This window comes from Citricoccus muralis, assembly GCF_029637705.1.
In the GTDB taxonomy this organism is placed as follows: Bacteria; Actinomycetota; Actinomycetes; order Actinomycetales; family Micrococcaceae; genus CmP2.
This window is the reverse complement of the sequence record NZ_CP121252.1, coordinates 1,725,893-2,648,638: the sequence shown is the minus strand read 5'-3', so window position 1 is coordinate 2,648,638 and position 922,746 is coordinate 1,725,893. Positions and strand designations below refer to the sequence as shown.

The 922,746-nt window shown below is 64.2% G+C and carries 838 protein-coding genes, 7 tRNA genes, 3 rRNA genes, 9 pseudogenes and 2 riboswitches (2 of these 859 only partly in view); of the genes and pseudogenes, 546 read left to right on the top strand and 311 right to left on the bottom strand.

From position 1 onward, the window contains the following. The 4 genes in view from P8192_RS12165 to P8192_RS12150 are tightly spaced (at most 38 nt apart) and all read left to right on the top strand, a layout consistent with a single transcriptional unit that may run on beyond the window. Positions 1 to 428, top strand: the final stretch of a protein-coding gene (locus tag P8192_RS12165; RefSeq protein WP_278157293.1) for an MFS transporter. The gene continues 1,096 nt to the left of window position 1, outside the view; only the last 428 of its 1,524 coding nucleotides appear in the window; the start codon falls outside the window, past its left edge; it ends in the stop codon at positions 426 to 428. After that, entirely contained in the window at positions 385 to 927 is a 543-nt protein-coding gene (locus P8192_RS12160) for a TetR/AcrR family transcriptional regulator (protein WP_278157292.1), read from the top strand. The genes P8192_RS12165 and P8192_RS12160 overlap by 44 nt, the downstream gene beginning before the upstream one ends. Before the next feature lie 38 nt (positions 928 to 965). Further along, positions 966 to 1,925, top strand: a complete 960-nt coding sequence (locus P8192_RS12155; RefSeq protein WP_278157291.1) for a DMT family transporter — start codon at positions 966 to 968, stop codon at positions 1,923 to 1,925. Between the two features lie 30 nt (positions 1,926 to 1,955). Further along, positions 1,956 to 2,174, top strand: coding sequence for a hypothetical protein (locus P8192_RS12150; protein WP_278157290.1), 219 nt, complete (start codon positions 1,956 to 1,958; stop codon positions 2,172 to 2,174). 63 nt (positions 2,175 to 2,237) lie between these two features. Here P8192_RS12150 and P8192_RS12145 read toward each other — a convergent pair whose 3' ends face one another. The 4 genes from P8192_RS12145 to P8192_RS12130 all read right to left on the bottom strand — a co-directional run bounded on the left by P8192_RS12145 (position 2,238) and on the right by P8192_RS12130 (position 6,048). Beyond that, positions 2,238 to 3,188: a universal stress protein gene (locus P8192_RS12145; protein WP_278157289.1), complete on the bottom strand. Its 951-nt coding sequence runs from the start codon at positions 3,186 to 3,188 to the stop codon at positions 2,238 to 2,240. 163 nt (positions 3,189 to 3,351) lie between these two features. Beyond that, complete coding sequence (locus P8192_RS12140) at positions 3,352 to 4,023, bottom strand: methionine ABC transporter permease (RefSeq protein ID WP_431521113.1); 672 nt, start codon at positions 4,021 to 4,023, stop codon at positions 3,352 to 3,354. Then, a complete protein-coding gene (locus tag P8192_RS12135; protein ID WP_270107217.1) occupies positions 4,020 to 5,051 on the bottom strand; it encodes a methionine ABC transporter ATP-binding protein in 1,032 nt (343 codons plus the stop codon). Before P8192_RS12135 ends, P8192_RS12140 begins: the two co-directional genes overlap by 4 nt. Positions 5,052 to 5,139: 88 nt before the next feature. After that, positions 5,140 to 6,048 carry a MetQ/NlpA family ABC transporter substrate-binding protein gene (locus tag P8192_RS12130; protein ID WP_278157288.1) on the bottom strand — a complete coding sequence of 303 codons (909 nt, stop codon included), beginning with the start codon at positions 6,046 to 6,048 and terminating at the stop codon, positions 5,140 to 5,142. Positions 6,049 to 6,401: 353 nt separating this feature from the next. Between P8192_RS12130 and ectA the strand changes: the two genes are divergently transcribed. From ectA to P8192_RS12115, 3 genes are all read left to right on the top strand, one after another. Then, positions 6,402 to 6,989: a diaminobutyrate acetyltransferase gene (gene ectA / locus P8192_RS12125; protein WP_347403409.1), complete on the top strand. Its 588-nt coding sequence runs from the start codon at positions 6,402 to 6,404 to the stop codon at positions 6,987 to 6,989. A gap of 87 nt (positions 6,990 to 7,076) precedes the next feature. Beyond that, complete coding sequence (gene ectB / locus P8192_RS12120) at positions 7,077 to 8,378, top strand: diaminobutyrate--2-oxoglutarate transaminase (protein ID WP_278159820.1); 1,302 nt, start codon at positions 7,077 to 7,079, stop codon at positions 8,376 to 8,378. Positions 8,379 to 8,435: 57 nt separating this feature from the next. Continuing rightward, positions 8,436 to 8,861, top strand: a complete 426-nt coding sequence (locus P8192_RS12115) for an ectoine synthase (protein WP_270107219.1) — start codon at positions 8,436 to 8,438, stop codon at positions 8,859 to 8,861. A 97-nt stretch (positions 8,862 to 8,958) separates the two neighbouring features. Here P8192_RS12115 and P8192_RS12110 read toward each other — a convergent pair whose 3' ends face one another. Both P8192_RS12110 and ald read right to left on the bottom strand, forming a co-directional pair. After that, on the bottom strand, positions 8,959 to 10,308 hold the full coding sequence (locus tag P8192_RS12110; protein WP_278157287.1) for an MFS transporter: 1,350 nt from the start codon (positions 10,306 to 10,308) through the stop codon (positions 8,959 to 8,961). A gap of 175 nt (positions 10,309 to 10,483) precedes the next feature. Next, positions 10,484 to 11,623 (bottom strand): alanine dehydrogenase, encoded by a 1,140-nt coding sequence (gene ald / locus P8192_RS12105; protein ID WP_278157286.1) that lies wholly within the window; start codon positions 11,621 to 11,623, stop codon positions 10,484 to 10,486. Positions 11,624 to 11,830: 207 nt separating this feature from the next. Here ald and P8192_RS12100 point away from each other — a divergent pair, with 207 nt between their 5' ends. From P8192_RS12100 to P8192_RS12090, 3 genes are all read left to right on the top strand, one after another. Continuing rightward, a complete protein-coding gene (locus P8192_RS12100) occupies positions 11,831 to 12,082 on the top strand; it encodes a hypothetical protein (protein WP_278157285.1) in 252 nt (83 codons plus the stop codon). 235 nt (positions 12,083 to 12,317) lie between these two features. Further along, positions 12,318 to 13,151: a M23 family metallopeptidase gene (locus P8192_RS12095; protein ID WP_278157284.1), complete on the top strand. Its 834-nt coding sequence runs from the start codon at positions 12,318 to 12,320 to the stop codon at positions 13,149 to 13,151. A 24-nt stretch (positions 13,152 to 13,175) separates the two neighbouring features. Next, entirely contained in the window at positions 13,176 to 13,667 is a 492-nt protein-coding gene (locus P8192_RS12090; RefSeq protein ID WP_278157283.1) for a DUF456 domain-containing protein, read from the top strand. Between the two features lie 83 nt (positions 13,668 to 13,750). Here P8192_RS12090 and P8192_RS12085 read toward each other — a convergent pair whose 3' ends face one another. From P8192_RS12085 to P8192_RS12070, 4 genes are all read right to left on the bottom strand, one after another. Beyond that, positions 13,751 to 13,879: a putative transporter small subunit gene (locus P8192_RS12085; protein WP_278157282.1), complete on the bottom strand. Its 129-nt coding sequence runs from the start codon at positions 13,877 to 13,879 to the stop codon at positions 13,751 to 13,753. Between the two features lie 2 nt (positions 13,880 to 13,881). Then, complete coding sequence (locus P8192_RS12080; RefSeq protein ID WP_278157281.1) at positions 13,882 to 15,606, bottom strand: sodium:solute symporter family protein; 1,725 nt, start codon at positions 15,604 to 15,606, stop codon at positions 13,882 to 13,884. A 666-nt stretch (positions 15,607 to 16,272) separates the two neighbouring features. After that, positions 16,273 to 17,184: a LysR substrate-binding domain-containing protein gene (locus P8192_RS12075; RefSeq protein WP_278157280.1), complete on the bottom strand. Its 912-nt coding sequence runs from the start codon at positions 17,182 to 17,184 to the stop codon at positions 16,273 to 16,275. Between the two features lie 34 nt (positions 17,185 to 17,218). Further along, positions 17,219 to 18,553, bottom strand: coding sequence for an MFS transporter (locus P8192_RS12070; protein WP_278157279.1), 1,335 nt, complete (start codon positions 18,551 to 18,553; stop codon positions 17,219 to 17,221). Positions 18,554 to 18,672: 119 nt separating this feature from the next. Here P8192_RS12070 and P8192_RS12065 point away from each other — a divergent pair, with 119 nt between their 5' ends. From P8192_RS12065 to P8192_RS12050, 4 genes are all read left to right on the top strand, one after another. Then, positions 18,673 to 19,158 carry a DUF3237 family protein gene (locus P8192_RS12065; protein ID WP_278157278.1) on the top strand — a complete coding sequence of 162 codons (486 nt, stop codon included), beginning with the start codon at positions 18,673 to 18,675 and terminating at the stop codon, positions 19,156 to 19,158. Between the two features lie 151 nt (positions 19,159 to 19,309). Further along, positions 19,310 to 20,317, top strand: a complete 1,008-nt coding sequence (locus P8192_RS12060; protein ID WP_278157277.1) for an ABC transporter permease — start codon at positions 19,310 to 19,312, stop codon at positions 20,315 to 20,317. Then, on the top strand, positions 20,314 to 21,087 hold the full coding sequence (locus tag P8192_RS12055; protein ID WP_278157276.1) for an ABC transporter permease: 774 nt from the start codon (positions 20,314 to 20,316) through the stop codon (positions 21,085 to 21,087). The genes P8192_RS12060 and P8192_RS12055 overlap by 4 nt, the downstream gene beginning before the upstream one ends. Positions 21,088 to 21,283: 196 nt before the next feature. Continuing rightward, entirely contained in the window at positions 21,284 to 22,135 is an 852-nt protein-coding gene (locus P8192_RS12050; RefSeq protein ID WP_278159818.1) for an ABC transporter ATP-binding protein, read from the top strand. Positions 22,136 to 22,231: 96 nt separating this feature from the next. On the opposite strand, the gene P8192_RS12045 is transcribed toward P8192_RS12050, so the two are convergent. Beyond that, entirely contained in the window at positions 22,232 to 22,693 is a 462-nt protein-coding gene (locus tag P8192_RS12045; RefSeq protein WP_270107232.1) for a MarR family winged helix-turn-helix transcriptional regulator, read from the bottom strand. 171 nt (positions 22,694 to 22,864) lie between these two features. Here P8192_RS12045 and P8192_RS12040 point away from each other — a divergent pair, with 171 nt between their 5' ends. The 14 genes from P8192_RS12040 to P8192_RS11975 all read left to right on the top strand — a co-directional run bounded on the left by P8192_RS12040 (position 22,865) and on the right by P8192_RS11975 (position 38,039). After that, positions 22,865 to 23,788: an SDR family NAD(P)-dependent oxidoreductase gene (locus tag P8192_RS12040; RefSeq protein ID WP_278157275.1), complete on the top strand. Its 924-nt coding sequence runs from the start codon at positions 22,865 to 22,867 to the stop codon at positions 23,786 to 23,788. 11 nt (positions 23,789 to 23,799) lie between these two features. Continuing rightward, positions 23,800 to 24,726, top strand: a complete 927-nt coding sequence (locus P8192_RS12035) for an amidohydrolase family protein (RefSeq protein WP_278157274.1) — start codon at positions 23,800 to 23,802, stop codon at positions 24,724 to 24,726. Beyond that, on the top strand, positions 24,723 to 25,907 hold the full coding sequence (locus P8192_RS12030) for an acyl-CoA dehydrogenase family protein (protein ID WP_278157273.1): 1,185 nt from the start codon (positions 24,723 to 24,725) through the stop codon (positions 25,905 to 25,907). The genes P8192_RS12035 and P8192_RS12030 overlap by 4 nt, the downstream gene beginning before the upstream one ends. A 32-nt stretch (positions 25,908 to 25,939) precedes the next feature. Continuing rightward, positions 25,940 to 26,410 (top strand): MaoC family dehydratase, encoded by a 471-nt coding sequence (locus P8192_RS12025; protein ID WP_278157272.1) that lies wholly within the window; start codon positions 25,940 to 25,942, stop codon positions 26,408 to 26,410. 241 nt (positions 26,411 to 26,651) lie between these two features. Beyond that, on the top strand, positions 26,652 to 27,674 hold the full coding sequence (locus P8192_RS12020) for an ABC transporter substrate-binding protein (RefSeq protein ID WP_278157271.1): 1,023 nt from the start codon (positions 26,652 to 26,654) through the stop codon (positions 27,672 to 27,674). 24 nt (positions 27,675 to 27,698) lie between these two features. Continuing rightward, positions 27,699 to 28,637, top strand: coding sequence for a LysR family transcriptional regulator (locus P8192_RS12015; protein ID WP_278157270.1), 939 nt, complete (start codon positions 27,699 to 27,701; stop codon positions 28,635 to 28,637). Positions 28,638 to 28,658: 21 nt separating this feature from the next. Further along, positions 28,659 to 29,681 carry an ABC transporter substrate-binding protein gene (locus P8192_RS12010; RefSeq protein ID WP_278157269.1) on the top strand — a complete coding sequence of 341 codons (1,023 nt, stop codon included), beginning with the start codon at positions 28,659 to 28,661 and terminating at the stop codon, positions 29,679 to 29,681. A 65-nt stretch (positions 29,682 to 29,746) separates the two neighbouring features. Then, positions 29,747 to 31,462 carry a thiamine pyrophosphate-binding protein gene (locus P8192_RS12005; protein WP_278157268.1) on the top strand — a complete coding sequence of 572 codons (1,716 nt, stop codon included), beginning with the start codon at positions 29,747 to 29,749 and terminating at the stop codon, positions 31,460 to 31,462. Positions 31,463 to 31,605: 143 nt separating this feature from the next. Then, the gene (locus P8192_RS12000; RefSeq protein WP_270107240.1) at positions 31,606 to 32,628 is read left to right on the top strand and encodes an ABC transporter substrate-binding protein; all 1,023 of its coding nucleotides are present in this window, start codon (positions 31,606 to 31,608) and stop codon (positions 32,626 to 32,628) included. Between the two features lie 125 nt (positions 32,629 to 32,753). Continuing rightward, positions 32,754 to 34,316 (top strand): o-succinylbenzoate--CoA ligase, encoded by a 1,563-nt coding sequence (gene menE, locus P8192_RS11995; protein WP_278157267.1) that lies wholly within the window; start codon positions 32,754 to 32,756, stop codon positions 34,314 to 34,316. A gap of 31 nt (positions 34,317 to 34,347) precedes the next feature. Next, positions 34,348 to 34,902, top strand: a complete 555-nt coding sequence (locus tag P8192_RS11990) for an acyl-CoA thioesterase (protein ID WP_278157266.1) — start codon at positions 34,348 to 34,350, stop codon at positions 34,900 to 34,902. 25 nt (positions 34,903 to 34,927) lie between these two features. Beyond that, positions 34,928 to 36,244 (top strand): MFS transporter, encoded by a 1,317-nt coding sequence (locus tag P8192_RS11985; RefSeq protein ID WP_278157265.1) that lies wholly within the window; start codon positions 34,928 to 34,930, stop codon positions 36,242 to 36,244. Continuing rightward, the gene (locus P8192_RS11980; RefSeq protein ID WP_278157264.1) at positions 36,244 to 36,765 is read left to right on the top strand and encodes a hypothetical protein; all 522 of its coding nucleotides are present in this window, start codon (positions 36,244 to 36,246) and stop codon (positions 36,763 to 36,765) included. The genes P8192_RS11985 and P8192_RS11980 overlap by 1 nt, the downstream gene beginning before the upstream one ends. Continuing rightward, on the top strand, positions 36,762 to 38,039 hold the full coding sequence (locus tag P8192_RS11975) for an MFS transporter (RefSeq protein ID WP_278157263.1): 1,278 nt from the start codon (positions 36,762 to 36,764) through the stop codon (positions 38,037 to 38,039). Before P8192_RS11980 ends, P8192_RS11975 begins: the two co-directional genes overlap by 4 nt. A 24-nt stretch (positions 38,040 to 38,063) precedes the next feature. Here P8192_RS11975 and P8192_RS11970 read toward each other — a convergent pair whose 3' ends face one another. From P8192_RS11970 to hisD, 4 genes are all read right to left on the bottom strand, one after another. Beyond that, the gene (locus P8192_RS11970; protein ID WP_278157262.1) at positions 38,064 to 39,191 is read right to left on the bottom strand and encodes a hypothetical protein; all 1,128 of its coding nucleotides are present in this window, start codon (positions 39,189 to 39,191) and stop codon (positions 38,064 to 38,066) included. 184 nt (positions 39,192 to 39,375) lie between these two features. Further along, on the bottom strand, positions 39,376 to 39,747 hold the full coding sequence (locus tag P8192_RS11965) for an RNA-binding S4 domain-containing protein (protein WP_278157261.1): 372 nt from the start codon (positions 39,745 to 39,747) through the stop codon (positions 39,376 to 39,378). Positions 39,748 to 39,765: 18 nt separating this feature from the next. Further along, entirely contained in the window at positions 39,766 to 40,332 is a 567-nt protein-coding gene (locus P8192_RS11960; RefSeq protein ID WP_278157260.1) for a flavin reductase family protein, read from the bottom strand. 44 nt (positions 40,333 to 40,376) lie between these two features. Then, a riboswitch (SAM riboswitch) is annotated at positions 40,377 to 40,490 on the bottom strand. Positions 40,491 to 40,604: 114 nt separating this feature from the next. Further along, positions 40,605 to 41,903, bottom strand: a complete 1,299-nt coding sequence (gene hisD, locus P8192_RS11955; RefSeq protein WP_278157259.1) for a histidinol dehydrogenase — start codon at positions 41,901 to 41,903, stop codon at positions 40,605 to 40,607. Between the two features lie 150 nt (positions 41,904 to 42,053). Here hisD and P8192_RS11950 point away from each other — a divergent pair, with 150 nt between their 5' ends. Beyond that, the gene (locus P8192_RS11950) at positions 42,054 to 43,700 is read left to right on the top strand and encodes a mechanosensitive ion channel domain-containing protein (protein WP_278157258.1); all 1,647 of its coding nucleotides are present in this window, start codon (positions 42,054 to 42,056) and stop codon (positions 43,698 to 43,700) included. Here P8192_RS11950 and P8192_RS11945 read toward each other — a convergent pair whose 3' ends face one another. The 3 genes from P8192_RS11945 to P8192_RS11935 are packed head-to-tail and all read right to left on the bottom strand — an operon-like array spanning position 43,701 to position 46,097. Beyond that, the gene (locus tag P8192_RS11945) at positions 43,701 to 44,213 is read right to left on the bottom strand and encodes a universal stress protein (protein WP_278157257.1); all 513 of its coding nucleotides are present in this window, start codon (positions 44,211 to 44,213) and stop codon (positions 43,701 to 43,703) included. It lies immediately after the preceding gene. Further along, a complete protein-coding gene (locus P8192_RS11940; RefSeq protein WP_278157256.1) occupies positions 44,210 to 45,055 on the bottom strand; it encodes an SDR family NAD(P)-dependent oxidoreductase in 846 nt (281 codons plus the stop codon). Before P8192_RS11940 ends, P8192_RS11945 begins: the two co-directional genes overlap by 4 nt. 58 nt (positions 45,056 to 45,113) lie before the next feature. Next, positions 45,114 to 46,097, bottom strand: a complete 984-nt coding sequence (locus P8192_RS11935) for an MBL fold metallo-hydrolase (RefSeq protein ID WP_278157255.1) — start codon at positions 46,095 to 46,097, stop codon at positions 45,114 to 45,116. 12 nt (positions 46,098 to 46,109) lie between these two features. On the opposite strand from P8192_RS11935, the gene P8192_RS11930 reads away from it, so the two are divergent. Beyond that, the gene (locus P8192_RS11930) at positions 46,110 to 47,228 is read left to right on the top strand and encodes a glutathione S-transferase family protein (RefSeq protein WP_278157254.1); all 1,119 of its coding nucleotides are present in this window, start codon (positions 46,110 to 46,112) and stop codon (positions 47,226 to 47,228) included. 2 nt (positions 47,229 to 47,230) lie between these two features. Continuing rightward, positions 47,231 to 47,803: a GNAT family N-acetyltransferase gene (locus P8192_RS11925; RefSeq protein ID WP_278157253.1), complete on the top strand. Its 573-nt coding sequence runs from the start codon at positions 47,231 to 47,233 to the stop codon at positions 47,801 to 47,803. A gap of 24 nt (positions 47,804 to 47,827) precedes the next feature. On the opposite strand, the gene P8192_RS11920 is transcribed toward P8192_RS11925, so the two are convergent. The 3 genes from P8192_RS11920 to P8192_RS11910 form a co-directional block, all read right to left on the bottom strand. After that, positions 47,828 to 48,694 carry a transporter substrate-binding domain-containing protein gene (locus P8192_RS11920; RefSeq protein ID WP_278157252.1) on the bottom strand — a complete coding sequence of 289 codons (867 nt, stop codon included), beginning with the start codon at positions 48,692 to 48,694 and terminating at the stop codon, positions 47,828 to 47,830. A 72-nt stretch (positions 48,695 to 48,766) separates the two neighbouring features. After that, positions 48,767 to 48,961: a hypothetical protein gene (locus P8192_RS11915; RefSeq protein ID WP_278157251.1), complete on the bottom strand. Its 195-nt coding sequence runs from the start codon at positions 48,959 to 48,961 to the stop codon at positions 48,767 to 48,769. A gap of 278 nt (positions 48,962 to 49,239) precedes the next feature. After that, positions 49,240 to 49,647: a YchJ family protein gene (locus P8192_RS11910; protein ID WP_278157250.1), complete on the bottom strand. Its 408-nt coding sequence runs from the start codon at positions 49,645 to 49,647 to the stop codon at positions 49,240 to 49,242. Positions 49,648 to 49,686: 39 nt separating this feature from the next. Between P8192_RS11910 and P8192_RS11905 the strand changes: the two genes are divergently transcribed. The 10 genes from P8192_RS11905 (at position 49,687) to P8192_RS11860 (ending at position 58,525) form a co-directional block, all read left to right on the top strand. After that, complete coding sequence (locus tag P8192_RS11905) at positions 49,687 to 51,240, top strand: MFS transporter (RefSeq protein WP_278157249.1); 1,554 nt, start codon at positions 49,687 to 49,689, stop codon at positions 51,238 to 51,240. 433 nt (positions 51,241 to 51,673) lie between these two features. Beyond that, positions 51,674 to 52,189 carry a MarR family winged helix-turn-helix transcriptional regulator gene (locus P8192_RS11900; protein WP_278157248.1) on the top strand — a complete coding sequence of 172 codons (516 nt, stop codon included), beginning with the start codon at positions 51,674 to 51,676 and terminating at the stop codon, positions 52,187 to 52,189. A 394-nt stretch (positions 52,190 to 52,583) separates the two neighbouring features. Next, positions 52,584 to 52,820 carry a 50S ribosomal protein L28 gene (gene rpmB, locus P8192_RS11895; RefSeq protein ID WP_270107261.1) on the top strand — a complete coding sequence of 79 codons (237 nt, stop codon included), beginning with the start codon at positions 52,584 to 52,586 and terminating at the stop codon, positions 52,818 to 52,820. A 1-nt stretch (position 52,821) separates the two neighbouring features. Next, entirely contained in the window at positions 52,822 to 52,989 is a 168-nt protein-coding gene (rpmG, locus tag P8192_RS11890) for a 50S ribosomal protein L33 (RefSeq protein WP_270107262.1), read from the top strand. A 3-nt stretch (positions 52,990 to 52,992) separates the two neighbouring features. Continuing rightward, positions 52,993 to 53,298 (top strand): 30S ribosomal protein S14, encoded by a 306-nt coding sequence (gene rpsN / locus P8192_RS11885; protein WP_270107263.1) that lies wholly within the window; start codon positions 52,993 to 52,995, stop codon positions 53,296 to 53,298. Between the two features lie 284 nt (positions 53,299 to 53,582). Next, a complete protein-coding gene (locus tag P8192_RS11880; RefSeq protein ID WP_278157247.1) occupies positions 53,583 to 53,867 on the top strand; it encodes an HU family DNA-binding protein in 285 nt (94 codons plus the stop codon). Between the two features lie 168 nt (positions 53,868 to 54,035). Further along, on the top strand, positions 54,036 to 54,686 hold the full coding sequence (locus P8192_RS11875) for a hypothetical protein (protein WP_278157246.1): 651 nt from the start codon (positions 54,036 to 54,038) through the stop codon (positions 54,684 to 54,686). A 58-nt stretch (positions 54,687 to 54,744) separates the two neighbouring features. Next, positions 54,745 to 55,401, top strand: a complete 657-nt coding sequence (locus P8192_RS11870) for a copper resistance CopC family protein (RefSeq protein ID WP_278157245.1) — start codon at positions 54,745 to 54,747, stop codon at positions 55,399 to 55,401. A gap of 32 nt (positions 55,402 to 55,433) precedes the next feature. After that, the gene (locus P8192_RS11865; RefSeq protein ID WP_278157244.1) at positions 55,434 to 57,626 is read left to right on the top strand and encodes a cytochrome c oxidase assembly protein; all 2,193 of its coding nucleotides are present in this window, start codon (positions 55,434 to 55,436) and stop codon (positions 57,624 to 57,626) included. Further along, positions 57,623 to 58,525, top strand: coding sequence for a hypothetical protein (locus P8192_RS11860; RefSeq protein ID WP_278157243.1), 903 nt, complete (start codon positions 57,623 to 57,625; stop codon positions 58,523 to 58,525). Before P8192_RS11865 ends, P8192_RS11860 begins: the two co-directional genes overlap by 4 nt. On the opposite strand, the gene P8192_RS11855 is transcribed toward P8192_RS11860, so the two are convergent. Further along, positions 58,526 to 59,137, bottom strand: a complete 612-nt coding sequence (locus P8192_RS11855; protein WP_278157242.1) for a response regulator — start codon at positions 59,135 to 59,137, stop codon at positions 58,526 to 58,528. It abuts the gene before it with no gap. Beyond that, positions 59,134 to 60,381, bottom strand: coding sequence for a sensor histidine kinase (locus P8192_RS11850; RefSeq protein ID WP_278157241.1), 1,248 nt, complete (start codon positions 60,379 to 60,381; stop codon positions 59,134 to 59,136). The genes P8192_RS11855 and P8192_RS11850 overlap by 4 nt, the downstream gene beginning before the upstream one ends. 152 nt (positions 60,382 to 60,533) lie before the next feature. Between P8192_RS11850 and P8192_RS11845 the strand changes: the two genes are divergently transcribed. Together P8192_RS11845 and P8192_RS11840 are read left to right on the top strand one after the other, a co-directional pair. Continuing rightward, positions 60,534 to 61,658, top strand: coding sequence for an ABC transporter permease (locus tag P8192_RS11845; RefSeq protein ID WP_278157240.1), 1,125 nt, complete (start codon positions 60,534 to 60,536; stop codon positions 61,656 to 61,658). A gap of 54 nt (positions 61,659 to 61,712) precedes the next feature. Then, positions 61,713 to 62,525 carry an ABC transporter ATP-binding protein gene (locus P8192_RS11840; protein WP_278157239.1) on the top strand — a complete coding sequence of 271 codons (813 nt, stop codon included), beginning with the start codon at positions 61,713 to 61,715 and terminating at the stop codon, positions 62,523 to 62,525. Here the strand turns inward: P8192_RS11840 and P8192_RS11835 are convergent. Together P8192_RS11835 and P8192_RS11830 are read right to left on the bottom strand one after the other, a co-directional pair. Then, positions 62,447 to 63,658 carry a WxL protein peptidoglycan domain-containing protein gene (locus tag P8192_RS11835; protein WP_278157238.1) on the bottom strand — a complete coding sequence of 404 codons (1,212 nt, stop codon included), beginning with the start codon at positions 63,656 to 63,658 and terminating at the stop codon, positions 62,447 to 62,449. The genes P8192_RS11840 and P8192_RS11835 overlap by 79 nt on opposite strands. Before the next feature lie 181 nt (positions 63,659 to 63,839). After that, positions 63,840 to 65,771 carry an alkaline phosphatase gene (locus P8192_RS11830; protein ID WP_278157237.1) on the bottom strand — a complete coding sequence of 644 codons (1,932 nt, stop codon included), beginning with the start codon at positions 65,769 to 65,771 and terminating at the stop codon, positions 63,840 to 63,842. Positions 65,772 to 66,128: 357 nt separating this feature from the next. Here P8192_RS11830 and P8192_RS11825 point away from each other — a divergent pair, with 357 nt between their 5' ends. Both P8192_RS11825 and P8192_RS11820 read left to right on the top strand, forming a co-directional pair. Continuing rightward, the gene (locus tag P8192_RS11825) at positions 66,129 to 68,240 is read left to right on the top strand and encodes an NHL domain-containing thioredoxin family protein (RefSeq protein ID WP_278157236.1); all 2,112 of its coding nucleotides are present in this window, start codon (positions 66,129 to 66,131) and stop codon (positions 68,238 to 68,240) included. A 148-nt stretch (positions 68,241 to 68,388) separates the two neighbouring features. Then, the gene (locus tag P8192_RS11820) at positions 68,389 to 68,865 is read left to right on the top strand and encodes a flavodoxin domain-containing protein (RefSeq protein ID WP_278157235.1); all 477 of its coding nucleotides are present in this window, start codon (positions 68,389 to 68,391) and stop codon (positions 68,863 to 68,865) included. Positions 68,866 to 68,928: 63 nt separating this feature from the next. On the opposite strand, the gene P8192_RS11815 is transcribed toward P8192_RS11820, so the two are convergent. From P8192_RS11815 to P8192_RS11805, 3 genes are all read right to left on the bottom strand, one after another. Then, positions 68,929 to 70,083, bottom strand: coding sequence for a hypothetical protein (locus P8192_RS11815; protein ID WP_278157234.1), 1,155 nt, complete (start codon positions 70,081 to 70,083; stop codon positions 68,929 to 68,931). 92 nt (positions 70,084 to 70,175) lie between these two features. Beyond that, on the bottom strand, positions 70,176 to 71,159 hold the full coding sequence (locus tag P8192_RS11810) for an AEC family transporter (RefSeq protein WP_278157233.1): 984 nt from the start codon (positions 71,157 to 71,159) through the stop codon (positions 70,176 to 70,178). A gap of 92 nt (positions 71,160 to 71,251) precedes the next feature. Further along, positions 71,252 to 71,322: transfer RNA gene (locus P8192_RS11805), tRNA-Gly, on the bottom strand. Positions 71,323 to 71,385: 63 nt separating this feature from the next. Here P8192_RS11805 and dcd point away from each other — a divergent pair. The 8 genes from dcd to mnhG all read left to right on the top strand — a co-directional run bounded on the left by dcd (position 71,386) and on the right by mnhG (position 80,579). Next, positions 71,386 to 71,967, top strand: coding sequence for a dCTP deaminase (gene dcd / locus P8192_RS11800; RefSeq protein ID WP_270107279.1), 582 nt, complete (start codon positions 71,386 to 71,388; stop codon positions 71,965 to 71,967). 102 nt (positions 71,968 to 72,069) lie between these two features. Beyond that, complete coding sequence (locus P8192_RS11795; RefSeq protein WP_278157232.1) at positions 72,070 to 73,389, top strand: MFS transporter; 1,320 nt, start codon at positions 72,070 to 72,072, stop codon at positions 73,387 to 73,389. Between the two features lie 92 nt (positions 73,390 to 73,481). Next, positions 73,482 to 76,688 (top strand): Na+/H+ antiporter subunit A, encoded by a 3,207-nt coding sequence (locus P8192_RS11790; RefSeq protein ID WP_278157231.1) that lies wholly within the window; start codon positions 73,482 to 73,484, stop codon positions 76,686 to 76,688. Next, entirely contained in the window at positions 76,685 to 77,215 is a 531-nt protein-coding gene (locus P8192_RS11785; protein WP_278157230.1) for a Na(+)/H(+) antiporter subunit C, read from the top strand. Before P8192_RS11790 ends, P8192_RS11785 begins: the two co-directional genes overlap by 4 nt. Next, positions 77,215 to 78,933 carry a Na+/H+ antiporter subunit D gene (locus P8192_RS11780; RefSeq protein WP_278159816.1) on the top strand — a complete coding sequence of 573 codons (1,719 nt, stop codon included), beginning with the start codon at positions 77,215 to 77,217 and terminating at the stop codon, positions 78,931 to 78,933. Before P8192_RS11785 ends, P8192_RS11780 begins: the two co-directional genes overlap by 1 nt. Next, positions 78,930 to 79,622 carry a Na+/H+ antiporter subunit E gene (locus tag P8192_RS11775; RefSeq protein ID WP_278157229.1) on the top strand — a complete coding sequence of 231 codons (693 nt, stop codon included), beginning with the start codon at positions 78,930 to 78,932 and terminating at the stop codon, positions 79,620 to 79,622. The genes P8192_RS11780 and P8192_RS11775 overlap by 4 nt, the downstream gene beginning before the upstream one ends. Continuing rightward, on the top strand, positions 79,619 to 80,125 hold the full coding sequence (locus P8192_RS11770) for a monovalent cation/H+ antiporter complex subunit F (protein ID WP_278157228.1): 507 nt from the start codon (positions 79,619 to 79,621) through the stop codon (positions 80,123 to 80,125). Before P8192_RS11775 ends, P8192_RS11770 begins: the two co-directional genes overlap by 4 nt. Then, positions 80,118 to 80,579, top strand: coding sequence for a monovalent cation/H(+) antiporter subunit G (gene mnhG, locus P8192_RS11765; RefSeq protein ID WP_278157227.1), 462 nt, complete (start codon positions 80,118 to 80,120; stop codon positions 80,577 to 80,579). The genes P8192_RS11770 and mnhG overlap by 8 nt, the downstream gene beginning before the upstream one ends. A 39-nt stretch (positions 80,580 to 80,618) precedes the next feature. Here the strand turns inward: mnhG and P8192_RS11760 are convergent, their stop codons facing one another. Next, the gene (locus P8192_RS11760) at positions 80,619 to 80,900 is read right to left on the bottom strand and encodes a DUF4235 domain-containing protein (RefSeq protein WP_278157226.1); all 282 of its coding nucleotides are present in this window, start codon (positions 80,898 to 80,900) and stop codon (positions 80,619 to 80,621) included. A gap of 161 nt (positions 80,901 to 81,061) precedes the next feature. After that, a complete protein-coding gene (locus tag P8192_RS11755) occupies positions 81,062 to 83,698 on the bottom strand; it encodes an MMPL family transporter (RefSeq protein ID WP_278157225.1) in 2,637 nt (878 codons plus the stop codon). A 239-nt stretch (positions 83,699 to 83,937) separates the two neighbouring features. Between P8192_RS11755 and P8192_RS11750 the strand changes: the two genes are divergently transcribed. After that, positions 83,938 to 84,546 (top strand): TetR/AcrR family transcriptional regulator, encoded by a 609-nt coding sequence (locus tag P8192_RS11750; RefSeq protein WP_278157224.1) that lies wholly within the window; start codon positions 83,938 to 83,940, stop codon positions 84,544 to 84,546. Between the two features lie 4 nt (positions 84,547 to 84,550). Further along, positions 84,551 to 86,059, top strand: coding sequence for a cardiolipin synthase (cls, locus tag P8192_RS11745; RefSeq protein ID WP_278157223.1), 1,509 nt, complete (start codon positions 84,551 to 84,553; stop codon positions 86,057 to 86,059). Here the strand turns inward: cls and P8192_RS11740 are convergent. From P8192_RS11740 to P8192_RS11730, 3 genes are all read right to left on the bottom strand, one after another. After that, positions 86,045 to 86,722: a hypothetical protein gene (locus P8192_RS11740; protein WP_278157222.1), complete on the bottom strand. Its 678-nt coding sequence runs from the start codon at positions 86,720 to 86,722 to the stop codon at positions 86,045 to 86,047. The two genes, cls and P8192_RS11740, sit on opposite strands and share 15 nt — an antisense overlap. Positions 86,723 to 86,848: 126 nt before the next feature. Next, positions 86,849 to 87,370, bottom strand: coding sequence for a Dps family protein (locus P8192_RS11735; protein WP_278157221.1), 522 nt, complete (start codon positions 87,368 to 87,370; stop codon positions 86,849 to 86,851). Between the two features lie 281 nt (positions 87,371 to 87,651). Continuing rightward, complete coding sequence (locus tag P8192_RS11730; RefSeq protein WP_278157220.1) at positions 87,652 to 89,841, bottom strand: HNH endonuclease signature motif containing protein; 2,190 nt, start codon at positions 89,839 to 89,841, stop codon at positions 87,652 to 87,654. A 374-nt stretch (positions 89,842 to 90,215) separates the two neighbouring features. Here P8192_RS11730 and dnaK point away from each other — a divergent pair, with 374 nt between their 5' ends. The 6 genes from dnaK to P8192_RS11700 all read left to right on the top strand — a co-directional run bounded on the left by dnaK (position 90,216) and on the right by P8192_RS11700 (position 98,559). After that, positions 90,216 to 92,066 carry a molecular chaperone DnaK gene (gene dnaK / locus P8192_RS11725; protein ID WP_278157219.1) on the top strand — a complete coding sequence of 617 codons (1,851 nt, stop codon included), beginning with the start codon at positions 90,216 to 90,218 and terminating at the stop codon, positions 92,064 to 92,066. Between the two features lie 174 nt (positions 92,067 to 92,240). Further along, the gene (locus P8192_RS11720) at positions 92,241 to 92,924 is read left to right on the top strand and encodes a nucleotide exchange factor GrpE (protein WP_278157218.1); all 684 of its coding nucleotides are present in this window, start codon (positions 92,241 to 92,243) and stop codon (positions 92,922 to 92,924) included. 69 nt (positions 92,925 to 92,993) lie between these two features. Continuing rightward, positions 92,994 to 93,971, top strand: a complete 978-nt coding sequence (locus P8192_RS11715; protein WP_278157217.1) for a DnaJ C-terminal domain-containing protein — start codon at positions 92,994 to 92,996, stop codon at positions 93,969 to 93,971. Then, the gene (locus P8192_RS11710) at positions 93,971 to 94,522 is read left to right on the top strand and encodes a heat shock protein transcriptional repressor HspR (RefSeq protein WP_278157216.1); all 552 of its coding nucleotides are present in this window, start codon (positions 93,971 to 93,973) and stop codon (positions 94,520 to 94,522) included. The genes P8192_RS11715 and P8192_RS11710 overlap by 1 nt, the downstream gene beginning before the upstream one ends. Then, positions 94,504 to 95,475 carry a hypothetical protein gene (locus tag P8192_RS11705; RefSeq protein WP_278157215.1) on the top strand — a complete coding sequence of 324 codons (972 nt, stop codon included), beginning with the start codon at positions 94,504 to 94,506 and terminating at the stop codon, positions 95,473 to 95,475. The genes P8192_RS11710 and P8192_RS11705 overlap by 19 nt, the downstream gene beginning before the upstream one ends. Positions 95,476 to 95,577: 102 nt before the next feature. Beyond that, entirely contained in the window at positions 95,578 to 98,559 is a 2,982-nt protein-coding gene (locus P8192_RS11700) for an ExeM/NucH family extracellular endonuclease (RefSeq protein WP_278157214.1), read from the top strand. 83 nt (positions 98,560 to 98,642) lie between these two features. On the opposite strand, the gene P8192_RS11695 is transcribed toward P8192_RS11700, so the two are convergent. From P8192_RS11695 to P8192_RS11675, 5 genes are all read right to left on the bottom strand, one after another. After that, positions 98,643 to 100,718 (bottom strand): BCCT family transporter, encoded by a 2,076-nt coding sequence (locus P8192_RS11695; RefSeq protein WP_278157213.1) that lies wholly within the window; start codon positions 100,716 to 100,718, stop codon positions 98,643 to 98,645. Between the two features lie 153 nt (positions 100,719 to 100,871). Next, positions 100,872 to 101,639 carry a tRNA (guanosine(46)-N7)-methyltransferase TrmB gene (gene trmB, locus P8192_RS11690; protein ID WP_278157212.1) on the bottom strand — a complete coding sequence of 256 codons (768 nt, stop codon included), beginning with the start codon at positions 101,637 to 101,639 and terminating at the stop codon, positions 100,872 to 100,874. Between the two features lie 21 nt (positions 101,640 to 101,660). Beyond that, positions 101,661 to 103,853 carry a penicillin-binding transpeptidase domain-containing protein gene (locus tag P8192_RS11685; protein WP_278157211.1) on the bottom strand — a complete coding sequence of 731 codons (2,193 nt, stop codon included), beginning with the start codon at positions 103,851 to 103,853 and terminating at the stop codon, positions 101,661 to 101,663. 78 nt (positions 103,854 to 103,931) lie between these two features. Continuing rightward, complete coding sequence (locus P8192_RS11680) at positions 103,932 to 104,711, bottom strand: DedA family protein (protein WP_278157210.1); 780 nt, start codon at positions 104,709 to 104,711, stop codon at positions 103,932 to 103,934. Positions 104,712 to 104,757: 46 nt separating this feature from the next. Beyond that, positions 104,758 to 105,282, bottom strand: coding sequence for a hypothetical protein (locus P8192_RS11675; RefSeq protein WP_278157209.1), 525 nt, complete (start codon positions 105,280 to 105,282; stop codon positions 104,758 to 104,760). Positions 105,283 to 105,344: 62 nt separating this feature from the next. Here P8192_RS11675 and P8192_RS11670 point away from each other — a divergent pair, with 62 nt between their 5' ends. Both P8192_RS11670 and P8192_RS11665 read left to right on the top strand, forming a co-directional pair. Beyond that, positions 105,345 to 106,091 carry a sulfite exporter TauE/SafE family protein gene (locus tag P8192_RS11670; protein WP_278157208.1) on the top strand — a complete coding sequence of 249 codons (747 nt, stop codon included), beginning with the start codon at positions 105,345 to 105,347 and terminating at the stop codon, positions 106,089 to 106,091. 110 nt (positions 106,092 to 106,201) lie between these two features. Beyond that, positions 106,202 to 106,795 (top strand): hypothetical protein, encoded by a 594-nt coding sequence (locus P8192_RS11665; protein WP_278157207.1) that lies wholly within the window; start codon positions 106,202 to 106,204, stop codon positions 106,793 to 106,795. Positions 106,796 to 106,907: 112 nt separating this feature from the next. Here the strand turns inward: P8192_RS11665 and P8192_RS14465 are convergent, their stop codons facing one another. Both P8192_RS14465 and P8192_RS11650 read right to left on the bottom strand, forming a co-directional pair. Then, complete coding sequence (locus P8192_RS14465; protein ID WP_347403408.1) at positions 106,908 to 108,206, bottom strand: methyltransferase domain-containing protein; 1,299 nt, start codon at positions 108,204 to 108,206, stop codon at positions 106,908 to 106,910. Continuing rightward, on the bottom strand, positions 108,203 to 109,459 hold the full coding sequence (locus P8192_RS11650; RefSeq protein ID WP_278157206.1) for a YihY/virulence factor BrkB family protein: 1,257 nt from the start codon (positions 109,457 to 109,459) through the stop codon (positions 108,203 to 108,205). The genes P8192_RS14465 and P8192_RS11650 overlap by 4 nt, the downstream gene beginning before the upstream one ends. Before the next feature lie 103 nt (positions 109,460 to 109,562). Here P8192_RS11650 and P8192_RS11645 point away from each other — a divergent pair, with 103 nt between their 5' ends. After that, entirely contained in the window at positions 109,563 to 110,408 is an 846-nt protein-coding gene (locus P8192_RS11645) for a hypothetical protein (protein ID WP_278157205.1), read from the top strand. Between the two features lie 180 nt (positions 110,409 to 110,588). Here the strand turns inward: P8192_RS11645 and P8192_RS11640 are convergent, their stop codons facing one another. Further along, positions 110,589 to 110,858 (bottom strand): hypothetical protein, encoded by a 270-nt coding sequence (locus P8192_RS11640; RefSeq protein ID WP_278157204.1) that lies wholly within the window; start codon positions 110,856 to 110,858, stop codon positions 110,589 to 110,591. An 868-nt stretch (positions 110,859 to 111,726) separates the two neighbouring features. Between P8192_RS11640 and clpB the strand changes: the two genes are divergently transcribed. Next, complete coding sequence (clpB, locus tag P8192_RS11635; RefSeq protein WP_278157203.1) at positions 111,727 to 114,324, top strand: ATP-dependent chaperone ClpB; 2,598 nt, start codon at positions 111,727 to 111,729, stop codon at positions 114,322 to 114,324. Between the two features lie 80 nt (positions 114,325 to 114,404). On the opposite strand, the gene P8192_RS11630 is transcribed toward clpB, so the two are convergent. Further along, positions 114,405 to 114,908, bottom strand: a complete 504-nt coding sequence (locus P8192_RS11630; protein WP_278157202.1) for a hypothetical protein — start codon at positions 114,906 to 114,908, stop codon at positions 114,405 to 114,407. Positions 114,909 to 115,019: 111 nt separating this feature from the next. Here P8192_RS11630 and P8192_RS11625 point away from each other — a divergent pair, with 111 nt between their 5' ends. After that, a complete protein-coding gene (locus P8192_RS11625; RefSeq protein ID WP_278157201.1) occupies positions 115,020 to 116,309 on the top strand; it encodes a sensor histidine kinase in 1,290 nt (429 codons plus the stop codon). A gap of 14 nt (positions 116,310 to 116,323) precedes the next feature. Beyond that, the gene (locus P8192_RS11620; protein WP_278159813.1) at positions 116,324 to 116,926 is read left to right on the top strand and encodes a response regulator transcription factor; all 603 of its coding nucleotides are present in this window, start codon (positions 116,324 to 116,326) and stop codon (positions 116,924 to 116,926) included. On the opposite strand, the gene P8192_RS11615 is transcribed toward P8192_RS11620, so the two are convergent. Beyond that, the gene (locus P8192_RS11615) at positions 116,923 to 117,657 is read right to left on the bottom strand and encodes a septum formation family protein (RefSeq protein WP_278157200.1); all 735 of its coding nucleotides are present in this window, start codon (positions 117,655 to 117,657) and stop codon (positions 116,923 to 116,925) included. The two genes, P8192_RS11620 and P8192_RS11615, sit on opposite strands and share 4 nt — an antisense overlap. Positions 117,658 to 117,957: 300 nt before the next feature. Between P8192_RS11615 and P8192_RS11610 the strand changes: the two genes are divergently transcribed. The 9 genes from P8192_RS11610 (at position 117,958) to P8192_RS11570 (ending at position 125,959) form a co-directional block, all read left to right on the top strand. After that, positions 117,958 to 118,173 (top strand): DUF3073 domain-containing protein, encoded by a 216-nt coding sequence (locus P8192_RS11610; protein WP_270107312.1) that lies wholly within the window; start codon positions 117,958 to 117,960, stop codon positions 118,171 to 118,173. Beyond that, positions 118,145 to 119,143, top strand: coding sequence for a Sir2 family NAD-dependent protein deacetylase (locus tag P8192_RS11605; protein ID WP_278157199.1), 999 nt, complete (start codon positions 118,145 to 118,147; stop codon positions 119,141 to 119,143). The genes P8192_RS11610 and P8192_RS11605 overlap by 29 nt, the downstream gene beginning before the upstream one ends. A gap of 73 nt (positions 119,144 to 119,216) precedes the next feature. Further along, positions 119,217 to 119,519, top strand: a complete 303-nt coding sequence (locus P8192_RS11600; RefSeq protein WP_278157198.1) for a helix-turn-helix domain-containing protein — start codon at positions 119,217 to 119,219, stop codon at positions 119,517 to 119,519. A 130-nt stretch (positions 119,520 to 119,649) separates the two neighbouring features. Continuing rightward, positions 119,650 to 120,432: an ABC transporter ATP-binding protein gene (locus tag P8192_RS11595; RefSeq protein ID WP_278157197.1), complete on the top strand. Its 783-nt coding sequence runs from the start codon at positions 119,650 to 119,652 to the stop codon at positions 120,430 to 120,432. Next, positions 120,429 to 121,412 (top strand): siderophore-interacting protein, encoded by a 984-nt coding sequence (locus P8192_RS11590; RefSeq protein WP_278157196.1) that lies wholly within the window; start codon positions 120,429 to 120,431, stop codon positions 121,410 to 121,412. The genes P8192_RS11595 and P8192_RS11590 overlap by 4 nt, the downstream gene beginning before the upstream one ends. 523 nt (positions 121,413 to 121,935) lie before the next feature. Then, entirely contained in the window at positions 121,936 to 123,117 is a 1,182-nt protein-coding gene (locus P8192_RS11585) for a sulfurtransferase (RefSeq protein ID WP_278157195.1), read from the top strand. A gap of 50 nt (positions 123,118 to 123,167) precedes the next feature. Next, positions 123,168 to 124,400: a YeeE/YedE family protein gene (locus tag P8192_RS11580; protein ID WP_278157194.1), complete on the top strand. Its 1,233-nt coding sequence runs from the start codon at positions 123,168 to 123,170 to the stop codon at positions 124,398 to 124,400. 15 nt (positions 124,401 to 124,415) lie between these two features. Further along, entirely contained in the window at positions 124,416 to 125,366 is a 951-nt protein-coding gene (cysK, locus tag P8192_RS11575; protein ID WP_278157193.1) for a cysteine synthase A, read from the top strand. 140 nt (positions 125,367 to 125,506) lie between these two features. Beyond that, on the top strand, positions 125,507 to 125,959 hold the full coding sequence (locus P8192_RS11570) for a DUF2087 domain-containing protein (RefSeq protein ID WP_278157192.1): 453 nt from the start codon (positions 125,507 to 125,509) through the stop codon (positions 125,957 to 125,959). A 44-nt stretch (positions 125,960 to 126,003) separates the two neighbouring features. On the opposite strand, the gene purM is transcribed toward P8192_RS11570, so the two are convergent. From purM to P8192_RS11525, 9 genes are all read right to left on the bottom strand, one after another. Then, positions 126,004 to 127,185, bottom strand: coding sequence for a phosphoribosylformylglycinamidine cyclo-ligase (purM, locus tag P8192_RS11565; protein ID WP_278157191.1), 1,182 nt, complete (start codon positions 127,183 to 127,185; stop codon positions 126,004 to 126,006). A gap of 59 nt (positions 127,186 to 127,244) precedes the next feature. Then, positions 127,245 to 128,759 carry an amidophosphoribosyltransferase gene (gene purF, locus P8192_RS11560; RefSeq protein WP_278157190.1) on the bottom strand — a complete coding sequence of 505 codons (1,515 nt, stop codon included), beginning with the start codon at positions 128,757 to 128,759 and terminating at the stop codon, positions 127,245 to 127,247. 94 nt (positions 128,760 to 128,853) lie between these two features. Continuing rightward, positions 128,854 to 129,261 (bottom strand): hypothetical protein, encoded by a 408-nt coding sequence (locus P8192_RS11555; protein ID WP_278157189.1) that lies wholly within the window; start codon positions 129,259 to 129,261, stop codon positions 128,854 to 128,856. A 34-nt stretch (positions 129,262 to 129,295) separates the two neighbouring features. Beyond that, on the bottom strand, positions 129,296 to 129,430 hold the full coding sequence (locus tag P8192_RS11550; protein ID WP_278157188.1) for a hypothetical protein: 135 nt from the start codon (positions 129,428 to 129,430) through the stop codon (positions 129,296 to 129,298). 315 nt (positions 129,431 to 129,745) lie between these two features. Beyond that, complete coding sequence (locus P8192_RS11545; RefSeq protein ID WP_278157187.1) at positions 129,746 to 130,735, bottom strand: asparaginase; 990 nt, start codon at positions 130,733 to 130,735, stop codon at positions 129,746 to 129,748. Beyond that, a complete protein-coding gene (locus tag P8192_RS11540) occupies positions 130,732 to 131,436 on the bottom strand; it encodes a FadR/GntR family transcriptional regulator (protein ID WP_278157186.1) in 705 nt (234 codons plus the stop codon). The genes P8192_RS11545 and P8192_RS11540 overlap by 4 nt, the downstream gene beginning before the upstream one ends. A gap of 43 nt (positions 131,437 to 131,479) precedes the next feature. Continuing rightward, positions 131,480 to 131,845: a sterol carrier family protein gene (locus tag P8192_RS11535; protein ID WP_270107327.1), complete on the bottom strand. Its 366-nt coding sequence runs from the start codon at positions 131,843 to 131,845 to the stop codon at positions 131,480 to 131,482. Next, on the bottom strand, positions 131,845 to 132,843 hold the full coding sequence (locus tag P8192_RS11530) for an asparaginase (RefSeq protein ID WP_278157185.1): 999 nt from the start codon (positions 132,841 to 132,843) through the stop codon (positions 131,845 to 131,847). Before P8192_RS11530 ends, P8192_RS11535 begins: the two co-directional genes overlap by 1 nt. After that, positions 132,840 to 133,124: a hypothetical protein gene (locus P8192_RS11525; RefSeq protein WP_270107329.1), complete on the bottom strand. Its 285-nt coding sequence runs from the start codon at positions 133,122 to 133,124 to the stop codon at positions 132,840 to 132,842. The genes P8192_RS11530 and P8192_RS11525 overlap by 4 nt, the downstream gene beginning before the upstream one ends. Positions 133,125 to 133,161: 37 nt before the next feature. On the opposite strand from P8192_RS11525, the gene purD reads away from it, so the two are divergent. From purD to P8192_RS11510, 3 genes are all read left to right on the top strand, one after another. After that, positions 133,162 to 134,439, top strand: coding sequence for a phosphoribosylamine--glycine ligase (gene purD / locus P8192_RS11520; RefSeq protein WP_278157184.1), 1,278 nt, complete (start codon positions 133,162 to 133,164; stop codon positions 134,437 to 134,439). Beyond that, positions 134,436 to 135,341, top strand: coding sequence for a phosphoribosylaminoimidazolesuccinocarboxamide synthase (locus P8192_RS11515; RefSeq protein WP_270107331.1), 906 nt, complete (start codon positions 134,436 to 134,438; stop codon positions 135,339 to 135,341). The genes purD and P8192_RS11515 overlap by 4 nt, the downstream gene beginning before the upstream one ends. A gap of 62 nt (positions 135,342 to 135,403) precedes the next feature. Continuing rightward, positions 135,404 to 137,053 (top strand): long-chain-fatty-acid--CoA ligase, encoded by a 1,650-nt coding sequence (locus tag P8192_RS11510; RefSeq protein ID WP_278157183.1) that lies wholly within the window; start codon positions 135,404 to 135,406, stop codon positions 137,051 to 137,053. 7 nt (positions 137,054 to 137,060) lie between these two features. On the opposite strand, the gene P8192_RS11505 is transcribed toward P8192_RS11510, so the two are convergent. Genes P8192_RS11505 through P8192_RS11490 form a run of 4 tightly spaced genes read right to left on the bottom strand, consistent with a single transcriptional unit; the run spans position 137,061 to position 143,597 of the window. Beyond that, entirely contained in the window at positions 137,061 to 138,863 is a 1,803-nt protein-coding gene (locus tag P8192_RS11505) for an ABC transporter ATP-binding protein (RefSeq protein WP_278157182.1), read from the bottom strand. Further along, positions 138,860 to 140,587 carry an ABC transporter ATP-binding protein gene (locus P8192_RS11500; RefSeq protein ID WP_278157181.1) on the bottom strand — a complete coding sequence of 576 codons (1,728 nt, stop codon included), beginning with the start codon at positions 140,585 to 140,587 and terminating at the stop codon, positions 138,860 to 138,862. Before P8192_RS11500 ends, P8192_RS11505 begins: the two co-directional genes overlap by 4 nt. Then, positions 140,584 to 141,495 (bottom strand): metallophosphoesterase, encoded by a 912-nt coding sequence (locus P8192_RS11495; protein ID WP_278157180.1) that lies wholly within the window; start codon positions 141,493 to 141,495, stop codon positions 140,584 to 140,586. The genes P8192_RS11500 and P8192_RS11495 overlap by 4 nt, the downstream gene beginning before the upstream one ends. Beyond that, positions 141,492 to 143,597, bottom strand: a complete 2,106-nt coding sequence (locus P8192_RS11490) for a transglycosylase domain-containing protein (RefSeq protein WP_278157179.1) — start codon at positions 143,595 to 143,597, stop codon at positions 141,492 to 141,494. Before P8192_RS11490 ends, P8192_RS11495 begins: the two co-directional genes overlap by 4 nt. Positions 143,598 to 143,707: 110 nt before the next feature. Here P8192_RS11490 and P8192_RS11485 point away from each other — a divergent pair, with 110 nt between their 5' ends. Beyond that, a complete protein-coding gene (locus tag P8192_RS11485; protein ID WP_278157178.1) occupies positions 143,708 to 143,878 on the top strand; it encodes a hypothetical protein in 171 nt (56 codons plus the stop codon). Then, complete coding sequence (locus P8192_RS11480; RefSeq protein ID WP_270107338.1) at positions 143,875 to 144,345, top strand: RidA family protein; 471 nt, start codon at positions 143,875 to 143,877, stop codon at positions 144,343 to 144,345. The genes P8192_RS11485 and P8192_RS11480 overlap by 4 nt, the downstream gene beginning before the upstream one ends. A gap of 96 nt (positions 144,346 to 144,441) precedes the next feature. On the opposite strand, the gene P8192_RS11475 is transcribed toward P8192_RS11480, so the two are convergent. After that, entirely contained in the window at positions 144,442 to 145,119 is a 678-nt protein-coding gene (locus P8192_RS11475; protein WP_270107339.1) for a Crp/Fnr family transcriptional regulator, read from the bottom strand. 234 nt (positions 145,120 to 145,353) lie between these two features. On the opposite strand from P8192_RS11475, the gene P8192_RS11470 reads away from it, so the two are divergent. The 3 genes from P8192_RS11470 (at position 145,354) to P8192_RS11460 (ending at position 148,390) form a co-directional block, all read left to right on the top strand. Further along, positions 145,354 to 146,541, top strand: coding sequence for a MarP family serine protease (locus tag P8192_RS11470; RefSeq protein WP_278157177.1), 1,188 nt, complete (start codon positions 145,354 to 145,356; stop codon positions 146,539 to 146,541). A 92-nt stretch (positions 146,542 to 146,633) separates the two neighbouring features. Continuing rightward, on the top strand, positions 146,634 to 148,238 hold the full coding sequence (locus tag P8192_RS11465; protein WP_278157176.1) for a sodium-dependent transporter: 1,605 nt from the start codon (positions 146,634 to 146,636) through the stop codon (positions 148,236 to 148,238). Next, a complete protein-coding gene (locus tag P8192_RS11460; protein ID WP_278157175.1) occupies positions 148,235 to 148,390 on the top strand; it encodes a methionine/alanine import family NSS transporter small subunit in 156 nt (51 codons plus the stop codon). Before P8192_RS11465 ends, P8192_RS11460 begins: the two co-directional genes overlap by 4 nt. 92 nt (positions 148,391 to 148,482) lie before the next feature. Here P8192_RS11460 and P8192_RS11455 read toward each other — a convergent pair whose 3' ends face one another. Beyond that, entirely contained in the window at positions 148,483 to 150,504 is a 2,022-nt protein-coding gene (locus P8192_RS11455; protein ID WP_278157174.1) for an acetate--CoA ligase, read from the bottom strand. A 291-nt stretch (positions 150,505 to 150,795) separates the two neighbouring features. Here P8192_RS11455 and P8192_RS11450 point away from each other — a divergent pair, with 291 nt between their 5' ends. The 12 genes from P8192_RS11450 (at position 150,796) to P8192_RS11395 (ending at position 160,439) form a co-directional block, all read left to right on the top strand. Then, positions 150,796 to 151,554 (top strand): hypothetical protein, encoded by a 759-nt coding sequence (locus P8192_RS11450; protein ID WP_278157173.1) that lies wholly within the window; start codon positions 150,796 to 150,798, stop codon positions 151,552 to 151,554. Continuing rightward, a complete protein-coding gene (gene nth / locus P8192_RS11445) occupies positions 151,551 to 152,333 on the top strand; it encodes an endonuclease III (RefSeq protein ID WP_278157172.1) in 783 nt (260 codons plus the stop codon). The genes P8192_RS11450 and nth overlap by 4 nt, the downstream gene beginning before the upstream one ends. Continuing rightward, on the top strand, positions 152,330 to 153,151 hold the full coding sequence (locus tag P8192_RS11440; RefSeq protein WP_278157171.1) for an NUDIX hydrolase: 822 nt from the start codon (positions 152,330 to 152,332) through the stop codon (positions 153,149 to 153,151). Before nth ends, P8192_RS11440 begins: the two co-directional genes overlap by 4 nt. Before the next feature lie 58 nt (positions 153,152 to 153,209). Next, positions 153,210 to 154,196: a hypothetical protein gene (locus P8192_RS11435; protein WP_278157170.1), complete on the top strand. Its 987-nt coding sequence runs from the start codon at positions 153,210 to 153,212 to the stop codon at positions 154,194 to 154,196. Next, the gene (locus tag P8192_RS11430; protein ID WP_278157169.1) at positions 154,196 to 155,413 is read left to right on the top strand and encodes a CpaF family protein; all 1,218 of its coding nucleotides are present in this window, start codon (positions 154,196 to 154,198) and stop codon (positions 155,411 to 155,413) included. Before P8192_RS11435 ends, P8192_RS11430 begins: the two co-directional genes overlap by 1 nt. Continuing rightward, positions 155,410 to 156,048, top strand: a complete 639-nt coding sequence (locus P8192_RS11425; RefSeq protein WP_278157168.1) for a type II secretion system F family protein — start codon at positions 155,410 to 155,412, stop codon at positions 156,046 to 156,048. The genes P8192_RS11430 and P8192_RS11425 overlap by 4 nt, the downstream gene beginning before the upstream one ends. Further along, a complete protein-coding gene (locus P8192_RS11420) occupies positions 156,048 to 156,491 on the top strand; it encodes a type II secretion system F family protein (RefSeq protein ID WP_270107350.1) in 444 nt (147 codons plus the stop codon). Before P8192_RS11425 ends, P8192_RS11420 begins: the two co-directional genes overlap by 1 nt. Positions 156,492 to 156,550: 59 nt before the next feature. Further along, on the top strand, positions 156,551 to 156,742 hold the full coding sequence (locus P8192_RS11415) for a DUF4244 domain-containing protein (RefSeq protein ID WP_278157167.1): 192 nt from the start codon (positions 156,551 to 156,553) through the stop codon (positions 156,740 to 156,742). A gap of 94 nt (positions 156,743 to 156,836) precedes the next feature. Continuing rightward, positions 156,837 to 157,238 (top strand): TadE family type IV pilus minor pilin, encoded by a 402-nt coding sequence (locus tag P8192_RS11410; RefSeq protein ID WP_278157166.1) that lies wholly within the window; start codon positions 156,837 to 156,839, stop codon positions 157,236 to 157,238. Next, on the top strand, positions 157,235 to 157,618 hold the full coding sequence (locus tag P8192_RS11405; RefSeq protein ID WP_278157165.1) for an Rv3654c family TadE-like protein: 384 nt from the start codon (positions 157,235 to 157,237) through the stop codon (positions 157,616 to 157,618). Before P8192_RS11410 ends, P8192_RS11405 begins: the two co-directional genes overlap by 4 nt. A 748-nt stretch (positions 157,619 to 158,366) precedes the next feature. Continuing rightward, positions 158,367 to 159,473 (top strand): hypothetical protein, encoded by a 1,107-nt coding sequence (locus P8192_RS11400; protein ID WP_278157164.1) that lies wholly within the window; start codon positions 158,367 to 158,369, stop codon positions 159,471 to 159,473. Between the two features lie 123 nt (positions 159,474 to 159,596). Beyond that, on the top strand, positions 159,597 to 160,439 hold the full coding sequence (locus tag P8192_RS11395; protein ID WP_278157163.1) for an SDR family oxidoreductase: 843 nt from the start codon (positions 159,597 to 159,599) through the stop codon (positions 160,437 to 160,439). Here P8192_RS11395 and P8192_RS11390 read toward each other — a convergent pair. Both P8192_RS11390 and P8192_RS11385 read right to left on the bottom strand, forming a co-directional pair. Further along, positions 160,390 to 162,711, bottom strand: a complete 2,322-nt coding sequence (locus P8192_RS11390) for a DEAD/DEAH box helicase (protein WP_278157162.1) — start codon at positions 162,709 to 162,711, stop codon at positions 160,390 to 160,392. The two genes, P8192_RS11395 and P8192_RS11390, sit on opposite strands and share 50 nt — an antisense overlap. Further along, positions 162,708 to 163,478, bottom strand: coding sequence for a GNAT family N-acetyltransferase (locus P8192_RS11385; RefSeq protein WP_278157161.1), 771 nt, complete (start codon positions 163,476 to 163,478; stop codon positions 162,708 to 162,710). Before P8192_RS11385 ends, P8192_RS11390 begins: the two co-directional genes overlap by 4 nt. Positions 163,479 to 163,602: 124 nt before the next feature. On the opposite strand from P8192_RS11385, the gene P8192_RS11380 reads away from it, so the two are divergent. From P8192_RS11380 to P8192_RS11345, 8 genes are all read left to right on the top strand, one after another. Further along, a complete protein-coding gene (locus P8192_RS11380) occupies positions 163,603 to 164,508 on the top strand; it encodes a rhodanese-related sulfurtransferase (RefSeq protein WP_278159811.1) in 906 nt (301 codons plus the stop codon). Beyond that, positions 164,505 to 166,118 (top strand): DUF7059 domain-containing protein, encoded by a 1,614-nt coding sequence (locus P8192_RS11375; RefSeq protein WP_278157160.1) that lies wholly within the window; start codon positions 164,505 to 164,507, stop codon positions 166,116 to 166,118. Before P8192_RS11380 ends, P8192_RS11375 begins: the two co-directional genes overlap by 4 nt. Positions 166,119 to 166,125: 7 nt before the next feature. After that, complete coding sequence (locus P8192_RS11370) at positions 166,126 to 166,710, top strand: ArsR/SmtB family transcription factor (RefSeq protein WP_270107359.1); 585 nt, start codon at positions 166,126 to 166,128, stop codon at positions 166,708 to 166,710. 69 nt (positions 166,711 to 166,779) lie between these two features. Beyond that, entirely contained in the window at positions 166,780 to 169,566 is a 2,787-nt protein-coding gene (gene topA / locus P8192_RS11365; RefSeq protein ID WP_278157159.1) for a type I DNA topoisomerase, read from the top strand. A gap of 18 nt (positions 169,567 to 169,584) precedes the next feature. Beyond that, positions 169,585 to 170,616 (top strand): Ppx/GppA family phosphatase, encoded by a 1,032-nt coding sequence (locus tag P8192_RS11360; RefSeq protein ID WP_278157158.1) that lies wholly within the window; start codon positions 169,585 to 169,587, stop codon positions 170,614 to 170,616. After that, positions 170,609 to 171,499, top strand: a complete 891-nt coding sequence (locus P8192_RS11355) for a sugar phosphate isomerase/epimerase family protein (RefSeq protein WP_278157157.1) — start codon at positions 170,609 to 170,611, stop codon at positions 171,497 to 171,499. The genes P8192_RS11360 and P8192_RS11355 overlap by 8 nt, the downstream gene beginning before the upstream one ends. Further along, positions 171,496 to 172,338, top strand: coding sequence for a pyrroline-5-carboxylate reductase (gene proC / locus P8192_RS11350; protein ID WP_278157156.1), 843 nt, complete (start codon positions 171,496 to 171,498; stop codon positions 172,336 to 172,338). Before P8192_RS11355 ends, proC begins: the two co-directional genes overlap by 4 nt. Before the next feature lie 80 nt (positions 172,339 to 172,418). Next, positions 172,419 to 174,284: a BCCT family transporter gene (locus P8192_RS11345; protein WP_278157155.1), complete on the top strand. Its 1,866-nt coding sequence runs from the start codon at positions 172,419 to 172,421 to the stop codon at positions 174,282 to 174,284. Between the two features lie 4 nt (positions 174,285 to 174,288). On the opposite strand, the gene P8192_RS11340 is transcribed toward P8192_RS11345, so the two are convergent. Continuing rightward, positions 174,289 to 174,927: a potassium channel family protein gene (locus P8192_RS11340; RefSeq protein ID WP_278159809.1), complete on the bottom strand. Its 639-nt coding sequence runs from the start codon at positions 174,925 to 174,927 to the stop codon at positions 174,289 to 174,291. Between the two features lie 28 nt (positions 174,928 to 174,955). Beyond that, positions 174,956 to 176,419: a TrkH family potassium uptake protein gene (locus tag P8192_RS11335; RefSeq protein WP_278157154.1), complete on the bottom strand. Its 1,464-nt coding sequence runs from the start codon at positions 176,417 to 176,419 to the stop codon at positions 174,956 to 174,958. 153 nt (positions 176,420 to 176,572) lie between these two features. Between P8192_RS11335 and P8192_RS11330 the strand changes: the two genes are divergently transcribed. From P8192_RS11330 to P8192_RS11310, 5 genes are all read left to right on the top strand, one after another. Continuing rightward, positions 176,573 to 177,805 carry an acetoin utilization protein AcuC gene (locus P8192_RS11330; RefSeq protein ID WP_278159808.1) on the top strand — a complete coding sequence of 411 codons (1,233 nt, stop codon included), beginning with the start codon at positions 176,573 to 176,575 and terminating at the stop codon, positions 177,803 to 177,805. Positions 177,806 to 178,088: 283 nt separating this feature from the next. Beyond that, complete coding sequence (locus P8192_RS11325) at positions 178,089 to 178,307, top strand: helix-turn-helix domain-containing protein (RefSeq protein WP_278157153.1); 219 nt, start codon at positions 178,089 to 178,091, stop codon at positions 178,305 to 178,307. Between the two features lie 167 nt (positions 178,308 to 178,474). Beyond that, positions 178,475 to 178,573, top strand: a complete 99-nt coding sequence (locus P8192_RS11320) for a 30S ribosomal protein bS22 (protein ID WP_009882927.1) — start codon at positions 178,475 to 178,477, stop codon at positions 178,571 to 178,573. A 99-nt stretch (positions 178,574 to 178,672) separates the two neighbouring features. Beyond that, complete coding sequence (locus tag P8192_RS11315; protein ID WP_278157152.1) at positions 178,673 to 178,951, top strand: glutaredoxin family protein; 279 nt, start codon at positions 178,673 to 178,675, stop codon at positions 178,949 to 178,951. Continuing rightward, positions 178,948 to 179,625, top strand: coding sequence for a redox-sensing transcriptional repressor Rex (locus tag P8192_RS11310; RefSeq protein ID WP_278157151.1), 678 nt, complete (start codon positions 178,948 to 178,950; stop codon positions 179,623 to 179,625). Before P8192_RS11315 ends, P8192_RS11310 begins: the two co-directional genes overlap by 4 nt. On the opposite strand, the gene P8192_RS11305 is transcribed toward P8192_RS11310, so the two are convergent. Next, positions 179,597 to 180,412, bottom strand: coding sequence for a hypothetical protein (locus P8192_RS11305; protein WP_278157150.1), 816 nt, complete (start codon positions 180,410 to 180,412; stop codon positions 179,597 to 179,599). The two genes, P8192_RS11310 and P8192_RS11305, sit on opposite strands and share 29 nt — an antisense overlap. A gap of 118 nt (positions 180,413 to 180,530) precedes the next feature. On the opposite strand from P8192_RS11305, the gene P8192_RS11300 reads away from it, so the two are divergent. The 5 genes from P8192_RS11300 to ccsB all read left to right on the top strand — a co-directional run bounded on the left by P8192_RS11300 (position 180,531) and on the right by ccsB (position 185,530). Continuing rightward, entirely contained in the window at positions 180,531 to 181,199 is a 669-nt protein-coding gene (locus tag P8192_RS11300) for a histidine phosphatase family protein (protein WP_278157149.1), read from the top strand. Positions 181,200 to 181,365: 166 nt separating this feature from the next. Then, entirely contained in the window at positions 181,366 to 181,983 is a 618-nt protein-coding gene (locus tag P8192_RS11295) for a TlpA family protein disulfide reductase (RefSeq protein ID WP_431521112.1), read from the top strand. After that, positions 181,980 to 182,735: a cytochrome c biogenesis CcdA family protein gene (locus P8192_RS11290; RefSeq protein WP_278157148.1), complete on the top strand. Its 756-nt coding sequence runs from the start codon at positions 181,980 to 181,982 to the stop codon at positions 182,733 to 182,735. The genes P8192_RS11295 and P8192_RS11290 overlap by 4 nt, the downstream gene beginning before the upstream one ends. After that, a complete protein-coding gene (gene resB / locus P8192_RS11285; RefSeq protein WP_278157147.1) occupies positions 182,732 to 184,354 on the top strand; it encodes a cytochrome c biogenesis protein ResB in 1,623 nt (540 codons plus the stop codon). The genes P8192_RS11290 and resB overlap by 4 nt, the downstream gene beginning before the upstream one ends. 45 nt (positions 184,355 to 184,399) lie before the next feature. Continuing rightward, positions 184,400 to 185,530, top strand: coding sequence for a c-type cytochrome biogenesis protein CcsB (gene ccsB, locus P8192_RS11280; protein WP_278157146.1), 1,131 nt, complete (start codon positions 184,400 to 184,402; stop codon positions 185,528 to 185,530). A 366-nt stretch (positions 185,531 to 185,896) separates the two neighbouring features. Here the strand turns inward: ccsB and P8192_RS11275 are convergent, their stop codons facing one another. Further along, positions 185,897 to 186,322, bottom strand: a complete 426-nt coding sequence (locus P8192_RS11275) for a PLD nuclease N-terminal domain-containing protein (RefSeq protein ID WP_270107375.1) — start codon at positions 186,320 to 186,322, stop codon at positions 185,897 to 185,899. 104 nt (positions 186,323 to 186,426) lie between these two features. Between P8192_RS11275 and P8192_RS11270 the strand changes: the two genes are divergently transcribed. Next, a complete protein-coding gene (locus P8192_RS11270; RefSeq protein WP_278157145.1) occupies positions 186,427 to 186,765 on the top strand; it encodes a DUF4229 domain-containing protein in 339 nt (112 codons plus the stop codon). Here the strand turns inward: P8192_RS11270 and P8192_RS11265 are convergent. The 3 genes from P8192_RS11265 to P8192_RS11255 are packed head-to-tail and all read right to left on the bottom strand — an operon-like array spanning position 186,739 to position 189,830. After that, on the bottom strand, positions 186,739 to 187,611 hold the full coding sequence (locus tag P8192_RS11265; protein WP_278157144.1) for a 1,4-dihydroxy-2-naphthoate polyprenyltransferase: 873 nt from the start codon (positions 187,609 to 187,611) through the stop codon (positions 186,739 to 186,741). The two genes, P8192_RS11270 and P8192_RS11265, sit on opposite strands and share 27 nt — an antisense overlap. Continuing rightward, a complete protein-coding gene (locus P8192_RS11260) occupies positions 187,612 to 188,868 on the bottom strand; it encodes an AMP-binding protein (protein WP_278157143.1) in 1,257 nt (418 codons plus the stop codon). Next, the gene (locus P8192_RS11255; RefSeq protein WP_278157142.1) at positions 188,868 to 189,830 is read right to left on the bottom strand and encodes a 1,4-dihydroxy-2-naphthoyl-CoA synthase; all 963 of its coding nucleotides are present in this window, start codon (positions 189,828 to 189,830) and stop codon (positions 188,868 to 188,870) included. The genes P8192_RS11260 and P8192_RS11255 overlap by 1 nt, the downstream gene beginning before the upstream one ends. 111 nt (positions 189,831 to 189,941) lie before the next feature. Between P8192_RS11255 and P8192_RS11250 the strand changes: the two genes are divergently transcribed. Genes P8192_RS11250 through P8192_RS11240 form a run of 3 tightly spaced genes read left to right on the top strand, consistent with a single transcriptional unit; the run spans position 189,942 to position 194,400 of the window. Next, positions 189,942 to 190,514, top strand: a complete 573-nt coding sequence (locus tag P8192_RS11250) for a PadR family transcriptional regulator (protein WP_278157141.1) — start codon at positions 189,942 to 189,944, stop codon at positions 190,512 to 190,514. Next, entirely contained in the window at positions 190,511 to 191,239 is a 729-nt protein-coding gene (locus P8192_RS11245) for an ABC transporter ATP-binding protein (protein WP_278157140.1), read from the top strand. Before P8192_RS11250 ends, P8192_RS11245 begins: the two co-directional genes overlap by 4 nt. After that, positions 191,236 to 194,400: an FtsX-like permease family protein gene (locus P8192_RS11240; protein WP_278157139.1), complete on the top strand. Its 3,165-nt coding sequence runs from the start codon at positions 191,236 to 191,238 to the stop codon at positions 194,398 to 194,400. Before P8192_RS11245 ends, P8192_RS11240 begins: the two co-directional genes overlap by 4 nt. A 3-nt stretch (positions 194,401 to 194,403) precedes the next feature. On the opposite strand, the gene P8192_RS11235 is transcribed toward P8192_RS11240, so the two are convergent. Beyond that, positions 194,404 to 196,638 carry a S9 family peptidase gene (locus P8192_RS11235; RefSeq protein WP_278157138.1) on the bottom strand — a complete coding sequence of 745 codons (2,235 nt, stop codon included), beginning with the start codon at positions 196,636 to 196,638 and terminating at the stop codon, positions 194,404 to 194,406. A 26-nt stretch (positions 196,639 to 196,664) separates the two neighbouring features. Here P8192_RS11235 and P8192_RS11230 point away from each other — a divergent pair, with 26 nt between their 5' ends. After that, positions 196,665 to 196,823: a hypothetical protein gene (locus P8192_RS11230; RefSeq protein ID WP_278157137.1), complete on the top strand. Its 159-nt coding sequence runs from the start codon at positions 196,665 to 196,667 to the stop codon at positions 196,821 to 196,823. 120 nt (positions 196,824 to 196,943) lie between these two features. Further along, complete coding sequence (locus P8192_RS11225) at positions 196,944 to 198,248, top strand: glycine cleavage T C-terminal barrel domain-containing protein (protein WP_278157136.1); 1,305 nt, start codon at positions 196,944 to 196,946, stop codon at positions 198,246 to 198,248. Between the two features lie 27 nt (positions 198,249 to 198,275). Here P8192_RS11225 and P8192_RS11220 read toward each other — a convergent pair whose 3' ends face one another. Beyond that, on the bottom strand, positions 198,276 to 199,739 hold the full coding sequence (locus tag P8192_RS11220; protein WP_278157135.1) for an NCS2 family permease: 1,464 nt from the start codon (positions 199,737 to 199,739) through the stop codon (positions 198,276 to 198,278). Between the two features lie 48 nt (positions 199,740 to 199,787). On the opposite strand from P8192_RS11220, the gene P8192_RS11215 reads away from it, so the two are divergent. Then, positions 199,788 to 201,062: an MFS transporter gene (locus tag P8192_RS11215; RefSeq protein WP_278157134.1), complete on the top strand. Its 1,275-nt coding sequence runs from the start codon at positions 199,788 to 199,790 to the stop codon at positions 201,060 to 201,062. A 1-nt stretch (position 201,063) separates the two neighbouring features. Here the strand turns inward: P8192_RS11215 and P8192_RS11210 are convergent, their stop codons facing one another. Further along, positions 201,064 to 201,537: an Lrp/AsnC family transcriptional regulator gene (locus tag P8192_RS11210; RefSeq protein WP_270107387.1), complete on the bottom strand. Its 474-nt coding sequence runs from the start codon at positions 201,535 to 201,537 to the stop codon at positions 201,064 to 201,066. A 178-nt stretch (positions 201,538 to 201,715) separates the two neighbouring features. On the opposite strand from P8192_RS11210, the gene P8192_RS11205 reads away from it, so the two are divergent. The 3 genes from P8192_RS11205 to P8192_RS11195 are packed head-to-tail and all read left to right on the top strand — an operon-like array spanning position 201,716 to position 205,421. Next, on the top strand, positions 201,716 to 202,912 hold the full coding sequence (locus P8192_RS11205) for a thiamine pyrophosphate-dependent enzyme (RefSeq protein WP_431521180.1): 1,197 nt from the start codon (positions 201,716 to 201,718) through the stop codon (positions 202,910 to 202,912). Further along, a complete protein-coding gene (locus P8192_RS11200; protein ID WP_278157133.1) occupies positions 202,909 to 204,003 on the top strand; it encodes an alpha-ketoacid dehydrogenase subunit beta in 1,095 nt (364 codons plus the stop codon). Before P8192_RS11205 ends, P8192_RS11200 begins: the two co-directional genes overlap by 4 nt. Positions 204,004 to 204,005: 2 nt before the next feature. Then, entirely contained in the window at positions 204,006 to 205,421 is a 1,416-nt protein-coding gene (locus tag P8192_RS11195) for a dihydrolipoamide acetyltransferase family protein (protein WP_278157132.1), read from the top strand. 21 nt (positions 205,422 to 205,442) lie between these two features. On the opposite strand, the gene P8192_RS11190 is transcribed toward P8192_RS11195, so the two are convergent. Next, positions 205,443 to 206,519, bottom strand: a complete 1,077-nt coding sequence (locus tag P8192_RS11190) for a phosphatase PAP2 family protein (protein WP_278157130.1) — start codon at positions 206,517 to 206,519, stop codon at positions 205,443 to 205,445. An 892-nt stretch (positions 206,520 to 207,411) separates the two neighbouring features. On the opposite strand from P8192_RS11190, the gene P8192_RS11185 reads away from it, so the two are divergent. The 6 genes from P8192_RS11185 to P8192_RS11160 all read left to right on the top strand — a co-directional run bounded on the left by P8192_RS11185 (position 207,412) and on the right by P8192_RS11160 (position 215,787). Further along, positions 207,412 to 209,607 carry a SpaA isopeptide-forming pilin-related protein gene (locus P8192_RS11185; RefSeq protein ID WP_278157128.1) on the top strand — a complete coding sequence of 732 codons (2,196 nt, stop codon included), beginning with the start codon at positions 207,412 to 207,414 and terminating at the stop codon, positions 209,605 to 209,607. Between the two features lie 92 nt (positions 209,608 to 209,699). After that, complete coding sequence (locus P8192_RS11180) at positions 209,700 to 211,223, top strand: SpaH/EbpB family LPXTG-anchored major pilin (protein ID WP_278157126.1); 1,524 nt, start codon at positions 209,700 to 209,702, stop codon at positions 211,221 to 211,223. 102 nt (positions 211,224 to 211,325) lie between these two features. Further along, the gene (locus P8192_RS11175) at positions 211,326 to 212,276 is read left to right on the top strand and encodes a class C sortase (protein WP_278157124.1); all 951 of its coding nucleotides are present in this window, start codon (positions 211,326 to 211,328) and stop codon (positions 212,274 to 212,276) included. A 30-nt stretch (positions 212,277 to 212,306) separates the two neighbouring features. Then, on the top strand, positions 212,307 to 213,362 hold the full coding sequence (locus P8192_RS11170; RefSeq protein ID WP_278157122.1) for an o-succinylbenzoate synthase: 1,056 nt from the start codon (positions 212,307 to 212,309) through the stop codon (positions 213,360 to 213,362). Between the two features lie 10 nt (positions 213,363 to 213,372). Beyond that, positions 213,373 to 215,112 carry a 2-succinyl-5-enolpyruvyl-6-hydroxy-3-cyclohexene-1-carboxylic-acid synthase gene (menD, locus tag P8192_RS11165; RefSeq protein WP_278157120.1) on the top strand — a complete coding sequence of 580 codons (1,740 nt, stop codon included), beginning with the start codon at positions 213,373 to 213,375 and terminating at the stop codon, positions 215,110 to 215,112. Between the two features lie 75 nt (positions 215,113 to 215,187). Next, on the top strand, positions 215,188 to 215,787 hold the full coding sequence (locus P8192_RS11160) for a PadR family transcriptional regulator (RefSeq protein WP_270107393.1): 600 nt from the start codon (positions 215,188 to 215,190) through the stop codon (positions 215,785 to 215,787). A 24-nt stretch (positions 215,788 to 215,811) separates the two neighbouring features. Here P8192_RS11160 and P8192_RS11155 read toward each other — a convergent pair whose 3' ends face one another. Then, positions 215,812 to 217,221 carry an isochorismate synthase gene (locus tag P8192_RS11155; RefSeq protein ID WP_278157117.1) on the bottom strand — a complete coding sequence of 470 codons (1,410 nt, stop codon included), beginning with the start codon at positions 217,219 to 217,221 and terminating at the stop codon, positions 215,812 to 215,814. Between the two features lie 21 nt (positions 217,222 to 217,242). Between P8192_RS11155 and P8192_RS11150 the strand changes: the two genes are divergently transcribed. Continuing rightward, a complete protein-coding gene (locus P8192_RS11150; RefSeq protein WP_278157115.1) occupies positions 217,243 to 218,607 on the top strand; it encodes an NAD(P)/FAD-dependent oxidoreductase in 1,365 nt (454 codons plus the stop codon). A gap of 10 nt (positions 218,608 to 218,617) precedes the next feature. Further along, the gene (locus P8192_RS11145) at positions 218,618 to 219,694 is read left to right on the top strand and encodes a polyprenyl synthetase family protein (RefSeq protein WP_278157112.1); all 1,077 of its coding nucleotides are present in this window, start codon (positions 218,618 to 218,620) and stop codon (positions 219,692 to 219,694) included. A gap of 10 nt (positions 219,695 to 219,704) precedes the next feature. Here P8192_RS11145 and P8192_RS11140 read toward each other — a convergent pair whose 3' ends face one another. From P8192_RS11140 to P8192_RS11125, 4 genes are read right to left on the bottom strand one after another with little or no spacing between them, the layout of a single operon-like run. Beyond that, the gene (locus P8192_RS11140) at positions 219,705 to 220,202 is read right to left on the bottom strand and encodes an HIT family protein (protein ID WP_278157111.1); all 498 of its coding nucleotides are present in this window, start codon (positions 220,200 to 220,202) and stop codon (positions 219,705 to 219,707) included. After that, positions 220,199 to 220,741, bottom strand: a complete 543-nt coding sequence (locus tag P8192_RS11135) for a hypothetical protein (protein ID WP_278157108.1) — start codon at positions 220,739 to 220,741, stop codon at positions 220,199 to 220,201. The genes P8192_RS11140 and P8192_RS11135 overlap by 4 nt, the downstream gene beginning before the upstream one ends. A gap of 9 nt (positions 220,742 to 220,750) precedes the next feature. After that, positions 220,751 to 221,482, bottom strand: coding sequence for a FadR/GntR family transcriptional regulator (locus P8192_RS11130; RefSeq protein ID WP_278157106.1), 732 nt, complete (start codon positions 221,480 to 221,482; stop codon positions 220,751 to 220,753). 54 nt (positions 221,483 to 221,536) lie between these two features. Next, entirely contained in the window at positions 221,537 to 223,204 is a 1,668-nt protein-coding gene (locus P8192_RS11125) for an L-lactate permease (protein WP_278157104.1), read from the bottom strand. A gap of 170 nt (positions 223,205 to 223,374) precedes the next feature. Between P8192_RS11125 and P8192_RS11120 the strand changes: the two genes are divergently transcribed. The 3 genes from P8192_RS11120 (at position 223,375) to htpX (ending at position 227,112) form a co-directional block, all read left to right on the top strand. Next, positions 223,375 to 224,787 (top strand): FAD-dependent oxidoreductase, encoded by a 1,413-nt coding sequence (locus P8192_RS11120; RefSeq protein WP_278157095.1) that lies wholly within the window; start codon positions 223,375 to 223,377, stop codon positions 224,785 to 224,787. A gap of 24 nt (positions 224,788 to 224,811) precedes the next feature. Next, entirely contained in the window at positions 224,812 to 226,149 is a 1,338-nt protein-coding gene (locus P8192_RS11115) for an MFS transporter (protein ID WP_278157093.1), read from the top strand. Between the two features lie 75 nt (positions 226,150 to 226,224). Then, a complete protein-coding gene (gene htpX, locus P8192_RS11110; protein ID WP_278157091.1) occupies positions 226,225 to 227,112 on the top strand; it encodes a zinc metalloprotease HtpX in 888 nt (295 codons plus the stop codon). A gap of 90 nt (positions 227,113 to 227,202) precedes the next feature. Here the strand turns inward: htpX and P8192_RS11105 are convergent, their stop codons facing one another. From P8192_RS11105 to P8192_RS11090, 4 genes are all read right to left on the bottom strand, one after another. Next, positions 227,203 to 227,712 (bottom strand): hypothetical protein, encoded by a 510-nt coding sequence (locus tag P8192_RS11105; protein WP_278157089.1) that lies wholly within the window; start codon positions 227,710 to 227,712, stop codon positions 227,203 to 227,205. A 33-nt stretch (positions 227,713 to 227,745) separates the two neighbouring features. Next, complete coding sequence (locus P8192_RS11100) at positions 227,746 to 228,234, bottom strand: YajQ family cyclic di-GMP-binding protein (protein ID WP_270107405.1); 489 nt, start codon at positions 228,232 to 228,234, stop codon at positions 227,746 to 227,748. A gap of 199 nt (positions 228,235 to 228,433) precedes the next feature. Further along, entirely contained in the window at positions 228,434 to 229,420 is a 987-nt protein-coding gene (locus tag P8192_RS11095; RefSeq protein WP_278157072.1) for a DDE-type integrase/transposase/recombinase, read from the bottom strand. An 85-nt stretch (positions 229,421 to 229,505) separates the two neighbouring features. After that, positions 229,506 to 229,739 (bottom strand): hypothetical protein, encoded by a 234-nt coding sequence (locus P8192_RS11090; RefSeq protein ID WP_278157069.1) that lies wholly within the window; start codon positions 229,737 to 229,739, stop codon positions 229,506 to 229,508. A 172-nt stretch (positions 229,740 to 229,911) separates the two neighbouring features. Between P8192_RS11090 and P8192_RS11085 the strand changes: the two genes are divergently transcribed. From P8192_RS11085 to trxA, 3 genes are all read left to right on the top strand, one after another. Next, positions 229,912 to 229,993: transfer RNA gene (locus tag P8192_RS11085), tRNA-Tyr, on the top strand. A gap of 126 nt (positions 229,994 to 230,119) precedes the next feature. Further along, a complete protein-coding gene (locus tag P8192_RS11080) occupies positions 230,120 to 230,560 on the top strand; it encodes a FadR/GntR family transcriptional regulator (RefSeq protein WP_278157067.1) in 441 nt (146 codons plus the stop codon). An 80-nt stretch (positions 230,561 to 230,640) separates the two neighbouring features. Continuing rightward, positions 230,641 to 231,045 (top strand): thioredoxin, encoded by a 405-nt coding sequence (gene trxA / locus P8192_RS11075; RefSeq protein WP_278157066.1) that lies wholly within the window; start codon positions 230,641 to 230,643, stop codon positions 231,043 to 231,045. Here trxA and P8192_RS11070 read toward each other — a convergent pair whose 3' ends face one another. Continuing rightward, positions 231,046 to 232,047, bottom strand: a complete 1,002-nt coding sequence (locus tag P8192_RS11070) for a DNA-3-methyladenine glycosylase family protein (RefSeq protein ID WP_278157064.1) — start codon at positions 232,045 to 232,047, stop codon at positions 231,046 to 231,048. A gap of 59 nt (positions 232,048 to 232,106) precedes the next feature. Here P8192_RS11070 and P8192_RS11065 point away from each other — a divergent pair, with 59 nt between their 5' ends. The 5 genes from P8192_RS11065 to P8192_RS11045 all read left to right on the top strand — a co-directional run bounded on the left by P8192_RS11065 (position 232,107) and on the right by P8192_RS11045 (position 237,481). Beyond that, positions 232,107 to 233,621, top strand: coding sequence for a cystathionine beta-synthase (locus P8192_RS11065; RefSeq protein WP_278157062.1), 1,515 nt, complete (start codon positions 232,107 to 232,109; stop codon positions 233,619 to 233,621). Positions 233,622 to 233,683: 62 nt separating this feature from the next. Beyond that, positions 233,684 to 234,856: a cystathionine gamma-synthase gene (locus P8192_RS11060; RefSeq protein WP_278157060.1), complete on the top strand. Its 1,173-nt coding sequence runs from the start codon at positions 233,684 to 233,686 to the stop codon at positions 234,854 to 234,856. Between the two features lie 283 nt (positions 234,857 to 235,139). Continuing rightward, positions 235,140 to 237,146, top strand: a complete 2,007-nt coding sequence (locus P8192_RS11055; RefSeq protein ID WP_278157058.1) for a DEAD/DEAH box helicase — start codon at positions 235,140 to 235,142, stop codon at positions 237,144 to 237,146. 139 nt (positions 237,147 to 237,285) lie between these two features. Next, positions 237,286 to 237,357, top strand: a tRNA-Thr gene (locus P8192_RS11050). Between the two features lie 47 nt (positions 237,358 to 237,404). Next, a tRNA-Met gene (locus tag P8192_RS11045) sits at positions 237,405 to 237,481 on the top strand. A gap of 202 nt (positions 237,482 to 237,683) precedes the next feature. On the opposite strand, the gene P8192_RS11040 is transcribed toward P8192_RS11045, so the two are convergent. After that, a complete protein-coding gene (locus P8192_RS11040) occupies positions 237,684 to 238,091 on the bottom strand; it encodes an IclR family transcriptional regulator (protein WP_431521179.1) in 408 nt (135 codons plus the stop codon). A gap of 117 nt (positions 238,092 to 238,208) precedes the next feature. On the opposite strand from P8192_RS11040, the gene P8192_RS11035 reads away from it, so the two are divergent. Then, complete coding sequence (locus P8192_RS11035; RefSeq protein WP_278157054.1) at positions 238,209 to 238,715, top strand: hypothetical protein; 507 nt, start codon at positions 238,209 to 238,211, stop codon at positions 238,713 to 238,715. Positions 238,716 to 239,106: 391 nt separating this feature from the next. On the opposite strand, the gene P8192_RS11030 is transcribed toward P8192_RS11035, so the two are convergent. Genes P8192_RS11030 through P8192_RS10995 form a run of 8 tightly spaced genes read right to left on the bottom strand, consistent with a single transcriptional unit; the run spans position 239,107 to position 249,264 of the window. After that, positions 239,107 to 239,856 (bottom strand): HD domain-containing protein, encoded by a 750-nt coding sequence (locus P8192_RS11030; protein ID WP_278157052.1) that lies wholly within the window; start codon positions 239,854 to 239,856, stop codon positions 239,107 to 239,109. Positions 239,857 to 239,884: 28 nt separating this feature from the next. Further along, positions 239,885 to 241,882 carry an acetoacetate--CoA ligase gene (locus tag P8192_RS11025; protein WP_278157050.1) on the bottom strand — a complete coding sequence of 666 codons (1,998 nt, stop codon included), beginning with the start codon at positions 241,880 to 241,882 and terminating at the stop codon, positions 239,885 to 239,887. Then, positions 241,879 to 242,805, bottom strand: a complete 927-nt coding sequence (locus P8192_RS11020) for an HAD-IIA family hydrolase (protein ID WP_278157048.1) — start codon at positions 242,803 to 242,805, stop codon at positions 241,879 to 241,881. The genes P8192_RS11025 and P8192_RS11020 overlap by 4 nt, the downstream gene beginning before the upstream one ends. A 7-nt stretch (positions 242,806 to 242,812) precedes the next feature. Beyond that, positions 242,813 to 244,378, bottom strand: coding sequence for a hypothetical protein (locus tag P8192_RS11015; protein WP_278157047.1), 1,566 nt, complete (start codon positions 244,376 to 244,378; stop codon positions 242,813 to 242,815). Continuing rightward, positions 244,375 to 245,778: an acetyl-CoA carboxylase biotin carboxylase subunit gene (locus tag P8192_RS11010; RefSeq protein WP_278157045.1), complete on the bottom strand. Its 1,404-nt coding sequence runs from the start codon at positions 245,776 to 245,778 to the stop codon at positions 244,375 to 244,377. The genes P8192_RS11015 and P8192_RS11010 overlap by 4 nt, the downstream gene beginning before the upstream one ends. Continuing rightward, entirely contained in the window at positions 245,775 to 246,287 is a 513-nt protein-coding gene (accB, locus tag P8192_RS11005) for an acetyl-CoA carboxylase biotin carboxyl carrier protein (RefSeq protein ID WP_278157042.1), read from the bottom strand. Before accB ends, P8192_RS11010 begins: the two co-directional genes overlap by 4 nt. A 2-nt stretch (positions 246,288 to 246,289) precedes the next feature. Then, on the bottom strand, positions 246,290 to 247,399 hold the full coding sequence (locus tag P8192_RS11000; protein WP_278157040.1) for a PEP/pyruvate-binding domain-containing protein: 1,110 nt from the start codon (positions 247,397 to 247,399) through the stop codon (positions 246,290 to 246,292). Next, complete coding sequence (locus tag P8192_RS10995) at positions 247,399 to 249,264, bottom strand: PEP-utilizing enzyme (protein WP_278157038.1); 1,866 nt, start codon at positions 249,262 to 249,264, stop codon at positions 247,399 to 247,401. Before P8192_RS10995 ends, P8192_RS11000 begins: the two co-directional genes overlap by 1 nt. Before the next feature lie 167 nt (positions 249,265 to 249,431). Between P8192_RS10995 and P8192_RS10990 the strand changes: the two genes are divergently transcribed. Together P8192_RS10990 and P8192_RS10985 are read left to right on the top strand one after the other, a co-directional pair. Continuing rightward, positions 249,432 to 250,205: a helix-turn-helix domain-containing protein gene (locus P8192_RS10990; protein WP_278157036.1), complete on the top strand. Its 774-nt coding sequence runs from the start codon at positions 249,432 to 249,434 to the stop codon at positions 250,203 to 250,205. 26 nt (positions 250,206 to 250,231) lie between these two features. Further along, positions 250,232 to 250,996 carry an IclR family transcriptional regulator gene (locus P8192_RS10985; RefSeq protein WP_278157034.1) on the top strand — a complete coding sequence of 255 codons (765 nt, stop codon included), beginning with the start codon at positions 250,232 to 250,234 and terminating at the stop codon, positions 250,994 to 250,996. Positions 250,997 to 251,035: 39 nt separating this feature from the next. On the opposite strand, the gene P8192_RS10980 is transcribed toward P8192_RS10985, so the two are convergent. After that, positions 251,036 to 251,302 carry a TM2 domain-containing protein gene (locus P8192_RS10980; protein ID WP_278157032.1) on the bottom strand — a complete coding sequence of 89 codons (267 nt, stop codon included), beginning with the start codon at positions 251,300 to 251,302 and terminating at the stop codon, positions 251,036 to 251,038. Positions 251,303 to 251,576: 274 nt separating this feature from the next. Here P8192_RS10980 and P8192_RS10975 point away from each other — a divergent pair, with 274 nt between their 5' ends. Continuing rightward, positions 251,577 to 253,193, top strand: a complete 1,617-nt coding sequence (locus tag P8192_RS10975) for a DUF5129 domain-containing protein (RefSeq protein WP_278157030.1) — start codon at positions 251,577 to 251,579, stop codon at positions 253,191 to 253,193. 7 nt (positions 253,194 to 253,200) lie between these two features. On the opposite strand, the gene P8192_RS10970 is transcribed toward P8192_RS10975, so the two are convergent. Then, positions 253,201 to 254,556 carry a Na+/H+ antiporter family protein gene (locus P8192_RS10970; protein ID WP_278157012.1) on the bottom strand — a complete coding sequence of 452 codons (1,356 nt, stop codon included), beginning with the start codon at positions 254,554 to 254,556 and terminating at the stop codon, positions 253,201 to 253,203. An 88-nt stretch (positions 254,557 to 254,644) separates the two neighbouring features. Here P8192_RS10970 and P8192_RS10965 point away from each other — a divergent pair, with 88 nt between their 5' ends. The 4 genes from P8192_RS10965 (at position 254,645) to P8192_RS10950 (ending at position 257,009) form a co-directional block, all read left to right on the top strand. Further along, on the top strand, positions 254,645 to 254,893 hold the full coding sequence (locus tag P8192_RS10965; protein WP_278157011.1) for a hypothetical protein: 249 nt from the start codon (positions 254,645 to 254,647) through the stop codon (positions 254,891 to 254,893). Between the two features lie 69 nt (positions 254,894 to 254,962). Then, the gene (locus P8192_RS10960; protein WP_278157009.1) at positions 254,963 to 255,424 is read left to right on the top strand and encodes a MaoC family dehydratase N-terminal domain-containing protein; all 462 of its coding nucleotides are present in this window, start codon (positions 254,963 to 254,965) and stop codon (positions 255,422 to 255,424) included. Beyond that, positions 255,424 to 255,897, top strand: a complete 474-nt coding sequence (locus P8192_RS10955; RefSeq protein ID WP_278157007.1) for a MaoC/PaaZ C-terminal domain-containing protein — start codon at positions 255,424 to 255,426, stop codon at positions 255,895 to 255,897. The genes P8192_RS10960 and P8192_RS10955 overlap by 1 nt, the downstream gene beginning before the upstream one ends. Next, on the top strand, positions 255,894 to 257,009 hold the full coding sequence (locus P8192_RS10950; RefSeq protein WP_278157005.1) for a UDP-N-acetylmuramate dehydrogenase: 1,116 nt from the start codon (positions 255,894 to 255,896) through the stop codon (positions 257,007 to 257,009). Before P8192_RS10955 ends, P8192_RS10950 begins: the two co-directional genes overlap by 4 nt. A 15-nt stretch (positions 257,010 to 257,024) precedes the next feature. On the opposite strand, the gene asd is transcribed toward P8192_RS10950, so the two are convergent. The 8 genes from asd to P8192_RS10910 all read right to left on the bottom strand — a co-directional run bounded on the left by asd (position 257,025) and on the right by P8192_RS10910 (position 263,179). Next, entirely contained in the window at positions 257,025 to 258,206 is a 1,182-nt protein-coding gene (gene asd / locus P8192_RS10945; protein ID WP_278157003.1) for an aspartate-semialdehyde dehydrogenase, read from the bottom strand. Between the two features lie 32 nt (positions 258,207 to 258,238). Next, positions 258,239 to 258,472 (bottom strand): NF038396 family protein, encoded by a 234-nt coding sequence (locus P8192_RS10940; protein ID WP_278157001.1) that lies wholly within the window; start codon positions 258,470 to 258,472, stop codon positions 258,239 to 258,241. Further along, a complete protein-coding gene (locus tag P8192_RS10935; RefSeq protein WP_278156999.1) occupies positions 258,465 to 259,031 on the bottom strand; it encodes a dihydrofolate reductase in 567 nt (188 codons plus the stop codon). Before P8192_RS10935 ends, P8192_RS10940 begins: the two co-directional genes overlap by 8 nt. Before the next feature lie 87 nt (positions 259,032 to 259,118). After that, positions 259,119 to 259,946, bottom strand: a complete 828-nt coding sequence (locus P8192_RS10930) for a thymidylate synthase (protein WP_278156998.1) — start codon at positions 259,944 to 259,946, stop codon at positions 259,119 to 259,121. A 2-nt stretch (positions 259,947 to 259,948) separates the two neighbouring features. Continuing rightward, positions 259,949 to 260,317 carry a GNAT family N-acetyltransferase gene (locus P8192_RS10925; protein WP_278156996.1) on the bottom strand — a complete coding sequence of 123 codons (369 nt, stop codon included), beginning with the start codon at positions 260,315 to 260,317 and terminating at the stop codon, positions 259,949 to 259,951. 42 nt (positions 260,318 to 260,359) lie between these two features. Next, a complete protein-coding gene (locus P8192_RS10920; RefSeq protein WP_278156994.1) occupies positions 260,360 to 261,385 on the bottom strand; it encodes an NUDIX hydrolase in 1,026 nt (341 codons plus the stop codon). 67 nt (positions 261,386 to 261,452) lie between these two features. Further along, a complete protein-coding gene (mshD, locus tag P8192_RS10915; protein ID WP_278156992.1) occupies positions 261,453 to 262,448 on the bottom strand; it encodes a mycothiol synthase in 996 nt (331 codons plus the stop codon). Next, positions 262,445 to 263,179 (bottom strand): winged helix-turn-helix transcriptional regulator, encoded by a 735-nt coding sequence (locus P8192_RS10910; protein WP_278156990.1) that lies wholly within the window; start codon positions 263,177 to 263,179, stop codon positions 262,445 to 262,447. Before P8192_RS10910 ends, mshD begins: the two co-directional genes overlap by 4 nt. Before the next feature lie 120 nt (positions 263,180 to 263,299). On the opposite strand from P8192_RS10910, the gene P8192_RS10905 reads away from it, so the two are divergent. The 4 genes from P8192_RS10905 (at position 263,300) to P8192_RS10890 (ending at position 266,609) form a co-directional block, all read left to right on the top strand. Then, a complete protein-coding gene (locus P8192_RS10905; RefSeq protein ID WP_278156988.1) occupies positions 263,300 to 264,259 on the top strand; it encodes a hypothetical protein in 960 nt (319 codons plus the stop codon). A gap of 4 nt (positions 264,260 to 264,263) precedes the next feature. Further along, positions 264,264 to 264,599, top strand: a complete 336-nt coding sequence (locus tag P8192_RS10900; protein ID WP_278156986.1) for a hypothetical protein — start codon at positions 264,264 to 264,266, stop codon at positions 264,597 to 264,599. A 177-nt stretch (positions 264,600 to 264,776) separates the two neighbouring features. Beyond that, complete coding sequence (locus P8192_RS10895) at positions 264,777 to 265,439, top strand: FABP family protein (RefSeq protein WP_278156984.1); 663 nt, start codon at positions 264,777 to 264,779, stop codon at positions 265,437 to 265,439. Beyond that, entirely contained in the window at positions 265,440 to 266,609 is a 1,170-nt protein-coding gene (locus P8192_RS10890; RefSeq protein WP_278156983.1) for a YgfZ/GcvT domain-containing protein, read from the top strand. A gap of 19 nt (positions 266,610 to 266,628) precedes the next feature. Here the strand turns inward: P8192_RS10890 and P8192_RS10885 are convergent, their stop codons facing one another. From P8192_RS10885 to P8192_RS10875, 3 genes are all read right to left on the bottom strand, one after another. Then, positions 266,629 to 267,408, bottom strand: coding sequence for a GNAT family N-acetyltransferase (locus P8192_RS10885; protein WP_278156981.1), 780 nt, complete (start codon positions 267,406 to 267,408; stop codon positions 266,629 to 266,631). After that, complete coding sequence (locus P8192_RS10880; RefSeq protein WP_278156979.1) at positions 267,398 to 268,429, bottom strand: 6-phosphofructokinase; 1,032 nt, start codon at positions 268,427 to 268,429, stop codon at positions 267,398 to 267,400. The genes P8192_RS10885 and P8192_RS10880 overlap by 11 nt, the downstream gene beginning before the upstream one ends. A 163-nt stretch (positions 268,430 to 268,592) precedes the next feature. Continuing rightward, complete coding sequence (locus P8192_RS10875) at positions 268,593 to 269,798, bottom strand: pyridoxal phosphate-dependent aminotransferase (RefSeq protein WP_278156977.1); 1,206 nt, start codon at positions 269,796 to 269,798, stop codon at positions 268,593 to 268,595. A 230-nt stretch (positions 269,799 to 270,028) separates the two neighbouring features. Between P8192_RS10875 and P8192_RS10870 the strand changes: the two genes are divergently transcribed. The 5 genes from P8192_RS10870 (at position 270,029) to rplA (ending at position 272,701) form a co-directional block, all read left to right on the top strand. After that, positions 270,029 to 270,101: transfer RNA gene (locus P8192_RS10870), tRNA-Trp, on the top strand. A gap of 62 nt (positions 270,102 to 270,163) precedes the next feature. Beyond that, positions 270,164 to 270,427 (top strand): preprotein translocase subunit SecE, encoded by a 264-nt coding sequence (gene secE, locus P8192_RS10865; protein ID WP_270107436.1) that lies wholly within the window; start codon positions 270,164 to 270,166, stop codon positions 270,425 to 270,427. Between the two features lie 90 nt (positions 270,428 to 270,517). Then, the gene (gene nusG / locus P8192_RS10860; RefSeq protein ID WP_278156973.1) at positions 270,518 to 271,360 is read left to right on the top strand and encodes a transcription termination/antitermination protein NusG; all 843 of its coding nucleotides are present in this window, start codon (positions 270,518 to 270,520) and stop codon (positions 271,358 to 271,360) included. Between the two features lie 127 nt (positions 271,361 to 271,487). Further along, a complete protein-coding gene (rplK, locus tag P8192_RS10855; protein WP_270107438.1) occupies positions 271,488 to 271,919 on the top strand; it encodes a 50S ribosomal protein L11 in 432 nt (143 codons plus the stop codon). A gap of 74 nt (positions 271,920 to 271,993) precedes the next feature. Further along, complete coding sequence (rplA, locus tag P8192_RS10850) at positions 271,994 to 272,701, top strand: 50S ribosomal protein L1 (RefSeq protein ID WP_270107439.1); 708 nt, start codon at positions 271,994 to 271,996, stop codon at positions 272,699 to 272,701. 91 nt (positions 272,702 to 272,792) lie between these two features. On the opposite strand, the gene P8192_RS10845 is transcribed toward rplA, so the two are convergent. After that, positions 272,793 to 273,566 (bottom strand): SDR family NAD(P)-dependent oxidoreductase, encoded by a 774-nt coding sequence (locus P8192_RS10845; protein WP_431521111.1) that lies wholly within the window; start codon positions 273,564 to 273,566, stop codon positions 272,793 to 272,795. 100 nt (positions 273,567 to 273,666) lie between these two features. Here P8192_RS10845 and P8192_RS10840 point away from each other — a divergent pair, with 100 nt between their 5' ends. From P8192_RS10840 to P8192_RS10825, 4 genes are read left to right on the top strand one after another with little or no spacing between them, the layout of a single operon-like run. After that, the gene (locus P8192_RS10840; RefSeq protein WP_278156969.1) at positions 273,667 to 275,163 is read left to right on the top strand and encodes a CoA-acylating methylmalonate-semialdehyde dehydrogenase; all 1,497 of its coding nucleotides are present in this window, start codon (positions 273,667 to 273,669) and stop codon (positions 275,161 to 275,163) included. A 1-nt stretch (position 275,164) separates the two neighbouring features. Continuing rightward, positions 275,165 to 276,256: an enoyl-CoA hydratase/isomerase family protein gene (locus P8192_RS10835; RefSeq protein WP_278156967.1), complete on the top strand. Its 1,092-nt coding sequence runs from the start codon at positions 275,165 to 275,167 to the stop codon at positions 276,254 to 276,256. A gap of 32 nt (positions 276,257 to 276,288) precedes the next feature. Further along, positions 276,289 to 277,230, top strand: a complete 942-nt coding sequence (gene mmsB, locus P8192_RS10830; protein ID WP_278156965.1) for a 3-hydroxyisobutyrate dehydrogenase — start codon at positions 276,289 to 276,291, stop codon at positions 277,228 to 277,230. 2 nt (positions 277,231 to 277,232) lie between these two features. Further along, positions 277,233 to 278,036, top strand: coding sequence for an enoyl-CoA hydratase (locus tag P8192_RS10825; RefSeq protein ID WP_278156963.1), 804 nt, complete (start codon positions 277,233 to 277,235; stop codon positions 278,034 to 278,036). 11 nt (positions 278,037 to 278,047) lie between these two features. Here P8192_RS10825 and P8192_RS10820 read toward each other — a convergent pair whose 3' ends face one another. Both P8192_RS10820 and P8192_RS10815 read right to left on the bottom strand, forming a co-directional pair. Then, on the bottom strand, positions 278,048 to 278,590 hold the full coding sequence (locus tag P8192_RS10820) for a MarR family winged helix-turn-helix transcriptional regulator (protein ID WP_278156961.1): 543 nt from the start codon (positions 278,588 to 278,590) through the stop codon (positions 278,048 to 278,050). A gap of 63 nt (positions 278,591 to 278,653) precedes the next feature. Then, positions 278,654 to 280,396, bottom strand: a complete 1,743-nt coding sequence (locus tag P8192_RS10815) for an AMP-binding protein (RefSeq protein ID WP_431521178.1) — start codon at positions 280,394 to 280,396, stop codon at positions 278,654 to 278,656. Between the two features lie 108 nt (positions 280,397 to 280,504). Here P8192_RS10815 and P8192_RS10810 point away from each other — a divergent pair, with 108 nt between their 5' ends. The 4 genes from P8192_RS10810 to P8192_RS10795 all read left to right on the top strand — a co-directional run bounded on the left by P8192_RS10810 (position 280,505) and on the right by P8192_RS10795 (position 284,318). Then, entirely contained in the window at positions 280,505 to 281,689 is a 1,185-nt protein-coding gene (locus tag P8192_RS10810) for an acyl-CoA dehydrogenase family protein (protein ID WP_278156957.1), read from the top strand. Between the two features lie 262 nt (positions 281,690 to 281,951). Next, a complete protein-coding gene (gene rplJ / locus P8192_RS10805) occupies positions 281,952 to 282,479 on the top strand; it encodes a 50S ribosomal protein L10 (protein WP_278156955.1) in 528 nt (175 codons plus the stop codon). An 84-nt stretch (positions 282,480 to 282,563) separates the two neighbouring features. Then, complete coding sequence (gene rplL, locus P8192_RS10800; RefSeq protein ID WP_278156953.1) at positions 282,564 to 282,953, top strand: 50S ribosomal protein L7/L12; 390 nt, start codon at positions 282,564 to 282,566, stop codon at positions 282,951 to 282,953. 156 nt (positions 282,954 to 283,109) lie between these two features. Then, positions 283,110 to 284,318 carry an acyltransferase family protein gene (locus P8192_RS10795; protein ID WP_278156952.1) on the top strand — a complete coding sequence of 403 codons (1,209 nt, stop codon included), beginning with the start codon at positions 283,110 to 283,112 and terminating at the stop codon, positions 284,316 to 284,318. Here the strand turns inward: P8192_RS10795 and P8192_RS10790 are convergent. The 7 genes from P8192_RS10790 to P8192_RS10760 all read right to left on the bottom strand — a co-directional run bounded on the left by P8192_RS10790 (position 284,315) and on the right by P8192_RS10760 (position 291,351). Continuing rightward, entirely contained in the window at positions 284,315 to 284,869 is a 555-nt protein-coding gene (locus P8192_RS10790) for a histidine phosphatase family protein (protein WP_278156950.1), read from the bottom strand. The two genes, P8192_RS10795 and P8192_RS10790, sit on opposite strands and share 4 nt — an antisense overlap. After that, entirely contained in the window at positions 284,863 to 285,975 is a 1,113-nt protein-coding gene (locus P8192_RS10785) for an ABC transporter ATP-binding protein (RefSeq protein WP_278156948.1), read from the bottom strand. Before P8192_RS10785 ends, P8192_RS10790 begins: the two co-directional genes overlap by 7 nt. A 40-nt stretch (positions 285,976 to 286,015) precedes the next feature. Then, positions 286,016 to 287,662: an ABC transporter permease gene (locus P8192_RS10780; RefSeq protein ID WP_278156946.1), complete on the bottom strand. Its 1,647-nt coding sequence runs from the start codon at positions 287,660 to 287,662 to the stop codon at positions 286,016 to 286,018. Next, positions 287,659 to 288,699: an ABC transporter substrate-binding protein gene (locus P8192_RS10775; protein WP_278156944.1), complete on the bottom strand. Its 1,041-nt coding sequence runs from the start codon at positions 288,697 to 288,699 to the stop codon at positions 287,659 to 287,661. Before P8192_RS10775 ends, P8192_RS10780 begins: the two co-directional genes overlap by 4 nt. 4 nt (positions 288,700 to 288,703) lie before the next feature. Further along, the gene (locus P8192_RS10770; RefSeq protein ID WP_278156942.1) at positions 288,704 to 289,573 is read right to left on the bottom strand and encodes a metallophosphoesterase family protein; all 870 of its coding nucleotides are present in this window, start codon (positions 289,571 to 289,573) and stop codon (positions 288,704 to 288,706) included. Beyond that, positions 289,570 to 290,310, bottom strand: coding sequence for a tyrosine-protein phosphatase (locus P8192_RS10765; RefSeq protein ID WP_278156941.1), 741 nt, complete (start codon positions 290,308 to 290,310; stop codon positions 289,570 to 289,572). The genes P8192_RS10770 and P8192_RS10765 overlap by 4 nt, the downstream gene beginning before the upstream one ends. A gap of 129 nt (positions 290,311 to 290,439) precedes the next feature. Next, positions 290,440 to 291,351, bottom strand: coding sequence for a MurR/RpiR family transcriptional regulator (locus P8192_RS10760; protein ID WP_278156939.1), 912 nt, complete (start codon positions 291,349 to 291,351; stop codon positions 290,440 to 290,442). Positions 291,352 to 291,707: 356 nt separating this feature from the next. Here P8192_RS10760 and rpoB point away from each other — a divergent pair, with 356 nt between their 5' ends. From rpoB to P8192_RS10715, 9 genes are all read left to right on the top strand, one after another. After that, entirely contained in the window at positions 291,708 to 295,226 is a 3,519-nt protein-coding gene (gene rpoB / locus P8192_RS10755; protein ID WP_278156937.1) for a DNA-directed RNA polymerase subunit beta, read from the top strand. 63 nt (positions 295,227 to 295,289) lie between these two features. Continuing rightward, a complete protein-coding gene (locus P8192_RS10750; RefSeq protein WP_278156935.1) occupies positions 295,290 to 299,180 on the top strand; it encodes a DNA-directed RNA polymerase subunit beta' in 3,891 nt (1,296 codons plus the stop codon). A 336-nt stretch (positions 299,181 to 299,516) separates the two neighbouring features. Then, positions 299,517 to 300,323 carry an IclR family transcriptional regulator gene (locus P8192_RS10745; RefSeq protein ID WP_278156933.1) on the top strand — a complete coding sequence of 269 codons (807 nt, stop codon included), beginning with the start codon at positions 299,517 to 299,519 and terminating at the stop codon, positions 300,321 to 300,323. Between the two features lie 108 nt (positions 300,324 to 300,431). Next, positions 300,432 to 300,725, top strand: coding sequence for a YciI family protein (locus P8192_RS10740; protein WP_278156930.1), 294 nt, complete (start codon positions 300,432 to 300,434; stop codon positions 300,723 to 300,725). 3 nt (positions 300,726 to 300,728) lie between these two features. After that, entirely contained in the window at positions 300,729 to 301,802 is a 1,074-nt protein-coding gene (locus P8192_RS10735; protein ID WP_278156928.1) for a zinc-binding dehydrogenase, read from the top strand. Further along, positions 301,802 to 303,445 (top strand): FAD-dependent oxidoreductase, encoded by a 1,644-nt coding sequence (locus P8192_RS10730; RefSeq protein ID WP_278156926.1) that lies wholly within the window; start codon positions 301,802 to 301,804, stop codon positions 303,443 to 303,445. The genes P8192_RS10735 and P8192_RS10730 overlap by 1 nt, the downstream gene beginning before the upstream one ends. Positions 303,446 to 303,536: 91 nt before the next feature. Continuing rightward, on the top strand, positions 303,537 to 304,379 hold the full coding sequence (locus P8192_RS10725; RefSeq protein WP_278156924.1) for a sugar phosphate isomerase/epimerase family protein: 843 nt from the start codon (positions 303,537 to 303,539) through the stop codon (positions 304,377 to 304,379). Next, a complete protein-coding gene (locus P8192_RS10720; RefSeq protein WP_278156922.1) occupies positions 304,376 to 305,227 on the top strand; it encodes an aldo/keto reductase in 852 nt (283 codons plus the stop codon). The genes P8192_RS10725 and P8192_RS10720 overlap by 4 nt, the downstream gene beginning before the upstream one ends. Positions 305,228 to 305,302: 75 nt before the next feature. Beyond that, entirely contained in the window at positions 305,303 to 307,069 is a 1,767-nt protein-coding gene (locus P8192_RS10715) for an FAD-dependent oxidoreductase (RefSeq protein WP_278156919.1), read from the top strand. 229 nt (positions 307,070 to 307,298) lie between these two features. Here P8192_RS10715 and P8192_RS10710 read toward each other — a convergent pair. Next, positions 307,299 to 308,306, bottom strand: a pseudogene (locus P8192_RS10710) (IS110 family transposase); the annotation flags it as partial. A gap of 418 nt (positions 308,307 to 308,724) precedes the next feature. Here P8192_RS10710 and P8192_RS10705 point away from each other — a divergent pair. After that, positions 308,725 to 309,219: a hypothetical protein gene (locus P8192_RS10705; protein WP_278156915.1), complete on the top strand. Its 495-nt coding sequence runs from the start codon at positions 308,725 to 308,727 to the stop codon at positions 309,217 to 309,219. A gap of 3 nt (positions 309,220 to 309,222) precedes the next feature. Here P8192_RS10705 and P8192_RS10700 read toward each other — a convergent pair whose 3' ends face one another. Next, complete coding sequence (locus tag P8192_RS10700; protein WP_278156913.1) at positions 309,223 to 310,398, bottom strand: lipid II:glycine glycyltransferase FemX; 1,176 nt, start codon at positions 310,396 to 310,398, stop codon at positions 309,223 to 309,225. A 107-nt stretch (positions 310,399 to 310,505) separates the two neighbouring features. Here P8192_RS10700 and P8192_RS10695 point away from each other — a divergent pair, with 107 nt between their 5' ends. The 37 genes from P8192_RS10695 (at position 310,506) to truA (ending at position 338,421) form a co-directional block, all read left to right on the top strand. Further along, a complete protein-coding gene (locus P8192_RS10695; RefSeq protein WP_278156911.1) occupies positions 310,506 to 311,813 on the top strand; it encodes a hypothetical protein in 1,308 nt (435 codons plus the stop codon). A 241-nt stretch (positions 311,814 to 312,054) separates the two neighbouring features. Continuing rightward, entirely contained in the window at positions 312,055 to 312,429 is a 375-nt protein-coding gene (rpsL, locus tag P8192_RS10690) for a 30S ribosomal protein S12 (protein ID WP_270104680.1), read from the top strand. Further along, the gene (gene rpsG / locus P8192_RS10685; RefSeq protein ID WP_270104681.1) at positions 312,429 to 312,899 is read left to right on the top strand and encodes a 30S ribosomal protein S7; all 471 of its coding nucleotides are present in this window, start codon (positions 312,429 to 312,431) and stop codon (positions 312,897 to 312,899) included. Before rpsL ends, rpsG begins: the two co-directional genes overlap by 1 nt. A gap of 54 nt (positions 312,900 to 312,953) precedes the next feature. Further along, positions 312,954 to 315,068: an elongation factor G gene (fusA, locus tag P8192_RS10680; RefSeq protein ID WP_278156908.1), complete on the top strand. Its 2,115-nt coding sequence runs from the start codon at positions 312,954 to 312,956 to the stop codon at positions 315,066 to 315,068. A 276-nt stretch (positions 315,069 to 315,344) separates the two neighbouring features. After that, complete coding sequence (tuf, locus tag P8192_RS10675) at positions 315,345 to 316,535, top strand: elongation factor Tu (RefSeq protein WP_278156907.1); 1,191 nt, start codon at positions 315,345 to 315,347, stop codon at positions 316,533 to 316,535. Positions 316,536 to 317,026: 491 nt separating this feature from the next. Beyond that, on the top strand, positions 317,027 to 320,479 hold the full coding sequence (locus P8192_RS10670; RefSeq protein ID WP_278156905.1) for a hypothetical protein: 3,453 nt from the start codon (positions 317,027 to 317,029) through the stop codon (positions 320,477 to 320,479). Between the two features lie 9 nt (positions 320,480 to 320,488). Then, positions 320,489 to 320,629 carry a hypothetical protein gene (locus tag P8192_RS10665; RefSeq protein ID WP_278156903.1) on the top strand — a complete coding sequence of 47 codons (141 nt, stop codon included), beginning with the start codon at positions 320,489 to 320,491 and terminating at the stop codon, positions 320,627 to 320,629. Between the two features lie 359 nt (positions 320,630 to 320,988). Beyond that, a complete protein-coding gene (gene rpsJ / locus P8192_RS10660; protein ID WP_119423456.1) occupies positions 320,989 to 321,297 on the top strand; it encodes a 30S ribosomal protein S10 in 309 nt (102 codons plus the stop codon). Positions 321,298 to 321,318: 21 nt separating this feature from the next. Then, positions 321,319 to 321,969, top strand: coding sequence for a 50S ribosomal protein L3 (rplC, locus tag P8192_RS10655; RefSeq protein WP_270104686.1), 651 nt, complete (start codon positions 321,319 to 321,321; stop codon positions 321,967 to 321,969). Between the two features lie 4 nt (positions 321,970 to 321,973). Then, complete coding sequence (rplD, locus tag P8192_RS10650) at positions 321,974 to 322,600, top strand: 50S ribosomal protein L4 (RefSeq protein ID WP_278156899.1); 627 nt, start codon at positions 321,974 to 321,976, stop codon at positions 322,598 to 322,600. After that, positions 322,597 to 322,902 (top strand): 50S ribosomal protein L23, encoded by a 306-nt coding sequence (gene rplW / locus P8192_RS10645; RefSeq protein ID WP_270104688.1) that lies wholly within the window; start codon positions 322,597 to 322,599, stop codon positions 322,900 to 322,902. The genes rplD and rplW overlap by 4 nt, the downstream gene beginning before the upstream one ends. Before the next feature lie 36 nt (positions 322,903 to 322,938). Next, a complete protein-coding gene (gene rplB / locus P8192_RS10640) occupies positions 322,939 to 323,778 on the top strand; it encodes a 50S ribosomal protein L2 (RefSeq protein ID WP_278156897.1) in 840 nt (279 codons plus the stop codon). A gap of 13 nt (positions 323,779 to 323,791) precedes the next feature. Beyond that, positions 323,792 to 324,070: a 30S ribosomal protein S19 gene (rpsS, locus tag P8192_RS10635; protein WP_270104690.1), complete on the top strand. Its 279-nt coding sequence runs from the start codon at positions 323,792 to 323,794 to the stop codon at positions 324,068 to 324,070. Between the two features lie 50 nt (positions 324,071 to 324,120). Then, entirely contained in the window at positions 324,121 to 324,489 is a 369-nt protein-coding gene (gene rplV, locus P8192_RS10630; protein WP_270104691.1) for a 50S ribosomal protein L22, read from the top strand. Beyond that, complete coding sequence (rpsC, locus tag P8192_RS10625) at positions 324,490 to 325,320, top strand: 30S ribosomal protein S3 (protein WP_278156893.1); 831 nt, start codon at positions 324,490 to 324,492, stop codon at positions 325,318 to 325,320. Then, positions 325,320 to 325,736 (top strand): 50S ribosomal protein L16, encoded by a 417-nt coding sequence (gene rplP, locus P8192_RS10620; RefSeq protein ID WP_270104693.1) that lies wholly within the window; start codon positions 325,320 to 325,322, stop codon positions 325,734 to 325,736. The genes rpsC and rplP overlap by 1 nt, the downstream gene beginning before the upstream one ends. A 2-nt stretch (positions 325,737 to 325,738) precedes the next feature. After that, positions 325,739 to 326,059: a 50S ribosomal protein L29 gene (gene rpmC / locus P8192_RS10615; protein ID WP_270104694.1), complete on the top strand. Its 321-nt coding sequence runs from the start codon at positions 325,739 to 325,741 to the stop codon at positions 326,057 to 326,059. Further along, positions 326,056 to 326,349, top strand: a complete 294-nt coding sequence (gene rpsQ, locus P8192_RS10610) for a 30S ribosomal protein S17 (RefSeq protein ID WP_270104695.1) — start codon at positions 326,056 to 326,058, stop codon at positions 326,347 to 326,349. Before rpmC ends, rpsQ begins: the two co-directional genes overlap by 4 nt. A 337-nt stretch (positions 326,350 to 326,686) precedes the next feature. After that, entirely contained in the window at positions 326,687 to 327,055 is a 369-nt protein-coding gene (rplN, locus tag P8192_RS10605; RefSeq protein ID WP_270104696.1) for a 50S ribosomal protein L14, read from the top strand. Position 327,056: 1 nt separating this feature from the next. Then, a complete protein-coding gene (rplX, locus tag P8192_RS10600) occupies positions 327,057 to 327,398 on the top strand; it encodes a 50S ribosomal protein L24 (RefSeq protein ID WP_270104697.1) in 342 nt (113 codons plus the stop codon). Further along, entirely contained in the window at positions 327,398 to 327,985 is a 588-nt protein-coding gene (rplE, locus tag P8192_RS10595) for a 50S ribosomal protein L5 (RefSeq protein WP_270104698.1), read from the top strand. The genes rplX and rplE overlap by 1 nt, the downstream gene beginning before the upstream one ends. 72 nt (positions 327,986 to 328,057) lie before the next feature. Beyond that, positions 328,058 to 328,456 (top strand): 30S ribosomal protein S8, encoded by a 399-nt coding sequence (gene rpsH, locus P8192_RS10590; protein WP_270104699.1) that lies wholly within the window; start codon positions 328,058 to 328,060, stop codon positions 328,454 to 328,456. A 29-nt stretch (positions 328,457 to 328,485) separates the two neighbouring features. Next, positions 328,486 to 329,019: a 50S ribosomal protein L6 gene (gene rplF / locus P8192_RS10585; protein ID WP_278156889.1), complete on the top strand. Its 534-nt coding sequence runs from the start codon at positions 328,486 to 328,488 to the stop codon at positions 329,017 to 329,019. After that, on the top strand, positions 329,019 to 329,393 hold the full coding sequence (rplR, locus tag P8192_RS10580; RefSeq protein ID WP_270104701.1) for a 50S ribosomal protein L18: 375 nt from the start codon (positions 329,019 to 329,021) through the stop codon (positions 329,391 to 329,393). Before rplF ends, rplR begins: the two co-directional genes overlap by 1 nt. Further along, on the top strand, positions 329,390 to 330,151 hold the full coding sequence (gene rpsE / locus P8192_RS10575; RefSeq protein WP_270104702.1) for a 30S ribosomal protein S5: 762 nt from the start codon (positions 329,390 to 329,392) through the stop codon (positions 330,149 to 330,151). The genes rplR and rpsE overlap by 4 nt, the downstream gene beginning before the upstream one ends. Then, on the top strand, positions 330,144 to 330,374 hold the full coding sequence (gene rpmD / locus P8192_RS10570) for a 50S ribosomal protein L30 (RefSeq protein WP_270104703.1): 231 nt from the start codon (positions 330,144 to 330,146) through the stop codon (positions 330,372 to 330,374). The genes rpsE and rpmD overlap by 8 nt, the downstream gene beginning before the upstream one ends. Beyond that, a complete protein-coding gene (gene rplO / locus P8192_RS10565) occupies positions 330,367 to 330,837 on the top strand; it encodes a 50S ribosomal protein L15 (RefSeq protein ID WP_270104704.1) in 471 nt (156 codons plus the stop codon). The genes rpmD and rplO overlap by 8 nt, the downstream gene beginning before the upstream one ends. A 185-nt stretch (positions 330,838 to 331,022) precedes the next feature. Beyond that, a complete protein-coding gene (gene secY, locus P8192_RS10560; protein WP_270104705.1) occupies positions 331,023 to 332,336 on the top strand; it encodes a preprotein translocase subunit SecY in 1,314 nt (437 codons plus the stop codon). A gap of 48 nt (positions 332,337 to 332,384) precedes the next feature. Continuing rightward, positions 332,385 to 332,996, top strand: coding sequence for an adenylate kinase (locus P8192_RS10555; RefSeq protein ID WP_270104706.1), 612 nt, complete (start codon positions 332,385 to 332,387; stop codon positions 332,994 to 332,996). Positions 332,997 to 333,083: 87 nt separating this feature from the next. Then, positions 333,084 to 333,929, top strand: a complete 846-nt coding sequence (map, locus tag P8192_RS10550) for a type I methionyl aminopeptidase (protein WP_278159801.1) — start codon at positions 333,084 to 333,086, stop codon at positions 333,927 to 333,929. A gap of 178 nt (positions 333,930 to 334,107) precedes the next feature. After that, positions 334,108 to 334,329 carry a translation initiation factor IF-1 gene (gene infA / locus P8192_RS10545; protein ID WP_270107532.1) on the top strand — a complete coding sequence of 74 codons (222 nt, stop codon included), beginning with the start codon at positions 334,108 to 334,110 and terminating at the stop codon, positions 334,327 to 334,329. A 43-nt stretch (positions 334,330 to 334,372) separates the two neighbouring features. Beyond that, entirely contained in the window at positions 334,373 to 334,486 is a 114-nt protein-coding gene (gene rpmJ, locus P8192_RS10540) for a 50S ribosomal protein L36 (protein WP_270104707.1), read from the top strand. 267 nt (positions 334,487 to 334,753) lie between these two features. Next, positions 334,754 to 335,122, top strand: a complete 369-nt coding sequence (gene rpsM / locus P8192_RS10535; protein WP_270104708.1) for a 30S ribosomal protein S13 — start codon at positions 334,754 to 334,756, stop codon at positions 335,120 to 335,122. Between the two features lie 70 nt (positions 335,123 to 335,192). Next, positions 335,193 to 335,594: a 30S ribosomal protein S11 gene (gene rpsK / locus P8192_RS10530; RefSeq protein ID WP_270104709.1), complete on the top strand. Its 402-nt coding sequence runs from the start codon at positions 335,193 to 335,195 to the stop codon at positions 335,592 to 335,594. A 155-nt stretch (positions 335,595 to 335,749) separates the two neighbouring features. Further along, a complete protein-coding gene (locus P8192_RS10525; RefSeq protein WP_270104710.1) occupies positions 335,750 to 336,748 on the top strand; it encodes a DNA-directed RNA polymerase subunit alpha in 999 nt (332 codons plus the stop codon). Between the two features lie 62 nt (positions 336,749 to 336,810). Beyond that, entirely contained in the window at positions 336,811 to 337,359 is a 549-nt protein-coding gene (gene rplQ, locus P8192_RS10520; RefSeq protein ID WP_270104711.1) for a 50S ribosomal protein L17, read from the top strand. Positions 337,360 to 337,494: 135 nt separating this feature from the next. Then, a complete protein-coding gene (gene truA / locus P8192_RS10515) occupies positions 337,495 to 338,421 on the top strand; it encodes a tRNA pseudouridine(38-40) synthase TruA (protein WP_278156882.1) in 927 nt (308 codons plus the stop codon). Here truA and P8192_RS14555 read toward each other — a convergent pair. Genes P8192_RS14555 through P8192_RS10500 form a run of 4 tightly spaced genes read right to left on the bottom strand, consistent with a single transcriptional unit; the run spans position 338,411 to position 341,970 of the window. After that, positions 338,411 to 338,872: a LysR family substrate-binding domain-containing protein gene (locus tag P8192_RS14555; protein WP_431521110.1), complete on the bottom strand. Its 462-nt coding sequence runs from the start codon at positions 338,870 to 338,872 to the stop codon at positions 338,411 to 338,413. The two genes, truA and P8192_RS14555, sit on opposite strands and share 11 nt — an antisense overlap. Positions 338,873 to 338,911: 39 nt before the next feature. After that, positions 338,912 to 339,718: an ATP-binding protein gene (locus P8192_RS10510; RefSeq protein ID WP_270105186.1), complete on the bottom strand. Its 807-nt coding sequence runs from the start codon at positions 339,716 to 339,718 to the stop codon at positions 338,912 to 338,914. 8 nt (positions 339,719 to 339,726) lie between these two features. Continuing rightward, the gene (istA, locus tag P8192_RS10505; RefSeq protein WP_278156880.1) at positions 339,727 to 341,310 is read right to left on the bottom strand and encodes an IS21 family transposase; all 1,584 of its coding nucleotides are present in this window, start codon (positions 341,308 to 341,310) and stop codon (positions 339,727 to 339,729) included. Between the two features lie 54 nt (positions 341,311 to 341,364). Further along, positions 341,365 to 341,970, bottom strand: a complete 606-nt coding sequence (locus P8192_RS10500; RefSeq protein WP_278156878.1) for a LysR family transcriptional regulator — start codon at positions 341,968 to 341,970, stop codon at positions 341,365 to 341,367. A 122-nt stretch (positions 341,971 to 342,092) separates the two neighbouring features. Here P8192_RS10500 and P8192_RS10495 point away from each other — a divergent pair, with 122 nt between their 5' ends. The 3 genes from P8192_RS10495 to rpsI all read left to right on the top strand — a co-directional run bounded on the left by P8192_RS10495 (position 342,093) and on the right by rpsI (position 344,486). Continuing rightward, on the top strand, positions 342,093 to 343,247 hold the full coding sequence (locus P8192_RS10495) for an FAD-dependent oxidoreductase (RefSeq protein ID WP_278156876.1): 1,155 nt from the start codon (positions 342,093 to 342,095) through the stop codon (positions 343,245 to 343,247). 261 nt (positions 343,248 to 343,508) lie between these two features. Then, on the top strand, positions 343,509 to 343,952 hold the full coding sequence (rplM, locus tag P8192_RS10490; RefSeq protein ID WP_278156874.1) for a 50S ribosomal protein L13: 444 nt from the start codon (positions 343,509 to 343,511) through the stop codon (positions 343,950 to 343,952). Between the two features lie 36 nt (positions 343,953 to 343,988). Beyond that, positions 343,989 to 344,486: a 30S ribosomal protein S9 gene (gene rpsI, locus P8192_RS10485; protein WP_270104716.1), complete on the top strand. Its 498-nt coding sequence runs from the start codon at positions 343,989 to 343,991 to the stop codon at positions 344,484 to 344,486. Between the two features lie 71 nt (positions 344,487 to 344,557). On the opposite strand, the gene P8192_RS10480 is transcribed toward rpsI, so the two are convergent. The 4 genes from P8192_RS10480 to P8192_RS10465 all read right to left on the bottom strand — a co-directional run bounded on the left by P8192_RS10480 (position 344,558) and on the right by P8192_RS10465 (position 348,019). Further along, positions 344,558 to 345,472: a hypothetical protein gene (locus P8192_RS10480; RefSeq protein WP_278156871.1), complete on the bottom strand. Its 915-nt coding sequence runs from the start codon at positions 345,470 to 345,472 to the stop codon at positions 344,558 to 344,560. 24 nt (positions 345,473 to 345,496) lie between these two features. Then, on the bottom strand, positions 345,497 to 345,643 hold the full coding sequence (locus tag P8192_RS10475; RefSeq protein ID WP_278156870.1) for a hypothetical protein: 147 nt from the start codon (positions 345,641 to 345,643) through the stop codon (positions 345,497 to 345,499). Between the two features lie 133 nt (positions 345,644 to 345,776). Beyond that, complete coding sequence (locus tag P8192_RS10470) at positions 345,777 to 346,529, bottom strand: amino acid ABC transporter ATP-binding protein (protein WP_270107533.1); 753 nt, start codon at positions 346,527 to 346,529, stop codon at positions 345,777 to 345,779. Between the two features lie 29 nt (positions 346,530 to 346,558). Then, positions 346,559 to 348,019, bottom strand: coding sequence for an ABC transporter substrate-binding protein/permease (locus tag P8192_RS10465; protein ID WP_270104725.1), 1,461 nt, complete (start codon positions 348,017 to 348,019; stop codon positions 346,559 to 346,561). 181 nt (positions 348,020 to 348,200) lie between these two features. Here P8192_RS10465 and glmM point away from each other — a divergent pair, with 181 nt between their 5' ends. Together glmM and P8192_RS10455 are read left to right on the top strand one after the other, a co-directional pair. Beyond that, positions 348,201 to 349,544: a phosphoglucosamine mutase gene (glmM, locus tag P8192_RS10460; RefSeq protein ID WP_278156867.1), complete on the top strand. Its 1,344-nt coding sequence runs from the start codon at positions 348,201 to 348,203 to the stop codon at positions 349,542 to 349,544. Between the two features lie 7 nt (positions 349,545 to 349,551). Then, a complete protein-coding gene (locus P8192_RS10455; protein ID WP_278156865.1) occupies positions 349,552 to 349,761 on the top strand; it encodes a hypothetical protein in 210 nt (69 codons plus the stop codon). Positions 349,762 to 349,856: 95 nt separating this feature from the next. Here P8192_RS10455 and mscL read toward each other — a convergent pair whose 3' ends face one another. From mscL to coaA, 3 genes are all read right to left on the bottom strand, one after another. Then, entirely contained in the window at positions 349,857 to 350,285 is a 429-nt protein-coding gene (mscL, locus tag P8192_RS10450; protein WP_278156863.1) for a large conductance mechanosensitive channel protein MscL, read from the bottom strand. Positions 350,286 to 350,438: 153 nt separating this feature from the next. Next, a complete protein-coding gene (locus P8192_RS10445) occupies positions 350,439 to 351,263 on the bottom strand; it encodes a M15 family metallopeptidase (RefSeq protein WP_278156861.1) in 825 nt (274 codons plus the stop codon). A 7-nt stretch (positions 351,264 to 351,270) separates the two neighbouring features. Next, positions 351,271 to 352,266, bottom strand: a complete 996-nt coding sequence (gene coaA / locus P8192_RS10440) for a type I pantothenate kinase (RefSeq protein WP_278159799.1) — start codon at positions 352,264 to 352,266, stop codon at positions 351,271 to 351,273. Positions 352,267 to 352,349: 83 nt separating this feature from the next. Here coaA and rarD point away from each other — a divergent pair, with 83 nt between their 5' ends. From rarD to tsaD, 10 genes are read left to right on the top strand one after another with little or no spacing between them, the layout of a single operon-like run. After that, a complete protein-coding gene (gene rarD, locus P8192_RS10435) occupies positions 352,350 to 353,309 on the top strand; it encodes an EamA family transporter RarD (protein ID WP_278156860.1) in 960 nt (319 codons plus the stop codon). 52 nt (positions 353,310 to 353,361) lie between these two features. After that, on the top strand, positions 353,362 to 355,233 hold the full coding sequence (gene glmS / locus P8192_RS10430; protein ID WP_270104732.1) for a glutamine--fructose-6-phosphate transaminase (isomerizing): 1,872 nt from the start codon (positions 353,362 to 353,364) through the stop codon (positions 355,231 to 355,233). Beyond that, positions 355,230 to 357,407 carry a glycogen debranching protein GlgX gene (gene glgX, locus P8192_RS10425; RefSeq protein WP_278156857.1) on the top strand — a complete coding sequence of 726 codons (2,178 nt, stop codon included), beginning with the start codon at positions 355,230 to 355,232 and terminating at the stop codon, positions 357,405 to 357,407. Before glmS ends, glgX begins: the two co-directional genes overlap by 4 nt. Before the next feature lie 10 nt (positions 357,408 to 357,417). Continuing rightward, positions 357,418 to 357,768: a holo-ACP synthase gene (locus tag P8192_RS10420; protein WP_270104734.1), complete on the top strand. Its 351-nt coding sequence runs from the start codon at positions 357,418 to 357,420 to the stop codon at positions 357,766 to 357,768. Positions 357,769 to 357,770: 2 nt separating this feature from the next. Then, entirely contained in the window at positions 357,771 to 359,354 is a 1,584-nt protein-coding gene (locus P8192_RS10415; RefSeq protein ID WP_278156855.1) for an NAD(P)H-hydrate epimerase, read from the top strand. A gap of 7 nt (positions 359,355 to 359,361) precedes the next feature. After that, the gene (gene alr / locus P8192_RS10410) at positions 359,362 to 360,564 is read left to right on the top strand and encodes an alanine racemase (RefSeq protein WP_278156853.1); all 1,203 of its coding nucleotides are present in this window, start codon (positions 359,362 to 359,364) and stop codon (positions 360,562 to 360,564) included. Beyond that, positions 360,561 to 361,127, top strand: a complete 567-nt coding sequence (tsaE, locus tag P8192_RS10405) for a tRNA (adenosine(37)-N6)-threonylcarbamoyltransferase complex ATPase subunit type 1 TsaE (protein WP_278156851.1) — start codon at positions 360,561 to 360,563, stop codon at positions 361,125 to 361,127. Before alr ends, tsaE begins: the two co-directional genes overlap by 4 nt. 5 nt (positions 361,128 to 361,132) lie before the next feature. Next, the gene (tsaB, locus tag P8192_RS10400) at positions 361,133 to 361,843 is read left to right on the top strand and encodes a tRNA (adenosine(37)-N6)-threonylcarbamoyltransferase complex dimerization subunit type 1 TsaB (protein ID WP_278156849.1); all 711 of its coding nucleotides are present in this window, start codon (positions 361,133 to 361,135) and stop codon (positions 361,841 to 361,843) included. A gap of 13 nt (positions 361,844 to 361,856) precedes the next feature. Next, positions 361,857 to 362,429 carry a GNAT family N-acetyltransferase gene (locus P8192_RS10395; protein ID WP_278156847.1) on the top strand — a complete coding sequence of 191 codons (573 nt, stop codon included), beginning with the start codon at positions 361,857 to 361,859 and terminating at the stop codon, positions 362,427 to 362,429. Positions 362,430 to 362,439: 10 nt separating this feature from the next. Continuing rightward, positions 362,440 to 363,558 (top strand): tRNA (adenosine(37)-N6)-threonylcarbamoyltransferase complex transferase subunit TsaD, encoded by a 1,119-nt coding sequence (tsaD, locus tag P8192_RS10390; protein ID WP_278156845.1) that lies wholly within the window; start codon positions 362,440 to 362,442, stop codon positions 363,556 to 363,558. A gap of 15 nt (positions 363,559 to 363,573) precedes the next feature. Here tsaD and P8192_RS10385 read toward each other — a convergent pair whose 3' ends face one another. Further along, positions 363,574 to 364,755, bottom strand: coding sequence for a glutamate--cysteine ligase (locus P8192_RS10385; RefSeq protein ID WP_278156843.1), 1,182 nt, complete (start codon positions 364,753 to 364,755; stop codon positions 363,574 to 363,576). A gap of 326 nt (positions 364,756 to 365,081) precedes the next feature. On the opposite strand from P8192_RS10385, the gene P8192_RS10380 reads away from it, so the two are divergent. The 4 genes from P8192_RS10380 (at position 365,082) to P8192_RS10365 (ending at position 369,090) form a co-directional block, all read left to right on the top strand. Next, positions 365,082 to 366,107: a siderophore ABC transporter substrate-binding protein gene (locus P8192_RS10380; RefSeq protein ID WP_347403407.1), complete on the top strand. Its 1,026-nt coding sequence runs from the start codon at positions 365,082 to 365,084 to the stop codon at positions 366,105 to 366,107. 109 nt (positions 366,108 to 366,216) lie between these two features. Then, positions 366,217 to 367,263 (top strand): ABC transporter permease, encoded by a 1,047-nt coding sequence (locus P8192_RS10375; protein ID WP_278156841.1) that lies wholly within the window; start codon positions 366,217 to 366,219, stop codon positions 367,261 to 367,263. Continuing rightward, the gene (locus P8192_RS10370) at positions 367,256 to 368,338 is read left to right on the top strand and encodes an iron chelate uptake ABC transporter family permease subunit (protein WP_270104744.1); all 1,083 of its coding nucleotides are present in this window, start codon (positions 367,256 to 367,258) and stop codon (positions 368,336 to 368,338) included. Before P8192_RS10375 ends, P8192_RS10370 begins: the two co-directional genes overlap by 8 nt. After that, positions 368,335 to 369,090: an iron ABC transporter ATP-binding protein gene (locus P8192_RS10365; protein ID WP_278156838.1), complete on the top strand. Its 756-nt coding sequence runs from the start codon at positions 368,335 to 368,337 to the stop codon at positions 369,088 to 369,090. Before P8192_RS10370 ends, P8192_RS10365 begins: the two co-directional genes overlap by 4 nt. 6 nt (positions 369,091 to 369,096) lie before the next feature. Here P8192_RS10365 and P8192_RS10360 read toward each other — a convergent pair whose 3' ends face one another. Further along, positions 369,097 to 370,428, bottom strand: coding sequence for a THUMP-like domain-containing protein (locus P8192_RS10360; protein WP_278156836.1), 1,332 nt, complete (start codon positions 370,426 to 370,428; stop codon positions 369,097 to 369,099). 214 nt (positions 370,429 to 370,642) lie between these two features. On the opposite strand from P8192_RS10360, the gene groES reads away from it, so the two are divergent. The 3 genes from groES (at position 370,643) to P8192_RS10345 (ending at position 373,730) form a co-directional block, all read left to right on the top strand. After that, positions 370,643 to 370,939 carry a co-chaperone GroES gene (gene groES / locus P8192_RS10355; protein WP_270104747.1) on the top strand — a complete coding sequence of 99 codons (297 nt, stop codon included), beginning with the start codon at positions 370,643 to 370,645 and terminating at the stop codon, positions 370,937 to 370,939. Positions 370,940 to 371,045: 106 nt separating this feature from the next. Then, positions 371,046 to 372,641, top strand: a complete 1,596-nt coding sequence (gene groL / locus P8192_RS10350) for a chaperonin GroEL (protein ID WP_270104748.1) — start codon at positions 371,046 to 371,048, stop codon at positions 372,639 to 372,641. A gap of 108 nt (positions 372,642 to 372,749) precedes the next feature. Next, entirely contained in the window at positions 372,750 to 373,730 is a 981-nt protein-coding gene (locus P8192_RS10345; RefSeq protein ID WP_278156832.1) for a 2-hydroxyacid dehydrogenase, read from the top strand. Positions 373,731 to 373,786: 56 nt separating this feature from the next. Here P8192_RS10345 and P8192_RS10340 read toward each other — a convergent pair whose 3' ends face one another. Then, complete coding sequence (locus P8192_RS10340; protein ID WP_278156830.1) at positions 373,787 to 374,149, bottom strand: hypothetical protein; 363 nt, start codon at positions 374,147 to 374,149, stop codon at positions 373,787 to 373,789. Positions 374,150 to 374,222: 73 nt separating this feature from the next. On the opposite strand from P8192_RS10340, the gene P8192_RS10335 reads away from it, so the two are divergent. Together P8192_RS10335 and P8192_RS10330 are read left to right on the top strand one after the other, a co-directional pair. After that, positions 374,223 to 374,690 carry a hypothetical protein gene (locus P8192_RS10335; protein ID WP_278156828.1) on the top strand — a complete coding sequence of 156 codons (468 nt, stop codon included), beginning with the start codon at positions 374,223 to 374,225 and terminating at the stop codon, positions 374,688 to 374,690. A gap of 85 nt (positions 374,691 to 374,775) precedes the next feature. Further along, entirely contained in the window at positions 374,776 to 376,242 is a 1,467-nt protein-coding gene (locus tag P8192_RS10330; RefSeq protein WP_278156826.1) for a dicarboxylate/amino acid:cation symporter, read from the top strand. Here P8192_RS10330 and P8192_RS10325 read toward each other — a convergent pair. Then, positions 376,224 to 377,693 carry a TIGR01777 family oxidoreductase gene (locus P8192_RS10325; RefSeq protein WP_278156824.1) on the bottom strand — a complete coding sequence of 490 codons (1,470 nt, stop codon included), beginning with the start codon at positions 377,691 to 377,693 and terminating at the stop codon, positions 376,224 to 376,226. The two genes, P8192_RS10330 and P8192_RS10325, sit on opposite strands and share 19 nt — an antisense overlap. Before the next feature lie 179 nt (positions 377,694 to 377,872). Here P8192_RS10325 and guaB point away from each other — a divergent pair, with 179 nt between their 5' ends. From guaB to P8192_RS10290, 7 genes are all read left to right on the top strand, one after another. Next, on the top strand, positions 377,873 to 379,417 hold the full coding sequence (guaB, locus tag P8192_RS10320; protein WP_278156822.1) for an IMP dehydrogenase: 1,545 nt from the start codon (positions 377,873 to 377,875) through the stop codon (positions 379,415 to 379,417). A gap of 32 nt (positions 379,418 to 379,449) precedes the next feature. Next, complete coding sequence (locus P8192_RS10315; protein WP_278156820.1) at positions 379,450 to 380,586, top strand: GuaB3 family IMP dehydrogenase-related protein; 1,137 nt, start codon at positions 379,450 to 379,452, stop codon at positions 380,584 to 380,586. A gap of 48 nt (positions 380,587 to 380,634) precedes the next feature. Next, on the top strand, positions 380,635 to 381,597 hold the full coding sequence (locus P8192_RS10310) for an SURF1 family protein (protein ID WP_278156818.1): 963 nt from the start codon (positions 380,635 to 380,637) through the stop codon (positions 381,595 to 381,597). Next, positions 381,594 to 382,157 (top strand): DUF3817 domain-containing protein, encoded by a 564-nt coding sequence (locus tag P8192_RS10305; protein WP_278156816.1) that lies wholly within the window; start codon positions 381,594 to 381,596, stop codon positions 382,155 to 382,157. The genes P8192_RS10310 and P8192_RS10305 overlap by 4 nt, the downstream gene beginning before the upstream one ends. Positions 382,158 to 382,205: 48 nt before the next feature. After that, positions 382,206 to 383,810 carry a glutamine-hydrolyzing GMP synthase gene (guaA, locus tag P8192_RS10300; RefSeq protein WP_278156814.1) on the top strand — a complete coding sequence of 535 codons (1,605 nt, stop codon included), beginning with the start codon at positions 382,206 to 382,208 and terminating at the stop codon, positions 383,808 to 383,810. A gap of 161 nt (positions 383,811 to 383,971) precedes the next feature. Then, positions 383,972 to 387,958 (top strand): DUF4011 domain-containing protein, encoded by a 3,987-nt coding sequence (locus tag P8192_RS10295; protein WP_278156812.1) that lies wholly within the window; start codon positions 383,972 to 383,974, stop codon positions 387,956 to 387,958. After that, complete coding sequence (locus P8192_RS10290) at positions 387,958 to 388,182, top strand: hypothetical protein (RefSeq protein ID WP_278156810.1); 225 nt, start codon at positions 387,958 to 387,960, stop codon at positions 388,180 to 388,182. Before P8192_RS10295 ends, P8192_RS10290 begins: the two co-directional genes overlap by 1 nt. 11 nt (positions 388,183 to 388,193) lie before the next feature. Here P8192_RS10290 and P8192_RS10285 read toward each other — a convergent pair whose 3' ends face one another. Both P8192_RS10285 and P8192_RS10280 read right to left on the bottom strand, forming a co-directional pair. Further along, positions 388,194 to 388,469 carry an FmdB family zinc ribbon protein gene (locus P8192_RS10285; RefSeq protein WP_278156808.1) on the bottom strand — a complete coding sequence of 92 codons (276 nt, stop codon included), beginning with the start codon at positions 388,467 to 388,469 and terminating at the stop codon, positions 388,194 to 388,196. A gap of 23 nt (positions 388,470 to 388,492) precedes the next feature. Then, entirely contained in the window at positions 388,493 to 389,116 is a 624-nt protein-coding gene (locus P8192_RS10280) for a 5-formyltetrahydrofolate cyclo-ligase (RefSeq protein ID WP_278156805.1), read from the bottom strand. Positions 389,117 to 389,179: 63 nt separating this feature from the next. Between P8192_RS10280 and P8192_RS10275 the strand changes: the two genes are divergently transcribed. From P8192_RS10275 to P8192_RS10265, 3 genes are all read left to right on the top strand, one after another. Then, a complete protein-coding gene (locus tag P8192_RS10275; protein WP_278156804.1) occupies positions 389,180 to 389,824 on the top strand; it encodes a GNAT family N-acetyltransferase in 645 nt (214 codons plus the stop codon). Positions 389,825 to 389,919: 95 nt separating this feature from the next. Next, the gene (locus tag P8192_RS10270) at positions 389,920 to 390,933 is read left to right on the top strand and encodes a hypothetical protein (protein WP_278156802.1); all 1,014 of its coding nucleotides are present in this window, start codon (positions 389,920 to 389,922) and stop codon (positions 390,931 to 390,933) included. After that, complete coding sequence (locus P8192_RS10265) at positions 390,911 to 392,173, top strand: aminoglycoside phosphotransferase family protein (RefSeq protein WP_278156800.1); 1,263 nt, start codon at positions 390,911 to 390,913, stop codon at positions 392,171 to 392,173. Before P8192_RS10270 ends, P8192_RS10265 begins: the two co-directional genes overlap by 23 nt. On the opposite strand, the gene P8192_RS10260 is transcribed toward P8192_RS10265, so the two are convergent. Then, positions 392,170 to 394,020, bottom strand: coding sequence for a tetratricopeptide repeat protein (locus P8192_RS10260; protein ID WP_278156798.1), 1,851 nt, complete (start codon positions 394,018 to 394,020; stop codon positions 392,170 to 392,172). The genes P8192_RS10265 and P8192_RS10260 overlap by 4 nt on opposite strands. A gap of 64 nt (positions 394,021 to 394,084) precedes the next feature. Here P8192_RS10260 and P8192_RS10255 point away from each other — a divergent pair, with 64 nt between their 5' ends. From P8192_RS10255 to P8192_RS10220, 8 genes are all read left to right on the top strand, one after another. Then, positions 394,085 to 394,525 (top strand): NUDIX hydrolase, encoded by a 441-nt coding sequence (locus P8192_RS10255; protein ID WP_270104768.1) that lies wholly within the window; start codon positions 394,085 to 394,087, stop codon positions 394,523 to 394,525. Further along, positions 394,522 to 395,592, top strand: a complete 1,071-nt coding sequence (locus tag P8192_RS10250) for a hypothetical protein (protein ID WP_278156795.1) — start codon at positions 394,522 to 394,524, stop codon at positions 395,590 to 395,592. Before P8192_RS10255 ends, P8192_RS10250 begins: the two co-directional genes overlap by 4 nt. Before the next feature lie 70 nt (positions 395,593 to 395,662). After that, a complete protein-coding gene (locus tag P8192_RS10245) occupies positions 395,663 to 396,889 on the top strand; it encodes a pyridoxal phosphate-dependent aminotransferase (RefSeq protein ID WP_270104770.1) in 1,227 nt (408 codons plus the stop codon). Next, positions 396,879 to 397,802, top strand: a complete 924-nt coding sequence (locus P8192_RS10240) for a PPK2 family polyphosphate kinase (RefSeq protein ID WP_278156792.1) — start codon at positions 396,879 to 396,881, stop codon at positions 397,800 to 397,802. The genes P8192_RS10245 and P8192_RS10240 overlap by 11 nt, the downstream gene beginning before the upstream one ends. 93 nt (positions 397,803 to 397,895) lie before the next feature. Beyond that, positions 397,896 to 398,462 carry a type 1 glutamine amidotransferase domain-containing protein gene (locus P8192_RS10235; RefSeq protein WP_278156790.1) on the top strand — a complete coding sequence of 189 codons (567 nt, stop codon included), beginning with the start codon at positions 397,896 to 397,898 and terminating at the stop codon, positions 398,460 to 398,462. 291 nt (positions 398,463 to 398,753) lie between these two features. After that, a complete protein-coding gene (locus tag P8192_RS10230) occupies positions 398,754 to 399,113 on the top strand; it encodes a GntR family transcriptional regulator (protein WP_270104774.1) in 360 nt (119 codons plus the stop codon). Positions 399,114 to 399,128: 15 nt separating this feature from the next. Beyond that, positions 399,129 to 400,100 (top strand): ABC transporter ATP-binding protein, encoded by a 972-nt coding sequence (locus P8192_RS10225; RefSeq protein WP_278156787.1) that lies wholly within the window; start codon positions 399,129 to 399,131, stop codon positions 400,098 to 400,100. After that, entirely contained in the window at positions 400,097 to 400,918 is an 822-nt protein-coding gene (locus P8192_RS10220; protein ID WP_278156785.1) for a hypothetical protein, read from the top strand. Before P8192_RS10225 ends, P8192_RS10220 begins: the two co-directional genes overlap by 4 nt. 409 nt (positions 400,919 to 401,327) lie before the next feature. Here P8192_RS10220 and P8192_RS10215 read toward each other — a convergent pair whose 3' ends face one another. Continuing rightward, positions 401,328 to 401,678 carry an exodeoxyribonuclease VII small subunit gene (locus P8192_RS10215; RefSeq protein WP_278156783.1) on the bottom strand — a complete coding sequence of 117 codons (351 nt, stop codon included), beginning with the start codon at positions 401,676 to 401,678 and terminating at the stop codon, positions 401,328 to 401,330. Beyond that, positions 401,678 to 402,940: an exodeoxyribonuclease VII large subunit gene (gene xseA / locus P8192_RS10210; RefSeq protein WP_278156781.1), complete on the bottom strand. Its 1,263-nt coding sequence runs from the start codon at positions 402,938 to 402,940 to the stop codon at positions 401,678 to 401,680. The genes P8192_RS10215 and xseA overlap by 1 nt, the downstream gene beginning before the upstream one ends. Before the next feature lie 137 nt (positions 402,941 to 403,077). On the opposite strand from xseA, the gene P8192_RS10205 reads away from it, so the two are divergent. Together P8192_RS10205 and P8192_RS10200 are read left to right on the top strand one after the other, a co-directional pair. Beyond that, positions 403,078 to 404,019, top strand: a complete 942-nt coding sequence (locus P8192_RS10205) for a hypothetical protein (protein WP_278156779.1) — start codon at positions 403,078 to 403,080, stop codon at positions 404,017 to 404,019. Between the two features lie 161 nt (positions 404,020 to 404,180). Continuing rightward, on the top strand, positions 404,181 to 405,800 hold the full coding sequence (locus P8192_RS10200; RefSeq protein ID WP_278156777.1) for an SLC13 family permease: 1,620 nt from the start codon (positions 404,181 to 404,183) through the stop codon (positions 405,798 to 405,800). Between the two features lie 17 nt (positions 405,801 to 405,817). Here P8192_RS10200 and rmuC read toward each other — a convergent pair whose 3' ends face one another. From rmuC to betT, 8 genes are all read right to left on the bottom strand, one after another. Beyond that, positions 405,818 to 406,981 carry a DNA recombination protein RmuC gene (gene rmuC / locus P8192_RS10195; RefSeq protein WP_278156776.1) on the bottom strand — a complete coding sequence of 388 codons (1,164 nt, stop codon included), beginning with the start codon at positions 406,979 to 406,981 and terminating at the stop codon, positions 405,818 to 405,820. A gap of 55 nt (positions 406,982 to 407,036) precedes the next feature. Further along, positions 407,037 to 407,693, bottom strand: a complete 657-nt coding sequence (locus P8192_RS10190; protein ID WP_278156775.1) for a response regulator transcription factor — start codon at positions 407,691 to 407,693, stop codon at positions 407,037 to 407,039. Continuing rightward, entirely contained in the window at positions 407,690 to 408,871 is a 1,182-nt protein-coding gene (locus tag P8192_RS10185) for a sensor histidine kinase (RefSeq protein WP_278156773.1), read from the bottom strand. Before P8192_RS10185 ends, P8192_RS10190 begins: the two co-directional genes overlap by 4 nt. Positions 408,872 to 408,893: 22 nt before the next feature. Further along, the gene (locus tag P8192_RS10180) at positions 408,894 to 409,715 is read right to left on the bottom strand and encodes an ABC transporter permease (RefSeq protein WP_278156771.1); all 822 of its coding nucleotides are present in this window, start codon (positions 409,713 to 409,715) and stop codon (positions 408,894 to 408,896) included. Continuing rightward, positions 409,712 to 410,620 (bottom strand): ABC transporter ATP-binding protein, encoded by a 909-nt coding sequence (locus P8192_RS10175; RefSeq protein WP_278156769.1) that lies wholly within the window; start codon positions 410,618 to 410,620, stop codon positions 409,712 to 409,714. The genes P8192_RS10180 and P8192_RS10175 overlap by 4 nt, the downstream gene beginning before the upstream one ends. A gap of 160 nt (positions 410,621 to 410,780) precedes the next feature. Further along, positions 410,781 to 412,382 (bottom strand): GMC family oxidoreductase, encoded by a 1,602-nt coding sequence (locus P8192_RS10170; protein ID WP_278156767.1) that lies wholly within the window; start codon positions 412,380 to 412,382, stop codon positions 410,781 to 410,783. 31 nt (positions 412,383 to 412,413) lie between these two features. Next, the gene (locus P8192_RS10165; RefSeq protein WP_278156765.1) at positions 412,414 to 413,901 is read right to left on the bottom strand and encodes an aldehyde dehydrogenase family protein; all 1,488 of its coding nucleotides are present in this window, start codon (positions 413,899 to 413,901) and stop codon (positions 412,414 to 412,416) included. After that, a complete protein-coding gene (gene betT / locus P8192_RS10160; RefSeq protein ID WP_278156763.1) occupies positions 413,898 to 416,129 on the bottom strand; it encodes a choline BCCT transporter BetT in 2,232 nt (743 codons plus the stop codon). Before betT ends, P8192_RS10165 begins: the two co-directional genes overlap by 4 nt. A 258-nt stretch (positions 416,130 to 416,387) precedes the next feature. On the opposite strand from betT, the gene ychF reads away from it, so the two are divergent. Next, positions 416,388 to 417,467, top strand: a complete 1,080-nt coding sequence (gene ychF, locus P8192_RS10155) for a redox-regulated ATPase YchF (RefSeq protein ID WP_270104790.1) — start codon at positions 416,388 to 416,390, stop codon at positions 417,465 to 417,467. Between the two features lie 80 nt (positions 417,468 to 417,547). Beyond that, complete coding sequence (locus P8192_RS10150; RefSeq protein ID WP_278156759.1) at positions 417,548 to 418,891, top strand: hypothetical protein; 1,344 nt, start codon at positions 417,548 to 417,550, stop codon at positions 418,889 to 418,891. Between the two features lie 587 nt (positions 418,892 to 419,478). Here P8192_RS10150 and P8192_RS10145 read toward each other — a convergent pair. The 6 genes from P8192_RS10145 to P8192_RS10120 all read right to left on the bottom strand — a co-directional run bounded on the left by P8192_RS10145 (position 419,479) and on the right by P8192_RS10120 (position 425,101). Continuing rightward, positions 419,479 to 420,684 (bottom strand): IS110 family transposase, encoded by a 1,206-nt coding sequence (locus P8192_RS10145; protein ID WP_278156757.1) that lies wholly within the window; start codon positions 420,682 to 420,684, stop codon positions 419,479 to 419,481. 741 nt (positions 420,685 to 421,425) lie between these two features. After that, complete coding sequence (locus P8192_RS10140) at positions 421,426 to 421,875, bottom strand: DUF4411 family protein (protein WP_278156755.1); 450 nt, start codon at positions 421,873 to 421,875, stop codon at positions 421,426 to 421,428. Between the two features lie 8 nt (positions 421,876 to 421,883). Then, positions 421,884 to 423,011, bottom strand: coding sequence for a helix-turn-helix domain-containing protein (locus tag P8192_RS10135; protein ID WP_278156753.1), 1,128 nt, complete (start codon positions 423,009 to 423,011; stop codon positions 421,884 to 421,886). A gap of 107 nt (positions 423,012 to 423,118) precedes the next feature. Continuing rightward, complete coding sequence (locus P8192_RS10130; protein WP_278156751.1) at positions 423,119 to 423,973, bottom strand: AbiV family abortive infection protein; 855 nt, start codon at positions 423,971 to 423,973, stop codon at positions 423,119 to 423,121. Positions 423,974 to 424,049: 76 nt separating this feature from the next. Next, positions 424,050 to 424,520, bottom strand: a complete 471-nt coding sequence (locus tag P8192_RS10125; RefSeq protein ID WP_278156749.1) for a hypothetical protein — start codon at positions 424,518 to 424,520, stop codon at positions 424,050 to 424,052. A gap of 194 nt (positions 424,521 to 424,714) precedes the next feature. Then, positions 424,715 to 425,101: a DUF4303 domain-containing protein gene (locus P8192_RS10120; RefSeq protein ID WP_278156747.1), complete on the bottom strand. Its 387-nt coding sequence runs from the start codon at positions 425,099 to 425,101 to the stop codon at positions 424,715 to 424,717. Positions 425,102 to 425,362: 261 nt separating this feature from the next. On the opposite strand from P8192_RS10120, the gene P8192_RS10115 reads away from it, so the two are divergent. Next, a complete protein-coding gene (locus tag P8192_RS10115; RefSeq protein ID WP_278156745.1) occupies positions 425,363 to 426,154 on the top strand; it encodes a hypothetical protein in 792 nt (263 codons plus the stop codon). 356 nt (positions 426,155 to 426,510) lie between these two features. Here P8192_RS10115 and P8192_RS10110 read toward each other — a convergent pair whose 3' ends face one another. Further along, positions 426,511 to 426,780: a hypothetical protein gene (locus P8192_RS10110; RefSeq protein WP_278156743.1), complete on the bottom strand. Its 270-nt coding sequence runs from the start codon at positions 426,778 to 426,780 to the stop codon at positions 426,511 to 426,513. Positions 426,781 to 426,913: 133 nt separating this feature from the next. On the opposite strand from P8192_RS10110, the gene P8192_RS10105 reads away from it, so the two are divergent. Beyond that, positions 426,914 to 427,567: a LysE family translocator gene (locus tag P8192_RS10105; RefSeq protein ID WP_278156741.1), complete on the top strand. Its 654-nt coding sequence runs from the start codon at positions 426,914 to 426,916 to the stop codon at positions 427,565 to 427,567. A gap of 13 nt (positions 427,568 to 427,580) precedes the next feature. After that, positions 427,581 to 428,102, top strand: coding sequence for an AAA family ATPase (locus tag P8192_RS10100; RefSeq protein WP_278156739.1), 522 nt, complete (start codon positions 427,581 to 427,583; stop codon positions 428,100 to 428,102). A 17-nt stretch (positions 428,103 to 428,119) separates the two neighbouring features. On the opposite strand, the gene P8192_RS10095 is transcribed toward P8192_RS10100, so the two are convergent. After that, positions 428,120 to 428,959 carry an alpha/beta fold hydrolase gene (locus tag P8192_RS10095; protein ID WP_278156737.1) on the bottom strand — a complete coding sequence of 280 codons (840 nt, stop codon included), beginning with the start codon at positions 428,957 to 428,959 and terminating at the stop codon, positions 428,120 to 428,122. Positions 428,960 to 429,164: 205 nt separating this feature from the next. On the opposite strand from P8192_RS10095, the gene P8192_RS10090 reads away from it, so the two are divergent. Next, a complete protein-coding gene (locus P8192_RS10090) occupies positions 429,165 to 429,641 on the top strand; it encodes a GNAT family N-acetyltransferase (RefSeq protein ID WP_278156736.1) in 477 nt (158 codons plus the stop codon). Positions 429,642 to 429,648: 7 nt separating this feature from the next. Here the strand turns inward: P8192_RS10090 and P8192_RS10085 are convergent, their stop codons facing one another. From P8192_RS10085 to P8192_RS10075, 3 genes are read right to left on the bottom strand one after another with little or no spacing between them, the layout of a single operon-like run. Next, the gene (locus tag P8192_RS10085) at positions 429,649 to 430,218 is read right to left on the bottom strand and encodes a dihydrofolate reductase family protein (RefSeq protein ID WP_278156734.1); all 570 of its coding nucleotides are present in this window, start codon (positions 430,216 to 430,218) and stop codon (positions 429,649 to 429,651) included. A 3-nt stretch (positions 430,219 to 430,221) separates the two neighbouring features. Then, positions 430,222 to 430,596 (bottom strand): hypothetical protein, encoded by a 375-nt coding sequence (locus P8192_RS10080; protein ID WP_347403406.1) that lies wholly within the window; start codon positions 430,594 to 430,596, stop codon positions 430,222 to 430,224. Then, positions 430,593 to 431,501, bottom strand: a complete 909-nt coding sequence (locus P8192_RS10075; protein WP_278156732.1) for a macrolide 2'-phosphotransferase — start codon at positions 431,499 to 431,501, stop codon at positions 430,593 to 430,595. The genes P8192_RS10080 and P8192_RS10075 overlap by 4 nt, the downstream gene beginning before the upstream one ends. 101 nt (positions 431,502 to 431,602) lie before the next feature. Here P8192_RS10075 and P8192_RS10070 point away from each other — a divergent pair, with 101 nt between their 5' ends. Beyond that, positions 431,603 to 431,962: a VOC family protein gene (locus P8192_RS10070; RefSeq protein WP_278156730.1), complete on the top strand. Its 360-nt coding sequence runs from the start codon at positions 431,603 to 431,605 to the stop codon at positions 431,960 to 431,962. On the opposite strand, the gene P8192_RS10065 is transcribed toward P8192_RS10070, so the two are convergent. The 3 genes from P8192_RS10065 to P8192_RS10055 are packed head-to-tail and all read right to left on the bottom strand — an operon-like array spanning position 431,956 to position 433,863. Next, positions 431,956 to 432,474 (bottom strand): RES family NAD+ phosphorylase, encoded by a 519-nt coding sequence (locus tag P8192_RS10065; protein WP_278156728.1) that lies wholly within the window; start codon positions 432,472 to 432,474, stop codon positions 431,956 to 431,958. The two genes, P8192_RS10070 and P8192_RS10065, sit on opposite strands and share 7 nt — an antisense overlap. Beyond that, positions 432,467 to 433,501, bottom strand: coding sequence for a hypothetical protein (locus P8192_RS10060; RefSeq protein WP_278156726.1), 1,035 nt, complete (start codon positions 433,499 to 433,501; stop codon positions 432,467 to 432,469). Before P8192_RS10060 ends, P8192_RS10065 begins: the two co-directional genes overlap by 8 nt. Then, complete coding sequence (locus P8192_RS10055; protein ID WP_278156725.1) at positions 433,498 to 433,863, bottom strand: PadR family transcriptional regulator; 366 nt, start codon at positions 433,861 to 433,863, stop codon at positions 433,498 to 433,500. The genes P8192_RS10060 and P8192_RS10055 overlap by 4 nt, the downstream gene beginning before the upstream one ends. Before the next feature lie 99 nt (positions 433,864 to 433,962). On the opposite strand from P8192_RS10055, the gene P8192_RS10050 reads away from it, so the two are divergent. Beyond that, the gene (locus P8192_RS10050) at positions 433,963 to 434,589 is read left to right on the top strand and encodes a hypothetical protein (protein ID WP_278156723.1); all 627 of its coding nucleotides are present in this window, start codon (positions 433,963 to 433,965) and stop codon (positions 434,587 to 434,589) included. Here the strand turns inward: P8192_RS10050 and arfB are convergent. After that, a complete protein-coding gene (gene arfB, locus P8192_RS10045; RefSeq protein WP_278156721.1) occupies positions 434,555 to 434,995 on the bottom strand; it encodes an alternative ribosome rescue aminoacyl-tRNA hydrolase ArfB in 441 nt (146 codons plus the stop codon). The genes P8192_RS10050 and arfB overlap by 35 nt on opposite strands. 50 nt (positions 434,996 to 435,045) lie before the next feature. Next, positions 435,046 to 435,831, bottom strand: a complete 786-nt coding sequence (locus P8192_RS10040) for an alpha/beta fold hydrolase (protein WP_278156719.1) — start codon at positions 435,829 to 435,831, stop codon at positions 435,046 to 435,048. A 45-nt stretch (positions 435,832 to 435,876) separates the two neighbouring features. Here P8192_RS10040 and P8192_RS10035 point away from each other — a divergent pair, with 45 nt between their 5' ends. Continuing rightward, a complete protein-coding gene (locus tag P8192_RS10035; protein WP_278156717.1) occupies positions 435,877 to 437,640 on the top strand; it encodes a GNAT family N-acetyltransferase in 1,764 nt (587 codons plus the stop codon). 8 nt (positions 437,641 to 437,648) lie between these two features. Here the strand turns inward: P8192_RS10035 and P8192_RS10030 are convergent, their stop codons facing one another. Then, entirely contained in the window at positions 437,649 to 438,446 is a 798-nt protein-coding gene (locus tag P8192_RS10030; protein ID WP_278156715.1) for a VOC family protein, read from the bottom strand. A 111-nt stretch (positions 438,447 to 438,557) separates the two neighbouring features. Continuing rightward, positions 438,558 to 439,307 (bottom strand): helix-turn-helix transcriptional regulator, encoded by a 750-nt coding sequence (locus tag P8192_RS10025; RefSeq protein WP_278156713.1) that lies wholly within the window; start codon positions 439,305 to 439,307, stop codon positions 438,558 to 438,560. Between the two features lie 72 nt (positions 439,308 to 439,379). Between P8192_RS10025 and zapE the strand changes: the two genes are divergently transcribed. Then, positions 439,380 to 440,432 (top strand): cell division protein ZapE, encoded by a 1,053-nt coding sequence (zapE, locus tag P8192_RS10020; protein WP_278156711.1) that lies wholly within the window; start codon positions 439,380 to 439,382, stop codon positions 440,430 to 440,432. Positions 440,433 to 440,452: 20 nt separating this feature from the next. Continuing rightward, complete coding sequence (locus P8192_RS10015) at positions 440,453 to 440,833, top strand: nuclear transport factor 2 family protein (protein ID WP_278156709.1); 381 nt, start codon at positions 440,453 to 440,455, stop codon at positions 440,831 to 440,833. A gap of 8 nt (positions 440,834 to 440,841) precedes the next feature. On the opposite strand, the gene P8192_RS10010 is transcribed toward P8192_RS10015, so the two are convergent. Continuing rightward, positions 440,842 to 441,417, bottom strand: a complete 576-nt coding sequence (locus tag P8192_RS10010) for a 1-acyl-sn-glycerol-3-phosphate acyltransferase (RefSeq protein WP_278156707.1) — start codon at positions 441,415 to 441,417, stop codon at positions 440,842 to 440,844. Between the two features lie 40 nt (positions 441,418 to 441,457). On the opposite strand from P8192_RS10010, the gene P8192_RS10005 reads away from it, so the two are divergent. From P8192_RS10005 to P8192_RS14550, 5 genes and pseudogenes are all read left to right on the top strand, one after another. Beyond that, positions 441,458 to 441,916, top strand: coding sequence for a GNAT family N-acetyltransferase (locus P8192_RS10005; protein WP_278156705.1), 459 nt, complete (start codon positions 441,458 to 441,460; stop codon positions 441,914 to 441,916). A 959-nt stretch (positions 441,917 to 442,875) separates the two neighbouring features. Beyond that, positions 442,876 to 443,367: a copper resistance CopC family protein gene (locus P8192_RS10000; RefSeq protein WP_278156703.1), complete on the top strand. Its 492-nt coding sequence runs from the start codon at positions 442,876 to 442,878 to the stop codon at positions 443,365 to 443,367. 110 nt (positions 443,368 to 443,477) lie between these two features. Continuing rightward, positions 443,478 to 444,131, top strand: coding sequence for a copper chaperone PCu(A)C (locus P8192_RS09995; RefSeq protein ID WP_278156701.1), 654 nt, complete (start codon positions 443,478 to 443,480; stop codon positions 444,129 to 444,131). Further along, entirely contained in the window at positions 444,121 to 445,416 is a 1,296-nt protein-coding gene (locus tag P8192_RS09990) for a Dyp-type peroxidase (protein WP_278156698.1), read from the top strand. The genes P8192_RS09995 and P8192_RS09990 overlap by 11 nt, the downstream gene beginning before the upstream one ends. Positions 445,417 to 445,449: 33 nt before the next feature. Next, positions 445,450 to 446,963, top strand: a pseudogene (locus tag P8192_RS14550) (PepSY-associated TM helix domain-containing protein). A gap of 220 nt (positions 446,964 to 447,183) precedes the next feature. Here P8192_RS14550 and P8192_RS09975 read toward each other — a convergent pair. Next, on the bottom strand, positions 447,184 to 448,227 hold the full coding sequence (locus P8192_RS09975) for an LLM class flavin-dependent oxidoreductase (protein ID WP_278156696.1): 1,044 nt from the start codon (positions 448,225 to 448,227) through the stop codon (positions 447,184 to 447,186). A 75-nt stretch (positions 448,228 to 448,302) separates the two neighbouring features. Beyond that, positions 448,303 to 449,142 carry a SurA N-terminal domain-containing protein gene (locus P8192_RS09970; RefSeq protein ID WP_278156694.1) on the bottom strand — a complete coding sequence of 280 codons (840 nt, stop codon included), beginning with the start codon at positions 449,140 to 449,142 and terminating at the stop codon, positions 448,303 to 448,305. 136 nt (positions 449,143 to 449,278) lie between these two features. Here P8192_RS09970 and P8192_RS09965 point away from each other — a divergent pair, with 136 nt between their 5' ends. Both P8192_RS09965 and P8192_RS09960 read left to right on the top strand, forming a co-directional pair. Beyond that, positions 449,279 to 450,037, top strand: coding sequence for a sulfite exporter TauE/SafE family protein (locus P8192_RS09965; RefSeq protein ID WP_278156692.1), 759 nt, complete (start codon positions 449,279 to 449,281; stop codon positions 450,035 to 450,037). 149 nt (positions 450,038 to 450,186) lie between these two features. Continuing rightward, positions 450,187 to 451,632: a sugar porter family MFS transporter gene (locus tag P8192_RS09960; protein WP_278156690.1), complete on the top strand. Its 1,446-nt coding sequence runs from the start codon at positions 450,187 to 450,189 to the stop codon at positions 451,630 to 451,632. Here P8192_RS09960 and P8192_RS09955 read toward each other — a convergent pair. Further along, positions 451,607 to 452,266, bottom strand: a complete 660-nt coding sequence (locus P8192_RS09955) for a mismatch-specific DNA-glycosylase (RefSeq protein WP_278156688.1) — start codon at positions 452,264 to 452,266, stop codon at positions 451,607 to 451,609. The two genes, P8192_RS09960 and P8192_RS09955, sit on opposite strands and share 26 nt — an antisense overlap. A 70-nt stretch (positions 452,267 to 452,336) precedes the next feature. On the opposite strand from P8192_RS09955, the gene P8192_RS09950 reads away from it, so the two are divergent. The 8 genes from P8192_RS09950 (at position 452,337) to P8192_RS09915 (ending at position 459,701) form a co-directional block, all read left to right on the top strand. Continuing rightward, complete coding sequence (locus P8192_RS09950) at positions 452,337 to 452,945, top strand: HhH-GPD-type base excision DNA repair protein (protein ID WP_278159796.1); 609 nt, start codon at positions 452,337 to 452,339, stop codon at positions 452,943 to 452,945. Continuing rightward, complete coding sequence (locus tag P8192_RS09945; protein WP_278156686.1) at positions 452,942 to 453,583, top strand: ABC transporter permease; 642 nt, start codon at positions 452,942 to 452,944, stop codon at positions 453,581 to 453,583. The genes P8192_RS09950 and P8192_RS09945 overlap by 4 nt, the downstream gene beginning before the upstream one ends. After that, on the top strand, positions 453,580 to 454,725 hold the full coding sequence (locus tag P8192_RS09940; protein ID WP_278156684.1) for an ABC transporter ATP-binding protein: 1,146 nt from the start codon (positions 453,580 to 453,582) through the stop codon (positions 454,723 to 454,725). The genes P8192_RS09945 and P8192_RS09940 overlap by 4 nt, the downstream gene beginning before the upstream one ends. Then, positions 454,722 to 455,471, top strand: coding sequence for an ABC transporter permease (locus P8192_RS09935; RefSeq protein ID WP_278156682.1), 750 nt, complete (start codon positions 454,722 to 454,724; stop codon positions 455,469 to 455,471). The genes P8192_RS09940 and P8192_RS09935 overlap by 4 nt, the downstream gene beginning before the upstream one ends. Then, positions 455,468 to 456,430, top strand: coding sequence for a glycine betaine ABC transporter substrate-binding protein (locus P8192_RS09930; RefSeq protein WP_278156680.1), 963 nt, complete (start codon positions 455,468 to 455,470; stop codon positions 456,428 to 456,430). The genes P8192_RS09935 and P8192_RS09930 overlap by 4 nt, the downstream gene beginning before the upstream one ends. Before the next feature lie 39 nt (positions 456,431 to 456,469). After that, positions 456,470 to 457,354, top strand: coding sequence for a LysR family transcriptional regulator (locus P8192_RS09925; protein ID WP_278156678.1), 885 nt, complete (start codon positions 456,470 to 456,472; stop codon positions 457,352 to 457,354). A 122-nt stretch (positions 457,355 to 457,476) separates the two neighbouring features. Further along, positions 457,477 to 458,838: an MFS transporter gene (locus P8192_RS09920; RefSeq protein ID WP_278156676.1), complete on the top strand. Its 1,362-nt coding sequence runs from the start codon at positions 457,477 to 457,479 to the stop codon at positions 458,836 to 458,838. Between the two features lie 38 nt (positions 458,839 to 458,876). Continuing rightward, positions 458,877 to 459,701: an alpha/beta fold hydrolase gene (locus tag P8192_RS09915; RefSeq protein WP_278156673.1), complete on the top strand. Its 825-nt coding sequence runs from the start codon at positions 458,877 to 458,879 to the stop codon at positions 459,699 to 459,701. A gap of 15 nt (positions 459,702 to 459,716) precedes the next feature. Here P8192_RS09915 and P8192_RS09910 read toward each other — a convergent pair whose 3' ends face one another. Together P8192_RS09910 and P8192_RS09905 are read right to left on the bottom strand one after the other, a co-directional pair. Beyond that, the gene (locus P8192_RS09910) at positions 459,717 to 462,104 is read right to left on the bottom strand and encodes an excinuclease ABC subunit UvrA (protein WP_278156671.1); all 2,388 of its coding nucleotides are present in this window, start codon (positions 462,102 to 462,104) and stop codon (positions 459,717 to 459,719) included. 66 nt (positions 462,105 to 462,170) lie between these two features. Beyond that, positions 462,171 to 462,686: a ferritin gene (locus tag P8192_RS09905; protein ID WP_278156669.1), complete on the bottom strand. Its 516-nt coding sequence runs from the start codon at positions 462,684 to 462,686 to the stop codon at positions 462,171 to 462,173. 63 nt (positions 462,687 to 462,749) lie between these two features. Here P8192_RS09905 and P8192_RS09900 point away from each other — a divergent pair, with 63 nt between their 5' ends. Both P8192_RS09900 and P8192_RS09895 read left to right on the top strand, forming a co-directional pair. Beyond that, a complete protein-coding gene (locus P8192_RS09900; protein ID WP_278156667.1) occupies positions 462,750 to 463,292 on the top strand; it encodes a PACE efflux transporter in 543 nt (180 codons plus the stop codon). Positions 463,293 to 463,333: 41 nt separating this feature from the next. Then, a complete protein-coding gene (locus P8192_RS09895; RefSeq protein WP_278156665.1) occupies positions 463,334 to 464,287 on the top strand; it encodes an acyltransferase family protein in 954 nt (317 codons plus the stop codon). Here P8192_RS09895 and P8192_RS09890 read toward each other — a convergent pair. Continuing rightward, positions 464,274 to 465,173 (bottom strand): patatin-like phospholipase family protein, encoded by a 900-nt coding sequence (locus tag P8192_RS09890; protein WP_431521109.1) that lies wholly within the window; start codon positions 465,171 to 465,173, stop codon positions 464,274 to 464,276. The two genes, P8192_RS09895 and P8192_RS09890, sit on opposite strands and share 14 nt — an antisense overlap. A 22-nt stretch (positions 465,174 to 465,195) precedes the next feature. On the opposite strand from P8192_RS09890, the gene tpx reads away from it, so the two are divergent. Together tpx and P8192_RS09880 are read left to right on the top strand one after the other, a co-directional pair. Continuing rightward, positions 465,196 to 465,693: a thiol peroxidase gene (tpx, locus tag P8192_RS09885; RefSeq protein WP_278156661.1), complete on the top strand. Its 498-nt coding sequence runs from the start codon at positions 465,196 to 465,198 to the stop codon at positions 465,691 to 465,693. A 101-nt stretch (positions 465,694 to 465,794) separates the two neighbouring features. Further along, positions 465,795 to 467,024, top strand: coding sequence for a S1C family serine protease (locus P8192_RS09880; RefSeq protein WP_278156659.1), 1,230 nt, complete (start codon positions 465,795 to 465,797; stop codon positions 467,022 to 467,024). Here P8192_RS09880 and P8192_RS09875 read toward each other — a convergent pair. Further along, positions 467,017 to 468,249 (bottom strand): MFS transporter, encoded by a 1,233-nt coding sequence (locus P8192_RS09875; RefSeq protein WP_278156656.1) that lies wholly within the window; start codon positions 468,247 to 468,249, stop codon positions 467,017 to 467,019. The genes P8192_RS09880 and P8192_RS09875 overlap by 8 nt on opposite strands. Before the next feature lie 199 nt (positions 468,250 to 468,448). Between P8192_RS09875 and P8192_RS09870 the strand changes: the two genes are divergently transcribed. The 9 genes from P8192_RS09870 to P8192_RS09830 all read left to right on the top strand — a co-directional run bounded on the left by P8192_RS09870 (position 468,449) and on the right by P8192_RS09830 (position 480,578). After that, positions 468,449 to 470,344 carry an ABC transporter family substrate-binding protein gene (locus tag P8192_RS09870; protein WP_278156654.1) on the top strand — a complete coding sequence of 632 codons (1,896 nt, stop codon included), beginning with the start codon at positions 468,449 to 468,451 and terminating at the stop codon, positions 470,342 to 470,344. A gap of 122 nt (positions 470,345 to 470,466) precedes the next feature. After that, a complete protein-coding gene (locus P8192_RS09865) occupies positions 470,467 to 471,984 on the top strand; it encodes an ABC transporter permease (RefSeq protein WP_278156652.1) in 1,518 nt (505 codons plus the stop codon). Between the two features lie 5 nt (positions 471,985 to 471,989). Further along, positions 471,990 to 473,204 carry an ABC transporter permease gene (locus P8192_RS09860; RefSeq protein WP_431521108.1) on the top strand — a complete coding sequence of 405 codons (1,215 nt, stop codon included), beginning with the start codon at positions 471,990 to 471,992 and terminating at the stop codon, positions 473,202 to 473,204. Next, complete coding sequence (locus P8192_RS09855) at positions 473,201 to 474,958, top strand: ABC transporter ATP-binding protein (protein ID WP_278156650.1); 1,758 nt, start codon at positions 473,201 to 473,203, stop codon at positions 474,956 to 474,958. Before P8192_RS09860 ends, P8192_RS09855 begins: the two co-directional genes overlap by 4 nt. A gap of 219 nt (positions 474,959 to 475,177) precedes the next feature. Next, a complete protein-coding gene (gene typA / locus P8192_RS09850; RefSeq protein WP_278156648.1) occupies positions 475,178 to 477,091 on the top strand; it encodes a translational GTPase TypA in 1,914 nt (637 codons plus the stop codon). Further along, the gene (locus P8192_RS09845) at positions 477,078 to 477,554 is read left to right on the top strand and encodes a hypothetical protein (RefSeq protein WP_278156646.1); all 477 of its coding nucleotides are present in this window, start codon (positions 477,078 to 477,080) and stop codon (positions 477,552 to 477,554) included. Before typA ends, P8192_RS09845 begins: the two co-directional genes overlap by 14 nt. 77 nt (positions 477,555 to 477,631) lie before the next feature. Beyond that, positions 477,632 to 477,955, top strand: coding sequence for a ferredoxin (gene fdxA / locus P8192_RS09840; RefSeq protein WP_278156644.1), 324 nt, complete (start codon positions 477,632 to 477,634; stop codon positions 477,953 to 477,955). A gap of 48 nt (positions 477,956 to 478,003) precedes the next feature. Continuing rightward, positions 478,004 to 479,137: a succinyldiaminopimelate transaminase gene (gene dapC, locus P8192_RS09835; RefSeq protein ID WP_278156642.1), complete on the top strand. Its 1,134-nt coding sequence runs from the start codon at positions 478,004 to 478,006 to the stop codon at positions 479,135 to 479,137. Positions 479,138 to 479,294: 157 nt separating this feature from the next. Continuing rightward, positions 479,295 to 480,578: a citrate synthase gene (locus P8192_RS09830; protein ID WP_278156640.1), complete on the top strand. Its 1,284-nt coding sequence runs from the start codon at positions 479,295 to 479,297 to the stop codon at positions 480,576 to 480,578. A gap of 80 nt (positions 480,579 to 480,658) precedes the next feature. On the opposite strand, the gene dapD is transcribed toward P8192_RS09830, so the two are convergent. Next, positions 480,659 to 481,630 carry a 2,3,4,5-tetrahydropyridine-2,6-dicarboxylate N-succinyltransferase gene (gene dapD, locus P8192_RS09825; RefSeq protein WP_278156638.1) on the bottom strand — a complete coding sequence of 324 codons (972 nt, stop codon included), beginning with the start codon at positions 481,628 to 481,630 and terminating at the stop codon, positions 480,659 to 480,661. Between the two features lie 44 nt (positions 481,631 to 481,674). Here dapD and dapE point away from each other — a divergent pair, with 44 nt between their 5' ends. Further along, on the top strand, positions 481,675 to 482,808 hold the full coding sequence (gene dapE, locus P8192_RS09820) for a succinyl-diaminopimelate desuccinylase (RefSeq protein WP_270104855.1): 1,134 nt from the start codon (positions 481,675 to 481,677) through the stop codon (positions 482,806 to 482,808). A 7-nt stretch (positions 482,809 to 482,815) separates the two neighbouring features. On the opposite strand, the gene P8192_RS09815 is transcribed toward dapE, so the two are convergent. Beyond that, positions 482,816 to 483,730 (bottom strand): transporter substrate-binding domain-containing protein, encoded by a 915-nt coding sequence (locus tag P8192_RS09815; protein WP_278156636.1) that lies wholly within the window; start codon positions 483,728 to 483,730, stop codon positions 482,816 to 482,818. Positions 483,731 to 483,769: 39 nt separating this feature from the next. Here P8192_RS09815 and P8192_RS09810 point away from each other — a divergent pair, with 39 nt between their 5' ends. Genes P8192_RS09810 through P8192_RS09800 form a run of 3 tightly spaced genes read left to right on the top strand, consistent with a single transcriptional unit; the run spans position 483,770 to position 485,112 of the window. Continuing rightward, positions 483,770 to 484,546, top strand: a complete 777-nt coding sequence (locus P8192_RS09810; protein ID WP_278156634.1) for a TIGR00730 family Rossman fold protein — start codon at positions 483,770 to 483,772, stop codon at positions 484,544 to 484,546. Between the two features lie 12 nt (positions 484,547 to 484,558). Beyond that, the gene (locus P8192_RS09805; RefSeq protein ID WP_278156632.1) at positions 484,559 to 484,885 is read left to right on the top strand and encodes a DivIVA domain-containing protein; all 327 of its coding nucleotides are present in this window, start codon (positions 484,559 to 484,561) and stop codon (positions 484,883 to 484,885) included. A 53-nt stretch (positions 484,886 to 484,938) separates the two neighbouring features. Next, positions 484,939 to 485,112, top strand: a complete 174-nt coding sequence (locus tag P8192_RS09800; protein WP_278156630.1) for a DUF3117 domain-containing protein — start codon at positions 484,939 to 484,941, stop codon at positions 485,110 to 485,112. A gap of 7 nt (positions 485,113 to 485,119) precedes the next feature. On the opposite strand, the gene P8192_RS09795 is transcribed toward P8192_RS09800, so the two are convergent. Continuing rightward, positions 485,120 to 485,776, bottom strand: a complete 657-nt coding sequence (locus P8192_RS09795) for an O-methyltransferase (protein ID WP_270104860.1) — start codon at positions 485,774 to 485,776, stop codon at positions 485,120 to 485,122. Between the two features lie 186 nt (positions 485,777 to 485,962). On the opposite strand from P8192_RS09795, the gene P8192_RS09790 reads away from it, so the two are divergent. Next, positions 485,963 to 487,072: a zf-HC2 domain-containing protein gene (locus P8192_RS09790; protein ID WP_278156628.1), complete on the top strand. Its 1,110-nt coding sequence runs from the start codon at positions 485,963 to 485,965 to the stop codon at positions 487,070 to 487,072. A 44-nt stretch (positions 487,073 to 487,116) separates the two neighbouring features. Next, positions 487,117 to 487,602 (top strand): twin-arginine translocase TatA/TatE family subunit, encoded by a 486-nt coding sequence (locus P8192_RS09785; RefSeq protein ID WP_278156626.1) that lies wholly within the window; start codon positions 487,117 to 487,119, stop codon positions 487,600 to 487,602. On the opposite strand, the gene P8192_RS09780 is transcribed toward P8192_RS09785, so the two are convergent. The 3 genes from P8192_RS09780 to P8192_RS09770 form a co-directional block, all read right to left on the bottom strand. Next, positions 487,599 to 488,735 carry an Mrp/NBP35 family ATP-binding protein gene (locus P8192_RS09780; protein WP_278156624.1) on the bottom strand — a complete coding sequence of 379 codons (1,137 nt, stop codon included), beginning with the start codon at positions 488,733 to 488,735 and terminating at the stop codon, positions 487,599 to 487,601. The two genes, P8192_RS09785 and P8192_RS09780, sit on opposite strands and share 4 nt — an antisense overlap. 13 nt (positions 488,736 to 488,748) lie before the next feature. Beyond that, on the bottom strand, positions 488,749 to 489,351 hold the full coding sequence (locus P8192_RS09775; protein ID WP_278159795.1) for a DUF1003 domain-containing protein: 603 nt from the start codon (positions 489,349 to 489,351) through the stop codon (positions 488,749 to 488,751). Positions 489,352 to 489,426: 75 nt separating this feature from the next. Next, positions 489,427 to 490,734 carry a magnesium transporter MgtE N-terminal domain-containing protein gene (locus P8192_RS09770; RefSeq protein ID WP_278156622.1) on the bottom strand — a complete coding sequence of 436 codons (1,308 nt, stop codon included), beginning with the start codon at positions 490,732 to 490,734 and terminating at the stop codon, positions 489,427 to 489,429. Positions 490,735 to 490,848: 114 nt separating this feature from the next. On the opposite strand from P8192_RS09770, the gene P8192_RS09765 reads away from it, so the two are divergent. Further along, positions 490,849 to 491,529: a general stress protein gene (locus tag P8192_RS09765; protein WP_278156620.1), complete on the top strand. Its 681-nt coding sequence runs from the start codon at positions 490,849 to 490,851 to the stop codon at positions 491,527 to 491,529. Here the strand turns inward: P8192_RS09765 and P8192_RS09760 are convergent. Then, positions 491,526 to 493,094, bottom strand: a complete 1,569-nt coding sequence (locus P8192_RS09760) for an aminopeptidase P family protein (protein ID WP_278156618.1) — start codon at positions 493,092 to 493,094, stop codon at positions 491,526 to 491,528. The two genes, P8192_RS09765 and P8192_RS09760, sit on opposite strands and share 4 nt — an antisense overlap. A 65-nt stretch (positions 493,095 to 493,159) precedes the next feature. Between P8192_RS09760 and P8192_RS09755 the strand changes: the two genes are divergently transcribed. Next, a complete protein-coding gene (locus tag P8192_RS09755; RefSeq protein ID WP_278156616.1) occupies positions 493,160 to 494,002 on the top strand; it encodes a PHP domain-containing protein in 843 nt (280 codons plus the stop codon). Here P8192_RS09755 and P8192_RS09750 read toward each other — a convergent pair. From P8192_RS09750 to P8192_RS09730, 5 genes are all read right to left on the bottom strand, one after another. Then, the gene (locus P8192_RS09750) at positions 493,983 to 494,843 is read right to left on the bottom strand and encodes a DNA-methyltransferase (protein WP_270104869.1); all 861 of its coding nucleotides are present in this window, start codon (positions 494,841 to 494,843) and stop codon (positions 493,983 to 493,985) included. The two genes, P8192_RS09755 and P8192_RS09750, sit on opposite strands and share 20 nt — an antisense overlap. Before the next feature lie 2 nt (positions 494,844 to 494,845). Further along, complete coding sequence (locus P8192_RS09745; protein WP_278156614.1) at positions 494,846 to 496,405, bottom strand: DEAD/DEAH box helicase; 1,560 nt, start codon at positions 496,403 to 496,405, stop codon at positions 494,846 to 494,848. Positions 496,406 to 496,598: 193 nt separating this feature from the next. Next, a complete protein-coding gene (locus tag P8192_RS09740) occupies positions 496,599 to 496,823 on the bottom strand; it encodes a DUF3107 domain-containing protein (RefSeq protein ID WP_270104871.1) in 225 nt (74 codons plus the stop codon). A 119-nt stretch (positions 496,824 to 496,942) separates the two neighbouring features. After that, positions 496,943 to 497,551 (bottom strand): TetR/AcrR family transcriptional regulator, encoded by a 609-nt coding sequence (locus tag P8192_RS09735; RefSeq protein ID WP_278156612.1) that lies wholly within the window; start codon positions 497,549 to 497,551, stop codon positions 496,943 to 496,945. Between the two features lie 54 nt (positions 497,552 to 497,605). After that, positions 497,606 to 498,946: a glutamyl-tRNA reductase gene (locus tag P8192_RS09730; RefSeq protein WP_278156610.1), complete on the bottom strand. Its 1,341-nt coding sequence runs from the start codon at positions 498,944 to 498,946 to the stop codon at positions 497,606 to 497,608. Between the two features lie 101 nt (positions 498,947 to 499,047). Between P8192_RS09730 and hemE the strand changes: the two genes are divergently transcribed. The 10 genes from hemE (at position 499,048) to hemL (ending at position 511,398) form a co-directional block, all read left to right on the top strand. Beyond that, positions 499,048 to 500,166 carry a uroporphyrinogen decarboxylase gene (gene hemE, locus P8192_RS09725; RefSeq protein WP_278156609.1) on the top strand — a complete coding sequence of 373 codons (1,119 nt, stop codon included), beginning with the start codon at positions 499,048 to 499,050 and terminating at the stop codon, positions 500,164 to 500,166. A 4-nt stretch (positions 500,167 to 500,170) separates the two neighbouring features. After that, positions 500,171 to 501,550 carry a protoporphyrinogen/coproporphyrinogen oxidase gene (locus tag P8192_RS09720; RefSeq protein WP_278156607.1) on the top strand — a complete coding sequence of 460 codons (1,380 nt, stop codon included), beginning with the start codon at positions 500,171 to 500,173 and terminating at the stop codon, positions 501,548 to 501,550. 68 nt (positions 501,551 to 501,618) lie between these two features. Then, entirely contained in the window at positions 501,619 to 502,341 is a 723-nt protein-coding gene (hemQ, locus tag P8192_RS09715; RefSeq protein ID WP_270104876.1) for a hydrogen peroxide-dependent heme synthase, read from the top strand. Continuing rightward, positions 502,341 to 503,555: a ferrochelatase gene (locus P8192_RS09710; protein WP_278156605.1), complete on the top strand. Its 1,215-nt coding sequence runs from the start codon at positions 502,341 to 502,343 to the stop codon at positions 503,553 to 503,555. Before hemQ ends, P8192_RS09710 begins: the two co-directional genes overlap by 1 nt. Continuing rightward, positions 503,552 to 504,553: a hydroxymethylbilane synthase gene (gene hemC / locus P8192_RS09705; RefSeq protein ID WP_278156603.1), complete on the top strand. Its 1,002-nt coding sequence runs from the start codon at positions 503,552 to 503,554 to the stop codon at positions 504,551 to 504,553. Before P8192_RS09710 ends, hemC begins: the two co-directional genes overlap by 4 nt. Further along, positions 504,550 to 505,335, top strand: coding sequence for a uroporphyrinogen-III synthase (locus tag P8192_RS09700; RefSeq protein ID WP_278156600.1), 786 nt, complete (start codon positions 504,550 to 504,552; stop codon positions 505,333 to 505,335). The genes hemC and P8192_RS09700 overlap by 4 nt, the downstream gene beginning before the upstream one ends. Before the next feature lie 887 nt (positions 505,336 to 506,222). Continuing rightward, positions 506,223 to 506,546, top strand: a complete 324-nt coding sequence (locus P8192_RS09695) for a putative quinol monooxygenase (protein ID WP_270104881.1) — start codon at positions 506,223 to 506,225, stop codon at positions 506,544 to 506,546. Between the two features lie 15 nt (positions 506,547 to 506,561). Beyond that, positions 506,562 to 509,093, top strand: coding sequence for a hypothetical protein (locus tag P8192_RS09690; protein ID WP_278156598.1), 2,532 nt, complete (start codon positions 506,562 to 506,564; stop codon positions 509,091 to 509,093). 2 nt (positions 509,094 to 509,095) lie between these two features. Continuing rightward, positions 509,096 to 510,082 (top strand): porphobilinogen synthase, encoded by a 987-nt coding sequence (hemB, locus tag P8192_RS09685; RefSeq protein WP_278156596.1) that lies wholly within the window; start codon positions 509,096 to 509,098, stop codon positions 510,080 to 510,082. Continuing rightward, a complete protein-coding gene (gene hemL / locus P8192_RS09680) occupies positions 510,079 to 511,398 on the top strand; it encodes a glutamate-1-semialdehyde 2,1-aminomutase (RefSeq protein ID WP_278156594.1) in 1,320 nt (439 codons plus the stop codon). Before hemB ends, hemL begins: the two co-directional genes overlap by 4 nt. Here the strand turns inward: hemL and P8192_RS09675 are convergent. Then, a complete protein-coding gene (locus tag P8192_RS09675) occupies positions 511,395 to 512,093 on the bottom strand; it encodes a 3'-5' exonuclease (protein WP_278156592.1) in 699 nt (232 codons plus the stop codon). The two genes, hemL and P8192_RS09675, sit on opposite strands and share 4 nt — an antisense overlap. Positions 512,094 to 512,183: 90 nt before the next feature. Between P8192_RS09675 and P8192_RS09670 the strand changes: the two genes are divergently transcribed. The 3 genes from P8192_RS09670 to bioB are packed head-to-tail and all read left to right on the top strand — an operon-like array spanning position 512,184 to position 520,090. After that, positions 512,184 to 515,462 carry an ATP-dependent helicase gene (locus P8192_RS09670; protein ID WP_278156591.1) on the top strand — a complete coding sequence of 1,093 codons (3,279 nt, stop codon included), beginning with the start codon at positions 512,184 to 512,186 and terminating at the stop codon, positions 515,460 to 515,462. Beyond that, positions 515,459 to 518,863 (top strand): ATP-dependent DNA helicase, encoded by a 3,405-nt coding sequence (locus P8192_RS09665; RefSeq protein WP_278156589.1) that lies wholly within the window; start codon positions 515,459 to 515,461, stop codon positions 518,861 to 518,863. Before P8192_RS09670 ends, P8192_RS09665 begins: the two co-directional genes overlap by 4 nt. Positions 518,864 to 518,902: 39 nt before the next feature. Continuing rightward, complete coding sequence (gene bioB, locus P8192_RS09660) at positions 518,903 to 520,090, top strand: biotin synthase BioB (protein WP_278156587.1); 1,188 nt, start codon at positions 518,903 to 518,905, stop codon at positions 520,088 to 520,090. Positions 520,091 to 520,106: 16 nt separating this feature from the next. Here bioB and P8192_RS09655 read toward each other — a convergent pair whose 3' ends face one another. Further along, complete coding sequence (locus P8192_RS09655; protein WP_278156585.1) at positions 520,107 to 521,390, bottom strand: phosphotransferase; 1,284 nt, start codon at positions 521,388 to 521,390, stop codon at positions 520,107 to 520,109. A 121-nt stretch (positions 521,391 to 521,511) separates the two neighbouring features. Between P8192_RS09655 and nudC the strand changes: the two genes are divergently transcribed. Continuing rightward, positions 521,512 to 522,534 carry an NAD(+) diphosphatase gene (gene nudC, locus P8192_RS09650; RefSeq protein WP_278156584.1) on the top strand — a complete coding sequence of 341 codons (1,023 nt, stop codon included), beginning with the start codon at positions 521,512 to 521,514 and terminating at the stop codon, positions 522,532 to 522,534. 28 nt (positions 522,535 to 522,562) lie between these two features. Further along, positions 522,563 to 524,716, top strand: a complete 2,154-nt coding sequence (locus P8192_RS09645; RefSeq protein WP_278159793.1) for an ATP-dependent DNA helicase UvrD2 — start codon at positions 522,563 to 522,565, stop codon at positions 524,714 to 524,716. Here the strand turns inward: P8192_RS09645 and P8192_RS09640 are convergent. Then, positions 524,683 to 525,774 (bottom strand): ThiF family adenylyltransferase, encoded by a 1,092-nt coding sequence (locus P8192_RS09640; RefSeq protein ID WP_270104890.1) that lies wholly within the window; start codon positions 525,772 to 525,774, stop codon positions 524,683 to 524,685. The two genes, P8192_RS09645 and P8192_RS09640, sit on opposite strands and share 34 nt — an antisense overlap. Positions 525,775 to 526,051: 277 nt before the next feature. Between P8192_RS09640 and P8192_RS09635 the strand changes: the two genes are divergently transcribed. Beyond that, on the top strand, positions 526,052 to 526,573 hold the full coding sequence (locus P8192_RS09635) for a M48 metallopeptidase family protein (RefSeq protein ID WP_278156582.1): 522 nt from the start codon (positions 526,052 to 526,054) through the stop codon (positions 526,571 to 526,573). Here the strand turns inward: P8192_RS09635 and P8192_RS09630 are convergent. Then, positions 526,555 to 527,964, bottom strand: a complete 1,410-nt coding sequence (locus P8192_RS09630) for a zinc-dependent metalloprotease (protein ID WP_278156580.1) — start codon at positions 527,962 to 527,964, stop codon at positions 526,555 to 526,557. The genes P8192_RS09635 and P8192_RS09630 overlap by 19 nt on opposite strands. A gap of 185 nt (positions 527,965 to 528,149) precedes the next feature. On the opposite strand from P8192_RS09630, the gene P8192_RS09625 reads away from it, so the two are divergent. The 3 genes from P8192_RS09625 (at position 528,150) to P8192_RS09615 (ending at position 532,625) form a co-directional block, all read left to right on the top strand. Beyond that, positions 528,150 to 529,259, top strand: coding sequence for a YlbL family protein (locus tag P8192_RS09625; protein WP_278156578.1), 1,110 nt, complete (start codon positions 528,150 to 528,152; stop codon positions 529,257 to 529,259). 90 nt (positions 529,260 to 529,349) lie between these two features. Continuing rightward, the gene (locus tag P8192_RS09620; protein WP_431521107.1) at positions 529,350 to 532,463 is read left to right on the top strand and encodes a UPF0182 family membrane protein; all 3,114 of its coding nucleotides are present in this window, start codon (positions 529,350 to 529,352) and stop codon (positions 532,461 to 532,463) included. Between the two features lie 88 nt (positions 532,464 to 532,551). Then, a tRNA-Met gene (locus P8192_RS09615) sits at positions 532,552 to 532,625 on the top strand. Positions 532,626 to 532,702: 77 nt separating this feature from the next. On the opposite strand, the gene P8192_RS09610 is transcribed toward P8192_RS09615, so the two are convergent. The 3 genes from P8192_RS09610 to P8192_RS09600 all read right to left on the bottom strand — a co-directional run bounded on the left by P8192_RS09610 (position 532,703) and on the right by P8192_RS09600 (position 537,158). After that, positions 532,703 to 533,986 (bottom strand): ATP-binding protein, encoded by a 1,284-nt coding sequence (locus P8192_RS09610; protein ID WP_278156576.1) that lies wholly within the window; start codon positions 533,984 to 533,986, stop codon positions 532,703 to 532,705. A gap of 137 nt (positions 533,987 to 534,123) precedes the next feature. Beyond that, positions 534,124 to 534,921 (bottom strand): PspA/IM30 family protein, encoded by a 798-nt coding sequence (locus P8192_RS09605; RefSeq protein WP_270104895.1) that lies wholly within the window; start codon positions 534,919 to 534,921, stop codon positions 534,124 to 534,126. A 107-nt stretch (positions 534,922 to 535,028) separates the two neighbouring features. Then, positions 535,029 to 537,158, bottom strand: coding sequence for a TPM domain-containing protein (locus tag P8192_RS09600; protein WP_278156574.1), 2,130 nt, complete (start codon positions 537,156 to 537,158; stop codon positions 535,029 to 535,031). Positions 537,159 to 537,327: 169 nt separating this feature from the next. Between P8192_RS09600 and P8192_RS09595 the strand changes: the two genes are divergently transcribed. Next, positions 537,328 to 538,746, top strand: coding sequence for a S1C family serine protease (locus P8192_RS09595; protein ID WP_278156572.1), 1,419 nt, complete (start codon positions 537,328 to 537,330; stop codon positions 538,744 to 538,746). A 64-nt stretch (positions 538,747 to 538,810) separates the two neighbouring features. Then, entirely contained in the window at positions 538,811 to 539,659 is an 849-nt protein-coding gene (locus tag P8192_RS09590; protein ID WP_278156571.1) for a PIG-L deacetylase family protein, read from the top strand. 6 nt (positions 539,660 to 539,665) lie between these two features. Here the strand turns inward: P8192_RS09590 and P8192_RS09585 are convergent, their stop codons facing one another. The 4 genes from P8192_RS09585 to P8192_RS09570 form a co-directional block, all read right to left on the bottom strand. After that, positions 539,666 to 540,154, bottom strand: a complete 489-nt coding sequence (locus P8192_RS09585) for a hypothetical protein (RefSeq protein WP_278156568.1) — start codon at positions 540,152 to 540,154, stop codon at positions 539,666 to 539,668. Between the two features lie 127 nt (positions 540,155 to 540,281). Next, positions 540,282 to 541,703 (bottom strand): anti-sigma factor domain-containing protein, encoded by a 1,422-nt coding sequence (locus P8192_RS09580; protein WP_278156567.1) that lies wholly within the window; start codon positions 541,701 to 541,703, stop codon positions 540,282 to 540,284. A 62-nt stretch (positions 541,704 to 541,765) separates the two neighbouring features. Further along, a complete protein-coding gene (locus P8192_RS09575) occupies positions 541,766 to 542,233 on the bottom strand; it encodes a tRNA (cytidine(34)-2'-O)-methyltransferase (RefSeq protein ID WP_270107542.1) in 468 nt (155 codons plus the stop codon). Between the two features lie 119 nt (positions 542,234 to 542,352). Then, positions 542,353 to 543,309 carry a J domain-containing protein gene (locus P8192_RS09570; protein WP_278156565.1) on the bottom strand — a complete coding sequence of 319 codons (957 nt, stop codon included), beginning with the start codon at positions 543,307 to 543,309 and terminating at the stop codon, positions 542,353 to 542,355. Between the two features lie 72 nt (positions 543,310 to 543,381). Between P8192_RS09570 and P8192_RS09565 the strand changes: the two genes are divergently transcribed. Genes P8192_RS09565 through P8192_RS09550 form a run of 4 tightly spaced genes read left to right on the top strand, consistent with a single transcriptional unit; the run spans position 543,382 to position 547,302 of the window. Continuing rightward, positions 543,382 to 544,647, top strand: coding sequence for a cysteine desulfurase family protein (locus tag P8192_RS09565; RefSeq protein WP_278156563.1), 1,266 nt, complete (start codon positions 543,382 to 543,384; stop codon positions 544,645 to 544,647). 31 nt (positions 544,648 to 544,678) lie between these two features. Then, positions 544,679 to 545,836, top strand: a complete 1,158-nt coding sequence (gene mnmA / locus P8192_RS09560) for a tRNA 2-thiouridine(34) synthase MnmA (protein ID WP_270104903.1) — start codon at positions 544,679 to 544,681, stop codon at positions 545,834 to 545,836. 21 nt (positions 545,837 to 545,857) lie between these two features. Continuing rightward, on the top strand, positions 545,858 to 546,214 hold the full coding sequence (locus P8192_RS09555; protein ID WP_270104904.1) for a chorismate mutase: 357 nt from the start codon (positions 545,858 to 545,860) through the stop codon (positions 546,212 to 546,214). Beyond that, complete coding sequence (locus P8192_RS09550) at positions 546,211 to 547,302, top strand: hypothetical protein (RefSeq protein ID WP_278156560.1); 1,092 nt, start codon at positions 546,211 to 546,213, stop codon at positions 547,300 to 547,302. The genes P8192_RS09555 and P8192_RS09550 overlap by 4 nt, the downstream gene beginning before the upstream one ends. A 3-nt stretch (positions 547,303 to 547,305) precedes the next feature. Here P8192_RS09550 and P8192_RS09545 read toward each other — a convergent pair whose 3' ends face one another. From P8192_RS09545 to P8192_RS09525, 5 genes are read right to left on the bottom strand one after another with little or no spacing between them, the layout of a single operon-like run. Continuing rightward, entirely contained in the window at positions 547,306 to 548,598 is a 1,293-nt protein-coding gene (locus P8192_RS09545) for a DUF58 domain-containing protein (protein ID WP_278156558.1), read from the bottom strand. 4 nt (positions 548,599 to 548,602) lie between these two features. After that, positions 548,603 to 549,562, bottom strand: a complete 960-nt coding sequence (locus P8192_RS09540) for an AAA family ATPase (protein WP_278156556.1) — start codon at positions 549,560 to 549,562, stop codon at positions 548,603 to 548,605. After that, positions 549,552 to 550,757, bottom strand: coding sequence for a DUF4350 domain-containing protein (locus P8192_RS09535; RefSeq protein ID WP_278156554.1), 1,206 nt, complete (start codon positions 550,755 to 550,757; stop codon positions 549,552 to 549,554). The genes P8192_RS09540 and P8192_RS09535 overlap by 11 nt, the downstream gene beginning before the upstream one ends. Beyond that, positions 550,754 to 551,431: a DUF4129 domain-containing protein gene (locus tag P8192_RS09530; protein ID WP_278156552.1), complete on the bottom strand. Its 678-nt coding sequence runs from the start codon at positions 551,429 to 551,431 to the stop codon at positions 550,754 to 550,756. The genes P8192_RS09535 and P8192_RS09530 overlap by 4 nt, the downstream gene beginning before the upstream one ends. Further along, the gene (locus P8192_RS09525; protein WP_278156550.1) at positions 551,400 to 552,683 is read right to left on the bottom strand and encodes a glycerophosphoryl diester phosphodiesterase membrane domain-containing protein; all 1,284 of its coding nucleotides are present in this window, start codon (positions 552,681 to 552,683) and stop codon (positions 551,400 to 551,402) included. The genes P8192_RS09530 and P8192_RS09525 overlap by 32 nt, the downstream gene beginning before the upstream one ends. 185 nt (positions 552,684 to 552,868) lie before the next feature. On the opposite strand from P8192_RS09525, the gene mtrA reads away from it, so the two are divergent. From mtrA to secA, 6 genes are all read left to right on the top strand, one after another. Next, positions 552,869 to 553,546 (top strand): MtrAB system response regulator MtrA, encoded by a 678-nt coding sequence (gene mtrA, locus P8192_RS09520; RefSeq protein ID WP_270104911.1) that lies wholly within the window; start codon positions 552,869 to 552,871, stop codon positions 553,544 to 553,546. A 53-nt stretch (positions 553,547 to 553,599) separates the two neighbouring features. Beyond that, the gene (mtrB, locus tag P8192_RS09515) at positions 553,600 to 555,372 is read left to right on the top strand and encodes an MtrAB system histidine kinase MtrB (RefSeq protein WP_278156548.1); all 1,773 of its coding nucleotides are present in this window, start codon (positions 553,600 to 553,602) and stop codon (positions 555,370 to 555,372) included. Between the two features lie 29 nt (positions 555,373 to 555,401). Then, positions 555,402 to 557,075 carry an LpqB family beta-propeller domain-containing protein gene (locus P8192_RS09510; protein WP_278156547.1) on the top strand — a complete coding sequence of 558 codons (1,674 nt, stop codon included), beginning with the start codon at positions 555,402 to 555,404 and terminating at the stop codon, positions 557,073 to 557,075. 104 nt (positions 557,076 to 557,179) lie between these two features. After that, entirely contained in the window at positions 557,180 to 557,995 is an 816-nt protein-coding gene (locus tag P8192_RS09505; protein ID WP_278156546.1) for a ComF family protein, read from the top strand. Between the two features lie 103 nt (positions 557,996 to 558,098). Further along, a complete protein-coding gene (gene hpf / locus P8192_RS09500; protein WP_278156544.1) occupies positions 558,099 to 558,779 on the top strand; it encodes a ribosome hibernation-promoting factor, HPF/YfiA family in 681 nt (226 codons plus the stop codon). 117 nt (positions 558,780 to 558,896) lie between these two features. Beyond that, entirely contained in the window at positions 558,897 to 561,731 is a 2,835-nt protein-coding gene (secA, locus tag P8192_RS09495; RefSeq protein ID WP_431521106.1) for a preprotein translocase subunit SecA, read from the top strand. Here the strand turns inward: secA and P8192_RS09490 are convergent. After that, positions 561,728 to 562,294: an Rv3235 family protein gene (locus tag P8192_RS09490; protein ID WP_278156541.1), complete on the bottom strand. Its 567-nt coding sequence runs from the start codon at positions 562,292 to 562,294 to the stop codon at positions 561,728 to 561,730. The genes secA and P8192_RS09490 overlap by 4 nt on opposite strands. 30 nt (positions 562,295 to 562,324) lie before the next feature. Next, on the bottom strand, positions 562,325 to 563,044 hold the full coding sequence (locus P8192_RS09485; RefSeq protein ID WP_278156539.1) for a LysM peptidoglycan-binding domain-containing protein: 720 nt from the start codon (positions 563,042 to 563,044) through the stop codon (positions 562,325 to 562,327). 168 nt (positions 563,045 to 563,212) lie between these two features. On the opposite strand from P8192_RS09485, the gene P8192_RS09480 reads away from it, so the two are divergent. Further along, entirely contained in the window at positions 563,213 to 563,770 is a 558-nt protein-coding gene (locus P8192_RS09480) for a hypothetical protein (protein ID WP_278156537.1), read from the top strand. An 8-nt stretch (positions 563,771 to 563,778) separates the two neighbouring features. On the opposite strand, the gene P8192_RS09475 is transcribed toward P8192_RS09480, so the two are convergent. Continuing rightward, positions 563,779 to 563,994, bottom strand: coding sequence for a helix-turn-helix domain-containing protein (locus P8192_RS09475; protein ID WP_278156535.1), 216 nt, complete (start codon positions 563,992 to 563,994; stop codon positions 563,779 to 563,781). Positions 563,995 to 564,286: 292 nt separating this feature from the next. Between P8192_RS09475 and P8192_RS09470 the strand changes: the two genes are divergently transcribed. The 4 genes from P8192_RS09470 (at position 564,287) to P8192_RS09455 (ending at position 572,947) form a co-directional block, all read left to right on the top strand. Beyond that, positions 564,287 to 564,922 carry an SAF domain-containing protein gene (locus P8192_RS09470; protein ID WP_270104921.1) on the top strand — a complete coding sequence of 212 codons (636 nt, stop codon included), beginning with the start codon at positions 564,287 to 564,289 and terminating at the stop codon, positions 564,920 to 564,922. A 130-nt stretch (positions 564,923 to 565,052) separates the two neighbouring features. Then, entirely contained in the window at positions 565,053 to 566,417 is a 1,365-nt protein-coding gene (locus P8192_RS09465) for an AAA family ATPase (RefSeq protein WP_278156533.1), read from the top strand. Between the two features lie 88 nt (positions 566,418 to 566,505). Then, positions 566,506 to 571,434, top strand: a complete 4,929-nt coding sequence (locus P8192_RS09460) for an NAD-glutamate dehydrogenase (RefSeq protein WP_278156531.1) — start codon at positions 566,506 to 566,508, stop codon at positions 571,432 to 571,434. A gap of 16 nt (positions 571,435 to 571,450) precedes the next feature. Continuing rightward, positions 571,451 to 572,947, top strand: coding sequence for a sensor histidine kinase (locus P8192_RS09455; RefSeq protein WP_278156529.1), 1,497 nt, complete (start codon positions 571,451 to 571,453; stop codon positions 572,945 to 572,947). Positions 572,948 to 573,008: 61 nt separating this feature from the next. Here the strand turns inward: P8192_RS09455 and P8192_RS09450 are convergent, their stop codons facing one another. Beyond that, the gene (locus P8192_RS09450) at positions 573,009 to 573,257 is read right to left on the bottom strand and encodes a WhiB family transcriptional regulator (RefSeq protein ID WP_270104925.1); all 249 of its coding nucleotides are present in this window, start codon (positions 573,255 to 573,257) and stop codon (positions 573,009 to 573,011) included. Positions 573,258 to 573,640: 383 nt separating this feature from the next. Between P8192_RS09450 and P8192_RS09445 the strand changes: the two genes are divergently transcribed. Continuing rightward, entirely contained in the window at positions 573,641 to 574,021 is a 381-nt protein-coding gene (locus tag P8192_RS09445; protein WP_278156528.1) for a hypothetical protein, read from the top strand. A gap of 24 nt (positions 574,022 to 574,045) precedes the next feature. Here P8192_RS09445 and P8192_RS09440 read toward each other — a convergent pair whose 3' ends face one another. Next, complete coding sequence (locus P8192_RS09440; protein ID WP_270104927.1) at positions 574,046 to 574,435, bottom strand: DUF1844 domain-containing protein; 390 nt, start codon at positions 574,433 to 574,435, stop codon at positions 574,046 to 574,048. Between the two features lie 334 nt (positions 574,436 to 574,769). Here P8192_RS09440 and infC point away from each other — a divergent pair, with 334 nt between their 5' ends. The 4 genes from infC to P8192_RS09420 all read left to right on the top strand — a co-directional run bounded on the left by infC (position 574,770) and on the right by P8192_RS09420 (position 577,177). After that, positions 574,770 to 575,477 carry a translation initiation factor IF-3 gene (infC, locus tag P8192_RS09435; RefSeq protein ID WP_431521105.1) on the top strand — a complete coding sequence of 236 codons (708 nt, stop codon included), beginning with the start codon at positions 574,770 to 574,772 and terminating at the stop codon, positions 575,475 to 575,477. A gap of 110 nt (positions 575,478 to 575,587) precedes the next feature. Then, positions 575,588 to 575,782 (top strand): 50S ribosomal protein L35, encoded by a 195-nt coding sequence (gene rpmI / locus P8192_RS09430; RefSeq protein ID WP_270104928.1) that lies wholly within the window; start codon positions 575,588 to 575,590, stop codon positions 575,780 to 575,782. Positions 575,783 to 575,865: 83 nt separating this feature from the next. Then, positions 575,866 to 576,252, top strand: a complete 387-nt coding sequence (gene rplT / locus P8192_RS09425) for a 50S ribosomal protein L20 (RefSeq protein WP_270104929.1) — start codon at positions 575,866 to 575,868, stop codon at positions 576,250 to 576,252. Positions 576,253 to 576,286: 34 nt separating this feature from the next. Further along, positions 576,287 to 577,177, top strand: a complete 891-nt coding sequence (locus P8192_RS09420; RefSeq protein WP_278156525.1) for a TrmH family RNA methyltransferase — start codon at positions 576,287 to 576,289, stop codon at positions 577,175 to 577,177. Positions 577,178 to 577,286: 109 nt separating this feature from the next. Here P8192_RS09420 and P8192_RS09415 read toward each other — a convergent pair whose 3' ends face one another. After that, the gene (locus P8192_RS09415) at positions 577,287 to 577,556 is read right to left on the bottom strand and encodes a GlsB/YeaQ/YmgE family stress response membrane protein (protein ID WP_278156523.1); all 270 of its coding nucleotides are present in this window, start codon (positions 577,554 to 577,556) and stop codon (positions 577,287 to 577,289) included. Between the two features lie 59 nt (positions 577,557 to 577,615). After that, positions 577,616 to 578,842: an MFS transporter gene (locus tag P8192_RS09410; RefSeq protein WP_278156522.1), complete on the bottom strand. Its 1,227-nt coding sequence runs from the start codon at positions 578,840 to 578,842 to the stop codon at positions 577,616 to 577,618. Positions 578,843 to 578,967: 125 nt separating this feature from the next. Here P8192_RS09410 and P8192_RS09405 point away from each other — a divergent pair, with 125 nt between their 5' ends. Next, entirely contained in the window at positions 578,968 to 579,444 is a 477-nt protein-coding gene (locus tag P8192_RS09405; protein ID WP_278156520.1) for a (deoxy)nucleoside triphosphate pyrophosphohydrolase, read from the top strand. Positions 579,445 to 579,448: 4 nt separating this feature from the next. Here P8192_RS09405 and P8192_RS09400 read toward each other — a convergent pair whose 3' ends face one another. Continuing rightward, a complete protein-coding gene (locus tag P8192_RS09400) occupies positions 579,449 to 580,537 on the bottom strand; it encodes an Rv2578c family radical SAM protein (protein WP_278156517.1) in 1,089 nt (362 codons plus the stop codon). Positions 580,538 to 580,599: 62 nt separating this feature from the next. Here P8192_RS09400 and P8192_RS09395 point away from each other — a divergent pair, with 62 nt between their 5' ends. Beyond that, a complete protein-coding gene (locus tag P8192_RS09395; RefSeq protein ID WP_278156516.1) occupies positions 580,600 to 581,331 on the top strand; it encodes a pyroglutamyl-peptidase I in 732 nt (243 codons plus the stop codon). Positions 581,332 to 581,354: 23 nt separating this feature from the next. On the opposite strand, the gene P8192_RS09390 is transcribed toward P8192_RS09395, so the two are convergent. The 3 genes from P8192_RS09390 to P8192_RS09380 are packed head-to-tail and all read right to left on the bottom strand — an operon-like array spanning position 581,355 to position 585,107. After that, positions 581,355 to 583,493 (bottom strand): TRAP transporter permease, encoded by a 2,139-nt coding sequence (locus P8192_RS09390; RefSeq protein ID WP_278156514.1) that lies wholly within the window; start codon positions 583,491 to 583,493, stop codon positions 581,355 to 581,357. Continuing rightward, positions 583,490 to 584,056, bottom strand: a complete 567-nt coding sequence (locus tag P8192_RS09385; protein ID WP_278156512.1) for a DUF1850 domain-containing protein — start codon at positions 584,054 to 584,056, stop codon at positions 583,490 to 583,492. The genes P8192_RS09390 and P8192_RS09385 overlap by 4 nt, the downstream gene beginning before the upstream one ends. A gap of 13 nt (positions 584,057 to 584,069) precedes the next feature. Beyond that, positions 584,070 to 585,107, bottom strand: coding sequence for a TAXI family TRAP transporter solute-binding subunit (locus tag P8192_RS09380; protein ID WP_278156510.1), 1,038 nt, complete (start codon positions 585,105 to 585,107; stop codon positions 584,070 to 584,072). 158 nt (positions 585,108 to 585,265) lie between these two features. On the opposite strand from P8192_RS09380, the gene P8192_RS09375 reads away from it, so the two are divergent. After that, positions 585,266 to 586,288, top strand: a complete 1,023-nt coding sequence (locus tag P8192_RS09375) for a TAXI family TRAP transporter solute-binding subunit (protein ID WP_278156508.1) — start codon at positions 585,266 to 585,268, stop codon at positions 586,286 to 586,288. Position 586,289: 1 nt separating this feature from the next. Here the strand turns inward: P8192_RS09375 and P8192_RS09370 are convergent, their stop codons facing one another. The 3 genes from P8192_RS09370 to P8192_RS09360 are packed head-to-tail and all read right to left on the bottom strand — an operon-like array spanning position 586,290 to position 588,828. Next, positions 586,290 to 587,732: a sensor histidine kinase gene (locus tag P8192_RS09370; RefSeq protein ID WP_278156506.1), complete on the bottom strand. Its 1,443-nt coding sequence runs from the start codon at positions 587,730 to 587,732 to the stop codon at positions 586,290 to 586,292. Next, positions 587,717 to 588,409: a response regulator transcription factor gene (locus P8192_RS09365; RefSeq protein WP_278156504.1), complete on the bottom strand. Its 693-nt coding sequence runs from the start codon at positions 588,407 to 588,409 to the stop codon at positions 587,717 to 587,719. Before P8192_RS09365 ends, P8192_RS09370 begins: the two co-directional genes overlap by 16 nt. Continuing rightward, entirely contained in the window at positions 588,406 to 588,828 is a 423-nt protein-coding gene (locus P8192_RS09360; RefSeq protein ID WP_270104943.1) for a hypothetical protein, read from the bottom strand. Before P8192_RS09360 ends, P8192_RS09365 begins: the two co-directional genes overlap by 4 nt. Positions 588,829 to 588,945: 117 nt before the next feature. On the opposite strand from P8192_RS09360, the gene pheS reads away from it, so the two are divergent. Both pheS and pheT read left to right on the top strand, forming a co-directional pair. Beyond that, entirely contained in the window at positions 588,946 to 590,031 is a 1,086-nt protein-coding gene (gene pheS, locus P8192_RS09355) for a phenylalanine--tRNA ligase subunit alpha (RefSeq protein WP_278156501.1), read from the top strand. Positions 590,032 to 590,034: 3 nt separating this feature from the next. Beyond that, positions 590,035 to 592,593, top strand: a complete 2,559-nt coding sequence (gene pheT / locus P8192_RS09350) for a phenylalanine--tRNA ligase subunit beta (RefSeq protein ID WP_278156499.1) — start codon at positions 590,035 to 590,037, stop codon at positions 592,591 to 592,593. Here pheT and P8192_RS09345 read toward each other — a convergent pair. Beyond that, positions 592,509 to 593,359 (bottom strand): annotated as a pseudogene (locus P8192_RS09345) (AMP-binding protein); the annotation flags it as partial. The gene pheT and the pseudogene P8192_RS09345 sit on opposite strands and share 85 nt — an antisense overlap. 166 nt (positions 593,360 to 593,525) lie before the next feature. On the opposite strand from P8192_RS09345, the gene P8192_RS09340 reads away from it, so the two are divergent. Beyond that, positions 593,526 to 593,675: a hypothetical protein gene (locus P8192_RS09340; protein ID WP_278156497.1), complete on the top strand. Its 150-nt coding sequence runs from the start codon at positions 593,526 to 593,528 to the stop codon at positions 593,673 to 593,675. A 13-nt stretch (positions 593,676 to 593,688) separates the two neighbouring features. Here the strand turns inward: P8192_RS09340 and P8192_RS09335 are convergent, their stop codons facing one another. After that, positions 593,689 to 594,684 carry a quinone oxidoreductase family protein gene (locus P8192_RS09335; RefSeq protein WP_278156495.1) on the bottom strand — a complete coding sequence of 332 codons (996 nt, stop codon included), beginning with the start codon at positions 594,682 to 594,684 and terminating at the stop codon, positions 593,689 to 593,691. Positions 594,685 to 594,778: 94 nt separating this feature from the next. On the opposite strand from P8192_RS09335, the gene argC reads away from it, so the two are divergent. From argC to P8192_RS09305, 6 genes are read left to right on the top strand one after another with little or no spacing between them, the layout of a single operon-like run. Continuing rightward, entirely contained in the window at positions 594,779 to 595,810 is a 1,032-nt protein-coding gene (gene argC / locus P8192_RS09330) for an N-acetyl-gamma-glutamyl-phosphate reductase (protein WP_278156493.1), read from the top strand. Further along, positions 595,807 to 596,958 (top strand): bifunctional glutamate N-acetyltransferase/amino-acid acetyltransferase ArgJ, encoded by a 1,152-nt coding sequence (gene argJ / locus P8192_RS09325; protein ID WP_278156491.1) that lies wholly within the window; start codon positions 595,807 to 595,809, stop codon positions 596,956 to 596,958. The genes argC and argJ overlap by 4 nt, the downstream gene beginning before the upstream one ends. Positions 596,959 to 596,976: 18 nt before the next feature. After that, complete coding sequence (gene argB, locus P8192_RS09320; protein ID WP_278156489.1) at positions 596,977 to 597,927, top strand: acetylglutamate kinase; 951 nt, start codon at positions 596,977 to 596,979, stop codon at positions 597,925 to 597,927. After that, on the top strand, positions 597,924 to 599,192 hold the full coding sequence (locus tag P8192_RS09315) for an acetylornithine transaminase (RefSeq protein WP_278156487.1): 1,269 nt from the start codon (positions 597,924 to 597,926) through the stop codon (positions 599,190 to 599,192). Before argB ends, P8192_RS09315 begins: the two co-directional genes overlap by 4 nt. Beyond that, entirely contained in the window at positions 599,189 to 600,202 is a 1,014-nt protein-coding gene (argF, locus tag P8192_RS09310) for an ornithine carbamoyltransferase (protein WP_278156485.1), read from the top strand. The genes P8192_RS09315 and argF overlap by 4 nt, the downstream gene beginning before the upstream one ends. Further along, positions 600,199 to 600,696, top strand: a complete 498-nt coding sequence (locus P8192_RS09305; RefSeq protein WP_278156483.1) for an arginine repressor — start codon at positions 600,199 to 600,201, stop codon at positions 600,694 to 600,696. The genes argF and P8192_RS09305 overlap by 4 nt, the downstream gene beginning before the upstream one ends. Positions 600,697 to 600,699: 3 nt before the next feature. Here P8192_RS09305 and P8192_RS09300 read toward each other — a convergent pair whose 3' ends face one another. Both P8192_RS09300 and P8192_RS09295 read right to left on the bottom strand, forming a co-directional pair. Further along, on the bottom strand, positions 600,700 to 601,434 hold the full coding sequence (locus P8192_RS09300) for a hypothetical protein (protein WP_270104954.1): 735 nt from the start codon (positions 601,432 to 601,434) through the stop codon (positions 600,700 to 600,702). Positions 601,435 to 601,464: 30 nt separating this feature from the next. Continuing rightward, positions 601,465 to 601,884 carry an ankyrin repeat domain-containing protein gene (locus tag P8192_RS09295; RefSeq protein ID WP_278156481.1) on the bottom strand — a complete coding sequence of 140 codons (420 nt, stop codon included), beginning with the start codon at positions 601,882 to 601,884 and terminating at the stop codon, positions 601,465 to 601,467. Positions 601,885 to 601,977: 93 nt separating this feature from the next. Between P8192_RS09295 and P8192_RS09290 the strand changes: the two genes are divergently transcribed. The 18 genes from P8192_RS09290 to P8192_RS09205 all read left to right on the top strand — a co-directional run bounded on the left by P8192_RS09290 (position 601,978) and on the right by P8192_RS09205 (position 625,678). Then, positions 601,978 to 603,222, top strand: coding sequence for an argininosuccinate synthase (locus P8192_RS09290; RefSeq protein ID WP_278156478.1), 1,245 nt, complete (start codon positions 601,978 to 601,980; stop codon positions 603,220 to 603,222). Between the two features lie 53 nt (positions 603,223 to 603,275). Then, complete coding sequence (gene argH / locus P8192_RS09285) at positions 603,276 to 604,739, top strand: argininosuccinate lyase (protein ID WP_278156476.1); 1,464 nt, start codon at positions 603,276 to 603,278, stop codon at positions 604,737 to 604,739. Between the two features lie 112 nt (positions 604,740 to 604,851). Next, positions 604,852 to 607,149 (top strand): HelD family protein, encoded by a 2,298-nt coding sequence (locus P8192_RS09280; protein ID WP_278156474.1) that lies wholly within the window; start codon positions 604,852 to 604,854, stop codon positions 607,147 to 607,149. 59 nt (positions 607,150 to 607,208) lie between these two features. Beyond that, a complete protein-coding gene (tyrS, locus tag P8192_RS09275; protein WP_278156472.1) occupies positions 607,209 to 608,531 on the top strand; it encodes a tyrosine--tRNA ligase in 1,323 nt (440 codons plus the stop codon). Between the two features lie 529 nt (positions 608,532 to 609,060). After that, a 16S ribosomal RNA gene (locus tag P8192_RS09270) occupies positions 609,061 to 610,590 on the top strand. A gap of 584 nt (positions 610,591 to 611,174) precedes the next feature. After that, positions 611,175 to 614,283 (top strand): 23S ribosomal RNA (locus tag P8192_RS09265). Between the two features lie 161 nt (positions 614,284 to 614,444). Beyond that, a 5S ribosomal RNA gene (gene rrf / locus P8192_RS09260) occupies positions 614,445 to 614,561 on the top strand. The 16S, 23S and 5S rRNA genes sit together here, the layout of an rRNA operon. A 181-nt stretch (positions 614,562 to 614,742) precedes the next feature. Then, positions 614,743 to 615,771, top strand: a complete 1,029-nt coding sequence (locus P8192_RS09255; protein WP_278156470.1) for a hypothetical protein — start codon at positions 614,743 to 614,745, stop codon at positions 615,769 to 615,771. Next, positions 615,771 to 616,613, top strand: a complete 843-nt coding sequence (locus tag P8192_RS09250) for an HAD-IIA family hydrolase (RefSeq protein WP_278156468.1) — start codon at positions 615,771 to 615,773, stop codon at positions 616,611 to 616,613. The genes P8192_RS09255 and P8192_RS09250 overlap by 1 nt, the downstream gene beginning before the upstream one ends. After that, positions 616,606 to 616,770 (top strand): hypothetical protein, encoded by a 165-nt coding sequence (locus P8192_RS09245; protein WP_270104964.1) that lies wholly within the window; start codon positions 616,606 to 616,608, stop codon positions 616,768 to 616,770. Before P8192_RS09250 ends, P8192_RS09245 begins: the two co-directional genes overlap by 8 nt. After that, positions 616,767 to 617,573: a TlyA family RNA methyltransferase gene (locus P8192_RS09240; RefSeq protein WP_278156465.1), complete on the top strand. Its 807-nt coding sequence runs from the start codon at positions 616,767 to 616,769 to the stop codon at positions 617,571 to 617,573. The genes P8192_RS09245 and P8192_RS09240 overlap by 4 nt, the downstream gene beginning before the upstream one ends. Positions 617,574 to 617,639: 66 nt before the next feature. After that, positions 617,640 to 618,824: an NAD kinase gene (locus tag P8192_RS09235; RefSeq protein ID WP_431521104.1), complete on the top strand. Its 1,185-nt coding sequence runs from the start codon at positions 617,640 to 617,642 to the stop codon at positions 618,822 to 618,824. Beyond that, the gene (gene recN / locus P8192_RS09230) at positions 618,817 to 620,541 is read left to right on the top strand and encodes a DNA repair protein RecN (RefSeq protein ID WP_278156463.1); all 1,725 of its coding nucleotides are present in this window, start codon (positions 618,817 to 618,819) and stop codon (positions 620,539 to 620,541) included. Before P8192_RS09235 ends, recN begins: the two co-directional genes overlap by 8 nt. Positions 620,542 to 620,562: 21 nt before the next feature. Continuing rightward, entirely contained in the window at positions 620,563 to 622,242 is a 1,680-nt protein-coding gene (locus P8192_RS09225; protein WP_278156461.1) for a CTP synthase, read from the top strand. A gap of 5 nt (positions 622,243 to 622,247) precedes the next feature. Then, positions 622,248 to 622,862, top strand: coding sequence for an NUDIX domain-containing protein (locus tag P8192_RS09220; RefSeq protein ID WP_278156459.1), 615 nt, complete (start codon positions 622,248 to 622,250; stop codon positions 622,860 to 622,862). Beyond that, the gene (gene xerD / locus P8192_RS09215; RefSeq protein WP_278156457.1) at positions 622,862 to 623,854 is read left to right on the top strand and encodes a site-specific tyrosine recombinase XerD; all 993 of its coding nucleotides are present in this window, start codon (positions 622,862 to 622,864) and stop codon (positions 623,852 to 623,854) included. Before P8192_RS09220 ends, xerD begins: the two co-directional genes overlap by 1 nt. A 43-nt stretch (positions 623,855 to 623,897) precedes the next feature. Then, positions 623,898 to 624,758 (top strand): hypothetical protein, encoded by an 861-nt coding sequence (locus tag P8192_RS09210; protein ID WP_278156455.1) that lies wholly within the window; start codon positions 623,898 to 623,900, stop codon positions 624,756 to 624,758. A gap of 29 nt (positions 624,759 to 624,787) precedes the next feature. Continuing rightward, the gene (locus P8192_RS09205) at positions 624,788 to 625,678 is read left to right on the top strand and encodes a hypothetical protein (RefSeq protein ID WP_278156453.1); all 891 of its coding nucleotides are present in this window, start codon (positions 624,788 to 624,790) and stop codon (positions 625,676 to 625,678) included. Between the two features lie 76 nt (positions 625,679 to 625,754). On the opposite strand, the gene P8192_RS09200 is transcribed toward P8192_RS09205, so the two are convergent. Genes P8192_RS09200 through P8192_RS09185 form a run of 4 tightly spaced genes read right to left on the bottom strand, consistent with a single transcriptional unit; the run spans position 625,755 to position 630,109 of the window. Next, entirely contained in the window at positions 625,755 to 626,906 is a 1,152-nt protein-coding gene (locus tag P8192_RS09200) for a bifunctional 2-methylcitrate synthase/citrate synthase (RefSeq protein WP_278156451.1), read from the bottom strand. Continuing rightward, positions 626,903 to 627,853: a methylisocitrate lyase gene (prpB, locus tag P8192_RS09195; RefSeq protein WP_278156449.1), complete on the bottom strand. Its 951-nt coding sequence runs from the start codon at positions 627,851 to 627,853 to the stop codon at positions 626,903 to 626,905. Before prpB ends, P8192_RS09200 begins: the two co-directional genes overlap by 4 nt. Position 627,854: 1 nt before the next feature. Continuing rightward, positions 627,855 to 629,372 (bottom strand): MmgE/PrpD family protein, encoded by a 1,518-nt coding sequence (locus tag P8192_RS09190; RefSeq protein WP_278156447.1) that lies wholly within the window; start codon positions 629,370 to 629,372, stop codon positions 627,855 to 627,857. Between the two features lie 41 nt (positions 629,373 to 629,413). Beyond that, positions 629,414 to 630,109, bottom strand: a complete 696-nt coding sequence (locus P8192_RS09185) for a GntR family transcriptional regulator (protein ID WP_431521103.1) — start codon at positions 630,107 to 630,109, stop codon at positions 629,414 to 629,416. Positions 630,110 to 630,388: 279 nt separating this feature from the next. Here P8192_RS09185 and P8192_RS09180 point away from each other — a divergent pair, with 279 nt between their 5' ends. From P8192_RS09180 to scpB, 4 genes are read left to right on the top strand one after another with little or no spacing between them, the layout of a single operon-like run. Beyond that, positions 630,389 to 631,249: a ParA family protein gene (locus P8192_RS09180; RefSeq protein ID WP_270107545.1), complete on the top strand. Its 861-nt coding sequence runs from the start codon at positions 630,389 to 630,391 to the stop codon at positions 631,247 to 631,249. 46 nt (positions 631,250 to 631,295) lie between these two features. Further along, on the top strand, positions 631,296 to 633,257 hold the full coding sequence (locus tag P8192_RS09175) for an AMP-binding protein (protein ID WP_278156443.1): 1,962 nt from the start codon (positions 631,296 to 631,298) through the stop codon (positions 633,255 to 633,257). Between the two features lie 53 nt (positions 633,258 to 633,310). Continuing rightward, on the top strand, positions 633,311 to 634,108 hold the full coding sequence (locus P8192_RS09170) for a segregation and condensation protein A (protein WP_278156441.1): 798 nt from the start codon (positions 633,311 to 633,313) through the stop codon (positions 634,106 to 634,108). Further along, entirely contained in the window at positions 634,105 to 634,701 is a 597-nt protein-coding gene (gene scpB, locus P8192_RS09165; RefSeq protein ID WP_278156439.1) for an SMC-Scp complex subunit ScpB, read from the top strand. Before P8192_RS09170 ends, scpB begins: the two co-directional genes overlap by 4 nt. Here the strand turns inward: scpB and P8192_RS09160 are convergent. Further along, a complete protein-coding gene (locus P8192_RS09160; RefSeq protein ID WP_278156438.1) occupies positions 634,639 to 635,943 on the bottom strand; it encodes a Swt1 family HEPN domain-containing protein in 1,305 nt (434 codons plus the stop codon). The two genes, scpB and P8192_RS09160, sit on opposite strands and share 63 nt — an antisense overlap. Before the next feature lie 212 nt (positions 635,944 to 636,155). Between P8192_RS09160 and P8192_RS09155 the strand changes: the two genes are divergently transcribed. Genes P8192_RS09155 through P8192_RS09135 form a run of 5 tightly spaced genes read left to right on the top strand, consistent with a single transcriptional unit; the run spans position 636,156 to position 641,138 of the window. Then, a complete protein-coding gene (locus P8192_RS09155) occupies positions 636,156 to 637,082 on the top strand; it encodes a pseudouridine synthase (protein WP_278156436.1) in 927 nt (308 codons plus the stop codon). Then, complete coding sequence (locus P8192_RS09150; protein ID WP_278156434.1) at positions 637,079 to 638,257, top strand: prephenate dehydrogenase; 1,179 nt, start codon at positions 637,079 to 637,081, stop codon at positions 638,255 to 638,257. Before P8192_RS09155 ends, P8192_RS09150 begins: the two co-directional genes overlap by 4 nt. A gap of 2 nt (positions 638,258 to 638,259) precedes the next feature. Beyond that, positions 638,260 to 639,015, top strand: a complete 756-nt coding sequence (cmk, locus tag P8192_RS09145; RefSeq protein WP_278156432.1) for a (d)CMP kinase — start codon at positions 638,260 to 638,262, stop codon at positions 639,013 to 639,015. Then, the gene (der, locus tag P8192_RS09140; RefSeq protein ID WP_278156430.1) at positions 639,008 to 640,555 is read left to right on the top strand and encodes a ribosome biogenesis GTPase Der; all 1,548 of its coding nucleotides are present in this window, start codon (positions 639,008 to 639,010) and stop codon (positions 640,553 to 640,555) included. The genes cmk and der overlap by 8 nt, the downstream gene beginning before the upstream one ends. A gap of 46 nt (positions 640,556 to 640,601) precedes the next feature. After that, positions 640,602 to 641,138, top strand: coding sequence for a mycothiol transferase (locus tag P8192_RS09135; RefSeq protein WP_278156428.1), 537 nt, complete (start codon positions 640,602 to 640,604; stop codon positions 641,136 to 641,138). A gap of 1 nt (position 641,139) precedes the next feature. Here P8192_RS09135 and P8192_RS09130 read toward each other — a convergent pair whose 3' ends face one another. Continuing rightward, positions 641,140 to 641,673 (bottom strand): adenine phosphoribosyltransferase, encoded by a 534-nt coding sequence (locus tag P8192_RS09130; protein ID WP_278156426.1) that lies wholly within the window; start codon positions 641,671 to 641,673, stop codon positions 641,140 to 641,142. 102 nt (positions 641,674 to 641,775) lie between these two features. Here P8192_RS09130 and P8192_RS09125 point away from each other — a divergent pair. Both P8192_RS09125 and P8192_RS09120 read left to right on the top strand, forming a co-directional pair. Further along, positions 641,776 to 641,852: transfer RNA gene (locus P8192_RS09125), tRNA-Pro, on the top strand. Positions 641,853 to 642,041: 189 nt separating this feature from the next. Further along, positions 642,042 to 643,237 (top strand): IS3 family transposase gene (locus tag P8192_RS09120; protein WP_431521102.1). Its coding sequence is split into 2 segments (ribosomal slippage): positions 642,042 to 642,320 and positions 642,323 to 643,237, totalling 1,194 coding nucleotides; the frame shifts between segments, so codons are not numbered across the junction. Positions 643,238 to 643,377: 140 nt separating this feature from the next. Here P8192_RS09120 and P8192_RS09115 read toward each other — a convergent pair. The 3 genes from P8192_RS09115 to P8192_RS09105 are packed head-to-tail and all read right to left on the bottom strand — an operon-like array spanning position 643,378 to position 644,198. After that, on the bottom strand, positions 643,378 to 643,623 hold the full coding sequence (locus tag P8192_RS09115; protein WP_278156424.1) for a transposase: 246 nt from the start codon (positions 643,621 to 643,623) through the stop codon (positions 643,378 to 643,380). 42 nt (positions 643,624 to 643,665) lie between these two features. Next, positions 643,666 to 643,947, bottom strand: coding sequence for a hypothetical protein (locus P8192_RS09110; protein ID WP_278156422.1), 282 nt, complete (start codon positions 643,945 to 643,947; stop codon positions 643,666 to 643,668). Positions 643,948 to 643,964: 17 nt separating this feature from the next. Continuing rightward, positions 643,965 to 644,198 carry a DUF2188 domain-containing protein gene (locus P8192_RS09105; protein ID WP_278156420.1) on the bottom strand — a complete coding sequence of 78 codons (234 nt, stop codon included), beginning with the start codon at positions 644,196 to 644,198 and terminating at the stop codon, positions 643,965 to 643,967. Positions 644,199 to 644,541: 343 nt separating this feature from the next. Between P8192_RS09105 and P8192_RS09100 the strand changes: the two genes are divergently transcribed. From P8192_RS09100 to P8192_RS09085, 4 genes are read left to right on the top strand one after another with little or no spacing between them, the layout of a single operon-like run. Further along, complete coding sequence (locus tag P8192_RS09100; protein WP_278156418.1) at positions 644,542 to 646,632, top strand: site-specific DNA-methyltransferase; 2,091 nt, start codon at positions 644,542 to 644,544, stop codon at positions 646,630 to 646,632. Beyond that, positions 646,629 to 649,565 (top strand): DEAD/DEAH box helicase family protein, encoded by a 2,937-nt coding sequence (locus P8192_RS09095; RefSeq protein ID WP_278156416.1) that lies wholly within the window; start codon positions 646,629 to 646,631, stop codon positions 649,563 to 649,565. Before P8192_RS09100 ends, P8192_RS09095 begins: the two co-directional genes overlap by 4 nt. Positions 649,566 to 649,578: 13 nt before the next feature. Then, the gene (locus P8192_RS09090; protein WP_278156414.1) at positions 649,579 to 652,230 is read left to right on the top strand and encodes an AAA family ATPase; all 2,652 of its coding nucleotides are present in this window, start codon (positions 649,579 to 649,581) and stop codon (positions 652,228 to 652,230) included. Then, positions 652,227 to 652,757: a hypothetical protein gene (locus P8192_RS09085; protein ID WP_278156412.1), complete on the top strand. Its 531-nt coding sequence runs from the start codon at positions 652,227 to 652,229 to the stop codon at positions 652,755 to 652,757. Before P8192_RS09090 ends, P8192_RS09085 begins: the two co-directional genes overlap by 4 nt. Before the next feature lie 31 nt (positions 652,758 to 652,788). Here P8192_RS09085 and P8192_RS09080 read toward each other — a convergent pair whose 3' ends face one another. Together P8192_RS09080 and P8192_RS09075 are read right to left on the bottom strand one after the other, a co-directional pair. Next, entirely contained in the window at positions 652,789 to 653,199 is a 411-nt protein-coding gene (locus P8192_RS09080) for a hypothetical protein (protein ID WP_278156410.1), read from the bottom strand. A 163-nt stretch (positions 653,200 to 653,362) separates the two neighbouring features. Further along, positions 653,363 to 654,904 (bottom strand): IS1634 family transposase, encoded by a 1,542-nt coding sequence (locus P8192_RS09075; protein ID WP_431521101.1) that lies wholly within the window; start codon positions 654,902 to 654,904, stop codon positions 653,363 to 653,365. An 807-nt stretch (positions 654,905 to 655,711) separates the two neighbouring features. On the opposite strand from P8192_RS09075, the gene P8192_RS09070 reads away from it, so the two are divergent. From P8192_RS09070 to P8192_RS09035, 8 genes are read left to right on the top strand one after another with little or no spacing between them, the layout of a single operon-like run. Continuing rightward, positions 655,712 to 656,752 carry a polyprenyl synthetase family protein gene (locus tag P8192_RS09070; protein WP_278156408.1) on the top strand — a complete coding sequence of 347 codons (1,041 nt, stop codon included), beginning with the start codon at positions 655,712 to 655,714 and terminating at the stop codon, positions 656,750 to 656,752. Between the two features lie 8 nt (positions 656,753 to 656,760). Further along, positions 656,761 to 657,636 carry a phytoene/squalene synthase family protein gene (locus P8192_RS09065; protein ID WP_278156406.1) on the top strand — a complete coding sequence of 292 codons (876 nt, stop codon included), beginning with the start codon at positions 656,761 to 656,763 and terminating at the stop codon, positions 657,634 to 657,636. Further along, a complete protein-coding gene (crtI, locus tag P8192_RS09060; RefSeq protein ID WP_278156404.1) occupies positions 657,633 to 659,258 on the top strand; it encodes a phytoene desaturase family protein in 1,626 nt (541 codons plus the stop codon). The genes P8192_RS09065 and crtI overlap by 4 nt, the downstream gene beginning before the upstream one ends. Next, the gene (locus P8192_RS09055) at positions 659,255 to 659,611 is read left to right on the top strand and encodes a lycopene cyclase domain-containing protein (RefSeq protein ID WP_278156402.1); all 357 of its coding nucleotides are present in this window, start codon (positions 659,255 to 659,257) and stop codon (positions 659,609 to 659,611) included. The genes crtI and P8192_RS09055 overlap by 4 nt, the downstream gene beginning before the upstream one ends. After that, positions 659,601 to 659,972 (top strand): lycopene cyclase domain-containing protein, encoded by a 372-nt coding sequence (locus tag P8192_RS09050; RefSeq protein ID WP_278156401.1) that lies wholly within the window; start codon positions 659,601 to 659,603, stop codon positions 659,970 to 659,972. The genes P8192_RS09055 and P8192_RS09050 overlap by 11 nt, the downstream gene beginning before the upstream one ends. Further along, the gene (locus P8192_RS09045) at positions 659,959 to 660,693 is read left to right on the top strand and encodes a class I SAM-dependent methyltransferase (protein WP_278156399.1); all 735 of its coding nucleotides are present in this window, start codon (positions 659,959 to 659,961) and stop codon (positions 660,691 to 660,693) included. Before P8192_RS09050 ends, P8192_RS09045 begins: the two co-directional genes overlap by 14 nt. Then, the gene (locus P8192_RS09040) at positions 660,690 to 662,336 is read left to right on the top strand and encodes an FAD-dependent oxidoreductase (protein WP_278156397.1); all 1,647 of its coding nucleotides are present in this window, start codon (positions 660,690 to 660,692) and stop codon (positions 662,334 to 662,336) included. The genes P8192_RS09045 and P8192_RS09040 overlap by 4 nt, the downstream gene beginning before the upstream one ends. Beyond that, on the top strand, positions 662,333 to 663,535 hold the full coding sequence (locus tag P8192_RS09035; RefSeq protein WP_278156395.1) for a cytochrome P450: 1,203 nt from the start codon (positions 662,333 to 662,335) through the stop codon (positions 663,533 to 663,535). The genes P8192_RS09040 and P8192_RS09035 overlap by 4 nt, the downstream gene beginning before the upstream one ends. Here the strand turns inward: P8192_RS09035 and P8192_RS09030 are convergent. Together P8192_RS09030 and P8192_RS09025 are read right to left on the bottom strand one after the other, a co-directional pair. Next, on the bottom strand, positions 663,532 to 663,969 hold the full coding sequence (locus tag P8192_RS09030) for a pyrimidine dimer DNA glycosylase/endonuclease V (RefSeq protein WP_278156393.1): 438 nt from the start codon (positions 663,967 to 663,969) through the stop codon (positions 663,532 to 663,534). The genes P8192_RS09035 and P8192_RS09030 overlap by 4 nt on opposite strands. Before the next feature lie 3 nt (positions 663,970 to 663,972). Next, complete coding sequence (locus P8192_RS09025) at positions 663,973 to 665,160, bottom strand: ferrochelatase (protein ID WP_278156391.1); 1,188 nt, start codon at positions 665,158 to 665,160, stop codon at positions 663,973 to 663,975. A gap of 127 nt (positions 665,161 to 665,287) precedes the next feature. On the opposite strand from P8192_RS09025, the gene P8192_RS09020 reads away from it, so the two are divergent. Continuing rightward, positions 665,288 to 665,845: a MarR family winged helix-turn-helix transcriptional regulator gene (locus tag P8192_RS09020; protein WP_278156389.1), complete on the top strand. Its 558-nt coding sequence runs from the start codon at positions 665,288 to 665,290 to the stop codon at positions 665,843 to 665,845. A gap of 204 nt (positions 665,846 to 666,049) precedes the next feature. On the opposite strand, the gene P8192_RS09015 is transcribed toward P8192_RS09020, so the two are convergent. The 4 genes from P8192_RS09015 to P8192_RS09000 all read right to left on the bottom strand — a co-directional run bounded on the left by P8192_RS09015 (position 666,050) and on the right by P8192_RS09000 (position 669,658). Continuing rightward, positions 666,050 to 666,733 (bottom strand): DUF6320 domain-containing protein, encoded by a 684-nt coding sequence (locus P8192_RS09015; protein ID WP_278156387.1) that lies wholly within the window; start codon positions 666,731 to 666,733, stop codon positions 666,050 to 666,052. Next, positions 666,730 to 668,088, bottom strand: coding sequence for an alcohol acetyltransferase (locus P8192_RS09010; protein WP_278156385.1), 1,359 nt, complete (start codon positions 668,086 to 668,088; stop codon positions 666,730 to 666,732). Before P8192_RS09010 ends, P8192_RS09015 begins: the two co-directional genes overlap by 4 nt. After that, the gene (locus tag P8192_RS09005) at positions 668,085 to 669,023 is read right to left on the bottom strand and encodes an alpha/beta hydrolase (RefSeq protein WP_278156383.1); all 939 of its coding nucleotides are present in this window, start codon (positions 669,021 to 669,023) and stop codon (positions 668,085 to 668,087) included. The genes P8192_RS09010 and P8192_RS09005 overlap by 4 nt, the downstream gene beginning before the upstream one ends. Before the next feature lie 77 nt (positions 669,024 to 669,100). Continuing rightward, the gene (locus P8192_RS09000; protein WP_278156381.1) at positions 669,101 to 669,658 is read right to left on the bottom strand and encodes a hypothetical protein; all 558 of its coding nucleotides are present in this window, start codon (positions 669,656 to 669,658) and stop codon (positions 669,101 to 669,103) included. Between the two features lie 185 nt (positions 669,659 to 669,843). On the opposite strand from P8192_RS09000, the gene P8192_RS14545 reads away from it, so the two are divergent. The 3 genes from P8192_RS14545 (at position 669,844) to P8192_RS08990 (ending at position 672,278) form a co-directional block, all read left to right on the top strand. Further along, positions 669,844 to 670,323 (top strand): glycerate kinase, encoded by a 480-nt coding sequence (locus tag P8192_RS14545; protein WP_431521177.1) that lies wholly within the window; start codon positions 669,844 to 669,846, stop codon positions 670,321 to 670,323. 27 nt (positions 670,324 to 670,350) lie between these two features. After that, complete coding sequence (locus P8192_RS08995) at positions 670,351 to 670,695, top strand: CHY zinc finger protein (RefSeq protein ID WP_278156379.1); 345 nt, start codon at positions 670,351 to 670,353, stop codon at positions 670,693 to 670,695. An 86-nt stretch (positions 670,696 to 670,781) separates the two neighbouring features. Next, on the top strand, positions 670,782 to 672,278 hold the full coding sequence (locus tag P8192_RS08990) for a peptide MFS transporter (RefSeq protein ID WP_278156377.1): 1,497 nt from the start codon (positions 670,782 to 670,784) through the stop codon (positions 672,276 to 672,278). Positions 672,279 to 672,356: 78 nt separating this feature from the next. On the opposite strand, the gene P8192_RS08985 is transcribed toward P8192_RS08990, so the two are convergent. The 4 genes from P8192_RS08985 to P8192_RS08970 all read right to left on the bottom strand — a co-directional run bounded on the left by P8192_RS08985 (position 672,357) and on the right by P8192_RS08970 (position 677,857). After that, the gene (locus tag P8192_RS08985; RefSeq protein WP_278156375.1) at positions 672,357 to 674,096 is read right to left on the bottom strand and encodes an acetyl/propionyl/methylcrotonyl-CoA carboxylase subunit alpha; all 1,740 of its coding nucleotides are present in this window, start codon (positions 674,094 to 674,096) and stop codon (positions 672,357 to 672,359) included. Then, the gene (pxpB, locus tag P8192_RS08980) at positions 674,093 to 675,691 is read right to left on the bottom strand and encodes a 5-oxoprolinase subunit PxpB (protein WP_278156373.1); all 1,599 of its coding nucleotides are present in this window, start codon (positions 675,689 to 675,691) and stop codon (positions 674,093 to 674,095) included. The genes P8192_RS08985 and pxpB overlap by 4 nt, the downstream gene beginning before the upstream one ends. Before the next feature lie 10 nt (positions 675,692 to 675,701). Beyond that, positions 675,702 to 676,466: a LamB/YcsF family protein gene (locus P8192_RS08975; RefSeq protein WP_278156371.1), complete on the bottom strand. Its 765-nt coding sequence runs from the start codon at positions 676,464 to 676,466 to the stop codon at positions 675,702 to 675,704. A 92-nt stretch (positions 676,467 to 676,558) separates the two neighbouring features. Next, entirely contained in the window at positions 676,559 to 677,857 is a 1,299-nt protein-coding gene (locus P8192_RS08970) for an NRAMP family divalent metal transporter (RefSeq protein WP_278156369.1), read from the bottom strand. A 183-nt stretch (positions 677,858 to 678,040) separates the two neighbouring features. Here P8192_RS08970 and P8192_RS08965 point away from each other — a divergent pair, with 183 nt between their 5' ends. Beyond that, positions 678,041 to 678,700 carry a GntR family transcriptional regulator gene (locus P8192_RS08965; RefSeq protein WP_278156367.1) on the top strand — a complete coding sequence of 220 codons (660 nt, stop codon included), beginning with the start codon at positions 678,041 to 678,043 and terminating at the stop codon, positions 678,698 to 678,700. Between the two features lie 18 nt (positions 678,701 to 678,718). On the opposite strand, the gene P8192_RS08960 is transcribed toward P8192_RS08965, so the two are convergent. Continuing rightward, complete coding sequence (locus P8192_RS08960; RefSeq protein ID WP_278156365.1) at positions 678,719 to 679,630, bottom strand: hypothetical protein; 912 nt, start codon at positions 679,628 to 679,630, stop codon at positions 678,719 to 678,721. A gap of 236 nt (positions 679,631 to 679,866) precedes the next feature. Between P8192_RS08960 and P8192_RS08955 the strand changes: the two genes are divergently transcribed. The 4 genes from P8192_RS08955 (at position 679,867) to solA (ending at position 683,875) form a co-directional block, all read left to right on the top strand. Beyond that, positions 679,867 to 681,105 carry an ammonium transporter gene (locus P8192_RS08955; RefSeq protein WP_270105026.1) on the top strand — a complete coding sequence of 413 codons (1,239 nt, stop codon included), beginning with the start codon at positions 679,867 to 679,869 and terminating at the stop codon, positions 681,103 to 681,105. A 42-nt stretch (positions 681,106 to 681,147) separates the two neighbouring features. Then, a complete protein-coding gene (locus tag P8192_RS08950; protein ID WP_270105027.1) occupies positions 681,148 to 681,486 on the top strand; it encodes a P-II family nitrogen regulator in 339 nt (112 codons plus the stop codon). Positions 681,487 to 681,558: 72 nt separating this feature from the next. Beyond that, complete coding sequence (locus tag P8192_RS08945) at positions 681,559 to 682,692, top strand: tyramine oxidase subunit B (protein ID WP_270105028.1); 1,134 nt, start codon at positions 681,559 to 681,561, stop codon at positions 682,690 to 682,692. Between the two features lie 31 nt (positions 682,693 to 682,723). Next, positions 682,724 to 683,875, top strand: a complete 1,152-nt coding sequence (gene solA, locus P8192_RS08940) for an N-methyl-L-tryptophan oxidase (RefSeq protein WP_278156351.1) — start codon at positions 682,724 to 682,726, stop codon at positions 683,873 to 683,875. Between the two features lie 118 nt (positions 683,876 to 683,993). On the opposite strand, the pseudogene P8192_RS08935 reads toward solA, so the two are convergent. Further along, positions 683,994 to 684,880 (bottom strand): annotated as a pseudogene (locus P8192_RS08935) (MMPL family transporter); the annotation flags it as partial. Positions 684,881 to 685,081: 201 nt separating this feature from the next. Here P8192_RS08935 and P8192_RS08930 point away from each other — a divergent pair. The 7 genes from P8192_RS08930 (at position 685,082) to P8192_RS08900 (ending at position 691,264) form a co-directional block, all read left to right on the top strand. Next, on the top strand, positions 685,082 to 685,474 hold the full coding sequence (locus tag P8192_RS08930) for an SIP domain-containing protein (RefSeq protein WP_278156350.1): 393 nt from the start codon (positions 685,082 to 685,084) through the stop codon (positions 685,472 to 685,474). 46 nt (positions 685,475 to 685,520) lie between these two features. After that, positions 685,521 to 687,266 (top strand): FAD-binding protein, encoded by a 1,746-nt coding sequence (locus tag P8192_RS08925; protein WP_278156349.1) that lies wholly within the window; start codon positions 685,521 to 685,523, stop codon positions 687,264 to 687,266. Between the two features lie 69 nt (positions 687,267 to 687,335). Beyond that, positions 687,336 to 688,496 carry an alanine racemase gene (locus P8192_RS08920; protein ID WP_278156348.1) on the top strand — a complete coding sequence of 387 codons (1,161 nt, stop codon included), beginning with the start codon at positions 687,336 to 687,338 and terminating at the stop codon, positions 688,494 to 688,496. 135 nt (positions 688,497 to 688,631) lie between these two features. After that, the gene (locus P8192_RS08915) at positions 688,632 to 689,096 is read left to right on the top strand and encodes an FHA domain-containing protein (protein ID WP_270105033.1); all 465 of its coding nucleotides are present in this window, start codon (positions 688,632 to 688,634) and stop codon (positions 689,094 to 689,096) included. A 134-nt stretch (positions 689,097 to 689,230) separates the two neighbouring features. Further along, positions 689,231 to 689,920 carry a transcriptional regulator FtsR gene (gene ftsR, locus P8192_RS08910; protein WP_270107547.1) on the top strand — a complete coding sequence of 230 codons (690 nt, stop codon included), beginning with the start codon at positions 689,231 to 689,233 and terminating at the stop codon, positions 689,918 to 689,920. Positions 689,921 to 689,982: 62 nt separating this feature from the next. Further along, positions 689,983 to 690,543 (top strand): bifunctional nuclease family protein, encoded by a 561-nt coding sequence (locus tag P8192_RS08905; RefSeq protein WP_278159787.1) that lies wholly within the window; start codon positions 689,983 to 689,985, stop codon positions 690,541 to 690,543. A 130-nt stretch (positions 690,544 to 690,673) separates the two neighbouring features. Continuing rightward, complete coding sequence (locus P8192_RS08900) at positions 690,674 to 691,264, top strand: MerR family transcriptional regulator (protein ID WP_270105034.1); 591 nt, start codon at positions 690,674 to 690,676, stop codon at positions 691,262 to 691,264. A 121-nt stretch (positions 691,265 to 691,385) separates the two neighbouring features. On the opposite strand, the gene P8192_RS08895 is transcribed toward P8192_RS08900, so the two are convergent. Continuing rightward, positions 691,386 to 692,234, bottom strand: a complete 849-nt coding sequence (locus P8192_RS08895) for a ParA family protein (protein WP_278156347.1) — start codon at positions 692,232 to 692,234, stop codon at positions 691,386 to 691,388. Positions 692,235 to 692,466: 232 nt separating this feature from the next. On the opposite strand from P8192_RS08895, the gene P8192_RS08890 reads away from it, so the two are divergent. Both P8192_RS08890 and P8192_RS08885 read left to right on the top strand, forming a co-directional pair. Beyond that, complete coding sequence (locus P8192_RS08890) at positions 692,467 to 695,970, top strand: pyruvate carboxylase (protein ID WP_278156346.1); 3,504 nt, start codon at positions 692,467 to 692,469, stop codon at positions 695,968 to 695,970. A 104-nt stretch (positions 695,971 to 696,074) separates the two neighbouring features. Further along, positions 696,075 to 697,487, top strand: a complete 1,413-nt coding sequence (locus P8192_RS08885) for a mycothione reductase (protein WP_270105038.1) — start codon at positions 696,075 to 696,077, stop codon at positions 697,485 to 697,487. A gap of 33 nt (positions 697,488 to 697,520) precedes the next feature. On the opposite strand, the gene P8192_RS08880 is transcribed toward P8192_RS08885, so the two are convergent. The 3 genes from P8192_RS08880 to P8192_RS08870 all read right to left on the bottom strand — a co-directional run bounded on the left by P8192_RS08880 (position 697,521) and on the right by P8192_RS08870 (position 700,708). After that, entirely contained in the window at positions 697,521 to 699,347 is a 1,827-nt protein-coding gene (locus tag P8192_RS08880) for an AMP-dependent synthetase/ligase (protein WP_278156344.1), read from the bottom strand. Positions 699,348 to 699,458: 111 nt separating this feature from the next. Beyond that, positions 699,459 to 699,890 (bottom strand): hypothetical protein, encoded by a 432-nt coding sequence (locus P8192_RS08875; RefSeq protein WP_278156340.1) that lies wholly within the window; start codon positions 699,888 to 699,890, stop codon positions 699,459 to 699,461. After that, the gene (locus P8192_RS08870; RefSeq protein ID WP_278156338.1) at positions 699,887 to 700,708 is read right to left on the bottom strand and encodes an alpha/beta hydrolase; all 822 of its coding nucleotides are present in this window, start codon (positions 700,706 to 700,708) and stop codon (positions 699,887 to 699,889) included. Before P8192_RS08870 ends, P8192_RS08875 begins: the two co-directional genes overlap by 4 nt. 124 nt (positions 700,709 to 700,832) lie before the next feature. Here P8192_RS08870 and P8192_RS08865 point away from each other — a divergent pair, with 124 nt between their 5' ends. Both P8192_RS08865 and P8192_RS08860 read left to right on the top strand, forming a co-directional pair. After that, positions 700,833 to 701,531 carry a lysophospholipid acyltransferase family protein gene (locus tag P8192_RS08865; protein WP_431521100.1) on the top strand — a complete coding sequence of 233 codons (699 nt, stop codon included), beginning with the start codon at positions 700,833 to 700,835 and terminating at the stop codon, positions 701,529 to 701,531. A 101-nt stretch (positions 701,532 to 701,632) separates the two neighbouring features. Further along, positions 701,633 to 703,033, top strand: a complete 1,401-nt coding sequence (locus tag P8192_RS08860) for a class II 3-deoxy-7-phosphoheptulonate synthase (protein WP_270105042.1) — start codon at positions 701,633 to 701,635, stop codon at positions 703,031 to 703,033. Between the two features lies 1 nt (position 703,034). On the opposite strand, the gene P8192_RS08855 is transcribed toward P8192_RS08860, so the two are convergent. Together P8192_RS08855 and P8192_RS08850 are read right to left on the bottom strand one after the other, a co-directional pair. After that, positions 703,035 to 704,351, bottom strand: coding sequence for a protein kinase domain-containing protein (locus tag P8192_RS08855; protein WP_278156335.1), 1,317 nt, complete (start codon positions 704,349 to 704,351; stop codon positions 703,035 to 703,037). 46 nt (positions 704,352 to 704,397) lie between these two features. Next, positions 704,398 to 704,877, bottom strand: a complete 480-nt coding sequence (locus P8192_RS08850; RefSeq protein ID WP_270105044.1) for a lytic transglycosylase domain-containing protein — start codon at positions 704,875 to 704,877, stop codon at positions 704,398 to 704,400. Between P8192_RS08850 and P8192_RS08845 the strand changes: the two genes are divergently transcribed. The 4 genes from P8192_RS08845 (at position 704,867) to P8192_RS08830 (ending at position 706,982) form a co-directional block, all read left to right on the top strand. Beyond that, positions 704,867 to 705,007, top strand: coding sequence for a hypothetical protein (locus P8192_RS08845; protein ID WP_270105045.1), 141 nt, complete (start codon positions 704,867 to 704,869; stop codon positions 705,005 to 705,007). The genes P8192_RS08850 and P8192_RS08845 overlap by 11 nt on opposite strands. A 6-nt stretch (positions 705,008 to 705,013) precedes the next feature. Next, positions 705,014 to 705,232 (top strand): hypothetical protein, encoded by a 219-nt coding sequence (locus P8192_RS08840; protein ID WP_278156331.1) that lies wholly within the window; start codon positions 705,014 to 705,016, stop codon positions 705,230 to 705,232. 546 nt (positions 705,233 to 705,778) lie between these two features. After that, complete coding sequence (locus tag P8192_RS08835) at positions 705,779 to 705,982, top strand: hypothetical protein (protein WP_278156329.1); 204 nt, start codon at positions 705,779 to 705,781, stop codon at positions 705,980 to 705,982. Between the two features lie 616 nt (positions 705,983 to 706,598). Then, the gene (locus P8192_RS08830; RefSeq protein WP_278156327.1) at positions 706,599 to 706,982 is read left to right on the top strand and encodes an Rv2175c family DNA-binding protein; all 384 of its coding nucleotides are present in this window, start codon (positions 706,599 to 706,601) and stop codon (positions 706,980 to 706,982) included. Between the two features lie 16 nt (positions 706,983 to 706,998). On the opposite strand, the gene P8192_RS08825 is transcribed toward P8192_RS08830, so the two are convergent. Then, positions 706,999 to 708,090: a polyprenyl synthetase family protein gene (locus tag P8192_RS08825; protein WP_278156325.1), complete on the bottom strand. Its 1,092-nt coding sequence runs from the start codon at positions 708,088 to 708,090 to the stop codon at positions 706,999 to 707,001. Between the two features lie 73 nt (positions 708,091 to 708,163). Between P8192_RS08825 and dinB the strand changes: the two genes are divergently transcribed. The 23 genes from dinB (at position 708,164) to nrdR (ending at position 734,784) form a co-directional block, all read left to right on the top strand. Further along, positions 708,164 to 709,447, top strand: coding sequence for a DNA polymerase IV (gene dinB, locus P8192_RS08820; protein WP_278156323.1), 1,284 nt, complete (start codon positions 708,164 to 708,166; stop codon positions 709,445 to 709,447). A gap of 129 nt (positions 709,448 to 709,576) precedes the next feature. After that, positions 709,577 to 709,957 carry a DUF3040 domain-containing protein gene (locus tag P8192_RS08815; protein WP_278156321.1) on the top strand — a complete coding sequence of 127 codons (381 nt, stop codon included), beginning with the start codon at positions 709,577 to 709,579 and terminating at the stop codon, positions 709,955 to 709,957. A 581-nt stretch (positions 709,958 to 710,538) separates the two neighbouring features. Next, positions 710,539 to 710,970 carry a division/cell wall cluster transcriptional repressor MraZ gene (gene mraZ / locus P8192_RS08810; RefSeq protein WP_270105052.1) on the top strand — a complete coding sequence of 144 codons (432 nt, stop codon included), beginning with the start codon at positions 710,539 to 710,541 and terminating at the stop codon, positions 710,968 to 710,970. Between the two features lie 146 nt (positions 710,971 to 711,116). Then, positions 711,117 to 712,124, top strand: a complete 1,008-nt coding sequence (gene rsmH, locus P8192_RS08805; protein ID WP_278156318.1) for a 16S rRNA (cytosine(1402)-N(4))-methyltransferase RsmH — start codon at positions 711,117 to 711,119, stop codon at positions 712,122 to 712,124. Then, the gene (locus tag P8192_RS08800; RefSeq protein WP_278156302.1) at positions 712,121 to 712,834 is read left to right on the top strand and encodes a hypothetical protein; all 714 of its coding nucleotides are present in this window, start codon (positions 712,121 to 712,123) and stop codon (positions 712,832 to 712,834) included. Before rsmH ends, P8192_RS08800 begins: the two co-directional genes overlap by 4 nt. 66 nt (positions 712,835 to 712,900) lie before the next feature. Further along, a complete protein-coding gene (locus P8192_RS08795) occupies positions 712,901 to 714,682 on the top strand; it encodes a peptidoglycan D,D-transpeptidase FtsI family protein (RefSeq protein WP_278156300.1) in 1,782 nt (593 codons plus the stop codon). Further along, on the top strand, positions 714,679 to 716,349 hold the full coding sequence (locus P8192_RS08790; RefSeq protein WP_278156298.1) for a Mur ligase family protein: 1,671 nt from the start codon (positions 714,679 to 714,681) through the stop codon (positions 716,347 to 716,349). The genes P8192_RS08795 and P8192_RS08790 overlap by 4 nt, the downstream gene beginning before the upstream one ends. Beyond that, positions 716,346 to 717,791 (top strand): UDP-N-acetylmuramoyl-tripeptide--D-alanyl-D-alanine ligase, encoded by a 1,446-nt coding sequence (locus P8192_RS08785; RefSeq protein ID WP_278156296.1) that lies wholly within the window; start codon positions 716,346 to 716,348, stop codon positions 717,789 to 717,791. Before P8192_RS08790 ends, P8192_RS08785 begins: the two co-directional genes overlap by 4 nt. Then, complete coding sequence (gene mraY, locus P8192_RS08780) at positions 717,788 to 718,891, top strand: phospho-N-acetylmuramoyl-pentapeptide-transferase (RefSeq protein WP_270105058.1); 1,104 nt, start codon at positions 717,788 to 717,790, stop codon at positions 718,889 to 718,891. Before P8192_RS08785 ends, mraY begins: the two co-directional genes overlap by 4 nt. Continuing rightward, entirely contained in the window at positions 718,888 to 720,402 is a 1,515-nt protein-coding gene (gene murD / locus P8192_RS08775; protein WP_278156294.1) for a UDP-N-acetylmuramoyl-L-alanine--D-glutamate ligase, read from the top strand. Before mraY ends, murD begins: the two co-directional genes overlap by 4 nt. A 22-nt stretch (positions 720,403 to 720,424) precedes the next feature. Next, complete coding sequence (gene ftsW / locus P8192_RS08770) at positions 720,425 to 721,630, top strand: putative lipid II flippase FtsW (RefSeq protein WP_278156292.1); 1,206 nt, start codon at positions 720,425 to 720,427, stop codon at positions 721,628 to 721,630. Next, complete coding sequence (gene murG / locus P8192_RS08765) at positions 721,627 to 722,739, top strand: undecaprenyldiphospho-muramoylpentapeptide beta-N-acetylglucosaminyltransferase (protein ID WP_278156290.1); 1,113 nt, start codon at positions 721,627 to 721,629, stop codon at positions 722,737 to 722,739. The genes ftsW and murG overlap by 4 nt, the downstream gene beginning before the upstream one ends. After that, complete coding sequence (gene murC, locus P8192_RS08760) at positions 722,732 to 724,183, top strand: UDP-N-acetylmuramate--L-alanine ligase (RefSeq protein ID WP_278156289.1); 1,452 nt, start codon at positions 722,732 to 722,734, stop codon at positions 724,181 to 724,183. The genes murG and murC overlap by 8 nt, the downstream gene beginning before the upstream one ends. Continuing rightward, complete coding sequence (locus tag P8192_RS08755; protein WP_278156287.1) at positions 724,180 to 725,022, top strand: cell division protein FtsQ/DivIB; 843 nt, start codon at positions 724,180 to 724,182, stop codon at positions 725,020 to 725,022. Before murC ends, P8192_RS08755 begins: the two co-directional genes overlap by 4 nt. A 184-nt stretch (positions 725,023 to 725,206) precedes the next feature. Beyond that, a complete protein-coding gene (gene ftsZ, locus P8192_RS08750; protein WP_278156285.1) occupies positions 725,207 to 726,394 on the top strand; it encodes a cell division protein FtsZ in 1,188 nt (395 codons plus the stop codon). Further along, positions 726,391 to 727,128 carry a polyphenol oxidase family protein gene (locus P8192_RS08745; RefSeq protein ID WP_278156283.1) on the top strand — a complete coding sequence of 246 codons (738 nt, stop codon included), beginning with the start codon at positions 726,391 to 726,393 and terminating at the stop codon, positions 727,126 to 727,128. Before ftsZ ends, P8192_RS08745 begins: the two co-directional genes overlap by 4 nt. Before the next feature lie 81 nt (positions 727,129 to 727,209). After that, positions 727,210 to 727,779 carry a cell division protein SepF gene (locus P8192_RS08740; RefSeq protein ID WP_278156281.1) on the top strand — a complete coding sequence of 190 codons (570 nt, stop codon included), beginning with the start codon at positions 727,210 to 727,212 and terminating at the stop codon, positions 727,777 to 727,779. A gap of 30 nt (positions 727,780 to 727,809) precedes the next feature. Continuing rightward, positions 727,810 to 728,109: a YggT family protein gene (locus P8192_RS08735; RefSeq protein ID WP_278156280.1), complete on the top strand. Its 300-nt coding sequence runs from the start codon at positions 727,810 to 727,812 to the stop codon at positions 728,107 to 728,109. Between the two features lie 184 nt (positions 728,110 to 728,293). Then, positions 728,294 to 728,983 carry a DivIVA domain-containing protein gene (locus tag P8192_RS08730; protein WP_278156278.1) on the top strand — a complete coding sequence of 230 codons (690 nt, stop codon included), beginning with the start codon at positions 728,294 to 728,296 and terminating at the stop codon, positions 728,981 to 728,983. Between the two features lie 79 nt (positions 728,984 to 729,062). Then, entirely contained in the window at positions 729,063 to 729,626 is a 564-nt protein-coding gene (gene lspA / locus P8192_RS08725; RefSeq protein WP_431521099.1) for a signal peptidase II, read from the top strand. After that, positions 729,616 to 730,557: an RluA family pseudouridine synthase gene (locus P8192_RS08720; protein WP_270105069.1), complete on the top strand. Its 942-nt coding sequence runs from the start codon at positions 729,616 to 729,618 to the stop codon at positions 730,555 to 730,557. The genes lspA and P8192_RS08720 overlap by 11 nt, the downstream gene beginning before the upstream one ends. Positions 730,558 to 730,595: 38 nt before the next feature. Beyond that, complete coding sequence (dnaE, locus tag P8192_RS08715) at positions 730,596 to 734,180, top strand: DNA polymerase III subunit alpha (protein ID WP_278156276.1); 3,585 nt, start codon at positions 730,596 to 730,598, stop codon at positions 734,178 to 734,180. Between the two features lie 118 nt (positions 734,181 to 734,298). Further along, complete coding sequence (nrdR, locus tag P8192_RS08710; protein WP_270105071.1) at positions 734,299 to 734,784, top strand: transcriptional regulator NrdR; 486 nt, start codon at positions 734,299 to 734,301, stop codon at positions 734,782 to 734,784. Positions 734,785 to 734,859: 75 nt separating this feature from the next. Here nrdR and ppgK read toward each other — a convergent pair whose 3' ends face one another. Then, entirely contained in the window at positions 734,860 to 735,672 is an 813-nt protein-coding gene (gene ppgK, locus P8192_RS08705; protein ID WP_278156274.1) for a polyphosphate--glucose phosphotransferase, read from the bottom strand. A 43-nt stretch (positions 735,673 to 735,715) separates the two neighbouring features. After that, entirely contained in the window at positions 735,716 to 736,696 is a 981-nt protein-coding gene (gene map / locus P8192_RS08700) for a type I methionyl aminopeptidase (RefSeq protein WP_270105073.1), read from the bottom strand. A gap of 81 nt (positions 736,697 to 736,777) precedes the next feature. On the opposite strand from map (P8192_RS08700), the gene P8192_RS08695 reads away from it, so the two are divergent. Continuing rightward, positions 736,778 to 736,945, top strand: coding sequence for an SPOR domain-containing protein (locus P8192_RS08695; RefSeq protein WP_270105074.1), 168 nt, complete (start codon positions 736,778 to 736,780; stop codon positions 736,943 to 736,945). A 33-nt stretch (positions 736,946 to 736,978) separates the two neighbouring features. Here P8192_RS08695 and panB read toward each other — a convergent pair whose 3' ends face one another. Further along, positions 736,979 to 737,791 carry a 3-methyl-2-oxobutanoate hydroxymethyltransferase gene (panB, locus tag P8192_RS08690; RefSeq protein WP_278156271.1) on the bottom strand — a complete coding sequence of 271 codons (813 nt, stop codon included), beginning with the start codon at positions 737,789 to 737,791 and terminating at the stop codon, positions 736,979 to 736,981. Positions 737,792 to 737,887: 96 nt separating this feature from the next. On the opposite strand from panB, the gene P8192_RS08685 reads away from it, so the two are divergent. Together P8192_RS08685 and P8192_RS08680 are read left to right on the top strand one after the other, a co-directional pair. Further along, positions 737,888 to 739,228 carry a glutamine synthetase family protein gene (locus P8192_RS08685; protein WP_278159783.1) on the top strand — a complete coding sequence of 447 codons (1,341 nt, stop codon included), beginning with the start codon at positions 737,888 to 737,890 and terminating at the stop codon, positions 739,226 to 739,228. Positions 739,229 to 739,230: 2 nt separating this feature from the next. After that, the gene (locus P8192_RS08680) at positions 739,231 to 742,338 is read left to right on the top strand and encodes a bifunctional [glutamine synthetase] adenylyltransferase/[glutamine synthetase]-adenylyl-L-tyrosine phosphorylase (protein WP_278156268.1); all 3,108 of its coding nucleotides are present in this window, start codon (positions 739,231 to 739,233) and stop codon (positions 742,336 to 742,338) included. On the opposite strand, the gene P8192_RS08675 is transcribed toward P8192_RS08680, so the two are convergent. The 5 genes from P8192_RS08675 to ribD form a co-directional block, all read right to left on the bottom strand. Beyond that, positions 742,326 to 743,297, bottom strand: a complete 972-nt coding sequence (locus tag P8192_RS08675) for an LLM class flavin-dependent oxidoreductase (RefSeq protein ID WP_278159782.1) — start codon at positions 743,295 to 743,297, stop codon at positions 742,326 to 742,328. The genes P8192_RS08680 and P8192_RS08675 overlap by 13 nt on opposite strands. 86 nt (positions 743,298 to 743,383) lie before the next feature. Beyond that, a complete protein-coding gene (ribH, locus tag P8192_RS08670; RefSeq protein WP_270105077.1) occupies positions 743,384 to 743,860 on the bottom strand; it encodes a 6,7-dimethyl-8-ribityllumazine synthase in 477 nt (158 codons plus the stop codon). Beyond that, positions 743,853 to 745,169 (bottom strand): 3,4-dihydroxy-2-butanone-4-phosphate synthase, encoded by a 1,317-nt coding sequence (gene ribB, locus P8192_RS08665; RefSeq protein ID WP_431521098.1) that lies wholly within the window; start codon positions 745,167 to 745,169, stop codon positions 743,853 to 743,855. The genes ribH and ribB overlap by 8 nt, the downstream gene beginning before the upstream one ends. After that, the gene (locus P8192_RS08660; RefSeq protein ID WP_278156265.1) at positions 745,166 to 745,795 is read right to left on the bottom strand and encodes a riboflavin synthase; all 630 of its coding nucleotides are present in this window, start codon (positions 745,793 to 745,795) and stop codon (positions 745,166 to 745,168) included. The genes ribB and P8192_RS08660 overlap by 4 nt, the downstream gene beginning before the upstream one ends. Further along, on the bottom strand, positions 745,776 to 746,933 hold the full coding sequence (gene ribD / locus P8192_RS08655; protein ID WP_278156263.1) for a bifunctional diaminohydroxyphosphoribosylaminopyrimidine deaminase/5-amino-6-(5-phosphoribosylamino)uracil reductase RibD: 1,158 nt from the start codon (positions 746,931 to 746,933) through the stop codon (positions 745,776 to 745,778). The genes P8192_RS08660 and ribD overlap by 20 nt, the downstream gene beginning before the upstream one ends. A 53-nt stretch (positions 746,934 to 746,986) precedes the next feature. Then, positions 746,987 to 747,124, bottom strand: a riboswitch (FMN riboswitch). 137 nt (positions 747,125 to 747,261) lie between these two features. On the opposite strand from ribD, the gene P8192_RS08650 reads away from it, so the two are divergent. Further along, positions 747,262 to 748,008: a hypothetical protein gene (locus P8192_RS08650; RefSeq protein ID WP_278156261.1), complete on the top strand. Its 747-nt coding sequence runs from the start codon at positions 747,262 to 747,264 to the stop codon at positions 748,006 to 748,008. Between the two features lie 43 nt (positions 748,009 to 748,051). Here P8192_RS08650 and glnA read toward each other — a convergent pair whose 3' ends face one another. Beyond that, entirely contained in the window at positions 748,052 to 749,476 is a 1,425-nt protein-coding gene (glnA, locus tag P8192_RS08645; RefSeq protein ID WP_278156226.1) for a type I glutamate--ammonia ligase, read from the bottom strand. Positions 749,477 to 749,591: 115 nt separating this feature from the next. On the opposite strand from glnA, the gene P8192_RS08640 reads away from it, so the two are divergent. Beyond that, positions 749,592 to 750,074: an RDD family protein gene (locus P8192_RS08640; RefSeq protein ID WP_278156224.1), complete on the top strand. Its 483-nt coding sequence runs from the start codon at positions 749,592 to 749,594 to the stop codon at positions 750,072 to 750,074. 86 nt (positions 750,075 to 750,160) lie between these two features. Here the strand turns inward: P8192_RS08640 and P8192_RS08635 are convergent, their stop codons facing one another. Then, positions 750,161 to 750,982: a DUF4191 domain-containing protein gene (locus P8192_RS08635; protein WP_270105083.1), complete on the bottom strand. Its 822-nt coding sequence runs from the start codon at positions 750,980 to 750,982 to the stop codon at positions 750,161 to 750,163. A 100-nt stretch (positions 750,983 to 751,082) separates the two neighbouring features. Here P8192_RS08635 and P8192_RS08630 point away from each other — a divergent pair, with 100 nt between their 5' ends. Continuing rightward, a complete protein-coding gene (locus P8192_RS08630) occupies positions 751,083 to 752,732 on the top strand; it encodes a serine/threonine-protein kinase (protein ID WP_278156221.1) in 1,650 nt (549 codons plus the stop codon). Here the strand turns inward: P8192_RS08630 and P8192_RS08625 are convergent, their stop codons facing one another. The 4 genes from P8192_RS08625 to P8192_RS08610 form a co-directional block, all read right to left on the bottom strand. Continuing rightward, positions 752,733 to 753,086, bottom strand: a complete 354-nt coding sequence (locus tag P8192_RS08625; protein WP_270105085.1) for a hypothetical protein — start codon at positions 753,084 to 753,086, stop codon at positions 752,733 to 752,735. A gap of 18 nt (positions 753,087 to 753,104) precedes the next feature. Continuing rightward, a complete protein-coding gene (sucB, locus tag P8192_RS08620; RefSeq protein WP_278156218.1) occupies positions 753,105 to 754,865 on the bottom strand; it encodes a 2-oxoglutarate dehydrogenase, E2 component, dihydrolipoamide succinyltransferase in 1,761 nt (586 codons plus the stop codon). A gap of 85 nt (positions 754,866 to 754,950) precedes the next feature. Next, positions 754,951 to 756,324 (bottom strand): dihydrolipoyl dehydrogenase, encoded by a 1,374-nt coding sequence (gene lpdA / locus P8192_RS08615; protein WP_270105087.1) that lies wholly within the window; start codon positions 756,322 to 756,324, stop codon positions 754,951 to 754,953. Positions 756,325 to 756,550: 226 nt separating this feature from the next. Next, positions 756,551 to 758,173 carry a leucyl aminopeptidase gene (locus P8192_RS08610; RefSeq protein WP_347403404.1) on the bottom strand — a complete coding sequence of 541 codons (1,623 nt, stop codon included), beginning with the start codon at positions 758,171 to 758,173 and terminating at the stop codon, positions 756,551 to 756,553. A gap of 134 nt (positions 758,174 to 758,307) precedes the next feature. Here P8192_RS08610 and P8192_RS08605 point away from each other — a divergent pair, with 134 nt between their 5' ends. The 3 genes from P8192_RS08605 to P8192_RS08595 all read left to right on the top strand — a co-directional run bounded on the left by P8192_RS08605 (position 758,308) and on the right by P8192_RS08595 (position 762,371). Further along, positions 758,308 to 759,381: a PAC2 family protein gene (locus tag P8192_RS08605; RefSeq protein WP_278156216.1), complete on the top strand. Its 1,074-nt coding sequence runs from the start codon at positions 758,308 to 758,310 to the stop codon at positions 759,379 to 759,381. A 98-nt stretch (positions 759,382 to 759,479) separates the two neighbouring features. Beyond that, positions 759,480 to 760,733: a DUF4192 family protein gene (locus P8192_RS08600; protein ID WP_278156213.1), complete on the top strand. Its 1,254-nt coding sequence runs from the start codon at positions 759,480 to 759,482 to the stop codon at positions 760,731 to 760,733. 306 nt (positions 760,734 to 761,039) lie between these two features. Further along, entirely contained in the window at positions 761,040 to 762,371 is a 1,332-nt protein-coding gene (locus tag P8192_RS08595) for an RNA polymerase sigma factor (protein ID WP_278156211.1), read from the top strand. A gap of 108 nt (positions 762,372 to 762,479) precedes the next feature. Here the strand turns inward: P8192_RS08595 and P8192_RS08590 are convergent, their stop codons facing one another. Next, the gene (locus tag P8192_RS08590) at positions 762,480 to 762,671 is read right to left on the bottom strand and encodes a DUF7455 domain-containing protein (RefSeq protein WP_270107555.1); all 192 of its coding nucleotides are present in this window, start codon (positions 762,669 to 762,671) and stop codon (positions 762,480 to 762,482) included. Positions 762,672 to 762,932: 261 nt separating this feature from the next. On the opposite strand from P8192_RS08590, the gene P8192_RS08585 reads away from it, so the two are divergent. Then, on the top strand, positions 762,933 to 765,041 hold the full coding sequence (locus tag P8192_RS08585) for a DNA gyrase/topoisomerase IV subunit B (protein ID WP_278156210.1): 2,109 nt from the start codon (positions 762,933 to 762,935) through the stop codon (positions 765,039 to 765,041). Between the two features lie 18 nt (positions 765,042 to 765,059). On the opposite strand, the gene P8192_RS08580 is transcribed toward P8192_RS08585, so the two are convergent. The 5 genes from P8192_RS08580 to P8192_RS08560 all read right to left on the bottom strand — a co-directional run bounded on the left by P8192_RS08580 (position 765,060) and on the right by P8192_RS08560 (position 771,383). After that, positions 765,060 to 766,052 (bottom strand): NAD-dependent epimerase/dehydratase family protein, encoded by a 993-nt coding sequence (locus P8192_RS08580; protein ID WP_278156208.1) that lies wholly within the window; start codon positions 766,050 to 766,052, stop codon positions 765,060 to 765,062. After that, on the bottom strand, positions 766,049 to 768,847 hold the full coding sequence (locus P8192_RS08575; RefSeq protein WP_278156206.1) for an alpha/beta fold hydrolase: 2,799 nt from the start codon (positions 768,845 to 768,847) through the stop codon (positions 766,049 to 766,051). The genes P8192_RS08580 and P8192_RS08575 overlap by 4 nt, the downstream gene beginning before the upstream one ends. A gap of 7 nt (positions 768,848 to 768,854) precedes the next feature. Further along, positions 768,855 to 769,877 (bottom strand): 3-oxoacyl-ACP synthase III, encoded by a 1,023-nt coding sequence (locus P8192_RS08570; RefSeq protein WP_278156204.1) that lies wholly within the window; start codon positions 769,875 to 769,877, stop codon positions 768,855 to 768,857. A 158-nt stretch (positions 769,878 to 770,035) separates the two neighbouring features. Next, positions 770,036 to 771,001 (bottom strand): M56 family metallopeptidase, encoded by a 966-nt coding sequence (locus P8192_RS08565; protein ID WP_278156202.1) that lies wholly within the window; start codon positions 770,999 to 771,001, stop codon positions 770,036 to 770,038. Positions 771,002 to 771,014: 13 nt separating this feature from the next. Continuing rightward, positions 771,015 to 771,383, bottom strand: a complete 369-nt coding sequence (locus P8192_RS08560) for a BlaI/MecI/CopY family transcriptional regulator (protein ID WP_278156200.1) — start codon at positions 771,381 to 771,383, stop codon at positions 771,015 to 771,017. A gap of 235 nt (positions 771,384 to 771,618) precedes the next feature. Here P8192_RS08560 and P8192_RS08555 point away from each other — a divergent pair, with 235 nt between their 5' ends. Genes P8192_RS08555 through cydC form a run of 3 tightly spaced genes read left to right on the top strand, consistent with a single transcriptional unit; the run spans position 771,619 to position 777,806 of the window. Next, the gene (locus tag P8192_RS08555; protein ID WP_278156198.1) at positions 771,619 to 773,199 is read left to right on the top strand and encodes a cytochrome ubiquinol oxidase subunit I; all 1,581 of its coding nucleotides are present in this window, start codon (positions 771,619 to 771,621) and stop codon (positions 773,197 to 773,199) included. Positions 773,200 to 773,241: 42 nt separating this feature from the next. After that, positions 773,242 to 774,261 carry a cytochrome d ubiquinol oxidase subunit II gene (cydB, locus tag P8192_RS08550; RefSeq protein WP_270107556.1) on the top strand — a complete coding sequence of 340 codons (1,020 nt, stop codon included), beginning with the start codon at positions 773,242 to 773,244 and terminating at the stop codon, positions 774,259 to 774,261. Further along, positions 774,258 to 777,806, top strand: a complete 3,549-nt coding sequence (gene cydC, locus P8192_RS08545; protein ID WP_278156193.1) for a thiol reductant ABC exporter subunit CydC — start codon at positions 774,258 to 774,260, stop codon at positions 777,804 to 777,806. The genes cydB and cydC overlap by 4 nt, the downstream gene beginning before the upstream one ends. Positions 777,807 to 777,823: 17 nt before the next feature. On the opposite strand, the gene P8192_RS08540 is transcribed toward cydC, so the two are convergent. Further along, positions 777,824 to 780,460 carry a DNA gyrase/topoisomerase IV subunit A gene (locus P8192_RS08540; protein ID WP_431521097.1) on the bottom strand — a complete coding sequence of 879 codons (2,637 nt, stop codon included), beginning with the start codon at positions 780,458 to 780,460 and terminating at the stop codon, positions 777,824 to 777,826. Between the two features lie 54 nt (positions 780,461 to 780,514). Here P8192_RS08540 and P8192_RS08535 point away from each other — a divergent pair, with 54 nt between their 5' ends. Genes P8192_RS08535 through P8192_RS08525 form a run of 3 tightly spaced genes read left to right on the top strand, consistent with a single transcriptional unit; the run spans position 780,515 to position 785,065 of the window. Continuing rightward, a complete protein-coding gene (locus P8192_RS08535; RefSeq protein WP_278156191.1) occupies positions 780,515 to 783,316 on the top strand; it encodes a GNAT family N-acetyltransferase in 2,802 nt (933 codons plus the stop codon). 28 nt (positions 783,317 to 783,344) lie between these two features. Then, entirely contained in the window at positions 783,345 to 783,935 is a 591-nt protein-coding gene (locus P8192_RS08530; RefSeq protein ID WP_270105100.1) for a DUF5998 family protein, read from the top strand. Then, positions 783,932 to 785,065 carry an alkaline phosphatase family protein gene (locus P8192_RS08525; protein WP_278156188.1) on the top strand — a complete coding sequence of 378 codons (1,134 nt, stop codon included), beginning with the start codon at positions 783,932 to 783,934 and terminating at the stop codon, positions 785,063 to 785,065. The genes P8192_RS08530 and P8192_RS08525 overlap by 4 nt, the downstream gene beginning before the upstream one ends. A gap of 19 nt (positions 785,066 to 785,084) precedes the next feature. On the opposite strand, the gene sepH is transcribed toward P8192_RS08525, so the two are convergent. Further along, positions 785,085 to 786,350, bottom strand: a complete 1,266-nt coding sequence (gene sepH / locus P8192_RS08520) for a septation protein SepH (RefSeq protein ID WP_278156186.1) — start codon at positions 786,348 to 786,350, stop codon at positions 785,085 to 785,087. A 329-nt stretch (positions 786,351 to 786,679) separates the two neighbouring features. Between sepH and P8192_RS08515 the strand changes: the two genes are divergently transcribed. Continuing rightward, entirely contained in the window at positions 786,680 to 786,979 is a 300-nt protein-coding gene (locus P8192_RS08515; RefSeq protein ID WP_270107558.1) for a DUF4193 domain-containing protein, read from the top strand. Between the two features lie 95 nt (positions 786,980 to 787,074). Here the strand turns inward: P8192_RS08515 and P8192_RS08510 are convergent, their stop codons facing one another. Continuing rightward, a complete protein-coding gene (locus P8192_RS08510; RefSeq protein ID WP_333481981.1) occupies positions 787,075 to 787,644 on the bottom strand; it encodes a DUF3093 domain-containing protein in 570 nt (189 codons plus the stop codon). A gap of 134 nt (positions 787,645 to 787,778) precedes the next feature. Between P8192_RS08510 and dut the strand changes: the two genes are divergently transcribed. The 5 genes from dut (at position 787,779) to acnA (ending at position 794,260) form a co-directional block, all read left to right on the top strand. Continuing rightward, positions 787,779 to 788,249 carry a dUTP diphosphatase gene (gene dut, locus P8192_RS08505; RefSeq protein WP_278156184.1) on the top strand — a complete coding sequence of 157 codons (471 nt, stop codon included), beginning with the start codon at positions 787,779 to 787,781 and terminating at the stop codon, positions 788,247 to 788,249. A 90-nt stretch (positions 788,250 to 788,339) separates the two neighbouring features. Next, the gene (locus P8192_RS08500; protein WP_278156182.1) at positions 788,340 to 789,077 is read left to right on the top strand and encodes a DUF3710 domain-containing protein; all 738 of its coding nucleotides are present in this window, start codon (positions 788,340 to 788,342) and stop codon (positions 789,075 to 789,077) included. Continuing rightward, complete coding sequence (locus P8192_RS08495) at positions 789,077 to 789,790, top strand: DUF3159 domain-containing protein (protein ID WP_278156180.1); 714 nt, start codon at positions 789,077 to 789,079, stop codon at positions 789,788 to 789,790. The genes P8192_RS08500 and P8192_RS08495 overlap by 1 nt, the downstream gene beginning before the upstream one ends. Before the next feature lie 127 nt (positions 789,791 to 789,917). After that, on the top strand, positions 789,918 to 791,381 hold the full coding sequence (locus tag P8192_RS08490; RefSeq protein WP_270105106.1) for a class I SAM-dependent RNA methyltransferase: 1,464 nt from the start codon (positions 789,918 to 789,920) through the stop codon (positions 791,379 to 791,381). A 179-nt stretch (positions 791,382 to 791,560) separates the two neighbouring features. Next, on the top strand, positions 791,561 to 794,260 hold the full coding sequence (acnA, locus tag P8192_RS08485; protein WP_278156178.1) for an aconitate hydratase AcnA: 2,700 nt from the start codon (positions 791,561 to 791,563) through the stop codon (positions 794,258 to 794,260). A 185-nt stretch (positions 794,261 to 794,445) separates the two neighbouring features. Here the strand turns inward: acnA and P8192_RS08480 are convergent, their stop codons facing one another. After that, positions 794,446 to 795,108: a hypothetical protein gene (locus P8192_RS08480; RefSeq protein WP_278156176.1), complete on the bottom strand. Its 663-nt coding sequence runs from the start codon at positions 795,106 to 795,108 to the stop codon at positions 794,446 to 794,448. A 79-nt stretch (positions 795,109 to 795,187) separates the two neighbouring features. Between P8192_RS08480 and P8192_RS08475 the strand changes: the two genes are divergently transcribed. From P8192_RS08475 to P8192_RS08460, 4 genes are read left to right on the top strand one after another with little or no spacing between them, the layout of a single operon-like run. Beyond that, complete coding sequence (locus P8192_RS08475; RefSeq protein ID WP_278156174.1) at positions 795,188 to 795,823, top strand: TetR/AcrR family transcriptional regulator; 636 nt, start codon at positions 795,188 to 795,190, stop codon at positions 795,821 to 795,823. Between the two features lie 31 nt (positions 795,824 to 795,854). Next, on the top strand, positions 795,855 to 796,352 hold the full coding sequence (locus tag P8192_RS08470; RefSeq protein ID WP_270105111.1) for a hypothetical protein: 498 nt from the start codon (positions 795,855 to 795,857) through the stop codon (positions 796,350 to 796,352). A 47-nt stretch (positions 796,353 to 796,399) separates the two neighbouring features. Then, entirely contained in the window at positions 796,400 to 797,374 is a 975-nt protein-coding gene (locus tag P8192_RS08465; protein ID WP_431521176.1) for an aldo/keto reductase, read from the top strand. Continuing rightward, a complete protein-coding gene (locus P8192_RS08460; protein ID WP_278156170.1) occupies positions 797,371 to 797,739 on the top strand; it encodes a PLD nuclease N-terminal domain-containing protein in 369 nt (122 codons plus the stop codon). The genes P8192_RS08465 and P8192_RS08460 overlap by 4 nt, the downstream gene beginning before the upstream one ends. A 72-nt stretch (positions 797,740 to 797,811) precedes the next feature. Here the strand turns inward: P8192_RS08460 and P8192_RS08455 are convergent, their stop codons facing one another. The 4 genes from P8192_RS08455 to msrB form a co-directional block, all read right to left on the bottom strand. Then, positions 797,812 to 799,983 carry a 3-hydroxyacyl-CoA dehydrogenase NAD-binding domain-containing protein gene (locus tag P8192_RS08455; protein ID WP_278156168.1) on the bottom strand — a complete coding sequence of 724 codons (2,172 nt, stop codon included), beginning with the start codon at positions 799,981 to 799,983 and terminating at the stop codon, positions 797,812 to 797,814. A gap of 126 nt (positions 799,984 to 800,109) precedes the next feature. Next, the gene (locus P8192_RS08450) at positions 800,110 to 801,312 is read right to left on the bottom strand and encodes an HRDC domain-containing protein (RefSeq protein WP_278159774.1); all 1,203 of its coding nucleotides are present in this window, start codon (positions 801,310 to 801,312) and stop codon (positions 800,110 to 800,112) included. A 57-nt stretch (positions 801,313 to 801,369) separates the two neighbouring features. Further along, positions 801,370 to 801,966 carry a DUF3000 domain-containing protein gene (locus P8192_RS08445; protein ID WP_270105115.1) on the bottom strand — a complete coding sequence of 199 codons (597 nt, stop codon included), beginning with the start codon at positions 801,964 to 801,966 and terminating at the stop codon, positions 801,370 to 801,372. 68 nt (positions 801,967 to 802,034) lie between these two features. Then, positions 802,035 to 802,493 carry a peptide-methionine (R)-S-oxide reductase MsrB gene (gene msrB / locus P8192_RS08440; RefSeq protein WP_278156165.1) on the bottom strand — a complete coding sequence of 153 codons (459 nt, stop codon included), beginning with the start codon at positions 802,491 to 802,493 and terminating at the stop codon, positions 802,035 to 802,037. Positions 802,494 to 802,670: 177 nt separating this feature from the next. Here msrB and P8192_RS08435 point away from each other — a divergent pair, with 177 nt between their 5' ends. After that, positions 802,671 to 803,963, top strand: coding sequence for an alpha/beta hydrolase family protein (locus P8192_RS08435; RefSeq protein WP_278156163.1), 1,293 nt, complete (start codon positions 802,671 to 802,673; stop codon positions 803,961 to 803,963). On the opposite strand, the gene P8192_RS08430 is transcribed toward P8192_RS08435, so the two are convergent. After that, positions 803,960 to 805,975: a M3 family metallopeptidase gene (locus tag P8192_RS08430; protein WP_278156161.1), complete on the bottom strand. Its 2,016-nt coding sequence runs from the start codon at positions 805,973 to 805,975 to the stop codon at positions 803,960 to 803,962. The two genes, P8192_RS08435 and P8192_RS08430, sit on opposite strands and share 4 nt — an antisense overlap. A 124-nt stretch (positions 805,976 to 806,099) precedes the next feature. Between P8192_RS08430 and P8192_RS08425 the strand changes: the two genes are divergently transcribed. From P8192_RS08425 to P8192_RS08390, 8 genes are all read left to right on the top strand, one after another. Then, the gene (locus tag P8192_RS08425) at positions 806,100 to 806,858 is read left to right on the top strand and encodes a YebC/PmpR family DNA-binding transcriptional regulator (RefSeq protein ID WP_278156159.1); all 759 of its coding nucleotides are present in this window, start codon (positions 806,100 to 806,102) and stop codon (positions 806,856 to 806,858) included. Positions 806,859 to 806,862: 4 nt separating this feature from the next. Further along, complete coding sequence (ruvC, locus tag P8192_RS08420) at positions 806,863 to 807,492, top strand: crossover junction endodeoxyribonuclease RuvC (RefSeq protein WP_278156157.1); 630 nt, start codon at positions 806,863 to 806,865, stop codon at positions 807,490 to 807,492. Between the two features lie 128 nt (positions 807,493 to 807,620). Beyond that, positions 807,621 to 808,256 (top strand): Holliday junction branch migration protein RuvA, encoded by a 636-nt coding sequence (ruvA, locus tag P8192_RS08415; protein ID WP_278156155.1) that lies wholly within the window; start codon positions 807,621 to 807,623, stop codon positions 808,254 to 808,256. A 32-nt stretch (positions 808,257 to 808,288) separates the two neighbouring features. After that, entirely contained in the window at positions 808,289 to 809,338 is a 1,050-nt protein-coding gene (gene ruvB, locus P8192_RS08410; RefSeq protein WP_431521175.1) for a Holliday junction branch migration DNA helicase RuvB, read from the top strand. 116 nt (positions 809,339 to 809,454) lie between these two features. Continuing rightward, entirely contained in the window at positions 809,455 to 809,931 is a 477-nt protein-coding gene (gene yajC, locus P8192_RS08405; RefSeq protein WP_278156151.1) for a preprotein translocase subunit YajC, read from the top strand. Positions 809,932 to 810,005: 74 nt separating this feature from the next. After that, positions 810,006 to 811,763, top strand: a complete 1,758-nt coding sequence (secD, locus tag P8192_RS08400) for a protein translocase subunit SecD (RefSeq protein ID WP_278156149.1) — start codon at positions 810,006 to 810,008, stop codon at positions 811,761 to 811,763. Then, entirely contained in the window at positions 811,760 to 812,791 is a 1,032-nt protein-coding gene (gene secF / locus P8192_RS08395) for a protein translocase subunit SecF (protein ID WP_278156147.1), read from the top strand. Before secD ends, secF begins: the two co-directional genes overlap by 4 nt. 119 nt (positions 812,792 to 812,910) lie before the next feature. Then, positions 812,911 to 815,208 (top strand): RelA/SpoT family protein, encoded by a 2,298-nt coding sequence (locus P8192_RS08390; RefSeq protein ID WP_278156145.1) that lies wholly within the window; start codon positions 812,911 to 812,913, stop codon positions 815,206 to 815,208. Between the two features lie 5 nt (positions 815,209 to 815,213). On the opposite strand, the gene P8192_RS08385 is transcribed toward P8192_RS08390, so the two are convergent. Together P8192_RS08385 and P8192_RS08380 are read right to left on the bottom strand one after the other, a co-directional pair. Further along, on the bottom strand, positions 815,214 to 815,498 hold the full coding sequence (locus P8192_RS08385) for a hypothetical protein (RefSeq protein WP_270105127.1): 285 nt from the start codon (positions 815,496 to 815,498) through the stop codon (positions 815,214 to 815,216). A 460-nt stretch (positions 815,499 to 815,958) separates the two neighbouring features. Continuing rightward, the gene (locus P8192_RS08380; protein ID WP_270105128.1) at positions 815,959 to 817,485 is read right to left on the bottom strand and encodes a DUF349 domain-containing protein; all 1,527 of its coding nucleotides are present in this window, start codon (positions 817,483 to 817,485) and stop codon (positions 815,959 to 815,961) included. Positions 817,486 to 817,648: 163 nt separating this feature from the next. On the opposite strand from P8192_RS08380, the gene hisS reads away from it, so the two are divergent. Beyond that, positions 817,649 to 819,007, top strand: coding sequence for a histidine--tRNA ligase (gene hisS / locus P8192_RS08375; RefSeq protein WP_278156143.1), 1,359 nt, complete (start codon positions 817,649 to 817,651; stop codon positions 819,005 to 819,007). Between the two features lie 35 nt (positions 819,008 to 819,042). Then, positions 819,043 to 820,857, top strand: a complete 1,815-nt coding sequence (gene aspS / locus P8192_RS08370) for an aspartate--tRNA ligase (RefSeq protein ID WP_270105130.1) — start codon at positions 819,043 to 819,045, stop codon at positions 820,855 to 820,857. Between the two features lie 4 nt (positions 820,858 to 820,861). Here aspS and dtd read toward each other — a convergent pair whose 3' ends face one another. Continuing rightward, the gene (gene dtd / locus P8192_RS08365; protein WP_270105131.1) at positions 820,862 to 821,320 is read right to left on the bottom strand and encodes a D-aminoacyl-tRNA deacylase; all 459 of its coding nucleotides are present in this window, start codon (positions 821,318 to 821,320) and stop codon (positions 820,862 to 820,864) included. 77 nt (positions 821,321 to 821,397) lie between these two features. On the opposite strand from dtd, the gene P8192_RS08360 reads away from it, so the two are divergent. The 25 genes from P8192_RS08360 (at position 821,398) to P8192_RS08240 (ending at position 849,520) form a co-directional block, all read left to right on the top strand. Then, a complete protein-coding gene (locus tag P8192_RS08360; protein WP_278159772.1) occupies positions 821,398 to 822,813 on the top strand; it encodes a replication-associated recombination protein A in 1,416 nt (471 codons plus the stop codon). 238 nt (positions 822,814 to 823,051) lie between these two features. After that, positions 823,052 to 823,681, top strand: a complete 630-nt coding sequence (gene rpsD, locus P8192_RS08355) for a 30S ribosomal protein S4 (RefSeq protein WP_270105132.1) — start codon at positions 823,052 to 823,054, stop codon at positions 823,679 to 823,681. Positions 823,682 to 823,879: 198 nt separating this feature from the next. Next, the gene (locus P8192_RS08350; protein ID WP_278156139.1) at positions 823,880 to 824,212 is read left to right on the top strand and encodes a hypothetical protein; all 333 of its coding nucleotides are present in this window, start codon (positions 823,880 to 823,882) and stop codon (positions 824,210 to 824,212) included. Between the two features lie 6 nt (positions 824,213 to 824,218). Further along, positions 824,219 to 826,912 carry an alanine--tRNA ligase gene (gene alaS / locus P8192_RS08345; protein ID WP_278156137.1) on the top strand — a complete coding sequence of 898 codons (2,694 nt, stop codon included), beginning with the start codon at positions 824,219 to 824,221 and terminating at the stop codon, positions 826,910 to 826,912. Between the two features lie 5 nt (positions 826,913 to 826,917). Next, complete coding sequence (gene ruvX, locus P8192_RS08340; protein ID WP_278156134.1) at positions 826,918 to 827,466, top strand: Holliday junction resolvase RuvX; 549 nt, start codon at positions 826,918 to 826,920, stop codon at positions 827,464 to 827,466. Beyond that, a complete protein-coding gene (gene mltG, locus P8192_RS08335; protein ID WP_278156132.1) occupies positions 827,459 to 829,009 on the top strand; it encodes an endolytic transglycosylase MltG in 1,551 nt (516 codons plus the stop codon). The genes ruvX and mltG overlap by 8 nt, the downstream gene beginning before the upstream one ends. 14 nt (positions 829,010 to 829,023) lie before the next feature. After that, complete coding sequence (locus P8192_RS08330; RefSeq protein WP_278156131.1) at positions 829,024 to 829,899, top strand: shikimate dehydrogenase family protein; 876 nt, start codon at positions 829,024 to 829,026, stop codon at positions 829,897 to 829,899. A 52-nt stretch (positions 829,900 to 829,951) separates the two neighbouring features. Beyond that, positions 829,952 to 831,187, top strand: a complete 1,236-nt coding sequence (gene aroC / locus P8192_RS08325; RefSeq protein ID WP_278156128.1) for a chorismate synthase — start codon at positions 829,952 to 829,954, stop codon at positions 831,185 to 831,187. A 38-nt stretch (positions 831,188 to 831,225) separates the two neighbouring features. After that, positions 831,226 to 831,795 carry a shikimate kinase gene (locus tag P8192_RS08320; protein WP_278156126.1) on the top strand — a complete coding sequence of 190 codons (570 nt, stop codon included), beginning with the start codon at positions 831,226 to 831,228 and terminating at the stop codon, positions 831,793 to 831,795. Continuing rightward, positions 831,792 to 832,895, top strand: a complete 1,104-nt coding sequence (gene aroB / locus P8192_RS08315) for a 3-dehydroquinate synthase (RefSeq protein ID WP_278156124.1) — start codon at positions 831,792 to 831,794, stop codon at positions 832,893 to 832,895. Before P8192_RS08320 ends, aroB begins: the two co-directional genes overlap by 4 nt. A gap of 66 nt (positions 832,896 to 832,961) precedes the next feature. After that, positions 832,962 to 833,525, top strand: coding sequence for an elongation factor P (efp, locus tag P8192_RS08310; RefSeq protein WP_270105141.1), 564 nt, complete (start codon positions 832,962 to 832,964; stop codon positions 833,523 to 833,525). 56 nt (positions 833,526 to 833,581) lie between these two features. After that, positions 833,582 to 833,992 carry a transcription antitermination factor NusB gene (nusB, locus tag P8192_RS08305; RefSeq protein ID WP_278156122.1) on the top strand — a complete coding sequence of 137 codons (411 nt, stop codon included), beginning with the start codon at positions 833,582 to 833,584 and terminating at the stop codon, positions 833,990 to 833,992. A 155-nt stretch (positions 833,993 to 834,147) separates the two neighbouring features. Continuing rightward, positions 834,148 to 834,726: a bifunctional pyr operon transcriptional regulator/uracil phosphoribosyltransferase PyrR gene (pyrR, locus tag P8192_RS08300; RefSeq protein WP_278159771.1), complete on the top strand. Its 579-nt coding sequence runs from the start codon at positions 834,148 to 834,150 to the stop codon at positions 834,724 to 834,726. Beyond that, positions 834,726 to 835,742 (top strand): aspartate carbamoyltransferase catalytic subunit, encoded by a 1,017-nt coding sequence (locus P8192_RS08295; RefSeq protein WP_278156120.1) that lies wholly within the window; start codon positions 834,726 to 834,728, stop codon positions 835,740 to 835,742. The genes pyrR and P8192_RS08295 overlap by 1 nt, the downstream gene beginning before the upstream one ends. Continuing rightward, positions 835,739 to 837,079, top strand: coding sequence for a dihydroorotase (locus tag P8192_RS08290; protein WP_278156118.1), 1,341 nt, complete (start codon positions 835,739 to 835,741; stop codon positions 837,077 to 837,079). The genes P8192_RS08295 and P8192_RS08290 overlap by 4 nt, the downstream gene beginning before the upstream one ends. Continuing rightward, positions 837,076 to 837,732 carry a hypothetical protein gene (locus tag P8192_RS08285; protein WP_278156116.1) on the top strand — a complete coding sequence of 219 codons (657 nt, stop codon included), beginning with the start codon at positions 837,076 to 837,078 and terminating at the stop codon, positions 837,730 to 837,732. Before P8192_RS08290 ends, P8192_RS08285 begins: the two co-directional genes overlap by 4 nt. A 5-nt stretch (positions 837,733 to 837,737) precedes the next feature. After that, a complete protein-coding gene (gene carA, locus P8192_RS08280) occupies positions 837,738 to 838,901 on the top strand; it encodes a glutamine-hydrolyzing carbamoyl-phosphate synthase small subunit (protein ID WP_278156114.1) in 1,164 nt (387 codons plus the stop codon). 33 nt (positions 838,902 to 838,934) lie between these two features. Beyond that, positions 838,935 to 842,243: a carbamoyl-phosphate synthase large subunit gene (gene carB, locus P8192_RS08275; protein ID WP_278156111.1), complete on the top strand. Its 3,309-nt coding sequence runs from the start codon at positions 838,935 to 838,937 to the stop codon at positions 842,241 to 842,243. After that, positions 842,240 to 843,157: an orotidine-5'-phosphate decarboxylase gene (gene pyrF / locus P8192_RS08270; protein ID WP_278156109.1), complete on the top strand. Its 918-nt coding sequence runs from the start codon at positions 842,240 to 842,242 to the stop codon at positions 843,155 to 843,157. The genes carB and pyrF overlap by 4 nt, the downstream gene beginning before the upstream one ends. Positions 843,158 to 843,311: 154 nt before the next feature. Then, positions 843,312 to 843,653 carry an integration host factor, actinobacterial type gene (gene mihF / locus P8192_RS08265; RefSeq protein ID WP_278156107.1) on the top strand — a complete coding sequence of 114 codons (342 nt, stop codon included), beginning with the start codon at positions 843,312 to 843,314 and terminating at the stop codon, positions 843,651 to 843,653. Between the two features lie 146 nt (positions 843,654 to 843,799). Continuing rightward, the gene (gmk, locus tag P8192_RS08260) at positions 843,800 to 844,411 is read left to right on the top strand and encodes a guanylate kinase (RefSeq protein WP_278159769.1); all 612 of its coding nucleotides are present in this window, start codon (positions 843,800 to 843,802) and stop codon (positions 844,409 to 844,411) included. Between the two features lie 49 nt (positions 844,412 to 844,460). After that, complete coding sequence (gene rpoZ / locus P8192_RS08255; RefSeq protein ID WP_278156105.1) at positions 844,461 to 844,841, top strand: DNA-directed RNA polymerase subunit omega; 381 nt, start codon at positions 844,461 to 844,463, stop codon at positions 844,839 to 844,841. A gap of 14 nt (positions 844,842 to 844,855) precedes the next feature. Beyond that, complete coding sequence (gene coaBC, locus P8192_RS08250) at positions 844,856 to 846,097, top strand: bifunctional phosphopantothenoylcysteine decarboxylase/phosphopantothenate--cysteine ligase CoaBC (RefSeq protein WP_278156103.1); 1,242 nt, start codon at positions 844,856 to 844,858, stop codon at positions 846,095 to 846,097. Between the two features lie 126 nt (positions 846,098 to 846,223). Further along, positions 846,224 to 847,417, top strand: coding sequence for a methionine adenosyltransferase (gene metK, locus P8192_RS08245; protein WP_278159767.1), 1,194 nt, complete (start codon positions 846,224 to 846,226; stop codon positions 847,415 to 847,417). A 3-nt stretch (positions 847,418 to 847,420) separates the two neighbouring features. Next, entirely contained in the window at positions 847,421 to 849,520 is a 2,100-nt protein-coding gene (locus tag P8192_RS08240; protein ID WP_278156101.1) for a primosomal protein N', read from the top strand. On the opposite strand, the gene P8192_RS08235 is transcribed toward P8192_RS08240, so the two are convergent. Continuing rightward, a complete protein-coding gene (locus P8192_RS08235; protein WP_278156100.1) occupies positions 849,458 to 850,573 on the bottom strand; it encodes an alpha/beta fold hydrolase in 1,116 nt (371 codons plus the stop codon). The two genes, P8192_RS08240 and P8192_RS08235, sit on opposite strands and share 63 nt — an antisense overlap. A gap of 43 nt (positions 850,574 to 850,616) precedes the next feature. On the opposite strand from P8192_RS08235, the gene glpK reads away from it, so the two are divergent. Further along, positions 850,617 to 852,143: a glycerol kinase GlpK gene (gene glpK, locus P8192_RS08230; protein WP_278156098.1), complete on the top strand. Its 1,527-nt coding sequence runs from the start codon at positions 850,617 to 850,619 to the stop codon at positions 852,141 to 852,143. Between the two features lie 3 nt (positions 852,144 to 852,146). Here glpK and P8192_RS08225 read toward each other — a convergent pair whose 3' ends face one another. Next, entirely contained in the window at positions 852,147 to 853,292 is a 1,146-nt protein-coding gene (locus P8192_RS08225) for a glycosyltransferase family 4 protein (protein ID WP_278156095.1), read from the bottom strand. A 181-nt stretch (positions 853,293 to 853,473) separates the two neighbouring features. Further along, positions 853,474 to 854,460: a DDE-type integrase/transposase/recombinase gene (locus P8192_RS08220; protein WP_278156093.1), complete on the bottom strand. Its 987-nt coding sequence runs from the start codon at positions 854,458 to 854,460 to the stop codon at positions 853,474 to 853,476. Between the two features lie 112 nt (positions 854,461 to 854,572). Here P8192_RS08220 and P8192_RS08215 point away from each other — a divergent pair. After that, a protein-coding gene (locus P8192_RS08215) for an IS3 family transposase (RefSeq protein ID WP_278156091.1) occupies positions 854,573 to 855,795 on the top strand; the annotation gives its coding sequence in 2 pieces (ribosomal slippage) (positions 854,573 to 854,846 and positions 854,846 to 855,795; 1,224 coding nt in all). On the opposite strand, the gene P8192_RS08210 is transcribed toward P8192_RS08215, so the two are convergent. Further along, positions 855,757 to 856,113, bottom strand: a complete 357-nt coding sequence (locus P8192_RS08210) for a hypothetical protein (RefSeq protein ID WP_278156088.1) — start codon at positions 856,111 to 856,113, stop codon at positions 855,757 to 855,759. The genes P8192_RS08215 and P8192_RS08210 overlap by 39 nt on opposite strands. A 203-nt stretch (positions 856,114 to 856,316) precedes the next feature. Here P8192_RS08210 and leuS point away from each other — a divergent pair, with 203 nt between their 5' ends. From leuS to holA, 5 genes are all read left to right on the top strand, one after another. Continuing rightward, positions 856,317 to 858,833 carry a leucine--tRNA ligase gene (leuS, locus tag P8192_RS08205; protein ID WP_431521096.1) on the top strand — a complete coding sequence of 839 codons (2,517 nt, stop codon included), beginning with the start codon at positions 856,317 to 856,319 and terminating at the stop codon, positions 858,831 to 858,833. 14 nt (positions 858,834 to 858,847) lie between these two features. Then, the gene (locus P8192_RS08200) at positions 858,848 to 859,855 is read left to right on the top strand and encodes a DegV family protein (RefSeq protein ID WP_278156084.1); all 1,008 of its coding nucleotides are present in this window, start codon (positions 858,848 to 858,850) and stop codon (positions 859,853 to 859,855) included. 126 nt (positions 859,856 to 859,981) lie between these two features. Then, positions 859,982 to 860,674, top strand: a complete 693-nt coding sequence (locus P8192_RS08195; RefSeq protein WP_278156082.1) for a ComEA family DNA-binding protein — start codon at positions 859,982 to 859,984, stop codon at positions 860,672 to 860,674. Beyond that, a complete protein-coding gene (locus P8192_RS08190; RefSeq protein WP_278156080.1) occupies positions 860,671 to 863,268 on the top strand; it encodes a ComEC/Rec2 family competence protein in 2,598 nt (865 codons plus the stop codon). Before P8192_RS08195 ends, P8192_RS08190 begins: the two co-directional genes overlap by 4 nt. A 9-nt stretch (positions 863,269 to 863,277) precedes the next feature. After that, on the top strand, positions 863,278 to 864,273 hold the full coding sequence (gene holA / locus P8192_RS08185; RefSeq protein ID WP_278156079.1) for a DNA polymerase III subunit delta: 996 nt from the start codon (positions 863,278 to 863,280) through the stop codon (positions 864,271 to 864,273). A 90-nt stretch (positions 864,274 to 864,363) separates the two neighbouring features. Here the strand turns inward: holA and rpsT are convergent, their stop codons facing one another. Both rpsT and P8192_RS08175 read right to left on the bottom strand, forming a co-directional pair. Continuing rightward, positions 864,364 to 864,630 carry a 30S ribosomal protein S20 gene (rpsT, locus tag P8192_RS08180; RefSeq protein WP_270105160.1) on the bottom strand — a complete coding sequence of 89 codons (267 nt, stop codon included), beginning with the start codon at positions 864,628 to 864,630 and terminating at the stop codon, positions 864,364 to 864,366. Positions 864,631 to 864,777: 147 nt separating this feature from the next. Further along, complete coding sequence (locus P8192_RS08175; protein WP_278156076.1) at positions 864,778 to 865,350, bottom strand: type II toxin-antitoxin system PemK/MazF family toxin; 573 nt, start codon at positions 865,348 to 865,350, stop codon at positions 864,778 to 864,780. Positions 865,351 to 865,517: 167 nt separating this feature from the next. Here P8192_RS08175 and lepA point away from each other — a divergent pair, with 167 nt between their 5' ends. The 4 genes from lepA (at position 865,518) to P8192_RS14455 (ending at position 869,808) form a co-directional block, all read left to right on the top strand. After that, on the top strand, positions 865,518 to 867,377 hold the full coding sequence (lepA, locus tag P8192_RS08170) for a translation elongation factor 4 (protein WP_278156074.1): 1,860 nt from the start codon (positions 865,518 to 865,520) through the stop codon (positions 867,375 to 867,377). Between the two features lie 16 nt (positions 867,378 to 867,393). Continuing rightward, positions 867,394 to 868,665 (top strand): radical SAM family heme chaperone HemW, encoded by a 1,272-nt coding sequence (hemW, locus tag P8192_RS08165; protein WP_278156072.1) that lies wholly within the window; start codon positions 867,394 to 867,396, stop codon positions 868,663 to 868,665. Between the two features lie 97 nt (positions 868,666 to 868,762). Continuing rightward, positions 868,763 to 869,281 (top strand): DUF808 family protein, encoded by a 519-nt coding sequence (locus P8192_RS14460; protein WP_347403403.1) that lies wholly within the window; start codon positions 868,763 to 868,765, stop codon positions 869,279 to 869,281. Then, entirely contained in the window at positions 869,188 to 869,808 is a 621-nt protein-coding gene (locus P8192_RS14455) for a DUF808 family protein (protein WP_347403432.1), read from the top strand. The genes P8192_RS14460 and P8192_RS14455 overlap by 94 nt, the downstream gene beginning before the upstream one ends. A gap of 24 nt (positions 869,809 to 869,832) precedes the next feature. On the opposite strand, the gene P8192_RS08155 is transcribed toward P8192_RS14455, so the two are convergent. Continuing rightward, a complete protein-coding gene (locus P8192_RS08155; protein WP_270105165.1) occupies positions 869,833 to 870,234 on the bottom strand; it encodes a DUF4870 domain-containing protein in 402 nt (133 codons plus the stop codon). A 112-nt stretch (positions 870,235 to 870,346) separates the two neighbouring features. Continuing rightward, a complete protein-coding gene (locus P8192_RS08150) occupies positions 870,347 to 871,213 on the bottom strand; it encodes a DUF3097 domain-containing protein (protein ID WP_270105166.1) in 867 nt (288 codons plus the stop codon). A 166-nt stretch (positions 871,214 to 871,379) separates the two neighbouring features. Here P8192_RS08150 and hrcA point away from each other — a divergent pair, with 166 nt between their 5' ends. The 10 genes and pseudogenes from hrcA to P8192_RS08100 all read left to right on the top strand — a co-directional run bounded on the left by hrcA (position 871,380) and on the right by P8192_RS08100 (position 881,846). Beyond that, entirely contained in the window at positions 871,380 to 872,393 is a 1,014-nt protein-coding gene (gene hrcA, locus P8192_RS08145) for a heat-inducible transcriptional repressor HrcA (RefSeq protein WP_278156069.1), read from the top strand. Positions 872,394 to 872,463: 70 nt separating this feature from the next. Then, positions 872,464 to 873,585, top strand: a complete 1,122-nt coding sequence (dnaJ, locus tag P8192_RS08140; RefSeq protein ID WP_270105168.1) for a molecular chaperone DnaJ — start codon at positions 872,464 to 872,466, stop codon at positions 873,583 to 873,585. Beyond that, positions 873,578 to 874,342, top strand: coding sequence for a 16S rRNA (uracil(1498)-N(3))-methyltransferase (locus P8192_RS08135; RefSeq protein ID WP_278156066.1), 765 nt, complete (start codon positions 873,578 to 873,580; stop codon positions 874,340 to 874,342). Before dnaJ ends, P8192_RS08135 begins: the two co-directional genes overlap by 8 nt. Before the next feature lie 76 nt (positions 874,343 to 874,418). Next, positions 874,419 to 875,495: a PhoH family protein gene (locus P8192_RS08130; protein ID WP_431521095.1), complete on the top strand. Its 1,077-nt coding sequence runs from the start codon at positions 874,419 to 874,421 to the stop codon at positions 875,493 to 875,495. After that, positions 875,485 to 875,955 (top strand): rRNA maturation RNase YbeY, encoded by a 471-nt coding sequence (gene ybeY / locus P8192_RS08125; RefSeq protein WP_278156064.1) that lies wholly within the window; start codon positions 875,485 to 875,487, stop codon positions 875,953 to 875,955. The genes P8192_RS08130 and ybeY overlap by 11 nt, the downstream gene beginning before the upstream one ends. Before the next feature lie 3 nt (positions 875,956 to 875,958). Beyond that, positions 875,959 to 877,296: a hemolysin family protein gene (locus P8192_RS08120; RefSeq protein WP_278156062.1), complete on the top strand. Its 1,338-nt coding sequence runs from the start codon at positions 875,959 to 875,961 to the stop codon at positions 877,294 to 877,296. Beyond that, entirely contained in the window at positions 877,293 to 878,249 is a 957-nt protein-coding gene (gene era / locus P8192_RS08115; RefSeq protein WP_278156060.1) for a GTPase Era, read from the top strand. Before P8192_RS08120 ends, era begins: the two co-directional genes overlap by 4 nt. Before the next feature lie 280 nt (positions 878,250 to 878,529). Continuing rightward, positions 878,530 to 880,275: a 2-isopropylmalate synthase gene (gene leuA / locus P8192_RS08110; RefSeq protein ID WP_278156058.1), complete on the top strand. Its 1,746-nt coding sequence runs from the start codon at positions 878,530 to 878,532 to the stop codon at positions 880,273 to 880,275. Between the two features lie 25 nt (positions 880,276 to 880,300). Then, positions 880,301 to 881,044 (top strand): annotated as a pseudogene (gene recO / locus P8192_RS08105) (DNA repair protein RecO); the annotation flags it as partial. Positions 881,045 to 881,054: 10 nt separating this feature from the next. Continuing rightward, positions 881,055 to 881,846, top strand: a complete 792-nt coding sequence (locus tag P8192_RS08100) for an isoprenyl transferase (protein WP_278156056.1) — start codon at positions 881,055 to 881,057, stop codon at positions 881,844 to 881,846. On the opposite strand, the gene P8192_RS08095 is transcribed toward P8192_RS08100, so the two are convergent. Continuing rightward, complete coding sequence (locus tag P8192_RS08095) at positions 881,834 to 882,832, bottom strand: alpha/beta hydrolase (protein ID WP_278156053.1); 999 nt, start codon at positions 882,830 to 882,832, stop codon at positions 881,834 to 881,836. The two genes, P8192_RS08100 and P8192_RS08095, sit on opposite strands and share 13 nt — an antisense overlap. A 45-nt stretch (positions 882,833 to 882,877) precedes the next feature. Between P8192_RS08095 and P8192_RS08090 the strand changes: the two genes are divergently transcribed. Next, positions 882,878 to 883,996 carry a quinone-dependent dihydroorotate dehydrogenase gene (locus tag P8192_RS08090; protein WP_278156051.1) on the top strand — a complete coding sequence of 373 codons (1,119 nt, stop codon included), beginning with the start codon at positions 882,878 to 882,880 and terminating at the stop codon, positions 883,994 to 883,996. Positions 883,997 to 884,036: 40 nt separating this feature from the next. Here the strand turns inward: P8192_RS08090 and P8192_RS08085 are convergent, their stop codons facing one another. Then, positions 884,037 to 884,639, bottom strand: coding sequence for a DUF3043 domain-containing protein (locus P8192_RS08085; RefSeq protein ID WP_278156049.1), 603 nt, complete (start codon positions 884,637 to 884,639; stop codon positions 884,037 to 884,039). A gap of 54 nt (positions 884,640 to 884,693) precedes the next feature. On the opposite strand from P8192_RS08085, the gene P8192_RS08080 reads away from it, so the two are divergent. From P8192_RS08080 to P8192_RS08055, 6 genes and pseudogenes are all read left to right on the top strand, one after another. Beyond that, on the top strand, positions 884,694 to 886,082 hold the full coding sequence (locus tag P8192_RS08080) for a dipeptidase (protein ID WP_278156047.1): 1,389 nt from the start codon (positions 884,694 to 884,696) through the stop codon (positions 886,080 to 886,082). Between the two features lie 107 nt (positions 886,083 to 886,189). After that, positions 886,190 to 886,582: a HesB/IscA family protein gene (locus P8192_RS08075; RefSeq protein WP_270105182.1), complete on the top strand. Its 393-nt coding sequence runs from the start codon at positions 886,190 to 886,192 to the stop codon at positions 886,580 to 886,582. Between the two features lie 219 nt (positions 886,583 to 886,801). Continuing rightward, positions 886,802 to 887,701 (top strand): aa3-type cytochrome oxidase subunit II, encoded by a 900-nt coding sequence (ctaC, locus tag P8192_RS08070; RefSeq protein WP_278156044.1) that lies wholly within the window; start codon positions 886,802 to 886,804, stop codon positions 887,699 to 887,701. Between the two features lie 2 nt (positions 887,702 to 887,703). Continuing rightward, entirely contained in the window at positions 887,704 to 889,419 is a 1,716-nt protein-coding gene (ctaD, locus tag P8192_RS08065) for an aa3-type cytochrome oxidase subunit I (protein ID WP_270105184.1), read from the top strand. Beyond that, entirely contained in the window at positions 889,416 to 889,817 is a 402-nt protein-coding gene (locus tag P8192_RS08060) for a cytochrome c oxidase subunit 4 (protein WP_278156042.1), read from the top strand. Before ctaD ends, P8192_RS08060 begins: the two co-directional genes overlap by 4 nt. Positions 889,818 to 890,846: 1,029 nt before the next feature. After that, positions 890,847 to 891,119, top strand: a pseudogene (locus P8192_RS08055) (IS21 family transposase); the annotation flags it as partial. Positions 891,120 to 891,184: 65 nt separating this feature from the next. Here the strand turns inward: P8192_RS08055 and istB are convergent. Further along, entirely contained in the window at positions 891,185 to 891,949 is a 765-nt protein-coding gene (istB, locus tag P8192_RS08050; protein WP_278156040.1) for an IS21-like element helper ATPase IstB, read from the bottom strand. A gap of 130 nt (positions 891,950 to 892,079) precedes the next feature. Next, positions 892,080 to 892,794: pseudogene (locus P8192_RS08045) on the bottom strand (Mu transposase domain-containing protein); the annotation flags it as partial. A gap of 144 nt (positions 892,795 to 892,938) precedes the next feature. On the opposite strand from P8192_RS08045, the gene P8192_RS08040 reads away from it, so the two are divergent. After that, complete coding sequence (locus P8192_RS08040; protein ID WP_278156036.1) at positions 892,939 to 893,391, top strand: hypothetical protein; 453 nt, start codon at positions 892,939 to 892,941, stop codon at positions 893,389 to 893,391. Here the strand turns inward: P8192_RS08040 and P8192_RS08035 are convergent. Next, positions 893,375 to 894,609 (bottom strand): IS3 family transposase gene (locus tag P8192_RS08035; RefSeq protein WP_431521094.1). Its coding sequence is split into 2 segments (ribosomal slippage): positions 893,375 to 894,327 and positions 894,327 to 894,609, totalling 1,236 coding nucleotides; the frame shifts between segments, so codons are not numbered across the junction. The genes P8192_RS08040 and P8192_RS08035 overlap by 17 nt on opposite strands. 83 nt (positions 894,610 to 894,692) lie before the next feature. Here P8192_RS08035 and istA (P8192_RS14540) point away from each other — a divergent pair. The 3 genes and pseudogenes from istA (P8192_RS14540) to P8192_RS08025 form a co-directional block, all read left to right on the top strand. Beyond that, a pseudogene (istA, locus tag P8192_RS14540) lies at positions 894,693 to 895,229 on the top strand (IS21 family transposase); the annotation flags it as partial. Beyond that, positions 895,206 to 895,868, top strand: a complete 663-nt coding sequence (locus P8192_RS14535) for a Mu transposase domain-containing protein (protein ID WP_431521174.1) — start codon at positions 895,206 to 895,208, stop codon at positions 895,866 to 895,868. The pseudogene istA (P8192_RS14540) and the gene P8192_RS14535, both read left to right, overlap by 24 nt. A gap of 8 nt (positions 895,869 to 895,876) precedes the next feature. Further along, on the top strand, positions 895,877 to 896,683 hold the full coding sequence (locus P8192_RS08025) for an ATP-binding protein (protein ID WP_270105186.1): 807 nt from the start codon (positions 895,877 to 895,879) through the stop codon (positions 896,681 to 896,683). Positions 896,684 to 896,796: 113 nt separating this feature from the next. Here P8192_RS08025 and P8192_RS08020 read toward each other — a convergent pair. Next, positions 896,797 to 897,195 (bottom strand): annotated as a pseudogene (locus P8192_RS08020) (IS21 family transposase); the annotation flags it as partial. A gap of 77 nt (positions 897,196 to 897,272) precedes the next feature. On the opposite strand from P8192_RS08020, the gene P8192_RS08015 reads away from it, so the two are divergent. Continuing rightward, on the top strand, positions 897,273 to 897,707 hold the full coding sequence (locus tag P8192_RS08015; RefSeq protein ID WP_278156030.1) for an ATP-binding protein: 435 nt from the start codon (positions 897,273 to 897,275) through the stop codon (positions 897,705 to 897,707). A gap of 434 nt (positions 897,708 to 898,141) precedes the next feature. Here the strand turns inward: P8192_RS08015 and qcrB are convergent, their stop codons facing one another. The 4 genes from qcrB to ctaE form a co-directional block, all read right to left on the bottom strand. Next, positions 898,142 to 899,815, bottom strand: a complete 1,674-nt coding sequence (gene qcrB / locus P8192_RS08010) for a cytochrome bc1 complex cytochrome b subunit (protein ID WP_278156028.1) — start codon at positions 899,813 to 899,815, stop codon at positions 898,142 to 898,144. After that, complete coding sequence (gene qcrA, locus P8192_RS08005; RefSeq protein WP_278156026.1) at positions 899,812 to 900,897, bottom strand: cytochrome bc1 complex Rieske iron-sulfur subunit; 1,086 nt, start codon at positions 900,895 to 900,897, stop codon at positions 899,812 to 899,814. The genes qcrB and qcrA overlap by 4 nt, the downstream gene beginning before the upstream one ends. 70 nt (positions 900,898 to 900,967) lie before the next feature. Beyond that, entirely contained in the window at positions 900,968 to 901,768 is an 801-nt protein-coding gene (qcrC, locus tag P8192_RS08000) for a cytochrome bc1 complex diheme cytochrome c subunit (RefSeq protein WP_278156023.1), read from the bottom strand. 94 nt (positions 901,769 to 901,862) lie between these two features. Beyond that, complete coding sequence (gene ctaE, locus P8192_RS07995) at positions 901,863 to 902,501, bottom strand: aa3-type cytochrome oxidase subunit III (protein ID WP_431521093.1); 639 nt, start codon at positions 902,499 to 902,501, stop codon at positions 901,863 to 901,865. Between the two features lie 298 nt (positions 902,502 to 902,799). Between ctaE and trpD the strand changes: the two genes are divergently transcribed. Further along, positions 902,800 to 903,852, top strand: coding sequence for an anthranilate phosphoribosyltransferase (gene trpD / locus P8192_RS07990; RefSeq protein ID WP_278156022.1), 1,053 nt, complete (start codon positions 902,800 to 902,802; stop codon positions 903,850 to 903,852). Between the two features lie 4 nt (positions 903,853 to 903,856). On the opposite strand, the gene P8192_RS07985 is transcribed toward trpD, so the two are convergent. The 5 genes from P8192_RS07985 to P8192_RS07965 all read right to left on the bottom strand — a co-directional run bounded on the left by P8192_RS07985 (position 903,857) and on the right by P8192_RS07965 (position 908,266). After that, entirely contained in the window at positions 903,857 to 904,141 is a 285-nt protein-coding gene (locus tag P8192_RS07985) for an Lrp/AsnC family transcriptional regulator (RefSeq protein ID WP_278156020.1), read from the bottom strand. 70 nt (positions 904,142 to 904,211) lie between these two features. Further along, positions 904,212 to 904,601 carry a DUF3054 domain-containing protein gene (locus tag P8192_RS07980; RefSeq protein WP_270105195.1) on the bottom strand — a complete coding sequence of 130 codons (390 nt, stop codon included), beginning with the start codon at positions 904,599 to 904,601 and terminating at the stop codon, positions 904,212 to 904,214. After that, the gene (aroD, locus tag P8192_RS07975; RefSeq protein ID WP_270105196.1) at positions 904,594 to 905,358 is read right to left on the bottom strand and encodes a type I 3-dehydroquinate dehydratase; all 765 of its coding nucleotides are present in this window, start codon (positions 905,356 to 905,358) and stop codon (positions 904,594 to 904,596) included. The genes P8192_RS07980 and aroD overlap by 8 nt, the downstream gene beginning before the upstream one ends. A gap of 218 nt (positions 905,359 to 905,576) precedes the next feature. Then, positions 905,577 to 906,146 (bottom strand): maltokinase N-terminal cap-like domain-containing protein, encoded by a 570-nt coding sequence (locus tag P8192_RS07970; protein ID WP_278156017.1) that lies wholly within the window; start codon positions 906,144 to 906,146, stop codon positions 905,577 to 905,579. Positions 906,147 to 906,193: 47 nt separating this feature from the next. Continuing rightward, on the bottom strand, positions 906,194 to 908,266 hold the full coding sequence (locus tag P8192_RS07965) for an FAD-dependent oxidoreductase (protein WP_278156015.1): 2,073 nt from the start codon (positions 908,264 to 908,266) through the stop codon (positions 906,194 to 906,196). 100 nt (positions 908,267 to 908,366) lie between these two features. Between P8192_RS07965 and P8192_RS07960 the strand changes: the two genes are divergently transcribed. Genes P8192_RS07960 through P8192_RS07950 form a run of 3 tightly spaced genes read left to right on the top strand, consistent with a single transcriptional unit; the run spans position 908,367 to position 910,379 of the window. Beyond that, the gene (locus P8192_RS07960) at positions 908,367 to 908,828 is read left to right on the top strand and encodes an NfeD family protein (protein ID WP_270105200.1); all 462 of its coding nucleotides are present in this window, start codon (positions 908,367 to 908,369) and stop codon (positions 908,826 to 908,828) included. A gap of 60 nt (positions 908,829 to 908,888) precedes the next feature. Next, positions 908,889 to 909,977: an SPFH domain-containing protein gene (locus P8192_RS07955; protein WP_278159763.1), complete on the top strand. Its 1,089-nt coding sequence runs from the start codon at positions 908,889 to 908,891 to the stop codon at positions 909,975 to 909,977. 57 nt (positions 909,978 to 910,034) lie between these two features. After that, the gene (locus tag P8192_RS07950; protein ID WP_270105202.1) at positions 910,035 to 910,379 is read left to right on the top strand and encodes an RNA polymerase-binding protein RbpA; all 345 of its coding nucleotides are present in this window, start codon (positions 910,035 to 910,037) and stop codon (positions 910,377 to 910,379) included. Positions 910,380 to 910,488: 109 nt separating this feature from the next. Here P8192_RS07950 and P8192_RS07945 read toward each other — a convergent pair whose 3' ends face one another. From P8192_RS07945 to prcB, 11 genes are all read right to left on the bottom strand, one after another. Further along, a complete protein-coding gene (locus P8192_RS07945; RefSeq protein WP_278156011.1) occupies positions 910,489 to 911,223 on the bottom strand; it encodes a polyprenol monophosphomannose synthase in 735 nt (244 codons plus the stop codon). 47 nt (positions 911,224 to 911,270) lie between these two features. Then, a complete protein-coding gene (locus tag P8192_RS07940) occupies positions 911,271 to 912,287 on the bottom strand; it encodes an amidohydrolase family protein (protein ID WP_278156009.1) in 1,017 nt (338 codons plus the stop codon). Next, positions 912,284 to 915,169: a DEAD/DEAH box helicase gene (locus P8192_RS07935; RefSeq protein WP_278156007.1), complete on the bottom strand. Its 2,886-nt coding sequence runs from the start codon at positions 915,167 to 915,169 to the stop codon at positions 912,284 to 912,286. The genes P8192_RS07940 and P8192_RS07935 overlap by 4 nt, the downstream gene beginning before the upstream one ends. A gap of 36 nt (positions 915,170 to 915,205) precedes the next feature. Further along, on the bottom strand, positions 915,206 to 916,054 hold the full coding sequence (gene tatC, locus P8192_RS07930; protein WP_278156005.1) for a twin-arginine translocase subunit TatC: 849 nt from the start codon (positions 916,052 to 916,054) through the stop codon (positions 915,206 to 915,208). Between the two features lie 45 nt (positions 916,055 to 916,099). Continuing rightward, positions 916,100 to 916,375 (bottom strand): twin-arginine translocase TatA/TatE family subunit, encoded by a 276-nt coding sequence (locus tag P8192_RS07925; RefSeq protein ID WP_278155999.1) that lies wholly within the window; start codon positions 916,373 to 916,375, stop codon positions 916,100 to 916,102. An 83-nt stretch (positions 916,376 to 916,458) separates the two neighbouring features. Beyond that, entirely contained in the window at positions 916,459 to 918,408 is a 1,950-nt protein-coding gene (locus tag P8192_RS07920; RefSeq protein WP_278155997.1) for a helix-turn-helix transcriptional regulator, read from the bottom strand. Between the two features lie 143 nt (positions 918,409 to 918,551). After that, on the bottom strand, positions 918,552 to 918,947 hold the full coding sequence (locus P8192_RS07915; protein ID WP_270105209.1) for an FKBP-type peptidyl-prolyl cis-trans isomerase: 396 nt from the start codon (positions 918,945 to 918,947) through the stop codon (positions 918,552 to 918,554). A 2-nt stretch (positions 918,948 to 918,949) separates the two neighbouring features. Beyond that, entirely contained in the window at positions 918,950 to 920,002 is a 1,053-nt protein-coding gene (locus P8192_RS07910) for an FKBP-type peptidyl-prolyl cis-trans isomerase (protein ID WP_278155994.1), read from the bottom strand. Positions 920,003 to 920,069: 67 nt separating this feature from the next. Continuing rightward, the gene (gene pafA, locus P8192_RS07905) at positions 920,070 to 921,491 is read right to left on the bottom strand and encodes a Pup--protein ligase (protein ID WP_278155992.1); all 1,422 of its coding nucleotides are present in this window, start codon (positions 921,489 to 921,491) and stop codon (positions 920,070 to 920,072) included. A gap of 33 nt (positions 921,492 to 921,524) precedes the next feature. Next, complete coding sequence (gene prcA / locus P8192_RS07900; RefSeq protein WP_278155989.1) at positions 921,525 to 922,190, bottom strand: proteasome subunit alpha; 666 nt, start codon at positions 922,188 to 922,190, stop codon at positions 921,525 to 921,527. Then, positions 922,187 to 922,746, bottom strand: the 3' portion of a protein-coding gene (gene prcB / locus P8192_RS07895; RefSeq protein ID WP_278155987.1) for a proteasome subunit beta. 238 nt of this gene lie beyond the right edge of the window; the window shows 560 of its 798 coding nt (coding positions 239–798); its start codon lies beyond the right edge, outside the window — the gene reads right to left on this strand; its stop codon occupies positions 922,187 to 922,189. The genes prcA and prcB overlap by 4 nt, the downstream gene beginning before the upstream one ends.

Genomic DNA, 922,746 nt, shown 5'->3' with positions numbered 1-922,746 from the left:
GGATGTTCGTGGTGTCGCTGATGCTTGTGGGCATGGGCGGCGGGCTGGCTGCTTCCGTGGCCTCGACCGCCATCATGGGTTCGGCTCCGCGCAGCCGCGCCGGCATGGCCGCGTCCGTCGAGGAGGTTTCCTATGAGTTCGGCACCCTGATCTCGGTGGCGGTGCTGGGCAGTCTGATGCCGCTGGTCTATGCGCTGAACGCCCCGGAGGCGGTGGCGCACGACGTCGACCACGGGGTGGATCATGCCGTGCACGGTGCTGCGGCGGTGGGAGCCTACGATACCGCGTACCTGACGGTGCTCATCATCGTTGCCGCGGTGGCTGTGCTCTCCGCCGCCATCACGGCATACTGTTTCCGAGACAACCCGAAGGGAGCCGTCGCTGTTGAGGACGAGCAAGCGCGAGAGCATTCTGCAACGAGCCATTGAGCTGATCGAGGCCGAAGGACTGGAGGCGATCTCCTATGAGTCGCTGGCGGAAGCCTCCGGCATGTCGAAATCCGGCATCATCTACCACTTCCCCTCCCGCGACGCGATCTTGCGAGCACTGCACGAGTACATGGCTGCGAACTGGGAAGCCGAGCTCATCGCCGCCGCCGGTGGACCGGCGCACGAGGTGTCTCAGGCGCGCCGGTTGCGGGCAATGGTGATCTCTCTGACCCGCCCGGCCACCAAAGCCGAGCTGCTGTTAGAAATCGACGCCCGCAGCCACCCCGAGTTCGACGAATACTGGCTCGAGGTCGAACGCCGTTGGTCCCCGGACATTGAGGGGATCGAGGACGACGACCTGCGCCAGCAGGCCTACCTCGTTCAACTCCTTGCCGACGGGCTCTGGCTCCACGACTACGTGCACACCCCGGCTCTGAGCGAGGAGCAGCGGGCCGTGCTGTCTCAGCGGATCCTGGAGATGATTCCCGACGACGCCTGATCCGCGAACTCTGCGGTCGGCGGTATACGGTAGCTGGTGTGAATCTGCTGTTGCTCGGTGTCGTCACCGGTTTCCTATTGCCCATCCAGGGCGGGATCAACGCGCGCCTGCGCGCCGCGGTGGTCAGCCCTTGGGTGATGTCGCTGGTGTCGTTCACCGTGGGCCTGAGCTTCCTGACGGTGCTGACCCTGTCCGTGGAACGGAGCCTCTTCTTCGACCCCGCGGAGGCGGCCGGATTCGACTGGTGGTCGTGGCTGGGCGGACCGCTGGGCGTGGTGGCGATGACGACGTCCGTGCTGCTGGTCCCCAAAATTGGCGCCGTTCAGACCGCGATCATTCCGCTGGCCGGGCAAATCCTGATGGGTTTGTTAGTTGACCAGTTCGCCTGGTTCGGAGTCACGGAAGCACCCCTGACGCTGACCAGGGTGGCCGGGGCGCTACTCATGCTCGCCGGTGTGCTCGCCGTGGTGCTGGTAGGCCAACGGACCGCCCGCAGACTGCGCTCGGCGACGTCTCAGCCAGTCAACACGACGTCGGAGTCGCAGGGCCGGAGCCTGTGGTGGTGGCGCGGTGCCGGGGTGATCGCCGGGGCGATGTTCGCCACCCAGGCTGCGATCAACGGACACCTCGGTCAGGAGCTGGGCTCCTCGCTGAAGGCCTCCACCGTGTCCTTCGCCACCGGCGTCGTCGTGCTACTGATGATTCTGCTAGTCACCCGGCCTCGCCTCCAGCTGACGCGACCAACTGCAGGGCGCAACCCCTGGTGGATGTGGCTCGGTGGCGTGCTCGGCTCGCTCTACGTGGCGGGCAACGCGTTCCTGGTGCCGCAGATCGGCGCCGGTGCCACTGTCGTCGCGGTGTTGCTCGGCATGATGGCGGGCAGCCTGCTGGTGGACCACTTCGGACTGGTCCACGTTCAGCGCAAACCGGTGGTCCCCGCCCAACTGCTCGCCCTGGTGGTGATGGCCCTCGGCGTCATCCTCGTCCGGTTAGTCTGAATCTCGCAGCGATCTGAAAGGAGCCATCGCATGCCTACTCGCCACGGCAAACCCAACTATGCAGTACTGGGGATCAGCACAGCGCTGTTGATGACGCTCGCGGTAGTGCTGAGCGTCAGTTGGGGAGAGTCTGCGCTTGCCAGTGTCCTGGCTATGGTGGGCGCACTCATCGCCAGGGCATTGATGTTATCGAAGCTCGTCGCATCTCCGGAGCGACATCTGATCGCCACTGACGAGCTGATTTCTTAGACAACAGGAACGCGGGGCGCCCCGGAAATGGAGCGCCCCGCATCATCGTTGTGTGGCGGAAATTTACCGTTTCCGGTCTTTCGGCACCACCATTATGGTGCCTTTCGCGTTCGACAGCGTGGTTCGGGAGACCGAACCGAGGAGCAGTGAGGCGAAGCCACCGCGTCCGCGGGAGCCGACCACGGTCAGCTGCGACGAACCCGAGGCCTCGATCATCGCCTCGGCGGGAACGCCACGCATGATGGTTCCCTGCAGTTCCACCTCCGGGCGCTGCTCGCGGATCCAGTTCAGCTCGGCGTCAAGACCGCGTTGGGCGGCATCTTTGGACTGGGTCTCGAGCTGGGCAGCCGCGTCGGTGTAGGTCGACGGCGGGCCGGTGAAGGACGGTAGCACCAGCACCACGCGTAGCGGAACCCCGGCGGCAATAGCCTCATCCGCTGCTGCCAGGGCTGCCTTCCGCGCGGTGGGTGAGGTGTCGACGCCGACCGTCACCGGGCGGGTGTCCTCGGTGACCCGGGTGATGTCCTCGACGTCTTCGTCGCTGGCGCCCACAATCACCGTCGGGCATTGGGCGTGGGCCGGCAGTGCGGCGGAGACGGACCCGAGCACGCGTGACCAGAATCGGCCGTGGCCGCGCCGGCCGATCACGATCAGATCGGCATTCTCTGACAGCCGGGCCAGGGCACCGGTGGCGTCTTCGTTGACGGTGAAGAACCGGGTCGGCAGGCTCTCTGAGGTGAATCCCGCACCGTCGAGGGTGTCACGGGCCAGCTGCAGCACCTGCTCGGTGGCGCGGCGTGCGGCATCGACTCCGACGCTGCCGCCTGCGGCGTCCACGTGACCGGTGATCAGCATCGGAGCGGTGAACGCTGCGACGACGCTCAAGGTCGTGCCGCGGCGCTGGGCAGCGGCGGCTCCCCAATGCAGCGCGGCGGTGGCGTGACGGGAGCCGTCGAAACCGACGAGAACTCCCAGCGGGTCATGGGATGAGGGGGATAGGTCGGGGCGATCCATGGCCAACTCCTTTGTTCGACTGCGGATGAACTCTATCGGACCGAAGTGTCCTTCCAGGCTACTCCCAGTTTCAATGGTTTCCTAGGGGTCGGGCACCCGAAAAACGGCGAAGGCGTCCCGGGAGCCAGAACTCCTGGAACGCCTTCGTTCGCGTTGTCGGTTGTTATCGACGCAGGATCTTGCGGGCCAGAATATTGCCCAGCGCCTGAATCACTTGAACCACGATCACGATGAGGAACAACGCGGACCAGGTGACCACCGGGTTGAACTGCCGGTAGCCGTAGGCGACGGCGTAGTTGCCCAAGCCTTCGCCGCCGATAATGCCGGCCACCGCGGACATATCGATCAGGGCGATGATGGCGAAGGTGTAGCCCAGCACCAGCGGTCCGAGTGCTTCGGGAAGAATAACCGTCCAAATGATGCGCCAAGGGCCTGCGCCCATGGCGCGAGCTGCCTCAATGACGCCGGGGTCAACAGACATCAGGTTCTGTTCCACGAGGCGGGCAATGAAGAAGCTGGCCGCGATCGAGATGCCGAAAACGACGGCTTCGGCACCAATTCCTCGGCCGACCACCACACGTGCCAAAGGCTGCACGGCGGCGATGAAGATGATGAAGGGCACCGGGCGGAAGGTGTTCACCAGGATGTTGATCACCCAGAAGATGATTGGCTGCTGCAGGATGCCGCCCTTGCGGGTGACATAGAGCAACAGTCCCAGAATGAGCCCCGCGATTCCGCCAAAGAGAAGGGACAGTGCGACGATCCAGAGCATGATGCCGGCCTGGTCGAGCAGGGTTGGCATCAGCGCGCTGACTTCGGTGATGATGTCGCTCATGCGAAGACCTCCTCCACTTTCACGCTGGAACCGATGGAGCCGACCGCTTGGTCGACGGCGGTCGCATCACCGCGCACGGCGATGGTCAGCAGGCCATAGACGCGGCCCTGAATGGAATCCACCCCGCCGTAGACGAGGTTGAAGTCCACTCCTGCTCGGGCCAGGGCGCCGAACACGCGGGCCTCGGAGACACCCTCGTCCGTGAAGGAGATGGTGAAGAGCCGGCCCTCGTGGTGGGAGCGCAGCTCGGTGAGCTCGTCGCCGGAGGGCAGGTTGCGCACCACGGTGCGCACGAAGCGCTTCGCCGTGGCGGTCTGCGGATTGGTGAAGACATCGTAGGTGTTGCCGGTCTCGACGACCTGGCCGCGCTCCATGACCGCGACCTTGTTGGCGATCCGGGCGATGACGTCCATCTCGTGGGTGATCACCACGATGGTGATACCGAGCTCGCGGTTGACGCGCGCCAGCAGATCGAGGACCTCGTCCGTCGTCTCCGGGTCCAGCGCGGAGGTGGCCTCATCTGCGAGCAGGATCGGCGGATCCGCAGCGAGCGCGCGGGCGATGCCAACGCGCTGCTGTTGCCCACCCGAGAGTTGCTCCGGGAATGCACCGGCTTTGTCTGCAAGACCGACGAAATCGAGCAGTTCCAGAGCACGCTTTTTGCGTTCGCTCCGCCCCATTCCGGCGACCTCGAGTGAATACTCCACGTTGCGACGCACCGAACGAGACGACAGCAGATTGAACCGCTGGAAAATCATGCCGATTCCGGTGCGCATGGCACGCTGTTTTGACGCGGACTGGGCGGTGATGTCGACGCCGTCGATAGTGATGGAGCCTGCGGTCACCGGCTCGAGTGCATTGATCAGCCGGACGAGGGTCGATTTCCCGGCACCGGAGTAGCCGATGATTCCGAAGACATCGCCCCGTTCAATGTCGAGCGTGACATCATCCACGGCCACGGTCTCTGCAAATCCGCGGCGTGGTGCGGGGTAGACCTTGGAGACGCCCTTCAGCGAAATATGGGCCATAAGTGGATGGTCCTTCCTGTGATGCCCGACGTCGGCCGGCGTCCTCTCGAGGAGGACGCCGACCGACGACAGGCTGGGACAGACGATTCTACTCGGCGCGCAGTGCGTCCTCGGTGGTTGTCAGCGATTCCTGCAATTCGGATGCCGGAGTCTGTAGGAAGACGGCGGTGCCACCAGCGGACTCCTGAGCGCCGTCCAGCACGGCCTGGTCGGTCTGGTAGATCTCGACGATGCGGTTCAACACCTCGTTGTCGACGTCTTCGGCCTTCGTGGCGAAGATGTTGACGTAAGGCAGAGCGGCCTCGTCGTTCGGATCATCTTCGGCCAGAGCGTCCTCTGGGCTCAGGCCGGCATCGTTGATGAAGTCGTTGTTGACAATGGCGCCCGCAACGTCGGGCAGCGAGGTCACGGTGACTGCGGCGTCGAGCTCGGTGACGGTCACGCGGGACTCCTCGGCAATGACGTCTTCGAGGTTCGACGAGGCATTGCCGCCGTCGCGCAGGGTGATCAGCCCGGCAGACTGCAGCACCAGCAGGCCGCGCGCACGGTTGACGGAGTCATTGGGGACGACGACCTCTTCTCCGTCCGGAATCTCGTCAATGGAGTCGTACTTTTCGGAGTAGAAGCCCAGCGGGTAGATGGCGGTGGCGCCGATCGGCTGGATATCGTCACCGGCGGAGACGTTGTAGTCGGCCAGGTACTGAATGTGCTGGAACTGGTTGATGTCCAGCTCGCCTTCAGACAGGGCCGGGTTGGGCTGCGTGTATTCGGTGAAGTCCACGATGTCGATGCTGATGCCGTCTGCCTCGACGGCTTCTTCAAAGGTGGCCCAGTACGGCTCGGAAGCGCCGACGACGCCCAGCTGCACAGGGTTCTCCTCGGTGCCGAGTTCGGCGTCGCTGTCGCCACCGCAAGCGGACAGTGCCAAGGCGCCAGCCAGGACGATTCCGGAGACGGAGAGTAGACGCGCGTGGCGTCGCGTTGACGAAGTAAGCATGGGTGGCTCCTTGGTAATTGCTAGTGATAGACAGGCGGATCAAGTATATGAAGAACTGCGACGCGGGCGTCATGCGCCGTTATATGCCGTTATATAAGGACATCGGCGCGCGTCGGCGCGGAGATTCCGGTCACGTCGGGGAAGCGAAACGCTTCTGCTGCCATTTTAGAGAGCCAGGTCACAGTAAAGGTCACAACTTGGTAACAAATCGATTCGGCGTGTGAGGACCTGACCGTCCCCGTGGAAATCGTTGTGCCCTTGCCGATGCGCCGGGGTCGAACGGTCACGAATAAGCCCGGATCGCGCTCCTGGCGCGGTTGAAAGCATTTCTCAGGTCGCTATCGTGAAGAGCGATGCCTGATGAAAGTGACACCACCGGAACAGACAGCACCACAACCAACCTTGAAACGAGAGATAGCACTTCACCTGACTCCCAGGACGTCGTTCTTCGCCCGCTGACGGTGAATGACGGTGCCGCCCTGTGGACGCTCACACGAGACAGCCAGGTCCTGGACCTGAACTCCTCGTACTACTACCTGCTCTGGAGCAGGGATTTCGGCAGCACCTCGCTGCTGGCCGAGCGCAACGGAGCCCCCATTGGCTTCGTGACCGGGTACCTGCGCCCCGATGAGCCGCGGACCCTGATGATCTGGCAGGTGGCAGTCAGCGAATCCGCCCGCGGAGTCGGCCTGGCTTCCCTCATGCTGGACGAACTGGTCGAGCGCACCGGGGCTGACGCCCTGGAAACCACCATCACCGACGACAACGAGGGCTCCAAAGCCTTGTTTGCCTCGCTGGCCCGTCGTCGCGGAGCCGACCATGTGGTCACGGCTCTGTTCACCCCCGAGATGTACCCGGACGGACACGACACCGAGTTCCTCCACCGCATCGAGCCGCTGTTTGGCTCTGATGATGCGCATCACGACGCAGGCATCCGCTAGCTGTCCATCTCGATCCCCCTCCCATAAACCCCCACTCACCACTACTCGAACACCTCACCTCAACATGGCCTTCAGGAAGGACCAATGATGAACAACGAGATCTTTGAAACCACCGAATCCGCCGTCCGCAGCTACAGCCGCAGCTGGCCCGCCGTCTTCGAGAAGGCATCCGGATCGAAGCAGGTCTCCGAGGATGGCACCGAGTACCTCGACTTCTTCGCCGGCGCTGGCGCGCTGAACTACGGCCATAACCACCCGAAGCTGGTGGCTGCCATTTCCGAGTACATTGCTGGCGGTGGCCCGCTGCACTCGCTCGACATGATGACCCCGGCCAAGCGCGAATTCCTCACCACCTTCCGCGAGCTCATCCTGGAGCCCCGCAATCTGGACTACAAGGTGATGTTCCCCGGCCCGACGGGCACCAACACCGTGGAGGCTGCGCTGAAGCTGGCCCGTAAGGTGACCGGCCGTCAGCACGTGCTCTCCTTCACCAACGCTTTCCACGGCATGACCCTGGGGTCGCTGTCGGTCACCGGTAACTCGATGAAGCGCAAGGGCGCCGGCATCCCGCTGACCAACAGCTCCAAGATCCCCTACGACGACTACCTCAACGGCGAAACCGAGGACTTCATCTGGCTCGAGCGCGTGCTGGAAGACTCCGGTTCCGGCGTGGACAAGCCCGCCGCCATCATCGTCGAGACCATTCAGGGTGAAGGCGGCCTGCGTGCCGCTCGCGCCGAATGGCTGCGCGGCCTGGCCGATCTGTGCCAGCGCCACGACATTCTGCTGATTGTCGACGACGTTCAGGCCGGCTGTGGCCGCTCCGGCTCGTTCTTCTCCTTCGAGGAAGCGGGCATCACCCCGGACATCGTGTGCGTGTCCAAGTCGATCTCCGGCTCCGGCCTGCCGCTGGCTCTGACCCTGTTCAAGCCCGAGCTGGACGTCTGGGAGCCCGGCGAGCACAACGGCACCTTCCGCGGGAACAACCTGGCGTTTGTCACCGCGACCACCGCATTCAAGGAATTCTGGAGCGATGACTCCTTCGAGAAGGGCCAGCTCGCTGAGGCCATTGATCTCACCCAGGACAAGCTGATGAAGATCGCCGCTGCCGTAGACGGCTCCTCGGTGCGTGGCCGCGGACTGCTCACTGGCGTCTGCTTCGAGGACCCGGAGGTGGCCGGCAAGGTGGCCGCCGAGGCGTTCCAGCGCGGACTGCTGGTGGAGACCTCCGGCCCTCAGGACGAGGTGCTGAAGGTCATGCCCCCGCTGACCACCCCGTTGGAGGAGCTACAGCGTGGCCTCAACATCATTACCGAGGCCGTGAGCGCCGTGACCGGTGTGGAGATCGCCGTCGAAGACACCACCGGCAACACCCTGGTGACCTCCTGATCCGGACGGCTTTGCGCCGTCTCACCCCTGAGCTGACTTTTCGAGAAAGGATCTTCCATGATCGTGACGAACCTGAACGACCTGAACGACACCGAGCGCGATGTGCAGTCCGAGACCTGGCGTTCGCGCCGGATCGTGCTGGCTCGCGAGGGCGTGGGCTTCTCCATGCACGACACCGTGATCTACGCCGGCACCACCTCGACGTTCCACTACCAGAACCACATCGAGGCCGTGTACTGCGTGCAGGGCACCGGCACCCTCACCAACGAGGAGACCGGTGAGGTACACGAGCTGAAGGACGGCACCCTGTACCTGCTCGACGGCCACGAGAAGCACACTGTGCGCGCCGAAACCGAGCTGCGGATGGCCTGCGTGTTCAACCCTCCCGTCACCGGTCGTGAGACCCACGATGAGAACGGCGTCTACCCGCTGGTGACCGAGGAAGGCTCCTCACGCAAGGTGCCCACCAAGGCTCGCGTCTGATCAAGACGGTCTGTGCCGGCTAGCTCCGGCTGCTTGAACGACGGCGGTCCGCCCCACGGTTCATTCCGCGTGGCGGACCGCCGTCTGTGTCTTCAGATCAGGTGCGCAGTGCCTGGTGCGAAGTCTCCTTCGACATCATGACGGATACGAATGCAATAGCAGCTGCGACCATGAGCATCCATGCCGGGGCGAGCGTCGATCCGGTCCAGGAGATCAGCAGCGTGGCGACGAAAGCCGCAGACCCGCCGAACAGGGCGTTGGCGGTATTGAAGGACACCGCGAATCCCGAATAGCGGATCTTCGTGGGGAACTGCTCGGAGAGGTAGCTCGGCAGCACGCCGTCATTCAGGGTGAGCGTGGCGCCCATGATGACCAGGACGAAGGTGCCGATGAAGAAGCCCTCGTCGAGCAACATGAATGCCGGGATCGCCAGCACAAACATCGTGACGGAGGCCGAGAGCAGCACCTTCTTGCGACCCAGTCGGTCCGAGAGGCCGCCGGTGATCACGATGAACCCGATGTAGGTGATCAGCGAGATCGACGTCATCACATTGGCTTCCGTAACCGAAAGGTTCAGCTGCGTCTCCAGATAATTCGGCATGTAACTCAGCAGCACATAGAAGGCGACGGCGTTCAGCAGCGCGGCCCCGAATGTCTGCAGCAGCACGCGCCAGTTGTCCACGAATAGCTCGCGCCATGGTGCGCGCACGACATCGTCCTTTTCCGCGAGCTCCGCGAAAGCGGGGGTATCTTCCAGCCGCATCCGGATGTACAGGCCGATGATGCCCAGGGGTCCGGCTAGCCAGAAGGGGATGCGCCAAGCCCACTCAGAGATCGTGGGCTGACCGAGGACGCCGGTCAGCACCGTGACGAAGAGCAGGCCGAACAGCAAGCCGCTGGCGGTCGAGGCTGGCACCACGCTGGCGTAGCGGCCGCGCTTTCCCCGCGGTGCGTACTCCACGAGGAAGGCCGAGGCGCCCGCGTACTCACCCGCGGCAGAGAATCCCTGAATCACGCGAATCAGCAGCAGGAGCAGGGGAGCAATCATCCCGATGGCTTCGTAGGTGGGCAGCAACCCGATGCACAAGGTCGCCAGTGACATGATCAGGATCGACCAGGACAGGGCGGTCTTGCGGCCGTAACGGTCGCCGATCCAGCCCCACACGAAGCCGCCGATCGGGCGGATGAGGAACGATACGGCGAAGACGCCCCAGGCGCTGAGTAGCTGGGCCGTCTCGTTGCCCGGTGGGAAGAAGGTGACGGCGATGGTCGAAGCGAGGTAGCCGTAGACGGCGTAGTCGAACCACTCGACGAAGTTTCCGATAAAAGTGGCGCCGACGACGCGACGCCGTGTGCCCGGGGTGATGGGGACGAGTCCAGCGGTGTTGGGTTCAGGTTCTGATATCCGGTGTTCGGCGGAGGTCATGGTGGGGCGGTCTGAAGACATGATGGGCAGATCCTTGACATGGGGGTGCGTTCAACGCAACAGCGTTGCATGCAGACTATGACCTGGATCACAGTCAGTCAAGGGTGTGCTGATATCGGTGGCCTGAACGCGACGAACGGCCCGGGTGTCCGGGCCGTTCGTCTTTTTTGGTGCGGCTGATGTGGTGCGGGGCGCGTTATCTGGCGAGGACCTCGTCGATGGTGCGCAGGTGGTTCTGCTCGTTCAGCTGCAGTTCCGCGGCGACGGCGTCGAAGACTCCACGCTGGGTGAGCACGCCGTCGTGGGCGTTGAGGCCCTCTGCCAGTCCCCGATCTGCGCGGAGGGCATCCTGCCATCCCTGACCAGCTACGCGGCGCAGATAGGGGAGTGTGGCCTGGCTGAGAGCTGCTGTCGACGTCTGGGGGACTGCGCCGGGCATGTTCGCCACGCAGTAATACAGTGCGTCGTGCACGAGATACGTCGGATTGTCATGCGTGGTGGGGCGGGAGCCCTCGAAGCAACCGCCCTGATCGATGGCAATGTCGACCAGCACGGATCCGGGGCGCATGGCCGCCACCATGTCCTGGGTGACGAGTTTCGGGGCGGCCGCGCCGGGGATCAGCACGGAGCCGATCACCAGGTCGGCATCAGCGACGGCGGAGCCAATCGTCATGGCCGAGGAAGCCAGCGTGGCGAAGCGCTGCTGGTGGGTGTGCTCGAGGTGGGCCAGGCGGGTGAGGTTGACGTCGATGACGGAGACGTTCGCACCCATGCCGGCCGCCACTACCGCGGCGGATTCCCCGGCGGCGCCGCCGCCGATCACCACCACATTCGCGCGCCGGGTGCCGGTGGCGCCACTGAGCAAGATGCCCGAGCCGCCCTGGGCTTGGGTGAGGTGGTAAGCCCCGGCCATCGGGGCGATACGGCCGGCGATCTGGCTCATTGGTGCGAGCAGCGGCAAGGTGCCGTCACGGTGGACCGTCTCGTAGGCGATCGCCGTCGTGCCCGAGTCCAGCACAGCACGGGTGCACTCCGCGGAGGCGGCCAGGTGCAGGAAGGTGAACAGGATCTGGCCACGGCGCATGCGGGAGAGCTCTTCGTTGACCGGCTCTTTGACCTTGACGACCATCTCGACATCTGCCCAAAGATCATCGGGGGAGTCGATCAGGATGCCGCCTGCCTGCTCGTAATGCTCATCGGTGATGCCCGAGCCCACGCCGGCCCCGCGTTCCACGAAGATCTCGTGTCCGTCGCGCGTGAGTTCATTGACGCCGACGTCGGTCAGCGCGACGCGATTCTCGCTGTTCTTGATTTCGCGGGGTACACCGATCTTCATGAGTTCAGCCTAGTGAGTCAGGCCACATTCATCAAAGGTGGCAACCAGGTGATTCCCTGGATTTTTGCAGAGATCCACGTCTTGAGGCTGTTTGCGTGCCTGCGTAACGTGTGGCGAGTCACTAGAGAAAATGGGCGGACGCGATCGTATGGAACGAGAGCGCGCCGTCCGTGAACAAACGTGAACAAAGGAGCGACGATGAAGCGCATGACGAAAATGATGTCCGCGGCCGGTGCTGCCGCCATGTTGGCCGCCGGGGTCACTGTCGCTGCCACCCCAGCATCTGCCGCCTATCACAATGTCGTGGTGTCAGGATCGACCTGGGCTGCGTGCAACGCGGAGAAGGCGAGCGTGTTGCGTGACCTGCGCAGCCAGGGATTGAAGCCGTTCGTGCTGGCCGAGCGTGACTGTAGTCATAACGGCACGAACTACTCGGCGCTGGTGGAGTGGAATTCGTGATGCGGCTCTCGCCGGGGCTGTGAATGCCCTGAAGGTCACAAAATGATCACGAAGTGATAAACCGTTGAGATCATGCGGATCTTGGCGGTTTTTCGCCGTTTGTGGCGCTAGATCGGCCACTTTGCCGGTGGAATTTCCCTCGAATCTCCCCTAAGCTGATCCAGGATCATCCGAAAAGTTATCAAACGGTGATCTTTTAGATCAGCTTTCCAGTACAGCGCACCGGGGGTGCAGAGTGTCCGAAATTCGTCCGGTACGTCGTTCCATTCGACGTCTCGCATTCACCTCTGCCGCTGTTTGCGCCACCGGACTTTCGGTCCTCACTGCTGGACTCGTTGCTCAGCCGGAAAACCTCGACGTCGAGCGCACCTCGGTGACCGCCCAGGAATCCGACTCCATCGCCGAGCGCGAGAGCTTCGTGATCGAGGGGGGCACTGTTGAAGCCAGCGGCTCCGGAAGCGATGTTGCCGACACTGCTGTTGCTGCTGAAGCCGCCGCTTCGGATGAAGAAGCCACCACGGAGGCCGGAGCGCCGACCGTTGAAGAGCTGGGCCTGAGGAGCGCCTCGACCGCTGTTGAGGCCGTGATGGCAGGCGGCGAGCTCGAGCTCCCCGGTGACCTGCGCCTGGCGCACCCGGTGAACGCGAACCGCATTTCCTCGCCCTACGGCATGCGCTCCAACCCCACCGGCTACGGCTACCAGTTCCACATCGGCCAGGATTACCCCGTGCCCACCGGAACCCCCGTGCAGGCTTCGGGCGACGGCACCGTGACCTTTGCCGGCTGGCACGTCACCGGCGGCTGGCGCGTGGAGATCGACCATGGCAACGGCGTCACCACGGCCTACAGCCACAACTCGCAGCTGCACGTCTCCGTGGGCCAGGCCGTCAGCGCAGGCGAGACCCTGGCCGCTGCCGGTTCGACCGGTAACTCCACCGGCCCGCACGTGCACCTGGAAATCGTCGTCGATGGCGAAACCGTTGACCCGGCGCTCTACCTGCCGCCACTAAGCCGCGGCACCGCCACTGACTCGTCAGACAGTGACGTTCAGACCGCCAGCACCAACTGATCCTCGGCGGTAGACTTCACTGTCGTGGAGATCATCGTCACCGTCGTCGCGGCCCTGCTCATGCTCGTCGCGGTGGCCGGAACCATCTTTCCCATCATCCCTGGATCGCCCGTCGCCGTCGTCACCCTGATCGCCTGGGCCTGGATCCTGGGATCATCCGCCTCCTGGTCCACCGGGGTCATCGGCGCCGCTCTCGCCCTGGTGGGCATGTCTGCCTCCCTGGTCCTCACTGGGCGCACCATGAAGCGCGAAGCCATCCCCAAGGGTCCGATTCTTGTGGCTACCGCCAGCGCCGTCGTCGGCATTTTCCTGATCCCCTTCGTGGGGCTGTTCATCGGCTTCGCCCTGGGTCTTTTCGCCGCCGAATACGTCCGCCGTCGCGACCTGCAGCTGGCGTTGCGCTCCTCCCTGCAAGCACTGAGGGCCATGGGGTGGGGCATGGTGGTCGAATGCGGCTGCGCCATTCTCGCCACCGGCGTCTTCGGGCTCGGGGTGCTGCTGCACTTCATGGGCTGAATCAGTTAAACACGTCGGCCTCCGAGCGGTGAGCTCGGAGGCCGACGTGGTGCAGAACGCTGCTGCGATCAGCGGGCGGAGGATCAGATGATCGACCGGCCCTCCTCGCGTGCCTCGCGCCAGTCAGCGAAGAATCCGCGGGCGATCACGAACATGATGATGGCGACCAGGATCGGCCACATCAGAACATAGATGGTCAGTCCCACTGTCATGGTTACTTCTCTCCTTGGGTTGAAGCGGATGCGGTGAGTTCGTCGGTGGAGCCGTTGACGTCGGTGGCGGCCGGGGTGGACTCATCGAAGTTGCCGGTCACCTTGGCGATCTTGCTGAAGTCGTAGTCCTGCTGGGACCGGAACGACATGAAGTAGCAGACCAGGAAGCTCACGGCGTAGGCGACGAGCGAACCGGAGAGCACCGGGTAGTCGCGCAGGTAACCGAAACCGAAGGGCAGCACCGCAACGACAGCCACCGTGCCGACGATGATCGCCGGGCGCATCCCGAAGAACCCGAAGGACATGATGCCCAGTACCACGCCGATTCCGACGATCGCCAGGGCCTCGACGACGATGCCCCAGGCGCCCACGGCCGGAATCCAGTCGAAGCGCACCGGTAGGAAGAACGCCAGAGCGGCCAACACTGAGACGGTGAAGGCGGCGTTGGTGACCTTCTTCCAGTAGAACGAGGCGATCACCGGGAAGACCAGGCAGCCCCAGAGTGCGCCCACGAACACCAACAGGTCCAGGATGCTGAACCGGGCGGTGGCGAAATACAACGCTGCGGCGGTCGCGACGATCATCGTGATGCGGCCGACGAGGAGCATGAACCGAGGGTTCACGTTCTTGCGGCCCTTGCCTTGGCCGTAGATGTCGGTCATGACGATCGAGGACAGCGCCGACAGATCAGAGTCCGCCGTCGACGACAGCGAACCGATGATCATGATGAAAGCCAGCGCCAGCAGCACGGGGCCGAGGTAGGTGCCGGCCATCTGCGGGATCAGGTTGTTGGTGTCGCCCTGCAGCGGCTCGACGCCCAGGTAGAGTGCCATCACGCCGAGCATGCCGATACCGATCACGGTGGCGCCATACCCTACCGTCGCGGTGATGAAGGTCGGCTTGATCAGGTCCTCACGCACCGCGAAGAGACGCTGGGCAATGGTCTGGTTGCCGATGGCGTAGGCCAGCACGGCAGCGATGTAGGGTGCGCCCTGGTTCATGAACGCATCCGAGGAGAAGAAGTTCTGCTGCTGGGCGGTGACGTTGCCCGCGGATACGCCGGCCTCGAACATGCCCGGGCCACCCGCCACGAAGAAGATCACCGGGATGATGATCGCGGCGGCACCCAGCATGGCCATCACCTGCGCGAAGTCGGTAAGCACCGAGGCGCGGAATCCGGACCACAGGGTGTAGAGCAGCACACCCGCGGCGACAATCACAATGCCTGCGCCGAAGCTCAGCGGGGAGAGGATGGCGATCAGTGCGCCACCGGCAATGAAGTTGGAGGTCAGCGAGATGACCGAACCGAGCACATTCGAGCCGGCCAGCATCAGCTGGGAGGACCGGCCGTGCCGGGCGTACATGACCTCGGCAAGCGTGTGCGCGCGTGGGGCGACCTTTCGGATGCGCCGTCCGAACGGGTAGATGAACAGGATCATCAGCGCGCCCCAGAGACCATAGTGGATCGGTCCGGAGACGCCGTAGTTGTAGCCGGCTTCCGCCGAGGCGTACATGGATGATGCCCAAATCCAGGTGGCGGTCATCGAAGCGGCTGAAACGCCGAAGCCGATGCGGTTTCCCGCGGTCATGTACGCGTCGGCATTCTCCTTCTTGCGCCCGATGATGAAGGACATCAACAGGGTTCCCCCGTAGAAGATCACAATAAGCAGGATCACCACGGGAATGGAGAGTTGACTGAGTTCTGGTGCATCCGTAGCTGGCGGCACGCGTTTCCTTTCGCTCGTCGGTCAGGCTGCGGCGCGGGTGGCGCCGCAGGGCCCGGGCTCGCTGACGAGCGCCCTCTTCAGGCGTGAATGAACGCTCGTCCCGTCGCTGCGTTTCCAGCGGGGGTCCCTCTCGGACCGCGTCGGGCGCTCATGCTGGATCGTCGACCGGCTGCACAGTCCCGACCCTGTGGGGTCGGCGCGCGCCTGCGTCGCTCACATCTCATGAGCTTCAGCTCGGGCTGAACGTGCTCATTGTGGCACAGTGGGGCGAGGATAGCTAACCGAAGTGACGTTTCAGTAGCGATGGAAACCGTGTCGTCGTCGTAAATGTCTGTGACATCTCGAGTGTTCTTTGTCGGGTCCCGCGAGATGACAAGTGGCTTCCCACTCCATCTTCTATCGTGGTCACTGGTGTGCCCGAAAACTCCGGACACTGGTATGCGGTGTTACTGATGAAGCAGGTGCTGAATACATGGTTTCCTTCCCCGGATCCTCACGCTCCGTTGCGTCTCGACGCTCTGGAGCTGGGGGCGTTGCTGTGGCCTACGATTTGACCTGCACTCTGACTGGAGCCGCCGTGCTCGTAGCCCAAGAACCCGCGGCTTCCACTTCCGCGAGGAAACCTCCACTGGGACCGCAATACCGGCGCGTGATTCGGGCTGCGGCTCAGGCCGTGCCGTGTGAGGAAGGGCGCAGCCCTTCACCGTGACGTTGTGCAGCCGCAACGAACGCGCGGATCAGTGCGGACGGTGCCCGCTTGCGCGACCACGCCACACAGGTCCGCTCGACATGGGTGGGTGGATCCAGTGGCAAGCACGCCAGGGGCAGTCCCTCGTAGCTCTGGTCACCGGCGGGGCGCTGAATGAATAACGAATAGCCCAAACCGCGCGCCACGAGCGACCGAATCAGCTCGAAATGCGGGCTTCGGAACCGTACCTGGGGCGTCACCGTGTGGTGGGCGAAATACGAAAGGATGTCTTCGCGGCTGGGGGAGACATCCATTAGCAGCAGTGGTTCCTGGGCCAGATCCTCGATCCGCGCCATCGGCCCCGCCGCCAGGCGATGATCTGCTGGTAGGAGCGCGTACATCTGGGTGTCGTACAGCGTGGCCGTGGAGATGCCCGGTAGCACATTGAGGTTGTACCCAAGGATCACGTCGAAAACACCGCTGTTCAACCCGGCCAGCATGTCGTCGCGGTGCGTCGACGTCACCGTCAACTCCAGCTCGGGGTGCTCCTGCGACAGCTCCGCCCACACCGCGGGCAACACGGTGGGCGCCAGTGACGAAAAGCACCCCACCGAGAGTGCCCCCTGGAGTCCTTGATCCGATACCGGTGATTCCAGTCGTTCAGCAGCCGAGAGGATCTCCTCGGCCCGGGTGAGAAAATCCTCGCCGGCTACCGTCAGCTCCACCCCGGTGCTGCGGCTGCGCACGCATAGTTGGGTTCCGGTGATTTTCTCCAATGTATCCAAGGCGTCCGTTACGGAGGTCCGAGAGATGTGCAGGTTCTCGGCGGCGGCCGCGATGCTGCCCATCTGGGCAATCGAGGCGAAGCACTCCAACTGCCTCAAGGTCATGCGCACGAGGACCACCGCCGATCTTTAGGGGACCTCAGCGGAAGGCACGCCCCGCGGTCTCGGGCATGCGCCAGATGACAAGGACGCTGATCACGCACAGCAACACCATATATCCCACGAACAACTCGTGAAGACCGAGGGAGGAGAACCACGTGTTCAGGTACGGTGCCGTCCCGCCGAAGATGGCGCCAGAGGTGGCATACCCGATGCCGATCAATGTGGCGCGCTGGCGGGTAGGCACCAGCTCTGCAAACACAGCGCCCAACGGCGCACAGTTCGCGGCCAACAACAGAGAACCCATGGCCATGGTGACCCAGAGCATCAGTGGGCTCGGGCCCAGCAGCCATTCCATTGGAAAGGCCAACAGCGCGAAGCCCGCCGCGAAAATCATCAACACCGGACGGCGTCCAATGCGATCCGAGAACATCCCCATGAACGGAATAGCCACCAGGAACACCGCCTGCCCCAACAATCCTGCGACCAGCGACGCCGTCGCATCCATGCCAAACTGTTGCGCCGCATACCCCGGGGCAAAAATAAACCACGTGTAGAAGGCGACGACGCCGGAAATGGTCAGGCCGATGATCTGCAGTAGCGGCTTCCACTCCCGGGCCAGCTCGCGCATGACCTCGCCCAGCGGCTGGGTCTTCGGTGCGGAAGCTCCCGTTTCATGGGCCGCGTCAGTGACCGCCGCGGTGTGTACCTCGGATTCCGTCATGGTGCGGCGGATGTACAGCGCGTACAGGCCAAGCACTGCGGCGACGGCGAACGGCACCCGCCAGCCCCACTCCGCCATCTGCGCGTCGTCGAGGATCGCGGTCAGTAGCACGCCCATCCCGGTGGCGAGCATCGTTCCCGCGGCGACACCCAGCCACGGCGTCGACGCCCACATGCCGCGCCGGTGACTCGGAGCGATTTCGGCGAGGTAGGTGAATGCGCTGCCCGTCTCACCACCGTGCGACAGCCCCTGAACCAGGCGAGCCACCAGCAAGATCACCCCGGCGAATACCCCGATGCTGTCGAAGGTGGGGGCGACGGCGATCATCAGGGAACCGGCCGAGGCGAGCAGGATCGCCAGGGTGAGGCTGAACCGTCGGCCCTTCTCATCGGCGAGACGTCCAAATAGCCAACCGCCGACGGGGCGCATCAAGAATCCAACGGCGAACACGGCCAGGGTCGAGAGCAGGCTAGAGAGAGGATCATCCGAGCGGAAGAACTGGGCCGCGAAGAACGGGGCGAAGATCGCGTAAATGTTCCAGTCGAACCATTCCAGGGCGTTGCCCAGGTTGACGGCGACGAGATCCTTGCGGCGCTTGCGGCGCGACACCCCGGTGGGTGGCGCCGCGGTCAGTGAGTCGATGTGAGTCATGACACAACTATGCGACCGACTTCTCAGTCCCGCAAAGACAAATAATGTGCATCCGATGTCGCAAAATTGAGCAACCAGAATTCTTGACATCCTCAACTGCTGGCGAGGAAGGTGTGAGCATGAACGAGACGCTTTCTCCTGCCCCGCCTGCCCTCGACTACCTCGGGCGACTCGAGGTGCACGTTGCCGCGCCGGTTGAGGTGGGGCATACCCACGCCGGCCAGCGCCGCGTGATCCCGATTACCGGTGGCACCTTCGCTGGCCCGCGTGGTCGGGGGCAGATTTTGGCCGCTGGCGCAGATTTCCAGCTGCTGCGCACGCCCTCCGAGGCATTCCTGGATGCCCGCTACGTGGTGGCCATGGAAGACGGCGCGCGACTCTTCGTCACCAACGCCGCCTACCGCACAGGTGCCGTAGAAGACATCCAGGCACTGGTGCGCGGAGAGGTGGTGCCGCCGGAACGGATCTACTTCCGGTGTGCCCCGCATTTCGAGGTGGCGGACACGGATGAGGGGGCCTGGGGCTGGTTGTCGACGTCGATTGTGATCGGTTCGGGCCAACGCGAGCCAGACCGCGTGATCATTGATCTGTGGGTCGTCCGCTGACCCTTGAATTCGACTGGGTCAACACCAGCAAAGTAGTTAAGAAACATAACTATTGATGACTTGTATTGATCGCTTGAGGCGTCTACTCTGATTCTAGTGTGTCATAACTCACAAATTAGTGAACTCGCCACAGAAGAGAGTCAGGGTGACCATGACGGAAAAACCATCACCTGGGGGTGAAGAACAGGACGTCCATCGCCTCCACAGGCTGGAGTCCTCGGCCTCCGGACGAAAGGCCGATCGATACCCCGCCGGCTATAAAAGTGCCGGGCTGGATATCTCCACGCGCCCGGACCCGGGCGCGCCGTTCGGCTCCGTCGCCCAGGCCGGCGCGACGGGTCGCAAAACGGCAACCGGACCCGCTCGGGCGGTGCGCCGGAAGCGCCGGGGCTGGAAGTCACGACTGTTGGGCGCAGTCGGTATCCTCGGCTTCCTCATGATCTGGGAGCTGATGCCGATTCTGGGTATCGTCAACGCCCGCTTCATGCCGCCGGCTTCCGAGGCCATTGTCGATTTGTTCCGCAACTTTGGGTTGACGCTTTTCTGGGTGGCCGTCTGGGACACCTTGAAAGCCTGGCTGATCGGCATGCTCATCGCGGTGAGCGCGGCCGCCATTCTGGGCTTCATCATCGGTTCCTCGCCATTCTTGAAGAAGTTCACTAACTCGACGATCGAGTTCATGCGCCCGGTGCCTTCGGTGGCCTTGATCCCGCTGGCCGTACTGTTGCTGGGCATCGGCATCGAATCGGCGTTGCTGCTCATTGTCTATGCCTGCTTCTGGCAGGTCCTCATCCAGGTGCTCTACGGAGTGGCGGATGTGGACACCGTGGCCATGAACACCGCCCGCTCCTATGGTCTGGGCCCGATCGCCCGGTTGCGCTATGTCGTCTTCCCAACGGCGCTGCCCTACCTGATGACCGGCGTTCGTCTTGCGGCGGCGGTCGCGTTGATTCTGGCCATCACCGCCCAGCTGATTATCGGCTCCCCGGGGCTTGGTGCTGAAATTGCCAAGGCCCAGTCCGGCGGCGCCTACGTCTCGATGTACTCGCTCGTGTTGGCGACGGGCATCTTGGGCGTGCTGATCAATCTCGTGATGCGTGTGGTGGAGCGGCAGCTGCTGTCCTGGCACACCTCGGTTCGTTCGGAGGTCGTCAATTGAAAATCCTGAAAGACCTGTTCTTCATTGTGACGCTGCCCGTTCTGCTGCTGGTCGCCTGGGTGATCTGGTCCTCGCAGTCCTCCAGCTTCTTCGTCCCCGACTGGGGACAGATGACCAATGCGTTCTCCAACGTGTGGACGTGGAACCGCATCCAATCTGACCTGCTGCCCTCCGTGGGGCGCCTGTTCATCGGCATTGTTCTCTCCATCGTCATCGGCATCATCGGCGGGTTGTTGATCGGCTCGTTCCGCTGGTTGCGCCAGCTGTTGGAACCGACGCTGGAGTTCTTCCGCGCGATCCCACCGACCGTGCTCATCCCCGTCATGATGCTCCTGATCGGCATCGGAGACGATATGAAAGTCGCGGTGATCGTGCTGGGTGCCGTGTGGCCCATTCTGCTCAACACCATCGAAGGTGTGCGCTCCATGGATGAGGTTCTCTCGGACACCTCCCACACCTACGGCATCACCGGCTTCGCCCTGGTGCGCTACCTGATCCTGCCCTCGGCGCTGCCACAGATCATGGCGGGCGTACGCCAGTCACTGTCGATCGCGCTGATCCTGATGGTGATCTCGGAGATGTTCGCTTCCTCGGCCGGCCTTGGCTACCTGATCGTTCAGTTCCAGCGCTCGTTCGCCATTCCGGAAATGTGGTCCGGCATCGTGGTGCTCGGCCTCATCGGTGTGATCCTCTCGTTCATCTTCCAGGCGGTCGAACGCGTACTGCTCAAGTGGTACCACGGTCAGCGGGAGCTCGAGAATGCCGCATGATCCTCATTCCACCCCCGCCCCCGACCCCGCATCCCGGCGCACCGCGCCCGCATCGACCGCACCAGCTGAAGGGACCCCGGCCATGACGACCGAACCCACCCCCACCGAATCCACTCTCGTCCCGAACCAAGGGACCACCGCAGAAACCGCCGACGGGCTACTGCCGGTGGGCTTGACCCTGCCCGATGGCGAGGCCATGCTCTCGGTGCGCAACTTGAAGAAGGTCTACCACACCGACGGTGGCGACATCGAGGCCGTCCGGAACCTCACCTTCGACCTGCCCAAGGGCGAGCTCGCCTGCCTGGTGGGACCCTCCGGGTCTGGCAAGACCACACTGCTCAAGTGCATCTCCGGGCTCTTGGCGCCCACCAACGGCGAAGTCACCCTGCACGGCAAGAAGGTCACCGGACCGCCCAAGTCCATGGCCGTCGTCTTCCAGGAATACGGTCGGTCGCTGTACCCGTGGATGCGTGTGCGCGAAAATGTGGAACTGCCGCTGAAGAATCAGGGCATGGACAAGGCTCGCCGCAAGGAGCTCGTCGATAACGCGCTGGAAGCCGTCGGCCTGGCGCACGTTCCGCGCTCCTATCCGTGGCAGCTCTCCGGCGGTATGCAGCAGCGCGTGGCGATCGCCCGTGCGGTCGCCTACCAGCCGGAAGTCCTGCTCATGGATGAGCCCTTCGCCGCGGTGGACGCGCAGACACGCGCCGACTTGGAGGACCTGGTACGCCGGGTCTGGAAGCAGCTCGGCGTCTCGGTGCTGTTCGTGACCCACGACATCGACGAGTCGGTGTATCTCGGTCAGCGTGTGATCATTCTGTCCTCCTCGCCTACCGTGGTGCAGCAGGACGTGAAGATTGATCTGCCCGACGAGCGTGATCAGCTGGAGACCCGTTCCTCACAGCGCTTCACCGAGTTGCGCCACCACGTCTACGAGCAAATCCAGCTCGCCAAGAAGGGCTTCCGTCCCGAGGACACGCTATCGGCGACCTCGGCTGACTCCCGGTCCAAGGGCAAGCCCGGTGTCACCCACGGTGGCGGACTCTGATCGCGAGGTAGAAGCGTCTCGCCTGTGCGGGGCATGAAAAGGGGGCGATGCAGATCATCTGCATCGCCCCCGGTTGCTTTCTAGAGTTCCCGTTGATTAGAAGGCGACCTTCATGAGCAGGTCGCGTAGCTGCTTGCGCTCGCGCGGGGACAATGTTCCCAGCGTGACGTCGGACGACGCTGTCACGATTTCATGCGCTTGCTGGTAGAGCTTCTGCCCGTCATCCGTGGTGATGACGATCTTGGAGCGACGGTCATTCGGGTCGGTCTGACGCTCGACCAGCCCATCGTTTTGCAGCTGATCAACCAGTGCCACTACCTGTGACGGATCGAGCCCCAGAAACACCCCCAGCTCGCGCTGGGAAGGGTTGAGGCCGGAGGCTGCCAGCGATAGCACCGAATATTGCCGCACTTTGATCCCGAGGTCCTGCAACTGCGCATTGGCGTGGGCGGAGCCGCGGGCGCGGGCGCGGGCGGCCAAGAACTGGACTTCCTGAGCCAAGTCGGAATCAAAGAATCGTTCCAGGCCGGGGGCGATGGGTTCGGATACTGTGCTCATCTGCTTCTTTCAGTCTGACCAGCGGTGGTACGGCTCGAATCGGTCCACCATCCTACGCACCATGACGCGCAGAAAAGCGCGTTCTGATGCCGATCGACGATTCTTCGTTGACAAACTCAACTATATCGGTTGTGATGTATAACAGCACATCATAAACGAAGGAGATTCGCCATGTCACTCGAAGGTAAGGTCGCGATCGTTACCGGCTCCGGCGCAGGGCTAGGCCTTGCTTACGCCCAGGAACTCGCCCGTCAGGGTGCGAAGATCGTCATCAATGACATCAACGAAGAGGTTGCCCAGGCGGCTGTGGCTTCCATCACTTCCGCTGGCGGCGAGGCCGTTGCCGTGGTCGCTCCCGTGGGTAGCTCCGAAACCGCGCAGCAGCTTGTCGACGCCGCGGTCGAAACATTCGGCGGTCTGGACATCCTGGTCAACAACGCCGGCATCCTGCGCGACAAGTCACTGCTGAAGATGACCGACGACGACTTCGACGCCGTCATCGGTGTGCACCTGCGGGGCACCTTCACCTGTGTGCGCGCGGCGTTCGAGTACTTCAAGACCAATGGCGTGGCTGGGCGTATCGTCTGCATCGGTTCCCCCACCGGCCAGCGCGGCAACTTCGGTCAGACCAACTACGCGGCTGCCAAGGCCGGCATCGTCGGCATGGTCCGCACGTGGGCACTGGAGATGAAGAAGGCGGGCGTCTCTGTCAACGCCGTCATCCCCGTGGCCGCCACCGCTATGACTAAGACCGTGCCCTTCTTCCAGAAGGCTGTGGAAGCCGACGAGCGCGGCGAGGCCATGCCTGACTTCTTCCGCAAGGAGCTTGGCTTCGGTACCGCCGCGGATGTTGCCGGCGTCATCGCCTTCCTCTCCTCCGACGCAGCCGAGGGCATCACCGGCCAGGCCGTCGGGGTGGGTGGCGACCGACTGCAGGTGTGGAGCCATCCGGAACCCGTCGTGCAGGAATTCCACGACGGTGGCTGGGACTACGCCACCATGCAGTCGGAAGGCAAAGCCATCCTGGAGGGCAACAAGCAGTCGGTGGGGGAGCGCTTCCCCGAGTTGCCGGCCGAGCTGCAGCCTGACGCCTGAGGCGATCCATCATGACGAACAGCACCTTGTACACCTGCGCGGTGGACGTGGACGCGGTCGACGCCATCGACATGCACGTTCATCTTGAGATCGACGAGTGCGGCCACAAATCGCTCCCGGAGGACTTCTACACCGCTTCCGAGAAGTACTTCAAAGCCGACGAGCGCACCCCCTCGGTGGATCGCATCGCCGAGGTCTACCGTGGCCAGTCCATGGCGGGCGTGGTGTTCACCGTGGACGCGCGCACCCAGCTCGGTCATAAGCCGAATTCCATAGACGATCTCGTGGCCGGCTGCGCGCGCCACAACGACGTGCTGATTCCCTTCGGCTCTGTCGACCCGCGCACCGGCGCAGACGCCCTCACCGAGGCGCGTCGTCAGGCCACCGAACTCGGCGTGCGCGGCTTCAAGTTCCACCCCTCGGTGCAGGGTTTCGATCCCTCTGACCGGGAGTTTTATCCGCTCTGGGAAACCCTGGAAGAGCTCGGTCTGCCGATCGTCTCCCACACCGGCCAGAACGGGATGGGGGCCGGGCTGCCTGGCGGCCGGGGCATCAAGCTGAAGTACTCGAACCCGCTGTTGCTTGACGACGTCGCTGCGGACTTCCCTGGGCTGACCATCATCATGGCTCACCCCTCGGTGCCGTGGCAGGACGAAGCGAACTCGATTGCCACTCACAAAGCGAATGTCTACATCGACCTCTCCGGCTGGTCACCCAAATATTTCCCGGAGTCGCTGGTGCGCCAGGCCTCCAACGTGCTCTCGCGCAAGCTGCTGTTCGGTACGGACTACCCGCTGATTCCTGCAGAAAAGTGGGTCAAGGCGTTCAATGACCTCCCGATCAAGGATGAAGTCCGTCCGCTGATTTTCAAGGACAACGCCGTCAAGGTGCTCGGTCTCGCCGACCCTGTCGCTGCTCAGGAAGGAGTCCCGTCATGAGCAGGCCCTACACCATTGATTCGGATGTTCTGGGCTTCGCTGACCGGCTCACCGAAACCGAGAAGTCGGTGCTGGCCGAGCTACGCCACGTGCTCGAGACGAAGGTTCATCCCTATCTCAATGACGCGTGGAGCGAGGACCGATTCCCGACCGAGGTCGTGGAGCCGCTGGAGTCATTGGGGCTGATGGACCCGCCTGCACTGGCCGCCGCGGGTGAACCGGTGCGCGATCTGCTGGTGGCCTTCCGCAACTTCGAGTTGGCTCGCTGCGACATCAACATGGCGACGTTCTACAACGCTCAAGCCGGGCTGTTCCGCACCGCCTGTGTGGTGGGCGGCGACGAGCAGCAGGCACGTGAGCTGGACGAGAAGATCCGCACGTACCAGCTACGCGGCGTCTTCGCGCTCACGGAACCCGACCACGGCTCCGACGTGGCCGGTGGGCTTGCCACCCGTGCGGAGCAATTGGAGGACGGCAGTTGGAAGATCAACGGCGCCAAGCGCTGGATCGGCGGCGCCTTCGATGCCGACGTGCTGTGCACCTTTGCTCGAGATATTGCTGACGGCCAGGTCAAGGCCTTCCTGGTGCCCCGCACCGCTGAGGGGGTCACCTTGGAGAAGATCCAGCGCAAGGCCTCCTTGCGCATCATGCAGAACGCGGAGATTACCTACACCGATGTCGTGGTCGACGCCGATGCGCGCTTGCGCAATATCAACTCGTTCAAAGACGTGGCATCGTGCCTGCGGCTGATGCGCTCAGACGTCACCTGGATTGCTGTCGGCGCCATGGCCGGAGCCTATGAGGCTGCGGTGCGCTACGTGACCCAACGTGAACAGTTCGGTCGTCCACTGGCCGGATTCCAGCTGATCCAGGAAAAGTTGGCCCGGATGCTGGGGAACGTGACCTCGTCGCTCGCCCTGGCCGTGCAGCTGACGGAACAGCAGGCGTCGGGCGTCTACAAGGACGAGAATTCCGCCCTGGCGAAAATGGTCTCGGCGAGCAAGTTGCGCGAGACCGTAGCCCTGGCCCGCGAGGTCTGCGGCGGTAACGGCATCACCCTGGACACCGACGTTGCTCGGTTCCACGCGGACGCCGAAGCCGTCTACTCCTACGAAGGCACCCACGAAATCAACGCGCTGATCGTCGGACGCTCCATTACCGGCACTAGCGCCTTCGTCTAACCCCCTCATAGTTCTGGAAAGGAACCCCCATCATGACTGAAAGCACCGCGAAGACTGTTGTCGACTTCTCCGAGGTCTCCGGCCTGGCCGGCAAAGACCTCGGCTACTCAGATTGGATCGAGGTGACGCAGGAGATGGTCAATACCTTCGCCGACGCCACCGGCGATCACCAGTGGATCCACGTCGATCCCGAGCGCGCCAAGGACGGCCCGTTCGGCGCCCCGATCGCTCACGGCTTCCTTACCCTGTCGCTGATCATCCCGTTCTGGACCGACCTCTTCGACGTGACCGGCGTCTCCACCAAGGTGAATTACGGGCTGGATAAAGTCCGCTTCACCTCGCCGGTGAAGGTCGGCTCCCGTGTGCGCATGCACGGTGTGATCGCTGAGGTTTCCGAGGTCAAGGGTAACGGTCTGCACCTGGTGACCAACGGAACCATCGAAATCGAAGGCGAGGAGCGCCCGGCCGTGGTCGCTACCTTCCTTTCGCGCTTCTACGCCTGAGGCTAGCGCCCACTCAGAAGTGACCGCCGGGCCCCGCAACACACGATGTTGCGGGGCCCGAAGCGTCCCTGAACGCCGCTTCAGAATCCTTGAGAACGACCAGGATGATGAAATTCAACAATTTTCTTCGTCACATAAGTGCATGCCTCTTGTAGCTCACTTCATAGCTAGATAGAGTGTGATCCAGCTAACATTCGCTAGCGCTTGAGTCTATTTCGTTCACCATGAATGGAGACCTCCCATGTCGTTCATCTCAACTCACTCCCGAGGCGCTCGCGCCACTCTCGCCGCACTGGCTGCCACCGGTCTGTTGGCCCTGACCGCTTGTGGCTCCGGTTCCCCGTCCGGCGCCGAAGGCGACGACGCTGCCAGCGGTGGCGGCGGCGCTGATTCCGGCGAACTGACCCAAGTCACCGTCGGTGTGCTGCCAATCGCCCCGTCCATTGGCGTGAAATACGGCATCGAACAGGGCATCTTCGAAGAGCATGGCCTGGATGTGGAGATCTCCACCTCCAATGCTGGAGCGGCGATGCTCCCGGCCGTCACCTCCGGCCAGCTCGACTTCGGCGTGGGTAACCCGCTGTCCGTGTTGACTGCGGTGGACCAGGGCCTGGATATGCGGATCGTGGCTGGCTACTCCAACTCCCTCGGTGAGGGTGATGACATCGCCGGTGTGGTGACCCTCGCCGATTCCGACATCGAGAGCTACGCGGACCTTGAAGGCAAGACCACCTCAGTGAACGCCCTGCGCACACTGGGAGATCTGACCATCATGGCTGACGCCGAAGAAGAAGGCGCGGACCCGACCTCGCTGAACTTCTCCGAAATGCCGTTCCCAGACATGCAGGCACAGCTCGAGGCCGGTAACACTGACGCTATTTGGGTCCCGGAGCCGTTCCTGTCCAACGCCCTGGCCGAAGAGACGAACCGGCTGGTCGGCTACAGCTTCCAGGACGCCATTCCGGGCATGCCCACCATGGTGACCTTCACCTCCGGATCCTTCGCCGAAGAGAACCCGGAGGTGGCCGAAGCCTTCGCTGCGGCCATGCAGGAGTCGCTGGCCGGTGTTGAAGCCGACCAGGAAGGCGCCCGCGAGTTGCTGCCTGACTTTATCGAAATCAGCCCCGAGGCCGCGCAGAACTTGCGTATGGAGCGCCTCGATGGCGAGATCCCGAAGGACGAGATCAGCCAGATCAGCGAGCTTGCCGTGCGCTACGAATTCATCGGTGCTGCACCGGCCGATGATGACCTGTACATCGACTGATTCACCCTGACACCGCCCGCCTCGATGACGTTCGACCTAAACCTGCTGAGGGTTTTGGCGGCCGTCATCGAGGAGGGGACGGTGACGGCCGCCGCAGAGCGGCTCCAGCTCAGCCAGCCCGCCATCACCCACGGGCTGAACCGGTTGCGGCGACTGACCCGGGACGAGATCTTCGTCAAGCAGGGGCGGGGTGTGGTGCCTACCCGCGTGGCGCTGCAGCTCTATGCAGACACTGCGGACTTGGTGCGAGCGGGCGAGAGTGCGATCGACCGGGTGGTGCACTTCGACCCCCGTACGACAACGTCGAGCTTCAGAGTGGCGCTGACCGACGTCGGACAGCACACCTTTCTGCCCACCCTGGTCGCGGGCCTGCATGCGCAAGCGCCCCACGCCCGGCTCGTGGTGAGCTCACCCAAGATGGACGAAGCCGCTACCCAGCTCTCTGAAGGGGAGCTCGATCTGGCCGTGATGTCCACTGAAGTGCACGGTGCTGTGCGATCGGAATTGCTGCGCTACGACCACTACGTCTGCGTGGCACGCCGTGGCACCTTCGGTCCTCGTGGCCCTGGCCGTGAGGAAGTGGTCGGTCGTCCACGGGTGGTCATTTCTTCCGTTACCGGCCACACCTTGGTTGAGCGTGATCTACCGGTCGCGCCCCCGGGGTCCGTGCTCACCGAAAGTTTCGCCGGCATCCCCGCCTTGCTGGTCGCGGCTGATCTCATTGCCTTTGTTCCCGATGCGCTGCGAGCCAGCTGGGGATCCCGGTGGAATATTGAGCACTGGCCCGCCCCCGTTGACCATGCCAGGGTTCGAGTGATGGCGCATCTGCCTCGGGTTCCGCGCACGCGGGCGTCGTCATGGTTCGGAGATCTTGCGATATCGTTGCTGCGAGATTCCGGGCTGCGCGAACCCATCAGTGTGGCTGATGGAATCGATGCAGAAGTATCCGTAGACGAGATGTGAGCTGCGTCATAGCGTGTGAGCATGACTACTCACATCGCTGACCCGCGTCCCTCTACTCGCCTCGGTACACGCCGTCGATTCATTGCGGTGCTGGGCGTTACCAGTCTGGCACTTGGACTGGCTGCGTGCGGCTCCGACGAACCCACCAACGCCACGGGCAACGGCGACGATGCCGAACTGGAGCAAGTTACCGTCGGGGCTATTCCGATCGGTGACGTGGCTCCGCTGCATGTGGCCATCAGCGAAGGCTTCTTCGAGGAAGAGGGCTTGGAGGTGGAGATCGTCAACACCACCGGCGGTGCCGTCGCGGTCCCGGGTGTGGTGGCTGGCGACTACGACTTCGCCTTTGGCAATACGGTCTCCTTGATGGTCGCTCGTGATCAGGGACTACCGTTGCGTTATGTCTCCAACGGGGCCACCACCACCGGTGAACCCGGTGCGGACTTTGCCGCCGTCGTCGCCCCTGAAGACTCTGAGCTCCACGAAACAGCCGACCTCTCCGGGGAGCAAACCTCCTCGAACAACCTCAACAACATCGGCGACACCGCCATCCGATTGGCTGTGGACGAAGCCGGTGCTGATGGCGCAGACATCGAGTTCGTGGAGCTGGCCTTCGGTGAGGCTGAAGCAGCTGTGACCAATGGCAACGTGTCCTCCGCCCTGCTGCTGGAGCCCTATCTCACCGCCGCCCTCGACCATGGGCTGAAGCCCATCGCCTGGCCCTATGCCGAGGCGCACCCCGACCTGGACATCGGCGGATACTTCACCTCCGAAGAAACCCTGGCTGATCGGCCCGACACCGTAGAGGCCTTTCAACGTGCCATGGAGCGGTCCTTGGAGTTCAGTCAGGACAACCCGGAGGTAGTGCGCGAGGTGATCGGCACCTACACCACGATCGACGAAGAGATGCTGGAGCGGATCACGTTGCCCCGATTTAGCTCCGAATTCTCCCGCGAAGGGCTCTCCGTGCTCGGCGAGGCCGCAGCGCGGCATGGGGTGATCTCCGAGGAGCCGAACCTCGACGAGTTGCTGCCGCCGCAGTGATCGTCCCCGGAAGAGCAGAGCGACTACACAGCACCGACCCTGCCGGGTTGAACACAAGGAGAACCATGAAAGTCAGTGAGGCCGTTGGCCAGATCATCGCTCGTATGGGCGCCGGGCACGTCTTCGGCGTGGTGGGCTCGGGAAACTTCCGGGCCACCAACGCACTACTCGCTACCGCGGGGCCCGCTGGTCACCCACCGCGCTTCACCGCAACCCGCCATGAGATGGGGGCCGCCTGCATGGCCGATGCTTATGGGCGGGTCACCGGGACCTTTGCGGTGGTCACCGTGCACCAGGGGTGCGGGCTGTCGAATGCCCTGACCGGGCTGGGGGAGGCTGCCAAGGCCCGCACCCCGCTGCTGGTGATCTCCGGCGACACCCCGGGGGGCCAATTTGGGTCGAACTTCTGGATCGACCAGGACAAAGTCATCGAGGGTATGGGGGCTGTCGCCGAGCGGCTACACAGTGCCAACCGTGCGGTCGAGGATACGGTGCGGGCGGTGACGCGCGCCCTCGTGGATCGACGAGCCGTGGTGCTGTCCATGCCGTTGGACATCCAGGAAGCGGAGATTTCCGAAGCCCAGATCGAGCAGGTGCAGGCAGCGGCGCCGCCAGTGCACCCGGACCCGGCGGGGCTGAATGATCAGGCCGCGCGGGAGATCGCCGACACCCTGCTGACCTCCGAACGGCCGGTGCTGCTGGCCGGCCGCGGTGCCCACCATGCCGAGGAGCCCTTGCTGCGACTGGGTGAGCTCAGCGGGGCACTGCTGACCACCTCGGCGGCCGGGCGCGGATTGTTCGTGGACGATCCCTGGCACACCGATGTGATGGGCGGCTTCGCCACCGACGGCGCCGCCCAGCTGGTGGCCGAGGCGGACCTGTTGGTGGTCTTCGGCGCCGCACTGAACCGCTGGACTACCCGCTCCGGGGCGCTGCTGGCCAACAAAACGGTGATCCAGATCGACGATACGGTTTCGGCTTTTGGTCTGCACTATCCGGTGACACGCTCGGTGCTCTCCGATACCGCGCTGGCAGCCGAAGCGCTCTGTGCCGCTCTCGAGGCCCAGGTCGCCGAGCACCCGCAGGTCGGTTCGTTGCCGCGGACCGGCTACCGCACCGAGGAGGTCGGCCGCCGACTGCGCGACTCACTGCACTGGCGGGATCAGCCCTTCGAGGATCGCTCCGAGCCGGCCGCCGAGGGGCACGGTGGGGTGATCGACCCGCGCATGCTGACCAATGCCCTCGATGAGATGCTGCCCATGGACCGCGTGGTGGCCCCGGACGGGGGGAACTTCAACGCCTACCCGGCCATGCACTTCCGGGTGCCGGACACCCGCGGGTACTCGGTGCCGCTGGCTTTTCAGTCCATTGGTTTGGCGATCTCCTCGGTGATCGGGGCGGCGACCGCCCAGCCCGGACGCGTGGCGATCGCCGGGGTCGGCGATGGCGGGTTCATGATGTCCCATGTCGAACTCGATACGGCCGTGCGTGAACAGCTCCCCCTGGTGGTGGTCGTGTACAACGACGACGCCTATGGAGCAGAGGTGCACCACTTCGAGCACGAGACCGATCAGCTCGATACCGTGGTATTTCCCGCCACCGATATTGCCGCCATTGCCCGCGGCTATGGTTGCGAGGCCCTGACGGTGCGTTCGGTGGAGGACCTGGCGCCTGTTGCGGACTGGGTGGCCGGCCCGCGCACCACGCCGCTGGTCATCGACGCAAAGATCGCGAAGTTCGCCTCTTGGGTGCTGGCGCACACCTTCGGCGCCGACGAGTGAGACCCCCGACGAAGCCCTCGATTCCGGGGAGCGGGGCCGGAGATCGTGAAGATTCTCAACAAAATTGCTTCAGGTCTTGAAGTTCGTTGCGCGCGCTTCTAAAGTGTGAGCTACCTAACACATTAGTTATGAGGAGACTGCTCATGTTCATCACTCACTCTCGCCCTGCCCGTTGGCGGGCTGGCCTCACGGCCATCGCAGCCGCCTCGCTCCTGGCGCTCACTGCGTGTGGAGAAGGTTCGCCCAGCAGCGACGCGGACGATTCGGGCGCCTCGGGGGCCGCGGCCGATGGGGAGCTCACCAGCATTGAGGTTGGTGTGATTCCGATCGTCGATGTCGCTCCGATCTACCTGGGTGTCCAGGAGGGCATCTTTGAGGAGCATGGTCTGGATGTGAATCTGACCCTGGCTCAGGGAGGCGCCGCCATTGTGCCGGCCGTACAGTCCGGGGATATGGACTTCGGGTTCTCCAACATCACCTCGCTGGTGATTTCCACCTCGCGGGGCCTGGAAATGGAGCTGGTGGCCGCGGGCCCGCAGACCACCGGCAATGCTGACGACGACTTCTCTGCAGTGCTGGTGCCCGAAGATTCGGATATCGAATCCATGGCGGACTTGGCCGGGAAGAGTATCGCTGTCAATACTCTGAATAACATCAATGACACGGTGCTCAAGGAGGGTATGCGTCAGGCTGGTGGCGATCCCGATTCGATGGATCTCACTGAGGTGGCCTTCCCTGAGATGCCCGGTCAGCTGGAGGCGGGCAATGTCGACGCGGTGATGGCTGTGGAGCCGTTCAAGACCATTGTCAGTCAGACCGGGGCGCGCGAAATCTACGCACCCTACGCTGAGCCCATTGAGGACTTGACCGTGGCCGGTTACTTCACCACCTCGCAGCGCATTCAGGAGGATCCGGAGCTGGTTGACGCGTTCGTGACGGCGATGAAGGAATCTCAGCAGTTCGCCGAGGATAACCCGGACGCGGTGCGCGAGATTCTGCCCGAGTACACCAGCCTGGATCCAGAGATCATTGAGGAGCTGACGATCTCCCGCTTCCCGCAGGAGATTAACACCGATTCGGTACAGCGCATCATCGAGCTCTCCCTGGAAACCGGGCTGATCGACAATGAAGTAGCGCTGGAGGACTTCATTTACGACGGCGCCTAAACACCGCGCAAGTCATACTTGAACTCAATGGTTGATTTTCTCAACGACAGAGTGCAAAATGGAATCAGATGTGAGGCGCGGCACATACGCCGCTGATTCCCAACTGCTTCCAAGGAGTGCAGAGCATGATCAACCGAGGTCTGGGTGACTGGATCCACCGTCGTCGAGTGAAGTCCGCAGGCAGGATCGCCCTGGTCTCTGCCGCCGGTGAACTCACTTACGATCAACTCGACGAGCGGATCAACCGCCTGGCGTCCGCCCTGGCCGATCGCGGGATCGGCCAGGGCGACCGGGTGGCCTATCTGGGCGAGAACTACCCGTCTTTCCTGGAAACCCTGTTCGCCACCACCGCACTCGGTGCGGTGTTCGTGCCGCTGAACACCCGACTGGCTCCGCCCGAGGTGGGCTTCCAGCTCAACGACTCGGGCTCTACCGTGCTGATTGCCTCAACTACATTGGCGCCGCTGGCGCTCGCCGCCGCGCGGAAGACTCCTGTGCAGACCTTGGCCTTAGTGGACGACGGGCCGGCCGCCGCCCTTGAGCCCGCCGACGGTGACCTGCAGCCGATGGATTTCGAAGAGTTGCTGGCCTCCGGTGCGGCAGTCCACCCCGATGTGCAGATTGGGCTGGACGACCTGGCCGTGATTCTCTATACCTCCGGAACCACCGGCAACCCCAAGGGTGCAATGCTCACCCATGGAAACCTGACCTGGAACGCGCTCAATGTCATCACCGACTTCGACTACACCTCGAAGGATGTTTCGTTGATGATCGCCCCGATGTTCCACGTCGCCGCCCTGGGTATGGGCGTGCTGCCCACCCTGCTCAAGGGTGCCACCGTGGTGCTCGAACCGAAATTCGAGCCCGGCCGGGTACTGCACCTCATTGAGAAGCATCGCGCGACCGGCATCTCCGGAGTGCCCACCACCTACCAGATGCTCGCCGAGCACCCGGATTGGGATTCCACCGATCTCTCCTCGCTGCGCAACCTGACCTGTGGTGGTTCTGCGGTGCCGCTGCGCGTGCTCGACATCTACGAACAGCGCGGGCTGAGCTTCACCATGGGGTACGGCATGACCGAAACCTCGCCCGGCGCCACCACCCTGCCCGGCCGCTACTCGCGCGATAAGCAGGGCTCGGGCGGTCTGCCGCACTTCCACACCGAGGTACGCGTGGTGGACCCGCTCAACGAGGTGCTGCCCGCTGGTGAGGTCGGCGAGATCCAGGTGCAGGGCCCCAACGTCATTGCTTCCTACTGGAACCGCGAAGAAGCGAACCAGTCGTCCTTCGTGCACGCCGAGGACGGTGTGTGGCTGAAGACCGGGGACATGGGCTACTTCGATGAGGACGGCTTCCTTTTTATCTCGGACCGGATCAAGGACATGATCATTTCCGGTGGTGAGAACATCTACCCGGCCCAGGTCGAGCAGGAAATCGCCCAGCTCGACGCCGTCGCAGCAGTCGCGGTGTTCGGTGTCGAGGACGAAAAGTGGGGTGAAGTGCCGCGCGCGGCCATCGTGATTCGGGATGGCCACGAGCTTACCGAGGCTCAGGTGCTGGAACACCTGCAGGGACGGCTGGCCCGCTACAAGATTCCGAAGTCGGTGATCTTCGTCGAGGAGATGCCGCGCACGGCGTCGGGCAAGATCCGCAAGCCCGATCTGCGCAAGCAGTACGGCACGGTGTGACCGGGAGCATACTCGCAGGTAGCATGGGGGTATGCATCTGCTCTTGCGTACTCTCCTGCTGTTGATCCGTTCGCGTCGTCGCTCGAAACTCACCCTCTGGGACACCTCCTCGCTGCCGCTGAAGGCGCTGCCGACCGACGTCGACATCGCCCTGCACATCAACAACGGGATGTACCTCTCGCTGATGGATCTGGGCCGGTTCGACCTGCTGGTGCGCTGCGATATGTGGAATGAGATGCGCCAGCGCAAGTGGACGCCGGTGGTGCAGTCGGAGATGATCACCTTCCGCAAGTCTCTGGAACTCTGGCAGTCCTACACCCTGGAAACCAAGTTCCTCGGGGTGGACGATCGCTCCATGTACTTCGAACAGCGTTTTGTGGTCGACGGGGAGATCTACGCCCGCGGCTACATCGCCGGCCGATTGCGCGGCCCGAATGGCCCGGTGCCCAACGAAGAGATCCTGGCCGTGGCTGCCGAGAAGGGTCAGCCGATCCCGGCCGACCGCAAGGTCCCGGAATGGCTGCTGGCCTGGCGCGAGCAGGCGGCACTGCCGTCGTCACGAAAGCCTGCGCCACACCGCTGGTAACCGTCCCCAGGCGTAGGCTGGGGGAGTGACTCTCCCCGCGCAGCCCGCCCCAGCCCCGGCCTCCCGGCCGTCGGTGGGGTTGTTGCTCATTTTGCTGTGCGCCATGGGCGCCGGCCCGCTGTTCAACTACGGGGTATCGGTTTCGTCCGCGCTGATTATTGAGCGTTTCGGCATGACCGCCGGTGAGCTGGGCCGAGTGGTGACAGTGGTGTTCGCTTCCGCGGCCGTGATGAGTATCTGGTTGGGCCGGCGCGCGGACGTGATGAGCGCCAGGTCGCAGATGTTGCTAATTTTCGGCGGCTCGGCGGTGGCCCTCGTGGTGGCTGCGTTTTCGTCGCAGTACTGGCTGCTGATCGTGGCGGCGGTGCTGGCCGGCCCCGCACAGGCGATCTCGAATCCGACGACGAACCGGATCATCATCCGCGCGGTCCCCGCCGCCCAGCGCACCGGTTGGGTGGGCGTGAAGCAGTCCGGTGTTCAGGCCTCACAGCTGTTTGCCGGACTGTTTTTTCCCGCGGTTGCGTTGGCTCTAGGGTGGACAGGCGCCGCCCTGGGAGCAGCCCTGGTGTGCGTGGTGATCTGGGCGCTGAGCCTGAAGGTGGTGCCCTCGGCCCGCACGCTGGCTTCACGCCGCCCCGCCGACACGGCTGCTGGGTCTGGCGCTGATCCGTCGTCGTCCCCTTCTCGCTCCGCGTCCACTCCGGTGACCAGCCGATCGACGACCACCACCGAGGATCGGCTGCCCCGGGTGGTCTACTACTTCGCTGCCATTGCACTCTTTTCCGGGTTGGGCATGCAGGCCACCAACGTGTACCTGCCCCTGTTCGCTGTGGAGGAGATCGGTTTCTCGCTGGTGCTCGGCGGGGTAGCCGCGGCCGTATCCGGCGTGGTGGGCGTGGTCTTCCGCATCTGGTGGGGACGCCGTATGCAAGCCGGCTGGCGCCCCTCGACCCTGTTGCTACTGATCTGCCTGGGTGCGCTACTCGCTGTCACCGCGTTTTTGGTGGCTGGGGCCACGGGGACCGCAGCCCTGGTCTGGGTGGGCGCCGCGCTGCACGGGATGACGGTGCTCGGGGCGAATGTGGTGATCAATGTCGGGCTGATGAGCACCATTCCGGCCCACCGCATCGGGGCGGCCTCCGGCATTAACTCGATGGGCATGTACTTGGGCTTCGCGCTCGGGCCCCTGCTGATGGGCTGGCTGCACGATCTGACCGGCAGCTTCGACTCCGGTTGGCTGCTCGTCACGGCGGCGTACCTGGTGTGCGTGGGCCTCGCCCTGGCCCTGCGCTCCCACGGACGGCGCCTGCGTTCAACCCACTCCACGAAAGGTGATGCGTGATGACTGCTCCTTCGAATCCTGGGTCGACCCCTGGACTGACTGTGGGACCGCGGTGGGCGCGGGCGGCACTGCTGTGGGTTCCGGCCGTGTGGCTGGGACTGATGATCGGGATTTCGCTGATCGAGGCGCCGCTGAAGTTCACCGCCCCGGGCATCACCATCCCGCTGGGACTGGGCATCGGCCGGCGGGTGTTTTTGGCGATGAACCTGACCGAGCTGGCGCTCGCCGTCGTATTGATCGCCGCACTGGTGGTGCTCTGGCGCGGGGCGGCCGCGTGGCCAAGCACCCGTGGGCGCTGGTGGTACCTGGGCGCGCTGGCCGTGCTGGCGGTGAAGTCGGCGGTGATCCGCCCGCTGCTGGCCTCGCATACCGATGCGGTGTTGGCCGGTGTTTCTGATGGCGGATCGGGCATGCACTACGCGTACATTGCGGCCGATGCGCTGCTGATCGTGCTGCTGGTGACCGCCCTGGTTCTCGGCGTGAAGCGGATACTGGCGCCTGAGGTGGCACCAGGGAAATGACCCGACCGAAGTCCTCACCGAACTCGCTAGCGTGGCTGTGGCTCATCGTGGGCGCGGCCGTGCTGACGCAGACCTCCATCAACCTGCTGCGCCCGGTGACGTCTTACAAACTGCTGTCGATGGGGTTCGGGGAGACCGCCATTGGCCTGGCGACCGCGGTGTACGCGCTGCTGCCGCTCTTCATGGCGATGCCGTTTGGCCGGCTCACCTCGAAGGTGGGTTCGCTGCGGGGGTTGATGACGGCCGGTGGTGTGCTGATTGGTCTCGGCGGGGCGATCCTGGCGCTGGCCGGCCAGGCGTGGCTGATCATGGTGGGCTCGGCCGTACTGGGTGTGGGGCACCTGATGTTCACGATCGCCGGGCAGTCGATGATTTCCCGGCGTTCCCTGGCCCACCAGATGGATGCCGCTTTTGGCTGGTTCACCGCAGCATTTTCGGTGGGGCAGATGACCGGGCCCTTGCTGTCCGGGCTGCTGCTGGGCAATGTGTCGCTGGCGGTGGCACAATCTTCCGGGGCCGGGCTGGGGCAGAGCATCACCCTGGCGTTGTGGATCGGCGCGGCGGCCGCGGTGCTCTCGGCGCCGGTGCTGTTTGTGTTGCGCCCGTTGCCGGACCCGACCACCTCTCAGCTGCGGCAGGTTCCGCCGGCGGGTGCGGAAAAGCCGACCATGCTCAGTATTGTGCGCCGTCCCGGGGTGGCCTCGAACATGCTGGCCTCGCTGGCGCTGCTGGCTATTTTGGACATCCTGATTGCGTTCCTGCCGCTGGTGGGTGAGGCGGCCGGGGTGTCTCCGCTGGCGGTGGGTGTGCTGCTCGCATTGCGCGGGGCGGCCTCGGTGGTGTCGCGTATTTTCCTGCCGATGTTGGTGCGCCGCTACCGGCGTAGCCACCTGGTGTTGGTGTCGCTGTTTGTCTCGGCCCTGGCCATCGCTATGGTGCCGTTCACTCTGCAACTCGAAGGCGCATTCTGGGCGGCCGGGGTGCTGATTTCGCTGGGCGGTCTCACCCTGGGGTTGGGTCAGCCGTTGTCGATGACGCTGATCTCTCAGGCGGTGCCGTATGCGTGGCGCAGCCCGGCGTTGGCGCTGCGGCTGATGACGAACCGGGTGGGCCAGGTGGTGTTACCGGTGGCCGCAGGTGTGGTGGCCGGGCCGTGGGGGCCGGGCGGCGGCGTGTGGTTCGCCTGCGCGATGCTGGCGGTCTCCGGCACGGAACGGTTGATCAATCACCGCACCGGACCGAACGACGAGAACCGAGACGCCGACTCGAACTAAGCGGGAGCTCAGTGGGACCGCGGTTTAGCGGTGGTTGCTGCCGCCGCGGTGACGGTTGGTCCAGGCGAGGAGCCCGGCGGCGATGAGCAGCACGATGGCGATCAGACCCACCGGAAGCAGCCACCCGGGGGCGGCCATGCGCGCCGGATCCTGCTGACCCGCAGCCTCGGCATCGGAGGCGTCCGGCTGGGCGTCGGCGTCCTCGGTGACGCTGGTGTTCTCTGGCTCCGGGCTGGGCGGGACGCTGGTGACCGACACCGTGGCGGTATCGATCGCGGTGGGGGCCTCGGCGCCGTCGTCGCCCGTGCCATTATCGCCGTTCTGGTGCGGCGGCACCGGAGCGAAGGGGCCCTGATAGCTGGTGTTGCCGCCCGAATGTCCGCCGGAGTTGTTCCCGCTGTCGCCACCGGGGAACCAGGGGGTTCGCGTGGTCACCGAGGGCAAGGGGGCCGGGACGGTCACCGTCTGCGTGGCGGTCTGGGTCTGGGATGCGGTGGGCGTGCGGGTGGTCGGCTCCGTGGGCGAGGGGCTCGGGGACTGTGTGGGGCTGGTAATTTCCGTGGCCGTCGGGGATGTTGTCGGGGCGAAGATCACCGTCACGTTGCACGATTTCCGGGTTCCGTCGGCGTCGGTGACCGTCAGATTGAAGTAGTCCTGGTTGCTCGTGTAGGAACTCGGTGCTCTATACACCGCGGTGGTGCCTTGAACCTGAACGCTTCCCCCTGCGGAAGGCGTGTCAACCGTCATGGTGACCGGTTCGGCTGCTTCACCATTGATTTGGACTTTGATGGTGACTTCTTCGCCAGGTTCCAGACTGGCACCATCATGCACGGGACAAACCAGTTCGAACGACGGCGTGGAGGGCGCCACGCTTGGAGACTGGGTGTCGGACTCTTCTGCGGCGTCGGATTCGTTCTCGCTGGGGGTCACGGGAGCGGTGGTGCCGAGCGCGGTGGAGGCCCCGGTATCAGGGGACGCCGACAGCTGGCTGTACTCAACCTGATCGAGCTGTTCGCTGGATTCCTGCTCGGGACTCGGCTGCTCTGGGGTGGCCAGAGCGGTGCCGGCGGGTAGAACGAGGAGGAGCCCGAGACCGAGGCTCACACCGGCACGACGGCATGAGGTGGCGGAGAAGGTGCGTGGACGCGACATGCGAAAGCACCTCCTGTGGTCTCGGCTGATCGACGCGGGTAGACGCGTCGGCGAGATTTGCACACGGTGGGAGCGCGCGCCAAACACGTTGATCACATCGTAACAATCGGGCTTCTCAGAGAAAAAGACCTGATCGGGCGGGGATGAACTTTACTTCGGTTACCAGCTGGCCTTCAGTAGGCGTTCACTGGTGTGCGTCGCGTCCGCGGAGCTCGTCGAGCTGACGGCGCTCCTTCTTGGTGGGACGCCCGGCGCCGCGGTCCCGACGGGGTACAGCGAGCAGGTGCCGCGGGATCGGCTCGGGCGAGTGATCCCGATAATGCTGCACGGCCACCGGGGCTCCCACCCGCTTGGCGATCAGACCGGTGACCTCGAGAATCCGCTCTCGGCCGGGCTGACGCAACCGCACCGTATCGCCGATGTTGACCGGTTGGGCGGGCTTGGCTGGAGCGTCGTTGACCTTCACGTGACCGCCTTTGACTGCCGCCGTGGCGGCGGAGCGGGTCTTATACATACGCACCGCCCACAGCCAAGCGTCGAGACGGGTGCGGGTCATACGATCCAGGGTACCCGCTTACTCATTGCCTTCGGCTGTGCGGAGGTTTCGGAACGCGGAGCGGTGGAATACCAGCGGCTCGGCGGCGTCGGTTCCGGCGGAGACCCCGTGCACCTGGAGCAACACCATGTGGTGGTCGCCAGCGGGTAGCTCGGCGTACACGGAGGTTTCCAACCACAGGGCGGCGTCATCGAAGAACACGGCACCCTGTTCGGAGACCTGCAGGTTCTGGCCCTCGAAGCGGTCACCGTTCTTGGAGGCCAGCTGGGTGCACACCCCGGTCTGGGATTCGCCCAGAATCGAGACGCCGATGCGCTCGGCGTGACGCAGTCGCGGCCAGGTGCGGGAGGTGTTCTGCACGGCGAAGGCCACCAGCGGCGGATCCAGGGACACGCCCACAGTGAAGGACGAGGCGGCCAGGCCCTCCTTGACTCCGCCCGCGTAGCCGGCGAGTGCGGCCACCCCGGAGGGGAACTGGGAGAACGCCTGGCGCAGGCTCAGGGCGGAGACGTCATCAGAGAGTCCGACGCGGGTCTCGGGGAAGTCGGTGGTGTCGTTCTTCTGGGCAAAGGTCACAGCAGACATATCAGCCTTTCTGGAAGGCGCTTCCGCAACCGTGGGCGGCGGAGACGCGGTACTTGCCGGCCGGTGGACCCGGTGGCCGAATCATCACCTGGAGCACCCCACTACGCGAAGAGGGTTGCCGTCCCGTTAGCCAGGGCTACGCACTGGAACTCGTGATTCTGATGTTCAGAATAGGTGCGATGAGGCGACAGGGTCAACGTCGTCTGCGCCACTATGTCCCTAGATGACGGGGCAACGTCATCTGGCGACGTTCGTGGACGCTTGCGCAGACATCAGTCGAAGCGGATGTCGATGGCGTCGCCGTGGGCGTGCAGCCCCTCGGAGTGAGCCAGCGCAACAATTCCGCGCTGCAACTCCTTCAGGCCGGTCTCCTGATACCGGATGCGTTGCTGCAACCGCAGGAAACTGACCGTGTTCAGGCCCGAGGAGAATCGTGCTGAGCCGGAGGTGGGCAGCACGTGGTTGGACCCGGAGGAATAGTCCCCCAAAGGCACCGGGGAGTACGGGCCGACGAATACGGCGCCGGCGTTGCTGATGTTCGCCAGCACCGCCTCGTTGTCGTGGGTGTGGATTTCCAGGTGCTCGGAAGCATAGGCATTGGCGACGGCGATGCCGGTATCCAGATCGTCCACGATGAGCACCCGGGACTGCGGGCCGGTGAGTGCCTGCCGGATCTGCTGCTCGAGGGTGGCGCCGGGCACCTGGGCCTCGATTTCAGCGACCACCTGATCGGCCAGTTCGGCGGAATTCGTGATGAGGACCGAAGCGGCCATCGGGTCGTGCTCGGACTGGCTGATCAGGTCCGCGGCCACCCAAGCGGGGTTCGCGGAATCATCGGCCAGTACCGCAATCTCGGAGGGACCGGCCTCGGCGTCGATGCCCACCGTGCCCAACACGGCCCGTTTTGCGGCGGCCACATACACATTGCCGGGCCCGGTAATGATGTCTACGCCCGGGCAGCCTTCCACACCGTAGGCGAGCATGGCGATGGCCTGGGCGCCGCCGGCGGCATACACTTCGTCGACTCCCAACAGGGCACAGGCAGCGAGCACCACCGGGTGCGGGTCACCGTGGTGATCGCGCTGCGGCGGGGAGGTCACCGCCAGCGAAGACACCCCGGCAGCCTGGGCGGGCACCACATTCATCACCACTGAGGACGGGTATACGGCTCGGCCGCCGGGCACGTAGAGGCCCACGCGTCCCACCGGCAACCAGTGGTTCTCCACCACGGCACCCTCACCGAGTTCCACCGTGGAGTCGGCCGGGCGCTGGGCGGCGTGCACCAGCCGGGCCCGGCGGATGGATTCTTCCAGGGCGGCCCGCACGTCGGGGTCCAGGTCGTCGAGGGCCCGCTGTAGTTTGTCCGGGGCCACCCGTAGCAAGGCCGGGCGCACGCCGTCGAACCCTTCACCGATCTCCAGCACGGCGGAAGCACCCTCGGCGCGCACCCGCTCCAACAGGGGGCGCACCGTCTCCACGGCCGCGGTGACGTCCACCTCGGCGCGAGGCAACACAGACTCCAAAACCTCCGCGGTGATCTCGGTGCCGCGTAGGTCAGTGATCGTGAGCATGGGTCCTCCGGAAAATTGTCAGACGGCGGGATGGAACAGAGTCGGTCAGAGCTGTGTCCAGTTTAAACCTCGGGTGGGCAGTGCGTGAGAATCCTCTCGCAGTGGGGTGCTGTTCAGCATCATGTCAGTTCGATCTGGCACTGTAGAACCATGACGCTTGTTGACCGACTTTCTGCGCTGCCCTCATCAGGTACCGTCTCGACACTGCTCACCGCGGCCGCCGGGGAGCCCAGCTCGTCTGAGACGCTTGGGCCGACCGTCCCCCAAGGGGTGCAATCCACCGGCGAGGAGACCATCGAAGCGGTGGGCCCGGTGCTCGGGCTGGTGATCAATGTGTTGGTGGCGGTAGGTATCGCGCTCGCCGTCGTCATGGTGATTGCCCTGGTGGCGCGGCTGGTGCTGCACCGCCGCCCGGAGACTTTCCCCCGCATGCTGCGCCTGCTGGTGCCGATCGCCGCGGTGCTCAGTTTCCTAGCGGCCCGGATCGCCGTCAGCATCTCCGACCAGACCGAGAGCTGGGTGTGGATGGTCGGCTTCGCGATGTTGATTGGTCTGGCCACCTCGGTAGCGTGGCTGGCCATGCGCATTCTGGGCATCGTGGAGCGCCAGGTGTTGTCCAAGTACGGGTCCGACGGCATTGATGACCGACGTGACCGCAAGGTGCAGACCCAGATGCGGCTGATCAAGCGGATCCTGGTGGCGGTCATCATCGTGATTGCGATTTCCGCGGTGCTGCTCTCCATCCCGTCGGTGCGCGCGCTCGGCGCCGGTATTCTCGCCTCCGCCGGTCTGATCTCGGTGGTGGCCGGCCTGGCCGTGCAGTCCACCCTAACCAACGTGTTCGCCGGTGTGCAGCTGGCCTTCACCGATGCCGCCCGCGTCGGGGACGTGGTGCAGGTCGACGACGTGTTCGGCAATATCGAGGACATCACCCTGTCGTACGTGGTGGTCAAGATTTGGGACGGGCGCCGGGTGATCTACCCCTCCAGCTACTTCACCACCACCCCCTTCGAGAACTGGACCCGTACCGGCTCGGCGCTCTCGGGCACCATCGAGTTTGACCTGGACTGGCAGGTACCGATGCAGCCATTGCGCGCCAGACTCCTGGCGCTCCTGGAATCCACGGACTTGTGGGATGGCCGCGACGCCTCCATGCAGGTCACCGACGCGGTGGGCGGTATGGCCCGCGTCCGCGCGGTGGTCTCCGCCCGGAACTCCGGCGATTTGTGGGATCTGCGCTGCCTGGTGCGCGAGGACCTGGTTGCGTTCATTCACGCCGATCACCCCGAGGCTCTCTACGCGGTGCGCTACAACGACAACGACAACGACGATGAAGACGAGCTGGTCGAGGCCAGCCGGACCGACGGCGGCGGCGTGGCCGACTCAGCTACGGCACCGTCTTCCGACCCCCGGGACGAGTCCACCGATGCTCGTTCGATGCCGCGCATTCCCAGCGGGACCACCGGCGAGGTGCCGCGCCCCGGGCAGGCACCGGCCACCCAGCCTCAGCCCACGGTGCCCGGTGCGGAGTCCACCGATACCGAGGTACACCGTGAGTCCACCGGTTCGGTGCCGTTGACCGTTTCTTCGGAGCACTCCTCGGTGTTCACCGGATCAATCTCCGCCATAGAGCGCAACCGCGACCTGGCCGGACCCGGCGACGACGTCTACGAAGACCGGAAGCGACAGCAGGCCGAGAACACCGGCGAGCTCGACGTGGTGGAGCCCTCCGACGCGGCCGCCGAGGACGAGCACGACCAGAGCACCGAGGACGAGCCGCGCCGTACCGAGGACTGATCAGCGCTCGGGTTGCTCGCCCAGATCCTCCAGCTGCTCGCGCTGTTCGAGCTGTGTCTCGGGGGCGAGCTCCACATCCGGGTCGGCCACCGTGGGGAGGTGTTCCGGGCGCGGGGAGGCCGAGGGCTTCACGCACAGCACCGGGTGCTCCAGAGCGCGCAGCAGCTCATCGGTCACCGACCCCATCATGAACCGGCCGAATCCGGAACGCTTGCGGTTGCCGATCACCACATACGAGGGGTCCAGCTCCGCGCACAGGGTGACAAACTCCTCCACCGTGGACTTCCCGCGCAGCAGCTCCCGGTACTCGGATTCCACATCAGACGCAGCCTGTAGCTTCTCCTGCAGCGCCACCTTGTCCTTGTCACGCAACTGCGAGGCGTGTCGGTTTTCACCACCGGGGCCCGCATTGACCACCACCACGTTCTCACCGGAGAGCCGGGCCAGGCGCAACCCCTGATCCAGGGCCGCCTGTGCTTGTTCGGACGGGGTGTACCCCACGATGATCGTCATGATGTCCTCTCAGTTCTTTTCGTCGAAGCAGCGTCCACTGAACCCGTAGCGGTGATGCCGGTGCGGGCCAGACGTTCGACCACACCCGACGGCGCCAGCCGCGACACCCGGGAGAGCACCCGCGCCGCCCGGCCCGGAATGTGTACGGCCCGACCCTCCTGACAGGCGGCAATGCCCTCCAACGCCACCTGGTCGACGGCGGTGAATGACCACCCCGGTCGGCGCCTCAGGCTGATCCGGGCACGGTCGTGGAACTGGGTGCGCATCGGGCCAGGACACAGGGCCGTCACGTGCACGCCCTCGGCCCGGTACCGGGTGTGCGCCCACTCGGAGAACGCCAGCAGCCAGGATTTCGACGCCCCGTAGGTGCCGCGTGGCATCAGCGCGGCCACGGACGACACGTTCAGAATCCGCCCGCCGCGGCGCAACAACCCGGGCAACACCGCATGGCAGAGCCGCAACGGCACTTCCACGTTCAACCGCAACATAGCCAGTTCGTCGTCAAGCTCCGAGGCGTGCAGCTCTTCGGCCACCCCGATGCCGGCATTGTTGATCAGGAACCCCACCGGGTGGGTGGGGGAACACAACCGGTCCACCACCCGTTGCAGGTCCTCGTCGTCACTGAGATCAGCTGGAAGAGTCTCCACCGTGGCGTCATAGTCGGATTCCAGGGTGTGGGCCAACTCCGCCAGCGCGTCCACCGAGCGTCCGGTGAGCACCAATCGGTAGCCCTGCTGCGCCAGGTGCCGGGCGAACGCCTCGCCCAGCCCGGAACTGGCACCGGTGATCAGTGCGGTGCCCGGATCCACGGGCGCCAGCGGTGGTGCGGTCTGCTTCGGCACGGGGCAGCTCCTTCAGAAATCTCGTCGGGGGTCTTTCCACCATTGTGCGTGCTGAACGCTACCGGGGCGATGAACCGTCGCCCGCGTCGCCCACATCCGAGCCTGCCGCCTCACCCAGGTAGCGCAGATGCGCCGCCAGCGTGCGCCGAGCCGGGCCCCGCACCACCTCCGGCAGCTGCGGATAGATCCGCGCCATCAGGGATTCCAGGACGTCCATCGCATCTGCCGACTCCATGCCCTCCAGCGCAGTGCCCGTGGCTCCGTCCTGATCGGCGACGGCGAGCACGCGAGCCAGGGCGGTGGCATCCTGGCGCTGCTCAGCCACCATGCTCCGGATCTGATCCAACCGCCCTTCCCGGTGCTCCACGTACTCCTGGGCGGCACTGGCCAGATCCCAGCGCAGCGGGCCGTGAGCCGGCAGCACCCGGGTGGGAATGTCCTCACCGATCAGCCGCAGCAACTCCAGGCTCGCCAGATAATCCGCCAGGGTGCCGTCCGGGTGATCGAGCATCGTGGTGCCCTCCCCCAGAATCGTGTCGCCGGTGAGCATGCTCGCCTCTGCAGCATCCGCCTCCGGACCGTCGCCGTCTTCATGCTCGCGCCTGCCGCGCTCGCCGTCGTCCTCGGGTAACCAGAAACAGTACGAATCCGAGGTGTGCCCCGGGGAGTGCACCACCGAGATCACCGTGCCGGCCACCTCCAACACCAGGTTCGGAATCAGCGGCTCCGCCTCCCGGCACCAAGTCCGATCCCCGGCACGCACCGGCGCGGCAAATCGCCGCGCAAACACATCGACGGCGCCGGTGTGGTCCTCGTGACGATGCGTCACCAGAATCAGCTCCACCGCACGCCCGTCCAACGCTTCTTCTACCGCATCCGCATGGGCTTCCGCGCCCTGCCGCGGCCCCGGGTCCACCAGCACCACCGTGTCCGACTCCGGATCGGCCACCAGATACGTGGTGGTGCCCTGCAGGGTCATCCCGGAAGAATTGGCGGCGGTGATCGCGGTGACCAAGGGTGTGATCTGCTCGGTGAGGCTCATACAGTTGAGTCTATGGAACAACGCGCCTCCCAGTCAGCCACCGGCTACATCTCGGCGGGTCAGGAATTCACCCGCGACACCCAGTACATCGCCGATCGTATTGTTGCCGACGTCGACGCCGTCCGCTCCGCCCCCACCCTGGAATCGGACAAGGTGGGCCACATCGGTGGCGGACTCACCGCCGGCGCCGAGGCCTGGCCGGTGGAGGCCGGACGTTACCGCCTCGTGGCCGCCCGGGCCTGCCCCTGGGCCAACCGCGCCATCATCGTGCGCCGGCTGCTGGGCCTGGAGGACGCGATCTCGCTGGGCACCCCCGGTCCCACCCACGACATGCGCTCCTGGACCTTTGATCTTGACGACGACGAAAAAGACCCCGTGCTGCGCACCCACTGGCTGATGGAAAACTACCTGCGCCGCTTCCCCGGCTACCCGCGCGGAATCACTGTGCCGGCCATCGTGGACGTCCCCACCGGCGCGGTGGTCACCAACGACTACCCGCAGATCACCCTGGACTTCTCCACCGAGTGGACGCAGTTCCACCGCGACGGCGCCCCCGACCTGCTGCCCGAACCGTTACGCGAGGAGATGCACGAGGTCACCACTCGTATCTTCACCGAGGTCAATAACGGGGTGTATCGCTGCGGATTTGCCGGCTCCCAGGACGCATATGACTCAGCATATGACCGGCTGTTCACCGCACTCGACTGGCTCGAGGAGCGCCTCACCGACCGCCGCTACCTGATGGGGGAGACCATCACCGAGGTCGACGTGCGCCTGTTCACCACCCTGGTCCGATTCGATCCGGTCTACCACGGTCACTTCAAATGCAACCGCAACAAGCTCTCCGAATTCCCGGCCCTCTGGGCTTATGCGCGCGACCTGTTCCAGACTCCCGGCTTCGGCGACACCGTGGACTTCTCTCAGATCAAGGATCACTACTACATCGTCCACGCCGATGTGAACCCCACCGGCATCGTGCCGAAAGGACCCGTGCTGAACGAGTGGCTGACCGCCCACCGTCGCGAAGACCTCGGCGGCAGCCCCTTCGGCGACGGCACTGCGCCGGGCCCGGTGCGCGCGGAAGAGCGGGTCACCGCAGGGCACAACCCGTTGGTGGACGCGCAGGGCTAGTCATGCAACGTTCGCATCCCGTGCCCGGCCCGGAGATCGAACTGCGCCCCATGACGGTCGCTGATCTGGACGTGTTGTGGCACTGGAATCACGAGGTCGACGACGCCGCCTGGCAGCTCTGGGACGCCCCCTATTTCTCCCACGGTCCGCGCCTGAAACTCAGCGAGTTTCGCTCGCAGAACCGCCACCGCATCGAGCACCCGCACCAGCGGATGATCCTCATCGACGGCGCCCCGGTGGGCTTCGTGTCCCGCTATGAGGAATTCCCCGTCGGCGGCGGCTGGTGGGAGCTCGGCATCGTCATCTTCGACCCCCAGTGGTGGGGCCGGGGCATCGGCCGGCGCGTGCTTCGCCTGTGGACGGACCGAACCTTCGCCCGCAGCACTGGCGTGCACGTCATCACCCTGACCACCTGGTCCGGCAACGAGCGCATGATCCGCTCTTCCCACGCGGTGGGCTATCGCGAATGCGCCCGGATCCCGGAGGCCCGCTTCTGGCGCGGCCGCCGCTGGGACTCGGTCAAACTCGCCCTGCTGCGCCGCGACTGGGCGGCGCAGCATTCGCCCTCGCGCTAATCCTCGTCACCGCGCACCCGGTGCTCAGTCATGGTGCTCGGCGGCAAACACTGAGTCCGCGCCGAACCACTCCTCGACGGCCCCGTCCCAGGTGCCGTCCGCGAAGATCTCCTCCACCCAGGCTCCGACCGCGTCCTGCAGCGCGGTGTCGTTCTGCGGCAGCATGTACGCGAGCGCCGCCTCGGAGAAGGGCTCGTCTGCGTTGACCTGGCACAGCGTCTCGTGCTCGTGCGCGGCCCACACCACCTCGGGGGCATCGGTCACCATCACGTCTGCATCGCCGGCGACGATCTGATCGAAGATCGTGTTGTTGTCACCGAACCGGATGATCTCCGCCTGCGCGAAATTCTCGTCGGCGAACTCCTCGTTCGTGCCGCCGATGGGGGTGATCACGGTGGTGTCGGTGGTATTGATCTCCTCGATCGTGTCGAACTCCTCTTCGCGCCCACAGGTGGTAATGGCAGCCTTGCCGCCCTCGATGAGTGGTTCTGTGAACGCGACCTGCTCCGCCCGCTCCTCGGTCAGCGAAATACCGCCCACGGCGAGGTCGCAGCGATCCAGGAAGTCCGTCATCAAATCCGACCAGGTGGTCTGCACCCACTCGATACTGTCTACTTCGAGGGTCTCCGCGAGATCGGACATCAGCGTCACATCGATCCCTTCGAGTTCCTCGGTCTCGGGATCCACGTAGCTGAAGGGCCGGTAGTCTCCGGTGAAGCAGATCTGCAGTTCGCCGTCTTCCAGCGCCGGCGACGCCACCGCAGCCGAGGAGGATTCACCCGTTGCGTCGGTGTCACCGGGACCGTCCGCAGTGGACTGACAACCGGTGAGTGCCATAACGAACCCGCCGCATCCGAGCAGAGTGATCATGGTGGATGGACGACGGCGCATGAGTGATCTCCGAGGGTCGATAGCGTGGTGTGGACCACTCTAAGCGCTCGTGGGTCGAGAGGCGAGGACTGTTCAGAACGTCGACGACGTAAACGCCGAATGCGGTTCCGGCCCGGTCAGCTTCTGCGAGATCAGTAACATCTGCAGCACCCGCGCATGAGCCGGGCTCAACATCCCCGCTGGCTTCGCCCCGGCCCGCACCAGATCCACACCACCGCCGTCACCATAGATCGGCACTACCGGTCCGTGCGTCGCCCGAGTCGTCATCACCACCCCGTGGGCGACACGGCGGATCGCGTCCGGAATCTGATCGGCGTGCGCCCCACTGAAGCATTCACCACATCCACCCGGAACTGGCGAAACCCCTCATGCGGCAGCGGCAGCGGGGAGCGCCGGCGTACCTGATCGTGCCGCCGGTGCTGATGAGGTGTACGTGTGTCAAGAGACTCACCGTCCTCGTCGGTACGTGGCCGTAACTCGGCGCCCGAGGCTCGAACGGTGAGTTCGATCACTGTCTCCAGAATACCGGCCGGGCCCGGAAGCTGTCAGCCGGTCGACAGCTCCGCGGCATCCAGATAGCGCCACGCACGCGCCTCGCCCTCGCGCAGAAACCGGGAGCGCTCCCGCTGCATCGCCCGGGTCCCATCCGGTTCGCGATAGTGCGCCACGAACTCCACCACCCCGGTCTCGTCCTCTGGGCTGCCGGCCACCGTATCCAGAATCCGCAGTCGCCTCCAGTCGATCCCGGGCTCCAGGCTCAACTGCTGTGGACGCGTCGCCGAGGCCCAACTGGCCAGCAGATACTCAGCATCGCCGACGACGAACGCGCAGTAGCGGCTGCGCATCAGCGCCTCCGCCGTGGCCGCATCCCGACGTCCGGCCAGCACGGCACCGCAACATTCGGTCCACACGGCTTCGGCGCCACACAGGCAGGGATCGTCGTCGCGGGGCATGCAAGCAGACTATCGGGTGGAGGCGTAGCATGGCCGGTGATGTCCGAAACGTCTTCCGCACCCTCGCGTGCCCACTCGCCCTGGGCGGGCTTCACCGTCTGCGCCTCGGTAGCGATCCTCACCATCCTCGACCTGGTCAAGGTCAACGTCATCCTCACCCCGCTGCAGTCCACACTCGGGGCGACGACGACGCAAACCCAGCTCATCGTGGCTGGTTACGTGTTGGCCTTCGGTATCACGCTCGTACCGGCCGGCAGGCTCGGTGATCAGTGGAACCGCAAGGCGATGTTCCTGCTGGGGCTCACCCTGTTCACCGTGGCCTCCTTGGCCTCGGCGCTCGCCCCCACCGCCGACGCCCTGGTCGTCGCTCGCATCATCCAGGGGCTGGCCGCCGGCGTGCTGATGCCGCAGGTGCTGGGCATGATCCAGACCCTCTTCCAGGGCCGCCAGCGTGGGCAGGCCTTCGGGATTTTTGGCGCTTCCATTGGCTTTGGCACCGCCTTCGGCCCCACCATCGGTGGGCTATTCATCGGAACCCTGGGTCCGGAACTGGGCTGGCGTTGGACCTTCGGGATGAATGTGCCGCTGGCCCTGATCATCGTGCCGTTGGCCATCCGACTGCTCCCCGGACGGCAGGCCCGCGACCGCAGCGCACGGGATAGCGCACGGGATCTGGACCTGGTGGGCGTTTCACTGCTGGCGGCCACCGTGCTGCTCGTCATGCTACCTTTCGTGCTCACCACCGGAACCGACCAGGACGCCCCAGCCCGCTGGTTCTTGCTCCTGGCCGGGGCAGCGCTTGCGGCGGTTTTCATCTGGTGGGAGCGCCGGTATCGGGATCGCGGCCGGTCACCCGTACTGGATTTCCGGCTCTTCTCCTACCCCTCATACCGCAACGGTGTGATCATCACGAGCCTGTGGTTTGCCGCCATGCCCGCCACCTTCCTGGTGATGACTTTGTACAACCAGCAGGGCCTGGGCCATCCCGCGGTAGTGGTCGGGATGATCACCATCCCGTACGCCATCATTTCCGCGATCATCGCCTGGCTGTCGGGGCGCTATACGTTCAGTCATGCCACCGTTCTGGTCATCATCGGAATCTCGGTATTCCTGGTGGGGCTGGTGGCGCTGGCGTTGATCGCCCGGTTTGTCGAACCCGCCCATACCCCCTGGGCTATGGCGGCGTCGCTGGCGCTATGCGGAGTCGGCCCCGGCCTGGTGATGTCGGCCAACCAGATGCGCACCCTGATGCATGTGCCGTTGGCTTCGGCCGGAGTCGCCGGGTCATTCCAGCAGGTCGGGCAGCGCCTCGGCAACGCGATCGGTATCGCGGTGGCTACCACCGTGTTCTACGCCCTGGTGTCGTCCGTGCCACGCACCAGCGGCGGACTGGTGGATCCGAACGATCCTGTCGCGCTGGAGACCTACCGAACGGCATTCGACGCCTCCATGGTCGTGTTGATGCTGATGTGCGCGTTTGCTCTGGTGTTTGCGGTGCTGGATCATCGCCAGCGACGTCGTGAGGCACCTTTTCCAAAGGAAGCCAGCCCGACAGCGGGCTCTTCGTCGGCGACCACCAACTCAGAACTGTGAGATTGGACATTTGGACAATCATGCGACGGAATGGCCAAACCTGTGCGCGAATTCTCGAACTTCCTGGTCAGGGGCATTACTCTAAGGGAACAAGAGGTTGAACTGGACAGAATTCCGGGGAATTGCGGCAGAACTTTCAGGGGCTCGTCAGTATCTCAGGGGTGATGACACAGTTTTCTCTTTTACAATTGAGGGTCACACGTTGAGGAATTGGGGCCTCAACGAATCCGAAGGGTTTCAGGCAGTCATCACGCGTCCCGAAGGCACCAGAGGTGCGTGGGTGTGGTGCGAAGGACCGTGTCGGGATTCACCGCAGGGGGCAATCACGGTACGCCATCATCACGACCGGCAAAAGTTGGTCGTGGTCGGTGTGTTTGAAGTGAACTCGTATATATAGTCTGGCAAGGGAAATTCTCAGGAAGGGGTGCCCATCATGGCACAGGTGATGACGCGCAAGAAGGAGAAGCCGGACTACCGCTGGCTGTCGGAGAAGGAAAGTGAAATCTGGCGGAAGGTGGTAGCTGCGACGATGCTCACCGCACCGTTGTTGGAAGCCGACCTTCAGAAGGCCGGATCGCTGAGCTTCTTCGAATTCCAAGTGCTGTCTTCGCTCAAGGACGCCGACGGTGAACTGACGATGTCGCAGCTGGCTGAGCGCTGCAACTGCTCGCTGTCGCGACTGTCGCACGTGGCCCGCAAGCTCGAAGAGCGCGGCGCCATTGATCGTAGCCAGGCCACCAATGACAAGCGAGTTACGATGGCGCTGCTCACCGAGCAGGGCAAGTCCGAAGTAACCCGCGTTGAGGGTCGCTACGCCGAATCGATTCGCCGTCGCGTGCTGGACTCCTTGACCCCCGAGGGCATGGACGCCATGGAAACGCTCGCCGAGGCGCTGCTGGCGAACATTGACCCGTCGCACTGGTTGATTGCCGAGGACGACGAGTACTGAGTCGTGACGTGGAGGCCGCGAAGGCCCCCAGTGAATAACAGATGCCCGCGCGGTTTGATCGTTGCGTCGACCTGCCCTAAGATAATAGGGCGTTAACTGCGCTGTGCCAGTGTGCGCCGATGGAGCCATGTGCTCGAGCGGTCGGAGCTGGCGTCGGAAAACAGCGCAGATCCCGTAAACCGGATCCCACGTTCGGCTTGCCGACTTCTGTCGGTGGGCAGTATCGCGGGGCTCACCGTCTTCCCCTAGCGATCAAAAGGGCACTTCGGTTGGTTCTCACCCAGCCTGGTACACCTTCGGAAAGTCGCAGTAAGAGCGCGGTGTCACAACTGGTGGCGGGGCTCGTTAGCGGGTTCCGCCCGTTCTTTTACTACTACTGACACGAGGAGTGATCATGGCAGCGCACTGCCAGGTAACCGGGGCTGGGCCAGGGTTTGGCCACAGCATCTCCCACTCACACCGCCGCACCAAGCGCCGGTTCAACCCAAACATCCAGAAGAAGACCTACTGGGTCCCGTCGTTGCGCCGCAACGTCACCTTGACCCTGTCGACCAAGGGCATCAAGACCATTGATGCTCGCGGTATCGACGCCGTGGTCGCCGAACTGATCGCCAAGGGAGTGAAGCTCTGATATGGCAAAAGACAAAGGCCTGCGCCCGATCATCAAGCTGAAGTCCACGGCCGGCACCGGGTACACCTATGTGACCCGTAAGAACCGCCGCAACAACCCGGATCGCATCACGCTGAAGAAGTACGATCCGGTGGCACGACAGCACGTTGAATTCCGAGAGGAGCGCTAAGGCATGGCGAAGAAGTCCAAAATCGCTAAGAACGAACAGCGTAAAGTGATCGTTGCTCGCTACGCCGAAAAGCGCGAGCAGCTGAAGAAGACCCTGATCGACCCGAACGCGACCGACGAGGCTCGTGAAGCCGCTCGCGTGGGCCTGCAGAAGCTGCCCCGCGACGCGTCCCCGATCCGCGTGCGTAACCGCGACTCGATCGACGGCCGCCCCCGCGGCACGTTCCAGAAGTTCGGTGTCTCCCGTGTGCGCTTCCGCGACATGGCACACCGTGGCGAGCTGCCCGGCGTGACCAAGTCCTCCTGGTGATCCACGGATCTCCCAGGGCGATTCACTGAACAGACCCGCACGATGGCGGCAACGAGATGTCTCGTTGCCGCCATCGTCGTTTAACCACGGATCCACCACTGTTCCGCCCCGCTTCGCGGTGTGACGAAAGTGCGCTGGCGGGGCTCGTGGGCTGGAATTTTCCCGGGAATCCGCGAAATTCGGCCGGAAAACGGCGTGAAATAAGGCATGTCGGCGCAGATGATGGTAGTTTTCCAATGAACCCGGCACGAGTCGGGGCCACGAATCAACGTCCAGGAGGACACATGGCTATTAACCGCAGTGAACTTGTCGCCGCCGTTGCTGAGAAGTCCGGCAACTCCCAGGCAGCCGTTAACGGCGTGCTGGATGCCGTCTTCGAGGTCTTCTCTTCGCAGGTCTCCAAGGGTGAAAAGGTCACCATCCCGGGCTGGCTCTCCGTGGAGCGCACCGAGCGTGCTGCTCGCACCGGCCGCAACCCCCGCACCGGTGAGTCCATCGAGATCCCCGCGGGCTACGGCGTGAAGATCTCCGCTGGCTCCAAGCTGAAGAACGCTGCTTCCGGCAAGTGAGCTCCTGAAACACCCCTGATGGCGGGTGACTCACCACACGGTGAGTCACCCGCCATCTGTTTAACCACCTTCTGCCTCCGCCCGAGTTCAACCCGGGCTGTCGGGTCGTGACAGAATATAGTGAGGGCGAAGACGCCCTCGCATGAACTGGTTCGGGGAGGTGTCGGCATGAAGCGGCTGCTACGCGGCTGGCTGGCAGCCGGACTCATCACCCTCCTCGCTGCCGGAGGACACTCCCTGGCCCACCTCGGTAGTGCCACCGGGCACGGTACCGAGACGAGTGTGGCACCCATGGTCTGGGTGTTCACCCTGGTGCTGGCCGGGCCCCTCTGCACCGCACTGGCGGGATTGCGCTGGTCCCGGATGCGGACCCTGGGCGCGATCGGGTTGAGCCAGTTGCTCTTCCACCTGTTCTTCACCTTGTTCGGCAGCGCCGGCACCACCGTGACTGCGGTGAATTCCGTGAGTACCCCGGGGCACGCCCACCATGTGGAATCGCTGAGCGTGCTCAGTTCCGACCCGGTCGAAGTCACCGCGCAGAGCGCGGTATATTCATCGGTGGCGTCCGGGCTGATGGTGCTAGCGCACCTGTTGGCTGCGGTGGGCGCCTACGCCGTCGTGCATCACGGCGAAGCCACCGCCTACCGACTGATCGATCTGCTGCTGCTCGCTGGCACCCGACGGATTCTGCGGGCGGTCGAGCAAACTTCCGCAACACCGCCGCGCCTGGTGGCGACCGCACCGCGGCCGGCCCAGCGCCGGATGGTGTTGGTTTCTTCGGCGACTCCTCGCGGGCCGCCCGTGCTCTCCTTGCCCTAAACACTGTCATTTTTCATCCGCCCCTCAGTACGGGGCGGCGACGCAAGGACCACACTTCATGAACACACTTTTCCGTACCACCGGCACCGCCGCAGCACTAGGCACCGCCCTGCTGTTGGCCACCGCCACCACCGCGCTGGCCCACGATGAGCTGCTGGAATCCACGCCGGCCAGGGGCGAGACGCTCACCACCACTCCGGAGGACGTCGTCCTGACGTTTTCGGGCGCCCCGCTGGATGGGGAGGGGCTGAGCAATCTCATCGACATCACCGACGCCGAGGGGAACTCCTGGACCAGCGGCGAGGTGACGATTGACGGCTACGATCTGACCACCGACACCTGTGCGGGCATGCCCAACGGTGATTACACCCTGGGCTATCGGGTGGTGTATTCCGACGGGCACGTGGGTGAGGAGAGCTTCTCCTTCACCCTGGATGATCCGGAAGCGCCCAGCGCGGAGGAGGCCGTTGCCCCCGGGGCGGGTTGCGAGGCTGCTGAGCCCAGCGACAGCGCGAGTGCGGTAGAGAGCGCCGAAGCTGCTGACACCGATGAGTCGGTGGACGCAGCTGAGGTGGCCCCGGCCGTGCCAGGATGGATCTGGATCGCGGTGCTGGTCGCCGTGGTCGTGATGGCCATCGGTGCCGTCTGGGTGATCCGTACTGTGCGTCAGCACGATGGAGCCAGCACGAACGGATCCGGCCCCGAACAGGGCTGACCCCGCACAACCCCGCAACCCCTGAAGGACCCATGCCGAGCACCACGAAGACCTCTCGAGACGCGAGCCGCCCCGGCGGTATCGACCCCGCGCTGCGCCGCACTACCACCTGGGTGTGGCCCGGCGCCGTCGTCGTCGGGATTCTCGTGCTGGTGCTGGCCGGGTTCTATACCGGGGTGACCGCAGTGCAGCAGCTCGCTGACCCCGGCGCGATCACCCGGTGGGGGCTGCCGCTGACCAAAACCGTGCACAACATCACCTGGTCGATCACCGTGGGAGCCCTGGTCTTTGCGGCCGGGATTCTTCCGAGGTGGTCGGCCGGGCGGTCGCGGAAGGGCGCAAGCAAGAAGAATTCGGCCGGCACCCTGGACGATGAGCATCCGGCCTACCGCCGCACCCTGACCGTGGCTGCCGCTGCCGGTGCGGTGTGGACGCTGGCGGCGCTGGGTCAAGCGGTGTTCACCTACTCGGATTTGGCCGGGATGCCGCTGAACTCCTCGGCCGGGTTCACCTCCGGGCTGGTGGATTACGTCCAGTCGATCTCCGTGGGCCAGGCCTGGTTCTGGATGACGGTGATCGCCGCCGTCGTCACCTCTCTGGTGTTCGCCCTGCGCTCGCCCACCGCGCTGGGCTTCACCGCGGTGCTGGCGCTGATGGGGGTGGTGCCGATGGCGCTGATCGGTCACTCCGCCTCCGGTGATGACCACACCGCCGCCGTGAACTCCATCGGCCTGCACCTGCTGGGCGTGCTGCTGTGGATGGGCGGCCTGGTTCTGCTGATGTTGCTGGTGCCGGTGCTCACCGGCAAGGTACGGGCCGCCGAACGGGGCAGTGCTGACCAGCAGCGGCCCCTGGTGCAGGTCACACTGCAGCGGTATTCGGCGTTGGCCGGGCTGGCCCTGTTCACCGTAGCTATTTCCGGAGTGGTCAACGCGACCGTGCGCATGGAGCACCTGGAACAATTGCTGAGCCCCTACGGGGTGCTGGTGATGGCGAAATTCGTGGGCACCGTGTTGCTCGGATTCATCGGGCTGGCCCACCGGCAGTGGCTGATTCCGCGGCTGGGGGACCCGGGCTCCCCGGTGAACCGGCTGCTGTGGCGGCTGATCGCTGTCGAGATTCTGGTGATGACGGCCGTGATGTCGGTGGCCACCATTCTGGGACGCACCGCCCCGCCCAAACCCGAGGAAGAACCGCCGAATGCTTCTCCGGCCCGGTTGCTCACCGGCTACGACATGCCGCCCGAGCTGACCCCCGCCCGGTGGGTCGACACCTGGCGCCTGGACTGGCTGTGGGTCGCCATCATCGTGTTCCTCGCCCTGTGGTACGTGCGGTCCGCGGTGCGATTGCGCCGTCGTGGTGACCGTTGGCCGGTGCTGCGCAGCATCTCCTGGCTGATCGGGCTGGTGGTGCTGCACTGGACCACCTCGGGTGCGCCGGCGGTGTATTCGAATGTGCTGTTTTCCGCGCACATGGTGGCGCATATGACGCTGACTATGATCGCTCCGCTGTTCCTGGTGCTCGGTGCGCCGATCACCTTGGCGCTGCGCTCGCTGACCGCCCGCAAGGATGGCACCCGGGGACCCCGCGAATGGATGCTGGCGCTGTTGCACTCCGGCTGGGGACGTTTCGTCACGCACCCGATTTTTGTGGGCATGAACTTTGCCGGTTCGCTGCTGCTGTTCTACTACACCCCTATTTTCGGTTTCGCCCTGGACGCCCACGTCGGCCACGAGCTGATGAACGTGCACTTCTTGATCACCGGGATCCTGTTCGCCACCGTGATGATCGGCATCGACCCGCTGCCGCACCGGCCCATGTACCCGCTGCGGCTGGTGCTGCTGCTGGCCACCATGATGTTCCACGCCTTCATCGGGGTGGCCATTATGGGCTCCGAATCGTTGCTCGAGGCGGCTTGGTTTTCGTCGCTGGGCCGCGACTGGGGAGCCAGCGCGATTGAGGACCAACAGCTCGGCGGCGCCTTCATGTGGGGCATCGGCGAGTTCCCGACCGTGGTGATGGCGGTCATCACGGTGTGGCAATGGTGGCGCCACGACAAGAAAACCGAGAAAAACGAAGACCGCCGTGCCGACGCCAGCGGCAACCAGGAGCTGGCCGAATGGAACGACATGTTCGCCCGCCTGGCCGCCCAAGACGCTGCCCACGAAGACGCCGCCCGCCGCGGTGGCACCCCCGATTCGCCTTCAGGAGGCACACCCCGATGATCCGAACCCTGCAATTGACGGCCGCCCTCGGGGTGACCGCCCTGGTGCTCACCGGCTGCGGAGCCGGCGACGACACGGACCCTGATGCGGACGCTTCGGCGTCGGCCCTGGAGCTGCCCGGCGGCCACCCCGAGGTCGACACCACAGAGACTGATGAAGAAGCGGATCACGGGGACGCGAGCGAGGGCCCGGGAGAGGTGGCGGCGTCGCCGTCGGGACGGGTGGACCAGCAGGCCTCCAGCGCAGCGGCAGCGCACGCCGCAGAGTTGGGCTTCACCGAGCAGCGGGCCGCCAGCCAGGCGGAGATCGACACGTTCCGCCAACAGGCCCAGTCCCGTGCGGTGAATCAGTCCGGCACCCGCATCACCCCGGCCGAATGCACCGCGCCGTTGGCCGCCCTGGACTGGTCGCCGCTGCTGACCACCAGCGAGTACGCCTCCCGGGTGGACTTCAGCTCGGAGACCTTCGACGGCACCGGCACCGTGGAGGTCGCCGCCGTCGCCGAAGACGTGGGTGGGGGAGCCGAGGCGGCTGACCAAGTGCAGAACTACATCGATATCGTCGGTGAGCTCACCACCGATTGCGCGGAGCTGACCATGCGGATCAGCGACACCACCGTGCCAGAAGGCTACGAGGAGTCTGCCTCCTATCGGTTTACCGCCGAGTCGGTCGAGGACGAGGAAGGCACTGGGCTGATCTGGCAGCGGATCCCCGAAACCACCGGCTCCGGTTCCGGGGCGGGAGACGAACGCACCGCCCTGGTGCTGGTGCGCGAAGAGGGCGGCTACGTGGCGATGGTCTCGTTCGTCGGGCCCGAGCAGGTGCGCGACGCCGAGTTCCAGCAGATCGCCGACCAGGTGCTCACCAGTGCGCTGAGCATGATCCCGGACGCGGAGTAGTCAGATCAGGCGCTGTTCGCGGGCCGCGGCGATGGCGGCGGTGCGATTGGTCACGCCGAGCTTGTCGTAAATGTGCACCAGGTGGGTCTTCACGGTGGCCTGCGAAATGAACAGTGTGGCCGCTAACTCCCGGTTCGACGCACCGGTGGCTAGGGCCTCCAACAACTCGATTTCCCGGGCTGAGAGGGTGGGCTGGGGCCGATGCAGTTGCTCGACCACCGCCGAGGCTACCTCCGGGGCCAGGGTGGCCCGCCGCTGCGCCGTATCGATCAGCGCCTGGCGCAGGGTGGGTGCGGGGGCATCCTTGAGCAGATACCCCACCGCCCCGGCCCGCAGGGCGACCACGACGTCGGCCTGGGTGTCGAAGGTGGTCAGCACCAGCACCGGTGGCCCGCCCCGGCGGCGCACCTCCGCGGTGGTGCGCACCCCGTCCATTTCGGGCATTTGCAGGTCCATCACCACGACGTCGACGTCCAGCCCCGCATCCAGCAACTCCAGCGCTTCGACCCCGTGGCTGGCTTCGGCGGCCACCGTCATCTGATCAAACCCGGAGATCAGGGCGCGCAGTCCGGCGCGCACCACCGGGTGATCATCCACCAACAGCACCCTCATGAAACCTCCTCGGACAGGCTGCCGCGGGGGACGCGCACGCCCAGCACGGTGCCTTCCCCGGGTGAGGACTCCACCTCGAGCTGGCCCTGCACGCCCCGCACCCGGCGGGCCAGCCCGGCGAGACCGCGACCGGAGTGATCGGGGCGCGGCGCGGTGATGGGGGCGCCGTCGTCGTCGAGGTCGGAGACGGTGAAGCCGGCGCCGTCGTCGAAAACATCCACGGTGACGACGTCGTCAAACACGCCCACCGTGACCACCACGCGGGCGGGGGCAGCGTGGGCCACCACGTTGCCCAGCCCGACCTGCACGGTACGCAGCACCACGGCGGCCAGGGGTTCGGGCAGCTGCAGCGCGGAGTCGCCCTGCCAATTCAGGGAGCAATGAGCCGGCCGTCCGAGCAGGACCAGCTCGGCCCGGGTGCGATCCACCAGGTGCTGCAGGGTCTCGGGCAGCGACACGGTGTCGACGGCGGCCAGCCGGTGCACAAACCGGCGCGCCTCGGTGAGGTTCTCGGCGGCGGTGGACTCGATGAGCTCCAGGGCGTCCGCGGTGTCGGCGGGCAGCCCCGGGCGCTGTGCCGCCCGGGAGAGCAGCACCAAGGATGAGAGCCCCTGGGCCAGGGTGTCGTGAATCTCGCGGGAGAGCCGTTCCCGTTCGGCCAGCTGGCCGGCGTGATGCTCGGTGGCGGCCAATTCCGCCTGGGCTGCCCGCAGGGCCTCGGCGATACGCTGCTGGTGCAGCGCCTCGGCGTGCAGCGACCGGTAGGCGGCAGAAATGAGTACCGCCACCACCGCGCCCAGACCCGGACCCAGCATCTCGGGCAGGCTGGGGGAGCTGCCGGTATGCCACCAGGGCAGCGCCCAGGTCGCGCTCCACAGCAGGGCCACCCCGGTCAGCGAGATCGGGTGGGTGGGGCCGCCGGTCAGGTGCAGCACCAGGAACATCAGCGGGAACGCGAGCCACACGAATCCGGCGTCGGCCGCGAGCAGACCGGCCCACATCACCAGCACGGCGGTGAGCCACCCCAGGGTCATGCTGCGTGACGGTGCGGGATCACCCGCACGCATCCGGCGGTACTCCCAGGCGGTGCCGAACAAATAGACCGCACCGAAAGCCAGCGCCAGCCCCACGGTGATCCCGGTGAATGCGCGTCCCAACCCGATCAGCAGCAGGGCCGCAGTGAGGACGTGCACCCCGACGCGCAGCCAGCGCAATACCGGCATCTCGCCCGACACAGTCCTCATTCCTCCACGGTAGCCGGTGGCGCTGAAGCCTGGGTATCCACCGATCGGTTGATTCCGGTTTCACCCCTCCTCACGATGTGCGCATCCGGGCGCCCGCGATGGGATGGATACAGACGAAAACATCGGGCGAGAACCGAAGGAAGGGACGCACCATGTTTGTTGGACTTCGAGAAATCCGCGCGGCCGCCGGCCGTTTCACCCTGATGGGCGCGGTGGTCGGGATGATCACCGTGCTGCTGGTGATGCTCACCGGGCTCACCTCCGGGCTGGGTCACCAGAACACTGCCGTGCTGGAGGGCCTGGACCCGGACCGCTTTGCCGTGGGATCCATCGTCGACGACGAGGTCCCGGACGAGGTGTCCTTCCCGCAATCGGCGGTCACCCAAGACCAAGTGGACGCTTGGGCGGAAACCGACGGCGTGGCCGGCGCGGTGCCGATCGGCTTCGCCCAGACCCTGCTCGCCGCCGAGGATCGCTCCGCGCCCGTCGCCGTCGTCGGCGTACCCGAAGGCTCCGGAATGGTGTCCACCACCCTCGACGACGACACCCTCTTCGACCCGCAAGCGGGGGAGATCACCGTGTCCGCCACGGTGGCGGAGGAAGCCGGGCTCAGCGTCGGCGATGAGGTGGAAGTCGGACAGGTTCAGCTCACCGTCGCCGAGATCACCGAGGATCAGTTCTACGCCCACTCCCCGGTGGTGTGGGTAGAAACAGCCGACTGGGTGAGCCTCACCCATGCCGCCGCCGGGGACCGGCCCACCGTGGGCACCGTGCTGGCGCTGACCGCGGACGAGACGGCAGCGGGCAGCGACCTGGACTGGTCGGCAGCCGCGTCCGAGCACGGCATGCTGGCGGTGACCACCGAAGAGTCGTTCAACGGACTGCCCGCCTACTCCTCGGAACAGGGCTCGCTGCTGACCATGCAGGGCTTCCTCTACGGGATCTCCGCCCTGGTGATCGTCTCCTTCGTCACCGTGTGGACCATCCAACGCACCCGCGAACTGGCCGTGTTGCGCGCCCTCGGCGCCGCACCGGGGTACCTGCTGCGCGACGGGCTCGGCCAGGCCTGCGTGGTGCTCGCCGTCGGCGTGATTCTCGGCGGTGCGCTCGGCACCGGACTCGGCGCGCTCGCCGGCTCCGCCGTGCCCTTCACCCTCGACGCGTGGACGGTGGGGTTGCCGGTGCTCGGCATCTGGGTGCTCGGGGTCCTCGGTGCCGCACTCGCCGTGCGCAAGGTGACTCGCGTCGACCCGATGCTGGCCCTTGGCGGCAACTAAGCCCCCGCCTTAACCTCGCTTTCGCCTCCTTGCCGATCCCCGAAAGGACCGATCATGACGAACCCTACGACGACGAACACCACCGTCCCCCACGCCCCTGTCACTTCTGCTACTGCCGCGGCTACCGTTGGCGTTGCCGAACTTCACCACGTGAGCCTGAGCTACCCCGATGGCACTGACGAGCAGGGACGGCCGCGCACCGTCACCGCCCTGGATTCGGTGAGCCTGACCGCGGCGCGCAAGCAGGTCACCGCGCTGATGGGGGAATCGGGCTCCGGTAAGTCCTCGCTACTGTCGGTACTGGCCACGCTGATCACCCCGAGCTCGGGGAGCGTGCGTCTCGACGGCGTGGAGGTCACCGACCTCTCGGAAGCGCAACGGGCCCGGATGCGCCGCGAACGCATCGGCATCATTTTCCAGCAGCCCAACCTGCTCACTGGTCTCACCGCAGAAGAACAGCTGTTGGTCACCGACCACGTGCGGGGAGTGCGCGGACGCCGGTTGCGGGCCCGTCGGGACTACGCCCAGGAGCTGTTGGACACCGTCGGCCTCGCCGGCATGGGCCAGCGCCGGGTCCACCAGCTTTCGGGTGGTCAGCGGCAGCGAGTTAACATTGCCCGCGCGTTGATGGGGCAGCCGACCCTGCTGCTGGCCGACGAGCCCACCTCCGCCCTGGATGAGTCCCGGTCGCACGAGATCATGGCGCTGCTGGCCGAGGTCACCGCACGCTTCGAGCTGGCCTCGGTGATCGTCACCCATGACCGGGATCTGGTGGACTACACGGACGCTCAGGTGGTGCTGCGCGACGGCGCCGTGTCATCGACTACGGCAGCCGGTTCTGCTGCCGGCTCTTCCGCGCTGGTCTGATCTATGCTGGCCTGATCGGTCGCGGCGGAATTCTGACTGGCCTTCGCGGCGGCAGCGGCCACGGCGGCGTCGAACTTCTTGCGCTGGCTGGCCTTGCGGGTCACCCACCACCAGATCAGCAGGGCCAGCAGCATCACCAGCATCAGCTGCGGGATCGGGATCGCCATCGTGGTTGCTTCGCCGGTGGCGGTGGACAGCTCGGCGTCGACCTCGTCGTCACCCACCACCACGGGCTGTGCGGTCACCTCGGAGGTCAGCTCGAACAAGGGCCATACCTGCTGCTCCACGCTCACCTGGGCCTGCCCGCCGGGCAGCACCTCGCGAATCGGTTCCACCTCGGCGGTGGCCCCGGCCAGCCCGAACAGTCCGGAGGAGCCCAGCGACTGTTCGGCCCCCAGGCGCACGTTGCCTTCATTGGCCACCTGCCAGGTCACCGTGGCGGTTCCGGGGGCGAAGGGGTTCCAGTTCTGCTGGTAGGTGACTTCCGGGCCGCCGAGGGCCAGGGTCGGGGCGATATCGCCGGTGACGCGCAGGTGGATGCGGGTGCCCACTCGGGACACCATGGAGACGTCGTCCTCGCTGCCACTGGACACCGACGCCGCAATGCCGGCCGGGTGGTCACCGGGGGTGGCATTCTCGGGCACGGTCAGGGTGAAGGGCACCGTCACCGACTCATCGGCGGGCACCGTGACCTCGGTCTGCTCCAGCTCGATCCACTGCCCGGCCCCGGTGTTCTCCTCGCCGGGGCGCAGAATATCGAAGGCGCCGGAATCGGAGACCACCCCGTCGGCGGCCTGCAGGGTGAAGGTTGCCTCGGCGGCGGAGAAATTCGTCAGCGTCACCGCATCTTCCCAGGTCGCACCCGGGTCCACGGTGGCGCGGAAAGAGACCCGCGGTTCGGTGGTGTCGGCTTCTTCCGCGTCGTGGGCCGGAGTCAGGGACCACACGGTGCGCTCGGCGGAGGTGGTCTCCTCAGTGGTGGCCGCCTCATCCGTGGTGTCGGCCGTGGCAGCACCCGCTCCCAGCAGAGCAGACAGTGCAGGCAACGCCAGCAGCGCGAGCAGCAGGGTGAGCAGTAGGGCGCCGGAGGTAGCGGTGCGCGGCGAGGGCCGGGCGGCGGAGAACAGAGTCATCGGGTGGTGTTCTTTCGTCAAGTCGACGTCGACCGAGATACCAGGGACGTCGAAAGATCAGGTATTTCAGCGGCAGTGGCGAGACGACGCCGGTCCCGCACCCCTGAACCAGGAACCAGGGGGGTGCGGGACCGATGTCGTCACCGGGGGTTGATCAGTGTTTTCAGTGGTTCACACCTGGTCAGTCGACCGGGAACAGGGAGACCGACAGGGCGCCGGTGTAGGTGCCGGCCTCGGTGTCGACCGGAACCTCGAGCACCAGATCGGCTGCGAGGTCCGAGGTGCCCAGGCGGGTCTGATCGGTGGCCGAGCCCAGGGTGGCCGGGGCGGCCAGGCCCTCGCCGTCGGCGAGCACGCCGCGGGAAACTTCACCCGGGGTGGCGCTGTTGGTGGTGTCGGTGACGAAGGGTGCCCAGCCGAGGTGGTCAGCCGTGACGGACTCGCCGCTGTCGCCGGCGATGCTCAGGTCGGAGGACTGGCCGGCCACGGCCCAGCCGGCGCCGGTACGACGGGTGTCGGTCACGGACACGGCGGGTAGTTCACCGGTCACGCGCAGCCGGTCACCGGCGTTGCGCTGGTTGCCCAGGGTGGCGGTGCCGTCAGCGATGGAGAGTACCAGCGAACCGGGCGCGTTGTCGTCATCGTCACCAGGCAGACCGGGGATCTCGACCTCGACCGGGATATCGCCCTCGCCCGGCTCGACCGGAGTGGTCTCATCGGCCCAGAGGTCTCCCTTCAGCAGGGTGGCCAGGGTGGTGTTGTCGATGTAATCACCGCGCACCGAGTCGGTGCCGACCACAGCGTTTTGCAGGGCCTCGGAGCCGGCACCCTTGAAGAAGAAGGGCACCAGGAGGTTGGTGTGGTTTGGTGAGGACCAGCTCACGGTGGGCAGTTCGCCGGCGTTGCCGTACATTTGGGTGAAATCCGGGTCATCTTCGGCGCCGCCGAGGTAGCCGGTCTCGTGGTCAGCGGTGACGACGAGCAGGGTGTCGTCCCAAGAAGAGTTCTCCTCGACCCAGTCGATCACCGTGTCGACCGCGGCGTTGAAATCCTGGGTTTCCTCGATGTTGCGAGTGGTCTGGTTGGCGTGGCCGGTCCAATCGATGGCGCCGCTCTCAATCATGAGGTGGAAACCCTTGTCGTTTTGGCCGAGCACGTTCAGTGCGCCTTCCGACATGGTGGGCAGATCCGGGACGTTGTCGTTGAAGGCCACCTCGCCGGGCAAGGTGCCCGCGGAGTCGCCGCTGCGGTTCTGCTGCAGGGTGGAGGCCACCTGAGCCAGGCCGAAGAGCTTCTCGGAGGTGATCTCACCGCGTGCCAGCGCTTCGAAGTCGGTCTTGGACTCGATGTAGTCCCAACCGGTGTTGCCGGCGGACAGCGCTTCGAAGTCGGCCTGAGCGAACTTGCCGTAGTTCGGGGTGCGCGCTTCGCCGTCGTCGTCGTAACCGGGGTGACCGGCACCCATGATGACGTCCAAGTACTCCGCCTCGATCATGTCGTGACCGATCTGCGGAAACGCGTTGCGGTCTTCATTGGCGACGGCGTAGGCAGACGGGGTGGCGTGGTTGAAGTCCACGGACGAGACCACACCGGCAGAACGGCCGGTCTCGTGTGCGACCTCGGAGACGGTCGTCAGCTCATTGCCCTCGGGGTCCACGTTGAGCATGCCGTTGTTGGTCTTGGTGCCGGTGGCCATGGCGGTGCCGGCGGCGGCCGAGTCGGTGGGGGTGTTGTTCGCCCAGCCGAAGCTGCCCCAGGCATCCTCGGAATCGTAGTCGTAGCCGGCGTCGATGCTGGACTGAGAGTGGGTGGACATACCCAGCAGGTTGAAGCTCTCGTAGCTCTGCACCGGGTCGCCGTCGAGCTCGGTCACGGCGCCGGGAGCGCCCTCGGTGATGAACTGAGACTGACCGGTCTCGTAGAGGTTCGTGCTGACGACGTGGTTGTAGCCCATGCCGTCGCCGATCATCACGATCACGTTTTTGGGTCCGTTGTCACCGGAGCCGTTCTGGTCAGCCTGATCGGCGTAGGCCGGAGCCAGCGAGGCGCCGGCAACCACGGCGGTGGCCAGTACGCCGGCGGCGGCGCGGGTGGTGGTCTTCTTCGACATCATTTCTCTTCCGTTCTGTGCGGTTCGTGAGAGAGCGTGCGTCAACCGGGGTAGGCCCCCGGTTGTCGTCGCGGGGGCGACGACCACGGATCACCCTAGGGGGCGGGTTTGACGAGCGGAGCACCGGAAGGTGAACGTTTGGCTGAGCAAGAATCCGCTACTCGTCGGTTCCGACGGGCTGGCGCCGGTACATCCGCACCATGACACGATGGAAGCCGAGTTAACCTGGTGTTCACTACGGTGAGTTCGGCGCGGACCGGGTGTGGGAATGCCCGGGCCGAAGGTCCTGTTGTGACTGTCGATGACCGACGGTGACGTTACCGCGTCCGCCGTCCACGCGACTTCGAGGACAATGGAGACATGACCACAGAGACCTCAGCCTCAGCAGCAGGAACCACACCACGCGCCCCCCGGGTGCGCGCCTCCGAACTCGTGGGGGAGACCTGGTTCAACACCGGTGGGGAAGCCCTGGATTTGGCCGCCCTGCGCGGGAAGATTGTGCTGCTGGATTTCTGGACGTTCTGCTGCATTAACTGCCTGCACGTGCTCGACGAACTGCGCCCGCTCGAGGAAGAGTTCTCCGATGTATTGGTCACGGTGGGCGTGCACTCGCCGAAATTCGACCATGAGGGACGGACCGAATCCGTGGCCGCCGCGGTAGAGCGTTACGACATTACCCACCCGGTGGTGAATGACCCGGCGCTGACCACCTGGCAGGCGTACTCTGCACGCGCGTGGCCGACTCTCGTTGTCGTCGACCCCGAGGGCTACATTGTGGCTCACCTCTCCGGCGAAGGTCATGTGGCCGGACTGCGTTCCCTGGTCACCGAGCTGGTGGCCGAGCATGAGGCCAAGGGCACCCTGCATCGCGGCGACGGACCCTACGTGGCCCCCGAACCGGTGGCCCGTGACCTGAAGTTCCCGGCCAAGGCGCTGGATTTGTCCGGTCGCGGCAGCCGTCCGGGCTCGCTGCTGGTCACCGACACCGGCCACCACCGCCTGGTGGAGGTCGACGCTGATCTGACCGAGGTGCTGCAGGTGATCGGCGGCAATGGCACCGGAGCCCCGGTGGCCCCGGAACACGCCCAGCACCCGGACCACATCGGCGCCAAGGGATACGCCGACGGCGGCCGGGACACCGCGCTGTTCAACGAGCCCCAGGGTGTCGCCCTGCTTCCAGCTGAGGTGGCTGAGCAGGTGGGCTACGACCTCGTCGTCGCCGATTCCGTGAACCACCGGCTGCGCGGAGTCTCCTTGGGCAACGGCACTGTGACCACCCTGGCCGGCAACGGCGTGCAGCGCCTGATTGACTCCGAGCGCGCCAAGGAAGCCGCCGCCCCGGGGCCGGAGAGCGCCGGCTCCGACGCCGCTGACGCCGAGGTTTCCGTCTCCCTGGAGCCCTTCGCCACCGCCCCTCTGGACACCTCGCTGTCCAGCCCCTGGGACGTGGTGTGGTCCGAGGCTGAGCAGACCGTGGTGGTGGCCATGGCAGGCGTGCATCAACTCTTCAGCTTCGACCCGCACACCGGCGCGGTGGCCATTTACGCCGGCACCGGCCTGGAGGGCCTGCTCGACGGCGCGGCCGATTCGTCCTGGTTCGCGCAGTCCTCCGGGCTGTCGGTGGGCACCGATGGCACCCTGTGGGTGGCCGATTCTGAGACCTCAGCGCTGCGCTGGGTTCGCCCCGGCAACGCTGCCGGTACTGACACGGCCGATGACGAGAACGCCCGCACCGTGGGCACCGTGATCGGCGAGGGACTCTTCGACTTCGGTTTCCGCGACGGCGACCCGGCCCAGGCCCGCCTTCAGCACCCCCTCGGCGTCACCGCCCTGCCCGATGGCTCCGTGCTGGTGGCCGACACCTACAACGGCGCGATCCGCCGCTACGCCCCCGAAACCACCGGCGCCGACGGTCGCCCGGTTCCGGCCAGCGTCTCCACCGTGGCCCGCGGACTGGCCGAACCCTCGGACGTCCTCGTCGAGCACGACGCCGAGGGCAAACCTGTGAGCATCATCGTCGTCGAAACCAATGCGCATCAGCTCGTACGCCTGGCCGTGCCGGAAGAGTTCCTCCAGGTTGACGAGGGCGCCCTGCAAACCCAACGCCCCCGCACCTCGGTGGCGACTGGCGATTTCGAGATCAGCATCGGCTTCGCCGCCCCCACCGGCCAGAAGCTCGACGACCGCTGGGGGGACCCCACCCAGCTGAAGATCTCCTCTTCCCCGGAGAATCTGCTGCTCGACGGCGACGGCTCCACCACCGGACTCACCCGCACCCTGCGGCTGAACCCGGAGGTCACCGAGGGCGTGCTGCACATTACCGCCCGTGCTGCTGCGTGTGATGGCGAACCCGGCCAGCCGATCCCGGACTTCGCCGCGTGCCACCTGTACCAGCAGGACTGGGGCATCCCGGTCACCGTGGAGCCCGCCGGTGAGATACGCCTCGACCTCGACCTGCGCGGGATGCACTGAGCCACTGGGACCGACGCCAGAACCGCGACCGACGAGCCGCTGACGTCGCCGAACGGTGGCGGTTAGACTGTGAGGTGCCCGCACGCCTGCGGGGCCGATCGCCCGCGCGGCGCCCGGACGAGACAGACACGAGACGGAAGAGAACTTCATGACCACCCTGGTTGTCGCCTCCACCCGGCACGGATCCACCCGCGAGATCGCCGAGCGTATCTGCACCACCCTGCGGGAGGCCAAGGGGGTCAACGCCATCGTGGAAGACGTCTCCGCCGCCTCGAAGATCCTGGACTCCGTGGACGCCGTCATCGTGGTCGCCCCGGTGTACCGGAACGCCTGGCATAAGCCCGCCACCGCGTTCGTCACCGCCCACCAGGCCGAGCTCGACAAGAAGTCCCTGTTCCTGGCGGCCTCCGGCGGTAGCCCCGAGCTCGACGCTGGCATCCGCGCCAAGTTAGACACCCTCGGTGCCCGCGACGTCACCTACCTGCGCGGTGCGGTGTTTGAAGAGAAGCTGGGTTTCCTCGAGAAGCTCCAGATCAAGGTGGCGGGCGGCCAGTACGGAGATTTCCGCAACTGGCACGCCGTCGAAGAATGGGCCAAGCACGTCGGCACCCGCGGCGCCGTCTGACACGCACACCCCCTGTGCCCCGGTGTGCCTCGGGCACGCTCCAGGCCTGCAGCGTCGTGCAGTTCAGCTCAGATCAGGACTGACGACGACGCGCTCCGGGGTCACGGTCAGCTCGGCCTGCAGCTCGAAGGGGAGATCCACTTCAACGGTGCGGGCCTCACCAGTGACCAGGTCGATCTCCTCCAGGGTGATCCGCGCGACCGCGTCCACCCCGGCAATCCGGATCTGTGAGGCGTCGTTCTCGTGCTCCAGGTAAATCTTCGGGTCCTCCGGGATGGACCATTCGATGCTGTCGGGGGTCACCCGGTTGCTGGTCCAGTACCGCATGGGGCAGCCGGTGGGTTGGAGTACCTTCTGGTCGGTACAAAACGTCAGGTGCTCGGAAATCTGGCGTTGGATCTCCGCGGTGAGGGCCTCGGTGGCGCCCAGTGTCAGCGCCAGTCGGTGCGCCTGCTCGGCGTCTTCTCCCGCGGCTGCTCCAGTATTCTCGACGACGGCGCGCCCCGGCGACACACTGGCCACGAAGCTACCTTCGTATTCGGCGGTCACGACGGCCGGCGGCAACACCGCAAACCGTGACTGCGACTCGGCATCGCGCCCGGTCAACGGCACCGGCACCTCATTGACCTCGGCGACCGGAGCATCCGCTGCGGCGTTCTCGGGTAGCCCGGACGGCTCCAGTACCACCTCCTGCAGGGCCACCTCCTGCATGCTCCAGCGCGGGAACACCAACCAGTCGCGGCCGGTGCGGTTCACCCCGAAATCGCTGTGGTGCTTGGCGCCGTCCACGGTGAAGGACACCCGCACCACGGCATCAGCGTCGTCAGCCTCGTCAGTGCCGGCGAGATCGGACTCGTCCGCGGAGACTTCAGTGACCTGGAGGTCCTCGACCCCGGTCAGGGTGGAGACCAGCGCCTCGCCGTCCAGTAACGCAGTTGAGAGCCCATCCGGGTTCTCCCCGGGAGCCTCGGCATCGGCAAACCGGGCCTGTGCCAGACCGAACGCGGTGGCGCCGTCGCCCTCACGCACCGCATCCAGGTAGCGCTCCACCACGGCCTCGGGGGTAAATACGGTGGAGTTGAGCACCGCCACGGTCACCGCACCGGCGATCAGCGTCACCCCGGCCGCCCCGGCGCAGATCCATCCCCAGCGGCGGCGGAAGCCACCCGGCCGGGACGCGTCCGGACCGAGCGCGGGCGCTGTGGTGTCACCGGTCATGGTCCCCTCCTGGTGTGATCACGGCGTCGTTCATCAGTGTCGAACGGTGTTGAGTGAGAATCTGGTCTGTTGTGCAGTGTAAGGCACCCACATCAGGAGAACAGCACCGCAATCGCGATCATGCCCGGAATTGCCACCACGGTGGTCACCAGCACGGTGTCTTTGGCCACCACCAGCCCGGCGTTATAGCGCGACGCCGCCACAAACACGTTCTGCGCGGTCGGCAGCGACCCCAGAACCACAGCGGACAGCAGATCGAATCCCTCCAGCTGGAACACGAAAGCCGCGAGCACCCAGGCCAGCACGGGGTGCACCACCAGTTTGATCAGGGAGGCGACGGCGACGTCGAGCCGGCGGGCCGAGGACTTCTCCAGGGGGCGGGAGCCCACGAGGGTCATACCGAACGCGATCAGCATGGCCGGAATGGCGGCGCCGCCAATGAGATGAATCGACTCGGCCAGCGGATCGATCAGTGGCACGCCCGTGACCGACACCAGCAGCCCGGCACCGGAACCCAAAATCATCGGGTTGCGCAGAATCGTGCCGAACAACCGCTGGGTGCCGCGCAGCAATGTGGACGGTCCCACCTTGCGCGGTCCCTCGCTCGGCTCGGCGGCGGCGCGCTCCCGGGAGGTCAGCACGTCCATGGTGAACGCATACACCGGGGTATAGAGGGCCAGCTGGAAAATGATCACGGGCGCGGCATAGGCGGCATTGCCCAACACATAAGCGGCGATCGGGAGCCCGAGGTTTGCGGAGTTCACCATCGAGGCACCCAGTGCGGCAATCACCCGCTCGGAGTTCCGACGTCGCGGCAACACCCAGGCTGCTAGGCCGAGATAGATCACCGCCGCCAGCAGCGCAGAAATTCCGGCCACCCACAGCTGCGGGCCCAGCACCGCCTGAATATCGGCGTGGGAGAGCGTATCGAAGAGCAACGCGGGGGAAGCGACGAAGAACGCCAGACGTGAGAGCACCGGTTGACCGCGTTCGCCGAGGACGCCGGTCTTGCCGACCACGTACCCCACCAGGATGATGACCCAGACGATCGTGAACCCGGAGAGGACCTCGACCACGGATGCAACCTCCTGCTCGGTGCGGATCCAGAGGGTCCGTGGCGGGCCCGGTGGTGCGCTGCTTCACGCGGAGTGCGCGAGGGCAGAAACAGAGCGGGTGACGGGAATCGAACCCGCGTATCCAGCTTGGGAAGCTGGCGCTCTACCATTGAGCTACACCCGCGAACGGGTCAAGACTATCAGAACCGATCCGGGGGTCCGGGCCGGAATGCGCTACCGTGGTGTCGTGCTTCTCTCAGACCGTGACATCCGTGCCGAACTCGATTCCGGGCGCATCATGTTGGACCCGCTCGAGCTGGAGATGGTCCAGCCCGCCAGCATCGACGTGCGCATTGACCGGTTCTTCCGCCTGTTCGACAATCACCGTTACGCGCACATCGATCCCGCCGAAGAGCAGCCCGAACTGACCCGACTGGTGGAGGTCGATCCGGACGAGCCGTTTATTCTGCATCCGGGAGAGTTCGTGCTGGGCTCCACCTATGAACAGGTCACACTCCCTCACGACGTCGCCGCCCGCCTCGAGGGTAAGTCCTCGCTGGGGCGCCTGGGGCTGCTCACCCATTCCACCGCCGGGTTCATTGATCCGGGTTTCTCCGGCCACGTCACCCTCGAATTGTCGAATATGGCGACGTTGCCCATCAAGCTGTGGCCCGGCTCGAAGATCGGCCAGCTGTGCTTCTTCCGGCTCACCTCGGCCTCCGAGCATCCCTATGGCACCGGGCCGAACAAGAACCGCTATCAGGGGCAGCGCGGCCCGACGGCGTCACGTTCGCATCAAAATTTCCACCGCACCAGCATCGAGAACTAACTCGGGGGCGAGCCTGCGGTCGGGCGCTGTTAACCTCTGCGTTAACCTCTGCGTCACCCTGGGCATGGTGCTGAAGGAGCGACCTGCACTACGATGCGGCTCATGACCACCACTGTTCAGAGTAATCCCGCGCGTTCCCGAGGCAAACGCCAGATTCTCGTCTGGGCGCTCTGGGACTGGGGGTCCGCTGCGTTCAATGCGGTGATGGTGACCTTCGTATTCGGCACCTACCTCGCTTCCGGTGCTTTTGGTCCCGACGATCGAGGCACCTCCTGGCTGGCAACCGGAACCGCCATCGCCGGAGTTATCGTGGCGATCAGCGCGCCGATTCTGGGCCAGCGCGCCGATCGCGGCGGCCGTCGTCGCTTCTGGCTCGCCCTGAACACCCTCGCGGTGGTGGCGACCATGGCGGCCTGCTTTTTCGTCGAACCGAAGGAATCCCACCTGCTGCTCGGCGTGATGCTGCTGTCGGCCGGCAACGTGTTCTTCGAGTTCGCGGAAGTCCAGTACAACGCGATCCTGGTGCAGATCGCCACCCGCTCCACCATGGGCAAGGTCTCCGGCATCGGCTGGGGCGCGGGCTACCTGGGTGGGATCTTCCTGCTGCTCATCGTCTACGTCGGATTCATCGCCGGCGACACCCACTGGCTGGGCATCACCGGCGACGACGCCATGAACGTCCGCATCGTCGCCGTGTTCGCCGCCGTGTGGTTCCTGATCTTCTCTCTGCCGTTGATGCTCACCGCGCCCAGCCCGCGGCCCTCCGCTGAGCAGGCGAACGCACCGCGCCCGAGCCTACTGGATTCCTACCGGGAACTGTTCCGCACCATCGCCCTGCTGTGGCGCGAAGAGCGCAATACCTTCTGGTTCCTGGTGTCCTCGGCGGTGTTTCGTGACGGCGTGGGAGCCGTGTTCACGTATGGCGGAATCCTGGGAACCACCGTGTACGGCATCGCCACCGGGGACGTGCTGATCTTCGGGATCGTGGCTAATGTCATCGCCGCCGCCGGTGCGTTCGCCGGTGGATGGTTCGATGACCGCTTCGGCCCGAAATCCGTGATCATGGCGTCCCTGGCGGGGCTGATTTCGGTAGCGGTCATCCTGTTCTTCCTGGAAGGCCCTCAGGCATTCTGGATCTTCGGTTTGGTGCTGTGCTTCTTTGTCGGCCCCGTGCAATCGGCGTCGCGTGCGTTTTTGGGGCGGCTGACCACCCCGGAGCGGGCCGGCGAAATTTACGGTCTTTACGCCACCACCGGACGCTCGGTCTCGTTCCTGGCTCCTGCTCTCATTGCCGTGCTGGTGGGGATTTTCGGGGACTCCCGCTGGATGATCGTTGCCATCGTCTTCGTGCTGGTGGCTGGGGCGATGCTGTTATTGCGCGTGACGGATCCGGTGCAGCACGAAGAGGTTGCCGCCGGCTGACTGTGATGAAGCTCATGTTAAGCGCGCGGAGCGAGGGTGACGAGACTGTAGAATAAACAGGTCCCCGCCCCCAGCCCGACGGAGGCCCGCCTGTGCTCATTGTCTTGATTGCACTGTTCGCGGTCGCCATGGTGGCCCCCCTCATTTTCCGTGTGATGGACCGCAGCGGCTTTCTGGTGCTGGCTGCGGTTCCGGCGGCGGGGTTCATCTGGCTCTGCACCCAGCTGCCGCACATTCTCGCTTCCGAAGAACTGCTCGCTGCTGGATCCGGGGCCGACGGCGCGGGGGATCCGCTGGTCCAGACCTTCGACTGGCTGCCCTCCCTGGGAGTGCAGCTCAGCTTCCGGATGGACACACTGGCCGCGTTCATGGGGCTCATCGTGCTCGGCGTGGGCGCGCTGGTGCTCGTCTACTGTGCCCGGTATTTCTCCGCGGGCGACCCCAAACTCGGTTCCTTCGGCGCGGTGCTGCTGGCCTTCGCCGGTGCCATGTTCGGGCTGGTGACCACCGATGACCTGCTGATTCTCTACATCTTCTGGGAGATCACCTCGGTGCTCTCCTTCCTGCTGATCGGCCACGCCGGTCACCGCATTTTCGCCCGCCGTTCCGCGCTGACCGCGCTGGTGGTCACCACCTTCGGCGGCCTGGCCATGCTGATTGGCCTGCTCATGCTGGGCGAAGCCGCCGGAACCTATCGCATCTCCGACATCGTGCTGGCGGCCCCCGAGATGCTCACCGGGCCCTACGCCGGGGCGTTCATGGGCTGGGCCATCGCGCTGGTGCTCATCGGCGCGCTCACCAAATCCGCCCAGGTCCCCTTCCACTTCTGGCTCCCGGCCGCGATGGCCGCCCCCACCCCGGTGTCTGCGTACCTGCACGCCGCCGCGATGGTGAAAGCCGGCATCTACCTGGTGGCCCGCCTGGCCCCGGGCTTCGCCGAAATGGCCACCTGGCAGGGACTCGTGCTCGGCGTCGGCATGTGGACTATGCTCGTCGGCGGCTGGCGGGCCCTGCGCCAAACCGACATTAAGTTGGTGCTCGCCTACGGCACCGTCTCCCAGCTGGGCTTCCTGATGATCGCCAATGGTTTCGGCTACCGCGACGCCGCTATGGCCGGTCTCGCCATGCTGTTGGCGCACTCACTGTTCAAGGCGCCGCTGTTCATGATCGTCGGCACCATCGACAAGAAAGCCGGCACCCGCGACCTCACCAAGCTCTCCGGACTGTGGCGCAGCCAGCCGTGGCTGTTTGCCTGCGCGCTCGTCGGCGCCGCCTCGATGGCGGGCATTCCGCCGCTGTTCGGCTTCATGGCCAAAGAGTCTGTGCTGGAACAGGCGCTCCACTGGGCCGAGGTGAACACCGGCGCTATCGGGGATTCCTTCTGGCACGCCGCCTGGATGTGGGCCCCGCTGGTGGCTATCGTCGTCGGTTCGGTGTTCACCGTGGCCTACACGGCGCGTTTCATCTGGGGCGGTTTCGCCACCAAACCGGCCGCACTGGACCCCGACGTCGACGTCGCCACCCTGGCCCCGAACCAGAAAATGCCCGATACCGAGCTCAGCCGCACCGTGTCCTGGCTGGGACTCAGCCCCGTGCTGCTGCTCTCACTGGCCTGCCTGGTGCTGCCGTTCGTGCCCGAATGGACCGGCGCGCTACCCACCGCGTTCGGCGCCACCGCCGCGCCTCTCCAGCCCGACGACGAGCCCGCTTACCTGGCGCTCTGGCACGGGTTCAATGTGCCACTGCTGCTGTCCGGGGTGATGCTGGTCCTCGGCCTGGGTGCCTTCCTGCTGCGCGACAGGGTATCCGCAGCCCAGGACCAGGTGCCTACCTGGTTCGACGCCGCCCGGGCGTACCGCACCTTCATGGGCAAGCTCGATGCGTTCGGGGTGTGGGTCACCGGGCGCACCCAGCGCGGTGAGCTCAGCTTCTACCTGTTCATCATTCTCGGCGTCACCGTGGGCGGCCCGCTGATCGCGATGCTGTTCCCCTGGCACGACGACGAAGGCGCCGTGACGCTGAGCAACGTCGCATTCTTTGCCGACTGGCAACTCACCGCCAGCCCAGCGCTGATCGTGGTGGTGCTGGCCGTGATCATCGCCACCTTCACCGCGATGGTGGCCCGCAAACGCTTCATGACCATCATGCTGGTCTCCGTGACGGGGTACGGGCTGGCCGCGATTTTCGCACTCCAGGGCGCCCCTGACCTGGCGCTGACCCAACTGCTCGTCGAGTCCATCATCCTGGTGGCCATGGTGCTCGGATTGCGCGTACTGCCGTCCCGCGTGGAGGGTGCCCGCGGGCGCAACGACCGCTGGTCCCGCGCCCTGCTCGCCGTCAGCTTCGGCCTGGTGATGATGTGGGTCGCTGCCACCGTGATGGCTTCCCGGGTGGCGGATCCGATTTCGCTGGACATGCCGCAACTCGCGTATGACATCGGCGGCGGGTCCAACGTCGTCAACGTGATCCTGGTGGACATCCGCGCCTGGGATACCTTCGGCGAAATCACCGTGCTCGCCGCGGCCGCCACGGGCGTGGCCTCGCTGGTGTTCATCCAGCAGCGCGACCGCCGCCGCCGGCAGCTTGGCGACGTCGCTGATGGTTCCGTGGGTCGGGTGCGTGTCCCCGAAAAGGGCATCGCCAAGGACGAACTGGCCACCATGCGCCGCTTCGCCACGGTGGAGCGCGACGCGTGGCTGGTCGCCGGGCGCACTCTGGCGCCGGAACGCCGCTCGATCATCTTCGAGGTGGTCACCCGGCTGATCTTCCACGCCGTCATCGTGCTCTCCATCTACCTGCTGCTCGCCGGGCACAACACCCCCGGCGGCGGTTTCGCGGGCGGACTCATCGCCGGACTCGCCCTCACCATCCGCTACCTGGCGGGGGGCCGCTATGAGCTCGAACAAGCACTCCCGGTTCCGGCAGGTGTGGTGTTGGGCTCCGGGCTGGCCATTGCGGCGATTTCGGGCGTGGTGCCGCTGATCTTCGGAGGCCAGGTCTTCCAGTCCTATGATCTGGAAGCCACGCTGCCCCTCTTCGGCTACATCCACCCGGTGTCCTCCGTGGCGTTCGACGTCGGCGTCTACCTCGTCGTCGTGGGACTCGTGGTGGACGTGCTGCGCTCGCTAGGCTCCGAAGTGGACCGCCGTGCCGAGGCTGATACCCGCAGCCAGGGTGAGGCCGAACGACGTCGCCGCCAGGCCCGCCGCAACGCCGCCGCAGCCCAGAGCGCCTCAGCACCGACCTCGACCCCGTCCGCTCCGGCCCCGTCCGGCCCCAGTGAAGGGAGCAGCCGATGACCTTGACCGCTGTGTTGATCCTGGCCATGGGCGTGCTGTTCACCGGCGCGATCTACTTGATCCTGGAGCGTACCCTGACCCGAGTGCTGCTCGGACTGGTGCTGTTCACCAATGGCACGAACCTGCTCATCGTGCTGATGGCCGGAGACGCCGGGCTCGCCCCGCTGGTGCGCAACGGGGTCTCCCCGGACGAGTACTTCGACCCGCTGCCGCAGGCGCTGACGCTGACCGCCATCGTCATCTCCTTCGCCACCACCTCCTTCCTGCTCGCGATGATCTACCGGTCCTGGAAGCTGGCCCGCCGCGACGAAGTCCAGGCAGACACCGAAGACCTCAAGGTGGCCGAGCAGCCCTCCTTCGACGCCGAAGAGGATGCCGAACTGCACGAAGAGGACTCCGAGTTCATCACCGACGCCGAAGACCCGAACGCCCATTACGAGCACGCGACCGAAGCCTCCCCGAAGGCCCCCGCTCGGACGCAGCACACTGACCGGACGCACCGCTCCACCCAGGGGGACGACGTATGATGACCGATTTCCACTTCGTGTCCCTGGCCCCGCTGGCCATCATCATGCCGATCCTCGGCGCAGCCGCGGCGTTCATGATGGTGCGCCGTCCCAAGGCCCAGATCGCGGTCACCGTCACCGCGATTGTGCTCACCCTGATCCTCGATATCGCCCTGCTGGCCCACGTCTGGGACACCGGCGCCGTCGCAGTCTTCCTCGGTGGCTGGGAGGCGCCGATCGGCATCACCCTGGTGGTCGACCGGTTCTCCGCGCTGATGCTGGTGGTCTCCTCGGCGATCGTGCTCGCGGTGCTGCTCTACGCCTCGGCGCAGGGCGTGGCCGAATCCGATGGGAGCGGGCCCGTCTCGATCTTCCACCCCACCTACCTGATTCTGGTGGCCGGGGTGTCCAACGCCTTTTTGGCCGGAGACCTGTTCAACCTCTACGTCGGGTTCGAGATTCTGCTGACCGCATCCTATGTGCTGCTCACCTTGGGCGGGACCGGGCCCCGTGTGCGCGCCGGCGTCACCTATGTGGTGGTCTCCGTGGTCTCCTCCATCGTGTTCTTGATCGCTATCGCGATGATCTATGGGGCCACCGGCACCGTGAACATGGCGGACCTGGCGATCAAACTGGCCGAACTGAACCCGGCGCTGCAACAGGTGCTGCACATCATGCTGCTGGTCGGATTCGGCATCAAGGCTGCGGTGTTCCCGTTGTCCTTCTGGCTGCCCGACTCCTACCCGACCGCACCGGCCCCGGTCACCGCCGTCTTCGCCGGACTGCTCACTAAGGTCGGCGTCTACGCGCTGGTCCGCACCGAGACCCTGCTGTTCCCCGGCGACCGGGTGAACACCCTGTTGATGATCGTGGCCCTACTGACCATGATCGTCGGTATTCTGGGCGCGCTCGCGCAGACCGACATCAAACGTGTGCTGTCCTTCACCCTGGTCTCGCACATCGGCTACATGATCTTCGGGCTCGGCCTGTCCAATGTGGTCGGTCTGGGTGCCACGATCTTCTACGTGGTTCACCACATCACGTTGCAAACCTCACTGTTCCTGGTGACCGGACTCATCGAATTCCGGGCCGGCACCGCCTCCACCACTCGGCTGGGCTCCATGCTGAAGCTCTCCCCGCTGATCGCGGTGCTCTACCTGATCCCGGCGTTGAACCTGGGCGGCATCCCGCCGTTCTCCGGGTTCCTGGGCAAGCTCGGACTCATGCAGGCTGGTGTGGGCCAGGGCAGCGGGCTGGCGATGCTGCTCGTCGTCGGTTCCGTGGTGACCTCGCTGCTCACCCTGCTGGTGATGATGCGCATCTGGGCGCGCGTGTTCTGGCGCAAGGTCGAAGACGTCGAAGACCCGCCCTCGCGCCTGGTCGAGGAGCTCGAGCGTGTCGAGACCGGACGCCGACCGCTGCGCACCACCAACGCCGGACTGGCGCTGCCCACCTTGGGGCTGGTCGGCCTCGGCGTCGCCTTCACCGCGGTGGCCGGTCCGCTCTACGACCTCTCCGATCAAGCCGCCGAGGACATGCTGGTCCGCACCCCCTACATCGAAGCGGTGCTCGGCCCTGAGGCCGCCTCCCAGGGCTCCCTCGACCTGGAAGTTCTCACCGACTACGGCATCGAGATGCCCGCGGACTCCAGCGACTCGCCCGGTGAGTTCCGCTCCGTGGGGGACTCCAACGGCCACAACTCTTCGGAATCCGACGACGAGACGGGAGGCCAGCCGTGAGCGACACCACCGAATCCAGTGCGGCACCGCGCTACCGCCACACCATTGAAGACCAGATCTCCCTGTGGAGCCAGTGGCCCACCGTCATCGGCCTGACCCTGCTGTGGTGCGCCCTATGGCAGGATTTCCGCCCGGGCACCCTGCTGATCGGCCTCGCCGTCGCCCTCTTCGTCCTCTGGGCGTTCCGGCTACCGCGCGTACCCTTCCCGGGCCGGATGAACCTCTGGTACACCGTCGTGTTCACTGTGGTGTTCCTGTGGAAGATCGTGCTCGCCTCCATCGACGTAGCCCGGGACGCCATCGTGAAGGGCCCCAACATCATCAACTCGGTGGTCGCAGTGCGGCTGCGCAGCCACGACGACCTGATTGTCACCGCCGTCGGTCATGCGCTCGCTCTGATCCCGGGGTCGCTGGTGATCGACGTCGACCGGCCCTCCTCCACCCTGTACCTGCACGTGCTCGACGCCGAAAACCAGGAACAGGTGGATGCCTTCCGTCAAGCGTCGCTGTCGATTGAGGCACGGATTATCCGCGCCATCGGCTCCCGCGAGGATTACGCCCTGGTGCGTGCCGAAGATCAGGCCGGCGACGGCGTGATCCGCCGCCATCTGGAGAACACCGCGTCCGACACTGGGTCCGACGCCGGGGCAGACGCCGTATCCGAGGCTGAGAAGGGAGACCGCGCATGATGATCGCCGAATGGGGTCTGCTGAACTGGGCCGCCGCCATCTGCCTGGTGTTCCTCACCATCGGTCTGATCGGTGCGGTCTACCGCATTGTGCGCGGGCCCTCCATCCTGGACCGCGCCATCGCCACCGACGTCCTGCTGATCACCTTGTCCAGCGGCCTCGTCGTCGCCATGGTGCTGCAGGACACCACCGACTACATCATCTTCGTGGTGGTCGCCTCCGTCATCGGGTTCGTGGGGTCGGTGACGCTGGCTCGCTACACGGTGGACGCCGTCCCCGAAGTCAAACGCCATATGGAAGACGCCGAACACACCGATCATGAGCACCAGGCAGGCCGCTCTTCGGTGACCGGGCGCAACGCCGAAGAGACCCTGGGCGAGATCGGTGCGGTAGCGGGAATGACCGGCAGCGTGGACGCCCCGGATTCCCCCGAGGGTACGCTGCACGGTGCCGACCACCGGGGTGCCGGGCGCGTGGAGCGAAAGGAGAACGACCGTGGCTGATATTGCCATCCTGCAGGGCGCCGATGGGTGGGACGTCGCCGCCGCCGTGCTCATCATTGCCGGCACCGCCCTGTCCGCCGTGGCGGGCATCGGTCTGCTCCGCTTCCCGGATCTGCTCTCGCGCATGCACGCGGCCACCAAGCCGCAGGTGCTCGGGTTGCTTCTCGTGCTGATCGGACTCGCCTGCGTGTGGCAGGCCTGGGTGTGGCTGCCGATCCTCGTGGTGGCCTGGGCGTTGCAGCTCATCACCGCCCCGGTCTCGGCGCACCTGGTCGGCCGCGCAGCCTACCGGACCAAGCACCTCAAACCCGAATACCTCTACACCGACGAGCTGTTCGACGTCGTGGTCAGCCAGGAAGAAACGGATGTGACGACGGCGCCCAAGCCGCCCCGGGCCGAACGCCCGCACCCGCGCCCGGCGAAGCCAGCCAAACCGGCTAAGCCCGCAAAATAAGCGAGATCGCCGAGAATATCAGCGGGCCCGCCGAGCGGATCAGACCTCGAGGCGGCCGAGCTTGGCGGCTCGGCGATCCTGGAAGGTCGCGATCGCCTTTGCCGCACCGCGCTGCGACGCCACCCGGATCAGCGCGGAAATACCCGCAGTAATGGTGGCGAACACGACGGCGCGCACCAGCGACTGATCCGCGTCGTCGACGTCCTTCGGTGCATCCTCACCGGTGAACGCCTTCCAGCCGGCCTCCACGACCTTCGTCCCGATGTAGCCTCCCGCCAGTGAAATACCGGTGGTCAGCAGCTTCTCGGCCAGGTTGTTCATGAATGCCCCTTCACAGGTTGGCCGGTTCCGCCACACGTACGACAGCACACGGGCCGGAACCGGGGGTGATCGTTCTGGTCTCCACCTTAGACGCCGAGGCCCGCACAGCAGAACCTGTGCGGGCCTCGGCGTCTTACGCGAACTGAGTCAACCGTGGAGCATCACGTCCGGTCGGTGCTCACCACCTCGACCTGCTGCGGATCGGCACCGGCCAATCCGGGGTGGTCGCGCTCCAGCTCCGCCCCTTCGACGTCGACGTTGGGCATGATCTTGTCCAGCCACTTCGGCAGCCACCACGCGGAGTTGCCCAGCAGATGCATCAGCGCCGGCATCAGCACCATACGCACCACGAACGCATCCAGCAGTACACCGAAGGCCAGACCGAAGCCCATCGGCCGGATCATCGCGTCATGGGCGAAGATAAACCCTCCGAATACCGAGATCATGATGATGGCGGCCGCGGCCACCACAGCGCGTCCGGCACGGAAGCCCTCCTGCACCGCCAGCCGTGCCGGCGAACCGTGGGCGTAGGCCTCGCGCATTCCGGAGGCAATGAACAGCTGATAGTCCATCGCCAGCCCGAAAAGCACACCGATCATGATGGTCGGCAGGAAACTGAGCACCGGACCGGGGGAGTGCACCCCGAAGATCTCGCCCAGCCAGCCCCACTGGTAGATCGCGACCACACCGCCCATCGCGGCGAACACGGAGAGCACGAACCCGCCCGTGGCGATCAGCGGCACCAGGATGGAGCGGAATACCAGCACCATGATGATCAGCGAGAGCCCGACGACGACGCCGAGGTAGGTCGGCAGCGCCTCCGAGAGCGCCTCCGACACATCGATAAAGCCTGAGGTCATGCCCGCCACCGACAGGTGGGTGGACTCGGTATCCGGGGTGGTGTCCCGCAGGGTATGGATCAGTTCCTCGGTGGAGACCGCGTTCGGGCCCTCCTCCGGGATCACCTGGAACATCGCGATGGTCTCGTCGTCGTTCACTGCTGCGGGCACGACGGCGGCCACATGGTCCAGCTCGCCGAGCTGCTCACCGATCGTCGCTTGTTCTGACAGAATCGCGTTTTCGTCGCCCGCGGCCTCCTCGGGCAGGTCCACGGTGACCACCAGCGGGCCGTTGCGTCCTTCACCGAAGGCCTCCGCGGTGGCCACGTACGACTGGTACGACGCCGAATCCTCGGGCTCGGAGGAGCCGTCGGGCAGGCCGAGCCGCATGTCGAAGAACGGCAGCGCGATGACCGCCAGCAGGGCCACGGTCCCCAGGGTGGTCAGCACGGCGCGCGCCGTCGACATGGGCTTGACCTCGACCTGTTCGCGTTGAATAGCCTTCTTGGTGGCGGCAGAGTACGCAGTGTGTTCGCCGGAGGAGGTGCGCTCGGCCAACACCTTGCGCTCGGTGCGGGACAGCGCCCGATGCCCGATCCAACCCAACAGCGCCGGAGTCAGGGTGATGGCGACCAACACGGCGATGGCAACGCAAGCAGCGCCCACGGTGCCCATCAGACCCAGGAACGGAATCCCGGTGATGTTCAGCGCGGCCAGGGCGATCACCACGGTGGTGCCGGCGAACACGACGGCGTTGCCGGAGGTACCGTTGGCCAGCCCGGCCGATTCCAGCACCGAGAGCCCCGACTTCAGCTGGCGGCGGTGCCGGTTCACAATGAACAGCGCGTAGTCGATACCGACGGCGAGGCCGAGCATGATGCCCAGCACCGGCGTCACCGACATCATCTCCACCGCGGAGGAGAACGCCAGCGCACCCACGGCGCCCACGCCCACACCGATCAGCGCGTTGAGCAACGGCAGCCCGGCGGTGACGAAGGTGCCGAGCATGATCACCAGCACGATGGCGGCGACGATCAGACCGATCACCTCACCCACCCCGATGATCTGCGGCATGGACTGCGAGATGGCCTGGCTCGGCAGGATCTCCACGCCCTCGATATCCGCCTCATCCAGGGCGGACGTCAGGGCGTCACTGGTGTCAGAATCGACGTCGGTGGAGGCGGCCGTGAACATCACGGTGCCCTCGGCGGTGGAACCGTCCTCAGAGACGAGGGAGTAATCCTCGGTGAGCGCCAGTAAGCGTTCGCCCAGGTCAAGGGCTTCCTCACCCTCGGCCGCGTCGGTGAGACCCTGCTCGAGGGCCTCTTCCTGTTCCGCGATCTCCGCGCGGGAGGACTCGATGTCCTCGCGTCCGGCGTCGAGCTGTTGTTGCTGCTGGTCGAACTGGGCCATGGCCGCCTCCGGCATGCCCGCGGCTTCCGCCTGAGCGCGTCCGGCGTCGAGCTGTTCCTGGCCGGCGTCGAGTTCTGCCTCAGCGGCATCCAGCTGCGCGGTGGCTTGCTCCAGCTGTTCGCGCCCGGATTCGGCTTGCTCCCGGCCTTGCTCCACCTGATCGCGGCCATCGGCCAGCTCTTGGCGCTGATTCTCCAGCTCCGCCTCGGTGGCGAACGGGGACACCGTGGAGTCGATGCCCTCCATGGCTGAGACCTCATCCAGCAGTGCGTCGATCTGGTCGCGCTGATCGTCCGTGAACTCGGAGCCGTCCTCAGTCTGGAAGATGATGCCGCCGCTGCCCTTGGACGCGTCCGGGAATTCCTCGGCCAACCGGTCCGTGACCTGCGCCGTCGGGGTGTTGGGAATGGTCACGGTGGAGGAAAGCGTGCCACCAAAGGCCAAGAAGCCGCCGACAGCGAGTCCCAGGGCGACCAGCCAGGAAACAAGGGCGACCCAGGGGCGCTTCGCGGAGGCGAATCCGAGTCGATAGAGCAGTTTGGCCATGATGTCCTTCACAGTGTGGTCGGTGATGGTCGGTGCATCGGCGTGAGTGCGCGGGGCATGACTGGGAAGTAAAACACAGTGACGCCGCACTCAGCGTACTATAGTGGACGCACCGTCTCGAAATGCGCGAGGGGTGACGAAATAGCGACACGATGACGCAACTGAGCCGCTAGCCAGCCGCCACCCAGCCCCCAGCGCAGACCCCAGCCCAGTCACTAACCCACCCACCAGGAGCAGATGTGAGGAAAAACATGCGGGGCCGACCGCGCAGCCGTGCCTCCCAGGAGGCGGTGTTGCGTGCGGCGGTCGAACTGCTCGAAGAGCAGGGCTTTACCGCGATGACGATGGAAGGCATCGCCGTCCGGGCCGAAGTCTCCAAACAGACGGTGTACCGGTGGTGGAGCTCCAAGTCGGAAGTCGTCGTCGAGGCCCTGTCTACCGGGTATTTTCCGGGCGGTTTGCCGATCATGCAGCACAGTGGCGAAGGCCGCGATGACCTGCGCGCCGACCTGCGTGCCTGGCTCGACGCCATGCGCGAATCCATCGCCTGCGAGGCTGACGCCTCCCTGACTCAGGCCGTGCTTGTGGCGCTGGCCGGGGGCAGCGAACGCTCCGCCGCCGTCCACGAATGGTTGGTGATGCCAATGCGCGAGGCGCTGGAGCGGCGGTTCATCGCCCATGATCAGCGTCACCCCGGCACCCTGGCCGGTCCGCCGGAGTTCCTGGCCGAACTGCTGGCCGGTTCGCTGCTGTTGCGCCTGATGTTTGCCGAACCGACGTCGAGCCAGTGGGTCGATCAGCTCTTGGACTTCGTCAGCCCGGCCCCGTTGCGGCGCCCCCTAGAATGAGAGGGTGCTCTCTCCATTCGATGACCTGACCGCCCTGGCGGCCCTGCCTACCTGGGTGACGGTGCTGATCTGGACGATCGACATCATCATCCGGCTCGCCCTGCTGGGCATCGTGCCCGGAAATCGTCGTCCCTCCGTCGCCATGGCCTGGCTGCTGGTCATCTTCATCATGCCCCTGCCCGGGTTGTTGCTGTTCCTGTTGCTGGGCACTGCCCGGCTCGGGGGCCAACGCCGGGCCCGCCAGGACGCCGTCACCGATGAGCTCACCCGCGCCACCCGCCACTTGGAACTGCCGCACCAGCTGGGCGAGGCGCCCGAATACGTGGAGGCATCGGCGAATCTGACCCGCGCGCTCACCGGATTCCCGATGCTCGACGGCAATCGCTTCGAAATGATTACCGACTACCGTGAGTGCCTGGCCCGCATGGCCGCGGACATCGACCAGGCCGCAGACTACGTGCACGTGATGTTCTACATCATGGCGGTGGATCCGGAGGGGCGGAAAGGCTACGCCGACGTCGTGATTGAGGCCATGGAGCGGGCCCAGCAGCGCGGCGTGAAGGTGCGGCTGCTGTTCGACCACATCGCGTCCCTGCGGGTGAAAGGCTACCGGAAAATGCTGCGCCGGCTGCGCGGTTCCGGCATCGAATTCCACCTGGCCATGCCCTTCCAGCCCTGGCGTGGGAAATACCAGCGCCCGGATCTGCGCAATCACCGCAAGATGCTCATTGTGGACGGCGAAGTGGCCTACACCGGGTCCCTCAACCTGATCGAGCCCGGGTACAAGCGCCCGTCGTCGTGGAACATGGGCCGCGAATGGGTCGACGTGATGGCCCGGGTCACCGGCCCCACGGTGGCCAGCCTGGACTTGGTGTTCGCCACCGACTGGTATTCAGAGACCGGGGAGCACCTGGATGAGGTGCTGCGTGGGGTCACCGATGAAGAATTTTACGACCATGAGGGGGCGATCGCCCAGGTGATCCCCTCGGGGCCGGGGTTCGCCACCGAAAATAACCTGCGCGCGTTCAACCACCTTTTTTACAACGCCGAGCAGTCCCTCACCGTGGTTTCGCCCTATCTGGTGCCCGACGATTCGATGCTCTACGCGCTCACCGGTGCCGCCCAGCGCGGGATCGACGTCGAGTTGATCGTCTGCCGCAAGGCCGACCAGTTCATGGTGCACCACGCCCAACAGTCCTACTACCGGCAGTTACTGCGCGCCGGCATTCGCATCTTCCGCTACCCCGACCCCGACGTACTGCATTCGAAGCTGTTCACTATCGACGACGAAGTGGCGATGATCGGGTCCTCCAACATGGATATGCGCTCGTTCTCATTGAACATGGAGGTCTCCGTGCTGGTGGCCGACGAGGACGTGGTCCGCGATGTCAACGAGATCATCCGCAGTTACCGTGATCAGTGTGAGGAGCTTACCCTGGAAGAGTGGCTGAAGCGGCCGCGCCACAAGCGCTGGCTGGACAATGTCTTCCGCCTCACCTCAGCCCTGCAGTAACGCCTCGATCCGCCGCACCAGCACGGCCACCGCCTCATCGCTGCCCTCATTCGGTTGCGGTTCCCCCGGATCCGTTTCGGGTCTGTCCGGTTTCGAATCTGGGGTGGCACATGGTTCCGCGGTGTCGACGACGACGTCGTGCCCGGGCGCGCGCTGGCCGTTCCCCGCGCTGTCGTGGAAGAGCTGTTCCTCCTGGTCCGCCCACTGTTGCCAGTGCCCGCGGTAGGTGTCGCCGTCGCGCTTCAGAGCTCGGCGCTGGCGCAGCCTCTCCGGCGCCTCCACCCAGACGGCCAGATCCAGCCATCGGCGGGCCTCCGCGGCGGTCGCACCCACCCCTTCACACAGCACAATGTCCCCGCTCGGCAAAGTCACTGCGGGACCGAGGGCACCACCAACACCGGCCCCGGGGTCCCGCGCGTACCAATCCCAGCGTCGATACTGAACCGGGCGTCCGGACGTCAGCTGCGGCAAGATCGAGTGGGCGTATTGCTTGACGCCGGCGGCCAGCCCGTCCCATCCGGGGTAGATCTCATCGAGTGAGAACACGACGACGACGTGGCCGCGCTCCTGGAGTCGGTGGCGCAGCCGGGCAACGAGCTGAGTTTTCCCCGCCCCGGAGCGACCATCGACGCCGACGAGCAGGGGGCGACGCACAGCAGACATGGGCACCATGCTAGCTCCCGGCTACGTTTCGGGTACGGCAATAGCCCCATTCAGTGAACGGGGCTATTGCTTCATCGTCCGCGGTGTGAGTGCGGTCGATGCGCTGAGCGCGTATTATCGGAAGGCTCAGGACTCCACATGGGAGAGCTCGCCACCGGCGTCGGTGATGAACGAGCGCAGGAACCACTGGAACAGTTCCAGAGCGCGAGTCTGCTCGATCAGGATGTCCTCGGCGATCGGGTCCACCTTGCCTACTTCGGCAATGGCGTTACGGTGATCGGCGATGACGTCGGTGTAGACCTTGTCTAGTGCCGAGATGTGAGCCAGCGTGGAGGCGCGACCCAGAGCGTAGTCATCCCAGGTGCGATCGGTGACGATAGCGCCGGGGGTTCCCTTCGGGGAGACGCCCATGGTGGCGATGCGCTCGGCGGTGGTGTCTGCGAAATCGCGGACACGATCCACCTCAGGGTCCAGCATTTCATGCACGGAGATGAAATCGCGGCCGACCACGTTCCAGTGAGCGTGCTTCAGGGTCAGTTGCAGGTCGTTCAGTGCGTGAAGTCGGTTCTGCAGAACGTCGGCGACACGACGGCCGTCTTCGAGATCTAGTCCAGGTACGGTGTAGCTTGCGTTGTCAGCCATGATCATTCCTTCCACGAGGGTGCGAATTGAAAGGTGACGCTGAGTCGAATATCGGATGAACTATTCAACTTTCATCTCCTTACGCATCTAATTCAAGCACCCCACCTCAGGCCCCGCAAGCAATAGGAGCCTATCCTAACTGTATTTTGAGTGGATCAAAATAACACCCGGATCCGGCTGTTTGCCTAGGCTCTCCTAACTCTCTGAACGGCGGTGATGCTGTCGAATTTGAGATTGGGTTGGCGTTGGAATGCTGATTCTTCACGTCGAAGATTGCGCGGGGTCGTTCAGCTATTGGTGTGCCAAAGATCGTTGCGCCGTGGAGTTTGATTGAGGTCGACGTAGCTGGCTGGTGTGAACCAGGGTGTGCCGTCCTTGATGGTGATCGTCCAGCGACCGTCATGGGTCGCTCGGTGGCACCCGGGGCAGAGTAGGACGAGATTGTCGAGGTCGGTCTCTCCACCATCGACCCAGGGGGTGACGTGGTGTGGCTGGCACCATGCGGCGGTCATGGTACATCCGGGCGCGGCGCAACCCCGATCGCGTGCTTGAAGTGCGGTGCGCTGTGCCTCGGTGGCGTTGCGCAAATGTCGGCCCTGGTCGAGCACGGCGTTTTTGCCGTCCATCACGACGGGCAGAATTTCGGCATCACAAGCTAGGTGTCGAATATTTCGCGGATTGATGTGGCCGCTGAATAGTGCGGTGGATACCGGCGGTCCTTGCGAGGCCAGGTGAGGTTCGCCCCGCGTCGTCTCTGAATCTGCTGTCAATGACCGATGCAGGGTGGCGTAGTCCATCAGGATGGTCAGTCTGGGCAATACGCCATTAGACCGCGGAAGCAGGTGTGTGCCGGAGAGTGCCGAAATTCCGTGGTGCAGTGCCGTGAAAACGGCCTCGAGCTGCAATGCTTCTTTGACTCGGCGCGTCATTCGAACCGCAGCGGGGTGATCGACATGGCCCATTTCGGGCAGGTGTGACTCGTCGAGCGGATCGAAGGGCAGATTCTCGGCAGGATCGGTGAGGTCAGGCAAGGGCAATGTGTGCTGGCCAAGTCGTTGATCTGCATCATCGGCGGATGGTTGAGGTGGAGTCGGCACTCCAGGTGGGGTGGACTCTTCGGGTGATGCTGGGTCTGTCGACGGGGAGGGCTGCGGAGGCAGATCAGTGCGATTCGTCGAATTATCGCTGACGGGATCCGCTGACGAGGGGTTGGCGCCGGCAGGATCGTTGGTGTCGGCGGAGTCGGCGTCGTCGGGCTGGATGAGATCTTCTGGGTCCAGGCCGTGCTCTTCGAGGAAGGCTTCAAAGAGGCTGGTGAGGGCTTGGGCCCGTTTCTGCGCGTGGCGGGAGCGGGGATTGGTGGCGGCTGAGGTGGCTGCAAGGAGCATCTCGTGCTGGATCTGCGTCAGGCGCATTCCCCAGTGGTAGAGGTCGTCCTCGGCGTTGTACCCCTTATAGGACAGTCCCTGCTTCTCATGCGGTGCATCGGAGTCTGGCGGGACGCCGTCCTGGTCCAAGCTGGTTTTGGTGGAGGTCTCCCACTGGTCACAGAGCTTGCGCAGCCCATCGGCGTGCAGCGTGCGCGAACGGTTGGCCAGCAGGCGCTCGCCGTCAGCAAGGGCGGATTCTGCGGTGGCAGGGTCGACCTTGCACTGTTGGGCGTACTTCTCGACATTGCGCATGGCCTTGAGGACCAGGGTCGCGTTGTCGACGTGCAGGGTGCCGTCGTGAATGCTTGCCGAAAGGTGGGTGTAGCGAGCCGGGCGCCGGTGGCCGTTGGGTTCCTTGGGTCCGGGGCAGACTTTCTCAGCGACCTCGGTCCAGGCGCGGATCTGCGTGCGGGTGCGGCCGGTGAGGTCGCGTAGGTATGCGGCGGAGTCGCGGAAGGAGCGCCGCCCGGCCGGGACTCCCAGCAGCTCGTAGCGCTCCATGGAGCGGTCAAAGACCTGGTCCACGGTGGCTGCCATGGAGGTGAGGGCGCTTTCCAGTAGCTGACCGGCGGTGGAGGTGCGCTGCAGGAGGGCTGGTAACCAAGCCGTGGCGTGGCGTGAAGAGTTTGGTGCAGCCGCGGAGGAATCGAGGCGGTCCGACTCGGGGGCGTGGCGTACGCCGTGCTCGTTTGACTCGATAGACGTGGGGGCGGGCTCCTCGAGTGAGGCGGACCAGAGGGTAGACCAATCCTGGTCGCCGTCCGGGGCGGCCTCCATGAGGTCGAGGTGGGTGTAGACCTCGGATGAGGGTGCGGTGAGGAGTTGCTGGGACAGGTCCGCGCTGAGGGCCACAAGGACGACGGCCTTCTGCTCGAGGGTCAGATCGTTGAGCCCTAGTGATGCGGCAAAGTCTCGTGCCGCCCGGATTTCTTCTTCCCGCGTGGACTGCTGGGCGTCTCCGGCGGCGGAGAGATGCTCCTCGAAGAGGTTCTCCGATTCTTCGAGCGGGTGCGGCGGGCGAATCGGCTCCGTCGTCGTGTCCGTCATGACGTTCTCCTCTCCTTGCTCTGCTGCTGACTTATGACTGGTACGCAAGTTCTACGACTAGTCTGCCCGGCTGTGCAAGACCTTGAGGGAAGAGGGGTTGAATCTCTGGATGAAGGGCGCGTGTCAAGGGTCTGTGGAGGAGTCGGATCAGGGGTGGGTTTTCGAGGAATGTGCGCCGTCGGGAATGAACTTCGCGGGGTCGCGGTTATACTCATCGACACAAAGTTGAGTCAGTGCGACTCAGGTCTCTTGACACAGGGTTTTCCGACGTGGCATGTTGAGTCATGAACGCTCAAGGTGCCGCAGCCGGGTAGGCCCGCGGAGTCCATTGCCTGAGCGTGCGGACTATCGAAGCAGTGAAAGGAAACATCGCTATGTCACGTGCAGTGGGTATCGACCTCGGAACCACCAACTCCGTCGTCTCTGTTCTTGAAGGCGGCGACCCGACCGTCATCGCCAATGCTGAAGGTTCGCGCACTACCCCGTCGGTGGTCGCCTTCTCCAAGGGTGGCGAGGTGCTCGTCGGCGACATCGCCAAGCGCCAGGCCGTCAACAACCCGGAGCGCACCATCGCCTCGGTCAAGCGCCACATGGGCACCGACTGGACCACCGAAGTGGACGGCAAGACATACACCGCGCAGGAGATCTCCGCGCGCACGCTGATGAAGCTGAAGCACGACGCCGAGGAGTATCTGGGCGAGAAGGTGACCGAAGCCGTCATCACCGTTCCCGCGTACTTCAACGACGCCGAGCGTCAGGCTACCAAGGAAGCTGGCGAGATTGCTGGCCTGAAGGTGTCGCGCATCATCAACGAGCCCACTGCGGCAGCCCTGGCCTACGGTCTGGAACGCGGTAAGGAAGACGAGCTGATCCTCGTGTTCGACCTCGGCGGCGGTACCTTCGACGTCTCCCTGCTGGAAGTCGGCAAGGACGAGGACGACTTCTCCACCATTCAGGTGCGCTCCACCGCCGGTGACAACCGTCTCGGTGGCGACGACTGGGACGAGGCCATCGTGAACTGGCTGCTGGCCCAGGCTAAGTCCAAGGGTGCGGACCTATCCAACGACAAGATCGCCCTGCAGCGCCTGAAGGAGGCCGCCGAGCAGGCCAAGAAGGAACTGTCCTCGGCCACCTCGACCAACATCTCGCTGCAGTACCTCTCGGTGACCGCCGATGGTCCGGTGCACCTGGACGAGCATCTCTCCCGCGCCAAGTTCCAGGACCTGACCAAGGACCTGCTGGAGCGCACCAAGAAGCCGTTCAACGACGTGATCAAGGAAGCCGGCGTGTCGGTCTCCGATATCGACCACGTGGTGCTGGTCGGCGGTTCGACCCGTATGCCTGCCGTCGCCGAGCTGGTCACTTCGCTCACCGGTGGCAAGGAGCCGAACAAGGGTGTGAACCCGGACGAGGTCGTCGCCGTGGGCGCTGCTATTCAGGCCGGCGTGCTGGCCGGTGAGCGCAAGGACGTGCTGCTCATCGACGTCACCCCGCTGTCACTGGGTATCGAAACCAAGGGTGGTGTGATGACCAAGCTGATCGAGCGCAACACCGCGATCCCGACCAAGCGTTCGGAGACCTTCACCACCGCCGAGGACAACCAGCCCTCCGTGTCGATCCAGGTGTTCCAGGGCGAGCGCGAGTTCACCCGGGACAACAAGCCGCTGGGTACCTTCGAGCTGACCGGTATTGCTCCGGCTCCGCGCGGTATGCCCCAGGTGGAGGTCACCTTCGACATCGACGCCAACGGTATTGTCCACGTGTCCGCAAAGGACAAGGGCACCGGCACCGAGCAGTCGATGACCATTACCGGTGGCACCTCGCTGTCGGAGGAGGACATCGATCGCATGGTGAAGGACGCCGAGGCTCACGCGGAAGAGGACAAGAAGCGCCGTGAGGCTGCCGAGCGCCGCAACGCCGCCGAGCAGTCCGCTTACTCCGTCGAGAAGCTACTCCAGGACAACGACGAGAAGCTGCCCGAGGAGGTCAAGACCGAGGTGCAGGCTGACGTTGACGCGCTGAAGGCAGCCCTGGAGAAGCAGGACAACGACGACGAGGTGCAGGCGGCTTACGAGAAGCTGCAGGCCTCTCAGGTCAAGATCGGTGAGGCCCTCTACGCTTCGGAGTCCGCTGAGGGTGCCGAGGGCGCTGAGGCCGGTGCGAACGCGGATGAGGACATCGTCGACGCCGAGGTTGTGGACGAGGACGACGACTCCAAGAAGTGACCGACGCCACCGGCTCGTGAGAGCGAGCCGCGCTCGGCGCGTACCGAGTAAGGATCCGGTTTCTGGGCCGGCCGTGCCCCGGAGATGGGGTGCGGCCGGCCCGGCCGGTATCAGCACCCATGACCAGCCCAGACCAGACAGCGCCAGTTCAGACAGTGCCTGACAGGAGAGACCATGACGAACGAACCACATGAGCACCGTGACGGTGCCAACGACGCCCAGGAACCGCGCGAGGACGTGCGCTTCACCGACAAGCGCCGGATCGACCCGGAAACCGGGAAGCGCCGCGATCAGCCGGGCCAGCCCGGTGAGGCAAGCCAGGAAGACGGCGCGGATGCGGTGAGCCAGGCGGAGCAGATCCTCCAGGATGCGGCCGCGGCGGAGGACGCCGATGCTGGTGCAGGGGAATCCGAGGGCGCGGAGGCGTCAGGCGCCGTCGTCGATGAGCTGCGCACCGACCTGCAGCGGCTCCAGGCCGAATTTGTGAATTACCGGCGTCGCGTGGACCGGGACCGCAGCGTGGCCAAGGAGGAGGCGGTGAACTCGATGCTCGAGTCGCTGTTGCCGGTGCTGGACGATATCGATGCCGCACGCACTGCCGGGGACCTCACGGACGGGCCGTTTGCCGCCATCGCGAAGAAGCTGGAGCAGGTGCTGACCGGTTATGGGCTGGAGCGCCACGACCAAGAGGCACTGGCCGGGGCCGAGTTCAACCCCGCCCAGCACGAGGCGATGCTGCGTCAGCCGTCGGAGGAGGTGCCCGAGGAGCACATTATTCAGGTGTTCCGTAACGGGTACGTCCGCGGCGAGCGGGTGTTGCGTGCCGCCCAGGTGATGGTCTCGGCCGGAGCGAATTGAGGTTGCTGAGCAGGTGCCGAACCAGCGCCTGCCGAACAGCTGAGTACACGAGAGAGGAAGGGAGGCACCATGGCCTCACAGGATTGGGTGGACAAGGATTTTTACGCCACCCTCGGTGTCTCTAAGGACGCCTCGGACGCCGACATCAAGAAGGCCTACCGCAAACTGGCCCGGAAGTACCACCCGGACCAGAATATTGGGGATGAGGCCGCGGAGAAGAAGTTCAAGGAGATCTCGGAGGCGAACGCGGTGCTCTCCGATCCGGAGGAGCGCCAGCAGTACGACGCGATTCGCGCCATGGGCTCGGGCGCACGCTTCACCGGGCCCGGACCTGGCGGACCCGCCGGTGGTGCCGGGGGCGGAGGTTTCGAGGACGTTTTCGGTGACTTGTTTACCGGCGGCCGCGCCCCCCGCGCCGGAGGCGGTCAGCGCGGGGGACCGGATCTCTCCGATCTGTTCGGGGGCTTCGGTGGCTTCGGCGGGGGCGACTACAACCCACCACCGCAGAAGGGTCCCGATCGGACGGCGACGACGACGATCTCCTTTGGCGGGGCGATGCGCGGCACCACCGTGTCGCTGCGCGCGGCTGACGGCGAGATGATCGAGGTGCGCATCCCAGCCGGCATTAAAGATGGCCAGAAGGTGCGCGCCCGCGGCAAGGGCTCCCACGGTACTGCTGGTCGCGGGGACCTGATCGTGACGGTGAAGGTGCGTGAGCACCCGTTCTTCCACCGAGAGGGTAACAACCTGCGGATCACTGTGCCGGTGAGCTTCGCGGAGGCGGCACTGGGCGCCACCATTGAGGTACCGACCCTGGAGGATCCGGTGCGGATGAAGGTGCCGGCCGGTTCGTCGTCGGGCAAGGTGCTGCGATTGAAGAACCGCGGCGTACCCGGGAAGAAGGGGCCCGGTGACCTGCTCGTGGAGCTGCAGGTGGCCGTGCCCAAGACTCTCAGCGACGAGGCTCGCGCGGCGGTGGAAGCGCTGGCCGAGGCGACGTCGAGCTTCGATCCGCGTGAGGGACTGGCAGCGAAAGCCAGAGTGTGATGGTGGCTTTCGAATCCCGCGGTTTCAGCGACGCCAGCACACCGACCTTCGTGATTTCGGTGGCGGCGGAGCTGGCCGATATGCACCCGCAGACTCTGCGCCAGTACGACCGGCTCGGGCTGGTGGTGCCGCAGCGTCAGGGTGGCGGGCAACGGCGGTATTCACGCGCGGATCTGCACCGGTTGCGCCGGATTCAGGTGCTCTCCCGCGAGGGGGTCTCCCTGGAAGGGATCCGTCGAATTGTGGAACTAGAGGGCGAGGTAGATCAGTTGCGCCAGACGGTGACGCACCTGATGGACCAGGTGAACTTGCTGCACGACCAGGGTCGGTTCTCACGCACCTTCACGGCCGGGACCACCGGGGACGTGACCACCCGGTTCACCACCCCCGGCGAGGGATCGGCTGGTCGGGCCGGCACCACTGGCTCCGCCGCAGAGCGGGAGCTCGATCGGGCCGCTGCTGAGGCGGTCCGCCGCCGGGGACGTCCGGCACTGGCCTTGGAACCCGTGGCTCGGGTTCCGAAGGTGCGGACGTGGCGGCGGACGGGCTGATCCACCGCAGCGCCGTCGCACTGAGGGCGCTACGCGCGGAGATGGCCGTGCGCGAGACTCTGCCTGAACGACGACGGCGGGTGCTTGATGGCACCGTGCACGCGCTCAAGCCTGACTCGATGGACGCCGACTACGCCGCGCGCACCCTGATCGACTATGACTCGGCCACCCCGCACGTGGTGATCGCGGTGGGGGAGTTGCACGCGCCCACCCAGGTGACGTGGCAGATCGCGGGCATGGCGATGGGCCCGGCGCAGGCGGCGTGGGGTGCGGCGCGCGAAGCGGCGCAATTGCACCGGGAACAGCGGCATCTGGGGGCGGTTCGCCCGCTGGTGCTGAGCTGGCAGGGCTACCACCCACCGTCGCCGCTGGGGGTGCTCTCCTCGCGGATCGCCGCCCGGGCCGGGGAACGCCTGGCCGAGCACGTGTGGACGACGTTGCTGCTCTGGCAATGCACGGGCGCTGGGCGGGGTGCCGGAACCGCGCTCGACCCGTGGCGCAGCCTGGAGGCCCATTCGTACGGGGTGCCAGTGGCGGTGCGGGCGTTGGGACTGTTGGCGCTCTGGTCACGCACCCGGCTTGAGCGCACGGTGCCGTCGGCGGGCCGGATCGATGCGCTGGTGCTCTCCGGATCGGTGGGCGCGCCACACCATTGGTGGGGCACGGTGTCGGCGCTGGCAGAACGGTCTGAACGTGGTCTCCACCGCGGCCCACGGGTCACAGAGATCCGTGCCCGCCGGGACCTGCTGGCACCGCTGGGTCGGGTGCTGTCCGGACGCCGTCGTGTGCCCGTGGACACTGCTCAGGGCGGTCAGATCGTGCAGGCGGGGTCTCCTGCGTCACCGGAATCCGGTCTGATCCCCGCCGTCGGGCACGACACCCATGGTGGGCGCGGTTACCGGGACCCGGGGACGGTCAGTCTGCGGGCCATCGCCGGCGCCACACAGAATTAAGCGGGAGTTCATGCAGGGGTGCGGTCCCGGCCAAACGGGGCTCTTAGGGTGACAGCTGTTGTGCTCACCGGCGTTCACTCGCCCTGTTGGAGAGAGGCCTCCATGGCTGTTCCCTTATCTGTTTCCACCCGAAACACCGTGATCGCGGGGCTCGCCGCGACCGCCGTCGGAGTGTCCGCGCTCGTCGGTATCCAAGTTGCGGCCAGTGCGTCGCTCACCGATGCACCGGTGATCAACGAGTTCGTCACCGATACCGCCGGGACCGATGTCCTCGAATTCGCGGAGATCCTGGTCCCCGAAAACTTTGACACCGCCGAACTGCACGTGGTGGGGATCGAGGGCGACGGCAACTCCAACCAGGGCAAAGCCGTGCATGTCTATCCGCTGGCGGACGTGGAGTTCGATGACGACGGACGCGGTGTGCTGACCGTGCCGGTGAATGGCTTCCAGAACGGCTCGCTCACCCTAGCGCTGGTGAACGGCGCCGTGGCGTCTAACACCCAGATGGACGCTGAATTGGATGGTGTGCTGGACGACGCCGCGCTGGCCGATCAGGGCGTGGAGGTGCTCGACGTCGTGGGTCTGCACGACGGCGACTCTGGGGATCTGGCTTGGGGCACTGAGCTGTCCGCCTCCGACTTCGACGGGTACACGAGCACGCTCGGCGGTGCCTCCCGCGTTCCAGACGGTTCCGACACGTGGGTGCCCAACGCGTACAACGGCGCCGGACTGCCCGGCATTGACGCCGCACCGCGGGGCGAGTTTGAGGTGGCGAGCGCCCCCGGTACGGCCAACGGCGAGGGCGCGGGTACTCCAGAACCGGAGCCCACGGATGAGCCGAGCGAACCCGGTGCGGTCTGCGACGCCGACGTCACCTCGATCTCCGAGGTGCAGGGCGCCGGGGCCGCCACCCCGCTCAACGATCAGAATGTCACCGTGCGCGGGGTCGTCGTCGGCGACTTCTTCAACGCTTCGGGTGGCTCCAACGGTTTCTGGGTCCAAGAGCGCGACGAGACGGCGGACGATGATCTGGCCACCAGCGAAGCAGTGTTTGTGCACCACCCGAACGCCGAAGCACCCGAGCAGGGCACCCTGGTCACGGTGTCCGGCCGCGCCGGCGAGTATGACAACCAGACCCAGCTCTCCAACACCACCATGACCGAGTGCGGCACCGCCGAGCTGCCCGCCCCGGTCGAGATCAGCTTCCCGGTCGAGGAGGACTACGAGCACCTCGAAGGCATGCGGGTCACGATCCCCGAGGCCATCGTGCTGGAAACCTACCAGTTCGGTCGCTACGGCGAGGTCGTCGTCGGGCCCGAGCGCCAATTCACCCCGACCGCGATCCACGCCCCGGAATCCGCGGAGGCCCAGGAACTCTACGAGTCGAACCAGGCGAACCGCATCACCATCGATGACCGCAATTCAATTCAGAACTACTACCCGGCCGAGCACCTCAACGGGGAGCCGTTCAGCATCGAGGACTACTTCCGTGGCGGTGACACCTTCCGCGACCTCACCGGTGTGATGGACTTCCGCAACAGCGTCTGGAAGATTCAGCGCACCGAGGCTGCCGACTACGAGAACACCGTGCCGCGCGAGTCCGAGGTCCCTGACGTCGGCGGTGACGTGCAGGTCGCGGCGTTCAACGTACTCAATTACTTCACCACCTTCAATTCCCGCGGCGCGCAGGACGACGAAGAGTTCGAACGTCAGAAGGCGAAACTGGTTGCGGCGATCGGTGACCTTGGCTCCGACGTCGTCGGGTTGATGGAGATCGAAAACAACAACGACGTCGCACTGCGCGATCTCGTCGATGGCGTGAACAACTACTTGGATGAGGACCGCTACGTGGCCCTGGAAACCGGACGCCTGGGCACCGATCAGATCACCACCGCCATGATGTACGACCCCGAGGCGGTCACCCCAGCCGGCGCGCACCAGGTGCTCGACGGCAGTGTGGACTCCCGCTTCAACACCTCACGCCACCGTCCGGCGCTGGCGCAGACCTTCACCGCGGCCGGGGAGACCGGGGAGCTCGGCGAGTTCACGGTGATCACCAACCACCTGAAGTCCAAGGGCTCCGAGTGCGGCTCCGAGGACAACAACACCCACCTGGTGGGCTCCTGCGACGCCGAGCGCACCGCCGCCGCTGAGGCCCTGGTGGACTGGGCGGTGGACGCCGAGCTGCCGAAGCCGGTGATGATGGGCGACCTGAACGCCTACGACCATGAGGCCCCGATCACCACCCTGACCGAGGGCGGCTACGTGGACCTGAAGAAGGAGTACGAGGGTGAAGAAGCCTACTCCTACGTGTTCGACGGCCAACTGGGGTACCTCGACTACGCGATGGCGCACGAGGACATCATGCCCCACATTTCGGGTGCGGCCTCCTGGCACACCAACTCGGACGAGATCTCGGTGCTGGACTACCAGACCCGGTTCCACACCGATCCCCGTCAGGACGACATCTACGCCCCCGACGTGTATCGCTCCTCGGACCACGACCCGGTGGTGTTCGGTCTGAACCTGGACGAGTCCGGTACCGAGCCGAGCGAGCCCGGTGAGCCCGGGGACGGCGATATCCCGGTCGAGGCCGAGATCCCCGGTCTGCCCGGTGACGATGACGACAACAACGCGCCCGGTTCGCTGGTACTCTCCATCGCTGACGGCACCACCACCCTGGGCAACCAGCGCAACGCCGGTGACCGGCTGCGCGTGACCGGTGAACTACCCACCGTGTCCGTGACCGACACCCGTCGTACCGGCGCCGGCTGGGCCATGGCCGGCCAGTCCTCCGACCTGAGCATCGCCGGCGACAGCGGCGAGTCCGTCACGGCTGACCACCTCGGCTGGGCACCCTTCGTCAACGACACCACCAACAGCGCCACCCCGGGTGAGGTTTCCCGCGGCGTGCTCGCCGGCGGCGAGGGCCTGGCCGCCCCGGCCACCCTGGGCTCGGCCACCGAGGAGACCCGCCTGGGCACCTCGGACCTCGCGGCCGATCTGGTGCTCGAGGTTCCGGTCGACACCGAAGCCGGCACCTACACCGGCGCCCTGTCGGTCTCCCTGTTCCCGGTCGACTGACCAGACACCGCATCACCACCTGTTAACCACATCGGTCCCGCACCCCTCATCTGGGAGTGCGGGACCGATGTGGTTCTGGAGGGTTACCGCTGCGGTGCGGCCTCGTCCGAGGTGGTGGACTCGGTGCCGACGCTGTCCTCGGTGCCCGAGGCGTCATCGTCGGGAGTCCATCCGTCGGCGTATTCACCGGTCCCGTAGTCGTAGTCGACCTCGTTGCCGTCCTCGTCGGTGCGCTGGTACCACTCGGTGAGTTTCTCGTCGGTGGAGTCGAAGTCGGCGCCGGCGCCGCGGCCATCGGTGGCATGGCGGACCTGGAGCTCGAACTCGTCGCCGTGCTCCTCGAGGCCGCGCACCACCGCGTTCTTGATGGCGGTGCGAGCATAGTTGTGGCGAATGGCAGCCGGGTCGGTGGCCAGGTCCTTCAGGAAGGCCACCATCATCAGGATGAGGATCAGACTGAACGGCATCGCGATGAGGATCGTGAGGTTCTGCAGCCCGGAGAGCGCATCCTCACCACCGGCGAGCAGCATGACCACTGCGATGCCCATCATGCACAGCCCCCAGAACACCACGAGCAGCTTGTTCGGCGACGGCGTCCCGCGCGAAGACATGGTGCCCATCACTACGGAGGCGGAGTCGGCGGAAGTGATGAAGAAGATCGCCAACACCACAATCAGGATGTACGGGGTGACGCCGTTGAGCGGCAGCAGGTCGAACATGTGGAACAGCACTTGCTCTGGGGTGGCGGAGCCGTCGAAGCCCTCCACGCCGTTGATGGAGTTCATAATCGAGGTGCCACCGAACACGGTGAATGCCAGGATCAGGATCATGGTGGGCACCGCCATGGTGGCCAGGGTGAACTCGCGCAGGGTCCGGCCTCGGGAAATCCGGGCGATGAACATGCCCACGAACGGGGTCCAGGCGATCCACCAGGCCCAGTAGAAGGCAGTCCACCAGGACTGGAACTCGACGGTCTCCGGGCCCCACGACAGGGACTTGCCCATCATGGTCACAAACTCGGCGGCGTAGGTCATGATGCCGGAGGGGATCAGATTCAGCAGGAACAGCAGCGGCCCGGTGAAGAACACGAACAGCACCAGCCCGAGGGTCAGGGTGATATTGATGTTGGAGAGATACCGGATGCCGCGGGCCACCCCGGACACCGCCGAGATGATGAACCCCAAGGACAAAATACCGATGATGAGGATCAGCACGGCATTGCCGACCTCACCGAGCCCGCTGATGATGGTCACGCCCTGCCCGATCTGAATGGCGGAGAGTCCCAGGGTCGCGGCGGTGCCGAACAGGGTGGCGACGATGGCGAACATGTCGATGATCTTGCCGGGAACCCCATCGGTCTGGGCGCCGAAAATGGACCGAAACGCCGAGGACAGCAGAGTCACCCGGCCGCGGCGGTACGAGGAGTAGGCCAGGGCGCCGCCCACCAGCGCGTAGAGCGCCCAGGCGTTGAGCCCCCAGTGATAGTGGGCCTGGGCTATGCCCTGGTGGATAGCCTGCCGGTTGACCTCGGTTTCGCCACCGGAGGCCGCAATCATGGCGTTGAGCTGGTTCTGCGCAGCGGCGTCGGTGTGCGGGGCCGGGTCGAGAAAGAAGGCCAACGGCTCGGAAGGTCCGAAGAAGAAGATACCCACACCGATGCCGGCGCCGAACATCATCGCGATCCAGGAGAACCGGGAGAACTCAGGGGTTTCGTCGTCCTTACCCAGCCGGATGCGCCCGAACCGGGAGAACGCGACGTAGACCATCACGAACACGCCGAGGATCATGGTCAGGTTCAGCAACCAGCCGATGTTCTCCATGGCCCAGGAGAAGCCGATCGACGCCGCCGTGCCCACCGATTCGGGGCTGAGGACGCCCCAGGTGACGAACCCGACGATGAGCACGCCGACGACGCCGGAGATCAGCCAGTCGATGCCGAACCGGTTGCGCTGCTCATCCACGGAAATCCCGGGCACCAGCCCGGGGTGGATGTCATGCGGGTAGAGCCCGACGGCGGAGTCGCGGTTCGGGGACAGCAACTGCGAGGCCAACGGGCCGCGGTGCGTGCGGCGCTGGATTTGTTCGGGCTGCTGGTCTTCGGGTGTGGAGGGTGGGTTCGTCGCCACCGGGGTCCCTTCGTTGTACCGTGCGAGCGTCATCGGGCGCAGCACCTCCGCGGTGCGAGGAGGGGGAGTTCAGCGATGACGCGCGACGCAGGTCGTTACCTGCGGGTTTACGAGCACAAAGGCTACCAGCCCCAGATGAGCGGGGCTCATCCGGTCGGCTCAGCCAGACTCAGCGAAGGTCCCCCGTCAGCGAGGAGCGCGGGTGTAGGTGAGGTCGAAGATCTCGCGGCCGGCGCGGTGGGCCTTGTTCTCGAAGCTGGTCAGCGGGCGGGTGTCGAAGCGCGGGGCGAAGCCGTCGTGAACATTGCGCAGGGCGGCGGCGTCGTCGAGCACCTCACGCATCTGCCAGGCGTAGTCCTCCCAGTCGGTGGCCAGGCGCAGGGTGCCGCCGTCACGCAGCACCCGCTCCAACTTCGGTACCAGGGTGGGGCTGACCAAGCGGCGCTTGTGGTGGCGGGCTTTGTGCCAGGGGTCGGGGAAGAAGATCCAGATCTCGTCCGCGCTGGCCTCGGGCAGCAGGTGGTCCAGTACCTCGGGGGCGTTGGCCTGTACGGCGCGGATGTTCTCCAGCTCGTGGGTCTCCATGCCCAACAGCAGCGCGGCAACACCCGGGGTGTACACCTCGACGGCAAGGAAGTTCGCCTCGGGGCGGGCCTGGGCGCCGGCCAGGGTGGACTCGCCCTGCCCGCAGCCGATGTCGACCACCAGGGGCGCGGTGCGTCCGTAGACCTGCTCGAGTTGCAGGTGGGAGTTCGGGGCGACCGAGGTATCGGCGCGGTCGCGGGGCACCTTGAGCACCACGTGCGGGCTCATCCGGTCCCAGGCGGCCTGGCGGCCGGGATTCAGCCGGGCGCCGCGGCGGACGAAGGACACCGGCTGGGTGCGGTACAGGCCGGGATCCGGGTTCGGGTTGTGGCCGTGGGGGTGTTGGGCGGGGGCAGAATTCTCAGTCATCGTCTACCAGAGTAGAGCAGATTACTCGGAGGGGATGATCTCTTCGAGCTCGGTGAGAAACTCTTGCAGGACCGGGCCGTTGGTCTGGGATCCGGCGAAGCCCTCGTTGAAGAACAGCGCGACGGCGAGGTCCCCATGGATGGAGGTGATCCAGGTGTGGGCCAGGGTCTCGCCCTCGGAGACGAACTGGGCGGTGCCGGTCTTGGCCAGCACCGGAGCACCGGGAACCTGCTGCAGGGTCGGCACGGTGCCCTCGTTCACCGGCCCGGCCATCAGCTCGCGCAGCTGGGCGGCTTCCTCCTCGGTGAGCGGGGTGTTACCGGGCAGGTTCTCGTTCTCGGTGGGATCCACCTCTGGGTCGGTCACCACGATGGGGGAGACGGTGGAGCCGGCGGCGATGGAAGCAGATACGGTGGCCATCCCCAGCGGCGAGGCCTGAGTGACGCCTTGACCGAAGAGGTTCGCGGCGTGCCCGGCGCCGGTGGCGTCGTCGGGGATGCTGCCCAAGAAAGCGCCGTCGAATCCGACGATGGGGTCGGCCACCAGGCCCAGTGCCACCGCGGCGTCGTACTCCTGTTGGGCGGTGATGTCGTTCCACTGCCCCACGAACACGGTGTTGCAGGACTGGGCGATGGCTTGGGCCAGCGTGATCTCCCCGAGGAACTGGGTGGGGTAGCCGTCGAAGTTGCCGATCTCGGTGCCGTCGGTGTTGATGGTGGCCGGGCAGCTGACGGTGGACTCGGGTGTCATCCCGTTGCGCAGCATGGCCAGGGCGGTGATCAGCTTGTAGGTAGAGCCGGGCGCGTATTTTCCGGACATCGCCACTGGCCAGCTCATCGACTCCGGGCCGTCCGCTGCGGCGAGGATGTGCCCATCGGAGGGACGCACGACGACGAGGCCGGCGGGGACCTCAGACTCGGCAAGGGTGTCTTCGGCCAGCTGCTGGACCTGTTGATGCAGCGTGGTGGTGATGGAGGCGCCGTCGATGGGCTCGCGGGTGAAGGAGACCGGGTCGTGCTCGGGCGCCGTGTCTGATGCCGCGGCGTCGTCGGATACGGCCTCGTTGTCGACGGTGATTTCCAACCCGGAGGTCCCGGAGAGCTCGTCATTGAAGGTGGCCTGCAGTCCCGAGAGCCCGGTGGCCACGCCGGCTTCTAGCGTGCCATCGGAATTCTCCACCTGTTCGGCGGAGGGCTCGCCGAAGGTGCCCAGGACGGAGCGGGCAAAGCTACGGGTCGGAGCCAACATCTGGGTGTCTTCAATAGTTCGGGCCCCGGTGATCTGGTTGATCTCCTCGGACGGAATCCCGGTGGAACCGTCGGCACGCAGAGTGATGAACTCGACGAAGGCCCGCTGTCCGGCGTCCAGGGTGCGCTCGGTGAAGATGTCGATGTCGAGATCGAGTACTTCCGCCAGCGCGGTGGCGGATTCGGTGAGCAACTCCTCGGCCTCGGTCTGCTGGGCCTCGGTGAGTTCGCCCTCGATCTGCAGGGCGTCCATGATGCGCGCCTTGTCGATGCCGATGCGCTGCACCGGGCGGTTGGTTACGATGGGTTCGCCCTCGCCGTCGAGAATCCGGCCCCGCTCGGAGGCGGTCTCAGCGACGACGACGGCGCCGCCTTCAGCCAGCCCGGGCACCAGCGATTCCGGGGTCAGCCGCGGCTGCCAGGCCTCGGCCTCCTCGTTCCACACCAGGGTGGTTTCCGCGGTGTAGGACCACTCGTCTGTGGATTTCGCGGAGGCCTCTGCGGAATCAGATGCCTCGGCGCTCTCGGTGGGTTCAGACTGGTCAGATTCCTCGGATGTCTCACCGCTGAGGTCCCAGGTCACCGTGTAGGTGGCGGTTGCGGTCGCCGGTGCGTCTTCGGCTTCGTCCGTGCCCTCTGCTTCTTCATCGACCGCGACCTCGTCCAGGGTCACCGTCATCGGGTACGACTCCAGCTGGGCCAGTGCTTCGACGAGCGCATCCAGGTCCGAAGAGTTGGCAGCCAGGGCCGCCGTGTCGACCTCGGTGAGCTCGTCCGAGGCCAGCTGACTGGCCCAGGCTTCAGCAGTATCGTTGGGATCCGGAAGGGAGGTGCCGCAGGAGCTTAGAATCAGCGCGAAGGCGATGCCGGCGGCACCGAGACCGAGCGCGCGTGACGAAAATCGAGCGCGCCGAGTCCTGCGAGCATGACGGGCGGAAGCAGGGTGTGAGGTGAGTGCTGCGGCCATGCTTGCATTCTAGAGTGTTCCGGGCCACCTCGACCTGGGATCAAGGCCTGTGAAGCCCATGTCAGGCCCGCATTGACTCTACTTGCGGCCGGGGCCGTGCTGGACCAGGGCGTCGATGCGGCGGGCGGCCTCGTCGGCGCTGGGCGGCTGGTAGTTCGGATCCTGGGCGCGCCGGCGATTGCGCAGCACCCGTAGCGTCATCCACACCACGATCGCGGCCACGACCAGTCCGAGGATCACATTGGAGAACACGTCGGCGTAGTCGGAGATGAGGTGGAAATTTTCGCCCAGCAGGAAGCCACCACCGATAAAGAGGGTGTTCCAGATGCCCGAGCCCACCGTGGTCAGCAGTAGGAACAGCCCCATGTGCATGCGCTCCACCCCGGCGGGGATGGAGATCAGCGAGCGGAAAATGGGCACCATGCGCCCCACGAACACGGTCCAGTAGCCGAAGCGGAGGAACCAGCGCTCGGTTTTTTCGACGTCGTCAATATCCACCAGCGGCAGCCAATCCGCCGCGCGATACAGCCGACGCCGCCCGAACCAGGCGCCCAAACCGTAGAGCAGGGCCGCGCCCACCACCGAACCAACCGTGGCCCAGAGCACGGCCTCCCACACGGTGAACGCGCCAGACGCGGCAGTGAAGCCGGCCAGGGCCAGGAACAGCTCCGAGGGGATGGGCGGGAAGATGTTCTCGATGAGTACCGCCAGGCCGACCCCGATGGGCCCGATGGCTTCCATGACGGCGACGACGGCGTCGCCGAGCCACCCGTAGGACACGTCCGCCTGGTCTGTGGGCGCAACGGCGGTCAGGGGCACGTGCGCCGCAGCAGACAACGATGAGATCGAGGGAAGCATTGCTCCATTGTGACGAATAAAGCTGAATCGTGGCTGAACCGCCGGATTAGGGCGTCCAGAGTGCTCGGGCGCGGGACTGATCCCAGAGGCCTTGATTGATCGACTCCTGCGACTGGCCAATATCGGCGAGCGTGGAGGTTTCACGTCCTTCCCATGCAGCGGAGAAGGCCTCCAGGTGAATCCACTCGCCGACTTCTAGATAGTCGGGGTGGCAGTAGGGGTCCGGCATCTCTCCGGTTCCGTCCCAGTCCCGGGGCCAGCCGGAGGGCTGGTAGATGCCGTTCTGTTCCGTTTTGGCAGCCAGGGCTTCGTCGTCGTCGCAACGAAGGTGGTGGATCTCGACGCCGGCGCCGTTCTCGCCAGGGATGTGGCGAAACTCCACGGCGCCGTCCGGGTCATCGACGATGAGCTGGCTTGGCCGGAACACCCGATCCTCGGGCGGTTCGATCCCGTGCGCTTTGTACCTCGCGGACAAGGGAACCTCACCGAAGGAATCGTCACCGCAGGCCGTCAGGATCAGCACGGCCGCACCCAGCAACGGTCCGGCCGAAGCCCAGGCGGTGGTGCGCATATTCTCAGCTTACCCAGAGTTCGGTGGGGATGGACAAGCCTCGCCCCGCTAGAGTGGCGATCGTGGAAACGTGGATGGTGCTGGCAGCGGTCGCCGCCGGACTCGTGGGCGCCTGCCTGCAGCGCGTCTCCGGCGCGGGGGTCGGCCTGGTGGTCACCCCGGTGATGGTGCTGCTGTTCGGCCCGGTGGCCGGGGTGCTGCTGACCAACGCCACCAGTATTGTGTCCGCGTTGCTGATCATGACCACCGTGTGGGCAGGGATCGACTGGAAACGGCTGAGCCAGCTGGCGCCCATCGGGGTGCTCGGCGCACTCGTGGGCGCGACGCTCGTGGCCGAGCTGCCTGCCGCGTGGTTGCAGATCGTGGTGGGTGCGGTGGTGTTGCTGACCCTGGTGATGACGTTCTCCCTGCCGCGGCTGCCCGAGTGGACCGGCCCGGTGCCCGCACTCTCAGCCGGCGTCGTCGGCGGATTCCTGAACACGGTGGCCGGAGTAGCGATGCCGGCGATGGTCATTTTCGCCCAGGTGTCCCGGTGGCCGCAACGGGCCTTCGCCGCCACCATGCAGCCGGTGTTCTTCCTCTTCGGGGTGTTTTCGGTGGCGATCAAGCTGCTGCTCGGCGCGGCGGTCGTGGAGGTGCTACCGCCGTGGTGGTTTTTCGCGCTGGTGGGCCTCGGCGTCGTCGTCGGGATTGTGCTCGGCACCGTGCTGTCCCGACACGTGCAGGCCGAGCGGGCTCGGATCCTCGCCGTCGTGCTGGCGGGCGTGGGCGCGGCTGTCACGGTGGTGCGGGGAATTCTCGCGTTGTGAGCGTGCCGGATTCTGGGTACGACAGGACCCGTGCGGGCGGCCAGGGCTGACAGAGGACGGGGGAGTGACTATAGAGTGGTGTCGAAACTGATCCCATCGGAAGGACTCTCATGAGCATCGTCCAGATCCCGCTGCGCCTGACCACCGGCGCGTTCGTGCTGAATTCGGGCCTGAACAAGCGCAACCTGACCGACGAGCAGGCCGAAGGTCTGCGCCAGATGGCCGAGAAGGGTCTGCCCGCCGTCAAGGACATGGACGCTGCCACGTTCCGCCGCTTCCTGACCTACAGCGAGATCGGCGTGGGCGCGGCCCTGCTGCTGCCAGTGGTTCCAGGCTGGGTGGCCGGTACCGCGTTGAGCGCCTTCTCCGCAGGCCTGGTCAACATGTACCTCAACACCCCGGAGATGACCGAGGACGACGGCGTGCGTCCCTCGCAGGAGGGCACCTCGGTGGCCAAGGATGTCATCATGCTGGGCGCCGGCGTGGCTGTCACCCTGGACTCGCTGGTGAACCGCAAGGCCAGTAAGCGCAAAGCCGCCGCCAAGCGTGCCCGCAAGATCTCGGACGCCAAGAGCGAGAAGGTGGAGGCCATTCAGGAGGCTGCTGCCGATCGCGTGGACGCCATCAACCAGGCCCGCGAGGAGCAGGTCGACGCCCTGCGTAAGGCCCGCAAGGACCTGAAAGCTCAGCGCAAGGGCAAGTAAGCCTCGCGATTCTGTAGCAAGCACTACACACGACGACGCCGGATCCCGTTGCAGGGGTCCGGCGTCGTGCTATTGCTGACTGTCTAGCTGTCTTGTTGTCTGCTTGTCCGGGTCAGCGGCGCAGCACGGCCACCAGGAAATCGGACTCCTCGGTGAAGGGCTGCAACGTCCAGGTGGAGTACCGGGCGTCCACCGTGAAACCCTCGGCTGCGGCGTCGGCGAAAAACTCGGTGAAGGTGTAGCCGCGACCGGCGCCGAAGCCGATCACCACACGGCCCGAATCGACCAGCAGCTCCCGGATGCTGCGTAGCGCCGGACGCCGGCCGGCCGGGGCCAGGAATCCGAATACGTTGCCGGCGCTGACCGCCAGATCGAACGGCTCTGCCAGCGTTTCGCGGGCCTCATCCGAGAGCGAAGACTCCAGATTTTCCAGGTCGCCGGTGAACCAGGTGGCGTCGGGGAAATCGGTACGGGCCACCTCAACCAGGTGCGGATCCACATCCACACCGACCACGCTGTGCCCCGCCTCGGCCAGGTACCCTCCGGTGCGGCCGGTGCCGCAACCGGCATCGAGAATGCGGGATTCGCGCTCGGCCATCGCGTCGATCAGCCGGGCCTCGCCGTCGACGTCGAAGCCCTCTGCTGCTAGTCGCCGCCAGCGTTCCGCATAGCGCTGGGAGTGCCCCGGGTCCGCGGTGACTGCACGCGTCCAGGCGTTTCCGGTGGTTGCGGGCTCCGGCGCGACTACTGCTTCCGGCGACTCGGCGGACTCCGGCTCCGGACCGAGAGCCACCGTGGAGTATCCGGCCTCCGGATCAGCGGGCAGCGGCTTGATAGGCCGGGCTGGCACCCCGACGGCGATCACATTGGCGGGCAGATCCCGGGTGACTACAGCCCCGGCACCGACCACCGTGTTCTCGCCGATGGTCACGCCCGGGCCGACCACCACGCCAGCGCCCAACCACACATTATCGCCGATGACGATCGGCTCACCGGACTCCCACTTGGCCCGACGCGGTCCGGCCTCCACTGGGTGCGAGGCAGTCACCAGTTGCACGCGCGGACCGATCTGCACGTCGGCGCCGATGGTGATGGGCGCGACGTCGAGAGCCAGCAGCCCGAAATTGGCGAAGGTGCGGGCCCCGATACGAATGTAGCGCCCGTAGTCAACATTGAAGGGTGGGCGGATCTCCACCTGCTCGCCGACCTCACCGAGCAGGTCGCGCAACAGCTCGGTGCGGGTGGCGCCGTCGTCGATGGAGGTGGCGTTGTATGTTTCGGTGAGCCGCTGAGCTCGAGCCGAGGCGGAGCCCAGCTCGTCGCTGGCTGCCAAATAGACGTCCCCGGATTCCATGCGCTCGCGCATCGAACGCTCATCGGGGAAGTAGTGCGGGGCCGGGTCGGTGGTCATGCACGGTCCTTTCGTTCGGGGAGGTCTTGGGCCATTTCTTCCGCATCAGATTCCCCCGTGTCGCTGTCGGCTTCTGCGGCTTCGGCGGCCGCGGCGAGTTCTGCGTGGCGAGAGAGGAACGTTTCGCGCACGTAGGGGGTGCCTGTGGTCAGGCGGTGGTTGCCCGCATTCAGGGCGAACAGCGAGCCGGATTCGGTGAGTCGGCTGGTTTTCACCGTGGTGACGGGTTCTCCGGTGTTGGCCGCCCTGGCGATGATCCGGCCCACGCGGTATTCATCGGCGGCCTGTCGGTCCAGCTTCTTCAGAACGCGGGTGTGTACCGTGCGCAGCTGCAAGGTGTCCCAGGCGGGCAGTCCGGCGGCGAGCTGGCGGGCGCGCAGTACCTCGGCGTCCCAGGCCGCCCCGGCGATGAGCACCATGGTGGCGATCCAGGTCATCAGGATGATGACGATCACCCCGTTCAGGGTGGTGAGGATCTGCGAGAAAGAGCCGACCGAGTCCAGTAGCCAGCCCACGGTGCGCAGGGCGAAGAACAGCACCAGCACGGTGAAGGCGCCACCAGCGGTGACGAGCCGGTAGCGGGGCAGCTTCACGTTGGGGGTGGAATAGTAGGCGGTGGAGACCCCGATGATGAGTACCGCGAGAATCACCCACCATTTCACGGTGTTCCAGGTGGCCACAGTTTCGGTGGTGAAGCCCAGCATGGTACCGAGGCGTTCGGAGAACTCGCCGCCGACGGTGATCAGCAGCAGCACGGCAATAGCCACCAGCATGACCCCGATGGTCTCCAGCAGGACTCGGGCGCGGAACAACAGCAGCGGGCGCCCCTCACGGGTGTCGTACAGGCGGTGCATCGCCCGGTGGAATGCGGCCAACACATTCGACGCCGAGTACAGCGACCCCAGCAGTCCAACAACCAGGCCAAGTACCCCGCCGCCGGTGTTGCCCAGCGCCAGCACGGCCGAACTGATAGCAGCCGGCTCCATGGTGGGCACGAGCTCGTGGATCAGCTCGGCCGCGGCTTCTACGGTCTCCGACTGCAATCCCAGCAGCGAAACGAGCGAGACAATGGAGACCAGGGCGGGCAGCACTGAGAGCATGGCGTAGAAGGTCATGGTTCCGGCGACGTCCCACACCTGCATCTCGATGAGTCGCATCCAGGTGCGGCGCAGCACGTAGATCACCGACGCTCGGGGTGCAGCGTAGGTGCGCCGCGAGAAACGCCGTCGTCGTCGTTTCGGGGCAGAACTCATAGCTTCGAGCGTACCGTCCGTCCGTGTGCTGGCAACGGAAGCTCGACCTGAGCGAGGTGGGCTCGGTTGAAGGGATTTGGCGGAGCAGACTACTGTGAAGGTCATGGCAGATTCCCGCACGCGCGCGCTGACGACGGCTCCCGCACTCTTGCTCCTCACAGCCGGCCTGACGTTGACGTCGTGCACCGTTGAGCCCTCCCCGGAACCGTCGGGGAGCCCGTCCGAATCTCCCTCCGAGTCGGCGTCCTCATCGGCCAGTGTGGCGCCGCAGGCCAGCGTGGACGAGTTGGCCGGTGTGTTGCTGACCACCGGTGATGAGGCCCTGCCTGGCGAGCTGAACCTCAGCGTGGAGTCGTATGAGAACCAGCCCTTCACCATGTATTTCTCGCTGAGCGAGTTCACCACCACGGGCCAGTGTGCGGATCTGCTGGCGGAGCTTAATGCGTTCAGCACCCAGGCGCTGATCGGCGTGACCGGCCACTATGAAGCGGCCGCATCTGACGATGAGCCGACGCCGGAGAGCACGGAGTCGGAGGGTGACGCGTCGGACGCGGATGCCGAGTCCTCGGTCGTCATCGAGACCATGGTGATCGAGACAGCGGATGATGTCGACCCGATGTCGGTGTACTCCCGGATCCCGGGCGCGTGCGACTCGGTGGACAGCGATGAGCTGGAAGGTTCGACGGCCACCTTCACTCAGCTGGGCGATCTGGATGCGTTCCAGCTGAGCGTGGATGACGGTTCAGGCGAGGTGGAGACGCTCCACACCGGTGGCGGGACTGCGGGCAACCACCACGTTTACATTGCGGCCACGGGAATCAGCGAAGCTGAGGCGGAGACGCTGTTCACCGAGCAGATCAATCGACTCGAGGACGCTTTCGGCGACGAAGAATCGTCGAGCGCGACCCCGTCATCGAGTGCGACGAGCCCGTCGCCGACGGATTCCTAGCGGTTTCTGACGCCTCGCACTCAGCCACTTAAAACAGTGGGGGTGTGGACGGCGCATCCGTGGTGGGGGGCCTCTGCGGCGGCCGAGGTAGTTCCGGGGGAGTGCACTCGCCGGAGGTTTCGGACACCGAGGCTTCCGTTGACTCGGTGGGCTCGGTCGGTTCCGGAGGCTCGGTCGGGATCAGATCGCCACCAGCTGTGCCGGAACCGCGTGACTGCAGCTCGGCGTTGGTTGTAGATCGATACTCAGCTCGTTGCCCGAGCTCGAGACCTCGTAACGGTCCGGGTCAACGGCCTGTCCATCATTGGCCTGGAACTTGCCCCAGCCCTCCTGCGTATCCGGCAGCGAAGTGATGCGTACCGAGTCCTCCCAGTGGCTCAGCCCCTCGGGGATCTGATCGACGATGGTGACGGGATCTGCGCCCTCCACCAGAGAACCGGGGATGAACACGCGCCAGAACGCTTCGGTGCGGTTCGAGCCGGTCCAGCCGTCCTTGGACGCCGTCTCCCGCTTCGGCGAGATTCCCGGGGGCCGATACCGCCGGGCAGTGGCACCCCGATCATCCCGCGTGTGGTGGCGAAGGTCACCGACTCTTCATCAGTCTGCTGCCATGCCTGCATGAACGCGTCTGCCATGGCCCAAATGTTGTCGTGCTGAGTGAGGTAGGCCTCCTTCTCCAGGGTGCAGACCAAAGACGCCGTTGTCTCTGCGCTCAGTGGTGTGGTCGTGCAGGTCCCCAGGGTGGTGTCCTCATCGATCACGAGAGCGAAGTCGTAGACGTCGAGGTTGAACTCCGGGTCGGCGACGTCCGCAAGGTCAGCGGACCCCGGGGCGAGCACGGCGAGGGAGCAATCACGGTGGTCACTGCTCCTGCGCCGATGATGGTGCGGGGTCGTGGTCTGAAGACGGCCATGGGTTCCCTTCGAGGCGGCCTGGTGCCATATCAGCGGCGTCGGACGTATCCCGCGAAAGACAAAGACCTGGAGTCGCTCACCCAGTGGCGGTCAAAACTCCCCTACTCGCGATGATCGATGCTTTGATAAGAACGTTGTTGGAACGATTCAGAGCACCAGCGTAGGGGGTGATTGAGGGTTTTCGCGTTTGAGTAATCATACTGTGGGTAACTTGCCGCGCCTGAAAGTTTCCTCTGACTTTAATGGATGAAAAGTCTCGTGGGGAAGTAATGCGGCAGACTGGCCGGTGAGGCCGGCTTTTCGGACTGGAATAAGTGTCGCGTCGACAAGGTTGAGTTAAGTAGACTCAAGTAAGAGTATCCAGCATTGATCAGCCCTGGGAGGCTGGGACGAAAGGAGCGGTGATGGACGCACAGTTCACCACGAAATCTCAGGAGGCGCTCTCCGCCGCGGCGATGAACGCTTCCACTGCGGGTAACCCGCAGATCGAGCCGGTCCACCTGCTTAAAGCAGTCATGGATCAACGAGGATCGGTGGCCGTGGGCGTATTGAAAGCCGCCGGTGTCGACCCCGACGTCATCTCCACCGCCGCATCGACCGCCATCAAGTCGTTGCCTGCTACCTCGGGTGACTCCGTCGCCCAGGCGAAACTTTCGCGTACTGGGCTTCAGGTGGTGCAGGCCGCACAAGCCCAGGCCCAAGAGATGGGGGATCAGTATGTATCTACCGAGCACCTGCTGCTTGGTCTGACCGCCGACTCCGGTGCAGCCGGACAGGCACTACGAGATGCCGGCGCCACGCTGGAGGCTCTCAAGGCTGCGGTCACGTCTGTGCGCGGAGATACCCGCGTCACCAGCCCAGATCCCGAGGGAACCTTCCAAGCATTGGAACAGTACGGTACCGATCTGACCGAGGTGGCCCGCTCCGGCAAGCTCGACCCGGTGATCGGCCGTGACGCCGAAATCCGGCGGGTGGTGCAGGTACTCTCGCGGCGCACTAAAAACAACCCCGTGCTCATTGGTGAGCCCGGCGTCGGCAAGACCGCTGTCGTCGAGGGCCTCGCCCAGCGCATGGTGGCCGGCGACGTCCCAGAATCGCTGCGTGGCAAGACACTGATCTCCCTGGACCTGAGTGCCATGGTGGCCGGCGCCAAATACCGCGGTGAGTTCGAGGAACGTCTCAAGGCGGTGCTCGAGGAAATCAAGCGCTCCGATGGACAGATCGTCACCTTTATCGACGAGATCCACACCGTGGTCGGGGCGGGCGGGTCATCCGATGGGTCGATGGACGCGGGCAATATGCTTAAGCCCATGCTGGCTCGCGGCGAGCTACGGCTCATCGGTGCTACCACCCTGGATGAGTATCGCGAGAACATCGAGAAGGACCCAGCCCTGGAGCGCCGCTTCCAGCAGGTCTACGTGGGCGAGCCTTCGGTGGATGACACCGTCGCCATTCTGCGCGGATTGAAGGAGCGTTACGAGGCACACCATAAGGTGGCGATCACCGATGCCGCGCTGGTGGCTGCCGCGAATCTCTCCAACCGCTACATTTCCGGGCGTCAGCTACCGGATAAAGCCATTGACCTGGTGGATGAGGCTGCATCCCGGCTGCGCATGGAGATCGACTCGGCTCCCGAGGAAATTGATCAGCTGCGCCGCGCTGTCGATCGTCTCACCATGGAGGAACTAGCGTTGGAGAACGAGACCGACGCCGCCTCCGTGGAACGTCTGGCCGCACTACGCGAAGAGTTGGCGGACCGTAAGGAAGAACTGTCCGCGCTCAAGGCCCAGTGGGAAGAGGAGAAGTCCCAGCTCAACCGGGCCGGTGATCTGCGCGCTAAGCTCGACGAGCTACGCTCTGAGGCAGAGAAAGCCCAGCGCAACGGCGACCTGGCCGAGGCGTCTCGCATCCTCTACGGCGAGATCCCCACTCTGGAGCAGCAGCTCGCCGCTCAAGAGGAAGCCGAGTCTCAGGGGCCCAAGACCGCGACCATGGTCTCCGAAGAGGTTTCCGCGCAGGACATCGCCGAGGTGATCTCCGCGTGGACCGGTATTCCGGCCGGACGAATGCTCACCTCCGAGCAGGAGAAGTTGCTGCGCATGGAAGACGAGCTGGGTCATCGGCTCATCGGTCAGCGCGCTGCTGTGCAGTCGGTGTCGGACGCGGTGCGGCGCTCGCGGGCCGGAATCGCGGACCCGAACCGGCCGATCGGTTCGTTCCTGTTCCTTGGTCCCACCGGTGTGGGTAAAACCGAGCTGGCCAAGTCGCTGGCGGAGTTTCTCTTCGACGACGATCACGCCATGGTACGCATCGACATGTCCGAATACGCGGAGAAGCACTCCGTCTCCCGGCTGGTGGGTGCCCCTCCCGGCTACGTCGGCTACGACGAGGGCGGTCAGCTCACCGAAGCCGTGCGCCGTCGTCCCTACTCGGTGATTCTGCTCGACGAGGTGGAGAAGGCTCACCCGGAGGTCTTCGACATTCTGCTGCAGGTGCTCGACGACGGTCGGCTCACCGATGGGCAGGGCCGCACCGTGGACTTCCGCAACGTGATCCTGATCTTGACCTCGAACCTGGGCTCGCAGTTCCTGGTGGACCCGAACCTCTCCGCAGAGGAGAAGACCGAAGCGGTGGATCAGGTGGTGAGGTCCGCGTTCAAGCCGGAGTTCCTGAACCGGTTGGATGACATCATCCATTTCGAGCCGCTCGGGGTGGAAGACCTCACCCGGATTGTGGATCTGCAGGTCCAAGTGCTGGCCGAACGGCTCGCTGAGCGCCGGCTTTCTCTGGACGTCACAGACGCTGCGAAGGAATGGCTGGCACTCACTGGCTACGATCCGGCTTATGGTGCCCGGCCGTTGCGCCGCCTGATCCAGCGCGAAATCGGCGACCAGCTGGCCAAGGCGCTGCTGCGCGGGGACGTCCAAGACGGCGACACCGTGCGGGTGGACCGCGACAGCGCCGAGGACGCCGACGGCCTGACCATCACCTCCCAGCGGTGACGCTGATCTGACGCACAGCGGGGCTGACCCAATGAAGGGTCAGCCCCGCTGCGGTGTGGCGGGTGATTGCTGTCAGCTGTTTAGAAACCGGCGAGGTTGATCAGCCCGTTGACGAGCAACCCGGCGACGACGGCGTAGAGGGTGATGGAGATGGCCTGCCAGACCAATACGACCGTCTTGGGTGAGCCGAAGGATACCAGGGTCGGAGCGATGACATGGGTGGGCACCACCAGCATGCCTAGCAGGGTGACACCGGGGACCCCATAACGATCGAAAAGCCGGCGCACATTATCTTGGCGGGGCGAAGACTCTACGGTGCCGCCAGCTGATGAGCCGGAAGAGCTCCGCGCAACGATGGCTTCACGGGTGCCGGAGGCGATGAGGGTGAGCACCGCGACGACGGCGAGGTTGCCGATGATCGCCATGAGTACGGCAACCCACACGGGGACCCCGGCGACGGATCCGACCACCACCGCGCCGTAGTTTTCGATGAAGGGGATCATCGCCACCAGGGAGACACCGAGGAACTGGATGGCCTCGGGCAGGGAGAGGACGAAGTTCTGCAAGCTGTCGATGAAGTTCATGTTCTCAGTCTTCCGCGGTGCACGTCCGCCAGGTAGTGCCGTGGTGTCACCGGATCGTATGACATCGGTGCACGCAGACAGTGACAACTGTCATGGTCCTACACTGGCACCGTGACCACCTCCCAGCCGCAGCCTGCCCACCGCCCCACCGGCCAGTTGCCAGTGAGCGCTGCCTCTGGGGAAGGGTTCGACGATGACTTCCGGGTGAATCTGCCGCTGACCCGCGCCCGCGGGGTGACCGTCACCTGGTGGTACACCTTTGTCTCGGTGCTCGCTCTGGCCCTGGCGATGCTGGGGATCTCCGCACTGGTGCTGGGCGTGATGATGCAGGAGGCGGAGGCCTCCATCGGGCTGCTCGTGGTCAGCCTCGCGCTGTGTCTGGGGACCATCCCGGCGGTGGTGTACGCGAGTTGGCTGATGCGGGAGAACTACGGCACCGGCTGGACGCCGTGGCCCGCCACGCTGGCGATGTTCTCCGTGCCCGTGGTGTGCTGGGCGGTCACGGTGGCCCTCCCCGGTGCCGCATTTTATGGGGCGCTACCGCTGTGGATCCTGATCAGCGTGCTGTTGCCCCTGCTGCGGTTGCGGCAGCGGCTGGTCGTCTTCCTCGTCGGCACCGTCCTGGTGCTCGGGCACGGCTGGCTCAACCCGGATACGTCGATGGTGTTGGGCTCGGGCCAGCCATTCACCACCGTGGTGATCCTGCTGGTCCTGCTGCCCCCGAGCATCGTTTTCTCAGCATGGTGGTGGCGCGTCGTCGTTGATCTCGATGCGGCGCGCACCGCGAGCGGTCAGCTGGCCGTGGCCCGCGAGCGGCTACGTTTCGCCTCCGACCTGCATGACATTCAGGGCCACCACCTGCAGGTGATCGCCCTGCAGGCAGAACTGGCCGACCGGATGCTGTCGTCCTCGAGCCCCCACGCGCAGACCGCCGCGCAGGAGGCTATCCGAGACGTGCGCGCCCTGGCCGAGCAGGCCCAGCAGGAGACGCGTCAGCTGGTGCGGGACCTGCGGGTGGTGTCCCTGCGCGAGGAGCTGGATAACGCCCGCGATGTTCTCGAAGCGGCGGGTATTGCGACCACCATCGACGTCGAGACCGGCCCAGGGACGGTCTCCGAGCAACACGACCGGCTGATGGGCCTGGCCGTGCGCGAGGCCACCACCAATATCCTGCGCCATTCCTCCGCCGCCGAGGTGTCGCTGCGCTGGAGTGTGGACGACGTGCAGCGCCTGGAGATCATCAACGACGGCGTCGAACCCGGTGGTGCGGAGAACTCCTCGGGACAGCAGGGCACCGGACTTGCCGGACTGGACACCCGTTTCCGGGAGGCCGGCGGTTCCGTGACCCATGAACGTGATGGCTCCCGATTCCGACTGATTGCGGCGGTGCCGCTGCCATGACCGAAGGACTTCAGATGATCCGTGTGATGATCGCCGACGACGAGACCATGATCCGCACTGCCATGGAGACGCTGCTGGGGCTGGAGGAGGACCTGGAGATCCTGCCCGGCGTTGCCGACGGCCGTGCTGCGGTCGCCGCTGCGGTGCGGCTGACTCCGGATGTGTGCGTGCTCGATCTGGAAATGCCCGAGCTTGACGGGGTGGATGCCGCCCGCGAGATCGCCGCCTCCGTAGCGACCAAGGTCATCATCTGCACCCGCCACGCCCGACCCGGAGTGCTGCGCCGCGCGCTGGCCGAGAAGGTCGCCGGATTCGTGCCGAAATCCACGCCGGCCGAGCGGCTGGCTGGAGTGATCCGCGAAGTGATGGCGGGACGGCGCTACGTCGACCCCGAGATCGCCGCCACCGCACTGACCGCCGCGCGGTGCCCACTGACCGGCCGGGAGCTGGATGTGCTGCGCGCCGGACGCAACGCCACCTCGGTGGCACAGATCGCCCAGCAGTTGAATCTGGCTCCGGGAACCGTGCGGAACTACCTTTCCTCCGCCATGCAGCAGCTGGGCGTGAGCACCCGCGCTGAAGCATCCCAGCACGCCTGGGAGCAGGGCTGGATCTAGCCCTCGTCGGTGTCGGCCTCGGCGTCAGTTTCGGGCGATTCCTCGCCGGAAGCCGAACCGGTGTTGTCGACCACCGGGTTCTCTACCAGGGTGCCGGTGAGCTGGCCTTCGGTGGTGGTAGCCAGGCAGTCCACCCGGCGGTCGCCTTCGCCCCAGGAGCCTTCGGAGGGGTTGGTCACCTGGATCACTACGGGGGCGTCGGCGGTGCCGGTCAACTGGATGGAGCCGCAGAATTCTTCGGCGGCGGCACGCATCTGGTCAGTGCCCGGGTAGGCGTCGGCGTCGGCAAAAGTTTGGCGTCCCACCAGTTCCGCCTCGTGGGGCTGATCGCATTCGATGACGGTGGCCGGATCCTGGGTGGAGGTGAAATCGGTGAGGCAGTCGCCCGGCTCGAAGTCCTCGGGCGGCAACCCGGTGGCGATAATGCCGTCAAGACCCGGATTCTCGTTCCGTTCGGTGGCGGTCGGGGTCTCCTCGTTGGAGTCTGAGTTGAGCATCGAGCTCACCCACGGCACCACCACGAGGCCGATCACCACGATCACAACGAGCAGGGCACCGGTGGTGAGCCAGCGGTTGCGGTTCTGGCGACGACGGCGCACATCGCGGCGCGACTTCTTGCGCTCGGTATCGGCGAGCACCGAGGTCTGCGGTGCCTCATCGGACACGGTGAAGGGATCCTCGGGGGTCGTCTCGGCGGGACCTTCGACGTTCTCGTCGGGTGGCTGCGTCATCGTCGCTCGACTGTCCTTCTGATGGTTGCTCGTGGATTGCTGGTGCTGCGTCGTCGTTCGCCCTATCGTGCCACGGTTCCGGGGTGTGAGTGCACCGCAGACGGGCGGAAGATTCCGCTGTCCGGGAAATCCGCCCTGAAGCGGGCACGTCCGAGCCCCAGAACCCGGTGGCTATGCGACGAAGTCCTGACAAACATGTTAACCTAGTGAGCACGAACCAACCTGTAGAAGCACACCTCCGCGCCAGCCGATCATGATCGCTGCCGCCGGGGACATGAGACCGCGAAGGGGGTCACGCTCATGGGGCGCGGCCGTCAGAAGGCAAAGGCTACCAAGCAGGCACGGGATATGAAGTATTTCTCCCCTGCCACCGATCTGTCTGCCCTCGAGGCAGAGCTGTCCGGCAAACGCTCGGGCTCTGAGGAAGACAACTATTCTGACCTCGCGGACAAATACGCCGACGTCTACGATGACGAGACCGACGACGATGACGCATCGTCGTATCGGACTCGCTGACATCGAACCGGATCATCCAGCGCATCGGGCTCACCAGGCCGCACTGCGCTCCATTGACCGGGTCGTTCACGATGATGCTCGCCCCCAGGGCGAGCATCTCGCACGTCCGGGTGTCTTGGGTGTCTTGCGGCAGTCGCCACTGATCATCACCGGGGCCGGAGTGTCCACCGATTCGGGAATCCCCGATTACCGTGGCCCGCAGGGTTCCCTGCGTCGGCACCGGCCGATGACCTACCAGGAGTTCCGTTTCGACGCCGCGGCGCGCCAGCGGTACTGGGCCCGGTCCTATGTGGGCTGGCGCCAGATGGTCGCGGCAGCACCGAACGACACTCACCGCATTCTCGCCGAGTGGAACGCCTGCGGGCTGATCTCCGGGATCGTCACCCAGAACGTAGACGGCCTGCACGCCCAGGCGGCCCGTGAGGTGGCGTCCGCCAGCCAGATCAGCCACGAACACGATCCAGCGGCGCTCGTCGCACTGCACGGGGACCTCGACCGGGTGATCTGCCTGAACTGTGGTGCCATGGAGTCGCGGCACGGCCTGGACGCCCGGCTCGATGAGGTCAACCCCGGCTACATTGACGCCGCGCTGTCGGACCGCCTCGACGTGAACCCCGACGGCGATGTCAGCCTGCCGGATGGGCTGATCGGCGACTTTCAGATGGTGGCCTGCCTAAACTGTGGCTCGTTTTTGCTCAAGCCCGACGTCGTGTATTTCGGCGAATCTGTTCCGCCAGAACGCCGCCGTCACGCATCAGAACTGCTCGACGACGCCGGCGGACTGCTGGTGATCGGTTCCTCGCTGGCGGTGATGAGCGGCTACCGCTTCGTGCTCGACGCTCAGCGCGCGGGCAAACCGGTGGCACTGATCAATGCCGGACCCACCCGAGCCGATGCCAAGGCCGAGTACCGGTGGCGTGCTCGGGTGGCCCCCGCCGTCACCTGGTTGCACGGCCAGCTCGAGACGTGAGCGTCACCCGCACCCGGTCCACCGAGGTGCGCAGTCTGACCGTCTACGCCGCCGGTGCGGTGGAGACCCTGACGTGATCCCGCGGGACCTGCATGAGTGGTCTGTGCTGCTGGGCATCAGCACCCGCACCGTCACCCGGCTGCTGACCGAGCAGACCGGACTGGGCTTCTCCCGCTGGCGTATGACGGTGCGTGCCCAACACGCGGTGCGCCTGCTCGCCCACGGCCACGGCATCGAACACGGCCACGGCATCGAATGCGCCGCCGAGGTCATCGGTTACCGCACCGTGAGCGCCTTCGGTGCGGCATTCAAAGAGTGCACCGGCATGACGCTGGGTACCTTCCGCAGCAGCCTTGACCTGTCCGAACAGCGGTAGTGAGCCGCAGAACTGCGCGATTGCGCGTCCGCATAGATCTGCCTACTCTAATTGAGGCAATCATGACAGATCTATTACGGGTTGACTCATGAACGCCTGCGAAGACTGGAGGGACGAATGCGTTCACTGCGTGTTCCCACGGCGCCTCGAAACCCCGCTGACTGCCCTGACTGTGGCTGCTGCATTAGCGCTGACCGCATGCGGCGGCACCGGCAACGACGCCGACGTCATCCTGGTTGCCTACTCGGGGCTGACTCAGCAGGACTACGACTCTCTCTCCGAGACGGCGGAGGAGAACCCCGAACTCGAAGGCAAGTCTGCGATGTTTTTGACCCAGGTTAATTCCTCCGACCTGAGCGAGGTCAGCTTCTACACCACCCATGATCCGCGCACGGCGTTCTTCAACGACCTGGGTCTGGAGACTCCGGAATCCGGGGCCGAGACCTCCGACGGCACCGAAGAGTTCTCCCAGACCGTCAGCGCCGAGCCGCTGTCCGAGGCCGATGAGCGACCGGTGGCCGCCGCACTGGAAGCCACTCACGCCCACGGCCTGGTGGACCGGCCCGTGGATGAGCTCTCCGGGGGCCAGCGTCAGCGGGTCTGGATCGCCTTGGTGCTGGACCTGCTCACCGAACTGAACCAAAACGTGGGTACCACCGTGGTGATGGTGCTGCATGACCTGAATATAGCGGCCCGCTACGCCGACCACCTGATGGCGATTGTCGACGGCACCGTACACTCGGCCGGGACACCCCATGAGGTGCTGACCACGCAGAGCGTACGGTCCGTGTTCGGCTTGGACTCGCTCATCATCACCGACCCGGTGTCGAACCAGCCCCTCATGGTGCCCATGGGCCGCCACCACCGCACCGACCGCCCGCCGCATCCACCAACGTCCCAGGAGACCGCGTGACCACATCGAACAACAGTTACCCCTCCACCCGTGCTTACCGCGTGCAGGTGGCTGCCCGCCAGAGCCTCAGCGAGCACTTCGTCCGCTTCACCTTCAGCGGCGACGAGGTTCAGCACTTCGGCACCGATCGGCTCGATCAACGCATCAAGTTGCTCTTCCCGCTGGCCGACGGCTCCTATACCGACATCGGCATGTTCTCCGACCCTCGGCCCACCATGATGCAGTGGTACCAAGCCTGGCGGCTACTCGAAGAGGACCAGCGGAATCCGATGCGCACCTACACCGTGCGCCAGGTGCGTCCGGAACAGGCTGAGGTGGACGTCGACGTCGTGCTGCACGGCACCGAGGGACCAGCCTCCGCCTGGGCCTCCACCGCCCAGATCGGTGACGAGATCGTCATCGTCGGGCCGGATTCCCGCGCGGACACCACCAACGGCGGCATTGATTTCAAACCGGGTGAGGCCACCGATCTGCTACTGGCCGGTGACGAGACCGCAGCGCCTGCGATTCTGTCCATCCTGACACAGCTCGCCGAACGTGAGCAGGCCGAGCCCGGGCTGCGATACACCGGGCACGCCCTGATCGAGGTGCCCTCCGACACTGACGTGATGGACGCCGAGGTCACGGTTCCCTCCGGAATGACCCTGACGTGGCTGGGGCGCAACGGTGCTGGGCACGGAGAGAAATTGACGGCCGCAGCGAAGCAAACAGCAGCCGAGTTCTACCGAGACGCGGATGCTAGGGCCAGCGTGGGCGCGAATTCAGCCTCAGCCGGTCAAGACACCGAGCTCGTCGAGGATGAGAACATCCTGCTCTGGGAGTCCCCCGATGCCGGATCCGCTCAGCGCTATGCCTGGCTGGCGGGTGAGGCCGGAGTGATCACCGGGCTACGCCGTCACCTGGTCAAGGAGCTCGGCGTGGACCGCAAGACCATCGCATTCATGGGCTACTGGCGTCACGGCCGAGCCGAGGGCGCCTGAGGTCTTCGGGCGATGGGGAAGGGGGAACCCTTGAGCACTCCGCTGGCCGTGATCGCCGGAGCGTCTGGATTCATTGGTGGCGCATTCAAACGGGACTTGGAGTCCCGCTGCTACCGAATACGCACTATCGGCCGCAGCCCCTGGCACCGCACTGGCGGGAATCGGCGGTTCAGCTGGATCCACGTCGATGATGTCCTCGGCGCGGTCCGTTTCATCGATGAGACCCCGAGCGTGGAGGGACAGGTGAACCTGGCCGCACCCGACCACGGTCTGGGAGCCGCAACAGGACCACTCCATATACCACTCGTGCCGGACGTGGTCATTCCGCCGGAGATGGGGGACTTGAATGGAATAGCGTGTCGGCAAATTACTCGAGGGTTGGGGCGGAACCTCGAAGCTTGACAGATTGGTGTGCACGCAACATCTCACACCGTCCTCAGGCGGCGAATTCACCAGCAATGCTGGGAAACACTCCTGGGACACTCACACGAATCGACGCACCACGGAGAGGACCGATCCCAGCATGAGCGCAGACAAAGACAACATCCAGACAGGGACGAAGGGCAAGCCCACATGGCAGCTGCCCGTGGCCTTCGTTGCTGTCGCGGCGGTGGCGGCGGTCGCCGGTGGCGTGATCGTGAACAGCGTCGGCGGCAGCGGCGATTCCCCGACGACCGCCGCATCAGGCGGCGGAGGTGAACAGGCCCAGACGGTGTCGGACGTCACCGTGGTCGGTGAACACCGCGGTTACGACGAGGTGCACCAGGGCGGCGAGGAGAACCTCGAGAACGTCCTGGTGAGCACCGAGTGGCTCGACGAGCGCCTGCAGGAGGGTTCCCTCTCCGATCAGGGCATCGTGCTCATCGACATCTCGGAGCACCTGGCATCGTCCGAACTGACCCCTTACCAGGAGGGTCACATTCCGCAGGCCCAGTACGTGAACTGGAGCGAAGGCTTCACCCAGCCGAACACCCGCGAATTCATTACGCAAGATGAGTTCACCGAGCTCGCCCAGAGCCTCGGCATCAACGAGGGCGACACCATCGTGCTCTACGGCGACAACAGCAACTGGTTCGCCGCTTACGGTGCGTGGGTATTCAACCTCTACGGCGCCGAAGACGTGCGCCTGCTCGACGGCGGACTGCACAAGTGGGAGGTCTTCGACGGCCGTGAGCTCACCGAAGAAGTGCCGCAGGTGACCCAGGGTGACTGGGTCGCACAGCCGCAGAACCTCGACATTCGTGCTCTGCAGCCCGAGGTGCTCGACGTCGCCGAGGAGAACGTCAACGACGGTGGTTCCGACGTCACACTGGTCGACATCCGATCCAAGGACGAGTACGACGGCGCCATCGGCGTCGACCCCGCGATCTTCGGTGGAGAAGCGACCACGATCTGGGGCCACATTCCCGGCGCCGTCAACGTCACCTGGAGCACGATCGTCGACGAGGAGACCGGACAGTTCCTGCCCGCCGACGAAATCCGCGCCATCTACGAAGAGGCGGGCGTCGACTTCGACGAGCTGATCATCACCTATTGCCGCATCGGTGAGCGTGCCTCTCACACGTGGTACGCACTGAGCCAGATCCTGGGTGCCGATGTGAAGGTCTACGACGGTTCGTGGACGGAGTGGGGCAACAGCGTGGGCGTGCCGGTGGGGAACAACACCGATCAGCGCGCAGGTCTCTGGGGTTCCAGCGAATCGTGACCTGCTCGACAACAACCACCTCGGCGGTCACTGAAGAAACAGACTCCTCGGTGACCGCCGAAGCCGCGCTGGGATGGACGCGCGGCGATACGATTCGTACCATCATCGCGCTGGCGGTCGCCGCGGCGCTTTTAGGCACCGCGAGCTGGCTCGCCGCCATCGGCGGCGAGGGCGTCGGCGGCCAGAATGCAGCCTTCATCCTGCTGGTCGGCGCGGGGCTCGGTATCCTGTTCGAACGCGGCCGCTACTGCTTCTTCTGTATCTTCCGGGACTTCTTCGAGAACAGGAACTCGCGCGGCCTGTATGCGGTGCTCGTCTCGATCGCGGTCGGCACGCTGGGGTATGCGGTGATCTTCAGCATGCGGATCCCGAACCCCACCGGCAACCAGATACCGGAGGACGCTCATATCGCGCCGGTCTCGGTCGCGCTCGTCGTTGCCGGCCTCGCCTTCGGCGTCGGCATGGTGATCTCGGGCGGCTGCATCGCAGGCCACCTCTACCGGTTGCCCCAGGGCCACCTGCGGTCGATCCCGGCCCTCATCGGCGTCGTGCTCGGCTTCGGTGCCGGCTTCTTGTCGTGGGACGTCATCTATTCAGCGTTCATCCTCGGCGCGCCCGTGCCGTGGCTGCCGTCGGGCAACGGCTACACGGTCTCCGTAGTGCTGCAGCTCGCGGTGCTGGCGGGCCTCGGCATCTGGCTGCTGAAGTGGAACCCGCGGGTGCAGGCCCGACCCGCTCGTACGATCGATGGAACCGAGATCCGCAGATCGCTCTTCTTCACCCGCTGGCCGGCACTCGTGACGGGCGCCGCGGTCGGCCTCATCGCCGTGCTCGCCTACTACAAGGATCAGCCGCTGGGCGTTACGAGTCAGATCTCATCGCTCACGCGCACGCAGATGACGGACCACGGTTTGCTGCCGAGCTTCATGCCGGGCCTCGACGAGCGTCTCGCTGGCTGCGTCGCTGTTGTGGTGCACACGATCACCACGAACGGCTGGCTCATTCTCGGCATTTTCTCGGCATCGCTCGTCATGGCGCTGCTCGGGCGACGCGTGAAGGCCGAGCGCACGACCGTGCTCAACTCATCGACCGCGCTGCTGGGTGGCGTCTTGCTCGGCTGGGGCTCGATGATCGGCCTGGGCTGTACCATTGGCGTGCTGCTTTCGGGCACACAGGCGATGGCGCTCTCGGGCTGGGTGTTCGGGATCGCGGTGTTCGCGGCCGCGGGCGTCTCCTTCAAGCTGGGGCTGCACCGACGCACGAACCCCACCGCATACAACTAGACGTAGGGAATCACCATGTCAGAACACGCGCGGCCGAAAATCGCCGCGGACCTCACCGAACTTGTGGGGCGCACCCCCTTGGTGCAGATCAACCGGGTGGTGCCCGCTGGCGGAGCGCGGGTATTGGCGAAGCTCGAATCACAGAATCCCGCGGCCAACGTGAAGGACCGCACCGCGCTCTCGATCATCGAGGCGGCAGAGGCGGACGGGCGTTTGCAACCCGGCGGCACCATCCTTGAGGCGTCGAGCGGCAACACGGGAATCGCACTCGCCTGGATCGGTGCTGTGAAAGGCTACCGGGTGATCATCGTGATGCCCGACGATGTCTCGCTCGAACGGCGCACCCTACTGAAGGCTCTCGGCGCCGAGCTGGTGCTGACGCCGGGCCACACGGCGATGGCTGGCGCCAACGAGGAGGCCGGCCGCATTCTCGACACGTTGCCCGGAGCGTTCTTGTCGGGGCAGGGCGGCAACGACGCGAATCCCGAGGTGCACGAGCGCACCACGGGCCCGGAGATCTGGCACGATACGTGCGGCCAGGTCGACATCTTCGTCGCCACCGTAGGCACGGGCGGTACCCTGACGGGCACGGGCCGGTACCTGAAGTCGCAGAACCCCGAGGTGCGCGTGGTTGCCGTTGAACCCGCGGAGGCACCGGTGTTAGCGGGCGGCGAATTCCAGCCCCACAAGATCCAGGGCATCATCGGCGGCAATGGTTTCCCGCCGGTGCTCGAGATCGAGATCGCCGATGAGATCATCGGCGTGCAGCAAGATCACGCGCTCGATGTGGCCCGCGAGGCTCTCGCAACAGAGGGCCTGATCGTCGGGGTTTCCTCGGGCGCGGCGCTCGCCGCAGCTCGCGAGCTGGCGGCCCGCCCCGAAAACGCGAACAAGACCATTGTGACGGTGCTTCCGGACACCGGCGAACGCTATCTCTCATCGGAACTGTTCGACCACGCACGCTGACCCCGCGCTCACATCGCCGATTGCTTCACGTCGTAGTATTCGAAGGGACCAGATAGCGCAGCAAGGATCGAACCGACGTGGATACTCAAAACCAGTGGCGGCCCCTCATCTCCGTTTTCGCCAATGCAGACTCCCGTCGTGTGGCGGCAGAAATCATGCTTGGTGCGACTGTCGAGTCTGCGATCGCTGACCTCTCGCCGTCGAAGCGGCGAAAAGTGACCAAAGCGCTGGTAGACAGCGGCATGGTGGATCCGGAAACACAGGCCTTCGTGCCGGATGTCTTCCGAAAAGTTCTCGAGTCCACGCATGTCCCGACGCGCCAGGGGCGTGAGCGATTCGTAGACGGGAAGCGGATTCTGCAGTACCCCGCGAACCTCGAAGAACGAGGTGAATTGCTGGCCTGGGTGGCGAGCGAGGTATTCACTGCGGACGAGGTCCTGACCGAACGTCAAGTCAACGACAGGCTCCGTCCTTTCTCCCAGGATGTTGCCGTACTGCGCCGCTACCTCGTCGATTACGAATTGGTCGAGCGTCGATCCGATGGGACTGAATATGCGCTGACTGGGCGCGGGCCCGCGTCAATGCAATCGTGAGCCGCTGGGGCTGACAACGCTCCGAACGAGTTCGGGACGATGAATCAGCCTGCGTAGGCGCCTGTCATGAGCACGGCCCCGCCGTCGACGCCCTTGGCACCCTGCACGTAGTCCACACTGGTGGTCGGTGCGGTGGCGGCGTCGATCTCGGAGACGGTGCCCAAATGCCAGGAGTCCACCCCGCGGGCGTTCAGCCAGCGCAGGGTCTCCTCGGCTGCTTCGGCGTCCACGACGGCGATCATGCCGACACCCAGGTTCAGGGTGCGCTCCAGATCGGGCTGGGGCACCTGTCCCAGTTCGGCAAGCACGGAGAACACTGGGGGCAGCGACCAGGTGGTGCGGTCCACGGTGGCCATCAGACCCTGAGGCAGGACGCGGGCCAGGTTGGCCGCCAGCCCGCCGCCGGTGACGTGGGAGAAGGCGTGCATGGCGGGTTCGCCGGAGGCGGTGGTGACCGCGGCGGAGGCGCCGGTGCGGGCGTCGCCGTTGAGGTGACGGGTGAGCTCCAGGCAGTCGCTGGAGTAGATGCGGGTGGGGACGAGCAGTTCCTCGCCCAGGGTGCGGCCGAACTCGGGGACCTGGCGGTCCAGCGCCCAGTCGCGTTCGGCGATGATGCGACGCACCAGGGAGTAGCCGTTGGAGTGGATGCCGGAGGAGGCCATGGCAATGACCGCGTCGCCGGCGCGCACTCGCTCCGGGCCCAGCACCTCGGAGGCTTCGACCGCGCCGGTGGCGGCTCCGGCGACGTCGTATTCGTGCTCACCCAGCAGGCCGGGGTGTTCGGCGGTCTCCCCGCCCACCAGGGCGGTACCGGCCAGGCGGCAGCCCTCGGCGATGCCGCGGACGATGTCGGCGATGCGCTCGGGAACGACCTTCCCGCACGCGATGTAATCGGTCATGAACAGCGGCTCGGCGCCGATGACGACGATGTCGTCGACGACCATGCCCACCAGGTCCTGGCCGATGGTGTCGTGGATGTCGAGTGCCTGCGCGATGGCGACCTTGGTGCCCACCCCGTCGGTGGAGGTGGCCAGCAGCGGCTGGGTGTAGCGGGTCAGTGCAGAGGCATCCCACATGCCGGCGAAGCCGCCGAAGCCGCCTACGACGGATGCGGAGTGCGTGGCCTTCACGGCCTCTTTCATCAGCTCGACGGCCTTGTCGCCGGCTTCGACGTCGACTCCGGCGCCGGCGTAGGTGATGGGGGCGGAATCTGGTTGCTGCGTCATGATGTGCCTCGGTTTCTGCGTCTGCGTCAGCGGGGTCGTGTCAGTCTTCTCGGAAGGGCTCAGGACTCTTGATCGCCGGCGACGAATTCCAGGTATTCCTCGGTGACGTCGCCGGTCACGTACTCTCCGGTGAAGCAGGACATCTCCAGGCCGTCCCAGTCGGTGTCGGCCATGATGGCCTCGGCCATGTCCTCCACGCCCAGGTAGACGAGGTGGTCGCAACCGAGGATCTTGCGGACGTCCTCCACGCTGCGGTTATGGGCCACGAGTTCTTCGGCGTTGGGCATGTTGATGCCGTAGACGTGTGGGTAGCGGACCGGGGGAGCGGCGGAGGCGAAGGCGACCTTCACCGCGCCTGCTTCGTAGGCCATCTCCACGATCTGTTTGGAGGTGGTGCCGCGGACGATGGAGTCGTCGATGATCAGCACCTTCTTGCCCTCGAACTCGGAGCGCATGGCGTTGAGTTTCTGTCGCACCGACTTCTGGCGGACCTCTTGGCCGGGCATGATGAAGGTGCGGCCGACGTAGCGGTTCTTGTAGAAACCTTCGCGGTACTCCTTGCCCAGGGTGTGGGCTACCTGCAGGGCGGCGGGTCGAGCAGAATCGGGGATGGGCATGACCACGTCGAAATCGTCGTCGGGAACGTGCTTGCGCACGGTCTGGGCGAGTTTCTCGCCCATGCGCAGCCGGGCCTCGTAGACGGAGATGCCGTTCATCACCGAGTCGGGGCGGGCCAGGTAGACGTACTCGAAGGCGCAGGGAACCAGGGAGGTGTCGGTGGCGCACTGCTGGGACTGCATGCGTCCGGCCTCGTCGATGAAGACTGCCTCGCCGGGGGCGATCTCGCGGACGACCTCGTAGCCGCCGGCCTCCAGCACCAGGGACTCGGAGGCGACCACCCATTCTTGCTCGGGCAGTTCGTCGGAGAGCCCGTGGGTCTCGCGATAGGTGCGGGCTGCTTCGGCGATCTCCTCGGTGACCTGACGGCGGCCGAGCACCAGCGGGCGGATGCCCAGCGGGTCGCGGAAGGCGAGCAGGCCGTGGCCGGCGATCAGCGCAATGACGCCGTAGGCGCCGCGGATCCGGGAGTGGACCTTGGTGACGGCCTCGAAGATGGCGTCGGCGTCGAGGTGACGGTTGCCCACGTTGTCCTGCAGAGAGGAAGCCAGCACGTTGAGCAGCAGCTCGGTGTCGGACGAAGAGTTCAGATGGCGGAAATCACGCTCGCGCATCTGCTGGGTCAGCTCGCGGGTGTTGGTGAGATTGCCGTTGTGCACCAGCACGATGCCGTAGGGGGCGTTCACATAGAACGGCTGCGCCTCGTCCAGGTTGGTGGCGTGGCCTTTGGTGGCGTAGCGGACGTGGCCGAGGCCGATGTTTCCCAGCAGTTCGCGCATGTCACGGGTGCGGTAGGCCTCGCGGACCTGACCGGACTTCTTGGACTGGTGCAGGGTGCGCCCATCCGCCGTCGCGATGCCGGTGGAGTCCTGGCCGCGGTGCTGGACCAGGAGCAGAGAGTCGTAAACCTGCTGGTTTACGGGACCGGCCGAGACATGGCCAACGATTCCACACACGTGAGTGGCTCCTTGTGATGCTGTGGGTGCTGGTGGTTGCTGAAGTGCTGTTGATGCTGCCGGACCACACGAACATAGGGTCCGACTCCCTATGTTACTGCTCTGCGTCGCGCTCTCGGGACTGACGTCGCAGCTCGTCGAGATCGGTGCTGCCGAGGGCGAAATCGGCGTTGTCGTAGTCGGTGGTGGGTTCGGCGTAGACGGTGCGGGCGCGTTTCTTTGAACGGCGATCGACCAACAGCCAGGCCAGCGCACCCAGGGCGAGACCGGGCACCGCTAGGGTGACCATGAAGAAGCCCAGTGCGGACTCCTCCACGAAGTCCGGGTTAGGCTCTTGGGTGCCGTTGAGGATCAGTGCCGCGATGACCCCGAGCAGGGCGCCGCCGATAAGGAAGACGCTGAGACGCGGGGCCCGACGCAGCACCAGCTGCGTGGGATCCGAGGGGGTGGGGGACTCTGGCTGACCGGGGTCGTCCGGGGTGCTTGAAGCAGAACGCGACATAGTGCCCCCAGTCTAGCCAGAGTTCACCGGTGCGTCAGACGCGCGTCTGGTCGGCGTCGTCTTCGGTGCCCTCGCCGCCGGCCGGCTGCGCGGCCAGGGCGGGGCGCTCAGCCTTGCCGGAGAAGATCATGTAGAGGGCGATGGCGGTGATATTGACGATGGCAGGCATCGCCCGTTCAACCAGTACAGCCAGTGGGTGGCGAAAGCTGCTTTCTCACCGAAGAACTCTCGGGCGGTGGCGCCCAAGTTGATCTCGGTGGTCCTCGCCCGGCAGGACTGCTCCAGCTGCTCGAGAGCGTCCAGCGGCGGCTGCCCAGCGAGATAGGTCGCCATGTTCACCGTCGTCGGGTAGGCGTCGTTGGAGGACATGGGGTGAGAATCTTGTGCAGGATGGTGAATCGGGGTCGACGATCAGCCCGCGGTATGCCGGGCGCACCTCAGTCGGGGATCAGAAATCAGAAAGGCCAGAGAGGTGCCAGAGGTGTCAGTGGCGGACGGTGCGCGCGGTGCGGGGCAGGGCGCGTAAGCGGCCGACGATCTGGCCGCCACCGAAGGCCGGTGGGGCGAGGACGTCGGTCAGGGCGGGGGAATCCAGCTGGTGAGCCACGGGGGTGGGATGCTCAGCCAACAGGGCTAGGGTGATTGGCATTCGGGCGCGGTCGGCGCCGTCGGCGATCTTGAGGGCCACAGCGGTGCCGTCGGCCAGGGCGAGTGCTTGGATGCCCTCGAATCCGTCTTTGGCGACCGCGCCGTCGAGGGTGCGCATTACGGTGGTGACATCGCGGCCCTCGCCGGCCACCAGCTCGGGGTGGGCGCGCATCGCTGCGGCAACCCGGCCCTCGGGGGTGTCGGCGTCGGCGGCGGCTAGTCGGGCGAAGCCGCGGGCCAGCGCCGGCAGGGTCAGGGCGTGCACGGGGGTTCCGCAGCCATCGGTGCTGATGTGCGCGGGAGTTTCACCGGTGAGTTCGATGACCGTGTCGGTGAGCAGTCGGTATACCGGGTGATTCTGGCTTAGATAGCCCTCCACGGGCCAGCCGTGCAGGCGGCACAGGGCGACCAGGGCGCTGTGTTTACCGGAGCAGTTCTGCGCCAGCTGGGTGGGGCCGTGTCCGGCGGCCAACCAGGCGGCGCGCTCTGCAGTGCCGTAGGGCAGGTCGATGGAGTTGTCCAGGTGCTCGGGGCCCAGCCCGGCGGTAGCGAGGGTGGAGAGAGCGACCCGCTGGTGTTCCTCAGACCCGGAGTGGCTGGCCGCAGCTAGGGCGATCTGTTCGTCGGTGAGGTCCAACCCGGCCCGCAGCATCCCGACCGCGAACAACGGCTTCAGGGCCGACCGCGGATAGAACGGGGTTTCGGCGTCGCCGTAGACGGTCGTCGAGTCTCCGGAGAGCACCACCGCGGATCCATAGTGCAGGGATTCCACCCGTTCGCCGCGGGTCTGGGCGGCCAGGGGGACGTGGTGGGGTAGTGCGGTCACGAGGTGCTCCTGTTGCTGGCGGCGACGGCGTTTTGAACGGTGTCGAGGTGGGCGCGCATGGCGGTGCCGGCAGCGGCGGCGTCCTTGGACTCGATGGCAGCGAGGATGGCGCGATGTTCCTGGTTGGAGGGATCGCGGCGCCCGCTCACCCGGTTCACGGTTCCCGACTGGCGGCTCATCGCCTCGCGGATATCGGTGACAACCCGGTCAAACACCGAGTTGCTGCTGGCGGCGGCGATGGCGGCGTGGAAAGCAGCGTCGAGTTCCACCCAGGTGGCGGCGTCGTCTTCCTGTTCCATCTGCTCGACGAGTCCGGCCAGCCGCTCCAGGTCGTAGTGGGTGCGCCGGACGGCGGCCAGCTCGGCAGCCGGGATCTCGATGTGGGGACGGGCCTCGTGCAGGTCTTCCGAGGAGTAGCCGCCCAGCATCAGCGTGCGGGTGGGGCGGTGAGACACCACGAACGTGCCGCGCCCGGTTTCGGTGCGGGTCAGGCCCATAGCGGCGCAGGAGCGCAACGCCTCACGGACCACCGAGCGCGAGACGCCGTAGTCCGAGGCAAGGCTGGCTTCGGAGCCCAGCTTGGCGCCGAGGGGAATTTCCTGGGCTTCAATGGACGAGCGCAAGGCATGGAAGACCGCTTCGGACGCGCTGGTGCGCACGATCGGTTGCTGTCCAGGTGTCCAGCTGTCTGACAGGTTCATGGACATGAGTGTGCAATGTGATGCAGGCTACGTCAAGCGCGGTTCAGAACAGGGGTAGGCGCTCGCTGAGATCCGCACGGAGCCCTGAGGCGGCGACGGCGCCGGAAGCGAGCGCGTCATCCCAGGTCAGGGTGCCCAGACACAGCGCCATCCAGGTGAACGGATCGGTCTCGATGACATTCGGCGGAGTGCCGCGGGTGTGGTCGGGACCCTGGATGCACTGGGTGACGCCGAAGGGTGGCACCCGGACCTCCACCGAGCGTCCGGGGGACAGGGCGGCGAGTTCCTCCAGGCTGAAGCGCACCGCGGTGCCGCGCACGGAGCGGGACAGTGCGGACGGGTCCTCGGCGTCGCGCCAGGCCTGGACGGCGGCCCGGCCCTCGACGGGGTCGATACGGCGCCGCGCCATCAGTCGAGCACCTCGAGCACGTCGTGGCCCAGCTGGATCCGGCCCACGGGTTTCCCGCCACCGAGCACCTGCGGCACTACGGTCTCCAGCACGGGGGTGATGGCGTCCAGCGGCACCGCTTCCGGGGCGAATTGAGAGAGCAGTACCAGCCCGACGAGCCCGCCGGCCCGGTGCGACCCGTCCTGGGCTTTCACCGCCACGGTGGTGCCATCGGGGGCGGCGAGCACGCGGACCCCCTCGGCTCCGAGCTTGGAGAGTACGCCGAGCTCGCGCAGGATCACGGTGTCGGAGCTGGTGGGACCGTGCACCGCACAGGGGTGCTCGAGCATGGCGGTGGCTACCTGAGCGGCGGCCAGCTCTGCGGTGCGCCGGTGCGGGGCCGACGCCACCTGTCCGATGCCGCGGGCCAGCCCGGTCAGCGAGAGTATCGGGGCCGGGGCGCCACAGCCATCCACGCCGTGATGGGTGATCGTCTCATCGCAGTACTGCTCGATCACCGAGAACACCTCGCGCTGCACCGGGTGTTCCGGGTCGAGGTAGGTCTCGGTGGGATGCCCGGCGGCGCGGGCGGCGGAGAGGAACCCGGAGTGTTTGCCCGAGCAGTTGAACGCCAAGGGCGTCTTGGTCAGCCGCACCGGGGCGCTGACGGCGGCCAGCCGGGCCACCTCACCGGAGTCAGCGGGATAGGCCTCCGGGCACTGCAGGTCGTCCTCGCTCAAACCGGCGTCGTCGAGAATGCGGGCGGCGACCTGCTGGTGGGCCTCGGTGCCGCGGTGCGAGCCACAGGCCAGGGCCAGCTGCTCGTCACGTAACGGTGCACCCACCCGCAGCGAGGCGATAGCCTGCAGGGGTTTCAGCGAGGAACGCGGATAAATAATGTCCTCCGGCGTGCCAACAGTGCAGAGCACGCTACCGTCGGGGCCCACCACCACGGCGGAGCCCTGCGAGGAAGACTCGACGACGTCGTTGCGCACCACGTTGATGAGTTGGGCGGTCATCGCCGGCCTCCCCGGCCCGAGCGCCGGCGGCGCAACAATACGGTGACGATGCTGCCAGCGATGACGCCCACGGTGAGCGAGATGGTGGCCTGGGGAATGTCACCCCGGCCGAATCCGGCCATCCGGAAGCCGTACCAGACGATCAGGGTGCAGGTGAAGCTGACGATCACCCACATATAGGTGACCTGCAGCCACCCTGGAATCAGCGGCGACGACGAGGGCGAGCGCCCGTATTGATGTCCGAAGGGATGATCGTCACGAGACCGGTCGGATTCATGCATACCGCCAGAATAGTGCACAGCCAGTAGGCTTGACCCCGTGAAGATTCTTGTGCTCGGCTCCGGCGGCCGCGAACACGCCATTATTCGTGCCCTCATGAACGACCCCGCGGTGGAGGAAATCCATGCCGCCCCGGGTAATGCGGGAATCGGGGGGGATGTGCCCGTGCACGCCGTCTCCGAAACCGACCCCGACGCGGTCGTGCAACTGACACAGCAGCTGGCGGCGGATCTGGTGGTGGTGGGCCCCGAGGCGCCGCTGGCTGCCGGGGTCACCGACGCCCTGCGCGCCGCTGGGATCGCCACGTTCGGCCCCTCACAGCAGGCCGCCCGACTGGAGTCCTCCAAGGCCTTCGCCAAGGAGATCATGAGCGACGCCGGCGTGCCCACCGCCTCCGCCCGTGTGGCCACCACCGCGGAAGAAGCCGCAGCTGCGTTGGACGAATTCGGCGCACCCTATGTGGTCAAGGACGACGGACTGGCCGCAGGCAAGGGTGTCGTGGTCACCGAGGACCGTGCGGAAGCCCTGGCCCACGCGCAGAGCTGCTTCGACGGCGGCTCGCAGGTCGTCATCGAGGAGTTCCTCGACGGACCCGAGGTCTCCCTGTTCGTCATCGCCGACGGCACCGACGCTGTAGCGCTGCAACCGGCCCAGGATTTTAAACGCATCTTCGACGGAGACGTCGGCCCCAACACCGGAGGCATGGGCGCCTACACCCCGCTGGACTGGCTGCCCGACGGCTTCGTCGACGAGGTGCTCGACACCGTGGCCCGGCCGGTGCTGGAGCAGATGGTCCAGCGCGGCACCCCCTTCAACGGCGTGCTCTACTGTGGGCTGGCCGTGACCGCCCGCGGGGTGCGCGTGATCGAATTCAACACTCGCTTCGGTGATCCCGAGACCCAAGCCGTCCTCGCCCAGTTGCGCTCGCCGCTAGGGCAGCTGCTGCACGCCGCCGCCACCTCCGAACTGAATGGGTACCCGGCGCTGGAGTGGGAGCCCGGCTACGCCGTCGACGTCGTGGTGGCTGCCGCCGGTTATCCGGGCACCCCGCGCAAGGGTGACGAGATCACTGGGCTCGACGAGGTGCAGGCCCCCGTGCTGCATGCCGGCACCGTGCTCGGAGAACACGGGACGTATCTGTCCGCCGGTGGCCGACTCCTCGCCGTGGTCGGCCAGGGCGAGACCCTCGCCGCAGCGCGCGAACAGGCTTACGCCGGGGTGGCCACCCTGAGCCTCGACGGCGGCCAGTGGCGCACCGACATCGGGTTGAAGGCCGAACGCGGCGACATCCAGATTCCGGGGGAGGAGCAGGCATGATCGAGATTCCCGGCTGGCGCCACATCTACTCCGGCAAGGTGCGTGACCTCTACGAACCCGCCGATTCCGAGCCCGGGGCCTCCACCACCGTGATGGTCGTGGCCTCTGACCGTATCTCCGCTTACGATTTTGCGCTGTCTCCCGCCATCCCCGACAAGGGCGCGGTGCTCACTCAGCTCTCGCTGTGGTGGTTCGAGCAGCTGGCTCAGCCCGACCCGGAGAACCCGGACGAGGAGCACATTCCGAATCACGTGGTCTCCCTGGACGTGCCCGAGCAGGTGCGCGGCCGGGCGATGATCGTGCGCCGGTTGCAGATGTACCCGGTGGAGTGCATCGCCCGCGGCTACCTCACCGGCTCCGGGCTGGCCGAATACCGCGAGCACGGCACTGTCACCGGCATTCCGCTGCCCCAGGGCCTCACCGATGGCTCCCGGCTGGAGGAGGCGATCTTCACTCCGTCCGCGAAAGCAGAGGTGGGCGAGCACGACGAGAACATCACCTTCGAGGAGATGGCCTCCCGGATTGGGCAGATCCCGGCGGAGCGACTGCGCCGGATGACGCTGCAGATCTACCGCCGCGCCGAACGCGCGGCTCGCGAGGCCGGCATCATCCTCGCCGATACCAAGGTCGAGTTCGGGGTCGACGTCGTTACCGGATTGATCACCCTGGGTGATGAGGTGCTCACCCCGGATTCTTCGCGGTTCTGGGATGCTGCCGATTATGAGCCGGGCCGCGCCCAGGCCTCGTTTGACAAGCAGTTTGTCCGCGACTGGCTCACCAGCACCGACTGGGACCGCACCTCGCAACCTCCGGAGCTGCCTCAGGAGATCGTGGCGAAGACCCGGGCCCGCTATGTGGAGGCATTTGAGCGGCTCACCGGCCGCGAATTCACCTGTGGATAAGCTGCAACGTTACCGCAACGTTGCGCCCAGTACCGACGTGACATTCCACCAGGAGGTCACTGATGACATCACCCGTACTGGGCACCGTCTCCACCATGGGCGACGCGCAGCTCACCACCACCCGCATGCTTGCTCACGCTGCCCGCAGCTTCGGCGATCAGGACGTCGTGCACCGCACCCTCGACGGCCAGTGGCACACCACCAACTACGCTGACACCTGGGCGCGGGTGCGACGCCTGGCGACCGGCTTCAGCGGCCTGGGCATCGGTGCTGGCACCCACGTGGGTCTGCTGATGTGGAACGATCTGCGCCACTTCGAGTCCTACTTCGCCGTGCCCGCACTCGCCGCGACCATGGTGCAGCTGAACCTGCGCCTGTCACCCACCGACCTCAGCTACGTCATCGAGCACTCCGGGGTCAGCCACATCATCGTCGATGAGTCCCTGCGCTCGGTCATGGAAGACGTCCAGGACCGGGTTTCGGTCACCTGGATCATCGCCAGCGACGACGTCGACGACGCCCGCGATGGCGAACTGCACTACGAGGCGCTGCTGGCCAGCGAAGACGAAGCAGAACGCTTCCAGCTGCCCGAGGTGGATGAGCGCACCGCTTCCGGCGCCTGCTTCACCACCGGCACCACCGGCCGGCCCAAGGGCGTGTTCTTCTCGCACCGCTCCACCTGGCTGCACGCCTCCGCGGTGGCGATGAACATCGGCATCACCGTGCAAGACACCATCATGTTCCTCACCCCGATGTTCCACGTGCAGTGCTGGGGACTGCCCTACACTGCCGTGCTGGTGGGTGCTCGCTCGGTGCTTCCCGGCCGGTTCGCCGCGACCGAGATGGAGATGCTCACCTCGGCCATGATGGATCACGGGGTCACCGTGGCCCCGGCCGCGCCGGCCATCCTGATGCCGATGCTGCAGCACCTGGAAGGGGTGGCTAAGAATGGCTCCGCTCCCGATTTCTCCAGGATGCGCCTGATCTGCGGAGCCTCCGAACCACCGCTGTCAATGATGCGGGGGTTCTATGAGCTCACCGGGGCCGAGGTGGTGCACGCCTACGGCGCCACCGAAACCTCCCCGGTCGCTTCCACCAACCGGTTGCGGCCCGGCTTGGGCCTCACCGAGGACGAGGCCTGGGAGCTGCGCCGGTCTCAGGGGTACGTGGTCCCCGGCGTCGACGTGAAGATCGTGGACCCGGCCGGTGAACCACTACCGCACGATGGCAAGTCCGTGGGCGAAATCATGCTGCGCGGTCCCTGGATCACCGCGGAGTACTACCAGAACCCGGAGGCCAGCGAGGCCGGCTTCGACGCCGAGGGTTACTGGCGTTCCGGCGACGTGGGATTCATCGACTCCCGCGGCTACCTCAAGGTCACCGACCGGCTCAAAGACGTGATCAAGTCCGGTGGCGAGTGGATCTCCTCCATCGATATGGAGAACCTCATCGTCAGCCTGCCCGGGGTTGCTGAAGCAGCGGTCTTCGGCATCCCCCACCCGAAATGGGAAGAACGGCCGCTGGCGCTCGTCGTCGCTCAGGAGGGGGACTCTGTGAGTGACGATGACGTCCGCGGTGTCTTACGCGGCGCCTTCGCCGACTGGCAGTTGCCCGACGAAGTGCTGTTCGTGGATACCATTGCCCGCACCTCGGTGGGCAAGCTCAACAAGAAGGGGCTGCGAGAGCAGTACCGGGACCAGTACCAGAGCTGATTCTGATTCAGTGCTGAGACTGCTCCCAAGCCCGGTGCAGTTCGGCGAACCGGCCGCCCTCGGCCAGCAGCTGTGCCGGGCTGCCATCCTCGACGATCCGGCCGTCGTCAATCACGAGCACCCGGTCGGCGGTGAGCACGGTGGAGAGCCGGTGGGCGATGATCAGCGCGGTGCGCGAACCCAGCAGCTGCTCCATGCCCGCCTGCACCGCCCGCTCGCTGGGCAGGTCCAGGGAGGCGGTGGCCTCGTCGAGAATGAGCACCGCCGGATCGGCCAGGAACGCGCGGGCGAAGGAAATCAGCTGGCGTTGCCCGGCGGAGACACCGCGGGCGGAGATGTCGGTGTCGTAGCCCAGCTCCGAGAGAAACTCGTGCGCGCCGACGGCGCGAGCAGCCGCCTCGATATCCTCCCGAGAGGCCCCCGGACGGCCGATCTCGATGTTCTCGGCAGCCGAACCGGAGAACAGGAACGCCTCCTGGGTCACCATCACCACTGCTTCGCGTAACTGCTCGTGGGAGATGTCGCGCAGCTCGACACCGTCGAGGGTGAGGCTGCCGGCGCTGACGTCGTAGAAGCGGGCGATCAGTTTCGCCAGCGTGGATTTTCCGGCACCCGTGGGTCCCACCACGGCCACGGTCTGCCCGGCCGGGATATCCAGGTCGAAGCGAGGCAGCACCGTACGGTCGGTGTAGCCGAACTCGGCGTCGGTGAAACGGAGATGCCCCTGGGCCTGCACCGGGGTGGGGTGCTCCGGATACTGCACGGTGGGGGTCTCCTCAAGCACCCCGGAGACCTTCTCGAGCGCGGCCGAGGCGGACTGGAAGGAGGAGTAGAACATGGCGACCTGCTCCATGGGCTGGAACACCCGCTTGCCAGCCAACAGCAGCGCCACCAGCACACCGATCTCCAGATCCCCGGCCACCACCCGGAACCCGCCGAAGAGCAGCAGAGCCACCACCGTGGCGTTGCCGATGAGCACCATGGTGGGCTGCAACACCCCGAACAGGCGCAGTGATTCCACCGTGTCATCGCGGTACTGCTCGGCCAGTTCCTCGTAGCGGTCGTCGTTGGCGCGGGCCCGACGGTAGGCCTGCACGGCGCGGATGCCGGTCATCGTCTCCACGAAGTGCACAATTGCCCGTGCCGAGGAGACCCGGGTGGCCCGGTAGACCACCTCGGAGCGTACCTGGTACCAGCGCACCAGCAGCGCCACCGGGATGAAAGCCCCGGCCAGCACCAGCCCCGACCACGGGTCGAGCAGAATAATGGAGGCCGCGGTGAAGCTCATGAAAATGAGGCCCGAAACAAGTGCGGCCACGCCCTGGTCGAGCAGCTCGCGCAGCGAGTCCAGATCGGAAGTTTGCCGAGAGATCACCTTTCCCGAGGTGTAGCGCTCGTGGAACTCCAGGGAGAGAACTTGGGTGTGTTCGAACACCTGCACCCGCAGAGCCAGCAACATCGCTTGCGAGACTTTGGCGGTCAGCCACAGGTAGAGACTCAGCCCCACGCCGGCCACTGCCCCGGTGAGCGCGTAGGCACCCCCGATCCCCAGTGCGGTGGGCACCGCGGAACCGTCGTTGGCTTCTATTCCGCGTTGCAGGGCGGGCAGCCCGGCGTCGATGGACCAGGCGATGAGCAGCGGGAACGCGGCCCGGGCGGCATTGGCGATCACGACGAGGACGACGACGACCAACAGCTTCCAGGCCACCGGCCGGGCCAGTGCGCCGAGTAGCCGCAGGGAGCGGCGCCGCACATGTTTGCGGTCCTCACGCGAGAGGTGGAGCTCTTCTTCTCCGCTGGTTCCGATCACAGCAGCTCCCGGTAGATCTCGGAGCGCATCTCATCCGGTGCGCCCACTTCCACGATGCGGCCCTCGTGCAGCACCGCCACTCGGTCGGCCAGGGCCACGGTGGAGCGGCGGTGGGCCACAATCAATACGGTGGTGTCGGCGAGCACTTCGCGCAGCCGGGCGGTGATCAGCTCCTCGGTGTGCACATCCACCGCCGAGAGCGGGTCGTCAAGCACCAGAATGTCGGGTCGGGCGGCAATCGCGCGGGCCAGGCTGAGGCGCTGCCGTTGCCCGCCGGAGAGGCTCAGCCCCTGCTCACCGATCTGAGTCTCAACGCCTTCGGGCAGGTCGTAGACGAAATCGGCGTGGGCGGTGTGCAGTGCGGTGTGCAGCATCTCCTCGTCGGCGGCGAGTAGCACGTTGTTGCGCACCGTGTCCGAAAACAAGGTCGGCTCCTCCAGGGCGATGGCCACCCGGGTGCGCAGCGTGTCCAGGCTCATCTCGCGCACGTCCACCCCGTCCACGAGCACCTGGCCGCCGGTGACGTCGTAGAGTCGAGGGGCCAGATGCGCCAGGGTGGATTTCCCGGAACCGGTCACACCCACCAGCGCCATGGTTTCGCCGGGGCGGACCTCCAGGTTCACGCTGAACAGGGCGGGTATGTGCCCGGCGTCGTCGGGTTCGGCGTCGGCGTAGTGGAATTCGGCACCCCGGAACTCGAGGCTGCCGCGTCGTGGTGGGGTCTGGGGCTGTGAGGGTTCGATGACGGCGGGCTGATCCATCACCTCGATGTGCCGGTCGATAGCGGTCTTGGCGGACAGCGCCATACCCATCAGCTGGCCCACCGATTCCACGGGCCCGGCCAGCACCATCGCGGTGGCGAAGAACGCAGCCAGCGCGCCCACGGTGAGCGAGCCGTCTGCGGTGAGGTACAGGCCGAGAGCCAGACTGATGCCGAGCACGATCTCCGGCAGGGCCACCACCAGACCGATGAATCGGGAGAGCACGGTGGCTTTGTGTACTTCGGTGCCGCGCAGTGTGTCGGCCTGGCTGCGGAACCCGTCGAGCGCCTCACCACTGCGCCCGAACGCTTTGAGCACCCGGATCCCGTGCACGGATTCTTCCACCGTGGTGGCGAGGTCGCCCGCCTGGTCCTGGGAAAGCCGTGAGGCGGCCCGGAAGTCGAGGCGGAACCCGAAGGAGCGCCACATGATCGGCACCGCGCCTAACAGGTACACGAGCGCGAGCTGCCAGGACAGCGAGAACATCAACCCCATGCCCACCAGGATGGTGATCACCGAGACAATGAACATGATGGTGCCGAACGCGATCCACCGGCGCAGCAGGTTCAGATCGGACACGGCCCGGGAAAGCAACTGTCCGGAGGGCCAGGCGTCGTGGAAAGACAGCGGCATCCTCTGCAGTCTCCGGTACAGCGCCACCCGGGCGCGGGTTTCGACCCCGGCGGCCGGTGGCAGTACGAAGAATCGGCGGGCGTAGATGAGTCCGGCCTCGGCCACACCTAGCACGGCCATGATGAGTGCGGCGGTCCACACCTGGGCGGAGCCGGCGTGCACGATGGAGTTCACGAGATGCTGGATGACTTGGGGGATCACCAGGGCCACGAGCGAGGCGGCCAGGGCGGCGGTCAGGCCCAGCGCCCAGCGCCAGCGCACCCCGTCGAGGTAGGGGCTGAGCCGGGCGATGGCCTGCCAGATGCTGCGTTCGGTGCTCTTCGCGGTCATCGTGGCATCAGGTCGATGACGACGGCTTCCGGCCGGCAGGCGATCCGGATCGGCGCCGCCGGAGCTGCGCCGATTCCGGCCGAGACGTTGAAGGGGGTGCCGTCCCACCAGTGCAGCCCGGAGGCGTAGCGGGTGGGCAGGTCACTGTTGGTGACCAATGCCCCGTAGAAGGGTAGACAGATCTGGCCGCCGTGGGTGTGCCCGGCCAGCATCAGATCGGCGCCATCGTCGCGCATCGCCTCCAGCACCCGCTGGTAGGGGGCGTGGGTGACGCCCAGCCGCAGGGCGGGGGAGTGTGCCGCAGCAAAGCCGGGCCAGCGGTCGAGATCCAGGTGCGGGTCGTCGGTGCCGGCGAAGTCAATTGCGGTGCCACCGAGGTTCACTCGGGCGGTGGTGTTGGTGAGGTTGAGCCAGCCGGCCTGCTCGAATGCTGCGAACAACTGGTCGCTGGGTAGACGGCGCCGGGCGAGCGCCTCGCGTTCTTCGCGATCGAAGTCGGCGGAGGAGGGGCCGGCGAAGTACTTGAACGGGTTGATCAGTGGTTTGGGCGCGTAGTAGTCGTTGGAGCCGGGCACGAAGATCCCGGGGCGGGCAAGCAGTGGTTCCATGGCCTCGAGCAGCAACGGGATGGATGCGGCGGAACCGATGTTGTCACCGGTGTTCACCACCAGGTCGGGCTGCAATGCGGCGTCGAGTTCGCGTAACCAGTGCAGTTTGAGCGTGTCTCGCGGCATCAGGTGGATGTCGGAGAGGTGGAGCACCCGCACCGGTGCAGCCCCGGCGGGTAGCAAGGGCAGCGTTTCCCGCCGCACCACGAAGCGGCGCGTCTCGTACACGCCGTAGGCCACCGTGGCGGCGGCCAGGGCGGCTACGGTGAGCGCTCCGGTGATGAGCGGGCGCCGAATCACCGCGAGCGGGGGTTGCCTGTGCCGGTGTCAGGCAGGGTGTTGGTCTCGTACTGGTCGGCCACCTGGCTCATGTAGTCCACCCACATCGGACCCGCAATAAGCGAGCCCCACACGTCGTCATAGGTGACCCCGCCGATGGTGCGACCGGTGAGCGCCTGCAGGTTGCGGTAGTTCCCGACCCAGGAGGCGGTGGTGAGCTGTGAGGTGTAGCCGATGAACCAGGTGGAGGACTCGAAGTTGTTGGTACCGGTCTTGCCGGCGATGTCGTAGTTGATGGAGCCCAGGGCGATGCGCTCGTCCGCGATGGCCTTGAGGGTGTGGTTGAGCTCGGAGATGTCCTCGGAGTTCAGTGCGTTCGAGTTGCACTGCACCGGAGGCACCTCATAACTGTTGCCGCTGCCATCGGTGACCTCGGCGATCGCCCGCGGTTCGCAGTAGGTGCCGCCGGAGCCCAGGGTCGAGTAGGCCGACGCCATCGTCATCGGTGAGACTTCCTCCGCGCCGAGCAGGAACGACGGTCGCTGTGGACTCAGCGGCTCGTCGTCGTCGGCGCGCTCGATACCAGCGGCGGTGGTGATGTCGGTGATGGCGCAGAGGTCCGTGGCATACGCCGTGGCGACGGTGGCGGTGTTGATGGACCAGAACAGCCCGTAGTCCACCCGCATGCGCTGCTTCATATCGGCGATGGCGTTGTTCACTTCCCACCCGTCGCCGTCCGTGTTGACCAGGGTCGCGCCACCGGGGCGGCAGTAGGCGGGGAACGCGGTGCCGTTGGCGTAGAAGTCGCGGGAGGCATCGACCTGGTCGCGCATGGACTTGCCGGAGCCGAGCCAGGCGAGGGCCACAAAAGGCTTCAGCGTCGAACCGGCTTGGAAGCCGTTGCCGCCACCCCACTGCTTGTCGACGTTGAAGTTCAGCGTCGTGTTGCCGTTGCCTTCGGCGGAACTGTAGGCGGTGTTCTGTGCCATGGCCCGAATGTTGCCCGAGTTCTGCTCCACGGTGATCAGCGCGGCGCCGATGTCGTCGCTCTCTTCGCGCGGCACCGACTGGTTGGCCTGCTCGGCGGCCACGCGCTGCAGATCCAGATCCAGGGTGGTCTTGATGGTCAGGCCACCGCGATCGAGGAGGCGCTGACGGGCGTCGGCATCGGGGCCGAAGGCCGGATCGGCCAGAATCTGGCGCTGCACGTAGTCGCAGAAGTATCCCGAACCAGCCACGGCCGAGGCACAGCCCGAGCGGACCGGGGTCTCATCGGTCACGATTTCAGAAGCGACCGCTTCCTCGTACTCTTCCTGCGTGATCTTGTCGTTGTTGAGCATCGTGTAGAGCACGGTGTCGCGACGGGATTTGGCCGCCTCGGGATTGTTGAGGGGGTTCAGGGCGTTGGGCGACTGCACCATGCCGGCCAGCAGGGCCGACTCCGGGATGTTCAGATCCGCGGCGTTCTTGTTGAAGAAGTAGCGAGATGCGGCTTCCACCCCATAGACACGACCGGAGAACAGGACGATGTTGAGGTATCCCTCGAGGATCTCGTCCTTGGTCATTTCCTTCTCGATGGCCACGGCGAGCTTCATCTCGCGCAACTTGTCCGGCACGGTCTTCTGTCCCGACACCGTGGTGCGCAGATCATTGAGGTTCTGGTAGTTCACCAGCACGTTGTTCACGTACTGCTGAGTCAGGGTTGATGCACCCTGCTGAGTGCTGGTGGTGAGGTTGTTGACGATCGCACGGGCCAGGCCCTGGCCGTCCACACCGCCGTGCTCATAGAAGCGCTCATCCTCGACGGAGATGATGGCGTCCTGCATGTGCTGGGAGATCTCGTCGAGGCTGACCGGGGTGCGGTCCTCAGCGTAGAACGTGGCCAGCACGGTGCCGTCGGCGGCCTCGACGGTCGAGGGTAGCGAGAGTGGCTCCTCCTGCAACTCCGCAGGAAGGTTGTCGAGCAGTTCACTGCCGGTGTTTGCGGCGGCGCCGCCCACCATGCCCAACGGCAGCATGAGCCCGGCAGCCAATGCGCCGCACAGGGCCGCGATTCCGAAGAACGCCACGACCTTGCCCAAAGTCGTGGCGGTGTCAAAGAAGGGTGAGCGGGATGAAGCCATGGCCACCATTGTACGGTCCGAACCTGAGCTCTGAATTTCATCAGAATCTGTGGTCGATTCTGACACGAGATGATCTGTTCCAGGACCGGACGTGCGGATAGGGTGGAGCCATGAGTGCACCACAAAAATGGGAATACGCCACGGTTCCCCTTCTGATCCATGCCACCAAGCAGATTCTCGACCAGTGGGGCGATGAGGGCTACGAGCTTGTCACCGTGATCCCGGGTCCCGACGGGTCCAACCCGGTGGCCTACATGAAGCGACCGAAGCAGGAGTCATGACCGAGACAAATCATCCCGAAGAACAGCTGAAGCAACTCGGCGTTGAGCTGCCTGCCGTCGCCGCCCCCGTGGCCGCCTATGTTCCGGCTGTCACCCAGGGAACCTTGGTGTACACCTCGGGCCAGCTGCCGTTTGTCGACGGCGCACTGCCGGCAACCGGCAAGGTGGGTGCGGAGGTCTCACCGGAGCAGGCCAAGGAGTTGGCGGCCCGGTGCGCCGTCAATGCGCTGGCGGCGGTGAAGTCCGTGATCGGTGACCTGGCCCGGGTGACCCGGGTGGTCAAGGTCGTCGGTTTCGTTTCGTCCGACCCGAGCTTCACCGGTCAGCCGCAGGTCATCAACGGGGCCTCCGAACTGCTCGGCGAGGTCTTCGGCGAGGCCGGCGTGCACGCGCGCTCTGCGGTAGGTGTTGCCGTGCTGCCGCTGGATTCCCCGGTGGAAGTCGAGATCGTCGTCGAATACGCCTGACCGTCGAAATCTTAAACCCGTCTAAACGAAGCGGGGTCCGCACCAGTTCATCTGGTGCGGACCCCGCTTCGTTGTAGCTGAGTTGTTGCTCGCTGATCAGCCGGCGCGCTGGCGCATGCGCTGCAGGTCAAGCACGACCACGGCGCGGTTCTCCAGGCGCAACCAACCGCGCTGCACGAACTCGGCCAGGGCTTTGTTCACGGTCTCGCGCGAAGCGCCGACCAGCTGGGCCAGCTCTTCCTGGGTGAGGTCGTGGGCCACCAGCAGGCCGTCGGCAGCCGGACGGCCGAAGCGGTCGGCCAGATCCAGGATGGCCTTGGCCACGCGGCCCGGCACATCCGAGAACACCAGGTCGGCCAGCGACTCGTTGGTCTTGGACAGACGGCGCGCCAGAGCGCCCAGCAACTGCATGGAGACCTCGGGGGTGGACTGGATGACCTTGCGCAGGTTCTCGTGCCGCAGACCGGCCAGTCGAGTAGCGGAGACGGCGGTGGCCGTGGCGGTACGAGGCGCCGGGTTGAACAGGGCCATCTCGCCGAACACCTCGCCGGGGCCGAGAATGGCCAGCAGGTTCTCTCGGCCGTCCGCGGCGGTGCGTCCCAGTTTGATCTTGCCCGACAGGATGACGTACAGCTGATCGCCGTCGTCGCCTTCGTGGAAGGCGGAAGCGCCGCGCGACAGCTCGACCTCGGTGAGCTCCGCGGTCAGTGCTGTGAAAACGTCGTCGTCAAGATGGGTGAACAACGGCGCGGTGCGCAGAACGTCCAAATCCATGGTGGGGGTCCTCTCAAATCTCGGCCGTGCTCTCCACGGCTGGTGACATCCCTAACATACTGTCTTATTTTCGGCCGGGACGTCCACCGCACAGGCCATTGGTGCCTGGGTTCACATTGAACACCCAGACTCGATCTGCGTGGCTCCACGAGTCCATTCAGGTTGAAACGATAGCCTCGTACGATGGCGGTGCGCTAGAAGGAGCCCCCGGAAGAGCCAGGGAAAGGAGACCGGATGGACGTGTTCGGACTGACCCTGCTCGACCTCGTGATGTTGCTCGCTCTCCTCGCCTTCTTCATTCACGGTTATCGTCGTGGCCTCTGGATCACCGCCGGACGGATGATCGGCTTCGTTGTGGGCGGAATTTCTGCCTTCTTCATGGTGCCGTGGATCATGACCTTGGTGCCCTCTCCCGGATGGCGATTGGCCGCCGTGTGGGCTTCGGTGCTGATGTTGGTCACTCTGGGCTGGTTCATTGGCGGTGGCCTGGGACGCGCGGTGCGGTTGCGGGTGAACCAGCCGGCACTGCGGGTGATCGACAAAGTGCTCGGCGCCGGCATCAACACCGCCATCGCCGCGGTGATGATCTCGATGGTCTCCTATTCGCTGGCCCAGCTCGGCGTGCCCGCGATGACCACCGCCATCAAGCAGTCCAAAGTCATCAGCACCGTGAATTCGCTGACCCCGGAAGCCACACAGGGGTTCTTCACGCAGTTGCGCTCAGAACTACTGGACGCTCATATGGTTCCGGAGCTAGCCCTGCCGGTGCAGGCGCCGCCGACCCCGGCCGAGCCCACCACCGCCCCGCCCAATGCAGAGATTGAGCGGGCCTCGTCCTCGACCGTGCGCATTACCGGCACCGCCTATGAGTGCGGTCAGAGCCAGACCGGGTCCGGGTTCGCCGTCGAGACGAATCGCGTGGTGACCAACGCGCACGTGGTGGCCGGGGTGACCGAGCCGCTGGTGGAGTCCCTGGACGGGGAGATCTACGTGGGCGAAGTGGTGCACTTCGATCCCAGTCGCGACCTCGCGGTGATTGCTTTTGACGGTGACATCGAGGCCCTCGACACCGGAGAACGCCTGGCCGAAGACGACGATGCCTATGTGCTCGGCTACCCGGCCGGCGGACCGTTCCGTATTGCGCCAGCCTCCGTGCAGGCGGTGGGGGAGGTGTCGATCAACACCATCTACGGTCAGGACGCGGAGCTGACCGACATCTACCAGCTCAACGCCGACGTGAAACAGGGCAACTCGGGTGGCCCGCTCGTCGACGAGCAGGGTGACGTGGTGGGCGTGGTGTTTGCCAAAGCCGCCTCCGACATCACCGTGGGCTACGCCATTACGGGCGAAGAAGCCGGTGATGTGCTGACCAATGCTGGCTCCTACACCGGCGCGGTCTCTACCGGCCAGTGCGTAGGCTAGATATACTGCTGAGGCCTGACCGTGTGGCAAACCTCACAAGTGGTTCGCAGAGGGTTGGGCTTTCATCACACCCGAAGCGGTAGGAGCACACCATGGCTGAACCAGCCATTTCATCCTCAGCGCAGATCAGCCCGGGACGTGTCCAGCGCGAGCAGTTCGCTGGCCGCTGGATGTTCATTATGGCGGCCATTGGCTCCGCCGTGGGTCTGGGTAATATCTGGCGCTTCCCCTACATCGCCTACGAGAACGGTGGCGGCGCCTTCGTCATCCCGTATCTGGTGGCGCTGCTGTCGGCGGGTATCCCGCTGCTGTTCTTCGACTACGCCATCGGCCACCGTTTCCGCGGTTCACCACCGTTGGCGTTCCGTCGCCTGCACAAATCCACCGAGGCGCTCGGCTGGTTCCAGGTGATGGTCTGCGTGATCATCGGTATCTACTACGCCGCGATCATTGGTTGGGCGATCTCCTACACCTGGTTCTCGGTCTCCGAGGCGTGGGGCGACGACCCGAACGGCTTCTTCTTCGGTCAGTACCTGAACATGGCTGAGGACGTGACTCCGACCCTGCAGATCGTGCCCGGCGTGTTCTGGCCGATGCTCGCCGTCTGGATCCTGTTGCTGATCATCCTCGGTATGGGCGTGCGCCGCGGCATCGCGATGGCTTCCATCATTGGTATCCCGGTTCTGGTGGTCATGTTCCTGGTGCTGGTCGTCATCGCGTTGACCCTCGACGGGGCAACCAGTGGCCTGGAAGCCCTGTTCACCCCGAACTGGGAGGCCCTGACGCATCCGGGCGTGTGGGTGGCTGCCTATGGGCAGATCTTCTTCTCGCTGTCCGTGGGCTTCGGCATCATGATCACCTACTCGTCTTACCTGAAGCGTCGCACGAACCTCACCGGCTCCGGCCTGGTGGTCGGGTTCTCGAACTCCGGTTTCGAAGTGCTGGCCGGTATCGGCGTGTTCTCGGCGCTGGGCTTCATGGCCCAAGCCTCCGGTGTGGGTATCACCGACGTCGTCGACGCGGGTATTGGTCTGGCATTCATCGCGTTCCCGGCGCTGATCTCCGAGGCTCCGGGTGGGCTCGGCCCGCTCATCGGGGTGCTCTTCTTCGGCTCCCTGGTCTTCGCCGGGTTCACCTCGTTGGTCTCGATCCTCGAAGTCGTGATCTCCGCGGTGAAGGACAAGACCGGGCTCTCGCGCTGGACCGTGGTGCTCACCGTGGGCACCGCCTGCGCTATCGCCTCGCTGTTGCTGCTGGGCACCACCACCGGCCTGCCGATGCTCGACACCACCGACGCGTTCACCAACAACGTCGGCATTGTTGGCGGCGCGCTGGTCTCGGTGATCATCGTCGCCTGGATCGTGCGACGGCTGCGCCCCTTGGTCGACCACCTCAACGCGGTGTCATCCTTCCGGCTGGGCCCGGTATACAAGGTGCTCATCGCCGTGGTCATGCCGGTGGTGCTGGGCTACATGGTCATCGCCTACCTGGTCGAGCGCGTTCAAGAGGGCTACGGTGGTTACCCGGACTGGTATGTGAACACGTTCGGCTGGGGCATGATGGCCATGCTGGTCGTGGTCGCCGTCGTGCTGTCGTTCGTGCCGTGGGCCCGTAATTCGGCGCTACATGTGGAAGACAATCCCAACCTGACCGATGACGAGGACGAAGCGTCCGAACTGGAAGGAGCTCAGCGATGAGTGCGATTTCGATCGTCATGATGATCATCATGCTGGGGACCATTTGGGGCGGCATGGTGGTCGCCATGATCCACCTACTGCGCCACCCCGACGAGACCTCCGGCACCGACGGTGAACGCCGGGCTGCTGCGGCTCAGGCGGCTGAGCAGTAAACACCAACAGTCAAACAATAAGGGGCGGGCATCTCCGGTGAGGAGGTGCCCGCCCCTTCGTGGTGGGGAATGAGCTGGAGAGGTGAGCCGGGTTAGTCCTGACGCAGCGATTCGGCGATCTGCTGCATGATCGTCGGATCCGACAGAGTCGAAGCGTCACCCGGATCGCGGCCCTCGGCCACATCCTTGAGCAGGCGGCGCATGATCTTCCCGGAGCGGGTCTTCGGCAGCTCCGGAACCACCAGCACGTGCTTCGGCTTGGCGATCGGGCCAATCTCCGAAGCCACATGTGCGCGCAGCAGCTGGTCGGCCTCGCCGGCATTGATGCCGGACTGGGACTCGGTGAGGATCACGAACGCCACGACCGCTTCCCCCGTGGTGGCATCCTTTGCGCCCACCACGGCGGCCTCGGCCACCAGCTCGTGAGACACCAGTGCTGACTCGATCTCGGTGGTGGAGAGTCGGTGCCCGGACACGTTCATCACGTCATCCACGCGGCCCAGCAGCCAGATGTCCCCGTCGTCGTCGCGGCGGGCGCCGTCACCGGCAAAGTACATGCCGTCGAAGCGCGACCAGTACGTCTCCTTGAACCGCTCCGGGTTGCCCCAGATGCCGCGCAGCATGGACGGCCACGGATCGCGGACCACCAGGAACCCGCCCGAGGTGGTGTCCAGGCTCTGGCCGGCGTCATCGACGACGTCCACGGTAATCCCGGGCACCGGGCGCTGAGCCGAACCGGGTTTGGTGGCCACCACCCCGGGCAGCGGGGTAAGCATGTGGGCCCCGGTTTCGGTCTGCCACCAGGTGTCCACGATCGGGGCGGGGTGCTCCTTGCGCGGGCCCGGGGTGACGGAACCGTCGTCGTTTTTCGTGCCCGCACCGTTATTGGAGCCGATCACATCGCGGTACCACATCCACGCCTCGGGGTTGATGGCCTCACCGACGGTGCCGAGCACGCGCAGCGAGGACAGATCAAAGGTATCCGGGATCTCGCGACCCCACTTCATGCAGGTGCGGATCGCGGTGGGAGCGGTGTAGATCTGGGTGATCTTGTATTTCTCGACGATCTCCCACCAGCGGCCCTTGTGCGGGGTATCCGGGGTGCCCTCGTAAATCACTTGGGTGGCGCCGTTGACCAGCGGAGCGTAGGTGACGTAAGAGTGCCCGGTCACCCATCCCACATCGGCGGTGCACCAGTAGACGTCGGTCTCCGGCTTCAGGTCGAAGGTGTCGTGGTGGGTGACGGCGGTCTGCACCAGATAGCCGCCGGTGGTGTGCAGGATGCCCTTGGGCTTGCCGGTGGTGCCGGAGGTGTAGAGGATGAACAGCGGGTGCTCGGCGTCGTGCCAGACCAGCTCGTGCTCGTCGGAGGCGCCAGAGACCACATCGTGCCACCAGACGTCGCGCTCCGGGGTCATCTCGATGTCTTCGCCGTTGCGCTGAACCACGACGACGTGGCCCACGGTGGAGGCCTCGGTGTCATCGGCGGCGGCCTTCGGGGAGAGCGCCTCATCCACCGCAGGCTTCAGCAGCGAGGGCTTGCCGCGTCGGTAGGAGCCATCGGCGGTGACGACCAGTTTCGCCTCGGCGTCGTCGATACGTGAGCGCAGCGCCTCGGCCGAGAAACCGCCGAACACCACCGAGTGCACCGCACCGATGCGGGCACAGGCGAGCATGGTGATGACTGCTTCCGGGATCATCGGCAGGTAAACAGCGACCCGGTCGCCCTTGGCCACGCCTAGGGACTCGAAAGCGTTGGCGGCACGGCGCACCTCGGCAGCCAGTTCGGTGTAGGTCCAGGTGCGGGTGTCGCCCGGTTCGCCCTCAAAGTGAATGGCCACCCGGTCACCGAGGCCGGCCTCAACGTGCCGGTCCAGAGCGTTGTACGCGGCGTTGGTGGTGCCGCCAACGAACCACTGCGCGAAGGGCGGGTTGGACCAGTCCAGGGTTTCGGTGAAGTCCTGCTCCCAGTGGAGTACCTCGCGGGCGCGGCGGGCCCAGTAGGCCAGGCGGTCCTGGTTGGCCTCGTCGTAGAGCTCGGCCCCGGCCACCGCCTGAGAGGCGAATTCCTCTGTGGGCGGGAACGTGCGAGTTTCGTGCATCAGATTGTCCATCTGAACTCCTTCGTGCATCGCGGTGCGGGATCACGATGTAACCGAGGTCACATCTGGTTCGTGGTTCACTTTAGTCCGCCGTCCTGCGCCCGAGGCAACGAGCGGGTCACACTCGTCGGATAGGCGGTAGGGATCATGCGGCAGACGGCGCCCTCTGCCCAACTGTGGGGCCGCAGTCGCGAGCTGGACCCAGTGCAACGCGGCCGCAACGAGAATGCAACAATGGTGGTGGCGACGACGCGTTCCCTACGCGCGCCACAGACTTCAGCAGATGACAACGTGGAGATGACGATGACGGAACAGACCGGCGGAGCGGCCCGAGAGTCGACGACGACGCGGCTGCTGTCCCGACGCAGCTGGAGCGTGCTTGCCGCCTCCATCGTGGTGCTGGTCGGTGGGATGTGGCCGCTGATGAGCTACGTCGTTATCGTGTCGCGGTACTCCTTCGACTTTGAGGGCTTAAGCGTGTGGCGTCAGCACTGGGTATTGATGCTGTTGCTGGGCGTGGTGGCTCCACTGATGGTGATGGGGGTGACCCTGGCGCACGAGAGAATGTCCTCGGTGCGCGAGCTGCGGGTGGGCACGCTGAGCCTGCCACAACTGGCGCGGGTGTTGAGCTGGATGATCTGCACCTGGTTTGCCGTGTTGTTGATCACCGCCTCGGGGCCCATGTTCGGGTTGTCCACGGCGGTGCTGCTGGTGGGCCTGGTGGGCTCGGTGGCGCTCGTAGTGGTACTGACCATTTCCGGGCAACGGGTGCAACAACTCCAAGCTCAGTTCGAGGAGCGTCGACGCACGGCACAGCCAGGTCAGCCCACACAGCCAGCCCCGTCTGAGCAGCCTGCACAACCAGCCCAACCGCAGGCTGGCGCCTTCTGGTTTGCGGTGCCCAACGAGCGGCGCACCGAGGGCGAACACGGCTTTGTGTTGCCCGCCGGCGAATGGATTCTGGCACTGGAAGACCGCGGCGACACCTTCCTGGTGCAGGCACCCAACGGTCGTCAGGGTGTGCTGGCTGACCTTGACGGGGTGGAGCGAGCCCGGTCATGACCGACGAAACCCCGCTGGCCAGGACACGTCGCGCCCGGAAAATCTACCGGGTGCTCGGCGAAACCTACCCCTATGCGGAGGCCGAACTGGACTTCACCACACCCTTCGAACTGTTGGTGGCCACCGTGCTCTCCGCCCAGACCACCGATGTGCGCGTCAACGCGGTGACCCCCGGACTGTTCGCCCGCTTCCCGGATGCCGAAGCCATGGCCCATGCCGATGAGCGGGAACTACAGGAACTGGTGCGTCCCACCGGTTTCTACAAGAACAAAGCCTCCGCGGTGCTGCGACTCTCCCGCGCCCTGGTGGAACACCACGACGGCGAGGTGCCTGGCCGTCTCGAAGAGTTGGTCGCCCTGCCCGGGGTGGGACGCAAAACGGCGTTCGTGGTGCTCGGCAACGCCTTCGGCCGCCCTGGGATCACGGTGGACACCCACTTCGGCCGGCTGGCTCGGCGCTTCGGCTGGACGGGCTCCCAAGATCCAGAAAAGGTGGAACGCGACGTCGCCGAACTCTTCGAGCCGCGTGACTGGACCGCCCTGTCGAACCGGGTGGTCTTCCACGGTCGGCGCATCTGCCACGCCCGACGCCCCGCCTGCGGGGTGTGCCCGGTGGCCCGCTGGTGTCCGAGTTTCGGCGACGGCGAAACCAACCCGGACAGCGCCCGCGCCCTGCTGAAATACGAGCTGGCGCCGGGCCGCGAAGAACTCCACGCTCGCCTGCTGGCCGGTGACCGCCGCGCCCAGTTGCGGGCAGAAGGGTACCCGATGCAGCCATGAGTCAAGACACCCAGCCCGCCGAACTCGACGGCGCCCTCGCTGACCTAGCTGCCCTAGTGGGCACCTATGGCACCCTGCACCGCAAACTCAACGCCTCGCGCATCCCGCTTAACGGGCGGCTGCCCGAATCCAGCCTGGGCTGGGACTTCAGCCGGTTCCAGGTGCAAGACCCCCGAGCCTCAGCCGTGCTCATCCTCTTTGGCGCCCTCGACGACGTGCCCTCCCGCTACCAGGATGCGCCCGTGCCGGAAGAACTCGACGTGCTGCTCACCCAGCGCGCCCTCACCCTGCGCAAACACCCCGGGCAGATCTCCTTCCCCGGCGGCGCCCGCGACCCCGAAGACCCCAGCGCGATAGCCTGTGCTCTCCGCGAAGCCGAAGAAGAAACCGCCCTCGATCAAGCGGGTGTCCACGTGCTGGGCACTCTGCCCGAGGTGCCACTGACGGTATCCAACTTCATGGTGACCCCCGTGGTGGGCTGGTGGGACCGGCCCAGCGAAGTTGCCGTCGTCGATCGGGCCGAAGCCACCCGGGTGTTCCGGGTGCCGGTGGCCGACCTCATCGACCCCGAGCGCCGGGTGAGCGCCCAGCGCCGCTTCGGTTCTGGGCCCACCGGCCACGTGTTTACCTCACCGGCGTTCATGGTGGGCGGCACCCTGGTGTGGGGTTTCACCGCGATCCTGCTCGACAGGATGCTGGATTTGCTCGGCTGGGCCCAGCCCTGGCAGCGCGACCGCTATGTGGACGTCACCGACTGGGACGCCACCCGGCCGCTGCCCGACGTCGCTCCTCCACAGCCCGGCCACGCCCGCGACTGATCCACAGGCGCCCCCGGCGCCACCGCGCTGATCCGGCCCCGGATCGCACAGTGGAGGCATGACACCCCAGCAGCCAGACCTCCCCGCACTGCCCACCCTGGCGATCACCGTGCCCTGGCCGGTTCCGCCGCTGCAGCCGGTCACCTCCGAACCGCTCATCACCCTGTGCGCCTGCGCGGTCGCCGCGGCTGCGGTGCCGAGGATTTGCGGGCTCACCTCCCCGGTTCCCGAGGACGCGCTCGGTGTGGTGGAACTGCGCGTCGACGGTTCCGCTGTGTTTCAAAGGCGCACCTGGCGGCTACCTCGCGACGCCGAAGAACTCACCGCGCAACTGGGACAGCTTACCGAGCCGGCTGCCCCCGGTATCTTCGAGGTCTCCGGTATTTCTGCCCATGCCCGCTGCGTGGCCATGGTGCACCTGAGCGGTGACGACCAGTGGCCCGACTTCAGCCGCCACGTCGCCTCCGTGCTGGGCCCCTCGCCCTTCCTGCTCACCGCCCGCCCCGGCCCCGGGACCACCCTGGCCGAACTCTGCGCGGTGATCGACCGCGGTGAACGGCTTAGCCTCGCCGCCCTGAGACGCTGGACCGAGCGCATCGACACCGTCTCCGTGATCCGAATAACCGGGGGAGAGCCGGTTGATCTGGACCTCTGCTCCCGGCAACTGGACCAGGTGGTGCCACTGCTGGCCGAACACGGTGTCGTCATCGACTGCGGGGACCATCTCGAGTTGGCCCGCCGCGCACCGGCCGAACCCATCCTGTGCGTAGACACCGATTCGGCCCTGGCCATGCTCACCGAAGCGACTCTTCAGGATCCGCTGCACCGGGAACTGGCCGAACCACGGCGGTCCTGGCGGGTCTTCACCCCCGCCACCCACCGGGACCGGTTGCTCCCCAAAGCTCCGCGCCGCCAACTGCGCCGCCGCCGACTCTTCAACGCGGTTCTGCTCGAACTACCCGTCGCCTTGACCACCGACCGCTCCGGACGCCGTGCCCGGGATCGCGCCCTGAACGCCCTACGCCAGGAATGGGTGGGTGGCTGATGTCGCGCGCCTTCGTTCCCGCGGCCCCGTCACCCGCGCCAGCACTCACCTCCAACGCCGCCCGCGACTGGGCCGCACTGCGTGCCGCCTCCACCCCGGACGCCAGCGCCACCCGTATGGCCAGCACCCACGGGGTCACCCCGCCTGGCCCGGAAGTGAGCGCCGAAGCCGTGCTGCGCCACACGCCGACGCTGAGCTATGCACAAGCTCGGCAACGCATGCAGGACGTCGACGACGCCTTGGTGGGGCTCGGACCGCTGGCCGGATGGGCCCGCACCGAGGGCATCACTGACCTCATGATCGACGCCGCCGGGCAACTCTGGACCGACGGCGCCGACGGGCTGCAACAGCGTGCCGAGATCCTTGACGCCGACACCGTCCAAGCGCTCGCGGTCCGCCTGCTACACCAGGCCGGACGCCGCCTCGACGCAGGGCAGCCCTTCGCCGACGCCCAGATCGGCGGCTCCCGAGTCCATGCCGTCCTGCCGCCCATCAGCACCGCACCTCAGTTGAGCATCCGACTACCCTCCCCGGGTGTCACCCTGGAGACTCTGAGCGCCTCCTGGCCACACCGGGAGCAGTGGCTGTCCCTGCTCCGGCACCTCGTTCAGGCCCACGCCACGCTGCTCGTCAGCGGGGCCACCGGCTCCGGAAAAACCACCCTGATGGCTGCACTGTTGGGGCTCGCCGACGCTCAGGAACGTCTCATCACCGTGGAGGACACCCGGGAGCTGCGCATCCAGCACCCCCACGTGGTGTCCCTGCAAACCCGCGAACCCAACGCCGAAGGCGGCGGACGCATCACCCTGGCCGATCTGATCCGGCAGGCGCTGCGCATGCGTCCCGACCGGTTGATCATCGGCGAGTGCCGCGGCGCCGAAATCGGAGAGTTCCTCGCCGCACTCAACACCGGGCACCGCGGGGCGATCGGCACCCTGCACGCCAACTCCGTCCACGACGTGCCCGCCCGCCTCCACGCCATGGGAGCACTGGCCGGACTGGAAGCCACCGCCCTGCGCCTCCAGGCCCGCTCCGCAATTGATGCAGTCATCCACCTGGGACGCAGCCACACCCACGGCAGGCACCCGGTAGAACTCGGGGTGCTCGAACCCAGCAACGACCCGGAAGCGCCGCTGCGCATGATCACCGCCATACGGGTCGAGGAACACCGCATCCTCGAAGGCCCCGGCCTACACCTGCTGGAAGACGCATCATGACTGCACCCACCCCGCTCCAGCGTCTCCCCGAAGCCTGGCGAGTCTGGCGTGCCGCCCGTACCGGCGCACCTACCGAAACCTTCATCGGCATGCTCCGTCAGGCCTCCGCCCTGCTGTCTGCCGGGCGCTCGGTGCACACCGTCTGGCAAGAACTAGCCGACCTGCACGAGCCCTGCCCCCGGCCAGCAGGCACCGAGGCGGGGGAGAGCTGCTGCCTGCACCACGTGCTGCGCCGCCAAAACTCAGCCCTGTTGCGCGGCACCGCCCTCTTCGACGACGTCACCGGCCCCGGACCAGCCGAACACTGGGCACAACTGGCCGGATGCCTGCGGCTCTGTTCCGCCACCGGCATGCCCGTCGCCCTGGTCCTCACCCGCCTCGCCGACGCCCTCGACGCCGGAGAAGACGCCCACCAGGCCCGCGAAGCCGCCGCCGCCGGTCCCAAATCCACCGCCCAGTTACTGGGCTGGCTGCCCGCCGCCGGACTCGGCATGTCCGCGATGCTCGGCACCACCGTGTTCGACCTCCTGGTGCACCCCGCCGGCTGGGCACTACTCGGGGTCGGTGCCGGCCTCGCCGTGGCCGGTCGCCGCTGGACGGCCTCCATGATCCGTTCCACCCAGGAGGCGTACTGATGACGACCACGCAGCATGAGCCCAAACAGAGTGTCGATGCAGCCCTCGCCCTGGACGTGATGGCCGGGATGCTCATCGCCGGTCAGCCCCTGACCACCGCCCTGGGACTGCTCGGCCAGCACCTGCCTGGATGTGCCCCGCTCACCCAGGTCTCCGCCCGACTCGGCTACGGCCTTGACTGGCAACAATCCTGGGCGCCCATCGACGACGACCGAGAACTGACCGCGCTGCGCGACGAACTCGATTTCGCCGCCCGCTCCCAGGTCGCCAGCGCCGACGTACTGCAATCGGCTGCCTCAACCCTGCGCCGGAACCGGCGCCGACGCGCCGAAAAGTTGGCGTCCGAGCTCGGCATCCGACTCGTGCTGCCGCTGGGCGCCTGCCTGCTGCCCTCTTTCATCTGCCTGGGCGTGATCCCGCTGGTGATCGCCCTGTTGCCGTGACCCACAACTGAATATCGCGCAGAACCCAACCAACACACCCCTCAACCAAGGAGAACATCATGTCCACCACCCTGACCGACCAGACCTACACCGGCCTCGACCTGTCCGCTGACGACGGCGCCCAGACCGCGGAATATGGCATCGTCACGCTCGCCGCTGTCGGTTTCGCCGGCGTTCTCGCCCTGGTGCTGTCTTCCGGGGCAGTGCAGTCGCTGCTCACCGGGCTGGTCGAGAAGGCGCTGTCCTTCTGATCCGTCCGATTCCATCGCCTCGTTGTGCCGGGCGTTCCCCGTGAGCGCCCGGCACGGCGGGATCGGCCTTAGCACCAGATGAAGGAGCCCTGTGATGCGACGTCACCCTCGAAATCTGTCTCGCCAGCGATCCCCTGGTATCACCTGCACCGCCGACGCCGGATCCGCCACCGCCGAATATGCCGTGCTGCTGCCTGCGGCCGCCTTGGTACTGGCTGCGACGGTCAACATTGCAGTCATCGGCATCCACCAGGTCCGCATGGAAGAAGCCGCCGCCGCGGCGGCACGTCAACTCGCCCGCGGGGAAGACACGTCCACGATCACCGCCACCGTGCACACCATGGCCGGAGCTGATACCTCCGTCGGAACCTCGACGTCGGGGGAATGGGCCAGCGTTCAGCTCAGCAAAGCAGCACCCGGCCCCGCCTCCTGGTTGCCCCGATTCCAACTCGAAGCCGAAGGTCACGCACCCCAACAATGGACGGTGCACCCGTGACGAATATTCTGCATCACGACGACGCCGGATCCGGCACGATCACCATGCTCGCCACCCTGGCCGTCGCACTCACGCTCCTCACCGGCGCCGCGACCCTCAACCACGCAGCCATCGCCGCTGCGAAAGCCGCCGCAGCCGCAGATCTGGCCGCCCTGGCAGCCTCTGATGCTGACCGTGGATTGATGCTCGCCGACCCGTGTGCCCTGGCCGAAAATACCGTTGCTCGTCACTCGGCCCAACTGGAATCTTGTGACATTGAGGGCGATGGCGTGGTCCGGATCCGCACCGTGGTGGAAACCCGCCTGCCCCTCTGGAACGCCACGGGTGAAGCCCGCGCCGGACCCCCGCCGACCGGTGACAAATTTTTGGAGAACTCGTAGGGTGAAGTGATGGGACACCACTCACGGCACCGCACCTGGTCGAAAAGTGATTCACCTTCCGGATGGCTGGGCGCGGAGCAATACCAACGTCGTGATCGTTCCGGACCCGGACGCGAGTGAACAAAGCGTTACCGGGTCACTCTCTGGCCGTGGGATCTGGGACGACAAAGACATCACTCTGGAACGCGCTATGTCGAGCGAATGAACGTCGTTAGCTCACGGGCGCAACCAACGCGATCTTGAGCATAAAGTGTCGTCGAGCCGAGCCGGCGGTTAATCGGGCCACATTCGCTCCTTGTGCAGATTCTCATCCCTCTCGGTGTGGCACGAATGAATGGCAAAGAGTTATTCGCGGTTGAACCCCTTCGTGATACGAGAGCCACTGGACTCGTCTTCCAGCAACCCGATGTGAGAGCCGTGTCGGTTCGTGAAGTACGGAACCGTCACCGGAGGATCCGTGGAATCGCTGTATGAGATTGGAATAGATCTGCTTCGCATGAATGTCAACTGACTATTATCTCTTCGCTATGTCGCAGTCCTCGAGAGAAGCGATCACCGTCTTGCGTCATATTCGAGCGCATCTGGACACATACAAAAATGAACCATCTCTCATCAGTAACCTGTGTATGAGCTGTGCACTTTCTGATTACTGCCTTCATGCTCGATGGTCAACACTTAGGGAAGAAAAATGGATAGTCGTTCTGGTCGAGAAGGGTCGGGGGAACCCGCAGGGGAGGGCGCTGAAAGATTGGAATTGTCTGATGCGGAAGCCCTAACCGGAATCGATCCAGGTTCAAAGGTCGAAAAGCAAAACAAGAGACGACCCTGGGTTATCTTCGCCGGCTCATTCGCATTGTTCATCGCCATAGTGGCGGTGGGCGTGGTGTTACTGCGGTCTAACGCCCAAATTGTCGATGAATACGCTGCAACCAAAGAGGACTTGGAATCGCGCGTTGACAGGGCGACTTCCCTGTTGGACGAGTCTGACTACTTGAGCGAGTCGATCGCAAGCGAACTTAGGCAACACCTTGAAAAAGGGGAGGAACTGCTTGCGCGGGATTCGCCGAACATATTCAGTTTCACCGCTTCGTCAGAACTAGACGACATCCAGTCCCAGCTCAAGGCGCTGGGCACGCCAATGAGGGCACTCTCGAACGCAGAACAAGATCGCAAGCACTATGAGGCTGCAAAGGAATCATCTAGTGAGGTTCACGTACTTGCTAGTGGCACGGTAGCAGACTTCGGTGAGAAGGTGCTGGACGATTCTTTGGTCGCCACGTTGAACGAAGACCTGAAGAAACTTCGCGAGGCATTAGACCAGGAATGGCCTGCTGGTGATTCTGAGTGGTTCAGCACGAGTCGGGACGAGATTGATGCTGCGTCCGAGGCCGTCACCGCCAGCGAGGAATTGGTAAAGCAGGACCATGAGCGTTGGCTGGAAGAAGAAGAAAAGAAGAAGGCCGAAGAAGCCGCAGAAGCCGAGCGTCAAGCTCTAAAGGATCCTAGCAACTACAAGCAAATATCTGACCGTAACTGGACCCTTGTGGAGCGAGCCCCAGATTCGCATGAAGACGAAAAGTATGTCGTTTACGGTCGTGTGACACAGGCAGATTCTGCAACAGGCTCGTTCGCGATTCGCGTGGACACATCGGGTTCGCAACAGAGGAGAGCGTACTCCTACGACGTCAACACGATGGTAGCCGCCGGCGAATCCGGAATGTTTGATGAAGTTGTATCGGGAGACATTGTGAAGTTGCTCGTGGAAGTGAACGGGTCCCTTTCGTATGAGTCGACGTTGGGTGCCACCATCACGGCGCTTTCCGTAACTGCACATGGTGTGGAAGTCATCGGGTAGTGCAAGTTACGTTTTCATTGGTGGCACTCAAATCAAACCCAAGTCCTTGACGAATCCAGGCATCTTGGGCAGATACTGAGGCAATCCGACGTCATGCAGTGACCTCACCGACAGGAGCTCTCTGTGCCTCAGCAACGACACCCCTTCCCTGGACAGACGGTCCTCATCACCGGCGGTGGCAGCGGAATTGGCCGGCTGATGGCTGAAGGTGCTGCTGCCCGCGGTGCACGTGTCATCATCTGGGACCTCTCCGCAGCAGCGGGGGAGCAGGTCGCCCAGTCGATTCGGGGACGTGGTGGTGAGGCCACTGCGCAGTGCGTCGACGTGACGGACCGTGATGCCGTCAACCGAGCCGCACAAGACGTCGGCGGCGTGGACATTCTGATAAACAATGCCGGGATCGTGTCGGGCAAACGTTTCGCTGACCTGGACCACGAATCGATCGAGCGAATCTATGCGGTCAACGTGCTGTCACTTTATTGGGTGACGGGCGCGTTCTTGCCGGGGATGCGTGAGCGCGGTAACGGAGCGGTGGTCACCATTGCGAGCGCGGCCGGCCTGGTCGGCGTGGCCAGGCAGACCGACTACTCGGCGACGAAATTCGCGGCTCTCGGTTTCGCCGAATCGCTCCGGATGGAACTGGCCAAGGAACGCACCGGGGTGGACTCGATCGTGGTGTGCCCCTACTACATCAACACCGGCATGTTTGACGGCGTAACCACCAAATTCCCACGCCTTCTGCCGATCCTGCAACCCGACGATGCCGCCACTCGTATCCTGGATAGCATCGAAGCAGGCCGTCACCAACTGATGATGCCGAAACTCGTTCGGGCCCTGCCACTAATGCGGATCCTGCCCACGAGCCTCTTCGACCGGGCGATGAACGTGCTCGGCGTCAACGCGACCATGGACGGCTTCACCGGGCGGAAGACTGCAGCCCCGCCAGCACGAACTCCAGCACGGTGACCGCCCCGGCTTTGTCCAGCGGGCTGTTGCGGTTGCCGCACTTTGGCGACTGCACGCAGGCCGGGCACCCCTGGTCACAGGGGCAGGATCGTACGGCATCGGCGGTGGCGCGCAGCCACACCTCGGCCTGGGCGAACCCGCGCTGCGCGAACCCAGCCCCGCCGGCGTGACCGTCGTAGACAAACACCGAAGGCTGCCCAGTATCCGGGTGCAGCGCCATCGACACCCCACCGATGTCCCAACGGTCGTTCGACGCTACCAGGGGCATCAGCCCGATCATCGCGTGTTCGGCCGCATGTAGGGACCCGGGTAGCCGATCCATGGTGAGCCCAGCGGCCACCAGCCGCTCTGAGGGCGCGTGGAACCATACCGCCGTCGTGAACAGGTCGCGGGCGGCCAGCTCTAGGGGTTCTTCCCCGAGGATCTCCCCGGAGACCAGGGCTTTGCGTTGGAACGAGACGACCTGGGTGGTGACCTTCACGGCCCCGGTGGCCCACACCAGCTCTTTGTCGAGGTTTTCGCGTTTCTCGTGGGTGTCCAGGATTTCGATCTCGGTGATGTCCCGGGCCTGAGTGAAGTAGTCCGGCTCGGCGCGGGATACCATCACCACGTGGGCGTCCTCGTCCAGGTCCTCCACCAGGAAGGTGCGGCCCTGATGCACATACACGGCCCCGGGGTGGGCTTGGTAGTGGGTCTGTGGGGAGCCCATCGACCCGAGCAGGGCCCCGGATTCGACGTCGACGATGTCCACCGGCCCGCCGCCGTCGTCGCGCAGCGACACCATGGCCGCGGCGTGCTCCGGGTGGGTCCAGAACCAACCGGCCGGGCGGCGGCGAAGGTAGCCGCCCTCCACCAGATCGTCCACCACCGCGCGCACCTGCTCCTCGGGCCCGAACCGTGTCAGATTCTCGGGTTGGAGCGGCAGTTCGGCCGACGCAGCACACAAGTGGGCGCCCAGAATATGCGGGTTGACCGGGTCGATCACGGTGTCCTCCACCGCCAGATCAAACACGGCGTCGGGGTGGTGGACCAGGTAGGTGTCGAGTGGGTCGTCACTGGCCACGTACACCGCCCAAGACTCTTGCCCGGCACGCCCGGCCCGGCCCAACTGCTGGAAGAAGGAGGCGCGGGTGCCCGGCCAGCCGGCGACGACGACGGCGTCCAGCCCGGCGATGTCGATGCCCAGCTCCAACGCCGGGGTGGAGGAGACACCGAGGAGGCGCCCGGTCTTCAGTGCAGTCTCCACGGCGCGGCGCTCCTCGGGCAGATACCCGGCCCGGTAGGCACTCACCCGGGAGGCCAGCGAGGGGTCTACCTCGGCCAGTTGCCGTGAGGCGGCCTGGGCCATGGCCTCGGCGCCGCGTCGAGACCGAATGAAGGCGATGGTGCGTACCCCGGCGATGGCGAAATCGGTGAGCAGGTCCGCGCCGGTGGCGGTGGCGGAACGGCGAATCGGAGCACCATGCTCGCCCCGTTTGTCGGTGAGTTCAGTTTCCCAGAATCCTACGGTGACGGCGCCATGAGGGGAGGCGTCTTCGGTGATCGCGGCGGCATCCGCTCCGATAAGGGTGGAGAACGCCGTCGCCGGATTCCCGGACGTGGCCGAGGCGCCGATGAACACCGGGGGCGCGCCGCGGTAGTGCTCCACTACTCGGGACAGCCGGCGCAGCAGCACCGCGACATGGGAGCCGAACACGCCCCGGTAGACGTGCGCCTCATCGATCACCACGTAGGCCAGGTTCCGGAAGAACTGAGCCCAGCGTTGGTGGTGCGGCAGAATCCCTACGTGCAGCATGTCCGGGTTGGTGAGCACCAGGTTCGCGTGCTGGCGGGCCCACGTGCGATCCGCCGGTGCGGTGTCGCCGTCGTAGGGGGAAGCGCGCAACCAGGTCGCGCCATCACGGGCGAGTGCCCGCCATGCCCCGAGTTGATCCGCACCCAGGGCTTTGGTCGGCGCCAGATACAAGGCGGTGGATCGGCCGTCGGCCAACTGCGTGGCGATCGGCAGCTGGTAGCCCAGTGATTTCCCCGAGGCGGTACCGGTGGCCAGCACCACGTGCTCACCGGCCAGGGCATGCTGCGCGGCGGCCACCTGATGTTGCCAGGGACGCAACAGCCCCGAGGCGCCGAAGGCATCGATCAACGCGGGCGGAGTCTGCTTCGGCCAGTCGTCGAACCGGGCCGGGCGTGCTTCAAAGCGCCGGGTGTGAAGGAGCTGCGCCGGAACACCCTGGTAGCCGAGCGCGGCGGTGAGCTGTTCGGCGTCGGTCAATTCTCGGTGTTGTGCGAGGAATTTTCGCCGAAGGTCTCGCCGGCGCTCCCCATGACCACCACATCGGCCAGGGCGTCCCAGCCGAGGTAGCCGTACAGGGCCTGACCGTCGGCGCTGGCCACCAGCAGTCCCTCGTCCACTTCGTGCTCCAGCGCCAGCGCGGACAGGTAGCGCATGGTCAGTGAGCCCAGCCCCTGGCGGCGGAACGCCGGGTAAGTCCAGATCTGATCGAAGACGGCGTAGTCATCCACGACGGCGACGCGGCCGCGGGCAGCCACCTGGCCGGCCCCCTGGCCGTGCTCCTCCGTGGTGGTGAAGGTGACCAGGAACCAGCCCTCATTGCGGTCCACCTTGGCCTCAAACTGATCGGGGATCACCGGGGTCTCGACGTCGTGCTCGGCCATGTCGGTGGTCATCAGCCGTTCACCGGTGGCCACGGCGCGCAGCCCGGTGATGGCCGTAGCGCGGGCTGCGGTATCCGGGTCCGGGTCGCCGGGGCGGCGTTCGGCGCTGGCCACAATGGTCAGCAAGCGTTGCGGGTTCTCGGAGATCGTGGCGCCCAGGGTCTGCAACTGTTCGTCGGTGGGTTCAGCCACCACATACTCCCAGTCGCTGCCGGGGCCGGCCGTCTCGGTGGCGCCGTCGCCGGTGTCGCGTTGGCGCAGGGTGGCGTGTATGCCGTCGTCGTGGCGCGTACGGTAGCCGCGGCACCGTGCCCAGCCGGTCACCCAGGCGGAGATCAGAGCATCATTCAGTGTCGAGGTCATGCCCCCAGGATAGGCACAAAGGTGGGCGCAACGGCAGGTCTGAGTCATGAACTCAGACCAAACTGTGACCTAGTCTTGACGTGTGACGTCATCTTCATCAACCCCTGAAGCCCCCGGGCTGCGCCTGGCCCCCTCGGCGCAGTCCAAGATCGCGCTGTACTATCACTTCACCCCGATCGCCGATCCGGAGGCGGTGCGGCTGTGGCAGCACGCCCTGTGCACCATGCTCGGGCTCACCGGGCGCATCATCATTGCCCCGCACGGCATCAACGGCACCGTGGGCGGACCCATCTCCGCCGTCAAACACTATGTGAAGACCACCCGGTCGTACTCCGGCTTCCAGGGGATGGAGATCAAATGGTCAGAAGGTTCGGCCGCTGATTTCCCGCGCTTGTCGGTGAAGGTGAAGCCCGAACTGGTGGCGTTCGATGCAGCCGAAGAGATTGAGGTGACCACCGAGGGGGTCACTGATACCGGGGTGCACCTGAAACCGGAGGCACTGCACGAATTGGTCGAGCAGCGTGAGAGCGAGAACCGTCCGGTGGTGTTTTTCGACGGACGCAACGCGGTGGAAGCCAAGATCGGGAAATTCAAGAACGCGGTGGTGCCCGATACCGAGACCACCCGGGATTTCGTCACCGAGCTGGAATCCGGCAAGTACGACCACCTCAAGGATCAGCCCGTGGTGACCTACTGCACCGGCGGCATCCGTTGCGAGGTGCTCACCGCCCTGATGAAGCACCGCGGTTTCGAGGAGGTCTACCAGCTCGATGGCGGCATCGTCCGCTATGGGGAAGCGTTCGGCGACGCCGGACTCTGGGAGGGTTCCCTCTACGTGTTCGACGAACGGATGCACACGGAGTTCTCCGACGACGCCGCCACCATCGGGCGCTGCCTGCTCTGCGAGCAGCCCACCTCCGACCTGCGGAACTGCTCGAAGCTGTCGTGCCGACACCTGGACACGGTCTGTGGCGACTGCGCCGAGGCGAACCCGGAGCGCGTGTGCGCCCACTGCGAGGTGGCCGCATGAGCGTGGAAGCACCCTACGCGCGCCCGGAGGCGCTCGAACTGATCAGCGCCCTGGAAGAAGACCTGCACCAGATCGGCTACACGGTCGACGCGGTGGGGGAGCTGCTAGGCCCGATGGCCACCACGGCGCTGGACCGCGAACAAGCCGTGCCCGCACGCGAGATCATCTCCCGCCTGCTGGGTGAAACCGACGCCGCACCGCTGGCCGCCCTGATCGGCGCCTGGATGCTTGGGGACCCGGTCCCCGTCACCGTGCTGAACCGCGCCCTGCCCCGCACCACCGCCGAGGGTGCGGCACGGCTGTGCCTGGGGGAGGTGCGCGAGCACCTCTTCTACCCCACCGTGGATCTCTCCCCTTATTCCACCGATGTCACCGGAGATCTCTGGGTGGCCTCCGACCAAACCGCGTTGCAGCGCCGCACCGCACTGCCCGATGATCACGTGCTCGGCATCGGCGGGGCCTCCCTCACCCTGGCCGGGGTCACCATCCGCCGTCAGGTCGCCACCGCGCTTGACGTCGGCGTCGGGTGCGGGGTGCAGACCCTGCACCTGCTGGCCCACGCCGACCACGTCACCGCCACCGACCTCTCCGAACGCGCCCTGGACTTCACTCGCTTTAACCTGCTGCTGAACGCGCCCCAGCTGGACCTGGACCGCGATCGACTTTCTGAGCGGGTCACCCTGTTGCAGGGCAACCTGCTCGAACCGGTGGCCGGCCAGGAATTCGACCTGGTGGTGTCCAACCCGCCCTTCGTTATCGCGCCACAGCAATCGGAGCGCGTGCACACCTACCGTGAGACCGGCCGCCAGGGTGATGACCTGGTGGCGGAACTGATCTCTACCGTCGGCTCCGTACTCGCCCCCGGTGGCACCGCCCAATTGCTGGCTAACTGGGAAATCCCGGCCGATACTGAGGCATCCACTGGAACCGCCGCGTGGGATACCCGCCCGCGCAGCTGGGTGGCTGCGTCGGAGGCGCCCCTGGACGCCTGGATCATCCAGCGCGACCACCACGACCCGGCCGGTTACGCCGAACTGTGGCTCCAGGACTCCTCCGAAACCCTTGACGACGACGCCTACCAGCGCGCCTACCGTCGCTACCTGGATGACTTCGCCCGCCGTGACATCTCCGCGATCGGCTTCGGCTACGTGTGGCTGCGCCGGGCCGATCTCTCGGACCGGGCAGCACCACTGCTGCGCACCGAGCAGCTCCTGCACCCCATAGCCCAACCGCTGGGCCCGGCCTGGGGTGAGGCGATTGAGATCTGGGACGCGCTCGCCGACCCGTCCGCGGTGCGTGCCCTGCACCCGGTCGTGCCCTTCCACGTCACCGAAGAGCGCCACCAGCATTTCGGAGCCGACCATCCGGAGATCATCATGGCCCGGCAGGGCGCCGGATTCCAGCGCTCACGACCGGTGGACACCGCGCTGGCCGGATTGCTATCGGCCGCCGACGGTGAACTGAGCGCCGGGCAGCTGCTCTCCGCGGTCTCGGCCATTCTTGACCTCGACGACGCCACCGTCCGCGAACTGGAAGCGGCCCTCGTAGAGCTCGCCCTCGAGGGCTATGTGACCTTCGGCACATCGGAGCCGCCCGGCGGGGTAGACTGAGCTGATCATGAACACCACCATCACCGATCCCTCGCAGATGCGCGCCCTGGCCCACGAGGTCCGGCTCGAAGCGCTGGACGAGCTCTACGCCACGTCCAGCCCGCGCACCGCCACCCAGTTGGCGGCGCGCTGCGGCGTGACCGCCCCCGCGATGAGCTACCACCTGCGGGTGCTCGAAAAGTACGGGTTCATCGAGCGTGCCGAGGAATCCGCCGATGGTCGGGAAAAGCTCTGGCGTCCCGTCGGGACCGAGCTGGTGTTGCGCCCGGACGCCAGCACCGCCGGCAAATTCGCTATCGTCGACCGGCAATTCGCCCGGCAGCGCCGCCGCATTACTGACGAGCTCACCCGCCGCGCCCAAGAAGAACGGCCTGTCGATGAGCCGCGCACCCCGGTGATGACCAACGGCACCGTGAAGCTCTCCGAAGAAGACCGCGCCGAGTTCATGTCGCGCATGTACGCGCTCCTGGACGAGTTCGAGGATCGGTCCCGGGCTCGCCGCGATGACGACGACGCCCAACGCGTCTACTACCTGGTCTCGCTGGTGGCTGAACACGCCGCGCGCGTCGGGGAGCAGACCGCGCCCCGGTGACCCTCGGTTCATCACCGTGTCGATCAACCCGCTACATTAGAGGGGTATCGACGCAACAGAAGGAGCCTCGTGCCTGCCAAAAAAGCCGCGCCATCCACCGATGAAGGCATCAAGCTGGTCATAGTGGAGTCACCTGCCAAGTCCAAATCCATCGCCAAATACCTCGGCGAAGGATGGGTGGTCGACGCGTCTGCCGGGCACATTCGTGACCTACCGCGCCCCTCGGATCTGCCGGCGGAGATGAAAAAAGGGCCCTACGGGAAGTTCGCCGTAGACACCGAGTCCGGTTTCCAGCCCTACTACGTGGTCTACCCGGACAAGAAGAAGCGTGTCACCGAGCTCAAACGCGCCATGAAAGACGCCTCCGCTCTCTACCTCGCCACCGACGCCGACCGCGAAGGTGAAGCGATTGCCTGGCACCTGCTGGACGTGCTCAAGCCCAAAGTCCCCGTGTACCGGATGACCTTCACCGAAATCACCAAAGAAGGCATAGCCCGTGGTCTAGAAAACGTCCGCGAGATCGACCAGGACCTGGTGGATGCCCAGGAGACCCGGCGCATTCTGGACCGGCTCTTCGGCTACGAGATCTCCCCGGTGCTCTGGCGCAAGGTCGCTCCCGGCCTGTCCGCCGGGCGCGTGCAGTCCGTGGCCACCCGCCTGGTGGTCGAGCGAGAACGCGAGCGCATGGCGTTCGTCCCCGCCGCATACTGGGACCTCACCGCTGACTTCGTGACCCGTGCGGACGGTGCCACCAGCACGCAGGCGACCGAAACGTTCCAGGCCCGCCTGTCGGCCGTGGACGGCACCCGGGTGGCCGCCGGTCGAGATTTCGACGACGCCGGTCAGCTGAAGCCCGCCTCGAAGTCCAAGGTCGTGCACCTGGACCAGGCCACCGCCGAAGCACTGGTTGCTGGACTGACTGACGCAGATTTTGCGGTGACCTCCGTAGAGGACAAGCCCTACAAGCGTCGGCCGGCCGCGCCCTTCACTACCTCGACCCTGCAACAGGAGGCCTCGCGCAAGCTGCGGTTCTCCTCACGGGTGACCATGCAGGTGGCCCAGCGACTCTACGAAAACGGCTACATCACCTATATGCGTACCGACTCGGTGACGCTCTCCGACGAGGCCATCAACGCAGCCCGCCGTCAGGCTACGGAACTGTACGGGGCGGACTCGGTGCCGCAGGCCAAGCGGTACTACACCTCCCGTAACGCCGGCGCCCAGGAAGCTCACGAAGCGATCCGCCCCGCCGGTGACTATTTCCGCACCCCAGCCCAGGTGTCTTCGGCCCTGAGCGCTGATGAGTTCCGGCTCTACGAACTGATCTGGAAGCGCACCATCGCCTCCCAGATGGCCGACGCCACCGGCTACACCGCCACCGTGAAGGTGGTCGGCGAGGCTGTGGTGGACAACAGCACCCGCGCCGCCGAGTTCTCCGCCTCCGGCACCGTGATCACCTTCCCCGGTTTCCTCGCCGCCTACGAAGAGGGCAAGGACACGAGCCAGGACTCGAGTGGTGAGTCGGGCAAGGACGGCGCGAAGGACGAGAAATCCAAGCGACTTCCGGATCTCTCCGTGGGCCAGGGGCTCGACGCCGAAGAGCTCACCGCCGACGGCCACGAGACCACCCCGCCGCCGCGCTACACGGAAGCCTCCATTGTCGCGGAGCTGGAGAAGCGCGAAATCGGGCGCCCCTCCACCTACGCCCCGACCATCTCCACCATCATGGACCGCGGCTACGTCAATAAGCGTGGCAACGCCCTGGTGCCCTCTTGGACCGCGTTCAGCGTGATCCGACTGCTCGAGGAACACTTCGGCCGCTACGTCGACTACGACTTCACCGCGCGCATGGAGGACGACCTCGACCAGATCGCCGCCGGTGAGATCCAGCGCGAAGCCTGGCTGCAGAACTTCTACTTTGGTGCCGACGACGCCGAAACCGGGTTGCGCAACGTCGTCGAGAACCTGGGCGATATTGACGCCCGCGCGGTGAACTCCATTCCGGTGACCGATGCGATCACCCTGCGGGTGGGCAAATTCGGCCCGTACCTGGAGCGCGACGGCGGACCGGAGGCCGAGGAGCCGCAGCGTGCCAACGTGCCCGAAGACCTGCCGCCGGACGAGCTGACCCCGGAGAAAGCCGAAGAGCTCTTCGCCACCGCCGGACCCTCGGAAGTCGATCTTGGCGTCGACGCCGAATCCGGATACCAAATTGTGGCCAAGGACGGCCGCTACGGCCCGTATGTCACCGAGGTGGTGCCGGAGCTCACCGAAGAACAAATCCAGGCTCACATGGATGCACAGCCGGTCGAGTACTACAAGAACGGCAAGCCCAAGCCGAAGAAGAAGCCCAAGAAGGTCAAGCCGCGCACCGCTTCCTTGTTGAAATCGCAGTCGCTGGAGACCATCACCCTGGAGGACGCGCTGAAGCTGTTGGCCCTGCCGCGCACCGTGGGTGAGGACGCCGAAGGTGAGGTGATCACCGCGCAGAACGGCCGGTTCGGTCCGTACTTGAAGAAAGGCACTGATTCCCGCTCCCTGGAGTCCGAGGAACAGATCTTCACGATCACCCTGGAGGAAGCCCTCGCCATTTACGCCCAACCCAAGCAGCGCGGGCGCGGGACGGCCAAGCCCCCGATTGCGGAATTCGCACCGGACCCGGTGTCCGGTAAGAAGGTCACCATCAAAGAGGGTCGGTTCGGGCCCTACGTCACCGACGGGGTCACCAACATCACTGTGCCCCGCGCCACCGCCCCCGAATCCGTGACCGCCGAGCAGGCGTATCAACTGCTCGCCGAGAAGCGGGCCAAGGGACCGGTCAAGCGCGGCGGGCGCAAAACCGCCGCGAAGAAGTAACGAGGTTCGGAGCCGCGCATGCGTCTAGGAGTCCTGGACATCGGATCGAACACGGTCCACCTTTTGCTCGTGGACGCCCACCCGGGCGCGCGCCCCACAGCTTACGCGGATCACAAACGGCCGCTGTCACTGATTCGTCGTCTCGACGACGATGGGGCCATCACGGCCGAAGGTGTGCAGGATTTGATCGGGTTCATCCGCGAGGCGGTGGCCTTCGCCGAGCGTAACGGCGCCGAGGACATGATCGCGTTCTGTACCTCCGCCATCCGAGAATCGGCCAATGGCGCCGAAGTGCTCGAGGAAGTCACCCGCACCAGCGGGGTGCACCTGGCCGAGCTCACCGGTGACCAAGAAGCGGCGATGACCTACTTCGCGGTGCGACGCTGGCACGGCTGGCATGTGGAGCATCTGCTGAATTTCGACATCGGCGGCGGCTCCTTCGAAATCTCCTACGGCGTCGACGAGCTCCCCTCCCGCGCGGTCTCCGTGCCGTTGGGTGCCCAACGGCTGACCCGCGACTTCCTGGACTCGGCCGACCCGCCCAAGCCCAAGGCGCTGAAGAAAATCCGCAAGCACATCGAGACCGTGCTGGCCGAGCAGGTACCGGGTTTCCCCGCGCTGCCTGCTGGGACGGTGGTGACGGGCACCTCGAAGACGTTCCGCTCCCTGGCACGCATCGCCGGGGCGGCCCCCTATTCCGATGGCCCCTTCGTGCCCCGCTACCTGGAACTGCAGGATTTGCGCCGCTGGAACAGCCGACTGTCCACCATGACCGTGGAAGAGCGCTCCGAGCTGCCCGGCGTCTCGGAATTGCGTGCCCCGCAGATTCTTGCGGGCGGACTGGTGGCCGAGGCGGCGCTGCGCGCGTTCGGCGTCGAGCGGATCTTGATCTGCCCGTGGGCCCTGCGAGAAGGTCTGATCATGGGACGTCTCGACGCGTTGCTGATGGACGGGGTGATCGGCCGCGAGGTCGAACCCTGGGTCGGGCACGTGAACCTGACGCCGGGCAGCCAAGCGCCCGGATTCTCGGTGGGGGTTGTCGGTGCCTGAGCCACGAGGAGCCGACCTTTCCGGCGCGGAGCGTACCCCGATTCGCCCGATTCCGGTGACGCTTTCGTCGTCGTCGGTGTTCACGTTGCACCCGCAGCATGTTTTCGCCATGGCCCAGGATCTGGGGTATGACGGCATCGAAATGATGGTGACCCAGAGTGCCTGGTCGCAGGACCCGGTGCGTCTGGACCAGCTCTCCGAACAGCACGAAATGCCCATCCACTCGATCCACGCCCCCACCCTGCTCTTCACTCAGCAGGTCTGGGGTTCGGCCTGGAACAAGATCGCCCGCAGCGCGGACATGGCCCGTGAACTCGGGGCCGAACTGGTGGTGGTACATCCGCCGTTCCGCTGGCAGGGCAGCTACGCCCGGGATTTTGCCGAGGGCATCCGCGACATCATGGAGGCCACCGGCATCATGATCACCGTGGAGAACATGTACCCATGGAAAGTGCGCGGCCGCGAAGCCAAAATGTATCTGCCCCACCACGACCCGGTGCCCCTGGACTACGACTTCGTGACCTGGGATTTCTCCCACGCAGCCTCCGCTGAAGCGGACTCGCTGGCTGCTTTTCGACTGCTCGGCGAGCGGCTGCGCCACGTGCACCTCACCGACGGCACGAACACCGGTAAGGACGACCACCTGCTGCCCGGCCACGGCGCTCAGCCGGTGGCCGAGTGCCTGCAGTTTTTGGGCGCCTCCGGCTTCACCGGCTCGGTGTGCGTGGAGGTCAGCACCCGCAACGCCAAATATGCCGGGCAGCGCGAGGAGATGCTCGCCGAATCACTGAACTTCGCCCGCCGCCACCTCGCCCTCGGGCAGCGCCAAGCCCGCCAACAGCACCAGAACCAGACCCCGAGAGAAACACAGGAGCACCCATGAGCCTCACTCCCTCCACCACCGTCAGCTTCATCGGGCTGGGCAACATGAACTCGGCCGTGCTGGAGGGACTGCTCGCCGGCGGGCACGATCCCGAATCGGTGCGCGCCACCGTAGGGCGGGTGCTTTCCGCCGAGACGAAGTCCACCCGCTACGGCATTGCGGTCACCGCGACCGAGGACCACACGGAAGCTAACCGGGAGGTCGCCAACGCTCACCTCGTGGTGCTCGGGGTCAAGCCCAAGGCCATAGTGGAGGTTTGCGAGGAGATCGCTCCTGCCCTGAGTCCGGACACCGTGGTGGTTTCCGTGGCGGCCGGCATCAGCATCGACTCGATGGCGTCCCGGCTGCCCGCGGGCCAGCCGATCGTGCGCGCCATGCCGAACACTCCGCTGGCCGTGCAGCAGGGTGCGGTGGGGCTCGCTGCTTCGGCCGAGGTCACCGAGTCTCAGCTGGAGGCCGCACGCGGGCTGTTTGAACAGGCAGGCACTGTTGTCGTGGTGCCCGAATCACAGATCGACCTGGTGGCTGGTATCTCTGGCTCCGGGCCCGCCTACTTCTTCCACCTGGCCGAGCTGCTGGCCCAGACGGCGGTGGAGCACGGCATGGACGCGGACGTCGCTGAACAGCTGGCCTCCGCCACGCTGGCCGGCGCGGGCCGGATGATCGCCACCCAGAACGCCTCGGCCGCCGAACTGCGTGAGAACATCACCAGCCCGCAGGGCACCACCGAGGCCGCGCTGCGCAGCTTCACCGAGGACGATCTCTCCGGGGTCGTAGCCCGCGGCATTGCGGCCAATATCCGCCGCTCGGAGGAACTCTCCGCCGAATTCGGGAGCTGACTCCGCTCCGCGTCGATGACCGGGGGCACCGTCGCTCAGACCTTGCGATCTACGGTTGCCCCTTCGGTAACGTCGAGCGCATGTTGACAAAACTCCATGATTCGTTGAGATTACGGACCTCGCCGGCGATTTTCTTCAGTTCGGCGGCCGTGATCATCCTGTTCGTGGTCGCCACCATCGCGTTCACCGAGCCCCTGGACCGGGCGGTGAGTGGGGCCTCAGACTGGCTGCTGTCCAACTTCGGCTGGTTCTACATTCTCGGGGTGACCCTGTTCCTGGCCTTCCTGCTTTTCATTGCGGTGGGACGGTTCGGCCGCGTCAAACTCGGTCCCGACGACGAAGCCCCAGAACACTCCGGAGCCGCCTGGTTCGGCATGCTTTTCGCCGCGGGCATCGGCTCCATCCTGATGTTCTGGGGTGTGGCTGAACCGGTGAGCCACTTCGGCGACCCGCCGCGCGGGCCCTCCCTGGGCATCGAGCCCGGCACCGAAGCCGCCGCCACCGACGCCATGAACTTCACGTTCTACCACTTCACCCTGCACACCTGGACGATCTTCACCCTGCCCGCACTGTGCTTCGCCTACTTCATCCACAAGCGGAACCTGCCGCCGCGGGTGTCCTCGATCTTCCAACCCATCCTCGGTGACGGAATCCACGGCCCGATCGGCAAGTTCATCGACGTCGTCGCCATTGTCGGCACCGTGTTCGGCATCGCAGTCTCCATCGGCCTGGGCACCCTGCAGATCAACGGCGGCCTCAACCAGCTCTTCGGGGTCCCCGAATCCGCCGTCTGGCAGCTGGTGATCATCGGTATCGTCGGCGGCCTGGCCATGATCTCGGTCGCGCTGGGGCTCGACAAGGGCATTAAGGTGCTCTCCAACGTCAACATCTGGATGGCCGTGGGGTTGCTGGTGTTCGTGCTCGTGGCCGGCGGCTCCACTCTGTTCGTGCTCAAGGGCACCATCGAGTCGCTGGGCACCTACATCGTGAACCTTCCGGAGCTGGCGTTTTGGAACGACACCTTCGCCGACTCGGGATGGCAGAACGGCTGGACCGTGTTCTACTGGGCCTGGACCATCACCTGGTCGCCCTTCGTGGGTCTCTTCATCGCCCGCATTTCGAAGGGCCGCACCGTGCGCCAGTTCGTCTCCGGCGTGTTGGCCGTGCCCGCTGGCTTCTCGGTGCTGTGGTTCGGCATCTTCGGCATGTCCGCCATCGACATTGAGCTCAACGGCGACGGCGGACTGGTGGAACGCGTCGTCGACGACGGCGATATTCCGGGCGCGCTCTTCGCGTTCCTGGAGCACTACCCGGCCGGGTTCCTGATTTCGGTGCTCTCCATCGTGCTGGTGGTCACCTTCTTCGTGACCTCCGTGGACTCCGCGGCCCTGGTCACTGACACGATGGCCAACGGGCATGAGGACTTCAACCCGCTGGGCCAGCGCATTTTCTGGGCGGTGGCCATCGGCCTGATCACCGCCACCTTGCTCGTGTTCTCCGGCACTGGTGGACTGGAGGCGCTGGAATCCACCATCATCCTCGTGGGACTGCCGTTCTTCGTGTTCGCCTACTTCCAGATGTACGCACTGTACCGGGCGCTGCGCGAAGACGCCGGGGAGATGCCCCCGGTGCGCACCCGTCGCTGGAAGAAAGTGCTGCCGCCCGAGGAGCTCGCCCGCCGAGAGGAGGAAGACGAGCACGACACCAGCGATGTGGTGGTCGAACCAGAGGCGGTCGGCGAGGCTCCCGTCATGGTTGACCCGTACCTGCCCGAGGACGACGCAGAGCAGGAATCAACGGGGACCAGCGCCCCGCCGCTGGTGGACGACCTTACCCGACGGGTGGGTCGCGGCGGTACCCTGCCAGCCCGCACCGACACCGCGCGCAAAACCTATGTGAATGCCCGCGACGTCCACCAGACCACGCAACAGACCGAGGAGAGCTAACGGACTAGAGCCGCTCGGCGAGCTTCTCGATCTTCTCCGCGCGACCGGACACGATGATCACGTCCTTTGGACCGATGATCGTGTCCGGTTGCGCATTAACGAACGCTTCGCCCGGCGACTTCACACCCACCACGGTCACCCCGAATTTGGTGCGGATACGGGCGTCCTCCAGCGGCTTGCCCACCACATCGGCCGGCGGGAACATTTTCACGATCGCATAGCCGTCGTTGAAGTCGATGAAGTCCAACATCCGCCCCGAGACCAGATGGGCGGTGCGCACCCCGGCGTCGTGCTCGGGGTAGGTCACATGGTGGGCGCCGATGCGCCGCAGAATGGTGCCGTGGGACGGGGTAATGGCTTTCGCCCACACATGCTCGAGGCCCAGATCCACCAGGTTCACCGTGATCAACACCGAGGACTCGATGGAGGTGCCCACCCCGACCACCGCCACCGAAAAATCCTCCGCCCCCAGCTGCTTCAAGGCTTCGATATCTGCGGCGTCGGCCTCCACCACGTGGGTGAGCATCCCGGAGTATCGTTGCACCAGAGTGCGGTCTTTCTCGATGGCCATCACCTCCCGGCCCTGATGGATGAGTTGCTCGGCGACGGCGGAACCGAACCGGCCCAACCCGATCAGCAACACGGGGGAGTGGGGGTCAATACGTTTGTGCTCAGCCAATGATCGGCCTTTCCTCGGGGTGTCGGTACAGGGTACGGCGCTGACGCAGGGCCAGCCCCGCCGCGAAGGTAATGGTGCCCACCCGGCCGGCGAACATTAGCAGGCTCAACACAATACGCCCGGCCGGTGGCAGATCCTCGGAGAGCCCCGTCGTCAGCCCGACGGTGCCGAAGGCGCTCAGCGTCTCGAACATCACCCGATGCAGGGGCTCATGCGTCATCGCCAGCAGCACCATGGTGGCCACGAGAATCAGCGTGGCGGCGGCCATCACGACGGCGATCGCCACCCGGATGGTCGCGGCGTTAATAGTGCGGTGGTGGGAGGTGACCTCCTCGGCGCCGCGCGCCTCGGCAATAATCGCCAGCAGCAGCACCGCCAGGGTGGTGACCTTGATCCCACCGGCGGTGGACCCGGAGCCGCCACCCACAAACATCAGGGCGTCCATCAGCAGCAACGACTCGGGGTTTTGGTCGTTCATATCGTAGACAGAGAATCCGCCCGAACGCGTCATCGTGGAGGCGAAGAGCGCGAATTGCAGCCGTTCACCGATGCTCATCTCACCCAGGGTGTCTCGGTTATCCCACTCGAACCAGCCCAGCAGCACCGCGCCCAACAGCAGCAGTGCCGCCGTCATCTCCAGGGTGATCTTGGTGTGCAGATTCAGCTTGCCGCGGTGCCACAGACACCGGTGCAACACCAACACCACGGGGAAACCCAACGAGCCCAGCATCACCCCGATCATCACCGCCCAGATGATCCATGGGTCATCCACATAAGCACCGAAACCCTCCGGGTGCAGAGTAAAACCAGCGTTATTGAAAGCAGACACCGAGTAGAAAGTGCCCTGCCAGAGCCCTTCGGCAAACGACCCGGTGGCGGCAATGAAGCGTGGCACCAACACCAGCGCCAGCAGGGCCTCGAAGGTCAGCGAGGTGATCACCACGGTGAGCAACAACTGCTTGACCTCGCCGAGCCGACCGGTGGTCATGCCCTCCTGGGTGACCAGGCGGGAGCGCAGTCCCAGCCGACGCGAGACAGCCAGGCCCAAGAGTCCACCCGTGGAGAGGATACCCAGCCCGCCGATCTGTATGCCGACGAGGATGATCGCCTGGCCCGCAAACGACCAATGCTCGGCCGTGTTAACCACGGTGAGCCCGGTGACCGATACCGCGGAAATTGCCGTAAACATCGCATCGACGAACGACGTCGACTGCCCCTCCTCGGCTGCCACCGGCAGCTTCAGCAGTGCCGTGAAGAACCCCATGATCACCATGAACGCCATCAGCGCGGCACGCGCCGGAGAGCCCGCGACGAACAGCACGCCGGAGTGGCGGGAGCGGGCGAGCGCACGGGCCACCCTCACCGGGCGATGGTGCAGGGAAGCGGCGAGTTGGGCGTTCGACGGGGAACCGGAACGCGCGCTGGAACGAGCCGGACGGGAGGTGCGAGCGTGCATGACGCACCTATCTTCCTCCTTCTGTCCCGAATTTACCAGTCCCATGCCTCTCATCCCGAGATTTCACAGCCAGCCCGCACACCACGGTCACGGTGTTGTCTCAGAACGACGCGGAATCGCCGAATACTCAGCGGGGATCTAGGCTGGGCAGTGATGCAACCCACAAACATGGAACCGGTGCCCACCGCGGTCATGTGGGATGAGTCGCTGCTGCGCTACCGTTTCAGCGACACCCACCCGATGGCGCCGGTGCGACTGGAGCTCACCCACGCCCTGGCCGGCCACCTGGGCGTCCTCGACGCCCCCACGGTTACGGTGCTGACCCCGCCCATGGCCACCGATGAGCAGCTCAGCGCTGTGCACGACGCCGACTACATTCAACGGGTTCGCGAAGCCTCACAGCTTGATGCTGACGGGGAAGGGTTGGGCGCCGAACGTCTCGAAGAAATCGGCCTCGGTACCGATGACTGCCCTGTGTTCTCCGATCTGCACTCCTCCTCCGCCCGCATTGCCGGGGGCTCCCTGGCGGCCGCCGAGGCACTGTGGTCGGGGGATTACCAGCATGTGGTGAATTTCGCCGGCGGCATGCACCACGCCCACCGCGAGAAGGCCAGCGGGTTCTGTATCTATAACGACGCCGCCCTGGCTATTCAGCGGATGCTCGATCTGGGCGCCGAACGCGTGGCCTATGTGGACCTGGATGCTCACCACGGCGACGGCGTGGAATCCATCTTCTGGGACGACCCGCGCGTGCTGACCGTGTCACTGCACGAAACCGGGGTTGCTCTCTTCCCGGGCACCGGCTTCGCCAACGACATCGGCGGCACCGGGGCCGAAGGCTCTGCGGTCAATGTCGCGCTGCCCGCCGGATCCAACGACGCCGCCTACCTGCGCGCCGTACACGCGGTGGTGCCGCAGCTACTGCGCGCTTTTTCCCCCGACGTCCTGGTCACCCAACACGGTTGTGATGGGCACGGTCGCGACCCGCTGGCGGACCTGCAGCTCTCCGTGGACGGTCAGCGTCAGCTGATGCTCGACGCCCGCGACTGGGCCTACGATTACGCCGGCGACCGGTGGCTGGCCCTGGGCGGCGGTGGATACAGCCCCTTCGACGTCGTACCTCGGGCCTGGACCCACCTGATCGCCATCGCCGCCGGCCACCCGGTGGCCCGCGCCGAGCCGCTGCCCGATGCCTGGCTAGCCCTGGCCTCGCAGCGGTCCGGCATGGATCTCGACGAACTACCGGAGACCATGCACGACGCCGTCGACGTGTGGTGGCGCTCCTGGGAAGTCGGCTTTGACCCGGCCGATCCCACCGACCAGTCAGTGATGGCCACTCGAAAAGCTGTGTTTCCCTTGCACGGCCTGGACCCCTGGTTCGACTGAAGCGACGATATTCACATCAGTTTCAGACGAACACTTTGGTCTCAGCTGTTTTCTGGTTAGAATCGCACAGGAGGCGCCACGCCTGGTTCGGTTCACCACTGGCACGAAAGTGCGGGTGGAGCACTGATCCACTTCCCTCAGGCGGCACGGCAGACCCGCCATTCCCTCTCCGGAATGGTCTTCGGACCATCGAGAAGAGCGATGATGGTTCGTCAGGCCGCCACCGATACGTTGAGGGAAACCTGGAACAGCTGATCCGACACGACACAAGAAGGAGTCGAGCGTGGCCCCTGCTGGCAACTTCGCCGAAGCTAAATTCATGACGGTCAACGAGGTCGCGGAGATGATGCGCGTTTCTCGCATGACCGTATACCGGATGATCCATGCCGGTGAGCTTCCCGCCGTGCGTTTCGGTCGTTCCTACCGTGTCCCCGAGAATGCCGTTCAGGAGATTCTCTCCGCCGGGTACACCGAGGGTACCGGGACCGACGGCCGCGCCTAAAGGCGTGAGTCCTGAAGTCGCTCGACCCCGTACCAGTCGCGTCTCGGTTCGCTCTTCCGGCCATGGAGCGGTAGGATGTACCGGAACGTTCAGACATTAGACAGGTTGTGCTGTGCTCGCATCCGCGTGATGTTCACACACAACGACGACAATCCGAAGGATTATCGATGGGTTCAGTCATCAAGAAGCGCCGCAAGCGCATGTCCAAGAAGAAGCACCGCAAGCAGCTGCGCAAGACTCGTCACCAGCGCCGCAACAAGAAGTAAGCTTCTTCTTCACGCTCCAGACTCTTCGAGCCGCCCGGTCAAAGATCGGGCGGCTCGTCGCATTGACCCCCACCCTCAGGCACGGCAAAGGACCCTACATTGAGTGATTCCAGCCCCGACATCATGTTGCTCACCCGGCCTGAGTGTCATTTGTGCGCCGCCGCCCGAACCACCGTGGCCCGGGTCTGTGCCGAGCACGGGGTGGCCTGGCGCGAGGTCAGCACCACGGAGGAACCAGCACTGGGGGAGCGACACTCTGAGGAGATCCCGGTGCTGTTTATCGATGGCGTTCAGCGCGATTTCTGGTCAATCGACGCCGACCGCTTGGCCCGGCTCATCACCGCCGCCCGCACAGCGCGGCAGGACCCCACCCCGTGATCAGCCGCCAGCGCGATGTCCCCGGGGCGACGAGTGCCGGCCCGCTCTCGCGCCGCGCCCTGGACCGGCTCCCCGTCTACCTACGCAGACTCAACGCCCTGGCGGCGGCCGGAACCGAGTATGTCTCTTCCACCGAGCTGGCCGCAGCGGCCGGTGCCAGCCGGGACCTGGTGCGCAAAGACCTCTCCGCTCTCGGTCAACTGGGACGACCCGGCAAGGGGTATCCGGTGGGGGTACTGGAAGCGGCGATCGAGCAGATTCTGGGCATCTCCACCCACCAGCCGGTTATCCTGGTCGGTGCCGGGCACCTGGGCACCGCCCTGGTGCAATACGGTGGCTTCGCCGCCCGCGGTCTCGACGTCGTCAGCGTGCTCGACGCCGACCCGCAACGGGTGGGACAGCCCTGCGGGCAGCTGACCATCGAGGATGCGTCCCGCGCCGGTGAGGTCATCGAGCGCACCGGCGCCCGTCTGGCGATCCTCACCGTGCCCGGCGAAGCTGCTCAGCTGGCTGCAGACGACTTGGTGCATCACGGCATCCGCGGCATCCTCAATTTCGCCCCCGTGGAGCTTGAAGTTCCCGAGGAGGTTTCCGTTCGCGTCGTCGACGTCTCAGCTGAGCTGCAGTTGTTAGCTTTCCACCACATCAGCGGGGAGGCTGGTTCCGCGCGTTGAACTTCTCCCAGGCCTTGTAGCGGAAGTATTCGTTCGCGGTGGCCGTGAAGGTCATGCCGATGCCGATGGCGCCCAGCAGAACGTAGACCGCCGAGATGCTGAACAGGCTCGGCAATGACAGCACTGCCAGTACAGTGCCGATGATCCGGGCGGCGTTGGAACCGTTGGCCACACCGCGGGCGATCACCCAGTAGACCAAGCCCAAGATGACGGCCATGATGACCATCACGAATCGCATGGGGGCGAGCATCGCATCGAGGCTCACGGTGGGGTCGATCTCGGCGAACATCTCCTGCAGCTGATCCCACTGATCCTGGGGCACGCCGAACCGAGGGAGGAAGGCGGTCACGATATTGACCACCGCATAGAGCACACCGGCCACCAGAATCAGCCGCGACGCCAACCGAACCCGGGGTGGCTGCGGCATGGTGTGCTGCGGCTGCTGCGGGTACGGGTACTGCTGCTGGGCGTACTGCTGCGGGTACCCGGGGTACTGCTGGCCCGGGGGCTGCGGCGGCGCACTGTACTCGGACCCGTGGCCAGACCCGTATTCGGCACCGGACTGCGCGCCGGACTGATCATGCGGGGTGAACCGGCCGTATTGACGCGGCAGGGTGTTCGGCGTGGTCGGAGGCTCGGGGGGCTGCTCGCCTTCCGGGAGGCGCACCCCGTAGCGCGGCTGACCCTCGGCGTCTTCCCAACGACCGCCCTCGGCACGACCCTGTTGCGGATCTGCGGGGCCCTCGGCGCTGTCGTGGTCGTCGGGACGATCGGAATGCTGAGACACGATGCTGTACTCCTTGTGCCTTGTGGCGGACCGGGATGTTGCTTCCATTGTCCCCGGTAGAACCGGACATAACCTGGACGTCGCGCGCGTCGCGTCATCTTCTGGAAGACTGGCAGGTATGACGACTGCCACCGTTCACCTTGTTCGCCACGGAGAAGCCCACAATCCCGACCGCGTCCTCTACGGGCGCCTGTCCGGATTCCACCTCTCGGAGCTGGGGTACCAGATGGCCGAAGAGCTCGCGGACTGGTTCGTTCAGCGCGCCGAACAGACCGGCTCCGCCCCGAGCATCCTCGTCGCCTCACCGCTCCTGCGCGCCCAGGAGACCATCGCCCCGCTGGCACAGCGGCTCCAGCTGCCGGTGCGGACCGACGATCGGGTCATTGAAGCAGCCAATGGTTTTGAAGGAATGTCCAACATCAAGCGCCAGCTGCGCCGCCCACAGAACTGGGGACTGCTGCTCAACCCCTTCCGCCCCTCCTGGGGCGAGCCCTACGCAGAGCAAGCAGCACGTGTGGCCGCTGCGGTGCATGATCTGCGCGATGAGCTGATCCGCAACCACGGCGACGGCGCGGAAGCCGTCATCGTGGCCCATCAGCTGCCGATCTGGGTCACCCGGCTCTCCGCGGAGGGCAAGAAGCTCTGGCACGACCCGCGCGACCGCGAATGCAGCCTGACTTCGGTCACGTCCCTGCACTGTGACGCCGGAGCCACCCGCCCGCGCGTGGAATATCAAGAACCCAACCGGCACCTGCTCGCCGACGCGATCGCCCTGCCCGGCGCCTGAGCCTCGGTTAGCAGAGATCAGCCACGTCATATTGCACTCAGCCGCGGTGGAGTCAGTTCACAGGATTCAGTCAGGTGAGGGGGGCGGCGATAGACTCGAGGACGGCCCGGCGGCCCGTGCGGCACGTCGTTGGTCGTCCCGATCCATCCCGATGAATGGGGCCTTCATGAACATGTCCTCCCCGTCCGGTCGTCCGTCGCGTCGCCAGGTGCTGGCCGGTCTGACCGGTGTGCTCGCCCTGCCGGTGCTGGCCGCCTGCTCTTCGGAGGACCCGCTGGCCGACCAAGCCGGCAACGCCGACGGCAAGAACTACATTGCCGGTGACGGCTCGGTGCTCGAACTGGCCGTCGAGGACCGCCCGGAGCCCACGGACTTCACCGCGCCTCTGTTCTCGGGCGAAGAGATCACCGCCTCCGACTGGCGTGGCACGCCGGTGGTCTTGAACTTTTGGTACGCCGCCTGCGCCCCCTGCCGGGTGGAGGCCCCCGACTTGCAAGCCCTGAACGAGGAATTCGCCGATGAGGTGCAGTTCTACGGCGTCAACGTCCGCGACACCATCGGTACGGCGGAAGCCTTCGAGCGTAACTTCGGCATCACCTATCCCTCCTTTGAAGACCGCAACGGCAAGGTGCTGCTGGCCATGACCGATTACGTGCCCCCGCAGGCGGTGCCGACCACCATCGTGTTGGATCGCGCCGGTCGGGTCTCGGCCCGCGTGCTGGGTATTGCCGAGCACTCCACCCTGCGCTCGCTCATCCAGACCGTGGTCGCGGAGTCGGCGTGACCGATAACGTCTTCGCAGAGATCGCCCTCGACGGGTCTCTGCTGCTGGCCATCCCGGTCGCGGTGCTCGCCGGACTCGTCTCCTTCCTTTCGCCTTGCGTGCTCCCGTTGGTCCCCGGATACCTGGGCTACGTCACCGGGCTGAGCGGGGCGAACATAGCCGAGCAGAAGCGCGGCCGTATGGTCGCCGGCATGAGCCTGTTCGTGCTCGGCTTCACCGTGGTTTTCGTGCTCATCGGCCTGGTCTTCTCCCGGGTGGTCGTCTGGCTCCAAATCGAAGGCGCCTGGGTGTACCAGGTGCTCGGACTTGTCGTCATCCTGCTCGGCGTCGTCTTCATGGGCGGATTCTCCTGGTTCCAGCGCGACTCACGCCTGCACGTCCAACCCCGCGCCGGACTGTGGGGCGCACCCGTGCTGGGCATGATCTTCGGGCTCGGCTGGGCGCCCTGCATCGGGCCCACCATGTCCGCGGTGCTGTTGCTGTCCACCGCCGGATCCCCCAGCCCGTGGCGCGGCGCGGTGCTGGCGTTCGTCTACTGTCTGGGACTAGGCCTGCCCTTCATCCTGATCGCCATGGGCTTCAACAAGTCGATGGCCGCCCTGGGCTTTTTCCGCCGCCATCGGGTCGCCGTGATGCGCTTCGGCGGTGGGCTGTTGATCCTGCTCGGACTGCTGATGGTCTCCGGCCTGTGGAACACCTGGGTGCTACAGCTCCAGACCTGGTTCGCGAATGAAGTAAGGTTGCCGATTTGACCCCGCAGAAGCAGAAAAACGACGTCGAACTGCCCGCGCTCGGCTTCACCGGCACCCTGCGCTGGCTCTGGACCCAGCTGACCAGCATGCGCACCGCGCTGCTGCTGTTGTTGCTGCTCGCCGTGGCTGCCGTGCCCGGGTCGATCTTCCCGCAGCGTCGTGCCGGCGAAGCTGTGGTGGACCAGTGGATCGAAGACAACCCCACCGTGGGCCCGATCCTGGACGCGCTGCAGTTTTTCGACGTATACAACTCCGTCTGGTTCTCAGCGATCTACCTGCTGCTGTTCATTTCGCTGGTCGGGTGTGTCTTCCCCCGCGGAGTCAAGCACTACCAGCAAATGCGCGCCGAACCGCCGCGCACCCCGCGCCGTCTAAGCCGCTTGCCTGAATACGGCAAGCTCGTGCTCGAAGACTCGGGTCCCGACCCCCATACTGCGGTGGACGAAGCCGCCACCATCCTGCGCAAGCGCGGCTACCGGGTCGCCGTGCGCGATGAGGACCAGCCCGCCAAGGGCCACACCGCCGCTTCGGTGGGCGCCGAGCGCGGCTACCTGCGCGAGATCGGCAACATCGTCTTCCATTTCTCGCTCATCGGCGTGCTCATCTTCATGGCCTACGGGTCGCTGATGAAGTACAACGGTCAGAAGATCATCGTCGAGGGCGAGGGGTTCACCAACAACCTGGTCGCCTACGACTCGTTCACCCCCGGCAGCGCCTTCACCGAGGAACGCCTCACCCCGTTCTCGCTCCAGTTGGATGAGTTCCACGTCGAATACGATCGCGAATCGGAATCCCATTACGGCCAGCCCCTTGACTACGGGGCCACGATCCAGGTCCAGGAACCGGGCGAGGACCCCTACGAGACCGAGCTGCGGGTGAATGATCCACTGACCGTCGACGGCGTGCGCGTCTTCCTGGTCGGCAACGGCTACGCGCCGCACATCACCGTGCGCGACGGCAACGGCGACATCGCCCTGGACGGCACCATGATCGCCCAGGTCCAGGACGCACTGAACACTTCGCTGGCCGTCATCAAAGCACCCGACGCCCGGCCCGATCAGCTCGGCTTTGTGGGCTTTTTCCTGCCCACCGCGGTCGAAGATGAGGACGGCGTGGCCTACTCGGCCGACCCAGACGCCCTCAACCCGGAACTGGGTCTGAACTCCTACTTCGGGGACCTCGGGCTCGACGACGGCACCCCTCACAATGTGTACGTCCTCGACACCGAGGGACTCACCGAACTGAACTCGCGCAACAACGAGAACGGCGGCATCACCTTGGGCCTAGGAGAGACTTACGAGCTGCCCGACGGCAAAGGCTCCATCACCTTCGACGGGCTCTCTCGTTACGTCGGTCTAGACCTCCACTACGATCCGGGCAAGTGGGGCGTGGGCTTCTTCGCGACCCTCTCGCTGTTCGCCCTGACCCTCTCCCTGTTCGTGCGCCGCCGCCGCGTGTGGGTGCGCGCCACCGACGTCGACGGTAACACCGTGGTCGAATACGGTTTGCTCGCCCGCGGCGAATCTTTCGGGCTGCGCGACGAGAACATCCGCTTGCGTCAGCGTTTCGACGCGGCCTGGCCCGTCATCCCACCCCAAGACCCCACCCCAGCAGAGTAAGCTCGGACGCACACCATCCGCGCCAGTCCATCACCGGAAGTGACGATGCAGAATACCCAGCCCATCAACGAAGCCCTCGCCAGCTACAGCGAGCTGTTCATGCTCATCGCTGCCCTGGTCTACACGGTCACGTTCTTCGTCTTCTCGTGGGACATGGCCCGCTCCTCGGCCTCGATCCGGCGCATGGAGGCCGAGCTCGAATCCGAGCACGCGGCACAGGTCGAACAAGCCTCGGCGCGGGTCTCCGAAAAGTCCCTGGTCACCGCGGGCGGCGGCACGGAGATCGACGTGGCCACGGGGGAGGCGAATGCTGACGCGCAGGTCCAGAACGAGCGAGCCGCCCGTGCGGCGGCCCGCCGCGAGCAGGAGCTGGACTCCACCCTCGTCGATGAGGACATGGAGTACACCGGCACCGTGAAGCGCCCGGCCGCAAATGTCGCCGTGGCGCTGATGATTATCGGCGTGCTGCTGCACGCTTTCGCGGTGGTCGCCCGTGGTATCGCCTCCTCACGGGTGCCGTGGGCGAACCTCTATGAGTTCATGACCAGTGGTGCGCTGGTCATCGCCGTGGTGTACCTGGTGTTCCTGATCCGCAAGGACCTGCGCTTCGTGGGCACCTTCGTCTCCGGCGTGGTGCTGCTGATGATGATCGCAGCCACCATCGGTTTCCCCACACCGGTGGGTAATGTGCAGCCGGCGCTGCAGTCCTGGTGGATCGTTACGCACGTTTCCGTTGCGGTGGCCGCCACCGGCCTGTTTTCGCTGACCTTCGCCATGAGCCTGCTGCAACTGTTCAAACAGCGTCAGGAAGCCGCGCAGAAAGCGGGTGTGCCCACCAAGTTCGCGTTCCTGCGGCTGGTACCGCCGTCGTTCGCCCTGGAGAACTGGTCGTACCGCATCAACGCCGTGTCATTCGTGATGTGGACCTTCACCGTGATCGCCGGCGCCATCTGGGCCGAGCAGGCCTGGGGTCGCTACTGGAACTGGGACGCCAAGGAAGTATGGTCGTTCGTCATCTGGGTGGTTTATGCCGGCTACCTGCACGCCCGCGCGACCCGTGGCTGGACCGGCACCCGCGCCGCCTGGCTGAACATGGTCGGCTTCGGCTGCCTGGTGTTCAACTACACCATCGTGAACATATACTTCCCATCACTGCACTCCTACGCTGGACTCTGATCGAGCAGTTGCTCCAGGAACGTGGCGCAGTTGGGCTGTTGGGTCCTCTTCGCCAGAGGATCGCGTGTTGCCGCCACATCGTGGCGTGACGCGAGATGGTGGCGCTACACATCACCGACGATGCTGGCGGATGCCTCGGCGGGTCTGTTTGCGATCGGGAGAGTGATTTCTGGTTCGTCATCAAGGAGATCGCCGAGACTGTAGAAGGCCGTGGCCGAGTCATGCGACACCACACCAGAGTCGATGGGGTCAGCCAGCCGATCCTCAGCGAGGGCGGAGCGATCCAGCGATAGCTATGCGGCGCCTAGGGGTGTGCGCTCATCGTGGGCCGCGGAACGACATAGATGCCCTGGCCGAGGCATACGATCAGGACGAGGCGGGGCCTTCGCCGATGTCGTCGCGGCCGTTGTTGTTGGGGCCGTCGTTCTGCTGGCCGCGGCGCAGTTCTTCTTCCCGCTTGCGGAGTTCCTGCTCGCGGCGGTTCAGTTCCTCGTCGCGGGCTTTCTGCCGACGCTGGGCATCGAGGCGGCGCAGAAAATCGGCGTCGTCGTCGGGTGAGGTCGGGCGCGGAGGAGTACCCCCGGACTGGCCCATGGTGTTGATGCCGCCGCGGGCGTTGCCGAAGACCAGCCACAGCACGCCGCCGATCAGCGGGATGAAGATGATCGCGATCATCCACATCGGCTTTGAAATGGCGCGAATCCGGTGCCGCGGCGTCTGGGCGCACTCGATGATCGAGTATATCATCACACCGAGGGAGACGATCGCCAGCGGGATCAACAGTCGCATCATGGCATCCATTCTAGGAGGTTGAGCTGAGTGTTGCCGCCCTCACGACGCGCTATCCGCTCACAGCGGAGGCGACCGGTGTCCCCGGGCGGTAGACTGGGTGCACCATGCAGATCCTCAAATACGGGGCCGTGCGCCTCGCCATCTTCTTCGCCGTGTTTGCCCTGTGCGTCGTGTTGCGCACCGGTTGGCTCTGGGCCGCCGTCGTCGCCACTATTGTGTCCTTCGCGGTGAGCTACCTGGTGCTGAACCCGATGCGGCTGCGCGCCAACCGCGAACTGCAGAACGCCTGGGAGGGCCGTCGCGGGGCTGCGGGGAAGACCGAGAGCGAAGACGCCGACGTCGAGGACTCCTACACGCACGGCCGGTTCATGGACCCCGCCGAGATGCACGAATTCACCCAGGACGCCTCGGATAGCTCAAAGCAGCGTCGCGACGGCGAATAGCAGCGCGTACATCAATCCGAGCATCCCGGTGGCCTTGAGCACCGGGATCAGCTCGTGCCGTTCCTTCGCTCGGATCATCGTCCGGGAGGGGTCGAATCCGGCCGCGAGGGTGGCTACCGCCACCGCCAAGAGCAAGGGATGCTGGCCGATGAAGATCAGCGGCAGCAGGGCGGCGACGCCGATCATCACCGGGTAGGACCAGCGAGCGCCGGTGTCGCCGAGCCTCACGGCCAGCGTGCGCTTGCCGGCCTCGCGGTCGGTGGGTATGTCACGGACGTTGTTGGCCATCAGCAGGGCGGTGGAGATCAGCCCGCAGCCGATGGCGCCGACCCAGGCGAGGCCGGAAATCTCCAGGGCCTGAGTGTAGGTGGTGCCCAGCACGGCGACCAGGCCGAAGAAGATGAACACGAACACCTCGCCCAGGCCCAGGTACCCGTAGGGCTTCTTGCCCCCGGTGTAGTACCAGGCGGCCAGCACGGCGAGTGCTCCGACGGCAATCAGCCACCACGTCTGCGCCCAGACCACCAGGATGAGCCCGAGCACCATGGCCGCGCCGTAGCAAGCAAACGCTGCCGCTTTGACCTGCCCCGGGCGGGCCGCACCGGAGCCGGTGAGGCGCAGCGGGCCGACGCGCACATCATCGGTGCCGCGGACGCCGTCGGAATAGTCGTTCGAGTAGTTCACCCCGATCTGCAGGGCGAGGGACACCAGCAGGGCGAGCACCGCACGGCCGAGGTGGAACCCGTCCAGGTCGGCGGCGGCAGCCGAGCCAACTACCACCGGAGCGATCGCCATCGGCAGGGTGCGCAGGCGTGCGCCCTGAACCCACTGTGAAACGGTTGCCATTCAGCTGTCCTCGTCTGTTCTGTTCTCGAGCTCTCGGCGCAAAGCCTGGCGGTCGGTCTTGCCATTGGCCAAGAGGGGCAAGGATTCACGATACCCCCACTTTTTCGGCACGGCGGCACGGCCCAGCTCGGTGCGCAGGCGTGCGGCTAGGCGTGACTCGAGCTCCGTGGTCGGTCCGGCGTCGGGCGTGGAGGTGGGGTCCGCCAGCACGAGCACGGCGCAGACGAGCTGGCCCCACTGGTCATCTGGGATGCCGGTGACGAAGGCGTCTCGGACCTCGGGGGATTCTTCGAGCACCCGCTGGACGTGAGCCGCCGACACTTTCACCCCGCCGGTGTTGATGACGTCGTCGACGCGCCCGGTGACCTGCAGGCGCTGGCGCAGGGTGCGGATTCCGGCGGCGGGGGAGTCTTCGAGGCTGACGACGCCGGTGTCCTCGGTGAGAAAGCGCCGCCCCTGGGGGCCGGCGCTGAAGTGGGCGGCGGTGCGCTCGGGATCGTCCAGGTACCCGGCGGCGACCATGGGTCCGGCCAGCCGCAGCCGGGTGATGTCTGGGTTGTCGGGCTCGGTGACGAGATCCGCAAAGACACCGTCCAGGGGGACGCCGTCGTAGACGCAGCCCCCGCAGGTCTCGGCCATGCCGTAGGTCAAGTGCAGATTCAGGCCCGCCTCCGCACTGCGCTGGCGGGCGGAATCGGGCAGGCGGGCGCCGCCGACGAGGATGGCGTCCAGATCGGCCAGTGCTGCGACGGTCGGGGAGCCGGGGCCGTCGTCGAGCAGCCGGGTCAGCTGGGTGGGCACCAGGGACACCGCGGTGAACCCGGTGGTCCCGGCGCGGGCGCGGAGTTCGCGGGCGGCGGCGGTGAATTTGTTGGCGGTGAAGGTGCCCGGTGCCAGCACCACGGGATCGGTGCCGGCCAGGATGGAACGCGAGACCACCGCCAGGCCTGCGACGTACTGGGTGCCGAGGGCGAGCAGCCACTGGGTGCCCTGCTCCGGGGCGCCGATCCGGGTGGCGGTGGCGCCGGCGGAGGCACGCAGCCCGGCACCGGTGAGCACCGTCTGCTTCGGGGTGCCGGTGGAGCCGGAGGTACGCACCACAGCGACCGCATCCGGGTGCCCGCACCGTGCGGCGTCACGCGCCTCGGGCCGGAAGAGCACCCCGCCTGTTGAGTGGGCGTCGTCGAGGGTGAACTCCACCGGAGCCCCGGTGCCCTCCAGCGCCGAGCGCAACGCCGCCGTCTGCTCCGTGATCATCAGAAGTAGCGGGGGAACTCGGACCAGTCGGGGTCGCGCTTGCCCAGGAACGCATCCCGGCCCTCGACCGCTTCATCGGTCATATAGGCCAGCCGGGTGGCTTCACCGGCGAACACCTGCTGGCCGGCCATGCCGTCGTCGGCGAGGTTGAACGCGAACTTCAGCATCCGGATCGCTTGTGGCGACTGGCGGTTGATGTCGGCGGCGTATTCCAGGGCCACCTCTTCGAGTCGGTCATGGTCTACCGCTTCGTTCACCGCGCCCATTTGAACCATCTGTTCAGCGGAGTACTCGCGGGCGGCGAAGAAGATCTCGCGGGCCCGCTTCTGCCCGATCTGCCGGGCTAGTAGCGCGGAACCGTAGCCGGCGTCGAAGGAGCCCACGGTGGCATCGGTCTGCTTGAATTTTCCGTGTTCCCGGGAGGCCAGGGTAAGATCGGCGACGACGTGCAGGGAATGCCCGCCGCCGGCCGCCCAGCCGTTGACCACCGCGATGATCGGCTTCGGGGTGGTGCGCATCAGTCGCTGCACCTCCAGAATGTGCAGGCGCCCGGCCCGGGCCGGATCAATCGACTCGGCCGTCTCGCCCTCGGCGTAGCGGTAGCCGTCGCGGCCGCGAATGCGCTGGTCGCCGCCGGAACAGAAACTGTGGCCGCCGTCCTTCGCCGACGGCCCGTTGCCCGTGAGCAGGATACAGCCGACCTCGGAGGTCATTCGGGCGTGGTCCAGCGCCCGGTACAGCTCATCCACGGTGCCTGGGCGGAAAGCGTTGCGGACCTCGGGGCGGTTGAATGCGATGCGCACGGTCGGCAGGTCGCGCACCCAGGCGCCGTCGTCGTCGCGCTCCACTTCGCGGTGGTAGGTGATGTCGGCGAAATCGAAGCCCTGCACCACGCGCCAGCGCTGCGGGTCGAAAATATCGGACACGGACTCGGGGAGGGGATGCTCGGGTTTCACACGCATGAGTCTAGTCAGTGTGAGCGGATCGTGACCGAATCGTGCCTTGACCGACTGGATACTGAGTATGCATACTCGATATACACCTGGCGGTTGGTCTGCGGAAAGGGGCGCATCATGTCGGTCAAACATTCACTGCTGGCGCTGCTGCACCGCGGCCCCGCCTACGGATACCAGCTGCGCGCCGAGTTCGAGGAAGCCACCGGGCGGACCTGGCCTCTGAATATCGGCCAGGTGTACACCACCCTGGAACGGTTGGAGCGCGATGGATTGGTGCGCGACGACGGCGACGACGGGGAAGGCCACCGCATCTTCGCCCTGACGGACGCCGGGAGCGCGGAACTCACCCAGTGGTTCTCCGCCCCGCTGCAGCCGAGCTCGCCGCCGCGCAGTGAGCTAGCGATCAAACTGGCGCTCGCCGTCATCACCCACGAGGTGGACGCAGTGCGCGACGTCATTCAAGAACAGCGGGCCGCCACGGTGGCCTCGCTGCGCACCCTCACCCGCACCAAACAGACCCTGCTGGCCGCCGTTTCGGGGGACGCCGGCTCAGCCGAACCCGCCGCGCTGGCCAGTCTGTTGGTGCAGGAATCCCTCATTTTTTCCGCGGAGGCGGAAGTCAACTGGCTGGACCACTGCGAGGCGTATCTGCTGCGCCGTGCCAGCGTGTCGAAAGGCGGCGCGTCATGACCACTCCCACCCCCGGAACGAGCCCCGGACTACGTCCCCGGCAAGTGCTGCAGCTCCAGGACGTCACCAAAATCTACGGCGCTGGAGCCACTTCGGTGGCAGCCCTGCGCGAGGTGAATCTTACGCTCGACGCCGGAGAGTTTGTCGCGGTGATGGGCCCCTCTGGGTCCGGAAAGTCCTCGCTGCTGGCCCTGGCTGGCGGTCTGGACACCGTGACCTCCGGCGAAATCTACGTGCAGGGCACCCCGCTGTCACGACTGAGCTTGGCCGATCGGGCTGCCCTGCGCAGGCGGTCGGTGGGCTACGTGTTCCAGGAGTACAACCTGATTCCCACGCTGACCGCCGTCGAGAATGTGGCGCTGCCTTTGGAGCTCGACGGCGCACCGCCGGCCACGGCCCGAGCGCAGGCACTGGAGGTGCTCGCCGAGATGGGGCTGGAGGAGTTGGCCGAGCGGTTCCTGGATGAGCTCTCCGGGGGTCAGCAGCAGCGGGTTGCCATCGCGCGCGCCGTCGTCGGGTCGCGCCGGCTGATCCTGGCCGATGAGCCTACCGGGGCGCTCGACACCGTGACCGGCGAGGAGATCCTGGCCCTGCTGCGCCGCCGTGCCGATGCCGGAGCCGCCGTCATGTTGGTCACCCACGAGGCCCGCCACGCCGGCTGGGCCGACCGGGTGATCTACCTGCGCGACGGCGCCGTGGTGTCCCGAAGCGGTGAGCCCCGATGAGCGCCCGAGACGGCTCCGCCCGGTTGATCGCCGCCCGGTTGTCCTGGCGGGAGCTGCGCCGCCACCGTTGGCGTAGCGTACTGATCATCGCCCTGATCGGATTGCCCGTGCTGGCGATGACCCTGCAGTCCATTACCGCCGCCAGCACCGCCTATACCCCACAGCGCCAGACCGACAACCAACTGTACGGCACCGACGGGGCACTGCAGGTGGATTCCGTGGGGGCTGCGGCCTACGTCAGCCCGTCGGGGGCCGACATGATCCGTATCCCGCACCCGGGGATGTTGTACGCGGAGGGCTACTTCGCCGACCGGGACGAGCTCGAGGACCCCTATGTGGGCGGATTCGAGGGCGCCGGGGCGTGGTGGGACGAGGTCAGCGAGAACGCGGATGAGTTCCCTGCACCCGCCGGCCGCGATGCCGACTCCCTGGCCGCAGCGCTCCCGGAGACAGTGACCCTGCACCCGGTGACCGAGGGATATGCCCCGCTGGATCTGGGCAACGGGATGACCATGGAGGTTTCGGTGATCATCGCCGACCTCACCGACCCCGCGCTGGCGGAGCGGTTCATTGCGGTCGACGACGCCGTGCCAACCGGGGACACCGTGACCGTCTCGCGCGGCTACGCCCCGGAGCTGGAACGCCGGGCGGAGCACGCCGCGACCCTGGACCGAGACCCACCGGGCGAGGCGACCCTGGCCGGGCATCCGCTGCACATCGGCGGCACCACGGTGGACCGGCAGGGCTCAGCCGAGGCCGGGCCGCACGTGCTGCTCACCGGAGACCAGAGTTTCTCCACCGTGTTTGTGCACCCCGACTCGGACCTGGCGCAGGCGGTGACCGAGCGACTCTCCACCGGCTACGGCACCACCACCTACTACCTCACCGGGGACGTGCCCACCGACTACGCCAGCTACCTGAACTTCCACGATGCCGGGGTGCAGGTGCTGTTCCGTCCGGTGGCCGAGAACCCGCCTGTCGAGGCGGTGCGGCTCGTGGGAACCGGATATGACGACCCGGGACGCTACGCCTCCATCCTGTTCCTCGGCACCCTCGCGCTAGTGGAGACCGGGCTGCTGGCCGGTGCCGCCTTCGCCGTCGGCGCGCGCTCCCAGCAGCGGGCCACCGCCATGCTCTCCGCGGTCGGGGCCAGCCCGGCCACCGTGCGCGGCACCATGGGCCTGTCCGGGCTGTGGTGCGGGCTCATCGGTGCGGTCGGCGGAGCCGTCGTCGGGATCGCCCTGGCCTACGCGCTCTGGGCGGTCGGCCGGGTTCGGCTGCTGGTCTTCGAACCGCCGAGCATCCCGTGGTGGATCATCCTGGCCACGGTGGTGATCGGGGTGGTGGTCTCCGTGGTGGCCGCCTGGATTCCCGCCCGCACCGTGGCCGCACAGGATGCCTGGGCTGCGATCAAGGGCGGCGCCCGGGAACGGCGCGGACTATCGACGCCGGTGCGGGTCGCCGGAGCCATCCTGGTGGGCACGGCGCTGCTGTTCCTCGTCGTCGCCACCGCCGTCGGGATGAGCATTCCCACGGTCCGGGCGCTGAATCTCTGGGTACCGGCGCTCGGCATGGTGGTGGTGCTGGCCGGGATCATGCTGATCGTCGGGGTCCTGTTGTTGATCCCCACCGTGTTGCACGGGCTGGCCCGCTCGGCCTCCCGGCTGCCGTGGACGCTGCGCATCGCTGCCCGCGACGCCGACCGGAACCGCTCCCGCACCGTGCCTATCACCGTGGCGATGGTGGCCGCCGCCTGTCTGGGCGCGGCCACCCTCAGCCTCACCGGATCCAGCCTGAATGCCTATGAGACGGTGTCGAGCGACGACGCCCAGCGCCGCTCAGGCGCGCACCTGGGCGTGCTGACCCTGACCACCGACCTCGAACGCGAGATGCTTCAGATTGCCGACCAGGAAGCCGGGATCGACACCGAGGCCGAGGGCTATGACGACGGCCTGGTCACCCATACCCCGGCCGAGGCCCGCGCCGCGGTGGAGGCCGCGGCACGCACCGCCGGGCTGCAGCTCAGCGGCACCCGGTTCTACTCCCAGGTGGTGCAGGACTGCCTGAGCTACGGAATGGTGGACTGCGAGGAGATCCACGCGCTGACTCCGACAGATTCCGCCTGCGCCCTGCCGGTTCCAGATGACGCCACCTTGACCGAGCGTTACCTCACCCTGGATCGCGCCATCGGCGAGCGCACGCGCAGCCAGGCCGCCGCCTGCAACTCCTTCGGCTACAGTTCCTTCTCGATGTTCGGCGCGTACTTCGGTCCCAGTCAGATCGCGGTGACCGACCTGGACGATCCGAGTCCCACCGAGCTCTGGGGCGACGACCCGGAAGTCACCGCCGCCTATGAGCGCGGACAGGCCGTGGTGCTGGACCCGATGCTGCTCGCCGACGACGACACGGTGACGCTGGGCCGGTTCGACACGGACCTGCACAAGGTGCCGGGGCTGAGCGTCGACGCCGATGCTGAGGACTATGCGGTGATCGGTGCCAGCGACGACGGCGAGCAGGTGTTGGCGATGTCGCCGATCGCGGATCAGCGCGGGATGCTGTGGGAGCCGAAGGACACCCGGTCCGTGCCGGCGGTGGCGGGCGTGGCCCCGTCCGCCTTCAGCGAGATCGGCGTCGTCGTACCGCAGGACCGCATCGACTGGGCCGAACCACTGCTGAATCCGAGCGGCATGGTGGTGCGCTTCGCGCAGGAGCCCAACGCCGAGCAGTGGGAGCTGTTCACCCTAGCCCTGGAGCAGGATGACCTCTGGGTGAGCTCGGGGGATTCGGGACCGGACTGGGTCCAGTCCTCGCTGTGGATCGTGGCCGGGATCGTGGCGCTGTTGGTGCTCACCGCCGCCGGCATTCTTGCGGGGCTGGCGATGGTCGACTCCCGGCGTGACCATCGCGCCCTGGACAGCACCGGGGCGGCACCCAGCGCGCGCAAGACGATGGCCGCCGCGCAGATGTTCGTCTCCATGGTGGTGAGTCTGGTGCTGGGCACGGTGGCCGGGGTGCTGCCCTTCGCCGCGATGCAGCTCATCACCGATCTCACGGTCGCCTGGATTCCGTGGTGGCAGCTGTTGGCGCTGACCGTGGCGCTGCCCGTGGTGGCGGCCGGGGTCACCTGGCTGGTCACCCCGGCCCGGTTCCGCACCCGGTAGGGGTCAGTGTTCGACGTCGAGCCCCAACCCGGTGAGCAGGAACGCGTACTCCCAGGCGCGCTCCTCCCAGGACCGGTAGCGCCCGGAGGCCCCACCGTGACCGCCGTCCATCTCGGTGCGTAGCACCACCGGGGAGCCGCCGTCGCGCAGGGGCGTGGCCTGGTCCGAGGTGATGGTGCGCCGCAGCTGCTGCACCCACTTCGCCGGCTCCACGTAGAGCACCCGGGTGTCGTGCAACGAGGTCATGGCGGCAATCGCCGGGTAGTTCACAGCCCGCACGTTCTCGTACGGGGTGTACTCGGCCATGTAGCGGTACACCTGCTCGTCGGCAATCGGGTTGCCCCACTCCTCCCATTCCAGGGCAGACAGCGGCAGGTCCGGATCCAGAATCGAGGTGAGCGCGTCCACGAACGGCACCTGGGCCACGCACACCCGGTAGAGCTCCGGGGCCAGGTTCAGCACCGCGCCCATAAGCAGCCCGCCCGCGGAGCCGCCCATGCAGCCGATGCGGTCAGGATCCACCCACCCGGAGGACGCCACGAACCGGGTGGCGTCCACAAAATCGGTGAACGTGTTCTTCTTGTGCAGCTTCTTCCCCTGGTCGTACCAGGCGCGGCCCAGCTCGCCGCCGCCGCGCACATGGGCGACGACATACACCACGCCCCGGTCCAGCAGTGACAGCCGCGATGCCGCAAACCCGGGGTCCATCGATGCCTCGTAGGAACCGTAGCCGTACACCACGCACGGGTTGGAGCCATTCCATTCGACGTCGCGATGCCGGATCACCGTGAGCGGAATGGCCACACGACGGTCGGTGGATTCGGCCGGCGCCCACCACCGCTCCACCAGGTACTGGTTCGGGTCGTAACCCGGAACCTCGGTGGCCCGGCGCAGCAGCGTTTCCCCGGTGGCGAGCGCGTAGTCGAGCACCTGGTCGGGGGTCACCCAGGAGGAGTACGCGAGCCGGATGAACGGGGAGTCAAAGGGCGCTGATGCTAGTTCCGCCGAGTACAGTTCCTCACCGAACCGCGGCTCCGTGGGGCACGGGTGCCCGGCAGATCTCTCGGCGGGCAGCTCGGACAGCGGCAGGATCAGCGTGCGCGGGGTGGTGTCTGCCCGTGCGGCGATCATCAGGTGTGTGCGGTTCGGGTGCACCCCGTCGATCTTGACGGTGGGCGAATGCGGCAGCACGGTGCGCCAAGCGCTCGGGTCGGTGATCTGCTCCGCGGCCACCACCGAGACCATGTTGTTCGGCGCTGGATTCTGCGTTGCGAGGTCCCGGTCGTGGGTCACCAGGTAGTGCGGGGCGCCGTCGAGCCGTACCGGGTCTATGCTGTGCAGCATCTGGTGCTCGCGCGAGACCAGTCGTTCGGGCCGGGCTGTCGGGTCGGTCAGATCCAGAATCCAGGTCTCGGCTACCTCGGAGTTGCCGCTGCCGATCACCAGCTGGTCTCGCTCGGCGGACAGGTCAAATCCCGTCCAGAACCCGGGGTCGTCCTCCTGGTGCAGCAGCTCGGATTCCCCGCCCAGATTCAGCGTCCACAACTGGTACGGACGCCAGGTGTCATCGGGAACCATGTAGAAAATCCGCTCGCCAGTCGGATCGAAGGCCAGCCCGTAGGAGACATTCTCGACGACGTCGCCCAGCTCCTCCCCGGTGTCGAGACGCCGGACCCGCAGCGTGAATCGCTCATCGCCGGTGGTGTCGACGGCGTAGGCCAGCAGGGTGCCGTCTCGACTCACCGCCAACCCGCCCAGGGCGAAGAACGCGGTGCCCTCGGCTTCCCGGTTGGCGTCGAAAATGACTTCCTCGCCGTCTAGGGCCACGCCGCGCTCGATGACCGGGGGCGTCCAGTCGGCTTCGGCGTCGCCGGTGTCGGATGCGGGCACCCGGCAGTGGATCGCGTACTGCTGGCCCTCTTCGGTGCGGGCGAAGTACCACCAGCCGTCGCGGCGGGAAGGCACGGAGAGATCGGTCTCCACGGTGTGCGACTTGATCTCCGCGAAAATGGCCTCGCGTAGCGGCTGTTGATCGGCGGTGAGCGATTCGGTGTAGGCGTTCTCGGCGTGCAGGTGCGCCAGCACGTCGTCGGCGTCCTTATCTCGCAGCCAGTCGAAATCGTCGGTGACGGTGATCCCGTGGTGCGTGCGCTGGACGGGGCGAGTTTCGGCAACGGGCGCGGTGGCGGAGGCCGCGACGGGCGTGGTCGTGTCAGTGCTGGTGGTGTGGTGGGTCATGGGCACCACAGTAGCGCGCCACCGCCGTGGCGAGAACGTTGTCGCTCGGCTTCCCGGCGCAGCTGGTCAACATCGACGACGGCGGTGATCCGCGGTGGCACCCCTTTGGTGCGCGGCTGATCCGGAAGTCCTCTGGTTTCTCCCAGGGGTCCTCGGGCGTGAAGCTCTCGTCCTGCGGGCGCTGAAGTACGCTCTGGAACACCCTTGTGCCCCGTGATCACTGGTCGTAGACTGGCCGCACCTGGAATGGTCTGGGATTCAAGTTTCATAAGGGAGAACTCCATCACCGGAGCTCAGGAGGAATCATGAATTACAACGTGCCTTCCGTCGATCAGAGCGACCGTCTCGTTCCGATCAACCTCCGCCAGTCCGGCCCCACGCCCGTGGAAATGCTCATTGATACCCGGGTGCGCAAGTCCCCGTATTGGGCGCTGTCGATGGAGCACGGGTGCTGGAGGGCCTCCGTGTACAACCGGATGTACCACCCCCGCGGTTACGTGCCGCGCGAGGAGGGTGGCATGTCCGTGGAATACGAATCCCTCGTCAACGACGTCACGCTGTGGAATGTCGCCGTCGAACGGCAAATTCAGGTCAAAGGTCCCGACGCCGAAAAGTTCGTCGATTTCGTCATTACCCGCGATGCCACCCGGATTCCGGTGATGCGCGCCCGCTATGTGATTCTGTGCAACGAGTCCGGCGGCATCCTCAATGACCCGGTGCTGTTGCGGCTGGCCGAGGACGAGTTCTGGTTCAGCCTCTCCGATTCCGACCTGATGCTGTGGTTGCAGGGGGTGAATGTGGGGCGGCGCTTCGACGTCGACATTGCAGAAATCGACGTCGCTCCCGTGCAGATTCAGGGGCCGAAATCGGTGGACCTGCTCGAGGATCTGATCGGTCCGGTAGCCCGCGAGATCCCCAGTTACGGTTTGCATGCCACCCAGATTGCCGGCCGCGACGTCGTCATTTCTCAAACGGGTTTCACCGGGGAGAAGGGGTATGAGGTATACCTGCGTGATGCCACGCAGCACGCGGAGGACCTGTGGAGTGCGGTGGTGGGAGCGGGGGATCGGCACCGGCTGCGCGTGGTGGCCCCGGCGCACCATCGGCGCATCGCCGCCGGTATCCTCTCCTGGGGGCAGGACATGGACGTCGAAACGCTCCCGTTCCAGGTAAATCTGGGGTATCAGGTGCCGCGCATGAAGTCGGCGAACTATATCGGCAAGGCCGCACTCGAGTCCGCACGCGCCCAGATTGAGGCGGGTCGGCCACCGTACAGAACCCAGTTGGTGGGGCTGAAGCTCGGCGGACGCCCGATTGACGACTACGCCCCGGATTTCTGGCTGATCAGTGCGAACCCGGAAGACAAACCGGTCGGCTACATCACCTCGCCCTGGTATTCCCCGGAGCTGGAGTGCAATATCGCCCTGGCACACGTACCAGTGGAATCCACCGCGCTAGGCACCGAGTTCTGGGTGCACCTTCCGGATCAGTACGTGGAAAACCCCGGAATTCCGGAGCGCGCCGAAGTAGTGGAGGTGCCGTTCCGGCCCTCGGTGAACCCGAACCAGCGCGAAATCCTGAAACAGAAAGGGCTCGACTCCGCCCTCTAGCCTGGGCGACCGCACGCCCCGTCGGGTCTACTCCAGACCGAAGATCCCGCGGAACACGCCGAGCCCGAAGTACAGCACGAAGGCGGCGGCCACCACCCAGAGCAGCGGGTGGACCTCTCTGGCGCGACCCTGCCCGGTACGAATCACGGCGTAGGCGATCATGCCGGCGCCGATGCCATTGGCGATCGAGTAAGTGAACGGCATCAGGATGAACGTCAAGAAGGCTGGCAGGGCGGCACCCCAGTCGCTCCAATCGATGTGCACGGCCTGGGTGACCATCATGAACCCGACGACCACGAGCGCGGGCGCGACCGCTTCGAAGGGCACCAGGTGGATCAGCGGCGTCAGGAACATGGCCACCAGGAACAGGACGCCGGTGATGATCGAGGCGAAACCGGTGCGCGCCCCCTCGCCCACACCGGTGCCGGACTCGACGAAGATCTGGTTGGCCGAGCCGGAGCCCGCACCACCAGCCGACACCGCCAGTGCGTCGACCATCAGCACCCGGTTCAGATGCGGGATATTGCCCTGCTCGTCCACGTTGCCGGCCTCGCGGGCAATGCCCACCGAGGTGCCCATCGCGTCGAAAAAGACCGAGAGCAGAATGGCGAACACCAGCAGTGAGGCGATCACCGGGCCCAATGAGGTGAAGGCGCCGAACAGGGAAACCTCGCCCAACAGCGACAGATCCGGTGCCGACCAGCCTTCGAGGCTCGGCGCGACGAGCGACCAGCCCAGCGGGTTGTCCGCGCTGGAGGCACCCACGTGAAACACCGCTTCCAGGATGTTGGCGAGCACGGTGGCCACCACAATGCCGATCAGGATGGCGCCGCGGACTTTGCGGGTGACCAGGATGGCGGTCACCAGCAGCCCGATCACGAACACCAGCACCGGCCAGCCGTTGAGCTCGCCGCCGGTGCCCAGACCTACCGGAACCGTGGTGCCGGCGGCGTCGGGGAGACGGCGCACGAACCCGGCATTCACCAAACCGATCAGGGCGATGAACAGGCCGATGCCGACCACAATGCCGGTTTTCAGTGCTTCCGGCACCGCATTGAACACCGCCTGGCGGAACCCGGTGGCCACCAGCACCACCATCACGAGTCCGGCGAGCACCACCAGACCCATCACCTCGGGCCAGGTCAGATTCGGGGTGGTGGCAATGGTGACGGCGAGGAACGCGTTAATACCGAGACCGGCGGCCAGTGCGAAGGGGTGGCGGGCCCACAGGCCCATGGCGATCGTGGTGATGCCGGCCAGCAGTGCAGTGATCGAGGCGACCTGGGGGATGCCCAGGGTGTTGCCAGCGGCGTCGGGACCGGAGAGCACCAGCGGGTTGAGGACGATGATGTAGCTCATCGCGAGGAACGTGGCGATGCCGCCGCGCACCTCCCGACCGAACGTCGAGCTGCGTTCGGAGATTTTGAAATATCGGTCGACGCCGTTGCGGGGGCGCGCGTTCGGATCAGTGTTCACAGTGGTGATCGCCATGCAGATATCGTAATGGTATTCGCACGTGGAGGAAGAATGGCACCCGGTATGAGAGACGACGCACCGCTGTCCCGGGCCTTCCAGATCTATGCGCCGTCGCTGGTCTATTCGCTCGGCGTGGGTGCGGTGACCCCGGCGATCGCCGCGGCGGCGTCGTATTTTGGGGCCACGCTCGCGCTCGCGGCAGCGTCGGTCACCCTGATCGGCGTGGGCTCCCTGATCGCCAACGCCCCGGCCGCGCATCTGGCCGCCCGGGCCGGCGAACGCACCACCATCATCGTCTCCGCCGCCTGGGGCACCCTGGGGGTGCTGCTCAGCTGGTGGATGGTGGCCGGCTGGTTCGGCGTGACAGGCACCCCGGCGTTCACCGGCTACCTGGCCGGGATCCTGATGATCGGCATGGCCGGGGCTGGGTTCAATCTGGCGCGGCAGTCGTATCTGGCGGTGGCGGTGCCGCCCAGTCACCGGGCCCGGGCCATGTCACTCCTGGGCGGGATGATGCGCATTGGCATGTTCGCCGGCCCCTTCCTCGGGGCGGGCGTGCAGGCGCTGATGGGACTGCAGGGCGCGTTTGCGGTGGGCACGACGGCGATGGGCGCGGCCATGGTGATCAGCCTGTGGATCCAGGAGCTCGAACCCGGGCGTGCCCCCACCCAGGACCAGCCCGGCCCGGTCACCCCTGTAGAGGCGCTGGACGCGGTCACCCAGCCGACCATGCGCGCCCTGGCCCGGCGCTACTGGAAGGTGCTGCTCTCCTCGGGGATCGGGGTGCTGTGCCTAGCGGCTACCCGCGCCTCCCGTTCCGCGGTGATTCCCTTGTGGGCCGAGCATCTCGGGCTTTCCCCGGCTCAGGCCTCGCTGATCTACGGGCTGGCGGGGGCGGTGGATACCCTGATGTTCTATCCGGCCGGCACGCTGATGGACCGCCGCGGACGCCGCATGGTCGCTGTGCCCTGCCTGGCCGTGCTCGCGGTGGGCATGGCGGTGGTGCCGTTCGCCGGTTCGGCCGGCTGGCTGATGGTGGCCGCGGTACTGATCGGGTTGGGCAACGGCTTCGGGGCCGGCATCGTGATGACCTTGGGTGCGGACTATTCCCCGCCGCAGGGTCGCGCCCAGTTCCTCGGGCTGTGGCGGTTACTTTCTGACGCCGGATTCCTCCTCGGCCCGATGCTGGTGGCCGGGGTGACCGCCGTGGCCTCGTTGGCCACTGGGATCTGGGCGCTGGCCGGACTCGCAGGTCTCGGGGCGCTGATCTTCGCGCGCACGCTCCCCGGCGGCCCGGGCCCGGTGGCTGAACCTCCGACGGATCCGGTGCCCCGCTGATTCACTCCAGGGCGGTGCGCGACTCGATGTCCTCGAAGATCATGTACGTCTGGGTGTCGACGACGCCGGGCAGGGTCTGAATCTGGTCGAAGACGACGGTGCGCAGGTCTGAAATCGATCCTGCACGCACCAGGAGCAGCACATCCATGTTCCCGCCCACCAGCGAGACGTGCCACACCTCCGGGATCTTCAGCAGTGCGGCCTTCAACGCGCGCCAGTTGTGTTGACGCAGTTTCAGCATCACGTGGGCGGAGGCTCCCAGGCCGATTTTCACCGGGTCAATCACTGCGGAATACCCGGTAATCACCCCCGAATCCTGCAGGCGCCGCAGGCGCGCATAGCAGTGGGCGCGGGAGACATGAACGTGCTCGGCGAGTGCGGCCACTGCCATGCGCCCGTCTTGGGTCAGCGCGGAGATGATGCGCAGATCGACGTCGTCCAGATCCTCCGCCACGGAGGGGGTCAGGCTCACCATTGGTACCTCGGGTCCATTCGAATGCCAGAACTGTTTATGTGACTGGGCTCACAGTATCAAAATGTTTTCGAGATTGCACGGATGGTGATCGATCTGTCTGGGAAATTCCGAAAAACCTCGGACGATCGTGCATGAACGGGACAATGAAAGCACGAGATGTGTTGAGGGGAAGGATGTGATCCGCGTGACTGCAGAGCAGGACGCCGACCGGACTACCACTGAGGTGCCCTGGGCCGAACAGTCGGCCCAGTCGTTCGGCATCACGATTGAAGACTACTTGCTGCCCACCCACGGGCGCATTCAGCTGATTTCTCCCGAAGGCGCCCTGCTGCCGGTGGAGGAACAGGGCAGCACGCCCGGGCATGAGTACCCGATGCCTGATCATGAAACGCTGCTGAACGCGTACCGACAGCTGGTGATCGGGCGCCGCGTGAACGACCAGAATCACGCGCTGGTCCGCCAGGGGCGGATGGCCGTGTACCCGTCGTCGCACGGCCAGGAGGCCTCGGAGGTGGCGGCCGCACTCTGCCTCGACGCCCGCGACTGGCTCTTCCCCACCTACCGTGACACCGTGGCGGTGCTGGCTCGCGGCGTTGCGCCCCTGGACGTGATGACCTCGTTCCGCGGTGACTGGCACTGCGGCTACGACCCGATCGAACACCGCACCGCCGCGCAGTCCACTCCGCTGACCACCCAGCTGCTGCACGCCGTCGGTCTGGCCCAGGCCGCCCGACTCAAGGGCGAGGACACCGTGGTGCTGGGCATGGTGGGCGACGGCGGCACCTCCGAGGGTGACTTCCACGAGGCGCTGAACTTCGCCGCGGTGTTCAAACTTCCGGTGATCTTCTTCGTGCAGAACAACAAGTACGCGATCTCGGTGCCGATCGCGAAACAGACCGCAGCGCCGTCCATTGCTCATAAAGCGGTGGGGTATGGCGTGGCTGGCGAGCGAGTGGACGGCAACGACCTGGCTGCGCTGCTGGCCGTGCTGGGCCGGGCGGTCTCGCTGTGCCGCGAGGGAGGTGGCCCCTTCTTGGTGGAGGCCGACACCTACCGCATGCAGGCGCACACCAACGCCGATGACGCCACTCGCTACCGCCACGATGAAGAAGTCGCCGAATGGCAGCATAAGGACCCGCTGAAGCGGATGCGCAGCTACCTGACTGAGGCGAATGTGCTGAACGACGACGTCGAAACCGAGATCACGGAAGCCGCTGAGAACGTGGCCCGGGGGTTGCGCGAGGCGATGAGCGTGCAGCCGGAACTGCATCCCCTGGAACTGTTTGACCACGTCTACACCGTGCAGACCCCGCAGCTGGCCGCCCAGCGCGCGCAGCTGGCGGAGGAACTCGAGCGCGAAGGAGCCGGATCATGAGCACCGCGACGACCACGACCAAGAGCACCAAGCAGTCGACGGTGACCTTTGCCGCCGCCCTGAATGCCGCGCTCGCCGACGAGATGGCGGACAACGACATGGTGGTGGTGTGCGGCGAGGACGTCGGCACCCTGGGCGGAGTTTTCCGCATCACCGAGGGGCTGACCCAGCAGTTCGGGGAATCCCGCTGCTTCGACACCCCGCTGGCCGAATCCGGCATCGCCGGCACCGCGGTCGGCATGGCGCTGGGCGGGGCGCGCCCCGTCATTGAGATGCAGTTTGACGCCTTCGCCTACCCGGCGTTTGAGCAGATCGCCTCGCATATCGCCAAGATGCGCAATCGCACCAAGGGCCGGGCGCCGCTACCGATCACTATCCGAGTTCCCTACGGGGGCGGCATCGGCGGGGTGGAGCACCACTGCGACTCCTCCGAGTCCTATTACGCGCATACCCCGGGGCTGAAGGTGTACACCCCGGCTACCGTGTCGGACGCGTACCTGATGCTGCGTGCTGCGATCCGGCTGGACGACCCCGTGGTGTTTATGGAGCCAAAGAAGCTGTACTGGACGAAGTCCGAAGTGTCGCTGGAGGAGTTGCGCGCCGAATTTGAAGCCCGCTGGGCGAAGGTCGAGTCCGCCCGCGACCAGGGCGAGGCTTGGGCGCGTGCCTCGGTGGCCCGCACCGGCGACGACGTTACTCTGGTGACCTACGGCCCCTCGGTGGTCACCTGCCTGGCGGCCGCCGAAGCCGCAGCCCAGGAGGGGCGCAGCGTGGAGGTGGTGGACCTGCGCACCATCAACCCACTGGACGAGGACACCGTGGCCGCCTCGGTGGAGAAGACCGGTCGCGCCGTCGTCGTCGCCGAGCCGCAGGGCTTCGCCTCGGTGGCCTCTGAGCTGGTGGCGCGGATTCAGCAGCGCTGCTTCCACTCGCTGGCCGCACCGGTGCTGCGGGTGACGGGGTTCGACATCCCCTACCCCGCACCGATGCTGGAGAAGTACCACCTGCCCAACGTCGACCGGATTCTGGACGCGATCGATGATCTGCAATGGGACGAGACGGCGCTGCGTTCGCCGGAAGGAGTGCGGTGATCATGGCGCAGACATTTGATCTCCCCGATCTGGGTGAGGGCCTCACCGAGGCCGAGCTCGTGCGCTGGCTGGTGGCCGAGGGCGATGTGGTCGTCGTCGATCAGCCCATTGCCGAGGTGGAGACCGCCAAGGCGCTGGTCGAGGTACCCTGCCCCTACGCTGGCACCGTGCTCACTCTGCACGGTGCCGAGGGCGAGACCATGCTCGTCGATGCCCCGTTGATCACCGTCGGCGACCCGGAAGCGGCAACCGGGAAGTCCACCGAGCAGCCGGGCGCGTTGAGCTACCGCGAGGAGGAGCAGGCTGGGGTCAAGCCGGAGCGGGGTCCGGGCGGCGATGGAGCGGAGGGCAACGCGGACGACGAGGGCTCCGGTTCGGTGCTCATCGGCTACGGCACCACCGGCGCCAAGGCCACCGGACGTACCCGGGCGCGCAAGACTTCCGCGCCCGCTCCGGCCGCCTTGGCCTCAACAGGGGCATCGACCGGACGTGCCCCGCGGGTCATCTCCCCGCTGGTGCGCGGACTGGCGCGTCGGCACGGGCTTGATCTCGCCGCAGTGCAGGGCTCTGGCCCGGACGGGCTGATCCTGCGTGCCGACGTCGAAGCCGCGGTTTCTGCTGCGTCGTCCACCACCGGTGCTGCTGCAGGTGCCGCCACCGTAGCCGCCGGGGCTCCGGTGCCCTCGGGTGAGGTTGATTCCCGCTCCGGGCTCGCCATCGCTGAGCGCATTCCCGTCAAAGGCGTGCGCAAGATGGTGGCCGAGCAGATGGTGCGCTCGCGTCGCACCATTCCGGAAGCCACCGCCTGGCTGGATGTCGATGTCACGAAACTCGTGGAGCTCCGCGCGGAGCTCAAGGCCCAGGACGCCAGTGCTGCACCCAGTTTGCTGGCCCTGATCGCCCGGTTCACCACCGCCGCGCTGCAGCGCTACCCGGTGATGAATTCGCGGGTGGTCGGAGAGGGCGACACCGGCGAGGAGATCCTGCATTTCGACGGCATCAACCTCGGCCTGGCCGCCCAGACTGACCGCGGTCTCGTGGTTCCGGCGATCGAGCACGCCGAGAAGCTCTCGGCCCGCGAGCTGAACACCGCGATTGCCGAGCTGGTGGGCAAGGCCCGGGACGGCAAGTGCACCCCCGCCGAGCTGACCCGCGGCACCTTCACCTTGAACAATTACGGGGTTTTCGGCACCGACGGTGCGGCCGCCATCATCAACGCCCCGGAGGTCGCGATCCTCGGGGTGGGCCGAATTATCGATCGCCCCTGGGTGGTCGAGGGTGAGATCCTGGTGCGCAAGGTGACCGAGCTGACCTTATCGTTCGACCATCGGGTCACCGACGGCGGCACCGCCTCGGCGTTCTTGACCATGGTCGCTCGTGCCATGGAGAACCCGGCCTCCGCCCTGGCTGACCTCTAGGGGTACGTAAAAGGGATCAGCTCAGTTCTTCCGGCCGGCTTCCCAGCGGAAGAACGAGGAGAGGAAAGCGAAGAGCACGAAGCCGCCCCCCGCGGCGAACAGTACGCCGGAGAGTAGGTACCACGACGAGGTGCCGAATCCGGAGTCCACCGTCGCGGGGAGCGCTTCGGCTCCGCCTACCGGCAGTAGCGCCAGCCAGGCTCCGGCCAGCATGGCCGCACCGGTGAGCCACATCAGCACGTCCCACATGGGATGCCCGGAGGGCCAGGGGTAGCGGTGCGTGCGCGAGGAGAGCATGTTCCAGTTCGCCCCGGTTCGGAAGGTCACGAACCCACCCACGAGCCCCCAGATTCCGGCCACCAGATAGGCCGCCACCATGTCCGAGGGGCGATGCCACGCCTCGACGAAAGTCCCCACCCCGACGGCGGTTGCGAATAGGGCGCCGATGAACGCCACCGCCGGACGCCAGCGCGGGGCCACCACCAAGAACACCGCAACGACAGCCGCAGCGGCGAAGGTCGTGTGCCCGGAGGGCAGTGAATTCCCCGTGTAATACGGCACGCCGTTGTCGAGCATGGGGCGGTCGAGAACGAGATTCTTCAGGACCTGCGTCGTCAGATTCGCTGCCCCGAAGGTCGCTGCCGCGATGAGCGAGGCCAACCAGCGCCGTCGGTACACGGTGAGCACGACGAACGCCAGAATCGCGATGACCCCCACCACCTGCGGCAGATACTGAAGCAGTTGTGCGGTGGCGGCGTGCAGGTCGGGCAATGATTCCGAGGCCGACTGCAGGGCCGCGTACTCCCAGACCTGGCCCAGGTTCGTGGTGACGAAGATCCGGTGGACGAAGCCCAGGCCCACCACCAGCACGATCATGGCCATTAGCCATGCCCACACCCGCGCCCCGGGGAGACGGCGCGCCTCCGGCACATAGGCCGGTGCGGTGCGCAGCGCGCGAGTGGGGTGGACGGGCACCCTTAGATCGGTGGCCGACTGAATCTCGACGTCGTCCGGCTCCGGTGCCCGGGAACCTCGGGTCGGTTCAGCAGGCAGGGGCCGCCGCGCGGAGATGGGTTCGGAACGACGATGCTCGGTCACCTCTCTATTGTCGCTGATGGTTCGACGGAAGCGGTGGCAAGAAGGCGGCCGCGTCATATTTGACTACTGGTGCGTAAAGTTGTTAATCATCAGGGTAAGATTTAAGTGTCTTATTACCTGTGAGTGGACTTGCGGGTAGTAGTGAATATCACAGTTTCATGACGTGTCACTCCAGGGTTCGTGTACGGCGAACCCCTATTTGACGTGCGCAAATGGCGTGCGAACTCAGGGCCTGCAAGCCCTCTGGGCACTCTCTGAGTAATCTTCGAATTTTAACTGGACGTTCATTGCCTGAGGGTATAGGTTCCTGCTGTAGTTATAGTTCAGTTAAAATCATCACCGCTCGAAAAACTGAACCTACTTTCAAAATATGAACTAGTCTCATCTGGCTCCAACGTCGCATGCTCGTGCGTCCATGCCGTATGTGAGCCGAGGGTAAAGAGGTCAAGCTGCGATGAGTGTGGATACCGCTGTGTCACATGGTGTGAAGTGGCGTCGTCGGCGAGGGGTATTCTCGCGCCGGTTGCGTGGAGCTGCCGTGGTGACAGCGGCCCTTCCGGCACTGATGTTGTCGTCTTTTACCCCGGCCTCGGCCGACGAGACTCCTTCTGCAGCCGTGCCGACCACGGTGGAAAGCCCCTCAGCGACACAGGCACCTAGCCTGTCCAATGCGGGGCATGTGGCGTCAGACGAGTCTCTGCCCAGCGAATCAGCATCTGCGCCTGAGTCGCCAGTGGCGGAGTCGGGCGAATCTCGGTCTCCTGCGGAAACTGCTTCCCCTGCCGAGGGTCCCCCAGATCAATCAGCACGGTCTCTGATTCAGCCGTTGTCCACTGGGTTAGGGCCGATCTGCCAGCCGGGTTACGTCTATTCCGTCGCCAACAACGGCACTGTGCGTCAGATCACTCCTGAAGGCCAAATATCGGATCTTGGTAGTTGGACGGCGAACCCGCCCCAGGGTATTAACGGGCTTGCTATCGGCGCCGATGGTGCGACCATGTATGCTCACGGCCGTGCGGGGAATGCAGCTCAGAACGTTTCCTCGATTCTGGAGTACCGACGAGACACTGGCGTATGGCGGACGGTACCGAATACGAGCTTCACCACGGGAGCAAACAGGAGTCTCGTGGCGGGGGCGGTAAACCTGGCTAACGGCCGCTATCTCTTCGGTGCCTATCATCAGACACCCTCCGGCGGAGGGAACCAGGGTCAACTCTGGTTCTACGTATACGAGTACAACCCGGCTACGGAAACGACGCGGACGGTCGGCTACATCAATACTGGTTTGCCCGGCAACACGACTGCGAATGGTGACATTGCTTTCGATGCCAACGGAAACCTCTACGTCGTTCGAAGCGGAACGACTACGAGTATCTACAGCGTGACCGCCGCAGAGCTTGCGCGTGGCACCGGCTCGAATAATCAGCTACAGCACTCCGCCACTGAATCGCGCAGTGGGATCTTGTCGAACGTCAATGGCATCGCCTTCGACGCCGATGGATTGGTTTATCTGGGTAACGGCACCACGGTCCGGAAGTACAACCCGACGACCTGGCAGCAGGTGGGAGGCAACGTGACGACCTCACTGAGCAACAGTACCGACTTGGCCAACTGTAATTCGCCCGCCAACCTCACCGTCAAGAAGAATGTCGACTCGCGTGTCCAAAGCACAGACCAGTTTTCGTTGAATGTCCACAGTGGCGCCACGCTCGTGTCAACAGCGACGACCACCGGAACTGCTAACGGAATTCAGCCTATCCAGGTGGGGCCTGTTCCCGTCGTCGCGGGTCAAACCTACCGAATCTCCGAGACCGCAGCGGGGACCACTCAGTTATCTTCCTATGGCGCTTCATACGTTTGTCGCGAAGGCGAGCGTGTCATAGCCAGCGGCGAGGGGATCAGCGGAACCGTGCAGATCCCTGCCCTGGTGGGCGGACAACCCGGAGCTTCTGTCGAGTGCATCTTCACCAATACTCCGCTCGAGGCTGAGGTGAGCGTGCAGAAAATCGTGCAAGACGCGTCCGGCGAGAACCCACAACCTGCCAGTGGCTGGACCGTCAACGCAGCGCCGCAGAGCGGTGCCACTCGTGCGCCGAACAACCAGCAGCAAACGGCTGGTTCCGAAGGGCGCGCCGACTGGAAACTGCAGTTCACCAGTTCGTCCGCGGTGAATCTCACCGTGTCAGAGACCATGCAAGACGACTACGAATTCGTCTCTGCTACTTGTGAAGTGGTGGACGCAGCCGGTGCTGAGCGAACCGTCACATTGTCCTCGGAGTCGGGAACAGTTTCCGGCGTTCGCCCCGGCGACAGCGTCGACTGCACCTTCGTGAACAAGCTGAAATCCTCGTTCCTCACCTTGGTGAAGGAGATCCAGGAACCGATCTTTGACCCGGATGCGGACGCGTCGCAGTGGGAGCTCTCCGCGCAGGGCGCGAACGCAGCTCTGGCCGGCATCACGGACAGTGCCGCCGTGACGAAGGTTCAGGTCCCCCACGGCTCCTACACCTTATCGGAGGAACTGCGGTCCGATCTTTCGGCAAAGTCGGCCGGGTACCAGCAGGCTGACCTCACTTGTGTAGATGTCTCGGACCCCGATGGCACTGACCTTGAGATCAGGGATGACTCGGTCGCTGTCGGGATCGGCAGCGATATCGTGTGCACCTTCGTGAACGAAACCCTTCCGGGATCCATCTCTTGGGCGAAAGTTGCCGAAGGTTCGGGCGAGCCGCTGAACGGCTCCGAATGGACCATGGTTGGGCCCTCCCATCCCGATGGCTTTGACGTGACTGGCAACGAAGACGGCGAATTCTCGGTAGAGAACCTGATTTGGGGCAACTACACGGTCACCGAAACACGTGCGCCCGTCGGCTACGTGCGCGACGCAGAGTTCACCGCCGAGGTCGGTCCTGCCAGCCTGCATCACGAGGCAGGCGACATCGTCAACCCGCAGCAAGACCCGCTGATCATTCCGCTCACGGGCGGATTCGGCTCGCACCTGTACTGGATCGGTGGGGGAATCCTCGCCTTCCTTGCCCTGGCGATCGCCTTCTGGAAATTCCGGAGAGGAGCCGCCCACACCGGATGATCCACATGACCCAACTCCTCATGAATCTCTATTGACCTTCCCTGTTTGTTTCCGCCAGCTCGACTGGCACTGCATATGAAAGAGAAAAACACATGACCCACTCACTCTCACGCCTTCGGCGCGGCACCATCGCGGCAGTGACCGCGATCCTGCTGGCCATGGTCGGCTTGATCGGGGTCGGCTCCGCCGCGAACGCGGCGCCGTCCTTCGGCAACATCAATGAAAACGCCAGCGGTGTCATTCACATCCACAAGCACGAGACCCAGACCTCCACCGGCGCCGTCGCATCGCCCGACGGCTCCGAGTCGATCCCCAGTGACGGCGTTGCAGGCGTGACTTTCACTGCCTACGAAATCGTGGACGGCGACGGCAACCTCGTCGATCTCACGGTTCCTGGCAACTGGGATGACCTGAGCGGTCTGTCGGTCAGCGCTGACGGTTCCACGCTGAACGGCGCTCCCGCTGGCTGGACGATTGGCGATGTCGCTGGCGTTTCCGGTGCCACCAACGCCGATGGCGAAGCCTCCATCAACATCGACAGCATTGGCGCCTACGTCGTCGTCGAGACCGACGCTCCGGCGAACGTGATCCAGACTGCACTGCCCTTCATCGTGACTATCCCATTCCCGCACGGTGACGGCTGGCTCTACGACGTGCACGTGTATCCGAAGAACGGTCTGACGGATGTTTCCAAGACCATCGAAGCCCAGGAAGGCCTTGGCCTCGGCAGCGTTGTCAGCTTCCCCGTGACGACCAACCTGCCCGGCCTGGAGCCGGGGCTGGACTTCACCAGCTTCGTCATCCAGGACACCCTGGACAACCGCCTCGGCAACCTCGAGGTCGCATCGGTTCAGGTGAACGGCACCGACGTGCCGAGCGGTCACTACGATGTGGTGGCCAACGGCCAAACCCTGCGCGTGGTGTTCAATGTGGGCTCCGCCGACACCCAGGCATGGCTGCGCGCCAACGGTGGCGAGCAGATCGTGACCACCTTCCAGGGCACCGTTGAGAGCATCGCCAACGGTGTGATCACCAACGAGGCAACCGTCTTCGTCAATGACCCGAACGAGGACAACGGCATCACCTCGGATGAGGTGCGCACCAACTGGGGCGACATCAAGATCCGCAAGATCGATTCCAGCGATACCTCGGCAACCCTCGACGGTGCTGAGTTCGAGGTCTACGCGATCGACGATGCCTACACGCAGCCGACCGATCTGGAAGCCGCCATTGCCGGCGCTACGCCGCTCACCGTGGGCGGCAGCTCGGTGTTCACCTCGGTGGATGGCATCGTGACTATCCCAGGTCTGTTCGTCAGCGATAGCGAGAACGCTCCGATCAACGCTCAGTCTCGCTGGTACATCGTCAAGGAGATTCAGGCTCCGGCCGGGTTCGTCACTCCTGAAGGCGCTGCTGCACTGCGTGCCGTGAACGTTCAGATCGGCGTCACCGCGGAGCAGGACATCACCGTGGAGAACGTTCAGCAGGACGTCCCCGAGCTGCCACTGACGGGTGCGGCCGGTCAGATTTTGATGATCATCGGCGGTATCGCCCTGCTGCTCATCGCCGCTGGACTGGTGATGATGAAGCGCCGTCAGGCCACTGCACAGCAGTAAGTCCGACCCCGCTCGCCGGCGTGTCCGGTGACTGATGAAGGTGGTGGCGGTTCCACGAACCGCCACCACCTTCTCTGCACGTTTGAGGAAGAAGGAAGCCGGATGACCGTCGACACGCCATCACGACCGAGACATGGCAAGGCGCCAGCAGCTGAGCTCCGCGCCTGGCGGCCCAACAAACTGACGATCATCATCGCGGTGATCGCGTTGGTCGGCGCCGGCGTCCTTCTCTATCCGAGCACCGCCAGCTGGATCACCTCGTACAATCAGTCCAAGCTGATCGTGGATTATTCCGATCAGATCGAGAACGTGCACCCCAGCGCCTCCGAACAGCTGGCAATGGCACATCGGTATAACGAAGCACTCCAGGCCGGGGTGAATCTAGAAGCCAACGCCAATATCGCCGTCGGCGACGGCACCCTGCGGGACGAGAGCCTCGACTACGAGAACATCCTCTCCGCCAATGATCAAGGATTGATGGCGCGGGTGAAGATCCCCGCCATCGAGGTTGACCTACCGATCTACCACGGCACCTCAGACGAGATCCTGAACCGGGGTGCCGGACATCTTGAAGGGTCGCACTTGCCCATTGGCGGAGCCGACACGCATTCGGTGATCACTGCTCATCGAGGACTGGCCAATGCTGAGATGTTCACGAACCTCGACCAGGTCGAGGTCGGGGATCGCTTCACCATGGAAGTCTTCGGAGAGGTACTGACTTACGAAGTCCGTGAGACGAAGGTCGTTCAACCGGACGACACCGATACCCTGCGCCCCGTGGCCGGACGGGACCTGGTGACCCTGATCACCTGCACGCCGTTAGGTATTAACACTCACCGAATCCTGGTGACTGGCGAACGCGTCACCCCCACACCCATTGAAGACGTGACAGGTGCGGGACAGGCTCCCGAAATTCCTGGATTCCCGTGGTGGTCCGTGATCTATCTGACCACGATCCTGGTTGTCGGAGTCTTCATTTGGCGCTCGGGATACTCCGACGCCCGTGCGGCGGCGCGACTGACGGCGCGCAAGAGCGCGATCGCTGAGGCGTGACGCTGCCGCTGACTCACTAGACTCGGCACCATGGTCGATTCTGCTGTGCCCGAACTGCCCGCCCCGCCGCCGCTCGAGGAACTGCTGGCCCAGGCGGTCGTGGTCGGACTGCCGATGAACACGCGGTTCCGGGGCACCACGCTGCGTCAGGTCATGCTGCTGCGCGGCCCGCACGGTTGGGCGGAATTCTCGCCCTTCCCCGAATACGACGCCGTCGAGTCCTCACGCTGGCTCGCCGCCGCCGTGGAGGCCGGATGGCAGGGTTGGCCTGCCCCCGTACGCGACTGGATCCCGGTGAATGCCACCGTGCCCGCTGTGCCCGCCCGCGACGTGCCCGCGGTGCTCGCCCGCTATGGCCAGGGCGTGGGCGCGGTGAAGATCAAGGTCGCCGAATCTGGACAGCAGCTCAGTAACGACCTGGACCGGGTGTCCGCGGTGCGCGACGCGCTACCGGAAGCTGGACTGCGCATCGACGCCAACGCCGGCTGGGACCATGACACCGCGCTGGAGGCGCTGAGCCGGATCGCCGAGATCACCGAGTTGGAGTACGCCGAGCAACCGGTACCGGGTATCGATGGGCTGGCGCGGTTGCGCGAAGCACTGGCCGCCCGGGGGATCGACACCCTTCTGGCTGCCGACGAGGCGATCCGCAAGGAAACCGACCCACTGGCCGTGGCCCGCGCCGGCGCAGCGGAGGTAGCGGTGGTGAAGGTGCAACCGCTGGGCGGGGTACGCCGGGCCCTGGGCATCGTGAAGGCAGCCGGACTGGACGCGGTGGTGTCCTCCGCGCTGGATTCTTCCGTGGGGCTGGCCGGGGGAGTGGCGCTGGCAGCGGCGCTGCCGGAGCTGTCCTTCGCCTGCGGGTTGGGCACGGCTGCCCTATTCGCGGAAGACGTCGTTGTTGAACCATGGATCCCGCGTGGGGGCGGGATCGCGGTGCAGCCAGCGCCGGAACCCGACGCCGACGCACTGGAGAGGCTGCGCCTGCCGGAGGAGACTCAGCGGTGGTGGCGGGAGCGTCTCACCGCATCGCACGCGGTGCTGGCTGGAGGACACCGGCCAGAGACCGGGCTGGTTCGCCTCTAAGATGGAGGGCATGGACTCGCTGCTCACCGCCCGCACCACGGTTTCCGCGCTCCGCCAGGCCGGGGTGCGCGAGGTGGTGGTGGCCCCTGGTTCCCGCTCCGCGCCCCTGGTATACGCGCTGGCCGAGGTGGCCGGCGACGAGCTCGAGGGCACGGGTATGCAGATGCGGTTGCACGTGCGCGTCGACGAGCGCTCCGCCGCGTTCACCGCGCTCGGCATCGCCCTGTCCACCGGGCGACCCGCCGCCGTGCTCACCACCTCCGGCACTGCCGCGGGTAACCTGCTGCCGGCGATGATGGAAGCCGCCCACGCCGACGTGCGATTGGTGGCGATCACCGCCGACCGCCCCGACGAGCTGCAGGGCACTGGGGCGAACCAGACCACCGATCAGCGCTCGCTGTTCGGGGTGCACACCCGCCGCGTCGTCACCCTCACCGGGGATGGGAACACCGCCGGGGAGCTGCACGCCCAGGTGCTCGACGCCATGCGCTACGGAGCTGGGACCGTCGACTCCGCCCCCGGCCCCATCCACCTGAACCTGCGCTTCCGGGAACCGCTGGTGCCCCAGCCCGACGACCTGCGCCCCACGGCAGCGGCCGCCACCGGGCCCACCCCGGTCGTCCCCGCCGCGCAGAGCCTGGGGGAGGAGCTGAACCTCTACGTCACCGAGCTGCCCGAGCGTCGCACTGTGGTGGTGGCCGGGCACGACGCCGGACCCCTGGCTTCCGAGTTCGCCTCCGCTCTGGGACTCCCCCTGATGGCCGAGCCCAGCTCGAACGCTCGCTTCGGCCGCAACGCGCTCGCGGCGTACCCCCTGCTGCTCGGCCCCGGCGGCGGGCTGGGGGAGCAGGCCCACCCGCTGGGCGAGCACATCCAGCAGGTGGTGATGTTCGGTCGGCCCACCCTGTCTCGGCAGCTCTCCGCCCTGATGCGCCGCGACGACGTGTCCACCGTGCTGTACCACCCGCGCCCAGTGGGCTGGTTCGAGCGCGGACGCCGCCGCGAGGAGCTGGTGGACACCTTGGGTGAGCTCGCCCGCCGCGCCGGACAGGGCGCGCCGGGCTGGCTGGCCGCCTGGCAGGCCGCCTCGATGCGTGCCCAGGCCGCGCTGGAGCAGGCCCTGAACGAGCGCCAGGACGAGGTGGGCCGTCCCGGGGCGATGCGGGTCGCCCAGCTGCTGGCCTCCACCACCCAGGGCAATCTCGTGCTGGGTTCCTCCTCGGTGATCCGCGACGTCGACCTGGCGTGGCGGCCCGGAATCACGGCCACCTCCACCGTGTACGCTCACCGCGGGCTGGCGGGGATCGACGGCACGGTGTCCACCGCCTCCGGGATCGCGCTGGGCACCGGGACCCGCACCACGCTGCTCTGCGGAGACCTGACCTTCCTCTACGACACCAACGGATTGTGGCTGGGGCCGGAGGAAGAGGAACCGGACCTCGACATCGTGGTGATCAATGATCAGGGTGGTGCGATTTTCGCCGGGCTCGAGCACGGCGACGTGGCGCGACGACCCGGCATGGCGGGCACGGTGGAGCGATTCTTCGGCACCCCGCACCACGCTGATCTGGGTGCGCTGTGTGCGGCTCACGGGGTGGCATATCGGCGGCTGAATTCGGAATACGACGTCGTCGCCGCGCTGGGCGGACCCACCCAAGGCCGCCGGGTGTTGGAAGTCGTCTCCAATCGCGAGGCGCGCCCGGAAGTGCGTGCGGCGGTGGCTCGGCGCGTTCGTGCTACTTTTAGGTGATCCAGCTCACCCATTGCGGGTGGGCTGGCCCGATGTGGGGCAACCAGTACCAACACAGAACAAGGATCAATCACTATGAGTCTGCGGATGGCGCTGCTGGCGTTGCTGACCACCCAGCCGATGACCGGCTATGACCTGTCCCGACAGTTTTCGTCGTCGGTGGGCAATGTGTGGCACGCCGCTGACTCGCAGATCTATCCCGAGCTGCGCCGCATGCACAAGGAAGGGCTGCTGGATGCCGAATCGGTGCCGTGGGGATCCAAGGGCGCAACCAAGACCCAGTATCTGATCACGGACCAGGGGCGGGAAGCGGTGCGCGACTGGCAGGCCACGGTGCAGCCCTACACTCCGGACCGGGATCCGGCCCGACTAAAAGCCGCGTACTTTGAGTGGGCGGATTCCGCGGCGGTCGCAGCGCAGCTGAGGGCCCACATCCAACACTTTGAAACCGAACGGGCGCATGCGGAGCAGCAGTTGGAGGCGATCTCCAGCCGGGAGCAGCCCACCATTGCCCGTCGGCTGGAGCACTACTCCGCGGACGATCACGAGCGGATCCTGGCCTTCAAGCTCTTCGCCTACGAGGGAAAACGGGATCAGGCCCAGCACGAGATCGACTGGGCCAAGCGCGGGCTGAAGCTCGTCGACCAGCTCGGCGAGGGCCGGGTCGAGGTCTAGCTCGGCCGCCTTGCGCGGGGTCGGCTATTCGGACTCGGGTAGCTCCGCCAAAGCGGAGAGCATCGGGCGCATCTTCGCTTTGGTCTCGGCCAGCTCCGCCTCCGGGTCGGAACCGGCGACGATACCGCAGCCCGCGTAGAGGCGGATGGTGTGGGGCGATTCCAGCTGGCCCCCGCGTAAGGCGATCCCGAATTCGCCGTCGCCGCGGGCATCCACCCAACCCACCGGCCCGGCGTAGCGGCCACGGTCCATGCCGTGCTTCTCGTTTTCGAGGCGGTGGATTTCGTCGACTGCCTGGTCTCGCGGCGTACCGCCCACCGCAGCGGTCGGGTGCACCGCTTCGGCCAGGGTCACCACCGAGACGGGGGCGCCGTCGTCGTCGTTCAATTCTGCTGACACATCCGTGGCCAGATGCCAGACATTGGGCAGCCGTAGCACGAACGGGGTGTCCTGGGCGTGCAGGGAACGGGTGTAGGGCTGTAACCGTTCAACGAGGGAATCGATGGCGTAACGGTGTTCTTGGCGCTGCTTCGGATGATTCACCAGCTGCTCGGCCACATAGGCCTCGTCCGCGTCGGTGCTGGGAAACTGCCGCTCGGCATCCACCACATTCCGATCGGCGGTACCGGCCAGCACGCGGGCCTCGGCGTGGCCCTCCTTGCGGGCGATGAGCAACTCCGGGGTGGCCCCGACCAGGCCATGCACCAGGTAGGTCCAGCAGTGCTCGTAGTCGCGGGTGAGTCGGGTGAGGGTGCGGGGCACATCGATGCCCTCGGACAGGTAGACCACCTCGTCACGAGCCATCACGATTTTGCGTACCGGGCCGCGCTGCAGGGCGGATAGCGCCTCTGCCACTGATTCGACGTAGTCGTGCTCACCCATGGCCGCGCTGGGGATAGCTTGCAGCTCATGGACGGGAACCGAGGTGCGCGGCCAGGGGAAGTCGGCGATCTCTTTGCGTTTGAAGTGCACGGCGGTGCCCACAGGGTCCCAGAACTCGCGGGCCCGATCCATCATCTCTTCGGTGGTGACGGAGGCGGCTTTGCGTACAGACAGCTCATCGGTGTGTTCCATGGGGCGCTGCCACACCAGCCAGGTGCCCTCCGGGCGGTTGATGATGAGAATCTCGGGCACCGTGATCACCGATTCGGCGCGGGAGCGGGCATCGAAGGTAAACGAAGCGAAGGCCACCGGCACGTGCCGGCCCGGCACGGTGTCGCCGAAGACTCGGGCGCGCCCGGCCATGTCTTCCCACCAGTCGCGGGCATCGGCGAAGCGGGAGGGGCCGCGGGTAGTGGTGACGGCGGCCTCGCCCCAGCCCAGCAGTCCGGCACCATGACGCCACCACATCGAGGTCGGGCCAATATCGAGCAGGACAGGTATCGGCACCGACGCGGGGTTCACCGCCCGGACAACACACACGAGTTCAGTCATGACTCACCTAGACTAGCCGGTATGGTTCCCACCCAGAGCATTCCCCCGGCCGCCCCTGCCCGTAGCGACCATCGAGCTCAGGTACTCATTGCCGGGGGAGGCCCCGCCGGTGCGACCGCTGCCTGGCATCTGGCCCAGGCCGGGGTGGACGTGATCGTGTTGGAGAAGACGGCTTTCCCGCGGGAGAAGGTCTGCGGAGATGGGCTCACTCCGCAGGCGGTCCGTGAGATGGATCTGATGGGGTTGGACCACCCAGAGTCCGAGGGCTGGCGGCACATGCGCGGGCTGCGGCTGGTGGCTCACGGACGTGCGGTGGAGGTGCCCTGGCCGGAGACGGCCACCTGGCCGAACTACTCCCTGGTGCGCACCCGCCACGATTTCGACCATCTGCTCGCCGAGCACGCCGTCGCCGCCGGGGCCCGGTTGCTGCAGCGCCATTCGGTGACCGAGGCGCTGACATCGCCCGCAGGTACGGTGATCGGACTGCGTGCCGAACTGCTCTCCGAGACCGGGCGCAAAACCGGGAAATTCCAGGACTTCTACGCCGACGTCGTGCTGGCCTGTGATGGCAACTCCACGCGGACTGCTGTCTCCCTGGGTCTGGAGAAGCGCGACGACCGTCCCATGGGTGTGGCCGTGCGCGCCTACTACGACTCCCCGCGCCACGACGACGACTGGATCGAGTCCTGGTTGCAACTGCCCGACGCCGACGGCAACCCGCTGCCTGGCTACGGCTGGCTGTTCCCGGTGGGCGATGGCACCGTGAACGTCGGGCTGGGCATCCTCGACACCTCGCCCCAGTTCGGCACCCTGAACTATCGGACCGTGCTCAAGGACTGGACCGGCGCGCTCTCCGAGTCCTGGGGCATTTCGGAGGAGACCCGCGGCTCCAAGATCCTCTCGGCGGCGCTGCCCATGGGCTTCAACCGCACCCCGCAGTACGTGCCCGGCATGCTCTTGGTCGGCGATGCTGCAGGCATGGTGTCCCCGTTCAACGGCGAGGGTATTTCCTTTGCCATGGAAGCCGCGCGTCATGCCGCTGACCTCACGGTGACTGCCCTGGCTTCGCCCACCGTGTCGGGTCGGGAGGCCCAGCTCTCCCGCTACCCGCGACTGACCCGCGAGGAGTGGGGCTCCCATTTCGCCCTGGGCACGGTGTTCGCCCGGCTCATCGGCCACCCGCAGGTGCTGCGCGCCGCGCTGGCCACCGGGATGAGCGTTCCGGCCCTCTTGCGTGTCGTCGTGCAGATCATGTCGAACGTGGTGGATCCCGACGGCGCTTCGGCCGTGGACCGGGCCGTGCGCATCATCGAGTCCATGGTGCCGGCCGCTTCCACGCAGGACACCCAGATCAATCAGGGCGCATCAGCGGTCCAAGTTCGCTAGTGTGGTGCAGGTGAGTTCCGCAACCGACGACGCAGCAGGCCTGGCCGCGACCCTCAGCCTGCCTCCCGGGTTCGACGCCTTGGAAGAGCATGAGCAGCTGGTCAGCGCCCTCGTCGACTCCCTGAGCGTGATCGAGGATGAGCTGGCCGCTGCCCTGACTAACGCCGATCGGCTGGCAGACGACGTCTCCCGGCACCTGCTCGACGCCGGCGGCAAGCGCGTGCGTCCGCTGCTCACCGTGCTCGCCTCCCTGCTGGCCGACCCGAACGTGGCTGCGGGCACCACCGTGCAGATTTCCCCACAGGTGCGCCGCGTGGCCACCGTGATGGAACTGACCCACCTGGCCACCCTCTACCACGACGACGTGATGGACGAGGCCGAACTGCGCCGCGGCGCCCCCACCGCTCACCGCCAGTGGTCGAACCTGGTGGCGATCCTGGCCGGCGATTTGATCTTCGCCCGGGCCTCGCTGGGCATGTCCGAGATGGGCTACGACTCCATCAAAGTCCACGCCGAAACCTTCGAGGCTCTGGTGATGGGGCAACTCTGGGAGACCGTGGGCCCGCAGGACGATGAGGACCCGCTGGCGCACTACCTGAAGGTGATCAACGGCAAGACGGCGTCGCTGATCTCCGCCTCTGCTGGTCTTGGTGCGCTGCACGGCGGCTCCGATAAGACCACCATCGAGATCATGAAAGCGTACGGCGACTACGTGGGCATGGCGTTCCAGCTGGCCGACGACATCATCGACCTCACCGCGGAACAGGCCAATTCTGGGAAGATCCCGGGCACCGATCTCCGTGAACGGGTGGCCACCCTGCCCGTGTTGTTGCTGCGTCAGTCCGCCCAGAATGGCGACGACGACGCCGTGGCCGCGCTCGAGCTGGTGGACGGCCCGCTGGAGACGGATGAACAGTTGGATGCCGCCGTGCAGGCGGTGAAGTCCCACCCGGTGATCGACGAAGCCTGGTCGCTCACCCGCGCCTGGGCCGCCCGGGCCAAGCAGGCGCTGGAGCCGCTGGAGCCCACTCCGGTGACCGAGGCCCTGGCCCAGTTCGCCGACTACGTGGTGCACCGCAACGGCTGAGCTGCTGGGTTCAGATCAGCGTCGGAGCGGCGTCGAGTGCCGCCGCCAGTTCTTGCGCCTTGACCGCGCGCACTTCCGGATCCACCGGGTGGCGCAGCTGCCGGTAGAGCATGTCATCGGCGTACCGCGGGAACACATGCAGGTGGTAGTGCCACACGTGCTGATTCCCGGCCGGCTCGTTGTGCTGGCGGGTGCTGATGCCCTCCGGCGACCAGGCGTCCTTCATCGCGATCGCCACCTGACGGGCCATCAGGCCGATGCGTTGCATCACCCGATCCGGCATCTCGTAGAGGGTTTCGATGTGGGCGGCGGGACTGATCATGGCGTGACCCTCGTGCGGACCGAACCCGTCGACCGCCATGAACACGATCAGCTCGTCATCCTGATAGACGAGGTCTTCTAATGCGCAGCGATTCCCCGGGTCGGTGACATCACCGTTCACCAGCCCGCAGAACGGGCACACGTAATGCTCCGGGGCGTGCGAGGGGAATGCCCGTGCCCCGCTCATGAGCGCCCATCTTCGTCGTCGCGCTCATTGCCGGACTCAGACTCGGCGGTCTCGAGCATCCAGGCGAACAAGTCGGTGATGAACTCTGACACTGTGCCTTCCAGCGGACGCCACGCGCCCGTCTCGGCGTCGGCCCCGGAGCTGCGCTGTGCGACGAGCGGGTCCGGCAGGCTCAGCTGGTCCACTGGGATGCCCCACACGGTGGACTCCTCGGCGTCTTCAAGGAACATCAGATGCCCGTCGCGCACGTCGAACTCCTCGGGCGCGAAGAAAAAGTGGTCGGTTTCCAACACCTCTTCGCAACCGCCCACGGCCAGATAGAACCGACTCAGCGCCACCGGGATCTGCAGATCGGTCTCGGTGAAGTGCTGGGCCGCCGGGCTCTGCGCGCAGCGTGCGCCGAACTCCTGGGCGCTCATGCCTTCCTGAGCACTCCATTCGATGCCCAGCAATTCCGGGACCAGCCGGCGGTACGCGGGGGTGAACACATCCATGGGGTCGGAGGAACGGCGGGACGAAACAGAACGCGATGAGGCCATGCCACCAGTCTAGTGGTCGGCAGAGTCCCTGTCGGGCGCGCTCAGACGGTAGAACCAGGTGATGTGGTGGTGCAACGCGGCGGCCGCTGCCTCGCCGTCGCGGTCACGGAAGGTCTGCAGGATCGCCCGGTGCTGGACCTGCAACTCGGAGCGCACCGCGGGCCAGTCGGAGAGCCCGGCCACGGTTTCCTGCACGTAGCCGATCGTGGCCTGGCGCAGCGAGTCCATGATGGTCTCCACCACCACGTTGCCCGCCAGCGAGGTCAGCACCGTGTGGAACTCCGTGTCCAGCTCGTGGAAGCGGAACGAGGGCAGGTCCGGATCATCCATGACGTCGAGCAACGCCGCAGCCCGATCCAGGACCTCCTGACGCTGCTCCGACTCCGGTGCGGCGGCCGCATCCCGGGCGGATTGGGTTTCCAGCAGCAACCGGGTCTGGGCGATATCCCACACCGGCAGCGACTGGGTGGCGATGTGCATCCGCAGCGCCCAGGCCAGGGCGGTGGACGGTTCGGAGATGACCACCGCGCCGGCGCGCGGACCCGAACCGGTGGCCGAGCGCACCAGCCCCATGGCATCCAGGATCCGCACTCCCTCGCGCACCGAGGCCCGGGAAATGCCGAATTCCTCGGCCAGGTCGCGTTCGCTGGGCAGCTTGTCGCCCACCGCGATCTCACCGGAGCGAAGCCGTTGCTCCAGCCAATCGAGAACGATGGTGTAGGCGCGTGAGGCAGCGGGCACGATGTACTCCTGAGTTCAGAATGACCGATTCATCATACCCGCCGCCGTCGTGCCTTAGAGCGGCAGCATCCAGGCGAGCACGTTGGACTGCAGGAACACCACAGTGCACAGCAGCAGCAAGAGCCCCACTGACCACCAGATGACGGCCCGGAAGATGTGGGACTCTTTGCCGTCCATGTTCACGGCTGTGGCGGCAATGGCCAGGGACTGCGGAGAGATCATCTTGCCGACGACGCCGCCGGAGGTGTTCGCCGCGGTCAGCAGATGCGGGTCGAGGCTGGCCTCCAGCGCTGCGGTCTTCTGCAGGTTCGCGAAGAGGGCGTTGGCGGAGGTGTCCGAACCGGTGACGGCGGTGCCGATCCAGCCCAGCACCGGGGAGAAGAAGGCGAAGGCCGCTCCGAGCCCGGCCACCCAGGTGCCCATGGCGATGGTCTGGCCGGAGAAGTTCATGACGTAGGCCAGGGCCAGCACCGACACGATGGTCATCGCGGCGAAGCGCATCTTCCACATGGTGCGTCCGATCTCGGCCACGGCGTTGCCCAGGGTGAGACGGAAGGCGCCGTTGCCGTGGAAGATCGCATACACGACGGCGGTGATCAGCCCGGCGATCAGCAACAGGGTGCCAGGGCTGGACAACCACTGGAAGTTGTACACCGTGCCGGAAATCGGGTCCCCGGCGGCGTCCACCAGGCGCCCATCCAGTCCGGGCCAGGGCAGCTTGAGATCGGTGCCAGCCAGGGCCGCGGGTACGTTCACTCCGGCGGTCCATAGCTTGGCGATGCCAAACACCGCGACGACGATGACGTAGGGCAGCACCGCCATCCACACGCGCACCGCAGTGAGGGTCTCGGCCGGGGCGGGTGCCTCGACGCCCAGACGCTGACGGACTTCTTCGGTACCGCGCGGGTTCCAGAAACGCAGCAGGATCACAGCACCGGCCAGACCGGCCAGGGCGGCGACGACGTCGGTGAGCTCGTAGGAGAAGAAGGTGGCGCTCCACCACTGAGCCAGCGAGAAGCAGGCCCCGATCACCAGGGCTGCCGGCCAGGCCTCGCGCAGACCCCGACGTCCGTCGATGATCAACAACAGGAAGAACGGCACCATCACGGCCAACAGCGGGGCCTGGTGACCGACCACGGCGCCGATGGTGTTCGGGTCCAGGTCGGTGAGTACCCCGGCCGTGGTGATCGGAATACCGACGGCGCCGAACGCGACGGGTGCGGTGTTGGCAATCAGCACAACAGTCGCAGTCTTCAGCGGCTTCAGCCCGAGGGCCAGAATCATGGTGGCGGTGATGGCCACCGGGGCGCCGAATCCTGCCAGGGCCTCCAACAGACCGCCGAAGCAGAACGCAATCAGAATCGCCTGGATGCGCAGGTCGCCGCCGCCGATGGTGTCGAACAGGGTGCGCATGTCTTCAAAGCGGCCGCTCAGCACCGTGACCTGGTAGAACCACAGCGCCAGCACCACGATCCACACAATGGGGAAGAGCCCGAAGACTGCGCCCTGAGTGGCCGAGAGGACTGCCAGGTCCCAAGGCATCTGGAATCCGACAATGGCGACCAGCAGAGCTACCAGCAAGGCCACGGCACCACAGATGTGGGCGCGGGCCTTGACTACCAGCAGCATGACGAAGAACGTGATCAGCGGCAGTGCGCCGACCAGGGCGGAGAGACCGACGCTGTTGCCCACAGCATCGGTGAGGGCGGTGAAGGTGTCCACGATGGGCCTCCTGCTGTTGATGTGGTCCGACCACAGTGGTCTGACCACAGACTTTATATGAGATGCATCACATCGGTCAACCAGGATTTTCGCTGGTGGCACGATGGCGGGGAGACGGGTGCCGTGCCGGGTACAGTGGAGGCGAACCTCACTGCATATAAGGATGGACCGTGACCGAAACCGCATCGACTCCCTCGCGCCCGCTGCGCATCGCCATCGTCGGCGCCGGCCCTGCCGGTGTCTACACCGCCGATCTGCTCACCAAAGCCGAGAAACCCTTCGAGGTGTCGATCGACCTGTTCGACCGCTATCCGGCCCCTTACGGGCTCATCCGCTACGGGGTGGCCCCCGACCACCCGCGCATCAAGGGCATCGTTAAAGCCCTGCACAAGGTGATGGACCGCGGTGACATCCGGTTCCTCGGCGACGTCGACTTTGGTCGCGACGTGAGTCTGGAAGATCTGCGCCGCCACTACGACGCCGTCGTCTTCTCCACCGGCGCCATTCGCGACGCCGAACTCGACGTACCCGGGGTGGACCTGGACGGATCCTACGGTGCCGCCGACTTCGTCAACTGGTACGACGGTCATCCGGATGTCAGCCGTGAATGGCCGCTGACCGCCCGCGAAGTTGCCGTCATCGGCAACGGCAACGTGGCCCTGGACGTGGCCCGGGTGCTCTCCAAGCACGCCGAGGACATGCTCGTCACCGAAATCCCGGACAACGTGTACGCCGGGCTGCGCGACTCCGCCGTCACCGATGTGCACATCTTTGGCCGCCGCGGCCCCGCCCAAGTGAAGTTCACCCCGCTGGAGCTGCGCGAGCTGGCGCATTCCCGCGACGTTGACATTGTGCTCTACCCGGAGGACTTCGAGTTCGACGAGGCCTCCGAGCAGGCCGCCGAGACGAACAACCAGATCAAGACCATGCTGGGCACCCTGACCAACTGGCTGATGGAGCAGGAAGAGCGCGACCCAGCCCAGGCCGCTTCGCGTCGACTGCACCTGCACTTCCTGCAGCAGCCCGTGGAAATCGTGGGGGAGTCTGGTGCCGTCACCGGGATCCGTATGGAGCGCATGCAACTCGACGGCACCGGAAACGTCACCGGCACCGGCGAGATCCTCGACTACCCGGTTCAGGCCGTGTACCGGGCGGTGGGCTACTTCGGCTCGCCCGTGGCCGGGGTGGAGTTCGACGAGACCCGCGGCGTGATCAAGAACGAGGAGGGTCGGGTGCTCGACGACGCCGGTACTCCGGTGCCCGGAATCTACACCTCCGGATGGATCAAGCGCGGCCCGGTGGGGCTGATCGGACACACCAAGTCCGACGCGTTGGAGACCATCACCCATCTGCTGGCTGACGCCGAGCACCTGTTCACTGCCGCTGAGCCGTCTGAAGCCTCCATCCTGCAGCTGTTGGAAGACCGCGGTGTGGAATACACGACGTGGGAGGGTTGGCTGGCCCTGGATGCCCACGAGCAGTCCCTGGGCCAGGAGCGCAGCGAGGCCGGGCCGGTCCAGCGCGAGCGTGTGAAGGTCGTGGAGCGGGCCGAGATGGTGGAGATTTCCCGCAATCTCGGCTGACCCCACCTGAGCTAGGCTGAAGCGGTGCCCCGCTTCCTCGCCGATATCACCCCGCTGAAAGTCAGCCGCGACTACCGGCGGCTCTGGGTGGGCAATTCGCTCTCGGCGGTGGGCACCCAACTGACGCTGGTCGCGGTCTCGCTGGAGATCTTCGCCCTCACGGGCTCCTCTGCTTATGTCGGGCTGCTGGGCGCGTTCGCCCTGGTGCCGCTGGTCATTGCCGGGCTCTACGGCGGTGCGGTGGCCGATCACCTGGATCGACGCAAAGTGGCACTGGCCTCATCGTTCGTGCTCTGGCTGACGACGGTGGCGATCTGCGCGCACGCCTGGATGCAGATCGACAACATCTGGATGCTGTACGGACTCATCGCATTGCATTCCGGAGCCTCCGGCATCAACCAGCCCACCCGAGGCGCCATCATTCCGGCTCTGGTCGGGCCCACCCTGTTGCCTGCAGCCAACGCGCTGAACATGCTCACCTTCTCGGTGGCCATGATGGCCGGACCGCTCGCGGCGGGCGTACTGGTGGCCTCCATTGGTTATGCCTGGACCTACAGCATCGACGCCGTCACGTTCCTGTTCACCCTGTATGCGGTGTGGAAACTGCCCTCGATGCCGCCCGAGCAGGACCCAGCCCGAGCTGGAGAGAGGCGCTCGCGGATGGTGGGCCTGAGCTCGGTGTGGGAGGGGTTCCGGTTCCTGGGGACCCGCAAGAACCTACGCATGACGTTCATCGTGGACATCATCGCCATGGCCACCGCCTTCCCGCGCGCTGTATTGCCTGCCGTCGGCGCGCTGCTGATCGGCGTCCAGGTCACCGGGTCGACCTCCGGGGCCGGCGACGGAGCCGAAGCAGCCACCGGCATGCTGCTCGCCGGCATCGCCGGGGGAGCCTTCATCGCCGGACTCTTCTCCGGGACCTTCACCCGCATCACCGCTCAAGGCCGGGCGGTGTACTGGTCCATCGTGGTGTGGGGACTGGCGATTGCTGGGTTTGGCGTGGTGGTCTGGCTGGGTGTACGCCAGGCAGAGCTGGGAGCGCCGAGCGCACTGTTCTTGTGGGTGGCCGCGCTGATGCTCGTGATTGCTGGTGCCGCAGATTCGGTGTCCGGGATCTTCCGCAACACCATCCTGCAGACCGCCACCCCGGATCACCTGCGCGGCCGACTGCAGGGCGTCTTCATCGTGGTGGTGGCCGGTGGCCCTCGCATCGGGGAGATGCTCACCGGGGCCGTCGCCGGTGGTGTCGGTGAATCCATCACCATGATCTCCGGCGGGATTCTCTGCGTCATTGGTGTGAGTATCGCCGTCGCCGTCGCGCCCGGGTTCTTGCGCTATGACTCCCGGCACCCAGTTGCTTGACAGATTTACTGGGTAGAATTTTGAAGCAAAGGCGTTGAGAATTGCCTCCCCGGTCGTGTCCAAGGAGTGAAGCGGATGCACACACACAACAACCGATTTAAGACGGTGCTGCTCTTCGGCGTGATGTTCGCCCTGCTGTTGGCGATCGGCGGTGTGATTGCGTACTCGACGAACACTCCGGCGTTTATTTTCGTCTTCGCTGGTATCGGTGTGGTTTCGACCGCGGTGAGCTACTGGAACTCCGACAAGATCGCGATTCGCGCGATGCAGGCCTACCCAGTGACCGAGCAAGAGCAGCCCGAGATGTACCGCATCGTCCGTGAGCTCTCGGACAAGGCCGGTCAGCCGATGCCGCGGCTCTACGTTTCACCGACGGAATCCCCGAACGCTTTTGCCACCGGCCGCAATCCGCAGAACGCGGCGGTGTGTTGCACGGAGGGGATTCTGCGCATCTTGAATGCCCGTGAGTTGCGTGGTGTGCTCGGTCATGAGCTGATGCACGTCTACAACCGCGATATCCTCACCTCCTCGGTGGCCGCAGCGGTAGCCGGGGTGATCACGTCAGTCGCACAGTTCTTGCTGTTCTTCGGCGGTGGCGGACGCGATCGCAACGGCGGGCCGCTGGCCATCATCGCTCTGATTGGTATGTCCTTGCTGGCGCCACTGGCCGCAGCCCTCGTGCAGACAGCGATCTCCCGCTCACGCGAGTACGATGCTGACCAGGACGGCGCAGCACTGACCGGAGACCCGTTGGCACTGGCGTCGGCACTGTACAAGCTGGAGCACGGCGTTCAGGCTGCCCCGCTTCCGCAGGACAACCAGAAACTGGTCAACACCGCGCACATGATGATCGCCAACCCCTTCCGCATGAAGCCTCAGGCATGGTTTTCCACGCACCCGCCGATGGCTGACCGTATCGGCCGTTTGGAACAGATGGCCCGGTCGCGGGGCCAGCTGGAGTAATTCTCACCAACTCAGCTGAACTGACAGAAACGATTCGACCCCCAAGCCCATCGATGGGTTTGGGGGTCGACTGACGTCTCGTACGGGAGGCTAGGAAGCCTGCCGCGAAAGGTTCTTGACAACGGATGCCCAGTGCTCAGCGAGATCATCTTTGATGGGTGCTTGCAGGAGATCATCGCGCTGCGACTGAGCACGCTCGAGCGATGCCGTCATCTTGGCCTCGGCAGCTTTGCGCTGCTCGGAGAGCTTCGTCAGGCGCGCCTGGTAGGCGTCCGTCCGGGCGGCGCCGAACTGCGGGGTGGGATCGGGCAGTACGGCCAGCTGTTCGGTGAGATCCCGTTGCTGGCTGCGGCCGTCGTCCAGCAGGTCAGGGGCCTCTAAGGTGCGAACGTAGCCAGCGGCCACGATGAGCCCGCGCCCGGTGGGAATGCCGAACCGCAGCGCCGCGCGGAGCACGCGCTCCATGGTCACGGTTTCTGGTGCGGGCTTCCACTTCAGGGTATCCAGCGATTTCCGCTCAATTTTGCGCCGCACGAGGGCGCGGCCCACCGACATCGAATTCTGGTAGACGGTGCCATCGGCATCCAGCAGGTAGAGCACGAGGTGTCCCTTCTCGTCAGGTGGGGCAGTAGGTCAGCGGAAGTTGATGAACTGCAGTGCGGCGTCTTCGAAATCCTTCAGCAGGGAGATCGTCTCCTGCAGGTCATCGCGTGACTTGGACGAAACGCGCAGCTCGTCGCCCTGGATGGTGGCTTTGACGGATTTCGGGGCCTCATCGCGGATGAGCTTGGAGATCTTCTTGGCCGTCGGCTGGTCGATGCCTTCCTTGATGGCGGCCTCGATCCTGTACTCCTTGCCCGAGGCGAAGGGCTCACCGGCGTCGAGGGACTTCAGCGAAATATTGCGCTTGACCAGTTTGGACTGGAAGACGTCGAGGACCGCCTTGACGCGCTCTTCTGAGTTGGCCTTCATCAGAATCTTCTCGCCGGAGAAATCGACTTCGGCGCCGACACCCTTGAAGTCGTAACGCTGTGCGATCTCCTTCTGTGCCTGATTCAGCGCGTTGGAGACTTCCTGCGAGTCCACCTTGCTGACGACGTCGAATGTTGAATCGCTGGCCACAGATCCTCCTGGGTCGAATGGTGACGGCACGGTTGTACCGCGAATATTTCAGACTCAGCCTACCGGCACCCGCCCCGGCTGCGACATGACGGAGCGACGCTGATCACCCCTGGGCCGGGTCGATCGTGGTGCCTCATCGTCAAGTCCCCGGGAAATCCCTCGTGCCTCATGGAAAAGTCCCCGCGAAACGGTGTAGTGGTTAGGCGCTGCGAGCTCGGCGTTGATCGATCTTGATCCATTCCGCGTCTGGCATGGCCGCAGCGGCCGCATATTCCAGTTCGCGTTCTAGCCGCCGGGTGGGTTCTTTCGCGTTCTCGATCAAGCGTTGCTGGATCGAGGTGATCTTACGAGCGATCTCAACGACGTTTAGTGAGGCTTTATACGCGGCGAGCTCGGCTTCTTGGGCCGGGCTAAGCACGCCCGCGGCTAGGAGTCGGTGATACGGCGATAAGGGCTTGTCGTAGACCCGTTTCCGGCGGCCAACCGCATCAGTGGTGTAGCCGATGGGTTTCTTCGTGGGGGTGTAGTAATTCAGCCGGTCACACACCAATGGCCATAACTGATTCAACAGCTCACGTTGATGAGGGGTGTCGTACCGGTAGTAGAACCCGTACCGGCGCACGAGATGGTTGTTCTTCGACTCAATCGTGGCTTGATCATTCTTCTGATAAGGCCGTGAACGGGTATAGAAAATCTTCTTCTGAGCGCTCCATCCCAGCACTTCATGGTTGATGAACTCGCTACCGTTATCGGAATCGATTCCGGTGACCATGAACGGGACTGCTTCGAGGAACTTCTCGAAAGCAGAGACGATGTGGGTCTGGGAATTGTTCTTGATCGCGGTGGTGAACACCCACCCGGTGTACATGTCAGTGAAATTCACCGTGCGAGCGAACTCGCCCTTCAGGGTGGGGCCGCAATGAGCGACGGTATCGACTTCGAAGAATCCTGGTTCAGCTTCGATCTCGTCACCGGCTTTACGCACACTGATCGAGTTTCGTAACAGTGCCCCGGGCTTCGTGGCGGATTTACCTCGAATCGGGTCTTGATCCCGCAGAGGTTTCAGATGCCGGTCAATGGTCGCGGCTGAAATAGTGAGCAGTTCATCACGGACGTGCTGGCTGTATCGGTCCTGGCCATAGACGAGATCACCGGTGGCTTCCATAGCGTCTAACCAATCAACCATCGACGCTGCGAGGTATTTGCCGCAGATACCGCCAGCAACAGCCCACACGCGTTGCAAGATTTTCAGGCAGTCATAGGAATACTTACTACCCCGGGTTCTTCCGTCGATCGATGACCGCAACGGTAGCGGTGGCTCGTCCTGGTGGTTGGCGAAGACGCCGGCGTAGTTGTTGACGGGCGTGGTCTCGGTTCCAGCCAGTGATTTCCACGACCTTATCGAGGATCCGTGATTTGTCCTTTTTGCTGGCTGCTTCATACGCTTTGGCGTATTTCTTCGTGATCTCGACTCTGGTCGCCAACGAGACATCCTTATCGGGCATACCCCATCGTTGCCGATACCTGGACCCGGAGGATTTGCCGGGGACTTTTTTATGAGGCACGGCCCCTTGCTACGCGGGGACTTTCCATGAGTCTCGTCGACGATTCGAAAAAGAGGACCGGATCGGGTAACCTTTTATCTCGTTCGTCTTCTGCTTGTTCAGAGACGGCCGCGGCAGATTACCCGAGCGGCCAAAGGGGGCTGACTGTAAATCAGCTGGCATTGCCTACGGGGGTTCGAATCCCTCATCTGCCACGGAATACGGTAGTGAACACCGGGGAAGGCTCCGAGCACCAGCTCGGAGCCTTTGCTGTATCTCCGCACTCGCGTACGGCACCATATCCGTGAATTCCGCCGAGAGGCTGACATGGAGTTGAGCTTGTGAGACGAGAACGCCGGGCCGGTTCAACACACTCCGCAGTACACGGACCCACCCGGTCGCGCTCGGAGGAAATGCTGCGCTACCTACGCAGCCAAGTTGTCAGCGGTTCCTGGCCCGTCGGCTCGCGAATTCCCACTGAACCGGAACTGAGGGAGACCCTGCAGGTGGGGCGCAGCGCGGTGCGTGAAGCGGTGCAATCTCTGGTGGCCCTGGGTGTGCTGGAACCTCAAGTGTCGCGCGGGACTTTCGTTCGGGCCCAGACCCCCTCGGGGCGGCTGCTCACCGATTATTCTGGTGCACTTTCGGCAGCGATGATGAACCTGCCGACGCCGGGGCAGTTCCACCGCGCAGTGGTGGCCGCCGCCCGGCTCAGCGCCGAACACGTGGACCACGACCTCGTGGTGAGCGCACCGCAGGAAGAGTCCGGCACCTCCGAGTGATCTGCTTTGGTCTCGTGCGTGTTCGCTGCCAGCGTTGATTCCCGGTATCGTTGCGCGCTCTGCTTCGTTAGGCTGAACACATGGCAACAGTTGATATCACTGAAGCAGAGTTCGAGACCACCGTCACCGACAACGACATTGTTTTGGTCGACTTCTGGGCAGATTGGTGCGGGCCGTGCAAGCAGTTCGCTCCCGTCTACGACCAGGTGTCCCAGGAGCATGAGGACGTCGTGTTCGCCAAGGTCGACACCGAGGCGGAGCGTGGCCTGGCCGCCGCAGCGAACATCACCTCCATCCCGACGCTGATGGCGTTCCGCGAGAAGGTGCTGGTGTACGCCCAGCCCGGCGCGATCAACGCTCAGCAGCTCGAAGAGCTGGTCAGCAAGGTCAAGGAGCTGGACATGGACCAGGTCCGCGAACAGATTGCCGCCCAGCAGAACGCCGACGAGTCCGGTGCTCCGGAAGGCGCCGACCAGCAGAACTGATCAGCGGTCGCGAAAATCCGTGGGCGCCAGCCTCGGGCCGAACCGCTGAAACCGCATTCCGCCGGAGAGCAGCAGGCGCACGACCCGGTGACGATGACCGCGGAAGGGCTCGAGCAACTCGAGCATTCCGGTGTCATCGGTGCGTCGCCCCGTCAACGCCTCACCCACCTGATGGGCGAGGTGATAATCACCCACCGAGACCACATCTGCCGCACCGTGTGTGCGCTGCAGAGTCTCCGCCGCCGTCCACGGGCCGATCCCGGGGACGGCGGTGATCGTTAACGCCAAGCGGTCCACCGGTTCTGTTACTGCGAGGCGTTCCAGGGCGGACGCCCGTTGAGCCACCTGGAGCATGGTGCGCGACATCGCCGGCTGCACCCAGCCCTGGTGCCAACGCCAGGAGGGGATCAGTCGGACCTGTTCGGGATCCGGTGGCACCCGGAGTCCTTCGGGTACCGGCCCCGGGGCGGGTTCGCCTGCGGCGCGCAGCAGCCAGCGCCAGCCGGCGCGGGCCTGATCGTGGGTGACCTTCTGTTCCAGTACCACCGCGAAGAGCTGCGACACCAGGGCGCCGGTGGCCGGAAAGCGCAGCCCCGGACGCCGTCGTCGTGCCTCAGGTACCCATTCGGGGAGCAACATGCGCCAGTGTTTCTCTCGCTGTAGCCGCTTATCAAATTCTGCCCAGGCGGCCAGGGCTTGCGCGTCGACACCGAGGAGAATCTCGGCCCTGTCCAGCAGTGCCTCCGCCGTGCTGGGGTCCGGACTGTACGCCTCGAGTTCCACCTCAGCATCCAGCCGAGTCCGGGAACGGAGGTGCACGCTCACGGGCACGCCACCGTGGCGCAGCCCCATCCAGAGACCCTGCTCGGTGAGGCGGAACGCGGGATCGCCGGTGCCGCGCTGCAGGGGACGCAACGTGCGAGCCACATCGAGCGGTGCGGCGGGGACGAGCGTGCGGTGCGTGCGGGCGATGTTCGCTGGAGGATGATTGTTGCGATTCATGAGCAGATCAGCACCATGGTATTCCTGTTTCCCCCGTCCCTGCCGGTACCGTGGACACCATGAACTACGCCGAGAACGTCCTGGATCTCATCGGCAGCACCCCGCTGGTGAAACTGAACTCCGTGGCCCGCGATGTGGCCCCCACCGTGCTGGTCAAGCTGGAGTATCTCAACCCGGGCGGATCCATCAAAGACCGGATCGCGCTGAAGATGATTGAGGAGGCCGAAGCCGAGGGCAAGCTGGCCCCCGGCGGCACCGTCGTCGAGCCGACCTCCGGCAACACCGGCGTGGGACTCGCCATGGTAGCTCAGCAGAAGGGTTACCGCTCCGTGTTCATCACCCCCGACAAGGTGGGGCAAGAAAAGCGCGACGTGCTCAAGGCCTACGGTGCCGAAGTCGTCGTGACCAAAACCTCGGTGGCCCCGGACTCCCCGGACTCCTACTACGGGGTGGCCAACCGGCTCGAAGCCGACATTGACGGCGCCTACCAGCCCAACCAGTTCTTCAACCCGGCCGCACCGCAGTCGCACTACGAGTCCACCGGACCGGAAATCTGGAACGACACCGATGGAGCCATCACCCACCTGGTGGTCGGCGCGGGCACCGGCGGCACCGTGACCGGCACCGGACGCTACCTCAAAGAGGTTTCCGCCGACCGAGAATCCGGGCCGGTGCGTGTGGTGGTGGCCGACCCCGATGGGTCCATCTACTCCGGGGGAGAGGGCCGCCCCTATTTCGTGGAGGGTGTGGGCGAGGACATGTGGCCGGGCAACTACGATCCGGCCGTCCCTGACGAGATCCACGCGGTGAACGATGCGGAATCCTTCGCGATGACCCGCCGCCTGGCCGCTGAAGAAGGGCTGCTCGTGGGCGGCTCCTCCGGGATGGCGGTCGTCGCCGGTCTGCGCGCGGCTCAGGACCTCGGGCCCGACGACATCATGGTGATCATTCTCCCGGATTCCGGCCGCGGCTACTTGGGCAAGATCTTCTCAGATTCCTGGATGGACACCCAGGGGTTCACCGTCGAGCACGCCGAGACACCGGTGCCCGACACCCTCGGCTCCGCCTACCGCGATGGAGGGGCGGCCGACCCGCGCACCCAGCCCCAGGGTGCCGATGCGGGAACCTCGAGCGCCCACCTGTTGGATTCCGTGGCCGGGCTGCGCATCGGCGACATCGTGGCCGAGAAGGGTACTTGGTTGCCGGATTCCCTGCCCTCGGTGGTCTCCGCAGTCAAGACCACCACCGTGGCCGAGGCGCTCTCCACTATGAACCGCTACGGGATCGACGCGATACCCGTGGTCTCCCAGATGCGCGATGATCTGCGCGTTGGCGAAGTGTTGGGCTCCGTATCTTCCGCTGGGCTCGCCGAGCGGGTCCTGCACGGCACCGCCCGTCCCGAGGACGAGGTGCTCACCCACGCCGACGCCGCACTGCCGCAGGTCTCCGTGCACGCCACCGCAGCGTCGGTGTACCCGGTGCTGCGCTCCGCCGGCGCGGTGATGGTGGCCCACGACGGCGTCATCCAGGGCATCCTCACCGTTCACGACCTGGTGGCCCGCCTGGGGGAGTGACCCCCGCCTCCCCATCGCCCGTCCCGACCGACGTCACCGCCGCAACGAAAGGCACCGCAGAGATGACTGAGAACACCCCCACCACCGGCTTCAACACCCGCGCCATCCACGCCGGGCAAGACTTCGAACCGATCACCGGAGCCGTGGTTCCGCCCGTGCACCTCTCCACCACCTATGCGCCCGAGAAGATCGGCCAGCTGCGCCAGGGCTACGACTACGGCCGCGGCACCAACCCCACCCGGGACTCGCTGCAGGCCCAGCTGGCGGCTCTGGAATCCTCGAAAGAGAGCGCCCGGGCGTTCACCTTTGCCTCCGGTCTGGCCGCCGAAACCGCACTCATCATGGGCGTGGCCGAGCCCGGCGACCACATCGTCATGGGCAACGACGTCTACGGCGGCACCTACCGGCTGATCAACAAGATCCTGGGGCGCTGGCAGATGACCCACAGCGTCGTCGACATGGGCGACCTGGCCGCCGTAGAGAAAGCACTGGCCGCGAAGAAGACCAAGATCCTGTGGCTGGAAACGCCCTCCAACCCGATGATGAAGATCTCGGATAATTCCGCCCTCGCCGAGCTGGCCCACGCCGCCGGCGCCCTGCTGGTGGTTGACAACACCTTCGCCACCCCGTACCTGCAGTTGCCGCTGAGCCTGGGCGCCGACGTGGTGGTGCACTCGACGACGAAGTACATCGGCGGCCATTCCGACGTCGTCGGAGGAGCTGTGGTGGTGGAGGATCCGCAGTTGGCCGAGGCCGTGCAGTTCCAACAGTTCGCCGCCGGCGCGGTGAACGGCCCGCTGGACGCCTACCTGACCACCCGCGGGCTGAAGACCTTGGGGGTGCGCATGGATCGCCACGTGTCCAACGCCGCCCAGATCGCCGACTGGCTGACCTCCCAGCCCGGCGTGGAGCGGGTTCTCTACCCGGGACTAGCCGACCACCCCAACCACGAGCTGGCCGCGCGTCAGATGTCCGGCTTCGGCGGAATGGTCTCGGTGCAGTTCACCGGGGGAGCGGCTGCCGCGCGCAGCGTCGCCGAGCACACCCGCCTGTTCCAGCTCGCCGAATCCCTGGGCGGCATCGAATCGCTGATGAACTACCCGGCCGAGATGACCCACGCCTCGGTCGCCGGCACCGAGCTGGCCGTGCCGGACAATCTGGTGCGTCTCTCCGTGGGCATCGAGGACGTCGCCGACCTCATCGACGACCTGGATCGGGCCCTGAAACAGGTGTGATTGCTCACGTGCGCGGGCCCCGGGTACGGGGTCCGCGCGGATGTGACGTACACTGGAGGAGTACTGAGACCAGATCCGGTCTATCCCCCACACCGTTTGCCGCAGAAAAACTGCGTCCCGTGGGTGTGCCTGTGAAGCGCTGAGCGTCAGCGTCAGGGAAGTGAAAGTAGCACGATGTTGGACCGTGCACGCAGGGATGTCGCCGGAAGATCACCTCAGGTAGATGACCATCCGAGCACGCTCCCAACATGCTGTGCGCTGCGACCCCTGATGAGGAAAACTCGTGTCCGAAAACACCCCTGTCACCACTGACCCCACCACCGAAACCGCCGAACCAGCCGCATCGACCGAAGCAGTCGAAACCGCCGAGAACACGGCGAAGAATACGGCGACGCCGTTCACCGAGCTCGGCCTCGACGGCCGCGTGCTGGCTGCGCTCGAGGATCTCGGCTATGAGACCCCCTCGCCGATCCAGGAGCAGACCATCCCGCTGCTGCTCGCCGGACGCGACGTCGTGGGTCTGGCCCAGACCGGCACCGGCAAGACGGCCGCCTTCGCGCTGCCCGCCCTGTCGCGGCTGGCCGAGACCATCGACGTCACCGGCCCCGGAACCTCGCCGCGCATCCTGGTGCTGGCGCCCACCCGCGAACTCGCCCTGCAGGTTGCCGAGGCCTTCACCTCCTACGCCAAGCACCTCGACAACATCTCCGTGGTGCCCGTCTACGGTGGCGCCCCCTACGGCCCTCAGCTGGCCGGCCTGCGCCGCGGCGCCCCCGTGGTCATCGGTACCCCTGGCCGTGTGATCGACCACATTGAGAAGGGCTCCCTGGACCTCTCCGCGCTTGACTACCTGGTGCTCGACGAGGCGGACGAGATGCTGCGCATGGGCTTTGCCGAAGAGGTCGACAAGATCCTCTCCGCCACTCCCGAGGGCAAGCAGACCGCGCTGTTCTCCGCCACCATGCCCTCGGCGATCCGCCGCATCACCGGTAACTACCTCAACAATGCCGCCGAGGTGCGCGTCTCCGCACAGTCCACCCCGGCCACCAACATCCGCCAGCGCTACCTGCAGGTCACCGGCCCGTGGAAGCTCGAGGCGATGACCCGCATCCTGGAGACCGAAGACCACGACGGCGTGATCGCCTTCGTCCGCACCCGCAACTCCACGGAGGAGCTCACCGCCAAGCTCAACGCCCGCGGATTCCGCGCGGCTGCGATCTCCGGTGACATCCCGCAGAACCTGCGCGAGAAGACCGTGGAGAACCTGCGCTCCGGTGCCGTCGACATCCTCGTGGCCACCGACGTGGCGGCCCGCGGTCTCGACGTCGAGCGCATCAGCCACGTCATCAACTACGACATCCCTCACGACGTCGCCTCCTACGTGCACCGCATTGGCCGTACCGGCCGCGCCGGGCGCAAGGGTGACGCCGTGTTGCTGATGACCCCGCGCGAGAAGTACCTGCTGCGCGCCATCGAGAAGACCACCAAGCAGACGGTCGAGCAGATCCAGCTGCCCAGCGTCGACGACGTGAACACCTCCCGGCTCTCCCGGTTCGCCGAGGAGATCACCAGCACCCTGGCTCAGAGTGAGGAGGGATCGCTGTCGGTGTTCCGCGACCTCGTGGACCGCTACGTGGACGAGCACGACGTGCCCGCCGCCGATGTGGCTGCCGCGCTGGCCAAGATCGCCCAGGGCGGCAAGTCGCTGCTGGCTGAAGAGCCGGATCTGCCTCCCATGCGCGGTGGCGCCGGCAAGAACGACCGCAACGATCGTGACGGTCGTGGCTCCCGCGGACCCAGCCGTGGCCCTTCTGAAGGGAACGCCACCTACTGGATCGCCGTGGGTCGCAAGGACCGCGTGCAGCCGGGCAACATCGTGGGCGCCATCGCCAACGAAGCCGGCATTAGCGCCCGCCAGATCGGTGGCATCGACATTCGCCCGACCCACTCCCTGGTGGAACTGCCTGCAAACCTGAGCGCCCAACAGCGCGAGGCACTCCAGCACGCCACCATCAACGGTCGTCCGTTGCAGCTGCGCCTGGACTCCGGACGCCCCACCCGCGCCGAGCGTGGCGGTGACGATCGCGATGATCGCGGTGGCCGCGGCGGCTACACCAAGGGCGGCTACAAAGGCGGCCGTGGCGGCTTCAAGGGCGGCTCCGACAACAACCGGCGAGACGACCGCCGCGGAGACTCTCGCGACGACGCTCGCGGGGGATATGGCGAGGGCCGGAAGAAGAAGGATCGCTGGTCCTCCTCCGACCGCAAGAGCCGTGATTCGCGGTACTGATCTTCGCGTCTGAGGGCGCGAAAAAACTGAAGATTGACCTGGATGAGCACCGCTCCATCCTGGCGTGAGAGAGGTCACCATCACGGGCCCGTTCTCAATTTCACATCCGTGTGAATCGCTGGTAAAGTCTTTCTTCGTTGCCCCGATAGCTCAGTGGTAGAGCGCAGTCTTGGTAAGACTGAGGTCCCGGGATCGATTCCCGGTCGGGGCTCTGAAATGAAGAGCCCGCGCGCATCCCGCGCGGGCATTTCATTTCGTGGCGGTGTAGCTCAGCTGGTTAGAGCGCACGACTCATAATCGTGAGGTCGCGGGATCGAGTCCCGCCACCGCTACCAGGCGAAATGAAGCCCCGGATCGCATCAGTGGTCTGGGGCTTCTGCTGTCCGGGGTCCGCCGGGGCGGGTGTTCTACTGGCCGCGGCAAACGCGAGGTAGTACAGATGGCGGTCGTTCCTGCTTTTTGGCTGTCGTTGCGGCCGCTCCTTTAGGACCGTCATAGTCTCGGAGGTATTCGGCCGAACGCCGAACGATGTGGCGATTAGATACTTGAGCGCACGGTAGCTGCGACCTCAGCGAGCATGCGGATCATTGGGTTAAATCTGGTGTGAGGTAGCCGGGAAGACGGAGCCACCACGCTGAGTGCGGCCACCGTTCGCTGGTGGGAGTTCTGTATGGGAACGCTTATCGCTGAGATGCCTTCGGTGCTCTCTTCGCGAGAAAGGGCATAGCCTCGGTCCCGGCATCGTTTGAGCTCTTTGAATAACGCCTGCAGATCAGTTTCGGTATGCGAGGTGAGTGGTTTCAAACCCACTGGGAACAGATCGATCAGTTCCTTCTGATCCAGATGAGCCACCTGGATTTTCCCGCCCGCCGTGGCGTGGTCAGACATTCGCACGCCAACTCGCGGGCTTGCCCGGAGCGCGCGGGTGGACTCCACGCCGTCGATGAAGAGACTGCTGAAGGTTGAGTTGACCCCGGGGTTGATGCCGCCAGGCGACGGCTTTGTGGTGAACTAGTTCGTATTCAATCTGGGTCAGGTTACCTAAACGACGTTGTCGACGCTTTGAACCGTCCCTGGTTCTGTGCCGCTCCCCGCATAGAAGCGGCACAGAACCAGGGACGGTTCAAGTCGAAGAACAACCATCTCGTGCGCCGGTACGGGTTCTACTACCGGTACGACACCCCTCATCAACGTGAGCTGTTGAATCAGTTATGGCCATTGGTGTGTGACCGGCTGAATTACTACACCCCCACGAAGAAACCCATCGGATACACCACTGATGCGGTTGGCCGCCGGAAACGGGTCTACGACAAGCCCTTATCGCCGTATCACCGGCTCTTAGCCGCTGGAGTGCTTAGCCCGGCCCAAGAAGCCGAGCTCGCCGCGTATAAAGCCTCACTAAACGTCGTTGAGATCGCTCGTAAGATCACCTCGATCCAGCACCGATTGATCGAGAACGCGAAAGAACCCACCCGACGGCTAGAACGCGAACTGGAATACGCGGCCGCTGCGGCCATGCCCGACGCGGAATGGATCAAGATCGATCAACGCCGAGCCCGTAGCGCCTAACCACAACACCGTTTCGCGGGGACTTTTCCATGAGGCACGAGGAATCATTTCCCGGGGACTTGACGATGAGGCACCACGGAACGGGGTGCTTTATCTCGGCGTGCCATCACAATGACTGACCTGCCCATCGTGACCGTTAGACTGGAGTTATTCACTTGCCCCATCAACGGACAGGCCTGCCCGCATGGACTTCATCCTCGGTGTTCTCTTCATCCTGGGAGTGTTCATCGCGTTCGGGGCGCTTGTCTTCGGTGTCATCACTGTCGGAGTGGCGATCAGCAGGCGTCTTCGGACCAGGTGCCTGAATCAATGATCCGATGGTGAGGAGTCGAAGGGGCATCATTATCATCTACGTGATCCACCGGCAGTCCAGCGACTTTCGTAACAGGGCCTAGCTCAGGCGCGTTCGCAGAAGTGCTTGATGGCGATCCAAGTCTTGGCGGGCCATCTGCACCGCTGCCTCAGTGATCAATTCGGGCACGAACCGGCGTTCCACGTCATCCAGGTACGTCGTGACGTCCAATCCCGTCCATTGAGTGGATAACGCGATCCCGGGTCCGTCGAAGCGCCAGAGCCGGTCGGCGTCCCTGACCAGCGCGTCCTCGAGGGAATAGGCAACGAGGCGAGTGTCATGTCCGTCGATGATCGTGCAGACGCGCTCGACGAACGCCTGATCATATCCCAGGCTGGGCAGGACGCGGCGGGCGACTTTGCATCCTTCGACTTCGTGCTCGAAGCGAATGAGCTGCTTCCTCCAGTCGCCCCCGGACCTGAAACCTTCGGAGATCACCCGTGACTGGTCCACATGAGCCCATCCGGTGTCATGGAGGATGATCGCCACCATGACGAGCTCGCGGTCGGCCTGCGGGTAGGCATCGCACAATCGGGCGGCATAGGCCGCGGAGATGGGCAGGTGAATGTCGTTGGCCCGTGCTCGCAGCTCCGGCTCGATAGCTCTCCACAGCCGGTCATCACCAGTGGCGGGAGTCAGAGAAATCGGTCCCGTGGCAACCGGACCGCGGGCAGGTATGGGCCGGACGGGGAATTCCGTTTCAAAGGCCATCGCACGTGGGTCCTCCGCGTGGGCTTGCGGGTCCACGGCCATGCGTGTGGCGATCTCCTCCGAAATCTCAGGTGTCATAGGGTGTCCTCTTCAGCGTGGGGAGTCATCAATCTCGAGGTTGCCGGGCTTGGCGGATGAACCAGTCGAGGGCTTCTGGGTTGGACAGGGAACTCGCGTTAATCACGTCCTCCGGGCGGTGGCCCAAGAACAGCCGCTTGATCGGTACCTCGATCTTCTTGCCCGCATGGGTAACGGGAATAGCTGGCGCCTCCAGGACCGTGTCGGGCACATGCCGAGCGCTGGTATGAGACCTGATGGTGGTGGCGATCCGCGTGATCAGCTCCTCCGAAAGAGTCGCCCCCTCTTTCAGCACCACGAACAGCGGCATGTAATATCCGCCGTCCGACTCCTCGACGCCAATCACCAGTGAGTCTGCGACCTCCTGGACGTGTTGGACGGCGTTGTAGATGTCGGCGCTGCCCAACCGGACACCCTGTCGGTTGAGCGTTGCGTCGGAGCGGCCATGCACGACGAATCCGCCCCAGTCGGTTTCGGTGATCCAGTCACCTTGAGTCCAATCTCCGGGGAATTTGTCGAAGTAGGAGCTACGGTAGCGGGACCCGTCCGCGTCACCCCAGAAGGACACAGGCATGGAGGGCATGGGGCGCGTGACAACCAGGTCGCCCACCTCGTTGATCACCGGATCTCCGGCCTCGCTCCGTGCTTCGACCGCTACACCGAGCAGAGGCCCTTGGAGGTATCCGAGTCGAACCGGCTCCAGCGGATTGGAACCGATGAATCCCGAGCAGATGTCCGTGCCGCCGGTATCTGATCCCAGATGCACGTCGGACTTCACCTCATCGTGCACCCACTTCCAGGTCGATTCGGGCAGGGGCGAACCGGTGGAGAGAATGGCTCGAAGCCGAGACAGATCCCACTGCTGTCCGGGATACACTCCGGCCTTCTGCACCAGACTCAGGTAGGCGGCACCGGTGGCGAACATGGTGGCTCCCGTGTGAGCGAGGATGTGGAACTGTCGGTCCTTGCGCTGATAGGTCGGAGAACCCGCGTACGTGACGACAGATGCGCCGACCATGAGGTTGTTGACGAGGGTATTCCACACCATCCACGACGTGTTCGCGACGACGTAGTAGAGGTCGCCGGGGCCCATGTCCTGATTGAGTCCGCACCCCTTCGAGGCCTCCAGCGCCATGCCGCCGTGGCTGTGCACGATGCCCTTGGGCGCCCCGGTGGTACCGGAGGAGAACAAGATCCACAGCGGATGGCTGAATGGCACGCGGAGAAACTCAGGGTCGACGGGGGACGCCGTGAGCCCAGCAAAATCCAGGACTTCGTAGCCGAGATCGTCAGCAGATAATTCTAAGTTGAGTTTGTTGACCACGATGGTGTGTTTGACGCTTGGCAGTCCCGCACGGACGTCCGCAAGATGCTCGAGCCGTTCGAAATCCTTGCCGTTGAATTGGTACCCGTCGGCGGCAATGAGGACCGTCGGCTCCAGCTGCGCTAATCGGTCCAGGGTGGCCTGGGCGGACAAATCGGGCGAGTTGATCGTCCACACCGCTCCGATGGAGGCCGCTGCAAGCAGGCCGATGATCGCTTCCGGGATGTTCGGCAACACGGCCGCCACACGGTCACCCGGGCGGACGCCGAGAGACCGCAGCTGCTGCGACAGGGCCCCGACGCGGCCGGCGAGCTGGCCCCAGGTGATATCGTGGCGGGTGTCCTGCTCGTCGATGTCGACGATGGCGGGCACATGGACCAGCTCGGGATCATTCGCGTGGCGCAGGACGTTTTCGGCGAAGTTCAGGGTCGCACCGGGGTACCAGGTGGCCCCGGGCATCGTTTCATCGGCCAGAGCGGGACCGTCGAAACCATCACCGATGATCTGGAAGTACTGTCGCACCGAGTCCCAGAAGTCAGACAGCTCCGACACCGACCAGGACCACACCTCGCGGTAGTCCGAGAGGGCGACTCCGCGGTGGGTTTCGACCCACCGCATGAAATCCGTCAGGCGGGCCTCGTCAATCTGCTCTGCTGAGGGGCTCCACGTCATCGGGGGCTGTGACGTATCGGTGGTGCTCATGAGTTCTCCGTCCGGCTGGGTGTTGTACCAGCGCGCAACAGGTGGGCGAGTTCGTCAAGTGAGTCCAGGATCAGATCGGGCCGCCGTTCGGGATTGGCATGTTCGGCCTCCTGGCGCGAGTGCGTCCCGGTCGTCATCAGCACCGCGGTTGCACCGTGTCGAACCGCCATCGAGGTTTCCAGCTGCAGGTCGTCTCCGACGATCAACAGTTCTTCCGCGGTGGCACCGGTGCGGGCGCAGATCGCCTCGAAGGCTTCCGCGGAGGGCTTGCCGAGCACCCGGTAGGGGTGACCGGTGACGTGGGAGAGGCCGGCGGCGATGAAACCGGAGACGCCGACGTTCAGCCGGTGGTGGGAAGCGAACGTGGGAGCGTCGGAGGTGGCGTACAGCGTGGCGCCGGCCAGGACGGCCTCGGCCGCGGCCACGATCTTGGACCGGCCGAACTCGGTGTCCCAGCCGATCACGACGGCGGCGACGTCACCGGCTCGACCGGCGATTGCCTCCTCAACGGCGACCAGCTCCACCCCGTGGGTGGTGAACGTCTCGATGACCCCGGGGCCGCCGAACGCGAGCACGCGTCCGCCCGGGTAGCGCCGGGCGATGGTTTCGGCCGCGACGACGGCCGGGGTCATCACCTGTTCATCGGTGACCTCGAGCCCGAGTTCCCGCAGGGTCCCGGCGATCGCGGATGGCGTCTGGAATGACCCGTTGGTGAAGCACACGAACCGGCGTCTGGTGGCGCCCACGGCCTTCAGTGCCTGCGCGGCTCCGGGCAGCAGGGTACCGCCGTAACCACCGGGCTGGTCGGCCAGCAACAGGCAGCCGTCGATATCAAACATGACGCCATGTGCGCGGGAGATCCGATCGGCCAGATCCTGCGTGATCGCTGACGAGCTGGGCGGTGTGTTCAGGGGCGTGGTCATGACGGCGTCACCTTCCGGATTCGTGGCGGGTGGGCGTGGTCGGGGATGTCCGCCGGAGGCGCACCTCCTGGCTCCCGCGGCGTACATGCAAGGACTTCCAACGCGGCAGGGTGTTGACCGCCCGAATGAAACCCTCCAGGGAGTCGACCCGGCCAGCGGTAGCTGCGCTGCTCCACGTCGGTGCCGGTCCGGCTGACCGGACGGACTCCAGAACATTCGGCGCCATCACTAGGCGCAACAGCAGCTCCTCATCCGCCAGATCACGCCCGGCCTTGCGGCTCTGCTCGTCTCGAATCTCCTCGAGTGTGCCGCTGTGGGCCGGCTCGAAGTGCAGCTCCTTGGCCCGGGACAGGGACTCGACCTTTTCTCGCACGGCCGGGTCGATCTCGCCCGCCGGGGTGCCGAAGTGTCCGAGAACGAAGCGGACGACCTCGTCCGGGATTCGACTGTAGCGCTCCTGTCCGCCTTGGACGGACAGCACGTTCATCAGCGCCTGGCTGCCGACAAACTGGCTGAAGGGGGTCACCATGATGGGGTAGCCGAGATCGGCCCGCACTCGGCCCGATTCCGCAATGACCGCCGGCAGCACCGACTCCATCTTCAGCTCCTGGAGCTGGCGCTTGAGCGTGCCCATCATCCCACCCGGCACCTGGTGGATGTGCGGGGCCAGATCGTAAGGCATCACCTCGCCAGCGGGCAGCCCCTGAGAGGAAGCGATGCGCTCGATGATGGCCGTGACGCGGCTTAGCGCGTCCCGGTCGACGTCGTGGGGGATCCCGGCAGCCTCCAGGTTATCCAACACGGAGACCAGACCCGGCTGGGCGGTGCCGTTAGACAGGAACCCGATTCCGGTGTGCAGGGCGTCCACCCCGAGCTCGGCGGCCAGGACATAGTTCTGCGGAGCTTCGCCGGTGGTGCAGTGTCCGTGCAGTTCCAGAGGCTTGCCGGTGACGACCTCGCGCAGCGCCGGCACCAGGCTGGCCACGCGGTCCCGGGTCAACAGCCCTCCGGGGTCTTTGAGATAGACGGCGTCGATGTGCGCATCGGCGGTGAACTGACGGGCAGCCTGGACGTAGCTGGCGTCGGTATGCACCGGGGACTCGGTGAAGGTGGTGGCCGCCACGACCTGGGCAAACCCTTCCTCTTTCGCCCACCGGGCGACGGTGGTGACGGCGTCGGAGTCATTCATCGGGTCCGCGATCTGGATCCTGGACAGCCCGTGGCGGGCCATCAGCCGCAGCGCCAACCGCATCACGGTCTCCGAGGCCCGTTCCCAGGACATGAAGCGCATGCCGGTGGTGATCGCCGACAGCCGCAGGTCCCCGGTGGCAGCGTGCATGCGCGATATCCGCTCCCATGGATCTTCCCGGTGGGTTTTGGCACCCATGAGCAGGTTGGTGGAGCTGGTGAAATCGATCGCCTCGAACCCGACGTCGGCCAGATCAGGGCCGAGGGCTTCGACCATGCCGGTCGTCAGGCCGGTGGCGCCCCACAGCGACTGGTTTCCGTCGCGCAGGGAGGTGTCGACGAATCGGATGGGCTTCCGCACGGGTACGGGGTCGGTGGTGGTCATCGGACAGCCTTTCGGGAGTCTGAGGTGGCCGGGGCGTGCTCGTCCCAGAACGGGCCGAACCAGGTGGTGGGCACAGCTCCGGCCCGGAAATCGGGGTGATCCAGCACCTGCTCGTGCACTGGCAGCGTGGTGGCCACCCCCTCGATGCGGGTGCGTCGAACGGCGGAGAGCAAGGCGTCGACGGCGGCGGAGCGGTCATGGGCTCTCACGATCATTTTCGCCATCAGGCTGTCGTAGTACGGCAGGAACGTGTAGTCATCCCGCAGAAGCGTATCCACACGGATCCCGGGACCTCGGGGCCAGGACACCGAGGCAATCCGTCCCGGCGCTGGACGGAAATCCAGGTCGGGGTCCTCGGCGTTGATGCGGACCTCGATGGCGGTCGCCGCCGGGATGGCCGACATCTCCGGCAACTGTGGGTCGAGCCCCAGCGCCAAACGCAGCTGGGCGGCCACCAGATCAATGCCGAAAGCCTCTTCCGTGACGGGATGCTCCACCTGGATGCGAGCGTTGACCTCAAGGAAGATGATGTCCTCTGACTGCGTGTCCACCATGAACTCAACGGTCCCTGCGCCGCGATAGCGCAACTCGCGCACCAGGGCCCGAGACGAGTCATGCAACACTCGACGGCGGTCTTCCGAGAGCCCGGGTGCCGGGCACTCCTCGATGAGCTTCTGGTGGCGACGCTGCACCGAGCAGTCTCGGTCGCCGAAGATCCGCACCCCGCCGTCGCCGTCGCCGAAGACCTGGACCTCCACGTGCCGGGCGGCCCCGTAGTAGCGCTCGACGTAGAGGTCGCCGTTGCCGAAGGCGGCGACGGCTTCCGCGGCGGCCTGCGGAGCCAGCTGCACGAGAGTTTCGGGGTCGGGTGCCAGCCGGATGCCGCGACCGCCGCCCCCGTAGACCGCTTTGACCAGCAACGGGTAGCCCACGGCGTCGCCGAGGGAGCGGAGCTGGGCGGCATCGTGTGGATCGAGCACCGGCTCGGCGGCGGCGACCGGCACACCGGCGGCGATGGCGACCTGGCGGGCACTGGATTTGTCCCCGACGGCACGCAGCGTCTCGGCCCGCGGCCCTGCGAAGGCGATGCCCTCGGCCTCCAGCATCTCGGTCAGCTCGGGCTGTTCGCTGAGGAACCCGTAGCCGGGATGGACCACGTCGGCGCCGGACTGCAGGGCCGCCTGTGCCACGAATTCAGGCCGTAGATAGGACTGGGCGGCCTGAGGCGGGCCGATGACGACGGTTTCGTCCGCCAGCTGGGCCCCGACCGAATCGCGGTCGGCCTCGCTGACGGCCAGCACCGCCCGAGCGCCGATGCGGTGGGCCGCCTCGATGATGCGGACGGCGATCTCACCGCGATTGGCCACCAGAACAGTGGGCGCTTTCTGCGGCTGGCTCATGACGTCTCCGGGATGATGTGCAGCAGATCCTGGCCGTATTCGACCGCCTGCGCGTCGGCCGCCGCGAAGGATGACACCACACCGGCGACACCCGCCTGAACGGGGTTCATCAGCTTCATGACCTCGATGATGCCGACCGTCGAGTCCGCCTCGACCCGGTCGCCTTCCGTCACGAAGGGCGGCGCGTCAGGGGAGGGGGAACGGTAGAAGACCCCCACCATCGGTGAAGAGACGGCCGTTCCCTCGGAAGCAGCCGAGGCCGTCTCGGTGTCGTGAGCGGACGGGGCGGCGGCCGCGGCGTTGGAGGTCGGGACCGGAGCAGGATCCGCTGGCGCGGGTGTCGGTGTCTCCGCCCGATTCCGTGCCGGTGCATCGGGCTGAAGCTCATCCCGGGACATCCGCAGGGACACCTCGCCGTAGTCGATCGAGACGTTCTCAAAGTTCGATCCGTCGAGCTCCGCGACCAGCTTCACCAGCTCGTCCCAGGTCGGTGTGGTGATCTCGGCCATGATCAGGCTCCCTTCGATGCAGATGAGACGTAGGAGATGAGTCCGGTCGTCGCGTTCGGTTCCTTCTTGCGGGTGGCCTGTTCGTCCTTGCGCTTCTTCCAATTCGTCTCCGGGCGAGACTGCAGCAGCATGACGTTGTTCGTTCCGTCCGCGTTGCGCTCCAAGGCCCATTCGATATCCTGTGGCGTCCCGTAATGCTTTTCTACGGCGACGGCGATCTCCGCGAGCTGAATCACCTCGTCGTCCGAGAGGCAGGCCTGCGAACGGCGTTCGGCGTCGACGTCGCGCAATTCGATTCCGGTCCCGTCGCTGTTGGGAACGTACTCCTGGGCTTTGTCCGCGATTCTGGATTCCTTGATCGTCGGGCCGATCTTTGAGATCCAGTACTCGTCCGGGGTGACTTCCCCCGACACGACGGACTGCCCGAGCCCGTAGCTGGCATTGATGGCAATCACGGAACGGTCACCGGTGGTCGGGCTAACGGTGAAGGTCACGCCGGCGACGTCGGCATCGGCCATGAGCTGGACGGCCACGGAGATCCGCGAGGCCAAAGCTCCCTCCGTGGCGTCCATGGAGGCGCGGTAGGAGATGGCCTGCGGCGTGTACAGACTGGCCCAGCATTCCCGGATCTTCTCCAGCACCGCGTCAGCACCGCTGACCCACAAGAACGTTTCCTGCTGCCCGGCGAAGGACGCGGCGTCCCCGTCCTCATCGGTGGCGGATGATCTGACGGCCACGGGAATCTTCACGGCATCGGCCTCGGACAGGCCGCGACGTTGCGCCGTGTTCTGGACCAACGTGGTGTAGGCCTCTGAGATCTGTCGTTCCATCTCCTCGGGCAGGGGCCGGTGCAGGATCAACTCCACGGCCTGCTCATGCGCCTGCTGCAGCTGCTGTGGACGGGCCTCCTGCATGCTCTGGACCAGGGTCTGCAGCTCGGTCCTGAGATCGGACGCGTCACGGAAGTCTTCGAACGCTTCCACGGTCACGGCGAAGCCGTCCGGGACGGGCAAGCCGGCGTTGACCATTTCTCCCAGGCTGGCGCACTTGCCGCCCACGGATTCTCGGTCTCCCGCGCCCAGCTCAGCGAAGGGGCAGACGTATCGTGACATCACTTCTGTTCCTCCAAGATCGTGACGGTGCCAGCATCGCCATCGACGCGGATCAGCTGGCCGGTCTTGATATTGGATGTGCCGAAGCCGACGCCGACCACGGCGGGCAGCTCGTACTCGCGGGACACAATGGCGGCGTGGCACATGATGCCGCCGATGTCGGAGACCGCTCCACGGATGCGGCCGAAGACCGGGGTCCAGCTCGGGCTCGTCACCGGGGCGACGAGGATCTCGCCGTCTTGCACGGTGTCGAGCTCGTCCGGGCGCAGCACGACGCGCGCCCGTCCTTCGGTCACGCCAGGAGACCCGGCGAACCCCTCCAAGACGGTCGAGGACGAGCCGCCGTCCTGCGCCTTGAGCCAGCGATCGACGGTTTCCGGGGTGATGCCCCAGAGCATGATCGTCAGAGGTTCGCTGACATCCCCCGGAACGGGGCCCAGCGCCGGCGGAGGCGTCCAGGCGTCGAGCGCCTGGTAGATCTCGCGGCGTCGCTGGATGATGGCCGGCCAGTAGTAGCCGCCCTGTGCGGTGCCGCCGGCGCCCCAGGCCATCTGCAAGTCATAGACGGCCTCTTCGACCTCGGCGCGACGGAGGAAGAAAATGTCCTCGACATCATCCCAGAAGCCCCATTCAACGAATTTTGCACTGAATTCGCGGACCTTGTTCCAGAAACCGGTCAAGAACCAGTGCTCGACGTAGAAGTTGTGGTTCTCCACGTAGGGGAAGACGGTGCGGGCCAGCCCCAGGGCTTCGTCGAAGACGGGACGGTCGTCCTCGTCGAGCAGCTCACGGTACCGATCCACGATCTCGTCGCGCTCGGCCTGTAGCCGGTCCAGGGGGCGGGTGAGGTCGTCGCCGGCTCGCAGCTGGTCGATATAGTCGCCGATGGCCCGGATGGGTAGCGACATGTCATCAATCCAGCTTCGGTGGGAGTGATACATACCGGATCCGTAGGAGAAGTTGAACCACGGGTCTTTGGCTTCTTCCAGTGCGGCCAGCCACGTGCGGCCTGCTTCTTCCGGCTCGAGCGCCGTGTTCAGTTCCTCCTCGGAAGTGGCGGACTTGATGGCGTCGGAGACGCCGAGCTCTTCTGCGAGGCGGGCGAGATTGCGCAGTTCGTCGTCGGGACGGAACAGTAGCACGTCGATTCCGGAGACCATCCGGGAGACCGTCTGGTCGTCGATCTCCGGGAAATGGTCCTTGCACAGCGTCAGGAACTGCAGGTATGCGGCGTAACCGAGGTTCAGGAATTCCGAATGCAGCGTCCAGATCTGGTCGCCCGCTTCCACCAGCCGGTGATAGCCGGCCAAGAAGAGGTTGCCCTGGGTGGGGCCGCGGTCTTCGAGCACCTTTTCAATGGGCTCAAACTCGCTGAGTTCCGGAACCTCGATGTCCACGACCGCCCGGATGGCTGCGGTCACCCGGGATTCCCATTCCTTGTAGAGGGTGTCCCAGTTCTGGAAGTAGTACCCAGCACGCTGGGAGAATTCTTCGGCGCGGCGGGCCTGGGTCTCCTCGTCCGGAGCGGGAAGCGTGGACATGTAGGTGTAGCCGTTGATGACTCTCACATCTAGACCCAGCGCCGGCGGCAGGGCGAAGACGCGGGTGTTGGTCACTCCGGTGCCCGTGAACGATCCATCGATGAGGGCGTGGTCGAAGGGGTATGAGACTTCGGGGAAGTGTAGGGAGTTGCGGAACCAGGTCTTCTGCGAATCCTCGGCCCGTCGGGTCTCGAGGAATCGGTTGTGGTAGGAATACATCTCCTCCCAGCCTTCAGCCCCCGGTGGCGTGGCGATCTCATAGGGATTCGGGAAGCTTTTCTCGGTGGCAGGGCGCGTGTCCTGGCTCATATCTGCCTGAGTCATGATGAGTCCTTCGGGTCGGAGATGGTGGCCTGCGGCTGTGTGATCAACAGACCGCGACCTAAGAGATGAAGACAACCACGAGCCTAAGAAAATGTGATCTGCATCACCAGCTTGTTTTTCAAAGAGTGGAAAACTATTCTGAGGGGACACCGAGAGGCAGGGGCAGTATGAGCACGTCACGAGAGCCTTCGGCAGGCGCTGCCAGTCGATCCACGCTGGAGACAGTTGGCTCCAAATCTGTGGCTGAGCGCGTCTTCACCGTCCTGTTGGCATTCGACGCTCAGCACCGGACCTTGACGCTGTCAGCCATCTCGCGACGGACCAGCCTTCCGGTCGCGACCGTCCATCGGCTGCTCCACAAGCTGGAGGGGATGGGCGCAGTCGTGCGGAACAACGAGGGCGCCTACAGCATCGGCCCGCTGATGTGGCGTATGGGGATCCTCTCCCAGAGCCATGACGTCATCGGCTATGGGGCTCGCCTATTGCTGATGCCCCTGAGCTCTCGGACGAATTCCGATGTGCGGGTGTACAGCTACTTCGATGGAGCCGCGATGTGTGTTGACGAGATCCTGGTGGCGTCCATGTCGGCGCAGAATGGGCTGGGGGAGATGTGCTCCTTGGAGGGCACCGCCGGTGGCATCGCGGTGGCAGGCCAGCTCTCCGCCGAGTCGCGGCGACGGCTCAGGCTGACCCAACGCAGCCTGCAGACGCTGGAACAGAGAATCGAGGCCTCACGCGATCGGCGCTACGTCATCCTGGAATCCGGAGATGCCGTAGAGTACGCGGTTCCACTGGATGTGCAGAACCGGCCGCCGATGTCGATGTCCCTCCGATACCACCGCTCTGCCGAAGCGTCCTCTCGACAGGACGAGTTTCGGATCGCTATCTTGCAGATGACAGCACGAAGCGTGTCTGCGCTCCTGAACGAAAGGCGGACCTGATGCCATTCTTGTCAGCCTCGCCAGGTTTGCCTAAGACAGTCGTGGCCCGGGCCCTGCTGATTCTGAGCCAATTCAGCGTCTCAGCTCCCTCCATGACCATCAGCGAAGTGTCGCGGAGCACCGGCTTGCCGGTCGCCACGACCTTCAGGCTCTTGGGCGAGCTGGGGGCCGGAGGATTCGTTGAGCGATCCCCGGAGGGGCGATATCGCCTCGGCATGCGCCTCTGGGAGATGGGATTGCTGACCCCCCTGCACGGTCGGCTCCGAGAGACCGCGCTGCCGTTTTTGCTCAACCTGCAGTACAAGACCCGGCAGACGGTGCAGTTCGCGATTCCCGATGATCTGACCGCACTCTACATCGAGAAACTGACCCATGAGGAATCTGTCCCCTTGCAGAGCCGCATCGGTGCACGCATTCCTTTGCATGCCACGGGCCTCGGCAAAGTCATCCTGGCCTTCAGCGAATCCTCGGTCCAGGAACAGATTCTTTCCCAGCCACTACAGCCCTTCACTCCCCATACCGAGGTTGATCCACAGCGTTTGGACCGTGGGCTGGAGGAGATCCGGCGCCGAGGCTATGCCACCAGCGCGCAGGAGTACGTGCTCGGATCGTCCTCGATCGCGGCCCCGGTGCTGGTGGACGGAGTGGCGCACGCCGCAGTGGGTCTGGTCAACTACCGACTGGACCCCGAATTGGAGCGCTACCAGGAGCCGCTGCTCCACGCCGCCGAAGGAATCAGCCACCGGCTCCAGGAGCTGGGGGAACAGGATTTCCCGAGCCTCCACGAATGAGGCTCGAGTCCAGCCGAGCTGAGGCGAGCGGTGCGGGGACTACACCCAGTTGATGCGGCGCAGGGCTTCGGTGCCCTTGCACGCGATGATGATGAAGTCGATCAGCCACCAGAGACCGAAGGTCAACCAGTTCAGCAGCAGCTTGGCGATGCCGAGGCCGACATGGCCGAGGTACATGCGGTCGATGCCCAGGTTGCCGAGGAAGAACGACAGCAGAATCGCCGCAACGAAGCTCTTCGGCGGGGTGTTGTACTGCATGCCGGAGCGCGCGGCCTGATTCTGGTACGGGTGCGGGGAGTAGCTCATCCACTGTCCTTGCTCGTTCGTCGAAGCCCCCACCAGGGGTGGGCCCCAGAGTTTCGCTCTGCGACCTGTAGCCCACCAGTGGGAAGGGGGATTCCCACGTCGCCCACATTACAGGGGGAGGGAGCCCGTTTCATCCTGTGTGGGTCCGTTCTATGGATGATTTCTTGGGTGAGATGATCCTACTCGCGGGGGAAGCGGGCTGGTCGACAATCTTCTAGGCTCAATCTCAGACAACGACGACGTCTGTATGGCAGGCGAGACTGAAGGAGCCCCGATGACATCCGATCCGCACTCAGCACCGGTGGAGGCTTCACCGGCCTCGACGTCGATTCGGTCAAACAAGGCGGCCCCGCTGTCCTACCGCAAGGCCATCATTGCCGGCGTGCTCGCGGCGGGAATCGGCATCGGCGGAGTCTGGATGGCTGCGGCGGCCCCCTCTCTCTTCGGCGGTGATGGCGGCGGCGAGCTGCAGGTCGAGAGCATTCAAGACGCCAGCGACTCGGGAACCATCGATACCCAGACCGCTGGGGTCAGCTATGTTGACACGGCCGGGGTTCTACACGAGCCCACGGTCGCTCAAGGGCTGTCGGATGTGAACTTCTACGAGCCCACCCGGTTGGTGCTCTTCACCGAGCGCGGCGCGGCCTCGGATAACTTCAACGAGCGTGTGCTGGCCTATATGCGCGATAACCATCCGGAGCTGATCTCGGACGATGGACAGAAATGGGCTGACGGCGTGGTGATCATCGGCATCGATCCCGAAGGACGGCACATCGGCTCGTACTTCGGCGAAGACCGCAAAGTGTCGATGGACATGCAGGAGGACATCCAGGAATCCGGGTTCGACGCCGCCCGTGAGGCCCGCTGGTCGGATGCGATGGTGGATGCTTCGGAGCGGGCCTCGGAGCTCGTCAACCGCCCGACGCTGGCGGCTCCGGGCCTGTGGGTCGCAGCAGGTGGCGCCGGGACTCTCGTGCTCGGCGGTGCGGCGGGTGTGTTCGGCGCCCGCACCCACAGACGACGCAAGACGCGCGATCTGATCGTCTCCGCTCAGGAGCACTACGCACAGGTGACCATGGATATGGAAGCCACCGAGCTTTCGGCGTCGACCATCCCCGAAGACACTCCCTACGGTGCGCGGATCCTGGAGCGGTTCCGCGTGTTCCATGATGACTATCTGAAGCTGCATGACGAGATCGACGCGCTCTCGGAGCTGACCCCAGAACAGCTGGGGGAGGCCGGGGTGCGCCAGCGGGCCAAGGACGCCGACGAGACGGCGTCGCTCCTGAACATGATGGACGACGTCATCGTCGACACGAACACGTTCCTCAACCGCCAGTCGGGCTGGGAACGGGCCTGGATGCGTCAGACGGAGCCGGTGCGCGAGGACCTGAACGCACTGAGCGAGTACACCGACTCAAAACTCTTTGATTCCTCGGCTCTGAAGAGCCAGGCCGTCACTCTTGGCGAATTCCAGCGGACCGCGCAGGCCGAACTCGAGGAGATCAGCGGTGGTGTGACCGAGGAAACGATCAGCCCAACCGAGGCGCTAGACCGGCTGGACGACATCCAGTCCCGCCTGTCGGAGCAACTGAAAACCTATTACGACGTGGCCGCTGCGGACTTCACCAAGACCTCGTCGGAGCGCTCTGACATGGATGAAGAGATGGAGAAAGCGCAGTCACAGCGGCGCCGGCGCCTCACCATTCTGGACTCGTCCTACTCGGGCGGGGTGAATCCGTACTGGACTGCTATCGCGTTTAGCCACGGCTACACCTCGGGCACCAGCTCGGTGGAGTCCTCTCGCTCCTCGTCATCGAGCGGTTCCTCGTCCGGCTACGGCGCCGGCGGTGGCAGCTTCTCCGGCGCCGGGTCGTCGTCTCGGTTCTAGAACTTTTCTAGAGGACCAGAGACGCAACCCAACCAGCGCCCAGCAGGGGCAGGTTGAAGTGCAGGAAGGTCGGGATCACGGAGTCGCGGATGTGATCGTGCTGGCCGTCTGCGTTCAGACCAGCGGTAGGGCCCAGCGTGGAGTCTGATGCGGGCGAGCCGGCATCGCCGAGGGCGCCGGCGGTGCCGATGATCGAGACGGTCGCCAACGGCGAGAAGCCCAGGGCAAGACACAGTGGCACGTAAATGGTGGTGATGATCGGCAGAGTCGAGAACGACGAACCGATGCCCATGGTCACCAACAGGCCGACCGCCAACATGGCAAAGGCTGCCATCGGCTTGTTGTGCCCGAAGATCGACTCCGTGGCGGTCACCAGGTTCGCCACGTCGCCGGTCTCGGCCATCACCGCGGCGAATCCCTGTGCGGTGATCATGATGAACCCGATCATTGCCATCATGCGCATGCCTTGGGTGAAAACATCATCTGCCGCCCGCCATCGCACCGCGCCGGTCACCAGGAAGATCGCGAGCCCGACCAAGGTGCCGAGCAACAAGCCATCTGCTTCGGAACCGGAGAGGGTGAGTGTCAGCTGGATGCCGAAGCAGCACAGGATTGCCACCACGGAGACGATCATCCGGTAGCGCGAGGACTCCTCGGGCTGTCCCACGTTGCCGGAGACCAAGGGCAGGTCGGCGTAGTCGCGCGGCTTGCGATAGCTGACGAACACCGCGACGAGCAGGCCGGCCATCATGCCCAATGCGGGGATGCCCATCGCATCCATCACGTTGATGCCCTCGGTCTCCATGCCGGCTGAGGCGATGTTGCCCATCAGGATGTCTTCGAGGAAGATCTTGCCGAATCCGAGCGGGATGTACATGTAGGTGGTGACCAGGCCGAAGGTGAGAATGCAAGCGATGAGTCGGCGGTCGATGCGCAGCTGATTCATCACGCTCAACAGCGGTGGGATCAGCAGCGGGATGAACGCGATGTGTACGGGGATCAGGTTCTGGCTGGCCACCGACATCAGCAGCACGCCACCGGCCAGGGCGTATTTGGTCACCGTCACCGTCCGGTCCGAGGCCCGCTCAGACGAGGAATCCAGCCGGCGGATCAGAGAGTTGGCCAGTGCCTGAGGCAGACCGGAGGACGCCACCGCCATGGCGAAGGCGCCCAATAGTCCGTAACTCAGGGCAATCTTGGCGCCGTCACCCAGCCCACCCTGGAAGGCGAGCATGGTGGCGTCCAAGCCTAGCCCGGCGACGAGCCCGCCGGCGACAGCTCCGATGAACAGGGCGATGACCACATGGACGCGGCTGAGAGCGAGGCCCAGCATGACAAGAACGGCGATGACGACGGAATTCACCGATTCAGCATAGGCGAGAATATATACCCACCACGATCGGCTGACCAGATGACACAACAGAAGAGGCGACAGGTGAGACACTAGAGGCATGGGTAACACGTCATTCACCACCCCGTGGGACACCGGATCACAGACCTACCGTCGGCTACTGCTGACCGGAATGGCACTGATCGGTGTGGGCGTGCTGCTGGCCATTGTCGGCGCCGTGGCCCAGATGCTGCCGGTCTCCTGGGCGGCGCTCAGCCTGATTGGCGCCGGCCTGGTGGTGCACGTGTGCGCCCAGGTGATCCGTTTCCGCGACGCGCGTCGTCGAGAGCGGGCCCGCACGCAACGCTGAGCCCGGCGCACTAAGCTGGTGAACACGAGGCCCGAGCCCGATCATTTTTCGACGGAAGGACGCTCTGCGATGAGCATCGATCCCGCTGTGCAGTCGCGCAGCTATCCGGCCACCGCGCCGTACCAGGTGGGACGCGAGGCTATCCGCCACTTCGCCACCGCGGTGAAGAACACCCACCCGTTCCACCATGACGTGGAGGCCGCCCGCGCGGCCGGACACGCCGACCTGGTGGCCCCGCCGACCTTCCTGGTCAGCCTGGCCCAACGCGCCGAGGCTGCCGTTATTGCCGACCCGGAGGTGGGCATCGACTTCTCCCGCGTGCTGCACGCCGATGAGCGTTTCACCCACCATCGCCCCGTGGTCGCCGGCGACGAACTGGTGGCCGCAGCCACCATTGCCTCCGTGAAGGCGCTCGGCGGCAACTCGATGATCACCACCCAGGTGGAGGTGACCACCGTCGCCGGTGAGGATGTGGCCACGGTGTATTCCACCCTGCTGATGCGCGCACCCGACACCGAGGAGGGGAACTGATGAGCATTTCACTGACGGACCTGACCAAGGGTGATGTGGTCTCCACGACGACGATCGAGCTCAACCGCGCCGATTTGGTGCGTTACGCCGGGGCCTCAGGTGACTTCAACCCGATCCACTGGTCCGAGTCCACCGCCCGCGGTGTGGACCTGCCCGGGGTGATTGCGCACGGCATGCTCACCATGGGCACCGCCGTCGACATCGTGTCCCAGTGGTGCGGGGATCCCAGCCGGATTCTTGACTATCAGACCCGCTTCACCGCCATGGTGCCGGTGGCCGACACGACGCCGGATTCGAACCCGGCGGATCCTTTCGGCGACGACGCCGTGCCTGGTGCCCGTCTCGAGGTGAAAGCCACCGTGGGAGCGATTAACGAGGAGCAGAGCACCGCACGGATCGACCTGGCGGTCATTAACCCCGATGCCGAGAACGCCCGGGTGCTGACCAAGGCGCAGGTGCTGGTGCGTCTGTGAGCACGCAGGTGAACACCGAAGCCCTGGCCGCGCACACCACCTCGCGGGTCGGCGGCCCGGCGCAGGCGTGGGTGGTGGCCGACACCGAAAAACAGATCGTGGAGGCCATCCGCGAGGCCGACCAGGCCGACACCCCGGTGTTGGTGCTTGGCGGCGGGTCTAATATTCTGGCCGCTGACGCCGGGTTCCCGGGCACTGTGGTGCGCTTGGCCACCACCGGCATCAGCACCGAGGAACTGACCGCGGATTCCGGTCAGCCCCGGGTGCGCGTGACGGTGGCTGCCGGTCATGTGTGGGACGACGTCGTGGCGTGGACCGTGGACCAAGGGCTCACCGGGCTGGAAGCGCTCTCCGGGATTCCTGGCTGTGCCGGGGCGACACCGGTGCAGAACGTGGGCGCTTATGGGGCCGATATCGCCCAGACCCTGCACCAGATCCGGGCGCTGGACCGCGCCACCGGGGAGGTCGTGGAGCTGAGCAACGCGGAGCTGGAGTTCGGGTACCGCGATTCGATCATTAAGCGCACGCTGGCCGATGCTGCTACTGACCCGCGCGCGGCCACTCCGCGCTGGGTGGTGCTCTCCGTCGAGTTCGACCTGCGTCGTAGCGGGTCGGAGGCGCCCGTGCGCTATGCGCAGTTGGCCCGCGCACTGGGCGTGGAGGAGGGCGAGCACGCCAGCCTGCAGGCGGTGCGCGATCACGTCTTGCAGCTGCGCGCCGGTAAGGGGATGGTGCTCAACGCGGACGACCACGACACCTGGTCTACCGGTTCGTTCTTCACCAACCCGATCGTGCCGGCGGCCCTGCGGGCGCAGCTGCCCGACACCGCACCGGCCTTCGGTGCGGGGGAGGACCCGGAGTCGGGTGAGGCGCTGGTAAAGCTTTCGGCGGCCTGGCTGATTGAGCACGCCGGATTCCCGCGCGGCTTCGGCACTGACTTGGTCGAAGGACGGGCGTCCCTGTCCACGAAGCACACCCTCGCGTTGACCAACCGAGGGCAGGCCTGTACCGAGGACCTGATCACGGTGGCCCGCGCGGTGCGTGACGGCGTGCAGAGCGCCTGGGGAATCGAACTCACCCCGGAGCCGGTGCTGCTGGGCTGTTCGCTCTAGCGAGTTTCGAGGGGTCTAGAGGTTGCCGGTGGCGATCAGCAGCATGCGGCGCACCGGCTCGGCGGCACCCCAGAGCAGCTGGTCGCCCACGGTGAAGGCGGAGATGTACTCCGGGCCCATCGCCAGCTTGCGCACCCGGCCCACGGGGATAGTGAGGCTACCGGAGGCGGCCACCGGGGTGAGGGCCTCCATGGTGGCTTCCTTGGTGTTGGGCACCAGCTGGACCCACTGATTATCCTCGGCGATGATCTGCTCGATCTCGTCGACCGGCACATCCTGATTGAGCTTCAGGGTCAGCGCCTGGGAGTGGCTGCGCAGCGCGCCAATGCGTACGCACAGGGAATCCAGCGGGATCACCATCTCGCCGGTGTTGCCCAGGATCTTGTTCGTCTCGACCCCGGCCTTCCACTCCTCGCGGGAGGTGCCGTTGCCCAGATCCGAGTCGATCCACGGAATCAGGGAGCCGGCCAGTGGCACCTGGAACTGGGTGGTGTCCATGGAGCCGTCGCGCTGAGCGGTGAGGACTTTACGGTCGATTTCCAGGATTGCCGACGACGGGTCAGTCAGCTCCTCGGCCACCACATCGTTGAGGGAGCCGAAACCGGAGAGCAGCTCACGCATGTGGCGGGCGCCGCCACCGGAAGCCGCCTGGTAGGTCATGGAGGTGCCCCACTCGATCAGCCCACGGCGGAACAGTCCGCCCAGGCCCATCAGCATGGTGGAGACGGTGCAGTTGCCGCCCACGAACTCCTTGACCCCGGAGGCGAGTCCGGCGTCGATAACGTCGCGGTTCACCGGGTCGAGCACGATGATGGAGGAATCCTCCATCCGCAGCGTGGAGGCGGCGTCGATCCAGAGTCCGTCCCAGCCGGCGGCACGCAGTCGCGGGTACACCTCTTTGGTGTAGTCCCCGCCCTGGGTGGTGAGAATGATCGGCAACGAGGCCAGGGTGTCGATGTCGAAGGCGTCGCGCAGGGTGTCGTCCGGGTCCACTCCGGGAAGGGCGGGAACCGGGCCGCCGGCGTTGGAGGTGGAGAAGAACACCGGGTTAATCTTGGCGAAGTCGCCTTCTTCCACCATGCGTTGCAGCAGCACGGAGCCGACCATGCCGCGCCAGCCGACCAAGCCCACGGTCTGGGTGGCGGCGGTATCAGCGGGTTTGAGGGTCTGAGTGTCGGGGGCAGCCTGTGAAGTCATGGCCCCCATTCTACGCGGGACGCGGCGCGGCTTCAGCGAGTTTCGTCACGAGCGCGCTTGCGCCGAGTGTAAGCCCACAGTCCGCCGGCCACGAAGATCTGGGCCAGCACCAGGATGAACAGCACCCCGATGATCAGATGACCCTGCAGGATGAACACCAGGCCCATGCCCGCACACACCAGAGCGAGAATCGGGCAGGCGATCAGGGCCAGGAAGGTGATGGACTGCTGGTCCAAGAGTCCGGACGTGCGTTGCGGTTCAGTCATCGTTGTTCTCCACTCGTTCCCAGCGTTCGTAGCGGTATTCTAGACCCTCGCGGGAGCGGACCCAGCCTTCGGCCGGTTCCACGCGGGTGCGCTGCCAGGACTCATCGAGCTCGGGGGCGTAGGTGTCGCCCTCGGGCTCCGCATTGATGAGGGTGCGTTCCACCACGGTGGCGACGTCGAGCGCTTGCTCGTAGATGGAGGACCCGCCGATCACCCACACCTGGTCCAGCCCGTCGGACTCCAAGGCGGCGTTGAGTCCCGACTGAAAATCGGGCACGACCACGGCGCCGGGGGCTTGCTGGGTGGCGATCTCGTCGTCCATGGTCAGGGTGCGGGAGACCACGATGTTAGTGCGATCCGGCAGCGGCCGGAACTGTTCGGGGAAGGACTCCCAGGTGCGGCGTCCCATCACCACCGGGTGGTTCACGGTCAGCTCACGGAAATGACGCAGGTCCTCGGGCAGGTGCCAGGGCATGGTGCCATCGCGCCCGATCACCCCGTTGAGCCCCTGGGCCCAAATCATGCCCACGCGGATGGTCGGTTCGTCGTCAGGGTTCATGCTGCTGTGTTCAGTCCTTGGGTCGGGCGTCGGGGCGAGAGGTGAAGAGGGAGGAGAGCTGAGAATAGAGGGGCGGGGAGCTGGCGCTCAGACGGCGACCGGCGCCTTGATGGTGGGGTGGTGCTGGTAGTCCACGAGCTCGAAGTCCTCAAACTCGTAGCTGAAGAGGTCCTCCGGGGTGCGGGTGAACCGCAGCTGTGGGTACGGGTAGGGATCGCGGGAGAGCTGTTCGCGCACCTGGTCCTCGTGGTTGGAGTAGATGTGCACGTCCCCGCCGGTCCACACGAACTCCCCGGGCCTCAGCCCCAGCTGGTGAGCGAACATCAGGGTGAGCAGTGAGTACTGGGCGATGTTGAACGGCACGCCCAAGAACATGTCGGCGGAGCGCTGGTAGAGCTGGCAGGACAGGGTGCCGGGTTCGCCGTCTGCGCCGGGGGTCACATAGAACTGGAACAGGGCGTGGCAGGGCGGCAACGCCATCTCGTCCACTTCGGCCGGATTCCACGCGGTGACCAGATGGCGCCGGGAATCGGGGGAGGTGCGCAGCTGCTCGAGGACCCGGGCGATCTGGTCCACGTGGGCGCCGCTGGGGGTCGGCCAGGACCGCCACTGCACCCCGTAGACGGGTCCGAGGTCGCCGTTCTCGTCAGCCCATTCATCCCAGATGCTCACGCCGCGCTCCTGGAGCCAGCGCACATTGGAATCCCCACGCAAAAACCACAGCAGTTCGTACACGATGGACTTGAAGTGCACCCGCTTGGTGGTGATCAGCGGGAACGACGCGGAGAGGTCGAACCGCAGCTGGCGCCCGAAGACACTGCGGGTGCCGGTGCCGGTGCGATCGGTTTTCACGGAGCCTTCGTTCAGCACCTCAGCAAGCAGATCTTCATAAGGGGTGGGAATAGTCACGGTCATGATCAACGAGCCACCAGGTCCTGATATTCCGGGTAACGCTGCAGGAAGTCAGCGACGTAGCTGCACTCGGGGCTGATGCGGGCTTCTTCCTCCCGCAGCCGGTCCAGGACCACCGTGACCAGGGCGCGGGCGTAGCCGCGGCGGGAGAACTGCTCGTCGATGATGGTGTGCTGCAACCGGTAGACCGGTCCGATGTGCCCGGAGGCGTCCTCGACGTCGTCCACGGTGTAGCCGAGGAACCCGATGAACTGCGGGGCGGCGGCGGACTCCCCTTCGGTGCCGGGGTGATCCTGCCACAGCTCGAAGCGGGCGCGGTCGGCGTCGTGCTCGATGCGGATGTGCTCGTGGACGATTTTCGGTGCGGACGTCATGTCTTTGAGCTTATCGAATCGGGGCGCCGGCTGGGTAGGGGATCATCCGTCGTAGGCGTCGTACACCTCGATGGCGACGATCCACCCCTCCCGGTCCACCGACTGGTGGGCCACGATGACTCCGCCCGGTCGCAGATACGGGTCGGCGGTGGGCAGGGCGCGCAGGATGGCCTGGTGGCGCTCGCTGGTGGTGGCGGCCTCGAGAGTCCAGGCACGCAGCTGTTGCAGGGCCAGCGGCAGCACGGGCCGGTGCATGCACACGAGCTGTGGGCGCCCCCGATCGAGCAGTCCGACGATCTCGCGGCCGGCCCGCTTCGGGTTTTTCCCGGCCTTCTTTTCGGTGAGCGCGCTGATCTCCTTCAGCGACCGCTTGGTGCTCTGCACATAGGGAGCCACTGTTTCGACGCAGCGCCGCCAGGGGGAGGACGCGATCTTGACGGGCTTCCAGGCCTGAAGCAGGGCGCGCACGGCCAAAGCCTGACGACGTCCGGTGGCGGCCAGCGGGCGTTCGCCTTCCGCCCGGGTCCAGGAGGAGCGAGGCTTGGCTTTGGCATGGCGCAGCACTACGAACGGGGTGGTGCGCAGTCGTCGCTCGGCGTGGGCCTGTTCCAGGGCCTCCAGGGGGAGCACATCACCGTCATTGGTGAGCTTGCTGCGGGCCTTCTTCGGGCTGACCCAGGCCACTTTGTCTACCTCGCCGTGGTCCGGGGTGGCTTCCTGTTTGGTGACTTCCGCGGCCCAGTACCAGACCTCTTTGGAGGCCCCGGACTTCAGGGTGTAGTGGGTCACCGGCAGCGGGATGCCGAGCCGGATGTCGAGGCCGATCTCCTCGCGGGTTTCGCGGACCGCGCACTCGGGCAGGGTTTCGCCGTCGTCGAGCTTGCCCTTGGGCCAGGACCAGTCGTTATAGCGGGGGCGGTGAATGATCAGCACCTCCAGTTCGCCTGCCCGGATGCGCCAGGGCAGCACCCCGGCCGCGAGCACGGTGGCGCGCGGAGCTTCATCCCACAGATGCTCGGCGGAGCGGGCGGCGGTCAGACCCGGGTAGGTGGACGCAGTAGTCGGCATGGTGCGGATGCCTCTCCTCGGTGCGAACGGTGCTGATGGCGAGCGTGTCCCGGCCTCGGGGCGGGATTCAGACGGTGGAGGTGACTGCGCCGACGAAGAGGACGTCGGTTTCGTCGATTGTAAAGCCCAGGGAACGGTACAGGGCCACGGCGGGGGCGTTGTCTGCATCAACATACAACACGATGCGCTCCAGATTCTGCTCCGCCAGGTGGTTCAGCCCGCGGGCGGTGAGCACGCGTCCGAGTCCACTGCCCTGGGCCTGGGGGTGGACGCCGACGGCGTAGACCTCGCCGTCGGTGGAGCCCACCGGGATCTTCGTCCAGTGGAAGCCGGCGAAGGCGCCCTCGAGACGGGGGTCCTCCGCGACGAAGAAGCCGGCCGCCGAGAACCAGTCTTCGCCCTGACGTTCGCGCAGGTCCTCCTGGGTGAGCCGGCCCTGCTCAGGGTGGTCGGCGAAGGCCGCGGCGTTGGTGGCCAGCCAGGCTGAATCGTCCTGGCCGGGCACAAATTCCCGCACCGTGATCCCCTCGGGTGCGGTGTCGTCCCAGCGTGCGGAGGTGGCTGTGGGGTGTGGCGTGGAGAGCGGCAGGGCCATCTTCCAGAGTTCGCGGGCCGGGGTCAGCCCGGTGGTGGCGGCGAGGTGTCGGGCGGCGGGGTGGTCGCCGTGGGCCCAGGCGCTGAGTGCGGCGTCGGGGTGGTGCTCGGTGAGGTGGCTGCGCAGTTCTTGGACCAAGCCGGTGCCGTGGCCGCGGCCCCGGTGGTTGGGGTGGATCAGCATCTCGATCAGCAGTGGTTCGGATTCGGTGCCGACCCCAGAGAGGGATGCCGCGCCGAGGAGCACCGTGTTGTCGCCATCGTTGTCGCCGTCGTGGTGATCGGTGTTGTTACCGGGGAGCGTGAACAGCCGGGCGGTGCCGCGGCGCAGTTCCACCCAGGTTTGATCGGAGAACGCCGGTTGACCATCGGTTTCTTGGCCGGCCGCGGCCAGCCGAGACAGGGCGTCGAGCATCTTAGTCGCAGGGGGATCGGTGAGCTCGGAGGAACGGGAAGAAGCGTCGCTCATGACTCCACTGTAACGCCGTCATCAGTACCGGTGGCCAGCGCCTCGGCGCGTTGGCCTTCGCGCGGGGCGAACCGGTAGCCCACGTTGCGCACCGTGCCGATGAGTTGTTCGTGATCGGAACCCAGCTTGGCCCGCAGTCGACGCACGTGCACATCAACGGTGCGGGTGCCGCCGTAATAGTCGTATCCCCACACCCGGTGCAGCAGCTCCTCGCGGGTGAACACCCGGCCCGGGGCAGCCACCAGGAACTTCAGCAGTTCGAACTCTTTGTAGGTCAGGTTCATCGGCTGCCCGTTGACCTTGGCGGTGTAGGTGGATTCATCCACGGTCACCCCGGAAGCGCGCAGCTGGGTGGTTGGACCGGCCAGCTGTGCCACCGTGGCGGCCCGTTCCAGGGCGATGCGCAGTCGGGCGCTGATTTCAGTGGGCCCGGCGGAGACGAGCAGGAAATCCACGATCGGCCACTCGGAGCTCATCGCCGCCAGCCCGCCCTCGGTCACGAACGGCACCACCGGGGTGGTCTCGGCGGTCTGCCGGGCCAGGCGGGCCACGTTGCGGGCGCCGGTGAGATCGGTGCGGGCATCGATGAGTAGCAGGTCGACGTCGTCGACGTCACGCAGTGCGGCCGAAGAGAAGGGGCGCACGGTGATGTGGTGGGAGAGAAACTCGAGGGCCGGAAGCGCTGCTCCCGGGGTGGTGGCCTGGGGCGAGAGCATCAACAAGCGAGCCATCGTTCTCCTTCGGCGGGCGGGGGTGGGAACGCCCAGGCTTCAGTATAGAACGACGTTGGAGTGGGCCGGGGTGTTGAGACGCGCCGGGAATTGTGCGCAGAACCATGCAAAGATGGAACGGTGAGACTCCCGGCCCTGGCATTTAGTTCGGTGGCCGCTGCCGTGTTGTTGATGGTGGCGGCGTCCATTCCGCCCGTGATGGCGCGCTGGGCGGTGCCCGCGGTGCTGACCGGGTTGTTGCTGATCTTTGCCTGGGGGTGGCCCCGGCTGCTGGGGGCGCCGTCGCGCCGCTCGCTCAGTGCGACCATCGCGGTGCCCGCGGTCGTCGTCGTGTGGGCCGTCACCCTGTTAGAAGACCGGTGGAACTTCTCCAATGAGGTCATGCTGGGCGATCGCCCGGATTTGTGGCTGGCACCGGTGGCTGCCGCGACCGCGCTGGGTACCATGGTCGGATTCGTGGTGCAGGTGCTGCGCGGCCAGGGGCGCCCATTCCGGCTGGAATCCACCGCCTCCACGGTGACCGGTGTGGCGATTGGTACTTCTGCTTCGGCCTGGGCGCTGCTGATCCGCACCCAGACCGATGCGGTGACCGCCTGGTTCGAAACCGGGGCCGACCTCGGGGCGCTGACCCCCACCGGAGGGGTATCCGAGATCCCGGTGCTCACGGTGTCTTTGCTCGCCGGTACGGTGGCGGCCGCGCTGATCGGGCTGCTCCCGACCACCCTGCCCGTGCGAGTCTTCGTGATGGTGGTGGTGGCCGGCGCGCTACCCCTGGGGGTGTATTCCGGGCTGAACCAGGGGGAGATCCACTATGTGGCCACACTCGCCGTGGCCGGGGTGCTCAGTGGTGCCCTCGTCGGGCTGATCCGCGCCGCCGTCGAGCAGGAACAAGACATGCAGGCCATGACGTTGATCGACGACGCCTCCACTCTGGTGACCGATGAGCCACTCACCGCCGAGGCTGCTTCGGGTGCCCGGCGCGGTGAACTGATTGCCACACTGAGCCTAGGGGCCGCGCCCGTGTTGGTCAGCGGCATGGTGCTCTACTTCACGCTCTGGGTGGTTCCGCCGTTAGGATGAGGCCATGAGTACCGCATCCACACAGCAACCGGCCACCGAGGCGTACACCGTCGCCCTCGAAGACGGCGGAGATGACGTGATTGAACGCGCCTTTCGCTTCATCGGCGGGGTGCTCACCTCGGCCCTGGGCGGGCGCGGACAGGACGTCATTGGTGAATCCGTGGTGGTGCGCCGCCGCTCCGATCGAGCCTCTCAGCTGCGTATTGATGTGCCGGATGAGTCCGCCGGGGAGCAGATCCTGGAGCTGATCGCCGCGGACCTGGAAGCCATGACCGCCCCGGAGTTCGCCGAGGAATGGTTGCACGCCGAACACGAGGGGCGTCACGTCGGTCCTTCATGATCGTTGGGGTGCGTTCGCGTGCAGTAGACTGAAGCCATGTCACTTCTCGCACTCGAAATCTTCTTCCTGGTCCTGCTGGGTCTGGCCGGACTGGCCATGGCCGCCTTCGCCGTGCTCGTGGTTGCCGGCCTGTTCAAGGGCCAGCAGTAACCCCACCCCCGCTGATTCCACTGCATTATGGCGACTGAGTTACCGTACGATCTCATTCCCGAGCTCGCCCCGCTCTCGTGGGTGCTCGGCTCCTGGGAGGGCCAGGGTCGGCTGGGCTCCGGTGAGGACGACGACCAGATCTTCTACCAGCGCGTGGACTTCACCGAACAGGGCCTGCCGTTCATCGAATACCGGGCCGAATCGTGGATCTGCGAAGCCGACGGTACCCTGGTGCGTCCGCTGACCACCGAGTCCGGATTCTGGTCGCTGGATCGCGATCGGCACGACGCCGATGTTGGCCCCGGGCTCTCGCCCGCCGATGTCGTGCCCGCCTACCGCTCCGCCGAAGACGTGGAAGCCTTGCGCTCCTCGGAAGACAGCTTCCCCATCACCGCGACCATCACCCACCCCGGCTCCTTGTCTGAGCTGTACTACGGTCGAGTGCGCGGCCCGCAGATTCAGCTGATTTCCGATGCCGTGATGCGCGGCCCGCTGGCCGGGGAATACCACTCGGCGAGCCGGATTTTCGGCCTGGTCAACACCCAGTTGTTCTGGCGCTGGGATGTGGCCGCCGCCGAGGGGGCAGAGAAAGAAGCCCACGCCTCCGCCATCCTGGACCGACTGCCATCCCTCACCGATGGCCGCCTGGCCCCGGGCACCCCGCACACGCCGGGCAAGAAGGACGCCTGAATGAGCGCCGACGCGCGACCCACCCCGATTCTCGGTAGCGGTATCGACGCACCCGTGGCCGCTCACTACGGCCAACCCCACGCCGAGCAGCGTGCCCTGGAGCAGGGCACCGCCGTCGTGGACCTTTCCCACCGCGGGGTCGTGGGCGTGACCGGGCCCGACCGGCTGAGCTGGCTGCACGTGCTCACCAGCCAGGATGTGGCCTCGCTGCGCCCCGGGGTGTCCACCGAAATGCTGTTCTTGGATTTGCGCGGCCGGCTCGAATATGATGTCGCCCTCGTGGACGACGGCGCCACTGCCTGGCTGATCGTTGAACCCGGGTTGAACACCGGGCTGACGGAATGGCTGAATTCGATGCGGTTCGCCTCCCGGGTGGAGGTTACCGACCGCACGGACGATATTGCGGTGATTGGTTCCACCGCCGAGGTCCCTGGCTGGGGGGCCAGCGACGGCGCACTGAGCGTACACGCCGTCTGGGAGGACCCGTGGCCGGCGATCGCCCCCGGCGGCTTCCCCTACAGCGCCGCACCCGACCCGGAAGATCATCCCGGGGCCGACTGGTCGTGGCGGCTGTATCTGGTGGGGCGTGCCGAACTGGGCCGTCTGTCGGAGGCGTTGCCGCAGGGCTGGCGACTGGCCGGCACCCTGAGCTCGGAGGCGCTGCGGATCGCCGCTGCCCGACCCCGCCAGTTGGTGGACACCGATGAGCGCTCGATTCCGCACGAACTGGATTTGTTGCGCACCGCGGTGCACCTGACGAAGGGCTGCTACAAGGGCCAGGAAACGGTGGCGCGCGTGCACAACCTGGGCCACCCGCCGCGCCGGCTGGTGCAGCTGATGCTTGACGGGTCGATGCACGGCCTTCCCGAGCCCGGCTCCGAGCTGGTGGTGCGCGACCCAGACGCTGACGAAGCCGCCCTGGCCGGCGCACGTAGCGTTGGCACCGTGACCTCGGTGGCACACCACCACGAGATGGGTCCGATCGGTCTGGCCATTCTCAAACGCACCGTGGATCCGGAAGCAGAATTGGTGGTTCGGCAGAAGGATGCCGAGGGTGCGGTCACCGAGCTGGTGGCGGCGAGCCAGCAGGTGCTGGTCTCACCCGATGCCGGCAATATCGTGGGTCGTCCGCAGGGCGATTTCCTGCGCGGAGCCCGCCGGCACCTCTAGGCCGAGGCCCGCCCCGCATCTAGTCCAGTAGCACCGTGGTTTGCGAACCGGAGAGCACGAAGCCGAGCCGGTCGGCCAGCCGTTCTGCGGCCCGGTGCCCCATGGGCGCCCGCCATTGCGGGATCAACCCTGCGGCGAAGGCCTCATCCATGGTGACCGCGGTGGCATAGGAGCCCAGGCCCCGTAACCGTAGGTCGGGGTGCACCAGGGTCGAAATCCCAGCCACCAGGTTTTCCCACTCTTCAAACCCGGAAGCAGCGACAGCCTCGCCGGTGGGGGTGCCCTGCCCGTCGTCGGGTACCAGGGCCACCGTGGAGTCCAGATGTGAGATGGCGGCGGCGGTGGCGTCGTCGGCGGGGCAGGCCCGTTCCAGGGCGTCGACGTCGTCGCGCTCGAAGGAGACCGCCAGGGTGGTCGAGGGCTCGACCTGCGGTGAATCGTCGGCGTAGTACAGCGTGGTCTCGCCGAGGGACCGGGCCGCTCCAGGGAGGTCTCCGTAGTCAGTGGCCAGCCGAATCAGCGTAGATTCCACCGCCAAAACCTCATCGTGGACGGGGCGGGCGGCTTCCACCAGCCACCGCGGACCGTAGACGACGGACACAGAGAAGAGCCGCAGGAAAGTGGCGATGTGCCCGTCGTCTCCGGCATCGGTGCGGTCGAGGTCGTCGGTGAAGATTTCCACGCGCTGAGTTCCGCCGCGTTCGGCGGCGTCGAGGAGGAGGTGGTCATCGAGCCCGAAGCTGCGACTCCACGCGAGCAGCACCACCTGGCGGAGGTGCTGGGTGAGTTCAGCGGCCAAAGAGCACCTTCGCTTCCTCGTAGCGGTGCGCGGGGACTTCTTTGAGCCCATCGAGCGCCTCGGCGAGATCCACCTGAACGATTTCGGTGCCCTTCAGCGACACCATCCGGCCGTAGCGGCCCGCGTGGATGAGGTCGACGGCACCCATGCCGAACCGGGTGGAGAGCACCCGGTCGAACCCGGTGGGTGCACCTCCGCGCTGGATGTGGCCGAGCACGGTAGAGCGGGACTCCACACCGGTCATGTCCTCGATAGTGCGAGTCACCCATTCCCCGATGCCGCCCAGACGCGGTCGCCCGGAGGCTTCGACGCCGGCTTCGGCCAGAGGATCATCGTGGCCCTCGGGGATGAAGCCCTCGGCGACGACGACGAGCGGTGAGCGACCGCGTTCGTGGACCTGCTTCACCCACTGGCAGACCTGTTCCATGGGGGTGCGGACCTCGGGGATGAGGATGGCGTGGGCACCGGCCGCCATGCCGGAGTGCAGGGCGATCCAGCCGACGTGGCGGCCCATAACTTCGGCGACCATGCAACGGTGGTGAGATTCGCCGGTGGTGCGGAGCCGGTCCATGGCGTCCGTGGCGATGGAGACGGCGGTGTCGAATCCGAAGGTATAGTCGGTGCCGCGTAGGTCGTTGTCGATGGTTTTGGGTACGCCGACGAGCGGGATACCGTCGTCGTAGAGCCGTTTGGCGCCGGCGAGGGTGCCCTCACCGCCGATGGCGACCAGGGCGTCCAATCCGAGCTGGCTCATGTTGTGTTTGATGTTGTCGGGGCCACCGCCCTCGGCGTCGTAGGGGTGTGTGCGCGAGGTGCCGAGGATGGTGCCGCCGGTGCGGGCGAGGCCGCGGACCACCTGGCGGGGCAAATCCATGACGTTGCGGTCGATCAGGCCCTGCCAGCCGTTGCGGATGCCGACGAATTCGTAGTCATAGGTTTTGATTCCGTGGAGCACGGCGGAACGGATGACGGCGTTGAGCCCGGGGCAGTCGCCGCCGCTGGTCAGCAGGCCGATGCGCATGTGAATCCCTTCGTGGCGAGGTAGAGGTGCAACACATTCCCAGGCTAGTCGGGTGTGGGCCCGGGGAAGAACAGTTGCGTTGCGCCGGTTGCGTCGCCGTGGCGGGGCCGCCCAGGTCGGACGTCCCCGCCACGATGGTCGTGTGACGGACCCGGTGATGTGGTTACTCGGAGAGCAACGCCTTGATGCGGTCGACACCCTCGGCCAGATCCTGGTCGCCGAGTGCGTACGACAGTCTCAGGTAGCCGGAGGGCCCAAAGGCCTCACCTGGAACGACAGCCACTTCGGCTTCTTCCAGGATGATCTCGGCCAGCTCGGCCGACGAGTTCGCCGTGCGACCGCGGATGTCCTTGCCGAGAGCCGCCTGGACATCCACATAGGCATAGAACGCGCCCTTCGGGGTGGGGCAGGTGAATCCCGGAATCTCGTTGAGCAGAGCGACCATCGTCTTGCGCCGCCGGTCGAAGGCTTCGCGCATCTCATGGACCGCGTCCAGTGACCCGGTCACGGCGGCCAGGGCGGCCCGCTGCGAGACATTGGCCACGTTGGAGGTGGCATGCGACTGCAGGTTGGTGGCTGCCTTGATGATGTCCTGCGGCCCGATCATCCAACCGACCCGCCAGCCCGTCATCGCGTACGTCTTGGCCACCCCATTGAGGATCACCGTCTGATCCGCCAGCTCAGGAACGGCCTTCACGATGGAGGTGAACGGCATCTCGTCGTAGGTGAGGTGCTCGTAGATTTCGTCGGTGACCACCCAGAGACCCCGCTCGGCGGCCCAGCGGCCCACGGCAGCCGTCTCCTCCGGGGTATAGACGGCGCCAGTGGGATTGGAGGGAGAGACGAACAACAAGACCTTGGTCTTCTCGGTCACCGCCGCATCCAACTGGTCGAGGCTGACCTTGTACTCGGCCTCGGCGCCGGCGAAAACCTCCACGGGAACACCGCCGGCCAGGCGGATTGCCTCGGGGTAGGTGGTCCAGTACGGTGCCGGGACCAGCACTTCGTCCTGTGGGTCCAACAAAGCAGCGAAGGCGTTGTAGACGGCTTGTTTACCACCGTTGGTCACCAGCACGTGGGCGGGATCGACCTCGATGCCCGAATCGCGCAGCGTTTTCTCCGCGATGGCCTTCTTCAGTTCCGGAAGCCCGCTGGCGGCGGTGTAGCGGTGGTTCTTGGGGTCCTGGGCTGCTGCTACGGCGGCATCGACAATGTAGTCCGGAGTCGCGAAGTCCGGCTCGCCCGCGCCGAATCCGATCACCGGCCGCCCTTGAGCCTTGAGTTCCTTCGCCTTGGCGGTGACGGCGAGTGTGGCTGATTCTGAAATCGCACCGAGCCGTTGGGAGACGCGGCGGTGGGGGGCAACCATGCGGAAACGGTCCTCCTGAGGTAGGGAAGCAGTGGCTAGGTTCCAGAGTAGTCCCATGTCGGTCCCCTGCCTACGGTCTTGACATCGCTCCTGTGGTGCGGCGGTGAACACCGTGGCTATCCTGGACTATCACCGTGCTCCACGTCGTGAACTTGTCGAAACGCTCACCCGCACCGTAGACTTGTCTCTCGGTGTTCAGCACCCTTACGGGGTGTGCTCGGATAACCCGAAGGGCAGTGGCGCAATTGGTAGCGCAACGGTCTCCAAAACCGTAGGTTGCAGGTTCGAGTCCTGTCTGCCCTGCGCAGGAGGTTCACGGAATACCGGAACCGCCGGCAGAACGATCAGCGATCTAGTGAGGGTACGTGTCTGAGGTAGTAGCCCAAAATGGTGGCCACGACGGCTCCGGCAAGCCTCAGAAGCGCGGCGTCTTCGGACGCCTCATGCTGTTCTTGCGGCAGGTGGTCGACGAACTTAAGAAAGTCGTTACCCCCACTCGTGAGGAACTGATCAAGATGACGGGTGTCGTCTTGGTCTTCGTGGTCATCGTCGTTCTGCTGGTGACGGGCCTCGATTGGCTCTTCGGCACGGGAGCGTCGTTCATCTTCGGTACTCCGGACGGACTCTGACGCCCACCTGGTGTCAGTGCCCCGAGCCGACCTGAACCGACGAGAGACCGTTACGACCGAACGTGCCAGACCGCGAGAAAGCAGGAACCCGTGTCCGAGCAGGAACTCGAACAGCAGAACATCGACGAGTCCACGGAACAGGCTGTCGAAGCTGACGTGACCGACGAGGTCCAGGCCGACGAAGCGCAGATCGACGACGTCGTCGAGCAGGCCGAGGCCCCTGTCCAGGACGCCGAGGTGTCCGAAGACGCTGCGGAATCCGAGACTGCTGAGGCCGAAGAGGCCGAAGAAGAGGTTCTCGACGAGGACCAGGTGGCCGAGCAGCTGCGTGCACGTCTGCGCCGCCAGCCCGGTGACTGGTACGTCATCCACACCTACGCCGGCTACGAGCGTCGCGTGAAGTCGAACCTGGAGACCCGTCTTCAGACCTTCGACATGGAAGACAACATCTACGAGATCGAGGTCCCCATGGAGGAGGCCGTCGAGATCAAGAACACCACCCGCAAGGTGGTCAACCGAGTGCGCATCCCCGGATACGTGCTCGTCCGCATGGACCTCAATGAAGAGGCCTGGGGCGTCGTTCGACACACCCCCGGTGTGACCGGCTTCGTGGGTAACGCCTACGATCCGTTCCCGCTCTCGCTGGACGAGGTCTATTCAATGCTGGCCCCGTCGGTGCTGCAGGAAGCCGCCAAGGCTGCCCAGTCCGAAGGGCGCCCCGCGCCGAAGGGCACCGAGGAAGCAGCCCCGCAGGTTTCGGTCGACTTCGAGGTCGGCGAGTCCGTCATCGTCAAGGACGGCCCGTTCGAGTCGCTGCCGGCCACGATCTCCGAGGTCAAGGTCGAAGCACGCCAGCTGGTCGTGCTCGTAACGATCTTCGAGCGCGAAACCCCGGTGACGCTGGGCTTCCACGAGGTCAGCAAGATCCAGTAACTAAAGACTTCGTCGCTACCGATTGCTTTGGTCGGCAGGCGACGGACCGGCTGCTGCGCCACAGCGGCCAACCCCCTGGCCCACGCTCCTGTGTCCCAGGGAAACCGAAGGTAGAAAAGGACCCAACATGGCCCCGAAGAAGAAGGTCTCTGGTCTGATCAAGCTGCAGATCGAAGCAGGTGCCGCTAACCCGGCTCCTCCGGTCGGTCCGGCGCTCGGCCAGCACGGCGTGAACATCATGGAGTTCTGCAAGGCGTACAACGCTGCCACAGAATCCCAGCGCGGCAACATCATCCCCGTGGAGATCACGGTCTACGAAGACCGTTCCTTCACGTTCGTCACCAAGACCCCTCCGGCCGCTCAGCTGATCAAGAAGGCAGCTGGCGTCGCGAAGGGCTCCTCCACCCCGCACACCGACAAGGTTGGCAAGCTGACCCAGGCTCAGTGTGAAGAGATCGCCCAGACCAAGATGGAAGATCTCAACGCCAACGACGTGCAGGCTGCCGCGAAGATCATCGCCGGCACAGCACGTTCCATGGGCATCACCGTCGAAGGCTGATTCCCCCTCACACCCATTCTGTGGCAGGGCCGAGCGCGGTCCGCAGACCACAACTGCACAAGGAGAACAAGCAGATGGCAAAGCGCAGCAAAGCATACAAGGCAGCCGCGGCAAAGATCGAAGATCGCCTCTACTCTCCGGCCGAGGCTATCGCCTTGGTCAAGGAGACCACCACCTCGAAGGCCAACCCCACCGTTGAGGTCGCCATGCGCCTCTCGGTTGACCCGCGTAAGGCCGACCAGATGGTGCGGGGCACCGTGAACCTGCCCCACGGCACTGGTAAGACCGCCCGCGTGGTCGTCTTCGCCACCGGCGACAAGGCCGCAGCCGCCGAGGCCGCAGGTGCCGACTTCGTCGGCTCCGACGACCTGGTCGCCAAGATTTCCGACGGCTGGACGGACTTCGACGCCGCCGTGGCCTCCCCTGAGATGATGGGCAAGGTGGGTCGCCTGGGTAAGATCCTGGGTCCCCGTAACCTGATGCCGAACCCGAAGACCGGTACCGTCACCCCCGACGTGGCCAAGGCTGTCACCGATATTAAAGGCGGCAAGATCGACTTCCGCGTCGATCGTCACGCCAACCTGCACTTCATCATCGGTAAGGTCAGCTTCGACGAGAAGCAGCTCACCGAGAACTACGCCGCCGCTCTGGAAGAGATCCTGCGTCTGAAGCCTTCGGCTTCCAAGGGTCGCTACATCCAGAAGGCCACCGTTTCGAGCACCTTCGGCCCGGGAATTGCCCTGGACCCGAACGTGACCCGTGTGGTCGGAGGCGAGGAGTAATCCTCACCATTCAAACCTCAAGGGCGCCCGACTCGTACGAGTTGGGCGCCCTTGGCGGTTAATCCGAAAGCTTGGTTCGGCCGTACGGGTCTCAGCGGGCCGCCAGGCGCACCGCTCCATCCAGGCGAATCACCGATCCATTGAGCATTGGATTCTCCAGAATCTGCAGCACCGCCAGCGCGTAATCTTGTGGCTGACCGAGCCGGTGCGGATGCAGCGTCGACTCGGCCAGGGTGGTGCGTGCTGCATCCGGCAGGCCAGCCATCATGGGCGTCTCAAACAATCCCGGGGCGATCGTCATCACCCGGATTGCATCCCGGGCCAACTCGCGGGCCAACGGCAACGTCATGGATGCCACCGCGCCCTTGGACGCGGCATAGGCAACCTGACCTACCTGCCCTTCGAACGCCGCTATTGATGCGGTGTTGATCAATGCCCCGCGGTCCTCGCCATCGAGCTCCTGGTTCTTCATTGCCGCGACCGCCTGCCCGAGTACGTTCACGGTGCCCGTGACGTTAATGTCTAGCACCCTGCGGAAGGTGTCCACTGCGATGGGCCCATCGCGTCCCACCAGCTTGCCCGGCGTGGCGATTCCAGCACAGTTCACGACCACACGTAGAGGACCATGTGTTGTCGCGGCGGCCACCGCCTGGGTGGCCACCGCCGGGTCGGTGACATCGCCCGGCACGAAAGTGGCACGCTGACCGATCTCTGCCACTGCTTCCGAGCGGCGGACCCGCTCATCATCTGGAAGATCGATAACCACCACGTGTGCGCCCGCTTCCGCTAAAGCTGTGGCGGTGGCGTGGCCGAGCCCCGAGGCTCCACCCGTGACAATGGCCGATTTTCCGTCAAGATTCACCATGGGCATAGGTCAGTCTCCATTTCATTGCATCACCAATTATTTGGTAGTAGATTATCGCAGTGAGACGCAGATCACTACCGCGTGTGAGAGGATGTCCAGCATGGCTCAGGTCCCGCATTTCATCAACGGAGCTCGCACCGTCGGGGTCGCCAACGCTACTCACCCGGTATACCGTCCGGCCACCGGTGAGATCACTGCTGAGGTGATTCTGGGCGGCGCTAGCGATGCCAGTGCGGCCATTGATGCGGCCGAGCAGGCCTTTCCAGTCTGGTCACAGACCAATCCGCAGCGCCGTGCACGAGTGCTCGCGAAATGGGTGGAACTGATCGATCAGCACAAAGACGAACTGGCGCAGACCCTTTCGTCCGAACACGGCAAGACCATCGCCGACGCCTACGGTGACATCCAGCGCGGCGTGGAGGTCGTGGAGTTCGCGGTTGGTGCCCCGCAGCTACTCAAAGGTGAGTTCACCTCCGATGCTTCCCAAGGCGTCGATGTGCATTCCCTGCGCCAGCCGCTGGGTGTGGTCGTGGGCATCACCCCGTTCAATTTCCCGGCGATGATCCCGCTCTGGAAAGCAGGAATTGCGCTGGCCGCCGGTAACACCTTCGTGCTCAAGCCCTCGGAACGCGACCCCTCCGTGCCGGTCCGCTTGGCGGAGCTGGCATTGGAAGCCGGATTGCCCGAGGGGGCGCTGAACGTGGTACAAGGCGGCAAAACGGTCGTCGACGCCCTGATCGAAGATCCCCGCGTCCAAGCCGTGGCGTTCGTCGGCTCCACCCCGATCGCTCAGTCCATCTACGCCCACGCGACGACATTGGGCAAACGCGCTCAGTGCTTCGGCGGGGCGAAAAATCACCTCATCATCATGCCGGACGCCGACATCGACCTGGCCGCTGATGCGCTGGTCGGTGCCGCCTTTGGTTCCGCGGGTGAGCGCTGCATGGCGATCTCCGTGGCGGTGCCGGTGGGCCAGGACACCGCCGACCGTCTGGTCGCGGCGCTCCAGCAGCGCATGGAAGAGCTGAGCATGGGCGCCTCAGACGATCCCGACGCCGACTACAGTGCGCTTGTCACCGCCGAAGCGAAAACCCGCGTGGAGAACTACATCCAGTCCGGCGTCGATGAGGGCGCTGAGTTGCTCGTCGACGGGCGCGGGGCCACCGTGGCCGGCCACGAGAACGGGTTCTACGTGGGTGCCACGCTTTTCGACCGGGTCACCGGCGACATGAGGATCTACCGAGAGGAGATCTTCGGCCCGGTGCTCTCGGTCATCCGCGCCGAGACTTTTGAAGAAGCGGTGCGTCTGCCCAGTGAGCACGAATTCGGCAACGGCGTCTCCATCTTTACCCGCGACGGTCAAGCTGCCCGCGATTTTGCCACCCAGGTCGACGTCGGCATGGTGGGGATCAACGTCCCCATTCCGGTACCCATCGCCTACTACAGCTTTGGCGGCTGGAAAGCCTCGGGCTTCGGCGATCTGAACCAGTACGGCACCGACGGGCTGAAGTTCTATACCAAGGTCAAAACGGTCACCACCCGCTGGCCCTCCTCGACGACCTCACAACTGAGCTTCGTGATGCCGGAGGGCAGCTGAGATGACCCAGAGCCCCGAAGTTCTGGTCGAGGTGCGCGGTCACCTCGGCATCCTCACCCTGAACCGGACCCGTGCCGCGAATGCCTTAAACGTAGGCATGGTGGAGACGCTACTGAGCACGCTGCAATCGTGGCGTGACGACGATACCGTGGCCCAGGTGGTCCTGCGCGGTGCGGGCGAGCGCGGATTGTGTGCCGGTGGCGACATCGTGGGTATCTACCGGGAGCTGACATCGTCGACTCAGGGCCACCCCGAGACCGAGCATTTCTGGCGCACCGAGTACGAACTCAACGTTCTCATCGATGAGTATCCGAAACCGTACATCGCCCTGATGGACGGGCTGACCCTAGGTGGCGGCATCGGCATTTCTGCCCACGGCTCCCACCGGCTCGTCACCGAACGGACGCGGGCCGGCATGCCCGAGACGACGATCGGTTTCATTCCCGACGTCGGCGGACCACATCTGCTCGCCCAGGCGCCGGGGGAGCGGGCTGCACACGGAGTCTATGCCGCGTTGACCGGCCAGCACCTGGGCCCTGCCGAAGCGGTGCACCTGGGACTGGCCAATGCAGCCATGGATTCCTCGCGATTGGATGAACTTGTTGACGCGCTCACCCGGGACAGCATCGACGATGTGATCCCCGCATTTCAGACCGAGGCCGGGGAATCACTGTTCGCCGCCGAGGCCGATGGCGCCCGGATCGACCGGGTCTTCGCTCAGGACACCCTGGAACACATCTTGGACTCCCTGGAGTCGCTGAGCGCCGGTGCCGAAAACGCGGACAAGGACTCCGACGCCCGCTGGGCACATGAGACACGGACAACGCTGGAAGCGAAATCACCGTCGTCGCTGGCACTGACTTTTGAGCTGGTCCGCCGCGCGGACGGTGGCAGCCTCAAAGACAGCCTGCAGCGGGAACTGACGGTAGGGATGCGCCGCTGTGACCACCCCGACTTCGCCGAAGGAATCCGTGCCCAGGTGATCGACAAAGACCGCAACCCATCCTGGACTCCGGCCAGTCTTGCCGAGGTCGACGCCGAGTGGGTGCAGGCCCAATTCGAACCGGACGAGCGCTACCGACTGTTCGCCTGAGTACCGTGGCGAACCGCGAGAGAGTGATGACCATGACCGAATCCCCTCCTCACCCCAACGCCCCCGGCGCAGACGTCCACGTCGCGTTCATTGGGCTGGGCCACATGGGTGGCCCCATGGCCGGCAACCTGGTGACCGCTGGCGTGCGGGTAACCGGCTATGACGTGGTCCCGGCCGCGGTTGAGGCAGCACGCGCCACCGGCGTGGTCATCGCCGAGGACATCCCCTCGGCGGTGCGGGAGGCCGACGTCGTGCTCACCATGCTGCCTAGCGGGGCACACGTGCACGAGGTCTACCGCGGCTCGGATGCTGATCCCTCCGGCGGAGCTCTGACCGCAGCCCGGGAAGGCACCATCTTTCTCGACTGCTCGACGATCGATGTGGCCGAAGCCCAACAAGCCGCCGAGATGGCGGTGCAAGCAGGCTTTACCGCCGCCGATGCGCCGGTGTCCGGAGGAGTGGTCGGCGCCGAAGCCGGCACTCTGGCCTTCATGGTGGGCGGCACCGACAAAACGTTCGCCGCCGTGCACCCGCTGCTGGACATCATGGGCGCGCGCATCGTGCACTGCGGTGGCCCTGGGATGGGCCAAGCGGCGAAAATCTGCAACAACATGCTGTTGGGTGTCACCATGATCGGGGCGGCCGAAGCCTTTGTGCTCGGGGAGCGACTTGGGCTCGAGCACCAAGCCCTCTTCGACGTCATCTCCCAAGCCTCCGGGCAATGTTGGGCCGTCACCACCAACTGCCCCGTGCCCGGACCGGTGCCCAGCTCGCCCGCCAACCGCGACTATCAACCCGGTTTCGCCACCGCCCTGATGAGCAAAGACCTCGGCCTGGCCGCCCAAGCGCTGGAAGCCACGGGATCGGCCGCCCCCATGGGTGCCCTGGCCCACCAGATCTACCGGGAATTTGCCGCAACCGACGGCGCGCACCGGGACTTTTCCGCCATCATTCACGAGCTGAGGGAGAACTAGCGATGACGACGAGCGAATACCCCCACCGCGACGGTGCCTTTGAGACGATCCTGGTCTCCACGGCGGGCCGGGTGGGCACCATTCAGCTGGACCGGCCCAAGGCACTGAATGCACTCAACGCGCAGACCATGGACGAGGTGGTCTCGGCAGCCCAAAAATTCGATGCCGATCCGAACATCGGAGCCATCGTGCTGCTGGGTTCCGAGCGCGCCTTCGCCGCGGGAGCCGATATCAAGGAGATGTCCCAGCAAGATTTCGCCACCATGTACGCCGCCGACTGGTTCGCCGGCTGGGACGCCCTGACCCGGCTCCGCACCCCGATCGTCGCCTCAGTCCGTGGCTTCGCCCTCGGCGGCGGTTGCGAGCTGGCGATGATGGCAGATGTTCTGATCGCCTCAGAAACGGCAACCTTTGGGCAGCCCGAGATCACCCTCGGGGTGATTCCCGGCATGGGCGGCTCCCAGCGGCTGACCCGTGCGGTGGGCAAAGCCAAGGCCATGGACTTGATTCTCACCGGACGCCGCATCGACGCCGATGAGGCCGAACGGATCGGGCTGGTGTCTCGAGTGGTCCCCGACGCCGACGCCGACGACACCGCGCGCTCCGTGGCTGCCGAGATCGCAGCGAAATCAAAGCCAGTGGCGCAGATGGCCAAGGAAGCTGTGAACGCCGCGTTTGAGACCACCCTGCATCAGGGGATCCAGTTCGAGCGGAGGGTCTTCCACGCCCTGTTCTCCACCCAAGACCAGACCGAAGGGATGGACGCGTTCGTCTCGAAGCGCGACCCGCAGTGGTCGCACTGCTGAGCCGATCTCAGTCAGGCTGGGGCGGTGTCGGCGAAATCGCCGGCGCCGATGCGTAGCTTCCGCAGTATCTGAAACAGCTCGCGGGCCTCTTCCGCGGAGAGCCCGAAACCGCTGAAATAATCACGGTTCAATGCCTCGGCCGCCTCGCGTGCCAGGCGGTGTCCCTGATCCGTGAGCACCAGCAGCACGGCGCGCCGGTCTGCCTCCACGGGACGGCGCTCCACCAATCCGTCTTTCTCCAGCCGGTCCGCCGTATGGGTCACCGAGGTGGGATGCACCTGGAGCCGGGCCGAGGCCTTACTCATCAGCATGCGCTGCTCGTGCGAAAAGCTCAGCAATGCCAACAGCTCGAATCGGGCGAAAGTGAGCGCGAACGGCTTGAGCGTCTCGTTGGCCTGATTGATCAGAATCTGCTGAACACGCACCACCGAGGTCACCGCCGCCATCGAATCTGCGACGTCCTCCCAGCCCTGGCGCACCCAGTTACTGCGGGCCTCGTGAATGGGGTCGAAAGCGAGGTCGCGGTTACGTGAGGTCTCGGGGTGGGCGGTCATCGTATGTGTCACATCTCTTCGGCGGATAACGGAACAGGATCAGTGTACGGGCGAGCAGGGCGCTTAGCGGTTATCGCGGTCCAGCTGGAGATCGCTCTCATGGAACTCCGCCGTCCGCGGTGATGCCGCCTCGTCACGGTCGGCTTCTAAACTGCGCAGGTCCACCCGGCGCACCTTCCCCGAGATGGTTTTCGGCAGCTCACGGAACTCAATGAGCCGGATCCGCTTGTATGGCGGCAGCTTGGTCAGCGTGTGCTGCAGAATCTGCTGCGCCGTCTCCCTGGTGGGCTCGACGCCGGAAGCCAAGGTGACGAACGCCTTCGGGATGGTGAGCCGCAGTTCGTCGGGAACGGGCACGACTGCTGCCTCCAGCACCGCCGGGTGCTCCACCAGCACCGATTCCAGCTCGAAGGGCGAGATCTTGTAGTCCGAGGATTTGAAGACGTCATCGGAGCGTCCCACATAGGTGTAGACACCGTGCTCGTTCACCGAGGCAATGTCGCCGGTGTGATAGAGGCCGTCTCGGAAGGCTTCCTCCGTCTTCTCGGCGTCGCCGGAATAGCCGCGCATCAGGCCGATCGGTCGCGGTTCCAGCTTCAGACAGATTTCGCCCTCGCGCGCCTCGGCGCCGGTGATCGGGTCAACGAGCACGACGTCGAATCCGGGCAACGGGCGGCCCATGGAACCAATCTCCAAACGCTGGCCTGGGGTGTTCGCAATCTGCAGGCTTGATTCTGTCTGGCCGAATCCATCGCGGATGGTGGCGCCCCACGCCCGGTGCACCTGGTCGATCACCTCAGCGTTGAGCGGCTCACCAGCCGAGACAGTTTTCTGCGGCGGGTGCTTCATCGTGCTCAGGTCCGCTTTGATCAGCATCCGCCACACGGTGGGTGGAGCACAGAAGCTGGTGACCCCGTTGGCGTCCATCGCCGACATGAGGCCAGCGGCGTCGAACTTGCGGTAATTCAACACAAAGATGGTGGCCTCGGCAATCCACGGGGCGAAGAAATTCGACCAGGCGTGCTTGGCCCAGCCCGGGCTAGCCAGGTTCAGGTGCACGTCCCCGGGCTCCAGCCCGATCCAATACATCGTGCTGAGGTGTCCCACGGGGTAGGAGACGTGGGTATGCTCGACCAGTTTCGGCTTCGACGTGGTGCCGGAGGTGAAGTACAGCAGGAGCGTGTCCTCGGCCGGGGTGGGAGCCTCGGGCTGGAAATGACCATCGCACTGATACGCCTCGGTGAAATTCAGGACGCTGCGCTCACTCAGCCGTGGGAGGATGGCATCTGGCGTGTAATATCCGGGCACCGAGATCACGGTGTAGTCGCCGGCGACGTCTGCGAATTTGTGAGCATCCGTCGCGCTGACGATCACCCAGCGAGCCGAGGCCCGATTGACGCGATCCTGCAAGTCTTCCGGACCCATCTGGGTGGTGGTCGGAATCATCACCGCACCGGTCTTGATGCAGCCCAACATCGACTCCCAGAGCTCAATCTGGTTGTTCAGCATCAGGATCACGCGGTCGCCGCGCTGAACGCCGACGCGCTGCAGCCACTGAGCCACCTTGTTCGAATCCCGGGAAAGTTCAGCGAAAGTCCGGCGCAACACCTGCCCGTCTTCTTCGGCGATCACGAGAGCGGCAGCGTCTTTTCGTTCGCTCGTGTCCGCCACCGCGTCGAACCAATCCAGGCCGAAATTGAAATGCTCGAAGTGAGGCCACTCGAAATCCGCTCTGGCCTGATCCCAATCAAGCTGGTGATCGACCAAACGGTCGCGGACACGGCGGAATTGTTCAGTGACAGTCAGCATCATGCCCTCCATCATCGCGCTGTGAACTGGTTCACACAAATGTACTTTGATGACCTATAATTGGCAATGGGATGATCTGAAGGGCGATAACTTAGAGGGGGCGAGATGCTGCAGGTGACCCATTGTGATGCAGGTGATTTCTCCGGCGGTGACCTGCTCGGGTTGCGCCGTCGACTCTCGACCGCAGAGCGGGAACAGCTCGCCGCGATCGATGAGGGGGTTGAAGCTCGGATTGCGACACCAGCGCTTGAAGCCTGGAATCGTGACGCTTTCGCTCCGGATCTGCTCCCGGACTTAGTGGATCTCGGATTCGGCGACCTGGTGCTCAGCGGGGCGTCGCACCTGTACCAAGGTCTCGCACATGCGGCTCTGGCCCGTGCGGATTTATCGCTCTCGGCACTGGTAGGGATCCATAACGAGCTGATTATCGGCATGATCCACACCTTTGGTTCCCCGAAGCAGCAAGACACCTGGTTGCCCCGACTGCGCGCCATGGAAGCGCTCGGGGCGTTCTGCATGACCGAGCCGGGCCATGGGTCGGATGTGGCTGGCGGCATGGAGACGCAGGTGCGCCGCGAGGGAAGCGGGTGGGTGCTCAACGGTGCCAAACGCTGGATCGGGCTCGGCACCCTGGCCGATATTGCGTTGGTGTGGGCGCGCGATGCCGAGGATGGGAGGGTGAAATGCTTCCTCGTCCCCACGGATGCCCCCGGGTATGTGGCGACGAAAATTGAGCACAAGATCGGCCTGCGCATCATGCAGAACGCCGACATTACCTTCGACGAGGTCCGGCTGCCCGCCACTGCATTACTTCCCGGGGCGGTGTCATTCAATGCTGCCAATGATCTGCTGTGCGTCTCGCGCGCCTGGGTGGGGTGGCAAGCGGTGGGCGCTCAACAATCAGTCCTGTCGATCCTGCGTGACTATGTCACCGAGCGCCAACAGTTCGGACGACCGCTGGCCGGGTTCCAGCTCATCCAGGGGGCACTGTCGCAGATTGCGGGGAATCTCGCGCTATCGACCTCGCTCATGGCCGACATCGCCCGACTTCAAGACGACGGGGGGCTCGACATGGCTCAGGCGGCACTCGCGAAGGCGACGGTCACGCGGCTCGCGCGGGAATCCGCCGCAATGGGGCGGGATGCGATGGGTGGCAACGGAATCGTCGCGGATTTCGGGATGGCTAAAACGATGTGCGATATCGAGGCGATCTACACTTATGAGGGGACGCATTCGATCAACTCCTTGATCGTAGGCCGGGCACTCACCGGAGTCTCCGCCTTTGTTTGACCGTGAATTTGGTGGCGCGCGCCCGCTGCATGTACGATGAAGTCACCAAAGACCGCCGGTCGTTGTTTCTGGTGTCCACTTGGCAGTGGATCCCGCAGAAGGAACAGCTGTAAAGACTTCTCTAGATGAAGCGACCTGCGCAGGTGAACACGAGCCGCTGACGCGTCAGTCTAGACGTATGCAACGCCCTGTGCACCTGCACGGGGCGTTTTTTCATGTGAGTGAAACAGCAAGGCCGGTCCCAGTACTGGAAAGGAGTGCCATGGCGACGTCTGAGAAAGCCGCAGCAGTGGCCGAGTTGACGGAACTTTTCCGTAACTCTGCAGCTGCCGTGCTGACGGAATACCGTGGTCTCACTGTGGACGAGCTGAAGCAGTTGCGACGCTCCCTCGGTGAGAACGCCACCTACGCCGTGGTGAAGAACACGCTGACCGATATTGCGGCTAAGGAAGCCGGCATCGACGCCTTCGAAGGCAAGATGTCAGGTCCCTCCGCAATCGCTTTCGTCTCCGGTGATCCGGTGGACGTGGCGAAGGCTGTGCGTGACTTTGCCAAGGACCACGACAAGTTGATCATCAAGGGCGGCTACATGGATGGCCAGACCCTGGATGTCGACGGTGTCAAGAAGCTCGCGGATCTTGAGTCTCGCGAGGTTCTGCTGGCCAAGCTGGCAGGTGCCATGAAGGGCAACCTGTCGAAGGCCGCAGCCCTGTTCCAGGCTCCGCTGTCCAAGACTGTTCGTACCGTGGAAGCCCTGCGCGTCCGCAACGAAGAGTCCGCAGCTGCCTGATATTAGAACACCGGCAGGAACCTGCCACCCCCAAGATCCGCACGTTTCACCGAAACGATCTGACAACGTAAAGGAGCCATCACCATGGCTAAGCTGACCACCGAAGAACTGCTGGACGCCTTCAAGGAACTGTCCCTGATCGAGCTCTCCGAGTTCATCAAGGCCTTCGAGGAAGAGTTCGACGTGACCGCCGCTGCTCCGGTCGCCGTTGCTGGCGCTGCTGCCCCGGCTGCCGGCGGCGAGGCTGCCGCTGCTGAAGAGCAGACCGAGTTCGACGTCGTCCTGGAAGCTGCCGGCGACAAGAAGATCGGCGTCATCAAGGAAGTTCGCGCTCTGACCTCGCTGGGTCTGAAGGAAGCCAAGGAGCTCGTCGACGGCGCTCCGAAGCCTGTCCTCGAGGGCGTCAACAAGGAGACCGCCGACAAGGCCAAGGAGCAGCTCGAGGGCGCTGGCGCGACCGTCACCCTGAAGTGATGATCGCGGCCTGAGCCGCTAGCTGTACCTCAACGGTCCCCAGATCCACCACGGATCTGGGGACCGTTTTGTCTGTCTGAACTCACGACGCCAATTCACGGGGCCTTCAGGAATCCACCAGGGCGCACCCACCTGCTGTTTCTAAAGTATTCGCTGATGTCCAACCTGACCGCACCCCGCGATACCCACACTCCGGCGCCCGCACCGGACGGTACAACGCACCGCGATGTCGTCGTTGATACCGCCCCGCCGCGGCTGGCGGCCCTGGATGTGACCCGGCTGATCGCCGCGCTGGCCGTCATGCTGTTCCACTGGACTGCGTTTCACCACACCTACTGGGCCGGGGCTGAACGCGACCAGACCGCCGCCGAAGTGTGGCCCACTCTCAGCCTGGTGAGTTCCTGGGGCAACCTCGGGGTGCAACTCTTCTTCATCATCTCCGGCTTCGTCATTCTGCTCAGCTGTTGGGGACGGAGTCCAGCCCGATTCATTGCCTCCCGGGTGGGGCGGCTATATCCGGCCTATCTGGTGGCCGTCCTCGCCGCGGCGGCCCTGCAGTTCGTCATCTGGCCGGACATGGGTACCAACCGCGAGCCTTGGGAACTGTTGCCGAACCTGACCATGTTCCAGGGCGGCTTCCCCGGGGTGGGACACCTGGACGCGGTGTACTGGACACTGTGGGTCGAGATGAAGTTCTACCTGCTGATGACACTGTTCTGCTGGATCGGAATCACCGCCCGCCGGGTGCTCGTCGTTGCCGTGACGTGGCCGATAGCCGGGCTGATGCTGCAGGGGATCGGCCCGGCGCTGGGCTTCCCCGTTTGGTTGCGGGATCTGGTGGATCAGGTGATGTTCCCCGAATACGCACCCCTGTTCGCCGGAGGAATGGTGCTGTATCTGGTCTACAGCCACGGGCACAGCCTGGCTCGCTGGGGTGCGGTCGCGCTGAACGCGGTGCTGGCCGCCGTGCTACGGGCAAATTCCGCGGTGGAGGGGACGCCGGAGGTGACCGGATACTCCCATCCCTGGTGGGCCTACGTGCTGGTGGTGCTGGGACTTTTCGTCCTGGTGGCCGCGGTGACGCTCACCCCGTGGTCTCGGTGGCGGATTCCAGGGTCATCCCTGGCCGGGAACCTGACCTATCCGGTGTATCTGCTGCATCAACTGTGGGGCTGGTGGATCATCTGGTTGCTGGCCGACCATCTGCCCGCGCCGGCGGTACTGGCGACGGCGATCTGTGTAGTGCTGGTGGCGGCGTGGTGCGTGCACCGCTGGATCGAGCGCCCCTGGGGTCCGCGCCTGCGCGCCCGGGTGCTGCGGGTGCTGGAGCCCCGAGCAGAGGCAACCGAAGCAAGGACCCCTTAGGACTTCTGGAGCGAGATCGGCCGGGTGAGCAGCGCGGCGTCGACGTAGGCGACCTCACCATTGTCCACGCGCGGCGTCGAGGTGTGGTAGGCGTGGTCCAGCACGGTACGGATCAGGGTGCCGTGGGTGACCAAGACAATCCGCTCGTCGGGGTGCTGTGCTGCCAGCCGCACACAAACCGTGTGGGCGCGGGCCAATACTGAGTCCTCGGACTCGCCCTGGTTCATCAGCGCCTGGCGCTCGGCGTCGTCGAGCCCCGCGACCGAGGCGCCCTCCGCAAAACCGAAATCACGCTCGGCGAGGTCGTCGGCGATCTCGAGGACGGGGGTGCCGATGATGTCCGCGATGCGCTCGGCGGTCTGTCGGGCGCGGATCAAGGGAGAGGAGACGATCCGATCCCAGACCCCGTACCGCGAGAGATCCCCCCCGGCCAGGGATGCTTGATGGCGACCGGCCGCGGTGAGCACATTATCGGTGACCCCTTGCAAGAGTCGCAGTTGATTCCACTCGGTCTGGCCATGCCGCACTAGTGCCCAGCGCACGTTCACCACGCTCCTACGGTGGCGTCCTGACGGGCGGGCCCACCCACGAAGAGGCGCGCGTGACCGATCTCCACGCGCACCGCATCGCCTTCCACCAGATCGGTGCTGCGCTGGAAGACCCGGGTGGCGGTGCCCGCCCAATCAATGCTCACCTCGACGCCGTGCTGGCCGTGCAACACAGACACCACCCGGGCATGATCCTCGGGTGGGGTGGCGGTGGGGTCCAAGCGGGTGAGTCGCACGTCGTCGGGGGACACCGTGAGGGTGGCGTGGTGGGTGCTCTCGCCACGCTGGTGCTGGTCCACCCAGGTAATGCCAGCCGGTGGACGCAGATGCGGGTGCTGCGGGTAGAAGCGGTGGCCCGAGACGACGCCGTGGAAACGGGTGGCATCTGCGAGGAACGTCGCGACGAAACTCGAAGCGGGCTCGCGCAAGAGCTGCTGTGGGGTGCCGATCTGGACGATCTCTCCGTGGTTGAGCACCACGAGCCGATCCGCCAGGGCAATGGCTTCGGCCCGATCGTGGGTGACATGGACGGTGGTGAGGTGTTCTTCGCGGGTGAGGCGCTTGATCTCCATCCGCAGTCGAGCGCGCAGCGGCTCGTCCAGGGCGGAGAGGGCCTCGTCGAGCAGCAATGCTTGCGGGCGGGCCACGATGGCGCGGGCCAGGGCGACGCGCTGCCGCTGACCTCCGGAGAGCTGGTTCGGCATCCGTGAGGCGTAGTCGCTGAGCCCGACCTGCTCGATGACCTCGGCCACTCGGGTATCAAGGTCCCGCCGCGGAGTGCCGGTGCGGCGTAGCGGGTAGGACACGTTCTTCTGGACGCTCAAATGCGGCCAGACGGCGTGATCCTGGAAGACCATGCCCAGGCGGCGCCGCTCCGGTGGCACCCAGGCGCCGTCGTGGGAGACCACCTCGCGCTCGCCGATGCGGATGACCCCGGAGGAGGGGCGCAGGAATCCGGCGATGGTGCGCAGCAGCGTGGTTTTGCCCGAACCGGAGGGGCCGATGAGGGCGACGAACTCGCCTTCGGCCACTTCGAGATCGATATCGGATAGACCGAGCTGTCCTGCGCCGTAGCGGTGGGTGAGCTGGGAGAGGGTGATGGTTGCCATGGGTGGGTCCTGATCCTGAGGAGGGTCGAGCGGAATCCGGTCAGCCTTTCGACTGCCGTGCGGTGATGGCGGCTGCGGTACTGAGGCCGATGATCCCGACGATCACGACCACCAGGGCCAGCGCGGAGGCGGAGTTGTAATCCCCGGCTTGCTGCAGGTTGAAGATGGTCACGCCGAGGGTCTGGGTCCCCGGGGCCACCAACAGGATGGAGATGGTCAGCTCGCGGACGGCGGTGAGGAACACCACCAGTCCGGCGGATGCGAGCACCGGCAGCGCCAGTCGGGCGCTGACGTCGACCAGGGCGCGTAATCGCGAGGCCCCGGAGATCTGCGCGGCTTCTTCGAGCGATGCAGAGATGGTGCTCAGGGGGGCCCGCACCTGTTGCACGACGATCGCCAAGAACGCCATCACATAGGCGCCCAGGATGACCCAGGGCGTGTTGAAGATGCCCAGCTGCGGAGCGATGAGTAGCCAGCCCACCGCGATGACCAGCCCGGGCAGGGCCTGGGGGAGGGTGGCCAGGCCGTCCAGCAGGGCGTTGCTGCGGTGGCGCACACGCACGAGCAACATCGCGACCACCAAGCCCAGCACCATGCACGCGAGGGCTGACCCTCCGGCGAGCAGCACCGAGTTCTGCACTCCGGACATCGCTCCGGGGGAACTCAGGGCGCGGTCAATATTGGTCAGAGTGAGGTTTTCCCAGGTGAGCGGCACCCCGGGGGCGGGCAGCAGCGCCTGGGAAGCCAGCGCGAACAGGGGAAGGACGCAGACGACCAGCGCCCAGCCCCAAGACAGTAGTGCCAGGCCGGCGCGGGGGATGGCGCCGACGTCGAACCGGGCGGAGGCGGCCCCGGCGGTGAGCTGCGCATCCTGGGGCAACCGGCGCTGGGCGAGGACGGCGAGCACCGCCAATGCCATCAACACCAGCCCCATAGCGGAGACGGCAGGCAGCGGGTTCGTCGTCGTTGACGAGGATAATTCCCGGTACACCAACGTGGTCAGGGTGGTGTAGCGCTCGGGCAGGCCAATCAGGGCGGGGATCCCAAAATCGGAGAGATTTGCGACGACGGTGAGAATGAAGGCAGCCACCAGGCCGGGACGCATCAGGGGCAGGGTCACGGTGGTCAGCACCCGCCAGGGCGAGGCGCCGGCGATGCGGGCGGCTTCTTCCAGGTTGCCGGGGATCCGCTTCAGGGTTCCCGAGATCACCAGGTACGCCATCGGGTAGGAATGCACGGTGAGGAGGAAGACCACGCCCCAGCCGCCGAAAATCGAGATCCGGGTGTCCATTCCGAGGGCGGAGAGCAGCTGATTCACCGGACCGTTGACGCCGAGGAGCGCCATCCACGACATCGCGCCGATGAACGGCGGGATGAGGAAGGGCAACAGGATCAGCCAGCGCAGCACCTGGCGTCCGGGGAACGCGAAACGGTCCAGCGCCAGGGCGAAGAACGCGCCCAGCACGGTGGCCCCGAGGGCAGAACCGGTGGCGGAGAGGATCGAGTTGAGGGTGGCCTGGCCGACAGCGGGGCGAGCCAGGGCGGCCAGGGCGTCGGGGCGGGCGCCCATCACCGTCAACGCGATGAGTGGGTAGATCACGACGAGCCCGATGAGGGCGAAGGCTACCCAACGCAGCCAGCGCACCCCATCGGGGCCAGTCATAATCGTGGTAGAGGTCTGGCTCATTGCACCATCGAGTTGAAGAGGTCGACAGCCTCGGTCTGGGTGGCGGCGATCTCGTCCAGATCCGGGTCCAGCAGGTTCAGTTCGGCCAACTCGGGGGCACCTTCCGGCACGCCGACGTCGCCGCGCACCGGCAGGTAGGACTGCTCGACGGCCAACTGCTGGCCCTCCTCGGAGATGAGGAAGTCGACAAAGGCGTTGGCGGTCTCCTGGTTCTCCGAGTCCGCGAACACGCCAGCGGGCTGTGAGACGTAGGGGACACCGTCGGTGGGGTATTCCAGATCGACGGGGGAGCCCTGCTCGGCCAGCTCGCGGATCACATAGTCGACGACGATGCCGATGCCGTTGGTGCCGCCGGCCACGGCCTGCCCCACCGGGCCGTTGCTCTCCAACACGGTCGGATCATTGGCCACCAGGTCCTCCAGCCACGTCTCGCCCAGCTCGTCCTCGGCCAGCCACACCGCCGTGTTGAACGCGGCCGCACCCGAGACATCGGGGTTCGGCATGGCGATCTGGCCGGAATAGTCGGGGTCGGTCAGCTCAGCCCAGCTGCTGGGTGCCTCGGAGATGACCTCGGTGTTGTAAGCGATGACGGTGGGGATGATGCGGGTGCCCACCCAGAAGCCCTCCTCGTCCACGAGGTTGTCTTCCAGATCGCCGGCGTGGTCGATGTCGAGCTCGGCCAGGGTGCCCTCGGCAGCGTATGCCTCGAAAGTGGGAACATCGGCGGCCAGCAGCACGTCGGCCTGGATGCCGCCGGATTCCTGCTCGGTGGCCAGGCGGGCCTTCAGCTCGCCGGTGGCCGCACGGAAGACCTCGACGTTGGCGCCGTCGTGCTGCTCTTCGAACGCAGCCACGATCTCGTCGATTTTGGCCTGGGGTTCGGAGGTGTAGACGGTGATGGTCTCACCGGAGGCTGCTGCAGCGTCGGTGGAATCATCGCCAGATGCGGAGCCACAGGCGGTGAGGGCGGCCGCGGCGGTCAGAGCAGCCAGGGAGAGGAGGATGGTGCGGGAACGGGAGGACGGGGAACGGTACATGGGGTTACTCCTGAACGGTAGCGGGGTGATCGGAGGTGAAGGGGGTGGATGGAGAGGGGGAAGGGGACAGATGGCGGGTGAACACGGCGGAGGCCGTCTGCATGGGCACCGCGGAAGTAGCCACGGTGTGGGCGTGCACGTCGACGACGCTCAGCCAGCTGGAGTCCAGCCCCTGCAGGGTGCCTGCCGGGGTGAACGGGTTGTGGTTGTAGGCCAGGGCCGGTCCCGACCACACCGGAATCGCACCGAGCACCCCGGAAGTGCTCAGGTGCAGGTGGCCGCTGAGCATCACCCGGACGTCGGTGCCGTGCAGCCGCTCAGAAAGCTCCTCGGCGTTGGCCAAGCCGACGGTGGAGAGGAACGGATCGATGGTGGGGATCGGCGGATGGTGCAGCAGCAGCACGGTGCCATGTTCGACCGGGGTCGCCAGCACCTCAGTGAGCCAGTCCAGCTGCTCTGGATCCAACCATCCTTGCGGCTGTTCGAAGCCGTGGCTGTCCAGCCCGATCACCCGCAGCCCGGTGATCTCGTGGACGGTGTCCGCCGAGTGGGGGCCTGAGGCCGTGCGGGAGGTGTTGAAGCGCTCGCCGATCGCCCCGGGGGTGTCGTGGTTGCCGGGCACCGTGATCACCGGGCATCCCAACTGCGCCTCGGCCTGGGTGAGCAGTGGTGCGGCGCGATCATGAATCTTGTGTCCGCGCTCGCCCAGGTCCCCTGAAATCACCACGGCGTCTGGCCGAAATTGCGCTGCTGCCGACAAAGCGGAGAACAGTCGCGACCAAGGTTCGAGCCGGTCGTGGAGCAACCGGGACTCCGCCGTGAGATGGGCATCGGTGAGATGGACCAGCCGGTGCGTCGGCAACGTCGAGGTCATGACGCCTCCTCCTGGGGAGCCGCCGGGTTCAGCTGCGCCCTCAGCACGTCGATCTCCGCGGTGGCGACCCCGCCGGTACGCAGGTAGTCGGTGACCGAACCGTAGTCGCGATCGAGCATGTCGAGAGCACTACGCAGGGCTGCCGGCGGGCTCTGCAGGTGCAACTGACGCGCGGCCGCGGCCGCGTCGTCATCCAACTCAGCCGTGTGAACCATCGCCAGCACCTGGTCCCGGTAGTGCGCCGAGAGCGCAGTCTCCGAGAGGGCGTAGTCGTCAACAATCAGCTCACGCGCCACCCCAGCTGCTTCCAGCACGAGCCCCGCGACCAAACCCGTGCGATCCTTGCCGGCCTTACAATGCATGAGCACACCGGCCGATGCGTAGCGGGCGACGGCGCTGACGGCGGCGCAAAGCTGGGGGCGGCGGTGAACGAGCAAATCCCGGTAGACCTGCTCGATGGGCGTGCTCATCGGAACCGGTCCCTGATACAGCGGGATGTTGATCCAGGCGGTCCCGGGGGTGGCCGTCTCGATCTCGTCGGGGGCCTCGGTGATCTCGCCGCGCTCGCGCAGGTCGATCACCGCAGCAAGGTCGAGCCGGCGCAGTTCCTCGCGGGCTGCGGCACTGAGGCTGCACAGCGCACTGGAACGGAAAATCCGGGGTGCACCGATGCCCGGGATCGCTCGCAGATTGGCGATTGCGGGTGGCATCGAAGCGCCGTCCGAGGGGGAGGTCACAGGGAGTCGATCCTTTCGTTACAGCGTTTCGTAGATCATGAAACGGCGTTACGAAATGATCACAGCGGACCCATGTGGACGTCAGGTGAACGAGCGGCCACCTGGATGTGAAGGACGGGGGAATCCTCGTTAGGTTTCGGTGGTGGGTTCGTCGGTGACTTCCGGGCGCAGGGTGCGGGCGAAGACGTCGACGAGGGCCTGGGATGGGCCGAAGGTTGGCTCCCCTGATTGGTGCTGCACCGCGAGGTTGAGGGCATTGAGCACCAGGGTGTGGGCGATGCGCCCCACAAAGACCTCGGTTTCCTGGGTCGGGGATCCGGTGGCGAGGCTGATGTCCGCGCGCCGGGCCAGGGGAGAGACCCCGGAACTGGTGATGCTGATGATGCGGGCGCCGGCCGAGCGGGCCGCCGAGACGGCGTCCAGGGTGTGGCGATTGGCGCCCGAGAAGCTGATCGCCACGCAGGCATCTTCGGTGCTGAGCAGGCGGGCGGTGAACTGCTGTGAAAGGGTCTCGACCGGAGCCACCGCCTGGCGGCCGCCCATGGTGAAGCGGAGGGCGGCGTCCTGGGCGGGGGTGGCGGATTCGCCGGACCCGACGAAGAGAATGCGCTGGGCGCTGGCCAGGGCGTCGACGGCGCGGTCGAAAGCGTTGCGATCGAGGAGTGCGGCCGCGCTGGCGAGATCGGATTGTGCTGTCGTGAGCACGCGATCGATGATGGAGGAGTGGTTGCTGGCTTCGTCCGCCTCGGCTCGCTGGGCACTGGGCTGTGACTCACGGTCACGCAGGTACCGATGCCGCGTCATCTCTGCTTTGAGTGCGTGGTACCCGCTGTACCCGAGGCGCTGGCAGGTGCGCACCACGGTGGCTGCGGAAGTCTCGGCGCGCTGGGCGATCTGTGAGGTGGCCAGATCGGTGATTTCTTCGAGGTGTGCGATCAGTGTTTCGGCCACGCGCTTTTCCGCGGGGCCGAGCTGGCCTGCGCTGGCGCGGACATGGGCCAAAAACGCCTGCTGCGTGCGCGGCGGCTGAGGTTCGGTCATGGCGCCATCCTAATGTGGCATGTGGTGGCGCCGAACACAGCTTGAAGGAGAAAGGCTGGGGCAATAACACATCTCGGCGCGGATGACGAAAGCTCGGGTAGACGCGCGTGGCGTGTTGAGCTATGCTGGTTCTTTGCGTATCCCCATCTTGGGACCGCTGTGCCCACCTTCGTCCGCTTCTCGTTCACTTCAGTGAAACGGGGGCTATGCGACCGGGGACCGCATCCAAGATACACGGTACACGGTACGAGCCTTCATATAGCGGTGGGCCGCCGTGGTGATCGTTTCTCGACGGCAGGGAGTCGAGGAGCGGTGGACACGAACGAAAACAAAGAAGGTCTGTGAAAGGATCCCTCTTGGTCGCTTCGAGCACCTCTGAAAATTCAGCCGCTAACAACCAGAACGTTTCGCCTCGTTCAGCCGCCAGCGCCGGACGTATTTCGTTCGCGAAGATCCATGAGCCGTTGGACGTGCCGGATCTGCTGGCACTGCAGACGGAGTCATTCGACCGTCTCGTCGGCAACGAGCGCTGGACCGCACGCGTCGCCCACGCCCAGGAGATCGGCGATGATTCGATCGCCACCACCTCCGGCCTGGCCGACATCTTCGAGGAGATTTCTCCGATCGAAGACTTCCAGGGCACCATGTCGCTGTCCTTCGCGGAGCCGGAGTTCGCTGATGCGAAGATGCCGGTGGACGAGTGCAAGGAACGCGACACCACTTACGCCGCGCCGCTGTACGTCAAAGCCGAGTTCATGAACAACAACACCGGCGAGATCAAGCAGCAGACCGTCTTCATGGGCGACTTCCCGCTGATGACCGACAAGGGCACTTTCGTCATCAACGGCACCGAGCGTGTCGTCGTGTCGCAGCTGGTTCGCTCCCCGGGCGCCTACTTCGAGTCGGCTCCGGATAAGACCACCGACAAGGACGTCTTCACCGCGCGCATCATCCCCTCGCGCGGAGCCTGGTTCGAGCTGGAGATTGACCGCCGTGATCAGGTCTCCGTGCGTCTGGACCGCAAGCGCAAGCAGCCCGTCACCGTGCTGCTCAAGGCCCTGGGCTGGTCCGAGTCCCGCATTCTGGAAGAGTTCGGCGACTACGACTCCATGCGTCTGACCCTGGAGAAGGACGGCACCGAAGGCCAGGATGAGGCCCTGCTCGACATTTACCGCAAGCTGCGCCCGGGCGAGCCCGCTGCCGTTGACGCCGCACAGTCGCTGCTGTCGAACCTGTACTTCACCGAGAAGCGCTACGACCTGGCTAAGGTCGGCCGCTACAAGCTGAACCGCAAGCTCGGTGTCGACGCCCCGCTGGGCGATCCGGCTTCCTCGGTGCTCACCGAAGACGACGTCGCTCAGATGATCCGCTTCATCTGCGCCCTGCACGCCGGTCAGAAGACCATCAAGGGCCAGCGCAACGGTGAAGAGGTCGACGTGCGCGTGGAGCGCGACGACATCGACCACTTCGGCAACCGTCGTATCCGCGCGGTGGGCGAGCTGATCGAGAACCAGATCCGCACCGGCCTGTCCCGCATGGAGCGCGTCGTGCGCGAGCGCATGACCACCCAGGACGTCGAAGCGATCACCCCGCAGACCCTGATCAACATCCGCCCCGTGGTGGCCTCGATCAAGGAATTCTTCGGTACCTCGCAGCTGTCGCAGTTCATGGACCAGAACAACCCGCTGGCTGGCCTGACGCACAAGCGTCGTCTGTCCGCGCTGGGCCCGGGCGGTCTGTCTCGTGACCGCGCCGGCATGGAAGTCCGTGACGTGCACCCCTCGCACTACGGCCGTATGTGCCCCATTGAGACCCCTGAAGGCCCGAACATCGGCCTGATCGGCTCGCTGGCTACCTTCGGTCGCATCAACGCCTTCGGCTTCATCGAGACCCCTTACCGCAAGGTGGTCGACGGTAAGGTCACCGACCAGGTCGAGTACCTGACCGCTGACGATGAGCTGGACGCACAGATCGCTCAGGCCAACGCGCAGCTCAACGAGGACGGCACCTTCGCCGAAGAACTCGTGCTCTGCCGCCAGCGTGGCGGTGACGGGGAGCCCGTGCTCTCCGCCATCGATGAGATCGACTACATGGACGTCTCCCCGCGCCAGATGGTGTCTGCCGCAACCGCGCTGATTCCGTTCCTCGAGCACGACGACGCCAACCGCGCGCTCATGGGCGCGAACATGCAGCGTCAGGCGGTGCCCCTGCTGGAGTCGGAGGCTCCGCTGGTCGGTACCGGCATGGAGAAGTACGTGGCCGTGGACGCCGGTGACTCCGTCACCGCGGACGCCTCCGGTGTGGTCACCGAAGTTGCTGCTGACTTGGTTACCGTCATGAACGACGACGGCACCACCCAGCACTACCCGATCATGAAGTTCTCCCGCTCGAACCAGGGCAACGCATACAACCAGCGTGTCCGGGTCACCGAGGGCGATCGCGTCGAGAAGCTCTCGGTCATCGCCGACGGCCCCTCCACCGACAACGGTGAGCTGGCCCTGGGCAAGAACCTGCTGGTCGCCTTCATGCCGTGGGAGGGCCTCAACTACGAGGACGCCATCATCATCTCCCAGCGCATGGTCTCTGACGATGTGCTGACCTCGATCCACATCGAGGAGTACGAGGTCGATGCCCGCGACACCAAGCTCGGTGCCGAGGAAATCACCCGCGACATCCCCAACGTTTCTGATGAGGTGCTGTCCCAGCTCGACGAGCGCGGCATCATCCACATCGGTGCCGAGGTGGAAGCCGGCGACATCCTGGTGGGTCGTGTGACCCCGAAGGGTGAGACCGAGCTGACCCCGGAGGAGCGCCTGCTGCGCGCCATCTTCGGTGAGAAGTCCAAGGAAGTTCGTGACACCTCCCTGAAGGTGCCTCACGGCGAGTCCGGCACCGTCATCGGTGTGCGCATCTTCGACCGCGATGAAGACGACGATCTGCCCCCGGGCGTGAACCAGCTGGTCCGCGTCTACGTGGCGCAGAAGCGTAAGATCACCGACGGTGACAAGATGGCCGGCCGCCACGGCAACAAGGGTGTCATCTCGAAGATTCTGCCGATGGAGGATATGCCGTTCCTCGCGGACGGCACCCCCGTCGACATCATCCTGAACCCGCTGGGTGTGCCCGGTCGTATGAACCTGGGCCAGGTCATGGAGCTGCACCTCGGTTGGGCCGCCGCCAACGGCTGGACCATCGAGGGCGAGCCCGAGTGGATCAAGAATCTGCCGAACCTGCCTCGCGAATCCGGCAAGGTCAACGTTGCTACCCCCGTCTTCGACGGTGCGGAAGCAGACGAGATCACCGGACTGCTCGGCCATGTCAACAAGACCCGCGACGGCGATCGTCTGATGGGAACCAACGGTAAGGCGCAGCTGTTCGACGGCCGCTCCGGTGAGCCGTTCCCGGACCCGATCTCCGTGGGCTACATGTACATGCTGAAGCTGCACCACCTGGTGGATGACAAGATCCACGCGCGTTCCACCGGACCGTACTCCATGATCACCCAGCAGCCGCTGGGTGGTAAGGCGCAGTTCGGCGGTCAGCGCTTCGGTGAGATGGAAGTGTGGGCCCTGGAAGCGTACGGTGCCGCCTACACGCTGCAGGAGCTGCTCACCATCAAATCCGATGACATCCATGGACGCGTCAAGGTCTACGAGGCCATCGTCAAGGGCGAGAACATCCCGGAGCCGGGCGTTCCCGAATCCTTCAAGGTGCTCATCAAGGAGATGCAGTCACTCTGCCTGAACGTGGAAGTCCTTTCCACCGAAGGCCAGACCATCGAAATGCGTGACTCGGATGAGGAATCATTCCGGGCCGCCGATGAGCTGGGAATCGACCTCTCCCACGCCGAGCCCAGCTCGGTCGAGGAAGTCTGAGACCCGGTTCACCAGCCCGCACAAGACGTCATCCACTTTTAGACATCAGGAGTTCAACGGACCATGTCCACTGAAAACTCATTCGGCCTAATGCGCATCGGCCTGGCCACCGGCGAAGATATTCGAAACTGGTCTTACGGCGAAGTCAAGAAGCCCGAGACCATCAACTACCGCACCCTGAAGCCCGAGAAGGACGGCCTGTTCTGCGAGCGGATCTTCGGACCCACTCGTGACTGGGAGTGCTACTGCGGCAAGTACAAGCGCGTGCGCTACAAGGGCATCATCTGTGAGCGCTGTGGCGTTGAGGTGACCCGCTCCAAGGTGCGTCGCGACCGCATGGGCCACATCGAGCTCGCCGCTCCCGTGACCCACATCTGGTACTTCAAGGGCGTGCCCTCACGTCTGGGTTACCTGCTGGACCTGGCACCGAAGGACCTCGAGAAGGTCATCTACTTCGCTGCCTACATGATCACCTCCGTGGACGAGGAAGCTCGCCATCGAGATCTGCCGAACCTGCAGGCTGAGTACGACCAGGAGGCCAAGTACCTGGCCGACCAGCGCGACGCCGACATTGCTGCGGTGGCTGCTGACCTCGAGCAGGACCTCGCCAAGCTGGAATCCGAGGGTGCCAAGGCACCCGAGAAGAAGAAGGCTCGCGACCTCGCCGACAAGACGATGGCGCAGGTGCGTAAGCGCGCCGACGCCGAGTTGGAGCGCCTGGAGAAGATCTGGGACCGCTTCAAGAACCTCAAGGTCTCCGACCTCGAGGGCGACGAAGGTCTCTTCCGTGCGATGCGTGACAAGTACGGCCAGTACTTCGAAGGCTCCATGGGTGCCGAGTCCATCCAGCGTCGTCTGCAGAACTTCGACCTCGAAGCCGAGGCCGAGTCGCTGCGCGAGATCATCCAGAACGGCAAGGGCCAGCGCAAGACCCGTGCGCTGAAGCGTCTGAAGGTCGTCAACGCCTTCATGACCACCGATAACTCGCCCGAGGGCATGGTCCTCGGTGCCGTCCCGGTGATCCCGCCGGAACTGCGCCCGATGGTCCAGCTCGACGGTGGCCGTTTCGCCACCTCGGACCTCAACGACCTCTACCGTCGTGTGATCAACCGCAACAACCGCCTGAAGCGCCTGCTGGATCTCGGGGCCCCCGAGATCATCGTGAACAACGAGAAGCGCATGCTCCAGGAAGCGGTTGACTCGCTGTTCGACAACGGCCGTCGCGGTCGTCCGGTCACCGGACCGGGTAACCGTCCGCTGAAGTCGCTCTCCGACATGCTCAAGGGTAAGCAGGGTCGTTTCCGCCAGAACCTCCTCGGCAAGCGCGTGGACTACTCCGGTCGTTCCGTGATCGTCGTCGGCCCGCAGCTGAAGCTGCACCAGTGTGGTCTGCCCAAGCAGATGGCGCTGGAGCTCTTCAAGCCGTTCGTCATGAAGCGCCTGGTGGATCTGAACCACGCTCAGAACATCAAATCCGCCAAGCGGATGGTGGAGCGTTTCCGCCCACAGGTGTGGGATGTCCTCGAAGAGGTCATCACCGAGCACCCGGTGCTGCTCAACCGTGCACCCACCCTGCACCGTCTGGGCATCCAGGCCTTCGAACCTCAGCTCGTTGAGGGTAAGGCTCTGCAGTTGCACCCGCTCGTGTGTGGCGCGTTCAACGCCGACTTCGATGGTGACCAGATGGCCGTGCACCTGCCGCTGAGCCCCGAGGCTCAGGCCGAGGCACGCCTGTTGATGCTCTCCAGCCACAACATCCTGAAGCCCTCGGACGGTCGCGCTGTGGCCGTTCCGGCTCAGGATATGATCATCGGCCTGAACCACCTCACCACCGCTCGTGATGACGCCGAAGGCGCAGGCAACGAGTACTCCACCGTCTCCGAAGCCATCATGGCTTTCGACGGTGGGGCGCTGCACCTGAACGCTCCTGTGAAGATCGCTATCGACGGCTTCGTGCCGTCGGCCGACGCTCCGGCGCCGGAAGGCTGGGAGCCCGGTCAGACCGCCCTGATCACCACAACCCTGGGCAAGGTGCTCTTCAACGATCTGCTGCCCGAGGACTACCCGTGGGTGGACCGTCAGGCTACCAAGGGCACCCTCTCGGCACTGGTCAACGACCTGGCCGAGCGCTACCCGATGGTGCAGACCGCAGCCACCCTCGATAACCTCAAGGACGCCGGTTTCCACTGGGGTACGTGGTCGGGCGTGACCGTGGCGATCTCCGACATCACCTCGGACTTCGACAAGGCCTCCATCATGGAGGGCTACGAGGACCAGGCGCAGAAGGTGCAGGCACAGTACGACACCGGTCTGATTGCAGACGAGGAGCGTCGTGCCGAGCTGATCGACATTTGGAACAAGGCCACCGACGAGGTTGCCGAAGCCATGCAGGCCGGTATGGGTCGCCTGAACACCATTAACCGCATGGTGTCCTCGGGTGCTCGTGGTAACTGGTTGCAGGTTCGTCAGATCGCCGGCATCCGTGGCCTGGTGGCCAACCCGAAGGGTGAGATCATCCCGCGTCCGATCAAGTCCTCTTACCGTGAGGGCCTGTCGGTGCTGGAGTACTTCTCCGCAACCCACGGTGCCCGTAAGGGTCTGGCCGATACCGCTCTGAAGACCGCGAACTCCGGTTACCTCACCCGTCGTCTGGTCGACGTCTCCCAGGACGTCATCATTCGCGAGGAAGACTGCGGTACCTCCCGCGGTTTGGCCGAGACCATCGCCTCCGCCAACTACAACGGCGAGCTGGTGCGCGACGAGAATGTGGAAACCTCAGCGTTCGCTCGTACCCTGGCCGTCGACGTCACCGACTCCGAGGGCAACGTCCTCGGCGCGGCCGGCGAAGACGTGGGCGACGTGCTTATCGAGAAGTTCATCCAGGCCGGAATCACCGAGATCAAGGTCCGCTCCGTGCTCACCTGTGAGTCCGCTGTCGGCACCTGCGCGAAGTGCTACGGCCGCTCCATGGCCACCGGCCAGCTGGTAGACATCGGCGAGGCTGTCGGTATTATCGCCGCCCAGTCCATTGGTGAGCCCGGTACCCAGCTGACGATGCGTACCTTCCACACCGGTGGTGTTGCCTCCGCGGACGACATCACCCAGGGTCTGCCCCGTATTCAGGAGCTCTTCGAGGCGCGTACCCCCAAGGGTGTCGCCCCGATCTCCGAGGTGGCTGGCCGCGTGCGCATCGAGGACGACCAGTCCCAGATCCGTCTGGTCCTGACTCCGGACGATGGCTCCGAGGAGATCATCTACCCGGTGCTGCGTCGTTCCCGTCTGCTCGTCGACGATGGCGAACACGTCGCCGTCGGTACGCAGCTGGTGGCAGGTGCCGTGGACCCCAAGCAGGTGCTTCGCGTGCTCGGCCCCCGCGCCGCACAGAAGTTCCTCGTCAAGGAAGTCCAGGACGTCTACCAGTCCCAGGGTGTGGGCATCCACGACAAGCACGTGGAAGTCATCGTCCGCCAGATGCTGCGCCGTATCACCGTCATCGAGTCCGGTGACACCGGGCTGCTGCCGGGTGAGCTGACCGACCGCGCCCGCTTCATCGCCGCGAACAAGCAGGCGGTGGGCGAGGGCAACCGTCCGGCTTCCGGTCGTGACGAGCTGATGGGTATCACCAAGGCCTCGCTGGCGACGGATTCGTGGCTGTCTGCCGCATCCTTCCAGGAGACCACCCGGGTGCTGACTCAGGCCGCCATGGAAGGCAAGTCCGATCCGCTGCTGGGTCTGAAGGAGAACGTGATCATCGGTAAGCTGATCCCGGCCGGTACCGGTCTGGATCGCTACGTGAAGGTCGCCGTGGAGCCCACCGAGGAAGCCAAGGCGAACCTGTTCTCCGGTCCTGCCGGATACGCGGACTTCGACTACCCGGGCATGGACCAGTCCATGACTCCGGAGTTCCACGCAATCAGCCTGGACGAATACGGCATCGGCGGAGACTTCCGCTGATCCACCGCTGAGAAATAATCGACAGCCCCGACGCACTGCGTCGGGGCTGTCGTCGTCTTAGGCCCTCGAGGTTTTCGCCGTCCGTATGGCAACACTTGCCAACAACGGACCGAGCACCGGCGCCACGAGTGCCAACATCCCTAGAGCCACGCGCCCCCAGATATTCATGTGCCCGGCGCGAACGACCTCGATGACTGCCCAGACCACCAACGCCATCATGGAATTTCTCCTGCTCAAGATGGGATAGTGATGGTAGAAACCACCTGACGCTCGGTGCCCGTGGCGAAAAACCGCCCATGGACGGAGCCTAATTTAGGAAATCCGTACACTGGGGCTATGGCAAACTCCCGATCCGGTGAATCTGTGGTGCAACGGTTGACCAGGATCCTGCAGGCTTTCGACGCCGAGCACCCCCGCCTCACTGCCACTGAGCTGGCCAAGCGCGCCTCCCTGTCCCTCTCGACCGCTCACCGGTTGCTGCAGGACATGGTGTTGGAAGGGCTGCTGTCGAAGACCGACCAAAATCAGTACGAAATCGGGTTGACGCTCTGGGAGCTAACCCAGCGCTCGTCGTTTTACCAGGAGTTCTCCCAGGCGGCCAAGCCGTTCCTGGAGGGCATGCACCAGACCCTGGACCAGAATGTCTCCCTGGCGATCCTGGACGCGCAGGCCGGCTCGATTATCTACCTGGAGCGACTTGTCTCCCATCCCGACCCGGCAGACCTGACCAAGATCGCCGGACGGCTCCCCGTGCTTTCCTCGGCCCCGGGACTGGCAATGGTCGCCTTCAGCCCCCGCCACGTCCAGGAACGCTACCTGGCCGCGGCCCACCGCGACCGGTGGATCACCGAGCGCGGGCTGACCACCGATGACCTGCGACGCACTCTGGCCCAGGTCCGGGCAGAAGGCTACGCGCATTCCCGTGCCGTGCTGCACCCACGCTCTTCCGGCACCGCGGCGCCCGTTTTCGGGCCGCAAGGCAAGGTCCAGGGCGCGCTGAGCGTGGTGGTGCCCGTCGACCAGATCAACCTCGCCGTGCAGGTCCCCGTGTTGCGCGCTGCGGCCCACGGTCTCTCCCAATGGATCAGCCACTCCGTCCAACGCCCATACCGCGAGGGACCAGCGAGTCAGGAGCTGTCGTAACTGCTGTTCAACGGGATCTACCTGGCGTGACCTGGCCCACGCTCAGGAGGATCGGAGGACAGCGCCCCGGTAGATCGCGGGGTGCTCCCCAACGATCAAGGAATCGCCATGGCCGCTTACGCTGTGAACTACACCTACGTACCCGAGACCGACGAAATGACCGCGGCACGCCCCGCGCACGTTGAGTTCCTGAGCGAACTGCACTCCGCTGGCACGCTGCTGGTTTCCGGCCGCCTGACCGAAGGTGACCCGCTGGGCGCCCTGCTGATCATCCGCGGCGAAAGCGTGGAAGAAGTCGAGAAGATCATGGACGGCGATCCCTTCTTCTCCGATGGTTTCGTGGCCGAGCGTCAGGTGCGCCGGTGGAACATCGTCTTTGGCTCCATTGACGGAGCCGAGTGATCCATGACCACCACTGAAGCCGCGGTCACCACCTCGAAACGCCGCATTGATTACCAAACTCTCGAGGTGCCGCAGCCGAGTCCGGGCCACGCCGTGGTGCGGATGCACACCGTCACCCTGTGCGGCACCGACGCCCACATCTGGGACGACGACTACGCCTCCGAACTCCCCATGATCCAGGGCCATGAGGCCTCCGGCGTCATCGCCGAGCTGGATGCGGCCGACGCACAGTCCGGCTGGAACGTCGGCGACCCGGTGGTCATCCTGCCGATGTTCTGGTGCGGGAAATGCCATGCCTGCTCCATTGGCCGGGTGAACGCTTGCCGTCGGATGAGCGTATACGGCTGTTACGAAGACGGCTCGCTGGTGACCGAGCAGCTGATTCCGCTGGACCACCTGTACCGGGTTCCCGAAGGTGTCGATCTGGGTGTGGCCGCACTGGTCGAGCCCATCTCCATCGCCATGCAGGCCTGCCGTCGCGGTCAGCCGGTGGCCGGAGAGCGCGTCGTCGTCGCCGGGGCTGGGCCCATCGGGCTGCTCGCCACGGTGTACCTGAAGGACATCGGTTGCGACGTCACGGTGACCGACACCCAGGATGCTCGCCTGGATCTGGCCCGCGAGTTCGGCGCTGACCGGGCCATGAAGGTCCTGGGTGCATTCCCGAATAACGAGCAGCGCAGCGTGCTGGATGAGCTCACCGATGGTGATGGTCCGTCGCTGATCATTGACGCTACGGGCGTACCCGCCTCGGTGGCTGGCGGTATTGACCTGGTAGCCACCGCCGGACGTGTGGTGTGCGTGGGCATTTCCGAGGCCGAGCTGAGCTTCTCGATGCGGCGTCTGCCCACCAAGGAGATCGACCTGCTGGGCTCGCGCAACTCCGAGAACCTCTTCCCGGACTGTCTGGACCTGCTCTGGCGCTATCAGCGCACGCTGGCGAAACTGATCACCCACCGCTTCCACTTCCACGATCTCGATGCGGCTTTCCGCACCCTGATCGACCCGAGTGCTGGCGTGGGCAAGATCGCCATCGACTTTCCTGACCTGAGTGAACGTGAAGAACGGAGTGAGTCCTGATGAGCAGCCCTTCCGCTGAAACCTCGCAGAAGCCGCTGCTGACCTCGGTGGATGCTCTGCCGGAGAACGTGGACGTCGTCGTCGTGGGCTCGGGTTGTGCCGGACTGACCTCAGCAGTCGTGGCGGCTCAGGGCGGGCGCAGTGTGCTTGTGCTGGAGAAGGCCGCACAGCTGGGCGGCACCACGGCCGCAGGTGGTGGCGTGATGTGGGCGCCGGCCAATCCACTGATGGAGCGCCATGGGCATCCCGACAGCCCCAAAGCAGGCAAGGAGTACCTGCGCGCGGCCACGGCCGGTGCAATGAGTGAAGAGGAAATCGACTGGTACATCGAGACCTCGGCCGAGGCCGTGCGCTTCCTCGATGAGAAGACCCGGGTCGATTACCTGCCGCTGAACCGGCCGGACTACCACCGCGAATGGCCGGGGTCGACCCCGTCCGGTCGTGGACTCGACCACCGTCCCGTGGATCCCTCGGATGTTCCGGGGCTGCGCGAGGCGGTACGCTCCTCGACCTACTTCCCGCTGATCACCATGGACGAGCGTGATCAGCTCCACGGTGCCGCACCAGATCCGCAGCTGTTGGAATCCCGCGCTCAGGCCGGGGTACGCACCATGGGTGCGGCCCTGCTCTCTGCGCTGGCTGCCTCGGCCTGGGATGCCGGCGTCACCCTGGCCACCGAAGCACCGGCGACCGGGCTGGACCGCGACGGGGACACCTGGGTTGTGCAGCACCCCGGTGGCACGGTGCGCGCTGAGGGGGTTGTGGTGTCCTCAGGCGGCTTCGAATGGTCCGAGCAGCTGCGCGGCACCCTGCTGAAGTTCCCCATCACCCCCATCTCCGCTCCTTCGAACGAGGGCGACGGGCTGAAGCTGGGACTGGGTGTGGGCGCTGCCGTTGCGCAGACCACCGCGATCTGGGGTGTTCCGGTGCTCACCGCACACGGCGCTACCTACGATGGCAAGCCCTCGGGGCGCATGGGCAACGTGGAGGCCACGTTACCGGGCTCGGTGGTGGTGAATAGAGCCGGACGACGCTTCGTCAACGAGGCGCTGAATTACCACGACTTCTCCCGGGTGTTCGCGAACATCGATCCGGCGACCTCGACCTTCGCCAACATTCCCGCCTATCTGGTGGTCGACGCCGGCTACGCCGAGCGGTATCCCATCGCCGGTCACGCGCCCTTCACCGACCCTGCGGACGCACCGTCGTGGCTGGTGCAGGCCGAGACCCTGGCGGAGCTGGCCGAGAAGATCGGGATGGACGCCCCCGGGCTAGAAGACACCGTGGCTCGTTTCAACGACGGCGCTCGCGACGGTGTCGATTCGGAGTTCGGGCGTGGGTCGACCGAGCAGGACCGCCACCTGGGCGATCCCGCGATCGAGCCGAATCCCTGCCTGGCGCCGCTGGAAAAGGGCCCGTTCTATGCCGTGCAACTGCACCCGGGCGTGCTGGGCACCGCCGGTGGTCTGGACACGGACCTCAACGGTCGAGTTCTGGACTGGAACGGTGAGCCGATTCCGGGGCTGTACGCCGCCGGAAACTGCTCCGCCACCGTGTTCAAGGACGCCTACCCCGGAGGCGGGGCTACCATCGGTTCGGCCATCACCCGGGCCTACGCCGTCGGGCAGTCTCTCATTCAATGAGAACCTGCGGGTGGTCTGTCTCACAGCACTGCCATACTGTCCACCAGTGGGGGAACGCCCCTGCTCCTGACGAAAGGCCGGTGACCCGGAGATGACCACCCGCAGCGGACGCGAGCTTGGCCTGGCCCAACTCGCCGCTCTCACGGTTGCGCCCCCGACCCTGGTTGAACTGGCCGCCCAGGCTGGATTCGACTTTGTGGGCGTGCGCGTGCGCCCGGTGACGGACGCCGAAACTCCCTTTGAGGTGCAGCCCGGGACCCCGATGCTGGCCGAGACGCTGAAGCGGATGGTCGACACCGGGGTCTTGGTGCGTGACATCGAATTCTTGCTGCTCGAGGGTTCTGATCAGCGTGACGCCTGGCGCAGAATGTTCGAGGCCGGCGAAGCTCTCGGGGCCAGCTCGATGACGGTCGCCGTGGCCGACACTGACTCCCAACGCGTGCTGGACACCCTGGCTCAGATGGTTGACGACGCTCGCCCACACGGAATCGTCCCCGCGGTGGAGCCGATCAGCTACCAGGCGGTGCGTTCGCTGCCGGGCGCTGCTGCGATCGCCGAGCACACTGGGGCTCAGGTGCTGGTGGACACCCTGCATGTGGCCCGCTTCGGCGGCACGACCGAAGAGCTGCGCGCGGTAGCCAGCCACGTTCCCCTGGTCCAGGTCTGCGATGCTCCCGCCCAGGCACCCGCGGATCGTGCCGGACTGGTGGAAGAATCCCGCTCGACCCGCTTCGCCGCAGGCGAGGGCGGACTCGACCTGCGCGGCATGATCAGCGCCGTCGAAGCCGGTCGGGCCGAGCTGGGCGTGGAGACCCCCTTGCCGCTGTCGACGGAAATCCCGAATGATGAGATGCGGGCCCGGCTCGGCGACGCAGCCTGGGTCCAGCACCTGATGACCACCACCCTGAACCTACTCGGCGAGGAGCTGGCATGACCTTGGCAGAACGCACGCAATCCCTGTCCCTGAGCGGTACCCACGTCGACGGCGTGGCGATCCCACAGATCGGGCTCGGCACCTGGCCGATGGTCGGCCAGGAGTGCACCGACGCCGTCGTGCAGGCGCTGAGCATCGGCTACCGCCATGTGGATACAGCCGAAAATTACCGGAACGAAGACGCTGTCGGCGAGGCTCTGCGTCGCACCGAAGTTCCGCGCGACCAGATCTTCCTCACCACCAAATTCAACCGCGAGCACCATGGTCCTCTGGCAGCCGTGCGCGCCGCCGTTGAACAGCGTCTCAGCCTGCTGGGTGTGAACGAGATCGACCTGATGCTCATCCACTGGCCGAACCCGGACCAGGGTAAGTACGTCGAGACCGCTGGTGCACTGGCAGAGCTGGTGCAAGCCGGGTTGATCCGGGCCTGGGGCGTCTCCAATTTCACCGCAGAGCACCTGGCAGACCTCCGGAAGGCCGGGCTGCAGGCGCCGATCAACCAGATCCAGGTGGACCCGCTGGCCTCCCAGCCACGGTTGCGCGCAGTGAATGCAGAGGCCGGCACGCTCACCGCGGCCTATTCCCCGGTGGGGCGCGATGTTGATCTGAACGAGTACGAGGCGCTGACGGCTCCCGCTGCCCGTCTCGGCGTGACCGCCCACCAGGTGGCGCTGCGCTGGCACGTACAGTCTGGACGCGTGGCGGTGCCGAAATCGGCGAATGCCGGGCGCCAGGAAGCCAATCTGGACGTGTTCGGCTTTGAGCTGACCGACGAGGACATGACCGGGATCGATGCGCTCGACACCGGCGCCGGTCCGCGTCTGGACCCGAACGACTTCGGCCACTAGATCACGCCGCGCCGTGGGGTGCGGCACTTCCCGAACCGACTCTGCAATCGCTTTCATTCCGTACCAGGAGACACCATGACTCAGCAGACCAACGGCATCCTGACCCTCCAGGACGTCGCCGGCCTCCCGCACCATGACACCGACGTGCTGGTGGCCGGCGGTGGCGCAGGCGGCCTCGCCGCAGCCATCACCGCCGCCTACCATGGCCTCAACGTCGTCGTCGCCGACAAGGCCGCCGCCCTGGGCGGTGCGACCTCCTGGTCCGGCGGCTGGGCCTGGACTCCCGGCACTTCGCTGGCCAAGGCCGAGGGCGTGGACGAAGATCCGGAGCAGTTCCGCACCTACCTGCGCGGCGTGCTCGGTGACCGTTATACAGAGGCTGCCGGTGAAAAGATCGACGCCTTCTTGGAAGCCGTCCCGCACATGGTCGACTTCTTCCACCACCGCACGGACTTGAAGTTCGTGACCGGGGCGAAAATCAACGACATCTACGGTGACCTCCCCGGCGCCGGCACGGGCAACCGCTCGGTGGGTCCGGCCCCGGTCAACGTGAAGAACTATCCGAAGGCGCTGCTGAAGAAGATGCGCCGTCAGTACTACCCGACGTCGTTCTTCGGCATGGGCATCATGGCCGGCAAGGACCTCGCCACCATGCTCTCGGCCTCGCAGTTCTCCCCGAAGGGTTGGGTTTACGCCGCCGGACGCGTCATCCCGCACGCCTGGGACATGGTCACCCGCGGTCGCTCGCTGCATCTGGTCAACGGCACCGCACTGACTGCTCGCCTGGTGAAGTCTGCGAACGATCTGGGCGTGGAGCTGCTCGTGCGCACTCCCGTGCAGCAGCTGGTGTCCGACGGCTCCCGCGTGGTCGGTGCCGTGGTGAGCACCACCGAGGGGTCCCGCTTCATCCGCGCCCGGCGCGGCGTGGTGCTGGCCACCGGCGGTTTCCCGAACGATGTGCAGCGTCGTCGTGAGCTCTTCCCGCAGACGCCGACCGGTGCCGAGCACTGGTCGCTGGCCCCGCGTGAATCCGAAGGTGACGGCCTGGACATGGCGCTGGCGGCCGGCGGTGTATTCGACACCGAGATGCGCTCCCCGGCTGCCTGGTGCCCGGTCTCCCTGGTCCCGTACCCGAACGGGGAGAAGGGCGTGTTTCCGCACATTATGGACCGTGCCAAGCCCGGCTCCATCGGTGTGCGTCAGAACGGTCGCCGCTTCGTGAATGAGGCCAACGGGTACTACGACTACGTGGACGGGTTGCTCTCGGCCACCGAGGACGGCGAGCCGGTGGAATCCTGGCAGATCGCGGACTCCACCTTCGTACGGAAGTACCCGCTGGGCTTCGCCAAGCCGATCCCGATGCCGTTGCTGCCCTACATTCAGGCCGGCTACCTCATCAAGGCCGACACCATCGAGGAGCTCGCCGAGAAGTGCGGGATCGACCCGGTGGCGCTGACCGAGACCGTGCGCGAATTCAACGAGAACGCCCGTCGCGGCGAGGACCCGGAGTTCCACCGCGGCGCCTCCCCGTTCAACCGTTACGGCGGAGATCCGAAGGTGGGCCCCAATCCCTCGCTGGCGCCCATCCAGAAGGGTCCGTTCTACGCCGTGCACGTTCGTCCCGGCTCCTTCGGCACCTTCGCCGGCATCGCGGCGGACTCCCGCTCACGCGTGATCAACGACGCCGGTGAACCGATTCCGGGGCTCTACACTGCCGGCAATGACCACGCCTCCATCATGCGTGGCACCTACCCCTCCGGCGGCATCAACCTGGGGCCGGCGCTGACCTTCGGCTACGTGGCCGGGCGCGACCTGGCCGGCGTCGAAGAGTACGAGGTGTAGTCCGTAGGCACTCGGCTTATCGTGATGCTCCTATATGGTGTCAAAGCGTTTGTAGGAGGTACTTTCGGTACTGCTTTGTGAAGTGATCATCTCGGCTTTGGCCGCGTTCGATCCGGGAGATCTTCCCCGGCGAAGTATCGAAGTGATCAGCGACCTGTGTCAGGGTCAAATGTTGCTGATGCCGCAGTGGGCGAAGGTCGTCTGAGGGCGGGACTTGATCAGGGTCAAGAATCAATGTGTAGACCTCGTTAGCCACATATCTCTTCAGACATCGCATGATCTCCCTGGTTCCCTTTCCCTCAGCGGTGCGGCGTTCAACATAGCGACGAGTACGTTCATCGTTGCCCATCCTGACCATCACGATCCGGTGCAACGCCCAATTCGCTTGCCGATCCCCGCCTCGGTTGAGGCGGTGACGCTGTGTCTTACCGGAAGAAGCCGGGATCGGACTCACACCACACAATGCTGCGAAAGCAGCCTTGGACTTGACCCGTTCCGGATTAGCCCCGGCAGTGACAAGTAACTGGGCCGCGGTGATCGTACCGATCGCTCGAGCCTGAGTGAGCTCCGGAGCCACCCGAACCGTCAGCACCTCCAGCTCCTCGACCGCCTGATCAATTTCCTCACCGAGGTATTCATAGCGCCGCGCCAATCGACGCAACACCCGCTTCAGCGTCTGATCTGATTGCGGACGACTAGCGGCCAGTACCTCGATGAGTTCCTCATCAGACAAGTACCGGTAAGACTCTCGTACCCGGGCTGGTGCGGTGGTGAGGAAGTCCTTGATCTGGACCATGGCCGTACTACGGGCCTTGATAGCACTGCTACGGGCCCTGAGTGTGACCCTGATCCGCTCAACGTCTCCGTCCAACAGCTTCGGGATCGGCAGATCATCATCGGCGGCAACGGTCCGGGCCGCAGCATAAGCATCGATGGGATCGGACTTACCCTGACGGCGAGCAGCCCGGCTAGGACGAATAACTTCTCGCACCCTGATCCGCTCAGCCCGCAAATAAGCCGTCAGTCCAGCCCCATACGAAGCAGTGCCCTCCACACCGATACGTTGCACCGTCCCGAACTCACCCACGAAAGCCAAGAGCTGCTGGTAACCGAGAACCGTGGTGGGGAACTCGGTGTCACCGAGTCGGCGTCCCAACCCGTCGATCACGGCTACGTGGTGTGTCTCGGCATGGGTATCAACCCCGGCGTATACATCCAGTGCGGAACTTGCCATGATGGAACTGCCTTTCTCGTTGTGTTCAACCTTGGGAAGGCTCCGGCCGGACGGGCAGACAAGACATTGACGAGGCCGGGACCACCAGGCTCCTATGAGGTCATGTCCGTCCGGCTGGATCACCTCCATGTAAGGCCCCTGTATCCGGTGGGCAGATCACGAGCGGGAAACAGTGGTTCAGTCCTAGTGCTGGGCCACACCGGAGGCCTTATGACCCCATCCTCCTCGCCAGACGCCGCGATGTCAGTCCCACTCTCAGAGTCCTTTCGAGGCGGCGGGGCCGGTGGACACATCACGATCAAGACACATGCTGGTCAGTCCGAGTGGGAGTCACACCGACGAACCCGCGCCATTACCATCTTCAATGTCCGAGTCTGCGCTTAGTCTGGCGGCGACGCAGCTCACAGAAAGGAGTCGTCAGATGAGCGAGCAGATAACGGTGCCTCGCGCGGGGAACACGCCACCGCGAGAGCGCCTGGAACTCTTGGAAACCTCCCAGCCAGCCACCGAGCTGTGGTGGGAATACCGGCGGGATTTCACAGGCCAGGGCTGGCACGAGCTGGAGTCCGTGGGCCAGATCGCGGATCTGGTGCTGGGGCTGAACGAGGCCACCGATGGGCTGACCCTGGAAGACGAAGAGCCGGTCACCCGCTACGCCCAGATGTATTACCTGGGGGAGCAACGTTTCCAATTGGAACTTGCCACCGTGGTTCCCGGAGGCGCCTACAACTTCCGTATTGGCCAGGGTGCGCACGCCGCTGAGCGGGAAGGAAATACACCGACGACGTCGGCCACCACCGTTCAGTTATTGAACCGCGCCCAGCTCATCGAAGTGCTGACCTCCTGGGCACAGGGTTATGGGCTGCCCCAGGGATATGGGTCAGCACTGCACTGCTACGGTGACGTCTCCGTCTGAGAGTCAGCCGCGGCGGGCCATGTAGAAATTGAAAGCCCGGGTCAGCACCTTGTTCAGCGGCAGATCCCATTCACCCAAGGTCTGCACCACATCGGCACCCATGGTGGTCTTGAACCGGGTCAGCCCGGCCAGCTCATGCTCCGGGTTCAGTGTGGCCGACACCCCGCCGAGGTCATACCAGCGGTCGCCGGCAGCCAGCGACCGGCGCAACTGCTCCAGCTGTAGCGCCCGCGGAGCATAGCGTTTTCGTTCCTCCGACGACGACGCGCCGTAGACGTACCAGCCGGTGTCGCCCTGGCGAACATAAATGGCAGCGGCCAGCGGCTGATCGCCCAGGGAAGCCAACAGCAGTCGGCATTCGGCAGTGGGGGAGTCGTTGAGCTCCCGGTACATGCGTTCAAAGTAGCTCTGCGGACGCCCGGTGAACCCATCGCGTTCCGCGGTCTCCTCGTACAGGCGCTGCCACACGCCCAGATCCTCCAGACCGCCCTCGGTCACCGTCAGCTCGGTGCGGGTCGACTTGCGGGTCTGGCGGCGCGAGGACTGATCCATTCGCCCCAAAACCTCATCGACGACGGCGGTGAACTCCGCCGGGTCCTCAGACACGACGGCTCCGGGCTCTGGGCGTGGCTCGGGCTGCTCAGGCAACGGAATCCGCGCCTGGAATGGCGGCTGGCCCGCGGCGAAATCCTCGCCTGCGCTCGGCTCGATCCATCCGGCGTCGAGCAGGGTACGACGCATCGCCTCCGCCTGCTCATTGACCTCCAGTGGCTCCAGATCGGTGATCAGCTGATGTTCCCCGGCCGCCAGCGCGCGCCGCACCTCCTGGGAATCCCAGCGCCGATGCACCACAGGCAGGCCCATGCGAATCATGAAGGCACCCTGCCGCTGCAGGTACGGAGCCAGTGGCGCCAGAATCGCGTCCAGTTCCACCCGCGCAGGGTCAAACACGGGACCATCAGCGAGGTAGGCCAGGCTGCGGCTCTTCAGCAGCGGAACCGGTAAGTGCCGATGCAGCACCACCGAAACCGCCACCAGCTCTTCGCTGTCGAACCACCCCAACGACTCACCGCGCCAGTCGGTCTTGACCTGGGGCCAGCGGGGGTTCTGGAGGAAGGACGCCGGACGTGCGGCGAGGAAACCGTGGTGGACCTCGTCAGTGATCGACTCGATTCTCAAGGAAGCTGATGCGGGGCGCGAGGAAGATTCTGGTGTCACGCCTTCAACATAACCCATCGAACTTCAAGAGTCCTGTTGGCCCGCCCCGGCACTGGTAAGTTGGCCCCATGAGCGTGACCGTCCCCTCGGACCAGCCCCTCGTCCCAGTGATCACGGGAGGCGACCTCGGAGCGTACTCACTGGCCCGGGAATTCCACGAACAGGCCGGGCTGATCTCCGCTGTCGTTCCCACCTCCGTCAACCGCAACTTCACCGGTACCCGCATCGCCCAGCTCTTCCCGGTGGGCCCCATGCTTGAACCCAAGAAGGTACTCGCCGACCTCAGTCGGGTGGCAGATGTGCTCGAAGGCCACCGCCGCCCGCTGTTATTGATGCCCGGCTATGACCACCTCGTGCGCATCGTGCTCGATCACCGCGAGGAACTCACCGAACTCGGCTACCGCATCCCGGAACTCACCGTGGACCAGCTCGATCGCGGCGCGCTCAAGGACCGGTTCTACGCCCTCTGCGAGCAACTCGGCGTCCGCTACCCGCGCACCACCACGGTGGACTGCGGACCCGAGCTCGCCGATAGCAACGACGCTGACGCCCGCTCCGCGATCGCCGCGCAGATCGACACCGCCGGCTTGAGCTGGCCCGTGGTGGTTAAAGCCGACGACGGCGGCGCCTGGGCCGATGTCCGTTTCGAAGGTCGTCGCAAGGTGCACCTGGCCCATTCCCACGACGATGTCGCCCGGTTGGCCCGCCGCGCCTCCGGCGCCGGATACCGCGCCGGGCTCATCGTCCAGGACTACGTGGCCGGCGCGGACTCCCAACTGCGCATCCTGCATCTGTTTCGCTCCCGCACCGGCGGGATCCGCAGCGCCGGGCTCGGCGAAGTGATCATCGAGGACCACGCCCCAGGATTGGAAGGCAATGCTCGCGCCATTGTTGTCCCCGCCGAAGTCACCGAACAGGAGCGCCAGATCACCAGCCAGGGCACTGCGTTGCTCGAGGCCCTGGACTGGCACGGATTCGCCATGTTCGATCTCAAGGTCGACGCCGATACCGGCGAGCCCGTGTTCCTGGAGATGAACCCCCGTTTGGGGCGCCACCACTTCTACCTGACCGCCTCCGGAATTAACCCGGTGGTGGATCTCTTGGCGGAATTTGGTGGCGACGACACCGCGGCCCCGTCGCAATCACCGTCTGCCCCGCGCCAACCACACCAGCGACCGGCCGCTTCCCTGACCATTCCGCAAGCGCTCGCGCACCGCTATGCCAACGAGTCTCAGCGCCGCACCCTCACGGAAGCGAAGCGTTTGGGCACTGTGCAGGATCCCTGGGATTACCCGGCCGATCGCCACTGGCAGCGCCGGCTTTACCACTGGGTTCAACGCCGCAGATCCGCCGCCGATCTAGAGGCATCCCGGTAGTGACCTACCACGAATTCCCAGCTGGGTGAGTTGCTGGTATGCTTGGAACGATTGTTTTGAGTGTGGCACTAGGGACTCAGTCCGTGTTGCGGGGTTCTTGCGCAACGTAGGCCACATTTTTGCACGCCTAGGGGCTGGATTTCTTCCGCCCGACGTGCTGAACGACCACCAGCAGTCCTGGTAAACGCGGGCCCGACCTGTGTGCCCGCAGGACTGACAGCCAATGAGTACGGAGAGACTATTGCCTACGATTCAGCAGCTGGTCCGCAAGGGCCGCTCACCGAAGGTCAGTAAGACTGACGCACCTGCGCTGCAGGGTCGGCCCATGCGCCGCGGTGTGTGCACCCGTGTGTACACCACCACCCCCAAGAAGCCGAACTCCGCGCTGCGTAAGGTCGCACGTGTTCGCCTGTCCGGCGGCATCGAAGTGACCGCCTACATCCCCGGCGAGGGTCACAACCTGCAGGAGCACTCCATCGTGCTCGTGCGCGGTGGCCGCGTGAAGGACCTCCCCGGCGTGCGCTACAAGATCGTACGCGGCGCTCTGGATACCCAGGGCGTCAAGAATCGCGGACAGGCTCGCAGCCGCTACGGTGCTAAGAAGGAGAAGAAGTAATGCCACGTAAGGGTCCTGCGCCGAAGCGCCCCCTCGTCGTTGATCCGGTTTACGGATCCCCACTGGTCACCCAGCTGATCAACAAGGTGCTCGTGGACGGTAAGAAGTCCACCGCCGAGCGCATCGTCTACGGCGCCCTCGAGGGTGCCCGCGAGAAGAGCGGCGCCGATCCGGTGGCCACCCTCAAGAAGGCCATGGACAATGTCCGCCCGGCCCTCGAGGTTCGCTCTCGTCGTGTCGGTGGCGCCACCTACCAGGTGCCCGTCGAGGTCAAGCCCGGCCGCGCAACCGCTCTGGCGCTGCGCTGGCTCGTCGGCTACTCCAAGGACCGCCGCGAGAAGACCATGACCGAGCGTCTGATGAACGAGATCCTCGATGCTTCCAACGGCCTTGGTGCCGCTGTGAAGCGCCGCGAGGACACGCACAAGATGGCCGAGTCCAACAAGGCCTTCGCACACTACCGCTGGTAATTCTGCGGTTCCCACAAGTACATCAACTAGGTCGACTCAACCCAGGGAGACACTGTGGCACAAGACGTGCTGACTGACCTCAAGAAGGTCCGCAATATCGGCATCATGGCTCACATCGATGCCGGCAAGACCACTACCACCGAGCGCATCTTGTTCTACACGGGTGTGAACCACAAGCTGGGCGAGACCCACGACGGCGCCTCGACCACCGACTGGATGGAACAGGAAAAGGAACGCGGCATCACCATTACCTCCGCCGCGGTGACCTGCTTCTGGAACGACTCCCAGATCAACATCATCGACACCCCCGGTCACGTTGACTTCACCGTCGAGGTGGAGCGCTCGTTGCGCGTCCTCGACGGCGCCGTTGCCGTGTTCGATGGCAAGGAAGGCGTTGAGCCCCAGTCGGAGACCGTGTGGCGTCAGGCTGACAAGTACAACGTTCCTCGTATCTGCTTCGTCAACAAGATGGACAAGCTGGGCGCGGACTTCTACTTCACCGTCTCCACCATTGTGGATCGTCTGGGTGCCAAGCCGCTGGTGATGCAGCTGCCGATTGGCGCTGAGAACGACTTCATCGGTGTCGTCGACCTGATTTCGATGAAGGCCCTGGTGTGGGAAGGCGACGCCAAGGGCGACGTTTCCCTGGGTGCCAGCTACGAAACCCGCGAGATCCCCGCCGATCTCCAGGAGAAGGCTGAGCAGTACCGCAACGAACTCGTTGAAGCCGTTGCTGAAACTTCAGAAGAGCTGATGGAAAAGTACCTCGAGGGCGAAGACCTCACCGAGGACGAGATCAAGGCCGGCGTGCGCCAGCTGACCATCAACGCAGAGGCTTACCCTGTCTTCTGTGGTTCTGCCTTCAAGAACCGCGGTGTGCAGCCGATGCTGGACGCCGTGGTGGAGTACCTCCCCAACCCGCTGGACGCTGGCGCCGTCAAGGGCCACGCCGTGGGCAACGAGGAAGAGGAGATGGAGCGCGAGGCTTCGAAGGAAGCGCCGTTCTCGGCACTGGCCTTCAAGATCGCCGCGCACCCCTTCTTCGGCCAGCTGACCTTCATCCGCGTGTACTCGGGTCGCCTCGAAGCCGGCTCGCAGATCCTCAACGCCACCAAGGGCAAGAAGGAGCGCATCGGCAAGCTGTTCCAGATGCACGCGAACAAGGAGAACCCGGTCGAAGAGGTTGTCGCCGGGCACATCTACGCGGTCATCGGCCTGAAAGACACCACCACTGGTGACACCCTGTGCGCCACCGACGCCCCGATCATCCTCGAATCCATGGAGTTCCCCGACCCGGTGATCTCCGTGGCCATCGAGCCGAAGTCGAAGGGCGACCAGGAGAAGCTCTCCACCGCTATCCAGAAGCTCTCCGCTGAGGACCCGACGTTCACCGTCAATCTCAACGAAGAGACGGGTCAGACCGAAATCGGTGGCATGGGCGAGCTGCACCTGGACGTGCTCGTTGACCGCATGAAGCGCGAATTCCGCGTGGAGGCCAACGTCGGCAAGCCGCAGGTGGCCTACCGCGAGACCATCCGTCGCAAGGTGGAGAAGCTCGACTACACCCACAAGAAGCAGACCGGTGGTTCCGGCCAGTTCGCGAAGGTGCAGGTCACCTTCGAGCCGCTGGAGTCGGAAGACGGCGAGATGTACGAGTTCGTGAATGCGGTCACCGGTGGCCGCATCCCGCGCGAATACATCCCCTCCGTGGACCAGGGCATCCAGTCTGCCATGCAGTTCGGTGTTCTCGCCGGCTACCCGGTCGTCGGTGTCAAGGCCACTCTGGTCGATGGCGCATACCACGACGTTGACTCTTCGGAGATGGCGTTCAAGCTTGCAGGTAGCCAGGTCTTCAAGGAAGGCATGCGCAAGGCCAACCCGGTTCTTCTCGAGCCGGTCATGAAGGTCGAGGTGCGTACCCCTGAGGAGTACATGGGCGATGTCATCGGTGACCTGAACTCCCGCCGTGGCCAGATCCAGTCGATGGAAGATGCCGCTGGTGTGAAGGTGGTCAAGGCCAACGTGCCGCTCTCGGAGATGTTCGGCTACATCGGTGACCTGCGTTCCCGCACCCAGGGTCGCGCGGTATACTCAATGTCCTTCGACTCCTACGCTGAGGTCCCGAAGGCCGTGGCCGACGAGATCGTCCAGAAGAACAGCGGCGAGTGATCCTCGCGATCATTCGCTGAAAATAGCTTGTGAGGCTCGGTGGCGGTTCGCCGCCACCGAGCTGAAACAGGAGGGATTCTCCGCACTCCGGAGGAGAGTTTCATCCCAGGACTTTCGGTCCGGTCCGACAGGACGGCCCGATAGCCGTCACCCGGACCGGTCCTGAAATCCGGAGATTTAGAAATCAGTAACACCCGACAGTAGACTGGACACGAATCAGTTCGCCACGAGCGGCTGTATCACCTTCTTTCAGTCGAACAGTTCTAGGAGGAATCTGTGTCGAAGGCAAAGTTCGAGCGGACGAAGCCGCACGTCAACATCGGTACCATTGGCCACGTTGACCACGGTAAGACCACGCTGACCGCTGCTATCTCAAAGGTCCTGTACGACAAGTACCCGGACCTGAACGAAGCACGCGACTTCGCAACCATCGACTCCGCGCCGGAAGAGCGCCAGCGCGGTATCACCATCAACATCTCCCACGTGGAGTACCAGACCGAAAAGCGTCACTACGCTCACGTTGACGCCCCCGGTCACGCCGACTACATCAAGAACATGATCACCGGTGCCGCCCAGATGGACGGCGCGATCCTCGTTGTTGCCGCTACCGACGGCCCGATGGCTCAGACCCGTGAGCACGTTCTGCTGGCCCGCCAGGTTGGCGTTCCGGCGCTGCTGGTTGCTCTGAACAAGTCCGACATGGTCGAGGACGAAGAGCTGCTCGAGCTGGTGGAGATGGAAGTTCGCGAGCTGCTTTCCTCCCAGGAGTTCGACGGCGACGATGCCCCCGTGCACCGCGTCTCCGCTCTGAAGGCCCTCGAAGGCGACGCCGAGTGGGTCAAGTCCGTTGAGGACCTGATGAACTCCGTCGACGAGTACATCCCGGACCCGGTTCGTGACAAGGACAAGCCGTTCCTGATGCCGATCGAGGACGTCTTCACCATCACCGGTCGCGGTACCGTGGTCACCGGTCGTGCAGAACGCGGCACCCTGGCCATCAACTCCGAGGTTGAGATCGTGGGTATCCGCGACCTGCAGAAGACCACCGTTACCGGTATCGAGATGTTCCACAAGCAGCTCGACGAGGCATGGGCCGGCGAGAACTGTGGCCTGCTGCTTCGCGGTCTGAAGCGCGAGGACGTGGAGCGCGGTCAGGTTGTTGTGGCCCCCGGCTCCATCACCCCGCACACCGGGTTCGAGGCGAACGTCTACATCCTGTCCAAGGACGAGGGTGGCCGTCACAACCCGTTCTACTCGAACTACCGCCCGCAGTTCTACTTCCGCACCACCGACGTCACCGGCGTCATCACGCTGCCTGAGGGCACCGAGATGGTTATGCCCGGCGACACCACCGAAATGTCGGTCGAGCTGATCCAGCCGATCGCCATGGAAGAAGGCCTCGGCTTCGCTATCCGTGAGGGTGGCCGTACCGTTGGTTCAGGCCGCGTCACCAAGATCACCAAGTGATCTAGCGTATAGCGCGCCGCGACCCCCGTAGTCTTAGGACTGCGGGGGTCGCGGCTTTAATGTGGAAAACCCTCCCGTAGTCTCGATCTGTTCTACTACAGTGAATGAAAGATCAACGACGGCAGGGCGTGCGGTTCACTGGCGCCCGAACAGGCAGGGTGGTTCCATAGGTGGTCCTCTTCATCCTCGGTGGGCTGGTTGGTGCACTCATCACGTATTTGGTGGTCCGCGCTCGTGCGAAGACCGCCGCCACGAATCACCAGGAACTCTTGCGTCGTCGCATGGCGCAAGCATGGCAAGAGGGTCACGACGCCGCATGGCAGGGGAGTCGCCCCGAGGCTCCGACCTCACCCGAACCCCTGAATGCTTCACCGCAGGTTGCTGATTGCGCAGTAGAGTCCGGTCCGGCCCTGGCACGGGCGGCACCGCCTATGACGACAGCGCCACCACCTGTTCCTAGCGGCTCTGCGCCAGACACATCGGCCCCAGCCATGGTTCCAGGGGGCGCGCCAACAGGAGTAGGCGCCGCGACTGTTCCACTGCAACGGCATCATGCCACGGTAGACCCTGAAGCCGGAGCACGACGCCAGCGACGCAACATCAACATCACGCTCTACATCGCAGCACTGTTGATCGTGGCGGCATCCGCCCTCTTCCTCACCTCCACACTGCCGCACACCGCCCGCATGGTCGGAATCCTGTGTTTGATCGGACTTTTCTACGCGGGCGGCTTGATTCTGCATCGGGTGAGTGTGGTCTTGCGGCCGGCGGCACTGGCCTTCACCGGAACCGGGCTCGCCATGATTCCGTTGGCCGGGGTGGCACTAGACCAGCTGGGCCTCAATAACCCCGCGCTATCGTGGTTGATCACCTCAGTCCTCGGCCTGATCCTGATGGTCATTGCTGCCGAGCGGTTTGACTCGCGAGTCGCCGTCTACCTGACCATGCCGTTTGTGATTTCGGTTTCATTGTCGGTCGGTGCCGTGCTGCAACGCGGAATGGTGTGGGGACTGCTCCTCACCATCTTCGTCAGCGTGGCCATGACATGGTTGGGCAGGAACGCTCGTTCCAGTACGTACCACCCCACCAGATGGGACCGCTACCGAGGAGCGATGCACCAGACACACATGCTGTTGGTGCCAGCGATCATTGCGGCAACACTCGTGCTTGGCTTCTCACTCCCCGCGCGTGAGGTTCTTGCCCTGCTCCTGGCAGCTGCCGCCTACTACGTCAACGCGGCGGCTGTGCTTTCGTCACCACGAGCCCGCCTGTGGCAGACCTATGCAGCTCGCGTCTTGGTCACCCTTGCGTTCATCCCCGCGGGTTCAGTGTTGAACTGGTCCTGGTCGGCGACCGTTGCGCTGCTCGGAGGCATTCTGCTCGTCCAATCCGTGCTGGTTCTTTCCGCCCGTCGTTGGAACGTGCTGCAAGAGAGTCGATTCACCCCTACTGGTGTGGGGGCACTGCGTGACGCCGGTGTGTGCTTTGGCGTAGCCGTCTTCATTGGCTTAGCCGCACGCGGAGGTGCACTCTTCGACACCGGCACGTGGATGATCGACGGTCTGGTTATCACCCTGGTCCTGGTAGCGATCGGATATACCGTGATTCACGGCCGCGCAGAACAGGCCGCAAGTTTTCATCTCGCCATGTTGGGCGTTATGGTCCTCGCCACGGTGCCGGTGTGGGTCGACTCGTCCGGTCATGGTTGGCTTCAACAGTCAGCGGCAGCGGGTATAGCCCTGGGCGCGCTTGGTCATCGCTATCGTCGTCGCAGTGATAACGCGACCTCTGAGGTGCGTTGGGACCGCTGGTGGGCACTACAGTTAGCGGCGGTCGCGCTGATTCTCTTACTGTGGATGCTGTCGAGAACCATGGAGATGCCGTCTAGTCATGCGCAGATTATTGCCGGGCTGCTCGTCATGGTTTGGGCATGTGTCTCCCTGTTGATTCCGGCGCATGATCTACCCGGCCGTGGCGCCCCGGAAGCCGCGTGGGGTAGCTTCGCCGGGGTCTCGATGTGGTTGATGCAAGCTGGCCTGTACACCTCCGTCGACGTACTCGACCTGGGTACCGCTGGCGGCTGGTTGCTGGTGGGCATCGTGATGGTCTTGTTCACGTGCGCGACGGTGCGGTTGCGAGCTCGCAATCATGGCTCGCAATGGGCGTTGATGGTGGTGCCGACCGTGATGGCATGGGCGATTTTGCCGTATCTGTACGGACACGACCTGGTGTTCACCGGCGTTGGAGTCTGGACGTTGATTGCTGCTTGGCTCTGGCTCATTGCTCTTCTCCCTTCGGTGGGGCTCATGCAGCCACTGCGTCGTGTTGGCGTTTGGGGCGCGTTGATTGTCGCACTGATCACGGTGCCGCATTTGGTTGATGAATTAGGGGCTGCCGGTTCGTGGATCCGCATTGCTCTTGCGGCAACCGCCGTCGGCATCCTACTGGCCTACCGATATGTGAACATCGAGCTGATACCGGTGATTCACCGGAATGTGGCTGGCGGACTCTTGCTCATGATGACTGTGATGCTCTGGTTTATCGAGGTCGGGTCTGGCCAGGACCGACTTGCCGCGGTGCTGATCGCCGGGTTCATGAGCGCATACTTCGTCTTGATTGAACGCCGTTGGGGACCGGTCTGGTGCGCCGTGATCAGCGGTACGTTCCTGACGGTGAGCTTGAGTCCGGTTCTCGACCTGTCCAACGGGCCCTTGCGCGATGCTGTCTTCCCCGCCTTCGTGCTCGCTCCGTTGCTCTGGGCGCTCACGATCACTGCCGCCGTGGTGGACCTGCGGTTGCGTCGTACTTCCACCTCGACGGTGCCAGCAAGTGCAGAAAGGAAAGTCGGGGAGTGGCTGATGGCTCCCGTGATCTCTGCGGTCGCCTGGTTGCTCGGTGCCATGGTCAGCGTCGACCATGTTGAGTCCGTCGCAGACTGGGGATGGATGCTCCTCGGTCTGGTGGCATTTCCATTCGTTGTCTTGATTTTTGCCCGATCCCGGAACGTCTCCATCCTGGTACCCGTGGCGGCGGCCATCGGAGCGGTGGCCACGCTCGCCGGTGTGAGCTGGTGGGGCGAATACGGGATGCTTTGGGGCAGTGACTGGGATGCTGGTCTGAGATTCGCCCTAGTTCATATGGTGTCCGCTCTGCTGATGGTGCTTGTTGGTCGAGCGGTATCGATTCCCCAGACCTGGGCTGTTCCCTTAATGGGCACCGCGATCCGTCCGGTGATGATGTTCCTTCGTTCAGGCGCTCTCGGGCTACTTCTTGGAGGTGCTGTTGCATTATGGGCATCACCGGATCACCCCGCTTTGACGATCCTTGCGGTGCTCCTGGCGTTGGTCGCCGGTTGGTTGATCGCCCTCCACATTGCACGGGTCGGATGGAGCTGGGGGCCGGAGCAGGCGGATCTTCCGTCACCGCTGCAGAACAGAAATATCCACGACATCGCTATGGCCTGGAGCCTTCTGAACCTCAGTATCGCTGCTGACCAGCTGACCGATCCCCACTTCGAAGGAGCCGTCTGGTGGATTATCTCCGGGGCCAGCTTCGCAATGATCGGTTGGGGACTCCGCCATCACCTTCAGCGGGCCGACGGGGAGCGCATCAGGATCATGATCTGGTGGTACGCAGGCATGACAGTGTTTACGGTGAACGCTACGGTCGTGATTGCCGAACCAACTGCGGCCCGTCAGCTTGCAGTCATTATCTGCTTCGCGGCCTTCATCGCCATCGGGCTGATCGTCCGCGACCGGATTACGTTGGTCTGGGGCGCCGTGGGAGTCGGCCTGTCGATTCTCTATTACCTGCGGTGGTTGCCGTACCTCTGGCTGGGTGCTCTCGGCGTCGCACTTATCGTTTTGGCGATTTGGCAGCTCAAGCGGCTCAGCCGGCAACGAAGCAGTCAGCAAGATGATCGAAACACCACGATCATGTCGTAAGGTAGTTGCATGGAGACTCTGGTCTGGCTGCTCGTCATCTTCGTGGTGATCGCAGGTGGCGTGTGGGCAGTGGTTAAACTGCGCCGCACTTTCAGTAAAGAGATCGAGCGCGCCAAACGCATCCAGAAGGCTAACCGTAACGGTCAATAGCCCAGAATCCGGGGGATTGCGAGCGACAATTGCCTGATCCTCGCCAAGATTCGCGTCAACGGCGAAGTTCTGTCATACTAGACAGGTTGCTCTCGGTGAGTCGTGCCCGCTGTTTGGCTGGTACAGGGCTCGCGAGCGATGACAATATCCCCACATGATCAGGCTGTCGAAGCCAGCGTGACTGAAAAACGCTATGCGACACGCCCGACCGCGTGGGTCGATGACTTGGCAGGGCGAGGAACCCGTTTCTACGGATTCGGCCTGCGCAAGGAAAATACAAGCGCGAGCTAGAGTTCTGAACTTCACCTCGCGTACACAGGGACAGGTACGGACTACAAGTACGAAAGAGGCATGACGCCATGGCGGGACAGAAAATCCGCATCCGGCTGAAGTCGTATGATCACGAAGTGATCGACACTTCCGCCCGGAAGATCGTTGACACGGTCACACGCGCAGGCGCGACGGTAGTGGGCCCAGTGCCGCTGCCGACGGAAAAGAACGTCTACTGCGTGATCCGCTCTCCCCACAAGTACAAGGACAGCCGCGAGCACTTTGAGATGCGCACTCACAAGCGCCTCATCGACATCGTGGACCCGACTCCGAAGGCCGTCGACTCGCTGATGCGTTTGGACCTGCCCGCGGACGTCAATATCGAAATCAAGCTCTAAGAGGGAGGTGCTGAGAAAACTATGACCGCTATCCGGAATATCAAAGGACTGCTGGGCACGAAGCTCGGCATGACCCAGGTCTGGGACGACGCCAACAACGTCATCCCGGTCACCGTGGTTAAGGCTGAGCCCAACGTGATCACTCAGCTGCGCAATGAAGAAACCGATGGCTACACCGCCGTGCAGATTGCCTACGGGCAGATCGACCCGCGCAAGGTGACCAAGCCGTTGGCCGGCCACTTCGAAAAGGCTGGCGTCACCCCGCGCCGGCACGTGGTCGAAATCCGTACCGCCGACGCAGCTGACTACACCCTGGGCCAGGACCTCACGGTGGAAATCTTCGAAGCTGGCCAGAAGGTCGACGTCACCGCCAACAGCAAGGGCAAGGGTTTTGCCGGTGCGATGAAGCGTCACGGCTTCGCAGGCGTCGGTGCGTCCCACGGTCAGCACAAGAACCACCGCAAGCCCGGCTCTGTCGGTGGCGCTGCCACCCCGGGCCGCGTCTTCAAGGGTCAGCGCATGCCTGGTCGCATGGGCAACGCCCGTACCACCACCCAGAATCTGACTCTTCACGGCATCGACGTGGAGAACAACCTGCTGCTGATCAAGGGCGCCGTTCCCGGTCCTAAGGGCCGCATTGTTCTGGTCCGCACCGCAGTGAAGGGAGCATGAGCACATGGCTACCAATGTCAAGAAGGTCACTGTGGACCTGCCCTCTGAGATCTTCGACGTGCAGGCGAATGTTCCGCTGATGCACCAGGTCGTTGTGGCTCAGCTGGCAGCTGCCCGCCAGGGCACCCACAAGACCAAGACCCGCGGTGAGGTGTCCGGTGGCGGTCGCAAGCCGTTCCGCCAGAAGGGCACCGGCCGCGCACGTCAGGGTTCGACTCGTGAACCGCAGATGACCGGTGGTGGTGTCGTCCACGGTCCGGTTCCGCGCGATTACTCGCAGCGTACCCCCAAGAAGATGAAGGCCGCCGCTCTGCGCGGTGCCCTGTCGGATCGCGCTCGCAACGGTCGCGTCCACGTGATCGAGGAGCTCGTCAGCGGCACTCCCTCGACCAAGGCTGCTAAGGCAGTTCTGGCCGAGCTGGGTGAAGGCCGCAAGAACTTCCTGGTCGTCATCGATCGTCAGGACGATGTCGCAGCACTCAGCGCACGCAACCTGCCCAAGGTGCACACGCTGTACTCGGACCAGCTCAACACCTACGACGTGCTGATCTCCGACGATGTCGTCTTCACTCGCCCCGCTTTTGAGGCCTTCGTGGCCGCAGCAGAAGCCAAGAAGGAGGCAGCCAAGTGAGCGGCAGCATCAACAAAGACCCCCGCGACGTGATCATTCAGCCCGTCGTGTCGGAAAAGAGCTACGGCCTCATCGATGAAGGTAAGTACACCTTCCTCGTGGACCCGCGCTCAAACAAGACTGAGATCAAGCTGGCCGTCGAGAAGATTTTCGACGTCAAGGTGAGCTCCGTCAACACCATCAACCGTGCCGGGAAGCGCAAGCGCACCCGCTTTGGCTGGGGTGCCCGTAAGAACACCAAGCGGGCCATCATCACGCTGAAGGAAGGCACCATCGACATCTTCGGAGGTCCGGCCGTCTGACGACGTCCGGAGACCACTTAATCGAGGAAAGTATCTATGGGAATCCGCAAATACAAGCCGACTACCCCGGGCCTGCGTGGCTCGTCGGTAGCCGACTTCGCAGAAATCACTCGGAGCACTCCGGAAAAGTCGCTTCTTCGTCCTTTGACGAAGACCGGCGGACGGAACAACTCCGGTAAGATCACGACCCGCCATAAGGGCGGCGGACATAAGCGTCAGTACCGGCTGATCGACTTCCGCCGTCACGACAAGGACGGCGTGCCGGCGAAGGTCGCTCATATCGAGTACGACCCCAACCGTACGGCTCGCATCGCCCTCCTGCACTACGTCGATGGCACCAAGCGCTACATCCTGGCTCCAGCCAAGCTGAAGCAGGGCGACGCCGTTGAAGCCGGCCCTAACGCCGACATCAAGCCTGGCAACAACCTGCCACTGCGCAACATCCCTCTCGGCACGGTGATCCACGCTGTGGAGCTGCGTCCCGGTGGCGGTGCCAAGATGGCCCGTTCCGCTGGCGCATCCATCCAGCTGGTCGCTCGTGAAGGCAAGTTCGCCCAGCTGCGTCTGCCCTCCGGCGAAATCCGCAACGTTGACGTGCGCTGCCGCGCTACCGTCGGCGAGGTTGGCAACGCCGAGCAGTCGAACATCAACTGGGGTAAGGCCGGCCGTATGCGGTGGAAGGGCGTTCGCCCGACCGTCCGCGGTGTTGTCATGAACCCGGTCGACCACCCGCACGGTGGCGGTGAGGGTAAGACCTCCGGTGGTCGCCACCCGGTCAACCCGAACGGCAAGCCCGAAGGCCGCACCCGTCGTCCCAACAAGGAAAGCGACAAGCTCATTGTGCGTCGCCGTCGTACTGGCAAGAACAAGCGATAGGAGCTGACCAGAGATGCCACGCAGCCTCAAGAAGGGTCCCTTCGTCGATCAGCACCTCTACCTGAAGGTTCTTGCTGAGAACGAAAAGGGCACCAAGAACGTCATCAAGACCTGGTCCCGCCGGTCGATGATCATCCCGGACATGCTCGGCCACACCATCGCCGTGCACGACGGCCGCAAGCATGTGCCGGTGTTCGTCACCGAGTCCATGGTTGGACACAAACTGGGCGAGTTCGCCCCCACGCGGACTTTCCGCGGCCATGTGAAGGACGACAGGAAGGGCCGCCGCTGATTCAGCGGTGCGTTCTTCGGTCATTCGAGAAATTCGAAAGAGGAATAGCAATGGAAGCCAAGGCAATTGCGCGCTACCTGCGTGTAACGCCGATGAAGGCCCGGCGCGTCGTCAATCTTGTCCGTGGCAAGCAGGCGAACGAAGCCCTGGCCATCCTGAAGTTCGCCCCGCAGGGCGCTTCGGAGCCGGTATACAAACTGGTCGCATCCGCTGTGGCCAACGCGCGGACCAAGGCAGATCGCGACGGTCTCGCATTCAATGAGGACGAGCTGTTCATCAGCGAAGCCTACGTCGATGAAGGTCCGACCATGAAGCGGTTCCAGCCGCGTGCTCAGGGTCGTGCCTACCGCATCAACAAGCGCACCAGCCACGTCACCGTGGTCGTTGCGACCGAGGAAGAGAAAGGTGGGGTCAAGTAAATGGGTCAGAAGATCAACCCGAACGGATTCCGCCTCGGCATCACCACCGACCACGTCTCGCACTGGTTTGCTGACTCCAACCAGGAAGGCCAGCGCTACAGCGACTTCCTGAAGGAAGACGTGAAGATCCGCGAGCTGATGACCGACGGCATGGAGCGCGCCGGCATCTCCAAGGTGGAAATCGAGCGTACCCGAGACCGCGTGCGTGTGGATGTCCACACCGCCCGTCCCGGCATCGTGATCGGTCGCCGTGGCGCGGAAGCAGATCGTATTCGTCGCGAGCTCGAGAAGCTCACCTCGAAGCAGATTCAGCTGAACATTCTCGAGGTCAAGAACCCCGAGGTGGACGCACAGCTGGTGGCGCAGGGTGTCGCTGAGCAGCTCGCATCTCGCGTGGCTTTCCGCCGTGCGATGAAGAAGTCGATTCAGTCGGCCATGCGTGCCGGCGCTCAGGGTATTCGTATCCAGTGCGCTGGTCGTCTCGGCGGCGCTGAAATGTCTCGCTCGGAGTTCTACCGCGAAGGTCGCGTGCCGCTGCACACCTTGCGTGCGAACATCGACTTCGGCAAATTCGAAGCAAAGACGACCTTCGGCCGCATTGGTGTGAAGGTCTGGATCTACAAGGGCGACCTGACCGCCAAGGAACTGGCTGCGAAGGAAGCTGCTGCTCCTTCCGGTCGTGGCCGCGGCGGTGAGCGCCGTGGTGGTGGCGGAGAGCGTCGTCGTCGTAACGACCGCGGTGCCCGCGGTGTTGCAGGCCAGGCAGGTGCGCAGGACAGCGCATCGGCATCGGCTCAGCCCGCCGCCGCAACTGAAGGAGGCAACGCCTGATGTTGATTCCTCGTCGAGTCAAGCACCGTAAGCAGCACCACCCCAAGCGCGGTGGAGCTGCTAAGGGTGGCACCCAGGTTACCTTCGGTGAATGGGGTATCCAGGCCATGGGCCCGGCCTATGTCACCAACCGTCAGATCGAAGCAGCTCGTATCGCCATGACCCGCTACATCAAGCGTGGCGGTAAGGTCTGGATCACGATCTTCCCGGATCGCCCGCTCACCAAGAAGCCTGCCGAAGTCCGTATGGGTTCCGGTAAGGGTTCTGTGGAGTTCTGGGTGGCCAACGTCAAGCCGGGTCGCGTTCTGTTCGAGCTCTCCGGCGTTTCCGAAGAGGTTGCCCGCGAAGCACTGCGTCTGGCGATCCACAAGCTGCCGCTGAAGGCACGCATTATTCGCCGAGAGGGTGGTGAGTGATCATGGCAGTCGGTTCGAAGGAGCTGAACGTTGAAGCACTAGACGGCTTCGACAACGCCCGTCTGCAGGAAGAGCTGAAGAAGGCCAAAGCCGAGCTGTTCAACCTGCGTTTCCAGTCGGCTACCGGTCAGCTGGACAACAACGGCCGCCTCAAGGTCGTCAAGCGCGATATCGCTCGCATCTACACGTTGCTGCGTGAGCGCGAGCTGGGTATCCGTGAGAACGTCGAAGCCCCGGCTGAAGACGTCAAGGAAGAGAAGAAGAGCCGTGGACGTAAGTCTGCCGCGAAGAAAGCTGAAAAGGCTGAGGAGGATGCAGAGTGACTGATTCCGCTAACAACACCGCAGCCGACGCAGCACAGGAGCGCGGCTACCGTAAGTCCCTGCGTGGCATCGTCGTCTCGGACAAGATGGACAAGACCATCGTCGTCGAGGTCGAGGATCGCAAGAAGCACGCGCTGTACGGCAAGATCATGCGCCAGACCAAGCGCGTGAAGGCTCACGACGAAGAGAACACCGCCGGTATCGGCGACCACGTTCTCCTTGCCGAGACTCGCCCGCTGTCAGCGACGAAGCGCTGGCGTCTGGCTGAGATCACCGAGCGCGCCAAGTAAGGCACACATCGTTCTCAGCTGATTCACGAAGGCCCTGGACCGAGATTTCGGTGCAGGGCCTTCGTGCTGTAGACTAGTGTCCCTGTGCGCCTTTGTTGGCGGGCCTATCCACCCCGCAAGCCAAGGGTTTCGCACATACTCCCGCCGGCGGCCTCGGCCCTGCCCTGCGGGGACCGTCTCATCAAGATGCGGATCTTCTGATGGATCCTAGGCTTGCTGAGGCAGCGGTCCTTTCGCCCAAGGGGCAGGGGTAAGCAGCCTGGGAGACATCAAATGAAGTTCCGCAAGGCTCATCTGAAACTCGGATGAGAACCAGCGAGACGCAAGGAGTAATCGAGTGATTCAGCAGGAGTCGCGGCTCAAGGTCGCCGACAACACTGGTGCCAAGGAGATCTTGACCATCCGTGTTCTCGGGGGATCCGGACGCCGCTACGCAGGCATCGGCGACGTCATCGTCGCCACCGTAAAAGACGCAATTCCTGGCGGCAACGTCAAGAAAGGCGACGTCGTGAAGGCAGTTGTGGTGCGTACGCGCAAGCAGCGCCGCCGTCCCGACGGTTCCTACATTCGTTTTGACGAGAACGCAGCCGTCATTCTGCGTCAGGACAACGAACCCCGCGGTACCCGTATCTTCGGTCCCGTTGGTCGTGAACTGCGCGACAAGCGTTTCATGCGCATCGTGTCTCTGGCACCGGAGGTGATCTGACATGGCGAAGATCAAAAAGGACGACCTCGTTCAGGTCATTTCCGGCAAGGACCGCGGTAAGCAGGGCAAAGTGCTTCGCGTGTTCCCGGCACAGGAGCGTGTTCTCGTCGAAGGCGTGAACCGCGTGACCAAGCACCTGCGTGCTGGTCAAGACAACAATGGTTCCACTGAAGGCGGCCTGCAGGTCGTTGAGGCGCCGCTTCACATCTCCAACGTTGCTGTCGTCGACCCGGAGACCAAGAAGCCAACCCGCGTGGGCTACCGCTTCGAGACTGTTGAGAAGAACGGCGTGGAGAAGACCGTCAAGGTCCGCTACGCCAAGGCCTCCGGAAAGGAGCTGTGATGACTGAGGTTCAGACTGAGACCACCGCAGCACCGAAGGTCACCCCTCGGCTCAAGGTGAAGTACCGCGAGCAGATCACTGCTCAGATGCAGGACAAGTTCAACTACGAGAACGTCATGCAGGTTCCCGGCCTGGTGAAGGTCGTTGTGAACATGGGTGTCGGCGAGGCAGCTCGCGACTCCAAGGTGATCGACGGCGCCATCAAGGATCTGACCGCTATTACCGGTCAGAAGCCCCAGGTGACCCGTGCTCGTAAGTCCATTGCCCAGTTCAAGCTCCGTGAAGGAATGCCCATCGGTACGCATGCAACCCTGCGTGGCGACCGCATGTGGGAATTCCTGGATCGTCTGGTCACGCTGGCTCTGCCGCGTATTCGTGACTTCCGCGGGCTGAACCCGAAGCAGTTCGACGGCAACGGTAACTACACCTTTGGTCTGTCCGAGCAATCCGTCTTCCACGAAATCGATCAGGACAAGATCGACCGCGTGCGCGGTATGGACATCACTGTGGTGACCACCGCTAAGACCAACGAGGAAGGCGAGGCGCTGTTGCGCGCTCTGGGCTTCCCGTTCAAGAACGAACAGTAAATCCTCTACGTTACAGGTCCCATCCGGTGAACCGGTCCGGGAAACCGTAGCGAGAAAGGGCATGAAGCCCACATGACGATGACCGATCCCGTCGCAGACATGCTGACACGTCTGCGCAACGCAAACTCGGCCTCCCACGACTCCGTGTCGATGCCATCTTCCAAATTGAAGGTGCGGCTGGCCGAGATCCTCAAGAACGAGGGTTACATCAGCGATTGGAAAGAAGAAGCTGCAGAGGTTGGCAAGACCCTCAGCATCGAGCTGAAGTTCGGACCGCAGCGCGAGCGTGCCATCGCTGGCCTGCGCCGTATCTCCAAGCCCGGGCTGCGCGTCTACGCAAAGTCGACCAACCTGCCGCACGTGCTCGGCGGACTGGGTATTGCCATTCTGTCGACTTCCTCCGGTCTGCTGACCGACCGCCAGGCTGCAAAGAAGGGCGTGGGTGGGGAAGTCCTCGCCTACGTCTGGTAAACGGATAGACGGAAGAGAGGCAAACACATATGTCACGTATTGGACGTCTTCCGATCACCGTGCCGTCAGGCGTAGAGGTGAAGATCGACGGCGCTGATGTCAGTGTCAAGGGTCCCAAGGGCGAACTCGCCCACACTATTGATCGTCCCATCGAGGCTACCCTCGAAGAGGGAACGATCACGGTGACCCGGCCTGACGATGAGCGCGAGTCCCGTGCACTGCACGGGCTGACCCGTACTCTGATCAACAACATGATCATCGGTGTCACCGAGGGTTACTCCAAGCAGCTCGAAATCATCGGCACCGGTTACCGCGTGCTGGCGAAGGGTTCCGACCTCGAGTTCGCTCTGGGCTACTCTCACCCCATTTCTGTCCCGGCTCCCGAAGGCATCTCCTTCCAGGTCGAGGGCAACAAGGTGACCGTTACCGGCATCGACAAGCAGAAGGTTGGCGAAACCGCTGCGAACATCCGCAAACTGCGTAAGACCGAACCCTACAAGGGCAAGGGCATCCGCTACGTGGGTGAGCAGGTTCGCCGCAAGGCCGGAAAGGCAGGTAAGTAATGTCCACGTTGACTGTAAAGGGCAAGGGCAAGAACGCCTCCCGTTCGCGCCGTCATCTGCGTGTTCGCAAGCGCATCACCGGCACTGCGGCTCGTCCGCGTCTGGTGGTCAACCGCTCCTCGCGTCACATGTTCGTCCAAGTCGTCGACGACACCAAGGGCATCACCTTGGCCTCGGCATCGACCATGGAAGCCGACGTGCGTGCACTGGAGGGCGACAAGTCCGCCAAGTCCCGCAAGGTAGGCGAACTTGTCGCTGAGCGTGCCAAGGCTGCTGGCGTCTCTGCTGTGGTCTTCGACCGCGGAGGAAACAAGTACCACGGACGCGTTGCAGCTGTTGCTGAGGGCGCCCGGGAAGGTGGGCTGGAGCTGTGACCGAGAATAACAACGAGAAGGACGCTCAGGTGACCGAAGCCACCGAGAACACCGCTGCAAATCAAGAGTCAGTGTCCGAGACCTCAGCCGGTTCCGAGAGCCAGAACACCGATCGTGGTGGACGTGGTTCCGGCCGTGGCGCAGGTCGTGGCGGCCGTGGCGGTCGCGACGAGCGTGGCGGACGCAACAACTCCCGTGAGGATGACCGCGACAAGTTCCTCGAGCGCGTCGTGGCCATCAACCGCGTGTCCAAGGTTGTGAAGGGTGGACGTCGTTTCTCCTTCACCGCTCTGGTGGTCGTCGGTGACGGTGACGGCATGGTTGGCGTCGGCTACGGCAAGGCCAAGGAAGTTCCGGCCGCTATCGCTAAGGGTGTGGAAGAGGCTAAGAAGTCCTTCTTCCGCGTTCCTCGCGTGGGTTCCACGATTCCGCACCTGGTGCAGGGTGAAGACGCCGCTGGTGTTGTCCTCCTGCGTCCGGCGTCCCCGGGTACCGGTGTGATCGCCGGCGGTCCGGTGCGTGCGGTACTGGAGTGCGCTGGCATTCACGATGTGCTGTCCAAGTCCATGGGTTCCGTGAACGCGATCAACATCGTGCGCGGCACCGTGGATGCCCTGAAGAAGCTCGAAGAGCCTGCAGCCGTGGCAGCTCGTCGCGGCAAGGCCCTTGACGAGGTTGCCCCGCACGCGATGCTGCGCACGATCGAGGCCGACCGCGCCAAAAAGAGCGCAGAGAAGGCAGGTGCGTCAAATGGCTGATCTGATCACCACCCCGAAGAACCTGGTTGCCAGCGATGCAACGCTGGAGATTACCCAGATCAAGTCCCAGTCGGGACGCAAGTTCAAGCACCGGGAGACACTGCGCTCGCTCGGCCTGAAGCGGATCGGTCACACCGTGACGCGTAAGGCTGACGCGGCCACCGTTGGCATGGTTAACACCGTGTCTCACCTGGTGAAGGTTGAGGAGGTCAACAATGGCTGAGCAGGCTGAGAATGGCCAGGACGCGTTGAAGGTCCACGACCTGCGCCCGGCTCCGGGCTCACGCAAGTCCAAGCTGCGGTACGGCCGTGGCGAAGGTGGCAAGGGCGGCAAGACTGCCGGCCGTGGTACCAAGGGCACCAAGGCACGGTACCAGGTGCCTGCAGGCTTCGAAGGTGGGCAGCTGCCGCTGCACATGCGCCTTCCGAAGCTGCGCGGTTTCAAGAACCCGTTCCGCACCGAGTACCAGGTTGTGAACCTGGACAAGCTCTCTGCCACGTTCCCCGAGGGCGGCGACGTCACCGTGGAGACTCTGGTGGAGAAGGGACTCGTGCGCAAGAACCAGCCCGTCAAGGTGCTGGGCTCGGGCGACATCACGGTGGCTGTGAACGTGAAGGCTGACGCCTTCTCCGCTTCGGCTATCGAGAAGATCCAGGCTGCAGGCGGTTCCACCGAAACGGTGTGACCCTCTGAACAGTAGGGTGTGACCCTCGATCGACCGACTATTTCGTCGGCACGATCGAGGGTCGCCTCATTTAACGGTAGAATCGGCGATGGTGCTTTTTGCACCTGCTTTTGTTGGAGCTATCGAACAACCTCGAGTCTGGCTCTGCCGAGCTGACCGCTTTCCACACGTCACCAGGAGGACGCTTGTTCAGCACGATTGCCAGAGTCTTTAAGACTCCCGATCTGCGACGCAAGATCTGGTTCACTATCGGAATCATTATTGTGTACCGCATCGGAGCCTTCATCCCTTCCCCAGGGGTGGACTACGGCAACGTACAGATGTGTCTTGCTCAGGGTGAAACCCAGGGCGGGTTGTACTCGTTTGTGAACATGTTCTCCGGTGGAGCCATGTTGCAGGTCTCGATCTTTGCCCTCGGCATCATGCCGTACATCACCGCGGCGATCATCGTGCAGCTGCTCCGCGTCGTGATCCCGCGCTTCGAAGCGCTGCAGAAGGAAGGCCCTCAGGGTCAGGCCAAGCTCACCCAGTACACGCGCTACCTCACCATCGCCCTGGCGGCGCTCAACGCGACTACCCTGGTTTCGTTGGCGCGGACCGGCGCGCTGTTGAACTGTAATCTGCCAATCGTTCCGAACGATAACCTCTGGACGATCATGCTGATGATCATCACCTTGATCGCCGGTACTGCTTTGATCATGTGGCTGGGTGAACAGATCACTGAACGCGGAGTGGGCAACGGTATGTCGCTGCTCATCTTCGTCTCCATCGCTGCTGGCTTCCCGGCAGGCCTGGGCCAGATCTGGACGACTCAGGGCTGGCGCACCTTCATGATCGTGCTGTTGGTCGGCCTCCTGACAATCGCTCTGGTGGTTTTTGTCGAAGACTCGCAGCGTCGTATCCCCGTCCAGTATGCAAAGCGTCAGATCGGACGTCGTACCGTCGGCGGAACCACGACCTACATTCCGATCAAGGTCAACATGGCCGGTGTGATTCCGGTGATTTTCGCATCGTCGATCCTGATGCTTCCGCAGATCTTGATTCAGTTCAATCAGCCGGACCCCACTTCTGGCGAACAGCCGGCGGAATGGGTTATTTGGTTGCAGCAGTACTTCGGTACCGGATCCCATCCGATCTACATGCTGATGTTCTTCCTGATGACGATCTTCTTCACGTACTTCTACGTGACGATTACGTTCAACCCGCAGGACATCGCCGACAACATGAAGCGCTACGGAGGATTCATCCCCGGGATCCGCGCCGGTCGGCCGACCGTGCAGTACCTCGAGTACGTCATCTCGCGCATCACCTTCTTCGGCGCCCTGTACCTGGGCTGCCTTGCACTGATTCCGTTGATCGCATTCGTGCTGATCAACGCCAACCAGAACTTCCCGTTCGGTGGTACCTCGATCCTGATTATGGTCGGTGTGGCACTCCAGACGGTGAAGCAGATCAACGCTCAGATGGAACAACGAAACTACGAGGGATTGCTGCGCTGAAACACACAGGCATGCCCGAAGACCAAGCAGTAGAGGATAGGACAAGTCATGACTCGTATGCTCATCATGGGCCCTCCGGGGTCAGGTAAAGGTACCCAGGCCGCACGTATTGCGGACAAGATGGGAATCGTTGCCATCTCCACCGGCGATATCTTCCGGTACAACGTCAAAGAACTGACTGATCTTGGCAAGGAAGCAAAGAAGTACATCGACAACGGTGACTTTGTTCCTGATGACGTCACCAACCGTATGGTGGAAGACCGCATCAAGCAGCCAGATGCCGCCAACGGATTCTTGCTCGACGGCTACCCGCGCACCGCGGGCCAGGTCGAGGCACTGAACGAGATGCTGAAGGCATCCGGCCACTCACTGTCCGTCGTACTCCAGCTGGAGGTGCCGGACGAAGAACTCGTGCAGCGCCTCCTGGCACGTGCAGACTCCGAAGGTCGCGCCGACGATACCTCCGAGGTCATCCAGCATCGTCTAGACCTCTACCACGAGCAGACTGCGGCCGTGATTGAGTCCTATGTGGACCAGGGCATCGTGGCAAGAGTTGATGGCACCGGTCAGATCGATGACATCACCGAGCGTCTGCTGCAGGCGGTCTACAACGTTCGTGCGCGGACAGGCACCCTGCCCGTGATCAACGCCGATAGCTGATCGGCTGAACACAGAACGCTGGGACGGCTCCGCCAGGTGCCGCCCAGCGTTCTTGCGTTATCAGAAGACGTTCTCCCGGAAAGGACCATCGACGTGTCACGCCGATCCATCGAATTGAAAAAGAACAGCCAGATGCGTCGTATGGACGAATCCGGGACCATCCTCAATCGGGCGCTTGACGCCACCATTGCGGCGGCTCAACCCGGGGTCACCACGCTTGAACTCGACAGGGTATTCGCTGATGTCCTCAGCGAGGCCGGCGCCACCTCGAACTTTCTCGGCTACTACGGTTTCCCCGCGAGCATCTGTGCCTCGGTGAATGAGGAAGTAGTTCACGGCATCCCAGGCGAACGCGTCCTGGAGCCCGGTGACGTGTTGAAGATCGACGGTGGCTGCATCGTTGACGGTTGGCATTCCGACTCTGCACGGACCGTGATCTTAGGATCCTCAGCCGACGGAACAGCTGACGCCGCCGATGAACGACTTTCCGATGTGACCCGCAAAGCGATGTGGCGGGGGATTGCCGCGTTCGCTAGCGCACGCCATATCGGTGAGATCGGCGAGGCCATCGACGACTACGTCAGCTCTCAGCCCGGCGAGCCCTTGGGAATTCTCGAAGACTATGTGGGTCACGGCATCGGCTCGGCGATGCATCAGGCACCAGACGTGTTGAACTATCGTGCCGGAATCAAGGGCGCCAAGATTAAGTCCGGTTTGTGCCTGGCTATTGAACCCATGCTCGTGCGCGGCGACATTGAAACGCAGGTTCTCAGTGATGACTGGACCGTGGTGACCGCGGATAAGTCCCGTGCCAGCCAATGGGAGCATTCGGTGGCGCGGCATGATGGTGGCATTTGGGTCCTCACCGCACCCGATGGAGGAGCTTCCGAGCTAGCCCCGCTGGGCGTGACGCCAGTACCGATCGGGGAGTAGGCTTCCGGCCTGGTTTTTGTTTTCGGGCCAGGTAGAGTAACATAGCTTGTTGGCTGACTGTGCCTTGAACCATTGGTGTGTCCATTCGGTCAAGGGCAGTAGTTCAGAATATCCAGTCCACCTTGCCCCTTGCGTCCTGTGAGGATCCTGCAGTGTGGACCAGACGATTGTGGAGGACATGGCTAAGAAGGAAGGTGTCATCGAAGTCGAGGGCACGGTCACCGAGGCATTGCCGAACGCAATGTTCCGGGTCAAGTTGCAGAACGAGCACATCGTGCTCGCCACGATTTCGGGAAAGATGCGTCAGCACTACATCCGTATCCTGCCCGAAGACCGCGTGGTCGTCGAGCTTAGCCCGTACGATCTGAATCGTGGTCGTATCGTGTACCGCTACAAGTAATCAGTTCATCGACAAACCCCCGTACAACGCTCAAGGAGGAGCCATGAAGGTTCAGCCCAGCGTGAAGCGGATCTGCGACAAGTGCCAGGTGATTCGTCGCCATGGCCGCGTGATCGTGATCTGCGAGAACCCACGCCATAAGCAGCGCCAGGGCTGATCGTCCGCTAGGACGAGCCACCCGTAGCTGCACAAAATACGGCCCGAAACAGCGGCCAACATCATGACAGGGAATGCGGAAGCTCTTGAGCTATCGCAACCAACCTCCGGATAGGCAAAGGCCGGAGACTTTCACCGCATCGCGCAAGCCGACTTCAGTCGAGTTCTTCGACCGGGCCGGAACGGCGGATGCAGGCGATGTGCTTCGCCAGGTGGGAGGACGGAATGATGCAGACCTTTGCTAAAGAAGAACAAGGAGAACGGCCATATGGCACGTCTAGCAGGCGTTGACATCCCGCGCGAAAAGCGCGTGATCATCGCTCTTACGTACATCTACGGCGTGGGCAAGACCCGTGCAGAGCAGGCAATCGAGGCTACGGGGGTCAACCCGAGCACTCGCGTGAAGGACCTCACTGACGCTGAGCTGGTCCAGCTGCGCGACTACATCGAAGGCAACTTCAAGGTTGAGGGCGACCTCCGTCGTGAGGTCGCCGCCGACATTCGCCGCAAGGTTGAGATCGGCAGCTACGAAGGTCTGCGGCATCGCCGTGGCCTTCCGGTGCGTGGACAGCGCACCAAGACCAATGCTCGCACCCGTAAGGGACCGAAGAAGACCGTGGCAGGTAAGAAGAAGTAGTCTTAGCTACTTCCTTCGCCGCCTCTGGTTGCGGTCAGCATCCATAGCACAGCTTTCGTAGGAGAACTTCATGCCCCCCAAGACACGTGGTACGGCGCGCAAGGGTCGCCGTAACGCCAAGAAGAACATCGCTCAGGGCCAGGCCCACATCAAGAGCACTTTTAACAACACCATTGTTTCCATCACCGACACGACCGGCGCAGTCATCTCCTGGTCCTCTGCCGGTGAAATGGGATTCAAGGGTTCGCGTAAGTCCACCCCCTTCGCCGCACAGACTGCCGCTGAGCAGGCTGCCAAGCGCGCGCAGGAGCACGGCATGCGCAAGGTCGACGTATTCGTGAAGGGCCCGGGCTCGGGCCGCGAGACCGCGATTCGTTCGTTGCAGGCCGCTGGACTGGAGGTCGGCTCCATTCAGGACGTGACTCCGTCAGCTCACAACGGTTGCCGTCCGGCTAAGCGCCGCCGCGTCTGACGTTGTCTCACGCGTTGCTGTTGCCGGCGGCGGGATCGGGCGAAGCCATAACGTTCGATCCACAGCCGGTGACGTAACGCGTCCCCCAGCCCATAACATTCGTTTCCACCCCCCGCGTGCGTCATATGGCGGACGTTCGCCGAAAGGAAATGTCAGTGCTCATTGCACAGCGTCCCACGTTGACTGAAGAAGTCGTCGCCGAGCACCGCTCCCGGTTCGTGATCGAGCCGCTGGAGCCGGGTTTCGGTTACACCCTCGGTAACTCCCTGCGCCGTACTCTGCTGTCCTCCATCCCCGGTGCTGCGGTAACCAGCATCCGCGTGGATGGCGTGCTGCACGAGTTCTCGACCGTGAACGGCGTCAAGGAGGATGTCACCGAGGTCATCCTGAATATCAAGAAGCTGTCGGTTTCGTCGGAACACGACGAGCCGGTCGTTGCCTACCTGCGCAAGCAGGGCCCCGGCACCGTCACCGCAGCAGACATCACGCCTCCGGCTGGTGTCGAGATCCACAACCCGGACCTGCACATCGCCACGCTGAACGGCAAGGGCAAGTTCGATATGGAACTCACCATTGAGCGTGGTCGCGGCTACGTGACCGCAGCACAGAACAAGACTCCGGACGCTGAGATCGGTCGCATTCCTGTCGACTCGATTTACTCGCCGGTTCTGAAGGTGACCTTCAAAGTCGAAGCTACTCGTGTCGAGCAGCGCACCGACTTCGATCGTCTGATCCTCGATGTCGAGACCAAGGAAGCCATGGCACCCCGCGATGCAGTGGCCTCCGCAGGTTCCACCCTGGTGGAGCTCTTCGGACTCGCTCGTGAGTTGAACGTGGCAGCTGAAGGAATCGAGATCGGCCCCGGGCCGTCGGACAACGCTGTTGCCGCCGACATGGCTCTGCCGATCGAGGACCTGGAGCTGACTGTTCGCTCGTACAACTGCCTCAAGCGTGAGGGCATCCACTCCGTGGGTGAACTAGTCGCACGCTCCGAAGCAGACTTGATGGACATCCGGAACTTCGGCGCTAAGTCCATCGACGAGGTCAAAGAGAAGCTGGTGGAACTGGGCCTGTCGCTCAAGGATTCCCCGGCTGGCTTCGATCCTTCTCTGCACTCTCAGGAGTCAGAGGACGAGCCGTTCGGCGACTACTGAACCACGAAACATTAGCTTCTGTGCATCCACCGATCACGGAAGACATCTGAGGAGAACCAACTATGCTGACCCCAACCAAAGGTCCGCGCCTGGGTGGCAGCCCGGCTCACCAGCGGATCATGCTGGCCAACCTGGCCGCGAACCTGTTCGAGCACAAGTCCGTGACCACCACGGTCACCAAGGCCAAGCGTCTTCAGCCTTTCGCTGAGCGCCTGATCACCTTCGCTAAGAAGGGCGATCTGCCTGCTCGTCGTCGCGTTCAGGGCCTGATTGCAGCCAAGAACCGCACCAACAAGTCGATCGTGCACGAGCTGTTCACGGTCATCGGTCCGGCTATGGCACAGCGTGAAGGCGGCTACACCCGCATCACCAAGATCGGCAACCGTCAGGGCGACAACGCTCCGATGGCCGTCATCGAGCTGGTCATGGAGCCCGTATCGCCGAAGCAGGCCGTGGTGAAGGAAGCCGAGAAGGCTGTCGCCTCCGAGGCTCCTGCTGAAGAGGTCGTCGTCGAGGAAACCGAGGTCGTTGAGGCCGAGGCAACCGAGGCTGAGGCCCCGGCCGAAGCGGAGGCACCTGCTGAGGATGCCGCTGAGGGCGAGACCAAGTAGTTTCCACCTAGCACAGCGCATAAGCTCCGGCCCCATGGATTTTCCGTGGGGCCGGAGCTTTTTCGTGGTCGAAGGGGAAAGACCATGGACTACAGGTATCCAGGGTGACACCGCAGTCGCAGATAGAATCGCTCTATGTCCCAACCACCTTCCGCCGCTTTTGCCCCCGATCATTTGGTGCGGATCAGGATTGATCTGGCCTACGACGGCGGGGCATACCACGGTTGGGCTATTCAGCCAGGATTGGATTCTGTTCAAGGCGCCGTAGAAGCAGGGCTGGAGATGGTGATCCGGCGCCCGGTACGAACAGTGGTCGCCGGTCGTACCGATGCCGGAGTGCACGCCGCGCATCAGGTCATCCACTGCGACCTGACGCCCCAAGAGTGGACACACGTGAGCCGACAACGCCCGGGGGTGACATCCGAAGATGCCTTAGTGCGCCGGCTCAACGGTGTCCTGCGGTCCCAGGAAGGCAGCGTTGTTATCCGCCGGGCCGTGGTCGCCCCAGACGGGTTCGACGCACGGTTCTCCGCCCGGGGGCGCTCCTACCGATACCGCATCGCGGATCAATTGGATTCCCGAGATCCACTCCAGCGTCGCTTCACACACTGGCACGGCACGGAGCTGAGTCTTTCGCTGATGCAGGCGGAAGCGGATTCGATGCTCGGACTGCATGACTTCCTCTCCTTCTGCAAACCGCGCGAGGGAGCGACGACGATTCGTTCACTGCGTCGGTTTGATCTGCACCGGGATCGCTCGGGGGTGATCCACGCGGAACTAGAGGCCGACGCCTTTTGCCACAACATGGTGCGTGCTTTGGTGGGCAGCTCCATGCTGGTCGGGGAGGGGAAGCGTCCGGCGGGATGGATGTTGGAGCGGCTCTCTGAACAGCGCCGTGGTTCCGACGTGCGCCTGGCTCCGGCACACGGGCTGGTGTTGGAGCGCATCGATTACCCAGAGTCGGCAGAGGGCCTCGCAGCTCAGGCGCTGCGGGCCCGAGCGCGGAGGACGACGACGGGCAGCGCTAACAGTGAGGATTGTCCCTCATCAGCTATACAGTAGCGACCGATGAGTCTCGCGGTCGCTGACCGAGCAGGACATCGCGTATGACGGAAGTTGCGGGCGAAGCGCCTCCGGGCGCGGACGCCAATTGCAACAATGACGTCGGAGCCCTGGTCACCGCTCTCGTGACGACACGGGGATGTCGCACTGACGAGAAGGACTCGGGCAGCAGGGACACGCCGATGCCTGCGGCCACGAGTCCCATCACGTTTTCCTGGTTGATGACCTGTTGCACCACCTGCGGAGAAGAGCCGTGCTCACGAAACACCTCTAGAGCTTTGGCAACGAATCCCGGCATGGAGGTGAAGGGGAAAAGGATCAAAGGTTCATCCGTCAGGTCTTCCGGGCCCAGCTCGGGCTGTTGGGCTAGTCGGTGATCTGTGGCGCATAGCCTTAGATGAAAGCGCTGGTCTGGGTAAGTGGTAGCGGAGTTCTGACGACCGGGAAGCACCTCTATGGTGCTTCCCGGTCGTCGGTTTCTCGAGTTTTTCTACTCCCAGTAGCCAGGGGCCGCTCGTGTCTGTTCACCTTGGTGGCGCCGCATATCAATGTCGCCAAGGTTTATCGTGCGGGCATTATTCGCCAGTCGATTGACGATACTATCCGCAGCGATTCTGTCAGGGAGAGCTGAAGCCCAGTACGCGGGCCCGGTTTGAGAAGCGATCATGGTGGCTGCCCGGTGTTCTCGGTTTGCCAGTATCGCGAAAAGATCGTTCGCGGCTTCAGGGTCAATACCGACGGTCAGGAAATCGTCGATGATGAGTAGATCCGCATCAGATAGCCGGTTCAACAAGGCCTGATGAGCGATGCCATCGCCTCGAGCGATGACGAGACGACGAGCGAGCTCGTCCATGCGGGTGTAGAAGACTTTATGCTCGTTGTGACATGCCGCTACGGCAATCGCGCAGGCAATATAGGTCTTTCCTCCTCCTGTGGGCGAGGTGATCAACAGGTTAGCGGTCTCATTGGCCCAGTCATGTGCGGCGTAGCGGGCCATCCTGGCTGGGGTAATGTTCCGTCCTTCTTGATAATGGATCTCCGCGATCGAGGCCCGCATGATCGGTAGCTGAGCAGCCAGGAGCAGTTTCTGAATGTTCTTCACTCTTCGCTGGTCTAAAGCGTCATCAACGGCCGCCAGGAATATTTGCTCCGGGGTCAGGTGGTCGTTGCTCTCATCGATGATGAGTTCTTCGAACTTCGCAGCCAAGTGAGTGATCCGTAAGGTACGAAACTTCTCTTTGTCCTCGGTAGTGAACACTGAATTCATCAAGGCCGGGCTCGCCGGTGTCGTGGTCATGGCGCTGTTCACCGTCCCTGCTGGTAGTAGTCAGCTCCACGCACGTAGATCTGTGCTGGATCGAGGGTATCGACGGCCGGCTGGGGCTTGATGGTGGCGGCTGCTGGCCTGTGTGGCCGAGATGTTTTCGTATCAGAATCAATGGCAGCCATGAGTCGCTTGAGTCCGGAATAGCTGGCATACCCACCCAGGTTGGCTAACTGCGTGCACGCAGCCTCGAGGCGTTGCTTATCGCGCTTGCCCAGGGACTCGAGAATGTTCTGGCACTCCAGATACCCCTGAGCCTCGATCTTATGGCGGTCTAAGACCGCGGTGATGATCTCCACGGTGGCCGGCCCAAACGCGGCCGCCCGACGGATAAACCAATCACGAGACCACAAGCCAGCGACGTCTTGGTGCTGGAGGGGTACATGCGCGGAATCAGTGGAGTACTGGCCCCGGCGGCCGTGTTTTCGTCGGTGCTCTGCAACGATGGCATCGCCATCGAAGATACTGACCTGTTGATCCGTCAGTCGTGCTCGCAGCAATTGACCTGCGAGTCGGTGAGGCACTGAGTAGTGCTGATAATCGCAGGTCACATGATAATTCCGTCCCACTTTGACCTGCCGGTATTCAACATCTTCAAACCCCTCAACAGGCAAGCCTCCCAAAGCAGATGCCTCTTCTGCCATGAATCGTTCGGCCCTGGTGGTCCCATCAGCCCGGCGGATCTCTTCATTGATTTCCCTCATCCGAACAGCGATCGCGGTGTTGAGCTCGGTCACGGTCGTGAAGACGTCTTCGCAGAGATATCCGATGACTCGCTTGTTGATCACCTGAACGGCAGATTCTACGGCGGCTTTGTCTCGAGGCTTGCGCACCCTGGCAGGCACGATCGCCGTTGCGTAGTGATCGGCTAACTGCTGGTACTTCGGATTCACGACCCGGGCAGACTCACCTTTGGTAGGGCGGTGAGTAGCAGTGGGCGCGTTATCAGGGACCACAATCTGGGGCACCCCGCCGAAATACTCGAAAGCTGCCTTGTGAGCGCTCAACCACGCGTTCATACGCATATCAGTGCATCCTGTGCAGTACACCAACCCCGAGTACGGCAACACCGCGACGAACAAGTAGACCTTGGTGATTTCACCGGTGACCGCGTCGCAGACCTGGAGGGTGTCACCGGCCCAATCGATGAATACCGCCCGCCCCGGTTCATGGTGCAAAGTGGCTACAAGATCGTTTCTTGCCGCGTAATCGCTGAAGAGGTGGCAGTACTGAGAATACGAGTATTTCCGCAGTTCGGAGGCCACACCGAGATAAGTTCTCCACCCCTGGAGCAAAGTGAAGTGACGGTTCGAACGCATCGATGCCACGACCGGGCCGAATTCCGGCGCTAGATACTCACCTGCAACTCGTCGGCGCCGATCGGGGAAGAGTTCCTCTACCCGTTCTACGGTCATGACAGCTACTTGATCACCTGTGAGGCCGTGCTCCTTGATCACCGCACGGGCTTTAGCGACGTCTCGTTGAGAACATCCTAAGGACTCAGCGATATCTCGATAAGACCGCGACTCCAGCAACAGAGACATGATCTTCTTGTAATCAACCACGATGAAGGCCTGCTTCCATGAATCTAGAAGAGAAAGCAGCGCCGGACGACGCCGCTACTCCTCAGCAGACCACAGTGCTACCACATACCCAGAACAACGCTTCCAGGTACCCAGACCAGCGCTTTCATCTAACGCTATGCGCCAATCTGCGGGTACCACCGCCACAATGCGTTCTTCGCGCAATGTGACGAAATCCAATCCGGGGTGCAGGGGAGCATCGCGGACGACTCCCAGGTCCAGGCGATGCTGCATGAGAGCTTCCAGCTGTTCACCGGTAACCAAGGGCTCCAAATCAACGCTGATACCGGGATGCTCCTCACGCATCTCCCGCAGGGCGAGCGGCACCACCTCGTAGCTCGCAGAAGACACAAACCCGAGACGCACTTGTCCCACTTGCCCCTCCGCCACGAGACCCACTTCGGCCGAAGCGCGGTTGACGTCGTCGAGAATAGCCAGAGCTCGAGGATAGAGACTGGTTCCTGCAGCGGTGAGCTGAACGCTGCGTGAGGTGCGGTCGAAGAGCGTGGCTCCAACCGTCTGCTCCAGACGTTTGATGTGCACGGTCAGGGGCGGCTGTGAGATATGCAGGCGAGCAGCAGCGCGGCCGAAATGAAGCTCTTCGGCCACCGCGACGAAATACCGTAACTGTCGCAATTCCATGGGCACTCCTGACTATTTGCAGTTCAAGAATGATCATATCCAGATTGATATTGGACGTGAACTGATTCTCGTGGGGTACTGGATACACCAGGAAATTGGTTCAGGCCGGTACAGGGGATCACATGATGGAAAGTTACGAATACGTTGTTGTCGGCGCAGGCTTGATGGGGGCCTCGACGGCCTGGCACTTGGCGCGCGATGGTCGTGAGGTGTTGGTGTTGGAGGCGCATGCGCCGGCCAATCCTTGGGGTAGCTCCCATGGCTCGGCGCGCATCTTTCGATACGCCTACAGTGATCCCTTCTACGTTGAACTGGTCAAAGAAGCGCGACGCTGGTGGACGGACCTCGAGCAGGAGTCGGGGCGGAACCTGTTGACGGCGACGGGCGCTCTCGACGCCGGCGCGCTACGGTTTCCAGCTCAATTGGCCAGCATCCTTGCCGATGCTGGGGTGGACCACGAACTCGTGGGCCCGCGTGAGGCGCGGCGTCGGTGGCCGATGCTTGACGTTGACAGCGAGGTGCTCTGGCACCCGGAAGCAGGAGCTCTCGACGCACAGGCCACCGTGGAAACGATGATCGCCCAGGCGCAGCGCCATGGGGCGGAGTTGCTGACGGGTTGGGACGTCGTCTCGGTGCAAGAACGCGGGAGTGGGCACGTTGTGGTGGCTCGAGATGGGCGGACCATACACGCTCGGCACCTCATCCTGGCGGTCGGCGGCTGGCTGCCCGAATTGCTGCCTCACCTCCCGATCGTCACCGGACCCCTTGTGGGGTCATTGCAGGTTCTGCAGGAGCAAGTGATCCATTTGCCGTATGCCGCAGAATTTGCGGACGCGGACTGGCCATCCTTCATCCATAAGACCCCGGAGATGCAGGTGTATTCGCTACCCGGTGGGCGGGATGCAGATTTTCGAGGGCAGAAGATCGCCGAGTTTAGAGGCGGGCGACCCATCGCGTCGTCTCGTCACAATGATCGCTCGCTGAACCAGGATGCTCGACAGCGCCTGCTGAGTTACGCCCAGGCGCATGTGCCTGGATTGGGGTTGGAGTCATATGCCGAGGCCAGCTGCGTGTTCACCATGACTCCCACGGAGAACTTCATTCTCCAGCGGTTCGGTAGTATCAGTGTGGTGTCTCCGTGTTCGGGGCACGGTGGCAAGTTCGCCCCGCTCATCGGACGCCTGGTAGGGCAGATGGTCGCCGGAGCGGCCACGGTCCCAGAGCGGTTCACCCTCGACGGCATGATCGGCCCCGCGGGAGGCGGGGCGGCGGCCTGATTCGCTTTGCCTCAACGCCGGATTGCCGGTAGCATAGGTAGCTGTTGTGCGAGTCCTCTCGGAGTCTGCGGCGTTTGTGGTGTCGACGTAGTTGCATCGTCACATGGCACCCATCGTCTTCCGAGGAGCACGGACCCGGCCTCACGCCAGCCCTCACCTGGTGTACCGGAAGCACTCGAAGCACAGTGACAGCGCTACTGATCCTCACGAATCAGTGGTGCCCGTGACTGGACCCGACACCGAAAACGAAGGCAAACAACAGTGCGTACGTACTCACCTAAGCCAGGCGACATTGATCGCCAGTGGCATGTCATTGACGCCACCGACGTGGTGCTGGGCCGTCTTGCCAGCCAGACTGCAACCCTGCTGCGCGGCAAGCACAAGCCCACCTTCGCCCCCCACATGGACATGGGCGACTACGTCATCATCATCAACGCAGAGAAGGTTGCCCTCACCGGCGCCAAGCTCGAGAAGAAGAAGGCTTACCGCCACTCCGGTTACCCGGGCGGTCTGACCTCCACCACCTACGCTGAGCTGCTGGAGAAGAACCCGGTGCGCGCAGTGGAGAAAGCTATCCGCGGCATGCTGCCGAAGAACAAGCTCTCGGCCCAGGTCCTGGACAAGCTGAAGGTGTACGCCGGTGGCGAGCACCCGCACGCCGCTCAGCAGCCGACTCCCTTCACCATCGATCAGGTGGCCCAGTAAGGGTCAGCCCCACTTTAAGAACTTTCAAGGAGAACCATGACTCTCAACGAGAACGAGGTCACCGAGGAAGTGGAGCTGACGAGCTACACCTCCGAGTCCACCTCAACCCCTGAAGGCGCTGCTCCGACCGAGCGCCCGGCACTGACCGTCGGCGGTTCCGCTGTGGGTCGTCGCAAGCAGGCTGTCGCCCGCGTGCGCCTAGTGCCCGGCACCGGCCAGTGGACCGTCAACGGCCGCGAGCTGGCCGTGTACTTCCCGAACAAGCTGCACCAGCAGGAAGTCAACGACCCGTTCACCCTGCTCGGCCTCGAAGGCGCCTACGACGTCATCGCCCGCATCCAGGGTGGCGGCCCCTCCGGTCAGGCTGGCGCTCTGCGCCTCGGCATCTCCCGTGCCCTGAACGAGATCGACCGCGAGAACAACCGTCCGGCCCTGAAGAAGGCTGGCTTCCTGACTCGTGACGCCCGCATCATCGAGCGCAAGAAGGCCGGCCTCAAGAAGGCTCGTAAGGCTCCTCAGTACTCGAAGCGCTGATCCTCGGATCATCCGTCACGAAAGCCCGTGTCGCTCCTCTTGGAGCAGCACGGGCTTTCATGCGTGCGGGGTCAGAGTACGACGATGAGATTAAGCCGAAAAGCGCCCACCCACCAGGGTGCGCCGACCAAAAGTGTTGTTGCGACGGAGCCCAGTAACCGCAACCACCACGAAGACCGGGCGGCACACCAACATCGCGCTCCCGGCACCGCCCCTGAGCCGAACAGGGCCTCGGCCAAGAATAGCCCGGTATGCATCGTGGAGAAGTATTGGGTGTGCTCCACGAGATTTGCCGCCCGATCGCGGGGCGGTGGGAAGCGCAAGACATCCCGGGAATTGCTGGAGTCATAACTGATCGGGTCGAAGACCGACTTCGCCTGCACATTCAGACACTGCGCGCGTTGGCCGAGATCAGCCCGCCACCGGACGGTGGGGCTGATCAACGCGGCCAATAGGATGAAGAACACTATCGGAATGAGCGCGGAGGCGTGCGCCGTCGGGGAGAACGTCACAGTCGGGACGACCATAGCAGTCAGGGCTGCATCGATCACACCGAACACCTCGGGGGCGTGCAACAGACTCATGCGCCGCGCAATCTCGCGCCCTTGGGAGCGGCCCACCATGCAAAGTGCGCCTCCCTGTGCAGAGACCTTCTGTGCTCGATCGACCAGGTGAGGAACCACGGTGTCCTCGAATCGATTCGACCGGTACAGCCAGGCATCGCCCAACACCGCCACCAGAATGCGCCGCAGTCGTTCGCGTACCCGCGGCAGGGGCACCGCGAATAATCCGGCAAAGAGACCGGCCGGAATCAGCGCCAGCAGGGCCACCAGTGCGGCCACCAGTACCAAACAGGTCGACATGACCTGATCGATCCGCGGCCAGCCGCGTGACCGGATGCGGTCCTCGACGGTGCGGTCCTGATACCAGGCCGCTGCCACGATCACCGGCATCAGCGGCGCCACCCGCAGCGCCCACCAGAACACGTCGCGCAGGGAGGGGGGAATCGATCAGGTGATGCCAGGCCAGGTCATGGAAACGCACGACGACATCGTGGTCGGCGAGCTGGACCTGGGCTCGGTGCCGCGCACGCCGATACCGTGCACGCACAGGCACTCGATGATGGGTTGGCGGGTTTCGGCGTCGTCTGGTGTCATGCATCCTCCCCGTATCAGTTTTCGAAACGCTGTCATTTCATGACGTCGGTTACCGTCAAGGAAGACTAGCGCCAACGCACGGCGCCCCGTACCGCGTGCACGCGGTACGGGGCGCCGTGGTGCGGACACAGACTCAGAGCACCTTGGAGAGGAAATCCTTCAGTCGGTCGGTCTGGGGATTCTCGAACAGGTCTTTCGGATTTCCCGACTCGGTCACCACGCCGTCGGCCATGAACACCACGCGGTCGGCAACCTCGCGGGCGAAGCCCATTTCGTGGGTCACCAGAATCATGGTCATGCCTTCCTTAGCCAGGTCGCGGATGACCTGGAGTACTTCGCCGACCATCTCCGGGTCCAGCGCGGAGGTGGCTTCGTCGAAGAGCATCACCTCGGGGTTCATCGCCAGCGCGCGGGCGATCGCCACGCGCTGCTTCTGACCACCCGAGAGCGAAGAGGGACGCGCATCAGCCTTGTCGGACAGCCCTACGCGGTCGAGCAGCTTCAGTGCGGCTTCACGGGCCTCCGAGCGGGACTTCTTCTTGACCTGCATCGGGGCGAGCATGATGTTCTCGGCGACCGTCATATTTGGGAACAGGTTGAAATGCTGGAACACCATGCCGACATGCTTGCGCACCTCATTGATGTTCACCTTCGGGTCGGAGAGGTTGTGTCCGCCGATCCAGACGTTGCCCGATGTTGCCTCCTCGAGGCGGTTGAGGCAACGCAGCACGGTGGACTTACCGGAACCCGACGGCCCGATCACGCAGACCACCTCTCCGGTCTTCACCTGAGCGTTGATGCCCTTCAGCACCTCATTGGAGCCAAAGGACTTGTGGAGGTCCTCGATGCGGATGATGTTGGATTCGTCGTCGAGGACGAGCGGCAGAGTGCCGGTGTGATCGTTCACGGGGGTGCTCACTTGTTCACCTTCTTATCGACGTAGTTGGCCAGCAAGGTCAGCAGGTAAATCGTGACGAAGTAGATCACACCGACGATGAGCAGCACCTCGGTGACGCGGAAGTTGGCCGCGTAGATCTGCTGAGCCTGGTAAAGGAGCTCGCCGAAGCCAATGGCCAGCAGCAGCGAGGAATCCTTGATCATGATCACGAGCTGGTTGATCAGCGACGGGGTCATCATCTTGAACGCCTGCGGCAGCACGACCTTCACCATGGACTGCCCGTAGGACATGGCCAGGGAGCGGGAGGCTTCCATCTGCCCGGGATCAACCGACTGGATGCCGCCGCGGACGATTTCTGCGATGTAGGCGGCGCCGTTGAGTGACAGGGTGAGCACACCGGCGACCCAGATGTTCACGGTGGTGCCCAACAGCAGCGGCAAACCGAAGTAGAAGAAGAACGCCCACACCAGGATCGGGGTGCCGCGGAAGACGGCGATGAACGTGGTGGCGATGCCGCGCAGGAAGATGTTGCGCGAGACCTTCAGGAAACCGAACCCCAGGCCGATGACCATGGCCAGCGCGAAGGAGATGGCGGTGACCAGCAAGGTGTTGCCCAGGCCGGACATCAGCGCCGGAAAGATCGAAGCCGCCAGTCCGAAGAACGTGGAGGTATCCGGTCCGGAGTCTTCGTTGCCGATGTAGGTATCGAGGATCTCGTCGTATTGGCCGGATTCCTGCACATTCTGCAGACCAGCGTTGAACATTTCCAACAGGTCGGCGTTCTGATCCTTGTTGACGGCAAAGCCGTATTCGCCAGCCGGCTCGGGCTCATCGATCATCTCGAGTCCGGAACCCTGCTGGATGCCATAGGCAATGATCGGCAGGTCATCCATCAGCGCATCGGCATTGCCGGTCTTCACGGTCTGAACCATGGTGGTGGTCTGGTCCAGGGAGGTGATGTTGAAGTCGATCTCTTCTTGCTTCTCCTTGGCGACTTCCTCGGAGAGCGAGCCGGTCTTCACCGCGATGGTCTTGCCTTCGAGGTCGTCCCAGCCGTTGATCTCCTCGTTGCCCTCGTCGCGGGCCAGGGTGATCTCGCCGGTGAAATAGGGGTCGGAGAAGTCGTAGATCTCCTGGCGCTCTTCGGTGATGCTCATGCCGGCGATGACGCCGTCGACCTGGTTGGCGGTCAGTGCCTGCAGGGCGGCGTTGAAGCCCAGAGACTGGAACTCGACCTGGAAGCCCTGATCCTCGGCAATGGCGCGCATCAGGTCCATATCGATGCCGACGAGTTCGCCGGAGGCGTCGCGGAATTCGAAGGGGGCGAAGGTTGTGTCCGTGCCGATGATGTAGGTTTCGCCGGTAGAGCCGCCGGTGTCTTCGCCGGCGGCCTGAGCTGCGGGGATGCCGAATCCGAGCAGGGCCATCAGCATCAACACGGCGGTGACCACCAGCCCGCGGGGCCGGTTCCGTCTCATATTGTCTCCTGAGGTGTGAGTCACAGATGTACGCGTCTGACGATAGTTGATCCGCGTCGATTCTCCTAAGGTGTTGTTCAGCCAGAATTCAGCTCGGTGTTTTTTCTGCTGAAGGTCCACGACAGCACGCCGAGGCCGAAGAGTTTCAGAGATCAAGCGTTTGGCTCTAGAATCAGGATTGATGTCTAGATTGTTTGGTACCGATGGAGTTCGCGGAAAAGCGAACGAGACCCTGACCCCGGAGCTGTCACTGCAGCTGGCCCAGGCTGCCGCTGTGGTGCTCGGCCACGAGGTGTCCGATGGCCGCCGCCCTGTTGCGGTGGTGGCCCGTGACCCGCGTGTTTCCGGTGAGTTCATCAACTCCGCCGTACGTGCCGGCCTCGCCGCTTCCGGCGTCGACGTCTTCGACGCGGGCGTGCTGCCCACTCCGGCTGCCGCGTTCCTGGTGGGGGACATTGACGCCGATTTCGGTGTGATGATCTCCGCCTCGCATAACCCGGCACCCGACAACGGGATCAAGTTTCTGGCACGCGGTGGCGAGAAGCTGACTGATGAGCAGGAAGACGCCATCCAGCGGCAGATGGAACTGCCGCCACACCGTCCTACCGGCGCAGAAGTGGGGCGTATCCAGCGTTTCGCCGATGCCGAAGATCGCTACGTGCTGCACCTGCTGCGCTCGCTGCCGAACCGCCTCGATGGCGTGAAGGTGGTGCTGGACTGCGCCCACGGTGCCGCAGCTGGCTGCTCACCGGAAGCCTTCGCGACCGCCGGTGCCGATGTGATGGTCATTGGTGCTGACCCGAACGGGCTGAACATCAACGATGGCTACGGCTCCACCCACCTAAACAAGCTACAGGCCGCTGTCGTCGCCAATGGCGCGGATCTGGGCATCGCCCACGATGGCGACGCCGACCGATGCCTGGCCGTGGATGCCGAAGGCAACGTGATCGACGGCGACCAGATCATGGGCATCATGGCCGTGGCCCTGAAGGAATCCGGCGCCCTGCGTGATGACACGCTCGTGGTGACCGTGATGAGCAACCTCGGGTTGAAGCTGGCCATGCAGCGCGAAGGCGTCAACGTGGTGGAAACCAAAGTGGGTGACCGCTACGTGCTAGCCGGCATGAAGTACGGGGATTACTCCCTGGGCGGCGAACAGTCCGGTCACGTGATCTTCTCGGACTATGGCACGACCGGTGACGGTGTCCTGACGGGCCTGCACTTGGCCGCTCGTGTGGCCGCCACCGGACGTAGCCTGTCCGATCTGGCCAACGTGATGGAACGACTGCCCCAGGTGCTCGTCAATGTGAAGGGCGTGGACAAGAATCGCGCCGCCAGCGATCCTGCTGTGCAAGCGGCGGTTGCGGCTGTCGAGGCCCGTTTGGGCGAGACTGGTCGAGTGCTGCTGCGCCCCTCGGGCACCGAACCGGTGGTCCGGGTGATGGTCGAAGCGGCTGATCGGGAGTCGGCCGAACAAGAGGCCCAGGAACTGGCCGAGCTCGTCGCCCGCGAACTCGCACTGTGACCCGCTGATGTCCGGCGAACCTGGGCCCGAGAATGCGGATCTAGTCGATGACGACGTCGAGACGCTCCGCGAGGACCTGCGGCATCGGCGCTGGCTGGTGTTCGTCAGCATCGTCATCGCCGCCACCGTGTTGACAGGCTTAGCCTGGTGGCTTGCGGGGGCGCCCACCTGCGAGAACCCCGACAACAACTGGATGCCCTGCTGGTCCCCGCGCTAGATGACCTTAACGACGAAGGCGGTTCCCTCGAGGGGAACCGCCTTCGCTGTTCAGTGGTGTGATGTGACGGTGACGCCGAGGCGCCTTCCGTGAAGTCAGGCCTGATGCGCTCCGCCACCGTTGGTGCGGTTCTGAGCGGCAGGGGAGACCAGCGCGTCGCGGATTTCGGTCAGCAGAGCGATGTTCTCGTCGACCTCTTCCTCGGGCTCGATGCCCAGACGCTTGTTGCGCATCTCGATCATCTTGTTCATGGGCATGACGATGATGAAGTAGACGGCAGCGGCGACCAGCAGGAAGTTGATCACCTGGGTGAGCAGCACGCCGAACTGGATTGCGTTGCCGTTGAGGTAGACGACGAAGAAGTTGTCGTAGTCCTGGGACCCGACCAGACCGGAGATGAACGGCATCAGCACCGCATCCACGAGCGCGTTCACGACCTGCGAGAACGCAGCGCCGATGATGACCGCAACCGCCAAATCAATGACGTTGCCCTTCATGATGAACTCTTTGAAGCCTTTAAGCATGGCAACAGTGTACGGGACGAAATCTGTCAACCGAAGACACATTTGTCGACGCCACGCCGGTGCCTGCTAATGTTTATCGGTTTGCTCAGCTCTTGCCAGAACTGATGAGTAACCCAGATGCGGGTATCCCGCGAAGTCAGTGCGGTATTGGAATCAGTAGCCCGGTGCGGCTGGCAAACCCCAGGCGGTCTCGAGCACACCGCCAGCGTCCATGATCTCTTGCGCGGCCTCGGTGCCCAGATAGCGCAGGTGCCAGGGCTCGTAGCTGTAGCCGGTAACCGATTCCGCGCCGTCCGGATACCGGATCACCCAGCCGTGCTCCGCGGCATGCTCGGCCACCCAGCGCCCCGCCGGCGTCGACTCGAAACAGCTCTCCAGCGTGCAGGCGCCGTCGGAGCCCACCACATCCATGGCCAGCCCGGTCTGGTGCTCGGAATATCCGGGGCGCGCGGAAATACGGTCGGCCGCGGCAGCGCCCTGTTGGTTGACCCAGTGCTGATAGGTGCCCACCTGATAGTCGTAGGAGCGGTAAGCGCTCACCACGCTCAGCGACACGCCATCGGCCTGGGCGGCCGCGAAGAGCGCGGCGGCGGCGTCCGCGGCGGGCTGGCGCAGCTGCAGGCCGGATTTGGTGGTGGACACGCTCAGGCCGGTCAGATCCGTCGGCGCCCACTGCGGCGGGTTGAGTGGATTCTGCTTATTCACGACGACGGTCAGTGAGGATGGATCCTGCTGGCCGGACGCACCGCTGGCCGCTGGCTCGGGGGTACTCGCTGCCGAGGTGGCGGGGCTCGACGGGGATGCGGTCGCAGGCGTCGACGTGGTCGGGGGAGTCGCTGAGGTGTCCGTGCTGGGGGAGCTCGAGGGGATCGCGGAGCGCACGGTCTCCTCCTCGGTTGCCGGGTTCTCGGAGGTGCAACCGGTGGCGAGTAGTGCGGTGAGCATCAGCAGGGTGAGCGCGGCGGAGCAGCGGGTCATCTCGGTCTCAGACCTTCCTCATCAGCACGCGGGTCACCGCGTGTTCCTGATTCTTGGTCAACACCAGTTTGGCGCGTCCGCGCGTGGGCAGCACGTTCTGTGCCAGGTTCGGTCCGTTGATGCGGTCCCAAATATCCGAGGCTGTCTCCACCGCCTCGGCATCCGAGAGCTTGGAATAGCGGTGGAAGTACGACTGCGGGTCGGCGAAGGCGCCGGAGCGCAGCCCCATAAACCGGCTGATGTACCAGTCCTTGACCATCGAGGTCTTCGCGTCGACGTAGATCGAGTAGTCGAAGAAATCGGAGACGGAGAGTCCGGCGGTGCCATCGGCGCGTACTCGCGGGGGTGCGAGCACGTTGAGCCCTTCGACGATGAGCACGTCGGGGCGGCGTACCACCACTTCCTCATCCGGGACGATGTCATAGGTCAGGTGTGAGTATACGGGGGCGCGGACCTCGGGGGTGCCCGATTTCACATCGGCCACGAAGCGCAGCAGCCGACGCCGGTCGTAGGCTTCCGGGAAGCCCTTGCGGTCCATCAGTCCGCGCCGTTCCAGCTCGGCGTTCGGGTAGAGGAAACCATCGGTGGTGACCAGCTCGACCCGCGGTGTGTTCGGCCAGCGGCGCAGCATTTCCTGCAACACGCGCGCCGTCGTCGACTTCCCGACCGCCACCGAGCCGGCCACACCGATCACATAGGGGGTGGGGTCGGTGTACTCGCGGAGGAACTCATTGGAGGCCCGGCGCAATTGCCGAGATGCGGCCACATGTATGGAGAGGAGCCGGGACAGTGGGAGGTAGACCTCTTCCACTTCGGTGAGCGAGAGATGTTCGCCGATGCCGCGGAGCCGGTCGATATCGTCGAGATCGAAGGGTTGCTCCAGCTCGTGGGCCAGGCGCGCCCAGGTGGGGCGATCCAGTTCGGTGAAGGGCGAGTAATTCTGCTCAGACTCTGACGTGTGGGTCGAGAGGGCAGAGGTGTCGCTGCTGTCGTGGGTGTGAATAGTCACACCTGCCATTATCCATGTCGATGAACGTGCTGTGTGTTTTATGAGGACGGCGGGTGAACGACGCGTAGGGTAAAGCCGTGACCACACCTTCAGCTGAGCATTCGGCCGCGAGTCGCCGCACCCGCGACGGCGTGCTGTGCGCCATCGGCGCCTACGGGATGTGGGGCGTACTGCCCTTACTGTTCGCGGTGTTCACCGCGTTCCACGCCGTCGATGTGCTGGCCTGGCGCATCGTGTGTGCCCTGGTGATGTGTGTGCTGATGCTGGCTGTAACCCGTGGCTGGAAGCGCTTGGCCGCGGTGGCACGACGGCGGCGCGAGCACAGCATGCTGGCGCTGGCCGGGTTCTTGATCGCAGTGAACTGGTACCTCTACATCGTGGCCTCGACGACCGGGCACGTGCTGGAGGCCTCGCTGGGGTACTTCATCAACCCACTGGCCACGATTGTGCTTGGCGTGCTGGTGCTGCGGGAGAAGCTGCGACCATTGCAGTGGGTGGCCGTGGGAGTATCCGTGGTGGCGGTGGCCGTGCTGACCTGGGACTACGGTGCCCTGCCCTGGATCTCCCTGGCGCTAGCGGGATCGTTTGCGCTCTACGGTTTGGTGAAGAACCGGCTGGGTTCCTCGGTGGATCCGCTCACCGGCATGACCGTGGAGACCACCTGGCTGACCCTGCCCGCCGTCGCGTGGCTGTGCGTGGGCGGGTTGATCCCGGGGGCCGGCGCGCTGGGTGCCGGACTGGTAGGGGAGATCAGCACCTGGCAGTTGGTCGCACTGTTGGCCACTGGTGTGGCGACGGTGACCCCGCTGATGCTCTTCGCCGGGGCGTCTTCCCGGCTGCGGCTCTCCAGTGTGGGCATGTTCCAATACATCGCCCCGATCCTGCAATTCGTGGTGGGCTACGTTGTTCTCGGAGAGCAGATGAGCGCGGGGCGCTGGTGGGGCTTCGGATTGGTCTGGGTGGCGGTGCTCTTGCTGCTGGCCGATGTCCTGCGGGTACGACGCCGAAACCCGATACCTCCGTCGTCATCCTCGTGACGCGTACCGTACCTGAACACGAGCGGTCTCAAGTAACGCTATCCTGGTGAGCATGTGTGGAATCGTTGGATACGTTGGAAATCCTGCCCTCGATCGTGATCACTCGGCGATCGACGTCCTGATGGCGGGCCTGCGCCGCCTGGAATACCGCGGTTATGACTCCGCAGGTGTCGCCGTGGTGGCCGAAGACGGCGTGGAGTCGCGCAAGAAGGCAGGCAAACTCGTCAACCTGAGCGAGGAGCTGGACGCGAACCCGCTGGGCGCCTCGACGATCGGGATTGGCCACACCCGCTGGGCCACCCACGGCGGACCCACCGATCAGAACGCCCACCCGCACCTGGCCGACCATGACCAGCTGTCGGTGATCCACAACGGCATCATCGAGAACTTCGCGGTGCTCAAGCAGGAGCTCGCCGCCGACGGCGTGACCTTCCGTTCGGAGACCGACACCGAAGTAGCCGCCGCGCTGCTCGGCAAGATCTACCGGGGCGAGGCAGAGGGTGACCTGACCCGCGCCATGCAACTGACTAGCCAGCGCCTCGAGGGTGCCTTCACCTTGCTCGCGGTGCACGCCGATGACCCGAACCGCGTGGTGGCCTCGCGTCGCAACTCCCCGCTGGTGGTCGGCCTGGGCGAGAACGAGAACTTCCTGGGCTCCGACGTCGCTGCGTTCATCGACTACACGAAGAACGCCATCGAGCTGGAACAGGACCAGGTGGTGACCATCACCGCCGACGGCGTGGAGATCACCGATTTCTACGGCAACCCTGCCCAAGGCAAGCCTTACACCGTGGACTGGGATGCTTCCGCTGCCGAGAAGGGCGGCTACGACACCTTCATGGAGAAGGAAATCAACGAGCAGCCCTCCGCCGTGGCCGACACCTTGCTGGGTCGCACCGACGCCGCCGGCCGCCTGGTGCTGGACGAACTGCGTATCTCTGAGGACGAACTGCGCGGAGTGAACAAGATCATCGTGCTCGCGGCTGGAACGTCTGCGTATGCGGGCACCGTGGCCAAGTACGCCATCGAGCACTGGTGCCGGATTCCGGTGGAAGTCGAGCTCTCCCACGAGTTCCGCTACCGCGACCCGATCATCGACCCGAACACCCTGGTGGTGTCCATCTCTCAGTCCGGCGAGACCATGGATACCCTGATGGCGGTGCGTTACGCCCGCGAGCAGGGCGCGCGCACCATCGCCATCTGCAACACCAATGGATCCACCATTCCGCGCGAATCCGACGCCGTGCTGTACACGCACGCCGGCCCGGAGATCGCGGTGGCTTCGACGAAAGCGTTCCTGGCGCAGATCACCGCCGCCTACCTGCTGGGCCTCTACCTGGCTCAGCTGCAGCGCAAGCTGTTCACCCAGCAGATCCGCGACATCCTGGGCGCGCTGAGCGAGATCCCCGCGAAGATTCAGCAGGTGCTGGAGACGTCCGACGACGTCAAGGAACTGGCCCGCAACATGAAGGACACCACCTCGGTGCTGTTCCTGGGCCGCAACATCGGCTACCCGGTGGCCCTCGAGGGGGCGCTGAAACTGAAGGAGCTGGCGTACATTCACGCCGAGGGCTTCGCCGCCGGCGAGCTCAAGCACGGTCCGATTGCGCTGATCGACGAGGGCCAGCCGGTGTTCGTCGTCGTGCCCTCACCGATGGACCGCCACTCGCTGCACGCTAAGGTCGTCTCCAACATCCAGGAGGTGCGCGCCCGCGGCGCCAAGACCGTGGTGGTGGCCGAGGCTGGCGATGAAGCGGTACGTGACTACGCCGAGCAGGTCTTCTACGTTCCAGAGACGCTGCCGATGCTGATGCCGCTGCTGACCACCGTGCCGCTGCAGATCTTCGCCCTGGAACTGGCCTCGGCCAAGGGATACGACGTCGATCAGCCGCGCAACCTGGCGAAGTCTGTCACGGTCGAGTGAGCGTCGAGCCGTTGGTGCTCAGCGCCGGGCTGCCCTACCCACTGGGCGCCACTCCCGATAGCCAGGGCACCAACTTTGCCCTGGCTGTCGGCGAACATGCCGAGCTGGTTGAGCTGTGCCTGCTCGAGCCCGACGAAGCCGAACCAGCAGGATTCCGGGAGACTCGAATCCCACTCACCGAGCACTCCGGCAGCACCTGGCACGTTCATGTGGCCGGGGTGGGCGCCGGAGCCCGATACGGGTACCGGGTGCACGGTCCCTGGGAACCAGCGGCGGGGCTGCGGTTCAATGCCGCCCAGATGCTGTTGGACCCCTACGCCAAGGCACTGTCCGGGGAGATCGCCTGGGGCCAGCCCATGTTCGCCTACACCTTCGGCTCCCCGGCCGAACGCAACGACGAGGACTCGCTGGCAGCCGGCATGGTCTGCGTCGTCGTCGATGATGATTTTGACTGGGGCGAGGCCGAAGACCGGCGCCCGCGCACTCCGTTCACCGAAACGGTGATTTACGAGGCCCACGTGAAGGGCATGACCGCGTTACACCCGGAGATTCCGGAAACCCAGCGCGGCACGTACGCCGGGCTGGCGCACCCGGTGATGATCGAGCACTTCCGGCGTCTCGGAGTCACTGCCATTGAGCTGATGCCGGTGCACCAGTTCACCAACGACTCCCATCTGCAGGAGAAGGGGCTGTCGAACTACTGGGGGTACAACACGCTGGGCTATTTCGCTCCGCAAAATACCTACGCTTCCGGCGGGGATGCCGGCGAGCAGGTCACCGAGTTCAAGCAGATGGTCGCGGACCTGCATGCCGCCGGTTTCGAGGTGATTCTCGACGTCGTCTACAACCACACCGCCGAGGGTAACCACTTGGGTCCCACCCTGAGCTTCCGCGGCCTGGACAACCTGAACTACTACCACCTAGTGCCCGATGACGAAGCCCACTACATGGACTACACCGGCACCGGGAACTCGCTGGATCTCTCGCATCCGATGGTGCTGCAACTGGTGATGGACTCGCTGCGGTACTGGGTGCAGGTGATGCACGTGGACGGTTTCCGGTTCGACTTGGCCACCACGCTCACCCGCTCCGAGGGCGGCGCCGGGCCCGATATGTACTCCTCATTCTTCGACGTCGTGCGCCAAGATCCCGTGTTGCGCACCGTCAAGCTGATCGCCGAGCCCTGGGATGTGGGTCCGGGCGGCTACCAGGTAGGGAATTTCCCGGGGCTGTGGAGCGAATGGAACGGTAAGTATCGTGATTCTGTGCGTGATTTCTGGCGCGGGGAGCCCGGCACGCTGGCCGAGTTCGCCACCCGCATCACCGGATCGGCCGATCTCTACCAGGACGACAATCGCACCCCGCGCGCTTCGGTCAACTTCGTCACCGTCCACGACGGCTTCACCCTGCGCGACCTGGTGTCCTACAACGAGAAGCACAACAGTGCCAATGGGGAAGACAATAACGACGGCGAAACCCACAACCGCTCCTGGAACTGCGGGGAAGAGGGGCCCAGCGAAGACCCGGAGATCCTGCGGCTGCGGGCTGCGCAACAGCGGAATTTCTTGACCACTCTGCTGCTCAGCCAGGGGGTGCCCCTGCTCTCCCACGGCGATGAGCTCGGGCGCAGCCAGCGCGGCAACAACAACGTGTACTGCCAGGACAACGAACTCTCCTGGATCGACTGGTCCAGCGTGGATGAGGAGCTGGTGGACTTTACCGCCGCGCTGATCAGCCTGCGTCATGAGCACCCGGTGTTTCGGCGTCGCCGCTTCTTTGACGGCCGCCCGGCCGCGCGGGAGGACACCGACCGGTTGCCCGATATTGTTTGGCTGGAACCGGATGCGACGGCGAAGGACGAATCCGACTGGGATTCCTACCATGCGCTGTCGATCGCGTTCTTCTTGAACTCCCAGCACCTGCCGGCGTCAGGCCGCCACGGTGCCGAAACCCCGGAGTACGGGTTCTACATCCTGTTCAACGCCTACTGGGAGACCGTGGACTACACCCTGCCCGGCACCCCGTTCCCGGACCAGTGGGAGGTCGTCGTCGATACCGCGTCCGCGTTGGACCAGCAGACCTTCACCGCGGGCCAGACGGTGACCGTGCCCGGTCGCGGTGCGGTGGTCATGCGGTCGTCACAGCCCATCCCCGTGTCCGAGAAGAGCGGATAGGATAGAGCCCATGATTATCGGTATTGGGATCGACCTGGTGCAGGTTTCGCGTTTCGAAAACCAGCTGACGAAGGCTCCGGCCTTGCGTGAGCGGCTCTTCACGCCCGCCGAACGCGAGCTCAACATCCGATCTCTCGCCGCCCGTTTCGCCGCCAAGGAAGCGGTGGCCAAGGCTCTCTCGGCGCCGGCGGGCATGAACTGGCAGCACTGCCAGATCACTGTGGACGCCGCCGGGGCACCCCATGTGGTGCTCACCGGCACCGTGGCCGATATTGCCGCCGCCAAGGGCGTACGCCGCTGGCACCTCTCGCTCAGTCACGACGGCGACTGGGCCACCGCCATGGTGGTCGGCGAAGACTGACCGTGCGCTGGGCGTACACTGCGGAGCAGATCCGGGCTGCCGAACAGCCCTTGCTCGCTGCGGGTGAGCCGCTTATGCGCCGTGCGGCCTACGGGCTCGCTCAGCAGATTCTGCGCCTGCTACGTGCCCGTCATTCCCGGGTGTCTGGGGCTACGGTTGCTGCGCTCGTGGGCAAGGGGAATAACGGCGGGGACGCACTGTGGGCCCTGGCCTTCCTGCGACGCCGCGGTGTCCATGCCGTGGCGATCCCCGTGGGCGCGGACCACGGGGCCGCTATCACTGCCGCAGATCTCCACGCCGAGGGCCGGGACGCCCTGTTGCAAGCAGGCGGGAGCATGGCGACTCACGTCCCCGAGGACACCGCCGTCGTGGTGGACGCGATTTTTGGCACCGGGTTTCGGGGCTCGGCCGATGTGCCGACAATGCTACGGGACGCTGGGGTGACCGTGCCCGAACATGCCGTGGTGGTCGCCTGTGATGTGCCGTCGGGGCTGAACGCGAGCACCGGCGAGATTCCCGGGGTAGTATTGCCCGCCGATCTGACGGTGACCTTCGGTGGGCTCAAGACCGGACTGCTGCTCGGTGAGGGGCCTCGCGTTGCCGGGCGGGTGGAGCTGATCGACGTGGGACTGGAACCCCTTCTTGGAGAAACCCCTACCGACCAGATGGTAGGTGTCTTCGAGAAAGATACCTCAGCTCCGGTGGGAGCGGTGTTTGCGCCGCCGGTGTGGGACGCACACAAATACTCCCGCGGGGTGATCGCCATCAGTGCCGGTTCGCCCCAATATCCGGGGGCCGCGGTGCTGACGGTCGCCGCCGCAGTGGCCACCGGGGTCGGCATGGTGCGCTGGGTCGGCGTGACTGGCGATGATGGCGATGACGACTCTGACACGGTGTCTGCCGGTGTGGTGGCAGCGCACCCGGAGGTGATCGCCGGGCACGAGGCGGATGGACGCGCCGATGCCTGGGTGCTCGGCCCCGGCTGGGGCACCGGTGAGAACGTGCACGCCCGATATCGGCAGGTGCTGGACCTGGCGGGACAACGCGGCACCCCGGTGGTGTTGGATGCCTCGGCGCTGGAGCTCATCAACAACGACGACGTCGCGCGGTTTGCCGAAATTCGGCGTGCCGGGGGAGCCGTGGTGCTCACTCCGCACGCTGGGGAACTGGGCCGCCTCGAAGAACGGCTGCTCACCGAACCCGGTGCCGATGACAGCCACGGCCGCGTTGACGCTGTCGAACTGTGGCGCGCCCGGCGAATGGCGGCACATGTGGGTGCCCACGTGCTGTTGAAAGGCCCGACCACGGTGATCGCCGCACCCGACGGTCAAGCCCGCCTTGATACCACCGGGGGCCCGGAGCTGGCCACCGCGGGCTCGGGAGATACCCTCGCCGGGCTGGTTGGCTCCGCCCTGGGTCGGACCCTGCCGAAGACCGGGAGCGGGACGCTGGACACGCTGGATAAGATCGCCGCGGCGGTGCGATTGCACGCCCTGGCCGGGCGACGCGCACAACAATACGGACCCTTCGGTGCCTCTGCGCTGGCACCGGCGGTGCGTGAGGTGCTGGCAGAAGTGGGAGAATGACTGCGATATGAGTGCTGAAACTTCCTCCTCGTCGTCCCCGACGTCCGCATCCCACGGCCCGGCCGAGCGTGCCGCCGTCATCGATCACGCCGCCCTGGCCCACAACGTGAACACGGTGCGCTCCTGGGCGCAGCCCGCACAGGTGATGGCGGTGGTCAAAGCGGATGCCTACGGGCACGGGATGATCGAATGTGCCCGCACGGCGGTGGCCGCCGGCGCGACCTGGCTGGGCGTGGCCCACGTGTCCGAAGCGTTGCAGCTGCGCGAGGCCGGGCTGACCACTCCCACCCTGGCTTGGCTGCACACCTCCGGCACCCCATTCGGCCGTGCCGTCGAAGAGGGTATTGATCTGGGTGTCTCTGGATGGGAACTCGACGCCATTGCCGAGGCTGCGCGGCGCCTGGAGCGTCCGGCTCGGGTGCACCTGAAGATCGACACCGGGCTGGGTCGTAACGGCTGCCCGCCGGAGGAATGGGACGCCCTGTGCGCCCGCGCCGCCGAACTGCAGCGCCCCGGACTGATCCGCGTCGTCGGAGTTTTTTCGCATCTGGCGGTAGCCGATGAGCCCGAGCGTGAACACGAAGTTGATGCCGCGCTGAATCGTTTCCACGACGCCGTCGCTTTGGCCCGCTCGCACGGCCTGGACCCGGATCTGCGGCACCTGGCCAACACTCCGGCTACGCTGGCCCGGCCCGACACCCATCTGGACATGGTGCGCTTCGGGGTGGGCATGTACGGGCTGAGCCCCTTCGCCGGGGAGGGCCCCGAGACCTTCAACCTGCGCCCGGTGATGTCGTTGACCACCACGCTGGCTGCCAACAAGCTCGTGCCCGCCAACCAGGGGGTCTCCTACGGGTACCGTTACCGCACCGGTGCCGCCACCCGGCTCGGGCTGGTGCCGTTGGGTTATGCCGACGGTGTGCCGCGCACCGCCGATGAGGCTCCCGTGTGGATCGACGGTCGTACCTATCGGGTGTCCGGGCGGATCGCCATGGACCAGTTCATGGTGGACCTGCACACCGAAGAGCAGGAGATCCAGGTCGGCGCGCCCGTCGAGCTCTTCGGCCCGCGCTCCGGGATTCTGGCCAGCGAATGGGCGGATGCCGCCGGCACCATCAATTACGAGATCGTCACCCGCGTCGGGGCGCGGGTGCCCCGGATTCATGTGAACCGCGAGGCCGCCCGCCGCGGCGCGGAGGAGAAGAAATGACGGCGGAACTCACCGGCGAACATCGGGTCGAGCTGGTCGATCTGGACGCCACCGCCCGTTTCGCACGTACCCTGGCGGGCCAGCTGCGCGGCGGCGACGTGCTGATCCTCACCGGTGAGCTCGGCGCCGGCAAAACCACGTTCACCCAGTCGCTGGGGGCCGCACTCGGTATTACCGATCCCATCACCTCACCCACCTTCGTTATCGCCCGGCACCACCGCAACGCCAGCGTCGATTCGGATGGCGCACCCCGTCCGGACCTGGTCCACGTGGACGCCTACCGGCTGGAGTCCGCCGACGCTCTGACCAGCCTCGACCTGGAGTCCACGCTGGCCGACTCCGTCACGGTGATCGAATGGGGCCGCGACCTCGCCGAGCACCTGGCCGGAGACGCCGGCTGGCTCGACCTCGAGCTGCATCGCGCCCCCGGCAGCGCTGAACCCACGGGCCCCACCGTCGAAGGGGAATGGGTCACGGATTTCGAAGACGACGTCGAAGAACCGCGCACCGGCGTGCTGCGAACGTTCGGCTCCCGCTTCACCGGGCTCAACCTCGTAGACTGATCCCCATGCCTAGCACCGCAACACCCGGGGACCGAGACCCCCTGATCCTTGCCGTGGATTCCTCCGCCACCGCCTCCGCTGCCCTGATCCACCAGGGCACCGTGCTCGCTGCCGCTGAGACCGAATCCACTCACCACCACGCCGAAGTGCTCACCCCCTTGGTGAACCGGGTACTTGCCGAGGCCGGCGTAGCATCGGGCCCCGATCAGCGGCTCACCCACCTCGCGGTCGGCGTCGGCCCCGGACCCTTCACCGGGTTGCGCGCCGGCATCGTCACCGCACAGAGCCTGGGCTTCGTCTGGGACACCCCGGTGCTCGGCGTCATGAGTCTTGACGCCCTGGCTTACCGCGCGGCCGAGGATGCCTGGCGGCGCGGGGCCGAAGAATTCATCGTGGCGACCGACGCCCGCCGTCGTGAAGTGTACTGGGCGCACTACTCCACCGTGGGCGGGCAGTTCCAACGCCTGCACGGGCCCTTCGTCACCGCGCCGGGCGACGTCACCGAGCTACCCGTGTACGGGGCGGGCGCCGGGCTCTACCCCGAACAGCTGCACGTTGTCGAGGGGTTCGACCACACCGTTCCGCACGCCGGCGACCTCGGCCTGGTGGCCGAGCTGGGCCTACGCCGCGGCCGCGGACTGGTAGCACCCGAACCGCAGTACCTGCGCGAATCCGACGCCACCATCCCCACACACCTGGCCCGGCGGGACGGCTGAATCGGCGCCGGACATGACTGATCTCCCCGACACCCACACCGCTGACAGCCCCGAGCTCCCCGAGGGCTTCCGGCTGCGCCGTCTGCACGCCGACGACGTCGACACCCTGCTGGTTCTGGAACGCACCCTGTTCCCGGAAGACGCCTGGCCGGAGCAGTTTTTTCTCGAGGAGCTGGAGCAGGCCGGACCGGCGGAGCAGGGCGGCACCCGCGACTACCGGGTGCTGGAACGCCGCGCTCCGACCGAAACCAACAATCCTGCGCACGATCAGCAGTGGAGCATCGTCGGCTACGCCGGACTGATGAGTGTGCCCCCGCTGGCCGATGTGCAAACCATCGGGGTGCACCCGGACTACGAGGGGCTCGGACTCGGCTCGGCCCTGCTGCGCTGGATGGTGGCGGAGGCCGGGCGGCGCGGTGCCGAAGACCTGCTGCTGGAGGTGCGTGCCGACAACCACCGGGCCCAACGCCTCTACGCTCGCCACGGATTCGATCATATTCACACCCGCAGCGGCTACTATCCGCAGGGCATAGACGCGAAGATCATGCGCCGTCACCTGCATACCGGACCATGCCGGTGGGACTGAGAGGACAACGATGAACCAGAGACACACCCCCGTGGTACTCGGAATCGAGACCTCCTGCGACGAGACCGGGGTCGGCGTGGTGGCCGGCACCCGGTTGCTCGCCCATCAGGTGGCCTCGTCCATGGAACAACACGTGGCCTTCGGCGGGGTGATTCCGGAAATCGCGGCCCGCGCCCACGTCACCGAATTCATCCCCACCGTGCGCGCCGCCCTGGATGAGGCCGGGCTGAGTCTCGACGACGTCGACGCGCTCGCGGTCACCGCTGGGCCCGGGCTGGCGGGCGCCCTGATGGTCGGGGTGTCCGGAGCCAAGGCGCTCGCCTCCGCTGCCGGGAAACCGCTGTATGGCATCAACCATCTGGTCGCCCATGTCGGGGTCGGGTTCCTGGATGAAGCCCTCACCGCAGCCGGGCCCAAAGAGGGCAAGCAGAGTCCCGCCGAAGCCGAGCGCGCCGGCACCCTCGGCGCGCTGCTGGTGTCCGGCGGTCACACCGAGATCCTTAAAGTGCGCTCGCTGACCCACGACGTCGAACTGCTGGGATCCACCATCGACGATGCTGCTGGAGAAGCCTACGACAAGGTGGCCCGGCTGATCGGCGCCGGTTATCCGGGCGGCCCCGTCATCGACCGCCTCGCCCGGGAAGGCGACCCGAAGGCGTTCCGGTTCCCTCGCGGGCTCAGCGCCCCGAAATTCGTGGGCACCGCGGAAGAACCCGGCCCGCGCCGACATGACTGGTCATTCTCCGGGTTGAAAACCGCCGTGGCCCGCGCCACCGAACAGTTCACCTCTCGCGGGGCGGACGTGCCGGTGGCCGACGTGGCCGCCTCGTTCCAAGAGGCGGTGGCCGATGTCATCACCGCCAAAGCGGTGCGCGCCTGCCAGGAACACGGCATCACCCACCTGTTGTTGGGCGGAGGAGTGGCCGCGAATTCCCGGCTGCGCGAACTACTCGGGGCCCGCTGCGCCTCGGCCGGGATCACCCTCACGGTGCCGCCGCCGTCGCTGTGCACCGATAACGGTGCGATGGTCGCGGCCCTGGGCGCCCAACTCGTCGCCGCCGGGGTGGCCCCCTCGGACCCGTCGTTCTCCGCGGATCCCTCGCAGCCGGTCACCCTCGTCAGCGTCTGAACCGAGGCTGCGGGGCTAGTTGTTCCACTCCAGCACGGAGGTGTGGGTGCGGCGCGAGGCGTCCCGTACCACCTCGACCAACGCCGGATCCGCCGCAACCTGGCCACCAGACACCGGAACACCACCGGCGCGCGCCGCCACCTGGCGCTGATGCGCAGCCGTGCCGCCCTGCTCGATGATCCGGCGCACCCACCCCAGCTCCTCGACGCAGCCCAGCTGCTCGGCCACCGGGGTCAGTCGCTCGATCTCGGCGTCCAGATGCTCGGTCACTAAGAGCTCGTCACCGTCACCGTTGACAATGATGATGGCGTCGAGCCCATACCGGGCGGCCCGCCACTTGTTCTCCTGCACGTACCAGGGCGCCATGATCTCCACCGGCGCGCCGTTCTCGGTGGCGTCATGCACCAGGCATTGGGTCAGCGCGGCCACCGCCCCGATCTCCTCCAGCGTGGACATCCCGTCGCACACCCGCATCTCCACCGTGCCCAACCGCGGAACCGCGCGCAGGTCCCAGCGGCACTCCGAGACGTCGTCGATCACGCCCGTATGTGTCAGATCCGCCACGCACTGCTCAAACCCGGACCACTGCTCGAACTGGAACGGCAGCCCCGAGGTCGGCAACTGCTGGAACATCAGGGTGCGCTGCGACTGGTATCCGGTATCCGCGCCCTCCCAAAATGGGCTCGACGCCGAGAGCGCCAGCAGGTGCGGAGAGTAATTGACCAACTGGTTGACCGCGGCCATCGCCCGGTCCCGCTGCGCCACCCCGACGTGCACGTGCACCCCGTAGATCACCATCTGCCGGCCCCACCACTGGGTGCGGTCCAGCATTTTCCCGTAGCGGTCAGCCGAAGAGACCGGCTCGTACAGGGCCTCGGCGAACGGGTGAGAACCCTGGCTGTAGAGATGTGCCCCGTGGCGCTGCGCCACCGGAATCACTCGCTGCGCCGTCGACGCCAGCTGGTCCAGTCCCTCGCTGACGGTGGAACACACCCCGGTCACCAACTCCACCGTGTTCATCAGATATTCGCCGGTGACATGCCCGACGACGATGCGGTCGGCCTCCGGGGTTGAATTCAGTGCGGCGATCACCTGCTCCGCCACCGGCTGCAGTTCACCGGTGTCGGGATCCACGAGCGCCAGCTCCCATTCCAGGCCCAGCGTGGAGGCGGGCGATGAGGCGAAGGTCAGGGACATGGTCGCTCCTGGGGTGCGGGGTGCTCTCGGATTCTTCAGGTCATCCTACTGGCCTCACACACCGGGCAAGCACACGTCATCTTCGGGACCCCAAGTGTGTGGTGTTGAACACATTGTGACTGTGGTCGCGGGGAGATTCCGTAGTCCGAGGTGCGTGTAATGCTGAGATCAGCCTCGATTAATAGGCGGTTCACCTCTAGACTATTTCGTGTTAGGTTTACCTTGGCTAACACGGGCTGGTCGTCATAGCTGGCTTTAGACCGCGCGAACACTGAAGAAATCTGACGTTCATACCGAACACTCTTGGGAGATACATGATGAAGAAGATGAGTCGCACTCGGCTCGGAGTGATGGCATTCGTCACCGCCGCCGCACTCGGCCTGACCGCCTGCGGCGGCGACGCTTCCGGCGATGGCGCCGGTGACGCCGAAGCGACCACCGCCGAGTCCGCAGCCGCCGAAGGTGGCGAAGCCGCCAGCGACGTGACCGATATGTCCGGGAACACCGTCGAGCTTCCTGCCGACCCGCAGTCGATCGTTGCCACCGACAACCGCATCTTCGGCACCCTGGCCGACTGGGGTGTCGAGCTGACCGCAGCTCCCGTGGACCTGATGCCCGAGAACGACCAACTGGCTGCTTACCACGAGAACTCCGACATCGTGAACCTCGGCAACCACCGCGAGCCCGACATGGAAGGTGTCGTGGCGGTGGAGCCCGACCTGATCCTCAACGGTCAGCGCTTCACCCAGTACGCCGAAGATCTCCAGGAACTGGCACCGGATGCGGCCTTCGTGGACACCAACATCGACATCGAGGCCAACCCGCTCGACGAGCAGCTGCGCGAACTCACCACGCTGTTGGGCGAGGTCTTCGGTCAGCAGGACTCCGCCGAGCAGCTCATCGCCGACTTCGATGAATCCATCGAGCGCGCTCAGGCTGCCTACAACGAGGAGTGGACCGTGGCCGGTCTGATCACTTCCGGCGGTGACATCAACTACTCCGCACCGAGCACCGGCCGCGCTGTTGGCCCCGTGTTTGACGTACTGGACCTGACCCCGGCGCTGGAGCAGGATGGCTCGACCAACCACCAGGGCGATGATATCTCCGTGGAAGCTATCGCTGACGCCAACCCCGAATGGCTGATCGTGCTGGACCGCGACGCCGGCACCGGTGACGCCCAGGCCAACTCCGCTGAGGAACTGCTCGAAGAGTCTGAGGCCCTGCAGAACGTTCCGGCCATCCAGGAAGGCAATATCGTCTACCTGAACCCGGACTTCTACACCGCTGAGGATATCCAGCACTACACCGAGCTGTTCAATGATCTGGCGGACGCCTTCGAGACGGCCAGCTGATCGCTGAGCTGAGCTAATAACCCACGCGGTTGGTCCACCGGCCGGAAGCGGGAAACTGCTTCCGGTCGGTGATTGCGTGCCGGGGGAGACACACCATGAGGGGCATGAGATGAGTGCGACCATTGACGACGAGGCCGCAGTCGAGCGCGCTTCCGTCCCGCTAGGGGCGGAGAAGGATCCGCCGAGTGAGCTGGCAGAGCGAAAGTCCCTGTGGTCGCAGGCGTGGCCCCTACTGATCGGTGTGGTGATCACCGGCGGGCTCGTGTACCTCTCGTTGCACATCGGCGTTTTTGATATTGCTGGCCACGAAGATGGTCAGGAGATGTTCTTCATCACCCGCGTTCCCCGCACCATCGCCCTGGTCTTGGCCGGTGCGGCCATGGCCATGTGCGGGCTGGTGATGCAGCTGATGACGCAGAACCGGTTCGTGGAGCCCTCGACCACGGGCACCACCGAGTGGGCCGGGCTGGGACTATTGCTCACGATGATCCTGCTGCCGAACCCTTCAATTTTCGTGCGGATGGTCGGCGCCATCATCTTCGCCTTCATCGGCACCGTGGTCTTCTTCCTCTTCTTGCGCCGGGTGACCCTGAAATCCTCACTGATCGTCCCGCTGATTGGCATCATGCTTGGTGCGGTGATCGGATCCGTCTCCACCTTCCTGGCGCTCCAGACCGACATGCTCCAGCAGCTGGGCATCTGGTTCGCCGGCTCCTTCACGGGGGTGGTGCGCGGCCGGTACGAACTGTTGTGGATCGTCGCGATCGTCACCGTGCTCGTGTTCATCATCGCCGACCGGTTCACCGTGGCCGGGCTCGGCAAGGAGGTCGCCACCAACGTCGGGCTGAACTACAATGCGGTCATCTTCACCGGCGTGTCCATGGTCGCCATCGTCTCCGGCGTCGTGACCGTGGTGATTGGCGCTCTGCCCTTCCTCGGGCTCATCGTGCCCAACATCGTCTCGCTGTTCCGCGGCGACAACCTACGCTCCAATCTGCCCTGGGTCTGTCTGGTGGGCATCTGCATCGTCACCGTCTGCGACATCATCGGTCGCACCATCATCATGCCCTTCGAGATTCCGGTTTCATTGATCCTGGGGGTGCTGGGCGCCACCGTCTTCGTGATCCTGCTCGTCAGGAGGCGCCGTCATGTCTGATGTTCTGAAGCCTGCGGAGTCCACCTTCGAACTGGACTCCTTGCGCGGCGCTGGCGAGGCGACCTCCACATCGGCCCGACGGACCGGCGCCTTCATGGATGCCAGGCACCGCCGCCGGTACATTCTGATCATGACCGGCCTGAGCATTGCCGCAGTGGCGATTACCTTCGGTTTCCTCGCTTACGACAATCCGATGGACTTCGGTACGCCGGGCTTCTGGAAGATTGCCGAGATGCGGGCCACCAACCTCATCGTGATGATCATCGTGATCGCGTGTCAGTCCTTCGCCACCGTGTCCTTCCAGACAGCCACCTCCAACCGGATCATCACCCCGTCGATCATGGGTTTTGAGTCCCTGTACCTGGCCGTGAATACCGCGGTCATCTTCTTCTTCGGTGCAGGCGGGGTCACCATGGTGCTGGGCGTGGGAGCCTACCTCGGACAGATTCTGCTGATGATCGGCTTTGCCGCCGCACTGTATGGTTGGCTACTTTCGGGCCGGTTCAGCAATATCCACATTATGTTGCTCGTCGGCGTGGTGATCGGCGGCGGTCTGGGATCGATGTCTACTTTCATGCAACGCATGCTCGACCCCAACGAGTTCGACGTGCTCTCGGCCCGGATGTTTGGCAATATCTCCAACGCCTCCAGCGAATACTTGCCCTACGCCATCCCGATGGTCGTGGTGTGCTGTGTCATCCTGTGGCTGCGGGCACGGAAAATGAACGTCATCGCCCTGGGCCGCGACACCGCCAACAACCTGGGGCTGAACCACCGTCGCGAAGTGATGATCACCCTCCTGCTCGTTTCAATCCTCATGTCTGTGACGACCTCGCTGGTGGGTCCGATGACCTTCCTCGGCTTCCTCATCGCCACCCTGGCGTATACATTCACGGACTCCTACGACCACCGGCTCATCCTGCCCATGGCGTTCCTGCTGGGATACGTCATCTTGGCCGGGGCTTACTTCATTCTTCGCAACTTCTTCTACGCTCAGGGAGCGGTCACCATCATCATCGAACTCATCGGTGGTCTGGTCTTCTTGATCGTGGTGATGAGAAAGGGACGACTGTGATCACTCTCGAGAATGTCTCGCGGCGCTACAGCGACTCCGTCACGATTGGACCCGTCGACGTCGAGATTCCGGCGGGCGGAATCACCGCGCTGGTGGGACCCAACGGTGCCGGAAAATCCACGATCCTCACGATGATCGGCCGCCTCCAGGAGGTCGACACCGGCAGTATCCAGGTGGCCGGTCTCGATGTCACCAAGGCTCGCAGCAAGGACGTGGCTAAGACGCTGGCGATCCTGCGTCAGGAGAACCACTTCGTCACCCGCCTCACTGTGCGCCAGCTGGTGGGCTTCGGCCGTTACCCGTACTCCAAGGGCCGCCTGACGCCGGAATGTGAGCATCAGATCGATCTTGCCTTGGGGTTCCTGGAGCTCACTGATCTGCAGGATCGTTTCCTCGACCAGCTCTCTGGTGGGCAGCGCCAGCGGGCCTACGTCGCCATGGTGCTGGCTCAGGACACCGACTACATCCTGCTCGACGAGCCCCTGAACAACCTCGACATGAAGCACTCCGTGCGCATGATGAAGCAGTTGCGTCGCGCCGCCGATGAGTTGGGGCGCACCGTGGTCGTGGTGCTGCACGACATCAACTTCGCAGGTCGATATGCGGACCGCATCCTGGCGATGAAGAACGGTCAGGCGGTGCATTTCGGCACACCCGACGAGATCATGCGCGACGATGTGCTCAGCGGCATCTTCGAGACTGACGTCTCGGTGCGCGACGACGCCGGTCTCCCGCTGGCGGTCTACTTCTAGGACGGATTAGACCGGCTCGACCACTACGGCGAGCCGGTCTTCGCCCACACGAGTGAGAACCAGGGTTGCCGTGCGTGGAGCAGGCGTGGAGCCGCCGGACTTCTTCTGCTTCTTCTTCTGACCCGACATCAGCAGTCGGCGCAGTTCCTCGGGCACCACATCGACACCGCGTTTCTTGATGTCGAGTCGCGTCATCGACTGCTCCTGAACCCAGCGGCGCAGCCCCTTGACGCTGTATGGCAGCACGTCCAGCACCCGGTAGCCGGTAGCGAACGGCGTCGACACGGGTTCATCGGCGCAGAAATAGGCGATGTGTTCGTCCAACATTCGCCCGCCCACCGAACCGAAGGTATCGGCCACCAGCTGTCGGATGAGCCCGGAACGGATCACCGCGGAATCAGGTTCGTATAAGTACCCGGCGATGCCCTCGCGCCCGGAAATCGGCACCTCCGGGTCATCGTCGAAATCAGCGGCGCTGATCAGCTCGCTGGTGCTCCCTGCCGCATCGATCACCAATGCGCCGCGACGTACATCATCTCGACGCACGGCGTTGAACCACAGCACGGTTTCCAGGAGTGACCCATCCACCGAGATCCACTGCGCTTCTGCGGTCTCCGGAATGGCTGCATGGGGTAGGCCCGGGCCCAATTTGACCCCTACTGGGGCTCCGGTGTCGGCCAGGCGCTCCACGAAGGACAGGGGAGGCGAGAACGCCTCGGGATCGAAGATGCGCGTCGAGCCCCCGGTGGTGTCTGTGCTGGAGCCATCGAGCACTCGCCGTGCCGGATCCAACCAGTACGCCTCCGGGCGTGAGCTCTCGTCCAGCCCGTCGTGCCAGTCCAGCGCGTCGGCACAGATCACGGTGGCGTTCGGGAACGGCATGAGATTAATCGTGGCCGCCGCCGCAGTGGACTCGTCCATCTCGACCGCGGTGACATTCAGTTCCAGGGCGGCCATGGCTAGGGCGTCAGCGCCCAGTCCGCATCCGAGGTCTGCCACGGATGTCACCCCGGCGTCCTGGAATCGGTGAGCGTGCCGGGCCGCCACCGAGAGCCGGGTGGCTTGCTGTAAGCCGTCGTCGGTGAAGACCATGTGATCGGTGAACGGGCCGAATTTCTCGACCGCTCGGGACCGTAACCGCAACTGGGTGAGCACCGCGGCTACGGTTTCTGGGTCGTGTCCCTCGCCGCGTAACTGGGTGGACCAGCGTAGGGCGTCCGCGTCGCGGTAGGCGCGATGGTCGCCGAGCTCATCCGAGAGTCGCCGTAGTAGCTCCCACCCCTCGGGGCGCAATACGGGGGCAAGCGCCGAAGCGCCGGTGGTGGAGGAATCAGTCACCACTCCACGGTACCGCCGTCTGTAAGCCGCTTGGGTGAACGCAACACTGGCACTCACCTTGACCGAGTGCTAAGTCTCGGCTTAGAGTCGGATTAGCACTCGAGCATAGCGAGTGACAAAGCCTTGAAGGACTAGCCATCCGGCACCCGCGACGACGGTTGGCTCGCCCCCGGCGCACAACAGATTTATGGAACTACAGAAGGAGAGTGCGGACATGGCCGTCTCTATCAAGCCCCTCGAGGATCGCATTGTTGTCCGTCCGCTGGAAGCCGAGCAGACCACCGCTTCCGGTCTGGTCATCCCGGACACCGCCAAGGAGAAGCCCCAGGAGGGCACCGTGGTGGCAGTGGGCCCCGGCCGCGTGGCCGACAACGGTGAGCGCATCGCCGTCGACGTGAACGAGGGCGACGTGGTGCTGTTCTCGAAGTACGGCGGCACCGAGGTCAAGTACGGCGGCGAAGAGTACCTGGTGCTCTCCGCTCGCGACGTGCTGGCCGTCGTCACCAAGTGACTCAGCAGCGCTGATTAAGACCACCTGAGAGCGGGCCCGGTCGGCCACCGGCCGGCTGGGCCGCTCTACTTCAGACGTCAGAACAGATTTAGAGGAGTAACAACACATGGCAAAGCAGCTGTTGTTCAACGACGACGCTCGCCGTGCGCTACAGGCCGGTATCGACAAGCTCGCCGATACCGTCAAGGTCACCCTCGGCCCCAAGGGCCGCAACGTGGTGCTCGACAAGGCCTGGGGTGCACCCAACATCACCAACGACGGTGTGACCATCGCCCGCGACGTGGAGCTTGAGGACCCTTACGAGAACATGGGTGCTCAGCTGGCGAAGGAAGTCGCCACCAAGACCAACGACATCGCCGGTGACGGCACCACCACCGCCACCGTGCTGGCCCAGGCTCTCGTAAACGAGGGCATGCGTCTGGTGGCCGCCGGTGCGGCCCCGAACGAGGTCAAGAAGGGCATCGAGGTGGCCACCGCCGCCGTCGAGAAGCGCCTGCAGGAGAACGCCCGCGACGTCGAAGGCAAGAATGTGGCCCACGTGGCCGCAATTTCGGCTCAGTCCGACGAAGTCGGCGAGCTGCTGGCCCGCGCTTTCGACACTGTCGGCGCCGACGGCGTGATCACCATCGAAGAGTCCTCCACGACCTCCACCGAGCTGGAGATCACCGAGGGTATGCAGTTCGACAAGGGCTACCTCTCCCCGCACATGGTCACCGACGCCGAGCGTCAGGAAGCCGTGCTGGAGGATGCCTACATCCTGCTGAACTCCGGCAAGATTTCCAACGTTCAGGAGTTCCTGCCGCTGCTGGAGAAGATCCTGCAGGAGAAGAAGCCGCTGTTCATCATCGCCGAGGACGTCGAGGGCGAAGCCCTGTCCACCCTGGTGGTCAACAAGCTGCGCGGCACCCTGAACGCCGTGGCCGTGAAGGCTCCGGGCTTCGGTGACCGCCGCAAGGCCATGATGCAGGACATCGCGATCCTCACCGGCGCACAGGTGGTCTCCCCGGATCTGGGCATGAAGCTGGATCAGGTCGGCACCGAGGTGCTCGGCTCTGCTCGCCGTATCACCGTGACCAAGGACAACACCACGATCGTCGAGGGTGCAGGCTCCGCGGACGACGTGGAGGCACGCGTGGCACAGATCAAGGCTGAGATCGACGCCACCGACTCTGACTGGGACCGTGAGAAGCTCCAGGAGCGCCTGGCCAAGCTGGCCGGCGGCGTGGGCGTCATCAAGGTCGGCGCTGCCACCGAGGTGGAGCTCAAGGAGCGCAAGGCCCGCATCGAGGATGCCGTGAACTCCACCCGCGCTGCTCTGGAAGAGGGCATCGTGGCTGGCGGCGGTACCGCACTGATCAACGCCCTGTCCGTACTGGACGAGGATGCTGATGTGTCCGCGCTCTCTGGCGATGCGGCACACGGCGTCGACGTCGTCCGTAAGGCTCTGGTGCAGCCGCTGCGCTGGATCTCCCTGAACGCCGGCGAAGACGGCTCCGTCGTGGTCTCCAAGGTGGCCCAGCTGGAGCCCAACCACGGCTTCAACGCCAAGACCGGCGTCTACGGCGACCTGCTCGCCGACGGCGTCATCGACCCGGTGAAGGTCACCCGCTCTGCCCTGCAGAACGCCGCCTCCATCGCGGCTCTGGTGCTGACCACCGAGACCCTGGTGGCTGACAAGGTCGAGGATGAGGACGAAGACTGATCCCCGCTGATCACGTTGAATTCCAGGTGACCGATTCTGGTCACTGACTCGCGCTCAATGCCCTGCTGGACCTGGTCCGGCAGGGCATTGTCGGGTAGGATGAAGACCATGCCGGAATTGCTGAACCTGCCTGCCTCTGCCCTCGACGCCTACCGTGGCGCGGTTCTCTCTATCGGACGTCAGCATCCTCTGGTCGAGGAGGAGCTCGAAGGCCAGCTCCAGCCACTGCATTACCCGGCTTCCCGGCACGACCGCGCCGAGTTCCTCGCCGAGCACGGGGAGACGATCAAGATCGCGGTGGCCACCGCCGGCAGCGGGGTCGACGCCATGATGCTGGACCGGCTGCCGCACCTCGAGGCCGTGATGAATTTCGGGGTCGGCTACGACGCTCACGACGTCGAAGGGCTCCGCGAGCGCAACATCCCGCTGTCGAACACTCCCGACGTGCTCAATGAATGTGTCGCTGACACCGCACTGGGGCTCTACCTCGACACCATGCGTCGCTTTTCGGCGGCCGACCGGTTCGTGCGCAGCGGAAAATGGCAGGAAGGGCCGTTCCCCTTCAGCACCCGAGCACACCACCGCCGGGTGGGCATCCTCGGGCTGGGGCGCATTGGCTTCGATATTGCCCGCCGCTTTGAAGCCCTGAGCAGTGAAATCCACTACTGGTCCCGCCGCGCGAAGGACACCCCGGGCTACACCTACCACGCCACCCCGCGGGAGCTGGCCGAGAATGTTGACGTCCTCGTCGTTGCTATCGTGGGTGGTCCGGAGACCGTCGGTCTCGTCGACGCAGAGATCCTCAGCGCGCTGGGGGAGCGTGGCGTCGTCGTCAACATCGCCCGTGGTTCGGTCATCGACGACGAAGCACTCATCGCCGCGCTGCAGAACCGCACCATCACTGCTGCCGGTCTCGACGTGTTCGTCGACGAACCCAACGTTGATGACCGTTATCTCGAGCTGAGCAACACTGTCCTCTACCCGCACGTTGGATCCGCCACACGCGAGACCCGCGAGGATATGGCGCGGCTGACTCTGGAGAACGTGCGCAGCTGGGTGACCAGCCAGACCCTGGTTACTCCAGTCTAGAAGACCAGGCTGAGTCCAAAGACCCCGATGATGCCCAGCACGGCCAGCACCGTGGTTTAAGTCCTACGCACCGCCAGCGCCTGCCCGACGCTGAGGTTGACGTACTCCTTGAACAGCCAGAAGCCCGGATCGTTGACGTGGCTGAAGGCAGTCGACCCGCACGCGGTCGCCAGGACCATCAGCTCGGGTGAGGCACCGGTGGCAGCCACCAGGGGAGCGGCCACACCGGCAGCGGTGGCGACGGCAACCGTGGCTGAGCCCAAGGCGATGGGCAGCAGCGCGGCAATCACCCAAGCGAGCAGCAATGGGCTGAAATTCAAACCGCTGGTGGTCTCGGCAATGTAATCGGCAATGCCCGCCGAGACGAGCACCTCTTTGAAGGCACCGCCGGCACCCATCACCAGCAAAATCATCGCCATGGCTTGAGCGGCGTCCTATGTCAATGCGGGCAATATCGGACTGCCGATCGCGCTGTTTGCCGCCGGCTCGGCTATGCCCGCCGTCTCCGTGCTAATGGCGCAGCTGTTGGTCATCGCCCCGATCTACCTCACGGTGTTCTCCTTCCTCTCCCGCCACCGGGCCGAGACGAAGGAGCCGCTGTGGACGACGGTGCTGAAAGCAGTGGCGAATCCTGTGAGCATCGCCGCCGTCGTCGGCGCAGCGGTGTCACTGACTTCCTGGACGCCGCCAGAGGTGATCTGGCAACCCCTGGACATGCTGACGAAACTGGCCCTGATGCCCACAGCGGCCTGGTTGCTGGGGCACTTCGTGTTTGGGCTCAGTGGGCTCGAGCTGTTCGGGGTGGTAGCCATGGCGGCACTACCCACCGCGCAGAACGTGTTCCTCTTCGCATCCCAGTTTCGGCTGCCCACCTTGTTGGTGCGTGACACGATCTTCGCCAGCTCTTTCCTCTCGCGGCCGGTGATCCTCCTGATTACTCTGTTGCTGGCTCCCGCATAACGCTTGCAGAGTCACCGGGGTCACAGTGTGTCCTCACGTGACCGATCGGTCAGGTCGTCCAGCGTTTTCGGACTACGGTGCTCGCATGTCTTCAACTCGCACTGATATCCAACCCCGGCAGAGGACCCTGCCCGGGTGGATGACCAATTTCGGATTCCAGATCCTGGCCGCTCTCGTGCTCGGCGTCGTTCTCGGCCTGGTGGCCCGCGCCGCTGGCCACACCGAGGAGACCCCGACCGGTCTGGGCACGACGCTGCAACTGATCGGCTCCAGCTACATCTCCTTGCTGCGCGCCGCGGTGATCCCACTGGTGTTCTTCGCCGTTGTCGCCTCCATCGCCAACCTCGCGCAGGTCACCAACGCCGCCCGCCTGGCGTGGAAAACCTTGCTCTGGTTCGCCATCACCGCGTTCATTTCTGTGCTCATCGGCATTGCCATGGGCGCGATCTTCCAACCCGGCGTCGGCACCGGGCAGGAAGCCCCGGAGGAATACGCGGGCCGCACCGGCGACTGGCTGGCGTTCCTGCAGGGTCTCATTCCCTCCAATTTCCTGGGACTGTCGGCCTCGACCACTGCCGGTGACGACGGCACCATGACGACCTCGGTGTCGTTCAACGTGCTACAGATCCTGGTGATCGCGATCGTCGTCGGTGTGGCCGCCTTGAAACTGGGCAAGAAAGCCGAGCCGTTCCTGGACTTCTCGCAGTCCACCCTGGCCGTGATCCAGAAGGTGCTGTGGTGGATCATCCGTATCGCTCCGATCGGCACCGTGGGTCTGCTCGGCAACGCGGTGGCGTCCTACGGCTGGACCACCATGGGCGCCCTCGGCACCTTTGTGCTCGCCATTTATTCCGGTCTGGCTATTGTGCTGCTGGTGCTCTACCCGGTGCTGGTGAAGGCCCATGGGCTGAGCATCCGCAAGTTCTTCTCCGGTGTGTGGCCCGCCTTCCAGTTGGGCTTCGTCTCCCGCTCCTCGATCGGCACGTTGCCGGTGACTCAGCGCGTGGCTGAGCGAAACTTCGGAGTGCCTACCGGTTACGCTGCGTTCGCAGTGCCGTTGGGCGCCACCACCAAGATGGACGGCTGCGCTGCTATCTACCCGGCGATTGCCGCGATGTTCGTGGCCCAGTTCTTCGGTATCCAGCTGACGCTGGCCGACTACGCGCTCATCGTGGTGGTCTCCGTGCTTGGGTCGGCAGCGACCGCGGGCACCACCGGTGCCGTCGTGATGCTCACCCTGACCCTGTCCACCCTGGGGCTGCCGCTGGCCGGTGTCGGCCTGCTTCTCGCCGTGGACCCCATCGTCGACATGGGCCGCACCGCCGTGAACGTGGTGGGTCAGGCCCTGGTGCCTGCGCTGGTGTCGAAGCAGGAAGGCATCCTGGACGAGTCGCTCTACAACGCCAAGCACGCCGGCGTGGAGCTGATGAATGACGACGTTGAACTGGCCGAGCCGGAGACGCAGGACGTGGTCGACCACGCGCAAGACGAGCCGGTCGACGCCGAGCGCGTCGGCGCCGAGGCCGGATCGGCTCAGCGACCCAGCGTGTGACGCAAGGCCGAGGTCAGGTCCGGGTGCCGGAAACGGTACCCGGACCTTTCCAATGCGGCCGGAGCAAGGCGTGCCGAACTCTGCGCCAGCTCTCGCGCTCCCTGAGCACCCAGCAGCAAGGCCGGGGCGATGTTCGGGGTACGCAGCACAGTTGGTCGATGCAGAATATCGCCCAGGGCGGCGGCGAACTCGCGCTGCTGCACCGGCTGCGGGCTCACCGCGTTGACCGGTCCAGTGACCTCGGGCCGGACGACCGCCCACACGTAGATTTGCGCCAGATCATCCAGGGACACCCAAGGCTGCCACATCCCGCCCGAGCCCATCGGGCCACCGGCACCGGCCTGATACAGCGGCAGCTGGGCGGCCAATAGCCCGCCAGCGGAGGAAAGCACCAGCCCGGTGCGCACGGTGACGACTCGGATTCCTGCCTCGGCGGCACCGGAAGCCACCTGCTCCCACTGTCGACACACCGCGGCCAGAAAATCATCTCCACTGGGTGCGGTCTCATCGAGGTGGGCGGCATCCTCATCGTGAGCGCTCGCATCGTGACCGTAGAACCCCGAAGCCGAGGCGCTGATGAGGGTGTGTGGACCGCCTCGGTCGGCCACGGAACGCAGTGCGGTGACCAGGGTGGAAGTGGAGTCGACCCGGGACGCGAAGACCGTCCGGCGATGGGCTGCGGTGAAGGGGCCTGCGATCGAGGCTCCGGAGAGGTTGATCACCGCGTCGACGCCGATCAGTAAGGACGCATCGAGTTCGCCCTGCGCGGGGTCCCAGCTGATGTGGTGCTCGTCGATCCGACGGCTGGGGCCGGAATGGCGCACCAGGGTGATCACCCGGTGGCCGCCGGAGCGCAACAGCGCCGAGACTTGGGTTCCCACCAATCCGGAGGCACCGGTGATCGCCACCGTCAGGGGGTGATCAGTGGCAACCTGGGCCTGGAAATCCAGGTCGTCGCGCATCACTCGCGACCGGAAGGCCATGATCCGCTCGAGCTCGGTGTCGAAGCGGGCGGCGGCCCCGGGGATGCTTTCGATGGCGGCGGGAAGTTCATATTCGATCCGGTCCTCGATCCGGCACGATGCGTCCGATTCGACGTCGACAAACCCGTGCTGATGCGTCCAGGAGCGCAGGGGACCGGACTCCATCACATCGGTGAACCCGTGCCCGGGCTCCCATGCGGTGTGCAACGCCTCCCAGCGCACCCCCGCACGTCGGGCCAGCCGAGCCGAGGGTAACAGCGATACGAGCCCGGCGGGTCCCATCAGCAACCGGGCTCGAGACCCGGGATGCAGCCCCTGATCTGGTTCCTGCAACACCGTGGTCGACCAATCCGGACTCAACCGAGGCAATACTCCGCCGCGCTCGTGCCAGGCCGCGACGGTCTCACGGGAATGGGGCACAGTGATCATGTGCTCGAAGAGGTGGCGACGCGGTGAATCTGCTGACATGGTGGCTCCGTTTCCGCTGGTGGGCGTGGCCCCAGGCTACTCGGTGATCCTGGCCACGTCGCGGTGTCACCATCGGTCACTCGGTTCAGTTGAAACCTCGCGGGGGAATACACTGGGTGCACCGCCATGTTGAGCTGAGCATCCGCACCCGGGCATGTAGATCGAAAGGCCATTTTTCTGTGAGCACCCCCACCTCTGGACCATCTCCCGATCCCGTCTCTCAGGCGGCTGACCCGTTCGGCTTCACCGGTCTCACCTATGACGACGTCCTGCTGCTGCCCAACGCCACCGACGTCATCCCCGCCGACGCTGAGACCACCACCCGGCTCACCCGGCGCATCAACATCAACGTTCCCGTTATCTCGGCCGCCATGGACACCGTGACCGAAGCCGGTCTCGCCATCGCCATGGCCCGTCAGGGCGGTATGGGCATCATCCACCGCAACCTCTCGATCGAGGACCAGGCCACCGAGGTGGACCGGGTCAAGCGCAACGAGTCTGGAATGATTATTGACCCGGTGACCGTCGGCCCCGAGGAAACCCTCGAGGAGCTCGAGGAACTCTGCGCCCAGTACCGCGTCTCCGGCCTGCCCGTGGTCGACGAGAACAAGGTGCTGCTGGGCATCGTCACCAACCGCGACACTCGCTTCATCCGCCGCGAAGAATTCGCCACCCGTACCGTGCGCACGGCCATGACCCCGATGCCACTGGTCACCGGCAAGGTCGGCATCTCTCGCGAAGAAACCGTGGAGCTATTCTCCACCCACCGCATTGAAAAGCTGCCACTGGTGGATGACCAGAACCGCCTGCAGGGGCTGATCACCGTCAAGGACTTCGACAAGGCCGAGCAGTACCCCAACGCCGCCAAGGACGACGAGGGCCGACTGCGCGTCGGCGGCGCCGTCGGTTTCTTCGGCGACGGCTATGACCGGGCCATGGCGCTGGTGGAAGCCGGCGCGGATGTCCTCGTCGTCGACACCGCCAACGGCCACACCCAGGGCGTGCTCGACATGATCGCCCGTCTGAAGAAAGACCCGGCTTCGGCCCACGTCGACATCATCGGCGGCCAGGCAGCCACCTACGCCGGCGCCAAGGCTATCGTTGACGCCGGGGCCGACGCCGTGAAGGTGGGTGTGGGCCCGGGCTCGATCTGCACCACCCGCGTCGTCGCTGGCGTGGGTGTGCCGCAGATTACTGCGATCTATGAAGCCTCCAAGGCCACCATCCCCGCGGGTGTTCCCCTGATCGCCGACGGCGGTCTGCAGCACTCCGGCGACATTGGCAAGGCCCTCGTGGCCGGCGCTGACTCCGTGATGCTGGGTTCGCTGCTGGCCGGCACCGCTGAGTCGCCCGGCGATCTGGTCTTCTACAACGGCAAACAGTTCAAGGCCTATCGCGGCATGGGTTCGCTGGGTGCCATGCAGACCCGCAATGGACAGCGATCCTTCTCCAAGGACCGCTACTTCCAGGCCGATGTGCCCACCGAAGACAAGCTGATCCCCGAAGGCATCGAGGGCCAGGTGCCCTACCGCGGTCCGCTCTCAGCGGTGCTGCACCAGCTGGTGGGCGGCCTGCACCAGACCATGTTCTACACCGGGGCACGAACGATCGACGAGCTCAAGCGCGATGGCCGATTCGTGCGCATCACTCCTGCGGGTCTGAAGGAATCCCACCCGCATGACATCATGATGACGGTGGAAGCGCCGAACTACCGCGCCCGCTGACCCTACGGGAAGCCTAAGGAACGAGAAGCACTGTGAGCTATGAAGTGGAGATCGGCCGCGGCAAGCGCGGCCGTCGTGCCTATGCCCTGGACGACATCAACATCGTCCCCACCCGCCGCACCCGCGGTCCGGAAGACGTCAACCTGGATTGGCAGATCGACGCTTTCAACTTCGGCATGCCGGTGATCGGTGCGCCGATGGACTCGGTGATGTCACCGGCCACCGCCATCGCGCTGGGCAAGCTCGGCGGCATGGGCGTGCTCAACCTGGAGGGGCTGTGGACTCGCTACGAGAACCCCGAGCCGGTTCTCGAAGAGATCGCCGCGTTGAACGCCGAGCAGTTCTCCCCAGAGAACACCGCCCGGCTTCAGCAGCTCTACTCCGCGCCGATTCAGCCGGAACTGATCAGCCAGCGCATCGCCGAAATCCGTGACGCCGGTGTGGTGGTCGCCGGGGCCCTGACCCCGCAGCGCACCCAGGAGCACTACCGCACGGTGATCGACGCTGGCGTGGACATGTTCGTCATTCGCGGCACCACCGTCTCCGCCCAGCACGTCTCCGCCACCCAGGAGCCACTGGATCTCAAGCAGTTCATTTACGAGCTCGACGTTCCCGTTATTGTCGGCGGCGCGGCCGGCTACATTCCGGCGCTGCATCTGATGCGCACCGGTGCCGCTGGTGTGCTCGTCGGCTTCGGTGGCGGAGCCTCCTCCACTACCCGCCGCGCCCTGGGTGTGCGTGTGCCGATGGCGACGGCTATATCGGACATCGCCGAGGCCCGACGCGACTACATGGATGAGTCAGGCGGCCGCTACGTGCACGTCATCGCCGACGGCGGACTGGGTAACTCCGGCGACATCGTCCGGGCTCTGGCCATGGGCGCCGACGCCGTCATGCTGGGTGCTGCACTCGCCCGCGCCGGGGAAGCCCCCGGCGCCGGCTGGCACTGGGGCGCCGAAGCAGCACACCCGACGCTGCCGCGCGGCGACCGCACCCAGGTGGGCACCGTCGGCACCCTGGAAGAGGTCCTGGTGGGCCCCACCCACCACACCAACGGCACCGCAAACCTGATGGGTGCCCTGGCCCGGGCTATGGCCTCCTGCGGCTACACCGAGCTCAAGGAATTCCAGAAGGTTGAGGTCCAGGTGGCCTCGCCTCCGCAGTCCTGACCGTCGTCCACTTACGAGAGAGAAGAGCAGCCCGATCAAGGATCCCGCGTGCTGAAAACCGCCCTGAAACCCCAGTGGATCGGCTTCCTGATCCTCGCGATCGTCGTGTCCACGGTGTTCGTGTTCCTCAGCCGGTGGCAGTTTGAGCAATCTGTCTCCACGGCGCCGCCGCCGCTGAGCCAGACGGAGACCCCGGTCGAGCTCACCGAGCACTTCGAACCGGGCGAACCGCTGATGGGCGCCCAGGCCGACCAGATCGTTACCTTCACCGGTACGGTGGATGCGGCCAGCACGGTCGTGATCGAAAATCGGCTCCGCGACGGCGAAACCGGCTACTGGCTGGTGGCCCTGGCCGATGTGGACGACGCCCCCGGAAGCTACGGGATCCCCGTGGTCTGGGGCTGGAGTGCAGAGCCGCCGGCCGCGGATTCCGAAGCCGAGCTGCGTGAGCTGTTCACCGAAGCCATCGGAGTGGACGCATCGAGCACCACGGTAGAGGTCACCGGACGGCTGCTGCCTCCCGAAGGCCCTGTAGCCGGTGCACTGGACCGCTCTGTCACCCCGATGACCAACGCGGCGGTGGCGACTTCTGAACTGGTCAACATCTGGAACCAGCCGCTCTACGCCGCCTACATTGCCGCCAGCAGTTTCGCCCCTATCGGTGCTGATGGCTCCGCCGGCGAGGCGCTGGAAGCCGACGGTACCGCCGGCATCGAGCAGGTATTGGTGGCCCCGCAGCCGCAGGAGCAGGAAGTCGTCTGGCTCAACATCTTCTATGCCATCGAATGGATCATTTTCGCCGGCATGGCGCTGTACCTGTGGTGGCGGTTCATGCGCGACGACCACCTGAAAGACCGGCGCGAGGAACTGCTCGACGAAGAATGGGAGCGCCAGTGGCGCTCCCGCGAGTTGGAACGACGTCGAGCTGAAGCACGTGCTGCCAAAGCAACCGCCGAAAAGGCGTATCACCAGTTTCACGGCGAGACCGCCCCGAACCAGGAGGACCGATGAGTCACCCGCAATCAGAACCGGTGAACCCGGCCGAGTTGCCCGATCCGGAGCAGATCACCGAAGCCGACCTGCCGCCGGCACCGCCGCGTCCCAGCGGCACCCAGCGCCGATTCGGCGGCACCAACCGGCAGATTCGCGGTGCGCTGACCTTCTACAAGATCTGCGCCTGGCTCACCGGTATTCTGCTGCTGCTTCTGGTGGCCGAAATGGTGCTGAAGTACGGGTTCAACCTGGAGCTCTTCGCCGGCGGCACCCGGGTCGGCCTGGAGGACGCCTCTGCCGCTGGTGCCACTAACGTGCTCGGTTTCCACCCGGCCGGCGAGATCGTCGACGGGATCAACATCTCGCTGCTGATCCTCATCGTCCACGGTTGGATGTACGTCGTCTACCTGTTGGCCAGTTTCCGCCTTTGGTCGCTGATGCGCTGGAACGGGATGCGCCTGCTGCTGATGGCCGGTGGCGGCGTGGTGCCTTTCCTGTCGTTCATCGTCGAGAAGCAGATCCACCGGCAGACTGTGGCCGAAGTCCAAGCCCACCCCGAGGCCGTGCGCCGCTACTAGCGGGCCCGTCCAGAGAATCCTCGAGCACCGACTATTCTGGAAGCCGTGATGACCGCCGCAGATAATCCTCAGATCTCCGCCGATTTCCCCACCGTGTTGGTGGTCGACTTCGGCGCCCAGTACGCGCAGCTGATCGCCCGCCGTGTGCGAGACGCCCGCATCTACTCCGAAGTGGTGCCGCACACGCTGTCCGCTGAAGAGATTCTCTCCCGGCGCCCGGCCGCGCTCATCCTCTCCGGCGGACCCTCCTCGGTGTACGAAGACGGCGCCCCACGCCTGGACCCGGCCCTGCTCGAGGCCGGGGTGCCCGTGCTGGGCCTGTGCTACGGCTTCCAATCCATCGCGGCGGCACTGGACGGCACCGTGGCCAAGACTGGAGCCCGCGAATACGGCTCCACCCGCTTGCAGGAGATCTCAGGGGAGTGCACGCTCTTCGCCGGGCAGGACGCCGATCAGGTGGTGTGGATGTCCCACGGCGACGCCGTCACCGAGGCGCCGGAGGGCTTTGCCGTCACCGCCAGCACTGCTGGCGCCCCCGTCGCCGCGTTCGAAGATACGGACCGGCGAATTTTCGGCGTGCAGTGGCACCCCGAAGTGGGCCACTCCGACCGCGGCCAGCAGGTGCTGGAGAACTTCCTGTACCAGGGCGCAGGACTCACCCCGACCTGGACCACCACCAACGTCATCGACGAGCAGGTCGCTCTGATCCGCGAACAGATCGGTGAGCACCGGGCCATCTGCGGTCTCTCCGGCGGCGTCGATTCGGCGGTTGCCGCGGCTTTGGTGCAGCGTGCCATCGGTGACCAGCTCACCTGCGTGTACGTCAACCACGGGCTGATGCGTCAGAACGAATCCGACGAGATCGAGAAGGCTTTTGGCAAAGCAACGGGCGGGGCCAAACTTGTGATGGTCGACGCCGAGGACGTGTTCCTGGACGCCCTGGCCGGCGTCACCGACCCGGAAACCAAGCGCAAGATCATCGGCGAAAAGTTCATCCGCACCTTCGAGCAGGCCCAGGCCGATATTGTGTTGGCCTCGCAGAACGACCCGAACGCCACCGACGTGAAGTTCCTGGTGCAGGGGACTCTGTACCCAGATGTCGTCGAATCCGGTGGGGGAGAGGGCACCGCCAACATCAAGTCCCACCACAACGTGGGCGGACTGCCCGACGACATCGAATTTGAACTCTGCGAACCGCTGCGCGCCTTGTTCAAGGACGAAGTCCGGGCTGTCGGCTCGGAGCTGGGACTGCCCGACGAGATCGTGATGCGCCAACCCTTCCCCGGACCGGGACTGGGCATCCGCATCATCGGCGAGGTCACCAAGGAACGCCTGGACCTGCTACGTGAAGCCGATGCCATTGTGCGCGAAGAGCTCACCGTTGCCGGGCTGGACCGTGAGATTTGGCAGTGCCCCGTGGTCCTGCTCGCAGATGTCCGTTCCGTGGGCGTCCAGGGCGACGGTCGCACCTACGGCCACCCGGTCGTGTTGCGCCCAGTGACCTCGGAAGACGCGATGACCGCCGACTGGGCCAAGGTGCCCTACGACGTGCTCAGCCGCATCTCGAACCGCATCACCAACGAGGTGGACGGCATCAACCGCGTCGTGCTGGACGTGACCTCGAAGCCTCCGGGCACCATCGAGTGGGAGTGATTCGGGCGGTTCGGACTGTGAATTCACACCGAACCGGCCGAATCCTCATGTCGTCACCGGGTTTTCGGGGCACGGTGGGTCACACTATTCTGTGAGCACAACTGTGTGCACGCCGAACCGGTGACCCTCCGGAGGCGGCGAATGGCAGAGGAAGGACGACTGTGAGCCACTCGGACGACCGCACCCCCCAGGCAGACTCCACCGAACCGGTCGAGGACGCCCCCGCGGCAGCCCAGACGGACGTCACGGACGCCACCAGCGCCGAGCCGGACACCGGTGGAGAAGTTACCGCTGGCGCCCCGTTGCCCGAAGACCTCGAAGCCAACGCCGCCGCTGAATCCGACACGGCCGAGTCTGCCGAGGCGGAAGCTGAGTCCGAGGTGGATTCCGAACCTGAGCCCCCCGCTGAGGAAGAACTCAGCGCGCCGCAACCGAACGAGCCCCGGTTCAGCTTCGATGAGTGGCTCACCGGGCTGCGCACCTCCACCAGTTCCGACACCATGCTGCGCTTCGGCCCGACGGCGAACAATAGCATCGACGTCACCCATGCCCACCCCTCCGGGCTCACCCAGTTCGTCACCGGGCGCCGCACCCGGCTCTCCACGCTGCTGCGGGATCAGAGCGGTCTGGACCAGGCCTACGTTGCCGCCCGGCAGATCAGCGCCAAAATGGAAGAGCTCTCCGCCGATCGCGGCATCGACGTCGGCTACGCTGCAGCGGGCCTGGCCACCTGGCGGGTCTCCGAAAACGGGCATTCCGTGCAGATGTCGGCGCCGGTGATGCTGGCCCGGATCAGCCTCACCCAGCGTTCCGGACGTGACGACTACGAAGTCCAGATCACCGAACGCGCCCGGCTGAACCCGGCCTTGGTGCGCTTCTTTGCCACCACCTACGGCATCACCCTGGACCCGGCAGATTTTGAGCGTGCGGCCTACGTCACCGCGAAGTTCGAGCCGCAGCCGGCCCTGGAGCTGCTGCGTGCCCACAACTCGTCAATCCGCGGGCTCGTGGTGGAACACCGCCTCGTGCTCTCCACCTTCGCCGACCTCACCGACTCCGCCTCGGCCACCTCGCAGCTGATCTCCACCGACCACCCGGTCATCAACGCCCTGTACCGCGACGGTGCCGAAGCCGACGTCGACGTCACCGAGCTCGACGACGCCGCCCTGACTCCGATCGACGAGCGCGACCCGGCCGAGGAACTGCTCGTGCTCGACCTGGATCCCTCGCAACAGACGGCGGTGGACCATATTCTGGCCGGGCGTTCCCTCGTGGTCTCCGCCCCTCCCGGCACCGGCGAAACCCAGACCGCCGTCGCCGCTGCCGCCGGGCTGGCAGCCGAGGGCCAGCGGGTGCTCATCGTGGCCGAACGCACCGCCACCCTGGATGACGTGCGCCGTCGCCTGGAACGTCTCGACCTCGCCAGCCTGGCGCTCAACGTCTCCTCGTCCACCACCCCGGCACACCTGCGCGAGCAGCTCATCCACGCCCTCCTGCGCGGCGAGCGGGCCACCGAGCCGGCTGTGAAGCGCGTGCAGGCCACCGTGCAGGAGCGCCGCCACCGCTTGGCTGACCACAGTGCCAGCCTGCACCAGGTGCGCACCCGCTGGAACTGCTCGCCCTTCGAAGCGATGCGCGAACTGGCCCAGCTCACCGCCCTAGACCCGGCCCCGGCCACCACGGTGCGGCTGAAACGCTCGGTGCTGGATGCCACCGTGAACCGCGAGGCCGTCGCCGAGCAGCTCCACCGAGCCGCCGAGCTGGGTGCCTTCTCCCGCCAGGCGGTCGAGTCGCCCTGGTACGGGGCGCGGTTGCGCAACGTCCAGGAGGCCGAAGAGGCGTACACCCTGGCCGAACAGGTGGCCAAAGCGCTGCCCGTGGTGCGGGTGAAGATCCAACAGGCAGCCGCCCAGTCGCAGCTGCGCACCGGCGACACCGTGACCTCCTGGTCGGAACAGATCGAGTTGCTCCAGCACGTGCGCGGTTCCCTGGACCACTTCACCCCGGATATTTTCGACCGGCCCGTCACCGACCTGATCGCCGCCACCGCGTCGAGTTCCTGGCGCCGCGAACACGGGGTGGAGATGTCGGCGATGACCCGCTCCCGGCTGCGTCGTGTGGCGAAGGAGTACGTGCGCCCCGGTATGCACGTGGACGACCTGCACACCGCCCTGGTCAAGGTGCAGTCGCAGTTGACCGTGTGGCGGCAGTGGGCCACCTCCCAGCGCCACCCGGTGATCCCCTCCGGACTGGAATCCCTGGCCGAGGAGGGCCGCGCTCTCGCCGAGAACCTGGAACGGCTCCAGCAAGTATTGGCCACCCCCGAAGCCGACACGCAGCGGCTGGAGAACCTGCCGATCAGCGAGCTGGCCGTGCTGCTGGACCGGCTGGTGGCCGATCAGGACACGCTACAGACCCTGCCCGAGCGCACGTTGGTGCTGGATCAGCTGCGCGAACAGGGCCTGGCCGAACTGCTCGCCGATTTCCAGGACCGCGAGATCCCCGCAGCCCAGGTGCGCGCCGAACTCGACGTCTCCTGGTGGCAGTCCGCCCTGGAAGCCATGATTTCTGGGGACGACCACCTGGCGATGATGGACGGTGCCGAACTGCGCCGCATCGACGCCGAATTCCGGCTCGCCGACGCCGCCCACCTCGCCGCTGGCCCGTCACGATTGCGGCACCTGCTGGCCACCCGGTTCGAGGCGGCTACCGGTTCTCACCCGGAAGCGGCCGATGCGCTGCGGAACCTGCTCAAGGGCGGGGCGCCGGAGATCTCGGAGCTGGCCGAGATCGACGCCGCCGTGCTGCAGCCGCTGGTGCCGATCTGGACCACCTCCCCGCTGGCCCTGGCCGAAATGCCCGCCGACCTGCGCTTCGACACGGTGCTGCTGCTTGACGCCGAAACACTGGCGGTCGCTTCCGCGCTGGGGCCGATCGCCCGCGCCACCCAGACCGTGGCCTTCGGCGACGCCGTCTCCGGACGCCCGCAGCCCTTTCAGGTGGCGGTCGATTCAGCCTCCACCCGGCGCACCCCGACGGATGCCGAGTCCACGCACGCCGCCCTGTCACGGGTGCTGCCCCAGGTGCCGTTGCGCTACCAGCATCGCGGGGTCTCCCAGCGGCTCACCCGGCTGTTGGGCCGCCAACTCTACGGCGAGCTCGACCGCCTGCCGTCCGCCGAGGAATTCACCGGGCTGGGGGAGCCCGCCGTCGTCGTCGAGCACGTGCCCCAGGGGGCGGTCTCCTGGCGCGATGACGGTATGGAATCCACCACCGCAGAGGTCAACCGCACCGTGGACCTGGTGTTTGAGCACCTGAAGAACCACCCGACCACCTCGCTCGCGGTGATCACCGCGACCGCCACCCACGCTCGACGGGTGGCCGAGGCGATCCGGATGAACCTGCCCGACAATAAGTGGGCCATGCCGTACTTTGCGGCTGACTCCGGCAACGGCGGCGAGCCTTTCGTGGTGGCGCCGATGGAGCGCGCCCACGGGCTGGTCCGCGACGCCATCATCTTCACTCTGGGCTACGGTCGCGGGGCGCAGGAATCGGTGGTGCACCACTTCGGTCCGCTGTCCGAGCAACACAGCCACCAGTACTACGCCACCGCGCTGACCCGGGCCCGGTCCAGCCTGCGGATTCTGACCTGCATTCACCCCGCTGACCTGGACCCGAAGCGGCTGCAGGGCGCCTCTTATCACCTGCGCGAGGTGTTGGAGATGTTCCTGCGCGACGCCGATGAGCCCACGCGCACCGAGTCCGGTGCTGGTACTGATGCTTCCGCATCGGATCCGTTGATTCACGACATCGCTCAGCTGCTCGACCAGCGCGGGGCCACCGCCGAGGTGGACGGCGCCGGGATGATCGACCTGGCCGCCTGGAACCCGCGCCGACTGCCGCAGTGGGACGGGGCCGAATCTGAGGACTATGCCGCCCCGGTGGCGCTGTCGTCGGATGGCTCCGAGCGGGGCCGGGCGATGAGCGTACGCGAGCGGTCCCGGTTGCGGCCGGCCGCCTTGGAACGGCTGGGCTGGCGACACCAGCCACTCTGGACGATCGACGTGTTCTCGAACCCGCTGGGTGTGACCGAGGAGATCGCCGGGCTGTTGGGCCTCCCCGCCGACGACGGGGAAGCCACGCGCTGATGAACCGAGAATCGGGGGAGCATCCGCGCCCGCGCCGGTCGCGCCGTGTGGATGCTCCCGGCACCGGGCCTGCCGAGGCCGACCATGCAGAGCCGCGTCTGGACCCGGAGGCGACGGACGCGGCTCCGCCGCGCAAACCAGCCGAGCGTCCCATGCAGACCTTGGGTGCGCTGAGCGAGCGGGATCGCTGGTTACTCGAGCAGCGACCCCCGCACTGGGGCTAAGCCCCGGGGAATCACGACGTGCTGGTGGCGGCCTTCGTTGAACTGGAGGTGCTGGAAGAACTCGATGAACCGGTAGAGCTCGACGAGTTGCTCACGGAGCTGGACGACGACGATCGGGAATCGGTGCGGTAGAAGCCGGAACCCTTGAAGCTGACCCCCACAGCACCGAACTTTTTGCGCAGCGTACCCTGGCATTCGGGGCAGACGGTCAGCGCGTCGTCGGTGAAGGACTGCACGGCGTCGAAGGTGTGACCGCAGTCTTTGCAGGCGTAAGCGTAGGTTGGCACGGCGATGGCTCCTCGAGATCTCCTCAGTGCTCCGTTCGGACACTCCAGTGTAGTCCTTCCGGGGTGAGCACCGCGTCCGTGGGACGGTCCATCTCGTCCCGCGGCACTCGCTCCACCAGTTCATGGGTGTACACCACCGCCACCGTGAGCGGTGTCGGCTCCGACAGCTGCGCCAAAAACCGGTCGTAGTAGCCGCCGCCCTGACCCATCCGGTACCCCGCGGGGTCTACCGCCTGCGCGGGCACGAACACGACGTCGACCCGGCTCATCAGCTCCACCCCGAACCGCTCGCCCACCGGCTCATCGATCGGTGCCACCGCGGAACGTTCCATCGCCACCGATGGGAACCAACGCACCCAGCCCAGCTGTCGCTGCGGCAGACTCACCGGAACATACACCTCAACCCCCTCGGCTGCCAGGCGCGCGTGCAACTGACCGGTATCGGGTTCCGCGCCGTAGCTCATCACCGAGGCCACCCGGCCGTGCCAGGGCTGCCCCGTGTTCTCCGCCTGCTGCTTCCGCTCGGCCAACAACGTGAGCGCGCCGTCAGTCAGCGCGGCCGACTGCGCGGCACGCTCGAGCGCGGGCAGCTCGCGGCGTCGTCGTCGATACTCTTGGCGGAACCCGGTTTTCTCTGCGTCCGTCATGGTGACCTCTCAAGCGATGCGTCTGTTTCAACGGTGCCGGTGGGGGTGACTATGCTCGAGTATATGAGTCGAGACGCCGGACCGTTCGACCATCTCTCCGGGGCGTGGCCGGTCACGCTCGAGCACGGTGAGCTGGTGCTGCGTCCCTTTCGCGCCCGTGACCGGGACGAATGGGACGCGGTGCGCCAGCGCAATGCAGCATGGCTCACCCCCTGGGACGCCACCACCCCGGACCCCTCCCGCGCCCCGCGGTCATTCCGGGAGATGGTGCGCACCCTGAATCGCGACGCCGCCGCCGGGGGCGGGTATCCATGGTTGTTGTGTCTGCGCGACGACGACGCCCCGGTGGGTGCCCGGCCGCGGATCATCGGCCAACTGGTGGTCTCCCATGTCATGCGCGGGGCCGCACAATCGGCCAGCATTGGCTACTGGATCGACCGAGACGTGGCCGGGCGCGGACTGATGCCGCGTGCCGTGGCCATGGTGGTGGACTACCTGTTCAGCCGGGCCAGGCTCCACCGGGTGGAGATCAACATTGTGCCCCGCAACGGGCCCAGCCACCGGGTGGTGGACAAGCTCGGCTTCCGTCACGAAGGGGTGCGCCGGAACTACCTGCACATCAACGGCGCCTGGGAAGATCACGATACGTACGCCCTCACCCTGGAGGACGTGCCACCGGGCGGGCTACTGGCCCAGCTGCGCAGATGATCCGCTCGCCGATTCTTGGCCTGATTCTGGGCCAAACTCAGCGACACACCCGGATGAATCACAACGGTGTGATTCGCAGTGAGTACCGTTGAGACGTGGACCATCGTATTCAGGAACTGGAAGAGTCGCTCGCTTCGGCGCTCGGCGCGCTTCCGGACGTCCGCGTCCCCACCGCCATGCTGGTGCTGGTGGCTGTGCTGACCTGGATGCTGTTGGTCTCCCGACAGGAACTGCAGATCGCACCGAGTCTGCGCGACCGGGTGGTACGACGACGTCGCCAGTGGGCGTCTCGCATGGAACGCCGCGCTGAGACTCGGTCCCGGCCGAGCACGTCCACCCCAGGCAGCATCCGGAGGAACACCATGGCACCGAGCACCCCGCACCGTTCCGCATCGACGGAAGGGCACGCCGAAGGCCCGACTCCGAGAATGACTGTGCGCTGGGGTCGCACCGCCGTCTTCCTCGTGGCGGTGCTCGCCCTGGGTACCTTCCTGGTGACCGGAATCGCGTCCGCCTTTGGTGCCGCCACCGTGACCGTGGCCGGGATCTCTCTGCTGGTGGTCGTGGGGTCGCTGGCCACCCTGCGCGGACTCGCCCTGCGCGATCAGCGCCGTCGTCGTGCCCAGCGCGTGGAAGACGCTTTCGCCGAGGCCGCCAACCCGAGTCAGCCCGTGCACGTCCGGACGGCGCCTGCGGGGACTGCTGAGAAAGTCGTCACGCACCGTGATGCCCCCGTCTTCGACCATCAGCCGGAGACCGTTGCCCCCGAATCTGCAGAGCGCGATGCCGACACTGCGGTAGCGATGCAGGCCGCGGAGGCTACCGCGCGGCCAGTCGCGACGGCAGAGACCGACTCCGAGGGCTTACTCGAGGGCACGGCGGAAGACGAACGTCCGGCCGTGGCCCGAGTGCCGCGTCCCATGTACCTCGATGCCGCCGAGGTGACGCGTCCGGAGCCGGAGCCGATCGAGCCCGAAGCCGAGCCGGTGGTGTCCCCGAACGTGCAGCTCAAGGACGGCGTCTCTGCCGAATACCAGGCACAGTTGGCCGCGCGCGCCCACCGCCGCCTCGATTTGGACAAGGTGCTTGAACGCCGTCGAGCCATCTGATCCCGGCCTCCACCCCGGGGATCTCGACACGGTACTGGGACGTCTGCTCGGACGCCTCGGCCACACCCTGAACCGATGGAGCCTGCGCGAGGTCGATCGCACCGGCTCCGCCACCACCCTGCTCATCGAAGCCCATGTGCGCACCGGTGGGTCCGGCGAGACGGAACGGCACGTGGGGCTCACCACCGCGGAGCTGCCCGCGGGCACCGTGGCCGGCACGGACATGCTGCACGGAATCCGCTGGTCGCTCTGGATGCATCCGCATGATCCCCGGTTGCCCGGACTCGCCCGTGCCGTCGACCCGGAACATCTGCGCCGCCTGATCGGTGCTGAACCCCTGTTTGAGCCCCTGTTGGCGTTACGGATGATCAGCTACCGGCCGCTGCGTCGAGCGGTCCTGCGTGCGGATGTGGGTGCTACCGCCCAGACCCCGGCGCGCAGTATCTACCTGAAGGTGTTGCCCGACGACGTCGCAGCAGCCACCGTGTTGCGCCACCGGCTACTCAGTGAGGCGGACGTGCCCGTGGCCCCGGTACTCGCCGCACCCGAACTCGGGATGGTGGCCCTGGGGGGTCTGGCCGGCCGCTCGCTGGCCTCGCGCCTGGTGCACCACCGTACCCGTGAGGACGACGCGCAGCAGATTCTCGGCGTGTTGGATCGGCTGCCCGCCACGGTGCTGGACCTGCCGACCCGCCCAGGCTGGGCCGCACGCCTGAGCGATCTCGCCCCGCGCACCCACCCGCTACTGACCGATCAGCAACGCCGCTGGGACACCGTGCTGGAAAAGATTCACTCCGGGCTGCAACGGCAGGATCCGGGCCCGTTGGTGCCCGTGCACGGGGATCTCTACGAGGCGCACTTACTGTTCGACGGGGGAGCGCTCACCGGGTTGCTCGACGTAGACGGGGTGGGCCCCGGGCACCGAATCGACGACGCCGCCTGCCTGCTGGCGCACCTGTCTGTGCTCCCCACCGTGGATCCCCGCTACCGGAACGCGACCACGGAGCTGCGGGAGCTGCGGGAGCGGCTGTCCGCCTCGATCACCGGACCGGCGGCCGGGTCGGACGCGGTGTCACCGCACGACCTGGCGCTGCGCACCGCCGCGGTGGTGTGCACCCTGCTGCCGCCGGACCCGGTGCTGAGGGGTACTCCGCGCGCCGAAGCCGCCCGGCATCACGCCCGCGAACTGGCCCTGCAACGCCTGCAGATCATCGAATCTCTGGTCGCTCCACCGCACTAGGGCTGCGGTGCATCGGAGTCGCCTGCGCCGTCGGTAGGGTCGGGGTTTTCGGCATCGTCATCAGTCAGCTCTGCGGCAATCTCTTCGGCGCGCTGCTTGGCTTCGGCGGCACCCGGCTCATCCTCGGTGAGTTCCAGCGCTTGGGCCAGGCCCAGCCACGCCGCCATGCGTACCGAGGCCGCGGTCGAGCCATCGTCGGCCAGCAACCGGAACAGCGAGGCGGCTTCGTAGGCTTTGCTCTGTTCCAGCAGCACGTGGGCGGCGAAGAGCTCCGCCTGCTGGGCGGCGGTGCGATCATTGGAGGCAGCGTACAGATCAGCCGCGGTCAGCGCGGTGGAGACCGCCGCCGGGCCGTCGTGCAGCGCCCAGAGCGCCCGGGCCCGGGTATCGGTGTAGTCGGCGTGATGCCAGTCGGCGGAGGCGGATTTCGCGAGTTCAATAGCTTCGTCCAGCAGTCGCACGCCGTCGGTGTCGCCGCGTTCGGAAAGCACATGGCCCAGGGCGTGCAGGGCCTGGGGGAGTACCCCGGCCTCGGAACGCTCCAGCCGGCGGGCGATTTCCACGGCCCGGGTCAGCCGGACCACGGCTTCGTCTTGGCGCTGTTCGCGGGAGAGCAGCGCCCCGGTGGCCAGCTGCACGCGGGCGGCCTCCTCCAGGAAGTCCAGTTCGGTGAAGAGGTCGGCGGCGCGGTCCCAGTGCTCAAGGGTCTCCTGCGCGCGGTCCTGGTGCCGCAGGGCGTGCCCCAAATCCACCAGCGCCCGGCCCAGGGCGATCGAATCGTCCATAATTTCGGCACGGCGCACCAGACCCGTGAGCACCTCTTCGGCCTCGCGGAAATCCTCCACCTCCAGCAGCTGGTGCCCCAGAGCCAGACCGAGCGCAATGGACTCCGAGATCTCGCCCTGCTCCGCTTGCTGCATGGCCAGCCGCCAGGCCAGCACGGCTTGGTGGTTCTGCCCGGCGGTCTGACTCACGGTAGCCAATAGTCCGGCAGCGGAGGCAGCCCCGGGGCGCACGCCCAACCGGGCGTAGAGCTCGCAGGAGCGCAGCGCATATTCGGCGGCGTCGTCCCAGGAGCCTGACTGCTGGGCCACCACGGCGCGCACCATCCACATCGCGGCCCGCACCGCACGGTTGCAGCCCGACTCCAGCAGCTCGGTGGCGGTGGCGGCCGCGGCGTCGCCGTCCTGATGCATCAGCAGTACGTGGGCCAAGAACATGGTGACCGAAATGCGCTGACCCGAGGACACCACGGCGTGGGCGGCGACCCGGGCATCCAGGGCGCGCAAGGCTTCGCGTAACAGGTCGACGGCTTCTTCGGCCCGCTGTTCTTCGACGCGGGCCACCGAGAGGGCGACCAAGGCATCCACCAACACGGTGTCACGGGGGTCGACGTCGCGCTCCTGCTCCACCACCCCGGCCAACACGGAGGCATCGAACGACTCCGGTTCGCGCAGCAACATGGCCCCGAGCTGCACTTCCAGTTCCGCCTGATGCGGCTGGCCCACTTCGCGCAGCACGGCCGCACGGGCGCGGACCGCATCCTCCGGGTTCTCGCCGGAGGCGGCCAGCACGGTAGCCAGGGTGCGGTACAGGGCCAGGCGGTGTTCGGGGCGCTCGCTGCCCGGGGCCTTGAGCCCGGATTGCACGGCGCGCCGGGCCCGGGGCTGATCGTCGGCATAAGCGGCCTCATGGGCCAGATCCAGCCAGCCCGGCGCGGTATCCGCCGTCTCCTGACTCCACAGCGGGGCCTCATCGATGCTACGCAGTAAGCCGTTCAGGCGGGTGGACACCTCTCCGGCGGCGGAATCGTCGGGCGCGCCGGTGCGGTTCTGTGGCTCGGTCATGGTCATCCCAGTCTAGTGCGTCGTCACAGCCGGGATCGAACCCGAGAGCTACTAGACTGTGCCCATGACCTTCGACTGGCGTCCCGGAGCCTATGCCCTGATCGTGCGCGACGACGCGATCCTGCTCAGTCTCTGGGATGGACCGGTCGAGAAGGTGTGGACGCTACCCGGGGGTGGCATCGAATTCGGCGAACAGCCCGAGGAAGCCTGTCGGCGCGAAGTTTCTGAAGAAACCGGCTACCAGGTGCGGCTCGACTCCCTGCTCAGCGTGTCCACCTACACCATTCCGGCCGAGCAACGGCTGAGCGCCGAGGGCCGCGCCCTGATGATGCACCGCACTCTCTACACCGCCACGGTGGTTTCCGGGGACCTGCGGCCGGAAACGGACGGATCCTCCATCGACGCCGCCTGGTTCCCGCTGTCAGAGCTGGGTCAGCACCGGCACTCCACGTTCGTTAGCTACGCCCTGGCCCAGCTCGAGAACCGGACGGTGCCCAGCGAATGAGTGCGACGGTTCCCGCACCGGCCCGACTGCTGGTCCTGGCCGGACTCAGTACGCTGCTGCTCGCCGGATGCGCCGGCGAACCCGAGCCCGAACCCTCGGCCGAGCCGGCACCTACCCTGTACATCGCCGCCGCCCCGGCCGCCCTGGATCAGGCGGTGGGGCACGCCCTGGCCGAGTATCTGCGCGATCAGGGTGCCACTGTGACCGTCAACACGGTGGCTGAGCCCTGGCGCTCGCAGTCCGGCACCGACATCGCCGTCGTGAATTCGCTTGCCCTGGCCGCGGCCGAGCACACCGACTCCAGCGGCTCCACGGATGACGAGTTTTCCGTGTCCACGGACGTTGAGACCTACCTGGAGGATTCCAGACAGGAGGTGCTTGCCGAAACCCCGGGGACCCTGCGGCTGAACCTGGTGACCAGCGTCGCCACCGCGAGCTTCTACGGACTCGAATCCGTGTCCGATCTGAACCCGGAGCAGCGTGGCTCCGCCGGCCAGGGTGTGCTTGACGGGCTCACCGATTCCGGGGAACCCGAACGCTCGGAAGTCACCGCCAACAACATCTGTCCCGAACTCGACTGGAATGTGGGCGCCGTGGCCCCTGCACTGGCCGGCCTCGTCGTCGAGAACCTGGAGGACCTGGGCTGCACGGTCGACGCCCCCTCCGACGGCGAGGCCGCTCCCAGCTCCACCACTGATCCCACCGCCGCCACCGTCGAGCACCTGCTCACGACCCCCGACGCCGCCGGGCTGCTCTATGGGGCCGACCCGCGCATTGCTGACCTTGGATTCGCTACCCTGCAGGATTCCGAGCAGCTGCTGCCCGAAGGCCGGTTCCTCCTTCTTGGCGATGCCGACGCCCTCAATACCGCCACCGAGGCGATCGGTGAGCCGGTCCCCAACGCCGTCTCCACGCTGGCCTCCCGACTCGACGGCGAACAGCTCACCGAGCTCACCCGCATTCACCAGCACGCCGACTCTGCCGCCTTGGACCTCGACGCTTCCACCACCGCCCGCTATTGGTTGTTCGACCAGCAGCTCATTGACGCACCCGATGGCTGGTTCTAGCCGTCCGCGTTTGACAGAATCAACACGATGCCGCGCGCATCACCGCCACCCACGTCCAAAGCGAGAAACCATGAAACCAGGCAAGCACTTCACGCAATCTTCCAAGCTGCTCAACGTCCGCTATGACGTGCGCGGTCCGATTCTGGAGGAGGCGCAGCGCCTGGAGGCGGCCGGCCACCGCATCATGAAGCTCAACATCGGCAACCCGGCACCCTTCGGATTCGAAGCCCCCGAGGCGATCCTGAAGGACATGTACTCGAACCTGCCGCACGCCCAGGGGTACTCCGACTCCCGCGGCATCTACTCGGCTCGCACCGCCGTCTCCCAGTACTACGAGTCCCGTGGCATCCGCGACATCACGGTCGACGACGTCTACATCGGCAACGGTGTCTCCGAGATGATCTCCATGGTGCTCACCGCGCTGTTGGACGACGGCGACGAGGTGCTGATTCCTTCACCGGATTACCCGCTGTGGACCGGTGCCACCACCCTGGCCGGCGGCAGGGCCGTGCACTACCGGTGCGTGGAGGAAGAAGGCTGGGCCCCGGACATTGAGCACCTGGAGTCGCTGATCACCGAGCGCACCAAGGGCATTGTCGTGATCAACCCCAACAACCCCACCGGTGCGGTGTACTCCCGGCAGACCCTGATGGAGATCACCGACCTGGCCCGGCGCAACAATCTGGTGCTGATGGCCGACGAAATCTACGAAAAGATCACCTACGACGGCGCCCGCCACATCAACCTCGCCGGCCTCTCCGACGACGTCTTCACCCTCACCTTCTCCGGACTCTCCAAGGCGTACCGGGTGGCCGGGTACCGTTCCGGCTGGGTGGCCGTGTCCGGGCCGAAGCACCGCGCCGAGGACTTCTTGGAGGGGCTCACCCTGCTGGCCAACATGCGCATGTGCGCCAACGTTCCCGCCCAGCACGCCATCCAGACTGCGCTGGGCGGCTACCAGTCCATCAACGACCTGCTCCTGCCCGGTGGCCGTCTGCTCGAACAGCGCAACCTGGCCCAAAAGCTGCTTTCCGACATTCCCGGGGTCTCTGTGCAGCCCGCCCACGGCGCGCTCTATCTGTTCCCGAAGCTGGACCCGGAGATCTACCCCATCGACGACGACGAGAAGTTCGTCATCGAGCTGCTGCGTCAGGAAAAGATCCTGGTCTCCCACGGCGGAGCGTTCAACTACCCGAACACCGACCACTTCCGTCTGGTGACTCTGCCGTCGGTGGACGACCTAGAGGAGGGTATCGGGCGGATCGCCGACTTCCTGGAGGAATACCGTGAGCGCTGAGCCGCGCCCCGAGACCACCGAGGGCACCCCCAAAGACATTGCCGAGGTCGCTGGACTCGGTCCCTTCCACGCCGCCCTGCGTTCGTACGCGTTCGACGACGCTGGGGCGCTGCGCGACCTCGCCGGTCTGGACACCCGCGCCACCCCCGGGTTCGAGGGCAAGAAAAAGCACGGTCAGCGTCGCCTGGCCGAGGACTCCGCACGGCTCTCCGAGCTGCAGGAACTGCTCTTCGCCAACGCCGTCGGTGCCGGCCTGCGCACCTCGGTGCTGCTGGTCATCCAGGGGATGGACACCTCCGGCAAGGGTGGCGTGATGCGCCACGTCATCGGCGCCATGGACCCGCAGGGCGTCCACCAGGTCGGGTTCAAGAAACCGACCGCCGAGGAGCTGCAGCACGACTTCCTCTGGCGGATTCGCAAACACACCCCGCGCCACGGGGAGGTCGCGGTGTTCGACCGCTCCCACTACGAAGATGTCTTAGTGCACCGCGTCGAAGAGCTCATCCCACCCTCCCGATTGCAGCGACGCTATGGTTCCATCCGCCAGTTCGAAAAGGACCTGGCCGGCAACGGTACCGACGTGATCAAGGTGCTGCTGCACCTGGGCAAGGACGAGCAGTACCATCGCCTCTTGGCCCGGCTGGACAACCCGCGGAAGCACTGGAAATTCACCTCCGACGACGTCGACGCCCGCGAGAAGTGGGACGCCTACCGTGAGGCCTACCAGATCGCCCTGCAGGAGACCGACAAGCCCGAGGCTCCTTGGTTCGTGATTCCTGCCGACCGGAAGTGGTACGCCCGCCTCGCCGTCCAGCAGCTGCTCCTCGAACGATTGGGTGCGAAGAACCTGGAATGGCCGCAAGCGAATTTCGACGTCGACTTAGAGCGTACCCGTCTCGAAGCCACCCGTTGAGCGGGGCTTGTTGACCCCGGGTAGTCAGTGTTTGACTGAGCACCGTGGATAGCACCACGCAATGACCTAGCCGCACCACCCCAGGAGGTAGTCATGACCGCAGAACTGACCGGACACCGCATCGCCTTTCTCGCCACCAACGGCGTCGAGCAGATTGAGCTCACCTCGCCCTGGGAAGCTGTGAAGGAGGCGGGTGGCACCCCCGTGTTGGTCTCCCCGCAGCGCGACACTCTCACCGGCATGATCGGCGATTGGGACCACGGCGACACCTTCACCGTGGACCTGCACGTCTCCGAGGCGCGCGCCGAGGACTTCGACTCGCTGGTGCTGCCCGGCGGCACCCTGAATGCTGACACTCTGCGCGTGGATGAGGACGCACTGGGCTTCGTGCGCGGATTCTTCTCCCAGCACAAGCCGGTGGCCGCGATCTGCCACGCGCCCTGGATTCTGATCAATGCCGGAGTCGCGGAGGGCCGCACGCTGACCTCGGTGGCGAACGTTTCGCTGGACCTGAAGAACGCGGGCGCGGACTGGGTGGACCAGGAAGTCGTCGTCGACGCCGGACTCACCACTTCCCGCACCCCCGACGATCTGGATGCCTTCAACGACAAGCTCGTCGAGGAAGCCGCCGAGGGCAAGCACCAGGACCAGACCACCTGACCCTAGCCCCACACGTCCCACGATGACGGCGCCTGCACTCCACCACAGAGTGCAGGCGCCGTTCATCTTAACGTCCGTTATCCGCCGAAGAGGATCACGGAACCATAGAGCGCCATATTCTGTGCTTGGTCATGAGTTCACGCGATCGGTAAGACTCAGGTACTTCGAGTTGCTGGGGATTTCGTAGTCGTGCTTGACGGATGACCCGGTTCCATGGTTCATTAGTAGAGTAATGAACCACAGAGGTAGTGACCTCGCGTACGATGCTGACAGGCACGTGAAAGGTGGTGGGTGATGGACGATGGACGTCCTCTCTTCGTGCAGATCGCCGAGCAGATCGAGTCTTCCGTGCTCGATGGATCGCTGGCCGAAGACGAGCGCGCGCCGTCGACCAATGAACTCGCTGCTTTTCACCGCATCAATCCCGCCACCGCCGCCAAAGGGGTCAACCTCCTGGTCGACCGGGGGATCCTGGTCAAGCGTCGTGGCTTGGGCATGTTCGTGGCCTCCGGCGCACGCGAGATCGTGCGTCAGGAGCGCCGCACCCGATTCGCGGACCACTACCTCAACCCGCTGCTGAGCGAGGCGCGGGCCATCGGGCTGGACGACGACGCGGTGATCACCATGATCCGCGAACGCGACCGGTCCTGAACCGAGGAGAACACCATGTCGATCCACGACAGCCCGGGCGACGCCGTCTCCATCGAAGCGCGTCATGTCACCCGGCGCTTCAAGGACACCGTCGCCGTGAACAGCGTCTCGCTGAGCCTGGCGCGTGACCAGATCCACGGACTGCTAGGGCGCAACGGCGCCGGCAAAACCACCCTGATGTCGCTGCTGACCGCTCAGGACTGGCCCACCGAGGGGGAGGTCCGCATTTTCGGGCAGAGCCCCTACGAAAACGAGCAGGTGATGCCGAGTATCTGCTTCGTCCGCGAGGAGCAGCGCTACCCCGAGGACGCCCTGGCTCGGCACGCCTTCCGTGCGGCATCCGAAGCGTTCCCGCTCTGGAATGAGGAGCTGGCACAGCGGCTGATCGCTGATTTCCGGGTGCCCATGAAAACCCGGATCAAGAAGATGTCGCGCGGGCAGAAATCCGCCGTCGGCGTCATTATTGGCATTGCCTCCCGGGCGCCGATCACGTTCTTCGACGAGCCCTATATGGGTCTGGACGCCGTGGCTCGCCAGCTGTTCTACGACCGGCTGCTCGAGGATTACAGCGCCCACCCGCGCACTATCGTGATCTCCTCGCACCTGATCGACGAGATTGCCCACCTGATTGAGAATGTCGTGGTGATCGACGACGGCGCCATCCTGGTGGACGAATCCGCCGAGGAACTGCGCGACCGCGCTGTCACCGTGGTGGGGCGAGCCGACGCCGTCGCCCAGGTAGTGGGAAACCGCGAAGTGCTACACCAAGAGGAACTGGGCCGCATGGTGCGCATGACCGTGCTGGGAGCCCTGAGCGAGCAGGAGCGCCAGCTGGTGCGGAAACTGGACCTCGACCTGGTACCGGTCTCGTTGCAGCAACTGATCGTGCACCTCACCCGGCGGGCCGACCGCACGGAGCCCGTGGGCGCAGGGGTTTCCATGGATGCTGCGCTGTCCGACGACCTGACTCTGGAGGACCGGCGATGAATGCCACCGTGACCAACAACAACCATTCCCGCACCGACCACACCGACCACACGGTCGTGGCCGCGAGTGCTCCGGGCCAACGACCCGAACAGCGCTCGAGCTTTGCCCGGGTTCCCGCCGCGTTCCGGCTGCAGTTCGCGGTACCCTCCACGCTGATCTGGGTGCCGCTGATGGTGATGGGGCTCTCGTGGGCGATCGGCGTCGGCATCTTGCTGATGATTGATGCCCAGATCGACGACCGCAACCCGATCGAGGATCCGCTGATCGCACCGGGTGCGGCCCAAGCCACCATCTGGTGTTTGGCCTTCATGGCGGCGTACGCCGCGTCGCACACCTTCCCCTTCTCGATGGCGCTGAGCTATTCGCGTCGGGTCTACGTGCTGGGCGCATTCCTCGCCTTCGGGTTGGTCTCGGTCGGCTTCGGCGCCTTCGTGGCGCTGGGTGCGGTGATCGAGCGGCTGACCGACGGGCTGGGGCGGCACGTGTACGTGTTCGACGCTCCTGTGTTCACCGACAGTGCTGGAATCCTTGGCGTGAGCGTCTTGGGTGCTGTGCTGTGCCTGTTCTTTATGCTCTTCGGGTTCTTCTGGGCGATCCTGTACCGCCGGGTCTCCCTGGTGAACCTCTGGATCGTGATGATCGGTGTCGTCCTCGTGCTGCTGGCGTGGGTGGCCGTCGTGACCCTGCAGGAGGGATGGATGTCCGTGTGGCTCTGGTTCCTTGATCAGACCACGCTGACCTTGGCGGCGTGGTTCGGGCTCGGCGTCGTGCTGCTCGCCGTGCTCAACTACGCGCTGATCCGCAAGGCGACGATCTGAACCCACCGTGCAGTTGAACGCTGCCACTCTACGCATCACCCCGTCACCGGAGTATTCCGGGGCGGGGTGGCTGCCGGGGTGCAGGCCCGGCTGGATGGCTTCACCGTGGATGCCTTCCACTCACCGCGGGACCGGTCCGAGCTGCTTGGCGTGCCCGCCGCAGGGAAGATCGGCTACCGGGACACCACGGAATTCCTGCAGGACGCCACTCATATCTCAACCTTCGAGGCCGGGCACGAGGCACTGTGTGCCCTGCAATCCGCGGCCACGAATCCGCGGCGTGGTGCGAGGCGCATCATGTTCAATGGTGGCAATACGATGGCCGTACCTGCGTCGACAACGGGTGGTGGAAACCGAACCGGCCCACCCAACCGCGTTCAGGGTCCGATCAGTCGCGCCACGGGTCTGATCAGCCGGCGTTGTTTCCGTCCGCTGCCTCGGGTGATCCGCCCTCGGCCACCGGAACCTCGCCGCCGGCCTGAGCACGCACTTCGTCGAGTCGGCGCCGGGCACCGTCGAGCCACGCTTCACACCGCTGGGCTAGCGCTTCTCCGCGCTCCCAGAGGGCCAGCGACTCCTCGAGCCCGGCGCCACCGGCCTCCAGCCGGGCCACCGTTTCGACGAGTTCGGCGCGTGCCTGCTCATAACTCAGGGTCACCACATCGGAGACGTCAGCGGAGGAGAACCCTTCGACCGCCGCCTCGGCAGGGCCAGCTCCGGGACCGGGCTCGGGGTGGGCATCAGAATTCGCGGAGGTCATCAGGATCCTTTCGGTTCGGTGGGAGTCGTGCCCGAGGCGCTACCCGACACGGTGGCGGAGAGTCGACCGGCGGCCAGCAGAATGTCGAGCTCATCGCCGAGGCTGACGACGGCGGCGTCGCGCACCACCGCCGCGTCGTGTTGCACCACCGCATAGCCGCGGTCCAGAGTGTGCTGGGGTGACAGCGAGCGCACCCGGGCGCGCAGTTGGGTGACGACGTCGTGTTCGCGGCGCAGGGCACCGGTGAAGGTGAGACGGGCACGATCACGCAGACGCACCAGGTCCTCGTGACGCAGGGTGATCATGGTCTCCGGGGCGGCCAACACGGGCCGGGAACGTACCTGCTGCAGGTGCTCAGCTTCCTGCCGCACGCGCCGCTCCACCGCCGAAGCCAGCCGCAGCCGGGCGTCGTTGATGCGGGCGCGTTCCTCGCCGGCGTCGGGGACGATGCGCTTGGCCGCATCGGTCGGGGTGGATGCGCGCACATCGGCGACGTCGTCGAGCACCGGGCGGTCCGCCTCGTGACCAATGGCCGACACCACCGGGGTCTGCGCGGCCGCCACCGCACGCACGAGTGCTTCATCGCTGAACGGCAGCACCACCTCTTCCAGTGCGCCGCCGCCTCGGGCGATCACGATGACGTCGACGCGCGGATCAGCATCCAGCTCGGCCAGCGCGGCCATCACCTCGCGGGCCGCCGTCGGACCCTGCACCGCCACCGGGCGCAGCTCAAATTCAGCGGCCGGCCAGCGCAGATGCGTATTGCGCAGCACGTCCTTCATGGCGTCGGAATCGCGCCCGGTGATCAGTCCGATGCGCTCAGGCAACAACGGCAGCGGCTTCTTCAGTGCGGGAGAGAACAGCCCCTCGGCGTCGAGGGAACGCCGCAACCGCTCCACTCGGGCCAACAGGTCGCCCAGACCCACCGGGCGCATCTCGGAGGCAATCAGGTTCAGCCGCCCCGTCTTGGTGTAGAAGTTCGGCTTGACCGCCGCCACCACCCGGGCGCCCTGCTCGATGCCCGGGCCCAGGCGCGCCGCGGTGGAGCGCCACACCGTCACCGGCATCGAGTAATCCTCATCCAGGTCCCGCATGGTTAACCACAAGTGCCCCCGGGACTCCTTGTGCTCGATCAGCTGCCCCTCGATCCAGGTGGTCGGGGCGCGATCCAGGTAGGCCTTCAGGTTTTCGGAGAGCAACCGCAGCGGCCACGGGCTCTCGGCGGACGTTTCGCCGGCCATGCCGGGCACTGGCTCGGTCATCGGTGCTCCTCTCCGTGGTCTGGTCGTGCGGGCACTGCGTTTCCACAGTATCGTCTCAGTCCGACGTCGTATCGTAGAAACGGCTCTCGATGGTGAACCGTGCCGCGCCTGAGCCCCCACGACGTCGAAGGAGACTCATGCGACATGTTCTTGCCGCGTTGTTGGCCGTGCTCAGCGGGGTGCTCGCGGTGTTGGCGGTGGCCAGCTATCGCATCGACGCCGTGCTGCACACCCCGGAACCGCTCCAGCAGATCGCCGGTAGCTCGGCGGAGGGGCAGGCGTTGCGCGAGGCTGCCCCGGAGCTGGTGGGCTCTGCCGCTGGTCAAGCGCTCGAGGACGTCGCCCCCGGATTCGCCGCCGACATGGTGTCGCAGGTGACTGGATCGCTGGCCGGCAACATTGTCGCCGACGAGGGTTTTGATCAGGCCTGGTCGGCGTCCCTGGAGCAGACGCGCACCGGATGGGTGGAGCAACTGCGCGCCATCCGCACCGAGCTCGACGCCGGTCGTGAGGTGCCCGACGACGCCGCCCAACTGGACCTGGACATCGGCCCGCTCGCCCAGCTCTCCGCCGAGGTGCTGACCTCATCACTGCGCGACGCCGTCTCCGGGCTGCCCTTCGGGGATCAGATCGGTGCGATGATCGACGACGCGGTGGCCGAGGTGCCCGACGATCTGAGTGTGACCACCGGGTTCCCGGCCACCGAGGATGTGTCGCCGCGGCAGCTGGCGTTCGTCGAATCGGTCGTGGGGTACTGGATGTGGGCCGCCGGTGCCGCCGTCGTGCTGTTCCTCGTGGCCCTGATGGTCGCGCCCTATCGTGGCCGGTCGCTGGTGTGGCTCTTCGGTGGCGCTGCCGTGCTGGCCGGGGGAGCAGCGGCGCGCTGGTGGCTGCAGGAGCAGTTCACCCAGGCCACCACCGCGGCGGAAGGTACCGCGGAATCGGCGATGGTGGAGGCGTTGGTGGGCGGCTTTCGTTCCGTGCTGCTGCCCGACACCATGTGGGTGATGGTCGGCGGGGCCGCGGCGGTGTTCATCGGTCTGATCACAGCCGCCGTCACCGCCATGACCCGCCGCTGACCTGCTCCTGAATGGCTGCTGCCTGAACCTCAAGATAGCCTCAAGACGGCCGGCGGCGACGACGATGTGGTCCATATCACGCGCGGGGTGGGTAGACTCGGGGCGTCCCCGTCGATGTGGACCATCACGGGGCATGTTGCCGTCGACCGTGAGGAACCCCGATGAGCCCCCAGGAATATCACCCCAGTACGGACGAGCGGGAGCTTTCGCCCGGCGCGAAGACCCCACCGCTGGAACGCACTACCTGGCGACGTCGCGTGCTGGGCATCAGTTTGGGCCTGTTCGTCGCCGCCCTCCTGTTCTTCATCATGCCCGGCGACATCGGCGTCTGGCCGCGGCTCACCGCCGCCACCGCGGTGCTGATGGCGATCTGGTGGATGACCGAGGCCGTGCCGATTCCGGCCACCGCGCTACTGCCGCTCATCATCTTTCCGGTGTTGGTGCCGGCCGAGGAGTCTGACGGCGGCGTCAGCGTCGACACCATCGGCGCCAGCTACGGCAACAACGTCATCTTCCTGTTCATGGGCGGATTCATGCTCGCCCTGGCCATGCAGCGGTGGAACCTGCACCGCCGGATTGCGCTGCTCGTGCTCTCGCTGATGGGATCGAAACCGGCCGCGCTGATCGCCGGGTTCATGATCGCCACGGGTTTCTTGTCTATGTGGGTGTCCAACACCGCCACCGCCGTGATGATGCTGCCGATCGGTATTTCCGTGTTGTTGCTGGTCAAGAAGATCACCACCGAGGAGGACCCGAGCGCCTCGGCGCAGGGGGTGGAGCATCTTGACGGCGACGACGAGAGTGCGGCCAAGAAGCTGGTGCAGAAGTCGAATTTCGGTACCGCACTGATGCTGGGGATCGCCTACTCCGCGTCGATCGGTTCGCTGGGCACGCTGATCGGCACCCCGCCGAACGCCCTGCTGGCCGCGCACATGTCGCAGGAGCACGGCTTCACCATCGGCTTCGGCCAGTGGATGCTCGTCGGCGTGCCCATCTCGATTGTGCTGATGGTCGGCGCCTGGTTCGTGCTGACCAAGATGCTGTTCCGCCCCGAGATGGACCACATTCCCGGGGGCGCGGAGATGATCCGCGGCGAATACCGGAAGCTGGGCCCCATGTCGGCCGCGGAGATCCGGGTGCTGATCATCTTCATCACCGCCGCCGTCGCCTGGATCACGGTGCCGCTGATGTCCGAGTACCTGCTGGGCCTGGAGGATCCGTTCATTTCCGACGCCGGCATCGCCATGCTGGTGGGGCTGGTGCTGTTCCTCTGCCCGGCCGGGGCGTCCCGCGGGGTGCGCCTGCTGGATTGGGACACCGCGCTGGAACTGCCCTGGGGAGTGCTGCTGCTGTTCGGTGGCGGGCTGGCCCTGTCGGCGCAGTTCTCGGCATCCGGGCTCTCGGAATGGCTGGGCGTGCAGGTGCAGGGCATCGAGGTGGCCGCCTGGGTGCTCGTCGTCATTGCCGCCGTCGGTATTCTGCTGCTCACCGAAATGACGTCGAACACCGCCACCGCGGCGACGTTCTTGCCGGTGGCCTCCGGTGTGGCCATGGGCACCGGCATCGAGCCGCTGATGCTGTGCGCCCCGGTGGCCCTGGCCGCCACCTGCGCGTTCATGTTGCCGGTGGCCACGCCGCCGAACGCGATCGCTTTCGGTTCCGGCTATGTGACGATCGGTCAGATGGTGAAGGGCGGCGCGCTGATCAACATCTTCGCCGCCGTGCTGATTTCCGCGGCCAGCCTCACCCTGCTGATGTGGGTGTTCGGGCTGTCACTCTAGCCGGTCGAGGTAGCCGGTCACTCGAGGAGTTCGGAAGCGCTCAGCGAGCGGGGAGCCGAGTCGATGGGGCGGCTTGGCTCCTGCGCCGTCAGGGTGGAGTCCAACTCGTTAAGCCGCCGAGCGGTGGGCAGCAGGCGGGACTCGACCGAGCCGACCAGGGTGTTGTAGCTGTCCACCGATTTGCGCAGGCTGTTGCCCATGGCCGTGAGATGGGTGCCCACGGTGGCCAACCGTTGGTAGAGCTGCCGCGAAGAATCGACGATCAGCTTGGCGTTGTCCACCAGGTTCTCCTGCTGCCAGGAATACGCCACGGATTTCAGCGCGGCCAGCAGCGACACCGGTGACACCAGGGCCACGTTCTTCCCGAAGGCGTCGTCGAGCAACTGTGGGTCGGCTTCCAGCGCGGCCGCCAGGTAGGACTCGGCGGGCAGGAAGCACACCACCAGTTCGGGCGAGTGCTCCAGGGCCGACCAGTATTGTTTTTTGGCGAGCTGGTCCACATGCGCCCGCACGGCTTTGGCATGCTCGGTCATTAATTCACGACGGCGCTCGGCGGCGTCGGGTGCCTGGGCGAGCTCTTCGGCGGCGAGCACGGCGGCCAGTGGGGCCTTCGCATCGACGGCGAGGGTCTTCTCCCCGGGCAAGTACACCAGCAGGTCCGGGCGCAGGGCGCCGTCGTCGCCGCGCAGATGCGCCTGTTCGGTGAAATCGGTGTGACGCAGCATGCCCGCGGCCTCGACGATGCGTCGCAGCTGCACCTCACCCCAGTGACCGCGGGCGGAGTTGGCGCGCAGCGTGGCCACCAGCGCCTGAGTGTTGCGCAGCAGCGCGGAGTCCGTGTCGGAGGCGGTTTTCAGTTGTTGGGCGAGCTGGCCGTATTGGTGCTGCCGGTCCCGCTCCAGCACGCGCACATGGTGGCCCAGATCCTTGATCTGCTGGGAAAGCGGGTTCAGCTCGCGCAACACATCGGAGTCTTGCCGGGCACGACTTTGCTCCTGGGTGAGCGCCCGGTCCAGCATCTCACTGCGGGTGCGGGCCTCGGCTAGCTCGGTGCGCAGCTGCTCGGCCGTCGCCCGTTCCTCTGGGTTCTCGGAGAAGCGGCGCCACGCGATCCAGACGCCAAGCGCGGCGCCGAGTACAAGACCGGCCAGAGTGCAGAGAAGGATCACCAGAACGTCCATGAGCCCACTGTCTCACAGCCCCCGGACACGATAACGACGGCGCGGTCAACGCACGTTACAACCACCCGTGGGACTGGGCCTGGCGTGCGGCCTCGGCCCGGTTGGTGGTGCCGGTCTTGCCGATGGCCGCGGAGAGGTGATTGCGCACGGTGCCGGGGGAGAGGAACAGCTGCGCGGCGATCGCCTTGACCGAGGCCCCGGTGAGCGCGGCCCGCAGCACATCCGCCTCGCGTTCGGTCAGCGGGCTGGCGGGTATGCTCAGCGCTTCAGCGGCCAGCCCCGGATCCACCGCCCGGCCCCCGGCATGCACGGTGCGGATCGCGGCAGCCAGCTGCTCGGCGGGTGCGTCTTTCACCATGAAGCCGCGCGCTCCGGCCGCCATGGCCCGCTGCAGGTAACCGGTGCGGCCAAACGTGGTCAGAATCAGCACTGCTGGTGGCTGTTCGAGGGTGGCGGTGAGCGTTTCGGTGGCGGTGATCCCGTCCATTCCGGGCATCTCGATGTCGAGCACGGCGACGTCGATCCGGTGTTCCTGTACTGCCGCGACGAGCCCGGCACCGGAGGATTGTTGGTGGATGACGTCGAGATCGTCTTCCAGATTCAGTAACGCAGCCAGCCCGGCGCGCACCAGGTGCTGATCGTCGGCCAGCAACAGCCGGATCAGCTCTGACGGGCGCTCTGACGTCGGTTCAGAAGTCGGTGCAGGGGTCACAGTCTCGCCTCCACGCGGGTTCCGGGTTCCAAGTCCACCAGGCGCAGGGTGCCGCCCACGGCTTCCACGCGACGGCGCATCCCGAGCAGCCCGTGATGCTCGCCGATCGCCCCGGTGCCAGTCCCGGTTCCTGTGCCCGCGGCGCCAGCCCCCGTGCCGGGGCCAGCGTCGGCGCACTCCGCCGGCAGGCCGACCCCGTCGTCGTCGATCCGCACGATGACCTGCCCCACGTCGTCGCCGTCTACCACGCACACCGTGCACCGCTGCGCCTCAGAATGCCGGATCACATTGGTCACGGTTTCGCGCAGCACCCAGGCCACCACCTGCTGCTGCATCAGGGTCAGTGCGGGGAGCTGTTCCGGGCGCCGCAGCTCGATTCCGGCGGCGCACAGCGACTGCTCCGCCTGGTCCAACTGCTCGAGCAGATCCGGCTGGCGCAGATCCGTCACGGTCGCGCGCACCTCCGACAGCGACCGGCGCGACAGGGCCAACACGTCGTCGAGCTCTCGCTCTGCCGCCTCCGGGTCAACCCGCAGCAACCGGCGCGCCAGCTGGGTCTTCACGGTGACCGTGGTCAGCGAATGTCCCAGGAGATCGTGCACCGTTCCGGCCAGGTCCTCCCGCTGTTCGGCGAGGGCCAGCCGCTCCGAGTTCACTCGCTGCCGCTCCTCCAGCTCGATGCTGATTCGCACCATCACCAGGATCACGGTGGGGATCCCGATGGCGGGCAACAGCCAGGACTCGTACGCCTCCAGCTGCAACGCCACCACGAGGGAGGTGACGACGACGGCGATCAGGGCCACTGCCGCCAGCCCGGTACGCAGCCGGGAGCTGAACAGCCACAGCGCCATCAAAAACGGCACCATGTTCACCACCGCATACAGGGTGGACATCATCATCACGAACCCCAGACCCACCAGCACGACGGTGTACGCCAGGGTGTTCGCGAACCGGGGCAGCCCGGTCAACGGTTCCGGGTGCAGGAAGCTGTACAGGTAGATCACCACGAAACTCGGCAGCGCCACCCAGCCGGCCACCTGCCAGTACACCGGGGCAGCGGAGATGATGAACCCGTAGACGGTCCACCCCAGGAACAGCAGCCAGATGCCCGCGCTGAACAGCGTGTTGATCTTCTCCTCGCGGGTGGCGGGAGGCTCTAGCAGGCCCGATGTGGTCACGGTTCCGAGTCTACCCAGCGGCTCAGCGGGAGGTCCGGCGACGGGCGGCCAACAAACACACGACGGCGAAGATCAGCGTCCAGGCGCCCAGGTTGACCAGCAGCACCCACATGGATTCGTACTCGATGCCGGCCATCGCCTCCTCCTCCGACATCGGCACGATCATGCCCTCGGTCTGCGTCCAACGGGCTAGCATCGCCACCCCGTACAGGGGCGTGAACCGGGCGATCTCCAGCAACACCCCGGAGAGTGGAATGAACAGGTTGCCGAAGAACGCGAAGATCACCAGGAACCCGGACGCCGCACTCACCGCCGTCTCCGAACGGAACAGCAAGGCGAAAGCGAGACCGTAGAGGGAGAACGGGACGGCGACCAGCAGCACCAGCGCCGCCGACGACAGCCACAGCTCTACCGAGTCCAGCTCCGCCCCGGTGACCAGCCCGGCCAGATACACCAGCACGATGGGGGTGATCGCCATCAGCACGGCCATCAGCATTTTGCCCAGCATGTAGGCGGGCGGGGTGAGGCCGGTGAGATTCAGCTGCCGGCCCCAGCCCTGGGTGCGCTCGACGGCGGCGGAACCGGCCATCGCCGTCGTCGCGATCACCGCCCCATAAGCGGCCATGGAGGTCATCACGTAGGCCGCCACGTTGCCCTCGCCGGCCCGGGCGCCCTCCACACCCATCGCCACGCCGAACATCAGGTACATAGCGACCGGCAACACGATGATGAAGAAGGTGGCGTCGACCATCCGGAAATTGCGCCAGAACTCCCAGCAGACGAAGCCGAACAAGATCTGCGCACGCGTTCGACGGGGCGCACGGGGTGTCGTGGCGGTGCTCATGCCGGGACCTCCTGGGTGGTGAGCTCAAAGAACACGTCCTCGATGCCGGGGTGGACGATCTGCAAGTGACGGATGCGCGCGCTGGCCAACAACTCGGCGGCGAGGGCATCGGTGTCCGGGCTGGTGATCTGAATCCGGGAGCGCTCGGCCTCCACGGTGAACTGCTCCTCGGACAGCCCCGCCTGCGCAGCCCAAACGCGGGGGTCGTCGTCGCCGATCCATTCGGCGGACAGGATCCGATGGAAGCCGGTGGTCATCTCGGACACGGTGCCGTCGGCCACCACGCGCCCGCCCTGGACAAGCACTACCCGGTCGGCGTAGTCGTCGGCTTCGCGCAGGTAGTGGGTGGCGAAGATGATGGTGCGGCCGCGTTCGGCTTCGGCGTGCATGGTCTGCCAGAATTCGCGGCGGGCCCCGGCGTCCATGCCGGCGGTGGGCTCGTCAAGAATCAGCAGTTGCGGGTCGGTGAGCAGGGCCAGGGCGAACCGCAGGCGCTGCTGCTGGCCGCCGGAGCATTTCTTGACTTTGCGGGTGGCGAAGCTGGCCACGCCGGCCCGTTGCATCACTTCGGCCACGGGCAGGTGGCGGACGTGACAGGCGGCGACCATGCGGATGGTTTCGGCCACGGTGAGGTCATCGAGCAACCCGCCGTTCTGCAACACCGCGCCCACCTGACCGTCCCGCGCGGCTGCCTCGGGGGCCCGGCCGTACACCGAAATAGTGCCCGACGACGGCGTCGTGAATCCGAGCACCATGTCCAGCAGGGTGGTCTTGCCGGCGCCGTTGGGACCGAGCAGGGCCAGCACCTCCCCGGTGGTCACGGTGAGGGTGATCCCGTTGACGGCGGTCACGGAGCCGAAGCGGCGATGGACGTCCTGAATCGAGATGGCTGTAGTGGTATCCATACCTCCAGCATGCTCGCCCCGACCACCGTACAGAACTGCCGCCGATCACGTTCTGCCCATGACAGATGTCACGACGACGGCGGGGCGGCACCCGCACTGGATGCCGCCCCGCCGTCGACGATACGAGGGATGTCTACCCTCGGTGTCTTAACGACCCGTGTTACCGGCCCCGGATCAGATCCGAGGCGCGCTCGCCGATCAGCATGGTGGTGATGTTCGGGTTCACCGCCGTCAGCTGCGGCATGATCGAACCGTCCACCACGCGCAGCCCCTGCACGCCCTTGACGCGCAGTTCCGGGTCCACCGGGGACATCTCGTCGTCCACCGGGCCCATCCGGCAGGAACCGGCCGGGTGGTACACCGTGTTGTGGGTGCGCGCCACGTAGTCGGCGATCTCCTCATCGGTCTGCACATCCGGTCCGGGGAACAGCTCACGGGTCACCTTGTCGGCCATGGCCGGCTGGGAGATGATCTCGCGGGCCTTCTTGATCCCGGCTACCGCCACGCGCATATCGTGACCCTCCGCATCGGTGAAGTAGCGCGGGTCGACCTTCGGCTTGTCGCGGTAGTCCATCGACCGCAGCCGCACCGTGCCGCGCGACTTGGCGTGGGTGATGTTCGGGGTGAGAGCGAATGATTCCGGCGAGGTGGGGTAACCCTGGCGCCGGGTGTGCATGTCGAACGGCACCGAACCGTAGTGCATCATCAGATCCGGCAGGCCCGCACCCTCGGGGTCTTCGGTGTGGGTGAAGATGCCGATCTCCCACCACTGGGTGGCGTCGCGCACCATCTTCTCGTTGGTCTCCCAGGAGATCACCGCTTCCGGGTGGTCCTGCAGGTTCGAGCCCACGCCGGGGGAGTCCACGCGCACCTCGATGCCGAATTCTTGTAGGTGCTCGGCCGGGCCGATCCCGGAGAGCATCAGCAGCTTCGGGGTGTCGATCGCCCCGGCGGAGAGGATGACTTCCTTGCGCGCTTTCAGCACCGAGGTCCGGTCGAAAGCGTTGTCGATGTATTCCACGCCCACGGCACGGTCGCCATCAAAGAGCACCCGGGTGGTCCAGTGTCCGGTGAGGATGTCCAGGTTCTTCCGCTCACCCTGAATCGGGTGCAGGTAGGAGACCGACGACGACGCCCGGGTGCCATCGGCCTGGCGGTTCACCTGGAACCAGTTGGCACCGTGCACCACGGTTTCGCCGTCGTTGAACAGCTTCCGGGGGATTCCGGCCTGTTCGCACGCATCCAGCACAGCCACACCGATCGGGTCCTCGGCCGGCACGTCCATCAGGTGCACCGGTCCGTTCGTGCCGTGCTTCTCGCCACCGCGGGAGTTGGTCTCCAGGCGCTTGATCAGCGGCAGGATGGTCTCGGCATTCCAGCCGGTGGCTCCCAGCTGCTCCCACAGGTCCATGTCCTCGGCCGGCGGGTGGAAGGCGATGCAGGAGTTGTGTGAGGAGCAGCCGCCCAGCACCTTGGCACGGGCGTGGCGCATGAACGAGTTACCGTTCTCCTGCGGTTCGATGGGGTAGTCCCAGTCCAGCCCGGATTCCAGCAGTTCGGGCCAGCGCTTCAGGTCCAGCACTTCGGCGTGGTCCTGGTCATGATCGCCGGCTTCCAGCAGAGCCACGGTGACCTCCGGGTCCTCGCTGAGCCGGGCGGCCACTACGGCGCCGGCCGAGCCACCGCCGATCACCAGATAGTCGTATTCGCGCACGGGGTTCTCGGAGACGATCTCGTCGATGTGCTGCTGTGGTGATGCCATGTCTTCTCCTTGAGTATTCTCGGTGACGCCGTCAGTTCTTGCGGGGGAACCAGTCGGCTGGGGCCGGCTCGGTGTTGTGGTAGATGTGCTTGGCCTCCACGTACTCCTCGAGACCGGTGGGTCCGAGTTCGCGGCCGATGCCGGAGTGCTTGAACCCGCCCCACTCGGCCTGCGGGAGGTAGGGGTGGTAGTCGTTGATCCAGATGGTGCCGTGGCGCAGCCCGCGCGAGACGCGGTTGGCCACGCCCATGTCCGAGGTCCACACTGCCCCGGCCAGCCCGTATTCGGTGTCGTTGGCGATCTTGATGGCCTCGGCCTCATCCTTGAAGGTCTCCACGGTGATCACCGGACCAAAGCCCTCTTCGACGACGGCGGGGTTGTCCGAGGTGCACTGATCCAGCACGGTGGGTGCGTAGAAGTAGCCCTTGGCGTGCTCTTCGCCGCCCCAGTGTCCGCCCACGCGCAGTCGGGCACCGGCCTCCACGCCGCGCTTCACGTAGTCGGTGACCTTGTCGCGGTGCGCCTTCGAGATCAGCGGACCGGTTTCGGCCTGCTCGTCGAAGGGTCCGCCCATCACGATGCCCTCGGCGCGGGCCACCAGGTCATCCACGAACTGCTCCGCGATGGAGTCTTGCACGATCAGTCGGGTGCCGGCCGAGCACACTAGCCCGGAGTCCAGGAATGCGGCGGTCAGCGCATTGTCCAGAGCGGCTTCGTAATCCGCATCGGCGAACACCACGTTCGGGTTCTTTCCGCCCAGCTCCAGGGCCACCTTCTTGACGTCGCGGGCTGCCGACTCGGCGATCTTGCGGCCCGTCACCAGTCCACCGGTGAAGGACACCAGGTCGATCTCCGGGTGGCTGGACAGCGGCGCACCCACGGTGCCGCCGTCACCCAACACGAGGTTGGCCACGCCCGCAGGCAGGCCGAGGGAATCCAGCACCTCCATCAGCAGGATGGCCGTGTGCGGGGTCAGCTCGGCGGGCTTGAGCACGAAGGAGTTGCCCGCAGCCAGCGCCGGAGCCACCTTCCACGCAGCCTGCAGCAGTGGGAAGTTCCAGGGGGTGATCATCCCGCACACCCCGATCGGCTCGTAGACCACCCGCGAGATCACCGATGAGTCTCCGGCATCCACCAGGCGGCCCGGGTGCTGATCGGCGATCTTCCCGTAGTACCGGAAGCAGGAGATGATGTCGTCCATATCCCCTTCGGCCTCGACCAGGCGCTTGCCGGTGTCCAGGGCCTCGGCGCGGGCGAAATCGTCCTTGCGTGCCTGGATTCCGTCGGCGACCTGCAACAGGAAGTCGCCGCGTTCGCTGGCCGGCTTTTCGGCCCACACGCCCTCATCAAAGGCGCGGCGGGCAGCACGAATGGCACGTTCGACGTCGTCGCCGCTGGCCTCAGACACCACAGCAACGTGGCTGCCGTCGGCGGGACACTCGACGTCGCGGGTCTCGCCGGTTGAGGAAGCGGTCCAGACGCCGTCGATGTACAGGGTGGCGATGGCAGAATCAGTCATCGGTTCTCTCCTTCGGAATCGGGTCCAGGGTGTGGGGTGGTTTCAATGGCGGCGTCAATCTTCCGCAGGGCTGCGGTGTCCGCTGGCTCCACCTCGGTCTGATCGGTGTCCCACCATTCATCGGGAGCTTCGGCATCCATGAGCGAGGCCGGCGCCCCCTTGTCGCCGGTGAGCGACATGAACGCCATGTGGGCGTCGTAGGCGTCGAGTACATCGGAGATGACCTGTTCCTTGGTGTAGCCCATGATGTCGTGACCGCGGGAACCGGTCAGCGAGAACACTTCGAGCTTGAAGAACACGTCCTGCACCGCTTTGATGTTCGAAGCGAAGTTCGGCACCGAGTACGCCACCGGGTAGGCCTGGTACTTGAAGTCCTCCTGATCGGGGAAATGCACCATCAGGTCGATGTACGGAATCGGGTAGTCCGGGTGTTCGCCGCGGTGACATGCGACGTCGACGCCGAGGTTCTTCAGTTCGGCCGCCACTTCCTCGATCGCGGGGGTGGCCACCTGGGTGACGTAGCGATCAATCTGCTCGGCAGAGGCAAACGTCATCCGGCGCTTGAGTCGCTGGCGCCAGTTCCCGCGTTCACCACCTTCGCGGATCCGGCTGGAGAGCACATCCGGCATGGTAGCGATCTGGGAGTCCAGGGTGAGCCGCTCGGAGCGCAGCACCTTGAACAGGGAGATCATCACCAGGTAGATCAGAATCGACAGGGGCAGACCCACCATCACGGTGGCTGCCTGCAGGGTGTACACGCCGTCGATGAACAGCATGGTCAGCGTCAGCGCGCCGGTGATGACCGCCCACACGATGCGCAGCCAGGAGGGCCCGTCGGAGTCGGTGAGCGAGGGTTTCGACGTCATGTTCGCCATCACCAGGGAACCCGAGTCGGCAGAGGTGACGTAGAAGAACAGCCCGGTCACCACGGCCAGGGCCACGGTAAAGGTGGCGCCCGGGTACTGAGCCAACAGCGTGAAGAAACCGGATTCGGGCAGATTCACCGCCAGCTCCAGGAACTCCTCTTCGCCGGCGCGGAAGAAGCTCAGCGCGGCATTGCCGAACACCGACACCCACAGCAGGATGAACGCGAAGGGGATCAGCAGCACGCCGAGGACGAACTGGCGCAGCGTGCGGCCGCGGGAAATCCGCGCCAGGAAGAGACTGACGAACGGTGCCCAGGCGATCCACCAGGCCCAGAAGAACAGCGTCCAGTCCGCCATCCACTGCTGGGAGGGGTAGTCTTCCGTACCGGCGGTGTAGGCGAAGGTGTTCATCATCATCGAGGGGAACCCGGAGAAGAAGTCGCCGATGTTCTGCACCAGCTGGTTGAGCATCACGTGGGTCTGCCCTGAGAACAGCACCCAGAGCATCAGCACGACCGCGAGGATCACGTTGAGTTCCGAGAGCCGACGAATGCCCTTATCCACACCGGAGACGGTGGACAGGATTGTAATAAACACCGCGAGCGCCATCAGTGCGATCTGCACACCAATGTGGTTCGGAATGTCGAAGATGGCGGATAGCCCAAAGTTCAAGAACACGACGCCGATACCCAGGGACACGGCGATGCCGAAGATGGTGCCGATGGTCGCACCGATTTCCGCGGCGTGACCAATGGGACCGTGAATGCGCTTGCCGAAAATCGGGGCCAGGGCCGAACGGATGCTCAGCGGTAGGTGGTACCGGTAGGCGAACAGCCCGAACGCCATGCCCATCAGCGCGTACATCGCCCAGCCGGGGATGCCGTAGTGGAAGATCGTCCAGATCGGTGCCATCCGCGCCGCCTCATCGGAGAGCGGGGTGACATCCGGGGGAGCCAGGAAGTTGGTGGCCGGCCCGGAAATCCCAAAGAACATCAGGTCCACACCAATACCGGCGGCAAACAGCATGGCCGCCCAGGTAAAGAGGTTGAACTTCGGTTTCGAGTGATCCGGACCCATCTTCGTCCGGCCCACGCGTGAGAAGGCGACGATCAACACGAAAACCACCACGATGGTGGCGGTAAGCACGTAGTACCAGCCGAAATTGGTGGCCACCCAGCCCATCGCGCCGAAGATCACCGTCTCGGCTTGCTCGGGTAACAGTGCGGCCCAGACGACGAACGCCACGATGATCACGAAGGTGCCCAGGAACACCGGCCAGTTCACGGGGCTGGTGGTGCGTCCCGGATCGGGACGATCGGGTGTCGATGCTGAGCGACTCTGGTTTTCTACGGCTTCGGCCATAGCGATGTCCTCTCTCGACGGAGGGGACCGCGCGTTCTCACCGGCCCCCTGCCGCGGTGTAGCGATGCACTTTTAGAAGCGCACCCCGCCTGCGGCGAAGGGGCTTCCGGAACGCAAAACGTACTCCACCGTAGCCGGGAAGTGCGGAGTATGGCTACTGTCAGCGACCGATGTCCAGGACTGAGATTCGCCTCACGTCGGATTCCGCAGTTCAGTAAGGTTCAGTTCAGCCGCACAGTGACCGGTACGATGGTCGACGTGGCTCTAACAATCGGATTCGTGGGACTTCCCAACGTCGGCAAGTCGACCCTCTTTAACGCGCTCACCCGTCAGACCGTCCTGGCGGCGAACTACCCGTTCGCTACCATCGACCCCAACGTAGGGATCGTGAACCTGCCTGACGAACGACTGGATCAGCTGGCCGGTATCTTCGGTTCCCAGAAAATCCTGCCCGCCACCGTGTCCTTCGTTGACATCGCCGGCATCGTCAAGGGCGCCTCTGAGGGAGAGGGGCTGGGCAACCAATTCCTGGCCAACATCCGTGAAGCCGAAGCCATCGCCCAGGTGGTGCGCGCCTTCGAGGACTCCGACGTCGTCCACGTCGACGGCGCCGTGAACCCGTCCTCTGATATGGAGACCATCAACACCGAGCTCATCCTCGCCGACCTGCAGACTGTGGAGAAAGCCGTGCCGCGGATCGAGAAGGAGGTCAAGGGCAAGAAGCGCGAGAAAGCCGAACTCGATGCGCTGCTCGAGGCCCAGGCCGTGCTCGAGCGCGGCGACACCATCTTCTCCGCCGCCGACAAGCTCGACATGGAGAACCTGCGCGAGCTGAACCTGCTCACCGCCAAGCCGTTCATCTACGTCTTCAACTCCGACGACGCCATCCTGGCCGACAAAGACAAGCAGGCAGAGCTGGCCGCCCTGGTGGCACCGGCCCAGGCTGTGTTCCTCGACGCGAAGCTCGAAGCCGATCTGGTGGAGCTATCCGAGGAAGAGGCCCGCGAGATGCTGGAGATGAACGGTCAGGACGAGTCCGGTCTCGACCAGCTCGCCCGCGTCGGCTTCGAGACCCTCGGGCTGCAGACCTATCTCACCGCCGGTCCGAAGGAAGCCCGCGCCTGGACCATCCGCAAGGGTGCCACCGCTCCTGAAGCGGCCGGCGTGATCCACACCGACTTCCAGCGAGGATTCATCAAGGCCGAAATCGTCTCCTTCGACGACCTCGTCGCCGCCGGTTCCATGGCCGACGCCAAAGCCGCAGGCAAGGTACGCATGGAAGGCAAGGATTACATCATGCAAGACGGCGACGTCGTGGAATTTAGATTCAATGTATAGCGGGATGATTTCCGGAGGCAAGAAATGACGTCGCCGCGCGGCGTACTGGAAGCGTACTTCACAGCCGAGGGCTCGCAGTCATGTCGCTGAGGGACCTTGAGCAGATTCAGCATGACGTTGTAGAACCGCGCTCTCGTGCGCTGCTGGCTGAGGTCGTCAAGTGTTATGAGGGCGGTGCGCATCGAGCGGCCTTGGTATCTCTTTGGATTGCAGTGGTCGCCGATCTGACTAGCAAGATCAGGTATCTGGCAGAGTCAGGCGATGGACAAGCCGCGGAGGTGGTTGATGGTCTCGACAGGGCGCTCGCCAATCAGACGGTCAGCAGGGTCCAGGAATATGAGAGGAACATCCTCGACACGGCGGAGAAGCGTCTTGGGATCCTTCTGCCCCGGGAGAGGGTAGAGCTCGAACGTTTGAACGAGGACCGGAATCTTTGCGCCCACCCTGGCTATATCGATGATGGCGAAGTCTTCATGCCAGACGCTGAAGTGGTTCGTACCCACCTGGTAGCTGCGAATCGAGCCGTGTTCGCCCAGCGGCCTCTGGCAGGAAAGCGCATACTGACGACTCTTGAAAATGAGGTCAAGAGCGAGTCTTGGCCGAACGACGACGAGTATTTTCTCGCACGGTTCTTTCAGCCTGCCCGAGAGACGGTGAAGGTCAATCTGGTGAAAGTCCTGATCAAGAATAGCCTGCGGCCCCCTGATCGAAGCAACCGGGTAGCCAAGCGATCGCGGGAATCTGTGTATGCGATAGCGGCGGAAGCTCCAGCCTTGTTCGAGGAGTGCTTGCGGTCCGTTTTGCACACGTGGGAGACGTCCGCATCTCTTGGCGATGAGGAACTTGTCCGGGCGGTCGGTGCGTACGGGTCACGGTCAATATTCTGGTCGGTGTTTCCCGGCACCGGTAGGTCGCGATTGATGGCTCTACTTGACCACTGTGAGCTCGGCATGTTGCTCGATGAGAGGTTCTTCGTCTGCGGCGCACCCGTCGACCCGATCGTTGCCATCAGGTTTAAGCAGATCGTCGATGAACTGGATGCTGAGCAGCTGAGTCGAGCGGTGAGGCAGTCTATGGATCACCGCGCGTTTGTGCGACCGGCGATTGAGCGCGTGAGACTCTCAGCCAGTTTTCGTGGTGCTGAGGCGAACCTGCGATTGGTCGAGAAATGTAGTGCGGATCTGACACCGGAAGATGTGGCTCTCCTCCGAGAGGCCATCGAAACTAACGCTCGAGACCAAGTCAGGCTTGCCGGATACACGGAGGCGATTCTGAGCAGCATCTACTCTGGCTGTCCGACATCTGTCGAGGCTCGTGACGAGTGGTCTGCTCTCGCGGAGTGGCTCCACGAGCAAGGGGTCGAGAATGATGACGAGTACTACCTGTACGACGCGTTCAACGAGCTGGTGAGTGCAAATGAGTAAGTGCGATGTGGTGGAGTTCCGTAGCGGACTAACGTCTGGTGGGAAGAAGTAGTTCGATGCTGCCCGACATGTCGAGACTCAGCGTACGGGAGTTGCTTCAAGTCGAAGCAAGCGTAGTCGTGGAGCTTCGCAAGCGAGGCTTGGTGCGCACTAACAACCAGCCTCTGGGAGACATAGCCGAACAGGTAGTTGTTGCGGCTCGTGGAGGAGTTCTCGAGCCGAACTCAACGAAGTCACATGACGTCACCGATCCCGGCGGCCGAAGGATTCAGGTCAAGGCGATGGGTGGGCGGACTTCTGGCACGTTCAGCACATTTCGCAGCTTCGACTTCGACACTGCGGTCTTCCTCGTCTTCGAGTCCCAGACCTTCGAGTTGGTCCTCGCGCGTGAGGTCAGCGCGAAGGACGTCGAAGCAGTGTCTCGTTACAGTGCCCACACGAACGGGCGACAGCCGACGCTGAGACAGATCGAGTACGCAGGGATTGACGTGACAGATGAGATGCGCGCCGCATACGCGACACTTGACGGGGACACGGTGGAGTTCCGTAGTGGACTGACATCTGGGGGGGTGCCCCTATGTTCTTTGTCAAGCTGCGGCGGGGGTTTTGGTCTCGTAGAGGGTGCCGTCGCGGAGCATGGCGTAGATGACGTCGCAGCGGCGGCGGGCCAGGGCGATAAGGGCTTGGTTGTGTTTCTTGCCCTGGGTGCGCTTGCGGTCGTAATAGGCGCGGGAGAGCGGATCCTTCAGGGCGGCGAAGGCGGAGAGGAACAGGGCGCGTTTGAGGATCTTGTTGCCCCGCCTGGATGAGTGGTCCCCGCGGATCGAGGACCCGGATCTCCAGGTCACCGGTGAGAGCCCGGCGTAGGAAGCCAGGTGCCCGGCGGTGGCGAAGTCCTTGCCAACGACCTCGGTGAGGATCCGCGCTTCGGTCCTGATGCCCACCGCCGGGATCGAGCTCAGGACCTGGTGAAGAGGGTGGGCCTCCACCAGGGCTTCGACCTGGGTGTGCAGGGTGTCCCGGGATGCTCGCAGATCGGCAAGCATCCCAGCCAGTTGGGGCAGCACCACTGCTGCGGCGTTGGTGCCGACCACGACCACGGTCTGGGCCTCCAGGGCGGTGAAGATCTCACCGGCCAGACGGTCATACATCCGCGGCGCGAGCTTCTTCAGGCGGGTGGCGACCCGCCTGCGCCCGGCCGTGCGGAGCTTGGCTGGGGTGGGCCAGGTGCGGATCAGGTCCAGCACGGCCGGGTGGTCCAGGCGCGGGCCGAGAACCCGCTCCAGCCCCGGGTGAATCTGGGTCAGCAGACCCCGGAGGCGGTTCGAAGTCGCTGTGACCTGCTTGGCCAGGTCATCGTCGAACCCGTAGAGCATCGATAGTTCGGGGTCCTGCTCGTCGGCGACCTCGATGGAACGCAGTGTGTGCGGCATCGTGCGGGCGGCCTCGGCGATGATCGCCGCGTCCCTGGCGTCGGTCTTGGCCTCGCCGGGGTGCAGGTCCGCGATGCGGCGCATCGCCAACCCTGGCAGGTAACCGACCGTGACGCCGGCGGCTTGGGCGACCGCCACGGGCAAGGCGCCGATGGTGGCCGGCTGGTCCACTACGAACAACACGGTCCCGTGAACGGTGAGCTTGTCGATCACCGTCTGTATCTTGGTCTCGTCGTTGGGCAGTGCCTTGTCGTAGAGTTTGGCCCCTTCCCGGTTCAGGGCTACGGCGTGGTGTTCGCCCTTGCCTACGTCGACACCGAGGAAGACCTCGACCTCCGTATGATTCTTGATCACGTGCATTCGCCACTCGTCAGAACAGCATTCCATTGCTGGCCTGACTACGGCGTCAGAGCTCGGCATTCACGTTACAAACGGCCTCGCCTACTACTTCTGCCCGGCCCCTATTAGCGATGTCCCTGGCACCTTCAGGCCCCGGTGACATCACCCCCCGGATCATGGGCGACTGGGGGCAGTAATCATGCCGGGGCCTTCCGGCCAGCACACCCACATCTTCTCTTGAAGAGCGGGCTACAAAGAAGGTAACGGGGGAAGAAATGAGCGACTGGGATGTCGCCACTTGGGCGCAGGTGGTGATCGCGGCTACAAGTCTCGTCGTCGCTGTCGCGGCTACGTTGGTCGCGTGGCTGACATTCAGATTCACTATCGACTCGCAGTCTGTCGATTTTGAGTTTGTCGTAGACGAGCGACCTTCGCCCCCGGGGGTCATCCCGATGCACGTACTATGTCGATCGCCGCGCGCCTACCTGCATCAGATTTGGAGTCCAACTTGGGAAGGTGGCGATCCTGATTCCGTGCCGACTGTGCGGATGTTCGGCATGCGAGATGAGGAACACGCCGACTGCCCCCGCTCGACTGTGTCGCAAGGCGACGTATTGATGTTCAGTGTGGCAGTCCCTACGGGAGTCACCAGCTTCGAGCTAGTGGCTTCGGCGTCTGTAGATAGGCGCGGGCGTGTGAGAAACGTGTGGAGCGAACGGATCGTGGTGAATTTCCAGTTCAACGTGTAAAGGTACACACGTCCTAGAATGACCATCCTTCAGCGCGGACGTAGTCGAAGAACTTGAGCACTCGTACCTGGTGTTCGTCGGCGACGTTGGGAATCTTCAAGTTCTTGTCAATGACGCCCGGGCCCTTGCGGTTCTCCTCGCTCACGATGTCCGAGCCCTCGAACTTGGCGTGTGCGATCACGAACGGGTCTGCCTCGTTCACCTGACCTTGGACCCATTCGGGATGTGCCTGTCCGATCGCCTTCACGGTCGCCAGTTCTTCACCGTTCGTTGAGCAGACGAATCCGGGGAGCTTCTTAGCCCACTTGTAGAGGTCATCTCCGATCCGGTAGACCTCGCGATGGACGGCTTCGCAGATGCAGCTCTCGCCGAGGGCCACAGACTCTTCGATGCTGTCCCAGATGCTGGGGAAGATGTCGCGCGGGTAGCGCTGCACGAGGCCGATGAGGATGTTGCTGTCCAAGGTGTAGCTCAATCAGCACCGCCGGTCCGGTAGTACTCGGTGAGGAGCTGCTCGACCATCGGGAGTCGAGCATTCAGAAGATAGGTAACGTCCATCATGTCCACCCGCTGGTCCTCCAGGGCCTGCGCGACTGTCCCGATGTAGGTGCTGCCGAGATCGCGGTACCGTAGCCGCCACGGGGGTACGAAGCCGTCACTGTTCTTCCTCTTGTCCCTGACCTTTTTCCACGCCTCGTCGCTGGTCGCGCGCACCTCTGCGAGGTCCTTGTCGTCGATGACCTCGAGCGTCTTGAGGCGAACGGCTGCTGCCAGAGGGCTCACCTTGAAGACGGAGGCAAGGCTGACTGCGAGCTCGTACGGGTCCTCGTCCGCTGTTACGTGGCGGCGGACGCTCGCTTCAGGCATGAGGAAGTTCGCCGCGAAGCCATTGGCCAGGGCTTCCTCGTTGACATTCTCATGCAGCATGCACAACCCGCTGGTGCGGTTGGCGAGGTGGGCGATCTCGTGGAAGAGGGTGAAGACCCGGCCGGCGGCGCTGTCACCGCCGTTCACGAGTACTATCGGCAACAGGTCGTGGTGGATGGAGAGACCCCGGAACGTCTCCAGGGGGATCTTCGTCGTCTGGAAGACGAGGATGCCGCGCGCCTCGATGAGGCCCCTCCAGAAGTTGAACACTTGCCCGTTCTGGGACTCGGTCGGGACGAAGGAGTCCAGAAGCCCGAACTGGCGACGCAGGTCAGTGGCGCTCTGGGCAAGGGTCCTCCAGGTGAGTGGCTTGAGTTCGAGACGCTCTCTCGGCTGGTCATCGAGATGCAGCATCGTGTCGCGGTGTTGCTCGGCGCGTCGCATCTCGCGGGCGAGTCCAGGTGGAAGCTCGTCATGAGTACGTCCGCGAAAATCCGCCGCCTCGGGAACGTCCGGCTCTGCGGGGGCAGGGGCGAAGAAAAACCCCAGAGGCCTGTCCAGTTTGGTCGCGAGGAGCGTCAGCTGCCGGAACGTCGGCTGACGCTCCTCGGACTCGAATGCGTCGATGCGCTCAGGCTTCACACCAAGGGCCCTGGCCAGCTCTTCTTGGGACACTCTGCCGAGCTCACGAGCCCACCTAAGGGTACTGCCGTCGATTGGTGCCCGTGCCACTCGACCCCCTCCTGCTCGACCTTCGGCCAGATTTAGCCAATACCTTCTCCCAGTCTATCGAGGAGGACCCGCGTCCGGAGTGCTGGATCGCCACATGACATCGCTGCTCATTCGGGCGGCTCGGGCTCTTCGTCGTCGCCATTATCGCAGTGCAGGCTCTGCCAGAGTGCGTGGAGCTCGCGGTCATGGGCCTCGTAGCCCGGCCGCCCCACGTTCTTGAAGGGCTTGTCTGACAGCGTGAACCCGTAGGCGGCGTTGTTGATCGGTGTGCCCTCGGCGCCCTCGCGCATCGACTTGAGCATCCGCTCTACGATCTCGGGGTCCATGCGGTCGGTCAGCCTCCGCATGTCCTCGATCTTCTCCTCGGAAGCCGGCGGCACGGAGCGCGCCTGGTCCTCCTGTCGCCTGCCCTCGATGTGCTCTCCGAGCCGCAGCTGCCATCCGATCTGGTGGACGTGCTCAAGCACTGCACGCACGACGTCCGGGTCGGTGACGTCCTGTGGGGTCAACAGTTCTCCCTCCGGCGTCACGTCGACGTAGAAGCCGCGCTGCTTAAAGGAATTGTGCTCACGCTTCCACTCCTGGATCGTCCCGAGCACCTCGGCATTCTCCTCTGGGTCCGAGGGGGCGACGCCGAACCAGTACTGCTCCAGCATCAGGAAGCGGTGCACGATGTCGAGCTTGAGGTGGTGCTCCCGCCAGAGCTTCCTGAGCCCGTCGTCGACGAACACCTCGCCCTCCGCGCAGTGGGCCATGTCCACCCTGCGCTCGTGCAGCGCGATCGCCTTGCCGGACTCCTCCATGCCGAGGATCCCCAGCGACCGCGCCAGTGCGGCGTCGTCCTCGTCGAGAGCAGTCAGCGCCGCCCGCAGCAGCCGGTCAGCATTGGCGAGCAGAGCGTCCTGTAGGGCAACGACCTGCTCAGGGCTGAGATTGTCGGGGAGGTGCTGTCGTCGGGCCATGCACCCATTGTCCCTTTAGCCACCGACGCGCACGGGATCACCAGACGTTTACCGCTGGACGTGGTGGAGTTCCATTTTAACGGGTGATCATTTTCTCTCCCTGCTGAGAATCTTGCGCAGTACGCGGGTAGTCGATCGTCAGCAGGTTGTCGTCGCGGATATCGCGAAGGACGTCTTCGCTGAGTTCGTCGATCCGGATGCCACACGCACGGGTCGGTGCGATGACGTCATCCTCAGGACTCCATGCGCGCATGACTGCGATGCGCGAGACGTGTGGCACATGGGAGGGGAGCTCGCGCAGCCACGTGAGCCACTCCTGGGCACTGATCTCGCCGTCCACGGGGGAATCGTTGCGACGCCCGACGAGTGTGTCACAGTCGCACATCCGCCGGGTGAGGGTGAAGGCAGTGGATAAGTTGCGCACTCGGCCGGAGGAGATGTTCACCTCGGAGGGAGCTGGAGCAACGCCGAGGGTGTCAGCGGTGAACCGAGTGAACTCGGGTGTGAATGCGGCCGCGTTGATCGACCATAGGTTGGTAGCGCACATGCCTTCCATCTTCCCGCGTTTGATCGGCGAGTTGAATACCTATCCGAAACGTATTCCGGTGGAGTTCCGCCGTCGGGGAGGCGAGTTCTCCGATGCAGGCGGAGAGGACGATCGAGGTCGCGGAATTGAGGGGGAGTTCCTCGAAACTGAGTGTCAGTTCTCCGACCTGATGATGGTGGAACGTCTCGACCCGGTCAGGTCCCTTCGGCGGCTTCTTCAAGCCAAGCATCCAAGAGAGGGCCAGCCGGGTTGAGGCGCCGTCCCCTCTCGGCTTCGGAATCGGACAGTGGCATCGTCGCGACCAACAGGAGCACTCTGGCACGGTCCTCAGCAACGCCGAACAGTCCCGGATCGTCGAGACGGCGCAGCACCGCTTCCATGGATGCCAATCGCCGATCGAATTCGATTTCCGATTCGTCGTCGACCATGTCGTGCAGGAATCCTCGCGCTTCGAACGCGGGCTCCGTTCGGGCCAGGATCTCATCTTCGACGATCGCGAACCGGCTACCGGCCAGATCCAACTGGTCCTCGCCATGCTCCGTCAGCGCGAGGTAGGGGCGATACCCCTCACCGGAGATCACCAGGGCAACGAGGCACGCATCGATACTGTGGGTCGCTCGAAATTGTTGAAGTGCCGCACGGGTTCAATCTGCGATCCTATCGACCAGCTCTGCCACCGGTTCAGCTGAGGCCTTCATCGGACTTGGCATTCATCGAGTCGGGGAGGGCCACTGCGTACTCGTCGCCCATGTGTCCTGATGGTATGCCCGAGATTGTGTTTGCGGACGTCTCGATAGTATGAGGCGGTGGATACCGTTGACTCGATACGAGGTCTCCTGACCGTGGGACGTCCGACCGAACTTGCGACGCGCCTGGTGGCGCACGACGAACGCACGCGGCGGGCGATGTGCCGGCCACTGGTCGCGCAGGCGAAAGCCATTCTGAGTGCTTCTTCGGGGTCAACGGTCGCCGCGTGGCTTCGCCATGTTCGTGATGATTACCCTGGCGGCACCGACCAATTCGTGGATGCTTGGGCCGGGCGTCTGTCTCAAGAACATTGGGACGCCGCCACCACGGTGCTGCTCGGTGCTAAGAATCCCGCCCAAGCGGCGAAGGTCTGGCCCGTGCCGGAAGATCACACGTTCACCGAGTGGGTCTACCCGGCTCTGTTTCCCGGGGACCTTGCCATCTTCGTGGAGCAGTGGTCGGCAGACTTTGCCGTCAGCCCCAAGAACTGGGATCGCAATCGCGGCAGGGCGGTGATGTACGAGTGGATCGAATCCGGTCTCGTCGAGGCGCGACGCCACGATGGTGCCGTGCTCATGATCATCGGCGGTTGGGCTGACGCGCCCGGAAAGCCGCTATTGCGTTGGCTGCTGGCGAGGCCGCGCGTCACCAACGAGGTATTTGCGCGACTCTTCGACGTGCGTGGTGTGAAGGGTGCGTCGTTGATGCAGGCCGATCAGACGGCGGGGGATGATCCGATCCGCACCGTGGTCGTGCCCGGACTGATGAAGCGAGGCGTGTGGACTCGAGATTTCGTCGTGCGCGGCACACAATCGGCTTTGGAAAGCGATCTGCCGGCGTACCAGCGCCGGTGGTTCGTCCAGCTCGCTGATGACCTGGGTATCTGAACCACCGAAAGGCTGTGGGAAGGGGCTACTCACTGACCTTCACACGCTTGCGGGCCGGGCGAGAAGTCGACGCTGATCGGACTGGGCGGACAGTCCGACTGAGTTACAAGTGGTACTCGAAGTCGGATACGAAAAGTTTGTGGATCACCGGAACCAGGTGACGGGTTCATGACGAGAACAACTACTACCGGAGATCTCGCCGGTGTCGTCATTGCACTTTCGCTGACCGGTTGTGCGGATGGGGCGTCAGACGGGAGCGAACATTCGACGACCCCCGAAGCAACTGAGACGCTCTCGACGTATACCACCCCAACGCGGACGGAGAGCCACGAGCCCTCGGCGGCTTCAGAATCTGCTCAGCCAACGGACGACGGTGCATTCCCGGCGTCGACGCAGCTACCTCGATAGAGTTTCTTCGAGCCCAGTACGACAGTGCTGATGGCACGGAATCCATCGCGGGCTTGGAACCGGTCACCATCGATGGGGCCGATTTCGGTGGTTTCGATGTGGTCCAGCAGAGGCCCACCCTCAAGTTGAGAACGCAGTTCTGGCACGTCGATATGAGCGACGACTCGGGACTGCAGCTCTAGCTGGGGAGTTCCGTCGGCGACGCGGACATTCCGCAAGAGCTGATCGACATCCGAGACTCACTCACCGTCACACTGATCGCCTGCGTCGTCACACGGCAGTCCGTACCCATATGGCGCTCGAACCACTTTAAGATGACCCGGTAAATGTTGTAGAAGGAGAGAGCTCGACATGACTGTTCAGTTGCTTGCGTTCGCCGCAACTTGCCTGGTGGTCATCGTGGTGCCGGGGCCCGATTTCCTGTTGGTGTTGCGTAACACGGTTCGCGCTGGCCGTGCCGGTGCTGCCTGGACCTCTGCTGGGATCTTGCTCGGCGTGTTCATTCTCGGCACGGCCGCGGCGCTCGGTGTGACCGCGCTGTTGGAAACGTCGTCGGCAGTATCGACCGTGGTGAGCATAGCCGGCGGAATCTATCTGGTGTGGCTCGGAATCCAGTCGCTGCGCTCCTGGCTACGACTGAGAAGAGAACATGCGGGTGCACTTGTTGGAGTCAAGGGCAACCATATGGTGAAGGACGTGGGTACCAACCGTTGGTCTTGCTTCCGGCAGGGGCTGCTGACCAATCTGCTCAACCCTAAGGTGGTAGCTTTTTACCTGGCGCTATTTCCGCAGTTCACGCTGGATCCGCTGTCACCGGTGGCCGCGCACCTTGTGCTCGCCGCAGCGTTCTGGATCCTGTGTCTGCTCTGGTACGTGGTGCTCGTTGCCTTCATCGGCAAGCTTGGTGCCGTTCTGCAGCGGCCGAAGGTCGTCCGCCGCACAGAAGCGGTAGCCGGTGGAGCGCTTGTCGGTCTTGGCGGCGTCGTCTTGGTGCCGACGCCATGATGGGTAGGGTTCTGTGAATCGTTCACGCGTTTATATTTTTGGTGCAAGTGGCTCCGGGACCACGACTTTGGGCCGGGCCCTAGCTGATCATTGGTCGGTTCCGCACGCCGACGCCGACGACTATTTTTGGCTGCCGAGTGACCCGCCGTACCGCGAGAAACGTCCAGAGCTAGCGCGACGTGCGCTCATGCGGGAGGTGTTCGTGCCTCGCGAGGCGTGGGTCCTGTCGGGGTCGATGCTCGGCTGGGGCGAGGATATTGTCCGTGAATGTGATGCGGTGATTTTCTTGACCTTGGATCCCGCGGAACGGCTGCGGCGGTTGGAAGCTCGTGAGGTTCAGCGTCGTGCGGGGGCGGACTTCGACGAGGATGCTTGGGAAGCGTTCTTGGAATGGGTGCGCGGCTATGACGATCCGGACTTCGAAGGCCGGAGTCGTGTGGCGCACGAGACCTGGCTCGGGCAGCTCACGCAACCGGTCCTCCGACTAGATAGCGCGCACCCAACGGAGGAATTGCTCGCCCATGTTCTTGAGTGAAATCTGAGCTGCTGACGTCAGAGGTGCAGCATTGCTGTCGCGACATCCTGAAGAGACGCCTTTGGAATGGCCGTGGATGCGTCCTCAAGCCGGAGGAGCCGCGCCCCAGGGATCTCGCGGGCGAGGGCTTTACCGTTTCCCACCGGGAAGAACGGATCGTGTTGGCAGTGCACGACGAGCGTCGGTACGCGCAGTTCCGGCAGGCGCTCGCGCCATCGCGGAGCGCAATCTAGTCGAGAGAACACCATCCCCAGCTGATCGGCTTCATGATGTGACGACAGGGTGCCGGGAGTGCGATCCCACACGCGAGTAGCGGTTTCTGCGGCGGTGGTGGGGTCGTCCCCGAGTATCTCTGCGTTGTCGGCTGCATAGGCTGCGACCGCATCCCGATCGGACCAGTCCGGTGTGGGTAAGGAGAATAAGCGCCCCATCGTGGCCTCATCGTGATCGGGAAGGTCGTCGTCGACCGGTCCCGGCGCGACCGCTCGGGTCCCGATTAGGGTCAACGCGGAGAATGATCGGGGATAGTCCAGTGCTGCAATCTGGGCCACCATGCCTCCCACACCAATGCCTGCCAGGTGAGCTGGTCGACCGTCGAGGTGGTTCGCGAGGGCTGACGCGTCTGCGGCGAGATCTCTGAGGGTGTACGTCGGATTCTCGGGGTCGATGGAGGTGGATGCGCCGGAATCTCGCAGATCGTAACGCACGACATGCCGTCCGCCACGCGCCAAGGTCATGCATAGCTCATCGGGCCACGACAACATCGTGGTGCCGCCGACGCACAGCAACAACGGTGCATCCGGATCACCGAAGTGCTCCACTCCCAGGGTCACGCTATTGGCCGTATGCGTTGTCATCGGTATGCCTCATTCAATTTGGTGGGCGGCGCCAGTCGTCGGGAGAGGAAACGGTAGAAGCCTGGACGAGACATGCGATACACGGTAGCGGCCCCACAACCAGAAAAGCCAGGGTGGCTCTGAGGCAGCGACAGTAGCTCGGGCGGCTTGTACGCTGTGGTTCCATGATCCGATGAGGGGCAACGGAGAGCAGCCGAGGATGCAGATGGACGAGACGATCACGATACGACCGCTGAGAGTGGAGGATGCCTCGGTGATGACGCACGTGCTGTCTTCGCCGTCGTTGTATCACTACATCGGCGGCGAGCCTGCCACACGAGAGGAGCTGGAACGTCGGTACACCGCGCAGGTGGTGGGGCACTCACCCGACGGAAGCGAACGGTGGATCAATTACCTTGTGATGCTGGACGAACATCCGGTCGGCTATGTTCAGGCCACGGTGCCCGTGGACGGAAAAGCGGCAGAGATCTCCTGGGTGATCGGTCAACCGTGGCAGGGGCGAGGATTCGCGAAGCAGGCCGCCAGGCTACTCCTGGACGATCTGTTCGACGCTGGTGTCTCCGAGGTGGTTGCCTTTATCCATCCGGACCACCTGGCCTCGCAGCGCGTGGCGCGCTTCCTCGGGATGCACGAGACCAGTGCGGTGGTTGAGGGGGAGAACCGATGGCTGAAGAACTGCTGACAGCCGGTCAGCCGGTGTGGGTCCCCACCTCGTAGCTGAGCTGGATCATGCCGTTGTCGAAGGACACTTTGTCGATGAGCGACAGCTCGATCCGCTGCTCCGGCAACAAGCGCAGGCCGCCACCGAGGACTACGGGGCAGAACAGCACGTCGAGGCGATCGACCAGGCCGGCTCGAAACCCCTCGGCGGCCACTGTCGGACCGTCGATCGTCACGTCGCCCGCCGCCTCTTTTTTGATCCGTGCCACCTCTTCGGGGTTGAACTGAGCGCGTAGTTGGGTGCGACTCGTGGGCACCGATGTCAGGGTGCGGGAGTAGACGATTTTGTCTGCGCGTTGCCAGAGGCGGGCGAATTCCGTGGACTTCGGTGACTGGTGGATCACCTCATCGTCGGTCTCCCACACCGACATCAGCTCATACATGCGCCGCCCCATCAGGCACGTGCTGACACGAGAAAACGTCTCATTAATCGCGGCAAGGACCTGCTCGTCCGGCTGGGCCCACGAGGCGAATTCGCCGTCCTCGTCGGCGACATACCCGTCCAGGGAGGCGATCATTGAATACACCAGCTGGCCCATGGCTTAACTACCCAGATAGAACGCGGAGGCGTTGTCCCAGAGTACGGCGGATACCTGCTCGGGTGGGAGGCTGTCCACGATGAGGTCGATGTCGTCGTTCTGAAAGGGACGCCGAGCTGGGGTCGAGGGCAGGTCGGCGCCGACCATCAGGGCGGTGGGGTCGACGTCGATGATGGCGCGCAAGGTGGCCACCGGATCGAGCTCGACGCGGCCGAAGCCGGTGGCTTCGACCTTGATGCCCTGCTCGACCAGGCGCAGCCGCTGGGGCAGCCTGTCCGCGTGCATGCCGAGGTGGTCGATACTGGCGGCAGGCAGTCCCGCGATGGTGTGGGACAGAGCGTCATCGAGGCCGCGGGCGTCGAAAAGGGGCTGCGTCATGGGTGGGTGCCTTCCTCGGGGTGGAGTTGGGCGGCCGCAGCGGCACGATGTTCCGGATCTTCGGTCGTCAGGGCGAAGAGGGCGTAGGTGACGGGGGAGAGGCTGAACACTTCCGTGCAGTGGTCGCCGAAGCGGGGCCCGACGTGACCACCGGCGGCGACGTAGCGGCTCACGGTCGTCTCGAAGGCGGCGTCGGAAACACTCGCGCGATGGAAAGCGAAATCCTGGGCGGGATCGCCGATGGACGCGGTGGTCCAGTCCAACACCCCGAGGATGGTTTCGCCGTCGAGCAACAGGTGCGCCGGGTAAATCTCGCCGTGGGTGAGGACGGAGCGTTCCGGCCAGTAGCTGTCGTCCGCCAGCCAGCTCAGCCACCGGTCATGCAGGCTGGGGGCGATGGCGAACTCTGCGGCGACGCGTGCGATGTTTTCGCGGATGGACTCCCGATGCTCACCTGGAGTCAGCGCGGTGATGCCGGTGTCGTCGACCGTCTCCGGGTCCAGGGAGTGCAACTGAGCCAGCATGGTGCCGAGGCTGTCGCTGAACACGGGGGAATGTTCGTCGAAGTGCCACACGGGGGTGCCGTCGGGTTCGAGGGTGAGTCCGGGCTCGCCCGGCAAGAGCGGGTAGGCGATCAGCGTCTCGGTGTGGATGCGCCAGTCGGGGACATCCACGGAGAGCCGGGGTGCAATGCGCTGCAGCACGCGCCCCTCGACCTGGGCGCGAGTCATCACCTCGGCGCGGCGGGGGATACGCAGCACCCAGCGCTGACCATCAACGGCGTCGACGATCGCCACACGAAAATCGAGGCCGAGCTCATTGACGGTGATCGTTTCGGGGTCGACGTCGAGGTTGTGCTCGGCTGCGAGGCGGGTGATGGCCGTGGCGTCTGCGGCGGAATCCATGGCGCCTAGTCTGTCATGAGCGTGGCGCGGCTGCCATGGTCATTTGGCTTTGGTCCTTCGTAGGCTGGTGACAGTACACGTCACCGACTGGAGGTCCCACCATGGTACTGCCCACGCATCACGCGATCAGCTACATCGAACTGGGCGTGACCGATCTTGCCCTCGCGCGTGACTTCTACGCCTCAGCGTTCGGGTGGACGTTCAACGACTACGGCCCGGCCTACGCCGGGATTGTCGCGGCGGACGGCGACGGCGAGATCGGTGGACTGAATCCGAGTGCACCGCCCAGTGTTTCCGGGCCACTGGTGCTCTTGTACTCCCGTGATCTGGACGCCACCATCGAGGCCGTGCGCGCCGCCGGAGGAGAGATCCTGGCGGGCCCGGATGACTTCCCGGGTGGGCGACGGTTCGAATTCAGCGATCCGAGCGGCAACCGGCTCGGTGTGTTCGCCGATCAGTGACTCAGCTCTTCGCCTGCGCTCTTTTCTCCGGGGTGGACTTTCACGGAGGGGGCGCCCTTTCGGTTCCACGCGAACAGGGTGAGATGCCACAAACCCGGGCGTCTGCGGGACGGGTCGATTAGCCCCTGCGCTCCTCTGGCCTCTAGGCGACGCCGCACTCGCCACGACGTCGGGATCTGGCCCGAGGCCACGGCGGCCTGCCAGTCTCCGAAGGCCTCCTGCGGATCGACGCCGAGGCGCGCCATGGCTGAGGCATCGCGCAGGTCGACAATACGCTGGGCCTCCACAGTGAACGTTAGTAACGCGGATTGTTTGGGGGCGCGGGCCGCGTGCTTGATCATCGCGGTCTCAACGCCCTCGATCGACGCACTTAGATACAGGGTGGGCTCATCCGGAGACGAATACCGTCCTGCGGCGTGTGATCCATCCAACACTGCGTGGGCGTATTGGACGTCGACGGCCTTGTAGAAGGTGCCGGCGACGTCGATGAAGGGGGAGCCGTTCTCAGCCACGGGTTACCTTGCGCCATTCGAGGATCGCGAAGAGGCACGCCAACGCGAACCAGGCGGCACCCCACCAGGTGGCAGCGCCGTCGATCAACGCGATGACGTTGTAGATGCCGATCAGCACAGCCACGGCGGTGTACATCCAGGCCGTGCGGCGACGTCGTACCTGCGGGGCGGGAGCGAAACGATCGGCGTAACCGGCGGGCTCCCCGAATTCTTCGCGCAGTCGCAGGTCAGATTCGTGCGCGTGTGATTGCGCCTCGGCCACAATTTCCCGGACGCGCGCATCGGTGATGTCGCCTCGAGCCCGCAGGGCCGCCCCGAGGGCCTCGAGCCATTCTTTCTCGTTCGATGGTGCCGGACGCGCGGAGCGTTGCCGCGGTTCCGGCCAGATTTTCGCGGTGGCCCAGGCCGCAACGACGCTGATGACGGCGACGCCGAGCAACCCCAGCAGCACGTTGACGCCCACATCGACGGTGTTGGTCAGGCCGAACACCCCGAGAATCGCAGCGGTGCTGACCCCGAGCGTCGCCACAGCGGCCAGCGCGCCCCAACGTTGTGAACGGGTCCGTCGCTGCGTGGTGAAGATCGCTTCCGTCGCGCGGCAGGCCGCTGCCAATAACAGCGGGGCCAGCGCCAGCGACAGGGTGAAACGATCGCCCCAGGAAGCGGATATCACCATGTAAAGGAAGAAAAGGCCGGCGAAGAAGCTGGAGATCACTAAGGTTTCTACCACCAGGTCGCGTGCGGTCGTCCGGGAAGCCGCCGTGATGTCCAATCCTTCCTCGCGCCAGCGTGCACGTTGGTCGCGATCCCAAGCCCGCGGAGAGCCAAACAGAGCTTCCGGTGACTCTTGACTCGCCGCCAGCTGATCGGCCGTCTTGTTGAGCGCCTCGACAATGCGTTGCTCGACGACGTTCCCCATCACCATCGACCCCACCGCGTGCCAGGCCCAGGTACCGTCGGTGGGCTGGTTCCGGGCTTCTTCGATGCGCTGGATGGCTGCGGGAATGGTCTGTGCCGTGCTGCTCATCGTGATTCCTCCTTCGACGGGGACGATGCGGACGGTGTTTCAGGTCGCAGAGTGACGACCAACTTCTCCCATGACGACACTTCCTGGGCGAGCCGGGAGCGACCAGGCTCGGTGAGGCGATAGATGCGACGTCCCGGGCCGCGTTCGCTGTGCGTCCATTCTGTCTCCACCGCACCGTCCTCTTCCAGTGCGGACAGCAGGGGATACAGCGATCCGCCCTTGGGCCGACCCAGGCCGCGGGCCTTCAAGTGCTCCCCGATGGCATAGCCGTGCAGGTCTTGATTCGCCAGTGCGGCCAGTACCGCGGTGCCCATGACGGCTCGAATCCACGAGTTGGGCCACTGCAGCTGATCATCTGTCATGTACCTAAGTATGAAGTGTATCTAGTGGACTTGGCAAGGCTGCGCGAGGTGCCTGAATGTGATCACAGCCATGCAATGATTGCGGAGAAGAGACGCGCCATGAGCACCCAGAGGAGAGAACCACGAGAGATGCTTAAAAGAATCATCGTGATCGCACTGGCGTATTTCGGGGGGACTCGTGGGCGCGGCGATCGCTCTGGTGGTCATTCCGCTCACCGTCGCCCAGTTCTGCATCGGTTCGGCCATGTTCAGTGGTATTACGATGGCCATGCTGATCGGCGGATCCAACTGAAGCCCGCAGTTGGCCGGTTGGTGCGGCTTCATCGGCGGCGCACTGTTCGGCGTGATCCTGATGTTGATGAGTGTGGGTCTGCTGCTGCAGATCGAGACGGTGGTACGGCCGAGCGTCTACCGGCCGATCTTCGTCGTCGTCACCGTGCTGGCGTTCTGCCTGAGCTTCGTGCCTTTCACCGCGCTGGTGAACAACGTGTACCCGGTGCTGGGCTGGTTGGGAATTCCACCCCGGAGGCCGAGGAATTGGGCGAGTTCGTCGGCTCGGAAGTGTACGTCGAGCTCGAAGAGACCACCGGCATGGAAATTCCGGTGGAGGTTCAAGAACAGCTGGGGCAGCAGTTGGCCGAGCAGGAGCTGCCGGACTGGGCCGAACAGTCATGGCAGCCCTGTGCTCGTCTTACTGGTCGCGCGGCCGGCGGCGCTGCCGTTTGATCTCGGAGCGCTGCTTTTTATGTTCAAGACGTCGGCGCTGGGAGCCGTGTGTCGGCTTCGTCGCACGGCGCGGAACCGGCGGGATCAGCGCTTCCCGCAGCAGCTCCGCGAGACGCTCGCGTGCGGTGACGCGGTTGCGCTGCTGAGATCGGTGATCCTCGACGCTGACCGTGAGTACGGTGCCTGACAGTCGCGGAGCCAGCGCGCGCAGCGCCCGCTCGCGCTGGGACTCGGACAGGGCGGTGGTGGTGGCGAGATCGAGACTGAGCTGCACCCGGGAATCGGTGGTGTTGACGTGCTGCCCGCCCGGACCCGAGGAGCGGGAGAACTGCTCGGTCAGCTCCGAGGCCTGGATGGTGAGGCCTCCCGGCGCGCCGGGTCCCGGCACGATCCTGAGATGGTCCACACTCGCCTCCTGTCGTGGTCTCTCGTCTGGTTCACCGCGTGAGCGGCGCGTCAGCGTCGGCGCGGCTGATGGGCGTCCTGGAACAGCACGCTCGGCCACTGCGCCACCTCGTCACGCGTGGCGGCGATGCGCAGATCCCGGCAGTCCAACAGCCGCGCCAGCTCATGGGCGGTGGAGACCGGGTGCGCCGGGTCGTCGGCCCAGGCCAGGATCGTCGTCGGTATCTCCAGTGCGGCCAGCCGCTCGTGCGAGGGCAGATCGCTCAGCGCGGCGCCGCGCAGCACCGAGGGCAGCAGCGACTCTTTGACGTCGGGAGCCGTCTCCGGGGACCCTTGGGTGGCCGGAGGCGACGGCGCCATGCGCTCGGCGCGGATCAGGGCTTCTACGCCGTGGCGCTCCACCAGGTCGGCGGCCCGGTGGTAGTCGTGTGCTTTGCTCTTGCGGGTCTCCCACGCGGTCGGCGGCACCACGAGGGTGAATCCGCTGAAGCGATCCGGTTCCAGCACCGCTGCGTGCAGCAGGGTCGCACATCCCATGGAGGGGCCCACGCCGTGGACCGGCTCACCGGGGAAGCGGTGCTCGAGCAGCTCGAGCAGATCCTGGGCGAGCCGGGTCCATTGATAGTCCTCTGCCACGGGACGGCCGTGGGACTCTCCGTGACCGCGCGCATCGAAGCGCAGCAACCGGGTCCCGCTGAGGCCCCGGCCGAGGTCGAGGTCGAGAACCCGGTCGCGCGTCCGGCTGGAGGTGAGCCCATGGAGCTGAACCACGGCCGGGCCGCCCTCGTCGCTGTACTCGCTGGCCAGGCGGGCTCCGGGTACCGAGAACATCTGCATGGTCGCCCCCGATCGTCGATGTCGCTGCTGTTATTCTAAGCCGGTATGAGGCTCTCGAACGTCGCTCATCTGCGGTTGCCCTTCGGACGGCTGCTGGGCTACGACGTCCGGGTCCGCCGGACCGACGTGCGGCTGCCGATCTCCTTCGACCAGCATCGTCACGTCTCCGCGGGGGATCGACCCGGTTCCTGGATGGCCATCTGCTTCACCCTGCCCGAGCCGGTCGACCGCGAGCGACTGGCTGAGGCGTGGTTGGCGGTCATCGCCCGGCACGGCACGCTGCGCACCGCCTTTGTTCAGGACGACGACGGGCTGCATCTCCACGAGCTCGACGTGGAGCCGGGACAGTGGACGGAGCATCCGGTGGGCACCGGCCAGGAGGTCAATGACACGGTTCGAGACGTACTCGACCGCCACTGCACGCCATTCTCGACGCCGTCGCATCGGCTCTGCTTGCTGGAGACGGCACTGCGGCCCACGGTGATCATCGGCTCGGACCACGCTCACGTGGACATGTGGTCGATGCTGGTGATCCTGCGCGATCTGCTGCGCGCCCTGGACCCGGGGCAGGAGGCGGCGGAGCTGGCATCCGTCGGCGTGCCGGCGTTCGTCGAACACACGCGTTCGCTGGCGGAGCGCCCCAAGGCGCCACACCAGGTGCACCGCCGCTGGGCCGAGACCATCGAGGCGAGCGGAGGCAGCATGCCGCGTTTTCCGCTGCCCCTCGGCGATCCGGTGCCGCAGGCCCAGCGGGTCGAGGTGCGCGATGTCCTGGGTGTCGACGACAGCGCCGCCTTGGCCCAGCAAGCACATGAAGACGGGGTCTCCACGCTGTCGGAGATCGTCTCGGCCATGACCGAGGTGACGCGCGAGCTGGTGGGCCAGCCGCTGCGGGCTGTGTTTCCGGTGCACAGCCGTTACGACTCCACATGGCATGACTCGGTGGGATGGTTCATCGCCAACTCGGTGCTGGAATCTGCCGATCCCGACCCGCGTGCGTGCGCGGCGGCCGTCCGGGAAGCCGTTCAGCTGGGGTCTTGGCCGCTGGCCGAGGTGATGGAGCCCTGGGGCGGGATGCCCGAAGCCCCGGGCATGTTCGCGGTGTCCTGGCTCGACCTGCGCCGGCTGCCCGTCCGCGTCGATTCGGAGGGGTTGGACGCCCAGTATGTGGGCGCCTCCATCCGCTCCGACGGGGTGATGCTGTGGTTCATCCTCGATGGCTCCGGGCTGCACCTGCGCTGTCGGTATCCGGACACGGACGAGGCTCGCCTCCATGTGGGCGGCTGGCTGGACGCCCTGGTGCGCACCGTGCGTGCCCGTGCCGACGCATCGGTCAGCGGTCTGCTGCGGGTCGGGTCCCGCCGCTATCGGGTGCGGCGGGCCCGCCGCAGCGAGGTTGCCGACGTCGTGGCGCTGCTGGCCGACGATGAACTGGGAGCGGCGCGCGAGAGCGAAGACCTGGAACGCTACGAGCAGGTCTTTGACGCGCTGTCCCGGGATGTGGCGCATCACCTCACGGTGGTCCGGGACGAGCACGCCCGCGTCGTCGCCGCCATGCAGCTGACCATCATCCCGGGGCTGACGCGCAACGGATCCACCCGGTTGCAGATCGAGGGGCTGCGCGTGGCCCGCGACGAGCGCTCGCAGGGGCTGGGCACCGCACTGATCGAATGGGCCCACCGCTATGGAAAGACCCGCGGCGCCGTGCTGGCCCAGGTGGCCACCGATCGGGTGCGCTCGCGGGCGCATGTCTTCTATCGTCGACTCGGCTACGAGGACAGCCACCTCGGGTTCAAGCGGGTGCTGTGATCGCTCGGTCAGCCCTCTGGGACCGCCTCGGACATCGCACAGATCTGGAAGGTGGCGCCCGTGGGATCGGACACCGTGGCGATGCGGCCGAACGGGGAGTCGACGGGGCCATCTAGCAGGCGGCCGCCGAGCTCCTGGACCTGCTGGGCGGCCGCGTCGCAAGAGTCCACCGCCAGATAGATGCGCCAGCCGGCGGCCTCCTCGGGCATCACCCCGGTGGCATCGCCCAAACCCCAGGAAGCTTCGTTTTCGGGGCCGTTGGTGACGTAGCGGAAATCGTTGTCGTCCATGGACTCGGACATGCTCACCAGGTTGGCGTCGAAGACCTGCGTGTAGAAGTTGCTGGCTTGGTCGAAGTGGTGGGTCATCAGCTCGAACCAGACGGGGGATCCGGTGGCCATAGTGAAGTCGTAGCCTTGAAGCTCTCCGGGCTGCCAGATGCTGATCAGCGCGCCGGTCGGATCGAGCAGGGTCGCGGTGCGTCCCGAGGCCCCGATGTCCTGGATCGGCATGACCAGCTGGGCGCCGTGAGCCTCGGCGGTGGCGGCGCGGGCCTCGGCGTCATCCACCGCGAGGAAGACTCCCCATTCGGACGCCAGCGGTTCGCCGTCGGGACAGGTCATTCCGGAGATGTCCATGATGCCGCCCACGAGGCCGCCCTGGTTGCGGATGAGGTGGTAGTGGCCGAAGTCCTCGCCCATGTCCTCGAAACTCCAGCCGAACAATTCGGTGTAGAACCGCTGGGCGGCGGCGAAGTCGAGGGTGCCGAGATCGACCCAGGTGGTGGTGCCGGTGGTGCGTTCCATGATGATGCTCCTTCAGCGTTCGGGGCCGGGTGAGCCCGTGTGTTTTCAGCGTAGAGGCAGTGTTGGGGGTGATGTTTGTCCGATCTTGCGGAATCTGTCTCTCACGGGGTGTCACCGTCGACACAGGCTGGGTAGGGCGCTGAGCAGTGGCAGACCCAGCGGGTCCGCCGGCTCGCGGCTGAAGACCAGTCGCACCACGGTGCTCGTGGTGAGTGGCGCCGGATGCGCGGCCACCATCGGGGCTTCGGGCGTCAGCTGGTCGAGAGGATCTGCGCCGGCGGCGACGGCGAAGCCGAGCAGGAACGGGGCGCCCGGGCACAACGGCAGCCTCAGGTGGCGCACGCTCTGGACCAAGACTCCGGCGGCGGGCAATCCGAGCGGTGCCGGCTGCGGATACCACCCGATCCACAGGTAGGCGTCTCCGCGCGGGCTGAAATCCTCCGGGAGCTCCAGATCGAGGTGCACAGACTGTGCGGTCGGTCGGCACAGGGCGAAGGGGCGCGGCGGCCGGTCGGCAATGGTGTGGGCCAGGCGGCGCAACTGTCCGGGAGCCACACCGACCACGCTGCGGAAGCGGCGGCTGAAGCTGGATAGTGAATCGAAGCCGACCGCTGCGGCCACGTCAATCACGGCGTCGTCGTCGTGGAGGAGTAGGCGCTTGGCCGCATCGAGGCGCAGCGCGGTGAGGAACTGTCCCGGGGTGATGCCGGTGCGCTGGCGGAACAGGCGCGCGAAGTGGAACGGGCTGTAACCGAGGTGGTCGGCCAAGTCCGTCACGGTGAGCGTGGAGTGCTGCTCCCGGGCCAAGGAGACCAGCGGGCTGAGATCCACGCTGTGCTGAGCGGTGCGCGCCGTCGTCACGCCTTCGAGACTATCCGGTGTGACCAAGATCGCACAGTGCTTCGGCCGCGGTGCTGGCTAGGATGAGGAATCGTGCACCCTACTCCCTCCCTCGTCGATCGTTCACACCCCGAACTTGGCACCCGGGTCCTGGATCCGCAGCAGCGTGACCTGGCCGAGTCGGTGCGCGCGTTTTTGGGGTCGAAGCCGAAAAAGTCTGGGCCGGTCGGTTTCTACGTGCACGGCCCGGCCGGACGCGGCAAGACCTGGCTGATGACGACGCTGGTGGACGAAGCGCCGATGCCAGACCACGCCAAGCGCCGGGTGCATTTTCACGAGTTCTTCCGGCAGCTGCAACGCCAAATGGGTGCTGAGGTCAGTACACGTATCGCCATCAACGAGACGGTGAAGACGCTGCTGGACGGTGCCGGGCTGTTGTTATTTGACGAGCTCCATGTGCATGACCCCGGCAGCGCGGCCCTGCTCAACACCCTGCTCGCCGAAGGCGTTCGGCGTCGCATCCCGATGCTGATCACCTCAAATTACGAGCCGGAGGCGCTGCTGCCGAATCCGATCTACCACCACGTCATCGTGCCGGGCATCCAAACGCTCCGCGAGCATCTGCTGGTGCGCACGCTCGACGGCGGAGTGGACTACCGCCAACAGAATTCCGGGGCCGATCACGGCTTCGCCTCGGGCACCTGGGTGGCCGCCGCACCGGGTGCTGACCACGACGCCGTGCTGGCCGAACTCGGCTTCGAAGCGCCGGCCCCGGACGAAGCCGCCGTCGTGTTGGAAGGCCACCTGGCGCTGCGGGCCCGCGGCGCCCGGGTGACCGAGATCTGCTTCGATTTCGCCGAGCTGCTGGAAGCACCCACCACCACCCGCGACTTTCTGGATCTGGCCGATCGCTACGACACCTGGGTGATCACCGGGGTGCCGGCACTCTCCGGATTCAGCCGCGCGGCCCGGCAGCGCTGGGTGACGCTCATCGATGTACTGGTGGACCGCGACCGCGCCCTGATCGTGTGCTCGTCCGTGTCGCGGGACGCTTTGATCGATATCGACGACCCGCCCACTGATCTCTTCCGGGCCCAGAGCCGGCTGGCCCTGCTGGGGGGTACCAGCGCTGGCGCCCGCGTCTGACCCGTGCGCATACTGGCCCCATGAAGGTCACCACACCGAGCGACTGCGGCAATGCCCCGCGTCTGCTGATTGTCGCCGACATCGCACAGCACTGGGCCGCCGGCGACGCCGAAGTGCTGGAAGCCTGGCTCACCGAGGACGCGCAGTGGACCGTGATCGGCGGCGAGACCGTCACCGGGCGCACCGAGGCCGCCCGGCAACGCCCACCAGCGGACCCGCAACGCCTCGACATCATCTCGGTGATCACCCACGGACGGTTGGCCTCCTGTGATGGGGTGCTCGACGACGGTGAGCGCCGCATCGCGTTCAGCCACGTGCTGCGCTTCGCAGGGACCACGAAAACCGCGAAGGTCGCCGAAATCCGTAGCTATCTGATCGAACTCACCGGCCCGACCAGCTGAGGTGGCGCTCAGCGCGTCCCGGATTCGTCTCGCAGCCGCGGCTCCACCCGGTGCTCGGGTGTGTGTCCGGCTTTGTCCTGGTAGAAATCCCGAATCCGGTCCATATCGGCGGAGACGTCTCCGGTGAGTTCGAAGCTCGGGCCGAGCCCGGTGGTCATGGTGGTGCGATCCACGTAGCCCAGGGTCACCGGCATGCCGGTCTCGCGGGCCACCCGGTAGAAGCCGGACTTCCAGTGGGTGTGCCCCTTGCGGGTGCCATCGGGGGTGACCACCAGTCCGAACACCTCACCGGCGCGAATCTGGGCGACCACTTCCTCGACCACCCGCGAGGCGTCGTTGCGATCCACGGGAATCCCGCCCAACCCGCGCATGATCGGTCTGCGCCAGCCCTGGAACAGGCTTTTCTTGCCCAGCCAGCGCACGTCAATATCTAGCCGCCAGGCGATCGCGAGCATCAGCACGAAGTCCCAGTTGGAGGTGTGCGGGGCGCCCAATAACACGGTGGGCTTCTCGGGGGCGGGTTCGGTGCGCAGCGTCCAGCGGCTGCAGGCCCAGAAGGTGCGGGCAAGGGCGCGTCGAATCATGAGGCCAACGCTAGCGCATCCGCCGTGACACTATGGACGCATGTTGACTCTGCGCCGACTCGATCCCACCGGAGCCGACCGGGAGGCGCTCATCGAGTTCCTCACCGGCCACGAGTTTCCCTTCCACATGCGTCCACGCCTGACTCGTGCCCAGGTCGAGCAGGACATTGACGACGGCGACTATCCGGACGATGAGAAGGACTCGTACTGGCTGCATCACCAGGATCACGGTCGCATCGGCATCGTCCGGCTGGAGGACCTCGAAGATCCCTCGCCCGTGTTCGACCTGCGCCTGGCCACCGAGCATCGCGGACACGGTTTGGGCGAGGCCAGCCTGCGTGCCATCACCCGGCACCTCTTCGAGACTCTGCCGAACGTCACCCGCTTTGAAGGGCAGACCAGGGAAGACAATATTGGCATGCGCACCCTGTTTCTGCGCTGCGGCTGGCTCAAGGAAGCCCACTATCGGGAATCCTGGCCGGTACGTAGGGTGTCTTGAACCCGGTGCGCTTGAACTGACCGATCAAGTTGGTCCAGTGCTTATGCGTGGATTAGTCGAGTTCGATGCTGTGTAGAATATCCATCAGTGATGGATATTTGAGGAGGTGCCACTACGGTGAAGTATTCACGTCGTGTTGCACCTTCATCCATTAAGAGTGGTGGCGCACGACTTCTTCGTGGGCTGTCGGTCGCGGGAATCGCGGTGGGCTCCGCCGTGGTGGCCCACTTCGCAGCTGGCCATCATGGTCCACACTGGGTAATTCTGGTGCTAGCTATGTGTCTCAGTGTGCCGGCATGCATCGCCTTGGTCCGGGTGAGATTGAGCCGCTGGCGTCTTGCTGCTGCAGTGTTATTCAGCCAAGGGGTGCTGCACGTCCTCTTCGCGTTGTTCCCGTACGATTATTCGTCTTCGGGGCTGTCGGCGGGACAACCCTCGCAAGCTGGCCACCATCATCATGTTGATCACCTGGTGGTGGCCGACCCAGCGGCTGGCTCCGTTTCTTCCCACATGGTGGTTCCGGATGCGGCCATGAGTGTGGCTCACCTCAGCGCAGCTGTGCTGACCTATGTCTTACTGCGTCGTGGTGAGGTCTTGCTGGAGGCCTTAGTGAGCCTGCTGGCTCTGCGACCAGCGCTGATACTTGTACTCCGTCCGTTGGTCCCGATCGGGCCAAAGTCGATGACCTGGGCCGACACCTGGGCTGCACATGAGTTTTCTGATCTGTGGCCAGGCCCGGCCCCCTGGACTCTTCGCGGTCCCCCTGTTGTGAGCTGAGACCAGACTTGTCCAACACCACGGCACTCTTGCTAGTGGTGAGGTTTGCTCGCACTCGAAAGGCTGACGTCGCTATGGCGCCAACTCACTCGAAACCCCCAAGACGTAGAAGGCACCGACTTCGTTCCGTTGTCCCCAGCGTCACCGCAGTTGCCGCATGCGCGACGTTGTGGGCAGCTCCCGTGGCCGCACACGACACGTTGCTGTCTGCCTCCCCGGAAGCCGACGAGGTCCTCGAACAGTCCCCGGATACCATAACTCTTGAGTTTTCAGGTACGGGTCTGATCGCGGGGGAGACGATCCCCAACACCATCGTTCTTCATGATGCCAACGGAGAGAACTGGGAAGGCGAGACCGTGGTCGAGGGCAGCACCATGTCCACGGAGCTGCCGGAACCTTTGCCCAACGGGGAATTCGACGTGGCCTACCGAGTCGTCTACTCAGACGGCCACACCGAGGAGGATTCCTACAGGTTCGAGGTCGCCGACCCGGACGTGACGGATGAGATCGTCTCAGACACCTCAGAGCACATGGAGGACAGGTCCACCGACACCACAGAGGACGCTTCCTCGTCGACGTTTGGCTGGGTGCTGGGCATCGGCGTAGCAACTGCGGTTTGCGTTGGGCTGATCCTGCTGGTGATGCGTCGTCAGGTCTCGCCCTCCGGCGACTGACCATCCTCCCCCGCTCAACTACCTTTACTGCTTTCGTAAATACCGGTGCGCCTTGATTCGCTGTGGCGCGACCGGAGGGCCATAGCGCCCGGAAGGATTATCTGATTCTGATGAAAAACAATAATGTATGGACCATCACTGCCCTGACTGCGGCCACCCTGCTCGCCCTGAGCGCTTGCTCGGATGCCGAGGAACCCAACGATCCTGTGATCGATGCAGAGAACACTGCTCCTGTGGACGCGCGTATCCACAGTGAAGATGACGACCTGTGGGTGCGAGCTGCTGACTCTGGAATGACCAGCCTGTTCGGCACGATCGAGAATCTTACTGGGGAAGAATTGGAGATCGTTGCTGCCGAATCCCCGGCCTCAGAGAGTGTGGAACTGCACGAGATCGTTGTGGACGAGGACGGGCGTGAGGTAATGCAGGAGATTGAAGGTGGGTTTCCCATTCCTGCAGAAGGCGCCCTGGACATGGAGCCTGGCGAGGATCATCTGATGTTCATCGGTCTCCACGAAGCGTTAGTTCCCGGTGATGTGGTGGAAGTGACATTAGAGTTCACCGACGGCACGACCGAGAGCATCGAAGCCATCGTGAAGGACGACGGCGGGCAGGACGAGCCCTACGACCACGAAGGCCATGGGGAGCACGCCGAACATGACAACGACGAGAGCACCGAAGGCGACGGTGACGACGAGGGCCATCACGGGCATAGCGAACACGACCACGCTGAGACCGCTGAGGAGAGCACCGTTGGTCACTGATCCGGAACCCAATCCTGGTATCGGGCCAACAAGTCAGAAAGGTAAGGGACGAGATAAGACTGATCTTCGGCGCGGGGTATCCCGTCGAGGGCTCTTATTGGGGGCAGGAGGGACGGGGCTTGCTGTCACCGCGGGTGCCGCCTTCGGGTTGGGCCGAGGCACCGCCCCGCAACCTGACCCGGAGGATCTGCTGCACGGGAGTCAAAAAATCGACTTCTATGGGCATCGACAGGCGGGCATCGAAACCCCGGCACAGGCCCACGCTGTCCTGATAGCGATGGACTTGAACAAGGGCATCGAGGGTGAAGATGCACGGCGACTACTGCGTCTGCTGACTGATGACGCCGCGCGTCTGACTCAGGGCCTGCCCGCGTTGGCGGACACCGAGCCGGAGCTAGCCGCGAGGCCCGCCAGATTGACGGTGACCTTCGGCTTTGGCAGACACCTCGTGAAACTGCTCAACCCGGACAAAGTCCCCGACTGGCTCAAGGATCTACCCGAGTTCGAGATTGATGACCTGGATCCTCAGCTCTGCGGCGGAGATTTGATGCTTCAGCTTTGCGGGGACGATCCGATTGCATTGGCCCATGCGCGGAGGATGCTGCTCAAAGACGCCCGAGCTTATGCCTCGCCTCGATGGATGCAAGACGGGTTCCGGAACGCACGCGGCACTCAGTCTGAAGGATCGACCATGCGGAACCTATTCGGCCAAGTGGACGAGACGGTGCAACCTAGCAAGGACGAAGACGGCAAAGAGTTCGCTGTGTGGGGTCATCCCCCCGCAGGTTCTTCACCTTCTTTGCGCCCTTGGATCGAAGGCGGCACCTCGCTGGTAGTACGGCTGATCAGCATGGACCTCGACGGATGGGACGAACTGGCCCGCAGCGGCAAGGAGGCTTCCATCGGACGAGATCTGCGTGTTGGAGCGCCGTTGACCGGTACCGCGGAACATGACGAGCCCGACTTCGACGCAAAGACGCCGTTAGGGTTCCCTGTGATCGAGGACTTTGCGCATATCCGCCGCGCTCACTCTCAGGCTCCTGAAGAACAGATCCTGCGTCGTGGATACAACTATGACCGTCCCCCACAAGGTGACGGTCGTATCAGCGACACCGGACTGGTTTTTCTGAGCTATCAGGCTGACGTGACTCGACAATTCCTACCCATACAGCAGCGCCTTGCTGAAGGGGACCGACTCAATGAGTGGACCACCCCTATTGGAAGCGCAGTCTTTGCCATCCCGCCAGGGTGTGCCCCTGGCGGGTACATCGGCGATTCTCTCTAAACACGACTACTTATCAATCAGAAAGAAACTCTGATGACCAACGACATCAGGGCAGTCGAACCTGCCCAAAAACAGACAGCCTCACCGTCACCCTCATCCTCACCCCCAGGTAATCACTCGGAAAGAGACCCAGCGTGGTTTGTACCCATGCTGCGCAGAATCCATTTCTATGCCGGGGTATTCGTCGGACCTTTCATCCTAGTCGCGGCACTCACCGGGGCGCTCTACGCATTCTCACCACAACTCGAACGCATCGTCTATTCCGAAGAGCTCACAGCATCCAGCGAATCCACCGACTACCTTCCGTTGTCACAGCAAGTTGCCGCGGCCCAGGAGTAAGTTGGGGAAGACGTCCAGCTGAGCGCCGTACGTCCAGCGGCCACACCGGGGGACACAACGCGAGTGATCTACGAGTACGACGAGTCCCCATCCGGTTCTCACGATCCACAACGAGGAATCTTCATCGACCCGGTCACCGGCGAAGTCCGTGGGGATGAGGGAGTCTACGGCACGAGTGGATCGCTACCGTTGCGGACCGAGATCGCCCAGATGCACCGACACCTGTTCCTGGGCGACTGGGGACGAATCTACAGCGAACTGGCCGCTTCCTGGTGGCCGTCGTGATCCTTGCGGGAGCCGGTCTCTGGGCTTCACGGTGGCGCAACGCTCGGAAGAAACGCAAAGGTCTGTTGCTTCCGGACAACACTGTCTCTGGAATGAGGCGAACCCGTTCCTGGCATGCAGCCACCGGGATCTGGATCACAGTAGGCGGCCTGTTTCTGGCCGCGACCGGCATCACCTGGTCCACTTACGGAGGAGCCAATGTCGCGGAGTTGCGGACCAGCCTCAGCTGGCAGACGCCTTCGGTCGACACTCAGCTCGATAGCGACGCCGCTGGAGCGGCTATCCATGATGAACACGCCCATCACGGGGGCGGTGGACAGCATTCTGACGAGGGGCCTCCTGTAGATGCCTCCAATCTCGACGATCTGCTTCAATCTGGACGGGAAGCTGGGTTCACTTCTGCGTACGTGGAAATGATTGCTCCATCATCAGAAGGTGAAGCATGGAGTATGCGTGACATCAGCATGCGGTTTCCGGCACCCGTGATCCAGTCAATCGCTGTTGATCCCGAGACTCAGGAAGTCACTGATGTGCTGGCATGGGACGATTACCCCTTCATGGCGAAGTTGGCTCAGTGGGGCGTCTGGATGCACAGGGGGACACTTTTCGGACTAGCCAACCAGATCCTGCTGTTTGCCTTGGCAGTTAGTATCGGTCTGCTGGTCATCTTGGGATACGTGATGTGGTGGCAGCGCCGACCACGTCATGAACCAGGCCGAAAACTGGGGCACCTCCCCAGTCGAGGAGCGTTCCGTCGTTCCCCTTGTTGGGGTAAGGCACTCGTCGTCGTGGGGCTGGCCGTGATTGGCTGGTTCCTTCCGGTACTCGGCGTGAGCCTGTTGGTTTTCATCATCATTGATGTATTGCTGGGCATGAGAAGACGCCGAAACACTCTAGTTCCTGTCTCGGCGAACCGAGACTGACTGGATTGCCCGAAACCTTACTGTGGTGCGGCGGCGCTTGACTCCAGTCAGCGGACTCGGCGGCGTCGCACCAGAGTGCGGTCCAACGCGAACATCATGAAGATGACCGTAGACCCCTTTCTGCGATGATTCGCCATTTTGCGCCGCGACGGGGAGACCGGCACCACCACCGGCTTCGACTGAGAAGACTTGACCAGCGAGCCGGACACCCGGCTCTTGGCTACTCCGACCGCGGTGACCAGCCCAGTGCTGGGCCCAGCCGGGTGGCGATGTCGGTGAGAATCTGCACGTAGTCCTCGTGGCTGAAACTGAATGGCAGGGCGAAAGCGACTTCATCGACTTCCTGGAAGCCGGCGTGGACGGCCAGTTGCTCGGCGATCTGTTCGGAGGTGCCCACCAGATCCGGGGCGAAGAGCATCCCGCGCGGCCCCTGCGGCTCGCGGGTACGCGGCAACCGTTCCGCCACGTAGTCCTCGTAGCGACGCTTCTGCTCCGGAGACGCCGAATCGGTAGGGATGACGACGAGGCCCTGCGATACCCGGCCCAGATTCACCGATGCGGCCGACTCTGCCACTGCCTGACGGAACGCGCGAATCTGGCGTGCCTGTACCGCGGCAAAATCGGGGACCTCATCGGCCTCGGGGAACACGACGTTGCTACTGAGCAGATTGAAACCGTTCTCTCCGGCCCGGACGGCGGAGTCCAGACTGCCGGCCCCATACCAGAGCCTGGAACGCAGACCGGAGGAGTGCGGTTCAACCCGCTGCGAGAACTCCTCGACCACGCCCTGCTTGCCGGAAAATTCGCGCACTGAATCTCCAGCCACGAACCGGGCGAACCGCTCCACCCGGGCCTTGCTGAAATCCTCCACATCAGCAGATTGTGGGTACAACTCCTCGCGCACCGTGTCATAGTGCATCGGGGCGCCCACGCTGACACCGGGGTTCACTCGTCCGCCGGAGAGCAGATCGACCGTCGCGAGATCCTCGGCGAGTCGCAGCGGATTCTCCCAGCCCAGGGGAGTCACCGCGGTGCCCAGTTCGATGCGTTGCGTGCGCTGGCTCGCCGCCGCCATCACCGCCACCGGTGAGGAAATCCCGAACTGCAGGTGCCGGTGTCGCAACCAGGCGCTATCGAATCCCAGCTGCTCGCCGAGCTCGATGATCTCCAGGGTGGATTCATGCCCGGCGCGCGGGTCGTCGGGATCGAACAGTCCGATGGTGAGGAAACCCAGACGGCGGAGGCTGGATGCGGGAGTGGTCATAGCGCAAGCTTAACGACACTTCCAGACCCGGCGCTCCGCCGTCGTCATATGGGGGTGTTTGCTGAAGGGGAGCGATTACTCCTCGGCGCCGGTCCCTGCTTCGGCGTCACCGGTATCGAGATGCTTCTCGACGTCGGCATCGGCGCGCAGTTCCTCCACGTGAGCGTTGACCGCCTCGTTCTGCTTCTGGGCGATGGCCTGCTCCTCCAGCTGCGGCTTGAGCTCCTCGAAGGTGGGCAGCTCCTCCGAGCTGGCGCTGTCCTCGGCTGACTCCTCGCCTTCTGCGCCTTCCTCAGCGCCCTGCATCATCGCCTCCTGCTGGGCGATCTGCTGGTCGTAGAGCTCCTGCAGTTCGTCGTCGCTCGGAGACTCGACGTCCAAGGACTCAATCAGCTGGTCCAGCTGAACCTGCTTGCCAGCGTCCTCGCGTACCTCCTCCTCGGTGACGCCCTGCTCTTCGAACTGGGCGAGAAGATCGTCGGTGGATTCCAGCTGGTTCTGCGTGGCCAGCTCGGCCAGGAACTCATCCACCTGCTCGTCGCTGGCGGTCATGCCCTGCTCCTCGGCGTCGGCGAGCAACAACTCATTGCCGATCATCAGCTCCAGGGTGTCGGCCTTGATCTGATTCTGGTCGACTTCATCACCAGACATCTGGGCCTGCATTGTCATCTGGCTGAACTGTCCTTCGAAAGCTGCAGTGAAATCCTCACCGGAAATGTCCTGGCCGTTCACGGTGGCCACCACATCCGGGATGTTCTCGGTATCGGGCTCGGGCATCTGCGTTTCGGCGCCCTCGGCAGCGGTGGCTTCGCCGTCGGCAGCCCCCTCACCGTTCTCTCCACCCTCGGCGCCGCAGGCGGCCAGGCTCAGAGCGGCGGCGACGGCGGCCATGCTCAGCAACAGCTTCTTGGACATGATGGCAACACTTCCTTTGTCAGGTCAGGATCATGGTTCAGGGGCGAACCTAACAGCCCAGACTGGGTAAACGATTCAGCCGGTGCCCAGGCGATTCTCAGCCGAAAATGCCATAACCCCTAGACTGGGAGCGCTCATGACTTCTCTGATGATGACCCTGCTCGTGGTCCTGCTCGTGGTGGTGGCCACCGTGCTCCAGCGCCTCACCGGCCTGGGCTTCGCCATGCTCGTCACCCCGTTCTTCGTGATCCTGCTGGGCACCCACGCCGGGGTGATGCTGACGACCCTGCTGGCCATCGTGGCCTCCGTGGTGATGCTGCCCTCGATGTGGCGTCACGTGGATTGGTCCGCGGTGGTCTGGATCGGAGCGCCGGCTGTGCTGATCATTCCCGCCGCCAGTTGGGCCGGACGATGGTTCGATTCCGCCATCATCTACCTGCTGGTGGGCGGGATCGTGCTGATCGGCCTGAGTGCCTCGCTAGCACTACAACGTGCCACGGTGACCGTGACGGGAAAAACTCCGCAAGTGCTCACCGGGGCGATCGCGGGGGCGGGCACCGTCCTGGCCGGAATCGGCGGACCATCCATGACCATCTACGGGGTGCTTTCGCGCTGGCCGATGCTCTCCTTCGCCGCCTCGATGCAACCGCTGTGGATCGTCATCTGCGTGGCTGCGGGCTTGTCGCGTTGGCTGATTTTGGGCTCGACGCCGCCGGATTTCCCTTGGTGGGGATGGCTGGGCTGCGTGCTCGGTATCGTACTTGGTGCCTCGGCAGGGCAGCGGCTGCGCCGGGTGGTGGACGACCGGTGGGCCTTCCGCATCGTGGTGGTCATTGCCATGATCGGTGCCCTGCTCTCCGTGGGTACCGGTATCGCCGGACTGCTCGGGTCGTGACCACCGCAGCGTCGAACACGCCGGGGGTCGCGTGCACGCTGCAGACGGGTGCATAATGGCGCGTACGCTTTCGTGCCCTGGGCACCTGAACGCGCACACATTTCGGATAAAAAAACACGACGAAAAAGTAGACGACGGGACCACCAGCGATGACGGATCAACCGGCCAACGACGCTCCGGGAACCACCAGACTCAACGCCCGGGTGGTGGGAATCTGCGTGGCGGCAGCCCTGGGCGGGTTCCTCTTCGGCTTTGACACCGCCGTGATCAACGGCGCGGTGGATGCGCTCTCGGCCCAGTTCGAGCTGGGCTCCGCCCTGACTGGTTTCGCCGTGTCCTCGGCGCTGATCGGTTGTGCCCTGGGCGCCTGGTTCGCCGGGCCACTGGCCAACCGCTTTGGCCGCGTGCCGGTGATGTTGGTAGCCGCGGTGTTCTTCTTCGTGTCCTCGGTTGGCTCGGGCTTGGCCTTCGGCGTCGCCGATCTCATCGCCTGGCGCGTGCTCGGCGGGCTCGGCGTGGGCGCGGCCTCGGTGATCGCTCCGGCGTATATTGCGGAAGTTTCGCCCGCCCATGTGCGTGGTCGCCTCGGCTCTCTGCAGCAGTTGGCCATCGTGTCCGGTATTTTCGTTGCGCTGCTCTCTGACGCCCTGTTCGCCAACCTCGCCGGGGGAGCAGCCCAAGAATTCTGGTTCGGCCTGGAGGCCTGGCGCTGGATGTTCCTGGCCGAGGTGGTCCCCGCCGTGGCGTATGGTCTCTTCGCCATGCGCCTTCCCGAGTCGCCGCGCTTTCTGGTGGCCCGCGGCGATCTCGACAAAGCAGCGCAGGTGCTACACGACTTCACCGGTGTGGACCGGGTCAACCTGAAGATCGTCGAGATCCAGAACTCGCTCGAGCACGAGCGCCGCGCCTCCTTCAAGGATCTGAAGGGACCGCTGATGGGGCTACGCCCCATCGTCTGGGTGGGCATTTTGCTCTCCGTGTTCCAACAGTTCGTCGGCATCAACGTCATCTTCTACTACTCCACCACCCTGTGGCGCTCCGTCGGCTTCGGAGAATCCGACGCACTGACCATCACGGTGATCACCTCCGTGACGAATATTCTCGTCACCATCGTCGCAATCCTGCTCGTCGACAAAGTCGGCCGCCGCCCCATGCTGCTGGTCGGCTCGATCGGCATGGCGGTGAGCCTGGGCATGATGGCGCTGTGCTTCTCGTTTGCGACCCTCGTCGACGGCGAAGCCAGGCTGGCCGAGCCGTGGTCGACCATCGCCTTGATCTCCGCCAACGCGTTCGTCGTCTTCTTCGGCGCCACCTGGGGCCCGCTGGTGTGGGTGCTGCTGGGCGAAATGTTCCCCAACAAAGTCCGTGCCGCCGCGCTCGCCGTCGCTGCTGCCGTGCAGTGGGCCGCGAACTTCGCCGTCTCCACCACGTTCCCCGGACTGGCAGAGATCGGACTCACCTTCGCCTACGGTCTGTACGCCGTCATGGCCCTATTGTCGTTCCTGTTCGTGTGGAAGTTCGTCCCCGAAACCAAAGGTCGAGAGCTCGAGGATATGACGGACGAGGCGTTCAAGCGCGCCGTGCGCGAGGGCTGATTCCCGGCTCGGGCACATCGGCCAGCACCGCTCGCCATTTCTCGGCCAGCGAATCGATATTCTCGTGCGCGTTCAGCCCACTGGGCTGGGGCACCACCCAGAGCCGGGTCTGTGCGGGCCAGCCGTCGATGAGCGCGGTGTCTTGTCGTCCCAGCACTGCCCGTCGTTGGCCAAATGCGGTGCGGAACGCGGTGATTCCGGCGATCGCCACCACCTCCGGGCGCAGCTCGACCACCCGGACGATGAGACGCCGACCGGCTTCGACCAGTTCGTCACGGCTGAGTTCGTCGGCGCGCGCGGTGGCCCGGCCCACCAGATTCGTCAGTCCAATCCCGCGGCCAACCAAGTCCAGTGCATCCTGCTCGGTCAGTCCTCGGGATGCATCCACCGGGCGCTCGGTCATACCCGCCCGGTACAGAGCAGGCCAGAACCGGTTGCCCGGGCGGGCGAAGGGCGCGTTCACTGCCGCCGTCCAGAGCCCGGGGTTAATGCCGACGATCAGCAACAGCAGCCGTTCTGGTTCAGACGGCAACACATCGTCGATCGCGTCGGGGTCATTCGTGGCGAATCGCTGCAGATCCTCGCGGCGCGGCTTGGCGCCGGCTAACGGTGATGGGCGACGGGAAACAAACATGGGGGAAGTCTACGCACGTCGACCTCGGACGGTAGGTCCCCGACCTGTCACAATGGAACGCATGACTTCGATCGACCTGCACCTCACCGACGACACCGATGCCGACCGCCTGCTGAGCGAGAATCCGCTGGCGCTGCTCATCGGTATGCTGCTCGACCAGCAGATCGCCATGGAAACGGCTTTCGTGGGCCCAAAGAAGCTGCAGGACCGCATCGGCTCCGTCGACGCCGATACGATCGCCGACTACAACACCGAGGAGTTTCTCGCAGCCTTCAAAGAGACCCCGGCCGTGCACCGGTTCCCCGGCTCCATGGCAGAGCGGGTGCAGAAGCTGTGCCGCGCGATCGTCGACGATTGGGGCGGTGAGGCCAGCGCCCTCTGGACCGACGGAGATCCCTCGGGACCCGAGGTGCTGAAGCGGCTGAAGCGGCTACCCGGGTTCGGCGACCAGAAGGCCAAGATTTTCCTGGCTCTGCTGGGCAAGCAGTGCGGGTTCACCGGCGAGGGCTGGGAACAGGCCGCCGGTGATTACGGCGCACCGAATGCCATGCGCTCGGTGGCCGACATCGTTTCGCCCGAAACCCTGCTCGAAGTCCGCGAAAACAAACGCGCCCTGAAATCGGCAGCGAAGCAAGAGAAACAAGCCTCAGCGCAGTCCGGTCCAGGCGGATCTTCATGATCGAATTCATCGGCTCGCGCTGGGACGACATCCTCTACCGCTCCTACCAGCACACCTCGCTGGTAGTGCAGTCCGTCCTGATCGCCACGGTGATCGCCCTGCTGCTGGCCGTGCTGGTCACCCGCTACCGCGCCCTGAGCCCGGTGGCCAACGCCGTCTCCGCCATCGGACTCACCCTGCCCTCTTTCGCCCTGATCGGCCTGCTCATCCCGCTCGTGGGCATCGGCACAGTCCCTGCTGTTGTCCTCGTGGTGTTCTACGCGACCCTGCCGATCCTGCGCAACGCGGTGGTCGGACTGCAGGGCGTGGATTCACTGGTGGTCGAGGCGGCCCGCGGCCAGGGGATGGGCGCCGGCGCGATCTTCTGGCGGGTCCGCCTCCCCCTGGCCTGGCCGGTCATTCTCACCGGCATCCGCGTCTCCGTGCAGATGTCCATGGGCGTAGCTGCTATTGCGGCTTATGTGCTCGGCCCTGGACTCGGCGGCTATATCTTCACCGGGCTGTCCCAAGTGGGCGGCGCCAACGCACTCAACTACGCGCTGGTCGGTACCTTCGGCATCATCATCCTCGCTCTGGTGGTGGACGCTGTGCTGGTGCTACTGGCCCGATTCACGACGTCGAAAGGGATTCGCGCATGAACGACCAGGCACAAACAGGGGTCGGTATCGAGTTAATCGACGTCGTGAAGCGCTATCCCGGTCAGGCCGATCCCGCGGTGCGAGGACTTTCCCTGAACATTCCGGCCGGTGAGACCGTGATGTTCGTGGGCCCATCTGGCTGCGGCAAGACCACCTCGCTGAAGATGATCAACCGGCTCATCGAACCCACCTCGGGCCAGATCCTGATCGATGGCGCGGACATCACCACCCAAAACGCCAACGAGCTGCGTCGCAGCATCGGCTACGTCATCCAGGGTGGGGGACTGCTGCCGCACCTCAGTGTGGCCGACAACATCGGATTGGTGCCCGGGCTGTTGAAATGGGACCGCCGCCGCATCGCCGCCCGCGTCGACGAGCTGCTCGAGCTGGTGGGTCTGCAACCGAATATTTACCGCGACCGCTACCCGCGGGAGCTCTCCGGGGGCCAGCAGCAGCGCGTGGGAGTGGCCCGCGGGCTCGCAGCCGATCCGCCCGTGGTGCTGATGGACGAACCCTTCGGCGCCGTCGACCCTATCACTCGGCAGCGACTGCAGGACGAGCTGATCTCCATCCAGGAGGAGCTCCACAAGACCATCGTCTGCGTCACCCACGACATCGACGAGGCCATCAAGCTCGGCGACCGGATCCTGATCCTGCAGGAAGGCGCCAGCATCGCCCAGTTTGCTGCGCCAGAAGAGATTCTCAGCCAGCCCGCCAACGACTTCGTGGCCGACTTCATCGGAGCCGAATCCAAACTCAAGCAGCTCTCCCTGCTGCGCGTCGGAGATCTGGATCTGACCCAGCCCCACACGGCCACCGTGGGCGAGCCGGTCGACGAGGTTCTCCAGCGGGCAGAAGCCGCAGGCGCCGCCTCGGTGGTCATTCTCGACGAACGACGTCGCCCCCGCGACTGGGTGTTCCTGCGTAGCCTGCGCGGTCACACGATCGTGCCCGACCCGCAGAAGGCACTGCAGACCGTGGTCGATCACCGATCCACCCTGGCCGATGCCCTGGACTCGATGCTGGTATCCAGCCACGCCGGAGCCATGGTGACCCGGCGCGACGAGTTCATCGGGGTCATTACTTACGACGCTGTCGCCGAGCATGTCCGCGGCAGCGAACACAGCGGAGTCAACGAATGAACCGACTCCGCAACGCCACCCGCGAAGACCGGCTGCTGCTCATCGGGCTGCCGATCTTCGTCGGGCTTCTGCTCATCGGCTGGGCGATCTGGCGCTCCAACGCCTCCCTGGATGAGATCGAGACCCGCCTGCTGACCTGGCAGAACATCGGCACCCTGACCTGGGAGCACCTGCTGATCGTGGTGGTGTGCGCCGTGCTTGTCGTCGGTACCGCCGTGCCGGTGGGCATCCTGCTCACCCGCCCCGGCACCCGCGGCGCGATCGGACCCGTCCTCGGGGTCGCCAACGCCGGCCAGGCCGCCCCCGTGGTCGGGGTGATCGTGCTGCTGGCCCTGCTGTTGGGTTTCGGATTCTGGGTGGCTGTGCTCGCCCTGACCCTCTACGCCTTCCTGCCCGTGCTCGCGAACACCGTCACCGGTCTACGCGGGGTGGAGCCGTCCCTGATCGAGGCGGCTCGCGGCATGGGCATGTCCGGCACCCAGGTGCTGCTGCGGGTGGAACTGCCCATCGCGATTCCCGTGATCATGACCGGAGTGCGCACCGCCCTGGTGTTGCTGGTCGGGGCCGGAGCCTTCGCCTCGTTCATTGATGCCGGCGGGCTCGGCTTGTTGATCCAGACCGGGATTCTGATGTTCCGCTTCTCCATTCTGGTCTCGGGGGCGCTGCTCGTGGCCGCCCTCGCGTTAACCGTGGAATGGGTAGGACGGTTGCTCGAGGTCATCGTGAAGCCGGGAGGTCTGGCATGAGGAAGCTGAAAGCACTCACGGTTTCCGTACTCGCCACCGGACTGATCACCGGCTGCGGCCTGGGCACCGCGGGTGGCTATGTGCGTTCCGGTGAACTCGCCGGGCCCGTTGCGGACGTGAACCTGGAGGGCGCCAGCATCGCCGTCGGTTCCAAGGACTTCACCGAGCAGGCCATTTTGGGCAAGATGATGGTGATCCTGGCCCAGTCCGCCGGTGCAGACACCCAAGACCTCACCAACGTCCCAGGCTCGCAGAGTGTCCGGCAGGCCATGCTACAAGGCATCATGGACTTCCAATGGGAGTACACCGGCACCGCCTGGATCACCTATCTGGGCAATGTGGATCCGATCGTGGACGACCAAGAACAGTTCGACGCGGTACAGGACGCTGACGCCGAGTTTGGCCTGCACTGGGTGCAGCCCTCAGCGGTGAACAACACCTACGCAATGATGATGACGCGCGAGCGCTCCGAAGAACTCGGTGTGACCGCCATGTCGGATCTGGCCGAACTCGACGAGTCCGACCTGACCTACTGCATCGCGGCTGAATTTGCCTCCCGCAACGATGGCTTCGAACCGATGCTGGAGCACTACGATATCCCGCCAGCTTCGCCGGATCAGCGACGGATGATGGATCAGGGCGCCACGTTCCAGGCCACCGCCAACGGGGAGTGCGCCTTCGGCCAGACCACGGCCACCGACGGGCGCATCCCAGCACTGGATCTGGTGGTGCTCGAGGACGACCTGGCCTACTTCCCGAAGTACAACCTCTCCGGGGTGATCGGGGAGGAACTCTACGAGCTGTACCCGCAGGTCGAAGATCTGGTCATCCCGCTCACCGAGCGGCTGGACAACGAGACCATGGCCGAGCTCAACGCCCGCGTCGACGTCGACGGCGAAGAACCCGGCGACGTCGCCTGGGACTTCCTGGTGCAGGAGGGCTATCTGATCGATGAGTAACCCAACGAACGGGGCGCCGCGTCATCGAGGTACTCGCTGATGGACACCCGCTGGCTGCAGGCTTTTATCGCCGTAGCCGAAGAGCTGCATTTCGGTCGGGCTGCGGCCAAGCTGCACATCGCCCAATCCCCGTTGAGCCAGATCATCCGCAAGCTGGAGAAGACCCTGGGCTCCGAGCTGTTCACCCGGAACACCCGCTCTGTGGAACTCACGGCCGCCGGGATGACGTTCCTGCCCTACGCCCGGGAGGTGCTGGCTCAGCTGGAAACCGGGCGCCAAGCGACCCACGCCGTCGCTGGTGAAGTCGTGGGTCGGGTGCGCTTCGGTTACTCCGGGGTGCTGAACCATGTGGTGCTGCCGGGGCTGGTCCGGGCCGTGCACCACCAACTCCCCAACGTCACACTGGAGCTGGTCGGTCGCGTGCTGACCCAAGACGCCATCGTCCAGTTGGAACAAGGCATGCTCGACGCAGCGTGCGTGGGGCTCCCGATCGAGGCCACCGATCTGTCAACACGCCTGTTGTTGGCCGAGCCCCTGGGTGCGGTCCTGCCGGAGGATCATCCGTTGGCTGCCGAGCCTGCAGTGGCGGTGGCGCAGCTGCGGGGAGAACCGTTTATCACCACCTCCACCAGCGGCGGATCGGCACTGCTGCAGACCACCATGCGTCAGTGCGCCGACGCCGGATTCCGGCCCACCATCGTGCAGGAGGCCTCCGACCCTTATGTGGTGCTGTTGTTGGTGGCCGGAGGAGTGGGGGTCAGCCTGGTCACCGAGTCCATTGCCCCGATGATGCCGCCCGGGGCGGTGTATCGGCCACTGCACGATGCCACGGTGACGCTGGAACATGGAGTCGCCTGGTCATCACGGGCCCCGTCTCCAGCACTTCACGCGGTGCTAGAACTCGTCGACCACGCGATTGTGTAGTTTTTGTACTAAATGCAAGACGTTTTTAGTTCTGTACTCGTATAGTTTCGGCCCCTACGCTCTTGTGAGGCATATCTCATCCGAGACGTGAATCTCATCTTGAAGCGAAGGGAGCCATCACCATGGCACACCTCACCGACACGGCAGCGCCAGAGGCGACTCCGACGTCGACTCGGAACGCTCGGCGTGCGGCCCTCTCTGGATTCCTGGGCAGCACCCTCGAGTACTACGACTTTTTCATCTACGGATCCGCCGCCGCCCTGGTGTTCGGTTCCGTGTTCTTCCCGGGGGACGGCGCGAACTCGGTGCTCCTGTCGATCTCGACCCTCGGCGTGGCCTATGTGGCCCGCCCGCTGGGCGCGGTGCTGTTCGGACACCTCGGTGACACCTTCGGGCGACGCAATACCCTGATCTTCGTGCTGCTGCTGATGGGCATCGCGACCCTGTTGATTGGCTGCCTGCCCACCTACGATCAGGTGGGCATCATCGCCCCGATTCTCTTGGTGCTGCTGCGCCTGCTGCAGGGACTGTCCGCCGGTGGTGAATCGCCCGGTGCGGCGTCGTTGTCTATGGAACACGCACCGGAAGGCCGCCGCGGATTCTTCGCGTCCTTCACCATGTCGGGCATCATGTTCGGCATCGTGCTGGCCACCCTGGTGTTCATCCCCGTGGCCGCGATGGACGACGAAGCCCTGTTCTCCTGGGGCTGGCGTGTGCCCTTCTGGATCAGCATCGTGCTGACCGTAGTGGCGCTGGTGATCCGTCGCACCCTGGATGAGCCGGAAGTCTTCGAAGAAACCAAGGAAGCCGACGAGACCGTGAAAGTCCCGTTCGTGGAGCTGTTCCGGACCCACTGGGCCGCCGTGGTGCGCGTGATGTTCGCGGCGACCTTCGCGATGATGAACACCGTGGTCAACGTCTTCGGTCTCGCCTACGCCGTCCAGTACAACGGTATTGAACGCACCACCATGCTGCTGGCGATCGCCGCCGGTAACTTCGCAGCCGTGCTCACCCAGCCGCTGTACGGGCTACTCGCCGACAAGATCGGCCGCAAGCCGGTCTTCATCGGGGGCGCGATCGGCGCGGGTCTGATGATGTTCGTGTTCTTCAACGCCATCGGCACTGGCAACGTGGCTATGGTCTTCATCTCCGCCATCATCCTTTTCGGCGTGTTCTACGCGGCCCCCAACGGCTCTTACATGGCGAGCTTCCCGGAACAGTTCCCAGCCCCGATTCGCTACTCCGGTATGGCTATCGGCCTGATGCTGGGTCTGCTGGTGTCCGGTTTCGCGCCGGCGCTGGCCACCTGGATGACCGCGGGCGAGGCTGCGAATTGGGGCCCGGTGGCATGGATGTGCCTGGGCTTCGGCGTGCTCTCCGCGGTCGCATTCGTCACCGGCCCCGAGACCTATAAGGTCCCGATCCGCTACCTGGGCGGCAGCCGCGCCGAATTGAAGAAGCTACGGGCCGACGGCATCTACTGATCCAGAAGCGAACGCAATTTCGCTAAGCTCGGGTTGTGATGGCAGAGCGAATGCAGCAGACACTGAACAGCACCGTGGTCGGGGAGGGCCCCGAATCGATGGTGTTCTTGCACGGGCTGATGGGCCGTGGCAAGAACTTCACCACCGCGGCGAAGGACCTCGCTGATGTGGCGACGTCGCTCCTCGTGGACCTTCCTAACCACGGTGCTTCCCCCTGGACGCAGGACTTCTCCTATGTGGAGATGGCCGACGCCGTGGCCGAGCATCTGCGCACCGAATTCGCCGACCGCGACCCCGAAGGGAAAGTGACGCTGCTGGGCCACTCCCTGGGCGGCAAGGTCGCCATGGTCCTGGCGCTAGGGCACCCGGAACTGATCAGGCGGCTCATTATCGAAGACATCTCACCAGTGTCGGTATCCTCGTTCTCTGAGTTCGAGCACCTGCTGGGTTCCCTGCTCAGCGTGGACCTGGATCAGCTGCAGCGCCGCTCCGATGCCGACGTGCAGCTCACCGACAAAATTCGCTCCCCCACGGTGCGCGGATTCCTGCTGCAAAACCTGCGCAGCAAGCGCACCGAGGACGGCACCACAGCCTTCGACTGGGAGCCGAACCTGCGGTTGCTGTACGACTCGCTGGACACCATCGGCGGATTCCCGGAGCTCGACGTCGCACCCTACCCTGGCCCGGTGCTCTGGCTGGGCGGGGAACGCTCGCCCTACATCACCGACGAAGCCGTGGAGCCGATGCGCGCCCTGTTTCCGAAGGTGCGCCGGATGACCATCCGCGACGCCGGGCACTGGCTGCACTCGGAGAAACCCGCCGAATTCGCCGCCGCCCTACGGTTCTTCCTCACCCAGAACTGACGACCACGCGGTGCCTTAGGCGCTGACCGCCCGGGCCAGGTGTTCGCCGGTCAGCGTCGAGGGGTTCGCCGCCAGATCTACCGGGGCGCCCTCGTAGACGATCGTGCCGCCCTCGGAGCCCGCGCCGGGGCCGACGTCGACGATCCAATCGGCGTGGGCGATCACATCGAGGTGGTGCTCAACGGCGATCACGGAGGCGCCGTCGTCGACCATGGAGTCCAAGAGCTCCAGTAGTCGGCGCACATCCGCAATGTGCAGTCCGGCCGTGGGCTCATCCAGCACGTAAATACCCGCTTTCTGGCCCAGACTGCTGGCCAGCTTCAGCCGCTGGCGCTCGCCTCCCGACAGCGTCGTCAGAGGCTGGCCCAGGCGCAGATACCCGAGCCCGACCTGAACCAGGCGCTCCGCGATCTTTGCGGCCGGGACGATTTTCACCCCCGGGGCGGTGAAATACTCCACCGCCTGCTCCGCCGAGAGCCCCAGGACGTCAGCGATATTGGAGCCACCCAGCTCATAGGCGAGCACATCGTCGCGGAAGCGCCGCCCCTGGCACTCACCACATTCGGTGGACTGGCCCTGCATGAAACCGAAGTCCAGGTAGATCACCCCGGCGCCCTTGCATTCCGGGCAGGCGCCTTCCGAGTTCGCGCTGAACAGCGCGGGCTTGACCCCGTGGGCTTTCGCGAAGGCCTTGCGGATGGAATCCAGGGCACCGGTATACGTCGCCGGGTTGGAACGGCGCGAGCCGCGGATCTGTTCCTGATCGATCATGACGACGTCATCGCGACCGGCGAGTCCGGCGCGCAGCAGCGTGGACTTGCCGGAACCGGCCACCCCCGTGACCACCGTCAGGGTGCCCAGAGGCAGCTCGACCGAGACGTCTTTCAGATTGTGCTGACTGATGTGCTCCAGACGCTGCGATCCGTTGCCGGAGCGCAGCTTCTCGGTGGGCTTCAGCTGGGCGTGGTGGTCCAGGCTGTTGCCGGTCAGGGTGCCGGAAGCGCGCAGTCCCGCCAGGTCACCTTCGTAGACGACCTCGCCGCCATGTACACCGGCGCCGGGGCCCAGGTCGATCAGGTGGTCGGCCACCTCGATCACATCCGGATTGTGCTCCACCACCAACACCGTGTTGCCCTGATCGCGCAACTGCCCAAGCAAGGTATTCATCCGGGCGACGTCGTGCGGGTGCAGCCCCGCCGTCGGCTCGTCAAACACGTAGGTGACATCGGTCAGCGCCGAACCCAAATGCCGGATCATTTTCACCCGCTGGGCCTCGCCTCCGGAGAGGGTGCCGGAAGGTCGATCTAGGCTGAGGTAGCCCAGCCCGATCTGCACGAAACCTTCGAGTAGCTGGCGCAGCGTAGCCAGCAACGGTTCTGCGGCTGGCTCGTCGATACCCCGTACCCAGTCGAGCACGCGGTGGGCTTCCCATCGGGCGAGTTCACCGATGTTGACCCCGGCCAGGGTGACGGAGCGGGCAGCCGCGCTCAACCGGGTGCCCTCACACTCAGCACAGGTGCGGAACACGATGGCCCGATCCACGAAGGCGCGGATGTGCGGCTGCATGGCCTCGCGGTCCTTCGACAACATCGACTTACGGATCCGGGGGATCAACCCTTCATAGGTGAGATTGGCACCCTCGAACTTCACCTTGGTGGCCTCCTGATGCAGCAACAGTTCCAGCTGATCATCCGAGAACTCGCCCACAGGGGTGTCCATGTCGAGACCGGCCGCCTTGAAGAGGCGGCCGTACCAGCCGTCCATCGAGTAGCCGGGGACTTTCAGTGCGCCGTCCGCGAGAGACAGCGCGGGGTCGTAGAGCTCGTTGAGGTCGAAATCCGAGACCGAACCGCGGCCCTCACACGCCGAACACATGCCACCGGTGCGGCGGAAGGTGCGGTCCTCGGCGACCTGCTTGTCGCCCTTCTTCACGGTGATCTGCCCCGAGGCTTCGACGGAGGCCACATTGAAGGAGAACGCCTGCGGCCCGCCAATCGGCGGGGTGCCCAGCCGGGAGAACAGCATCCGCAGCAGCGCATGGACATCCGTCACGGTGCCCACCGTGGAGCGCGGGTTGGCGGGCAAGGTCTCTTGGTCGACGACGATCGCCGTCGTCAGCCCCTCGAGCCGGTCCACCTCGGGGCGGGACGTCGACGGCATGAACCCCTGAACAAAAGTGGAATAGGTCTCGTTGATGAGTCGCTGCGATTCGGCCGCGACCGTGCCGAAAATCAGCGAGGACTTTCCGGAGCCGGAGACCCCGGTGCACACTGTCATCCGGCGCTTGGGAATATCGACGCTGACATTGCGCAGGTTGTTCTGCTGGGCGCCGCGGACCTTGAGTAGATCGTGCTGGTCGGCGGGATGGCCAGCGGGGGAGTGGGAATCACCGAGTGTGGACATGCAGTCAGCATAAAGCAGGGCGGACACCATGGTGTCCGCCCTTCTAGAAAAATCGGTGAATCCGGGTCAGTCCTCGGTGTCGAGGTCTGCGTGGCGGGCGCCCAGCTCGGCGTCGATACGCAGTACACCGGCGCCGTCGTTGCCCACGCGGTCCAGCTTGCCCAGGACCTCGGAGACGGTGGCCTCTTCTTCAACCTGCTCGTCGATGAACCACAGCAGCAGCGGGCGGGACTCCAGATCCCCGGCCTCCTCAGCGGCACGGTACAAGGAACGGATGGACTCGGAGACCTTCTGCTCGTGATCCAGTGCCGCCTTGAAAATCTGCTGTGGGGAGAGATCACTGCTCAGTCCCGGTGCCTCGAGCGCCCCGATGACGGCGTCGTTGTCGCGATCCACCACATGGTCGATGAACTTCTGCGCGTGGACCAGCTCCTCCTCGGCCTGAGCACGCATCCACGAGGCGATGCCCGGAAGGTCCTGGCTGTCGGCGGCGATCGAGAGCTGGCGGTAGACGTGTGCCGCCTGGAGCTCGAGGGTGATCTGGTCGTTGAACTTGGCTTCGAGAGCATCGGTGAGCTTCATAAAACTCAGCGTACTCACCGATGACGCCCGCGGGGAAGATACCTGTTGCTAAGGTGCATCATCGTGAAGCTCTCCGTTGATTCCGCTCCATCCGGTGCGCCTGCGACAACTCAGCCCGACGTTCCGCTCGGTCCGGGCGGCCGACCGGCGCTCATCGGTCGGCGGGTGTTCACCCGCCCCGTCACGCGCCGGGTGGTCTATGCCGTGGTGTTTGAAGCGCTGGCGATTGCGTTCACCACGCTGCTGTTGGTGGCCACCGGACAGTCGGCCCAAGGGTCGCTGGTGGTCGGCGTCGTCTCCTCGGTGGTGGCACTGACCTGGAACCTGATTTTCAACACGATCTTCGAGTTTTGGGAACGCCGCAGTGGAACCAGCGGCCGCCCGTGGTGGGTCCGGGCGCTGCACGCCGTCACCTTCGAATTGGGCTTGATGATGATCCTGATCCCGCTCATCGCCTGGATTCTGAGTATCAGTCTGCTGCAGGCGCTGGTGCTGGAAGCCGGGCTATTGGTCTTCTTCCTGATCTACACCGCAGTGTATGCTTGGAGTTTTGACCGGGTCTTTGGCCTTCCTGACGCCGCACAGACCGCTCCTGCCTCTGGGTGATCCCTGTTATGACCAGCACCGCCTCGCTCGCTGATCCACGCATGACGTGGATGGACGCAGCCCGCGGCGTGGCCGTGTTGCTGGTCGTCATTCTGCACGGTGCGACTATTCCGATGTCGACCGGTGCCGGCTCGGAAACCTGGGTCGAGATCAACAGATACATCGAACCGGTGCGCATGCCACTGTTGCTCTTCCTCTCCGGAATGCTGTTGCCGCGCTCCCTGGCCAAACCCTGGACGACGTTTCTGCGGGGCAAACTGCACGGCATTGCCTGGCCGCTGCTGGTGTGGATGCTGCTCTACGGGGTGCTGGTTTTCCGCAATAGTGTTTTCGACCCAGGGCTCTGGCGATCCGGTGACTACCTGTGGTTCTTGTTCGTGGTGTTGGGTTGCTACTTCCTCGGGATGCTGGCCCGCTGGGTGCACCCGCTACTCATCGCGCTGGTGATGGTCGCCGCAATCACGGCGATCCCGGACCCGCCGATGCACCGGCTCGATATGAAGCTGCTGTACTTCGGCGCGTTCTTCTTCTTCGGTGCTGGCTTGGGGCGGTTCGTGCCACAGTGGACGCGGGCACCAGCCTGGATCGGGGTCGTCGTGACCGTGATCGCCGGGTGGCTGTGCTTCCAAGCCGCCGATGATCTGGACCTGCGCCGCGGCACCGCCATCGCCGCATCGATCTCCCTGATCTGTTTGGCCGCCATGCTGTGGTGGCTGCCCCGGCTACCCTCGAACCGCGGTACCGCATGGCTGGAGTGGTTCGGGCGCCACTCACTGGTGGTCTACGTATCGCATTTCCCCATCATGATCCTCGTGCACCGTACCGTGGACCGCTTCGACGTCGAATCGTGGATCCACGTGGGATTCTGCACCGTGGTCACTCTGCTCGTCGTCACCGTGATGACCTTGATTCGACCGCAGACCTCCTGGCTCTACGCCTGGCCGCAGCGCAAACCGGCGCCATCTCGCGCCGAGCGGGACCTTATTTCGGAGTAGCGGAGAGCCCGAGGAACTCTCGGATCGCAGGAATCTCGCGGCGCGCCTGCGCCAGTCCCTGCTCGTGCGAGGCGCGTAGCTTGGCCACATTGCGCTCGCCGTTCGACACCGGCATCTGTTCCGGAACGAACAGATAGGCCTTGCCCTCGCGTTCCAGGGCGAAGAGCTTCTCCCGCGTCTCGTTGTAACGTCGCCACCGTGTCACCAGGGCATCGGCCACGGCCGGGTAGCGCCGGAAGTAGGTGCGATAGAAATGAGGGAACCGTTCGGGTGCCTTCCGGTATTCGCGTTCGCGGGTCAGAATTACCAGGAACTTTTCGTAGCCGTGATCCAGCGCCGTCGACAGGGGCACTCCGCCGTCGGGCCCCAGCGCACCATCAACATAGGTGCGGTCGTTGATCTGCACCGGCGGCATCAGCACCGGCATTGTGGAGGAAGCGCGCACCCGCCGCATCAAATCGGGCATCCGCGTCGTGTCGTCCTTGCTCCACCACACCATCTCGCCCGACTCGACGTCGAAACCGCCCAACTGCACGGTGGCGGGATTCGCACGGTACGCCTCAAAATCAAAGGGGAGGGCCTGACCGGGCATCCCAGTGCGCTCGTAGATGTACTCCGCGTTGAACAGGCCCCGTCCTCGCAGGAAGGTGCGCCAGTCGCCGAACTGCGGGTCCGCGGCGAACTCGACGAACGAGGTGCGCGCCCGCACCGGGTCTCGGGTCAGATAATTGCAGGTATTGGAGGAACCGGCCGAAATGCCCGCCACGAAATTCGCGTGGATTCCGGATTCTAGCAAGGCCACCACCATGCCGGAGGTGAATGAGGCGCGCATACCGCCGCCTTCGAAAAGCAGGGCGGTGTCTGTCAGATTGTTGGTCAACTCCACCCTCACAGCCTAGGCTGAGAGCATGGCTACGACCAGTTTCAAGAACACGCCCGCACACACTGTCGCCGATCTGCCCGCCGTGGGGACGAAAGCCCCCGACGTCGAACTCGTCGGCACCGACCTGCAGCCCTTCCGACTGTCTGACCACGCGGGCAAAACCGTCGTGCTCAACATTTTCCCCTCCGTTGATACCGGGGTGTGCGCCGCATCTGTGCGCACCTTCAACCAGCACGCCGCTGACCTCGAAGACACCGTGGTGCTCTGCGTTTCGCAGGACTTGCCCTTCGCGCAGGGCCGCTTCTGCGGCGCCGAAGGCATCGAGAATGTCGTGATGGGTTCCGCTTTCCGCTCCGATTTTGGCACCGAGTTCGGTCTGCGCCTGGCTGATTCGCCGATGGCCGGCCTGCTGGCCCGCGCCGTGATCGTCATCGATGCTGAAGGCACCGTCACCTACACCCAGCTCGTCCCCGAGATCACCGAGGAACCGGACTACGACGACGCCCTGTCCGCAACCAACTGAAGGGTCCGTCCCTGAATCAGTCACCCGAACCCAACGGCCGCTTGTGGTCCAAGGGTGAGCCCGGCACCCCGTATGGCGACTCGTCGTACGGGGTGCCTCGCATGCACGGGTCCATCCCCTCCGAATTTGGGTTCGGCCCGCCCGAGCCGCCCCGTCGGCCACGCCGAGGCTGGGTGTACGTGCTGGTCATGCTGGCCGGTGTTGCCGGAGCGGTCGGGCTCTTTGCTGGCGCCCTGAACCTCTTGATGGGCCACGTGGCCAATCTGACCCCGCAAGCCGAACAGCGGCACGAAGCCGCTACCGGGGTCCCCGACGAGGCGGCCACGCTCAGCGGCACCGCCCGGGGCCTGGCCGAAGAACTAGACCACGTACACGAGGGCATCGACGTCGACTGGGACGCCTCGGCGGCGCGCACGGGCACCGGGATTGATGAAGGCCAGGTGGTCGACTCCGCCCCCGGAATCTTTATGGTCGACACCATGATGATGGGCTTCTACGGCACCGGCACCGGCATGGTGCTCACCGCGGACGGGATCGCCGTCACCAATTACCACGTGGTCGAGAACTCCACCGATGTGGTGGTGCGCATGGCCGACACGGACATCGAATACAACGCCACCGTGCTCGGCCGCGATTCCGAGCACGACGTCGCGGTGCTGCAGATCGAGGACGCGCCAGAACTGCCGGTCACCTCACTGAATCTCAGCACCCCGCAGATCGGTGACATCAACGCCGCCGTCGGCAACGGTGGTGGACAGGGCTATCTGACCTCGGTGGTGGGGGAGGTGACCGCCCTGGACAAGACCATCCTTGCCGGAACTGACGCCGCAGAAACAACATCGCGGCTCACCGGACTCATCGAGACTACCGCCGACGTCGTGCCGGGCTACTCGGGCGGGCCACTCGTGGACCGTGACGGTCAGGTCATCGGGGTGAGCACCGCCGCATCACCGGGTGAGACCACCGAAGAAGTCAACGGGTACGCCATCCCCATCGCCGTCGCCCTGGAGATCGTCAATCAGGTGCTCTCCGGTGAAGAAACCGAAACAGTGTCCATCGGCGTCGACGGCGCCTTAGGCATCACCATCCTCACCACCGACGACGGCCCGGACATCCAGGAAGTCACCCCGGACTCGGCTGCCGAGGAACTCGGATTGCGCGCCGGCGACCTCATCATCTCCGTCGAGGGGGAGACCGTCACCACCAGCAGTGAGCTCGCCCGGGCCATCAACGACCGCAACGTCGGCGACCTCGTGGAGGTGGTGTGGCGCGATGCCTCCGGAGCCACCCAGACCGGAACCGCCACCCTTCAAGAAGCCGTCGTCAACTAACCGACAGTTCGTCATCCACCGCTCGCGGCCGGGCCACCAACAGCCCCGCCACGCTCATCACCACGCCGGAGCACGCCAAGAGCACCAGCACCAGCGTCCAGTCCGGGGTGGCCGCATGAATCAATCCGACGCCGAATGGACCGGCCGCCGCCACGAAATATCCGATCGGCTGCACGAACCCAGACAACCGCGCCGTCACTCGCGGGTCGCGGCTACGCGCCGGAATCAGCGCAATGGCCGTGGGGAAAGCAAAACCGCCCAGCCCCAGCACCACCGCCCACAGCCAGGGCAGGGTGTCGGCCGCCACGAGGAGGCCGAGGTATCCCACGGTGGTGAACACCCCAAACAACACTAGCCACACCCACAGTCCGCGCGCCCGCGCAATCACCGTGGGCATCACCACGCCGCCGATCACGCCCATGCCCGAAAGCACCGCCACTAATGTGCCCGACTGCACCGCCGGGATTCCGGCGTCTCGATAAACTTGCGGCAGCCAGCCGAACTGCACGTAGGCGTTCATCGACTGGAATCCGAACAGCACCGTCAGCGCCCAGGCCGTACGCGAACGATACAGCGGCAACGTCGGCGCATCGGCCACCGCACCCCGCGGAAAATCGTGCCCGGTGCGCACGGACACCAGCCACCAGATCACCAGCGGAACCACCGCAACTAGCGCCCAGAATACTAACGACGACTGCCACCCCGACGCCGCGAACGACTGTGAGACCGAGACCGCCAGCGGGGCCGAAACCAAGGCACCCAGCGAGCCGCCCAACACCAACAGCGACGAGTAGATCGTCATCAGCCGCACCGTGTTCAACCCGCCGTGCCGCTTGATCCACGCGGGCACCAGTACGTTTCCGACGGCGATACCGGCCAATGCCACCCCACTGACGGCCACAAACAGCCAGGGCGAGGGCATCCACGGACGCACCGCTAGCCCGAGCACCAGGGCGGTCATGGCCCAGGCCAGGCCGCGGGACAGCCCCACCCGCACCGCGAATCGCACCGCTAACAAGCCCATCACGGCGAAACACAGCCCCGGCAGCGCCGTCAGCAGGCCCGAGCCGGTGGGGGTGAAGCCCGCGGATTCGGTGATCTCCTCAAGCAACGGGCCGATGGACGTGGCGGCCGCGCGGAGATTGATCGCAATCGCCACGACGGCGACGACGGCGAGCCCCGCGGAAAGGGGTACCCGAGGTGAGGTGGGTTGTGAGGAGTCCATGGGACTGTTCTATCCCATTTGCAGGTTCATGTCGCCCGTGTTCCGGGCGACGTCGCCGGTGCCGCAGTGGGGACCGTGACGTGCCGTAGAACACTTTAGGTTACGACTAGGTAACGATTCTGTGTCCGGGGAGATATTCAAGATTGCTTTCACAGTTTTGTCCGCTATTCTCGTAGCTACCTTAAGTGGCGTCGCTCACATGTCACTCCTCGTTGTCGGAAATCCCGATGACGAACTCTACGGCGACGTCGCTCAGTACGACACACAAGGAGTCGCTTTGAAGAAGTACACCAAGCTCTCTGCCGCGGTGGCTGTCGCCGCCAGCTCGGCGTTGCTGTTCACCGCCTGCTCGCCCGGCGGCGAGCCCACCACCGACAACGAGGCTGACCAGGGCATCGCCGAAGGCCAGCAGTACACGGTCGAGCCGGAGGACACGGGCAAGGCCGACCTCGGCGACATTGAGACCGCCGAAGGCACCATCTCTGTCGGCATGGAGCAGGACTTCACGTCGTACAACAACATGATGGCCGACAACTACTCGACCTATAACTCCCAGATCGCCGACCGCATCTCTGGCGGTTTCAATTACTTCGGCACTGACGGCACGATCTACCCGGACGAGGAGTTCGGCACCATTGAGGTTGAGTCTGAGGATCCGCTGGTGGTCAAGTACACCATCAACGACGACGCTGTGTGGTCCGATGGCACCCCGATCACGGCTGCCGACTACATCTTCAAGTGGGCCGTGGAGAACCCTCGGACCGTTGACTCCAACGACGAGACCGTGTTCACTCCGGTCTCCACTACCTTCGGTGAGTACGTCCCGAACGCACCCGAAGGCGATCCCGAAGGCAAAGAATTCACCATCACCTACGATGAGCCCTACGCTGACTGGCAGCTCGTCGTCGACCGTGCGCTGCCCGCACACGTCGTCGCCGAACAGTCCGGGCTGAGCATGGAAGAGCTGATCGAAGCGGCCCGCAACAACGACGGTGACGCACTTGCCGAGGCCGCCGAGTTCTGGAACACCGGCTGGAATGTCACCAATGCCCTCCCCGATGAGGCGCTCATCCCGTCGTCTGGCCCCTACGTGCTCACCGATTTCTCGCCGGGTCAGTCGGTCACCCTGACGGCGAACGAGAACTACTGGGGCACCCCCGCCGCAACCCAGACGCTGACCGTGCGCATCGCTTCGGCTGACACCCATGTCCAGGCTCTGCAGAACGGCGACATGAACGCCATTGAGCCGCAGGCCACCGTGGATACTCTGGAGCAGCTCGAAGGCCTGGGCGACCAGGCTATTGTCCACCAGTACGCGCAGATGACCTACGAGCACCTGGACTTCAACCACGCCGCGGATTCGCTCTTCGGCGACAGCTACGAGCTGCGTCAGGCCTTCGCACTGTGCGTGCCGCGCCAGCAGATCATCGACAACCTGATCAAGCCGTTGAACCCGGACGCAGAGGTGCTCAACGCTCGTGAGTACTTCAACTTCCAGGACGAGTATCAGGAAGTCATCGACTACTCCTACGACGGCAGCTACGACGAAGTCGACATCGAGGCCGCAGCAGATCTGATTGAGCAGTCAGGTGTGGACACCCCGACCGTGCGCATCGGCTACGCCGCGCCGAACCCGCGTCGTGAGCAGACCGTCTCCATGATCAAGGATTCCTGCGACGAGGCCGGCTTCGACATCCAGGACTACGGCGCACAGGACTTCTTCGGTCCCGGTGGCGGTCTGTCCTCGGGTGACTGGGACATCGCCCTCTTCGCCTGGGCTGGCTCCGGCCAGATTGTCTCGGGCCGCAACATCTCGCACACCAACGGTGCTCAGAATGACGCGCAGTACTCGAATGAGGACGTCGACGCCGCCTGGGACATCGCCGCCGGCACCGTGGATCCTGAGGTACACCTCGAGCAGCGTAAGGAAGTAGAGAAGCTGCATTGGGACACCCTGTACAACATCCCGCTGTACACGCACCCGGGTATCGCTGCGAACTCCGCTGACATCGCCAACGTTCGCTCCACCGCCACCCAGTCCGGTCTGCAGTGGAACGTCGAGCAGTGGGTCCGTCCGGAAGCCGAAGCTGAGTAAGCTGACGTCCACTCATTGACGGTGACAGCGACGGCTGTGTGAAGCTGGGGCCCGGTTGAGCAATCGACCGGGTCCCAGCCCGGCCAGCGTCACACCAACGTGTACGGAAGGCTTATGTTCACGTGCTGAAATTCATCCTGCGCCGATTGGGGAGCTCCCTCATTGTCCTCTTCGGCGCCTCCATCCTGATGTTCGTTCTGGTGATCAACTCCGGGGACCCGCTGTTTGACCTCCGTGAGATCACCACCGGCAATCGTGAGCTGCTGATGCAGCAGCGCATTGATTCCATGGGGCTCGACCTGCCCTGGTATGAGAGGTACTGGGACTGGCTCTCCGGTGTCTCCCAATGTTTCGTCGGCCAGTGTGACTTCGGGGTGAACCGCGCCGGTCTGCCGGTGAACGACCTGCTTGCTCTGGCCGCGGCCTCGACCATGCGCCTGGTGGTGCTGGCCACCGTGCTGGCGATCATCGTCGGCGTCGCCGTCGGCATCCTGACGGCGATCCGGCAGTACTCCGGACTCGACTACGCGGTCACGTTCCTGATTTTCCTGTTCTACTCGCTTCCCGTTTTCTGGGCGGCCGTGCTCCTCAAGGAGTACCTGGCGATCGGCTTCAACGACTGGATCGCCACACCGTCCTTCAGCTGGACGACGATCATCATCACCGCCGTGCTGGCGGCCGTCGTGATCCAGACGGTCCTGGGTGGCGGCCTGCGCCGACGTCTGATCACGGCCGGCGTCGTCCTCGCGTTCGTCATCGGCACCATGTTTTACATGGATGCGTCCGGCTTCGCCCGGAACCCCGAGCTGGGACCCCTGCCTCTGATCGCACTCGGCGCCGCCACCGCTGTAGGGGCCACCATCTTGTTCGCCGGCCTGCATAATCGCCGGGTGCTGGCCGCCGGCCTCATCACCGCTGGCCTCGGTCTGGTTTCCTACTACGTCACCTGGGGCTTGATGGATCAGCCCTCGTGGTGGCTGCTGGTGCTGCTCGGGCTCATCTCGGTGGGTGTCGCCATCGGCGTCGGCCAGGCCGTCGGGGGGTACTCGCGCTCCACCGCCTCCATCGTTTCGGTGGTGACGGCGCTTGTCATGGGCTCGCTGATGATCCTCGAGCAGCTCTTCCGATACTGGCCCGTCTACCTCGGCCGGATCAGCCGCCCTATCGGAACCATCGGCTCGGAGACTCCGAACTTCGTGGGCACCTTCTGGGAGGAATTCATCGACAAGGGCACGCAGCTGCTGCTTCCGACCATTCTGCTGACGCTCGTCTCGGTGGCAACGTACTCCCGCTACACCCGTTCCTCGATGCTGGAGGTGTCGCGTCAGGACTACATTCGCACCGCACGGGCGAAGGGCCTCAACGAGCGTCAGGTGATTCTGAAGCATGCCTTCCGGAATTCGCTGATCCCGATCACCACGATCATGGCGTTCGACTTCGCCGGTCTGATCGGCGGAGCAGTGATCACCGAGCAGGTCTTCGGATGGAAGGGCATGGGCGACTTGTTCCAAGTCGGGCTGCGCACAGTCGACCCGGCGCCGGTGATGGCGTTCTTCCTCGTCACCGGTACGGCCGCGATTCTGTTCAACCTGCTGGCGGATATTCTCTACGCCGTCCTTGATCCCCGGATTCGAGTGTGAGTCGGATGAGCAACAACGAAACTCCACAGACCCCTGAGTCGTCCTCCACCGCGGTGGACATGCACAACCTCGCCGAGGTCGAAGACGCCAAGCTGCGTCAGATCACCGGAAAGTCCTACAGCCAGGGCCAGATGGTCCGACGCCGATTCCGCAACCACGCAGGAGCGATGATCTCGCTGACCGTGCTGGTCGGAGTCTTTCTCCTAGCGTTCAGCTCCATCGGCTTCGCCGGGATTCCGGGCTGGTGGGACAAGTCCTACACCGGAACCGGCGCCGTGCAGAACGGCGGTGCCCCGACCCTGTCGCTGTGGCCTCGTTTCCTGGGCGGTGAGGGCATCACCTGGGGCGAGCATCCACTGGGCCAGGACACCATCGGCCGCGACTACTTCGCCATGGTGATGCGCGGGACGCAGCAGTCACTGACGATCGCGTTCGTCGTCGGCATTGTCTCGACCGTGATCGGCGCTGTTGTCGGCGCGATCGCCGGTTACTTCCGCGGTTGGATCGACTCGGTGCTGATGCGCATGACCGACCTGGTCATCGTGATCCCGCTGCTCGCTCTGGCCGCCGTGCTGGGTCAGCTGTCCTCCACTTTCCGCGGCGGCGGTGTGCTGCCGTTGGCTATCGTGCTCGGATTGGTCACCTGGACGTCGCTGGCCCGTCTGGTCCGCGGTGAGGTGCTCTCCCTGCGCGAGAAGGAATTCGTCTCCGCGGCGGTCGCCATGGGTGCCAAACCCGGACGCGTCATCCTCAAACACCTGTTGCCGAACACCATCGGCGTCATCGTGGTGAACGCGACCTTCGCCATCTCGGCCGCCATTCTCCTCGAGACCTCGCTGTCCTTCCTGGGCTTCGGTGTAAAGGCGCCCGAGACCTCGCTGGGTCTGTTGATCAGCGACAACCAGGCTGCGTTTACCACCCGCCCCTGGCTGTTCTGGTGGCCGGGCATCATGATTCTGGCCATCGCCCTGTCGGTGAATTTCATCGGTGACGGTCTGCGCGATGCCTTCGACCCCCGCCAGGTGAGCAAGATCAAACGCCGCCGCAGTGTGCTTGGTATGTCTGGGCGTCAGGAAGCCGCCAACGCCACCCTGGGTACCCCGCGCAACGATGTGCCCGAACAGCCCGGCGAACTGGAGCGGCCCGTGCCGTCCTCCGACCATGATGGGCCAGAAGACCCCGATCCGAATTCCTCCGGACCCGAGGGAGGGAACCGATGATGAAGAAGCCATCAGAACGCAAAGAGCCCAAAACGGTGACGACGTCGACCAACGTCGTCAAGCGCCACGATGACCTCGACGGCAAGCCGATTTTGACCTTCAAGAACCTGACCGTCTCCTTCGACACCGAGTTCGGTGAGGTGAACGCGGTCAAGGGCGTGAGCTTTGACGTCAAGCCCGGCGAAGTGGTGGCCCTGGTCGGTGAATCTGGTTCGGGTAAGTCGGTGACCTCCTCCACCGCGATGGGTCTGTTGCCGGGTAACGCCCGAATTGGCGGTAGCGTGCTGCTCAAAGACGACGATGTCGTCGCCATGGAACCTGCCGTGCTGCGTAAAATCCGCGGATCGCGGGTGGCCATGGTGTTCCAAGAACCCATGACGGCGTTGAACCCGGTGCTCACCGTGGGCGATCAGCTCACCGAGTCGCTGGCTGTGCACAACCTGGCTTTCGGTAAGGAAGCCAAGCGCCGTGCGGCCGAACTGCTGGAAATGGTGGGGATTCCCGACGCTGCGAGCCGGCTCAAGCAGTACCCGCACCAATTTTCCGGCGGACAGCGTCAGCGCATCGTCATCGCGATGGCCATCAGTTGCTCGCCCGAGGTGATCATCGCCGATGAGCCGACCACCGCACTCGACGTCACCGTGCAGGCGGAAATCCTCGAGCTACTGCGCAGCCTGAAGGACAAACTGAACACCGGCATTCTGCTGATCACCCACAACATGGGCGTGGTGGCCGACATGGCCGACAGGGTCTGCGTGATGCTGCGTGGCGAGATGGTCGAGACCGGTCCCGTGCACCAGGTGATGCAGTCGCCGCAACACCCCTATACCCAACGGCTGCTGTCGTCGGTTCCGCGACTGGGTGAAAGCCTCGAAGTGGCTGAACCGGATCCGGTGACCGAAGCGGTGCATGCCGGAGCCACCTACGCGGTGGAAGCCAGCGGCATCTCGATCGCCTACGAGCACCGCGGCAAGCAACGCAATGTGGTCCACGACGTGTCCTTCACCGTGGCTCCGGGCGAGATCATGGGCCTGGTGGGGGAATCGGGGTCTGGTAAGTCGACCATCGCCAAGTCCGTGCTCGGACTGTTGCCCATCACCGCAGGCAGCATGAAGCTCTACGGCAAGGAACTCACCTCGTTGTCGCGGAAAGAATCGCGCAGTATGCGGAAGCAGATCGGGGTGGTCTTCCAGGACCCGGCGGCCTCGCTGGATCCTCGCTTTCCGATCGGTGACATCATCACCGAGCCTATGGTGATCCACCAGGTCGGCAATGCCAAGACCCGGCTGGATCGCGCCTACGAGCTCCTGGACGCGGTGAAGCTGCCTCGCTCGGTGGTCAACCGGTACCCGCACGAGCTCTCGGGCGGTCAGCGCCAGCGCATTTCCATCGCCCGCGCCCTGACGATGGACCCGGACGTGCTCATCGCCGATGAGCCGACCTCGGCCCTGGATGTCTCGGTGCAGGCAGCGGTGCTCGAGATGTTCGCTGAATTGCAGAGTCGCTACGAATTTGCGTGTCTGTTCGTGTCCCACGATTTGGCGGTCGTGGACATGCTGGCGCACAAGGTGCTGGTGCTCAAGGACGGGCGCGAAGTCGAATCCGGAAAAACCGATCAGGTGCTGCACCAGCCGCAGCAGGACTACACCAAGCGCTTGCTGGCAGCGGCGCCCGTCCCGGATCCGGACGAGCAAAAGACCCGGCGCGCGGAACGGCGCGAGCTGCTCGCCTCTTTCGGCGAATCCAGCTACTAATACACCCGCGCCAGCATGAGGTGGCGACCCTTTTCGGGTCGCCGCCAATGCTGTGCCGGAGTCGTGTACCGGGGTGGCCTGGATGTCCCGTAGAATAATCAGTGGACTGTCACTAGGTCCGAGCCCCAGTCAGCACCACGGCGTGTGTTCACGCTGGTTCGACGTGCACAAAATCGAGCGGCCGGGGTGCTCACAGATCAACAGAACTGAGACACGCATATGAGCGAATCCCTCACCCGACGCGAAGACCTGCGCAATGTCGCCATCGTCGCCCACGTTGACCACGGTAAGACCACTCTGGTCGACGCCATGCTGCGCCAGGCCGGCGCCTTCTCAAGCCACGGCGAGGTCGAAGACCGAGTGATGGATTCCGGTGAGCTGGAACGCGAGAAGGGCATCACCATCCTTGCCAAGAACACCACTGTGTTCTATTCCGGCCCCTCCGCCGAGGGCAAGACCATCACATTCAACGTCATCGACACCCCCGGCCACGCCGACTTCGGCGGCGAGGTCGAGCGCGGCCTGTCCATGGTCGATGGCGTCGTCTTGCTCGTCGATGCCTCGGAAGGCCCGCTGCCCCAGACTCGTTTCGTGCTCCGCAAGGCGCTGGCCGCGAAGCTTCCCGTCATCCTGGTGGTCAACAAGACCGACCGTCCCGACGCTCGCATCGACGGCGTCGTCTCCGACACCATGGACCTGCTCCTCGGCCTGGCCTCCGATCTCTCCGAAGAGGTCGAAGACCTGGACCTGGACTCCGTGCTGAACCTGCCCGTGGTCTACGCTTCCGGCAAGGCCGGTCGCGCCTCCCTGGAACAGCCCGCCGACGGCGACCTGCCCGACAGTGAAGACCTGGAGCCCTTGTTCGCCACCATCCTCGAGCACATCGCTGCTCCGGCGTACACCGAGGGCGAAGTCTTGCAGGCACACGTGACCAACCTGGATGCCTCCCCGTTCCTGGGGCGTCTGGCGTTGCTGCGTATCTTCAACGGCACCCTGCGCAAGGGCCAGCAGGTGGCCTGGGCCCGTCAGGATGGCACCAACAAAACTGTAAAGATCACCGAATTGCTGGGCACCAAGGGTCTCAGCCGTGAGCCGATCGAATCTGCCGGTCCCGGTGAAATCGTCGCCGTCGCAGGTATCGAAGACATCATGATCGGTGAGACTCTCACCGATCTGGAGAACCCGAAGCCGCTGCCGAAGATTACCGTGGATGACCCGGCGATCTCGATGACCATCGGTATCAACACGTCGCCGATGGCTGGCCGCGTCAAGGGCGCTAAGGTCACCGCCCGTCAGGTCAAGGACCGTCTCGACGCCGAATTGGTCGGCAACGTGTCCCTGCGCGTGCTGCCTACCGAGCGTCCCGACGCCTGGGAAGTTCAGGGTCGTGGCGAGCTGGCCCTGGCCATCCTCGTCGAGCAGATGCGCCGCGAAGGCTTCGAACTCACCGTGGGCAAGCCCCAAGTGGTCACCAAGACCATCGACGGCAAGGTCCACGAGCCGATGGAACTGATGACCATCGATGCCCCCGACGAGTTCATGGGTGCGATCACGCAGCTCATGGCCGCTCGCAAAGGCCGCATGACCGAAATGTCCAACCACGGCACCGGCTGGGTCCGGATGGAATTCAACGTTCCGGCTCGCGGCCTGATTGGCTTCCGTACTCAGTTCCTCACCGATACCCGCGGCGCCGGTATCGCCTCTTCCATCGCCAACGGTTACGAGCCGTGGGCCGGTCCGATCGAGTACCGCAATAACGGTTCGCTGGTCGCCGACCGTGCAGGGACCGCCACTCCGTTCGCGATGATCAACCTGCAGGAGCGCGGCTCGTTCTTCATCCAGCCGACCTCCGAAGTGTACGAGGGCATGATCGTGGGCGAGAATTCGCGCGCCGACGACATGGATGTCAACATCACCAAGGAGAAGAAGCTCACGAACATGCGCTCCGCCAGCGCTGATTCATTCGAGGGTCTCACCCCGCCGCGTCAGCTGACGCTGGAGGAATCCCTGGAGTTCGCTCGCGAAGACGAGTGTGTCGAGATTACCCCGGAGGCGATCCGCATCCGTAAAGTGGTCCTCGATGCCAACGAACGAATCAAAGCGGCCCGCCAGCGCGCCCGTGCCTCCAACTGATCAACCCCAGTCCCTTGCTCCGGCGTCGACGACGGGCCAACGGATCGCTTCAGCGGTCCTGGCCTTGATTGTCGGCGCCGGAGCCGGTCTGATGGGTACCTTGCTCCACCTGCAACTGCACTGGTTCGGATCCGTGGTGATTCCCTGGGGCGCGGTCCTAGGTCTGTTGCTCGTCGCCTGCGCCCAACTTTGGGCGACCTTAGCCACCCGACAGCTCTGGGTCGGAGCGCTGATGGTGGTCGCCGCCTACACGGTGATCATCGGCATCGCGTTCACCTCCACCCAGGACGTCTTCAACATCGCGATCAACTCCTACACCTGGCAGGAGCTGCCTGGACCCGTGGTTGCCGAGGGACTCTGGCTCTTCGGTGTTCCCGTTGTCGCGATCATCGTGTTGCTCATCAGTTCACGTCTGATGCCACGCACCGCCCCGCGGCCGGTCGTGCCCAGCAACACCCACTAGACTGGATCACGGCGCCGTCTGAGGGGACTGTCGCGCCATTCGCACTCGAGGAACGCTCTGAAAGGTACTGAACTTCCGTGACGTATGTGATTGCTCTGCCGTGTGTGGATGTGAAGGATCGGGCGTGTATTGATGAGTGCCCGGTGGATTGCATTTATGAGGGTGAGCGGATGCTGTATATCCACCCGGATGAGTGTGTGGATTGTGGTGCCTGTGAGCCGGTGTGCCCGGTGGAGGCGATCTATTATGAGGATGATCTTCCTGAGGAGTGGGAGGATTACTACGGTGCCAATGTGGAGTTCTTCTCTGATGTGGGGTCGCCGGGTGGTGCGGCGAAGATGGGCGTGATTCCCAAGGATCATCCGCTCATTACCGCCCTGCCCCCGCAGGACACCGACTGAGTCAGACCTCAGCGACAACCCCCACCAGCCCGACGAAAGGCGGCGAGCATGCTCACCCTTCCCGAATACCCCTGGGAGCAGCTGGCGCCCTACCGAGCCCGCGCGGCCGAACACCCCGACGGTGTGGCAGACCTGTCTATCGGTACCCCCGTCGATCCGACGCCCGAGCTGATCCAGCACGCCCTGCGCGAGAGCACCGACGCCCACGGTTACCCAACCACCGCCGGCACATCGCAATTGCGCGAAGCCATTGCCAGCTGGTACGTCCGACGACGCGGCGCGCAGATCACCCCCGCCCAGGTCATCCCCTCCATCGGCTCCAAAGAATTCATCGCCTGGCTACCCCTGCTCATGGGACTGGGCCCGGGCGACGCCGTGGTGCGACCCGAAGTGGCCTACCCGACCTATGACATCGGCGCCCAACTGGTGGGCGCGACCCCCGTGGCGGCCGACTCCCTGAGCGAACTCGACACCGACACCCGCTCCAGGGTGAAACTGGTCTGGACGAACTCTCCGGCCAACCCCACCGGCCGCGTCGATACCGCGGACCAGGTTCGTGAAAAAATTGCGGAAGCACGCGCCATCGGAGCAGTGCTGGCCGGCGACGAATGCTACGCGGAACTGGGTTGGGACCAGTGGGAACCCGGCGTGCCCAGCGTGCTGGACCCTGCCGTCAACGGAGGGGACACCACCGGGCTGCTCTCGGTCTACTCGCTGTCCAAGCAGTCCAACCTGGCCGGGTACCGTGCGGCTTTTGCCGCCGGCGACGAGCAGATCATCACCACGCTGATCAACAGCCGCAAGCACGCGGGCATGATCGTGCCCGCGCCCATCCAGTCGGCCATGGTGGCGGCGTTGAATGACGACGCCCACGTCCAGGAACAAAAAGATCGCTACCGCATCCGCCGCGGGCAGCTGCTGGCCGCCCTCACCGAGTCCGGGTTGCATGTGGACCATTCCGAGGCCGGGCTCTACCTGTGGACCCGGACCGTCGCATCCGCCGGGCGCGCAGCGACCGCGGAAGACACCTGGAACTTGGTCCAGCGATTCGCCGATGCCGGCATTGTGGTGGGCCCGGGCGTCTTCTACGGTGAAGCTGGAAACGGTTATGTGAGGGTCGCGATCACCGCAACCGACGACGCCGTCGCCCAGGCCGTCTCTCGGATCCGTCGCGGTATCTGAAACACCGGCGCCCGCCCAGCGACGATGACTCCACGTGACGTGCGTCGCACTTCCTTGAACGGGCGAAACCTGCCGGATATTGGTAGGTTAGAGTCGAACCGATAATGTGTGTGGCGCCACAGCATGCCGTTGTGGCCGATCTTCTCGAGGGAGCACTATGACTGAGAATACCTCCGGAACTCTGTCTGTTGATGGGCATGATGTCGAACTGATCCGCGAGACCTCCACGGTGGGCAATGAAGGGCTGAACATCGGCCCGCTGCTCAAAGAGACCGGAGTGGTCACTTACGACCCCGGCTTCATGAACACTGCGAACACCAAGTCCGCGATCACCTACATCGACGGCGCCGAAGGTATCCTCCGCTATCGCGGCTATCCGATCGAGCAGCTGGCCGAGCACTCCTCGTTCCTCGAGGTCGCCTATCTGCTCATATACGGCGAGCTACCCACCGACGGCCAGCTCAACGACTGGGACCAGAACATCCGGTCCCACACCATGCTTCACGAAGACCTGAAGAGTTTCTTCTCCGGCTTCCCCCGCGACGCCCACCCGATGCCGGTGCTGTCTTCCGCGGTGTCCGCACTGTCGACCTTCTACGCCGACTCCCTGGACCCCTTCGACGAGGAACAGGTCCACATCTCGACCATCCGCCTGATGTCGAAGCTGCCGGTCATCGCTGCGTATGCGTTCAAGAAGTCGCTGGGCCAGCCGATGCTCTACCCGGACAACTCACTGAACCTCACCGAGAACTTCTTGCGCCTGTGCTTCGGCGTACCCGCAGAGGCCTACGAGCTCGACGACGATGTCGTCAAGGCCCTGGATCGCCTGCTGATCCTCCACGCCGACCACGAGCAGAACTGCTCCACCTCGACCGTGCGTCTGGTCGGCTCCTCGCACGCGAACATGTTCGCCTCCATCTCCGCAGGCATTAATGCGCTTTACGGCCCGCTGCACGGTGGCGCCAACGAGGCTGTGTTGAACATGCTACGCCAGATCCAGACCGAGGGCCTGGAGCCTGAAACGTTCATGGACAAGGTGAAGAACAAGGAAGACGGCGTGAAGCTGATGGGCTTCGGGCATCGCGTGTACAAGAACTATGACCCGCGCGCCCGCATCGCCAAGGCTGCTGCCGATGAGATTCTGGGTAAGGTCAAGGGCGGCGACGAACTACTCGATATCGCCATACGCCTGGAAGAGCGCGCCCTGGCCGATGAGTACTTCATCGAGCGTAAGCTGTACCCGAATGTCGACTTCTACACCGGCCTGATCTACAAGGCCATGGGCTTCCCGGAGAAGATGTTCACCGTGCTCTTCGCCCTGGGCCGCCTGCCCGGCTGGATCGCCCAATGGCGCGAGATGATCGAGGACAAGTCCACGAAGATCGGCCGTCCGCGCCAGGTCTACACCGGAGAGGTCCAGCGCGACTACCCCGGCATCTGAATTTCTCCTTAACGACTGCGGGTTCAGCACCTTTTCAGGTGCTGAACCCGCAGTCGTTTGTGGCGGTGACTCGTTGGTGACTAGTTCTTGTGCAGCTCCGCGTTCAGCTCCACCTTCTGGCCCGCGCGCGCCAGCGCTTCCACCTGACCGGAGACCGAATTGCGGCGGAACAGCAGGCCGGAGACGCCCGACAGCTCCACAGCTTTGACAATCCGGTCCTCACCCTCGGCGCGCACGGCCACACGGGTGCCCGCGGTGACGTAGAGACCAGCCTCGACGACGCAGTCATCGCCCAGGGAGATGCCGATACCGGAGTTCGCGCCCAGCAACACCCGCTCGCCAATGACGATGCGCTGCGTGCCTCCGCCGGAGAGAGTGCCCATGATGGAGGCGCCACCGCCGACATCGGAGCCGTCGCCGACGATGACACCAGCTGAAATCCGGCCCTCGACCATCGAGTTGCCCAGAGTGCCGGCGTTGAAGTTCACGAAGCCCTCGTGCATCACGGTGGTCCCGGCGGCGAGGTGGGCGCCCAGGCGTACGCGGCTGGCGTCACCGATGCGCACACCGGCGGGCACCACGTAGTCGGTCATCCGCGGGAACTTGTCCACCGCGTTGACCACCACGGGTCCGCGGGCGGCCAGGCGGGCGCGGGTCAGCTCGAAGCCCTCGACCTCACACGGACCGAAGTTCGTCCACACCACATTGGTCAGCAGACCGAACACACCGTCCAGGTTGATGGTGTTCGGGCGCACCAGGCGGTGCGAGAGCAGGTGCAGGCGTAGCCAGGCGTCCTCGGCGCTGGTGGGCGCCGCGGTCAGATCCGCCTCAATGGTGACCACACGCTGGGTGGTGCCGCGGGCGTCGTCGCTCTGGGCGGCGGCTTCCAGGGCCGAACTCACCTGGTCGGATTCGGCCAACTCGGCGGCGGAGGCCAGCTGCGGGGCCGGGAACCAGGTGTCCAGCACGGTGCCGGCGGCGGTGACGGTCGCCAGGCCGATGCCTGCGGCGACGGTGGGGGAAAGATTCTGGAGATTTGACTCGTTAGACATGGTCCTCATTATGGCAGTCAGGACGGGCGGATACACTGATCTGCATGACTGCGACGCCCCCGCCGACCCCCGTGACCCTGAACCTCGACGACGATGTGGCCGGACTCACCGGGCAGCTCATCGACATCTACTCGGTATCGGACTCGGAAACCCCGTTGGCCGACGCCGTCGAGGTTCAACTTCGGTCTCTGCCGAAGCTCACGGTGACCCGGATCGGTGACACCGTGGTGGCCCGCACCGAGTTCAAACGTGACACCCGGGTGGTGTTGGCCGGGCACCTCGACACAGTACCGCTGCCCACCGTCGAGGGCGCCCGCGCCCAGGTGCCCGGCGTCTGGGACGGCGAGACGCTCTACGGCCGCGGAGCGGTCGACATGAAGGGCGGGGTGGCCGTGCAGCTGGTGCTGGCCCGCCTCATCGGCGCTGCTGAGTCCCCGGAGATCGACCGCGACGTCACCTGGGTGTTCTACGACCACGAAGAGGTCGCCTCCGAAGCCTCCGGGCTGGGACGGGTGGCCCGCGAGGCACCCGAACTGCTCGAGGCCGACTTTGCGGTGCTGCTGGAACCGACCAACGGGGTGGTCGAAGGCGGCTGCAACGGCACCTGCCGGTACGAGATCACCTTCGACGGGGTCGCCGCCCACTCCGGGCGCGCCTGGAAGGGCGTCAACGCCATCCACCAAGCCGCCGCGTTGCTGGACGCGCTCGCGCAGTATGAGCCCGCCACGATCAGCGTGCAGGGCCTGGACTACCGTGAAGGCCTCAACGCGGTGCGCATCCGCGGGGGAGTGGCCGGCAATGTCATCCCTGACACCTGCGTGATGGAGGTCAACTACCGCTTCGCCCCCGACAAGACCCTCGACGAGGCACACCAGCACGTCCGCGAGGTGCTGGCCGGGGCCGGCGTCGACTGGGACCAGGTGCGTATTACCGACGCCTCCTCGGCCGCCCGGCCGGGGCTGGATCATCCGGCGGCGGTGGAGTTTGTCAACGCGGTGGGCGGCGAGCCGCTACCCAAGTACGGGTGGACGGATGTGGCTCGGTTCTCCGAACTGGGCGTGCCTGCGGTGAACTTCGGCCCCGGCGACGCGCTGCTGGCCCACACCGACCACGAACACGTCGACGCCGAAGCGGTGCGCGTCTGCCTGCAGGCGCTGCGTCGTTGGTTGCTGGGCTAAGAACCGCTCAGCAGGGGGAGGTCGCGTCGGAGAGCTCCGCGGCCGCGGACTCGGAGGTTTCCGTGGTCGCCGCGTTCGATAGCAGCGATGCCATCCGATCCGGGTCGGAGAGTATCCCGAACATGGACTGACATACGGTCTCCTGGCCGCCGGCGAGTACCTGATAGGTGACGGCCGGCGGGGTGGACTCGTCGAGATCATCCCACTCGAGCACCTCCACCTGGCCAGAGAACCGCGGATCCTCGGCGAGCCCGGCCAGTTGCACCCGGTCCGACAGCACAGCTTGCGCCCGCCCGGAGGTCAACGCCAGGGCACACTCGGCCGCACTGGGCTGCTCCAGGATGTCGGGCTCACCGGCTTCATCCAGCTCCAGCAGCGAACGGTCCGCCCCAGCGGGCACGCATAGCACAGTACCGTCCAGATCCTCGAGGTCAGCCACCGGTTCCCAGGACCCGTCACCGGGCAAGGAATCGGCGTCTTCGGCCGGCACGAGCAGCGCCGGAACGGTCTGCAGATACGGGCCCACCGCGGTGACGCCGTCGCGTGAGCCAGCGTTGCTCACCGGTCCGTGCACCAGCGCCAGGTCGATCTCGTCGTCGGCCAGGAGCTGCCCGGATTGTTCGGCGCTGATCGGCACCCATTCGACGGCGGTGCCCGGTAGCTCTGTGGTCAGCGCGGTCACCAGATCCACGTCCAGACCCGAGGGCGACGTCGCATCCACGCCCGCGGCCAGTCCGGGAGAGTCCAGCTGCACGCCCACCCGCAGGGTCGATTCTGCGGTGGGTTCCGCGCTCGGGGCGGGCTGCTCGGCGTCGGGTTCCTCTGCCCCGCACGCGCTGAGCGCCAGGACGGCGACGGTGAATACCGCACCGGTCATCAGGCGGCGCGGGGCGGGGGACAGGGTGTTTCCGGAAGGCTGCATCACCGGACAGTATCTCACCTGCACCGCTATGCTCGGTATATGGACGACGCCGTAGACCGCACCCCCGACGACTGCGACACCCGCGGTCCCCAGACCCGGCGCGGCCGCCATCGCGGCGCCCCGAGCTTCGACCGGCTGCTGTTGGATTCCCGGCCCGTCGGCCCCGAACGGGCGCGCCAGGGCATTCACAGCACCACCACCGATGCCTGGCGGGTGCTGCGCATGCAGGGCGAGCTAGTGGAGGGCTTCGGCACCCTGGCCGAACTGGGGCCCGCCGTCGCCGTCTTTGGTTCGGCGCGGGTTTCCCCGGATTCACCCACGTACGCCCTGGCCCGCGAGGTCGGTTCCCGTCTGGTTGAGGCCGGCTATGCGGTGATCACCGGGGGCGGTCCCGGGGTGATGGAGGCATCCAATCGGGGTGCGAAAGACGCCGATGGCGAATCGGTGGGTCTGGGCATTGAGCTGCCGCACGAGCAGGGGCTCAACCAGTGGGTCGACCTGGGCATCGACTTCCGCTATTTCTTCGTGCGCAAGGTCATGTTCGTCAAATACTCCCAGGGGTTCATCGTGCTGCCCGGCGGGTTGGGCACCCTGGATGAGCTGTTCGAAGCGCTCACGCTGATCCAGACTCGCAAGATCACCCGCTTCCCGGTGGTCCTCGTCGACTCCGGCTTCTGGGCGCCGCTGATGGACTGGATCACCGACACCCTGGTGGCCCGCGGCATGATCTCGTCCGAGGACGTCGAGCTGCTCTGCGTGGTGGACACCGCCGAAGAGGCCGTGGCCCGACTCGTCTCCATTAACGACCCCTCGTGAGACAATAAACCTATGGGGACCAGCCTGTTCATTATTGAGATCCTGCTGATCGGCGTGTTGCTGATCGCGGCCATCGCCGTCGTGGTGGTGGCCGGTACCGGGTTCGCCCGGCCCCTGTCCGACCCGGTTGAGACCCTGCCCGCTGTGACTTTGCCGAACGAACCGCGCTCCGAGGACGTCGCCCGGGTACGCTTTTCGCTCGGCTTCCGAGGCTACCGTGCGGACCAGGTGGACGAGGTCCTCGACCGGCTCGCCCGGCAGCTGGCCCGCGCTGAAGCCGAGATCGACGAGCTACGCAGCGCCTCAACTGTTACCGCCGCCGAGCGGAATCCGGAATAATAGGTGCAGGACATTTCACGAAACACCGTCCAACTACGAAGGGAACAGTACCCATGGCAGCCATGAAGCCCCGCACCGGTGACGGCCCGATGGAAGTGACCAAAGAAGGCCGTAGCCTCATCATGCGTGTTCCGATCGACGGCGGTGGACGTCTCGTGGTCGAAATCAACGCCGAAGAGGCGCAGGCGCTCAAGGAGTGCCTGGTGGGGGTCACCGAAGAGTCCTGAGCCTGGCTCAGGCGCGGGTGGCCAGCAACACTCCGGTGCCGGCGGTGACCAGCGAGGACTGAGCCCAGGTCTCGTGGTCATCGCGCAGAGTGCGTTCCACCGCGCGAGCGGTGATCGTGGAGGCCTCGCGGACCGCAGGCCGTGGCACGCGGTCCCCGTCGAGGGCGTCATTAATGATCAGCAAGCCGCCGGGTCGCAGAATGCGCCCGGCTTCTTGTACGTGGAACTCCAACACCGCAATGTCGGCGTCGATAAACATCAGATCGTAGCTGGACGTCGACAACCGGGGGAGTACCGTGCGTCCGCGCCCGGTGATCATCCGTGTGCGTGACAACGGGTGGCCGGCCTCGGCGAACGCCTCACGGGCGGCACGCTGGGCCTCGGCGTCGGGATCCAGAGTGGTCAGTACCGCCCCCTTTCCGGCGCCGTTCATCAGTGCCAGCCCGGACACGCCCGCACCGGTGCCCAGTTCCACCAGGGTGCGCGGGCGCGTGGTGGCCGAAAGCACGCTGAGCAATGCGGCGGTCCCCTCGGTGACGGCGGTGATCCCCAGTTCGGCCGAGCGCTCTCGGGCGCGCAGCATGACCTCGGCTTCTTCCGGGCGCGATTCCGCGAACGCCCAGCTGGCATGCTTATCCGTCTGGTGGGGGCTCAGGGCCTTCATTCCGGCGTGTCATCCTTCGGTGAGGGGCTCGATGATTCTGCCACCCTAGTCTACGGTGCGTGGCGTGCTGCACAGCTTGCCTCCAGTCTTCTTTCAGATTGTGGAGGCAGACTGAGGACCACGAGCGAGCACTTGACGAGGCACACGAAGGACGGACGCACTCCAAGCCCATGCAGGACATCACGGATGAGCACTACGCAACGTAGCCGGAGGCCGCATCCCCGGTCTCGGTTCGACTCGTATCTCGAAAATTCTTTGACCCCCGGCTCGCGCCGCAGGGTCCAGCGCCATGTGGCCGAATGTCACGAATGCGCCGAAGAAATCTCTCAGCGCGCTGCGGCCCTGCGCTATAGCCGGCAGGCCCAGCAGTCCCACATCATCCCGGTGCGCCAGTCCGCTACCTCCGGTCCTGCTTCCGAAGCGGTGTTGCGTCCCGGCTCCGGGATCGCCGGCTGGAAAGTCGTCATCGGGCTCGTGTTGGTCTGCACCGTGGCGGTGGCCATGCTGTTGTTCGCTTGGGTGGCCGGTGGGCGCGGTAGCGTTTCCCTGTCAGTCGGGTCGCCGTCGTTATTGCCCCAAGAGCTTTCCGCAACGGGTTCGGACGCGCGGCTGGAAGATCGTCCCCTCATCACGCCCACGTTGACGGCCGGTACGCCGTCGTCGACGACTTCTTCGAGTGCTTCCGGTTCTTCCGAATCCTCCGCTTCGTCGTCGGCCTCATCCGATGATGCACAATGGCCGATGGTCTCCACCGCCGGATCGACCCAGGGGGCAGATCTCACCGCCTCGGGCACCGACGTACCCGTCTCTGCACTGTCGCAGTTGCGCGGCTACGGCTGGAACATCCCCGGGCTGGCTGATTTCGGCATGTCCATGCAGTCGGCCTCGGTGCTCTCCGGCGAGAACTGGGCGGAAATCTCCACCCAGATGCGCCGCGGCTCAGGTGACGACGAAATCGTGACCGTGGTGCGCGAATGCCGCCAGGTTGAGGACGACCAGGTGACCGGTTGCCCCGTGGAAGAAGAACATTCCGGGCCAGTGACCACCATCGATATCGGCCCCGACACCAGCATCGAAGTCCAAACCTTTGCCGACGACACCTGGACGGCCCGACTGAACTCCGAGCACGCCTCCTACCAGGTGGACTCGTCCAGCCCCGTGGAAAACGCGGCGGCCATGATGTCGGCTCTACGGATGTCCGAGCAGTCCCGCATTAAGGGCGGCACGCTGCCGGACTCGGCCATGGACCGCCTGCAGCGCGGATTCCAAGAGATTATTCCTGGGCTGGGACAATGACCTTTCACAGGTGAGACCTGGTTGAGCCGGTAAGCTAACGTACTGTGAACATCTTCGGAATCAACGGCGGCGAGCTGATCGTATTGATCGTGCTCGCCTTGCTGTTGCTGGGTCCCGAGAAGATCCCGGAATACACCCGGGCCCTCGGCGACTGGGTGCGTAAACTGCGCCGGATGGCCGAAGGCGCGAAACAGCAGTTCAAAGAGGAAACCGGCACCGACTTCGACGAGGTCGACTGGCAACGCTACGACCCCCGTCAATACGACCCGCGGCGGATTATCCGCGACGCCCTGGCCGAACCACTGGACGACCTGAAACACGTGGCTGGGGTCACCGGCACCGACCGGACCACGCTACGCCAGGACCTCAAACAACTCGACCCTCGCGAGGCGTTCCGTTCCTCCTCGACCGACTCCACCCAAGACGCTGCCCCAGCGGTATCTCCGGAAACGGATGATCCCACTCACGACGTCGAGGCAACCGAGCCGGAAGAAACCCGCCCGGCACCGTTCGACGACGAGGCGACCTAATCGCGCGGAGATACCGGCAGTCGGCGACCGGCCAGTCCGCGGCCGCAACTGGCCAGAGCAGTGACCACCTGATCCAGCGCCGTGGCCGCGGGGGAGTCCGGATGCGCCAGCATGGTGGGCTCTCCGGCGTCGCCGTCGGCACGCAGCACCGGATCCAGCGGCACCGAACCCAGCAGCGACACGGGAGTCTCCAAGGCTTCGGTGAGACGTTCTGAGACCTGTTGGCCGCCGCCGGAGCCGAAGAGATCCAGCACCGTGCCGTCGGGCAGCGTCATCGCCGCCATATTCTCGATGACCCCGGCCACTGGCTGCTGGGTCTGGGTGCTCAGCTGTCCGGCGCGTGCGGCCACCTGGGCGGCGGCGTGCTGCGGGGTGGTGACCACCAATAGTTCAGCTGGCGGCAGCAGCTGTGCTGCGGAGATGGCGATGTCGCCGGTGCCCGGGGGCAGATCGATGAACAGCAGGTCCAGGTCTCCCCAGTAGACATCGGTCACGAACTGCTCCAGGGCCCGGTGCAGCATCGGTCCGCGCCACGCCACCGGCTGGTCGGTGTCGAGGAACATGCCAATGGAGATCAGCTTGATTCCGTGGGCCACCGGGGGCAGGATCATCCCTTCCATCCGGGTGGGGGCCTGGTCCACCCCGAGCAGGCCCGGAATAGAGAACCCGTGAATATCGGCGTCGATGAGGCCCACGGAGTAGCCGCGGGCGGCGAACCCGGCGGCCAGGTTGGCGGTGACCGTGGATTTGCCCACCCCGCCCTTGCCAGAGGCGACCGCGAAGATTCGGGTGAGGGTCTCGGGACCGAACGGATTGGCCGGGCGGCCGGCGGTGAGCTGGTCTTTGAGGGCGGCACGCTGTTCGGGTGTCATCACGGTCAGGTCGACGTCGACCCGGGCCACCCCGTCGAGCCCGTCCAGCGCGGCGGCGACGTCGTCGTGAATGGTGCCGCGCAGCGGGCAACCGGCCACGGTGAGCCGAATCTGCACGCGTAGCACGGTGCCTTCGTCGGTGTCGGTGACGGTGACGTCGCCCAGCATGCCCAGCTCGGTGATGGGACGGCGAAGCTCGGGGTCGATGACGCCGGCCAGACGTGTGCGCGCCTGGGCTGTGACATCGGAAGCGTTGGTCACGCAATCCCTCCGCTCAGTGGTCTCGTTTTCCGGCCCGCTCGGCGATCTCCTCGTCGGTGAGACGGGCCAGGGTATCGGTGGCCGGGTCGGGCTCCGGAACGGTGTCGCGCTGCTGTTGGCGCAGTTCCTGCAGCAGTGAGTCGCGCAGGTCATCAGTGAGATCCTCGACCACGCTGCGCAGTTCGGAGCGCACAAAATCACGCGTGGCGGTGTCTTGAACGGCCAGGCGCAGCCCGGCGATCTCCCGGGTGAGGTATTCGGTGTCGGCCAGATTCCGCTCGGCCCGGTCGCGATCCTCGCGCAGCGACACCCGGTCGCGGTCGTCCTGCCGGTTCTGGGCCAGCAACAGCAAGGGCGCGGCATAGGAAGCCTGCAGGGAGAGCATCAGGGTGAGCGCGGTGAATCCGAGCGCGGCCGAGTCGAAGCGCCAGTCCTCGGGGGCCCAGGTGTTCCACCCCAGCCAGAGCACACAAAACAGCGACATCCACAGCAAGAACTGCGGGGTGCCCATGAACCGGGCGATGCCCTCGGTCCATTGCCCGAAGGCGTCCGGGTTGGGGCCCCGCAGCGAAATGCGGCGGCCGCGGGTACCCAGGGGCTTGTCCAGGTCACGAATACGGCGCTGGCCGGCGGGCTCGGCCTTGTCGTTCTTCTCAGCCACGGTTCCTCCTGGTCTTCGCTGGTGTGTGGGTCACGGTGACGACGTCGGGATCTGCGTGATGATCCCGGTGCCCGGTTCGGACTCGTCGTGGGTGCGGATCTGTTCAGGGTCCATGGTGCGCCAGTCATCGGGCAGCAGGTGATCCAGCACGTCATCCACGGTGACCGCGCCCACCACGCGTTGGGCGTCGTTGATGACCGGGATGCTGGTCAGGTTGTAGGTGGCCAGCTCGCGGGTCACGGTGTGCAGCGGAGTCAAGTCGGTGACCGGTTCCAGCTCTTTGTCGAGCAGGTTGCCCAGCAGCTCCGGCGGCGGGTAGCGCAGCAGCTTCTGGAAGTGCACGACTCCGAGGTAGCGCCCGGTGGGGGTCTCCAGGGGATGACGGGCCACGATGACCAGGGAGGCCAGGGCGGCGGAAATGTCGTGCTGGCGGATGTTTGCCAGCGCCTCTGCCACGGTCGCTTCCGGGGACATGATGATCGGGACGGGGGTCATCACCGCGCCCGCGGTATTCTCCTCGTACTCCATGAGGCGGCGCACGTCTTCGGCGTCGTCGGGCTCCATCAGCTCTAGCAGCAGCTCCTGCTGGGAATCGGGCAGCTCATTGAGCAAGTCAGCGGCGTCGTCTGGGTCCATTTCTTCGAGCACGTCCGCGGCACGATCCAGGTTCAGGTTGGACAGAATGAGCACCTGGTCCTCGTCGGGCAGCTCCTGCAACACATCGGCCAGACGCTCGTCGTGCAGCTCTGCGGCGACCTCCACCCGGCGCTTCTCGGTCATCTCGTGCAGGGCATCGGCGAGGTCGGCCGGCTTCATGTCTTCGTGGGCGGCGACGAAGTTGGCCGCTCCCTGGGGCTCTTCCTGCCCGGCCCAGCGCGATTCTTCCCAGCCGACGAGCAGGTGCTCGCCCCGGGACCGGCCGAAGGCGCCCCGGCGGGCACCGACGCGGCGCACATAAAGGTCGGAGACGGCCCAGTCACCGTTGCGCTGGCGCGTCAGGCCCACGTCTTGCAGGACGGCGCTGCCGGAACCGTCTTGGAGCACCACACGGCGGTCAAACAGGTCGCCGGCCACGGTCAACTCCAAGCCGCGGCGCTCGAAACGGCGCAGATTGATCAGCCCGGTGGTAATGACCTGGCCGGAGTCCAGCGAGGTCACCCGGGTCATCGGCACGAACACGCGTTTTTTGCCCAGCACCTCCACCACGATGCCGGAGGCCACCGGCGGATCGATATGGCCGCGGTCGACCACCACGACGTCGCGCAACCGCCCGAGGCGGTCGCCCAGCGGGTCGAACACATCCTGGCCCAGCAGTCGGGCAACGAAGATCTTGCTCACCGTTACAGCCTAAGCCCTGCGGCGGGAATGTGCCGAGTCAGGCGGAACCCAGGGTGGCTTACTCGGTGGGCATAATCGCTGGCGCGCGTGCGTGAAGCACGAGAAAATAGCACCATGTCATTCCTCGGTCCCGTCCCCCCGTCGTCCTTGAGCTCCGGTCTGCCGCGCGGAGAGTTGATCGGCAACTACCCGTCGTTCGACGCCGCCCAGCAGACGGTGCAGCGGCTGGTGGACGAGGGCATCAGCTTGCAGGCGCTCACGGTGGTGGGCCGCGATGTGCGCGTGGTGAACCGGCTGCGCCGCCGCGCCGGCTACCCGGCCGTGGTGCTGCGTTCTGCCATTCAGGGCGCGTTCTTCGGATTGTTGATCGGACTGCTGATGAGTTTGATCGTCCCGGAGACCGCCGGGTTGCAGATCCTGAGCTCGGTGGCCCTGGGCATCGGGATCTGGGTGATTTTCGGCGTGCTCGGCCAGGCCATGCGGAAGAAGACCCCCGGCTTCGACACGATTCCGCAGGTGGTGGCGGTCAGCTACGACCTGGTGTGCGATTTTGAGGTGTCCCACCGGGCCCGCGGCATTCTCGGCGGTTCGACGGCGCCGGCCCCGAGCGCCCCGGCCCAGCCCGCAGCTCCCACTCAGCCGGCTGCTCCGACCGCTCCTGCTGCAGAAGAGGAATCCACCGAAACCCCGGCGCCGTCGCGCCGCGGGCAGATCCCGGACCTGCCCGACGGCCGTCCCCAGTACGGGGTCCGCGTCGACCCGGAGACCTCGGAGGACTCGGACCGTTCCCGCTAACCGTTGTGGTGGGCCATCCATGCTTCGATGTCGTCCGGAGTGCGCGGTAGCGCTGCCGACAGGTTCTCGGCACCGTCAGCGGTGACCAGAATGTCGTCCTCGATACGCACGCCGATGCCGCGGTACTCCTCGGGCACGGCCAGGTCCTCGGCCTTGAAGTAGAGCCCGGGTTCGATGGTGAACACCATGCCCGGCTCGAGCACGCCGTCGAGGTAGAGTTCCTTCTTCGCCTGGGCGCAGTCATGCACATCCAGACCCAGGTGGTGGCTGGTGCCGTGCGGCATCCACCGGCGGTGCTGCTGGCCCTGCGGGGAGACCGCCTCCTCCACGCTGACCGGCAGCAGACCCCATTCGTCCAGGCGCTGGGCGAGCACGGTGACGGCGGTCTGGTGGATTTCCCGGAACCGGATGCCCGGCTTCACGATGGCGAAGGCGGCGTCGGCCGCATCGAGCACCGCCTGGTAGATGCGGCGCTGCACGGGAGAGAAGGTGCCGTTGACCGGCAGGGTGCGGGTGATGTCGGCGGTGTAGAGCGAATCTGCCTCCACCCCGGCGTCCACCAGAATCAGTTCCCCGTCACGCACGGAGCCGGTGTTGCGGATCCAGTGCAACACGGTGGCGTTGTTGCCGGAAGCGGCGATGGTGTCATAGCCGAGGTCGTTACCCTCCAGCCGGGCCCGGGCGAAGAACGCCCCCTCGACCACGCGCTCGCCACGATCATGCTCCCGGGCGGTGGGCAGAATTTTCACAATGTCGTCGAAACCGCGCTGGGTGGCCGCGACCGAACCGCGCATCTCCTCGATCTCCCACTCATCCTTGACGAGGCGCAGCTCGGAGGTGAACTCGGTGAGCTCACCGTCCAGGGCATCGGAGGCTTCCAGATCGACGCCGGTGTTGATGCGGGAGGTATCGACGAGAGCCTCCATGGTGAGGTCCGAACCGCGCAGTAGGCGAATGCGCAGCCCCCCGATTTCCACGGCTCCGGCGTCCTTGGTCACCGCCACCTCCAGGTCGGCGAGATCCGCGGTGCGCAGCCCGGTGCGCTGGCTCATCTCCTCCAGAGTGGGGCGTGCACCCACCCAGAATTCGCCGGTGCGGGCGTTGGTGTAGAACTCCTCACTGTCACGTCCAGCCAGCGGGTGGAAATACAGGGTGGACTCGTGGTCCGAGCCGTCGTCGCCGGTTCCCGGTTCCACCGGCTGCATCACCAGCACCGCGCTGGGTTCATGGTCGGCCCCCAGACCGGTCAGGTGGGAGAACGCTGAATGCGCACGGAAACGGTAGTCGGTGTCGTTCGATCGGACCTTCGGCTCACCGGCCGGAACCACCACGCGTTCACCCGAGAAGCGTGCGGAAACAGCAGCGCGACGCTGGGCGGCGAACGGGGCGGAGGCGTTCAGCGGGGCCTCACTGGTATCGGCGGGGGCCCAGGACGAGGCCATGAACTCCTTGAACGCCTCGGAGGTGGGGCGCTGCGATCGGTTGTCGACGCGGTTCTCCAGGGGCTGGTCCTGCTCGTGGGAGGACTCGTGGTGAGACGGGGTCATCGAGGCGGATTCAGTCATGACCACATTGTTTCATGGGTGCACCACACTTGCAGAGCGCTGACCCGGCACAGCACACTGATGCCATGGCCTTCGACTTACACACCCACTCGCACTGCTCCGACGGCACCCAATCGCCGTCCGCGGTGGTGCGTGCCGCCGCGGAGGCCGGGCTGGAGGGGTTGGCACTCACCGACCATGACACCACCGCCGGCTGGGACGAAGCCGTGGCGGCGGGACGTCGCGAGGGGGTGGCCGTGGTGCGGGGCATGGAAATCTCCTGTGTATCCGCCCAAGGGGTCAGCGTGCACCTGCTCAGCTACCTCCACGACCCCGATCATCCGGGGCTGAAAGACGAGATGGAGCGTTCGGTGCGCTCACGGCTGACTCGGGCCGAGCAGATGGCGCAGCGACTCAGTGAGGACTTCCCGATTACCTGGGAGCTCGTGCAGGCCCAGACCGAGCCCGGGGCCACGGTGGGTAGGCCGCACCTGGCGGATGCGCTCGTCGTAGCCGGGGTGGTGCCTGACCGTACCGCCGCCTTCGCCGGTATCCTGCTGCCGTCGTCGCCCTACTATGTTGGGCATTACGCGCCGGACCCGGCCGAAGCGGTGCGGCTGGTGCGCGAGGCGGGCGGGGTGCCGGTGTTTGCCCATCCGAGGGCGGTGTCCCGCGGCCGCGTGGTGGGGGAGGACACCTTCGAGGAGATGATCGAGGCCGGCCTGGTGGGATTGGAGGTGGACCACCGAGACAATCCGGATGCGGACCGGCAGTGGTTGCGGCAGCTAGCGCGCCGTCACGACCTGCTCATGACCGGTGCCTCGGATTATCACGGGGCAGGCAAACCGAATCGGATCGGTGAGCACACCACAGCCCGCGACGTCGTGGACCAGATTGCTGCGCTCGGCGTCACCGAGGCGGCGTGGTGACCAGCGCCTGAGGGAGGCGGCTGCGCATGATCTCGATCGCTTGCGGGTTCTGATCCACCAACAGGTACCGGCGCCCCAATTGCTCAGCGGCAGCACCGAGGGTGCCCGAGCCGGCGAAGAAGTCCAACACCCAGTCTCCGGGGCGCGACGACGCCGCCACCATTCGGCGCAACAGCCCCACCGGTTTCTGGGTGGGGTAGCCGGTTTTCTCCTTGCCGGTGGGGGAGACAATGGTGTGCCACCAGACGTCGGTGGGCAGCTTGCCGCGTTCCCGCTTCTCCGGGGTGACGAGTCCGGGGGCCATATACGGTTCCCGGTCGACTTCGGTCGAATCGAACCAGTAGGTGCGCGGATTTTTCACGTACACCAGGATCGTGTCGTGTTTCGACGGCCAGCGGCGTCGAGCCCGGCCCCCGTAGTCGTAGGCCCAGATAATCTCGTTGAGGAAGTGGTCCCGGCCAAAGATCACGTCTAGCATGACCTTGGCGTAGTGCACTTCCCGGTAATCCAGGTGCAGGTACAGGGTGCCGTCGTCGGCGAGCAGCCGCCAGGCCTGCCGCAGGCGCGGTTCCAGGAACTCCCAGTAGTCGGTGAAGGCGTCATCGTAGGACGACAGCGCGCCCTTCACCGTCTGGTAGCTGTGCCCGCCGAAGCCGGTGCGGTCGCCGTCACCGGGAGCCACCCGCGTCGTCGTCGACGTGGACCGGGACTGCACTCGGCCCGTGTTGAACGGCGGATCGAGGTAGACGACGGTAAAGGTCTGCTCCGGCAACTGGTCGAGATAGGAGAGGTTCTCCGCTTCGACGATCAGATCCGGACCTTCGGGGTCGAATCCGACCACGTTCAGCTCTGCTCGTCGCGCTGCACAATCTCACCGTTGCGACGGCGGGTGCGGTTGCGGCTGCGACGCCGGTTGCGCCCTTCGCCCTGCTTCTGTTCGCCTTGTTTCTGCTCGGAGGAGCCGCCGGAACGACCACCCCGTCTGCCGCCGGAACGTCCGCCGCGGCTGCCACGGCCGGAGTTGTCGCGCTTTTCGTCGCGGCCACCCAGCTCCTCAAGGTTCTCGGCGTCGAGACCCTCGCGGGTGCGCTGCGCCTTGGGCAGTCGGCCCTTGGTGCCCTTGGGGATGTTCAGGTCCGCGAAGAGGTGCGGGGAGGACGAGTAGGTCTCCTGCGGGTCGGACTGGTCCAGACCGAGCGCGGAGTTGATCAGGGTCCACCGCGGCACGTCCTCCCAGTCCACCAGGGTAACGGCGATGCCCTTGTTGCCCGCACGACCGGTACGCCCCACCCGGTGCAGGTAAGTCTTCTCGTCTTCAGGGCACTGGAAGTTGAACACGTGGGTGACGTCGTCGACATCGATACCGCGGGCGGCGACGTCGGTGGCCACCAGCACGTCGATCTTGCCATTGCGGAACGCACGCAGTGCCTGCTCACGGGCGCCCTGCCCCAGATCGCCGTGGAGGGCACCAGCAGCGAATCCGCGACCGGTGAGTTCATCGGCCACCCGTGCGGCGGTGCGCTTGGTGCGGGTGAACACGATGGTCTTGCCGCGGCCCTCGGCCTGCAGGGAGCGAGCCAGCAGCTCGTCCTTGTCCATGTGGTGGGCGCGGTAGATCAGCTGGCGGATGTCCTTCTTAGTAATCGAATCATCATCCGGATCGGCCGCGCGAATGTGGGTGGGCCGGGTCATGTACCGGCGGGCCATCGCCACCACAGGTCCGGGCATGGTGGCCGAGAACAGCATGGTCTGGCGGACCTCGGGCACCGAGGCCAACAGCGTCTCTACGTCGGGCAAGAAGCCCAGGTCCAGCATCTCGTCGGCCTCATCCAGCACCACGATCTTGGCAGCGGAGAGGTTCAGATGGCGCTGGCGCATCAAGTCGATCAATCGGCCGGGGGTGCCCACCACGACGTCGACGCCGCGCTGCAGCTCTTCGATCTGCGGCTCGTATGCACGGCCGCCGTAGATCGTCATCAGGCGCACGGTGCGCTGACCCAGAGCGCCGGTCAGATCCGAGGCGACCTGTACGGCCAATTCGCGGGTCGGGGCTACCACGAGCGCCTGCGGGATGCCGGCCTTCGGCAATGATTGGTCACCCTCCTCGCCGGGGCCGACCACGCGCTGCAACAGCGGCAGGCCGAAGCCCAGGGTCTTGCCGGTACCGGTCTTGGCCTGGCCAATGATGTCGTTGCCGGCCAGGGCCAAAGGCAGGGTCATCGCCTGAATGGGGAAGGGGGTGGTGATGCCTTTGGCGGCCAGGGCGTCGGCCATGTCGGCGCGGACGCCGAAGTCGGCGAAGGTCTTCTCCACCACGGGCTCGACGGCGTCGATGGTCTCGGCGACCTCGATGGTTTCTTCGGCGGGTCCGGTGGAGTTTTCAGCGTGCAGCTGGGAATTCATACGATACGGGTCCTGTCTGTGTGCGGAGCCGATCGCGGGAAGTCTTCAAGGGGTATCGCATCAAGCGATCGGTCATCCTGCTGGTGCAGATGTGCTGCAGGTCAGGCCGGAAACAGTCCCGGCTGTGGGCCAGTCTACCCTTAAAGACCGACGCGGACCCCCATCGGGGTCCGCGCAACGGTGAGTTCTTCGATTACTGGGCGGCGAAACCGACGGGGCGAGCGGTCGAGTTGCCGACTTCCACGTAGCCAATGCCCGCGGCTGGCACCAGCAGGGTCTTGCCCTTCTTATCGGTGAGCTCCAGCACCTCGCCGCGGGTGAGCGACGACTGCACCTTCTCGTTTACTTCCTCCGCGCTGGCCTCGGTTTCGAGGACGATCTCGCGGGCCACGTGCTGAACGCCGATCCGAATCTCCATGCTGGGTTCCATCCTTCTGGTAGGTCTGCGGGGTGACGCGCCGGGCGCGTCGCTGTCTCCAGCTTAGCCACCCGAACCCGGCAGAAGCGACGCCAGGGTTCGGCCGAGCGCGAACCTGCTTATTGGAAGGTCCAGATGCCCTGCCACAGCAACTGGAAGGTGTGCTCGGTGACCTGGTCGATGTGCAGCGAGGGGGATTCTTCTCCGCTGCGACGACGGCTAGCCCAATAGCGGGCCGCAGTGAGGACGGTGCCGGCCATGGCGTGGCCGATCACCTTTGCCTGTTCGTCGTCGAGGTAGGTTTCGTTGAAGACGTGCTCGGAGATCTGCCCGATCAGCGCATCGTTGAACTGGTCGACGCGCTGGCGGACCTCAGTATCGTTGCCGAGACCAGAGTTGAAGACGATGCGGTGAGCGCCGTCTTCTCGTGCCATATATTCGAAGAGGGTGCGCACGGCGCCGCGGACGCGCTCTTCGTTGGTCTCTGCCTCTGCCATTGCGGACACCATGGCATCACGGACCACGGCCAATTGCTCGTCGAGCAGGGTCAGGAACAGCTCGTACTTGCCGGTGAAGTGCTGGTAGAGCACAGGCTTGGACACATCAGCAGCCTCGGCGATGTCATCCATCGAGGCGGCATGGTATCCCTTCTCGGCAAAAACGCGCAGGGAGATGTCCATCAGCTGGCGGCGACGCTGCGCACGGGGGAGCCTGGTGGTCGGTGGCATGTGGGGTATCGCCTCGTTCTCGGTACAGGGGGTGAGAACAGTCTAGCGAGTAACTCAGGCTGAGCGCTGGGATGAATCGTGCACCGGGCACGTCGCCGCCGAAGAGGCGGGGGACTCCGAGGCGGTCTCCAGTCCGAAGAGGGTCTGCAAAGCAGCGGTGTATTCATCCAGCCGGCCCTCGGCGGCCAGCTGGCGGGCGCGCGTGGTGGGCTCGTGCAACAACTGACGGATCATCCGCCGCATAGCCAATTCGACTTCCTCGGCCGCGGCGGTGCACCCGTGGCGGGCGCGCACCCGGGCGATTTCTTCTTCGAGCACCTGGTGGGTGTGGCGGCGCAGCGCGACAATGGCATCGTTGGCGCTGCGCGACCGGCGCTCTGCGACAAAGGCAGAGACGGCTTCGTCGACCATGGATCGAGCCTGATCGACGGCGGAGGTCTGCTCCTCGGGGGCGGCCAGCTTGACTGACTCGAGGGTGATCAGATCCACGCCTTCCAGATCGGCGATAGCGGGATCGAAATCATGGGACAGCGCCAAATCCAGCACGGTGAGCCGGTGCAGGGAATCCTCGCGTAGTGCGGCCAACTGGGCTGCTTCAACCGTGCGGGCGCCACCGGAGCAACCGATCAGCACATCAGCCTCGGCGAAGGCGCCGTGCACCTTGTCGCCACCCAGGGCCAGGGCCCAGCCGCCGCGATCCTCGACGAACTGCTCGGCGCGCCCGGAGGCAGAGTGCACCGCCACGTTCTTCGCGCCCAGGGCTTGCAGTTGGGCCAGGGTCGTGCCGGCGTAAGCACCGGTGCCGATGACGAGGACATTGGCGTCCTCCCAGAACCGGGCGGCGGCAATCTGGTCGGTGCCAGCGCGCAACTCGGTGGCCAAATCCAGGGCGACCGAAACAATAGAGCGTCCGGTGGAACCCAGGGCGGTGCCTGAGCCGACATCTTTGGCGGTGCGGGTGGCGGATTCGAAAAGCTTGATCAGCCCGCCGGTGGTGATTCCCGATTCGCGGGCCTGCGTCAGGGCGCGGCGCACCTGGCCGGCAATTTCGCGCTCGCCGACAACAGCGGAATCGAGCCCGGCGCCCACCGTGAAAAGGTGACGCACGGCAGAATCCTGGGGGAGTAACTGGAAGGAAGAAGCCACCTGGGCGGCATTCAGTCCGGCGCCGCGGGCGACCGAATCGAGAATCTCCTCGGCGGCCTCGTCAATGCTCTGCTCATCGCGAGATTCGGCGTAGATCTCCAAGCGGTTGCAGGTGGAGAGCACCACGGCGCCGCGCGTTGCCTCGGCAGAGGGGACGGCAGCGATGACCTCATCGGTTCCGGTGCTCAACTGCGCCACCATCTCGAGGTCTAGGCTGGTGTGCGCGGCAACCAAAGAAAACAGAGCCACAATGGCTCTATCGTACGGCCGTTATCGCACCGAATCTAAGCAGGCAAACCTAAGTCGACACGGATCCGACCCGCTGTCGCGGTGATGCGAGAATAGGGGCCATGACTGCACCTCAGCTGCCTGCCGGCCACCCGCTGGTAACCGATGACGCTACCCGTTCCACCGCGCGCTCCGCCCTGATCACCGCCCTGCGTGGCGGCACGCCGGACCGTCGTCCGGTGTGGTTTATGCGCCAGGCCGGACGCTCTTTGCCCGAATACCGCCAGCTGCGCGAGGGGATTTCCATGCTGGATTCCTGCTTGCAACCCGAACTGGCCTCGGAGATCACCCTGCAACCGGTGCGTCGTCACGACGTCGACGCCGGCATCTTTTTCTCCGACATCGTCATCCCGCTGCGCCTGGCCGAGGTAGGCGTGGACATTGTCCCCGGGGTCGGTCCAGTGCTAGATGCCCCCGTGCGCACCGCTGCAGACGTCGCAGCGCTGCCTGAACTGACGGAGGAATCACTCGAACCCATCCGCGAGGCAGTGCGGCTGACCGTGGCCGAGCTGGGATCCACCCCCTTGATCGGGTTCGCGGGTGCTCCGTTTACGCTGGCCGCCTACATGGTGGAAGGCAAGCCCTCGCGTGACCACCTCGGTCCGCGCACCATGATGCATGCTGAACCGGACACCTGGAATGCATTGGCCAGCTGGGCGGCACGTGCCTCGGGGCATTTCCTGCGCGCTCAAATTGAAGCGGGTGCCTCGGCCGGTCAGCTTTTCGACTCTTGGGCCGGTTCGCTCTCGCTGGGCGACTACCTGACCCATGTGCAGCCCCATTCTGCCGCGGCTTTCGCTCAGGTCGCCGACCTGGCCGGGCCGGACGGAGTGCCGTTGATTCACTTTGGCACCGGAACCTCGGAGATCCTGCCTGCCATGCGCGACGCCGGCGCCAGCGCGGTCGGCGTCGACTACCGGTTGCCCCTGGACGAGGCTCACCGCAGGCTCACCGCGACCCCCGGGGCGGATGGCCGGGGCGCGGTGCCGCTACAGGGCAATATCGACCCCGCCCTGCTCGAAGCCGGATGGGACGTGTTGGAGGCCCATGTGCGCGGGGTGATTGAGGCGGGTTCGGTGGCGCCGGGCCATGTGCTCAATCTCGGCCACGGCGTGCCCCCGCACACCGACCCCACCGTGCTGACCCGCGTGGTCGAGCTGATTCACTCGGTTGCGCCGTAGTCCCGTGACCCAGTTCAACACCGTCGTGATCGGCGGCGGGGTGGCCGGGCTGGTCGCCGCGCTGACACACCAAGACCGTGGTGAGGACGTGCTCGTGCTCGAGGCTGGACCGGCCTGGGGCGGAGTGGTGCGCGGTGCGGAGATGGGCGGCATCCGGCTGGACGTCGGCGCCGAAGCCTTCGCGGTGCGCAACGACGTCGTCGCCGAGCTGGCCCGGGAGTTGGGGCTAGACACCTTGGACCCGAACCCCGTTGGCTCCTGGCTGCAGCTACCCGAACGCGCCGTACCCGCGCCGAAGCTGGGGGTGCTCGGCATTCCCGGTGATCTCGACGCTGCCGAAGTCGGCGAGGCCCTCGGGCCGGACGCGCTGGAACGCGCCCGCCAGGATCTGGATGCCCCGATGGACCGTTGGACGGAGGCCACCCGAACCGGGGCCGCAGTGACCCTGGGCGAGTTGGTGGCGGACCGGCTGGGCGAGGATGTGCTCGCCACCCTGGTCGCGCCGGTGGTGTCCGGGGTGCATTCGGCCGATCCGCACCAGCTGGAAGTGCGTGCCGTCGCTCCCGGACTGCTCGACGCCGCGGTGGAGATGGGTTCGCTTGCCCGTGCGGTGGCTGCTCAGCGCTCGCGGCGCCCTGGAGCGGCGGTGGCGTCGGTGGTGGGCGGGATGAACACCCTCACTCAGGCCCTGGCCGAACGGGTCTTGGGCCGGCTGAACACCGCCGTCACCGCTCTGGAACGTCACGGCACCGGCTGGGTAGTCCACACCAACGCTGAATCGTTCGACGCCGCGCAGATCGTGATCGCCACCGACGGTCCCACGGCCTGGCGGCTGCTGGCGCCCGTCTCGGACGGCGCGCTCGATCCGGGCGACGCCCCGGAGCAGGGGGCTGGGGTGGCCCTGGTGACCCTGATTCTCGACCACCCGGAACTCGACGCTCACCCCCGGGGCACCGGAATTCTGGTGGCGCCCACCGTGGAGCCCGAGCAGGTCGGGGCGAAGGCGATGACCCACATCTCCGCGAAATGGTCGTGGGTGCGCGAGGCGCTGCCCGCCGGTCGACACGCACTGCGCCTGTCCTATGGGCGCGTCACCGACGACCCCGCCTCCGGTGCCCCCGGCTACGCCTCTACCGACGCGGAACTGCTGCGCCTGGCTACACGCGACATCTACCGGCTGACGGGCACCGAACCGGGCTCCGGCGTCGTCGTCGATCACCATATTCAACGCTGGCGGGCCGCGCTGCCGGTGGCCAGTCCGGAACATCGTCGTCGGGTGTCCGATATGCGAGACTGGGCACGAACCCAACGCGACGTTGACATCGTCGGAGCCTGGCTTGCCGGGACTGGATTGGCGGCCGTCATCGCAGATATTCGTGACTGATCCCCGGTTAGACTGACAGCTGAACTCTACCGCGCGTAGAAAACGCGCACCGACCCCAGGAGCTGAACATGACAGAGCAATCCGTCACCCCCTCGGACACCGAGCACCGCACCGAGTGGTTCACCACCTATACGGTATTCGCCCGCGATGTGCCGTCCACGGTGAATCGGGCGGGCCAGTCGGCCACGGAGCGTACCCGTGCGGTGGAACAGTTCGACAAGGTGGTGGCCGAGCTTGCCGACGACGGGGTCACCGTGCGCGGTACCTACGACGTCTCCGGGATGCGCGCCGACGCCGACATCATGGTGTGGATGTACGGGCACGTCCCGGAAAAACTGCAGGCGGCAATCCGCAAGCTGCGTCGCACCGAGCTGCTGGCCGGCACCCACATGGTGCTTTCCGCCATGGGGTCGGACCGGATGGCCGAATTCAACAAGGAACACATTCCCGCCTTCGCCATGGGTCGCAAGCCGCGCACCTGGCTGTGTTTCTACCCGTTCGTGCGCTCCTACGACTGGTACACCCTGGAAGGCAAAGACCGCGCCCGCATGCTGCGCGAACACGGCCAGCTCGGTCAGGAATTCCCCATGGTGTGGGCCAACACCACCTCCGCGTTTGCCCTGAACGACTGGGAATGGCTGCTGGGCCTGGAAGCCCCCGAGCTGAACCACCTCGTCGACATGATGCGCCACCTGCGCAACAACGAAACCCGTCACTACGTGCGCGAGGAAGTGCCCTTCTACACCGGGCGTCTCGTCACCACCGAAGAGATTGTTGAGGTGCTGATCTGATGACCGACGCTGTCATGGATCCGAAGGACTACGACGCCGTTCTGCTCGCTTCCTTCGGCGGGCCAGAGGGCCAGGACGACGTCATCCCGTTTCTGCGCAACGTGACCGCAGGGCGTGGGATCCCGGATGAGCGCCTGGAAGAGGTGGCCACCCACTACCGCGCCAACGGCGGCATCAGCCCGATCAATGAGCAGAACCGCGCGCTCAAGGAAGCTCTCGAACAGGAACTGGCCGCGCGCTCGCTGGAGTTGCCCGTCTACTGGGGTAACCGCAACTGGGCGCCATACTTCAACGACACGGTGGCCGACCTGCACCGGGATGGTCACGAGCGGGTGCTGGTGCTGACCACCTCCGCCTACTCCTGCTACTCTTCGGACCGCCAGTACCGCGAGGACATGGCCGGCGGAATCCTAGCCAATGAGCTGCAGGGACGGATCGAGCTCGACAAGATCCGCCAGTACTTCAACCACCCCGGATTCATTGAGCCCTTCGCTGAGGGATTGCGCGATGGTCTACGATCCCTGCGCGAGGAACTCGACGTCGCGGGGGCCACCGGGCAGATCCGCATCCTCTTCGCCACCCACTCGATTCCTACCTCCGATGCCGCTGCGGCCGGTCCCCGGGATCTGGCCGAGCAGTTGCGCGCCGAAGCCGGTGCCGAGCCGGGTGAGGCCAACGGTGCTGACGTGTACTCCGCGCAGCACCTCGACGCCGCCGCCGAAGTGCTCAAGCTGGTCCCCGAAGCCGAGGGACTTTCCTGGGACCTGGTGTACCAGTCCCGTTCCGGCGCCCCGCACATCCCGTGGCTGGAGCCCGACATCAACGACGCCATGGAGCAACTCGTCGAGGAGCACGACGTGGCCGGCTTCGTCGTCGTGCCCCTGGGGTTCGTCTCCGATCACATGGAGGTGCTCTGGGACCTCGACACCGAGGCGAAGGAGACCGCAGAGAGGTTGGGTGTGGGTTTCCGCCGTACCCCGACTCCGGGCACACACCCCCAGTTCGTGAGCGGTCTCGTCGACATGATCGAGGAGCGATTGGGACGCCGCGAGGGCCGCGCCGCTGTGGGTCGGTTCGATGCCTGGTACGACACCGCTCCCGCCGATGATTCGGTGAAGCTCAACCGAGACGGCGAGCGCCGCCCCACCGTGGGCGCGGCCGATGCCGACGTCGTCAACGAGCTCACCGCAGAACGTGAACCGGGGCAGGTATGACCGGATTCCGCGTCGGCACCCGCGGCTCGGCGCTGGCCACCACGCAGACCACCACGGTGGCGGATGCGCTGGCCAGGACCTCCGGACGGGAGTACGAGCTGAAGATCATCCGCACCGAAGGTGACATCACCACCGGCTCGCTGGCCTCGCTGGGCGGCACTGGTGTATTCGCGTCGGCGCTGCGGGCCGCGATTCTTGACGGTGAGGTCGATCTCGCGGTGCATTCCCTCAAGGACCTTCCAGCCAAGCAGCCCGAAGGCCTGGAGATCGTGGCGATCCCCGAGCGGGTGGATGTGCGCGATGCGCTGTGCGCCCGTGACGGGCTCACCCTGGAGACGCTGCCGCGCGGTGCTCGCGTGGGGACCGGTTCCCCGCGCCGGGTGGCGCAGCTGCTGGCGGCCCGTCCCGACCTGGAGATGGTGGACATCCGCGGTAACGTGCCCACCCGCCTGGCGCGGGTGCCCGGGCTGGAAAGCCATGACGATCACGCCCCCGCGGCGGCTGGCTCCCCGCGCGGTGACCTCGATGCGGTGGTGTTGGCCTGTGCCGGGCTGGACCGGATCGGCATGGACTGGGCGATCACCGAGCGACTGGATCCTGCCGTCGTCCTCCCCGCACCGGGTCAGGGCGCGCTGGCGATTGAGTCGCGTCCGGAACTGGCCGGCGCTGCGAGCCCGCACCCAGAGCTCACCCGCGCGTTGGCAGAGTACGACGACGCAGCCACCCGTGTTCAGGTCACCGCCGAACGTGCGTTGCTCAGCCGGCTCGAGGCCGGATGCGCAGCACCGTTGGGCGCGCTGGGCCGCTTCGGCTCTGGAACCCTGGTGCTGGACGCCGTGGTGGCCGCTCACGATGGCTCACGGGTGCTGCGCCGCAACGAACAGATCACGCTCGCCGTGGACCCGGCCGAAGAAGCAGCCTTGGAAGCCGCGCGCGCCCTGGGCGTCGAGGTGGCCGAAGCGCTGCTGGCCGACGGCGCCGACCTGTTGTCCTGGTGAGCCAGGTGGCCCGCCTCGTCGTCACTCGTCAGCCCGCACAAGCAAGCGAACTGGAATCCGGGCTGCGCGAGGCCGGCGTCGGCGTCGAGTTCCTCCCAGTCACCGATTTCGCGCTGCCTGAGGACCGGTCTGCGCTGTACGAGTCGGTGGACCGGCTCGGGTCCGGGATCTATCAGTGGCTGCTGATCACCAGCCCCAACGCCGCCCGGGCCCTGGTCCATGCCGGATGGGACGGGCTATTGCCCTCCACCACCGCGCTGGCCGTGACCGGTCCCGGCACCGCGCGCACCGTGGCGGCTCTCGGCTGCCATTCCACCCCCTGGATGCCGCGCGAAGCGTCGGCCCGGGGACTGCGGGAGGGTTTTCCGCAGCGCACCCACGGTGGCTCGGCAGGTTTCGGCTCCGGACGGCTGCTGCTGCCCCAATCCGATCTGGCAGACCCCGCGTTGGCTGAGGCCCTCGGTGCGCGGGGTTGGCGCGTCGATATGGTGTCGGCATATCAAACCGTCGAATATCCAGCGGATCCGGCGCGGCGCCTGCTTCCCCGGGCGGGCGAGATACTGGACATCGATTCCTGGAACCAACCGGGCGCGGTCGTGCTGCTGACCAGTGCCTCCGCGGCGCGCGAATTCCACCGGCGTCATCAGGGCGCCCTCCCGCATCTGATTGCCATCGGCGAGCCCACCGAACGGCAATGCCGAGAATTGGACATGCCGCTGCTGGGCACTGCCCCTACTCCGGATGCTGCCGGAATCCTGGCTGTACTTAAATCAGCGTCCTGAGTCAGTGCATTATGAGGCACCCCGCTCATCACCCAGCCACTGCCGTGCCGCGGCCGCGGGAATGGGGCCGTGCCCGGTGAGCCAGGCGGGGGTGTCGTCGTCGCCGAGCAAGGCAGCATCGGACATGACCAGGTGCACCTGCGCGGGTGCCGCGTGGGTGGATTCTTGCCCCCGTGGCGCGCTCCACGAGTAGGTCGGCCATGATCTGGTCCCGGGTACCCAGTCCTCCGGACGGATCCACTGTGTCTTCGGTATCCCCCCTGGCCCATCGCAGTATCGGCCGTGGCTTTCAGCGAGGCGAAAATGCTGACCGCCTGGGGCATCGGTGGCAGTGCGGTGAGATGTGCCATGTTTCCCGGCGCTGGGTGCACGGTGACCCGAGGTTGCCGCCGGGAGCGATGTCAGTGTCGCACCGCCTCCTGTTGGTGCAGCTTTTGCGCGTGACCGCGGGCTTCTGCCGCGCTTCGCCAGGGGACTGCCTGCGGCGGCCTCGGGCTCCAGACGAATCTCCTTCAGTCGCGCGGTCTGGCGCACCTGCGCCGCAGCGCACGACGCTTTCAGCCGCTCTAGCTCGCTGATACGGTCGATCGTCTCGGCTTTGCCGTCGCTGGGACGGGGTCTCGGCAAGCAGGTCACGCCACTCGGCCATCGCTATGAGATCAGAGGACGGCGCCGCGACGAACAAGGGGCGATGCCGGGAAAAATCCACCACGGACTCAACCATGACCACGCCACCCGCCGCGAGCCGAATATACTGGAATATGTACGATCATCAAATAGTCTAGCTGACGATACTAGGTAATATAAGTGTTCTAGTCAGGTCGCTGAAATAACGTCGTCTGCGGGTCCTGTTGGCGCCCGCGTGTGGAGAGTGAAAGACTGAGACCATGATCCTGATTACTGTGAAATACACCGTCAAGCCCGACTACGCCGACACCTTCCTGGATCGGGTCGCCGATTTCACCGAAGCCACCCGCGCGGAAGAGGGAAACCTCTGGTTCGACTGGTTCCAGTCGGTGGAGGACCCGCACGTTTTTCTCCTGCACGAAGCATTCCAGGACGACGCCGCCGAAGCCCACGTCACCTCGGACCATTTCCAGGCCGGCCTCGATGCTATGCGCCCGACCCTGGTGAAGACCCCGGAGATCATTTCCCGCACCATCGAGGGTTCCGGCTGGGACCGCATGGGCGAGCTCGACCTCGGAGACTGACCGACGTCGTCGTTGATGCGCTTTTTCTTGCGCGGGGGCGCGACCGCTGTTCTTGGTATTCTGACCGCGCTGCTCTCCGTCGTCTGCGGGGTCACCGGGCTTTGGTTGGATAGTCGCAGCCCCCAGGAACCGATCGAGATTCGGGTTGATGCCGACCTGGACGCTGGTACCCTCGCTGGTGGGCTCTTGGGGGATCTGAACATCAGCCAGGACACGGTCGACGCTGCCGCCGACCGTGCCGAGCTGGGCGGATACCAGCCGCTCGTCGTTGGTATTTCGGCCGAACCGGCGCCGACGGATCTCACGACGACTGCTTCTGATGGGCTCGACATCGAAATTTTCTTGGGCGAGCCGACCCTGGGGGAAGCTACCGGGTTCCCGCCGTCGGAGACGGTGGCGATCTCGCCCGAGTTGGCCGAGGCCCTGGATGATCCGTATGCGGTGCGATCCGGCACCATCAATGGATTCGAGAACTCGGTGGGATCCGGTCACGGCCCCGGCGCGGTGGTCGCCGCAGTACAGAATGCCAGCCGGCTGATCCACCCGGAGCCTAGCGGGCTGCTCTGGTACGCCACCGCCGGTATTTCCGCCGGCGCCAGCTTCTTCCTGTTCTGGGCCTGGGCGCGTCGTCGTCGTCATCGCGAAGCCGATGAGCGCACTCTGGCCGCCGCGCGCTACCAACTGGCCCGCGTGGTGCTCGATATGGACGCGCTCGAGACCTCGCTGGAGACCGCTGAACCCACCGACACCGCCCGCGCACTCTGGACCCAGATCGGGCAGAACGTGCGTCGGCTACAGCGCCAGGAACCCGAGGTGGTCGCTGCGGTGCAGGCGTCGCGGCGCATTCCCTCGAACCCGCAGGATGCACGACGGCGTCAGCTGACCGACTTCGCCCAGCGCACCGCCGCGCTGCACACCGACGCCACGGTGCTCGAGCAGTCGTTGGAGATTCAACACGGCAGACGCAGCTCAGCCGCACACCGGCTGGTCCACCCCCTCCACGAGGCGGTCGTCGAGCTCACCACCCGACTCATTGGGGTGGAGGATACGCTCAGCCAACGCGAAGCGCTCAGCCTGACCAGGCACCGACAGGTCATCCATGACGCCGACCAGACGCTGCTGCACCTCACCGAACAGGACGACGTGCAGACCGTATCGGACCAATGGCTGGACGCCGAAGCGGATCTGATGCGCTCGGTCGCCGCGCTGACTGAGCTGATGCGACGCCGCGACGGCCGCGTGGTGATGCACCTGCGCGACGTCCGCTTCCACACCGAACGCGCCGTGAACGACCGGCTGGCCGGGCACCAAGACACCCTGGAGGCCCGTACCCGGATGCGCGAGGCCCTGGGCTTGCCGGAAGAGGCGCCACTGCAGGTGCTGGAGACCGCCAATGTGGTGGCCCGCGCCCGCTTCGGCGATCACCCCGCCCTGGACGCCTCGCGCGAGGAACTGCCGCAGCGCCCGATCACCGACGCCCCGATGCGTGCGGTGGCCGCCCCCACGCAGCGCCAGCTCGCCCAGGAGAAGCAGCGCGCCTCCCGGCGCCGTTTTACCCGGAGGGCGCTCGCCGTCATCGTCGTGCTGGTGGTAGGTTTTTCCGCTGGTGCCAGCGCGCAGTACGGCCTGGAGCAGCAGCGCCCGGCGTGGGAGCAGGCCGGCAACGAACAGCTGGCCGAGGTGGTGATCGACGGCGACACCGGTGGTCACGAGATGCTCGAAGAAGACCGGATCCGCCAGTACCTTCACGACCAGTTCACCGAGCCGGTGCACCTCACCCTCGCCGTGCGCCCCGCCTCCGAGTATCTGGACTACACGGTCCAGCGTCAGGACCGACTGCATGTGGGCTACGCCCCGGCCATCCAGGCGATGTGGCGGATCAAGGGTGAAGTCGGCGAGAGCAGCAACATCGTGGATTCGGTGACCGGGGACGTCACGGCACCGCACGTGATCCTGCCGGTGTTCACGCTCGACGACGACACCTTCACCACCCTGCCCGCACTCACCGGCACCCTGGCCGTGGGGGAGCAGACCGGGCTGGGCGAGTTGAACTACCGGCTCACTGACCCGCCGGTGTGGGATTTTGAGCACGTTTCCGCGGTGACCACCGAACTGGAGAGCCTGTCCCGCCAGTTGAACTCGAACGCCGTGTTCACGGACCGCACGAACCCGGAGCTGGCGTTCTGGGCAGTGAGCCTGGCCGTGATCGTCCTGGGCGCGATGGTGCTGCTGGTGCTGCGCTGGATCGGTCAACTCTCGGCCGGTCTGGGCCGGTGGAGTGCCCAGGCGCCCCGTTTGAGAGCAGCACAGCGGCGCATCGACGCCCTGTTCCTGGCGGAGGACGAGCGCGACTTTACCCTGGCGCTGGAGACCGGCCGCCCCGGGGCAGAGGCCCAGCATCAGTTGTTCGACCGAATGCTGCTGGTCTGCGCCCGGGAGCTCGAAGAACTGCGGTTGGCCCCGCGCGCCGAGCGCACCGACGCTGGATTCGCCCGTCGCATCGACCGACTGTTGGCCCGCCTGGATGCGCTCGGACTAGACTCGTGACCATGCCTTTTCCGCAGCACCGGCCCCGCCGTCTCCGTCAGAATCCCGCGATGCGCCGCCTGGCCGCCCAAACCCGGCTACATCCCTCCGAACTGATTCTGCCGGTGTTCCTCAAGGAGGGCGCGAGCGAACCGATCGCCATTTCCTCCATGCCGGGCGTTGTCCAGCACACCCGCGAGTCGCTCAAACGCGCCTCCGCGGAAGCAGTGGAGCTGGGGCTAGGCGGCATCATGCTCTTTGGCGTGCCCGAACACCACGACGCCACCGGATCCGAATCGCTGAACCCCGAGGGCGTGCTCAACGACGGCATCCGCGCCATTAAGGAAGAAGTGGGCGACGACCTGGTGGTCATGTCGGACCTGTGCCTGGATGAGTTCACCGATCACGGGCACTGCGGTGTGCTCGACGACGCCGGCAACGTCGACAACGACGCGACCCTGGAGATCTACGGGCAGATGGGCGTGGCCCAGGCCGAGGCGGGCGCGCACCTGGTGGGCCCTTCCGGGATGATGGACGGCCAGGTCGCCGTCATCCGTCAGGCCCTCGACGACGCCGGCCACCAGGACGTGGGCATCATCGCCTACTCCGCTAAATACTCGTCGGCGTTCTACGGACCGTTCCGCGAGGCGGTGGATTCGCAGCTCACCGGCGACCGCAAAACCTACCAGATGGACCCGTCCAACCGGCGCGAGGCCGTGCTGGAGACCATGCTGGACCTGGAGGAGGGCGCCGACATGGTGATGGTCAAGCCGGCGATGAGCTACCTGGATATTCTGCGCGACGTCGCCGAGATCTCCGATGTGCCGGTCTCGGCCTACCAGATCTCGGGGGAGTACGCGATGATCGAGGCCGCTGCCGCGAACGGCTGGATCAACCGGGACGCCGCGATGGCCGAATCCGTGCTGTCCATCCGCCGCGCCGGCGCCGACACCGTGCTGACCTATTACGCCGTCGAACTGGGCCGTGCCCTGAAGGAAGGTTCCCTGTGACCGAGTCCACCACCAATCTCGCTGCGTTCGATGCCGCCCGCCGGGTGATGCCCGGGGGAGTGAACTCCCCGGTGCGGGCGTTCGGGTCCGTCGGCGGGACCCCGCGCTCCCTGGTGTCCGCCTCGGGTCCCTACCTGCGCGACGTCGAGGGCCGCGAGTACGTGGACCTGGTGTGCTCCTGGGGTCCGATGCTGCTGGGCCACCAGCACCCCGCCGTACTCGATGCGGTGCATGCAGCCGTGGACCGGGGGCTCTCCTTCGGCGCCTCCACCCCGGATGAGACCCGGCTGGCCGAGCTGATCCGGTCCATCGTTCCGGTGGAGCGCGTTCGGTTCGTCTCCACCGGCACCGAAGCCACCATGACCGCCCTGCGCCTGGCCCGGGGCGCGACCGGACGGAACCTCATCGTGAAGTTCGCCGGCTGCTACCACGGCCACTCCGACGGGCTGCTGGCATCAGCCGGTTCCGGTCTCGCCACCCAGGCGTTGCCGGGCTCCGCTGGCGTGACCGAGGCACAGGCCGCCGAGACCCTGGTGGTGCCCTACAACGACGAGGCCGCGCTGCGCGAGGTGTTCGCCGTGCACGGAGAGAACATCGCCGCTGTCATCACGGAGGCGGTGCCCGCCAATATGGGCGTGGTGGTGCCGAACGACGGGTTCAACCAGTTCCTTCGCACCCTGACCGCCAAGCACGGCGCCCTGCTGATCTGGGACGAGGTGCTCACCGGTTTCCGCGCCACCGCCACCGGCGGCTGGGGTCTCTCCGGCGAGCCCGAGGGCTGGGCGCCGGATCTGTGGACCTTCGGCAAGGTGGTCGGCGGCGGCATGCCCGTGGCTGCGGTGGCCGGGTCTGCCGAGGTGATGGACCTGTTGGCTCCGTTGGGACCGGTGTACCAGGCGGGCACCCTCTCCGGGAACCCGGTGGCCATGGCCGCCGGGCTGGCCACCCTCGGTGAGGCGACGAGCAACCCCGAGGTGTACGCGACACTGTCTCAGCGCTCGGAACAGCTGCAGCAGCTGCTGAGTGAGGCACTGACCGGAGCCGGCGTCGACCATTCGATTCAGACCGCGGGCACCCTGTTCTCCTTCGCCTTCGGCACCTCCGCCACCGGGGTGCACGACTACGCGCAGGCCCAGTCCCAGGAGGCGTTCCGGTACGGGCCGTTCTTCCAGACCATGCTGGACCACGGGGTGTACCTGCCGCCGAGCGTGTTCGAGGCCTGGTTCGTGTCCTCGGCACACGACGACGCCGCCATGGAGCGCATCGCCGCCGCGCTGCCGCACGCCGCCCGGGCTGCGGCTGCTGCGACAGCTTAGGAGACCGGCTCCACGGGCCACGCGCCGTTGATGACGGCCTGGGGGTCCTTGGTGCGCCTCAGGTACTCCTGGAAGCTGGCCGACTGCTCGGCTTTCCACTCCACCTGCAAGGCATGCAACTGCGCCAGCGGCATCTGCAGTTTCGGATATTTCTGTGCCAGCGCATCGGCCACACCGACCGCCGCCAGGCAGTCCGCAGCGGAGGTGTGGGCGTCCTCGAGGATGACCCCGTAGTGCTCGCACACATGGGTCAAGGTGCGCTGGCCCTTCCGATAGGTGTCGACCTTTTTGTCGATGACGAACGGGTCGATCACCCCGGTCACTTCTATGGGGTCCAGCCCGTGGCGCGCCAGCTCGGCGGCCAGCACGGTGAAGTCGTACACCCCGTTGTAGGCCACCACCGGCATGCCCTGCTCCATGATGTCGCGCAGGGTGTCCGCGATCTGTTCGACCCCGGTGCGTGCGTCCATGCCCTCGGCGCGGGCCCGCTCGGTGGTCACCCCGTGCACGGCAGCGGCTTCCTCGGGGATCTCCACCCCGGGGTTGAGCAGCCATTCGGAATCGGCGCGGGCGGTGCCGGCGTCGTCGACGAGCACCAGGGAGGCGGTCACGATGCGGGCCTGATGGGGGTCGCGCCCGGTGGTCTCCAAGTCGAAGCCGACCCGGGTGAGGCGATGCCAGGAAGTTTCGGTCACGGACTCCACGGTACCGCCTGAAGCCCGACCACGGGAATGTTCTCCACAGTGGGTGCTTATCTCGTCCGTGGTCGATGGTTGAATGGGGGCATGACCGACGTTCCCTTGAGCCTCACGACGACGACGGAGTCGAGCGCGCCGCGCCCCGAGCTGGACGCCGAGCAGCGCGGTGTGGTTGAGCTGGCGCCCGGCCATGGCCCCACCCTGGTGCTGGGGGCCCCGGGCACCGGGCGCACCACGGTGGCACTAGAGTACGCCGTGGAACGGATTCGCCGCGGGGACGAGGTGCTGATGCTCACCGGGTCCCGCCAGGGTGCGGACCGGCTGCGGGATCGGCTCACCGCCCGGCTCACCCACGAAGGGCTGGGGACGCGGGCCGGTTCCCCGGTGCGTAGCTATGCTTCGTATGCGTTTGATCTGCTGCGCCGGATGCGGGCCGACGGGTTTCTGCCGCACCTGAATCAGTCGCCGCGGTTGCTCTCGGGTGCCGAGCAAGACCGGGTGATCGCCGAGCTGATCGAGGGGTACCGGGCCGAACCGGACTTCAGCCCCGAGTGGCCGGATTCGCTGCGTGCTGCCGTGGGTCTCGACGGGTTCCGCCGGGAGGTGCGCGAGCTGATCGACCGCACCAGCGAATACGGGGTGGACCCGGGGCGGCTGCGCGACCTCGGGGTAGAACAGCACCGCGAAGAATGGGTGGCCGCGGCCCGACTGCTGCAGGACTACCGTGACGTGCTGGACCTGGGCCGTGCCGACGCTTTTGACCCGGCCGGACTGATCACCTCCGCGTGCCGGCTCTGGGACGAGCATCCTGAATTCGCCGAGCAGGAACGGGCGCGCCTGGGAGTCATCGTCGTCGACGACCTGCAGAACGTCACCCCGGCGATCCATCAGCTGATCCTTCGGCTGGCCACCGACCGTGACGCCGTGCTCACCGCCGATCCCGACGTCACGGTGGAAGGCTTCCGTGGTGCCCGCCCCCAGTTGGTGGGGGAGTACCCGCAGGCGCTGATCAGCGGGGACCTATCAGCAGAACAGCGCGGTGAGAGAATTCATCGGCTGCGCACCGGTTACCGGATGCGCCCGGACGTACACGAAGCGTGGGCGCGGGCGGCGCGTCGGCTGCCGGCGGTGCCGGGGCTGCCCGACTACCGTGGCCTCGCCGTGCCGATCCACACTGCTGAACGATGCTCCGAGACCGATGTGCACTGGGTGGCCACTGAACTGCAACAGCGCCTGCTGATCCTGCAACAGGTGCTGGATGTGCACCACCGGGAGCAGGTGCCGCTGTCCCGGATCGCGGTGCTCGCCCGCACCGGCTCCGCCGTCGCCGAGATCGGCCGCTTCCTGGAATCCGAAGGCGTGCCCGTGCGGCGCACCATGGCCGACACCGTGCTCAACCGCGAACCTGCCGTCACCCCGTTGCTGCGCCTCGTCGAACTCACCGAACCCAACGCCGAGCCGGCCGAGGAGATCCAACCCCATGCCGGCTGGCTGATCACGGGCCGCTACGGAGGCTCCTCCGCCCTGCACCTGCGCCGGCTGCGGCAGCGGCTGCTCGCCGTCGCCCGCGATCGCGAAGACCACCGCAACTCCTCGGCCCTGCTGTCCCAGCTGCTCACCGACCCCGAAAGCTTCCACGACCTACTCGCGCTCAACCCCGAGTGGTCAGTACCCGACTACGCCCGCGGTGCCCACCGCATCGCCCGCATGCTGACCGCCGCCGCACGCGCTGCCGGTCAGCCGGAATCCACCGCCGAAACCGTGCTCTGGGCCGCCTGGGACGCCGTGCGCACCGACGTCGCCGCCCGCTGGGAAGCCGACGCCCTGAGCGCCGACGCCGTCGCCTCCCGCCGTGCCGACCGTGACCTCGACGCCGTCGTCGCCCTCTTCGAAGCCGCCGAACGCTACGTGGACCAGTTCCCCGGCCGCAGCGCCCACGGGTTTGTGGAGTACCTCGAACAACAGCAACTCCCCATGGACTCGCTGAGCACCCGTGCCGTCCACGCTGAATCCGTCACCGTGCTCACCCCCTCCTCGGCCGCGGGGCAAGAATGGGACGTGGTGATCCTCGCTGGTGTCCAAGACGGCGTCTGGCCCAATACCCGGCTGCGCGGCCAACTGCTCCACACCCAGCATCTGGTCGATATGGTCACCGGGCGCTCTGGGCAGACCACCTACACCGACCAGCTGGCCGAGGTCCGCGCCGACGAGATGCGCACCTTCTGCGCAGCCCTCAGCCGGGCCCGGCACCGGCTCATCGGCATCGCGGTGAACACCGAAGACGCCCAGCCCAGCCCCTTCCTCGACGTGGTCAGCCCCTGGAACGACCACACCGCCGCTCGGGAACTCACCAAGGTGGCCGACCCGCTCACCGAAGCCGCCTTGGTTGCCAGCCTGCGCCGCACCCTTGAAACCGGTGGTGACTCGGAGCTCAATGACGCCGCCATCGCAGCGACTGTGCTGGCCCAACAATCCGTGTCCGGCGCCGACCCCGACTCCTGGTGGGGGCTGGCACCGCTGAGCACCGAACAACCCGTCCAAGGGCCCGGCGCCGTCGAGGATGACGACGCCATCCACCTCTCACCCTCCACCGTCGAAACGGCACTGAACTCACCACTGCAGTGGTTCATCCAACAGGTCGGCGGGCGTGGCGGCTCCACCCTGGCCATGTCCCTGGGCACCCTGATCCACTCCATCGCCGAAGACCACCCCGCAGGAACCCTGGACGAACTGATCAACGCCCTCGACGCCCGCTTCGCCTCCCTCGGGCTCGACCCCGGGTGGGAGGCCGACCAGCTGCGAGTCCGCTGCGAGAGCATGCTCGGCTTCTTTGCCGACTACGTGCGCGACATGCGCCAGCAAGGGCGCACCCTCGTCGCCACCGAGCAACGAGTCACCGTTGACGAGAGGATCGGCGACGTCCACCTCGTCCTCCGCGGCTCGATCGACCGCCTCGAAGCCACCGCCGACGGACGCTCTTACGTGGTGGACCTCAAGACCGGCACCAATCCCCCCACCGCGAAGGAACTGGAACAGCTGCCGCAGCTCGGCGTCTACCAGACCATGCTGCGCTCGCAAGCCCTGACCGGGCTCGACGACGACGTCGACATGGACCTCCCGCACCGCCGCCGGCCCGCCGGAGCAGCTCTCGTGCAGCTGGGCAGCACCACCAAAAACCTGAAAATCCAGGAACAGGCCGCCGTCACCGACGACGACACCTGGGCCGAAAACCAACTCGTCCAGGCCGCTGGATTGGTCGCCGGGCCCACCTACCTGGCCGTCCACCGGCCCGGCAAAGAGTGCCGACTCGGCGCCCTTTGCCCGCTGTGCGATGAAGGGAAGCAGATCACCGTATGGAACCGATGAGCACCTGGGGCACGGTCCGCTACTCCGCCCGCGACCTGGTGGACGCCCTCCAAGCCCAACGCCCCGCCGACGAGCGGCACTATCCCACCGACGAGCAGCAGCGCATCATCGAATCCGGCCCGGAACCACTACTCGTGGTGGCCGGGGCCGGCTCCGGCAAAACCCACACCATGACCGACCGGGTGGTGTGGCTGGTGGCTAACGGATTCGTCCGTCCCGAAGAGATCCTCGGCGTCACTTTCACCCGCAAAGCTGCTGGCGAACTGGCTCAGCGCATCAATGCCGCCATCGCCCGACTCGCCGCCGACGAACAACTTGACGTCCCCTTGGACCCCGCCGATATCGGCCGAGCCAGCGTGTCCACCTACCACTCCTACGCCAACGCCCTGGTCGCCGACCACGGGCTACGCATCGGGGTCGAACCCGATGCCCGGCTGATCGGGGAGGCCCAGTCCTTCCAGCTCGCCTCCCGCGTGGTCCGTGAATTCCACGGCGACCTCAGCTTTACCAGCGCCCGCGCCGCCACCCTGGTCAAACGGCTGCGCCAACTTGCCGGTGACTGCGCCGAACACCTCGTCGCCCCCGAACGGGTGAAGGAATACTTGGCCGGGCTGCAAGCCGAAGCCGACGCGCTGCCACTGAAACGAGGCCGCGGCAACGCCAAAACCCGGGGCATCGTCGAGATGATCCAGATGCGTACCGTGCTGGCCGACATGGTCACCGCCTACAGCGACCTCAAACGCGCCGAATCCGTGATGGACTACGGCGACCTCGTGGCCCATGCCGCCCGCATCGCCTCCGAGATTCCCGAGGTCGGCATCGTGGAGCGCCAACGCTACAAGGTGGTGCTCCTCGACGAATTCCAAGACACCTCCCACGCCCAAATGGAACTCTTCTCCGGGCTTTTCGGCTCCTCCTCCGGCACAGGAATCGGCCACCCGGTCACCGCGGTGGGCGACCCCAACCAGTCGATCTACGGTTTCCGCGGCGCCTCCGCCGGCCAGCTGTTCAGCTTCCCCGAACGGTTCCCCACCCTCGACGACGACGGCGCCCGCCACCCTGCCGCCACCGCCCAACTCACCACCGCCTGGCGCAACGCCGAGCACATCCTCGACGGCGCCAACGCCATCGCCGCCCCCCTGCGCTCCGCCGGCACCACCCAGCAGATCGCCGAGCTGAAACCACGCCTTGGGGCGCCCGCGGGCGAGATCGTGGCCCACTGGTTCACCGACACCGCCACGGAAGCCGCCCGCATCGCCGAAATGTTCGCCGAACAACTCCCCGCCGACTCCGGACGCACTGGGGCGGTGCTGTGCCGTGCCCGGTCTCAGTTCACCCCGATTGCCGAAGCACTCGACGCCGCCGGCGTGCCCTACGAAATCATCGGGCTCTCCGGCCTGCTGCGCACCCCCGAAGTGATCGAACTGAACGCCCTGCTCAACGTGCTCGCCGACCCCACCCGCTCGGACTCCCTCATACGCGTCATCACCAACGCGCGCTGGCGTATCGGCCCGGCTGACATCTGGGTGCTTCAGGAACACGCCCGCGGTCTCGCCCGAAACCGCCCCGGCGCCCAGCGCGAACAAGCCCCCGAGGATGTCGACTCCTCCTCCCTCATCGAAGCCCTTCTCAGCCTGCCGCCAGCGAACTGGACGTCACCGTCTGGGCGCCATTTCAGCGCAGAAGGCCACCGCCGCCTCACCCAACTGGGCACCGAGATCACCCGGCTCTCTACCCAGCTGCACCTGCCGCTGCCGGAGCTGATCCGCTACGTCGAGCGCTCCACCGGGCTCGGCCAAGAGGTTCTCTCGCACCCCGGCAGCACCATGCCCACTGCTCGCCGCAACCTCGACGCCTTCATCGAAGCCGCCGAAAGCTTCGCAGCCAGCGCCGACCCCACCGCCGGTGACGAACTGCTCGCCTTCCTTACTTGGCTCGACGTCGCCGAAGAAGAAGAGGACGGACTCAACGCCGTCCCCGCCGAACCCACCGCGGACGCGGTCCAGCTGCTCACTGCCCACGCCTCTAAAGGACTGGAATGGGACGTCGTGGTGGTCCCCGGGCTCGCCCGGAAGACCTTCCCGTCCGAAAAGAAAGACCTCTGGACCAAAGAAACCCAAGGCTCCCTGCCCTGGGATCTGCGCGGCGACGCCGCCAGCCTCCCGCAGTGGCGCCGGGACGGCTGGGACACCCTCAACGACTGGGCCGAAGCTGCCCTCGGACGCTCTGAGAAACAGGTTGAAGAACACGGACCCGACTTCACCATGGCGGTCGACGCCCACGTCGCCACCGAGGAACGCCGACTGGCGTACGTGGCCTACACCCGAGCCAAGGACCTGCTCTGGATCTCTGGTGCCGCTTGGAAGGGCACCGCCAAAACCCAGGGGGAGCCCTCGGTATTCTTGACCGAAATGCAGGACCACCCCGCCGTCACCGTGGGCACCTGGGCCACCGAAGAAGAGATCGGCGAATCGAACCCCACCGCCGAACGCACCCTCGCTGCCGAGTGGCCCTACGATCCGCTCGACGGGCCCACCGTGCTGAACCTGCAGGAATCCGCGAACCTCTCCACCGACGGCGCCACGGACATGCCCTCGCGCCTGCGGCCCCGCCGTGCCGGATTGGAAGCCGCCGCCCAACGAGTACGGGATGCCGAGGCCGACCTGAGCATGATCAGCACACCCGACCTGGCCCAGCGGGTCAGCTGGGTGCTGGACCGCCGTCACGCCCAGCGCGGTCGACCTGCAGACACCTCCATCGTGCTGCCCTCGCACGTGAGCACCTCCACCTTCGTGGAACTCGCCGACGATCCCACCGCGGTGGCCCGCCAGCTGCGCCGCCCCATGCCGCGCCAGCCCAAACCCGCAGCCCGCGCCGGCACCGTGTTCCACTCATGGATCGAGGAGCACTACGCCACCATCCGCCCCGGCGTCACCGGCATGCTGGACTTTGAAGATCCCCACCTGGCGGTCGACGACGACGTTGACGCAGCACTCGGGGTCACCGACCTGCGCGAAAAATTCAAAGCCACCCGCTGGGCCGACACCCCACCGGCGCTGGTAGAGGCCGCCGTAGAAACCACAGTCGGCGGGATCACCCTGCGCGGCCGCGTGGACGCGATCTTTCGCACCGGGGGAGACCCCTCCCAGGAGTTTGACCCGGACGCGCAATGGGAACTGGTGGATTGGAAAACCGGACAAGTACCGCGCACCGAAGACGACCTGCAGCTCAAGGGGCTCCAGCTCGCCGTGTACCGGCTAGCCTGGTCGCGGCTACACCACATTCCGCTGGAGAACATCACCGGACGCTTCGTCTACATCGCCCACGGCGTGGAACGAACCCCGCACCACCTGGCCGATGAGGCCGAACTGGAACGGATCCTCGCTGAGGCGTTGGCGTAGGGCCTTTTCATTTCCTGAACAGTGTTCAATAATGACGGAATGGACCGTTACTACTCCCTCGCAGGACAGGTGCTTGCCGGGAACCCCGCAACCGCTTCTGATGCCCTGGAGATCCTGTCGTCCCCGGACGAAGACCTGACCGCCGTGGTCGCGGCCGCGGCCAGGTTGCGCCGTGCCCACTTTGGCAACCTGGTCAAGATCAACTACCTCGTGAATCTCAAATCAGGGCTGTGTCCGGAGGACTGCAGCTATTGCTCGCAGCGGCTGGGGTCGGAAGCAGAGATCCTCAAGTACCCGTGGCTACCGCGCGATGAGGCCAAGCGCCAGGCAGAATTCGGTCTGGCGGGAGGTGCCTCCCGCGTCTGCCTCGTTGCCTCCGGACGCGGGCCCTCGAATCGTGACGTCGAGCGGGTGTCGGGGATGGTTGAGGAGATCAAGGCGGCCACTCCGTCGGTGGAGGTCTGCGCGTGCCTCGGCTTCTTGAAAGAAGGCCAGGCGCATCGCCTGAAAGAAGCGGGGGTGGATGCGTACAACCACAACCTCAACACCGCTGAATCCCATTACTCCGATATCTGCTCGACACACACGTTCGCCGACCGCGTCGACACCGTCGACCAGGCACGCGCAGCAGGTATGTCACCCTGCTCGGGTCTCATCGTCGGCATGGGCGAAACCAATGAACAGATCATTGAGGCGATCGAATCCCTGCAGCAGGTGGACTCGGACTCGATTCCGGTCAACTTCCTGATCCCTTTCGACGGCACCCCACTGGAGGGCACCTACACGCTGACTCCGCAGCACTGCCTTCGGATCCTGTGCGCGGTGCGATTTCTGTGCCCGGACCGGGAACTCCGCATCGCTGGTGGCCGCGAAATGCACCTGCGCTCCCTGCAACCGATGTCGTTGCATGTCGCCAACTCGCTGTTTCTCGGTGACTACCTCACCTCGGAAGGGCAGGCCGCTGAAGAAGATCTCGACATGATCGTCGACGGCGGATTCGAGATCGTCGGCACCGACAATGCTCGGCAACTGCGCGATCGGCTCAAGGCTTACCGCGCAGCACACCAGGCAGCCCTCGGTGTCGCGAAAACACCAGACACCTCGGTGAGCACACTGCCGTGTGGCAAACAGGTGCCCGCGGTTGGCGCGGAGCACGCTGGCGCAGGGGTCACGATCCCGATGATCAGACGCCGAGGTGCCGGAACCGCTGTGGCGCCGAACGCCTAGGTCCCGTTACAGGGTCTCAGGATTCCCGGGAGTCGTGCTCCTCGTTGTCCCGACGCTGGTGCATCGCGCGCAGCTGCTCCAGCGGGATAGGTGCGGTCTCCAGATTCACCGCATTGTCGGGCTCGGCGGGCTGCTCTGGTTCATCCGCGGGTCGGGCACCGGAGTCCGTGATGACGGCGCCATCGTCGTCTTCCTCGGTGACGTCCTCGTCTGCAGGTTCTTCAGGCTCTTCAGGTACTTCTGGAGCGTCCTCGACGAGGGCAACCTTGGGAGCGTCGTCCGGCTCCTTCTCCGTTTCGGGGGCTTTGGACTCCGGGTCCGGAGTGGGTTCTGGTTCGGGTACGGGAGTTGGAGCCGGGTGGGAAGCGACTCCAATGTCCTGACCACCGTGGTCGCGCACATCCTCGGCCAGCTCCTCGAGCAGGGTTGCTGCTTCACCCTGGATTTGCTCGTCGTGGGTGGAGATACCCTGCACCATCCACTGAGCCAACGCGAACTCCGCGGCCAGCGAGGCCCGGCGCATCAGATTCTCGTCTGTTCCGCCCTTCATGTGCGAGCGGTAGGACTCGATGATCTTCTCCACGAAAGCCGGCTCCTCCACCGAGGCCAACCACGCGAAATCGGTGGCGGGGTCACCCCAATGCAGGTCCGTCCAGCCGGTCACGCCCACCACACGACCACGTTCCACCAACAGATTGTCCTCATGCAGGTCACCGTGCACCACCCGCGGCTGGAAACTCCACAGCGACGTCTCCTCCAGTGCGGCCTCCCAGCGGCGCAACAGCACACTGGGGATCGCACCCGTGAGGGCCGCCTGGTCGAGCTCATTCAACCTGCGCGAGCGGAACTCATCGGCGGTGTAGACGGGAAGATTCGCTGCTTCCACGACTGCATCGGAGAGTTGATGAATCGCGGCCGTGACGCGGCCGATGTCCTGGGGTAGTGGCTCAGAAGCGGCCACCAGCCCGTCGAGACCGATCTCCGACCCGGGCATGTTGTGATACACGAAGGTGCGCAACCCATCCAGCTGCACCGCACCTGCCACTGAGGGGGCGCGGAACGGCAGTTTCGCACGGATCGCCGGGGTGAAACCGGAGAGCACCTGCAGCTCGGTCTCGAGCCGGAATGCGGCTTTCTCATGCTTCGGCGAGCGGATGCGCCAGCGCTGATCCTCACGATCCGTGACGACTGCAGAGTCGAAGTCCCGGGCGCTATCCGGTGCGGCTGCCACCGAAACGGGAGACAGTCCGGGCACGGCTGCGCTGGCCAATGCGGCGAGTTCCATGGGCGATCGATTCACAGGCTTAACCGTAGCGACATCCACACGGTGCCGAGCCGGTCGGGCCCGGCGAGTCCGAAAATGTACACAGCCCGCATGCTCGCTTGAGGTGCGCTGGAGGCGCAGGGAGTACGGTGGAATCATGACGACGCACCGCACCGAGAGCTTTCCGCCCCTGGGACGATTGCCCCTGGCCCGTGAGGATGTCGACCGTGGCTGTGAGGTGCGCGCCCAAGAGTCCTGGCTGCCCAGCATCTGGTCCCGCCCCGAGACCCGGGTGCTCTGGCTACACGGGGGACTGGCCCCGGTGTACAACGGACAGTTGGTGCTGTGCCCGGTGCCCGACGATGACCTGGCGCCGGCCGATCGTCACGAAACCAGCGTGTACTTGGGACGCTCCCTGGAACACCGCAACGGCAGTACCGGTGGAAACAGTGCAGCGGAGCTGGTGCTGCTCATCGCCGATTCTTCAGGCCCGGCCCCCATCCTGGACCGCCCCGAGGTGGCTGGCACTCCCATCGACGCCGAAAAAATCACCTGGGTGGGCGTGCGCGACGTCGCCGCCGCCCTGTCCTCACGCGACGCCGGCATCTTCGTCGAAGCGGTCGCGGTGGCCAACTGGCACGCCCGCAACGGTTTCTGCCCCCGCTGTGGAGCAGCCACCCGGATCACCACCTCCGGATGGGTCCGGGTCTGCCCGCAGGACAACTCGGAGCACTTCCCGCGCACCGACCCGGCAATCATTGTCGCCATCACCGATCCTGACGACCGGATCCTGCTTGGCAACAACGCCCAGTGGGGTCCCACCCGGTTCTCTACCCTGGCTGGTTTCGTCGAACCGGGCGAATCCCTGGAAGCAGCGGTGAAGCGCGAAATCTACGAGGAATCGCACCTGCGCGTGCATTCCCCGCGCTACCTCGGATCCCAGCCCTGGCCGTTCCCACAGTCGCTGATGCTGGGCTTCACTGCCCGCACCGACGCCCCCGAAGAAGCCGTCTCCGACGGCGAAGAGGTACTCACCGTCCGATGGTTTACCCGCGATGAGCTGCGCGAGCAGGTTGAGCGCGGCGACGTCATGATCCCCGGGGCCAGCTCGATCGCCCGGGCGCTGTTGGAGCACTGGTACGGTGGTTCTCTTCCCGAGCCGCGCACCCTGCAGAACTGAGCGCACCACCACGAGAGGACACTGAAGCATCACCGTGACTGAGGACATTCTGGCGGGACTCGACGCCGAACAGCGCCAAGCGGCGACCGCACTGAAGGGCCCTGTCTGCATTCTGGCAGGCGCCGGCACCGGTAAAACCCGGGCCATCACCCACCGCATTGCCTACGGGGTGAAGACTGGTGTTTATGATCCGCACCGCACCCTGGCTGTCACTTTCACCGCCCGCGCCGCGGCCGAAATGCGTTCCCGGCTCCGCGACTTGGGCGTGCACGGGGTGCAGGCGCGCACCTTTCACGCTGCCGCGCTGCGCCAGCTGCAGTACTTCTGGGGCGACGCCATCGGCGGACCGGTGCCCCAGTTGGTGGAGAACAAAATCCAGCTCATCATCGAGGCGGCCCGGCGACTGCGGCTCTCCACCGATCGGGCCACCGTGCGCGACTTGGCCGGGGAGATCGAATGGGCGAAGGTCTCTATGCTCACCCCCGATACGTATCAAGCAGCTGCTGCCGATCGAGAAATGCCCACCGGCTGGGACGTCACCTCAGTGACCCGGCTTTTCGTCTCCTACGAGGACGTGAAAACCGACCGCGGGCTGATCGACTTCGAAGACGTGCTGCTGATCCTGCTGGGCATCCTGGACTCAGAGCCGCGCATCGCCGCCACCATCCGCGACCAATACCGCACTTTCGTCGTCGACGAATATCAGGACGTCTCCCCGCTGCAGCAACGCCTGCTAGAGGCATGGCTCGGCGGACGCGATGACCTGTGCGTGGTGGGGGACGCCTCGCAGACCATCTACTCCTTCACCGGGGCCACCTCCGAGTTTTTGCTCGATTTTCGCTCCCGCTACCCACAGGCCGAGATGATCAAATTGGTGCGGGACTACCGTTCCTCACCCCAGATCGTGGAACTGGCGAACAAGTTGCTCTCCGAGCGTACGGTCCAGCAGCAACGCCAGCTGGAACGGCAGATTTCCGGGAAGGCACGCGTGACTGAGGCCTTGCCGCGCTGGCCGGAACCGCTGGAGCTGATCTCGCAGCGCGAGGCCGGGCCGGAACCCGAGTTCGCCGAATGCGCTGACGAGGAAGCCGAGGCCGAATGGGTGGCGGAGCGCATCACCCAGCTCATCGCCCCTGGACAGGACGGAAAACCCACGGTAGAACCGGCCGAGATCGCGGTGCTCTTCCGCACCAACTCCCAGTCCGCTGCCTTTGAACAAGCCCTCACCGCTCACGGGCTGAGCTACCAACTGCGTGGAGCGGAGCGGTTCTTCTCCCGGCGGGAGGTGCGCGACGGCATCCTCCAGCTGCGCGCCGCGGCCCGTTCGGCCGATGATGTCTCCGGCGATGCGGTGGTGGGCCGGGTCAAAGACGTGCTGGGTTCTCTGGGGTTTTCCGAGAACGCGCCGCAGACCACCGGGGCCGCCCGCGAACGATGGGAATCGCTCAACGCCCTGGTCGAGCTGGCCGCCCAGCTCAGCCGCACCCGGGGCGAGGACTTCACCGTCACCGAACTGGTCGCTGAATTGGACGAGCGCGCCGCCAACCAACACGCCCCCACCATGCAGGGTGTCACACTGGCTTCGTTGCACTCGGCCAAGGGTCTGGAATGGGACGCCGTCTTTCTTGCCGGACTCACCGAGGGGCTGATGCCCATCAGCTTCGCGACCGAACAGGCTGAGATCGACGAGGAGCGCCGACTGCTCTATGTGGGCATCACCCGTGCCCGGCACCGGCTCTACCTGTCATGGCCGCAGGCACGTTCCCCGCAGCGCCGCGGCGGACGCCGACCCTCCCGGTTCCTCCAGTCGCTGACCCCGCAAGCCCGCACGGTCGCCGGATCCGCGGAGCGCCCGACGCGTAGCCGCCAGCGGGCACGCAAAGCGACCATGACCTGTCGCGGTTGCGGCACCGTGCTGGACACCGGTGCGGAGCGGAAGATTGGCCGGTGCGAGAACTGTCCGCCCCAGTACGAGGAGCAGACATTGACCGCCCTGAAGGACTGGCGCAGCTCCATTGCCTCGCGCGACAAGGTGCCCGCCTTCGTGGTCTTCACCGACGCCACACTCATCGCCATCGCCGAGTCGAACCCGAGCTCGCCCACCGACCTACTGCGCATCCCCGGTGTAGGGAAAACCAAAGTGGAGCGTTACGGCGACGACGTACTCGCGCTGATGACCTGAGCACAGGCGCAGTGCGGAGCGGGGGCCACCTCCAAGGTCTGCACCGCGGCCGTGGCGGCATCTAAGCGCACCACCACCCCCGGCGCCACCCCGGGTGCACCCCAGCCCGATCCGTCGATACGGTTCAGTACCGCCTGGGCTCCCAGTCCGGCGGCCGCAGCCGACACCGCGAACGACTCACCGGACTGGGCGGTGGTTCCGGCCTCGCGCAACGGGGCAAAACACAGCGGGCACGGCGAGGCTCCCGGTAAGCTCCACGGGCCCACCAGCACGTCGTCATCGCGCACCACCACCGGTAGCAATGGATGTTCCGCCGCCCGTGCCTCCGCCAGAATCGTGGGTGTGATCCCACCGTGAGCGATCACCACCGTCAGGGTGCCGGCCAGCGCCGGACGAATCGGATGCGCACTGGGAAAAATCGTCTGATGCGGGAACTCCGGCTGCAACCGCCGGGCCACCGCCACCGAGCGCAACCGGCCCACATCGGCCGCCTGGTGCGTGGGCCCGGTGTCTCCGTAACTCACCTGCTCGGAATCCCACAGCAGCAACTGGCCCACCCCGGCGTGGGCCAGAATATGGGTCAGTGCGGCCCCGGTGCGCCCCAGCCCGACCACCTGGATGGAGGCGGTGCGCCGTTGCTCTAGCACCGCGGAGGGGGCCCGGGGTGCTAACAGGATGCTGTCCCCATCGCCCTGATGGGCCAGATACTCGGTGGCCTGCAGACTCGCGTACCCCACATGGAAGTCGGCGTCATAGCTGGGCGGTAGGGGGGTCTCCTCGATCTGCGGTATCGACGTCGGTGTGGATACCAACACGTCTACGAGTTCGGCGAGCAACTGGTGCACCAGGGTGGCATTGAGCCCGCATCGCTGGCCTGCCCGAATTTCGGCACCGTCCACCACCCCCTCCCGCAGCATCCGGATAAAGCGCAGCACCTCGGGTCCGGGGTCGAGGATCTGTGCATGGCGCCCGCCGGTGCCGATGCGCACACTCAGCGGGCGCCCGGCACGCGGATCGGCGTCGGTGATGATCAGGCTCAGCCCGGGGTTGATCCGCATCGTGGTTCCTTGCCGTTCGAGGGTGACTGTGAGTCATTTAACCCTGGCAGAGCAGCTCTCATCACGACGTCGGTTATCCACAGACGCGGTGGCGACGGCCTGGAATCCACAGGTTGAGAATGCAATGGCAGGCAGACCGCCGGCGGAACGGCAGAATGGAACCATGGCAGGAAAAACCATCAGAACGTCGGAAGTGGTGACCGTGGGGTCCCAACCGGTCCGGGTCATTCGATCTTCCCGGCGCACCCGGAACATTTCAGCCCGGTGGCGTGAAGGGATGATCGAGATCTCCGTGCCAATGCGGCTGAGTAGGGCTCAAGTCACCGCATCCGTGGAGCGGATGGTCACCAAAATGCAGCGACGTGTGGAGGCCCGTCATGATTCTGACCCGGAGCTCCATCTGCGGGCCCGGCAGCTGTCGGCCACCTGGTTGGGCGGCAGCGTGGAACCCACCGAGGTGGTCTGGTCCACCCGCCAGGTGAACAGCTGGGGGTCGTGCAGCTCGGCCACGGGGCGCATCAGGATTTCCGCCAAACTGAAGCGGATGCCCCAGTGGGTGCAGGACGGGGTCCTTATCCACGAGCTAGCCCACCTGAAGTACCCGAACCACGGCCCCGAGTTTCAAGCCTTCGCTAGCCAATACCCACAGCTGGCCGAGGCGATGGCGTTCCTGGAGGGCGTCACCTTCGCGACCGAACTGACACTGGACGGCGCGGCCGAATACGGTGGCATTGCCTCACTGAACGACGACGCTGAGGAAGATCAGGATCAGGGGCAGGATCAGCTCTGGTCGTCATAACCGCCGTCGAGCAGCTTCTTCAGCTCGTCATCGAGCTTGTCGCTCTCAGCCTGGCGGGCCTCACGGCGGGTCACATAGCCCTGCGGGTCGTTCAGGTCTTCTGCCGTGGGTAGCAGGTCCGGGCTCTGCCAGACCCCGTCACGGTACTCCCGGCCCTTGGCCTCTTCGATAACCTGCCACAATTCCGCGGCCTCGCGCAGCCGGCGCGGGCGCAGGTCCAAACCAACGAGGGAACCGAAAGCATGCTCGGCGGGTCCACCGGTGGCACGACGGCGGTTGATGGTCTCGCGCAGTGCCGTGGCCGACTCCAGCGGGGCCGCCGCCTGAGTCACCACCACGTCCACCCAGCCTTCGACCAGGGCGAGCGTGGTTTCCAGCTGATCCAGGGCGGCCTTCTGGGTGCCGGTGGGCTCCGGGACGAACATGTTGCCCGAGAACACCTGCTGCATCGATTCCGGGTCGGTGGGATCCACCGACTGCACCGCTTCTTCGATGCTGGACATATCAATGCTCAGCCCGGTGGCATACTGCTGCACTGCGGCGAATAGGTCGCGCTCCAACCACGGCGAATGCGCGAACAACCGCATGCGGGCGGCCTCGCGTAGCGCCAGATAGATGCGGATCTGTTCGGCGGGCACCTGCAGCCCGTCGCCAAATTCTTCAACGTTAACTGGCAACAGCGCCAACCGGTGCCCGGCCACCGGGAAGCCGGTGTCAGTGCCGGAAAGTACCTCCTGGGACAACTCGCCGATCGCGGCGCCGAGCTGGAGGCCGAACATGGTCCCGCCCATGTTCTCCAACATCGGCTGCAGATTCCCGACCATCCCGGAGACTTCTTCGGGCAGCTGGCCCGGAAGCTGATCCTTCATCGCCCGGCTCATCGCCTCTGACAGAGAGATCGCCACCGGCTCGGTCATGGACCGCCACCGCTCCATGGTGTGTTCTACCCACTCGGCACGCGACCACGCTACCGACGGGAAGCCGGTCTGCTCCAACTCACACGCCTGATCCAGCCACAGCTCGGCCAAACGCAATGCGTCATCCACCTCGCGGGCGGCGAACGTGCCCACGGTGGGGTCCTGACCGGCGGCGGCCTGTCGAGCCGCCTGGCGGGCCAGGGTCCAGTTCACGGGACCATCGTTAGGGGACTGGCTCATCATCGACTGGAACTGCTGCATCATCTGCTGCATCATTTCCGGGTTCATCATCGACGGGTCAAACGGCATGTTCCCGCCGACGCCGCCGCCCAACTGCTCCATGGCACGGCGCACCTCCTCCGGGTCAGGCGCGTTGCCGCCGAACATGCGGCGCATCATCTCGGCGAGCGGGTCTTCCGGCTCGCCTCCTTGGGGAGTGCTGCCAGTGCCGGGTCCATCGGGCGGTGTTGTCATGTTCTTCAGCCTAGCGATTCGGTTGCACCCCGGCACAGGTTTCGTGAATCGGTTCGCTCATGGCACACACTCCACGTTTCGCCGTCAGTGGAAACCACATCCGCGTATCTCGTAGACTTGAACGGCTACCTGCTGATCTAGCAGGACGGCATCGGCGAATCCTGCCAGGGAAGGCGTGAGTAGCGGTGAGCGACTCTGCATCGGCTTCACAGCCACAGCACCCGAGTGCTCCGACGTTTCGTGCGCCGAAAAACACCGCCCGCATCGGCACCATTGCCGGATTCATCGCCATGCTGATCACCCTGGCCGCCGTCATTCTGCCGACCCCCTACATTGTCGAATCCCCGGGTCCAACCTTCAACACCATCGGCGCGGTCGGCGAAGATGAGGTCATCACCATCGACGGCACGGAAACTTACCCGGCCGAAGGGAACCTGGATCTGACGACGGTGCGCGTGCAAGGCCCGCCCACTGGAGCCACCTCCGCCATGTCGGTATTGGCCTCCTGGGTCGACGATTCTCGTGCAGTGATCCCCTCGGAGCTGGTGTACCCCTCCGGAACCACGTCGGATCAGGTTCAAGAGCAGAACTCTGTGGCCATGTCGACTTCACAAGAGTGGGCCGTCGCTGCAGCACTGGAGAACCTGGATATCGACTATCGTCAGGAACTTTTCGTCACAGGATTCGCGGCCGAGACCCAAGCCGAAGGCGTGCTGGAACCAGAGGACCAACTGCTCGCCGCCAACGGCGAAGAAATCACCGGCCTCGAAGGGCTAAAAAACGTTCTCAATGCATCCGAGGGCGAACCAGTAACCCTGAGTATCGAACGCGATGGTCAGCGTCAGGACGTCGAAGTGCCGGTCTTTGAAGGACCGGATGACACCTGGTTGCTTGGCATTTACCTGGACTCGTCCTTCGAGTTCCCGTTCGAGGTCGACATCGTGTTGGAAGACATCGGTGGTCCCAGCGCGGGCATGATGTTTGCCCTTGGCACGATCGATCTGCTGACCCCTGGTTCCATGACCGGCGGGGTTCACGTCGCCGGTACCGGCACCATTGACCCGGACGGCACCGTGGGCCCCATCGGCGGCATCGTGCAGAAAGTGCACGGGGCGCAGGCCGAAGGCGCAGAAATTTTCCTGGCACCCGCTGAGAACTGTGAGGAGCTCACCTCGCAGGTGCCCGAAGGCATCACGGTGTACTCGGTCGAAGACCTCGATAGCGCCCGCTCCATCGTTGAGGCTGCCGGCCGAGGCGAACCACCCGAACCCGAATTACAGACCACCTGCGGCTGAACAAAGAGGATCAGCCGCACCACGAAATGACGGTGACACAGTGACAGCAAGAACAGTCGGGCTCCCAGCCCTGCGGATGAGGAACAACACGTGAGTTTTGGACAAGGATTCGGCGGCATCTTCGGTGCCGGACCGGAGAACAATAGTCCCGGGGGTGGGCAGGGCAACGGCCCCCAGCGCCCGTCCGGGGGCAACGGCGGCAACAACAGTGGCGGAACCGGCCAGAGCCAGGGAGGCCAGCGGCGTCGCCCCTCGGCGCTGATCTTGACGATCATCGTGCTCGCGGCACTGGTGGCACTGTTTGTGCTGTTCTCCATGGTGTACACCGAGGTGCTGTGGTTCAACCAGCTCGGATACTCCGAGGTGTTCTGGACTGAGCACTTCACCCGAGGAACCCTGTTCGTCATCGGCGGCGTGCTGATGGCCGCGGTCACCTGGCTGTCGATGTGGTTGGCTTGGCGTGCCCGTCCGAAGAACCTGGGCGGTCAGACCCGAGACACCCTGCAGCAGTACCAGCGTCAGCTGGAGCCGGTCCGCCGACTGGTGTTCATCGGTATTCCGGTGCTGTTGGGCTTCTTTGCCGGTTCGGCTGCCATGAACGGTTGGCAGGACGTGCTGCTGTTCTTCAACCAGGTGCCCTACGGGTTGGAAGACCCCGAGTTCGGCATGGACCTGTCGTTCTTCATGGCCACCCTGCCGTTCCTGGGCACCGTGGTGGCCTACCTGATTTCGGTCACGCTGGTCTCCGGTATCGCCGGGCTGCTGGTGCACTACCTCTACGGCGGCATCCGTATTGAGGAGCGAGGTGGCATCTCGGTGGAGAAGGCTGCTCGCACCCACCTGATCATCTTCGCCGGCGTGTTCATCCTGTTGCAGGGCGCGAACTTCTGGCTGGATCGGTACCGGACGCTACAAGACCAAACCGGGAACTGGGCCGGTGCGATGTACACGGACGTCAACGCCGTGATTCCGACTTCGACCATTCTCGCCGTGGCGACCATCCTCGTGGTCGGCCTGCTCGTGGTCACCTTGATCACCGGTCGCTGGCGCTTCGCCATCATCGGTGTGGCATCGCTGATCATTGCCTCCCTGGTGGCGGGCGTGGCCTACCCGTACCTGATTCAGCAGTACCAGGTGACTCCGACCGAGCGCACCCTGGAGCGCGACTACATCGAGCGCAATATCGAGTTCACGCGCGAGGCCTATGGTCTTTCGGACATGGAATACACCAACTATGCCGGTGAAACGGAAGCCGAAGCAGGTGCCATGCGCGGTGTGGGCTCGTCCACCGCCAACATTCGCCTGATGGACCCGAACCTGCTGTCGCGGACCTTCGGTCAGCTGCAGCAGTTCCGTCCGTACTACTCCTTCCCGGAGACGCTGCACGTCGACCGCTACGAGATCGACGAAGAGACTCAGGACACCGTCATCTCGGTGCGTGAAGTCAACGTTGATCCGAACTCCTCGTGGGTGAACCAGCACATTACCTACACCCACGGTTACGGCGTGGTCGCTGCAGACGCCTCCGAGGTGGCTGCCGGTGGTCGTCCGTCGTTCCTGCTTTCGGGTATTCCTTCCTCCGGGCCGCTGGCCTCGGAAGAGGACTACGAGCCGCGTATCTACTTCGGTATGAACTCGCCACAGTACTCAGTGGTCGGCAAGGAAGAGGGCCAGCCGGACAAGGAGCGCGACCGTCCTCAGGACGCCGACTCCGAGCAGGACACCACTTACACCTTCACCGGTGAGGGTGGCCCGTCGGTGGGTAATATCTTCAACCAGCTCGCCTACGCCATCAAGTTCGGTTCCACCGAGCTGGTGCTCTCTCAGGACGTGGGCAGCGAATCCCAGATCCTCTACGACCGCAACCCGGTGGAGCGCGTGCAGAAGGTGGCCCCGTACCTCGAGGTCGATTCCAACGCTTACCCGGCAATCGTCGATGGTCGCGTGAAGTGGATCGTCGACGGATACACCACCACCGACGCGTTCCCGTACTCGACTCAGTCGCAGCTCGACTCGGCGACGATGGACTCGCTGAACACCAATGCGGCTATGAACCTGACCGGTCAGGTCAACTACATCCGTAACTCGGTCAAGGCCACCGTGGACGCCTACGACGGTTCCGTGGAACTCTACGCCTGGGACGACGAGGATCCGCTGCTGCAGGCATGGCAGCAGGTCTACGACACCTCGCTGCAGCCCTACTCGGAGATGTCAGCCGAGCTAATGGAGCACGTCCGCTACCCCGAGGACATGTTCAAGGTGCAGCGTGAGCTGCTGGGTCGCTATCACGTGACCAATCCGGACGATTTCTACGAGAACAACGACGCCTGGTCTGTTCCCACGGACCCGACGCAGTCGGACTCGAACGTGAAACAGCCTCCGTACTACATGACTCTGCAGATGCCGGGCAAGGATGAGCCGAACTTCCAGCTCACCTCCACCTTCATCCCGCAGATCACGGACAGTGGTCAGCAGCGAAACGTGCTCTACGGCTTCCTGGCCGCCAACGGCGATGCCGGAACCGGCGTCGACGGCGAGAAAGCCGAGGGCTACGGCAACCTGCAGTTGCTGGAGTTGCCACGCCAGACCACCACACCCGGCCCCGGCCAGGCACAGGCGAACTTCGACTCGAACGACACCGTGTCGCGAGAGCTGAACCTGCTGCGTCAGGGTGCCTCCGATGTGATCAACGGCAACATGATCACCCTGCCCGTGGCAGATGGCATCCTCTACGTCCAGCCGGTTTACGTTCAGTCGACCGGCACGACCTCCTACCCGACCCTGCGTAAGGTACTGGTGGCCTTCGGTGATCAGGTCGGCTTTGCCGACACCCTGCCGGATGCGCTCGACCAGGTCTTCGGCGGTGACTCCGGTGCCGATATCGACGACGGAGCCACCACTGGCGAAGACGTGGGCGGCGACGGCACCGGCGGCGACGCCCAGCCGCCGGAGCAGCTCAATGAACAGGAACAGCTCTCCGAGGCACTCACGGATGCCAACGAGGCGATCCAGCGCAGCGAAGAGGCACTGGCCAACAACGATTGGTCGGCCTACGGAGAAGCGCAGGCTGCTCTCGACGACGCGCTGCAGCGTGCACTGGACGCCGATACGGCTCTGCAGGGCGGCGACCCTGACGCTGAAGGCGCCGACGACGCCGGTGACGAGGCAGCCGATGGTACTGCCGAGGAGGGCGGAGACGAATAGGCGACCAGAAGGCGACCGAACTCACAACGGCGGGTAAACACGCCGATTTGAGTTCCACCCGGTAGACGCGTATAGTCATATGAGTCGCCGCGGGGTGGAGCAGTTCGGTAGCTCGCCGGGCTCATAACCCGGAGGTCGCAAGTTCAAATCTTGCCCCCGCAACGAGGGAAGGCCCCTGATCAGTGGAAACACTGCTCAGGGGCCTTCAGCATGCTCCGGAACTTTTGGGGAAACGTGTCCTAGAGACGGGCCAGGGTCGTGATGTCCTCGGAGAATTCCGCAGCAACCTCGGCTGAGACCGTGGTGCGCGTCTGATGGATCGCCGCTTCGAAATCCGCTTGGGTTGGCCCGCCGGCCAGTGCCTCGCCGCCCTCAGCCACTGCGCGTTCAAAAGCGGTCTGTGCGGCACTGCGTGAAGCGAACTCGATGTCGGCGGGGGAGAAACCCTCGGTTGCCGCGACGAGCGCGGTGTAGTCGACTAGTTCTTTGGACCGTTCGGGCACGAAGCCACGCCAGATGGCGTCCCGCGCCTCATCATCTGGCAGGCCGATCGGGATCACGTAGTCGAAGCGACCGTGCCGCAGGAAAGCAGGGTCCAGGGCACGGATGAAGTTGGTGGCGCAGATGAGCAGCCGCCCCGGCTTCTCACGGAAATTGGGGATGATCTTCAGCAGTTCGTTCGTCACGCCCTGCATCGGTGATGGTGGTTCGCCGCCGCGGCGTACCGCGATCTCCTCCACCTCGTCGATGAATACCACTGCGTGGTCAAGCTCGTCGATCTTCTCGAAAGTTTCGCGTAACTCTCCTGCAAGACCCTTCGGCGATGCTGCCAGCCGCGAGGGGAACACCTCGACAAACGGCCATTCGAGACGTGAGGCGATGCCCTTCGCAAAGGTCGTCTTGCCGGTGCCGGGAGGGCCGAACAGTACGATGGCCCGCGGCGGCACTACCCCGAACTCCTCGGAGAGCTCCGGATCAGACAAAGGCAGCACCAGCCGACGCTCGAGTGTCTGCTTCTCCTTTTGCATCCCGCCGATACTGTCCCAGCGGTTGCGATCGAGCACGCGACCGCCCAGCTCCCGCAGCACGAGCACCTGTTCCTGACGAATCGGAATAGCTCGCTCGAAATAGCGCAGGTGTCGTTTGTCGACGAAACCGGCCTGCCGCAGCGAACCTACGTGTTCCTCTCCGTCCGGGACGAGGATCGTCATCTGTGAGATTCCCTGAGACGCCAGACGACGTTCGAGAGCCCCCAACAAAGCGCCACTGATGCCGCGGCGTCTCCATGACGGTGCCACCGCAATGAACACCACCCAGGCCTGATCGTGGGCGGCACGGGCGACGGCTGCTCCGACCACGTCGTCGCCGGCGGTGGCCACCACGGCGGTGTCGGCGCGGGTGGAGGCGAGTACCTCGTTCAGCGAATAGACCGGCTCCACGCCGGAGGCGGCGTATCCCTCCCAGAGCTGAAGGAACCCGTCGAGATCGGTGGCCTGAAGATCGCGGATGCGCCAGTTCGTCATGGTGTACCTGCTTCGGTGGTGGAGTGACACGTCTCACTCAGCATACTGAATGGGCGAAGGCCTCGGCGCAGTTCAGTTGAACTGCGCCGAGGCCTTCGCTGTGCATAGGTTCTATGCAGTAATAGTGGCGAGTGAGATCAGGACTTAGCCTGATCCTTCTCGGTTTCGAGAGACTCGAAGAGCTCTTCCTCGGAAGCATCCTCGATGGCGGGACGCGAGGAAGCGCCGCCGGCCTTCAGCGCGGCGAGACGGGCCTCAACCTCGGTCTTCTCGCCCAGATCCTCGAGTGCTTCAAACTGCGAGTCCAGCGACGAGGCGGACAGCTCATTCATACCGCGGACGCGTGCCTCTTCGCGGCGCACCTTCTCCTCGAAGCGGTTTACCTCAGATGACGGATCCAGGATGTCGATCGACTTGATGGCGTCGTGCACGGTGGCCTGGGCCTGAGCAGACTTAGCGCGTGCCACCAGTTCATCGCGCTTGGAGACCAGCTCCGAGCGCTTCTTCTTCATCTGCTCGAGACCGGTCTTCAGCTTGTCGACGATCTCCTGCTGGGACTGGATAGTCGGCTGAGCAGATTTGGCCGAGCTTTCGGCCTGCATCTGGCGCTCCAGAGCCACCTTGGCCAGGTTGTCGAACTTGTCAGCCGACGCGGTGTCGCCTTCGGAACGGAACGAATCGGCACGCTGCGAGGCAGCCAGTGCCTTCTGACCCCAGCTCTGAGCGGTTTCGATGTCTTCCTGATAGTCGTCCTGCACCATGCGGAGGTTGCCGATGGTTTGTGCCACGGCTGTCTCGGCCTCCGAGATGCTGTTCGTGTAGTCCCGGACCATCTGGTCGAGCATCTTCTGCGGATCCTCGGCCTTATCCAGCATGGCGTTGATGTTGGCTCGTGCCAGCGTGGACACTCGGGCGAAAATGGACTGCTTAGACATCGTGTCTACCTTCCGTTGCGATTACGGTGCAACGTCCCGCGTGGGAGCGAGACGATCCGTTCTTATTCTGTCTTAGACTGAGTCGTGGTGCGAGAGTTTGAGCCCGATTAGAAGCGGCCGGAGCGTCCACGTCCGCCGCCACCAAAGCCTCCGGAGCGTCCGCTACCGCCGAAGCCACCGGAACGTCCACGTCCACCGCCGCCGAATCCGCCGAATCCGCCGGAGCTGCGACCGCCCCAGGACGAACCGCGGTACCCGGAACGTGAGCCTCGGAGCATCGAATCAATCAGGATGCCTCCCAGAACGGCGCCGCCGATACCGTTGCTGCCGCCACCGACCTGGTTGTTGTTATTCCAGCCGCTGACGTCGTTCTGTGCGAGCTGGCTGGCGCGGTCTGCCAACTGGCTGGCCCGGTTGGCCAAGTTCAGTGCCTGAATCGGGTCAGCGCTGGCGTGCTGGGTGGCCTCGTGGAGAGTGCGATCTGCTTCGGCAAGTTTGGATCGAGCGGCGGAGCCAATGCCACCTCGGCGAGCCGAGATGAACTCTTGGGTGCCTTCGATCTTGGCTTGTGCCTGATGGAGCGCCTGCTGAAGTGCTTGTTCGGCACGCCGAGTTTGATCGCGACGATCACGAACCCGGTCCAGTGGAGCATCGAGGCTACGATGAGCTTCTTCGAGCTCACGCAACAAGGACGCAGGGTCCTTGAGCGGCTGTTGCATTGCGGCTTCCACATCCTGCAGTACCTGCTGCATGCGGGCAACGGGGCCGGCCAGTTCGCTGTGTGCGCCCTGCTTCAGCAGCGCCTGTGCCTCGGCAAGGTCCTGCTCACATTGCTGAACGCCCTGGTGGACATTACTCATCATCTGTTCCAGCCGGGGACCGGTTTTGGCGATCGCGGCGGTCAGGGTGCGCACCTGTTCCTCGGCGTCCTCACCAGCACGCACGGCCAGTGCCGCGGTGGCGGTGTCGCCTTCGGCCAGTGCCTCCTCGGCCTTGTTGAGCACGGTGGTCACGAATTCGAGTCGTTCTTTGGCGTCCACAACGTTCGAGGTGACTTCGGCCAGAGCCTCGGGCGTGTAGGACTCCTTAAGCTTCGCCAAGGTGCTTTCCGCCTCGGCCACGGGTTGTGTGAGTTTCTCTGCGTCCTCGCGCAGTTCTGCTACGGCTGCTGGAGCTTTGGTCTCCAGGGAACGCAGCTCATCGAACTCGTCCTGGTGGGCCGAGAGCGATTCGTCGACATCGTTGCACCGGGAAATGATTTCTTTGAGCCAGCGGCGCTGTTCTTCCTCGGTGTCCGGAATTTCGTCATCGAGCTGATTTTGTAGCCGGAAGGACGCCATCATGTGCTTTTTGGCTTCAGCAATGTCCTCTTTGAAGGTGGTCACGGAGTCTTCCCCATAGGCGGCCATGGCGAAGCCCATTTCCTGCTCGGAGCCGCGGATCGCGTCGTCGGCAGCAATGAGCATGGAATCCGCTTCAGCGCGAAGTTCTTCGATGCTCAGCCGGTCCAGGGGATCCGCGGGCTCAGTTGGGGAGACGGAGCGGTGGTTCCCGCCGGGAGCGGCGCCAGCGGCACCATGCGGTGAGGAATGACCGAATCGGTTCTTGGTGCGACGCTGGGTGATGAACCACGCGGCGCCGCCGACGCCAGCCACCACCGCGGCGGCGCCCAACCACGGCGCCACCGAACCGCCAGAGACCGCCGATCCGGACACCGAACCATCCGCGGCATCTGCCACGGCTTCGATGGCGCTCAGGCCCACGGAGCCCCACCCTGACGATTGGAAATCGTTCAACGCCGGAATCAGATAATCCTGCTCGATGTCATCCTGCACCGATTCGATGGTGGAGTTGCCCGAGGTGAAGTTGTATTCGCGTGCTTCGGTCGCGACCGCGAAGATCGTGTCTTGGGCTCCCATCACGTTCTGTTCGCCGACCGCATCCACCCATGCACCGGGATCCATGGCGGTGCCAGATGTATCGGTGAACTCGTCCACGAAGATCAAGGTGAGGCGTTGGGCGTGCTCACTGAGCAGCTCAGAAAGCCCCTCTTCGATCTCGGAGCGCTCCTCTTCGCTCAGGGCTGAGGCGGAATCTGCAACGAATTGGCCGGGCTCCAGATCTATCGGTGGCGTTGCCGCAGCCGAGCTGACTCCTAAGCCGAGTATTCCAGCGGAAAGTGCCGCGCCGCTGAGCCATCGTGTGGGAACGGAGAGCAACGAGGAGATAGCATGCATGGTTTGAGTCTATGACTTGTCGGCGACAAGACGCACGGTCGCAAAGCGCTCGGCGTAAAGCATCGAGGCAACTTCGAGGGAACGTCCAGAAATCTCAAGCACTGCGCACAGGTCGATGATGCACGATTCAGCGTGAAGACGATGTGTGACCACGTGAAAGGACACGATGATGTCGTACCAGAGACCCGAGGATGATTCATCCGATCAGACCCAGCCGCTTCCGGGACCGGTCCCCGAGCGGCCGGCCCAGCCGCCACTGAGCGCGACCCAGACGATCCCCCCTCAGAAGGCTCAGGATGCGAGGGCGGCGGAGCAGAAAGAGCAGGCTCCTCGTCAGCGTCGATTCGGCATGGGAACCTTGATCGCTTGCACCCTGGTGGCCGGACTCATTGGCGGAGGATCTGCCGCGGGAATCTCGGCGGCCATCACCGCTCAGAACAGCAATCAGGTAGAACAGCAGGGATCCAGTGGCACCGGCACCGGTATTGAGGTCAACCGCTCCGAGGATGCCACCGTGGTGACCCAGGCAGCAGCGAAGGCGTCACCCTCGGTTGTGACTCTTTCCGTTTCTTCCGGTCAGAGCGCCGGCTCGGGCTCTGGGGTCATCTTGGATGAAGAAGGACACATTCTCACCAACACCCACGTGGTGACCTTGGGCGGGGCGGTCGCCGATCCATCGATCAGCGTGCAGACCTCGGACGGCAACGTGTACTCCGCTGAGATTGTTGGTACCGATCCGCAGTCTGATCTTGCCGTCGTGAAAATCAACGCAGATGATCTTCAGCCTATCGAAATGGGGTCATCTTCGGATTTGAACGTGGGAGATCAGACGATCGCGATCGGTGCACCCCTGGGATTGTCCGGCACGGTGACGGACGGCATTGTTTCGCAACTTGACCGGACGATCTCCGTGGCATCGTCGGCGGTACCGGATTCTCAAGAATCCGAAGGCGAAGGCGGCCAGGGCGGCGGCAGCGAATTTGAGTTCCGGGTGCCCGGCTTGGAGCAACAGAGCTCTCAGGGATCGATCTACATCAACGTTATTCAGTCGGATGCGGCGATCAACCCAGGCAACTCGGGCGGCGCCCTGCTCGATAACCAGGGACGACTGATCGGCATCAACGTGGCGATCGCCTCGGCCGGGTCCAGCGGCACCAGTGATTCCTCCGGAAACATCGGAGTGGGCTTCGCGATCCCCGTGGACTACGCTCAACGAATTGCCGATGAGATCATTGCCAACGGCGAAGCCACCCACGCCATGCTTGGTGTGCAGGTCACCCCTGAACCGGCCCAACCCCAGGGTGGCGAAGAATCCGAATCGGTTTCCACCCAGATAACCGGTACCCCCACCTTCTCGGCAGGAGCACGCGTGCAAAACGTGGTCGAGGGATCCCCCGCGGAAGAGGCGGGCATCCAAGAAGGAGATTTGATTACCGCCGTGGACGGCCGTGCCGTGGGTGACGCATCGGACCTCACCGCCACCATCCGTGAGTACCCGGCCGGCGGCACCGCGATTCTGACAGTGAACCGTGACGATGAAGAAGAAGAAATCGAGGTGACACTCGGCGACGGAGCCGACCAGTCGTAGTCGTCTCGTTCAGCCTGGCGCGATACGCACCGACCCTGGAATGCGCACCCCTTAGAGTGAAGGAGTGCGCATTCCCGTTAACATCACCACCCCCGCTACCGACGCTGCCGTTCCCATGCCTTCCTCGGGCCGTCATGATGTTGAGCAGCTGACCTCGGCTCCGATCCTGACCCCCGTGCAGCTGGTCAGTGAACTGAAGCTGAAAACGGTGCTGGCGATTGCCGCCCACCCTGATGATCTTGATTTTGGCGCCGCCGCGACGCTGGCTGGGCTGACCTCGGCCGGAGTGAACGTGGTGTATGCGGTGCTCACCGGGGGAGACGCCGGTGGCTTCGATCCGACGCAGCGCGAATCGATGGCGTCGATCCGCCAGGAAGAACAGCGCCAAGCAGCCCACCAGGTGGGTGTGGAGCGCGTCGAGTTTTTCGATTTCAAAGACGGGGACGTCCAGGTCACCCATGAGGTCATGCGCGAGATCGTCCGGTTGATGCGCGAGGTGCGCCCCGAGCTGGTGCTGACCTCGCACCCGGAACGTGACTGGTCGCGACTGCAGCGCTCCCATCCGGACCACCTGGCCTGCGGCGAGGCGGTCGCGCGGGCCTCCTACCCGGCGGTAGAGAACCCCTTCGCCTACCCCGAGCTCGCCGAGGCCGGGCTGGAAGCGTTCAAGCTGCGCTGGCTGATGCTCATGGGCGGACCAGCCTCACGGAGCAACGTGACCGTGGACGTGACGGGAACGGCTCAGCGGAAGATCAGCGCTCTGAATGAGCACGCCTCACAGCACCCGGACCCGACGGCGATGCGGAGGTTCGTGCTGAAAGCCATGGAAGCGCTGCACCCGGACGATGGCCGTTTTGGTGAAGCGTTCCACCTGGTGGAGGTCAACGCCGCGGATACTATCTCTGGGTTCTAGGCCTCGCTACGACGTGTCTGCTGGCTGATTAAGTCGACCTTCATGTAGTTTGCGCGCGAGCCATTCGGGGGTGTGCTCGGCGTCTCGAGGGAATTGTTTCTGGTCGGCGACAAAGCTGCCTGCATGGACTTCTCGGCCGAAGTCAGGTTCGTTGTCGTAGTCGAAGTCCATGAACACTTTGCCCTCGCGGGAAATAGTCATGATGATCCCAAACCAGGTACCGGTGCCCGGACGGTACATTGCTTGACGCAGCCGGTCGGTGGCAACGTCCAGATTTCTTTCTGGCGGACGAATCCCCTTCCACCCCTCACTTCCATCTGAGCAGAATCCGAGGAGGGACGATTGTGCAAAGTCGCCCGCGTAGCGAGCGGTGAACTGCAGACTCGTGAATTCTGATGGGGCCTCAAGGATGTATTGAAAAAGTTCTTGCGCAAGATTCCGCGTTGCTTGCTGCTGCCTTGGTATGCCGCCGTCCGGGGCATGATTCTCGGGCATGATTGAGCCTCATGAGGATAGGGGCGGCCTCGAGAAGATCGAGGTCGTTGGCGTACCACGAAGGGACACGAGCAACCCCGGCCCCACCACGTCGATGGGTAACCGTCGGCGATGACGGCTCTGGGTCTTAGCCGGTGCCGCCGTACTGCGGACCCTGGCTGACCTGCGGGCGCAGCGGAATCTGCGCCTGGGTTTCGGAGGTTGGGGCTTCGGACCCGCTGGCCGGCTCGATGCTCACCCACGCCTGGGCGTAATCGCTGACATTGCGGATGGTGGCGTCGTCGTCGAGGAGCTCTTCGGCCGTGTACAGGCCCAGAGAGCGAGGCGAACCGCCGGCCTCTTGGTAGAGCCACACCTGGTAGCGCTGATCTTCGGGCAGAGCCGGGACCTCCTCGAAGGACAGGTAGCCGAGATCCTCGGACTCGGACACGTTGCCCTGCACGGTCCCGCCGTCGACCATCTCGATGACATCGGTAGCGAAAAGATCGTCGGCGCCGTCCACCGTGGCCACCGGGTTAGACCCCACGGCCATGCGAACCACGGCCAGGATGAGGGCGATGACCAGGATGGCACCGAGGCCGAGGAACAGCCAGCGGGCCCAGGGTGAACGGGGCTGGTCGGCGACCTCTTCCTCTTCGAAATCTTCCATGAAGCCCATGCCAACGTTTTGCTCCGGCAGCTGGCTCAGGATGTCGTCCAGCAGCCAGGACGGCGGTTCGGCGGCGAGCCCCCGGAACGCCCAGGTGATGGTGCGCTCGGTGAGGTTGACTCGTTCCCGCCAGGATTCGATGGCACCGGTGCCCTGGCCGGTGGCGTGAGAGTCCAGGGCGACGGACTCGGCGGAGGTGATCGCGTCCAGGGCTTTCAGCGGGGCCAGCTCGGTGAGCAGCCCGTTCTGGAGGTCGGCCTCGATGCTTTCGCTGAAACTGGGAGCCTGGCCGGTACGGGCCGCGACGTCGGGGGTGACGGGGCGAGCCAGGAGTGGGTCATCGCTGTGCTCGACGTTCTGCCCGGAGAGCTTGACGCGGTAGGTGGAGTTCAGTCGCTGCACGGCGTCGCGCAACCGGGACTTCAGGGTGGGCACCCCGACGTTGAGCTGTTCGGAGACCTCGCGGTAGGACCGGGCCCCGGCCCAGGCTAGGCCGAGGGCGTGACGCTGGGCGTCGGTGAGGGAGGCGAGTTCGGGCAGGTCGGCGGTGGCGTCGAGCACGGCCCGGGTTGCGGAACGTTCGCCGTAGTTCCCGGAAGCGGCAAGCTCGACGAAGGTCTCATGGCTGAGGGTCTCCACCCAGGCGGCGACAGTGCGATTCCGCGCTGCTTCGTCCGAGTGCTCGGGGCCGAAGGAGTATTGGAAGTGCGGTGCCTGCTCCCAGACCTGCTGGTAGGCAGCCGTGGTGGCGCTGGCGGCGTGGTCTTCCGAGGCGAAGACGGTGCGGGCCAGTCCGTACACGCGTGGGGCCGTGGCATCGTAGAGCGCGGCGAAGGCTGCTTGTTCCGATTCGCCGGTGAGCTGCAGGAGTCGGGCGACGCCCGGGGTGTCATTAACCATGGTCCTTCCAGCTTAGAACCTTGGGTGCTGACAGCAGCCCGCCACGCTGGGGGTTCGGCGTGTCAGGCCCCGCCGTCGCCGGTGAAACCGTGTTGGCGCCAGGCCTCGAACACGGCAATGGAGGCGGCATTGGCCAGATTCAGTGAACGGCGTCCCGGCTGCATCGGCAGACGGACTTGGGCCGTGACGTGGGGGTCGTCGAGCACGTCATCGTCGAGTCCCGTGGATTCTCGGCCGAACATCAACACGTCGCCGGGCTGGTAGGCGACCTCGGTGTAGAGCACGGAGCCCTGGGAGGTGAAGGCGAAAACCCGCGAGGGCGAGAGTGCCGCCCAGGCAGTCTGAAGATCCGGGTGAACAGTGACCACGGCGAGGTCGTGATAGTCCAGGCCGGCCCGGCGCAGGTGGGAGTCGTCAAAGTTGAAGCCGAGCGGTTCGACCAGGTGCAATTCCGCGCCGGTGATGGCGGCCAGGCGGATGGCGTTGCCGGTATTGCCGGGGATCTCCGGGGTATGGAAGAGGATGCGCAGCCCGGGGGTGTGCGGAGCGGGGGTGCGCTGCGCCCAGGTGTGTGGATTGGTGGAGGTAGCGGAGGTCTGTGAGTCGTTGGTATCGGGGGGCGTCACGGAGTCATCCTTCCGGTGTGTGGTCAGTCAAGGGTGCCGAGGAGGAGACCCAGGCGTTGGCGGTCGACGGTGTCGGAGGCGGAGCCGGTGCCGAAGAACAGTTTCACGGCGCGGGCGGAGGCGACCGGGTTGCCGGGCGCCTCGGTGAGCACAGTGTTCTGGAAGGCGCTGAGGTCTGGTTCGACCAAGGGCGCATGCGGGTTGCCGTCCCGGGAACTGACCACGACGAAACCGCCGACGTGCACGTCGGGCAGAAGGCGTTGTACCGCGCTGATGCGCTCGCCGAGGTCAGGCAGGGCGATGCGGCGGCGGGCGGAGCGCAGCTCGGGACCGGTCCAGCGGTAGGCGTCGGCGGGGGCCTCGACGTCGGCGATCACGGCGATGCGGTCGCCGCACAGCGCCAGGGTGTCGATACGGACCGTGGAGAACGCACCGTGGCGGATGCGCAGCCCCTGCAGTATCCGGGTGGCGGGCAGGGCCGGGGCGACCTGAGCGCGGAGCAGTTCTACGGTGGCGCGTTGCAGGCGGGCGGCGCGGCGGCCTTGGAAGAGCCCGGAGGTTGGGGCGGTGCCGTGGACCTGGCGGTGGGCGATTTCGGCGTCGACGATGATCTCACCGATGGTGAGGGGGCCGACGCTGAGCGGGGGAGCGTAACGGACGGTGGCGGGGCGACGCGGGGTGGATCGGGCGGATGAAGAAGCTGGGGTGCTGTGGGCTGCGGACGAGGCAGCGATGTTGACGGTGTCGGAGGAGCCGTTGCGGCGGGCGCGACGGTCATAGTCGGCGCGGGCCTCGGGGGAGCCGATGGCGTCCCAGGCGACGGTGACCTGATGAAATTCGTCGACGTCGCCGCCGTAGTCGGGGTGGGTGCGGCGTACCGCGCGGCGCCAGGCGGAGCGCAATTCGGATTCAGTGGCGTCGGAGGGCACGCCGAGCACCTGATACGGGGTGCGTCCGTCGTGTTCGCCTGCATCTGCCACGCGGAACAGTCTAGCGGTGCGAGCCGGTGCGACGGGCCCGCGGCCTACACTGGAGCGGCCTACACTGGAAAGGTGAGACCCCGCAGCTACCTTGATCACGCAGCCACCACCGAGACCCGCCCGACGGCGCTGGAGGCCTTTGCCGAGCACTCCGTGCGCCGGGGTAATGCTTCGGCGTTGCATTCTTCGGGGCGCGGGGCCAAGCTGGCGGTAGAAGATGCACGGGACCGGCTGGCCTCCACACTGGGGGCCCACCCCTCGGAGATCATTTTCACGGCTGGCGGAACCGAAGCGGACAATCTGGCGCTGAAGGGGCTGTGGTGGGCCCGACGCGCGGATCCTCAGCACGGGGCGGCCCGGCGGCGGATCCTGCTCACCGGCATCGAGCATCACGCCGTATTAGATACGGTCACCTGGTTGGAAGCTCACGAGGGCGCGGAACTGGAATTCATTCCGGTGTCGGCCACAGGGCGCGTAGACGAGGATGCTTGGCGTGCCGCGCTCGCGTACGCACCAGAGACGATTGCGCTAGCCACGATGATGTGGGCCAACAACGAGATCGGCACGGTGCAACCGGTAGCGCAGCTGGCGCAGTGGTGTCGGGATGCGGAGGTGCCCTTCCATGTGGATGCGGTGCAGGCCTTCGGGATTCTGGACCTGGACTTTGCCGCCGTCGGCGCGACGACTCTGGCCGTGTCGGGGCACAAAATCGGGGCCCCAGTGGGCATCGGCGCCCTGGTGACCCGGCGCGACGCCGCCGTGACCCCGCTGCTGCACGGCGGTGGGCAGGAGCGCGATATTCGCTCAGGCACCATCCCAGGACCGTTGATCGCGGCTTTTGCGGCGGCCGCCGAGGAAGCCAGCTCACAGTTACCGGCCGAGCGAGAGCGTTTGGCGGGGCTACGCGACCGGCTGATCGAGGGAATCCGCACCGCGATCCCGGACGCCCAGGTGCAGGGTGAACTGGATGTCGATCCGGAGACTGGGGAGCGATTGGCGCCGGGCACGCGTCGGTTGCCGGGTAACGTGCACGTGAGCTTCCCCGGTTGCGAAGGGGATTCCCTGCTGTTCGGACTCGACATGGCCGGGGTAGAATCGTCCACCGGGTCCGCGTGTACGGCCGGAGTCTCCCGGCCCTCGCATGTGCTGATCGCCGCCGGAGCAGACGAAAGTACGGCGCGATCCACGCAACGTTTCAGCCTCGGGCATACATCGAGCGCTGCGGACGTTGACCATGTGCTGGACGTTCTTCCCGCCGTCTACGAACAGGCGCGCCGCGCCGGTATGGCCGGGGAAGACTCACGCATCCGCACCGCCAACAGTCATCGCAGCCGCTGAACAGAAATTCACGGCAACGGAGGGAAACACCATGAAGGTCCTGGCCGCCATGAGCGGAGGAGTCGATTCAGCCGTCGCCGCCGCACGCGCCGTCGACGCCGGACACGAGGTGGTCGGCGTGCACCTGGCGCTGTCGCGCATGCCGGGCACGCTGCGCACCGGATCACGCGGCTGCTGCACCATCGAGGACTCGCGGGACGCCTGGCGCGCCTGCGAAAAGCTCGGCATCCCGTACTACACCTGGGACTTCTCCGAGCGGTTCAAGGACGACGTCGTCGACGATTTCATTGCCGAGTATGCTGCCGGGCGCACCCCGAATCCGTGTATGCGCTGCAACGAGCGCATCAAGTTTGCCGCGCTGCTGGAGAAAGCATTGGCGCTGGGTTTTGACGCCGTGTGCACTGGCCACTACGCGAAGGTGGTGCGCAACGATGCCGGGGACCTGGAACTGCACCGCGCCGCCGACTGGGCCAAGGACCAGTCTTATGTGCTGGGCGTGTTGACGGCCGAGCAGCTCGAGCACTCCATGTTCCCGCTGGCGGACACTCCCTCGAAGGACGAAGTACGCGCTGAGGCGGCCGAGCGCGGGCTGACGGTGGCGAACAAGCCGGACTCGCATGACATCTGCTTCATCCCCGACGGGGACACCCGCGGCTGGCTCGAAGAGCGCATCGAGATGCGCGAAGGCGAGATTCTCGACACCGAGGGCAACACCCTGGGCACCCATCCCGGCGCGCACGCCTTCACGGTGGGCCAGCGCAAGGGACTCGGCATTGGCCGGCCCGCCGCCGACGGCAAGCCGCGTTTCGTGCTGGAGGTTCGGCCCAAGGACAACACCGTGGTGGTCGGGCCGAAGGCTCTGCTGAACGTGGACCGGATTACCGGGATTCGCCCCTCCTGGGCCGGCCTGCCGCTGGCTGAGGAAGCCACCGGTGAATGGTTCGACTGCCACGTGCAGGTGCGGGCTCACGGCGACCCGGTGCCCGGGCGAGCCCGAGTAGGCACCACCGAGGACGAGCACGGGGAGACCATTCCGGCCTGGCACCTGGAACTGGAGGAGCCGCTCTCTGGGGTGGCCCCGGGGCAGACCGCCGTCGTGTATCAGGGCACCCGGGTGCTGGGCCAGTCGACCATTGATCGCGCCGTGAATGCGCAGCGATTGTTGAGCACCGCCGACGCGCACGCCTAGGGGATCGGTATGCTGGGTTTCATGAGCGAACCCCGTGATGCCGAGACCTACGATCCGCTGGCCACGTCACTGTCGGAGGCCACGGATACGGCTATACTCGATGAGCTGTACGCCATCCGCGGCAGCATCGACAACATCGACGCCACCCTGGTTTATCTGCTCGCAGAACGCTTCAAATACACTCAGCGCGTGGGACGGCTTAAGGCCGAACACGAACTGCCGCCCTCGGATCCAAACCGGGAAGCCGCGCAGATCCAACGCCTCAAGCGCCTCGCCGCCGACGCCGAACTTGATCCGGACTTCGCCGAACAGTTCCTCAACTTCATTATCTCCGAAGTGATCCGGCATCACCAGAAGATCGCCGCTGACCACCAGTGAGCACCCACCTGATCACCGCCACCGCCCACGGCGGCCTTCCGGGCGCTGACCCGCGCGCCGCGGCCGTCTGGATGCTTAGCGAACTGCGTGACCCGCACCTGCCCGTGCTGCCCGAGCTTCACGCTGAGGGACGCTCTGATACCACCGGGCGGAGCGCTGTGATGCTCACCGAGCTTCCCGTGGACCGTCAGCCCTATGGATGGCGACTGGTGTCGGCGGAGTCGGTGCCCGCTCGCCGCGCCGCCTCGTGGTTCGGCCAGGGCCTAGATGCTTTCGTTGATGTTGCCGGGGAGCAGGGGATTTCCGTGCCGCGGCTGGGACTGCGGGTGCTCGGACCGGTGAGTCTGATGGCCCGGTTGTGGCTGCCCGGCGGGGAACGAGCGCTGCGTGACCACGGGGCCCGGGCCGACATCATGGCCTCCTGGGCCGACGGGGTGGCTGCACAGCTCGATCGCATTCACCGGCTCACCGGGGCGAAGATGCACCTGGTGGTGGCCGAACCCGAGGCGCTCGGGGCACTCACCGGCACGATTCCTACCGCCTCCGGATACCGCACTGTCCGCTCGCTGGACCGCTCCGAAGTGCGCACACACTGGCGTGCTGCAGTCACGGCACTCTGCCGTCCAAGACTGGCCGAGGACGGGCTAACCTTGGATGCTGCAGGGGCTGGTGAAGACGGGCAGGCCAGCCAGATGTTGACCAGGACTCTGATCGAGGCGTTGCCGACACCGGAGACACTCGCGGATCAGACGCCGTCGCGGCTGAGCCTGGGGCTACCGTGGGCTGGCTTTGAGCAGCACGGGACGCACCCGGCGCTATGGGACACCATCGCCGAGCTGGTGGAATCCGGGTACGGGGCGGACCTGATGGTGCCGTCCGAGCTGGCTCAGCGGCCCGGGGTCGACCCGGCACGGCTAGCCCAGGCACTGCAACAGCGCTGGGACCGACTCGGACTGGACCCGGCACTGCTGGAAGCGGTGCGGGTGTGCGCTCCGGACCTCAGCCAGGGTGCCGTCGGAACAGCCGCGGTGCCGCGTGCGCTGGACCGGGTGCGGCAGGTGGCCGAGCGGGCCAGCCAGCCGTTGTAAGATTTAGAGCCGTCCAGCGCTTTTGAGCCGCAGATAGGTGTCGGCCACCGCCGTCGGCAGGTGGGTAGGGGCTGCCTGTACGACGTCGGCTCCGGCATGCCGCAGCATCTGCACCAGTCCGGCTTCGTCGAGCTGGGATCGCTGAGCGGCCGCGGCCATGAACGCCGAACCGGGATCATCGATCTGGTTGCTGAGTTCGGCCAGCTCCGGGTCGGCCACCGAGGCGACCAACACCTGGTGATGGCGGGCGAGCTGCGGCAGGATCGGGAACAACCCCTCCTGCAGGGCGCCGGCGTCGAGCGAGGTCACCAGCACCACCAGGGCGCGCTGTCGGGCCACCCGCGACACCTCGACCGGCACCTGTGTCCAATCTGCCGCCAACAACCGGGGCTCCACATCAGCCAGGGCGGTCACCATATGGTTCAGCAGCGACCCCTTGGTGGTGGACGAGGCCCGGGCGCGTACCTGGCGGTCAAAGGCCAATACCTCCACCCGGTCGCCGCCGGACTGAGCCAGCGCTGCGAGCAACAGTGCGGTTTCGATCCCGGTGTCGAAGCGGGTTTCGTTCTGTACCCGGGCCGCAGCCGTACGGGAGGAATCGACCACGATCACCACCCGGCGGTCGCGCTCCGGGCGCCAGGTGCGTACCACCAGGTCCTGACGCCGGGCGGTAGCCCGCCAGTCGATGGAGCGGACGTCGTCGCCGCGCACATAATCTCGCAGGGAATCAAACTCATTGCCGGCACCGCGGGTCTGTATAGCGGAGCGCCCGTCCATTTCGCGCAGTCGGGCCAGCCGCGAGGGCAGGTGCTTGCGGGACCGGAACGGCGGTAGCACTGTGATCCGCCCCGGTGCCGGGTGGGTGACCTGGCGCCCGGCCACACCGAGCAGCCCCCAGGAGCGCACCGTCACCACGCGGGTGTTCAGCGTTCCGCGGCGGGAGGGGGTCAGGGTCATGGTGAGCCGGCGCGATTCGCCCGGCGGCAGGTCGAGGTTCTGCTGTACCGGGTGCGCCCCGGCAGTGGGTTGCCAGCCGTCGCGCACGGAGCCGCGCAGGCGTCGTCGCCCCAACTGGTGAACGATCAGCGCTGAATGTGCCGATTCGTCCAAGCGCACCGAGGAGTCGATCTCGCGGGTGAAGCTCACCGCTCGGGGCGAGGCCGCCGTCAGCAGATCGAGACTGATGATCACCACCAGGGCCAAGACGCACCACCACACGGTCGCGGTGGTGGGCCAGATCAGCACCGGGATGATCCCGAGCAGGCTCAGGGCGAGACAGCGCAGGGAAAGAACCACAAGATCACCGGGGGACCGGGACAGTGGACAGCAGCGAGGTCAGCACCTGGTCGGTGGTGACGCCGTCCATCTCGGCCTCGGGCCGCAGCGAAACGCGATGGCGCAGGCAGGGCAGCACCAGCGCTTGGACGTCATCGGGGGAGATGTAGTCCCGCCCGGACAGCCAGGCCCACGCCTTGGATGCATTGAGCAGGGCAGTCGAGCCGCGCGGGGAGACCCCGAGCTGGAACGACGGCGAGGTGCGGGTGGCCCGGGCGATGTCGGCGATATAGCCGAGAACCTCAGGGCTGGCCTGCACCGTCGCGGCTTCGGCGCGAGCGAGCTGAATGTCTTCGGCGCTGGCCACCGCGGTGACCCCGGCCGCCGCTAGGTCGGAGGGTGAGAATCCGGCCGCGTGACGGGTGAGGATCTCGATTTCCTGGTCGCGCTCGGGCAGGTTCAGGGTGACCTTGAGCAGGAACCGGTCCAGCTGCGCCTCGGGCAGCGGGTAGGTGCCCTCGTATTCCACCGGGTTCTGGGTGGCGGCCACCATAAACGGGTCGGGCAAGGGGAGCGATGACCCGTCGGCGGAGACCTGACGCTCTTCCATGGCCTCCAGCAGCGCGGCCTGGGTTTTCGGGGGCGTGCGGTTGATCTCGTCGGCCAGCATCAGGTGGGTGAACACGGGGCCGCGGCGGAACTCGAACTCCCCGGTGCGGGCGTCGTAGACCAACGAGCCGGTGATGTCACCGGGCATCAGATCGGGGGTGAACTGCACGCGGCGGGTTTCCAACGAAATGGCGGCGGAGAGGGAGCGTACCAGGAGGGTCTTGGCCACCCCGGGTACGCCCTCGAGCAGTACGTGGCCGCGGCAGAGCAGGCCAATCAGTAGGGAAGTCACCGCGGCGTCCTGGCCCACCACGGCACGCGCCACCTCGGTGCGCACCGCCTGCAGCTTGTCTCGGAGGGTGTTCTCAGAGGTCATCGATTCTCCTTCGTGGGTGGGTCAGGGATGCGGCAAGCTCGCGTTCCAGGGCGAGCAGACGGCGGGAGCGGGTCACTAGCTCGGACCGGCTGAGTTTCTCGGGGCGGCGGCGCGGATCGAGGACGGATTCGACGTCGGCGCGATCCCGACCCAGTACCCGGGCGGTCTCGGTGATCACGGAGTCCGTATCGTCCGGGGTGCGCAGCAGGCGGGCCATGCGGAGCAGGGCGCCGCGCTGCAGGGTGTCCAAGGCGGCGGTCTGCTGGTTGCCTCGCTCGTAGAGGCGGGCCCGGCCCACACTGGATTCCAGGGGCGAGACCTGGGCGGGGAATGGTTCCACGACGACGGGGCCGTGCCGGCGTCCCGCCCAGACCATCCCGACCACGGCGATGACCAGCAGCCAGAGCATTCCGGGGCGCACCCAGTCCGGCATCACCGGGCCCGGGGTGCCGCCCGCCACAGAGAGATCCGCCATGCCGGGCAGGTACCAGATCAGGGTGTCGGTGGCTGCCGCGCTCCACAGCGCGACCACAGCGTTGCCGTCTTCGGACACTCCCCGGTTGGTAAACATATCGTAGAGCCCGATCACGGTGGTCCCGGCAGGGTCCTGGATCAGCGCGTGCCCTTTCTCGGTCTCGAAACAGGTGTGCGCTTCTGTGGCATCGGAGTTTTCAACGTTCCAGGTCAGCTCCACGCCGTTGCCGGTCACGGTCTCCGCCTCGCGGGCCACGGGAAGCTCACAGGCTGCGCTAGCCTCGACGTCGTCGAGTGACTCGCCCACGGCGACGCCCTCGGTCAGTACCTCGGCCATCGAGGCGGTGGGAGCCACCAGCACCCGCTGTTCCGCAGGCACCGTCTCGGCCACCTCGTCGAGGCGCTGCGGGCTGGACTCGAGGATGCCCTCGTCGTAGAGCAGCACGCGGGCCTCGGGGTCTTCTTCGAGCAGCGCTTGCACCTCATCCAGGCTGGATGCGGGGCGCACGTCGACACCGTAGCCAGCAACCACCCGGGCCACAGCCTGGCCGCCGGTGGGCCCCGGATTGTCCGCCCCGAGTACGGCGTTATCCTCGGGCTGGCGGGTGAACAGCACCGCCACCGTGATCGCGAAAAGCCCCACCAGCGCGGCCACGAGCAGCACGGTGCGGCGGTGCGTCCGCCACAGATCGGCCACCGAGGGGACAGCGGAGGTGGTCATCGGGGCACCACCTGCCGCGGGGTGTGCCTCGAGCTGGGTCGGGACGGTGAAGCCACACGCAGTTCACGTTCGAGCTCGGCCAGGCGCTTGGCCTGGTCGATGGAAGCCCCACGGTGGCCATAGGCGACGTCGTTGAACCAGCCGGCGGACTCGTCCAGTCGCGCACGATGCTCGGGGAACACCTCGCCGAGGGTGGCACTGGCACCGGTCGCCGTGAGTGAGGCTCGTTCGGGGAGCAGTACTCGGTTCTGTCCCTGTCGGAGGATGGCGCGGAAGTAGGCGAGTACGGCATCCGAGGCTCGGGACTCGCGTATCGCGGTGTCGCCGGCTTCCCGGTACTGCTCGGCGGTCAGCGCGGCATCCACCACGCCCGCACGGTCGTCATCGCCGGATCGACGTACTCCGAAACGGGGACGCAACCACAACAACAGCACGACCGTCAGCACGATCACCGCCGCCACGATCAGCCACGCCGGCAGTCCGGCGCCACCTTCCACCCCGGCCAGCCACCCGACCAGGGCGTGCCAGGCGGCCTCAAGCCACTCGGCCAGGGGGTTGGGGCGCTGCTCGGCATACTCCTGCTGCGAGAGCTCGTGCAGAATGGTGCGGCGCGCCTCGTCCCGGTCAGGCGTCCAGGGGATCTCAGCTGCGCGGGCGGCCAGGAACAAGGTCATCAGCGGCGCTGTCGAGGGTCTGGGCGTTGAGGCGGGTGGAGAAGCGGTCGTCCGTTTCCGCGCCCACCGAGGTGGCAATATTCAGCAGTTCACGGTCGAAGCCCTCGCGCCGCATCCGGTAGTCGACGTAAAACAGGCCGTACAGAATCGAGATCAGGCACTGGGCGAACATCGAGACGAAGATCGACACGCCGGTCTGGATCGCGGTGAGCAGCGCGGTTTGCTGGACCATCTCTTCTGCGGAGGCGTTCTCGTCAAGGAACATCACCGAGATCATCGACAGTGGCGTGGTGATCACCGAGGTGACAATGCCGAGGATCAGGGTCACCAGCAGCACGATGCCGAAGGTCCGCCACCAGGCCCCGCCGGTGAGCCGCCACGACCGGCCCATGGCCCGCAGCGGGCCGATCTGCTCGACCCCGATGAGCGTGGTGGTCAAGCAGAACTTGATGCCCAGCCAGATGCCAATCATGAAGGTGGCGAAACCGAAAAGCAGGATGGTCACGATGGCGACCCCGAAGCTCGCATCCTGCCACGAGAACACCGCCCAGACGATCAGGCCCACGAAAATGGCCATGATCACGGTGGTGATGACGGCCAACAACAGCATAAACAGCAGCAACTTGCCCCAGGAACCGCGCATCAGCCGCAACGTCTGGCCGAAGGTGGTCTTCACGCCCACCGCGGAGCGCACCGCCACAATGCCGAGCACAGCCTGGGCCAGCAGGGTGAAGAAGACGGAGAGCACCATCATTCCGCCGAAGCTCGTGCCTCCCCAGGTCGCCATGGTGGCCAGCAGATCAAAGATTTGCTCATCCGAGGGATCGTCCATGCCCGGTGTCATCATATTCTCACCGAGCGTGGAGAACAGGGCGTAGATACCCACCATGTAGACGGCGGCCTGGGCGACGGCGGCGACGGCGGAAATGCCGAGTACCGCCCCCGGGTTGCGTCGCAGCGTGGCGAAGATACCCTCGAGCAGATCCGACAGCGTCAGCGGGCGCAAGGGGATGGTGCCGGGACGGGAGGCTTGCACAAATACGGGCTGCTGACCCGGATGGTGGCCAGGCTGCTGACCCGAGTAGGAGCCGGGGTAGGCTCCGACCGGCTGATACGGGGGCACCTGATAGCCGCCGGGCTGGCTTGGCTGGGACGGGATGACGCCATAAGGATTCGGGGAACCGTACGGGTTCGGCGAGCCGACGTAGGGGTTGGAGGGTTCCGAGCCCTCGGGGGGCTGTGGTGTGCTCATGAACGCGGAGCCTCTCGAGTGGTCGACGTCGTGATCTCTCGGACTCGACTCTATACCGGTGTTGTCAGGACTCTCCAGATTTCGGCCGAGTTATCCACGTAACACGGCCAGCAACCGATATGCTTCTTCACAGATCGCCCCATGCTCCGGGGCGACATGTGTGGAGAACGGGGGTTGGACCGAGGATGAAAGCCAGAATCTTGGTGGTCGACGACGACGAGGCGCTGTCCGAGATGATCGGCATCGTGCTGCGTAACGACGGTTTCGAACCCTATTTCTGTGCCGACGGCAACGCCGCAGTCGATCTGTTCCGCTCGATCCGCCCGGATTTGGTGCTGCTCGATCTGATGTTGCCCGGCCGCGACGGCATCGAAATCTGCCGTGCGATCCGCCAGGAATCGGACACCCCCATCGTGATGCTCACCGCGAAATCCGAAACGGCCGACGTGGTGCGTGGATTGGAAGCCGGCGCCGACGACTACGTGCCCAAGCCGTTCAAGCCCGCCGAATTGGTGGCCCGCGTGCGCGCCCGACTGCGTGAGGGCGATGTACGCTCCTCTGAGGCGCTGCGTATTGGAGATGTCACCATTGATGTCTCCGGCCACGAAGTCACCCGCGCCGGGGAACGTATCAACCTCACCCCGTTGGAGTTTGACCTGCTGGTCGCGCTGGCCCGCCGTCCGGGTCAGGTGCTGACCCGCGACATGCTGCTGGAAGAGATCTGGGGGTACCGCCACCAGGGCGACGCCCGCCTAGTCAACGTGCACGTCCAGCGCTTGCGCTCCAAAGTGGAGAAGGATCCTGACAATCCTGAGGTGGTGCTCACGGTACGCGGGGTCGGGTACAAGGCCGGTCAGCCCTGAGCCAGACACGTTCCACCCCCAGTGCGCCCGTCGCGTTGCATGGCTCCACCCCGGTGCTGGCACCGCAACAGCGCCGCGGCGCGCGCGGCTGGCTGTACCTGCCGGGCCACGGCGTGCGCTGGATTCGCGATCGCTGGGTATCCTCGCTGCAATTCCGCACGGTGTCGACGACCGTGTTCTTCACCTTCGCCTCCGCGCTGATCCTGGGGCTGTTCCTCTCCCATCAGGTCTCTACCGGACTATTTGAGTCGCGGTTCGCCCAGGTGCAGGCCGAGGCTAACCACGGGCTGAATCAGGCGCGCACCATCTTCGAGAACGCGAACACGAATGACCAGGAGAACACCTCCAACCTGGTCACCGACACCCTGGGCTCCCTGGCCGGCGGCAGCGGCACCATGGCGCGAGGTTTTATTCTGGTGCCCTTGGACGAGGGCCAGAACCTCTATGTTGGATCCATCTCCTCCGCCGGGGTCTCCGAGGATCTGATTACCCAGGAAATGTCCGACGCCGTCGCCGAGGATCAGGGCATCTACTGGCAGTCGGTGTCCGTGCCCGTGGGCGTGGGCGAGCAGACCGGGCCGGGCCTGGTGTTTGGCACCCAGCTGGTGCTGCCCCCGGGTAACTTTTACGCGCTCTACCTGGTCTACGACCTCACCGAGGTCCAATCCACCCTGGACTACCTGACCAATGTGCTCGTGCTCGCCCTGGTGATTCTGCTCGTGCTCAACATCATGATCGCCCTGTTCACCACCCGTCAGGTGGTGCGCCCGGTGCAGCAAGCCGCCGCCACCGCAGAGTCGCTGTCGTCCGGAGACCTTTCCGTGCGTATGGCGGTGCGACGACGCGACGAGGTGGCCCGGTTGGGCACCTCGTTCAACCGCATGGCCGACAACATTCAGGACCAGATCACCCAGCTGGCCGACCTGTCGATGATTCAGCAACGCTTCGTCTCCGACGTCTCCCACGAACTGCGCACCCCGCTGACCACCGTGTCCATGGCGGCCGAGGTGCTGCACGACTCCCGCTACGATTTCGACCCGGTGAACCGGCGTTCTGCCGAGCTGCTCTACCACCAGGTGGAACGGTTCCAAGCTCTGCTCGCAGACCTGCTGGAAATCAGCCGGTTCGACGCCGGTGCCGCGGAAGTCGCCGCCGAATCCACCGACATTCTGCACCTGGCTGCTGATGTCGTGCTCACCGCGCAACCCCTGGCCGACAACGCCGACACCGAGGTGTGGGTGGTGCCCGTGGGCGAGAACTTCACCGCCGACGTCGACCACCGCCGCATCGAGCGTATTCTGCGCAATCTGGTGAATAATGCGATCGAACACGGCGAATCCCGCCCGGTCGATGTCATCGTCGCCTCCGACGAGGTCCAGGTGGCCGTGGTGGTGCGCGACCACGGCATCGGCATGAACGAAGAACAGGTCGCCCACGTTTTCGACCGGTTCTGGCGCGCCGACCCGGCACGCACCCGCACCACCGGCGGCTCCGGACTGGGTTTGTCCATTGCGGCCGAAGATACCCGGCTGCACCACGGCCAGCTCGACGTCTGGGGCGAACCGGGGGAGGGCGCCGCGTTCCGCTTGGTGCTGCCACGCAACCGCGGCGAGGCCACCACCGCCACCCCGCCGCTGTGCCTGCCACCGGACTACGATCTGGCCGACCGCCGGCCAGCCCGCGAGATCGAGTTCCCCCAGGACGACAACGCCGAGGCGCACGACAACACCGCATCACACAGCCACGCCGACCTGCCCAAGCGGGCCTATGAGCAGTCGCTGCACCCGCCGAAACCGCCGCGGAACGAGAACGGAGGTGAGCGCTGATGCTACGCCGCTGTCGTCTGCTCGCACTCGTGAGCGTCCTGGCCCTGCTCCTGGCCGGCTGCACCAGCCTGCCCCAGGCCGGTCCGGTCACCCGCTCCGATGAGCAGGGCGGCTCCGAATCCACCGCCTCCTACATCTTCAACCCGCCGGCCCCTACCCAGGGCGCCACCCCCGAAGCTATTGTCACCGGGTTTATCAATGCAGGCTCCGGCATCCAAGACGACTTTGCCACCGCGCGGGAATACATGACCCCGGAAGCCGCCGAATCCTGGGATCCCGAATTGCGCACCGTGATCTATTCTTCCCAGCCCGCTGTCGTCGCCTCCGACGCCGAAGGCGAATACACTGTCCAATTCGAAATCCAGGGTGTGGTCGACGACGCCGGGGTGCTCTCCCAAACCTCCGAGAACTCCACTGAGGCCATCACCCTGCGTCTCGTCGAAAATGAAGCGGGCGAGTGGCGCGTGGCCGAAGCCCCGGATGGCATCATTCTCGATTCCTCCCAGTTCAACGCGCTCTATGCCTCCCACCGGTTGTTCTTCTACGACCCCTCCTACAGCTACGCTGTGCCCGATGTTCGCTGGTTCCTTAACCGCTCCGGACAGACCGCCGAGATCGTCCAATCTCTGATGGACGGCCCCGCCGCGTACCTCGACGGCGCGGTCGCTACCGCCTTCCCGGACGGTGCGGCACTGTCCCGTGCCTCGGTGCCCGTGAGCTCCGGGGTGGCCGAGGTCGACCTCAACGCCTCCACCCTGGGCGGCACCGAGCCGCTGGCCCGGCAGCGCATGCAACAACAGCTGGAACTGACCCTGACCGAACTCGCCCGTGTCTCCGATGTGGAGATGACCATGGGCCAGAACCCAGTGAACCTGGGCGAAGAAGCCGAAGAGTTCGAAACCGTGAGCACCTCCGCCTCGGTGGGCAGCCTGCAGGTCGCCATCAGCGAGAACGACCAGTTGGTCTACTACGAAGGTGCGGCTGTGCTGCCCATCGCCGGCGCCCCCGACGCCGCCTTCCTCGAGCCGGTCGACCCGACCATGAGCCTGGATCACTCCCAGCTGGTGTTCCTCAATGGCGAGCGTGACGGAATGTACTGGGCCACCACCCACGGCCAGCTCGATCGGGTTCACGACGGCGAAAACCTCACCGCGCCTTCCCTGGACCACACCGGTTGGGCCTGGACCGCCGATCGAAACCAGGACGACGAATCCACCGTCACCGTGGCCCGTTTCGGTGAGGAGATCGAAACCCGCACCATCGACGCCGCCTGGCTCGACCAGCGCCGGGTGGAAGCCCTTCGCATCTCACCCGACGGCGCACGTGTGGCGGTGGTGGTCGGCGACGGCGACAGCAACGAGCTCTTCGTAGCCGGGGTCATCCGGGACGAGTCCGGCAATCCGGTGAGCATCGGTAACCCCATCTCGTTGGAAACCACCGTGCCGCTCAACGACGTCGTCTGGTACTCCACCGAGGAACTGCTGGTGGCAGCTACCTCCGCCACCGAACGCGTGGTGCCCGAGCTCATTGGACTCAACGGCACCCAAGCCAGCCTCAACCCGCTGCTGGGCATGACCGGATTCTCCGCCGGCGCCGGATCCAACGTGATCTACGCCGAAACCGAAGAAGAAGTCGTGCTCGGTGTCGGCTCCTGGTGGCGCCCACAATCCGGAGTCGCCAGCGACCTGTCCTTCCCGGGCTGACCGTCTCCTCCACAGGGCCTGACCCTCGACGGACAGACCGCCGGTCTCCACCAGATCCCCGTCACAGCCTGACTCACCCTGCGAGCGCAACGCATGCTGATCGGATGCTGACCTCTGTCCTTGACCGCACCCTGCACCATCCCGTCACCCTCCACGCACGTGCCGCCGCTCGTGAAGTCGCCGGTCTGCTCATCCCGTCCTGGTGCGTGGTGTGCGATGCCGAGCCCGGGTATCGCGACCATGCGTGTGCATCCTGCCGCGACCTTCTGGCCAGGGCACTTCTGCACCCTTTCGCCGCCGAACACGACGCAGAATCACTGCCTCTGCTCAGGGAGGAACCGTTGCCCGTGGTGGCCGCCGGACGCTACTCCGCGGAGGTGGCCCGGGCGCTGCTGGCGTTCAAAGATCACGGGCGATTACCGGCGGCGCGGCTCTTCCGCCCCGGGCTTACCCGCGCCGCCCACCACCTACACAGCCAGCTGAAAGAATCCGCTGATGCTGTCCCTTCTACCCCGGGGAACAATGGCGCCGTGCTGGTACCCATCCCCGGATCGGGAAGCGGTTTCCGACGTCGTGGCTACGATCCGGTCACCGAGCTGCTGCGCACGCCCTTGCCCTGGCCGGTGGAGCCGCGGCTCCTGCAACACCGGGTCCAGATCATGGGTGGCACGGCCCACGCCGGATCCAGCGCCACCGGGCGGCGACAACGCGCATCAAAGAAGTTCCGGGTCCGCCCGAGTCCACCCCGGCGGGTCATTGTGATGGACGATGTCCTCACCACGGGCTCCACCCTGGCTGCAGCCTGGCGGACCCTTACCGCGGCCGGTCACCAGGTGTTAGCGGGTCTCGTGGTAGCAGCCGTGACACGGGAACCGGAGGTCGCGGAAATTCGAGTTGAATCAGATCTTAACGAGACGTGATCGACAGGCTAGAGTAATGTCTACGAACTGGAAACAGTTCAGCCCGTCGGCGACGAAAGGAGTGGTTCTTTCGTCGCCATTCGCGTCTCATCAGGAGGTCAGGATGACCCTGGACATCAACTATGTTGCTCGTAACGTCTCGATCCCGGAGAGTTTCCGTGAGTACGCAGAAGAAAGGTTCGACCGGATCCAACCGCTGACCAATGGAGCGCAGCGACTGGAGATCAAACTCACCAAGCAGGCACATCGAGGTGCCGATGGGTCGATGACCGTCGAGCTGACGCTTCATGAGAAGAGCGACATCATCCGCGCGGAGTCCTCTGATAACGACAAACTGGTCGCCTTCGACCAGACCTTCCACCGCCTGCAGGAACGGCTCCGCCGGCTGCGGGATCGTCGGAAGGGCGGACGACGCCGGGCTTCTGTTTCCGAAGCCACCGCGTCTCTGACACCGCCGACCCAGGGCGATTCCCTGGTCAACCAGGTGCTCGAGGCGCGCAAGGCCGAGGAAGCCGAGGCCGAAGAAGCAGAGCGCGCGCGGCGTGAAGGCGATGTTCCGGTGAGCATTCGTCAGAAGGTATTTCCCACTGAGCGGATGACCGTGGACGAAGCGGTCGACAACATGGAACTGGTCGGTCACGATTTCTACCTGTTCGTCGATTCCGAGACCGAACGGCCTTCCGTGGCCTACCGACGTCGAGGCTGGTCCTACGGCGTGATCGCTCTGGGCGATGAAGAGTCCAGCACCGAGCGGATCTACCACAGCAACACCAACGGCGGCTGATCCCCGCCCTCCCGGGGCCCCGGGCACCGACATCACCGTCGGAGCCCGGGCCCCGTCGCTTCTGTTGGGGCGGACGTGGCTTGATACGGAGCAAATTCCCAGGCGAATCGTCGTAGTATGGGTAGTCGACGGTCGTCCCATGCGACCGATGGAACCTGCACGGGCCGTGACCGGCCCACCGCGTCCGCAACCCGGGAGTTTATACACGTGGCACTGATCGATCGCATCCTGCGCACCGGCGAGAAGAAGATTCTCAAGAAGCTGAAAGGCTACGTCGACCAGGTTAATGTGCTCGAGGACGAATTCCGCGGACTCTCCGACGCCGAACTGCGCGAAGAGACGGACAAATTCCGGGCGCGCGTGGCCGACGGCGAACACTTGGACCTGCTGCTACCGGAAGCCTTCGCCGCCGTGCGTGAAGCAGCCGGTCGCACCCTGGGGCAACGCCACTACGACGTGCAGCTCATGGGCGGGGCCGCCCTGCACCTGGGCAATATCGCCGAGATGAAGACCGGTGAGGGTAAGACCCTGGTCGCCACGGCTCCGGCATACCTCAATGCCCTGACCGGTAAGGGCGTGCACGTGGTCACCGTCAACGACTTCCTCGCTGAGTACCAGTCCGATCTGATGGGGCGCGTGTTCCGTTTCCTGGGCATGGAAACCGGCGTCATCCTCTCTAAACAGCGTCCCGATGTGCGTCGCGAGCAGTACGCCGCCGACATCACCTACGGCACGAACAATGAATTCGGCTTCGACTATCTGCGTGACAACATGGCCTGGTCACTCGACGAGCTAGTACAGCGGGGCCACCACTTCGCCGTGGTCGATGAGGTCGATTCCATTCTGATCGACGAAGCCCGTACCCCGCTGATCATCTCCGGACCGGCCCAGGGCGATGTGAACCGCTGGTACTCCGAGTTCGCCAAGTTGGCTCCGCGCCTGAAGCGGGAAACCGACTACGAGGTCGACGAGAAGAAGAAGACCGTGGGCATCCTCGAGCCGGGCATCGACAAGATTGAAGACTGGCTGGGCATTGACAATCTCTACGAATCGGCGAACACGCCGCTCATCCAGTACATGAACAATGCGATCAAGGCCCAGGAACTGTTCAAGAAAGACAAGGACTATGTGGTCCTCAACGGTGAGGTCCAGATCGTCGATGAGCATACGGGTCGTGTGCTCGCGGGTCGTCGCTACTCGGAAGGTATGCACCAGGCCATTGAGGCCAAAGAGGGTGTGAAGATCAAGGCCGAGAATCAGACCCTGGCCACGGTCACCCTGCAGAATTACTTCCGTCTCTACGACAAGCTCTCCGGCATGACCGGTACCGCCGAAACGGAAGCTGCCGAGTTCATGTCCACCTACAAGCTGGGCGTGGTGCCGATTCCGACGCACCGTCCGGTGCAGCGCATCGACCAGACGGACCTGATCTACAAGAATGAAGTGGCGAAATTCGACGCCGTCGCCGCCGACATCGAGGAGCGCCACGAAAAGGGGCAGCCGGTACTGGTCGGCACCACCTCGGTGGAAAAGTCCGAGTACCTCTCTCGTCTGCTGGCCAAGAAGGGCATTCGTCACGAGGTGCTCAACGCGAAGAATCACGCACGCGAAGCCGCCATTGTCGCCCAAGCCGGGCGCAAGGGTGCGGTGACCGTTGCCACCAACATGGCCGGTCGTGGTACCGACATTATGCTCGGCGGCAACGCCGAATTCGCGGCCGTGGCCGAAATGCAGTCCCGTGGTCTGGATCCGGAAGAGAACGCCGAACAGTACGAAGCACTGTGGCCCGAGGTCCTCGAGGCCGCAAAGAACGCGGTCAAGAAAGATCACGACGAGGTTGTCGAAGCTGGCGGTCTCTACGTTTTGGGTACCGAGCGTCACGAGTCGCGACGTATCGATAACCAGCTGCGCGGTCGTTCCGGTCGACAGGGCGACCCCGGTGAATCCCGGTTCTACCTGTCCCTGGCCGATGACCTGATGCGGCTTTTCAACCCTGCTGCGGCTGCGCGCATCATGAACTCCTCGCGCATGCCTGACGATATGGCATTGGAATCGAAGCTGGTCACCTCCGCCATCCAGAACGCGCAGAGCCAGGTGGAATCCCGCAACGCCGAACAGCGCAAGAACGTGCTGAAATACGACGATGTGATGAACCGCCAGCGGGAGGCGATCTATGCGGACCGCCGCCAGATCCTGGAAGGCCAAGACCTGCAGGCCAAGGTGCAGAATTTCCTCGAAGACTCCATTGGCGCCATTGTTGATGAGGAAGCGTCTAATGAGAGCGGTATCGACCTAGAGAAGCTACTGGGCGATATCAAGCAGCTCTACCCGGTGTCGCTGACGCTGGAAGAACTGGAAGAACAATTCCCCTCGCAGCCCAAGGCCGAAGAGCTCAAGCGAGAGTTCCTCTCGGACGCGCAGTTGCTCTATGAAGACCGCGAACGCACCATCGGCGAAGACAATATGCGTGAGCTGGAACGTCGGGTCGTGCTCCAAGTCATCGGCCGTAAGTGGCAGGAACACCTTTACGAGATGGACTATCTCAAGGAGGGCATCGGTCTACGTGCGATGGCCCAGCGTGATCCGCTGGTCGAGTACCAGCGCGAAGGCCACATTATGTTCCGCTCGATGATGGAGGCCATCCGCGAAGAATCGGTCGGATATCTCTTCAACGTGGAGGTCAACACGACTCCTGCGGCGACATCCCTCCCCGGAGTCACCGACGCTCGCCGCCAGACGATGACACCGACCCTAAACATCAAGGGCATGGACACCCCGCAGCAGCCTTCACGGTTGAGCTACAGCGCCCCCTCGGACTCCGGGGGAGTCGAAACCCAGGTACGCAGCAGTGATGGGTCTGCAGCCAACGGAACCACTCAGTCGAAGTCTGCGCGCAAGGCAGCCGAGCGTTCAGAGAAGGCGGCAGCCAAGAAGGCGAAGCGGGCTCGCTAACCCAACTCGATGGCGGTGACTTTCCAGCCGGTACGGTGACGTTCCAGGCGAAGCGCTGCGGCGCGTACCCGATCGCCGACCTTCACGCTGGTGCTGGCTTCATAAATGTTGTCATCGATGCGATTCAGTCGCGACGACAAGGTCCGGGTGGAGGTCCGGTCCTGATGCTCGGGACGGATTCGCTGTGCCAATTGGCTACGGCGGTTCATCTTTTCGTAGGTGGGTAGGTTCATCCAGCGCGATAACTGGTGGACAGAGCGCAACCCCAACTCGGCCTCGATGCAAGCCAGGCCGACGATACGCACCACTTTATGAATCGCACGTTCGGTCTCGGCTGATTGCACAAGGTTCAGCCGACGCCGAATCTGCGCCGGGCTCAGCGACGCGGAACCATCAGAATCCGGGGCGGTGCTCGGCGCGGTCCGGCACCGTGACGGGTGTGGAGCAAAGAACTCCGGTTTTACCGGCGCCGCGATGTCCAATAACGTCTTGGCTCGAACCACCCTCATGCTCAAGGTGTCAAGAGGACCAGGGTGCGTGGTGTCAATGCTGGGTGCAGACATGGGAAGCTCCTGCGGTTGTGATCAAGGTGATTAGTGAGTCCAAGCCGGAGTGGTCAACACCGTTCCGGGAATCAGGACGTGGGGGTTGTCGCCGATGCTGTGACGGTTCTCCTGCCACCATTGCCGCCAACGTTGGTCGATTTCATAGGCTGTCGCCGAAGGTCCGAGCTCTGCAGCCGCGATACGCCACAGGCTGTCACCGGTGACAACGATGTGCTCGAGGTGCGTGGTGCGGTGGTCGGGGGAAGTGACCACCACCTCCGGTGCCACCGGCATCCATCCCCCGTCCGATGCCGATGCCCGAGCCACGTCGGTCGGGTGGGTGTGTGTCAGAGCCGACGTCGTGTGCTGACTCCACGCCGGCGACGGTGCCTCCCACGAGGATTCGGTTGCGAACGCGGCGCCGCCCGATACGAGGTGCACCCCGAGAACGCCGACGGCCAGTCGCCGCAGGAACCACGGGCTGATCGCCCAACCCCACCGCATCCACCGGCGTGACTGGATGCGGTGCCCAACGAGCATGAGGACGGCTCCGAGGCTCATGGTCAGTGTGATGAGGCAGATCAAAATGCCGATGACCACGCAACCGGCCGCGACCAACAGCTCTACCTGGCCGAGGGCACTCTGTGTGGATTTTCCTTGCAGGCCGAGCCACACCAGCAGAGGTCCGCTGATGACCGTGAGCACGAGGAGCGCAACATTGGCAGCCTCGAGAGATCGCTCCGTCGGTTTCGTGATTGCTGTCGTCATGGTGTCCTCGTCTCCGATGGTCCGGCAATGACAATGTTCTATCAATCATGTCGACTAGGTGTCAATAGATGCTAAAGAACTCTGTTGTGTGCATTTTGATGTAGTTTGATGATTTTTGCGATGTTGACGGAGGCGCAGACTAGTTCGGGTAGGCGCTAGTCTGGTGCGATGAGATGGGAAGCATTGTTCGCTGATCTGGAAGGTGAGCTGGCGGCGCAACGGTGGCAGGAAATTGAAGCCACGGCGGCCGAGCTCACACGCGGCGACAGGGCGCAGATTGCTTTAGGGCAGCGTCTTCAGGCCGCTGTGGGTACTCAGGTGCGCGTGGGCCTGACTGGTGGTGGAATGATGCCCATGATGCTGCAGTCTGCCGCCCCAGAGTGGCTGGGTGGATACGACGGTGCGGGAAGTCTCATTGTGACCACGCGCGCAATTGAAATGGTCGATGCCGATCTGAGCAGGGCGGCTCCACCCGAAGAAAAGCCTCGCGTCGGGGCCAGTTTTGCAGCGGCCTGTCGTTCGCTGTCGCGTCGTCGCGAGCTCGTCGCCGTCACCTCGGTATCGGGGTGCGTGCTGGCGGAGGGGCGGATTGACCTGGTGGGTGCGGACTATATCGAAGTCACCGCATCACTGAGTGGAGGCGGCAGGCGTGGCAGCAGACTGCGCCGGGCCATCCCGATGGCGGCCGTCCAGACGGTGCGTGCGCACCGGATGGCTATGGACTGATGTAGTCCTCAGGAATCGGCGCGCTGGCGCTCTTTAACCTTGACTTCCTGAGAGGCGTAGAGCCCCTGGATGTAGTCTTCCAGCTTGGCAGTCTCGACGCGCCACTGCCCTCGACCGCCGATCTGGATGGCCGCCAGTTCGCCTGAGCGAACGAGGGCGCGCACCTGCGCCACCGAAATCTGCAGTTCTTCCGCAACATCGGTCAGCGTCAAGAAGCGAGGCATGATGACCGTCCGTTTCTCTGTCGATGAATCATAATCCATCTCAGTTTCTCACAAGAGTGAAGTCCGAGGGCGAGTTTCCACCAGGCTGTTCACTGAGGAGATAAATGAGGCCGGTTATCCACAGAATGATCAGTTTTGGCCCAATTTGATGCTCTTTGCCGTACAGTGGTGAAAGCGTGCACGGCGGAGTTGAGAATGTGACTGAACATGAAGACGAAGGCCTGTACGTCGCGCTGACATTCCGACAGTATGTCAGTTTGAAGGTACGACCAATGACCAGGAGAGAGTCGAGATGACCGATCGCGCTGATGCTCCACGTCTGAGACGACCTGGCTGGAAAGATCCACGACTGTTGGTGGGTGTTCTGCTGGTGATGGTATCCGTCGCAGCGGTGGTTCTTTTGGTCCGTCAGGCCGATTCTCGGGTTGAGTATTGGGCGGCCGCCCAGGACATCACCCCCGGTACCGCGCTCAAAGCCGAGCACCTGACCGTGGTGTCAGCGAATCTGGGGGATTCGTCGCAAGGCTACCTGCCGGCCGATCAGCCGGTGCCCGACAATGTGGCGGCTGTGGCGACCGTACGGCAGGGCGAACTACTGCCTGCCGGTGGGCTTGCTGTTCGCGACCCCGAAGAACGTCAGCAGATCACGGTTCAAGTCTCGGATGTGGTGCCGGAGCATCTCAGCAACGGCGACCGAGTCGACCTATGGGTCGCTTTCCCAGATGACACCGGCCGCGGATTCTTCGAGCCCGAGCAGGTGGCCGTCTCTGCCGAAGTCGTGGGCACCTCAGAATCGACAACCGCGTTCGGAGCCGGTGTCACGGGCAACGTCGCTTTGATGCTGGGTCCTGAAGAAGTGCCGGAAATTTTGGGTGCACAGGCGAATGGGGCGCGGATGACCATCGTTCCCTCACTGGGCTCGTCCTGACACGGGGAGACGGATGAAACCGCTAACTGTTGCCACCACGTTCAACCCGCGATTCGACCATGTGACGAGTATTGAATCAGTTCGTGGAAATGTTTTGGTCACGCACCGCTGTGATGATCTACCCGAACTCATGAGTTTGGGGCGGTCGGGGATCGTCGATCTTATGCTGGTTGCTGGTGACACCGATGATGTGGGTCGCAACGTTCTGGAAGCGGTGCAGATACCGGGCGGTCGCTCACCGGCGTTGGCGGTCCTTTCGGATGTGTCGTCGGAACGGGAGCGCCTCGAATCGTTAGGCATTGCCGCCACCAGCCCGGACCTGGATCCGTCGAAGTTGGTGGCGTGGCTCTCTGACGTGGTGCGGCAGCACCGCGAAAGTGACCAGGGTTGGCGATCCAAGACTGTAGAACCGGCTGGCGCGGAACATTCCGGTGGCGATGCTGCGCCATGGACTGTCGAGGACGACGCCGGTGAGTCTGCAGGGACCCCGTCGACTCATCGCGACGCCGGGCAACCGAGACAGACACCTGGCACCGTGACCGCCGTATGGGGCCCGATCGGCTCGCCGGGTCGCACCACCGTTGCTATCAACCTGGCGGTGGAATTGGGGCTGGCAGGTGAAGACGTCGTCCTCATCGATGCCGACACCTACGGCGCATCGGTTGCTGCGATGCTGGGTTTGCTCGATGATTCCGCCGGTATCGCTCAGGCCTGCCGTGCCGCAGAACGCGCCGACATCAGCGGGGCCAGGCTGAAATCGTTGGCCTCTCCGATTCGAGTGGCCGGGACCAGGATCGACGTGCTGACGGGGCTGACTCGTCCGGATCGTTGGGCTGAGTTGCGCGCGGCGTCGCTGGCTCAGGTGTTGTCCCGTGCGACCGACCAGTGGAGCCACGTCGTGGTGGACTGCGGATTCGGCTTGGAAGAAGACGAAGAGCTCAGCTTCGATGTGCCCGCCCCGCAGCGCAACGGGGCCACGCTGACCGCCCTGACGGCAGCCGATCATGTGCTGGCGATCGGGACGGGGGACCCCGTGGGTCTGCCCCGACTGATCAAGGGCCTCGATGACGTGGAGCGCCTGGTCAGCGCTGAGAAGTCAGTGCGCATCGATCCGGTGATCAACAAGGTCAGCGCCAGCACCTCCGGTGTGGGTCCGCGGGCGCAGATCCGTTCGGTGTGGAGCCGCTACGGATCCCAGTACGAGGTGCATGCGTTCTTGCCCCACGACGCCAAAGCGGTATCCAACGCCCTGTTCGGCGGCCAAGTGCTGGCGGAAGCCTCCCCGAAATCATCCATCCGCATCGCGATCGCCGGTGTCGCCGCGAGAGTGCGGGCCGGTGCGGAAGGGCTTCAGTCGGAGCCAGCGTCCAGGTCAGCGTCGGTGTTGTCATCCGAACAACGGGACAGCCGTCGGCGTCGTCGTGGAAGCACCCGTGCGACGATGAACCCGGTGAGCAGAATCGTGAACAGATTTAGCCGAACCAAACAGGGGTGAGAACTACAACACGCGGCGGGCTATCGGTAGGGTAGTGACGTGGAGCAATGGGGCTCCGCAAAACCACCATGAAAGAGATTGCACTCAGATGACTGCTACCGTCTCGCTCTGGTCGCTCGAGCATGCCTCCGAGTCGACCACGTCCGGACCCGCCATTGAAAAACTCACGCAGGCGTATTTTCGCCACGTCTCGCACAACGATCAAGAAGAGCTCGGTCAACGAGGACGGCTCGAAGCGGTCGAACATCACCTCAAGCTGGCGCAACGGCGCGTCAGCGAGGAGCCGGTGGTGCGTGTGGATCGGGCCACCACCTCCGCAGTGCTGCGTGTGGTGCAAGCCGATATGCCCTTCCTGGTGGATTCCGTTGCCGCTGAGGTGACTCGGCAGGGGTACGCCATCCACATGGTCGCCCACCCCACCTTCCTGACGCATCATCAGAAAGACACCGGTGAACTGGTCGGCATCTTCGATATTCCGGCCCAGGGTCCCGTGGCCTCCGGCGATACGGCCGCGCTGACCGGTCTCGGTGCTTATTTGAGCGGTGACGACGTGCGAGTGGGCGTGGAATCCTGGATTAGCATCCACACCACCGGTCCAATGTCCGAAGCGGCCGCCGCGGAACTGGAAGAAGGCGTCACGCAGGCTCTGGCCGATGTGCGCGCTTCCGTGCGCGACTGGGAAGAGATGCGGGCGGCCGCGCTGAGTGCGGCTCAGACGCTGCGTCACGATGCGCCGTCGCAGGCGCTGCAGGTCAACCGCTCGGCCGACCTGCTGGAGTGGATGCGCAACGGCAACTTCACTTTCATCGGCTACCGCGAGTACGTACTGCGCACCGGAGATAACCACCAGGTGCTGCACCCCGTGGAAGGCACCGGTCTCGGTGTGCTGCGCGGCCGACCGCCTGCGTCGCCGTCGCCGCTGAGCGTGTCAGGTCGCAACCAGATTGAGAAGCCGACCCCGCTGATCATCACCAAGACTAACTCCCGCTCGCGTGTCCAGCGCCACGCCTACATGGACTACGTGGCGGTCAAGACCTACGACGAGCGCGGTCGTGTGGTGGGGGAGCGTCGGTTCATCGGGCTGTGGAGCGCCTCTACCTATACCGTCTCCATTCGGGACGTGCCCGTGCTGCGTGAGAAGGTCGACGAGGTTTTCGATCTGGCCGGTTTCTCGCGCACCTCGCACTCTGGTTCCGAGCTGACCAACCTGCTCGAAACCTACCCCCGCGACGAGCTGTTCCAAATGACCGCCGAACAGCTCTGGGACGTGGCCCGGGAAATCCTACAGCTCGAAGAGCGCCGACGGACCCGGTTGTTCCTGCGCCGTGACATCTACGGTCGTTTTCTGACGGCGCTGGTGTTCCTGCCGCGAGACCGATACAACACCGGGGTGCGCCACCGCATCGAAGCGCTGCTGCTCGACGAGCTCGGCGGTGTCTCGGTGGAATATCAGGTGCGACTCACCGAATCGTCGCTGGCACGGTTGTTCTTCCGCGTGCAGTTGCCTTCCGACTGGGACCGGTCCGGTTCGCTGCAGTCGGATCTGCTGGAGCAGAAGCTGGTCAGCACCGTTCGTTCGTGGAAAGAAGGCGTGGACGAACAGGCCCTGGTGGTCTTCGGCGAAGACACCGGTGTGGCCGCCGCCCAGCTCTGGGACGAGGCCTTCCCGCCAGCCTACCGAGTCCGTTACGAGGTGGAGGATGCGCTCGAGGACATCTCCCGTTTCACCGCCCTGCCCGGCGACGGCACCCCGGCGGTCTACATCGCCCCGCCCGGAGACAAAGCCGTACGGGATGCGGATGAGGACGACGAACGTCTGCGCCTGAAAATCTATTCGGATACGCCCCGTACGCTGACCGAGATTCTGCCCGTGATCCAGAACCTGGGACTCACCGTCACCGATGAGCGTCCCTTCGTGATCACCCCGGCCGATGGCCGGACCTTCCACCTCTACGACCTCGGTGTGCTGACACCAGACGATATCGAGCTCGGGCCCGTTTCGAATCTGGTCTCCGAATCGGTGGCCGAGGCGATGACGGGGCGCGCCGCCTCGGACGCATTCAACCGCCTGGTGCTGCGCCAGGGACTCGACGTGCGTACCGTGTCGATGCTGCGCGGCTACGGACACTATCTGCGGCAGCTGGGCGTGCCCCACTCGCCGGATTTCATGGCGGACACACTGTTGCGCAACCCTAACGTGACCGCTGGCCTGGTGCGGTACTTCCAGGTGCGGTTCGACCCGGAGCATACGGAGATCGTCAGCCGGCCGGAAGCCTTGGTCGATGACTTCGAATACGGGGGTGAAGCCTCCGAGCTGCGCCACCAGGTGCTCGACGCCGTCAACGAGGACATCCTGGTCGCACTCGACGCCGTGCCGACGCTGGACGCCGACCGTGTGCTGCGCGGCTACCTCACCGCCATGGGAGCCACCGACCGCACGAACTTCTACCAGCACCACGAGTGGCTGTCGCTGAAGATCGTTCCCTCGCGCATCCCGTTCGCCCCGGCGCCTCGCCCAGCCCACGAGATCTGGGTGGAATCGCCAGACGTTTCCGGCACCCATCTGCGCTTCGGCGCGGTCGCTCGCGGCGGACTGCGCTGGTCCGATCGTCGAGAGGACTTCCGCACCGAGGTGCTCGGCCTCGTCCAGACCCAGCAGGTCAAGAACGCCGTCATCGTGCCGACCGGCGCAAAGGGCGGGTTCTACGCGCACCGGTTGCCCGACCCCTCGGTGGATCGCGGGGCGTGGATGGAAGCGGGCAAGGACGCCTACCGCACCTTCATCCGCGGTTTGCTCGACGTCACTGACAACCAGGTCGTCGATGCCGAGGGGACCCGAACGATCACCCGCGAAGGCATCATCCGTCACGACGCACCGGACGCCTACCTTGTGGTGGCCGCTGATAAAGGCACCGCCTCCTTTTCGGACACTGCCAACGCCATCTCTGAGGAATACGGGCACTGGCTCGGCGACGGCTTCGCCTCGGGCGGTTCCGAAGGCTACGACCACAAGGGCATGGGCATCACCGCCCGTGGCGCCTGGGAGTCCGTACGCAGCCATTTCGCCTCCTTCGGTCATGATGTGCAGACCGAGGACTTCACCGCGGTGGGCATCGGCGACATGTCGGGGGACGTGTTCGGCAACGGCATGCTCCGGTCCCGTCACACCCGCCTGGTGGCAGCGTTCAACCATCTGCACATCTTCATCGACCCGAACCCCGACCCGGAGGTCTCCTTCCAGGAACGCGAGCGGCTGTACTCGCTGCCCCGTTCGTCGTGGTCCGACTACGACCCCGCACTGATCAGCACCGGCGGCGGCGTGTTCGACCGATCGGCCAAGTCGGTCGGCATCACCCCGGAGATCCGGGAGCTGCTGGACCTCGACGAGAGCGTCACCACCATGACGCCGACCCAGCTGCTCAAAGCGGTGCTCAGCGCCGACGTCGACCTGCTGTACAACGGCGGCATCGGCACCTACATCAAGGCCACCGGCGAGTCCAACGACGTCGTGGGCGATCGTGCCAATGACGCGATCCGAGTGAACGGTGCCGATCTGCGCGCAACTGTGGTCGTTGAAGGCGGCAACTTGGGAGCCACCCAGCTGGGCCGCATTGAAGCCGCGCGCAACGGGGTACTAATCAACACTGACGCCATCGACAACTCGGCCGGCGTGGACACCTCAGACCATGAGGTGAACATCAAGATCCTGCTCAACGCGATGATCCAGGATGGCAGTCTCGATCCCGACGAGCGTGCCGAAACCCTGCGCTCCATGACTGATAACGTTGCACAGCTGGTGCTGGCCACCAACAAGGCGCAGAACGTGTTGTTGCGTAACGACTCGGCGCGGGTGTCGGATTGGATGCCCAGCTTCATCCGGCACGCCTCCTGGTTGGAAGCCAACGCCGGGCTGGATCGCAGCATCGAATCGATCCCGACCACCGAGGAGCTCAACCAGAGGGTCCAGCAGGGGGAGGGGCTCACCACTCCCGAGCTGTCGGTGCTGCAGGCCTATACCAAGATCAACCTGACCGAACAGCTGCTGGAATCCGACCTGATTGACGACCCTTGGTTCGCCAAGGTGCTGATCCAGTACTTCCCGCGCCGTGTGCGCTCGCGGGTGGATGCGATTCAGGCGCACCCGCTGCGGCGTCAGATTATCGCCACGATGGTGGCCAACGACGTCGTCAACGTCGGCGGCACCACCTTCGTGTTCCGCGCCCAGGAAGAAACCGGCGCGGAGACCACCGCGATCGTCAAGGCCTACATCGCCTCCAAGGAGATCTACTGGCTGGACCGCTACATGTCTCAGCTCCAAGACCTCCCGGTGGGCATCGACCCGGCCACGCGCAGCCTGGCCTACCAGGAACTGCGCCGACTGCTGGACCGTGCCGTGCGGTGGATGATCCTGCATCGCGGGATTGACGAGACCCTCGAGGACCAGATCGGGGATCTTGCCGTGCCGGTGCAGCGCCTGGCCGCCCTCCTGCCAGGAATATTTGTCGGCGAGGTCGACGAGCGTTACACGCTGTGGAAGGAGAACAACCTGCGTGCGGGCTTCCCTGAGGGGATCGCCGCGGTGCGCGCGATGGCCTTCGAAACCTACGCGCTACTGGATATCGTGACCCTGGCCCGTCGCCAGGACCTGGACCCGGTGCGGGTGGCGGAAGTCTACTTCCGGCTTTACGACGAATTCAGCGCAGATGAGCTGCTCGACTTCATCACCTTCCTGCCGCGCCGCACCCGGTGGCAGGCACTGGCACGCGGGGCAATGCGTGACGACTTCTACATCTGGATGATCCAGGTGACCGAGTCGGTGCTCAGTCATAACGAGGAAGGCCTCAGCACAGAGGATCTGCTGGGTCGCTGGCACACCCAGAACGAAACCAGGATCGAGCGACTGCGCACCTTCCTGGACGGGGTGCATGACCAGCTCACCCCTGATGAGAAGACCGGTAAGACCGACCTTGCTGCATTGACCGTGATGTTGCGTCGACTGCGAAGCTTGGTGCAATGAGCGGTAAGATCCGTGCATGGTCTTTCCCGTCGCGATGAGCGAAGACACCGAGGAGCACCTGCGCCGGCTCACCCATGACTGGCAGATGATCGCCGATTTGGCGTTCTCTGACCTGGTCCTCTGGGCACCGGCCAGCCAACCGGGGTCAAATGACACGACGGGGTTCACCGCTGTGGCACAGGCCCGACCCTTCACCGCGCAGACCACACTGCACCGTGATGTGGTCGGGTCTTCGCCGCGCGTCGGTCTCAAACCACTGGTGCAGCAAGCCTGGATGACGGGTCAGACGGTGAATCCCAACGACGTGCCCAATCCGGGCAGTTCTCTGGGGGTTGCCGTCTGGCCGGTCATGCGCGGCGGGCATCCCATTGCGGTGGTGACGGTACATCAGAACCTCACCACCCAGCGGGTGCCCTCGCGACTGGAAGCCATCTACCGGCTTAGCGCAGATGATGTGCTGCGGATGATCGCTCAAGGTACCTGGCCGGAACCTGACGCGCATTCGCCCACCGTGGTGTGGGACAACCCGCGTGTGGGGGATGGGATGATCCGGATGGATGCCCACGGACTGGTCACCTTCGCCTCGCCGAACGCGATTTCGGCGCTCCGGAAGCTGGGGATCAGCGAGCAATTGGAAGGCCGGCAGCTGTCACGGTTGGCACTAGACTACATGGATCAGCGTCGCCCCGTGGATGAAAACCTGCCGGCGGTACTCTTCGGCCGCAGCGCGGGGCGGGCCTCCATCGACCTGCGCACGGTCAGCCTGTCATTGCGTTCGGTTCCGCTGCGCCGCGACGGGGAGCGTTTCGGTGCGCTGGTGCTGTTGCGCGAGGTAACGGAAATTCGTCGTCGTGACCTCAAACTGATGGGCAAGGATGCGACCATCCGGGAGGTCCACCACCGGGTGAAAAACAATCTCCAGACGGTGGGTTCGCTGCTGCGCATGCAATCCCGGCGGATGAGTTCTCCCGAGGCTCGTCGTGGGCTGGAACAGGCCATGCAGCGGGTGGACACCATCGCTCTGGTCCACGAGACCATGTCCTTCACTACCGAGGACGACCTCGACATGGATGGGCTGCTGTCGCGGCAGTTCACCCTGGCCGTCGAAGTGGCCTCGGCCGCACCGAATGTGCGTGCGCGTATGCACGGATCTTTCGGGACCCTGCCCGGTAGCATGGCCACACCCTTGGCGCTGGTGATCAACGAATTGGCGACCAATGCTGTGGAGCACGGCACCAAAGCTGGAGGCGGAGTGGTTGAGCTCGAAGCCAGCCGCCGGACGGACGACGACGGCGAATGGCTGAGCATTATCATGCGCGACGAGGGCCCCACGGATCAAGCCGACACGGTGCCGGTGAAGCCGAGCGGTGCCGGTGGTCTAGGCCTGCAGATTGTGACGACCTTGGTGGAATCAGATTTGGGTGGGCGCATCGAATGGCACCCTCGTTCGGAAGCCGGGGACCAGCTGCCCGGTACTGAGGTCAGGATCACGGTGCCGCTCCACGATCGTTAAAGCAATGGGGGCGCAGACCGCAAAAGGTCTGCGCCCCCAAGACGCGTAGGTGATCCGAGTATCAGGAAGCGCGACGTGCGCGTGCGGCGCGGCGCTTCATCGCGCGACGCTCGTCTTCACTGGTGCCACCCCAGACGCCAGCGTCCTGGCCGCTTTCCATGGCCCACTGCAGACAGGTATCCATGACCTCGCACGTACGGCAGATGGCCTTGGCTTCTTCGATCTGCAGCAGTGCTGGGCCGGTGTTGCCGACCGGGAAGAACAGCTCGGGGTCTTTGTTGAGGCAGGCTGCGCGGCTACGCCAATCCATGCGGTGCACTCTCCTTCTGATCAGTCCTGAATCAACACGAATGGCCGACCCTCGGTGAGGGAAAGGTGCTGTTTTGAAAATCTCCTCTGAGAGAATTCGTGAGTAAACAGCCGATGAACTCGTGATGATCTAGACATGAGATCAATTTAAATCTGGGGGATGAATTTCATCCTGCGAAATGTCCCAATTATCATGACACGCACCGAAACGCCATACAAGGGTTCTCGGGAAGAAATGCGGCGGTATACGGGAGGTCTTTGTCACGTTGCTGAGCCTTACCTAACTCATGAGTAGTAATGGGTGTGCGGCCATGGGCGATAGGCTGTCTGCTGGACCATCTGCCTCGGAAGTGAGTGAATTCAGTGAGTGAAGAAGTCAGGTCGGTGACGCCGCCTGCGGCATGGGGGATCGCCTTCATCGTGGGGCTGCAGGCTGCTGCGCTGGTCGTATCCGCCATGATGGTGATCGTCATGCTCGGGGACGGTGCCTTGGGGGTTCCGGCACAGTTGTTTCTCGTCTTTCTGATTTTGCTCGGCGCGGTGTGGCTGGGTGCTACGGCCTGGGGTGTCAAGGCGGGAAAGACGTGGACTCGAGCCGCGGTGATTGTGATCCAACTCTTCGCAGCGATCCTCTCGATGGGTTCACTCAGTGCCGGTGATATTCGCGGTGGACTGCTTCTGCTGGTGCCCGCGGCCGTGGTGTTGCTGTTGCTCTTCACCCCGAGCGTTAATACACATCTGGGTCAGCGGTACATTGACCGCTGACCCAGAGTATCGGTGGAAAATTCGTCAGTTCACCGCACCGGTGTACTTCTCTCCGGGCCCCTTGCCTGGGGCGTCCGGGAAGGGTGAAGCCTCACGGAAAGCTAGCTGCAGGGTTCGCAAGCCGTCGCGTAGCGGACCGGCGTGCTGCGACCCAATCTCGGGGGCGGCAGCGGTGACCAAGCCGGCCAGGGCTGTGATGAGCTTGCGCGCTTCATCCAGGTCCTGCTGTTCCTCGGCGTCGGGCAGATCGGCGAGGCCGCACTTGACTGCAGCTGCAGTCATGAGGTGCACGGCGGTGGTGTTGATTAGTTCCACGGCGGGAACCTCGTGGATCTCGCGAACCTGGTCGTCGAGAGGTGCTTCGGTCTGGGCGCCGGCGTCGTGGCCAACGGGATTCTGGTCGGAATCAGTCATAGGGTAAGCTTGACACAGACCGCGCATGTTTATCTGCTTCGTATCAGAGTGCGAAGCAGTGTATGATGTGTGTTTGAAAAGTGGAGGCCACAGCTCCCACCCGCGTCAGCAAGACTTCGAAAGAAGCTCGAGTTGCCGGGTACTCCGGTTGAGACATCGTTCCTTGGGGCGTGTTGTCGATCGAAGGTCGATGCCGTACCGGCGTCGACAGGCCTCCGCTGCATCTGCACGGAGGTTTTTTCGTCTCCGCGTCTGATGTTCCGGGAGCTGGCTCAACTCATATCTATCAAGGAGACTCACCATTAGCGAGCCAAGAATCAATGAACGCATTCGTGTGCCCGAGGTCCGCCTAGTTGGCCCACAGGGCGAACAGGTCGGAATCGTGCGTATCGAGGATGCGTTGCGTCTGGCCGTTGAAGCAGATCTCGACTTGGTGGAAGTCGCACCGACCGCAAAGCCTCCTGTCTGCAAACTGATGGACTTCGGTAAGTGGAAGTACGAGGCGGCGGTCAAGGCCCGTGAGGCACGGAAGAACCAGACCAACACGGTTCTGAAGGAAGTGCGCTTCCGCCTGAAAATCGATACTCATGACTATGAGACCAAGACGGCGCGGGCGAAGAAGTTCCTGCAGGCCGGTGACAAAGTCAAAGCCATGATCCAGTTCCGTGGTCGTGAGCAGCAACGTCCTGAATTGGGCATTCGACTGCTCGAGAAATTCGCGGACGACGTGGCCGAATTTGGAGTCGTCGAGTCGTCACCGCGTCAGGATGGTCGCAACATGGTCATGGTGGTGGGGCCGGTGCGCACCAAGGCTGAAGCCCGTGCAGACTCGCGCCGCGACTCCACTGGAAACAAGGAGCGCTCCGGAGGCGGATCTCGTCGCGATCAGGCCGCTCGCGAAGCGAAGGCCAAGCGCGAGGAAGCGGTAGCGGAGAACGCCAAGCCGGTGAAGAACTCGGTGGCGGATGCCATGCCTGAGGAACTGAAGAAGATGTCCTCGGCAACACCTCAGCCCCCGAAGCCTCACGCTCCGAAGAAGTAGTCACAGACTCACCCGGACCGAATACCCGGTTCGGGAAGACTGATCCCCAGCGGATCGTTGAGCTGGTTCCGTCGCGGAAGCCAGCGACCAATAGAAGGAGAACGGCAGCCATGCCGAAGATGAAGACCCACAAGGGTGCCGCAAAGCGCTTCCGCGTGACCGGCTCCGGAAAGCTGATGCGTCAGCAGGCCAACCGTCGTCACTACCTGGAGCACAAGTCCTCCCGGCTGACGCGTCGCCTTGCTTCGGACAAGCTCGTTTCCAAGGGCAAGGTCAAAGTCATCAAGCGGATGCTTGGCATCTGATTCTGCCTGCCTGACCAACAACTACAGCTTTCCATCACCGGCGCGAATTGCTGAGTGAGGGACCCAATCGAAGGAGAACGCACGTGGCACGTGTGAAGCGGGCGGTCAACGCCCACAAGAAGCGTCGTACGGTACTTGACCGCGCGTCTGGCTACCGCGGGCAGCGCTCGCGCCTGTACCGCAAGGCGAAGGAGCAGTTGCTCCACTCGTTCGTCTACAACTACCAGCACCGTCACAAGCGCAAGGGCGACTTCCGTCGTCTGTGGATCACGCGTATCAACGCTGCCGCTCGCGCTAACGGCATGACCTACAACCGCTTCATCCAGGGCCTGAAGCTGGCCGGGATCGAGCTGGACCGCCGCATGCTGGCCGAGATCGCCGTCTCTGACGCAGCGACCTTCGCCACCCTGGTGAAGACCGCTCAGCAGGCTCTGCCGGCTGACGTCAACGCCCCGGCAGCATCCCGCTGATCCGTTCTTTCTAGAACGAGATCACGACGCACCCATGACTGAACGCCCCGCACAGATGAGCAACCCTCGGGCTGACCGAGTGAAGACCGTTGCCCGTCTGGCGGGGCGTTCAGCGCGTCAGAAGCAGAATCGTTTTCTGGCCGAAGGCCCCCAGTCGGTACGCGAGGCACTGCGCGCGCACCTCGGCGAATTTGAGGCGACCCTCTCGGGGCACTGGGGTCAAGGCGTGGTGGAAGAAGTGTTCGTCACTGAAGGCATCGCCGCACTGCACCCAGATATCGCCGAGCTCATCGACCAGGCGCGAGCGTCCATTCAGGTTCGTGTGGTGACGGATGAGGTGCTCGAAGCGCTCTCCGACGCGGTAACGCACCAGGACGTCATCGCAGTGTGCACGCTACCCGGAGCGCGACGCAGCGTGGAATGGTTGCAGCAACACGTTACCTCACCGAAACTGCTGGCGGTCCTGTGCCGGGTCCAGGACCCAGGAAACATGGGCACGATCATTCGTGCGGCCGATGCCGCTGGTGCCGATGCCGTCCTCCTCACCAGCGGCTCGGTAGATCCGTTCAATCCCAAAGCCGTACGCTCAACTGCGGGTTCGCTGTTCCACCTTCCGGTATTCACCGCGGTTGACCTGTCCAGCACGCTGGACTCCGTGCGAGAACTTGGCCACCAGGTTCTCGCCGCTGACGGGTACGGGGAAGAGTATCTTGTGAACCTCGGATCGGCGCTTGCCCGAACCACCACCTGGCTTTTCGGCAATGAGGCGCAGGGGCTATCACCTGAGGAACGCGATCTGGCGGATGCTCGCGTCGCAGTACCGTTGTACGGCCACGCGGAATCGCTGAACGTCGCCACCGCCGCTACCGTCTGTCTCTATGCCTCGGCCATGGCGGCAGGTTCAGTGGACAGCGCAAGTCACTAAGTCATTCAGCTGCCGTGTGCGGGGATTCGTTCACATCGGCAGACACAGGTCGGGCCGGGGCATCATGCCCCCCCGACCTTATTCTCAGCTCAGTGTGTCTGCGTCGTGATTACGCCTTCGAACGCGAACGAGTGATGGCCTGCCAGACGAATCCAACAATGACACCACCCAAGATCGCGAAGATCCATGTTGGCAGATCGAAGAATGCGTCGTTGACGTTGATATTGAAAATAGCTGAAGCGATCCAGCCGCCGAGCAGTGCGCCGAGGAGGCCGGTGAGCAGTGCACCGAGCCAGCCTCCGCCTTGCTTGCCGGGCAGGATCATTCGTGCGATCGCACCTGCGATGAGTCCCAAAACAATCCAAGCGATGATGCCCATGATGGCTCCTTTCATCTGTGAGTGACGTTCAGGTCTTGAACGTTCTAATCTGAAGGCTACTAGTCAGTGGCCTTGACGCCACGGGTTGAGCGCCGCTGAATTCTGCGACCGCCGAGCAGCGGCACTGCCAGTACGAGTCCGACAGCAGCCACGGCCGCGCCGGCCAGCGGAGTCACCTGAACGCCGAACCCAGCTTGAAGCACGCCAGCACCGATCCAAGCTCCCATCGCATTGGCCATGTTGAAAGCCGAGTGGTTGAATGCTCCGGCCAGCTGGGGCGACTGCGGCGCCGAATCCACGAGGATGACCTGCATGGCGGGGGAGAGTGCTGAGGCAGTCGCTCCGGCCGTTAGGACGAAAACGCACGACAGGATCCACCAAGGGGAGGTCAAACCGAAAAGTGCCAGCGATGCTGTGAGTGCTGCGATCATCACGATTACGGTAAAGACTGGCCTGGTATTCGCCATCTTTCCGCCCAGGAGGGTGCCGGCCACGCCTCCGACGCCGTAGATCGCAAGGACCAGTGGAATCAGCGAAGCGGGCATGCCGCCCACCTGAACAGTAATTTCTGCGATGTAGGTGTAGAGGGCGAAAACACCGGCGAAGCCGATCACCGCGACGATGATCGCCTTCCACAGACCCGCAGACTTCAACCCGGAGAGTTCACGACGGATGGAGGCGTTCTCCGGGGCAGGAACGCGCGGCACGAGCAGGAAGACCAAGAGCACGGTCAGCGAGGCCAGCACGGTCACCAGGATGAACATGGAGCGCCAATGGGTGATTTGGCCCAGCCACGTGGCGGCGGGGGCACCAACGAGCATGGCCCCAGAGAGTCCCGCCAAGACCCACGAGATGGCTTGTCCTCGACGTGCCGGGCCTGCGAGATGTGAGGCGGCCAATGCGGCTGCTGAAAAATAGGCGCCATGAGGCAGCCCCGAAATGAATCGTGCGGCAAGCATCGATGTGTAATCCGGCGCAAAAATGGAGCCGAAGTGGCCGAGCGCGAAGAGAACCATCAGCAGACCAGCCGACATTCGGCGGTCGAGTGTAGCCAGCGCGGCTGCCAGAATCGGGGCGCCGACCACGACGCCGATCGCGTAGGCAGAAATGAGGATGCCACCTGAGGGTAGATCCACGCCAAGATCCTCGACCGCCTGGGGAAGTAACCCCATGATGGTGAATTCGGTGACGCCGATAGCAAAGGCGCCCAAAGCAAGAGCGAGGACCGCCGGAATCAAAGGATAAGTACGTCCGCTAGCCGAGCGCGGAGCAAAGGAAAACGTCACTAGCCAAGTTTAGGGACCTCAGAACACGCTCTCAACGCAGAAGACCTCGGAACGGCTCCTCTCGGACGTCGGATTGATCACAACGGCGGATGTGGGGAGGCGTTGTTGGAACTATCATCGAGACCATGAGTCGTGCCTCCTCCTCTGCGGTGCCTACGAGTACGCCGCCATCTCAGTCGAAAAAGAAACGCGGGGTCGTTGGTGCTGCGATACTCGATACTCGGGAATCGAGGAAGCAACTACTCGCTGCTCGGCGCAGTGCTCCAGAGGCTCTGGCTGGCCTGTGGGAATTTCCTGGTGGAAAAGTGGAGCCCGGGGAGAATGCAGAGTCGGCGTTGATCCGAGAGGTCAAGGAAGAACTGGGTGTCGAGATCGAGCTGGGGGACGAGATTCGGTCCGATCACCCAGACGGGTGGCTCTTGGCTAACGGAGCTCGCATGCGAGTCTTTGAAGCCTGGATCGTCGCCGGTGAAACAGCGCCCTTGGAGGACCACGACCTGCTGGAGTGGACTGATGTGACGACTGAGGCACTGTACCGACTGGAATGGATTCCCGCCGATTTCCCTATCGTCGACGCCCTTTTGGCGCGTTTCGGCGAGTAGACGCTCAGTCGAAAAGGCTGGGCTGGAGTGGCGCAGGTTCTCGCAGCGTGGACGTCTCGGCGCCGAAGTCCGGTGCGGCGGAACGCGGTCGCTCTGGGAGAGCGCGATGTGCAGACCCGTAGTGAAGTCCCATCCGAGAAGCCACAGAAACGGCTCGACGACTCAGCGCACGTCGATAACTCTGTGGTGCGTAGGACCCGTGGGCGTAAAAGTTTCGGTAGCCGGCTAGCAATTGTGGATGTTCGCGTTCAATCCATTCGAGGTACCACTGCCGTGCGCCAGGGCGAAGGTGCAGCGCACCAGCTTGGATCTGGTGTGCGCCAGCGTCCCTTACCGCAGAAAAGAGGGACTCGAGATCGTCCTCGCCATCCGTCAGCCAGGGCAAGATCGGCATGGCCATGACGGACACTTCGGCACCGGCCTCAGTAAGTTTCTCGATTAGCTTGAGTCGGGCGGTGGGGCTCGGTGTTCCAGGTTCGACCCGAGCGGCCAACGCCGGTTCGAGGAGCGCTAAGGACACCCCAACCTGGATAGGTACCAGGCTGGACGCTTCTTTGAGAATCGGCAGATCGCGTTTTAGCAGTGTGCCCTTGGTGAGTAGCGAGATCGGCGTTCCGGAATCAGCCAGAGTGCGGATGATTCCCGGCATAAGCTGATATCTACCCTCGGCACGCTGGTAGGGATCGGTGTTGGTGCCCAGTGCCACCATTTCTCGGGTCCAGCTGGGGCGATTCACTTCGGCCTTCAAGACGTCGGCGATGTTTACTTTGACCACGATCTGCTGGTCGAAGTCTGCTCCTGCGTCGAGATCCAGGTAGGTGTGGGTGTTGCGTGCGTAGCAGTAGACGCAGGCGTGCGTGCATCCCCGATAGGGGTTCACCGTCCAGCGGAACGGCATCGATGACGCTGCGGGAACCTGATTGAGCGCCGACTTGGCCAGAACTTCATGGAACACGGTGTCAGCGAATTGGGGAGAGGTGATGGAACGCTGCAGGCCAACGAGGGGCAAAGTGGCGGTGCGTCCGGCTGGAATGCCGGGGGAGTCCGCCGGTTGCTCGTCATCGGCCTGCAGCATCTGCGCTTCCCATCGCATGCTTCTATTGAAACACCTGTTCTGGGATTAAGCAAGCAAGTGTTCGATGTTCTATAGAAGGGGTGTCCCTTCTGACGGCGAGGCATTTACGATGGATGATCATGAGCTTCACGCATGAAACTCCGACTGTATTGCTGACGGGATTCGAGCCCTTCGGCGATGACGAGCACAATCCGTCAGCCACCGTTGCTGATGCGGCCGCCCGTGCCTTGCTGGGGTCAGGCGTTCAGGTGGTCTCGGCTGTGCTGCCCTGTGAGTTTGCCACCTCGCACGAGGTATTGTTCGACCTCATCGCTCACCACGAACCCGAAGTTGTAATTTGTCTGGGGCTGGCGGCCGGACGGTCGCAAGTCGGCGTGGAGCAGGTCGGAATCAATCTCCAGCAGGCGCGGATCTCAGACAATGCCGGATGTCAACCCAACGGGACACCGGTTGTCGTTGGTGGCCCCGACGGAATCTTCGCCACGCTGCCCGCTCGTCGCATCGTGTCAGCGGCGGGGGAACTGCCGGTGGAGCTCTCTTTGAGCGCGGGGACTTTCGTCTGCAATCACGTTTTCTACGCGTTGATGCATGCAGTCGAGATCGGCGCGTGGGGTGAGCACAGTCCGAAATCTGCTGGATTTGTCCATGTTCCCTGGGACACCGATGTCTCCACGGTCTATCCGGGAATCCCCCTGGCGGAGAGTGTGGCTGGCGTGTGTCATGTGGTGGAGGAAACTCTGAAGCACCTTAGCGACCCAGACGCGCCCGAGGCCGACACCACTCAGGGGGCCGGCCTCGGAACATTGCACTGACCGGGTTGGTCACTGCTGAAGCACTACGCGGGCTGCCGAGCCGCCTCTGCCGATGCGGTTGCCTCGTTCTTCGGGGAAACCGGCTCAATAATCTGCGGACCGAAGCGCTTGTGCTGAATCAGCTGCAACGCGACGAACACACAGGTCACCGCGGTGCCTGCCCATACGAACACGGGGGATCCGACATGAGCGCCGAACAGGGACTCTGTCCATCCGGTCCACTCGGGAGCGGTCATCACCATGAACCCGGAGATGGCCAGGACGATCCGCTGCCATCCGGGCACCTTTCGTACCAGATAGCCTTCGATTGCCATCGCCACGGCGACCAGCGAGATACAGCCGGTGATGGTCGCGATGACCACTTCGGAGGGTGGCCCGGTCATCAGTAGTGCCGAATAGGCGAACATGAGCGGGATGAAGTAGAGCCCCTTGGCGAAAATCCACGCATGGAATGCTGATTTCATGGGCGAGGAGTTCGCGATGCCGGCGGCCACGAACGCTGCCAGCGCCACCGGTGGGGTGACATTGGAATCCTGGCTGTACCAGTAGACGATCAGGTGCGTGACGATCACGGCCAAGCCGAGTTCCTGCAGGGCAGGTCCGGCGAGGATGATCAGCACGACATAGGACGCAGTCACCGGCAGACCGACGCCGAGCAACAGTGACGCCAGGGCGACCATGATCAGGGTGAGCAGCAGGCTACCGGCGAAGGCGCTCACCAGCACATCCGAGATCACGAGGCCCAGGCCGGTGAGGCCAACCACGCCAACGATGATGCCGGCGATGGCGCAGGCCGCGGAGACGGGCAGGGTATTACGTGCAGCGATGACGAACACCTCACCCATGTCTTTCAGACTCAGCCGGCTGATGCCGCGCAGCATGGCCACGATGAAGAGAGCGCCGGTGGCGTAAAGACCCGCGCGGCCCGGAGGCACGTACTGCAGCAGCAACACGATGAGCAGCACGAGCGGAGCCAGGAAGTGCCATCCGCCCTTCATGACTTCTTTGAGCACCGGGAGCTGTTCTTTGGTCATACCCGCCATGCCACGCTTGCGCGCCTTGATGTCGACGAAGAGGTAAACGGTGCCGAAGTACATCAGCGCCGGGATAATCGACACCAGCACAATATCCGCGTAGGGGATGCCGGTGCGCTCGGCGATGAGGAAGGCACCGGCACCCATGATGGGCGGCAGAATCTGTCCGCCGGTGGAGGCAGCTGCTTCCACACCCGCGGCCTCTTCCTTCTTGTAACCGACTTTCTTCATCATCGGAATGGTGAAGGGGCCGGTGGTGGCTACGTTTCCCAAGGCGGTGCCGGAGATGGAACCCATCATGGCCGAGCCAACCACCGCACCCTTGGCGGGACCGCCGGGGGAGCGGCCGGTGAGGCAGAAGGCCAAACCGATGAAGAAGTTACCACCTCCGGTTTTTTGCAGCACCGCACCAAAGAGCACGAAAATGAACACGAAGGTCACCACCACGCCCAAGGTCAAGCCGAGAATGCCGTCGTTGCCGAGATACACGTAGCTGGAAAGGCGCTCGATGGTCGCGCCACGGTGGCCGAAATCTCCAGGGAACCAGGGGCCGGCCCAGGCATAGAACATGAAGAACAGCACCAGCACGGACATAAACCAGCCCACGGTGCGTCGGGTGGCTTCCAACAGCAGCACGGTCATCACGAGTCCGAGTACCCAGTCCGTGGTCTCGTAGGCGCCGGCGCGGCGAGCGAGTTCCGCGGCGTTGACGATCGGGTACACGGAGACCACCACGGCCGCGGCGATCAGCCCGAGATCGACCAGGAGCATTGGGACGGAGCGCCCGAACTTGTTCTTGAACGCGGGCACGGTGAGGAAAATCAGGGTCAGGACAAAGAGCAGGTGGATGAGCCGCTGCTGGCGGGCATCCAAGCTGTATGTCACACCGATGTAGATCTGGAATCCGCCAAGGCCCAATGCCAGGGCCAGAATGATCCAACCCAGCAGCTTCTGGAATCCGCCGGTGCCCACTCGCTGTTCGGCGAGGCGATGCCACAGGGGCGTGTCGGAATCGGTTTCCTCGGAGTCGTCATCCTGATCGACCCCGGTGTTCATCCGTCGAAGTTCTTCGGGGAGCAGCTGAGCGCCGTGGCGCTCGGCGGCTTCTTCCACCGCTGATTGGCTCATGAATCTTCCTCATTCTGGTACGTGTCCCCGGCGCATGCGGGGTCATCGGGCGTAGTGAACAGGGTGAGTGTGGAGACCCGGGAAGCGCTAATGGTGATGCGTTCGCCGGGCAGGCACACTGAGAGTCGTAGTTCGTGTTCGGCTGATGTAATGCGGTGATCGATGCGGGTGGCTCCGGCGCGCAGGTGCATCTGGCTGCCGATGTCACGCTCCAGGTCATCGACCACCCACCAGTCGCCGTCGGCGCGGCCCTGACCTTCGCCGTCAATATGGCCCATGCCGGCACCGAATTGCTTCAGTCGGGTACGTTCGACCACCAGCTCACCCTCAGTCACGCGCAGGTCCTCTTCGATCGGTAGCCCGTCGATGGAATGGATGTAGCTGAGGGTGAAGGCCTCGGTGCGCCAAGCGGCCAGCCGATCCTCATCGTGATCCACGGTGACCGCCGGCCAGAGGGGGACCAGGAGACCGAAGCCGATTGCCGTGACCAGTAGCGCCGCCACCAGCCCGCCAATCACGCGACGCGATCGACGAGCCGGCGGCTGTGAACGCGGGGTGCTCACGGTGGTGGCGTCCTTAACCCTGCAGGTCCTCGGGGACCTCGACGTCGTTGTCCTGGAAGTAGCGGACGGCACCGGGGTGGAAAGGCACGGGAGCGTTTTCCACGTTGTCGAAGGTCAGGTAATCCGCGGCCGGGGCGTAGACATCGGTGATGGCGTCGACATTGTCGAAGATGGCCTCGGTGAGTTCGTAGGCCTGTTCTTCGTTGAAGTCGGCGGGCACGACCAGCACGTTCCATACGGCGATGGTTTCGACGTCCTCGTCGACCCCGGAGTAGGTGCCACCGGGGATCGTGTGTGCCGTGTAGCCGCCGTCGCCTTCGGTGATGGCGGTGATCTCGTCTTCACACATCGGAACCAGGGCAACATCATCGGTGGCGGCTAGTTCGTTGATGCCGCCGTGCCCCTCGCCAACCACCCAAGAGCCGGCATCCAGGCCGCCGCTGGTCAAGGCGTTGGTGGTTTCGGCATATCCCAACTGGCTGCGGGTGATGTCGGAGGTGACGTCGAGGCCGAGGGATTCGAAGACCTGGTTGGTGGTGGCTTCGTTGCCGGACCCCACATCGCCCACTGAATATCGGTGGCCCTCAATATCGGAGAAGCACTCGAGCCCGAGCCTATTCTGAATGCTGGCCAGAGTGACGGTGTGATAAACGTTCGGATACAGCACTGCGATGGCTTTGGTCTCGATGGGCTCTTCGCCGTCGAAGTCACCGGTGCCGTTGTACGCCTGGTCAGCGGCATCGCCCTGGGTGACGGCGATGTCGGCGGAGCCGGAGGCGATGAGCCGGATGTTCTCCACAGAGGCGCCGGTGGCTTCCACGGAGGCCGAGGTGCCCTCCACATGGTCGTCGATGATGCCGGAGAGCGCGCCGCCGATGGGATAGTACACCCCGGCTGTGCCGCCAGTGACGATGGACATGGTGCTAACGCGGTCCTGCTCCTCGCCGTCGCCGCCTCCTCCTGATTCGGCGGGCTGGCTGCAGCCGGCGACAATCAATCCGACCGTGGCCGCCAGGGCAAGGGTGGCGGTGGTGCGTCGTGTGGCAGACATGAGGACTCCTGTGATTCGGTGGTGAGTGATCCTGTCGAAGCGGCAGACCGTGAGATACGTCACGTCGCCTCTTTCACGCTATGAGCTGTGTCACACTGAAGTCATGTCCCGAGAGAAAGCTTGAGGAAGACTTGAGGAAGGCTTGAGGTAGAACGACGATGACGGAACAGCCAGCCCCTCCGCGGCGACGCGTGCGTGCCGGGATGGTGGTTTCCCTGGCCGCGGTGGTGGCGCTGGCCGGTGGTGGTGTCTGGTGGACCGTGCACGAACGTGGTGGCGCCGCACCCGAACAGCTCACGTTGGTCTCGGGATTGCCCGGCGGGGTGTATCACTCGCTGGGGGAGGCGCTACAGCATGCGACCGAGGGCACTGATGCACAGGTGACGGCGCGGCAGACGGCGGCGTCGGTGGTGAACCTGGAGATGCTGGCGAGCGGTGAGGCAGATGTGGGCTTCGCGCTCGCCGATATTACCGCCCTGGCCGTCAGCGGGGAGGGGCCCTTCGAGGAGCCGCTGGGGATTCGCACGGTGGCCAGACTCTATGACAACCACACCCACCTGGTGGTGCTCGAAGACAGTCCGGTGGAGCAACTCACCGATCTCGCCGGCGGGACGCTCTCGGTGGGCGCGGCGGGCTCGGGCACCGAATTTTTGGCCCACCGGTTTCTGGAGATCGCCGGGCTGGACGCCGAGGCCGGGACGGACGCGGTGCAGCCGGTGTCGATGAGCCTGACAGAGTCCGTGCATGCCTTGGAACACGGGCGGGTGGACGCGTTCTTCTGGTCGGCCGGGGTACCGACCCAAGCGGTGACGGAGCTGGCCGAAAGGACGTCGGTTCGATTGATTGATCTTTCCGAATGGGCGGCCCCGCTGACGGAACGACACGGGGCGCACTTCGAGGAGGTGCCGATCCCGGTGGACACCTACCCCGGGGTGCCCGGGGTGCGATCGGTGGGAATCTCCAGTCTGCTGGTGGTGCGTGAGGATTTGGGCACCAAAACGGTGGAGCAGCTGACTGAGACGCTGTTCGATTCCCGCGCGGATTTGGTGCAGGTGCATCCCGGGATCCGGCAGCTCAGTGAACGTACGGCGATCGGGACGCTACCGGTGCCACTGCACGAGGGCGCGGTGAACTACTACGAACGGGCCAAAGTAGCGCATCGTTCTGCCTTGGAGAACTGAATCAGTGATCCAGGGCGGCCGTGGCGGCGGGTAGCCGGACCACCGCGCGGAGCCCGTGCGGGGATCGCGTCTCCAAAGTGAGAGTGCCCTCGTCGAGCTCCAGGAGGGTGACGACGATGGACAGTCCGAGTCCGGCCCCACCAGCGACGTCGAGACCAGCGGCATTTCGGGCGGTGCCGTTGCGCCAGAAGGGCACCAAGGCTTGCTCGAGTAGTTCGGTGGGGATGCCCGGCCCGTCGTCGTCGACGATCAATTCCACGGTGCCCTCCGCGAGCCGACGCGCCTGCAAGGTCACGGTGACACCGTCGCCTCCGAATTTCAGCGCGTTGTCGATGAGCACATCCAGCGTCTGATCCAGGGTGTGCTCGACGAGGTGCACGGCCAGGTCCTCCGGTACCTCGACCTCTACGCGGGCCTCACGGCGGGCGGCGACCGGTTCCCAGGCCCGCTGCCGCTGCAGGGCGACGGCGTGCAGGGGGACCAGCACTTTCTCAGGGTCGACGTCGGCGGCGCGGGCGAGATTCAGCAGGCCTTCACAGGTGCGGGTGAGGCGGTCGAGTTCTTCCAGCGCGGCGCGGTGAGCGGGCAGTCGTTCCGGAGGAAGCGCGGCGCCGAGGGCTTCGACGCGCAGTCGCACACCGGCCAGCGGGTTGCGGATTTGATGACTGGCGTAAGCGACGAAGTGACGCTGACGGTCCAGGATCTCGGTGATGGTGGCGCTCATCTGGTTGAAAGCGTGGGCGAGGTGCTTGAGCTCGCCGGGGCCGTCCAGCTCGGAGACGCGCGCATCCAACCGGCCGCGGCTGATGTCCTGGGCGGCATCGGCCAGCCGTGCCACCGGGCGCATCACCCACTGGCTGAGCGGGCGTGCCGCCCATACTCCTAGCACCAGGGCCAGCGCCACGCCCGTGGCAATCATGAGCCACTGCAACAGGATGGAACGGTGGAGGTCACCGGTGGGCGAGGCGGTGACCACCACGCCGACGGTCTCATCACCGGTGTTGATCGGCTCGGCGATGAGCAGCTGGCGGACGGACCACGGCCAGATCCGCGGCTCGGATTCCTGGCGCAACCCGGCCAGTGCCGTCATCACAATTTCTCCGGGTAATCCCGCAGTCTCAGGGGCGAATCCGGCGGCTTCCTGGAGCGTCTGCAGTCTCACGTCAGGAGAGGAAGCAGCCACGAGCCGGGCGTCGGCGTCGAGCACGACTGCGCGGATCCCATAAAGCTGTTCGTAGATGCTCAGCTCGGCCTCGGTGGAGTCCACCCGGCCGGTGAGAATGGCGTTCTCGGAGAGCGAGGCGAACCGGGCGGCATCGGCTGTGCGGTCCATCACCAGGGTGTGGGTGGCGCGATCGACGACGGCGACACTCAGCGGTACAGCCAGCCCGAGGGTGGCGACCACGAGCAGGGTGAAGTAGATGGCGGTTAGCCGGCGGTGCATGGGGTGGCCATCAGCCGGTATCCAACGCCGCGCACCGTCTCGATGAGCACCATGTCGTCGTCGGCGAGGGCCGCGAGTTTCGAGCGCAAGGCGCTGATGTGGACTTCGAGCGAACGCGCGGTGCTGGGATAGACGGTGCGCCAGACGCGGAGCAGCAGCCGGTCGCGGTGCACGGTGCGCCCGTGGTCTTCCATCAGTGCCGCCAGCAGCTCGAACTCCTTGACGGTGAGGCTCAGTGCGGTGCCCGAGACCCGGGCCTCGCTAGCGCCCAGGTCCAGCTCGAGTACGCCCGCACGCAACGTGGTGGGTCGGGACCGGGTCATGCGACGTGCCACGGCTTCGATGCGTGCGGTGAGCTCGGCGATGCTCACGGGTTTAGACAGGTAATCATCTGCTCCGGCCCGCAACCCCTGGATACGATCCACCGTCTGGCCGCGGGCGGTGAGCACGATGATCCCGGCATCGCGCATGTCGTAGCGAGCGCGCAGACCCGAGAGCACTTCGAGCCCGTCCATATCGGGCAGCCCCAGATCCAGCAGCACGAGGTCGGCGGTGTCTGCGGACAGCGCGGCGGCGCCGGTGCTCACGGAGGTGACGGCGAAACCGTGACTCTCCAGCACATCGGCCAGGGCGCTGGCCAGGCGCGTATCGTCTTCGACCAGCAGAACTCGGATCATGTGCTGATTCTACGGTGTGTCCGCCGCCACCTGGGAGGATGGGCTCGATATCCGCCGTCGGCCAGGCCCGCGGCACGTTCGAAGGGGTTCGCGCTCGCGGTATCCCCGCACACTGCCAGAGACACCGCAACACTGACCGCGTAGAGGATGAGGAAGGGGAGCCCTAAGCAGAACGCGTACTGGCTGACGTGACGGTCCTCGTGGCGTAGTAGCGCCTCGGTGCAGCGTACGCCGGGGCGGACCAGGATCACGTTGCCGATGGTGATCGCTCCGCCGTTCGGGAAGCCCCAGGTGTATCCCTGAGCCAGCAGCGTGCCTCGCGGGCCCGGACGCAAGGTGGTTCTGCTGGCTACGGCGATCAGCAGGCCGAGCACGGTGGAGCCGTTGAGGAGATTCCACCAGGTCCGCACCGTCGACATGAGGTGAACCCTACCGGACACGTCGGAACACGTGTCGTGTGGCTCGGGGCGGAGTCGATAGACTGTGCTTCGTTCCCCTGAACCAGCCGTACGAGTATCAAAGGCGTGTGCTTCGAAATGTCCGACCAGTCCTCCGTGACGGACCCACAGAGTCCCGATCGCGTCGAGATCCCTTCGCCGACCGATGCCGAGGCCGTCCAGGCCAGCGTGCAGGTGGCCCTGGACGCATTCGACGCAGCCACCACCCTGGACGAGCTGAAGACGGCTCGCCTGGCGCACACCGGTGATAAGGCTCCGCTGACCTTGGCCAACCGCGCCATCGGTTCTCTGGCCAAGGAAGACAAGGCAACCGCTGGTAAGACCATGGGCCAGGCCCGCGGCCGGATCAACCAGGCGCTGGCGGCCCGCACCCAGGTGTTGGAAGAAGAATACGCCGCGCGCATGCTGGTCGAAGAGACTGTAGACGTCACCACGGCTGTGCGTCGTCGTCGCGTGGGGGCTCGTCACCCGCTGTCGGTGCTGCAGGAGCGAGTCTCGGACATTTTCATCGGCATGGGGTGGGAGATTGCCGAGGGGCCCGAGCTGGAGAGCGAGTGGTTCAACTTCGACGCGCTGAACTTCCTGCCCGATCATCCGGCCCGCGAAATGCAGGACACGTTCTTCGTGGAGCCCGCCGAAGCGCACCTGCTGTTGCGCACTCACACCTCCCCGGTGCAGGTCCGCTCCATGATCGAACGCGGCGCACCGGTGTACGTGCTGTGCCCGGGACGCACCTTCCGCACCGATGAGCTGGACGCCACCCACACTCCGGTGTTCCACCAATTCGAGGGGCTTGCTATTGACCGTGGGCTGACGATGGCGGATCTGCGCGGCACCCTAGAGTACTTCGCCCGGCAGATGTTCGGCCCCGAAGCCGAGATCCGTCTCCGCCCGAATTTCTTCCCGTTCACCGAGCCCTCCGCCGAGATGGACATCTGGCACCCCGGCGCCAAAGGCGGTCCCCAGTGGATCGAATGGGGCGGCTGCGGCATGGTGCACCCCAACGTGCTGCGTGCCGCCGGACTGGACCCGGAGGAGTTTTCCGGTTTCGCGTTCGGTATGGGCATCGAACGCACCCTGATGTTCCGCAACGACGTGTCCGATATGCGCGACATGATCGAAGGCGATATCCGCTTCTCCCAGCACTTCGGAATGGAGATTTGATTCATGCGTATCCCGCTGTCTTGGCTGGGTGAATTCGTCCCCGTCGCCACTGATGCCACCGCTGAGTCGGTCATGGCCGATCTGGTGCGCGTTGGTTTTGAAGAAGAGGACGTGCACCGCCCTTCCGACGAGTTGACCGGGCCCATCGTCGTCGGCGAAGTGCTCGAGATGACGCCCGAGCCTCAGAAGAACGGCAAGACTATCAACTGGTGCCAGGTGCGTGTGGTGCCCGAAGGCACCGAGCAGACCCTCACCGGCGACGGCATCGACCCCTCCGGCGTGCAGGGCGTGGTGTGCGGCGCGCACAACTTCACCGTGGGCGACAAAGTGATCGTCACCCTGCCCGGGGCCGTGCTGCCCGGAGACTTCCGGATCTCCCCGCGCAAGACCTACGGTCATGTTTCTGCCGGGATGATCGCCTCGGCCCGCGAGCTGGGCTTAGGGGATGTCCACGACGGCATCATCGTCCTCTCCGAATGGGGCCTGGACCCCGAGGTCGGCACCGATGTGCACTCCCTGCTGCACCTGGACGACGAGGCCGCCGAGATCAACGTGACGGCAGACCGCTCCTACGCGTTCTCCATCCGCGGGGTGGCTCGTGAATACAGCCACGCCACCGGCGGGACCTTCACCGACCCTGCCGGGCAGGTTCAGCCCCCGGCAGCCGACGGCGAGGGCTATCCGGTGCGCCTTGATGACGCTGCCCCCATCTACGGGGTGCCCGGCTGCGACCGGTTCGTCACCCGTACCGTCACCGGCATCGACACCACCCGTCCCACCCCGGCCTGGATGGCACAGCGTTTGCGCCTGGCCGGGATGCGCTCCATCTCCTTGCCCGTGGACATCTCCAACTACGTGATGTGGGAACTCGGTCAGCCACTGCACTTCTACGACGGCGACAAGCTCTCCGGCGAGATCGTGGTGCGCCGGGCCCTGCAGGGCGAAACCTTGGTGACCCTTGACGATAAGCAGCGCAGCCTGAACACCGAGGATCTGCTGATCACCGACGATCGCGGTCCCATCGGCCTGGCCGGCGTCATGGGCGGCGCGGACACCGAGGTGGGGGATGAGACCACCACGATCGTCATCGAATCCGCCCACTTCGACCCGGTCTCCATCGGCCGGACCCGGCGTCGCCACAAGCTGCCTTCGGAAGCGTCCAAGCGCAATGAGCGCGGCGTGGACTGGGAGGTGGCCGATAAGGCCGCCGAGCGGGCCGTGCAGTTGCTGGTGGAACTGGCCGGCGGTACCGCAGCCCCCGGCATCACCGACGTCGGACAGCGCCCGGAACCGGTGGCCATCACCTTGCCGTTGCAGGCGCCGTCCAGGCTGATAGGCGTGGACTACCCGGCCGAGCAGATCGTTTCCGTGCTGGAACAGATTGGGGCCACCGTCGAGCGCACCCAGACCTCGTCGGGCGAAGACGCAATCAACGTGACCCCGCCGACCTGGCGGCACGACCTGGCCATCCCGGAAGACCTCATCGAGGAGATCGCCCGACTCGTCGGGTACGACATCATTCCGGCTACCGTTCCGGTGCCGCCGCCGGGCCGCGGGCTCACCCGCACCCAGGCCCAGCGCCGCCGGGTGGCCCAGGGGCTGGCCGATGCTGGCTTGGTGGAGACGTTGGCCTACCCGTTCGTCTCTGAGGCCCAGAACCGGCAGTTTGGTACCCCTGACGCCGGGGCAGACGTGCCGGCCGTGCACCTGGCCAACCCGATCTCCGCCGAGTTTGGTTACCTGCGCACCTCGCTGCTGCCCGGACTGCTAGAAACCGCACGCCGCAACCACGGCCGTGGCTTCCGCGACTTGGCCCTGTACGAGCTGGGTCAGGTGTTCCTGCCCGGTGAGCGACTGGGTTCTTCCGAGATCCCGCCGCTGGGCGCACTGCCTGCACCCGAGGTGCTGGCCGAGCTCAACGCCGGCATCCCGAACCAGCCGCAACGCGTGGCCGCCGTGTTTATCGGACATGACTCCGCCCCGGGGCCGGGCCACGATCCGCGCCCCTGGGACTGGCAGGACGCCGTATCCACGGCCCTGGACATTGCCGATCTGCTCGGTGCCACCCTCACCGTGGCGCAGGGCGCCCATCAAGCGTTCCACCCGGGTCGCACCGCCGCCCTGCAGTTGGCCGACGGCACCGTGATCGGCTACGCCGGGGAGCTGTTGCCGAAGCTTCTGGAAAATTCCGACCTGCCGGCCCGCACTGTCGCCGTCGAACTGGATCTGGACGCTCTGGCCGCGACCGCACCGGATGTGGTCGAGGCCGAGCCGCTGTCCACTTTCCCCGCGACCACGCAGGACGTGGCGCTGGTGGTGGATGCCGACATCGCGGCCGCCCAGGTGCAGCAGACTCTGGCCACAGCGGCTGGCGAATTGCTCGAGGAGATCGCACTGTTCGACGTATACCAAGGACCCGGCGTGGACGAAGGCAAGAAATCGCTCGCCTTCAGTTTGCGTTTCCGGGCCGCGGACCGCACCCTGACCGCTGACGAGGCCTCGGAGGCCCGTGCCGCGGCTACTGCGGCAGCCGTCGAGCGGTTCGGTGCCGTCCAGCGCTGACCCGGTGACCACCATCTGGCTGGGCGACGACGCAGGCGTTCGTCCTCGGCCAACCGTGCCGCCAGATCGGACGGGCAGGCCTCACCGCCGAAAATCAATGGGCGCACGTTTTCCAGGGCTTCCGGCGGCCACAGTGCGACCAGGGTCGGCACGGTGGAGACCACATTGATCGAGCGGGACACCAGCCAGGGGCCAAGGTCCATGCCGGAGCGAACCAGGGAGCGCGGGGCGGGCAGCAGGCAGGCGCCCGATCGCCAGGCCAGCCACATTTCCTCACGGGAGGCGTCAAAAGTCACCGATAGCCCGGCGAGCACCAGGTCGCCGGGACCCAAGGGGGCCGGCTGCAGGAAAATCCGCGCCTCGGCATCCACAAAAGCTGCGGTGTTGCGGTGGGTCACGGCCACACCCCTCGGGGTGCCGGTCGAGCTGGAGGTGAAGATCATCCAGGCGTCGTCGTTGGGCCCGGGCAATCGCGGCTCCGGGAAGGGACGGGGACGGGAATCGCTGACCTGGATCTCCCCGGACGTCAGAATCGCAGCGACCTTCGCCTAGGAAAACACCAGCCGCGCACGCCCACCCGGTCTCCGGCACCGATGCCGGCGGCGTACAGGTCGCGGCCCAGCGTCTTGACCTCGTCGAGTAGCTCCGCATAGGACAGAACGGAGTCGCCGTCGTCCAGGGCCGGGGCCTCCGGGTGTTCTCGGGCGGTTTCGCTCAGAATATCGATCAAGGTCCGTACCGCAGGAGCCCGCTGAGCGGCGGGCAGCTACGGCAGATACGTGCTCACGGTGACGGAGGCCTTCCTTCGGGGATCCACTGGGGATCGCGCCTAGCGATCCCACGCCAGCAAGGTGAACCCCAGGTGTCCTCCCCGGTAGCATGAAGTAGCGAGCACCAGCACGACGACGAAGGGTGAGTGCCCCGCGATGAGCATGGACCGGCAACCATGGGAACTGAATCCCACCGAGTTCACCGCCGAAGAACGCCGTGATCGGACTCGGGGTCGGCGAGTGGTTAGCGTGTTGGCGCTGATCGTGATCGGGGCCCTGCTGTGCTCGACTCTGATCGGGCTGTTCATCTAGCCCGGTCGCGCACTCAGACGGTGAGAATCACCTTGCCGGTCGTCTGGCGCCCCTCCAGTGCGGTGTGGGCCCGAGCGGCCTCCGCCAGGGGCACACGGTCGCCAATGCGCAGGTTCAGGGTGCCCTCCTGGAGCGCGGCAAACAGTTCCTCGCCCCGCCACGCGGTTTCTTCACCCGTGGCGGTGTAGGCCGCCAGGGAGGGCCGAGTGACAAAGAGAGAGCCCAAGGCATTGAGCCGCTGCAGGTCAAAGGGCGGCACCTGTCCCGAGGAGCCACCGAAGAGCACCATCATCCCGCGGGGGCGCAGCGCGGACAGCGATGCTTCGAACGTGTCTTTGCCAACACCGTCGAAGACCACGTCCACGCCCTTGCCGCCCGTGCGCTCGCGGACGCGGGTGGCGACATCGTCGTAGTCAAATACCTCGGTGGCGCCCGCCTGGAGAGACAGTTCCTTCTTCTCTTCCGTCGATGCCGTGGTGTACACGGTGGCGCCAAGGCTGACGCACAGCTGGGTGAGTACCAGGCCCACGCCGCCGGCCCCGGCGTGCAGCAGCACCGTGTCCGAGGCCGACACCGGGTAGGTGGAACGGCACAGGTAATGGGAGGTCATCCCCTGCAGCGGCAACGCCGCAGCCTCGGCCAGATCCATGGTCTCGGGAACCCGAAGCAGCTGCTCGGCCGGCGCCACGAAGTGTTCGGCGTAGGTGGCGCGTCCAGCCGCGGTGGCCACCCGGTCACCCACCGATACCGTGGTAACGTTCTCGCCCACCGCGACGACCTCGCCGGAAGCCTCGGTGCCCGGGGTGAACGGCGTCGTCATCGGGTACACGCCGGAACGCTGGTACGTCTCGATGAAATTGAGCCCAGCAGCGGCGGTGCGGATCAGCACCTCGCCGGCCCCGGGGGTGGGGGTGTCCACGGTGGTCCAGGTCAGGGCTTCAGGGGCGCCGGTCTGCTCGACGACGATGGCACGGTGCTGGGCGGGGATCTGTGAATCGCTCTCGGTCATGGTTCCACCGTATCCCGTCCACCGAGCCCACGACACCGTGCATAATTATTTGTGTGATATTGGCCGGACTGCATAATTTCTGTATCCTTGACCTATGAGTCTTACCGTCGCCGTTTCAGGAGCCAGTGGCTACGCCGGGGGAGAGGTGCTGCGCCTGCTCAGCACGCATCCCGAGGTGACCATCGGATCGATCACCGCCCATTCCAATGCAGGACAGCGGCTGGGGAGCCTGCAGCCGCATTTGCACTCCCTGGCCGACCGCGTGCTCGAAGACACCACGGCCGAGGTATTGGCCGGGCATGACGTCGTCTTCCTGGCCTTGCCGCACGGGGCCAGCGCGGAGATTGCTGCCCAGCTTCCGGCCGACACCCTGGTGATTGACGCCGGAGCCGATCACCGTCTCGAATCCGCCGACGCCTGGCAGCAGTTCTACGGTTCAGAGCACGCCGGGCACTGGCCCTACGGCCTGCCCGAGCTGCCCGGCCGGCGCGAGCACCTGCGCGGGGCCCGGCGCATCGCCGTACCCGGCTGCTACCCGACGTCGTCGTTGCTGGCACTGAGCCCCGGCTACTCCGCCGGGCTGCTGCAGCCCGAAGACGTGGTGATCGTGGCAGCCTCCGGCACCTCCGGCGCGGGCAAATCGACGAAGCCGCATCTGCTCGGCTCCGAGGTTATGGGTGGGATGAGCCCCTACGGTGTCGGCGGCGGCCACCGGCACACCCCCGAGATTGAGCAGGGGCTGAGCTGGGCCGCCGGAGAGTCGGTCCAGGTCTCCTTCACCCCCACGCTGGCGCCGATGGCCCGCGGCATTCTCACCACCGCCACCGCCAAGCTGCGTCCCGGTGTCACCGAGGCCCAGGTGCGTCAGGCCTACAGTGACGCCTACGCCGACGAGGAGTTCGTGCACCTGCTGCCGGAGGGACAGTGGCCGGCTACGAAGTCCGTGCTGGGGTCCAACCACGCGGTGCTGCAGCTCGCGGTGGATGCTCACGCTGGGCGCGTCATCGTCTCCGCTGCGATTGACAATCTCACCAAGGGCACCGCCGGTGGTGCCGTCCAGTCCATGAACATTGCCCTCGGCCTGGCGGAGAACGCCGGCCTGGCCCACCAGGGAGTCACCCCATGAGCGTCACCGCAGCCCAAGGATTCCGCGCCTCCGGGATCGCCGCCGGTATCAAATCCAACGGCAACCCAGACTTAGCACTCGTCGTCAATGACGGCCCCGATCACCACGCCGCCGCGGTGTTCACCTCCAACCGCGTCGTCGCCGCGCCGGTGATCTGGTCGCGCCAGGCGATCACCGACGGGCGGGCCGATGCCGTGGTGCTGAACTCCGGCGGGGCCAACGCGTGCACCGGCGCCCCGGGGTTCCAGGACGCCCACGCCACCGCCGAGAAAGTCGCCGGCACCCTCGGCCTCTCCGCCCTCGATGTTCAGGTCTGCTCCACCGGGCTGATCGGTGAGCGCCTGCCCATGCCCGAGCTGTTGGCCGGGGTCGACAAGGCCGCTGGTGAGCTGAGCGAGGACGGCGGCGACGCTGCGGCCGTGGCCATCATGACCACCGATTCGGTGCCCAAGACCGCTGTGGTCTCCGGTGCGGGCTACCAGGTCGGTGGGATGACCAAGGGGGCCGGCATGATCGCCCCCGGCATGGCCACCATGCTCGCCGTGGTCACCACCGACGCCGTCGTCGATCCCGCCACTCTCACCGAGCACCTGCAGGACGCGGTACGGGTGTCGTTCAATCGCGCCGATTCCGATGGTTGCATGTCCACCAACGACACCGTGATCCTGTTGGCCTCCGGCGCCTCGGGAGTCACCCCCGACCCGGCGCAGTTCCGTGCCGAGCTCACCGAGTTGTGCTCCTCCCTGGCCCGGCAGATCATTGCCGACGCCGAGGGCGCCAGCCACGACATCGCCATCACCGTGGTCAATGCCGCCAGCGAAACCGACGCCGAGGAAGCAGCCCGCGCGGTAGCCCGGTCGAACCTGTTCAAGACCGCTATTTTCGGCCGCGACCCGAATTGGGGGCGCGTACTGGCCGCCGTCGGCACCACCGACGCCGAATTTGAAGCAGACCAGCTGGACGTCTCCATCAACGGGGTCCAGGTTTGCCGTGCCGGTGGTATCGGCGACTCCCGCGACCTCGTGGACCTGGAACCGCGCGAGGTCCAGGTGCTCATCGACCTGCACGCCGGAGAGCAGACCGCCACCATCTGGACCAACGACCTCACCCACGAGTACGTGCACGAAAATTCCGTCTACTCCAGCTGACTCGAAGAAAGCATCCCCATGAGCATCCCCCATCACAACCACCCCAGCGAGGCCGCGGCCAAAGCTGCTGTGCTCGTTGAGGCACTGCCGTGGATTCAGCAGTTTGCCGGCACCACCATGGTCATCAAGTACGGCGGCAACGCCATGGTCTCCGAGGACCTGCGCCGCGCCTTCGCCGAGGACATCGTGTTCCTGCACCACTGCGGCATCCACCCCGTGGTGCTGCACGGGGGCGGACCCCAGATCAACACCATGCTGGACAAGCTCGGCATTGCCTCCGAATTCCGTGGCGGGCTGCGCGTGACCACTTCCGAGGCGATGGATGTGGTGCGCATGGTGCTCACCGGTCAGGTGGGTCGTGAGCTGGTCGGGCTGATCAACTCCCACGGCCCTTACGCGGTCGGACTCTCCGGCGAAGACGCTGGGCTGTTTCGAGCCAAGCGCCGCACCACCGTGGTGGACGGCGAAGAGGTCGATCTCGGTTTGGTCGGGGAGGTCACCAGCGTGCACCCGACCGCCATCCGTGACCTGGTGGACCACGGCCGAATTCCGGTGGTCTCCTCCGTGGCTCCCGAAATCGGCGACGACGGCGAACCCACCGGCGAAGTGCTCAACATCAACGCCGACACCGCCGCCGCCGCCCTGGCCAGCGCGCTGGGTGCGTCGAAAATGGTCATCCTTACCGACGTCGAGGGGCTCTACTCCGACTGGCCGAACCGGGACTCCCTGGTCTCCAGTATCACCGCCGATGAGTTGCGCCTGCTCCTGCCGAGCCTGGAATCCGGCATGATCCCCAAGGTTGAGGCGTGTCTTAAAGCCGTCGACGGCGGGGTCGCTCAGGCTCACATTGTTGACGGGCGCGAGCCGCACACCATGCTCTTGGAAGTCTTCACCACCGCCGGGGTGGGCACCCAGATTCTGCCTGATGACCCGGCCGGCACCGATCAGAAAGCGAGCGTGACCCCATGAGCGCACCGTCCACCGACCCCGATACTGTGGGAACCGACGGCGAAGAGCTGATGCAGCGCTACCGCACTGCCCTGACCGGCGTCTTCGGTACCCCGCAACGCACCCTGGTCCGCGGAGAGGGGGTGACCGTGTGGGACGCCGACGGCCACGCCTACACCGATTTGATGGCTGGTATTGCCGTCAATGCGCTCGGCCACGCCCACCCGCGCCTGGTGGCCGCTGTCACCGAGCAGCTGTCCACTCTGGGACACATCTCCAACTTCTTCACATCGGTGCCGCAGATCCAGCTGGCCGAACGCCTCTTGGAACTCTCCGGGGCGCAGGCCACCGGTGGCACCGTGTTCTTCGCGAACTCGGGCACCGAAGCCAACGAAGCCGCGTTCAAATTGGCACGCCGCCACGGTGACGCCACCCGCCACCGCATTCTCGCGGTCGAGCACGCCTTCCACGGCCGCACCATGGGAGCCCTCGCCCTCACCTGGAAGGAACAGTACCGCGCTCCCTTCGCCCCGCTGCCCGGCGGGGTGGAGCACCTGCCTTTCGGTGATCAGGACGCCATGGTGTCGGCCATTGACGAGACGGTCGCGGCGGTGATCCTGGAACCGGTCCAGGGCGAATCCGGGGTGAACGCGTCCCCGGCGGGCTACTTGGAAGCCGTACGCGAGGCCTGCACCCGTCACGGCGCCCTCCTGATTTTCGACGAAGTGCAGTCCGGCATGGGCCGCACCGGTACCTGGTTCGCCCACCAGAACACTCAGGTCACCGGCGGCGCCCGCGTCATGCCCGACGCGATGACCCTGGCCAAAGGCCTCGGCGGGGGCATCCCCATCGGCGCCCTGGTGTGTTTCACCGAGGCCACCTCGCAGCTGCTGACCGCCGGCCAGCACGGCACCACGTTCGGCGGCAACCCGATGGCCACCGCCGCCGGGCTCGCCGTCATTGAGACCATCGAGCACGACGGTCTGCTGGAGCATGTTTCTGAACTCGCCACTGCCGTGTGCGACGCCGCATCCGGTATCGGCCACGTCCAGGCGGTGCGGGCTTTTGGCGGGCTCATCGGGATCGACCTCGACGTCGAGATCGCCCCCGCCGTGGTCGCCGCCGCCCTGGAAGCCGGGTGGATCATCAACGCCACTGGGCCGCACACCCTGCGCCTAGCCCCGCCGCTGATCATCGACGCCGATACCCTGCGCACCTTCCTGCAGCAGCTGCCCGCGCTGATCGACCGCGCCCTGACCGCCACCGAGACGAAGGCTTCCTCATGATCCGCCACTTTCTCATCGACACCGACCTGAGCCCGGCCGAGCAGAGGGAGGTCCTCGACCTGGCCGCCCTGATGAAAGCCGAGCCCTACCGTTTCCGCCCGTTGGAAGGCCCGCAGACTGGGATCGTGCTCTTCGATAAGACCTCCACCCGCACCCGGGTGTCCTTCTCGGCGGGCATCGCCGCGCTGGGTGGCTCCCCGCTGATCATCAACCCGGGGGAGTCCCAACTGGGACACAAAGAGACCATTTCCGACTCAGCCCGGGTCTTCGCCCGGATGAGCTCGGTGGTCATCTGGCGCACCTTCGCCCAGGCCCCGTTGGAGGAATTGGCCGAGCACAGTTCGGTGCCCGTCATCAACGCGCTCACCGATGACTACCACCCCTGCCAGTTGCTGGCGGACCTGCAGACCATCCGGGAACACAAAGCCGATGCGTCTGGGTCCATCGAAGGACTGACGATGACCTACCTCGGCGACGCCGCCAACAACATGGCCAACTCGTACCTGCTGTCCGGGGTCACGGCGGGACTACACGTGCGCATCGCCGGCCCCGAAGGGTATCTGCCCGCCGAGGACATCGTGAAGGCCGCCCGTGAGCGCGCCGAACAGACCGGGGGATCGGTGCTCATCACCACCGACGCCGCCGAGGCGTTGGCCGGGGCCGACGTCGTGGTCACTGATACCTGGGTGTCCATGGGGCAGGAAGACGAAAAAGAACAGCGCCTGCAGCTCTTCCGCGACTACACCGTCGACGCCGCGGCCATGGCGCAGGCCGACGATCAGGCGATCTTCCTGCACTGCCTGCCTGCCTACCGTGACTACGAGGTGACCGCCGAGGTGATCGACGGGCCGCAGTCGGTGGTGTTCGATGAGGCCGAGAACCGGCTGCACGCGCAGAAAGCCCTGATGGCGTGGCTTCTTTATGCCTCCGGACTGGCCGAGATTCCCGCAGATCTTCAGTTGCCGGAAGCCCAAGCCGCGCGCGGGCAGTCCACCGGGACCTCGGCATGAGCGTGCCCGCCACCAAAACCGCTCGGCAAGCCGCCATCAAGCAGGTGCTGGCCGAGCGGCCCGTGCATTCCCAAGCCGAGCTGATGGAACTGCTCGAGGCCCAAGGGATGAGCGTCACCCAGGGCACCCTGTCCCGTGACCTCGTCGACCTGGGCGCCTACCGGGTGCGTGACGGGCAGGGGCAGGTGATCTACACGGTGCCTGAGGAGGGGCCGGCCGGTCAGGAACGTGCCTCAATCCGCACCTCGGAGGCTCACGAATCCCGGTTAGCCGCGCTGTGCCGGGAACTATTGGTCTCCGCAGACGCCTCCGCCAATATTGCGGTGCTCCGTACCCCGCCCGGGGCCGCGCAGTATCTGGCCTCGGTGGTGGATCAATCCCGGGTGGACGAAATCCTAGGCACCATCGCCGGTGATGACTCCATCATGGTCGTCTCCCGCGACCCGGACGGCGGGCACGCGCTCGCCGCCCGGTTCCTGCGCTACACCGAATAAGGCTCAGCTGCCGGGTAGCGAAACAACCTCGTCGTCGGCCGGTAGCTGAACGGGCTCGACGGCGTTCCAGTCGCTGAATTCGACGGTGCCCTCAAGGCTTTCGGAATGCGACTCCAGGCGCACCAACTCGCGGTCCTCATTGAGGTAGACCGAGAAGGGTTCGCCGTTCTCGGCGGTGCCGGAGTACTGGTAGAGCACGGTGCCGTCCTCATCGACCTTCTGCACCTCCAGGTCCTCGGTTTCCGTGGCCTCGGCGCCGGTGAAGGTGCCGGTCAGGGACTCATAGAAACCGCTGATGGAGAATTCTCCGGGACCTTCGAGCTCCACCCAGCCGTCGCCGACCATCTCATTGAGGGCTTCGGCGTTCTGCCCGGTGAAGTAGTCCTCATTGCCCCGCAATACGGTGCGCCCGTCCACGGAGCGGATTTCCAGCTCGCTCTCGCCCTGGGTGATGGTGCCCACGAAGTTGGAGTCGTCGAGTTGCCCGGAATATTCCGAGGTGTAGGTCGTGTCGTCACTGGGGTCGGTGCCCTCGAACGACATGGCGACTGACTCGGCTTCCTGCAGTTTCTGGTACGCCTCGGGCCAGGCCTCCTCAAAGCTGGGCGCGCCACCGCAGGCGGTCAGGGCCAGCGCGCCAGCAGCAGCTAGCCCCATCACGGACAGGCTGCGTGCACGACGACGCACAGTACCTGGCACGAATCGAGCAGCGGCGGGGGAGCGAGTGGTGGTGAACATGGGGATCTCCGATCGGATCGTGGCGAGTAATCAGCGCTCGAGCAGGGCCGACATGGCTTCGAGCTGGAATTGGGCGGCGGTGGCACGAGCGGACTGTGCCCCCGCATCGGGGTCGGCGCCGGCGGCCAGCAGCGCGCGCACATTGTCCTCGTGCTGAGTGAAAACGGCGCAGGTCAAGGCCGACTGCCCGCGCTGGTTCAACCGCTGCACATCGGCGCCGCGCGCCAGCAGTGCGGCCACGAGATCGGCGTGCTGGTTGTAGGTGGCCAGGATCAACAGGGTGTCACCCTTGTGGTCGGTCAGATCCACCGGAACACCCTGATCGATCACCGACAGCAGGGCCTCGGTGTTGCCCTGCCGGGCGAAATCGAACAGCGAATTCAGGAATTCGATCTGGTCGTCGGTGAGCTGGGGCTGCGGCTCGGAGCCGGGCTCGGGCTGAGTGGTCATGCGATCCAGACTAATCGGCGCACCGGCGAGATGCACGATCCTGCATAATTATGTAGACTCTTGCATAGTCAACATGAAGTCGCAGGAGGACGCATGAAGGAACGCATCGTACTGGCCTATTCCGGCGGTCTTGACACCTCGGTGGCCATCGGCTGGATCGCTGAAGCCACCGGTGCCGAGGTCATCGCCGTGGCGGTTGACGTCGGACAGGGCGGAGAGTCCCTGGAGACCGTGCGTCAACGCGCCTTGGACTGCGGTGCGGTGGAAGCATACGTTGCCGATGCCCGCGACGAATTCGCCGAGCAGTACTGCTGGCCCACCCTGAAGGCCAATGCGTACTACATGGATGCGTACCCGCTCGTCTCCGCGATTTCCCGCCCGGTGATCGTCCGTCACCTGGTGGCCGCTGCCCGGCAATTCGGCGCCTCCACCGTGGCCCACGGCTGCACCGGCAAGGGCAACGATCAGGTGCGCTTCGAGGTCGGCATCCAGACCCTGGGCCCGGACCTGAAGTGCATTGCCCCGGTCCGCGACCTCGCCCTCACCCGTGACAAAGCGATTGATTACGCCGAGCGCAACAACCTGCCGATCGAGACGACGAAGAAGAACCCGTTCTCCATCGACCAGAATGTATGGGGCCGGGCGGTCGAAACCGGATTCCTCGAGGACATCTGGAATGGCCCGACCAAGGACGTTTACTCCTACACCGATGATCCGGCCTTCCCGCCGGCACCGGATGTAGTGACCGTGACTTTCGCCCAGGGCGTGCCGGTGGCACTCGACGGTCGAGAGCTCTCCGCGCTGCAGATCATCGAGGAGATGAACCGCCGCGCCGGCGCCCAAGGCATCGGTCGCATCGACATCGTCGAGGACCGACTAGTGGGCATCAAGTCCCGCGAAATATACGAAGCTCCCGGCGCGATGGCGCTGATGGCCGCCCACCAGGAACTTGAGCGCGTCACCCTGGAACGCGAGCAGGCCCGGTTCAAGAAGACGGTCGACCAACGCTGGACCGAGTTGGTCTATGACGGCCAGTGGTTCTCCCCGCTGAAACAGAGTCTTGACGTCTTCATCGACGAGACCCAGCGCTACGTCAACGGTGAGATCCGCATGGAACTCCATGCCGGCCGCGCCACCGTGCAGGGCCGGCGCTCCGAGACCGGGCTGTACGATTTCAACCTGGCCACCTATGACACCGGCGACTCGTTCGACCAGTCCTCGGCGCGCGGGTTTATCGACATCTTCGGCCTGTCCGCCAAGACCGCTACCGAACGTGACCAACGCGTCGAAGGTCAGGCCTCGCTCGACGACGTCGCCCGCCTCAGCAACGACGTCTGACCGTCACCCGCCCCGACTCATCACCACCCCACAGCTCGAAGGATACTGAGACGATGACCGCATCCACGCAGCCGGACCGCCATGGCACCAACGAGGGATCCCTGTGGGGAGGCCGTTTCGCCGGTGGGCCCGCCGATGCCCTGGCCGCGCTCAGCAAGTCCACCGATTTTGACTGGCGCCTGGCCCGTTACGACATCGCCGGCTCCCGCGCCCACGCTCGCGTGTTGCATCGCTCAGGCCTACTCACCGATGACGAGCTGACCGGGATGATCGAGGCCCTGGACCGCCTCGAAGCCGATGTCGTCTCCGGTGACTACGTCGCTGCTGAATCCGACGAGGATGTCCACGGCTCCCTGGAGCGCGGCCTCATAGAACGCGCAGGGGTGGACCTCGGCGGCAAGTTGCGCGCCGGCCGCTCCCGGAATGACCAGATCGCCACGCTGGGCCGGATGTTCCTGCGCGACCACGCCCGACTGATCTCGGTCGGTGTGCTCGACACCATTGACGCGCTCATCGCGCAGGCGGAAGCGCACCCCTATGCGCCGATGCCGGGCCGCACCCACCTGCAGCACGCCCAACCGGTGCTGTTGAGCCACCATCTACTCGCCCACGCCTGGGCCATGCTGCGTGATGTGCAGCGCTTCATCGACTTCGACGCCCGCGCCGCGGTGTCTCCTTATGGCTCCGGCGCTCTGGCCGGATCCTCGCTGGGACTGGACCCGAACGCCGTCGCCGCCGAGCTGGGCTTCGATTCCGCAGCCTGGAACTCGATCGACGGCACCGCCGCCCGCGATGTCTTCGCCGAATTCGCCTGGATTTCCGCCATGATCGGCGTCAACCTGTCGCGCATCAGCGAGGAAGTCATCTTCTGGGCCACCAAGGAAGCCTCCTTCGTCACCCTCGATGACGCCTTCTCCACCGGCTCCTCGATCATGCCGCAGAAAAAGAATCCCGACGTCGCCGAGCTGGCCCGCGGCAAATCTGGACGCCTCATCGGCGACCTCACCGGGCTGCTCGCCACCCTCAAGGGGCTGCCGTTGGCCTACAACCGCGACCTGCAGGAAGACAAGGAACCGGTTTTCGACGCCGCTGACACCCTGGAGTTGTTGCTACCGGCCGTCTCTGGGATGATCGCTACGCTGCGCTTCAACACCGAGAAAATGGCCGAACTGGCACCGCAGGGCTTCGCGTTGGCCACCGACATCGCCGAATGGCTGGTCCGGCAGGGCGTGCCCTTCCGTGTGGCCCACGAACTCTCGGGCGAAGCCGTGAAGCTAGCCGAATCCCGCGGCGTGGAACTCTGGGACCTCACCGACGAGGAGTACGCCGGCGTCTCCGAACACCTCACCCCCGACGTGCGCACCGTGCTGACCACTGAAGGATCCCTGCGCTCGCGCAGCTCCCAGGGTGGCACCGGGCCCGACGCCGTCGCCGCGCAGCTGGAAGAACTGCAGCGCCAGCTGGCTCCGGTGCGCGATTTCGCCGCCTCGAACCCCTCGGGAGTGCTGGACCGCTGAGTCTCATCAGGCCAGCCTCACCGCCCGGTTCACTCTGGCGACACCCTCCATTCACCGGGCAACCGGTAGGATAGGTGCTCGTTGTAACACTTCGGGACGGGATGATTCGAGTATGACTGGGGCCGATTCGGCAGTTCGCGATCGTTATCAGGCCGAGCTGGCCGCGGAGCAGGACTATGTGGCCACGCTCTATGTGCGCCTGGACCAGTTGCGCGATGAGAAGCGAATGCAACTCTCCCAGGTCCGCCGCTCCGGGTTGCAGGGCTCCCTGCAGAACCAGTCCGAACGTGACGCCTTCGCCACCCTGTATGAAGACCGGCTCGCCCAGCTCTCCGCCGTGGAAGACCGACTCGCTTTTGGTCGACTTGATCTCGACGACGACCAGACCCGCTACGTCGGGCGCATCGGGCTCACCGATGAGGAACAGCAGCGCCTCCTCGTGGACTGGCGTGCTCCAGAAGCAGCATCGTTCTACCAGGCCACCGCGTTCCAGCGACAGTCGGTACGCCGTCGTCGTCACCTGTTGATGAGCGGGCGCAGCGTGGTAGGGCTCGAAGACGATGTCCTCTCCGAGACCGACGCCGACTCATACTCCACCGTCTCGGCCGCACTGCTCTCCGCCGTCACCGCCCGACGCACCGGCCAGATGGGCGACATCGTCGCGACCATCCAGTCCGAACAGGACGCCATCATCCGCGCCGACCTGCCTGGAGTCCACGTGGTTCAGGGCGGCCCCGGTACCGGCAAAACTGCTGTTGCCCTGCACCGGGCGGCCTACCTGCTCTACACCCACCGGGAGCGCCTCGCCTCGGCCGGCGTGCTACTGGTGGGTCCCTCCCAAGCGTTCATGAACTACATCGATCAGGTGCTGCCCTCCTTGGGCGAGACCGGCGTAGTGATGAGCTCTCTGGCTCGGTTAATGCCGGGCATCGACGCTGTCCCCGAAACCTCCCGGCGGGCCGCCGCGATCAAGGGGCGGCTCGATATGGCGGAGGTGATTGCCGACGCCGTGGCCGATCGTCAGCGTCTCATCGCCGCCAAGCGTCGTGTCACGGTCGAGGGAACCACGCTCACGGTGCGTCCCGGCCAGATCCGCCGCGCCCGCGACAAAGCTCGCGCCACCGGAAAACCGCATAACCAGGCCCGCGCCACCTTCGTGAAGATCATGGTGAAGAAGCTCGCCGAGCAAATGGAAGAGATCCTCCAGGACGGCTCCGGCGGCAAAAACCAAGCCGACCGCTCCTACCTGTTGGAAGAGGTTCGCCAGTCCCGTGAGGTCCGGATCCTGCTCAACCTGTGCTGGATGCCCATGACGCCGGAAAAACTGGTCTCGGACCTGTTCTCCAAGCCGGAGTTTCTCGCTCGGCTAGCCCCACAGCTCAGCGACGACGAGCGTCAGCTGCTGCTGCGTGACCCGGACGCACCCATGACCGAATCCGATGTGCCCCTGCTCGATGAGGCCGCCGAATTACTCGGCGAGTACGATGTCGCCCGCGCCGCCCAGGCCGGTGCCGAGAAGCGCCAGCGCGAGCGCGACGTCGAAAACGCCCGCGCCGCCCTGGACAACGTCCAGCAGGTGCTGGAAGACATCGGGGTCGGTGGCAGCCTGGATGCCGAGACCGTGGCCGACGCGCAGGCGGTCACTCCTGAGCGCCGTTCCGCGGCCGAACGGGCCCGCAGCGATCGCACCTGGACCTTCGGCCACGTCGTGGTGGACGAAGCCCAGGAACTCTCACCCATGCAGTGGCGACTGCTGATGCGCCGCTGCCCGATGCGGTCCTTCACCATCGTCGGTGACATGGCCCAGGCCTCATCGGCCGCCAACAACTCCTCCTGGGGGCAGATCCTTGCCCCGTTCGTGGGCGAGCGATACACCCTCAACGAGCTGACCGTGAACTATCGCACCCCGGAGAAGATCACTTCTCTGGCCACCGACGTCGCTCGCGGCGCCGGGATGACCATCGCCACCCCGGAAGCTCTCCGTGCCGGTGAGCACGATCCCGTGGTGCGCACCATTGCCGCACCGGATTTGGCCGAGGCCGTCGTCGAGGGCATTCAGACCGATGGTGCCCTGTCGCCAGGGGGACTCATTGGTGTCATCGCCTCCACCGCTAGCTACGCAGCCATCCATGAGAAGCTCGCCGCCGTCATGCCCGAGCGTCTCTGGACCGGCGGGATGGCACGCGCCGATCGTGACGTCGCCCTGGTCACCGCACATCAGGCCAAGGGGTTGGAATACGACGCCGTGATTCTGGTGGAACCCCACGAGATGATCGACGACGCCGACGGGGTTATCGGTGACCTCTACGTCGCCATGACCCGCGCCACCCAGACCCTCCGAGTGTTGGCCAGCTGTCCGCCGGCAGAGCTACCGCGCGGGCTGCGCGCGGTGGTCATCGAAGAAGACTGAGACGCAACACACCGACCAGCGAACCCGCGTCCGCAACGAGTCCTGATAGATTCCACAACGTGAGTACTGCATCGCCCGTCCTGTCCCGGCAGGCTAATGATCCCTCGTTCCCCAATATTTGGCAGGAACTGAAGTGGCGCGGCCTGGTCCACGTCTCCACTGATGAGGCCACGCTGGAAGAAGCTCTGGCCGGCGATCCGATCACCTATTACTGTGGTTTCGATCCCACCGCAGCGTCCCTGCACCTGGGTCACCTCGTGCAGTTGCTGCTGTTGCGACGCCTACAGTTGGCCGGCCACAAGCCCCTGGGCCTGGTGGGCGGATCCACCGGACTCATCGGTGATCCTCGTCAGACCTCCGAGCGCGTCCTGAACACCAAGGAAGTCGTGTCCGAGTGGGTCGAATCTCTCGGCAACCAGGTCAGCAATTACCTCTCCTTCGATGGGGACAATGCCGCGCGGATGGTCAACAACCTGGACTGGACCGGTGGCCTGTCCGCATTGGATTTCCTGCGCGACATTGGTAAGCACTTCCGAGTGGGCACCATGATCAAAAAAGAGATCGTAGCGAAGCGTCTGAACTCGGAAGAGGGAATCTCCTACACCGAATTCTCCTACCAAATCCTGCAGGGACTGGATTACCTGAACCTGCACCGCGATTACGACTGCGTGCTGCAGACCGGTGGCTCGGACCAGTGGGGCAACCTCACCTCCGGTACCGAGTTGGTGCGCAAGGTCGAAGGTCAGCATGTGCACGCCATTGGTACCCCGCTGATCACCAATGCGGACGGTACCAAGTTCGGTAAGTCTGAGGGCAACGCCATCTGGCTGAACCCCGAGATGTGCTCGCCCTACACGTTCTACCAGTTCTGGCTCAACACCGCCGATGCCGATGTGGCAGACCGCCTCAAAGTGTTCACTTTCCTGACTCGCGATGAAATCGCGGAGTACCAGCAGAAAGTGGAGACCGAACCCTTCCGCCGTGAAGCGCAGCGCCGACTAGCGTGGGAAGTCACGTCCCTGGTGCACGGGGAGGAGCAAACCCAGAAAGTCATCGATGCTTCGGCCGCGATATTCGGTGGGGGAGAGCTCGAAGGAATTGACGAAGATACTTTGACCGCGGTGGGCACCGAACTGAATCACGTCGTTCTTCCTGCTACCGACGATCACTCGATCATTGATCTGTTGGTGAAGTCGGAACTGGTCGGATCCAAATCCGAGGCACGGCGGACCGTCAAAGATGGCGGCGCCTACGTGAACAACGTCAAGATCACCGACGAAGCTCAAAGCTTCGGTTCCAACCAGGCTCTTCATGGTCGGCATCTTCTGGTGCGCCGTGGCAAGAAGAATATGGCTATGGTGAGCCTCGAATCTGAGGTCTGAATCACATTGTGTGGTCATCGGGCGCGCTGACAGCAGAAAATCGGCGGATTTCCGCGGATCTGAGAAATCAGAACCGCAGAAATCCGCCGATTTTGTTCCTCCTCAGAATCGTGTGTATAGTCTTCTATGTCGCAAGGCAGCACGGGGCGAACAGCCCGGAAAAGTGCCCGTGACCAACTCCGAGAAACAGGTTGACAACTACGGCAGATTATCTGCTAGAGTTGAAATCCGTCGCTCACCTCCACTTCACCAAGAACTACGGCGAAAAGCCGATTTGACAAGGTGAACAAAGAGGAAATAGAGTTGAAAATCGCTGGTAACGGAAACCGACCGAAATAACGGGTCGTGAAAGTTGCAAAGCTCCTGTTGTTTGAGAACTCAATAGTGTGCCAAGTTTGTTGATGCCAATTTTATTTATTGGTAATTACTTCTCCTGGGGTGCCTCGTCGCTCTCAGGGGAGTTTTTGCTGGGATTTTGGGGCGTGCTGGTTTTTCCGGCTGGTGCGTTTCCTTTTTCTTTTTGTATTTTTTTACGGAGAGTTTGATCCTGGCTCAGGATGAACGCTGGCGGCGTGCTTAACACATGCAAGTCGAACGATGAAGACTCCTGCTTGCAGGGGTTGGATTAGTGGCGAACGGGTGAGTATCACGTGAGTAACCTTCCCTTGACTCTGGGATAAGCCCGGGAAACTGGGTCTAATACTGGATATGACCTTTCACCGCATGGTGGAAGGTGGAAAGATTTATCGGTCTTGGATGGACTCGCGGCCTATCAGCTTGTTGGTGAGGTAATGGCTCACCAAGGCGACGACGGGTAGCCGGCCTGAGAGGGTGACCGGCCACACTGGGACTGAGACACGGCCCAGACTCCTACGGGAGGCAGCAGTGGGGAATATTGCACAATGGGCGCAAGCCTGATGCAGCGACGCCGCGTGAGGGATGACGGCCTTCGGGTTGTAAACCTCTTTCAGTAGGGAAGAAGCCTTTCGGGGTGACGGTACCTGCAGAAGAAGCGCCGGCTAACTACGTGCCAGCAGCCGCGGTAATACGTAGGGCGCGAGCGTTATCCGGAATTATTGGGCGTAAAGAGCTCGTAGGCGGTTTGTCGCGTCTGCTGTGAAAGCCCGGGGCTTAACTCCGGGTCTGCAGTGGGTACGGGCAGACTAGAGTGCAGTAGGGGAGACTGGAATTCCTGGTGTAGCGGTGAAATGCGCAGATATCAGGAGGAACACCGATGGCGAAGGCAGGTCTCTGGGCTGTTACTGACGCTGAGGAGCGAAAGCATGGGGAGCGAACAGGATTAGATACCCTGGTAGTCCATGCCGTAAACGTTGGGCACTAGGTGTGGGGGACATTCCACGTTTTCCGCGCCGTAGCTAACGCATTAAGTGCCCCGCCTGGGGAGTACGGCCGCAAGGCTAAAACTCAAAGGAATTGACGGGGGCCCGCACAAGCGGCGGAGCATGCGGATTAATTCGATGCAACGCGAAGAACCTTACCAAGGCTTGACATGTGCCAGATCGCCATAGAGATATGGTTTCCCTTTTGGGCTGGTTCACAGGTGGTGCATGGTTGTCGTCAGCTCGTGTCGTGAGATGTTGGGTTAAGTCCCGCAACGAGCGCAACCCTCGTTCCATGTTGCCAGCGGGTTATGCCGGGGACTCATGGGAGACTGCCGGGGTCAACTCGGAGGAAGGTGGGGACGACGTCAAATCATCATGCCCCTTATGTCTTGGGCTTCACGCATGCTACAATGGCCGGTACAATGGGTTGCGATACTGTGAGGTTGAGCTAATCCCAAAAAGCCGGTCTCAGTTCGGATTGGGGTCTGCAACTCGACCCCATGAAGTCGGAGTCGCTAGTAATCGCAGATCAGCAACGCTGCGGTGAATACGTTCCCGGGCCTTGTACACACCGCCCGTCAAGTCACGAAAGTTGGTAACACCCGAAGCCGGTGGCCTAACCCTTGTGGGGGGAGCCGTCGAAGGTGGGACTGGCGATTGGGACTAAGTCGTAACAAGGTAGCCGTACCGGAAGGTGCGGCTGGATCACCTCCTTTCTAAGGAGCTTTCTTCAACACGTTTTTGCTGGGTCGCCTTGGTGGTGGCCTGGTGGTGTTGGGGTGTTGTCCTGTTTCATCGCCGAGTGTGTGGTGGCAGTGACTGCTCATGGGTGGAACATCAACATTCTTTGTGCCGTGCTAAGTGCATGGCTGGCGATCCTGGTAGTACTACTGATGCTTTTTGAGTGTCGGGTGTGGAGGCCGTGGGTTGTTGGTCGTGGTGTTAGGTGGGTTTCTTTGGTGCACTATTGGGTCCTGGGATAACAGGACTGGCAAAGTTGTTTTGCTGGGACGATGGTTGTTCTAGTTTTGCCTGTCGCATGGGCTGGCCTGCTGGTTTTGGTGGGTTGGTTGGTGTGTGTGGGTTGTTGTTTAGGTAACTATATAGTGGACGCGAGCATCTTATTTTTGTGACACATGCTGCGTTGAGTGGTGTGTGTTAGTCGAGAGTATTTGTTTGTTATCTGTGTGATGACCGCATCATCATCATGGCTGGCCGGCCTCTTTTTGGGGTGGTTTGGTTGTGTGTGGTGTGTGGTTGTTTTTAGCTCATTATTTATGATGATGGCTTAGTGTTTTGTGGCTAAGTTGTTAAGAGCACATGGTGGATGCCTTGGCAGTAGGAGCCGATGAAGGACGTGGGAATCTGCGATAAGCCTGGTGGAGTTGATAACCGAGCGTTGATACCAGGATGTCCGAATGGGGAAACCCCGCACGACGCGTTCGCGTGTTCGTGTGACCGCTGGTTGAACACATAGACCAGTTGGAGGGAACGCAGGGAAGTGAAACATCTCAGTACCTGCAGGAAGAGAAAACAACAGTGATTCCGTGAGTAGTGGCGAGCGAAAGCGGATGAGGCTAAACCTGGAGCGTGTGATACCCGGCAGGGGTTGCGTTTCAGGGGTTGTGGGAGCATGCGTGATGGGTCTGCCGGCCTGTTGCAGTTGGTGCGCGTTGAGACGAACAGGTTTGGTTGCCTGACCGTAGAGGGTGGAAGTCCCGTAGTTGGTCTGCGTTGCGCTGCTGGTGTGTTTCCCGAGTATCACGGGGCCCGAGAAATCCCGTGTGAATCTGCCAGGACCACCTGGTAAGCCTAAATACTTCCTACTGACCGATAGTGAATCAGTACCGTGAGGGAATGGTGAAAAGTACCCCGGGAGGGGAGTGAAATAGTACCTGAAACCATGTGCTTACAATCCGTCAGGGCCTGGATCTTGTGTCTGGGTGATGGCGTGCCTTTTGAAGAATGAGCCTGCGAGTCAGTGATACGTGGCAAGGTTAACCCGTGTGGGGTAGCCGTAGCGAAAGCGAGTCTGAATAGGGCGTTTGAGTCGCGTGTTCTGGACCCGAAGCGGAGTGATCTACCCATGGCCAGGTTGAAGCGTGTGTAAGAGCACGTGGAGGACCGAACCCACTTAGGTTGAAAACTGAGGGGATGAGCTGTGGGTAGGGGTGAAAGGCTAATCAAACTCCGTGATAGCTGGTTCTCCCCGAAATGCATTTAGGTGCAGCGTCGCGTGTTTCTTCCTGGAGGTAGAGCTACTGGATGGCTGATGGGCCCTACAAGGTTACTGACGTCAACCAAACTCCGAATGCCAGGTAAGTGAGAGCGCGGCAGTGAGACTGTGGGGGATAAGCTTCATAGTCGAGAGGGAAACAGCCCAGATCATCGGTTAAGGCCCCTAAGCGTGTGCTAAGTGGGAAAGGATGTGGAGTTGCTGAGACAACCAGGAGGTTGGCTTAGAAGCAGCCACCCTTGAAAGAGTGCGTAATAGCTCACTGGTCAAGTGATTCCGCGCCGACAATGTAGCGGGGCTCAAGCACACCGCCGAAACCGTGACAATGAACCGTTTGGTTTGTTGGGTAGGGGAGCGTCGTGTACGTGGTGAAGCCGCAGTGTGAACTAGTGGTGGAATGTGCACGAGTGAGAATGCAGGCATGAGTAGCGAAAGACGGGTGAGAAACCCGTCCGCCGGATGACTAAGGGTTCCAGGGTCAAGCTAATCTGCCCTGGGTAAGTCGGGACCTAAGGCGAGGCCGACAGGCGTAGTCGATGGACAACGGGTTGATATTCCCGTACCGGTGGTAAACCGTCCATGCTGATCTGGTGATACTAACCACCCGAACCTGCCTAGATCACCCTTCGGGGTGACGTGGCAGGGGAGCGTGGGACCTGAACTGGGGAGGCAAACGTATTAACAGGTGTGACGCAGGAAGGTAGCCAGGCCGGGCAATGGAATCGTCCCGGTCTAAGAGTGTAGGGTGTCTGGTTGGTAAATCCGCTGGGCGTGTGCCTGAGACTTGATGGGCTCCCACGATGTGGGAGATCTGGTGATCCTATGCTGCCTAGAAAAGCATCGGCGTGAGGTTGACACTGCCCGTACCCTAAACCGACACAGGTAGTCAGGTAGAGAATACTAAGGCGATCGAGAGAATCATGGTTAAGGAACTCGGCAAAATGCCCCCGTAACTTCGGGAGAAGGGGGGCCCCAACCGTGACACCTACTTGCTGGGTGGAGCGGGTCAGGGCCGCAGAGACCAGGGGGAAGCGACTGTTTATCAAAAACACAGGTCCATGCGAAGTCGTAAGACGATGTATATGGACTGACTCCTGCCCGGTGCTGGAAGGTTAAGAGGACCTGTTAGCTGCACTTGTGTGGCGAAGCGGAGAATTTAAGCCCCAGTAAACGGCGGTGGTAACTATAACCATCCTAAGGTAGCGAAATTCCTTGTCGGGTAAGTTCCGACCTGCACGAATGGAGTAACGACTTCCCCGCTGTCTCAACCGTGAACTCGGCGAAATTGCATTACGAGTAAAGATGCTCGTTACGCGCAGAAGGACGGAAAGACCCCGAGACCTTTACTATAGTTTGGTATTGGTGTTCGGTATGGCTTGTGTAGGATAGGTGGGAGACTGTGAAGCCCTCACGCTAGTGGGGGTGGAGTCATCGTTGAAATACCACTCTGGTCATAGTGAACATCTAACTTCGGCCCGTGATCCGGGTCAGGGACAGTGCCTGATGGGTAGTTTAACTGGGGCGGTTGCCTCCTAAATGGTAACGGAGGCGCCCAAAGGTTCCCTCAGCCTGGTTGGCAATCAGGTGTTGAGTGTAAGTGCACAAGGGAGCTTGACTGTGAGAGTGACAGCTCGAGCAGGGACGAAAGTCGGGACTAGTGATCCGGCGGCTCGTTGTGGAACGGCCGTCGCTCAACGGATAAAAGGTACCTCGGGGATAACAGGCTGATCTTGCCCAAGAGTCCATATCGACGGCATGGTTTGGCACCTCGATGTCGGCTCGTCGCATCCTGGGGCTGGAGTAGGTCCCAAGGGTTGGGCTGTTCGCCCATTAAAGCGGTACGCGAGCTGGGTTCAGAACGTCGTGAGACAGTTCGGTCCCTATCCTCTGCGCGCGTTGGAGAATTGAGAAGATCTGTCCTTAGTACGAGAGGACCGGGACGGACGAACCTCTGGTATGTCAGTTGTACCGCCAGGTGCATGGCTGATTGGCTACGTTCGGGATGGATAACCGCTGAAAGCATCTAAGCGGGAAGCCGGCTTCGAGATGAGTTCTCCTTACAACTTGTTGTGTGAGGTTCCCAGTAGATGACTGGGTTGATAGGCTGGGTGTGGAAGCGCGGACTAAAGACGTGTGGAGCTGACCAGTACTAATAGACCGAAGACTTAATCACAATTTTTCACTTGTAGGTAACAAGCGTTGTTTGCGTCCACTGTATGGTTATGTGAACACCAGCCCGTTGGGTTTGTGTGTTGATAATTGGATAGAGTGTAGTGTGTGTTTGTAGCATGCCTTGGTTTTACCCGCCCCGTTGTGGGGTGTGGTTGGTAGAGTTACGGCGGTCATAGCGTGGGGGAAACGCCCGGTCCCATTCCGAACCCGGAAGCTAAGACTCATTGCGCCGATGGTACTGCATGCGGGAGCGTGTGGGAGAGTAGGTCGCCGCCGGACATTCTTTTTGAGTGGTGTGGGCCCAGTACGGTGTTGTACTGGGCCCCACCCATTTAAGCAGTTAAGCACTATCTGTGCTCTCCAGAGGCCCGAGCGCAACTGCGGTGCTCGGGTATTCTAGATTGAAGTTCATGGGTGTAACTGTTTACACACCCGAGTCCAAGGAGAGGATGTTCCTTTAATGGAGAACCGATCAGGTTCCGGCCGCTCGCAGGGTGGTCGACAGGGATCCGCACGTGCAGGCCAAGGTCAGCGGTCATCATTCAAACGTGGCCAAGATCAGCGTGGCGGTAAGCGTCCTTTCAATAAGAACCGTTCCGGCGATTCCGCTCGAAACCACGGCGATGGAAAGCAGGCCTGGCGGCGCGACGAGGCTCCTCGGGAGAAGGTACTTAACCCTCGTGACCTGCGCAGCGCGAATCGTTCAGATCGTGGTCGCTCTCCGGACATCGACGAAGATGTTACGGGCAAGGAGCTCGACCGTCCCGTACTGAGGGAGATTGGTTCCCTCGACGAGAAAAACCAGCCTTGGGTGGCTAAACATCTCGTGATGGCTGGACGGCTTCTCCAGGTCGATCCGCAGTTGGCTTTTGAACACGCCTTGGCTGCCTCGCGTCGTGGTGGCCGTATCGGATGTGTCCGCGAAGCGGTTGCACTGACTGCTTATGCGGCCGGAGACTATGCCGAGGCGCTGCGGGAATTCCGCACCTATCGCCGAATTACAGGCGACCAGCAGCACTTGGCTGCGATTGTCGACTGTGAGCGTGCACTGGGACGTCCCGAAAAGGCGCTGGAATCTGCAAGCGAAGCCGATCTCACTCAGTTGTCTGCAGCCGGGCGCGTCGATCTGGCACTCGTGGTGTCCGGAATTCATGACGACTTGGGCAACTATGCTGCTGCGGTTTCTGCCCTGGAGATCCCTGAACTTAACCCCAAGAAGGCTTTCTCGTATAGCCCGTCATTGTTCTCCAGTTACGCCGATGCACTGGAGGCCAGCGGTCGGGGAGATGAAAGCGGTCGGTGGCGCCGCCTCGCGTTGGCGGCCGAGGAAGCGCTTGGTCAAGGATTCTTTGCCGAGCCGGAGATCGTTGACTTTGACGGTGAACCAAACCGCGATCATCCCAGAGCACATGACATCATTCCTCCGGCACGCGGTCGTGGAGCGGACCGGGACGCAAAACCGGAGACACAGGAGTCCCAGGAGAATTGATGAGCGCCACCAGCACGTTCTTCGGCGGCTACGACGGACTGCTCTGCGACCTCGACGGAGTCGTATACGCAGGTAACGGCGCCATTCCCGGTGCCGTCGACGTCCTGAACGTACTGATCAGCGCTGGCGTGCCGGTCGCATTCGTTACGAACAATGCTTCCCGGTCGCCGGCACAGGTGGCGGGACATCTGCGCGCGCTGGGTGTGATGGTGTCTGACAATGACCAGGTGTTCGGCTCGGCCAGCGCCGGCGTCGAATTACTACGTCAAGAGGTGCCACCCCAGGGGGAGTCAGCCGGGGGAGGACCGGCAGTGCTCGTCGCGGGATCCGAGCACCTCGCCACCTTGGTGTCCGAAGCCGGCTACGCAGTGACAGCTGACGCGTGCACGAGACCAGCAGCGGTGATCCAGGGCTTTGACCCGTCCCTGGGGTGGCACACTCTGGCGCAAGCCAGTTATGCCATCCAAAACGGAGCGGTGTGGATCGCCACGAACCTGGACCTCACGATTCCTCGTGCCGAAGGCCGTGCGCCGGGCAATGGATCCTTGGTCAACGCAGTAGCAACCGCTTGTGGGCGGCGTCCCGATCTCAGCGCAGGAAAACCTGAACCGGTCATGTTCGAGCTGGCTGCGCGCCGGTGGGGGATGACGCGTCCACTTGTCGTGGGGGACCGACTTGATACTGATATTGAGGGCGGCAATCGCGCGGGTTTCGACACGGCCTTGGTGTTGACCGGCATCCACCAGAGAACTGACGCATCTGAAGTCGATGAGCTGAGGACCCCGACCCATATCGTTCCGAGCCTTACCGACCTGCTGGATGAGGCAAGAACCCATGAATGAATACCAGCAGCGTGCAGAAAAAATCGTGCAACGTCTCGCCGGTTCTGAGGACATGCGTCCCGCTGACGAACTCGAAACCTATCGGTCGGTCTTGGACGAGCTCACCGCGATGATGAATGAACAGGACACCCTGCCCGGAACGGGATCGTCCTCGTGACGCAGCGTCTGGACCGCGTTCTGGTCGAGCGGGGTCTGGCGCGCTCCCGGAGCGAGGCAACGGACCTGATCACCTCCGGCGTCGTGACGATACACGGAACGACGGCGTCGAAGCCCTCCCTTAAAGTTGCCGATGGCGCCCGCATCGAGTTGACCGATAACCAGCCACGCTACGTCTCGCGGGCCGGCCGCAAACTCGCCGGCGCACTCGACGTTTTCTCCGAGATCGACCCGGCCGGGCTTCGCTGCCTGGATGCCGGCGCTTCCACCGGCGGATTTACCGACGTGCTGCTGCGCCGCGGCGCGCAGCGGGTGCTCGCCGTCGACGTCGGGCACGACCAGCTGGTCGATTCGCTTCGGAATGATGAGCGCGTCGACGTCTACGAAGGACTCAACATCCGGGACATCACCCCGGATAGCGTGGGCGGGCCTGTAGACCTGGTGGTCTCGGATTTGTCCTTCATCTCGCTACAGCTGGTCGTGGAGCCCTTAGCCGGGATGTGTCGCGGCGATGCGGACCTGGTGCTGATGATCAAACCACAGTTCGAGGTGGGACGTAGGGCCCTGCCGCGCACCGGCGTCGTCACGGATCCGGCTGCTCGTCAGGGGGCAGTGCGCGGCGTGATTCAGGCCGCCCGGAACGTCGGTTTGCTACCCGTTGCCGCGGCGCGCTCCACTGTTCCCGGCCAGGACGGCAACGTCGAATTCTTCCTGCACCTGCGTCAGAATAGCGCTGGTGACGGCTCCTCCACAGAGGCGTGGTTGCACGCACAGAACATCGACTGGGCGGACGCGGGGGAATAGCATTCGGCAGGCCCAGCCGATCGGGATACCCTGGGACAGCAGGATCTAGCCCGAGTTCACGGACCGATGACGAGAGGAACGATGATGCGCCGTCGCATACTGGTACTGGCCCACACCGGTCGCGAAGATGCGATGCGAGCCGCGTTACAAACGTCCTCGATGCTGGTGGAAGCCGGCCTGACTCCGGTGATGCTCGAACGTGACGCCAACGCTGCGCGCGAGGCTGTGGCTTCGGGCGCGGTCCAGCACGAGATGGTCGACGTCGAGGTGCTGGGACGCGATACTACGCTGGCCGAGATCTCTCTGGGCGTGGTGCTCGGTGGTGACGGGTCGGTGCTGCGTGCCGCCGAGCTAGTGCGCGAATCGTCCCTGCCACTACTGGCCGTGAACCTAGGACACGTAGGCTTTTTGGCCGAGTCCGAGCGGACCGATCTTGCCCGGACCGTTCAGGCCGTCGTCGACGAGAACTACCGGGTGGAGGAACGCCTCACCGTGGACGTGAAGGTGTTCTCGGGTTCGGATCTGGTGGCACACACCTGGGCGCTGAACGAGGCCTCGATCGAGAAGACTAACCGGGAGCGCATGCTGGAGGTCGTGATCGCCATTGACGGCGGACCGATCTCCACCTATGGCTGTGATGGGGTCGTGCTGGCCACCCCCACCGGGTCCACCGCTTACGCGTTCTCAGCCGGCGGCCCCGTGGTGTGGCCCGAAGTACAGGCGTTACTGATGGTGCCCTTGTCTGCGCACGCGCTGTTCTCGCGACCGCTGGTGGTGTCACCGGAATCGGTGATCAGCGTTGACGTGTTACAGCGCACCAATGAGTCTGGGGTGCTGTGGTGCGATGGGCGTCGCACCGTGGAATTGCCTTTGGGTGCGCGGGTGGAAGTCACCCGGTCCACCAAGCCGGTGCGGTTGGCACGGCTGACTGCCACCCCGTTCTCGGAGCGGTTGGTGCGCAAGTTCGATCTGCCCACGCAGGGGTGGCGCGGCAACGTCTCCGACGCCGACCGGGCCGAGATGGCCGCTCGTGATCTGGCGCGAGCGGAGGCCGAAGCCTGGGAAGAGCATATGGCGGATTCTCGGGGCGTGCATGTGGTCGAACCGCATCACCTGGCCCCACGCCCGGGTGTGGTGCCACCGCCGACCGCCGCCCTGCCCGTGCTCAGTAAGGCCGACGAACAGGTGCCCCTGGTGACTCGGGAACAGCTGCTCCGGGCGGAAGCGCGAAAGGACGAAGAGAATGCTTGAGTACCTGTCGATCTCCTCTCTTGGCGTGATTGGTCAGGCGCACGTCGAATTCGACCCCGGTTTCACGGTGGTGACCGGTGAAACCGGTGCCGGTAAGACCATGGTGGTGACCGCCCTGAACCTTCTCTTGGGTGCCCGCGCCGATGCCGGGGCCATCCGTCGGGGCGCGGACCGGGCCAGTGTAGAAGCAGGCCTGGCGCTACGGGCTGACCATCCGGCGTTGGACGCCACCGAAGAGGCTGGCGGCGTCGTCGACCGTGACGCGGGTACCGGCGATCAGGGACAAGCTTCCGTGGTGATTACCCGCAGCATGACCGAGAGTGCGGGATCCACCCGTTCGCGGGCCACCGCTGGTGGCCGTGGGGTCCCGGTGGCGTTACTCGGTGAGCTCGGTGCGCAAGCCGTGGCGGTGCACGGACAAACCGACCAGTTGCGGTTACGTTCCACAGCGGCTCAACGGCACGCCCTTGACTCCTTCGGCGGGTCCGAGCTGGCCGGTGCCCTTCAGGAATACACCGACCTGTATCGGCAGTGGCGCGAAGCGCAGACATTGCTGGCCGAGATCTCCGAGAACCAGCAGGACCGGGCTCGTGAAGCCGACGCCCTGCAGCGGGCGCTGGAGGAAATCGATCAAGCGGAACTGACGCGCGGGGAAGACGAAGAGGTGCGGCAGCGGATCCAGCGCCTCGAGAACGTCGAGGAACTGCGCGGCTCCGCACTGACCGCCCGCACCGGGCTGTCTGGCTCCGACGATGACCTAGACGCCCCCTCGGCCGAGGCCCTGGTGGAGGCGGCCCGTCAGGCCCTACTGCAAGGCCCCGACGATGAGATGCTCACCCAGGCCGCCCAGCGGTTGGGCGAGGCCGGTATTGTGTTGGCAGACATTTCCGCGGAGCTGGCCAGCTACGCCACCGGACTGGATGAGGAAGGTCCCGCCGAGCTGGACGCCGCCCAAGCCCGGTTAGCGGAACTGACTCGGCTCATGCGGCTCTACGGCCCGGAAATTTCCGATGTCATCGCCTATGCGGAAACACACCGCCCGCGCCTGGATGAGCTTCACAGCGATACCGACCGACTGGATGAACTGGCCGAGGATGTGGAGCGGCTGGCCAGCGAGGTTACCGAGCAAGCGGCGAAAGTGAGCGAGCTGCGCCGCGCCGCCGGTGAACAGCTGTCCGAACAGGTCACCACGGAGTTGCGGGCGCTGTCTATGCCCTCAGCGAGCTTCCACGTGCAGGTGGAGCCGGCCGCCGAGCCGGGGCCACACGGGGCCGACGAGGTCGCTTTGCTGCTGCAGCCCCACCCCGGATCAGACCCGCGGCCCCTGGGCAAGGGCGCCTCCGGTGGTGAGCTTTCCCGCGTCATGCTGGCGTTAGAGGTGGTGCTGGCTGCCACGGACCCGGTGCCGACCTTCGTTTTCGATGAGGTCGACGCCGGCGTCGGCGGTGAGGCAGCCGTGCAGATCGGAGAACGCCTAGCCCGGCTGGCGCAGCACGTTCAGGTCATCGTCGTCACCCATCTACCTCAGGTCGCGGCCTTCGCGGACCGGCACCTCAGGGTGGTCAAGGACGCCGATGTGGACGCCGGATTCACCACCTCCGACGTCACCGTGCTGGAAGGCGAGGACCGCGTCAGCGAGCTGGCGCGCATGCTCGCCGGACACGCCGACTCGGATTCTGCCCGCGAACACGCCCGCGAGCTACTCACAAGGGCCTAATCGGGTGTAGAGTGAAAGTCCGTGGTTCAAAGACACTCGCGCACCCCGGATCAGTCCATTGCTACCCGTCAGATTTTCGTCACGGGGGGTGTCGCTTCGTCCCTGGGTAAGGGGCTGACTGCGTCCTCTCTCGGTAACCTGCTTCGCGCACGCGGCCTCAGCGTGACCATGCAGAAGCTCGACCCCTATCTTAACGTCGACCCCGGCACCATGAACCCGTTCCAACACGGGGAAGTCTTCGTGACCGAAGACGGGGCAGAAACCGACCTCGACATCGGCCACTACGAACGGTTTCTCGACGAGAACCTCGATGGGCTCAACAACGTCACCACCGGTCAGATTTACTCCACGGTGATCGACAAGGAACGCCGTGGGGATTACCTCGGCGACACCGTCCAGGTCATCCCGCATATCACCGATGAGATCAAGCGCCGGATGCGCCTGCCCGCCGAGGGCGAGAGCGCACCGGATGTCATCATCACCGAGATCGGCGGCACCGTCGGCGATATCGAATCCCAGCCATTCCTCGAGGCCGCCCGCCAGGTACGCCAGGACCTGGGCCGCAACAACGTGTTCTTCATCCACGTCTCGCTGGTGCCCTACATCGGCCCATCCCACGAGCTGAAAACCAAGCCCACCCAACACTCGGTGGCCGCGTTGCGCTCGATCGGTATCCAGCCGGACGCCATCGTGATCCGCTCGGATCGTCCGGTGCCCGGCGACGTGCGTGACAAGATCGGTCGGATGTGCGACGTCGACCTGGATGCCGTCATCAACTGTGCCGATGCCCCCTCCATTTACGACATCCCGCGCATCATCCACGAACAGTCTCTAGACGCCTACGTGGTGCAGTCCCTGGACCTGAAGTTCAAGGACGTGGACTGGACCCGTTGGGATACCGTGCTCGACGCCGTGCACCACCCGGAGCACTCCTTGGAAGTTGCACTGGTGGGCAAGTACATTGACCTGCCCGACGCGTACCTGTCGGTCACCGAGGCGCTGCGCGCTGGTGGTTTCGCCCACGATGCGCGTGTGACCCTTCGCTGGGTGCCGGCCGATGATTGCGCCACCGAAGAAGGTGCCGTACAAGCACTGACCGGCGTGGACGCGATCTGCGTACCCGGCGGATTCGGTGTGCGCGGCCTGGACGGTAAGATCGGCGCCCTGCGCCACGCACGCACCCACGGCATTCCCACACTGGGACTGTGCCTGGGACTGCAGTCGATGGTGATTGAATACGCCCGCAACGTGCTGGGCATCGAAGGCGCCTCCTCCACCGAGTTCGATCCCGAATCCTCCGACCCGGTGATCGCCACCATGGCCGAGCAGGAACAGTTCGTTGAGGGTGCGGGTAACCTGGGCGGCACCATGCGCCTGGGCTCCTACCCGGCCACCCTCGCAGACGGTTCCGTGGTGGCGCAGGCCTACGGAGCCACCGAGGTCACTGAACGCCATCGCCATCGCTACGAAGTCAATAACACCTACCGTCAGCGCCTGGAGGAGGCCGGGCTGCGCATCTCCGGTACCTCGCCGGACGGCAACCTGGTGGAGTTCGTGGAGCTGCCCACCGAGACGCACCCCTACTACGTCTCGACTCAGGCACACCCCGAATTCAAATCCCGTCCGACCACCGCACACCCGCTGTTCGCCGGACTGATCCGAGCCGGACTGGACTACCAGCGGGCCCGCGCCACACAGTGATCTCGATGACGAACACCTTGGACGACAGCGACACTGCACCCGTGCGTGACGTGGCGCGCTCCGTACCCGTCCAGGACCGTCACACTGCATTCGGCGGCGCGATCTGGTCGGTGCAGCGTGAGACGTTCACCCTGGAGGACGAGCAGCTGACCCGCGAATTCGTGGAACACCCCGGGGCGGTCGCCGTGGTGGCCCTCGACGACAAGGATCAGGTGTGCTTGGTCCGGCAATACCGGCACCCGGTGCGCTCCGAGCTCTGGGAGATCCCGGCCGGACTGCTCGACGTGCCGGGGGAGTCACTGGTGGATGCCGCTCGTCGCGAGCTCGCTGAAGAGGCGGACCTGTCCGCAAACGACTGGTCTGTGCTGATGGACCATTACCCCACCCCGGGTTCCTCCTCGGAAGCGATTAGGATTTTCCTAGCCCGCGGCCTACAGGAGATCCCGGCCGAGCAGCGTCATGCTCGCGAAGCCGAGGAAGCGCACATGATTCGGCGCTGGGTGCCCCTCGACGAGGCCGTCACCGCCGCGCTGAACGGTTGCTTGCACAACGCCAACACCCTCATCGGGGTCATGGCCGCTCGGCTGCGCACAAGGAACCCTGACCCGGACCAGCCGTGATGTCGTTGCAGCAGGTCACCGACGCATATCTGGACCATCTCGCCGTGGAGCGCGGTCTCAGTGCGAACACCCTGGCCGCCTACCGACGGGATACCGCCCGGTACCTGCGCTACCTGGACACCCAGCGGGTGCTTGAGCCGGAGTCCATCACCACTCACCACGTCACTGGCTTCCTGCAGGCGGTATCCTCCGGTACGGACGGCGGTAGCGCGCTCAGCGCCCGCTCGGCCGCTCGAACGCTGGTGGCGGTGCGCGGACTACATCGGTTCTGGCTGCTCGAAGACCTGGTCACCGCTGACGTCGCCGCCGACGTGGCCCCACCGCAGCCGGGCCAGCGGCTGCCCAAGGCGCTGAGCATCGACCAGGTCACGGCCCTGCTGGAGGCGGTGTCCACGGACACTCCGGCCGGGCTGCGCGACCGCGCCCTGCTGGAATTTCTGTACTCCACCGGGGCCCGCATCTCCGAAGCGGTGGGTCTCGACGTCGACGACATCAGCACAGCGATCGGGGAGAACCCCCAGGGCACGGACGGCGATCAACGAGGCCCCGCTCTGGTGCGGCTCTTCGGCAAGGGGTCCAAAGAGCGCATCGTCCCACTCGGCTCCTACGCTGCCGCCGCACTCGACGCCTGGTTGGTGCGCGGCCGGCCCGGCATCGTCGCCAAAGCGGGCGATTCCTCTCGTCGCAAGTCCACCACACGCACCGCCACGGCCGCCTTGTTCGTCAACCAACGTGGTGGTCGGCTCTCTCGCCAATCGGCCTGGACCATCCTGCAGAACGCGGCCGAGCGGGCGGGCCTCGACGTCGAGGTGTCGCCTCATACGCTGCGGCATTCTTTCGCCACTCATCTGCTGCAGGGCGGGGCCGATGTGCGTGTCGTTCAGGAGCTGCTGGGCCACGCCTCGGTCACCACGACGCAGGTATATACCCTGGTCACGGCCGAGACGCTGCGCGAAATCTATGCGTCGAGCCACCCTCGCGCTCGCGGTTAGCCGGTGGGTACGGTGAGGAACATCACGTCCTAGGAGGTTCGCCGTGGTGAATACTCACCGACAGAACAAGCGTCCGTGGGTGCCTGCGCTCTCGCTGGCTGCCGCCATCGGCCTGGTGGTCAGCGGCTGTGCTTCTGAACCGGAGGAGGACCCCACCCCGACGGACACCGTCACCGAAACCGCCACCGCATCCGCTCCGGATGACATCGGTGAACCCACGGAGAACGAGCCGACCGATGAGGCGCCGGCCACCGAGACCTTCACTACCCAAGGCGGCACCTTCAGCTTCGAGGTGCCCGAGGACTGGACGGCGGAAACCACCGAGTACGTCACCGACAATGTCGACTACAACGGCGCGCCGTACGAGGTCTTCCGGATCTCCAGCCCCCAGGGCGACATCGTGATCTCCGGTGCGGTGCACAACGGACCCACCTCGGGCGACGGCTGGCGCTCCCAGCACTGGGAGCTGGTCGACGTCGAGGAACTCACCGACCTTCCCCTGCACGACGACCGGGAGCACAACTACCTGCGCACCGCCGTTGAATGGCTTGGTGAACAGGACGAGGACATCGACCTCGAAGGTGTGGGCTGGGACGACGGCGACTACCGAATGAACATCAGCGTGGTCAGCCAAGACGAGGATCTTGAGCCGGGCGAGACGGACAACGACGTCCGATTGGCCGGCTGGGCCTACTGGACGCCGCTGCCCGGTACCTGGGCCGGGGAAACGAGCTTCATCGGCGTTTCCTTTGACCAAGAACTCATCGAGGGACTCACCGGCGAGACGGGACAGGACGCTGCCGTCGAGGCGTTCTTGGAGAACGAGTGGTATCTGACCACCCGCGAGATTCTCGCTTCCATGAGTTATGAACAGCCCGCCGAAGAGGATATGCCGATTCAGTAGCATTCGGCCTCAGCGAAAGGTGAATCATCATGGCTGCAACTTCACGACGTCATTCCCTGAGTGTGCTCGCGCTCGCGTCTGTGCTCGGGCTGACCGTCACTGCATGTTCATCCGATGCCGACACTGACGCGGAACCGAGCGACACCGTCACCGTCACCACGGAACCGACCGACAACGAACCCTCAGAGTCTGATGCGGGGACGCCAGATCCCTCCCAATCGCCGAGCGACGATACCTCCGGATCAGACGACGCAGCGGAGTCACCTGCCACGGAGACGTTCACGTCCCAAGGTGGAACGTTCAGCTTCGAGGTTCCCGAGGGCTGGACCGCGGAGACCGTCGGCTACGATGCCTCCAGCAACCAGTACAACGGTGTGGCGCGTGAAAGTATAGAAATCTCCAGCCCCATGGGCGACATCACCGTCAACGCGATTCTCCACGCTGGTGCTATCGATACGGACGGCTGGCGAGCTCAGCATTGGAGAACTGTCCATGTGGAGGAGTTGGATCTGCCCAGCCGCGATAGCGCCGAACATGTTTACCTCCGCACCAATGTGCAGTGGTTGGGCGCGAACGATCGTGATCACAATGTTGAAGACATGGGGTGGGAAACCGGCGAGTACCGGACGGTCTCGGAAATTGTCTCCTCTCCGGAGGCGCCCGAGACGGGCGACAGCGATCCAGCTAGCCAGCCAGGGTGGGCCTATTTTGCACCGCTGTCTGGAAATTACGAAGGCGAAACCACGCTGATTTCGGTTATTTTCACCCAGGAGTTGATGGAGTACCTCACCGGAAAGTCTGGACGCGAAGACACCGTCGCGGCATTCCTCGAGGACGAGAGGTACCAGACGACCACCGATAATCTCCGGTCGATCGAGTACGACGAACCGGCTGATGAGGACATGCCGCTGCCGGGGTGACCGTGACGACGCGACGCCCGCCCTCTCACGGTGAGAGGGAGGGCGCCGTCGTGTGTGATGCCGTGGGTGGGCCGGTTTAGCTCACGGTGCGCTCGTCCGGGCCGTTGTAGGCCGAGAGCGGGCGGATCAGGGAGTTGCTTGCACGCTGCTCCATGACGTGAGCGGTCCAGCCGGTCACGCGCGCGGCAATGAATAGCGGCGTGAACAGCTCGGTGTCGAAGCCCATCAGGTGATAGGTGGGGCCGGCCGGATAGTCCAGGTTCGGCTGGATGTCCTTGGCCTCGGCCATCGCCTGTTCCAGACCGTTGTACAGCCCGAGCAGCTCCTGGCGGCCGTAGTGTTCGATCATGGCATCCAGGGCCTGCTTCATAGTGGGCACCCTGGAGTCGCCGTTCTTGTACACCCTGTGGCCGAAGCCCATGATCTTTTTCTTGTCGGCCAGCGCCTGCTCCATCCATGCGGTGGCGCGCTCGCGGGCTTCGGTTTCGGACTCTTCCGGGCGGATCCCGATCTCGTCGAAGGTGTGCATGACTGCCTCGTTGGCACCACCGTGCAGGGGTCCTTTCAGTGCGCCGATGGCTCCCACGACCGCCGAGTGCAGGTCCGACAGGGTCGAGGTGATGACTCGGGCGGTGAAGGTCGAGGCGTTGAACGAGTGCTCCGCGTAGAGAACCATCGACACGCGGAACGCGTCGACCACCGGCTCCGGGGCTTCCTCACCGAAGGTCATCCACAGAAAATTCTGCGAATAATCTAGGTCATCGCGCGGGGCGATCGGATCGGTGGGTCCGCCGGCGCGGCGTCGTCGTTGTTCATAGGCAACCACCGCCGGAAGCGCGGCAAAGAGTTCTTCGGCCTTGGCCTGTTCGGCTTCCACCGAGGATTCTTCGGCGCGGGGGTGCTGAGCGCCCAGGATGGAGACGGCTGTGCGCACCGCATCCATGGGATGGGTATCCACCGGAAGCCGGTCCAGGGTGGCCTTGACTTGATCGTCGAGGCCTCGGTGGGCGCGCTCGGTGGCGCGGAGCCGCTCAAGCTGATCGGCGTCGGGCAGCTCACCGTTCCAGAGCAGGTAGGCGACCGCCTCAAACGGCTGCGTGGCGGCCAACTGCTGGACCGGATAGCCACGGTAGAGCAGCGAGTTGGTATCGGGGTTGACCTTGGAGATCGCGGTGGTGTCCACCACGACTCCGGCGAGGCCTTTGCGAATCTCCGTTGCATCGGTCATGACTGCTCCTTTTCTGCAGTGTCCGTCTCCATGGTTCCGCGTGAGGGAACCTGGAAGTTGAAGACGGAGGTGTCGAAGCGGTTGTAGTCGGCGTAGTCCACGAGTTCGTAGAGGCGTGCGCGGGTCTGCATCTGCCCCACCTGGGACTGTTGGGTTCCTTGCGCGGTGATGGCGTCGAGCACCCGCTCTGCGGCACCCATGGCCGAGCGCAGCAGTGTCACCGGGTAGATGATCATCGCCACTCCAGCATCCGCCAGTTGCTCGCGGGTGAACAGGTCTGACTGGCCGAACTCGGTCATATTGGCTAGCACCGGGACGTTGAGTTCGGCCATGGCTTGGCAGACCCGCTCGAATTCACCGAGGTCTTTCAGCGCCTCGGGGAACACGGCGTCGGCTCCGGCATCGACCAGGGCACGCATGCGGTCGATGGCTGTGTCGAGCCCATCGGTGGCGCGCAGGTCGGTGCGGGCCATGATCAGGAAATTCTCGTCACGACGGGCATCAGCCGCAGCACGGATCCGCTGGGTGGCGGTGTGCTCGTCGACCATGATCTTGCCGTCCAGATGACCGCATCGCTTCGGGTTGATCTGGTCCTCGATATGGCAGCCGGCCAGCCCGGCGTTCTCGAATTCCTGGATGGTCCGGGCCACGTTCATCGGTTCACCGAATCCCGTGTCGGCGTCGATGATAGCGGGTAGATCGGTGACCCGGGCGATCTGGGCACCGCGGGCTGCGACCTCGGTCAGCGTGGTCAACCCAATATCGGGCAGGCCTAGCTCATTCGCGAGCACGGCCCCGGAAATGTACACCCCGGGGAAGTCTTTGTCCTGAATGAGCTTGGCAGTGAGCGGGGTGAATGCCCCCGGAAACGGGGCTGCCGCACCGGGCTGCAGGATCTGGCGTAACCGGATTCGTTTCTGCTCGGCGGTGGTGTGAGCGTAGAGCATCTCAGAACAGTCCCTTCGGTGCTGCTGCCAGGTCGATGACGCCGGGAGCAGCGGTGATGTTGAGTTGATCCAGCTCTCCGGCACCGAGGGAGGTAGTGCGCTGGACGACCTCGAGGAAGCGGGCGATCTCCTCTTCGGCGACCAACCCCTCGGCCAGGGTGCGGAACTTCTGGATGTACTGCTCGCGGCCGAACGGGCGGGCACCCAGCGGGTGGGCATCGGCCACGGCGATCTCATCGCGCAGCACGGTGCCGTCTTTCAGAGTGATCTCCACGGCTCCGCCGAAGGCCTTCTCGTTCAGGTCCAGCGAGTGGTAGCGCCGCGTCCACTCCGGGTCCTCCTCGGTGACCACCTTGTGCCACAGCTCCACGGTGTCGGGACGCCCGGCGCGCTCGGGGGAGTAAGAGTCCACATGGTGCCAGGCGCCGTCCTGCAGAGCCACCGTGAAGATATAGGGGATCGAATGGTCCAGGGTCTCGCGCGAGGCCGTGGGCGAGTACTTCTGTGGGTCGTTGGCGCCGGTGCCAATCACATAGTGAGTGTGATGAGACGTCTTGATGACGATCGACTCCACCTGATCCGGATCTGTGGCCTCGGGGTGTTCGGTGTGTAGCTTACGCGCCAGATCAATCCAGGCCTGGGCCTGGTATTCGGCGGAGTGCTCCTTAGTGTAGGTGTCCAGAATAGAGCGCTTGGCTTCGCCCGGACCCGGCAGCGGCACCTCGTAGCGGGCCTCCGGACCGCCGAGCAGCCAAGCGATCACGCCGTCTTCACCTTCATAGATCGGCACAGGGGAGGTCTGCCCGCGTAAGGCGCGGTCCACCGCTTCGACGGCCATTTTGCCGGCGAAGGCCGGTGCGTGTGCTTTCCACGTGGAGATTTCGCCCTTGCGGGACTGTCGTGTGGCGGTGGTGGTGTGCAGACCCTGACCGATGGCCTGGAAGATGGTTTCAGCGTCGAGACCCAGCAGGGTGCCGATGCCGGCGGCAGCGGAAGGTCCCAAGTGGGCAACGTGGTCGATCTTGTGCTGGTGCAGGCAGATCGCGCGCACCAGGTCGACCTGGAGCTCGTAGCCAGTAGCGATGCCGCGGATCAAATCAGTACCCGTGGATCCGGTATGCTGAGCGACGGCGAGAATCGGCGGAATGTTATCGCCGGGATGCGAGTATTCGGCGGCCAGGAACGTGTCGTGATAGTCGAGCTCGCGCACGGCCACGCCGTTAGCCCAAGCGGTCCACTCGGGGGAGAACGCGCCGTCGATACCGAAGATCTGGGCGCCGGTTCCGCCGGCGGTCGCGGGGTGTGTGGTGGCCTGCGCCCGGGCCGCAATGATGGGGCCGCGGTTCAGTGAGGCAATGGCCACGGATGCGTTGTCGATGATCCGGTTAATGATCATCTCTTCGACCTCGGGCTCGACGGCGACCGGATCGACGGCGACCTCGGCCATCTTCCAGGCCATTTGGTCGGCGCGCTGCAGATTTTCTTCAGAACGGTGTACTCGCACGGAATGTTTGATCATTGCTGATCCTCTCTTGCATGGTTACTCAGGGTCTTGTGGGGTTACTCAGGGTCTTGCGGGCTGTCGATATCGTCCTTGATCCGCAGTCGCAGGTGCTGCAGGGCCAACTGGAGGTGGATCCGGGATGCGGCTTCGGCCAGGTCTGGGGCGCCGGCGGCGATGGCTTGAGCTACCCGGGCGTGTTCGCCGGCGGAGGCCGCCAGTCGAGCCGGGTCATGCTGGGATAAGCGGCGCAGGCGGGCTAGATGGAGCCGCAGTCCGGTGAGAATCTGCGCCAGATAGGGGTTCGCGCAGGTCTCATCGACGGCACGATCGAGCTGGCGGGTCAGGTCGTAATAATCCTCGACCGCCGGCTGGTCGGCGTCGTGCCATTGCTGCTCCGCGGTGCGAAAACGTAATGCCAAATCCTGGAAGCGGGCCCGTGCTTCGGTGGCGTCGGATGCCGTATCCAACATGGCGTCGGCCGCGCGGCGGACGGCCAGTGGCTCGATAGCGAGCCGAATGTCGAAGAGCTCATCGGCCACGTGCATGCTGATGGTGGTGACTGTCAGGCCACGGCCTCGGTGGCTGGCCACCAGCCCGTCGGCCTGGAGCCGGTTGAGGGCTTCGCGAACAGGAGTACGCGAGACGCCGAGACGTTCGGATTGCTCCACTTCGGTGAGTACGGTGCCCGGTTCTAGAGACGCAGACATGATCTCGTCCCGCAGTTGAGTGTAAGCACGATCACTAGCCCGCATAGTGCCAGTGTATACAGTAAATCACGGTGCGGCGATTCCCGCGGGGGAGTTCTGGGTGAAAAACCTAACTTGTGTATACATTCAATCTCTTAGGGGTCTCACCTTCAGGTTGAAGGGCGGGGAGAGTTTCATGCTGGACTTTAACCTCAAGGCTCGCCGTGAACGTGACTCAAAATCCCCGCAAACTCGAACGCGGCGTTAGTGTTGACTCAGAGTCTTTGCCACCGACATGTCAGGAGTAGGTCGCGCGTGACTGATTCGCAGGAACCGTTGCCAGTCATGATGATCACGGGAGATCCGGTCATCGGGCCCACGGGTCGACCCAAGCACGATTTTCCGGCCCCGCCGGTGCTGTCCTCCCATGGCCCTGCCCGCGTGATCTCCATGGTCAATCAGAAGGGTGGGGTCGGGAAGACGACCTCGACCATTAATCTTGGTGCTGCCTTGGCCGAATACGGGCGCAAGGTTCTGATGGTCGACTTTGACCCGCAGGGCGCTCTGTCTGCCGGACTGGGGACCAGTCCGCACGAGATGGACGTGACCGTTTACAACGTGATGATGGAGCGCGAAGTCACGGCGCGTGACGCCATCCTCTCCACTAACTTCACGAACATTGATCTGCTGCCCGCCAATATCGACCTTTCGGCTGCCGAGGTGCAGTTGGTCAACGAGGTGGCCCGCGAACAGGTTCTGGAGCGAGCGCTGCGTCAGGTCCGTGATGACTATGACGTGATCTTGATCGACTGTCAGCCCTCGTTGGGGCTGCTGACGATCAACGCGCTGACGGCATCTCACGGTGTCATCATCCCGTTGACCGCCGAGTTCTTCGCTCTGCGCGCGGTGGCACTGCTGGTGGAGACCATCGAGAAGGTCCAGGACCGGCTCAATCCGGACCTCGTGATTGACGGTGTGCTCGCGACCATGTTTGATGCGCGCACGCTGCACTCCAAAGAAGTCGTGGGTCGCCTGGTAGAGGCCTTCGGTGACAAGGTCTTCGAGACCGTCATCAAGCGCACGATCAAATTCGCCGATGCCACGGTGGCGGCCGAGCCGATGTCCACCTTCGCCTCGACGCATCCAGGAACCAAGGCTTACCAGCAGCTGGCTCGTGAACTGATTTCCCGCGGCGGCGCTCCGTAAGCTGTGAGGTCTCGGCAGGCATGCGGCTACTCGGTAAAGTGGCCGCATGACGAGTGAGATCCATCACACACAGTCCGTTGGTCGTTATCGAGACGTCTTCCGTCGCTCCGTCGAGGACCCCGAGTCCTTCTGGCTCGAGGCTACAATGCAGATCGACTGGGACGCGGCGCCCACCCGAGCCGTCGATGACAGTAACGCCCCGCTCTATCGTTGGTTCCCTGACGGGGTGCTCAACACGTCCTATAACTGTTTAGACCGTCATGTTGCGGCCGGCTTTGGTGATCGGCCCGCCCTGATTCATGACGCGCCACTGGCCCCTGAAGGCCAGCAACGCACCGCCTACACCTATGCCGAGCTCACCGAGGACGTTGCACGCTGCGCCGGGATGCTCCGCGCCGCCGGAGTGAATGCAGGCGATCGTGTAGTGGTGTACCTGCCGATGATTCCTGCCGCGGCCATCACGATGCTTGCGTGTGCTCGCCTGGGCGCGGTGCATTCCATGGTGTTTGGCGGTTTCGCGCCCAAGGAACTGGCAGCTCGCATCGACGACGCGCAGCCGACTGCGGTGGTCACCGCCACCGGAGGCGTGGAACCAACACGACGTATTGAGTATCTGCCGGCGGTGGCCGAAGCGCTTCGCTTGGCAACACACCGGGTGGAGGCGGTGGTGGTCAAACACCGCGACGGCTTCGAGACCGCCGTGGCTGACGTCTCGGCGCAGTCAGCGCCTACTCATTGGCTCGACTGGGACGACGCCATCACTCAGGCGGATGCGGTGGCTCCGGTTCCAGTGCGCGCCACCGACCCCCTGTACATTCTCTATACCTCCGGTACCACTGGCGCACCCAAAGGGGTGGTGCGCGATCACGGCGGGCACGCCGTTGCGCTGCGCTGGTCCATGGAGAACATCTACGACGTCGGGCCTGGGCAGGTCATGTTCACCGCCTCGGATGTCGGCTGGGTGGTCGGACACTCCTATATTGTCTACGCGCCCCTGCTGGCCGGGGCCACCTCGATTCTCTACGAAGGCAAACCGGTGGGCACCCCGGATGCGGGAGCCTTTTGGAGGCTGATCGAAGAGTATGGGGTGCGCTCGTTCTTCACCGCCCCGACCGCGCTGCGGGCCGTTCGCAAGACGGATCCCGACGGCTTGCTACGGGAAGGCCGGGACCTTTCCAGCCTCAAGACCCTGTTCGTGGCCGGGGAACGGCTGGACCCTGAGACCCAGCGCTGGGCTGCGGATCTGCTCGGGGTGCCGGTGGTGGACAACTGGTGGCAGACCGAAACCGGCTGGCCCATCGGCGCCAATCCGGTGGGCCTCGAGCCGCTGCCCATCAAAGAAGGATCCTGCACCGTGCCCTCACCCGGATACGCGGTCGAGGTGCTTGACGCCCTCGGCAAGCCGGTGGGCCCCGGTGAAGAAGGCAATATCTGCTTGAAATTACCGATGGCGCCCGGCAACCTGCCCACCCTCTGGGGCAATGACCAGCGCTTCATCGACTCATACCTCACAGCCTTCGACGGGTACTACGCCACCGGAGATTCGGGATACATCGACGACGACGGCTACCTGTTCGTGATGGGCCGCACCGATGACGTCATCAACGTCTCGGGCCACCGGCTCTCCACCGGGGCACTCGAACAGGCGCTGGCCTCCCATCCGGCGGTCGCCGAATGCGCGGTCATCGGTCTGGACGACCAGCTCAAGGGCCAGCGCCCTTTCGGCTACGTGGTGCTGAAATCTGGCGTTGAGGTCCCGGGAAGTGGCTCTACCGCAGAAGAGGAGCTCCTGGCGCAGCTGCGGGCGACGGTCCGCGAGTCCGTCGGAGCGGTCGCCGACTTCAAAGAGGTCGCCATCGTCGAAGCGCTACCCAAGACCCGTTCGGGGAAGATCCTGCGCAAGACGATGCGGCAATTGGCTCAGGGGGATGAGATGAAAGTGCCCTCCACCATTGAGGATGCCACGGTGCTCGACGCGCTCGCGCCAATCCTGCGTCGCGCTCGCTGACCGGTACGATACTGAGGAGAAACCCCAGCGAACAGCAGACAGGAGGCACGGGAATGACCGAGGACGCGACCACGCTTATCGACGCCGAAACGGTCGATGATGCTGCGTCCGGTTTCCTCGTGACCTTGCCGAATTTCAACGGTCCCTTTGATCTGCTGCTTTCGCTGATCGCTCGGCGCCGGATGGACGTCACCGAGATCGCCCTGGCCGAGGTCACCGACGAGTTCCTCTCCTATGTTCGCACCCTGGAAACCACCGAGGCGGCACTGGACCAATCCAGCTCCTTCGTGGTGGTGGCCGCCACCCTGCTGGATCTCAAAACGGCTCGGCTCCTTCCCTCGGGCTTTTCCGACCCAGAAGAAGAACTGGCGCTGCTCGAAGCCAAGGACCTTCTCTTCGCACGGCTGCTGCAGTACAAAGCGTTCAAAGAAGCTGCCGGACTGATGCGCACCCGTATGGAGATCGAATCCGCACGCACGCCGCGGCAAGCCAGCATCGATCCGCAGCTGCTGTCGGTGCTGCCCGAACTGGTCTGGACCCTGAGCGCCGAGCAATTCGGTCAGCTCGCACACGAGGTGCTGAACCGCCCCGTGGAGCCAGCTGAAACCGTGGGGGTGGATCATCTCCACGCGCCAGCGGTGTCCGTGCAAGAACAAACCACCATCATGGCCCAGCGCCTCTCGACCGCCGGGGTGCTGAGCTTCGGCGAGCTCATCGCCGACGCCGAATCGTCTCTGGTGGTCGTAGCTCGATTCCTGGGGCTGCTGGAAATGTTCCGCGACCGGCTCATCCAGCTTGACCAGCCGACGCCGCTGGGTGAAATCACCGTGGAGTGGGCCGCGATCTCATGACCGCACTCGACACCGACAGTCACGGCCACGACCCGGGCGTCGAACGGCTATACGCGGACCTGGAATCGGTGCTGATGGTCATCGACGAGCCCGCCACCGTAGACCAACTCGCCCAAGCAGTCTCCGCTCCCAGCCCCGAAGTGCGCGCCGCTTTGCGTGCGCTGGCTGCCGACTACGACGGTCTGGGCAGCGGACCGCGGCGTGGCTTCCAATTGCGCGAGATCGCCGGCGGCTGGCGGATCTACTCCCGTCCCGAGCACTCCAGCGTCGTCGAAAGGTTTATGGCCGACGGCGGCACCGCGAAACTCAGCCAAGCCGCCCTGGAGACCCTCGCCGTCATCGCGTATCTGCAGCCGGCCACGCGCTCGCGGGTGGCAGGGATCCGCGGAGTGAACTCCGATTCCGTGATACGCACCCTGGTGACCCGAGGCCTCATCGCCGAAGCTGGTCAGGAACCGGTGACGAGTGCCACCCTGTACACGACCACCGGGTACCTGCTGGAGCTTTTGGGCATCGACTCGCTGGACGAGCTACCGAAGCTCTCGCCCTTGCTGCCCGGCCTGGGCGACTTGGACGATTTTCCCGAGTCGTGAGGGATCCATCGCCTGCACCGAGTGGTAGCGACCGTCGGAGAGGTGAATCAGCTCGGCTTCCTGAGCACAGCGAATAGCGCGTTTCAGCCAGTCGGCGTTCGCCGTGAACACGCGCTGTATGCCGAAACGGTTTCCCAGGGCCGTGATCAGCTCGTCCGGGGCTAGCCCTGAAGCCTGTTCGGCCAGAACGACGTCGACCAGATTCATCAGTTCCCAGGGCGAGATGGCCTTGATCGGACGCTGTTCTTGCGACGACTCGCGGAAGAGACGCCACCGACGGGGCTCGGTGTCGTTTTTCCAGCAGAACCCGTCGTCATCGATGGTGATGGGCGCGTTCTGTAACTGGTGAGAAATGCTCTTCGTCAGTTTCTTGGATGTCCGCTTCACGCCGAACATGCGAGTGACCCCACGGACGAGATCGTCTTGGTGGATCGGGCCATAATCATCCACCAGCGACTCGATGGCCTGGCGTACGACCGCGCGAGCGCGGCCGGTGCGCATGTTCTCGATCTGATCGCGTTCACCGATCAATTCCGGTTCCATCGGCTCCCAAGCCATGATCCGTTGCGTCAGTGACGTCCGGGCACTGAGTTGTGAGGACTTTTTCTCTTCACTGGACTGCGCCGGTGGCGCCGTTTTCACTGTGGTGGGTGACGTTTCTTCAGAAGCATCGGTGGGATCAGCGACCTCGTCGACGCGGGTGTCATCGGCGATGACGTCGGAGTGATCCTCACGGGGGTGTGGATCCGAGAGGGGGTTCTCTTTGGTATCGCGATACATGAATATCAGGATCTTGGCGCGCAGCTGCTCGAGTGATGTCAGTGTCTGTTCGGCTTTGATGTATGACGCAAGCTCGGCTGCAGCGTTGACGGCTGTGAGAGCATGGAACGGCTCGATCTCGTCGCCGGGATGCGCCACCAGGTTCCGGGACAGCCGCAGCACCTGGCCGTAGGTGCTGAAAAGTCGGCGATGATTGCCACGGTCGAAGGGGTGCCCCAGGGCGCCCAACCGTTCCGTGATCATTCTGAGCTGCAAGGCCGGGTCGGTGTGTTCATAGGCGCGGGGCGGGACGCCCTTCTGTCGGTCCAGTTCGGACAGCACCATGGTCCATTCGAGATCGGGGCCGATTTCCTCGGCCATGACCCTGGCGAGGTGCTGGTCGAGAGCAGGGCTCAGAATCTTCAGTGCGGATGAGATCCAATAGCTGGGCAGATCTGCTTCCGGCATGGTGGTCAGGGTCATGATGTTCTCCTCGTGTGCGTTGATAATTCGTCGGACTCCGCAACCGACTGTTGGTTGTATGGGAGAGTGAACCACCCAGCACGGACAGGCTAAGCGTGCTATCGAACACCGAACGCGATGCCGAGTTCACTTCCACCACCGGGTAATGAGACAATGAAGGTACTCACGCTCGACTCCGAGCACATATCTCTGAATTAGAACCAGGATTTTTCATGAGCAACCGCAAGCCGAGAGGCTCCGGTCCAGGGAATTCTCCCCGCCGTGCCTCATCCCGCCGTACTCCCGCCACCGGTCACAAGGGCGGCCCCTTCGGCCAAGCCGACTACGATCGCAATCTGGGCGCGGCCCGCAATGTCAAGAAGAACCGTCCCACCGGGGATCAGGCCGAACAGAACTTCTCCCAGGTGCACCAGCCCGAAGGCGAGCGCCTGCAGAAGGTGCTGGCTGGGGCCGGTGTGGCCTCGCGTCGAGTATGCGAGGACCTGATCACCGAAGGTCGCGTTGAAGTCGACGGCGTCATCGTCACCGAACTCGGTGTGCGCGTCGATCCCGCCACCGCGGTGATCCACGTTGACGGCATCCGCGTCCGGGCGTCGACCCAACAGGTCTACTACGCCTTCAATAAGCCCCGTGGTGTTATCTCCACCATGGAGGACCCGGAGGGCCGGCCCTGCATCGCAGACTACGTCAAGGACACTCGGGAGCGCCTGTTCCACGTGGGCCGCCTCGACAACGAGACCGAAGGGCTACTCGTTTTGACCAACGACGGCGAATTGGCCAACCGGCTGGCTCACCCGCGTTACAACATCGCCAAGACCTACCTGGTGCAGGTGCGCGGTCCACTCGACAAAGGCATCGGGAAGCAGCTGCGCGAGGGCGTGGAACTTGAGGACGGCCTAGCCCGGGTCGATTCGTTCCGTGTGGTGGACTCCACCCCCGGGCACGTGCTCGTCGAGGTGGTGCTGCACTCCGGGAAAAACCGCGTGGTGCGCCGCATGTTCAAGGAGGTTGGCTACCCTGTGCAGCGCCTGGTGCGCGTGGCCATGGGCCCGATCACTCTTGGCAACCAGAAACAGGGCACCGTGCGCCCGCTCAATGATCAGGAGATCGGACACCTGATGTCGGCGGTCAAGCTATGACCCCGACTCCAGCCGAAGATACCGCGGCGCTGGAGAAGGTCACCCAGACCACTCAAGCCCGCCATACGATTCCGACGCCGGTGCTGGTGCGCGGCACCGGGCTGCTCGGTACCTCCATCGGACTGGGCCTGCGCGCCGCAGGGCTCGAGGTGTTGCTTTCCGACCCGTCACCCTCGGCTCTGGCCGTGGCGCAGGACATCGGCGCCGGAACCATCCTGGACTCTGAGTCTGCTGCGGCCACGGGCCGCCAGCCCGGCACCGTGGTGGTGGCTGCCCCTCCTGACGTGGCAGGCGAGGAGATCATCCGCGCGCTGGAAATGTATCCGAGCGCCGTCGTGTTGGACATTGCCTCCGTGAAGGGTGCGATCGCCGAACAGGTGCATCGTGCCGTGATTGATCAGCGCATCACCGCATCTCAAGCCAGCCGCTACGTGGGCACTCACCCGATGGCCGGACGCGAACGCTCCGGCCCGGTCGCTGCTCGTGGTGCGCTGTTCACCGCGGCCCCGTGGGTGATCTGCGCTGAGGATTCGACCCGGCCGGATTCCGTGGCCGCCGCCGAGGACCTGGCGCGGCTACTGGGAGCCACCGTGTTCACTATGACCGCAGCCGAGCACGACGATTCGGTGGCCTTGATCTCGCACCTGCCTCAGATCGCGGCCTCGCTGTTGGCCTCACGGCTCCAGGACACGTCCACGCTGGCGCTGTCCCTTGCCGGAAACGGGCTGCGTGACACCACTCGGATCGCGGCCTCGGACCCGCAACTGTGGGTGCAGATCCTCACCGCCAACGCCCCACAGATCGCCCCGATCCTGCATGGCATGCGCGAGGATCTGGACCGGCTGATCACCACCTTAGAGAACCCGACGGCGGATGGCTCGCGGCTCGACGTCGCCCAGCTGATCTCCGAGGGGAACCGCGGCCAGGCCCGGATTCCTGGCAAGCACGGTGCCCCTCCGCAGGCTTTTTCAGTCGTGACCGTGCTGGTGGACGACACCCCGGGACAGATCGTGGCGGTGCTCACCGATGTGGCCGAGGCTGGCATCAACGTGGAGGACCTGCGCCTGGATCACTCCGCCGGCTACGAGGTCGGCATGCTGGAAGTGTCGGTCGTGCCCGGCCGCAAGGAAAAACTCGTCGAGGAACTGACGAATCGCGGATGGAAGGTGGTTTGAGCATGAACACCCCCGAAACCACAGACCGGAACCATCTGGTCATCGCCTTGGACGGGCCTTCAGGGTCCGGAAAGTCGTCGGTATCGAAGCAGGTGGCGCGCGCCCTGTCCGCCTCCTACCTCGACACCGGTGCCATGTACCGCGCAGCCGCCTGGTGGGCGCAGTACACGGGGATCGACCTCAGCTCCGATGAGGTCGATCCTGAAGCCGTCACCAGAGCAGTAGAACAGATGCCGCTGGTGATCTCCACCGATCCGGATCACGAGCGCGTCGTCGTCGCCGATTCTGACATCACCGAGGAGATCCGTAGCCCGGACATCTCGAGCCTGGTGTCAGCGGTGGCCACGAACCGGGACGCCCGGGCTCTCCTGGTGGGTCGGCAGCGCGAGCTGATCGATCAGTCCGAGCGCATCGTGGCCGAAGGCCGCGACATCACCACCGTGGTGGCCCCCGACGCCCACGCCCGCATCCTACTCACCGCATCGGAGCAAGTGCGCCTGGCCCGGCGCGGTGCCCAACTCAACGAAGCCGGTTCCGCAGTGACGCAGACGGAGCTCTCGGCACAGGTTGCCGGACGTGACGCCAAGGACTCCACCGTGGTGGATTTCATGACCCCCGCGGAGGGTGTGGCCCTCGTGGACTCCTCCGCCTTGACTTTCGAAGAAACAGTGCAGGCCGTGCTCGAGGCGATCGAGGCACAAACCGCACCACCGCGCAGCGACGTTGCGCCGACACGTACGGAGATACACCATGACTGAACACCCCGATAATCAAGGGTCCGCCGAAAGCGCTGGCGAGGAATACCAGCCGTCCGGTGACGACCAGGTCGCCGAGCGCCTGGCCGCGATGACCGAAGAAGAACAGCAGGCTCGCGCCGATGCCTTCCGCGCCGGTCTCGAGGACTACGAGCTCGAAGCCGACGACGCCGCCTTGCTCGCCGAATGGGACGGCATTGACGTCGACGCCGACCCCGAGATCATTCCGCCGGTGCTGGCCATCGTAGGTCGCCCCAATGTGGGCAAGTCCACCCTGGTCAACCGCATCATCGGCCGCCGCGAAGCCGTCGTGGAAGACGTCCCCGGCGTGACCCGCGACCGTGTGAGCTACCAGGCCGAATGGAACGGCACCGAGTTCACCCTCGTCGATACCGGCGGCTGGGAACACGACGCCAAGGGCATTCACGCTCGCGTGGCGGAGCAAGCAGAACGCGCCGTCGAAGTGGCTGACGCCGTGGCTTTTGTCGTGGACGCCACCGTGGGCATCACCGCCACCGATGAAGCGGTCGTGAAGATGCTTCGCCGATCCGGCAAGCCCGTCATCCTGGTCGCCAACAAGGTGGACGACATGGCCCTGGAAGCCGAAGCTGCGCAGCTCTGGGGCCTGGGTTTCGACTACCCGTACCCGGTCTCGGCTATTCACGGCCGGGGTACCGGTGACTTCCTTGACCGCGTGATCGAGGTGTTACCCGAGGAATCCGAATACGGGCACCTGCTGAACCTCGAAGGGCCACGTCGTATCGCACTGGTGGGGCGCCCGAACGTGGGCAAGTCCTCACTGCTGAACAAGCTGGCCGGGGAGAACCGTGTGGTGGTCGACGAGACCGCTGGCACCACGCGTGACCCGGTGGACGAGTACATCGAGCTCGGTGGCAAGCCGTGGCGCTTCGTGGATACCGCCGGTATTCGACGTCGTCAGCACATGGCCTCCGGTTCGGACTACTACGCCTCGCTGCGTACCCAGTCCGCTCTCGATAAGGCCGAGGTGGCCGTGGTGCTGCTGGAAGCCTCCGAGGTGCTCTCCGAGCAGGACGTGCGCATCATCCAGATGGTGCTGGACTCGGGACGTGCCATGGTCCTGGCCTTCAACAAATGGGACCTGATGGAGGACGACCGCCGTTTCTACCTGGAGCGTGAGATCGACCTCGACCTGCAACACGTGACCTGGGCGCCGCGAGTCAACCTGTCAGCAAAGACCGGCTGGCACAAGGACCGGCTCGTTCCGGCACTGGAGACCGCACTGGAGTCCTGGGACACGCGCATTCCCACCGGCAAGCTCAATTCGTTCCTGGGTGAGCTGGTCGCAGCCCATCCGCACCCGGTGCGCGGGGGGAAGCAGCCGCGTATCCTTTTCGCCACCCAGGTGTCAACGCAGCCGCCGAAGTTCGTGCTGTTCACTACCGGGTTCCTGGAGCCGGGATACCGCCGTTTCATTCAGCGCCGACTGCGCGAGACCTTCGGTTTCGAGGGCACTCCGATCGAGATCGGGATGCGCGTGCGCGAAAAGCGCAAGCGCCGCTGAAACTCAACTCTGGCATGAGGCCGGGCAACGGGGTCACTCTAGAACCATGGATGCAATCACTGTTCTGAGTGACCTCGCTGCCCGGCCTCTGCAGGCCATGGACTACTTCTGGGACGAGCTGGAGCCGGCGCGGATCAATGATCACCCCGGTGGACATCCCAACTCCATCGCCTGGCTACTGTGGCACTCGGCCCGTGAGACGGATGCGCAGATCGCCCCATTATCTGACACCTCAGAGGTCTGGACGGCTCAGGGGTTTGCGCAGCGCTTCGACTTCGACGGTCAGGACCTCGGCGCCCTCGACATGGGGTACGGCCAAAACCCAGCCGCTGCTGAAGCGATCACCGTGCCAGCAACGCAGGAGGGAAAGAGTCTGCTGCGCGAGTACCTGGAAGCGGTGTACCAGCATCTGGGGAAGTGGATTCAGACGTTGGACGCGTCAGAGCTCGACCGGGTGGTCGATCATCACTATGACCCTCCGGCGACCCTGGGCGTCCGCGTGATCAGTGTGATCGACGATGCTGTCCAGCACGTCGGACAAGCCGCGTATATCGCTGGGATGCCCTTGCGCCCATCTCACTGAGCTACATGCTGAAGAGCGCGTGAACCTCGGGCACCAACGTGCGACCGCCGAGTCCTTCCAGCTCCATGAGCACGGCCGTGCCAGCAACTTCCGCACCCATCTTCTCGATCAGCGCGCGTCCGGCGGCGAGCGTTCCGCCCGTCGCCAGCACATCGTCCAAGAGCAGCACCCGCATCCCCGGGATGATGTCTTCGGAGGCCTCGATCGTTGCCGTCCCATATTCCAGGTCGTAGTTGACGGAGGCTGCAGGTCGGGGGAGTTTGCCCGCTTTGCGCAACGGCGCCAGCCCGACTCCAGCCACCATGGCTGCGCTACCGGCGAGCAGGAATCCGCGTGCTTCTACCCCCGCGACGAGGTCGAACCGGCCCGAGAACGGTTCGATGAGGGCTTCCACGCAGTCGCGCAGAGCTTGAGCATCCGCCATGAGGGGTGTGATGTCGCGGAACTGCACACCCTGCTTCGGATAGTCAGGAATAGTGCGAATCAAAGACCGGGCAGCCTCGATCGCGGGTGACAGTTGTGTGGAAGAAGACATGTCTCCACTGTAATCGTGAACAACACGTCTTCTCGTTTCGCTGTTCTCGTTCACCGTGATGTAAGCTATCTCAGGTGAAAGATGCTGAAGGCATCTGAATCACGGGCATTGGCGCAGCTTGGTAGCGCGCTTGACTGGGGGTCAAGAGGTCGTGGGTTCAAATCCCGCATGCCCGACCATTGTTCTGAGTCGGCACATCGTTTACAGATGTGGTGGTTCAGACATGACAGATTGCCCGGGAACCGTGGGTTCGGTTCCCGGGCAATCGTTTTTTCTGTGCCGTGGGTTTGCGCGCGGGTTGGGGCTGATGCAGGGATAGGTGACAACTGATCTGGCTAGCCGATGGTTGGCCTGGAAGGATTGTCATCATGCCTAAGCCCTATCCCCGAGAGTTCCGCGACGATATTGTCCGGCTCGCTCAGAACCGGAATGAGAACACCACGATCTCCCAGATCGCCTCGGACTTCGGGATCCATGTCGGCACTTTGAACAAGTGGCTGCGCCAAGCCGACCTCGACGCCGGCCACACCACTGATCGCAAGCCCGGTGCCACCAGTGATGAGAAGGCGCAGCTGCGAGCAGCGAACCGCAGGATCAAAGTCCTCGAGCAAGAGCTGGAGGTCATGCGACGGGCCGCTGCCTACTTCGGGCAGGCTCAGATCCGGTCAAAATGAAGTACCCGCTCGTATGCGATCTGGCCGCCTCGGGAATCCCTGTGGCGGTAACGTGCCGGGTGCTGAAGATCGCCCGCCACCCCTACTACCAGTGGCTGGCCAATCCTGTGACGGATCAGGAATGGGAAGAGGCCCACCGGCTCAACGCGCTGATCGATGCCCACCGCGATGACCCTGAGTTCGGGTACCGATACCTCGCCGATGAAGCAGAAGAGGCCGGCTACCCGATGGCGCATCGGACCGCGTGGCGGCTCTGCCGCTCCCAGGGGGTGTTCTCTGTGATCAGCCGCAGGAAGAAGGGCAAGGGCACCCGCCCCGGTCCGCCTGTCCACGATGACCTGGTGCAGCGGCAGTTCAGCTCCGTGAAGTCGCTGAACGAGGTCTGGCTCACCGATATCACCGAGTATCACACCGGTGAGGGCAAGCTCTACCTGTGTGCGATCAAGGACGCCTGCTCCCGGCGGATCATCGGCTACTCCATCGATACCCGGATGAAGGCGTCATTGGCCGTACGTGCGCTCAATAACGCGATCGCCAACCGCCGCCGGACGGGTGCTGAGGTGGCCGGATGCATCGTCCACAGCGACCGCGGATCTCAATTTCGAGCAAAGAAATTCCTCCGCGCGCTGGAGCGCCACAGCCTGGTCGGATCCATGGGCAGAGTCGGCGCGGCCGGGGATAACGCGGCCATGGAGTCCTTCTACTCGCTGCTGAAGAACAACGTCCTCGACGCCCAGCCCTGGGCCACACGAGAAGAGCTGCGACTGAGGATCGTGCGGTGGATTGAGCGGACGTATCACCGAAGGAGGAAGCAGAAAGGGCTGGGGAAGTTGACCCCGATCGCCTATGAGGAGAAACTGCTCACGCAGGCGCTGACACTAGCGGTCTGAACAGGAAACCGAACCTGTCACCAGTTCCTGCATCAGCCCCGGCGCAGAGTGGGTGTGCACGTCTATAACCGGTGGCGAGCATGACGTACCGCGCTGGTCATCGGCTGGTTTCTTTCAGCGACAACTTGGCAGACAATAATTTACCGGAGCCATGGCAGCTGATTCCGCAGTTCTTCCTGCTCTGCCAGTAGCAGCGCGTGCTCATCGCGCAATGCCTGGTTGTCCGCTTCCAGCTCCTGCGGGTTCTCCGCGTAGAACGTGCTGAGCCAGTTGTTCAGCGTCGCAGGCGTAACGCCGAACTTCCGGGCAACCTGGGAACGCGGTTCGTGACTCTCCCGAGCAGCGGCGATGACCTTACGCCGGAAGTCGTCGGAGTAGCGAACCATACGGCTATTTTGCCGCATGGCAATTCACGGTGGAGGCAGTGGCTACCAGCGGTAGTCTCCCAGCTGAAAGTTGATCTGGCCTCCCTCGCTGATTACCTCGGCGTACTCGGTGAGTTCTGGGTCCGTGAGGCTACCGCCATCGCGTTCCCACATCTGTTTCAGAGCGGGCTTGACCTGTTCTACCGGCAGACCCGCGTACCGAGCGGTGAATCGGTCCATTTCTCGCTGCATCCTGCGGGTTTCGTCCCGGAGAGCACCACGGGTTTGCTTCTCGATTTCACGGCGGAACGCCTTTTCGTTGAAGTCCAGCTTCATCTTGGCCATGATTGGCCTCCTCTCGGTCAGCCCGGAATGTTCCGGGGATCCTTGGCGGGCGGGATGGTGTGCTTAGCGCGGAACTTCCCGTCGACGCCCGCGATGGTGACTTCGCCACCGCCAGCATTGTTCGAGTAGCCCCACGCCTTGTCGTAGGCGGCCTGCTGAGTGCTGGTCCGGGCAGAAGCACGTTGGTTGCCCACGCCCTTCGCCACCCAGTCGTCTCCGTCTCTGTAAACGGTGTAATCGGCCTTTGCCATAGCAGCTCTCCTTCCGTTGGTTCTGATGCTGCTACTTCAAGCGTAGAGACAGGGTCGGACATCGAAGGTGTCATCGAGCGCGTGTCGCAAGATATTGTGGATAGATAGCCCTGCGGATACTAGATGTTGTGTTTTTGGTTCGTTCTGGCTCTTCTCAGTCACCGCTGGTTGTGAGATAATACGGACAGCTTGCAGAGACGGTTCTGAGCTCGATTGCTCCCGCTCTGCGAGGATCCAACTCCAGGCCAGATCGGTGCGGTGCGCGTCGCCGTGTCGGTGGTCGCCGGTAGTGTGGATCACGAATCACTTAACACACCTGCGGGTGAGGGAGACGCACAACCACATGAGCAAGTCATTACTGGAGCAGTTGCCGCATATCGTCGCGGCAGGCAAGAGGCAAGCCGCACAGGTTCTAGAGCAGCTGGAGGGCAAGAACCGTGTGTCGCTGCAGACGCGTGAGCTCGTCATTCCATCCAAGGACACCAGTGCCGCAGACCTGTTCGCGAGCGCAAGTCAGTCGAGTGGAATAACGGGCACAGGCGGGGGGACTCCCAATCGCCTAATTTATGGCGACAACCTCCTGGCGATGGCCGCCCTGCTGGCAGGAAACGACTCCACTCCGAGCTTGCGCGGCAAGCTAGATCTCATCTATATCGATCCACCGTTCGATTCCAAGGCAGATTACCGAACACAGATCAGGCTCCCTGGCGCGACGCTCAACCAGAAGCCGACGGTGCTGGAGCAGTTTGCCTACTCTGACACTTGGGCGGACGGGACTGCGTCGTATCTTGCGATGCTTACGAGCCGGGCCATTTTGATGCGCGAGCTACTTGCCGACAATGGGACGATGTGGGTGCACCTGGACTGGCATGTTGGGCATTACGCCAAAATCGTCCTAGATGAAATATTCGGAAGAAAGTCGTTTCTGAATGAAGTTGTTTGGAAGCGGAAGTTTGGTAATGCTGCAGAGTCGAGAAGGCTGGGATCTGCATACGACACTTTGTTCGTCTATGCCAAGGACGACCAAGACTATTTCTTCAACCCGGTAAGAGAAAAGAACTCGGATCATGTAAAGCAGTACATCGAATCGCGCTTCACTCGTAAGGATGCTGACGGGCCGCACGCTGGGCGGCGCTGGATGCCATACCCTCTTGCTAACCCGGGTGACCCTACAGAGAACCTCGTCTACGAGTACAAAGGCTATAGTCCTCCGGCTAAAGGGTGGCGTATGGTCCGAGAGAAGCTCGAGGCTCTTGATCGTGACGGTCGGATCTACTTTCCGGCAAAGCACGACCAACGACTTCAAGAGAAGAAATTCCTTGACGAGTACGAGGGCCAGCCGGTCAACTCCTTGTGGCAGGACATCTTCGTCATTAACTCTCAAGCGCGAGAGGCCGTTGATTATGATACCCAGAAGCCAGAAGCCCTACTTGAACGAATAATTAGGATTTCATGTCCCGAGGGTGGTCTTGTCGGTGACTTTTTCTCGGGTTCGGGAACTACTGCTGCTGTGGCAGAAAAGATGGGCAGAAGCTGGATTGCAAGTGATCTAGGGAAGCCAGCGACGATGATCGCCCGTAAGCGTCTCATCGATCAGGACGCTAAACCTTTCCTTTACCAAGCCATTGGTGACTACCAGGTGGAGCAGGCCCGCTCAACGCTTGGCCGCAAGTTCCGCGTGGGTGACCTGGCGCAGGTGGTGCTCAATCTATTCGGCGCCGTGCCGCTGGCTGCTGAGGAGAATGTCAACAACAGCCTAGGACGGCTGCCGAATACCAAGACGCTCGTCTTCACGGACAGCCCGTCGAAGATGACGACAGTCTCTACACTTCGCCGCGCCCAGGGCTATCGAGACTCCAAGCTCGGCGGCTTCGAGAAGGTCATCGTGCTGGGGTGGAACTTCTCTGCCGGTATCGGACAAGACATTCAGGATTTGAATGATCCGAACCTCGAAGTGCTGGTGATTCCGCCAGACCTTCTGGATCGCATCAAGAAGAAGGGTGCAGACAAGCTTGCTGGACAGGTCCGGTTCTCTAGCCTTCAGTACCTGGAGGCAACGGTCCCAGCGCGTGAGGTGTCGGGTTCGGATGAGCTCCTCACCGTGGATCTAAAGAACTACGTACTGCTGTCACCGGAAGCGATCAACTTGGACGACAAGAACCGCTCTGCCCTGCAGCAGGTCATGAACGAGGACCCGCTGGCGCTCATTGAGTACTGGGCCGTCGATCCGGACTACGACGGTGAAGTGTTCCGCTCTGTTTGGCAGGACTATCGCGGCAATACAGAAAACAACGACGATCCGCTGCGCGTGGTGACTCAGGCGCAGGTGCAAGTGCCGCGCGCCCCGGGACCACGACGAGTGTGCGTACGAGCTGTCGATGTCTTCGGCTTTGAGTCCGAAGTCATCGTCGACGCTGTGGAGGTGTCGGCATGAGTAAGGCCCTCGATAATTTCCCACTGGCTACTGGCCTCTCCCGGCTAGTGACCCCGCACATTGATGATCTGGTTGCCGGTCGTGACCCGGAGTTTCTCCATCAAGTCACGCCGACAACTGCAGAGTTGCTGAAGTTCTGGTTTCAGCAGGATTACTGCGATATCCGGCAGCTGAACTTCCATGAGGGGCAGCGTGCGGCGATTCTGCATGTGATCTATGCCCATGAAGTGTTGGGTGTGACGCGCCTGCAGGATCTCTATGAAGCGGTTGCCCGCGATGCGATGCTTGACGGCGGTGTTCTCGGTGAAGTTACCCGTGACCGGCACCAGCATCCGAAGTATGCCGCGAAGATGGCCACCGGTACTGGTAAGACCTGGGTGCTCAACGCCCTGTTGGTCTGGCAGTACCTGAATAAGGTCGCTGCGCCGGACGACTCTCGCTTCACCAGTAACTTCCTACTGGTAGCCCCGGGCCTTATCGTCTACGACCGCCTGCTTGATTCATTCCAAGGCAAGATGGTTGACGGGGAGCGAGACTTCAGTACCAGTGACATCTATAAGCAGAGCGACCTGTTCATCCCAGAGAACTACCGCACGCAGGTCTTTGGCTTTTTGCGGTCCTCGACGGTGACAAAGCATGACATTGGTCGCAAAGTCACCGGCGGTGGCCTAGTTGCTATCACCAACTGGCACCTCCTTGCTGGAGTCGAGGATCCCAACTTCGTCGATGAAGATGAGGACGATGCCGTCACCGCCCCAGGGGAAGAGGTCGACGCGAAGAAGGCGGCATCTAGTTTCCTGCCACTGACACCGGGAACGGCATCAGGTAATGCACTGGAGACGCTCGACCGCCGATTCGCTCGAGGCGGTCCGCTGCAGGCGTTGGTGGACCTGCCCGACTTGATGGTCTTCAATGACGAGGCCCACCACATCCATGAAGTAAAGAAAGCGGAGGAAGTCACCGACGTCGAGTGGCAAAAGAGCCTACTGGAGATCGCTGCAACCAAGGGCTCAAAGTTCATTCAGATGGACTTCTCCGCCACCCCGTATAACGAGGTTGGTTCGGCACGGAACCGCAAGAAGCAGTATTTCCCCCATATCGTGGTGGACTTCGACCTTACCCGCGCTATGCGTGCAGGCTTGGTGAAGTCGCTGGCGCTGGATAAGCGCAAGGAAGTCGCCGCGCTGCCGCTGAACTTCAAGGCTGAGCGCGACGAGCAGAACAAGGTTTCAGGGCTCTCTGATGGTCAGCGGACTATGCTGCGCGCTGGGTTGCGCAAGCTCCAGATTCTGGAGAACCAGTTCGCCGATGTGGACCCGGATAAGCACCCGAAGCTGCTGGTGGTCTGTGAGGACACGGCAGTTACCCCACATGTTGAAGAGTTCCTCCTCGCTGAAGGACTGGCACAGGATGACGTCCTGCGCATCGACTCCAACAAGAAGGGCGAGCTGAAGCCCAAGGAATGGGAGCCGGTCCGCGAACGTCTTTTCAATGTGGATCGGCACAGCCAGCCAAGGGTCATCGTCTCCGTGCTGATGCTGCGCGAGGGCTTCGACGTCAATAACATCTGCGTCATCGTGCCGCTGCGCGCCTCTCAGGCTTCGATCCTGCTGGAACAGACAGTGGGGCGTGGTCTGCGCCTGATGTGGCGCGGCAACCCGGCCATCGATGAGAAGAAACAGGAGACCCGGGACCGCATCGCTCAGCGGCTTGAGCCGACGAATTTCTTCGATGTCCTTTTTGTCGTTGAGCACCCGGCGTTCTCTGAGTTCTACGATGAACTGCTGGACGCGGGCGTGGCCGGTGAAGTTGACGATGATGCCGACGACACTCCGGCAACTGGCGACGTCATGAATGTGGACCTTCGGCAGGGATACCAGGCCTACGACTTTGAAGTCCCTATCGTGATTCGGGAAGCGGACGAGGAACTACAGGCTCCTGTGCTGAATCCGAGGACCTTCCAGAAGAGCAAGTACCAGCTGGACTGGTTGCTGCAGCAGGTTGGCGAGGGAGACAGGTTCGCCTCACACGATGCTGAGACCGGGCTGCAGTACGGCGACTACCGTGTGGACGGCGGTGTCATGACCGCCACGGGGTATAACGACTACCTCTCGCGCATGACCACCCGTATCTCCGAGGCTATGTCTCGAAACATCACCAAGAGCGCCAAGCAATACAAGGAGTTCAGTCGCTTCCCGCTGATGCAGACCTTCCGTCCGCACCTTGCTGGATGGATCGACACCTACATTCGCCACCGCATGTTCGGCGAAGAGTTCGACCCGATGGAGAACGAGAACTGGCGCGTGCTACTGATTGAAGATGTAGCGCATGACATTGCGGGACAGTTCGCCACGCGGCTTACCGAGCTCGAGTCTAACCAGACTTCGACAGATTGGCTGGTAGATCATCGGTGGACCTCGGAAGTGAAGACGATCCCGGTCAGCTTGGCGGGGTCCATTGAGGTGACAAAGTGCATCTTCCCTCGACAGCCTTTCCCGCTGCGTGGCGGCGGTCTCGAGCGGCAGTTCATGGAGTGGCTCGACCAGGACACGGCAGTCGAGGCCTTCATCAAAGTGCATGAATACCGGCACGACTTCGTCCGTCGCCCCTACCTAAAAGCCGATGGCATGCCCGGGCAGTACTCACCGGACTTTCTGGTGCGCACAGACACCGATGTGTACGTGGTCGAGACAAAAGCGCAGTCGGCACTCAGCGACGAGAACGTAAAACGTAAGAAGCGAGCTGCTCTGGACTGGTGCGAGAAACTCAACGAGCTCCCCGAAGAGGAGCGCGACAGCCGGACTTGGTCCTACGTTCTACTTGGAGAGAAGACCGTCAAAGACTGGCGCGATAAGGGCGCGACACCAGTGGAGCTTTTGGAGTTCGCACGTTTGCGCCCGATAGATACTGCTACGAGGCAGCGTTTGCTGTAGAGGGAGATGAGTCTTGGCTGAGCTGGAAGAAGCACTCGTTGAATGGGCCGCTAGGCTTCCCCTCTGGCAGCGCGACCTATTGCGTCGCGTAGCTGAGGGGGAAGTTCTTTCGTATGATGTTGTTGAATCACTCAAGGACGCAGTTCTCAATGAGTCCATCAATGCGAGCCTGCCTTGGTATAAACCTCCGGAACTCCCTAAGCAACTGGAACTTGTGCCACTCACCGCAGATAATCTGCAGCGAGCTTCTAGTAGCGAGCCTCCGACGGCGTTGACTCGAATACACCATCTGGATGGGGTAAACAGTTTAGCGCCCGGGGCATCTCTAGAATTTTCGCCTGACTCAGGGCTCACAATCATTGCCGGACTTAACGGTACCGGGAAGTCCGGATATACCCGGATCATCAAACAGGTTGCTCATACGAGAGTTCCGGACACTATTCTTCCTAACGCTTTCAAAGTAGACATCACACCCAGTGCCGTCGTGCATTATCAACTCGGTGATAAGGAGGGCGCTGAGTTTACATGGAGCCATGGTGAAGAATGCACCTCAGGCGATCTGCGACGGATCAGAGTCTTCGACACACTAGAAGCCGCCAAGCTTGTTGGATCCTCGAACGACGTGGCCTATGTTCCGCCCGCATTGGATATTCTGAGTGATTTCACCTCAGCGCTTACTCAGCTAGGAGATAAGATCGGCGAATTGCTCCAGAAAACGGAGCTGAAGCAGCGCACATTCGACCAACTAGATTCAGGTAAAGGGCGTGAGATACTTGAGCGTCTCGGGACGGAAGCTGGTCGCCGTAAACTGCTGGAACTGAAGCCATTAACCGATGAGGAACTAAAGGAAATTAAGGAACTCCCGGCGCAGATTAGCAGGATCACTTCGAGCAGTCCTGCGAAGCTCGCAAGTCAACATTCGTCTAGATCAAGTCAAATTCGATCACTCGAATCTCATGTTAAGGAGATTGACGGAAACTTCGGTCCCGTCGCGATTGAGAAGTTAGCGGTAGTTAGGGGACAGCTCTCTGCAGCCGAGAATGCTGCAGAAGCCCAAGCCTTGGCCTCAAGTAGTGCAGAGCTTGGGCCGGTGGAGACCGCAGAATGGAAACAGCTGTGGGAGGCTGCTGCTGAATTCTCGCTGCAGCACTGCGATACTGCTTTCCCTCACGAGGTTGCAGGAAAAGACTGCCCTCTTTGTGGACAAGCCATCTCCGAAGATGCTCAGGAACGCGCTCAGAGAATCAAGGCCTTTTTGGAGGGCGAGGCCCAGAAGACAGTAGACGCTGCGCGGGAAACTTGGAAAGAGGCACTTCTAAAGATATCGTCAGTGAACTTAGATGTGCTCACAGAGGAGCGCACCCAACTTCTGAAGTCCCTTGATGCGGACACAGAGTTGGCTTCGATTAAAACCCTGGTAGGGAACGCCCGTCTAATCAGTCAAGATATTGATGCATCCAAATCCTTGAGTAGTAGTGACGAAAGATCGGCAGAGATTTCTCGTCTCTGCCGGGATGTACTCGAGACCCTTGCGAAATACCGATCGAACGAGGATGCGGAAGCCGAACGATTGAGAGTTGCTGAAGAAGACGCAAGCCTCGTTGCTAGCCTCAGAGACCGGCAAGATTCCTTAACTCTGCAGAAGCGTCTCCTCGAAGTGCAGCAAGAGTTAGGGCGCGAACATGATCTGCGTATATGGATTGATTTACTGAAAGCAGCGAAGAAATCGTGTGGTACTGGCTCCGTGAGTCGAAAGCACGGTGAGTTAGCGAGGGATTACGTCGAAAAAGTTTGCGGTAAATTTGAGTCTGAGGCACGAAACCTCGGTATTGACCGTGTACCTGTAGAACTTATCTATGATAAGACCTCTAAAGGAACCAGCTACGTTAAAGTCTCTCTCAAGGGGTCAGATCTAGCTCCGAGTGAAGTGCTCAGCGAAGGAGAGCAACGGGTTGCCGCTATCGCAGGATTCTTTGCTGATCTCACTGAGTCGGGGGATAAATCGACACTTGTATTTGACGACCCTACTTCTAGCCTTGATCAAGAGTTCCGTACTGACGTCGCCAAGCGACTTATCCAAGAAGCGGAAGAACGTCAGGTGCTTGTATTCACTCACGACTTCACGTTCGTTCAATACCTTTTCGAAGAGAAGAGAACGATAGACCTGGCGCGAGGAGCAAAGGGCCTAAGTCCAACTGGCGAGTTTGGCTACCTGCATATAAATAGGGCTCCGCATGGAGCTGGTGTGGTTACTTCTGAGTCTGAGTGGCGTCATGCCACTGTCTCCAAAACAGTTGGGAGAATTAGGCAGCGTATTCAAAATATCCGAAAGCTATATAAAAGTGGCGACCCTGTGGCATATAGGAATGAGGCGAGTGACATAGCCAGTTCCATCCGCGTCGCGTGGGAAGCTTTAGTGGAGGAGGTCTTGTTGCACGGTGTCGTTACAAGACACGAACGTGCCGTGAAGACTCAGCAACTCCACCGTGTTCTTGCGCTTGAGGAGCGTGACGTAATGGCAGTTAACCTCGGAATGACCATTGAATCTCGATTCATGAATGGACACCGAGCGCCGACTGGTGACGGTACTCGGCCGCTTAATCCAGGCGAACTAGAAGTCGAGATCGACAATCTCGAAGAGGTCAGGAAGCGGCACCATAAATGATCGCTGTAGAATCGGCGGACAGATTTGGTTCTTCATGGGACTGGGGTACGGTTCCAGAGTGGGTCACTGCAGCGTTTACTGGAATGGCCCTAATTGCAGTACTCGCAGCTGTCAGCCAACTTCGAATTCACAATAGACAGCTCCATCGCGAGTTGGAGAATCAATATCTCCAGCGATTCTGGGGCTTGTGGGATGCGCGGCCGGAAAAGTTCAAACGCACAGACAGGATAAAGCACGCTGGTTCTGTGTGGATCCGGGACTATCTTACGCTTAGTAACGATCAAGTTGAGCTTCGAGAACTTGGGCGAGTTACCGATGGCACATGGAATTTCTGGGCTCGTGATATTGCTAGTTTTTGTTTTGATTATCCAGAATTGGCAGAAGAAGCCAGAAAGAACTACGCTGCCCTCCGAGGGCTGCTCTCGGATCCGCAGATTAAGCGAGCGATTAGCGACCGGAGTGTTAAAGTGTATGATCCCCTGAAGTGGTCACGATTTGAGCGTTGGCGACAAGGGTTGTTGGGCTAGAGCTTAAGAATATTTGAATGTTGAAATGTTGTCACTCCACAGGTCCTGGCATAACCCCGACGGTTTTGAGGCGTCTCCGCACGGTCTTGGTCGTAAAGCCGAGCCTGCGTCCAATGTCGCCAGTTCCGAGACCTGATTCGTAAAGTCGGACCATCTCGGTAAGTGCCTGCTGGCTGACCTTGCCCTTGGCCTTGCGGTGCACCCCGGCTTGACTCGTGTACTTCAAGACGACGGCACGGTGACAGCGATACCGGGTGGTGAGTTCTGACATTGGCATACCTGCTCGATAGTCGGCAATGAGTTGGTCGATCTCCTCCAGCGTGAATGCCCGGCGTGGGCGCTTCCGCGACGGCTGCTCCGCCTCCTGGCCGGAGGTAGTGGGCCGAGTCAGGCTACTGATCTCGTCAAGCAAGGCATGCACCTCTTTTGACAGATTGTCCATTTTGTTTGCTTGTACCCCTGTTAGGCCGACTTTGTTCTAAGTCGGCACATCGTTTACAGATGTGGCGGTTCAGAAATGACAGGTTGCCCGGGAACCGTGGGTTCGGTTCCCGGGCAATTGCATTTTCTACGCGGTGGTTCTTCGGACCTGAGTCGTGCCAGATTTAGTGCGTAGTTTTTGAGACCAACGAGTCGAGCAGTTTCTGGGCGTCTGCGGGGATGGACGGAGCCGCGGTGAGCTGTTGCCCATTGATATCAATCGTGACCGTCCGCAAAGGTCTCAGCGCTTGCACGAGTTTCTTGATACTCACCCCAGTCACTGCTTGCAGGTGACGAGCTACGGCCAGCGCGCAGAACACGATCGTCAAGTGCGCCTCGATCGAGTCCCGCTGATGATGGAACATCGGCCGGGCACGGAGATCGCTCTTCGCCATCCGGAATGACTTCTCGACCTTCCACAGATCGTGATACGCAGCAACCACTGCGCCACCCTCCAAGACCTGCGGGCTAATATTCGTCACGTAGCCTTTCAAACCCAGTAGCTGTCTGGCTCGCTCGACCAGCGCCCAATCCACCCCGGGTTTCTTCCCGGTGAGTTTCACGAACCGGTCCTTGCGCACTGGCCGGGCCCCGGAGGCGACTTTCTCTGCTTTCTCGATCTGCTTATTCAACGAGTAGTTATCGCGCTTCTCACGCTGGAACGAGTAGTGATACACCACCCTGCGCGCCCTGGCATTAGTGCCGGTACCCATGGTGCGTGATGATTCCAGGACCTGCCCGTCGGTGAAGTAAGTGCCATGACGGTCGAAATGCTCCGCCAGGTCATACGGGGCTTTCGTGATCCTCGAGCCGACAATGAAAGAGAACCCCGCATCCTCCAAAGCATTGAGGTTGGCTGCTGAGAGCATCCCCGCATCAGCGACGACCACCAGATCCTTGACCTGGTGACGGTCTTGGAAAGACCGCAGCACCGGGACCAGGGTCAAGGTCTCGGCCTTGTTGCCTTCGAAACAGTGGATCTCTAAAGGGAACCCCTCACGATCCACCAGTAACCCGACCACGATCTGTGGATCGACTCTGCGTTCTTTACTCATCCCGACTTTGCGTAGCTCGTCTTCGTCATTGGCGTCGAAGTACAAGGTCGTGACGTCATAAAGCACCACAGACAAGCCAGCATGGCCTGCGGTCTTCAGGGCGTGTGCGTAGGCTGCCCGGCTGAACCCATCCCGCCAGTCCTGGCTAATGGATTCAGCCAGGGTACGCCAGATCGTGCGCAATGACGGGGCCTTCACGCCGAGTTCTTCCAGGACACGGATCGTGTCCGTTTTCGAGGTCGGCTCGATCAGTCGGGCTAACACCAGCTTCTGGAACACCGTGTTCCCCACCCCGGTGAAGCCCAGATGCTGATACGCGTCCTCCAACACGTTCCACAGCAGTTGAGCTGAGGAACCCGTCCCCCTCGGCCCGATGAGCGCAACGCTGGGCTGAGCACCCGGTTGGTCCGGGGTGCTGGGAAGTTCGAGGTCGAGTTCTTCTTGATCCCCTGCGATCTTGGTTTTCGCGATATGAACCAGTGCGGCGATCTCGGCATCAGTATGCCCGGAGCCGATGTGTTCTACGATCTTCTGGATCCCGCGCTTGGTATGAGCAATCTGGACCGCGGTCGCTCCTGAAGCGGTCTTCACTTTCCGCACGAACAAGCCCACCTGCACAGTCTAGTCGGCACACGATTAGTGCGTAGATTCAGGAACCCGAACCGCGGAATATCAACGATCTACACCCCTCGACCACTTATTTTCAACAAACATGGCACGACTCAGGTCGGACGGTTTCGTTTCCACATCCGATATCGGTGATGCGAATACTCTTGCCCGAGTACACAGCCTGAACGATCCATAGCGCTGCCTTCTGGAGCGGGACAGCACGGAAGTGCCGCAGCAAAGCAATCAACGGTAATGCTGGCAAGTCCGGATACGGCAGAGATCCATCACGGTGTTGATCCGCCTCAGCTGGTGTGGGGGTCCTCGGGTTCTGACCGGTAAACAGCGTCGCCTATGTGTTGATGCAAGACACTGCCTGACGGACATTTTTTGCGATTTCGCCTGAGGGCGATTACGCCTCATCGACAGGAATTGATAGCTCCGGTGCCGTCCGTGCGGTCCCGGGGCTCTTGCTATCTCGACGCATCTCAGTGTTATGTGGGTTGTATGCCAGAACGCTTGCTTTGTGCGGCGTGTCATCGCCTGGATCGTCGTCGTGGTTTTGGCTGATCCCGATTCTGTCCTCAGCGGTGGAACGATTTCGCGTCGGGTTTCTGAATGCGATCACACCTATAGTTAGATAGGCTTGCAATTAGATAAGCTAACTTCTATGCATTGTGGCGGTGGAAACGCCACGGCGGGACGGAGCGCAGAGCCATCGGATCCGAGGGAATCATCGACCGTTCGGTGTTACCGAAGCGCAATACTGCGGCGCCAGAGATAGTGAGTCTCCGCGATGTCAACAGCGTCGAGATGTCCGTCTCCAAGGCCGACTTCCTCGACGCGGTCTCCACCGAACTGGCGCACGTGATTGAGCACAGAGTGTCCACCTCAGGGTCGGACCGGATGGTCCAGATGTGGCAGAGGATCGGGCGCATGATCGAGGGTGGTAAGCGGTCCCGGCCGGCCCTGGTGCACTTGGGGTTTCGCACCTTCGACGGCCGGAGTGACGCACCAGTGGTCAAGCTGGGCTGTGCTGTCGAGTTGCTGCACACCGCCTTCGTCGTCCACGATGACGTCATCGATCGCGATTTCATACGTCGAGGTGGCCCCACCCTGTCTGCGGAATACCGTGACGACGCACTGGAAATGAGACAGAATCGCCGCGACGCCGAACACGTTGGCCATTCAGCCGGTGTGCTCGCGGGAGATGTCTTGCTTGCGGAGGCGATCCGCCTGGTGCATGAGTCCGTACGTCATGAACCCGCGGGACTGGAGATTGTTGAGGCCTTCCACTCAGCGATCCTGAGCTCAGCTGCTGGTGAGCTAGACGATGTGCTCTTCGCCACCGGTGTGGGTGACCCAAACCTGGATCGAGTGCTGCAGATGCATCGGTTGAAGACTGCTGCCTACTCGTTTGAAGCCCCACTGCGCATCGGGGCGATGCTGGCTGGCGCTCCTTCAGACACTGCTGCTCAGTTGGCGGAAGCCGGTGCTCATCTGGGCATCGGATATCAGATTATTGATGACGTGCTCGGTACCTTTGGCGACCCCGATGCCTCCGGAAAGCCTGTCGATTCCGACCTGCGGGAGCGAAAATTCACGGTACTCATCGCCCTGCTCCAGGACATTCCGGAAGCGGAGCCAGTGGTCCGGGCGTGGCGGGATGGCGAGGACCCGATAGACGTGATGCGCACCGCGCTGACCACGTACGGCATCGAGCAACGCGCCCGCATGGTGGCCCAGCTGTGCTGCGACCGAGCCCGGGCCGGACTGGAGACGCTCCCGTTGACGGAACAGGCCCGTGCTGAGTTCGACGTCGTCATAGATGACCTTCAGCGGCGAGGGGCATGATGGGCACGATGGATCCTCTCCAGCGCTACACCGCCGCCGCCACGCGCAGCGCGGGGACGGTCATCGGCGCCTACTCGACCTCCTTCGGACTAGCCACGAAGTTCCTCGGTGCACCGGCACGTCGTGACATTGCCAATCTCTACGCTCTGGTGCGTTTGGCCGATGAGATCGTCGACGGAGTGGCGGTGCAAGCCGGACTGGAACCACGGGAGGCCGAGGAAGCCCTCGATCGCTTGGAATCCGAGACCGAGGCCGCTCTGGACACCGGCTACAGCACGAACCTGGTGGTTCATGCCTTTGCCGCTACGGCACGCTCTCATGACATCACCACCGCGTTGACCCGGCCGTTCTTTACCGCGATGCGCACCGACCTGCATCGGACCGAGCACACGGAGGAGTCCTTGGCGGACTACATCTACGGATCGGCTGAGGTGGTGGGGCTGATGTGCCTGGCTGTGTTCCGCAGCATGCCCGGAACAGCGACCACCGAATCTCAGACCCTGGCCCGTGGCGCACAGCGCCTGGGAGCGGCCTTCCAGAAGATCAACTTCTTGCGCGACCTCGGTGCCGACCGGGACGAACTGGGTCGGTGCTATTTCCCTGGCGTCGATCCCGTGACGTTCAGCGACGTCGAAAAGCATCGTTTGGTCGCGGACATCCGCCAGGACCTGGACGCTGCTGAAGCGGGCATCGGGCTACTTGACTTGCGGGCGCGGCTCGCGGTCGGGGTGGCTCACCGGCTGTTCCACGAGCTGACCGACCAGATCGACGAGACCCCCGCCCAACAGATCGGCGCGCGACGCATCCGAGTCAACAACGCCCGCAAGGTGGCGCTCGCGGTGGACACCGCGCTGCAGCGTGTGCGCCGAGGGAGTCGAGCGTGAGACCGGGCACCGAACGGCAGCGCGTGGTGATCATCGGTGCCGGAGTGGCTGGGTTGGCTACCGCCGGGCTGTTGGCGCGGGACGGCCATCAGGTGACCGTCCTCGAGCAACAACTCCAGGTCGGAGGGCGGGCCGGGCGCCTGGAGGACGACGGGTTCCGCTGGGATCAGGGCCCCTCCTGGTGGTTGATGCCGGAGGCTTTCGGGCATTTCTACGCCCTGATGGGCACCAGTGTCGAGCGGGAGCTGGACCTGCGAACGCTGGAGGATCCCTCTTTCGCGCTGTTCACGGAAGGCTTTCGGCGACTCGACATCACGACCGGTGCCACGGAGGTGGCGTCCCTCTTTGAGGATCTGGAAGCTGGGGCCGGACATCGACTCGTTGAGGATCTCGCCGCCTGGGGTGATGACTACCAGCTGGCACTCGGGCACTTCCTCTACACCAATTTCGAGGCACCGTCCCGGTTGTTGGATCCGTCGGTCTTGCGTCGCGTGCCGCGACTGTTGACCCGGCTCACCCGATCCTTGGAACGTCAATCGGTCCGCCGCTACCGCGACGTCCGGCTCCGGCAGCTCCTTGATTTCCCCGCAGTGTTCCTCTCCTCCTCACCTTCGCGTACGCCCGCCTTTTACGGGATCCTCAACCACACGATCCTGAACCAGGGGGTGGCATACCCGATGGGCGGTTTTGGCACCTTCGTCGACTCGCTGCACCGGCTGGCGCTCGACGCCGGGGCTGAGATCATCACCGGAGCTGCGGCGCAGCAGATCACCTGCGAAAAGCCGCGCCGACACGCCACGGGAGTCACCTACCGCGATGTCGCGGGCACGGAACACCACCTGTTCGCCGACCGGGTGGTCTCCGCTGTCGACCGGCAGTTCACCGAGACGGTGCTGCTGCCAGATCCACCGCGTTCGGTGCGCCGTCGTTGGCAACGCCGGGATCCCGGCATCGGCTGTGTACTGGCCTATCTGGGAGTGCAGGGACCGTTGCCCGAGCTGGCGCATCACTCGCTGTTCTTCAGCCGGGAGTGGAGCGCGGACTTCCAGCGCATCTTTCCTGAGCGAGGTAGTGGTGCCGAGTCCCACTGCGACTCCGCGTCGAGGTCGGTCTACCTCTGTCGTCCTTCGGCGACCGACGAGTCGGTGGCGCCGCCCGGACGCGAAAACCTGTTCTTGTTGATTCCCGTGCCGGCGATGGCCGGGGGAATCCGGGGGAGCCTGCACGGGAGCCCTGATGTTGAGACCGAAGAGATCGTGGACCGCACGGTGGCGATGATCGCCGAGCGGGCAGGTATCGCGGACATGGAAGAGCGCATCGTGGCACGTCACACCGTGGGGCCCGGTGACTTCGAAGCTCAGTTCAACGCGTGGCAGGGCGGTGCGCTGGGCTTGGCGCACACGCTACGCCAGTCGGCGTTCCTGCGCGGATCCAACAGGTCCCGCGAGGTCGACGGACTGTACTTCGCCGGAGCCACCACGACTCCCGGGGTAGGACTACCGATGTGCCTGATCTCGGCAGAGAACGTGCTCAAGCGCTTCCGCGCGGACACCACCGTAGGACCACTGCCGGTGCCCGTGCCGACGAGAGCCGGCGATCATGCGGAGGAGGACCGATCATGAACCACGCTGAGTATCTGATCCTGATGGCCGGATGTGTGCTGATCACGCTGCCGCTGGAGTTTGTGCTGAAGGCCCGGGTATATCGGCGATGGCGCATCATGGTGCCCTCCGTGATCGCCGTCGTCGTCGTGTTCGGGATCTGGGATCTCGTGGGGATCGTCCGAGGTCATTGGACCTATAACCCCGACTTCATCACGGGGATCCACCTGGGTCCGCTCCCGTTGGAGGAGCTGGTGTTTTTCGTGGTGATCCCGCTGTGTGCACTGCTCAGCTACGAGGGCGTGTCCACAGTGTTGAGCTGGTGGCGTCGCCGTCGCACCTCGGACGTCGCCGGAGGTGAACATGCTTCCTGAATACACACTGCTGACCGTCATCGGGATCATCGTGGTGGTGCTCGTGGAGCTGCTGGTGGTGCGTAGCGGGATCTTTCGCCGCCCGGCATACTGGCTGGCGCTGCTGATCTGCCTCGGATTCCAGGTGCCGGTGGATGGCTGGCTCACCAAGCTCTCGAACCCGATCGTGCTCTATCACCCCGACCAGATGCTCGGACTCCGGTTCCCTTGGGACATCCCCGTGGAAGATTTCGGATTCGGCTTCGCGATGATCACCACCACGCTGATGGTGTGGCAGGCGTTGAAGAATCGTCAGACCCTCACGGACGAGAACCAGAAACAGCAGACGAACAAGGCGGACGCACCCCATGAAGCTCAGTGACTCCTTCACCTCCACGGCCCGGCGTTACGACGTGATGACCGGGCTGAACCCGGGATACCGGCGGGAATTGCGCCGGGCGGCCCGCGAGCTGAGTGCCCAGGTGCACTCCCGCGGTGACGACGGTCCGCTGATCTGGGACTTGGGGTGTGGGACCGGGTTGAGCACCGCGGCGCTGCAGGAACAGCTCCCAGAAGCGCGGCTGCTCGGGGTCGATGCTTCGGAAGGCATGCTGGCACTGGCGCAGGCCAAGACGTGGCGGCCGGGCACCCGCTTCGTACTGGAACGCGCCGAGAACCTCGAGCACAGCCTGCACGAGGAGATCGGGGAAGCCCCGGACGGTGTCTTCGCCGCCTATCTGCTGCGTAACGTGGATGAGCAGGACCGCACCGCGGTGCTGGCGACGATCCGGCGGCGGATGGCCCCGGGCACGCCCCTCGTGCTGCACGATTACTCGGTGGTCGAATCCCGAGGGGCCCAGCTCACCTGGACCCTGGTCTGCTTCGGCGTCATCATTCCTCTCAGCGTGGTGATGCGGGCCGAGCCGTCGCTGTTCACCTATCTTTGGCGGTCCGTGATGAACAACGACTCGACCCGAACCGTGTTGCAGCGACTGCGTGACGCCGGATTCGAGGGCGGACGCGTGTTCACGGCGCGGGGCTGGCACCGCAAGATTCTGCACACCTATACCGCGGTGGCCGGAGCATCCCGAGGAGAACAATGACGATCCGAGGTGGTGGATCACGCAACGGCGTTGGGGCCAGCGACATCCCACTGGACCCGAGGGACCCGCACGCCGAGCGGGTGCGGGCGACGCGTGGGCTGGCACGGCCGGAGGGCGTGCGTTCGGTGGCGGTGATCGGCGGGGGCATCGCCGGGCTGACCGCTGCGGTCGCGCTCGCCGAACGCGGGGTGTCGGTGCACCTTCTGGAAGCCCAGGCGCAGCTTGGCGGGCGAGTGCGCTCTTGGCCCCTGGAAGACGGTCGGAACATGAGCCGAGGCTTCCACGCCTTCTTCCGCCAGTACTACAACCTGAGAGCGCTGCTGCGCCGCGTGGATCCGGCTCTACACCAGCTGGTTCCGGTGGCGGACTACCCGCTGCGCACCGCCTGCGGCGTCACCGATTCCTTTGCCGCGATTCCGCGCACCCCACCGTTCAATCTGGTCGGGTTCGTGTGGCGCAGCCCCACCTTTCCGCTCGTCGCGCTGACGCAAGTGGACATTGCGACCGCGCTGGAGCTGATCCGCGTGGAGTTCCCGCAGATCCTGCAGGAGGACACCGGGGAATCCGCGGCCGACTTCCTGGACCGGCTCCGATTCCCCGACGGCGCTCGACATTTAGCCCTGGAGGTGTTCGCCCGTTCCTTCTTCGCCGACCCGCGCGAGTTTTCCGCCCGTGAATTGGTGACCATGTTCCACACCTACTTCACCGGCTCAGCGGAGGGGCTGTTGTTCGATGTTCCGCGCGAGGCCTACAGCGAGGCGCTCTGGTCACCGCTGGGGGAGTACCTGGACCATCTCGGGGCTGAGGTGCGGTGCCAGACGACGGTCCAGCGGTTGACCCGACTCCCGCCTGGGTCGGAGGCAGCGTGGCGGGTGGAGTACGACGGTGGGGTGCTCGACGTCGACGCGGTGGTGCTCGCCGCCGATCCACGCCAGGCACGTCGGCTCGTTGCCGGGGTGCCGGCACTGGCCGAGGACGGAGAGGCCGCCGTGGACGAGGGTCTGCGACGGCTACAGGAGCAGGTGCTTCCCCGGCGCAACGCCCCACCCTTCGCGGTACTCAGGCTCTGGCTGGACACCCAAGTGGCGCCGGAACGCCCGGCATTTATGGGCACCAGCGGCTACGAGCTGCTCGACAACGTGAGCGTGCTGGAACGCTACGAACACACCGCCCGCGTCTGGGCCAGGGCTCATGGCGGCTCCGTGGTCGAACTGCACGGCTACGCCCTGCCTGCTGAGACGCCCGTGACCGGCGACGCGGACCCGGGGACGCCCGAGGCCGGGCCGGGGCGGCGGGTGCGAGATCGGCTGGTCGCTGAGCTCCACCACGTGTACCCGGAGACCCGGGACGCTGGCATCGTGGCGGAGGAGCTGCTCATCGACGACGACTGCGGGCTGGCCGACACCACGCCCTGGAACGAGCAGCCCGGAGTCTCCACCGGTGTGCCCGGGCTGGTGCTGGCAGGAGACTGGATTCGGTGTGAGTATCCGGTGGCCTTGATGGAACGGGCCGCCACCACCGGATTCCAAGCCGCCAATGAGCTGCTGTCCGCTTGGGGAGTCACCGGTCATGACCTGTGGTCCCCGCCGTTGCGCGGCCTGCTGCGCCGACGCCTTCGACCGAGCCGACGGGGCCCGCGATGAGTGTGTCGGACCAGCGGCGCGCCGCACGCCCCGAAGACACCGGCTGCCCGGTCGCTCATCACGATCCCGAGGGGTACCGGCGGGTGGGGAGTTTCGCCGCGGCCCGGACGGTGCTGCGGGCTCGTTCCTCCACCCGGCAGGCGGGCTTCACCGCCGAGCACATCCCTGAGTGGCTGTTCAGCAAGCGTCCCATTCTGATCGGCGACGGCCCCCACCACGATGAGCAACGGCGTCGAGTGGCCCGCTTCTTCGCGCCCGCCGTCGTCGACACCCGCTACAGTGCACTGATCGAGCAGGAGGTGGAGCGCTCCCTGACTATCGCGACCGATCAGGGAGACATGCTGGTGGATCGGCACGCCCTGCACGTCGCCGTGGCTATCACCGCCTCGATCGTCGGGCTGACGCATGCGCCGGTGACCGCACTGGCGAGTCGGCTGGAACGGTTTTTCCGGCAGCCGCCACTGGACCGGACGCGGGCGGACCTGGGCCGCACCCGCCGCGATTGGATGCAGGCCGCGGTCAACGGCCTGGGACCGCTGGCCGGGTTCTATCGCCGCGACGTGGCCCCGGCGGTGCGCGCTCGCCGTCGAGCTCCGCGTGAGGACGTCATCAGCCACCTGCTCCAGCAGGGCTACCAGCGCGCCGATCTCCTGGCCGAGTGCCTCACCTACGGCACCGCCGGCATGGTGACCACCCGCGAATTCATGACCATGGCTGCCTGGCATGTGCTCGATGATGCCCGGCTGCGCCGACGTTACGCTCAAGCAGGGCGGGAAGAACGCGAGCGCATCCTGGCCGAGATCATCCGTCTCGAACCGCCCGTGGGTCACCTGTACCGGCGGATGACCAGTGAGCTCGCGCTCGAGGACAATGCTGGGTGTCCGGCAGCGACCCTGCGTGACGGAGACCTGGTCGACCTGAACGTGCGCCAGATCAACACGGATGCGGACGTGGTGGGCGGACGCTCGCTGCAGTTGGACCCGGAGCGGAGCCTCACTCCGGGGGTGCCGGCCACGGGATTGAGCTTCGGCGACGGGGTGCATCGCTGCCCGGGGCAGCATCTGGCGCTGCGGGAGACGGACGCCTTCGTGCACCGGCTGGCCGCGGGGTCGTGGACGATCGCGGAGCAGCCGCGCCTGAGCTGGGATCAGCTCATCGAAGGCTACCGATTACGGGGGCTGCGGCTGCGTCCCAGCTAGGGCCGTTCCCAGGTCGCGATCGGACCGTCCACCACCACGAACATCGGGTGCGCGGGGATCGACGCCGGTCTGGGGCGCACGTGATCGGGGGAGCGCTGGCGGAGTTTACGCTGCAGGTGATCCCACTCGAACGCCAACTGGCCGGTGGTAACTTCCATGCGCCATGACGCATCACGGTCGGGGCCGAGCGGGAATGCGATCCGTCCGACGTCGAAGCGGTAGCCGCGGCGCGTGGCGTCGGCATGGAGCTCGCTCAGGTATGCGCCGATAGCCGTCCCAGGGTCAGGGTGAGACCGGAAGCGCTCCAGCTGCGGGTGTCGGGTGTAGCCTCGGGTGCGTCCCAACAGCACGGCCTGAGCGAGCAGCGCCTCCCGCCACCCGGCGATCAGCCCCTGTCGGTCGAGAACCTCGGGATGTAATGACCAGAGCCGCATGACTCAGGGGGCGCAGCCGGCGGCAGCGGGTTTGAACCCGAGCCGGGCGTTCTCACAGCACCCAGGGCGGCAGACGTCATACCAAGGGCCCAGCTCGGTGAGGCTCGGTCGCTGCGCTGGCGGACGGGCGGCGATGCGCTCTTCGATCAGGTCGACCAGCCCGGCGACAAATCTCGGATGTGAACCCGGGGTCGGGGTACGGATCGCCCGTAACCCGGCTTCGGCTGCAGCCTCGAGGGCCTCCTCATCCAGGTCCCACAGCACCTCCATATGGTCGCTGAGAAAGCCCAACGGCACGATCAGCACCGCGGTCACGTTCTCGGCGGGCAATTCAGCGATGCGATCGCAAACATCGGGCTCCAACCAAGGGGTGGACGGTGAACCGGAGCGGGACTGGTACACCAGCTCCCACGTCGCCTCCGCTCCGTCCGCCCCGTCCGCACGCAGATCGGAGAAGATTCTCTCGGCGACGGCACGATGCTGCGCGGCGTAGGCGCCTCCCTCGCCGAGGTTCAATTCTTCCGGGCCGGAGCGCAGTGCATCAGCGCTGGGAATTGAATGGGTGGCGAAGAGTACTCGGATCTGCTCGGGGTCGTGGCCCTCGGCTGTGACTTCGGCCAGAGCGGTACGTAGTCCCTCGGCGAATGGTTCCACGAACCCGGGGGTGTCGAAGAACTGTCGCACCTTGTCGATGGTTACCGTTTCCTGAAGGCCGGTGGACTCCAGCGCGCGAGCGAAGTCTTCGCGATACTGGCGGCAGCTGGAATAGGAGCTGTAGGCGCTGGTGGCCACAGCGAGGATCCGATGGTGTCCCGCCGCGGCGGCCTCGCGGACCACGTCCTCGAGGTAGGGGTCCCAATTGCGGTTGCCCCAGTACACCGGGTGTGTCATTCCACGACGTCGCATCTCCGCTTCCAGGGCGGCACGCAACTGACGATTCTGATCATTGATCGGGCTCACCCCGCCGAAGTGCCGGTAGTGGGTGGCCACCTCTTCGAGCCGCTCGTCTGGAATCCCGCGGCCGCGGGTGACATTGCGCAGGAACGGGATCACGTCATCCTGGCCTTCAGGTCCGCCGAAGCCTGCCAGCAGAATGGCATCGTAGTCCTGGGGCTCCGACACGTACGGGTTTCCGGCGCGGGAGGCCGGCGAGGCATAGGGCACGGTGGTCGCGGCGGTGGTTTCAGACATGAGTTTCCTCCCAAGCGGACGCTGATCACGGCGCCGCTGTGTATCCTTACTGTGCATCGCCATCCAGCATCGATTCATTCGGCTGACGAGATAGTTAGCTTGGCTAAATATAATCACAGGAAGTGTCATGGAGCAAAGTGCCCGCCCCGCCGCACGCGGCGAACGGTACTCACCCGTTGACCCGCGGGTGATGGATCCGCGCCAGGAACTCTTCGATTACGGGCGTTTCGACGAGGGTGAGATGGATCAGATCGTCGCCGTACTCGAGGCGATGCGCGCCTGGCGTGCCGCTGAACGGCGCTCCAGCGAGGCGGCCCGACGCTATATGAAACTCGGCGAGACGGACATGCGGGCGCTACGGTTCCTCATGGCGGTGCAGCGCCACGGCGACCTGGCCACTCCGAGCATGCTCGCCCGACACCTGGGCATCTCCACAGCCTCGGTGACCAAAATGATGGATCGGCTCGAGGACCAGGGGCACCTGAGCCGCCGCCAGCACCCGGGGGACCGGCGGTCCACGGCCATCGAGATCACCGAGGATACGGCCGCAGCAGCACGGCGCACCGTCGGGAACACTCACGTCAGCCGCATTCAGGCCGTCTCGGAACTCACGCCCGAGGAACGCGACGTCGTGCTGCGTTTCCTGACCACCCTGGCCGAGGAAGAGTTCCACTCCCCGGAGTGACCCCGACGGTAGGCGCGCGTCACTACTGCACGGCTACGTAGACCGGGCTACCGAAGAATCCGGGGATGAAGGAGAGCGCGCCCTCGCCCACCGAATCGGTCGGGACTTGCAAGGCAATGTTCCCGGTCTCGGAAGCGCCCAACTAGCCCTGGTAGTGGCTCAGGCGCGGCTCGATCTGCTGGGTGACGCCACGACCTGAGCGCATCACATGTGCAGCCGCTTGGACAGCTCGTGACGGACCTGTCCGCCACGGGCGAGCTGCAACAAGATGAGCGTGATCAGACTCAACACCCCGCAGATGGCAGCGGGCAACGGCTCGTACACCCAACCCAAGGTGAGGAAGACGATCGGGACCAGCCCCATCACCGCGGTCAAGCCGCTGTAGAGGATATGGTCGCCCACGGCCATGCGCATCAGTCGGACGGTGATCAGCACCGCGATCATGGCGGAGGCGCACAGGATCGGCACCACGTAGGTGAGCGCCCAGCCGTTCCAGCCGGTCAGATAATCCCAATAGGTGCACAGCAGACTGACGATCGCCACCAGGTAGACGGTTCCCTTGGCCAGGTTGTGCCGTTTCTGAATGGCCATGATCACGACCAGCCACATGGTCGCCACCCCCAACCACACGAACCGCCAGGCTCCCAGATCCGCGTCGTCGCGCTCGAAGAACAGCTGCACGAGCAACGAAGCGAGCACCAGCGCCAGCGACATCAGGAACAGCACCCGGAACACCCGCCGCCGTGAGAAGGTCAGCGGGACGGCGGGAAAAGGGCTGGTGATCGCGCGACCGGTCAGCGCGGACTGGCAGAGCGGACAGGTGCTCCAGTCGCCCTCGACGGACACCTCGCACCGCGGGCAGGCGCGTCCTGATGCTTCTGCACTCATGCGCCCACCTCACGCAGACCATCAAGGCTGGCCTCGGCGAGCTCGCCTTCGGAAGCACGCACGGCGGCCACCGAGACGTCGAGACCCCGCTGGGTGAGCATCTGCGCGAACTCGCGCACGTGATCGGTCTCCAGAAAGGGCGATGTGAAGCTGAGCGTCATCTGATCGCCGTGGGACATGGCACAGAACTGTGGGCGCACCGCCGAGACGTGAAAGCCCATCCGCCCCACGTGAGGATCCGCGCCCTCGGGCAGGGTCACACGACCCAGGTTGGAGATCGCCACGGTGAGCCCACGGTTGTTCGCCCAGTTGATCAGACGCAGCAGCCCGTCCTTGAACGGGCGGGGCACGATGCGCAACAGCGGCATGCGCTCGAACCGCACGAAGCGGCGCACCCGGGATTCCAGCGCGCTCGAGGACGCCTTCGCGGCGAAGCGGCGCTCGAGCCCGCGTGCGATCGAGGCCAGGTCGTCCGCGCCCTCGCCATAGGTGTGCTCGAGACGCACCGTGGCGAAGAAATTCCGGGCGGAGGTCGAAGGGAAGAATTGCCGGAGATTCACCGGTACCGAGACACTCATGGTGCGAGCCCGTCCCAGACCGCCCGAGGCGAGGCGCACTGACTCGAAGAACAGCGCGATCAGCAGCATCGTCAACGACACGCCCTCGGCCTTGGCCTGTCGTGCCAGCTCCGAGCCCGAGAGGGTGAGCTCGACCAGGCGGGTGCGGTGGTCCGGTGTCCGGGTTCCACGCACCCGGTACACCGAGCGGGTCGATCGTCGATTCGTCGTCGGGTCGCCGGGATTTTCGTCCTCGTGATCGGACTCCAGCCAGCGTTCGCCGGATGTGCCCTCGGCCGGATGACGAAAATACTCGGCGAAGCTGTCCATGGTCAGCGACAGACCGGTGGGGGGTGTGGTGGTCTCGAGCCGTGCGTGCCCGTGACGACGGCGCAGATAGGCGTCGACGACGTCGCGGAGAAACCAGAGCGCTCCCGTGCCGTCCGAGAGGGCGTGGAAGATCTCGAGGTTGATCCGTCTCCGGTGGTACAGCACCCGGAACAGCAGGTTGCGGCGGTGCGGCTGGTACAGGGGAGCACAGGTGTGCAGCTCCTCACCGATGACGGCCGGCCGCAGGTCGCTGTCCTGCAGATAGTGCCAGAACACGCCCCTGCGCAGCACCGCGTGGTACAGCGGGTACTGGTCGTACACCTCGTCGACGGCGTCTTGCAACAGGCCCCGGTCCACCTCGTGGTTGAGCTCCGCGAAGATCCGGAACACCTTCGGATCGGCGTCCGAACGGGCGGCGAGGAAGATATTGGACGCGTTGTCGAGCCGCACCCAGGCCGGGCGCGTCACGATGGCTCGGCCCTCCCGTCCAAGAACGTCCCGATCACGTCGTACGCTTCGTGCAGAGACCGGGAGAACCGCGGCAGGGTGATGAAGCCGTGCAGGGCGCGCTCCACACGGTGCACCACGACGTCGTTGCCGGCGGCCGCCAGCGCCGTCGCGTACGCTTCGCCCTCGTCTCGCAGCAGGTCCAGACCTGCCGAGATCACCAGAGTGTCGGGCAATGCGGAGAGGTCCTTCTGCTCCAGCGGCGACACCAGCGGATCGCGGCGCATCGCGGCCTCCGGAACGTAGAGCTCCAGGTAGTCCTGGACCTCCGTATTGGTCAGCCGCAAGTCCTCGCCGTGCTGGCGAACGGACTCGAAGGGGGACGTGCGCGGATCGTGATCCCACTGGGTGACGGGGTAGAGCAGGATCTGACGACGGGGCACCGGCTCGCCCCGATCCCGCAGCAGCGTGGACACTACCGCGGCGAGATTGCCGCCGGCCGAGTCACCCATCAGAATGATGTTCTCGCGGTGGACCGCGTCCACCAGCTCGGGCTGGTTCAGGATTCTCTGTGCCACCTGGTAGCAGTCATCCAGCCCCGCGGGGAACGGGTGCTCGGGAGCCAGCCGGTAGTCCACCGACGCCACCACGCAGCCCATCCGATCGGCCATTGTCGTGCAGGCCGGAGTATAGCTGTCGATGTCGCCGGTCACCCAGCCGCCACCGTGGAAGAAGACGACGACGTCGTCGCGCAGCGTCTCCTTGGGGCGGAAGATCCGCACCGGCACCGGGAAGATGGCTCCATCTTCGACGGTCTCCCAGTCCCGTGCCCGCGTCGGCGGCACCGCGATCGCAGCCAGTCCCCGCTGGGCGCGGCGGACCTTCTCATAGTCCTCACGCATGTTCAGCCGAGGGGCGGCGAACCAGCCCAGCACCGAGCGGATCACGCGGTTCATCGGAGAACTCGCTCAGGGCCATGCCACCGGGGGGAAATCATGTCTCCAGCTTACGGGGACCGCGGCTCGGATCCCTATCATGGGCCGTCGCGCTGACTGACGCAGGACGGTGTGAAATCACGGTCGGGCAGATAGATGGCCCACTCGGATTCGGTCAGCGCGCGACCGGCCGCGGCGCAGGCCTGTGCGGTGGACAACGGGGCGCCCTCGGCCGGTTCGTCCCACCCGTCCGGAGGGGCCAAGGCCACCAGGATCCGCTCTCCGTCCGACGACCCTTCGACGAAGACGGGAGGCGAGAACAGTCCGAGTTCCTCGAGCGGTCTTTCTCGCAGCACCTCGCTATCCTGGATCAGAGCCAGAGATCCGCCCGCTGCGGCAAAGCCGTTCTCACCCCAGGCGCCGACGAGGGCGGTCGGAGCTCGGGGCCCGGCGAAGCCAAGCGGTGCTCCCTCTCTGTCGACGAGTTGGACTCGGCCGTTCGCCGAGGCGAGGATGCTCTCATCGTGAGACCAGGCGAGGTCTCCCATGCCGGTATGGGTCGAGATCTCCACGAGGCGGTCGGACTCGATCAGCGGCCCGATGCGCAGCACCGACGCCGCGTCCACGGTTGCCGCGTGGGTGGTGGACAGCGCCATATGCATCGGTCGTGTTGTATGCCCGATCAGCCGCGTCGCGGAGTCTGACGACGTCGTGATCTCCCACGCGCCACGCACCTGAACCGCTTCCTCGACGGCACGGCGGGCCTCGTCCGTCTCCGAGATCCGCCAGGCCTCGATGGCGAGCAGGCGGGACAGCGCACCATCGGCGTTGGCGACGTGAGCTGACAGCGCCGCCAGCCGCCGGCTTTCGGATTCGTCGCGTTGTTGAGCTCGTCCCCGGCGCGGACCTGATCGCGGTGGTGCTCGGTTTCTCGAGCGTGGTGGTTGATTCGGACTTGGTGATTACCGGAGAAGGACGCTTCGATTCACAGTCTCTCGACGGAAAGGTACCTGCTGCTGTTCGCCAGTTCGTACATGCCCATGTACCAGTGGTGGTCTTGGCCGGAAAGGTGAACTTATCGCGCGAGGTTTGGAAGGACGCAGGGTTCGCTGCTGCCCTTTCCGTGGCTCCTGGGCCTGTGCCGTTGGAAGCGATGTTGAAAGACGTATTGAAGTTGGTCGAGACTGCATCGTTCCACTTGGTGAGAATTTGGGAGACCGGCCTTAGGGCGGGGAACCTCTCGCGACAAACATCAAGCGACGTGGCAGGGACGGAATCTCAACGTGCACTGTGCTTTCGCACCGACGCTGTAGACGCGTGAATACTCTGGGAATGGCATCCTAGGGGGATGGAACAGCGGGCAATGACGGTGCGCGGCGCCGTCGTCGATGATCAGACGCGATGCGTTCACTACCGGACCGAGCTGGACGTCGTGGCCCTTCGCTTCGGCTGCTGCGGAGAGTTGTGGCCCTGCCATCTCTGTCACCATGAGGCCGCTGGACACCCTGCACGACCCTGGCCGCGCTCGCGGTTCAACGAGCCCTGTGTGCTGTGCGGCGTCTGCAAAGAGGAGATGACGGTGGGCGAATACCATGCGGTGACGCGTTGCCCGCACTGCGACGCGGAATTCAACCCGAGCTGTGCCGCCCACGCGCATCTTTACTTCGAGAACGGCGGGGCTGACCTGGGCTGATCCCACCTGAACAGCCGCTATGGGATTTCTCATAGTACCGGGTACTCTGCGTCTCAGATGGCCGCCTGCGGAGTATAGTCACGCGGGTGAAAACTCAGGAATCCGATCCATCGACCACGCCGGTTGAGGTCAAGGAACTGCCGACGTCGCGCACGTTCTTCGGCCAGCCGGGCCCGCTTTCCACCCTGTTCAGCGTTGAGTTGTGGGAGCGCTTCTCCTTCTACGGCATGCAGGGAATCCTGCTGCTGTACATGTACTTCGAGACGGAGCGCGGAGGGCTGGGCATTGACCCGGCCATCGCCACCGGCATCGTCGGCGCCTATGGCGGCATGGTCTATGTGTTCTGCATCATCGGGGGCTGGGTCGCGGACCGGCTGATCGGCTCCGAGCGTGCCATGCTGTGGAGCGCGGTGATGATCATGGGCGGGCATATCGGTCTGGCCCTGATCCCGGGTGTTCCTGGCCTTATCGTGGGCCTGCTCCTGGTCGGTGTCGGCTCCGGCGGGCTGAAAGCCAACGTCTCCAACCTGGTGGGACATCTCTATTCGCGTGAGGATCCGCGCCGTGACGCCGGATTCTCTCTGTTCTACATGGGCGTGAACATCGGAGCCCTCTTCGGTCCCTTCATCACCGGGTTCGCCCGCCAGGAATGGGGCTTCCACCTGGCGTTCGGTCTCGCAGCCCTCGGCATGGCTCTGGGATTGTCGCAGTACATCTGGCGCCGCCGCGAGCTGCCCGCCGATGTGCACACCGTGCCCAACCCGCTGCCTCGTGCCTCCTACCCGCGGTGGATCGCCGGAACCGTGGTAGCTCTCCTCCTGGTGGGCGTCCTGCTGGTGACCGGAGTGGTGAACGCCGGGAATCTCTCCACCGTGGCGGTGCTGATCTCGGCGTTGGCCGCCGTCGGCATCTTCGCGTTCCTGCTCACCACGTCGAAGGTCGGAGCGGATGAGCGCTCGCGTGTGTTGGCGTTCATTCCACTGTTTATCGGGTCCTCGGCATTCTTCGCGCTGTTCCAGCAGCAGTTCACCGTCATCACCATCTACTCCGACACCCGTCTGGACCGCGACTTCTCCTGGGGGAGCTTCTCGTGGGAGATGCCGATCGAATGGGTGCAGTCCATCAATCCGGTCTTCATCATCGTGTTCGCCCCGCTGTTCGCCCTGCTCTGGACCAAGATGGGCACGAAGAATCCGACCACACCGAACAAGTTCGGTGTGGGCATCATCCTGATGGGCTCGGCATTCCTGCTGTTCCTGCCGATGGTCACCACCGTGTCCGTGCCGGTGCTCTGGATCGCCGTGATTCTGCTGGTGGCCACCATGGGGGAGCTCATGGTGTCACCCGTCGGGCTCTCGCTGTCGACCAAGCTGGCCCCGGCCCAGTACCCGGTGCTCATGGTCGCCCTGTACAACCTCTCCGTCGCACTGGGCACTTCGCTGGCCGGGTCGCTGGCCCGGTTCTACTCCGCCGATAATGAGGGCACGTACTTCGGCGTGCTGGGTGCCGTGACCATCGGCATCGGTGTGCTGATGTTGCTGGTGGCCCGCCCGGTGCACCGCGAGATGCGCGGCGTGAACTAGTCGTCATTCACCGTGAACGAGGGACCCACCATTGATTGGTGGGTCCCTCGACTGTCTCTATGTCCGTGAAAAATCGACCTACGAGATCTGGCCGAGTGCGGTACCTGCTGCATAGTGATCGCCTGCGGAGGCAGTGAGGCTCAGTGCGCCGTCGGACTCGGCGACGACGTTGGTCTCCATCTTCATCGCCTCCATCACGGCCACGACCTCGCCGCGGGACACGGTGGCGCCGTCGTCAACCTTCCAGCTCACCAGGGTGCCGGTGATGGGTGCGGTGACTGACCCCTCGTCCACCGTGCCGCCCGAGTCCTTCTCGACTGAAGACGATGAGCCTCCTGCTGAAGCGAGTCCGGATAGCAGCATGCCGGGGACGCCCACCTGGACGCGGCGACCGTCGATCTCCAACCAGGTACGGGTCAGCGAGGTTGCTGCTGCGGGCTCCGGCGCCTGGGCCGGTTCGAAGTCGACGTCGAGGTCGTTCTCAATCCACCGGGTGTGCACCGCGAAGGCGTCTTCGCCAGTGAAATCAGGCTGCTGGAGCACCTCGCGGTGGAACGGCAGCACGGTGGAGACCCCGTCGATCTGGAACTCGTCCAGGGCGCGACGGGCGCGGGCTAATGCTCGTTGCCGATCCGGGCCCCACACAATGAGCTTGGCCAGCATCGAATCGAAATGTCCGGGTAGCACCTGGCCGGCGGTATAGCCGGAATCCACACGGATGCCGCCTCCGGACGGGGCATCGAAGACGCTGATCTCGCCGGGTGTGGGCAAGTAGCCCCGCCCCGGGTCTTCGGCGTTGATGCGGAATTCAAAGGCGTGGCCGTGCGCACGCTCGCCGGCGGTTCGCACCTCATGGGTGAGCGGCTCGCCTTCGGCGATGCGGAACTGCTCCAGCACCAGGTCCAGTCCGGTAGTTTCCTCTGTGACCGGGTGCTCGACCTGGAGACGGGTGTTGACCTCGAGGAACGATAGCGTGCCGTCGGTGCTCAGCAGGAACTCGACGGTGGCCGCGCCCTGATAGCCGGCTTCGGCGCAGATACGCTCGGCCGAGCTGTGTAGCTCCGCGCGCTGCTTGTCGGTGAGGAAGGGGGCGGGCGCCTCCTCGACGAGCTTTTGGTTGCGGCGCTGCAGCGAGCAGTCGCGGGTGCCGACGGCGACGACATTGCCGTGAGCGTCGCCGAGGATCTGCACCTCCACGTGGCGCGGATTCTGCAGGTACTGCTCGACGAAGCACTCGCCTCGTCCGAAAGCTTCGGTGGCTTCGCGCACCGCAGAGTCGTAGAGCTCAGCGACCTCGTCGAGGTCCCACGCGATGCGGATGCCGCGACCGCCGCCGCCATGGGCGGCCTTAATCGCGATGGGCAACCCGTGCTCACGGGCGAAGTCCACGGCCTCGTTGGCATCGGAGACCGGGTCCGGGGTGCCCTGCACCAGCGGGGCATCGACGGACTGGGCGATCTTGCGGGCCGCGACCTTGTCGCCGAGCTTCTCGATCACCTCGGGTGCGGGGCCGATCCAGGTCAGCCCCGCGTCGGTGACGGCGCGGGCGAAGTCGGCGCTTTCGGAGAGGAACCCGTAGCCGGGATGCACGGCGTCGGCGTTGCTCTCTTTGGCCGCGGCCAGGATCTTGGTGACGTCGAGGTAGCTCTCACGGGGGCGGGCTCCCTGTAGCGCGTAGGCCTCGTCGGCCAGGCGCACGTGCAGCGCGTCGGCGTCATCGTCGGCGTAGACAGCGATCGCTGTGCGGCCGGAATCTCGGCAGGCGCGGATGATGCGGACGGCGATCTCGCCTCGGTTGGCGATCAGAACGCGTTTCATGACGTCTCCTGGGGTGTGTTGGTGGAGTCGAGGACGAAGTTCAGGCGGGTGCCGGGTGGCGCTTGGGCCACAAGTGGCAGCGCGGACGGGGCGACGACGGCGATGATCGGGTAGCCTCCGGTCACCGGGTGGTCGTTCAGGAACAGGACAGGCTGGCCCTCGGGCGGGATCTGGAGCGAGCCGGTGACGGCCCCCTCGCTGGGTAGTTCGCCGCTGCGGGCACGTTCCAGCGGTTGGTCGCCGTGGAGTCGCAGCCCGACGCGGTTCGACCGATCCGTAACGGTCCAAGGCTGGGAGGTGAGCCGGTCCAAGGAATCCTCATCGAACCAGTCTTGGCGCGGTCCGAGCAGGATGGGTACCGTGACCTCACCGGTGGTGAAGCGGTCCTCGGGCCACGGCCGGGGTTCACCGACGGCAGGGGCCGGGCTGGCTGGTGGTCGGACGGTGAGCACATCGCCGGCCTGCAGGGGCGCGGGCCCGACCTCCGAGAGCGTGTCGGTGGAGCGGCTGCCCAGTACCGGGTCCACCTCGATCTCACCGCGCACGGCGAGGTAGCTGCGCAACCCATCGATGGGGGCGCCGAGGCGGAGCCGGTCGCCTGCCGAGAGCGCGATGGGCCGCTGGTCGGTGATAGACCAGATGGCTCCGCTGGCGCGGGTGACGGTGACGTCGGTGCGTGCTCCGGCCACGGCTACGTCGACGGAGCCGAGACATTCCACTTCCAGTCCACCAAGCAGCAGCTCCAGTCCCGTGGCGTCGGCCGGGTTGCCGACGAGTCGGTTTGCGCAGCGCAGGGCTGATGTGTCCGCTGCACCGGCCGCGGGTACCCCGAGCGGGGCGTGACCCCCGCGGCCGAGATCCTGGAGCAAAGTCTGCGCCGCAGGGCGGATGATGCGCAGCCCAGTGGCCGGAACGGGAGCGTCCTCGGTGGCTGTGGGCTCCGCACCGGTTGCGGTGACAGCAGCGTCGTCGTCATTGGCACGGACGAAGCGCACTCGGTCACCGGGATTCACCAGGGCAGGAGGATCGCGTTGTTCGTCCCACATCACGACATCGGTGGTACCGATCAGCTGCCAGCCACCCGGGCTGGATCGGGGATAGACGCCGCTGAAGGTGCCAGCCAGTCCCACCGATCCGGCGGGAATCCGCGTACGGGGGCTACTGCGACGTGGCACATCTAGCAGGGGATCGCCGCCGGTGAGGTAGCAGAATCCGGGTGCGAAACCGGCGAAGGCCATGGTGTATTCGCTCTCGGTGTGCCGGCGAATGACGTCGTCTTCGGTGATCCCAAGATGTGCGGCGACTTCGGCGAGGTCCTCGCCGTCGTAACGCACGGGGATCTCGATGACGCGCGGTTCACTGACGGTGACTTCGCCGGAGTTCACGGCATCGATGGCGGTAACGACCGTATCCCGGTCGGTGGTGCGGTCGAAGGTTACCAGCACGGTTCGGGCGGCTGGTACTAACTCGGTGACACCGGAGATCTGGGCCCGGCGCAAGGCATCGGTCAAAGCCAGCACGGCGGACAGATCATCGACTTCCACCAGAACAGCTTGGGCACCGGCCGTGAGATAGCGCTTCGTTGAGGCGGTCATGGAGGCTTCCTCAGGCTCGGGCGAAAGCAGCGATCTCGACGCCGGCACCGCGCAGCTCTTGGTACACGCGATCCGCCATGGTCACCGCGCCGGGGCTGTCTCCGTGGACGCAGATCGAATCCGCGCTGATTTTCACGTCGGTGCCGTCGATGCTCTCAACTGTGCCGTCCTCGACCAGTTGAACCATGCGCCGAGCTACCTTGACCGGATCCTCGAGGACCGCGCCAGCCTGGCGCCGCGAGACCAGGGTGCCCTCGGGAGTGTACGCGCGGTCGGCGAACGCTTCAGCGGCCGTGGCAAGACCGGCCTTGTTGGCCTCAATCAGTCCCTGGCTGCCGGGCAGGCCCAGCAGGACGAGATTCGTGTCGACCTCGGCCATCGCGGTGGCGACATCGCGAGCCTGGCGGGTGTCGTGGACGATGGTGTTGTAGAGGGCGCCGTGCGGTTTCACGTAGCGCACCGTGGTGCCGGCCGCCCGCGCGATCGCCTGCAGAGCGCCGATTTGGTAGATGATCTCGGGAATGAGGTCTTCGCTGGCCACATCCATGGCGCGGCGGCCGAAACCCGCGAGGTCGCGATATCCCACATGCGCGCCCACGGCTACGCTTCGCTCGGCGGCGAGCCGGACGGTGGCTCGCATCGCCCGAGGATCACCGGCATGGAATCCACAGGCGATGTTCGCGCTGGATACCAGCCGCAACATGCCCTCGTCGTCGCCCATGGGCCAAGGGCCGAATGCCTCGCCGACGTCGCTGTTCAAATCGATGGTTGCCACAGGGTGCTCCTTCGTCGTCTCGACCGCCGTGTCAGGATAACCGGGGCCGAAGTGCCGTGCTCGTGTGTGTTGAAATGTCGTCCTCGGGCGTGTCAGTAACCGAGGAACTGGAAGATCGGGACCACGGACCGCGCACCCATGTACCAGGTCAGCGCCGTCACGATGGTGCCCACCACCAGCAGCCAGACCGGGTGCTTGTGTCCGCCCAGCAGATCCCGGCGGAACCAGCCGATGTACATGAAGATCGTCAATCCGACGGGCAAGACCAATCCGTTGAAACCACCGGCGAAGACCAACAGAGCGGCTGGTGTGGTGCCCACGATCAGGTAGATCACCAGGGACACGGCAACAAAGCCGACCGTGGTGTAGCTGCGGGCGCGGTCCGTCATGTTCTTGAAGAACACGGTAAAGAACGAGACGGACGTATAAGCAGCGCCGATCACGCTGGAGATGCCGGCCGCCCAGAAGACTAAACCAAAGGCGCGCAGGCCCCACTCGCCGGCTGTGAACTGGAAGGCTTGTGCCGCGGGGTTGGCCTGGGCGCTGGAGGTATCGATGACGACGCCGCTGGCCACCACGCCTAGCACGGCAAGGAAGAGAATGTAGCGCATGATGCCCGTGACCAGGATGCCATTGACCGCGGCACGGGACACTTCCTTGATGTTCTCCGGACCGGCGGTGCCCGAGTCCAGCAAACGGTGCGCTCCGGCATAGGTGATGTAGCCGCCCACGGTGCCACCGACGATGGTGGTGATGGCGGCGAAGTCAATGAAGTCGGGCAGCACGGTCTGGCGCAGGGCATCGCCGACCGGCGGCTGCGAAACGATGGCGACGTAGATGGTCAAAGCGATCATGACCAGTCCGAGCACGATCATCGCTCGGTCGATAGCGATCCCCGCCTTCTTCGAGATGAAGATGCCGATGGCGATCAGCGCTGAGATGAGCCCGCCGATGCGCGGATCCAGGCCGAGCATCGCGTTGATGCCCAGCCCGGCACCAGCGATATTGCCGATATTGAATACGAAACCGCCGATGATCACCAGCACGGCGAGGAGATAGCCGGAGTAGGGGATGGCGGCGTTGGCCAGGTCGCTGGCGCGCTTTCCGGAGACCGTGATCATCCGCCAGACGTTGAGCTGAATGGCGAAGTCGATCAGGATCGAAGCCAAGATGCCGAACGCTAAGGCCGCGCCCAGGGTGGCGGTAAAGGTCGCCGTTTGAGTGATAAAGCCGGGGCCGATGGCGCTGGTGGCCATCATGAAGATAGCGCCAATCAACGATGCTTTGCGGCTGCGGGCGAAGCGCTGGGCTTCCACCGCGACCTTCCCGGAAGAAGCCGGGCTGTGGTCAGCGGTACGGGTCTCGTCGTTGCCAGGTGAATGATCGCTCATGGAGTCTCCCGGATGACGTCGTGCCAGATGTTGAGGAACGACTGGTCGTGTGGTGGCGATCACCATTAGACCACAAGTTGTTCAACAAGGTTAGGAGCATTGTTCACCGCCTTTGGTGCAGTCTTCGACACGTACGGGCCGTGGGGAGATGGTTGGAGCCCAGCGAGCACGTATCCTGCAAGAGTGAATGCTGAGAAGAAGTCCCCCTTGGATCTGGTCGAGCGAACGGCTGAATCCCTGCGCGATCGCCTCGTGACGGGCGTGTTTGTACCGGGTGAGCAGCTTTCGGAGAGTGCACTTGCAGAGCAACTGGACGTCTCTCGCAACACTCTGCGCGAATCGTTCCGAGTGCTGATGCATGAGGGGCTGCTCGTCCGGAAGCCGAATCGCGGGGTGTTCGTCAGTGAACCCTCTGTGGCCGGAATTCTCGATGTCTACCGCGTGCGCCGATTGATCGAGCTACCCGTAGTCGCCTCGGCAACACCGAAGCACCCAGCCCTGATCAAGGCACGCAGCATTGTCGATGATGCGGTGGAGGCGGCCGAGCGCGAGGACTGGACGGCGGTGGGGACGGCGAACATGGAGTGGCACATGGCGCTGGTCTCGCTCTCGGACAGTCCTCGGTTGATTCGTTCCTTCCGCTCACTGACGGCTGAGCTGCGCTTGGCCTTCATCAATCTGAACGCTCCGGAGTATCTCCATTCTGCATTCGTCCAGCGCAACGGGGAGATCATGGGTCTTCTCGAACAGGGACTCATGTCCGACGCCGCCGAGGCGCTCAAGGACTACCTGACTCAAAGCGAGCGGCTGGTGCTCGCCGCGTTCAACGGCTTCCACGTCTGAGTATGCCCCGCGGCGCACTCAGGTCCAGCAGTCTGCTCCAGGTTCTTGTTCTGTCCGGGTGATTATCTCCCGGTGCGTTCCATTCGACGTTGTGGCGACAATGCTGTCGAGTTCCGGAATACGACAGTAGAGATTCTGCATCATCAACGCGGTGATCATGTGGAGCTCACCGGATCGTCCCGGCGCGTTTTCAGCCGGATCGTCATAGTCGAGAATGCCCGGATCGACGACGAAGGTGATTTGGTCGTCGGCGGTCGCGGACCAGGACTCGACCGTGTTGTAGGGCGTCAACAATCCCTTGACCGATTGCACACCTTCAGCCTCGAGCCAGAGACCGACGAGTTCATCCGCCCATTCTTGAGTACCGGGCTGGGTGTGGCCGCTGGCGATCGGACCCATCTTCTCTTCGCGCGAGTAGCTTTCCTCGCGTGAGCCGTCGGTGGTTCGTGCCGTGATGATCTCCAGATCTCGATTCTGTTCCCACGTCATCTCGAGCATCACGGCAGGGATCATCCACAGGTCCTTGGCCGGGCCGAGATTCTGGTGATACACATCGTCACCGTCCGATATGCGTGGGTCGACGTGAAAGACGAGGTGACCTGGCTCAGGGGATTCCCACGACTCAATCAGCCGAAACGGCTCGTAGAGTCCAGCGATGCTGTTCGCGCCCTCGACTTCCAGCCAGATGTCCACCTTCCGATCTGCCCATGCCTGTCCGGAGAGCGGGGGCGCAGCGGATTCGTCATCGGCCGGTGGCGCCGACTCCTCGGACGTCTCCGGCGCGCTCGTCACGTCCGAGGACACTGGCATTGCTGCCTCGGTGACGTCTGCGCTCGGCTCCGAGGCGGCATCAGCAGAGCATCCTGTCAGCAGGAGTGCGGTGACCACAGCGGCAGAGAAGAGAGGGCTGGCTGGGCGACGACGGGGCATGATGCAGGCAACCTCCACGGCAGAAATCTGAGTGTTTCTCGAGCGTATTCTGCGCGTCAACTGAACGGCAAGATTCTCGGGTCGGAGCCGGCGTCATCCGTTGGCAACACCGTCCTCGATTGGAAACATCAACACCCCGGTGGCCGAAACGACACCGAAACATGACCTCCCTACGGTGAATCCATCGACATCGTTCACTCACGGATGTCGACCATCGATCGAGGAGAGGCGGACCTATGGAAGCCGCAGACACCGCGTGGATTTTGGCGGCATTCGCCCTGGTCACGCTCATGTTCCCCGGGCTGGCATTGCTTTATGGAGGCATGCTGAACAGCCGGAATGTGCTCAACATGTTCATGATGATCATGGGGGCGCTCGGCGTCACCACCGTGGTTTACATCGTGATAGGCCATGGTCTGGTCACGGGTGACTCCGTGGGCGGCTGGGGCATCATCGGCAATCCTTTTGAATACGCCACCTATCAGCAATTCACGCAAGACGACGGCGCCGGTGGCACCCTGTGGGGCGCCTTCTACATCCTATTCGCCGCCATCAGCGTGGCACTGGTGGCCTCAGGCGGTGCCGCCCGCATGAAGTTCGGTGCCTGGCTCGTGTTCTGTGCCCTGTGGGTACTGCTGGTCTATGCCCCGCTGGGGCACTGGGTCTTTGCGGTATCGGATCCTGAAACCGGGTATGTCGGCGGCTGGATGCGCAATGTGCTGGATCTTCACGACTTTGCCGGCGGCACCGCGGTGCACATGAACGCTGGCGCGGCCGGACTGGCACTGGCGCTGGTGCTGGGGGCGCGGAAGTCTACTGCGGACCGACCGCACAACCTCCCGCTGGTGCTGATCGGCACCGGGCTGATCGTGGCAGGGTGGATGGGGTTCAACGGCGGCACCGCCGGAGGGGCGAACTTCCTGGCTGAGTACGTCATTCTCACCTCCATCATCGCGGCGGCCTCAGGGATGCTCGGGTTCCTGATCGTGGAGCGTCTGCGTGACGGACAGGCGACAATGCTGGGTATGGCCACCGGCATGATCGCGGGTCTGGTCGGCATCACGCCGTCGGCTGATGCCGTCACCCCGCTGGGGGCTATGTTCGTCGGACTCCTGTCGTCTGCGGCCACCGCCTGGGCTATTACCTGGAAACGCCGTCACCAGATTGACGACTCGCTCGATGTGTTCGCAGTTCACGGGATCGCCGGCATCGTCGGTGCACTGTTCGTGGTCTTCTTCGGGGCCGCTTCCGCACCGGCAGGTATTGCAGGGGTGGTCTTCGGCGGCGACGTGAGCCTGATCTGGCGGGAGCTGGTCGCGATCACCGTGACCCTGGTCTACGCCTTCGGCATGACCTGGCTGATCGCCACCGTCATGAAGAAGATCGCGCCCATCCGGGTCGACGACGAGGCCGAAGCGCTGGGCCTGGACCAGTCGATCCACGCCGAGTCAGCGTATGAGCAGTCCAGAATCTGACCGATCCCGCACCCATTCCGCAGGAACCACCAGGAGCATCAGATGAAACTCATCACCGCCGTCATCCAGCCCGGACGTCTCGACCACGTCAGCCAAGCGTTGACCGAAGCGGGTTTTCCAGGCGTCACCGTGACAGAGGTCAAGGGCCACGGTGCGCAGGCTTCGCGCACCGAGTACTACCGCGGCATGGCCGTCAGCGTCCCCTTCCGCTCCAAAATGCGACTGGAACTCGTTGTCGCCAACGAGCAGGTAGACACAGCTGTGCAGCTGATAGTCGACCACGCCCGCACAGGGCAGATCGGCGACGGCAAGGTGTGGGTCACCGCCGTCGAGCACGTGGTGCGCGTCCGCACCGGCGAAACCGGCGACGCCGCCGTCTGACACCCGCGCTCCACCGCGACCGCCACTTCCACGCCGCACGCGAGCCCCGCACGAGACAAAGGATAAGCACCCATGAACACTGCACTCGACTTCCGTTACCTCAGCGAACCCGACATGATCGCCGCCGGCGTCACCAACATTGCCCGCTGCGTTGAGGTGATGGAGGAGACGCTGATCCTGCTGCGACAGGGAGACTACGCGATGGCCGGAGCTAGTCACGACTCGCACGGCGCCATGATCACCTTTCCCGAGGCTCCCGCGTTCCCCGGTATGCCCGCCGACGGTCCCGACCGCAGGTTCATGGCGATGCCAGCTTTCCTGGGTGGGCGCTTCGGCACCACCGGGGTGAAATGGTACGGATCCAACGTCGAAAACAAGACCAGGAGCCTGCCGCGCTCCATCCACCTGTTCACCCTCAACGACACCGACACCGGGGCGCCGCTGGCGGTGATGAGTGCCAACCTGCTCTCCGCCTATCGCACCGGGGCCGTCCCCGGGGTGGGCGTGAAGCACTTTGCCCGCGACGACGCCGACACCATCGGCCTGATCGGCCCTGGGGTGATGGGCCGCACCATCGTCGAGGCCGCCCTTTCCCAGCGCCCCAGCATCGAGCGGATCAAGGTCAAAGGGCGCAGCGCGGCCGGTATCCAGCGCTTCACCGAGCACATTCAGCAGCGCTACCCGCAGATCACCCGGGTGGAGGCGGTCGACAGTATTGAAGCCGCGGTGCGCGACGCCGACGTCGTCATCACTGCCACCACCACCGATGCTGCCGGCTCCAGCGCGTTCCCCTACATCCGCCGTCGGTGGATCAAACCGGGGGCGGTTTTGCTCCTACCCGCCGCGGCCCGGTTCGACGACGACTTCGTGATCGAGGAGGCCCGCACCGTGCTCGACGCCCGCGGACTCTACGATGCCTGGTACGAGGAAATGGGCCGCGGGGCCTACCAAGCTCTCGGCATCCCGGGAACCCGCTTCTACGAGCTGATGAAGGAAGGCCGACTGCCTGAGTGGAAGCTCGAACAGATCGCCGACGTCGCCACCGGCAAAGCCCCGCGCCACCGCAACGAAGACGAGATCGTCCTCTATTCGGTCGGGGGCATGCCAGTGGAAGACGTTGCCTGGGCTACCGAGGTGTACCGTAACGCTGTGCGGCACGACGTCGGCACCCGCCTGTCGCTGTGGGACACCCCGGCACTGGCCTAAGCCACTGGGGAACGGAAGGAACGGACACACCATGAGAATCGCCGTCATCGGACTCGGCACCACCGGATCGATGGTGCTGTGGCACCTCAGCCAGCGCCCCGGAGTGGAAGTCGTGGGCTTCGAACAGTTCGGGCTGAACCACGGCTACGGCAGCTACACAGGGGAATCCCGGCTGTTCCGCTCCGCCTACCATGAGGGTCCCAAATACGTTCCGCTGCTGCGGCGGGCGCACGCACTGTGGAGCGAGCTGGGGGCGCTCGCAGGCAGGGAACTGATGCACCCGGTCGGCGCACTCACCGTGGCCCCGCACGACGACGAGAGCTTCCAGCGCCTCATCCGATCCGTGGAGGCCAGCGGGCTGGAGCACGGGCTGCTCACCACCGAGCAACTGCGCCGGCGCTACCCCCAGATGGACATCGTCGACGGCGAACAAGGGCTGCTGGATCCGCTCGGCGGCGCCCTACGCTCCGAACTGGGCGTACTCAGTGCCCTCGAACAAGCCCAACACCACGGAGCGCAGTGCCGGGCGCATCAGCACATTCGCGAGATTTCGGAAGACTCACGCGGAGTCACCGTGCGCACACAGACCCACGGGGAGCGCTTCGACGCCGTGGTGGTGACCGCTGGCTCCTGGGCTCCGCAGCTGGACGAACGCGTGGCCGATCTCGTGGTGGCCAGGCGGTTGTTGCTCACCTGGTTCCTGCCGCGAGACGCCAGCCAGTTCACTGCGGACCGGCTTCCCGGCTTCATCCGCGACCGCGACGGCTTCCACGTCTTCGGGGTTCCCATGCTCGATGGGTACAGCGTGAAGGTCAGCGGCGGCGACCGCTGGGGCGACCTTGAGGGGCTGCCCGAACACCAGAATCTCCGCGTGGACGACGACGCCGTCTCCGCTTTCGGCGAGCGGGTGGCCGAACTGTTCCCGGGACTCATCCCGGAGCCCACCCGCTACAGCCTGCACCATGATGGCTACACCGCGGACAAGACCCCGATCCTGGATCGTTCTGCCTCCGGGCGTGTGATCATCGGCGCTGGTTTCTCCGGCCACGGATTCAAACTCGCCCCTGCCACCGGAGAACTGCTGGCGCAACTAGCGGTCGACGGCGAAGCCCCGCTCAACCACCCCGATTTCGCCGTCGCGGCTCATCGCCCCGTCGTGCCCACCGTTTCCGTGTCCGGCTGATCCTGACGCCCCAGCGCGGCGAATGTTGCCGCCAGCACCTGCCCATTGACCACAGTGGGTTCGGGTGTCGGAGATCCGGGCGGTCCCACCGGCGCGAATCCCTCGTCTGTCACCGTAAGGCCGCACGCCCGAAGCCCACCAGGATCGAGGGCAACAGGGTCGGCGCGGAGAGCATCGCGAAGACAATACCGATCGCGGCCACGGGTCCGAGGGTGCTATTGGATTTCAGATCGGAGATCAACAAACACAACAGCCCGCGATCACCGTGGCCTCCGAGGCAAGAATGGGCTCCACTGAACGCCGCAGCGCCTTCCAACTGACCACCCAGGTGGAGGAGTGACGTCGCAGCTCCTCCCGGTATCGCGCCACATACAGCAACGAATAGTCGGTGGCCGCACCGATCACGAGAATGAACAGAATGCCCTGGGTCTGCCCGCTCAGCAACAGCACATCAGCTGCAGCGAGCAGCCGGAACACCAGCAGCGCCACGGTGAGGGCAAAAACCGAGGTCGCCAGCACCGCAATAGGGAGCAGGAACGATCGATATACGACGACGAGAATCACGAACACTGCCGCCAACGCCACCCCGAGTAGCAGCCCATCGACACCGGAAAACGCCGCACCCAGATCCGCGCTGAAACCGGCCGGTCCCGTCACGAAACTCGACACTCCCGCCGGCGCGGTCTCCGCCAGCACCCCCTCGAGTTCCGCGACCGCGTCGAGGTTCTTCGCCAGCGCATCCAGTTGAGTCTCGGTCAGCTCGTCCTCGGCGGTGAACACCACCACCGCGGGTAGGGCGTCCGAATCGGTGAAGTCGGACAGGACGGCTTGCACTTCGGTGGCTTCGGCCGAGTCTGGAAGGTAGTTGGTCTGGTCGTTGGACGACACCTCACTGACCCGCCCGAAATAGGGGCCGCCGATCGCGGCGCCGACCAGCCATAGCAGCACGAGCACGGCCGGAAGCAGTGCCCGCACCCAACGGCGTCCCCTGGTCGGTGACGTCATCGACGATGGTGCTCGGTGTGACATGTGGGCTCCCAAACATAGGCGGTGGCGGTGGCGCGATCCGCATCGCCCAGCTTGTCGCCTACCGCAGGAGGTATTAATCACAATGGGACGCTTTATATTAGGCGAGCCTTGCCTTTTAATGTGAGCTGGAATAGCGTGAAACGAACGTCTGCCGCGAATTAAAGGAGCCCGCTGCGCATGTCCGGTGCCTCACACTTCCTCTTTGTTGGTGACCACCGCGATGTGGAGCTGATTGCCCGCATCCTGGCCACGCTGCCAGACACGTCTTACGGCCAGGTCTTCATCGAAGTTCCCTCAGATCAGTGCATCGTGCCGATCGCCGCACCGCAGGGAATGACCGTGCACTGGTTGTTGAACTCGCCGCAGGATGCGCCGGCTGCTCCCGGCGATCGTGCGCTCCAGGCGCTCAACGCCTGGGCCGTGGAATGGATGGCGGATCACCTCACCGGGCACGACCTGCCCTATCTGATGTGGGTCGGCTGTCACGGCAATCTCGGTGTCTCCGAGCGCTGCCGGGACCTGTCCGCGGTCAATGGCGAACTGCATCTGCATCACCCGCATTTTCATTGAGAACGTCGTAAAACCCACGACCCCATCAACACGAAGGTACTGAAGAATGTCAGAACTCAGATCCACCCCAGAACGACGCACATCGACCTCCGTCCTGGTCATCGGGACGGGCGGGTCCGGCCTGCGCGCCGCCATCGAGCTCGCCGAGGCCGGCGTCGACGTGATCGCCGTCGGCAAGCGGCAGAAGTCCGACGCGCACACCTCCCTGGCCGCCGGCGGCATCAACGCCGCTCTGGCCACAATCGACCCGGAGGACACCTGGGAGCAGCACGCGGCCGACACGATCAAGGAGAGCTACTTCCTGGCGAATCCCGAGATCGTCAAGATCGTCACCGAGGGCGCCGAGCAGGGGATTAAGGATCTGGAGCGCTACGGCATGAACTTCGCCCGTGAAGTCGACGGGCGGATCTCGCAGCGTTTCTTCGGTGCCCACAAGTGGCGCCGCACCGCCTTCGCTGGCGACTACACCGGTCTGGAAATCCAGCGCACTCTGGTGCGCCGTGCTGATCAGCTCGACATCGAGATTCTGGACACCGTCTACATCTCCCAGATTCTGACCAACGAGGACGGCGTCGTCTTCGGCGCCTACGGATTCGACCAGGTCACCGGCGAGCGTCAGCTGATCTACGCCGACGCCGTCATCCTGGCTGCCGGTGGTCACAACCGCATCTGGCGCCGCACCTCCTCCCGCCGTAACGAGAACACCGGCGACTCCTTCCGCCTGGCGGTCGAGGCGGGTGCTCGACTGCGCGACGCCGAGCTGGTCCAGTTCCACCCCTCCGGCATTCTGGAGCCCGAAGCCGACGCCGGCACTCTCATCTCCGAGGCTGCCCGCGGCGAGGGCGGCATCCTGCGCAACGCCCTCGGCGAGCGCTACATGGAGCGGTATGATCCCGAGCGCATGGAGCTCTCCACCCGTGACCGCGTGGCCCTGGCCGGTTACACCGAGATCAAGGAAGGCCGCGGCACCGAAAACGGTGGCGTCTGGCTGGACATCTCCCACCTGCCGCGTGAAACCATCATGGAACGACTCCCGCGGGTCTACCAGACCATGATGGAACTGCAGATGAAGGACGTCACCAAGGAGCCGATCGAGATCGCCCCCACTGCGCACTACTCGATGGGCGGCGTCTGGGTCGACGCCGAGGACCACGGCACCGGAGTGCCCGGGCTGTACGCCATCGGTGAGGCGTCCTCCGGTCTGCACGGGGCCAATCGTCTCGGCGGTAACTCGCTGATCGAGCTGCTCGTCTTCGGCCGGATCACCGGTCAGGCCGCTGCCGTCTACTCGGCCGGGCTGGAGGTCCAGAAGCGTTCGCTGGCTGCCATTGACCGCGCCCGGACCGAAGTCATGGACCTGCTCAACGCCGACGGCGAATACAACGTGCGTGCCCTGCAGCGAGATATTCGCAATATCATGACGGATCACTGCGGCGTCGTCCGCGACGAAGAGGGTCTGAAGACCGGTCTGGCCAAGCTGGCCGAAGTGGAAGCCAAGTACTCGCAGGTAGGCGTGCACCCCGACCTGTCCGGATACGAGGAGCTCTCCCACGTCTTCGACCTGAAGTCTTCCCTGCTGGCAGCCAAGGCCACCCTGCAGTGCGCCCTGGAGCGCCGCGAAACCCGGGGTTGCCACAACCGCGCTGACTACCCGGAGACGGACCCGGCGCTGCAGGCGAACATGGTGTGGTCCGCTGACGGTACCGTGACCCACGAACCTATTGCGGACGTTCCGGCTGATATTGCGGCACTGATCCAAGAGGTGTCTCAGGACGGCAAGCTGGTCGAGTAAGACGTTCTCGCTCGCGAGCGACACTCACGTGAAGGGAGTCGCGGTACCTGGGGGGGCTACGATGACGGCATGAGCGCCACCACGTCATCCTCCACGCTTCAGGAACCGTTGACTCCCTTCGCTGTGCTCGATCGCTCCGTGATCGACGCCAACATTGACCGACTCGAGCGCCGCCTGGCCGACCTGAACCTCCCGCTCCGCCTGCACGTGAAAACCTCGAAATCGGTGGATGTCACCCGGCGGGTCCACCGCGAGGGGCCACAACCGATCGCAGTGTCCACGCTGGCCGAAGCCGAATACTTCGCCGACGACGGCTATACCGACATCCTCTACGCCGTTGGACTCGCCCCCGCCAAGTTGGACCGCGTCGTCGCTCTCCACGCGCGCGGCGTCGACCTCAGTGTGCTCGTGGATAACACCGACCAGGCCGAGGCCGTTGCAGCAGCTTCCCGGGTCTCCGGGCATCGCATTCCCGCCCTCGTCGAGATTGATTGCGATGGACACCGATCCGGAGTCCGTGCCGAAAGCCCCGAGCTGATCGAGATCGCGCGGATATTGCACGACGGCGGTGCCGAACTACGCGGTGTACTGGATCACGCCGGCGAGTCCTACTTTTCTACCGGCGCCGAAGCCCAAGCCCGCGACGCCGATGCCGAACGCGCGGCCCTCATCACCGCCGCGCAACGCCTGCGCGAGGCCGGCATGCCCTGCCCTGTACTCAGCTCCGGCTCCACCCCCACTGCGCACTCACCCTCGGAAAAAGGCGGCATGACCGAGTTGCGCGCCGGCAACTTCGTTTTCTTCGATCTGGTGATGGCCGGCATCGGGGTGTGCGATCTCGACGACATCGCCCTGTCCGTCGTCGTCACCGTCATCGGGCATCAGTCGGGAAAAGGCTGGATTTTGACCGACGGTGGGTGGATGGCTATGTCTCGCGACCGCGGCACTGCCGCCCAAAAAATCGACCAGGGATACGGGGTCGTGGCGACCCTCGACGGCGAGATCATCCCCGATCTGCTCATGACCGGCGCCAGCCAGGAACACGGCATCCTCGAGCTACGGCACGGCAGCGGGGGAGAACTGCCGGAACTGCCTGTCGGCACCCGACTGCGCGTCTTGCCCAACCACGCGTGCGCGACAGCATCGCAGTACCAGGAGTACTCGGTGGTGGATCGCACGGGGGACCCGACCCGCATTCTCGAAAATTGGCCACGCTGTCATGGGTGGTGAGATCGTCACTCAGTGTTCATGTTCGACTTCGACGGAAACCGTGCACGATCTTGACCAAACCGTTAGGATAGAGCCTTCAGGAGTCAATCGCGGTGACCAACACGGTTAGCGCGCGGGAAGGGAGCGCAGAGCGCTATGTCACAGAACGGTTTCACCCCAGAACAGGGGCAAGTTCGCAACGGTGACGAGGTGGCTTCCCAGACCACGAGCATCGGTCTGCCGGACCTGGAACCTGTCGCTGATCCGTCGCTGGCCGACGGCGATCGTGAAACCATCAACGCTCTGCCAGTCGGTTCGGCCCTGCTGGTGGCCCACGCCGGTCCTAACCAGGGCGCACGCTTCTTGCTGGACCAGGATGTGACTTCGGTGGGACGGCACCCGAACTCCGATATTTTCCTCGATGACGTCACCGTTTCCCGCAAGCACGCACGTTTCGAGCGTAGCGGCGAAGCCTTCACCGTAGTCGACGCCGGCTCGCTCAACGGCACCTACGTCAACCACGACCGGGTTGACTCCATCACCCTGCGACCGGGCATGGAAGTGCAGATCGGAAAGTTCCGCCTGACCTACTACTCCGGCACTCAGCGCACCGCGTCCTAAGCACAATGCGCTCCCGGACCGAGGAGCCGCTGAACCGCTGACCGATTGACGTAGCCGAGGAACCTTCTGTGACCCCATCCATCTCCCGCCGACCACTGACTCCAGCCGAATCGTCGCGCACCCGCCGTGCCGTGATGAACATCGGCGAAGTGCTCGCCGCGCTCAAGGCAGATTTTCCGCAGGCCAGCGCCTCAAAGATCCGGTTTCTGGAAGAGAAGGGTCTGATCACGCCCCAGCGCACCGCCGCTGGCTACCGGAAATACACTGAAGCGGATACGGATCGCCTGCGGTTCATCCTGGCCCTGCAACGCGACCAGTATCTGCCGTTAAAAGTGATCAAGGACTACCTCGACGCCGTCGATGCCGGTGAGCATCCCGAGTCCCTCCCTGGCGGGCTGACTCTGACGCCACGCTCGGTCTCGGATCAGCTGGCCCAAGAGATCGCCGGTCACACCCGCCCGCTCACCCGCGCCGAAATCCAAGGCCTCACCGGCGCCTCCGCGCAACTGATGGACTCGCTTGAGCAGTTCCGGCTGATCGAACCGGACGAAACCGGGCGGTACTCGGAATACAGCCTGAAGGCTGTCCGTTCCGCTGTGATTCTTGCCTCGCACGGCATCGAAGCCCGGCACCTGCGGATGTTCCGGGTCTCCGCCGACCGTGAGATGGGACTCGTGGAGCAAGCCACCGCGGCCATGGCCACCCGCCGAGATGCTGCTGCTCGGGCCCGCGTTGCAGAAACCGCCCGAGAAATCAGCCAAGCCTGCCTCGCCCTGCACGGTGCCCTGGTCTCTGAAGCCATCGCGGAGGCCGACAACAGCTGAGCTGAGCCGGCCGCAGGCGTAGGATTGAAGCTCAGCACGCCCAAACATAAGGACCGGTGAGCATGAACAGCGATGTGGAGATGACCATCCTCGACATCCGTGTCGAGCTACCGGGCAACCAGCCCATGGTGCTCCTACACGACACCGAACGTGATGTGCTGGTCCGCATCTGGATCGGCGCACCAGAAGCGAGCGCCATTGCCATGGCCCAGCACCAGGTGCCCAGCCCGCGCCCGATGACCCACCAACTCCTGGTCGACGCGGTCAACGCCACCGGAGACACCCTGGAGTCTGTGCGCATCAGCGCGGTGGAAGATGGCGTCTTCTTTGGAGAACTCGTGTTGAGTAGCGGGGTACGTGTCGACGCGCGGGCTTCGGACGCCATCGCCTGCGCCCTCTTCGGCCATGTCAGCGTCTATTGCGATCAGGCCGTCATCGACGAGGCTGGTGTCCCAGCAGAACTCGCGGCCACTTTTGATGACGAAGCAGCCGCCGACATCGACGAGGACGAGGAGATGGACGAGGTGGACTCCGAGATGACCGCACGGGAAGAATCGATGGACGCCTTTCGCGAGTTTTTGAATAGCGTCACGCCGGACGACTTCGCCGAAGGTCACGAATAGGACACGACACGGCTGTCGTCACCCCGAAGATCTTTGACCACGGCACGTTGTGGGCTTAGCGTGGTGCACAGACGGTTCCGCAGTTCTCAAACTTCCCCCGCGTGGAACCACTGACCCAGGAGGAATCCTCGTGACTCCGACATTCGAATCTTCGCCGTCACAGGGTGCTGGTGACTCCAGCGCCCAGGGCGTGCTGTTCAATGACGACGCGCCGTGGCTCGATGAAGAGACCGGGTACCGTGGCCCGACGGCGTCGAAAGCCGCGGGCATCACCTACCGCCAGCTGGATTATTGGGCACGTACCGGTCTGGTGACGCCCTCCATGCGCGGAGCCAAAGGTTCCGGCACGCAGCGGCTCTACTCTTTCCGCGACATCCTGGTCCTGAAAGTCGTCAAGCGTCTACTTGACACCGGCGTCTCGCTGCAGCAGATCCGCACCGCGGTGGAGCATCTGCGCGAGCGTGGCACCCATGACCTGGCTCAGATCACCCTGATGTCCGATGGCGCCTCCGTGTACGAGTGCACCTCGGCCGATGAGGTCATCGACCTGGTCCAGGGTGGGCAGGGTGTGTACGGCATTGCCGTTGGACGTGTCTGGCGCGAAGTCGAAGGCTCGCTCTCGGAACTGCCCGCCGAGCACTTGGAATCAGAAGACTCCAACTCGTTCCCCGGCGATGAGCTCTCCGCACGACGCAACGCCCGTCGCCAGTCGGCCTCCTGAACCAGCGCCGAGCCGACCACTCGATCTCCTCAAGTTTTCTCACACACAGCAGAGCCGCGGTTGCCTTGGTGGCAACCGCGGCTCTGGTGCGCTAAGCGCGTATGAAAACGACAGTCAGCGCTTAGACGCTGGGGCGCCTCTCACGACGATTCTTCGACGGGCGCATGACAGAGGTGAGCATTTCATCGAACAGCTTTGAGGTGCGTGAGGCCGTCTCACCCGGCCAAGCATGTACTGACCATGCCGCGCCCTGGATCTGCTGCCAATTAGAAGTTTCCGGGATGCTCACCGGCAGCAGTCGATCCCCGAACATCCGGGACATTTCGGCCAGGCGGAACTTGTGCTCCTTGGACGCCATCCGTACGCGATTGACCACTACGCCGGTCGACTGCACGGCGGGGGCATATTCGCGACGGAACAAATCCAGGGCACGCATGCTGCGCTCTGTGCCCGCCACCGAGAACAGCGACGGCTCGGCGACCAGTAGCACATCGGTGGAGGCGGCCCAGGCCATGCGGGTGACACCGTTCAGCGCGGGAGGGCAGTCAATGAGGACCAGGCCATAGCGGGTCACCGACGACAGCAGCTGAGAGAGCCGACGCAGCTCCCGGGTGCGAGTGGTGGGACGTTCAAAGATGGAGGTGCGTGAGGAACCGCGCACCACATCCAGGATCGGCTGATGCGTGGATGCGGTTGCCGTGTCTGGGGCATGCGGGGATTCATTCTCGCTCCACCCGGCCGGCAGAACGTGGTCAGCCAGCTGATAGCGGCGAGGCTTGGCCAGCATGGTGCCCAAGTCCACGGTGACGGCGTCCTGTTGGACTCCGAGCCCAGTGGACGCATCCGCGTGAGGATCCATATCGACCACCAGAGTGGGGATGCGAGCTGCTCTGGCCGCCGAGGCCAGGCCCAGCGTCACGGACGTCTTGCCGACGCCACCCTTCAAGCTGGAGATGGAAATGATCTGCACGATAGAACTGTCCTCACGCGAGTCCGGTTGAACGGTCAACTCCCAAGTCTAACGCGTTGACCCAGGGCACGTGCGGAAGCACAGCTACCCGCAGATTGATATATCAGAATTCTGTTGTGTGACGCGATTCACCGTTATCGTGGTTATTGGTGTGTAGAATCACACACCATGTGGGGTGCCGGATCCGGGCTCCACCGTCGCTATCTGATTCCGACCCCATGAAGGAGGCGTTGTGTCCGAAAACAACCGTGTCAGGACCTCCGACGTCGAGGAAACCAAGCCGGTCTTCTCCAAAGTACTGGTCGCTAACCGCGGTGAAATCGCCGTGCGTGCGTTTCGCGCCTGTTTTGAACTTGGTGCTCAGACCGTCGCTGTATTTCCCTATGAGGATCGCAACTCGATTCACCGGCAGAAGGCTGATGAGGCCTACCGTATTGGTGAGGAAGGCCACCCGGTCCGTGCTTACCTGAATGTCGACGAGATCGTCCAGATCGCTCTCGACTCCGGATGTGACGCCATTTACCCGGGCTATGGATTCCTCTCTGAGAACGCCGATCTGGCACGTGCCGCCCGTGACGCCGGGCTGACGTTCGTGGGCCCCTCGCCCGAGATTCTTGACTTGACCGGAAATAAGGTCGAAGCCATCCGGACCGCCCGCGAGGCCGGGGTGCCAACCCTGAAATCTTCGGCCCCGTCGGACAACGTGGAAGAGCTGTTGGCAGCAGCAGACGAGATCGGTTTCCCGATTTTCGTCAAGGCCGTGGCCGGTGGTGGCGGACGCGGCATGCGTCGCGTTGATACCGAAAACCAGCTCAAAGATTCTCTTAACGCCGCGATGCGCGAGGCTAAGACCGCTTTCGGCGACGCCACGGTGTTCTTGGAGCAAGCCGTTTTGCGTCCGCGACACATCGAGGTCCAGATCCTCGCCGACAAGCACGGCAACGTCGTCCACCTGTTCGAGCGCGACTGCTCGATGCAGCGTCGTCACCAGAAGGTCATCGAAATTGCTCCGGCCCCGAACCTGGACGAGAACATTCGCCAGGCTCTGTATGCCGACGCTGTGAAGCTGGCTGAGGCGGTGGGCTACGAAAACGCCGGAACCGTGGAGTTTTTGGTCGATACGGCCGGTGATCGGGCCGGCGAGCACGTGTTCATCGAGATGAACCCGCGCATTCAGGTGGAGCACACCGTGACCGAGGAAATTACCGACGTTGACCTGGTGACCGCTCAGTTACGCATCGCCGCGGGGGAGTCGCTGGAGGAGATCGGCATCCGCCAGGACGAGCTGCGTATTCGCGGTGCGGCCATGCAGTGCCGCATCACCACCGAAGACCCGGCCAACGATTTCCGTCCCGACACCGGCGCGATTTCTGCCTACCGGTCTGCCGGTGGTTCCGGTGTCCGTCTGGACGGCGGCACCATCTACACCGGCGCCGAAATTAGCCCACACTTCGACTCGATGCTGGTGAAGCTCACCTGCCGTGGCCGCGACTACGCGACGGCGCTGCGCCGCACCCGCCGTGCCTTGGCCGAGTTCCGTATCCGCGGTGTGGCGACCAACATCCCGTTCTTGATGAACGTGCTGGATGAGCCGCAGTTCATCGAGGGCGACGTTGCCACCGACTTTATTGACAAGCACCCGCACTTGACCCAGGTCAACCGTTCGCAGAACCGTGGATCGAAAGCACTGCAGTACCTGGCCGATGTCACCGTGAACCAGCCCAACGGGCCGCGCGTCGAAGGCATCGACCCCCGAGACAAACTGCCTCGGTTCCCCGGGGACAAGACCGATGAACCGGATCGAAGCCCCTTCGACGGTCCCTCCAGCCAGGTGCCGCCAAACGGCTGGCGCCAGGTGCTCTTGGAGAAGGGGCCCGAGGGTTTTGCTCGGGCGTTGCGCGAGCAGAAGGCGCTGGCCGTCACCGACACCACCTTCCGTGATGCGCACCAGTCGCTGCTGGCGACCCGCGTGCGTACTCGTGATCTGCTGGCTGCGGCACCGGCGCTAGCGCACACCTTGCCCGGCCTGTTCTCGGTTGAGGCGTGGGGTGGGGCCACCTACGATGTGGCTCTGCGCTTCTTGGCTGAGGACCCGTGGGACCGTCTGGAGCGTCTGCGTGCCGAAATGCCCAACCTGCCAATTCAGATGCTGCTGCGCGGCCGCAACACCGTGGGCTACACCCCCTACCCGCAGCAGGTAACGGAAGCGTTTGTCGAGGAAGCCGCGGCCACCGGTGTCGATATTTTCCGCATCTTCGATGCTCTGAACGATGTCGACCAGGTCATTCCGGCTATCAAAGCCGTGCGGGAGAAGACCAACGCTGTCGCCGAAGCCGCGCTCTGTTACACGGGTAATCTGCTCGACCCGAACGAGAAGCTTTACACGCTGGACTACTACCTCCAGTTGGCCGATCGTCTCGTGGAAGCCGGGGCACACATCCTGGCCATCAAGGACATGGCCGGGCTGCTCCGTCCTGCTGCGGCGCACCGGTTGGTCACCGCGCTACGTGAGCGTTTTGACGTTCCGGTGCACCTTCACACCCACGACACCGCCGGCGGTCAGTTGGCAACGTTGCTTGCTGCAGCAGACGCTGGGGTCGATGCGGTGGATACCGCGGTCGCCGCGATGTCGGGGACCACCTCTCAGGTCTCGATGTCGGCCCTGGTTGCCGCCACCGAACTCACTGATCGTGATACCGGTCTGGACATGGAAGCAGTCACAGCGCTAGAACCCTACTGGGAGTCGGTGCGTGGGATTTACTCACCCTTCGAATCGGGTCTGCCAGCACCGACGGGCCGCGTCTACCTGCACGAGATCCCGGGTGGTCAGCTGTCCAACCTGCGCCAGCAGGCCATCGCCCTGGGTCTGGGGGAGCGGTTCGAAGACATCGAGTCGATGTACGCCGCCGCCAACGACATTCTGGGCAATATCGTCAAGGTCACCCCCTCGTCGAAGGTGGTCGGGGATCTGGCGCTGGCACTCGTAGGTGCCAACGCCGATCCCGCCGATTTTGCCGAGAATCCGCGCGACTACGACATTCCGGACTCGGTGATAGGATTCCTCTCCGGCCAGCTGGGTGACCCGCCCGGTGGTTGGCCGGAGCCGTTCCGCACCCGTGCTCTGGAAGGGCGGACCGTCTCCAAACCGGTGGAGGAGACCATCAGCGCAGAGGACGAGAAGCTGCTGGCCGAACCAGGCCAGCCGCGTAGAGAAGCACTCAATCGCCTGCTGTTTCCCGGACCCACCCGCGAATACCAGCAGCACGTGGAGAACTTCGGTGACACCTCGGTGCTACACACCCGGGACTTCCTCTATGGGATGCGTCGTGGGCATGAGCATGTCATCTCCCTGGGCAAGGGCGTTCGTCTGCTCGTGCAGTTGCAGACGATCACCGACGCCGATGAGAAGGGCATGCGCCAGGTGGCGCTGACCCTCAATGGTCAGGCGCGACAGCTGCAGGTGCGCGATCACTCGGTGGAATCCACGGTGCGTGCGGCAGAGAAGGCCGAGGCCGGTAATTCCGGTCATGTGGCAGCTCCGTTTTCCGGGACCGTGACCGTGAACGTGGCCGAAGGCGACACCGTCACCGCCGGACAGTCGGTGGCCACCATCGAAGCGATGAAAATGGAAGCCGGCATCACGACCTCCGTGAGCGGAACGGTGGAGCGGGTGGTCCTCAGTGAGGCAACTCCGGTCGATGGCGGCGATCTACTGGTCGTGATCCGCCCCGAGTGAACGGTGTGTGACCTGCGCCGAAGAAGGGCGTGATCAGGGGCTACCCTGAACCTATGACTCCGCATTTCGATTTGGCGATCATTGGTTCAGGCTCAGGTAACTCTATGATCACGCCCTTCTGGGATGACCGCCGTGTGGCGATCATCGATTCCGGCGTTTTCGGCGGGACCTGCCTCAACCGTGGCTGCATTCCCACGAAAATGTTCGCGTACCCCTCCCAACTGGCTGCCTCGGCCGCAAAGGCCTCACGGCTCGGCGTTGATCTAGAGGCCCATGGGGCGCGGTGGCGCGAGATACGTGATCGAATCTTCACCCGGATCGACGCCATCTCCGACGGTGGCCGTCGCTATCGTGACGAAGAGCTGGACAACACCACTTTGGTCGACGAAGAGGTGCGATTCACCGGACCGAAGCAACTGACCACCGCCGGCGGAGCGGTGATCGAAGCCGACAACATCGTGGTGGCGGCCGGCTCCCGTCCGGTGCTGCCCGTGGTGCCCGGCATCGATCTGCCGCAGGTGCACACCTCCGACACCGTGATGCGCGTTGATGAGTTGCCGGAGAAAATCATTGTCGTCGGTGGTGGGTTCATCGCCGCGGAATTTGCTTCCATCTTCTCGGGCCTGGGCTCCGAGGTGGTCCAGGTCAACCGATCGCCCCGGCTACTGCGTAGCCACGACGACACCATCTCAGAACGCTTCACCGAACTGGCCGCACGCCAATGGGATCTGCGCACCGGTGCCGTACTGTCCTCGATCGAACCGCTCACTGATGGTGGCTCTGGCACCGGGCAGCGGGTGCGGGTGAACTTCACCGCGGCGTACGGTGATCAGGCGTCGGCGACGTCTGACTTTAGCGAAGACGCTAACTTGGTGCTGATTGCTCAGGGACGCACTCCCAACACCGACCGCTTGAACGTGGCGGCCGCGTCCGAGGGCGGGCTCGATGTGCGCGAGGATGGCACCCTGGCCACAGACTCGTTTGGACGCCTCCTGTCAGCTGGACAGCCGGTGCCCGGGCTGTGGGGTATCGGTGACGTGGTGAATAGCTGGCAGCTCAAGCACGTTGCTAACCACGAACAGCGCGTCGTCGCTCATAACCTGGAGCACCCCGATGACCTTCGCTCCATGGAGTTGACCCCGGTTCCCTCGGCGGTGTTCTCGCGGCCACAGATCGCTACGGCAGGCCTCACCGAGGCCGAAGCGCTGGCACTCTACGGGGCGGACCGGATCAGCGTGAAGGTTCAGGACTACGGCGCGGTGGCGTATGGCTGGGCCATGGAAGACGACCATGGGCTGGTCAAGCTCATTGCGGAGCGCGACACGGGACTCATCGTCGGCGCACACCTGCTGGGCGAGGACGCCTCCAACCTCATTCAGCCGCTCATACAGGCCATGTCGTTTGGGCTGGATGCCCACACGATGGCCCGCGGCCAGTATTGGATTCACCCTGCCCTGGCCGAAGTGGTGGAAAACGCACTGCTAGGGCTCGAAGTTCCCGTTTCCGGTCACCTCTGAGCCCCAGCAGCGTCTGCGCGTCGTGATGAAGGATTAGGCCTTGTTCGGGTCCTTCTGCGAGTAGATCTCCTCGATGAGGACCTCGAAATCACGGACCACAACGTCGCGCTTGATCTTCAGCGACGGCGTCATCTGCCCGGACTCAACGGTGAAGTCTTCGCGGGTGATGCGGAAAGCACGGATCGACTCGGCGCGTGACACCGACTCATTGGCCTTATCGATGGTGGACTGGACGTGTTCCAGTACCTTCGGGTGTTCGGCGAGTTCAGCCACCGGCGTGTTCTGGTCGATGCCGTTCTGGGCCAACCAGCCCGGCAGCGTGTCAGCGTCGAGGGTGACCAACGCAGCGATGAACGGCCGATTTTCGCCCACCACCAAGCACTGGGACACGACGGCGTCGGCCCGGACCTGATCCTCCAGCTGAGCCGGTGCGACGTTCTTGCCGGAGGCGGTGACGATAATTTCCTTCTTGCGTCCCTTGATCGTCAGGTAGCCGTCGGCGTCGAGCTCGCCGATGTCACCGGTGGCGAACCAGCCGTCGGCGTCGATGGCGTCCTTCGTGAGGTCTTCGCGATGGTGATAGCCGTTCATCAGGCAGACTCCCTTGGCCAGGATTTCGCCGTCCTCGTTGATTTTGACGGCATTGCCGGGAAGCGGCAGCCCAACCGTGCCGATCTTGGTCAAACCAGGACGATTCACGGTGACCGGGGCCGTGGTCTCAGTCAGGCCGTAGCCTTCCATGATGTTCACGCCGATACCGGCGAAGAAATGACCGAGTCGCGCACCGAGGGGGCCGCCGCCGGAGACGGCGTGGGTGACCTGGCCGCCCATGGCGTCACGCAGTTTTCCGTAGAGCAGTTTGTCAAAGACGGCGTGCTTGATCTTGAGTCCGAGCGGCACCTTTCCACTTTCGCGTGCTTTGGAGAACTCGATGGCGGTGTGGGCGCCCTTCTCGAAGATGTTGCCCTTGCCCCCGGCTTCTGCTTTGAGCTTGGCGCCGTTGTACACCTTCTCGAAGACACGCGGCACAGCCAGCAGGAAGGTGGGCTGGAACGACTGCAGATCATCCACGAGTTCCTTGATGTCCGAGGTGTGGCCCACGCGCGAGCCGGCGCCCACCGCGAGCACGGAGATGAAGCGGGCGAAGACGTGGGCCAGCGGGATGAACATCACGGTGGACGCCTTGGGGTTGACGACGTCACCGAGTTCGGTGGCCAGAGTCTGCAAGGTGAGCTCGGTGAAGTTGCCGTGGGTCAGCTCGCAGCCCTTGGGTTTGCCGGTCGTGCCCGAGGTGTAGATGATCGTGGCGAGATCGTCGAGGTTCGCGGTGGCACGCCGGGATTCCATCTCTTCCTCGGACGGACCATGGTCCGCAGCGGCGCGCACTTCGTTGAGCCCGTCGTTCTCGATCAACCAGGTGGCCAATAGTGTTGGCAACTTCTCCTGGCGGATGGCGGTCTCGACCACGCGCTGGTGCGAGGTGGTGGCGCAGAAGGCGGCCTTCACGCCAGCATCCTCGACGATCCAGGCGACCTGAGAAGGCGAAGAAGTTTCGTAGACCGGAATGGTGATGGCGCCGGCGTACCAGATGGCGAAATCGAGCAGCGTCCACTCGTAGCGGGTCGGCGCCATGATGGCCACTTTGTCTCCGGGCTCAATGCCGGCGCCGGCCAGGCCGCGGGCTAACGTCTTGACGTCGCGATGGAACTCGGCGGCGCTGATGTCGCGCCACTGCCCAGGGGTTTCTTGAACAGCGAAGAGCGTGTTCGCGGGGTCTCGTTCGACCTGTCGTTCCAAGAGGTCGGTGGTGTTGAGATCCTGTGGGACCTGGATGACCTTGTCCGTGGAGAACTCTCTCATCGGATGCTCCTCGTCGTATGTGGTGAATCGGGCTCAAGTGTGTAGTAAATCACAATTCTACGGACTAGTAACTCTGTTGGCGAGGCGACGTACCGTCGGTGGCGCAGTTTTCTAGATGCGGGCGCCTCCTCCGTAGTCGCTGTCGTCTGGAGGCTGTTCGGCGCGAGTGCGCGAGGTGGGGACGGCGAAGAATAATCCCGCCAATCCGAGTAAGAAGGTCACCACTAGTCCAGCACGTACCCAGAACGGGGCTTGCGGTGCAGACAACATGAGCAATACCAGGCCGATCGGAGAGCCGATAGCTGCAACCCAGGTGAGCACCATGCGCGGGTTGCCGGAGGTCAGCGCCGGTGGATCGGCGGGAGTGAAGTTCTCCGGTTCGTCGGCCGGGGTGTAGTCGCGGGGGCCAACCGGTTGATCGTGCTGATCCTTCGGTGCGCTGGTGCGCGCTTGCTCTTCGGTGCCTCCGAGTTCGATGACCATGCGGCGCCAGGCCTCGTCCTCGGGCTCGACGGCGTCGTCGTGCCGTGGGTCATCGTTCATCGAGGTCCCCTCTCAATGGAGGACTGCGTGGTGTGGAGCGGTGCGGCGAGCGCCCGGACGGATTCTTCAATGATGTATTCGGCATCGTAATCCAAGGTCGCCACATGGAAGCTGTCGGAGAGTCGGTGTTCGGTGTACTGGGCCGTGTTGGTTGCCCCGGCGCGCAACACCTGCATTGAGGATTCGGGGATGACGTGGTCTTGGTCCGCGCGGAACACCGTGATCGGTGCGGCGACGGATGACAGCTGTGGAACCACGGTGCGGATCAGCGCGGCGAGTTCGGCGACGGCGGCCACGGGGGTACGAGGGTAGGCACCCTCCGTAACGCCTGGCCGGGCAATGTCGTCGGCCACCGGCTTCACCGAAGGAATGACCCGATGCAGCAAGGGGGCGAGGGCGCCGCCCCAGGCGTCGAGGGTCTTGAGGCGTAGTGCTGGGTTCACCAACAGTACGTGGGAGACCTTCCGGTGTGCGGCAACGTCGAGGGCCAAAGTGGCTCCCATGGAGAGCCCTGCCACGACGATCTCGTCGACGGGCTCGCCCTGGTAGTGCAGTGAGTCCACCGCCTGGCGGACGTCGTCGCGCCATTGCCCGGCGGGCACGCGGTTCATGTCCTGCCAGCGTGTTCCGTGACCGGAGAGAAGCGGCAGAGAGACGGCCGCACCTGCCTCCGCGAGCCCTGTTGCCCAGGGCCTGATGGACTCTGGGACGGAGGTGAATCCGTGAATCATCACCACACCGATTTTGCGGTTCGTGCGCGACGGCGCAAGAACACCGTCCGCCGCTGGGGGCATGTAGTGGATAGAGGCATTTGCCATGCACTCCAGCCTAGCCGGAGAGGTTGCTCACCGGCAGGGTAGCCTGCCGCTAGAATTGGCCGGGGCACCCGACACGGTCCCCGAATCCTACAGATGCCTACGCTGAAGACGAGGAGCTGACTCAGTGGAAAAGAACGACAGCCGGTTCTATTGGGCTGCCAAAAATTTTCTCGTGGCACCGGTGACCAACGGGGTCTTCCGGCCCTGGGTCAAGGGTAAGAGCAACGTTCCCGCTGAAGGCGGTGCGATTCTGGCCTCGAATCACCTGTCCTTCTCAGACTCGATCTTCTTGCCCACGCAGCTCAGCCGGCAGGTCCACTTTCTAGCCAAGACTGAGTACTTCAACGGCAATGGTCCGCGCGGCTGGCTGACGCGTAAATTTTTCGAGCACACCAACCAGCTTCCGATGGATCGCTCCGGTGGCCAGGCCTCACTGGACTCGCTTCATGCCGGGCTGCAGGTTCTCCGAGAAGGGGCACTGCTGGGCATCTACCCCGAGGGGACGCGCAGCCCTGATGGTCGGTTATACCGAGGGCGCATCGGCGTCGCCAAGCTGGCTCTTGCTGCGGGTGTGCCGGTGATCCCGGTGGCGATGATCGGCACGGACCGCGTCCAGCCGATTGGCCGCACGCTGCCGAAAATCCGGCGTGTCGGTGTCATCTTCGGCGAGCCTCTGCATTTCGGGCACGATCCGGAAGCCGCCTCGGGACATCACCACCAGTTGCGCGAGATCACCGACGAGGTGATGGACGCCATCCGGCGCCTCTCCGGTCAGGTATACGTCAACACCTACGCACCGAAGAAGGCTCCGAAACCGAACTAGAACGGGCGGTCTCTCGCATCGCCGTTCCTTGGCTGTCATGTAACCGGTTGCAGATGTCATGCGATGTGCCATCTGCAGAGGAAGGTTCTACTGTTGGCATCATGACATTCGACCTCACCTCCCATGTTCCTGCCTTCGGTACCTCGCACTCGCAGGGTGCCGCAGAATATCCGGGGCTGGATGACTGGCGCGAGTTGCCCATCAAGCAGGCTCCGCAGTGGGATGACGCCGAGGCATTGGCCTCCGCCGTCGATGAGCTCTCCTCGGTTCCGCCGCTGGTGTTTGCCGGTGAAGTAGATGTGTTGCGCGCCCGGCTGGCCGAGGCTGCAGAAGGCCGCGCTTTCCTGCTGCAAGGTGGCGACTGTGCGGAGACCTTCGCCGGTGCTACCGCGAACCGGATTTCCTCCCGGGTAAAGACCCTGCTACAGATGGCCGTGGTGCTCACCTACGGTGCGTCGATGCCGGTCATTAAGATGGGGCGTATGGCGGGGCAGTTCGCCAAGCCGCGTTCATCCGACACCGAGACTCGTGACGGTGTGACGCTGCCCAGCTTCCGTGGCGAGATCGTCAACGGATTCGATTTCACTCCTGAGGCCCGCCGCCACGACCCGTCACGGATGGTCAAGGCCTACCACACCTCCGCTTCCACGCTGAACTTGGTGCGTGCCTTCACCACCGGTGGCTTTGCCGACCTGCGCAGCGTCCACTCCTGGAACAAGGGGTTCATGGCCAACCCGGCCTACGCCCGTTACGAAGAGATCGCCGGCGAGATTGACCGCGCGGTCCGCTTCATGGGTGCCGCCGGGGTGGACTTCACCGCACTGCGCACCACTGAGTTCTTCGCCGCGCACGAGGCGCTGTTGCTGGACTACGAGCGGGCGCTGACTCGCCTGGACTCCCGGACCGGCCTGCCTTACACCACTTCGGGTCACTTCCTGTGGATCGGGGAGCGGACCCGTGACCTAGATGGCGCACACGTGGACTTCCTCTCCAAAGTACGCAACCCCATCGGCGTGAAACTCGGCCCGACGACGAAGCCCGACGACGCCCTGGCGCTGATCGACAAGTTGGATCCGGAGCGCGAGCCCGGCCGATTGACCTTCATCACTCGCATGGGCGCGGGTAAGATCCGCGAGAATCTTCCGCCCCTGGTCGAGGCTGTGAAGGCCTCCGGTGCCCGCGTGCTGTGGGTGACCGACCCGATGCACGGCAACACGGTCACCGCTGCTAATGGGTTCAAGACTCGCCGCTTCGACGACGTGATGGACGAAGTCTCCGGGTTCTTCGAGGTGCATCGGGCCGCTGGTACTCATCCCGGCGGCATGCATGTCGAGATGACCGGCGACGATGTGGCGGAATGCCTGGGCGGCGCGGACCCGATCGATGAGTCCGCCTTCGCGGACCGCTACGAGTCACTGTGCGACCCGCGGCTGAACCACCAGCAGTCTCTTGAAATGGCGTTCGTGGTCACCGAGGCGCTCAGCCATCCGAACCGCCGCTGAGTCAGAACCTGGTGGTGCCGATCCAGTAGCCCAGTAGCTGGGCGAGTGCGGCCAGTATCACGACCAATAGGACGATCAGCGCGACGCGACCCGGGCGGACCGTGCTGAGTCGTTCGGTCGGGGTACGGGCCGCACGCCGGGCCGCGGCGCCCTTGAGGGGCCGCGGCGCGGCCGCCTCCGGGGTCGGTGCAACGGGCGCGATCGCCGCTGGCGACGCCTGACCGTACACCGCGGTGGCCGGCTCGTGATCCGTGCTCGGCTCAGTGGTTGTGGGTGAAACGGTCGTGGGCGCTACTGTCGTCGCCGGTTCCTCCTCGTAGATCGAGGCTCGCGGTGCCGGGGCGTCGATCGGATCCTCGTATCGTTCGGCTGCCGCCGGTAGCGCCGTGGTTGCATCATGGGTGGACGCATCGAGCGGTATGTCGGTTGGAACCAGCGGGATGGTGTAGTCCAATTGTGCATCGGTGAGTCGCTCCCGGATCACGATCAGCTGGTCTAGGAGCTCTTGAGCGTCGCGCGGACGCTGGTTTGGGTCGGGGTGGGTGCACCACAACACCACATCATCGAGTGACTCCGCCAGCCCCGGGGCCAGCGTCGACGGCGCGGGTACGCGGGAATTGACGTGCTTGAATGCGATCTGCACCGCCGACTGACCGGTGAAGGGCTGACGGCCGGTGAGCATCTCAAACATCATGATGCCCACGGCATAAACGTCGCTGCGCATATCCGCGCGCCCTCCCGAAGCCAGCTCGGGGGAGACGTAGGCGACCGTCCCCATCAGCGCAGCACCGGTGCCGGTGTGATTCGTTGCGGCCCGGGCCAAACCGAAATCGGCCACCTTGATATCGCCCTCACGGGAGACGAGAACGTTCTCCGGTTTCATATCCCGGTGCACGAGGCCGGCGCGATGTGCGGCCGCGAGCCCGTCCACGAGCGCCAGCAGGTAGACCAGGGTGAGATGGGGGGTCAGCGCCCGATGCTTGCCCAAAACGGAACGCAGGGTGACACCGGGAACGTACTCCATCACCAGGTAGGCCAGGCGCCCGTCTGGGCCCGTTTGGATGCCCTGGTCGTAGACGTTGACCACGTGCGGATGGTTCAGCGCAGCCGCCGTTTTAGCCTCGCGCTCGAACTTGTCCACCAGGCTCGGATCCTCGGCCAGATGCGGGTAGAGGACCTTCATCGCGACGTCGCGCTCCAGGCGCAGATCGACCGCCCGGTAGACCGTGGACATGCCCCCACGAGCCAGGCGCTCGGCCACCCGGTACCGATCATCGACGATGGTACCGATTAGCTGATCCTGGGACGTTGTGCTCACCCGTCCAGCATAGAGGCCAACCGAGAACTCCTGGGGGAGGTCCGGGTCAGAACCGGCCCATGTAGCCTTTGACCTTGTTCACATAATCCTTGGTGTCCGGGTACATGCCGTTGCGCTTCACACCGGCCGCGCCCTGGTAGTAAGAGGCGATGCCGATGTCCAGGGAGCTGGAGGTGCGCTGCAGGTGCCGGATGATGGCCACGCCGGCCACCACATTGTCCTGCGGGTCGAGCAGGTTGAGCTCGCGGCCCACCATCTGTGAGGCCCACTCTCCGGAGGAGGGGATGACCTGCATGATGCCGATGGCGTTGGCCGGGGAGACCGCTGCAGCATCGAAGTGCGACTCGGTGAAGGCATGCGCCAGCGCCAGGCTCGGATCCACACCCATCGACACGGCGGTGCTACGCACCAGGGCCTGCGCCTCGGAACGGGAGGGCAACGGCGAGTTGAGCAGCTGCCGCTTGTTCCGGTTGGCGTCGGAGACCACATGGTCCGGGTAGGTGTAGTGCAAGAAGGTGTTCGGCACCAGCTGCTCGCTCGAGGACGACCCCGAAGAAGCGGTCGACACCGAGGAACTCGACGACGAGGAGCTGCTGCTGGAGGAGCTCGACGAATTGGATGCAGAGCCCGAGAGCTTCACCGACTGGCCAGGGTAGATCAGCGTGGAACTGGAGAAGCCGTTGGCGTTCAACAGCGAGGAAAGGCTGATCCCGTGCCGCGATGCGATCCCCGAGAGGGTGTCGCCGGACTTCACGGTGTACGTCTTGGCGGAGGAAGAGCTCGACGACGAGGAGCTGGAGGAGCTCGACGACGAGCTGGATGCGGTGCTGGTCGAAGTGGAAGACGAGCTCCCCGACAGCTTCAGTTTCTGGCCCGGGTAGATCACGCTGGACGACTTCAGGCCATTGGCCTTGAGCAGGGTCGACAGGCTGACGTTATTGCGGACAGCGATGGCCGAGAGTGTGTCGCCACGCTTCACAGTGTATGTCTTGGCTGATGAGGAGCTGGACGAGTTCGACGATGAGGAGCTGGACGAGCTGGTCGATTTCGCGGAGGGTGCGGACGAGCTCCCCGACAGCTTCAGATTCTGGCCCGGGTAGATCACGCTGGACGACTTCAGGCCATTGGCTTTGAGCAGGGTCGACAGGCTGACGTTATTGCGTGCCGCGATGTGGGAAAGCGTGTCGCCCGACTTCACGGTGTAGGTCTTGGCTGATGAGGAGCTGGACGAGTTCGACGATGAGGAGCTGGACGAGCTGGTCGACTTCGCGGAAGGTGCGGACGAGCTACCCGAGAGCTTCAGCTTCTGACCGGGGTAGATCACGCTGGTCGACTTTAGGCCATTGGCCTTGAGCAGGGTCGACAGGCTGACCTTGTTGCGTGCCGCGATGTGGGAAAGCGTGTCGCCCGACTTCACGGTGTAAGTCTTGGCCGAGGACGAGCTGGACGACGAGGAGTTCGACGAGCTTGAAGCCGAAGACGAACTGGAAGGAGACCCGGAGAGCTTCAGCTGGTCGCCCGGGAAGATTGTCGTCGTCGACTTCAGGTCATTGAGACCGAGCAGGCGCGACAGCGACAGGTCCTGCTTGGCCGCGATGTGGGAGAGCGTGTCCCCGGACTTCACGGTGTAAGTCTTGGCGGAGGAATTCGTGCGGGCGGTGGCGACGCTGGTGGTCGGAGCCAGCGACAGGGGCAGGGCCGACGCCAAGCGATCGGAGGGGACCAGGTGAGCAGACAGCTGCGCTTGGGCAGCCTGAACAGCGCTCGGAGTCGCGACGCGCGGCTGAAGCACGGTCGTGACAGCGCCAGCCGAGGCGGGAGCTGCTGCAGCGGTGGATCCGAGAGCGATCAACGGCACGGTGGAGGTAGCCACGGCAGTGCTGAGCAATCGAGAGACGCCGGGGGCGCGAACAGACATGAAAGTTCCTCGTTCGACTAGGCACCCGAGCCAGGGGAAGTTCTCTTGTGCTGGTTGTGACAAGAGTAGCGTCGTGGTGTGTGTGATGAATTTGTTACCTCTGTAAACTTACACGACAGATGGGTCACAAATAAACCCCTGTGGTCTCGATTTGATTAAAACGGCGTGGCGCGGCGTGTCTGAGTGTGGATTCGGTCGCGTTTTGACCACGCTATGCCGTCGGATCACTGCTGCGACCTGGCCAATTACACCCACTAGCCGAAATTCGGGTTGAAGCCAAGTAGGGAAGCAGGACGCGACTGTATTACCGTGGTGCTGTGAATGATGGAATGACTAACTCCGCGACCGATGCTTCCACCGAGATTCCGCTGGAGGCGCTGATCTCAGAATGGCTGACTTTCCCCGATATCGCCGAGCGGCTCGATGTGGTGGTCACCAAAGTGCACAACATGGTTAAGGACCGTCGGCTGATAGCCGTGAAGGTCACCGATCGACAGATCCGCTCGGTGCCTGCTGAATTGTTGACCGAGACCGGGCTCGTTGAATCGCTTCAGGGCACCGTGATGGTGCTGGAGGATGCTGGTTTCGACGACGAGGCCACCCTCCGCTGGCTGTTCACCGAGGATCCATCGTTACCCGGGCGGCCGATTGACGCGCTGAAGGATGGGCGCAAGACGGAAATTCGTCGTCGCGCTCAGGCCATGGCCTGGTAGCCGCGCTGGCTGGCGGTCAGGTACTGCGCTGCAAGATCCGCTCGGTCAGATGGCGCAGTCCCTGGCGCACCACATCGGTGGTGTCCAGGGCATCCAGAGCGGTCAGGGCTTGTTCGCCCAAATCCCGCACTTCGCCGCTGAGTGCGGCCCGGGCGCCGCTGGATTCCAGTAGATCCTGAATCTCGACGACATCGGCGTCCGTCAGGTCGGGGTTGCCGAGGGAGCCGGTCAGTCGTGATGCATCGTCGCCGTTGAGCTGGTCGAGGGCGTGGGCAATCAGTTCGGTGCGCTTGCCTTCGCGCAGATCATCGCCAGCGGGCTTGCCGGTGAGGTGAGGATCCCCGAAAACGCCCAAGAGGTCGTCCTGTAGCTGGAATGCGATACCCAATGGGCGGGAGAAACGGGACAGCCCGTCCAAGGTCGATTCATCGGCGCCCGCTAGCACCGCGCCAATGGCCAGGGGCCACACCACTGAATAATTGGCCGATTTGTACTCGACCACGGTGCGGGCCAGAGAGCGCGCCTCGGCGGGATCGATGCCGTGGACATCCACCTCGCTCTTGATGTCCAGATACTGGCCCACCATGACTTCGAAGCGCATCGTGTTGAATGCCGTTCGTGCGGAGGAAGCAAAGGCCGTCGCATCCGCTGCGGAGGCGAAAACTTCCTCGCTCAGCGCCAGGGCAAGATCGCCGGTGAGGACCGCTGATGCCACCCCGAAGTGCGCCGAGTCTTGGGTCCAGTCGCTTTCTCGGTGTAGTGCTTCGAACCGGCGATGAACGCTGGGCCGACCACGGCGGGTGTCGGAGCGGTCGACGACGTCGTCGTGAATCAAAGCCGCTGCCTGAAACAGCTCGAGTGAAACGCCGGCTTCGATGATGCGTGGATCGTCGGCATCGCCTCCGGCGCCCTGCCAGCCCCACCATGCCAACAAGGCGCGCAGGCGCTTGCCTGAGGTCACGAGATCGGCGATCGATTCGATCAGTGCGACTGAGGCGGGAGAAATCTGGCGGCAACGTTCCGCATATTCAGACAGCAGATCCTGCATGCGCTTTTCGATAGTGGAGATGTAGATCTGCTCGCTGGGTGCCGGGACGGGCTGATTCAACGCTGCTCCTCACAGTGGTGTGCTCTGCGCGATGGTTCCACCCTACCGGTAGGTCGGGGATAGTCTGGATCGTATGGAGTATGGTGACCGGCAGCGACCTCCCGCCAATGAGGAGAGCGTTGATCGTGACCCGGCATGGGACGCCGTGATCCTCCATGTCGATATGGATGCCTTCTTCTTATCGGTCGAACTGCGAGAGCGCCCCGACCTGCGCGGCGTTCCGTCGTTGGTGGCCCCGCTCGGCGCCCGTTCCGTGGTGCTCTCTGCCTCCTATGAGGCCCGCCGGTATGGGGTGCGTTCGGCTATGCCCCTGGCGCATGCGCAAGCCCTGTGCCCGAATGTGAAGGTACTGGAACCCCATCATGAGAAATATCGCGAAGCATCGCGGGAAGTGATGTCGGTCTTTCGCGAGGTGACACCCTTTGTGGAGCAACTCAGCATCGACGAAGCCTTCCTTGATGTCTCAGGATCGCGGCGGAGGTTGGGCTCGCCTGCGGAGATTGCCCGTCGAATCAAAGACCAAGTCCGTCAGCGAACGGGGCTGCCTTGCACGGTGGGGGTAGCGGCGACGAAATCCGTGGCCAAGATCATCTCTACGCGATCGAAGCCTGATGGCCTCGGCGTCGTGGCACCCCAAGAGACGCAACTGTATCTTGCACCTCTGCCGGTTCGGGCTGTCTGGGGAGTCGGGCCCAAGCTGGCGGACCGGCTGGAAGCGGGAAACATCCACACCATTGGCGATCTTGCGCAGCAGTCACCCGAGCGGATGCAACGTTGGATCGGGTCGGTCGGTCCAGGGCTGGTGCAACTGGCTCGCGGCATAGACCCGCGCGGCGTCGAAACCGAACGGACCGCGAAGTCTCACGGCGTCGAGAAGACTTTCGAAACGGATGTGACGGACGAAGATCAGTTGCACCGTGAGCTGATTGCGCTGGTTTTCGAATGCGCACGTCGACTCCGCGCCGATGACATGCTGGCCGGCGCCCTGAGCGTGAAGGTGCGAGATGATCGTCGCGCCGTTCGCACTCGAACGATGGGCCTGCCGCGTCCCACCGCCGCCGGTGCTGTGATGAAAACGGCAGCGGCTGAGTTGCTGGAAGCACTGATGATAGAACGCTCGCACCCGGTTCGACTCCTGGGTATCCGCGGGGAACGGCTCGTGTCTCGCGGAGATGGGCTGGTTGACGTTCAAGACGCTCTGTTCGAAACGGGAGTGGAAACGGTTGAAGCGCCGGCCGATGACTGGGAACGAACCGATGCGGTGCTCGATGACCTGCGCCAGCGTTTTCCTGGATCCATGGTGCAACCAGCAACTCTGCTGCCGAGACGACAGCGACGGTCCAAAAATCCGGAGTGAAGCGATACCGGGTGATTCCTTGGTGGTTTGGCCGCGTAACGCACTGCGCATCTGGCATTCTCCCAGACAGCCAACGTAGTCTATTAAGACCACATTCTGAGGTGGTCGAGTTAAGTGGAGGTGGGCGCCATGGCATTGTCCGAGAAAGAGCGACGAGTCCTTGAGCAGCTTGAAGAACAGCTGAGCATGGAAGACCCGCAATTGGCATCCCAGATGCAGGCCGCCGGCCCGGTATCGCAGTTTTCCACGCGCAACATTGTGATCGGTGTGCTGATCGCCGTCGTCGGCATTGGTGTGCTGCTCTGGGGCGTCACGATTTCCCAGTTGTGGCTCGGCATCGTTGGTTTCCTGATGATGGTCGGCGGCGTTTTCTTCGCCACCGTACGCCCGAAGGGTCTCAAGTCCTCGACTGCCCGCAAGCCTGGCCCCGCAACGGGCGGCTCCGGGAACAGCGCTTTCATGTCCAACCTGGAACAGAAGTGGGAAGAGCGCCGTCGCCAGCAGCCCTAACCGCTGTTGCCGGGGGATGACCACTTGATCCCACGCACCACTTAAAGGCGCCGATATTGCCGTCTTGCCCCTTGCGTCCGGGCAAGAATCGAGCTGATCGGCGCTTTTTTATGCCCAAATGCTTCCTCAGTCGATCGGATTGAGGTGCCTCCCCACCGTGCTCCACCGAGTCCCCCCACTTTCCACCACCGCGGATTCTTTCCAGCGCTTTCGTGACGAGGAATCCGCGGAATCATGCGGAATATCCGCACCGATGTTGCTGAACTTTCCCTGCTTCTGACTGCTCGGTATCTCCGCAGTCCTTCACTGCGCGAAAATCCCTCCACTTCCCTCCCTGAGGCCCCCTTCGCGTTCCTGGGAAGCAATGATTTCTCGACACATCCGCATGATTGCAATGATCTGGGCTCATTCATTCTTTAGAGCTCGTCACCCGATGTTCATCGAGCACACAGGAAAAAAGCGCGTGTTGACCCTCTGATTCGCTTGACGGGGGAGGGTAGTGGGGTAAAGTGGAGGGCAGTAGAGGACGGTGGTGAAGCAGAGGATCTGCGGGAACCTCATACAGACGGAGGCGGTGGGCCATGTTCTTGGGCACCTACACTCCACGTCTCGATGAGAAATCCCGGTTGATCCTGCCGGCGAAGTTCCGCGAGGAACTGTCGAACGGGCTGGTCTTGACTCGAGGCCAGGAGCGCTGCATCTACGTTTTCTCGGCTCGTGAATTCGAAAGAGTTCATGAGCAGATGAGGTCAGCACCGCTGTCCTCACGCCAGGCACGTGATTACATTCGCGTCTTCCTGTCGGGCGCCTCGGATGAGATGCCCGATAAGCAGGGGCGAGTGACGCTTCCTGGCTCACTGCGTGAATACGCCGGGTTGGACCGGGACGTGGCGGTCATCGGGGCTGGCACCAGGGCAGAGATTTGGGATCTTGAATCCTGGAACTCCTACCTGGAAGCGCAGGAGAACACGTTCTCCGAAACAGATGAAGAGGTCCTTCCGGGCATCTTCTAATCACAACTTCACAGCGCGGATTCTTGTCTGAGACCTCCAGCCGCCACCGGTTCCTGGCCCGCCTTCCCCTGGGCCAGGGGCCGGAGCGGATGGGGATCTGAATCAAGAATCCGCTGAGGTTAACGGGCATGAGATTGGAGAACAGGATGGATCAGTCCGCGTCCGCAGCACAGCGGCACGTACCCGTCATGCTTGAACGCGTCCTGGATCTCCTGGCGCCCGGTATCGGTGCGGCGACCGAAGCTGACCGCCGTCCGGTCATCGTGGACTGCACCTTGGGTATGGGCGGACACAGTCTGGCGATACTGCAGCGTTTCGACGCGGACGTTATCGGCATCGACCGCGATCCGCAGGCACTGGAGATGGCGCAGCGGCGGATCGCCGAGGCCAACGATGTGGTGGGTCGCCTGTTGACCTGGCACGGTACCTACGATCAGATTCCCGAAGCGCTGGCCCACCACGGACTCACGGGTGCCGACGGGATCCTGTTCGATCTGGGTGTCTCGTCGTTTCAGCTGGATGAACGGGAGCGCGGCTTCGCCTACTCATACGACGCCCCGCTGGATATGCGGATGGATACCACCGCGGACCTCGACGCCAGCACGGTGGTGAACACCTACGATGTCGACGCACTGCGGCGCATCATTCGGACTTACGGCGAAGAGAAATTCGCTCACAGGATCGCCCACGCCATTGTGAACGCACGCGAGGCTCAGCCTCTGCGCAGCACCGGGGAACTCGTGGAGGTCATCCGTCAGGCCGTACCGGCCGGCGCGGGTCGCACCGGTGGCCATCCGGCAAAGCGGACCTTCCAGGCCCTGCGCATCGAGGTCAACGAAGAACTCGACGTGCTCACCGATGCACTGCCCCGGGCGCTGGAAAGCCTCACGATCGGCGGACGGATGGTGGTGATGAGCTACCACTCGCTGGAAGACAAGATCACTAAGCGTGCCATTACCGAGCAATCGGTCTCCACTGCTCCACCCGGATTCCCCGTCGAGCTGGACGAGCACCAGCCTACGGTGAAGGTCATCACCCGGGGTACGGAAAAGCCCACCGACGACGAAATCAACGAAAACCCCCGCGCGGCCTCAGCCAAGGTACGCGCCATTGAGAAAACCCGACCCACCCGCCCTGCAAGGAGCACAGGATGAGCACTTCCCCTCGCCGCATCCCCTCGCGTCTGCCTGCTTACTCCACCGAAGCCACCGCTCGTCAGCTGCAGCCGGCGCCGGTGGGCACACCCACGCCGCGCTCCGCTCCGCGCGCCCCATTGCGTGCGGTACCGGACCAGCTGCGCAGCACCCCCAAATGGATGATCTCCACGTGCGTGGCGGCACTGCTGGCGGCGCTGATCACCGTGCTGACGGTCAACATCACCATCTCCAACCGGCAGTACGAGCTCGTCGAGCTACGGTCCAGCCAGCAGGAAATCACGCAGACCAACGAGGCACTCGCCCAAGAAGTTGCCTACGTGTCGGCTCCGCAGAATGTGGCCGCCAAGGCGGTCGAATTGGGTATGGTGCTGCCTGGTGCCACCGCGTCGATCGACCTGGAAACCGGAACGGTGACGGGTGTTGCCTCCACGGCTACCGAGGAGAACAAGCCCACCGGGTTTGTCGGCGCGCCGACCGTGGCCTCGGGCCAGGGCACGCCAGCACAGGCCCCGGCAACCGACGAGGCAACGGCCGCAGACAGCGAAGCGTCGGTCGAAGCGCCTGTCACCGAAGCCTCTGGCGGATCGAACGAAACTGCGGATGCGGCCGAGGACACAGCCGCAAATGCCGGATCTGAGACCTCCGGCCAGGCAGACTTGAATGGAGGCACGCTGCAGGCACCGCAGATGTCTCAGCTCGGCGGGTAGCGACTCGTCCGAGCCGGTACCACCCGACGGCGACCGCTGACACAGCAGCGGGAAAGAGGACAAGCGATGGCGGCACAGACCTCAACACCAGTCTCCCAGCGGAGGCTGCGCGTCGGGATCGCGATGGCGTTGACGCTGCTGGTGATCTTGGCGGGTCGACTCGTGTTCATCCAGGGTGTCGACGCCGCCGGCAACGCCGAGAAGGCCATGAATCAGCGCCTACGCCCCGTGGAGCTTGCACCTGAGCGCGGATCGATTCTCGACACGGAAGGTCGGGTTCTCGCCGAATCGGTGCAGCGCTACGATCTGGTGGTGGACCAGCGGCTGGTCAAGGACTACACCGTCTGGAACAACGAAAAGGGCGGCTTCGACGACGTCGAATTGGACGACGCACTGGCCGAACTCTCCGAGGTCCTCAATATCGAGGTCTCCGAACTGCGCGCCCTGATGGTGGGCGACCGTCCCTATCGTGTGGTCACCCGTAACGTCACTCCCGCGGTAAAAAACGACGCCATGGCGATCAAAATCCCCGGACTGATCAGCCAGCAGGTCAGTGAACGCACGTACCCCAACGGTGCCATCGCCGGTTCCATCCTGGGATTCCTCGGATCCGAGGGCGAGCCTCTGGAAGGTCTCGAACTGAGTCAGAACGAGCACCTCACCGGAACCGCAGGGGAGCGGCTCTTCGAGATCTCCGCCGACGGAGTGCGCATTCCCAACGCCTCCTTCTCAGAGACCCCCGCCGTCAACGGGCAGGACCTGCAGCTCACCATCGACCAGGACGTCCAGTGGTTCGCCCAGGAAGCCATCGCCGCCAAAGCGAACGAATACAACGCCGAATGGGCCGCGATGACGGTGCTCGAAGCGAAGACCGGCGACATTGTCGCGATGGCCGATTCCACCACGGTGGATCCTGCCCAGCCGAACGAGACCGACTCCAAATTCTGGCGGCCGCTATCCGTTACCCAGGCTTTCGAACCCGGTTCGACCGGCAAAATCCCCACCTTCGCCATGGCGTTGGAAGAAGGATCGGTGACGCCGGAACAGGGCTGGACCGTGCCCAACTCGGAAGAATTCAGCGGGCAGATCATCAACGACTCGATGGAGCACTCCACCTACGACATGACCACCGCCGGTATCTTTGCCCGGTCGTACAACACCGGAACCGTGCAGGTGGCGCTCACCCAGGACAAAGAGACCCGACACGAGTACCTCGAGCGCTTCGGAATTGGCTCCGCCATTGGCATCGGACTGCCCTACGCGGCCTCCGGCACCCTCGCTGACTGGGAAGACTGGGACGGCCGCCAGCAGTTCACCACCACCTTCGGTCAGGGCTACTCCCAGACCGTGTTGCACACCGCCCAGATGACTCAGGCCATCGCCAACGGCGGTGTCATGAACTCGCCGCGGCTCATCAAAGCGCTCCTAGACGAAGACGGTACCGAACACGAAGTCGAGCCGGAAGAGGGCACCCGGGTGATCTCCGAGGAGACCGCGGCGGAGATGCTGAAGCTGATGGAAGGCGTCGTCGACCACGGAACCGCCCAGCCAGCACAGATCGCTGGATACCGGGTGGGCGGTAAAACCGGTACCGGGCAGGCTGCTGGGGTGGGCGGCTACGACGGGCACACCACCTCGTTCACCATGGTCGCCCCGCTCGATGACCCGGAATACATCGTCACCGTCTCCGTCTACCGTCCCCAAGGCAACTGGCGGGACTGGAAAGTCACCGACACTGCCTCCCAGGTGATGTCGTACGTGCTGAACAAGTACAACGTGCCCCCGAACGACGCCGAGTCCGAAAGCTACGACGCCTTCACCGAAGACCCACAGAAGAGGGCCTGGTGAACGTGCGGAGCGGGTTCCGCCCCGCACAGGTCGCCCCGGTCAGCGTGACCGAGCTGGCCGAACATCTCGACGCCGAGGGCTACCCGGCACAGCGCGTCGGCCCCGAGGACGCGCACGTCACCGGCATCGCCATGGATTCGCGCAAGGTCATCGACGGGGACCTGTACGTCGGGGTGAGCGGCGCCCAGCATCACGGTGCCGACTATGCCCGCGTGGCGGCAGCATCGGGCGCCCGGGCGGTCCTCACTGATGCCCGGGGTGCCGCCCGACTCGCCGCCGACGGCGTGGGGTTGCCCGCGATTGTGGTAACCGATGTGCGAGGAGCCCTCGGTGCGGCGTCGTCGAGAATCTACCGCAGCGACGACGCAGCCCAGCTCTACGGGGTGACGGGCACCAACGGAAAGACCACCACCACTTACTTCATGCGCGCCCTGCTGGATAAAACCCAGCACACCGGGCTGATCGGCACCATCGAGATCCGCGCGAAAGAACGAGTGGTCCCCTCCGAGTTCACCACCCCGGAAGCCCCCGAACTTCACGCACTGCTGATGTCCATGCAACAGGATGGCATCAGCGCGGTAGCCATGGAGGTCTCCTCACACTCCATTAGTTATCGGCGGATTGCCGGACTGCGCTACCACGTGGCCGGATTCACCAATCTGACCCAGGACCACCTGGACCTGCACGGATCCATGCAGGAATACTTCGAGACCAAAGCCGCGCTGTTCGACCCGCAACGCTGCGACACCGCCGTCATCACTCTGAACGCGACCGACGAACCCGAGCATTGGGGCGAGAAGATGGCCCGCCACGCTGCCGAACAGGGCACCGAAACGATCACCCTGGACCTGGGGCCGGTGGCGGCACGGGCCTGCGAGGGTGAGGCCGACTGGACGCTCACCGAGCTCACCCCGCACGGGCTCGGCCACCGCTTCACCCTGCGCCACCACGATGGCACCGAGGTGCGCAGCAGCGTCGGACTGCCCGGAGAGTTCAATGTGGCTAACGCCGCGCTGGCAGCCCTGATGGTGCTGCACGGAAGCCCCCGCCAGGAATGGGGTCCGCTGCTGGACGCCCTCGCCGTCGAGCCAGGGCCCTTCGACAACGCTGTGCCCGGACGTATGGAAGTCGTCTCGAAACGACCCGCGGGCATCGTCGACTTCGCTCACAACGCCGATGGCCTGGCCCAGGCGCTGAAATCGGTGCGCGGAGACGGGCGCACCATCCTCGTTTTCGGGGCCACCGGGGAACGCGACGTCAGCAAGCGGCCCATCATGGGCGCGGTGGCAGCCCGGGGCGCCGATGTGATCATCGTGACCGACGATGACCCCCACCACGAGGACCCCGCCCCGATCCGCCAGCAAGTCAGGGCCGGTGCGATCGAGGTACAGCAGGAACTGACTGCCATCGGAGAGCGTCACATCGAGGTGCTCGAAATCGCCCCGCGCGCTGAGGCGATCGAGGCTGCAGTAGCCATGGCCGACGCCGACGATGTGATTCTCGTCGCCGGACGAGGTCACGAGACCATCCAAGACGTCGCCGGGGATCCGGTCCCGCTGGATGATCGTGTCGAGCTGCGTCGTGCCTTGTCACATCACGGATGGATCACGACGCCTCCGGCCTCCACCACCACCGGCCCCGATGACGGTATTCTCAACAAGTCATGATTGAACTCAACGCAGCCCAGATCGCCGACGCCACCGGTGGCCGTCTCGAAGCGGACCCCGGCATCGTGGTGACCTCGGCGACCACGGATTCGCGTGAAGTCACCGCCGGCACCTTGTTCCTGGCGAAACCGGGTGAGCACGCCGACGGACACGATTTCATCAACGCCGCCCGCACCGCCGGAGCCACCCTGGTGCTGACCCAGCGCCCCACCGACGCGCCCCACATTCTGGTTGACGACGTCGTCACCGCCATGGGCCTGCTCGCTGCGGACGTCGTACGCCGTATCCGGGCACATTCACCCACCACCGTCATCGGTATCACCGGTTCCGCCGGCAAGACCACTACCAAAGACCTGCTGGCTACGCTGCTGTCCACCCAGGGTCCCACCATCGCACCGCGTGGCTCCTACAACGGAGAAGTCGGGGTGCCCCTCACCGTTTTCGGTGCCGCCCTGGACACCCGTTACCTCATCGTCGAAATGGGGGCCGATCACGTCGGAAACATCGCCGCACTCGCGGAGATGGTCCGACCCGACATCGGCGTCGTGCTCATGGTCGGCACCGCCCACGCCGGTAGCTTTGGCGGGGTCGACAACATCGCGCGCACCAAGGGCGAGCTCGTTGAAGCGCTGCCCTCCAACGGGGTGGCTGTGCTCAACCGCGACGACTCCGCCGTCGCCGCCATGCAGTCTCGGTCTTCCGCACCGGTCAGTTGGTTCACCACCTCCACGCTGAACCACCTCGACCCGAACCTGGCCGCGGGCAGCTTCCTCATCGAGACCCACGCGCTGCACACCGATGAGATGGAACACCCCGTCTGCGAGCTTCGCCTGCACCAGAACGAGGATGTTTCCGGTGCCCCGGTTCGCTCCCAGCTGGTCGGCATTCATCACGCCGCCAACGTCGCCGCCGCTGCCGCGGCCGCCCACGCCGTCGGCATGCCGCTGGAGGCCATCGCCGAAACGCTCTCGACCGCCGGTGCTAGCTCCGCTCACCGAATGGCCCGCACCGATCGCGCTGACGGCATCACCGTCATTGACGACGCCTACAACGCCAACCCAGAGTCCATGCGGGCCGGCCTGAAAACCCTGGCCATGCTCGGTCGCAACACCGGACGCCGCACCTGGGCGGTGCTGGGGGAGATGTTGGAACTCGGCGACGCTCACTCCCGCGAACACATCCTGCTCGGCGAAACTGTCGTCCGCCTCAATATTGACCAGCTCGTCGTCGTCGGTGATGGTGCCCGCGCGCTTTACACGGGTGCAGTCATGGAAGGCTCCTGGGGGGACGAAGCCGAGCATGTGCGCAGCCTCGATGAGGCGAAAGCACTGCTGGATGACCGGCTCGCACCCGGCGATATCGTTTTCCTGAAGGGCTCGCACTCAACCGGGGTCTGGAAGCTGGCCGACCACCTCACCGCACCGCAGGAGGAAACCTCATGATCGGACTGCTGATCGGCGCCGTCATGGCGCTCGTGCTCACCATGGTGGGCACGCCGCTGTTCATCCGCCTGCTTGTGAAGAAGGGCTACGGCCAGTTCATTCGCGACGACGGCCCCACCACGCACAAGACGAAGCGTGGCACCCCCACCATGGGCGGCGCCGTCATCGTACTCACCATGGTCGTCGTCTACTTCCTGACACACCTGATCATGTCCGCGATGGGACTGGCCAACCCCGGCCCCACCGCCACCGGCCTGTTGTTGCTGATGCTGACCGCCGGTATGGGGCTGGTCGGCTTCCTGGACGACTTCACCAAGATCTCCAAGCAGCGCTCTCTAGGTCTGACTGCCTGGGCGAAAATCGTGCTGCAGGCGGTCGTCGGTATCACCTTCGCCGTGCTCGCCCTGAACTTCCCCGACAGTAACGGGCTCACCCCGGCCTCCACCGCGATCTCCTTCGTCCGCGACACCCCCATCGACCTGGCCTTCGCCGGGCCAGTGTTGGGCATGATTCTGTTCGTCATCTGGTCCAACCTGATCACCACAGCGACGACGAACGCCGTGAACCTCACCGACGGCCTCGACGGTCTCGCCACCGGTGCCACCGCCATGGTGACGGCCGCCTTCGGTCTGATCTCCCTGTTCCAGCTGAATCAGATGTGCGGCACCGCCGGAGCCGACGCCGGGTGCTACGTGGTGCGCGACCCCATGGACTTGGCCCTGCTGGCCGCCATCCTCACCGGTTCGCTGATCGGGTTCCTGTGGTGGAACACCTCCCCGGCCAAGATCTTCATGGGCGACACCGGCTCCCTGGCACTCGGCGGCGCTCTGGCCGGTTTCGCCATTTTCACCCGCACCGAGATCCTGCTCGTGGTGCTGGCCGGCCTCATGGTCGCCATCGCCGCCTCCGTGATCATCCAGGTCGGCTACTTTAAGCTCTCCGGTGGCAAGCGCGTGTTCCTCATGGCTCCACTGCAGCACCATTTCGAGCTCAAAGGTTGGGCGGAGGTCACCGTGGTGGTGCGCTTCTGGCTCATCGGCCTGGTCTGCGTGATGGCCGGCATCGCCCTGTTCTACGGTGAGTGGGTGCTGCACCAGTGACCGCAGTTCCCGCCGCCACCGGAACCAACCTCGACCACTTGACCAGCTGGGATGCCGACTGGTCCGGACTGCAGGTGCTGGTCACCGGCCTGGGCGTCACCGGATTCTCGGTGGCCGACACCCTGGCCGAACTCGGCGCCGTCGTCACCGTCGTCGACGGCAACGAAGGTCCGGAAAACCAAGCGAAAGCAGACACCCTGCGGATCCTGGGCTGCACCGTGCGTCTCGGCCCCGAAGCCGTCGCCGGTCTGGCCAGTGCCGTCGAAGCACCACTGGACCTGGTGGTGACCTCGCCCGGCTGGCGTCCCGATCAGCCGGTGCTGCGCGAAGCCGCCGATCTCGGTATCCCGATTTGGGGCGACGTCGAACTGGCCTGGCGGGTGCGCACGCGTGGGGGCAAGAAGACCGCCGAATGGATCGTGCTCACCGGAACCAACGGCAAGACCACCACCGTCACCATGGTCGAGTCCATGCTCCGCGCCGCGGGCCTCGAGGCCGTGGCCTGCGGTAATGTCGGCACTCCCTTGCTGGACGCCCTGCGCCGTCCGGAACCCTACGATGTGCTGGCGGTCGAGCTCTCCAGCTTCCAGCTGCACTGGACCCACCACATCGAACCCACCGCCTCCGCGGTGCTCAACCTGGCCGAAGACCACGTGGACTGGCACGGCAGCTTCGAGGCCTACGCCGCGGACAAGGCCAAAATCTACGAACACACCCGGCTGGCCTGCGTCTTCAACGAGCAGGAGCCCGTGACCATGCGCATGGTGGAAAACGCCGATGTGCAAGAGGGATGCCGGGCCATCTCCTTCACGACCGACACTCCGAGACGCTCCATGGTCGGGGTGGTTGACGATCTGCTGGTGGACCGAGCCTATATTCGAGACCGCGCGAGCCAGGCCCTAGAACTGGCCAGCATCGCCGACATCGGAACCCTGGCGCCACGACATCAGGTCGCCAATGCGCTGGCCGCGGCCGCCCTGGTGCGCGCCCTCGATGTGCCCGCTGAGGCCGTGCGTGAAGGGCTGCGCCATTACGACGGCGGAGACCACCGGCTGCAGCTCGTCGCCAAAGCGGATGATGTGCTGTGGATCAACGATTCGAAAGCCACGAACCCGCACGCAGCCGCTGCCGCACTCGGGTCCTTCACCTCTGTGGTCTGGATTGCCGGCGGATTGCCGAAGGGCGTGGACTACAACCCGCTCATCCAGGCACACGGACATCGGTTGCGCGCCGTCGTGCTCATCGGCCGAGACTCCTCAGAATTGGCTGAGAGCCTGGCACGACACGCACCGCAGATCCCCGTGGAGTCTGCGCAGGTGGGAGACACTGAGGACGGATCAGCGGCGATGGAGTCTGCCGTGCGACAAGCCGACGCCCTCACCGTGCCCGGCGACGTTGTCTTGCTGGCACCCGCAGCGGCGTCCATGGACCAATTCAGGTCCTATGCGCACCGCGGGGAGACATTCATCGATGCCGTCGCCCGCCTCATGGAGACCAAAGACCTGACCTGAACCAGCCTACGAAGGAGCGCATATGACCAGCACGCGCCAGCGGTGGTGGCACAGGCTCTGGGGCTGGCTCGAAGGGGCGCAGGCGTCACGCACCTCTTACTTCCTCATCGTCGCGTCCACGCTGGCGCTGACGGCGATCGGGGTGATCATGGTGCTCTCGGCCTCCTCGGTCGAGAACATTGGCGGCCAGGGCTCGTATGCCTCGCTGACCAGCCAGGGCGTCTACGCCGTCGTCGGATTGGTCATGATGTTCTGGCTGAGCCGCTGGAGACCCGATACGCTGCGACGCTATTCCTGGATTCTCGTTATCGCGGCCATCGTGCTACTGGTGTTGGTGTTCACACCCCTGGGGCGAGAAATCAACGGTAACCGGAATTGGATCTTCATCGGCGGCTTCTCGTTCCAGCCTTCCGAAGCGGCAAAACTTGCGCTGGCGGTCTGGGGCGCCCACATCCTGGCTGTCAAAGAGAGGCTACTCACCAGTTTCTGGCACACCGTGATTCCCCTGGTCCCCGTGGGCGTACTCATCGTGTTGCTGGTGCTGCTCGGCAAAGACCTCGGCACCGTGCTGGTGCTGCTTACCGTGCTCGCCGCGCTGCTATTCACCTCCGGATTCCGATTGCGCTATCTCTTCGCCGGAGGAGCGGTCGGCCTGGTGGCCGTGGCTGCAGCCACACTCACCTCCGAAAACCGGCGCGTGCGTATTGACGCCTGGATGGGGCAGTGCGATCACGTCACCGATCCCTGCTACCAGTACGAGCACGGCATCTACGCGCTGGCCACCGGCGGCTGGTGGGGCGCCGGACTCGGACAATCACGCCAAAAATGGTCCTATATCCCGGAAGCTGAAAACGACTTCATCTTCACGATTCTGGGGGAGGAGCTCGGCCTGATCGGGGCGCTGCTCGTCATCGGACTCTTCGTGGCGCTGACCATCGGCTTGTTCCGGGTGGCCTACCGCGCGGACAACCTCTTCGTGCGCGTGTGCACCGGAGCCATCATGGCGTGGCTGATCGGGCAGGCGTTCCTCAACATCGCCATGGTCACCGGGCTGCTACCGGTGATCGGCGTGCCCTTGCCCTTCATCTCTGCGGGTGGTTCGGCCTTGATGATGGCTCTCATGGCGGTAGGCGTGGTGCTCAGTTTCGCCCGCGACGAGCGCCGTCGCGCACTCGAAAGTGAATCCACACCCTCGACAACGACTCCGAAAAAAGGCACGGTGGCATGATGACAACCCTCCACGTGGTGATGGCCGGAGGCGGCACCGCCGGGCATATCTCCCCGATGATCGCCATGGCGCGTGCCCTCGAACGCGCAGGCGACGTCGAGATCACGATGGTCGGCACCGCCAGCGGCATGGAAACGGACCTCGTGCCCGCTGCCGGGTACCCGTTAGTCACCATTGACCGTGTGCCGATGCCCCGGCGTCCCAACCTGGACCTGGCCCGGCTTCCCTGGCGGTTGCGCACCGCCATCCGGCAAGCCCAGGACATCCTCCGGGCAGCGAACGCCGACGTCGTGGTGGGCGTGGGCGGGTACGTGTCGACGCCGGTCTACTTAGCAGCCCGTCGCATGGGCATCCCCGTCGTCGTGCACGAAGCCAACGTGCGCGCCGGACTCGCCAATCGCATCGGTGCCCGTCGCGCTGCGGCAGTTGGCACCGCCTTTGCCCGCACCCGTCTGCCCGGCGCTCAGCACGTTGGCATGCCGATGCGCACCCAGATCAGCCAGTTGGATCGCTCACCCGCAGCCCGTGCGGAGGCACGTTCTGCCCTGGGGCTGGATCCGGAACGCACCACCCTGGTGGTCACCGGGGGGTCCTCCGGCGCGCTGACCGTGAACCGGGCCATTACCGGTGCGCTGAGCGAACTGCTGGAACACGCCCAGATTCTGCACCTCACCGGCCGCGGCAAGACCGTGCTGAACGACGACGGCGAACCCCTCACCGCCCCCGGCTATCACCAGCGGGAGTACGTGGACGGGCTGGAACAGGTCTACGCCGCGGCGGATCTGGTGATTGCCCGTGCCGGGGCCGGCACCGTCTGCGAGATCGCCGCCGCCGGGCTCGCCTCCATCCTCGTACCCCTGCCGATCGGCAACGGCGAACAGGCCCATAACGCCCAGGATCTGGTTCAGGCCGGGGCGGCCATCATGGTGGACGATGCCGTCTTCACCGCCTCCTGGGTGCGAGATCACTTGCCCGCCGTGTTGGGAGACCCTGCCCGTGTCGATAAGATGGCTCAGGCTGCGCATGCCCTGGGCATCAGGAATGCCGATGACACCATGGCGCAGCTGATCAAGGACGCGGCCACAACACGAGGGGGACAGCATGGCTGAGGGATCAATTTCTGCCTCCGACCTGGGTGATCTTCGTCATGTGCACCTGCTGGGTATTGGTGGCGTCGGCGTCTCCGGCATCGCTCGAATCATGGCCGCTCAGGGCCTCACCGTCTCCGGCACGGACGCCAAAGACCTCCCGATCCTCACTGAACTGTCCGCCCTGGGCGTGACCACGGCGGTGGGCTACGACGCCGAGAACCTGTCCCGCGCCGAAGCGGCCACGAACACCACCATCGACGCCGTCATCGCCTCCTCCATTGCTGGGGCCGGCAACCCCGAATACGACGCCGCCGTAAACCGGGGGATCCCGGTCTTTCACCGCTCCCAAGGGTTGGCCCACACCATGGCCGGACACCGCGTGCTGGCCGTGGCAGGCACGCACGGCAAGACCACCACCTCGTCCATGGCAGCGATGGCGTTCACCCACGCCGACGCGGATCCCACCTTCGCCGTAGGTGCGGCTGTCGCCGGACTCGGGGTGAATGCCGCCTCCGGTGTTGGCGATTGGTTCATCGCCGAGGCGGATGAGTCCGACGGCACGCTGCTCAATTACCGTCCCGAGATTTCGATCATCACCAATGTCGAGCCCGACCACCTTGACCATTACGGCAGCCCCGAAGCGGTGCACCAGGTGTTCCGCGACTTCGCTGCCCTGACCACCGGATCCGTCATTCTGTGCGCCGATGACGACGGCGCGGCCGAACTCGCCGCCCAGTTGCGCGACCCTGACACAACGACGGTGCAGACCGACGCGCAGGTGCTCACCTACGGCCAGTCCGATGGCGCTGATCTGCAGCTGATCACGCTGCAGCCGCGTGAGGCCGGCCAAGAACTTACCGTGCGCTACCGCGAACAGTCCTACACCGTCATGCTCCAGGTGCCCGGATTGCACAACGCGCTCAACGCCCTGGCCGTGCTGCTCGCTGCACTCACTGCCGGACTCGACGCCGCAGCGATCATTGCCGGACTGGAACGATTCCGCGGCACCGCCCGCCGGTTCGAAGCACACGGCGAAGTCAACGGCATCCGCGTGATTGACGACTATGCCCATCACCCCACCGAGGTGCGGGCGGCCATCCGAGCCGCCCACTCGGTTGCTGCCGGAGCGCGCGTCCACGTCATCTTCCAGCCCCACCTGTTCAGTCGTACCCGCGACTTCGCCGATGATTTCGCGGAGGCGCTGTCCGAGGCCGACACAGCCCGGGTTCTCGAGATCTACCCCGCGCGTGAAACACCGCTTCCCGGGATCACCTCCCGGATCATCTCCGAGCAACTGCCGCAACGCTATCCGCTCGGCCGTGAAGTGGCCACCCCCGACGCCGCCATCGCCTCAGTGCGCACGGTGGCCGCCCCCGGGGACATCATCCTGACCATGGGTGCCGGCGACGTGAACCAACTGGCCCCCCGCATTGTCGATTCGCTCGGCGATGGGACAGCATGACCCATCGCAGCGACACGGGCACGTCCCGTCGGCGCTCAGAGCCGATCACCGCCACCGCTTCCGGCCTGGTCCAACCACGGGGTCCGGAGGTCGTGTCCTTCCCAGAAACCGAGCGCGAACGTCGTCGTCGGCTGCGGCGCAAGGGATATTGGGCCGGTGGCATCGTGGTGTTGCTCTTGGCGGTGCTAGCCGCCGTGGTGTACTTTTCTCCGTTGCTGGCCATCAAACATCTGCGCATTGACGGCACGGACTTGCTGCCCGTCACCCAGGCCCAGTCCATGCTGGAGCCGGTGGTCGGTCAGCCGTTGCCTCAGGTCGGAGACCACACCGTCAGCGAGCTACTGAAACAACACCCCGCCGTGGATTCGGTGACCACGCGTGCCGAACCACCGGACACCCTCGTCGTCGATGTCCACGAACACCCGCCCGTGGCCATGGCACCCACCGAGGACGACGCGGACGGCAACTCGCAATACGTGCTCTTCAACACCCACGGCACCGAATTGACCGTGCTCTCAGCGTCTGCCGCCCAGCCCTACGACCTTCCCGTAGTGTCCTCCGCGGAAGACGTCACCGATCCAGAATTGTTCAACACCATCACCGAGGTCTTGGGCGGATTGCCGGAAGATATCCTGAAGCAAGTTCGCTCGGCTTCGGGTGAAACGGTCGACTCTGTAGTGCTGAGCCTGCATAATGGTCGGACCGTGCTGTGGGGCAACGCCGAAGATTCCGAACAGAAAGCGGCAGTGCTCACCGCACTGCTCACCATCGAAGACGACCCGGAAGAACCCGTCTCGGAATACGACGTCTCCACCCCGGATCACCCCGTCACCCGATGAGATTCTGTTCACGACACGCGCGCCACGGTGGTTGGTCATTTCGGGCGCTCAACGTACCGTTTTGAGTAGTAGAACTTGAGTCGACGACAACCTTAAACCACGGGTTGAAACCTAGCGACTGCAAGGGAACCGAGCAGATTTAGCACAACGATTCAGCATCAACAGCGAGCAAGGGAATCTCATCGTGGCATCACCCCAAAACTACCTGGCCGTCATCAAGGTCGTCGGCGTCGGCGGCGGCGGCGTGAACGCGGTCAACCGCATGATCGAAGTTGGACTGCGCGGAGTCGAGTTCATCGCGATCAACACTGATGCCCAGGCACTGCTGATGTCGTCGGCGGACGTCAAGCTCGACGTCGGTCGAGAGCTGACCCGCGGCCTCGGCGCTGGAGCTGACCCTGAGGTGGGCCGCCAGGCGGCCGAAGATCACGTCACCGAGATCGAAGACGCTCTCAAGGGCGCCGACATGGTTTTCGTGACCGCAGGTGAAGGCGGCGGCACCGGTACCGGTGGCGCACCCGTTGTCGCACGCGTGGCCCGCTCCCTGGGCGCCCTGACCATCGGTGTTGTCACCCGCCCCTTTACCTTCGAGGGCCGCCGCCGCGCCACCTCGGCCGAGAACGGCATCGAGGCGCTGCGCGACGAGGTCGATACCCTGATCGTCATCCCGAACGACCGCCTGCTCTCGGTCTCCGACCGCTCCATCTCCGTAATGGAAGCCTTCGAACTGGCCGACCAGGTGCTGCTCTCCGGTGTGCAGGGCATCACCGACCTGATCACCACCGCCGGCTTAATCAACCTCGACTTCGCCGACGTGAAGTCGGTGATGCAGGGCGCCGGCTCCGCGCTCATGGGGATCGGCGCCGCGCAGGGCGAAGATCGCGCCATCAAGGCAACCGAAGCCGCTATTGCTTCGCCGTTGCTGGAAGCCTCCATCGACGGCGCCCACGGCGTGCTGCTCTCCATCCAAGGTGGCTCGGACCTCGGCCTGTTCGAGATTAACGAAGCCGCACGCATGGTCCAGGAAGTCGCTCACCCCGAAGCCAACATCATCTTCGGCGCCGTGATCTCCGACAACCTCGGAGACGAAGTGCGCGTGACTGTGATCGCCGCCGGTTTCGACGCCGTTGACCCGTTGAACGAAGCACCGGCCAAGTCCGCCGTGGCAGCCGCTCCCGCGCCGAGCACCCCCGCTCCGGCACAGCGTGTCGACGCCCCGGCGCAGGAAGCCACCCATGCTGCAGCTCCTGCAGCCCAGGATGAGCCGACCCCGCTTCCGGACACCGTTCAGGAGCCTGACGTCGCCACCGTCACCGAAACGACGCAGAGCCGTCGCCAGGACGACCTGGACGTCCCCGACTTCCTGAAGTGACCGCCACCCTGCTCGAGTACCACCACGCTGGCAACGGCGTGCACGTGGGATTTACGTCGGTTCAGACCGGCAACTTGGCCCTACACCTGGAGGGCCAGACCACTGACTCACTCGAGCAGGCGCGCACTCATCGCGCGGACTTGGAACGAGCCTTGGACCTCAGTGTCGGATCCACTGCATTTCTGCACCAGGTCCACTCGGCCACTGTCGTGGATGCCGAGGGGCTTGGTTGGGGTGAAGCGACTGCTTCTCAGACTCCGCCCGCGGCCGACGCCATGATCAGTCGGGGAGGCGGCACCCCACTGGCCATCATGGTGGCGGACTGCCTGCCGGTGGCATTTGTGACGCGCGACGGGGACACTGCGGTGGCACATGCCGGCCGAGTCGGCCTCGTCTCCGGGGTACTGGAAAGTACGCTGGAGCAGCTGGGTGTCGACCCGGTGCACATATCGGCGTGGATTGGGCCGGCTATTTGTGGGTCTTGTTATGAGGTCCCGGAGCAGATGCGTGACGACGTTGCCGGTGTGCACTCGACCGCAGCCTCCACCACATCGTGGGGCACCCCCGCCTTGAACCTACCTCGCGCCGCAGAAACACTTCTGACCAGGGTGGGAGTCCAGGTCAGTCGCAGTGCAGTCTGCACCCTAGAAGACGACCGGGTGTTCTCACACCGGAGAGCGCCGGGCCAAGGTCGATTCGCGGGACTGGTCTGGCGCGGCGACACGCCCGCATGATGCGCCAGATCTCCACGGTGTGGGCATCACCGTGAACTAGTCTCGGAATTATCCGACAGAAACGATGGATGAGGTGTTGGCATGGCTGGTGGAATGAAAAAGGCGATGATCTACTTGGGTCTCGCCGACAGCGAGGAACAGTACGAAGCAGAGCAGCGTGAGCGCGAGACCCGCAATGAAGAGCGTGCGGAGTCGGCTCCCGAAGTAGCTCCGCGCGCCACGGTCAATCGACCTAGCGACCGCGCGGCAGCACGTCAGGCTGCCTGGGACGGTGAATCATCCTCGTCTGTGGAATTGGTTGATACGGAATACCGTGCACCGGTGACCCCCATTAAGCGCGCGGCACAGGCTCGAGAGGAATCCAAGGCAGTGCACCAGCTCACCACGATCCATCCCCGGTCCTACAATGATGCCAAGCGCATTGGCGAGTCCTTCCGGAACAACATTCCGGTCATTATGAACGTGACCGATATGTCAGAGTCTGAAGCCAAGCGCCTCGTGGATTTCTCTGCAGGCCTGGTCTTCGGTTTGCGTGGCTCGATTGAGCGCGTGACCAACAAGGTCTTCTTGCTGACGCCCGCCGATGTCGAGGTCGTTACCGAAGGGCAGAACACCCCTTCGGAAGAGACCTCCTTCTTCAACCAGAACTGATCGACCACCGCTCACCGTCGGGAGTAACACGTGATTTTTGTATGGGCCACCGCCTATCTGCTGCTGATGCTGCTGCAGATGGCACTGCTCGTACGTATCGTCTTCGACGTCGTGCAGTCTTTCGCCCGTGATTGGGCGCCGCGCGGAATTCTGCTGCTCATTGCTTCGGCCGTTTACTCGATGACCGATGCGCCGTTGCGGTGGTTGCGTTCCAAGATCCCGCCATTGAACTTGGGCGGTGTGGGCATTGACGTGGCTTTCCTCATCCTCTTCGTCGTTGTCATGCTCGCCAAGTCCATTGCCCTGGTTCTGGCACAATCGTCGCTTTGATCGACACGATTCGCACCGCTCGGGCAGCGAGAGGTTCCATGCTCTCGCCGATGACCTCGACGCGGTGGTAATGTAAACACCAGATGTGCACAGCGAGACTGTTGAGACAGATTGACAGACCCTCACAACCGCACCGAAGAAATTCTGCCACCCGGCAGGGACGACCACGTTATGAGGTGACCACATGGCTCTGACGCCGGAAGATGTAGTCAACAAACGGTTCCAGGCGACCAAGTTCCGTGAAGGCTACGACCAGGATGAAGTCGACGACTTCCTTGACGAGATTGTTGTTGAGCTGCGTCGCCTGAACCAGGAGAACGACGAGCTGCGCCGCAAGGTGTCCGAGCTGCAGTCCGGCGACGGTGCTGACGCTGCGGTTCCGGCTCCGGTGTCTGCCGACGGACAGTCCGGCGAAACGGCCGCCGAAGAAGACCCAACTGAGCCCGAGGCCGAAGAAGAGGTTGTCGTCGAAGAGACCGAAGAGGTCGTCGCCGAGACCACGCAGCCCGCGCCGGTTACCGCCGCCGCTCCTGCAGCCGCTCCGGCCGCCGAAGCCGCTCACAGCGGAGACGCAAACAGTGCCGCTGGCGTTCTCGCCATGGCTCAGCGCCTGCACGACGAATACGTCGCCCAGGGTGAAGCCAAGCGCGATCAGATCATCGCAGAAGCCAAGATCGAGGCCGACAGCCTGGTCACCGACGCTCAGGAAAAGTCCCGCAAGATTCTCACCGAGCTGGAAAAGAAGAAGTCCGTCCTCGAGCGTCAGGTGGAGGAGTTGCGCGGATTCGAGCGGGACTACCGCAGCCGCCTGAAGTCCTTCATCGAAGGACAGCTACAGGACCTGGACTCCCAGGCTCAGATCGTCGATCAGTAATTAGCGGCGTCTCGGGGGGTCACGGTGCGAGCCGTGACCGACCCCGCTGTCGTCTCTGTCCCTCAATACAGGAGTTCGTGTGGAGGACCATCCTCGTCTCGCCCGGTCAGGTTGGCTGGCGCTCATTCCGTTTGTTATCGGACTGGCCGCCGATCAGATCACGAAATGGATTGTGGTCGACGCCATGACCGAAGGCGAGAAAATCGCGGTCATTCCTCCATTGTTGCACTGGCACTTCATTCGTAACCCGGGTGCCGCGTTCTCTATTGGCCAGGACTACACCTGGATCTTCACGATCCTGCAGGCTGTGGCTGCCGTGGTGGTCACGGTCCTACTGTTCAAGGTTCGTTCCAAAATCTGGGCCGTGGCGCTCGGATCCTTGCTCGCCGGTGTGCTCGGGAACCTGATCGACCGTCTCTTCCGCGAACCGGGTTTCGGCATGGGTCACGTGGTCGACTTCATAGCCCTGCCGAACTTCGCAATCTTCAATATCGCCGACTCCCTGATCGTCTGCTCGATGATCGGTATCGCCTTGCTGGTGCTCACAGGCCGGCAGCTCGATGGCTCCCGCGACACTGCCGTCACAAAAGAACCCACGCCTCACGACGACTCCGAGCCAGTCGAAAACAACAATGAACACTGAGACCTTCGACGTCGATCGCCCGGGACGTGCCGACGCCCTCGTTGCGGAGCACCTCGGGATCTCCCGCACGAAAGCGGCTCAGTGGTGCACCCTGGGCGTCGTCCGGGCGGGACCGAACTCGGATGCTCTTGAGGTCGTCGGAAAGTCAACCAAGATCGCACTAGGGTCGAGGCTCGTCATCGAGATTCCCGAAGAACCCGACCCTCTGGATGTGAAGGTGGAGATCGTGGCCGGACTCAACGTCATTGCCGATGAACATGACTACGTCGTGGTGGACAAGCCTGCCGGGGTAGCAGCACACCCATCGCCGGGCTGGTCTGGTCCCACCGTCGTGGGAGGACTGGCAGGTCTGGGATACCGCATCAGCACCTCCGGGGCCGCAGAGCGCCAAGGGATCGTGCATCGCCTGGATGTGGGCACCTCAGGTCTCATGGTGGTGGCCACCACGGAACACGCTTACACGGCGTTGAAGAACGCTTTCCGTGACCGCACGCCCAAGAAGATTTATCACACCATCGTCCAGGGCCTGCCTGACCCTCTCAACGGGACCATCGACGCCCCCATCGGACGGCATCCGGGCCACGACTGGAAATTCACGGTACTCGAGGGCGGCCGTGACTCCATTACCCATTACAAGACACTGGAGGCGTTTGGCCCGGCCACCCTCGTCGAAGTGACCTTGGAAACCGGGCGCACCCACCAGATCCGGGTCCATTTCTCGGGGATGAATCACCCGTGCATCGGCGACCTGACCTATGGTGCAGATCCCACCCAAGCTGCAGAACTGGGCCTGACCCGGCAGTGGCTTCACGCACATCAGCTGGGCTTCGAGCACCCGGGCACGGGGGAGTGGGTCGAGTACCACAGTGACTACCAACCCGATCTCTCCTACGCCTTGAGCGTGTTGCGCGGCGAGAGATTAGACTCGTAGCGCCCCCAGCATCTCGTAAGTGAAAGGTGTGTGCTGAGATGACGATGAACGAGACTGAAGCTAACGCGGATGGCGGATTCGTCCACCTTCACACCCACACCGAATACTCGATGCTCGACGGTGCGGCGAAGCTGAAGGACCTCTTCGCAGAAGCGAACCGGCTGGGTCAGAAATCTATCGCCATCACCGACCACGGCTACCTCTTCGGCGCGTTCGACTTCTGGAAGCAAGCCACCGACGCCGGTATCAAGCCGATCATCGGAGTGGAAGCCTACCTCACCCCGGGGCACCAGCACCGTAGCGACAACACCCGTATTCGCTGGGGTGAGAAAGACCAGCGCGGTGACGATGTTTCCGGTGGTGGTGCGATCACCCATATGACGCTGCTGTCGAAGAACAACACCGGCATGCACAATCTCTTCAAGGCCGGCTCGATCGCGTCCCTGGATTCGGCCTACGCCAAGTGGCCTCGTATCGACCGTGAGCTGCTCAGTGAGTACTCCGAGGGCCTGATTGGTACCACGGGTTGCCCCTCGGGCGAGGTGCAGACCCGACTGCGCCTTGGGCAGTACGACGAAGCCGTCAAAGCCGCGGCCGAGTTCAAGGACATCTTCGGCGCCGGGAACTTCTACTGCGAACTCATGCAGCACGGCTTGGACCTGGAGAAGCGCGTCATTGACGACCTGCTCCGCCTGGCCAAGGACCTCGACCTGCCCCTGGTGGCTAGCAACGACCTTCATTACACGCATGAGCACGACTCCAAGGCCCACGAGGCCCTGCTGGCGATTCAGTCGGGTTCCAAGCTCAACGAGCCTACGTATGATCAGGGAGGCTCCCGCTTCGCCTTCAGCGGCACCGAATACTACTTGAAGTCCGCCCGGCAGATGCGTGAGCTGTTCAAGGAGCTTCCGGAAGCCTGCGATAACACCTTGCTGATCGCCGAACAGTGCGAGGTGTCCTTCAACACCGAAGCTAACTACATGCCGCGGTTCCCCACCCCCGAGGGTGAAGACGAGACCTCATGGCTGATCAAAGAGGTCGCCTCCGGCCTGGCCTACCGGTACCCGAACGGTGTGCCAGCGGACGTGCGCAAGCAAGCCGACTACGAACTCGACGTCATCATCTCCATGGGCTTCCCCGGCTACTTTCTCGTGGTGGCCGACTTCATCAACTGGGCTAAGGACCACGATATTCGCGTCGGTCCGGGGCGTGGTTCCGGTGCCGGTTCCATGGTCGCTTACGCCTTGCGTATCACCGAGCTGGATCCGTTGAAACACGGACTGATCTTCGAGCGCTTTCTGAACCCGGACCGTGTGTCCATGCCCGACTTCGATGTCGACTTCGATGATCGTCGCCGCTCGGAAGTCATTGACTACGTGACCGAAAAATACGGCGACGAGCGCGTATCCATGATCGTCACCTACGGCACCATTAAAACCAAACAGGCGCTGAAGGACTCCGCCCGCGTGATGGATCAGCCGTTCTCCATGGGCGAGCAGCTCACCAAGGCGCTGCCGCCCGCCGTGATGGCCAAGGACATCCCGCTGAAGGACATCGAAGATCCAGAGGCGCCCCGCTACGGCGAAGCGGGGGAGTTCCGTGAGCTGATCAAGTCCGACCCGGTGGCAGCCGAAGTCTTCGAAACAGCCAAGGGTATCGAGGGACTAAAGCGCCAGTGGGGCGTGCACGCCGCCGGCGTGATCATGTCCTCCGAACCAATCATCGACGTCATCCCCATCATGCGCCGTCTGCAGGATGGCCAGGTTATTACCCAGTTCGACTACCCCACGGCCGAGGGCCTCGGACTGATCAAGATGGACTTCCTGGGGCTACGAAACCTCACGATCATTTCCGATGCCATCGCCAACATTAAGTTGAACAAGGACTTCGATCTGGACCTGGAGCACCTGGGGCTCGAGGATGAAGAGTCCTACAAGCTGCTGGCTCGTGGTGACACGCTCGGCGTGTTCCAGCTCGATGGTGGACCCATGCGCTCTCTGCTGAAGATGATGCGCCCCGACAACTTCGAAGACATTTCCGCGACGATCGCCCTGTATCGTCCTGGTCCTATGGGTGCGAACTCGCACACCAACTACGCGTTGCGTAAGAACAACCAGCAGGAGATCACTCCGATTCATGCCGAGCTGGAAGAGCCGCTGCGCGAAATTCTCGATACCACCTACGGCCTGATCGTGTACCAGGAGCAGGTCATGGCCATCGCCCAGAAGGTTGCCGGGTACTCGCTCGGCCAGGCAGATATTCTGCGCCGCGCCATGGGTAAGAAGAAGAAATCCGAGCTGGACAAGCAGTACGCCGCCTTCCACCAGGGCATGCTGGACCGGGGCTACTCCGAGGCCGCGGTGAAGGCGCTCTGGGACATCCTGCTACCCTTCTCCGATTACGCGTTCAACAAAGCCCACTCGGCTGCCTATGGGCTGGTGTCCTACTGGACCGCCTATCTGAAGGCTCACTACCCGGCCGAGTACATGGCAGCCCTGCTGACCTCCGTCGGTGACGACAAGGACAAGCTGGCGATGTACCTCAACGAGTGTCGTCGCATGGGCATCACCGTGCTTCCGCCGGACGTCAACGAATCGGCGCTGAACTTCACCCCTGTCGGCCAGGACATCCGTTTCGGCATGGGCGCGGTACGTAATGTCGGCGCCAATGTCGTCAACGGCATGGTCAGCGCCCGCGAGGAAAAGGGCGCCTACACCTCCTTCCAGGACTTCTTCAAAAAGGTGCCGGTGGTGGTATGCAACAAGCGCACCATCGAATCGATGATCAAAGCCGGCGGGTTCGACTCTCTGGGGTATCCGCGCCGTGCCCTGCTATCCATTCACGAAGAGGCGGTGGATGCGACCGTCTCCCAGAAGCGGCAAGAAGCGAACAACCAGTTCGACTTCTTCTCCCTGCTGGAAGACGATTCGGCCGAAAGCGACATGGGCCTGGGCATCACCGTGCCCGAATTGCCGGAATGGGACAAGAAGACCAAGCTCAGTTTCGAGCGCGAGATGCTCGGACTCTACGTCTCCGATCACCCGCTGCAGGGTACCGAGGGAATTCTCTCGCAGCACGCCGACCACAGCGTGACCTCGGTGCTCTCAGAGGACGGGCCCGCCGACGGCTCCAGTGTCACCATCGCCGGTCTGATCACCACCTTGGAGCGCAGGATCGCTAAGGCCTCAGGTAACGCCTACGCGCGCTGTGAGATCGAGGACTTGGCCGGTTCCATGGACGTCATGTTCTTTGGCCAGGTCTATGCGCCCATTGCGACTCTGCTGGCCGAGGACCTGGTCGTCGCCGTGCGCGGGCGTGTGCAACGCCGCGATGATGGATCCGTGGTGCTCTCGGCACAGGAACTGACCCTGATCGATACCACCGCTGAAGGCGGTAACGGACCGGTCCAGCTGTCGATGCCGGCCTTCAAAGCAACCGAGGACGTGATCAGCGAACTCGGTTCGGTGCTGAAGAATCACTCGGGCAAGACCGAAGTCCGGCTAGTGTTGAGCGGATCCAACGGGCTCGAAGTCATGCAGTTGGGACCTGACTACCGAGTCACGCCTAATCCGGCGCTCTTCGGCGATCTGAAGGTGCTCTTGGGCCCGTCCTGTCTCGAATAAGATTCAACCCAAGATCTAGTGTTGAGCATGTTGTCTGAGTGCAAGATGTAGTTATATGCTGTTCGGGTAGGGTGTACGAAAGTACATCAATCGACCCTGTCTGAAGTAAGGCTGGAGTATGCACTGTCCGTTCTGTCGTCACGAGGAGTCCCGTGTGGTGGACTCTCGTTCCTTAGACGACGGCACGGCCATTCGCCGGCGGCGCCAGTGCCAGTCCTGCGGTAAGCGATTCACCACCATGGAGACCACCGCGCTGACCGTCGTCAAGCGCTCCGGTGTGGCCGAGCCATTCGATCGATCGAAGGTCATCAACGGTGTCCGCAAGGCGTGCCAAGGTCGTCCCGTCTCCAACGACGACCTGGCCGTGTTGGCGCAGGAAGTCGAAGAGGCGATTCGCTCGACGGGCAACTCCGAAGTTGACGCCCATGATGTGGGGTTGGCCATTCTTGGACCGCTGCGACAGCTCGACCAGGTAGCGTACTTGCGTTTCGCCTCGGTCTACCAGGACTTCGAAAATCTACAAGACTTCGAGAAGGCGATCCACGAACTTCGTGAACACCCGGGCGCACGGGAGATCCTGCAGCCCAAACTGTTCACGCGCTAAACCGCCGGTGGCGGTTCCGGAGGGGAAGCCGGAGCCGCCACCGGTCCACTTTCGCACTCGCCTCGGCGAGGGTTCTTAGTTGCTGGCTGAAGCCTCGGAAGCGAACAGCGCTGCTCCGATGATGCCGGCGTTGTTCGTCATGTCGGCCGTCACGATGGGGGCGCGGAGTGACAGGTAAGGCATGAAATCATCCGGACGCTTGGAAATGCCGCCTCCGATGATCACCAGGTCCGGTGAAAAGAGTCGCTCCACGTGAGTCAGATAGGGTTGCAGGCGCTCTTTGGCGTAGACCTGCCAGTCCAGGTCCTCACGCTCACGTGCGGCTGCCGAAGCTTTCTTCTCGGCCATACTACCGCCCCAGAATTCCAGGGAACCAAGCTCGAGATTGGGAATCAGCACGCCATCATGGACCAAGGCAGAACCGATGCCGGTGCCCAGGGTAATGGTCAGGACGGTGCCTGCTTTGTCTACTCCGGCGCCGAAGCGCGATTCCGCCAGTCCGGCGGCATCGGCGTCATTAAGCACGCGTACTTCGCGCTCCAGTCGAGCCGAGAACAGGTCGGCGACTTCGGCACCCACCCAGGAAGGGTCGATGTTGTTCGCGGAGAGGCAAATCCCGTGGTGGATGACCGCAGGGAAGCAGATGCCCACCGGGTTGGACGACTGCGGCGCCTTGGGACGGGAATCCAGCTCGGCGACGATCTCGGCTACCGTGTCGGCCACGTGCTCCGGGGTGGCTGGCCGCGGGGTAGGAATCCGGAAACGCGAACCGTGTAGCTCCCCGTTGGTGTCGTGCCCCGACTTCAGCCGGACGATGCCGCCCTTAATGCCGGTGCCACCGATGTCGATGCCGATGTAGGTGCTGGACTTGCCGGACGAATCGGCCATGGACACTCCTTGAAGCGATATACGGTGTGGTCGAGAGAACGGATCAGGACAGGGTCAGGATGTCGGTGCCGTCTTCGGTCACCACGAGCGTGTGCTCGAACTGTGCCGTCCGGCTGCGGTCACGTGTGGTGACGGTCCAGCCGTCGTCCCATAGGTCCCACTCGATCCCGCCCAGCGCGATCATCGGTTCAATGGTAAACACCATTCCCGGCACCATCACAGTGTTGTAGGCCGGTGCGGCATCATAATGCGGCACGATGAGCCCAGAGTGGAACTCGACGCCGACCCCATGCCCGACGAAATCCTTCACCACGCCGTAGCCGAAGCGTTTGGCGTAGGACTCGATAGTCCGGCCGATGACGTTGATTTCGCGCCCGGGCTTCACCGCGCGGATGCCGCGCATCATGGCCTCATGGGTGCGTTCGATGAGCAGATCGGTTTCTTCGTCGACGGTACCCACTCGGAAGGTGCGATTGGTGTCACCGTGGACGCCGTCGTAGTACGCAGTGATGTCGACGTTGAGCAGGTCTCCGTCTTCCAGGACGGTGGAATCGGGGATGCCGTGGCAGACCACCTCGTTGAGCGAGGTGCAGATCGACTTGGGGAACCCCTTGTACGACAAGCATGAAGGGTAGGCACCGGCCTCGATGAGGAACTGGTGGGCGATGACGTCGAGCTCATCGGTGGTGACGCCGGGGCGGATGTACTCTTCGAGGGCGTCGAGAGCTTGGGACGCGATGCGTCCTGCGGTCCGGATCCTCTCGATGCCGGCGGCATCGTAGACGTCCCCGGCTTTGCCCTCGTCGGCGGTCTTCTTCCCGACGTATTCCGGGCGAGCAATGCGGGCCGGGACGAAGCGCTCGGCCGAGATCGTTCCCGGGACGAGCCGGCCGCGGGGCGCGCGTGAGCCGGGCTGGCCTCGATCGGGCCCGTCCACCGGATGGTTGTGGCTGGCGTCGCTTCCCGGTGCCGGGGCTTCCAAGCCGGTGGTGGACGCGGTGGAGAGCAGATCATTCTCGGTCATGCCCCCGATCCTATCGCGGGCGGGGGCAACCGCGTCGAGTGTCGCTATCGTGTGCGTCACCGGTGTGATAGTCATGAGGCTATGACTGAGTATTGGTTCAACGTAGAAACCCACCAGGTCGAAGAAGGTCCGCAGTCCGACTGGTCGAAACTGCTCGGGCCCTATGAGACCCGTGAAGCAGCACAACAGGCCCTGTCGAAGGTGCAGGCCAACAATGAGCGTTGGGACGAGGACGAGGAAGACGAATAAGACTCGTCTGCGAGTAGACCCTGGCGACTCCGGTTAGTAGCCGTGCTCTTCGGAAGGGAAGCTGCCCTCGAGTACCTCGCGGTGGTAGGTGGAGACCGCATCGGTGACGACGGTGTGTAGCTGTGCGTACTGCTTCACGAAACGCGCCATCTTGCCCTGGCGCAACCCCAGCATGTCCTGCCAGACCAGCACCTGGCCGGTAGTGTCGGAGCCGGCGCCGATGCCGATGGTGGGCACGCGCAGTGCCTCGTCCACGCGGCGCGCCACGGCGGCGGGCACCATTTCCATCAGGATTGCGAAGGCCCCGGCTTCCTGGAGAGCCAGAGCGTCCTCGACCATGGCGGCCGCGGCGTCGTCGTCGCGTCCCTGAATGCGATAGCCGCCCAGCACGTTCTCCGACTGCGGGGTGAACCCGATGTGTCCGATGACGGCAACACCGGCGGAAACCAGGGCGCGCACGTGATCCGTGTACTCCGACCCGCCTTCGATCTTGACCGCCGAGATGCCCGACTCTTTGACGAGCCGGACTCCGGACTCCACGGCCTGGGCGGGGGAGACCTCGTAGCTACCAAAGGGCAGATCGGCCACCACGAAGGCGCGCTCGGTGCCGCGGACGACTGCTTGAGAAAAGGTGATGATGTCGTCCAGGGTGACCGGCAGGGTGGTGGCATGACCCAACACCGTGTTGCCCACCGAATCACCGATGAGCAGCATTTCGATGCCAGACTGGTCGAAGAGGCCAGCGGTGATCGCGTCGTAACAGGTGAGCATCGCGAAGCGGCGCCCTTCGTCTTTTGCCTGCTGGAAATGGACAGTGCGGAATTTCCGAGGAGTCGAGTCGGCCATGTCCGTTAGCTTAGCGGAGAGGCGGGGGACTATTGTGGAGTCCAAGAGCGCCCCCGCAGGCGGATCGCTCTGAGAAGCACCCAATCCGGAGGCATGATGGATCGTCAGCAAGAGTTCGTCCTACGCACCATCGAGGATCGCGACGTGCGTTTTGTGCGCCTGTGGTTCACGGATGTGACGGGAACACTAAAATCGGTAGCGCTGGCCCCGGCCGAGGTCGAGAACGCCTTCCAAGAGGGGCTGGGATTCGACGGCTCCTCCATCGATGGGTACACCCGGATCTTTGAGTCAGACATGCTGCTGGCGCCGGATGCTTCCACGTTCCAGATTCTGCCGTGGCGCGGACAGGACGAGCCGACGTCGCGCATGTTCTGTGATGTGCAGACCCCCGACGGGGCCTCCTCGGCCGCAGACCCGCGCAATGTGCTGCGCCGCGCCCTGGACAAAGCCGGCGATATGGGGTTCACCTGCTACACCCACCCCGAGATCGAGTTCTATCTACTGAAATCCCATCACCTGGATACCAGCGGTCTGCCGGTGCCGGTGGATCAGGCCGGCTACTTTGATCACGTGCCGGGTGGGGTGGCCCAAGATTTTCGTCGCCACGTCGTGTCGATGCTGGAAGCCATCGGGATCTCGGTGGAATTCAGCCACCACGAGAACGGCCCCGGTCAGAACGAGATCGACCTGCGCGCCGCCGATGCGCTGACGACCGCGGATAACATCATGACCTTCCGCACCGTGGTGAAGGAAGTCGCTCAGCTGCAGGGCAGCTACGCCACCTTCATGCCCAAGCCGTTCGGCGACCACCCCGGATCCGGGATGCACACCCACTTCTCGCTGTTCGAGGGCGACTCCAACGCCTTCTACGAGCCCAGCGCAGAGTACAAACTCTCGACCACGGGCCGCAGGTTTATTGCCGGGCTGTTGCATCATTCGGTCGAGCTCTCGGCGATCACCCACCAGTTCGTGAACTCCTACAAGCGGCTGTGGGGCGGAGGAGAAGCCCCGGCCTATGTGTCGTGGGGGCATAACAACCGCTCCGCTTTGGTGCGCGTTCCTCTCTACAAGCCGGACAAGGCGGGTTCCGCTCGAGTGGAGTACCGCGGTATCGACTCCGCGGCGAACCCTTACCTGGCTTATGCTGCGCTGATTTCGGCCGGGTTGAAGGGGATCGAGGAAGAATACGAGCTTCCCGAAGCAGCTGTGGAAGACATTTCGGCACTGACCTCGCACGAACGCCGAGTTCTGGGTCACGACCCGCTGCCCGGCACGTTGCACGATGCGTTGCGGGTGATGGAAGACTCCGAATTCGTCGCCGAGGTGCTCGGTGAGCAGGTCTTTGAGAACTTCCTGCGCAATAAGCGTCAGGAATGGGATGACTACCGGGTGAACGTTTCTCCGTACGAGCTGCAGCGCTATCTCGGGATTCTGTGACCGTGCCAGGCCCAGCCAGCGATCGACCGACCATCATCGGAGGGACTGAGCTGCGCCGACGCGATCTGATTGCGGCCGGATTTTCCGACCTCGAACGCGCCCTGCAGTTCCTCGACTCCCACGAGCTCGAAGGCAGTGACCGCGCCTTACTGTTGCGCTCCATGCGCTCGGTCGCCGACGCTGATCAAGCACTGTTGCTGCTCTTGCGGCTACTCGATCGGGCCCCGCAACTGCAGTCCTTGGTGGTAGCGCCGTCGTCGACCGATACCCCAGCGGGCGAACGGCAACTAGTGACGCTGCTGCGTCTGTTGGGCGCTTCGGAAGCTCTCGCAGAGTTCCTCATCCGACGGCCCGAGCACCTCGACCTGATCCTCGAGCCGGAGCAGGCGGCTTCGACGGCCCCGGCACTGTACGGTCTCGAGCTGGAACCCGAGGACCGGGACCCCGCGGCGGAAGTGCGGCGACTACTGCTGGAAGCGGTCGGCGCCGATGCCGACTCACAGAACCCGCCCCGGGCCACCCTCACCGGCAAGGATGCCGCTGTGGCCCTTCGCGTGGCGTATCGGCGGCAGATCGTGGCGATCACCCTCCAAGATGTGATGGCTCCGGATCCGGTGGAGGCTCAACCCGCTGTCTCTCGCTGGCTGGCGGATATTGCCGCCGCGGCGGTAGAAGCAGCGTTGGCGGTGGCCCGTGCCGAGGCCGTGGAGAAGCACGGAGACGCCGTCGACCAGGTGCGACTGAGCGTGCTCGGCATGGGTAAATGCGGCGCCCGCGAGCTGAACTACATTTCCGACGTCGACGTCATTTTCGTCCATGAGGAGCCCGAAGAACACCAGGGGATCGCCGAGGAACTGGCGGCGGGAATCTCGGTGCACATCAATCGGCCCGCCGCTGAGCCGGGGCTGTGGGAAGTGGACGCCAACCTTCGTCCGGAAGGCAAAGACGGTGCGCTGTCGCGGACGGTGGAATCCCATCTGGAGTACTACCGACGCTGGGCTCACACCTGGGAGTTTCAGGCGCTGCTCAAGGCCCGGCCGATTGCCGGCGACGGCGAGCTCGCTCAACAGTATCTGGACGGCATCCATCCGCTGGTGTGGGATGCCTCCTCCCGCGAAGGCTTCGTGGAGCAGGTACGCTCCATGCGTCGGCGGGTGATGGACAATATCGCCAGTCGTGACAAAGAACGCGAGATTAAACTCGGCGCCGGAGGGTTGCGCGACGTCGAATTCAGCGTGCAGTTGCTGCAGCTGGTGCATGGCAAGACCGATGAAACCCTGCATGTGCATGGCACCGAAGACGCCATCACCGCCCTGCGCGACGGGGTGTACATCGGCCGCGCCGATGCCGAGGATCTGGCTCGTGCCTATCGGTATCTGCGGCTGCTGGAACATCGCATCCAGCTGGTGCACATGCGCCGGACCCACCTCATGCCGGAGCAGGAGGAGGCGCTGCGCGTGCTCGCCCGGGCCATTGAGCCCGCAGACCGGCCCGCCACGCAGGTGATGAATGCCGCGCAACTGCAAGCCTCCTGGCACCAGACCCGCCGTCGCGTCCAGGAGCTGCATCAGCGGATCTTCTACCGGCCACTGTTGTCCTCCGTGGCCAGCCTGTCCGCCGACGAGGTCCAGCTGACGCCGGAAGCGGTGCAACAGCGGCTGGCTGCCCTGGGTTATCGCGCTCCGTCGGGGGCGATGCGCCATATTGAGGCGCTTTCGGCCGGGGTGTCGCGGAGGGCCACGCTGCAACGTCAACTCTTGCCGGCGTTGCTGGCGTGGATGGCCAACGGCGCGGACCCCGACGGAGGGCTGCTGGGGTTCCGTCGACTCAGCGAATCGCTGGGGAACTCGCCCTGGTTCTTGCGGATGCTACGGGATTCCTCGGCGGCCGCGGAGCGACTGTGCCATGTGCTGAGCTCGTCACGTTTCCTCTCCGACATGCTGGAACACGCCCCGGACGCCGCGGCGTGGCTGGACCAGGACCGGCACCTGGTGCCGCGGAGCCTGGAGGACCAACTGCAGGAGATGCGCGCTGTCGTTGTGCGTCACCCGAAAGCCGATTCCGCGATGCGACAGGTCCGGTTGATTCGTCGTCGCGAGATTCTACGCACGGCCCTGTCGGACGCCACGGGCGTGAGCGATCTGAAAACGGTGTGTCACGCCCTGGCCGATATCGACCAGGCCGCTGTGGTGGCCGCTCTGAAGATCGTGGTGCGCGAAGCCGGTGAGGACCGCGCAGCTGATCTCGCCATCGTGGCTATGGGCCGCCAAGGCGGACGGGAGATCACCTACGGTTCCGACCTGGACGTGATGTTCGTCCAGCGAGCCACCGGCGCAGGGGCCCCGGAGGATGCTCAGAAGCAGGGCATAGAGATGGCCAAGCGGCTGACCACCCTGCTCAAAGCGCCACTGACGCCGGCAATTCCGCTCGAGCCGCTCCTGATGATCGACGCCGACCTGCGTCCGGAGGGCAAGAAGGGTCCACTGGTGCGCTCGTTGGATTCTTACCGCGAGTACTATCACCGCTGGGGTGAGATCTGGGAAGTGCAGGCCCTGCTGCGGGCGCGCCCGATTGCCGGGCCGGACGACTTTCAGCAGGAGATCACCGCCTGGGCAGACTCGGTGCGCTATGACACAGAAGTGGCGGGAACCCAGCTGCGGGAGATCCGTCGGATCAAGGCGCGGGTGGAAGCCGAACGGTTACCCCGTGGAGCGGACCCGGCACGACACATCAAGCTCGGTCGCGGCGGGCTCTCGGACGTGGAGTGGCTGGTACAGACCCTGCAGCTGCAACACGCCGGAGACTATGAGAGCCTGCACGAGACCGGCACGATGCCAGCACTAGAGGCGTTGACCAGTATTGGAGCCCTGGACCGGGAGGAAGCGAGCCAGCTGGCCGAGGCGTGGCGGTTGGCCACTCGGGTGCGTGCGGCCAGCGTTTTGTGGACCGGGAAGACCTCAGACGTGTTGCCCACCAACCGTGACGATCTGGAAGCGATCGCCCGTTGGTGCGGGTACGAACCGGGCAGAGCCTCAGAGTTGGAAGAGGACTACTTGCGCACCACGCGCCGCGCCCGGTCCGTGTTCGACCGCCGGTTCTACGGGGCCTGACCGAGCAGTTCGAGGGTGCGGCGCCGAGCGGAGAGCTCGGGTGCCATATTAGTGATGATCAGCTCGTCAGCCTGGACGCGCTCTCTGAACTGGTTCAGATACTCGCGTACCGTCTCGGGCGTGCCCACGGCGGAGTACTTGAGCATGCTCAACACTTGCTCGCCGCCGGGGGAGTGCATCAGCATGGTCACCTCGTCTTCGGTCAGGGAACGGCCGCGGCCGAGCATCATCCGGATGCGGTCGCGCTGGGCCTGCTCGAAGGCCGCGTGTGCTTGCTCTTCGGTGTCTGCGGCAATCACGTTGACCGCGGCGATGAACCAGGGCTCGGAGCCATCCTGGGACTCGAAGGACTCTCGGTAGATCCGGGCGGCGGACTCCAGCATCTGCGGGGCAAAGTGGGAGGCGAAGGCGTAACCCAGGCCCAGTTGTGCTGCCAGCTGCGCGCCGAAATGGGAGGACCCCAAGATCCACACCGGAACCCGAGTGCCCTTACCCGGGTAGGCATCGATGCCGGGAATGCGGGATTCGCCGTGGAGGTAGCCGATCAGCTCCAAAACATCCTGGGGGAAGGAATCGGCCGAAGAGTGATCACGCCGGAGGGCATGCAGGGTGCGCTGGTCGGTGCCCGGTGCCCGGCCCACGCCCAGGTCAATCCGGTCCCCGTGCAACTCGGCCAGGGTGCCGAATTGCTCGGCGATGACCAGCGGCGAGTGGTTCGGCAGCATGACGCCACCGGACCCCAGACGAATACGGTCGGTATGTGCCGCCACGTGCGCCAGCAACACCGAGGTGGCCGACGACGCGATGCCCGGCATGTTGTGGTGCTCCGCGAACCAGATGCGGTGGAACCCCTGCTGTTCGGCGAGCTGGGCCAGCTCTACCGATTCGGCCACGGCCTCGGAAATGCTCTGCTGGCTGCGCACCAGAGCGAGGTCGAGGATCGAGATGGGGAAGGACAGCGAGGTCACGGGGCACCGGCTTTCAAAGATCGTTTGTACTCAATGATCTCAGCGTGGGGTTGACCGGCAATATTCCCTGTTCGCCGTCAGCGAGCACCCCGAAGCCCGGCCACCACATGGTCCAGATGCAGTGCCGCTTCGGCGGCCTCCTGACCTTTCGATTCGGATGAGCCCTCGAGGCCGGCTCGGTCCAGTGCCTGGGCGTCGTCGTCGACGGTGAGAATGCCGAAGCCCACGGGCTTGCCCGCGTCGAGCTGCACCCGGGTGAGTCCCTCGGTGACGGCGGAAGCGACAAAGTCGAAGTGCGGGGTCTCACCACGCACGATGACACCAAGGCATACGACGGCGTCGTAGTCCTGGGCGAGCGCGGCCTGGGCGGCCAAGGGGATCTCGAAGGAACCGGCCACCGTGATCAGGGTGTGCGAGGCGTGAGCTGCCTCGAGGGTCTGCTCGGCCCCCGCGATCAGCCCGGCCATGACCTGCTGGTGCCAGGAACCGGCGATGATTGCCACGCGGCGTCCGGTGGCGTCGACGGTAAGGCTAGGGGCGCCGTGCTTACTCATGGAAGTTCTCCTCAGTGGGGTTCGGGGTGGTAGAAACGAAAGGCAAGGTGTGGCGCAACCGGTCGCGCTTGGCATCCAGATAGCCGGCATTGTGTTCACCGCGGCCGACCACGAGGGGGAGATGCTCGGTCACCTGGATTCCGTGGCGCTGCAGTTGTTCGACCTTGTCAGGGTTGTTGGTGAGCAGGCGGATGCGAGCCAGTCCCAGGTGCTGGAGCATTTCGGCGGCCGCCTCGTAGTCGCGGCTGTCGACGGGCAGACCCAGTTCGAGGTTGGCGTCGATGGTGTCTAGTCCGGACTCCTGTAGTTGGTAGGCGCGCAGCTTATTGGCTAGTCCGATGCCGCGTCCCTCGTGGCCGCGCATGTAGATCAGGACGCCACCGGTGGCGGCAATCTCGGCGAGGGCGGTCTCCAGTTGGGGGCCGCACTCGCATTTCAGGGACCCGAAAACCTCACCGGTGAGGCACTCCGAATGCACCCGGACCAGGGCGCCGTCGGCCGGGAGCGCGCCGTCGGGGCCTGGGCTCACCAGCGCCAGGTGCTCGACTCCGGCGCGCCGGTCGCGGAAGGCCATCATGCGTAGTTCGCCGTAGTGGGTGGGTACCAGTGTGTCGGCATGCAGCGACACCCGGCGTTTCACCGGGGCGGGCGCGGTCCCGGCCTCCTCGTCTGGCCGGTGAATGTTCTCGTTCGCGTTGAGATAGGAGATGAGCGCTTCGATGGTGATCACCGGGATGTCGTGTTCGGCGCCGAGCTTGATCAGCCCGGGCAACCGCATCATGTCACCGTCCTCGGCCACGATTTCCGCAATGACACCAACCTCGCGGAGCCCTGACAATCGCATCAGCTCGACGGCGGCTTCGGTGTGTCCGGCGCGGGCGCGGACTCCGCCGTCGACCGCACGCAACGGGAGGATGTGCCCGGGACGGTTTACATCACGCGGACCCGACTCTGGATCGGCGAGCACCTGCACGGTGCGCGCCCGGTCGTGCGCGGAAATGCCGGTGGTGACCCCCCGGGCGGCGTCGACGGTCACGGTGTACGCCGTCGAGCGCACATCCTCGTTGCGGGCCACCATCATGGGCAGATCCAACTGATCGGCAATGTCGTTGGACATCGGCGCACACAGCAACCCAGAGGAGTGGGCGACGGTCCAGGCAATCCATTGGGCGCTGGCCAGCTGTGCCGAGAGAATGACGTCGCCTTCGTTCTCGCGGTCCTCATCGTCAGCGACAATCACAGGCCGACCAGCGGCGACGGCGGCCAGAGCATCCTCGATGGAGGAGAGAGGCAATGCAGCGTGGCTCATGCGCGGTTGTCCTTCCCGGAGAAGGCCAGCAGTCGGGCGACGTGCCGGGCCAAAATATCGGTCTCCACGTTGACGCGCCGGCCGGGTTCCAGCCCGCCCAGCGTCGTCGCTTCCAGCGTCTCTGGGATGAGCGAGACCTCGAACCATGCTTGCGCCTCCTCAGGGGAGGACACGGCGCTGAGCGTCAGCGACACCCCGTCCACCGTGATCGAGCCTTTGTCTACCAGTAGCGGTGCCAGGGCGGCATCCTCAAGACCGAAACGCACCGTGTGCCAGACTTCGCCCGGAGTGATGACGGAGACCACCGCGGTACCGTCCACGTGCCCTTGCACCACGTGCCCGCCCAGCCGGGTGGTTCCGGCCACGGCTCGTTCCAAATTCACCGCGTCACCCACCTCCCGGTCGGCCAGCGCCGAAACCGCCAGGGTTTGACCCATCACATCGGCGGAGAAGGCGGTGCCTTCCCGCTGCACAATGGTCAGGCAGACGCCGGAAACACAAATAGAGGCACCGTGGTCGGCGTCCGAGGTGACGAGCGGGGCGTCAACAGTGATGCGCAGGGCATCATCGGGGAGGCGTTCCAGCCCGATGATCCTCCCGGTCTCCTCAACGAGTCCTGTGAACACGGTTTTCTCCTTTGGTGCGGGTGTGATTGTCGTCGTCAGTGGGGGAGCCTGCTGAAGTGGTGGGCAGCACGGCGTGCAGCACATGATCTGGGCCGAGCCAGTGCTCGGTGAGGGGACGTAACTTCACGGCGCCTCCCACGGTGGTCACGCCGAGCGAATCGACGGCGGTGTAGGGGCCGCCGAGCAACACAGGGGCGGTGTAGACGAGCACGTCGGTGGCCAGCCCGGCTCGCAGGATGGCATTGGCCAGCCGAGGTCCGCCTTCGACGAAGATACGGGTTCCGGGTCCGCCACGTTCAACCAGGTTCGCCAGATCTGCAGCCAGGTCGTCGCCGGTGAGTTGCAGCGGAGCGTCCAGCCCGTGGGCATCCAGCGCAGGGTGACGCAGCACGGCAGCCTCAGCCGGGATGGGGCGGTGCCCGATGACCACGGGAACGGGTTGATGCACCGGTGGCACCAGTAACCCTCCGTCGGTGTCGCGTGCGGTGAGGCTGGGGTCGTCACTGAGCAGCGTCCCGGTGCCGACCACGATGAAATCTGCCCGTGACCGCTGGTGATGTACATCAGTGCGGGCCTCGGGGGACGTGATCCATTGGCTACTGCCGTCTTCCGCAGCCACCCGGCCGTCGAGCGACTGCGCCCATTTCACGATCACCGCGGCAGCCGGGCGCTCCTCGAGCTGGATGAGCCAGTCGCGGATCAAGCCGAGGCAACGCTGTTCTTGAACTCGTGGGATGACGGTGACGCCGTTGCAGAGCAACCGCTGTGCGCCTCCTGACGACTCGGGCCCAGGATCCGCAGCGCCATAGGCTACGGCGCCGATGCCGGCGTCAAGCAGTGCTTGCGAACAGGGTCCGGTTCGGCCGATATGATTGCAGGGCTCCAGGGTGACGACGGCGGTGAGTTCCGCGGGGTCCAGCCCCGGTGAGTGACGTCGCTGCAGGTGAGTCAGAGCCTCGACTTCTGCGTGAGGAGTACCGGCGCCGCGGTGCCAGCCTTCGGCGACAATGCGGCCGTCGGCATCGATGAGCACACATCCCACGGGTGGGTTCTGGTTGTCCGGTCCCAGCGCTGGGGAGCGGCGGGCCAGCGTCAGGGCACGCTCCATGGCGTCGTCGATATCGCCGAGACGAGTCATCCGGCGCCCTCCTTGCAGACGGGTGCGCCGGGTACGGGACGGTACGCTGCCGCCCCGCGTTCCTCTCATCCGGACTAGCGCTGTACCAGCACATTACCGTCGGTACCGGAATTTCACCGGTTCAGCCCCGTGGCACGGGGGTCGCGGACTCTCACCGCCGGTTCGGAATCACACCGACCCCGGAACACGGTTCCTACTGTACTCGGTTGTCGTCTCAGACGAGCAACGCCACGACACATTCGCGGCTTCGCGTCCTCCACAGGGGCCGGGATGCCGGCCCCTGTCCCCATTCTCTGGGCCGGGCGACTCCCAACGTGCACCCACGCTGATGGCATGGAACCACCCATCCGACGAAAGAAAGAAGCCCATGGTGTCGTTCGATTTGAATCCAGATCAGAGTCCACTCGGAGACGGTGACGGAATCGCTGCCGATTGCCGACATGTGATGAGCAGGACCACGGTCGCGGTGATGTTCCTGATGCATCGGTGGGATCACCTGCGCACTTTGAACCGCGCCATGGATTGTCTGTTGGACATCGTCTTGACGCACGACGAACTGTGCTTGGTGGATGAAGACAGCCAACTTAGTGAGTGCTTCGTCTGTGAGACGGTGCGCGAGTTCAACCCGGTAGAAGCGGTGGAATGCCTGACTTTGAATCAGTTTGTGTTGCAGAAGGAATTCGGAGCGGAGGCTTGTCGCCCACTGAACCAGGTGGTCTATGAGGCCGACTCAGCTTTTGGGTTTGACCACGGTGACATGGACATGGACGGCTTCTGTCAGCTGGTCATGGAGCGCTGTGTCGACGAACAGAGCCTGGTGCATGGTTTGCACACCGTCTTACGTGGTGTCGTGGCCGATGATGCTGAAGCACGTCAGCGTTTTGAGGCCCTTTTGGCCGAACTGCGCACCGATTCGGACCTGGAAGGCGACACTTTCTTTCGAAATGAACTGGTCAGCGACGGCGATGACCGGTGCTGGTTGTTGGATCGAGGCTGGTCGAGCTACCGGTTGCACTGCCAAGTGATGGACGCGATGAAGGGGTACTGGGACCAAACAGCGGTGCCCGCCGAGTAGATCACTCGACGGGCACCATTGAAACTCAGCTGCGGGGAGACAATCAGACTCCGTAGTAGAGCTCGAATTCCAAAGGGTTCGGGCGAGCTGCCAGAGGAATGATTTCGTTCTCCCGCTTGTACTCGATCCAGGTCTGGATCAGGTCCTCGGTGAAAACATCGCCAGCGAGCAGGAACTCGTAGTCTGCCTCCAGAGCGTCCAGGGCCTCATCCAGTGAACCGGGTGCCTTCTGGATGTCAGCGGCCTCTTCCGGGGGCAGCTCGTAGAGGTCCTTGTCGATCGGATCTGCTGGCTCGATGCGGTTACGAATACCGTCCAGGCCAGCCATCAGCTGGGCGGCGAAGGCCAGGTACGGGTTCGATGACGGGTCCGGAGCGCGGAACTCCAGGCGCTTGGCCTTGGGGTTGGAACCGGTGATTGGGATGCGAATCGCGGCCGAGCGGTTGCCCTGCGAGTACACCATGTTGATCGGTGCCTCGAAGCCCTTGACCAGTCGACGGTAGGAGTTCACCGTCGGATTGGTGAAGGCTAACACCGCCGAGGCGTGCTTGAGCAATCCGCCGATGTACCAGCGGGCAGTGTCGGAAAGGTTGGCGTAGCCCTTCTCATCGAAGAAGAGGGGCTGGCCACCCTGCCACAGCGACTGGTGGCAGTGCATGCCAGAACCGTTGTCTCCGAAGACCGGCTTGGGCATGAAGGTCGCCGACTTGCCAAAGGCATCCGCGGTGTTCTTCACGACGTATTTGAACTTCAGCAGGTCATCAGCTGCGTGGGTGAGCGTGTTGAACCGGTAGTTGATCTCGGCCTGCCCGGGAGCACCCACTTCGTGGTGCGAGCGCTCGACTTCAAGGCCGACCTCATCGAGAACCGCACACATCTCGTCGCGGATGTCGGCTTGCTTGTCCATCGGTGAGACGGGGAAGTACCCGCCCTTGATCGACATCTTGTGGCCGAGGTTTCCGCCCTCTTCTTTGCGGCCGGTGTTCCAGTTAGCCTCTTCGGAATCAATCCGGTAGAAGCTGTGCTCCGGCGAGGAGGAGTAGCGTACCTCATCGAAGATGAAGAACTCGGCTTCGGGTGCGAAGTTTGCCGTGTCGGCGATACCGGTGGAAGCGAGGTATTCCTCGGCACGCTGGGCCACACCCCGGGGATCGCGGTGGTAGGGCTCGCCGGTACGGGGGTTGACGATGGAGAAGTTCATCGTCAGGGTTTTGCGGACACGGAAGGGGTCCACGAACGCGGTGGCGATATCCGGAATCAGCTGCATGTCAGACTCGGCGATGCCCTGGAAACCTCGGATGGAGGAACCGTCGAAGAGCTGCCCTTCGGTGAAGAAGTCGTCGTCAATGGACTTGGCCGGCAGGTTGAAGTGGTGCTGCAGGCCTGGGAGGTCCGTGAAGCGAACGTCGATGAATTCGATCTCCTCGGACTTGATGAACTCGAGGACTTCTTCGGGAGAAGAGAACATGAGGTACTCCTGTCGTGGTGAACTCTTGACTAAAGACTATCGGCGACGGTGAATTAATCGTGTCACGAATGTTTCCGACATGTAACGAATCATTAGCGGCGGTACACTCACATGTGTGGGACGAAAGCGTGGCGAGAAGCCGAAGAACCAACCGGAATCGATGATCAGCCGGAAGGATTTAGGCTCGTGGATTGAAGGTCCTCCACATCACGCGGCCGGTAGCTACCCAGGTCAAGAGTTGGGGTTACCTCCTGAAGGGCCTGCTGCCATGGCGGGGTACGGGCGACGTTTTCTGGCCCTGATCATCGACTGGGTGATCGCCCTCGGCCTTGGCGCACTGTTCTTCAACGGAAGCGAAATCGCTCCTTTGCTCATTTTTGCCGGCATGCACATTCTCATGATCGGCCTGTTGGGCACGACTATTGGCAAGCGCATCGCTCGCATTCAGATTGTCAAAGTGGGTGGCGCCAACGCCACCTTGTCGACCTCTTTGATCCGTACCGCATTGTGGATGGTGATCGTCCCACTGATAATCATCGATTCCGACGGTCGCGGACTTCATGATCGTCTGGCCAAGTCGGTCGAGATCGTGATGTAAGTCCGGAGCGACAAAAGCCGTAACTAGTAACGGAAATGGAACGGGCCCTGACAAATGCCAAGGCCCGCTCCATCGAATCACGCAGATCAGCGTCCGCGCATCGCTTTGCGGTCAGGGCGCATCCGGTAGGGGTCGATTCCCTTCGGAATTGGAAGCTTGTTGGACGGCAGTGAGGCCAGACGATTCTCGACCGCACGAACTTCGTGCTTGGTGAGAGTCTTCTTCATACGCTTGAGAGTCGGCTTGATCTCGTGCAGCTCAATCTCACTGGGTCCCTTGCCGACCTGGACTATGCGAATCTCGACATTGGGAAGGTAACGAGCCATCTTGCGGCGCTCTTGATCGGCCAACTTTTTAACTCGCTCGTAGCCGCCTTCTCCCACGAGAACCACACCGGGACGTCCGACCGCGCGGTAGACAGCATCCTGGGTCTTCGCGTTCATCGCCACCGGTTCCTGAGGAACCACCCAGCCGCGGCCGATGTTGCTCAAAGCAGCGCCGGCTGCGCCCGGGCGTCCTTCGATCTGCGCGTAAGCGGCACGTTCAGCCTTGCGGTTCATCACGATGAGAGCCGCGAGCAGACCGAACGGAATCGAGATCAACAGCCAGGTGATCCAGTTGTTGAGGAGCAATCCGACACCCAGGCCGACCACCAGGGCGATGACGAACGCAAGGACCATCCACAGCACGAGCGTCTTGTCGTGCTTACGGGTCATCGAAAAGACTTCGGCGATCTGCTTGAAGAAACCCTTCTTGTTCTTCTTCGCTGCCTTCTTTTCTGCCCTGGTCGCCTTCGCCAGAGCCTTCTCTTGAGCGCGACGCTCACGCTGCTCGCGTTTGACGGTCTTCAGGTCCTTCTGAGGAGCGCGGGCAGGGGTTGCGTCGTTGTGATTGCTATTCGAGGCCATAGTGCCTCTAGTCTACCGGCAATTCGCCTGTGGAAAACCTCGAACACGAGTTGTTGGTTCCGGAGACGATAGAAGTACGGCTGAAGAAATGGAGAGAGCAATGTTCGTTTCCGACAACGCAGATGCCGATCTCGACGGTGAGAACGCGACGGAGACCCCGTTAGTGAAGGGCTGGCAGGCACGCCGGATCCTTGCTCATGGTGCGCACGCCGAGGCCTGGGTCATGGACTCGTTGAATGCGAATCAAGAGCAGTGCGTCCTCAAGATTCCGCGATCGACCGCGGACGCGGCTGCTCTTCAACGCGAAAGGCACTTCGCAGTAGGACTCACCCACCCGCACATCGTTTCTTTTCTTGGACCGGTGCAGACGAGCAGGGGGGAAGGCACTCTCTGGGAGTATTGTGCCGCCGGCGATGCATTGAGTCTGGTGCAGGTGCTCGGACCATTGCGAGTGTCCCAGGCGGTGACGGTTTTGGTACCCCTGGCACAGGCGTTGGACTACGCCCACGAACAGGGAGTCGTTCATGGAGATGTATCTCCGGGCAACGTTGTCTTTGACACTCAGGGCAGACCGAAACTCTGTGACGTGGGGGAAGCTCGAAGCATCAGTAACCCAGACCGCTGGACAGGGACCGAGGGCTTCAGCGCTCCTGAGCTCGATATCCATGAGTACCGTGTTAGCTTGCAACCTGCTGCTGACGTATATTCGCTGGCAGCATTGGGTTGGTTTCTCCTCACGGGACGACTCCCCGGCGACGAGGCACGCCGACCGGCGCTCAAGATCTTATTGCCTGAAGCGCACGATGAGGTCGCCGAACTGCTGGAAGCCGGCCTGAACCCAGACCCTGGGCAGCGTCCCACACTGACTGAATTTTCCGTTGCGTGCTATTCCTGGGCGCTGCCGGAGCCATTGCAATTGCATGCTCTGGTTGATGAACGGACCGCACTTTTTCTTCCGACACGCCACGAGCTGGGCGAACAACATCCCGCTCAGCGCCGTCGAGGCGGCGGCTTGCTGGCACCCCGGAGCAACAACCGTCAGCGTCGACGGAAACAACCCACCGCCCATCGGAAGCGTCGGCCAGTTCCGCGTAAGAAGGGGATGCGAAGTGCGCACACCAGAATGGGCTTGGGGCTCGGAGCGACGGTGCTCGGCGCCAGCATGATTCTTAGCAACATGTGGTCAGGGTCGGAACCGCAACCCGTTCCGAACGCCGGTGCTGACCAGACGGCGTCGGAAGTCGTACCGTCTCCTGCCTGGGACACCATTGTGGACCAATGGAGCGAGCGTCGCGCCGTGGCATTGACGCAGCGGGATGCGTCCGTGGTGGGAAGCTATGCAGTGGATACGGGAGCCGCTGCCGACGACGATCGAGCCCTAATTGATGCACTTCAGCAACAGGGGATCGTTTACGAGGGGTTGTCGATGACGGCTCAGGTGGATGATGCCAGCGTGGAGGGGGCTTCTGCCCACGTTTTGGTCGAATGGACGATGAGTTCGTACGCGGTGCGCTCGGCGAATGACGCAGCGGACGATGCGCAGCGCACACCGGGCAGTACGGAGCATGTCTGGATTCAATCCAAGCTCATTGACGACGAATGGCGCATCGAGTCGGTCACGCCCGCGTCTGTTGACGACGCACGACCTCAGACCAACACTGCCGCAGCATTACCGAATGTTCCAGGGCAAATCGTGAGAAAAAAGTGGGGCCGTCCCGATTACGAGACGGCCCCACCTTTGAGTGGATGACTACTGCCAAACGACAGCAATCACGAGGTTGATCAGCGACAGCCCGCCGACAGAGTGGGCAATACCAATCGGAACCGGCTGACCGCGATTCTCTTTACGACGACCGATCCACGCGGTGATGAAAACGAGCAAGGCCAAACCAAGCTTGACTGCGATCTTGACGTTGTTCGGTCCGTCACCGTCACCGACATAGGAGAGCCCAACCAGAATCAAGCCGGTGACCAGCATGATGATCGCACCCCACCACTGGGACAGGGTGACCGTCGGGTTCTTGAATTTAGCCAGCCAGCCACCCACCAGCGCGGCAGCGCCGATGATGTGGATGGCGACGAAGATGAGTGTGACAGTTTCCATGAGCTACGGTGTTCCCCCTCAGAGTCCGAGCTCGTTGGCGAATTCGCCGGCTTCCAGCCGTGCCTTGACGGTCTGCAGGAAGCGACCTGCGTCAGCGCCATCCACGAGGCGGTGATCGTAGGTCAGGCACAGGTACATCATGTGGCGGATGGCGATGGAGTCATTTCCATCGGCATCGGAAACCACCATCGGACGCTTGACGATGGCACCCGTTCCCAGGATGGCCACCTGCGGCTGATTGATGATCGGAGTGTCGAACAGAGCGCCCACGGACCCGATGTTGGTGATCGAGAACGTTCCGCCGGAAAGCTCATCAGGGGAGATCTTGTTCGTGCGCGCACGCTCTGCCAGATCGGCGATCTTGCTGGCAACACCCGAAAGGTTCAGGGAACCGGTGTCAGCAATCACGGGAACCAACAGGCCACGATCCGTGTCAACCGCGATGGCGACGTCCTCGGTGGCGTGGTAGGTGATTTCGCCGGCGTCTTCATCGAAGGATGCGTTCAGCTTGGGGTGCTGCTTGAGCGCCTCGGCCACAGCTTGGGTGATGAAGGGCAGGTAGGTGAGCTTCACACCGTGCTTCTGAGCGAAATCGTTCTTCGCGCGTCCGCGCAGGGCCACGATACGAGTCATATCGATCTCGTGGACCTGGGTGAGCTGTGTGGAGGTATCCAGCGACTCGCGCATACGGCGGGCGATCACCTGACGGATGCGCGGAGCCTTTTCGGTGGTGCCGCGCTTCGAGGGATCCACGGAGGACACCGGAGCCTTGGCTGCCGGCGCTGCCGCGGGAGCGTCCGCAGGTGCTGTCTCTTCCTTGGTCTGAGCGGCATCCAGCACGTCCTGCTTGCGGATGCGTCCACCCACGCCGCTGCCCTTGATGGCGGACAGATCGACGTTGTGCTGACGGGCCAGGCGACGCACCAGCGGGGTCACGTAGCCGTCACCGCGTGTTTCGTCAGCGGAACCGCTGTCCGGAGCGGCAGGTCCCGGTGCGGACTCGGTCTTCTCCTGCTTCGGTGCCTCGGCGGGAGTTTCCTTGGGCTCTTCCTTCTTCTCTTCTGCGGAAGCCTCTTCCTTCGCGGGGGCCTTCTCTTCCGGGGCAGGAGCAGCAGCGGGAGCCGAAGAACCAGCGGAACCGGAACCGATCAGGGCCAGCACGTCGCCGACCTCAGCGGTCTCGTCCTCGCCAACCTTCACCTCGAGCAGCTTGCCTGCTACGGGGGAGGGAATCTCGGTGTCGACCTTGTCGGTGGAGACTTCGAGCAGTGGCTCGTCGACCTCGACGTCGTCGCCCACTTCCTTAAGCCAGCGGGTAACGGTACCTTCAGTGACGGACTCGCCCAGTGCAGGAAGAGTCACCTCGGTGGCTCCGCCGGATCCGGCGTCATCGGAGGAATCAGCGTCAGCAGCTGGTGCCTCGGCTTCTGCCTCGGGCTCGTCCTCTGCCTCGGGCTCGTCCTCTGCCTCAGCCGGGGCTTCTTCGGCCTCTGCCTCGGCCTCTGCGGAATCGTCTTCGTTGCTTCCGGACGCGGCACCGTCGCCGCCGCCAATACGAGCCAAGTCGGCCCCGACCTCGACGGTCTCGTCCTCTTCAACGAGGATCTCTTCCAGAACGCCGGCTACCGGCGAAGGGATTTCAGTATCGACTTTGTCAGTCGAGACTTCCACTAAGGGCTCGTCCACCTCGACCTGGTCTCCGACCTGCTTCAGCCAGCGGGTGACGGTGCCCTCGGTGACGGACTCACCCAGTGCTGGCAAGCTCACGGTTTCAGACATGATGTCCCGTTTCCTCTCTCAGTTTTCCGGTTCCTCACCGGACATGCGGTGATGGGTGGCGTCGCCACCCGAATATTGGGGTGGCTCAGCCGTGGAGCGGATGACCGTTGAGGGCCATCGCTGCTTCGCCGAGAGACTCGTTCTGGGTCGGGTGTGCGTGGATGAAGGCTGCAACATCCTCGGGGTACGCCTCCCAGTTCACGATGAGCTGGGCTTCACCGATCTGCTCGGAGATGCGCTTGCCGATACCGTGGACACCAATGATGGCGCCGTCTTTCTGACGGACCATCTTGATCACGCCGCCGGTGCCGAGGATCGAGGACTTGCCGTTGCCCGCAAGGTTGTATTCGGTGACCTCGATGTTTTCTTTGCCGAACTTCTCTTCAGCCTTGGGCTGGGAGTAGCCGACGGACATGATCTCCGGCTCAGTGAAGGTGACCTTCGGGATGTTGACATCCTCAACGATGAGCGGGTTGTTGCCGGCGATCTCTTCGGCAACGAAGATGCCCTGCTGGTAGCCGCGGTGCGCCAGCTGAACGCCGGGGACGATATCGCCGATGGCGTAAATGTTGCCCACGCCGGTGTGGAGACGCTCATCGGTGATGACGAAACCACGGTCGAGGGTGATGCCCTGCTCTTCAAAGCCCAGGCCCTCGGTGTTCGGACCGCGACCCACCGCCACGAGGCAGACCTCGGCTTCGAATTCCTTGCCGTCTGCCAAGGTGACCTTGACGCCGGAATCGGTTTCCTCAACCTTGTCGAAGAAGGTGCCCAGGTTGGACTTGATCTTCTTCTTCTTGAACTCGCGCTCCAGGATCTTGATGATCGATGGGTCCTCGTTGGGCACCAGGTGGTCCAGGCCCTCGATAATGGTGACATCAACCCCGAAGGAGTTCCACAAGGACGCGAACTCCGAACCGATGACGCCGCCGCCGAGGACGATGGCGGACTTGGGCAGGTAGTCGAGCTGCAAGGCCTCGGTCGAGGTCATGATTCGGTCGCTGACGGTCAGGCCGAAAGTCTTGGAGTACGAACCGGAAGCCAGGATGATGTGCTTGCCCTGGTAACGCGTTCCGTCAACCTCGATCTCGTTCTGGGAAACGAGCTTGCCTTCACCTTCGATGACGTTGACCTTGCGCATCTTCAGCAGGCCGGACAAACCCTTGAACTTGCCAGCGACGATGCCGTCCTTGTAGTCGCGCACCTTGCCCATGTCGACGGACTCGACGGTAGCGTTGACGCCGAAGGACGAGGCATGACGTGCCTCGTCGGCGACCTCAGCTGCGTGCAGGTATGCCTTGGTAGGGATGCAACCCCAGTGGAGGCAAGTACCGCCGAGCTTGCTCTTCTCGATCAGGCCTACGGTCAGGCCATGCTGGACGGCTCGCAGTGCTGCGCCATAGCCGGCGGAGCCACCGCCGAGAATGAGGACGTCAAATTCCTGAGCGGTTTCGGACACGAGTGTTGCTCCTCTACGTTAGGGCACGGGGATTTTCCCGCCCCGGTTGTACTGGAATCCAGTATGAATTGCGGGCAATGTTCAGCCTGCGAGACTTTGAAATCAACCTTATCTATGAATTGGGCTGATCGGCTACTCGCAACAAGCGATGACGCACGGGTGAATGCACCGTGCTTTTCAGTGATTCGCCTGTGCGTCCGCGGCGTTATTAGGCAGTGATTCGTTATTAGGCAGTGATTCCTGCGCGCTGGGACAAGAACGTCAGCAGTGTGCGGACCATCACGCCGGTCGCATCCTTCGGGGTGTATCCCCAGGCGCTTGATTCGTTGAATGAGGGTCCCGCGATGTCGAGGTGAGCCCAGGGGGTGTCGCCGACGAATTCACGGAGGAAGGCCGCCGCGGTCAGCATGCCCCCGAATCGATCGCCCATGTTGGAGATATCGGCGACGGAAGAATCCAGCGACGCCCGCTGGTTGGCGGGGATCGGCATCGGCCAGATGCTTTCTCCGGAGGTCTGGCCGGCGGTAACGAGTTCTTCGCGCAGCGCGTCCTGGCCCATCACACCGGTGGTGCGATTACCAAGGGCAACCATTTGCGCACCCGTGAGAGTGGCGATGTCGATCACTGCATCAGGTTTTTCCTGGCAGGCCGCGACCAAGGCGTCGGCCATGACCACACGACCTTCGGCATCGGTGTTGAGTACTTCAACGGTCTTTCCGCCGAATGTGGTGAGTACATCCGACGGGCGAATCGCCGTAGCGGAGGGCATGTTCTCTGCAACAGCCAGCCAGCCGGTGACCTTAATCGGAAACTGGAGGCGAGCAACAGCTGCAACGACGGCGGTGACGGTGGCCGCGCCCGTCATATCCGACTTCATGGTCATCATTGACGCGGCCGGCTTGAGCGAAATTCCACCGGTGTCGAAGGTAATGCCTTTTCCCACCAGAGCGATGTGGCCCTGTGCATCGGCGGGGGAGTAAGCCATCCGCACCAGACGCGGAGGACGCGACGACCCCTGTCCGATGCCCAGAATTCCGCCGAATCCTTCTTCGGCTAGGCGCTTTTCATCCCACACGGTGGTCTCGATGTCGAGATCCTTGACTAAATCCACGGCCGCATCAGCGAGCGAGGCTGGGAAGAGATGCGAGGGAGGGGTGTTGACGAAGTCACGGGTCACTCGAACGGCCTGAGCCACGGTTTCGGCGCGGCGTACAATGTCCGCGGCGGTGACGGCCTCCAGATCACTGACCACGAAAATCTCCGCCACGGGAGACTGAGCGGAACCGGCGTTTTCCGTCTGGGAAGCGGCATCCGTGTCGGCCTCGTTCGTGGACGCATCTTTGCTCGAGTTAGTGGAACGGAATGCGGTGAAAGAGTACGCCGCGATGGCCGCGCCTTCGGTGATGGCGGCTAGGCGTTCCGCGGTATCGGCAGGGAAAGCGAACGCGACGCTCTTCAATCCGGCCAGGCTACGAACAGCAGAACCGGCAGCGCGTCGAAGGTTCTCGACGGCAATCTCGCCTTCTGGCGACCCATCGACCGCAGGAGTGCCTTGGGCAGGGCGATCCTTCGAACCAACACCGGCGAGGACCATGACGTCGTAGTTGCTCTCCGCTGAAGCAGGGATCCGCAGAACTTCATCAGCAGCGCCGCGCACTCCGAGCGCGGGGAGCAGATCAGTGATCCGCTGCGTTTCCTCCTGAGTCAACACCGAAGATTCGACCAGTCGCGGACCATCGGAAGTGGATTCCGTCGCAAGCACCAGTGCCTGTACAGCGGGAACCTCGGCGACAGCGTTCAAAGTCGGACCGGTGGTGGTGATGAAAGTGGGGGTTGACGCAGTGGTCACGAAGATCACGTCCTTTTGAGAGTGAGTCAGCGGTGTGGGGTCGGTCCCATCCTAACGGGGCTTTGGAATACTTCTGAGGCACTTCGCCGTTGAGATGGATAAGCTCGAAATGGTCGCCACAGGAAGGAACCTTGGTGCAAGATCCCAGAATGCTGTTTAGGCTGCAGCCGGAAGGCCGCGAACTACTCTCGGCCCAGGTCGATGGGGAGTCTCCTCTACGCGGGCTGGGCATGCTTGCTGTGTTCAGCGGCCACCTCGACGCCGGCAATATCGCCCGTCAGGTGAATGACACCCTGTTGGAACGATTGGACCATCAGCTCCTGGCGAGCTTCGACGCCGACCAGTTGGTTGACTATCGCTCCCGGAGGCCACACATCACCTTCGACGGTCAGCGATTCACCGATTACCGGGCTCCCGAGCTGCAGTTGCATCTAGTGAACGACGTTCTCGGCAAACCGTTCCTGCTTTTGTCTGGCCAGGAACCGGACTATCAGTGGGAGCGGTTCGTCTCGTCTGTTCTTTTCCTGGTGGAAGAGCTGGACGTGCGGCTGGTGACCATGCTGGATGCCATGCCATTACCGGTACCTCATACTCGCCCCCTGGGGGTGACCGCACACGGTAGCCGTGAGGAGTTGGTGGCCGGCCTCAGCACCTGGTCGCCGCAGGCGCGCATGCTTTCCGGTGTGGGGCAGCTGTTGGAATTGCGTCTGGAAGAGGCTTCGTATGACACCAGCGGATACACCATCCACGTCCCGCACTATCTGGCCGACGCCACCTACCCACAGGCTGCGGTATCGGCTCTGGAATACGCCGGCGCTGCACTTGAGCGGATGCTCCCCACCGATGAACTGCGTGAAAAGGGACGAGAAATCGACCTGGAGCTAGACCGTCAGACCGAATCATCCGGGGAAATCCGGGCCATGGTGACCGGGCTCGAGCAGAACTTCGACCAGCATGCGACGAAATCTGGGGAAGTGCGCTCACTGTTGCTTAATCGCGACGCACAGGTTCCGGACGCCGAATCTCTGGGCGCAGCAGTGGAAGAGTATCTCTCTTCTCAGCCGCGTCACGCTCAGGAACACGTTCAGCCGCGGTCGATTATGCCGTCTCGTTCACAGGATCACCTGAATTTGGATGACACGGGAAGCCGAGAAGAGGATGCGGACGCGACTGACGGTACTAGGCCGGATTCTCCCTCCGAGGACTAACACCTTGGTGCTCCACACCCTTCGGTGTGGAGGGCGTCATCCACAAACTGGTCTGAGCGGCGCTCGAAGAACCACACGTCGTAACGATGCTGGTGCACATGAACGCATCGAATCATCGCCCCGGTCTACTTCCCGCTAGTGACATCGTTTCTCGGCGCCTCACCGTCCGTGAGCCCGCGGAGCTGATGGCCTACATCATCCATACGCTTGGCTTTGAACCGACTCGGTCGTGGGTGGGTGTTGCGATACGCAATCGTCAGCTCGGTGCCGTGATGCGAGGGGATCTGCTTCCTTCTATGGAACTGGCGCTCACCCACGGCATCGCGGACCCCGATGAAGTCGATCGGCTTGAGCACGAGGCGCAAAGCCTCGGCCAGTTCGTGGCCACGAAACTTAAGCACGACATCGAATCCGACCGGATTCTGATGGTGTACTTGCTTGATGCCGAGTCGAAAGCCCCCGATATGTCATCCTCGGCCGGCGGGGTCGGGTCACCTCCCGAAATCCTGCGGCAGATCGACCGATGCGTGCGCCGCGGGGCCGCACTCACCGAGTTGCCAGTATTCGAGAGCTGGGTCATCAACGAACGACGGGTCTGGCACCTCTATTGCCGAGAACGCGGATTCTGCGCGACACAGGGCTCTGCCGTTAAAGAGGCACGAGGAACCTATGTCAGCGATTCCTTGACGCTGTTGGGGCAGCCCATTGAGGCGGATCACGTCGCCGTTTGCCTACCGGAGCCGTGTGGTGATCCCGCGTCGCTGCCGGCAGCACCGTATGAAGGCGACACGGTGGCATGTTGGAACTGGACGCGTCAGTGGGACGATGTGCTCAACGATGGTCGGCCTCTCGCTCCAGAGGAAGCGGCTCTCCTTGTGGCTCCTCTGGGGATGAGCGTCTGGCGAGACTTGTTGATCGTGGGAGCGTGCTTCGGGTTCGAAACAGCGGTGTCTGGTTTGGCCTTCTCCGCCCGGGTACCTGACGGACTGCCCCGGCTGTATGAGACGACGGCGTCGGAAGACAATGCGTGGTTGGTCGCTGAAACGCTCACCGGCCGAACAGGGCTATCTCCGGATTGGTCACGGTTGGACCGGCTCCGTGGATACTGTAGCGACCTGGTGCCTCAGGCTTCTATGCCAGCCGCGGCCGCTACGGCAGCGACGGCCGCGTGGATCGAATGGTCGCGTGGACGCGGCACTCGCGCCACTGCATTGCTAGACCAAGCGCTGTCCTGGGACGTTACCTGTAGCCTCGCTTCATTACTCGCGGAAGCAGTCAGCGCCGGACTCATTAATCCGTGGGCCCTGAACCGGAAAATCGCATGGTCGGGTCGCGACCGGACGGTGGCATGACATGATCAGTGGCATCGTCATGTAGGGCCTGAACGTCGCGGTTGCCAAGATGTGGCAGCGAACATGCAATAATTGTGGGGGTGATCTGACCACGGTCCGATTTTTCTCAGGAATTTCGGATACGCGGGAACAAAGTCGCAGTCCAGGTCGTTTCACCCCCTAAAGACCCTGCGTCTGAAGCGCGAGCAAGTCGCTGAGCCGGCCGTTTTTCGGTCGGCCTACAGCAACTTACAAATGTTTCGGACTTGACAGGGTCATAGTGGTTTAGACCACTGTTCGCTCCACATTGCCGTAGGAAGGTTCTGAGTGACTACTACTCCAGCGAAGGCCAAGTCGCGGTCGGGCGCCAAAGCGTCCGCCGCAGAACAAGCCGACGAATCAAAGGAGTCCGCGTCCGCCGCGTCCTCGACCAAGACCAGCACCCGTGTTGGGGGGTCGACGACGACTAAGAAGGCGGCGCCGAAAAAGGCTGCTCCGAAAGCTGCGGCAGGAAAGAGCGGTTCTGCAAAGCCGACCAAGGTTGAATCCGACGTTGACGAGATCGTAGAAGAGCTCGAAGAGGACGCCGTTCTCAAAGAGGCCGAAGAGGCCGCTGAGGAAGAGGCCGCCGAGACCGAAGGCGATGCCAAGGGCAAGTCGGGCAAAGCCGAAGAAGAAACCACCTCCGGCGGTTTCGTCGTTTCGGATTCCGACGAGGATGCCCCCGTGCAGCAGGTGGTCACCTCCGGTGCTACCGCAGACCCTGTCAAGGACTACCTGAAGCAGATCGGTAAAGTCGCTCTCCTCAACGCCGAGCAGGAAGTCGACCTAGCTCTGCGCATTGAGGCTGGCCTCTACGCCGAGCACAAGATCAAAGAGAATCCCATCGAGGACACGCGTCTGCGTCGCGACTACGAGCTGGTAATCGCCGATGGACGTCGGGCCAAGAACCACCTCCTCGAAGCCAACCTGCGTCTGGTTGTCTCGCTGGCGAAACGTTACACCGGTCGTGGCATGCTGTTCCTGGACCTAATTCAGGAAGGTAACTTGGGTCTGATCCGTGCGGTCGAAAAGTTCGACTACACGAAGGGCTTCAAGTTTTCTACCTACGCCACCTGGTGGATCCGTCAGGCCATCACCCGCGCCATGGCCGACCAGGCTCGCACCATCCGTATTCCGGTGCACATGGTCGAGGTCATCAACAAGCTGGCGCGCGTGCAGCGTCAGATGCTACAGGACTTGGGTCGGGAACCCACTCCAGAAGAGCTGGCCAAAGAGCTGGACATGACGCCGGAGAAGGTCGTCGAAGTCCAGAAGTATGGCCGCGAACCGATTTCGCTGCACACCCCTCTGGGTGAGGACGGCGACTCCGAGTTCGGTGACCTGATCGAAGATTCAGAGGCGGTCGTCCCTGCGGATGCGGTCTCCTTCACCCTGTTGCAGGAGCAGCTGCATTCGGTGCTCGACACTCTGTCAGAGCGTGAAGCCGGCGTGGTGGCCATGCGCTTCGGTCTCACCGATGGTCAGCCCAAGACCCTCGATGAGATCGGCAAGGTCTACGGGGTTACGCGCGAGCGCATCCGCCAGATAGAGTCCAAGACCATGTCGAAGCTGCGCCACCCCTCGCGTTCCCAGGTGCTGCGCGACTACCTCGAGTAAACACGCGGCCGGGTCCCTGGACCCGCGCACGAAAATCAAACATAAAGGCGTGGCCCCACCGGAACGGTGGGGCCACGCCTTTGTCAGCGGTGCTGAAGTGCGCTCAGATCAGCGTACGACAGTCCGGTTGTCTTCGTGGAGACGCTCAGTCTCGTCCTGCCATTGAGTCGTCTGGGGACGCAGGGTCTCCTCGACGGCGCGCGCGTGGTGGGCGCAGAACAGGAGTTGGCCGCCGGACGTCAGGACAGCGCGGACATATGCCTGCGCGCCGCAACGGTCGCAACGCTCCGCGGCAGTCATGGTCGGCTTCTCTGCGGTGGCTGCAGTGGTCACTGTGACCTCCTTCGTCGAACTACTTTCACACTATAGAACCATCTCGGCGAGGAAAATGTTCGCAGTTCGGCCGATATCGGCTAGTGTTTCGCTCCGCGCGTAGGTTGCTGAGCGCATTGGTGATTCCAGCGGGACGTCCTCCAATGATCAGCAGGTGTTTGCGGATATTGTAAAGAGATGTGCCCGACGGGGCAGATCGATGGATCAGGCGAAAGGTAGTGCACGTCAGTGGCGCGACAGACTGAATACAACGCACGGCACCTCTCCGTTCTGGAGGGGCTCGAAGCTGTCCGCAAGCGCCCGGGTATGTACATCGGCTCCACCGATTCCCGCGGTCTGATGCACTGCCTCTGGGAGATCATCGATAACTCGGTGGATGAGGCACTGGCCGGATACGGTCAGTCCATCAGCATCACCTTGTATGCGGATGGTTCCGTGGAAGTCGAGGACAATGGCCGTGGTATCCCGGTCGATATTGAGCCACGTACCGGACTCTCCGGCGTGGAAGTGGTCTTCACGAAGCTACACGCCGGCGGCAAGTTTGGTGGAGGATCCTACGCAGCTTCTGGCGGTCTACACGGCGTGGGTGCGTCCGTCGTTAACGCGTTGTCCTCTCGTCTGGATGTTCAAGTATTCCGTGGCGGGAAAACGTACCAGATGTCGTTCCGCCGAGGTGAGCCGGGTCGGTTCGCTGATACCGGGAGCAATCCCAAACCGAACGCTACTTTCTCACCCTTCGAAGATTCCTCCAGCCTGGACGTCGTCGGCAAAGCCAAGCGTGGCTATACCGGCACCCGGGTCCGTTACTGGGCCGATGAGCAGATTTTCACCCCGGATGCCAAGTTCAACTATCAGGAACTGGAGAACCGCGCCCGCCAAACCGCATACCTGGTGCCCGGCCTACGCATCGCGATCCGTGACGAGCGGCGCGTGCCCGGCACCCCGGGTGAGCACGGTCCGGTGGAAGAGGTCTTCCACTACGACGGCGGCATCTCAGAGTTCGTCGATCATTTGGCCAACCTGAACCCGGTCACCGATATTTGGCGACTGCAGGGCTCCGACACCTTCACTGAACGGGTACCGGTGTTGGGCGAGAACGGCCACACCGAGATGAAGGATCTTGAGCGTGTGTGCGAGGTTGACGTTGCCCTGCGTTGGGACGTCGGCTACGACACCACGATGCGTAGCTTCGTCAATATTATTGCCACACCCAAAGGCGGCACGCATCAATCCGGGTTTGAGCAGGCCTTGCTAAAGGTCTTCCGCAAGGCAGTCGATTCCAACGCCCGCAAACTCAAAGTCGGTAATGACAAGATCGACAAGGACGATGTGATGGCCGGGCTGACCGCGGTGCTGACCGTGCGTCTCTCTGAGCCGCAGTTCGAGGGCCAGACCAAGGAAGTTCTGGGCACGCCCGCGGCGAAACAGATCGTCAATAAGGTGGTCTCCGATGAGCTGGGTAAGCTGCTAAATTCGTCGAAGCGGCAGGACAAGCAGCAAACCACTCAGCTGCTTGAGAAGATCGTGGCGGAGATGAAGTCTCGTATCTCGGCGCGGACGCATAAGGAAAACCAGCGGCGTAAAAACGCCCTGGAAACCTCCACCATGCCGGCGAAGCTGGCAGACTGCCGCACCAATGACGCCCAAAACTCGGAGCTGTTCATTGTGGAGGGTGACTCCGCGCTCGGTACGGCCAAACTGGCGCGCTCCTCGGACTTCCAGGCGCTGTTGCCTATTCGCGGCAAGATCCTCAACGTCCAGAAAGCTTCGGTGGGCGACATGCTGAACAACGCCGAGTGTGCGGCCTTGATCCAGGTGGTTGGTGGCGGTGCTGGGCGTAGCTTCGACCTGGACGCGACCCGGTACGGCAAAGTCATCCTGATGACGGACGCTGACGTCGACGGCGCACACATCCGCACCCTGCTGCTGACGTTGTTCTTCCGGTATATGCGCCCGATGGTCGAAGCTGGTCGGGTTTACGCTGCCGTGCCGCCGCTACACCGCATCGAAGTGATGACCCCCGGCTCCGGTGAGAACGAGATCATTTACACCTACACCGAGGCGGAACTGACCGCGGTGCTACAGAAACTGGACGCGGAGGGGCGCAAGTACAAGGACGACATTCAGCGTTACAAAGGTTTGGGCGAGATGGACGCGGACCAGCTTTCAGAGACCACCATGGATCCCCGGTACCGGACGTTGCGCAGGGTCAACATTGCCGAAGCAGATCAGGCGGAGCAGATTTTCGAGCTACTGATGGGCTCGGATGTGGCGCCGCGCAAGCAGTTCATCATTTCCGGCGCCGAGGAACTGGGCCGGGAACAGATCGACGCTTGACCCTGTCCGGGTGTTTCACTACCCGGCGTAATGCTCGGCGGTAAGCCGCATCCCCTCATCGATCGACACACGCGGCGTCCAGTCCAGGACCTCGCGGGTGCGGCGCTGATCAAACCAGTGCGCCGTCGAGAGTTGTTCGGCCAGGAACCGGGTGAGCGGGGGCTCGCCGTCGCCGGATTCGGCGGGTATCGCTTCCCAGATGCGCTCAATCACGGATCCTGCGACGCGGGCCAGTCCCGCGGGCACGCGCAGAACGGGCTCGGGGGAGCCGCCGGCACGGGCCAGCCCTCGAATGAGCTCGCCGATGGGGCGCGGTTCACCATTAGTCACGACGAGTGCCTCGCCGTGATGGCGGTCCACCGCACGGGTGGCGGCGAGGACAGCATCGACGGCGTTCGCCACATACAGGGTATCCACCAACGCGGCACCGGAGCCGATGATCGGCATGCGGCCACTGCGGGAACGATCAATGATCCGCTCGGTGAGTTGGGTATCGCCCGGCCCCCACATCAGGTGCGGACGCAACACGAGAACACGGAAATCTTCGGCGTCTGCATCCAGCGCTAGCAACTCACCGGCGGCTTTGGTGCGGGCGTAGTGGCCGCGGGCATGCACCGGATCGGCCGGTTGAGCGCCGTCGCCGATGATGGAGGTACCAGAGTGTGCCACGGAGGGCGAGGAAATGTGGACGAACCGGGACACCCCCGCGTCACGGGCGGCGTTGAGCAGGAGCCGGGTGCCTTCCACATTGACGTGCTCAAATTCGTGGCCAGGACCGGAGACGGAGACCTTGGCGGCCAGGTGCACCACGGTGTCGACGCCGGTCAGCGCTTGGCGGACGGTGTCGTGATCGGTGACGGAGCCGCGGACCTCACGGGCGCCGTCGAGCTGGGCGGGGCGACGTTGCAGGGTGGTGACACCCGCGCCTTGAGCGAGTAGCGCACCGGCGACGCCGGAACCGAGCACACCCGAGGCGCCGGTGACCAGAACGTGGTTCGGAGAGGAGCTCATGGGGTGCTCACCTTTCCTCCACTGAGCACGGTCTCAGCCCAACGCGACAGTCGGGTGCGGTCGATTTTGGAATTGTGGCGGATGTCCACCGGCACCTGGTTGGTGACGAGCACGGCGGCGATCGGGGTGTCGACTGTCTCGCGCACCTGGTCGCTCAGCCAGGTGGGGGCTAGCCCGGGTTTAACGGAGCGGTCGGTCGGTTCGATCACGGCGACCACTGCCTGGGTGCCGTGCGGGCCGACGCCGACGACGGCGCTGCGGGAGACCGCCTGGAGGGTGTCGATCTGGGCTTCGGGGCCGCCCGGGGCCAGGGGGCCGTGGGCGGTGGTGACCACATGCTGCAGGCGGCCTTCGATCCACAACCGGGATGATCCGTCGATGCGACCGATATCGGCGGTGCGGTGCCACTGGCGTTCGCCGTCGAAGTCGCGCTTGGAAAGATGGTCGGTATACCAGAGCCGATCGTAGCCAGCGGTCATGTGCGGGGCCGACACCACGATCTCGCCCAGGATTCCCTGGGACTCAGTACCCCGGCGTAACTGGGATGAGGCAGTGCCGTCAGCGTTGAGAGGCGCGATCGCGATCTCCACGCCCGGAACGGGGTGGCCCACGCACACCCCGTGTTGTTCGGTGGGGGCCTCGCGGTGTGCGGCGCGCAGGGTGTCTCGGTCGATGTCGGCCAGGAGCAGGGATTCCGTCATCCCGTAAGGGGAATGGAATTCCGCCTGGGGCATCAGCTCGAGTACCTGGTCCATAAGATCCGGCGCCACCGGGGCGCCAGCGGAGAGCATGAGTGAAATGGTGCCCAATTGCCGACGCTGATCTTCGCTCAGCTGCGGCGCGGTGGCAACGACGTTGCGCAGGGCCGCGGGGGACGCGAAGACCATGGTCGCGGATCCGGCGGCTGCAGCCTCGGCCACCGCGGTGGCGGTGAGGGTGGCGGGCTTGGTGACCGACATTTTCGGGGTGACGGAGGTGGCGCCGATCGCCGGTCCCAGCAACGCGAAAGGTGCGAACCCGGCGAGTAGGGACGACCCGGGGACCACGCCGAAATTATCACGTAGCAACTGGGTGAGAGCCGAGAGCCGATCGTGGGTGTATCGCACGCCTTTGGCCGGCCCGGTCGAGCCGGAGGTGAAGAGGATTGCTGCGGTCTGTGCTGGCTCGGGATCCGGATGATCCTTTGTCGCGTGATAGACGTGGCCGTTGTAGGTGTCCGCGAGCCGGTAGAGGCTGTTCTCCACCTGCAGCGCGGCACGCAGGGGTGCGCCGAGAGTGGATACGGAGAGGCGACGGCCCGGCCACCGCTGGGCGCGGGCGAGGGTAAGGCCCGGTAGCTCGCCGATGATCCACTGGGGGCGGGCGGTATGCACAGCGCGCGTCATGCCCTGGATACCCAGGCCCGCGTCGGCGATCACAGCGGTGGCACCCACGCGGAGCACGGCGTAGAGGGCGGCGGTGAGGTCACGTCCGGGCTGGACCAGCAGAGAGACCCGGTCCCCGGGCTTCACCCCGCTGCGGCGTAGACCCACGGCGATCGCGTTGACCACCCGGGACAGCGTGGCCCACGAGACGCCGTCGGGGCGCGAATTCCGGGTGGCCGTCATATCCACGAGGGCGGTCTCTGAGCTGTCTGATTTCTCTTCCAGGAACGACCACAGAGCGCGATAGGCTGGTCGGGGCGAGGCCGCGGCCACGGCGGAATCCAGCGGGCGACTTTGTTCGTCAACCACTGCGTTTGCCCAGGAAAAGATCGGGGTGCCGAGGTCTTGGTCTTCGGCGAGCAGATGCCCAGAGGTTTCGTACCGGTGCAGGTCAACCTGAGGGATCCGTTCCAGCAGGTCCTGCTGATAGCGGTCTAGGAACACCGGGTCCAGAGCGCCCCAGAGTAAAAGGGTCGGCAAGGACGAGGAGCTCAGGTTACGGGCGATATGGCGCAGCGGCTGGTACGAGTGATGCTTGGCATCTGCGGGGATGTCGGCGACGAAGCCGCCAATGCCTCCGCGTCGTTCCAGCCCCTGATAGGGCGCACGATAAGCGTGCTTGGTCTCGGAGGCGAGGCCCGGGTGACCCAGGCCGAGCGTGACATCGAGGAACGCGGTGGTGACAACGGTGGATCCGGCGAGCACCGGCCCGGCGAGGGCTGCCTGCAAGGGGGCAGGAATCGGCTCGTCAGCGTCGTGGTGCACCGCGGTGTTGAGAGAGATCGAACCACTCACCAGGTGTTGATGGTCGGCAGCCCAGCCCAGGGAGATGACGCCGCCCCAGTCGTGACCGAGGGTGAACAACGGGACGGGTGCGGTGGACCGCTGGGCGTCGACGTCGAGACCGAGGGCGCGGACGACGGCGTCGAGATCGCTGAGACGCTCAGCCAAGGTGCGATAGCTGCGTGGACGCCCCGGGGTGGGAGAGCTGGTGTGCTCGAGCCTCTCGGAGAAGCCCATATCAAGCTGGTCGGGGGCCACGAGGCGCCAGATTCGGGGTCGACGCTGACGTCGGCGCGGACTGTCTGTGGAAGCCGCCTCGACCCATTCCCTGGCCGTGGCGAGGCTAGTTGCGGCCACATGTCGCCACAGGTAGGACCAGGTGGGGTTGCCGTGTACGGCGAGGATGACGGCATCGGGCTTAACCCCTAGTCGCTCCAGCTCGGGGCCGGTGTCGAGGACGTGGAAGGTGTGGACGCCGTCGTGGGTGTCGGCCTCGACAAGGCGCGACCAGGCAGGATCCCACCCGGGTAGCTCGGTGTCCGGGGCGAATTCGTGGGGGAGACCGGCGGGCTGGGCGGGAATACGCATCAGTTGATCACCATTCGATTTCGAGCATGGCCACGTTCAATCCGGAGCCCACACCCATACAGAGGACGCGGTCGCCGGAGGACAGGGAATCAGTTTCGCGGGCGAGCGTGATGGGCAGTGCCGCCGGGCCGATATTGCCGAGCACCGGGAACGTGGTGGGAATTTTCTCACGGGCGATGCCGGCGGAGTCGATGATCGCATCGGTGTGCATCTGCGACACCTGGTGGGTGATGTAGCGGTCCATCGACGCCCAATCCCACTCCTCTGGCGCGTCGTTCCAGGCGTCCATCACCAACTGGAGCCCGTTGGTGAGGAGCCCCGCGGAGTCGGTGTACATACCGTTGTGATCACCGGCGCACAGGTGATGGTGCTCGGTGCCGGCCCGGGTGACGCCGCGCAGAATGCGGTGGCCCTCGGGGTGAGCTTCAGCCCGGCCGATGACCGCGGCAGCGGCCCCGGATCCCAAGGTCAGAGAGGCGAACTGCTGGAGGAAATTATCACGGGTGACGGAGTTGGCGTGCAGGTTTTTGATGGTGGCGTCGTGCACGGCGTTGGCGTCTTCGCCGGCGACCACCAGTGCGTAGTCGATGTGTCCGGCGTCAACCATAGTGGAGGCCAGGTCCATGCCGTTGACAAAGCCGAGGCAGGCGTTGGTGATGTCGAAGTTCATCGCCGAACTCGGCAGCCCCATCTGGTCATGGATCCGCACCGACACTGCCGGTTCCAGGGTGTCCCGGGTGACCGAGGTATTGATCAGCATGCCGACCTGGTCGGGGGTGATTCCCGCTTCTTTCAGGGCTTTGGTTCCTGCCTGGGCGGCGCCGTCGAGATAGTCACCGCGTTGTTTCCACATCCGCCGGGCTTTGACGCCGGCGACGCGTTGGAGCAGGCCGTGGGGCAAATGCAGGCGCTTGAGCACTGAGTCGATGCGTTGATCGAGGTCCTCGGACGTCACTTCGATCGGCGCGCTCACCTCCACAACGGAAAGCAGGGCAGCATGATGATGGATCGTGGTGGCGTTTCCTGACACGTGGCGTCGACTCAATCAGTAGGGTGCTATGGCGTCGTGCCCGGCCTCTGTGGAGCGTATTGAGGTCACCATAGCGGACCCGGCACAAGTCTCAATTGTATCGGCACGCTCCTGAACGTTGGGTAGGAACCAGTAACGGGCACGCTCTACGCGAAACTTCAGCCGATGAGGATCAGTAGGATTGGGCCGATCATGAGCATCGCGGAGACGACGAGGACCGTCCCCGTGAAGAGCAGCGGGGGGGCCGGGTGTGGATGCAGCAAGCGTTCCAGGCGGCTAGAGGAGTGCTTCGGGTCGTCGTTCTCGGTGTGGTCGGAGGTGGGCGTCGCTGAGGGGGTACCCGCACCAGCGCCCGCCACCACGGCGATGGCGCTCACGAGATCGTGTTGGCGGTGTTTGCGTAGTGCGGCGTCGTCGGCCAGCATTTCGGTGAGTTCGGTGACCGCCTGCCGGGCGATCGCTGTGGTGGGCAGCCACGCGCAGGCCCGGCTCCAGGCTTCGAAAGCCAGGCGCAGCAGATCGTGGCGCTGGCGCAGGTGAGCCTGTTCATGGGCGACCACCGCATCGAGTTGAGCAGGTTCCAACTGCTCGATCAAGCCCCGGGAGATGACGGTGAGTGAATTGGTGATTCCGGGGAGGCAGTACGCCAACGGGTGGTCCAAGGGCAATACCCGCATCTGACCGGTGGTGGGATCGGTAGTGGTGCGAAAGGGGGCAGCCGCCGTGAGAAGCTGGACGGCCCGGCGGTGACGGCTCCGTTCCTGCACCGTTTTTCGGGTCGCATCCAACAGGGTGAGGATGAGGTGGACTCCCAGGGCGAGTCCTAGCGTGACCCCGACAATGCGGTCGGAGGTGAATTCCTCGACGTCGACAATGGCGCTCAGCCCACCATGGCTGCCGAGATGGATGAGTTCGCTCACGGCGCTGATCAGTCCGGTGCCGAAGGGTGCGAGCCCCCATATCAGCGGGGCGCCGATCATGGTGATGCCACCGGCCAGGCCCACGGCCTGCCAGAGGATCATCGCGGTGGCTGGAGCGCGTCGCACCCAGGACGCCCGTGACAGGGCCACCGGTACGGGCCAGGCCAGAGCGATGGCCGCGACCAGGAGCAAATAGGGCGTCATCAGGGTGCACGGATTAGGCGGGCGCGCTCGAATTCAGGGCGCGGCGCAGTGCGGCAGCCTCTTCGGGGCCGATGGTTCCGACGAATCGAGCCAACACGGCCTCACGGTCGGGGACGGCACCGAGTACTTCGTTGAGGAGTTCGACGGTGTGTTCTTCGCGCGAGCTGGCGGCCCTGAAGCGGTGGGGACGCTTCCCGGATTCGCGCAGCACGAATCCCTTCTTCGTCAGTCGGGTCAGGACCGTGAGCACCGTGGTGACGGCCGGCTCCGGGGCGTGCGGGGAGCGCTCGATGAGCTGATCGCGCAATTCATTGGCGGTCAGTGGCTCGGTGCGATCCCAGAGCAGGTCCATGACTTGCTGTTCAAGCTGTCCGAGGGACATGGTGCTCCTGGTGTGTTCGTGGTGTTTGACGATCGACGACGGGTGCCCTCAGCATGAATTCTACAACGTGTAGAAAAAGGCGTACACTGGTGGCGAAACGGCCGCTGGATCGTAGCTGATCTTCCCATAACTCTAGCTTCTATCCGCCTGTGCGTCGTTGGGCTCTGCGTCACAGAGGCCACATCAACACGAAACGTCTCACACGCGTCTTGTGGCAAGAAGGGAAAGGAACCCGATGGATCCTCTGGAGCTTGCCCGGTGGCAGTTCGGAATCACCACCGTTTACCACTTTCTGATGGTTCCGCTGACGATCGGTCTCGGGGTGGTGCTGGCCAGCATGCAGACCATGTGGCACATCACCGGACACGAGCAGTACCTGCGCATGACCAAGTTTTTCGGGAAGCTGTTCCTGATCAACTTCATCATGGGGGTGGCCACCGGCCTGGTCCAGGAATTCCAGTTCGGAATGGCCTGGAGTGAATATTCCCGTTTCGTCGGTGACGTCTTTGGCGCACCGCTGGCCATGGAGGCGCTGATCGCCTTCTTCATGGAGTCGGTGTTCCTCGGCATCTGGATCTTCGGCTGGGGACGGGTGCGCCCCTGGATCCACTTAGCTTCGCTGTGGGCTGCCGCTATTGGCTCCATGTTCTCGGCGTACTTCATTCTGGCCGCCAACGCGTGGATGCAACATCCCGTGGGCGTGGAGATGGTGGACGGACGGCCCGTGCTCACCGACATTTGGGCGGTGCTGACCAACAACACGCTGCTCGTGCACTTCCCACACACCGTGTTCGGTGCCCTGGCCGTGGCCGGTGGGTTCCTCTTCGGTGTGGCCTGGTACCACCTCTACCGACGTCGTGTGCAGGGCATCGACTCCGTGGACACCGACGGAAAGGTCATGGTCGGCACCACGGGATCCAAGGCCAGCGACGAAACCGACTACCGCGTGTGGCGCACTTCGTTCCGTTGGGGAGGCTGGATTGCCTTGGTGGCGTTCCTCGGTACGGCGTTTTCCGGTCACGCTCAGGCACAGCTGATGATCGAACAGCAGCCGCTGAAGATGGCTGCGGCCGAAGCAGCCTGTCACGACGGCACGGCGTTCTCCGTGTTTTCTTTCGCCGATTTGCGCAACACCGATGGGGCGACTACCTGTGACGACATCGTGGGCGTTTTCGAGATTCCGGGACTGCTCTCGTTCCTTGCCTATGAGGACTTCACCACCCCGGTGGACGGCGTCAACACGCTCATCCCCGAGTATCAGGAGAAGTACGGCACGCATCTTCCCGACGACCCCATGTACGGGGACCGAGCTGGGAGCGAGATCGACTACCTGCCGGTGATGGAAGTGACGTACTGGGGCTTCCGACTGATGATCACCTTCGGTGGCATGGCTGCCCTGGCTGCTGCCATCGGATTGTGGCTGGGTCGCAAGGGCACCGTGCCCACCAATAAGTGGCTGATGCGCCTGGCCCTGGTACAGATCACCTTCTCGTTCTTCGCTAACTCCGCGGGCTGGATCTTTACCGAAATGGGGCGCCAGCCGTTCGTCGTCGCGCCCAATCCCGACCCTACGGGGATCGACCAAGTCTGGATGTATACCGCCGCGGCTGTATCTCCGGGCGTCTCCGGGGGAGAAATCCTCTTCTCGCTGATCGCATTGACCCTGATCTACGCGGTGCTGCTGGTGGTCGAGCTCTGGCTGCTGGCTCGCTACATTCGCGGCGGAGTGCCCGCTGGGATGCCCGAACTATTAGCTGATGAAGACAATGACGACGAGGAGCGCCATGACAAAGACGTTCTCGCGTTTGCCTACTGACCACCCCGATATCACCACCGAATCTCTGAAGGGCTGATGACGATGGAATTTCTTCCGACAGTCTGGTTCATCCTTATCGCGGTGCTCTGGACCGGGTACCTGGTGCTAGAGGGCTTCGACCTCGGCGTGGGCATGCTCATGAAGGTGTGGGCCCGCAACGAATCCCAACGCCGCGTGCTTCTCAACACCATTGGACCGGTATGGGAAGGAAACGAAGTATGGCTGATCACCGCGGCCGGTGCCATGTTTGCAGCCTTTCCGCTCTGGTACGCGGCGATCTTCTCCGCCCTCTACATTCCGTTGACGCTGACCCTGTTGGCGTTGATCGTGCGAGCGGTGGCCATTCATTACCGCAGTAAATCTGAGACCGTGTTCACCCGCACCATCTGGGATTGGTGTCTCTTTGGCGGCTCCGCGGTGTCGGCCTTCTTTATTGGTGCGTTGCTGGGGCTCACCACCACGGGGCTTCCCCTCAACGCCAACGGCGATCGAGTGGGCGGGGCCTTCGCCTGGCTGACCCCCTATGCGGTACTGGGTGGGCTCGCTGTGCTGGGTATTTCCTTGGCCATGGGCTGGGCTTGGCTTGGCCTCAAGACGCTGGGCGCCCCACGCGAAGCCGCCGGCTGGCATCTGAGCCGCTTCGGGATCCTGTACTTGCTGCCCCTCCTGGCCTGGTCGCTCCTTGTGGTGCTCAATGCCGGCCGGGTCTGGACCTGGTGCGCGCTGGTGGTGGCCGTCCTGGCGGCGCTGCTCGCCTGGGCCTGGGCGCTACGTCAACGCGAAGGCTGGTCGTTCGTGGCCATGGCTGTCACGGTCACGGCCGGGGTAACCGCGATCTTCGGAAGCCTTTACCCGGTGGTGTTGCCCTCGACACTGGACGACGCGTTCCACCTCACCATCGAGACCGCCTCATCCAGTGGCTACACGCTGACGGTGATGGCCTGGGTGGCAGCGGTGTTCATTCCGCTGGTGCTCGCCTACACGGCGTACAGTTACTGGATCTTCCGTCAGCGCCTGAGCGAACAGCACATTCCCGAACACCATGTGGTGACCCCGGTGTGAGGCCGGAACTACCGGAATCCAAGGCAGGCCGGTGGGCTTTGATTTGGCTGACCGCGCTCGCAGTCGTGAAAGCGGCGGGCTGGATCATGCTGGCCACCGCTGCGGCCACCGTGCTGAGCCAGCTGGCCGATGCGCTGACGGCTCCCGACGCATCGCGGTTACTGCATTTGCTCTTCAACCCGCTGCCGGCCACCGAAGAACAACGCTCGGAATTGGGCGCGCTGGCTGAGTCGGGCGGCTTCTTGCTCAGTCTGCAGCTCGGGCTGGGTGGGGTGCTCGTACGCGGGGTTGCCCTATGGGGCCAACAGGTCATGTCGCGTCGCGCCGCACTGGGGGAGAAGGAGCGGTTGCGCCTTCAGCTGGTGCGTCGGCACCTCGACGAAGGGGGCTCAACGTCGGACTCTGCTGCAGAAGACGCCATGCTGGCCTCGCATGGGCTCGACGAGCTGGACCAGTACTATACGGATTTTCTGCCGGCTCTCGTTTCGGCCGTCGTGGTGCCAGCGGTTCTGGGCTTCTGGGTGCTTCTGCACGATCTAATCTCGGCGATCGTCGTCCTTTTGACTCTGCCGCTGATCCCACTATTCATGATTCTCATTGGACGGCACACTGAGGAGCGCGTGGACGAGGCTGCAGAGGGGCTGGATCGACTCTCACATCACCTACTGGAGCTAGCGAGGGGGCTGCCCGTGTTGGTGGGGCTTCGCCGGGCAGGGGTGCAGCGCGCCTCGCTGACGACGGTGGCCGAAGAATATCGGGCGACCACCATGAAGACCCTGCGTGCCGCCTTTATGTCGGGGTTCGCCCTTGAACTGATCTCCACCCTGTCGGTGGCTGTGGTGGCGGTGTTCATCGGTGTGCGGATGGTCGACGGAGACCTGGAGCTGGTGGTGGGGCTGCTCATTTTGATCATTGCCCCCGAGATCTATCTACCGTTCCGTGAGGTGGGTTCGGCCTATCACGCGGCCGAGGACGGGGTAGAGGCGCTGCGGCGCGCCCGCCAGCGACTATCTACACCACGTTCAGAACGCCTCGCAGATGCCCTGGACGCGGAGTCTGAAACGACAGCATCGGGTACTGCCGATGCCCTCGTCGTGGACGAGCTACAGCTGAATTACCGCAGTCGACAGGCATCTGACGAACCCGGACGTCAAGCAGTCGTGCGCGGGGTATCGCTCACTGCACCTGCCGGGTCACTGACCGTGTTGGGGGGCGCCTCGGGGACGGGCAAGTCCACGTTGTTACGGGCCCTGGCCGGGGCGTTGCGTGACGACGAGATCGTCGTCTCGGGGACAATCTCTGGGCTGGCGGATCGACGCATCGCGTGGCTGGATCAGCATCCACATTTCACCGAAGCCACCGTAGCCGAGGAAGTGCGCCTGGTGCTGGCTGCCGAACGCGGTCAGACACATCATGACACCGATGTCTCCGCCGATGAGGTACTCATCGAGGAGGTCCTGGCGACCTTGGGATTGGAAAGCCTGGGCGACCAGGCGTGTATGGATCTCAGTCCGGGGGAGGCACGGCGTTTAGGTATGGCCCGTGTCCTGGTGCGGGTGCGCAGTGACGAGAGTGCGCCATCGGCGTGGCTGGTGCTTCTCGATGAACCGACGGCCCACTTGGATCCGGACTCGGCCGCCCGCGTCCGTGCTGCCCTGCGCAGGCTGCGAGATCAGAATGCCATCGTGCTGGTCGCCTCGCACGATCCCCGCCTACACGCCGAGGCGGACGTGCTGGTGCAGGGTGACCTGGGTGGCGAGTTTGAGGTTGTCGATACCGTTGACGTTTTCGATGTCGCCGAGCCCGTCCCTGCCTCGTCCGTGACCGTGCCGGACGGCGATGCACAGCCAAACACGGAACATGCGATGGCACTGTCAGGACCAGCCGCGCCGAACAACCAGCGAGTGGAGCCGCTGCAGCTACGCAAGATGTTCCGGGCGCTGCCCTGGGGCGAGAAAGGATTCCGCTCCGGGATTGCCTGGGCGGTGGCGGCGCTGTTGGCCGGTGCGTTGCTGTCTGCGCTATCGGGGTGGCTGATCGTGCAGGCTTCTTATGAGCCGCCGGTGTTGTTCCTGCTCTCTGTGATTGTGGGCGTGCGCTTTTTCGGCATTGGCCGCGCTCTGTTCCGCTATCTCGAACGACTCAGCGTGCATCAGGCCGTGCTGCGGTGGGCGCACCGGGTGCGGCTGGCGGTCTGGGATGGACTGGGGTATCGGGTCGAGGGCTGGAATCGGCTGCGTCATGCTGGCGGCTCCCTCTCAGTGCTGGTGTCGGAGATCGATGAGCTCCGAGACGCGGTGCCACGCGTGGTGGTTCCCATCCCGGCAGCGGTGCTGGCCTGGGGGCTGAGCATCGTGGTGGTGGCGTATATGGCGCCGCCGGCGTGGTGGGCTGTGGCGCTGGCTGGGCTGTTCGGGCTGGTGCTGGTTCCGTGGGCTGCCGCGCGACTGGACCGACGCGCCACAGCGGCCAGTGCGGCACACCGCAGCTGGTTGATGCAACGCACCTCTGTGTTGTTTGCCGCAGCAGCGGACATTCAGGGGACCGGTACCGCTCAGGAACTTGTTTTCCGCTTCGGTGCGGAAGATCGAGCCGGAGCCGCCCGGTTGCAACGCAGCGCCTGGGTGGCGGGTCTCGGTCAATCGCTCAGCGCCACCGTGGCCGGGCTGACCGCGCTGGCGGTGCTCTGGATCTGTGTCAGCCAGGCGGTGGATGCTCCGTCCGCGGCATTGGCGGTGTTTATGGTGTTGGCGCTGGCCGAGCCCTTCGGACAAGTAGCCGCAGCCGCGCAGTCGGTGTCAGTGGTGCGGCGTCAGCTGGCGGTATTGGAACCGCTGATCACCAGGAACGGCGACGACCCGACGATCACCGGCATCGAAACTGCCCCTGACGGTGTGGTGGAAATGCGTCATCTCAGCGCAGATTACGGCCAGGGCCCCGTGCTCGTAGACCTCGGTCTGTCGGCACGCTTAGGTGACTTCGTGGTGGTGACTGGTCCCTCGGGATCCGGAAAATCGACCCTATTGGCGGTGCTGATGGGCTTTCTGCCACCCCACGCCGGTCACCTTCGTCTCGGTAGCACCAGCAACGATAACCAGCATGGGGCGGGGGTGGCCTGGTGTCCCCAGGACGCACACCTGTTTGATTCCACGCTGCGCTCAAACCTGCTGCTGGCCCGCGATCCGGAAGACCGCGCCACCGATGCCGAAATGGTTCAGACTCTGGAGCTGGTGGGGCTGGGTCCGTGGTTGGCGGCGACTCCCGAGGGACTGGACACTCGGGTGGGGCCGGGAGGCCATTTCCTCTCGGGAGGTCAGCGCCAGCGCCTAGCGGTGGCGCGAGCGCTGCTAAATCGCTCGCACACGGTCTTGTTGGACGAACCTACAGCGCACCTGGGTGCCGACGAAGCCGCCCAATTGGTGGATGATCTGCGCCGCGCGTTGCAGGGGCACACCGTCATCATGGTGACCCATGATGAGCGCTTCGCAGAACGTGGCACCCAGCACTTGGAGCTCGGCCGCAGAGACAGTCACACGTCCGTGTAGCCGTCGCCGCTCGGGACTCAGCCGTCGAGCAGTGAGCCCTGGACGGGACCGTCGTCGTCATGCACCGGTGCTGATGATGCCGGTTCGATGCTCTCATCAGCATCCGCGGCCGCCCGTGCAGCCGCGGACGTAGGGCTTGCGCCCAGCCCCACGACGTCGATGCCGTTGTCCAGCGGGATGCCCGAGCCGTCGCGACGGCCGAACTCCAGCGGGAGCGTGCGGGCTACGCCCTTCTCGGAGGCGGCCAATGCCGGACTCGGACCAGCCCAGGCGGTGCGCAGCCCGGATTCGCCCTTCAGCAATCGGTGCCCCCGGACACCACCGGTAGCGCGACCCTTGGCAGGATACTCGGCAAGCGGAGTCACCTTTGCGGAGCCCGCAGAACTGATCAGGTCTTCCTCGCCCGCCGTGACAGTCACCACCACAGCCAATGCTGTGGTGTCCAGATCGTCGGTGACTGTGTGGTCGGGAGCCACCGAGAAGGACAGCACCTGGTCGTCGGCGCCGAGCTTGATCCCGGCCACCCCGCCGCCGGTGCGCCCCTGAGGCCGCACCGCGGAGGCCGAGAATCGCAACAACTGAGCGCCCGTGGTGATGAACACCAGCTGGGAGTCGTCATCGGCCGCGGCCGCGCCCACCACCTCGTCCTTGCCCTTAAGAGCGATGGCGTCGAATTCATCCGCATTCAGGGGCCAGTCCGGGCGGACACGCTTGACCACACCGGCGCGGGTGCCGAGTGCGAGCACGGTATTCAGGGGTACGATGGCCACCAGCGTCTCGCCGCGTTGCAGCGTGACGAAGTCCTTGACCGCCACTCCGGAGGCCAGATTCGGGGATTCGGTGGGTTCGGCCAGGCTGGGCACGTCCACCACATTGATCCGCTGGATCCGTCCCGAGGACATCAGCGCGCCCACTTCACCGCGTGCGGTGGTGGCGACGATGGACCGGTAGGCATCGTGGCGTTGACGCCGCCCGTGGCCGGTCAGGGGAGTCCGATCGCGAGTGCGCACCAGTTGGCCGGAGGTCGACAGCAGCACCCAGCACGGGTCATCGGCCACCATCATGGTGTCCTGGCCGGCAGCTTTGGCTTTCGCCGTTGCAGCCGGGGTGGGCAGCGGTGCCAGGTTTTCCGCCTCGAGCAACTGGGTCCGCCGGTCGTCACCGTGCAGCTCAGCCACCTCGGCGAGCTCATCGGAGACCGTGGTGCGCAGCAGCTCATCCGAAGCAAGAATGGCTTCCAGCTCGGCAATGGCGCGCTTGAGTTCATCTTGCTCCGCTTCCAGCTCGATCCGAGAGAACCGGGTGAGCTGACGCAGCCGCAGCTCAAGAATGTGATTCGCCTGAATCTCGGTCAGGTCGAACACCATCATTAATCGCTGGCGTGCCGCGGCAGTGTCGTCGGAGGACCGGATGATCTCGATGACCTCGTCGATGTCCACCAGAGCCAGCAACAGGCCCTCAACCAGGTGTAGTCGATCCTGCTTCTTTTTCAGCCGAAACGCCGTGCGGCGGCGCACCACCGAGATCCGGTGCTCGACGTAGACCTCGAGCAACTCGCGCAACCCCAGGGTGCGCGGTTGCCCCTCCACGAGGGCCACGTTATTAATGCCGAAGGACTCCTCCAGCGGGGTGAACTTGTAGAGCTGGGCCAGCACGGCCTGCGGATTGAAGCCGGACTTCAGCTCGATGACCATCTTCAGGCCGTTTTTGCGGTCCGTGAGGTCCAGCACGTCGGCAATGCCGGAGACCTTCTTGGCATTCACGGCGTCCTTGAGCTTCTCGATCACCTTCTCCGGGCCCACCCCATAGGGCAAGGCAGTGACCACCAGGCCGGTCTTGCGCGGGGAGACCTGCTCGACGGAGACGTTGGCTCTCATCTTGAAGGAGCCTCGTCCGGTGGCGTAGGCGTCACGGATGCCCTGCATCCCCACGATGCGCCCGCCCGAGGGCAGATCCGGGCCCGGAACATGTTCCATCAGGTCGTCCAGGGTGGCATCCGGGTGGGCAATCAGGTGCCGGGCCGCGTTGATGGTCTCGCGCAGATTGTGCGGGGCCATATTGGTGGCCATACCGACGGCGATACCGGAGGCGCCGTTCACCAACAACTGAGGGAAAGCCGCGGGCAGTACTTCAGGCTGAGTGAACTTGTTGTCGTAGTTGGGGATGAAATCGACGACGTCTTCATCCAGGTCCGCCGTCATCGCGATCGCGGCGGGAGCCATGCGTGCCTCGGTATACCGTGGGGCGGCCGGTCCGTCGTCGAGAGAGCCGAAGTTGCCGTGGCCGTCCACCAGCGGCAGCCGCAACGAGAACGGCTGAGCCAGACGCACCATTGCGTCGTAAATCGCCGAGTCGCCGTGCGGGTGCAACTTACCCATCACCTCTCCCACCACGCGGGCGGACTTCACATGACCCTTGTCCGGGCGCAGGCCCATCTGCGCCATCATGTAGAGAATGCGGCGCTGTACCGGCTTGAGCCCATCGCGGGCGTCCGGCAGCGCGCGGGAGTAGATCACCGAGTAGGCGTACTCCAGAAAAGAGGTCTCCATCTCCGAGGAGACGTCGACGTCGAGAATGTTCTGCTCGTCCAGCGGCACCATCTCCGGTGCTGCCGCGGAGGAAGCCTGTGAGCGGTTCTTCGACGTGCGTGCCATGATCCTCTTCGGTGTTTGCTATCTCTGGGGCTGATGAGCGTTTAGGCTGATCATATGGCTGAGCAGACTCAAAACCGTGAATATCCGGCGCATTGGGAAGCCGATGTCGTCCTGCGCGATGGTGCCACCGCGCGCCTGCGGCCCATAACGCCGGATGACGCCGAGGCGGTGCAGCGCATGCATGCCGGACAATCACAGAGCTCGATCTACCTGCGTTACTTTACCTACAAGTCCTCGCTGACGGCGAAGGAACTGCAGCGATTCACCGTCGTGGACTATGTGGATCGGGTGGCACTGGTGATCTTGCGCGGCGCTGAAATTCTGGGTATCGGCCGCTATGACCGCCTCGATGATCCGCTGGAAGCCGAGGTCGCATTCAATATTGCCGACGCACATCAGGGCCGCGGCATCGGGTCGATCCTGATGGAACACCTGGCGGCGGCCGCCCGGGAGAATGGGATCCGTCGCTTCTCGGCCGAGGTGCTGCCCGAAAACCGCAAGATGCTCTCCGTGTTCCAAGAATCCGGATTCGAAGTGTCGCGAAAATTCGACGACGGCGTCGTGGTGGTCGAATTCTCCATCCATCCCACGGATAAGGTGCGCGCCGTGATGGAATCCCGCGAGCACCGTGCCGAGGCCAAATCGGTTCGCGAGCTGCTGAACCCCCGCTCCATTGCCGTCATTGGTGCCTCTCGCAGCTGGGGGTCCGTGGGGTACGCGCTGCTGGAGAACATCATCGAGGGTGGATTCACCGGCTCCGTCTACGGGATCAATCCCGAAGCGATGGAGCTAGCCGGGATGATTTCCCTCGGATCCCTGGAGGAAGTGCCCGAGCAGATCGATCTGGCTGTCATTGCGGTGCCGGTGGAACGCATGGAAGTTGTCATCGAGGATTGTGCGCGCAACAATGTGCGCGGGCTACTGGTGGTCACCGAAGTGTTCGACGGCTCCGAAGAATCTTTGGCGCTGCAAAGCCGGCTGGTGGGTGCTGCTCGCAGCCAGGGGATGCGCGTGATTGGCCCCGCCTCCGCCGGGGTGATCAATACCGACCCGGCCACTCGCCTCAACGCCTCAGTGGCACCGTTCATGCCCGCCCGCGGCCCCATCGGTGTTTTTTCTCAGTCGGCTGCCATCGGCGCCACCCTGTTCGCTGCGGCTCATCGCCGCGGGCTGGGACTCACCGCCATGATTTCCGCTGGACACCGCGCCGACGTGTCCGGCAACGACGCCATGCAGTACTTCGAGGACGACGCCTCCTCGGCGGCGGTGGGGGTGTACCTGGAGTCCTTCGGCAACCCGCGTAAATTCAGCCGCATCGTGCGCCGGCTCTCCCGTTCCAAGCCGGTGATCGTCTCCCGCTCCAACGCCATGGGACGCCGACTCCCTCCCGGGCACTCTACTCGCACCACCCAAGCCCCGCCCGCCACGGTGAACTCCATGTTGGACCAGGCCGGGGTGATTCAGGTGGACAACCACTCGGATCTGATGGACCTGCTGCAGGTGCTGGCCTGCCAACCGATTCCGGCTGGTGAGCGCATCGGCGTGTTGGGCAATGCGGAGGCGATGAACCGTCTCGTCATCGACGCCGCTCAGCGCCAGGGGATGAAAGTCACCCGGGTGGATCTGATCGACGCCCTCGACGCCGGACACACCGTCGACGAGGCCATTCGCTCCTTCACACGAGCCGTACGCGATGCCGTGGAATCACAGCAGATCGACGGGCTGGTCGTCGTCGTCCAGTCGGGGATGCATCAGCTGCCCGGCCAGACCACGGATCTGGCCGAAGCCATCGCCGAAGCCAGCGAAGACTCGGCCGTGACGGTGGTGACGTCCTTCACCGCGGTGCTCGACGACGAGTTCCGTATTTCCGGGATCGCCGGCGCCGACCGCGGTGAGCGGGTACTCGACCGCACCGACCTGCCCGCTGCGCCCGAAACCGACTCAGACCCGGAGCCAGAAACAGACCCAGCCACCGCCGCCGTGCAGCTCCAAACCGGGGTGCCCGTCTTCGCTAATCCGAGCCAAGCCGCCGCCATGCTCTCCAAGCTGGTGCGCTATCGGGCCTGGCGAGACGCCGAACACGGCACCGTGGTCGACCTCACCGACGTCGACCGAGAGCGGGCCGAGACCCTGGTCGCGGGCTGGGTCGCCGGGGTCCAAGGTACCGACCTGCTGCGCCTGAACCCCGCCCAAACCCAGGAGTTGTTGGACTGTTATGGCATCTCCGTTCTGGGGTCGCGCAGCTTCGACACCGACGACGAGGCCGTGGCCGCCGCCGACGAGCTCGGCTGGCCCGTGGCCATCAAAGCCGTGGATTCATTCCTGCGCCACCGCCTCGATTTGGGCGGGGTCCGGCTCAACATCCCGGACGAGGAATCGCTGCGTCACAACATCTGGCATATGCGCACCGTGCTGGCGCCCTATGGGGATCCCCAGTTGGAAATCCAGACCATGGCGCCGACCGGCCAAGGCTGCACCGTGACCGCCCTGGAAGACCCGCTGCTGGGCCCGGTGGTGTCCTTCGGTCTCTCTGGAGATGCCGTCGAGCTGCTGGACGACTGGGTACACATGGTGCCGCCGCTGACGGACCAGGATCTCGAAAACATGATCCGCACCCCGCGGGCCGCAGCCCGGCTCTTCGGTCACTCCGGCATGCCGGCGGTGGACGCCGAGGCGCTCAAGGACCTGCTGGCCCGCATAGTGGCACTCAAAGACGACCTGCCGCAGGTCGCGCGGATGCGGTTCAACCCGGTGCTGGCCTCGGAATCGACGGTGACTGTGCTGCAAGCCGAGATCGACGTCGCCAATGCCGCGCAGCGCACCGATTCCGCGCGCCGCGCCATGCGCGATTCCTGACCCCGGGGTGCCCGCTACCATGGTGAGCATGACTCGACACCCTGATGCGACGGCTCAACTCAGCGCTGCCCTGGAGCGCACCGGTTTCTACCCGCAGCTGGTGGCTAACGCGTTGCGCGAGGAACTGGACGGGCGCGCCGTCATCGAGCATCTGGTGCACGTGGACACCCATTTCGACTACGACGACGTGCACCGGCACATCACCGTGCTCGCGCTAACCGAGGACGTGCTCGCCGCCGTGCATCTCTCGGATTTCCCCCTCGACGACGCCGGACACCGGATGCGCGCCCAGGTCGCCACCGAGCTGATCCCGCTGCGACGCCTGGACTCCGTGGTGCTCACCACCCAGCATGATGAGCCTCACCGGCACCGCCCGAATGATGCGGTCGCCGAGGTCACCCTGGCCGTGACCTGGGCGGGTGGCCAGCGCCTCGACCTGGCTCCGGCTGGCTGCGCGGACCCCGAGTGCACCGCCGACCACGGCTACACTGGCACCGCCTCGCGCGAAGACCTCACCCTGCGGGTCGCCGCCGAAGCGGAAGGCCAGGCCGCGGTCAACCAGGCGCTCACATTCTCCCGTGCCCTGCGGCGTGCCGCGGTGCAGTGGGCAGGTCGATGAGTCAGCCCGTCCCCGTCGGCCCTGCCTACCCGAGCCGGTCCCTTGCTGCCGTGCTACCCTCCATGGGGGCCAGCCTCGGTGCCGCTCTGCCCAACACTCTGCGCCTACCGAAAGTGAAGACCACCTGCCTGTTGATGATCGACGGGCTCGGTTCCGCCCTGCTGAAACGCTACGCCGGTCACGCCCCGTTCCTTTCCTCGGCCGCACGAGACACGCTGTCCTCCGCGTTTCCCACGACGACGGCCGCCTCCCTGGCTACCCTGGGCACCGGCCTGGCGCCCGGCCAACACGGGCTCATCGGTTACGACGTCCTCGACCCGGATCGCGGGGTGGTGGTGAACCAGCTCGGCGGCTGGGACCCCGGAACGGTTCCTGAGCTCTGGCAACCGCACCCCACCGTGTTTACGCGGCTAGCCGAACTCGGAATCGAACCGGTCACGGTGTCCCGGCCGAATTTCGCCGCCTCGGGGCTGACCCGCGCGGCACTGACGGGGAGCCGCTTTGTGCCCGCCAAATCATTGGCCGACCGCTTCTCCGCCGCTCGACGCGAAGCCCAAGACCCCGGACGGTTGATCTATCTTTACGTTAATGAGCTGGACAAGATCGGTCACGCTGCCGGTCCAGGCTCTGAAGCTTGGCTGGAGGTGCTCGAGGAACTGGACTCGGCGGCTCGTCGTCTGGCGGCGCAGTTACCCTCGGGCACGGGCCTGTTGGCCACCGGCGACCACGGGATGATTGACGTACCCGAGGCGCACCGCATCGACTACTCGTTGGAACCGCGGCTCATCGACGGGGTGCAGTTCACCGCCGGCGAGCCACGGTTTGTGCAGCTCCATTTCGCCGACGACGCCAGCGACGCCGTTCGCGAGTCCACCCGGCGGTCCTGGGGGAGGGCCTACGGTGACCGTGCCTGGGTGCTCACCCGGGCCGAAGCGGTGGACGCGGGATGGTTCGGTCCGGTGGATCCGCGCGTGCTGCCGCGGGTGGGAGAGCTGATCGTGGCACCGTTCGAGCCACTGGCGCTCTATGACGGGCGCCGTGTGCAACCGGGGGCGTTCGAGATGGTGGGCCACCACGGGGCACCCACGAAGGCAGAGCGCGAGGTGCCGCTACTGCGCCTGGCCTCGTGAACCGATGATGGTCTTGGGATCAGTCGGACTTGGTGCCAAACATGATCTCATCCCAACTGGGCACGCTCGGACGGTTTTTACGGTTCTTCACCCGGGAGGACCGCTCAGACTTCAACGCCTGACCGGTCTCGTCCTCGGAAAGTCCCTCGAAGGCATCAGTCTGCCCCTCGATCTCTTCCGAGCTCACCTCGTATTGTTCCGTTTTCAGCGAGGTGTGAGAGTGCAGACGCGGAATCCAGGTCGCGGAGTCCTGCTCTGTGTGTTGATCGCCCGCCTCCGTGCCAGCAACGTGCTCGTCTTCAGCCGGCACCGCGTCGTCAGTCTCAGGCTGGTCTGCGGCGCCCGAGGATTCGGAGGAATCGCCGTTATCAGCGGCGTCGTTCGGGGTCACGACCAGCTGCGGTCGCGTCCACGTGGAGGGGTGCTCCTCGCGGGTCAACATCAGTGCTAGCTCGTCGTCGCCCTCTTCATCCACGCCGAGTCGCTGACCGCGCCGGGCATGCAATACGTCGAGCAATTCTTCCTGCGCCTCAGGGTCGACGGCGGGACGGGGACCAGCAGGTTTCTCCGGCTCCCGGGCCGGGGCAGCATCGAAGTCGAAGGGATGATCGGTGACCGCCGACAGTCGGCGGGTGCCGAAGGGGGAGTCCGATTCCAGTTCCGAGAGCACTTGTGCCCACCGGTTGAGATTGCCTACCTGCTTCGAGGCCGGGCGGAAACTCCACAGCGCCGGGGGGTGATCGCCGATGTCGGCGCGGCCGCCCTCCGTGGAGAACTCGGCCGAGATCGTCCAGGAGGTTTCACCCTCTTCGCGCCAGGCGTTCCACTGCAAGGTGCTGGCATCAAAACCCAGCGCCGTGAGCCGGTGGCGGACCATCGGACCCAGTGCGGCGGGGTCGTCACCGAACACCGACCGGTAGAGATCATTGCCGGGCTGAGGGGAGGACACCTCAATACCCTGGGCCTGCGTGGCGATCCAGCCGCGCTCAGCGAGCACGGGCGCCTCGTACGTGCGCAACCGGGCCGGGTCGAGCCCATGGGAATCGGCCAGCTGCTCGGCCGTGGCACCGGCACGGATCTTTGCCTGAATGTCCTTGGGTGACAGCACCGTGGCTGCATCATCTGCAGCTGCGGCAGACGGACGCCCAATGGGGCGGGTTGCCGCTGCGCGCAACGCGTCGGTGATCTCCAGGGTGAATTCGGTGCCCTGCGGGTCCGAGAGCAGAAGATGTTCGCCGTCCTCGTGCACCCCGACAAGACGTAGCTGCTGCTGGGGTGTGTCCATGCCGTGCCTCCGCTTTCCAATGGCTTTCAGGGTGAACTTTGCCATGATTCTATGTCAGGTGCATTGCTGTGCCGCGGTGCGTCGCCGATTAGCCGAGGATCCTCGTGAGAAAACCTCTGGAGATACTCTCGGTCTTTGTGTGACAGATCCTCGAAGGACCTGATTTGTGTTTTCAGAGCGGTTAGGGAAAAATCTCAGCGAAACATGCGGCGACGGAGCGCGGGACACGCTGATTCTTCACGCCGTCGAGCACTGGGAATTCCGGGGACTGACCCGTTGTTGCGAAGGTGCTCACCATTCACATGCTGACCGAGCGGAGCGGGAAAACAATGGCGACCGATTATGATGCCCCACGCAAGAACGAAGACGAGATCCGCGAGGACTCCATTGAAGAGTTGAAGACGCGCCGGACCGATACGCAGTCGGCCGTGGTGGATGAAGACGAGGCCGAAGCCGCCGAAGGGTTTGAGCTTCCCGGCGCGGACCTTTCCGACGAAGAACTGCAGGTGCGCGTGCTACCGGCCCAGGCTGACGAATTCACCTGCGCCTCCTGCTTCCTGGTGCGTCACCGTTCGCAGGTAGCGAAAGAAGAGGGCGGGCTGCTGTACTGCACCGACTGCGAAGGCTGAGCCTCCTCGGTCGCTCGTCCAAGATCAGAAGAAACGCTAGGGCGCTTCCTCAATGGTGAGGAAGCGCCCTAGCGTTGTTTTGCGGTATGAGGTGCTCAGTATTCGTGATGTTCGTTCAGCTCGCGGCGAATCCGGCCCTCAATGTCGTTCTCGTCCGGTTCGGCGTCGACGTCGGCGACCACGTCGGCAAACATGGCACCGTTCAGGGCGGCTACCAGTTCCTCGGGACGCCGCGTCGAGGTCAACCAGTACGGGGTCCGGTCTCGACGGTCAGTGATCTGGATGCGCACCACCGGAGAAATCCAGCCCCGCAAGCAGAGGAAAGCCAGCCCATGCAGGCCCGGTCCGCGCTGGTAGGTGGCGTCGTCGCCGCGGTAACCGGTCACCGGCCCCAGATGCTCCCGCTCGATCCCGGCGCGGCCCACCTGCAAGGTAGTCTCGGTGACCACAATCTTCGGGGTGGTGGCGATGAGGATGATGGTGCACAGCAGGTACATTCCCACCGCGGCGCCGATACCCCAGGCCACGCCCACGGGTGCGAGCACCATGTAGCTGAGACCCGCGAACATCAGGGCCACGATCCACAGCCACCACGAAGGCCAAAGCCGCTCCACGAAGAGCTCGCCGGTGGGCTGCGAGGATGCAGGAGGAGTCGAATCTGTCATAACACTAGGTTCCCACATCGACGGTGTCCTACCGCGCATCGAGTCTCGATGGAAGCCGGAGGCGGCCAGCAGAGGCGATAGAGTGTCCACGGTTGACCGGAAAGCTTGGCAGTCAGTCGCCGAGACGAGAGTGGATGCAAGAGAGGCCCGAAATGGAAAAGGTGCACGTGGAGCTGAAGATGCTGGACGACGGAATCGAGCCGCCCAGCTATGCCCTGCCCGGTGATGCCGGTGCTGACCTGCGCACCACCGTTGACGTGGTCTTGGCACCGGGGGAGCGCGCCCTGGTGCCCACCGGTATTGCGATCGCCCTCCCGGAAGGTCTGGTCGGGCTGATTCATCCTCGTTCCGGGCTGGCCGTGCGTCACGGGCTGAGCTTGGTGAATTCTCCGGGCACTATTGACGCCGGATACCGTGGTGAAATCAAAGTGCCGCTGCTGAACACGGACCGCAACGAGGCCATTACCCTGCGCCGCGGCGATCGCATCGCCCAGCTGGTGATCCAGCCGGTGCTCCAAGCCTCCTTCACTCCGGTTGAGGAACTCTCGGAGTCGGTGCGCGGCGACGGCGGTTTCGGATCGACCGGCGGTTTCGTCACCAGCTAAAGCCTCGGCCAGGGAGTGCTCAACGCCCTGTATTAGGCTGGGCAACGACTATCGCGAGCGAATGCACCACAGAAACGGGAGAATCACGCCATGCTCTTCGGGCGAAATCGCCATGTGAAAGCTGAGACGGTGTCTCTGCCTGAGAACCTGCGTCACCTGCAGGAGACGGAAGACACGGCCGAGACTCCGGCACAGGAGGGTCCGTTCGACCGCAGCACCCGTCCCGACGTCAAAGGTCTGCTCGACCTCGGTGCGCTGAAGGTTCCGGTGCGCGCCCAAGTGCCGGTGCGTCTGGACGTCGAAGAATCGAGCAAGCGGATCATCGGAGTCACGCTGACCTCGAATCAGTCGACCTTGCAGGTGCAGGCCTTCGCCGCGCCTCGAACCTCCGGACTGTGGGATGAGATCCGCGCCGAAATTGTCGAGTCCATCAAGAAGAATGACGGCGCTCAGGCCGGAGAAAAAGAGGGCCGCTTCGGTACCGAGGTGCTCGCCCGCATCCCCGCCGCCATGCCCGACGGCAAGGCCGGCTGGCGGGTGGCTCGCTTTATCGGCGTCGACGGCCCCCGCTGGTTTGTGCGCGGCGTCTTCGGCGGAAAGGCAGCCTTCAGTGACGAAGCAGCTGCTGAGCTGGAGGACATGTTCGCGCAACTGGTCGTTCATCGCGGTGAGACCCCCTTGCCGCCGCGAGAGCTGCTGCCGCTGACCCCACCGGCCAACATGAAGCCTCTACGGCGTCCGGACGCCGAAAGCGAAGCCGAGACCGTTGCCCCGAAGAGTGCGGCACCGATGCCGAAGCGCGGGCCTGAGATCACCGAGATTCGCTAGTGAGCCAGGACAAGCCCCACGACGAGCGTCCTGATCAGATGCTCTCCGTGGCTGAACAATTGAGTCGGCGCGCCTCCGTCAACGATGACGGCCAGCTTGACCTGATGGCCTCGATCGGCGGCTGGCGCGGACTCGTGGAATCGGTGTTGCCTTCGGCGGTCTTCCTCGTCGCGTTCATTCTCGTCGAGGACATTTGGGCGGCTGGAATCGGCGCCACCGCCATCGCCGTGGTATTCGCCATTGCCCGGCTGATCCAACGCCAGTCACCACTGCAGGCGTTCACCGGGCTGGCCGGTGTGGTGCTGTGTGTTGCTGTCGCACTGTTCACGGGCGACGCCGAAGACTATTTCGTTCCCGGTTTCTACACCAACGCCATCTATGGTGCTGCGATGATCATCTCAATGATCGCGCGATGGCCGCTGATGGGGCTCATTTTCGGATTCCTGCGTTCTGAAGGTGTGGCCTGGCGCCAGCAACCGCGCCGTAGGCGCAGCTACCAGGTGGCCACGGGGTTCATCGTTGCCATGTTCGTGGCGCGACTAGCTGTGCAATTGCCGCTGTACTTCGCTGGGGAGTTCGTCGCGTTGGGCACTGCGCGACTGCTGATGGGCATCCCGCTGTATGCGATGGCACTGTGGCTGGCTTGGATGGTGTCCCGACCCACGGCGAAGGACCAACAGGCGGCTGAAGTGGAGCAAAGCCCCTCCAGTTGACGGGTGCGAAGCCCCGAATTCTCGGGTTGGACAACTGCTAGTAGACTTGTCACTGGAACGGTGTAGGAGTGGGGGAGACACTGGGCAATGCCGTTCCTTCCGTTGTTGTGGCAGGAGAAAGTAGCGTATGACAAGCACCATCCGGTCAGCTGCCCAGGCTGACCTTCCGGAAGACCTCACAGGAGTGATAGCACCTGAGACGGTGACGGTTGAAGTCGGACCTATGGCGCATGGAGGACACTGCGTCGCACGACACGAAGGACGGGTCATTTTCGTGCGCCACGCGATCCCGGGGGAGATCGTCGTCGCACAGCTCACCGAGACCGGTGACAAGGCCCGGTATTGGCGCGGTGACGTCGTCGAGATTATCCGAGCCTCGGAATTCCGTCGCTCGCACCAGTGGAAGCTCGCGGATTCGTTGCGCGCTTACCACGCCGGCCGTCAACCCATTGGTGGGGCGGAATACGGCCACATCGTCTTGGAGCATCAGCGTCGACTGAAGGCACATGTCTTCCGAGACACATTGTCGCGCATTGGCAAGCAAACGGTCGAGGCCGGGGTTAGCGGACTCGAATCCGACGAACCGACGGGTCTGCACTGGCGCACCCGCAACGCGTTCGCTGTGACCTCCAGCGGTCGCATCGCTATGCACGTGCACCGCAGCATGACGACCATTCCCGTGCGGAACATCCCGCTGGCGGTATCTGCCCTGGATGACCTGCACCTTTGGGATATTGATTTCACCGGCGCGGATCGTGTTGAGGTAGCCACCCCCTCGACGGGTGACGAAGCCCTGATCATCGTGATTCCGTCGAAGGACACAGCCGCACAAGACGCTCGGCTCAATGAGTGCATGAAGCGGTGGAAAAAACAGCTGTCCACCTATCCCGAATCCGTTTCGGCCGTGGTCGCCTTGGAATCGGAAAAACTCGGCGGCCCCATCGAATTGACCCGGTTGCGTGGACGTACCTGGGTCAAGGAAGTCGTTGCGAGTGCGAAATACGGCTCCAAGACCTTCCGCGTGAGTGGCCCCGGATTCTGGCAGGTCCACCGTGAAGCACCCGCAACGCTGGTGGACGCCGTGATGGCGGCCGCGTCGCCCCAACCAGGAGAAGTGCTTGCCGACCTCTACGCCGGAGCCGGCCTATTTTCGGCTTTCCTGGCTGACGCCGTGGGTGAAGATGGTTGTGTGTTGTCCGTCGAGGCTTCTGTTGGTGCCAGCCGCGACGCGCGCAGGAACCTGCACTCGACCCCGCAGGCCTATGTCTTGAACGGCCGCACGGACCGTGTGGTCGGCTCGTGGATCAATCGTTCCGAGGCGCCTCTCAACCGGGGCGGCTTGGACGGTCGTTCCGTGGACACGGTGGTATTGGACCCGCCACGCTCCGGCGCCGGAAAGGCAGCGGTGCAGCGGATTCATCAGCTGGCACCGACCAAGATCGTCTACGTTTCGTGCGACCCCGCATCCTTCGCCCGCGACACGCGGTGGCTGGGGGAACTTGGATGGTCGCTGGATTCAGCGGATGTCTACGATCTGTATCCCGACACACATCACATGGAGTCAGTTGCCGTGTTCACGCGCGCAGAATGACTCCAGAAACTGGTTAGAATGTTGTGGAGGCCACTGGTCTGTGTGCTCTGAGCCCACAGATCAGACGGCACCGCACCGATAACGCCGCGATTGACTCGCGCATTGCGTTGAGGGGACGTAGCGGGTCATCACGCACGTAAGGCTAAGCGCCCTGATGAGGGCGGGAAGAGGAGTCCACTGTGACGACTGTTGATAGCTTTGGTTCCAAGGGCGTCCTCGACGTCAACGGCGCCAAGTACGAGATCTTCCGGCTGAAGGAAGTGGAGGGCTATCAGACCCTTCCTTACTCCTTGAAGATTCTCCTGGAGAACTTGTTGCGCACGGAAGATGGTGCCAACGTCACCAAGGAGCAGATCCAGGCACTGGCACAGTGGAACCCGGCCGACGAGCCGAACACTGAAATCCAGTTCACCCCCGCTCGCGTGATCATGCAGGACTTCACCGGTGTGCCCTGTGTCGTCGACCTGGCGACCATGCGCGAGGCCATCGCGGATCTCGGCGGTGACCCGGAGCGAGTGAACCCGCTGGCACCGGCAGAGTTGGTCATCGACCACTCGGTCCAGATCGACAACTTTGGCACCGCTGACGCCCTTGAGCGCAACATGGAGATCGAATACGAGCGCAACGGCGAACGCTACCAGTTCCTGCGCTGGGGTCAGACCGCATTCGATGACTTCAAGGTCGTGCCTCCGGGCATGGGTATCGTCCACCAGGTCAACATCGAGTACCTGGCGCGCACCGTGATGACCCGCGAGGTCGACGGCGTGCTGCGCGCCTACCCTGACTCCTGTGTCGGCACCGACTCTCACACCACCATGGTCAACGGCCTGGGTGTTCTGGGCTGGGGTGTGGGCGGCATCGAGGCCGAGGCCGCTATGCTCGGCCAGCCGGTGTCCATGCTGATTCCTCGCGTGGTTGGCTTCAAGCTCACCGGTTCCATCCCGTCCGGCGCTACAGCCACCGATGTGGTGCTCACCATCACCGAGATGCTGCGTCAGCACGGCGTGGTCGGCAAGTTCGTCGAGTTCTACGGTGAAGGCGTTGGCTCCGTGCCGTTGGCGAACCGCGCGACCATCGGCAACATGTCGCCCGAGTTCGGTTCTACCGCCGCGATGTTCCCGATCGACGAGGTCACCCTCGACTACCTGCGCCTGACCGGACGCTCCGAAGAGAACCTGGCCTTGGTCGAGGCTTACACCAAGGAACAGGGCCTGTGGCACGATCCTTCGGTCGAGGTGAAGTACTCCGAGTACCTGGAGCTGGATCTGTCCACCGTGGTTCCGTCCATCTCGGGTCCGAAGCGTCCTCAGGACCGCATCGAACTCTCCGACTCCAAGGAACAGTTCCGCAAGGACATCCACAACTACGCCGACACCGACGAACTGGGCGCAGGTCGTCCTTCCAAGTCGGTTGGTGTCAGCATGGAAGACGGCCGCGAGTTCGAGCTCGACCACGGTGCCGTTTCGATCGCCTCGATCACCTCCTGCACCAACACCTCCAACCCCTCCGTGATGATGGCCGCTGCTGTGCTGGCCCGCAACGCGGTGGACAAGGGCCTGAAGTCCAAGCCATGGGTGAAGACCTCGGTTGCTCCCGGTTCCCGCGTCGTTACCGAGTACTACGAGAAGTCCGGGCTCATCCCGTACCTCGAGGACCTCGGCTTCAACGTCGTCGGCTACGGTTGCACCACCTGCATCGGCAACTCCGGTCCACTGGAGTCCGAGATTTCGCAGGCCATCCAGGACAACGACCTTTCGGTGACTTCGGTGCTCTCTGGTAACCGTAACTTCGAAGGCCGCATCAACCCGGACGTGAAGATGAACTACTTGGCGTCGCCGCCGCTAGTGGTCGCTTACGCCTTGGCTGGAACCATGGACTTCGACTTCGAGAACGATGCTCTGGGCCAGGACGCTGACGGCAACGACGTGTACCTGAAAGACATCTGGCCGGACCCGACCGAGGTGCAGAAGATCATTGATGCCTCGATCGACACCGAGATGTTCACCAAGGAATACGGGACCATCTTCGATGGCGACGAGCGCTGGCAGTCCCTGGAGACCCCCACCGGTGCGACCTTCGAGTGGGATGACCAGTCGACCTACGTGCGTAAGCCCCCATACTTCGAGGGCATGAAGCACCAGCCGGAACCTGTCACCGACATTCAGGGCGCACGCGTCCTGCTGAAGCTGGGCGACTCGGTCACCACCGACCACATCTCCCCGGCCGGTTCCTTCAAGTCGGACACTCCCGCAGGGCGCTACCTCCTGGAGAACGGTGTGGAGCGCAAGGACTTCAACTCCTACGGTTCCCGTCGTGGTAATCACGAGGTGATGATCCGCGGTACCTTCGCGAACATCCGCATCAAGAACCAGCTGCTGGACGGCGTCGAAGGTGGGTTCACCCGCGACTTCACGCAGGACGGCGCACCGCAGGCCTACGTCTACGACGCTGCTCAGAACTACCAAGCGGCCGGCACCCCGCTGGTGGTGCTCGGTGGCAAGGAATACGGTTCCGGTTCGTCGCGTGACTGGGCTGCTAAGGGTACCGCGCTGTTGGGCGTGCGCGCCGTCATCACCGAGTCGTTCGAGCGAATTCACCGATCCAACCTCATTGGTATGGGCGTGCTGCCCCTGCAGTTCCCTGCAGGAGAGAACGCCGAGTCCCTGGGTCTCGACGGTACCGAAACCTTCGACTTCACCGGTGTGACCGTGTTGAACGAGGGCAAGACGCCGAAGACCGTTAAGGTCACCGCGACGCACCCCGAGGGCAAGGTCACCGAGTTCGATGCTGTCGTCCGCATCGACACCCCCGGTGAGGCCGACTACTACCGCAACGGCGGTATCCTGCAGTACGTTCTGCGTCAGATCGCGGCTTCCTAATCGGCTGACCGACGACTGACCACCCTTTACTGAAGCGGGCCCGAGCTGAGTCTCGGGCCCGCTTCATGTTTCCCAGCTTCCACATCACCACGGCAGCTCCGATCCAGAGGATCCAACCGAGCGCTTCCACGATCCAATTGACCCCGCCCGACTCGGCCACGGACTGGACAATGAAGACCCTCAGGCTATTGAGTCCACCGTGGACAAAAACGGCCGGCCACACCGAGTTGGTTACGAGCCGAAGCACCACCAGCGCCGGAGCCCAGGAGAAAATCGACGCCAAATACGCGACGCCAACCTCCATTGGGGCATCCTGCAGGATTAAAGGCAATGCTGGAAGATGCCAGACGGTCCACGCACGCCACGGAAGAAATCACGCACACCCGGGCCACCGGCAACTCCTGGGTGCGAGATACCAGCCAGCCCCGCCAGCCCCATTCTTCCCCGATCGCAAACGCCGACTGGAGCAACAAAAACGGGATCACCGCGATGAGCGCAACCACGATCGTGTCCAGCGGGCGCGGTTGCCAACCGAGGACGAGACCGACGAGCAGCTGAACGGCAGAAATAGCGATCACGGCGGAGAATCTCACGAGCAATCCCCACCACGTGCCGTTCCACCGCAATGCGAATACTTTCGCGAAGGAAGCGGGCCGCCAGAACAGAAAGAAGATGAGACCGACGGCGAAAGGTGTCAGCTGCGCGACGGGAATGAGCAGCCCGGACAGCTCACCCGTGAACCATCCGAGGAGCATGGGAGACGCCACGAGTGTTGAAGCCACGGTGGCACAGAGGATGTAGATGATGGATTCGCGCACTGGACGCGGGGATGGAATCGACGTAGTCATGATGACCTCCGGATTCGATTTGTACACTGTACAATCTAAGGTGGGGTCTAAGCTTTGGCAAGAGTCGAGGAGGCGAAACGTGACCAAACGAGGTCCACGAGGTGACTTGGATCGTGAACGGATTAAACGCGCAGCGGATGAGCTTTTGATCGAGAAGGGGCGTATCGAATCGGTGTCGTTGCGCATGATCGCTCAACGTCTGGACATTGCGGCGAACGCTATCTACACCTATTTCAAGAATTTGGGGGAGCTCTGGCATGAACTGGGTGATGATCGGCTAGGTCGTCTAGAACCTCATACGCTCGCGCGCGACTGTGCACATTGCGCCTTGGGAGAACTCATGGAACGGTCCCGACGACTCTATGCCGAGCCTTGCACGCTGGCCTTGATGTTCCATGCTCCTGTGTTGGGCCTGCACGCCTTTCAACTCAGCGAGACGGTCATGGAGCTATGCGCAGAAGCAACCATCAGTCGCCGCGACGCGCATGACGCCATCATGGGGTGGTTCTTCGGCAGTGCCGCCTTGAACAGCGGCGGTTGGGCCAGTGGGACGGATGCCCTCCTAGAGGCCGAAGCTCTACGTGAGCAGTTTCCGTTGATCGCGGCACGTGTACAGCCTGATCTTGGCATGCAGTTCACGGCTCTGCTCACAGGGTTGGGCATCAAATGCCACCACGGCACCGGGGCGACGCGTGGGGCGCCGGCCGACGGATAGACTGGACCGAACCCATCGAACAGGAGCCCCAGTGAGTATTGTCCGCACGTATCGTTTCTCTGAAGAGATCGCACGCGCTACTGATTATCGTGAAGCTTGGTACGACGAGGCTGTTGCCGAGTTCGTCGTTCACTTCGGTGCTGTGGGGCAACCGGGCACCACGAAAGTTGAGAGCAACATCGACTCGGAAGCTGGCGAAGAACTACTCGCCGGATTCTCGGCGCAGTGCATCGAGGACGGGTACCGAGAGCTCACGGAAGATGACCATCAGCTCTTGACGGTGAGCTACCGCCTCAAAGGTTCCACGCCCACATCTGTAGAAGAAACTCTGCTTCGGAAACTCGAGACCGAGATGACTCACCGTCTAGCATGGCGCGGACTGGGCGAAGTACAGGAGACCCGACCGGCCGACAACGCGGTTGAGCTGCTGATTGCGGCCGTGCACGCGCGGAAGGCTGAGGCCGAGATTCCGGCCGCCGCCAAAACGGCTGGAGTCCAGCTGTCGAAAATCACCGTAGCTCGCGGCTGAACTCAGTTACTGCCTTCTCAAAGAAAGCGACATCGCACCCCATGACCATGCAATATCGCCGCCTTGGTACTTCCGGCCTCACCGTGTCCGTCGTCGGGCTGGGATGCAATAATCTTGGGCGTCCCGGCACACACACCGAAGACCAAAACGGAACGAACGAGGTTGTCGGCGCCGCGCTCGAGGCTGGGATTACCCTCTTCGACGTGGCGGACATCTATGGATCCACCCCGGGCCTCAGCGAAGAACGCTTGGGTACAGCGCTCGGGAGTCACCGTGACGACGTGGTGCTAGCCACCAAGTTCGGGATGGACATGCAGGGCAGCAACGGGCCTGACTGGGGTGCTCGAGGATCGCGCCGATACATCATCAAGGCCGTCGAAGCGTCTCTGAAGCGATTGGGGACTGATTGGATCGATCTCTACCAGTTTCACACTCCTGATCCGCAGACCCCGATCGAAGAGACTCTCTCCGCCTTGGACACACTCGTGCAGTCCGGGAAGGTCCGCTACATCGGTCATTCGAACCGCGCCGGCTATCAAATCGCGGAAGCCGAATACGTGGCCCGCGCGCTGGGCACAGAACGTTTTATTTCGGCGCAGAACCACTACAACCTTCTGGATCGGCGAGCGGAACTTGAGGTGCTTCCGGCAGCTCGTGCATATGGACTAGGCGTGCTGCCGTACTTCCCGTTGGCTAATGGCCTGCTCACGGGTAAGTACTCCCAGGGCGTTGCGCCGGAAGGCACCCGTCTCTCGCGCGTTCGCACTGAGATGGTGACCGGTGCGGACTTGGACCAGCTGGCCGCCTACGGGGAGTTCGCGCGCGTGCGAGGGTTGACGGAAGTGGACCTCGCCCTCAGTTGGCTGGCCGCACAGGAACCCGTTTCATCGGTGATCGCAGGAGCTACGCGCATTGAACAGGTTCAGCAGAATGCGCAGGCTGTCCGCTGGGTTCCCAATGAGGATGAACGCAAGCAGCTGGACGAGCTCTTTCCGTCCCAACCCAGGGTCGCGCTGTTTTGATCGCTGCCACCGCTCCTGGACCCTTGATTCCGACCGGTCTGGAAATCCTGCTTCAGGCGGTCGGAGTGGCACTAGTGGTGCTGGTGATCGTAGCCCTGATTTCGCTGCTGAGATCACCGCTTGATCCCCAACGTCGCCTGATCTGGGTGGCCACCATTTTCGTGTTGCCCTTGGTTGGGCCAGCGGTGTGGTTGTGGTGGCGGTACTGGTACTACCCCCGCCGTCGCCAGGAGCAACCAGACTGGGACCCGAATGACCGCACAAAGCGCGTCAATCTCGCGCGAAAGAGCTTTCGTGATCTGCAACGGACTTCCGACGATGAGCTTAAACGGGGTGATGCGGTTCGGCGGGAGCAGATCCGGTAGCTGAAAGAACGCGGGCTCCGACTGGAAAACTTGCCAGTCGGAGCCCGCGTCGTATCGGAAGCGTGCTATCGCTTAGTGGAACGTACGCCCATTGACTCGTTCTGAGGCCCCCGACTGATCCAAGTAAGGCGTAATGCCGCCTAGATGCAGGGGCCAGCCAGCACCAGTGATCATGCACAGGTCGATGTCTTCTGGATCGGCGACGACGCCTTCATCCAGCATCAAGCCGATTTCCTCTGCCAGTGCATCCTGAACCCGGGTGAGCAGCTCTTCAGCGGACTGGGGGGAATCTCCGAAGCTCATGAGATCCATAGTTTCCGCAGGGATGGTCTCCGTCTTGTCGTCAGAGGAGGCATCATCCTTGGCCCAGATCGCGGTCTTCTGACCATCGATGAGTCGCTGAATATTCGGAGATACGGGGAACCGTTCATCGCCGAAGGCCTTGTTGAGTGATTCGGTGACATGCTGTGCCACAGGGAGGCCGACCATGGCCAGCAGGGTGAACGGCGTCATGGGAAGCGCCATGGGATCCAATGCGTGATCGGCGGTGTGGGCGTCGGTGCCTTCATCGAAGGAGTTCTGCACCTCGCCCATCATGCGCAACAGAATGCGGTTGACTACGAAGGCCGGTGCATCGTGGACCAACACAGCCGTCTTACGCAGTTTCTGAGCTGTGACGAAACCGGTAGCCAAGACCTCGTCGGTCGTTTCTGGTCCACGAACCAACTCAACCAACGGCATGACGGCAACGGGGTTGAAGAAGTGGAAGCCGATCATGCGCTCCGGGTGCTCCAGAGCGGATGACATTTCGGTGATCGACAGCGACGACGTATTGGACGCCAGAATGCACTCCGGGGACACGATCGTCTCCAACTGGCGCAGCACCTTCTTCTTGAGCTCGATCTCCTCAAAGATCGCCTCGATGACGAAGTCGGCATCGGAGAAGACGTCTTGGGAAACAGACCCAGATATCAACGAGGCAAGCTGTTCGGCGTCGCTTGCAGAGATGCGCCCCTTGGCCGCTAGTTTCTCGAAGTTGGCCCGCACAGCGGCCACGCCACGATTCACGCGCTCCTGATCCAGATCGGTCATCACTACTGGAACTTTCAGGTGCGTTGCGAAGACCTGGGCCAACTGACCGGCCATCAGACCAGCACCGACCACCCCGACCTTCTTGAGAGGGCGGGCCAGTTGAGGATCCGGCGCCCCAGCCGGCCGCTTGCTACGCTTCTGCACGACGTCGAGGAACGCGTAGACGGTGTTGGCGAATTCGTGACTGGCGATCAGCTTTGACAGAGCCGCGCACTGGGCCTTCGCTGATTCCTTACGGGTGGAGGTGCGGGCTGCTTCGAACAGATCCATGACCTCGGCGGGAGCGGGAACGTAACCGCCGGTCTTCGCCTCAACAATGGCGCGTCCTTCGGCGAGGGCTCGATCCCAGGCTTCGGGGGAGAAATCATGGTCGCGATGAGAATTTAGCGTTTCAATGGTCTCGGCGTCCTGCTGCAGCACTCGGGTGGCCCAAGCAATCGATGCGTCAAGGAACGGAGCGGTCGTGGACGGATCATCGCCGCCGTCGAAGAGCGCATCTGCCAAGCCGATTTCATATGCGGCTTTGCCGTTGAGCGTACGGTTGTTGTTCAGCGGATTCTTGATCATGACGGTGAGCGCGTTCTCCGGACCCAATAAATACGGTGTCTGGAAGACGCCTCCCCAGCCGGGGACGAGGCCTAGGTATGCCTCCGGCAGCCCCAGTGCCTTGGCGTGCGTGGAAACGGTGCGATACTGGCAGGCTAGAGCAATTTCCAGGCCGCCGCCGAGAGCCAGACCATTGATGAAAGCGAAGGTGGGAACCGGGAAGTCCAGCAGGCCATCGTAGGCCGCGTGGCCTAGCTCCGCCATGGCTTCGCCGAGCTTGGGGTCCGAGACGGACTTCATGCTTCCGAGGTCGGCCCCGGCGACCAGGAATCCCGGCTTTCCAATCAGTGCCAGGGCGACGATTTCTCCGGCACGGGCTCGTTCTGCCTGAGCGTCGACGGCGCGCCCGAATTCGATCAAGGTCCCGGGACCGAGGGTGGTGGGCCGCTTGGGGCCAGCGTTATTGTCCAGGGTGATGAGGGCCAGTCGGCCGAGGTTCTCGGGGAGCTCGATGTCCGTGACGACGGAGTGGGTGATGATCTCGTCGGCGAATTCTGCCGCGACATACTCGAATTCGCTGAACCGGTCTGTGTTCTCGGTGGGCATGCTTCTCCCTTGCGCATCAATCGATGGTGAAGTGTACTCGTCAGTACGACGTGCACCTTCCACCGTATCGCAAAGTTCTGTGTTCTTAGACACAACGAGACGAGCGTGGGCAGGGTGCGAGGAAAATCAGTCGAGTGGATCTGGGTCGAGTAGTGCCACCGTCAGGATGGGGGAGACGATCTCCACCTGCCAATTTCGCGCGCCTAACTCAACGAGATGATGACGCACTGAATCGGGTGTGATGTTGGCCGGGGGCCGCCAGCAGATTTCTTTGAGAGTCGCTGGGGTAAGAAGGTTCTCCGTCGGCATGTTGTTCGCTTCGGCAGCCCTCCCGATCCATGAGCGCGCTGTCTGCAAACGTCGTGCGGCCAACGGGTCTCGATCCGACCAAGCGCGTGGGGGAGGCGGCGTGGTTGAATGGACGCGCAATGCGGGCAGTTCGTCGGGCTGTTCGGCCTGCCGCTGTCCTTCGCGAATTGCGCGCAACCATCGCGGGGCTTCTTTGGATGCGGCACGTCCCACGAACGCCGGAAGTTTGAGCAACTGCGGGACTGTCGTCGGCTCTGCGGTAGCTGCGGCAATGATGGCTTGGTCTTTGATGAGACGTGACGGAGCTACGTCACGGGATTCAGCGAGATTTTCGCGAGCAGTCCAGAGGGAACGGACAATGGCGAGTTTTTCCGGTGTGCGAATCGAGGAGATTCCAGAGGTCCTGCGCCAAGGATCCTTCCGGGGCTCCGGCAGTGGGCGCTTCCGAATAGCGGCAAACTCTTCCTCGGCAATAGCGAGTTTGTCTTGCTGAGTTAGTTCTTCGACCATGGAGGCACGGAGCTCGACGAGGAACTCAACATCTAGCGCAGCATAGTCGCGCAGATCAGCTGGTAGTGGACGGACCGACCAATCCGCGGCCGAGTGTTCTTTGGCCAAGGTCAGGTTGAGCTTGTTCTCCAAGAGTGCCGCCAGCCCCACGCGGGGGAATCCTGCCAGGCGACCGGCCAGCTCGGTATCGAAGAGTCGGTCGGGCCACATCCCGACCTCTGCGAGGCAGGGGAGATCTTGTGTTGCGGCATGAAGGATCCATTCAACTCCACGCAACGCATCATGGATGATGCGCAGATCAGAGAAGGCCTCGGGATCGATGAGCCACAACCCGGAACCCTCGCGTTTGATCTGAATGAGGAACGCCCGTTGGCCGTATCGGAAACCTGACGCTCGCTCGGCGTCGATGGCGACCGGGCCGTGCCCGGCTGCCAGGTCTTGGGCACAACGTTCTAATTCAGAAAAAGTATCGGTAATAAAGGGGGTGCCACTTTTCGGCCGGGTGACCAGTTCAGGTTTCGGCGCTGCTTCTGAGGTGGCGGTGTTGTCGTTGCGAGACGAAATGATTCAGGTCCTTCGGATACGTGGCATTGCGGTGACCCCCTCAGGCACCGGTGGCAATCCGGCGAAGGCGCAGACCATATCGGCCCAGGCTTCGAGATGATCCTGAGCTTCCGGGCTCCCGGGTGTCCAGGAAGCGCGGAGCTCAATATCAATGGTATCTGGCTGAGTGGCTAGCCCGCCAAAGCTCTCGGAGAGCACGCGAGTGGCCGTCCCGCCAGCGTGATCGTAGTCGGCTTGGTGATTTTCCAATGCTTCGACTAGCCACGTCCAGGCCACAGCTCCCACCATCGGGTCGGTGCCGACATCCGACTCCAGCGAGGCGCGGATGTAGGTGACCACACGGAACGCTCCCTGCCAGACCTCTGAGCCAGCTGGATCGTAAAGCAGAATGAACCGTCCGGTGGCGAGTTCGGGGCCGCCGATCGTTTCGAAAACTTGGGCACCGAGGGCGACCGCGTAGGGTGCCAACCGTTTGGGTGCTGGGATCTCGTGCAACACCACTTCATTGCGGATGCTGGCTTGACGGATTCCGCGGAGTGCTCGCCGGAAGGGCTCGGGCAGGTCCGCAACGCTCGGTGTGAAGGACTTGATCACGGTCACATCTCGAGGTTAAACCCCTAGTTGAAGGATTCCGGTGCGGCGCGCCGCACCGTCGTCCTCCTGAGTGTTTAAGAAATCTGGCTATCAGTGTTTCCTCGGGCGGATGTAGCTGGCTCCAGACGAAGGGACACTGAATTGATGCAATAGCGCAGATCCGTCGGGGTGGGGAACCCTTCGCCCTGGAAAACGTGTCCCATATGCGAAGCACAGTTGGCGCAACGCACCTCGATGCGACGCATCCCTAAACTGGAATCCTCGATGTACTCGACGCGGTCTTCGGCCAAGGGGGCAAAGAACGACGGCCAACCACATTGGGCATCGAACTTTTCCTGCGATCGGAACAACTCAGCGCCGCAGGCTCGGCAGGCGTAGACCCCCTCGGTTTCTTCATCCCAGTACTCGCCGGTGAAGGGATGCTCGGTTCCGGCTTGACGCAAGACGCTGTACTCGGCGGGGCTCAGTCGCTGGCGCCATTCCTCATCGGAGACGTGTCGAAGGTCTGCTGGGGTGTCTGAATCATTGCTCACACCTGAACAACGATGAATCCGGTGAATTTGTTCCGTGGGTCATGTGTTGATGGTGTGAAAGGTCGGGCGTGGAAAAATTGGTACGGGATGCAGAGAATGATAGGTATGGGTCAGAAGGGTCAACCGAAGGTGACGAAACTGTTGAGTGGAAGAAGCGCTCGGAAAGTCGCCCGTCATATGGGTCGCACCGTTGAAGAGGCTGCGCCGGTGTTGAGGTGGTCGACTACAGCGGCAACGGCCGGTGTCGTGGTGGGGTCTTTGGTAGCCGGAACGATCTCTGGGCTGGCCTCGGTCTTCGCTCGAACCGTGGTCACCCCGGTCAAAAATCACGCCGAGGACTTGGAGATTCTGGCCGTTGTCAGCGTGAAGAACGTGGCGCACAGCCAGGAGATCATCCTGCCCGCGACGGAGGAGACCACCGTCCCCGGAACCTATTCCTTGGTGTTTGACGGCGGCCGCGGTGTGGCTCGCATTGGTCGCATCACCAGCTTTGATCCCGCGGATGGAACCGTGCAACGCGTGGTTGAAGAGGTCTACAGCGGCGACTTGGCCAACGCCTTGCGAGGCCGGTGGACAGGCTTCATTTACCCGACCCCCGCCGATATGGGATTCGACGCCGAAGACGTCGCCATCCCGGTGGAACGTGGCTCGGCGCCGGCATGGTTGGTCCGCCCGGAAGCTGGTGGGCGACATGTACATGAAGACCAGGTCAGCGTGAGTGCAAACACCTGGGCAATCATGGTGCATGGGCGTGGGGCACGACGACCCGAGGGCATTCGCGCCATTGCTACGGCACGCGCCATGGGAATGACCTCACTGTTGATCTCTTACCGTAATGATGGAGAAGCTCCGTCGGCGGACGACGGCAAGTATGGTTTGGGCGCCACTGAATGGCGGGATGTGGAAGCCGCTATCCAGTATGCGCTGGACCACGGCGCCGATGAGATCGTACTTTTCGGCTGGTCTATGGGTGCCGCCGTTTGTCTGCAACTGACCGACCGCTCGAAACTCGCTCCGCGCGTAGCCGCGCTGGTGTTGTCTGGTCCGGTGATCAATTGGATTGACGTTCTGGCTCATCAAGCTCGGCTGAATCGGCTACCGGAGGCGGTGGGTCGACTGGGGCAGTATATGATCACCTCTCGTGCCGGCCGCCGCATCACGGGATTGGCGGCGCCGGTGGATCTCAAAACCATGGACTGGGTATCACGGGCTGATCAGCTGCGCGTTCCCACCCTGATCCTTCATTCAGAGGACGACACCTATGTACCTGTCGGTCCCAGCCTGCAGCTGGCACAGAAGAATCCAAGCCTGGTGACTTTTGTTCGATTCACTCAGGCTCGCCACACTCGCGAATGGAACGTGGACCCGGAACGCTGGGACACCGCTGTACGTGTATGGCTCAAGTCCACGTTCTCATCTCCGCGGCCAGGAATGCAGGCACTTGAAGTAGCGCAGGACGCTCCGGTCTAAGCGAGCAGGCCTCGGCGGGACAGCAGCGGCTCTACTTCGGCATCCCGCCCGCGGAACTGACGATACGATTCGAGCGGATCCCGCACACTGCCTCGAGAGAGTAGCTCGTTTCGGAAATGATCCCCGTTGTCTCTGCATAGGCCCCCGTGGGTGTTGAACCAACCCACTGCATCGGCATCCAGCACTTCTGCCCAGAGATAGGAGTAGTAGCCAGCCGCATATCCGCCTCCGCCAGCGAAAATGTGCTTGAAATAGCTGCTTCGATAGCGCGGGGCGACGAGCGAATCGTCGATTCCTCGCGATGCCAGGGCTTCCTTCTCAAAGGCTTCCGGGTCTGGGATGACCTCATCGGGGCCGATGCTGTGCCACGCCAAATCCACAATGACGGCGGCGAGATACTCCGAGGTCCGTAGGCCCTCACCCCACAGTGCGGCGTCGTCGAGCGCGTTCAAGATGTCCTGGCTCAGTGGTGCGCCGGTATCAACGTCGAGAGCATAACCGCTGAGCAGCTCGGGATGCTGGATCCACATTTCGTTGACCTGTGAGGGGAACTCGACGAAATCTCGAGGCACTTGGGTCGCAGAGAGCGAAGCGAACCTTGCCCGTCCAAAGAGTCCGTGGAGCGCGTGTCCGAACTCGTGAAAGAGGGTGGTGACCTCATCGAGGGTGAGTAACGTCGGATCACCGGCGTGAGGTCGGGCGATGTTGAGGTTATTAACGACGATCGGTTGCTCGGAGAATTCCGTCGACCCGACACGGATGGAATTCATCCATGCGCCACCGGATTTCGTGGGGCGGGTGTAGAAGTCGCCGAGGAACAGTCCGATTGCGGTTCCATCGTGGTCGAATACCTCCCACACACGGACGTCGGGAAGATATCCGTGGAGGTCGGATCGCTCCTGAAAAGTGATTCCGTAGAGACGATGAGCAGCCTCAAAAACTCCGTGCTTCAGTACTCGATCCAGCTCGAAATGGCGACGTAGCCGCTCGGTGCTCACGGAGAAACACTCATCAGCGTGCTGTTCGGAATAGAACGGGACGTCCCAATGCTCAAGTTCGAATCCTGCACGCTGCTGGAGAATGTCGCGTTCGGTGCGGGCATTCCTCATGGCCGGTTCCAGCGCCCTCTCGATCAGGGACCAGACTGCTTCCACAGTGGGAGCAGTACGGTCTTCCAGCGCATACTCTGCGAAATTCTTGAATCCCAAAAGTTCAGCCTTGCGTGCACGGAGTCCTGCTTGCTGGCGAGCGAAGGAGAGCGTTTCGTGTTCACCCGCGGTGCCGCGATTCCATGCTGCTTCGTAAAGACGGCGACGAGTTTCGCGATCTTCCAGTCGAGCGAGCAGCGGCTGGGAGGTGAACATCGAGAGTTCGAGGAGCCAACCGCTCGAGTGCCCAGCTTGTTGGGCTGCTTCGGCCGCGGCATCCTTCTCTTGCTGAGAGAGACCAGCCAGGGAATCCTCTTGTTCGACCAGAAGGGCTTGCGCAGTGTTTCCCGCAATCATGGCTTGCGAGTATGCGGCGCCAATCCGAGCCAGCTGCGTGTTGATGTCAGCGAGCGTGACCCTGTTGGTCTTGGTCAGCTCGGCGCCGTGGAGTCGGAATTGGCGCAAAACGTGGTCTGCAAGGGAGCGCTCTTCTCCATCCAGCTGGTCGATGTCTACGCCGTTCATCCGGCGATATAGCTCTTCGTTCAGGTAGAGAGCGTCCCAGTGTCCGGCCAACGTCGGCTCGATCTCGGCGGCGATCTCACTACGAGCGGCGGTGCGATCCGCGGGGAGCACCGTAAAGAACACCGCGCTGACCCACCGCAAAAGCTGTCCGGAACGCTCCCACGCGACGAAGGTGTTCTCAAACGTGGCCGGGGACGGGGACGCGGTGATTTTTCGGATCTCCCGCTGATGCTCATCGAGGGCTTCACGGAAGGCTGGGAGAAAATCCTGATCGCTGATGGCGCGAAAATCGGGGAGGCCGTAGGGCAACTCAGACTGCTGTAGCAGGGGGTTCGACATGACCATACTGTTTCGTGTGGATGGGGTCACCGTCAATAGTCCTCTCAGGCACTAGACTGGAATCCAGATTCTGCACGAACGGTCGGCACGGGACTTCCGGCGTCGGCGGCATAAAGGAGCGTAGATGGCTGGGCATTCCAAATGGGCCACGACCAAGCACAAAAAGGCTGCAATTGACGCTAAGCGGGCTAAGGCTTTCGCTAAGTACATCAAAGCGATCGAGGTGGCGGCACGCGCCGGCGGTGCTGATATTGCTGGTAACCCAGCCCTGGACCTGGCTATCAATAAGGCCAAGAAGCAGTCCGTTCCCAACGACAATATTGACCGTGCGGTGAAGCGCGGTGCGGGTCTAACCGGTGAGGTCATCGACTACACCGAGATCATCTACGAAGTGCGTGGACCCAACGGGTCTGCCTTGATGGTCGAGTGTTTGACCGACAACAAAAACCGGGCTGCCTCCGATGTACGCGTTGCGGTGACGCGCAATGGTGGCACCATCGCCGACCCTGGGTCGGTGGCATTCCTCTTTAATCGGCAGGGCGTGGTTCGCCTGCCCGCTGAAGGCAAGACCGAGGATGACATTCTGATGGCGGTCCTGGAAGCAGGCGCCGAAGAGGTCGTCGAGTCGGGTGGCAACTTCGAGATCATGTCGGATCCCTCAGATCTACGTGCCGTAGCGGAAGCCCTGGATGCCGCAGAGATTCACTACGACACGGATGAAGTGGAATTCGTTCCTACCATGCATGTCGAGCTGGATGCCTCGGATGCTCGCACGTTCCTCAAGCTGGCGGATGCCCTCGAGGATCTGGACGACGTCCAGAGCGTGTACGACAACGTTGACCTGAGCCCCGAGGTCATGGCGGAGCTCGAGAAGGACGACTAAAAATATGCGTGAACCCGGATCTCCACTTCGGGTCATTGCGGTGGATCCCGGGCTCACTCGATGTGGCCTTGCCGTCGTTGACATCGCGCAGAACCGATCCGCCACCTTGGTAGACGTTAAAGTCGTGGGCTCCGCCAATACCGAGACGATTGGTAACCGATTGGCCGTGATCGATCAGGCGGTGGAATCGATGCTTGATCAGTACGCGCCCCACCACATGGCAGTGGAGCGAATGTTCGCGCAGAACAACACTCCGACCGTGATCGGGACCGCTCAGGCCTCCGGTGTTGTCATTGCCGCGGCTGCACGCCGCTCGGTACCCGTGGCTTTGCACACTCCTTCCGAAGTCAAAGCGGCGGTGACGGGTAACGGTAACGCTGACAAGAATCAGATCACCTCGATGGTGACGCGTATTCTGCGGCTGGCCGAGCCACCACGTCCGGCGGACGCGGCCGATGCGATTGCGTTGGCCGTGGCCCATGCCTGGCGCGGCGGACTCTACGGTCGTGGGCTCGACACCGGAAAGCTGACGAGCCGCCGTACCTCCTCCAAATTCCCGACCGCGAACAAGACGGGTTCACTGACCCCGGCCCAGCAGGCATGGTTGGCTGCTGAAAAGCGCGGAAGCCGGTGACGCGCTGACACAGGTCGCGCTCCTCATGTTTATCGGAATAATGTTCTAAGCTGTGAGTGGCGAATCGAACGTGGCACCACAAATCCGTGTTGCCAGCGAGCGAAGTGACGGACACAGAGGAGACAACGGTGATTGCATCGCTGACGGGCACAGTCGAGCACGTGGGACTGAACCAGGCCGTGTTGAACGTGTCCGGGATTGGCTATCTGTTCTCAGCGACTCCACAAACCTTGGCGACTTTGCGGGAAGGGGAGCAGGGCAGAGTCCTGACCTCCATGATCGTTCGAGAAGAGTCCATGACGCTCTTCGGCTTCGCTACGACGGACGAGCGTGAGATTTTCGAGATCATGATGGGTGTCTCGGGGGTCGGCCCCCGAACCGCTCTGGCGGTCCTGGCTGTTCACGCACCGGACGCTGTTCGCTGGGCGGTGGCCCATGACGACGAAAAAGCGTTCACCAAGGTCTCCGGTATCGGGCCGAAAGGCGCACGCCGCATTCTCCTGGAGCTCTCCGGGAAGCTCACTCCGGTTGAAGCGCCTCCGACGACAGCTTCAGAAGGCACCTCGCCTGCAGGCCAAGAATGGATGGACCAGGTCGTCGGCGGCCTGACCGGCTTGGGCTGGAACGACAAGGATGCTCAGAAAGCACTTGAGACCACCGTCCGAGATGAGCCCGAACTGGCTGAAACCCAGGATGTGGCACGTATTCTCAGAGCCACCTTGAGTCGGCTCGGTCGCGACCGCAGTACAGGAGGTAGCCGGTGAGTCAAGGTCCAGGTCGCGGCGATGATCGTGTCATCAGTGCAGGCGCTGACACCGAGGAACGTGAAATTGAAGCAGCTCTGAGGCCTCGCAACCTGCATGACTTCGTGGGCCAACGCCGCGTGCGTGATCAGCTCTCGCTCGTCTTGGAAGCAGCCCGACTACGTGGGCGAAGCGCTGACCATGTTTTGCTTTCGGGTCCTCCTGGGCTGGGCAAGACCACGCTGTCGATGATCATCGCTGCCGAAATGAACGCGCCGTTGAGGATCTCCTCGGGTCCTGCAATTCAGCATGCCGGTGATCTGGCAGCCATCTTGTCCTCATTGACCGAAGGTGAGGTGCTCTTCCTGGATGAGATCCACCGCATGTCTCGTCCTGCCGAGGAAATGCTCTACATGGCGATGGAAGATTTCCGTGTCGATATCGTTGTGGGTAAAGGCGCGGGTGCTACAGCCATCCCCTTGGAACTGCCGCCCTTCACTCTTGTGGGAGCGACCACTCGCGCGGGCCTGTTGCCCGGGCCGCTTCGTGACCGCTTCGGCTTCACCGGACATTTGGAGTTCTACGGCTCCGATGAGCTGGAACTCGTGCTGCGTCGATCCGCGGCCATGCTGGATATGCAGCTAAACTCGGCGGCCTTCAGCGAGATTGCTTCCCGTTCGCGAGGAACGCCTCGTATCGCGAATCGACTGCTACGCCGCGTCCGCGACTGGGCCCTGGTGAAAGGGCTTGAACAGGTCGACGCGCGGGCCTCCTCGAACGCACTTGACATGTACGAGGTCGATTCCAGAGGGTTGGATCGTTTAGACCGTGGCGTTCTCGAAGCGCTGTGCCTCAAATTCGGCGGCGGCCCGGTGGGACTGTCCACCTTGGCTATCGCCGTCGGCGAGGAAACGGAGACCGTCGAGGAAGTCGCCGAACCGTACCTCGTGCGTGAAGGCTTACTCGGTAGGACGCCTCGCGGGCGTATCGCGATGCCAGCGGCATGGAAACACTTGGGGTTGTCAGTGCCGAAGGACTCCCCGGTGCTGGGTGCCTGGTCGCTCATTGATGGTGACGATGATTCCAAAGATGAGGTCAACTAGCCCCTCGGAAGCCGTCGAAGGCGCTCGGCTCGTCATGTCTTCTGGGATAGTCCAGACTCAGGCACTAGACTGACTGAGTTGACTTATGTCCCGAACACAGAATGTGGTGTCTCCCTATGACCCTGAGTCCTTTTACCGTTGATGCAGGCCTGCTGTCCCAGGACGGTGAACCGACAGGGGGATTCGACCCCTTCTTCATCATCATGCTGGCCGTCTTCGGTCTACTGATCTTCTTCATGTTCCGCCGTTCGAAGAAGGCTCAGCAGGAACAGCAGAAGCGCCGTTCTTCGCTGGCCCCCGGCCAGGAGGTGATGACCGGTGCGGGCATTTTCGGGACCGTTGTCGCTGTGAACCAGGACGAGAACAAGGTGGTCCTTGAGCTGTCTCCTGGAAACAACGTCACGGTGCACATTCAGGCCATCGGTCAGGTGATCGAACCAACCGAGCCGGCTGCGTCGGCCGAGGCCGAGAATGTGGATGGCAAGTACGACCTCAACGGTGAAGAGTACGGGGGCCCCGCAACCACAGACTCCAAGGACACCAAGCCGAGCTTGAATCCTGAGGATCCCCGCGGCGACGCGGACCAGAAGTAACACCGCGGCGGAATGAAATCGCCTCGTATTGCCCGGGTGTGTCCACCCAGCCTTAACTGAAAGTCCAGCTCACTATGTCCTCATCGACAAGCTCCGGCCGTCCCAAACGAACACTCGGATGGCTGGGAGCTATCATCGTTGTGCTGACGGCCGTACTTGGCATCGGCATCGCCACAAACCAGACCACTGGTGCTCCACTTCTTGCGCTCGACCTCGAAGGCGGTACCCAGATGGTGCTGTCTCCGGAGACGGCCGGGGGAGAGCAGGTCAGTTCTGAGCAGATGGACCAGGCAGTGGAGATTATCCGCCAACGTGTCGATGGTTCAGGCGTCTCGGAAGCAGAAATCAATGTTCAGGGCGGCAACACGGTTGTGGTGTCCTTGCCAGGTACTCCGGACTCACAGACGCGTGAATTGATCCAGGCGTCGGCAAATATGGAATTCCGCGCGGTGATCAGCGGCGCACAGGGTACGGCGACACCAGAAGAGAACCAGACGGCACTGGAAGATTTCCCAGAGCCTACGGCAGAGCCGGCAAATGGTTCCGATCCCAACTGGGTCACCCCAGAACTGGCCGACGAATTCCAGAAGCTCGACTGTGCTGCCTTCCTCGCCGAAGGAAATCGTGAGCCGGTGCCTGAAGATGAACCGATGGTCTCGTGTGACCCGCAGTACGGCATGAAGTACATCCTGGGGCCGGTTGAAGTTTTCGGTACCCAGATCTCGGATGCGGACTTCGGTATGGCCTCCGCTCCGGGCGGTATTTCCACAAACCAGTGGGCCGTAAACCTGTCATTCGATAGCGAAGGTACGAGCGCATTCCGTGAGGTCACTCAGCGAATTACCCCGCTGGAGAGCCCCCGCAATCAGTTCGCCATCGTGCTCGACGGCACGATCATTTCGGCTCCGTCGTCCAACGCTGTTATCTCAGACGGTCGGGCACAGATCACGGGTAACTTCACCGAAGTCACAGCACAGGCACTGTCGGAGCAATTGCAGTACGGTGCGCTTCCGATTAGCTTCAATATCGAGTCGGAGCAGCAGATCTCGGCAACTCTGGGTCAAGACCAGTTGTATTGGGGTCTGATAGCCGGTTTGATCGGTTTAATCCTCGTTGCCGCTTACCAGTTCTATCAATATCGTGCACTGGGACTGGTCACACTGTCGTCGCTGGTCGTGGCGGGCATCCTGACTTACCTGGCGATCGTTCTCTTGGGATGGTCCGATAATTACCGGCTGTCCCTGGCCGGTATCGCCGGCATTATCGTTGCTATTGGTCTGACAGCGGACTCCTTCATCGTCTACTTTGAGCGCATTAAGGACGAAATGCGTGCCGGAAGGCCACTGGCACAGGCCGTGGAATACGGTTGGGCGCGCGCAAAGCGGACAATCACCGTGTCAAAGGCCGTGAACCTACTAGCGGCTGTGGTGCTGTACTTCGCCGCCGTGGGCAACGTGCGTGGCTTCGCATTCACGCTGGGTCTGACCGCCGTGGCCGACCTCTTGGTCGTCTTCATGTTCACGCATCCGGTGATGCAGCTGTTGGCACGTACGAGATTCTTCGCCTCGGGCCACCCGCTGTCTGGAATGGATCCCTCGCTTCTCGGCCAGGAGCCGCTGTACAAGGGGGCAGGTAAAGTCCGCGAATTCAAGACAGTCGAGCAGGCTGCGCCCGCGCGGGGTAAGCGTAATAAAGGTTCTTCGAAGGAAGCTCAACGTCGCCAGACCATCGCCGAGAAACGGCGTCTGGAACGTGAAGACCAGCTAGGACTGTCTTCGGGACAGCAGACATCTGAGTCAGTGGACGCAGGATCGTCGGAGGGAAAGAAATGAGCCGCTTGGCGACCTGGGGCAACGAGCTCTACACAGGCAAGAAGTCCTATCCCTTTGTTCACCGGTGGAAGCTGTGGTTCGTCATTGCTGCCATCCTTCTCGTCATCTCCGGAGGGCTCACGTTGGCCCGCGGCGGCTTCAACATGGGCATTGAATTCCGCGGCGGATCTGAATTCACCGTCTCCGGCGTATCCAACACGGACCCCGCTGCGGGGGAGTCCGCCGTGACCGACGTGGTGCCTGAAACCGTGGTCACTGCGACGAACATTGCACCGAACACCATGAGGGTTCAGACTGAGCATTTGGACGACAACCAGACGCTCGAGGTCGCAGCGAACCTGCAGGAGGCATACGGGGTCGGTGCCGACAATGTGACCTCCACGTTCGTTGGCCCTACCTGGGGCCAGGCGGTGAGCCAGCAGGCTGCCATCGGTCTGATCATTTTCGTGGTGCTGGTCGCTTTGCTCATGGCGTTGTATTTCCGCACCTGGAAGATGTCCCTCGCTGCCATTATCGGACTGTTTTACGTTGTAGCGCTGACGACTGGTATCTATGGTTCAACGGGTTTCGAAATCACACCATCGGCCATCATTGGTTTCCTGACCATTCTGTCGTATGCCTTGTATGACACCGTCGTGGTCTTCGATAAAATCCGCGAAAATACGGACAACCTAGAAGAAGACGTTCAACGCACGTTCTCGGAGAACGTCAACCTTGCGGTGAACCAGACCTTGGTACGTTCTATCACCACCTCGATCGTCGGAATTCTGCCGGTTGGTTCAATTCTCTTCATTGGTGCCGGGCTTCTAGGCGCGGGTACCTTGCGCGATATCTCGCTGGCGATTTTCGTCGGCATTATCGTTGGCACCTTGGCGACTTTGTTCATCCAGGCACCGTTGTATGCGCTGCTTCGACGCCGTGACAGCAACGTTCAGGAACACGATGCGCGGATCCTGCGTAAGCGTAGCTCTGGTAGCGGTGAAGGTGATGCGCCCGTCACCGAGCCCAGCGCAGTCTCTAACGTCTAGGCTGTCCTCACGCCCCAGATTGGTATTGGGCGGCAACTGGGACTAATGTTTCACCCACCGGTAACGGTGACAGGCATCATGCTTTGGTCGCCTTGGGCGCCACGAGGGGAGGGGACGACATGACGGATTCCACCGACGCTACGTCATCGGATGCGTCCTCAACGTCTGCTGCTGTCAATTCTCGCCGCCCACGAGGACGCCTTGCGCGTCTGACCGGTCGCCCAGTGGTCGGCGGGTACTCGCCGATCTTGGAACCCCTGATCCGCACGTTGAAAGTTCGGCACCCGAAATCCGATCTTGATCTCGTTATCCGTGCTTTCGCCGTCGCAGAGAAGTATCACGAGGGGCAAAAGCGGAAAAGCGGCGATCCGTACATCACCCATCCGGTCGCGGTGGCGACCATTCTGGCGGAACTCGGTCTGACAGGTACTACCTTGGCCGCCGCCCTTTTGCACGATACTGTCGAAGACACCAGCTACTCACTGGACCAGCTCAGTCGCGAATTCGGTGAGGAAACGGCGCTACTGGTCGACGGTGTGACGAAGCTGGACAAAGTGAAGTTTGGCGCTGCGGCGCAAGCCGAGACCGTCCGCAAAATGGTTTTGGCCATGGCCAAGGATGTACGCGTGCTGTTGATCAAGCTCGCAGACCGGCTTCACAATGCCAGAACTTGGCGTTACGTGCCGCCCGAGTCCAGCGCCCGCAAAGCGAAAGAGACCCTGGAGATCTATGCGCCGCTCGCGCATCGTCTCGGAATGAACACCATCAAGTGGGAGCTTGAGGACCTGTCTTTCGCTGCATTGTGGCCCAAGGTGTACTCGGAGATCGTCCGGTTGGTCGGGGAGCGAACCCCGGAACGGCAACAGAATGTTGCCCAGCTCAGCGAACAGATCGAGCGCGAACTCCGCGACGCCAAGATTCGGGCAACCCTGTCAGGACGGCCCAAGCATTACTACTCGATCTATCAGAAGATGATCGTGCGCGGAAAAGAGTTTGACGAGATCTACGATCTTCTCGGTGTCCGCGTGTTGGTCGATTCTGTACGGGACTGCTACGCGGCACTGGGTGTTCTTCACGCGAAGTGGTCTCCGATTCCGGGCCGGTTCAAAGACTATATTGCGATGCCGAAGTACAACATGTACCAATCGCTCCACACCACCGTCGTCGGCTCCGATGGCAAGCGTGTTGAGATCCAGATTCGCACGCATGAAATGCACCGCCGAGCTGAATACGGCGTTGCCGCTCACTGGCGCTATAAGGATGCTGGGGCCGAGGAGAACGGCGACGCGACACCGAATTGGTTGCGTGCCGTCCTGGACTGGCAGAAGGACGCCAAGGACCCGAACGACTTCCTGGACTCATTGCGCACCGAGATCGGAGCGGCCGAGGTCTATGTCTTCACTCCGCAAGGCGAGATTAAAGTGCTCCCTGCTGGATCTACCCCCGTGGACTTCGCCTATTCGGTGCACACAGAAGTCGGTGACCGGACCATCGGTGCCCGGGTCAACGGGCGTCTGGTACCACTGAATTCCCCGCTCAATCATGGCGACTCTGTCGAAATCTTCACGTCGAAAAGTGAAGACGCGGGTCCCAGCCAAGATTGGTTGGGGTTCGTACGCAGTGCCCGCGCACGCAACAAGATCCGGCATTGGTTCTCCAAGGAACGCCGCGACGAAGTCATCGAAGTCGGAAAAGACGCGCTGACCAAATACGCCCGCAAACAATCGTTGCCGCTGAGCCAAGTCATGAGCACAGACGCATTGGGCACGGTAGCTGAAGAGCTGGGCCTGGCGGACGTCTCCGGGCTCTACGCTGCTATCGGCGAAAACAACGTCTCCGCCCAGAATGTCTTCGAACATATCCAGGCACTTCTTGAGCCACCGGAGCCGCCTCAAGAAGAGTACTTCGATACTGGCGCGATGCCGCAGGTCAGTCTGCCCAGTCGGCATTCAGATTCTGGTGTCATTATTCCGGGCACTGGCGAAGTTATGGCTAAACTGGCCCGCTGTTGTTCTCCGGTTCCACCAGACGACATCGTCGGGTTTGTCACCCGCGGCTCGGGAGTCTCCGTGCACCGGACTGACTGTCAGAACGTCGAGAACCTGAAAGCCGAGCCTGAACGTCTTGTCGACGTGGAATGGGCTCCGACCCAGGACTCTGTGTTCGTCGTAGAGATTCAGGTGGAGGCTCTCGACCGCAAGTCGTTGCTGTCCGATGTGACTCGTATTCTCGCCGAGCACCACGTCAACATTCTCTCGGCCTCCGTGAAGACGCGGCGGGATCGAGTTGCGGAGTCGCAATTCGTCTTCGAGATGGGCGATCCAGCGTATCTTCAGCACGTGTTGAACTCCATCCGCCGCATTGACGGCGTCTACGACGTCTTCCGTACCTCGGATAAAGGACAGCGTAAGACCTAACACCGTCACTCGGCGGTCGCATCGAGCAACTCATTCAATCGCTGGATCGCGCGGGCCATGCCGGCTTGGTAACTGCGATAGGTAAAGCGAGCGAGTAACTCGTCACGAGAGCAGTGACGCAACAGTAGTCGCAATTGAACCGGGTCCACATCTATCGGCGACAGCCGAAGAAGATCCTCCATCGTCTGCTCGGGGATCGTGCACCGTACCGGCCCGATCATCTGAACATCGGTCTCCCAGCCCTTGCCTGAAACCAGGGCGCCACCGGTGACTCCCTGGCGCAGTCTCAACGGCAACTCTGTCGGTATCCGGGAAGGCCGATGATACCGAGGCACGGATGCTTCGAAGCAGATGGGTGGGCATCCACCCGTATGGATCCACCGGGCCGTTTGGAGTTCGGCCGTCCACAAACCACCGATCAGTCGTTGCCCCATGATCGACACTACATGCGCCCGAGTTTCAGCTGTGTCGGGCTGGTCCGCACTCACATAACAGTCGCCCAATCCGCGGCGAAGTAGTCCAGTGCGGGCCATCGACTGGAGCTCGGCATGTATGAGGCCGGGCCCTGGAGTCCAGAGCCACGGTGGTTGCCCCTCCTTTGAACCGATCCTCTGAACCGGGATGGCGAGATTCTTCATGAAGTGATCGTCCCAGCAAAAAGCGGTGGCCCTGTCGAAACAGGACCACCGCTGTGGATGACTCACCGGGGAAGCCCGCGCTGTGGACGACCCCGGAGCATCAGATCAAGAATCAGTTGGAATCTGCAGATGCCTGCAGGGTCTGCAACCAGAGCTTGCGGGCATCGAGTGCTTCCTGGGCCTTCTTGATGGCCTTCTCGTCGTTGCGTTCCTGGGCCTGGGCCAGATCCTGCTCGAGTCCGGCGATGGCGTCTTCAAGCTGGGACAGAGCGGAATTCGTGCGAGCCTTGGTTTCGGGGTTGGTCCGCTGCCAGTGCTCCTGCTCCGCCTGAGAGAGAGCCTCCTCGAGACGACGGAAACCAGATTCCATCCGTCCGATGTCCTTGCGCGGAACCTTGCCCGCGTCGTCCCACCGTCCGCGCAGCTCATTGATGGCGGCCCGGGCACGATCGACATTCTTGAACGGCAGCAGCTTGTTGCCCTCTTCGAGAATGGCCTCCTTGACCTTCAGGTTCTCCTCGAATTCGCGGTCGATTTCGTCATTGGCCGACTTCCGGGCATTGAAGAACACGTCCTGCGCGGCACGAAAACGTGTCCACAATGCATCGTCTTCACGGCGTGAGGCGCGGGGTGCGGCTTTCCATTCCGACATCAGATCGCGGTACTTCATCGCGGTCGTCGCCCAGTCTGTGGACGACGATAGCTCTTCAGCACGTGCGATGAGGCGTTCCTTGACCTTCTTAGCTTCCGCATTGGTCTGATCCAGCTGTGAGAAGAAGGCGCGGCGGTGCTTGTCGAAGGTCGAGCGTGCTGCACGGAATCGCTTCCACAGTTCGTCCTCTTCGGGCTTCGGCAGTCGGGGACCCTTCTTCTGGGTCGTCTTCCACTGCTCGAAAAGCTCGGTCATGCGGCGCGAGGAGTCTTTCCACTGAGTGCGCTGCGGATCCTGCTCGGAGATGGTTACCGCTTCGTCGACGATCGCTTTACGAGCCGTGCGCTGTTCTTCGACTGCCTTGTGATGCGCTTCCTTCTCGACGGTGCGGCGCACCTCCAGCGTGGTCTCCAGCGACGCGATGCGCTTGCGCAGCGCCACCATGTCACCGACCATCTTGCGTTCATCGGTAGTGGCCTGCAACTGTCCCAGAGCCTTGCGGAGGTCAGCGGTCGAGGTGTCCGTTGCCAAACGCTGCTCCAGAAGAAGAACCTGCGACATCGCGTCGTCGTACTTGCGCACGAAGTAGGCCAGCGCCTCATCCCGAGGAACATCGGGAACCTGCCCGACGGGAATACGATCGTTGCCGTCGATCAGCACCACATGTCCGTCTTCGGTGACTTCGGCAAACTGGCGTGCGTCATCCACCTCAGTGCGGTGAGTCGGCACGGCGGGGGCTACCGGTGGTTGCTGCGCTGCATGCGCTTCGGCGGCAGGCTTGGCAATCGAAGCCGGGGAAGCGGGCTGAGCGGGGCGAACCGAAGCCGGAGAGGGCACGGGACGCGGCTTCTGGGGAGCCGTCTTTTCGGGAACAGCCGGCGTGTCGGTCGGCTGATGCGCCTCGGTGCTTGCCGTTGACTTCAGAGCGTCGTCAACGTCCTGCTGTGCTTCGGAATGGGGGACGTCGGATTCTTGACTGTGGGTCACCGCTGGAACTCTCTGTGCTGGATCGTGCTGGCTTGAGCACGTCGAGACGAAACATGGTCACGAATAGCCTACCGTCAACGGCATAGAATGACAGGTGGGTTCCGCGCCTGAGCGCCGAATCCATGACCTTCGTCCCCGTTGCACGACCAGAAAGTGCTGATTCATGTCACGCAAAGCGTCCCTGTCTGGCTTCCACGAGTGGCTCCCCGCCGAACGGCTGGTGGAACTGCATGTTCAGGACACGCTGCGTCGTGTCTTCGAACTTCATGGGTTCGCCAATATCGAGACGCGTGCGGTGGAGACCCTGGGAACGCTGTTGCGCAAGGGCGAGATCGATAAAGAGGTTTATGCAGTATCGCGACTGCAAGGTGAGGCACCCGAGAAGGCTGAGGATACGAACCGGCTGGCCCTGCACTTCGACCTGACGGTGCCTTTCGCCCGCTACGTAACCGAGAATGCCGGTCACCTGGCTTTCCCTTTCCGCCGCTACCAGATTCAGAAGGTGTGGCGTGGCGAGCGCCCTCAAGAAGGACGCGCCCGCGAATTCACCCAGGCGGATATCGACGTGGTGGGCGAGGGCACGCTGCCGTTCCGGTACGACGTCGACGTCGCGCTGGTGATGGCCGAAGCACTCTCCGAACTGCCCATCGGCGATTTCACCATTCGGATCAACAACCGGAAACTGGCCGAGGGCTTCTACCGGGGGGTCGGTCTGAACGACACCGCAGGCGTGCTCCGTTGCATCGACAAGCTCGAGAAGATCGGTGAAGACGAAGTGGCTCGCCTATTGCGCGAAGAAATCGGCGCTACCGATGAGCAAGCACAGAAGGCACTCGCCTTGGCCCGGATCCGGACCGAAGATCCCAGCTTCGTCGATCAGGTCCGCGCCCTTGACGTTCATGACGAACTTCTCGAAGAAGGTCTCTCCGAGCTGGCCGAGGTGATCGGGCAACTGCACCGGCGGATGCCGGGTCGCGCTGTGGCGGATCTGTCGATCGCGCGGGGTCTGGATTACTACACGGGCACGGTGTACGAGACCATGCTGGATGGACATGAACAGCTCGGCTCTATTTGCTCCGGTGGCCGTTATGACTCGCTGGCGACCAAGGGCAACCGGACCTTCCCCGGCGTGGGACTTTCCATCGGGGTGACTCGTCTCGTGATGCGGATGCTTTCGCAACAGATGGCTGAGGCTTCTCGTTCCGTCCCCACCGCGGTGTACGTCGCGCTGACACAGGATGAGGATTGGGAGACCGCCCTGGACACGGCGGCCCTGTTACGTTCTCGTGGGGTGGCGGCCGAAGTGGCGGTGCGCGCCGAGAAATTCGGTAAGCAGATCAAGTACGCGGACCGCCGCGGAATTCCGTACGTCTGGTTCACCAGCATCAACGACGGCGTACCGAACCACGAGGTCAAGGACATTCGCAGCGGCGAACAGGTGGCGGCCGATCCTCACACGTGGGCTCCGGCGGCCGAGGACCTGGCACCGACCGTGTCCGCGCCGACGTCGGACATCAACTAAACTTCAGCGAAGTATTCACTACCGGAAGGACTACCGTGCTGCGCACGCATCAGCTCGGCGAGCTCAACGCCGAGCACATTGGACAGACCGTCACTGTGGCTGGATGGGTCGCCCGCCGACGCGACCACGGAGGCGTGGCCTTCGTTGACCTGCGTGATGCCTCGGGCTTCGCCCAGGTGGTGGTGCGTGACGAGAAGGACTTCGATCCGCTGCGTAACGAATTCGTGCTGCGTGTGACCGGGACGGTCGAGAAACGTCCTGCCGGCAACGAGAACCCGAACCTGCCTTCCGGCGAGATCGAGCTGATCACCGACACCGTCGAGGTGCTCAACACCGCCGATCCGCTTCCGTTTCAGATTGATGAACACGTGGAGGTGGGCGAGGAAGCCCGCCTGCGGCACCGGTATTTGGACCTGCGTCGCCCGCAGCCGGCGAAAATCATGCGACTGCGCTCGGACGTCAACCGTGCTGCGCGTGACCTGCTGCACGAGGAAGGGTTTATCGAGGTCGAGACCCCGACCCTGACTCGCTCCACCCCGGAAGGTGCGCGCGACTTTCTGGTCCCAGCCCGCCTGGCGCCCGGATCCTGGTACGCCCTTCCGCAGTCACCGCAGCTGTTCAAGCAGCTGCTCCAGGTCGGCGGCGTCGAACGCTACTTCCAGATCGCTCGCTGCTACCGCGATGAGGACTTCCGCGCTGATCGTCAGCCCGAGTTCACCCAGCTCGACATCGAGGCCTCCTTCGTGGAGGAAGACGACGTCATCGCCCTGGGCGAGAAGATCATCGCATCGCTGTGGTCACTGATCGGGGTCGAGATCTCCACCCCGATTCGCCGAATGACCTACGCCGAGGCCATGGAAAAGTACGGTTCTGACAAGCCGGATCTGCGGTTCGGTCTGGAACTGACGGACCTGACCGAGTACTTCCGCAACACCCCGTTCCGCGTGTTCCAGTCCGACTACGTCGGCGCCGTGGTGATGCCCGGTGGTGCGTCGCAGCCGCGCCGCACCCTGGACGCCTGGCAGGAATGGGCGAAGCAACGCGGCGCCAAGGGACTTGCCTACGTGCTGATCCAGGAGGACGGCTCGCTGGGTGGCCCCGTGGCGAAGAACATCACCGACGAAGAGAAAGCCGGCTTGGCCGAAGCCACCGGTGCCCAGCCGGGCGACTGCATCTTCTTCGGTGCCGGAACCGCCAAGGACGCTCGTGCACTGCTCGGTGCAGCGCGCGTGGAGATCGGTCACCGTGTGGGACTCATTAAGGCCCCCGGTGAGGTGCCGATCGAAGAGCAGGACTGGGCTTTCGTCTGGATCGTGGACGCTCCGCTGTTTGAGCCGGCGGCCGACGCGGTGGCTTCCGGCGACGTTGCCGTGGGCTCCGGATCCTGGACCGCGGTGCACCACGCGTTCACCTCGCCCAAGCCCGAGTTCCTCGACACCTTCGACACGGACCCCGGCTCGGCGTTAGCGTACGCCTACGACATCGTCTGCAACGGCAACGAAATTGGTGGCGGCTCCATCCGTATCCACCGCCAGGATGTGCAGAAGCGTGTGTTCGGCGTGATGGGCCTCAGCGAAGAAGAAGCTGATGAGAAGTTCGGCTTCCTACTCGAGGGCTTCAAGTACGGGGCCCCGCCGCACGGCGGTATCGCCTTCGGCTGGGACCGCATCGTCGCTCTGCTGGCCGGCACCGACTCCATTCGCGACGTCATTGCCTTCCCGAAGACGGGCAACGGCTTTGATCCGCTCACCGCGGCACCAGCTCCCATCACCCCGCAGCAGCGGAAGGAAGCTGGCGTCGACGCAAAGCCGGAGCCGAAGAAGGACGAAGTAGCCCCCGAGTCCGAGTAATTCGTCAGCTGGTAGAGCGCCGGGGCCTACGCAACTCATCGCTATCGATGAGCACCGTGAAGGGTCCGGCGTTCACCAAGCTGACGTCCATCATGGCGCCGAAACGTCCCGTTTCAACCCGAGCGCCAAAACCCCGTAGCGTCTCGACGACGCGGCGGTACAGCGGCTCTGCTTGGTCCGGGCGCGCCGCATCGGACCACGAAGGACGCCGACCACGGCGGACATCGCCATAGAGGGTGAACTGGCTGATCACGAGCAACGGTGCACCGGAGCTCTCGCAGGACGCCTCGTTTTCCAAGATGCGCAACCGGTAGAGCTTCTCCGCGAGGAGATCGGCCTCCGACTCGGTATCGACGGTGCTGACACCGACCAGTACGGTCAGTCCAGGTTCGTCGATCTGTCCCACCACCTCATCATCGACGGTGACCTGGGCGCGACGGACTCGTTGTACAACTGCCTTCATGCGAACAGTGTAGGCACAGGCTCGTTCGATCGAAGAGGCGCAATGCGCCGCGTCAAGGAGAGGGCTACGCTGGAATGGTGAGTGATCTCTTCAGCTCGATCGGCGGAGTCGAGCCTTCCGACGGCCCCGCTGAGGTGGAATCCGCCACCCTGTCCGGATCCGGACACTCCGCCGCCCCCTTGGCCGTGCGCATGCGTCCGCGGTCTCTGGACGATGTGGTGGGACAGCAACACTTATTGGCACCGGGTTCGCCGTTGCGCAAACTGGTCGAAGCCGAGCCCTCGGGCCTGCGTTCTGCGACCGGACCCTCCTCGCTGATTCTCTACGGGCCTCCGGGGACCGGAAAGACAACGTTAGCCACGGTGATCGCCCGCGGTACCGGGCGAAAATTCGTCGAACTCTCCGCCATTTCCGCCGGGGTCAAAGACGTACGCCGGGTCATGGATCAGGCGCTGACCGATCGGGACCTCCACGGACGCACCACGATTTTGTTCCTCGACGAGATCCACCGGTTCAACAAGGCGCAGCAGGATGCGCTGTTGCCCGGGGTGGAAAACCGCTGGGTTGTTCTGGTGGCGGCCACCACCGAAAATCCGTCCTTCTCCGTCATCTCGCCACTGCTCTCGCGATCACTGATGCTCACCTTGAAGCCGCTGACCGATAAGGACATCACCGGTCTCATCCACCGCGCCATCGATGACGAACGCGGTCTGGGCGGGGGAGTGGTCGCCGACGACGAGACGGTCGAGTACCTGGTCCGCATGGCGCAGGGCGATGCGCGTCGGGCGCTCACCACACTGGAAGCAGCCGCGGGGGTGGCGCTGGACCAGGCCGACAACCCCGAAGGCCCGGTTCCGATGACCCTGGACGACGCCGCACGCGCCATGGACCGGGCCATCGTGCGCTACGACAAAGATGGCGATCAGCACTACGATGTGATCAGTGCATTCATTAAATCCATCCGCGGATCCGACGTGGACGCGTCGCTGCACTATCTGGCGCGGATGATCGAAGCCGGTGAGGACCCGCGCTTCATCGCACGACGACTCATCATCTCGGCGTCCGAAGACATTGGGATGGCTGACCCGACCGCACTGCAGACTGCGGTTGCGGCGGCCCAAGCGGTGCAGATGATCGGGATGCCGGAAGGGCGGATCCCGCTGGCCGAGGCGGTGGTGCACCTGGCCACCGCGCCTAAATCGAACCGAGCGTACGAAGGCATCAACAAGGCCATGGCGGATGTTCAGGCGGGCAAGGGCGGTGTCGTTCCGCTGCATCTGCGTGATGCCCACTATCCGGGGGCCGCGGCGATGGGTCACGGAAAAGGCTACATTTACGCCCATGACGCCCCGCACTCGGTGGCTGCCCAGCAATACCTGCCTGACACTCTGGCCGGCCGCGAGTATTACCAGCCAACGTCCAATGGCGTGGAGCGAACCCTATCGGACCGAGTGGCCGCGCTTCGTCGCCTGCTTCGAGGCGAGCGGGGCTAGCGTCGCCTGGTTCAGGCTCAATGCTTGATCGTGCTAGGATGGTCTGCTGTCTGGCACAACTGTGCTCACTGAGCACGTGTTGGTAGTAATGACGGGCGACGGCATGCCCCTCAGCTCTCCGGTGTTGATTCATTGCGGAGGCCAGGATTCGCCGGCTCTTCGTTCACCCATTCTGCGGTGTTCCTTGTCGCTGAGCGATAACAAACCAGATCATGCCGTATGACAAGAAAGGTCCCTCGTGGCTAACCGCACCCTTCGCACCCGCCGCACCGTGCGCCACTCGCGCGCGCTCGGCATCGCTCTGACCCCCAAGGCAGAGAAGTACATGGAGCGCCGTCCGTACGGTCCCGGCCAGCACGGCCGCGCCCGTCGTCGCGCTGACTCCGACTACGCTGTGCGTCTGAAGGAGAAGCAGCGTCTCCGCGCTCAGTACAACATCCGTGAGGCGCAGATGCGCCGCTACTACGAAGAGGCCAAGCGCCAGTCGGGTCTGACAGGTGAGACTCTCATCGAGCTGCTCGAGTCGCGTCTGGACGCCCTCGTGCTGCGCGCTGGCTTCGCCCGCACCATCCAGCAGGCACGCCAGCTCGTCGTACACCGCCACATCCTGGTCGACGGCCAGCGCGTGGACCGCCCGTCCTTCCGCGTGAAGCCGGGCCAGCTGGTGCACGTGCACACCCGCTCCGAGAAGATGGTCCCCTTCCAGATCGCCGCTACCGGCGCTCACCAGGAAGTGCTGCCCGCCACCCCGGGCTACCTGGACGTTGAAATCGACAAGCTGCAGGCTAAGCTGACTCGCGCCCCGAAGCGCTCCGAGGTCCCCGTGACCTGTGAAGAGAACCTCGTGGTCGAGTACTACGCACGCTGATCCTCGACGGCTCCAGCCGTTGATACCGCTTCGGCCCGGAACACCTGTTGGTGTTCCGGGCCGAAGCTTTTCCCGGGGAATCACGGCGCAGCTGTACCGCGTTCTCATCTAACCTCCATGAATTTCGGTACAGTAGTCCAGGATGTGTGAACGAACGGCAGGACGAGAGTTGCTCGGCCTGCGGGAAAGGACGTGCCGGTGATCAAGCGCGTACTGCTGATCGGAGTGGGAGCCGCCGCAGGGTGGTTCGGACACTCCTTGATCAACAAAGGCCGCGACGCCGCCGTCGTGCAGGCCGAAGAATCCCTCCGCACCACCTTTGCGCCCGAGAACCTCGGTCGTACCGCGGGCCAGGCAGCCGCCACCGCGTTGTCCGAAGGTGCCCGATCGTTCATTGGCCAGCTGCGCGCCGAGATTCCCGGCTGGTCCACTCAAGCCGACGACATCATCACCGGCACCGCATCGGATGTCACGCGTACGTCGTCCCCCGTTACTCCCACTGACCCGTCTCACCCCCGGAAGCAGGCATAAGCAGGAATGAAGTCGCACGAGATCGCGAAGACCTGGACGACGTTCTTCGAATCGAAGAAGCACACCGTGGTGCCCTCGGCCTCCCTGGTGTCTCCAGATCCTTCCCTGCTGTTCACCATCGCCGGGATGGTGCCCTTCATCCCGTACTTCCTGGGTCAGCAGACCCCGCCCTTCTCGCGGGCTGTCAGCGTGCAGAAATGCATTCGTACCGCCGACATTGAAGAAGTCGGTAAGACAGTACGTCACGGCACGTTCTTCCAGATGTGCGGCAACTTCTCCTTCGGGGACTACTTCAAAGAGACCGCCATCCCGATGGCCTGGGAGCTGCTCACCACCTCTCAGGCCGACGGCGGTTTCGGTCTCGACCCGGAGCGGCTGTGGGTTACCGTCTACGAGGAAGACGATGAAGCCGAGCGCATCTGGCGCGACGTTGTGGGTGTACCCGCCGAGCGAATCCAGCGTCTGGGTGCTGCAGACAATTACTGGCACACCGGCGGTTCCGGCCCCGGCGGACCAGACTCCGAGATTTTCTACGACCGCGGTCCCGAATACGGGCTCGATGGCGGGCCAGCCGTGGACGACACCCGCTATATCGAGATCTGGAACCTGGTATTCATGCAGTACCAGCTCGGTGAGGTACGCTCCGCGGTGGACTTTGACGTGATCGGCGAGCTCAAGCACAAGAACATCGACACCGGCATGGGACTGGAGCGCCTGGCGATGATCCTGCAGGGCGTCAACAACATGTACGAGACCGATCAAGTGCGTCCGGTGCTCGACCGTGCCGCCGAGCTGGCCGGCAAGAGCTACACCTCCTCGGAAGACCCGCAGGACCCCAGCTACGACGACGACGTCCGGTTGCGCGTGGTGGCCGACCACATCCGCTCCGCGCTAATGCTGATTTCCGACGGTGTGGTCCCCGGCAACGAGGGCGGCGGCTACGTGCTACGCCGCCTCATTCGCCGTGCCGTCCGCGCCATGCGCCTGATGGGAGTCACCGAGCCGGTGCTGCCGCAACTGCTGCCGGTGTCCCGCGATGCCATGAAGGGCACCTACCCGGTTGTCGAGAATGATTTCGAGCGCATCGCCCGGATCGCCTACGCAGAGGAGAAGGCCTTCCTACGCACCATCACGGCCGGTACCTCGCGCCTGGAAACGGCGGTGTCCATCGCACGCGCAGAGAATGGCACCCTGTCCGGCGCCGATGCTTTCGAGCTGCATGACACGTATGGTTTCCCGATCGATTTGACTCTGGAGATGGCCGCTGAGGCCGGAGTCAGCGTCAACGAGACCGAATTCCGCCGGTTGATGACCGAGCAGCGCGACCGGGCCCGCCAAGACGCGAAGTCTAAGAAAGCTGGCCATGCCGACATCAGCGCCTACCGAGAACTCCACGCCGCTGGCGACACGGTGTTCACCGGCTACACCGAGCACACCACTGAATCACAGATCCGAGGCCTGTTGCTGGATGGCCAGCCGGTTGGCTTCGGGCAGTCCGGTCAGGAGCTCGACGTCGTCCTCGACGCCACCCCCTTCTACGCTGAAGCGGGTGGCCAGGCTGCAGACACGGGTTTGATCACCGGTGACGGGTTCGTGTTGGAGGTCAAGGACGTCCAGGCGCCGGTCAAGGGTTTGAGCGTGCACCGCGTCGTCGTCAAGGAGGGCGAGGTGCCCGCCGGGGCCAACGCCCTGGGACAGATCGACCTGCGCCGTCGTCTCGACGCACAGAAGGCCCACACCGGCACCCACCTCATCCACTCGGCACTGCGCCAGGTGCTGGGCAACGAGGCCACCCAGGCCGGTTCTTTCAACAAAGAAGGCTATCTGCGCTTCGACTTCCGCTGGCAGGATGCCCTGAGCGATGGTGCCAAGCAGGAAGTCGAAGAGATCGCGAACCTTGCCATCCGCGACAACCACACCGTGGTGACCCGCGAAATGTCGCTGGACCAGGCGAAAGAGGCCGGTGCCATGATGCTCTTCGGTGAGAAGTACGGCGACCAGGTGCGCATGGTGGAAATCAACGGCGCTTGGTCACGTGAACTCTGCGGCGGCACCCACGTGGGGGCCACTACAGAGATCGGAACCCTTGCGTTGCTCGGCGAACAGTCCGTGGGCTCCGGCAACCGACGTGTGGAGGCTTTTGTCGGCTTGGACGCCTTCCAGCACTTCGCTGCGGAGCGCACCTTGCTCAACCAGCTCACCGAGATGCTGAAGGCACCCGCCGACCAGGTTCCAGACCGGGTCGCTGCGACCCTGGCAAAGCTGCGCGAGGTGGAGAAAGAACTGGCCACCCTGCGTTCGGCGCAGCTACAGGCCGAAGCCGGGCGCATGCTCGACGCCGCCGAGCCGGTCGGTTCCGTCACTCTGTTGTCCCGCCACCTCGGCGCCGTGGCGTCTGCCGATGACCTGCGCAGCGTCGTCATGGACCTGCGTGCGCGACTCGAACAAGCGGGCAAGGAATCGGTCGTCGTCGCGATGACCGCCGAATCCAAGGGCCGTCCCCTCGTGGTGGTAGCCACCAACCAGGGCGCACGTGACGCCGGTGTCAAAGCTGGCGCGCTGGTCAAGATCGCCTGCGGTGTACTCGGTGGCGGTGGCGGCGGCAAAGACGATCTGGCCCAGGGTGGTGGATCCCGGCTGGACCAGGTCGAGACGGCTCTACAAGCCCTGCGTGACGCTACGTTGCAGAACCAGAGCTGAACACCATGAGCACCACCGCCACCACTCCGCCTCAGCGCCCCCGCGGTGCCCGCTTGGGCATCGACGTCGGTCGCGCGCGGGTGGGGGTGGCCGCGAGTGACCCAGGCGGAATCCTGGCCACCCCGGTGGAGACACTCTTCCGTGACCCCAAGAAGCGGTTCGACCAGCGCATCATCGTCAAACAAGCGGTCGAGCGCGGGGCAACCCTGATCTACGTGGGATACCCGCTCAATCTCCAGGGGGAGGAGACTGCCTCCACGCTCGATGCGGTGCAGTACGCCGAACAGCTGCGCCGACTGTTAGACAGGAACGAATCGGGGATCGAGGTCCGCCTGGTGGACGAGCGGCTCAGCACGGTCAGCGCTAGCCGTGACCTGCATGAAGCCGGGAGAACCACGCGGGAACAGCGTTCGGTGATCGACCAGGTGGCGGCGGTTCATATTCTTCAACACGCCCTGGACATGGAACAATCTCAGGGTGAGAACATCGGGCGTGTGGTTGTCATGACCGAAACGCCACAACCCACGGAAGGGGCGGCACAGTCGCATGAGTGATGATGCACCTCGTCCTGAGGGCGACTCCCCGCCGCTAACACGCCGCCAACTGCGCGAGCGTGACCGAGCCGCGCAGTTGGCCCGTGAAGAGGCGGCCACGCCCAAACCCACGCAAGCCGGGTCATCCGAGCCAGGTGAACCACCTCAGCCCACTGAGCGTAATATGGACGAAAAGAAATCGCCAGCGCCTGAACGGATTTTGCCAGCACCGGTGCCGAGCCGCGATCGCGGGCTCGGCGACGTCCCGCCGTTCCCCCGCGATGAGCGCCGGTACCCCACAGAATTTGAGCCGGCCGAGGCGACAAGGACACCTGCCGGGCCAGACGCTGACGCTGCTGTTGACGGTCATGACGGTCATGACGACTACGCAGCCGACGCGGACCATCATGCGGCGGAGACCATTCTGCCGGTCACTCCAGCACCGGGGTATCAGACCGTGGGCGGTGGCACAGTAACGGTCAGTGAGCAACGCCTCGAAGAGCGTCGGCGTCGCCGTCGTCGCATGATGATCGTGATGGCATCGTCGCTGTTGGTGTTCGTCCTGGTGCTGGTGGGCTTGGCCTACGGCATCCGTTCCGTGTTCAATCTGGGCGAGCCCGACGATTTCCCCGGACCGGGTGGCGAGGAAGTCACCTTCACCGTGAACCCAGGCGAAGGCGCGATCGTTATCGGCAACCGCATGGTGGAAGAAGACATCGTCGCTTCCACCCAGGCGTTCCTCAATGCGCTCGACGACGTCGACACCACACAAACCATTCAGCCCGGTGAATACGCCCTGCGTGAGGAAATGCCGGCCTCGGATGCTGCCGCAGTGCTACTGCGCGTCGGCGCCGCCAGCGTGGATTACGTGCCCGTCAACAGTGGAATGCGCATCACCGAGGTCTTCGAAGCCCTGGCAGAACAGACGTCGTATTCCGTAGAGGAATTCGAAGAGGCCGCGGCGGACCCCACCGTGTTTGGGCTCCCGGCGGAGGCCAACAGCCTGGAAGGCTACATCGCCGTCGGTCAGTACCGATTCGAACGCGGTTTGAGTCCCGAGGAGATCCTTCAGCAGACGGTGGATCCGACGATTACGGAGTTCGAGCGTCTGGGCATCACCGACGAGCAAGAACAGTATGATCTCGTCACCATCGCTTCTATTCTCGAAGCGGAGGCGCGTCCTGATGATTATGCCCGCGTGGCCGGGATCATCAATAACCGCCTGCGTCCGGACAACAGCGAAACCAATGGCCTGCTGCAGATCGATGCTACGGTGATCTACGGCCTGGGCATCCGCAACCTGCAGTTCACGGCAGAAGAGCGACAAGACGCGTCCAACGAGTACAACACCTACGTCCACCCAGGTTTGCCTCCGGGCCCGATCGGTGCTCCCTCCATTGCGGCGATTGACGCCGCGGCCGAGCCCGAGGACAACTCGTACTATTACTGGATCACAACCAATATTGAGACCGGTGAGACCAAGTTCTCCGAAACCCTTGCGGAGCACCAGCAGTACCAGCAGGAATTCCGCCAGTACTGCGCAGACAACCCGGATTACTGCTGAAAGTAGAAACCACCGTGCCCCAACGGAAGGCAGCCGTCCTCGGCCACCCCATCGACCACTCGAAGTCCCCACCGCTGCATACCGCCGCCTATGACTACTTACAGCGTGACATCAACTACGGCCGGCACGACGTGACGGTTGACGAGCTGCCAGGATTCGTCGCGGGGATCCGCTCCGAAGACCGGAAGACCTCGGACTGGTTGGGTTTCTCCGTCACCATGCCCCTCAAGGGTGGGATGGTGCCGCTGATGGACGAGCTCTCGGATCGCGTACAGCGACTGGGTTTCCTCAACACCGTGGTCTTCGACGCCGACGGGCGTGCGACCGGGCACAACACCGACGTCGACGGCATTGTCGAGGCCCTGCGCTTCGCCGGCGATGACGCGACCAGGGTGGGCGGCACCATGGGCATCCTCGGGGGCGGCGGTACCGCTGCAGCCGCGATTCTGGCCGCGCATCTGATGCAGATGGACGGGGTGTCGCTGCTGGTTCGCACCCCAGACAAAGCCACGGACCATCTGGAATTGGCTCGTAGTTATGGTCTAGAAGCCACCGTGGGTCATCTGGATGATTTCGCAACCGAAGCCCCGGGACACCGGGCGCTGGTCTCCACTCTGCCACCGCGCGCAGCGGATGAGGTTGCGTCCACGATCTCAGCTGGAGCACTGCCGCCGCTGCTGGATGCCGCTTATGATCCCTGGCCCTCCCGTTTAGCTCTCGATTGGAATGAGCGCGGCGGGCAGGTGGTCTCCGGGTTGGAAATGCTGTTGTATCAGGCCGTGGAGCAGGTGAGGCTCTTCACCGCGCGAGTTGACGAGAACACCGACGTCGACTGGTCAGCTATGACCGCGGCGATGGCCCACGCGGTAGGTCTGCCTCCCCGTCACTGAGATATTCGACATGATCCCCCAGGGGGATCCTCGACATGAAAGAATCAACCCCATGGTTCGTTGGCTTACAGCAGGAGAGTCGCACGGTTCGGCTCTGGTTGGGATGATCGAAGGGTTGCCCGCGGGAATCCCTGTCACCACGCAGGAGATCCAAGACGCCTTGGCGCGTCGTCGTCTCGGCTATGGTCGCGGTGCCCGGATGAAGTTCGAACAGGACCAGGTGACGCTGATTGGCGGCGTGCGCCACGGTTCCACGCTGGGATCACCCATCGCCATTGAGATCGGCAATACCGAATGGCCCAAATGGGAGAAAGTGATGTCTCCGGATCCGGTGGATCAGGCCGAACTGGAGGGTCTGGCGCGCAACGCTGCGCTGACCCGTCCCCGCCCCGGCCACGCTGACATGGCTGGCATGCAGAAATACGGCTTCGACGAGGCCCGTCCGCTGTTGGAGCGCGCTTCCGCCCGTGAAACGGCCGCGCGTGTGGCGCTGGGGCGAGTGGCACAAGCCTTCCTGCAGGAGCTCGGAATCACCACTGTCTCACACACCACCGCTGTCGGAACCGTGAGCTCCCCGGAAGATGCCGTGCTGCCGGCACCGAGCGATGTCAACTACTTGGACGCGGATCCGCTGCGGTGCTTCCACGCCGACACTTCGGCCCGCATGGTGACCGAAGTTGATGCCGCACACAAGGAAGGCGAGACCCTGGGCGGTGTCGTCGAGGTGCTTGTATACGGGGCTCCGGTGGGACTGGGCTCCCACGTGCACTGGGATCGTCGACTCGATTCACGTCTGGCCGCCGCGTTGATGGGTATCCAAGCGATCAAGGGGGTGGAAGTCGGAGACGGCTTCGCCACCGCTACCCGCCGCGGTAGCCAGGCCCACGACGAGATTGTTCGCGGCGAGCAGGGCGACCCAGTGCGCACCTCGAACCGCGCCGGCGGTATCGAAGGCGGCATGTCGACCGGGGGAGTGCTGCGCGTGCGTGCCGGAATGAAACCGATTGCCACCGTGCCACGGGCACTGGCCACTGTCGACACGTCCACCGGTCAGGCCACGAAGGCACACCACCAGCGCTCGGATGTGTGCGCGGTTCCAGCCGCCGGCGTGGTTGCCGAAGCCATGGTGGCACTCGTCGTCGCCGACGCCGTGATGGAGAAGTTCGGGGGAGATTCTGTGTCGGAGACACGCCGGAATCTTGAGTCCTTCCGCGCCGCGCTGGCACCGATCCCCGAACCAATCTCTGAGGATGAGGCGACGGGATCGATGGGCGATCCGCTCCAGTGACGGCGGCACCAGGTCGGTCGACCGGTGTCTACACCGACATGCACCGACATATTGCTTCTGAGGTGGAGAATGCCCAGCAGGATCGTACGCCGTTCCAGCGCGGCGCCGCCGTCCGGATTGTGTTGGTGGGTCCCATGGGGGCGGGCAAGTCCACGGTAGGGTCGGTTCTGGCCGACCAATTGGGGCTGGCTCGCTTCGATAGTGATCAGCTGTTTGTCCGCGTGCACGGCCCGATCCCGGACTACTTCCAAGCCCATGGTGAGCCAGCTTTTCGTGCCGCCGAAGAAGAGCTGGTGGGCGAGGTGCTTTCGCACCACGAACCCTTCGTGCTCTCCCTCGGCGGGGGCTCGGTCCTCTCGGCTCAGACCCGGTCTCGGCTTGGACGCGGCTGCCGGGTGGTCAACCTCGTCGTCGACGAGCACACCGCCTTAGACCGCCTGGACGGGGGAGTCGGCCGTCCCGTGCTCGCCGGAGACCCGGTGCGCAACTGGCTTCGGATCCTGCGGGAACGCGAAGGCCTCTACCGCGAAATCTCCCACGACACTATTGACACTTCCGGCCTGAGCACAGAACAGGTCGCCCACGCCATCATCGAAAGGATGTCATGACAGACGCAGCCGCACCAGACGCCACAGTTATTCCGGTCACCGGAGAAACGGAGGCTGCCGGGTACGACGTCGTCGTCGGACGAGGGCTACTACAGCGGCTTCCCGACCTGCTCGGACCCCAGGTGCGCCGCGTGCTCATCATCCACCCGCGTGCGCTGCGCTCCACGGGTGATCTTGTTAAAGACGACTTGGAGAAAACCGGTCTCACCGCCCTCACCGCAGAGATTCCGGACGCCGAAGAGGGCAAACACATTCAGGTGGCCGCATTCTGCTGGCAGGTCCTCGGCCAAAACGACTTCACCCGATCCGACGCGATCGTTTCCGTTGGTGGCGGTGCGGTATCGGATACCGCAGGATTCGTGGCCGCCACTTGGCTACGCGGAGTGCGTGTGGTGCACATGCCCACCACTCTGTTGGGCATGGTCGACGCCGCCGTCGGAGGTAAGACGGGCATCAACACGGCCGAGGGCAAGAACTTGGTGGGGGCATTTCACCGTCCGGCCGGTGTGTTGGCAGACCTGGACACCCTGCTCACTCTGCCCAAGAATGAGCTTGTTTCCGGGATGGCCGAGGTCGCCAAGTGCGGCTTCATCGCCGACCCCGAGATTCTCAACATCATTGAACGCGACCCAGCCCAGGTGCTCAACCCACATTCTGTTGCGTTGCGGGACGTGATCGAGCGCGCCATCCGGGTCAAGGCCGAGGTGGTGAGCGAGGATCTGCGGGAATCCGGTCGCCGGGAGATTCTCAACTACGGTCACACGCTGGGCCACGCCATCGAGCTGGCGGAACGGTATCAGTGGCGCCATGGTGCCGCAGTGTCCGTGGGTATGATGTTCGCCGCAGAATTGGCCCGTTCCGTGGGGCGCCTGGATGATGCCACCGCGGACCGGCACCGCAGCATTCTGGAGAGCCTCGGACTGCCCACCAGCTACCGCAATGACCGCTGGTCCGCCCTGTTGGACGGCATCAAGCGGGACAAGAAGAACCGGGGTGATCAGTTGCGTTTCGTCTTGCTTGACGGCCTGGCCCAGCCCTTTACTTACGACGTGCCGGACACCTCGCTGCTCTTCGCCGCCTACCAGGAGGTCGCCGAGTAGGTTCTTTCCACTACACTGGAGTGCGGTCCAGAATCCGGTGCACCGACTTTTCGAGGAGAACGCCTCATGGCAACGACTAACGACATTAAGAACGGCTCCGTGCTGCTCATTGACGGCCAGCTGTGGAACGTGCAGGAATTCCAGCACGTCAAGCCGGGCAAAGGCGGTGCCTTCGTACGCACCAAGATGCGGAACATCACCTCCGGCAAGATCATTGACAAGACCTTCAACGCTGGCGCTAAGGTCGAGTTCGCAACCGTGGACCGCTCGGACTACGAGTACCTCTACATCGACGGCGACGACTACGTTTTCATGGATGTGAAGACCTACGACCAGATCCTGGTCCCCGCTAGCGTGGTCGGCGACGCCGCGAACTTCATGCTGGAGAACCAGCAGGTCACCATCGCCATGAATGAGGGCACCCCGCTGTACCTGGACATGCCGGCCTCTGTGGTGCTGGAAATTACCTACACCGAGCCGGGCCTGCAGGGCGACCGCTCCTCGGCCGGCACGAAGCCCGCCACCGTGGAAACCGGTTACGTCATTCAGGTGCCGCTGTTCGTGGAGCAGGGCACCAAGGTCAAGGTCGACACTCGCACCGGCGACTACCTGGGACGCGTCAACGACTAATGACCGGCGAGACCACACCTTCTGACCCGGCACAGCCCGCGCGTTACCGTAGCACCGTGAGCGCTCGAGGTCGCGCCCGTCGTCGTGCTTTGGAAATCCTTTTCGAAGCAGAGCAGCGTGACAGCGATCCGCTGAAGGGGATCCAACAACGTCGGGACAGCACCGACCAGACCATCAACCCCTACACCGTGGAATTGGTGCACGGGGTGGTGGCCGAGCGCGAGCAGATCGACGAAATCCTCTCCACCTACGCTCAAGGTTGGACCCTGGAACGGATGCCCTCCGTGGACCGTTCCATCCTGCGCGTGGGTACCTGGGAGCTGCTCTTCAACGACGAGATCCCGGACGGGGTAGCCGTGGCCGAAGCAGTGGCGGTGGCCCGCGATTACTCGACGGATGCCTCGCCCGAGTTCATCAACGGACTGCTCGGCCGACTGCAACAAATCAAGCCGACGTTGCTGGCGTAACCGGTGACGGTGCACCGTCACCACGGTGCTAAGCTTCAGAACGTAGAACACCACCCCCGAACACGGGGGAGGGTTCCTTTAAACTCCGTCCTGTGAGGCGGGAAAGGAGACCGACGGTGGCTGACTCCAGCATGCCGAAAGAAGACGCGCTCTCGATGAGCGTCCGACCTGCCCGTACCGTGGCGACCGCGGCCGACATTGATCGAGCGGTCAAGCGCATTGCGCACGAGATTCTCGAATCCAACCGCGGCGCCGATTCACTGGTGATCCTCGGAATCCCGCGCCGGGGATACCCGCTGGCCCGCCGTCTGGCCGCGAGCCTGGCGAGTATTGACCCCAGCTTTGCCGCAGAAGAACGCGTCGGCCAGCTGGACATCACCATGTACCGGGACGATCTGCGTCGCTCCACCTCACGTACCCCACAGCCCACCTCGATCCCCGCCTGCGGCATCGACGGTGCCACCGTGGTATTGGTCGACGACGTGCTGTTCTCCGGGCGCACCGTGCGATCCGCCCTCGATGCCCTTTCTGATATTGGCCGTCCCGATTCCGTGCGACTCGCCGTTCTGGTCGACCGCGGCCACCGCCAGCTACCCATCCGCGCCGATTTCGTGGGCAAGAACCTGCCGACCTCCACCGCGGAACGCGTGCAGGTACTGCTGCATGAAATTGACGGTCATTCACCCACGGAAGATCGCATCGACATTTCTGACGGCACGGAGGGGGAGAACTGATGCGGCACCTTCTCTCCACCGCAGACCTGAGCCTCGACGACGCCGTACAGATTTTGGACACGGCCGAAGAAATGTCTTCCGTGTCCGGCCGCGAGGTCAAAAAACTTCCCGCACTGCGCGGACGGACCATCGTGAATCTATTTTTCGAAGACTCCACCCGCACCCGGATCTCCTTTGAGGCTGCGGCCAAACGGCTCTCCGCCGATGTGCTGAATTTCTCGGCCAAAGGTTCCTCGGTGTCCAAGGGGGAATCCCTCAAAGACACCGTGCAGACCCTCGAAGCCATCGGCGCCGACGCGATCGTGATGCGTCACTGGTCCTCTGGTGCCGCCGCGCAGCTGGCCGCCTCGGGATGGGTTCGCTCCGCCGTGGTCAACGCTGGCGACGGAACCCACGAGCACCCCACCCAGGCACTGCTGGATGCCTTCACGCTCCGCCAGCACTTAGCGCGCCGCACCGGTGTTACCCCCACCGGTACCGACCTCAACGGCGCCCACATCGTCATCGTGGGCGATATTCTCCACTCCCGGGTGGCCCGATCTAATGTGTGGCTACTGGCCACCCTGGGCGCACGCGTGACGGTGACCGGTCCGCCCACGCTGTTGCCGGTCGGCATCGAATCGTGGCCCTGCGAGGTGACCTACAGTCTGGACGATGCGCTGGCAGAGAACCCTACCGCCGTGATGATGCTACGCGTGCAGGCTGAGCGGATGCACCAGGCGTTCTTCCCCTCACCCGCTGAATACACCCGCGGCTGGGGATTCACCGACGAACGGATGCGCCGCCTCGAGGGTCTCGGCGACGGTGATTGCCTGATCATGCATCCGGGTCCCATGAACCGCGGATTGGAGATCTCGGCCTCCGCCGCAGACTCCCCGCACAACACCGCACTGGAACAGGTCGCCAACGGCGTCTCAGTACGGATGGCCGTACTCTATCTGCTCTTGTCCGGGGTACCGGATCAGACACCATCTACACCGCACATCCGCGCCATAGAAGGGAAGGCACAGGCATGACCACGCAGGCATACCTGATCACGGGAGGCACCACCCCAGACGGCGTGCGGAACGACGTGCTGTTGGACGCCGGAGAGGTGCTGGCTGTCGGCGCCGATGCCACCGCACAAGCCGTCGAGCGCTCCGCAGAACATGTCGACGCTACCGGGCGCATCGTGTTGCCCGGGCTTGTCGACTTACACACCCACTTGCGCGAGCCGGGTCGGGAAGACGCGGAGACCGTGGAAACCGGTACCCGTGCCGCCGCTATGGGCGGGTTCACCTCCGTGCACGCCATGGCGAACTCCACCCCGGTGGCTGACACCGCCGGTGTCGTGGAACAGGTTTGGCAGCTTGGACGCGAGGCCGGTTGGTGCGATGTGCACCCGGTGGGCGCCGTCACCGTCGGCCTGGCTGGGGAGAAACTGGCCGAACTGGGCGCCATGGCGGCTTCCCGTGCTCAGGTGCGCATGTTCTCCGATGACGGGATCTGCGTCTGGGACCCCGTGCTGATGCGTCGTGCACTGGAGTACGTGAAGTCCTTTGACGGCTTCATCGCTCAGCACGCCCAGGAACCCCGCCTTACCGATGGCGCGCAGATGAACGAGTCGGAACTCTCCAGTGTGCTGGGACTGCCGGGCTGGCCGGCCGTGGCCGAAGAGTCGATCATTGCCCGAGATGTGTTGCTAGCCGACCACGTAGGTTCGCGGCTACACGTCTGCCACGTGTCCACGGCAGGATCCGTCGAGATCATCCGCTGGGCCAAGTCCCGCGGCATTCAGGTCACCGCCGAAGTCACCCCGCATCACTTGTTGCTCACCGAGGAACTCGTGCGCAGCTACGATCCAGTGTTCAAGGTCAACCCGCCGTTGCGCCGCGAAGCCGATGTGATGGCGTTGCGCGAGGGACTCGCCGATGGCACCATCGACACGGTGGGCACTGATCACGCCCCGCATCCCGCGGAAGCAAAACAGTGCGAATGGTCCGTAGCCGCCATGGGCATGACCGGCCTGGAAACCGCCCTGCCGGTGATTCAACAGTCCATGGTGGACACCGGGCTGCTCGACTGGGCCGGTGTGGCCCGGGTGATGAGCATGACGCCGGCTATTATTGCTGGGCTCACCGACCAGGGACTCGTCTCCGCCGAGGGAGTGCTGCAGTCTTCAGTACCGGCGAACATCACCGTTTACGATCCCCGCGAGACCCGGGTGGTGGACCCCGAGCAACACACCACCAAGTCGCGCAACAGCCCCTACCGGGGGATGACCCTGCCCGGTCGCGTCACCGATGTGTTTCTGCATGGACACCGCGTCGTCGCCGATGCCTGCTTGGCCACCCCGCGGCGCGCCTCGTCATGATCGACCCCGTATCCGCTTTTCAACAGACAGGAACTGAGTACGTCGTGGAGCTAGTGGCCCAAGTCGAACAGGACGCCTCTTACGCCGGACAGTACGTCACGATCGTGGTGGTGACCCTGATCGTGATCGTGCTGTTGCTGTCCGCGCTGTGGTTGGGCTGGCGCAACCGCAAACTGCGACAGAAGCACGTCGAGGTTCCGGCGTCGATTCCCGAAGGTTTGCTTGACCAGGAGCCACTTGTCCTCGATGAAGGCATGTACGTGGCCACCGTGCAGGGTCGTGACTGGCTCGATCGCATCGCCGTCCACCAGCTCGGGATCCGCACCGACGCCCAGATGGAAGTCCATTCCCAGGGAGTGGCGATTCTGCGCAACGGGGCGAGCAATCTGTTTGTGCGGGCCGACCAGATTACGGATGTCCGCCTGGAATCCGGCATCAACGGCAAATTCGTGGAGAAGGAGGGCCTGATCGTGTTCTCCTGGATGCTGGGACATCAGGAAGTCTCCACCGGATTCCGTACCAAAACCGCCGCGGGCAAGCGCCCGCTCTACACCGCGCTGTCCGGCCTGATTCCCGAGGCCGGGCCAGCCACCCAGCACGCCGCCACGGCGAAACCCAACACGACCCCCACCGACGACTCAGGAAGAGAGTAACCCGCGTGAGCCTGAAGAATACTGAACCAGCCATCCTGGTCCTGGAGGACGGCAGCGTCTTCGAGGGCCGCTCCTACGGAGTCGTAGGGTCCACCCTCGGTGAGGCCGTCTTCACCACCGGCATGACCGGATACCAGGAGACCTTGACGGACCCCTCCTACGCCCGGCAGATCGTGGTGCAGACCTTCCCGCACATCGGCAACACCGGCGTCAACGACGAAGACAACGAGTCTCGAGCCATCTGGGTCGCCGGCTACGCCGTGCGCGACGCCGCCCGCGTGCCCTCCAACTACCGCTCCCAGCGTAGCCTTGACGATCAGCTCGTGGCCGAGGGCATCGTCGGTATCCAGGGCATCGACACCCGCGCCGTCACCCGACTGCTACGCGACCGTGGCTCCATGAAAGCCGGGATCTTCTCCGGCGACGCAGCCCAGCGTTCTCAGGCTGACCTGCTGACCGAGGTGCGCGAGCAACCCCCCATGGCCGGCGCCCGGCTGGCCGAGGCAGTCACTACCGAACAGGCCTACGTGGTCGAGCCCGCAGAGCACGGCTACCAGCAGGACCCCCAATACACCGTGGTCGCTGTTGACCTCGGCATCAAAGCCGCCACCCCGCGGCACCTGGCGTCCCGCGGTGTGCGGGTCCACGTGGTCCCGGCCACCACCACCTTCGACGAGATCCAGGCGCTGAACCCCGACGGCGTCTTCCTCTCCAACGGCCCCGGAGACCCGGCTACAGCCGATTCCCAGGTTCAGTTGTTGCGCCAGGTGCTGGACGCGGATCTGCCGTTCTTCGGCATCTGCTTCGGTAACCAGATTTTCGGTCGGGCCCTGGGCTTCGACACGTACAAGCTGCCCTTCGGCCACCGCGGTCCTAACCAGCCGGTGATGGACAAGGCCACCGGCAAGGTCCACATCACCTCCCAAAACCACGGCTTCGCCGTCGAAGCCCCCATTGGCGAGGTGATCACCGCACCCGAGGCACGCTATGGCGAGGTTGAGGTCTCGCACTGGTCGCTCAATGACCAGGTCGTCGAGGGGCTGTCGCTCACAGACCGCCGGGCGTTCTCCGTGCAGTTCCACCCCGAGTCTGCAGCCGGTCCGCACGATGCGCACCCGTTGTTTGACCGCTTCATCGACAACATGGCCGCTGCGAAGAGCGACCGCTGAACCAGACCAGAGACGTCAAGGAGACCTTTCACTATGCCTAAACGCACCGACCTGTCATCAGTTCTGGTCATCGGATCTGGCCCCATCGTCATCGGTCAGGCGGCCGAGTTCGACTACTCCGGCACGCAGGCTATCCGCGTGCTCAAAGAGGAAGGCGTGCGCGTCATCCTCGTCAACTCCAACCCGGCCACCATCATGACCGATCCGGAGCTGGCCGACGCCACCTACGTGGAGCCGATCACCCCAGAGGTTGTCGAGAAGATCATCGCCCAGGAACGCCCCGATGCCCTACTGCCCACCCTGGGCGGTCAGACCGCGCTGAATACCGCGATCGCCTTGGAGAAGTCAGGCGCCCTGGAGAAGTACGACGTCGAACTGATCGGCGCCAATATCGAAGCCATCGAGCTCGGTGAGAACCGCGAACTGTTCAAGGGCGTCGTCGAACGCTGCGGCGGCGAATCCGCGCAGTCCGAGATCGTCCACACCATGGACGAGGCCCTGGCCGCGGCCGAGAAGCTCGGCTACCCGATGGTTGTTCGGCCCTCCTTTACCATGGGCGGACTCGGCTCCGGTATGGCCTACAACGAAGAAGACCTCCACCGCATCGCCGGTGCCGGCCTCCAATACAGCCCGACCTCCGAGGTCCTCCTTGAAGAGTCGATCCTGGGCTGGAAAGAATACGAGCTCGAGATGATGCGCGACAAGAACGACAATGTCGTGGTCGTCTGCTCCATCGAAAACTTCGACCCCGTGGGTGTTCACACCGGCGACTCCATCACCGTCGCCCCCGCCATGACTCTGACCGACGTCGAGTTCCAGGAGATGCGCGATATCGCCATCGCCGTCATCCGCGAGGTCGGGGTCGACACCGGCGGCTGCAACATCCAGTTCGCAGTCAATCCCGAAGACGGCCGCATCATCGTCATCGAGATGAACCCGCGCGTCTCGCGTTCCTCCGCGTTGGCGTCAAAAGCCACCGGTTTCGCCATCGCCAAGATCGCCACCAAGCTCTCCCTGGGCTATACGCTCGACGAGATCCCCAACGACATCACGCAGAAGACCCCGGCCTCCTTCGAGCCGGTGCTCGACTACGTGGTGGTGAAGGTGCCCCGCTTCGCCTTCGAGAAGTTCCCCGCGGCAGACGCCACCCTCACCACCACCATGAAGTCGGTGGGCGAGGCCATGGCACTGGGGCGAAACTTCGCTGAGGCTCTGCAGAAGGCACTGCGGTCACTGGAGCAGAAGGGCAGCGAGCTGACCTTCGACGTACCCGACGCCGCCGAGGTCGCAGAACTTCTGGAGCAGTCGAAGACCGCCACCACCGAGCGCCTAGCCCAGGTGCAGCGCGCTCTGCTCGGCGGTGCGACCATTGAGCAGGCCTTCGCTGCCACCGCCATTGACCCGTGGTTCCTGGACCAGCTGGTGCTCATCAACGAAGTCGCTGAAGACATTCGCAGCGCCGAGGCGCTCGACGCCGACACCCTGGGATGGGCCAAGCGCCACGGGTTCTCTGACGAACAGATCGGGGCGCTGCGCCACCTAGACCCCGCCGTGGTCCGGGGCGTGCGCCACGCCTTGGGCATCCGCCCGGTCTACAAGACTGTGGACACCTGCGCCGCAGAGTTTGAGGCGTTCACTCCCTACCGGTACTCATCCTACGACCAGGAGACTGAAGTCCAGCCCCACGACAAGCCCTCGGTGATTATCCTGGGCTCGGGGCCGAACCGCATCGGTCAGGGCATCGAGTTCGACTACTCTTGCGTGCACGCCACCATGGCACTGCGCGACGCCGACTACGACACGGTCATGGTCAACTGCAACCCCGAAACCGTGTCAACCGATTACGACATTTCGGACCGGCTCTACTTCGAACCGCTGACCCTGGAAGACGTGTTGGAGATTATTCACGCCGAAGAGCGTAGTGGCGGCGTGCTGGGTGTCTTCGTTCAGCTCGGCGGTCAGACTCCGCTGAAGCTGGCTCAGCAGCTCGAGGACGCCGGTGTCACCATTCTCGGCACCTCACCGCACGCGATCGACCTCGCCGAACACCGCGGCATGTTCTCGCAGGTATTGCAGAGCGCCGGGTTGGCCTCCCCGAAGAACGGCACCGCCGTCTCCTTTGAAGACGCCAAGCGAGTCGCTGACAGCATCGGATACCCGGTCCTGGTGCGACCCTCCTACGTGCTGGGCGGACGCGGCATGGAGATCGTCTACGACGAGGCGTCCCTGGAAACCTACGTGGCCAACGCCACCGAGATCACCCCGGAACACCCGATGCTGGTGGACCGATTCCTCGACGACGCCATCGAAATTGACGTCGACGCTCTCTACGACGGCACCGACCTCTACGTCGGCGGCGTGATGGAGCACATCGAGGAAGCCGGAATCCACTCCGGTGACTCCGCCTGCGTGCTGCCGCCCATCACCCTCGGCCCGGACGTGCTCGATCGCGTTCGCGAAGCCACCCTCGGCATCGCGGCCGGGGTGGGAGTGCGCGGCCTGATTAACATCCAGTTCGCCCTCGCCGCTGATGTTCTCTACGTGATCGAAGCGAATCCGCGTGCCTCGCGCACCGTGCCGTTCGTGTCGAAGGCTACGGGCGTGCAGTTGGCCAAGGCCGCCGCCATGATCGGTGTGGGTAAGTCTATCGCCGAGCTGCGGGCCGAAGGGATGTTGCCCTCCACCCACGACGGCGCCAGCCTGCCGCTTGACGCCCCCGTGGCCGTCAAAGAAGCCGTGCTGCCGTTCACCCGTTTTCGCACCCCGGACGGCCGCGTGGTGGACTCGCTACTCGGTCCCGAAATGCGCTCCACCGGTGAGGTTATGGGTATCGACAAGTACTTCGATACCGCCTTCGCTAAATCCCAGGCCGCCGCTGGTGGACCCCTGCCGCACTCCGGACGAGTGTTCATCTCGGTAGCGAACCGCGATAAGCGCGGCGTGATCGGACAGGCCAAGCGCCTCATCGATCTGGGCTTCACCGTGGTCTCGACCGGCGGTACCGCCGAGGTGCTGCGTCGCAACGGGATCAACACCGAGGTCGTCAACAAGATCGCCACCTCCGAAGACGGTGTCGAAGGCACCATCCTGGAGCAGATCGAGGCCGGCACAGTGGACCTGGTCCTCAACACGCCCTCCGGTGGCGACTCCCGTTCGGACGGCTACGAAATCCGTGCGGCGGCCACCTCCATTGGCGTGCCCGTGATCACCACCCTGGCCGAGTTCGCGGCAGCGCTGCAGGCTCTGGAAGCCCAGCGGGAGTACTCCTGGGACGTGACCAGTCTGCAGGACCATGACCAGCGACTGGTGGCGGCACTGGAACGCGCCGGAGGGCGAGCATGACGTCGTCGGCAGCAGAACGCCAGTCGTTCGGACCTCGTCTCGCGGCAGCGATGCGGCGAGCCGGCCCACTGTGTGTAGGAATCGACCCGCACCCGGGCCTGCTCGCTGACTGGGGATTGGACGACACCGCGGCGGGAATCGAGCGTTTTTCCCGCACCGTTGTCGAAGCTTCGACGGATCGTGATGGCACGAGCCTTGCGGCCGCGCTGAAACCTCAAGTGGCGCTGTACGAACGCCACGGGGCCGCGGGATTTGCTGTCCTGGAGCGCACGCTCCAGGACGCCCATGATGCCGGTATTCTCACGATTGCCGACGCCAAACGCGGGGATATCGGTTCGACCATGCAGGGCTACGCCAGTGCCTGGCTGGAAGACGGTTCCCCCTTGGCCGCAGATGCGCTCACTCTGAGCCCGTTCCTCGGATACGAGTCACTGCGTCCGGCTATTGATCTGGCGAGAAACACCGGGCGCGGTGTGTTCATCCTCGCCCTGACCTCGAACCCAGAGGGCGCAAGCGTCCAGCACGCGCTGGGGGAGGGCCAGGTCTCGGTCGCCGCCGACATCGTGCGACGTGCCGCCGCCGACAACCGGATCGATCTCGACACTACGGACGCGGCTGACGCTGCGGCATCGGCCGGCAAAGGAGCTGTTCTCGGTACGGTTGGTCTGGTGGTGGGCGCCACCATCCCGGATACGGCGCGACGACTGAGTATCGATCTGGCCGCTTCCGGTGCCGCGCTACTTGCACCCGGATACGGTGCACAGGGGGCCACCACGGAAAGGATGCGGCTGGGTTTCGACACGGCGTGGCCACAGGTGTTGGTGAACTCGTCGCGGGGGATCCTCACGGCAGGTCCCGAGGTTGAGGCGCTGCGCACGCGCATCCGTCTCACCACCGAGGACATCACCGGGTAAAACACCGCTTCGTCACCGGTTCTGATGCTCGTCACAAGAACACCCCAAGCCGAGTTTTAGCTGGATAGAATCGTCACATGTGCGTTACCTGCGGTATAACGGAAGTGCAATGTTCTAGGGGTTAAGTTAATCTTTCGACTAAATTAGAGTTGAAGTGCTGATCCCGGACAAGAGGAGGCACGCGGTGGCACTCAAGGCGTTGACCGATGAGGAACGGAATGAAGCGCAGCGCAAAGCAATCACTGCGCGCACGGAACGAGCGGAGCTTAAGCGAGCTCTGGCGGCGGGTGACGTCACGCTCGAGCACGTGCTGGAACGTGCAGATCAGGACGAATCCATCGGGCGCATGCGCACCTTTGATCTGCTGATCGCTTTGCGCGGTATCGGCGAGGTGCGCGCCGAAAAGATCATGCAGGAGTGTGAGATCTCTCTCAATCGTCGTTTGCGTGGACTCGGGCACCGCCAGCGTGCGTCTCTGCTGAAGCTCCTCGGCTAGTCAACGCGACTGCGGAGATGATCGGCGGATTCGGTGTAGCGTTGGAATCCACGCGCTCCACGAGCGCATCCCCATCCCGCTGACAGCCATCTCACCGACCAGGAGCCGATGTGCCCGCTGATCCGAGCTTCGAGCCGAGTCCTCACATTCCATCGAGACGTCCGTTCAGCCCGCGCGTTGAGCATGGGGCGGATCCTTCGGTGACGGTGCTGGCCGGTCCGACCGCCGTCGGCAAGGGGACCGTTTCTCGGTTCATTCGCGAAAATTTCCCGCAGGTATGGCTCTCCGTCTCTGCGACCACTCGCCATCCCCGGCCCGGCGAAGTCGAAGGCGAGCACTACTTCTTCACCAGTCCGGACGAATTCGACGAGCTCGTCGCCCGCGACCAGATGCTGGAATGGGCTGTGGTGCACGGGGAGAATCGCTACGGTACCCGTCGTGACACCGTGGCCGCTGCTGTTGAACAGGGTCGGAAGGTGCTCCTGGAGATTGATCTGCAAGGAGCACGTCAGGTGCGGGAAGCCATGCCGGACGCTCGGTTCGTCTTTTTGGCCCCACCCAGCTGGGATGAATTGGTGGATCGGCTCATCGGGCGCGGCACGGAATCGGTCGAGGAACAGCGCCGTCGGCTAGAAACCGCTAGACTAGAGCTCGCTGCCGAACCAGAATTTGATGCAGTGGTCGTCAACGACACTGTGAAACAGGCCGCACGCGAGCTCGTGCGGATCATGGGGCTAGACCCGGATAGCGTAGAATAAATCGGCCGCCTGATGCGGCCCCGCCCAGACGTAGATATTTGGAGACTCTGTGACTGAACAGTACGAAGGCATCGTCAACCCTCCCATCGATTCGCTGTTGGAGAAGGTCGAGTCGAAGTACGCGCTGGTGCTCTTCGCCGCGAAGCGAGCACGCCAGATCAACGCCTACTACTCCCAGCTGCACGAGGGTCTGTTCGAGTACGTCGGCCCGTTGGTCGACACCAAGCTCAACGAGAAGCCGCTGTCGATCTCGATGCGCGAAATCGATGCAGACCTGCTGGAGATGAAGCCCGTCTCTGAGGTTGAAGCGCGCGAAGCTGCCCGCCAGGCCGAGGAATTCGACGGCTTCGACGTTCCTGCCAACGTTGACCCGTTCCAGGTGCCCGGCGTCGAAGAGCCCGCCGCACCTGAGACTTCCGAAGAGAACTGATCTCGGATCACTCCATGCGCATCGTTCTCGGTGTCACCGGCGGGATTGCCGCTTATAAAGCCGCCCTGTTGTTGAGGCAGATGACCGAATCCGGTCATGAGGTCCAGGTGGTACCCACCGAAAACGCCCTGCGCTTCGTTGGCGCACCTACCTGGGAGGCGCTGTCCGGCCGTCGTGTCCATGTGGACACTTTTGAAGCGGTCGAGAAGGTCAATCACGTTGCTCTCGGGCGACAGGCAGATCTGGTGGTGATCGCCCCGGCGACCGCAGACTTTCTGGCCCGCACCGCAGCCGGGCTGGCTCCTGACCTACTGGGCAATGTATTGCTGACGGCCACCACGCCGATCGTGATCGCTCCGGCCATGCATACCGAGATGTGGCTGAATCCCGCCACCCAGGCGAATGTCGCGACCCTGCGCTCCCGTGGGATGCACGTGTTGGATCCAGATAGCGGCCGACTCACCGGTACTGACACCGGCCCGGGGCGCTTGCCCGAACCCGAAGCCATCTGGGAGTTCGCGCAACAATCACATGCCTCACACGGCACGGCACCAACCCCGTCGACGTCGTTTCTCGCCGGACGCCGTGTGGTGGTCACCGCTGGAGGTACCCGGGAAGCACTCGACCCCGTCCGGTACTTGGGCAATCGTTCCTCCGGCAAACAGGGCACTGAACTGGCTCGCGCCGCCCGTCAAGCCGGCGCCGACGTCACCCTGATCGCGGCCGCCATGGACGTCTCGGCCCCAGAGGGCATCGCCACCCGCCGGGTAGAATCCACCCGCGAGTTGCTCGACGCGGTGTTAGAAGAATCCACCGGCGCCGATGTACTGGTCATGGCCGCGGCTGTTGCAGATTTCCGGCCGGCCCAGCTCGCGACGTCGAAGATGAAGAAATCCGACGACGGATCCAGTCCCACCATCGTGCTCGAACGCACCGAGGATGTGTTGGCCACGGCCGTGCAGCAACGTGACAACGGCGAAAATTTGCCCGGACTGATCGTCGGCTTCGCCGCCGAAACCGGAGACGAGAGCGGCAGTGTACTGGACTACGCCCAGGCGAAACTGGAGCGTAAGGGCTGCGAGATGCTCGTGGTGAACCAGGTCGGCCGCGACCAGGTCTTTGGCCAGGACGATACTGAGATCACCGTGCTGTACCGTGACGGAGCGGCTCCGGTGACCGCACACGGTTCCAAAACGGACGTGTCGGTTCGGATTGTCGAGCTGATCGGCCAGGAACTGGACCCCGACACCGTTTGACCGTTTGTGAAGACCCGCGCGAGACCGGGTTTCCGATTCGTTAGGATTGCTGTCGTGACTGATATCCAGGATTCCACCACCCAGCCCTCCGCCTACGCTCCGTACACGGGGGTCGGCTCCGGCGAACTGCGTCTCTTCACCTCCGAATCGGTCACCAGTGGCCACCCGGACAAAATCTGTGACCAGATCTCGGACGCGATTCTGGACGCCATTCTGGCCAAGGACCCCGACGCTAAGGTGGCCGTCGAGACTCTGACCACCACCGGTCTGGTCCAGGTCGCCGGCGAAATCAACACCGCGGCCTACGTGGAGATTCCCAAGATCGTACGCGACACGATCCTGGCCATCGGCTATGACTCCTCGACTCAGGGCTTCGACGGCGAACATTGCGGCGTGAATATCTCCATCGGCCAGCAGTCGGCCAATATTTTTGCCGGTGTCTTCGGCGGCTCGGTGGAGAACCGCGGCGGCTCCGTGGACGCCATTGACGACCAGGGTGCCGGAGACCAGGGCATCATGTTCGGCTACGCCTCCAACGAGACCGCGGTCTACATGCCGACTCCGATCTACCTGGCACACCGGCTCTCCGAGCGTCTCACCCAGGTGCGCCAGCAGGCAGATTCGCCCGTGCCGTACCTGCTGCCCGACGGCAAGACCCAGGTCACCGTCGGTTACGCCGAGGAAGGTAAGCCGGTCACCATCGAGGCCGTCGTCGTCTCTACTCAGCACCGTGCGGAAGTCTCCCTGACACAGCTCGAAGCCGACGTCATCGAGCACGTGGTGAACCCTGTGCTGGCCGAATCCGGGCTGGACTACTCTCAGGTGGAATACATCATCAACCCCGGCGGCACCTTCGTGATTGGTGGCCCGGTGGGCGACGCCGGACTGACCGGCCGGAAGATCATCGTGGACACCTACGGTGGCATGGCCCGCCACGGCGGCGGCGCGTTCTCCGGCAAGGACCCGTCCAAGGTCGACCGTTCGGCCGCCTACGCAATGCGCTGGGTCGCCAAGAACGTTGTGGCCGCCGGTCTGGCTGACCGCGCAGAATTCCAGGTCGCTTACGCCATCGGCAAGGCCCGCCCCGTTGGCCTGTACGTCGACACCTTCGGTACCGAGAAGGTCTCACGCGAGGCCATCATTGACGCCGTGAACGCCACTTTTGATCTGCGCCCCAAGGCGATCATTGACTCTCTGGATCTGAAGCGCCCGATCTATCAGAAGACCGCCAGCAGCGGACACTTCGGTCGCGAAGACGCGGATTTCACCTGGGAGCGGCTCGACAAGGTCGAGGCGTTGCGGGCCGCCGTCGGCTGGTGACGGGTGCCCCCATCCGAGTCTGACGCCCCGGACGCGCTCTTCTCCCTGCCCGCCTCGGCGCAGGGGGTAGCCGCACTGCCTGAAACCGCCCACGGCTGGCCACCCCTGCCCCTGGCCGCGGTCATCATCGACTCGGCCGTGCCGCACCTGGATCGGCGCTTCGATTATCTGGTGCCCCCTGATCTCGACGTGGCGGCCCAGCCGGGCGTGCGCGTCAAAGTGCGCTTTGGGCACCAAATGATGACCGGATGGCTGGTGGAACGCCACGAGCGCATCACCACCGGCACGAAATTCGTACCGCTCAAAACCGTTGTTTCGACTCTGCCCGTCCTTGACCCCGACGTGCTGGCCTTGGCCGAGCGCACCGCCCAGCGCTACGCCGGTAACGTGGCCGATGTGCTGCGCAACGTCGTCCCGCCGCGGGTGGCCCGCGTAGAAAAAGAATTTGTCGACGACGCGGCACGGGCCCCCGAAACCCCAGCGCCGGTGCGATCGGTGTCCGACTACGGACTCAGCGACCTCGACCGGCTCGTCGACGTGACACAGGAACTCGCCGGCACCGTCTCTCGGTGCGCTCTGGCCCTGCCCAGTGCACACGGCGACTGGGACGCGATGGGGTTGCTCGCTGACGTGGCCCAACAGACGGCGGCGGCCGAGCGCGGCGTGATCATCATCGTGCCCGACGTGCGCGCCCTGGAACGGCTGAGCGGGCTGCTCGAATCCCGACTGGGACGCGGCGGCTTCGCCCGACTCTCGGCCTCCGACGGTCCCACACCCCGCTACCGGGACTTCCTGCGTGTCAAAACCGGACAACGTCGCATCGTGATCGGCACCCGCGCCGCGGTCTGGGCGCCCGTCCACGACCTCGGACTGCTGGTGGTGTGGGACGACGCCGACACCCTGCACTCCGAACCGCGCGCCCCCTACCACCACGCCCGCGAAGTGGCCCTGATGCGAGCCGAGGCGCAGGCGTGCCGCGCACTGGTGGTGGACACCTCCCGCTCCGTGGAGACCCAGCGCCTCGTCGAGTCCGGGCACCTGCATGAGATCGAGGTGCCCCGGACCGTGCGCCACGCCGTGTCCCCGCGCGTCATTGCCACCGCCGACTCCTTCAACGCCGCCCGCGACCCGCTGGCCTCCCGCGCCCGACTGCCGCACCTGGCCTGGAGCGCGGCCCGCTCCGCGCTGGAGGGCAAAAATGTTCCGGCCGGGCCAGTGCTGGTCCAGGTGGGGCGCTCCGGATTCATTCCTGGCCTGCTCTGCGAATCCTGTCGCAACCCGGCGCGCTGTCGCACCTGCGCCGGCCCCTTGACCTATCCGAACCAGGTGGCTGCCCACCGCGGCGAAGCATCCTGCCGGTGGTGCGGACGTCACGATCGCCAGTTCCGTTGCACCGAATGTGGGTCCCCGCGCCTCCGCGCTGGCGCCCGCGGTGTGGACCGCACCGCCGAAGAGTTGGGACGAGCCTTCCCGCAGGTTCCGGTGTTGTCCTCCTCGGCCGACCATATGCTCACCACCGTTGACGCCGAACCCGCCCTCGTGGTGGCCACCACGGGCGCCGAACCGGTGGCCGACGGCGGCTACGCCTCGGCCCTGTTGCTTGACGGCGATTCCCAACTGCAACGTGAAGGACTGCGGGTCCCAGAAACCGTGCTCGGTCACTGGATGCGCGCCGCCACCCTCGTCCGTCCCGCCTCTCAGGGCGGCACCGTGGTGGTCACCGCCGCACGCGAAGACGTCGTCGGTGCCCTGGTCCGTATGAACCCGGTGAGCTTCGCTTCCCGGGAACTCGCCGAACGTGTGCACCTCCAGCTGCCGCCGGCCATGCGCAGCGCCGAAATTTTGGGCCCGCGCCCTGCACTGCAACGCTTCATCGACGCCGTTCAGTTGCCGTACCATGCCGCCCACAGCCCGTGGATCGGTCCCACCCCGCTCAGCGAGGACGAACCCCACGGCACCGGTGACTACCGGGCGCTGCTGTTCTTCCCCTACAAGGTGGCCGCCGAGGTCACCGCCGTGTTGCGCTCCGCACGCGCGGCCTCATCGGCCCGTCGCACCGACGGCGCCGTGCGACTGCGGATCGACCCCGTCGACATCCTTTGAGCCCACTTTCGGAATCGCGGTCTGTTGCTGCATCCACGAGCGCAGCAGCCGCACCACCTCCACCGGGCGCTCATAGTGAATCAGGTGTCCCACACCGTGCAGCATCTCTAACCGCACCGACATCGAGGCCTCCGCGATGCGGGCAGCTAAGAGTTGTTGAGACTCCGGGGTGCCCAACGGATCCTGGTCCCCGGCGATCAGCAACACCGGCAACCGCAACTCCGAAGCCGCGTCCAGCACGGTCCCCGTCACCGACGACCGGTACGCCTCCACCAGCATTGCCCGGGAGGCGAAGTTGGAGAAATAGCGCTGATGCTGATCGTGGGTGTACGCCAGAATTCGACGATCGGCGGTGCGCGACATGAACGTCCCCGTCGCCCACACCACGCCCGGATGAGCCAGGAGTCCGCGACCCAGGCGCTGTGGCAGGGCCGCCGCAGCCTCGTAATACCCCTGCGCCAACCGGGCGGCCCAGCGTTCGGTGAGCGTGCTGCCCGGGCTCAGCGCTGGTTCGGAAATCGGATTGACCAGCGCCAACCCGGCCCAACTCTCCGGGGAGCGGGCTGCCCAATGCGAGGCCACCACCGAACCGAAGGAATGCCCCAGCAACCAAGGCCGGGCGGTGTCACGACGCCGCGGCGCCAGCAGTTCGCCCAGCCCGGAATCCAGGGCATCCACGTAGTGGTGCACCGAATGCTCGGCGTCGGGAAACGCCGCAGAGTCCCCGAAGCCGGGGAGATCGGGTACCAGCACTTCGACGTCGTCGTCGCAAGCCGAAAGCACATCGGCGATCAGCGCCAGGCCGTGGTGATCCCCGCGAAAACCGTGCACCCACACCATCGTGCGGCGAGCCGTCTCTCCAGCAGCCAGACGGGCCGGGTAGCGCCACACCGTGTACCGTGACGTCCGGGCTGACACCGGGTCCGGATAATTGACATCCAGGCGTTCGGGTTCCTGTGCCGGGGCGCCGGTGATCTCCGCGGTGTCGGCCGGGGGAGCCGGGGGGAAGATGCGGTCGCGCCAGCGAATCGGGGGAGCATCGGGAACACTCATGTCCTCAGCCTACTGTCCGGTGCGGGTCGGTATGCTGGCGAACATGACGGCGAGCGCGATCATGAGTATCGACCAGGGCACCACCTCCTCACGGGTGGTGATCTACGACGAACGCGCCCGGGTGCTCAGCTCCGCCCAGCGCGAGCATCGGCAACATTTCCCGCAACCCGGGTGGGTGGAGCACGATGCCGTCGAGATCTGGAACACCGTCCGGGAACTGATGGGTTTGGTGACGGCGCGCGCGGGCATGTCCGCCGAGGACATTGCCTGCATCGGCATCACGAACCAGCGTGAGACTACCGTGCTCTGGGACGTGGAGACGGGTCGACCCGTGCACCGAGCCATTGTCTGGCAGGACACCCGCACCGACGACCTGCTCGCCAGGGTGCGTGAGAGCGAAGACGCCGATGAGCTGCGCCGAATCACCGGTTTGCCGTTGGCATCGTATTTCTGCGCGCCGAAAATCGCCTGGATTCTGGAATATTCCGAGCCGGCACGGTTAGCGGCCGAGCGGGGCACGCTGCGCTTCGGCACCATGGACACCTGGCTGCTGTGGAACCTCACCGGTGGGGTCCACGGCGGGGTGCACGCCACCGACATCACCAACGCTTCCCGCACCTTGCTCATGGATCTGGAGACCGGGCAGTGGCGGCCAGAACTCGGGGCGCACTTCGGGCTGGACCCGGAACAGCTGGGGCCGATGCTGCCGGAGATCCGGGCTTCAGTTTCTGACTTTGGCGCGGTGTCGGCCCGGGTGCCGCTGGCGGGCGTGCGAGTGACCGGGATCCTGGGCGACCAGCAGTCGGCCGCGTTCGGGCAGGCGGTGTTCGCCCCGGGCGAGGTGAAGAATACGTACGGCACCGGTTGTTTCCTGCTGCACAACACCGGTGCGGAGGTGGTGCGCTCGGAACACGGTCTGCTCTCCACTGTGGCCTATCAGCTCGACGGGGAGGCCCCGATGTATGCCCTGGAGGGCTCGATCGCCCAGGCCGGGTCGGTGGTGCAGTGGTTGCGTGACAATCTGGGGGTGATTACCACCTCCGAGGACGTCGAACGACTGGCGGGCACCGTCACCGATAACGGTGGCGTGTACTTCGTCCCGGCCTTCTCTGGATTGTTCGCCCCGCACTGGCGCCCGGACGCCCGGGGGCTGATTATTGGCCTGACCGGGTACGCCACGGCCGGGCACATTGCGCGCGCGGCCCTGGAAGCTACCGCCTTTCAGACCCGGGACGTGCTGGCCGCCGTCGTCGAAGACACGGGTCTGACTCCGGAGGTGATTCGGGCCGATGGCGGGATGAGCGTCAACGACGAGCTGATGCAATTTCAGGCGGATGTGCTGGGCGTGCCGGTCCAGCGGCCACGGAACGTGGAGACCACCGCACTGGGCGCAGCGTACGCCGCGGGACTGGGGCACGGGGTCTGGACGGATCTGGATCAGCTGCGCGAGCTCTGTGTCACCGGCCAACGATGGGAGCCTGCCATGGCCCCGGAACAGCGTGAGGCACTGAGGCGGCGCTGGGCTCGCGCCGTTGTCCACGCCCAGGGGTGGCTCCTCGACGACGCCTGAGGGTCAGCGGGGCAGTGGGGCCAGCTGCTGCGCCTGGATCGCCTGCTCGTAGTACCCCATCAGCTGTTCGGCCAGCACCGGCCAGGTCCGCCTGCGCACCGATTCCAGTGCGGCTTCACCAAAGGAGGCGCGCTTGGCGTCGTCGAAAAGCAAATCTCGGGACGCGCTGACGAGTTCATCGAGCTGGCCGGGGGTGTAAAGCCAGCCGGTGCGGCTGGGGGAGATTAAGTCGATCGGTCCGCCGCTGCGCGGGGCGATGGCGGGCACACCGGAGGCCATGGCTTCCTGAATGGTCTGGCAGAAGGTCTCCAGTTCCCCCGTGTGCACAAACACATCGGCGGTGGCCAGGTGCCGGGCGAGATCCGTGCCGGAGCGGAACCCGCGGAAACGGGCCCGCGGCATCAGCGCCCGCAGGGTCGGCTCTTCGGGGCCCTCGCCGATAATGACCACGCGGACACCGGGGGTATCATGCAGTACCCTCAGATCTTCCACCTGTTTTTCCGCGGCCAGCCGGCCCACGTACATCACGATCCGCTCGTAGTCCGAAGCGAGTTCGGCGCGCAGGCTCGCATCGCGGTGGCGGGGGGAGAACAGGGAGGTGTCCACACCGCGGCGCCACAGGTGCACCCGCTCAATGTCGTGGGCTTTCAGCTGGTCCCGGGTCGCCGTCGAGGGAGCCAAGGTCAGAGTGGCTCGATTGTGCACATCCCGCAGCAGCTGCCAGCTGGCGGATTCCAAGAACGGCATTCCGTACTTGGCGGTGTAACCGGGGATGTCGGTTTGGTAGACCGCCACGGTGGGGATGCCTAAGCGTTGTCCGGCGACGACGGCGCGGCCACCCAACAGGGTGGGGGAGGCCAGGTGCAGGACGTCGGGGGCGAAATCGGCGATTTTGCGCCGCAGCTGGGAGACGTTCGTGGTGGCGATCCGCACGTCCCCGTAACCGAGCATCGGCAGGGAGGGCACTCGGCGGACCCGCACCTTACGTCCGGAGGAGGTGCGCAAGAACCGATCGGCGCCGCGCTGCTTCGGTGCGATGATCGAGAGATCATGGCCAGCGGCGGCGTATTCGTCGACGAGACGGAGAACGGAGTTAGTGACTCCATTCATCAGCGGAAGAAATGATTCTGCGACCATCTGAATCCTCATATCTGCATGGTCTCGACCCAGACCGACACCGCGTCGACCACGACATGACGGACGCATGACAGCTCCGTGTCTGTCCGGTGAACTTCTCCGCGGGGGTCACGCGCGTGGTGCCTCATCGTCAAGTCCCCGGGAAATGATTCCTCGTGCCTCATGGAAAAGTCCCCGCGAAACGGTGTTGTGGTTAGGCGCTACGGGCTCGGCGTTGATCGATCTTGATCCATTCCGCGTCGGGCATGGCCGCAGCGGCCGCGTATTCCAGTTCGCGTTCTAGCCGTCGGGTGGGTTCTTTCGCGTTCTCGATCAATCGGTGCTGGATCGAGGTGATCTTACGAGCGATCTCGACCACGTTCAGCGAGGCTTTATACGCTACGAGCTCGGCCTCTTGGGCCGGGCTAAGCACGCCCGCGGCTAGGAGTCGGTGATACGGCGATAAGGGCTTGTCGTAGACCCGTTTCCGGCGCCCGACCGCATCAGTGGTGTAGCCGATGGGTTTCTTCGTGGGGGTGTAGTAATTCAGCCGGTCACACACCAGTGGCCATAACTGATTCAACAACTCACGCTGGTGAGGGGTGTCGTACCGGTAGTAGAACCCATACCGGCGCACCAGGTGGTTGTTCTTCGACTCAATCGTGGCTTGATCATTCTTCTGATAAGGCCGAGAGCGGGTATAGAAAATCTTCTTCTGAGCGCTCCAGCCCAGTACCTCGTGGTTGATGAACTCGCTACCGTTATCGGAATCGATTCCGGTGACCATGAACGGGACCGCTTCGAGGAACTTCTCGAAAGCAGAGACGATGTGGGTCTGGGAATTGTTCTTGATCGCGGTGGTGAACACCCACCCGGTGTACATGTCAGTGAAATTCACCGTGCGAGCGAACTCGCCCTTCAGGGTGGGGCCGCAATGAGCGACGGTATCGACTTCGAAGAATCCTGGTTCAGCTTCAATCTCGTCACCGGCTTTGCGCACACTGATTGAGTTCCGTAACAGCGCCCCCGGTTTGGTGGCGGATTTACCTCGAATCGGGTCTTGATCCCGCAGAGGTTTCAGATGCCGGTCAATGGTCGCTGCTGAAATAGTGAGCAGCTCATCACGGACGTGCTGGCTGTATCGGTCCTGGCCATAGACGAGATCACCAGTGGCTTCCATGGCGTCTAACCAATCAACCATCGATACTGAGAGGTATTTCCCACAGATCCCGCCAGCAACAGCTGGGCTTACCCTGAATTAGTGGACATCTGAGCAAGGTGGCGGCTGTGGCTGTTACCAGGAAGGTGTCACGATGAGAACCATGACGAGTAAACGCCGGAGCTTTACCCCGGAATTCAAAAGAGAAGCCGCTCGATTGGTGATCGATACCGATCGCAGCATCCGAGCTGTCGCCGAAGAGATCGGCGTTGGAGAACAGTCACTTGGCCGGTGGGTGAAGATCGAGCGCGAGTCTCGCCAGCCAACGAAACGACGCACCGTCGAGGAGCTTGAAGCTGAGAACGCGAAGCTAACGAAGGAACTCTACGAGGCCAGAAAGGACAATGAGTTCCTGGGAAAAGCCGCGAGCTTCTTCGCGCAGAAGCGTCAGGACCGGAACGGTTTGAACTGATGCACGTGGAGAAGCACAATCACCAAATCAAGCGCATGGCGCGATTATTAGGAGTCTCCGCCTCGGGCTATTACGCCTGGGTCGGTCGCGAAGGTCGTCCTCCCGGGCCGCGTGCGGCACGTCAACGACAGATCGACGCGAAGGTTCGCGACGTTCATGCCGAGTCTGGTCACGTGTATGGAGCGCCTCGGATCAGTGCTCAACTCGGCCGAGAAGGGATCAACGTCAATCGGAAAACGGTGGCTGCGTCGATGCGTCGTCAGGGGTTGGAAGGGATCAGCCCACGAATGTTCTCCCCGGTGACCACGATCGCTGGAGTACGCCCGCATCGCATTCCAGATCGGGTGAAGCGCACCTGGGATCAAGGCGAACTGGACAAGGTCTGGATCAGTGATGTGACGTATCTACGTACCGGGGAAGGATGGCTGTATCTGTGCCTGGTCACCGATGCCCATAGCCGGCGCGTGCTGGGCTGGTCGATGTCGAGGGTGCAGAACTCCGAGCTGATTGAATCCGCGCTGCGAAGAGCGTGCTTGGTCCGGCAGAATCACAAGCCTGATGGCCTGGTATTTCACGCGGATCGAGGGGCCCAGTACACCAGTGAAGACACGTACAAAGTCTGTTGGGATTTGGGCTTGGCTCAGTCAGTCGGCCGGACCGGGGTTTGCTTCGATAATGCGATGGCAGAGAGCGTGTTCTCCAAATTGAAAACCGAGTTCTATGACCGTCGTGTCTGGGCTACCCGGGCTGAAGCTCGTGCTGGGGTCGTTCATTGGATTGAGCAGGTTTACAACCGTCGGCGACTGCATTCGGCCCTCGGGATGCTCCCGCCGGTGGAATACGAACATTCCCTTAGGGAACAGCAGTCAGCCGGTGAGATAGAAAGACTTCAGGCAACGGCCTGATGAACTAAGAACATGTCCACAACTTGCGGGCAAGCCCACAGCCCACACGCGTTGCAAGATTTTCAGGCAGTCATAGGAATACTTACTGCCCGGGTTCTTCCGTCGATCGATGACCGCAACGGTAGCGGTGGCTCGTCCTGGTGGTTGGCGAAGACGCCGGCGTAGTTGTTGACGGGCGTGGTCTCGGTTCCAGCCAGTGATTTCCACGACCTTATCGAGGATCCGTGATTTGTCTTTTTTCCTTGCTGCTTCATACGCTTCGGCGTATTTCTTCGTGATCTCGACTCTGGTCGCCAACGAGACATCCTTATCGGGCATACCCCATCGTTGCCGATACCTGGACCCGGAGGATTTGCCGGGGACTTTTTTATGAGGCACGGCCCCTTGCTACGCGGGGACTTTCCATGAGTCTCGTCGACGCGTCGAGATGGGATCCTAGACGCGGTAGAATCGACGAAGGTTTTCCGAGCTGCTCGATGTGTCGCGTGCCGTAGACGGTGTGGGGCGCGTCGGGCGCTGTCATGTCGAGAGCGTGCAGAGGTGTGAAGGTGTCAGAGACGGAAGCGGCCACCACAGAAGGCGTCTACGATGTTGCCCGCATCGAAGCCAGATGGGCCGACTACTGGACGACGAACAACACGTTCGTCCCCACCGACGACGGCTCGCGTCCGCGTCGCTACGTGCTCGATATGTTCCCTTACCCCTCGGGTGACCTGCACATGGGCCACGCTGAGGCCTTTGCGATGGGTGACGTCGTGGCCCGGTACTGGATGCTGCGCGGCTACGATGTGATGCACCCGATCGGCTGGGACTCCTTCGGACTGCCCGCGGAGAACGCCGCCATCAAGCGCAACGCGCACCCGGCCGAGTGGACCTACGCCAACATCGAGACTCAGAAGAAGTCTTTCCAGCGGTACGCGATCACCACCGACTGGTCGCGCGAGCTGCACACCTCGGACCCTGAGTACTACACGTGGACCCAGTGGCTGTTCCAGCAGTTCTTCCGCAATGGCCTGGCCTACCGTAAGGAGTCTCCGGTCAACTGGTGCCCGAAGGACCAGACCGTGCTGGCCAATGAGCAGGTCATCAACGGTGGCGAATGCGAGCGCTGCGGCACTCAGGTCACCAAGAAGAGCCTGAACCAGTGGTACTTCAAGATCACCGACTACGCCGATCGTCTGCTGGACGATATGGGCGAGCTAGAAGGGCACTGGCCCGAGCGCGTGCTGGCCATGCAACGGAATTGGATCGGTCGCTCTACGGGTGCCACCGTGCGGTTCGCCGTCGAGGATGGCCCCGAGATCCCGGTGTTCACCACCCGTCCCGACACCCTGTTCGGCGCCACCTTCATGGTGGTTGCTGCGGACGCCGAGCTGGCGCGTGAGCTGGTCGACGACGAACACGCCGCGGCACTGGAGCAGTACCGCGAAGACCTCAAGCGGGTCTCCGACATTGAACGACAGGCCACGGATCGCCCGAAGACGGGTGTGTTCCTGGGCCGCTACGCCGTCAACCCCCTGACCGGGGAACGGCTGCCGATGTGGGCTTCCGACTATGTGCTCTCCGACTACGGTACCGGTGCGATCATGGCCGTTCCGGCCCACGATCAGCGCGACCTGGACTTCGCCCGCGTCATGGACCTGCCCGTGCGCGTGGTGGTCGACACCGGCGAAGAAGATCCTGCCGCGAGCGGGGTCGCCACCCACGGAGACGGCGTACTGGTGAACTCCGGTGAGCTGGACGGTCTCTCCAAGGATGAGGCCATCGTTCGCGCCGTTGAACTGTTGGCGGCACGCGGCACCGGCGAAGCCTCGGTCAACTACCGTCTTCGCGACTGGCTGTTATCACGTCAGCGGTTCTGGGGCACTCCGATCCCGATCATCCACTGCGAGCACTGCGGAGAGGTTCCGGTGCCCGAGGATCAGTTGCCGGTGCGCCTGCCGGAGAACCTGCGCGGTGAAGAGCTGGCGCCGAAGGGCAAGTCACCGCTGGCGTCGGCAACGGAATGGCTTAACGTGGACTGCCCGCAGTGCGGTGGCGCCGCTCAGCGCGACACGGACACCATGGACACCTTCGTGGACTCCTCCTGGTATTACATCCGGTATGCCTCCGCGCAGGACGACACCCAGGCATTCGACCGAGTTGCGGTCGACCGCTGGTTGCCCGTGGATCAGTACGTGGGCGGCGTCGAGCATGCCATCTTGCACCTGCTGTACTCGCGGTTCTTCACCAAGGCGCTCTACGACATGGGGCTGATCTCGTTCACGGAGCCGTTCAAGGCGCTGCTGAACCAGGGGCAGGTGCTCAATGGTGGCCGCGCGATGTCGAAATCGCTGGGCAACGGGGTGGACCTGGGCGAACAGCTGGACACCTACGGTGTTGATGCGGTGCGTTTGACCATGGTGTTCGCCTCGCCTCCGGAAGACGACGTCGACTGGGCTGATGTCTCGCCCGGCGGTGCCGCAAAGTTCCTGGCTCGCGCTTGGCGACTGGCCCACGACGTCTCCGAAGCCGGTGGGGATCGCGACGCCGCTGCCTCCACCGGTGACCGTGGCCTGCGTCAGAAGACCCACCGCACCGTCTCCGACTGCGAGCAACTGCTCGACGAGCACAAGTTCAACGTGGTGATCGCCCGGCTGATGGAGCTGGTCAACGTCACCCGTAAGACCATCGACCAGGGCGCCGGCCCCGCTGATCCGGCCGTGCGGGAAGCCACCGAGGTGGTGGCTCAGCTGCTGAGCCTGGTCTCGCCGTACACCGCCGAGGACATGTGGGCGTTGCTCGGGCACGAGCCGTCGGTGGCCCGGTCCTCCTGGCTGAATGTGGACCCCGAGCTGTTGGTCGAGGACACCGTGGTCGCCGTAGTGCAGGTCAAGGGCAAGGTCCGTGACCGCCTGGATGTCTCCCCGCAGATCACCGCCGCCCAACTCGAAGAGCTGGCACTGGCCTCGGAGACCGTGCAGAAGGCTATCGGCGACGCCGAGGTCCGCAAGGTCATCGTCCGTGAACCCAAGCTCGTGAACATTGTGACCGGGTGAGCCCGGAGGACTCGATGGCCTCGCATTCTCAGTGGTTCCGCGACATCGTGCAACGGTCACGCGCCGTGCGCGCCGAAGCGACCGGGTGGGGCCGCTATGGCATCAAGCCACCGCGTCGTGAACGCGCAGCCATCGTGACCGACTCCAGTTGCTCGCTGCCAGCCGATGTGCTGACCCTGCCGGTGGGCTCTCACCTGCGTACCGTGCCGATGCCGGTGATGGTGGGCGACCAGATCTACTCCGAGGGCACCGAAGAACTATCCGCACAGTTACCCCTGGCGTTAGCAGCCGGAACCGCGGTGAAGACCTCGCGGCCGGCCCCCGGAGCCTTCGCAGACGCCTACGCAGAGCTCGCCCGCGAGGGATACGGCTCCATCGTCGCGGTGGTGCTCTCGGGTAGGCTGTCCGGTACCGCCGATGCGGCACGGCTTGCCGCCGGCGAATCACGGATACCAGTGCAGGTCATCGACTCCGAAACCACCGGGATGGCCCTGGGAACCGCCGTGCTGGATGGCCTACTCCGAGCCCGTAACGGGCTACCCGCAGAGGAGATGGCCCGCCTCATCACCACCTCCGCCCGGGCATCCCGAGTATTCTTTACTGTGCCCAATCTCGAACAGCTACGGCGTGGTGGCCGCATCGGAGCCCTCGCTGGCCTGCTGGGCCAGCTGCTGCAGGTCAAACCCGTACTGACGCTCAACAACGGCGCCGTGGCGCTGCTGGACCGGCCCCGTACCACCGCGCGAGCCATTGACTCCCTGATCCGCCAGGTCCGCCAAGAAACTGCACAACGTCCCTCTCGAGTAGCGGTGCACGGCTATGGGAACATGGACGCCGCCCACGAACTGGCCGGGCGTCTTGCTGCAGACTCGACGCTGACCGTGCCGGTCATTCCGCTCCCGGCGGTGCTGGCCGCACATCTGGGTCTTGGTGCCCTCGGTGTCACCGTGAGCCCCGATTTCACCTTGCCAGAGTTCCTCCAGGATGGCCCGCCGGAACCAACCGCACCACCCACCGGCTGACTCCTCCACACCCCGCTGAACGCGGTCACCGGTTCGCAGGCTCTGTCCCCGTGCACACCTGGAACGCGCTCCAGAGTGCACGGTGGGCAGATGGGCAGACACAGTCAGACTGAACTACTCCCGGCATTGACGTCCTCTCCGGACAATCTCGAGCCGGACTATCGTCCCATTGAACAGCGTGCGGTGCACGCAGCACCGCTGTGGCGCTCCCGCATGGCCGTCTCCGCAGTTTTGGTGATCGTGGTGATCGCCGGGACGTGGTGGCTATTCCGTTGGTTGCAGGAACCTGCTGGCAGCTCCGTTGAGCAACAGGTGGAGCTGCCCACCGAAACTGAAGAACACACGGCAGCCCCGGTGACCGCCACCGCCCACGGGACCCCTGCCCCGCAGGTGATCGTGCACGTCGCCGGTGAGGTCAGGGAACCAGGGATTGTGGAACTAGCTGAGGGGTCACGGGTGATCGACGCCATCGACGCGGCCGGCGGCCCCACCGATGCGGCCAATCTGGCCGGACTGAATCTTGCCGCGGTGCTCAATGACGGTGAACAGATTATGGTGCCCGACGAGAGCGGCACTGCACCGTATCCAGCGACTGACGCCGCAGATACCTCCACAGGAACCAACAGCGGCACGGTGAACCTGAACACCGCTGACGACGCGATGCTTCAGACATTGCCTGGGGTGGGGCCTGCCATGTCAGAGCGAATCATTGAGCACCGCGAATCGGTGGGGCCGTTCACCACGATGGCCGATCTCGACGCCGTTTCCGGAATCGGCCCCGCCATGATGGAGAAGCTCGAGGGCCTGGTGAGTTGGTGAGGGATCAGTCGGTTCCGCGCCGTGACGCTCCCGCCCCGCTCGATCTTCGCCTGGTTCCAGCCGCCGGTCTCTGTCTCCTCACTGCACTCTGGGTCGACCAGATGGACGCCCGAATTCTGCCTTGGCTGGTGCCCGGGCTGCTCGCCTGCGCGGTGCTCGGCCTGGTGATGGTGATGGTGCTCCATACCCGCCCCCTTCAACCTGGGCCCGGTGCGGCGTTCGTCGGGTCATTGGTGCTAGCCTGCGGGCTGGCCTCCATCGTCGCAGGGCACGCAGTTGCCCAGCGCGAAGCCAGAATCCTCGTTGGGTGGGAAAGCGCCGTGTCCAGTGACACCCCTTTACGGTTAAGCATCGAACCTGGAGGAACCGTCACTCAGAGCGAATCCACGTACGGGCCTCGCTGGCATCTGGCCGGCACCATTACAGGTTACGGACACCCGCATCTGCGGCTCGAGTCGCCGGTGTCGGTCGTGCTCTCGGGTGAAGGGCAGGGGACGGGACCCCCAGATATCGCGACAACCATCTGTGTGATTGCCACGGTAGACGATAACGGCTCCACCGTATTCGCTGCCGCACAACAGCCACCCCAGTACGGTCCGTGCGCGTCCACGGACACAGCAACAGCACCAACAGAGTCGGATAACCCGGAAGAACGGCAGGGCAGAGAGCGGATCCGCCAAGCGTTGCGTGATCACACCGCACACACCATCGGCGCCGCCCCCGAACTACTGCCAGGGCTTATCCTGGGAGACCGATCGGCCCAGAGCCAGGAACTAGACCAGGCTATGAAGGACTCCGGGCTGAGTCACCTGTCGGCCGTCTCCGGAGCTAATTGCTCACTCGTTGTGGGAGTGGTCACGATCTTGCTGCGCTCAGCCCGCATGCCCCGCGCTGTGGTATTGACCGGCGGCTTGGGCACCCTGCTGCTCTTCGTCGACGTTGTTGGCTGGGAGCCCTCGGTCGTTCGTGCCGCGACGATGGGTGCGATCGGCGCGTGGGCGGTGTTCTTCGGCCGTGGTCGCCAAGCGCTGCCCGTGGTGTGTTTGGCCGCCTGTGTTCTGCTGTGCATTGTGCCCGAGCTAGGGCGAGAACCGGCCTTTCAGCTGTCCCTGGCGGCGACCACCGGCATCGTCCTCGGAGCACGTCCAGTCGAACGCTGGCTGAGTGGGGGACTGCAGCGGATTCTTCCAGAGCCCGTGGCGCTCACGATCTCCGCGGCGCTGGCCATGGCCGTCTGCGCGCAACTTGCTTGCCAGCCAGTGCTACTCGGGCTCACCGGTGCTGTGAATATCTACGCGGTACCAGCCAACATGTTGGCCGCCCCCTTGGTTCCCTTCATCACCGTTCCCGGCACCCTTGCTGCTTTCATTGGGGTCATCGCACCCGGGGCAGCCGAACTGATCCTGACCGTCATTGCCCTGCCCGCCGCCGGGATCGGATGGATCGCCGACACCGTGGCCCGTTGGCCGCACGCGCTGACTCCTTGGCCCGATGGCACCGTGGGAACGGTCCTCATCGGCCTGCATCTGGTGGCGATGGTCGTGGTGCTGCTCAAGCTAATGCGCTGGGAACGACGAGGCCATCCAATGGTCCGCTTGTTGGGTACTCGGGACTGTGCCAAGCCTCGAAGAGGCTCTCACTTCCTCCGGGATCAGTTGGGGTGGGTGATCATTATTGTCGCCGTGGTGGCCCAGGCCGCGGCGCTGACGCCCACTCATACCAGTAGGCTTCCGTTGGACTCGAACGTGGTCATTTGTGATGTCGGGCAGGGAGATATGGTGCTCATCCGAACCTCGGACCATGCGGCCATCGTTGTTGACACCGGCCCTGATGACGAGGCCGCTCAGCGGTGTCTGCGCGAAAACCGGATCGAGGACATCCCGTTGGCCGTGATCAGCCACCTGCACGCCGACCATGTGGCGGCTCTCGACGCCATTGTCGACATCGCGCGGCCCGAGCGCATTGTGTACAGCACCGCCGAACCGGACACCCCGTCCACTGAACTGGATCTGGCTTCCCCAACCGAGACAGATCAAGATAGCCCAGCAATTACGGTTCAGGGGGCGCACATGCGTATCCCCACAGAATCAACCAGGACGAAGGCCCTTCCTGATTACGCGCAGCGAGCCAGTAAAGGACAATCCGGCGGATTCCGGGGCAATATTGCTGGCCGAGAGACCACCGTAACCTGGAGCGTGTTGGAGGCCGACGGTCAGGCCACGAATGAGAACGACTCATCCATCCAACTCCTGGTGGATATTCAGCACGAAGCCTCGTCGCTGAGCATGCTGATGACCGGCGACATGGAGGAAGATGCCACCCGCGGGTTACTCAATGCGGGCGTCCTTCCGGATCGGGTGGACGCCCTAAAAGTTGGCCACCACGGCGCTCGAAATGGTGGCACCGAGATCATCGAAGCAATGAATCCAGATATCTTCCTTATTGGTGTCGGTGCGGACAACAGCTACGGGCATCCGCATCCCGACATCGTGGGTGCGGCCACGCGTACCGGAACGGTGTTGCGTACTGACTTGCACGGTTCGGCAAGTTTGACCTTGGGGGAGCGGAGCGTGAAGATCGACACCAGCAGATAGGATATTTCCATGGCAGCGACGCGATCACGCACGGCACCGAGCACGGACTGGCGCACGGTGACGGCACAAGCACTCATTCTGCTCAAGGGACCCGAGGAGCTGATTGTCACTCGCGTGATTGATCGGGTTCGCGAAGAATTACGGGCCGAGGAGCCCGAGCTCGAGATCCACAACATTTCCGCATCCGACTACACCAGCGGAGAGTTGACCATGCTGGCCAGCCCCTCGCTTTTCGGAGAAACGAAGTTGTTGCTCGTGCAACAACTTCACTCCATGTCTGAGGCGTTTCTCACCGATTGTCTGGACTACGTCGAGCAGCCCTCCGACGATGTCACCATGGTGGCCTGGCACCAGGGCGGCAACCGGGGCAAGAAATTGGTGGACGCATTCGGCAAGCACGGTTCGTTCGTGGACTGTAAGGCGATCACCTCGGAGAAGGACAAAACCGAGTTCATTCAACAGGAATTCCGCGCTCACCGGCGCCGCATTGACCCGGAGGCCGTGCGCGCACTGCTGGATGCCACAGGGAGTTCCCTCTCCGATCTGGCTGCTGCCTGCTCGCAGCTCATGAGTGACACCGAAGGTGCCATCACCGAGCAGACAGTCAACCGCTACTACGGAGGTCGTATTCAGGCCACCGCCTTCAAAGTGGCGGATGCGACGCTGGAAGGTCGACCAGCCGAAGCCATCGGGCTATTGCGGCACGCCCTGGCCACCGGCGTGTCTCCTGTGGCCGTCACCTCGGCTTTGGCCATGAAAACCCGACAGCTGGCGCGCATCGTTGACGCCCGTATCGGGCAAGGACAGATCGCCTCAGAACTGGGGATGGCTCCATGGCAGGCGAAACGCGTCGCAGCCACCGTGCGTTTTTGGCGTCCAGACAGCATTGCGGCGGCCGTCGAGCAAGTCGCTCAGGCCGATGCAGAGGCCAAAGGACAGGCTCGCAACGCCGACTACGCGGTGGAGAAAGCGATCACGAACATCGCACTGGCTGCACGTCGATAACAGAATCACTCGCTAAGAGTGATGACAAAACTAAGGCGGCCCCTCCCGAAAAATCGGGAGGGGCCGCCTCGTACGTGGTGGTTCAGCCGATCAGGCGCCCAGTGCGTTCACGCGGCGGGCGATGCCCGACTTGCGGTTGGCGGCCTGGTTCTTGTGGATGACGCCCTTGCTCACGGCCTTGTCCAGCTTCCGGCTGGCAACGGCCACGGCCGAAGTCGCTGCGTCCTTGTCGCCAGCGGCGACAGCCTTATCGACGGCGCGGATGGCAGTCTTCAGCTCGGACTTGTACGCTACGTTCCGAAGACGAGCCTTCTCATTGGTGAGAATGCGCTTCTTCTGAGACTTGATGTTGGCCACGAATATGGTCCTTCTCTGTCAACTGGTTGGTCGGTGAGGGAATTTCTCGGACACCGGCGACTGAGCGGCGTGGGGAATGCCTAGGAAAGCCGTTCCGAGAGTGCCCGTCGACCTGCGCGGACACACGAGGATTCAGAATATCACGAATCAGGCGGTTCGTGCCTCGACTGCGGCGGCGACGCGCTGATAGATTCGCTCCTCCAGCACCCCACCCTCGCGCCGCAGGTCGCGCGGATTCAGCTGAAGCACTCGAGTCAGGTTGACTTCACTGGGACGACCCTTCGGATCCCAAGCTCCCGAGCCAATGTCGAGATAGTCCTCATCAGGGGACGACGCGTTGTTGCGATCCCTGGTCGTGAGCTGCAGAGCCAGCAAGTAACGACCCCTCCGAGCGATGATCAACACGGGACGATCCTTGCCCCTGCCATCAAGTTCTTCGAACGGCACCCACGTCCACACCACTTCACCTGGGCCCGCCTGCGGGCCGGGGACAGGATCGTACTCACAGCGCACCGCACCCCGAAAATCTCCGGTATAGTCCGTCACCTCATGGCTGGTCTGAGGCGGGGTGCGGGTTCCTGCGCCGTTCTCAGCGGAACGGTTGCCGCCCTGACGCTGCTTCTGGGGTGTGTCATTTCCCTGCCGTGCCCGGTTAATCTGCTGGGCAAGACGAGTCACCTGTCGACCGAGTCGCATAATGCGATGGAGGTTCATAGCCATGTTCTTCAGCGTAAAACATCCGCGACCCAGTGAAAGACTCTCCGGCTCCGAGGGTGGCCCGCCACAGCAGGCAGGAAAACATGAAACAATAGGGGGTCTAGACATTCAGCGTCGTTAAGGATTCCACTTGGCGACGACACTGATTCGCCCCGAAAAGGATGATGCTCGTGTCGCCGATGGCGTCCCACCCTCCGGTCCCCGCCAGCACTGACCCTGCCGTGCTCCGGAACTTCTGCATTGTCGCCCATATCGACCACGGTAAGTCCACTCTGGCTGACCGGATGTTGCAGTCCACTGGAGTTGTTCAGCCCCGCGATATGAAGGCCCAGTACCTGGACCGCATGGATATCGAACGCGAACGCGGTATCACCATCAAATCCCAGGCCGTGCGTATGCCCTGGGAAGTCGACGGCACGAACTACGCGCTGAACATGATCGATACTCCAGGCCACGTGGACTTCGCCTATGAAGTATCACGATCGCTGGCTGCGTGCGAAGGCGCGATCCTGCTGGTCGACGCCGCCCAAGGTATCGAGGCACAGACGCTGGCCAACCTCTATATGGCCATGGAACATGACCTCACCATCATTCCTGCGCTGAACAAGATTGATCTGCCGGCCGCCGATCCGGATCGCTACGCCGAAGAGATCGCCCACCTCATTGGCTGCGAACCTGACGAGGTGTTGCGTGTCTCGGGCAAGACCGGTGTCGGCGTCGATGCGTTGCTTGATCGTGTGGTCCAGGACGTGCCTGCTCCCGAAGGTCAGGTGGACGCCCCAGCTCGCGCAATGATCTTCGACTCGGTCTATGACACCTATCGCGGTGTGGTGACCTACGTGCGTGTGGTGGACGGGTCTCTGTCTCCGCGCGAAAAAATCGAAATGATGTCGACCGGAGCCACCCACGACCTACTGGAGATCGGTGTATCCTCGCCCGAGCCACAGCCCACCAAGGGCCTGTCCGTCGGCGAGGTCGGCTACCTGATCACCGGTGTGAAGGATGTGCGCCAGTCCAAGGTCGGCGACACGGTGACCTCCCACGCCAAGCCGGCCGAGACTCACATTGGTGGCTATGACGAGCCTCAGCCGATGGTCTTCTCCGGGCTGTACCCGATCGACGGCTCCGACTACCCAACGTTGCGTGACGCGCTCGACAAGCTCAAGCTCAACGACGCCGCCTTGAACTACGAACCAGAAACTTCGGTTGCGCTTGGCTTCGGCTTCCGAGTGGGCTTCCTGGGTCTGCTACACCTGGAGATTATTCGCGAGCGCCTGGAGCGAGAGTTCAACCTCGATCTAATCTCGACCATGCCGAACGTGGTCTACGAAGTCACCACGGAGGACAAGTCCGTGGTCACCGTGACCAACCCCTCGGAATTCCCCGAAGGGAAGATCCTCTCGGTTCAGGAACCGATGGCCTCCGCCACGGTGATCGTCCCCAGCGAGTACATCGGTGCGGTCATGGAGTTGTGCCAGTCCAAGCGCGGTCACATGCGCGGCATGGACTATCTCTCTGAAGAACGCGTTGAAATCCGTTATTGGATTCCGTTGGCCGAGATTGTCTTCGACTTTTTTGACCAGCTCAAATCCCGTACCAAGGGATATGCATCGTTGAACTGGCAGCCCGATGGGGACCAAGAAGCGGACCTGGTCAAGGTCGATATTCTGCTACAGGGCGATGCCGTGGACGCTTTCTCGTCGATTACCCACCGCGACAAGGCATACTCCTACGGGGTCATGATGACCGGGAAGCTCAAGGAACTGATTCCTCGGCAACAGTTTGAGGTGCCGATCCAGGCGGCTATTGGTTCCCGGATCATCGCTCGTGAGAATATCCGGGCCATCCGCAAGGATGTCCTCTCCAAGTGCTACGGTGGCGATATTTCTCGTAAGCGGAAGTTGTTGGAAAAGCAGAAGGAAGGCAAGAAACGGATGAAGATGGTCGGCCGCGTCGAAGTGCCGCAAGAGGCCTTCATTGCTGCACTGTCCTCCGACGGTGGTGGCGACCAAGCCAACGCCAAGAAGTGAGTCTGACGAGGAATTTGTGCCAGGAACTCCGATAACCGCGGATCCGGCTCCGACCGACGGACTACTGCCGGACACGGTAGCGCAGACCATTAAGATCGCCAAACGCTCCGGGGCTGCGCGGACCTTTTCGCTCTACGTTCATGTGCCGTTCTGCACGGTTCGGTGTGGCTACTGCGACTTCAACACCTATACGGCAGAAGACATGGGCCCCGGAGCGTCCCGGACCAGCTACGCAGATACAGCCATCGCTGAGATTGGCTTCGCTGCCGACGTCATGAACGCCTCGGATATTCCGGCGCGTCAGTTGCACACCGTTTTCTTTGGCGGAGGCACCCCAACGCTGTTACCGGCCGCGGACCTGGTGCGCATTCTCGATGCTGCCCGTTCTCAATGGGGCATCGCCGAGGGTGCTGAGATCACCACGGAAGCAAACCCCGATTCGGTCACTCGAGAGTCGCTATGGAAGCTAGCCGAGGGCGGATTCACCCGAGTCTCCTTCGGTATGCAGTCTGCAGTCAACCACGTGCTGGACACTCTTGAGCGCACTCATCGTCCCGAGAACGTGCCAACGGCCGTAGCCTGGGCGCGGCAGGCCGGGCTGGAAGTCTCGCTCGACCTGATCTACGGGACACCTGGGGAGAGCCTTGAAGACTGGCGCACCACGCTCGATACTGCGCTTCAGCTACAACCGGACCACATTTCCGCTTACGGGCTCATCGTTGAAGAAGGCACCAAATTCGGTGCCGCCGTCCGGAGGGGAACCCAAGCAGATACTGATCCGGACGACCAAGCGGACAAGTACCTGCTGGCCGACACCCTGTTGGCTGAACGCGGCTATCACTGGTACGAAGTCTCAAACTGGGCGCACGATCCAGACCGGCGCGGCATCAACCAAGCTCGCCACAACGTCGCCTACTGGCGGGACCAAGATTGGTGGGGTGTGGGCCCCGGAGCACATTCGCATCTAGCGGGGGTACGCTTCTGGAACGCCAAGCACCCTGCGGCCTACGCTCAGCGTTTAACGACCGGGGTTTCTCCGGCGATCGGACGCGAAACCCCCGACGCAGAGGCTCGCCGGCTGGAGCGGATCATGCTGGGCGTGCGTCTGTCGGAAGGACTGGCCATCGCAGATTTCGACGATGACGAGCCCTTGGACCGGGCGGAGATCACCAAGCTCATTGCCGACGGGCTCATTGACGGTGCCGCAGCGTTGCGTGGTCGTATCATTCCTACCCTGCAGGGACGCCTGCTCGATGACGCCATCACCCGCCGACTCGCAGGATTCTGATCAATCATCATCAGCACGTTTTCGGCACCGGGTCGTATGCTGAGCCCATGACTTTCTTGCACTCTCACCTGGCGGTGCCTACGAATGGATTCGGCGCATGAGCGGGGGATTGGTTGCTCTGCTCGACGACGTCGCTGCTATCGCCCGGGCAGCGGCGGCCAGCGTCGACGATGTGGCCGCGGCGGCCGGCCGGGCCAGCACCAAAGCCGTGGGTGTTGTTATCGACGATACGGCGGTGACTCCGCAGTACGTCGAGGGCGTGAAGCCGGCTCGTGAGTTGCCGATGATCTGGCGGATTGCCCGCGGGTCCCTGATCAACAAACTGGTGATCATCCTGCCGATTGCCCTGCTCTTGAGCGAATTCTTGCCCTGGGCGCTGACACCGTTGCTGATGCTCGGCGGCTCATATCTGTGCTTTGAAGGCATGGAGAAGACCATCGAGAAGTTCCGCGGCGGATCTCACAAGGGCCACGGGCCGATCAAGAGCAGCCTCGTGATGAGGATACTCTCGTCAAGGCAGCTATTTTTACCGACCTCATCCTGTCGGCCGAAATCATGGTCCTTAGCCTCAATGAGGTTGCCGATGAGACTTTTTGGCGACGTGCCATCATCCTGATCATCGTTGGTATCGGTATCACCGCGGTCGTGTACGGCGTGGTTGCCTTGCTGGTGAAGATGGACGACATTGGGCTGAAGCTCGCCACTGGCCACCGCCCCCGGTGGGCGAGTTTTGGTCGCGGCTTGGTCACCGCGATGCCCAAGGTCCTCGCCACCATCGGCGTGATCGGGACACTGGCCATGCTGTGGGTTGGCGGACACATCATGGTGGTGGGAATGGACGAACTGGGCTTCTCAATGCCCTATCACCTCATCCACGGGGCTGAGGTGCTGGTTCCGGCCGGATTCTTGGCGTGGCTGGTCAACACCGCGCTGTCCCTGGTGGTCGGCGCTATCTGGGGCGCGATCCTGGCGGGGTTGTGGACGCTCACGCCTTGGAGCCACGGTTTGGACAGCGACGCCACAACGACGGACCACAAAGCTAGTAAGGGTGCCGCGTCGGCGCAGGGCGCGAAGCGCGCGGCGCTGGGTGGCAAAACGCCCGGCGCCATCGGCGCCGGGCATCAGCACCCAACCGAGAACTGACCCGCTGGGTCAGTCCGACCGACATCAGTTGATCAGGCGGAGGTTAAACGGGTAGCGGTAAGGTCGTCCCTTGTTGACCTCAATGCCGGCCACCACCCCGGAAATCGTCATGAACAGCCACAAGAGCACCGCGACGACTCCGAAGATGGCACCGATGATCGGGAGCAGGGCCAGCAGGTTGGCAACCACGGCAACCACGGTGAGGGGCAGAGTGAAGTTCAGTGCTTCCTTGGATTCCTGGGCCGTGAAGGGTCCACGGTCACGCATCACCATGAAGATGACGAGGGAAGGAATTGCGCCGAGGAATGCGCCAAAGTGGCTGAGCATGGCCCACTGGCGGTCTTCTTGAGGGGTCAGCGGCCGAGCCGAGGTCGAGCTGGAATTCTCCGATGCGTCGCCGCGGGGGTAGCCAGGATGCTGAGCCACAGTTCACCGTGTCCTTTGTCTGCAGATTTCGTGCGGATGTCGGCCACTAGTTTACCGGTTAATCTGGGCTCCCCGGACGCGTACACAGGGCGCTCGAAAAACTCTCAGGGAATCACTGGTCGTCGTTCAGTTGACCGGGCTCTGTCAGGAAATCGATGACCTGCTCGACCCGCCCCAACAGGGATGGTTCGATGTCTGCGTAGGTGGTGACCTGACTCAATAAGCGCTTCCAGCCAAGACCCACATCCTCCTTGGTAGAGTGCGGCCACCCCAACCACCGAAGGATCCCGGTCTTCCAATCTTGACCACGGGGAATCTCGGGCCACGCCTCGAAACCCAGCACCCGAGGCTTGATGACCTGCCACACGTCCACATAGGGATGTCCCACGATCAGCACGTTGCCGGTTGAGCCCGGTACCGCCATGGCCTCGCGGGCGATGCGTTCTTCCTTCGAACCGGCGACCAAGTGATCCACGAGAATGCCCAGGCGGCGCTGCGGACCAGGGGAGAAATCACGGATTGCGCCAGCGAGATCGTCGACCCCGTGAAGCGGTTCCACGACGATACCCTCGACGCGCAGGTCGTCGCCCCATATTTTCTCCACCAGTTCGGCGTCGTGGACACCTTCTACCCAGATCCGAGAGGCGCGCGCAACGCGGGCCCGATGCTGTTCTACTTTCACGGAGCCGGAGGCGGTACGTCGGGGTGCGGAGCGGGTGGCGGCCACGTAGGGGACCAACCGGATCGGTTCGCCGTCGATCATGAATCCGTGACCCAACGGGAACGAACGACGCGTCCCGCGCCCGTCTTCCAACACGGCAAGATGCACTCCGCCGGAACGTTCGGTGCGGATGATCGCGCCGGTGAAGCCGGACGCGGACTCCTCGATGACCTCACCCACCTGAGCCGGGACATCGCGCACCTCGCGCTTGCTGGCCCGCGGGTCCAAAGAACCCGGACCCCAGGAATCCCAATTCATCGGTGTCTCCTTCGATCAACGCCAATCCGAACGCCAGAGACGCTACCATCGGGTGGGCTCCGACACCCGCAGCGCCACGATGCAATGGGCGCAGTTGACGTACTAGACTTAGCACTGAGCAATAGTGAGTGCTAATGACAGCTGACTCGGTTGAGGAGGGGTGAACATGTCTGAATTGCCGCGTCGAATGAAGGTTCTGCAAGCGATCGTCGAAGACTATGTCTCCTCCCGTGAGCCGGTGGGGTCCAAAGCGCTGGTGGATCGACACGATCTGGGAGTGTCCTCGGCCACCGTGCGTAATGACATGGCTGCGCTGGAAGAAGAAGGACTGATCGCCGCCCCGCATACTTCCGCTGGACGCATTCCCACGGACAAGGGCTACCGGCTCTTCGTCGATCGGATCTCGGATGTGCGCCCGCTTTCGGCGGCCGAGAAACGCGCCGTCCAGATGCTCTTGGACGCCACTGATGACATCAACGACATGATGGCCCACAGCGTGCGGCTGCTTGCCCAGCTGACCCAGCAGGTCGCCATCCTCCAGTATCCACACCTCGACTCCGCGACGGTGCGGCACCTGGAAATGGTTTCGCTCGGACACGGCCGGGTGCTGGTGGTACTGATCCTCTCCTCCGGCAAAGTGGACCAGCGCACCGTCGCCATCGAGGAGCCGTTCACGGAGACGGACCTCGACGTCGTCAAGCAGACGTTCCTTGGTCACCTTCAGGGAGTGGGGCCAGCGCATGCCTCGGCCGCCATGGAAGTGGCGATCGAGCTGATTCCGCCGACCGAACAACACCTCGCCGGTTCCTTGCGAGAGGCGCTGGAGGCCTTGTTCGCCACTGGCCGAGAAGATCGCATCATCTTGGCCGGCACTGCTAACCTGGCACGCACCCCGGGGGACTTCCCGTACTCGATCGGACCGATCTTGGAAGCCCTCGAGGAGCAGGTCGTGTTGCTGAAGCTTCTCACGGAAATGGACCAAGACCTCAACGGACTCTCGGTACGCATTGGCACCGAGAATTCGGGTTCGCTCGCCGAGACCTCTGTGATCGCCGCGGGATATGGCCCCGGCCAGATTTCGAAGCTGGGCGTGGTAGGTCCGACCCGCATGGACTATCCCGGAACGATGGCCGCAGTGCGCGCTGTCGCCCGCTATTTGTCCCGCATTCTCGCGCAGTAGCGCGCCGGGAGAGGATCCCGGCACGCACGCATAACTGACGTTTCACCGATTGGAAGGAAGACTCGACACCGTGGCTGACCACTATGAGGTTCTGGGTGTCTCTCGCGAGGCGACCCGCGAGGAGATCAAACGCGCCTACCGCAAGAAGGCCCGCCGACTGCACCCGGACCACAACCCCTCACCCGAGGCGGCTGAGGAATTCAAGAACGTCTCCCGCGCCTACGATGTGCTTCAGGACGAGAACAAGCGGCGCAACTATGACGCCACGGGTAACGAGAACGGCCAGGCCGCAGGCGGCTTCGGTGGTGCGGGCGGCTTCGGCGGCTTCTCCGATATTTTCGAGACATTCTTTGGCGGCGGACAGGCCTCCGGTCCGGCAAGCCGTGCCCGGCGCGGTCAGGATGCGCTGATCACCGTTCCGATCGACCTCCACGACGCCGTGTTCGGCGTGGACAAGACCATCGAAGTCGACACCGCGGTGCGCTGCGAGACGTGCAACGGCACCTGCTGCGAGCCCGGTACCTCTCCGGAGACCTGTAGCCACTGTGCCGGACAGGGACAAGTACGCCGCCCGGTCCGCTCCATTCTGGGCACCGTGATGACCGCTGAGCCGTGCCCGCAGTGCCGTGGCTTCGGCACCACCATCCCCAGCCCCTGCCACGAATGCGGTGGGCAGGGTCGAGTGCGCGATCGTGCATCGATGACCATCAAGATCCCTGCCGGTGTGGACGTGGGCACCCGCATCCAGCTCGCCGGGCGCGGCGAGGCCGGTATCGGCGGGGGACCCAATGGTGACCTGTTCGTGGAGATCGACGTCCGCAATCATGACGTATTCACCCGCGATGGCGTGCACCTGACCGCCACCATGTCGCTGCCGATGACGGCTGCGGCGCTGGGCACCGAGGTCACCCTGGATACTTTTGACGGGGAGCAGTCCATCAAGGTCAAGCCCGGAACCCAGTCCGGCGAAGTGCACACCCTGAAGGGACTTGGCGTTGGCCGCTTGCGTGGTACCGGCCGTGGCGATCTGAAGGTGACCCTGCGCGTGGAGACCCCTTCCAAGCTGGATGACGAACAGCGCGAGCTCCTCGAGAAGCTGGCCCAGTTGCGCCACGAAGACATCGTGCACGGACAGGTCGAGACTCGCGGGTTGTTCTCCAAACTCAAGGAGAACTGGCGTAACCGTGACTGATCCGCTGTTTCTGGTGCCCGCCGGCAGCCTGGATGGTCTCGAAGAAGGCGACCAGGTACGGCTCGGCTCGGCTGAATCCGCCCATGCGGTGAAAGCCATGCGGCTGCAGGCCGGGGAGACCGTACTGGTCGCCGATGGATGCGGGCAGTACGCCACCGGAGTGGTCTCGGATCCCTCGGCCGTCGCGATGTCCGTGACGATCCAGCAGTGGGGGAGCACCCCGGAAGCACAGCCGCGACTGGTGTTGGTTCAGGCACTGGCAAAAGGCGACCGGGACCTGTTGGGCATCCAGACGGCCACCGAAGTGGGTGTCGACGCCGTCATCCCGTGGCAGGCTCAGCGCTCGGTGGTCCGGCTGAAGTCCGACAAGATCGACAAAACGCTGACTAAATGGCGGACGAACCTGGAAGCGGCGGCTAAGCAGGCCCGTCGCACTCGGGTTCCTGCCCTTCGCGATCCCGTGACCGGCACCGATATTGCGGGCCTGGTGGCCAGCGACACCATAGTTCTCGTCCTGGACGAGAACGCCACCGACTCGTTGGCTACTGTTGTGACCGAATGGGAGCCGGCACACCTGCGGGCCGCCGTTGAATTGGTGCTCGTCGTCGGCCCGGAAGGCGGCATCAGTGATGGTGAGCTGTCCGCGCTGGTCGAGGCCGGGGCGTATCGGGTGCGCATGGGCGAGCACGTCATGCGTTCATCCACGGCCGGACCCATCGCGGTCGCTCTCGTCCAACAGCTGTTGTCCCGCTGGTGAGGACCCGGGATAAACTGAGGCAACCGCGGGATTGACCAAGCCCGACCCAGCATCCGAGGGAGATGACCCGTCCACTGTGACTGATCTGGAACAGCCAGCCTCCGCCGACGACGAGATCAGCATCAGCTTCTCGTCCGCCGACGCCATGATACGGACCTTCGGTCCCCAAGACCTGCTGTTGCGCGTGCTCGAAGGCGTCTATCCCGGACTCCGGCTGTCCGTACGCGGAGAAACCCTCACCGTTTCCGGCCCGGCCCCGGCCGTGCGCCAGACCGAGACCATCGTGGATGAGCTGCATGGCACCGCCCAATCGGGGGTGACCGTCTCGGCGGACGTCATTGAACAAACCGTGTCGTCCGTGCGTCAGGCCGCCAACCCCACTGACACGTCGGCCCGACGGGGCACGGAGTCCATTGTCTCCTCGCGCGGTCGCGCCATCCGGCCCAAAACGATCAACCAACAAAGTTACGTCGAGGCCATCGACCACAACACCGTCATCTTCGGGCTCGGCCCAGCAGGCACCGGCAAGACCTACCTCGCAATGGCTAAAGCAGTTCAGGCGTTGCAAGCGCGCGAGGTCAACCGCATCATCCTCACCCGCCCGGCGGTGGAGGCCGGAGAATCGCTGGGCTACCTGCCGGGCTCGCTCAATGAGAAGATCGACCCCTATCTGCGTCCGCTCTATGATGCGCTGCACGACATGATCGAACCTGAGTCGATCCCACACCTGATGGAGGCCGGCACCATCGAGGTGGCCCCGCTGGCCTATATGCGTGGACGTACCCTCAATGATGCCTTCATCATTCTCGACGAAGCACAGAACACCACCGGTGAGCAGATGAAAATGTTCCTCACCCGCCTGGGCTTCAACTCGCACATGGTCATTACCGGCGACACCTCCCAGGTCGATCTGCCCCGCAACACCGACTCCGGGCTGGCCCAAGCGGTGGAGTACCTCGAAGGCATCGAAGATATTGCGGTGGTGCGTTTGACCAGCTCCGATGTGGTGCGGCACCGGCTCGTTTCCAAGATTGTTGATGCCTACCAAGAACAACAGGATCTGCGCGGTGCCGGTGCTAGCCGTCCCGCCCACGGACCTCGCAACGCGCGACGGCGCTCCGGACACGACCGAGGAGGCAACCATGGCGGTTGAGATTCTGAATGAGACCGACGACGACGTCGACGTTGAATCGCTTCAACGGTTGTGCGCGTTTCTCTACGAGTCCCTCCACCTGCACCCGGAAGCCGAGCTGTCACTGATCTGTGTGGACGACGCCGCCATGGAGCAGCTGCATCTTGAATGGATGGATCTACCCGACGCCACCGACGTCATGAGCTTCCCCATGGACGAGTTGCGCCCCGGCACCGTGGCCCAGCCTACGCAGGGGTTGCTGGGTGACATCGTGATCTGCCCCTCGGTGGCGGCACAGCAGGCGAAACGCATGGGACACTCCACCGACGATGAGATCCTGTTGCTGGCCACCCACGGAATGCTGCACTTACTGGGCTTCGACCACGACGAGCCCGACGACAAGGAGCAGATGTTCGCCCTGCAGAACGAACTGCTCACTGCGTTCCTGGGCCGCCCGGCCCCCAGCCCCACGGAGACCTAATCCATGTTGACCCCCATCGTGATGGCGCTGCTGCTGCTGTTCTTCCTCGGACTGAGCTGGGTGCTCTCTGTGGCCGAGACCGGCCTGTCCTACATCTCTCGGAAACAGGCCGAAGGCATTCTGCTGCGCCGTCCCAAGAACCCCGTGCTGACCGTCATGGACCGGCTGCCTGAGCACCTGCACGCGCTGCGCTTCTGGCGGCTGTTCACTGAGACCACCGCCGCGGTACTGGTCGCCCTGCTGCTCGATTTCTTCCTCGCCAACGTCTGGCTCTCCGCCGCCGTGGCGACCGTGGCCATGGCGCTGGTGTGCTTGTTGTTGGTCGTCTGGTCCCCTCGGACCGTCGGGGCCCGTTGGGAGGTCACCGCGGTGGCGATGACCGCCCGGCTGGTGCGCACGTTGACGGCAGTGTTGGGACCGCTGCCCGCGAAGTTCGCGGCTCCCGGCTTCAGCACCACTGATGATGAGGAAGAAAACGCGGAGATGGAAGAACGCCATTTCCGCGAGTACGTCTCCCGCGCCAACGATAATGACGTGCTCGAAGATGCCGAGGCGGAGCTCATCCAGTCGGTCTTCGACATGGGCGACACGATCGTGCGCGGGGTGATGGTGCCGCGTACGGATGTAGTTACCGTGGAAATGGGCACCACCCTCGAAAACACCATGAACCTGTTCCTGCGTTCTGGAACCTCGCGCATTCCGCTCATCGGTGAGGACGCCGACGACGTGCTCGGCATCGTGTATCTTAAGGATGTCGCCCGAGCACTGCATACGCGACGCATGGATCCGCTCACCCCCGTGGACGGGCTGGTGCGCCCCGTGCGCTTCGTCCCCGAATCGAAGACCGTCTCAGTGCTTCTCCAGGAACTCCAGCGCGAAGCAACCCATATCGCCATCGTGGTGGATGAATACGGCGGGACGGCCGGGCTCGTCACGCTCGAAGACCTGATCGAAGAAATCGTCGGCGACATCTCGGACGAATACGACCGCGAAGACACCCCGGACATCACCCCGGTCGTAGAGGGCGAGTTCTTGATCAACGCACGGATGAACGTCGGGGACTTTGCGGAAGCCTTCGATGTCGATCTCGAGGATGACGACGACGTCGACACCGTGGGCGGCCTGCTCGCTAAGCACTTGGGCCGTGTGCCGATCGAAGGATCCGAGATCATGCTCGGTTCGATGCGCCTGCGGGTCGATGGCCTCCAAGGCCGCCGCAACCGGGTGTCCACCATCCGCCTCTGGCTGGGCAACCGCTCTGGGCGTGCCGCCCACACCGAACACGAGCATCACAGCGATGCCACCGACACCGCGCATCTGGCCACCCAGGAGGAACGATGACCCTGTCTGTTGACGCACCTGAGAACTACCGGGCCGGATTTGTTTCACTGGTCGGCCGCCCCAACGCTGGAAAATCGACCCTCACCAACGCGCTGGTAGGGCAGAAGGTGGCCATCACCTCATCCAAACCTCAGACCACGCGCCATACCATCCGCGGAATCGTGCACCGTCCGGACTTCCAGCTCATTCTGGTCGACACCCCCGGTATCCACCGGCCACGTACCCTGCTGGGCGAGCGCCTCAACGACCTTGTGGAAGCTACCCTGGCCGAAATGGATGCCGTCGGTCTCTGCATTCCCGCCGATGAGAAGATCGGCCCCGGCGACCGCTACATTGTGGAGCAGTTGGCCGGACTGAACCGGACACCGATCATCGCCTTCGTCACCAAAACAGACAAGGCCGGTCCCGCAGCGCTGACCGAACAGTTACTGGCTGTGCAGCGTCTCGGAGAGGAACTTCTGCCGAACACGATCGGCGACGGCGGATTCGCCGACATCGTTCCCGTCTCTGCGGTCAAAGACCACCAGGTAGACGTCGTCGCCGAGGTGCTCTCTCAGCACCTGCCGGCATCACCACCGTTGTACCCCGACGGCGAACTCACCGACGAGCCCGATCACGTCTTGGTGGCCGAACTCATTCGAGAAGCGGCCCTGGAAGACGTCCGGGACGAGCTTCCGCACTCCGTCGCGGTGGTAGTCGAAGACATGCAGGCCCGTGAGGACCGTCCAGAAGACCGACCGCTCGTCGATATCTGGGCGCAAATCTATGTGGAGCGTGATTCGCAGAAGGGCATCATCATCGGTAAAAAAGGCGCACGGCTGCGCGCCATCGGCGCTCAGGCGCGTACCAATATCGAGCGACTGCTCGGCACTCCCGTCTTCCTGGATCTGCGCGTTAAAGTGGCCAAAGAATGGCAACGCGACCCGAAACAACTCAATAGGCTCGGCTTCTGAATCGGAGTGCTAGGCTGTGATCATGCGTTCATGGAAGAGCTCACTTTCGAGCCAGCGCCGCGGTGATACCACGGTGCTACTACTTCTATGCTGCCGCAACGGGGCCGAACAGCCGACGTCGATCTAAGCACGTCGCGCCTCCACCACGATGGAGAGGGCCGATCCCCGTTGCGGAGGGACCATGTCACGGCCTGCCCGGCACCACGCGGATCTGCTCGGTGCCAGCACATTTCTTGACCGGTGAATGACCTTCATCTGGAACGAAAGGCAGGAAACCACTATGCGCAACTACCAGAAGCCCTCGGGCATGAACTTCCACAAGTATGTCCCCTTCCAGGACCAGATCACCGTCGATCTGCCCGATCGCACCTGGCCCGACAAGGTCATTACCGAAGCACCTCGCTGGTGCGCGGTCGACCTGCGCGACGGCAACCAGGCTCTCATCGACCCGATGGGCCCAGAGCGCAAGCTGCGCATGTTCGAGTTGCTCATCAAGATGGGATACAAAGAGATCGAGGTGGGCTTCCCTTCGGCCTCCCAGACCGACTTTGACTTCGTCCGCGACTTGATCGAGCAGGACCGCATCCCCGGAGACGTCACCATCCAGGTGCTGACCCAGTCGCGCGAACACCTCATCGAGCGCACCTACGAGGCCATCGAGGGGTGCCATCGCGCCATTGTTCACCTCTACAACTCCACCTCCGTGCTCCAGCGCAAGGTGGTGTTCCGCCAGGACATGGATGGCATTGTCGACATCGCGACCCAGGGTGCCCGGTTGTGCCGCAAGTACGAAGAGCAGCTCACCGACACCGAGATCATCTACCAGTACTCGCCCGAGTCCTTCACCGGTACCGAGCTCGAGTTCGCCGCACGGATCTCCACCGAAGTGGCTCACATCCTCGAGGCATCCGTGGACCGGCAGATGATCCTCAACCTGCCCGCCACCGTGGAGATGGCCACCCCCAACGTGTATGCCGACTCGATCGAGTGGATGCACCGGAACCTGGAACACCGCGATGGCATCATCCTGTCGCTGCACCCCCACAACGACCGCGGCACCGGAGTGGCGGCCGCCGAGCTGGGCTACCTTGCCGGCGCCGACCGCATCGAGGGCTGCTTGTTCGGCAACGGCGAGCGCACCGGCAATGTCGATCTGGTGACCCTCGGCATGAATCTCTTCAGCCAGGGCATCGACCCGATGATCGACTTCAGCGACATGGACGAGATTCGCCGCACGGCCGAATATGCCACCCAGCTGCGTGTCCACGAGCGTTCACCGTGGGCCGGCGACTTGGTGTTCACTGCCTTCTCGGGCTCGCACCAGGACGCCATCAAGAAAGGCTTCGAAGCCATGGACGCCGAAGCGGCCGCGTCCGGCACCACGGTGGACGACGTGACCTGGGGCGTGCCCTACCTGCCCATCGACCCGAAGGACATCGGTCGTAGCTACGAGGCCGTGATCCGCGTGAACTCGCAGTCCGGCAAGGGCGGCGTCGCCTACCTGCTCAAGTCCGAACACAACCTGGATTTGCCGCGCCGCGCCCAGATCGAGTTCTCTCAGGTCATCCAGGACCACACCGACGGCCAGGGCGGGGAAGTCACCGGAGAGCAGCTCTGGGAGATCTTCTGCAAGGAATACCTGCCCTCCGAGGATGGTGACGACCGCTGGGGCCGCTACGCACTGCGCAAGGCCACCAGCAGCGCCACCGAAGACGGCACCTACACCATGGACGTGGAGATGGACGTCGACGGCGAGATCGTCTCCCGTCACGGCGAAGGCAACGGCCCCATCGATGCCTTTGTCCGGCTGTTCGGCCAGGCAGGCACCGATGTGCGAGTCCTGGATTACTCCGAGCACGCCCTGAGCGAAGGCGGATCGGCCATGGCCGCCGCTTATGTGGAGTGCGCGGTCGGCGACCGGGTGCTGTGGGGCATCGGCCTGGATCACAACACGACGACGGCGTCCTTGAAGGCAGTCGTTTCGGCGGTGAACCGGGCTATCCGCGACGAGAGCAACGGGGTCTGACTCGGCACGGTCACGGGGCGGCGGGTACGCCGCGAACAGCTACCGCACTGAAGGGCTGGTCTTGCGCACCTACAAGCTGGGTGAAGCAGACCGGATCATCGTGCTCCTCACCGCCGATCACGGCCAGATTCGGGCCGTGGCTAAAGGTGTGCGCCGGGCGTCGTCCAAGTTCGGTTCCTCCCTGGAACCGTTCATGCATAGCCGCATGCAAATCATTCGCGGCCGCAACCTGGATATCGTCTCGCAGACCCAACTGCTGCACTCCTACGGGTCCACGGTAGCGGCAGACTACGACTCCTACGGGGCGGCGTCGGCCATGGTCGAGACCGCCGAACGTCTCACCACGGCCGACGTCGACGCCTCGGCGGCTGCACCGCAATTCCGGTTGCTACACGGGGCGCTGGCCTCGCTGTCCCGGGCCGAACACGCTCCGCGCATCATTCTGAACTCCTACATTCTGCGCGCGCTGTCCACCGCTGGCTGGGCGCCGTCGTTCACCGTTTGCTCCCGATGCGGAAAAGAGGGCCCGCACCGCTCCGTGAATATCGGCGTCGGGGGAGTGGTATGCGATGATTGCCGTCCCTCCGGGTCCCAAACCCCCGCACCGGAAAGTATCCAACTGCTCGCCGCGCTGCTGGCCGGAGACTGGGCGACCGCCGATGCCAGCGATGTGTCGCACCAGAAAGAAGCCGCCAGCGTCGTGGAACGGTACTTACAATTCCATGTAGAGAAGAATCTGCGCTCCTTGTCCGTCATGGACCAAACCTGAAAGCCCCTTAATGACGTCGTTGACCTACCGCGAGCCGTACGAACATCGCGACGGTGCCCAGCCCCCGGCGATTCCGGCGCGCTTCATTCCGCAACACGTGGCGATCGTGATGGACGGCAACGGACGCTGGGCCAACCAGCGTGGCCTGCCGCGAGTCGAGGGACACCGCGCCGGAGAAGCCGCCCTGTTGGATGTGATGGCCGGTGCGGTTCAATTGGGCATTAAGTACGTCACCGTCTACGCGTTCTCTACGGAAAACTGGAAGCGTTCACCCGACGAGGTGCGCTTTCTGATGGGCTTCTCCCGCGACGTGCTGCGCCGCCAGCGAGACACCCTGGACTCCTGGGGCGTACGGATTCGCTGGAATGGTCGCTCGCCCCGGCTGTGGTCCTCGGTGATCAAGGAGCTCGAGGTGGCCGAAGAACAGACTCGCGACAATGACCGTTGCCACCTGACCATGTGTGTCAACTACGGCTCGCGCGCGGAGATTACCGACGCCGTGCGCGGTATCGCTGAAAAGGTCGCCGCCGGGCAGCTGAGTCCCCGCGGTATTAAAGAGTCGACGATCAGCGCGCACCTCGATGAACCCGACGTTCCCGACGTCGATCTGTTCCTACGCACCTCGGGGGAGCAGCGTCTCTCAAACTACCTCCTGTGGCAGTCCGCCTACGCCGAGCTCGTTTTTCTCGATGTGCTCTGGCCCGATGTGGACCGCACCACCCTGTGGGACGCCGTCGACATCTTCGCGCGGCGTGACCGGCGCTACGGTGGTGCGATCGATACCCCGGATCAGTCCAGCTGACGTGCCAGCCACCGAAAGGTGCGATCCATGGCGTCATTGCGTACTGTTGGCCGCGAGGCAAAAACATCATGGATCGCCCCCGGTAGCCGCAATACGGTAACCTCGTTTCCTAGATTCACTGCGCGCCGCGCCAGGATCTTCACGTCCAGGACAATGTCAGCAGAGTGGGCGCGCTCATCAACGGTGGTACCGAAATAGGACTGCGTCGAGAAGAGGGCTAAAACCGGTGCGGTGATCTTGAGACCGGAGGCCACGCGCCGGTGTCCTTGAAGCACGGCCGCCAACCACCCGCGCGGCACCTCGAACGAATACTCCGGGCGCCAGAGTGGGTGTAGGTCCCATTCCCCGTCGGCCTGGGAAGACAAGGTCCGCCAATACGAGTTAATCCGTGGCAAGACCATCGACGAGGTCGGGCTGATACGGCTCATCGGATCCACCAGCGCGGTGGCCATGGCTCGCACCCAACTAGCCCCCATCAATTCTAGCCAGGCACTGTTCAGCACCAGCGCGCTGAGCTGGTGCGGGTGCCGATCCGCCCAGAGGCTCGCGACGAGCCCACCCGTGGAATGCCCAGCCAGTACCGGCGCCGGACTATTCGGGTGTTCGCTGCGCAACAGGTGAAAGGCAGCGCCGATCTCGTCGTCGTAGAGGTCCAGTGACTCGGTGAAGCCCGGTGTCTGCCCCTCGCGCAGTGAGCGACCGTACTTGCGCAAATCCAGCGCGTAAAACCGGACACCGGCGTTCTCACAACGCACGGCTAATTCCCGGTTATAGAAGTAATCCGCCCAGCCATGCAGGTACAGCAGAACCGGACGATCGTTCCCGGCCGAACCGCCGTCGGGACGATGTTGCCCATCCATCCGCACCAGCGTGGCCACCACCGGGCCCTCGTCATCTTCGCCCAGCGGAATGGTCAGTCGCTCAAAGCCCGGCAGAATATCCGGAACCCACACACCGGGAGGGGAATCCTCGAGAAGTTCGTCCATGGTTTCGAATCGTACCGGCATCGCTACCCGTGGTTGAATGCTGTCATGACTCTTGCCCCGAATGATGCACTCCGCTTGTCTAACGCCCCTGCTGTGTACCCGGCCTTCTTCAATGCCGTGTTCGCAGGAATGCCGGCCGAACAGGCGCATCACGTCGGGTTTTCGATGATCAAAGCTACTGAAAAATCTGGTGTTTCCGCGGGTCTGCGTGCCGCACTGCGGCCGAAAGCCGATTTGGCTACCACGGTGATGGGTTTGAACTTCCCCTCGCCGTTCGGATTAGCCGCGGGCTTTGACAAGCAGGGGATCGGCACCGCCGCACTGGCCGACCTTGGGTTCGGCCACATTGAGGTGGGAACCATCACCGGCCAGGCACAACCGGGTAACCCCGAGCCGCGCTTGTTTCGACTGGTGGAGGACGAAGGCCTGATCAACCGCATGGGATTCAACAACGACGGCGCAGAAGCCGTCGCGCCCCGGTTGGCTACCACGCGACGGCGGCTAACCCGCCGGTACGGTCGTACCCGCCCCGTCCTCGGGGTGAACATCGGAAAAACCAAGGTGGTGGAACTGGACGATGCGGTGGAGGACTATGTGGTCTCCACGAGGCTCTTGGCTCGTCACGCGGACTACCTGGTGGTGAACGTGTCGTCGCCGAACACTCCGGGGCTGCGGCAGCTGCAGCAGATCGAGTCACTGGCACCCTTGCTAGAAACCGTGCAGTACCACGCGGATCGCTCCACCGGACGCCGGGTGCCGCTGGCTGTGAAGATCGCTCCGGACCTGGCCGACGATGATGTCTCGGCGGTGGCCGCCATGGCCCAGGAGCTCGGCCTCGCCGGCGTCATCGCCACCAACACCACCATTTCGCGCGAGGGTTTGGTGACCGACATCGAGACCGTGGAGTCCTTTGGTGCCGGGGGAGTCTCCGGGAAACCAGTGCGACAGCGTTCCCTGGAAGTGCTGGACTTGCTGCGGGCGGAACTGGACACCGACACCGCGGTGATTTCCGTGGGTGGCGTCACCGATGGTGCCGACGTCATTGAACGACTCCGTCGCGGCGCCGACCTGGTTCAGGGCTACACGGCGTTCCTCTACCAAGGCCCTTTCTGGGCTGGGCGCATCAACCGCGATCTGCACCGCAACCTGCGCGCCTGGAAGTAATCCGGGGCGACGCAGCAGTTGCGGTATCAGCCCCGGCTCTTCAGCTGGGGAACTGGCCTCGGCGCACCTGCGGCTTGGGCAGACGCAGACGGCGCAACTGCATGGCGCGCATGGTGCCGTACCAGCGCACACCGGGCTCTACCACGCCGAACTTGCGTTCCAGCTCGCTCTTGAGCTTGCGGTTCACCCAGAAACCCTCGAGCACCACCAGGCCTACGGTGGCGAGCATCAGGATCGTGGTCGCACTGATCAGCGCCTGAATCGGAATGAATGAGAGCACCAGAAACACCAACACGATCAACATCAGCCACTCGCCAATGCCGTAGCGGGCATCCACGTAATCGCGGGCAAAACGCTTCTGGGGGCCGCGGTCACGGTAAGGCATGTGCCGCTCGTCGCCGGTTTCCATGGCGATCCGCATCTTGGCGCGCTGCTCTGCCACCGCCTGTCGCTGGGCGGCACGGGCGGCCTTGCGATCGTCCGGAACAAGAGGCCGCTTCCGAGCGGCTTCCTGATCCTTGCGCTTCGGGGTGGGCCCACTTTTACCGGTGGGGCCAGCTGCGCGCTGCTCTGCGGCGGTCTCCTCGACCGTCTCCGCCGACTCAACGGCCGAATTCTCTGAGTTCTTTTTCCGTCCAAACACCCCACCAGTCTACGGGCTCGCAGACAACGTGATGTCAGGCACTACGCTGAGAGAATGACTTCACAGCACCTGACCGACGAAATCCGTGCCGTCGTGGAAGAACGATGGGACGAAACCCTGCGCACCTTGACCGAACTGGTCGCCATCAACGGCATCGCCTGGCCCAGTTTCGATCGCGAGCCACTCGAGCGCTCTGCTGACGCCGTCGCGACCCTACTGCGGGATCTCGGCTTCGACGATGTCGATATCGTTGCTGAAACCGTTACTCACGATGGCGAGGTGGTACTCGGCGGTCCTGCGGTGCTGGCTCAGCGCCCGGCCGCTCCCGGAAAACCGACGGTGTTGCTCTACGCCCATCACGACGTTCAGCCCGTGGGAGACCGGAACCTATGGGAATCGGAACCGTTTGTGGCCGAGCAACGGGGAGACCGGCTCTATGGTCGCGGCGCCGCCGATGACAAAGCCGGCATCATGGTCCACCTCACCGCCGCAGCGGTGCTGTCTCAGGTGCTGGGCGCAGACCACGGACTCGGCATTCGCTTCTTTATCGAGGGTGAAGAAGAAGCCGGTTCACCCACGTTCCGTCCTTTCCTGGAACGACATCGTGACCGTCTGGAAGCCGACGCCATCATCGTCGCCGATTCCTCGAACTGGAAGATCGGTGTCCCGGCGCTGACCACCTCTCTGCGCGGACTGGTGGACGGGATCATCGGAGTGCGTGTGCTGAACCACGCCGTGCATTCCGGAATGTACGGTGGACCGATTCTCGACGCCCCGACGGTGCTGGCACGGTTGATTGCCACACTGCACGATTCCTCTGGTGCGGTGGCGATCAAGGGCCTGGAGGCACAACACTCCACGTCCCTGGACTACCCAGAAGTAGATTTCCGTCGCGATAGTTCGGCGGTAGATGGTCTTGAGTTGGCCGGGAACGGTCCCTTGGCCGATCGCCTGTGGAACCAGCCAGCGCTGAGCATTATCGGCACGGATATCCCCAGCATCGAGATGTCGTCGAACACGCTATTACCCACGGCGCGGGCGAAATTCTCCCTGCGACTAGGTCCCGGCCAAGAACCTCACCAGGCGTTCGCGGCGCTGAAGGCACATGTCGAAGAACAAGACCTCGGCGGAGCCGAAGTCTTCATCGAGGCCGGGGAGTTCGGCCAGCCATTTCTCACCGACGTCAGCGACCCTTCAGCGCAAAAGATGCTGAAAGCGTTGGAAACAGCCTGGGGGATCGCGCCCGTAGAGGCGGGGATGGGCGGTTCGATTCCCTTCACCGCGGATCTGCGCGAGGTTTTCCCGCAAGCCTCGATTCTGATCACCGGGGTCGAGGACCCGGACTCGCGAGCGCACTCAGCTAACGAGTCTTTGCATCTTGGTGAGTTCAAGAATGCCATCGTCGCGGAAGCGCTGTTCTTGGCGGACTTGGCTGAAAGTTGATCTGCACGAACTCACAACACCGTGCTGGGAATGAATCAGGGTCAGATCAGTGTTGTAATAGATCAAGAACGTGTCTGCACATTGCACGGATTGACGAGGAGTAGACCATGACCGCAGGAACCGAAGAAACCACGGTGGAATTGCCCGAGACTCAGCCGGCTGAGGGGTTGCCCGAGCACGAAGTCCAGCTCTCCGATTTGGCGGCCGAGAAGGTCCATGACCTCCTTGAGCAGGAGGGTCGTCCCGACCTGCGTCTGCGCGTTGCTGTACAGCCCGGCGGATGCTCGGGTCTGATTTACCAGCTGTATTTCGACGAGCGGGTTCTCGACGGTGACGCTGTCCGCGATTTCAACGGAGTTCAGGTGATCGTGGACAAGATGTCCGTTCCATATCTTGCCGGTGCTTCCATCGATTTCGAAGACACCATTCAGAAGGTCGGCTTCACCATTGACAATCCCAATGCAGCAGGATCGTGTGCCTGCGGAGACTCTTTCCACTAAGAAAAGTCACGCGACGGCGAAACATCACGGCGGGTCACGAGCAGTTTTTGTTGGTGACCCGCCGTCGTCGTGTCATGGTTACTACACAGGGTCGAAAAGAACTACCATGGACTAGTAATCATCGTGGTCAACCTGTGCCCTGGCTCAAATCCATCTGGCAAAAGCCTGTAGGCTACACGTAGACACATCGCACTCAATGTTGAAGAGGAAGGGCCGTCTGTGAGATCGCAGAATCTAACCGGCAGCCAGGGCAAGCGTCTCCTGAAGGGGGGAGCGCTGGCCACCGTCGCCATCCTGGTGCTGACGGGCTGTTCAGAGCAGGTCCAGCGCGGCTGGCTGCCAGGCAGTCGAGACACCACCAACCACACCGCCGCGTTGACTGATCTCTGGGTGGGGTCCTGGGTTACCGCGCTCATCGTCGGTCTCATCGCCTGGGGCCTAATGCTGTGGTGCATGGTGGCGTACCGTCGTCGCAAGAACGACGTCGGCTTCCCTCGCCAGACGGCTTACAACATGCCGATCGAGACCATGTTCACCATCATGCCGATCATTATTGTGTTCGTGCTATGGGGCTTCTCTGACCGCGTTCAGCGTCAGGTTGACACCCCCGTGGAGGACTCGCCGCTCGTTGTCACCGTGTACGGCAAGCAGTGGGCCTGGGACTTCGACTACGAATACGAAGGCGAAGAGCGCCACTACTTCGGCACCCAGGCGTACCTCACCGGTGAAGAAGGCGTCGAAGAGACCCTGCCCACGATGTACCTGCCGGCTGACGTCCCGGTCGAGTTCCGTCTCAAGACTCGCGATGTGATCCACTCCTTCTGGATCCCGGCCTTCCTGCAGAAGCTTGACATGATCCCCGGTCAGACCAACCACATCTACCTGACTCCTCAGGAAGAGGGCATCTTCCAGGGCAAGTGTGCTGAGCTCTGCGGTGAGTACCACTCCGAGATGCTCTTCAACGTTGAGGTCGTCTCCGAGCAGGAATTCCGTGACGAGCTTTCCCAGATGCCTGAGGGCTTGACTGGCAACGAGCTCAACCGAAACCCGAACGAAAATGAGGACGGCTGGCAGGACCAGGAAGTTCCGTTGGGCGACCCCGAGCGGGTTGAGGAGTAACCATGACAACTTACGAATACGCACAAGATGAATCGCAGGCTGGAACTCAGCCGCGCGTCGTGCCGGTCTCCAAGGGACGGATCATCGTCAACTGGCTGACTACCACTGACCATAAGACGATCGGGTACATGTACCTGATCACGTCCTTCCTGTTCTTCTGCATCGCCGGTGTGATGGCTCTCGTCATCCGTGCCGAGCTTTTTGAGCCAGGTATGCAGATCCTGCAGACGAAGGAACAGTTCAACCAGTTGTTCACCATGCACGGCACGGTGATGCTGCTCATGTTCGCTACGCCGCTGTTTGTTGGCTTCGCGAACGTCTTGGTCCCGTTGCAGATTGGTGCTCCGGATGTGGCCTTCCCGCGTTTGAACGCCCTGGCCTTCTGGCTCTTCCTGTTCGGCTCGCTGATTGCAGTTTCGGGCTTCTTGACCCCCCAGGGTGCTGCATCCTTCGGCTGGTTCGCTTATGCGCCACTATCGAACACCACGTACTCACCGGGTATCGGTGGTGACCTATGGGTCTTCGGGCTCGGCCTGCAGGGCTTCGGCACCATCATGGGCGGCGTGAACTTCGTGACCACGATCATCTGCATGCGTGCTCCGGGTATGACGATGTGGCGTATGCCGATCTTCACCTGGAACGCTCTGATCACGGGCATCCTGCTCGTCATGATCTTCCCCCCGCTAGCTTCGGCACTGTTCGCACTGGGCATGGACCGGCGCTTCGGTGGTCACATCTTTGACCCGGAAAACGGTGGCGCCATCCTGTGGCAGCACCTCTTCTGGTTCTTCGGTCACCCAGAGGTTTACGTGATCGCTCTGCCGTTCTTCGGTATCGTGTCGGAGATCATTCCGGTGTTCAGCCGTAAACCGATCTTCGGTTACAAGTCACTGGTTTTCGCGACCACTGCCATTGCCGCACTGTCCGTGACCGTGTGGGCTCACCACATGTACGTCACCGGCTCCGTGCTTCTGCCGTTCTTCTCACTGATGACCATGCTGATTGCAGTGCCAACAGGTGTGAAGTTCGTCAACTGGATTGGAACGATGTGGCGAGGGTCTATTACCTTCGAAACACCCATGTTGTGGTCGCTCGGATTCATGGTCACCTTCCTGTTCGGTGGTCTGACTGGTGTGATCCTGGCTATGCCGCCTCTGGACTTCCACGTCTCGGATACCTACTTCGTGGTGGCCCACTTCCACTACGTTGTCTTCGGTACTGTCGTGTTCGCCATGTTCGCTGGCTTCTTCTTCTGGTGGCCAAAGTTCACCGGCAAGATGCTCAACGAGCGTCTGGGAAAGATCCAGTTCTGGATGCTGTTCGTCGGCTTCCACGGCACCTTCCTGATCCAGCACTGGTTGGGTGTTATGGGTATGCCGCGTCGTTACGCCGATTACCTGGTCGAGGACGGCTTCACCGGGATGAACCAGTTCTCCACCGTGTTCGCCTTCGTCCTGGGTGCATCGATGATCCCGTTCTTCTGGAACGTGTACATCACCTCGCGCAAGGGCAAGAAGGTCACTGTGGACGATCCGTGGGGCTTCGGTGCCTCGCTGGAGTGGGCAACTTCCTGCCCGCCGCCGCGACACAACTTCCACGCTCTTCCGCGTATCCGCTCCGAGCGTCCTGCGCTGGACCTGCACCACCCGGAACTGTTGCCCATGTCGCCTCAGAACAAGCCTGAGGTGTTCGGAGAAAAGGCGGCTGCATCGCGATGAAAGTAAACATCAAGCTCTTCACCATCCTCGGTGTCTTCTTCATCATCATTGGGACCATCTACGGTTTCTGGGTCCGCTGGACCGAGTGGGCCGGCATCCCAGCCCTTTATGCCGTTGGCGTTATGGTGCTGATGGTCGCGTTCTACCTTCAGCTCACGGATAACAAATACGGTGATGGGCCGTCTGATCAGGCCGAGGGCGAGATCAGTGAGTACGCTGGCGAATACGGTCGCTTCGCACCCTGGAGCTGGTGGCCACTGGGCCTGGGTACCGCATGTGCCATCGTCTTCGCCGGTCTGGCGATCGGCTGGTGGGTCTTCTACATCGGAGTTGGCGCAGCACTGTTCTTCCTGGTTGGCTGGGTCTTCGAGTACTCCAAGGGAGATCACGCCCACTAAGGGATATACCGTTTCACCACGAACGGGGTCCTCCATCAGAAATGATGGAGGACCCCGTTTTTTGTGTGTTTGGAGGCCGCACGGCCCACTGCGGTCGGTGTTGGAATACAGGTTTTGACGCTGGTAGAGAGCAGGTAAGCATCCAAAACTCCGGAACGCTATGCGTCAATTTGAGTCCAGCCGTTGGTGGTACCCAGATCACCGGGGTTCGACGACACTCGCATGATGTTGCATGAAGTCGGTTGAATATTCGCTCTGACTGGGGCAGTTGTTCGTGCGTCTGGGCACCGGGAGCTTTAACTACGGAGGGTGACGCTGAGCGCCAGTGTCAACGACGGCTGAATACTATCTCCTAGACGACAGTTGATTTTTGACCCTTTTGGGTTGAATCAACAGTCATCCTAAGGGAGTGATTACTGTGGAACAGTGGGCAGAGTTCCGTGTCGACGACGGGTGAATAGTGGGCACGTAGCGACGGATGAAAACTGGACAGTTTCATCCATGCTAGGGGGCATGATCACTATGGAGGATTGGGCTGAGATCCGTCGTGCTGCATCGTGTGGAGAAGATGCCGAGGAAGCAGATCGCTGAGCGAATGGGTGTCTCTGGGACCTCGGTGTGTCTTGCTCTTGAGTTAACAGAGCCACCGAAGTACTAACGAGCGTCGAAGGGCTTGATGGTAGATTCAGTGGTCCCAGTGAGCCATAGGCTACTTAAAGGCGCTCTGAGAATGCCAGCGACCGTTCGTTATCGCGGAACGCTTGCAGTGGCAGCACTCGATGACGATTCTCAAAGATCGCGTGCGTCAGATCCGTCCTTTGTATACCGGGGTAGTTCCAACGGCCCGGTTAGAGCATGCTCCTGGTGAATATTCGCTTGGTTTGGCGCTGTGGTTCGTGCGTCCGGGGGCCGGTAGCCTGAACCACGGATCGTGACGTTGGGGGCCAGTAATGGCGTGCTTGGGGGCCAGTGGTGCTTACGCTCCTTCCGTCGTGTATATAGGGCACATGACGGAAGGAGCAATCATCAATGGTACGAAAGATCAGAGCAAAGCTGATTCTGCAGTTACGGGCTGAAGGCCTATCGGGCAGAGCAATCGCTACTTCACAGGGCATCTCACGTAAGTCCATCACGGAGGTGTTGGAAGCCGCTGATAGAGCAGGCATGCGGTGGGACGAGATCGTCGAGAAGTCTGAGAGTGAGGTATACGCGCTGTTGTTCCCTGGCCGGGGTGAACATCAGAGTGTGTTCGTCCAGCCAGACTGGGATGACGTCCACCGGCAGATGGCCCGGGTGTCAACGACGGGTGAAAATTGACCCCATAGCGACAACTGAAAATTGACCCCTCCGAGCCTAGGTTTCTTTGGTTAGGTCTGTTCGTTGGTAATGATGAGGTCTTGTCGGTTTTTCGCTCTGTATGAGTCGCCGGTGAGTGAGAGTACTTCCGCGTGATGCACCAGCCTGTCGATCATCGCGGAGGCCACCACGTCATCACCGAAGACCTCTCCCCACCGCCCGAAAGCCATATTCGAGGTCACCAATACAGAGCCTTGTTCATACCGGTTCGCAATAAGCTGGAACAAGAGATTCGCTGCTTCCGCGTCGAAGGGTAGGTAGCCAAGCTCATCAATGATCAGAAGTTTGTATCGCTTCAGTCGACGTAACTGCTCAGACAGAGTCCCTGCTTGATGCGCTTGCCCTAAGCGCTGGACCCATCCGCTAGCGGTATCAAACAACGTGGGATACCCATGCTGACAAGCCTTGACCCCTAACGCGATGCCTAGATGAGTTTTACCGACTCCTGGAGGGCCCAGCAGGATCACATTCTCGGCTTTAGGAATGAACGTCGTGGTGGCTAAATGCGCCAACACGTCCCGGCGTAGCGAGGGCTGGTAATCACAGTTGAAGTCCTCGATCGTTTTCATCGAGGGAAAATGCGCGCCAGCTATACGCAACGCGGTCCCACTGGCCTCTCGATCAGCTACCTGTCGTTGCAGTACTGCAGCTAGATACTCTTCATGGGACCAGCCTTCGTCCCTGGCTTGCTGAGCCAAGGACTGCCAGACCTTACGGATCGTTGGCATTTTCATGACCTGAGTTAGATGCGTGATGGTTGAATCCAGCTCACTCATTGGCCATCTCCTGACTCATCAGGGCCAGCCAGGCCGAAGAGCTTGTCGTAATCGCTCAAGCTGCGCTGCTCTACCTGTTCCCCGAAGGATGGCCGACTGGATTGATTTTTACGGATCTGGTTGAAAGCCCGTCGTAGCCCGGCGGCCGCGTCAACATGATGGGGATCGATGATGACTTGATGCTTCGCCCAGCACCGAGGATGATCAGCAACCACCTGACGGTCACAGACACCGATGACTCGGTCCAAGGTCACCGTGAAATCCACCAGCCGGCCAATCATCGATGGATGCACCGAATAATCGTTGCGATCAATCCTGACGTGGTAGTCCCGACTGATCCGTATCCGTTGAGCGAACCCAGTCGATGGCGGCAACGGCGGCAACATGGTCATCGCTTTCAGGTCCTTGGCTAACTGGTCCTGGGGCTGTCCTTGGATGGAGCGCACCGTTCGCGCATTAGCCTGGATCAACCATTCACCTAGCTGGGTGTTGAAGTCCTGCGGTGAGCTGAAGTCACGCCCGGGCAAGAAGGAGGTCTCCATGAACTGGTTGTTGCGCTCGGTCTGTCCTTTGAACTCAGGATCACGTGGTGGAGCCAAGAGGATCTTCGTGGCTAGGGCGCCACAGAACGCGGTCGCGAGATCTGTCACCTTACCCTTACCGCCGATCGCGGATTCTCGATCCCAAATCAGTGTTTTAGGCACGGCACCGACCTGGCTAATCAGCTGCCACATCCCTGCGGTGAGATCAGGACCCTGCCGGGTCGGAATCATCACCGCGCTGAGGTAGCGCGAATAGGACAACGTCATCACTAGCACCGGCAACATCGCCGCCTGCCCAAAACCTGGCGCATAGCGTTAGATGAAAGCGCTGGTCTGGGTACCTGGAAGCGTTGTTCTGGGTATGTGGTAGCACTGTGGTCTGCTGAGGAGTAGCGGCGTCGTCCGGCGCTGCTTTCTCTTCTAGATTCATGGAAGCAGGCCTTCATCGTGGTTGATTACAAGAAGATCATGTCTCTGTTGCTGGAGTCGCGGTCTTATCGAGATATCGCTGAGTCCTTAGGATGTTCTCAACGAGACGTCGCTAAAGCCCGTGCGGTGATCAAGGAGCACGGCCTCACAGGTGATCAAGTAGCTGTCATGACCGTAGAACGGGTAGAGGAACTCTTCCCCGATCGGCGCCGACGAGTTGCAGGTGAGTATCTAGCGCCGGAATTCGGCCCGGTCGTGGCATCGATGCGTTCGAACCGTCACTTCACTTTGCTCCAGGGGTGGAGAACTTATCTCGGTGTGGCCTCCGAACTGCGGAAATACTCGTATTCTCAGTACTGCCACCTCTTCAGCGATTACGCGGCAAGAAACGATCTTGTAGCCACTTTGCACCATGAACTGGGGCTCCCCGCAAGTCGTGGACACGTGAACCACGTCACGCAGCCTGCGTAGACACTTCCTCCTGAACCCGGCCGGCACTGTGCTCGGCCCGGAACTTCTCCTCAAACTCCACCGGCGGGACCATCCCCAACGCCGAGTGCAACCGCCGCCGGTTATATACCACCTCGACCCACCGAGCGACTTCCCGCATCGCCTCAGCCCGAGTCTGCCAGACCCGGCGTTCGAAGAACTCAGTCTTCAGTGATGACCAGAACGACTCCGACATCGCATTATCCCAACACACTCCAGTCCGGCCTACCGACTGCTTGAGCCCCAGCTCCACAGAGGCCTGATGCAACTGCGCTGACGTGTACTGCGCTCCTTTGTCGGCATGAAAAATGACGTCATCTGGAACCATTTCTCGTAGCGTATGAGCCATCCTCAACGCTCGTTCCACGAGGTCAGAATCTTGTCTGGCATCCATCGCCCAGCCGAGCACTCGGCGTGAGCACCCATCGCGGATGACGCACAAATACACGAACCCTTCCCACGTGCGCAGATACGTAATATCGCTGATCCACACAGCATCCAACTCACCTCGGTCCCAGACTCGTTTCACGAGGTCCGGAATGTGATGAGTCGCCACACCCGGCAGTGTCGTCACCGGCCGAAACCGACGTGGACTGATGCCTTCAAGGCCCTGCCTGCGCAACGAAGCCGCGACCGTCTTCTCGTCCACACTCACGCCTTGTCGAGCCAGTTGCGCTGCCACCCGTGGTGCCCCATAGACACCATCAGACTCCGCATGAACCGCTGCGACTTGCCCGTCAAGATTCCGTTGCGCTCTCGCGCGTTTCGATGGCCCGGCCTGCCGACGTTTCTTCCATGCGTAGTACCCAGATTTCGTCACCTCGAGGAGCCTGGCCATCCGGCGAATCGCATAGTGGGCCTTCTCCGAGTCCATCAGCTCGAATTTCTCTTGTTTCGAGGCTTCGACGCGAAGAAGGCGGCTGCTTTTCCCAGGAACTCGTTGTCCTGTTTCAGATCGAAGTTCTCCCGCCTCAACCGTGCCAGTTCAGCCCGTTCGTCCTCGTTCAACGCACCCGTGGGTTCACCCTCGGCGCGGCGTCGGTCTTTCTCGGCTTTGACCCAGGTGCCCAGGGTCTGTTCACCGACTCCGATTTCCTTTGCCACCGCGGCGATAGACCTGCCGGTGTCAATGACGAGATTCGCCGCCTCGATCCGATATTCCGGGGTGAAAGAGCGACGCTGTCGCTTCTGGTCTGACATATTGAACATCCTTCCAGCAGGACTGCGAATCCCGCTAACTTGGGTGTCCACTATTCGAGGGTAGCCTCAATGAACCGGGGCGGGCGGTATTCATCGATTGGGCCGGTGACACCCTCCAGGTCTGCGACGCGGTCACCGGTGAAATCACCAAGGTCTACTTGTTCGTCGCGGTGTTGCCGTACTCGGGGTTGGTGTACTGCACAGGATGCACTGATATGCGTATGAACGCGTGGTTGAGCGCTCACAAGGCAGCTTTCGAGTATTTCGGCGGGGTGCCCCAGATTGTGGTCCCTGATAACGCGCCCACTGCTACTCACCGCCCTACCAAAGGTGAGTCTGCCCGGGTCGTGAATCCGAAGTACCAGCAGTTAGCCGATCACTACGCAACGGCGATCGTGCCTGCCAGGGTGCGCAAGCCTCGAGACAAAGCCGCCGTAGAATCTGCCGTTCAGGTGATCAACAAGCGAGTCATCGGATATCTCTGCGAAGACGTCTTCACGACCGTGACCGAGCTCAACACCGCGATCGCTGTTCGGATGAGGGAAATCAATGAAGAGATCCGCCGGGCTGATGGGACCACCAGGGCCGAACGATTCATGGCAGAAGAGGCATCTGCTTTGGGAGGCTTGCCTGTTGAGGGGTTTGAAGATGTTGAATACCGGCAGGTCAAAGTGGGACGGAATTATCATGTGACCTGCGATTATCAGCACTACTCAGTGCCTCACCGACTCGCAGGTCAATTGCTGCGAGCACGACTGACGGATCAACAGGTCAGTATCTTCGATGGCGATGCCATCGTTGCAGAGCACCGACGAAAACACGGCCGCCGGGGCCAGTACTCCACTGATTCCGCGCATGTACCCCTCCAGCACCAAGACGTCGCTGGCTTGTGGTCTCGTGATTGGTTTATCCGTCGGGCGGCCGCGTTTGGGCCGGCCACCGTGGAGATCATCACCGCGGTCTTAGACCGCCATAAGATCGAGGCTCAGGGGTATCTGGAGTGCCAGAACATTCTCGAGTCCCTGGGCAAGCGCGATAAGCAACGCCTCGAGGCTGCGTGCACGCAGTTAGCCAACCTGGGTGGGTATGCCAGCTATTCCGGACTCAAGCGACTCATGGCTGCCATTGATTCTGATACGAAAACATCTCGGCCACACAGGCCAGCAGCCGCCACCATCAAGCCCCAGCCGGCCGTCGATACCCTCGATCCAGCACAGATCTACGTGCGTGGAGCTGACTACTACCAGCAGGGACGGTGAACAGCGCCATGACCACGACACCGGCGAGCCCGGCCTTGATGAATTCAGTGTTCACTACCGAGGACAAAGAGAAGTTTCGTACCTTACGGATCACTCACTTGGCTGCGAAGTTCGAAGAACTCATCATCGATGAGAGCAACGACCACCTGACCCCGGAGCAAATATTCCTGGCGGCCGTTGATGACGCTTTAGACCAGCGAAGAGTGAAGAACATTCAGAAACTGCTCCTGGCTGCTCAGCTACCGATCATGCGGGCCTCGATCGCGGAGATCCATTATCAAGAAGGACGGAACATTACCCCAGCCAGGATGGCCCGCTACGCCGCACATGACTGGGCCAATGAGACCGCTAACCTGTTGATCACCTCGCCCACAGGAGGAGGAAAGACCTATATTGCCTGCGCGATTGCCGTAGCGGCATGTCACAACGAGCATAAAGTCTTCTACACCCGCATGGACGAGCTCGCTCGTCGTCTCGTCATCGCTCGAGGCGATGGCATCGCTCATCAGGCCTTGTTGAACCGGCTATCTGATGCGGATCTACTCATCATCGACGATTTCCTGACCGTCGGTATTGACCCTGAAGCCGCGAACGATCTTTTCGCGATACTGGCAAACCGAGAACACCGGGCAGCCACCATGATCGCTTCTCAAACCGGGCCCGCGTACTGGGCTTCAGCTCTCCCTGACAGAATCGCTGCGGATAGTATCGTCAATCGACTGGCGAATAATGCCCGCACGATAAACCTTGGCGACATTGATATGCGGCGCCACCAAGGTGAACAGACACGAGCGGCCCCTGGCTACTGGGAGTAGAAAAACTCGAGAAACCGACGACCGGGAAGCACCATAGAGGTGCTTCCCGGTCGTCAGAACTCCGCTACCACTTACCCAGACCAGCGCTTTCATCTAAGGCTATGCGCCACAAAACCAACCGGTATACGCGGTTCAGGGAACCACAGGTCCATCTGGGCAGCCTGTCCTGGTTCGTGCACGAGGCGATCGGCTGGATCAACGCTGGTGTACTCAGGGCGGATCAGACGGACCCGGTCCTTGAGCGTGGTCAGCGAATGCGGCCAGTTTAGCCGTTGAGCAATCACTGTTGCTGGCATCCGTGGATAGTCGCGTAAGAGCTTCCTGATTTCTGGCTCGTAATCATCTACGACTGAACCACGCCTCGCGCGAGCATATTCTGGCGGGTGTTCCGAGGCCAGTGCTGAACGCACTGTATTTCTTGCTATGCCGAGACGGCGTGAGATTTCTTTGATTGGCACGTCTTCTGCTCGATGCAATCGACGGATCTCTGCCCACTGTTCCACATTGATCACTCCCTTAGGATGACTGTTGGTTCAGCCCAAAGGGGTCAAAATTCAACTGTCGTCTAGGGGTTAGTATTCAGCCGTCGTTGACAGGTCCGATTGCGCTTTTAGGGACCACGAGTTTCATTCCGAAAGCTGACAACGTGATTGTGCTTGGCCCGCCCGGAGTAGGTAAGACGCACTTGGCGATCGGACTCGGTATTCGAGCCTGTCAGTCTGGGTATCCCGTGTTGTTTGATACCGCTGCTGGGTGGATCAACAGGCTTAGCGTTGCTCATCAGCGTCATGGAGGATTAGCAGCTGAAATCAAACGCCTGCGCCGTTACCGCTTACTCATTATTGATGAGCTAGGGTACTTGCCCTTCAGCCGGTGGGGTGAGATCTTTGCCGATGAACCGATTGCAACAGCGATGATCGACCGATTGATCCATCATTCAGAGGTCCTCACCCTCGATGGAGAGTCTTATCGGACACGAATCCGACGGGAACTCCTTGAGAAGAACACCAACATCACCACCTGAACCTGTCAGAGTGTCCAGTCTACAGACGTCGAATAGTGTCCACTTTTCAACCGCCGTTGAAAGTGCCACTCAAAGAATTCTCACGCCGTCTCGGCAGAGCAAGAAATACAGTGCGTTCAGCACTGGCCACGGAACACCTGCCAAAATATCCTCCTGTGTGTCGACGACGGCCGAAAAGTGGACGCCAGCCAACGTCTGGAAAGTGGACACGCACTGAGATTGCCTAAGAGCGGAGGGTAGTTCCAGCCGCAAATGATGTATACCGACCGGTGGTCCATAGTCGTGGATTCTCCGTTCGGGAGGTCCCACGGAGACAGAGCGCTGTCCAACGCGTAACAGGGCGGCGGTGTGTGCGTTCGTCCGGAAACAAACGAGGCCCCCAGCACTAGGCTGGAGGCCTCGAAGACGAACTCAGTTGAGAGTTCGGTTAGCTCTTAGCGGTCGATCTGCCCGTTCGAATGATCGCTTGCATCGATTTCCGCATGGTGATCGTGAGACTTTGCTTCGGCAAGCTCTTCACGGGTCACGGGTTCGACACGGTCTTGGAAGAACCACTTGCTGAGCCCGGCGCGCAGCTTCTCGGCCCATGAGATCTTGCCCTTGCGGTTAGCCTGCGCAGGCCGGGGAGTGTTCGGCTCGTAGCTGACCATGCGGTACAGCTTGAAGTCGTCGAGCCGCTCGTGGCGCTCCGAGAAGGAGCCTTCCGGAGTCTGCTCAATAACGCCAGCCTCGCGACCGTGAAGCACGACCTCTCGATCTTTACGCTGCAGCGACAGGCAGATCCGCTTGGTGATGATGAAGGCAAGGATCGGACCGAGGAAGAACAGTGCACGGAGGATGTAAGTTACGTCATTCAGAGCCACCATGAAGTGTGTAGCAATGAGGTCAGATGACGCAGCTGCCCACATCACGCAGTAGCTGACGATGCCAGCAACACCGATACCCGTACGGGTGGGGGCGTTACGAGGACGATCCAGGATGTGATGTTCCTTGTTGTCCTTGGAAATCCAGCGCTCAATCCACGGCCATGCGAACAGGCCAACAAAGAGTGCACCAGCAGGCACCAGCGGAATCAAAACACCAAGGGGGAGAGCATTGGTGCCCCACGGCATGGGGATATGCACCAAGAAGGAGAAGTCACCGAGCATACCCGGCATCAGACGGAGCACACCATCGGCGAAGCCGATGTACCAGTCAGGCTGTGTACCTGCCTGCACCGGGGACGGGTCATATGGACCGTAGTTCCACATCGCGTTGATGGTGAAGAACCCTGAGAGCAGAGCGACGATACCGAAGACGATGAAGAAGAAGCCGCCGGCCTTGGCTGCGTAGACAGGACCCACAGGGTATCCGACTACATTGTTTTCGGTTCGACCCGGTCCGGGGTACTGAGTGTGCTTGTGCACGACCACCATGAATAGGTGGATCGCGATCATCAGAATGATGATGGCTGGGATGACCATGATGTGCAGCGCGTAGAGGCGACCGATCACATCGTCGCCAGGGAACTCCCCACCGAACAGGAAGAAGGAGATGTAGGTACCTACTACCGGAATGGCCTTGAGAATGCCGTCGATAATACGTAGACCGTTACCGGAGAGCACCTCATCGGGGAGTGAGTAACCGGTGAAGCCGGCAGCCAGACCAAGTACGAGGAGCGTACAGCCCACAACCCAGTTCAGCTCACGAGGACGGCGGAATGCACCGGTGAAGAACACACGTAGCATGTGCACCGACATCGAAGCCACGAACAGCAGCGCTGCCCAGTGGTGGACCTGGCGCATGAAGAGACCGCCGCGGATATCGAAGGTGATGTCCAGCGTTGATGCGTAGGCTGCGGACATTTCCATGCCGTACAACGGCTTGTACGAGCCCTCGTAGGTCACGTGAGACATGGAAGCGTCGAAGAAGAACGTCAGGAAGGTGCCGGAGAGCACCAAAATGACGAAGGTGTAAAGGGCGACTTCACCAAACATGAAAGTCCAGTGGTCCGGGAAGATCTTCCGCCCGAATTCCTTGACGATGCCAGAGGCGCCAACACGAGTGTCAACGAAGTTCGCGATACGCCCCGTCGTAGTCGAGGCCTTGTATTCCTGAGTGGTGCTCATCGGTTCGGGTCACGCTCCCAGTAAACAGGTCCAACAGGCTCATGGAAGTCGCTCTGAGCGACCAGGAAGCCCTCTTCATCGACAGTGATCGGAAGCTGCGGAAGCGCGTGGCTTGCAGGACCGAAAATGACCTTACATTCCTGGGTGAGGTCGAAGGTCGACTGGTGGCAAGGGCACAGTAGGTGGTGAGTGTGCTGCTCGTAGAGCGCAACAGGACAACCAACGTGGGTACAAATCTTGGAGTAGGCGACGATCCCGTCGACGTTCCAGTCTTCGCGTCCCTCGGAGATCTGAAGGCTCTCGGGGTTCAAACGCATCAACAGCACAACCGATTTAGCCTTCTGATTCAGCTTGTCGTGGGTGCGGCCCAAAAGTGATTCGGGGATGACGTGCATGGCGTTACCGATAGCGACGTCTGAAGCCTTGATCGGAGTACCGCTGGGGTCGCGGACCAGGCGGACACCCTCATCCCAAATGGTGTGACGCAGGCGCTCGACACCGAAGTTCTCCTCGGCGAGATCGCTGCGGTTGTCCGTGTTGTCCAAGTCGCGGAAGATCGCAACAGCGGGCAGGGGGGCCAAAGCGATGGCACCGATCAAGGTGTTGCGCAACAGCGGGCGACGCTTGATCTGAGACTCATCCAGGATGTCATTGATCATGCCTTCGGCGATCTGGCGATCCTCTTCGGTACGAACCTCGTGGCGCTCTTCAACCCACTCATGGTCGGGCATGAGGGTCTTAGCCCAGTGCACGATACCGACACCAATTCCAAGCATCGAGAAGGCGGTACCCAGACCCAGCAGTGTGTTCTGCAACCGAATGGTCGAGAACGGCGTGCCGGGACCGATCTGGCCGACAACGAAGTACCCGATGAAGAAGGTTAGCGTACCCAGGATAGAGAGCACGAACAGCACAGAAACCTGACGTTCGGCCCGCTTGGCGGCACGGGGATCCTCGTCGGCCAGCCGAGGGCGGTGAGGAGGGAGCCCTGGATTGTCGATGGCGTATTTCCCCTGCTCGACATGGCCAGCGCGCTCAACGGCTCCCGAATCTTCGGGCCCTCCTTGGCGATGCTCGCTCATAGATCTGAATCCTTTACTTGAGTGATGAAAATTGTGTGTGAGGTCTTGGTGGTGATCAGGGTCAGGATCATCACGATGAGCGTGAGGTCATCCAGACCATAAAGCCGATCACCAAGCCGAGACCCAGAGTCCAGATCAACAGACCTTCAGACACCGGACCAAGCGAGCCCAGCTGGAAACCACCGGGGGAGCCCTGAGCTTCGATTTCCTTGAGGAACGCGATGATGTCGCGCTTGTCCTCAGAGGTGAGGTTTGTGTCTGAGAACACCGGCATGTTCTGCGGGCCGGTGGCCATGGCTGCGTAAATGTGCCTCTCGGAAACACCGTGAAGAGTCGGTGCGTACTTACCGCGAGTCAAAGCACCTCCTGAGGCCGCCGCGTTGTGGCACATGGCGCAGTTCACTCGGAAGAGTTCGCCACCGCGGGCGATGTCAACGTCTTCGTGGTCGACGTCCAGGTACTCGTCTTCAGGAATAGCGGGTCCCGCGCCGAGCGAGGCGACGTATGCAGAAAGCTGGGCCGTCTGCTCTTCGTTGAACTGTGGCTGCTTCTGCTGTGCCTGCGGTCCGTGCATCTGCATGGGCATACGTCCAGTGCCGACCTGGAAGTCAACAGAGGCGGCTCCAACGCCGACCAGCGACGGTCCGGCGTCCGTGCCCGTAGCGCCAATGCCATGGCAGGTGGCGCAGTTCGCATTGAAGAGCTGCTCGCCGTCAGCGATGTCGCTAGCGGAGTATTGCGATGCCGTATTGGCGCCCGCTGCATTCATATTCGTGGCCAGCGAGTAGAGACCTCCAGTGAGGAGGAGACCCAGCAGGAGGAGGGCCACGCCGACGACCGGATGGCGCCGGTTCTGTGAAAGAGCCTTCACGGTGATGGTTCCTTACGTTGTGTAAACCGAATAGGTGTGACGTTCCGTATCCGGTGACCTCAGGTGCGTAGTGATGGTTCCGGAGTTTAGGTTGCTACCTCAGGAAGTAGACGATGGCGAACAGGACGATCCAGACGACATCGACGAAGTGCCAGTAGTAGGACACGACGATGGCGCTGGTGGCCTCGTGATGTCCGAACCGCTTGGCAAGGTAAGCACGTCCGATGACGAAGAGGAAGGCAACCAAGCCGCCGGCTACGTGCAAAGCGTGGAAGCCGGTGGTGATATAGAAGGCCGAACCGTAGGCGTTCGCTGGAATCGTAATTCCTTCAGAGACCAGAACTGCGTACTCGTATGACTGAACCGATACGAAGATGGCGCCCATGATGAAGGTCAGGATGAACCACTCGACCATGCCCCATCGTTTGACGTCCAGAATTCCGCCGGCACGTCGCGGCTGAAGACGCTCGGCGGCGAAAACGCCGAACTGGGCAGTGACCGAGGAAAGCACGAGGATGATCGTGTTGGCCAGGGCGAGTTGCCAGTCAAGGAGGGCTGAGCTTTCCTCCCACAGGGTGGGAGAGGTCGAGCGCAGCGTGAAGTACATTGCGAAGAGACCGCCGAAGAACATGACTTCCGATGACAGCCACACCATGGTGCCGACGGACACCATGTTCGGGCGGCTCGGAAACCCTGTCGAGGGGTGCGAGATGGCATGAGTAGTCGTTGTCACCCATTCATTATGGCCCTAATCGTGCCCAGTTCTCCAATGCAACGCGAGTGTCGGAATTATTTCTACTCACTGTCGAAATGACCGGCGGTCGAAGGATTGCCCGAATTCCCAGGTTTTTCCTAGCAAGTCGCCAAGTTTGGCTGTTGACAAGAAATTTGCAGATATTTAGGCATGATTACAGTGGCCTTCGGACTTAGGGAAACCTTATGTTTCTATCGGTCTCATGGTATATCCGGACGAGGAGGTAGTTGTTCGACAAGCTCAACTCATCATGGCGATAGGGGACTAGGATGACCCTGTGAACAGTTCAGCTACCGCTTTCAGCACGACCTGGCCCACCGTACTCAACGCATTGCTAGCGGGGGAGGGGTTGAGCGTTGAAACCTCTTCTTGGGCTATGCGCGAGATGATGACGGGGAACGCTACGGACGCGCAGGTGGCGGGATTCCTCATGGGACTCGCGGCGAAAGGGGAGACCGTTGACGAACTCCTGGGCATGGCGAACACCATGCTCGATCAAGCCGTTCCGGTGAACTACGGCGTTGAGGCGCTTGATATCGTCGGTACCGGGGGAGATCGCCTCGGCACCGTGAATCTTTCGACGATGTCGTCATTGGTGGCAGTCGGCGCCGGTGCTCGAGTGATCAAACACGGTAACCGCGGTTCTTCATCTACTGCGGGTGCTGCCGATGTGATCGAGGCGCTGGGCGTAGACCTATCGATGTCGAAAGATAAAGCAGGAAAGTGCCTTCACGAAGCGGGCATTACGTTCCTGTTCGCTCAGCAGTATCACCCGTCCATGCGATATGTGGCTCCGGCTCGAAAGCAGCTTGGGGTACCGACCGCATTCAATTACTTGGGTCCTCTGTCCAACCCCGCGCGTGTTGCTGCGCAGGCTCTGGGCTGTGCGAATGCGCGTATGGCACCTATTATCGCCGGCGTGTTGGCCGATCGGGGGACACGTGGGCTGGTATTCCGTGGCTCTGATGGTCGTGACAAGATCACGACATCGGGTGAGTCGACCCTGTTTGAAGTTCGAGACGGATCTGTAACGGAGCACGTTCTGGATCCGCGGGACTTTGGGATCGCCCTGCAACCCGTCGAAGCTTTGGCGGGCAAGGACGGCAAGCACAACGCGACCATCGTGGAAGGTCTACTGCGTGGAGAACCTGGTCCGGTTCGCGACGCTGTGCTTTTGAACGCTGCGGCGGGACTGACTGCATTCGATGAAACCCATGAGGGTCCGGCGCTCAACAGAATTCGCACAAACATGGACCGGGCCGCGGAATCTATTGATTCCGGGGCAGCGGCCCAAGTGCTTGCGTCGTGGGTCAAAGCCTCACAAGCCTGATGGCTCATGAGCCATCGAAGCCCAGGGCAAAGCCTTCTTCGAGGTCGTGCTTTGAGTAGGCGCGAAACGCGAGCATGGTTTCGGTTGCCTGAACCCCTGACACCTTGGATAGCTGATCGGCAATAACGTCCGAGAGCGACTCAAATTCGCGCACTCGAGCCATAGCGACCAGGTCCCAGGTACCCGTCACGGAATAAACGGACGTGATGCCTTCAAGATCCGCCAGCTCTGACGCAATTTCTGGAATCCTATCCGGATCGGTCTTGATCATCACAAATGCCGTCACCATGAATTGCTCCTTCACCTTCATGCGAATGGGGCGGTCGCCCGTCACTCGGGTCGTCTTTGTCTCTGTCAGTCTACGACCGTGAGTCGGCTCTACGGGCTGTGCGGGTCAAGAGTGCAGTCACGCCGCGTCGGCCGAGGAGAAAGACGCCCAATACTGATGCCGTCACTATCTGAAAACTCACCGCCGCGGTTTCGTTAAAGACGGTGACGCGCAGCAAGAGGCCGCCGGCGACCGTGAGGGTCCAGACCACGATTCCACTTGGCCACATCCGGTGCCAGGTGCGCCACGTGCGTGTCACCAACGAGCTGACGAGCCACGCAAGCAAGAACGGTGCAGCGGTAAAGAGGATTCCGGAAAAATCAAGACCGAGGTCGTGTGAACGTCGGCCCAAAACAGCGAAGAGAACGATCAGCGCGACATCGACCGCTAGTGCGCTAGCCATCTTGCCGGTTTCACGCATGAATGGCATCCAGGACGGCAGATACGGTTGCGACGGGAATCTGACCTGGGGCCGAAGCTGCACCAATGGTCGCGAAGGTGGCCGAGGAGCCGAATACTCCGCCGGCGAGACGTGATGCCATGCCGGCTTCTTTCATGGACATGGTGATGATCGGACGGTCAAGGTTCTTGCCCGCGGAGATGGTTGCGGACAGCAGTACGAGAACATCTTCGGGGGAGAGGGGAGTGACGGCGATCTTGGGAACGTCGCACCCCATGTCACTCATGGTGCTCAGCCGGGAAACGATTTCCTGTTCATCCGGGGTTCCGAAGAAATCGTGGTTCGAGCCGACAACACGCACAGAGTGCTTATGAGCAGCATCGATGCACTGAGCGGCGTTATCGCGCCGGTACTCGACATCCACGAGGTCGACGAATCCCGATGCGCTGACATGGTTCACCAGGGAAAGATAATCCCCGGGGGAGATCTCTGCTGCGCCACCTTCGTCCGAGGTGCGGAACGTCGCGAGGAGTACTTGTTCTGGGAATGTAGACCTCAGGGCGTCCAAAATCTTCGTGATGGCGTGGAGGTCCCTATGCTCTTCGAAATGGTCGATGCGCCACTCGATGATGTCCACTGCCTTGAACGAAAAATCGTTGGAGATCAGGCTTGCCTCAGTGTAAATAGATTCTGCCGTTGTGGCGGTGATGGGCACGATGATCGCGGGGCGTTCTGCGCCGAGGCGAATCTGGCCGACCTTGAGAGTCTTTTTGGACATAGCGCTCCTGACAGTGAATGCGTTTGCACTCCAGTCTAGGTTGTTGTGAACGGCGACAGGAGCACGATTGTCACGATGACTATGTCCCTTGTTACGGGAGCGTGGCTGTTTTGTGAGGAGGTGGGCGATAATTCTGCACTACTTGACATAATGTAGATTATCGGCGCTTTGATAATGGTTGCAGGATGCGCTTCAGAAATGGTGGCTGGTTCCTGAGGTCAGGCGTCAATCAGTGAGAAGATCACTGCGCTGCCGTCGCCCCATGTGGCCACGAGCTGGCGGCCCTCGGTCGACACGGCGTCGTCGTCTTCGAGGTTCAGGACGTGATGTGCTGCGACGTTGCCCCAACCTTCTGGAATGTCACCCCGGACTAGGACGGAGACGGTGTTCGGTTCTGAGCCGAGGAACTGACCAGCCTCATCGTAGAAATACAGCTCTGCCTGCGGAATCTCGCCAGCCAACGCGCGGTTAAGAATATGCACCGCCACGGGGTCGGCCATAGCGTCGTATACCCAGCGTCGGCCGAGGACGGAATGCTCGATCTCGCCCACCAGGTACTGGTCTGCGGCTTCTAGGGGCGCTCCGCGATACGTTAGCGGAACATGCAACGTGAGCTCACCACGGCGGATGATGAAACCTTCAAGTCCCACTTCACCTTCGGCATCGTCAAATCGGTAGGATCCGAGCACTTCGAGATCCCCTGATCCGCCCCAGTACATACGATCCAGCCACTGCGTGAGCAGCTCGGCTTTCGTCGGGTGCAGTTCAGCGTTATAGATGATGGCCATTGTGTCAGTGTACGGATCTCCATCCGAGAAGTCAGGTTCAGCCGTGTTCAATCCAGGTCAATGATGGCCCGGGTGGCCTCTTCGATGGCGCGCTTGGCATCCAACTCAGCGGCTATGTTGGCTCCCCCGACGACCTGGGGCACCACTCCCCTGGCGTTCAGATCATCTTCGAGGTCGCGTACCGATTCCTGTCCGGCGCAGACGACGATGTCGTCGACGTCGAGAACGTGGGGTTCCCCGTCGATGGTGACGTGCAGTCCATGCTCGCTAATCTTTTCGTAGACCACACCGGTGTGGAACTGCACATCAGCACCCTTGACGACGGCGCGGTGAACCCAGCCGCTGGTCGGTGCCAGTCCGATTCCCATCTTGGTGGTTTTGCGCTGGAGCATGTGGATGGTTCGTCCAGCGGGACGTGGAGCGGGCATGGTGACGCCACCGGGAGTGGAGAAGGTGGAATCGACGCCCCAGGCGTTAAACCATTCCTGGAGTTCGTCGGCGGATGGCACCGGTGCTGGCCGCTGAACGGAGCCGTGGTCATGGATGAGGAATTCGGCGACGTCGAAACCGATACCGCCGGCGCCGATGATGGCCACGGAGGAACCGCACGTTACTTCGCCTCGGATCACCGCATCGTAGCTATGGACCCGTGGAGCATCGGCTCCAGGGATCTCTAATGCTCGCGGTCGGACACCGGTGGCCAGAATGACGTGATCGAATTCGGCTAGCTCGTCAGCTTTCGCCCGGTGTCCACGACGGACATCGACGTTCAGGCGCTCGAGCATGACGTGGAAGTAGCGCAGCGCTTCTGCAAACTCTTCCTTGCCTGGAATGGCGCGAGCCAGACGGAACTGACCGCCCAGTTCGTGGCGTTCTTCAAAGAGGACCACGTCGAAACCGCGCTGCGCTGCGGTGATCGCGGCGTTCATTCCTGCTGGCCCCCCACCCACAACAGCCAGTGTGGCGCCCGGGGTGCTGGTGCGGCGCAGGGTGAACTCTTCTTCCCGGACTGCTGCCGGGTTGACGAGGCAGGTGGCTGTCCTGCCAGTGAAGGAATGATCCAGGCAGGCCTGGTTACAGCCGATGCAGGGCGTGATGGTCTCGGGCCGGTCGGTAAGGGTCTTGCTGACCCAACTGGGATCCGCCAGGAACGGTCGCGCCATGGTGACCATGGTGGCGGTACCGTCTGCCAGCAACTGCTCGGCGGTTTCAGGCAGTGTGATCCGGTTCGACGCCGCCACGGGAATAGTGAGCGTCTTCGTGATGCGTGCCGTGAAATCAGCGAAAGCGGCCCGGGGCACGGAGGTCACGATGGTCGGTACCCGGGATTCGTGCCAGCCGATACCGGTGTTGATGAGATCGACACCCGCTGCTTCGAGCTCGGTGGCCAGAGAGAGAACCTCCTCGGCGGTCTGGCCACCGGGGACCAAGTCCACCACGGAGAGTCGGAAGATCACGGCCAACCGGTCCCCTACGGCCTCGCGCACACCACGCACGATCTCCAGTGCGAAGCGCCGTCGACGTTCGGCGTCCCCGCCCCATTCGTCGTCGCGAAGATTGGTGGTGCCCGACAGGAACTGATTGATCAGATAGCCCTCGGAGCCCATGATCTCAATGGCGTCATATCCAGCCTCGAGGGCGAGTCGGGCCGACGCCACAAAATCGGCGATCGTCTGTGTGACCTCACCGCTGGAGAGTTCCCGGGCCGGGAACCGGTTGATCGGGGCATGTGTGGCCGAGGCGGATACCGCGCCCGAATGGAAGGCATAGCGACCGGCGTGCAGCAGCTGGACGGCGATTTTCGCGCCGTCTCGGTGTACCGCCTCCGTGATGAGTCGATGCGATTGAACATCGTCCGCGTTGGCGAGGCGGCCACCGTCGGCGGTGAGACGCCCGGCGTCATTCGGAGAGAATCCCCCGGTGATCATCAGTCCCGCTCCCCCGCGGGCGCGTTCGGCATAGAACCGGGCTAACTGCGGAAAATCCTCCGCCCGGTCCTCGAGTCCGGTGTGCATCGATCCCATGATGATGCGGTGCGGAAGATCCAGCGGGCCCACGGTGATTCCGCGGCTGAGCAGGGGGAAAGTCGTGGAGCGAGGTGCCGTCGCCAGGTGTGTCATAAATGTCACTCTCGGTGCGATGTCGGGTTTGAACCCTTGCAATGACAAGCGTCCAACACGGAAAATGTGATGTACGCCTACTTTAGGAGGAAATGTAGCGATGTTCGAGTGGCTCGCCGAGAATATGTGGCTGGCCTGGCTGTCCATCGCCGTTCTCCTGGTGATTGTGGAGATCACCGTTCTGGACCTGATCTTTCTGATGCTGGCCGGTGGAGCCACCGCCGCCACCGTCGCTGCACTTGCTGGCGCTCCCGTGTGGGCCCAAATCGGCGTTGGTGCCCTGGTGGCCATCATTTTGCTGTTCGCCGTGCGTCCGGTTGCTCTGCGCCATCTGAAAGAGTCGAAAGAGAAGCCTGACTACGGTGTGGAGTCGCTGCTGGGCCAACAGGCCACGGTCGTCGAGCCGATCACCGATGCCACCGGTCAGGTGCGCGTCGATGGTGAGGTCTGGTCGGCGCGCACAAGCAGTCATCGGTCCGTCTCCCCCGGCGAGATCGTCCACATCGAACGCGTCGATGGCGCTGTCCTCTGGGTCAGCATCGATCCGCCACTCACTGCCTAGTCATAAGACAACACAACAGGACGGAGCTGATCAGCTTTGGAACTCGCCATCATTATCGCGATGGTCGTCATAGCGATACTTGTGATCACGATCATCGTCGGCGCCGTGAAGATCGTGCCCCAGGCCCGCGCGGGCATCGTGGAACGACTTGGTCGCTATCAACGCACTCAGGGTGCGGGTCTGACCATGATCATTCCCTTCGTGGACCGGATGCTTCCGCTGATGGATATGCGGGAGCAGGTCGTCTCCTTCCCTCCGCAACCGGTGATCACGGAGGATAACCTCGTGGTGTCAATTGACACGGTCGTGTACTTCCAAGTGACCGACGCCAAGCTCGCCACCTACGGCATCGCCAACTACATTCATGCCGTCGAGAATCTCACCACCACCACCTTGCGTAACGTGGTCGGCGGGATGAACCTCGAAGAGGCCCTGACCAGCCGCGATTCGATCAACTCGCAGCTGCGGGGGGTGCTTGATGAGGCCACCACCAAGTGGGGTCTGCGCGTGTCCCGGGTGGAGCTCAAAGCCATTGACCCGCCACCGTCGATCCAGGACTCCATGGAGAAGCAGATGCGCGCTGAGCGCGACCGTCGCGCGGCCATTCTGACCGCGGAAGGCACCAAGCAGGCTGAAATCCTGACCGCGGAAGGTAGCCGCCAAGCTGCAATTCTGGCCGCTGAAGGTGATGCTCAGGCCCAGATTCTGCGGGCTAACGCCGAAGCCGAAGCCATCACCTCGGTGTTCGAAGCGATTCACGACGGCCGTCCCGACCCGGATCTGTTGGCTTACCAGTACCTGCAGACGCTGCCGAAGCTGGCCGAAGGTGACTCCAATAAGCTCTGGATCATCCCCTCCGAATTCACCGACGCGATCAACCGTTTGGGCTCGGCCTTCTCCGGAGGCGAGAACCCCCTGGACGCTCGGCGCAATGCAGGCGGTGGCAACGACAGCTCCTCAAAGGAGGATGCCGAGACCCGGCGCGAGCGTCGTGAACGTCGGTCGAAGCCTACGACGGCTGCTGAGATTGCCGATATCGCTCCGAAGGCGCCGAAGCTCCAGGAAACGAGTCTGGAGGATGCCCTGGCCGATTCGGTCGTGGACGATGTCTCCCACACCGAGCCGCCCAAGGAACTAGGGAATAACTGACCCGCCAGGGTCGCTGAAACGGCTATACTAGAACGCTGGTAGAGGAAGGGAGCTCGAATGAGTGATCGTAGCCTGCGCGGAATGCGCCTCGGTTCGCAGTCCATGGAGACCGAAGCCGGTGTCGAGCCGGCGGCTCGTCAGCGGATCGAATACCGTTGCGAGGACGGCGAGCAGGTCTTTGTGACCTTCGCCGCGGAAGCCGAGATTCCGGCGACGTGGACGACGAAGACCGGTAAGGAAGCCCTCCTCGTTGATGGCGAAAAGCCGGAGCCGGAGAACACGAAGCCGGTCCGTACGCACTGGGACATGCTCCTGGAGCGTCGTAGCGTTGAAGAGCTGGAGCAGGCCCTGGAGGGTCAGCTCAATAAGCTGCGCGAGCGTCGCGGCGAAAAAGTCAGCTAATTCGCGAGACCTACGGGCGGCCTAGCCGCCGAGATCGCAGAAGGCCCGTTCCCCCTACGGAATTAGTGGAGGGAACGGGCCTTCTGCGTGGCGACGTTCGCCTGAAAATTTAGCGGAGGCCGAGACTCGACCTGAGGGTCTCCCAGCGTGCCTGCAGGCCCCACTTGGTGACATTGGTGACGGCCTCGGTGATGATGTTTCCGCTCATCTTCGACTCACCGAACTCGCGCTCCACGAACGTGATCGGGACTTCGACGATGCGCTTGCCCAGGCGGGCGGTGCGGAAAGTCATGTCGACCTGGAAGCCATAGCCCTTGGACTGGACAGCACTCAGATCAATCTCGCGCAGGGTGTCCGCCCGGTAGGCGCGGTAGCCGGCGGTCACATCGCTGAGCTTCAACCCCAGCATGAGCCGCGGGTACAAGGACCCGGCCATGGAAATCAGTTTGCGGTGGGCTGGCCAGTTGACCATCTTGCCCCCGGGAACGCGGCGCGAGCCGATCACCAGGTCGGCGTGATCGATGGCGTCGAGCAAGCGCGGAAGCTGCTCAGGCTGATGCGAGCCATCGGCGTCCATCTCGACCAAAACGTCATAGCCGCGGGCAAGACCCCAACCGAATCCTGCGATGTAGGCGCCGCCCAGTCCGTTCTTCTCCTTGCGGTGTAGCACGAAGACCTGGTCATCTTCCTGAGCCCGGGCCTCGGCCCACTCCCCCGTGCCGTCCGGCGAGTTGTCGTCGACCACGAGGACGTCGACCTCGGGTACTGAATTGCGCAGACGGTTCAACGTCAATGGCAGCGATTCCCGCTCGTTGTAGGTGGGGATGATGGTCAATACGCGCATGCGACTCCTTCAGATGATCGACCGTAGACGGCCACAGCAACTGCCTATTATAGGGTGCCGAACTTCAGGTTGCCTTCATACAGGTGCGCGATCAGCTGAGGCAACGGAGTGTCACCGCCCAGGACGGGCAACAACGGGGTGCCAGCGCGGGCGTCTGTGCTCCACCCAGAGACACGGCCGTCGGGTGCCTGCACACTGAGTTCATCGGCGCGCCAGAGATTCAGATGTGCGGGCGAACCAGGGGCAAGCCGACTGGCGTTCATCCAGGTCTGGACCAGGTCTGCGGGCAGTGCACGTGCGCCCGCACGGGTGGCTGCGGTGAATCCGGCGCGAGCGGAGACGCGTTGATCCGGATCCTGATGCTCCAGCAGAGAGCGAACGCCGTGCCACAGGCTGTGCGGGGTGCTTCCGGTGCCCAATGATACGGGGATGCCGGCAGATAACAGGGAGGCCACCGGTGCGGTGATGGTTTCGGTCTCAGGGCTGGGTACCACGGTGACGGAGACACCGAGACCGTTCAGCTGGGAGACGTCGTCGTCAGTAATAAGATGTCCGAGAATCAAACGGTGCGAACCGGGGAACTGACGTTGAGCCCGGTCGTCGACGAGCAACGGTAGCAAGGCGGCGAGCTGGTGTTCGCGATGGGAATGGAAGAGCAACTGACGACGATCGGCCCGGCTCAGGCGCAGGGCAGCATCCACATGCGAGACGTCGTTGAGGTCCACGTAGAGATGCGATTGGGTATCGGCATCGGCCCGGTCCAAGGGAACATAGGGCACCGCGTGGGCGGAGGGCCGCACGGCCGTGGTGGTGTAGAGCACCTCCCCGTACTCGGCGCGCCCAGTGACCGAATCCTCCGTGGTGAAGGAGTTAAGGAACGCCGGAGCGACCAGGGCGCCGTGCAGGTCCACCAGCTGGGCGTTCGGGGCCTGAGCTGCGGCGACTTTCTCTGCGGTGTCGTCGGCACCGACCCAGGCCACCACCCCGTCGTCGATGAGGATCGCGGTGGCGTAAGGGTCGGAAACGGAGTGGATAAAGCCATTGACGGCGAGCAGGGAGGTCATGAATCCACTGTACCTACGGAGGAGTACGCCACGATGCCGCGGTCCACACGTTGCTTGGCCTGCTCGCAGCGCCGCGCCAAATTCTCGTGGCCGGGAATGCGGGCGAACTGGTCCAGGACGTCGATCACCTGACGCGCCCAGCGGACAAAATCGCCAGCCGCTAGTTCGGCGCCGCGCAGGGTGCGGGTCAGATCATGTCCGCGCGCCCAGCGCACCATGGGTCCCACCAGTGCGGTGTTGGGCTCCGGGGTAACCTCGAGACGGGCTGCCTTTTCGTCCTGTTGCAGGGTGAACCAGAGCTCGTCGACGACGTCGGCCACGTGTTGTAGCCGGTCGGTGGGCATGCGTACGATCCCGCCCGTGTTGTCGGTTTTGGCCTGATAAACCAGCATGGCGGCGAGCCCGGCCAACTCGTCGGGGCCGAGCCCATCGGTGAGGCCGTCTTCGATGGCCATGGAAGCCAGCAGGTCACGCTCTCCGTAGATGCGGCGCAGTGTGTGACCGCGCTCGGTGACCGCCCCGTTGTCGATGTAGCGGTACAGGGTGAGCAGGTCGATCAGCCGGTCAAAGGTCTTGGCGATCGTGTTGGTCCGCCCGGAGATCTTCGAGACCAGCGAGTCGGTCTCGCGGCGTAGCTTCCACCAGCGTTCGGCCCAGCGGGCGTGGTCTTCCCGCTCGGAACATCCGTGGCAGGGATGCAACTGGAGTTGGTGGCGCACCTCCTCGATCCGATCGGAATCATCGTCAAGATACTGGAACGAGGCACCCACCCTGCGCCCACCGGCCGGGGGACGGTGTTCGTGGATTGCCGCGCGCATCTTAGCGGCTACGTCCTTGCGCTGGGTGGGAGACTTCAAGGGGAGATTCTCCGGCAGCGATACCCCGGCGAAGGGCTCCACCGGTTCATCGAGGTCATCGATGCCCAACCGACGAAGCTGCCCCTTTTGGGTGATCACCCCGACCCGCGGATGGCTCGGGTTGCCTGCCGCAGAGACCACCACGGCCTCGCCGAGTCGGCGGCCCCCGCGGATCTCGACGATGTCGCCGACCATGAGTTCGTTCAATGAGTCCTTGACCGCGGAGAGCCGGGCACGATGCCGGGACTTTGACGTGCGTTTTTCTAGGTCGGAGAGTTCTTTGCGCAGTCTTGCGTACTCGGTGAAGTCGCCGAGATGACAGCGCATGGACTGTTCGTATCCGGCCAGCGACTTCTCGCGGGTACGGACTTCCTGGGCCAGTCCGACCACGGAGCGGTCCGCCTGGAACTGCGCAAAGGACGATTCCAGGATGCCGCGGGCCCGCTGCCGCCCGAACTGGGCCAACAGGTTCACTGACATGTTGTACGTGGGCCGGAAGGAAGAATTCAGCGGATACGTCCGGCGTGAGGCCAAACCGGCCACAGCGGAGGGATTCAACCCGGGGCGCCAGAGCACCACGGCGTGCCCTTCGACGTCGATGCCCCGTCGGCCAGCGCGCCCGGTGAGCTGGGTGTACTCGCCCGCCGTGATGTCCTGGTGCGATTCGCCGTTGAATTTGACCAGTTTTTCGATGACGACGGTGCGGGCGGGCATATTGATGCCCAGCGCCAGGGTTTCGGTGGCGAACACGACTTTGAGGTGCCCGGCGGCGAAGAGTTTCTCCACCACTTCCTTGAAAGGCGGCAGTAGCCCGGCGTGGTGGGATGCGAACCCGCGCAGCAGCCCGTCGCGCCAGCCCCAGAAGCCCAGTACATCGCGATCCTGGGGCGGCAGGGTTTCTCCGGCGCGATCCACTACTTCGGCGATGCGGCGCTTGTCGGCGGGGCTGGTGAGATCCAGCCCGGAGGCCAGGCACTGCTCCACGGCAGCGTCACATCCTGCGCGTGAAAAAATGAAGTCGATGCACGGTAACAATCCCTCGCGTTCCAGGGTGCGCACCATTGTGGGGCGGGAGACGCGCAAGTCCGGGCCCCGATTGCCCTCACGGTTGCTGTTTCGGTGGCCATCACGTGCTGGGCCGCCCCGTCCCCGCGCCCCGCGTCTTCCGCGTGGGCGGGAACGATTGCCGTGTCCCCAATCGGAGCGCTGGTGGGAACGCTGCTGCTGTTCCGCCAGCTCGGCGAGCTCGGGGTTCAGCACGAGCCGGTTGGCGTCGTCATGGTCTTCGAGGGCTGCGGCGTCGTCGAAACTGACCTCACTGGCGAAAAGATCGTAGAGACGAGAGCCTGCCATCACGTACTGCCACAGCGGTACCGGTCGGTGTTCGGACACGACGACGGCGGTGGAGCCGCGCACGGTGTCGAGCCAGGCGCCAAATTCCTCGGCATTGGAGACGGTGGCGGATAGTGCCACCAACTGCACTCGTTCGGGAAGGTGAATGATGACTTCTTCCCAGACCGCTCCACGGAATCGGTCGGCGAGATAGTGCACCTCGTCCATGACCACATAGGCGAGGTTGGTGAGCGACGAAGAATCGGCGTAGATCATGTTGCGCAGCACTTCGGTGGTCATGACTACCACCTCGGCGTGCGGATTTACCGCGGTGTCTCCGGTGAGCAGCCCCACGTGCTCCGTACCGTAGCGCGCCACGAGTTCGCTGTATTTCTGGTTGCTGAGCGCCTTGATCGGTGTCGTATAGAACGCTTTGCTGCCCTGGCTCAGAGCCTGGTGGATAGCGAATTCGCCCACGATCGTCTTGCCGGCCCCGGTGGGTGCTGCCACCAAGACGGCGCTGCCCTGTTCCAGATGTTGGCAGGCTTCGCGCTGGAAGTCGTCAAGTTCAAAGTCGAGGGTGGCGGCGAACCGTCCCAGATCGGTGCGGCCCTGTGCGGCACGCTGTCGGGCCTGAGCGTATCGTTCGGCCGGACTGCGCTGGTCATCGTCGATGCCGGAGGAGGTGCTCATCTTCTCAGCCTAAGGGATGACGGCGTCGTGGTGTGCTTAGATCTCCGAGAGTGGGGTCGGCGTGTGTTTTTCTTGGGTATCGGCTTGTCGCTTCAGCTTCTTGGCACGGCGCCGGTCCATCACCAGGCACAGACCGAGAGCGATGGCGAACAGAATCGCCAGCGGCCCGCCTAAGTAGAACATGGTCATGATGTCTCCGCCGGGTGCACCCATGGCGGCGATGACGGCGATGACGAATACGGAGATACGCCAGTGTTTGAGGATGGTCTTGCCTGAGAGCACTCCCAGCATGTTCAGTCCCACCAGCAGCACCGGCAGCAACAGGGCGACGCCGAAAGCTAGCAGTAGTCGCAGCACGAAGGGCACGTACACGTCGACTTGGATGAAGTTGGAAGCGCCCGAGGGGGTCAGTGACACAAAGAATTGCAGTGCCTGGGGCAGGGCGATCCAACCGAGGAACACTCCCCCGACGAACAAGGGCACCGAGACGGCGATGAACGCCAGGGCGTAGCGCTTTTCGTTTTTCTGTAGCCCCGGGACAATGAACGCCCAGAGCTGGTAGAGCCACACCGGGCTAGACACCACCAGGCCAATAAACAGGGCCACCTGCAGCATGATGTCAAAGGGCTGGGCAACCGAACTGAACACGACCTCGGTCTGGGTGCCGTCGACTGACAGCGAGGTCACCGGTTCGGTGAGCGCGCTGAAGGCCGGCTTGTAGAGGAAGAACCCACCAATAGTGGCCACGGCGATGGCCAGGCCGGCTTTGATCAGCCGGTTGCGTAGTTCCTTGAGGTGCGCGCGCAGCGACATCTGCCCTTCCGGGTTTTTAGGTTTGCGCGTGCGTTCAGGACGTGACGGCGGGGTGGTGGACGGCTTAGTCATGACGTGTTTGCGAGGAAGTCTGCGGGATGGTGCGGCTCAGCAGTGCTACTTCGACTTCCCTGTGCCGTCGGCCTCCGGGCGGGAGGACTTCTCACCGGTGGAGCGCGGCTGGTCGTGGTCAACGACGGTGCCTTCCACCGCGTCGGTGCGGGAAGACGAGGACGATGGCTTGTCGTCATCTTCGGTGCGCATCTGCTTCACCTCGGACTTCAGGATGCGCATGGACTGCCCCAGGTTGCGTGCCATGGCGGGCAGCTTCGGTGCGGCGAAGAGCAAGAGGGCGAGGATGATGATGATGACCAAGGGCCAACCGCGAGGCATGATGGGTTCCTTTCAACGACGAAATCTAGTGTTCAGTGTAGGTCACCGCTCTATGTCCAACCTGTAGAAGCGCTGTCGACAACCTAGTGGTGTGTATGCCAGCTTTGGTGATGACCCAGAGCCGCGTCCACATGGGCGAGGGTATGCTCAACCAGCGAAGCGGGGGCGAGCACGCGGGTCTCCCCCGGGTGCTCGGTGACCAGCGACACCGCAACTTGGGGGTGCTGAAGGCTGGTGCGTCCGGCGACGGAGCCATCCGGGAGCTCGGCGACCGCGATGGGCACAAAGTCATCGAGATGATCGCGCAGCCGGTAAGAGAACCACAGGGTCGCCTCAGCCCCGCCAGCGGTGTTAGGCGTCAGGCGGATGGGCGGCAGATCGGCGGCCGCGGGCCGGACGTCGAAGACGTGGTCCGTGACGGTGACGTCGCCGAGGCGGTCCAGTCGGAACACACGTAGGGCCGACGCGGTGCGACACCAGGCCTGAAGGTAGGTGCGCTCGGCCATCTGCACTACTCGTAGCGGCTCCAGTTCACGGTGGGTGAGCTCATGCCGGGACATGGAGTAATAGTCGACGTCGAGGACGCGTCGTTGCCGGATCGCGTCCAGCAAGAGCGAGACTTTGGTGGTGTGCGCGGGGTCCACCTCGGCGGAGGCGTGGACGACCTCGACCTCGGAGCTGGGGAGCAGTTCGAGGATTTTGTCTCGCGCCGAGCGGGCCCCCCGCACGGTCTCCGTCGACATGCCTGGGTAGTCGGCCACGAATCGCAGGCCGGCCACGATCGCCAGTGCCTCCGGTGTGCTGAGTCGCAGCGGGGCCGCTAGTTCGTCTGCTTGCCGCAGGGCCACATGGTCGCCTTCTTCGATCACATCGAACTGCTCTCCCGGTGCGTAACGCTCCGGGAGGCCACAGAACCGCAGAATCTGAAGATCGTGGTCGAGCAGTGAATCGGTGGTGTTCAGTCGTGCGATGAGCTCGGTGCGCGGTAGCCCTTCTAAATGCTTGTTCAGCACGGTGATGATGTCGATCATCCGCGTGATGACCGCGGCATCAGAGGCCCGGTTTCGGCTCTTGGGCGGTGGGGCGAGTTCCAGGGACGGGGTCGCGGAGCGATGTAGTGCCGCTACGCGTTCCAGGGTGTCGATCAGTTCTGCTCGGAGGTCGTCATCGAGGACGATCACGTCGGTGCCGGCGGCGGCGATGGCGGAAAGAAAACTGCGACGGCGGGTAAAGGTGGCGTGCAGGAGCTCCCAACCATTCCGGGAGTGCGGTTCTGTTCGGCCCATCACGCGCAGGGAGGAAGCCGCCTCGGTGCGGATGAGCAGCTCGGAATGCTGAACGGCAGACTCGCCAAGCAACTGTTTGCGCAGCGCTTTCGGATTGAAATTGGGCGGCGGCGCCGAATCCTGTGCGGTCCGGAGATCCGGTGCCTGAGTCCGGGCACGCACGCTGGGGGCCTCGACGCGGTCCAGACGGAACATTCGTTGCTGACCGCGGTCGGCGTCGAATCCGACGAGGTACCAATGTGCTGCTGCGGCGACGAGACTCCAGGCACGCACCCGGCGCTGCTCGACGGCGGCGGCTCCGACCTTCCGGTAGTCGAAACTGACCCACCCGCGTTGCCGACAGGCCTCAGCCAGATCCGAGACCAGCCGATCGGTGCGGGCCAACTGTGCACGCACGTGTACCCCGGTGGAGTGCTCCATCTCGGTGGGCTCGGCATCATCGGGGACATCCAGTTTCTCCACGGCGCCGCGTCCCGCCAGCAGGAGTCCTGGGTACTGTTGCAACCGACTGAGCGCACGAGAGACGGAGGTCTGATCGCTGTCATTGCCCCACAGCCCGGACACGTGGGCCAGGGCTCGTTCTTCGTCAGCGGTAAAGTCAATCTGCGGGAGAAACAGTTGGGACTGGTCGATGGTGTAGACCGTTTGTCCGGCCGGCGTGGCGCTGGACTGCAGCGGCAACCCGACATCCCGTAGTAGTTGCTTGTCCCGGCTGAATTTGCGTTCAAACGCGGACTCCGAGGCCAAGTCCCGATAGTCATCGACGTGTTCTCGGAGGAAATCCTTGGTGCACCCCGTCCGCTCATGGGTCAGCAAAAGCCACAGCACCGAGATGATGCGCTCGGCGCTGCGACTGGTGGTGGCGGACGGGGTGCGAGGACGAGTGATGGTCAGTTCACCTCGACCAGATCGACCACGAAGATCAGGGTCTCGCCGGGGCCGATATCGGCGCCCGCGCCACGATCGCCGTAGGCCAGGTGCGGGGGGATCTCCAGGCGGCGGCGGCCACCGACCTTCATACCGATCAGTCCGTCGTCCCACCCCTTGATGACCTGGCCAATGCCCGCGGTGAACGACAGTGGGGTGCCGCGATTCCACGAGGCATCGAACTCGGCACCGGTGGACCAGGCCACGCCGACATAGTGGCAGGAGATGGCGTCGCCGGGAGTCACCGCGGCGCCGGTGCCTTCAATCAGGTCCTCGATGACAAGGTCACTGGGCGGGGTATCGCCGGGGAATTCGATCTCCGGGCGGGTGCGATCGTAGTTGCGCTGTCCGAATGACATGGTCAGTTCTCCTCGGTGGACTCGTCGGTTGCTTCTTCGGATGGTTCTTCCGTGGCGCCGTCTTCAGACTCCGTGGTGTCATCGGTTTCGGCCGGCATCGGGTGCTGGGTATGCAGGATATCGACGACGAAGACCAGGGTCTCACCGGCCAGCTCGTGCTGGGTGCCTTCCTCGGCGTCCTCGTCCAGTTCGCCGTAGGCTTCGGCCGGGGGCACAGAAATGAGCACCTGGGAACCGACTTGTTGGCCGGAAAGGCCGTCTCGCCAGCCGGAAATCATCTGGCTCAGCGAGGCCGAGTAGGGTGCTCCGCCCGACCAGGAGGAATCGAATTCTTCGCCGTTGGACCAGGAAACGCCGCGGTACTGAACAGTGACGTAGTCTTCGGCTTCCACGGTTTCGCCGTCGCCCTGGATCAGTACATCGGTGACCAGCTCGGAGGGGGCATCGCCTTCGGGGGTGGCGATGGTGGGCTCACCGGTCTCCTCATCACGGGTGACGCTGGGGAGATCACTGTTGAGCTCGTCTTCCGGAACGACTTCGCCGTCGGCGTGTGACTGAGTCTTGCCCGCGATTTCGAAGACCATGAGCTGGGAATTGGCAGCAGTGGCTTCCTCGTCCTCGGCCGCGCTGGTCACGTAGTAGGCGATCTGCGTACCGACCGGGTTCTCGGTCAGGATGTTGTAGAGCACATCATTGCTCTCCTGCAGGGTGTCGTTGACGATGACGGCCTCGGTGGAAGCAGTGAAGTTCTCGGCGCTGACCTCGCCCGATTCGGCATCGACCAGGGCGGTGCTGACCAGGGCGATCTCGCCGTTTTCGATGTTCTCCCCATCGCCCTCGTGCAGCACACGCGAGGAGGTTTCCTGGGCAGTGATTTCGCCGTCGAGCGATACTTCGGGGCCGCCGTCCTCGTTGACGGAGAAATCGACCACGTCGAGAGCCTCGACATCGCCGGTGCCTTGCGGCGACGAGCAGCCGGTGAACAGCAGCAGGGCTGTGAGCGTGGTGCCCGCCGCTAAAGCGAGGCGGCGGGTGCGGGGGCGTTTCAGTGCCATGGTGTCCTTTGTCGTTTGGTTGCGATGTATCGAAAGCGTTTCAGTGGAAGCTATGTTTCGCCTGTGATTACTCTAAAGGAGTCGCGCAGCGGGGAAAGCATTCCAAGAGGTGTTCCATCTGATCGGAGGTCACCGCGAAGGGATCCTTCACCATCACCGTGCAGATCGGCTTGTCATTGAGCTTCATGTGTGTCCAGTCCACGGTGTATTCCAGACCGCGCTCGCGTGCCGTGCGGATGAAGTGGCCGCGGAGCGCAGCTCGCGTGCTCGCCGGAGCGTTCTCGGCGGCATATTCAATATCGGCGTCGGTGACCCAACGCGCGGCGGCACCGCGGCGGGTTAAGAGGTTGAACAGTCCGCGGTCGGGATCAATATCGTGGTAGGACAAGTCCAGCTGCGCCAGCCGTGCCGCATCCCAGCCCAGCCCGTGGCGGGCGGCGTACTGCTGATAGAACCGGTGCTTGATCGCCCAATCGATTTCGGTGTCGATATCGGAAAAATCTTGGGTGCGCACCGCCGCCAGAGCGCGTTCCCATAGTTCGAGGACGGCGGGCACATGCTCATGATGGGCGCCGTGCCGGTCGATGAAGGTACGGGCGTGGTCCAGGAAATGTTCTTGGAGGTGCAGCGCCGACATGCGTCGACCGTTACGTAACCTCAAGGTCGCAGTGCCGGTGAGATCGTGAGAGACCTGACGGATGGCCTGCACCGGGTGGTCAAGCTGGAAGTCTTTGAGCGGTACCCCGGCCTCGATCATGCGCAGCATGAGATCAGTGGAGCCAAAGCGGACCATCTGAGTCGTCTCCGACATGTTCGAGTCGCCCACGATCACGTGCAGGCGCCGGTACTGGGAGGCATCGGCGTGCGGTTCATCACGGGTGTTGATGATGGGGCGGCTACGCGTGGTCGACGACGAAATCCCCTCCTGCACGTAGTCAGCCCGGTGGGAGAAAGCGAAATGTGGGGTCTCCGGGATACCGGGGTGGCTATCGGGGTTGATTCGTGTGGAGTCGGCGATGACTGCCCCGGAACCGCACATCAGCTGGCGGGTAATCAAGAACGGAATGAGCGATTCCGAGAGGCGCCGAAATTCCGTGGAGCGCTGCAACAGATAATTCTCGTGGGAACCAAACGAGTTGCCCTGGGAATCAGCGTTGTTCTTGTAGAGGTAGATGGTGCCCTCGAAACCGTCTTCGCGCATCTGCTCCTGGGCCTGAGCGACGAGCCGATTCATGATGAGTTCGCCGGCTTTATCGGTGGCGATCAGCTCGGGCAGCGTGGAGCACTCCGCGGTGGCGTACTCCGGGTGAGATCCGACGTCGAGATAGAGGCGTGAGCCATTGGGGATGAACACGTTGGACGAGCGCCCCCACTCGACCACGGGACGGAAGAGATACCGAGCTACTTCCTCCGGGGTCAGCGGTTTGGTGCCCGGGTGGGAATAGTGGATGCCAAACTCGGTCTCCACCCCCATGATCCGTCGATCCATTGCGTGCTCCTCTGCTACTTCAGTGAATCCGTGTCAGTGACGGCCGTGGCGCGTTCGCCGTCGGAAGCTGCGACCGCCGACTGCGGCACGGTCACGGTCTAATACGGCTGTTTCCCACGCCATCTCACCGGTAGCGTCTGTCCAGGCCGACTGGATGGCGGTGATGGCGTCGTCGAGAGGTCGCTGAGAGTCCCACTCTGAGGAGAGCCGCTGCTGAAGCTGCTCCGCTCCTCCGCCGATGACGATTACCGGAGTGGATTCGGTAACGGTGCCGTCGAAGGAGACCCGGTAGAGTCGATCGTCGTCGAGACTCGCACCCACCTCAGCCACGGCGATTTCGACTTCCAGGGGTTTCGCGCCGGTGAGAAATAGCTCGCCGAGGATCCCCGCGTAGTGGCTGACAAGACCCCGGGCGGTGACATCGGCACGGTCGTAGGCATAACCACGGGTATCCGCGTAGCGCACCCCGTTTTGACGCAGCGCTTCGAACTCGTTGTAGCGCCCGACAGCACCCAGGCCGATGCGATCGTAGATCTCGGAGAGCTTGCGCAAAGAAGTCGAGGAGTTCTCAGTGACCAGCACGATGCCCGCAGCACAGGAGGCCAGGACAACGGGTTTACCGCGGGAGATGCCCTGCCGGGCGAAATCCGCGCGGTCCTTCATCAGCTGCTGTGGCGAGACATAGAACGATTGGTTCATGATCGATCGTCTCCCCGCTGGTCCATAATCTGTTCGGCGACGGACGCAACACGTGCCTCGTCGACCCGTTCATTTCCGTCCGCGGTCACCGTGTACACCACCGGCCAGATGCGGCGGCGTGAGTCGGGCCCGGATGTGGCAGCGTCGTCGTCAGCTGCATCAATCAGGGCGTGCACAGCCACGCGCAGGGCATCGTCTTCGGCGAGCCCGGGCGACCACAGCTTTTTCAGTGAGCCGCGAGCATAGGGCGAACCGGAGCCGATGGTGTGGTGATGGTGCTCCTGGTAACGCCCGCCGGTGATGTCGAAGCTGATAATCCGGGCCGCACCGGTGATGGCATCGACGCCGGCAAAGAGTGGCAGTGCGACGAGTCCCTGGCTCAGGGCCGGTAATTGGGCACGTACCAGGGCCGCCAGGCGGTTAGCTTTACCCAATAGGGAGAGTTCGGTGCCTTCGATCTTCTCGTAATGCTCGAGCTCAACAGCGAAAAGACGCGCCATGTCCAGAGCGATACCGGCGGCACCGGATACCCCGACCACCGAGTGGGTGTCCGCCG

Excerpts from the sequence above, each read along its gene's own strand:
- P8192_RS12150 (WP_278157290.1), top strand. The coding sequence starts at position 1,956 with ATGCCTACTCGCCACGGCAAACCCAACTATGCAGTACTGGGGATCAGC.
- P8192_RS12145 (WP_278157289.1), bottom strand. The coding sequence starts at position 3,188 with ATGGATCGCCCCGACCTATCCCCCTCATCCCATGACCCGCTGGGAGTT.
- P8192_RS12140 (WP_431521113.1), bottom strand. The coding sequence starts at position 4,023 with ATGAGCGACATCATCACCGAAGTCAGCGCGCTGATGCCAACCCTGCTC.
- P8192_RS12135 (WP_270107217.1), bottom strand. The coding sequence starts at position 5,051 with ATGGCCCATATTTCGCTGAAGGGCGTCTCCAAGGTCTACCCCGCACCA.
- P8192_RS12130 (WP_278157288.1), bottom strand. The coding sequence starts at position 6,048 with ATGCTTACTTCGTCAACGCGACGCCACGCGCGTCTACTCTCCGTCTCC.
- ectA (WP_347403409.1), top strand. The coding sequence starts at position 6,402 with ATGCCTGATGAAAGTGACACCACCGGAACAGACAGCACCACAACCAAC.
- ectB (WP_278159820.1), top strand. The coding sequence starts at position 7,077 with ATGAACAACGAGATCTTTGAAACCACCGAATCCGCCGTCCGCAGCTAC.
- P8192_RS12115 (WP_270107219.1), top strand. The coding sequence starts at position 8,436 with ATGATCGTGACGAACCTGAACGACCTGAACGACACCGAGCGCGATGTG.
- P8192_RS12110 (WP_278157287.1), bottom strand. The coding sequence starts at position 10,308 with ATGTCTTCAGACCGCCCCACCATGACCTCCGCCGAACACCGGATATCA.
- ald (WP_278157286.1), bottom strand. The coding sequence starts at position 11,623 with ATGAAGATCGGTGTACCCCGCGAAATCAAGAACAGCGAGAATCGCGTC.
- P8192_RS12100 (WP_278157285.1), top strand. The coding sequence starts at position 11,831 with ATGACGAAAATGATGTCCGCGGCCGGTGCTGCCGCCATGTTGGCCGCC.
- P8192_RS12085 (WP_278157282.1), bottom strand. The coding sequence starts at position 13,879 with ATGACAGTGGGACTGACCATCTATGTTCTGATGTGGCCGATCCTGGTC.
- P8192_RS12075 (WP_278157280.1), bottom strand. The coding sequence starts at position 17,184 with ATGACCTTGAGGCAGTTGGAGTGCTTCGCCTCGATTGCCCAGATGGGC.
- P8192_RS12070 (WP_278157279.1), bottom strand. The coding sequence starts at position 18,553 with ATGACTCACATCGACTCACTGACCGCGGCGCCACCCACCGGGGTGTCG.
- P8192_RS12065 (WP_278157278.1), top strand. The coding sequence starts at position 18,673 with ATGAACGAGACGCTTTCTCCTGCCCCGCCTGCCCTCGACTACCTCGGG.
- P8192_RS12060 (WP_278157277.1), top strand. The coding sequence starts at position 19,310 with ATGACGGAAAAACCATCACCTGGGGGTGAAGAACAGGACGTCCATCGC.
- P8192_RS12050 (WP_278159818.1), top strand. The coding sequence starts at position 21,284 with ATGCTCTCGGTGCGCAACTTGAAGAAGGTCTACCACACCGACGGTGGC.
- P8192_RS12045 (WP_270107232.1), bottom strand. The coding sequence starts at position 22,693 with ATGAGCACAGTATCCGAACCCATCGCCCCCGGCCTGGAACGATTCTTT.
- P8192_RS12040 (WP_278157275.1), top strand. The coding sequence starts at position 22,865 with ATGTCACTCGAAGGTAAGGTCGCGATCGTTACCGGCTCCGGCGCAGGG.
- P8192_RS12035 (WP_278157274.1), top strand. The coding sequence starts at position 23,800 with ATGACGAACAGCACCTTGTACACCTGCGCGGTGGACGTGGACGCGGTC.
- P8192_RS12030 (WP_278157273.1), top strand. The coding sequence starts at position 24,723 with ATGAGCAGGCCCTACACCATTGATTCGGATGTTCTGGGCTTCGCTGAC.
- P8192_RS12025 (WP_278157272.1), top strand. The coding sequence starts at position 25,940 with ATGACTGAAAGCACCGCGAAGACTGTTGTCGACTTCTCCGAGGTCTCC.
- P8192_RS12020 (WP_278157271.1), top strand. The coding sequence starts at position 26,652 with ATGTCGTTCATCTCAACTCACTCCCGAGGCGCTCGCGCCACTCTCGCC.
- P8192_RS12015 (WP_278157270.1), top strand. The coding sequence starts at position 27,699 with ATGACGTTCGACCTAAACCTGCTGAGGGTTTTGGCGGCCGTCATCGAG.
- P8192_RS12010 (WP_278157269.1), top strand. The coding sequence starts at position 28,659 with ATGACTACTCACATCGCTGACCCGCGTCCCTCTACTCGCCTCGGTACA.
- P8192_RS12005 (WP_278157268.1), top strand. The coding sequence starts at position 29,747 with ATGAAAGTCAGTGAGGCCGTTGGCCAGATCATCGCTCGTATGGGCGCC.
- P8192_RS12000 (WP_270107240.1), top strand. The coding sequence starts at position 31,606 with ATGTTCATCACTCACTCTCGCCCTGCCCGTTGGCGGGCTGGCCTCACG.
- menE (WP_278157267.1), top strand. The coding sequence starts at position 32,754 with ATGATCAACCGAGGTCTGGGTGACTGGATCCACCGTCGTCGAGTGAAG.
- P8192_RS11990 (WP_278157266.1), top strand. The coding sequence starts at position 34,348 with ATGCATCTGCTCTTGCGTACTCTCCTGCTGTTGATCCGTTCGCGTCGT.
- P8192_RS11980 (WP_278157264.1), top strand. The coding sequence starts at position 36,244 with ATGACTGCTCCTTCGAATCCTGGGTCGACCCCTGGACTGACTGTGGGA.
- P8192_RS11975 (WP_278157263.1), top strand. The coding sequence starts at position 36,762 with ATGACCCGACCGAAGTCCTCACCGAACTCGCTAGCGTGGCTGTGGCTC.
- P8192_RS11970 (WP_278157262.1), bottom strand. The coding sequence starts at position 39,191 with ATGTCGCGTCCACGCACCTTCTCCGCCACCTCATGCCGTCGTGCCGGT.
- P8192_RS11965 (WP_278157261.1), bottom strand. The coding sequence starts at position 39,747 with ATGACCCGCACCCGTCTCGACGCTTGGCTGTGGGCGGTGCGTATGTAT.
- P8192_RS11960 (WP_278157260.1), bottom strand. The coding sequence starts at position 40,332 with ATGTCTGCTGTGACCTTTGCCCAGAAGAACGACACCACCGACTTCCCC.
- hisD (WP_278157259.1), bottom strand. The coding sequence starts at position 41,903 with ATGCTCACGATCACTGACCTACGCGGCACCGAGATCACCGCGGAGGTT.
- P8192_RS11950 (WP_278157258.1), top strand. The coding sequence starts at position 42,054 with ATGACGCTTGTTGACCGACTTTCTGCGCTGCCCTCATCAGGTACCGTC.
- P8192_RS11945 (WP_278157257.1), bottom strand. The coding sequence starts at position 44,213 with ATGACGATCATCGTGGGGTACACCCCGTCCGAACAAGCACAGGCGGCC.
- P8192_RS11935 (WP_278157255.1), bottom strand. The coding sequence starts at position 46,097 with ATGAGCCTCACCGAGCAGATCACACCCTTGGTCACCGCGATCACCGCC.
- P8192_RS11930 (WP_278157254.1), top strand. The coding sequence starts at position 46,110 with ATGGAACAACGCGCCTCCCAGTCAGCCACCGGCTACATCTCGGCGGGT.
- P8192_RS11925 (WP_278157253.1), top strand. The coding sequence starts at position 47,231 with ATGCAACGTTCGCATCCCGTGCCCGGCCCGGAGATCGAACTGCGCCCC.
- P8192_RS11920 (WP_278157252.1), bottom strand. The coding sequence starts at position 48,694 with ATGCGCCGTCGTCCATCCACCATGATCACTCTGCTCGGATGCGGCGGG.
- P8192_RS11915 (WP_278157251.1), bottom strand. The coding sequence starts at position 48,961 with ATGACGACTCGGGCGACGCACGGACCGGTAGTGCCGATCTATGGTGAC.
- P8192_RS11910 (WP_278157250.1), bottom strand. The coding sequence starts at position 49,647 with ATGCCCCGCGACGACGATCCCTGCCTGTGTGGCGCCGAAGCCGTGTGG.
- P8192_RS11905 (WP_278157249.1), top strand. The coding sequence starts at position 49,687 with ATGTCCGAAACGTCTTCCGCACCCTCGCGTGCCCACTCGCCCTGGGCG.
- P8192_RS11900 (WP_278157248.1), top strand. The coding sequence starts at position 51,674 with ATGGCACAGGTGATGACGCGCAAGAAGGAGAAGCCGGACTACCGCTGG.
- rpmB (WP_270107261.1), top strand. The coding sequence starts at position 52,584 with ATGGCAGCGCACTGCCAGGTAACCGGGGCTGGGCCAGGGTTTGGCCAC.
- rpmG (WP_270107262.1), top strand. The coding sequence starts at position 52,822 with ATGGCAAAAGACAAAGGCCTGCGCCCGATCATCAAGCTGAAGTCCACG.
- rpsN (WP_270107263.1), top strand. The coding sequence starts at position 52,993 with ATGGCGAAGAAGTCCAAAATCGCTAAGAACGAACAGCGTAAAGTGATC.
- P8192_RS11880 (WP_278157247.1), top strand. The coding sequence starts at position 53,583 with ATGGCTATTAACCGCAGTGAACTTGTCGCCGCCGTTGCTGAGAAGTCC.
- P8192_RS11875 (WP_278157246.1), top strand. The coding sequence starts at position 54,036 with ATGAAGCGGCTGCTACGCGGCTGGCTGGCAGCCGGACTCATCACCCTC.
- P8192_RS11870 (WP_278157245.1), top strand. The coding sequence starts at position 54,745 with ATGAACACACTTTTCCGTACCACCGGCACCGCCGCAGCACTAGGCACC.
- P8192_RS11865 (WP_278157244.1), top strand. The coding sequence starts at position 55,434 with ATGCCGAGCACCACGAAGACCTCTCGAGACGCGAGCCGCCCCGGCGGT.
- P8192_RS11860 (WP_278157243.1), top strand. The coding sequence starts at position 57,623 with ATGATCCGAACCCTGCAATTGACGGCCGCCCTCGGGGTGACCGCCCTG.
- P8192_RS11855 (WP_278157242.1), bottom strand. The coding sequence starts at position 59,137 with ATGAGGGTGCTGTTGGTGGATGATCACCCGGTGGTGCGCGCCGGACTG.
- P8192_RS11850 (WP_278157241.1), bottom strand. The coding sequence starts at position 60,381 with ATGAGGACTGTGTCGGGCGAGATGCCGGTATTGCGCTGGCTGCGCGTC.
- P8192_RS11845 (WP_278157240.1), top strand. The coding sequence starts at position 60,534 with ATGTTTGTTGGACTTCGAGAAATCCGCGCGGCCGCCGGCCGTTTCACC.
- P8192_RS11840 (WP_278157239.1), top strand. The coding sequence starts at position 61,713 with ATGACGAACCCTACGACGACGAACACCACCGTCCCCCACGCCCCTGTC.
- P8192_RS11835 (WP_278157238.1), bottom strand. The coding sequence starts at position 63,658 with ATGACTCTGTTCTCCGCCGCCCGGCCCTCGCCGCGCACCGCTACCTCC.
- P8192_RS11830 (WP_278157237.1), bottom strand. The coding sequence starts at position 65,771 with ATGATGTCGAAGAAGACCACCACCCGCGCCGCCGCCGGCGTACTGGCC.
- P8192_RS11825 (WP_278157236.1), top strand. The coding sequence starts at position 66,129 with ATGACCACAGAGACCTCAGCCTCAGCAGCAGGAACCACACCACGCGCC.
- P8192_RS11820 (WP_278157235.1), top strand. The coding sequence starts at position 68,389 with ATGACCACCCTGGTTGTCGCCTCCACCCGGCACGGATCCACCCGCGAG.
- P8192_RS11815 (WP_278157234.1), bottom strand. The coding sequence starts at position 70,083 with ATGACCGGTGACACCACAGCGCCCGCGCTCGGTCCGGACGCGTCCCGG.
- P8192_RS11795 (WP_278157232.1), top strand. The coding sequence starts at position 72,070 with ATGACCACCACTGTTCAGAGTAATCCCGCGCGTTCCCGAGGCAAACGC.
- P8192_RS11785 (WP_278157230.1), top strand. The coding sequence starts at position 76,685 with ATGACCTTGACCGCTGTGTTGATCCTGGCCATGGGCGTGCTGTTCACC.
- P8192_RS11780 (WP_278159816.1), top strand. The coding sequence starts at position 77,215 with ATGACCGATTTCCACTTCGTGTCCCTGGCCCCGCTGGCCATCATCATG.
- P8192_RS11770 (WP_278157228.1), top strand. The coding sequence starts at position 79,619 with ATGATGATCGCCGAATGGGGTCTGCTGAACTGGGCCGCCGCCATCTGC.
- P8192_RS11760 (WP_278157226.1), bottom strand. The coding sequence starts at position 80,900 with ATGAACAACCTGGCCGAGAAGCTGCTGACCACCGGTATTTCACTGGCG.
- P8192_RS11755 (WP_278157225.1), bottom strand. The coding sequence starts at position 83,698 with ATGGCCAAACTGCTCTATCGACTCGGATTCGCCTCCGCGAAGCGCCCC.
- P8192_RS11740 (WP_278157222.1), bottom strand. The coding sequence starts at position 86,722 with ATGTCTGCTGTGCGTCGCCCCCTGCTCGTCGGCGTCGATGGTCGCTCC.
- P8192_RS11735 (WP_278157221.1), bottom strand. The coding sequence starts at position 87,370 with ATGATCATGGCTGACAACGCAAGCTACACCGTACCTGGACTAGATCTC.
- P8192_RS11730 (WP_278157220.1), bottom strand. The coding sequence starts at position 89,841 with ATGACGGACACGACGACGGAGCCGATTCGCCCGCCGCACCCGCTCGAA.
- dnaK (WP_278157219.1), top strand. The coding sequence starts at position 90,216 with ATGTCACGTGCAGTGGGTATCGACCTCGGAACCACCAACTCCGTCGTC.
- P8192_RS11720 (WP_278157218.1), top strand. The coding sequence starts at position 92,241 with ATGACGAACGAACCACATGAGCACCGTGACGGTGCCAACGACGCCCAG.
- P8192_RS11715 (WP_278157217.1), top strand. The coding sequence starts at position 92,994 with ATGGCCTCACAGGATTGGGTGGACAAGGATTTTTACGCCACCCTCGGT.
- P8192_RS11710 (WP_278157216.1), top strand. The coding sequence starts at position 93,971 with ATGGTGGCTTTCGAATCCCGCGGTTTCAGCGACGCCAGCACACCGACC.
- P8192_RS11700 (WP_278157214.1), top strand. The coding sequence starts at position 95,578 with ATGGCTGTTCCCTTATCTGTTTCCACCCGAAACACCGTGATCGCGGGG.
- P8192_RS11695 (WP_278157213.1), bottom strand. The coding sequence starts at position 100,718 with ATGACGCTCGCACGGTACAACGAAGGGACCCCGGTGGCGACGAACCCA.
- trmB (WP_278157212.1), bottom strand. The coding sequence starts at position 101,639 with ATGACTGAGAATTCTGCCCCCGCCCAACACCCCCACGGCCACAACCCG.
- P8192_RS11685 (WP_278157211.1), bottom strand. The coding sequence starts at position 103,853 with ATGGCCGCAGCACTCACCTCACACCCTGCTTCCGCCCGTCATGCTCGC.
- P8192_RS11680 (WP_278157210.1), bottom strand. The coding sequence starts at position 104,711 with ATGCTTCCCTCGATCTCATCGTTGTCTGCTGCGGCGCACGTGCCCCTG.
- P8192_RS11675 (WP_278157209.1), bottom strand. The coding sequence starts at position 105,282 with ATGCGCACCACCGCCTGGGCTTCGGCCGGACCGTTGCTGGGTGCGGCC.
- P8192_RS11665 (WP_278157207.1), top strand. The coding sequence starts at position 106,202 with ATGAGCATCGTCCAGATCCCGCTGCGCCTGACCACCGGCGCGTTCGTG.
- P8192_RS14465 (WP_347403408.1), bottom strand. The coding sequence starts at position 108,206 with ATGACCACCGACCCGGCCCCGCACTACTTCCCCGATGAGCGTTCGATG.
- P8192_RS11650 (WP_278157206.1), bottom strand. The coding sequence starts at position 109,459 with ATGAGTTCTGCCCCGAAACGACGACGACGGCGTTTCTCGCGGCGCACC.
- P8192_RS11645 (WP_278157205.1), top strand. The coding sequence starts at position 109,563 with ATGGCAGATTCCCGCACGCGCGCGCTGACGACGGCTCCCGCACTCTTG.
- clpB (WP_278157203.1), top strand. The coding sequence starts at position 111,727 with ATGGACGCACAGTTCACCACGAAATCTCAGGAGGCGCTCTCCGCCGCG.
- P8192_RS11630 (WP_278157202.1), bottom strand. The coding sequence starts at position 114,908 with ATGAACTTCATCGACAGCTTGCAGAACTTCGTCCTCTCCCTGCCCGAG.
- P8192_RS11620 (WP_278159813.1), top strand. The coding sequence starts at position 116,324 with ATGATCCGTGTGATGATCGCCGACGACGAGACCATGATCCGCACTGCC.
- P8192_RS11615 (WP_278157200.1), bottom strand. The coding sequence starts at position 117,657 with ATGACGCAGCCACCCGACGAGAACGTCGAAGGTCCCGCCGAGACGACC.
- P8192_RS11610 (WP_270107312.1), top strand. The coding sequence starts at position 117,958 with ATGGGGCGCGGCCGTCAGAAGGCAAAGGCTACCAAGCAGGCACGGGAT.
- P8192_RS11605 (WP_278157199.1), top strand. The coding sequence starts at position 118,145 with ATGACGCATCGTCGTATCGGACTCGCTGACATCGAACCGGATCATCCA.
- P8192_RS11585 (WP_278157195.1), top strand. The coding sequence starts at position 121,936 with ATGAGCGCAGACAAAGACAACATCCAGACAGGGACGAAGGGCAAGCCC.
- cysK (WP_278157193.1), top strand. The coding sequence starts at position 124,416 with ATGTCAGAACACGCGCGGCCGAAAATCGCCGCGGACCTCACCGAACTT.
- purM (WP_278157191.1), bottom strand. The coding sequence starts at position 127,185 with ATGACGCAGCAACCAGATTCCGCCCCCATCACCTACGCCGGCGCCGGA.
- P8192_RS11555 (WP_278157189.1), bottom strand. The coding sequence starts at position 129,261 with ATGTCGCGTTCTGCTTCAAGCACCCCGGACGACCCCGGTCAGCCAGAG.
- P8192_RS11550 (WP_278157188.1), bottom strand. The coding sequence starts at position 129,430 with ATGCCTGCCATCGTCAATATCACCGCCATCGCCCTCTACATGATCTTC.
- P8192_RS11540 (WP_278157186.1), bottom strand. The coding sequence starts at position 131,436 with ATGAACCTGTCAGACAGCTGGACACCTGGACAGCAACCGATCGTGCGC.
- P8192_RS11535 (WP_270107327.1), bottom strand. The coding sequence starts at position 131,845 with ATGGCGCGGCGCCGTATCGACCCCGTCGAGGGCCGGGCCGCCGTCCAG.
- P8192_RS11530 (WP_278157185.1), bottom strand. The coding sequence starts at position 132,843 with ATGACCGCCCAACTCATCAACGTGGTGCGCAACGACGTCGTCGAGTCT.
- P8192_RS11525 (WP_270107329.1), bottom strand. The coding sequence starts at position 133,124 with ATGCATGAATCCGACCGGTCTCGTGACGATCATCCCTTCGGACATCAA.
- P8192_RS11515 (WP_270107331.1), top strand. The coding sequence starts at position 134,436 with ATGATCGAGATTCCCGGCTGGCGCCACATCTACTCCGGCAAGGTGCGT.
- P8192_RS11510 (WP_278157183.1), top strand. The coding sequence starts at position 135,404 with ATGACATCACCCGTACTGGGCACCGTCTCCACCATGGGCGACGCGCAG.
- P8192_RS11500 (WP_278157181.1), bottom strand. The coding sequence starts at position 140,587 with ATGACCGCGAAGAGCACCGAACGCAGCATCTGGCAGGCCATCGCCCGG.
- P8192_RS11490 (WP_278157179.1), bottom strand. The coding sequence starts at position 143,597 with ATGGCTTCATCCCGCTCACCCTTCTTTGACACCGCCACGACTTTGGGC.
- P8192_RS11485 (WP_278157178.1), top strand. The coding sequence starts at position 143,708 with ATGAGTGCACCACAAAAATGGGAATACGCCACGGTTCCCCTTCTGATC.
- P8192_RS11480 (WP_270107338.1), top strand. The coding sequence starts at position 143,875 with ATGACCGAGACAAATCATCCCGAAGAACAGCTGAAGCAACTCGGCGTT.
- P8192_RS11475 (WP_270107339.1), bottom strand. The coding sequence starts at position 145,119 with ATGGATTTGGACGTTCTGCGCACCGCGCCGTTGTTCACCCATCTTGAC.
- P8192_RS11470 (WP_278157177.1), top strand. The coding sequence starts at position 145,354 with ATGGACGTGTTCGGACTGACCCTGCTCGACCTCGTGATGTTGCTCGCT.
- P8192_RS11465 (WP_278157176.1), top strand. The coding sequence starts at position 146,634 with ATGGCTGAACCAGCCATTTCATCCTCAGCGCAGATCAGCCCGGGACGT.
- P8192_RS11460 (WP_278157175.1), top strand. The coding sequence starts at position 148,235 with ATGAGTGCGATTTCGATCGTCATGATGATCATCATGCTGGGGACCATT.
- P8192_RS11455 (WP_278157174.1), bottom strand. The coding sequence starts at position 150,504 with ATGGACAATCTGATGCACGAAACTCGCACGTTCCCGCCCACAGAGGAA.
- P8192_RS11450 (WP_278157173.1), top strand. The coding sequence starts at position 150,796 with ATGACGGAACAGACCGGCGGAGCGGCCCGAGAGTCGACGACGACGCGG.
- nth (WP_278157172.1), top strand. The coding sequence starts at position 151,551 with ATGACCGACGAAACCCCGCTGGCCAGGACACGTCGCGCCCGGAAAATC.
- P8192_RS11440 (WP_278157171.1), top strand. The coding sequence starts at position 152,330 with ATGAGTCAAGACACCCAGCCCGCCGAACTCGACGGCGCCCTCGCTGAC.
- P8192_RS11435 (WP_278157170.1), top strand. The coding sequence starts at position 153,210 with ATGACACCCCAGCAGCCAGACCTCCCCGCACTGCCCACCCTGGCGATC.
- P8192_RS11430 (WP_278157169.1), top strand. The coding sequence starts at position 154,196 with ATGTCGCGCGCCTTCGTTCCCGCGGCCCCGTCACCCGCGCCAGCACTC.
- P8192_RS11425 (WP_278157168.1), top strand. The coding sequence starts at position 155,410 with ATGACTGCACCCACCCCGCTCCAGCGTCTCCCCGAAGCCTGGCGAGTC.
- P8192_RS11420 (WP_270107350.1), top strand. The coding sequence starts at position 156,048 with ATGACGACCACGCAGCATGAGCCCAAACAGAGTGTCGATGCAGCCCTC.
- P8192_RS11415 (WP_278157167.1), top strand. The coding sequence starts at position 156,551 with ATGTCCACCACCCTGACCGACCAGACCTACACCGGCCTCGACCTGTCC.
- P8192_RS11410 (WP_278157166.1), top strand. The coding sequence starts at position 156,837 with ATGCGACGTCACCCTCGAAATCTGTCTCGCCAGCGATCCCCTGGTATC.
- P8192_RS11385 (WP_278157161.1), bottom strand. The coding sequence starts at position 163,478 with ATGACCTCGACACTGAATGATGCTCTGATCTCCGCCTGGGTGACCGGC.
- P8192_RS11375 (WP_278157160.1), top strand. The coding sequence starts at position 164,505 with ATGAGCGTGGAAGCACCCTACGCGCGCCCGGAGGCGCTCGAACTGATC.
- P8192_RS11370 (WP_270107359.1), top strand. The coding sequence starts at position 166,126 with ATGAACACCACCATCACCGATCCCTCGCAGATGCGCGCCCTGGCCCAC.
- P8192_RS11360 (WP_278157158.1), top strand. The coding sequence starts at position 169,585 with ATGCGTCTAGGAGTCCTGGACATCGGATCGAACACGGTCCACCTTTTG.
- proC (WP_278157156.1), top strand. The coding sequence starts at position 171,496 with ATGAGCCTCACTCCCTCCACCACCGTCAGCTTCATCGGGCTGGGCAAC.
- P8192_RS11345 (WP_278157155.1), top strand. The coding sequence starts at position 172,419 with ATGTTGACAAAACTCCATGATTCGTTGAGATTACGGACCTCGCCGGCG.
- P8192_RS11335 (WP_278157154.1), bottom strand. The coding sequence starts at position 176,419 with ATGCACGCTCGCACCTCCCGTCCGGCTCGTTCCAGCGCGCGTTCCGGT.
- P8192_RS11330 (WP_278159808.1), top strand. The coding sequence starts at position 176,573 with ATGCAACCCACAAACATGGAACCGGTGCCCACCGCGGTCATGTGGGAT.
- P8192_RS11320 (WP_009882927.1), top strand. The coding sequence starts at position 178,475 with ATGGGTTCAGTCATCAAGAAGCGCCGCAAGCGCATGTCCAAGAAGAAG.
- P8192_RS11300 (WP_278157149.1), top strand. The coding sequence starts at position 180,531 with ATGACGACTGCCACCGTTCACCTTGTTCGCCACGGAGAAGCCCACAAT.
- P8192_RS11295 (WP_431521112.1), top strand. The coding sequence starts at position 181,366 with ATGAACATGTCCTCCCCGTCCGGTCGTCCGTCGCGTCGCCAGGTGCTG.
- ccsB (WP_278157146.1), top strand. The coding sequence starts at position 184,400 with ATGCAGAATACCCAGCCCATCAACGAAGCCCTCGCCAGCTACAGCGAG.
- P8192_RS11275 (WP_270107375.1), bottom strand. The coding sequence starts at position 186,322 with ATGATGCGACTGTTGATCCCGCTGGCGATCGTCTCCCTCGGTGTGATG.
- P8192_RS11270 (WP_278157145.1), top strand. The coding sequence starts at position 186,427 with ATGCAGATCCTCAAATACGGGGCCGTGCGCCTCGCCATCTTCTTCGCC.
- P8192_RS11265 (WP_278157144.1), bottom strand. The coding sequence starts at position 187,611 with ATGGCAACCGTTTCACAGTGGGTTCAGGGCGCACGCCTGCGCACCCTG.
- P8192_RS11260 (WP_278157143.1), bottom strand. The coding sequence starts at position 188,868 with ATGATCACGGAGCAGACGGCGGCGTTGCGCTCGGCGCTGGAGGGCACC.
- P8192_RS11255 (WP_278157142.1), bottom strand. The coding sequence starts at position 189,830 with ATGCGTGTGAAACCCGAGCATCCCCTCCCCGAGTCCGTGTCCGATATT.
- P8192_RS11250 (WP_278157141.1), top strand. The coding sequence starts at position 189,942 with ATGTCGGTCAAACATTCACTGCTGGCGCTGCTGCACCGCGGCCCCGCC.
- P8192_RS11245 (WP_278157140.1), top strand. The coding sequence starts at position 190,511 with ATGACCACTCCCACCCCCGGAACGAGCCCCGGACTACGTCCCCGGCAA.
- P8192_RS11240 (WP_278157139.1), top strand. The coding sequence starts at position 191,236 with ATGAGCGCCCGAGACGGCTCCGCCCGGTTGATCGCCGCCCGGTTGTCC.
- P8192_RS11235 (WP_278157138.1), bottom strand. The coding sequence starts at position 196,638 with ATGACCCACCACACCACCAGCACTGACACGACCACGCCCGTCGCGGCC.
- P8192_RS11225 (WP_278157136.1), top strand. The coding sequence starts at position 196,944 with ATGAATTACAACGTGCCTTCCGTCGATCAGAGCGACCGTCTCGTTCCG.
- P8192_RS11220 (WP_278157135.1), bottom strand. The coding sequence starts at position 199,739 with ATGGCGATCACCACTGTGAACACTGATCCGAACGCGCGCCCCCGCAAC.
- P8192_RS11215 (WP_278157134.1), top strand. The coding sequence starts at position 199,788 with ATGAGAGACGACGCACCGCTGTCCCGGGCCTTCCAGATCTATGCGCCG.
- P8192_RS11210 (WP_270107387.1), bottom strand. The coding sequence starts at position 201,537 with ATGGTGAGCCTGACCCCCTCCGTGGCGGAGGATCTGGACGACGTCGAT.
- P8192_RS11200 (WP_278157133.1), top strand. The coding sequence starts at position 202,909 with ATGAGCACCGCGACGACCACGACCAAGAGCACCAAGCAGTCGACGGTG.
- P8192_RS11195 (WP_278157132.1), top strand. The coding sequence starts at position 204,006 with ATGGCGCAGACATTTGATCTCCCCGATCTGGGTGAGGGCCTCACCGAG.
- P8192_RS11180 (WP_278157126.1), top strand. The coding sequence starts at position 209,700 with ATGACCCACTCACTCTCACGCCTTCGGCGCGGCACCATCGCGGCAGTG.
- P8192_RS11175 (WP_278157124.1), top strand. The coding sequence starts at position 211,326 with ATGACCGTCGACACGCCATCACGACCGAGACATGGCAAGGCGCCAGCA.
- P8192_RS11170 (WP_278157122.1), top strand. The coding sequence starts at position 212,307 with ATGGTCGATTCTGCTGTGCCCGAACTGCCCGCCCCGCCGCCGCTCGAG.
- menD (WP_278157120.1), top strand. The coding sequence starts at position 213,373 with ATGGACTCGCTGCTCACCGCCCGCACCACGGTTTCCGCGCTCCGCCAG.
- P8192_RS11160 (WP_270107393.1), top strand. The coding sequence starts at position 215,188 with ATGAGTCTGCGGATGGCGCTGCTGGCGTTGCTGACCACCCAGCCGATG.
- P8192_RS11155 (WP_278157117.1), bottom strand. The coding sequence starts at position 217,221 with ATGACTGAACTCGTGTGTGTTGTCCGGGCGGTGAACCCCGCGTCGGTG.
- P8192_RS11150 (WP_278157115.1), top strand. The coding sequence starts at position 217,243 with ATGGTTCCCACCCAGAGCATTCCCCCGGCCGCCCCTGCCCGTAGCGAC.
- P8192_RS11140 (WP_278157111.1), bottom strand. The coding sequence starts at position 220,202 with ATGAGCGGGGCACGGGCATTCCCCTCGCACGCCCCGGAGCATTACGTG.
- P8192_RS11135 (WP_278157108.1), bottom strand. The coding sequence starts at position 220,741 with ATGGCCTCATCGCGTTCTGTTTCGTCCCGCCGTTCCTCCGACCCCATG.
- htpX (WP_278157091.1), top strand. The coding sequence starts at position 226,225 with ATGCACACACACAACAACCGATTTAAGACGGTGCTGCTCTTCGGCGTG.
- P8192_RS11095 (WP_278157072.1), bottom strand. The coding sequence starts at position 229,420 with ATGGTTGATTGGTTAGACGCTATGGAAGCCACCGGTGATCTCGTCTAT.
- P8192_RS11090 (WP_278157069.1), bottom strand. The coding sequence starts at position 229,739 with ATGCCCGATAAGGATGTCTCGTTGGCGACCAGAGTCGAGATCACGAAG.
- trxA (WP_278157066.1), top strand. The coding sequence starts at position 230,641 with ATGGCAACAGTTGATATCACTGAAGCAGAGTTCGAGACCACCGTCACC.
- P8192_RS11070 (WP_278157064.1), bottom strand. The coding sequence starts at position 232,047 with ATGAATCGCAACAATCATCCTCCAGCGAACATCGCCCGCACGCACCGC.
- P8192_RS11065 (WP_278157062.1), top strand. The coding sequence starts at position 232,107 with ATGAACTACGCCGAGAACGTCCTGGATCTCATCGGCAGCACCCCGCTG.
- P8192_RS11060 (WP_278157060.1), top strand. The coding sequence starts at position 233,684 with ATGACTGAGAACACCCCCACCACCGGCTTCAACACCCGCGCCATCCAC.
- P8192_RS11030 (WP_278157052.1), bottom strand. The coding sequence starts at position 239,856 with ATGACACCTGAGATTTCGGAGGAGATCGCCACACGCATGGCCGTGGAC.
- P8192_RS11025 (WP_278157050.1), bottom strand. The coding sequence starts at position 241,882 with ATGAGCACCACCGATACGTCACAGCCCCCGATGACGTGGAGCCCCTCA.
- P8192_RS11020 (WP_278157048.1), bottom strand. The coding sequence starts at position 242,805 with ATGACCACGCCCCTGAACACACCGCCCAGCTCGTCAGCGATCACGCAG.
- P8192_RS11015 (WP_278157047.1), bottom strand. The coding sequence starts at position 244,378 with ATGACCACCACCGACCCCGTACCCGTGCGGAAGCCCATCCGATTCGTC.
- P8192_RS11010 (WP_278157045.1), bottom strand. The coding sequence starts at position 245,778 with ATGAGCCAGCCGCAGAAAGCGCCCACTGTTCTGGTGGCCAATCGCGGT.
- accB (WP_278157042.1), bottom strand. The coding sequence starts at position 246,287 with ATGGCCGAGATCACCACACCGACCTGGGACGAGCTGGTGAAGCTGGTC.
- P8192_RS11000 (WP_278157040.1), bottom strand. The coding sequence starts at position 247,399 with ATGTCACGATACGTCTGCCCCTTCGCTGAGCTGGGCGCGGGAGACCGA.
- P8192_RS10995 (WP_278157038.1), bottom strand. The coding sequence starts at position 249,264 with ATGACTCAGGCAGATATGAGCCAGGACACGCGCCCTGCCACCGAGAAA.
- P8192_RS10990 (WP_278157036.1), top strand. The coding sequence starts at position 249,432 with ATGAGCACGTCACGAGAGCCTTCGGCAGGCGCTGCCAGTCGATCCACG.
- P8192_RS10980 (WP_278157032.1), bottom strand. The coding sequence starts at position 251,302 with ATGAGCTACTCCCCGCACCCGTACCAGAATCAGGCCGCGCGCTCCGGC.
- P8192_RS10975 (WP_278157030.1), top strand. The coding sequence starts at position 251,577 with ATGACATCCGATCCGCACTCAGCACCGGTGGAGGCTTCACCGGCCTCG.
- P8192_RS10965 (WP_278157011.1), top strand. The coding sequence starts at position 254,645 with ATGGGTAACACGTCATTCACCACCCCGTGGGACACCGGATCACAGACC.
- P8192_RS10960 (WP_278157009.1), top strand. The coding sequence starts at position 254,963 with ATGAGCATCGATCCCGCTGTGCAGTCGCGCAGCTATCCGGCCACCGCG.
- P8192_RS10955 (WP_278157007.1), top strand. The coding sequence starts at position 255,424 with ATGAGCATTTCACTGACGGACCTGACCAAGGGTGATGTGGTCTCCACG.
- asd (WP_278157003.1), bottom strand. The coding sequence starts at position 258,206 with ATGACTTCACAGGCTGCCCCCGACACTCAGACCCTCAAACCCGCTGAT.
- P8192_RS10940 (WP_278157001.1), bottom strand. The coding sequence starts at position 258,472 with ATGACTGAACCGCAACGCACGTCCGGACTCTTGGACCAGCAGTCCATC.
- P8192_RS10935 (WP_278156999.1), bottom strand. The coding sequence starts at position 259,031 with ATGAACCCTGACGACGAACCGACCATCCGCGTGGGCATGATTTGGGCC.
- P8192_RS10930 (WP_278156998.1), bottom strand. The coding sequence starts at position 259,946 with ATGACCGTGACTATTCCCACCCCTTATGAAGATCTGCTTGCTGAGGTG.
- P8192_RS10925 (WP_278156996.1), bottom strand. The coding sequence starts at position 260,317 with ATGACGTCCGCACCGAAAATCGTCCACGAGCACATCCGCATCGAGCAC.
- P8192_RS10920 (WP_278156994.1), bottom strand. The coding sequence starts at position 261,385 with ATGCCGACTACTGCGTCCACCTACCCGGGTCTGACCGCCGCCCGCTCC.
- mshD (WP_278156992.1), bottom strand. The coding sequence starts at position 262,448 with ATGAGCGACGCTTCTTCCCGTTCCTCCGAGCTCACCGATCCCCCTGCG.
- P8192_RS10910 (WP_278156990.1), bottom strand. The coding sequence starts at position 263,179 with ATGGCTCGCTTGTTGATGCTCTCGCCCCAGGCCACCACCCCGGGAGCA.
- P8192_RS10900 (WP_278156986.1), top strand. The coding sequence starts at position 264,264 with ATGAGTACCGCATCCACACAGCAACCGGCCACCGAGGCGTACACCGTC.
- P8192_RS10895 (WP_278156984.1), top strand. The coding sequence starts at position 264,777 with ATGGCGACTGAGTTACCGTACGATCTCATTCCCGAGCTCGCCCCGCTC.
- P8192_RS10890 (WP_278156983.1), top strand. The coding sequence starts at position 265,440 with ATGAGCGCCGACGCGCGACCCACCCCGATTCTCGGTAGCGGTATCGAC.
- P8192_RS10880 (WP_278156979.1), bottom strand. The coding sequence starts at position 268,429 with ATGCGCATCGGCCTGCTGACCAGCGGCGGCGACTGCCCCGGGCTCAAC.
- P8192_RS10875 (WP_278156977.1), bottom strand. The coding sequence starts at position 269,798 with ATGGTTGCCCCCCACCGCCGCGTCTCCCAACGGCTCGGTGCGATTTCA.
- rplK (WP_270107438.1), top strand. The coding sequence starts at position 271,488 with ATGGCCCCGAAGAAGAAGGTCTCTGGTCTGATCAAGCTGCAGATCGAA.
- rplA (WP_270107439.1), top strand. The coding sequence starts at position 271,994 with ATGGCAAAGCGCAGCAAAGCATACAAGGCAGCCGCGGCAAAGATCGAA.
- P8192_RS10845 (WP_431521111.1), bottom strand. The coding sequence starts at position 273,566 with ATGGTGAATCTTGACGGAAAATCGGCCATTGTCACGGGTGGAGCCTCG.
- P8192_RS10840 (WP_278156969.1), top strand. The coding sequence starts at position 273,667 with ATGGCTCAGGTCCCGCATTTCATCAACGGAGCTCGCACCGTCGGGGTC.
- P8192_RS10835 (WP_278156967.1), top strand. The coding sequence starts at position 275,165 with ATGACCCAGAGCCCCGAAGTTCTGGTCGAGGTGCGCGGTCACCTCGGC.
- mmsB (WP_278156965.1), top strand. The coding sequence starts at position 276,289 with ATGACCGAATCCCCTCCTCACCCCAACGCCCCCGGCGCAGACGTCCAC.
- P8192_RS10825 (WP_278156963.1), top strand. The coding sequence starts at position 277,233 with ATGACGACGAGCGAATACCCCCACCGCGACGGTGCCTTTGAGACGATC.
- P8192_RS10820 (WP_278156961.1), bottom strand. The coding sequence starts at position 278,590 with ATGACCGCCCACCCCGAGACCTCACGTAACCGCGACCTCGCTTTCGAC.
- P8192_RS10810 (WP_278156957.1), top strand. The coding sequence starts at position 280,505 with ATGCTGCAGGTGACCCATTGTGATGCAGGTGATTTCTCCGGCGGTGAC.
- rplJ (WP_278156955.1), top strand. The coding sequence starts at position 281,952 with ATGGCGACGTCTGAGAAAGCCGCAGCAGTGGCCGAGTTGACGGAACTT.
- rplL (WP_278156953.1), top strand. The coding sequence starts at position 282,564 with ATGGCTAAGCTGACCACCGAAGAACTGCTGGACGCCTTCAAGGAACTG.
- P8192_RS10795 (WP_278156952.1), top strand. The coding sequence starts at position 283,110 with ATGTCCAACCTGACCGCACCCCGCGATACCCACACTCCGGCGCCCGCA.
- P8192_RS10785 (WP_278156948.1), bottom strand. The coding sequence starts at position 285,975 with ATGGCAACCATCACCCTCTCCCAGCTCACCCACCGCTACGGCGCAGGA.
- P8192_RS10780 (WP_278156946.1), bottom strand. The coding sequence starts at position 287,662 with ATGAGCCAGACCTCTACCACGATTATGACTGGCCCCGATGGGGTGCGC.
- P8192_RS10775 (WP_278156944.1), bottom strand. The coding sequence starts at position 288,699 with ATGTACCGTTCCCCGTCCTCCCGTTCCCGCACCATCCTCCTCTCCCTG.
- P8192_RS10770 (WP_278156942.1), bottom strand. The coding sequence starts at position 289,573 with ATGACCTCGACGTTGCCGACGCACCGGCTGGTCCATCTCACCGATGCC.
- P8192_RS10760 (WP_278156939.1), bottom strand. The coding sequence starts at position 291,351 with ATGACCGAACCTCAGCCGCCGCGCACGCAGCAGGCGTTTTTGGCCCAT.
- P8192_RS10750 (WP_278156935.1), top strand. The coding sequence starts at position 295,290 with ATGTCCACTGAAAACTCATTCGGCCTAATGCGCATCGGCCTGGCCACC.
- P8192_RS10745 (WP_278156933.1), top strand. The coding sequence starts at position 299,517 with ATGGCAAACTCCCGATCCGGTGAATCTGTGGTGCAACGGTTGACCAGG.
- P8192_RS10740 (WP_278156930.1), top strand. The coding sequence starts at position 300,432 with ATGGCCGCTTACGCTGTGAACTACACCTACGTACCCGAGACCGACGAA.
- P8192_RS10735 (WP_278156928.1), top strand. The coding sequence starts at position 300,729 with ATGACCACCACTGAAGCCGCGGTCACCACCTCGAAACGCCGCATTGAT.
- P8192_RS10730 (WP_278156926.1), top strand. The coding sequence starts at position 301,802 with ATGAGCAGCCCTTCCGCTGAAACCTCGCAGAAGCCGCTGCTGACCTCG.
- P8192_RS10725 (WP_278156924.1), top strand. The coding sequence starts at position 303,537 with ATGACCACCCGCAGCGGACGCGAGCTTGGCCTGGCCCAACTCGCCGCT.
- P8192_RS10720 (WP_278156922.1), top strand. The coding sequence starts at position 304,376 with ATGACCTTGGCAGAACGCACGCAATCCCTGTCCCTGAGCGGTACCCAC.
- P8192_RS10715 (WP_278156919.1), top strand. The coding sequence starts at position 305,303 with ATGACTCAGCAGACCAACGGCATCCTGACCCTCCAGGACGTCGCCGGC.
- P8192_RS10705 (WP_278156915.1), top strand. The coding sequence starts at position 308,725 with ATGAGCGAGCAGATAACGGTGCCTCGCGCGGGGAACACGCCACCGCGA.
- P8192_RS10695 (WP_278156911.1), top strand. The coding sequence starts at position 310,506 with ATGAGCGTGACCGTCCCCTCGGACCAGCCCCTCGTCCCAGTGATCACG.
- rpsG (WP_270104681.1), top strand. The coding sequence starts at position 312,429 with ATGCCACGTAAGGGTCCTGCGCCGAAGCGCCCCCTCGTCGTTGATCCG.
- P8192_RS10670 (WP_278156905.1), top strand. The coding sequence starts at position 317,027 with ATGGTTCCAGGGGGCGCGCCAACAGGAGTAGGCGCCGCGACTGTTCCA.
- P8192_RS10665 (WP_278156903.1), top strand. The coding sequence starts at position 320,489 with ATGGAGACTCTGGTCTGGCTGCTCGTCATCTTCGTGGTGATCGCAGGT.
- rpsJ (WP_119423456.1), top strand. The coding sequence starts at position 320,989 with ATGGCGGGACAGAAAATCCGCATCCGGCTGAAGTCGTATGATCACGAA.
- rplC (WP_270104686.1), top strand. The coding sequence starts at position 321,319 with ATGACCGCTATCCGGAATATCAAAGGACTGCTGGGCACGAAGCTCGGC.
- rplD (WP_278156899.1), top strand. The coding sequence starts at position 321,974 with ATGGCTACCAATGTCAAGAAGGTCACTGTGGACCTGCCCTCTGAGATC.
- rplB (WP_278156897.1), top strand. The coding sequence starts at position 322,939 with ATGGGAATCCGCAAATACAAGCCGACTACCCCGGGCCTGCGTGGCTCG.
- rpsS (WP_270104690.1), top strand. The coding sequence starts at position 323,792 with ATGCCACGCAGCCTCAAGAAGGGTCCCTTCGTCGATCAGCACCTCTAC.
- rplV (WP_270104691.1), top strand. The coding sequence starts at position 324,121 with ATGGAAGCCAAGGCAATTGCGCGCTACCTGCGTGTAACGCCGATGAAG.
- rpsC (WP_278156893.1), top strand. The coding sequence starts at position 324,490 with ATGGGTCAGAAGATCAACCCGAACGGATTCCGCCTCGGCATCACCACC.
- rplP (WP_270104693.1), top strand. The coding sequence starts at position 325,320 with ATGTTGATTCCTCGTCGAGTCAAGCACCGTAAGCAGCACCACCCCAAG.
- rpmC (WP_270104694.1), top strand. The coding sequence starts at position 325,739 with ATGGCAGTCGGTTCGAAGGAGCTGAACGTTGAAGCACTAGACGGCTTC.
- rplX (WP_270104697.1), top strand. The coding sequence starts at position 327,057 with ATGGCGAAGATCAAAAAGGACGACCTCGTTCAGGTCATTTCCGGCAAG.
- rplE (WP_270104698.1), top strand. The coding sequence starts at position 327,398 with ATGACTGAGGTTCAGACTGAGACCACCGCAGCACCGAAGGTCACCCCT.
- rpsH (WP_270104699.1), top strand. The coding sequence starts at position 328,058 with ATGACGATGACCGATCCCGTCGCAGACATGCTGACACGTCTGCGCAAC.
- rplF (WP_278156889.1), top strand. The coding sequence starts at position 328,486 with ATGTCACGTATTGGACGTCTTCCGATCACCGTGCCGTCAGGCGTAGAG.
- rplR (WP_270104701.1), top strand. The coding sequence starts at position 329,019 with ATGTCCACGTTGACTGTAAAGGGCAAGGGCAAGAACGCCTCCCGTTCG.
- rpmD (WP_270104703.1), top strand. The coding sequence starts at position 330,144 with ATGGCTGATCTGATCACCACCCCGAAGAACCTGGTTGCCAGCGATGCA.
- rplO (WP_270104704.1), top strand. The coding sequence starts at position 330,367 with ATGGCTGAGCAGGCTGAGAATGGCCAGGACGCGTTGAAGGTCCACGAC.
- P8192_RS10555 (WP_270104706.1), top strand. The coding sequence starts at position 332,385 with ATGACTCGTATGCTCATCATGGGCCCTCCGGGGTCAGGTAAAGGTACC.
- infA (WP_270107532.1), top strand. The coding sequence starts at position 334,108 with ATGGCTAAGAAGGAAGGTGTCATCGAAGTCGAGGGCACGGTCACCGAG.
- rpmJ (WP_270104707.1), top strand. The coding sequence starts at position 334,373 with ATGAAGGTTCAGCCCAGCGTGAAGCGGATCTGCGACAAGTGCCAGGTG.
- rpsM (WP_270104708.1), top strand. The coding sequence starts at position 334,754 with ATGGCACGTCTAGCAGGCGTTGACATCCCGCGCGAAAAGCGCGTGATC.
- rpsK (WP_270104709.1), top strand. The coding sequence starts at position 335,193 with ATGCCCCCCAAGACACGTGGTACGGCGCGCAAGGGTCGCCGTAACGCC.
- rplQ (WP_270104711.1), top strand. The coding sequence starts at position 336,811 with ATGCTGACCCCAACCAAAGGTCCGCGCCTGGGTGGCAGCCCGGCTCAC.
- truA (WP_278156882.1), top strand. The coding sequence starts at position 337,495 with ATGTCCCAACCACCTTCCGCCGCTTTTGCCCCCGATCATTTGGTGCGG.
- P8192_RS10510 (WP_270105186.1), bottom strand. The coding sequence starts at position 339,718 with ATGACCACGACACCGGCGAGCCCGGCCTTGATGAATTCAGTGTTCACT.
- P8192_RS10500 (WP_278156878.1), bottom strand. The coding sequence starts at position 341,970 with ATGGAATTGCGACAGTTACGGTATTTCGTCGCGGTGGCCGAAGAGCTT.
- P8192_RS10495 (WP_278156876.1), top strand. The coding sequence starts at position 342,093 with ATGATGGAAAGTTACGAATACGTTGTTGTCGGCGCAGGCTTGATGGGG.
- rpsI (WP_270104716.1), top strand. The coding sequence starts at position 343,989 with ATGACTCTCAACGAGAACGAGGTCACCGAGGAAGTGGAGCTGACGAGC.
- P8192_RS10475 (WP_278156870.1), bottom strand. The coding sequence starts at position 345,643 with ATGACACCAGACGACGCCGAAACCCGCCAACCCATCATCGAGTGCCTG.
- P8192_RS10465 (WP_270104725.1), bottom strand. The coding sequence starts at position 348,019 with ATGAGACGGAACCGGCCCCGCGGGCTGGTGGTCACCGCCGTGTTGATG.
- glmM (WP_278156867.1), top strand. The coding sequence starts at position 348,201 with ATGTCTAGATTGTTTGGTACCGATGGAGTTCGCGGAAAAGCGAACGAG.
- P8192_RS10455 (WP_278156865.1), top strand. The coding sequence starts at position 349,552 with ATGTCCGGCGAACCTGGGCCCGAGAATGCGGATCTAGTCGATGACGAC.
- mscL (WP_278156863.1), bottom strand. The coding sequence starts at position 350,285 with ATGCTTAAAGGCTTCAAAGAGTTCATCATGAAGGGCAACGTCATTGAT.
- P8192_RS10445 (WP_278156861.1), bottom strand. The coding sequence starts at position 351,263 with ATGACCCGCTGCTCCGCCGCGCTCACCCTGCTGATGCTCACCGCACTA.
- glmS (WP_270104732.1), top strand. The coding sequence starts at position 353,362 with ATGTGTGGAATCGTTGGATACGTTGGAAATCCTGCCCTCGATCGTGAT.
- P8192_RS10420 (WP_270104734.1), top strand. The coding sequence starts at position 357,418 with ATGATTATCGGTATTGGGATCGACCTGGTGCAGGTTTCGCGTTTCGAA.
- alr (WP_278156853.1), top strand. The coding sequence starts at position 359,362 with ATGAGTGCTGAAACTTCCTCCTCGTCGTCCCCGACGTCCGCATCCCAC.
- tsaE (WP_278156851.1), top strand. The coding sequence starts at position 360,561 with ATGACGGCGGAACTCACCGGCGAACATCGGGTCGAGCTGGTCGATCTG.
- tsaB (WP_278156849.1), top strand. The coding sequence starts at position 361,133 with ATGCCTAGCACCGCAACACCCGGGGACCGAGACCCCCTGATCCTTGCC.
- P8192_RS10395 (WP_278156847.1), top strand. The coding sequence starts at position 361,857 with ATGACTGATCTCCCCGACACCCACACCGCTGACAGCCCCGAGCTCCCC.
- tsaD (WP_278156845.1), top strand. The coding sequence starts at position 362,440 with ATGAACCAGAGACACACCCCCGTGGTACTCGGAATCGAGACCTCCTGC.
- P8192_RS10385 (WP_278156843.1), bottom strand. The coding sequence starts at position 364,755 with ATGTCCCTGACCTTCGCCTCATCGCCCGCCTCCACGCTGGGCCTGGAA.
- P8192_RS10380 (WP_347403407.1), top strand. The coding sequence starts at position 365,082 with ATGAGTCGCACTCGGCTCGGAGTGATGGCATTCGTCACCGCCGCCGCA.
- P8192_RS10375 (WP_278156841.1), top strand. The coding sequence starts at position 366,217 with ATGAGTGCGACCATTGACGACGAGGCCGCAGTCGAGCGCGCTTCCGTC.
- P8192_RS10370 (WP_270104744.1), top strand. The coding sequence starts at position 367,256 with ATGTCTGATGTTCTGAAGCCTGCGGAGTCCACCTTCGAACTGGACTCC.
- groES (WP_270104747.1), top strand. The coding sequence starts at position 370,643 with ATGGCCGTCTCTATCAAGCCCCTCGAGGATCGCATTGTTGTCCGTCCG.
- groL (WP_270104748.1), top strand. The coding sequence starts at position 371,046 with ATGGCAAAGCAGCTGTTGTTCAACGACGACGCTCGCCGTGCGCTACAG.
- P8192_RS10345 (WP_278156832.1), top strand. The coding sequence starts at position 372,750 with ATGCCGGAATTGCTGAACCTGCCTGCCTCTGCCCTCGACGCCTACCGT.
- P8192_RS10340 (WP_278156830.1), bottom strand. The coding sequence starts at position 374,149 with ATGGCGATGATTTTGCTGGTGATGGGTGCCGGCGGTGCCTTCAAAGAG.
- P8192_RS10335 (WP_278156828.1), top strand. The coding sequence starts at position 374,223 with ATGCCCGCCGTCTCCGTGCTAATGGCGCAGCTGTTGGTCATCGCCCCG.
- P8192_RS10330 (WP_278156826.1), top strand. The coding sequence starts at position 374,776 with ATGTCTTCAACTCGCACTGATATCCAACCCCGGCAGAGGACCCTGCCC.
- P8192_RS10325 (WP_278156824.1), bottom strand. The coding sequence starts at position 377,693 with ATGTCAGCAGATTCACCGCGTCGCCACCTCTTCGAGCACATGATCACT.
- P8192_RS10305 (WP_278156816.1), top strand. The coding sequence starts at position 381,594 with ATGAGTCACCCGCAATCAGAACCGGTGAACCCGGCCGAGTTGCCCGAT.
- guaA (WP_278156814.1), top strand. The coding sequence starts at position 382,206 with ATGACCGCCGCAGATAATCCTCAGATCTCCGCCGATTTCCCCACCGTG.
- P8192_RS10290 (WP_278156810.1), top strand. The coding sequence starts at position 387,958 with ATGAACCGAGAATCGGGGGAGCATCCGCGCCCGCGCCGGTCGCGCCGT.
- P8192_RS10280 (WP_278156805.1), bottom strand. The coding sequence starts at position 389,116 with ATGACGGACGCAGAGAAAACCGGGTTCCGCCAAGAGTATCGACGACGA.
- P8192_RS10275 (WP_278156804.1), top strand. The coding sequence starts at position 389,180 with ATGAGTCGAGACGCCGGACCGTTCGACCATCTCTCCGGGGCGTGGCCG.
- P8192_RS10260 (WP_278156798.1), bottom strand. The coding sequence starts at position 394,020 with ATGACCGAGCCACAGAACCGCACCGGCGCGCCCGACGATTCCGCCGCC.
- P8192_RS10255 (WP_270104768.1), top strand. The coding sequence starts at position 394,085 with ATGACCTTCGACTGGCGTCCCGGAGCCTATGCCCTGATCGTGCGCGAC.
- P8192_RS10250 (WP_278156795.1), top strand. The coding sequence starts at position 394,522 with ATGAGTGCGACGGTTCCCGCACCGGCCCGACTGCTGGTCCTGGCCGGA.
- P8192_RS10245 (WP_270104770.1), top strand. The coding sequence starts at position 395,663 with ATGAAACCAGGCAAGCACTTCACGCAATCTTCCAAGCTGCTCAACGTC.
- P8192_RS10235 (WP_278156790.1), top strand. The coding sequence starts at position 397,896 with ATGACCGCAGAACTGACCGGACACCGCATCGCCTTTCTCGCCACCAAC.
- P8192_RS10225 (WP_278156787.1), top strand. The coding sequence starts at position 399,129 with ATGTCGATCCACGACAGCCCGGGCGACGCCGTCTCCATCGAAGCGCGT.
- P8192_RS10220 (WP_278156785.1), top strand. The coding sequence starts at position 400,097 with ATGAATGCCACCGTGACCAACAACAACCATTCCCGCACCGACCACACC.
- P8192_RS10215 (WP_278156783.1), bottom strand. The coding sequence starts at position 401,678 with ATGACCTCCGCGAATTCTGATGCCCACCCCGAGCCCGGTCCCGGAGCT.
- xseA (WP_278156781.1), bottom strand. The coding sequence starts at position 402,940 with ATGACCGAGCCAGTGCCCGGCATGGCCGGCGAAACGTCCGCCGAGAGC.
- P8192_RS10205 (WP_278156779.1), top strand. The coding sequence starts at position 403,078 with ATGCGACATGTTCTTGCCGCGTTGTTGGCCGTGCTCAGCGGGGTGCTC.
- P8192_RS10200 (WP_278156777.1), top strand. The coding sequence starts at position 404,181 with ATGAGCCCCCAGGAATATCACCCCAGTACGGACGAGCGGGAGCTTTCG.
- rmuC (WP_278156776.1), bottom strand. The coding sequence starts at position 406,981 with ATGGACGTTCTGGTGATCCTTCTCTGCACTCTGGCCGGTCTTGTACTC.
- P8192_RS10180 (WP_278156771.1), bottom strand. The coding sequence starts at position 409,715 with ATGAGCACCGCCACGACACCCCGTGCGCCCCGTCGAACGCGTGCGCAG.
- P8192_RS10175 (WP_278156769.1), bottom strand. The coding sequence starts at position 410,620 with ATGGATACCACTACAGCCATCTCGATTCAGGACGTCCATCGCCGCTTC.
- P8192_RS10170 (WP_278156767.1), bottom strand. The coding sequence starts at position 412,382 with ATGGCATCACCACAGCAGCACATCGACGAGATCGTCTCCGAGAACCCC.
- P8192_RS10165 (WP_278156765.1), bottom strand. The coding sequence starts at position 413,901 with ATGACTGATTCTGCCATCGCCACCCTGTACATCGACGGCGTCTGGACC.
- betT (WP_278156763.1), bottom strand. The coding sequence starts at position 416,129 with ATGGCCGAAGCCGTAGAAAACCAGAGTCGCTCAGCATCGACACCCGAT.
- P8192_RS10150 (WP_278156759.1), top strand. The coding sequence starts at position 417,548 with ATGTCGCTGAGGGACCTTGAGCAGATTCAGCATGACGTTGTAGAACCG.
- P8192_RS10145 (WP_278156757.1), bottom strand. The coding sequence starts at position 420,684 with ATGCACGTGATCAAGAATCATACGGAGGTCGAGGTCTTCCTCGGTGTC.
- P8192_RS10130 (WP_278156751.1), bottom strand. The coding sequence starts at position 423,973 with ATGGCCCGACGACAGCACCTCCCCGACAATCTCAGCCCTGAGCAGGTC.
- P8192_RS10125 (WP_278156749.1), bottom strand. The coding sequence starts at position 424,520 with ATGTGCGCTACCAACCTATGGTCGATCAACGCGGCCGCATTCACACCC.
- P8192_RS10105 (WP_278156741.1), top strand. The coding sequence starts at position 426,914 with ATGACTGTTCAGTTGCTTGCGTTCGCCGCAACTTGCCTGGTGGTCATC.
- P8192_RS10095 (WP_278156737.1), bottom strand. The coding sequence starts at position 428,959 with ATGACAACGCATACGGCCAATAGCGTGACCCTGGGAGTGGAGCACTTC.
- P8192_RS10090 (WP_278156736.1), top strand. The coding sequence starts at position 429,165 with ATGGACGAGACGATCACGATACGACCGCTGAGAGTGGAGGATGCCTCG.
- P8192_RS10085 (WP_278156734.1), bottom strand. The coding sequence starts at position 430,218 with ATGGGCCAGCTGGTGTATTCAATGATCGCCTCCCTGGACGGGTATGTC.
- P8192_RS10080 (WP_347403406.1), bottom strand. The coding sequence starts at position 430,596 with ATGACGCAGCCCCTTTTCGACGCCCGCGGCCTCGATGACGCTCTGTCC.
- P8192_RS10075 (WP_278156732.1), bottom strand. The coding sequence starts at position 431,501 with ATGGATTCCGCCGCAGACGCCACGGCCATCACCCGCCTCGCAGCCGAG.
- P8192_RS10070 (WP_278156730.1), top strand. The coding sequence starts at position 431,603 with ATGGTACTGCCCACGCATCACGCGATCAGCTACATCGAACTGGGCGTG.
- P8192_RS10060 (WP_278156726.1), bottom strand. The coding sequence starts at position 433,501 with ATGAGCAGCACGGCACAGACCATTCCCGCAGCCATCCAGCGCATCGAA.
- P8192_RS10055 (WP_278156725.1), bottom strand. The coding sequence starts at position 433,863 with ATGACAGATGATCAGCTGCAGTGGCCCAACTCGTGGATTCGAGCCGTC.
- P8192_RS10050 (WP_278156723.1), top strand. The coding sequence starts at position 433,963 with ATGAGCACCCAGAGGAGAGAACCACGAGAGATGCTTAAAAGAATCATC.
- P8192_RS10040 (WP_278156719.1), bottom strand. The coding sequence starts at position 435,831 with ATGCAGATGTTCTCGGTACCCGGAGCCCGCCTGGCCAGCGAGTACAGC.
- P8192_RS10035 (WP_278156717.1), top strand. The coding sequence starts at position 435,877 with ATGAGGCTCTCGAACGTCGCTCATCTGCGGTTGCCCTTCGGACGGCTG.
- P8192_RS10030 (WP_278156715.1), bottom strand. The coding sequence starts at position 438,446 with ATGGAACGCACCACCGGCACCACCACCTGGGTCGATCTCGGCACCCTC.
- P8192_RS10015 (WP_278156709.1), top strand. The coding sequence starts at position 440,453 with ATGAAGGTCACCACACCGAGCGACTGCGGCAATGCCCCGCGTCTGCTG.
- P8192_RS10010 (WP_278156707.1), bottom strand. The coding sequence starts at position 441,417 with ATGATTCGACGCGCCCTTGCCCGCACCTTCTGGGCCTGCAGCCGCTGG.
- P8192_RS10005 (WP_278156705.1), top strand. The coding sequence starts at position 441,458 with ATGTTGACTCTGCGCCGACTCGATCCCACCGGAGCCGACCGGGAGGCG.
- P8192_RS09995 (WP_278156701.1), top strand. The coding sequence starts at position 443,478 with ATGAAAAACAATAATGTATGGACCATCACTGCCCTGACTGCGGCCACC.
- P8192_RS09975 (WP_278156696.1), bottom strand. The coding sequence starts at position 448,227 with ATGACCACTCCCGCATCCAGCCTCCGCCGTCTGGGTTTCCTCACCATC.
- P8192_RS09970 (WP_278156694.1), bottom strand. The coding sequence starts at position 449,142 with ATGTCCAAGAAGCTGTTGCTGAGCATGGCCGCCGTCGCCGCCGCTCTG.
- P8192_RS09965 (WP_278156692.1), top strand. The coding sequence starts at position 449,279 with ATGACTTCTCTGATGATGACCCTGCTCGTGGTCCTGCTCGTGGTGGTG.
- P8192_RS09960 (WP_278156690.1), top strand. The coding sequence starts at position 450,187 with ATGACGGATCAACCGGCCAACGACGCTCCGGGAACCACCAGACTCAAC.
- P8192_RS09955 (WP_278156688.1), bottom strand. The coding sequence starts at position 452,266 with ATGTTTGTTTCCCGTCGCCCATCACCGTTAGCCGGCGCCAAGCCGCGC.
- P8192_RS09945 (WP_278156686.1), top strand. The coding sequence starts at position 452,942 with ATGATCGAATTCATCGGCTCGCGCTGGGACGACATCCTCTACCGCTCC.
- P8192_RS09940 (WP_278156684.1), top strand. The coding sequence starts at position 453,580 with ATGAACGACCAGGCACAAACAGGGGTCGGTATCGAGTTAATCGACGTC.
- P8192_RS09935 (WP_278156682.1), top strand. The coding sequence starts at position 454,722 with ATGAACCGACTCCGCAACGCCACCCGCGAAGACCGGCTGCTGCTCATC.
- P8192_RS09930 (WP_278156680.1), top strand. The coding sequence starts at position 455,468 with ATGAGGAAGCTGAAAGCACTCACGGTTTCCGTACTCGCCACCGGACTG.
- P8192_RS09925 (WP_278156678.1), top strand. The coding sequence starts at position 456,470 with ATGGACACCCGCTGGCTGCAGGCTTTTATCGCCGTAGCCGAAGAGCTG.
- P8192_RS09920 (WP_278156676.1), top strand. The coding sequence starts at position 457,477 with ATGGCACACCTCACCGACACGGCAGCGCCAGAGGCGACTCCGACGTCG.
- P8192_RS09915 (WP_278156673.1), top strand. The coding sequence starts at position 458,877 with ATGGCAGAGCGAATGCAGCAGACACTGAACAGCACCGTGGTCGGGGAG.
- P8192_RS09910 (WP_278156671.1), bottom strand. The coding sequence starts at position 462,104 with ATGTCCACACTCGGTGATTCCCACTCCCCCGCTGGCCATCCCGCCGAC.
- P8192_RS09905 (WP_278156669.1), bottom strand. The coding sequence starts at position 462,686 with ATGAAGCTCACCGATGCTCTCGAAGCCAAGTTCAACGACCAGATCACC.
- P8192_RS09895 (WP_278156665.1), top strand. The coding sequence starts at position 463,334 with ATGACGTGGATGGACGCAGCCCGCGGCGTGGCCGTGTTGCTGGTCGTC.
- tpx (WP_278156661.1), top strand. The coding sequence starts at position 465,196 with ATGGCTACGACCAGTTTCAAGAACACGCCCGCACACACTGTCGCCGAT.
- P8192_RS09880 (WP_278156659.1), top strand. The coding sequence starts at position 465,795 with ATGCACGGGTCCATCCCCTCCGAATTTGGGTTCGGCCCGCCCGAGCCG.
- P8192_RS09875 (WP_278156656.1), bottom strand. The coding sequence starts at position 468,249 with ATGGACTCCTCACAACCCACCTCACCTCGGGTACCCCTTTCCGCGGGG.
- P8192_RS09870 (WP_278156654.1), top strand. The coding sequence starts at position 468,449 with ATGTCACTCCTCGTTGTCGGAAATCCCGATGACGAACTCTACGGCGAC.
- P8192_RS09860 (WP_431521108.1), top strand. The coding sequence starts at position 471,990 with ATGAGCAACAACGAAACTCCACAGACCCCTGAGTCGTCCTCCACCGCG.
- P8192_RS09855 (WP_278156650.1), top strand. The coding sequence starts at position 473,201 with ATGATGAAGAAGCCATCAGAACGCAAAGAGCCCAAAACGGTGACGACG.
- typA (WP_278156648.1), top strand. The coding sequence starts at position 475,178 with ATGAGCGAATCCCTCACCCGACGCGAAGACCTGCGCAATGTCGCCATC.
- dapC (WP_278156642.1), top strand. The coding sequence starts at position 478,004 with ATGCTCACCCTTCCCGAATACCCCTGGGAGCAGCTGGCGCCCTACCGA.
- P8192_RS09830 (WP_278156640.1), top strand. The coding sequence starts at position 479,295 with ATGACTGAGAATACCTCCGGAACTCTGTCTGTTGATGGGCATGATGTC.
- dapD (WP_278156638.1), bottom strand. The coding sequence starts at position 481,630 with ATGTCTAACGAGTCAAATCTCCAGAATCTTTCCCCCACCGTCGCCGCA.
- dapE (WP_270104855.1), top strand. The coding sequence starts at position 481,675 with ATGACTGCGACGCCCCCGCCGACCCCCGTGACCCTGAACCTCGACGAC.
- P8192_RS09815 (WP_278156636.1), bottom strand. The coding sequence starts at position 483,730 with ATGCAGCCTTCCGGAAACACCCTGTCCCCCGCCCCGCGCCGCCTGATG.
- P8192_RS09810 (WP_278156634.1), top strand. The coding sequence starts at position 483,770 with ATGGACGACGCCGTAGACCGCACCCCCGACGACTGCGACACCCGCGGT.
- P8192_RS09805 (WP_278156632.1), top strand. The coding sequence starts at position 484,559 with ATGGGGACCAGCCTGTTCATTATTGAGATCCTGCTGATCGGCGTGTTG.
- P8192_RS09800 (WP_278156630.1), top strand. The coding sequence starts at position 484,939 with ATGGCAGCCATGAAGCCCCGCACCGGTGACGGCCCGATGGAAGTGACC.
- P8192_RS09795 (WP_270104860.1), bottom strand. The coding sequence starts at position 485,776 with ATGAAGGCCCTGAGCCCCCACCAGACGGATAAGCATGCCAGCTGGGCG.
- P8192_RS09790 (WP_278156628.1), top strand. The coding sequence starts at position 485,963 with ATGAGCACTACGCAACGTAGCCGGAGGCCGCATCCCCGGTCTCGGTTC.
- P8192_RS09765 (WP_278156620.1), top strand. The coding sequence starts at position 490,849 with ATGTCATTCCTCGGTCCCGTCCCCCCGTCGTCCTTGAGCTCCGGTCTG.
- P8192_RS09760 (WP_278156618.1), bottom strand. The coding sequence starts at position 493,094 with ATGACTGAATCCGCCTCGATGACCCCGTCTCACCACGAGTCCTCCCAC.
- P8192_RS09755 (WP_278156616.1), top strand. The coding sequence starts at position 493,160 with ATGGCCTTCGACTTACACACCCACTCGCACTGCTCCGACGGCACCCAA.
- P8192_RS09745 (WP_278156614.1), bottom strand. The coding sequence starts at position 496,405 with ATGAATTCCCAGCTGCACGCTGAAAACTCCACCGGACCCGCCGAAGAA.
- P8192_RS09740 (WP_270104871.1), bottom strand. The coding sequence starts at position 496,823 with ATGGAGATTCGGATCGGCGTTCAGCACGTGGCCCGCGAGATCGTCCTC.
- P8192_RS09735 (WP_278156612.1), bottom strand. The coding sequence starts at position 497,551 with ATGCCACCGACCACCAGGCTCCCCCGTGCGCAGCGTCGCCGCCAGCTG.
- hemE (WP_278156609.1), top strand. The coding sequence starts at position 499,048 with ATGACTGCACCTCAGCTGCCTGCCGGCCACCCGCTGGTAACCGATGAC.
- hemQ (WP_270104876.1), top strand. The coding sequence starts at position 501,619 with ATGACAGAGCAATCCGTCACCCCCTCGGACACCGAGCACCGCACCGAG.
- P8192_RS09710 (WP_278156605.1), top strand. The coding sequence starts at position 502,341 with ATGACCGACGCTGTCATGGATCCGAAGGACTACGACGCCGTTCTGCTC.
- hemC (WP_278156603.1), top strand. The coding sequence starts at position 503,552 with ATGACCGGATTCCGCGTCGGCACCCGCGGCTCGGCGCTGGCCACCACG.
- P8192_RS09695 (WP_270104881.1), top strand. The coding sequence starts at position 506,223 with ATGATCCTGATTACTGTGAAATACACCGTCAAGCCCGACTACGCCGAC.
- P8192_RS09690 (WP_278156598.1), top strand. The coding sequence starts at position 506,562 with ATGCGCTTTTTCTTGCGCGGGGGCGCGACCGCTGTTCTTGGTATTCTG.
- hemB (WP_278156596.1), top strand. The coding sequence starts at position 509,096 with ATGCCTTTTCCGCAGCACCGGCCCCGCCGTCTCCGTCAGAATCCCGCG.
- P8192_RS09670 (WP_278156591.1), top strand. The coding sequence starts at position 512,184 with ATGACCGACGTTCCCTTGAGCCTCACGACGACGACGGAGTCGAGCGCG.
- P8192_RS09665 (WP_278156589.1), top strand. The coding sequence starts at position 515,459 with ATGAGCACCTGGGGCACGGTCCGCTACTCCGCCCGCGACCTGGTGGAC.
- bioB (WP_278156587.1), top strand. The coding sequence starts at position 518,903 with ATGGACCGTTACTACTCCCTCGCAGGACAGGTGCTTGCCGGGAACCCC.
- nudC (WP_278156584.1), top strand. The coding sequence starts at position 521,512 with ATGACGACGCACCGCACCGAGAGCTTTCCGCCCCTGGGACGATTGCCC.
- P8192_RS09640 (WP_270104890.1), bottom strand. The coding sequence starts at position 525,774 with ATGCGGATCAACCCCGGGCTGAGCCTGATCATCACCGACGCCGATCCG.
- P8192_RS09635 (WP_278156582.1), top strand. The coding sequence starts at position 526,052 with ATGATCGAGATCTCCGTGCCAATGCGGCTGAGTAGGGCTCAAGTCACC.
- P8192_RS09630 (WP_278156580.1), bottom strand. The coding sequence starts at position 527,964 with ATGACAACACCGCCCGATGGACCCGGCACTGGCAGCACTCCCCAAGGA.
- P8192_RS09610 (WP_278156576.1), bottom strand. The coding sequence starts at position 533,986 with ATGACGAACTGGCGCATCCGCGATCTTCAGGCCACCGATCTCGACGGG.
- P8192_RS09605 (WP_270104895.1), bottom strand. The coding sequence starts at position 534,921 with ATGTCTAAGCAGTCCATTTTCGCCCGAGTGTCCACGCTGGCACGAGCC.
- P8192_RS09600 (WP_278156574.1), bottom strand. The coding sequence starts at position 537,158 with ATGCATGCTATCTCCTCGTTGCTCTCCGTTCCCACACGATGGCTCAGC.
- P8192_RS09595 (WP_278156572.1), top strand. The coding sequence starts at position 537,328 with ATGTCGTACCAGAGACCCGAGGATGATTCATCCGATCAGACCCAGCCG.
- P8192_RS09585 (WP_278156568.1), bottom strand. The coding sequence starts at position 540,154 with ATGCCCGAGAATCATGCCCCGGACGGCGGCATACCAAGGCAGCAGCAA.
- P8192_RS09580 (WP_278156567.1), bottom strand. The coding sequence starts at position 541,703 with ATGGTTAATGACACCCCGGGCGTCGCCCGACTCCTGCAGCTCACCGGC.
- mnmA (WP_270104903.1), top strand. The coding sequence starts at position 544,679 with ATGAAGGTCCTGGCCGCCATGAGCGGAGGAGTCGATTCAGCCGTCGCC.
- P8192_RS09555 (WP_270104904.1), top strand. The coding sequence starts at position 545,858 with ATGAGCGAACCCCGTGATGCCGAGACCTACGATCCGCTGGCCACGTCA.
- P8192_RS09540 (WP_278156556.1), bottom strand. The coding sequence starts at position 549,562 with ATGACCTCTGAGAACACCCTCCGAGACAAGCTGCAGGCGGTGCGCACC.
- P8192_RS09535 (WP_278156554.1), bottom strand. The coding sequence starts at position 550,757 with ATGACCACCTCCGCTGTCCCCTCGGTGGCCGATCTGTGGCGGACGCAC.
- P8192_RS09530 (WP_278156552.1), bottom strand. The coding sequence starts at position 551,431 with ATGACCTTGTTCCTGGCCGCCCGCGCAGCTGAGATCCCCTGGACGCCT.
- P8192_RS09525 (WP_278156550.1), bottom strand. The coding sequence starts at position 552,683 with ATGAGCACACCACAGCCCCCCGAGGGCTCGGAACCCTCCAACCCCTAC.
- mtrA (WP_270104911.1), top strand. The coding sequence starts at position 552,869 with ATGAAAGCCAGAATCTTGGTGGTCGACGACGACGAGGCGCTGTCCGAG.
- P8192_RS09505 (WP_278156546.1), top strand. The coding sequence starts at position 557,180 with ATGCTGACCTCTGTCCTTGACCGCACCCTGCACCATCCCGTCACCCTC.
- hpf (WP_278156544.1), top strand. The coding sequence starts at position 558,099 with ATGACCCTGGACATCAACTATGTTGCTCGTAACGTCTCGATCCCGGAG.
- secA (WP_431521106.1), top strand. The coding sequence starts at position 558,897 with ATGGGTAGTCGACGGTCGTCCCATGCGACCGATGGAACCTGCACGGGC.
- P8192_RS09490 (WP_278156541.1), bottom strand. The coding sequence starts at position 562,294 with ATGTCTGCACCCAGCATTGACACCACGCACCCTGGTCCTCTTGACACC.
- P8192_RS09485 (WP_278156539.1), bottom strand. The coding sequence starts at position 563,044 with ATGACGACAGCAATCACGAAACCGACGGAGCGATCTCTCGAGGCTGCC.
- P8192_RS09480 (WP_278156537.1), top strand. The coding sequence starts at position 563,213 with ATGAGATGGGAAGCATTGTTCGCTGATCTGGAAGGTGAGCTGGCGGCG.
- P8192_RS09475 (WP_278156535.1), bottom strand. The coding sequence starts at position 563,994 with ATGCCTCGCTTCTTGACGCTGACCGATGTTGCGGAAGAACTGCAGATT.
- P8192_RS09470 (WP_270104921.1), top strand. The coding sequence starts at position 564,287 with ATGACCGATCGCGCTGATGCTCCACGTCTGAGACGACCTGGCTGGAAA.
- P8192_RS09465 (WP_278156533.1), top strand. The coding sequence starts at position 565,053 with ATGAGTTTGGGGCGGTCGGGGATCGTCGATCTTATGCTGGTTGCTGGT.
- P8192_RS09460 (WP_278156531.1), top strand. The coding sequence starts at position 566,506 with ATGACTGCTACCGTCTCGCTCTGGTCGCTCGAGCATGCCTCCGAGTCG.
- P8192_RS09455 (WP_278156529.1), top strand. The coding sequence starts at position 571,451 with ATGGTCTTTCCCGTCGCGATGAGCGAAGACACCGAGGAGCACCTGCGC.
- P8192_RS09450 (WP_270104925.1), bottom strand. The coding sequence starts at position 573,257 with ATGGATTGGCGTAGCCGCGCAGCCTGCCTCAACAAAGACCCCGAGCTG.
- P8192_RS09440 (WP_270104927.1), bottom strand. The coding sequence starts at position 574,435 with ATGACTGATTCCGACCAGAATCCCGTTGGCCACGACGCCGGCGCCCAG.
- rpmI (WP_270104928.1), top strand. The coding sequence starts at position 575,588 with ATGCCGAAGATGAAGACCCACAAGGGTGCCGCAAAGCGCTTCCGCGTG.
- P8192_RS09420 (WP_278156525.1), top strand. The coding sequence starts at position 576,287 with ATGACTGAACGCCCCGCACAGATGAGCAACCCTCGGGCTGACCGAGTG.
- P8192_RS09415 (WP_278156523.1), bottom strand. The coding sequence starts at position 577,556 with ATGGGCATCATCGCTTGGATTGTTTTGGGACTCATCGCAGGTGCGATC.
- P8192_RS09405 (WP_278156520.1), top strand. The coding sequence starts at position 578,968 with ATGAGTCGTGCCTCCTCCTCTGCGGTGCCTACGAGTACGCCGCCATCT.
- P8192_RS09400 (WP_278156517.1), bottom strand. The coding sequence starts at position 580,537 with ATGCGATGGGAAGCGCAGATGCTGCAGGCCGATGACGAGCAACCGGCG.
- P8192_RS09390 (WP_278156514.1), bottom strand. The coding sequence starts at position 583,493 with ATGAGCCAATCAGCGGTGGAAGAAGCCGCCGAGCGCCACGGCGCTCAG.
- P8192_RS09380 (WP_278156510.1), bottom strand. The coding sequence starts at position 585,107 with ATGTCTGCCACACGACGCACCACCGCCACCCTTGCCCTGGCGGCCACG.
- P8192_RS09375 (WP_278156508.1), top strand. The coding sequence starts at position 585,266 with ATGACGGAACAGCCAGCCCCTCCGCGGCGACGCGTGCGTGCCGGGATG.
- P8192_RS09370 (WP_278156506.1), bottom strand. The coding sequence starts at position 587,732 with ATGCACCGCCGGCTAACCGCCATCTACTTCACCCTGCTCGTGGTCGCC.
- P8192_RS09365 (WP_278156504.1), bottom strand. The coding sequence starts at position 588,409 with ATGATCCGAGTTCTGCTGGTCGAAGACGATACGCGCCTGGCCAGCGCC.
- P8192_RS09360 (WP_270104943.1), bottom strand. The coding sequence starts at position 588,828 with ATGTCGACGGTGCGGACCTGGTGGAATCTCCTCAACGGCTCCACCGTG.
- pheS (WP_278156501.1), top strand. The coding sequence starts at position 588,946 with ATGTCCGACCAGTCCTCCGTGACGGACCCACAGAGTCCCGATCGCGTC.
- pheT (WP_278156499.1), top strand. The coding sequence starts at position 590,035 with ATGCGTATCCCGCTGTCTTGGCTGGGTGAATTCGTCCCCGTCGCCACT.
- P8192_RS09340 (WP_278156497.1), top strand. The coding sequence starts at position 593,526 with ATGGACCGGCAACCATGGGAACTGAATCCCACCGAGTTCACCGCCGAA.
- P8192_RS09335 (WP_278156495.1), bottom strand. The coding sequence starts at position 594,684 with ATGACCGAGAGCGATTCACAGATCCCCGCCCAGCACCGTGCCATCGTC.
- argC (WP_278156493.1), top strand. The coding sequence starts at position 594,779 with ATGAGTCTTACCGTCGCCGTTTCAGGAGCCAGTGGCTACGCCGGGGGA.
- argJ (WP_278156491.1), top strand. The coding sequence starts at position 595,807 with ATGAGCGTCACCGCAGCCCAAGGATTCCGCGCCTCCGGGATCGCCGCC.
- argB (WP_278156489.1), top strand. The coding sequence starts at position 596,977 with ATGAGCATCCCCCATCACAACCACCCCAGCGAGGCCGCGGCCAAAGCT.
- P8192_RS09315 (WP_278156487.1), top strand. The coding sequence starts at position 597,924 with ATGAGCGCACCGTCCACCGACCCCGATACTGTGGGAACCGACGGCGAA.
- argF (WP_278156485.1), top strand. The coding sequence starts at position 599,189 with ATGATCCGCCACTTTCTCATCGACACCGACCTGAGCCCGGCCGAGCAG.
- P8192_RS09305 (WP_278156483.1), top strand. The coding sequence starts at position 600,199 with ATGAGCGTGCCCGCCACCAAAACCGCTCGGCAAGCCGCCATCAAGCAG.
- P8192_RS09300 (WP_270104954.1), bottom strand. The coding sequence starts at position 601,434 with ATGTTCACCACCACTCGCTCCCCCGCCGCTGCTCGATTCGTGCCAGGT.
- P8192_RS09295 (WP_278156481.1), bottom strand. The coding sequence starts at position 601,884 with ATGACCACTCAGCCCGAGCCCGGCTCCGAGCCGCAGCCCCAGCTCACC.
- P8192_RS09290 (WP_278156478.1), top strand. The coding sequence starts at position 601,978 with ATGAAGGAACGCATCGTACTGGCCTATTCCGGCGGTCTTGACACCTCG.
- argH (WP_278156476.1), top strand. The coding sequence starts at position 603,276 with ATGACCGCATCCACGCAGCCGGACCGCCATGGCACCAACGAGGGATCC.
- P8192_RS09280 (WP_278156474.1), top strand. The coding sequence starts at position 604,852 with ATGACTGGGGCCGATTCGGCAGTTCGCGATCGTTATCAGGCCGAGCTG.
- P8192_RS09255 (WP_278156470.1), top strand. The coding sequence starts at position 614,743 with ATGGAGAACCGATCAGGTTCCGGCCGCTCGCAGGGTGGTCGACAGGGA.
- P8192_RS09250 (WP_278156468.1), top strand. The coding sequence starts at position 615,771 with ATGAGCGCCACCAGCACGTTCTTCGGCGGCTACGACGGACTGCTCTGC.
- P8192_RS09245 (WP_270104964.1), top strand. The coding sequence starts at position 616,606 with ATGAATGAATACCAGCAGCGTGCAGAAAAAATCGTGCAACGTCTCGCC.
- P8192_RS09235 (WP_431521104.1), top strand. The coding sequence starts at position 617,640 with ATGACGAGAGGAACGATGATGCGCCGTCGCATACTGGTACTGGCCCAC.
- recN (WP_278156463.1), top strand. The coding sequence starts at position 618,817 with ATGCTTGAGTACCTGTCGATCTCCTCTCTTGGCGTGATTGGTCAGGCG.
- P8192_RS09220 (WP_278156459.1), top strand. The coding sequence starts at position 622,248 with ATGACGAACACCTTGGACGACAGCGACACTGCACCCGTGCGTGACGTG.
- xerD (WP_278156457.1), top strand. The coding sequence starts at position 622,862 with ATGTCGTTGCAGCAGGTCACCGACGCATATCTGGACCATCTCGCCGTG.
- P8192_RS09205 (WP_278156453.1), top strand. The coding sequence starts at position 624,788 with ATGGCTGCAACTTCACGACGTCATTCCCTGAGTGTGCTCGCGCTCGCG.
- P8192_RS09200 (WP_278156451.1), bottom strand. The coding sequence starts at position 626,906 with ATGACCGATGCAACGGAGATTCGCAAAGGCCTCGCCGGAGTCGTGGTG.
- prpB (WP_278156449.1), bottom strand. The coding sequence starts at position 627,853 with ATGCTCTACGCTCACACCACCGCCGAGCAGAAACGAATCCGGTTACGC.
- P8192_RS09190 (WP_278156447.1), bottom strand. The coding sequence starts at position 629,372 with ATGATCAAACATTCCGTGCGAGTACACCGTTCTGAAGAAAATCTGCAG.
- P8192_RS09185 (WP_431521103.1), bottom strand. The coding sequence starts at position 630,109 with ATGCGGGCTAGTGATCGTGCTTACACTCAACTGCGGGACGAGATCATG.
- P8192_RS09180 (WP_270107545.1), top strand. The coding sequence starts at position 630,389 with ATGATGATCACGGGAGATCCGGTCATCGGGCCCACGGGTCGACCCAAG.
- P8192_RS09175 (WP_278156443.1), top strand. The coding sequence starts at position 631,296 with ATGACGAGTGAGATCCATCACACACAGTCCGTTGGTCGTTATCGAGAC.
- P8192_RS09170 (WP_278156441.1), top strand. The coding sequence starts at position 633,311 with ATGACCGAGGACGCGACCACGCTTATCGACGCCGAAACGGTCGATGAT.
- scpB (WP_278156439.1), top strand. The coding sequence starts at position 634,105 with ATGACCGCACTCGACACCGACAGTCACGGCCACGACCCGGGCGTCGAA.
- P8192_RS09160 (WP_278156438.1), bottom strand. The coding sequence starts at position 635,943 with ATGACCCTGACCACCATGCCGGAAGCAGATCTGCCCAGCTATTGGATC.
- P8192_RS09155 (WP_278156436.1), top strand. The coding sequence starts at position 636,156 with ATGAGCAACCGCAAGCCGAGAGGCTCCGGTCCAGGGAATTCTCCCCGC.
- P8192_RS09150 (WP_278156434.1), top strand. The coding sequence starts at position 637,079 with ATGACCCCGACTCCAGCCGAAGATACCGCGGCGCTGGAGAAGGTCACC.
- cmk (WP_278156432.1), top strand. The coding sequence starts at position 638,260 with ATGAACACCCCCGAAACCACAGACCGGAACCATCTGGTCATCGCCTTG.
- der (WP_278156430.1), top strand. The coding sequence starts at position 639,008 with ATGACTGAACACCCCGATAATCAAGGGTCCGCCGAAAGCGCTGGCGAG.
- P8192_RS09135 (WP_278156428.1), top strand. The coding sequence starts at position 640,602 with ATGGATGCAATCACTGTTCTGAGTGACCTCGCTGCCCGGCCTCTGCAG.
- P8192_RS09130 (WP_278156426.1), bottom strand. The coding sequence starts at position 641,673 with ATGTCTTCTTCCACACAACTGTCACCCGCGATCGAGGCTGCCCGGTCT.
- P8192_RS09115 (WP_278156424.1), bottom strand. The coding sequence starts at position 643,623 with ATGGTTCGCTACTCCGACGACTTCCGGCGTAAGGTCATCGCCGCTGCT.
- P8192_RS09110 (WP_278156422.1), bottom strand. The coding sequence starts at position 643,947 with ATGGCCAAGATGAAGCTGGACTTCAACGAAAAGGCGTTCCGCCGTGAA.
- P8192_RS09105 (WP_278156420.1), bottom strand. The coding sequence starts at position 644,198 with ATGGCAAAGGCCGATTACACCGTTTACAGAGACGGAGACGACTGGGTG.
- P8192_RS09100 (WP_278156418.1), top strand. The coding sequence starts at position 644,542 with ATGAGCAAGTCATTACTGGAGCAGTTGCCGCATATCGTCGCGGCAGGC.
- P8192_RS09095 (WP_278156416.1), top strand. The coding sequence starts at position 646,629 with ATGAGTAAGGCCCTCGATAATTTCCCACTGGCTACTGGCCTCTCCCGG.
- P8192_RS09085 (WP_278156412.1), top strand. The coding sequence starts at position 652,227 with ATGATCGCTGTAGAATCGGCGGACAGATTTGGTTCTTCATGGGACTGG.
- P8192_RS09080 (WP_278156410.1), bottom strand. The coding sequence starts at position 653,199 with ATGGACAATCTGTCAAAAGAGGTGCATGCCTTGCTTGACGAGATCAGT.
- P8192_RS09070 (WP_278156408.1), top strand. The coding sequence starts at position 655,712 with ATGTCCGTCTCCAAGGCCGACTTCCTCGACGCGGTCTCCACCGAACTG.
- P8192_RS09065 (WP_278156406.1), top strand. The coding sequence starts at position 656,761 with ATGGATCCTCTCCAGCGCTACACCGCCGCCGCCACGCGCAGCGCGGGG.
- P8192_RS09055 (WP_278156402.1), top strand. The coding sequence starts at position 659,255 with ATGAACCACGCTGAGTATCTGATCCTGATGGCCGGATGTGTGCTGATC.
- P8192_RS09050 (WP_278156401.1), top strand. The coding sequence starts at position 659,601 with ATGCTTCCTGAATACACACTGCTGACCGTCATCGGGATCATCGTGGTG.
- P8192_RS09045 (WP_278156399.1), top strand. The coding sequence starts at position 659,959 with ATGAAGCTCAGTGACTCCTTCACCTCCACGGCCCGGCGTTACGACGTG.
- P8192_RS09040 (WP_278156397.1), top strand. The coding sequence starts at position 660,690 with ATGACGATCCGAGGTGGTGGATCACGCAACGGCGTTGGGGCCAGCGAC.
- P8192_RS09035 (WP_278156395.1), top strand. The coding sequence starts at position 662,333 with ATGAGTGTGTCGGACCAGCGGCGCGCCGCACGCCCCGAAGACACCGGC.
- P8192_RS09030 (WP_278156393.1), bottom strand. The coding sequence starts at position 663,969 with ATGCGGCTCTGGTCATTACATCCCGAGGTTCTCGACCGACAGGGGCTG.
- P8192_RS09025 (WP_278156391.1), bottom strand. The coding sequence starts at position 665,160 with ATGTCTGAAACCACCGCCGCGACCACCGTGCCCTATGCCTCGCCGGCC.
- P8192_RS09020 (WP_278156389.1), top strand. The coding sequence starts at position 665,288 with ATGGAGCAAAGTGCCCGCCCCGCCGCACGCGGCGAACGGTACTCACCC.
- P8192_RS09015 (WP_278156387.1), bottom strand. The coding sequence starts at position 666,733 with ATGAGTGCAGAAGCATCAGGACGCGCCTGCCCGCGGTGCGAGGTGTCC.
- P8192_RS09005 (WP_278156383.1), bottom strand. The coding sequence starts at position 669,023 with ATGAACCGCGTGATCCGCTCGGTGCTGGGCTGGTTCGCCGCCCCTCGG.
- P8192_RS09000 (WP_278156381.1), bottom strand. The coding sequence starts at position 669,658 with ATGGCGCTGTCCACCACCCACGCGGCAACCGTGGACGCGGCGTCGGTG.
- P8192_RS08995 (WP_278156379.1), top strand. The coding sequence starts at position 670,351 with ATGGAACAGCGGGCAATGACGGTGCGCGGCGCCGTCGTCGATGATCAG.
- P8192_RS08985 (WP_278156375.1), bottom strand. The coding sequence starts at position 674,096 with ATGAAACGCGTTCTGATCGCCAACCGAGGCGAGATCGCCGTCCGCATC.
- pxpB (WP_278156373.1), bottom strand. The coding sequence starts at position 675,691 with ATGACCGCCTCAACGAAGCGCTATCTCACGGCCGGTGCCCAAGCTGTT.
- P8192_RS08970 (WP_278156369.1), bottom strand. The coding sequence starts at position 677,857 with ATGAGCGATCATTCACCTGGCAACGACGAGACCCGTACCGCTGACCAC.
- P8192_RS08960 (WP_278156365.1), bottom strand. The coding sequence starts at position 679,630 with ATGCCCCGTCGTCGCCCAGCCAGCCCTCTCTTCTCTGCCGCTGTGGTC.
- P8192_RS08955 (WP_270105026.1), top strand. The coding sequence starts at position 679,867 with ATGGAAGCCGCAGACACCGCGTGGATTTTGGCGGCATTCGCCCTGGTC.
- P8192_RS08950 (WP_270105027.1), top strand. The coding sequence starts at position 681,148 with ATGAAACTCATCACCGCCGTCATCCAGCCCGGACGTCTCGACCACGTC.
- P8192_RS08945 (WP_270105028.1), top strand. The coding sequence starts at position 681,559 with ATGAACACTGCACTCGACTTCCGTTACCTCAGCGAACCCGACATGATC.
- solA (WP_278156351.1), top strand. The coding sequence starts at position 682,724 with ATGAGAATCGCCGTCATCGGACTCGGCACCACCGGATCGATGGTGCTG.
- P8192_RS08930 (WP_278156350.1), top strand. The coding sequence starts at position 685,082 with ATGTCCGGTGCCTCACACTTCCTCTTTGTTGGTGACCACCGCGATGTG.
- P8192_RS08925 (WP_278156349.1), top strand. The coding sequence starts at position 685,521 with ATGTCAGAACTCAGATCCACCCCAGAACGACGCACATCGACCTCCGTC.
- P8192_RS08920 (WP_278156348.1), top strand. The coding sequence starts at position 687,336 with ATGAGCGCCACCACGTCATCCTCCACGCTTCAGGAACCGTTGACTCCC.
- P8192_RS08915 (WP_270105033.1), top strand. The coding sequence starts at position 688,632 with ATGTCACAGAACGGTTTCACCCCAGAACAGGGGCAAGTTCGCAACGGT.
- ftsR (WP_270107547.1), top strand. The coding sequence starts at position 689,231 with ATGAACATCGGCGAAGTGCTCGCCGCGCTCAAGGCAGATTTTCCGCAG.
- P8192_RS08905 (WP_278159787.1), top strand. The coding sequence starts at position 689,983 with ATGAACAGCGATGTGGAGATGACCATCCTCGACATCCGTGTCGAGCTA.
- P8192_RS08885 (WP_270105038.1), top strand. The coding sequence starts at position 696,075 with ATGATCACGCCCTTCTGGGATGACCGCCGTGTGGCGATCATCGATTCC.
- P8192_RS08880 (WP_278156344.1), bottom strand. The coding sequence starts at position 699,347 with ATGAGAGAGTTCTCCACGGACAAGGTCATCCAGGTCCCACAGGATCTC.
- P8192_RS08875 (WP_278156340.1), bottom strand. The coding sequence starts at position 699,890 with ATGAACGATGACCCACGGCACGACGACGCCGTCGAGCCCGAGGACGAG.
- P8192_RS08870 (WP_278156338.1), bottom strand. The coding sequence starts at position 700,708 with ATGGCAAATGCCTCTATCCACTACATGCCCCCAGCGGCGGACGGTGTT.
- P8192_RS08860 (WP_270105042.1), top strand. The coding sequence starts at position 701,633 with ATGACATTCGACCTCACCTCCCATGTTCCTGCCTTCGGTACCTCGCAC.
- P8192_RS08830 (WP_278156327.1), top strand. The coding sequence starts at position 706,599 with ATGACTAACTCCGCGACCGATGCTTCCACCGAGATTCCGCTGGAGGCG.
- dinB (WP_278156323.1), top strand. The coding sequence starts at position 708,164 with ATGGAGTATGGTGACCGGCAGCGACCTCCCGCCAATGAGGAGAGCGTT.
- P8192_RS08815 (WP_278156321.1), top strand. The coding sequence starts at position 709,577 with ATGGCATTGTCCGAGAAAGAGCGACGAGTCCTTGAGCAGCTTGAAGAA.
- mraZ (WP_270105052.1), top strand. The coding sequence starts at position 710,539 with ATGTTCTTGGGCACCTACACTCCACGTCTCGATGAGAAATCCCGGTTG.
- rsmH (WP_278156318.1), top strand. The coding sequence starts at position 711,117 with ATGGATCAGTCCGCGTCCGCAGCACAGCGGCACGTACCCGTCATGCTT.
- P8192_RS08800 (WP_278156302.1), top strand. The coding sequence starts at position 712,121 with ATGAGCACTTCCCCTCGCCGCATCCCCTCGCGTCTGCCTGCTTACTCC.
- P8192_RS08795 (WP_278156300.1), top strand. The coding sequence starts at position 712,901 with ATGGCGGCACAGACCTCAACACCAGTCTCCCAGCGGAGGCTGCGCGTC.
- P8192_RS08785 (WP_278156296.1), top strand. The coding sequence starts at position 716,346 with ATGATTGAACTCAACGCAGCCCAGATCGCCGACGCCACCGGTGGCCGT.
- mraY (WP_270105058.1), top strand. The coding sequence starts at position 717,788 with ATGATCGGACTGCTGATCGGCGCCGTCATGGCGCTCGTGCTCACCATG.
- ftsW (WP_278156292.1), top strand. The coding sequence starts at position 720,425 with ATGACCAGCACGCGCCAGCGGTGGTGGCACAGGCTCTGGGGCTGGCTC.
- murG (WP_278156290.1), top strand. The coding sequence starts at position 721,627 with ATGATGACAACCCTCCACGTGGTGATGGCCGGAGGCGGCACCGCCGGG.
- murC (WP_278156289.1), top strand. The coding sequence starts at position 722,732 with ATGGCTGAGGGATCAATTTCTGCCTCCGACCTGGGTGATCTTCGTCAT.
- P8192_RS08755 (WP_278156287.1), top strand. The coding sequence starts at position 724,180 with ATGACCCATCGCAGCGACACGGGCACGTCCCGTCGGCGCTCAGAGCCG.
- P8192_RS08740 (WP_278156281.1), top strand. The coding sequence starts at position 727,210 with ATGGCTGGTGGAATGAAAAAGGCGATGATCTACTTGGGTCTCGCCGAC.
- P8192_RS08730 (WP_278156278.1), top strand. The coding sequence starts at position 728,294 with ATGGCTCTGACGCCGGAAGATGTAGTCAACAAACGGTTCCAGGCGACC.
- P8192_RS08720 (WP_270105069.1), top strand. The coding sequence starts at position 729,616 with ATGAACACTGAGACCTTCGACGTCGATCGCCCGGGACGTGCCGACGCC.
- dnaE (WP_278156276.1), top strand. The coding sequence starts at position 730,596 with ATGACGATGAACGAGACTGAAGCTAACGCGGATGGCGGATTCGTCCAC.
- nrdR (WP_270105071.1), top strand. The coding sequence starts at position 734,299 with ATGCACTGTCCGTTCTGTCGTCACGAGGAGTCCCGTGTGGTGGACTCT.
- ppgK (WP_278156274.1), bottom strand. The coding sequence starts at position 735,672 with ATGGCCGATTCGTCCGGCAAGTCCAGCACCTACATCGGCATCGACATC.
- map (WP_270105073.1), bottom strand. The coding sequence starts at position 736,696 with ATGACCGAGAATGATCTGCTCTCCACCGCGTCCACCACCGGCTTGGAA.
- P8192_RS08695 (WP_270105074.1), top strand. The coding sequence starts at position 736,778 with ATGACTGAGTATTGGTTCAACGTAGAAACCCACCAGGTCGAAGAAGGT.
- panB (WP_278156271.1), bottom strand. The coding sequence starts at position 737,791 with ATGGCCGACTCGACTCCTCGGAAATTCCGCACTGTCCATTTCCAGCAG.
- P8192_RS08685 (WP_278159783.1), top strand. The coding sequence starts at position 737,888 with ATGGATCGTCAGCAAGAGTTCGTCCTACGCACCATCGAGGATCGCGAC.
- ribH (WP_270105077.1), bottom strand. The coding sequence starts at position 743,860 with ATGAGTAAGCACGGCGCCCCTAGCCTTACCGTCGACGCCACCGGACGC.
- ribB (WP_431521098.1), bottom strand. The coding sequence starts at position 745,169 with ATGAGCCACGCTGCATTGCCTCTCTCCTCCATCGAGGATGCTCTGGCC.
- ribD (WP_278156263.1), bottom strand. The coding sequence starts at position 746,933 with ATGACTCGTCTCGGCGATATCGACGACGCCATGGAGCGTGCCCTGACG.
- P8192_RS08650 (WP_278156261.1), top strand. The coding sequence starts at position 747,262 with ATGGCATGGAACCACCCATCCGACGAAAGAAAGAAGCCCATGGTGTCG.
- glnA (WP_278156226.1), bottom strand. The coding sequence starts at position 749,476 with ATGTTCTCTTCTCCCGAAGAAGTCCTCGAGTTCATCAAGTCCGAGGAG.
- P8192_RS08635 (WP_270105083.1), bottom strand. The coding sequence starts at position 750,982 with ATGGCCTCGAATAGCAATCACAACGACGCAACCCCTGCCCGCGCTCCT.
- P8192_RS08630 (WP_278156221.1), top strand. The coding sequence starts at position 751,083 with ATGTTCGTTTCCGACAACGCAGATGCCGATCTCGACGGTGAGAACGCG.
- P8192_RS08625 (WP_270105085.1), bottom strand. The coding sequence starts at position 753,086 with ATGGAAACTGTCACACTCATCTTCGTCGCCATCCACATCATCGGCGCT.
- sucB (WP_278156218.1), bottom strand. The coding sequence starts at position 754,865 with ATGTCTGAAACCGTGAGCTTGCCAGCACTGGGTGAGTCCGTCACCGAG.
- P8192_RS08600 (WP_278156213.1), top strand. The coding sequence starts at position 759,480 with ATGAACGCATCGAATCATCGCCCCGGTCTACTTCCCGCTAGTGACATC.
- P8192_RS08590 (WP_270107555.1), bottom strand. The coding sequence starts at position 762,671 with ATGACTGCCGCGGAGCGTTGCGACCGTTGCGGCGCGCAGGCATATGTC.
- P8192_RS08580 (WP_278156208.1), bottom strand. The coding sequence starts at position 766,052 with ATGAGCTCCTCTCCGAACCACGTTCTGGTCACCGGCGCCTCGGGTGTG.
- P8192_RS08575 (WP_278156206.1), bottom strand. The coding sequence starts at position 768,847 with ATGCGTATTCCCGCCCAGCCCGCCGGTCTCCCCCACGAATTCGCCCCG.
- P8192_RS08565 (WP_278156202.1), bottom strand. The coding sequence starts at position 771,001 with ATGACGCCCTATTTGCTCCTGGTCGCGGCCATCGCTCTGGCCTGGCCC.
- P8192_RS08560 (WP_278156200.1), bottom strand. The coding sequence starts at position 771,383 with ATGTCCCTCGGACAGCTTGAACAGCAAGTCATGGACCTGCTCTGGGAT.
- P8192_RS08555 (WP_278156198.1), top strand. The coding sequence starts at position 771,619 with ATGGATCCTCTGGAGCTTGCCCGGTGGCAGTTCGGAATCACCACCGTT.
- cydB (WP_270107556.1), top strand. The coding sequence starts at position 773,242 with ATGGAATTTCTTCCGACAGTCTGGTTCATCCTTATCGCGGTGCTCTGG.
- P8192_RS08540 (WP_431521097.1), bottom strand. The coding sequence starts at position 780,460 with ATGGCACGCACGTCGAAGAACCGCTCACAGGCTTCCTCCGCGGCAGCA.
- P8192_RS08535 (WP_278156191.1), top strand. The coding sequence starts at position 780,515 with ATGGCTGAGCAGACTCAAAACCGTGAATATCCGGCGCATTGGGAAGCC.
- P8192_RS08530 (WP_270105100.1), top strand. The coding sequence starts at position 783,345 with ATGACTCGACACCCTGATGCGACGGCTCAACTCAGCGCTGCCCTGGAG.
- P8192_RS08525 (WP_278156188.1), top strand. The coding sequence starts at position 783,932 with ATGAGTCAGCCCGTCCCCGTCGGCCCTGCCTACCCGAGCCGGTCCCTT.
- sepH (WP_278156186.1), bottom strand. The coding sequence starts at position 786,350 with ATGGACACACCCCAGCAGCAGCTACGTCTTGTCGGGGTGCACGAGGAC.
- P8192_RS08515 (WP_270107558.1), top strand. The coding sequence starts at position 786,680 with ATGGCGACCGATTATGATGCCCCACGCAAGAACGAAGACGAGATCCGC.
- P8192_RS08510 (WP_333481981.1), bottom strand. The coding sequence starts at position 787,644 with ATGACAGATTCGACTCCTCCTGCATCCTCGCAGCCCACCGGCGAGCTC.
- dut (WP_278156184.1), top strand. The coding sequence starts at position 787,779 with ATGCAAGAGAGGCCCGAAATGGAAAAGGTGCACGTGGAGCTGAAGATG.
- P8192_RS08500 (WP_278156182.1), top strand. The coding sequence starts at position 788,340 with ATGCTCTTCGGGCGAAATCGCCATGTGAAAGCTGAGACGGTGTCTCTG.
- P8192_RS08490 (WP_270105106.1), top strand. The coding sequence starts at position 789,918 with ATGACAAGCACCATCCGGTCAGCTGCCCAGGCTGACCTTCCGGAAGAC.
- P8192_RS08480 (WP_278156176.1), bottom strand. The coding sequence starts at position 795,108 with ATGACTACGTCGATTCCATCCCCGCGTCCAGTGCGCGAATCCATCATC.
- P8192_RS08465 (WP_431521176.1), top strand. The coding sequence starts at position 796,400 with ATGCAATATCGCCGCCTTGGTACTTCCGGCCTCACCGTGTCCGTCGTC.
- P8192_RS08455 (WP_278156168.1), bottom strand. The coding sequence starts at position 799,983 with ATGCCCACCGAGAACACAGACCGGTTCAGCGAATTCGAGTATGTCGCG.
- P8192_RS08435 (WP_278156163.1), top strand. The coding sequence starts at position 802,671 with ATGGGTCGCACCGTTGAAGAGGCTGCGCCGGTGTTGAGGTGGTCGACT.
- P8192_RS08430 (WP_278156161.1), bottom strand. The coding sequence starts at position 805,975 with ATGTCGAACCCCCTGCTACAGCAGTCTGAGTTGCCCTACGGCCTCCCC.
- P8192_RS08425 (WP_278156159.1), top strand. The coding sequence starts at position 806,100 with ATGGCTGGGCATTCCAAATGGGCCACGACCAAGCACAAAAAGGCTGCA.
- ruvC (WP_278156157.1), top strand. The coding sequence starts at position 806,863 with ATGCGTGAACCCGGATCTCCACTTCGGGTCATTGCGGTGGATCCCGGG.
- yajC (WP_278156151.1), top strand. The coding sequence starts at position 809,455 with ATGACCCTGAGTCCTTTTACCGTTGATGCAGGCCTGCTGTCCCAGGAC.
- secD (WP_278156149.1), top strand. The coding sequence starts at position 810,006 with ATGTCCTCATCGACAAGCTCCGGCCGTCCCAAACGAACACTCGGATGG.
- secF (WP_278156147.1), top strand. The coding sequence starts at position 811,760 with ATGAGCCGCTTGGCGACCTGGGGCAACGAGCTCTACACAGGCAAGAAG.
- P8192_RS08390 (WP_278156145.1), top strand. The coding sequence starts at position 812,911 with ATGACGGATTCCACCGACGCTACGTCATCGGATGCGTCCTCAACGTCT.
- hisS (WP_278156143.1), top strand. The coding sequence starts at position 817,649 with ATGTCACGCAAAGCGTCCCTGTCTGGCTTCCACGAGTGGCTCCCCGCC.
- dtd (WP_270105131.1), bottom strand. The coding sequence starts at position 821,320 with ATGAAGGCAGTTGTACAACGAGTCCGTCGCGCCCAGGTCACCGTCGAT.
- alaS (WP_278156137.1), top strand. The coding sequence starts at position 824,219 with ATGAAGTCGCACGAGATCGCGAAGACCTGGACGACGTTCTTCGAATCG.
- ruvX (WP_278156134.1), top strand. The coding sequence starts at position 826,918 with ATGAGCACCACCGCCACCACTCCGCCTCAGCGCCCCCGCGGTGCCCGC.
- mltG (WP_278156132.1), top strand. The coding sequence starts at position 827,459 with ATGAGTGATGATGCACCTCGTCCTGAGGGCGACTCCCCGCCGCTAACA.
- aroC (WP_278156128.1), top strand. The coding sequence starts at position 829,952 with ATGGTTCGTTGGCTTACAGCAGGAGAGTCGCACGGTTCGGCTCTGGTT.
- P8192_RS08320 (WP_278156126.1), top strand. The coding sequence starts at position 831,226 with ATGCACCGACATATTGCTTCTGAGGTGGAGAATGCCCAGCAGGATCGT.
- aroB (WP_278156124.1), top strand. The coding sequence starts at position 831,792 with ATGACAGACGCAGCCGCACCAGACGCCACAGTTATTCCGGTCACCGGA.
- efp (WP_270105141.1), top strand. The coding sequence starts at position 832,962 with ATGGCAACGACTAACGACATTAAGAACGGCTCCGTGCTGCTCATTGAC.
- pyrR (WP_278159771.1), top strand. The coding sequence starts at position 834,148 with ATGAGCGTCCGACCTGCCCGTACCGTGGCGACCGCGGCCGACATTGAT.
- P8192_RS08295 (WP_278156120.1), top strand. The coding sequence starts at position 834,726 with ATGCGGCACCTTCTCTCCACCGCAGACCTGAGCCTCGACGACGCCGTA.
- P8192_RS08290 (WP_278156118.1), top strand. The coding sequence starts at position 835,739 with ATGACCACGCAGGCATACCTGATCACGGGAGGCACCACCCCAGACGGC.
- P8192_RS08285 (WP_278156116.1), top strand. The coding sequence starts at position 837,076 with ATGATCGACCCCGTATCCGCTTTTCAACAGACAGGAACTGAGTACGTC.
- carB (WP_278156111.1), top strand. The coding sequence starts at position 838,935 with ATGCCTAAACGCACCGACCTGTCATCAGTTCTGGTCATCGGATCTGGC.
- pyrF (WP_278156109.1), top strand. The coding sequence starts at position 842,240 with ATGACGTCGTCGGCAGCAGAACGCCAGTCGTTCGGACCTCGTCTCGCG.
- coaBC (WP_278156103.1), top strand. The coding sequence starts at position 844,856 with ATGCGCATCGTTCTCGGTGTCACCGGCGGGATTGCCGCTTATAAAGCC.
- P8192_RS08235 (WP_278156100.1), bottom strand. The coding sequence starts at position 850,573 with ATGAGTGTTCCCGATGCTCCCCCGATTCGCTGGCGCGACCGCATCTTC.
- glpK (WP_278156098.1), top strand. The coding sequence starts at position 850,617 with ATGACGGCGAGCGCGATCATGAGTATCGACCAGGGCACCACCTCCTCA.
- P8192_RS08225 (WP_278156095.1), bottom strand. The coding sequence starts at position 853,292 with ATGAGGATTCAGATGGTCGCAGAATCATTTCTTCCGCTGATGAATGGA.
- P8192_RS08220 (WP_278156093.1), bottom strand. The coding sequence starts at position 854,460 with ATGGTTGATTGGTTAGACGCCATGGAAGCCACTGGTGATCTCGTCTAT.
- P8192_RS08210 (WP_278156088.1), bottom strand. The coding sequence starts at position 856,113 with ATGCCCGATAAGGATGTCTCGTTGGCGACCAGAGTCGAGATCACGAAG.
- leuS (WP_431521096.1), top strand. The coding sequence starts at position 856,317 with ATGTCGAGAGCGTGCAGAGGTGTGAAGGTGTCAGAGACGGAAGCGGCC.
- P8192_RS08200 (WP_278156084.1), top strand. The coding sequence starts at position 858,848 with ATGGCCTCGCATTCTCAGTGGTTCCGCGACATCGTGCAACGGTCACGC.
- holA (WP_278156079.1), top strand. The coding sequence starts at position 863,278 with ATGGCAGCGACGCGATCACGCACGGCACCGAGCACGGACTGGCGCACG.
- P8192_RS08175 (WP_278156076.1), bottom strand. The coding sequence starts at position 865,350 with ATGGCTATGAACCTCCATCGCATTATGCGACTCGGTCGACAGGTGACT.
- P8192_RS14460 (WP_347403403.1), top strand. The coding sequence starts at position 868,763 with ATGAGCGGGGGATTGGTTGCTCTGCTCGACGACGTCGCTGCTATCGCC.
- P8192_RS08150 (WP_270105166.1), bottom strand. The coding sequence starts at position 871,213 with ATGAATTGGGATTCCTGGGGTCCGGGTTCTTTGGACCCGCGGGCCAGC.
- hrcA (WP_278156069.1), top strand. The coding sequence starts at position 871,380 with ATGTCTGAATTGCCGCGTCGAATGAAGGTTCTGCAAGCGATCGTCGAA.
- ybeY (WP_278156064.1), top strand. The coding sequence starts at position 875,485 with ATGGCGGTTGAGATTCTGAATGAGACCGACGACGACGTCGACGTTGAA.
- P8192_RS08120 (WP_278156062.1), top strand. The coding sequence starts at position 875,959 with ATGTTGACCCCCATCGTGATGGCGCTGCTGCTGCTGTTCTTCCTCGGA.
- era (WP_278156060.1), top strand. The coding sequence starts at position 877,293 with ATGACCCTGTCTGTTGACGCACCTGAGAACTACCGGGCCGGATTTGTT.
- leuA (WP_278156058.1), top strand. The coding sequence starts at position 878,530 with ATGCGCAACTACCAGAAGCCCTCGGGCATGAACTTCCACAAGTATGTC.
- P8192_RS08100 (WP_278156056.1), top strand. The coding sequence starts at position 881,055 with ATGACGTCGTTGACCTACCGCGAGCCGTACGAACATCGCGACGGTGCC.
- P8192_RS08095 (WP_278156053.1), bottom strand. The coding sequence starts at position 882,832 with ATGGACGAACTTCTCGAGGATTCCCCTCCCGGTGTGTGGGTTCCGGAT.
- P8192_RS08090 (WP_278156051.1), top strand. The coding sequence starts at position 882,878 with ATGACTCTTGCCCCGAATGATGCACTCCGCTTGTCTAACGCCCCTGCT.
- P8192_RS08080 (WP_278156047.1), top strand. The coding sequence starts at position 884,694 with ATGACTTCACAGCACCTGACCGACGAAATCCGTGCCGTCGTGGAAGAA.
- P8192_RS08075 (WP_270105182.1), top strand. The coding sequence starts at position 886,190 with ATGACCGCAGGAACCGAAGAAACCACGGTGGAATTGCCCGAGACTCAG.
- ctaD (WP_270105184.1), top strand. The coding sequence starts at position 887,704 with ATGACAACTTACGAATACGCACAAGATGAATCGCAGGCTGGAACTCAG.
- P8192_RS08060 (WP_278156042.1), top strand. The coding sequence starts at position 889,416 with ATGAAAGTAAACATCAAGCTCTTCACCATCCTCGGTGTCTTCTTCATC.
- istB (WP_278156040.1), bottom strand. The coding sequence starts at position 891,949 with ATGAGTGAGCTGGATTCAACCATCACGCATCTAACTCAGGTCATGAAA.
- P8192_RS14535 (WP_431521174.1), top strand. The coding sequence starts at position 895,206 with ATGGCAGAAGAGGCATCTGCTTTGGGAGGCTTGCCTGTTGAGGGGTTT.
- P8192_RS08025 (WP_270105186.1), top strand. The coding sequence starts at position 895,877 with ATGACCACGACACCGGCGAGCCCGGCCTTGATGAATTCAGTGTTCACT.
- qcrB (WP_278156028.1), bottom strand. The coding sequence starts at position 899,815 with ATGAGCACCACTCAGGAATACAAGGCCTCGACTACGACGGGGCGTATC.
- qcrA (WP_278156026.1), bottom strand. The coding sequence starts at position 900,897 with ATGAGCGAGCATCGCCAAGGAGGGCCCGAAGATTCGGGAGCCGTTGAG.
- P8192_RS07985 (WP_278156020.1), bottom strand. The coding sequence starts at position 904,141 with ATGGTGACGGCATTTGTGATGATCAAGACCGATCCGGATAGGATTCCA.
- P8192_RS07980 (WP_270105195.1), bottom strand. The coding sequence starts at position 904,601 with ATGCGTGAAACCGGCAAGATGGCTAGCGCACTAGCGGTCGATGTCGCG.
- aroD (WP_270105196.1), bottom strand. The coding sequence starts at position 905,358 with ATGTCCAAAAAGACTCTCAAGGTCGGCCAGATTCGCCTCGGCGCAGAA.
- P8192_RS07970 (WP_278156017.1), bottom strand. The coding sequence starts at position 906,146 with ATGGCCATCATCTATAACGCTGAACTGCACCCGACGAAAGCCGAGCTG.
- P8192_RS07965 (WP_278156015.1), bottom strand. The coding sequence starts at position 908,266 with ATGACACACCTGGCGACGGCACCTCGCTCCACGACTTTCCCCCTGCTC.
- P8192_RS07960 (WP_270105200.1), top strand. The coding sequence starts at position 908,367 with ATGTTCGAGTGGCTCGCCGAGAATATGTGGCTGGCCTGGCTGTCCATC.
- P8192_RS07955 (WP_278159763.1), top strand. The coding sequence starts at position 908,889 with ATGGTCGTCATAGCGATACTTGTGATCACGATCATCGTCGGCGCCGTG.
- P8192_RS07950 (WP_270105202.1), top strand. The coding sequence starts at position 910,035 with ATGAGTGATCGTAGCCTGCGCGGAATGCGCCTCGGTTCGCAGTCCATG.
- P8192_RS07945 (WP_278156011.1), bottom strand. The coding sequence starts at position 911,223 with ATGCGCGTATTGACCATCATCCCCACCTACAACGAGCGGGAATCGCTG.
- P8192_RS07940 (WP_278156009.1), bottom strand. The coding sequence starts at position 912,287 with ATGACCTCCCTGCTCGCCGTCAATGGCTTTATCCACTCCGTTTCCGAC.
- P8192_RS07935 (WP_278156007.1), bottom strand. The coding sequence starts at position 915,169 with ATGAGCACCTCCTCCGGCATCGACGATGACCAGCGCAGTCCGGCCGAA.
- tatC (WP_278156005.1), bottom strand. The coding sequence starts at position 916,054 with ATGACTAAGCCGTCCACCACCCCGCCGTCACGTCCTGAACGCACGCGC.
- P8192_RS07925 (WP_278155999.1), bottom strand. The coding sequence starts at position 916,375 with ATGCCTCGCGGTTGGCCCTTGGTCATCATCATCATCCTCGCCCTCTTG.
- P8192_RS07915 (WP_270105209.1), bottom strand. The coding sequence starts at position 918,947 with ATGTCATTCGGACAGCGCAACTACGATCGCACCCGCCCGGAGATCGAA.
- P8192_RS07910 (WP_278155994.1), bottom strand. The coding sequence starts at position 920,002 with ATGGCACTGAAACGCCCCCGCACCCGCCGCCTCGCTTTAGCGGCGGGC.
- pafA (WP_278155992.1), bottom strand. The coding sequence starts at position 921,491 with ATGGATCGACGGATCATGGGGGTGGAGACCGAGTTTGGCATCCACTAT.
- prcA (WP_278155989.1), bottom strand. The coding sequence starts at position 922,190 with ATGAACCAATCGTTCTATGTCTCGCCACAGCAGCTGATGAAGGACCGC.